The sequence below is a fragment of the Roseomonas sp. OT10 genome (genome assembly GCF_020991085.1).
GTDB classification, from domain to species: Bacteria; Pseudomonadota; Alphaproteobacteria; order Acetobacterales; family Acetobacteraceae; genus Roseomonas; species Roseomonas cutis.
In genome coordinates this window covers 2,039,270-2,940,289 of record NZ_CP087719.1, presented here as the reverse complement: position 1 = coordinate 2,940,289, position 901,020 = coordinate 2,039,270, and the positions used below count along the sequence as shown (strand labels likewise).

General features: G+C 73.3%; 799 protein-coding genes, 7 tRNA genes, 2 pseudogenes, 2 riboswitches and 2 other annotated features (2 of these 812 only partly in view). Of the genes and pseudogenes, 460 read left to right on the top strand and 348 right to left on the bottom strand.

Annotation, left to right across the window (positions count from 1 at the left end; translation table 11 throughout):
- On the top strand, window positions 1-272 hold the final stretch of the coding sequence (locus LPC08_RS13525; protein WP_230448766.1) for an SDR family NAD(P)-dependent oxidoreductase. The gene continues 484 nt to the left of window position 1, outside the view; only the last 272 of its 756 coding nucleotides appear in the window; its start codon lies off the left edge, out of view; it ends in the stop codon at window positions 270-272.
- Here LPC08_RS13525 and LPC08_RS13520 read toward each other — a convergent pair whose 3' ends face one another.
- Window positions 273-902 (bottom strand): hypothetical protein, encoded by a 630-nt coding sequence (locus LPC08_RS13520; protein ID WP_230448765.1) that lies wholly within the window; start codon window positions 900-902, stop codon window positions 273-275. It lies immediately after the preceding gene.
- A gap of 187 nt (window positions 903-1,089) precedes the next feature.
- Between LPC08_RS13520 and LPC08_RS13515 the strand changes: the two genes are divergently transcribed.
- The 7 genes from LPC08_RS13515 to LPC08_RS13485 all read left to right on the top strand — a co-directional run bounded on the left by LPC08_RS13515 (window position 1,090) and on the right by LPC08_RS13485 (window position 5,941).
- On the top strand, window positions 1,090-1,857 hold the full coding sequence (locus LPC08_RS13515; RefSeq protein ID WP_230448764.1) for an SDR family NAD(P)-dependent oxidoreductase: 768 nt from the start codon (window positions 1,090-1,092) through the stop codon (window positions 1,855-1,857).
- A gap of 25 nt (window positions 1,858-1,882) precedes the next feature.
- Window positions 1,883-2,437 carry a 2'-5' RNA ligase family protein gene (locus tag LPC08_RS13510; RefSeq protein ID WP_230448763.1) on the top strand — a complete coding sequence of 185 codons (555 nt, stop codon included), beginning with the start codon at window positions 1,883-1,885 and terminating at the stop codon, window positions 2,435-2,437.
- 91 nt (window positions 2,438-2,528) lie between these two features.
- Window positions 2,529-2,999: a 50S ribosomal protein L13 gene (gene rplM, locus LPC08_RS13505; protein ID WP_230448762.1), complete on the top strand. Its 471-nt coding sequence runs from the start codon at window positions 2,529-2,531 to the stop codon at window positions 2,997-2,999.
- A 2-nt stretch (window positions 3,000-3,001) separates the two neighbouring features.
- Window positions 3,002-3,529: a 30S ribosomal protein S9 gene (gene rpsI, locus LPC08_RS13500; RefSeq protein ID WP_230448761.1), complete on the top strand. Its 528-nt coding sequence runs from the start codon at window positions 3,002-3,004 to the stop codon at window positions 3,527-3,529.
- 181 nt (window positions 3,530-3,710) lie between these two features.
- On the top strand, window positions 3,711-4,667 hold the full coding sequence (gene argC / locus LPC08_RS13495; protein WP_230448760.1) for an N-acetyl-gamma-glutamyl-phosphate reductase: 957 nt from the start codon (window positions 3,711-3,713) through the stop codon (window positions 4,665-4,667).
- A 76-nt stretch (window positions 4,668-4,743) separates the two neighbouring features.
- Complete coding sequence (locus LPC08_RS13490) at window positions 4,744-5,301, top strand: hypothetical protein (RefSeq protein ID WP_230448759.1); 558 nt, start codon at window positions 4,744-4,746, stop codon at window positions 5,299-5,301.
- Between the two features lie 10 nt (window positions 5,302-5,311).
- Window positions 5,312-5,941, top strand: coding sequence for a hypothetical protein (locus tag LPC08_RS13485; RefSeq protein ID WP_230448758.1), 630 nt, complete (start codon window positions 5,312-5,314; stop codon window positions 5,939-5,941).
- A 20-nt stretch (window positions 5,942-5,961) separates the two neighbouring features.
- Here the strand turns inward: LPC08_RS13485 and LPC08_RS13480 are convergent, their stop codons facing one another.
- Genes LPC08_RS13480 through LPC08_RS13470 form a run of 3 tightly spaced genes read right to left on the bottom strand, consistent with a single transcriptional unit; the run spans window position 5,962 to window position 9,595 of the window.
- The gene (locus LPC08_RS13480) at window positions 5,962-7,236 is read right to left on the bottom strand and encodes a complex I 51 kDa subunit family protein (RefSeq protein WP_230448757.1); all 1,275 of its coding nucleotides are present in this window, start codon (window positions 7,234-7,236) and stop codon (window positions 5,962-5,964) included.
- Window positions 7,233-8,855 (bottom strand): FAD-binding protein, encoded by a 1,623-nt coding sequence (locus LPC08_RS13475; RefSeq protein ID WP_230448756.1) that lies wholly within the window; start codon window positions 8,853-8,855, stop codon window positions 7,233-7,235. The genes LPC08_RS13480 and LPC08_RS13475 overlap by 4 nt, the downstream gene beginning before the upstream one ends.
- Window positions 8,852-9,595: a 2Fe-2S iron-sulfur cluster-binding protein gene (locus LPC08_RS13470; protein WP_230448755.1), complete on the bottom strand. Its 744-nt coding sequence runs from the start codon at window positions 9,593-9,595 to the stop codon at window positions 8,852-8,854. The genes LPC08_RS13475 and LPC08_RS13470 overlap by 4 nt, the downstream gene beginning before the upstream one ends.
- A gap of 189 nt (window positions 9,596-9,784) precedes the next feature.
- Between LPC08_RS13470 and LPC08_RS13465 the strand changes: the two genes are divergently transcribed.
- The 5 genes from LPC08_RS13465 to LPC08_RS13445 all read left to right on the top strand — a co-directional run bounded on the left by LPC08_RS13465 (window position 9,785) and on the right by LPC08_RS13445 (window position 13,804).
- Window positions 9,785-10,183, top strand: coding sequence for a YccF domain-containing protein (locus tag LPC08_RS13465; protein ID WP_230448754.1), 399 nt, complete (start codon window positions 9,785-9,787; stop codon window positions 10,181-10,183).
- 216 nt (window positions 10,184-10,399) lie between these two features.
- Window positions 10,400-10,987: a LolA family protein gene (locus tag LPC08_RS13460; RefSeq protein ID WP_230448753.1), complete on the top strand. Its 588-nt coding sequence runs from the start codon at window positions 10,400-10,402 to the stop codon at window positions 10,985-10,987.
- Between the two features lie 99 nt (window positions 10,988-11,086).
- Window positions 11,087-11,884, top strand: a complete 798-nt coding sequence (locus tag LPC08_RS13455; protein WP_230448752.1) for a gamma-glutamyl-gamma-aminobutyrate hydrolase family protein — start codon at window positions 11,087-11,089, stop codon at window positions 11,882-11,884.
- A gap of 424 nt (window positions 11,885-12,308) precedes the next feature.
- Window positions 12,309-12,992 carry a fumarylacetoacetate hydrolase family protein gene (locus tag LPC08_RS13450; RefSeq protein ID WP_230448751.1) on the top strand — a complete coding sequence of 228 codons (684 nt, stop codon included), beginning with the start codon at window positions 12,309-12,311 and terminating at the stop codon, window positions 12,990-12,992.
- Window positions 12,993-13,003: 11 nt separating this feature from the next.
- On the top strand, window positions 13,004-13,804 hold the full coding sequence (locus tag LPC08_RS13445; RefSeq protein ID WP_230448750.1) for an exodeoxyribonuclease III: 801 nt from the start codon (window positions 13,004-13,006) through the stop codon (window positions 13,802-13,804).
- Window positions 13,805-13,828: 24 nt separating this feature from the next.
- On the opposite strand, the gene LPC08_RS26085 is transcribed toward LPC08_RS13445, so the two are convergent.
- The 5 genes from LPC08_RS26085 to LPC08_RS13420 form a co-directional block, all read right to left on the bottom strand.
- Window positions 13,829-14,461: a DUF4412 domain-containing protein gene (locus LPC08_RS26085; RefSeq protein ID WP_304622026.1), complete on the bottom strand. Its 633-nt coding sequence runs from the start codon at window positions 14,459-14,461 to the stop codon at window positions 13,829-13,831.
- 176 nt (window positions 14,462-14,637) lie between these two features.
- Complete coding sequence (locus tag LPC08_RS13435) at window positions 14,638-15,201, bottom strand: NifU family protein (RefSeq protein WP_230448749.1); 564 nt, start codon at window positions 15,199-15,201, stop codon at window positions 14,638-14,640.
- A gap of 153 nt (window positions 15,202-15,354) precedes the next feature.
- Window positions 15,355-15,825: a universal stress protein gene (locus tag LPC08_RS13430; protein ID WP_230448748.1), complete on the bottom strand. Its 471-nt coding sequence runs from the start codon at window positions 15,823-15,825 to the stop codon at window positions 15,355-15,357.
- Between the two features lie 150 nt (window positions 15,826-15,975).
- A complete protein-coding gene (locus tag LPC08_RS13425; protein WP_230448747.1) occupies window positions 15,976-16,479 on the bottom strand; it encodes a hypothetical protein in 504 nt (167 codons plus the stop codon).
- A gap of 97 nt (window positions 16,480-16,576) precedes the next feature.
- Window positions 16,577-17,092 (bottom strand): bactofilin family protein, encoded by a 516-nt coding sequence (locus LPC08_RS13420; RefSeq protein WP_230448746.1) that lies wholly within the window; start codon window positions 17,090-17,092, stop codon window positions 16,577-16,579.
- 466 nt (window positions 17,093-17,558) lie between these two features.
- On the opposite strand from LPC08_RS13420, the gene LPC08_RS13415 reads away from it, so the two are divergent.
- From LPC08_RS13415 to LPC08_RS13390, 6 genes are all read left to right on the top strand, one after another.
- Window positions 17,559-18,542: an adenosine kinase gene (locus LPC08_RS13415; protein ID WP_230448745.1), complete on the top strand. Its 984-nt coding sequence runs from the start codon at window positions 17,559-17,561 to the stop codon at window positions 18,540-18,542.
- Between the two features lie 454 nt (window positions 18,543-18,996).
- Window positions 18,997-19,260 carry a hypothetical protein gene (locus LPC08_RS13410; RefSeq protein ID WP_230448744.1) on the top strand — a complete coding sequence of 88 codons (264 nt, stop codon included), beginning with the start codon at window positions 18,997-18,999 and terminating at the stop codon, window positions 19,258-19,260.
- Between the two features lie 175 nt (window positions 19,261-19,435).
- Window positions 19,436-19,945, top strand: a complete 510-nt coding sequence (locus tag LPC08_RS13405) for a hypothetical protein (protein ID WP_230448743.1) — start codon at window positions 19,436-19,438, stop codon at window positions 19,943-19,945.
- 325 nt (window positions 19,946-20,270) lie between these two features.
- Window positions 20,271-22,100, top strand: coding sequence for a translational GTPase TypA (typA, locus tag LPC08_RS13400; RefSeq protein WP_230448742.1), 1,830 nt, complete (start codon window positions 20,271-20,273; stop codon window positions 22,098-22,100).
- A gap of 370 nt (window positions 22,101-22,470) precedes the next feature.
- Window positions 22,471-23,106 (top strand): glutathione S-transferase family protein, encoded by a 636-nt coding sequence (locus LPC08_RS13395; protein WP_230448741.1) that lies wholly within the window; start codon window positions 22,471-22,473, stop codon window positions 23,104-23,106.
- A gap of 166 nt (window positions 23,107-23,272) precedes the next feature.
- Window positions 23,273-24,256: a patatin-like phospholipase family protein gene (locus LPC08_RS13390; RefSeq protein WP_230448740.1), complete on the top strand. Its 984-nt coding sequence runs from the start codon at window positions 23,273-23,275 to the stop codon at window positions 24,254-24,256.
- 18 nt (window positions 24,257-24,274) lie between these two features.
- Here LPC08_RS13390 and LPC08_RS13385 read toward each other — a convergent pair whose 3' ends face one another.
- Both LPC08_RS13385 and LPC08_RS13380 read right to left on the bottom strand, forming a co-directional pair.
- Window positions 24,275-24,532, bottom strand: coding sequence for a hypothetical protein (locus LPC08_RS13385; RefSeq protein WP_230448739.1), 258 nt, complete (start codon window positions 24,530-24,532; stop codon window positions 24,275-24,277).
- Between the two features lie 121 nt (window positions 24,533-24,653).
- A complete protein-coding gene (locus LPC08_RS13380; protein ID WP_230448738.1) occupies window positions 24,654-25,217 on the bottom strand; it encodes a DinB family protein in 564 nt (187 codons plus the stop codon).
- A gap of 178 nt (window positions 25,218-25,395) precedes the next feature.
- On the opposite strand from LPC08_RS13380, the gene LPC08_RS13375 reads away from it, so the two are divergent.
- The 5 genes from LPC08_RS13375 to LPC08_RS13355 all read left to right on the top strand — a co-directional run bounded on the left by LPC08_RS13375 (window position 25,396) and on the right by LPC08_RS13355 (window position 30,953).
- Window positions 25,396-26,394, top strand: a complete 999-nt coding sequence (locus LPC08_RS13375; RefSeq protein WP_230448737.1) for a TAXI family TRAP transporter solute-binding subunit — start codon at window positions 25,396-25,398, stop codon at window positions 26,392-26,394.
- Window positions 26,395-26,419: 25 nt separating this feature from the next.
- The gene (locus tag LPC08_RS13370) at window positions 26,420-28,315 is read left to right on the top strand and encodes a TRAP transporter permease (RefSeq protein ID WP_230448736.1); all 1,896 of its coding nucleotides are present in this window, start codon (window positions 26,420-26,422) and stop codon (window positions 28,313-28,315) included.
- A 202-nt stretch (window positions 28,316-28,517) separates the two neighbouring features.
- Window positions 28,518-29,432: a bestrophin family protein gene (locus LPC08_RS13365; RefSeq protein ID WP_230448735.1), complete on the top strand. Its 915-nt coding sequence runs from the start codon at window positions 28,518-28,520 to the stop codon at window positions 29,430-29,432.
- Window positions 29,433-29,594: 162 nt separating this feature from the next.
- On the top strand, window positions 29,595-30,485 hold the full coding sequence (locus LPC08_RS13360) for a DMT family transporter (protein WP_230448734.1): 891 nt from the start codon (window positions 29,595-29,597) through the stop codon (window positions 30,483-30,485).
- Between the two features lie 69 nt (window positions 30,486-30,554).
- Entirely contained in the window at window positions 30,555-30,953 is a 399-nt protein-coding gene (locus tag LPC08_RS13355) for a methylglyoxal synthase (RefSeq protein ID WP_230448733.1), read from the top strand.
- A gap of 96 nt (window positions 30,954-31,049) precedes the next feature.
- On the opposite strand, the gene LPC08_RS13350 is transcribed toward LPC08_RS13355, so the two are convergent.
- Genes LPC08_RS13350 through LPC08_RS13340 form a run of 3 tightly spaced genes read right to left on the bottom strand, consistent with a single transcriptional unit; the run spans window position 31,050 to window position 32,796 of the window.
- Entirely contained in the window at window positions 31,050-31,355 is a 306-nt protein-coding gene (locus tag LPC08_RS13350) for an AzlD family protein (RefSeq protein WP_230448732.1), read from the bottom strand.
- The gene (locus tag LPC08_RS13345) at window positions 31,352-32,098 is read right to left on the bottom strand and encodes an AzlC family ABC transporter permease (RefSeq protein WP_230448731.1); all 747 of its coding nucleotides are present in this window, start codon (window positions 32,096-32,098) and stop codon (window positions 31,352-31,354) included. Before LPC08_RS13345 ends, LPC08_RS13350 begins: the two co-directional genes overlap by 4 nt.
- 5 nt (window positions 32,099-32,103) lie before the next feature.
- On the bottom strand, window positions 32,104-32,796 hold the full coding sequence (locus tag LPC08_RS13340; RefSeq protein WP_230448730.1) for a RecX family transcriptional regulator: 693 nt from the start codon (window positions 32,794-32,796) through the stop codon (window positions 32,104-32,106).
- A 152-nt stretch (window positions 32,797-32,948) separates the two neighbouring features.
- On the opposite strand from LPC08_RS13340, the gene LPC08_RS13335 reads away from it, so the two are divergent.
- The 6 genes from LPC08_RS13335 to hslO all read left to right on the top strand — a co-directional run bounded on the left by LPC08_RS13335 (window position 32,949) and on the right by hslO (window position 38,887).
- On the top strand, window positions 32,949-33,671 hold the full coding sequence (locus LPC08_RS13335; RefSeq protein ID WP_230448729.1) for a PRC-barrel domain-containing protein: 723 nt from the start codon (window positions 32,949-32,951) through the stop codon (window positions 33,669-33,671).
- Window positions 33,672-33,835: 164 nt separating this feature from the next.
- Window positions 33,836-34,186, top strand: a complete 351-nt coding sequence (locus tag LPC08_RS13330; protein WP_230448728.1) for a hypothetical protein — start codon at window positions 33,836-33,838, stop codon at window positions 34,184-34,186.
- A gap of 212 nt (window positions 34,187-34,398) precedes the next feature.
- Window positions 34,399-35,604, top strand: a complete 1,206-nt coding sequence (locus LPC08_RS13325; protein WP_230448727.1) for an aspartate aminotransferase family protein — start codon at window positions 34,399-34,401, stop codon at window positions 35,602-35,604.
- Window positions 35,601-36,554: an ornithine carbamoyltransferase gene (argF, locus tag LPC08_RS13320; RefSeq protein WP_370643231.1), complete on the top strand. Its 954-nt coding sequence runs from the start codon at window positions 35,601-35,603 to the stop codon at window positions 36,552-36,554. The genes LPC08_RS13325 and argF overlap by 4 nt, the downstream gene beginning before the upstream one ends.
- 55 nt (window positions 36,555-36,609) lie before the next feature.
- Window positions 36,610-37,800, top strand: a complete 1,191-nt coding sequence (gene ubiM, locus LPC08_RS13315) for a 5-demethoxyubiquinol-8 5-hydroxylase UbiM (protein WP_230448726.1) — start codon at window positions 36,610-36,612, stop codon at window positions 37,798-37,800.
- Between the two features lie 124 nt (window positions 37,801-37,924).
- The gene (gene hslO / locus LPC08_RS13310; protein ID WP_230448725.1) at window positions 37,925-38,887 is read left to right on the top strand and encodes an Hsp33 family molecular chaperone HslO; all 963 of its coding nucleotides are present in this window, start codon (window positions 37,925-37,927) and stop codon (window positions 38,885-38,887) included.
- A gap of 71 nt (window positions 38,888-38,958) precedes the next feature.
- On the opposite strand, the gene LPC08_RS13305 is transcribed toward hslO, so the two are convergent.
- Window positions 38,959-39,609, bottom strand: a complete 651-nt coding sequence (locus LPC08_RS13305; protein ID WP_230448724.1) for a hypothetical protein — start codon at window positions 39,607-39,609, stop codon at window positions 38,959-38,961.
- A gap of 313 nt (window positions 39,610-39,922) precedes the next feature.
- On the opposite strand from LPC08_RS13305, the gene LPC08_RS13300 reads away from it, so the two are divergent.
- Genes LPC08_RS13300 through LPC08_RS13285 form a run of 4 tightly spaced genes read left to right on the top strand, consistent with a single transcriptional unit; the run spans window position 39,923 to window position 41,440 of the window.
- Complete coding sequence (locus LPC08_RS13300) at window positions 39,923-40,570, top strand: hypothetical protein (RefSeq protein ID WP_230448723.1); 648 nt, start codon at window positions 39,923-39,925, stop codon at window positions 40,568-40,570.
- A gap of 36 nt (window positions 40,571-40,606) precedes the next feature.
- Window positions 40,607-40,996 carry a RidA family protein gene (locus LPC08_RS13295; protein WP_230448722.1) on the top strand — a complete coding sequence of 130 codons (390 nt, stop codon included), beginning with the start codon at window positions 40,607-40,609 and terminating at the stop codon, window positions 40,994-40,996.
- Window positions 40,989-41,207, top strand: coding sequence for a hypothetical protein (locus tag LPC08_RS13290; protein ID WP_230448721.1), 219 nt, complete (start codon window positions 40,989-40,991; stop codon window positions 41,205-41,207). The genes LPC08_RS13295 and LPC08_RS13290 overlap by 8 nt, the downstream gene beginning before the upstream one ends.
- Window positions 41,204-41,440, top strand: a complete 237-nt coding sequence (locus LPC08_RS13285) for a hypothetical protein (protein ID WP_230448720.1) — start codon at window positions 41,204-41,206, stop codon at window positions 41,438-41,440. Before LPC08_RS13290 ends, LPC08_RS13285 begins: the two co-directional genes overlap by 4 nt.
- Window positions 41,441-41,448: 8 nt before the next feature.
- On the opposite strand, the gene LPC08_RS13280 is transcribed toward LPC08_RS13285, so the two are convergent.
- Complete coding sequence (locus LPC08_RS13280; protein ID WP_230448719.1) at window positions 41,449-42,723, bottom strand: IS256 family transposase; 1,275 nt, start codon at window positions 42,721-42,723, stop codon at window positions 41,449-41,451.
- 232 nt (window positions 42,724-42,955) lie between these two features.
- On the opposite strand from LPC08_RS13280, the gene LPC08_RS13275 reads away from it, so the two are divergent.
- From LPC08_RS13275 to LPC08_RS13260, 4 genes are all read left to right on the top strand, one after another.
- Window positions 42,956-44,338, top strand: coding sequence for an esterase-like activity of phytase family protein (locus LPC08_RS13275; protein ID WP_230448718.1), 1,383 nt, complete (start codon window positions 42,956-42,958; stop codon window positions 44,336-44,338).
- A gap of 140 nt (window positions 44,339-44,478) precedes the next feature.
- On the top strand, window positions 44,479-45,675 hold the full coding sequence (locus tag LPC08_RS13270; RefSeq protein WP_230448717.1) for an amidase: 1,197 nt from the start codon (window positions 44,479-44,481) through the stop codon (window positions 45,673-45,675).
- Between the two features lie 178 nt (window positions 45,676-45,853).
- Complete coding sequence (locus LPC08_RS13265) at window positions 45,854-46,381, top strand: GNAT family N-acetyltransferase (protein ID WP_230448716.1); 528 nt, start codon at window positions 45,854-45,856, stop codon at window positions 46,379-46,381.
- A gap of 59 nt (window positions 46,382-46,440) precedes the next feature.
- Window positions 46,441-47,748, top strand: a complete 1,308-nt coding sequence (locus LPC08_RS13260) for a serine hydrolase domain-containing protein (RefSeq protein WP_230448715.1) — start codon at window positions 46,441-46,443, stop codon at window positions 47,746-47,748.
- A 37-nt stretch (window positions 47,749-47,785) separates the two neighbouring features.
- On the opposite strand, the gene LPC08_RS13255 is transcribed toward LPC08_RS13260, so the two are convergent.
- Window positions 47,786-48,208 carry a hypothetical protein gene (locus LPC08_RS13255; protein ID WP_230448714.1) on the bottom strand — a complete coding sequence of 141 codons (423 nt, stop codon included), beginning with the start codon at window positions 48,206-48,208 and terminating at the stop codon, window positions 47,786-47,788.
- Window positions 48,209-48,247: 39 nt separating this feature from the next.
- Here LPC08_RS13255 and LPC08_RS13250 point away from each other — a divergent pair, with 39 nt between their 5' ends.
- From LPC08_RS13250 to LPC08_RS13225, 5 genes are all read left to right on the top strand, one after another.
- Window positions 48,248-49,183, top strand: coding sequence for an ArsR/SmtB family transcription factor (locus tag LPC08_RS13250; RefSeq protein WP_230448713.1), 936 nt, complete (start codon window positions 48,248-48,250; stop codon window positions 49,181-49,183).
- Between the two features lie 13 nt (window positions 49,184-49,196).
- Window positions 49,197-52,709: a methionine synthase gene (metH, locus tag LPC08_RS13245; protein ID WP_230448712.1), complete on the top strand. Its 3,513-nt coding sequence runs from the start codon at window positions 49,197-49,199 to the stop codon at window positions 52,707-52,709.
- A gap of 93 nt (window positions 52,710-52,802) precedes the next feature.
- On the top strand, window positions 52,803-53,690 hold the full coding sequence (locus tag LPC08_RS13240; RefSeq protein WP_230448711.1) for a cation diffusion facilitator family transporter: 888 nt from the start codon (window positions 52,803-52,805) through the stop codon (window positions 53,688-53,690).
- Window positions 53,691-53,815: 125 nt separating this feature from the next.
- On the top strand, window positions 53,816-54,604 hold the full coding sequence (locus LPC08_RS26245) for an energy transducer TonB (RefSeq protein WP_304622025.1): 789 nt from the start codon (window positions 53,816-53,818) through the stop codon (window positions 54,602-54,604).
- A 5-nt stretch (window positions 54,605-54,609) separates the two neighbouring features.
- Entirely contained in the window at window positions 54,610-55,176 is a 567-nt protein-coding gene (locus tag LPC08_RS13225) for a cob(I)yrinic acid a,c-diamide adenosyltransferase (protein WP_230448710.1), read from the top strand.
- A 10-nt stretch (window positions 55,177-55,186) separates the two neighbouring features.
- On the opposite strand, the gene LPC08_RS13220 is transcribed toward LPC08_RS13225, so the two are convergent.
- Together LPC08_RS13220 and LPC08_RS13215 are read right to left on the bottom strand one after the other, a co-directional pair.
- Window positions 55,187-55,906 carry an exopolysaccharide biosynthesis protein gene (locus LPC08_RS13220; RefSeq protein WP_230448709.1) on the bottom strand — a complete coding sequence of 240 codons (720 nt, stop codon included), beginning with the start codon at window positions 55,904-55,906 and terminating at the stop codon, window positions 55,187-55,189.
- Between the two features lie 204 nt (window positions 55,907-56,110).
- A complete protein-coding gene (locus LPC08_RS13215; RefSeq protein ID WP_230448708.1) occupies window positions 56,111-56,650 on the bottom strand; it encodes a histidine phosphatase family protein in 540 nt (179 codons plus the stop codon).
- 117 nt (window positions 56,651-56,767) lie between these two features.
- Here LPC08_RS13215 and cobU point away from each other — a divergent pair, with 117 nt between their 5' ends.
- From cobU to LPC08_RS13185, 6 genes are all read left to right on the top strand, one after another.
- Entirely contained in the window at window positions 56,768-57,283 is a 516-nt protein-coding gene (cobU, locus tag LPC08_RS13210; protein WP_230448707.1) for a bifunctional adenosylcobinamide kinase/adenosylcobinamide-phosphate guanylyltransferase, read from the top strand.
- Window positions 57,280-57,885 (top strand): cob(I)yrinic acid a,c-diamide adenosyltransferase, encoded by a 606-nt coding sequence (gene cobO / locus LPC08_RS13205; protein ID WP_230448706.1) that lies wholly within the window; start codon window positions 57,280-57,282, stop codon window positions 57,883-57,885. Before cobU ends, cobO begins: the two co-directional genes overlap by 4 nt.
- A gap of 220 nt (window positions 57,886-58,105) precedes the next feature.
- Complete coding sequence (locus LPC08_RS13200) at window positions 58,106-59,548, top strand: cobyric acid synthase (RefSeq protein WP_370643229.1); 1,443 nt, start codon at window positions 58,106-58,108, stop codon at window positions 59,546-59,548.
- 158 nt (window positions 59,549-59,706) lie between these two features.
- Window positions 59,707-60,684, top strand: coding sequence for a Bug family tripartite tricarboxylate transporter substrate binding protein (locus LPC08_RS13195; protein ID WP_230448704.1), 978 nt, complete (start codon window positions 59,707-59,709; stop codon window positions 60,682-60,684).
- Between the two features lie 101 nt (window positions 60,685-60,785).
- A complete protein-coding gene (locus LPC08_RS13190) occupies window positions 60,786-61,091 on the top strand; it encodes a hypothetical protein (protein WP_230448703.1) in 306 nt (101 codons plus the stop codon).
- Window positions 61,091-61,816 (top strand): 3-keto-5-aminohexanoate cleavage protein, encoded by a 726-nt coding sequence (locus LPC08_RS13185; RefSeq protein ID WP_230448702.1) that lies wholly within the window; start codon window positions 61,091-61,093, stop codon window positions 61,814-61,816. Before LPC08_RS13190 ends, LPC08_RS13185 begins: the two co-directional genes overlap by 1 nt.
- A gap of 42 nt (window positions 61,817-61,858) precedes the next feature.
- Here LPC08_RS13185 and LPC08_RS13180 read toward each other — a convergent pair whose 3' ends face one another.
- The 7 genes from LPC08_RS13180 to LPC08_RS13150 all read right to left on the bottom strand — a co-directional run bounded on the left by LPC08_RS13180 (window position 61,859) and on the right by LPC08_RS13150 (window position 69,032).
- The gene (locus tag LPC08_RS13180; protein ID WP_230448701.1) at window positions 61,859-62,965 is read right to left on the bottom strand and encodes an endo-1,4-beta-xylanase; all 1,107 of its coding nucleotides are present in this window, start codon (window positions 62,963-62,965) and stop codon (window positions 61,859-61,861) included.
- Window positions 62,966-63,018: 53 nt separating this feature from the next.
- A complete protein-coding gene (locus LPC08_RS13175) occupies window positions 63,019-63,873 on the bottom strand; it encodes an acyl-ACP desaturase (protein ID WP_230448700.1) in 855 nt (284 codons plus the stop codon).
- A 228-nt stretch (window positions 63,874-64,101) separates the two neighbouring features.
- Window positions 64,102-64,515 carry an ATP synthase F1 subunit epsilon gene (gene atpC / locus LPC08_RS13170; RefSeq protein ID WP_230448699.1) on the bottom strand — a complete coding sequence of 138 codons (414 nt, stop codon included), beginning with the start codon at window positions 64,513-64,515 and terminating at the stop codon, window positions 64,102-64,104.
- A gap of 25 nt (window positions 64,516-64,540) precedes the next feature.
- The gene (gene atpD, locus LPC08_RS13165; RefSeq protein WP_230448698.1) at window positions 64,541-65,968 is read right to left on the bottom strand and encodes a F0F1 ATP synthase subunit beta; all 1,428 of its coding nucleotides are present in this window, start codon (window positions 65,966-65,968) and stop codon (window positions 64,541-64,543) included.
- 13 nt (window positions 65,969-65,981) lie between these two features.
- Window positions 65,982-66,869, bottom strand: coding sequence for a F0F1 ATP synthase subunit gamma (locus LPC08_RS13160; protein ID WP_230448697.1), 888 nt, complete (start codon window positions 66,867-66,869; stop codon window positions 65,982-65,984).
- Between the two features lie 25 nt (window positions 66,870-66,894).
- Window positions 66,895-68,427: a F0F1 ATP synthase subunit alpha gene (gene atpA / locus LPC08_RS13155; protein WP_230448696.1), complete on the bottom strand. Its 1,533-nt coding sequence runs from the start codon at window positions 68,425-68,427 to the stop codon at window positions 66,895-66,897.
- Window positions 68,428-68,429: 2 nt separating this feature from the next.
- On the bottom strand, window positions 68,430-69,032 hold the full coding sequence (locus LPC08_RS13150; RefSeq protein ID WP_230448695.1) for a F0F1 ATP synthase subunit delta: 603 nt from the start codon (window positions 69,030-69,032) through the stop codon (window positions 68,430-68,432).
- 221 nt (window positions 69,033-69,253) lie between these two features.
- On the opposite strand from LPC08_RS13150, the gene purU reads away from it, so the two are divergent.
- Window positions 69,254-70,120, top strand: a complete 867-nt coding sequence (gene purU / locus LPC08_RS13145; protein ID WP_230448694.1) for a formyltetrahydrofolate deformylase — start codon at window positions 69,254-69,256, stop codon at window positions 70,118-70,120.
- 114 nt (window positions 70,121-70,234) lie between these two features.
- A complete protein-coding gene (locus tag LPC08_RS13140; protein WP_230448693.1) occupies window positions 70,235-70,504 on the top strand; it encodes a hypothetical protein in 270 nt (89 codons plus the stop codon).
- A gap of 15 nt (window positions 70,505-70,519) precedes the next feature.
- Here the strand turns inward: LPC08_RS13140 and LPC08_RS13135 are convergent, their stop codons facing one another.
- Window positions 70,520-72,745 carry a primosomal protein N' gene (locus tag LPC08_RS13135; RefSeq protein ID WP_230448692.1) on the bottom strand — a complete coding sequence of 742 codons (2,226 nt, stop codon included), beginning with the start codon at window positions 72,743-72,745 and terminating at the stop codon, window positions 70,520-70,522.
- A 37-nt stretch (window positions 72,746-72,782) separates the two neighbouring features.
- Here LPC08_RS13135 and fsa point away from each other — a divergent pair, with 37 nt between their 5' ends.
- Window positions 72,783-73,439 (top strand): fructose-6-phosphate aldolase, encoded by a 657-nt coding sequence (fsa, locus tag LPC08_RS13130; protein WP_230448691.1) that lies wholly within the window; start codon window positions 72,783-72,785, stop codon window positions 73,437-73,439.
- Window positions 73,440-73,628: 189 nt separating this feature from the next.
- Here fsa and LPC08_RS13125 read toward each other — a convergent pair whose 3' ends face one another.
- Window positions 73,629-74,654, bottom strand: coding sequence for an acyltransferase family protein (locus tag LPC08_RS13125; protein WP_230448690.1), 1,026 nt, complete (start codon window positions 74,652-74,654; stop codon window positions 73,629-73,631).
- Between the two features lie 298 nt (window positions 74,655-74,952).
- Window positions 74,953-76,308, bottom strand: coding sequence for an O-antigen ligase family protein (locus tag LPC08_RS13120; RefSeq protein WP_230448689.1), 1,356 nt, complete (start codon window positions 76,306-76,308; stop codon window positions 74,953-74,955).
- 223 nt (window positions 76,309-76,531) lie between these two features.
- Here LPC08_RS13120 and LPC08_RS13115 point away from each other — a divergent pair, with 223 nt between their 5' ends.
- A complete protein-coding gene (locus tag LPC08_RS13115) occupies window positions 76,532-77,194 on the top strand; it encodes a hypothetical protein (RefSeq protein WP_230448688.1) in 663 nt (220 codons plus the stop codon).
- The gene (locus tag LPC08_RS13110; RefSeq protein ID WP_230448687.1) at window positions 77,191-78,120 is read left to right on the top strand and encodes a tyrosine recombinase XerC; all 930 of its coding nucleotides are present in this window, start codon (window positions 77,191-77,193) and stop codon (window positions 78,118-78,120) included. Before LPC08_RS13115 ends, LPC08_RS13110 begins: the two co-directional genes overlap by 4 nt.
- Before the next feature lie 7 nt (window positions 78,121-78,127).
- Here LPC08_RS13110 and tsaB read toward each other — a convergent pair whose 3' ends face one another.
- The 4 genes from tsaB to LPC08_RS13090 all read right to left on the bottom strand — a co-directional run bounded on the left by tsaB (window position 78,128) and on the right by LPC08_RS13090 (window position 81,730).
- Window positions 78,128-78,763, bottom strand: coding sequence for a tRNA (adenosine(37)-N6)-threonylcarbamoyltransferase complex dimerization subunit type 1 TsaB (gene tsaB / locus LPC08_RS13105; protein WP_230448686.1), 636 nt, complete (start codon window positions 78,761-78,763; stop codon window positions 78,128-78,130).
- Window positions 78,760-79,206 carry a nucleoside deaminase gene (locus LPC08_RS13100; protein ID WP_230453076.1) on the bottom strand — a complete coding sequence of 149 codons (447 nt, stop codon included), beginning with the start codon at window positions 79,204-79,206 and terminating at the stop codon, window positions 78,760-78,762. The genes tsaB and LPC08_RS13100 overlap by 4 nt, the downstream gene beginning before the upstream one ends.
- Window positions 79,207-79,292: 86 nt before the next feature.
- Window positions 79,293-80,603: an aspartate aminotransferase type Ic gene (locus LPC08_RS13095; RefSeq protein WP_230448685.1), complete on the bottom strand. Its 1,311-nt coding sequence runs from the start codon at window positions 80,601-80,603 to the stop codon at window positions 79,293-79,295.
- 515 nt (window positions 80,604-81,118) lie between these two features.
- Window positions 81,119-81,730, bottom strand: coding sequence for an NAD(P)-dependent oxidoreductase (locus LPC08_RS13090; protein ID WP_230448684.1), 612 nt, complete (start codon window positions 81,728-81,730; stop codon window positions 81,119-81,121).
- Between the two features lie 156 nt (window positions 81,731-81,886).
- On the opposite strand from LPC08_RS13090, the gene LPC08_RS13085 reads away from it, so the two are divergent.
- From LPC08_RS13085 to rsmD, 5 genes and pseudogenes are all read left to right on the top strand, one after another.
- Window positions 81,887-82,279 carry a winged helix-turn-helix transcriptional regulator gene (locus tag LPC08_RS13085; RefSeq protein ID WP_230448683.1) on the top strand — a complete coding sequence of 131 codons (393 nt, stop codon included), beginning with the start codon at window positions 81,887-81,889 and terminating at the stop codon, window positions 82,277-82,279.
- A gap of 214 nt (window positions 82,280-82,493) precedes the next feature.
- Window positions 82,494-83,285, top strand: a complete 792-nt coding sequence (locus LPC08_RS13080) for a gamma-glutamyl-gamma-aminobutyrate hydrolase family protein (protein WP_230448682.1) — start codon at window positions 82,494-82,496, stop codon at window positions 83,283-83,285.
- A gap of 284 nt (window positions 83,286-83,569) precedes the next feature.
- Window positions 83,570-84,325 (top strand): annotated as a pseudogene (locus LPC08_RS13075) (pseudouridine synthase); the annotation flags it as partial.
- 167 nt (window positions 84,326-84,492) lie between these two features.
- Window positions 84,493-84,795: a putative quinol monooxygenase gene (locus LPC08_RS13070; protein WP_230453074.1), complete on the top strand. Its 303-nt coding sequence runs from the start codon at window positions 84,493-84,495 to the stop codon at window positions 84,793-84,795.
- On the top strand, window positions 84,792-85,358 hold the full coding sequence (gene rsmD / locus LPC08_RS13065) for a 16S rRNA (guanine(966)-N(2))-methyltransferase RsmD (RefSeq protein ID WP_230448681.1): 567 nt from the start codon (window positions 84,792-84,794) through the stop codon (window positions 85,356-85,358). The genes LPC08_RS13070 and rsmD overlap by 4 nt, the downstream gene beginning before the upstream one ends.
- 433 nt (window positions 85,359-85,791) lie before the next feature.
- Here rsmD and LPC08_RS13060 read toward each other — a convergent pair whose 3' ends face one another.
- The 7 genes from LPC08_RS13060 to secD all read right to left on the bottom strand — a co-directional run bounded on the left by LPC08_RS13060 (window position 85,792) and on the right by secD (window position 94,714).
- Entirely contained in the window at window positions 85,792-86,907 is a 1,116-nt protein-coding gene (locus LPC08_RS13060; protein ID WP_230448680.1) for an NAD(P)/FAD-dependent oxidoreductase, read from the bottom strand.
- 69 nt (window positions 86,908-86,976) lie between these two features.
- Window positions 86,977-87,552: a DUF3035 domain-containing protein gene (locus LPC08_RS13055; RefSeq protein WP_230448679.1), complete on the bottom strand. Its 576-nt coding sequence runs from the start codon at window positions 87,550-87,552 to the stop codon at window positions 86,977-86,979.
- Window positions 87,549-88,073, bottom strand: coding sequence for a signal peptidase II (gene lspA, locus LPC08_RS13050; RefSeq protein WP_230448678.1), 525 nt, complete (start codon window positions 88,071-88,073; stop codon window positions 87,549-87,551). Before lspA ends, LPC08_RS13055 begins: the two co-directional genes overlap by 4 nt.
- A complete protein-coding gene (gene ileS, locus LPC08_RS13045; RefSeq protein ID WP_230448677.1) occupies window positions 88,070-90,901 on the bottom strand; it encodes an isoleucine--tRNA ligase in 2,832 nt (943 codons plus the stop codon). The genes lspA and ileS overlap by 4 nt, the downstream gene beginning before the upstream one ends.
- A 271-nt stretch (window positions 90,902-91,172) precedes the next feature.
- Window positions 91,173-92,120 carry a tripartite tricarboxylate transporter substrate-binding protein gene (locus LPC08_RS13040; RefSeq protein WP_230448676.1) on the bottom strand — a complete coding sequence of 316 codons (948 nt, stop codon included), beginning with the start codon at window positions 92,118-92,120 and terminating at the stop codon, window positions 91,173-91,175.
- Between the two features lie 14 nt (window positions 92,121-92,134).
- The gene (secF, locus tag LPC08_RS13035; RefSeq protein WP_230448675.1) at window positions 92,135-93,112 is read right to left on the bottom strand and encodes a protein translocase subunit SecF; all 978 of its coding nucleotides are present in this window, start codon (window positions 93,110-93,112) and stop codon (window positions 92,135-92,137) included.
- Between the two features lie 12 nt (window positions 93,113-93,124).
- Window positions 93,125-94,714: a protein translocase subunit SecD gene (gene secD / locus LPC08_RS13030; protein WP_230448674.1), complete on the bottom strand. Its 1,590-nt coding sequence runs from the start codon at window positions 94,712-94,714 to the stop codon at window positions 93,125-93,127.
- A 214-nt stretch (window positions 94,715-94,928) separates the two neighbouring features.
- On the opposite strand from secD, the gene LPC08_RS13025 reads away from it, so the two are divergent.
- A complete protein-coding gene (locus LPC08_RS13025; RefSeq protein WP_230448673.1) occupies window positions 94,929-95,897 on the top strand; it encodes a Gfo/Idh/MocA family protein in 969 nt (322 codons plus the stop codon).
- Between the two features lie 162 nt (window positions 95,898-96,059).
- Window positions 96,060-97,940: a diguanylate cyclase gene (locus LPC08_RS13020; protein ID WP_230448672.1), complete on the top strand. Its 1,881-nt coding sequence runs from the start codon at window positions 96,060-96,062 to the stop codon at window positions 97,938-97,940.
- Between the two features lie 70 nt (window positions 97,941-98,010).
- Here LPC08_RS13020 and wrbA read toward each other — a convergent pair whose 3' ends face one another.
- The 3 genes from wrbA to LPC08_RS13005 all read right to left on the bottom strand — a co-directional run bounded on the left by wrbA (window position 98,011) and on the right by LPC08_RS13005 (window position 100,296).
- Window positions 98,011-98,616, bottom strand: a complete 606-nt coding sequence (wrbA, locus tag LPC08_RS13015) for an NAD(P)H:quinone oxidoreductase (protein WP_230448671.1) — start codon at window positions 98,614-98,616, stop codon at window positions 98,011-98,013.
- Window positions 98,617-98,755: 139 nt separating this feature from the next.
- Complete coding sequence (locus LPC08_RS13010; RefSeq protein ID WP_230448670.1) at window positions 98,756-99,535, bottom strand: N-acyl homoserine lactonase family protein; 780 nt, start codon at window positions 99,533-99,535, stop codon at window positions 98,756-98,758.
- Window positions 99,532-100,296, bottom strand: coding sequence for an SDR family NAD(P)-dependent oxidoreductase (locus LPC08_RS13005; protein WP_230448669.1), 765 nt, complete (start codon window positions 100,294-100,296; stop codon window positions 99,532-99,534). The genes LPC08_RS13010 and LPC08_RS13005 overlap by 4 nt, the downstream gene beginning before the upstream one ends.
- Before the next feature lie 177 nt (window positions 100,297-100,473).
- On the opposite strand from LPC08_RS13005, the gene LPC08_RS13000 reads away from it, so the two are divergent.
- From LPC08_RS13000 to LPC08_RS12985, 4 genes are all read left to right on the top strand, one after another.
- Window positions 100,474-101,466: an NAD(P)-dependent oxidoreductase gene (locus LPC08_RS13000; protein WP_230448668.1), complete on the top strand. Its 993-nt coding sequence runs from the start codon at window positions 100,474-100,476 to the stop codon at window positions 101,464-101,466.
- Between the two features lie 66 nt (window positions 101,467-101,532).
- Window positions 101,533-102,000 (top strand): ureidoglycolate lyase, encoded by a 468-nt coding sequence (locus tag LPC08_RS12995; RefSeq protein WP_230448667.1) that lies wholly within the window; start codon window positions 101,533-101,535, stop codon window positions 101,998-102,000.
- Entirely contained in the window at window positions 102,000-102,932 is a 933-nt protein-coding gene (locus tag LPC08_RS12990) for a polysaccharide deacetylase family protein (protein WP_230448666.1), read from the top strand. Before LPC08_RS12995 ends, LPC08_RS12990 begins: the two co-directional genes overlap by 1 nt.
- Complete coding sequence (locus tag LPC08_RS12985) at window positions 102,929-103,663, top strand: maleate cis-trans isomerase family protein (protein ID WP_230448665.1); 735 nt, start codon at window positions 102,929-102,931, stop codon at window positions 103,661-103,663. Before LPC08_RS12990 ends, LPC08_RS12985 begins: the two co-directional genes overlap by 4 nt.
- 19 nt (window positions 103,664-103,682) lie before the next feature.
- On the opposite strand, the gene LPC08_RS12980 is transcribed toward LPC08_RS12985, so the two are convergent.
- The 4 genes from LPC08_RS12980 to LPC08_RS12965 all read right to left on the bottom strand — a co-directional run bounded on the left by LPC08_RS12980 (window position 103,683) and on the right by LPC08_RS12965 (window position 109,263).
- The gene (locus LPC08_RS12980) at window positions 103,683-104,354 is read right to left on the bottom strand and encodes a flavin reductase family protein (RefSeq protein ID WP_230448664.1); all 672 of its coding nucleotides are present in this window, start codon (window positions 104,352-104,354) and stop codon (window positions 103,683-103,685) included.
- Window positions 104,351-105,853, bottom strand: coding sequence for an amidohydrolase family protein (locus tag LPC08_RS12975; RefSeq protein ID WP_230448663.1), 1,503 nt, complete (start codon window positions 105,851-105,853; stop codon window positions 104,351-104,353). The genes LPC08_RS12980 and LPC08_RS12975 overlap by 4 nt, the downstream gene beginning before the upstream one ends.
- On the bottom strand, window positions 105,850-107,043 hold the full coding sequence (locus LPC08_RS12970) for an amidohydrolase family protein (protein ID WP_230448662.1): 1,194 nt from the start codon (window positions 107,041-107,043) through the stop codon (window positions 105,850-105,852). The genes LPC08_RS12975 and LPC08_RS12970 overlap by 4 nt, the downstream gene beginning before the upstream one ends.
- Before the next feature lie 123 nt (window positions 107,044-107,166).
- Entirely contained in the window at window positions 107,167-109,263 is a 2,097-nt protein-coding gene (locus tag LPC08_RS12965) for an alpha/beta hydrolase domain-containing protein (RefSeq protein ID WP_230448661.1), read from the bottom strand.
- Window positions 109,264-109,385: 122 nt separating this feature from the next.
- Between LPC08_RS12965 and LPC08_RS12960 the strand changes: the two genes are divergently transcribed.
- Window positions 109,386-109,976 (top strand): 3'-5' exonuclease, encoded by a 591-nt coding sequence (locus tag LPC08_RS12960; protein ID WP_230448660.1) that lies wholly within the window; start codon window positions 109,386-109,388, stop codon window positions 109,974-109,976.
- A gap of 11 nt (window positions 109,977-109,987) precedes the next feature.
- Here LPC08_RS12960 and LPC08_RS12955 read toward each other — a convergent pair whose 3' ends face one another.
- From LPC08_RS12955 to LPC08_RS12945, 3 genes are read right to left on the bottom strand one after another with little or no spacing between them, the layout of a single operon-like run.
- Window positions 109,988-110,281 (bottom strand): hypothetical protein, encoded by a 294-nt coding sequence (locus LPC08_RS12955; protein ID WP_230448659.1) that lies wholly within the window; start codon window positions 110,279-110,281, stop codon window positions 109,988-109,990.
- Window positions 110,282-110,339: 58 nt separating this feature from the next.
- The gene (locus LPC08_RS12950; protein ID WP_230448658.1) at window positions 110,340-111,854 is read right to left on the bottom strand and encodes a sensor histidine kinase; all 1,515 of its coding nucleotides are present in this window, start codon (window positions 111,852-111,854) and stop codon (window positions 110,340-110,342) included.
- Window positions 111,854-112,534, bottom strand: a complete 681-nt coding sequence (locus LPC08_RS12945; protein WP_230448657.1) for a winged helix-turn-helix domain-containing protein — start codon at window positions 112,532-112,534, stop codon at window positions 111,854-111,856. Before LPC08_RS12945 ends, LPC08_RS12950 begins: the two co-directional genes overlap by 1 nt.
- A gap of 255 nt (window positions 112,535-112,789) precedes the next feature.
- On the opposite strand from LPC08_RS12945, the gene LPC08_RS12940 reads away from it, so the two are divergent.
- From LPC08_RS12940 to LPC08_RS12925, 4 genes are read left to right on the top strand one after another with little or no spacing between them, the layout of a single operon-like run.
- Window positions 112,790-113,584, top strand: a complete 795-nt coding sequence (locus tag LPC08_RS12940; RefSeq protein WP_230448656.1) for an ABC transporter ATP-binding protein — start codon at window positions 112,790-112,792, stop codon at window positions 113,582-113,584.
- 15 nt (window positions 113,585-113,599) lie between these two features.
- Window positions 113,600-114,472: an ABC transporter permease gene (locus LPC08_RS12935; protein ID WP_230448655.1), complete on the top strand. Its 873-nt coding sequence runs from the start codon at window positions 113,600-113,602 to the stop codon at window positions 114,470-114,472.
- Between the two features lie 22 nt (window positions 114,473-114,494).
- Entirely contained in the window at window positions 114,495-115,493 is a 999-nt protein-coding gene (locus LPC08_RS12930) for an ABC transporter substrate-binding protein (protein ID WP_230448654.1), read from the top strand.
- A 14-nt stretch (window positions 115,494-115,507) separates the two neighbouring features.
- A complete protein-coding gene (locus tag LPC08_RS12925; RefSeq protein WP_230448653.1) occupies window positions 115,508-116,281 on the top strand; it encodes an isochorismatase family protein in 774 nt (257 codons plus the stop codon).
- A 44-nt stretch (window positions 116,282-116,325) separates the two neighbouring features.
- Here LPC08_RS12925 and LPC08_RS12920 read toward each other — a convergent pair whose 3' ends face one another.
- Window positions 116,326-117,525 carry a M20 aminoacylase family protein gene (locus LPC08_RS12920; protein ID WP_230448652.1) on the bottom strand — a complete coding sequence of 400 codons (1,200 nt, stop codon included), beginning with the start codon at window positions 117,523-117,525 and terminating at the stop codon, window positions 116,326-116,328.
- Window positions 117,526-117,856: 331 nt separating this feature from the next.
- On the opposite strand from LPC08_RS12920, the gene LPC08_RS12915 reads away from it, so the two are divergent.
- From LPC08_RS12915 to LPC08_RS12850, 14 genes are all read left to right on the top strand, one after another.
- Window positions 117,857-118,513, top strand: a complete 657-nt coding sequence (locus LPC08_RS12915) for a cytochrome c3 family protein (RefSeq protein WP_230448651.1) — start codon at window positions 117,857-117,859, stop codon at window positions 118,511-118,513.
- Window positions 118,510-121,293, top strand: coding sequence for a 4Fe-4S dicluster domain-containing protein (locus LPC08_RS12910; RefSeq protein WP_230448650.1), 2,784 nt, complete (start codon window positions 118,510-118,512; stop codon window positions 121,291-121,293). The genes LPC08_RS12915 and LPC08_RS12910 overlap by 4 nt, the downstream gene beginning before the upstream one ends.
- 346 nt (window positions 121,294-121,639) lie before the next feature.
- On the top strand, window positions 121,640-122,998 hold the full coding sequence (gene nrfD, locus LPC08_RS12905; protein WP_230448649.1) for an NrfD/PsrC family molybdoenzyme membrane anchor subunit: 1,359 nt from the start codon (window positions 121,640-121,642) through the stop codon (window positions 122,996-122,998).
- Complete coding sequence (locus LPC08_RS12900) at window positions 122,995-123,519, top strand: DUF3341 domain-containing protein (RefSeq protein WP_230448648.1); 525 nt, start codon at window positions 122,995-122,997, stop codon at window positions 123,517-123,519. The genes nrfD and LPC08_RS12900 overlap by 4 nt, the downstream gene beginning before the upstream one ends.
- 386 nt (window positions 123,520-123,905) lie before the next feature.
- Window positions 123,906-124,379, top strand: a complete 474-nt coding sequence (locus tag LPC08_RS12895) for a c-type cytochrome (RefSeq protein ID WP_230448647.1) — start codon at window positions 123,906-123,908, stop codon at window positions 124,377-124,379.
- Window positions 124,376-125,443 (top strand): hypothetical protein, encoded by a 1,068-nt coding sequence (locus LPC08_RS12890; RefSeq protein WP_230448646.1) that lies wholly within the window; start codon window positions 124,376-124,378, stop codon window positions 125,441-125,443. Before LPC08_RS12895 ends, LPC08_RS12890 begins: the two co-directional genes overlap by 4 nt.
- Complete coding sequence (locus LPC08_RS12885) at window positions 125,436-125,846, top strand: hypothetical protein (protein ID WP_230448645.1); 411 nt, start codon at window positions 125,436-125,438, stop codon at window positions 125,844-125,846. Before LPC08_RS12890 ends, LPC08_RS12885 begins: the two co-directional genes overlap by 8 nt.
- 389 nt (window positions 125,847-126,235) lie before the next feature.
- Window positions 126,236-126,973, top strand: coding sequence for a thioredoxin domain-containing protein (locus LPC08_RS12880; RefSeq protein WP_230448644.1), 738 nt, complete (start codon window positions 126,236-126,238; stop codon window positions 126,971-126,973).
- Window positions 126,970-127,908, top strand: coding sequence for a cytochrome c oxidase subunit II (coxB, locus tag LPC08_RS12875; protein WP_230448643.1), 939 nt, complete (start codon window positions 126,970-126,972; stop codon window positions 127,906-127,908). Before LPC08_RS12880 ends, coxB (LPC08_RS12875) begins: the two co-directional genes overlap by 4 nt.
- On the top strand, window positions 127,905-129,608 hold the full coding sequence (locus LPC08_RS12870) for a cytochrome c oxidase subunit I (RefSeq protein WP_230448642.1): 1,704 nt from the start codon (window positions 127,905-127,907) through the stop codon (window positions 129,606-129,608). The genes coxB (LPC08_RS12875) and LPC08_RS12870 overlap by 4 nt, the downstream gene beginning before the upstream one ends.
- Complete coding sequence (locus tag LPC08_RS12865; RefSeq protein ID WP_230448641.1) at window positions 129,605-130,228, top strand: cytochrome c oxidase subunit 3; 624 nt, start codon at window positions 129,605-129,607, stop codon at window positions 130,226-130,228. Before LPC08_RS12870 ends, LPC08_RS12865 begins: the two co-directional genes overlap by 4 nt.
- Window positions 130,225-130,530, top strand: a complete 306-nt coding sequence (locus LPC08_RS12860; protein WP_230448640.1) for a cytochrome C oxidase subunit IV family protein — start codon at window positions 130,225-130,227, stop codon at window positions 130,528-130,530. The genes LPC08_RS12865 and LPC08_RS12860 overlap by 4 nt, the downstream gene beginning before the upstream one ends.
- Before the next feature lie 98 nt (window positions 130,531-130,628).
- On the top strand, window positions 130,629-131,951 hold the full coding sequence (locus LPC08_RS12855; protein ID WP_230448639.1) for an ABC transporter substrate-binding protein: 1,323 nt from the start codon (window positions 130,629-130,631) through the stop codon (window positions 131,949-131,951).
- 304 nt (window positions 131,952-132,255) lie between these two features.
- Window positions 132,256-134,775 carry a membrane-bound PQQ-dependent dehydrogenase, glucose/quinate/shikimate family gene (locus tag LPC08_RS12850; protein ID WP_230448638.1) on the top strand — a complete coding sequence of 840 codons (2,520 nt, stop codon included), beginning with the start codon at window positions 132,256-132,258 and terminating at the stop codon, window positions 134,773-134,775.
- A 396-nt stretch (window positions 134,776-135,171) separates the two neighbouring features.
- Here LPC08_RS12850 and ggt (LPC08_RS12845) read toward each other — a convergent pair whose 3' ends face one another.
- Entirely contained in the window at window positions 135,172-136,848 is a 1,677-nt protein-coding gene (ggt, locus tag LPC08_RS12845; protein ID WP_230448637.1) for a gamma-glutamyltransferase, read from the bottom strand.
- A 155-nt stretch (window positions 136,849-137,003) separates the two neighbouring features.
- Between ggt (LPC08_RS12845) and LPC08_RS12840 the strand changes: the two genes are divergently transcribed.
- Window positions 137,004-139,355: a xanthine dehydrogenase family protein molybdopterin-binding subunit gene (locus LPC08_RS12840; RefSeq protein WP_230448636.1), complete on the top strand. Its 2,352-nt coding sequence runs from the start codon at window positions 137,004-137,006 to the stop codon at window positions 139,353-139,355.
- A gap of 96 nt (window positions 139,356-139,451) precedes the next feature.
- Here LPC08_RS12840 and LPC08_RS12835 read toward each other — a convergent pair whose 3' ends face one another.
- The 3 genes from LPC08_RS12835 to LPC08_RS12825 all read right to left on the bottom strand — a co-directional run bounded on the left by LPC08_RS12835 (window position 139,452) and on the right by LPC08_RS12825 (window position 141,348).
- Window positions 139,452-139,979 carry a molybdopterin-dependent oxidoreductase gene (locus tag LPC08_RS12835; RefSeq protein ID WP_230448635.1) on the bottom strand — a complete coding sequence of 176 codons (528 nt, stop codon included), beginning with the start codon at window positions 139,977-139,979 and terminating at the stop codon, window positions 139,452-139,454.
- Window positions 139,980-139,983: 4 nt separating this feature from the next.
- Window positions 139,984-140,190, bottom strand: a complete 207-nt coding sequence (locus LPC08_RS12830) for a TOBE domain-containing protein (protein ID WP_230448634.1) — start codon at window positions 140,188-140,190, stop codon at window positions 139,984-139,986.
- Between the two features lie 99 nt (window positions 140,191-140,289).
- On the bottom strand, window positions 140,290-141,348 hold the full coding sequence (locus LPC08_RS12825) for a DUF2332 domain-containing protein (RefSeq protein ID WP_230448633.1): 1,059 nt from the start codon (window positions 141,346-141,348) through the stop codon (window positions 140,290-140,292).
- Between LPC08_RS12825 and LPC08_RS12820 the strand changes: the two genes are divergently transcribed.
- On the top strand, window positions 141,283-142,614 hold the full coding sequence (locus tag LPC08_RS12820) for a citrate synthase (RefSeq protein WP_230448632.1): 1,332 nt from the start codon (window positions 141,283-141,285) through the stop codon (window positions 142,612-142,614). The two genes, LPC08_RS12825 and LPC08_RS12820, sit on opposite strands and share 66 nt — an antisense overlap.
- Window positions 142,615-142,623: 9 nt before the next feature.
- Here the strand turns inward: LPC08_RS12820 and LPC08_RS12815 are convergent, their stop codons facing one another.
- Both LPC08_RS12815 and LPC08_RS12810 read right to left on the bottom strand, forming a co-directional pair.
- The gene (locus LPC08_RS12815) at window positions 142,624-143,049 is read right to left on the bottom strand and encodes a hypothetical protein (RefSeq protein ID WP_230448631.1); all 426 of its coding nucleotides are present in this window, start codon (window positions 143,047-143,049) and stop codon (window positions 142,624-142,626) included.
- A gap of 5 nt (window positions 143,050-143,054) precedes the next feature.
- Window positions 143,055-143,723: a DUF2268 domain-containing putative Zn-dependent protease gene (locus LPC08_RS12810; RefSeq protein WP_230448630.1), complete on the bottom strand. Its 669-nt coding sequence runs from the start codon at window positions 143,721-143,723 to the stop codon at window positions 143,055-143,057.
- Window positions 143,724-143,845: 122 nt separating this feature from the next.
- Between LPC08_RS12810 and hydA the strand changes: the two genes are divergently transcribed.
- From hydA to LPC08_RS12785, 5 genes are all read left to right on the top strand, one after another.
- Window positions 143,846-145,309 (top strand): dihydropyrimidinase, encoded by a 1,464-nt coding sequence (gene hydA, locus LPC08_RS12805; protein WP_230448629.1) that lies wholly within the window; start codon window positions 143,846-143,848, stop codon window positions 145,307-145,309.
- A gap of 283 nt (window positions 145,310-145,592) precedes the next feature.
- Window positions 145,593-146,210, top strand: a complete 618-nt coding sequence (locus tag LPC08_RS12800; protein WP_230448628.1) for a TetR/AcrR family transcriptional regulator — start codon at window positions 145,593-145,595, stop codon at window positions 146,208-146,210.
- A 99-nt stretch (window positions 146,211-146,309) separates the two neighbouring features.
- Complete coding sequence (locus LPC08_RS12795; RefSeq protein ID WP_230448627.1) at window positions 146,310-147,197, top strand: TauD/TfdA dioxygenase family protein; 888 nt, start codon at window positions 146,310-146,312, stop codon at window positions 147,195-147,197.
- 166 nt (window positions 147,198-147,363) lie between these two features.
- Window positions 147,364-148,653 (top strand): extracellular solute-binding protein, encoded by a 1,290-nt coding sequence (locus tag LPC08_RS12790; RefSeq protein WP_230448626.1) that lies wholly within the window; start codon window positions 147,364-147,366, stop codon window positions 148,651-148,653.
- Entirely contained in the window at window positions 148,653-150,236 is a 1,584-nt protein-coding gene (locus tag LPC08_RS12785) for an FGGY-family carbohydrate kinase (protein WP_230448625.1), read from the top strand. Before LPC08_RS12790 ends, LPC08_RS12785 begins: the two co-directional genes overlap by 1 nt.
- Before the next feature lie 16 nt (window positions 150,237-150,252).
- Here the strand turns inward: LPC08_RS12785 and LPC08_RS12780 are convergent, their stop codons facing one another.
- The 7 genes from LPC08_RS12780 to LPC08_RS12750 form a co-directional block, all read right to left on the bottom strand.
- A complete protein-coding gene (locus LPC08_RS12780; RefSeq protein ID WP_230448624.1) occupies window positions 150,253-152,868 on the bottom strand; it encodes a hypothetical protein in 2,616 nt (871 codons plus the stop codon).
- An 88-nt stretch (window positions 152,869-152,956) separates the two neighbouring features.
- On the bottom strand, window positions 152,957-153,994 hold the full coding sequence (locus LPC08_RS12775) for a hypothetical protein (RefSeq protein WP_230448623.1): 1,038 nt from the start codon (window positions 153,992-153,994) through the stop codon (window positions 152,957-152,959).
- Window positions 153,991-155,061, bottom strand: a complete 1,071-nt coding sequence (locus LPC08_RS12770) for a glycosyltransferase family 2 protein (RefSeq protein WP_230448622.1) — start codon at window positions 155,059-155,061, stop codon at window positions 153,991-153,993. The genes LPC08_RS12775 and LPC08_RS12770 overlap by 4 nt, the downstream gene beginning before the upstream one ends.
- The gene (locus tag LPC08_RS12765) at window positions 155,058-156,140 is read right to left on the bottom strand and encodes a glycosyltransferase (RefSeq protein WP_230448621.1); all 1,083 of its coding nucleotides are present in this window, start codon (window positions 156,138-156,140) and stop codon (window positions 155,058-155,060) included. The genes LPC08_RS12770 and LPC08_RS12765 overlap by 4 nt, the downstream gene beginning before the upstream one ends.
- 562 nt (window positions 156,141-156,702) lie before the next feature.
- Window positions 156,703-157,302, bottom strand: a complete 600-nt coding sequence (locus LPC08_RS12760) for a class I SAM-dependent DNA methyltransferase (RefSeq protein WP_230448620.1) — start codon at window positions 157,300-157,302, stop codon at window positions 156,703-156,705.
- The gene (locus LPC08_RS12755; RefSeq protein ID WP_230448619.1) at window positions 157,299-158,072 is read right to left on the bottom strand and encodes a PIG-L deacetylase family protein; all 774 of its coding nucleotides are present in this window, start codon (window positions 158,070-158,072) and stop codon (window positions 157,299-157,301) included. The genes LPC08_RS12760 and LPC08_RS12755 overlap by 4 nt, the downstream gene beginning before the upstream one ends.
- Entirely contained in the window at window positions 158,069-159,268 is a 1,200-nt protein-coding gene (locus tag LPC08_RS12750; protein WP_230448618.1) for an acyl-CoA dehydrogenase family protein, read from the bottom strand. The genes LPC08_RS12755 and LPC08_RS12750 overlap by 4 nt, the downstream gene beginning before the upstream one ends.
- A gap of 201 nt (window positions 159,269-159,469) precedes the next feature.
- On the opposite strand from LPC08_RS12750, the gene LPC08_RS12745 reads away from it, so the two are divergent.
- The 20 genes from LPC08_RS12745 to recR all read left to right on the top strand — a co-directional run bounded on the left by LPC08_RS12745 (window position 159,470) and on the right by recR (window position 189,319).
- Window positions 159,470-161,806, top strand: coding sequence for a hypothetical protein (locus LPC08_RS12745; protein WP_230448617.1), 2,337 nt, complete (start codon window positions 159,470-159,472; stop codon window positions 161,804-161,806).
- 14 nt (window positions 161,807-161,820) lie between these two features.
- The gene (locus tag LPC08_RS12740) at window positions 161,821-162,216 is read left to right on the top strand and encodes a hypothetical protein (RefSeq protein ID WP_230448616.1); all 396 of its coding nucleotides are present in this window, start codon (window positions 161,821-161,823) and stop codon (window positions 162,214-162,216) included.
- Between the two features lie 19 nt (window positions 162,217-162,235).
- Window positions 162,236-162,709: a hypothetical protein gene (locus tag LPC08_RS12735; protein ID WP_230448615.1), complete on the top strand. Its 474-nt coding sequence runs from the start codon at window positions 162,236-162,238 to the stop codon at window positions 162,707-162,709.
- Window positions 162,702-163,550, top strand: a complete 849-nt coding sequence (locus LPC08_RS12730; protein WP_230448614.1) for a hypothetical protein — start codon at window positions 162,702-162,704, stop codon at window positions 163,548-163,550. The genes LPC08_RS12735 and LPC08_RS12730 overlap by 8 nt, the downstream gene beginning before the upstream one ends.
- Window positions 163,547-164,188: a hypothetical protein gene (locus tag LPC08_RS12725; protein ID WP_230448613.1), complete on the top strand. Its 642-nt coding sequence runs from the start codon at window positions 163,547-163,549 to the stop codon at window positions 164,186-164,188. The genes LPC08_RS12730 and LPC08_RS12725 overlap by 4 nt, the downstream gene beginning before the upstream one ends.
- A gap of 4 nt (window positions 164,189-164,192) precedes the next feature.
- Window positions 164,193-165,194 carry a hypothetical protein gene (locus LPC08_RS12720; RefSeq protein ID WP_230448612.1) on the top strand — a complete coding sequence of 334 codons (1,002 nt, stop codon included), beginning with the start codon at window positions 164,193-164,195 and terminating at the stop codon, window positions 165,192-165,194.
- Window positions 165,195-165,411: 217 nt separating this feature from the next.
- Window positions 165,412-166,080, top strand: coding sequence for a hypothetical protein (locus tag LPC08_RS12715; protein ID WP_230448611.1), 669 nt, complete (start codon window positions 165,412-165,414; stop codon window positions 166,078-166,080).
- Window positions 166,080-166,478, top strand: a complete 399-nt coding sequence (locus LPC08_RS12710) for a PAAR domain-containing protein (protein WP_230448610.1) — start codon at window positions 166,080-166,082, stop codon at window positions 166,476-166,478. The genes LPC08_RS12715 and LPC08_RS12710 overlap by 1 nt, the downstream gene beginning before the upstream one ends.
- A gap of 6 nt (window positions 166,479-166,484) precedes the next feature.
- On the top strand, window positions 166,485-166,943 hold the full coding sequence (locus LPC08_RS12705; RefSeq protein ID WP_230448609.1) for a hypothetical protein: 459 nt from the start codon (window positions 166,485-166,487) through the stop codon (window positions 166,941-166,943).
- 130 nt (window positions 166,944-167,073) lie between these two features.
- Window positions 167,074-168,789, top strand: coding sequence for a baseplate J/gp47 family protein (locus LPC08_RS12700; RefSeq protein ID WP_230448608.1), 1,716 nt, complete (start codon window positions 167,074-167,076; stop codon window positions 168,787-168,789).
- Between the two features lie 277 nt (window positions 168,790-169,066).
- Window positions 169,067-170,380 carry a hypothetical protein gene (locus LPC08_RS12695; protein ID WP_230448607.1) on the top strand — a complete coding sequence of 438 codons (1,314 nt, stop codon included), beginning with the start codon at window positions 169,067-169,069 and terminating at the stop codon, window positions 170,378-170,380.
- Window positions 170,377-170,925: a hypothetical protein gene (locus LPC08_RS12690; RefSeq protein ID WP_230448606.1), complete on the top strand. Its 549-nt coding sequence runs from the start codon at window positions 170,377-170,379 to the stop codon at window positions 170,923-170,925. The genes LPC08_RS12695 and LPC08_RS12690 overlap by 4 nt, the downstream gene beginning before the upstream one ends.
- A gap of 12 nt (window positions 170,926-170,937) precedes the next feature.
- Window positions 170,938-171,885: a hypothetical protein gene (locus tag LPC08_RS12685; RefSeq protein ID WP_230448605.1), complete on the top strand. Its 948-nt coding sequence runs from the start codon at window positions 170,938-170,940 to the stop codon at window positions 171,883-171,885.
- A gap of 12 nt (window positions 171,886-171,897) precedes the next feature.
- Window positions 171,898-173,475, top strand: coding sequence for a hypothetical protein (locus LPC08_RS12680; protein ID WP_230448604.1), 1,578 nt, complete (start codon window positions 171,898-171,900; stop codon window positions 173,473-173,475).
- Window positions 173,476-173,484: 9 nt separating this feature from the next.
- Entirely contained in the window at window positions 173,485-174,372 is an 888-nt protein-coding gene (locus LPC08_RS12675; RefSeq protein ID WP_230448603.1) for a hypothetical protein, read from the top strand.
- Window positions 174,369-176,210 carry a hypothetical protein gene (locus tag LPC08_RS12670; protein WP_230448602.1) on the top strand — a complete coding sequence of 614 codons (1,842 nt, stop codon included), beginning with the start codon at window positions 174,369-174,371 and terminating at the stop codon, window positions 176,208-176,210. Before LPC08_RS12675 ends, LPC08_RS12670 begins: the two co-directional genes overlap by 4 nt.
- Window positions 176,207-179,620 carry a hypothetical protein gene (locus tag LPC08_RS12665; protein WP_230448601.1) on the top strand — a complete coding sequence of 1,138 codons (3,414 nt, stop codon included), beginning with the start codon at window positions 176,207-176,209 and terminating at the stop codon, window positions 179,618-179,620. The genes LPC08_RS12670 and LPC08_RS12665 overlap by 4 nt, the downstream gene beginning before the upstream one ends.
- 4 nt (window positions 179,621-179,624) lie before the next feature.
- Window positions 179,625-187,751 carry a hypothetical protein gene (locus LPC08_RS12660; protein WP_230448600.1) on the top strand — a complete coding sequence of 2,709 codons (8,127 nt, stop codon included), beginning with the start codon at window positions 179,625-179,627 and terminating at the stop codon, window positions 187,749-187,751.
- Window positions 187,752-187,779: 28 nt separating this feature from the next.
- Complete coding sequence (locus LPC08_RS12655) at window positions 187,780-188,613, top strand: hypothetical protein (protein ID WP_230448599.1); 834 nt, start codon at window positions 187,780-187,782, stop codon at window positions 188,611-188,613.
- A 106-nt stretch (window positions 188,614-188,719) separates the two neighbouring features.
- Complete coding sequence (recR, locus tag LPC08_RS12650; RefSeq protein WP_230448598.1) at window positions 188,720-189,319, top strand: recombination mediator RecR; 600 nt, start codon at window positions 188,720-188,722, stop codon at window positions 189,317-189,319.
- Between the two features lie 486 nt (window positions 189,320-189,805).
- Here recR and LPC08_RS12645 read toward each other — a convergent pair whose 3' ends face one another.
- The 20 genes from LPC08_RS12645 to LPC08_RS12550 form a co-directional block, all read right to left on the bottom strand.
- Window positions 189,806-190,381: a DUF1013 domain-containing protein gene (locus LPC08_RS12645; protein ID WP_230448597.1), complete on the bottom strand. Its 576-nt coding sequence runs from the start codon at window positions 190,379-190,381 to the stop codon at window positions 189,806-189,808.
- 267 nt (window positions 190,382-190,648) lie between these two features.
- Window positions 190,649-191,137: an Hsp20 family protein gene (locus tag LPC08_RS12640; protein ID WP_230448596.1), complete on the bottom strand. Its 489-nt coding sequence runs from the start codon at window positions 191,135-191,137 to the stop codon at window positions 190,649-190,651.
- Window positions 191,138-191,432: 295 nt separating this feature from the next.
- Window positions 191,433-191,663: a 50S ribosomal protein L31 gene (gene rpmE, locus LPC08_RS12635; RefSeq protein ID WP_230448595.1), complete on the bottom strand. Its 231-nt coding sequence runs from the start codon at window positions 191,661-191,663 to the stop codon at window positions 191,433-191,435.
- Window positions 191,664-192,411: 748 nt separating this feature from the next.
- On the bottom strand, window positions 192,412-193,293 hold the full coding sequence (locus LPC08_RS12630) for an NAD(P)-dependent oxidoreductase (protein WP_230448594.1): 882 nt from the start codon (window positions 193,291-193,293) through the stop codon (window positions 192,412-192,414).
- Window positions 193,290-194,183 (bottom strand): amidohydrolase family protein, encoded by an 894-nt coding sequence (locus LPC08_RS12625; RefSeq protein WP_230448593.1) that lies wholly within the window; start codon window positions 194,181-194,183, stop codon window positions 193,290-193,292. The genes LPC08_RS12630 and LPC08_RS12625 overlap by 4 nt, the downstream gene beginning before the upstream one ends.
- Complete coding sequence (locus tag LPC08_RS12620; protein ID WP_230448592.1) at window positions 194,180-195,157, bottom strand: Bug family tripartite tricarboxylate transporter substrate binding protein; 978 nt, start codon at window positions 195,155-195,157, stop codon at window positions 194,180-194,182. The genes LPC08_RS12625 and LPC08_RS12620 overlap by 4 nt, the downstream gene beginning before the upstream one ends.
- Before the next feature lie 131 nt (window positions 195,158-195,288).
- Entirely contained in the window at window positions 195,289-196,281 is a 993-nt protein-coding gene (locus tag LPC08_RS12615; RefSeq protein WP_230448591.1) for a Bug family tripartite tricarboxylate transporter substrate binding protein, read from the bottom strand.
- Window positions 196,282-196,304: 23 nt separating this feature from the next.
- Complete coding sequence (locus tag LPC08_RS12610) at window positions 196,305-197,153, bottom strand: ABC transporter substrate-binding protein (RefSeq protein ID WP_230448590.1); 849 nt, start codon at window positions 197,151-197,153, stop codon at window positions 196,305-196,307.
- Window positions 197,146-197,823 (bottom strand): 4-carboxy-4-hydroxy-2-oxoadipate aldolase/oxaloacetate decarboxylase, encoded by a 678-nt coding sequence (locus LPC08_RS12605; RefSeq protein WP_230448589.1) that lies wholly within the window; start codon window positions 197,821-197,823, stop codon window positions 197,146-197,148. The genes LPC08_RS12610 and LPC08_RS12605 overlap by 8 nt, the downstream gene beginning before the upstream one ends.
- Entirely contained in the window at window positions 197,820-198,842 is a 1,023-nt protein-coding gene (locus LPC08_RS12600; protein WP_230448588.1) for an amidohydrolase family protein, read from the bottom strand. Before LPC08_RS12600 ends, LPC08_RS12605 begins: the two co-directional genes overlap by 4 nt.
- 60 nt (window positions 198,843-198,902) lie before the next feature.
- Window positions 198,903-199,919 carry a catechol 2,3-dioxygenase gene (locus tag LPC08_RS12595; RefSeq protein ID WP_230448587.1) on the bottom strand — a complete coding sequence of 339 codons (1,017 nt, stop codon included), beginning with the start codon at window positions 199,917-199,919 and terminating at the stop codon, window positions 198,903-198,905.
- Window positions 199,920-199,942: 23 nt separating this feature from the next.
- Complete coding sequence (locus tag LPC08_RS12590; RefSeq protein WP_230448586.1) at window positions 199,943-200,980, bottom strand: LysR family transcriptional regulator; 1,038 nt, start codon at window positions 200,978-200,980, stop codon at window positions 199,943-199,945.
- Between the two features lie 8 nt (window positions 200,981-200,988).
- Complete coding sequence (locus LPC08_RS12585; RefSeq protein ID WP_230448585.1) at window positions 200,989-201,822, bottom strand: creatininase family protein; 834 nt, start codon at window positions 201,820-201,822, stop codon at window positions 200,989-200,991.
- Window positions 201,819-202,514, bottom strand: coding sequence for an ABC transporter ATP-binding protein (locus tag LPC08_RS12580; protein WP_230448584.1), 696 nt, complete (start codon window positions 202,512-202,514; stop codon window positions 201,819-201,821). Before LPC08_RS12580 ends, LPC08_RS12585 begins: the two co-directional genes overlap by 4 nt.
- A complete protein-coding gene (locus LPC08_RS12575; RefSeq protein WP_230448583.1) occupies window positions 202,501-203,262 on the bottom strand; it encodes an ABC transporter ATP-binding protein in 762 nt (253 codons plus the stop codon). Before LPC08_RS12575 ends, LPC08_RS12580 begins: the two co-directional genes overlap by 14 nt.
- Window positions 203,259-204,206, bottom strand: a complete 948-nt coding sequence (locus tag LPC08_RS12570) for a branched-chain amino acid ABC transporter permease (protein ID WP_230448582.1) — start codon at window positions 204,204-204,206, stop codon at window positions 203,259-203,261. Before LPC08_RS12570 ends, LPC08_RS12575 begins: the two co-directional genes overlap by 4 nt.
- Window positions 204,203-205,066: a branched-chain amino acid ABC transporter permease gene (locus tag LPC08_RS12565; protein ID WP_230448581.1), complete on the bottom strand. Its 864-nt coding sequence runs from the start codon at window positions 205,064-205,066 to the stop codon at window positions 204,203-204,205. The genes LPC08_RS12570 and LPC08_RS12565 overlap by 4 nt, the downstream gene beginning before the upstream one ends.
- A 3-nt stretch (window positions 205,067-205,069) precedes the next feature.
- Window positions 205,070-206,278, bottom strand: a complete 1,209-nt coding sequence (locus LPC08_RS12560; RefSeq protein ID WP_230448580.1) for an ABC transporter substrate-binding protein — start codon at window positions 206,276-206,278, stop codon at window positions 205,070-205,072.
- 30 nt (window positions 206,279-206,308) lie between these two features.
- A complete protein-coding gene (locus LPC08_RS12555; RefSeq protein ID WP_230448579.1) occupies window positions 206,309-207,535 on the bottom strand; it encodes a gallate dioxygenase in 1,227 nt (408 codons plus the stop codon).
- Window positions 207,536-207,679: 144 nt separating this feature from the next.
- On the bottom strand, window positions 207,680-208,384 hold the full coding sequence (locus tag LPC08_RS12550; RefSeq protein ID WP_230448578.1) for an isochorismatase family protein: 705 nt from the start codon (window positions 208,382-208,384) through the stop codon (window positions 207,680-207,682).
- A 60-nt stretch (window positions 208,385-208,444) separates the two neighbouring features.
- On the opposite strand from LPC08_RS12550, the gene LPC08_RS12545 reads away from it, so the two are divergent.
- On the top strand, window positions 208,445-209,770 hold the full coding sequence (locus LPC08_RS12545; RefSeq protein ID WP_441295841.1) for a LysR family transcriptional regulator: 1,326 nt from the start codon (window positions 208,445-208,447) through the stop codon (window positions 209,768-209,770).
- Between the two features lie 154 nt (window positions 209,771-209,924).
- Window positions 209,925-210,691 (top strand): IS5 family transposase gene (locus tag LPC08_RS12540; protein WP_230448576.1). Its coding sequence is split into 2 segments (ribosomal slippage): window positions 209,925-210,249 and window positions 210,249-210,691, totalling 768 coding nucleotides; the frame shifts between segments, so codons are not numbered across the junction.
- Here LPC08_RS12540 and LPC08_RS12535 read toward each other — a convergent pair.
- The 3 genes from LPC08_RS12535 to LPC08_RS12525 all read right to left on the bottom strand — a co-directional run bounded on the left by LPC08_RS12535 (window position 210,688) and on the right by LPC08_RS12525 (window position 214,149).
- Window positions 210,688-211,863 (bottom strand): 4-hydroxybenzoate 3-monooxygenase, encoded by a 1,176-nt coding sequence (locus LPC08_RS12535; protein ID WP_230448575.1) that lies wholly within the window; start codon window positions 211,861-211,863, stop codon window positions 210,688-210,690. The genes LPC08_RS12540 and LPC08_RS12535 overlap by 4 nt on opposite strands.
- Before the next feature lie 109 nt (window positions 211,864-211,972).
- Complete coding sequence (locus LPC08_RS12530; protein ID WP_230448574.1) at window positions 211,973-213,184, bottom strand: mandelate racemase/muconate lactonizing enzyme family protein; 1,212 nt, start codon at window positions 213,182-213,184, stop codon at window positions 211,973-211,975.
- Window positions 213,181-214,149: a dihydrodipicolinate synthase family protein gene (locus LPC08_RS12525; RefSeq protein ID WP_230448573.1), complete on the bottom strand. Its 969-nt coding sequence runs from the start codon at window positions 214,147-214,149 to the stop codon at window positions 213,181-213,183. The genes LPC08_RS12530 and LPC08_RS12525 overlap by 4 nt, the downstream gene beginning before the upstream one ends.
- Before the next feature lie 118 nt (window positions 214,150-214,267).
- Here LPC08_RS12525 and LPC08_RS12520 point away from each other — a divergent pair, with 118 nt between their 5' ends.
- From LPC08_RS12520 to LPC08_RS12510, 3 genes are all read left to right on the top strand, one after another.
- On the top strand, window positions 214,268-215,245 hold the full coding sequence (locus LPC08_RS12520; protein ID WP_230448572.1) for a Bug family tripartite tricarboxylate transporter substrate binding protein: 978 nt from the start codon (window positions 214,268-214,270) through the stop codon (window positions 215,243-215,245).
- 143 nt (window positions 215,246-215,388) lie between these two features.
- Window positions 215,389-216,411, top strand: coding sequence for an LLM class flavin-dependent oxidoreductase (locus tag LPC08_RS12515; RefSeq protein WP_230448571.1), 1,023 nt, complete (start codon window positions 215,389-215,391; stop codon window positions 216,409-216,411).
- Between the two features lie 520 nt (window positions 216,412-216,931).
- The gene (locus LPC08_RS12510; protein ID WP_230448570.1) at window positions 216,932-217,378 is read left to right on the top strand and encodes an SRPBCC domain-containing protein; all 447 of its coding nucleotides are present in this window, start codon (window positions 216,932-216,934) and stop codon (window positions 217,376-217,378) included.
- A 114-nt stretch (window positions 217,379-217,492) separates the two neighbouring features.
- Here LPC08_RS12510 and speB (LPC08_RS12505) read toward each other — a convergent pair whose 3' ends face one another.
- Both speB (LPC08_RS12505) and LPC08_RS12500 read right to left on the bottom strand, forming a co-directional pair.
- Entirely contained in the window at window positions 217,493-218,557 is a 1,065-nt protein-coding gene (speB, locus tag LPC08_RS12505) for an agmatinase (RefSeq protein ID WP_230448569.1), read from the bottom strand.
- A 143-nt stretch (window positions 218,558-218,700) separates the two neighbouring features.
- Window positions 218,701-219,720, bottom strand: coding sequence for an enoyl-CoA hydratase/isomerase family protein (locus tag LPC08_RS12500; protein WP_230448568.1), 1,020 nt, complete (start codon window positions 219,718-219,720; stop codon window positions 218,701-218,703).
- Between the two features lie 168 nt (window positions 219,721-219,888).
- Here LPC08_RS12500 and LPC08_RS12495 point away from each other — a divergent pair, with 168 nt between their 5' ends.
- From LPC08_RS12495 to LPC08_RS12440, 12 genes are all read left to right on the top strand, one after another.
- Window positions 219,889-220,998, top strand: a complete 1,110-nt coding sequence (locus tag LPC08_RS12495; RefSeq protein ID WP_230448567.1) for an ABC transporter ATP-binding protein — start codon at window positions 219,889-219,891, stop codon at window positions 220,996-220,998.
- 136 nt (window positions 220,999-221,134) lie between these two features.
- Window positions 221,135-222,181 carry an ABC transporter substrate-binding protein gene (locus tag LPC08_RS12490; protein WP_230448566.1) on the top strand — a complete coding sequence of 349 codons (1,047 nt, stop codon included), beginning with the start codon at window positions 221,135-221,137 and terminating at the stop codon, window positions 222,179-222,181.
- Window positions 222,182-222,326: 145 nt separating this feature from the next.
- Window positions 222,327-223,391 carry an ABC transporter permease gene (locus tag LPC08_RS26240; RefSeq protein WP_304622024.1) on the top strand — a complete coding sequence of 355 codons (1,065 nt, stop codon included), beginning with the start codon at window positions 222,327-222,329 and terminating at the stop codon, window positions 223,389-223,391.
- A gap of 1 nt (window position 223,392) precedes the next feature.
- Entirely contained in the window at window positions 223,393-224,163 is a 771-nt protein-coding gene (locus tag LPC08_RS12480) for an ABC transporter permease (RefSeq protein WP_230448565.1), read from the top strand.
- Window positions 224,160-225,158, top strand: coding sequence for a Bug family tripartite tricarboxylate transporter substrate binding protein (locus LPC08_RS12475; RefSeq protein ID WP_230448564.1), 999 nt, complete (start codon window positions 224,160-224,162; stop codon window positions 225,156-225,158). Before LPC08_RS12480 ends, LPC08_RS12475 begins: the two co-directional genes overlap by 4 nt.
- 126 nt (window positions 225,159-225,284) lie before the next feature.
- Window positions 225,285-226,031, top strand: coding sequence for a superoxide dismutase (locus LPC08_RS12470; protein WP_230448563.1), 747 nt, complete (start codon window positions 225,285-225,287; stop codon window positions 226,029-226,031).
- 141 nt (window positions 226,032-226,172) lie between these two features.
- Entirely contained in the window at window positions 226,173-228,398 is a 2,226-nt protein-coding gene (locus LPC08_RS26235) for an SDR family oxidoreductase (RefSeq protein WP_304622023.1), read from the top strand.
- Window positions 228,310-229,821 carry an NAD(P)H-hydrate dehydratase gene (locus LPC08_RS12460; RefSeq protein WP_230448562.1) on the top strand — a complete coding sequence of 504 codons (1,512 nt, stop codon included), beginning with the start codon at window positions 228,310-228,312 and terminating at the stop codon, window positions 229,819-229,821. Before LPC08_RS26235 ends, LPC08_RS12460 begins: the two co-directional genes overlap by 89 nt.
- Window positions 229,822-229,901: 80 nt before the next feature.
- Window positions 229,902-231,299, top strand: a complete 1,398-nt coding sequence (locus tag LPC08_RS12455; RefSeq protein ID WP_230448561.1) for a malonyl-CoA decarboxylase — start codon at window positions 229,902-229,904, stop codon at window positions 231,297-231,299.
- A 204-nt stretch (window positions 231,300-231,503) separates the two neighbouring features.
- Window positions 231,504-233,786, top strand: a complete 2,283-nt coding sequence (locus LPC08_RS12450; protein WP_441295840.1) for a 1-deoxy-D-xylulose-5-phosphate synthase N-terminal domain-containing protein — start codon at window positions 231,504-231,506, stop codon at window positions 233,784-233,786.
- A gap of 180 nt (window positions 233,787-233,966) precedes the next feature.
- Window positions 233,967-235,091, top strand: coding sequence for a threonine synthase (locus LPC08_RS12445; RefSeq protein ID WP_230448559.1), 1,125 nt, complete (start codon window positions 233,967-233,969; stop codon window positions 235,089-235,091).
- A 68-nt stretch (window positions 235,092-235,159) separates the two neighbouring features.
- Window positions 235,160-235,510, top strand: coding sequence for a protein kinase family protein (locus LPC08_RS12440; RefSeq protein ID WP_230448558.1), 351 nt, complete (start codon window positions 235,160-235,162; stop codon window positions 235,508-235,510).
- On the opposite strand, the gene LPC08_RS12435 is transcribed toward LPC08_RS12440, so the two are convergent.
- Window positions 235,480-236,115 carry a TetR/AcrR family transcriptional regulator gene (locus LPC08_RS12435; RefSeq protein ID WP_230448557.1) on the bottom strand — a complete coding sequence of 212 codons (636 nt, stop codon included), beginning with the start codon at window positions 236,113-236,115 and terminating at the stop codon, window positions 235,480-235,482. The two genes, LPC08_RS12440 and LPC08_RS12435, sit on opposite strands and share 31 nt — an antisense overlap.
- A 118-nt stretch (window positions 236,116-236,233) precedes the next feature.
- On the opposite strand from LPC08_RS12435, the gene LPC08_RS12430 reads away from it, so the two are divergent.
- Genes LPC08_RS12430 through LPC08_RS12415 form a run of 4 tightly spaced genes read left to right on the top strand, consistent with a single transcriptional unit; the run spans window position 236,234 to window position 241,810 of the window.
- The gene (locus LPC08_RS12430; protein WP_230448556.1) at window positions 236,234-237,403 is read left to right on the top strand and encodes an isovaleryl-CoA dehydrogenase; all 1,170 of its coding nucleotides are present in this window, start codon (window positions 236,234-236,236) and stop codon (window positions 237,401-237,403) included.
- On the top strand, window positions 237,403-239,010 hold the full coding sequence (locus tag LPC08_RS12425; protein ID WP_230448555.1) for a carboxyl transferase domain-containing protein: 1,608 nt from the start codon (window positions 237,403-237,405) through the stop codon (window positions 239,008-239,010). Before LPC08_RS12430 ends, LPC08_RS12425 begins: the two co-directional genes overlap by 1 nt.
- Before the next feature lie 5 nt (window positions 239,011-239,015).
- Window positions 239,016-239,801, top strand: a complete 786-nt coding sequence (locus tag LPC08_RS12420) for an enoyl-CoA hydratase/isomerase family protein (protein WP_230448554.1) — start codon at window positions 239,016-239,018, stop codon at window positions 239,799-239,801.
- A complete protein-coding gene (locus LPC08_RS12415; protein ID WP_230448553.1) occupies window positions 239,801-241,810 on the top strand; it encodes an ATP-binding protein in 2,010 nt (669 codons plus the stop codon). The genes LPC08_RS12420 and LPC08_RS12415 overlap by 1 nt, the downstream gene beginning before the upstream one ends.
- Window positions 241,811-241,820: 10 nt before the next feature.
- Here the strand turns inward: LPC08_RS12415 and rnhA are convergent, their stop codons facing one another.
- From rnhA to ispH, 3 genes are read right to left on the bottom strand one after another with little or no spacing between them, the layout of a single operon-like run.
- Entirely contained in the window at window positions 241,821-242,273 is a 453-nt protein-coding gene (gene rnhA / locus LPC08_RS12410; RefSeq protein WP_230448552.1) for a ribonuclease HI, read from the bottom strand.
- Window positions 242,263-243,222: a homoserine kinase gene (locus LPC08_RS12405; protein WP_230448551.1), complete on the bottom strand. Its 960-nt coding sequence runs from the start codon at window positions 243,220-243,222 to the stop codon at window positions 242,263-242,265. Before LPC08_RS12405 ends, rnhA begins: the two co-directional genes overlap by 11 nt.
- Window positions 243,223-243,271: 49 nt before the next feature.
- Window positions 243,272-244,276 (bottom strand): 4-hydroxy-3-methylbut-2-enyl diphosphate reductase, encoded by a 1,005-nt coding sequence (gene ispH / locus LPC08_RS12400; RefSeq protein WP_370643355.1) that lies wholly within the window; start codon window positions 244,274-244,276, stop codon window positions 243,272-243,274.
- A gap of 103 nt (window positions 244,277-244,379) precedes the next feature.
- Here ispH and LPC08_RS12395 point away from each other — a divergent pair, with 103 nt between their 5' ends.
- Window positions 244,380-244,988: a hypothetical protein gene (locus LPC08_RS12395; RefSeq protein WP_230448550.1), complete on the top strand. Its 609-nt coding sequence runs from the start codon at window positions 244,380-244,382 to the stop codon at window positions 244,986-244,988.
- The gene (locus LPC08_RS12390; RefSeq protein ID WP_255702347.1) at window positions 244,985-245,566 is read left to right on the top strand and encodes a histidine phosphatase family protein; all 582 of its coding nucleotides are present in this window, start codon (window positions 244,985-244,987) and stop codon (window positions 245,564-245,566) included. Before LPC08_RS12395 ends, LPC08_RS12390 begins: the two co-directional genes overlap by 4 nt.
- Window positions 245,567-246,009: 443 nt before the next feature.
- Here the strand turns inward: LPC08_RS12390 and LPC08_RS12385 are convergent, their stop codons facing one another.
- Window positions 246,010-247,842, bottom strand: a complete 1,833-nt coding sequence (locus LPC08_RS12385; protein WP_230448548.1) for an SLC13 family permease — start codon at window positions 247,840-247,842, stop codon at window positions 246,010-246,012.
- 185 nt (window positions 247,843-248,027) lie between these two features.
- Window positions 248,028-248,116: riboswitch (glycine riboswitch) on the top strand.
- 3 nt (window positions 248,117-248,119) lie between these two features.
- Window positions 248,120-248,225: riboswitch (glycine riboswitch) on the top strand.
- Window positions 248,226-248,273: 48 nt separating this feature from the next.
- On the opposite strand from LPC08_RS12385, the gene gcvT reads away from it, so the two are divergent.
- The 5 genes from gcvT (at window position 248,274) to LPC08_RS12360 (ending at window position 253,656) form a co-directional block, all read left to right on the top strand.
- Entirely contained in the window at window positions 248,274-249,392 is a 1,119-nt protein-coding gene (gene gcvT / locus LPC08_RS12380; protein WP_230448547.1) for a glycine cleavage system aminomethyltransferase GcvT, read from the top strand.
- Between the two features lie 31 nt (window positions 249,393-249,423).
- Complete coding sequence (gene gcvH, locus LPC08_RS12375; protein ID WP_230448546.1) at window positions 249,424-249,804, top strand: glycine cleavage system protein GcvH; 381 nt, start codon at window positions 249,424-249,426, stop codon at window positions 249,802-249,804.
- Entirely contained in the window at window positions 249,801-252,740 is a 2,940-nt protein-coding gene (gene gcvP / locus LPC08_RS12370; RefSeq protein ID WP_230448545.1) for an aminomethyl-transferring glycine dehydrogenase, read from the top strand. The genes gcvH and gcvP overlap by 4 nt, the downstream gene beginning before the upstream one ends.
- 196 nt (window positions 252,741-252,936) lie before the next feature.
- On the top strand, window positions 252,937-253,350 hold the full coding sequence (locus LPC08_RS12365; RefSeq protein ID WP_230448544.1) for a Rap1a/Tai family immunity protein: 414 nt from the start codon (window positions 252,937-252,939) through the stop codon (window positions 253,348-253,350).
- A 21-nt stretch (window positions 253,351-253,371) separates the two neighbouring features.
- Window positions 253,372-253,656, top strand: coding sequence for a YMGG-like glycine zipper-containing protein (locus tag LPC08_RS12360; RefSeq protein ID WP_230448543.1), 285 nt, complete (start codon window positions 253,372-253,374; stop codon window positions 253,654-253,656).
- Window positions 253,657-253,737: 81 nt separating this feature from the next.
- On the opposite strand, the gene LPC08_RS12355 is transcribed toward LPC08_RS12360, so the two are convergent.
- Window positions 253,738-254,733, bottom strand: a complete 996-nt coding sequence (locus tag LPC08_RS12355; protein WP_230448542.1) for a Tim44 domain-containing protein — start codon at window positions 254,731-254,733, stop codon at window positions 253,738-253,740.
- A gap of 119 nt (window positions 254,734-254,852) precedes the next feature.
- Between LPC08_RS12355 and LPC08_RS12350 the strand changes: the two genes are divergently transcribed.
- A complete protein-coding gene (locus tag LPC08_RS12350) occupies window positions 254,853-256,451 on the top strand; it encodes an ABC transporter substrate-binding protein (RefSeq protein ID WP_230448541.1) in 1,599 nt (532 codons plus the stop codon).
- Window positions 256,452-256,520: 69 nt separating this feature from the next.
- Here LPC08_RS12350 and LPC08_RS12345 read toward each other — a convergent pair whose 3' ends face one another.
- Window positions 256,521-257,285, bottom strand: a complete 765-nt coding sequence (locus tag LPC08_RS12345) for a FadR/GntR family transcriptional regulator (protein ID WP_230448540.1) — start codon at window positions 257,283-257,285, stop codon at window positions 256,521-256,523.
- A gap of 150 nt (window positions 257,286-257,435) precedes the next feature.
- On the opposite strand from LPC08_RS12345, the gene LPC08_RS12340 reads away from it, so the two are divergent.
- A complete protein-coding gene (locus tag LPC08_RS12340; RefSeq protein ID WP_230448539.1) occupies window positions 257,436-258,623 on the top strand; it encodes an alpha-hydroxy acid oxidase in 1,188 nt (395 codons plus the stop codon).
- Window positions 258,624-258,672: 49 nt separating this feature from the next.
- On the opposite strand, the gene LPC08_RS12335 is transcribed toward LPC08_RS12340, so the two are convergent.
- Genes LPC08_RS12335 through LPC08_RS12325 form a run of 3 tightly spaced genes read right to left on the bottom strand, consistent with a single transcriptional unit; the run spans window position 258,673 to window position 261,616 of the window.
- Window positions 258,673-258,969, bottom strand: a complete 297-nt coding sequence (locus tag LPC08_RS12335; RefSeq protein WP_230448538.1) for a putative quinol monooxygenase — start codon at window positions 258,967-258,969, stop codon at window positions 258,673-258,675.
- Window positions 258,970-259,007: 38 nt separating this feature from the next.
- Window positions 259,008-260,354: a TldD/PmbA family protein gene (locus LPC08_RS12330; protein WP_230448537.1), complete on the bottom strand. Its 1,347-nt coding sequence runs from the start codon at window positions 260,352-260,354 to the stop codon at window positions 259,008-259,010.
- Entirely contained in the window at window positions 260,351-261,616 is a 1,266-nt protein-coding gene (locus LPC08_RS12325) for a M16 family metallopeptidase (RefSeq protein WP_230453071.1), read from the bottom strand. Before LPC08_RS12325 ends, LPC08_RS12330 begins: the two co-directional genes overlap by 4 nt.
- A gap of 273 nt (window positions 261,617-261,889) precedes the next feature.
- Between LPC08_RS12325 and LPC08_RS12320 the strand changes: the two genes are divergently transcribed.
- Entirely contained in the window at window positions 261,890-263,287 is a 1,398-nt protein-coding gene (locus LPC08_RS12320; protein ID WP_230448536.1) for a nucleobase:cation symporter-2 family protein, read from the top strand.
- Window positions 263,288-263,636: 349 nt separating this feature from the next.
- On the top strand, window positions 263,637-264,809 hold the full coding sequence (locus LPC08_RS12315) for a 4-hydroxybenzoate 3-monooxygenase (protein WP_230448535.1): 1,173 nt from the start codon (window positions 263,637-263,639) through the stop codon (window positions 264,807-264,809).
- 87 nt (window positions 264,810-264,896) lie between these two features.
- Here the strand turns inward: LPC08_RS12315 and LPC08_RS12310 are convergent, their stop codons facing one another.
- From LPC08_RS12310 to LPC08_RS12295, 4 genes are all read right to left on the bottom strand, one after another.
- Entirely contained in the window at window positions 264,897-265,154 is a 258-nt protein-coding gene (locus LPC08_RS12310) for a hypothetical protein (protein ID WP_230448534.1), read from the bottom strand.
- Between the two features lie 156 nt (window positions 265,155-265,310).
- Complete coding sequence (locus tag LPC08_RS12305; RefSeq protein WP_230448533.1) at window positions 265,311-266,099, bottom strand: alpha/beta fold hydrolase; 789 nt, start codon at window positions 266,097-266,099, stop codon at window positions 265,311-265,313.
- 4 nt (window positions 266,100-266,103) lie between these two features.
- Window positions 266,104-266,991, bottom strand: a complete 888-nt coding sequence (locus LPC08_RS12300) for a DMT family transporter (RefSeq protein WP_230448532.1) — start codon at window positions 266,989-266,991, stop codon at window positions 266,104-266,106.
- 43 nt (window positions 266,992-267,034) lie between these two features.
- Entirely contained in the window at window positions 267,035-268,042 is a 1,008-nt protein-coding gene (locus LPC08_RS12295; protein WP_230448531.1) for an NAD(P)H-quinone oxidoreductase, read from the bottom strand.
- A gap of 146 nt (window positions 268,043-268,188) precedes the next feature.
- Here LPC08_RS12295 and LPC08_RS12290 point away from each other — a divergent pair, with 146 nt between their 5' ends.
- Together LPC08_RS12290 and LPC08_RS12285 are read left to right on the top strand one after the other, a co-directional pair.
- On the top strand, window positions 268,189-269,544 hold the full coding sequence (locus tag LPC08_RS12290; protein WP_230448530.1) for an ABC transporter substrate-binding protein: 1,356 nt from the start codon (window positions 268,189-268,191) through the stop codon (window positions 269,542-269,544).
- A gap of 107 nt (window positions 269,545-269,651) precedes the next feature.
- Window positions 269,652-271,343 carry a lipase family alpha/beta hydrolase gene (locus LPC08_RS12285; RefSeq protein WP_230448529.1) on the top strand — a complete coding sequence of 564 codons (1,692 nt, stop codon included), beginning with the start codon at window positions 269,652-269,654 and terminating at the stop codon, window positions 271,341-271,343.
- 488 nt (window positions 271,344-271,831) lie between these two features.
- Here LPC08_RS12285 and LPC08_RS12280 read toward each other — a convergent pair whose 3' ends face one another.
- From LPC08_RS12280 to LPC08_RS12250, 7 genes are all read right to left on the bottom strand, one after another.
- Window positions 271,832-272,716 (bottom strand): IS1 family transposase, encoded by an 885-nt coding sequence (locus tag LPC08_RS12280; RefSeq protein ID WP_230453070.1) that lies wholly within the window; start codon window positions 272,714-272,716, stop codon window positions 271,832-271,834.
- Window positions 272,717-272,761: 45 nt separating this feature from the next.
- Window positions 272,762-273,841, bottom strand: coding sequence for a helix-turn-helix domain-containing protein (locus LPC08_RS12275; protein ID WP_230448528.1), 1,080 nt, complete (start codon window positions 273,839-273,841; stop codon window positions 272,762-272,764).
- The gene (locus LPC08_RS12270; protein ID WP_230448527.1) at window positions 273,831-274,421 is read right to left on the bottom strand and encodes a hypothetical protein; all 591 of its coding nucleotides are present in this window, start codon (window positions 274,419-274,421) and stop codon (window positions 273,831-273,833) included. The genes LPC08_RS12275 and LPC08_RS12270 overlap by 11 nt, the downstream gene beginning before the upstream one ends.
- 109 nt (window positions 274,422-274,530) lie before the next feature.
- On the bottom strand, window positions 274,531-274,728 hold the full coding sequence (locus tag LPC08_RS12265; RefSeq protein ID WP_230448526.1) for a hypothetical protein: 198 nt from the start codon (window positions 274,726-274,728) through the stop codon (window positions 274,531-274,533).
- Window positions 274,729-275,465: 737 nt separating this feature from the next.
- Entirely contained in the window at window positions 275,466-276,452 is a 987-nt protein-coding gene (locus LPC08_RS12260) for a Bug family tripartite tricarboxylate transporter substrate binding protein (RefSeq protein ID WP_230452945.1), read from the bottom strand.
- A gap of 45 nt (window positions 276,453-276,497) precedes the next feature.
- The gene (locus LPC08_RS12255; RefSeq protein WP_230452944.1) at window positions 276,498-277,667 is read right to left on the bottom strand and encodes a diaminopropionate ammonia-lyase; all 1,170 of its coding nucleotides are present in this window, start codon (window positions 277,665-277,667) and stop codon (window positions 276,498-276,500) included.
- Between the two features lie 56 nt (window positions 277,668-277,723).
- Window positions 277,724-279,703, bottom strand: a complete 1,980-nt coding sequence (locus tag LPC08_RS12250; protein ID WP_230452943.1) for an AI-2E family transporter — start codon at window positions 279,701-279,703, stop codon at window positions 277,724-277,726.
- Window positions 279,704-279,965: 262 nt separating this feature from the next.
- Here LPC08_RS12250 and glgC point away from each other — a divergent pair, with 262 nt between their 5' ends.
- Window positions 279,966-281,234, top strand: coding sequence for a glucose-1-phosphate adenylyltransferase (gene glgC, locus LPC08_RS12245; protein WP_230452942.1), 1,269 nt, complete (start codon window positions 279,966-279,968; stop codon window positions 281,232-281,234).
- Between the two features lie 5 nt (window positions 281,235-281,239).
- A complete protein-coding gene (glgA, locus tag LPC08_RS12240; RefSeq protein ID WP_230453069.1) occupies window positions 281,240-282,682 on the top strand; it encodes a glycogen synthase GlgA in 1,443 nt (480 codons plus the stop codon).
- A gap of 21 nt (window positions 282,683-282,703) precedes the next feature.
- Here glgA and LPC08_RS12235 read toward each other — a convergent pair whose 3' ends face one another.
- From LPC08_RS12235 to LPC08_RS12215, 5 genes are read right to left on the bottom strand one after another with little or no spacing between them, the layout of a single operon-like run.
- Window positions 282,704-283,642 (bottom strand): 2-hydroxyacid dehydrogenase, encoded by a 939-nt coding sequence (locus tag LPC08_RS12235; protein ID WP_230452941.1) that lies wholly within the window; start codon window positions 283,640-283,642, stop codon window positions 282,704-282,706.
- 34 nt (window positions 283,643-283,676) lie between these two features.
- Window positions 283,677-284,426, bottom strand: a complete 750-nt coding sequence (locus LPC08_RS12230; RefSeq protein WP_230452940.1) for a 2-keto-4-pentenoate hydratase — start codon at window positions 284,424-284,426, stop codon at window positions 283,677-283,679.
- Window positions 284,423-285,055 carry a bifunctional 4-hydroxy-2-oxoglutarate aldolase/2-dehydro-3-deoxy-phosphogluconate aldolase gene (eda, locus tag LPC08_RS12225; RefSeq protein ID WP_230452939.1) on the bottom strand — a complete coding sequence of 211 codons (633 nt, stop codon included), beginning with the start codon at window positions 285,053-285,055 and terminating at the stop codon, window positions 284,423-284,425. The genes LPC08_RS12230 and eda overlap by 4 nt, the downstream gene beginning before the upstream one ends.
- Window positions 285,052-286,023 (bottom strand): sugar kinase, encoded by a 972-nt coding sequence (locus tag LPC08_RS12220; protein WP_230452938.1) that lies wholly within the window; start codon window positions 286,021-286,023, stop codon window positions 285,052-285,054. Before LPC08_RS12220 ends, eda begins: the two co-directional genes overlap by 4 nt.
- A complete protein-coding gene (locus LPC08_RS12215) occupies window positions 286,020-287,075 on the bottom strand; it encodes a LacI family DNA-binding transcriptional regulator (protein ID WP_230452937.1) in 1,056 nt (351 codons plus the stop codon). The genes LPC08_RS12220 and LPC08_RS12215 overlap by 4 nt, the downstream gene beginning before the upstream one ends.
- 533 nt (window positions 287,076-287,608) lie before the next feature.
- On the opposite strand from LPC08_RS12215, the gene LPC08_RS12210 reads away from it, so the two are divergent.
- The 4 genes from LPC08_RS12210 (at window position 287,609) to LPC08_RS12195 (ending at window position 290,539) form a co-directional block, all read left to right on the top strand.
- Complete coding sequence (locus LPC08_RS12210; protein ID WP_230452936.1) at window positions 287,609-288,280, top strand: amino acid ABC transporter permease; 672 nt, start codon at window positions 287,609-287,611, stop codon at window positions 288,278-288,280.
- Between the two features lie 15 nt (window positions 288,281-288,295).
- Window positions 288,296-288,946, top strand: a complete 651-nt coding sequence (locus LPC08_RS12205; protein WP_230452935.1) for an amino acid ABC transporter permease — start codon at window positions 288,296-288,298, stop codon at window positions 288,944-288,946.
- A gap of 94 nt (window positions 288,947-289,040) precedes the next feature.
- Window positions 289,041-289,859, top strand: a complete 819-nt coding sequence (locus LPC08_RS12200; protein WP_230452934.1) for a transporter substrate-binding domain-containing protein — start codon at window positions 289,041-289,043, stop codon at window positions 289,857-289,859.
- A 431-nt stretch (window positions 289,860-290,290) separates the two neighbouring features.
- Window positions 290,291-290,539: a hypothetical protein gene (locus tag LPC08_RS12195; protein WP_230452933.1), complete on the top strand. Its 249-nt coding sequence runs from the start codon at window positions 290,291-290,293 to the stop codon at window positions 290,537-290,539.
- A gap of 164 nt (window positions 290,540-290,703) precedes the next feature.
- Here LPC08_RS12195 and LPC08_RS12190 read toward each other — a convergent pair whose 3' ends face one another.
- The 4 genes from LPC08_RS12190 to LPC08_RS12175 all read right to left on the bottom strand — a co-directional run bounded on the left by LPC08_RS12190 (window position 290,704) and on the right by LPC08_RS12175 (window position 295,174).
- The gene (locus LPC08_RS12190) at window positions 290,704-292,029 is read right to left on the bottom strand and encodes a CapA family protein (protein ID WP_230452932.1); all 1,326 of its coding nucleotides are present in this window, start codon (window positions 292,027-292,029) and stop codon (window positions 290,704-290,706) included.
- Between the two features lie 71 nt (window positions 292,030-292,100).
- Window positions 292,101-293,120, bottom strand: coding sequence for a Bug family tripartite tricarboxylate transporter substrate binding protein (locus LPC08_RS12185; RefSeq protein WP_230452931.1), 1,020 nt, complete (start codon window positions 293,118-293,120; stop codon window positions 292,101-292,103).
- Between the two features lie 86 nt (window positions 293,121-293,206).
- Window positions 293,207-294,178, bottom strand: a complete 972-nt coding sequence (locus tag LPC08_RS12180; RefSeq protein WP_230452930.1) for a tripartite tricarboxylate transporter substrate binding protein — start codon at window positions 294,176-294,178, stop codon at window positions 293,207-293,209.
- A 27-nt stretch (window positions 294,179-294,205) separates the two neighbouring features.
- Window positions 294,206-295,174, bottom strand: a complete 969-nt coding sequence (locus LPC08_RS12175; RefSeq protein WP_230452929.1) for a Bug family tripartite tricarboxylate transporter substrate binding protein — start codon at window positions 295,172-295,174, stop codon at window positions 294,206-294,208.
- A 401-nt stretch (window positions 295,175-295,575) separates the two neighbouring features.
- Between LPC08_RS12175 and LPC08_RS12170 the strand changes: the two genes are divergently transcribed.
- The 3 genes from LPC08_RS12170 (at window position 295,576) to LPC08_RS12160 (ending at window position 300,085) form a co-directional block, all read left to right on the top strand.
- Window positions 295,576-296,916 (top strand): LLM class flavin-dependent oxidoreductase, encoded by a 1,341-nt coding sequence (locus LPC08_RS12170; RefSeq protein ID WP_230452928.1) that lies wholly within the window; start codon window positions 295,576-295,578, stop codon window positions 296,914-296,916.
- 465 nt (window positions 296,917-297,381) lie between these two features.
- The gene (locus LPC08_RS12165) at window positions 297,382-298,917 is read left to right on the top strand and encodes a GMC oxidoreductase (protein ID WP_230452927.1); all 1,536 of its coding nucleotides are present in this window, start codon (window positions 297,382-297,384) and stop codon (window positions 298,915-298,917) included.
- Between the two features lie 184 nt (window positions 298,918-299,101).
- Window positions 299,102-300,085, top strand: a complete 984-nt coding sequence (locus tag LPC08_RS12160; protein WP_230452926.1) for a polysaccharide pyruvyl transferase family protein — start codon at window positions 299,102-299,104, stop codon at window positions 300,083-300,085.
- Window positions 300,086-300,545: 460 nt separating this feature from the next.
- Here LPC08_RS12160 and LPC08_RS12155 read toward each other — a convergent pair whose 3' ends face one another.
- Genes LPC08_RS12155 through LPC08_RS12135 form a run of 5 tightly spaced genes read right to left on the bottom strand, consistent with a single transcriptional unit; the run spans window position 300,546 to window position 306,027 of the window.
- Window positions 300,546-301,511: a lysophospholipid acyltransferase family protein gene (locus LPC08_RS12155; protein ID WP_230452925.1), complete on the bottom strand. Its 966-nt coding sequence runs from the start codon at window positions 301,509-301,511 to the stop codon at window positions 300,546-300,548.
- 48 nt (window positions 301,512-301,559) lie between these two features.
- The gene (locus tag LPC08_RS12150) at window positions 301,560-302,462 is read right to left on the bottom strand and encodes an MBL fold metallo-hydrolase (RefSeq protein ID WP_230452924.1); all 903 of its coding nucleotides are present in this window, start codon (window positions 302,460-302,462) and stop codon (window positions 301,560-301,562) included.
- Window positions 302,459-303,361 (bottom strand): DMT family transporter, encoded by a 903-nt coding sequence (locus LPC08_RS12145; protein ID WP_230452923.1) that lies wholly within the window; start codon window positions 303,359-303,361, stop codon window positions 302,459-302,461. The genes LPC08_RS12150 and LPC08_RS12145 overlap by 4 nt, the downstream gene beginning before the upstream one ends.
- Complete coding sequence (locus tag LPC08_RS12140) at window positions 303,358-304,398, bottom strand: DMT family transporter (RefSeq protein ID WP_230452922.1); 1,041 nt, start codon at window positions 304,396-304,398, stop codon at window positions 303,358-303,360. Before LPC08_RS12140 ends, LPC08_RS12145 begins: the two co-directional genes overlap by 4 nt.
- A 42-nt stretch (window positions 304,399-304,440) precedes the next feature.
- A complete protein-coding gene (locus LPC08_RS12135) occupies window positions 304,441-306,027 on the bottom strand; it encodes a hypothetical protein (RefSeq protein ID WP_230452921.1) in 1,587 nt (528 codons plus the stop codon).
- 173 nt (window positions 306,028-306,200) lie between these two features.
- Here LPC08_RS12135 and LPC08_RS12130 point away from each other — a divergent pair, with 173 nt between their 5' ends.
- The 11 genes from LPC08_RS12130 to LPC08_RS12080 all read left to right on the top strand — a co-directional run bounded on the left by LPC08_RS12130 (window position 306,201) and on the right by LPC08_RS12080 (window position 315,480).
- Window positions 306,201-306,908: a class I SAM-dependent methyltransferase gene (locus LPC08_RS12130; RefSeq protein WP_230452920.1), complete on the top strand. Its 708-nt coding sequence runs from the start codon at window positions 306,201-306,203 to the stop codon at window positions 306,906-306,908.
- Window positions 306,909-306,921: 13 nt separating this feature from the next.
- Complete coding sequence (locus LPC08_RS12125) at window positions 306,922-307,935, top strand: glycosyltransferase family 2 protein (RefSeq protein WP_230452919.1); 1,014 nt, start codon at window positions 306,922-306,924, stop codon at window positions 307,933-307,935.
- Between the two features lie 13 nt (window positions 307,936-307,948).
- Window positions 307,949-308,284: a DMT family transporter gene (locus LPC08_RS12120; RefSeq protein WP_230452918.1), complete on the top strand. Its 336-nt coding sequence runs from the start codon at window positions 307,949-307,951 to the stop codon at window positions 308,282-308,284.
- Window positions 308,284-308,694 (top strand): DUF3574 domain-containing protein, encoded by a 411-nt coding sequence (locus tag LPC08_RS12115; protein ID WP_230452917.1) that lies wholly within the window; start codon window positions 308,284-308,286, stop codon window positions 308,692-308,694. Before LPC08_RS12120 ends, LPC08_RS12115 begins: the two co-directional genes overlap by 1 nt.
- Before the next feature lie 90 nt (window positions 308,695-308,784).
- Window positions 308,785-309,942 (top strand): radical SAM family heme chaperone HemW, encoded by a 1,158-nt coding sequence (hemW, locus tag LPC08_RS12110; protein WP_230452916.1) that lies wholly within the window; start codon window positions 308,785-308,787, stop codon window positions 309,940-309,942.
- 563 nt (window positions 309,943-310,505) lie between these two features.
- Window positions 310,506-310,763 carry a GlsB/YeaQ/YmgE family stress response membrane protein gene (locus LPC08_RS12105; RefSeq protein WP_230452915.1) on the top strand — a complete coding sequence of 86 codons (258 nt, stop codon included), beginning with the start codon at window positions 310,506-310,508 and terminating at the stop codon, window positions 310,761-310,763.
- Window positions 310,764-310,863: 100 nt separating this feature from the next.
- Window positions 310,864-311,319 carry a CsbD family protein gene (locus LPC08_RS12100; protein ID WP_230452914.1) on the top strand — a complete coding sequence of 152 codons (456 nt, stop codon included), beginning with the start codon at window positions 310,864-310,866 and terminating at the stop codon, window positions 311,317-311,319.
- Window positions 311,320-311,450: 131 nt separating this feature from the next.
- Entirely contained in the window at window positions 311,451-312,206 is a 756-nt protein-coding gene (locus LPC08_RS12095; protein ID WP_230452913.1) for a lytic transglycosylase domain-containing protein, read from the top strand.
- A 258-nt stretch (window positions 312,207-312,464) separates the two neighbouring features.
- The gene (locus LPC08_RS12090; RefSeq protein ID WP_230452912.1) at window positions 312,465-313,397 is read left to right on the top strand and encodes a dihydrodipicolinate synthase family protein; all 933 of its coding nucleotides are present in this window, start codon (window positions 312,465-312,467) and stop codon (window positions 313,395-313,397) included.
- Between the two features lie 51 nt (window positions 313,398-313,448).
- Window positions 313,449-314,312: a tellurite resistance TerB family protein gene (locus LPC08_RS12085; protein WP_230452911.1), complete on the top strand. Its 864-nt coding sequence runs from the start codon at window positions 313,449-313,451 to the stop codon at window positions 314,310-314,312.
- Window positions 314,313-314,430: 118 nt separating this feature from the next.
- The gene (locus tag LPC08_RS12080; RefSeq protein WP_230452910.1) at window positions 314,431-315,480 is read left to right on the top strand and encodes a serine hydrolase domain-containing protein; all 1,050 of its coding nucleotides are present in this window, start codon (window positions 314,431-314,433) and stop codon (window positions 315,478-315,480) included.
- A gap of 145 nt (window positions 315,481-315,625) precedes the next feature.
- Here LPC08_RS12080 and LPC08_RS12075 read toward each other — a convergent pair whose 3' ends face one another.
- Window positions 315,626-317,536: an FAD-binding monooxygenase gene (locus tag LPC08_RS12075; protein ID WP_230452909.1), complete on the bottom strand. Its 1,911-nt coding sequence runs from the start codon at window positions 317,534-317,536 to the stop codon at window positions 315,626-315,628.
- Between the two features lie 515 nt (window positions 317,537-318,051).
- On the opposite strand from LPC08_RS12075, the gene LPC08_RS12070 reads away from it, so the two are divergent.
- The 3 genes from LPC08_RS12070 to LPC08_RS12060 all read left to right on the top strand — a co-directional run bounded on the left by LPC08_RS12070 (window position 318,052) and on the right by LPC08_RS12060 (window position 321,788).
- Window positions 318,052-319,890: a DUF4139 domain-containing protein gene (locus tag LPC08_RS12070; protein ID WP_230452908.1), complete on the top strand. Its 1,839-nt coding sequence runs from the start codon at window positions 318,052-318,054 to the stop codon at window positions 319,888-319,890.
- 145 nt (window positions 319,891-320,035) lie between these two features.
- A complete protein-coding gene (locus tag LPC08_RS12065; RefSeq protein WP_230452907.1) occupies window positions 320,036-320,605 on the top strand; it encodes a LemA family protein in 570 nt (189 codons plus the stop codon).
- Between the two features lie 4 nt (window positions 320,606-320,609).
- The gene (locus LPC08_RS12060) at window positions 320,610-321,788 is read left to right on the top strand and encodes a M48 family metallopeptidase (protein WP_230452906.1); all 1,179 of its coding nucleotides are present in this window, start codon (window positions 320,610-320,612) and stop codon (window positions 321,786-321,788) included.
- A 498-nt stretch (window positions 321,789-322,286) separates the two neighbouring features.
- Here the strand turns inward: LPC08_RS12060 and LPC08_RS12055 are convergent, their stop codons facing one another.
- From LPC08_RS12055 to LPC08_RS12035, 5 genes are all read right to left on the bottom strand, one after another.
- Complete coding sequence (locus LPC08_RS12055) at window positions 322,287-323,999, bottom strand: ABC transporter permease (RefSeq protein ID WP_230452905.1); 1,713 nt, start codon at window positions 323,997-323,999, stop codon at window positions 322,287-322,289.
- A 25-nt stretch (window positions 324,000-324,024) separates the two neighbouring features.
- Window positions 324,025-325,050, bottom strand: a complete 1,026-nt coding sequence (locus LPC08_RS12050) for an ABC transporter substrate-binding protein (protein WP_230452904.1) — start codon at window positions 325,048-325,050, stop codon at window positions 324,025-324,027.
- A 116-nt stretch (window positions 325,051-325,166) separates the two neighbouring features.
- Window positions 325,167-326,006 carry a hypothetical protein gene (locus LPC08_RS12045; protein ID WP_230452903.1) on the bottom strand — a complete coding sequence of 280 codons (840 nt, stop codon included), beginning with the start codon at window positions 326,004-326,006 and terminating at the stop codon, window positions 325,167-325,169.
- Window positions 326,007-326,326: 320 nt separating this feature from the next.
- Window positions 326,327-327,634: a citrate synthase gene (gene gltA, locus LPC08_RS12040; RefSeq protein WP_230452902.1), complete on the bottom strand. Its 1,308-nt coding sequence runs from the start codon at window positions 327,632-327,634 to the stop codon at window positions 326,327-326,329.
- Window positions 327,635-327,774: 140 nt separating this feature from the next.
- Entirely contained in the window at window positions 327,775-328,329 is a 555-nt protein-coding gene (locus LPC08_RS12035; RefSeq protein ID WP_230452901.1) for a thermonuclease family protein, read from the bottom strand.
- Window positions 328,330-328,628: 299 nt separating this feature from the next.
- Between LPC08_RS12035 and LPC08_RS12030 the strand changes: the two genes are divergently transcribed.
- The 5 genes and pseudogenes from LPC08_RS12030 to LPC08_RS12010 all read left to right on the top strand — a co-directional run bounded on the left by LPC08_RS12030 (window position 328,629) and on the right by LPC08_RS12010 (window position 332,718).
- Window positions 328,629-329,192 (top strand): NUDIX hydrolase, encoded by a 564-nt coding sequence (locus tag LPC08_RS12030; RefSeq protein ID WP_230452900.1) that lies wholly within the window; start codon window positions 328,629-328,631, stop codon window positions 329,190-329,192.
- Window positions 329,189-329,647, top strand: coding sequence for a GNAT family N-acetyltransferase (locus LPC08_RS12025; RefSeq protein WP_230452899.1), 459 nt, complete (start codon window positions 329,189-329,191; stop codon window positions 329,645-329,647). The genes LPC08_RS12030 and LPC08_RS12025 overlap by 4 nt, the downstream gene beginning before the upstream one ends.
- Window positions 329,611-330,546: an alpha/beta hydrolase family protein gene (locus tag LPC08_RS12020; RefSeq protein WP_230452898.1), complete on the top strand. Its 936-nt coding sequence runs from the start codon at window positions 329,611-329,613 to the stop codon at window positions 330,544-330,546. The genes LPC08_RS12025 and LPC08_RS12020 overlap by 37 nt, the downstream gene beginning before the upstream one ends.
- A gap of 202 nt (window positions 330,547-330,748) precedes the next feature.
- Window positions 330,749-331,357, top strand: a pseudogene (rnhB, locus tag LPC08_RS12015) (ribonuclease HII); the annotation flags it as partial.
- A 278-nt stretch (window positions 331,358-331,635) separates the two neighbouring features.
- Window positions 331,636-332,718 carry a site-specific DNA-methyltransferase gene (locus LPC08_RS12010; protein ID WP_304622086.1) on the top strand — a complete coding sequence of 361 codons (1,083 nt, stop codon included), beginning with the start codon at window positions 331,636-331,638 and terminating at the stop codon, window positions 332,716-332,718.
- A gap of 24 nt (window positions 332,719-332,742) precedes the next feature.
- Here the strand turns inward: LPC08_RS12010 and LPC08_RS12005 are convergent, their stop codons facing one another.
- Window positions 332,743-333,273, bottom strand: coding sequence for a biotin transporter BioY (locus LPC08_RS12005; RefSeq protein ID WP_230452897.1), 531 nt, complete (start codon window positions 333,271-333,273; stop codon window positions 332,743-332,745).
- A complete protein-coding gene (locus LPC08_RS12000) occupies window positions 333,270-334,361 on the bottom strand; it encodes an A/G-specific adenine glycosylase (protein ID WP_230452896.1) in 1,092 nt (363 codons plus the stop codon). Before LPC08_RS12000 ends, LPC08_RS12005 begins: the two co-directional genes overlap by 4 nt.
- 162 nt (window positions 334,362-334,523) lie before the next feature.
- Here LPC08_RS12000 and LPC08_RS11995 point away from each other — a divergent pair, with 162 nt between their 5' ends.
- From LPC08_RS11995 to LPC08_RS11940, 12 genes are all read left to right on the top strand, one after another.
- Complete coding sequence (locus LPC08_RS11995; protein WP_230452895.1) at window positions 334,524-334,985, top strand: DUF721 domain-containing protein; 462 nt, start codon at window positions 334,524-334,526, stop codon at window positions 334,983-334,985.
- A gap of 25 nt (window positions 334,986-335,010) precedes the next feature.
- Complete coding sequence (locus tag LPC08_RS11990) at window positions 335,011-335,652, top strand: DsbA family protein (protein ID WP_230452894.1); 642 nt, start codon at window positions 335,011-335,013, stop codon at window positions 335,650-335,652.
- A 16-nt stretch (window positions 335,653-335,668) separates the two neighbouring features.
- Window positions 335,669-339,751 carry a chromosome segregation SMC family protein gene (locus LPC08_RS11985; protein WP_230452893.1) on the top strand — a complete coding sequence of 1,361 codons (4,083 nt, stop codon included), beginning with the start codon at window positions 335,669-335,671 and terminating at the stop codon, window positions 339,749-339,751.
- 108 nt (window positions 339,752-339,859) lie between these two features.
- The gene (locus tag LPC08_RS11980) at window positions 339,860-340,702 is read left to right on the top strand and encodes a PRC-barrel domain-containing protein (RefSeq protein WP_230452892.1); all 843 of its coding nucleotides are present in this window, start codon (window positions 339,860-339,862) and stop codon (window positions 340,700-340,702) included.
- Between the two features lie 17 nt (window positions 340,703-340,719).
- On the top strand, window positions 340,720-341,928 hold the full coding sequence (locus LPC08_RS11975) for an MFS transporter (protein ID WP_230452891.1): 1,209 nt from the start codon (window positions 340,720-340,722) through the stop codon (window positions 341,926-341,928).
- Between the two features lie 63 nt (window positions 341,929-341,991).
- The gene (locus LPC08_RS11970) at window positions 341,992-343,857 is read left to right on the top strand and encodes an ABC transporter ATP-binding protein (RefSeq protein WP_230452890.1); all 1,866 of its coding nucleotides are present in this window, start codon (window positions 341,992-341,994) and stop codon (window positions 343,855-343,857) included.
- Between the two features lie 284 nt (window positions 343,858-344,141).
- Complete coding sequence (locus LPC08_RS11965) at window positions 344,142-344,342, top strand: AtpZ/AtpI family protein (protein ID WP_230452889.1); 201 nt, start codon at window positions 344,142-344,144, stop codon at window positions 344,340-344,342.
- Between the two features lie 22 nt (window positions 344,343-344,364).
- The gene (locus LPC08_RS11960) at window positions 344,365-345,120 is read left to right on the top strand and encodes a F0F1 ATP synthase subunit A (protein ID WP_230452888.1); all 756 of its coding nucleotides are present in this window, start codon (window positions 344,365-344,367) and stop codon (window positions 345,118-345,120) included.
- Between the two features lie 46 nt (window positions 345,121-345,166).
- Window positions 345,167-345,406, top strand: coding sequence for an ATP synthase subunit C family protein (locus LPC08_RS11955; RefSeq protein ID WP_230452887.1), 240 nt, complete (start codon window positions 345,167-345,169; stop codon window positions 345,404-345,406).
- 59 nt (window positions 345,407-345,465) lie between these two features.
- Window positions 345,466-346,200 (top strand): F0F1 ATP synthase subunit B family protein, encoded by a 735-nt coding sequence (locus LPC08_RS11950; RefSeq protein WP_230452886.1) that lies wholly within the window; start codon window positions 345,466-345,468, stop codon window positions 346,198-346,200.
- Window positions 346,200-346,706, top strand: a complete 507-nt coding sequence (locus LPC08_RS11945) for a F0F1 ATP synthase subunit B (RefSeq protein ID WP_230452885.1) — start codon at window positions 346,200-346,202, stop codon at window positions 346,704-346,706. Before LPC08_RS11950 ends, LPC08_RS11945 begins: the two co-directional genes overlap by 1 nt.
- 180 nt (window positions 346,707-346,886) lie before the next feature.
- The gene (locus LPC08_RS11940) at window positions 346,887-348,470 is read left to right on the top strand and encodes an ABC transporter substrate-binding protein (protein ID WP_230452884.1); all 1,584 of its coding nucleotides are present in this window, start codon (window positions 346,887-346,889) and stop codon (window positions 348,468-348,470) included.
- Window positions 348,471-348,498: 28 nt separating this feature from the next.
- Here LPC08_RS11940 and LPC08_RS11935 read toward each other — a convergent pair whose 3' ends face one another.
- On the bottom strand, window positions 348,499-349,647 hold the full coding sequence (locus LPC08_RS11935) for a PA0069 family radical SAM protein (protein WP_230452883.1): 1,149 nt from the start codon (window positions 349,645-349,647) through the stop codon (window positions 348,499-348,501).
- A gap of 141 nt (window positions 349,648-349,788) precedes the next feature.
- Entirely contained in the window at window positions 349,789-350,418 is a 630-nt protein-coding gene (locus LPC08_RS11930) for a Tat pathway signal protein (protein WP_230452882.1), read from the bottom strand.
- Window positions 350,419-350,601: 183 nt separating this feature from the next.
- Between LPC08_RS11930 and LPC08_RS11925 the strand changes: the two genes are divergently transcribed.
- From LPC08_RS11925 to LPC08_RS11905, 5 genes are all read left to right on the top strand, one after another.
- Window positions 350,602-352,356 (top strand): tetratricopeptide repeat protein, encoded by a 1,755-nt coding sequence (locus LPC08_RS11925; RefSeq protein WP_230452881.1) that lies wholly within the window; start codon window positions 350,602-350,604, stop codon window positions 352,354-352,356.
- A gap of 3 nt (window positions 352,357-352,359) precedes the next feature.
- Entirely contained in the window at window positions 352,360-353,373 is a 1,014-nt protein-coding gene (locus tag LPC08_RS11920; RefSeq protein ID WP_255702325.1) for a 4-(cytidine 5'-diphospho)-2-C-methyl-D-erythritol kinase, read from the top strand.
- A tRNA-Gln gene (locus LPC08_RS11915) sits at window positions 353,364-353,438 on the top strand. Before LPC08_RS11920 ends, LPC08_RS11915 begins: the two co-directional genes overlap by 10 nt.
- Window positions 353,439-353,639: 201 nt before the next feature.
- Window positions 353,640-354,119, top strand: a complete 480-nt coding sequence (locus tag LPC08_RS11910; RefSeq protein ID WP_230452880.1) for an ABC transporter substrate-binding protein — start codon at window positions 353,640-353,642, stop codon at window positions 354,117-354,119.
- Window positions 354,120-354,161: 42 nt separating this feature from the next.
- Window positions 354,162-354,677 (top strand): hypothetical protein, encoded by a 516-nt coding sequence (locus LPC08_RS11905; protein ID WP_230452879.1) that lies wholly within the window; start codon window positions 354,162-354,164, stop codon window positions 354,675-354,677.
- A 31-nt stretch (window positions 354,678-354,708) separates the two neighbouring features.
- Here the strand turns inward: LPC08_RS11905 and LPC08_RS11900 are convergent, their stop codons facing one another.
- Window positions 354,709-355,773, bottom strand: a complete 1,065-nt coding sequence (locus LPC08_RS11900) for a siderophore-interacting protein (protein ID WP_230452878.1) — start codon at window positions 355,771-355,773, stop codon at window positions 354,709-354,711.
- Window positions 355,774-356,036: 263 nt separating this feature from the next.
- Between LPC08_RS11900 and LPC08_RS11895 the strand changes: the two genes are divergently transcribed.
- From LPC08_RS11895 to LPC08_RS11880, 4 genes are all read left to right on the top strand, one after another.
- Entirely contained in the window at window positions 356,037-357,392 is a 1,356-nt protein-coding gene (locus LPC08_RS11895) for an FAD-binding oxidoreductase (protein ID WP_370643339.1), read from the top strand.
- Entirely contained in the window at window positions 357,389-357,541 is a 153-nt protein-coding gene (locus LPC08_RS11890) for a hypothetical protein (protein WP_230452877.1), read from the top strand. The genes LPC08_RS11895 and LPC08_RS11890 overlap by 4 nt, the downstream gene beginning before the upstream one ends.
- 103 nt (window positions 357,542-357,644) lie before the next feature.
- Entirely contained in the window at window positions 357,645-358,184 is a 540-nt protein-coding gene (locus LPC08_RS11885) for a hypothetical protein (protein WP_230452876.1), read from the top strand.
- On the top strand, window positions 358,181-358,552 hold the full coding sequence (locus tag LPC08_RS11880) for a DUF3140 domain-containing protein (RefSeq protein WP_230452875.1): 372 nt from the start codon (window positions 358,181-358,183) through the stop codon (window positions 358,550-358,552). The genes LPC08_RS11885 and LPC08_RS11880 overlap by 4 nt, the downstream gene beginning before the upstream one ends.
- Before the next feature lie 51 nt (window positions 358,553-358,603).
- On the opposite strand, the gene LPC08_RS11875 is transcribed toward LPC08_RS11880, so the two are convergent.
- Window positions 358,604-358,924 carry a TIGR02300 family protein gene (locus LPC08_RS11875; protein WP_230452874.1) on the bottom strand — a complete coding sequence of 107 codons (321 nt, stop codon included), beginning with the start codon at window positions 358,922-358,924 and terminating at the stop codon, window positions 358,604-358,606.
- 144 nt (window positions 358,925-359,068) lie between these two features.
- Between LPC08_RS11875 and LPC08_RS11870 the strand changes: the two genes are divergently transcribed.
- The 12 genes from LPC08_RS11870 to trpA all read left to right on the top strand — a co-directional run bounded on the left by LPC08_RS11870 (window position 359,069) and on the right by trpA (window position 370,064).
- Window positions 359,069-359,800 carry a carboxyvinyltransferase gene (locus LPC08_RS11870; RefSeq protein WP_230452873.1) on the top strand — a complete coding sequence of 244 codons (732 nt, stop codon included), beginning with the start codon at window positions 359,069-359,071 and terminating at the stop codon, window positions 359,798-359,800.
- A 21-nt stretch (window positions 359,801-359,821) separates the two neighbouring features.
- Window positions 359,822-360,466, top strand: coding sequence for a (d)CMP kinase (gene cmk, locus LPC08_RS11865; protein WP_230452872.1), 645 nt, complete (start codon window positions 359,822-359,824; stop codon window positions 360,464-360,466).
- A 269-nt stretch (window positions 360,467-360,735) separates the two neighbouring features.
- Window positions 360,736-362,445: a 30S ribosomal protein S1 gene (rpsA, locus tag LPC08_RS11860; protein ID WP_230452871.1), complete on the top strand. Its 1,710-nt coding sequence runs from the start codon at window positions 360,736-360,738 to the stop codon at window positions 362,443-362,445.
- 243 nt (window positions 362,446-362,688) lie between these two features.
- Window positions 362,689-363,612 carry a signal peptide peptidase SppA gene (sppA, locus tag LPC08_RS11855; protein ID WP_230452870.1) on the top strand — a complete coding sequence of 308 codons (924 nt, stop codon included), beginning with the start codon at window positions 362,689-362,691 and terminating at the stop codon, window positions 363,610-363,612.
- Window positions 363,613-363,633: 21 nt separating this feature from the next.
- Complete coding sequence (ihfB, locus tag LPC08_RS11850) at window positions 363,634-363,933, top strand: integration host factor subunit beta (RefSeq protein WP_230452869.1); 300 nt, start codon at window positions 363,634-363,636, stop codon at window positions 363,931-363,933.
- Between the two features lie 5 nt (window positions 363,934-363,938).
- Complete coding sequence (locus LPC08_RS11845) at window positions 363,939-364,280, top strand: lipopolysaccharide assembly protein LapA domain-containing protein (protein WP_230452868.1); 342 nt, start codon at window positions 363,939-363,941, stop codon at window positions 364,278-364,280.
- Between the two features lie 8 nt (window positions 364,281-364,288).
- Window positions 364,289-365,011, top strand: coding sequence for an orotidine-5'-phosphate decarboxylase (gene pyrF, locus LPC08_RS11840; protein WP_230452867.1), 723 nt, complete (start codon window positions 364,289-364,291; stop codon window positions 365,009-365,011).
- Window positions 365,012-365,013: 2 nt separating this feature from the next.
- A complete protein-coding gene (locus LPC08_RS11835; protein ID WP_230452866.1) occupies window positions 365,014-365,721 on the top strand; it encodes a phosphoribosylanthranilate isomerase in 708 nt (235 codons plus the stop codon).
- A gap of 1 nt (window position 365,722) precedes the next feature.
- Window positions 365,723-367,198: a TrkH family potassium uptake protein gene (locus LPC08_RS11830; protein ID WP_230452865.1), complete on the top strand. Its 1,476-nt coding sequence runs from the start codon at window positions 365,723-365,725 to the stop codon at window positions 367,196-367,198.
- Window positions 367,191-367,862 (top strand): potassium channel family protein, encoded by a 672-nt coding sequence (locus LPC08_RS11825; RefSeq protein WP_230452864.1) that lies wholly within the window; start codon window positions 367,191-367,193, stop codon window positions 367,860-367,862. The genes LPC08_RS11830 and LPC08_RS11825 overlap by 8 nt, the downstream gene beginning before the upstream one ends.
- Window positions 367,863-368,019: 157 nt before the next feature.
- Entirely contained in the window at window positions 368,020-369,237 is a 1,218-nt protein-coding gene (gene trpB, locus LPC08_RS11820) for a tryptophan synthase subunit beta (protein ID WP_230452863.1), read from the top strand.
- The gene (gene trpA, locus LPC08_RS11815) at window positions 369,234-370,064 is read left to right on the top strand and encodes a tryptophan synthase subunit alpha (protein WP_230452862.1); all 831 of its coding nucleotides are present in this window, start codon (window positions 369,234-369,236) and stop codon (window positions 370,062-370,064) included. The genes trpB and trpA overlap by 4 nt, the downstream gene beginning before the upstream one ends.
- A gap of 33 nt (window positions 370,065-370,097) precedes the next feature.
- On the opposite strand, the gene LPC08_RS11810 is transcribed toward trpA, so the two are convergent.
- The gene (locus LPC08_RS11810; protein ID WP_230452861.1) at window positions 370,098-370,418 is read right to left on the bottom strand and encodes a chaperone modulator CbpM; all 321 of its coding nucleotides are present in this window, start codon (window positions 370,416-370,418) and stop codon (window positions 370,098-370,100) included.
- Window positions 370,419-370,468: 50 nt separating this feature from the next.
- Window positions 370,469-371,467 carry a DnaJ C-terminal domain-containing protein gene (locus LPC08_RS11805; RefSeq protein WP_230452860.1) on the bottom strand — a complete coding sequence of 333 codons (999 nt, stop codon included), beginning with the start codon at window positions 371,465-371,467 and terminating at the stop codon, window positions 370,469-370,471.
- A 96-nt stretch (window positions 371,468-371,563) separates the two neighbouring features.
- On the opposite strand from LPC08_RS11805, the gene panC reads away from it, so the two are divergent.
- From panC to LPC08_RS11790, 3 genes are all read left to right on the top strand, one after another.
- Window positions 371,564-372,433: a pantoate--beta-alanine ligase gene (gene panC, locus LPC08_RS11800; protein ID WP_230452859.1), complete on the top strand. Its 870-nt coding sequence runs from the start codon at window positions 371,564-371,566 to the stop codon at window positions 372,431-372,433.
- Window positions 372,434-372,582: 149 nt separating this feature from the next.
- The gene (gene accD, locus LPC08_RS11795; protein ID WP_230452858.1) at window positions 372,583-373,503 is read left to right on the top strand and encodes an acetyl-CoA carboxylase, carboxyltransferase subunit beta; all 921 of its coding nucleotides are present in this window, start codon (window positions 372,583-372,585) and stop codon (window positions 373,501-373,503) included.
- 4 nt (window positions 373,504-373,507) lie between these two features.
- Window positions 373,508-374,839, top strand: a complete 1,332-nt coding sequence (locus LPC08_RS11790) for a bifunctional folylpolyglutamate synthase/dihydrofolate synthase (RefSeq protein ID WP_230452857.1) — start codon at window positions 373,508-373,510, stop codon at window positions 374,837-374,839.
- Between the two features lie 15 nt (window positions 374,840-374,854).
- Here LPC08_RS11790 and LPC08_RS11785 read toward each other — a convergent pair whose 3' ends face one another.
- On the bottom strand, window positions 374,855-376,015 hold the full coding sequence (locus LPC08_RS11785; RefSeq protein ID WP_230452856.1) for a PQQ-dependent sugar dehydrogenase: 1,161 nt from the start codon (window positions 376,013-376,015) through the stop codon (window positions 374,855-374,857).
- Window positions 376,016-376,020: 5 nt separating this feature from the next.
- The gene (trxA, locus tag LPC08_RS11780; protein ID WP_230452855.1) at window positions 376,021-376,350 is read right to left on the bottom strand and encodes a thioredoxin TrxA; all 330 of its coding nucleotides are present in this window, start codon (window positions 376,348-376,350) and stop codon (window positions 376,021-376,023) included.
- 148 nt (window positions 376,351-376,498) lie between these two features.
- Here trxA and LPC08_RS11775 point away from each other — a divergent pair, with 148 nt between their 5' ends.
- The 12 genes from LPC08_RS11775 to LPC08_RS11720 all read left to right on the top strand — a co-directional run bounded on the left by LPC08_RS11775 (window position 376,499) and on the right by LPC08_RS11720 (window position 388,865).
- Window positions 376,499-376,879: an ArsR/SmtB family transcription factor gene (locus LPC08_RS11775; protein ID WP_230452854.1), complete on the top strand. Its 381-nt coding sequence runs from the start codon at window positions 376,499-376,501 to the stop codon at window positions 376,877-376,879.
- 365 nt (window positions 376,880-377,244) lie between these two features.
- Window positions 377,245-378,168, top strand: coding sequence for a cytochrome c oxidase subunit II (gene coxB / locus LPC08_RS11770; RefSeq protein ID WP_230452853.1), 924 nt, complete (start codon window positions 377,245-377,247; stop codon window positions 378,166-378,168).
- Window positions 378,169-378,193: 25 nt separating this feature from the next.
- Window positions 378,194-379,783, top strand: coding sequence for a cytochrome c oxidase subunit I (gene ctaD, locus LPC08_RS11765; RefSeq protein ID WP_230452852.1), 1,590 nt, complete (start codon window positions 378,194-378,196; stop codon window positions 379,781-379,783).
- 9 nt (window positions 379,784-379,792) lie between these two features.
- On the top strand, window positions 379,793-380,746 hold the full coding sequence (locus tag LPC08_RS11760; protein WP_230452851.1) for a heme o synthase: 954 nt from the start codon (window positions 379,793-379,795) through the stop codon (window positions 380,744-380,746).
- Window positions 380,739-380,885 (top strand): cytochrome c oxidase system small membrane protein, encoded by a 147-nt coding sequence (locus LPC08_RS11755; protein ID WP_230452850.1) that lies wholly within the window; start codon window positions 380,739-380,741, stop codon window positions 380,883-380,885. The genes LPC08_RS11760 and LPC08_RS11755 overlap by 8 nt, the downstream gene beginning before the upstream one ends.
- A 54-nt stretch (window positions 380,886-380,939) precedes the next feature.
- Window positions 380,940-381,605, top strand: coding sequence for a cytochrome c oxidase assembly protein (locus LPC08_RS11750; RefSeq protein ID WP_230452849.1), 666 nt, complete (start codon window positions 380,940-380,942; stop codon window positions 381,603-381,605).
- Window positions 381,606-381,741: 136 nt separating this feature from the next.
- Window positions 381,742-382,611: a cytochrome c oxidase subunit 3 gene (locus tag LPC08_RS11745; RefSeq protein WP_370643336.1), complete on the top strand. Its 870-nt coding sequence runs from the start codon at window positions 381,742-381,744 to the stop codon at window positions 382,609-382,611.
- A gap of 198 nt (window positions 382,612-382,809) precedes the next feature.
- Window positions 382,810-383,499, top strand: coding sequence for an SURF1 family protein (locus tag LPC08_RS11740; protein WP_230452848.1), 690 nt, complete (start codon window positions 382,810-382,812; stop codon window positions 383,497-383,499).
- Window positions 383,496-384,992, top strand: coding sequence for a carboxypeptidase M32 (locus tag LPC08_RS11735; RefSeq protein ID WP_230452847.1), 1,497 nt, complete (start codon window positions 383,496-383,498; stop codon window positions 384,990-384,992). The genes LPC08_RS11740 and LPC08_RS11735 overlap by 4 nt, the downstream gene beginning before the upstream one ends.
- 470 nt (window positions 384,993-385,462) lie before the next feature.
- Window positions 385,463-387,022, top strand: coding sequence for an ABC transporter substrate-binding protein (locus LPC08_RS11730; RefSeq protein ID WP_230452846.1), 1,560 nt, complete (start codon window positions 385,463-385,465; stop codon window positions 387,020-387,022).
- A gap of 8 nt (window positions 387,023-387,030) precedes the next feature.
- A complete protein-coding gene (locus LPC08_RS11725) occupies window positions 387,031-387,972 on the top strand; it encodes a nucleoside hydrolase (protein WP_230452845.1) in 942 nt (313 codons plus the stop codon).
- Between the two features lie 11 nt (window positions 387,973-387,983).
- Window positions 387,984-388,865 (top strand): dihydrodipicolinate synthase family protein, encoded by an 882-nt coding sequence (locus LPC08_RS11720; protein ID WP_230452844.1) that lies wholly within the window; start codon window positions 387,984-387,986, stop codon window positions 388,863-388,865.
- Between the two features lie 18 nt (window positions 388,866-388,883).
- On the opposite strand, the gene LPC08_RS11715 is transcribed toward LPC08_RS11720, so the two are convergent.
- From LPC08_RS11715 to LPC08_RS11695, 5 genes are all read right to left on the bottom strand, one after another.
- Window positions 388,884-390,080, bottom strand: coding sequence for a M20 aminoacylase family protein (locus LPC08_RS11715; protein WP_230452843.1), 1,197 nt, complete (start codon window positions 390,078-390,080; stop codon window positions 388,884-388,886).
- A 72-nt stretch (window positions 390,081-390,152) separates the two neighbouring features.
- Window positions 390,153-391,157 (bottom strand): magnesium and cobalt transport protein CorA, encoded by a 1,005-nt coding sequence (locus LPC08_RS11710; RefSeq protein ID WP_230452842.1) that lies wholly within the window; start codon window positions 391,155-391,157, stop codon window positions 390,153-390,155.
- Window positions 391,158-391,256: 99 nt separating this feature from the next.
- Window positions 391,257-392,246 carry a tetraacyldisaccharide 4'-kinase gene (gene lpxK / locus LPC08_RS11705; RefSeq protein WP_230452841.1) on the bottom strand — a complete coding sequence of 330 codons (990 nt, stop codon included), beginning with the start codon at window positions 392,244-392,246 and terminating at the stop codon, window positions 391,257-391,259.
- A gap of 36 nt (window positions 392,247-392,282) precedes the next feature.
- On the bottom strand, window positions 392,283-393,554 hold the full coding sequence (locus tag LPC08_RS11700) for a 3-deoxy-D-manno-octulosonic acid transferase (RefSeq protein ID WP_230452840.1): 1,272 nt from the start codon (window positions 393,552-393,554) through the stop codon (window positions 392,283-392,285).
- Between the two features lie 31 nt (window positions 393,555-393,585).
- Window positions 393,586-394,317, bottom strand: a complete 732-nt coding sequence (locus tag LPC08_RS11695) for a lysophospholipid acyltransferase family protein (RefSeq protein WP_230452839.1) — start codon at window positions 394,315-394,317, stop codon at window positions 393,586-393,588.
- A gap of 225 nt (window positions 394,318-394,542) precedes the next feature.
- Here LPC08_RS11695 and LPC08_RS11690 point away from each other — a divergent pair, with 225 nt between their 5' ends.
- Complete coding sequence (locus LPC08_RS11690) at window positions 394,543-395,529, top strand: tripartite tricarboxylate transporter substrate binding protein (protein ID WP_230452838.1); 987 nt, start codon at window positions 394,543-394,545, stop codon at window positions 395,527-395,529.
- Here LPC08_RS11690 and LPC08_RS11685 read toward each other — a convergent pair.
- From LPC08_RS11685 to LPC08_RS11670, 4 genes are all read right to left on the bottom strand, one after another.
- Window positions 395,516-396,028, bottom strand: coding sequence for an RNA pyrophosphohydrolase (locus LPC08_RS11685; protein WP_230452837.1), 513 nt, complete (start codon window positions 396,026-396,028; stop codon window positions 395,516-395,518). The two genes, LPC08_RS11690 and LPC08_RS11685, sit on opposite strands and share 14 nt — an antisense overlap.
- Window positions 396,025-396,972, bottom strand: coding sequence for a divergent polysaccharide deacetylase family protein (locus LPC08_RS11680; RefSeq protein ID WP_230452836.1), 948 nt, complete (start codon window positions 396,970-396,972; stop codon window positions 396,025-396,027). The genes LPC08_RS11685 and LPC08_RS11680 overlap by 4 nt, the downstream gene beginning before the upstream one ends.
- Before the next feature lie 480 nt (window positions 396,973-397,452).
- The gene (locus tag LPC08_RS11675) at window positions 397,453-398,778 is read right to left on the bottom strand and encodes a S41 family peptidase (protein WP_441295837.1); all 1,326 of its coding nucleotides are present in this window, start codon (window positions 398,776-398,778) and stop codon (window positions 397,453-397,455) included.
- 162 nt (window positions 398,779-398,940) lie between these two features.
- Complete coding sequence (locus LPC08_RS11670; RefSeq protein WP_230452834.1) at window positions 398,941-400,092, bottom strand: murein hydrolase activator EnvC family protein; 1,152 nt, start codon at window positions 400,090-400,092, stop codon at window positions 398,941-398,943.
- Between the two features lie 443 nt (window positions 400,093-400,535).
- Between LPC08_RS11670 and ptsP the strand changes: the two genes are divergently transcribed.
- From ptsP to LPC08_RS11650, 4 genes are all read left to right on the top strand, one after another.
- Window positions 400,536-403,037: a phosphoenolpyruvate--protein phosphotransferase gene (gene ptsP / locus LPC08_RS11665; protein WP_230452833.1), complete on the top strand. Its 2,502-nt coding sequence runs from the start codon at window positions 400,536-400,538 to the stop codon at window positions 403,035-403,037.
- 17 nt (window positions 403,038-403,054) lie between these two features.
- Window positions 403,055-403,984, top strand: coding sequence for a 1-phosphofructokinase (gene pfkB / locus LPC08_RS11660; protein ID WP_230452832.1), 930 nt, complete (start codon window positions 403,055-403,057; stop codon window positions 403,982-403,984).
- A 4-nt stretch (window positions 403,985-403,988) separates the two neighbouring features.
- Window positions 403,989-404,471 carry a GNAT family N-acetyltransferase gene (locus LPC08_RS11655; protein WP_230452831.1) on the top strand — a complete coding sequence of 161 codons (483 nt, stop codon included), beginning with the start codon at window positions 403,989-403,991 and terminating at the stop codon, window positions 404,469-404,471.
- Window positions 404,472-404,561: 90 nt separating this feature from the next.
- Window positions 404,562-406,307 (top strand): fructose-specific PTS transporter subunit EIIC, encoded by a 1,746-nt coding sequence (locus LPC08_RS11650; RefSeq protein WP_230452830.1) that lies wholly within the window; start codon window positions 404,562-404,564, stop codon window positions 406,305-406,307.
- Between the two features lie 334 nt (window positions 406,308-406,641).
- On the opposite strand, the gene gpmI is transcribed toward LPC08_RS11650, so the two are convergent.
- From gpmI to LPC08_RS11635, 3 genes are all read right to left on the bottom strand, one after another.
- Window positions 406,642-408,177 (bottom strand): 2,3-bisphosphoglycerate-independent phosphoglycerate mutase, encoded by a 1,536-nt coding sequence (gpmI, locus tag LPC08_RS11645; RefSeq protein ID WP_230452829.1) that lies wholly within the window; start codon window positions 408,175-408,177, stop codon window positions 406,642-406,644.
- Window positions 408,178-408,264: 87 nt separating this feature from the next.
- On the bottom strand, window positions 408,265-408,927 hold the full coding sequence (locus tag LPC08_RS11640) for a YitT family protein (RefSeq protein WP_230452828.1): 663 nt from the start codon (window positions 408,925-408,927) through the stop codon (window positions 408,265-408,267).
- 79 nt (window positions 408,928-409,006) lie between these two features.
- The gene (locus LPC08_RS11635; protein ID WP_230452827.1) at window positions 409,007-410,611 is read right to left on the bottom strand and encodes an ABC transporter substrate-binding protein; all 1,605 of its coding nucleotides are present in this window, start codon (window positions 410,609-410,611) and stop codon (window positions 409,007-409,009) included.
- A gap of 330 nt (window positions 410,612-410,941) precedes the next feature.
- On the opposite strand from LPC08_RS11635, the gene LPC08_RS11630 reads away from it, so the two are divergent.
- Window positions 410,942-411,469, top strand: a complete 528-nt coding sequence (locus LPC08_RS11630) for a GNAT family N-acetyltransferase (protein ID WP_230452826.1) — start codon at window positions 410,942-410,944, stop codon at window positions 411,467-411,469.
- Between the two features lie 120 nt (window positions 411,470-411,589).
- Here the strand turns inward: LPC08_RS11630 and LPC08_RS11625 are convergent, their stop codons facing one another.
- Window positions 411,590-414,046, bottom strand: coding sequence for an ATP-binding protein (locus LPC08_RS11625; RefSeq protein ID WP_230452825.1), 2,457 nt, complete (start codon window positions 414,044-414,046; stop codon window positions 411,590-411,592).
- Window positions 414,047-414,048: 2 nt separating this feature from the next.
- Window positions 414,049-415,116, bottom strand: coding sequence for a TRAP transporter substrate-binding protein (locus LPC08_RS11620; protein ID WP_230452824.1), 1,068 nt, complete (start codon window positions 415,114-415,116; stop codon window positions 414,049-414,051).
- A gap of 413 nt (window positions 415,117-415,529) precedes the next feature.
- Here LPC08_RS11620 and LPC08_RS11615 point away from each other — a divergent pair, with 413 nt between their 5' ends.
- The gene (locus LPC08_RS11615; protein WP_230452823.1) at window positions 415,530-416,417 is read left to right on the top strand and encodes a DMT family transporter; all 888 of its coding nucleotides are present in this window, start codon (window positions 415,530-415,532) and stop codon (window positions 416,415-416,417) included.
- Window positions 416,418-416,460: 43 nt separating this feature from the next.
- Here LPC08_RS11615 and LPC08_RS11610 read toward each other — a convergent pair whose 3' ends face one another.
- Window positions 416,461-417,288 (bottom strand): DUF2272 domain-containing protein, encoded by an 828-nt coding sequence (locus LPC08_RS11610; RefSeq protein WP_230452822.1) that lies wholly within the window; start codon window positions 417,286-417,288, stop codon window positions 416,461-416,463.
- 171 nt (window positions 417,289-417,459) lie between these two features.
- On the opposite strand from LPC08_RS11610, the gene LPC08_RS11605 reads away from it, so the two are divergent.
- From LPC08_RS11605 to speB (LPC08_RS11595), 3 genes are all read left to right on the top strand, one after another.
- Window positions 417,460-419,448, top strand: a complete 1,989-nt coding sequence (locus LPC08_RS11605) for an AsmA family protein (protein WP_230452821.1) — start codon at window positions 417,460-417,462, stop codon at window positions 419,446-419,448.
- Between the two features lie 31 nt (window positions 419,449-419,479).
- The gene (locus LPC08_RS11600) at window positions 419,480-419,827 is read left to right on the top strand and encodes a hypothetical protein (protein ID WP_230452820.1); all 348 of its coding nucleotides are present in this window, start codon (window positions 419,480-419,482) and stop codon (window positions 419,825-419,827) included.
- A 77-nt stretch (window positions 419,828-419,904) separates the two neighbouring features.
- Window positions 419,905-420,867, top strand: a complete 963-nt coding sequence (speB, locus tag LPC08_RS11595) for an agmatinase (protein WP_230452819.1) — start codon at window positions 419,905-419,907, stop codon at window positions 420,865-420,867.
- Window positions 420,868-420,883: 16 nt separating this feature from the next.
- Here speB (LPC08_RS11595) and LPC08_RS11590 read toward each other — a convergent pair whose 3' ends face one another.
- From LPC08_RS11590 to LPC08_RS11560, 7 genes are all read right to left on the bottom strand, one after another.
- Window positions 420,884-421,201, bottom strand: a complete 318-nt coding sequence (locus LPC08_RS11590) for an NnrU family protein (protein ID WP_255702345.1) — start codon at window positions 421,199-421,201, stop codon at window positions 420,884-420,886.
- 62 nt (window positions 421,202-421,263) lie between these two features.
- Entirely contained in the window at window positions 421,264-421,800 is a 537-nt protein-coding gene (greB, locus tag LPC08_RS11585; RefSeq protein ID WP_230452818.1) for a transcription elongation factor GreB, read from the bottom strand.
- 7 nt (window positions 421,801-421,807) lie between these two features.
- A complete protein-coding gene (locus LPC08_RS11580; RefSeq protein ID WP_230453063.1) occupies window positions 421,808-422,257 on the bottom strand; it encodes a 23S rRNA (pseudouridine(1915)-N(3))-methyltransferase RlmH in 450 nt (149 codons plus the stop codon).
- A gap of 24 nt (window positions 422,258-422,281) precedes the next feature.
- Entirely contained in the window at window positions 422,282-422,710 is a 429-nt protein-coding gene (gene rsfS / locus LPC08_RS11575; RefSeq protein WP_230453062.1) for a ribosome silencing factor, read from the bottom strand.
- Between the two features lie 707 nt (window positions 422,711-423,417).
- Window positions 423,418-424,173 (bottom strand): nicotinate-nucleotide adenylyltransferase, encoded by a 756-nt coding sequence (locus tag LPC08_RS11570; protein WP_370643335.1) that lies wholly within the window; start codon window positions 424,171-424,173, stop codon window positions 423,418-423,420.
- Between the two features lie 32 nt (window positions 424,174-424,205).
- On the bottom strand, window positions 424,206-425,081 hold the full coding sequence (locus tag LPC08_RS11565) for a 2-keto-4-pentenoate hydratase (protein WP_230452817.1): 876 nt from the start codon (window positions 425,079-425,081) through the stop codon (window positions 424,206-424,208).
- A gap of 66 nt (window positions 425,082-425,147) precedes the next feature.
- Window positions 425,148-426,413, bottom strand: coding sequence for a glutamate-5-semialdehyde dehydrogenase (locus LPC08_RS11560; RefSeq protein WP_230452816.1), 1,266 nt, complete (start codon window positions 426,411-426,413; stop codon window positions 425,148-425,150).
- 75 nt (window positions 426,414-426,488) lie between these two features.
- Between LPC08_RS11560 and LPC08_RS11555 the strand changes: the two genes are divergently transcribed.
- Window positions 426,489-428,189, top strand: coding sequence for a sensor domain-containing diguanylate cyclase (locus LPC08_RS11555; RefSeq protein ID WP_230452815.1), 1,701 nt, complete (start codon window positions 426,489-426,491; stop codon window positions 428,187-428,189).
- Between the two features lie 68 nt (window positions 428,190-428,257).
- On the top strand, window positions 428,258-428,653 hold the full coding sequence (locus tag LPC08_RS11550; RefSeq protein ID WP_230452814.1) for an MAPEG family protein: 396 nt from the start codon (window positions 428,258-428,260) through the stop codon (window positions 428,651-428,653).
- 6 nt (window positions 428,654-428,659) lie between these two features.
- Here LPC08_RS11550 and serB read toward each other — a convergent pair whose 3' ends face one another.
- Window positions 428,660-429,568, bottom strand: coding sequence for a phosphoserine phosphatase SerB (gene serB / locus LPC08_RS11545; RefSeq protein ID WP_230452813.1), 909 nt, complete (start codon window positions 429,566-429,568; stop codon window positions 428,660-428,662).
- A 29-nt stretch (window positions 429,569-429,597) separates the two neighbouring features.
- Between serB and miaA the strand changes: the two genes are divergently transcribed.
- The 5 genes from miaA (at window position 429,598) to ilvC (ending at window position 434,621) form a co-directional block, all read left to right on the top strand.
- Window positions 429,598-430,569, top strand: coding sequence for a tRNA (adenosine(37)-N6)-dimethylallyltransferase MiaA (gene miaA / locus LPC08_RS11540; protein ID WP_230452812.1), 972 nt, complete (start codon window positions 429,598-429,600; stop codon window positions 430,567-430,569).
- A 73-nt stretch (window positions 430,570-430,642) separates the two neighbouring features.
- Window positions 430,643-432,436: an acetolactate synthase 3 large subunit gene (locus LPC08_RS11535; protein ID WP_230452811.1), complete on the top strand. Its 1,794-nt coding sequence runs from the start codon at window positions 430,643-430,645 to the stop codon at window positions 432,434-432,436.
- 10 nt (window positions 432,437-432,446) lie between these two features.
- A complete protein-coding gene (gene ilvN, locus LPC08_RS11530) occupies window positions 432,447-432,962 on the top strand; it encodes an acetolactate synthase small subunit (RefSeq protein WP_230452810.1) in 516 nt (171 codons plus the stop codon).
- A gap of 15 nt (window positions 432,963-432,977) precedes the next feature.
- Window positions 432,978-433,505 (top strand): hypothetical protein, encoded by a 528-nt coding sequence (locus LPC08_RS11525; protein ID WP_230452809.1) that lies wholly within the window; start codon window positions 432,978-432,980, stop codon window positions 433,503-433,505.
- Window positions 433,506-433,604: 99 nt separating this feature from the next.
- Window positions 433,605-434,621, top strand: a complete 1,017-nt coding sequence (gene ilvC / locus LPC08_RS11520; RefSeq protein ID WP_230452808.1) for a ketol-acid reductoisomerase — start codon at window positions 433,605-433,607, stop codon at window positions 434,619-434,621.
- A gap of 301 nt (window positions 434,622-434,922) precedes the next feature.
- On the opposite strand, the gene LPC08_RS11515 is transcribed toward ilvC, so the two are convergent.
- Genes LPC08_RS11515 through LPC08_RS11490 form a run of 5 tightly spaced genes read right to left on the bottom strand, consistent with a single transcriptional unit; the run spans window position 434,923 to window position 438,057 of the window.
- Complete coding sequence (locus LPC08_RS11515) at window positions 434,923-436,512, bottom strand: ABC transporter substrate-binding protein (protein WP_441295836.1); 1,590 nt, start codon at window positions 436,510-436,512, stop codon at window positions 434,923-434,925.
- Window positions 436,513-436,561: 49 nt separating this feature from the next.
- Window positions 436,562-436,939, bottom strand: a complete 378-nt coding sequence (locus tag LPC08_RS26230) for a DUF2155 domain-containing protein (RefSeq protein WP_304622085.1) — start codon at window positions 436,937-436,939, stop codon at window positions 436,562-436,564.
- A complete protein-coding gene (locus tag LPC08_RS11500) occupies window positions 436,936-437,169 on the bottom strand; it encodes a hypothetical protein (RefSeq protein WP_230452806.1) in 234 nt (77 codons plus the stop codon). The genes LPC08_RS26230 and LPC08_RS11500 overlap by 4 nt, the downstream gene beginning before the upstream one ends.
- A complete protein-coding gene (gene mlaD, locus LPC08_RS11495; protein WP_230452805.1) occupies window positions 437,166-437,684 on the bottom strand; it encodes an outer membrane lipid asymmetry maintenance protein MlaD in 519 nt (172 codons plus the stop codon). The genes LPC08_RS11500 and mlaD overlap by 4 nt, the downstream gene beginning before the upstream one ends.
- Window positions 437,685-437,703: 19 nt before the next feature.
- Complete coding sequence (locus tag LPC08_RS11490) at window positions 437,704-438,057, bottom strand: NADH:ubiquinone oxidoreductase subunit NDUFA12 (protein ID WP_230452804.1); 354 nt, start codon at window positions 438,055-438,057, stop codon at window positions 437,704-437,706.
- Window positions 438,058-438,213: 156 nt separating this feature from the next.
- Between LPC08_RS11490 and LPC08_RS11485 the strand changes: the two genes are divergently transcribed.
- The 10 genes from LPC08_RS11485 (at window position 438,214) to LPC08_RS11440 (ending at window position 449,028) form a co-directional block, all read left to right on the top strand.
- Window positions 438,214-439,725 carry a TSCPD domain-containing protein gene (locus LPC08_RS11485; RefSeq protein WP_230452803.1) on the top strand — a complete coding sequence of 504 codons (1,512 nt, stop codon included), beginning with the start codon at window positions 438,214-438,216 and terminating at the stop codon, window positions 439,723-439,725.
- 160 nt (window positions 439,726-439,885) lie between these two features.
- Entirely contained in the window at window positions 439,886-440,353 is a 468-nt protein-coding gene (locus LPC08_RS11480; RefSeq protein ID WP_230452802.1) for a RidA family protein, read from the top strand.
- An 11-nt stretch (window positions 440,354-440,364) separates the two neighbouring features.
- On the top strand, window positions 440,365-440,727 hold the full coding sequence (locus tag LPC08_RS11475) for a nuclear transport factor 2 family protein (RefSeq protein ID WP_230452801.1): 363 nt from the start codon (window positions 440,365-440,367) through the stop codon (window positions 440,725-440,727).
- Window positions 440,728-440,805: 78 nt separating this feature from the next.
- The gene (locus LPC08_RS11470) at window positions 440,806-441,966 is read left to right on the top strand and encodes a GNAT family N-acetyltransferase (RefSeq protein WP_230452800.1); all 1,161 of its coding nucleotides are present in this window, start codon (window positions 440,806-440,808) and stop codon (window positions 441,964-441,966) included.
- Between the two features lie 150 nt (window positions 441,967-442,116).
- A complete protein-coding gene (locus tag LPC08_RS11465; protein ID WP_230452799.1) occupies window positions 442,117-442,992 on the top strand; it encodes a DMT family transporter in 876 nt (291 codons plus the stop codon).
- Window positions 442,989-444,995 (top strand): DNA/RNA helicase domain-containing protein, encoded by a 2,007-nt coding sequence (locus LPC08_RS11460; RefSeq protein WP_230452798.1) that lies wholly within the window; start codon window positions 442,989-442,991, stop codon window positions 444,993-444,995. The genes LPC08_RS11465 and LPC08_RS11460 overlap by 4 nt, the downstream gene beginning before the upstream one ends.
- Window positions 444,996-445,123: 128 nt before the next feature.
- Complete coding sequence (locus LPC08_RS11455) at window positions 445,124-446,209, top strand: Ig-like domain-containing protein (protein WP_230452797.1); 1,086 nt, start codon at window positions 445,124-445,126, stop codon at window positions 446,207-446,209.
- Window positions 446,210-446,259: 50 nt separating this feature from the next.
- A complete protein-coding gene (locus tag LPC08_RS11450) occupies window positions 446,260-447,111 on the top strand; it encodes an endonuclease/exonuclease/phosphatase family protein (protein ID WP_230452796.1) in 852 nt (283 codons plus the stop codon).
- 41 nt (window positions 447,112-447,152) lie between these two features.
- Window positions 447,153-448,010, top strand: coding sequence for an alpha/beta hydrolase (locus LPC08_RS11445; RefSeq protein ID WP_230452795.1), 858 nt, complete (start codon window positions 447,153-447,155; stop codon window positions 448,008-448,010).
- Between the two features lie 133 nt (window positions 448,011-448,143).
- Window positions 448,144-449,028 (top strand): polyphosphate kinase 2 family protein, encoded by an 885-nt coding sequence (locus LPC08_RS11440; protein ID WP_230452794.1) that lies wholly within the window; start codon window positions 448,144-448,146, stop codon window positions 449,026-449,028.
- A 537-nt stretch (window positions 449,029-449,565) separates the two neighbouring features.
- Here the strand turns inward: LPC08_RS11440 and clpA are convergent.
- The 3 genes from clpA to LPC08_RS11425 all read right to left on the bottom strand — a co-directional run bounded on the left by clpA (window position 449,566) and on the right by LPC08_RS11425 (window position 453,180).
- The gene (gene clpA, locus LPC08_RS11435; RefSeq protein WP_230452793.1) at window positions 449,566-451,929 is read right to left on the bottom strand and encodes an ATP-dependent Clp protease ATP-binding subunit ClpA; all 2,364 of its coding nucleotides are present in this window, start codon (window positions 451,927-451,929) and stop codon (window positions 449,566-449,568) included.
- Between the two features lie 125 nt (window positions 451,930-452,054).
- Complete coding sequence (gene clpS / locus LPC08_RS11430) at window positions 452,055-452,417, bottom strand: ATP-dependent Clp protease adapter ClpS (protein ID WP_230452792.1); 363 nt, start codon at window positions 452,415-452,417, stop codon at window positions 452,055-452,057.
- Window positions 452,418-452,688: 271 nt separating this feature from the next.
- The gene (locus tag LPC08_RS11425) at window positions 452,689-453,180 is read right to left on the bottom strand and encodes a phasin family protein (RefSeq protein ID WP_230452791.1); all 492 of its coding nucleotides are present in this window, start codon (window positions 453,178-453,180) and stop codon (window positions 452,689-452,691) included.
- Between the two features lie 278 nt (window positions 453,181-453,458).
- On the opposite strand from LPC08_RS11425, the gene LPC08_RS11420 reads away from it, so the two are divergent.
- On the top strand, window positions 453,459-454,685 hold the full coding sequence (locus LPC08_RS11420) for a D-alanyl-D-alanine carboxypeptidase family protein (RefSeq protein WP_230452790.1): 1,227 nt from the start codon (window positions 453,459-453,461) through the stop codon (window positions 454,683-454,685).
- Between the two features lie 45 nt (window positions 454,686-454,730).
- Here LPC08_RS11420 and LPC08_RS11415 read toward each other — a convergent pair whose 3' ends face one another.
- From LPC08_RS11415 to LPC08_RS11385, 7 genes are all read right to left on the bottom strand, one after another.
- The gene (locus tag LPC08_RS11415; protein WP_230452789.1) at window positions 454,731-455,840 is read right to left on the bottom strand and encodes a DSD1 family PLP-dependent enzyme; all 1,110 of its coding nucleotides are present in this window, start codon (window positions 455,838-455,840) and stop codon (window positions 454,731-454,733) included.
- A gap of 171 nt (window positions 455,841-456,011) precedes the next feature.
- Window positions 456,012-456,380, bottom strand: coding sequence for a gamma-glutamylcyclotransferase family protein (locus tag LPC08_RS11410; protein ID WP_255702344.1), 369 nt, complete (start codon window positions 456,378-456,380; stop codon window positions 456,012-456,014).
- Window positions 456,377-457,783, bottom strand: a complete 1,407-nt coding sequence (pgmG, locus tag LPC08_RS11405; RefSeq protein WP_230452787.1) for a phosphoglucomutase/phosphomannomutase PgmG — start codon at window positions 457,781-457,783, stop codon at window positions 456,377-456,379. The genes LPC08_RS11410 and pgmG overlap by 4 nt, the downstream gene beginning before the upstream one ends.
- A gap of 14 nt (window positions 457,784-457,797) precedes the next feature.
- On the bottom strand, window positions 457,798-459,102 hold the full coding sequence (locus LPC08_RS11400; RefSeq protein ID WP_230452786.1) for a UDP-glucose dehydrogenase family protein: 1,305 nt from the start codon (window positions 459,100-459,102) through the stop codon (window positions 457,798-457,800).
- Between the two features lie 29 nt (window positions 459,103-459,131).
- Window positions 459,132-460,001 (bottom strand): UTP--glucose-1-phosphate uridylyltransferase GalU, encoded by an 870-nt coding sequence (gene galU, locus LPC08_RS11395; protein ID WP_230452785.1) that lies wholly within the window; start codon window positions 459,999-460,001, stop codon window positions 459,132-459,134.
- Window positions 460,002-460,230: 229 nt separating this feature from the next.
- Window positions 460,231-460,929, bottom strand: coding sequence for a J domain-containing protein (locus LPC08_RS11390; RefSeq protein ID WP_230452784.1), 699 nt, complete (start codon window positions 460,927-460,929; stop codon window positions 460,231-460,233).
- Between the two features lie 7 nt (window positions 460,930-460,936).
- Entirely contained in the window at window positions 460,937-461,662 is a 726-nt protein-coding gene (locus tag LPC08_RS11385; RefSeq protein ID WP_230452783.1) for a vWA domain-containing protein, read from the bottom strand.
- A gap of 216 nt (window positions 461,663-461,878) precedes the next feature.
- On the opposite strand from LPC08_RS11385, the gene LPC08_RS11380 reads away from it, so the two are divergent.
- Window positions 461,879-463,417, top strand: a complete 1,539-nt coding sequence (locus LPC08_RS11380) for an aq_1923 C-terminal domain (RefSeq protein ID WP_230452782.1) — start codon at window positions 461,879-461,881, stop codon at window positions 463,415-463,417.
- Between the two features lie 49 nt (window positions 463,418-463,466).
- On the opposite strand, the gene LPC08_RS11375 is transcribed toward LPC08_RS11380, so the two are convergent.
- Both LPC08_RS11375 and LPC08_RS11370 read right to left on the bottom strand, forming a co-directional pair.
- Window positions 463,467-465,752: an NADP-dependent malic enzyme gene (locus tag LPC08_RS11375; RefSeq protein WP_230452781.1), complete on the bottom strand. Its 2,286-nt coding sequence runs from the start codon at window positions 465,750-465,752 to the stop codon at window positions 463,467-463,469.
- 92 nt (window positions 465,753-465,844) lie between these two features.
- A tRNA-Leu gene (locus LPC08_RS11370) sits at window positions 465,845-465,930 on the bottom strand.
- Between the two features lie 47 nt (window positions 465,931-465,977).
- On the opposite strand from LPC08_RS11370, the gene lipB reads away from it, so the two are divergent.
- A complete protein-coding gene (gene lipB, locus LPC08_RS11365) occupies window positions 465,978-466,664 on the top strand; it encodes a lipoyl(octanoyl) transferase LipB (protein WP_230452780.1) in 687 nt (228 codons plus the stop codon).
- Between the two features lie 76 nt (window positions 466,665-466,740).
- Here lipB and LPC08_RS11360 read toward each other — a convergent pair whose 3' ends face one another.
- The 3 genes from LPC08_RS11360 to LPC08_RS11350 all read right to left on the bottom strand — a co-directional run bounded on the left by LPC08_RS11360 (window position 466,741) and on the right by LPC08_RS11350 (window position 471,019).
- Entirely contained in the window at window positions 466,741-468,150 is a 1,410-nt protein-coding gene (locus LPC08_RS11360; RefSeq protein WP_230452779.1) for a M20/M25/M40 family metallo-hydrolase, read from the bottom strand.
- Between the two features lie 35 nt (window positions 468,151-468,185).
- Window positions 468,186-469,778 (bottom strand): ABC transporter substrate-binding protein, encoded by a 1,593-nt coding sequence (locus tag LPC08_RS11355; RefSeq protein ID WP_370643333.1) that lies wholly within the window; start codon window positions 469,776-469,778, stop codon window positions 468,186-468,188.
- A gap of 146 nt (window positions 469,779-469,924) precedes the next feature.
- Complete coding sequence (locus tag LPC08_RS11350) at window positions 469,925-471,019, bottom strand: catalase family protein (protein WP_230452778.1); 1,095 nt, start codon at window positions 471,017-471,019, stop codon at window positions 469,925-469,927.
- A gap of 230 nt (window positions 471,020-471,249) precedes the next feature.
- Here LPC08_RS11350 and LPC08_RS11345 point away from each other — a divergent pair, with 230 nt between their 5' ends.
- Window positions 471,250-471,711 (top strand): hypothetical protein, encoded by a 462-nt coding sequence (locus tag LPC08_RS11345; RefSeq protein WP_230452777.1) that lies wholly within the window; start codon window positions 471,250-471,252, stop codon window positions 471,709-471,711.
- Between the two features lie 83 nt (window positions 471,712-471,794).
- Here the strand turns inward: LPC08_RS11345 and LPC08_RS11340 are convergent, their stop codons facing one another.
- Window positions 471,795-472,883 carry an alpha-hydroxy acid oxidase gene (locus LPC08_RS11340; protein ID WP_441295839.1) on the bottom strand — a complete coding sequence of 363 codons (1,089 nt, stop codon included), beginning with the start codon at window positions 472,881-472,883 and terminating at the stop codon, window positions 471,795-471,797.
- A 128-nt stretch (window positions 472,884-473,011) separates the two neighbouring features.
- Here LPC08_RS11340 and LPC08_RS11335 point away from each other — a divergent pair, with 128 nt between their 5' ends.
- Window positions 473,012-474,304 (top strand): MFS transporter, encoded by a 1,293-nt coding sequence (locus LPC08_RS11335; protein WP_230452776.1) that lies wholly within the window; start codon window positions 473,012-473,014, stop codon window positions 474,302-474,304.
- Between the two features lie 127 nt (window positions 474,305-474,431).
- Here the strand turns inward: LPC08_RS11335 and LPC08_RS11330 are convergent, their stop codons facing one another.
- From LPC08_RS11330 to LPC08_RS11290, 9 genes are all read right to left on the bottom strand, one after another.
- Complete coding sequence (locus LPC08_RS11330; RefSeq protein WP_304622084.1) at window positions 474,432-475,859, bottom strand: DEAD/DEAH box helicase; 1,428 nt, start codon at window positions 475,857-475,859, stop codon at window positions 474,432-474,434.
- A gap of 248 nt (window positions 475,860-476,107) precedes the next feature.
- Window positions 476,108-476,383 carry an acylphosphatase gene (locus tag LPC08_RS11325; RefSeq protein WP_230452775.1) on the bottom strand — a complete coding sequence of 92 codons (276 nt, stop codon included), beginning with the start codon at window positions 476,381-476,383 and terminating at the stop codon, window positions 476,108-476,110.
- The gene (locus tag LPC08_RS11320; RefSeq protein WP_230452774.1) at window positions 476,380-477,087 is read right to left on the bottom strand and encodes an ATP12 family chaperone protein; all 708 of its coding nucleotides are present in this window, start codon (window positions 477,085-477,087) and stop codon (window positions 476,380-476,382) included. The genes LPC08_RS11325 and LPC08_RS11320 overlap by 4 nt, the downstream gene beginning before the upstream one ends.
- A gap of 49 nt (window positions 477,088-477,136) precedes the next feature.
- Window positions 477,137-479,641 carry an AsmA family protein gene (locus LPC08_RS11315; RefSeq protein WP_230452773.1) on the bottom strand — a complete coding sequence of 835 codons (2,505 nt, stop codon included), beginning with the start codon at window positions 479,639-479,641 and terminating at the stop codon, window positions 477,137-477,139.
- The gene (locus LPC08_RS11310) at window positions 479,641-480,612 is read right to left on the bottom strand and encodes an RluA family pseudouridine synthase (protein WP_230452772.1); all 972 of its coding nucleotides are present in this window, start codon (window positions 480,610-480,612) and stop codon (window positions 479,641-479,643) included. Before LPC08_RS11310 ends, LPC08_RS11315 begins: the two co-directional genes overlap by 1 nt.
- A gap of 120 nt (window positions 480,613-480,732) precedes the next feature.
- A complete protein-coding gene (locus LPC08_RS11305; RefSeq protein WP_230452771.1) occupies window positions 480,733-482,109 on the bottom strand; it encodes a replication-associated recombination protein A in 1,377 nt (458 codons plus the stop codon).
- Window positions 482,110-482,419: 310 nt separating this feature from the next.
- A complete protein-coding gene (locus LPC08_RS11300) occupies window positions 482,420-482,791 on the bottom strand; it encodes a hypothetical protein (protein ID WP_230452770.1) in 372 nt (123 codons plus the stop codon).
- A gap of 8 nt (window positions 482,792-482,799) precedes the next feature.
- Complete coding sequence (gene moaA / locus LPC08_RS11295; RefSeq protein WP_230453057.1) at window positions 482,800-483,792, bottom strand: GTP 3',8-cyclase MoaA; 993 nt, start codon at window positions 483,790-483,792, stop codon at window positions 482,800-482,802.
- Between the two features lie 154 nt (window positions 483,793-483,946).
- Entirely contained in the window at window positions 483,947-484,126 is a 180-nt protein-coding gene (locus tag LPC08_RS11290; RefSeq protein ID WP_230452769.1) for a DUF3553 domain-containing protein, read from the bottom strand.
- 153 nt (window positions 484,127-484,279) lie between these two features.
- Here LPC08_RS11290 and LPC08_RS11285 point away from each other — a divergent pair, with 153 nt between their 5' ends.
- The 6 genes from LPC08_RS11285 (at window position 484,280) to LPC08_RS11260 (ending at window position 490,421) form a co-directional block, all read left to right on the top strand.
- The gene (locus LPC08_RS11285; RefSeq protein WP_230452768.1) at window positions 484,280-484,885 is read left to right on the top strand and encodes a histidine phosphotransferase family protein; all 606 of its coding nucleotides are present in this window, start codon (window positions 484,280-484,282) and stop codon (window positions 484,883-484,885) included.
- 90 nt (window positions 484,886-484,975) lie between these two features.
- On the top strand, window positions 484,976-487,552 hold the full coding sequence (locus LPC08_RS11280; RefSeq protein WP_230452767.1) for a hybrid sensor histidine kinase/response regulator: 2,577 nt from the start codon (window positions 484,976-484,978) through the stop codon (window positions 487,550-487,552).
- Window positions 487,553-487,556: 4 nt separating this feature from the next.
- The gene (locus tag LPC08_RS11275) at window positions 487,557-488,027 is read left to right on the top strand and encodes a chemotaxis protein CheW (protein ID WP_230452766.1); all 471 of its coding nucleotides are present in this window, start codon (window positions 487,557-487,559) and stop codon (window positions 488,025-488,027) included.
- A 5-nt stretch (window positions 488,028-488,032) separates the two neighbouring features.
- A complete protein-coding gene (locus LPC08_RS11270; protein ID WP_230452765.1) occupies window positions 488,033-488,434 on the top strand; it encodes a response regulator in 402 nt (133 codons plus the stop codon).
- On the top strand, window positions 488,431-489,600 hold the full coding sequence (cheB, locus tag LPC08_RS11265) for a chemotaxis-specific protein-glutamate methyltransferase CheB (RefSeq protein ID WP_230452764.1): 1,170 nt from the start codon (window positions 488,431-488,433) through the stop codon (window positions 489,598-489,600). Before LPC08_RS11270 ends, cheB begins: the two co-directional genes overlap by 4 nt.
- Window positions 489,597-490,421, top strand: a complete 825-nt coding sequence (locus LPC08_RS11260; protein ID WP_230452763.1) for a CheR family methyltransferase — start codon at window positions 489,597-489,599, stop codon at window positions 490,419-490,421. The genes cheB and LPC08_RS11260 overlap by 4 nt, the downstream gene beginning before the upstream one ends.
- Before the next feature lie 124 nt (window positions 490,422-490,545).
- Here LPC08_RS11260 and ctrA read toward each other — a convergent pair whose 3' ends face one another.
- Window positions 490,546-491,298 (bottom strand): response regulator transcription factor CtrA, encoded by a 753-nt coding sequence (ctrA, locus tag LPC08_RS11255; RefSeq protein WP_230452762.1) that lies wholly within the window; start codon window positions 491,296-491,298, stop codon window positions 490,546-490,548.
- 134 nt (window positions 491,299-491,432) lie between these two features.
- On the opposite strand from ctrA, the gene LPC08_RS11250 reads away from it, so the two are divergent.
- From LPC08_RS11250 to LPC08_RS11240, 3 genes are read left to right on the top strand one after another with little or no spacing between them, the layout of a single operon-like run.
- Window positions 491,433-492,755 (top strand): FliI/YscN family ATPase, encoded by a 1,323-nt coding sequence (locus LPC08_RS11250; RefSeq protein WP_230452761.1) that lies wholly within the window; start codon window positions 491,433-491,435, stop codon window positions 492,753-492,755.
- Window positions 492,752-493,147 (top strand): hypothetical protein, encoded by a 396-nt coding sequence (locus tag LPC08_RS11245; RefSeq protein ID WP_230452760.1) that lies wholly within the window; start codon window positions 492,752-492,754, stop codon window positions 493,145-493,147. Before LPC08_RS11250 ends, LPC08_RS11245 begins: the two co-directional genes overlap by 4 nt.
- A 45-nt stretch (window positions 493,148-493,192) precedes the next feature.
- Window positions 493,193-494,137 (top strand): nucleoside hydrolase, encoded by a 945-nt coding sequence (locus tag LPC08_RS11240; protein WP_230452759.1) that lies wholly within the window; start codon window positions 493,193-493,195, stop codon window positions 494,135-494,137.
- Window positions 494,138-494,143: 6 nt separating this feature from the next.
- Here the strand turns inward: LPC08_RS11240 and LPC08_RS11235 are convergent, their stop codons facing one another.
- From LPC08_RS11235 to LPC08_RS11195, 9 genes are all read right to left on the bottom strand, one after another.
- Window positions 494,144-494,803 (bottom strand): carbonic anhydrase, encoded by a 660-nt coding sequence (locus tag LPC08_RS11235; RefSeq protein WP_230452758.1) that lies wholly within the window; start codon window positions 494,801-494,803, stop codon window positions 494,144-494,146.
- 65 nt (window positions 494,804-494,868) lie between these two features.
- On the bottom strand, window positions 494,869-496,350 hold the full coding sequence (locus LPC08_RS11230) for an amidohydrolase family protein (RefSeq protein ID WP_230452757.1): 1,482 nt from the start codon (window positions 496,348-496,350) through the stop codon (window positions 494,869-494,871).
- A 4-nt stretch (window positions 496,351-496,354) separates the two neighbouring features.
- Window positions 496,355-497,368 carry an ABC transporter substrate-binding protein gene (locus LPC08_RS11225; RefSeq protein WP_230452756.1) on the bottom strand — a complete coding sequence of 338 codons (1,014 nt, stop codon included), beginning with the start codon at window positions 497,366-497,368 and terminating at the stop codon, window positions 496,355-496,357.
- A gap of 115 nt (window positions 497,369-497,483) precedes the next feature.
- Entirely contained in the window at window positions 497,484-498,353 is an 870-nt protein-coding gene (locus tag LPC08_RS11220; protein WP_230452755.1) for a transglutaminase family protein, read from the bottom strand.
- Between the two features lie 2 nt (window positions 498,354-498,355).
- Window positions 498,356-500,800, bottom strand: a complete 2,445-nt coding sequence (locus LPC08_RS11215; RefSeq protein ID WP_230452754.1) for a circularly permuted type 2 ATP-grasp protein — start codon at window positions 500,798-500,800, stop codon at window positions 498,356-498,358.
- 162 nt (window positions 500,801-500,962) lie between these two features.
- Entirely contained in the window at window positions 500,963-501,817 is an 855-nt protein-coding gene (locus LPC08_RS11210) for an alpha/beta hydrolase (protein WP_230452753.1), read from the bottom strand.
- 137 nt (window positions 501,818-501,954) lie between these two features.
- Window positions 501,955-503,652, bottom strand: a complete 1,698-nt coding sequence (locus LPC08_RS11205) for an ABC transporter permease subunit (protein ID WP_230452752.1) — start codon at window positions 503,650-503,652, stop codon at window positions 501,955-501,957.
- A gap of 112 nt (window positions 503,653-503,764) precedes the next feature.
- Window positions 503,765-504,796, bottom strand: a complete 1,032-nt coding sequence (locus LPC08_RS11200) for an extracellular solute-binding protein (protein WP_230452751.1) — start codon at window positions 504,794-504,796, stop codon at window positions 503,765-503,767.
- Entirely contained in the window at window positions 504,793-505,857 is a 1,065-nt protein-coding gene (locus LPC08_RS11195) for an ABC transporter ATP-binding protein (protein WP_230452750.1), read from the bottom strand. Before LPC08_RS11195 ends, LPC08_RS11200 begins: the two co-directional genes overlap by 4 nt.
- A gap of 284 nt (window positions 505,858-506,141) precedes the next feature.
- Here LPC08_RS11195 and LPC08_RS11190 point away from each other — a divergent pair, with 284 nt between their 5' ends.
- From LPC08_RS11190 to LPC08_RS11170, 5 genes are all read left to right on the top strand, one after another.
- The gene (locus LPC08_RS11190; protein WP_230452749.1) at window positions 506,142-507,152 is read left to right on the top strand and encodes an ABC transporter substrate-binding protein; all 1,011 of its coding nucleotides are present in this window, start codon (window positions 506,142-506,144) and stop codon (window positions 507,150-507,152) included.
- Window positions 507,145-507,939 (top strand): ABC transporter ATP-binding protein, encoded by a 795-nt coding sequence (locus LPC08_RS11185; protein WP_230452748.1) that lies wholly within the window; start codon window positions 507,145-507,147, stop codon window positions 507,937-507,939. The genes LPC08_RS11190 and LPC08_RS11185 overlap by 8 nt, the downstream gene beginning before the upstream one ends.
- 4 nt (window positions 507,940-507,943) lie before the next feature.
- Window positions 507,944-508,735, top strand: coding sequence for an ABC transporter permease (locus tag LPC08_RS11180; protein ID WP_230452747.1), 792 nt, complete (start codon window positions 507,944-507,946; stop codon window positions 508,733-508,735).
- The gene (locus LPC08_RS11175) at window positions 508,735-510,066 is read left to right on the top strand and encodes a cytosine deaminase (RefSeq protein ID WP_230452746.1); all 1,332 of its coding nucleotides are present in this window, start codon (window positions 508,735-508,737) and stop codon (window positions 510,064-510,066) included. The genes LPC08_RS11180 and LPC08_RS11175 overlap by 1 nt, the downstream gene beginning before the upstream one ends.
- A gap of 101 nt (window positions 510,067-510,167) precedes the next feature.
- Window positions 510,168-510,863 (top strand): SDR family NAD(P)-dependent oxidoreductase, encoded by a 696-nt coding sequence (locus LPC08_RS11170; RefSeq protein ID WP_230452745.1) that lies wholly within the window; start codon window positions 510,168-510,170, stop codon window positions 510,861-510,863.
- Between the two features lie 6 nt (window positions 510,864-510,869).
- Here the strand turns inward: LPC08_RS11170 and LPC08_RS26075 are convergent, their stop codons facing one another.
- Complete coding sequence (locus LPC08_RS26075) at window positions 510,870-514,481, bottom strand: PAS domain S-box protein (RefSeq protein WP_255702324.1); 3,612 nt, start codon at window positions 514,479-514,481, stop codon at window positions 510,870-510,872.
- Between the two features lie 237 nt (window positions 514,482-514,718).
- Complete coding sequence (locus tag LPC08_RS11150; RefSeq protein ID WP_230452744.1) at window positions 514,719-515,300, bottom strand: NAD(P)H-dependent oxidoreductase; 582 nt, start codon at window positions 515,298-515,300, stop codon at window positions 514,719-514,721.
- A gap of 60 nt (window positions 515,301-515,360) precedes the next feature.
- Here LPC08_RS11150 and LPC08_RS11145 point away from each other — a divergent pair, with 60 nt between their 5' ends.
- From LPC08_RS11145 to crcB, 3 genes are all read left to right on the top strand, one after another.
- Entirely contained in the window at window positions 515,361-515,795 is a 435-nt protein-coding gene (locus LPC08_RS11145) for a cupin domain-containing protein (RefSeq protein WP_230452743.1), read from the top strand.
- Complete coding sequence (locus LPC08_RS11140; RefSeq protein ID WP_230452742.1) at window positions 515,795-516,376, top strand: NAD(P)H-dependent oxidoreductase; 582 nt, start codon at window positions 515,795-515,797, stop codon at window positions 516,374-516,376. The genes LPC08_RS11145 and LPC08_RS11140 overlap by 1 nt, the downstream gene beginning before the upstream one ends.
- 184 nt (window positions 516,377-516,560) lie before the next feature.
- The gene (gene crcB, locus LPC08_RS11135; protein ID WP_230452741.1) at window positions 516,561-516,992 is read left to right on the top strand and encodes a fluoride efflux transporter CrcB; all 432 of its coding nucleotides are present in this window, start codon (window positions 516,561-516,563) and stop codon (window positions 516,990-516,992) included.
- A 15-nt stretch (window positions 516,993-517,007) separates the two neighbouring features.
- On the opposite strand, the gene LPC08_RS11130 is transcribed toward crcB, so the two are convergent.
- The 3 genes from LPC08_RS11130 to LPC08_RS11120 are packed head-to-tail and all read right to left on the bottom strand — an operon-like array spanning window position 517,008 to window position 520,574.
- Window positions 517,008-518,414 carry an FAD-binding oxidoreductase gene (locus LPC08_RS11130; RefSeq protein ID WP_230452740.1) on the bottom strand — a complete coding sequence of 469 codons (1,407 nt, stop codon included), beginning with the start codon at window positions 518,412-518,414 and terminating at the stop codon, window positions 517,008-517,010.
- The gene (locus LPC08_RS11125; protein WP_230452739.1) at window positions 518,411-519,772 is read right to left on the bottom strand and encodes an FAD-binding oxidoreductase; all 1,362 of its coding nucleotides are present in this window, start codon (window positions 519,770-519,772) and stop codon (window positions 518,411-518,413) included. The genes LPC08_RS11130 and LPC08_RS11125 overlap by 4 nt, the downstream gene beginning before the upstream one ends.
- Window positions 519,762-520,574 carry a creatininase family protein gene (locus tag LPC08_RS11120; protein ID WP_230452738.1) on the bottom strand — a complete coding sequence of 271 codons (813 nt, stop codon included), beginning with the start codon at window positions 520,572-520,574 and terminating at the stop codon, window positions 519,762-519,764. The genes LPC08_RS11125 and LPC08_RS11120 overlap by 11 nt, the downstream gene beginning before the upstream one ends.
- 318 nt (window positions 520,575-520,892) lie before the next feature.
- On the opposite strand from LPC08_RS11120, the gene LPC08_RS11115 reads away from it, so the two are divergent.
- Entirely contained in the window at window positions 520,893-521,918 is a 1,026-nt protein-coding gene (locus tag LPC08_RS11115; protein ID WP_230452737.1) for a Rieske 2Fe-2S domain-containing protein, read from the top strand.
- 45 nt (window positions 521,919-521,963) lie between these two features.
- Here LPC08_RS11115 and LPC08_RS11110 read toward each other — a convergent pair whose 3' ends face one another.
- Window positions 521,964-523,736, bottom strand: coding sequence for an adenine deaminase (locus LPC08_RS11110; protein ID WP_230452736.1), 1,773 nt, complete (start codon window positions 523,734-523,736; stop codon window positions 521,964-521,966).
- Window positions 523,733-525,316, bottom strand: coding sequence for an ABC transporter substrate-binding protein (locus LPC08_RS11105; RefSeq protein ID WP_230452735.1), 1,584 nt, complete (start codon window positions 525,314-525,316; stop codon window positions 523,733-523,735). The genes LPC08_RS11110 and LPC08_RS11105 overlap by 4 nt, the downstream gene beginning before the upstream one ends.
- Before the next feature lie 110 nt (window positions 525,317-525,426).
- On the opposite strand from LPC08_RS11105, the gene LPC08_RS11100 reads away from it, so the two are divergent.
- Both LPC08_RS11100 and LPC08_RS11095 read left to right on the top strand, forming a co-directional pair.
- Window positions 525,427-526,614 (top strand): M20 aminoacylase family protein, encoded by a 1,188-nt coding sequence (locus LPC08_RS11100; protein WP_230452734.1) that lies wholly within the window; start codon window positions 525,427-525,429, stop codon window positions 526,612-526,614.
- On the top strand, window positions 526,611-527,543 hold the full coding sequence (locus LPC08_RS11095; protein WP_230452733.1) for a nucleoside hydrolase: 933 nt from the start codon (window positions 526,611-526,613) through the stop codon (window positions 527,541-527,543). The genes LPC08_RS11100 and LPC08_RS11095 overlap by 4 nt, the downstream gene beginning before the upstream one ends.
- Window positions 527,544-527,596: 53 nt before the next feature.
- Here the strand turns inward: LPC08_RS11095 and LPC08_RS11090 are convergent, their stop codons facing one another.
- Window positions 527,597-527,881 (bottom strand): hypothetical protein, encoded by a 285-nt coding sequence (locus LPC08_RS11090; protein ID WP_230452732.1) that lies wholly within the window; start codon window positions 527,879-527,881, stop codon window positions 527,597-527,599.
- Window positions 527,882-527,988: 107 nt separating this feature from the next.
- Here LPC08_RS11090 and LPC08_RS11085 point away from each other — a divergent pair, with 107 nt between their 5' ends.
- From LPC08_RS11085 to LPC08_RS11050, 8 genes are all read left to right on the top strand, one after another.
- Window positions 527,989-528,717, top strand: coding sequence for a glycerophosphodiester phosphodiesterase (locus tag LPC08_RS11085; protein WP_230452731.1), 729 nt, complete (start codon window positions 527,989-527,991; stop codon window positions 528,715-528,717).
- Window positions 528,718-528,787: 70 nt separating this feature from the next.
- On the top strand, window positions 528,788-529,609 hold the full coding sequence (locus LPC08_RS11080) for an ABC transporter ATP-binding protein (protein WP_230452730.1): 822 nt from the start codon (window positions 528,788-528,790) through the stop codon (window positions 529,607-529,609).
- Window positions 529,606-531,501 carry an AMP-binding protein gene (locus LPC08_RS11075; protein WP_230452729.1) on the top strand — a complete coding sequence of 632 codons (1,896 nt, stop codon included), beginning with the start codon at window positions 529,606-529,608 and terminating at the stop codon, window positions 531,499-531,501. Before LPC08_RS11080 ends, LPC08_RS11075 begins: the two co-directional genes overlap by 4 nt.
- A gap of 2 nt (window positions 531,502-531,503) precedes the next feature.
- Window positions 531,504-532,391: a branched-chain amino acid ABC transporter permease gene (locus tag LPC08_RS11070; RefSeq protein WP_370643331.1), complete on the top strand. Its 888-nt coding sequence runs from the start codon at window positions 531,504-531,506 to the stop codon at window positions 532,389-532,391.
- 7 nt (window positions 532,392-532,398) lie between these two features.
- Complete coding sequence (locus tag LPC08_RS11065) at window positions 532,399-533,469, top strand: branched-chain amino acid ABC transporter permease (RefSeq protein WP_230452728.1); 1,071 nt, start codon at window positions 532,399-532,401, stop codon at window positions 533,467-533,469.
- A 29-nt stretch (window positions 533,470-533,498) separates the two neighbouring features.
- Window positions 533,499-534,785 (top strand): ABC transporter substrate-binding protein, encoded by a 1,287-nt coding sequence (locus tag LPC08_RS11060; protein ID WP_230452727.1) that lies wholly within the window; start codon window positions 533,499-533,501, stop codon window positions 534,783-534,785.
- Between the two features lie 22 nt (window positions 534,786-534,807).
- The gene (locus tag LPC08_RS11055; protein WP_230453054.1) at window positions 534,808-535,629 is read left to right on the top strand and encodes an ABC transporter ATP-binding protein; all 822 of its coding nucleotides are present in this window, start codon (window positions 534,808-534,810) and stop codon (window positions 535,627-535,629) included.
- Entirely contained in the window at window positions 535,626-536,861 is a 1,236-nt protein-coding gene (locus LPC08_RS11050; protein WP_230452726.1) for a phenylacetate--CoA ligase family protein, read from the top strand. Before LPC08_RS11055 ends, LPC08_RS11050 begins: the two co-directional genes overlap by 4 nt.
- A 127-nt stretch (window positions 536,862-536,988) precedes the next feature.
- On the opposite strand, the gene mepA is transcribed toward LPC08_RS11050, so the two are convergent.
- A complete protein-coding gene (gene mepA, locus LPC08_RS11045) occupies window positions 536,989-537,819 on the bottom strand; it encodes a penicillin-insensitive murein endopeptidase (protein WP_230452725.1) in 831 nt (276 codons plus the stop codon).
- Between the two features lie 116 nt (window positions 537,820-537,935).
- Between mepA and LPC08_RS11040 the strand changes: the two genes are divergently transcribed.
- Entirely contained in the window at window positions 537,936-539,171 is a 1,236-nt protein-coding gene (locus LPC08_RS11040) for a glycosyltransferase family 4 protein (protein ID WP_230452724.1), read from the top strand.
- An 80-nt stretch (window positions 539,172-539,251) separates the two neighbouring features.
- Here LPC08_RS11040 and LPC08_RS11035 read toward each other — a convergent pair whose 3' ends face one another.
- The 4 genes from LPC08_RS11035 to LPC08_RS11020 form a co-directional block, all read right to left on the bottom strand.
- Complete coding sequence (locus LPC08_RS11035) at window positions 539,252-539,572, bottom strand: hypothetical protein (protein ID WP_230452723.1); 321 nt, start codon at window positions 539,570-539,572, stop codon at window positions 539,252-539,254.
- Complete coding sequence (locus tag LPC08_RS11030; protein WP_230452722.1) at window positions 539,562-540,938, bottom strand: HlyD family type I secretion periplasmic adaptor subunit; 1,377 nt, start codon at window positions 540,936-540,938, stop codon at window positions 539,562-539,564. The genes LPC08_RS11035 and LPC08_RS11030 overlap by 11 nt, the downstream gene beginning before the upstream one ends.
- Complete coding sequence (locus LPC08_RS11025; RefSeq protein WP_230452721.1) at window positions 540,935-542,710, bottom strand: type I secretion system permease/ATPase; 1,776 nt, start codon at window positions 542,708-542,710, stop codon at window positions 540,935-540,937. Before LPC08_RS11025 ends, LPC08_RS11030 begins: the two co-directional genes overlap by 4 nt.
- Window positions 542,711-543,093: 383 nt before the next feature.
- The gene (locus tag LPC08_RS11020; RefSeq protein ID WP_230452720.1) at window positions 543,094-543,531 is read right to left on the bottom strand and encodes a GtrA family protein; all 438 of its coding nucleotides are present in this window, start codon (window positions 543,529-543,531) and stop codon (window positions 543,094-543,096) included.
- A 202-nt stretch (window positions 543,532-543,733) separates the two neighbouring features.
- Here LPC08_RS11020 and LPC08_RS11015 point away from each other — a divergent pair, with 202 nt between their 5' ends.
- The 16 genes from LPC08_RS11015 to LPC08_RS10935 all read left to right on the top strand — a co-directional run bounded on the left by LPC08_RS11015 (window position 543,734) and on the right by LPC08_RS10935 (window position 561,345).
- Window positions 543,734-545,326: an ABC transporter substrate-binding protein gene (locus LPC08_RS11015; protein ID WP_230452719.1), complete on the top strand. Its 1,593-nt coding sequence runs from the start codon at window positions 543,734-543,736 to the stop codon at window positions 545,324-545,326.
- 114 nt (window positions 545,327-545,440) lie between these two features.
- Window positions 545,441-547,024 (top strand): ABC transporter substrate-binding protein, encoded by a 1,584-nt coding sequence (locus tag LPC08_RS11010; RefSeq protein WP_230452718.1) that lies wholly within the window; start codon window positions 545,441-545,443, stop codon window positions 547,022-547,024.
- A gap of 141 nt (window positions 547,025-547,165) precedes the next feature.
- A complete protein-coding gene (locus LPC08_RS11005; protein ID WP_230453053.1) occupies window positions 547,166-548,764 on the top strand; it encodes an ABC transporter substrate-binding protein in 1,599 nt (532 codons plus the stop codon).
- Between the two features lie 4 nt (window positions 548,765-548,768).
- The gene (locus LPC08_RS11000) at window positions 548,769-549,710 is read left to right on the top strand and encodes an ABC transporter permease (protein WP_230452717.1); all 942 of its coding nucleotides are present in this window, start codon (window positions 548,769-548,771) and stop codon (window positions 549,708-549,710) included.
- The gene (locus LPC08_RS10995) at window positions 549,707-550,621 is read left to right on the top strand and encodes an ABC transporter permease (RefSeq protein WP_230452716.1); all 915 of its coding nucleotides are present in this window, start codon (window positions 549,707-549,709) and stop codon (window positions 550,619-550,621) included. Before LPC08_RS11000 ends, LPC08_RS10995 begins: the two co-directional genes overlap by 4 nt.
- A gap of 5 nt (window positions 550,622-550,626) precedes the next feature.
- Window positions 550,627-551,652: an ABC transporter ATP-binding protein gene (locus tag LPC08_RS10990; protein ID WP_230452715.1), complete on the top strand. Its 1,026-nt coding sequence runs from the start codon at window positions 550,627-550,629 to the stop codon at window positions 551,650-551,652.
- Window positions 551,649-552,677, top strand: coding sequence for an ABC transporter ATP-binding protein (locus LPC08_RS10985; RefSeq protein ID WP_230452714.1), 1,029 nt, complete (start codon window positions 551,649-551,651; stop codon window positions 552,675-552,677). The genes LPC08_RS10990 and LPC08_RS10985 overlap by 4 nt, the downstream gene beginning before the upstream one ends.
- 188 nt (window positions 552,678-552,865) lie before the next feature.
- Window positions 552,866-553,414 (top strand): DUF421 domain-containing protein, encoded by a 549-nt coding sequence (locus tag LPC08_RS10980; RefSeq protein ID WP_230452713.1) that lies wholly within the window; start codon window positions 552,866-552,868, stop codon window positions 553,412-553,414.
- Window positions 553,415-553,637: 223 nt separating this feature from the next.
- Window positions 553,638-554,141 (top strand): (2Fe-2S)-binding protein, encoded by a 504-nt coding sequence (locus tag LPC08_RS10975; protein WP_230452712.1) that lies wholly within the window; start codon window positions 553,638-553,640, stop codon window positions 554,139-554,141.
- Between the two features lie 82 nt (window positions 554,142-554,223).
- On the top strand, window positions 554,224-556,611 hold the full coding sequence (locus LPC08_RS10970) for a xanthine dehydrogenase family protein molybdopterin-binding subunit (protein ID WP_230452711.1): 2,388 nt from the start codon (window positions 554,224-554,226) through the stop codon (window positions 556,609-556,611).
- A 14-nt stretch (window positions 556,612-556,625) separates the two neighbouring features.
- A complete protein-coding gene (locus LPC08_RS10965; RefSeq protein WP_230452710.1) occupies window positions 556,626-557,417 on the top strand; it encodes an FAD binding domain-containing protein in 792 nt (263 codons plus the stop codon).
- A 68-nt stretch (window positions 557,418-557,485) separates the two neighbouring features.
- Window positions 557,486-557,887, top strand: a complete 402-nt coding sequence (gene hpxZ, locus LPC08_RS10960) for an oxalurate catabolism protein HpxZ (RefSeq protein WP_230452709.1) — start codon at window positions 557,486-557,488, stop codon at window positions 557,885-557,887.
- A complete protein-coding gene (locus LPC08_RS10955; RefSeq protein ID WP_230452708.1) occupies window positions 557,884-559,149 on the top strand; it encodes an NAD(P)/FAD-dependent oxidoreductase in 1,266 nt (421 codons plus the stop codon). The genes hpxZ and LPC08_RS10955 overlap by 4 nt, the downstream gene beginning before the upstream one ends.
- 83 nt (window positions 559,150-559,232) lie before the next feature.
- Entirely contained in the window at window positions 559,233-559,997 is a 765-nt protein-coding gene (locus LPC08_RS26225; RefSeq protein WP_304622083.1) for a cold-shock protein, read from the top strand.
- A gap of 143 nt (window positions 559,998-560,140) precedes the next feature.
- On the top strand, window positions 560,141-560,818 hold the full coding sequence (locus LPC08_RS10940; RefSeq protein WP_230452707.1) for a GntR family transcriptional regulator: 678 nt from the start codon (window positions 560,141-560,143) through the stop codon (window positions 560,816-560,818).
- Window positions 560,815-561,345, top strand: a complete 531-nt coding sequence (locus tag LPC08_RS10935; RefSeq protein WP_230452706.1) for a cysteine dioxygenase family protein — start codon at window positions 560,815-560,817, stop codon at window positions 561,343-561,345. Before LPC08_RS10940 ends, LPC08_RS10935 begins: the two co-directional genes overlap by 4 nt.
- A gap of 1 nt (window position 561,346) precedes the next feature.
- Here the strand turns inward: LPC08_RS10935 and LPC08_RS10930 are convergent, their stop codons facing one another.
- From LPC08_RS10930 to LPC08_RS10905, 6 genes are read right to left on the bottom strand one after another with little or no spacing between them, the layout of a single operon-like run.
- On the bottom strand, window positions 561,347-561,781 hold the full coding sequence (locus LPC08_RS10930; RefSeq protein ID WP_230452705.1) for a PaaI family thioesterase: 435 nt from the start codon (window positions 561,779-561,781) through the stop codon (window positions 561,347-561,349).
- On the bottom strand, window positions 561,778-562,989 hold the full coding sequence (gene hutI, locus LPC08_RS10925; protein WP_230452704.1) for an imidazolonepropionase: 1,212 nt from the start codon (window positions 562,987-562,989) through the stop codon (window positions 561,778-561,780). The genes LPC08_RS10930 and hutI overlap by 4 nt, the downstream gene beginning before the upstream one ends.
- 10 nt (window positions 562,990-562,999) lie before the next feature.
- Entirely contained in the window at window positions 563,000-564,523 is a 1,524-nt protein-coding gene (hutH, locus tag LPC08_RS10920; protein WP_230452703.1) for a histidine ammonia-lyase, read from the bottom strand.
- A complete protein-coding gene (gene hutU, locus LPC08_RS10915; RefSeq protein ID WP_230452702.1) occupies window positions 564,520-566,205 on the bottom strand; it encodes a urocanate hydratase in 1,686 nt (561 codons plus the stop codon). The genes hutH and hutU overlap by 4 nt, the downstream gene beginning before the upstream one ends.
- 23 nt (window positions 566,206-566,228) lie before the next feature.
- Window positions 566,229-566,960 (bottom strand): histidine utilization transcriptional repressor HutC, encoded by a 732-nt coding sequence (gene hutC, locus LPC08_RS10910; RefSeq protein WP_230452701.1) that lies wholly within the window; start codon window positions 566,958-566,960, stop codon window positions 566,229-566,231.
- Window positions 566,961-566,973: 13 nt separating this feature from the next.
- Window positions 566,974-567,957, bottom strand: a complete 984-nt coding sequence (locus tag LPC08_RS10905) for an isopenicillin N synthase family dioxygenase (protein WP_230452700.1) — start codon at window positions 567,955-567,957, stop codon at window positions 566,974-566,976.
- Window positions 567,958-568,204: 247 nt separating this feature from the next.
- On the opposite strand from LPC08_RS10905, the gene LPC08_RS10900 reads away from it, so the two are divergent.
- From LPC08_RS10900 to LPC08_RS10860, 9 genes are all read left to right on the top strand, one after another.
- A complete protein-coding gene (locus tag LPC08_RS10900) occupies window positions 568,205-569,074 on the top strand; it encodes a transporter substrate-binding domain-containing protein (RefSeq protein ID WP_230452699.1) in 870 nt (289 codons plus the stop codon).
- Window positions 569,075-569,084: 10 nt separating this feature from the next.
- A complete protein-coding gene (locus LPC08_RS10895) occupies window positions 569,085-569,723 on the top strand; it encodes an amino acid ABC transporter permease (protein WP_230452698.1) in 639 nt (212 codons plus the stop codon).
- A complete protein-coding gene (locus LPC08_RS10890; protein ID WP_230452697.1) occupies window positions 569,720-570,370 on the top strand; it encodes an amino acid ABC transporter permease in 651 nt (216 codons plus the stop codon). Before LPC08_RS10895 ends, LPC08_RS10890 begins: the two co-directional genes overlap by 4 nt.
- Window positions 570,367-571,104 (top strand): amino acid ABC transporter ATP-binding protein, encoded by a 738-nt coding sequence (locus LPC08_RS10885; protein WP_230452696.1) that lies wholly within the window; start codon window positions 570,367-570,369, stop codon window positions 571,102-571,104. The genes LPC08_RS10890 and LPC08_RS10885 overlap by 4 nt, the downstream gene beginning before the upstream one ends.
- 24 nt (window positions 571,105-571,128) lie before the next feature.
- Window positions 571,129-571,947, top strand: a complete 819-nt coding sequence (locus LPC08_RS10880; RefSeq protein WP_230452695.1) for a phytanoyl-CoA dioxygenase family protein — start codon at window positions 571,129-571,131, stop codon at window positions 571,945-571,947.
- A gap of 4 nt (window positions 571,948-571,951) precedes the next feature.
- Window positions 571,952-573,328, top strand: a complete 1,377-nt coding sequence (locus tag LPC08_RS10875) for a formimidoylglutamate deiminase (RefSeq protein WP_370643330.1) — start codon at window positions 571,952-571,954, stop codon at window positions 573,326-573,328.
- Between the two features lie 173 nt (window positions 573,329-573,501).
- Window positions 573,502-573,972 carry a MarR family winged helix-turn-helix transcriptional regulator gene (locus LPC08_RS10870; protein ID WP_230452694.1) on the top strand — a complete coding sequence of 157 codons (471 nt, stop codon included), beginning with the start codon at window positions 573,502-573,504 and terminating at the stop codon, window positions 573,970-573,972.
- Window positions 573,969-575,570 carry an MFS transporter gene (locus tag LPC08_RS10865; protein ID WP_230452693.1) on the top strand — a complete coding sequence of 534 codons (1,602 nt, stop codon included), beginning with the start codon at window positions 573,969-573,971 and terminating at the stop codon, window positions 575,568-575,570. Before LPC08_RS10870 ends, LPC08_RS10865 begins: the two co-directional genes overlap by 4 nt.
- A 49-nt stretch (window positions 575,571-575,619) precedes the next feature.
- Window positions 575,620-576,753 carry an HlyD family secretion protein gene (locus tag LPC08_RS10860; RefSeq protein ID WP_230452692.1) on the top strand — a complete coding sequence of 378 codons (1,134 nt, stop codon included), beginning with the start codon at window positions 575,620-575,622 and terminating at the stop codon, window positions 576,751-576,753.
- A 21-nt stretch (window positions 576,754-576,774) separates the two neighbouring features.
- Here LPC08_RS10860 and LPC08_RS10855 read toward each other — a convergent pair whose 3' ends face one another.
- The gene (locus LPC08_RS10855; RefSeq protein ID WP_304622082.1) at window positions 576,775-580,302 is read right to left on the bottom strand and encodes a cellulase family glycosylhydrolase; all 3,528 of its coding nucleotides are present in this window, start codon (window positions 580,300-580,302) and stop codon (window positions 576,775-576,777) included.
- A gap of 93 nt (window positions 580,303-580,395) precedes the next feature.
- On the bottom strand, window positions 580,396-581,328 hold the full coding sequence (locus LPC08_RS10850) for a polysaccharide deacetylase family protein (RefSeq protein WP_230452691.1): 933 nt from the start codon (window positions 581,326-581,328) through the stop codon (window positions 580,396-580,398).
- Window positions 581,329-581,550: 222 nt separating this feature from the next.
- Here LPC08_RS10850 and LPC08_RS26220 point away from each other — a divergent pair, with 222 nt between their 5' ends.
- Window positions 581,551-582,249, top strand: a complete 699-nt coding sequence (locus LPC08_RS26220; RefSeq protein WP_304622081.1) for a calcium-binding protein — start codon at window positions 581,551-581,553, stop codon at window positions 582,247-582,249.
- Window positions 582,250-582,500: 251 nt separating this feature from the next.
- On the opposite strand, the gene LPC08_RS10840 is transcribed toward LPC08_RS26220, so the two are convergent.
- Window positions 582,501-583,733 carry an arabinose transporter gene (locus LPC08_RS10840; RefSeq protein WP_230452690.1) on the bottom strand — a complete coding sequence of 411 codons (1,233 nt, stop codon included), beginning with the start codon at window positions 583,731-583,733 and terminating at the stop codon, window positions 582,501-582,503.
- Between the two features lie 216 nt (window positions 583,734-583,949).
- On the opposite strand from LPC08_RS10840, the gene cydD reads away from it, so the two are divergent.
- From cydD to bfr, 6 genes are all read left to right on the top strand, one after another.
- Entirely contained in the window at window positions 583,950-585,638 is a 1,689-nt protein-coding gene (gene cydD, locus LPC08_RS10835; protein WP_230452689.1) for a thiol reductant ABC exporter subunit CydD, read from the top strand.
- Window positions 585,628-587,292, top strand: a complete 1,665-nt coding sequence (cydC, locus tag LPC08_RS10830; RefSeq protein ID WP_230452688.1) for a thiol reductant ABC exporter subunit CydC — start codon at window positions 585,628-585,630, stop codon at window positions 587,290-587,292. The genes cydD and cydC overlap by 11 nt, the downstream gene beginning before the upstream one ends.
- 139 nt (window positions 587,293-587,431) lie before the next feature.
- Window positions 587,432-587,827: an OmpA family protein gene (locus LPC08_RS10825; RefSeq protein ID WP_230452687.1), complete on the top strand. Its 396-nt coding sequence runs from the start codon at window positions 587,432-587,434 to the stop codon at window positions 587,825-587,827.
- Window positions 587,828-587,838: 11 nt separating this feature from the next.
- Window positions 587,839-589,665 carry a DNA helicase RecQ gene (recQ, locus tag LPC08_RS10820; RefSeq protein ID WP_230452686.1) on the top strand — a complete coding sequence of 609 codons (1,827 nt, stop codon included), beginning with the start codon at window positions 587,839-587,841 and terminating at the stop codon, window positions 589,663-589,665.
- Entirely contained in the window at window positions 589,625-589,915 is a 291-nt protein-coding gene (locus tag LPC08_RS26295) for a (2Fe-2S)-binding protein (protein WP_370643329.1), read from the top strand. Before recQ ends, LPC08_RS26295 begins: the two co-directional genes overlap by 41 nt.
- 131 nt (window positions 589,916-590,046) lie before the next feature.
- A complete protein-coding gene (bfr, locus tag LPC08_RS10810) occupies window positions 590,047-590,544 on the top strand; it encodes a bacterioferritin (protein WP_230452684.1) in 498 nt (165 codons plus the stop codon).
- Window positions 590,545-591,081: 537 nt separating this feature from the next.
- Here bfr and LPC08_RS10805 read toward each other — a convergent pair.
- The 7 genes from LPC08_RS10805 to LPC08_RS10775 all read right to left on the bottom strand — a co-directional run bounded on the left by LPC08_RS10805 (window position 591,082) and on the right by LPC08_RS10775 (window position 599,919).
- Complete coding sequence (locus LPC08_RS10805; protein WP_230452683.1) at window positions 591,082-592,821, bottom strand: ABC transporter ATP-binding protein/permease; 1,740 nt, start codon at window positions 592,819-592,821, stop codon at window positions 591,082-591,084.
- Window positions 592,822-592,864: 43 nt separating this feature from the next.
- Window positions 592,865-593,191 (bottom strand): DUF3253 domain-containing protein, encoded by a 327-nt coding sequence (locus tag LPC08_RS10800; protein ID WP_230452682.1) that lies wholly within the window; start codon window positions 593,189-593,191, stop codon window positions 592,865-592,867.
- A gap of 86 nt (window positions 593,192-593,277) precedes the next feature.
- Window positions 593,278-594,021 (bottom strand): DUF1194 domain-containing protein, encoded by a 744-nt coding sequence (locus LPC08_RS10795; RefSeq protein WP_230452681.1) that lies wholly within the window; start codon window positions 594,019-594,021, stop codon window positions 593,278-593,280.
- A 108-nt stretch (window positions 594,022-594,129) separates the two neighbouring features.
- A complete protein-coding gene (locus LPC08_RS10790; protein WP_230452680.1) occupies window positions 594,130-594,858 on the bottom strand; it encodes a lipase family protein in 729 nt (242 codons plus the stop codon).
- A 214-nt stretch (window positions 594,859-595,072) separates the two neighbouring features.
- A complete protein-coding gene (locus tag LPC08_RS10785; RefSeq protein ID WP_230452679.1) occupies window positions 595,073-596,266 on the bottom strand; it encodes an OmpA family protein in 1,194 nt (397 codons plus the stop codon).
- Between the two features lie 141 nt (window positions 596,267-596,407).
- A complete protein-coding gene (locus LPC08_RS10780; protein ID WP_230452678.1) occupies window positions 596,408-596,983 on the bottom strand; it encodes a DUF924 family protein in 576 nt (191 codons plus the stop codon).
- Window positions 596,980-599,919: an FAD-binding and (Fe-S)-binding domain-containing protein gene (locus LPC08_RS10775; RefSeq protein ID WP_230452677.1), complete on the bottom strand. Its 2,940-nt coding sequence runs from the start codon at window positions 599,917-599,919 to the stop codon at window positions 596,980-596,982. The genes LPC08_RS10780 and LPC08_RS10775 overlap by 4 nt, the downstream gene beginning before the upstream one ends.
- A 110-nt stretch (window positions 599,920-600,029) precedes the next feature.
- Here LPC08_RS10775 and LPC08_RS10770 point away from each other — a divergent pair, with 110 nt between their 5' ends.
- Complete coding sequence (locus tag LPC08_RS10770) at window positions 600,030-601,214, top strand: pyridoxal-phosphate-dependent aminotransferase family protein (RefSeq protein WP_230452676.1); 1,185 nt, start codon at window positions 600,030-600,032, stop codon at window positions 601,212-601,214.
- Window positions 601,215-601,217: 3 nt separating this feature from the next.
- On the opposite strand, the gene LPC08_RS10765 is transcribed toward LPC08_RS10770, so the two are convergent.
- On the bottom strand, window positions 601,218-602,456 hold the full coding sequence (locus tag LPC08_RS10765; protein ID WP_230452675.1) for a class I SAM-dependent methyltransferase: 1,239 nt from the start codon (window positions 602,454-602,456) through the stop codon (window positions 601,218-601,220).
- 173 nt (window positions 602,457-602,629) lie between these two features.
- On the opposite strand from LPC08_RS10765, the gene LPC08_RS10760 reads away from it, so the two are divergent.
- From LPC08_RS10760 to LPC08_RS10750, 3 genes are all read left to right on the top strand, one after another.
- Entirely contained in the window at window positions 602,630-603,325 is a 696-nt protein-coding gene (locus tag LPC08_RS10760) for a glutathione S-transferase N-terminal domain-containing protein (RefSeq protein WP_230452674.1), read from the top strand.
- A 9-nt stretch (window positions 603,326-603,334) separates the two neighbouring features.
- Window positions 603,335-603,994, top strand: coding sequence for a VOC family protein (locus LPC08_RS10755; RefSeq protein ID WP_230452673.1), 660 nt, complete (start codon window positions 603,335-603,337; stop codon window positions 603,992-603,994).
- 262 nt (window positions 603,995-604,256) lie between these two features.
- Window positions 604,257-605,606 (top strand): PleD family two-component system response regulator, encoded by a 1,350-nt coding sequence (locus LPC08_RS10750; protein WP_230452672.1) that lies wholly within the window; start codon window positions 604,257-604,259, stop codon window positions 605,604-605,606.
- 48 nt (window positions 605,607-605,654) lie between these two features.
- Here the strand turns inward: LPC08_RS10750 and LPC08_RS10745 are convergent, their stop codons facing one another.
- From LPC08_RS10745 to LPC08_RS26210, 12 genes are all read right to left on the bottom strand, one after another.
- Window positions 605,655-606,476: an IS5 family transposase gene (locus tag LPC08_RS10745; RefSeq protein ID WP_230450819.1), complete on the bottom strand. Its 822-nt coding sequence runs from the start codon at window positions 606,474-606,476 to the stop codon at window positions 605,655-605,657.
- Window positions 606,477-606,709: 233 nt separating this feature from the next.
- Entirely contained in the window at window positions 606,710-606,877 is a 168-nt protein-coding gene (rpmG, locus tag LPC08_RS10740) for a 50S ribosomal protein L33 (RefSeq protein WP_230452671.1), read from the bottom strand.
- A gap of 128 nt (window positions 606,878-607,005) precedes the next feature.
- Window positions 607,006-608,412, bottom strand: coding sequence for a S41 family peptidase (locus LPC08_RS10735; protein ID WP_230452670.1), 1,407 nt, complete (start codon window positions 608,410-608,412; stop codon window positions 607,006-607,008).
- Between the two features lie 65 nt (window positions 608,413-608,477).
- Window positions 608,478-610,685, bottom strand: coding sequence for a ribonuclease R (gene rnr, locus LPC08_RS10730; protein ID WP_370643351.1), 2,208 nt, complete (start codon window positions 610,683-610,685; stop codon window positions 608,478-608,480).
- A gap of 63 nt (window positions 610,686-610,748) precedes the next feature.
- Window positions 610,749-613,508, bottom strand: coding sequence for a type I DNA topoisomerase (gene topA, locus LPC08_RS10725; RefSeq protein ID WP_230452668.1), 2,760 nt, complete (start codon window positions 613,506-613,508; stop codon window positions 610,749-610,751).
- Window positions 613,509-613,518: 10 nt separating this feature from the next.
- Window positions 613,519-614,628 carry a DNA-processing protein DprA gene (dprA, locus tag LPC08_RS10720; RefSeq protein ID WP_230452667.1) on the bottom strand — a complete coding sequence of 370 codons (1,110 nt, stop codon included), beginning with the start codon at window positions 614,626-614,628 and terminating at the stop codon, window positions 613,519-613,521.
- Window positions 614,625-615,260, bottom strand: a complete 636-nt coding sequence (gene plsY / locus LPC08_RS10715) for a glycerol-3-phosphate 1-O-acyltransferase PlsY (protein ID WP_230452666.1) — start codon at window positions 615,258-615,260, stop codon at window positions 614,625-614,627. Before plsY ends, dprA begins: the two co-directional genes overlap by 4 nt.
- Complete coding sequence (locus tag LPC08_RS10710) at window positions 615,260-616,540, bottom strand: dihydroorotase (protein ID WP_230452665.1); 1,281 nt, start codon at window positions 616,538-616,540, stop codon at window positions 615,260-615,262. The genes plsY and LPC08_RS10710 overlap by 1 nt, the downstream gene beginning before the upstream one ends.
- Window positions 616,540-617,481: an aspartate carbamoyltransferase catalytic subunit gene (locus tag LPC08_RS10705; RefSeq protein ID WP_230452664.1), complete on the bottom strand. Its 942-nt coding sequence runs from the start codon at window positions 617,479-617,481 to the stop codon at window positions 616,540-616,542. Before LPC08_RS10705 ends, LPC08_RS10710 begins: the two co-directional genes overlap by 1 nt.
- A gap of 79 nt (window positions 617,482-617,560) precedes the next feature.
- The gene (ruvX, locus tag LPC08_RS10700) at window positions 617,561-618,070 is read right to left on the bottom strand and encodes a Holliday junction resolvase RuvX (RefSeq protein WP_230453050.1); all 510 of its coding nucleotides are present in this window, start codon (window positions 618,068-618,070) and stop codon (window positions 617,561-617,563) included.
- Between the two features lie 10 nt (window positions 618,071-618,080).
- Window positions 618,081-618,641: a lysozyme inhibitor LprI family protein gene (locus tag LPC08_RS26215; RefSeq protein WP_304622080.1), complete on the bottom strand. Its 561-nt coding sequence runs from the start codon at window positions 618,639-618,641 to the stop codon at window positions 618,081-618,083.
- A 109-nt stretch (window positions 618,642-618,750) separates the two neighbouring features.
- Complete coding sequence (locus LPC08_RS26210) at window positions 618,751-621,171, bottom strand: mechanosensitive ion channel domain-containing protein (RefSeq protein WP_304622079.1); 2,421 nt, start codon at window positions 621,169-621,171, stop codon at window positions 618,751-618,753.
- A 504-nt stretch (window positions 621,172-621,675) separates the two neighbouring features.
- On the opposite strand from LPC08_RS26210, the gene gatC reads away from it, so the two are divergent.
- The 6 genes from gatC to LPC08_RS10655 all read left to right on the top strand — a co-directional run bounded on the left by gatC (window position 621,676) and on the right by LPC08_RS10655 (window position 626,511).
- Window positions 621,676-621,963: an Asp-tRNA(Asn)/Glu-tRNA(Gln) amidotransferase subunit GatC gene (gene gatC / locus LPC08_RS10680; protein ID WP_230452662.1), complete on the top strand. Its 288-nt coding sequence runs from the start codon at window positions 621,676-621,678 to the stop codon at window positions 621,961-621,963.
- The gene (gene gatA / locus LPC08_RS10675; protein WP_230452661.1) at window positions 621,963-623,450 is read left to right on the top strand and encodes an Asp-tRNA(Asn)/Glu-tRNA(Gln) amidotransferase subunit GatA; all 1,488 of its coding nucleotides are present in this window, start codon (window positions 621,963-621,965) and stop codon (window positions 623,448-623,450) included. Before gatC ends, gatA begins: the two co-directional genes overlap by 1 nt.
- A gap of 161 nt (window positions 623,451-623,611) precedes the next feature.
- Complete coding sequence (locus LPC08_RS10670) at window positions 623,612-624,082, top strand: hypothetical protein (RefSeq protein WP_230452660.1); 471 nt, start codon at window positions 623,612-623,614, stop codon at window positions 624,080-624,082.
- A gap of 124 nt (window positions 624,083-624,206) precedes the next feature.
- Window positions 624,207-625,661, top strand: coding sequence for an Asp-tRNA(Asn)/Glu-tRNA(Gln) amidotransferase subunit GatB (gene gatB, locus LPC08_RS10665; RefSeq protein WP_230452659.1), 1,455 nt, complete (start codon window positions 624,207-624,209; stop codon window positions 625,659-625,661).
- Window positions 625,658-626,287 carry a glutathione S-transferase family protein gene (locus tag LPC08_RS10660; protein ID WP_230452658.1) on the top strand — a complete coding sequence of 210 codons (630 nt, stop codon included), beginning with the start codon at window positions 625,658-625,660 and terminating at the stop codon, window positions 626,285-626,287. The genes gatB and LPC08_RS10660 overlap by 4 nt, the downstream gene beginning before the upstream one ends.
- A gap of 131 nt (window positions 626,288-626,418) precedes the next feature.
- A tRNA-Ser gene (locus LPC08_RS10655) sits at window positions 626,419-626,511 on the top strand.
- 65 nt (window positions 626,512-626,576) lie between these two features.
- Here LPC08_RS10655 and LPC08_RS10650 read toward each other — a convergent pair.
- The 4 genes from LPC08_RS10650 to ggt (LPC08_RS10635) all read right to left on the bottom strand — a co-directional run bounded on the left by LPC08_RS10650 (window position 626,577) and on the right by ggt (LPC08_RS10635) (window position 630,002).
- Window positions 626,577-627,029, bottom strand: coding sequence for a hypothetical protein (locus LPC08_RS10650; protein WP_230452657.1), 453 nt, complete (start codon window positions 627,027-627,029; stop codon window positions 626,577-626,579).
- Between the two features lie 121 nt (window positions 627,030-627,150).
- A complete protein-coding gene (locus LPC08_RS10645) occupies window positions 627,151-627,642 on the bottom strand; it encodes a hypothetical protein (RefSeq protein ID WP_230452656.1) in 492 nt (163 codons plus the stop codon).
- Window positions 627,639-628,100, bottom strand: a complete 462-nt coding sequence (locus LPC08_RS10640) for a hypothetical protein (protein ID WP_230452655.1) — start codon at window positions 628,098-628,100, stop codon at window positions 627,639-627,641. Before LPC08_RS10640 ends, LPC08_RS10645 begins: the two co-directional genes overlap by 4 nt.
- 204 nt (window positions 628,101-628,304) lie before the next feature.
- Window positions 628,305-630,002: a gamma-glutamyltransferase gene (gene ggt / locus LPC08_RS10635; RefSeq protein WP_230452654.1), complete on the bottom strand. Its 1,698-nt coding sequence runs from the start codon at window positions 630,000-630,002 to the stop codon at window positions 628,305-628,307.
- A 48-nt stretch (window positions 630,003-630,050) separates the two neighbouring features.
- On the opposite strand from ggt (LPC08_RS10635), the gene LPC08_RS10630 reads away from it, so the two are divergent.
- Window positions 630,051-630,437 (top strand): YraN family protein, encoded by a 387-nt coding sequence (locus LPC08_RS10630; protein ID WP_230452653.1) that lies wholly within the window; start codon window positions 630,051-630,053, stop codon window positions 630,435-630,437.
- A 27-nt stretch (window positions 630,438-630,464) separates the two neighbouring features.
- Here LPC08_RS10630 and LPC08_RS10625 read toward each other — a convergent pair whose 3' ends face one another.
- Window positions 630,465-630,677, bottom strand: a complete 213-nt coding sequence (locus LPC08_RS10625) for a hypothetical protein (protein WP_230452652.1) — start codon at window positions 630,675-630,677, stop codon at window positions 630,465-630,467.
- Window positions 630,678-631,010: 333 nt separating this feature from the next.
- Here LPC08_RS10625 and LPC08_RS10620 point away from each other — a divergent pair, with 333 nt between their 5' ends.
- From LPC08_RS10620 to msrP, 3 genes are all read left to right on the top strand, one after another.
- Window positions 631,011-632,102, top strand: coding sequence for a glycosyltransferase (locus LPC08_RS10620; RefSeq protein ID WP_230452651.1), 1,092 nt, complete (start codon window positions 631,011-631,013; stop codon window positions 632,100-632,102).
- Window positions 632,099-633,565 (top strand): glycosyltransferase family 39 protein, encoded by a 1,467-nt coding sequence (locus LPC08_RS10615; protein ID WP_230452650.1) that lies wholly within the window; start codon window positions 632,099-632,101, stop codon window positions 633,563-633,565. Before LPC08_RS10620 ends, LPC08_RS10615 begins: the two co-directional genes overlap by 4 nt.
- A gap of 67 nt (window positions 633,566-633,632) precedes the next feature.
- Entirely contained in the window at window positions 633,633-634,583 is a 951-nt protein-coding gene (gene msrP, locus LPC08_RS10610; RefSeq protein WP_230452649.1) for a protein-methionine-sulfoxide reductase catalytic subunit MsrP, read from the top strand.
- A gap of 99 nt (window positions 634,584-634,682) precedes the next feature.
- Here msrP and LPC08_RS10605 read toward each other — a convergent pair whose 3' ends face one another.
- Window positions 634,683-634,955: a hypothetical protein gene (locus tag LPC08_RS10605; RefSeq protein WP_230452648.1), complete on the bottom strand. Its 273-nt coding sequence runs from the start codon at window positions 634,953-634,955 to the stop codon at window positions 634,683-634,685.
- A 174-nt stretch (window positions 634,956-635,129) separates the two neighbouring features.
- Window positions 635,130-637,958 carry a glycosyltransferase gene (locus LPC08_RS10600; protein ID WP_230452647.1) on the bottom strand — a complete coding sequence of 943 codons (2,829 nt, stop codon included), beginning with the start codon at window positions 637,956-637,958 and terminating at the stop codon, window positions 635,130-635,132.
- A gap of 245 nt (window positions 637,959-638,203) precedes the next feature.
- Between LPC08_RS10600 and LPC08_RS10595 the strand changes: the two genes are divergently transcribed.
- Window positions 638,204-639,508: a hemolysin family protein gene (locus LPC08_RS10595; RefSeq protein WP_230452646.1), complete on the top strand. Its 1,305-nt coding sequence runs from the start codon at window positions 638,204-638,206 to the stop codon at window positions 639,506-639,508.
- A 27-nt stretch (window positions 639,509-639,535) separates the two neighbouring features.
- Here LPC08_RS10595 and gpt read toward each other — a convergent pair whose 3' ends face one another.
- Window positions 639,536-640,018 carry a xanthine phosphoribosyltransferase gene (gpt, locus tag LPC08_RS10590; RefSeq protein WP_230452645.1) on the bottom strand — a complete coding sequence of 161 codons (483 nt, stop codon included), beginning with the start codon at window positions 640,016-640,018 and terminating at the stop codon, window positions 639,536-639,538.
- 13 nt (window positions 640,019-640,031) lie between these two features.
- Window positions 640,032-640,400: a tRNA-binding protein gene (locus LPC08_RS10585; protein WP_230452644.1), complete on the bottom strand. Its 369-nt coding sequence runs from the start codon at window positions 640,398-640,400 to the stop codon at window positions 640,032-640,034.
- A gap of 182 nt (window positions 640,401-640,582) precedes the next feature.
- Between LPC08_RS10585 and LPC08_RS10580 the strand changes: the two genes are divergently transcribed.
- The 3 genes from LPC08_RS10580 to LPC08_RS10570 are packed head-to-tail and all read left to right on the top strand — an operon-like array spanning window position 640,583 to window position 644,201.
- Entirely contained in the window at window positions 640,583-642,187 is a 1,605-nt protein-coding gene (locus tag LPC08_RS10580; protein WP_230453048.1) for a gamma-glutamyltransferase family protein, read from the top strand.
- A 35-nt stretch (window positions 642,188-642,222) separates the two neighbouring features.
- Window positions 642,223-642,708: an O-acetyl-ADP-ribose deacetylase gene (locus LPC08_RS10575; RefSeq protein ID WP_230452643.1), complete on the top strand. Its 486-nt coding sequence runs from the start codon at window positions 642,223-642,225 to the stop codon at window positions 642,706-642,708.
- Complete coding sequence (locus tag LPC08_RS10570) at window positions 642,705-644,201, top strand: amidase (protein WP_230452642.1); 1,497 nt, start codon at window positions 642,705-642,707, stop codon at window positions 644,199-644,201. Before LPC08_RS10575 ends, LPC08_RS10570 begins: the two co-directional genes overlap by 4 nt.
- Before the next feature lie 79 nt (window positions 644,202-644,280).
- On the opposite strand, the gene LPC08_RS10565 is transcribed toward LPC08_RS10570, so the two are convergent.
- Complete coding sequence (locus LPC08_RS10565) at window positions 644,281-644,535, bottom strand: Lrp/AsnC ligand binding domain-containing protein (protein WP_230452641.1); 255 nt, start codon at window positions 644,533-644,535, stop codon at window positions 644,281-644,283.
- A gap of 195 nt (window positions 644,536-644,730) precedes the next feature.
- On the opposite strand from LPC08_RS10565, the gene LPC08_RS10560 reads away from it, so the two are divergent.
- The 3 genes from LPC08_RS10560 to LPC08_RS10550 all read left to right on the top strand — a co-directional run bounded on the left by LPC08_RS10560 (window position 644,731) and on the right by LPC08_RS10550 (window position 650,543).
- Entirely contained in the window at window positions 644,731-645,843 is a 1,113-nt protein-coding gene (locus tag LPC08_RS10560) for an efflux RND transporter periplasmic adaptor subunit (RefSeq protein WP_230452640.1), read from the top strand.
- A gap of 23 nt (window positions 645,844-645,866) precedes the next feature.
- Window positions 645,867-648,989 (top strand): efflux RND transporter permease subunit, encoded by a 3,123-nt coding sequence (locus LPC08_RS10555; RefSeq protein WP_230452639.1) that lies wholly within the window; start codon window positions 645,867-645,869, stop codon window positions 648,987-648,989.
- A gap of 72 nt (window positions 648,990-649,061) precedes the next feature.
- On the top strand, window positions 649,062-650,543 hold the full coding sequence (locus tag LPC08_RS10550; RefSeq protein ID WP_230452638.1) for an amidohydrolase family protein: 1,482 nt from the start codon (window positions 649,062-649,064) through the stop codon (window positions 650,541-650,543).
- A 162-nt stretch (window positions 650,544-650,705) separates the two neighbouring features.
- On the opposite strand, the gene LPC08_RS10545 is transcribed toward LPC08_RS10550, so the two are convergent.
- From LPC08_RS10545 to LPC08_RS10525, 5 genes are all read right to left on the bottom strand, one after another.
- Entirely contained in the window at window positions 650,706-652,493 is a 1,788-nt protein-coding gene (locus LPC08_RS10545) for a gamma-glutamyltransferase family protein (RefSeq protein WP_230452637.1), read from the bottom strand.
- 32 nt (window positions 652,494-652,525) lie between these two features.
- The gene (locus LPC08_RS10540) at window positions 652,526-653,212 is read right to left on the bottom strand and encodes a DUF1045 domain-containing protein (protein ID WP_230452636.1); all 687 of its coding nucleotides are present in this window, start codon (window positions 653,210-653,212) and stop codon (window positions 652,526-652,528) included.
- Window positions 653,209-654,348: an alpha-D-ribose 1-methylphosphonate 5-triphosphate diphosphatase gene (locus tag LPC08_RS10535; RefSeq protein WP_230452635.1), complete on the bottom strand. Its 1,140-nt coding sequence runs from the start codon at window positions 654,346-654,348 to the stop codon at window positions 653,209-653,211. The genes LPC08_RS10540 and LPC08_RS10535 overlap by 4 nt, the downstream gene beginning before the upstream one ends.
- Before the next feature lie 198 nt (window positions 654,349-654,546).
- A tRNA-Asn gene (locus tag LPC08_RS10530) sits at window positions 654,547-654,622 on the bottom strand.
- Window positions 654,623-654,697: 75 nt separating this feature from the next.
- Window positions 654,698-654,771, bottom strand: a tRNA-Cys gene (locus tag LPC08_RS10525).
- Window positions 654,772-654,916: 145 nt separating this feature from the next.
- Between LPC08_RS10525 and LPC08_RS10520 the strand changes: the two genes are divergently transcribed.
- The 9 genes from LPC08_RS10520 to LPC08_RS10480 all read left to right on the top strand — a co-directional run bounded on the left by LPC08_RS10520 (window position 654,917) and on the right by LPC08_RS10480 (window position 665,583).
- Window positions 654,917-655,570: a protein-L-isoaspartate O-methyltransferase family protein gene (locus LPC08_RS10520; RefSeq protein WP_230452634.1), complete on the top strand. Its 654-nt coding sequence runs from the start codon at window positions 654,917-654,919 to the stop codon at window positions 655,568-655,570.
- A 141-nt stretch (window positions 655,571-655,711) separates the two neighbouring features.
- A complete protein-coding gene (locus tag LPC08_RS10515; RefSeq protein WP_230452633.1) occupies window positions 655,712-657,133 on the top strand; it encodes a TolC family outer membrane protein in 1,422 nt (473 codons plus the stop codon).
- 65 nt (window positions 657,134-657,198) lie between these two features.
- Window positions 657,199-657,705: a DUF2497 domain-containing protein gene (locus LPC08_RS10510; protein ID WP_304622078.1), complete on the top strand. Its 507-nt coding sequence runs from the start codon at window positions 657,199-657,201 to the stop codon at window positions 657,703-657,705.
- Window positions 657,706-657,824: 119 nt separating this feature from the next.
- The gene (locus tag LPC08_RS10505; protein ID WP_230452632.1) at window positions 657,825-660,566 is read left to right on the top strand and encodes a valine--tRNA ligase; all 2,742 of its coding nucleotides are present in this window, start codon (window positions 657,825-657,827) and stop codon (window positions 660,564-660,566) included.
- Window positions 660,567-660,651: 85 nt separating this feature from the next.
- Window positions 660,652-662,247, top strand: a complete 1,596-nt coding sequence (locus tag LPC08_RS10500; RefSeq protein WP_230452631.1) for an FAD-dependent monooxygenase — start codon at window positions 660,652-660,654, stop codon at window positions 662,245-662,247.
- A complete protein-coding gene (locus LPC08_RS10495) occupies window positions 662,244-662,789 on the top strand; it encodes a hypothetical protein (protein WP_230452630.1) in 546 nt (181 codons plus the stop codon). Before LPC08_RS10500 ends, LPC08_RS10495 begins: the two co-directional genes overlap by 4 nt.
- 136 nt (window positions 662,790-662,925) lie before the next feature.
- Window positions 662,926-664,656 carry a dihydroxy-acid dehydratase gene (gene ilvD / locus LPC08_RS10490; RefSeq protein WP_230452629.1) on the top strand — a complete coding sequence of 577 codons (1,731 nt, stop codon included), beginning with the start codon at window positions 662,926-662,928 and terminating at the stop codon, window positions 664,654-664,656.
- Window positions 664,656-665,093, top strand: a complete 438-nt coding sequence (locus tag LPC08_RS10485) for a hypothetical protein (protein ID WP_230452628.1) — start codon at window positions 664,656-664,658, stop codon at window positions 665,091-665,093. The genes ilvD and LPC08_RS10485 overlap by 1 nt, the downstream gene beginning before the upstream one ends.
- A gap of 298 nt (window positions 665,094-665,391) precedes the next feature.
- Window positions 665,392-665,583, top strand: a complete 192-nt coding sequence (locus LPC08_RS10480) for a hypothetical protein (RefSeq protein WP_230452627.1) — start codon at window positions 665,392-665,394, stop codon at window positions 665,581-665,583.
- A gap of 166 nt (window positions 665,584-665,749) precedes the next feature.
- Here LPC08_RS10480 and LPC08_RS10475 read toward each other — a convergent pair whose 3' ends face one another.
- From LPC08_RS10475 to LPC08_RS10465, 3 genes are all read right to left on the bottom strand, one after another.
- Window positions 665,750-666,700 carry a L,D-transpeptidase family protein gene (locus LPC08_RS10475; RefSeq protein ID WP_230452626.1) on the bottom strand — a complete coding sequence of 317 codons (951 nt, stop codon included), beginning with the start codon at window positions 666,698-666,700 and terminating at the stop codon, window positions 665,750-665,752.
- Window positions 666,701-666,819: 119 nt separating this feature from the next.
- Window positions 666,820-667,590 (bottom strand): exodeoxyribonuclease III, encoded by a 771-nt coding sequence (locus tag LPC08_RS10470; RefSeq protein WP_230452625.1) that lies wholly within the window; start codon window positions 667,588-667,590, stop codon window positions 666,820-666,822.
- 11 nt (window positions 667,591-667,601) lie between these two features.
- Window positions 667,602-667,964 (bottom strand): HesB/IscA family protein, encoded by a 363-nt coding sequence (locus tag LPC08_RS10465; protein WP_230452624.1) that lies wholly within the window; start codon window positions 667,962-667,964, stop codon window positions 667,602-667,604.
- 155 nt (window positions 667,965-668,119) lie between these two features.
- On the opposite strand from LPC08_RS10465, the gene LPC08_RS10460 reads away from it, so the two are divergent.
- Together LPC08_RS10460 and LPC08_RS10455 are read left to right on the top strand one after the other, a co-directional pair.
- Complete coding sequence (locus LPC08_RS10460; RefSeq protein ID WP_230452623.1) at window positions 668,120-668,548, top strand: nuclear transport factor 2 family protein; 429 nt, start codon at window positions 668,120-668,122, stop codon at window positions 668,546-668,548.
- A gap of 173 nt (window positions 668,549-668,721) precedes the next feature.
- A complete protein-coding gene (locus LPC08_RS10455) occupies window positions 668,722-669,972 on the top strand; it encodes a deoxyguanosinetriphosphate triphosphohydrolase (protein ID WP_230452622.1) in 1,251 nt (416 codons plus the stop codon).
- Window positions 669,973-669,986: 14 nt separating this feature from the next.
- On the opposite strand, the gene LPC08_RS10450 is transcribed toward LPC08_RS10455, so the two are convergent.
- The gene (locus LPC08_RS10450; RefSeq protein WP_230452621.1) at window positions 669,987-672,878 is read right to left on the bottom strand and encodes a tetratricopeptide repeat protein; all 2,892 of its coding nucleotides are present in this window, start codon (window positions 672,876-672,878) and stop codon (window positions 669,987-669,989) included.
- A gap of 240 nt (window positions 672,879-673,118) precedes the next feature.
- Between LPC08_RS10450 and LPC08_RS10445 the strand changes: the two genes are divergently transcribed.
- From LPC08_RS10445 to LPC08_RS10370, 16 genes are all read left to right on the top strand, one after another.
- Window positions 673,119-674,078: an NAD-dependent epimerase/dehydratase family protein gene (locus LPC08_RS10445; RefSeq protein WP_230452620.1), complete on the top strand. Its 960-nt coding sequence runs from the start codon at window positions 673,119-673,121 to the stop codon at window positions 674,076-674,078.
- A gap of 225 nt (window positions 674,079-674,303) precedes the next feature.
- Complete coding sequence (locus tag LPC08_RS10440; protein WP_230452619.1) at window positions 674,304-675,461, top strand: ABC transporter permease; 1,158 nt, start codon at window positions 674,304-674,306, stop codon at window positions 675,459-675,461.
- A gap of 5 nt (window positions 675,462-675,466) precedes the next feature.
- On the top strand, window positions 675,467-676,240 hold the full coding sequence (locus tag LPC08_RS10435; RefSeq protein WP_230452618.1) for an ABC transporter ATP-binding protein: 774 nt from the start codon (window positions 675,467-675,469) through the stop codon (window positions 676,238-676,240).
- Window positions 676,240-677,274 (top strand): MlaD family protein, encoded by a 1,035-nt coding sequence (locus tag LPC08_RS10430; protein WP_230452617.1) that lies wholly within the window; start codon window positions 676,240-676,242, stop codon window positions 677,272-677,274. The genes LPC08_RS10435 and LPC08_RS10430 overlap by 1 nt, the downstream gene beginning before the upstream one ends.
- On the top strand, window positions 677,271-677,915 hold the full coding sequence (locus tag LPC08_RS10425) for an ABC-type transport auxiliary lipoprotein family protein (RefSeq protein WP_230452616.1): 645 nt from the start codon (window positions 677,271-677,273) through the stop codon (window positions 677,913-677,915). Before LPC08_RS10430 ends, LPC08_RS10425 begins: the two co-directional genes overlap by 4 nt.
- A 213-nt stretch (window positions 677,916-678,128) precedes the next feature.
- Window positions 678,129-678,494 carry a hypothetical protein gene (locus tag LPC08_RS10420; protein WP_230452615.1) on the top strand — a complete coding sequence of 122 codons (366 nt, stop codon included), beginning with the start codon at window positions 678,129-678,131 and terminating at the stop codon, window positions 678,492-678,494.
- Window positions 678,495-678,729: 235 nt separating this feature from the next.
- Complete coding sequence (gene pstS, locus LPC08_RS10415; RefSeq protein ID WP_230452614.1) at window positions 678,730-679,779, top strand: phosphate ABC transporter substrate-binding protein PstS; 1,050 nt, start codon at window positions 678,730-678,732, stop codon at window positions 679,777-679,779.
- A 150-nt stretch (window positions 679,780-679,929) separates the two neighbouring features.
- Window positions 679,930-680,895 carry a phosphate ABC transporter permease subunit PstC gene (gene pstC, locus LPC08_RS10410; RefSeq protein WP_230453046.1) on the top strand — a complete coding sequence of 322 codons (966 nt, stop codon included), beginning with the start codon at window positions 679,930-679,932 and terminating at the stop codon, window positions 680,893-680,895.
- Window positions 680,896-680,899: 4 nt separating this feature from the next.
- Window positions 680,900-681,808, top strand: coding sequence for a phosphate ABC transporter permease PstA (gene pstA, locus LPC08_RS10405; protein ID WP_230452613.1), 909 nt, complete (start codon window positions 680,900-680,902; stop codon window positions 681,806-681,808).
- A 26-nt stretch (window positions 681,809-681,834) separates the two neighbouring features.
- Entirely contained in the window at window positions 681,835-682,677 is an 843-nt protein-coding gene (gene pstB, locus LPC08_RS10400; RefSeq protein ID WP_230452612.1) for a phosphate ABC transporter ATP-binding protein PstB, read from the top strand.
- A 29-nt stretch (window positions 682,678-682,706) separates the two neighbouring features.
- Window positions 682,707-683,441 carry a phosphate signaling complex protein PhoU gene (gene phoU / locus LPC08_RS10395; protein ID WP_230452611.1) on the top strand — a complete coding sequence of 245 codons (735 nt, stop codon included), beginning with the start codon at window positions 682,707-682,709 and terminating at the stop codon, window positions 683,439-683,441.
- An 8-nt stretch (window positions 683,442-683,449) separates the two neighbouring features.
- A complete protein-coding gene (gene phoB / locus LPC08_RS10390) occupies window positions 683,450-684,175 on the top strand; it encodes a phosphate regulon transcriptional regulator PhoB (protein ID WP_370643328.1) in 726 nt (241 codons plus the stop codon).
- A gap of 386 nt (window positions 684,176-684,561) precedes the next feature.
- Entirely contained in the window at window positions 684,562-686,430 is a 1,869-nt protein-coding gene (locus LPC08_RS10385; protein WP_230452610.1) for a ribonucleoside-diphosphate reductase subunit alpha, read from the top strand.
- 33 nt (window positions 686,431-686,463) lie between these two features.
- The gene (locus LPC08_RS10380; RefSeq protein ID WP_230452609.1) at window positions 686,464-686,688 is read left to right on the top strand and encodes a DUF2188 domain-containing protein; all 225 of its coding nucleotides are present in this window, start codon (window positions 686,464-686,466) and stop codon (window positions 686,686-686,688) included.
- Between the two features lie 162 nt (window positions 686,689-686,850).
- Window positions 686,851-687,906 (top strand): ribonucleotide-diphosphate reductase subunit beta, encoded by a 1,056-nt coding sequence (locus tag LPC08_RS10375; RefSeq protein ID WP_230452608.1) that lies wholly within the window; start codon window positions 686,851-686,853, stop codon window positions 687,904-687,906.
- Between the two features lie 297 nt (window positions 687,907-688,203).
- Window positions 688,204-688,488 carry a hypothetical protein gene (locus LPC08_RS10370; protein ID WP_230452607.1) on the top strand — a complete coding sequence of 95 codons (285 nt, stop codon included), beginning with the start codon at window positions 688,204-688,206 and terminating at the stop codon, window positions 688,486-688,488.
- Between the two features lie 15 nt (window positions 688,489-688,503).
- Here the strand turns inward: LPC08_RS10370 and LPC08_RS10365 are convergent, their stop codons facing one another.
- Window positions 688,504-689,253, bottom strand: coding sequence for a tRNA1(Val) (adenine(37)-N6)-methyltransferase (locus LPC08_RS10365; RefSeq protein ID WP_230452606.1), 750 nt, complete (start codon window positions 689,251-689,253; stop codon window positions 688,504-688,506).
- The gene (locus tag LPC08_RS10360; protein ID WP_230452605.1) at window positions 689,250-689,462 is read right to left on the bottom strand and encodes a putative signal transducing protein; all 213 of its coding nucleotides are present in this window, start codon (window positions 689,460-689,462) and stop codon (window positions 689,250-689,252) included. The genes LPC08_RS10365 and LPC08_RS10360 overlap by 4 nt, the downstream gene beginning before the upstream one ends.
- A gap of 137 nt (window positions 689,463-689,599) precedes the next feature.
- On the opposite strand from LPC08_RS10360, the gene LPC08_RS10355 reads away from it, so the two are divergent.
- Window positions 689,600-690,622 carry a polyprenyl synthetase family protein gene (locus LPC08_RS10355; protein WP_230453044.1) on the top strand — a complete coding sequence of 341 codons (1,023 nt, stop codon included), beginning with the start codon at window positions 689,600-689,602 and terminating at the stop codon, window positions 690,620-690,622.
- A 32-nt stretch (window positions 690,623-690,654) separates the two neighbouring features.
- On the opposite strand, the gene LPC08_RS10350 is transcribed toward LPC08_RS10355, so the two are convergent.
- A complete protein-coding gene (locus LPC08_RS10350; protein ID WP_441295835.1) occupies window positions 690,655-691,425 on the bottom strand; it encodes an SDR family oxidoreductase in 771 nt (256 codons plus the stop codon).
- 310 nt (window positions 691,426-691,735) lie between these two features.
- Window positions 691,736-692,176, bottom strand: coding sequence for a hypothetical protein (locus LPC08_RS10345; RefSeq protein WP_230452604.1), 441 nt, complete (start codon window positions 692,174-692,176; stop codon window positions 691,736-691,738).
- A 771-nt stretch (window positions 692,177-692,947) separates the two neighbouring features.
- Here LPC08_RS10345 and LPC08_RS10340 point away from each other — a divergent pair.
- The 4 genes from LPC08_RS10340 (at window position 692,948) to LPC08_RS10320 (ending at window position 702,600) form a co-directional block, all read left to right on the top strand.
- Entirely contained in the window at window positions 692,948-693,304 is a 357-nt protein-coding gene (locus LPC08_RS10340) for a DUF6481 family protein (protein ID WP_230452603.1), read from the top strand.
- A gap of 727 nt (window positions 693,305-694,031) precedes the next feature.
- Window positions 694,032-697,787 (top strand): FkbM family methyltransferase, encoded by a 3,756-nt coding sequence (locus tag LPC08_RS10330; RefSeq protein ID WP_230452602.1) that lies wholly within the window; start codon window positions 694,032-694,034, stop codon window positions 697,785-697,787.
- Complete coding sequence (locus LPC08_RS10325) at window positions 697,702-700,629, top strand: FkbM family methyltransferase (protein WP_230452601.1); 2,928 nt, start codon at window positions 697,702-697,704, stop codon at window positions 700,627-700,629. The genes LPC08_RS10330 and LPC08_RS10325 overlap by 86 nt, the downstream gene beginning before the upstream one ends.
- A 6-nt stretch (window positions 700,630-700,635) precedes the next feature.
- Complete coding sequence (locus tag LPC08_RS10320) at window positions 700,636-702,600, top strand: class I SAM-dependent methyltransferase (RefSeq protein WP_230452600.1); 1,965 nt, start codon at window positions 700,636-700,638, stop codon at window positions 702,598-702,600.
- A 27-nt stretch (window positions 702,601-702,627) separates the two neighbouring features.
- Here the strand turns inward: LPC08_RS10320 and LPC08_RS10315 are convergent, their stop codons facing one another.
- The 5 genes from LPC08_RS10315 to LPC08_RS10295 form a co-directional block, all read right to left on the bottom strand.
- Window positions 702,628-703,764, bottom strand: a complete 1,137-nt coding sequence (locus LPC08_RS10315) for an alginate O-acetyltransferase AlgX-related protein (protein WP_230452599.1) — start codon at window positions 703,762-703,764, stop codon at window positions 702,628-702,630.
- Complete coding sequence (locus tag LPC08_RS10310; RefSeq protein ID WP_230452598.1) at window positions 703,764-705,185, bottom strand: MBOAT family O-acyltransferase; 1,422 nt, start codon at window positions 705,183-705,185, stop codon at window positions 703,764-703,766. The genes LPC08_RS10315 and LPC08_RS10310 overlap by 1 nt, the downstream gene beginning before the upstream one ends.
- A gap of 516 nt (window positions 705,186-705,701) precedes the next feature.
- Window positions 705,702-705,792 (bottom strand) — tRNA-Ser (locus LPC08_RS10305).
- 88 nt (window positions 705,793-705,880) lie between these two features.
- Window positions 705,881-707,158 carry an ABC transporter substrate-binding protein gene (locus LPC08_RS10300; RefSeq protein ID WP_230452597.1) on the bottom strand — a complete coding sequence of 426 codons (1,278 nt, stop codon included), beginning with the start codon at window positions 707,156-707,158 and terminating at the stop codon, window positions 705,881-705,883.
- Between the two features lie 38 nt (window positions 707,159-707,196).
- Window positions 707,197-707,952, bottom strand: a complete 756-nt coding sequence (locus tag LPC08_RS10295) for a FadR/GntR family transcriptional regulator (protein WP_230452596.1) — start codon at window positions 707,950-707,952, stop codon at window positions 707,197-707,199.
- A gap of 91 nt (window positions 707,953-708,043) precedes the next feature.
- On the opposite strand from LPC08_RS10295, the gene LPC08_RS10290 reads away from it, so the two are divergent.
- Genes LPC08_RS10290 through LPC08_RS10265 form a run of 6 tightly spaced genes read left to right on the top strand, consistent with a single transcriptional unit; the run spans window position 708,044 to window position 713,471 of the window.
- Window positions 708,044-709,174, top strand: a complete 1,131-nt coding sequence (locus LPC08_RS10290) for a mandelate racemase/muconate lactonizing enzyme family protein (protein ID WP_230452595.1) — start codon at window positions 708,044-708,046, stop codon at window positions 709,172-709,174.
- 5 nt (window positions 709,175-709,179) lie between these two features.
- Window positions 709,180-710,061 carry a DUF6772 family protein gene (locus LPC08_RS10285; RefSeq protein WP_230452594.1) on the top strand — a complete coding sequence of 294 codons (882 nt, stop codon included), beginning with the start codon at window positions 709,180-709,182 and terminating at the stop codon, window positions 710,059-710,061.
- A gap of 1 nt (window position 710,062) precedes the next feature.
- Window positions 710,063-710,401 (top strand): hypothetical protein, encoded by a 339-nt coding sequence (locus LPC08_RS10280; protein WP_230452593.1) that lies wholly within the window; start codon window positions 710,063-710,065, stop codon window positions 710,399-710,401.
- 7 nt (window positions 710,402-710,408) lie between these two features.
- Complete coding sequence (locus tag LPC08_RS10275; protein ID WP_230452592.1) at window positions 710,409-711,281, top strand: carbohydrate ABC transporter permease; 873 nt, start codon at window positions 710,409-710,411, stop codon at window positions 711,279-711,281.
- Window positions 711,271-712,155, top strand: a complete 885-nt coding sequence (locus LPC08_RS10270) for a carbohydrate ABC transporter permease (protein ID WP_230452591.1) — start codon at window positions 711,271-711,273, stop codon at window positions 712,153-712,155. Before LPC08_RS10275 ends, LPC08_RS10270 begins: the two co-directional genes overlap by 11 nt.
- A gap of 44 nt (window positions 712,156-712,199) precedes the next feature.
- Window positions 712,200-713,471: an extracellular solute-binding protein gene (locus LPC08_RS10265; protein ID WP_230452590.1), complete on the top strand. Its 1,272-nt coding sequence runs from the start codon at window positions 712,200-712,202 to the stop codon at window positions 713,469-713,471.
- Window positions 713,472-713,497: 26 nt separating this feature from the next.
- Here the strand turns inward: LPC08_RS10265 and LPC08_RS10260 are convergent, their stop codons facing one another.
- On the bottom strand, window positions 713,498-714,214 hold the full coding sequence (locus tag LPC08_RS10260) for an ATP-binding protein (protein ID WP_230452589.1): 717 nt from the start codon (window positions 714,212-714,214) through the stop codon (window positions 713,498-713,500).
- A gap of 162 nt (window positions 714,215-714,376) precedes the next feature.
- Here LPC08_RS10260 and LPC08_RS10255 point away from each other — a divergent pair, with 162 nt between their 5' ends.
- From LPC08_RS10255 to atzF, 3 genes are all read left to right on the top strand, one after another.
- Window positions 714,377-715,243, top strand: coding sequence for a DUF6502 family protein (locus LPC08_RS10255; RefSeq protein WP_230452588.1), 867 nt, complete (start codon window positions 714,377-714,379; stop codon window positions 715,241-715,243).
- Between the two features lie 5 nt (window positions 715,244-715,248).
- Window positions 715,249-716,937 (top strand): hypothetical protein, encoded by a 1,689-nt coding sequence (locus LPC08_RS10250; RefSeq protein WP_230452587.1) that lies wholly within the window; start codon window positions 715,249-715,251, stop codon window positions 716,935-716,937.
- 136 nt (window positions 716,938-717,073) lie between these two features.
- Window positions 717,074-718,885: an allophanate hydrolase gene (gene atzF / locus LPC08_RS10245; protein WP_230452586.1), complete on the top strand. Its 1,812-nt coding sequence runs from the start codon at window positions 717,074-717,076 to the stop codon at window positions 718,883-718,885.
- Between the two features lie 461 nt (window positions 718,886-719,346).
- Here atzF and urtE read toward each other — a convergent pair whose 3' ends face one another.
- The 5 genes from urtE to urtA form a co-directional block, all read right to left on the bottom strand.
- Window positions 719,347-720,072, bottom strand: a complete 726-nt coding sequence (gene urtE, locus LPC08_RS10240; RefSeq protein WP_230452585.1) for an urea ABC transporter ATP-binding subunit UrtE — start codon at window positions 720,070-720,072, stop codon at window positions 719,347-719,349.
- A complete protein-coding gene (gene urtD, locus LPC08_RS10235) occupies window positions 720,062-720,811 on the bottom strand; it encodes an urea ABC transporter ATP-binding protein UrtD (protein ID WP_370643350.1) in 750 nt (249 codons plus the stop codon). The genes urtE and urtD overlap by 11 nt, the downstream gene beginning before the upstream one ends.
- A 29-nt stretch (window positions 720,812-720,840) precedes the next feature.
- The gene (gene urtC, locus LPC08_RS10230) at window positions 720,841-721,980 is read right to left on the bottom strand and encodes an urea ABC transporter permease subunit UrtC (RefSeq protein WP_370643327.1); all 1,140 of its coding nucleotides are present in this window, start codon (window positions 721,978-721,980) and stop codon (window positions 720,841-720,843) included.
- Window positions 721,977-723,551 (bottom strand): urea ABC transporter permease subunit UrtB, encoded by a 1,575-nt coding sequence (gene urtB, locus LPC08_RS10225; RefSeq protein ID WP_230452583.1) that lies wholly within the window; start codon window positions 723,549-723,551, stop codon window positions 721,977-721,979. The genes urtC and urtB overlap by 4 nt, the downstream gene beginning before the upstream one ends.
- Before the next feature lie 67 nt (window positions 723,552-723,618).
- Entirely contained in the window at window positions 723,619-724,947 is a 1,329-nt protein-coding gene (gene urtA / locus LPC08_RS10220; RefSeq protein ID WP_230452582.1) for an urea ABC transporter substrate-binding protein, read from the bottom strand.
- A 281-nt stretch (window positions 724,948-725,228) separates the two neighbouring features.
- Between urtA and LPC08_RS10215 the strand changes: the two genes are divergently transcribed.
- From LPC08_RS10215 to LPC08_RS10205, 3 genes are all read left to right on the top strand, one after another.
- Window positions 725,229-725,474, top strand: coding sequence for a hypothetical protein (locus tag LPC08_RS10215; RefSeq protein ID WP_230452581.1), 246 nt, complete (start codon window positions 725,229-725,231; stop codon window positions 725,472-725,474).
- Between the two features lie 81 nt (window positions 725,475-725,555).
- Entirely contained in the window at window positions 725,556-726,014 is a 459-nt protein-coding gene (locus LPC08_RS10210) for a GlcG/HbpS family heme-binding protein (RefSeq protein ID WP_230452580.1), read from the top strand.
- A gap of 59 nt (window positions 726,015-726,073) precedes the next feature.
- Window positions 726,074-727,132, top strand: coding sequence for a DmpA family aminopeptidase (locus LPC08_RS10205; RefSeq protein WP_230452579.1), 1,059 nt, complete (start codon window positions 726,074-726,076; stop codon window positions 727,130-727,132).
- On the opposite strand, the gene LPC08_RS10200 is transcribed toward LPC08_RS10205, so the two are convergent.
- The 5 genes from LPC08_RS10200 to LPC08_RS10180 all read right to left on the bottom strand — a co-directional run bounded on the left by LPC08_RS10200 (window position 727,095) and on the right by LPC08_RS10180 (window position 731,787).
- Window positions 727,095-727,295: a KTSC domain-containing protein gene (locus LPC08_RS10200; RefSeq protein ID WP_230452578.1), complete on the bottom strand. Its 201-nt coding sequence runs from the start codon at window positions 727,293-727,295 to the stop codon at window positions 727,095-727,097. The genes LPC08_RS10205 and LPC08_RS10200 overlap by 38 nt on opposite strands.
- Before the next feature lie 60 nt (window positions 727,296-727,355).
- Window positions 727,356-728,267, bottom strand: coding sequence for a carbohydrate ABC transporter permease (locus LPC08_RS10195; RefSeq protein WP_230452577.1), 912 nt, complete (start codon window positions 728,265-728,267; stop codon window positions 727,356-727,358).
- Entirely contained in the window at window positions 728,260-729,213 is a 954-nt protein-coding gene (locus LPC08_RS10190; protein ID WP_230452576.1) for a carbohydrate ABC transporter permease, read from the bottom strand. The genes LPC08_RS10195 and LPC08_RS10190 overlap by 8 nt, the downstream gene beginning before the upstream one ends.
- Before the next feature lie 124 nt (window positions 729,214-729,337).
- On the bottom strand, window positions 729,338-730,687 hold the full coding sequence (locus tag LPC08_RS10185; RefSeq protein ID WP_230452575.1) for an ABC transporter substrate-binding protein: 1,350 nt from the start codon (window positions 730,685-730,687) through the stop codon (window positions 729,338-729,340).
- A gap of 41 nt (window positions 730,688-730,728) precedes the next feature.
- Window positions 730,729-731,787 carry an ABC transporter ATP-binding protein gene (locus LPC08_RS10180; protein ID WP_230452574.1) on the bottom strand — a complete coding sequence of 353 codons (1,059 nt, stop codon included), beginning with the start codon at window positions 731,785-731,787 and terminating at the stop codon, window positions 730,729-730,731.
- A gap of 244 nt (window positions 731,788-732,031) precedes the next feature.
- Between LPC08_RS10180 and LPC08_RS10175 the strand changes: the two genes are divergently transcribed.
- Window positions 732,032-733,420: a dipeptidase gene (locus tag LPC08_RS10175; protein WP_230452573.1), complete on the top strand. Its 1,389-nt coding sequence runs from the start codon at window positions 732,032-732,034 to the stop codon at window positions 733,418-733,420.
- A gap of 46 nt (window positions 733,421-733,466) precedes the next feature.
- On the opposite strand, the gene LPC08_RS10170 is transcribed toward LPC08_RS10175, so the two are convergent.
- The 3 genes from LPC08_RS10170 to LPC08_RS10160 all read right to left on the bottom strand — a co-directional run bounded on the left by LPC08_RS10170 (window position 733,467) and on the right by LPC08_RS10160 (window position 739,784).
- Window positions 733,467-733,658 carry a hypothetical protein gene (locus tag LPC08_RS10170; RefSeq protein WP_230452572.1) on the bottom strand — a complete coding sequence of 64 codons (192 nt, stop codon included), beginning with the start codon at window positions 733,656-733,658 and terminating at the stop codon, window positions 733,467-733,469.
- 136 nt (window positions 733,659-733,794) lie between these two features.
- Entirely contained in the window at window positions 733,795-737,829 is a 4,035-nt protein-coding gene (locus tag LPC08_RS10165; protein WP_230452571.1) for a translocation/assembly module TamB domain-containing protein, read from the bottom strand.
- Window positions 737,829-739,784, bottom strand: a complete 1,956-nt coding sequence (locus LPC08_RS10160) for an autotransporter assembly complex protein TamA (RefSeq protein WP_230452570.1) — start codon at window positions 739,782-739,784, stop codon at window positions 737,829-737,831. Before LPC08_RS10160 ends, LPC08_RS10165 begins: the two co-directional genes overlap by 1 nt.
- A 22-nt stretch (window positions 739,785-739,806) precedes the next feature.
- On the opposite strand from LPC08_RS10160, the gene LPC08_RS10155 reads away from it, so the two are divergent.
- Window positions 739,807-740,964, top strand: a complete 1,158-nt coding sequence (locus LPC08_RS10155) for an amidohydrolase (protein ID WP_230452569.1) — start codon at window positions 739,807-739,809, stop codon at window positions 740,962-740,964.
- Between the two features lie 7 nt (window positions 740,965-740,971).
- On the opposite strand, the gene LPC08_RS10150 is transcribed toward LPC08_RS10155, so the two are convergent.
- Window positions 740,972-741,925 carry an alpha/beta hydrolase gene (locus tag LPC08_RS10150; RefSeq protein ID WP_230452568.1) on the bottom strand — a complete coding sequence of 318 codons (954 nt, stop codon included), beginning with the start codon at window positions 741,923-741,925 and terminating at the stop codon, window positions 740,972-740,974.
- Between the two features lie 140 nt (window positions 741,926-742,065).
- Here LPC08_RS10150 and LPC08_RS10145 point away from each other — a divergent pair, with 140 nt between their 5' ends.
- Window positions 742,066-744,735 (top strand): bifunctional acetate--CoA ligase family protein/GNAT family N-acetyltransferase, encoded by a 2,670-nt coding sequence (locus LPC08_RS10145; protein WP_230452567.1) that lies wholly within the window; start codon window positions 742,066-742,068, stop codon window positions 744,733-744,735.
- An 18-nt stretch (window positions 744,736-744,753) separates the two neighbouring features.
- Here the strand turns inward: LPC08_RS10145 and LPC08_RS10140 are convergent, their stop codons facing one another.
- The 3 genes from LPC08_RS10140 to otnI form a co-directional block, all read right to left on the bottom strand.
- On the bottom strand, window positions 744,754-745,629 hold the full coding sequence (locus LPC08_RS10140) for a helix-turn-helix domain-containing protein (RefSeq protein ID WP_230452566.1): 876 nt from the start codon (window positions 745,627-745,629) through the stop codon (window positions 744,754-744,756).
- 158 nt (window positions 745,630-745,787) lie between these two features.
- Window positions 745,788-746,660, bottom strand: a complete 873-nt coding sequence (locus LPC08_RS10135) for a 2-hydroxy-3-oxopropionate reductase (RefSeq protein ID WP_230452565.1) — start codon at window positions 746,658-746,660, stop codon at window positions 745,788-745,790.
- A 29-nt stretch (window positions 746,661-746,689) separates the two neighbouring features.
- Window positions 746,690-747,475: a 2-oxo-tetronate isomerase gene (otnI, locus tag LPC08_RS10130; RefSeq protein WP_230452564.1), complete on the bottom strand. Its 786-nt coding sequence runs from the start codon at window positions 747,473-747,475 to the stop codon at window positions 746,690-746,692.
- A 191-nt stretch (window positions 747,476-747,666) separates the two neighbouring features.
- Between otnI and LPC08_RS10125 the strand changes: the two genes are divergently transcribed.
- The 5 genes from LPC08_RS10125 to LPC08_RS10105 all read left to right on the top strand — a co-directional run bounded on the left by LPC08_RS10125 (window position 747,667) and on the right by LPC08_RS10105 (window position 752,883).
- Entirely contained in the window at window positions 747,667-748,737 is a 1,071-nt protein-coding gene (locus tag LPC08_RS10125) for an AI-2E family transporter (RefSeq protein ID WP_230452563.1), read from the top strand.
- 180 nt (window positions 748,738-748,917) lie between these two features.
- Window positions 748,918-749,889, top strand: coding sequence for an ABC transporter permease (locus LPC08_RS10120; RefSeq protein WP_230452562.1), 972 nt, complete (start codon window positions 748,918-748,920; stop codon window positions 749,887-749,889).
- A 3-nt stretch (window positions 749,890-749,892) separates the two neighbouring features.
- Window positions 749,893-750,807: an ABC transporter permease gene (locus tag LPC08_RS10115; RefSeq protein ID WP_230452561.1), complete on the top strand. Its 915-nt coding sequence runs from the start codon at window positions 749,893-749,895 to the stop codon at window positions 750,805-750,807.
- Window positions 750,804-751,853 (top strand): ABC transporter ATP-binding protein, encoded by a 1,050-nt coding sequence (locus tag LPC08_RS10110; protein ID WP_230452560.1) that lies wholly within the window; start codon window positions 750,804-750,806, stop codon window positions 751,851-751,853. The genes LPC08_RS10115 and LPC08_RS10110 overlap by 4 nt, the downstream gene beginning before the upstream one ends.
- Window positions 751,846-752,883: an ABC transporter ATP-binding protein gene (locus tag LPC08_RS10105; RefSeq protein ID WP_230452559.1), complete on the top strand. Its 1,038-nt coding sequence runs from the start codon at window positions 751,846-751,848 to the stop codon at window positions 752,881-752,883. The genes LPC08_RS10110 and LPC08_RS10105 overlap by 8 nt, the downstream gene beginning before the upstream one ends.
- A 13-nt stretch (window positions 752,884-752,896) precedes the next feature.
- Here LPC08_RS10105 and LPC08_RS10100 read toward each other — a convergent pair whose 3' ends face one another.
- The 3 genes from LPC08_RS10100 to LPC08_RS10090 form a co-directional block, all read right to left on the bottom strand.
- Entirely contained in the window at window positions 752,897-753,430 is a 534-nt protein-coding gene (locus LPC08_RS10100; protein WP_230452558.1) for a zinc-binding metallopeptidase family protein, read from the bottom strand.
- Between the two features lie 56 nt (window positions 753,431-753,486).
- Window positions 753,487-754,721, bottom strand: a protein-coding gene (locus LPC08_RS10095; RefSeq protein WP_230449651.1) for an IS3 family transposase whose coding sequence is annotated in 2 segments (ribosomal slippage) — window positions 753,487-754,427 and window positions 754,427-754,721 — 1,236 coding nt in all. Because the reading frame shifts where the segments join, the coding sequence is not laid out codon by codon here.
- Window positions 754,318-754,434 (bottom strand) — a sequence feature (AL1L pseudoknot). Its footprint overlaps the gene before it by 117 nt.
- Window positions 754,684-755,799 carry an amidohydrolase gene (locus tag LPC08_RS10090; RefSeq protein ID WP_230452557.1) on the bottom strand — a complete coding sequence of 372 codons (1,116 nt, stop codon included), beginning with the start codon at window positions 755,797-755,799 and terminating at the stop codon, window positions 754,684-754,686. The genes LPC08_RS10095 and LPC08_RS10090 overlap by 38 nt, the downstream gene beginning before the upstream one ends.
- 249 nt (window positions 755,800-756,048) lie before the next feature.
- On the opposite strand from LPC08_RS10090, the gene ftsH reads away from it, so the two are divergent.
- Complete coding sequence (gene ftsH, locus LPC08_RS10085; protein WP_230452556.1) at window positions 756,049-757,905, top strand: ATP-dependent zinc metalloprotease FtsH; 1,857 nt, start codon at window positions 756,049-756,051, stop codon at window positions 757,903-757,905.
- Between the two features lie 10 nt (window positions 757,906-757,915).
- On the opposite strand, the gene LPC08_RS10080 is transcribed toward ftsH, so the two are convergent.
- The gene (locus LPC08_RS10080) at window positions 757,916-758,410 is read right to left on the bottom strand and encodes a CreA family protein (RefSeq protein ID WP_230452555.1); all 495 of its coding nucleotides are present in this window, start codon (window positions 758,408-758,410) and stop codon (window positions 757,916-757,918) included.
- Between the two features lie 219 nt (window positions 758,411-758,629).
- On the opposite strand from LPC08_RS10080, the gene LPC08_RS10075 reads away from it, so the two are divergent.
- Window positions 758,630-759,373, top strand: a complete 744-nt coding sequence (locus LPC08_RS10075; protein ID WP_230452554.1) for a hypothetical protein — start codon at window positions 758,630-758,632, stop codon at window positions 759,371-759,373.
- A gap of 454 nt (window positions 759,374-759,827) precedes the next feature.
- Here the strand turns inward: LPC08_RS10075 and LPC08_RS10070 are convergent, their stop codons facing one another.
- Window positions 759,828-771,764: a two-partner secretion domain-containing protein gene (locus LPC08_RS10070; RefSeq protein WP_230452553.1), complete on the bottom strand. Its 11,937-nt coding sequence runs from the start codon at window positions 771,762-771,764 to the stop codon at window positions 759,828-759,830.
- A gap of 557 nt (window positions 771,765-772,321) precedes the next feature.
- On the opposite strand from LPC08_RS10070, the gene LPC08_RS10065 reads away from it, so the two are divergent.
- Complete coding sequence (locus LPC08_RS10065) at window positions 772,322-773,950, top strand: ABC transporter substrate-binding protein (RefSeq protein ID WP_230452552.1); 1,629 nt, start codon at window positions 772,322-772,324, stop codon at window positions 773,948-773,950.
- A 223-nt stretch (window positions 773,951-774,173) separates the two neighbouring features.
- Here the strand turns inward: LPC08_RS10065 and LPC08_RS10060 are convergent.
- Window positions 774,174-774,247: transfer RNA gene (locus tag LPC08_RS10060), tRNA-Gln, on the bottom strand.
- A gap of 107 nt (window positions 774,248-774,354) precedes the next feature.
- Here LPC08_RS10060 and LPC08_RS10055 point away from each other — a divergent pair.
- The 8 genes from LPC08_RS10055 (at window position 774,355) to LPC08_RS10020 (ending at window position 783,215) form a co-directional block, all read left to right on the top strand.
- Window positions 774,355-775,434, top strand: a complete 1,080-nt coding sequence (locus tag LPC08_RS10055; protein ID WP_230452551.1) for a Ppx/GppA phosphatase family protein — start codon at window positions 774,355-774,357, stop codon at window positions 775,432-775,434.
- Window positions 775,435-775,528: 94 nt separating this feature from the next.
- The gene (locus LPC08_RS10050) at window positions 775,529-776,224 is read left to right on the top strand and encodes an RlmE family RNA methyltransferase (protein ID WP_230452550.1); all 696 of its coding nucleotides are present in this window, start codon (window positions 775,529-775,531) and stop codon (window positions 776,222-776,224) included.
- Window positions 776,225-776,363: 139 nt separating this feature from the next.
- A complete protein-coding gene (gene guaB / locus LPC08_RS10045; protein WP_230452549.1) occupies window positions 776,364-777,875 on the top strand; it encodes an IMP dehydrogenase in 1,512 nt (503 codons plus the stop codon).
- Window positions 777,872-778,567: a haloacid dehalogenase type II gene (locus LPC08_RS10040; RefSeq protein WP_230452548.1), complete on the top strand. Its 696-nt coding sequence runs from the start codon at window positions 777,872-777,874 to the stop codon at window positions 778,565-778,567. The genes guaB and LPC08_RS10040 overlap by 4 nt, the downstream gene beginning before the upstream one ends.
- The gene (locus tag LPC08_RS10035; RefSeq protein ID WP_230452547.1) at window positions 778,564-779,877 is read left to right on the top strand and encodes an RsmB/NOP family class I SAM-dependent RNA methyltransferase; all 1,314 of its coding nucleotides are present in this window, start codon (window positions 778,564-778,566) and stop codon (window positions 779,875-779,877) included. The genes LPC08_RS10040 and LPC08_RS10035 overlap by 4 nt, the downstream gene beginning before the upstream one ends.
- Window positions 779,874-780,425, top strand: a complete 552-nt coding sequence (locus LPC08_RS10030; RefSeq protein WP_230452546.1) for a GNAT family N-acetyltransferase — start codon at window positions 779,874-779,876, stop codon at window positions 780,423-780,425. The genes LPC08_RS10035 and LPC08_RS10030 overlap by 4 nt, the downstream gene beginning before the upstream one ends.
- A 79-nt stretch (window positions 780,426-780,504) precedes the next feature.
- Entirely contained in the window at window positions 780,505-782,103 is a 1,599-nt protein-coding gene (guaA, locus tag LPC08_RS10025; RefSeq protein ID WP_230453041.1) for a glutamine-hydrolyzing GMP synthase, read from the top strand.
- A gap of 83 nt (window positions 782,104-782,186) precedes the next feature.
- The gene (locus LPC08_RS10020) at window positions 782,187-783,215 is read left to right on the top strand and encodes an amino acid ABC transporter substrate-binding protein (protein ID WP_230452545.1); all 1,029 of its coding nucleotides are present in this window, start codon (window positions 782,187-782,189) and stop codon (window positions 783,213-783,215) included.
- A 42-nt stretch (window positions 783,216-783,257) separates the two neighbouring features.
- Here LPC08_RS10020 and LPC08_RS10015 read toward each other — a convergent pair whose 3' ends face one another.
- The 8 genes from LPC08_RS10015 to LPC08_RS09980 all read right to left on the bottom strand — a co-directional run bounded on the left by LPC08_RS10015 (window position 783,258) and on the right by LPC08_RS09980 (window position 792,459).
- Window positions 783,258-783,422 (bottom strand): hypothetical protein, encoded by a 165-nt coding sequence (locus LPC08_RS10015; protein ID WP_230452544.1) that lies wholly within the window; start codon window positions 783,420-783,422, stop codon window positions 783,258-783,260.
- A 118-nt stretch (window positions 783,423-783,540) separates the two neighbouring features.
- Window positions 783,541-784,170, bottom strand: coding sequence for an ankyrin repeat domain-containing protein (locus tag LPC08_RS10010; RefSeq protein WP_230452543.1), 630 nt, complete (start codon window positions 784,168-784,170; stop codon window positions 783,541-783,543).
- A 522-nt stretch (window positions 784,171-784,692) separates the two neighbouring features.
- Entirely contained in the window at window positions 784,693-785,067 is a 375-nt protein-coding gene (locus tag LPC08_RS10005) for a hypothetical protein (RefSeq protein WP_230452542.1), read from the bottom strand.
- A gap of 88 nt (window positions 785,068-785,155) precedes the next feature.
- Window positions 785,156-787,255 carry a hypothetical protein gene (locus LPC08_RS10000; RefSeq protein WP_230452541.1) on the bottom strand — a complete coding sequence of 700 codons (2,100 nt, stop codon included), beginning with the start codon at window positions 787,253-787,255 and terminating at the stop codon, window positions 785,156-785,158.
- 6 nt (window positions 787,256-787,261) lie between these two features.
- Window positions 787,262-787,771: a GNAT family N-acetyltransferase gene (locus LPC08_RS09995; protein ID WP_230452540.1), complete on the bottom strand. Its 510-nt coding sequence runs from the start codon at window positions 787,769-787,771 to the stop codon at window positions 787,262-787,264.
- Window positions 787,772-787,784: 13 nt separating this feature from the next.
- Window positions 787,785-790,517: a DUF4159 domain-containing protein gene (locus tag LPC08_RS09990; RefSeq protein ID WP_230452539.1), complete on the bottom strand. Its 2,733-nt coding sequence runs from the start codon at window positions 790,515-790,517 to the stop codon at window positions 787,785-787,787.
- 66 nt (window positions 790,518-790,583) lie between these two features.
- Complete coding sequence (locus tag LPC08_RS09985) at window positions 790,584-791,474, bottom strand: DUF58 domain-containing protein (RefSeq protein WP_230452538.1); 891 nt, start codon at window positions 791,472-791,474, stop codon at window positions 790,584-790,586.
- Window positions 791,467-792,459, bottom strand: a complete 993-nt coding sequence (locus tag LPC08_RS09980; protein ID WP_230453040.1) for an AAA family ATPase — start codon at window positions 792,457-792,459, stop codon at window positions 791,467-791,469. The genes LPC08_RS09985 and LPC08_RS09980 overlap by 8 nt, the downstream gene beginning before the upstream one ends.
- 152 nt (window positions 792,460-792,611) lie before the next feature.
- Here LPC08_RS09980 and LPC08_RS09975 point away from each other — a divergent pair, with 152 nt between their 5' ends.
- From LPC08_RS09975 to LPC08_RS09945, 7 genes are all read left to right on the top strand, one after another.
- Entirely contained in the window at window positions 792,612-793,262 is a 651-nt protein-coding gene (locus LPC08_RS09975) for a DUF1285 domain-containing protein (protein WP_441295834.1), read from the top strand.
- On the top strand, window positions 793,259-793,960 hold the full coding sequence (locus LPC08_RS09970) for a CoA pyrophosphatase (protein WP_230452537.1): 702 nt from the start codon (window positions 793,259-793,261) through the stop codon (window positions 793,958-793,960). Before LPC08_RS09975 ends, LPC08_RS09970 begins: the two co-directional genes overlap by 4 nt.
- Window positions 793,960-794,214, top strand: coding sequence for a hypothetical protein (locus LPC08_RS09965; protein WP_230452536.1), 255 nt, complete (start codon window positions 793,960-793,962; stop codon window positions 794,212-794,214). The genes LPC08_RS09970 and LPC08_RS09965 overlap by 1 nt, the downstream gene beginning before the upstream one ends.
- Window positions 794,211-795,434, top strand: a complete 1,224-nt coding sequence (locus tag LPC08_RS09960; RefSeq protein WP_230452535.1) for a CCA tRNA nucleotidyltransferase — start codon at window positions 794,211-794,213, stop codon at window positions 795,432-795,434. The genes LPC08_RS09965 and LPC08_RS09960 overlap by 4 nt, the downstream gene beginning before the upstream one ends.
- Entirely contained in the window at window positions 795,431-796,174 is a 744-nt protein-coding gene (gene ung, locus LPC08_RS09955; protein ID WP_255702319.1) for a uracil-DNA glycosylase, read from the top strand. Before LPC08_RS09960 ends, ung begins: the two co-directional genes overlap by 4 nt.
- A 79-nt stretch (window positions 796,175-796,253) precedes the next feature.
- A complete protein-coding gene (locus LPC08_RS09950) occupies window positions 796,254-796,652 on the top strand; it encodes a DoxX family protein (RefSeq protein WP_230452533.1) in 399 nt (132 codons plus the stop codon).
- Window positions 796,653-796,709: 57 nt separating this feature from the next.
- Complete coding sequence (locus LPC08_RS09945) at window positions 796,710-798,551, top strand: ABC transporter ATP-binding protein (RefSeq protein ID WP_230452532.1); 1,842 nt, start codon at window positions 796,710-796,712, stop codon at window positions 798,549-798,551.
- Between the two features lie 19 nt (window positions 798,552-798,570).
- On the opposite strand, the gene LPC08_RS09940 is transcribed toward LPC08_RS09945, so the two are convergent.
- From LPC08_RS09940 to LPC08_RS09925, 4 genes are all read right to left on the bottom strand, one after another.
- On the bottom strand, window positions 798,571-800,064 hold the full coding sequence (locus LPC08_RS09940; RefSeq protein WP_230452531.1) for a phospholipase D family protein: 1,494 nt from the start codon (window positions 800,062-800,064) through the stop codon (window positions 798,571-798,573).
- Between the two features lie 34 nt (window positions 800,065-800,098).
- Complete coding sequence (locus LPC08_RS09935; RefSeq protein WP_230452530.1) at window positions 800,099-800,980, bottom strand: endonuclease/exonuclease/phosphatase family protein; 882 nt, start codon at window positions 800,978-800,980, stop codon at window positions 800,099-800,101.
- A gap of 186 nt (window positions 800,981-801,166) precedes the next feature.
- Complete coding sequence (hemA, locus tag LPC08_RS09930; RefSeq protein ID WP_230452529.1) at window positions 801,167-802,381, bottom strand: 5-aminolevulinate synthase; 1,215 nt, start codon at window positions 802,379-802,381, stop codon at window positions 801,167-801,169.
- A 115-nt stretch (window positions 802,382-802,496) separates the two neighbouring features.
- Window positions 802,497-803,180 carry a tyrosine-protein phosphatase gene (locus tag LPC08_RS09925; protein ID WP_230452528.1) on the bottom strand — a complete coding sequence of 228 codons (684 nt, stop codon included), beginning with the start codon at window positions 803,178-803,180 and terminating at the stop codon, window positions 802,497-802,499.
- Window positions 803,181-803,283: 103 nt separating this feature from the next.
- Here LPC08_RS09925 and LPC08_RS09920 point away from each other — a divergent pair, with 103 nt between their 5' ends.
- The gene (locus LPC08_RS09920; RefSeq protein WP_230452527.1) at window positions 803,284-803,475 is read left to right on the top strand and encodes a hypothetical protein; all 192 of its coding nucleotides are present in this window, start codon (window positions 803,284-803,286) and stop codon (window positions 803,473-803,475) included.
- Between the two features lie 58 nt (window positions 803,476-803,533).
- On the opposite strand, the gene hemF is transcribed toward LPC08_RS09920, so the two are convergent.
- Window positions 803,534-804,439 (bottom strand): oxygen-dependent coproporphyrinogen oxidase, encoded by a 906-nt coding sequence (gene hemF / locus LPC08_RS09915; protein WP_230452526.1) that lies wholly within the window; start codon window positions 804,437-804,439, stop codon window positions 803,534-803,536.
- A gap of 251 nt (window positions 804,440-804,690) precedes the next feature.
- Between hemF and petA the strand changes: the two genes are divergently transcribed.
- From petA to LPC08_RS09895, 4 genes are all read left to right on the top strand, one after another.
- Window positions 804,691-805,329 carry a ubiquinol-cytochrome c reductase iron-sulfur subunit gene (gene petA, locus LPC08_RS09910; RefSeq protein ID WP_230452525.1) on the top strand — a complete coding sequence of 213 codons (639 nt, stop codon included), beginning with the start codon at window positions 804,691-804,693 and terminating at the stop codon, window positions 805,327-805,329.
- A gap of 69 nt (window positions 805,330-805,398) precedes the next feature.
- Complete coding sequence (locus LPC08_RS09905; RefSeq protein ID WP_230452524.1) at window positions 805,399-806,676, top strand: cytochrome b; 1,278 nt, start codon at window positions 805,399-805,401, stop codon at window positions 806,674-806,676.
- 11 nt (window positions 806,677-806,687) lie between these two features.
- The gene (locus tag LPC08_RS09900; protein ID WP_230452523.1) at window positions 806,688-807,461 is read left to right on the top strand and encodes a cytochrome c1; all 774 of its coding nucleotides are present in this window, start codon (window positions 806,688-806,690) and stop codon (window positions 807,459-807,461) included.
- Between the two features lie 147 nt (window positions 807,462-807,608).
- On the top strand, window positions 807,609-808,496 hold the full coding sequence (locus LPC08_RS09895) for an S-methyl-5'-thioadenosine phosphorylase (RefSeq protein WP_230452522.1): 888 nt from the start codon (window positions 807,609-807,611) through the stop codon (window positions 808,494-808,496).
- Window positions 808,497-808,541: 45 nt separating this feature from the next.
- Here LPC08_RS09895 and LPC08_RS09890 read toward each other — a convergent pair whose 3' ends face one another.
- Window positions 808,542-808,706 carry a hypothetical protein gene (locus tag LPC08_RS09890; RefSeq protein ID WP_230452521.1) on the bottom strand — a complete coding sequence of 55 codons (165 nt, stop codon included), beginning with the start codon at window positions 808,704-808,706 and terminating at the stop codon, window positions 808,542-808,544.
- A complete protein-coding gene (locus LPC08_RS09885) occupies window positions 808,703-809,368 on the bottom strand; it encodes a dienelactone hydrolase family protein (protein ID WP_230452520.1) in 666 nt (221 codons plus the stop codon). Before LPC08_RS09885 ends, LPC08_RS09890 begins: the two co-directional genes overlap by 4 nt.
- Before the next feature lie 108 nt (window positions 809,369-809,476).
- Between LPC08_RS09885 and LPC08_RS09880 the strand changes: the two genes are divergently transcribed.
- The gene (locus tag LPC08_RS09880) at window positions 809,477-809,677 is read left to right on the top strand and encodes a DUF4169 family protein (RefSeq protein WP_230452519.1); all 201 of its coding nucleotides are present in this window, start codon (window positions 809,477-809,479) and stop codon (window positions 809,675-809,677) included.
- Between the two features lie 75 nt (window positions 809,678-809,752).
- On the opposite strand, the gene LPC08_RS09875 is transcribed toward LPC08_RS09880, so the two are convergent.
- The 5 genes from LPC08_RS09875 to LPC08_RS09855 all read right to left on the bottom strand — a co-directional run bounded on the left by LPC08_RS09875 (window position 809,753) and on the right by LPC08_RS09855 (window position 812,998).
- Complete coding sequence (locus LPC08_RS09875; RefSeq protein ID WP_230452518.1) at window positions 809,753-810,178, bottom strand: phasin family protein; 426 nt, start codon at window positions 810,176-810,178, stop codon at window positions 809,753-809,755.
- A 65-nt stretch (window positions 810,179-810,243) separates the two neighbouring features.
- Entirely contained in the window at window positions 810,244-810,972 is a 729-nt protein-coding gene (locus LPC08_RS09870; RefSeq protein WP_230452517.1) for a TetR family transcriptional regulator, read from the bottom strand.
- A 42-nt stretch (window positions 810,973-811,014) separates the two neighbouring features.
- On the bottom strand, window positions 811,015-811,839 hold the full coding sequence (gene proC, locus LPC08_RS09865) for a pyrroline-5-carboxylate reductase (protein ID WP_230452516.1): 825 nt from the start codon (window positions 811,837-811,839) through the stop codon (window positions 811,015-811,017).
- 13 nt (window positions 811,840-811,852) lie between these two features.
- On the bottom strand, window positions 811,853-812,359 hold the full coding sequence (locus LPC08_RS09860; protein WP_230452515.1) for a type III secretion system chaperone family protein: 507 nt from the start codon (window positions 812,357-812,359) through the stop codon (window positions 811,853-811,855).
- 147 nt (window positions 812,360-812,506) lie between these two features.
- Window positions 812,507-812,998 carry an accessory factor UbiK family protein gene (locus tag LPC08_RS09855; RefSeq protein ID WP_230452514.1) on the bottom strand — a complete coding sequence of 164 codons (492 nt, stop codon included), beginning with the start codon at window positions 812,996-812,998 and terminating at the stop codon, window positions 812,507-812,509.
- A gap of 94 nt (window positions 812,999-813,092) precedes the next feature.
- Between LPC08_RS09855 and rfaD the strand changes: the two genes are divergently transcribed.
- Genes rfaD through LPC08_RS09825 form a run of 6 tightly spaced genes read left to right on the top strand, consistent with a single transcriptional unit; the run spans window position 813,093 to window position 817,796 of the window.
- Window positions 813,093-814,070, top strand: coding sequence for an ADP-glyceromanno-heptose 6-epimerase (rfaD, locus tag LPC08_RS09850; protein ID WP_230452513.1), 978 nt, complete (start codon window positions 813,093-813,095; stop codon window positions 814,068-814,070).
- On the top strand, window positions 814,067-814,876 hold the full coding sequence (gene lgt / locus LPC08_RS09845; RefSeq protein ID WP_230452512.1) for a prolipoprotein diacylglyceryl transferase: 810 nt from the start codon (window positions 814,067-814,069) through the stop codon (window positions 814,874-814,876). Before rfaD ends, lgt begins: the two co-directional genes overlap by 4 nt.
- 59 nt (window positions 814,877-814,935) lie before the next feature.
- A complete protein-coding gene (locus LPC08_RS09840; protein WP_230453038.1) occupies window positions 814,936-815,910 on the top strand; it encodes a class I SAM-dependent methyltransferase in 975 nt (324 codons plus the stop codon).
- Window positions 815,907-816,671, top strand: coding sequence for a peptidoglycan editing factor PgeF (gene pgeF, locus LPC08_RS09835; protein WP_230452511.1), 765 nt, complete (start codon window positions 815,907-815,909; stop codon window positions 816,669-816,671). The genes LPC08_RS09840 and pgeF overlap by 4 nt, the downstream gene beginning before the upstream one ends.
- A gap of 10 nt (window positions 816,672-816,681) precedes the next feature.
- On the top strand, window positions 816,682-816,858 hold the full coding sequence (locus LPC08_RS09830) for a hypothetical protein (RefSeq protein WP_230452510.1): 177 nt from the start codon (window positions 816,682-816,684) through the stop codon (window positions 816,856-816,858).
- Window positions 816,858-817,796 (top strand): hypothetical protein, encoded by a 939-nt coding sequence (locus tag LPC08_RS09825; RefSeq protein ID WP_230452509.1) that lies wholly within the window; start codon window positions 816,858-816,860, stop codon window positions 817,794-817,796. Before LPC08_RS09830 ends, LPC08_RS09825 begins: the two co-directional genes overlap by 1 nt.
- A gap of 15 nt (window positions 817,797-817,811) precedes the next feature.
- On the opposite strand, the gene LPC08_RS09820 is transcribed toward LPC08_RS09825, so the two are convergent.
- Window positions 817,812-819,218, bottom strand: coding sequence for a carbohydrate porin (locus tag LPC08_RS09820; protein WP_230452508.1), 1,407 nt, complete (start codon window positions 819,216-819,218; stop codon window positions 817,812-817,814).
- A gap of 192 nt (window positions 819,219-819,410) precedes the next feature.
- Between LPC08_RS09820 and LPC08_RS09815 the strand changes: the two genes are divergently transcribed.
- Genes LPC08_RS09815 through LPC08_RS09805 form a run of 3 tightly spaced genes read left to right on the top strand, consistent with a single transcriptional unit; the run spans window position 819,411 to window position 821,576 of the window.
- Window positions 819,411-820,343 carry a ribose-phosphate pyrophosphokinase gene (locus tag LPC08_RS09815; protein WP_230452507.1) on the top strand — a complete coding sequence of 311 codons (933 nt, stop codon included), beginning with the start codon at window positions 819,411-819,413 and terminating at the stop codon, window positions 820,341-820,343.
- 28 nt (window positions 820,344-820,371) lie between these two features.
- On the top strand, window positions 820,372-820,995 hold the full coding sequence (locus tag LPC08_RS09810; protein ID WP_230452506.1) for a glutathione S-transferase family protein: 624 nt from the start codon (window positions 820,372-820,374) through the stop codon (window positions 820,993-820,995).
- On the top strand, window positions 820,992-821,576 hold the full coding sequence (locus LPC08_RS09805) for a histidine phosphatase family protein (protein WP_230452505.1): 585 nt from the start codon (window positions 820,992-820,994) through the stop codon (window positions 821,574-821,576). Before LPC08_RS09810 ends, LPC08_RS09805 begins: the two co-directional genes overlap by 4 nt.
- Here LPC08_RS09805 and LPC08_RS09800 read toward each other — a convergent pair.
- Window positions 821,551-822,492, bottom strand: a complete 942-nt coding sequence (locus tag LPC08_RS09800; protein ID WP_230452504.1) for a LysR family transcriptional regulator — start codon at window positions 822,490-822,492, stop codon at window positions 821,551-821,553. The two genes, LPC08_RS09805 and LPC08_RS09800, sit on opposite strands and share 26 nt — an antisense overlap.
- A gap of 123 nt (window positions 822,493-822,615) precedes the next feature.
- Between LPC08_RS09800 and LPC08_RS09795 the strand changes: the two genes are divergently transcribed.
- Genes LPC08_RS09795 through LPC08_RS09785 form a run of 3 tightly spaced genes read left to right on the top strand, consistent with a single transcriptional unit; the run spans window position 822,616 to window position 824,873 of the window.
- The gene (locus LPC08_RS09795) at window positions 822,616-823,389 is read left to right on the top strand and encodes an SDR family oxidoreductase (RefSeq protein WP_230452503.1); all 774 of its coding nucleotides are present in this window, start codon (window positions 822,616-822,618) and stop codon (window positions 823,387-823,389) included.
- Between the two features lie 18 nt (window positions 823,390-823,407).
- Complete coding sequence (locus LPC08_RS09790; protein WP_230452502.1) at window positions 823,408-823,680, top strand: hypothetical protein; 273 nt, start codon at window positions 823,408-823,410, stop codon at window positions 823,678-823,680.
- Window positions 823,681-823,682: 2 nt separating this feature from the next.
- Window positions 823,683-824,873, top strand: coding sequence for a low temperature requirement protein A (locus LPC08_RS09785; RefSeq protein ID WP_230452501.1), 1,191 nt, complete (start codon window positions 823,683-823,685; stop codon window positions 824,871-824,873).
- A gap of 64 nt (window positions 824,874-824,937) precedes the next feature.
- Here LPC08_RS09785 and LPC08_RS09780 read toward each other — a convergent pair whose 3' ends face one another.
- Window positions 824,938-827,643, bottom strand: coding sequence for a DUF2339 domain-containing protein (locus LPC08_RS09780; RefSeq protein WP_230452500.1), 2,706 nt, complete (start codon window positions 827,641-827,643; stop codon window positions 824,938-824,940).
- A gap of 186 nt (window positions 827,644-827,829) precedes the next feature.
- On the opposite strand from LPC08_RS09780, the gene LPC08_RS09775 reads away from it, so the two are divergent.
- From LPC08_RS09775 to LPC08_RS09750, 6 genes are all read left to right on the top strand, one after another.
- Window positions 827,830-828,516, top strand: a complete 687-nt coding sequence (locus LPC08_RS09775; RefSeq protein WP_230452499.1) for a 50S ribosomal protein L25/general stress protein Ctc — start codon at window positions 827,830-827,832, stop codon at window positions 828,514-828,516.
- 21 nt (window positions 828,517-828,537) lie between these two features.
- The gene (gene pth / locus LPC08_RS09770) at window positions 828,538-829,110 is read left to right on the top strand and encodes an aminoacyl-tRNA hydrolase (RefSeq protein ID WP_230452498.1); all 573 of its coding nucleotides are present in this window, start codon (window positions 828,538-828,540) and stop codon (window positions 829,108-829,110) included.
- 16 nt (window positions 829,111-829,126) lie between these two features.
- Window positions 829,127-830,191: an FUSC family protein gene (locus LPC08_RS09765; RefSeq protein WP_230452497.1), complete on the top strand. Its 1,065-nt coding sequence runs from the start codon at window positions 829,127-829,129 to the stop codon at window positions 830,189-830,191.
- Between the two features lie 53 nt (window positions 830,192-830,244).
- Window positions 830,245-830,607 (top strand): arsenate reductase (glutaredoxin), encoded by a 363-nt coding sequence (gene arsC, locus LPC08_RS09760; protein ID WP_230452496.1) that lies wholly within the window; start codon window positions 830,245-830,247, stop codon window positions 830,605-830,607.
- Window positions 830,608-830,818: 211 nt separating this feature from the next.
- Window positions 830,819-831,913 carry a redox-regulated ATPase YchF gene (gene ychF, locus LPC08_RS09755; RefSeq protein WP_230452495.1) on the top strand — a complete coding sequence of 365 codons (1,095 nt, stop codon included), beginning with the start codon at window positions 830,819-830,821 and terminating at the stop codon, window positions 831,911-831,913.
- 7 nt (window positions 831,914-831,920) lie between these two features.
- Window positions 831,921-832,985, top strand: a complete 1,065-nt coding sequence (locus LPC08_RS09750) for an AbrB family transcriptional regulator (RefSeq protein WP_230452494.1) — start codon at window positions 831,921-831,923, stop codon at window positions 832,983-832,985.
- An 18-nt stretch (window positions 832,986-833,003) separates the two neighbouring features.
- On the opposite strand, the gene LPC08_RS09745 is transcribed toward LPC08_RS09750, so the two are convergent.
- Window positions 833,004-833,702, bottom strand: a complete 699-nt coding sequence (locus tag LPC08_RS09745) for a GntR family transcriptional regulator (protein WP_230452493.1) — start codon at window positions 833,700-833,702, stop codon at window positions 833,004-833,006.
- Window positions 833,703-833,974: 272 nt separating this feature from the next.
- On the opposite strand from LPC08_RS09745, the gene LPC08_RS09740 reads away from it, so the two are divergent.
- Genes LPC08_RS09740 through LPC08_RS09730 form a run of 3 tightly spaced genes read left to right on the top strand, consistent with a single transcriptional unit; the run spans window position 833,975 to window position 837,163 of the window.
- Window positions 833,975-835,249, top strand: a complete 1,275-nt coding sequence (locus LPC08_RS09740; RefSeq protein WP_230452492.1) for an acyclic terpene utilization AtuA family protein — start codon at window positions 833,975-833,977, stop codon at window positions 835,247-835,249.
- Window positions 835,246-835,566, top strand: a complete 321-nt coding sequence (locus LPC08_RS09735; RefSeq protein ID WP_230452491.1) for a DUF4387 domain-containing protein — start codon at window positions 835,246-835,248, stop codon at window positions 835,564-835,566. Before LPC08_RS09740 ends, LPC08_RS09735 begins: the two co-directional genes overlap by 4 nt.
- A 19-nt stretch (window positions 835,567-835,585) precedes the next feature.
- Window positions 835,586-837,163 (top strand): ABC transporter substrate-binding protein, encoded by a 1,578-nt coding sequence (locus tag LPC08_RS09730; protein WP_230452490.1) that lies wholly within the window; start codon window positions 835,586-835,588, stop codon window positions 837,161-837,163.
- 19 nt (window positions 837,164-837,182) lie between these two features.
- On the opposite strand, the gene LPC08_RS09725 is transcribed toward LPC08_RS09730, so the two are convergent.
- The 3 genes from LPC08_RS09725 to LPC08_RS09715 are packed head-to-tail and all read right to left on the bottom strand — an operon-like array spanning window position 837,183 to window position 839,897.
- Window positions 837,183-838,628, bottom strand: coding sequence for an ATP-binding protein (locus LPC08_RS09725; protein ID WP_230452489.1), 1,446 nt, complete (start codon window positions 838,626-838,628; stop codon window positions 837,183-837,185).
- A 25-nt stretch (window positions 838,629-838,653) separates the two neighbouring features.
- On the bottom strand, window positions 838,654-839,358 hold the full coding sequence (locus LPC08_RS09720; protein ID WP_230452488.1) for a response regulator: 705 nt from the start codon (window positions 839,356-839,358) through the stop codon (window positions 838,654-838,656).
- Window positions 839,355-839,897 carry a MarR family winged helix-turn-helix transcriptional regulator gene (locus LPC08_RS09715; RefSeq protein ID WP_230452487.1) on the bottom strand — a complete coding sequence of 181 codons (543 nt, stop codon included), beginning with the start codon at window positions 839,895-839,897 and terminating at the stop codon, window positions 839,355-839,357. Before LPC08_RS09715 ends, LPC08_RS09720 begins: the two co-directional genes overlap by 4 nt.
- 114 nt (window positions 839,898-840,011) lie before the next feature.
- On the opposite strand from LPC08_RS09715, the gene LPC08_RS09710 reads away from it, so the two are divergent.
- The 4 genes from LPC08_RS09710 (at window position 840,012) to LPC08_RS09695 (ending at window position 844,142) form a co-directional block, all read left to right on the top strand.
- Window positions 840,012-840,911, top strand: a complete 900-nt coding sequence (locus tag LPC08_RS09710) for a branched-chain amino acid aminotransferase (RefSeq protein WP_230452486.1) — start codon at window positions 840,012-840,014, stop codon at window positions 840,909-840,911.
- Between the two features lie 198 nt (window positions 840,912-841,109).
- Window positions 841,110-841,334, top strand: coding sequence for a hypothetical protein (locus tag LPC08_RS09705; RefSeq protein ID WP_230452485.1), 225 nt, complete (start codon window positions 841,110-841,112; stop codon window positions 841,332-841,334).
- 205 nt (window positions 841,335-841,539) lie between these two features.
- Window positions 841,540-842,823 carry an ArgE/DapE family deacylase gene (locus tag LPC08_RS09700; RefSeq protein ID WP_230452484.1) on the top strand — a complete coding sequence of 428 codons (1,284 nt, stop codon included), beginning with the start codon at window positions 841,540-841,542 and terminating at the stop codon, window positions 842,821-842,823.
- 11 nt (window positions 842,824-842,834) lie between these two features.
- Window positions 842,835-844,142, top strand: coding sequence for a class I SAM-dependent methyltransferase (locus tag LPC08_RS09695; protein ID WP_230452483.1), 1,308 nt, complete (start codon window positions 842,835-842,837; stop codon window positions 844,140-844,142).
- Window positions 844,143-844,191: 49 nt separating this feature from the next.
- Here LPC08_RS09695 and LPC08_RS09690 read toward each other — a convergent pair whose 3' ends face one another.
- The 14 genes from LPC08_RS09690 to LPC08_RS09625 all read right to left on the bottom strand — a co-directional run bounded on the left by LPC08_RS09690 (window position 844,192) and on the right by LPC08_RS09625 (window position 857,574).
- The gene (locus LPC08_RS09690; RefSeq protein WP_230452482.1) at window positions 844,192-845,778 is read right to left on the bottom strand and encodes an ABC transporter substrate-binding protein; all 1,587 of its coding nucleotides are present in this window, start codon (window positions 845,776-845,778) and stop codon (window positions 844,192-844,194) included.
- 617 nt (window positions 845,779-846,395) lie between these two features.
- Window positions 846,396-847,784: a hypothetical protein gene (locus LPC08_RS09685; RefSeq protein ID WP_230452481.1), complete on the bottom strand. Its 1,389-nt coding sequence runs from the start codon at window positions 847,782-847,784 to the stop codon at window positions 846,396-846,398.
- On the bottom strand, window positions 847,772-848,248 hold the full coding sequence (locus LPC08_RS09680) for a molybdenum cofactor biosynthesis protein MoaE (RefSeq protein ID WP_230452480.1): 477 nt from the start codon (window positions 848,246-848,248) through the stop codon (window positions 847,772-847,774). The genes LPC08_RS09685 and LPC08_RS09680 overlap by 13 nt, the downstream gene beginning before the upstream one ends.
- Complete coding sequence (gene moaD / locus LPC08_RS09675) at window positions 848,241-848,492, bottom strand: molybdopterin converting factor subunit 1 (protein ID WP_230452479.1); 252 nt, start codon at window positions 848,490-848,492, stop codon at window positions 848,241-848,243. Before moaD ends, LPC08_RS09680 begins: the two co-directional genes overlap by 8 nt.
- Window positions 848,493-848,501: 9 nt before the next feature.
- The gene (locus LPC08_RS09670) at window positions 848,502-849,173 is read right to left on the bottom strand and encodes a hypothetical protein (protein ID WP_230452478.1); all 672 of its coding nucleotides are present in this window, start codon (window positions 849,171-849,173) and stop codon (window positions 848,502-848,504) included.
- A 218-nt stretch (window positions 849,174-849,391) separates the two neighbouring features.
- Window positions 849,392-850,003, bottom strand: coding sequence for a CDP-diacylglycerol--glycerol-3-phosphate 3-phosphatidyltransferase (gene pgsA, locus LPC08_RS09665; RefSeq protein ID WP_230452477.1), 612 nt, complete (start codon window positions 850,001-850,003; stop codon window positions 849,392-849,394).
- A 15-nt stretch (window positions 850,004-850,018) separates the two neighbouring features.
- Window positions 850,019-851,923 carry an excinuclease ABC subunit UvrC gene (gene uvrC / locus LPC08_RS09660; RefSeq protein WP_230452476.1) on the bottom strand — a complete coding sequence of 635 codons (1,905 nt, stop codon included), beginning with the start codon at window positions 851,921-851,923 and terminating at the stop codon, window positions 850,019-850,021.
- 307 nt (window positions 851,924-852,230) lie between these two features.
- Window positions 852,231-852,632 (bottom strand): dihydroneopterin aldolase, encoded by a 402-nt coding sequence (gene folB / locus LPC08_RS09655; protein WP_230452475.1) that lies wholly within the window; start codon window positions 852,630-852,632, stop codon window positions 852,231-852,233.
- A complete protein-coding gene (locus LPC08_RS09650) occupies window positions 852,629-853,405 on the bottom strand; it encodes an SDR family oxidoreductase (protein ID WP_230452474.1) in 777 nt (258 codons plus the stop codon). Before LPC08_RS09650 ends, folB begins: the two co-directional genes overlap by 4 nt.
- A 64-nt stretch (window positions 853,406-853,469) precedes the next feature.
- Window positions 853,470-853,871: a DUF1398 domain-containing protein gene (locus LPC08_RS09645; RefSeq protein WP_230452473.1), complete on the bottom strand. Its 402-nt coding sequence runs from the start codon at window positions 853,869-853,871 to the stop codon at window positions 853,470-853,472.
- Between the two features lie 31 nt (window positions 853,872-853,902).
- On the bottom strand, window positions 853,903-854,358 hold the full coding sequence (locus LPC08_RS09640) for a MarR family winged helix-turn-helix transcriptional regulator (protein ID WP_230452472.1): 456 nt from the start codon (window positions 854,356-854,358) through the stop codon (window positions 853,903-853,905).
- Between the two features lie 168 nt (window positions 854,359-854,526).
- Entirely contained in the window at window positions 854,527-856,104 is a 1,578-nt protein-coding gene (locus tag LPC08_RS09635) for an ABC transporter substrate-binding protein (protein WP_230452471.1), read from the bottom strand.
- Between the two features lie 15 nt (window positions 856,105-856,119).
- Window positions 856,120-857,004, bottom strand: coding sequence for an amidohydrolase family protein (locus LPC08_RS09630; RefSeq protein WP_255702338.1), 885 nt, complete (start codon window positions 857,002-857,004; stop codon window positions 856,120-856,122).
- 141 nt (window positions 857,005-857,145) lie between these two features.
- Window positions 857,146-857,574, bottom strand: coding sequence for an SRPBCC family protein (locus LPC08_RS09625; protein ID WP_230452470.1), 429 nt, complete (start codon window positions 857,572-857,574; stop codon window positions 857,146-857,148).
- 239 nt (window positions 857,575-857,813) lie between these two features.
- Here LPC08_RS09625 and LPC08_RS09620 point away from each other — a divergent pair, with 239 nt between their 5' ends.
- Complete coding sequence (locus tag LPC08_RS09620; RefSeq protein ID WP_230452469.1) at window positions 857,814-859,994, top strand: TonB-dependent siderophore receptor; 2,181 nt, start codon at window positions 857,814-857,816, stop codon at window positions 859,992-859,994.
- A gap of 12 nt (window positions 859,995-860,006) precedes the next feature.
- Here the strand turns inward: LPC08_RS09620 and uvrB are convergent, their stop codons facing one another.
- Window positions 860,007-862,193: an excinuclease ABC subunit UvrB gene (gene uvrB, locus LPC08_RS09615; protein WP_230452468.1), complete on the bottom strand. Its 2,187-nt coding sequence runs from the start codon at window positions 862,191-862,193 to the stop codon at window positions 860,007-860,009.
- A gap of 99 nt (window positions 862,194-862,292) precedes the next feature.
- Entirely contained in the window at window positions 862,293-863,633 is a 1,341-nt protein-coding gene (locus LPC08_RS09610) for an Nramp family divalent metal transporter (protein WP_230453036.1), read from the bottom strand.
- 281 nt (window positions 863,634-863,914) lie between these two features.
- Between LPC08_RS09610 and tam the strand changes: the two genes are divergently transcribed.
- Window positions 863,915-864,688, top strand: coding sequence for a trans-aconitate 2-methyltransferase (tam, locus tag LPC08_RS09605; protein WP_230452467.1), 774 nt, complete (start codon window positions 863,915-863,917; stop codon window positions 864,686-864,688).
- A gap of 23 nt (window positions 864,689-864,711) precedes the next feature.
- On the opposite strand, the gene LPC08_RS09600 is transcribed toward tam, so the two are convergent.
- Both LPC08_RS09600 and LPC08_RS09595 read right to left on the bottom strand, forming a co-directional pair.
- Entirely contained in the window at window positions 864,712-867,585 is a 2,874-nt protein-coding gene (locus LPC08_RS09600) for a LamG domain-containing protein (RefSeq protein WP_230452466.1), read from the bottom strand.
- Between the two features lie 238 nt (window positions 867,586-867,823).
- The gene (locus LPC08_RS09595) at window positions 867,824-868,642 is read right to left on the bottom strand and encodes an IS5 family transposase (RefSeq protein ID WP_115353294.1); all 819 of its coding nucleotides are present in this window, start codon (window positions 868,640-868,642) and stop codon (window positions 867,824-867,826) included.
- Between the two features lie 511 nt (window positions 868,643-869,153).
- On the opposite strand from LPC08_RS09595, the gene dnaE reads away from it, so the two are divergent.
- From dnaE to LPC08_RS09495, 20 genes are all read left to right on the top strand, one after another.
- Complete coding sequence (gene dnaE, locus LPC08_RS09590) at window positions 869,154-872,591, top strand: DNA polymerase III subunit alpha (protein ID WP_230452465.1); 3,438 nt, start codon at window positions 869,154-869,156, stop codon at window positions 872,589-872,591.
- A gap of 77 nt (window positions 872,592-872,668) precedes the next feature.
- Complete coding sequence (locus tag LPC08_RS09585) at window positions 872,669-873,268, top strand: hypothetical protein (protein ID WP_230452464.1); 600 nt, start codon at window positions 872,669-872,671, stop codon at window positions 873,266-873,268.
- Window positions 873,269-873,489: 221 nt separating this feature from the next.
- Entirely contained in the window at window positions 873,490-874,416 is a 927-nt protein-coding gene (gene rpsB, locus LPC08_RS09580) for a 30S ribosomal protein S2 (protein WP_230452463.1), read from the top strand.
- Window positions 874,417-874,619: 203 nt separating this feature from the next.
- The gene (tsf, locus tag LPC08_RS09575) at window positions 874,620-875,534 is read left to right on the top strand and encodes a translation elongation factor Ts (protein ID WP_230452462.1); all 915 of its coding nucleotides are present in this window, start codon (window positions 874,620-874,622) and stop codon (window positions 875,532-875,534) included.
- A 133-nt stretch (window positions 875,535-875,667) separates the two neighbouring features.
- On the top strand, window positions 875,668-876,387 hold the full coding sequence (gene pyrH / locus LPC08_RS09570) for a UMP kinase (protein WP_230452461.1): 720 nt from the start codon (window positions 875,668-875,670) through the stop codon (window positions 876,385-876,387).
- 16 nt (window positions 876,388-876,403) lie between these two features.
- Window positions 876,404-876,976: a ribosome recycling factor gene (frr, locus tag LPC08_RS09565; protein WP_230452460.1), complete on the top strand. Its 573-nt coding sequence runs from the start codon at window positions 876,404-876,406 to the stop codon at window positions 876,974-876,976.
- A gap of 43 nt (window positions 876,977-877,019) precedes the next feature.
- Complete coding sequence (locus LPC08_RS09560; RefSeq protein ID WP_230452459.1) at window positions 877,020-877,757, top strand: isoprenyl transferase; 738 nt, start codon at window positions 877,020-877,022, stop codon at window positions 877,755-877,757.
- Between the two features lie 14 nt (window positions 877,758-877,771).
- Window positions 877,772-878,638: a phosphatidate cytidylyltransferase gene (locus LPC08_RS09555; protein WP_230452458.1), complete on the top strand. Its 867-nt coding sequence runs from the start codon at window positions 877,772-877,774 to the stop codon at window positions 878,636-878,638.
- Complete coding sequence (dxr, locus tag LPC08_RS09550; RefSeq protein ID WP_230453035.1) at window positions 878,635-879,798, top strand: 1-deoxy-D-xylulose-5-phosphate reductoisomerase; 1,164 nt, start codon at window positions 878,635-878,637, stop codon at window positions 879,796-879,798. The genes LPC08_RS09555 and dxr overlap by 4 nt, the downstream gene beginning before the upstream one ends.
- Window positions 879,799-879,889: 91 nt before the next feature.
- Window positions 879,890-880,996 carry an RIP metalloprotease RseP gene (rseP, locus tag LPC08_RS09545; protein WP_230453034.1) on the top strand — a complete coding sequence of 369 codons (1,107 nt, stop codon included), beginning with the start codon at window positions 879,890-879,892 and terminating at the stop codon, window positions 880,994-880,996.
- A gap of 200 nt (window positions 880,997-881,196) precedes the next feature.
- Entirely contained in the window at window positions 881,197-883,527 is a 2,331-nt protein-coding gene (gene bamA / locus LPC08_RS09540; RefSeq protein WP_230452457.1) for an outer membrane protein assembly factor BamA, read from the top strand.
- A gap of 17 nt (window positions 883,528-883,544) precedes the next feature.
- A complete protein-coding gene (locus tag LPC08_RS09535) occupies window positions 883,545-884,357 on the top strand; it encodes an OmpH/Skp family outer membrane protein (protein WP_230452456.1) in 813 nt (270 codons plus the stop codon).
- A 6-nt stretch (window positions 884,358-884,363) separates the two neighbouring features.
- On the top strand, window positions 884,364-885,404 hold the full coding sequence (gene lpxD, locus LPC08_RS09530; RefSeq protein ID WP_230452455.1) for a UDP-3-O-(3-hydroxymyristoyl)glucosamine N-acyltransferase: 1,041 nt from the start codon (window positions 884,364-884,366) through the stop codon (window positions 885,402-885,404).
- Window positions 885,401-885,901: a 3-hydroxyacyl-ACP dehydratase FabZ gene (gene fabZ, locus LPC08_RS09525; RefSeq protein ID WP_255702317.1), complete on the top strand. Its 501-nt coding sequence runs from the start codon at window positions 885,401-885,403 to the stop codon at window positions 885,899-885,901. The genes lpxD and fabZ overlap by 4 nt, the downstream gene beginning before the upstream one ends.
- The gene (lpxA, locus tag LPC08_RS09520) at window positions 885,898-886,743 is read left to right on the top strand and encodes an acyl-ACP--UDP-N-acetylglucosamine O-acyltransferase (RefSeq protein WP_230452454.1); all 846 of its coding nucleotides are present in this window, start codon (window positions 885,898-885,900) and stop codon (window positions 886,741-886,743) included. The genes fabZ and lpxA overlap by 4 nt, the downstream gene beginning before the upstream one ends.
- Window positions 886,740-887,597, top strand: a complete 858-nt coding sequence (locus tag LPC08_RS09515) for an LpxI family protein (protein WP_230452453.1) — start codon at window positions 886,740-886,742, stop codon at window positions 887,595-887,597. Before lpxA ends, LPC08_RS09515 begins: the two co-directional genes overlap by 4 nt.
- An 84-nt stretch (window positions 887,598-887,681) precedes the next feature.
- On the top strand, window positions 887,682-888,080 hold the full coding sequence (gene gloA, locus LPC08_RS09510) for a lactoylglutathione lyase (protein WP_230452452.1): 399 nt from the start codon (window positions 887,682-887,684) through the stop codon (window positions 888,078-888,080).
- A gap of 31 nt (window positions 888,081-888,111) precedes the next feature.
- The gene (locus tag LPC08_RS09505) at window positions 888,112-889,548 is read left to right on the top strand and encodes a YcjX family protein (protein ID WP_230452451.1); all 1,437 of its coding nucleotides are present in this window, start codon (window positions 888,112-888,114) and stop codon (window positions 889,546-889,548) included.
- The gene (locus LPC08_RS09500) at window positions 889,545-890,435 is read left to right on the top strand and encodes a DUF697 domain-containing protein (protein WP_230452450.1); all 891 of its coding nucleotides are present in this window, start codon (window positions 889,545-889,547) and stop codon (window positions 890,433-890,435) included. Before LPC08_RS09505 ends, LPC08_RS09500 begins: the two co-directional genes overlap by 4 nt.
- 98 nt (window positions 890,436-890,533) lie before the next feature.
- On the top strand, window positions 890,534-891,841 hold the full coding sequence (locus LPC08_RS09495; RefSeq protein WP_230452449.1) for a PQQ-dependent sugar dehydrogenase: 1,308 nt from the start codon (window positions 890,534-890,536) through the stop codon (window positions 891,839-891,841).
- A 62-nt stretch (window positions 891,842-891,903) separates the two neighbouring features.
- Here LPC08_RS09495 and gltX read toward each other — a convergent pair whose 3' ends face one another.
- A complete protein-coding gene (gene gltX / locus LPC08_RS09490; RefSeq protein ID WP_230452448.1) occupies window positions 891,904-893,286 on the bottom strand; it encodes a glutamate--tRNA ligase in 1,383 nt (460 codons plus the stop codon).
- Window positions 893,287-893,421: 135 nt separating this feature from the next.
- Window positions 893,422-893,477: a sequence feature (sul1 is cis-regulatory element that is thought to sense ions involved in sulfur or methionine metabolism; They are found in Alphaproteobacteria), on the top strand.
- Window positions 893,478-893,547: 70 nt separating this feature from the next.
- On the opposite strand from gltX, the gene LPC08_RS09485 reads away from it, so the two are divergent.
- Together LPC08_RS09485 and LPC08_RS09480 are read left to right on the top strand one after the other, a co-directional pair.
- Window positions 893,548-895,026 (top strand): SulP family inorganic anion transporter, encoded by a 1,479-nt coding sequence (locus LPC08_RS09485; protein ID WP_255702316.1) that lies wholly within the window; start codon window positions 893,548-893,550, stop codon window positions 895,024-895,026.
- Between the two features lie 73 nt (window positions 895,027-895,099).
- Window positions 895,100-897,277 (top strand): ComEC/Rec2 family competence protein, encoded by a 2,178-nt coding sequence (locus LPC08_RS09480; protein WP_230452447.1) that lies wholly within the window; start codon window positions 895,100-895,102, stop codon window positions 897,275-897,277.
- A gap of 18 nt (window positions 897,278-897,295) precedes the next feature.
- Here LPC08_RS09480 and lexA read toward each other — a convergent pair whose 3' ends face one another.
- The 5 genes from lexA to trpD form a co-directional block, all read right to left on the bottom strand.
- Window positions 897,296-898,042: a transcriptional repressor LexA gene (gene lexA, locus LPC08_RS09475; protein ID WP_230452446.1), complete on the bottom strand. Its 747-nt coding sequence runs from the start codon at window positions 898,040-898,042 to the stop codon at window positions 897,296-897,298.
- Between the two features lie 127 nt (window positions 898,043-898,169).
- Window positions 898,170-899,375 carry a molybdopterin molybdotransferase MoeA gene (locus LPC08_RS09470; protein ID WP_230452445.1) on the bottom strand — a complete coding sequence of 402 codons (1,206 nt, stop codon included), beginning with the start codon at window positions 899,373-899,375 and terminating at the stop codon, window positions 898,170-898,172.
- Window positions 899,375-899,851, bottom strand: a complete 477-nt coding sequence (moaC, locus tag LPC08_RS09465; RefSeq protein WP_230453031.1) for a cyclic pyranopterin monophosphate synthase MoaC — start codon at window positions 899,849-899,851, stop codon at window positions 899,375-899,377. The genes LPC08_RS09470 and moaC overlap by 1 nt, the downstream gene beginning before the upstream one ends.
- An 11-nt stretch (window positions 899,852-899,862) precedes the next feature.
- Complete coding sequence (trpC, locus tag LPC08_RS09460; protein ID WP_230452444.1) at window positions 899,863-900,711, bottom strand: indole-3-glycerol phosphate synthase TrpC; 849 nt, start codon at window positions 900,709-900,711, stop codon at window positions 899,863-899,865.
- Between the two features lie 98 nt (window positions 900,712-900,809).
- A protein-coding gene (gene trpD, locus LPC08_RS09455) for an anthranilate phosphoribosyltransferase (protein WP_230452443.1) crosses the window boundary here: on the bottom strand, window positions 900,810-901,020 show its final stretch. It continues 803 nt past the right edge of the window; 211 of the gene's 1,014 nt are visible here — the last part of the coding sequence; its start codon lies off the right edge, out of view; the stop codon is at window positions 900,810-900,812.

Sequence of the window (901,020 nt, the reverse complement as noted above, 5' to 3'; positions counted from 1 at the left end):
GGCTGGTCGGGCTGACCCGGCAGCTCTGCCACGAGCTGGGGCCGCAGGGCATCACCGTGAACTCGGTGGCACCGGGCTTCGCGCCGACCAACCCCGCCTCGGTCGCGCAGTTCGAGTCCTATGGCCCCGAGGGGCAGCAGCGCCTGCTGGACGGGATTGCCCTGCGCCGCCTCGGCACGGCGGAGGACATCGCCAATGCCGTGTTCTTCCTGGCCAGCCCCATGGCCGCCTGGATCAGCGGCCAGGTGCTGAGCGTGAACGGCGGCACCTGATCAGGAGCCGGGGAGGACCACGTCCCCGGCCCGGAAGAACAGCGCCAGGCCGCCGCCATCGGCCCCCGGCAGGCGGAGCAGGACGGCGTCGCCCTCCCGCCGGACCAGCTCCCAGTCGAGGATGGCGGGCAGGGAGCGGCAGTCCAGCTCACGCAGCCGGGCGGCACGGCCGGGGTCGCTGCCTCCCGGCGGGCTGCCCTGGGCCGGGGGAAGCGCGGCCAGGGTCCGCAGCGTGGCGGCGTGCCGGCAGCCCACCGCCCCGTCGCTCCGCAGCCGGGCATAGGCGGGCCGGACCGGCTCCGGCGCGGGGGTGGCCCCGGCCGCCGGCGGGTCGGGTGGCGGGCCCACGGCTGCCGGCGGCGGGGCCGGCCGGGCGGGGGCCGGCGGGGGCTCCGCGGTGGCCGGCCCGGCATCCCCGGCATCCGGTGGCGGCGCAGGCGGCAGGGGCAGCGGCTGGTTGTCGCGGGGCGGGGCCTGCCGCCGGGCCGCCGGCTGGGCCTGACGCGCGCGCTGGGCCGCGGCCTCGGCGCGGGAGGAGGATGGCCGGCTGCCGTCCGCGGCGCAGCCCGCCAGCAGCAGGCCGAGGAGGATGGGCGGCAGGCCGGGCGGAAAGGGCCTTCGCCCCTTCACGGGCCGGGCACTCCCGCCGCGGCGGCGGGGCGCCCCTGGGTCTGGCGGTCTCGGCTCAAGCCCCGGCACTCTGGCACCGGCCCACCGCGTCGGGCAAGCCGGGCCGGCTTCGCCGCGGCGGCAGGCGGTGGTACGCCGGCGGGGCAGGGCGGCCCCGCAACCGCCGCCCCCGGAGGAAGCAACGCCCATGCAGCCAGCGGCGATCTATCCCGACCTGAGGGACCGCAGCGTCTACCTCACCGGCGGCGGCAGCGGCATCGGCGCCGCGCTGACCGAATCCTTCGCGCGGCAGGGCGCGAGGGTGGCCTTCGTGGACATCGCCGAGGCGCCGAGCCGCGCGCTGGTGGCGCGCCTGACGCCGGATGTCGCGCACGCGCCGCTCTTCCTGCCCTGCGACATCCGCGACATCGCCGCGCTGCGCCGCTCGGTGGAGGCGGCGCGGGAGGCGCATGGCGACATCACCGTGCTGCTGAACAACGCCGCCCATGACGAGCGCCACCGGCTGGAGGACGTCACGCCGGACTATTTCGACGACCGCATCGCGGTGAACATGCGGCCGATGCTCTTCGCGGCGCAGGCGGTGATCCCCCAGATGATCCGCGCCGGCGGCGGGGCGGTGGTGAACTTCGGCTCCTGCTCCTGGAAGCTGGGGCAGGGGGGGATGGCCGGCTACACCATGGCCAAGGCGTCGGTGCAGGGGCTGACCCGCTCGCTCGGCCGGGACTACGGCAAGCACAACATCCGCGCGAACACGCTGGTGCCCGGTTGGGTGATGACGGAGCGCCAGCTCGCCCTCTGGGTCACGCCGGAGGCGGAGCGGCAGATCGAGGCGGGGCAGATGCTGGCCGGCCGCGTGATGCCGCAGGACATCGCGGAGATGGCGCTGTTCCTCGCCTCCGCCGCGTCGAAGATGATCTGCGGGCAGGAGTTCGTGGTGGATGGCGGCTGGACCTGAGCGGCCGCCGTCAGGCGAGGCCCCATTGGGCGAGCTTCTACTGGGCGAACCTCCAACGGGCGAGGCGCCGCTGATCGTCTCGCTGCGGCTCGACCCGGCCAGCTTCGCCCGGCTGGATGCGCTGCGGCGGGCACATTTTCCGGCGGAGCGGAACCACCTCTCCGCCCATCTGACCCTGTTCCACGCCCTGCCCGGTGCGGCGGAGGCGGAGGTGGCGGCGAACCTCGCCACCCTGGCCGCCGCGACGCCGCCCATGCCGCTGGACTTCCCTGGGCTGCGCAGCCTGGGGCGCGGGGTGGCCGTCACGGTGGACAGCCTGCCCCTGGTGAAGCTGCGCGGGCTGCTGGCCGGGGCCTGGCACGGCTGGCTGGGGCCGCAGGACCGGCAGGGCTGGCGGCCGCACGTGACGGTGCAGAACAAGGTGGCGCCCGCGGCGGCGCGGACGCTGCTGGCGGCGCTGGAGCAGGGTTTCGCGCCCTGGTCGGGGCGAGGCGAGGGGCTGCTGCTCTGGCGCTACCGGGGCGGGCCGTGGGCGGCGGCGGGGGAGTTCCCGTTCCTGGGGGAGCGGGCCGCCGGGTGATGTGGTATATGGATACCACATCCGAAAAGCCTTGACGCACCGGCCCTCGCCGACGATAAGCCGCGCTTCCTGCTACACAGAACCGGTAACGATGCTCTCCACGCAGACCCGCTCGATCAAGCCGGCGGAGGTCAAGAAGGACTGGGTGCTCATCGATGCGGAGGGCCTCGTGCTCGGCCGCCTCGCCGCCCTGGTCGCCAACCGCCTCCGCGGCAAGCACAAGCCCACCTTCACCCCGCATGTCGATTGCGGTGACCACGTGGTCATCGTGAACGCGCGCAAGGTCCGCGTGACCGGGGCCAAGGCGGAGCAGTCCGTCTTCTACTGGCACACCGGCTATGCCGGCGGCATCAAGGGCCGCACCGTGCGCGAGCGCCTGGAGAGCCGCTTCCCGGAGCGCGTGATCGAGAAGGCCGTGGAGCGCATGATCACCCGCGGCCCGCTCGGCCGCCAGCAGATGCGCAACCTGCATGTCTATGCCGGCGCGGAGCACCCGCATGCCGGCCAGTCGCCCGCCTCCCTCGACGTCGGCGCGCTGAACCGCAAGAACAAGGCGGCCTGACCGTGAGCGAGACCACCTCCCCCTCTGGGACCGCCAGCTCCAGCGTGAGCTCCCTGGCCGATCTCAAGACCCTCGTCGCCGGCACCCCGGCCGGTGCGGCCGCCGAGGGCACCGCCGCCCCGCGCGAGCCGAAGCGCGACGCCCAGGGCCGCTCCTACGCCACCGGCCGCCGCAAGGACGCGGTCGCCCGCGTGTGGCTCAAGCCCGGCAAGGGCGGCTTTGAGATCAACGGCAAGCCGGCGGCGAAGTACTTCGCCCGCCCCGTGCTGCGCATGCTGATCGCCCAGCCCTTCCTGGTCTCCGACCGCTACCAGCAGTTCGACGTGACCTGCACGGTGGTCGGCGGCGGGCTGTCCGGCCAGGCCGGCGCGGTGCGCCACGGCATCAGCCGCGCGCTCACCTACTACGAGCCGGAGCTGCGCCCGATCCTGAAGAAGGCCGGCTTCCTGACCCGCGACCCGCGCGTGGTCGAGCGCAAGAAGTACGGCAAGGCCAAGGCCCGACGTTCCTTCCAGTTCAGCAAGCGCTGATCGGCCTGCGGGCGCCGATCGGCGCCCGGGCCCGACCATGGCTACGGAAAGGGGCGGTCCCGCGAGGGACCGCCCCTTTTCCATTCCGGCATCCCAGGGCCGCGAAGACCCTGGTTTCCCTGGCGCGGGGGACGCGCCATCTTCCCGAGCGGCCCGAAGTGGGCCGAGGAGCCAACGTCGCATGTCGAAGGGTCCCATCCCGTCCGTCTTCGTGGACGGCGAGTCCGGCACCACCGGGCTGCAGATCGTCGAGCGCCTGTCCGCCATCCCCGGCGTCGCGCTGCGATCCCTGGCCCCGGAGCGACGCAAGGACCCCGAGGCGAAGCGCGCCCTGATGGCCCAGGTGGACGCCGTGGTGCTCTGCCTGCCCGACGCCGCGGCGAAGGAGAGCGCGGCCATGGCCGCCTCGCTGGGGGCGGACGCGCCGAAGCTGCTCGACGCCTCCACCGCGCACCGGACCGACCCGGACTGGGTCTTCGGCTTCCCCGAGCTGTCGCCGGAGCAGGCGGCGGCCATCGCCGCCGCCCCGCGCGTGTCCAACCCCGGCTGCTACCCGACCGGCGCCATCGCGCTGCTGCGGCCGCTGGTCGATGCCGGGATCGTCCCGGCGGATCATCCCGTCACCATCAACGCCGTCTCCGGCTATTCCGGCGGCGGCAAGGCGATGATCGCGGAGCACGAGGCGGGCCAGGCGCCGAACTTCGAGCTCTACGGCCTCGGGCTGGAGCACAAGCATGTCCCCGAGATCCTGCGCTATTCCGGCCTGACCCGGCGCCCGATCTTCGTGCCCAGCGTGGGGCATTTCCGCCAGGGCATGCTCGTCTCCATCCCGCTGCACCTGGACGCGCTGCCGGGCAATCCGTCGCTGGAGACGCTGCGCCAGGCGCTGGAGGCGCGCTACGCCGGTTCGGCCTGGGTGCGCGTGCTGCCCGCCGAGGCCAACGGCAAGATCGAGGCGGAGGCGCTGAACGACACCAACGCCCTCGAACTCCGCGTCTTCGGCAACGCGGCGCGCCGCCATGCCGTGCTGGTCGCCCGGCTGGACAACCTCGGCAAGGGTGCCTCGGGGGCCGCGGTGCAGAATCTCGGCCTGATGCTGGGCGTGGACGTGCAGGCGCGCCTCAACCGCGCCGCCTGACCGCTTCCCGCCGGCCGCCGCCGCCCCATCTGCGACGGCGGCCGGCCCGACGCACGGCCCGGGACGAGGACGGACCATGCGCGCCACCCAGCTTGCCCTGCTGCTGCCCCTCCTGGCCTGCGCGGCGCCGGAGCCCGAGACCTTCGCCGCCGCCGCCCTGACCGAGGGCCCGGCTGCGGCGGGGGCCACCAACATCATCCAGGGCGCCGCGACGGCCTTCGCCCATCCTGCGGCGCTGGCCGGCGATCCGGCCGAGGCCGCCATCGCCGTCGCGCGGCTGGAATGGCTGGCGGCCGAGGTGCCGCGGGCGCTGATGTTCCAGAACTTCTCCTCCGTCACCGCCCCGGCGCTCCAGGCGGCGCGCAGCGAGGTCCGCGGGGCCCTGGGCATCCGCCGCGCCGCCCCGACCCAACCCGTGGTGGACGGGCTGGTGAACGCCGCCGGCGCGTTGCGCGCGGGCGACCCCGCCGCGGCGCGCTCCGCCCTCTCGCCGCCGGACTTCGCGCCGGATACGCTGGACCGGCTCGCGGCGCTGCCGCGCCTGCCGCAGGCGAACACCGCCCTGCAACGGGCGCGGCGGGACCTGGAATTCGGCCGCGACGACGACATCCCCTTGGCCCTCGGCCGCCAGTGACGGAACCGCCATGCGCCGACGCGCCCTGCTTCTCTCCCCCGCGCTGCTTCCCGCCTGCGCCCCGTTGCGTGAGCAGGTCCGCACCCCCCGCGCTCCCGTCTCTCCCCCGCCCGGCCTGATCCCCGGTCCCGACCCGGCCCGCCAGGCCATCGCGGAACTGGCGGAGACCTACCGCGACAATGGCCGCGGGCTGGAGGGCAACCCGGCCGCCACCGCGCGGGCCGCCGCCCTGCTGGAATGGCTGGGGGCGGACATCCAGGCCAATCCGCGCTGGGACCCGCTGGCCGAGGGGCTGCGCAGCCGGGTGCTCGCCGCCCGGGAGGAGATGCGCGACGTCACCGGCCAGATGCCCGGCATGAGCGCGACGGAGGCCGCGGCCGCGCTGGCCCGCGCCGCGGCGGCGCTGGGCCGCGGCGACCGCGCGGCGGCAGCGGGGGCGCTGGACGAGCGCAGCTTCCGCTTCGGCGGGCAGCGGACGCTGGAGCGGCTGGCCTCGCCCGGCCCGCTGCCGATGGGGGAGCTTGCGCTGGGGGCGCTGAACCAGGAGGTCCGCCGCCTCGATGCCGGCGACGGCTGGGTGGTTCCCGCCGCGCCCAACCCGATCACCGAGGGCACGCGGGTCATCCAGCCGAGCTTCTGACGGACGCGACGGGGGCCCGCCTACCCGTCCCGACCCACGGCCCGCTCGTACTCGCCGCGGAAGGTGCGCAGCGAGCTGGCCAGCACGGTCGCCGCCCCGTCCACCAGGCCGCAGCGGCCGGAGCCGGGGAGGAGCCGGGTCAGGTTCTCCAGCGCCTCCAGGTCGCCGGGCCTTCCGCTGCCGCCCTCGATGCGCTCCAGGATGCGGGAGACCTGGCGGGTGCCGACCTTGCAGGGCGGGCACTGGCCGCAGGAATTCGCGGCGAAGAAGGCGACGTATTCGGCCGTCTTGCGCAGGATGCTGGTGCCCTCGCCGACGACGATCATCGCCCCCGTGCCGAGCCGCGAGCCCTGGGCGCGCACGCTGTCGAAATCCAGCGGCACGTCGAGGTCGGCCGCCGTCAGCAGCGTGTTGGACGGCCCGCCGGTGAAGACCGCCTTGAACGGCCGCCCCGCCAGCACGCCGCCGCCGCAGTCGAAGACCAGCTCGCGCAGCGGCGTGCCCATCGGCAGCTCGTAGAGGCCGGGGCGCATCACGTCGCCGGACAGGGAGAAGAGCTTCGTCCCCGGCGCGCCGTTGCGCCCCAGCGCCCGGTACCACTCCGCGCCGTGGCGCAGGATGTGCCCGGCATGGGCGAAGGTCTCGACGTTGTTCAGCAGGGTGGGGGCGCCGTCCACCCCCTGCTCGGCCGGGAAGGGGGGCTTGAGCGAGGGGAAGGGGAAGCCGCCCATCACGCTGGCGATGGCGGCCGTCTCCTCGCCCCCCACGTAGAGGCCGGAGCCTTCCACCACGCGCAGCGAGATGGGGGCGCCCAGCGCGCCGGAGAGTTCGGCGAGCAGCGGCGTGCCGTCCCAGGCGGCGACGGCGGCGTGCAGCACGCGGACCGAGGCGCCCTCGCGCGGGTTCACGTAGAGCGCGACGTTGACGGCACCCACCGCCAGCGCGCCGATCAGCGCCCCCTCGATCACCTGGTGCGGCGTCTCGGACAGCAGGAAGCGGTCCTTGAAGGTGCCGGGCTCGTCCTCGTTGCCGTTCACCACCACCCACTTGCCGCCGGCGGGTGCCGGCTGCGCCGCCACGGCGGCCCATTTCCGGTGGGTGGGGAAGCCCGCGCCGCCCAGGCCGCGCAGCCCGGCCGCCTCCAGCACGGGCAGGATGGCGTCGCGGTCGGCCAGGGCGTGGCGCAGCCCCTTGCCGCCGCCGGTGGCCTCCCAGGCGCCGAGGTCGGGCCCCACCCGGACGGCGCGGGCGGTCAGCACGGGACCGTCGAGCGGGACGTGGGACTCCGCCGTCATGCCGCCCGCCTCCGCGCGGTGGCGGCGTCGTAGTTGCCGTAGGGCGGGAAGAGCATCGGCGCCTTCCGCTCCAGCGGCAGCCCTTGCGCGATCAGCGCCCGGCGCCAGTCGGCGAGGTGCGTCAGCCCGACGTTGCGTGGCCGCTCGGCGCGGGAATCGGCCGCCGCCGCGGCCCCGGCGCGCCGGCCGAAGACGCACAGCTCCAGCAGGGCGTTGCCCATCATGCGGTTCTTCCCGTGCAGCCCGCCCGTGACCTCGCCGGCCGCGAGCAGCCCGGGCACGCCCGTCCGCCCCGCCGGGTCGATCGCCACGCCGCCATTCTGGTAGTGCAGCGTGGGGCGGATCAGGAAGGGCTCCGCCGCCGGGTCGAAGCCGGCGCGGTGGGCGAGGTGGGAGAGCGTCACCAGCCCCTTGTGCAGGATGCCGGGCTTCGCCTGCTCCAGCGAGGGGGTGTCGAGGAAGACGCCCGCCTGCCCGTCGCGCACCACCCCGCGCCCCTCGGCGATCTCGCGCAGGATGGCGGAGGCCACGACGTCGCGCGGCTTCAGCTCCTCCACGAAGCGCCGGCCCAGCCCGTTGACCAGGAAGGCGCCGGAGGAGCGCGCCGCCTCGCTGACGAGCTGGCCTTCCAGGAAGCGCGGCCAGGCGATGCCGGTGGGGTGGAACTGGAAGCTCTCCGCCTCGCGCAGCACGGCGCCCAGGCGATAGGCCAGCACCAGCCCGTCCGCCGTGGCGCCGTAGTGGTTGGAGGTGGGGAAGCCCGCCAGGTGCAGCCGCCCGGCGCCGCCGGTGGCCAGCACCGTCGCGCCCGCGCGGGCCAGCACCACCCGCCCGTGCGCGAGGTCCTGCAACGCCGCCCCGGCGCAGCGGCCGCGGTCGTCCGTCAGCAACTCCAGCGCCGGGTGGCGGTCGAGCAGGGTGATGCCGGGCTGCAGCAGCGTCGCCTCGCGCAGCGCCCGCATCAGCTCCAGCCCGGTGAAGTCGCGGTAGGAGAGCAGCCGCGCGGCGGTGGCGCCGCCGGGGGTCTTGCGCAGCAGCGTGCCGCCGATGCGGTCGCCCCCGGGAGCGAGGTCGAAGCTCATCCCCTCCTGGATCAGCCAGCGGATCACCTCCGGCCCGTCGCCGACCAGCGCCGCGACCAGCACCTTGTCGGCGGCGAAGTGGCCGGCGCGCAGCGTGTCCTCGAAATGGCGTTGCAGGCTGTCCTCGGGGCCGACCGCGGCCTGGATGCCGCCCTCGGCCATCACCGTGTTGCTGTCGCCGATCCGCAGCTTGGTCGCGAGCAGCACCCGCGCCCCCGCCCGCGCCGCCGTCAGCGCCGCGACGCAGCCCGCGCCGCCGCCGCCGAGCACCAGCACGTCGGTGTCGAGGATCGGCGCGCCGGCGATGTCCTCGTCCTCCAGCAGGGCGTCGGATTGCAGGAGTTCGGCCAGCGCGGCAGGGCAGGGGGCGCCGGCGCTGACGCCCACGCGCAGCGTCTCCATCGCGCCGGGCGTATGGTCGGGGTGGAAGCCCCGCAGCAGCTCGGGAACGGGCAGGTCCAGCGGATGCTCCGGCGCGGGGGCGGCGGCGCGCCAGGCGGCCAGCGCCCGGGCATGGGGGATGCCGGCGGGGCTCACGGCGCGGCCCCGGCCTGCGCGGGCGGGTTGGCGCCGGACGGGTTGGCGCCGGGTGGGTTGGCACCGGGTGCGTCCGGGTCGATCGGCTGCCGGCCCTCGCCGATCTCGCGCAGGCGCAGGATCAGGTCGGAGGGCCGCAGCGTCAGCGAGGCGCTCATCCGCCGCACGAACTGGCCCAGATGCGCGGGGTCGATATGCTCCGGGCAGGCGGCGACGCAGAGGTTGCAAAGCACACAATGGTCGAACAGCTCGGCGGCGGCGAAGGCCTGCCCGGCGGCGGCGAGGTTGACCATGCGCTGCACCTCGATCCCCTTGGGGCAGGCACGGTCGCAGCCGCCGCAGTGTCGGCAGTGCTTCGCCTCGGGGAAGACGGCGTCGATCTGGTCCAGCGCCGTCCAACTGTCGGTCAGCGCGCGCAGGTCGTAGGGGTGCGGCCGGGTGGCGGGGAAGTGGTCGAGGAAGGCCACCTGCATCCCCTCCGCCACCGGCACCTCGCAGGCCAGCGCGGTGCCGGCCAGCCGCTCGCCCGGGCGGCGCACCAGCACGCGGCAGGCGCCGCACACCCCCTGGCCGAGGCAGCCCGCATTCTCCGTCAGCGGCAGCCCGGCGGCGAGCCAGGCCTGGAGCAGCGAGGTTCCCGGCGCGGCCTCCAGCGCATGCCCGTCGAAGACCAGGCGGACCGGCGCCGCGCCCGTTCCCTCGCCGTCGGTATCCCCGGGGGCGGGCTCCGTCTCGGGCATCTCGGCTCCTTTCCGCGGCGTGCCGGGGCAGCCTATGCCCGATTTGCCCCGGGGCGGAGATGACCCACGTCAAGGACCCCCCGGCCCAGCCGGGCCCAGGCCGGTCCGCCCGGCCATCCTTCCGACCGTCGCGGCGAAAGGCCGGACGATTTCCTGGAAAACGGCCGTGTCGCTGCATAGATGACGGCCATGACCCTGCTTCTCAACATCCTGTGGAACGTCCCGGGCCTCGGCTTCGTCGTGGCGCTGGGCTGGCTGGTCGCGGCCGCGATCATGGCGCTGACCATCGTCGGCCTGCCCTGGGCCCGCGCCTGCCTGACCATCGCCGAGTACAGCTTCCTGCCCTTCGGCCGGGAGCTCGTCCCCGTTTCGCAGGTCACCGGCCGCCCCACCATCGGGATGGGGCCGCTGGGCGTCGTGGCGAACGTGCTGTGGTTCGTCTTCGCGGGGATCTGGCTGTGCCTGGCCCATCTCTCCCTGGCCCTGGGCTGCGCCCTGACCATCATCGGGCTGCCCTTCGCCTGGGCGCACCTGAAGCTGGCCGCAGCCAGCCTCTTCCCCGTGGGCCGGAGGGTGGTGGAGGTCTGATGCCGGCCCGCACCCGCCCCGGCACGGGCGGCGGGGCCCGTGCCGGGCGGGCGGGCGGGGCGGCAGGCGGCGGGACCCGCGCGGGGCTCGGGGCAGGGATCGGACGGGCTGGCCCTTTTCGCGCCCCGCCTGTCCCGCCACATGCGGGGCATGTTGCGCCGCTCGCTGCTCCCGCTCCTCGCCGCCCCCCTGGTCCTGTCCCCGGGGGCACCGTCCTTGATCGCATCGGCCGCGGCCCAAACGGCCGGGGCCCGGCCCGGCCCCGCCGAGCTGCGGAAGATCGAGGCCTATTTCAACGGGCTGACCACGCTGCGGGCGCGCTTCCTGCAACTGGCGCAGAATGGCGGCACGGCACAGGGCACGGCCTATATCTGGCGGCCGGGGCGGATGCGCTTCGACTACGACCCGCCGGAGCCGCTGCTGCTGATCGCCAGCGACGGGCAGTTCTACCATTTCGACCGGGAGCTCAGTCAGCCCTCCATCGTGCCCGTCTCCTCCACGCCGCTGGGCTTCCTGCTGCGGCGGGACCTGCGCCTGTCGGGCGACGTCACGGTCACGGGGCTGGAGCGCTCCGGCGGCTTCCTGCGCGTGACGCTGCACCGGACGAACAGCCCCGCCGAGGGGCGGCTGACCCTGGTCTTCGCCGAGGAGCCGATGGAACTGCGGCAATGGCTGGTGGTCGATGCACAGGGGCAGCAGACCCGGGTCACCCTCTCCGCCATCGAGACGGGCATGCGCCTCGACCCCCGGCTTTTCGACTTCAACGACCCCCGCTTCCCGGAATGGGAGCGGGAGCGGCGCTGAGCGCGCGCCGCGTGGCTGCGGCACGCGGATTGCCTGCCTGCCGTTGCCATCCTGCTGTCACACTGTGCCGGCAAACCTGCTGCGAGGTCTGAGGTGAGCATGCGTCCGCTGATCGGCGTCTCCTGCTGCGTGAAGCCCTTCGGAATCTTCGGCATGCCGAACCATGCCGCCTCGGACCACTATGCCACCGTCGTTCTGGGGCCCGTCGGCGGGGTGCCGGTGCTGGTCCCGGCCTTCGGCGAGGAGGCGGTGGCGGCGGTGCTGCCGCATCTGGACGGCGTGTTGCTGACCGGCTCGCGCTCCAACGTGCAGCCCTCCCTCTATGGCGGCCCGCCGCATTGCGAGGGGACGCCGGAGGATTGCGCCCGGGATGCCACGACCCTGCCGTTGATCCGCGGCGCCCTGGAGGCGGGGGTGCCGGTGCTGGCGATCTGCCGCGGCTTCCAGGAGCTGAACGTCGCGCTCGGCGGGACCCTCGATCAGCGCATCCAGGACCTGCCGGGCCGGATGGACCATTCGACTCCCTCCGACCAGGCGCTGGCCGGCGTGCGGACCGGCAAGGCCCATGCGGTCCGGGTGGATCCGGAGGCGAACCTCGCCCGCCTCTGGAGCGGTCTCGATGCGCGGCTGGATTCGGTTCCGGTCAATTCGCTGCACAACCAGGGCATCGCCCGGATCGCCCCCCGGCTGATCGCCGAGGCCTGGGCGCCGGATGGCACGGTGGAGGCCGCGCGCGTCGAGGGGGCCCGTGGCTTCGCGATCGGGGTGCAATGGCACCCGGAATACGATTGGCAGACGGATCCGCTGTCCCGCCGCTTGTTTGAGCATTTCGGGCGGGCGGCCCTGGCGTTCCGACAGGGGAGGCAGTCTTCCGCCACCCTGCTGGCGGCGGAATAGGCAATCATGGCCGGCGTTTCACATGGCCGTGACCAGGACATGGCGCCCATCGCGTGGGCGCGTGCCACAAACCCTTTGCATCTCAACGTGAAAAGGGCATAGAGTTGCAGGGCTGGTGCATAACTTGCTCCAGCGGCAGCCGGTTCCCCTGCCGGCTCGCCCGACCACGACTCCGATCGGAAGTAGTGTCTGAAGCGTACGGCGCCCGGTCACCCCCCTGACCGGGCGCCACCCTTCCCAACCCAGCTTCGCTCCGCGAGGCCGGGCTTTTGTCGTTGGTGGCGCCCGGAACGATCGCCGGGCCATCTATCGGGCCACCATCCCCTGCCGCTATCTTCCCGCCCGCACCGGCCATCCGCCTGCCGCCCCATGACCGGGGCGCTGAGGGCGCGATGGTCCGTCGAGCAGGGAGTCTACCGCCACCATGGCCGAATTCGTCATCGCCGCCCCCGTCCAGGCTGCCGTGCCGGTGAAGGGCGGCGGGGCCTTCCCAGTGCGCCGGATCTTCTGCGTCGGCCGGAACTATGCCGAGCATGCGCGCGAGATGGGCCATGATCCCGACCGCGAGCCGCCCTTCTACTTCACCAAGCCGGCCGATGCCGTGGTGACGGGCGGCGCCGACACCCCGTACCCGACCGAGACGGCCGACCTGCACCACGAGCTGGAGCTGATCGTGGCGATCGGCACCGGCGGCCGGGACATCCCCAAGGCCGAGGCGCTGAAGCACGTCTGGGGCTATGGCGTCGGCCTCGACCTGACGCGGCGCGACATGCAGACCGTGGCGAAGAAGATGGGCCGCCCCTGGGACATGGCGAAGGGCTTCGACGCCTCCGCCCCGATGGGCGAGCTGGTGCCCGCGGCCGGCATCGACCCGGGCAAGGGCAAGATCGAGCTGGTGGTGAACGGCAAGGTCCGGCAGTCCTCCGACCTGTCGAAGATGATCTGGTCGGTGCCGGAGATCATCGCCAACCTCTCCCACCTCGTGGCCCTCGCCCCGGGCGACCTCATCATGACCGGCACGCCCGAGGGCGTGGCGGCGGTGGTGAAGGGCGACGTGCTGGAAGGGACGGTCGAGGGCGTCGGCACCGTGCGCACCACGATCGCCTGAGCGCGCGCGCTTTGCGCATCGTCACCTGGAACATCAACAGCGTCCGGCTGCGCGCGCCCCTGCTCGCGCAGCTTGACGCCGAGCTGGCGCCGGACGTGCTCTGCCTGCAGGAGACGAAGTCGCCTGACGACGTCTTCCCGCACGCGGCGGCCGAGGCGCTGGGCTACACCCACCGCGTCATCCGCGGAATGAAGGGCTACAACGGCGTCGCCGTGCTCTCGCGCCTGCCGATCCTGCTGCGCCCCGGCGAGCCGGACTGGTGCGGCCGCGGTGACTGCCGCCACCTGGGCGTGGATATCGACGCGCCGGGCGGGCCGGTCGAGCTGCACGATTTCTATGTCCCCGCCGGCGGCGACATCCCGGACCGCGAGGCGAATCCCAAGTTCGGCCACAAGCTGGACTTCCTGGCCGAGGCCACCGCTTGGACCGCCGGGCGCGGTGCGGCACGCCGCGCGGTGCTGGTGGGCGACCTGAACATCGCGCCGCTGGAGCACGACGTCTGGTCGCACAGGCAACTGCTCACCGTCGTCTCGCACACGCCCATCGAGGTGGAGGCACTGACCCGCTGGCAGCAGGCGGGGGAATGGCACGACGCGCTGCGCCACTTCGTGCCGCCGGAGCAGAAGCTCTACACGTGGTGGTCCTACCGCGCCCGCGACTGGGAGGCGGCGGATCGCGGCCGCCGGCTGGACCATGTCTGGGTCAGCCAGGACCTCGCCGGGGCGCTGCGGCGGCATGTGGTGCTGAAGCCGGCGCGGGGGTGGGCGCAGGCCTCCGACCACGTGCCGGTGATGGTGGAACTGGCGCTGTAGCGGCGGGGCAACGCGGCCCCGCCTTCAGTTCCGCTTGGGGGCGGCGCCCGGCAGGCCGGGCACGCCGGGCAGGTTCGGGATCTGCATCGCCTGGAAGCCGGCCGGGACGCGGAAGCGGGCCGGGTCGGCCGCCGCGCGGGACACCTCCAGCGCCTCCAGGCTGCCCTTGCGGCCGTTGCTCTGCCCTTCGCCCCGCAGCATCACCCCATCCTCGGTGATGCAGCCGCTGCCCGTGGTCTGGCCATCCTGCATGGTCCAGACGGTACAGGTCAGGCCGGCGATCCGCTCCGTCCCGCCGCGGGTGAAGCGTGCCGTCGGGCTCGACGCCATGCCCATGCCGCGCAGCGTCTCGGGGCTGACCGGAAGATCCATCACCATCCGCGCCTGCTCCATCACCATCCGGGCCGTGCCTGCCTTGCGGTTGAACAGGACATAGCCCGGCAGGCCGGGCGGGGCCGTGCGCAGCACCCGCTCGGCGGCCAGCCACTCCACCCGCAGCTGCGTCCCTTCCGGCACGCCCTGCCCCGTGAGGCGGTAGGTGACGGCGGCATCCGAGCGCGGCTCGATCTGCGGCACCGCCTGGGCCTGGGCCCGGACCGGGAGCACGGCCGGCGAAGCGGCCACGGCGGCGAGGAGAAGGGCGGTCGGCAGGCGCATGGTCGTTCCCCTGGCTTTCCCCCCGGCGGGCGGGTCGCCGCCCCGGACGGGCCGGGACCATCAGCCGGGCAGCCGGAGGCGGTCAACCGCCCGTCCCATCACGGGAGGTTTAGGAGGGGCGGCTCAACAGGGGCGAAGGGGGCGGGCGCCACCCACCGGGCGGCGCCGCGGGAGGGTCAGGCCTCGACCTGCTCCACCGCGACCACCTCGGGCACGTAGTGGCGCAGCATCGTCTCCACGCCGTGCTTCAGCGTGGCGCGGGAGGAGGGGCAGCCGGAGCACGCGCCCTGCATGTGCAGCCGCACGACGCCGTCCCGGAAGCCGCGGAAGACAATGTCGCCGCCATCGCTGGCCACCGCCGGCCGGACGCGCGTATCCAGCAGCTCCTTGATCTGCGCCACCACCTCCGCATCGGCGGGGTCGACTTCCTCCTCCTCCGCCTCGGAGGGCATGTCCGCCAGGATCGGCCGGCCGGCGAGGAAATGCTCCATCACCGCGCCCAGCACCTGCGGCTTGAGGGACTGCCAGTCCGTGCCGTCCGCCTTGGTGACGGTGACGAAATCCGCGCCGAGGAAGACCCGCGCCACGCCGTCCAGCCGGAACAGCCGCTCCGCCAGGGGGGAGCGCTCCGCCGAATCGGCGTCCGGGAAGTCGGCGGTGCCGCGTGCCCCCAGCACATCCTGGCCCGGCAGGAACTTCAGCGTGGCGGGGTTGGGGGTGGGCTCGGTCTCGATGAACATGGTGTTCCCGTCTGGCTTGCCGGGTCCGCGCCCCGGCCTGGCGTCGCGCGCGCGTGATCGCGGGGTATGTGGGACGGGTCCGGCCGGGAAGCAACCGCGCCGACCGGCGGGCATGCCAGACCCGCGGCCCCGATCTGGCGCAGCCGCCGGGGTTCAGGTGACCCGGTTCAGCTCCTGGTCGCTGAGGTTGCCGGGCACGATCGTCAGCGGGCAGCGGAGCTGGGCCGCGTGGCGGCCGGTCAGCGCCGTCACCAGCGGCCCCGGGCCGCTGCCGGCCGGCGAGGCGGCGAGGACCAGGATGGAAATCCGCGGATCCTCCTGCAGCAGCGCCAGGATCTCCTCCACGGGCTCGCCCTCGCGGATCAGCAGCAGGGGCAGGCCGCCGGTGATCTCCTGCACCTCGGCGGCCAAGGCGGAGAGAAGCTGCTCCGCCTCCTGCCGGCGCTCCTCCTCCATCATCGCGCCGATGCCGGCCCATTCCTGCAACTCGGCGGGTTCGGTGACGCGCAGCAGCGCGACCCGTCCGCCGGATTTCTGCACGCGCAGGCAGGCGTAGCGCATCGCGACCACCCGCTCCGGGCTGTCGTCGACCACGACGAGGAAGACGCGATCACTGGTGGGCACCGGGGGGCCCTCCTTCTGCCAGGGCGGATGCCGTGCCCATGCCGGGCCGGCCGCGCCGGAAATCGCACACGCCCCGCCCTCCGGGCGCGACGGGGAAGGGCCGCCGGACCGGCGGTGCCGCGGCAAGGCCGGCCCGGCCGGGCGGCGCCATCAGAGCCCGGTTCCCCGGCGGGCGATGGCGGCCAGGCAGGCGGCCTCCGTCACGCGCCCGGTCCCGGCGGCGCGGGCGGCGGCCCAGGCGACCTGGGCGCCGCCGCCGGGGCGGGCATAGAGGATCAGGTCGAGGTGGCAGCGCCCGCCCTCGTAGAGCCAGACCTCCGCCGTCCCCTCGCGGCGGCGCAGGGCAGGAGGGCCGAGGGCGCGCAGCACCGCCTCGGGCGACTGTTCCAGCAGGGCGGCGGCCGAGGCGATGCCGGCCCCTGCCGCAGGAGGGCGCAGCGCGACGGGACGTAGGCCTTCCGTCCCGCCGCGCCCAGCGCCGCTGCCCGCCGCGGAAACCCCCTCCGCGGCGGACGCGCCGGCGGTCGAACCCGCCGCGGCGCCTCCGCTGGCCGCCATCGAGGCCCGATGGTTGGCCATGACCTCGGCCAGCACCGCCTGCGCCTCCTCCTGCGGGGTGGCGGCACAGGCGGACAGCAGGAACAGCGTCAGCACGGGAGGGACACGGCCCCGTTGGGATGGCACCCGCCCCATGCTGCTGACGCTCTCCGGCAAGGACGCCGCGACCCGGGGGGCTGCGGCGCGTGCGTGATCAGACCTCGGCCATCCCGGGGGCCATCCCGGGCTCCGCCGCGGAGAAGGGCGCGGGGGCCGGACCCGGCGGGACGTTGCCGTCGCCCAGCATCTCCATCCGGCCGGACAGCTGGCCGCCCTCCTCCACCTGCAGGCGGCGGCAGCGGGCGACGCCCAGCACCCGGCCGGTGGCGCGGATGATCAGGCTGCCGCGGGCGGTGATGGTGCCGTCGAACACGCCGGCGACCTCCGCATCCTCGACCTGCACCTCGCCCTTGAACACGCCGGCGTGGCTGATCTGCAGCTCCTGGGCGTGGATCATCTGGCTCTCGACCGTGCCCTCGACGACCAGCCGCTCGGCATCGGAGACGGTGCCCTGCAGGCTGATGCCCTTGCCCACGACCAGCGTGCGGCGCTCGGCCGGCGACGGGCGCGAGGCGGGGCCACCGGCCGGGGCGGGGCCGGCGGCGCGGGTGGCCGGGCCGGGCGGAACGGCCTGGCCGGGCATGGCGTTGGGCTTGGGCGGCAGGCTCATCGCGCTGGCATCCTTTGCGGCTCCGGCCGCCGGCGCGGGCGGTCGGAAGGGCGGAACGGTCAGTTCGGGGTCCCGGGCCACCGGAATGGCGGTGGACGGCGCCTCGGGCGGAACATCCTCCCGCTTGCGTCGGAAGACGGACATGCTGCGGCTCCCCCCCTGTCGGCGAGTGTCAAGGTGTGGCGGATGGCGCGCGGCGAGCGGTCTCCCCTCCGCAGGCCGGGCCGGGTGCGGCACGATCCCCATCGTACCGGCCCGAAACCTCGCTAACACGTGCCCGACAGGCCGGACAATTGTGGCACTGCGGCACACACGGTGTGTCGTAAAGACACAAGCCGTGATTCGCGCACCGGGCCCCGGGAGCCGCGCCGGGCCGGCGGCGCCTGCCGGAGCCCCCTGACGGCGCCGGCGCGGACTGCTAACGGGGGCGCCGCCCGGGATCGCCGGGTTCCCGCCGGAGATCCGCATGACCGCCCCCACCCTCGACATCCTGGGCATCGGCAACGCCATCGTGGACGTGCTGGCCCGGGCCGAGCCGGACTTCCTGGCGGGGCGCGGGCTGCATCCGGGCGAGATGCGGCTGATCGACGCGGCCGAGGCGGATGCGCTCTACGCCGCCATGGGGCCGGGGATCGAGAGCAGCGGCGGCTCCGCCGGCAACACCTGCGCGGTGGCCGCGGCGCTGGGCGCGCGGGTCGGCTATCTCGGCAAGGTGGCCGAGGACGAGCTGGGCCGCGTCTTCGCGCACGACATGCGGGCGATCGGCGTGCATTTCCCGACGCCGCCGGCGAAGGCGGGCGCGCCCACCGCGCGCTGCCTCATCCTCGTCACCGCCGACGGGCAGCGCACGATGAACACCTATCTCGGCGCCTGCGTCGGCTTCGGGCCGGAGGACCTGGATGAGGCGTCGATCCGCGCCGCCGCCGTGACCTACATGGAAGGCTACCTCTTCGATCCGCCGGCCGCCCAGGCCGCCTTCCGCCACGCCGCCGACATCGCGCGCGGGGCGGGGCGCGAGGTGGCGATCACCCTCTCCGACGCGTTCTGCGTCGGCCGCCACCGCGACGCCTTCCGCGACTTCGTGCGCGACCGCGCGGACATCCTCTTCGCCAACGAGGCGGAGCTGCTCAGCCTCTACCAGGTGGACAGCTTCGAGGCGGGGCTCGCGGCCGCGTCGCGCGAGGTGCGCGTCGCCGCGCTGACGCGCAGCGAGAAGGGCAGCGTGGTGGTCGTGGAGGGCGTGGCGCATGCCGTCGCCGCCGAGCCGACGGCGGTGGTGGACACCACCGGGGCCGGCGATGCCTATGCCGCCGGCTTCCTGGCCGCCCATGCGAAGGGCCTGCCGCCCGCCGAGTGCGGCCGCTGGGGCAGCGTGGCGGCGGCGGAGGCGATCTCGCATTTCGGTGCCCGGCCGCAATCGGACCTGCGCGCGCGGCTGGGGCTGCGCTGACGCCCTGGCGGGGCCGGGACTGCCCGGTGCGGGCGAGCGCGGCGACGATGCGGGCCCCCGCGGCCAGTCGCCCCTCGGCCGTGCCAGCGATGCCGTCGGCGGTGACGCGCTGCCACGATCCTTGGGGACGCAGCGCTGCGTGACGCCGACGGTGGCGCCGGAGAGCGATGCGGCCATCGCCCGCGATCTCGCTGGGCCGCTGCGCGACAGCCTGATCGTCGCGGGCGCCGGACCAAGGGGCCGCTCGGCCTGTTCTCAAGGATCGAGACCCCGGGCGGCTTCGACAACGGCGTCGCCACCCTGGACGCGGGGCTCCAGCGCATCCGGGGAATGCCGGGCGGCCCGCCGCATTGACGCGCCGTTTCGACGCAACCCGGCGCCGCTCTGCCGGTTTGCCCTCCAGGCCGTGGCCCTGCCGCGGCCCTTATCCCCGTTCTGCCGGAGCGACCACGCCTTGCGACGCCCGCCTTTCCCGGCCCTGCCGCTTCTCGCCGCCACTCTCGCTGCCACCCTGGCGCTCTCAGCCTGCGGCACGCCCGGGGCACCGCCCTCGTCCGGCGTCGTGCATTCCTCCGCCGCGCTGCCGCAGTCGCAGGGGCGGGACATGGAGGCGCCCTTCCGCAACCGGCCGGGCGACCCCACCCCGGTGCCCTTCGCGGCCGGGAGCACCGGCTCCCCGGTGGATGCGCGGTCCCCGGCGCAGGGCGACGTGCGCTAGCGGGGGCGGTGGAATGCCAGGAAGGGAGCCACCGCGAGGCAGCCTCACCCAGCATCCGGTTGGCGAGAGGCATTCGTTTGACAGGGGCCGCCTGCCACTGAACGGTAGCCGGGCAGGATGATTGCCCCGGTTTGATTCGCCTTCGATTCGGCAATGGCAACAAGGAGAGGTCGTCATGATCGCACGTCGCTGCACCGCCAACCTGGGCGTGGCCATCCTGTCGGGGATGCTCGCCGCCGCGGTGCCCCAGGCCCAGGCCCAGACTTCGATCGACGAGATGAACCGGGCCCGCGGCAACGCCGCCGCCGTCCCGGCCGTCCCGGCGCAGAACCGCGATGCCGCCGCGGCGGACGCGGCCTATACGCGCGACGTGCGGGGCATGATCGCCTCGGCCAAGCAGGCGATCGCCCGCCGGAACCTCGGCATGGCGAATGAGCTGGTGGAGCGCGCCGAGACCCGCATCCTGACGCGCACCATCACCGCGACCGCGCCGACCATGGAAGCCGCCCAGGCCGAGGCGCTGGCCCGTGCCGGCCGGCCGGACGACGCCGCCCCGATCACCGCCCTGCGCCGGGCGCGCACCGCGCTGGCGGCACGCAACGGCGCCGCGGCCACGGCGGCGCTGAACGAGGCGGATGCCGCCCTGGCCGCGCATATGGGCGGCGGCATGGCCCCGGCCCGCTGAGGCCCCCGCCGGGCCCCCGTTCCCCGGGGACCCGGCACGGACGCATGCCGCCCTGGCCACCCCGTCGGGGCTGGCCCCCCGGGCCGCCTGGTCCTGGGGGCACCCGTCCGCAGCGAGGCCAGGGGGTATCGCCCCCGGCGCACGCTCCTGAAGGCGCCCCTGCCTGGGGCGCTCGTCCCCGCGGCGACCCGCGCGCCCCAGGCGCGACAGGCGCACAGGGCTGCAACCCTCGCTTTTTGCCGCCCGTTCCCCTATCTGTGCGCCGCAACATGGCGCCATCGGGGGGATTCCCGTGCGCGCACCGCACTCCGGGATCCCGAGGAACATGGAACTTCGCAACGTCGCGATCATCGCGCACGTCGACCACGGCAAGACGACGCTCGTGGACAACCTGCTCAAGCAGGCCGGCGCCTTCCGCGCCAACCAGCAGGTCGCCGAGCGCGCCCTGGACCGCAACGACCTGGAGCGCGAGCGGGGCATCACCATCCTCGCCAAGTCCACGGCCGTGGAGTGGAAGGGCGTCAAGATCAACATCGTTGACACGCCCGGCCACGCCGATTTCGGCGGCGAGGTGGAGCGCATCCTGTCCATGGTGGACGGCGCCATCGTGCTGTGCGACGCGGCCGAGGGGCCGCTGCCGCAGACCAAGTTCGTGCTGACCAAGGCGCTGGCGCGGGGCCTCAAGCCCATCGTCGTCATCAACAAGGTGGACCGCCAGGACGCCCGCGCGGACGAGGTCCATAACGAGGTGTTCGACCTCTTCGCCGCCCTCGGCGCGACGGACGAGCAGCTCGACTTCCACACCCTCTTCGCCTCGGGCCGCCAGGGCTGGGCGGACCTGACCATGGACGGGCCGCGCAAGGACCTGTCGCCCATGTTCGACCTGATCCTGAGCCACGTGCCGGCGCCGAAGGTCGAGCTGGACAAGCCCTTCGCCATGAACGCCTCGATCCTGGAGGCGGACAATTTCCTCGGCCGCATCCTGACGGGCCGCATCGAGCAGGGCACCGCCAAGGTGAACATGCCCGTCCGCGTGCTGCGCCAGGACGGCACGGTGGTGGAGACGGGGCGGCTGACCAAGCTGATGACCTTCTCCGGCCTGGACCGCGTGCCGGTGGACGAGGTGCAGGCGGGCGACATCATCGCCATCGCCGGCCTGTCCGATGCGACCATCCCCGACACCATCGCCTCGCCCGAGGTGACGGAGCCGCTGCACGCCATCCCGGTCGACCCGCCGACGCTGGCCATGACCTTCCGCATCAATGACGGCCCGCTGGGCGGCCGCGAGGGCAAGAAGGTCACCTCGCGCCAGATCCGCGACCGCCTGTTCAAGGAGACGGAGGGCAACGTCGCCATCCGGGTGAAGATCTCCGAGGAGGTGGACGCCTTCGAGGTGGCCGGCCGCGGCGAGCTCCAGCTTGGCGTGCTGATCGAGCAGATGCGCCGCGAGGGCTTCGAGCTGACCATCGGGCGCCCGCGCGTCCTGACCCGTGAGAACCCGGAGACCGGCGAGCGCGAGGAGCCCTTCGAGGAGGCGCTCATCGACGTGGACGAGCAGTATTCCGGCGTGGTCGTCGAGAAGATCTCCCTCCGCAAGGGCGTGATGCAGGACATGCGTCCCTCGGGCGGCGGCAAGGTCCGGCTGACCTTCCACATCCCCTCCCGCGGGCTGATCGGCTATCACGGCGAGTTCCTGACGGACACGCGCGGCACGGGCATGATGAATCGGCTGTTCCTGGGCTATCAGCCCTGGGCCGGGCCGATCGAGGGCCGCCGCAACGGCAGCCTGATCTCCAATGCCGATGGCGAGGCGGTGCAGTACGCGCTGTTCTACCTGCAGGAGCGCGGCGCGCTCTTCGTCGATCCGGGCGTGAAGGTCTACCAGGGCATGATCCTGGGCGAGCACTCCCGCGACAACGACCTGGAGGTGAACCCGATCAAGGAGAAGAAGCTCACCAACATCCGCGCCGCCGGCAAGGATGAGGCGCTTCTCCTGGTCCCGCCCCGCCGCATGAGCCTGGAGCAGGCGATCGCCTATATCGAGGAGGACGAGCTGGTGGAGGTGACGCCGAGCGCCATCCGCATCCGCAAGCGCTACCTCGACCCGCACGAGCGCAAGAAGCACGCCCGCCGCGCGGAGAGCGAGGCGGCCTGAGACGAGGGGCAGCCCGGCGGGTGGAGACGCCGCCGGGTTTGCCTTACGACCCTGCCGGGCCGGGGTGCGCCGCGGGCGTGCTCCGGCCCGTGTCGTTCATAGGGACATCATCCTGGGAGGCATCCTTCCAGCCGGCCGTGCCCTGGACGTGGCCATGCCGGGCATCTCACCGCCCTCGCCGCGGCGATGAGCGACCTCGCGCCCCGTGGAGGGCTGCGATGGGTGGCATCCGGACCCTCGCCATGGCTTGTCTGGCGTGTGCCGGGACCATGCCAAAGGGGCAGGGCCAAAGGGGCAGGGCCAAAGGGGCAGGGCCAAAGGGGCAGGGCCAAAGGGGCAGGGCCAAAGGGGCAGGGCCAAAGGGGCAGGAATGAGCGAACATCCCATCCTCTACGGAGCGTCCTACAGCGTGTATGTGCGTGCGGTCCGTCTGACCCTCGCCGAGAAAGGCGTGCCTTACACCCTGGTGCCTGTGGATGTGTTCGCGCCCGGAGGTCCTCCGGCCGATCACCTCGCCCGCCAGCCATTCGGCCGCATCCCGGCTTTTGAGCACGGCCGCTTCAGGCTTTACGAAGCCGGGGCGATCATGCGCTACATCGATGAAGCGTTTGCCGGCCCATCCCTCCAGCCCGAGGGAGCCGAAGCCCGCGCCAGGGCCAATCAGATCATCAGCATCCTCGATTCCTACGCCTACCCCTCCCTGGTCCGAGGCATCTTCGTGGAGCGGGTCTCCGTCCCCAGGCGCGGCCAGGTCCCGGACGAGGCGACATTGCAGGCCGCCATTCCCATGGCGATCACCTGCCTGAAGGCTTTGGCCGACATCAGAGGCGCGGGGCCCTTCCTGGCAGGCTCGGTCCTGACTCTGGCTGACCTTCATGCCATTCCGATGTTCGCCTGCTTCCATGCCACACCCGAAGCTGAGGATTTGCTTCGCCCGCATGCCGGACTCCGGGAATGGTGGCAGCGCGTGGCGGAACGTCCCAGCATCCCCGCAACGGCCACCTAGGACGGCACCGGGCCGATGACGGCTGCCGCAGTCATTCCCGAACCTGGATCGGCCTCGCCGGCGGCCGGTCATCGCGCCCCGACCTCCCGGGCCGGGACCCAGGCCCACACCCCGCCTCATTCCGTGTAGCCTCCGCCTCCCATCCCTCCGGGAGGTCCGTCCTGCCATGCGCCGTCCCACGACCGCCCCCACCCGCATCGCCATCGCCTGCCAGGGCGGCGGCAGCCACACGGCCTTCACCGCCGGGGCGCTGCGGGAGCTGCTGCTGCCGGGGCGGCTCGCCGGCTACGAGCTGGTCGGGCTGTCCGGCACCTCGGGCGGGGCGGTGTGTGCCGCGCTGGCCTGGGCGGGGCTGGTGACGGAGGGTGCGGAATCGGCGCGCGAGCGCCTGGCGGGCTTCTGGTCCGACCTGGCGGCGGCGGCGCCCTGGGATGCCGTGCTGAACAACTGGGCCGTCTGGGCGGCGGGCTTCCCGGTCACCGTGGACGTCAGCCCCTACGCCTATTCCCCCGCCGCGCAGCCGACGCTGGAGCGGTTGTTGCGCCGCCATCTGCGGCTGGAGGAGGTTCCCGACGATCCCGGCCGCCGCCGGCGCCCGGCCCTGTTCGTCGGCGCGGCGGACGTGCTGAACGGTGGCGGCACGGCCTTCCGCGGCGAGACCCTGGCGCTGGAGGAGGTGATCGCCTCCGCCGCCGTGCCGCCGCTGTTCCAGGCGGTGCGGGCGGACGGGCGCCTGTGGTGGGACGGGCTCTATTCGCAGAACCCGCCGGTGCGGGAGCTGTTCGACCTGGACACCAAGCCGCAGGAGATCTGGGTGGTGCGCATCAACCCGTCCGGCTGCGAGGCGGAGCCGGTGAGCAGCGCCGGCATCCGCGACCGCCGCAACCAGATGGCCGGGAACCTGCCGCTCGACCACGAGCTCTACCTGATCGACAAGATCAACCGGCTGCGCGCGGAGTTCCCCGTCCTGGCCACGCGGTACGATCCCGTCACGGTGCGGGAGATCGCCCTGGACATCGCCCTGGACTACCCGTCGAAGCTCGACCGCAGCCCAGCGCTGCTGCAACGGCTGATGGCGCGCGGGGCGGAGAAGGCCGAGGCCTTCCTCTCCGACGTCTCGCTGCGCGTGGTCCCGCCGGCGGGGCGATGAGCGGCCGGCCCGCGCCGCTCAGGTCAGGCCGAAGAGCAGCTCCAGCCGGAAGCGGTCGGCCACGACGCGCGGCATCTCGACCGGGCCGAAATAGCGGGCGTTGCGCAGGTCGTGCGGCGAGAGCAGGGCGAAGCCGTCCTTCCAGGCATGGCGATCCTCCGGATCGGCCCAGTCGCCGCCACGCCAGAGCAGCGGCCGCAGCCCGTCGCCGTCCTCCACCCAGTGCCAGCCGCTCCGATCGGGCCTGTCGGGTACGCCATCCCATGCAGGGGCCACGGGCGCCTTGCTCCCCTCCTCGCCGAGGCATGAAGGCTGCCCCGGACCGCCGCATGCCGCCATGTTACACCAGGATGACAGGGCTGGGGGACACAATCCTGGGCGGTTGCGCGCGGGGGCCTCAAGCGCCCCAGACGGTCGTCTCGGACCAGCCCAGCTCCGCGAAGTCCCCGGCGCGCAGCGGGGCCTCCTCCGCCGGGAAGAATTCGTCGAGCTGCGGCGGGGCGACCGGGGTGCCGCTCAGCATGGCATGGACCTGCCCGCGGTGGTGGATGTCGTGCTGGAACAGGTGCAGCAGCAGGCGGTCGGCACGCTCCCGCTGGACCCGCTGGCCACGGTGGACGGTGACGATCCCATCCAGCCCGGCGTCGCCGCATCCCTCCACCCAGGCGATCAGGCGCCGGTCCACCGCCGCCTGGGCGGGGCGCAGCCCGGCCAGGGTGGGGCAGGGGATGCGCTCCGCCCAGGCGGCGGGGCCGAGCGTGCCGCCTTCCAGCGCGTCCACGTAGAAGCGGTCGATGACCAGGATGTGGTTCAGCGTCGCCTGGATCGAGGGGAAGAACCCCGTCCGCGGCGCCGCGAACTCCGCCTGGGACAGCCCGGCGCAGGCGGCGAGCAGGCGGTGGTTGGCCCAGGCGTTGTTGTGCGCCAGGGCCCGCATGGTCTGGTGGTGCGAGGCGGGCATCGTTCCCTCCCGGATCGGCGGGCAGGCTGGCGGCAGAGGGGGAGGGCCGTCAAACCATGTGACCCTCCGGTTGCCGTCCGGGCGGGGGGCAGCGCAGGATCAGGCACGGCGCTTGCTGTCCGGCGCCCGGCATGGCCGGGCCCCAGCAGCCCGGGGAAGCACAAGGAGCCGGTTCCGCATGACGATCCATCTCACACGGCGCGCCCTGGGCGCCGGCCTGGGCGGCGCCGCCCTGTCGCTGCCCTTCCTGCGGCCGGCCCGGGCGCAGGGCACGCTGGAATTCGTGGCGGGCTCGCTGGGCGGCGGCTGGTACACCATGGCGGCGGGCGTGGCGGCGCTGGTGAAGGACGAGAACCCGGACATCCAGATCCGCGTGGTCCCCGGCGGCGGCCTGGCCAACCCCACCCGCATCAACAACGGGCAGAGCCAGATGGGCTGGGGCATCGACGCCTTCACCGCCGCCGCCGTCCGGGGCGAGGAGCCCTACCAGCAGAAGCACGCCCGCATCCGCACGCTGGGCACCGGCTACTCGCCGACCGAACACAATTTCGTCCGCGTCGCCGACGGCACGCCGGAGGACATGAAGTCCATCCTCACCCGGCCGGGGGTGAAGATCGGCTGTCCGCAGCGCTCCTCGACCGACGAGATGACGCTGCAGCGCATCCTGAAGTTCTACGGCACCTCGCCCGACCGGATCCGGTCGGAGGGCGGGCGCTACCTCAACGGCTCCTACAACGACATCGCAGACGCCTTCGGCGACGGGCAGGTGGACTACCTCTACGTCGCGCTCGCCAAGCCCGCCTCGATCCTGACGGAGCTGGGCACCGGCCGGCGCAAGGCCGTGCTGGTCGCCTTCCCCGAGGACGTGCGCAAGCACCTGATCGACACCTACGCCTACAACCAGGGCATCATCCCCGCCGGCACCTACCCGGCGCTGCAGACGGGCGACGTGCCGGTGACGACGATGGACAGCGTCATCGTGGTGCAGGAGGGGCTGCCCGAGGAGGTCGCCTACAAGGTCACGCGCACGCTGATCCGCAACAAGGGCGACCGGCTGAAGCAGATCCACGCCTCCATGGCCGCCTACGACCCGGCGGTGGCCTGGAAGTACGCCGGCGCCCCGCTGCACCCCGGTGCCGCGCGCGCCTATCGCGAGCTGGCGGGCATGCCGGGCTGAGCGGCGCGGGACGGGGACGGGCGCGTTGCGCAAGCTGAAGGGCCCGCTGGGGCAGATCCTCACCCTCTGGCTCGCGGGTGTGGCCGCGCTGCATCTGTACTGGGGCGGCTTCGGCTTCCCCGAGCCGATCGCGATGCGCGGCTTCCACCTGCTCGCCTTCGTCCCGCCCATCTTCCTGCTCTGGCCGGCGCGGCGGATCGCCAGCCCTCGCCACCGGCCGAGCGCGGTGGACTGGCTGTGGTTCCTGGCCGCCGCGGCGCCGCATGCCTGGGTGCTGTGGAACGCCGCCGCCGTCTCCGACCGCATGGAATACGTGGACCCGTTCAGCCCGACCATGATGGTGCTGGCGGTGCTGGCCATCGTCACGCTGCTGGAGGCGACGCGGCGCGCGGTGGAGCCTGGCCTGGCCTGGATGGTCATCCTCTCCATCGCCTACATGCAGTTCGGCCACCTGCTGCCGGGCGTGCTGAACACGCGGGAGTTCAGCCCGGCCGAGATCCTGGAGGCGTCGTGGCTGGTGCCGACGGCGGGCGGCGTATACGGCCCGCTGACGGGGATCGTGGCGACCACCATCGCCGTCTTCATCACCTTTGGTGCCTTCATGCAGGGCTCCGGCACGGGGCGGCTGTTCAGCAACCTGGGCGCGGCGGCGGCGGGGCGCTACGTCGGCGGGCCGGCCAAGGTGGCCGTGGTCACCTCCGGCCTGTTCGGGACGATGAGCGGCTCCTCCGTCTCCAACGTCATCACCACCGGGGCCATGACCATCCCGCTGATGGTGCGCATCGGCTACCGCCCGGCGGTGGCGGGGGGCATCGAATCCGCGGCCAGCGTGGGCGGGGCGATCATGCCGCCGGTGATGGGCGCCGCCGCCTTCGTGATGAGCGAGATCACCAACATCCCCTATGGCGAGATCGTCGTCGCGGCCGCGCTCGGGGCGGTGCTCTACTACTTCGCCATCCTGGTCGCCGTGCATTTCGAGGCCCGCAAGCTGAACATCGCGCCGATGGCCAAGGCGGACATCCCCTCCTGGCGCGAGGTGGCGGCGGATGCGCACCTCGTGATCCCGATGGCGCTGCTCGTCTACCTGATGATGTCGCGCTGGAGCGGCAACTTCGCCGCCTTCTGCGCCACCATGGCGATGATCGCCATCGCCATGCTGCGCCGGCGTACCCGCATGTCGCCGCGGGTCATCCTGGACAGCCTGCACAACGCCGCGCTGACCATGGCGCCGCTGGCGGTCGCCATCGCGGGGGCGGGCATCGTCGTCTCCGCGCTCACCGCCACCGGCATGGTCGTGGCCTTCGGCGGCATCATCAAGGACCTGGCCGGCGGCAGCCTGCCGGTCCTGCTGGTGCTGCTGGCGCTGGCGGTGCTGATCCTGGGCATGGGGCTGCCCACCACGCCCAGCTACATCATCGCCGCGGCCATCGGCGTGCCGCAGCTGATGGAGATGGGGGTGGGCATGCTGCCCGCGCACCTGTTCCTGTTCTACTTCGCCGTGCTGGCGGACGCGACGCCGCCCGTGGCGGCCGCCGCCTTCGCCGCCGCCTCGATCGCCAAGGCGGGGCCCACCATCACCAGCCTGCACGCCACCCGCTTCGGCATCGCGGGCTTCACCGTGGGCTTCGCCTTCATCTACGACCCGGGGATCATGCTGCGCGGCGGCCTGCTGGAGATCGGGCTCGCCTTCTCCATCCAGGTGCTGGCGCTGACTGCCATCACCGCCGCCTGGGCCGGCAGCTTCATGGGGCCGCTTGCCATGCCGGTGCGGCTGCTGCTGGGCGCGGCGGGTCTGATGGCGGCCTTCGGGCACATGTTCAACGCGCCCACCCGCTTCGCCCTGGCCCTGGCGGCGATGGCGGTGGTGGCCGGGCTGCAGCGCGCACGGGGCGCGCGGATGCGCTCCGTCTCCTCGGCTTGACCCTCCTCGGCTTGACCGGCCGGCCTCGCGGCCGGCGCGGCGCGTGCCGGGGCGCCGGACCACCCGCCGCCGGCACGGGGCCTGCCTGGACCGGCCAGCGTGACGCGGGCCACGGGGCGGCGGGGTGCCGCCGTGGCGGCCGGGGCAGGGAGCTGCCCGGGGACCACGGTGCGCGGCGCCGCCGGCGGGCGGAGCCGCCGCCATGATCGTGCGCCCGCGGCCGCGGGCCTTCGACCTGCTCTTCGCCCTGCGCGGCTCCATCGTGCCGCTGATCGCGCCGCAGGTCGGCTTCGTGGCCGGGCTCTCGCTCGTCCTCGCCTTCCTCGACCGGCGCTGGCCGCAGCATTTCCCGGAGCTGACGACGGCCCCCTTCTCCGTGCTGGCGCTGACGCTCTCCATCTTCCTCGGCTTCCGCAACAACACCTGCTACGCCCGTTGGTGGGAGGCGCGGCAGCTCTGGGGTCTGCTCGTCACCGAGAGCCGCTGCCTGGCCCGCGAGGTGGTGTCGCTGCTGCCGGGCGATGCGTCGCGGCAACGGCGGGTGCTGCGGCGGCAGATCGGCTTCGCGCACTGCCTCGCCGCCCGGCTGCGGGACGGGGACGGCGCCGCCGCCGCCCGGCCCTGGCTGGAGGCGGCGGAGGCGGCCGCGCTCGCCACGCGCCGCAACCCCGGCGCGGCCCTGCTGCGCGCGCAGTCGGAGGAGTTCGCGGCGGCGTTGCGCGACGGGCATCTGGGCGAGGTCCTGTTCGGGATGCTGGAGGCGCGGCTGAACGCCCTGTCCCTGGTACAGGCCGGGGCGGAGCGCATCCGCCACACGCCCACGCCCTATGCCTACAGCCTGCTGCTGCACCGCTCGGCCTGGCTGTTCTGCCTGTTGCTGCCCTTCGGCTACGTGGGCACGCTCGGCTTCTTCACCCCGCTGGTCACGGGCATCCTCGCCTATACCCTGTTCGGCCTCGATGCCCTGAGCGACGAGCTGGAGGAGCCCTTCGGCCTCGCCCAGAACGACCTGCCCCTGGACGCGCTGGTGCGGGTGGTCGAGATCGACCTGCTGGAGGCGCTGGGCGAGCCGGACCTGCCGGAGCCGGCGCGGCCGGTGCGCTACGTGCTGACCTAAGCGGCTTCTCCCCGCCGGCCGGACCGTGTTGGCTGGGCTGTTTCTTCACCCGGGCTGAGCGCCAAGCCCCCCACCCCTGGCATGGGACATGCCTGACCTCACCGGGGTGGCGGATGCTGCGTCGCAGCAGACGCTGCCGTCGAACGGTTGGGACAGTGGGATTTGAGCCAGGATCACGGAGCGCAGCGGCGCGAGCAGCTCATCGGCATCGCGCTGCTGCTCCTGGCGGTCGCCTTCTTCGCCTGCCTGGATTCCACCGCGAAATGGCTGAGCCCGGGCTATCACGCCCTCCAGATCGGGGCGCTGCGCTACCTCGGCAGCTTCGTCTTCACCGCCATCGCCCTGAACCCGGTGCGGCAGCCGGAGATCCTGCGCAGCCGCATGCTCTGGCTGCAATGCGCCCGGGCCTTCTGCCTGGCCTTCTCCACCTTCTGCTCCTTCATGGCGCTGCGCTCGCTCTCGCTCACCACGGCCACCGCCATCACCTTCGCCGCGCCGCTGATCGCGGCGGTGCTGGCGGGGCCGGTGCTGGGCGAGTGGATCGGGCCGCGCCGCCTGGTGGCGGTGCTGGCGGGTTTCCTCGGCGTGCTGGTCATCACCCGGCCGGGCGGGTCGGGCTTCCAGCCGGCCATGCTCTACTCGGTGGGTGTCGCCTGCTCCAACGCGCTGTACTTCCTGGCGACGCGACGGCTGGCGCTGCGCGACGGCAGCGCCACGACGATGTTCTACACGGGGCTGGTGGGGTCGCTGCTGTTCCTGCCGGTGCTGCCCTTCGTCTGGCAGGCGCCGGCAAGCCTGCTCGACGGGCTGCTGCTGGCCGCGCTGGGGCTGTTCGGGGCGCTGGGCCACGGGCTGCTGATCGTGGCGCACCGGCGCGCCACCTCCTCCGTCCTGGCGCCCTTCTTCTATGCCCAGTTGCTCTGGGCCATCGCCATCGGGGTCGCCGTCTTCGGCGAGGTCCCGGACCGCTGGACCCTGCTCGGCGGCGCGGTGGTGATCGGCTCGGGACTCTACCTGCTGCGGCGGGAGCAGGCGCGCGGGGCGGGGGGATGAGGGGAGGCCAGCCCCGCCTTGCCGCGCCGGGGCGAGGTGCCCACCCTCGCGGGGATGCCGGAGTCGCGCATGACCATTCTGACCCTCGCCCTGATCGCCCATGACACCCGCAAGGATGCGCTGGTGGCCTGGGCGGAGCGGCACCGCGCCGTGCTGTCCGGCCACCGGGTCGTCGCCACAGGCACGACCGGCCAGCGGCTGAAGGAGGCGATCCCGGAGCTGAAGGTGGAGCGGGTGCTGAGCGGCCCGCAGGGCGGCGACCTGCAGATCGGCGCCCGGGTGGCGGAGGGGCGGGTGGATGCGATTATCTTCCTGATCGACCCGCTCTGGGCCCAGCCGCACGAGCCGGACGTGCGGGCGCTGATGCGCATCGCGGTGGTGCATGACGTGCCCCTCGCGCTGAACCTGCGGACGGCCGAGGCGCTGGTGGCCGGCTGGCCGACGGTGACGGTGCTGGCCGGCGGCTGAGGCGGGCGGGTTCGGGCCGCCTCCGGCCGGCGCACCCGCCGGGGCGCAGGGCCGGCGTCGGCTGGTGCCGCGAGACCGGGGCGCCGGCCGCCCGGATCACCGCCCCAGCAGCTGCGCCGCCCAGACCGCGGCCACGCCGATCACGATGGACAGGCCGAACTGGCGGAAGCGCCACTGGGCCAGCACTACGGCCACGGCCCCGACCAGCCCCACCCAGCCATGCGCGAGCAGGGCGGGCGCGGCGTAGGCGACGAAGAGCGGGCCCGGCAGCTCGCGCAGCAGCGCCTCGGCGAAGGGCGGCAGGCGGAAGGAGCGGCGCAGGACGTAGCCGCCGGCGCGGCACAGGTAGGTCAGCGCCGCCATCACCAGGATGCCGGCCAGGGCGTCGGCGTGCAGGCTCATCGCGGGCGGCGCGTCGCCCGCCAGGCGCCCAGGGTCGCGCCCGAGGCCGCGCCGAACAGCAGCGGCAGCGGCGCCGGCAGGCCGAGCCCGTGTACGAGGAGGGAGACGGCGCCGGCCAGCGCCCAGGGCAGCACGTCGCGCCGCACGCCGCGCCACAGCGAGGCGAGCAGCGCGAGGAAGGTGGCGACGGCGGCGAAGAAGAGCGGGTGCCCCGGCGGCAGGTTCAGCGTGCTGGTCAGCAGGTGCCCGGCCAGGGTGGCGGCCAGCCAGCCCGCCCAGGTGACGATGCCGATGCCGAAGAGGTAGCCGGCATCGCGCCCGCCCCGGCGCTCCTCGACCACGGCGAGGGCGTAGGTGTGGTCCACCATCATCCCGAGATTGCCCCAGACCCGCCAGCCGCGCAGCCCGGCCAGCCAGGGCGCCAGCGCCGCGCCCATGGGCAGCAGGCGCAGGTTCACCACCAGCGCCGCCGCGCCGACGGCGAGCAGCGGCACCGGCTCCCGCCACAGCTCCAGCGCGAGAAGCTGTGAGGCGCCGGCGAAGACCAGCCCGCTCATCAGGCCGAGCTCCGCCAGGGACAGGCCGCGGGAATTGGCCAGGATGCCGACCACCAGGCCGAAGGGCACCATGCCGAGCAGCAGCTCCGTCGCCACCTTCGCGCCGCGCACGACGCCCGCGCGGGTGAAGGTCGCGCGCGCGGCCGGGCGTGGGACGGGCGCGTCGCCCGGGCTCTCCGTCGCCATGCCGCTCAGTCGCGCCGCGCGGCGATCAGGCGGGCCTCGGCCTCGTCGGGATCGGTGTCGAGCGCGGCCTCCGCGACCTCGCGCGGGAAGCCGGCGCGGGCCAGCCCGGCCAGCGCCCGGAGCCGGGCGGCCGGGTCGCCCCCGTCGGCGGGCGTGGCGGCGGCCGTCGCGAAGGGCCCCTGGCGGCGGCGGCGCAGATGCGCGAGCGCCGCCGCCAGCTCGTCCACCTCCCCCGTCTCCAGCAGCTCCCCGGCGGTGCCGGGGGCCACGCCCTTCGCCGCCAGGTGCGCGGCGACGGCGCGGCGGGAACGCCCGGCGCGCGAGAGGCGGCGTGCCCGGGCCGCGGCGAAGGCGGCGTCGTCCACGACACCCATGGCGACCATCGCGCGCGCGACCTCCACCGCCGCCTCCCGCGCGCGGGCGACCTGGGAGGCGACGGCCTCGGCGGGCTGGCCTTCCCGCGCCGCCCGCTGCGCCCAGCGGCCGATGCGGCGCTGCAGGACGCGGACGAGGTTGGCTTCCGTGCTGGAGAAGCGGGCGAGATGCGCCAGCGCCGCCTCCCGCAGATTTGCCGCGTCCGGCCCGGGGCCCGCCGGCGGCTCGCGCCGCCGGGCGGGGGCGCGAGCCGCCGGCGCATCCCGATCCGGCCGTGCCGCCCCGTCCGGACCCGTGTCCCACCCTGTCTGACGCCGTGGCATGCGGCCGATCCTGCCATGCGCGGCGAGGGGTGCCCAGCGGAGCCGCGCGTGAACGGGACCGGGACCCGGGCCGACGGAGCCGGCGCCCCGCAACCGCCGGGAGCGGCCATGCGTTCATCGCGCACCCGAACACGTCTGGGAGAATGACCGCCATGAGCACCCGCACCAACCTTCTCGCCATGACCGCCGTCGCCGCGCTGATGGTCACGCCCGTCCTGGCGCAGAACACCAGCACGCCGCGTGACGGCACGCCGGGCAACCCGCCCTCCACCGCGACGCAGCGCGCCGCCGATGCGGCGACGGGCAATGTGACGCCCCCCGACGGCACGCCCGGCAACCCGCCCGGCACCGCGGTGTCGCGGGCCATCGACCGCGCCGCGGGGACGAACATGTCCGGCGCCTATCCGCAGAACAGCGACGGCACGCCGAACAACCCGCCCGGCACCGCCATCGGCCGCGCCGCCGACAACGCCACCAGCAACGCGCCCAACACCCGTGCCACGACCGGCTCGGTCGCGAGCCCGGGCAGCATGGCCGCGTCGCCGTCGGCCAGCTCGGCCATGCCGTCCTCGCCTCCGCGCGTGACCGCTGCCAGTGACATGGAGCGGGCCAGCAAGATCATCGGCACCAACGTCTACAACGACCGCAACGAGTCCATCGGCTCGGTCGACGACATCGTGCTGACGCATCAGGGCGGCGCGCGCACCGCGATCCTCTCCGTGGGCGGCTTCCTGGGCATCGGCGCGAAGCTGGTGGCCGTGCCCTTCGACCAGCTCCGCTTCGACAGCGGGCAGAACCGCTGGGTGATCTCCGGCGCGACCAAGGAGAGCCTGACGGCGCTGCCGACCTTCGAATACGGTACCGGCCGCGGCTGAGCGGCTTCGACGGACAGGCTGGGCCCGGCCCCTTCGCGGGGGCCGGGCCTTGTTGCGTCCGGGGGCGGCTGCGACGGCGGCGAGGCGGGGCGAGGGAACCTTCCGTGTAACGCCGCGTTGCCAGGACACCGCCGGATGAGGCGGAGCCAACACCTGGGAGTAGCATGATGTTCGATCGCTCGACGTTGCGTGGTGTGGTGGCCCTCGCGGCACTGGTCGGCGTATCCGCCTGTGCCGACCACGGCCCCGGCATGGCCGGCAACCCGCCGGGCACCGCCGCCGAGCGCGCGCTCGACCGCGCCGCCGGCACCAATACCTCGGGCGCCTACCCGGCGCAGTCCGACGGCACGCGGGCCAACCCGCCCGGGACGCAGGCCACGCGCGCCCTCGACCGCGCCGCCGGGACGGACGTGTCCGGCGCCTATCCGCGCCAGCGCGACTGCACGCCGGGGAACCCGCCGGGGACCCAGGTCAGCCGCGCCCTGGGGACCACCGATCCCAATACCTGCCGCTGATCCGCGGCCGCACCGGATGGGGAGGGGGCGCCGTCGCGGCGCCCCCTTTCCGCGTTCCGGGAGGGCCGCACGCAGGTCCGCCACGCCGGGGCCGCAGGGCAGGCGGGCACAAGGCTTTTGACCGTGCGGAATGTTTCCGCCATCTTCGCCGACTTCCCTCCCGGCGGGCGACGGTCGCTCCCCGCGAGGGATGTGCAAGGGATGTCCGCTTCGTGATCCCCGCCCTGATGCCGACCTACAACCGTGCCGACCTCGCCTTCGAGCGGGGCGAGGGCGCCTGGCTGTGGACGGATGACGGGCGACGATTCCTCGATTTCGGCTCCGGCATCGCCACCAGCAGCCTGGGGCACGGCCATCCGCACCTGACGCAGGCCATCGCCGAACAGGCGGCGAAGATCGTCCACAGCTCCAACCTCTACCGCGTGCCCCAGGCCGAGCGGCTGGCGGCGCGGCTGGTGGAGGCGACGCCCTTCGCGGACAGCGTCTTCTTCTGCAACTCGGGCGCCGAGGCGAACGAGGGCATGACCAAGGCCGTGCGCAAGTACCACGCCGAGAACGGCCATCCGGAGCGCTTCCGCAGCCTGTGCTTCGAGGGCGCCTTCCACGGCCGCACCCTGGCGATGCTCTCGGCGACCGGGAACGCGAAGTACCTCGCGGGCTTCGGCCCGCCGGTGGACGGCTTCGACCACGTCCCCTTCGGCAACATGAACGCGGTGCGCGACGCGATCACGCCGCAGACCGCCTGCATCATGATCGAGCCGATCCAGGGCGAGGGCGGCGTGCGCCCGGCGGATCTGCGCTTCCTGCGCGAGCTGCGCGCCGTCTGCGACGAGTTCGGCCTGCTGCTGGCGCTGGACGAGGTGCAGACGGGCATGGGCCGCAGCGGCAAGCTCTGGGCGCATGAATGGGCCGGCATCGAGCCGGACGTGATCTCCTCGGCCAAGGGCATCGGCGGCGGCTTCCCGCTGGGCGCGATCCTGGCGCGGGAGAAGGTCGCGAAGCACCTCAAGCCCGGCACGCACGGCACCACCTATGGCGGCGGGCCGCTCGCCTGCGCCGCCGGCAACGCCGTGCTGGACGTGATCCTGGCGCCGGGCTTCCTCGACCAGGTGGACCGCGTCGCGCGGCATCTCTGGCGCGGCTTCCTCGCCCTGGCGGAGAAGCATCCCAAGGTGATCGCCGGCGTGCAGGGCGCGGGGCTGCTGCTCGGCCTGAAGCTGCACGAGGGCATCTCCAACACGGAGATGCAGTCGGCCGCCGTGGCCGAGGGGCTGCTGACGGTCGCCGCGGGGATGAACGTGCTGCGCGTCGCGCCGCCCCTCATCATCACGGAGGCGGAGGCGGACGAGGCGATCCGCCTGCTCGACCGCGCCGCCCTGCGCATGACGCCCTCGGATGCGAAGGCCGCGGCCAAGTGAGCGCCGCGCTCCGGACGGTGGAAGGGGGGCAAGGCGCCCCCCGCCACTTTCTCGAGCTGATGGATTTCGACGCGCCGACGCTGCGGCGCATGCTCGACCTGGCGCGCGAGGCCAAGGCCGGACGCGTCGCCGGCAAGCCGCTCGCCGGCAAGAGCGTGGCGCTGATCTTCGAGAAGCCCTCCACCCGCACCCGCGTCTCCTTCGAGGTGGGCATCACCCAGCTCGGCGGCCATGCGGTGGTGCTGTCGGGACGCGACATGCAGCTCGGCCGCGGCGAGACGCCGGCGGACACGGCGAAGGTGCTGTCGCGCTACGTCGATGCGATCATGCTGCGCACGGACGACGTGGGAAAGCTGCGCGGCCTGGCCGAGCACGCGACGGTGCCCGTGATCAACGGCCTGACCGACGTCTCGCACCCCTGCCAGATCATGGCGGACGTGCTGACCTTCGAGGAGCATCGCGGCCCGATCGCCGGCCAGACCGTCGCCTGGACGGGCGACGGCAACAACGTCGCGCAATCCTTCATCCAGGCCGCGGCGCGCTTCGACTTCACCCTGCGCCTCGCGACCCCCGAGGCGCTGCGCGCCCCGCCCGAGCTGGTCGCCTGGGCCCGGCGCGAGGGCGCACGGATCGAGGAGACGGACGATCCCGCGGCCGCCGTGCGCGGCGCGCGCTGCGTCGTGACGGATACCTGGGTCTCCATGTCCGACGAGAAGCCGGACGCGCAGACGGTGAACCGGCACAACCTGCTCGCGCCCTACCAGCTCAACGCCGCGCTGATGCGCCATGCGGCACCGGACGCGGTCGTCATGCACTGCCTGCCGGCGCATCGTGGCGAGGAGATCACCGAGGAGGTGATCGACGGCCCGCAATCGGTGGTGTTCGACGAGGCGGAGAACCGGCTGCACGCGCAGAAGGGCGTGCTGCTCTGGGCGCTGGGCGCGGGCTGACCGCCGGCCGCCCGGCCCCTTCCCGGGAGGCCGGCCAGGGGCCATCTTGCCGGCCATGTCCGATGTGATCCGTACCGACGTGGCCGTGGTGGGCGGGGGCCCGGCCGGCCTCGCCTTCGCCGCCCTGCTCTCCGGCAGCGGCCTCTCCGTCACCATCGTCGAACGCCAGCCCGAGGCGGCGCTGGAGCAGGCCGCCTTCGACGGGCGGGAGATCGCGCTCACCCACCTGTCGCAGGAGATCCTGGACCGGGTCGGCGCCTGGGCGCTGATCCCGGCGGAGGAGACCTCCGCCCTGCGCCAGGCGGCGGTGCTGAACGGCGGCTCCCCCTATGCACTGCGCTTCGGGCCCGAGGGGAAGGGCGTGGCGGAGCTGGGCCGGCTGGTGCCGAACCACCTGATCCGCCGGGCGCTCTACCGGGTGGCGAAGGCCGCGCCTGGGGTGACGCTGCTGGCCGGGACGGGTGTGATGGGCGTGTCCACGGACATCGAGGGCGCGACGCTGCGGCTTGCCGATGGGCGGACGGTCACGGCGAGGCTGCTGGTGGCCGCCGACAGCCGCCAGTCTCCGACGCGCGAGGCGCTGGGCATCGGGGTGGAGGTGCGCGATTTCGGCAAGCGCATGCTGGTCTGCCGCCTGCGCCACGAGAAGCCGAACGGCCATGTCGCGACGGAGTGGTTCGACTACGGCCAGACCATGGCGATGCTGCCGCTGAACGGGCTGATGTCCTCCGTGGTGCTGACCCTGCCGCCGGCCGAGATGGCGGTGCTGGAGGCGATGCCGGAAGCGGCCTTCGGCGAGGAGATCGCCCGCCGCTACCGCCACCGGCTGGGGGCGATGGAGCTGGCGAGCACCCGTCACGTCTATCCCCTGGCCGCCACCTATGCCGAGCGCTTCTTCGCCACCCGCGCCGCGCTGCTGGGCGATGCGGCGGTGGGCATGCACCCGGTCACGGCGCATGGCTTCAACTTCGGCCTGCGCGGCGGCGAGGCCCTGGCCGGGATGATCCGCGAGGCGCTGGCCGCCGGGCGCGACCACGGCGCCCCGGACGTGCTGCGGCGCTATCACCTGGCGCTGCGCCGCTCGACCCGGCCGCTCTTCCTGGCCACCAACGTCACGGCGCTGCTCTACAACGATTCCAGCCTGCCGGCGCGGCTGGTGCGCAACGCGGCGCTGCGCCTGGGCAACCACCTGCCGCCGGTGCAGCGGCTGGTGACGGCGCAGCTGATGGAGCGGCCGGCGGCCTGAAAGCCGCCTGCCGGTGCGGGGCGTTGCGCGGCAGGGCAGCCCCGCGTCCGGTCCCGGTCGCATCCTGTGCCAGCCGGCCCCATCTGTTCCGGCGATCCCGACCCTTCCTGCCCAGGTTTCCTGCGTGAGCGATCCCACCCAGCCGTCCCGCACGCCCGACTTCCTCAACCACGACCGGCCGCCCGTGCCGGATCTGGTGGTGCCGCGCGGCCTGCAGCCTTTCCACCTGGAGGATCGCCCGGTGCGCGGGCGGCTGGTCCGGCTCGGCCCGCTGGCCGAGGCGCTGCTGTCCCGCCACGACTACGCGCCGGACGTGGCGCGGCTGCTGGGGCAGGCGCTGGCGCTGACGGCCGGGCTGGCGGGGGCGTTGAAGTTCCGGGGCTCCTTCAGCCTGCAGGCCAAGGGCGACGGGCCGGTGCCGATGCTGCTGGCGGACTGCACCGATGGCGGGGCGCTGCGCGGCTACGCGCGCGTGGAGGAAGGCCGGGCCGGGGACGCGCCGGAGGGCGATGCGGCGTCGCTGCTGGGGAAGGGCTACCTGGCCTTCACCTGCGACCAGGGGGCCGACATGGACCGCTATCAGGGCATCGTCGCCATCACCGGGCGCGACCTGGCGGAGATGACCGGGGCCTATTTCGAGACCTCCGAGCAGATCGCCGCCTGGGTCCGGCTGGCGGCGGCGCCGACGCCGCAGGGCTGGCGCGCCACCGCCCTCATCCTCGAGCGGGTGGCGGGGCAGGGCGGCATCGGTGCCATGACGGCGGAGGAGCAGGCGGAAGCCTGGAACACCGCGACGATCCTCGCCAGCACCGTGACGGAGGCGGAGCTGCTCGACGATTCGCTGCCGGGCGAGGAACTCCTGCACCGACTCTTCCATGCCGAGGGCCTGGTGACCGACCGGGCGAGGGCGCTGTCCTACGGCTGCCGCTGCTCCCGCGCGCGACTCGCCTCCGTGCTCCAGGGCTTCGCGGAGGACGACCTGGATCACATGGCGGAGGGCGGGGCGATCACCATGACCTGCGAGTTCTGCAACGTCGCCTTCCGCTTCGACCGGATGGAGGTCCGCCCAGCGTCCGGGCGGGCCTGACGGCCGGGCGGCGGCCGCATCGCCGCGCCGTTCTCCCCGGCGAGACGACGGTGGAAACCGCCGGCGCGGCGTCACCCACTGCAATGCACGATGTGGGCCGTCACTCCATGGGCGTTGATGGCCGTGCAGTAGGCGGTGACGGTGATGGTGTTCCCGTCCGTGGTTTCGTTCGACATGAAGTCGTGCCGCTTGACGCAGGCGTAGTCGCCAAACCGGACGACGATGTGCTGGGTGGCCTGGCCCGCCTGCAGGTTGGCGGCGGACAGGGCCTTGGCGAAGGCGTACCGGAGCTTGTCCGGCGGGATCAGGTCGCAGACGACGACGCTCAGCGTGGAGGTCGTGTCGCCCAGGGCATAGGTGTTCATCGCCTGTCCGCCCAGGGCCATCGTCGGGTACTGCGCCTGGCCCGCGAGCGACATGCGCGAGTGCTGCTTGGCGCGCTTCGCGTTGTAGCCGTCGATGTCCTCGAGTCGGCGGTTGGAATGGATGTCGGCGAGCTTTTCCTCCAGGTCGCCTGACTTGCCGCCTTTCACCGTCAGCAGGTGCTTCTTGGCGAAGGCGTTGTGGTTTCCATTCTGCGGGTTGGTGCCGGAAACCCAGATGGAATAGTCCCTGCGGTCTCCCGGGTAGCGGAAGTTCCACACCTGGTCGCCGGCGCGATGGGTGGTTCCGGTGTTCCCGTCGGTGAAGTAGGTGAAGTAGTCCGTACGCGTCCACGACATGGCACCGGTTCCTCCAGGGGATCCGATCCTCTGGGGGCTCCGAGAGACTCGCCGGCCCAGCTTTCGAACCCAAGCCGAAATGAGTACCTATGGGAAGCCGCCCGTGCAACTTCCGGTCGAGCGTTGGGTGGGCACGACACCCGTGGCCGGGAATCCTGCGGGCGGATGGTCCGTGGCCCCGCCCTGCGGTCCGGGGGCCGGCTCCGGCGGGTTGGCGCGCCTCCGGGGCTCTGGGCTCGGCCTGCCGTTCCCCTGCTTGCCCGCCACCGCGCCCTGCGGTTTCCTCCGCCCCGTCCCGCCGCGGAAAGGGGAGATGATGACCGGCCGACGCCTGCTGCTGCTGCTTCCCCTGGCCGTCGCCGCCTGCGGCCGCAACCGCGAGGCGCCCGTCGCCGACACGCCCTTCCGCCCCGATGGCTATGCCTGGCTCACGCCGCTGCGGCTGAACGTGCGGTCGGTCGAGGTGGTGGAGGCGCCGCCTGGCCCCGCCCGGCGCACCGACCCGCCCGCGCCCATGGTGCCGGCCGACGAGGTGGCGCGGATGGGGCGGGAGCGTGTGCTGGCCGGCGGCATGACCGGCACGGCGCGCTTCACGGTGGAGACGGCCAGCCTGGTGCGCGAGCGGCTGGGCGGCGGCGGCATGTTCACCGAGCCGCAGGAGCGGCTGACGGTGGTGCTGCGCTGCCGGGTGGAGGTGGTGTCCGATGACGGGGCCCGCCAGGCCTTCGCGGAGGCGGAGGCGCGGCAGAGCTCGACGCGGGTGGAAGGCAATGCCCGCACCGCGGCGGCCCATGCCCGCGAGGTGGTGGCCAGGGCGATGGACGAGCTGAACGTGGAGTTCGAGGTGCAGGTCCGCCGCAACCTGCGCGACTGGCTGCAGGACACCGTCCCGGCCGCCCCGGTGCCTCCCGAGGGCGGCCCGAACGGCATCCGGCGGGAAGACCTTTCGCAGAGCGGATAAGACCCGCAGGATAGGGGCCGTTGCCGGAGGAATCCCATGGCCACCATCACCGTTTCCAATCCCGAAGGCGTGCATGCCCCTGCCTCGGCCTATTCCCATGCGGCCCTGATCGAGGGGACGGGGAAGCGGCTGATCATCAGCGGGCAGGTCGGCGTGGCGGCGGACGGCACGGTGAGTACCGATCCGGAGGGGCAGATCGACCAGGTCTTCGCCAATCTGCTGACCGTGCTGAAGGCGCATGGCATGACCCAGAAGAACGTCGCCAAGATCACGGTCTTCCTCACCGACCGGATGGTGATCGGGCCCTGGCGCCGCAAGCGTGACGCCTGGTTCGAGGGCCATGCCGCCGCGGCGACGCTGATCCTGGTCGCGGGACTCGCCGACCCGCGCTTCGTGGTCGAGGTCGAGGCCGAGGCCTATGCCTGAGGCCCGGCGGCCGGTCCGGGCGTGGCCGGCCGGGCTGGCGCTGCTGGCCCTGGCCGGCTGCGCCGCGTCGGAGCCGCCGCCACGGGTGCCGATGCCGGCCGAGGTGCCTGCCGCACGCCCGCCCCAGCCGGTGGAGGAGACGCCCCGCAACCCGGCTGCGACGGGCGGGCCGCGTGCCCTGCTCGGCCCGGCGGGCGGGGCGGCGGGATGATGCCGCCGCGCGGTACCGGGCCGGGCCGGGCCCGGGCGCTGGGCCGGGGGGCGCCGTGGCTGGGCCTGTTCGGGCTGCTCGCGCTGCTGCCGGGCTGCATGCCGCCGGCCGAGCCCTATCCCACCGGGCAGTACCAGCGCCCCTACGACCCGCCGGCCTCGCCGCAGGTGCCATACCAGCGCCCCTATGTCCCGCCCTTCGGCCAGTTCGGAGCTATGCTGGAAACTGGGTGACGCCGTGATCAGGCGGCGTGCTGCGCTGGCGTGTTGGTAACCTCGACGCCGTTCTTGAATGTGATGCCCTGGATCAGCTTGGGCAACTGGTTCTCTCCCTTCAGCCGGCGCCAGGTTTTGGCCGCAGCCATGACGAGCTTGAACACCATCAGCCGAGCGGTGTCCTGCGACAGTGCGCCCTTGGTGCGGACGGTCCGGTGCCGGACGGTGGCGAACACGCTCTCGATGGGGTTCGAGGTGCGTAGGTGGTCCCAGTGTTCGGCGGGGAAGTCGTAGAAGGTCAGCAGAGCGTTGCGGTCCTTCAGCAGGCAGGTGGCCGCCTTCTCGTATTTGGCCCCGTACTTCTCGGCGAAGGTCGTGATCGCCGCTTCCGCTGTCGCGCGGTCCGGCGCCTGCCAGATCTCGCGTAGATCGGCCTTGGCGGCTGGCTGGACCGACCTCGGCAGCTTATCCAAGACGTTGGCGGTCTTGTGCACCCAGCACCGCTGATGACGGGTGGCCGGGCAGACCTCCTCGAGCGCCTTCCAGAAGCCGAGCGCGCCATCGCCTGTGGCCAGTTCGGGCGCGATCATCAGGCCACGGGCCTTGAGGTCGACCAGCAGTTCCCGCCAGCTCTGCGCGCTCTCGCGCAGGCCCACCTGGAAGCCAAGCAGCTCCTTCCTGCCCTCCGGCGTGGCGCCGATCAGCACCAGCATGCATTCGGCCTGCGGCTCCATCCGGGCCTGCAGGTAGACGCCGTCGGCCCAGACATACACGTAGCGACGGGCCGACAGGTCGCGCCGCTGCCAGCGCGTGTAGTCCGCCTCCCAGTCGTCCCGCAGCCGCGCGATCACCGAGGGCGACAGGTTCGGCGCCTCGCGGCCCAGCAGGGCCCCGAGCGCCTCCTGAAAGTCGCCCATCGAGACCCCGCGCAGGTAGAGGATCGGCAGCAGGGCATCCAGGCTCCGCGTCCGCCGCGCCCAGCGCGGCAGAAGAGCCGAGGCGAAGCGGATGCGCTCGCCGCCCGCCTCCTCGCCAGCACCGCGGTCGCGCAGCTTGACCCGCTGCACCGGCACCGGGCCGATCCCGGTCTGCACCAGCCTCTCCGGGCCATGCCCGTGCCGCACCAGGCGCTCGCGCCCATCCGGCAGCCGCAAGCCCCTCATCTCGGCCAGGAAGGCCTCCGCCTCGGCCTCAACCGCCTGGGCCAGCAACCGGCGGGCCCCGCTCCTCAGGACCGCCGTCAGCGGGTCCTCCACCGTCTCAGGCTGACGAAGTGGAACGACAGTGGTATCTTTCGTCATGGCGTATCGCTCCTTCGGGAGGTTCAGGCAGGCTTGTCACCCACCTCGATACGCCGCCTCTCTCACACCGCCATCACCCAGTTCCGGCCATAGCTCGCCAGTTCGCGCCGGCGGCGCAAACCCTGCCCTGACGCGGGGCGCGGCGCCTGTCATCGCCGCGTCACGCAGCGGTCAACCCCGTGCAATCCCCCCGTCCTAAGCGCAGCGCCGTATCCGATCGCGGAGTCGCTGCATGCGCCTTGCCCTGCCCGTCCTGTGCCTGCCCGTCCTCGCCGCTGCCCTGCTGGGGACGGCGGCGGCAGAGACCACCTTCCCCGCCACCCTCGCGGGCCAGGCCGTGCTGCCGGCCGCCACCTTCGCCACGCCCCCGTCCGACGCCCCGGCGGAGCTGCGCGTCTCCGGCCGCTTCGCCGGCCCGGGCAACCTGCGAGTCGACCAGGCGGGCAGCCTCCCCGGCACCACCGGCCCCGCGCCGAACGGCCGTCCCACCGGCCTGTCCTTCCCCTTCCAGGGCCAGCCGGTGCAGGGCTTCTCCGGCATCAAGCCGGTGCGCGGCGAGCCCGGCGCCTACTGGGTGCTGACAGACAACGGCTTCGGCAACAAGCGCAACAGCGGCGACGCCATGCTGATGGTGCACAAGGTCCGCCCCGACTTCCGCAGCGGCCAGGTGACGGTCGAGCGCACGATCTTCCTCTCCGACCCCGACCGCCGCGTGCCCTTCCGCATCGCGCTGGAGGGGACGGAGCGCCGCTACCTGACCGGCGCCGACTTCGACCCGGAAAGCATCCAGCCGGTCGAGGGCGGCTTCTGGATCGGCGAGGAGTTCGGTCCCTTCCTGATCGAGGTCGACGCCGAGGGCCGCGTCCGCCGCGTGGTCGAGACGAAGCTGGACGGCAAGCCGCTGCTGTCGCCGGACCACCCCTCGCTGCAGGTGCCGGCCGCGCCGAACGCGACGGTGCCGTTCCGCTCGCGCCGCTCCGGCGGCTATGAGGGCATGGCGATCTCCGCCGACAGCCAGACCCTCTACGCCCTGCTGGAGAAGCCGCTCTTCGCCGAGGGCAGCGACCAGGCCGAGGGCGGCTTCCTGCGCATCTTCGAGTTCTCCATCCCGCGCGGCGACTGGACGGGGCGCGTGCTGAAGTTCCGCCTGACGCCGGGCGCCGTCTCGATCGGCGACTTCAACATGATCGACGAGCGCCGCGCCCTGATCATCGAGCGCGACGACGGCGAGGGCGACCCGTCGCTGGGCTGCCGCGACGGCCAGCGCCCGCCGGCCTGCTTCCACGACCCGGCGAAGGTGAAGCGTGTCACCCTGGTCGATCTCGGCGAGGTCGACGGCGAGGGCTTCGTGAAGCGCATCGGCCAGATCGACCTGCTGGCCATCCGCGACCCGGAGAACCTGGCCCGCCAGCGCGGCGACCGCGCCGCCGACGCGCCGCGCGACCGCTTCTCCTTCCCCTTCTTCACCATCGAGGACGTGGCGCGGGTGGATGAGGAGCACATCATCATCGCCAACGACAACAACCTGCCCTTCAGCGCCGCGCGCCACCTGACGCGGGCGGACGACAACGAGTTCATTCTGCTGCACGTGCCGGAGCTGCTCCGCGCGCGCTGAGGCGCCAGGCCGCGCGACGGCCGCCGCCCGGCGTCGGGTGGCGGCCGTCGCGCCGCGGGACATGGTTGCGGGCTTGCACGGTTGTGCGCTGCCGCGCCGTGCGGCAACTTCCACGCGGTATCGCGTGGGGGACCACATCCATGGAATCGGATCGGGTCGGAGCCTTCATGCCGGGCGAGCGCGTCACGCTCCCCGGTACGGCGGAAGGCCCGCTGCAAGGCCTGCGCTTTGCGGCCAAGGATCTCTTCGACGTGGCTGGCCACGTCACCACCTATGGCAACCCGGACTGGGCGCGAACGCATGAGCCCGCCGCCGCGACCGCTCCCGCCATCGTGGCGCTGCTGGAGGCCGGGGCGCGCCTGGTGGGCAAGACCAAGACGGTCGAGCTCGCCTTCGGCCTGACCGGCGAGAACATCTGGCACGGCACGCCGGTCAACCCGGCGGCGCCGGAGCGCTTCCCCGGCGGCTCCTCCTGCGGCTCGGCCGCGGCGGTGGCGGCGGGGCTGGTGGACGCGGCGCTCGGCTCGGACACGGGCGGCTCGGTCCGCATCCCCGCCTCCTATTGCGGCATCTGGGGCATCCGTCCCTCCTGGGGCGCGGTGAGCCTTACCGGCGCGCGGGCCCTGGCGCCGTCCTTCGACACCGCCGGCTGGTTCGCCGGCCGCGCCACCGTGCTGCGCCGCGTGGGCGAGGCGCTGCTGCCGCCCGACCAGGGGGGAGGGGAGGGGCTGACCGGCCCGCTGCTGAAGTTGCAGGAGGCCTGGTTCAACGCGCTTCCGGGCACCGCCAAGGCGTTGCAGCCGGCGCTCGGCCGGCTGGAGCAGATACTCGGCCCGGCGCTGCTGGTGCATCTGGCGCCCGAGGGCCTCGATGCCTTCTACGAGGCCTTCCGCGCGCTCCAGGGGGAGGAAGCCTGGGCGACGCTCGGCGGCTGGGTGACGAAGCACGGCCCTGCCTTCGGCCCTGGCGTGGGCGAGCGCTTCGAGGCGGCGCGCCGCCAGGACCCCGCGCTGACCGCCGCCGCGCGGCCCTTCCGCCGCATGGTGCAGGGCCGGCTGCGCCGCGTGCTGGCGGGCGGCGGGGTGTTGGCCTACCCCACCTCTCCCACCGTCGCGCCCCTGCTCACCGCGCCGGCCAGCGAGCAGCAGGCGACACGCGAACGCACCATCTGCGTCACCGCCTTCGCCGGGCTCGCCGGGCTCTGCGAGGTGTCCGTCCCGGCGGCGACGGTGGACGGCGCGCCGGTGGGCCTTTCCCTCGTCGCCGCCCCGGGACGCGACCGCGCGCTGCTGCATCTCGCCGAGCGCTTCTCCGCCGCGCTGGGGCTGGAGGGCTGAGGCCCGCCCGCCGCCGCGCCCTTGCGGCGGCTGCGCGCGGCCCTTAGAGCGGGTCCGCCCCGCTGGCCCTGCCGGCCAGCCGGGCGGGCGAGGGCGTCGCCGCGCGGGACCGGGCCGGCGCGGCACCCTGCCAAGGCGGGCTGTCCCGCTCTTCCGCCACCGCTTCCAGGTCAGGTCCATGCCGATCCGCGACGCCGCCGATACCGACATCCCCGCCATCGCCGCGATCTACGCGCATCACGTCCTGCACGGCACGGGCACCTTCGAGGAGACGCCGCCGGACGAGGCGGAGATGGGCCGCCGCCTCGCCAAGGTGCGCGAGGGTGGCTGGGCCTGGCTGGTGGCGGAGGACGATGCGGGCGACGTGGTGGGCTACGCCTACTACGCGCCCTTCCATCCGCGCTCGGCCTACCGGTTCGCCGCGGAGGATTCGATCTATGTCCGCGACGACGTGCGCGGCCAGGGCGTGGGCAAGGCGCTGGTCGCCGAGCTGCTGGCGCGCGCGGAGCGGGCGGGCTTCCGCCAGATGATGGCGGTGATCGGAGATTCGGAGAATATCGGCTCGATCGGTCTGCACGTCTCGCTCGGCTTCCGCCAGACGGGCGTGCTGAAGGCGGTGGGGCTGAAGTTCGGCCGCTGGATCGACGTCGTCTACATGCAGCGCGCCCTTGGCGAGGGCGAGCGGAGCTTGCCCTCGGGCAGTTGAGCGCGGCAGCCTCGGCCCGGGGCCGCAACGGTCCCGAATCGCGTCGAGGAAACGGATCCATGAACTGGCCGGTCATGCGGCGGCGCCTGGGGGCGCTGGCCGCGCTGCACCTCTCCACCATCGCGCTCTTCGCCTGCGCCCCCACGCCGCCGCCGGCGCCGTCGCGGCAGGCCGCCCTCGACGCCGCGCTGCGCCGGGAGGTCGAGTCCGGCAAGGTCGGCGCCATCTCCGCCCTGGTGGTCGCGGCGGATGGCACGGTGCTCTACCAGGGCGCCGCCGGCCCGCGTGAGCCGGGCGGCGCGGAGCCGGTCGGGCCGGACAGCCTGTTCCGCCTCGCCAGCATGACCAAGCCCGTCACCTCGGTGGCGGTGATGCAGCTGGTGGAGCAGGGCAAGGTCCGGCTGGACGATCCCGTCGGACGCTGGCTGCCGGAGTTCCGCCGCCTGCGCGTCGTGGTGGAGGGCGGGCGGACCGTGCCGGCCCAGCGCCAGCCGACGGTCCGCGACCTGCTGCGCCACACCAGCGGCCTCTCCTACACCTTCCTCAACGTGCCGGGCGTGGTGGAGGAGTACCGGCGCCTGGGCGTGGATGATGGCCTGGCGGCACCGGATCGCGGGCTGTGGGACAACATGCGCCGCCTGTCGCGCGCGCCGCTGGCGATCCAGCCCGGCTCCGGCTGGCGCTACTCGCTCTCCACCGACGTGCTGGGCGCGGTGGTGGAGAAGGCCAGCGGGCTGCCGCTGGACCGCTACGTCGCGCAGAACATCGCGGGGCCGCTGGGCCTGCGCTCGCTGGCCTTCCGCGTGCCGGATTCGGAGCGCGGCCGGATGGTCACGGCGCTCTACCCGGATGCGGCGGGCGTGCTGCGGCCGATGGCGAGCCCGCAGGTCGTGCCCTATCCGTTCTCGGGCGGCACCTGGACGGCCGATCCGAACCGCGCCTTCAGCGACCGCGCCTATCCCTCGGGCGGGGCGGGCGCCACGGCGACGATCGGCGACTATGCCCGCTTCACCCGCATGCTGCTGAACGGCGGCGAGTTGGACGGGGTGCGGCTGCTGAAGCCCGAGACGGTGGCGGAGATGACGCGGCCGCAGACGGGCGGCTTCCCGGTCAACCTGCGCGGCCCCGGCTATGATTTCGGCTACGGCTTCTCCGTGGTGACCGACCCGGCCGCCGCGAAGACGCTGCAGCCGCAGGGCACCTATGGCTGGGGCGGCATCTACGGGACGGGCTTCTTCGTCGATCCGGTGAACCGCCTGTCCATCGTGGTGATGACGCAGACGGGGGTGAACGGCGGCGCCGCGGCCAATGCCGTGCGCGAAGCCTTCTATGCCACCCAGCCGGGGCCGGTGACCGCCGCCCGCTGAGGCGGCTGCGGGGGCGGCGCCTGCCGCCCCCGCCCGGTCAGCCCTCGGCGAAGGGGTTGTCGTCCGTCGGGGATGGCCCGGCGGGTGGCATGGCCTCGGCCGGAGGCCGGTAGCGCGCCGCCGTCAACACATCCTCGCGCAGCACCACCGGCAGCGCATCGGCCGCGCCACCCAGCACCAGCACGCGGTCGAACCAGGGCGCCGCGCCGCGCACGCGCGCCTGGAACAGGCGGTCCAGCGCCACGGCCAGGGCGGGGCGGGCGATGCCGCCACAGCAGGAGCAGGCCACGGGATGCGCGACGGCATCCGTGGCCTCCTGTGCCACCGCGCCCGGGGGCAGCGTCGGCAAGGGGAGGGGCACGACGAGCGCGGCCGGGCCGCCGCCGGCCAGCGCCTCCGCCAGGGCAGGCAGGTCGGGGACGGCCTGAACGGGGATGCGCGAGTCCAGGAACCAAGCCATCGGCTAGACATAAGGATATCTTTATGTCATTGTCCAACCGTGGAAGCCCTCCTGTCGCAACTTCGCGCCGCCGCCGAACCGACCCGCCTGCGGCTGCTGGCGCTCTGCGCCCGCGGTGCGTGGTGCGTCAGCGACCTCTGCGCCGTGCTCGGCCAGTCCCAGCCGCGCCTGTCCCGTCACCTGCGCCTGCTGACCGAAGCCGGGCTGCTGGAGCGGACGCCGGAAGGCTCCAATGCGTATTTCCAGATCCCCGCCGGCGCCGGGCTGGTCCGGGCGTTGCTCGCCCGCCTGCCGGAGGAGGACGCCCAGCTGGCGGCCGACCGCCGCGCCGCCGCCCGGCTGGCCGCCGAACGGGCGCGCGAGGCCTCGGAGGCCTTCCGCAGCCAGGGCGCCGACTGGGACGAGATGCGCGCCCTGGACCTGCCCGCCGCCCGTATCGAGGCCGCCGTGCTGGAGGCGCTGCCGCCGCGCATCGGCCGGCTGCTGGACATCGGGGCCGGCACGGGGCGCATGCTGGAGCTGGTGGCGGAGCGGGCGGAGAGCGCGCTGGGCGTCGATGCCTCCCGCGCCATGCTCACCCTGGCCCGTGCCCGGCTGGCGGAGCGGGGCCTCGCCGGCCGTTGCGCCGTGCGCCAGGCGGACATGTACCGCCTGCCGCTGCCGGATGCCGGCTTCGACGCGGTGACCTTGCAGATGGTGCTGCACTACGCCGAGGACCCGGCGGCGGTGCTGGCCGAAGCGGCGCGGGTGCTGGCGCCGGGCGGGGTCCTGCTGCTGGTCGATCTTGGCCCGCATGACCGCGCCGCGCTGCTGGAGCGCCACGCGCATCGCTGGCCCGGCTTCGACGACGCCCAGGTGGCCGGCTGGCTCGGCGCCGCCGGCTGCACCCTTGCCCCGCCCCTTCCGATCGCGGGCCCGCTGGAGGTGCGGCTGTGGCCCGCCCGGCGCGTGCCCCAAGCGGCCCTCGCGGCCTGAGGACCTGAGCACCATGTCCCGACCCCATCTGCTCGACGCCCTGCGCGACCGCGTGCTGCTCTGCGACGGCGGCATGGGCTCGCGTGTGCAGGCGCTGACCCTCGACGTCGAGAAGGACTACTGGGGCAAGGAGAACTGCACGGAGGTGCTGAACCTCTCCCGCCCCGAGATGGTCCGCGAGATCCACCGCGGCTACTACGAGGCGGGGTCGGACATGGTGCTGACCAACAGCTTCGGCGGCTCGCCCATCACGCTGGAGGAGTTCCAGCTCGGCGACCGCGCCCACGAGATCAACAAGCTCTCCGTCGAGCTGGCGCGCGAGGCGGCGGAGAGCTTCGCCGACGGGCGCCATCGCTGGGTGGTCGGCGACATCGGCCCGGGCACCAAGCTGCCCAGCCTGGGCCACATCGACTACGACACGCTGGAGGCGGCGCTGCTGGTGCAGTGCCGCGGGCTGATCGCGGGCGGGGCGGATGCGCTGCTGACCGAGACCAACCAGGACACGCTGTTCATCAAGGCCGCCGTCAACGCCGCCAAGGCCGCCAAGCGGGAGGCGGGGAGCGACATCCCCGTCTTCGTGCAGGTGACGGTGGAGACCACGGGCACGCTGCTGGTCGGCCCCGACATCGCCGCCGCCGCGACGGTGATCGACGCGCTGGACGTGCCGCTTGTCGGGCTGAACTGCGCGACGGGCCCGCAGGAGATGGCGGAGCACGTGCGCTACCTGGCCGGCGCCTGGCGCGGCCTCGTCTCCGTGCAGCCCAATGCCGGCCTGCCGGAGCTGGTGGACGGGAAGACGCACTACCCGCTGGGTGCCGCCGAGATGGCGAGCTGGATGGAACGCTTCGTCACCGAGGACGGGGTGAACCTGATCGGCGGCTGCTGCGGCACCTCCACGCCGCACATCGCCGCGCTGGATGCGATGCTGCGCCGGCTGGGCGGGGCGGGGCACCGTCCGGCGCCGGTCGCGCGCAAGGCGGTCTGGGTGCCGGGCGTCGCCAGCCTCTACGCCGCGACTCCGCTACGGCAGGAGAACGCCTACTTCTCCATCGGCGAGCGCTGCAACGCCAACGGTTCCAAGGCGTGGCGCGAGCGGCAAGCGGCGCATGACTGGGACGGCTGCGTCGCCATGGGGCGCGAGCAGGTGGCGGAAGGGTCGAACAGCCTCGATGTCTGCACCGCCTTCGTCGGCCGCGACGAGATGGCGGAGATGAACGAGGTGATCCGCCGCTTCACCGGCAGCGTGAACGCGCCGCTGGTGATCGATTCCACCGAGACCCCGGTGATCGAGGCGGCGCTGAAGCTGCACGGCGGCAAGCCCATCATCAACTCGATCAACTTCGAGGATGGCGAGGGCCATGCGACGGACCGCATGAAGCTCGCGAAGAAGTTCGGCACGGCCGTCATCGCGCTGACCATCGACGAGGTCGGCATGGCCAAGACGGCCGAGGACAAGCTGCGCATCGCGACCCGGCTGGTGGAGTTCGCCTGCGACCGGCACGGCCTGCCGCAGTCGGACCTGATGATCGACCCGCTGACCTTCACCATCGCGACGGGCAACGAGGACGACCGCAAGCTGGGCCTGTGGACGCTGGAGGGCATCCGCATGATCCGGGAGCGCTTCCCGGACATCCAGATCATCCTCGGCCTGTCCAACATCTCCTTCGGGCTGAATCCGGCGGCGCGGCACGTGCTGAACAGCGTCTTCCTCGACCATGCCGTCAAGGCGGGGATGACGGGCGCGATCGTCCACGTGTCGAAGATCAAGCCGCTGCACCTGATCCCGGCCGAGGAGGTGAAGGTCGCGGAAGACCTGATCTACGACCGCCGCAGCGAGGGCTACGACCCGCTCCAGAAGTTGCTGGAGCTGTTCGCGGGCCGCAAGGCGGCCGAGGTTGGCGCACGCAAGAAGGCCGAGACGGTCGAGGAGCGGCTGAAGGAGCGCATCGTCGACGGCGACCGCAAGGGGCTGGACGAGGACCTGGCCGCCGCCATGGCCGCCGGCCACGCGCCGCTCGCCATCATCAACGAGCTGCTGCTGGACGGCATGAAGACGGTGGGCGAGCTGTTCGGCGCCGGCAAGATGCAGCTCCCCTTCGTGCTGCAATCGGCCGAGACGATGAAGAGCGCCGTCGCCTGGCTGGAGCCGCACATGGAGCGGATCGCGGGGCAGGAGAAGGGCACCATCGTCCTCGCCACCGTGAAGGGCGACGTGCACGACATCGGCAAGAACCTCGTCGACATCATCCTCACCAACAACGGCTACAAGGTCGTCAACCTCGGCATCAAGGTGCCGCTCAACGACATGGTCACGGCGGCGAAGGAGCACCGCGCGCACGCCATCGGCATGTCCGGCCTGCTGGTGAAGTCCACCGTGGTGATGCGCGAGAACCTGGAGGAGATGGCGCGCCAGGGCGTGGACGTGCCCGTGCTGCTGGGCGGCGCCGCGCTGACGCGCAACTACGTCGAGGAGGATTGCGTCCGCGCCTACGCCAATGGCGGCGGGGTCGGGCGCGTCGCCTATGCGCGCGACGCCTTCGACGGGCTGCACCTGATGGACCGGGTGATGGGCAACGGCTTCGACGACTACCTCGCGGCCCTCCAGGCCAAGCGCGTCGGCAAGTCGCGCAACGAGCGCCGGACGCTCGGCACCGCCGACCCGCGCGGCTTCGCCCCCGTGGACGTGAACGAGGCGAAGGCGCGGCGGGAGCGGATGACGGCGGAGGAGGCGGTGCCCACGCCGCCCTTCTGGGGGCCGCGCGTGATCGAGGCGCCGCCCAAGGCGATCATCCCCTTCATCAACGAGCGCTCGCTCTACCAGTTCCAGTGGGGCTTCCGGAAGCAGGGCCGCTCGCTGGACGACTTCCTCGGCTGGGCCAAGCAGGAGCTGCGCCCGGTGCTCAAGCGCATGCTGGCGCTGACCGAGGCGGAGGACATCCTGAAGCCGCAGGCGATCTACGGCTACTGGAAGTGCGCCGGCCAGGGCAACGACCTCGTCCTGTTCGAGCCGGATGGCGAGACGGAGGTGTGGCGCGTCACCCTGCCGCGCCAGCCGAAGCAGGACGGCGACTGCATCGCCGACTTCGTGCGCGACATCGGCGATGGGCCTGCCGCGCGCGACGTGATCGGGTTGCAGGTCGTCACCGTCGGGCAGAAGGCGTCGGACGTGGCGCGCGCCTGGTTCGACGACAACCGCTACCAGGACTACCTCTATTTGCACGGGCTGTCGGTGGAGATGGCCGAGGCCATGGCGGAATACGTCCACAAGCGCATCCGCGCCGAATGGGGCTATGCCGCGCAGGACGACCGCGACATGGACCGCATGCTGCAACAGGGCTACCGCGGCGGCCGCTACTCCTTCGGCTACCCCGCCTGCCCGCGGCTGGAGGACCAGGAGGGGCTGCTGCGCCTGCTCGATGCCGGGCGGATCGGCGTCAGCATCAGCGACGAGTGGCAGCTGCACCCGGAGCAGTCGACCTCGGCGATCGTGCTGCACCACCCGCGCGCCAAGTACTTCTCCGTCTGACCGGGGCGGGGGTGTAGCCGCGGCTACGAGTTGATCCGGGGCGACCAAACTGGTGTATGGCCGCGCTGCGCTGCGGCGCGGTATGCCGCGCCCATGTCGCCTTCCGAACGCACCGCCTGGACCAGCCTGGCCGTCGGCTTCTCCGTCCTCGCGATGAAGGGGGCTGCCTGGTGGATCACCGGCAGCACCGCCTTCTTCGCGGAGATGCTGGAGACGGTCGTCAACGTCGCCGCCGCCTCGGCGGCGCTGGCGGCCGTGCGCTACTCCTCCATGCCGGCCGACGACAACCACCCCTACGGCCACGCCAAGGCGGAGTACTTCTCCGCCGTGCTGGAAGGGGCGCTGATCGTGACGGCGGCCACGCTGATCCTGCGCGAGGTCTGGTCGGCCTGGCAGAATCCGTCGGCGCCCGACCGGCCGCTGATCGGCCTGGCGCTCTCCGCGGCGGCCGCGGCGGTGAACGCCGTCTGGGCGACCATCCTGCGCCGGCGCGGCAAGCGCTACGGCTCGCCCGCCCTGGTGGCGGATTCCCACTACCTGATGGCGGATGTGGTGACCTCGGTCGGCGTGGTGATCGGCGTGGGCCTCGTCACGGTGACCGGGCTGCTCTGGCTCGATCCGCTGATGGCCGCGGTCACCGCGACGATGATCCTGTTCTCCGGCTGGCGCCTGCTGCGGGAAAGCGTCGGCGGGCTGATGGACGAGGCCGCGCCGCCCGACCTGCAATCCAAGATCCGCGACGCGGTGTCGCAGCACGCGGTCGGCGCGCTGGAGGCGCACGACCTGCGCACGCGGCGCGCCGGCCGCTACACCTTCATCGACTTCCACCTCGTCGTCCCCGCCGCGATGACGGTGGAGGAGGCGCACGTCATCTGCGACCGGGTCGAGGCCGCGCTGCGCGAGGCGCTGGGCCAGGCGGTGATCAGCATCCATGTCGAGCCGGAAGGGAAGGCGAAGCACAGCGGGGTGGTGGTGCTGTGACACCCCGCCGGCCGGCTCCTGCTGCCGGCCGGCCTGGCCGGCCTGGCCGGCCGCTGCGCCGGCCGCAGGCCCGCCCGCCGCGCCGTGCCGCTTCCGGCGTCTCCCTCCGGGGCGGCGCGTTCTCCGTGCTGCTGCATGGCGGCGCGATGGCGGTGGCGCTGTGGCTGGCGCAGCGCGCGCCACTGCGGGACGTCCCGGTGATGGCCGGCATCCCCCTGGTCTGGTCCGGGGAGGGGGAGGGTGGGACCGCGCCGCGGCCCGGTGCCGCGCCGCTGCCCGCGCCGGCCGCCCCGCCGCCGGCGGATGCGCCGGCCCCGCCATCCCCGATGGCGAGCCTTCCCCCGCCTCCGCCCCCGGACACGGTCGATCTGCCGTCGCCATCATCCCTGGCCGCGCCGCGGCCCGCTGCTCCCGACGGCGCCCCGCTGCCCGCCCCATTGCCCGCCCTGCCGGCGCCGCCCGCGAGCGAGCCCGTGGCGGATGCGATGCCGCTGCCGCCGCCCGCCCCGCCGCGGCCGCCCTCCGAGCGGCGCGCGGCGCAGGCGGCCGATGCGGCGGGGGTCGTCGACCTCGCGCTGGACGCGGCGATGGGCGGCGTGCGGCTCGGTGCCGGCGCCGGCGGGCCGGAGGGGGAGACACGTGGCCCCGGGGCACCCCGCCCGGGCTGCGCCGAGGCGATCGGCTATCCGCCGGACCTGCGCCGCGACCGCGTCACGGGCGCGGTCGGGTTGCTGTTGCGCCTGTCCGATGACGGGCGCGTGGTGGCGGCGCGGGTGGGCGAATCCAGCGGCGTCCCCGCGCTCGACGACTGGGCCAGGCAAGGCGTGCGGCGCTGCCGCTTCGCCCCGGCCCTGCGCGAGGGGAGGCCGGTCTGGGCCAACCACCGTTACCGCGTCGTCTTCCGGATGGAGTGAGCCGCATGGTCAGGCTGGATGTCATCACCACGCGCGGCGGCGACGCCGGCGAGACCTCGCTCGGCGACGGCAGCCGGGTGCGCAAGGACTCGCTGCGCATCGAGGCGATCGGCGCGGTGGACGAGGCCAATGCCTGCCTGGGGCTGGTGCGCCTGAACGCGGCGGGGGACGAGGACGCGATGCTGGAGCGGTTGCAGAACGACCTCTTCGACCTCGGTGCCGATCTCTGCGTCCCCGGTGGCGGCGGGGAGGAGGGGCGGTCGCGGCTGCGAATCGCCGACAGCCAGGTGGCGCGGCTGGAGGCGGAGGTGGCGGCCATGAATGCGGAGCTGCCGCCGCTGACCTCCTTCATCCTGCCGGGCGGCACCCCCGCGGCGGTGCACGCGCATGTGGCGCGGACGGTGGTGCGCCGGGCGGAGCGGCTGGTGGTCCGGCTGGCGGCGGAGGAAGCGGTCGGGCCGAACGCGGTGCGCTACCTCAACCGGCTGTCCGACCACCTCTTCGTGCTGTCGCGGGTGCTGAACGGGGGCGGGATGCTGGACGTCACCTGGACGCCCGGGGCCACGCGCTGAGGCCGGGGACTCAATAGCCCAGCACGTAGCTGGCCCCCTGCAGCCCGACCCAGCCCATCGCCACCAGCATCGCGGTGCCGACCAGCACGCCCAGCAGGGTCAGCAGCATGCCCAGGCCGATGACGCGGTTGTCCTGCTCCACCACGCCCAGCGCCATGACGATGTTGCCGAAGGCCGGCGGCCCGTTGGTGCCGGGGCCGGGAAGGATCAGCAGGATCGCGGTGCAGACCGTCAGCCATCCCACGACCCGGTCGGCCATCGGGGAGTTGAACGGGCCCGGGCGCGGGCGGACGAAGCGCTCGATCTTGCCCAGCCAGCGCGAGCCGCTGTGGGACAGGCGCAGCAGGTCCACGCGCCGGATCGACTGCCGCGCCATGAAGCCCGGCAGGTGCGGGCTGCGCCAGCCCAGCCCCATCTGCACCCCGAGCAGCAGGATCGGCAGGCCGAAGACCGTGGCCATGGCCGGCAGCATCGCCGGCAGGCAGAGCAGCAGGATCAGCAGGCCAAAGGCGCGGTCGCCGAAGATCTCCGCCATCTGGCCGAGGGTGATGCGCTCCCCCGGGCAGGCCGCCGCCACCTCCGCCACGATCCGGCTGATCGGGGCGCGCGACCCGTGCGCGGGGTCGTGCCCGGTGTCCGCGGCCCCGGGCGGGGGAGGGGGGGACGGCGGGGCGGGGATCGTCTGGTCCGGCGGGGTGCGGGCCAGGCCATCCGTCGAGGGGGAGGCCATCGGCGGGGGCGGTTCCTTCGCTGGCGGCCGGCCAGGCGGCGGGCCGTTCGGGGCGTCACCCGGTGCTCCGGCGCCTCCCGCGGGCGGGGTTCCCCGCCCGGCGCCATGCTCCGAGGCGCGGAGGCTTAGAGCATTTCCGGCCGTCCCGGTACCGGGGCGAGGCCAGGGGAGATGTGGCAAACTGAATCGGCCGGGGGTGGCGGATCAGCCCGCCGCCTCCACCACCTGCCACGCGCCGGGCGGCGGGGCAGGGGCCAGCAGGTCCGGCGCCGTGCCGCGCAGCAGCGCCGGCAGCAGGCGCAGCGGCCCGCCATGCGTCACCACGACGCCGCTCGCGCCCTCCCGCCGGCGGTCGGCGACGAAGGCCGCGACGCGGGCGAGCAGCGCGGCGCCGCTTTCGCCGCCCGGCGGTGCGAAGCCGGCCGGGTCCGCCGCCCAGGCATCGAGCCCGTCGCGCGGGATCGCATCCCAGGACAGGCCCTCCCAACGGCCGAAATCCAGCTCCAGCAGGCGAGGGTCCGGCTCCGGCACGGCCCGCAGGCGCTGCGCGACCGTCCCGGCCAGCGTGGCGCAGCGGCGGGCGGGGCTGGTCCAGACCCGGGCGGGACCCCCGTTCCAGGCAGCGGCGAGGCAGCCGGCCAGCGCCTCGGCCGCCTCCACCGGGCCGGGTGGCAGGTCCAGCCTGCCGTAGCAGAGGCCGGGCGCGATCTCGGCCGGCAGGTGGCGGACCAGCAGGAGGCGCATCCCCCGGATCATGGCCGGATCGGGGGGCATGCTCCAGGGCGCCGGGCGGGGAGGGAGCCGGGGCGCCCGCGCCTCCCGGCTTGACGCGGGGGCGTCCATCCGGCCCACCTGCGCGCGATGGCCGCCCCTCTCACCCTGGTCCTCGGCGGCGCGCGCTCGGGCAAGAGCCGCACGGCCGAGGCGCTGACGACCCGCCACGCGGCGCCCTGGCGCTACGTCGCGACCGCCCAGGCCTTCGACGACGAGATGCGCGCCCGCATCGCCGAGCACCGCGCCCGGCGCGAGCCGGGCTGGGAGACGGTGGAGGCGCCGCTGGACCTCGCCGATGCGCTCCGGGACGCGGGGCGGCGGCCGGTGCTGGTGGACTGCCTGACGCTGTGGCTGACCAACCTGATGCTGGGGGAGCGCGACATCCCCGCCGCTGTCGCGGCGCTGGAGGCCGTGCTGGCGGATCGCGCCGCCCCCACCGTGCTGGTGGCGAACGAGGTGGGGCTGGGCATCGTGCCGGAGAACGTGCTGGCCCGGCGCTTCCGCGACGAGGCGGGGCGGCTGAACCAGCGCCTCGCCGCGCGGGCGGAGAACGTGGTCTTCGTGGCGGCCGGGCTGCCCTTGGCCCTGAAGGGAAGCGCATGAGCGAGGACGAGGCCGCGCGCCACCGCGCGAAGATGGCGGCGCGCAAGGCGGTGCAGGATGCGGAGGTCGCGTCCAAGACCGTCGAGAAGGGACTGCTGCTGGTCCACACCGGCAAGGGCAAGGGCAAGTCCACGGCGGCCTTCGGCCTGTTGCTGCGCATGGTCGGGCATGGCCGGCCCACGGCGGTGGTGCAGTTCATCAAGGGCGCCTGGGACACGGGCGAGCGCCGTGTGCTGGAGGGCTTCGGCGGGCTGGTCGAGTGGCACAGCCTGGGCGAGGGCTTCACCTGGGAGACGCAGGACAAGGCGCGCGACATCGCCGCCGCCCGCCGCGCCTGGGAGCAGGCGCTGGCGCTGCTGCGCCGGCCGGGCCTCGCGCTGCTGGTGCTGGACGAGCTGAACATCGCCCTGCGCTACGGCTACCTGCCGGCCGAGGAGGTGGTCGCGGCGCTGCGCGCGCGCGAGCCGGCGCTGCACGTGGTCGTCACCGGCCGCAACGCGCCGCCGGAGCTGGTCGAGGCGGCGGATACCGTCACCGAGATGGTGCCGGTGAAGCACCACTTCGCCGCGGGGGTGAAGACCCAGGCGGGGATCGAGTTCTGATGCGTCGGATGTCTCGGGGGAGTGAACTCCCCCGAATCCCCCTCCTTCTTTCAGGAGTCCGCACCTGGCCGGACCTGCGCCCCACCCGCGGGTGGAGCCTGCGTGGAACGGGCGCAGGCCGTGGTGCCTCGCGGACTCCCGAAAGGGGGAGGGGGCCAAAGGGGGACAGCCTGGGAGGCCGCTCCCCCGCATGCCCCGGCCGAATGGAATGAGGGCCCTCATGCTCCAGGGCACCGGCTCCTCCGTTGGCAAGTCGCTGCTGGTGGCCGGGCTGGCGCGGGCCTTCACGCGGCGGGGGCTGCGGGTGCGGCCGTTCAAGCCGCAGAACATGTCGAACAACGCGGCCGTCACCGAGGATGGCGGCGAGATCGGCCGGGCCCAGGCGTTGCAGGCGCGCGCGGCCGGGGTGGCGCCCAGCGTGCACATGAACCCCGTGCTGCTGAAGCCGCAGAGCGAGGTGGGCTCGCAGGTGGTGGTGCAGGGGCGGGTCTACGCGACCGCCCGCGCGCGCGAGTACCAGGCGCTGAAGCCCAGCCTGCTGCCGTTCGTGCTCGACAGCTACGCGCGGCTGCGGGCGGAGGCCGACCTCGTGCTGGTGGAGGGGGCGGGCAGCGCCTCGGAGATCAACCTGCGCGCCGGCGACATCGCCAATATGGGCTTCGCCCGTGCGACCGGGACGCCCGTGGTGCTGGTGGGCGACATCGACCGCGGCGGGGTGATCGCGAGCCTCGTGGGAACGCGGTCAGTCATCGATCCGGACGACGCCGCGCTGATCCGGGGCTTCATCGTCAACCGCATGCGCGGCGACCCGTCGCTGTTCGCGGACGGGATGGCCGCGATCGCGGCCCGCACGGGCTGGGCGCCGCTGGGGCTGGTGCCCTTCCTCGACGCGGCGCGGCGCCTGCCGGCCGAGGATGCCGCCGACCTCGATGCCTGGAAGCCCGAGCGGCGGGGAGGCCAGCGCTGCCGCATCGCCGTGCCGCTGCTGCCGCGCATCGCGAACTTCGACGACCTCGACCCGCTCGCCGCCGAGCCGGGGGTGGAACTGGTGCTGCTGCGCCCGGGGATGGCGCTGCCGGGGGATTGCGACCTCGTTCTGCTGCCGGGGTCGAAGGCCACCATCGCCGACCTCGCCGCGCTGCGGGCGGAGGAGTGGGACACGGACATCCTGGCGCATCGCCGGCGCGGCGGGCGGGTTCTGGGGCTCTGTGGCGGCTACCAGATGCTGGGCCGGCGCATCGCCGATCCGGAGGGCGTGGAGGGGCCGCCCGGGGAGGTCCCGGGCCTGGGCCTGCTGGCGGTGGAGACGGTGCTGGCCGGCGACAAGCGGTTGGCCCGGGTGTCGGGCCAGGACGCGGCGGGCGTGCCGGCCGAGGGCTACGAGATGCATATCGGCCGCACCACCGGGCCGGACACGGCGCGACCGCTGCTCTGGCTGGAGGGGCGGGCGGAGGGCGCGGTCTCGCCGGACGGCCGCGTGGCCGGGACCTATCTGCACGGGCTGTTCGGCGGCGATGCCCAGCGCGCCGCTTGGCTGGCGCGGCTGGGCGCGCCTGCCGCGCCGCGCGACCACGGGGCGGAGGTGGAGGCGGCGCTGGATGCGCTGGCCGACCACCTGGAGCGGCATGTGCGGGTGGAGGAGTTGCTCCGGCTGGCGGCCTGAGCCGAGTCGCCGCGGCAGCATGGCGTTGCTGCGGAACGGCCCGTCCATGGAAGGCCTTTTCCCCAAATCACGCCCGAAGGGATGGGAATTCCCTCGCTTGCATTCGCGTCCCGGCCACGTGGAAAAGGGGGCCGACATCGCTCGCCGGACCCTTTGCCATGCCCGTCCCGACCCGCCGCGGCCTCCTTGCCGCCGGCCTCGCGCTTGCCTCCGCCCCCGCCTGGGCCCAGCCGGCCGGGGCCTGGCCCGACCGCCCCCTTCGGCTGATCATCCCGGTCGCCCCGGGCGGCAGCCTGGACATCATCGGCCGCGTCCTGGCGAAGCGGCTGACCGCCACGCTCGGCCAGACGGTGGTGGCGGAGAACATGGCCGGCGCCGGCAGCAACATCGCCTTCGAGCACGTCGCGAAGGCGCGGCCCGACGGCTACACCCTGCTCGTCGGCTCCGACGTGCTGGCCATCAACCCGGCGATCTTCCCGAAGCTGGGCTATGACCCCGCCCGCGACTTCGTGGCGGTGGCGGAGGCGGTGCGCGCGCCGCAGGTGCTGGTGGTCCGCAACGGCCTGGAGGCGCGCGACCTCCCCGGCTTCCTGGCGCTGGCGAAGGAGGCGGAGGGGCGGCTGACCCTGGCGTCGCAGGGCAACGGCAGCCTGGGGCATCTGGCGGGGGCGCTGCTGGCCACCGCCTCGGGCGCGCGCTGGACGCATGTGCCGTATCGTGGCGGTGGCCCGGCCGTGGTCGACCTGGCGGGCGGGCATGTCGACGCGCTGCTGGTGACGCTGCCGGCGGCGATCGAGCAGATCCGCGGCGACCGGATCCGGGCGCTGGCCGTCACCTCCGCCACCCGGCACCCGGCCCTGCCCGATGTTCCGACGGTGGCGGAGAGCGGCTTTCCCGGCTTCGAGGTCGTCACCTGGCAGGGCATCGTCGCCCCGGCCGGCACGCCCGCCCCGGTGGTCGAGACGCTGGCTGCTGCCATCACCGCCGCCCTGGCGGAGCCCGAGGTGGCCGGGCAGCTCCGCGCCCAGGCCTTCGAGGTCACGGGCACCGGCCCTGGCGCCTTCGGCGAGCTGCTGCGTGCCGAGGTGAAGCGCTGGCCGGAGGTGGTCCGCGCCGCCGGCGCCCGGGTGGAATGACGCCGCATGGCCCCGCCCGGCGGGGTCCGGCGATGCCATTCGCGAGAGTGCCTTCCCAGGGACGTTGATCGGGCTGCCCGGGCGGACCACCTGCCGCGGCCATGACCGTATCGGATGACGTGCCCATGGTGGTCCTGCGGCCCGATGCCGCGCGGATGGCCGCGGGCTGGAGCTGCCTGGTGCTGGGGGTGCTGGGCTGCATCCTGCCCTTCCTCCAGGGCTTCATCTTCCTGGCGCTCGGCCTGTTCGTGCTGCGCGATCAGCACCTCTGGGCGGCCCGGGGCTGGGGCCGGCTGGCGGGCCGCTTCCCCGGCGCGGTCTCGCGGATCGAGAGGATGGAGCAGGGGCTCACGCGCCGGCTGCACGGCTGGGGCCAGCGGGTCCGGCGCCTGCTGGGCCGGGGCTGATGCGCATCCAGGCATGCCTGAACGGCGCCCGCCCCAGGGACTTCCACCCGGCGCTGCCGCTGGACACGGCCGCCCTGGCGCACGACGCGGCCGCCTGCGCCGCCGTCGGGGCGGTCGCGCTGCACCTGCACCCGCGCGACGCCACGGGGTGTGAATCGCTCGCCCCGGCGGTGATCGGCGCGGCGGTACGGGCCGTGCGGGCGGCTACCGGCCTTCCGGTCTCCGTCTCGACGGGCGCCTGGATCGCCCCGCCCGTCGAGCGCCATGACGGGATCGCGGGCTGGGCGGCGCTGGGCGCCGCACGGCCCGACGAGGCCTCGGTCAACCTCTCGGAGGCCGACGCCCCCGACAGCATGGCCGCGCTGCGGCGGGCGGGCGTGGGGATCGAGGCAGGGCTGGCCTCGGTCGGGGATGCGGCGCGGCTCCTGTCCCTCGGCCTGGACTGCCGGCGCGTCCTGGTGGAGATCCCGGACCTGCCGGCTGCGGAAGCCGTCGCCCTGGCCCATGCCATCCTCGATCGGCTGGATGCCGCGCAGCACCCCGCCGAACGTCAGCTGCATGGCGAGGGCCGCAGCGTCTGGCCCTGTTTCGATCTCGCCCGGGAGCTGGGGCTGATGGCCCGGCTGGGGCTGGAGGATGGCGCGCTGCTGCCCGATGGCCGGCAGGCGGACGGAAACGCGGCCCTGGTCGCGGCGGGCCTGGCGCGCGCCGGGGCCCCCGGCTGAACCGCACCTCCCGCCCGCCGGGCGGGGTGGGCGGCGAGGCCGTCAGGCCGACCGGAAGGCGTTCGCCATGGCCTCCCAGAAGGGCTTGCGGTTGCCTTCCCAGTCCAGCGGCAGGCCGCGATGGTGCAGGCCGTCCTTGCGCGCCACGCCGGGGTCCTTCACCAGCCAGGAATCCACGTCCCGCAGGCCCCAGGTGAGGAAGGTCTTCACCCCCCCGGCCAGGGCGGCCTCGGTGAAGGCTTTGATCCGCTCGGCCACCAGCTTGTCGCGCGCGGGGTAGCCCTCCGGCACCTGCCAGGATTCGCGCATGTCCAGCTCGGTGACCAGCAGCTCCAGCCCCTCCGCCCGCAGCTCCTGGCAGAAGGCGGTGAAGGAGGCCGGGTCGAAGGGCCGGTCCATCTGCAGGTGCGCCTGCATCCCCACCGCGTCCAGCGGCGCCCCCTCCTTGCGGATCGCGCGCACCAGGGCGAGCAGCCGGCGGCGCTTCTCCAGGCAGTGCGGCGCCTCCTCCTCCACCCCGTACTCGTTCAGCACCAGCCGCAGCGTCGGATCGCGCTCCCGCGCCAGGCGAAGCGCCAGCGCCGGGTAGGTGGGGCCGAGGGCGCGCAGCCAGGGGGTGTCGCGCAGCTCCCCCGTGGCCTGGGGCGTGTCGCTGCCGGGCGGGTCGGCCACCGGCTCGTTCACCACGTCCCAATCGCGGATGGTGGTGCGCGTGCGGGCCAGCACCGCCGTCATATGCGCCTCCAGCACGCCGCGGGCGCGGCGCGGCCCTTCGGCCAGGGCGGCCTGGGTCCAGGCGGGGAGGTCCTGGTGCCAGACCAGGGCATGGCCGCGGACCGCCTTCCGCTTCGCGGTTGCCCAGCCGGTCAGGGTTTCCAGCGGGCCGAAGTCGAAGCGGCCCTCGGTGGGCTGCAGCGCCGCCCACTTGCCCTCGTATTCCGGCACCAGCAGGGCCGCCTCCACCTCATAGGCGCGGGCATAGTCCGTCTCGTTGACGAGGCGGCCGCCCTGCGCCGCGGCCCCGTAGGCGAGGTCACGGGACCGGGCGATCTCTCCCAGGCCGGGGCCGTCACGCCCGGGGGGGGCCGCCGGCACGGCCGGCTGGGCCTGGGCGGTGCGGGCCTGGACGGTCCGGCCCTGGGCCGACATCGGGGCTGCCGCGGCCAGGGCCGCGGCGAGGAGCGGGCGACGGCAGGTCACTGTCAGGCCGCGGCCCGCGCGGCGTTCTCGTTGGCGGGGCGGGCCAGGACCTGCTCGTACTTGCCGCGCCGCCATTGCAGCAGCCTCCAGGCGCCCTTGGCGGCGAGGTCGGACATGCGGCCGCGCGGCTCCAGCCCGATGGACTTGAAGATCATGCCCATGCCGCGCTCGATGTGGCGGAAGCGGTAGAAGCCCATCGCCCGGCCCATGTAGCCCGCGATGCAGCGGTCGTGGCTGTAGGGAATCTCCGCGCCCTCGTTGCCGCAATGATAGGCGAAGGCCAGCTCGTCATCCTCGCTCTCGCCGATGCGGCCCATGGCGACCTTCAGCCGCTGGAGGAAGGAGAGGTTCTCCCGCGCCAGGTAGCGCTTCATGTGGTCGTAGAAGAGCTTGAAGTGCCGGTACTCGTCCGCCGCGATCAGCTTGCAGATCTGCTTCAGCACCGGCTCCTCGGTCGCGTCGCCCAGGGCGGTGTAGTAGGAGGAGGTCCCCGTCTCGACCATGCAGCGCGCGATCAGCTCGCCCGTGCGGGAGCCGCGGATCGAGGCATCGACCGTCGTCTCGATCTTGTAGCCGGCGCGGTAGCGGGCGAAGGCGGTGTCGAAGTCCCAGCCGGGATCGGCCAGCATCGCCCAGCGGCCCAGCGCGTCGCCGTGCTGCTCCTCCTCCACCGCCCAGTGGTCGGCCGCCTGCTGGAAGTCCGGATCGCCCACGAAGACGTTGTTCAGGTAGACGGCGTAGTCGCTGCCGTTCTTCTCCACCATCGCCGCCGCCTTCACCAGCGGGATCACGTCCGGCCCGACCTTCGACGGGTCGAAGCGGTCCCAGGCGATCTGCTCGATATGCCAGTGTTTCATGCGGTGATCGGTCTTCCCGGTGCGGTGGCCAGAGGGGGCGCCGGATGGGCCGGCCGTGTGGTGCGCCGCGGTGAATCTCCGCTCGCAGGGGCCGGGTTTCAAGTCAAAGCGATGGCAGAAGCGCGGTGCGGCTTCCGCCGCCCTCCCCATCGCCCCCAATCCGCAGCCCGCAAAAGGAAAGGGCGACCGCTGGGGTCGCCCTTGCCGCTGTCGGGTTGTCCGGGTGGTTCAGGCGGCGGTGGCCGCGTCGCGCATGGCGCGGGCGGCCTGCACCCGCTCCATCGCCCGCTCGCGGACGTCCGGGGCGCTGTTCGCCTCGGCGGCATAGGCCGACTCGGCTTCGGCGAGGCGGCTCTCCGCCTCCGCCCGGGACACCTCGGCCACCGGCGTTGCCTCGTCGGCCAGCACGGTGACGCGGGTGGGGGTGATCTCGGCGAAGCCCCCCATCACGAAGAGGCGTTCGCTCTCCCGGCCGCCCTCCTGGACCCGGATCACGCCGCCCCGCAGGGCGACGATCATCGGGGAGTGCTTCGGCAGGATGCCCATCTCGCCCTCCCAGGCCGGGATGGTGACCATCTCGACCGGGCGGGAGAGGAGGAGTCGCTCCGGGCTGACCAGCTCCAGATCGAAGGTCTCGGCCATGCTGTCTCTCCTGGCAGGAGGCCGTTCAGGCCGCCTGCTTCAGCCCCTCGGCCTTCTTCACCGCATCCTCGATCGTGCCGACCATGTAGAAGGCGGCCTCCGGCAGGTGGTCGTACTCGCCGGCCACGATGCCCGCGAAGGAGCGGATGGTGTCCTCGATCTTCACGAAGACGCCCGGGGTGCCGGTGAAGACCTCGGCGACGTGGAAGGGCTGGGACAGGAAGCGCTGGATCTTGCGCGCGCGCGCCACGACCAGCTTGTCCTCCTCCGACAGCTCGTCCATGCCCAGGATGGCGATGATGTCCTGCAGCGACTTGTAGGTCTGCAGGATGCGCTGCGTCTCGCGGGCCGTCCGGTAGTGCTCGTCACCGACGATCCGCGGGTCGAGCGCGCGGGAGGTGGAGTCGAGCGGGTCCACCGCCGGGAAGATGCCCAGCTCGGCGATCGAGCGGTTGAGCACCGTCGTGGCGTCCAGGTGGGCGAAGGAGGTGGCGGGGGCCGGGTCGGTCAGGTCGTCGGCGGGCACGTAGATGGCCTGCACCGAGGTGATCGAGCCCTTCTTGGTCGAGGTGATCCGCTCCTGCAGCGCGCCCATGTCGGTGGCCAGCGTCGGCTGGTAGCCCACCGCGGAGGGGATGCGGCCCAGCAGCGCGGAGACCTCGGCGCCCGCCTGGGTGAAGCGGAAGATGTTGTCGATGAAGAACAGGACGTCCTGGCCCTGCTCGTCGCGGAAGTACTCCGCCATCGACAGGCCCGACAGCGCCACGCGCGCGCGGGCGCCCGGCGGCTCGTTCATCTGGCCGTAGACCAGCGCCACCTTGGAACCCTCGGTGGTGTTCTCGCCCAGCTTGATGACGCCGGCGTCGATCATCTCGTGGTAGAGGTCGTTGCCCTCGCGGGTGCGCTCGCCCACGCCGGCGAAGACCGACACGCCGCCATGGCCCTTGGCGATGTTGTTGATCAGCTCCTGGATGGTGACGGTCTTGCCCACGCCGGCGCCGCCGAACAGGCCGATCTTGCCGCCCTTCAGGTAGGGGGCGAGCAGATCGATGACCTTGATGCCCGTGACCAGGATTTCGGCCGCGGTCGCCTGGTCCTCGAAGAGGGGGGCGTCGCGGTGGATGGTGTAGGTCTTGTCGTGCGGCACCGGGCCGCGCTCGTCGATCGGCTCGCCGATGACGTTCAGGATGCGGCCCAGCGTGCCGGCGCCCACGGGGACGGAGATGCCCTTGCCCGTGTCCACCACCTCGGTGCCGCGGACCAGGCCGTCGGTCGTGTCCATGGCGATGCAGCGCACGGTGCGCTCGCCCAGCTCCTGGGCGACTTCCAGCACCAGGGTGCGGTCGCCGACCTTGGCGGTCAGCGCGTTCATGATGAAGGGCAGCTCGGAGGGGAACTGCACGTCCACCACGGCGCCCAGGATCTGGGTGATCTTCCCGACGTTGTTCTTCATGGCGGTGGGTCCTTCAGAGCGCCTCGGCACCCGAGATGATCTCGATCAGCTCGCTGGTGATGTTGGCCTGTCGCGTGCGGTTGTAGTTGAGCGTGAGCTTGTTGATCATCTCGCCGGCGTTGCGCGTGGCATTGTCCATCGCGTTCATCTGCGAGCCGTAGAAGCCCGCCACCGACTCCAGGATCGCCCGGTAGATCTGGATGGCGAGGTTCTTCGGCAGCAGCGCCGTGAGCAGCTCCTCCTCGCCCGGCTCGTACTCGTACAGCGCGCCGCCCACGGCCTCGGCCGGGTTGTCGTTCGCCGCCGGCAGGGCCGTGGGGATCAGCTGCTGCTCGCCCGGCACCTGGGAGATGACGGAGCGGAAGCGGTTGTAGATCAGCGTGCAGACGTCGAACTCGCCCGCCTCCAGCAGCGCGGTGATGCGGTCGGCGATCTCCTGCGCCTGGTCGAAGCCGACGCGCTTGACGGAGGCGTAGGAGATCTCCTGCACGATCCGGCTGCCCATCTCGCGCTTGAGGAAGGCCGTCCCCTTGCGGCCCACCGTGATCACCTTGACCGTCTTGCCCTTGGCCTCGAGCTCGCGGATGCGGGTCCGGGCGTAGCGGGCGGCGTTGGTGTTGAAGGCGCCGGCGAGCCCGCGCTCGCCGGTCACCACGACCAGCAGGTGCGTCTGGTCGGAGCCGGTGCCCACGAGGAGCTTCGGCGCCTCCGGGCTGCTGGCCGCCGCGGCGCCGAGGGAGGCGAGCATGCGCCCCATCCGCTCGGCATAGGGGCGGGCCGCCTCGGCCTGCGCCTGGGCGCGGCGGAGCTTCGCCGCCGCGACCATCTTCATCGCCTGGGTGATCTTCCGGGTGGATTTCACCGAGGCGATGCGCGCCCGGAGGGCCTTCAGGTTCGCCATGGGGCGTGTTCCCTAACCCGCGCCCTTACGAGAAGGACTTGGCGAAGCCGTCGAGGAAGGCGATCAGCTTCTTCTCGGTGTCGCCCGAGATCGCCTGCTCCTTCCGGATCGTCTCCAGGATCTCCGGCTTGGCCGCCTTGATCTCGGAGAGCATGCGCTGCTCGAAGCGCGTCACCTGGTTCACCTCGATCTTGTCGAGATAGCCGCGGGTGCCGGCGAAGAGGGAGACCACCTGCTCCTCCACCGGGACGGGCTGGTACTGCGGCTGCTTCAGCAGCTCGGTCAGCCGGGCGCCGCGGGCCAGCAGGGCCTGGGTGGAGGCGTCGAGGTCGGAGGCGAACTGCGCGAAGGCCGCCATCTCGCGGTACTGCGCCAGCTCCAGCTTCATCTTGCCGGCGACCTGCTTCATCGCCTTGATCTGCGCCGCCGAGCCCACGCGGGACACGGAGAGGCCGACGTTCACGGCCGGGCGGATGCCCTTGTAGAACAGCTCCGTCTCCAGGAAGATCTGGCCGTCCGTGATGGAGATGACGTTGGTCGGGATGTAGGCGGAGACGTCGCCCGCCTGGGTCTCGATGACCGGCAGGGCGGTGAGCGAGCCGGCGCCGAAGTCGTCGTTCATCTTCGCCGCGCGCTCCAGCAGGCGCGAGTGCAGGTAGAACACGTCGCCCGGATAGGCCTCGCGTCCCGGCGGGCGGCGCAGCAGCAGCGACATCTGGCGGTAGGCCACGGCCTGCTTGGACAGGTCATCGTAGATGATGAGGGCGTGCATGCCGTTGTCGCGGAAGTACTCGCCCATGGCGCAGCCGGTGTAGGGCGCCAGGAACTGCAGCGGGGCGGGGTCGGAGGCGGTGGCGGCGACCACGATGGAGTACTCCATCGCGCCCTGCTCCTCCAGCGTGCGGACCAGCTGGGCCACGGTGGAGCGCTTCTGCCCGACCGCGACGTAGATGCAGTAGAGCTTCTTGCTCTCGTCGTCGCCGGCGTTGATCGGCTTCTGGTTGATGATGGTGTCCAGCAGCACGGCGGACTTGCCGGTCTGGCGGTCGCCGATCACCAGCTCGCGCTGGCCGCGCCCAATCGGCACCAGGCTGTCGATCGCCTTGATGCCCGTCTGCATCGGCTCGTGCACCGACTTGCGCGGGATGATGCCGGGCGCCTTCACCTCGGCCAGCCGGCGCTCGGTGAACATGATCGGGCCCTTGCCGTCGATCGGGTTGCCCAGGCCGTCGACCACGCGGCCGAGCAGGCCCTTGCCGACGGGCACGTCCACGATGGTGCCGGTGCGGGCGACGGTGTCGCCCTCGCGGATGGCGCGGTCGTCGCCGAAGATCACGACGCCGACGTTATCCGCCTCGAGGTTCAGGGCCATGCCCTTCACGCCGGCGTTCGGGAACTCGACCATCTCGCCGGCCATGACGTTCTGCAGGCCGTAGCAGCGCGCGATGCCGTCACCGACGGTCAGGACGGAGCCGACCTCGGCCACGTTCGCCTCGGCGTCGAAGCCGGCGATCTGCTGCTTGAGGATCTCGGAGATCTCGGCGGGACGGATGTCCATAGTCAGGCGGCCCCCTTCATGGCGTAGCTCAGGCGCTGCAGCCTGGACTTGATGGATGTGTCGTAGAGGCGGGAGCCGATCTTCAGGACCAGCCCGCCCAGGATGGACGGATCGAGGTGCTCGACCAGGCGGACGTTGGAGTGCCCGGCCTCGGTCAGGCGCGCGGCGATCTGGTTGCGCTGCGTGTCCGTGAGCGGATGGGCCGTGGTCACCTCCGCGGTCTCCTGGCCGCGCTGCTCGGCGAGCAGGGTGCCGAAGGCCCGGGCCACGGCGGGCAGGGCGGAAAGGCGGCGGTTGTTCACCAGCACGCCGACCAGGTTCCGGACGTCCCCGCCGATCCCCGCCCGCTCGAGGACGGCGAAGGCGCCCTTGCGCTGCGCCGCCGAGTCCAGGCGCGGGTCGGAGACGAAGGCGCGGAAGGGGGCGTCGTCGCGCCACAGCGCCAGGAGGTTGTCCACATCGGTGGCGACCTGGTCCACCGTCCGGCGCTCCCGCGCCAGGTCGAGCAGGGCGCGCGCATAGCGCTGGGCGAGTCCGCCGGCGGGCCCGGCGGTCTGGGCCGCGCTGGGCGCGTCGGGCGAGACGGTCGTCGCTTCGGAGGCCACGTAGGTTCCCGTACCGTTGTGCTGGGCCGCGGCATGCGGCCGGGCGCGCGGCGGAGGAACCCCGCTGCGGCGCGGGCGCCTTAGCATGCGGCCCCGGCGTGCGGCAACCGGGCGGGTTACGCTTCCGTCACCGCCGGGGCCGGAATCCTGCGCCGATCCGGTGCGAAACCGGTGCTGGCCGGCTTGACGGCGGGCCGGGCGCGCGCGACCCGGGGGCGGCCATGCCCCATCCGCAGCACATCCTGACCCTGTCCTGTCCCAACCGCCCCGGCATCGTCGCGGCGGTGGCCACCGGCATCTTCGAATCCGGCGGCAACATCCTGGAGGCGCAGCAGTTCGACGACACGGAGACCGGCCGCTTCTTCATGCGGGTGGTGCTGGACCATCCGGGGGAGGGGGAGCCGGACACGGCCGGGCTGCGGCAGCGGCTGGAGGTGCTGGCGGGCCGCTTCGGCATGGCCTGGACGCTGCGCGACCGGCGGCAGCGGCACCGGGTGATGCTGCTGGCCTCGAAGTTCGACCATTGCCTGGCCGACCTGCTCTACCGCTGGCGGCTGGGCGAGCTGGACATGGAGCCGACCGCCATCGTCTCCAACCATCCGCGCGAGGCCTATGCCCATCTCGACCTCGACGGCATCCCCTTCCACCACCTGCCCGTCACGCGCGAGACCAAGATGGAGCAGGAGGCCCGGATCTGGGCCCTGGTGCAGGAGACACAGTCGGAGCTGGTGGTGCTCGCCCGCTACATGCAGATTCTGTCGGACGGGCTGGCGGCCAAGCTGGCCGGGCGCTGCATCAACATTCACCACTCCTTCCTGCCCGGCTTCAAGGGCGCCCGCCCCTACCACCAGGCGCACGCGCGCGGGGTGAAGCTGATCGGCGCCACCGCCCACTACGTGACGGCCGACCTCGACGAGGGCCCGATCATCGAGCAGGACGTGGAGCGGGTGAGCCACCAGGACACTCCGGACGAGCTGATCCGCCAGGGCCGCGACATCGAGCGCCGGGTCCTGGCCCGGGCCGTGCGCTGGCACATCGAGCAGCGGGTGATCCTGAACGGCCGCAAGACCGTCGTCTTCCGGAGCTGAGGCCGCGTCCCGGGCGACCGCCGCTTCTTGTTGTGGCGGCCCCTGGAACCCCTGGCGGGCTGCCGCGCTCTCGAGGCAGGCTCCGGACGGGGCAGCGCAGCCAGGGAGATCCCGATGAGCGGAACGCGCAAGAAGGACGAGGCCCGGATCGACGAGACGGTGGAGGAATCCTTCCCCGCCTCCGACCCGCCGGCGAATACGGGCATCACCGGCCCGGTCGCCGAGCCGGTGGAGGGGACGGACCCCGAGGCTCCCGACCAGGACGGGGACCTGCCGGAGGACCACAAGGCCCTGCTGGAGGAAATCCCCCCGGAGGAGATGGCGGAGACCCCGCACGAATGGGTGCGGGACTGGCGGGGCGAATTTCCGCTGCGCGGCGGCTGAGCCCCGCCGGCCGGGTCACAGGAAGCTGACTGGGTCCACGTCCACCTGGACCCGGACGGCGGACGGAACCTCCACCCGCCCCAGCCAGTCCCACAGCAGCGGCTGCACCGCCACGTCGCGCCGGGCCTTGAGCAGCAGCCGGCGGCGGTGCCGGCCCCGCAGCATGGAGAGGGGGGCCGGGGCAGGGCCCAGCACCTGCACGCCGTCCCCGCCCGGCGCGGCAAGGCCGAGGTCGCGGGCCACGCGGTCGGCGGCGCGCTCGTCCTCCGAACTCACGATCAGCGCGGCGAGGCGGCCGAAGGGCGGCCAGCCATCGGGGCGGCGGGAGGCGGCCTCCTCGGCCATGAAGCTGTCCAGGTCGCCGGAGATGAGGGCCTGCATCACCAGATGCTCCGGCACCCAGGATTGCAGCAGCACCTTGCCGGGGCTCTCGGCGCGGCCGGCGCGGCCGGCGACCTGGTGGAGAAGCTGAACGGTCCGCTCCGCCGCGCGCAGGTCGCCGCCGGCGAGGCCGAGATCGGCATCCACCACGCCGACCAGGGTCAGATGCGGGAAGTGCCAGCCCTTGGCGACGATCTGGGTGCCGATGATGAGGTCCACCTCGCGCTCGGCGATCTGCCGCGCCGCCTCCATCGCGGCCGCCGGGCCGGGGATGGTGTCGGAGGCCATGACCAGCCGCCGCGCCTCGGGGAAGAGCTGCGCCGCCTCCTCCTGCACCCGCTCCACCCCCGGGCCGATCGCGGTCAGGCTGCCTTCCGCGCCGCATTCCGGGCAGAACTGGGGGATCGGCTCGACATGGCCGCAATGGTGGCATTGCAGCCGGCGCTGGGCGCGGTGCTCCACCAGCCAGGCGGTGCAGTTGGGGCAGCGGATGCGGTGGCCGCAGGCGCGGCACAGCGTCATGGGCGCATAGCCGCGGCGGTTCAGGAACAGCATCGCCTGCTCGCCCTTCGCCAGCGTCTCCTGCACGGCGGCGACCAGGGGGGGCGAGAGGAAGCGGCCGCGCTCGGGCGGGACCTTGCGGAGATCGAGCACGCCGACCTCCGGCAGCCCGGCGGCGCCGTGGCGGCGGGGCAGGCGCAGCGCGGTGTAGCGTCCCGCCTCCGCATTGGTCAGCGTCTCCAGCGACGGGGTCGCGGAGACCAGCACGCAGGCGGCGTCGTTCAGCCGGGCGCGCACCACCGCCATGTCGCGCGCGTGGTAGATCACGCCCTCCTCCTGCTTGAAGGCGGTCTCGTGCTCCTCGTCCACGACGATCAGGCCGAGATCGGGGAAGGGCAGGAACAAGGCGGAGCGGGCGCCGACGAGGACCTTCACCTCCCCCTCCGCCACCGCGCGCCAGGTGTTGCGCCGCCGCTTGCCGCCCAGCTCCGAATGCCACAGCGCGGGCGGGCAGCCGAAGCGCGCCTGGAACCGCTCCAGCCACTGCGCGGAGAGCGCGATCTCCGGCAGCAGCACCAGCGCCTGCCGCCCCTGGCGCAGGCACTCCGCCACCGCGTCGAGGTACACCTCCGTCTTGCCGGAGCCGGTAACGCCCGCCAGCAGCGTCACCCCGAAGCGCCGGCGGTCCACCAGCGCGCGCAGGGACGCCACCGATTCCGCCTGTTCCGGCATCAGCTCCGGGCCGGGATGCTCCGGGTCGGGCGCGGGGAAGGCGGGTGGCCGGGGCAGCAGGGCGGGCTCGACCAGCCCCGCCTCGGCCATGCCGCGCAGCACGCCGGGCGAGGCGCCGGATTCGTCGGCGATCTCCGACCCCGCCCGCGCCTCGCCGGGCAGCAGAACGTCCAGGATGCGCCGCCGTCCCTCGGTCAGCCGGTAGCCGGGGGCGCCGCGTTTCGCCGCCTCGCCGGAGGGCGAAAGGCGCCAGCCTGCCTGCTGCCCCGGCGGCTCCAGCGCGGAGGGCACGCTCATCGCCATGCGCAGCACCGCGCCCTGGGGCGCGAGCGTGTAGGCGGCCACCCAGTCCACGAAGCGGCGCAGGCTGTCCGTCATCGGCGGCACGATCAGCGTGCCGATGACGTCCTTGATCCGCGCTTCCGACAGGGTCGGGTCCGGCGCGCCGTCCCAGACGACGCCGCACAGGTCGCGCCCGCCCAGCGGCACCTCGACGAAGGTGCCGGGCGGGGGAACGGCCATGCCCTCGGGCACGCGATAGTCATAGGGTCCCGCCAGGGGCAGTGGCAGCAGAACCTTGACGCGGGGCCGGACGGGGCCCACGGGCTTCTTGCGCGGGGTCGCCATGGGCTATGCCACCGCCGCGCACACGGGAGTCCGCCGCATGAAGTTCTTCGTCGACACCGCCGAGGTGTCCGAGATCCGCGCCCTGGCCGAGTCCGGCCTGCTCGACGGCGTCACCACCAACCCTTCCCTGATCGCCAAGTCCGGCCGCCCCATGGCCGAGGTGATCGCCGAGATCTGCGAGATCACCCCGGGCCCCGTCTCCGCCGAGGTCACGGCCACGGATTACGACGGGATGATGCGGGAGGGCGAGTTCCTGCGCCGCATCGCCCCCAACGTCGCCGTGAAGGTGCCGCTGACCGAGGCGGGGCTGCGCGCGTGCAAACATATGGTGAACGACGGGGCCATGGTCAACGTGACCCTGTGCTTCACCCCGGTCCAGGCGCTGCTGGCGGCGAAGGCCGGCGCCACCTTCGTCTCGCCCTTCGTCGGCCGGCTGGACGACATCGGCCAGGACGGCATGGGGCTGATCGCCGACATCATGACGATCTACCGCCAGTACCCGCAGTTGAAGACGGAGGTGCTGGTGGCCTCGATCCGGCACACCGTCCACCTGCTCCAGGCGGCGAAGCTGGGCGCGCATGTCGCGACCCTGCCGCCCAACGTCATCCGCGGGCTGATCAAGCACCCGCTGACCGACAAGGGTCTGGAAGCCTTCCTGGCGGATTGGAAGAAGACGGGACAGACGATCGGGTAGCGGCGGCCTGCCGGGGCGCAGCGGGCCCGCCTCCCGCGGAATGGTAGGATGGCGGTCCGGCCCCCGGGCATCCGGGTCGGCCATCGCCTGTCTGTCGCCTACCGCCCTGCCGCCCGATCCGCGGGTGGGGCCGACACCTGACGACGATGGGAAGGCTCGCTCTCGGGGGCAGCCTTCCCCGCCAAGGACCTAGGGCAGTTCGGGCGCGACGGTGAGGCGGCTCCGGAACCGGCCCGGCAATGCGCGCAGCCAGGCCGTCAGCGGGCGCTCGAACAGCCCGTAGCAGGCAATGCCGACCAACGAGCCCAGCAGCATGCAGGCACCGGCGAAGGCCACCGGCGGCAGGAACGACAGCACCTTCCAGGCCGCGGCCACGAGCAGCGTGTGGGTGAGGTACAGCGAGTAGGAGGCGTCGCCGATCCGGTGCAGCAGGGGCAGCCGCGCGATGCCGCCCTGCGCCTCCAGGCAGACGACGCCGCCGAGCAGCAGGGCGGAAGGCACGCCCCAGAGCACGACGCGCCAGGCCTCGCTGTAGAACCCGGTGGCGCCGAGCGCCGCGAAGCAGCCCAGGCTCATCGCGATCAGCAGCCAGCCCATCCGCCTGCCGGGCAGGGTCCTGCTGGTCCAGAAATGGCCGATCCAGATGCCGGCGACGAACTCGAGCAGAAGGGGATGGGTGTAGGTGAAGGGGATCGGGTGGGTTGGCCGGACGATGAGGCCCAGCATCACGAGCCCCACCATCGCTGCCGTCGTCACCGCCAGGCGGTAGGCGCGCGGGAAGGTCAGCGCGGCCGCGAAGACCAGATAGAAGAACATCTCGTAGTTCAGCGTCCAGCCGGGGACCAGGATCGGCCAGACGTTCCCCTGGGGATCGGCATGGGGGATGAAGGCGAGGGAGGACAGGAGGCGGCCGAGGTCCGGCTTCAGGGCCGGCACCAGGGACGGGAACACGATCGACAGGAAAACGAGCAGCACGGTGATGGCCCAGTAGGGCGGGGCCACCCTGACGAGGCGGTTCCAGAGGAAGGAGCCGGGCGAGGGGGAGCGGCGCGTGGCGACCGCGTACATGATGAAGCCTGATATCACGAAGAACAGGTCGACGCCCGCGGCACCGACGAGGAAGCCACCGCCTGCTTCCGCCAGGGCGTGGTAGGCGACGACGGCAAGAGCCGCGAAGGCCCGCAGGTATTGGATTCCAGCCAGGTTGTTTTGCACGCAATCATCCCATGTCTGCCGGTATAAGCGGCGACCAGGACGCTTTCCTGTCCCTCTGATCCACCTGTGATTGTATTATTTGCAATCAGAACAATTTGTTATATCGTCGTTCTGTATGGCGGACCGGATCAAGGGACCGAGTAAGCCGTTCCCAATCCAGGGTTGGAAATAACATCGGCGTGATCAACTGGGGGCGGTGTCACCGTCCTCCCGGACGAGCGGCAGCGCGCGCTGGCCTCGGCCGCCCGTCACCACGTCCCGGCTCTGCGCGCGTGGGCTACACGCCCGCCGGCGGCAGTCAGCCCTGGCGGGGGCCCGCCAGGGCCGGCCGGACCGCGCCGACCGGGCGGGACACGGCACGGCGGCCGGGCCGCAGCCCGGCCCAGATCGGCGCCAGTCGCTGGGACTGCGTCGCGTAGATCCAGGTCATCGCGAAGATCTGCTGCGTGAACTGGAAGACGTAGTTGAACTCCACCTCGCTGATCGTGCGGGCGTAGAGGAAGACGAGGAAGCCTACGAAGAAGATGCTGTCGCCGCCGGGATGGCGTATCGCCCGCACCAGCACGGCCACGGCCGTCAGCACCAGCACGACGATCATGCAGCCCAGGCCCAGCAGCCCGAGGTCGATGGCCGTCTGGTAGTAGAGATTGTGGAAGTGGAAGCCCATCCGCGCCGCGACGTGGGAGTAGCGCCAGAGACCCTCTGCCTCCACGTAGTCCTGCACCCAGAAGGCGTAGTAGCCGTATCCGAGGAGCGGCCGCTCCTGGATGAGCTCGGTCGCCCTGGCCCAGAGATAGCCGCGGCCGGTCAGGTTCTCGCTCTTGCCGACCATCTCGAGGAGGACGGCCTTCTCCTGCGCGATCACGGTGCCCACGATGGCGCCGACCAGCAGCGTGATCGTGATGAAGAGCATGACGTAGGAGGCACGGAACCTGTCGGGCACGAGGCGGATCGTGGTGAAGGCCAGCATCACCATCGTCGCGCCGGCGCAGGCCGCCAGGGCGCCGACGGAGTTGCCCTGGATGAGCAGCGCCGGGGAGGCCGCGATGCCGATCGGCGCCAGGAGCCGGAAGATCCACGGCTGCTTGCCGTCCACCAGCACGGCGACGGAGGTGATCATCAGCAGGCCGGCATAGTAGGACAGGGAGTTCTTCGATCCGTAGATGCCGATCAGCCCGTCGCGGGTGGTTCCGTCGACCAGGCTGGCGATGCCGCCGATCAGGCAGACAAGCTGCAGGATGGCGATGATGTTCCGCGCCGGCAGCTGCCGGGCCATCATCATGGTGGTCAGGACGGTGAAGAACATCTCCACCCCCATCTTCGCCGAGATGAGGGGTTCGCGGGACCACAGGAAGGACAGGAAGCCCAGCACCGGCATCAGCCAGGGCAGCCAGGACATGGTGGCGGCCTCGAGCATGGTCCGCGGCCAGGCCACGAAGGCGCCGGCCCAGACCAGGACGAACAGGCCCGGGCTCACGATGGGATTCTGGAAGGCCCAGCCCAGCATGTCGGTGGACATCGCCCCGGCCAGGGCGATCCACCAGATCGGCCGGGTCCAGGGCGCGGGGGGCTCCGGCAGCCCCGTGCCGGGGGAGGGGTGGCTCGACAGGCCGGCGGGCGGGACGGGTGGCGGCGCCCGGAAGGCGGCCTGCATGCGGTTCACGGTCTCGTCGGGTCCGTCGCCAGGGGTAGGGACATCGGGTGCTCGCGGGCCGGGTGGCGGGAAGCCAGCGGTAAGTCCCCGCCTTCCTAGCCCATACGGCTTCCCGACCAGAAGCGTTTTCGGCCCCGGTCTGCTGCACTGCACCATCAGGGCTGATGCGCCCCTGGGTCCGGGCCCTGGCCGCCATGCCCCGCGCGGTGCAGGATGGGCCGGCATGGATGCCCTCCCGCGCCCCCGCCCGCTGCCCGAGGACCCTGACGAGGCGCGAGCGGCGGCCGAGATCGCCGCCTGGCTCGCCGCCCATCCCCGCTTCCTGGCGGAGAACCCGTCCCTTTATCGCGCACAGGAACCGCCGCGCCGGGTGCATGGCGAGAGGCTGGCCGACCACATGGCGGCGATGCTGGCGGCTGAGCGCACCGCCGCGGCCGAGGCGGCGCACCGGGTCCGCCGGGCCGCCCAGCTCGCGACGCGGGTTCAGCGGGCGGTGCTGGCGCTTCTGGCCGCGGCCGATCCGCAGGAGGCGATCACCCAGGAATGGCCGGCGCTGCTGGCGCTGGAGACCGTGGTGCTGGCGCGGGAAGGTCCGCCGGCGCCGCGCTGGCGGGCCCTGCCGGCCGGCGCGGTGGCACGGCTGCTGCCCCCCGGGCGGGACTGGCGCCTGCGCGATGCCCCGGGGGCCGGGGACGCCGCGCCCCTGCATGGGGAGGCCGCGGCGCTGATCGCGCGCGATGCCCTCCTGCGCCTCCCCTCCCGAGGCGGTGGTGCCCGGCTGCTGGTGCTGGGGGCCCGCGACCCGGGACGGCTGCCGCTGCGCGGGGGCGGGGCGGGGCTGCTCTTCCTGGCCCAGGCGGCCGCGGCGGCGCTGGCGCGGCCATGACCGGGGCGCCCGCCGATGCCGCGGCCGCCCGCCTGGCCTACCTCGACTGGCTGTCGCAGGAGCGCCGTGCCAGCCCGCATACCCTGGCCGCCTATGGCCGGGACCTCGCCGACCTGCTGGGCTTCCTGGCGCAGCACCTCGGCGGCGAGCCGGACCTGGCCGCGCTGTCGGCGCTGCGTCCCGCGGACCTGCGCGCCTTCCTGGCGCACCGCGCCGCGGCCGGGGCGGGCAATGCCACCCGCGCCCGGCAGCTTGCGGCGGTGCGTGGCTTCCTGCGCTGGCTGGCAAGGCGGCACGCCGTCTCCGCGGCCGCGTTGTCGGGGGTGCGTGGCCCCCGGCTGCGGCCGCCGGTGCCGCGTGCCCTGACCGAGCGCCAGGCCCGGCAGGTGGCGGGCGAGGTCGGCGACATCCAGGACGATCCGGCCCTGGCTGCCCGCGACGTGGCGCTCTTCACCCTGCTCTACGGCGCCGGGCTGCGCATCAGCGAGGCGCTATCGCTGGACATCCGCGACGCGCCCCGGGCCGGGGCGGCGCTGCGCATCCGCGGCAAGGGCGACAAGGAGCGGCTGGTCCCGGTGCTGCCCGCCGTGGAGCAGGCGGTGGCCGCCTATCTGCGGCACCGGGCGGGGGCGCCACCGGAGGCGCCGCTCTTCCTGGGGGCGCGGGGCGAGCGGCTGAACGATGCCGTGGCACGCCGCAGCCTGCAGACCTTCCGCCGCCTCGCCGGCCTGCCGGAACAGGCCACGCCGCACGCGCTGCGGCATTCCTTCGCCACCCACCTGCTGGGCGGCGGCGCCGACCTGCGCGTCATCCAGGAACTGCTGGGCCATGCCAGCCTCTCCACCACCCAGCGCTATGCGGCGGTGGATTCGGCGGCGCTGCTGGACACCTGGCGCCGGGCGCATCCCCGGGCGGAGGGCGGATAGGGCGCAATCAGCCCCCCGCGGGCAGGCGCACCGCCGGGGGTTCCAGGTACATCGGCTCGGCCGGGCGGTCGGGCAGGCCGGCGGCGCGGCGGGCGGCGGCCACGGCGGCGACCTGCGCCGCATCCGGCCGGCGCGGATCGGCCAGCCGGGCGACGAAGCCCCGCGCCAGCAGGCGGGCTGCGGCCTGGGGCGCGGCATCGCCGACGAGGGTGACGGGGCCGGGCGGGGCGGGCAGGTCCGCCTCGGCGAAGACGGCGGGGGGGATGGCCTCGCCCAGCCGTTCCAGCGCGATGCGGCCGCGCTTGGTGTCCACCGCGCACCACACGCGCTCCGGCGCGTCGGCCAGGGTGGCCGCCAGCGCCTCGCCCACCGTCACGCCCAGGCACGGCACGCCCCAGCCCAGCGCCAGGCCGCGCGCCAGTGCCAGCGCCGCGCGCAGCCCGGTGAAGCCGCCGGGGCCGAGGGTGACGGCCACCGCCTCCGGCGCGCCGGGTGCCTCGGCCAGCACCTCGCGTGCCAGGGCCGGCAGCGTCGCGGCATGGCCGAAGGCGCCGTCCCGCGCCGCCTGGGCCAGCACCGCGCCGTCCTCCCACACCGCGGCCGAGCAGCGGGCCAGGGCGCCGTCGAGGGCCAGCAGCCTCATGCGCCGGCCTCCCCCCGCAACCCGCGGAAGAAGCCGCGCAGCACCTCGGCGCATTCCGCCTCGCGCAGCCCGCCCACCACCTCCGGGACGTGGTGGCAGGAGGCGGCGGTGAAGATGCGCGCCCCGTGCTCCACCCCGCCGCCCTTGGGGTCGTAGGCCCCGAAGGCGACCCGGCGGACCCGGAAGAAGGCGGCGGCCTGGGCGCACATGGGGCAGGGCTCCAGCGTCACGGTCAGGGTGCAGTCGGGCAGCAGCTTGTCCCCCCGCGCCGCGGCGGCGGCGCGCAGCGCCAGGACCTCCGCATGGGCGGAGGGGTCGCGGCGCGCCTCCACCTCGTTGCCGGCGCGGGCGAGCACCCGGCCGGCCGCATCCGTCACCACCGCGCCCACCGGCACCTCGCCCCGCGCGGCGGCGGCGCGCGCCTCCTCCAGGGCCAGGGCGATGGAGGCCGGTTCTCGGGTGCTGGTCCGTGCGATGCCCGCAGGCGGGCCGCCCGGGGCGGGAGTGGGGGCGGCGGCCCGGCCCGGCATCAGCCGGCCTTCGCGCCCCGCACCGCCTCCTGCGCCTCGATCGCGGCCAGCAGCAGGCAGAGGGCGATGCCCTCCGAGGCCGCCGTCACGTCCGACAGGCTGGGGAAGGTGGGGGCGAGGCGCAGGTTGCTGTCCTGCGGGTCCTTCCCGTAGGGCCAGGTGGAGCCGGCCGGCGTCAGGGCCAGCCCGGCCTCCTTCGCCAGCGCCACGACGCGGCCGGCGGTGCCGGGCCAGGCATCGACGCTGATGAAGTAGCCGCCCTCGGGCTTCGTCCAGCGCGCCACGCCCAGCCCGCCGAGGCGCGATTCCAGCGCCGCCTGCACCGCCGCGAACTTCGGCACGATCAGCGCGCGGTGCCGCGCCATGTGCGCATGCACCCCCTCCAGGTCGCGCAGGAAGCGCAGGTGGCGGAGCTGGTTCAGCTTGTCCGGCCCGATGGTGCGCACGCTAGCCGCGGCGAGGTACCAGGCGACGTTGGCCGGCGAGGCGGCCAGCGCCGCGATGCCCGCCCCGGCCAGCGTCACCTTGGAGGTGGAGGCGAAGACGACCGGCCGGTCCGGGTTGCCGGCCGCCGCCGCCAGCTCCAGCACGTTCGCCAGCCCGTGCCGCGCCTCCGTCAGGTGGTGGACGGCATAGGCGTCGTCCCAGAACAGCCGGAAGTCGGGGGCGGCGGTCTTCATCGCGGCGAGGCGGCGCACCGTCTCCTCGGACCAGATCTCGCCGCTCGGGTTGCCGTAGCGGGGCACGCACCACATGCCCTTCACGGTCGCGTCCTCCGCCACCAGCGCCTCGACCTGGTCCATGTCGGGGCCCTGGCCGGTCAGCGGCACCGGCACCATGCGGATGCCGTACTCCTCGCAGATCACGAAGTGCCGGTCATAGCCGGGGACGGGACAGAGGAAGGTCACCACCTCCTCCTTCCCCCAGGGCGCCGCCCCGCCCGGCACGCCCTTGCGCGAGGCCAGCGCCACCACGTCGTGCATCAGCGCGAGCGAGGAGTTGTCGCCGATCACCACCTGCGCCGCCGGCGCCCCCAGGATCGCGCCGTAGAAGGCCCGCATCTCCGGCAGGCCGTTCAGCCCTCCGTAGTTGCGCGCGTCCGTGCCGTCCTCGGCTGTGACGTCGCCATTGCCCGGCAGGGTGAGCATCGCCTCGCTCAGCGAGAGCTGCTCCGGCGCCGGCTTGCCCCGCGTCATGTCCAGCTTCAGCCCGCGCCCCCGGAAGGCGTCGTAGTCGGCGCGGGTGCGCGCGGCGAGCGCGGCGAACTCCGCGTCGGACAGGTCGGCGATCGAGGGCGAGGAGGCGGTCATGGGTGCGGCGTTCCCGAGCAGGTCGCGCGCGGTCCTACAGGCGGGCAGGGGGCGGGGGGAAGAGGGGATGAACGCGCCGTCCGCAGGGCTCCTGCGGCCGGTCGCCATGGCTCCGGCGAGGCTTCCTGGCGGGGCGCCCGCTCCCCGGGGGAGGCGCCACCTCCCCCGATGCCCCCTCCGCCGGGGGCGAGCCGGCCCCCGGACCCCGGCGGACGTCTGGCTCTCCGTGGCCAGGGGTTTGGCCTTCGGGCTTAACCTGGAGAACGCGTGGTCAGGCGAGGCGCAGGGAAAGCAGAAGAATGCGGCAGCGAGGGCGATGGCCGAACCCGCCGGAGGTCCATGACCTCCGGCGACGTGACCCCGTATCCGGCTGTCCCGCGGTAGCCCCACCGGGTCCAGGGCACGCAGTGTCCTGGCGGATGGGGGGTATCGGGGGGAAGGCGGAGCCTTCCCTCCGGGGGCGAAGGGCGCAACGCCTCGCCCCCCGCGTGGGCGCCGTCCGCGGGGAGGGGACCTCAGTACCCGACAGTGAAGCGCTGGCGGATGTGGGCGGGGCGCTCCAGCTCGTCCACCAGGGCGATGGCGTAGTCCTCGAAGGAGATGCTGGAGCCCTGCTCGTTCGTCAGCAGCGCGTCCCCGCCGAGGCGGAAGCGGCCCGTCCGCTCGCCCGGCACGAACATCGCGGAGGGGGAGAGGAAGGTCCAGTCGAGATCGTCCACGCCCCGCAGCCGGTCGAGGAACTGCGCCCCGCCGGTGGCCTCGGCCTTGTAGGCGGCGGGGAAGTCCGGCTGGTCCAGCAGCCGCTGGCCGGGCGCGACCTCCAGGCTGCCGGCGCCGCCGACGACGAGGTAGCGCCGCACCCCCGCCTCCCGCACCGCCGCGATCAGCGTCTCCGGGTCGCTGGCGGTGAAGTGGACGGCGCTGATCACCGCGTCGTGGCCGCGCAGCAGGGCAGCGAGCCCGGCCCGGTCGTGGGCGTCGCCCTTCACCGCGGTGACGCCGGGCAGGGCCGCGACCTTCTCCGGGTGGCGGACGATGGCGGTGACCTGGTGGCCGCGGTCCGACAGCTCCCGCAGGATCCGGGTTCCCGCATTTCCCGAGGCACCGATGAGGGCGACCTTGGCCATGGCGTGCATCCTTCGCTTGGTCTGGGCGTGGTCTGGATTCGTGATAAGGTCCGGAAAGTGGACCGTGGGCCGGAAGGTATGGGCCCCGACAGAGGGCCACAAGACGTCATCGCGGCGTGACCGGGTCAGGCCCATGTGACCATGGGGGGAGAGTGCATGACCGAACCGGAGCCACCGCCCGGACAGCCCTGCCCGATCCGGGACGTGCTGGACCGGATCGGCGACCAGTGGAGCCTGCTGGTGCTGCACGAGCTGGAGGGCGGCACGCGCCGCTTCAACGAGTTGCTGCGCGGGATCGGCGACATCTCGAAGCAGATGCTGTCGCGCACTCTGCGCCGGCTGGAGCAGGACGGCTTCGTCCGCCGCACCGTCTTCGCGGAGGTGCCGCCGCGCGTGGACTACGCGCTGACGGAGCTGGGCCGCTCCTTCCTCGACCCGATGCGGGGGCTGGTGCGATGGGCCGACACGCATCACCGCCGGATCGTCGCGGCAAGGCGGGCCTACGAGGCCCAGGGTGACATCCGGGGTGACATCCGGGACGGCGCCTGACCCGCGCGGTGCGCGGCGGTGCTTGCTTGGGCCGCGTGGGCGTGACGATCTGCTATGCCACATAAGCAACGACGCCCATCGCAGGCGCCGGTTCCGCAAGGAGAGGTTCCTCCCATGCTGCGACGCGGCCGGAGAGCGGCGTCCGCGTCAGCCACCCGCCGGCGGGCCCTGTGTCCCGCTTGCCCGCCGCCCATCACCCGCCTACCAAACCAGGATGACCTCGCCCCCTTCTGATCGGCCCCCCCTGATCGGCCTGACCCTGGATGCGGAGGAGGCCGGCGGCTGGTCGAAGCTGCCCTGGTACGCCATCCGCCAGAACTACCTCTCGGCCATCGCGGCGGCCGGCGGGCTGCCCATCGCCCTGCCGCACCTTCCCGAACTGGCGGACGCCTACCTCGACCGGCTCGACGGGCTCGTGGTCACGGGCGGCGCCTTCGACGTGGACCCGGCGCTCTACGGCGCGGCGGAGCGGCATGCGACGGTGACGCTGAAGGAGACCCGGACGGCGTTCGAACTGGCGGTCCTGCGCGGCGCGCTCGCGCGCGACATCCCCGTGCTGGGCATCTGCGGCGGCGAGCAGCTTCTTGCCGTGGCGCTCGGCGGCACGCTGATCCAGCACATCCCGGACAGCATTCCCGACGCGCTGGCGCACGAGCAGCCCAATCCCCGCACGGAGCCGGGCCACGAAGTGCGCGTGGAGCCGGGCACGCTGCTCGCCCGCGTGACCGGGGGGGCCGCGACGCTGTCGGTGAACAGCGCGCACCACCAGGCGGTGGCCCGGCCGGGGCGCGGCGCGATCGTCTCCGGCACCGCGCCGGACGGGGTGGTGGAGGCGATCGAGCACCCCGGCTACCGCTTCTGCCTGGGTGTGCAGTGGCATCCGGAATACGGGGTGGACCCGCGCGACGGCGACATCCTCGCCGCCTTCGTCGCTGCCTGCCGCGCCTCCATGCCTGGCGCCACGGCCGCGGGCGTGGCGAAGCGGGGCGAGGCGGTGCCGGCATGAGCGACCCGGCCGATCCCGCCAAGCCCCGCCGTCGGCGCCCGAAGGCGGGGGCGGAGGCCCTCGCCACGGCACAGGCCCCGGTGGATTCGCCGCGCGGCGCCGAGCCCCCCGCCCCGCCGCCACAGGAGGCCGCGAGCCTCGCCGCCGCGCAGACGGCGGTAGAGCATCTCGATCCGCCGCGCCCCGCCGCGAAGCCGCGTGCGCCGCGACGCCCCGCCCCTGCCATGCCCCGGACCGAGGAGGCCGCCAGCCTCGCCGCCGCGCAGACCGTGTCCGACGTCCCCCTGGGCGATGGCCCCGGCGAACCGGCCGGCGAGGAGGAGGCGGAGGACCCCGCGCGCGGCGAGCGCATCGCCCGCTTCCTGGCCCGCGCCGGCATCGCCAGCCGCCGCGCCGCCGAGGCGCTGATCGCCGAGGGAAGGGTGAAGATGGCGGGCCGGGTCGTCGCCACCCCCGCCACCTTCCTCCAGCCGGGCGACGCGGTGACGGTGGACGGCCGGCCGGTCGCCGCGCCGGAGCGCACCCGGCTGTTCCGCCACCACAAGCCGGACGGCCTCGTCACCACGCACAAGGACCCGCAGGGCCGGCCGACGGTCTTCGAGCGCCTGCCCCCCGGCCTGCCGCGGCTGATCTCGGTCGGGCGGCTGGACCTGACCAGCGAGGGGCTGCTGCTGCTGACCAATGACGGTGCGCTGGCGCGGAAGCTGGAGCTGCCCGCCAACGGCTGGATCCGCCGCTACCGCGCCCGCGTCCATGGCCGGGTGGACGAGGCGGCGCTGGCGAAGCTCGCGCGCGGCGTCACGGTGGAGGGCGTGGCCTATGGCCCGATCCAGGCCGGGCTGGATTCCCGCCAGGGCACCAATGCCTGGCTGACGGTGGCGCTGCACGAGGGCAAGAACCGCGAGGTCCGCCGCGTGCTGGCCCATCTCGGCCTTCAGGTGACGCGGCTGATCCGCACGGCCTATGGCCCCTTCCAACTCGGCAACCTGCCCAAGGGCGCGGTGGAGGAGGTCAACGCCAAGGTCATGCGCGACCAGCTCGGCCTCGACGCCCCGCCCCGCGTGGTGCGCGGCCGCGACCGGACGGCCGGGGAGGAGGAGCCCGCCGGGCCCGCGGAGAAGCGCGCCCGCCCGCCGCGCGCCCGCTCGGCGGGCGATCCCTACCGCACCCCCTGGGGGGCCAAGCGGAAGATGAAGGAGTGAGCGCCATGGCCGGCGGCTACGTCATCCTTGCCCTGTGGCAGGCCAGGCCCGGCGAGGCGGAGGCCGTCGCCTCCCTCCTCGCGCGCGTGGCCGAGGCGGTGCGGCGGGACGAGCCCGGCTGCCGCCAGTACGTCGCGCACCGCGACGCGGCGGACGACCACCGCTTCGTCATCTACGAGGTCTATGACGACGAGGCGGCCTTCCTCGCCCACCAGCAGGCGCCGCATTTCCGCGCGCTGGTGCTGGGCGACGCGCTGGACCGCCTCGCGTCGCGGGAGCGCCGGGTCCTGCAGCCGATCCCGGCGTGAGGATCATCGCCGGGCGCTGGCGCGGCCGCGCCCTGCAGGCACCGCCCGGCCCCTCCACCCGCCCCACCGCGGAGCGCGTGCGCCAAGCACTGTTCGACATGCTCTGGCACGCGCCCTGGGGCGGGCGCGATCTGGTGGAGGGCGCCGTGGTGCTGGACGCCTTCGCCGGCACGGGCGCCTTCGGGCTGGAGGCGCTCTCCCGCGGCGCCGCCCGCGCCACCTTCCTGGAGAACGACCGCGCAGCCCTGGCCGCGCTGCGCGCCAACCTCGCCGCGCTGGGGGCGGAGGCGCGGGTGCTGGCGGTGGATGCCCGCAAGCCCCCTCGCGCCGATGCCCCCTGCGGCCTGCTCTTCCTCGACCCGCCCTATGGCCAGGACCTCACCGCCGCCGCCCTGCCCGCGCTGGAACGCGCCGGCTGGGTGGCGCCGGGCGCGGTCGCCTGCCTGGAACTCGGCAAGGCCGAAGCGCCACCGGCACTCCCTGGCTGGGACCTCCTGGCCGAACGCGCCCACGGCGCGGCGCGGATGCTGGTGCTGCGGCGGGGCGAGGAGGCCGCGCCATAAGGTGGGTTCGGGCGCCGGACCGGGGGGAGGCGCTGCCTCGCCCCCGGACCCCCCTCCGCCGGGGCCACAAGCGGGCCCCGGACCCCGCTGGGAATTGGTTCCGTATGGTGGCGTCAGCCTGCGGGCTGAACCCTGACGACGCGTGGACAGGGGGGGACTCTGAAAAAGCTTCAGAGGGCGTCCGCGAGAGCGGCGGCCGGTCCCGCCGAGGAGCCTGGCTCCTCGGCGCCTCGACCCCGTCGCAGGCTGTCCCGCGGCAGCACTGATCGGGTCCAGGGCCCGCAGGGTCCTGGCGGAGTGGGGGTACGGGGGCGAGGCGGAGCCTTGTCCCCGGGGAACGGGCTGCACCTCGAGTTGGCACGGATCAGGGCATCGCGCCGTCCGTCGTAGGGGGGGACGGGGCTCTCTCTGAGGGTCACGGGCGCGACGTGCCTCAGCGCATCGCGCGCATCGGGTCGTAGGCGGCGAGGCCCAGCGCTGTCGGCCGGCCCAGGATGGCGTCCGCCAGCAGCGCCCCGGCGAAGGGGCCCTGGGTCAGCCCGTTCGGCCCCAGGCCATTGCCGATCCACAGTCCCGGACGCGACGGCACCGGGCCGAGGAGGGGCTTGCCGTCCGGGCTCATCGGCCGGAAGCCGATCCGCACCTCCAGCAGCGTCGCGTGGCCCAGCCCGGGGGCGACGGCGAGGGCCTGGCCCAGCACCTCGTGGACGCCGGCGGCGGTGAGGCGGTGGTCGAAGCCCGAGCCGGTCTCACGCGTCGCGCCGACCACCACGCGGGAATCGTCGAAGGCCAGCAGGTAGTGACTGGTGCCGGGCAGCAGCACGGGCCAGTGCGACGTGTCCTGGCCGGGCAGGGCGAGGTGCGCGATCTGCCCGCGCTGCGGCGGCACGTCCAGCCGCAGCCCGAGCGGCGCCAGCAGCGGCGGCGCCCAGGCCCCGGCGGCGAGCAGCACGGCGTCGGCCTCGAAGACCGGGCCTTCCTCGACGCGCACACCGGTCACCCGCTCGCCCCAGGCGGTCAGGGCCGTGGCCTCGCCACCCTCGATGGCGCCGTGGTGGACGGCGGCGCGGCGCAGCGCCGCGGCCAGCCGGCGGCCGTCCAGCCGGGCGCCGCCGGCGACATGGATCGCGGCGCGGTCGGGGTGCAGGGCGGGGAAGAGGGCGCGCGCCTCTTCGGGCGGCAGGCGGGTGATCTCGCCGGCCTCGGGGGCCTCGACGGCACGGGCGCGCAGCCGGGCCTCGACGATCTCCAGCGAATCCTCGTCCCCCGGGGCGCAGAGGGCGCCGACGCGGCGGTAGCCGAGGTCGGCCTCGCCGAGATCGGCCAGCGCCTGCACCAGCCCGGGGTAGAAGCGCGCGCCGCCGGCGGCGATGGCGTACCAGTCGGGGTCCTCGTTGGCGGAGGCCCAGGGGCAGACGATCCCCGCCCCGGCGGCGGTGGCCCGGCCCTCCCGCGCGTCATCCAGCAGCACGACCTTCGCCCCGGCCCTGGCCAGGTGATAGGCGGCGCTGGCGCCCAGTATTCCGGCGCCCACGACGATCACGCGCATGTCCCGCTCCCGGTGTTCCGCCCCGCCAGCATAGGCGGCGGGAGCGGCGGCCGGGAGGTCAGGGGCGGGTCAGAACAGCCGTTCGAACAGGCCGGGCTGGCGCCGCTGGATCACCGGCGTCTCGCCATCCCCCGGCGAGCGGCCGAGGGCGGCGTTCTCCCGCAGGCGCTGGCTCTCGCGCTGCGGATCGAGGGCGGTGCCGGGCGGCGGCGGGTCCTGCCAGAACATCAGCCGGTCGGTCAGGCTGCGGTTCGGGCGGTCGAGGCGCAGGCTCTCCTCGTCCACCACGCGGCGGATGGAATCATCCACCGGGCGCCCGCCGCCGGCCTGGGCGACGAGCGAGGCCTCGGAGCGGGACTGGGTGCCGCCGCCGCGGCGTTCCAGCGCGGCGGAGGGGACCAGGGCGCTCTCGGCCGACTGGCTCGCCGTCAGCTCCTGCGGCCGGACCGCGCCGGGGCGGGGCGGGGGCAGGTTGCCGAGGGCGGGCGGCATGGAGAGGGGGGCGCGGGTGACGACCTGGAACTCGTCCGGGGCGTCGCGGGTGAAGCCCAGGGTGCGGGCGGTGTCCTGGCCGCAGGCGGCCATGGCCAGCGGCAGGGCCAGGACGGCAGCCGAGCGGACGGCGATCAGGCAGGCGCGCATCATGCCGGCTCCTTAGACACGGCGTCGGGTTTGGTCGAGGGGTCTTTGACGGGCGGCGAGCGGAACAGCGCATCCGCCACCAGGGCGAGCACCCCCAGCACGATGGCCGCGTCGGCCACGTTGAAGACGTACCAGTGCCAGCCCCAGGCGGAGGCATCGACGAAGTCGAACACCGCCCCGAAGCGCAGCCGGTCGATGACGTTGCCGACCGCCCCGCCGATGACGGCGCCCAGCGCCACGGCGACGAAGCGGGTTTCCGCCCGGACCATCCAGCGCAGCAGCACGGCGGCCACCACCAGGGCCAGCCCGGCCAGGGCCCAGCCGTGCCAGGGGGCGTCGCCCGCCAGCAGGCCGAAGGTGACGCCCCGGTTCCAGACCATGGTGAGGTCGAGCGAGAAGGGCCCGGCCTCGATCAGCGGGACGTGCCCGACCTGGGGCAGGCCGATGACCGTGGCCATCCACCACTTGCTGGCCTGGTCGGCGACCAGCACCAGCAACGCGGTCAGCAGCCCGGGGCGGATCATGCCGCCTGTGCCCCGCTGGCCGGCACCGCCGCGTCGCAGCGCAGGCAGAGATCGGCGTGGCGGCCGCTCCCGACCTCGGGCAGGACGCGCCAGCAGCGGGCGCATTTCTCGCCCTCGGCCCGGGCGAAGGCCGCCGCGGGGGCATCCGCCGGTTCCAGGGTGAAGCCGGAGGTGATGCAGACCTCCGCCCACAGCTCCGGCGGCAGCAGCGACGCCTCCTCCGCGGGCACGGCGAGGGTCGGCGCGGCCTGCAGGCTGGAGCCGATGGTGCCGGCGGCGCGGGCCTTCTCCAGCTCGGCCGTCACCAGCCCGCGCAGCTCCCGCACCCGCGCCCATTTCGCCGCCAGGGCGTCGTCGCGCCACTCCGCCGGGATGTCGGGGAAGGGTTCGAGGTGCACCGACCCGTCCTCGGCGGGGAAGCGGGCCAGCCAGGCCTCCTCCGCCGTGAAGGGAAGGACGGGGGCCAGCCAGGTGGTCAGGCAGCGGTGCAGCGCGTCCAGCACGGTGCGGGCGGCGCGGCGCCGCGGGCTGTCCGCCGCGTCGCAGTAGAGGCTGTCCTTGCGCACGTCGAAGTAGAAGGCGGAGAGGTCGGCGGCGCAGAAGGCGTGGATCTCGGGGTAGACCCCCGTCCAGTCATGGTCGGCCACCGCCTGGCGTAGCCGCGCATCCAGCTCGGCGAGCCGGTGCAGCACCCAGAGCTCCAGCTCCGGCAGCTCGGCGTGGGGAACCCGCTCCGCATCCGAGAAGCCGTCGAGGTTGCCCAGCAGCCAGCGCAGCGTGTTGCGCAGCCGCCGGTACAGCTCCGCCGTCTGCTCCAGGATGCGCGGGCCGATGCGCTGGTCCTCGGTGGTGTCGGCGTTCATCACCCACAGGCGCAGGATGTCGGCGCCGTACTTCTTGGTCACCTCCTGTGGCGCGGTGACGTTGCCCAGCGACTTCGACATCTTCCGCCCGGACTCGTCGAGCGTGAAGCCGTGCGTCAGCAGCGCCTTGAAGGGCGCCACGCCGCGCGTGCCGATGCTCTCCAGCAGGGAGGAGTGGAACCAGCCGCGGTGCTGGTCCGAGCCTTCGAGGTAGAGATCGGCCGGGAAGGGCAGGCCGCGCTCCGGCGTCAGGGTGAAGGCGTGAGTCGAGCCGGACTCGAACCACACGTCCACGATGTCCATCACCTGCTCGTAGTCGTCCGGGTTGCGGTCGTTGCCCAGGAAGCGCTGGGCGGCGCCCGGCTTGTACCAGGCATCCGCCCCCTCCTCACGGAAGGCGCAGACCACGCGCTCGATCACCGCCGCGTCGCGCAGCGGCTCGCCCGTGCGCTTGTCCACGAAGACGGGGATCGGCACGCCCCAGGCGCGCTGGCGGCTGATGCACCAGTCCGGCCGCGCCGCGATCATCGAGGTCAGGCGGTTGCGCCCCGCCTCCGGCACGAAATGCGTGCGCGAGAGGGCGTCCAGCGCCTTCTCCCGGATGGCGTTGCCGTCATCCATGGCGATGAACCACTGCGGGGTGGCGCGGAAGATCACCGGCTTCTTGGAGCGCCAGGAATGCGGGTAGGAATGGACCAGCGACCCCTTGGCCGCGAGGTTGCCCATCGAGGCGATCGCCGCCCAGACGGCCTCGTGCGCCTTGAAGACGTGCAGGCCGGCGAAGCCCGGCGCCTGCACGGTGTAGGTGCCGTCATCGGCCACCGTCTCCGGCACGGGCAGGCCGAAGATCCGGCCGAGGTTGAAGTCGTCCTCGCCATGGCCGGGGGCGATGTGGACGAAGCCCGTGCCCGCATCGGCGGTGACGAAGTCGCCCGGCAGCAGGGGGACGTCGAAGTCGTAGCCGCCGGCCGCCCCGGCCCAGCCGCGCAGCGGATGCGCCAGGATCGTCCCGGCCAGCTCGCTGCCCTTCAGCACGCGGCGGACGGTATGCGCCGCGAGCCCCGTCTCCTTGGCGAAGGCGGGCAGCAGCGGCAGGGCCACCAGCAGGGTGAGGCCCGGGCGGAGCAGCGAGCCCTCCGCCACCGCGTCCACATGCAGCAGGGCGTAGTCGATCTCCTCGCCATAGGCGACGGCGCGGTTGCCCGGCATGGTCCAGGGGGTGGTGGTCCAGATCACCACCCGCGCACCGTCCAGCTCGCCCTTTGCGGCGGAGACCACCGGGAACAGCGCGTGCAGGGTCGGGCTGGTGTGGTCGTGGTACTCGACCTCCGCATCGGCCAGCGCGGTCTTCTCGACCGGGCTCCACATCACCGGGCGCAGGCCGCGGTAGAGCGAGCCGTTGAGCAGGAACTTGCCGATCTCGCCCGCGATCACCGCCTCGGAGGACAGGTCCATGGTCGCGTAGCGCCCCGCCCAGTCGCCGAAGACGCCCAGGCGCTGGAACTCCTCGCGCTGCACGTTTAGCCAGTGGGCGGCATAGGCGCGGCACTCGGCGCGGAAGTCCAGCACCGGCACGGCGTCCTTGTCGCGGCCCTTCTTCCGGTACTCCTCCTCGACCTTCCACTCGATCGGCAGGCCGTGGCAGTCCCAGCCGGGGACGTAGTTCGCGTCGCGCCCGGACATCTGGGCGGCGCGGTTGATGACGTCCTTCAGGATCTTGTTCAGCGCGTGCCCGATATGCAGCGGCCCGTTCGCATAGGGCGGGCCGTCATGCAGGACGAAGCTCGGCCTGCCGGCGGATTCCGCCCGCAGCCGGTCCCACAGCCCCAGCCGCTGCCAGCGGGCCAGCCAGTCCGGCTCCCGCTTCGGCAGGTCGCCCTTCATCGGGAAGGGGGTTCGCGGGAGGAAGACGGAGCCGCGCCAGTCTGTCGTGGGGCGGGTCGTCTCGGTCGTGGCGTCGGTCATGGCGGTCTTCGGGGGCTCTTCCGGAAGGCGCGTCCGGCGGGCGGTTCCGAAGCGGAAGGGCGGGCCGGAGGCGCGGGCAGGGGGCGCGCAAGGGGGGGTCGCGTCGGGGTGCCGGCCCTCAGACGAGGGCCGGGCCGGTAATTCGCGCGTGAAGGACCCGCCGGAGCATGGCGCTAGTTATGGTGAGGGCGGCCGGTGGGGGTCAAGCGCCCGCCGCCGCCGGGCGGGGCTGTGGCGGCTGCACGACTCATGGACCGCCGGCGGGGCCCGCTCAGCCCGGCCGCGGGGTCCAGGGCTCGGCCACCCAGCGGCGTTGCAGCGCCGCCAGGTCGCCCTGCACGGCGGCGGTCCAGGCCGCGCCATCCAGATAGGACGGCAAGAGGCCGGTCGCCTGGCTCTGGGCGGCGAATTCCGGGTCCTCGACCACCTGGCGCAGAGCCTCGGTCAGGGGGCGCGCCTGATCCTCGGCGATCCCCGCCGGCAGGACGAAGCCCCGCCGCGACGTGCTCCGCAGCGGCAGGCCCTGCTCCGCCAGGGTCGGCGCCTCGGGCAGCAGGGGGCTGCGCTGCTCGCCGGAGAGGCCGAGCGCGGAGAGCTTGCCGTCCCGCAGCGCGGCGATGGCATCGGACAGCCGCACCAGCGCCGCGCTGACATTGCCGGAGAGCGCCGCCTGCCGCGCCGCGGCGGCGGAGGGGAAGTGCAGGGCGGACAGGTTGAGCGGGCCGATCACTGCCGTGGCCGCCAGCGCGGCCACGGAGTTCGGCGGCGGCAGCCCCAGCACGCCGGGGGAGGGCAGGGCGCGCAGCGCCGCCAGCTCCGTGCCGGGCGGGGTGACGAGGACCAGCGGCTCCTCGGTCACGGCACCCAGGAAGCGCAGGCGGGAGAGCAGGTCCGCCTCGCCCTGCTCGACCGCGCGCGTCAGGAACTCCGGCGCCTGGATGTAGCCGAGCAGCCGCCCGTCCGGCCGGGCCTCGGCCAGTTCCCGCAGCATGGCGAGGCCGTTCGCTCCGGGCCGGGCCAGGACGGTGACGGAGCGGCGGGGCAGGTGCCGCTCCAGGAAGGGGGCGAAGGCACGCAGCCACTGGTCGGAGGACCCGCCCTCCGGCCCTGGGACCAGCAGGGTGACGGTCGGGGCCGCCCGGGCGGGCGCGCGCGGCGCCAGCAGGGCCGCCCCCACCGCCCCGAGCCCAAGGAGGGTGCCGCGCCGTCCCGTCCGCATCGCCCGCCGCCTTCCTACGGGCGGGAGGCGGCGGGCTTGTTCGCCGCCGCCGCGGGCCGCGCCTGGACCTCGCGGCGCAGCCGGTGCTCGCCCAGGAACAGCAGCAGCGGGGCGGCGATGAAGATCGAGGAGGAGGTCGCCACCACGATGCCGAACAGCGTCACCCAGGCGAAGCCCGACAGCGCGTCGCCGCCGAACAGCGCCAGCGGCAGGGCGGAGAGCAGCAGCGTGGCGGAGGTGCCGACGGTGCGGTTCAGCGTCTGGTTGATCGACAGGTCGATCAGGTCGCGCAGCGGCATGGTCTTGTACTTGCGCAGGTTCTCGCGCACGCGGTCATAGACCACGACCTTGTCGTTCACGCCGAAGCCGATGATGGTCAGGATGGCGGCGACGGTGGTCAGGTTGAACTCGATCCCCGTGACGACGAGGAAGCCCACCGCCTTGGTGGTGTCGAGGATCAGCGTGGTCACCGCGCCGACGGCGAACTGCCACTCGAAGCGGAACCAGATGTAGATCAGCATCGCCAGCAGCGAGAAGCCGAGGGCGTAGAGCCCGTTCAGGAACAGCTCGTCCGAGACGCGGTTGCCCACCGCGTCCACCCGCACGATGCGCGTGCCGGGGGCGAGCTGCTCCAGCGTCGCGCGGACGCGGTTCACCGCCTGCTGGGTCTGCGCCTCCTCGCCCTGCACCGGCAGGCGGAGCAGGACGGAGTTGGCGTCGCCGAACTCCTGCACGCCTGCCTCGCCGAGGCCCAGCCGGTCCACCGCGGCGCGGATCTGGCCCAGATCGGCGGGGGCGGGGGTGCGGGCCTCCATCAGGATGCCGCCCTTGAAGTCGATGCCCTTCTCCAGCCCCGGATGGAAGGCGAGGATCAGGGAGGCGGTGGAGAGGAGGAGCGAGACGATCAGCCCCATGTAGCGGCCGCGCATGAAGCGGATGCGCGTGCCGTCGGGGACGACCCGGAAGAGCGGGCGGGAGAGCAGGCGGAGCATGGCGGTCCTCCCTCAGACCGGCAGCTCGCGCGGGCGGCGCGAGCGGTACCACCAGGAGATCATCAGGCGGACCAGTGTCGTGGCGGTGAAGAGGTGGACAATCGTGCCGATGGTGACGGTGATGGCGAAGCCCTTCACCGGCCCGGAACCGAAGGCGTAGAGGCAGGCCATGGCGATCAGGTTGGTCAGGTTGCTGTCCACGATGGTGGCGTAGGCCTTGCTGAACCCCGCCTCCAGCGCCTGGACGGGCGAGCGCCCGGCCTGGACCTCCTCGCGGATTCGCTCGTTGATCAGGATGTTCGCGTCCACCGCCGTGCCCAGGGTCAGCACCACGCCGGCGATGCCGGGCAGGGTCAGCGTCGCCTGGAGCAGCGACATGGCCGCGCCCATCAGGATCAGGTTGATCAGCAGGGCGATGTTGGCGAACCAGCCGAACAGCCCGTAGGCGAGGCCCATATAGGCCAGCACCAGCAGCGTGCCGGTCATCAGCGCCAGCAGACCGGCGCGGATGGCGTCCGCCCCCAGCTCCGGCCCGACCGTCCGCTCCTCCACCACCGTCAGCGGCGCGGGCAGGGCGCCGGCGCGCAGCAGCACGGCGAGGTCGTTGGCCGAGGCCGCGTTGAACTGGCCGCTGATCTGGCCGCGGCCGCCGGTGATCGGCTCTCGGATGACGGGGGCGGTGATCACCTTGTCGTCGAGGACGATGGCGAAGGGCCGGCCCGTATTGGCCCGGGTGATGTCGGCGAAGCGGCGGGTGCCGATGGAATCGAAGGTGAAGTTCACCACCCACTGGTGGGTCTGCGGGTCCTGCCCGGCGCGGGCGTCAGAGAGGTTGGCGCCGTCCACCGCCACCTGCCGGCGCACGGCATAGCGCTGGCCGTCGCGTTCGCCCATCAGGAACTGGGTGCCCGGCGGGGGGACGGTGGCCTGCGGGTTGGCGTTCTCGTCCAGCAGGTGGAAGGTCATGCGCGCGGTGCGGCCGAGCAGCTGCTTCAGCCGGTTCGGGTCCTCGACGCCCGGCAGCTGGACCAGGACGCGGTTCTGCCCCTGGCGGGCGACCAGCGCCTCGGCCACGCCCGTCTCGTCCACGCGGCGGCGGACGATCTCGATGGACTGCTCCACCGCGCCGGTGGCGCGGGCGCGCAGCCCCGCATCGGAGAGGGTGGCGGTGACCGTGCCGTCCGGGGCGGTGGCCACGTCGATGTCCGGTCCGGTCACGCCCCCCGTGCCCAGCGGCACGGGGTTGGCCAGCTCGCGCAGCTGCGCCGCCGCGGTCTCGGCCTGGGCGGGGTCGCGCAGGCGGACGGTCAGGCGGCGGTCGCCGGGGCTGGAGGCGATGGCGGTATAGCCGATGTTGCCGGTGCGGAAGCGGGTGCGGGCGCCGTCGGCCAGGGCCTCCAGCCGGTCGCGCACCACCGCGTCCAGATCGACCTCCAGCAGCAGGTAGGAGCCGCCGCGCAGGTCGAGGCCGAGCGAGATCTGGCGGTGCGCCGCCCAGTCCGGCAGGACGGAGCGGGGCAGGAGGTTGGGAAGGCAGAGCAGGATACCGAGCGCGATGACGCCGAGGATCGCGGCAACCTTCCACCGCGCGAAGTACAGCATGTCCGGGCAGGCATCCCCTGGTTGGACCCCCTGGCGTAGCCAGGTCGGGGTCGGGCGGGCCGGAAGATGCTGTGAGGGGGCCGGCGATGCAAGCGACGGCGAGTCGCGGAGTGAAACCGGGCCGTCGCCCCCACCGCGCGGCGGGGCCGGTTCCCGCCGGGGGCGATCCGCTCTAGAGCCCGGTCCCAGGAAGGCCAAGGAGGGCCGAAGGACCATGCGGCTGAAGCTGGGCGTGCTGGGCGTGGGGCATTTCGGGCGGTTCCACGCGCTGAAGGCGGCCAAGGGTGCCCGCACCGAGCTGGTGGGCGTGGCCGATGCCGACCCCGCCCGGGCCGCCGCCGTGGCGGCGGAGGCCGGCGCCCCCGCCCTGCCGGCCGAGGCGCTGATCGCCGCCGCCGACGCGCTGATCGTCGCCGCCCCCACCGCCTACCACGCCGGGCTGGCCACCGCCGCGCTGGAGGCGGGGAAGCACGTGCTGGTGGAGAAGCCCATCGCCGCCACCCTGGCCGAGGCGGATGCCCTCATCGCCCTGGCCGCCGCCAAGGGCCGGGTGCTCCAGGTCGGGCAGCTCGAACGATTCTCCGCCGGGATGGCGGCGATGCGGGAGGGGGGCGGGATCGCCGCCCGGGTCGGGAAGCCATTGTATCTGGAGGCGGTGCGGATCGCCCCCTTCCGCCCGCGCTCACTGGACGTGCCGGTGGTGCTGGACCTGATGATCCACGACCTGGACCTCGCGCTGATGGTCTTCGGCGCGCCGCTGGTGGGGGTGGATGCGGTGGGGGCCAACGTAGCCTCGCAGCGGACGGATATCGCCAATGCCCGGCTGCGGTTCGGCAACGGGGGCGTGGCGACGCTGACCGCGAGCCGCGTCAGCCTGAAGATGGAGCGCCGGCTGCGCCTGTTCGGCAGCGAGGGTTACCTCCAGATGGATTTCCTCGCCCGCACCCTGCACGTCGTCCGCAAGGGCGAGGGCGAGGCGCTGGAGCAGCTTCCGGGCTTCGGCGGCGCGCACGCCTCCTGGCAGGACCGCGACAGCCTGGAGGCGGAGCACGCCGCCTTCGCCGCCGCCTGCCTGGACGGCGCGCCGGTCGAGGCGGACGGGGCGGTGGGGCGCGCCGCGCTGGACGCCGCGCTGCGGGTGGAGGAGGCGATCGCCGCGTCGCGGCTGGCGGCGGAGGGGTAGCCTCTCCGCCTCGGCGCGGGCGGTCCGGGGGGGCGCGCCGGGCGGGGTGCAGCGGGCTGGTCCGCCTTGCCGCCGGAGCCGTCGCGCGGGAAGCTGCGCCCCGGCCCAGCCCGGGCAACTGCGGGGCATCGCCCCGGCCTTCCGCCTGGTCAGGAATCCCGCATGCCGGAGCCGGCAAGCCGCCCCTTCCGTTCGATGAGCTTCCGGGCCGTCGCCTATGCCGTCATCGGCTGCGCGGCGCTGCTGGGGACGGAGGCTTGGCACGCCTGGAACGACCGCCGGGCGCATCTGGAGGAGGTGGAGACCGGCACGGACAACTTGGCCCGGGCCCTGGCGGGGCGGATGGGCACCACCGCCAGCCTGACCGACACCTTGCTCGCCGGCCTGGTCGACGAGCTGCAGGAGACGGGGAAGGGGCTGGGGCTGCGGGACCGGGTGGACCGCCGCCTCACCGAGACGATGGGGCCGCTGGAGAAGAACTACGTGGTCGTCGTCCTCGACCAGGATGGCCAGGTCGTCGCCAGCTCGCTGAACCAGGCGCCGGTGGGCGCGAACGAATCCGGGCAGGAATTCTTCCGCTACCACCGGGACACGCCGGAGTCGGGCCTGCACATCGCCCTGCCGGTCTGGAGCTCCTTCCTCGGCACCTGGATGGTCACCTTCTCGCGCCGCCTGTCCGATGCGCAGGGCCGCTTCGCCGGGGTGGTCATGGCCGGGCTGCGCGGCGACAGCCTCGCTAAGATCCACGCGGATCTCGATGTCGGCGAGGATGGCGTCATCGCCGGCATGAACGAGCGGGGCGACGCCCTCGTCCTGCATCCCTACGACCCCGCGGACGCGGCGGGCGGCCTGAAGGATGGCGACTGGCTGCGCGCCCGGATGAACCCCGCGGCGCCCGGCCAGGCGCCGGACATCGGCCCTTCGCCGGATGGCGAGAGGGTCTATTCCGTCTTCCGCACGCCGGGCTATCCGCTCTACGTCGTGATCGGCGCCTCCGCCGACCGGACGCTGGAGAAGTGGCGCGTCAGCACTGCCTCGCGCGCGGCGACGACGGTGCTGGTGGCCATCGTCATCGGGGCGCTCGGCCTGCGGCTGGCGTCGCTGGCCCGGGCGCGGCAGGCGGCCCACCGCGCCCTGCGCGACAGCGAGGCGGAGTTCCGGCTGCTGGCGGAGCGTTCGAGCGAGATGATCGTGCGGCTCGGCCCCGACTGGCGCCGCCGCTACGTCTCGCCCGCCTCGCAGGCCCTGCTCGGCAAGCGGCCGGAGGTGCTGCTGGGGCGCTCCGCCTTCGACAATGTCGATCCCCAGGATGCCGCGGCCGTCCGCGAGCGGTTCGAGGCGCTGCTCGCCGGGCGGGAGGAGGAGGGCACCTTCGTCTATCGCATGCGGCGCCGCGACGGGCGTCAGATCTGGGTGGAAACCCTTCTGCGCAAGGTGCACCACCCGACGACCGGCGCCCAGGACGGCGCGGTGGCCATGGTGCGCGACATCACCGCGCGGAAGACGGCCGAGGCCGCGCTGGAGACGCTGGCCAGCACGGACGGGCTGACCGGCCTGACGAACCGGCGCGGGCTGGACGAGGCGCTGGCGCGGGAATGGTCGCGCGCCGCGCGGGAGGGCCGCCCCCTGTCGCTGCTCCTCCTCGACCTGGATCGCTTCAAGGTGTTCAACGACACCTATGGCCATCCGGAGGGCGACGAGTGCCTGCGGGTCGCGGCCGATGCCATCGCGCGGTCCCTGCGCCGGCCGGGCGACCTCGCGGCACGCTATGGCGGCGAGGAGTTCGCCGCCATCCTGCCCGATACCGCCGCCCCCGATGCGTTGCAGGTGGCGGAGGCCGTCCGCGCCGCCGTGGAGGCGGCCGGCATGCCGCATGCCGGCAATCCGCCCTGGGGGGTGGTGACGGCGAGCCTGGGCGTGGCCTCCGCCATGCCGCGCCCCGGCGGGGCGGAGGCGGGGGTGGCCGGCCTGGTCGCGGCGGCGGATGCCGCGCTCTACGAGGCGAAGCGCGGGGGCCGCAACCGCGTGGCCGCGGCTGGGTGACGCCCGCCCGCACCGGCCGCCGCCCGGTGGCCTCCGGCCGCCCCGGCCGCCGGGCGGGGTTGGGCCGTGCTCAGGCCCCGCCCGTCAGCTTCGCCGCGATCTTCGCGACGTGCGCGCCCTGGAACTTCGCCATGTCCAGCTCGTTCGCGGAGGGCTGGCGCTGCCCCTGGCCGCCGGCGATGGTCGTCACGCCGTAGGGCGAGCCGCCGGTGATCTCGTCCAGCGTCATCTGCCCGGCCGCCGAGTAGGGCAGGCCGACCAGCACCAGACCGTGGTGCAGCAGCATGGTGTGCAGCCCCATCAGCGTCGTCTCCTGCCCGCCATGCTGGGTGGCGGTGGAGGTGAAGGCGGCGCCGACCTTGCCGATCAGCGCGCCCTTGGCCCAGAGCCCGCCGGTCTGGTCCCAGAACTGCGCCATCTGCGAGGTAAGGCGGCCGTAGCGGGTCGGGCTGCCGACGATGATCGCGTCGTAGTCGCCCAGCTCGTGCGGGTCGGCGACCGGGGCGGCCTGGTCGGTCTTGCCGCCGGCCTTGGCGAAGGCCTCCGGGCTCATCAGCTCCGGCACGCGCTTCACCACCGCCTCGGCGCCGGCGCTACGCGCACCCTCGGCGACGGCATGGGCCATCGTCTCGATATGGCCGTACATGGAATGGTACAGGACCAGAACCTTGGTCATGGCAGACTCCTTCTCCGCGGTTGCGGCAAAGGTGGCGCCCGGCGCGCCCATGTCCAGGCGAAACATCCCGGCTGGCCATTGGTGGCGGTGATGACGGCCAGAGCCCCCGCGCCATGGACAGCGGCGCGGCGGGGAGCGGTCAGTCCAGCCGGACGATCCAGCCCTCGGTACCCGGATGTGCGGCGGGGTGCGCCTGCATCACCCAGGGGTCGTGGCCGGGGAGGACCGCCTCGGCCCGCCCGCCCGCCGCCTCCAGCACGCGGTCGAAGGCATCCAGCGCGTCGCCCACGGAATAGAGGGACGGGAAGGGGACCCGACGCTCCAGATTGGCCCGGAAGGCGGCCGAATCCCCGGCCAGGCAGAGCCGGCCGCGCCGGGTGGGGAAGGCCAGGGCCTGCAACCCGTCCGTATGGCCACCGACATGGAAGGCCTCGATCCCGCCGGGGCCGGACCAGCATCCGTCGTGCAGGGTCAGGCGCCCGGCATGCAGCAGCGCCGTCATGCCGGCGATCTCGCCCGGCTCGTAGCCGGCGCGCAGCAGCGGGTGGCGCATCGCGGGACCGTTCACATAGGCCAGCTCCCGCGCCTGCAGATGGAAGACGGCGTTCGGGAAGAGCGCGGTGCCCCCGGCATGGTCCCAGTGCAGGTGGGTCTGGACCACCGTGCGGACCTCGCCCGGGTCGATCCCCAGCGCCCCCAGCGCGGCCGCGACATTGGCGAGCGGTCGCTTGCCCAGCCGCGCCACCACCCCGTCGTCGGCGCCGGTGTCCACCATCACCACCCCCTCCGGCCCGCGCAGCACGAAGGTCAGGTAGGCGAGGGGCATCGGCTCGGCGCCGCCCGAGCCGTCGAGGAAGCTGCGGTGGCCGGGGCGCAGCGGGTCCTCGGCGTAGCGGATCGCATAGGCCTCCCAGCTCATGCGCGGGTGCCCATCCCCATCAGCGACAGCCCGCCATCCACCGCGAGCGTCGTGCCCGTGACATAGGCGGCGAGGTCGCTCGCCAGGAAGGCAATCACGCCTGCCACGTCCTCCGGCCGGCCGAGCCGGTCCGCCGGGATCAGGGCGAGCTTCGCCGCCCGCCATTCGGCGTCGCCGTGCCGGGCGCGGTTGATGTCGGTCAGGATGGTGCCCGGCGCCACGGCGTTCACCGTGATGCCCTCGGCGGCCAGCTCCAGCGCGAGCTGCCGCACCAGCCCGCCGATCGCCGCCTTGGAGGTGCCATAGGCCACCAGCCCCGGATTGGGCATCCACTGGTTCACCGAGGAGGTCAGCACGATCCGTCCGCCCCGCCCGGCGGCACGCATGATCGCCGCCGCTTCCCGCGCCAGGGCGAAGGGCGCGGCGAGGTTCACGGCCTGCACCCGGGCGAACTCCGCCTCGCTGGTGTCGGTCAGGGGCTTGCGCAGCAGCATGGCGGCATTGCCGACCAGGATGTCCAGGCCGCCCAGCGCCTCGGCCGCGCGGTGCGGCAGCGCGGCCGCCGCACCGGGCTCGGCCAGGTCAGCTTGCAGCGCCACGCCGCCGCATTCGGCGGCCAGGGCGGCGGCCGCCTCCGGCTCGGCCAGGTGGTGCACGGCCACGCGCGCGCCGGCCGCCGCCAGGGCGCGGGCGGCGGCACGGCCGATGCCGTCGGTGCCCGCCCCGGTCACCAGGGCGCGGCGGTTGCGGAGGTCGATCATCGGACGGCGGCCCGGAACCCGGTGGACGGCGCTGCCGCATCGGCGCGTGGGGCGAAGGCACGACCCATCGGGTGCGGCGGCTCCGATTGCTGGACCTGCGACGGATGGCAGCGTGGCGGGCCCATGCTGTCAACCGGGTGGCTGGGAAGCAGGCATGATTCGTGCCATGCCGGGCGCATGCGACTGCATATCCAGAATCCGCCCGGCGACGATCCGCTGGGGATCACCCGCGCGCAGTGGGACTCCGCGCTGGCACGCAACCCCGACATGGCCGGGACGGCGATGTCCCTCTCGGATGACCCCGCTGCGCTGGTGCCGGCGCTGCGCGAGGCGGAGGTGCTGCTGACCTGGACCAAGGTCGCCCATGACCACCTGCGCCGCCCGGATCTGCGCGCGATCGCGCCGCGGCTGCGCGTGCTGGCCTTCACCTCGGCAGGGCTGGACCGGCTGCTGCCCTTCGACTGGGTGCCACCGGACCTCGTGCTGGTGAACAACCGCGGCACCCATGCCGAGAAGGCGGGCGAGTTCGGCATCATGGCGCTGCTGATGCTGCGCAACCACATCCCGCTCTTCGCCGAGCAGCAGCGGGAGGCATGCTGGGCCCCCAGGCTGGCACCCAGCCTGGCCGGGGCGGTGCTGGGCCTGGTCGGGCTGGGCACGCTGGGCAGCGCGGTGGCGCAGCGCGCGAAGCAGTTCGGCATGCGCGTCCTGGGCGTGCGCGGCACGGCGCGGCCGCACCCGCATTGCGACGAGGTCCTGGGCGAGTCCGACCTGGAGCAGGTGCTGCCGCGCTGCGACTTCCTGCTGCTGGCCTGCCCGCTGACCCCGCGGACGCGCGGCCTGCTGTCGCGCGAGCGGCTGTCGCTGCTGCCGCGGGGGGCCGGCGTGGTGAACATCGCGCGCGGCGCCGTCTGGGACCAGGATGCCGTCTGCGACCTGCTGGAGGCCGGCCACCTCGCCGCCGCGCTGACGGATGTCGCGGTGCCGGAGCCCCTGCCGCCCGGTCACCGGCTCTGGCGCACGAAGGGGATGTTCATCACCCCGCACATGTCGGCGGACGACCCGCTGGTCTACAACGACCGCACGCTGGACATCCTCTTCGCCAACCTGCGCGCGGAACGCGAGGGCCGGCCGCTGCCCAACCGCGTCGATCCCGTGCGCGGCTACTGAGCCGCCGAGCCGAAGGGAGGACCCGATGCCACGCCCGTCCCGAGCCGTCTTCCGGGCAGGAGCCCGATGATGCGCGCCATTCCCCTGACTGCCGAGGCCTTCGCCCCCTTCGGCCAGGTGCTCGACCCGCCGACCCTGCCGGGCCGCACCTACTTCGACCAGAGGCTGGAGAACCGCCGCCCCGGGGCGCATCCCAGCCTGTCGCTCGCGATGCGCGCCCCGTCCTCTCTGCCCTTCCGGGTGGAGAAGATGGAGCGGCACGCCTTCTCGTCGCAGAGCTTCGTCCCGCTCGACCCGGTGCGCTACCTCGTGCTGGTGGCGCCGCACGCGCCGGGCGGCGGGCCGGACATGACGCAGGCGGCGGCCTTCGTCGCCTCGCCCGGCCAGGGCGTGACCTATGGCGCGGATGTCTGGCACCACGGGCTGACCGTGCTGGACGCGCCGGGGCGCTTCGCCATCAGCATGTGGCTGGACGGCACGGCGGGCGACGAGGAGTTCGTGGACGTGACGCCCTTCACCGTGGAGGCGGCGTGATGGCCTATGAGGTGCGGCGCGACTTCCTCGGATACGGCGCCAACCCGCCCGACCCGCGATGGCCCGGGGGCGCGCGGGTCGCGGTCAACTTCGTGATGAACTACGAGGAGGGCTCGGAGCCCTCGATGCAGGATGGCGAGGGCTTCTCCGAGCACGGGCTGACCGAGGCGATGGGCCCCAGCCAGATCCACAGCGGCCGCGACCTCGCCGCCGAGGGCATGTTCGAGTACGGCAGCCGGGTCGGCTTCTGGCGCCTGCTGCGGCTGTTCCAGGAGCGCGGGATGCCGCTGACGGTGTTCGGCTGCGCCCTGGCGCTGGAGCGCAACCCGGAGGCCGCGGCGGCCATCCGCGCGGCCGGCTACGACGTCTGCTGCCACGGCTGGCGCTGGGTGAAGCACTGGCAGCTGTCCGAGGAGGAGGAGCGCGAGCATATCCGCCGCGCCGTCGAATCCCTGCAACGCACGGTGGGGCACCGCCCGGACGGCTGGTACTGCCGCTACGGACCCGGCGTGAACACGCGGCGGCTGGTCGTGGAGGAAGGCGGCTTCCTCTACGACAGCGATTCCTACGCGGACGAACTGCCCTGGTGGGTCACGGTGGAGGGCAAGGGGCACCTCGTCGTGCCCTATTCGCTGACCAACAACGACGGCAAGTACGCCAGCTCCGTTGGCACCTCCGACGAATGGTTCAGCTTCGTGCGCGACGCCTTCGACACCCTCTACGCCGAGGGTGCGGAACGGCCGAAGATGATGTCGGTCGGGCTGCACATGCGGCTGATCGGGCATCCGGCACGGTCGGCCGGCCTGGCGCGGCTGCTGGACCACATCGGGAAGCACGACAGGGTCTGGGTCACCCGGCGCATCGACATCGCGAGGCACTGGTTGGCGACGCATCCCTATCCCGGCCACGGGCTGAACGAGGACCGGCCATGACGAAGCGCGTGCTGCTGGGAATGCTGACCCCCTCCTCCAACACGGTGCTGGAGCCGGTGACCTCCGCCATGGTCGCCGGGCTGCCGGAGGTCTCGGCGCATTTCGGCCGCTTCAGGGTGACGGAGATCGCCCTGTCCGACAGCGCGCTGGCGCAGTTCGACGACACGGCGATCCTGGCCGCGGCGGAGCTGCTGGCCCATGCCAAGGTGGATGTCATCGCCTGGAACGGCACCTCCTCCGGCTGGCTCGGCTTCGAGGCGGATGAGCGGCTCTGCCGCCGCATCACCGAGGCGACGGGCATCCCCGCCACCACCTCCATGCTGGCGCTGAACGAGATCCTGGCGCGCACGGGGGTGAGCCGGCTCGGCCTCGTCACCCCCTACACCGACGACGTGCAGGCGAGGATCGTCGCCAACTACGCCGGCCTCGGCCATGCCTGTGCCGGCGAGCGCCACCTGGGCCTGCGCGACAACTTCTCCTTCTCCGAGGTCACGGCGGACCAGCTCTCGGCCATGGCGCGCGAGGTCGCGGCGGCCGGGCCCCAGGCCCTGGCCGTGGTCTGCACCAACCTGCGCGCCGCGCCGCTGGTCGAGGCGCTGGAGGCTGAGCTGGGCCTGCCCGTCTACGACACCATCGCCACGGTCGTGTGGAAGAGCCTGGCCATCGCCGGCGTGGACCCGCGGCGTGTCACCGGCTGGGGCCGGCTGTTCCGGGAGATCGGGCCGGCCTGACCCCTGGGGCCCGCCCCGGTCAGCCGGGGGTGCGGCCCGGGATGCGCCCGTCGCGATAGGCCTCGACGCTCATCGTCGGCAGGTCGAAGCGGTCGCGGATGGTGGAGTAGCCGTGACCGCCCAGGCGCCCCACCGCGTCGATCAGCGCCGGGTCGACGTGCAGGCTCTCGTTCACCGCGCCGGCCACCACGTGCACGTAGACGATCTCGCCCAGGATGATGTCGCGCGAGTTGCGGAGCGGCAGGAAAGAATCCAGCCGGCATTCCAGCGAGGCCACCGCGCCCGCGATTCGCGGGCTGTCGATCGCCGTGCCCGGCCGCATCTCCAGCCCTGCCTCGGCCAGTTCGTCCACCCCCGCGGGGAACGGCACGGCGGTGACGTTCATCGCCTCGACCAGCGCGTTGGAGACGATGTTGACGGTGAAGCAGCCGGTGTCGCGGATGTTCCTCGACGTGTCCTTCTGCGAGCCGTCGGCGCGGTACTCGACGCCCAGCGCGACGATCGGCGGGTCGGCCGAGAGGCAGTTGAAGAAGCTGTAGGGCCCGGCATTGGCGCGGCCCTGGGCATCGCGCGTGGTGACCCAGGCGATCGGCCGCGGGATGATCGTGCCGATCATCAGCTTGTAGCGCTCGCGGGGCGTGAGCGCGGCGAAGTCGAAGCCCTGGGTTTCCGGCGGGGTGGTCTCGGTCACGTCGGTTCCTTCGCGGCGCGGCGGACGGGATAGGCGGAGGAGAAGATCGCCTCCGCCGGCGGATGGCCGAAGGTGCGCCTCGGGTAGAGGGACACCAGCCGGTCGAACTGCGCCTGGGCCTGCACGCCCCATGCCGCCCAGTCCACCCCGGGGATCTCCCCCTCCTGCATCGAGGCGCGGCCGTCCACGATCACCGTGCGCGCATCCGTCCCCCGGCCGGAGAGCAGCAACGTCTGCACCGGGTCGATCACCTGCCCCAGATGCGAAGCGGCGAGGTCCCAGACCACGATATCCGCCCGCGCGCCCGGCGCGAGGCGGCCGAGGTCGTCGCGCCCCAGCGCCCGCGCCCCGCCCAGGGTCGCGGCGTCGAACAAGTCCTCGGCGCGGCAGGCATCGGCGCGGCCCTCCCGCACCCGGCAGAGCAGGAGGCCGATCTGCATGTTCAGCAGCATGTCCGCCGGCCAGGTGTCCGTGCCCAGGCCGAGGTTCAGCCCCATCGCCCGGTAGCGCGCGAAGCTGTCGATCGCCGCCCCGCCGCGCGCCGTCACCAGCGGGCAGTGCGCGATGGTGACGCCGCCGTCGCGCAGCAGCGCCAGGTCGCGGCCGGAGACGACGGTGGCGTGCGGCACGATCAGCCGGGGCGAGAGCACGCCGAGCGAGGCCAGCCATTCCGCCGGCGTGGTGCCGTGCAGGTCGCGCACGATCGCCACCTCCTGCGCCGATTGCAGGGCGTGCTGGCGCCAGGGCACGCCGAGATCGGCGGCCGCCGCGGCGGTGCGGCGGAGCAGGTCCGGCGTGCAGGTCTCCACCCGGTCGGGGGCGAGCATGGTGCGGACCAGCCCGCCGGCGCGGCCCTCGTTCGCGCGGCAGAAGGCGATGGCCTCCTCCAGCCCGCGCAGCCCGCGCGGCGCGTCGAAATCGGCGACGATGCGGCCATCCGCCTCCACCACCTGCCCGCCGCTGCGATAGGCGGGGCCGAGCCAGACGCGCAGGTTCAGCGCCTCCGCGGCCTCGGCGGCGGCGGTGAACTCCTCCACCGTCTCCCCCCATTCCCGGTAGAACAGCGAGGCGATGGGCAGCGCCGTGGTGATGCCGTTGCGCAGCAGGTGCGCGAAGGCGTAGCGCTTCTGGAAGGCCAGCTCCTGCGGCGAATACATCTCGAAGGGGCCGGCCTCGACGTAGCTGCGCGGCCAGACGCGGCCCTTGCGCCAGGCGGGCTGGTTGTCGAAGCCGAGGATGGTGGTGTCGAGGTCCGACAGCGCGTCGAGGTCCACGAAGCCCGGCGCGATCAGCGCCGCGCCGTAGTCCACGCGCCGCGCCACCGGGCCGGCATAGCCATGCCCGGCGAAGGTGACGGCGCCATCCTCGAAGACCAGCTCGCCCTCGCGCAGCAGGAGGTGGCGCCCCGCCTCGTGCCCCAGCACCCAGCGGGCGGTGAGCAGGGTGGGGCCCTCCAGCCGGCCCCAGGGGAGCGACGGGTGCGGGCCAGGGGCCGTCACGGGGCCTGCACCAGCGCCTTGCCGCCGCGGGCCACCACCCGGCCCGCCTTCACCACCAGCGGGCGGGGGGCATGGTTGACCACCGCCTCGGCCAGCGTCTCGCCTTCCACCAGCACCAGGTCGGCACGGCAGCCGGGGGCCACGCCATAGCCCTCCAGCGCCATGGTCCGCGCGCCGCCCTCGGTGCAGACGCGCAGCGCCACCTCCACCTCGTCGTCGCGGCGGCAGTTGTTGCGCAGGCCGAGCAGCATCGCGCGCTCCAGCATGTCGCCGTTGCCGTAGGGGTTCCAGGTGTCGCGGATGCCGTCATTGCCCGAGCAGACGGTGATGCCGCGCGCCGTCAGCGGCAGGATGGGGGGGACGGGGCGGCTGGCCGTGCCCAGCGTCATGATCCGCACGTCCAGCTCCGCGATGCCGTCCAGCAACGGCTCCACCAGCCCGGGCTCGGTGGAGCCCAGGCAGAAGGCGTGGCTGATCGTGACCCGGCCCTGCATCCCCAGCGCCCGGGTGCGGTCCAGGATCAGCCGCGTGGAGAAGGCGCCCAGCTCCCCCGTCTCGTGCAGGTGGATGTCCAGCGGCTTTCCGTGCCGCTCGGCGAGGCCGAAGATCGCGTCCAGATGCCCCTTCGGGTCGGCATCGATGCCGCAGGGGTCGAGCCCGCCCACCACCTCCGAGCCCATCCGCAGCGCCTCCTCCAGCAGCTCCAGCGTGCCGGGACGGGCGAGCAGGCCGGATTGCGGGAAGGCGACGATCTCGATGTCGATCCAGCCGCGCATCGCCTCGCGCGTGGCCATCACGCCCTCGATGCCGGCGAGGCCGATCTCCGTGTCCACGTCCACATGGCTGCGGATGTGGGTGGAGCCATGGCCGAGGCAGCGCACCGCTTGGCGCATCGACTGCCGGTGCGGCTCGATGCCCAGGCGCTTCTTCTCGACGCGCTCGTTCTCGATGCGGTCGATCAGCCGCGGCCCCACTTCGTTGCGGTACCACGGCATGCCCAGCATCGTCTTGTCGAGGTGGGTGTGCGCCTCCACCAGCCCCGGCAGCAGGATGGCGCCGAGTCCGTCCACCTCGGCCGTGCCCGGGGGCGGCAGCGTGCCGGGCGGGGCGATGCGGCCGGCGAGGACCGCGACGTCGCGCGGCTCCCCGCCCCAGGGGCGGACGTTTCGCAGCAGAAGGTCGGCGGTCATCTCGGCTTTCCCTGGGTGGCAGGGGCCGATGATGGCCGTGAAGGGTGGGGGAGGTGAACTCCCCCACCTCACGCCGGGCGCCCGGCCCGGGGGACGCGACCCCCGGGGCCGGGCGCAAGGTCCTCAGGGATGCGCCCGCGGCCCGTCGCGCTCGGCCGCCGCGACGATGGCGGCGGCATCCTGCGGCAGGAGGAAGCGGTCACGCACCAGCTCCTCCGCCGCCGCGCGCACCTTGGCGACGTAGCCGGCGCGGTCGGGATAGCGTTCCTCCAGCGAGGGGCGGGCATCGCCGGCGGCCTCACGCTCCGCGCGGGTGGCGGCGAAGGGGATGTGGCTGCCGGAGAGGGAGCAGAACCCATCCTCGAAGCGGCCGGCGCGGCCGAGGTTCCAGCCGGTATAGGTCCCCACCGGCACGCGCAGCGTCACGGAGCGCACGCCGGCCAGGTCGTTGCCGTCCGCATCCACCTGCGGCACGCGCAGCCCGTATTCCCGGTCGCCCTGCCGCGGCGGCTCCTGGCTGATGACGCCACTGCTGTTGGCCGCGTCGTAGCCGGGGCCGAAATCGAGCACGCGCAGCGGGTTGGTGACGCGCAGGAAGCGCACCGCCGGCCGTTCCGTGCCGCCATAGGCGTTGGACGGGATGGCGGGGAAGCGCACCTCCTCCGGCTTCACCAGCGTGCCGTCGGCGAGGCGCGGATGCGCGCTGGGCGGCGGCGCCACGTCGCGCGCCACCCAGTCGGTGAGCGCGACGAGGAGGGCGCGCATGGTGTGGATCTGCGGGTTGGGGTTGGGCTGCTGCTGGCAGAGGCCGAAGGGCGGCTGCTTCGGCATGGGCTGGGTCCAGGCGCCGTGCTGCGTGCTGGCCATGATGTAGGTGCGGGTGGAAGGGTGCTCCGCCAGGTCGCGCTCGCCCAGCGGGTCGGTCAGGCCGAGCGACTGCCGCCCTTCCCACATCTCCAGCGCGGTGGCGGCATGGACGATGCGCGGGCAGGTGTTGTTCGCGTCGCAACGGTCCAGCACGCCCTGGTTCCGCCCGGTGACCGGGTCGGCCACGCGGCCATAGGCGAAGGGGTAGTCGTAGGCGGGGTAGAGGTGGTCCACCTGCTCGCCCCAGGCGCGGCCGGGCTGGGCGAAGCGGATGTTCATCGCGGCCAGCCCGCCGCCGATATGCGGGATCATGCCGTCATAGGCGCGCCTCCCCTGCTCGTCGGCGTTGAAGCCCAGATGGAGGAACAGGCGCATGTTGCGCCCGCTCTGGCTGGTGCCGTGCAGCAGCGCGACCTGGCCCTCGCGGTACGCCGGGTTCCCCTCGCGCTCGTTCTTCAGGAAGGACGCCACGTCGCGCAGCGCGGCATAGCCCAGGCCGAGCACCAGCGGGTCGCGGGCGCGGTAGGTCAGCTCGTAGAGCCGGCCGGGCTGGAAGCCGGCGGGCAGGCAGATCTCCGTCTCGCTCGCCCGTGGCGCGGCGCCCTCGCAGTTGGCGAAGGACCAGTCCTCGTTCGGGATGGCCACGCGCGGGTCCTGCTCCCGCGCCCGCACCGTCAGGGTGGGGCGGAAGCCGTCCGGCAGCGCGGCGCGGTTGTCGGTGGAGACGGTCGGATAGGAGGTGTGGGTCAGCGTGGTGAAGTGACCGGAGGAGAGGTTCAGCGTCTTGCGTGTCGCCGCCGTCACCAGTTCCGACCGCACCACGCCGGTGATGGGTGTCCCGTCCGGGTTGCGCGCCACGGGCACGGTCATGGTCATGCGCCCATCCCCCGGGGCCACGTCCGGCTGCCAGGCGACGAAGACCAGCGTCATGCCGCGTTCCTGGAGGAAGCCGTCCCCCGCCTCGGCATTGTCGTTCCGCAGCCCGGCACCGATGTTGTAGGTGCCGAGCAGCCGCTTGTTGCCGCGGTTCGGCACGTCCACCAGCAGCACGCCGCTGCCCTGGGCCAGCACGGCGGGGCGCAGGATCTCGATATCGGTGACGTATTCCACCATGCCGCGCGCGTTGCGCGGGGCGAGCGCGATGTCCTGGATGATCGCGTTGCCGGGCAGGGCGGGGTCCACCTCGCCATGCGCCTTGCCGATCAGCCGCTGGTAGGCACCGACGCTGCCGAAGGCGCGGCCGCCGAAGGCGGGCTCGGTGCGCTCGATCTCCAGCCGGGTGATGCGGGCTTCGGCCAGGCCGGGCATGGAAAGGGCGGCGAGCAAGGCGGCCGCGGCCGCACGCTGGATCATGCGTTCCTCCTCGTTCTTGCCGCGAGGGTGCCCGCCGGCGGGCCGCGTTGCAACGCCCGGCGGCATGGCGCGCCGGGGCGGCGGTGGTTCCGGGCGGCGCCGATCTGCTCTAACCACCGCACATGCCTGCGCCTGCCCTTGCCGCCCCACCTGTCCCCCGCCTGCCGGAAGGCGTGGAGGTCGTGGTCTTCGACACGGAGACCACGGGCTGCACCGGCGACGACCGGGTGGTCTCGCTCGGCGCCGTGCGGCTGGATGCGGCCCTGGAGCCGGTGGCGACGCTGCACCTCGTCTTCGCACCGGGACGGCGCTGCCATCCCGGCGCCGCCCGGGTGCACGGCATGTCCGACCGCTTCCTGGCGCGCCAGCCGCCCTTCGCCGCCCATGCGAGGGAGGTGGCGGCGTTCTTCGCCGGCGCCGTGGGGTGCGCCCACAACCTGTCCTTCGACCGCCGCATGCTGGGCGGGGAGTTCGACCGGCTGGGCCTGCGCAGCCCGTGGCAGGGCGAGTACTGCACCCTGCGCGCCTGGCGCCGCCACCGCCCGGGGGGGAGCGCCGGGCTGGCCGCGGCCAGCGCCGCCATCGGCCTGTCCCGCGAAGACGCCCTGCACGGCGCGCTGGAGGATGCCGGGCTGGCGACGCAGCTGCTTCGGGTCATGCACGGCCTGCCCGTGGGGCCGATGCGGCTGCACGACCCGACCAACCTGCGCTGACCCGGCCCGCCCTACCGCGTCGACTGCGCCTCGCGGATGGCGCGGCGCAGCTTGGCGATGCCGGTGCGGGTATGGCCCGCCTGGCAGAGCCGCGCGCCTTCCTGGCCCAGGCTGCGCGCCGGGTCGGCCGTGCCGCCATCGGTCCGGGCCAGCCGGGCGACCAGTTCCGCGCAGTACTCGGGGCTTTCGGGCCGCACCCTCCAGGCGGTCTCGGCCGCCGGGCTCGCATGGGGCATGAGCGACGCCGCCGGGGGGCCGGCGATGCCGATCAGGAGCAGGAGGTGCGGCGACAGCAACGCTCGCATGCCGCCCATTCTGGCCCGCCCGCCGCTGCGTCGCGGTGGGCGGCGGATGAAAGGACGGTCATGCCGCCGTGGCGACCGCATGGGCCGGCGCGGCGGCGCTGGCGGACCGGGCCAGGGGCAGGATCACGGTGACGCGCAGCCCCGGCGGATCGGCGCCGGGATGCGCGTCGGTCAGCAGCACCTCCCCCTCGTGCAGGGCCGCCACGGCGCGCACCAGGGAGAGGCCGAGCCCGGAGCCGGGCGTGGCCCGCGCGCCGTCGGCCCGGAAGAACCGCTCGCCCGCCCGCCCGCGCTCGGCGGGGGAAAGGCCGGGGCCGTCATCGGCCACCTCCACCCGGACCACGCGGCCCCGGCGGCCCACCCCGGCATGGGCCGACAGCTCCACCCGGCCGCCGGGCTGGGTGAACTTCACGGCATTGTCCAGCAGGTTCGCCACCGCCTGCAGCAGCAGGTCGCGGTCCCCGACCAGGGGCAGGCCGTCCAGCGCCGCGTCGGGCAGGATCTCGGTGGCCAGGACCTGCCCGCGCGCCTCCGCCGAGGCGCCGTAGAGCTCGGCCGCGTCCTCGAGCACCGGGGCGAGGTCGAAAGGGGCGAAGGCGGCCCGGCGGGCGCCGGCCTCCACCTCGGCGATGCGCAGCACCGCCTGGAAGACCCGGGTGATGCCGTCCAGGTCGGCGATTCCCTGCTCCAGCGCCTGCCGCAGCGTCTCCTGGTCGGCGCGGCCCGCATCCGCCTCCTCCACCGCCTCCTCCAGCTTGGCGCGGGCACGGGCGATGGGGGTGCGCAGGTCGTGCGCGATGGCGTCGGAGACGCCCCGCACGCCCTCCATCAGCGTCGCGATGTGGTCCAGCATCGCGTTCATCGTCAGGCTCAGCCGGTCGAACTCGTCCTCCCGGCCGGAGAGGGGGACGCGCTGGCTGAGATCGCCGCGGGCGATCGCCGCGGCGGTCTCGGCGGCCGGCTGCAGCCGCGCCTCCAGCGCGCGCCGCACCATCCAGGCGCCTGCCACGGCCAGCAGCAGCGCGGCGGCGGCAGCCCAGGCCAACCCCTCCGTCAGCAGCTCGCGCAGGCGCAGCTTGTCCTCGACGTCGCGCCCGACGACGAGGCGGGAGCCATCCGGCAACTCCGCCTGGAAGATCCGCGCCTCGGTCCGCACCCCCTCGCGCAGCAGGGCGAGGCTCTGCCAGCGCTGCGCCGGGTCCAGCACGCCGCCGGCCGGCGCGTCGAGGTTGCCCGCCAGGCGCCGGCCGCCGCGGTCGGTGAGCAGGTAGAGGGTCTGGTCCTCGACATCCTCGGCCAGCCGCTCGGCGATGCTCTCGGCCACCCCGGACTGGCCGGCCTCCCGCCAGCGTTCCAGCAGGGAGGTGGTCTCGACCCGGATCGCCGCATCCGTGCGCCGGTCCAGCGCCCCGGCGCTGCTCCACCACAGCACGCCGCCGAAGGCGAGGCCGGCGACCAGGAAGACGAGGGCGAAGAAGGCGGCGATGCGGAAGCCGGCCCCGCCCAGCAGCCGGCGCAGCGGGCGCAGCGGGACGGCCCGCGGCGTCCCGCCCTCCGGCCCGGCGCCGGGCATCAGGCCTCCGCGCGCAGCATGTAGCCGGCGTTGCGCACCGTATGGATCAGCGGCTTGTCGAAGCCCTTGTCCAGCTTCTGCCGCAGGCGGGAGACATGGACGTCGATGACGTTGGTCTGCGGGTCGAAATGGTAGTCCCAGACCTTCTCCAGCAGCATCGTGCGCGTCACCACCTGCCCGGCATGGCGCATCAGGTGCTCCAGCAGGCGGAACTCGCGCGGCTGCACGTCGATCCGCTTGCCGGCCCGGGTGACCGAGCGGGAGAGCAGGTCCAGCTCCAGGTCGGCCACCTTCAGCCGGGTGGTGGGGGCATCGACGGCCGGCCGGCGCGCCAGGGCCTCCACCCGGGCGAGCAGCTCCGCGAAGGCGAAGGGCTTGGTGAGGTAGTCGTCGCCACCCGCCTTGAGCCCCTTGACCCGCTCGTCCACCGCGCTGAGGGCGGAGAGGAACAGGACGGGCGTCTTGTTCCCCTGGGCCCGCAGCGTCTCGACGAGCCGGACGCCATCCACCCCGCCGGGCAGCATCCGGTCCAGCACCAGCAGGTCGAAGGATTCCGAGGCGGCCAGGAACAGCCCGTCGCGGCCATTCGAGGACTGCTCGACGGTATGTCCGGCCTCGCGCAGGCCCTTGGCGACGAAGCGCGCGACTTCGGCATCGTCCTCGACCAGCAGTATGCGCATGACTCACTCCCAGCGGCGCGTTGCGGCGGAATGTAGGTCCGGCGGGGAGGCACGGCCAGCCACGGGTTTTTGATGAGCTTCCGCAATGGTGGGCAGGCTGCCCGCCTAGGGGCGGCCGGGGCCACGGGCAGCGCGGAATTACGCCCGCGCCGGGGGACGGCTGCCTTGGCACATGAATTGCAATTCACGTCGCCGGGTTGCCCGCCAATCGGCCCGCACCCACCCCTGCCACCCGTAGAGCCAGGAGCGCGCGTCATGCGAACGCCCCCCAAGGTGGAACTGCGCGCCGTCCGGCACGAGTTCGTTCGGCCCGACGGCAGCACCTTCGTCGCCCTCGGCGGCGTGGATCTGGCCGTCGCGCCCGGCACCTTCGTCAGCCTCATCGGCCCCTCCGGCTGCGGCAAGAGCACCATCTTCAACGCCGTGGCGGGGCTGCTGACGCCCAGCGACGGCGTGATCGTGATCGACGGCCAGGATGCCACCGGAACCATCGGCCGCGTCGGCTACATGCTGCAGAAGGACCTTCTGCTGCCCTGGCGCACCGTGCTGGACAACGTGATCCTGGGCCTGGAGATCCGCGGCGCCTCGGTGAAGGAGGCGCGCGCCTATGCGCTGCCCTACCTGCACCGCTACGGGCTCGGCGGGTTCGAGAGCGCCTATCCCTCCGCGCTGTCGGGCGGGATGAAGCAGCGTGCCGCGCTGCTGCGCACGCTGCTCTTCGACACGGAGATCGTGCTGCTCGACGAGCCCTTCGGGGCGCTGGACGCGCAGACGCGCAGCCGCATGCAGGAATGGCTGCTGCAGCTGTGGCAGGACTTCCGCAAGACGGTGATCTTCGTCACCCATGACGTGGAGGAGGCGGTCTACCTCTCGGACACCATCCAGGTCATGGCCGCGCGCCCGGGCCGCATCGTCGAGACGCTGGAGGTGCCGCTGCGCCGGCCGCGGCCGCGCAGCGTCGCGCTGACGCCGGAATTCGCCGCGGTGAAGGCCCGCTGCCTGGACCTGCTGGGCCACGATCCGCACGACGACGTGGCGCAGGCCGCCTGAGCCGGGAGAGCGCGCATGAACGAGATCGCCACGCCGGCCGGCACGGCCGACCCCACCCTGGCCACCGCCGCCGCGCCGCCGCGGCCGAAGCTGTCGCCCTTCCGCGCGCGGCGGCTGCCGCAGGAGCGCATCTGGCCGGGCTGGATGATCGCGGGCTGCCAGATCGGCGTGCTCATCGCCGCGATCGCGGCATGGGAGTACGGCGCCGCCACCGGTGCCGTGGACGCCTTCTTCTGGTCGCGCCCCAGCGCCATCGCCGAGACGCTCGGCATCTTCGTGCGCAGCGGCGACGCGGCGGTGGACACCTGGTACACCTTCCGGGCCACCATCCTGGGCTTCATCCTCGGCACCACCCTGGGCACGGCCTGGGGCCTCTCCTTCTGGTGGTCGCGCAACTACGCCGCCATCGTGCAGCCCTACATCATCTGCTTCGAATCCATCCCGAAGCTGGCGCTGGCGCCGCTGGTCATCCTGGTCTTCGGCATCGGCCTCGCCTCCAAGGTGGCGCTGGGCATGGCGCTGACCGTCGTCGTCTCCGCCCTGACCACCTATGCCGGCGTGAAGGCGGTGGATCGCGACCATGAGAAGCTGCTCTACTCGCTGGGCGCCTCGCGCTGGCAGGTCTTCCGCAAGCTGGTGGTGCCGGCCTGCCTGCCCTGGGGCATCTCCGTCCTGCGCGTGAACATCGGCCTCGCCCTCACGGGCGCGGTGGTGGGGGAATTCATCTCCTCGCAGCACGGGCTGGGGCGCACGATCCTCTATGCCGGCCAGACCTACGAGATCGGGCTGGTCTGGGTCGCCGTGCTCGTCCTCTCCACCCTCTCGGTGCTGATGTACGTCGCCGTCTCGCAGCTCGAACGCGTGCTGATGAAGCACGTGCGCCACTGATCCCCTGCAAGGAGTTGCCGTCATGATGCTGAACCCCAGCCGGCGCCTGCTGCTCGGCGCCGCCGCCGGCGCGCTGGCGATGCCGCGCCTCGCCCGCGCCCAGGCCAAGGAGATCATCGTGGCCGAGCCGGGCCACCTGGTCGGCTACCTTCCGCTCTACCTGGCCGGGCACAAGGGCTACTTCACGGAGGAGGGGCTGTCGCTCAGGATCCTCACGGTGGAGAGCGGCGCCGGGCACACCAACGCGGTGCTGACCAAGCAGGCCTTCGCCTTCATCGGCGGGCCCGAGCACAACGCCTTCGCCAAGGCGAAGGGGGCGGAGCTGCGCGCCGTCTGCAACGTGGTGGACCGCGGGAACGTCTACTTCGTCGCGCGCAAGGGCACCTCGCCCAAGGATCGCGACTTCGCTGCCTTCGTGAAGGGCAAGACGCTCGCGACCGGCCTGTTCGGCGGCACGCCGAACTCCATCACGCGCTACCTGCTCCGGACCTGGAACCTGGACGCGCGCCGCGACGTGACGATGAGCGAGCTGGCGACGGCGCCGATCTTCGCCGCCATGCGCGCCCGCGCCGCCGATATCGGCGTCATCACCGAGCCGATCCTGACGCAGGGCGTGGCGCAGAACGTCTGGGACGAGCCCTTCTTCAACGTGCCGAAGGAGCTCGGCCCCTATGCCTACTCCACGCTGAACATCCGCCTCGAGAGCATGGAGCAGGACCCGAAGATGGTGGAGGGCTTCGTCCGTGCCGTGGCGCGCGGGCTGAAGGCGGCCTATGCCGACCCGGACGAGGCCGCGGCCTTCGCACGCAAGGAATGGCCCACCGCGCCAGTCGCGGACATCAAGGCCACCCTCGACCGGACCTTCGCCGACGGCCTCTGGAGCCGCGACGGCTTCGTCAGCCCCGAGGCATGGGCGACCGGGCACCGCGTCGTCCGCACGGCCGACATCCTGAAGACGGACGTGCCCTACGACGCGATCATCGACATGCAGTTCCAGCGGCGCATCGCGCCGACCATCTGAGAGAGGAGAGCGTGATGGAGACCAAGAAGGAACCGATCTGGAACCAGTTCCTGACGGAGCGGGACAAGCAGGTCTTCGCGGCGGCCGGCTACGGGGCGCGGCAGGGCTTCGGGAAGCGGCCGGCCCTGATCATCGTGGACGTGAACTATGCCTTCTGCGGCGACAAGCCCGAGCCGATCCTGGAATCGATCAAGCGCTGGCGGAACTCCTGCGGCGAGGAGGCCTGGGACGGCGTCGCGGCCATCGCGAAGCTGGTGGAGGCCTGCCGCGCCAAGGGGCTGCCGATCCTCTACACCACCGGCACCCGCCGGGCGGACAACTGGGATGCGGGCTCCTGGTCCTGGAAGAACCGGCGCAACGGCGAGGCGCCGCGCACCATCGCGACCAACCGCGACGGCAACGACATCGTCGACGAGATCGCGCCCGGCCCGCAGGACATCGTCATCGAGAAGCTCAAGCCCTCCGGCTTCGAGGGCACGCCCATGGCCTCCTTCCTCACCCTGCTCGGCGCGGACAGCGTGCTCGTCACCGGCACCACCACCTCGGGCTGCGTGCGGGCGACGGTGCTGGACGCCTTCTCGCTGAACTACCGGATCGCGGTGGTGGAGGAGGGCTGCTTCGACCGCAGCCAGGCCAGCCATGCCATCAACCTCTGCGACATGCACGCCAAGTATGCCGACGTCGTGGCGCTGGAGGAGACGCTGGCCTTCATCGGCGGCCTGCCGGACGGGCTGTTCGAGCTTCCGTCCGGCCAGGGGATGCGCCCTTACGCCGCCGCGGCGGAGTGAACGGCGCGCGGGGGGGCGATCCTTCCCCCCGCGTCCTCCCGGCCTCAGCCCTGCTGGCCGAGGCCCAGCTCCTGCCGCACCAGCGACACCCAGTAGGCGGCGCCCAGCGGCAGGATCTCGTCGTTGAAGTCGTAGAGCGGCGTGTGCAGCCCGTGGAAGCGGCCATCCGGGCCGACGCCGTTGCCGATGCGCATGAAGGCCCCCGGCACGCGGTTCATCATCTCGGAGAAATCCTCGCCGCCGGTCGAGGGGCGGACATCCGGGTCCACCTGCGCCTCGCCGACCAGCGAGGCGGCGGCCGCCAGCTCCACCCCGACCTGCTCGTCGGCATTGATCACGGCCGGCACGCCGCGGTGATAGCGGAACTCCGCCGTGCAGCCCTGCGCCGCCGCCATGGCGGCCGCCAGCTCGCCCAGCCGGCGCTCCAGCAGGTCGCGCACCGCCGGGGCGTAGCTGCGGGCGGTGCCGGCGACGGCGATCTCGGCCGGCATCACGTTGGGCGAGATCGGCGAGCCGCCGGCGACGTGGCCGACGCTGACCACCGCCATCTCCGAGGCCGCGACGTTGCGCGGCACGATGGTCTGCAGCGCCAGCAGGAAGTGGCCCAGCACCACGGTTGCGTCGGTCGCCAGATGCGGGGTGGAGCCGCCATGGCCGCCGGTGCCGCGGAAGGTGACGTACCAGCTGTCCGCCGCCGCCATCATCGCGCCATGGCGCGTGCCGAACCGCCCGACCGGCATGCCCGGGGAGTTGTGCAGCCCGTAGACCGCATCGCAGGGGAAGCGGTCGAACAGACCGTCGGCGATCATCGCCTTGGCGCCGCCGCGGCCCTCCTCGGCCGGCTGGAAGATCAGGTGGACGGTGCCGGCGAAGTCCCGGTTCTCCGCGAGGTAGCGGGCCGCGCCGAGCAGCATGGTGGTGTGGCCGTCATGGCCGCAGGCATGCATCACCCCTGGGGTGGTGGAGGCATGCGGCAGGCCGGTCTCCTCGTGGATGGCCAGCGCGTCCATGTCGGCGCGCAGGCCGATGGCCCGCTGCCCCGGCCGGGTGCCGCGCACCGTGCCGACCACGCCGGTCACCCCGACCCCGTCCGCCACCTCGACGCCCCATTCGCGCAGCTTCGCCGCCACCAGCGCCGCGGTCCGGCGCTCCTCCAGCCCCAGCTCGGGATGAGCGTGGATGTCGCGGCGGATGGCCGTCAGCTCCGGGTGATACTCGCGGATCCGGGTGACGACATCCTGCATGAAGGCTCTCCTGACGGTGGCTGCCGCCATCCTAGCACCCTGGGCCGATTAGGCACGCTCCGCCGGTAGCCGGTGCCGCGACGCCCGCCGCCGCCGCCCGGGACCGAGGGGCGGGGCAGGGAGGGCAGGCGGGACAGCGGGTGGTGCCCGCCCCGGACCCGGACGATGATCGCCGCTTGTTGAAGCGCGTTGCGGCTTCTTCATCAGCGCCGCGCTGGACCTGTGCCGTGGCCGGACACAAGGTCCCCGGGCCGTGCCGAGAGTCGTGCCACACCCTCCCGCGCCGAACCACCGCCGCGGCCGGCGTGATCGCCGACGCTAGGTCGGGCGCATGGCGCAGCTCTTTCCCCCCGTCGCCACCACCCTCGCCCGGGCCGGGCTGCTCGGCGGCGCCGCGCTGCTGCTGGGCGGGCTGGGGCTGCTGGTCGCGCTGCCCTTCACCCCGCACGTGACGCGGCAGGACGTGACGGTGGAGCAGCCGGTGCAGTTCAGCCACGCGCACCATGTCGGCGGCCTCGGGCTCGACTGCCGCAACTGTCACACGGGCGCCGAGCGGTCGCGCTTCGCCGGCCTGCCGCCGACCCAGACCTGCATGGCCTGCCATTCCCAGCTCTGGACCAACGCGGCGATCCTGGCGCCGGTGCGCGAATCGCTGGCGCGGGACGTGCCGCTGCGCTGGGTGCGGGTCCATCGCCTGCCGGACTACGTTTATTTCGACCACAGCATCCATGTCGCGAAGGGCGTCGGCTGCTCCACCTGCCACGGCGCGGTGGACCGGATGCAGCAGCTGCGCCAGGCCGCGCCGCTGACCATGGGCTGGTGCCTGGACTGCCACCGCGACCCGGCGCCGAACCTGCGCCCGCGCGAGGCGGTCTACGACATGCGCTGGACCCCGCCGCCCGACCAGCGGGCGCGGGGCGAAGCGCTGATCCGCGACTACATGATCCGCACCGAGCACCTGACCGACTGCTCGCGGTGCCACCGGTGAGCGGGGCGCCGCCCCTGTCCCGCCGGCAGGCGGCGCTGGCGCTGCTGGCCTCGGCCGCCGCGCTGACCGCCTGCGGCGAGCCGCCGGAGGAGATCGTCCCCGCCGTGGAGCAGGAGGTAGGCGAGGGGCCGGGCCTGCCGCGCCGCTTCGCCACCGTGCTGCCGCTGGGCGGCTATGGCCGCGGGGTGGTGGTGACCTCGGTCGAGGGGCGCCCGACCAAGGTGGAGGGCAACCCGGACCACCCGGCGAGCCTCGGCGCCACGGATGTCTTCGCCGAGGCGGCGGTGCTGTCGCTCTACGATCCCGACCGCTCCCGCACCCTGCGCCGGGAGGGGCGCATCGCCTCGCGGGAGGCCTTCCTCGCCGACCTGTCGCCCCGGCTGCGGGCGCTGGAGGCGCGGGGCGGCGAGGGGCTGGCGCTGCTGACGGGCCATGTCGCCTCGCCCACCCTGCTGCGGCTGATCGGGGAGCTGCGCGCCCGCTTCCCGGCGCTGCGCCACCATGCGCACGAGGCGGTGGGGGAGGCGAACGCGCTGGCCGGCGCGGCCCTGGCCTTCGGGCGGCCGCTGGCGGCGCGGCCCCGCCTGGAGCGGGCCGCCATGGTGCTGGCGCTGGACGCCGACCCGCTGGGCCCGGGGCCGGACCAGATCCGCCACGCCCGGGCCTTCGCGGCACGCCGGTCGGCGCAACGCGGCGGCGAGACCACCGCGCGGCTCTACGCCGCCGAGCCGGTGATGAGTGCCACGGGCGCCAAGGCGGACCGCCGCCTTGCCGCTCCGCCCGGGCTGGTGCGCGACCTAGCCGTGGCGCTGGCGGCGCGGCTGGGCGCCGGGCTGCCCGCGCCGGACCTGCCGCCCGAGGCCGCGCGCTTCCTCGATGCCGCGACGGCCGACCTGCTGGCCCATCCCGGCGAGGCGCTGATCCTTGTCGGCGAGTGGCAGCCGCCGGAGCTGCACGCCCTGGCCCACTGGATCAACGCCCGGCTCGCCGCCCCCGTGGCGCTGACCGAACCCGTCGGCCCGGCGGAGCCGCCCGCCACCCTCGCGGCACTGGTCGGGGCGCTGCGGGAGCGGCGGGTGGACACGCTCGTCATCCTCGGTGCCAACCCCGGCCACGATGCCCCGGCGGCGCTGGGCTGGGAGGCGGCGCTGCGGGATTCGGGCGCCTTCTCCGTCCATCTCGGCCCCTGGCGGGACGAGACGGCGGCGGCCTGCCGCTGGCACCTGCCGGAGACCCACCCGTTGGAGGAATGGGGTGACCTGCGCGCCACGGACGGCACCGCCGCCGTCGCGCAGCCGCTGATCACGCCGCTCTACCAGGCGACCCGGCCGGCCCACTGGCTGCTGGGCGTGCTGCTGGGGCGCGACGACCTCTCCGCCCGCGACGCCGTGCGCGAGACCTGGGCCGCCGGGCGCGCGGGGGAGGGGTTCGAGCCCTGGTGGCGCCGGGTGCTGCGCGACGGGGTGGTGCCGGACAGCGCCGCCCCCGCCGTGGACGCGGGCGCGCCGCGCCTGCCGCCCCTGCCCCCCGTGCCCGCCGAGGGGCTGACGCTGCTGCTGCGCCCCGACGCCGCGCTCTGGGACGGGCGCTTCGCCAACAATCCCTGGCTGCAGGAATGCCCGCGCCCGCTGACCCGCCAGGTCTGGGGCAATGCCGCGCTGCTGGCGCCGGAGGAGGCGCGCCGCCGCGGGGTGGAGGAGGGCGCGCTGGTCCGCCTGACGCTGGACGGGCGCGCGCTGGAGCTGCCCGCGCTCCCGCGCCCCGGCATGGCGCCCGGCGTGGTGGCCGTGGCGCTGGGCGGCGGACGCCGCCGCGCGGGCGCCATCGGCGACGGGGTGGGGGCGGACGCCTACGCGCTGCGCCGACCGGACGCGCCCTGGGCCATGCCGGGGCTGATGCTGGAGCCCACCGGCCAGCCAGGCACTCTGCTGCGCCTGGGCCCGGAAGCGCCGCTGGAGGGCGAGGCGGCCACGCTGTTCCGTACCGCCCCGGTACCGCCGGCCGGGACGCCCCACCCCGATCCGCCAAGCTTCAACCCCCCCTTGCCGCGCGACGCCGATGCGGCCTGGGCCATGGTGATCGACACGACGCGCTGCATCGGCTGCAACGCCTGCGTCGTCGCCTGCCAGAGCGAGAACAACGTCCCCGTCGTGGGCCCCGAGGAGGTCGCGCGCGGCCGCGACATGCACTGGCTGCGCATCGACACCTACGAGGCCGGTCCCGAGACCGATCCGTGCCCGGGCTTCCAGCCCGTCCCCTGCATGCATTGCGAGCACGCGCCCTGCGAGCCCGTCTGCCCCGTCGCCGCCTCGGTCCATGATGCGGAAGGGCTGAACGCGCAGGTCTACAACCGCTGCATCGGCACGCGCTTCTGCCAGGCCAACTGCCCCTACAAGGTCCGGCGCTTCAACTTCCGCGGCTATGCCGACGGCCAGGAATACGCGAATCTCGGCGCCCCCACCCTCGCGGCGCAGCGCAACCCGGAGGTGACGGTGCGCGCCCGCGGCGTGATGGAGAAGTGCACCTACTGCGTCCAGCGCCTCAGCGCCGCCCGCCGCACCGCCGCGAAGGAGGAACGCCCCCTCGCCGCGGGCGAGGTCGTCACCGCCTGCCAGTCCGCCTGCCCCGCCCAGGCCATCAGCTTCGGCAACCTGAACAACCCCGCCGAGGAGGTCGTGGCCCTGCGCCGCTCCCCCGCCCACTACGCGCTGCTGGAACACCTCGGCACGCGCCCGCGCACCACCTACCTCGCGGCGCTGCGCCACCCGGAGGTGGAGTGAGCGGGGCGCCGGTTCCCCGGGGGAAAGGCTCCGCCTTGCCCCCCGTACCCCTCATCCGCCAGGACACTGCGTGCCCTGGACCCAGGGGGCGCTGCTGCGAGGCAACCTGCTTCGGGGTCGATGCGCCGGCGGCCATGGGCTTCCGGCGGGCACGGCCGCCTCGCCCGCTGCCAGCGTCTTCGCCCTTGAATCCCGTCCGACCATACGTTCCCCGGGTTCAGCCCACAGACCACGCCCTTCCCACACAGCACCAGACTCCCGCCGGGGTCCGGGGGCCGGCCCGTCCCCGGCTGAGGGGGGGTGCGGGGGGAGGCGGCGTCTCCCCCCGGGCCACGGGCATCACGGCATGAGCACCGATGGCCTGCTCCCGCGCGAGGCGACCTACGGCTCTCTGGTGGGCGCGGTCGCGGACCCGTTGCTGCGGCGGCGGGTGGGGCGGCCGTACTGGATCGCCTTCGCGGCGGGGGTGCTGGGGACGGGGCTGATGCTCGTCTCGATCGGCTGGCTCTTCGCCGAGGGCGTGGGGGTCTGGGGGGTGAACACCAGCGTCGTCTGGGGCTTCGCCATCGCGAACTTCGTCTGGTGGCTGGGCATCGGCCATGCCGGCACCTTCATCTCCGCCGCGCTGCTGCTGACGCGGCAGCCCTGGCGCGCGGCGATCAACCGCTTCGCGGAGGTGATGACGCTTTTCGCTGGCGCCATCGCCGGGCTGTTCCCGATCCTGCACCTGGGGCGGCCGTACCGGGCCTACTGGATCCTGCCCTATCCGAACACGATGGACCTGTGGCCGCAGTGGCGCTCCGCGCTGGTGTGGGACGCAGCGGCGATCTCGACCTACCTGATCTTCTCGGCGCTGTTCTGGTGGCTGGGGCTGATCCCCGACCTCGCCACGCTGCGCGACCGGGCCCAGGGTCAGGGGCGAAAAGGACGCGGGGCGCGGCTGGCCTATGGCGTGCTGGCGATGGGCTGGCGCGGCTCGGCGCGGCACTGGCACCTGCACGAGAGGGTCTATCGCACCATGGCGGCGATGGCGCTGCCGCTGGTGGTGTCCGTGCACAGCGTGGTGGGGATGGACTTCGCCGCCAGCCTGATGCCCGGCTGGTCGGAGAGCATCTTCCCGCCCTACTTCGTCGCCGGCGCTCTCTTCTCCGGCTTCGGCATGTGCGTCGTGGTGGCGGCGCTGATGCGCTGGGGGCTGGGTCTGCAGGCCGTCCTTACGCACCGCCATTTCGCGGCGATGGCGAAGGTGATCCTGGCGGGCTCGCTGGTGCTCGGCCTCTCCTACCTGACGGAGTGGTTCACCGCCTGGTACGGCGGCGACGGCGCGGAGCGCGGGCACGTCGCCTTCCTGTTCGCCAGCCCCTACGCGCCGCTCTACGCCGTGCTGCTCGCCTGCAACGTGCTGGTGCCGCAACTGCTGTGGTCGGCACGGGCGCGGGAGAGCATCGTCGCGGTGGTGACGGTCTCGCTGGTGCTGAACCTCGGCATGTGGCTGGAGCGCGTCCTCATCATCTGGAACACGCTCTCGCACGGCCACCTGCCGGCGATGCATGCCGTCTTCCGGCCGACCTTCTGGGACTGGTCGCTGCTGGCCGGCACGATCGGCTTCTTCCTGCTGCTCTTCCTCGTCTTCGCGCGGCTGCTGCCGGTGATCGCCATGCACGACCTGGGCAAGCTGCTGCGTGACCGGGAACGCGGCGCATGAACGCGACGCCGCTCCTCCTCGCCGAGTTCCGCGACCCGGAGACGCTGATCGACGCCGCCCGGCGTGCACGGCGGGCGGGGCTGCGCGGGCTGGACGCGCACACCCCCTTCGCAGTGGAAGGTCTGGCCGAGGCGCTGGCCCTGCCCACCCCGCCGGTGCGCCCGGCGATGCTGGTGGGCGGGCTGCTCTCGGCCGGCTTCGTCTTCGCGATGTGCTGGTACGCGGCGGTGATCGACTACCCCATCGTGCTGGGCGGGCGGCCGCTGAACACCTGGCAGGTTTTCCTCGTGCTGTCCTTCGAGGCGGGAATCCTCGGCGCCACCTTCACCGGCGTCGGGTTCTTCCTCGTCTCCACCGGCCTGCCGCGCCTGAACCACCCTGTCTTCGACGCCCACGACATCGGCCGCGCCAGCCAGGACCGCTTCTTCCTCGCCGTCGCGGACCCGGAGGCCGACGAGGCCCGGCTGGCCGCGCTGCTCGACGGGCTGGCGCCGCTCTCCGTCCGGCGGGTGGTGGCGTGAGAGCCGGCGGCACCCCCGGGGGGAGGCGCTGCCTCGCCCCCGGACCCCCCTCCGCCGGGGGCGAGCCGGCCCCCGAACCCCGGCGGGAGTCTGGCACCGGGTGCTTGCCGGCAGCCTGCGGGCTGAATCCGGGGAGCGCGTGGACAGGCGGGGCGCCAACAGGACATTCCAGGCCACGCGCGCCGACGCCGAACCCGCCGGAGGTCATCGACCTCCGGCGCGCCGACGCGTCTGTGAATGGGGGTCCAGGGGCTCTGCTCCTGGCGGATAGGGGGGGTCCGGGGGGAAAGGCGGAGCCTTCCCCCCCGGGGGCCAGCCACCGCGCGACCCGCCTGGCCTTCCTGTTGCTCGGGACGGCGCTTGCCCTGGCCGGCTGCCGGCAGGAGATGGCGCAACAGAAGCGTCTCGACCCCCAGGGGGCCACGGATGCCTGGCCCGGCGGCGTGGTGTCCCGGCCGCTGCCGCCCGGGGTGGTGGCGCGCGATGCCGTGCTGGAGGAGCCGGCGCCGCCGCCCGTCACCGCCGCGCTGCTGGCGCGGGGGCAGGAGCGCTTCGCCATCGCCTGCCAGCCTTGCCACGGCGCGGCGGGGGAGGGCGACGGGATCATCGTGCGGCGCGGCTTCCCTTCCCCGCCCTCCTACCACACCCGCCGGCTGCGGGCGGTGCCGGCGGGGTACTTCGTGGAGGTCATCACCCGCGGCTACGGCGTGATGTATTCCTACGCCGACCGGGTGGAGCCCGCCGACCGCTGGGCCATCGCCGCCTATATCCGGGCGCTGCAACTCTCCCGCCACGCCACCCTGGCCGAGGCGCCGGAGGCGGCCGCCGCGCTGGGCGAGGGCCGGGGAGAGGCGCCATGACCGGTGCCGACCCGATCGCCTGGCTGGGCGAGCGCACGGGGCGCGCCCTGCTCCTCGGTCTCGCGGCCACCGTCGTGCTGGGGCTCTGGGCACTGCTCGCGCCGGCCGCCCCGGCGGCGGGCTGGCTGATCGGGCTCGCCTTCTGGGCCTCCGTCGCGCTGGGGGCGGTGGCGCTGCTGGCGGTGCACGCGCTGACCGGCGGGCGCTGGGGCGCGGCGCTGCGTCCCGCCCTGGCCCCGGCGGCGCTGGGGTTGCCGGCCTTCCTGCCGCTGCTGCTGCCCCTGCTGCTCGGCCTCGTCGCGCTCTACCCCTGGGCAAGCGATCCGGCAGCCGCGGCGGCGCCGGACGTGGCGCGGCTCTACCTCAACCCCACCGGCTTCCGGCTGCGCACGCTGGGGGCCTGGGGCGTCTGGTGCCTGCTGGGCTGGGCGCTGCTGCGCCTGCGCGGCGGCGGGCGGGTGCTGGCCGGGGCGCTGGGGCTGGTCTTCCACCTGGGCGCGGTGACGCTGGTGGCGCTGGACTGGTTGCTCTCGCTCGACCCGCGCTTCACCTCGACCGCCTTCGGGGTGGCGGCGCTGGTGATGCAGATGATGGCCGCCCTCGCCTGGGCGGCGCTGCTGCGCCCGGCCCGGGGAAGGGTGGTGCGGGACCTCGCCGCGCTGCTCTTCGCCGCCGTGCTCGGGGCGCTCTATCTCGGCTTCGTGCAGTACCTGGTCGCCTGGTACGGCGACCTGCCGGACAAGGCGCGCTGGTTCCTGCACCGCGGGGGCGCGGGCTGGCTGGCCCTGCAAGGCGCGTCCTTCCTGCTCTCGGCCCTGATCCCCCTGGCGGCGCTGCTGTGGCCCGGGACCCGGCGCAGCCCCGCAGCCCTGGCGGGGCTGGGCGCCGCGACCCTGGCCGGCTTCGGGCTGCACCTGTGCTGGATCGTGGCGCCGGCCTTCGGGCCGGCCGTGCTGCCGGCGGCCCTGCTCGGCCTGCTGGCGGTGGGAGGGATCTGGCTCGGCCTCGCCTACAGTCCCCGGGCCGGGCGGCTCCTGCGCCGGATGGAGGCGCCCGATGGCTGAGAGCGCCCGCCGTCGCGAACCCGAACGGCTGAACCTGCGCGCCATCCTGGGCGCGGGGCTGGGGACGGCGGCGCTCCTCCTCCTCACCCTGGCCGGGGTCGCCGCCTGGTTCCACTGGGCCAGGCCGGACACCGCCATCCCGCGGCCCGCCGTCGTCCCGCCGCCGCGCCTGGAGGCGCGCTCCGCCGAGACCCGCGACGCCATGGCCCCGGAACAGCGGGCGCAGGTCGAAGGCTATGCCTGGCAGGACCGCGCCCGTGGCCTGGTCCGCATCCCCGTCGCCCGCGCCATGGCCATCCTGGCGGCGCGCGGCGATGCCGCCTGGGCGCCGCTGGAGACGCCGGAACCGGGCGTGCCCCTGCCGGTGCGGCCCGAGGCGGCGCGGCCGGGGAGGGCGCGATGAGGGGGGCGTCGGGCTGGTGGCCGGCCGCGACCGGGGGGAAAGGCGCTGCCTTTCCCCGCCGGCCCCCCCTATCCGCCAGGAGCAGAGCCCCTGGACCCTCATTCACAGACGCGTCGGCGCGCCGGAGGTCGATGACCTCCGGCGGGTTTGGCGTCCGCGCGCGTGGCCTGGAATCGTCTTCCGGCGCCCCGCCTGTCCGCGCGCGCTCCGGGTTCAGCCCGCAGGCTGACGGTGCCACCCGGCACCAGACTCCCGCCCGGGGTCCGGGGCCCGGCTTCGGGCCCCGGCGGCGGGGGTTCCAGGGGGAGGCGGCGCCTCCCCCTGGTCCGGCGGCCGGACAGGCACCCCGCAAGAGACGTGCTCTCCCCCTGCTCGGGCTGTTCCTTGCCGTGCCGGCCTTTGCCGCCCCGCCGGACGGGATCGCACTGGACCCGCCGCCCGGCGCGCAGCTGCCGCCCGGGCTGGCGCTGACCACGGACGCCGGGCGCATGGCCACACCGGCGGCGCTGCTGGACGGTCGGCCGGCGCTGCTGGTGCTGGCGGACTACCGCTGCACCGTGCTGTGCGGCACCGCGCTGGGACTGGCTGCGGCGGGGCTGGAGCGCAGCGGGCTGCGGCCGGGGACGGATTACGCGTTGCTCGTCCTGGGGCTCGATCCGCGCGACGGGCCCGGGGAGGCGGCGGCGGCGAAGCAGGCGCGGCTGGGGGATTCGCCCGTGGCGCCGGCCGCGCTGTTCCTGACTGCGGCGCCCGGGGAGCTGGCGGCGGCACAGGCGGCGCTGGGCTACCGGGCATGGCGCGACCCGGCGACGGGGGAGTACGCACATCCGCTCGGCGCGCTGGTGCTGGACCCGGCGGGGCGCGTGACCGCCGTGCTGGACGGGCTGGTGCCGGAGCCGCCGGCGCTGCGCGCAGCGCTGGAGACGGCCGCGCGAGGCGGGGACGGAGGTACGGGGCTGGCGCGGCTGGGCGAGCGGCTGCGCCTGCTCTGCGCCGGCTTCGGGCTGGGGGACGGATTCGCGGTGCCGCTGGTCCGCCGCGTGCTGGTGGTGGGCATGGGCGTCACGCTGCTGGGGCTGGGCGGGCTGCTGTGGAGCCTGTCGCGGCGGCGGGCGCGGCGGGCATGAGCGGCGGTCTGCGCCTGTGGCCGGAGGCGGCGTCCGACACCGCGCGCATGGTGGACGCGGATGCCTGGCTGCTGGTCGGGCTCTCCACGGCGGTGGTGGCGCTGGTGCTTGCCCTCGTGCTGGGCTTCGCCATCCGCTACCGGCGCGGCTCCCGCGCGAAGCGCGGCGCGATGCCGGAGCTGGTGCAGTCGGAGGTCGAGATCGGCTGGACCTTCGCGACGCTGCTGCTGGCGCTGTTCCTCTTCGCCTGGGCCGGCTCGGCGGAGCTGGGCGCTGAGCGGTCGCCCCCGGAGGCGCTGGAGATCCACGTCACCGCCCGGCAGTGGATGTGGAAGGCGCAGCACCCGAACGGCGCTCGCGAGATCGACGCGCTGCACCTGCCGCGCGGCGAGGCGGTGCGGCTGCTGATGACGTCGGAGGATGTGATCCATTCCTTCTTCGTCCCCGAGTTCCGCATCAAGCAGGACGTGCTGCCCGGCCGCCTGACGCAGCTCCGTTTCACGCCCACGCGGACGGGGACCTTCCACCTGTTCTGCGCCGAGTTCTGCGGCACGCTGCATGCCCGCATGGGCGGCAGCGTCACGGTGCTGGAGCCGGAGGACTACGCGCGCTGGCGTGCCGCGCAGCCGGAGGGCGACGACCTCGGGCGGGAGGGAGCGGCGCTGTTCGTCTCGCTCGGCTGCGCCGGCTGCCATGCCGGCGGCTCGGCGGTGCGCGCCCCGCGGCTGGAGGGGGTGTTCGGCCGCGACGTGCCGCTCGCCGACGGGCGCGTCGTGCGGGCGGACGAGGCGTATCTGCGCGATTCCATCCTCCAGCCGGGGCGCGACGTGGTGGCGGGGTTCGAGCCGCTGATGCCCTCCTTCGCCGGGCTGCTGGGGGAGGGGGAGGTGCAGCGCCTGGTGGCCTATCTGCGCGGGTTGGGGGCGGAACGATGAGCGGGATCGCGGCGCGCGGGGCGGTGGCGGGACCGCGCCGGGGAGGCGGCAGCTACCTGACGGCGGAGACGGGCCTCGCCTCCTGGCTGCTGACCACGGACCACAAGCGCGTCGCGCTGCTCTACGCCGCGGCGCTGACCGGCTTCTTCTTCCTGGGCGGCGCGGCGGCGGTGATGATCCGGCTGGAGCTGTTCACCCCGGCGCAGGACCTCGTCTCGGCCGAGGGGTACAACCGGCTGTTCACCCTGCACGGGCTGGTGATGGTCTGGTTCTTCCTGGTGCCGGCCATTCCCAACACGCTGGGCAACTTCCTGCTGCCGCTGATGATCGGCGCGCGCGACCTGGCCTTCCCGCGGCTGAACCTGTTCTCCTGGTATCTCTTCATGGCGGCGGGCCTGCTGCTGCTGGCCGCGCTGCTGTTCGGCGGCGTGGACACGGGCTGGACCTTCTACACGCCGCTGTCCACCGGCTATGCCCATTCCAACGTGCTGGCGGCGGCGCTGGCCGTGGTGCTGGTCGGCTTCTCCTCCGTCGCGACGGGGGTGAACATGCTCGCCACCGTCCACCTGCTGCGCGCGCCGGGGATGGGGTGGTTCCGCCTGCCGCTCTTCGTCTGGTCGATCTACGGCACGGCGCTGGTGATGGTGCTGGCGACGCCCGTGCTGACGGCGGCGCTGCTGCTGGTGGTGGCGGAGCGCGCCTTCGGCCTGCCGGTCTTCGACCCCGCGCGGGGCGGCGATCCGCTGCTGTTCCAGCACCTGTTCTGGTTCTACTCGCACCCGGCGGTCTACATCATGATCCTGCCGGCCTTCGGCGTGATCAGCGAGATCGTGCCCTGCTTCGCCCGCCGTCGCCTCTTCGGCTACAGCTTCATGGTCTACGCGATCCTGATGATCGCGCTGCTGGGCTTCCTGGTCTGGGGGCACCACATGTTCGTCTCCGGCCAGTCGCTCTACGCCTCGCTGGTCTTCTCCTTCCTCTCCTTCGTCATCGCCGTGCCCTCGGCGATCAAGGTGTTCAACTGGTCCTTCACCCTCTACCGCGGCCAGATCACCTTCCAGGCGCCGATGCTCTACGCGCTGGGCTTCATCGGCCTGTTCACCATCGGCGGGCTGACCGGGCTGGTGCTGGCCTCGGTCCCCGTCAACCGCCACGTCACGGACACCTACTACGTCGTGGCCCACTTCCACTTCATCATGGTGGGCGGGGCGGTGACGGCCTTCTACGGCGGGCTGCACTTCTGGTGGCCCAAGATCACCGGCTGCATGCCGCCCGACGCCTGGGCGCGCTTCGCCGCGGTGCTGATGTTCTTCGGCTTCTGCTTCACCTTCTTCCCGATGTTCCTGATGGGCTTCCTCGGCATGCCGCGCCGCTACGGCGCCTATCCGGAGGAGTTCCAGGTCTGGCACGTCCTCGCCTCCGGCGGCGCCGTGATCCTGGCCGCGGCCTACCTGCTGCCGATGGGCTACCTCGCCTGGTCGCTGGTCTGGGGCGAGCGGGCGGAGGAGGACCCCTGGGACGCGACGGGGCTGGAATGGCGCACCGCCTCGCCGCCGCCGCGCGGCAACTTCCGCTCGCCCCCCGTGGTGGAGGAGGGGCCCTACCTCTACCACCCCGGGAACGAGGGCCCGGGCCACGACCACCGCGACCCGCACCGCGACCAGGGGCGGGAGACGGGGATGGGGGTGCGCGAGACATGAGCGAGGTGCTGCACGAACCCTGGGACAGCCCGCGCCGCCAGCGGGAGGCGGCGCAGTTCGGCACCTGGGTCTTCCTGGGCAGCGAGGCGATGCTGTTCGGCGGGCTGCTCCTCGCCTTCGCGGTGAACCGCTGGCTGCACCCGGCGGGCTTCGCGGCGGCGGGGCGGGAGACGGATGTCGTGCTGGGCACGGCGAACACGCTGCTGCTGCTGGCCAGCAGCGCGGCGATGGCCGTGGGCAGCGAGGCCGCGCGCGCGGGACTGCGCCGGCTGGCCCTGCGCGGGATGGCGGCGGTGCTGCTGCTGGGCGCGGGCTTCCTCGCGCTCAAGGGCTTCGAGTGGTCGGAGGACCTGCGCCGGAACCTCTGGCCCGGCGACGGCTTCCGCCTAGCCGAGCCGGGGGCGCGGCTGTTCTTCGGGCTTTACTGGGCGACGACCGCCCTGCACGCGCTGCACCTCGCCGGCGGGCTGCTGGTCGTGGGCTGGTTCGCCCGGCAGGCCCGGCGCGGCGACCGCCCGCTGTCGAGCCCCGCCTTCCAGGCCGCGGCGCTGTACTGGCATCTGGTGGATGTGGTCTGGATCGTCCTCTACCCGTTGCTCTACCTGGGCGGCCGGACATGAGTGAGCGGTCGGCGCGCGCGATCCTGCGCCACGCCCTGCTGGTCTGGGCCGGGCTGGTCGCCCTGCTGCTGCTGACGCTGGCCCTGGCCTACGTGCCGATAGGGCGCGCGAACCTGCCGGTCAGCCTGGGCATCGCCGCGGCCAAGGCCCTCGTCGTGGCGCTGGGCTTCATGGAACTGCGCCGGGCGGACCCGCTGCTGCGCCTCGCCGCCGGGGCCGCGCTGCTGTGGATCGGCTTCCTCTTCACCCTCGGCTTCGCGGATCTGCTGACCCGTGCGCCCCAGGGCGGGAGCCTGCCGTAGCCTCCGTGGCGGGCGGTGCTTTCCCTCGCGCGGAGCCGCCCCTATTCTGAACGGCAACCGGACCGAGCCAGGCCGGAAGAGGGAAGCCTATGACGTCCATGACCCGCCGCCGTGCCCTCCAGGCCGGTGCCGCCCTGCTTGCCGCCCCCGCCCTGGTCGAGCAGGCCCATGCCCAGAGCCAGTTCGACTGGAAGCGCTTCCGCGGCCAGAGCATCGATGTCTCGCTGACGGCGAATCCGCGCAGCCAGATCCTGATGCAGAACCAGCGCGAGTTCGAGGAGCTGACCGGCATCAAGGTCAATTCCGAGGCGATCCCGGAGCAGCAGCACCGCCAGAAGTTCGCGATCGAATTCGCCAGCGGCCGGCCGTCCTTCGACGTGGTGGGCATCAGCCTGCATGTCAGCAAGCGCCAGGTCGGCCGGGCCAAGTGGTGCGCCGACCTGCGCCCGATGCTGGCCGATACCTCCCTGACCGCGCCGGACTTCGACTTCTCGGACTTCGCGCCCGGGACCATCGCCTACTCGACCCAGGCGGACGGCCGGCTCGATACCCTTCCGGAGTTCGTCGACTACTTCCTGCTCTACTACAACAAGGAGTTGCTGGACGCGAAGGGCGTGGCGCCGCCCGCCACCTTCGACGAGCTCTATGACGCGGCCAAGCGGCTGACCGACCCCTCGAAGCAGATCTACGGCTCCGTCAACCGCGGCCTGCGCAACGCCAACGTGCTGATCTGGACCAGCTTCCTGCTCGGCACGGCGCAGAAGGACACGCTGGATGCCCAGCGCCGGCTGATCACCGACACGCCGGATGCGATCTGGGCGGGGCAGCTCTACCAGAAGATGATGCGCGAGACGGCGCCGCCCGGCATCGTCGGCTTCAACTGGAACGAGGCGCAGACCAGCTTCATGCAGGGCCGCGCCGCCTTCTGGATCGATGGCTGCGGCTTCGCCGCGCCGCTGGAGGACCGCACCCGCAGCCGCGTCGTCGGCAAGGTGGGCTATGGCGTCATGCCGCGCGGCCCTGGGGCGCACCACTGCGTCATGACCCAGACCGCCTTCGGCATCGCCGAGACCAGCCGCAAGAAGGGGCCGGCCTGGCTCTACCTGCAATGGGCCAGCGGCCGGGCGAATCAGCTCCGCTACCTCACCTCCGGCGCGGGGTCGCCGGCCCGCGCCTCGACCTACGCGAACGAGGAGGCGATCCGCGACAGCCGCTTCCCGAAGCAGTTCTTCGAGAGCCTCGTCGCCTCGGGCCAGATCGGCCGCGCCGGCCTGCCGGAGATCGTGCCGGTGACGGAGTTCCGCGACACCTTCGGGACGGGCCTGACTAACACCATCGGGGGCGCCGACGTCGCCACCGAGTTGAGGAAGGCGACCGAGGCCTTCCGCCCGGTGCTGGAGCAGTCCGAGCGCGACGCCTGACCTGTCCCCGCGGTCCCAGCCCCGCCCGCCGGCTGCCCAGGCCGGCGGGCGGCCCGCGCCCAGAAGCGCACGCCCCGACGGGCCGCCCCTGCCTCGGCCCGGGCCGGCGATACGCCGTCGGCAGGGGGGCCGGCGTACCCGGTAACCGTTCACAAAAGCTTCATTATCCGGTGTTGTCTGGCGACGACTAGGACCCCCCATAAGGACCCCGCGCCGACGCGCCCGGGGCACGTCCGGGACCCGAGACCCGGCAGGCGGGATCGTCGCGGGAGAGTCGTCGCCCCACAAGGTTGAGATCAGGACATTGCACTCCCCCCCTCGGACAACGCCGGTCGCCGCGCCCGGAATCCTCGCCAGGGCATGGCTGTTCCTCCTGGGAGCCGTCATCGCGCTCGCGGGAATCGCCTTCGTGGTCGGGGGTGGCAAACTCCTCCTCCTCGGCGGGAGCTGGTACTTCCTCCTCGCGGGAATCGGCCTCGTCGCCGCCGGGGCGCTCGTCCTGCTGCGCCGGCCCGCCGGCGCCCTGCTGTTCGGGCTGGTGTTCCTGCTCACCATCGCCTGGGCGCTGTGGGAGGTCGGGCTGCGGTTCTGGCCGCTCATCTCGCGACTCCTCGCCCTGGGCGTCGGCGCGACGGTCGTGGCGCTGTCCTTCCCGCTGCTGCGCCGTGCCGCGGGGCGGCCGCCCGCCTATGCCGCCTCCTTCCTCGCCGCCGCGGTGGTCGGCCTCGCCTCGGCCGCGGGCCTCGCCGGCATGTTCGTGCCGCATCCGCCCGTCGTCGCCGCCGGGCCCGGACCCGCGCTGACGCCGGTGGCGCCCGGGACCGAGCAGCGGAACTGGGAGGCCTATGGCAACACGTCGGGCGGCAGCCGCTTCGCGGCGCTGGACGGGATCAACCGCGGCAACGTCTCCCGCCTGCGGGTCGCCTGGACCTACCGGACGGGCGACGTCCCGGAAAGCACCGACGGCAACGGCGCCGAGGACCAGACGACGCCCCTGCAGGTGGGTGACCGGGTCTACCTCTGCACGCCGCACAACAACGTCATCGCGCTGGACGCGGAGACGGGACGCGAGATCTGGAAGGCGGAGATCAACGCCCGCTCCGCCGTCTGGATGCGCTGCCGCGGGCTGGCCTATTTCGACGCCGCCGCGCCGATCCAGCAGCCCAGCGCCCCGGGGGCCACGCCCGTCACGCCGGTCTCCGTGGCGCCCGGCGCCGCGTGCCAGCGGCGCATCCTGATGAACACCATCACCGCCGAGCTGATCGCCCTGGACGCCGACACGGGCGCCTTCTGCCCGGATTTCGGGACCAACGGCCGGGTGGACCTGAAGGTCGGGCTGGGCGCCGCGCCGGACCCGCTGTACCAGCTCACCTCCGCCCCGACGGTCGCGGGCACCACCGTCGTCGTCGGCGGCCGCGTGGCCGACAACGTGCAGGTGGACATGCCGGGCGGCGTGATGCGCGGCTTCGACGTGGTGACGGGCGCGCTGCGCTGGGCCTTCGATCCCGGCAACCCGGCGATCACGGGCCTGCCGCCCCAGGGCCAGACCTACACCCGCTCCACGCCCAACGTCTGGGCGGCCATGTCCTACGACCCCGCGATGAACGTCGTGTTCATGCCCGTGGGCAGCTCCTCGGTGGACATCTGGGGCGTGACGCGCACGCCGCTGGACCACAAGTACGGCGCCTCCATGCTGGCGCTCGACGCCACCACGGGGCGCGAGAAGTGGGTCTACCAGACGGTCCACAACGACCTGTGGGACTTCGACGTCCCGATGCAGCCGAGCTTCATCGACTTCCGCAAGGCGGATGGCAGCACCGTGCCGGCGCTGGTCTTCGGCACCAAGGCGGGCCAGATCTACGTGCTGGACCGCGCCACGGGCCAGCCGCTGACGGAGGTGCGGCAGTTCCCCGTCCGGCCGGGCAACATCCCCAACGAGCCCTATTCCCCGACGCAGCCGCGCTCCGTCGGCATGCCCCAGATCGGGACGCAGACGCTGACCGAGGCGGACATGTGGGGCGCCACGCCCTTCGACCAGCTGCTGTGCCGGATCTCCTTCAAGAGCATGCGCTACGACGGGCTGTACACCGTGCCCGACACCACCCTTTCCCTCAGCTTCCCGGGCTCGCTGGGCGGCATGAACTGGGGCGGCCTCTCCACCGATCCGCGGATGAACTACATCTTCGTCAACGACATGCGGCTCGGCCTCTGGTCCCGCATGGTGGCGACCGGCCCGTCCGCCGGCACAAACGTGCGCGCCGCCGAGGCGAACAACGGCGGCCAGAACGACACCGGGCGCGCCACGCCGCCGCAGCCCGCCGCGAGCACGGGCGGCGAGGCGGTGAACACGGGCATGGGCCTCGTGCCGATGGCCGGCACGCCCTACGCCGTGGACAAGAACCGCTTCCTCTCCCCGCTGGGCATCCCCTGCCAGGCGCCGCCCTATGGCACCCTGTCGGCGATCGACATGCGGACCCGGCAGCTCGTCTGGCAGGTTCCCGTGGGCACGGTGGAGGATACCGGGCCGCTCGGCTTCCGGATGGGCCTGCCCATCCCGATCGGCATGCCCACCCTGGGCGGCACCCTGGCCACCCAGGGCGGGCTGGTCTTCATCGCGGGAACGCAGGACTTCTACCTGCGGGCCTTCGACAGCGGCACCGGCGAGGAGGTGTGGAAGGCCCGCCTGCCCGTTGGCAGCCAGGGCGGCCCGATGACCTACCGCTCGCCCCGCACGGGGAAGCAGTACGTGGTCATCACCGCCGGCGGGGCCCGGCAGTCGCCCGATCGCGGCGACTACGTGATCGCTTACGCCCTGCCAGACTGACGCCGCTCGCGGACGGGCCGGGCGACCCGGCGCGTGGGCGCGGCCAGGAAGGGGACGCCGTCCCCTCCCTGGACCCTCCCCTGCCGGGGCCACGAGCGGGCCCCGGTCCCCGCTGGGAGTCTGGCGCCGCGTGGTGAGCGTCAGCCTGCGGGCTGATGCCAGGGAGCGCACGGACAAGCGGGACTCTGAAAAAGATTCAGAGGCTTCAGCGGGTGCGGAACCCGTGCCCGCCGAGGAGCGTGGCTCCTCGGCGCCTCGACCCCGTCACAGCCTGCCGCGCGGCAGCACTCTTCGGGTCCAGGGCCCGCAGGGTCCTGGCGGAGTGGGGGTATCGGGGGCGAGGCAGCGCCTTGCCCCCGGGGAACGGGCGCGCCCCGGGCCGGAGCGCCGCGCGGATCAGGCCGGCGGCCGGCCCTCGATCCAGAAGCGCACGCCCGGCCGGGCCAGCCCGCCCGCGACGCCGATCGGCGTGCCGTCCGCGCGCCAGCAGGAGGCGCCCTCCAGCATCCCGTCGGCGGCGAAGCGGATGGCGTTCATGCCGCCCCCGACATGCGGGACAAGCTGCACCGCATGGCCCATCGCGGCCAGCGCGGCGCGGACGGGTTCGGGGATGCCGACCTCCACCTCCAGCGCCTGGCCCTGGGTGAAGATCCGCGGCGCCTCCACCGCCTCCTGCAGGGTCAGGCCGTATTCCAGCAGCCCCACCACCGCCTGCATGGCGGAGGGGAAGATCTTCAGCCCGCCCGGCAGGCCCAGGGCGAAGGCGGGCTTGCCGTCGCGCAGGAGGATCAGCGGCGCCATCGAGGTGCTGACCCGCTTGCCCGGCGCCAGGGACTGTGCCCGGCCCGGGTGTGGGTCGAAGTTGCACATGTAGTTGTTGGCGATCAGCCCGACGCCGGGCACCCGCACCCGGGCGCCGAACAGGCTGTTGATGGTCTGGGTGGCGCTGACCACCATCCCGCCCGCATCGGCCACGGTGACGTGGGTGGTGTTCGCGCCCTCGTGCCCGACGCTCACCCCCGCCTGCCAGGCCTGGGCCCGGTCGGGGTCGATCAGCGCCCGTCGCTCGGCGGCATAGCCCTTGTCGGTCAGGCGATCGACGGGGACGGGCACGAAGGCCGGGTCGGCGGTGGCGACCGCGCGGTCGGCGAAGGCGATCTTCATCGCCTCGGCGATCCGGTGCAGCGCCGCCGGGCTGCCGAAGCCCAGGGCGCGCAGGTCGAAGCCCTCCAGGATATTCAGCATCTGCACCACGTGGACGCCGCCGGAGGAGGGCGGGGGCGGGCCCAGCACCTCGTGCCCGCGATAGGTGCCGCGCACCGGCTTGCGCTCGATCACCGGGTTGGCCCGCAGGTCGTCGAGCGAGAGGATGCCCTCTTGCCGGGCGAACCATTCCGCGACAAGCCGGCCCAGCGCGCCGCCGTGCAGCGTCTCGGCGCCGTCCTTCGCCACGGTGCGCAGCGTTTCGGCCGTGTCGCCCTGCACCAGCCGGTCGCCCGCCTTCAGCGCCGTGCCGCCGGGCAGGTAGATGCGCGACAGCTCCGGATCGAGCGCCATCTCGGCCGCCGTGTCGCCGATGCAGTCGGCGAGGTAGGGGGTGACGGCGAAGCCCCGCTCCGCGTGCCGGATCGCGGGCGCCATCACATCGGCGAGCGGCAGCGTGCCGTAGCGGTCCAGCATGTGGCACCAGGCCCGCAGCGTGCCGGGCGCGCAGACCGCCAGCGGGCCGAAGTGGTTCTTCCGCCCCACCGTCTCCAGCCGCACCGCGGGCTCGTCGCCGACCGGGGTGAACAGGTCCGGGGTCGCCGCCAGCGGCACGGCGGCCATGCCGTCCACCACCACGTGCCGCCCGTCGGCCAGGCGCAGATGCGCCATCCCGCCGCCCAGCAGCCCGACCATCATCGGCTCGACGACCGTGAGGGCGAAGAGGGAGGCGACGGCGGCATCCACCGCGTTGCCGCCGGCGGCCAGCATCTCCGCCCCGGCGGTGGAGCCCAGCGGGTGATTGGTGACGACCATGCCGCGGCTGCCGGTGGCGGGGCGCTTGGTGGTGGCGATCGGGGTCTCGGTCATCCGCCTGCTCTGGACCTTCGGGCTTGGGCGGCGCAGCATCGGCCTCCGCATCCTTCCCGTCGAGCCCGTGGCCCTCGCGGTCCGCGCGCCCGGCCCCATCTTGCCCGCCGGACGGTGCCGCCCCGCACCGCCCGCCCGTGCCGGAGATTCCCGCCTTGCCCGATACGCACCTGCCCGATCCCACGCGCCTGAAGTTCGGCATCGGCCAGCCCGTCCCGCGCAACGAGGACCCCTACCTGCTGCGCGGCGAAGGCCGCTACACGGACGACCTGCATGCCGAGGGGCAGGCGTATGCCTGCATCGTGCGCAGCCCCCATCCCCACGGAGTGATCCGCGGCATCGGCCTGGAGGCCGCCCGCGCCATGCCGGGGGTGCTGGGCGCCTGGTCCGGGGCGGACCTCGCCGCCTATGGCCCGCTGAAATGCACCCTGCCGCTGAAGAACCGCGACGGCTCGCCGATGCGCGCGCCGGAGCGGCCGTCGCTCGCCACGGACAAGGTCCGCTATGTCGGCGACCCCGTGGCCTTCGTGGTGGCGGAGACCCCGGCCCAGGCCAAGGACGCGGCGGAGATGGTCGAGCTGGACATCGAGCCGCTCGACGCCGTGACGGATGCGGAGGCCGCGGCGCAGCCCGGCGCCCCGCTCCTCTACGACGGCGTGCCGGGCAACGTGGTGCTGGACTTCCTCCACGGCGACGCGGCGAAGGTGGAGGCGGCCTTCCGCGACGCCGCGCACACCGTCCGCCTCCAGCTCACCAACAACCGCGTCGCCGTCTGCCCGATGGAGCCGCGCTCGGCCATCGCGGAGTACGACGCCTCGCGCGACCACTGGACCCTGCGCGTCGGCTGCCAGGGCGTCTTCGGCCTGCGCCGCCAGCTCGCCGCCGACGTGCTGAAGGTGCCGGTCGGGAAGCTGCGCGTGCTGACCGGCAATGTCGGCGGCTCCTTCGGCATGAAGGCCAGCGCCTATCCGGAATATGCCTGCCTGTTCCACGCCGCGCGCGAACTGGGCCGGCCGGTGAAGTGGACGGACGAGCGCACGGGCGCCTTCGTCTCCGACATGCATGGCCGGGCGCACGAGGTGACGGGCGAGCTGGCGCTGGACGCGGAGGGGCGCTTCCTGGCGGTGCGGCTGACCGCCTGGGCGGACATGGGCGGCTACCTCTCCACCATGGGGCCGAACATGGGCACCATGGGCTTCGTGCGGAACGTGCAGTCCAACTACGCCACGCCGCTGATCCAGGTGGCGACGAAGTGCGTCTTCACCAACACCACCCCCATCGCCCCCTATCGCGGCGCCGGCCGGCCCGAGGGCAACTACTTCATGGAGCGGCTGATCGAGGCGGCCGCGCGGACGATGGGCAAGGACCCGCTGGCGCTGCGCCGGCTGAACCACATCCGGCCCGAGCAGATGCCCTATGCCGCCGCCTCCGGCAGCACCTATGACGGCGGCGAGTTCTCCGCCCTGCTGGAGAAGGCGCTGGAGGCGTCGGACTGGGACGGCTTCGCCGCCCGCCGCGCGGAGAGCGAGGCGCGCGGCCTGCTGCGCGGGCGCGGCCTGGGCAACTACCTGGAATGCACCGCCCCGCCCACCGGCGAGATGGGCGGGCTGCGCTTCAACGAGGACGGCACGGTGACGATCGTCACCGGCACGCTCGACTACGGCCAGGGCCACTGGACGCCCTTCGCCCAGGTGCTGACGGAGAAGCTCGGCGTGCCCTTCGAGGCGGTGCGGCTGGTGCAGGGGGATTCCGACCTGCTCGTCGCCGGCGGCGGCACGGGCGGGTCGAAGTCGCTGATGGCCTCCGGCGCAGCCATCGTCGAAGCCTCGGACAAGGCGATCGAGAAGGGGCGGGAGGCCGCCTCGCACCTGCTGGAGGCCGCCGCCGCCGATATCGAGTTCGACCGCCGCGAGGGCCGCTTCGCCATCGCCGGGACCGATCGCGGCATCGGCATCCTGGAGCTGGCGGCGCGGATGCGGCAGGACCCGTCGCTGCCGGAGGGGCTGCGCTCGCTCGACGTCACGCACGTCATCGACGACAAGCCGATGGCCTACCCCAATGGCTGCCACGTCGCCGAGGTGGAGGTCGATCCCGAGACCGGCCACGTGCAGGTCGTGCGCTATGCCGGCGTCAACGACTTCGGCGTGGTGGTGAACCCGCTCCTCGTCGCGGGACAGGCGCATGGCGGCATCGCCCAGGGCATCGGCCAGGCGCTGATGGAGCGCATCGCCTACGACGAGTCCGGGCAGATCCTCTCCGCCTCCTTCATGGACTACGCCCTGCCCCGGGCGGAGGACGTGCCGTTCATCTCCCTCGCCAGCCGCCCCGTCCCGGCGCGCACCAACCCGCTCGGCGCCAAGGGCTGCGGCGAGGCGGGCTGCGCCGGATCGCTGCCGGCGGTGATGAACGCCCTGGCCGACGCCCTGGCCAGCGCCGGGGCCGCGCCGGTCAACATGCCGGCGACACCCGAGAAGGTGTGGCTGGCGCTCCAGGCGGCGAAGGGCTGATCGTTCGGGCGGTGTACCCGTTCCCCGGGGGCGAGGCAGCGCCTCCCCCCGGTCCGCCGCCGGAAGCATCGCGGACCGGGCGGCACGAGGCCGCCGCTACCGTGTCGCCGGCGCGCTGACGGTGATGCGGGCGAGGTCGCGCACGCTGCGGCCGCCGCGCACCTCGTCCGGCACGACGAGGCGGAGCGCCCCCGGGGCCAGCGCCTCGCCATCCAGGCGCAGCGCCAGCAGCACCGGGCGGTTCGCGAATTCCGGCGAAACCTCGCCGAGGGCCAGCACGGCGGTGTAGCCGTCGCGGCCGAGCAGCGTCACCGTCTGACGCACCTGCTCGTGCACCGCCGCGGGATCGACCGCCCCGGCGGCCACCAGCACCGTCCAGAGCAGCGGGCCCTCGGCGTGGCGCGGTGCGGCGCCGTGTCCGGCCGGCAGCCTCGCCTGGGCCGCGGGCAGCGCCGAGAGCGTCGCCGGGTCCAGCACCACCGCCGGCCCACCCTCGCGGCCGACCGCCACGCCGCCCGTCGCCTCGGTCCGCCCGGCGGGTGCGGGGGCCTGCGCCGCGGCGGGAAGCGCCGCGAGGCAGAGCAGCGCGCCGAGCCAGGCCGCCGCCAGGCGGGGGCGGCGCATGGACCTACTTCCCGACCATGACGTCGGAGGCCTTGATCACCGCCGTGGCCTCGTCCCCGACCTTGAGCGCCAGGTCGTCGATCGCCTCGTTGGTGATGGAGGCGGTGATGACCACGCCGCCGGCCGCCTCGATCCGCACGTGTCCGGTGGTCTGGCCCTTGGTCACGGCGACCACCTTGCCCTTGATCTGGTTGCGGGCGCTCAGCTTCATGGGGATCGCTCCTGTTGCGGTGGGGCTTGTCGCGTGCCGTCGCCCACCGGGCGTTATATTCGTACAGATACGACGGGCCGGAGCAAGGAGAGGGGTCCGTCAGCCCGCCAGCCACTCCACCTTGCGCCCATGCGCGTCTCCTCGGGCCAGCCGCCGCTCCGTCCCGTCCGGCCAGAGGGTCAGGCGCAGCTCCGGCCGTTCCGTCCCGGGCGGGGTCTCGAAGCGCAGCCAGGCGAGCGGGGCGTCCGGCGTCGCCCCGGCCCCGGCTGCCGCCAGGGCGCCGGCGATGGCCGCCTGTGCGGGGGCGGGCAGGTACAGCCACATGATGGAGTGGAACAGCACTGTGGCCTCGCCCGCCTGCCGCTCCGCCAGCCGGGCCGGCACCCAGGCCGCCGCATCGGCCGCCTCCACGGCCGTGCCAAAGCGCCGGGCCAGGGCGATCGCGCCGTCCAGCCGCGCCAGCCGCTCCGACTGGTCCGCCCAGACATAGGCCCGCAGCCGCAGGCGCTGCGCCGGGTCCTCCAGCGCGACCGGAGAGAGGTCGCAGGCCCGCCGTCCCTCGATCCGCAGCGGCGCGTCCAGGGGCGGCAGTCCCCCAGGCCAGTCCGGCGCCAGCCGCACCGGGCTGTCCGGGTCGCCCCATGCCGCATCGCCCAGCCGGTAATGGAAGCGGTCCCAGAGCGAGTTCAGCCCGGCGCTGGCGCCGATCTCCAGCAGGCGCAGCGGCAGCCCCGTTTCCCGCGCCACGGTCAGGAAGCCGCCCAGCAGGATCGCGGCGCGCGCCACCTCGTTGGTCTGCGGCGGCGAGGCCAGGAAGCCGCCCAGCCACGCGGCATGCGCGGCGACGGCAGCCGGCAGCGCCGCCTCCAGCCCTGTCCCCCGTTCGGCCGGGTCGTGCGGCGGGTAGTGCGAGGCCAACTCCGGCGCCTCGCCCGCCAGCACCAGCGCGTGCAGCCCGCCCGCCAGGCGCAGCGCCAGGGCGTCGGCCACCGGATCGCCGGGCCAGTTCGCGACCAGCCCGGCCGCCGGGCCGCTCGCCGCGATCTGCGCCGCCAGCGCGCGCAGCAGCCGCGCGGTGAAGGGGGAGCCGAGTTGCTCGCACCAGCCGACCTGCTTCCCGAAGGCAGCCAGCACCGCCTCTGTCGTCGCCTCGCCCATGGGGCTCCTCCGTTCCGGCTTGACCGGGCGAGGGGAGGGCGGGGAAGGTGGCCGGTCAATCTTGATCGAGACGATCAACATGCCGTCCCGCCCCATGCCGCCTCGCCCCGACGGGCTGCTGACGGCCGAGGCGGTGACGGCTCGCCTCGGCGTCTCGCGCCAAAGCCTCTACAGCTATGTCAGAGCTATGTCAGCCGCGGGCTGCTCCATGCGCGGCCCGATCCCGGCGACCCGCGCCGCAGCCTCTACGACCCGCACGAGGTCGCGGCCCTGGCGGAGCGCCGGCACCGCAGCCGCGCCCGGCGCGAGGTCGCCGCCTCCACCACCGACTGGGGCGAGCCGATCCTGCGCTCCGCCCTCACCCGCATCGAGGGCGGGCGCTTCTTCTACCGCGGGCAGGATGCCGTGCGCCTGTCGGAAGGGGCCACGCTGGAGGAGGCGGCCGCCCTGCTCTGGGACCTGCCGCTGCCGCCCGGCCCCTGGGACCTCCCGCCCGTAACGTCGGCCGGCAGCCCCTTCGAGACGGGCCTGCGCGCCGTGGCGCGGGAGGCCGCGCGCCCCGACTGGGCCGGGCAGCCGGAGCGGATCGCCGCCGGGGCGGCGCGGCTGCTGGCGCTGGTGGCCGGCTCGGTCTCGGGCGGGGCGGCATCAACCGGCCCCGCGCATGCGCGCCCCCTCCATGCCGGCCTGGCCGCCGCCTGGGGGGTGGGGGAGGCCGGGGCCGACCTGCTGCGCCGCGCCCTGGTGCTGTGCGCCGATCACGAGCTGAACGCCTCCGCCTATGCGGCGCGGGTGGTGGCCTCGACCGGGGCCTCGCTGGCCGCCTGCGTGCTGGCCGGGCTCGCCGCCCTCTCCGGGCCACGCCACGGCGGGCTGACGCCGCTGGTGCGCGCCCTGGCGGAGAGCGAGGAGGTGCGCCACGACCCGCTGCGCGCCTTCAGCGCCCGCCTGGCGCGGGGCGAGGCGCTGCCCGGCTTCGGCCATCGCCTCTACCCCCAGGGAGACCCGCGCGCCGGGGCACTCTTCGCCGTGCTGCCGCCGGAGGGCATCTGGGCGGAGATGATCGCCGCCGCCGCCGCCCTGACCGGGCTGCGGCCCACCATCGACGTGGCGCTGGCCATGCTGGAGCAGCGCCTCGCCCTGCCGCCCGGCGCCGGGCTGGCGGTCTTCGCCACCGGCCGCACCGTGGGCTGGATCGCGCATGCGCTGGAACAGCGCGCGGACGGGCGGCTGATCCGGCCGCGTGCGGCCTATGCGGGGGTGTGACGGGGCGGATCAAGCGTCCGGGTCGCCACGCCCCGGCCCGCTCCCGGGGCCGGCGGCCGCCGAGGCCTTCCGTGCCACGCGCTTCGCGCGGTGCTCCTGACGCCGCGCCCCGGCCTCCCCCACGGCCAGGGCGAGGATCGCCGCCAGCCCGGCCTCCTGCCCCGACAGCGATACCCAACCCCGCATGCCGGTCCGGCCGTAGGGGGTGAATGCCTCGGCCAGCCCGGTCGCGCGCAGCCGCCTCGCCTCCTCCGGCGGCAGCTTCGCGCCGATGCGGTCGCGATAGACGCAGAAGGCCAGCCGCCGTCCCAGGAAGGCGGCCGGGCACCCGAACATGGCCCCCGTCCGCAGCGCCGGCTCCTGCGGCCGGACCAATGCCATCGCCTGCTCGAACAGCGCGCGGTCGTGCGGGGAGGGCTTCGGCGGGCGGGCCACGGCGGTCAGCCCTCCCGTGCCAGCACGCCGCCCCGTGCCGCGGCCAGCACCGCCTCCGTCGCCACACCGGCCCAGAGCGCCCCGTCCGGCTCCGGCTCCACCGCTAGCCAGTCCGCCACGATGCGGTAGCCCAGCGTGTAGCCGATCCAGCGCGGATACAGGCCACGGGCGCCGAAGAACCAGGCGTCGTGATCGTAGCGCGGCGCCGCGAGCGTGGCCGCGTCCGGCCGGTGCGCGTGCAGCTCCGCCTCCGTCGCCGCCGCCTCCCAGGGCTCGGGCGGGGTGCCGAGCAGGCGGCGGACGAACTGGCCGGCCAGCCCCTCGCTGACCAGCGCGTCGCCCAGGTTCCGGCTGTAGCCGACCGCGCCCATGCGCAGGCAGTGATGCGCCTCGTGCACGACCATCCGGCGGAGCGCGTCGCCCGACAGGCTGGCGGCGAAGTTCGGGTTGTCCGGGTCCAGCGTCAGGGCGAAGAGCGCCTTGCGGTAGGCATGCCCGACCATGCCGAGCTCCGGAATGCCCGCGCCCGGCAGGCGCTGCACCAGGATGTCGAGACGGGGCGGCGGCAGGAGGCGCGCCACCGCCGTCCGCGCCGCGTCGATCTCCGCCCCGATCCGGTCGCGCCAGGGGGCGAGGCTGCCCTCCGCCTCCAGCCAGTGCAGCTGCCACGCCATCCCGCGACCTTCCGTCCCCGCTGCCGCCCATCCTGCCCGGGCGGCGGGACCCTGTCGCCCCTCTCGCCCTCCATCCCGGCCGGGTCTATGCCACCCACGGCGCAGCCTGGGATGAGGGAAGCATGGCGGAGTTCGATCTGGTCGTCCGGGGCGGCACGGTGGTCACGGCCGGCGGCACGACGCGCTGCGACGTGGGCGTGAAGGACGGCCGCATCGCGGCGCTGGGCGAGGGGCTGAAGGACGGCGCGCGGGTGGTGGAGGCGGACGGGCTGCTGGTGCTGCCCGGCGGCGTGGACCCCCACTGCCACATCGAGGAGCCGCAGCCCGACGGCAGCATCCACGAGGAGACCTTCCGGACCGCCAGCGTCTCCGCCTTCGCCGGCGGCACCACCTCCGTCTGCTGCTTCAACCCGCAGTTCAAGGGCGGTGGCATCCTGGAGATCTTCCGCGCCAACCGCGAGCGCGCCGCGCAGGGCATGATCGACCACAGCTTCCACCAGACCATCGCCGACCCCTCCGACCGGGTGATGGAGGAGGAGCTGCCGCAGGTGATCGCGGAGGGCGTCGGCAGCCTGAAGGCCTTCCTCACCTACGACACGCTGCACCTGCCGGATGGCGACTTCCTGCGCGTCCTCGCCGCCGCGCGGAAGCACGGGCTGATGGTGCACGTGCACTGCGAGAACTACGACGCCATCCTCTGGCGCACGCGCAAGCTGCTGGAGGCGGGCAAGACCGGTCCCGCCTACCACGCCGTCTCCCGCCCGCCGGTGGTGGAGCAGGAGGCGACGCACCGCGCCATCGCGCTGGCCGAGCTGATCGACCAGCCGATCCAGATCTTCCACGTCTCCTGCCGCGAGGCCGCCGAGGAGATCGCCGCCGCCCAGGCGCGCGGCGTGAAGGTCACCGGCGAGACCTGCGCGCAGTACGTGACGCTGACGGCGAAGGACATGGACCGCCCCGGCGAGGACGGCTTCGAGGGCGCGAAGTTCATGTGCAGCCCCTCGCCGCGCGACGCGGCGCAGCATGGCCATATCTGGGAGATGATCCGGCGCGGCGTGCTGGACGTCGTCTCCTCCGACCATTGCGGCTTCTCCTATGGCGGCACGCGCGGCAAGGCGAAGAACGGCCGCGGCGCCTCCTTCGACCAGATCCCCAACGGCATCCCGGGCCTCGCCGCGCGGCTGCCGGTCTTCTTCTCGGAAGGCGTGTCCAAGGGGCGCATCAGCCTGGAGCAGTTCGTCGCGATCAGCGCGACCAACCCGGCGCGCATCCTCGGCCTCGACGGCCGCAAGGGCAGCATCGCCGTGGGCGCGGATGCCGACCTGGCGCTGTGGGACCCGCAGAAGCGCGTGACGCTGACCAACGCGCTGATGCAGCACGCCATCGACTACACCCCCTTCGAGGGCATCGAGGTCACCGGCTGGCCCGTGGCGACCATCGCCCGCGGCGGCGTGGTGATGCGCGACGGCAAGGTGACGGCCGAGCCGGGCACCGGGCGCTGGCTGCCCCGCAGGCCCGGCGCGGTGGCGCGGCCGACGGGGCGCCTGCCGGACGGGTTCGACGGCGCGCCGGCCGGGGTGGCGTGAATGGGGATGGCGTGACGGGCCTCCGGGGGAGAGGCGCTGCCGCTCCCCCGATACCCCCACTCCGCCAGGAGCAGAGCCCCTGGACCCCCGTTCACGGGGCGGGGGCGCACCGGGGAGCGATGCTCCCCGGCGACTGCGGCCGTCATGCCCATGGCCTCGGAAACCGTTGCGGGAACCGCCGGCAGACGATGGCGGACTCCCGCCGGGGTCCGGGGGCCGGCCGTGCCCCCGGCGGAGGGGGTATCGGGGGAGGCGGAGCCTCCCACGGGGAACGGGCGCGACGATGACCGACCTCCCCACCCGCGACCGCATCCGCGCCCTGGCCGGCGAGCTGTACGTCCTGCGCGGCCATGACGGCTTCAGCTTCGGCGACCTGGCCACGGCCATCGGCGTCACGCGCGCCAACATCCACCATCATTTCGGCAGCAAGCAGCGGCTGATGGAGGAGCTGATCGAGGGCTTCGCCACGGATGCGGAGGCGCGCATCGCGCAGCTCTGGGCCGGGGGCGAGGCGCGCTTCGCCGACCGGCTGACCCGGCAGGTGGAGGATCTGCGCCGCTTCCACCGCCGCTTCAACCCGCGCCCCGAGGACCGCAACGTCTGGAGCCCGATCGCGCGGCTGCGGCTGGACCTGCCCGTGCTGGGCGCCCCGGCGGCGGCGGCGCTGGAACGGGTGGACCGCGCCTATGACCGCGACCTGCGCCATGCGGTGGGGCAGGCGGTGGCGGCGGGTGAGCTGCGGCTTTCCACCCCCGTGGGCGACGTCAGCCGCATCCTGCGCGCCACGCTGCTCTCCTGCGGGCCGATGACCCAGGACAGCGGGCGGTTCGAGGAGGTGGAGGCGCTGTTCGCGGCGTTGGGTCGGATCATCGCCGCCGCCTGGGGACCGCGGGCGGGCTGATTCTCGTTGACGGCAGGGCCGGCGGGGGCGGAGACTGACTTTCAGGTAAGTAACCCCTGCCCGCAACGACCGGGCCGGCGGGACCGGAGGAGACAGCCCATGTACCGCGACCCCCGCTTCACCCGCTTCGAGGTGCGGCCGATCACCGGCGCGCTCGGCGCCGAGGTGGTCGGCGTCGACCTCGCCCGCGACCGTGGCGCGGAGACCGTCGCCGAGCTGAAGCGCGCGCTCGACCAGCACCACGTCCTGGCCATCCGCGACCAGGCGCTCAGCCCCGAGTTGCTGCATGCCGTGCGGGAGGCCTTCGGCCCCTTCAGCGGCAACCCCGTCCACACCCCCATGCCGGGGCTGGAGGATGTCGTGCGCTTCGTCCGCGAGCCGGACGACAAGGGCAAGGTGATCGGCGAGGAGTGGCACATGGACCTCGCCTGGATGGAACGTCCGCCGGGCATCACCATGCTGTGGGGCGAGGTGATCCCGCCGGTGGGCGGCGACACCTGCTTCGCCAACCTGGCGCTCGCCTACCGCTCGCTCTCGCCGGGGATGAAGTCCTTCCTGGAGGGGCTGACCGGCATCCACAGCGGCAAGGGCGTCTTCGCCATCAACGCGAAGCACCAGGGGCTGACCCAGGCCGGCGCCGACGCGGTGGACGGGATCGAGACGGAGCACCCGGTGGTCTGCCGCCATCCCGCGACCGGCGAGCCCTACATGCTGGTGAACAGCGTGCTCAGCCGCTTCAAGGGCATGACGGAGGCGGAGAGCCGGCCCATCATCGACTATCTGATGGCGCTGGCGATCCGCCCCGAATTCACCTGCCGCGTGCGCTGGGCGGAGAGGACGTTGACCATGTGGGCCAATCCCTTCGTGCTGCACACCGCCATCGGCGACTACCCTAGCTATCGCCGCGTCACCTACCGCACCACGGTCGAGGGGCCGGTGCCGATCCCGGCGCGGGGCGATCAGGTTCCGCTTGGCCGCGCGGCCTGACCTGTCATCATGACCCGTCGCGGCGCTCCGTCGCCGCGACGATCTGTCCATGACCGGCCGCGCAAGGCCGGCGGCGTCCAAGGGCGGTCCCCGGGCCTCGCGCACCGGGACCGGGTGAGCAGGGACCGCGCGGGATCGTCCTGCGCGGATCGGGGAGGAGGGTAGGATGACGGGTTCCTGGACCCGGCGCGGGCTGCTGGGCACGTCGCTCGCGGCAGGCGCCATGCTGGCCGCGCCGCGCATCGGCCACGCGGCGGCGCGAACGCTCAACGTGCTGAGCCATCGCGTCCACCAGAACTGCCTGACCACCGGTCCGGCCGGCGACCTGCTCGGCCCCTGGCGGAAGGCGCAGGATGCGGAGGCCGCCTGGACGACGCTGGACAGCAACCCGTTGCAGGACCGGCTGTTCCGCGAGGCGAGCCTGGACCGCACGGATGTCGGCGTCGGCTACCTCGTGAACAGCCGTGCGACCCCCGCCGCCGCCACCCTGCTCGCGCCGCTGGACGAACTGCTGCAATCCGCGCCCATCGAGGATTTCGCGGAGATCGCGCCGGGCCTCACCGCCTCGATGCGCGTCAACGGCAAGCTGGTCGGCGTGCCCGTGCGCCACGCCACCGCCGGGCTGTTCTACAACGAGGCGCTGCTGGAGGAGCGCGGCATCTCCGCGCCGCCCGCCTCGCTGGAGGAACTGGTGGAGCAGGCGAAGCGCCTCACCTACCGCGCCGCCGACGGGCGCCCCGTGGTGGGGATGGTGCTGGCGAGCGACCTCGCCGTCTTCCCCGTCACCTTCGTGCGCGCCTTCGGCGGCGACTTCATCGGCGAGGACTACAGGCTGGTGCCCGACCCGGCGGCGCTGGAGCGCGCGCTCGCCGCGCTGCGCGCGCTGTTCGAGGCGGGGGCGCTGCCGCGCAGCTACGCCACCACCGTCACGGATGACCAGGTGACCTGGCTGCAGCAGGGCCGCGCCGCCTTCTCCGTGCTGCCCTTCTCGCGCTACCCGCAGCTCAACCGCCCCGACCAGTCGCGCCATCCGGGGAAGCTGAAGGCGATCGAGTTCCCGATGGCCGAGGCGTTGCGCGGCAAGGTCGCGATGGCGACGCCCACCGAGTTCTGGGCCATGTCCATCCCCGCCAATTCCCGCGACCGGGAGCTGGGCTGGAGCTTCATCCGCGAGGTGTCCAGCAAGGCCGTCACCATCGGCGCCGCGCGCAACGGCAACGGGCCGGTGCGCCCCTCCGCCTATGACGACCCGGCGCTGCGGGCGGAGCAGCCGCTGGCGGCGATCGAGGCCCAGGCGCTGAAGAACGCCCGCGTGCCGCTGCCCGCCTTCCCCGAGGCGGTGCGCGCCCAGGCGGTCTTCGTCGAGGAGGTGCAGCTCGCCGTGCTCGGCCGCAAGACCCCGCGCGAGGCGGTCGCCTCGACCATCGAGCGGGTGAAGCCGCTGATGCCCGCCTGATGCAGGACGGCGTCGTCGTCGCGGTCGATGTCGGCTCGACCAGCGCGCGGGCGGGGGTGTTCGATGCGCGCGGCCGCCGCCTCGGCCGCGCGGAGCATCCCTTCGCCGTCCACCGCCCGCGCCCCGATCACGCGGAGCACGATTCCGGGGAGATCTGGCGCGCCGTCTGCGCCGCCACCCGCGCCGCGCTGGCCGAGAGCGGCGTGGCGGCGGAGGCGGTGGCGGGGCTCGCCTTCGACGCGACCTGCTCGCTGGTGCTGGTGGACGCGGCCGGGCGGCCGGTGAGCGCCTCCACCACCGGCGAGGACCGGTGGAACGTGGTGATGTGGGCCGACCACCGGGCGGAGACGGAGGCGGTGGAGATCACCGCCACCGGCCACCGCGTGCTGGACTTCCTCGGCGGCGTGATGTCGCCGGAGATGCACCTGCCCAAGCTGCTCTGGCTGAAGCGGCACGCGCCGGAGAGCTGGGGTCGGCTGGCCCTGGCGATGGACCTGACGGACCACCTCGCCTGGCGCGCCACCGGGGTGGTCGCGGCCTCCGCCTGCACCCTGACCTGCAAGTGGACCTATCTGAGCCACGAGGCACCGGGCTGGCAGGCGGATTTCCTGGAGGCCATCGGGCTCGCGGACCTGCCGCGCCGCGGCGGCCTGCCCGATGCCCCCTGGCCGGTCGGCCACCGTATCGGGCCGCTCTCCGCCAGGGCGGCGGCCGAGCTGGGGCTGACCCCCGGCTGCGCCGTGGGGGTGGGGCTGATCGACGCCCATGCCGGCGGGCTCGGCCTGCTCGGCGCCCTGCCGCCCACGGAGTTCGACCGGCGGCTGGCGATGATCGCCGGCACCTCCACCTGCCACATGGCCGTCTCGGCGGAGCCGCGCCGCGTGCCCGGGATCTGGGGGCCGCACCGCGATGCGATGGTCCCGGGCTTCTGGCTGAACGAGGCGGGGCAATCCGCGACGGGCGCGCTGCTCGCGCACCTGCTGCACTGGCATGCTGAGGGGCGGGCGCTGGGACCCGGCGGGCATGAGCGCGTGCTCGCACGGATCGCGGAGCTGCTGGCGGAGGAGGGGCCGGGCCTGGCCGGGCCGTTGCAGGTGCTGCCGGATTTCAGCGGCAACCGCTCGCCGCTGGCCGAGCCGATGGCGCGCGGGGTGATCCATGGGCTGGGGCTGGACAGCGGCTTCGATTCCCTCGCGCGGCTCTACTACGCCACGGCGGTGGGCATCGCGCTGGGCACGCGCCACATCCTGGAGGCGCTGGAGAGGCGAGGCTACGCCATCCGCACCATCCACCTGACCGGCGGCCATGCGCGCAGCCCGCTGCTGGTGCGGCTCTACGCCGACGCCACCGGCTGCACCCTGGTCCTGCCGGAGGAGGAGGACAGCGTGCTGCTCGGCACGGCCATGGCCGCGGCGACGGCGGCTGGGCTGTACCCCTCGCTGGGCGAGGCGGCGCGGGCGATGACCGGGCCGGGGCGGGAGGTCGCGCCGGACCCGGCGCTGCGCGCGCATTTCGACCGGCAGTATGCGCGCTTCCTGCTGATGCAGGAGCAGCGGCGGGCGGTGGACGCGCTGCCGCCCTAGCCTGGCGCTGCGGCGGTCAGGACGGCGGCGGGGCCTCGGGCGCCGTGGCGACGTCCAGCAGGAAGGCGCGGACGTCAGGATCGTCCGGCGCCGTCTCCTCCACCCAGGCGGCCGTGAATTCCCCGGGCGGGATGCCGAGCAGGGCAGCCGCGAGCGGATGCAGTCCCTGGCCGAGGCCCGCCTCGACCGCCATCCGCATCAGGGTGCCGAGGTCGTGCAGGAATGGCTGCCAGAGCTCGTCCGCCTCCAGGCCGCCGGGCGGCGCGGCCACCAGGGAGGTGAGAGAGGCGAAGGTCCCGCGAAGCTCGTCCCGTGCCGTCGCGTCCAGGGGGCCGGACCGGATCGCCGCCTGCTGCTTCCTGACCTCCTGCATCAGACTCAGCAACGCCACGCGTCGCGAAGCGGCCGCGAGGGTTCCCATCAGGCCCTTCGTCTCGTGGACATGGCGCTCCGTGGACTGGATGCCCCGTATCCGCCTGAGCATGGGTCGCCCGGCGGACAGGGCCGGATGGTCGGCCGGCAGCCCGTCCAGGATCGCCTCGACACGGTGCAGCAGCCGCTCCGTCCGTTCGTCGAGATGGCCCAGGCGCCTGCATAGCCCCGGCAGGACGGTGAAGATCGCGGCATAGGGCCCCAGCTCGCTCGCCAGCCGCAACTCGCGTCGCAGGGCCGCATGCGCCGAAGGCAGCGACGCATCGGGCGGCGGCAGGCGTAGCGCCGCTTCCAGAAGGGGGATGATGCGGTCGATCTCCTCGCCCGCCGCCTCGATCGCCCGAGCCGTGGCGCGGTCGATCGCGATCAGCACGTCCTCGGAGGGCTCGTCCGGATAGGCTGCCCGCAGCCGGTCCAGCAGGGCGAGGGCTTGTCCCTGCCGGGGCGGATCGTCCAGCCGGAGATCGATCTCCGCCGCGACGGCATCCGCCCAGCGGGCCCGCGCGCCCGCGGGCGGCACATGCTCCAGCAGCGCGATGGGATCGGCCGCGTCGCGCCAGTCCTCCAGCGCCGCGCGGCAGAACCACGCCATGGCCGAGGGCTGCCGCACCCAGGCCGCGTCGAGCAGCCCCGAGGCCACGGCAGGCGCGAGGCGCGCCCGCTCGGCCAGCAGGTCGAGGGCGAAAAGCTCCCCCAGCAGGTCCGGGCGCAGCGGCGGCAACCGGCCGCCCGGCAGTTCCGTCGCGTCCACCATCTGGGCCAGCCGCCGGGCCTGGGCGGGACTCACCTGCGCGGGCAGGGGCGCGCCCGCGGCCACGGCCGCGCCGAGATCGCGGAGGGGAAGGCCGGCGGTCATGGTGGCGAAGGCAAGGAGGCGCCGGTCCGCGTCCAGCTCCTCCTCCGTCACCCCACCCCCCGGCTTCGGCCAGCGGGATTCCCGCAGATGGGCAAGCTGGTCGCGGAGCAGCCCGGCCCGGTCCCAGCCGGACGGGTCGCGCCCGCGCCGCACCGCCTCGGCGACGAAGCGCAGGAAGAGCGGACGCCGGCTGCCCGCGTCCAGCCGGCCGACGGCGCGGAGCACCTGCTCCACCCGCTCCGCCGGGCCGTCGCCCAGCAGCCGGGCGGCGAGGTCGCGCAGCGCCGGGTCGGGCAGGGGGCCCAGCGCCAGCGGCTCCGGCAGGAAGCGGGTCGGATGCAGGTAGGTCTCCCGCAGCAGCAGATCCTGACCGAGCGCGGTTGCGGCGCCGTCGTGCCGGTCGACCAGCAGCAACCGGACCGGGAAGTCGAGGCGTCCGGCCCGGCTGGCGAGGGCTTCGATGATCCGGCCGGCCTCCTCCGTGCGGGTGGAGGCGTCGTCGAGGATGAGAAGCGTCGGGAACAGCACCTCCCACCGGTCCCAGGCATGGCCGGCCGCCGAGCGCGGCAGGAAGCCGGCCCGCCATCCGGCGTGATCGAGCACGCGCGCGAACTCGAAGGCCAGGCGACTCTTGCCCATGCCGCCCGCGCCGGTCACCGACCACCAGGCGAAGGGGCGCGGATCGAGCCGGAAGCCGCGCAGCCGGTCCATCTCCGCCTCGCGCCCCACCCAGGGCTGGTTGGCGCGGGTGTAGACATGGATGCCCTCCAGGTCCGGCGCGCTCTCCCGCCGCAGGTCGGGCTGCGCCTCCACCTGGCCGAGCAGCCGCAGAAGCTGCTCCCGCACGTCGTCCTGGAAGTCGCGCGCCTCCTCGCGGAAGCGCCCGGCGGCGGACCGCTCCCGCAAGTCCGCCTCGCGCTCCAGCACCGCCAGCTCCGCCTCGGCGGCGGCGGCGAAGCCGGCGGCGACCAGCGCCTCCCGCAGCCGGGCGGTCTGCCCGCGGGCCAGTTCCACCTGCGCCAGGGCCCGGCGCAACGGTTCCGCCAGCCGCGTCACGGCCGGCAGGCCCAGGCGGCGCGTGGCCGCCGCCGCCGCGCGGCGGGCCAGGTCGCGGGCCTGGTCCTTCAGCGCGCCCGCGGCCAGCTCCACCGCGGGCAGGACGAGCATCGCATAGCCCAGCCGGACGGCGATGGGGGGCACGCCCGTCGCGGCGGCGACCGCGCCGACGATCGCCGCGCGGACCTCGTCCTGCTTCAGGTATTCGCCCAGCCCCTTCTCCGCCAGCGAGAGGGCCAGGCTCTCGAAGGCCGTGGGCACCGGCGTGGCGTCAGGCGGCGACCCCATGGCCTCGCTCCGGCATGACGGGAGGCGTCATCCTGGCGCAGCAGGGCGGCGAAGTCATGGGTAAATCGAAACGAAAATCCGGCCGCGCTCAGCCGTAGCGTTCCGCCTTCTCCGCCTGCTCCTCGATGACGCCGGCCAGCCGGCCCAGCGCCTCCGGCTCGTGCAGCGCGGCGATGCGCGCGGGGTCGAGCGCCTCGGCCTCGCGCAGCAGCGCGGGCCAGTCCGCCTCGTCGGGCCAGCGGTCCCGCACCACCGCGGCCCCCAGCGCGCCGAGGCGATGCGCCTTGGCGCGCTGCTCGTCGAAGGGGCGAGGCTCCGGCAGGCAGAGGAAGCGCTTGCCCAGCGCCGCCACCTCCGCCAGCAGCCCGTCGCCGCAGCCCCCGACCACCACATCCGCCTCGGCCAGCAGCACGGCCGCATCCTCGCGCCAGCCGAGCAGTTCGAGGTTCGGCGGCAGCGGGGCCGTGCCCGGCGTGACGGGGCCGAGCACGCGCCAGCGTCTCCCGGGGACCGCGCGGGCCGCCGCCACCAGGGCATCGTGGTCCCCCCCGGCGCCGCCGCGTCCGAAGGTCACCACGATCCCGCCGCCGGGGCGGGAGGGGGCCACGGGCGGCGCCGCGAGCAGGCCGGCATGGAAGGTCTTGCGGTTCACCCAGCCGGGCGTGTCATCCGCCTCCAGCGCGGCGGGGAAGGGGGCCAGCAGCGCCTCCGCGGCGCGGAAGGCGGTGATGTGCGGCGGATCGTCGCGCCGGCCGGCGAGGCGGAAGTAGAGGAAGGGCGTGGAGCAGAGCCGCGACAGGATCGCGACCTCCACCGAGACGTCCACCACCAGCAGGGCAGGCTTCTGCTCCGCGATCCAGCCGGCCAGGCGCGCGCTGCGGCGGCGGAGCCCGTCATGGCCCAGCGGCGCGTAGTGCAGGCCGGGAACCCCGACCGGATCGCCATGGGCCCCCCCCTCCGGCGCATCGTCCGGCAGCGGCAGCATCGGGGCCGGGGCGGCGCGCTGCTGCGCGGCCGAGAAGGTCCCGATCAGCGTGCAGGGCCGGCGCATCCGGCGCACCAGCGCGGCGGCCCGCTGCCAGTGCCCGATCCCCTGGTGATGGACGTAGAAACCGATGGGCCTCATGCGGCCGCAGGCTCGTCCACTGTCTGCCGCCGGGCAAGCGCCTCGATCGCCGCGGTCGCGGCCGCGATCTCCTGCTCGGTGCACGGCAAGGGCGGCAGCAGGGGTTCGGCACGCGCGACGAAGGCGATGTCATTCACGCTCTCCCGCGCCACGGCCTCCAGCCGGGCGGACGCCACGCCGATCGCCGCGGCGGCGGCCGACAGGCCGCCGTGGAAGCCGTCGCGCAGCGCCCGGCGCCGGGCCAGGGAACGCAGCCAGCTTGTGGCGTCTGGGAGCAGGTGCGGCGCCGCCCCTTCCGCGAACCCTCGCCAGCGACGCAGCTCCGACGCCATGCCGCCGGGGGCGCGGCCATCCTCCCGCACGGAGACGGCGGTCCAGACCGTGGGCGGATGGCGCAGCCGGCCGCCCTGCCGTTCCACCGCCGCGACCAGCGCGTTGTCCTCCCCCGTCGCCAGCGGCGGCACGCCGCCGGCGGCCTCGTAGGCGCGAAGCGCCACGGCCAGGCTGGCACCCGTATGGTCGCCATGGCGTGGCGGCGGGTCATGTGGCAGCGGGTCGATCCGATGCGCCAGGGCGCGCACCGCCGCCCAGTAGCGTGCCACCCGCGCATGCGAGTCCCGCAGCCAGGTAGGCAGGGGCGAGCCGGGTGCCTCGGCCAGCCGGATCTCGCCGCCGACCATCTCCACCCCGTCCATCGCCTCCAGCGTGGCGGCGATCCAGCACGGCGGTGGCTGAGCATCGGCATCGGTGGTCACCAGCACCCCGGAGCGAACCCCGTCCTCGCGCAGCCAGGCGGCACCGGCCCGCAGCGCCATCTCCCGCGCGACGCCGACTGTGGCGCGCTCCGGCGGCAGGTCCGCCTCCAGTACCCGTAGGGCCAAGCCGCGCCGCGTCTCCGCCAGGGACCGGGCGAGCCCGGCGGTGCCATCGGTGCAGTTGTTCGCCAGCAGCACCACGCGCAGCGGGCCCCCGGACCAAGCCTGCCGGTCCAGCGCCGACAGCAGGCCGGGAAGGCTCGCGGCCTCGTTGCGCGCCGGGATGCAGACGACGCAGCAGGGGGAGGTCACTTCGCGGCCAGCGCCGCCGCCTCCTGCGCCTCGCGGGACACCAGCTCCGCGCGGTAGAGCGCCTCGTAGCCGCTCACCATGCTGCGGGCGTCGCAGCGTTCCTCCGCGCGCCTGCGGCAATCCGTGCGGGACAGGGCCGCCGCCGCGGGGATGGCGCGGGCCAGGGCAGCGATGTCGTCGGCCGGGGCGAGGCACCCCGTCCAGGCATCCACGATCTCGGGCAGGGCGCCGCGGGCGAAGCCGGCGACCGGCGTGCCGCAGGCCAGGGCCTCCGCCACCACCAGCCCATAGGGCTCCTCCCAGCGCGGGGTGATGACCGCCACGGCCGCCGCGGCCACCTGCTCCGCCAGGGCGGCGTGGTCGAGATGGCCGAGATAGCTGACGCCCTCGCCCAGCGCCGGCGCGATGTGGTCCGTCCAATAGGCGGGATCGTTCCGCGGGCCGGCGAGGCGCAGGGGGACGCCGGCGCGCCGCGCCGCGGCGATGGCCAGGTGCGCGCCCTTCTCCGGGACCAGCCGCCCGAACCAGATGGCGTGCCCGGCCACGGGCCCTTCCAGCCTCGGCCGGAACAGGTCCAGCTCGATGCCGTTGGGCACGACATCCGGAACGGCCACGATGTCGCGCCACATCGCCGCCACCGTGTCGGAGACGGCGATGAAGCGCAGGTCGGCGTGGCCGGGATTGGCCACGGCATCGGCGAGCTCGCGGAAGGGCGGGGTATGCAGGCTGGTGACCATCGGCGCGGCGATGCGGCGCGCCTCGTCCAGCGGCAGGTAGTGCAGCGCGTTGTTGTGGACGATGTCGAAGCCGCCCGCCGTGATCGCATCGACGATCCCGGCATAGGCCTGGTGCTCCAGCAGGGCGATCGCCTCCGCTTCGCGCGGGGTGTTGGGCATGCCGGTCGGGGCGCCGCAGGGCCGCAGGTTCAAGGCTCGGTCGGACCCCTCGGCGGCGAAGAGGGTGACGTCGTGGCCGCGGGCGATCAGGTGGCGGGCGAGTAGGTGGGTGTGCATCTCGAGCCCGCCGGCGAAGGGCTCCACAATCGGGTATTTGAGGTGGGCAACCAGGGCGATCTTCATGCGCGGGCGATCGTCATGCGCTGGCCTCGTTCCAGGACGGGCCCAGGATGAGCAGCGTCCGGGCGGGATAGCGCCAAGCCTCGGCCCGCCGTTGCCGGGCCCGCCGAACACGTTGCCGTAGGCGGAAGGCACTCCGCCCGGGCGTGTCATACTGACGGCGGGATGACCTGACCCGTGGCGCTGTGGTGTTCCGGCGGTGGACCGGGAGGGGACGCTGTCCCCTCCACGGACCCTCCCCTGCCGGGGCCACAAGCGGGCCCCGGTCCCCGCTGGGAGTCTGGTGCGGCGCGGCTGCCGTCAGCCTGCGGGCTGAACCCTGACGGAGCGCGGGCAGGCGGGACTCCATAAGAACTTTGTAGGCGTCAGGGAGTGCTGCGGCCGTACCCGCCGAGGAGCATGGCTCCTCGGCGCCGCGACCCCGTCACCACCATCGCGCGGCAGCGCTGATCGGGTCCAGGGCCCGCAGGGTCCTGGCGGAGTGGGGGTACGGGGGCGAGGCAGCGCCTTGCCCCCGGGCCACATGCACCACCCCTCCATGGATCAAGGCGTCCTACAGCCCGTATCAGGCGCGCCGCAGCACATCCAGGCGGTAGAGCGCCTCCCGCCGCGAGAGCAGGGGCCGCAGCGCGGGGCCGCAGGCGGCGAGGAAGGCTGTCACCGCCTCGTCCCCCGTGAGCGGGTAGGGGGGCTCCGCCTCCGGCAGCCAGTGCACCAGCACCACATCGCCCCCGGGGCGGAGCGACCCCAGGCAGAGCCCGGCCAGCGCCGCCACATCCTCGCGGCTGAAGAAGTAGAGCAACTCGGACAGGAGGATGAGGTCGAAGGCCTCGCCCTGCGGCCAGTCGCCGGGCAGCACGGCCTGGCGGATCTCGACCTGCGGCAGCTCCGCGTTGCGCTGCCGCGCCTGGGCGAGGGGTGCCTCCGCCGCATCGACCGCGAGCAGCCGGTCGCAACGGGCAGCGAGCTGGCGGGTCAGCACGCCGATGGAGCAGCCGGCCTCGAAGCCCGAACCGTAGCGGGGCCGCGGCAGGGCGGCGAGGGTGGCGGCGTACTTGCCCCGCTCATAGTCGGAGGTGGCGAAGGACCAAGGGTCGCCGTCCGGGGCGGCCGCGTAGAACGCCTCGAAGAAGCTGGCGGGCAGGGATTGCTGCGGGCGGCTCAAGGGACCTCCTCCAGATAGAGCTCGTAGGGGCGCAGCAGCACGGCGAGCACCGCCTCGTTCAGCACGAACCCGTCCGGGTCGTCGGCGATCAGCCGCGTCGTCTGGCTGCGATGCGCGGCGACCGCGCGGCGCTTGGCCGGCAGATGCGCCGCGACGTCCAGCCGGCGGCCCCGGGGCGGGGCGGGCAACTCCACCGGCTCGACCGGGGCGATGGCGGGGTAGAGGTGCCGCCAGCTCCAGACGGGGTAGCCCAGCAGCCGCAGGCCCGACCGGGCGGCGACGGCGCGGGCGATGGCCCAGGTCGCAACATGGTCCTTGTGCGGGTCCAGCGGGATGGTGGCGACCAGCGTGTCGAAGCCCTCGGCCGCCATGGCGACGGCCCGCACCGCCCGGTCGAAGCGCGGGCCCTCGATGGGCACGTCGCCGTCCGGCCAGTCCAGGAAGACCGGCGGCGGCGTGCCGAGCGCCCGGACCGCCTCCGTGGCCTCGGCACGGCGCAGGGCGCGCAGCACCGGCGCCGGGTGGGTGCGGGAGTTGGGGTGAGACCCGGCGCCATCCGACATCACCACCACGCGGCCCGGCCGTCCCGCCGCGGCCAGCGCCGCCAGCAGCCCGCCGCAGCCCAGGGATTCGTCATCCGGGTGCGGCGCCAGGACCAGTGCGCTGCCGCTCGGCAGCAGGGCATCCAGCCCCGCCAGCGGCAGCGCCTCGGCCGCGCGCAGCCAGTCCGCCGCCGGGATGCCGCGGGGGACGGCGGTGCAGGCGCTCAAGCGCCGCGCTCCGGCCACATCTCTCCCACCGGCTCCTCCCGCGCCAGCCCGGCGGCGGCACCGGAGACGAGGGCGTGATCGGGCGCCGGCTGGCGCAGGTAGGTGCCCAGGTCGCGCAGCAGGCGTTCCAGCGGGTTCGGGCGCATCAGACCCTGCAATCCGACCGAGCGGGTGGCCGCCTCCATGACCTCCAGCGCCGCCCGCTCCACCGCGCCGCGCGCCAGGTTCACATAGGCCACGGCCTCCTCCCGCCCGGCCTCCGCCAGCCTTGCGGCCTCCCGCACCCAGAGCCGGGCCGTCTCCGCCGCCGCCAGGACCCCGCCCAGCCGCGCCGCCTGGTGCGGGTCGCCACCGCGGCCGGTGCGGCGCAGGTGCTGCCGCAACGCCTCCGCCACCGCCTCGAGGCCGCCGAGCTGCACGGCCAGGAAGCGCCAGGCGCCGGCGGAGAAGTCCGGCTGGCCGAGATAGGCATCGGGCTCCCCCAGCCGCATCGCCGGCGTGACGGCAATCCCGTCCAGATCGATCCGCCCGGTGGCGGAGGCGCGCATGCCGGCCGGGGTCCATGTGGCGAGGTCGGCGCGCGCCGTGCCCCGGGGCAGCGGCACCAGCAGCATCTGCTGCGGCCCCTGGCCATCCATCCGGGCCGTCACCAGCGCGCGTTCCACCAGCCCCACGCCGGAGCAGAGGATCTTGCCGCCGCGCAGCACCCCCGCCTCGATCCGCAGGGAGACGGTGGGGGATTCGGTGTTCCAGACGCCGAACAGCATCCCGTCCCGGGCCGCGTCGGCCGCGGCGCCGCGCTGCGCCGCCGTTCCGTGCCGCAGCACGAGGCGCAGCGTGTTCATGTGGCCCTCGTAGAGCCGGCCCAGCGGCAGGCTCGCGCGGCCAACGAGGCGCAGGGCAGCGAAGGCCGCGTCCCCGCCCTGCGGCTCCGTGCCCCAGCCCAGCCCGCCGAGCTCGGCGGGCAGCGGTGCCGTCAGCACGCCCGCCGCGGCCAGCGCCTCGACATCCTCGACAGGAAGCTGGCCGTCCTCCGCATCGAGGGCCGCCGCACGCGCCGCGATGGCCGGCAGCGCCTCCCGCAGGCGATCGAGTCGGAGCGCGTCGCCGTTGCGGGCCAGGGGCGGCGGGGGAGAGGCGAGGATGTTCATGTCGCGCCGGTAACGCCGCGAAGCGCGCAGCGGCGGCAGCGCCATGTCGATCGGTGCACGATCCGACGGGAAAAGGGCGGCGGGGCCGGACCCGATGGCCCGTGCGGGGATGGCCCATGCAGGGGATTGTCCGTGCGGGGGTTTGCCTGCGCTGGGGATTGTCCTTGCGGTTGCGGAATCAACTCTGTTAACAAGTCGCAACGCACTTTTCGCGCGCCTTTGATGAAACCAGGACGGGGGGATCACATGGCACGCATGCTGGTTGTTCCGGGCGTGTCGGTGGAGACGCGCTTCGATGTCCCCCCACCCCTTCCCGCCCGTTCCGGAATCCTGGGCGCGGTCGGCGTCGTCGATCGCGCCCCCGCGGGCGAGCTTTCCGGCGTCACCAGCGCGCCGGAGCTGCTGGAGCGCTTCGGCGCGGCCACCCGCTACGCCTTCCCCGAGGTGATGGACGCGCTGGCGAACGGCATCTCGGAGCTCTTCGTCTCGCCCGTGGATCCCCGTTCGGGCCGCGCCGCCGAGTTGACCATCATGGATGACGAGGGCCAGCCCGTCGCCCTGCTGCGCGCCCGCGCCGTCGGGCCCTGGGGCAATGCGCTCGGGGCCCGGGTGGTGCGGGTGATGGCGGAGGACGGGCGCACCGTGCGCCGGCTGTCGCTGGAGATCTCGCTGAACGGCGTGGCGGCGGAGCGCTTCGACGGCCTGGTCTTCGACTCGACGCGGGACAACGACTTCTTCTCCACGATCAACCGCGACAGCGGCCTGGTCGTGGCGATCGACCCCGACCTGATGACCGATCTGCCGGCCTTCGATGCCGGCCTCGTGGCCCTGGCCGATGCCGGGGCGCAGCCGGCCCGCGGACGGCTGCGCGCGGGCAACGACACGCTGGTGGAGGTGACGGCGGCCGATGCCGGCGGCCGCGGCAACCGTCTCTCGCTCTCCGTCGGGCAGGGCCGGGCCAGCCGGGCCTTCGCCGGGGCGGCGGCCGCGCCGTCCATCCGCATCTCCGCCCGCACGCCCGGCCTCGCCGGGACCGGCAACCGCATCGGCATCACCGGCGATGCCGCCGCCGTGACCATCGAGGTGCAGGACCCGCAGGGCAACATCCGCAGCTATGGCGGCGCGGCGCAGCCGATCGACAGCGTGGCCGCGCTGCTGGACGCGCTCTCCGCCGATCCCACCGTCGCCGTCACGCGGCTGGGCGACGTCCTGCCCGCGGCGACGGCGGGGCGGCAGCCGCTGCTGCGCACCGTCACCGTCACCCTGGCGGAGGAGGGCGTCTCCACCACCGAACTCGCCGACCTGGACAGCGCCGCCGCCATCGCCGCCGCGCTGGACGCGCTGCCGCAGGTGACGGCGGCACTGGCGGCCGGGGCGGATGGCACGCGCCTGCCGGATGTCGGCGCGGCGAACGCGAACTTCCTTTCCGGCGGCCACGATGCCGGCCCGGCGCGGGCCTATGCGGGCCAGGACAATCCCGACGCCACGGTGCTGGAGCTGGTGCCCGCCCCGGGGGCGGATGCGGCCGCCCTGCGGGTGCGGATGCAGGCGGGCACGCTGGCCGGCACGGCGCGGATCACCGCCGGACTGCAGCAGGGCGGCGAGTTCGCCGAGCAGGAGAGCTTCGACAACCTCTCCATGGACCCGGACGACCCGCGCTACCTGCCCGCCGTGCTGGCGGCGGAATCCAACCTGCTGCGCGCGCTGGACCGCTTCGTGCGGCGCGGGGCGAGCCACCTGCCGGCCGGCAGCCTGGCACCGCAGCGCTTCACCCAGGGCGCGATGCCCGGCCTGGCGGCATGGCAGGCGGCGGTGGACGCGCTGGCGCAGGTCGGCGACGTGGACCTCGTCCTGGCGGGGCTGCAGGGTTGGAAGGACACGGCGCTGGCGCATCTGGACGTGCAGCGCGCCCTCGCCGCCCATGCGACGGCCCAGGCGGACCTGGCCAAGCCGCGCATCGCCCTGGCGGGGGTGAACCCGGCGACGCAGAACGACCCGGCGGCGATCCTGTCCCAGGCGGCGGCGGTGGCCGGGCGACGGCTGATCCTGGTGGCGCCGGGCGGGGCGGAAGGCGCGGTGGCCGGGCTGCTCGGCCATCTCGACGTCTTCCAGTCGCCCACCTTCAAGACGGTGGCGAGCCTCTCCGCACCGCTGGTGCCCTATACCGAGAGCGACCTGAACAAGCTGGTCGGGCCGGAGGGCAATGTCTGCGTCGTGCTCTCGAAGCGCGGGCGCGGCACCATCGTCGTCAAGGGCATCACGAGCGACGGCTTCCAGATCAACGTGCTGCGCACCGCCGACCGCTGCGTGCGGGAGGTGAGCAAGATCGCCGACCGCTTCATCGGCCAGCTCAACAACAGCGAGCAGCGCGGCGCGCTGCGGCAGATGATCGTGGACACCTTCACCCAGATGGAGCGCGACGGCGCGCTGGTGCCCAGCATGGACGGCAAGGACCCCGCCTTCACCGTGCAGGTCTACGGCAGCCAGACGGATTTCGCCGCGGGCATCCTGCGCGTCGACATCGCCGTGCGGCCGGTGCGGGCGATCGACTACGTCTACGCCACCATCCGCGTGCGGAACTGAGGGAAGGCACGGACATGGCCGTCTTCACCGCCAACAGCTCCGCCGTCCTGGTCGCGGGCGAGCGCGTCGCGGGCGTGCGGGGCATCGACTTCCAGCACCAGCGCGCGCAGGCGAGCGTTTACGCGCTCGGTTCGGCCGAGCGCATCGGCGTCGTCTACGGCGGCACCAGCGTGGCGGGGCGGATCACCGTCGCCTCCGCCTCGGACGCGCTGGACGCGCTGCTGGTTTCGGGCGAGGCCTTCCAGATCGTCGCCAACCTCTCCTCCCGCGCCGATCTTGAACCCGAGCGGACGGTGGCCTTCGACGGCTGCACCATGACGGGCAAGAGCTTCGCCCTCGCCGCCGGCGGCCATGCCGAGGCCGTCTACGACTTCACCGCCACCCGCCTGCGGGAGGAGGCGGCGGCCTGAGGGGCCGCCGCGCGCCCGGATGATCCCCCTCCCATCCCCGGCCGAGGGCGTCGCCATCGCGCTCGACCCGGCCGAGGGCGTCTGGCACCTCCGCTTCGGCGAGACGTCGCGCCGCCTGCGCCCCTGGCGCTGGGGCGAGCGCCGGCGGCTGGTCGCGGCCAGCACGCGTGGCGGACGCTTCGACGGGCCGGCCTTCACGGCGGGGCTGGCGGCGATGCTCTACGACCCGGCGCCGCCGGCCGAGCTGGCGCCGCTGCACGCTCTCCTCGCGCTCGATCTGTTGGGGGTGGGGGAGGGGCCGGCGCCCGCGCCGCTCGCCGCGGCCGAGGCGCGTCTGGCCGTCCGCTTCGGCTGGATGCCCGGGGCGCTGGAGGCGGAGCCGGCGGCGGGGCTGGATGCCCTTCTCGCCGGGCTGGACGAGCCTGCCCCGGCGCCCCACGCGCCGCCCCCCGGCTGGAACAGCATCCGCGTGATGGAGGAGCCGGATGGCTGACCTCCTCGCCGAGCAGGAGCGACTGCGCCCGAGGCTGGATGCGCTGCTGGCCCGGGCCGCCGGCTGGGCCGATCCGCCCCGCGCGGCAGGGCCGGGGGTGGAGGCGGCGTCCGGGCCGGAGGGCGCGCCGGGCTGGACGGAGCCGGTCGCTCCGCCCGCGGTGGCGTCCTCACCGGGCATATCCCCGGCTGCGGCATCCGCCATCGCCACCGGGACCGGCACCATCGCGACGCCGCGACGCGCCGTGGCCGGGCGGGTGCGGATGGCGCCGCCCGTCTCCCCAGGGCTGGCTGTTGTCACCGCGCCGGGCACGTCGCCCGCCGACAGCCCGTCGGCCGCATCCGCCATGCCCCGGGAGATGCCTCCCGCCGCCCGGCCACCCCGTCCCGCCGGGGTGCGCTTCCGCCTGCCCGCCACCACGCCCGCCGCGCCCATGCCCGCCCCCGTCGCCGCGCCGGCCGTGCCGGCGGCCATGGCCGCCACGCCGCCCGCGCCGCCGGGCCCGCCCCGGCTCGCCGGCTGGGCGGAGGCGCCCGCCCGCACCGCCGCACCGCCGCCGGCGGCCCCCGGCCTCTCTCCCGCCTCGGCGCGCCCGGCCGCTCCGACGCCCCTTCCGGCGAGCTTCCCGACCCTGGCCGCCGCGCCTGTCGCGATGCTGGACCGGCCGGACGCGCCACCCGCCCCACCGTCGCTCCGCCCCGCCGCCACCGCCGTCCCCGCCGCCGAGGCCGCGGCCGCGCTGCGCCTCGCCCTCGCCAGCCTGCCCGGGGAGGAACTGGAGGAGCTGCTGGCCGACCTGCTCGAACGGGTCGCCCTCGAAGCCGGGGTCAGCCTGCCGTGACCCGCCCCATCCCCCTGCTCGGCGAGCTGGCGCTGGACGCCGTGACCTTCGCGGAGACACGGCTGCGCCAGCGCCTCGCCGGGCTGCCGGTGGTCGGGCTGGCGGGGGATGCGCAGCAGAGCCTCGGCCGCGCCAGTCACGAGATCGAGCTGCACGGGCTGCTCTCCGGCCCCGAGGCGCGCGACCGGCTGGCGGAATTGCAGGGCGCCGCCGCGGCCGGCGAGGAGCTGGACTTCGCCGCCGACATCGCCACCGCGCTGGAGCTGGCCAAGGTCGTCGTCGCGGAGGCGGTCTTCACCGAGCGCGCCGGCGCCCCGGACCGCTTCGCCTATCGCCTGTTGCTGCGCGAATCCCCGCCGCTGCCGCCGCCGGCCGAGGCCTCCCCCTTCGGCGGACTGGAGGGGATGGACCTCGGCTTCGACACGGACATCCTGGGCGACGTGCTGGACCAGGCGGGCGCCTTGCAGGACGCCGTCTCCGCCGTGGCCGATGCGGTGGACACGCTCCAGGCGCTGGCCGGGCTGGCGGACCTCTCGCTCGGCAACCCGCTGACGCCGATGCAGGACGCAGCGGGCGGGCTCTCGGGGGCGGCGGACCCTTCGGCCGGGGCGGCGCTCGGCCAGGCGCTGGGGGGCTAGGCGCATGCTGGTCCCGAGCTTCAGCCTCCGCCTGGGCGAGCAGATCTTCGGCCCGCAGGTCGCCACCCTGCGCCTGCGCCGCGCCCGCCTGCCGGCGGTGGACCGGCTGGATGTCGCCTTCCCGGCCGGCGTTCCGGTCGAGGCGGCGCCGGGCGACGAGGCGGAACTCGAACTGGACGGCGGCGAGGGGGCGGAGACGGTCTTCACCGGCACCGTCGCCGCGCTGCGCCGCCGCTTCGACGGGCTCTCCCTCACCGCGCGCGGCCCCGCCGACCGGCTCGCCCTGTTCCGCCCCGCCCTGGCGTTGGAGCGCGTCACCGCCGGGGAGGCCATCGCCCGGCTGGCCGGCGATGCGGGGGTGGAGACCGGTGACATCGCCGACGGCCCGCTGCTCGCCGTCTATGTCGCGGACGGGCGCAGCACGGCGCTGGCCGAGATCGCGCGCCTCGCCGCCCTCTCCGGCGCCTCGGCCAGCTTCGACGGCGAGGGTGCGCTGAACCTCCCCGACCCCGCCAGCCCCGGCCAGCCAATCGCCTTGCGCTACGGCCGCGAGATCCTCTTCGCGGAATCCACCGAGGGCAGCCCCGGCGGCGCCGTGCCCGTGGTGGTGGGCGAGGGCGGCGACCCGAATGGCGGCCAGGCGCTCTGGGTGCTGAAGGACTTCCTCCAGGGCGGCGCCGGCAGCGGCCCGCGCGTCGCCCTGCCGGAAATCCGCCGCCGCGCCGATGCCGATGCCGCCGCCAACGCCCTCGCCGCCGCCCGGGCCGCGCGCGCCAAGGCCGTGCGCCTGACCACCTTCCTGACCCCCGGCCTGGCCCCCGGCCTCCCGCTCCAGCTTGCCGAGATGCCGGACGGGCTGCCGCTGGCCAGCGCCACGCTGCACCAGGTGGTGCACACGGTGTCCGCGTCGGACGGCGCGCTGTCGCAGCTCTGGGGCACCGGCTACGACGCCGCGTCCGGCGGGCTGCTCGGCGCGGCACTCTCGGCGGTGGGAGGGCTGCTGTGATCGGCATCGCCCTGCGAGGGAGTGACCTCCCAAGCCGTTCCCCTCTGGCCCCCTCCCTCTTTCGGGAGTCCGCGTGGTGGAGAGACCTGCACCCGCTCCACGCCGGCTGCGCCAGCGAGCCGGGAGCCGATGGCGGACTCCTGAAAGAAGGAGGGGGATTTGGGGGGGCGAGGCACTGCCTCGCCCGCTCCCCCGAGAATTCCGACGGTGGGTCCCCATGAGCCGCCTCGCCGAAGTCATGACCGCCTTCGCGCGGCACGAGGCGGAGCGCCGCACCTTCTGCGAGCTGGCCGTCGTCACCAGCGTCTTCGACAACGCCCAGGGCGACGACAGCCACACGGTCAGCGTGACGCTGAAGGATTCCGGCGTGGCGCTGCGGCGCCTGCCGGTGGCGGTCTGGGCGACGGGGCTCGCCTGCCTGCCGCGGGTGGGCGACGTGGTGCTGGTGATGTTCCCGCGCGGGGCGCTGGTCTCCGGGATCGTGGTGGCCAGCGTCTATTCCGATGCGCAGCGGCCGCCGGAGTTCAAGGCGGACGAGATCGCGCTGCTCTGGCCCGCTGGTGCCGAAGACCGCGTGCTGCTGCGGCTGGACGGCGCCGACGAGCCCTCGGCCAAGCTGGCGGTGGGCGGGGATGGCGAGGTGGCGATCGAGCTGCGCAAGGGCGAGCTGCGCGTCTCCGCTTCCGGCGTCGCGCTGAAGCTGAGCTATGGCGGCTCCTCCGACGGCGTCGCCGCGCTGGAGGCGGGCGGGACCAAGGTGGAGCTGAAGCAGGATGGCGACCTGACCGTCACCGCCACCGGCCGCGTGACGCTGAAGGGGGCGGAGGTGCGGATCGAGGCGGACGGGCCGGTGAAGATCAGCGGCGCGACGGTGGAGCTGAACTGATGGGACAGCCCGCCGCCGGACAGGGGGACAGCGTGATGGCGGTGGACACGCACATCGTGCTGGTCCCGGCCGTGGCGCCCGTGCCGACGCCGCTGCCGCACCCGTTCTCCGGCATGCTGAATGGCGGGCTCTGCGCGACGGTGAAGGTCGGCGGCAAGGCGGCCGCCACGGTGGACAGCACGGCGCAGAACCAGCCGCCGCACATTCCCACGCCGCCAGGCGTCAGCTTCCAGAAGCCGCCGGCCAACAGCGGCACGGTGATGCTGGGCAGCGCCACGGTGAAGATCGGCGGCAAGGGCGCGGCGCGGGCCAGCGACACCGTGAAGACCTGCAACGACCCCGCCGACATGCCGGTGGGGCAGATCCTCGCCTTCGGCACCGTGCTGGTGGGGGGCTGAGCGGCGATGTCCGGAACCCTGGCCGACCCCCTGGGCAAGGACCTGCTGGTGGCGCCGCTGCTTTCGGCCACCGAGTGGGATGCGCTGGACCTGACACCCACCGATGGCGGGCCGGGGCGGACGGAGCCGCTGGACCTGGCGGTGGCCTCGGGGCCGGACTCGCTGCGCCAGGCGCTGCTGCTGCGGCTGCTGACGCCGCAGGGGGCGCTGGCCGATCTGGGGCACGCGGAATACGGCAGCCGGCTGCACAAGCTGATCGGGCAGGAGATGGGCGAGCCGGCGCGGCTGCTGGCCCGGGCCTATGTCCTGGCCGCGGTGCGGCAGGAGCGCCGCGTGGCGGAGGTGCTGTCGCTGGAGGTGACGGGGCCCTTGCCGAATGCCCCGGACACGTTGCGCATCGGGCTGTCCGTCCGCGCCGTGACCGGCGGCGACCCGATCACCCTGGGCCTGGAGGTGGCGGGATGACCACACCCCCAAGCCCGTGGGCGGAGCCCGCGTGGTTCCTGCTCTGGCGGTCGTCCCTGGCGGACTCCCGAAAGAGGGAGGGGGCCCAGAGGGGAACGGCCGGGAGGTCACTCCCCCGGATTCCGACGCCATGACCCCGCTCGACCGCCCCTATCCCGACATCGTCCGCGACCTGCTCACCGTCCTGACCGGCGGCACCGCGCGGGAGCAGATCGAGTTGGGCGCCGTGCCGCCGGACACGGTGCCGCTGGCCAATCAGCCGGTGCGGCGGGTGAGCCACTTGGAGGGCACGGTGGAGCTGGGGAGCGAGCGCATCCCCTACCGCTTCACCGAGCGCGAGTTCGAGCTGGTCGGCACCGACCGCAACCCGGACGAGAAGGTCGCCATCCGCTTCCGCCCCAAGGCGAAGCGCCCGGCGCCGAACAGCCTGCTGACGGTGAACTACTACCCCGTCCACCTGCCGCGCACGCCGCTGACGGACGTGAACGCCGGCAGCGTGGTGCGCACCCTGCTGGAGACGGCGGCGCGCGAGATCGCCGTGCAGTACGCCCAGCTCCGCGAGGTCTACGACAGCGCCTTCGTCGAGACGGCGAAGGATGCCAGCCTGGACAAGGTGGTGGCGCTGGTGGACGTGCGCCGGCTGCGCGCCGGGCATCCGGTGGGGCGGGTGCGCTTCGCCCGCCGGCCCAACGCCCCGGGCGAGATCACCATCCCCATCGGCACGGTCGTCACCGACGGCAAGGGCAAGCGCTACCTGACCATGGCGGAGGGCACCTTGCAGCCCTCGCAGCCCAGCGTGGAACTGCCCGTCCATGGCGAGACGGAGGCGACCGAGCCGGCCGACGCCCGCACGCTGACCGTGCTGGAGCGCGCCATCGCCGGCGTGGACAGCGTGACCAACGAGGCCCCCACCTTCCGCGCCAGCGAGGCGGAGACGGACGACGCGCTGCGCACCCGCGCCCGCCGCGCCATCCACGCGACCGGGCGCGGCACGCTGGACGCGCTGCGCTTCGGGCTGGAAAGCTTCGCCTTCGTCCGCGCCGTCACCGCCACGGAATACCCCGACCCGCTGGTGCCGATGCCCGGCATCGTGCGCCTGGACGTGGCGCTGTCGCAGGACGGCGCGGCGGAACGCCTCCAGGTGGACCGCCGCATCGAGGAGCTGCGCCCGGCCGGCATCTGGGTCGAGCGCCACTGGGCCGGCGCGGTGCAGGTCGGGCTGCGCGCCGACCTCCGCCTGGCCGCGGCGCTGTCCGACACCGACCTCGCCACGCTGAAGAACGGGGTCGCGGAACGCCTGGTCGCGGAGATCAAGGCGCTGCCGCCCGGCGGCACGCTGCGCCGCGCCCGGCTGATCGCGGCGGCGATGCAGGATGCGCGCCTCTCCGACGCCGCCATCACCATCGTCGCCGACGGCACGCCCGTCCCCGGCGACGCGCTGACCGTCCCCGCCGACCGCACCGCCGTCCCGGCCGACACCCCCGTCACCTTCGGCGCCATCGCCCAGGATGGCGCCGCCGCGGCGCCAGGCGAGCTACCGCTGGACGCGGAATTCGCCATCCACCCGATCGCCGGCGAGGCCGCCGCGCAGGAGGCGCCGATCCGCGCGAAGCTCACCGCCTTCCTCGGCGCTGTCGCGGCGGGCGGCTTCCTCTCCTTCGACGCCGTGGCCAGCGCGTTGCGCGACGATGCCCGCTACGCGCTCGACCGCGCGAACTGCGTCCTGGTGCTGGATCGCGGCGCCCAGGGCTTCGCGGAGCTGCATGACGGCGACCCTGACCTGACCCTGCCGGCCGGCGCCCGCGCGACGCTGCGGAACCTGACGGTGCGGGAGGCGGCGTCGTGAGGGGCGTGGCGCTCGTTCCCCGGAGGGAAGGCGCTGCCTTCCCCCCGATGCCCCCCATCCGCCAGGAGCAGAGCCCCTGGACCCCCATTCACGGGGCGTGGGCGCGCCGGGGAGCCATGCTCCCCGGCGAGGTCGGCCGCCACGCTCGCGGCCTGAAAGAATGTTCCGTGCCGCCGCTGATCGACGGCGGACTCCCGCCGGGGTCCGGGGGCCGGCTCGCCCCCGGCGGAGGGGGTATCGGGGGAGGCGGCGCCTCCCCCGGGGGCGGGCGCAAAGCATGACCCGCCTCGCCCCCATGCTCGACCGTCTCCCCCCGCCGCTGCGGGCCGATGCGCAGGGCCTGATCGGCCGGGTGCTGGGCGTGATCGACACGCAGCTCGCCGCCATCGACGAGGACATGGACCGGGTGCGGCGTTCGCGCCTGCTGGCCAGCGCCTTCGACCGCGAGGACGTGGCGAAGCTCGCCGCGCTGTTCGATCTCGTTCCGGCCGCCTGGGAGCCGACGGGCATGCTGCGGGCGCGGCTGACCGCCACGGTCTCGGCGCGGCTGGCGGGGGCGGTGACGCGCGAGGCGCTGGACGGGGTGGTGACGCGGCTGCTGGATGGGGCGCAGACGGTGTTGGGCGTCCGCTATGCCGCGCTGACGCCCGGCGCGGGCGGGCGGGTGTTCCGCGAGCCGGCGGCGGTACGGCGGCCGGGGCAGCCGGTGTTCCGGGAATTCCCGCCGCGTCGGCGGCGCGATCCGGCGCTGGTGGCGCAGGGCGGGCGGCTGCGGCCGCTGGACCGCTTCACGCTGACCCATCGCGGGCTGAAGCCCTCGCTACTGGAGGGCGTGCTGCGCGGCTGGCGCGGCGGGCGGACGGCGGTGCCGCTGCTGGCGCATCCGGCCAGCGGGCGGGTGGTGGTGTTCCGCGGCGTCGTGCCCTGCGGCGTGGAGCTGCGGCTGGAGGCGTCGGGCGAGACGCTGCGCGCCACGCTGGACGGGCGGGAGGCGACGGAGCGGCTGATCACCGCGGGCGGCTTCGTGCCGGGTGCCGCCGTGCCGCTGACGCCAGATGCGGCACCGAAGCCGATCGTCCTGTCGCCGGGCGAGAACCTGCTGTGGTTCGTGCCGCTGGCGCTCTACGACGAGCGCGTGCTGGACCGTGGCGCGCTGGCGATGCCGGGGCTGGAGGTGCGGCACGGCGTCTTCGGCGGGACGGAGGCGCCCGGCACCAATTTCGACGACAGCCTGTTCGAGCAGCCGCCCAGCGTCGCCGCCGACCTGTTCTGGGAGGAGGCCGTGCCGGCCAGCTTCCGCTTCGAGGTGCCGGGCGGCGCGGTGCGGCGCGAGGCCGCCGAGACGGGCGACGCGGCGGCGCTGCGCGTGGCGCTGCTCGCCCTGCTGAACGACACGCTGCGCATGCTGCGCGCGGCGGGGGTGGATGGACGGGCGGAATTCGCGCCACTGCGCGAGACGCAGCGGCAGCGCGACCGGGGGCGGGCGGTGAACCCGTTCCTGCCGCCCGACACCCAGATCACCGAGAGCCGCATGGCGGGCGTCACCGCCCTGTTCGACGAGACCGCGCGGGAGGGGGCGCGCTTCGCATGACCGTTCCCCAGAACCGGGGTCCCCGGATCGAGGGCCGCCTGACCCTGGAGCTGCGCGAGCCGGGCGGGCCCGTGCTGCTGCGCCGGCACGCGCGCAACGCCGTGCTGCGCGGCGGGGCGGAGCTGCTGGCGGACCTGTTCCGCGGCGCCGTGGCCACGCCGATCAACGGGGCGATGGTGGGGGTGGGCGACGAGCCGCCCAACCCCCCCTACGAATCCGGCCCGACTGTCACCGGCCCGGGCGACACGCCGCGCTTGCTGCGCCCCACCGCGCCGATCGCGCCCGCCGACCTCACCGTGGAGACCATCGCCGACGAGTTCCGCGTGCGCCTCACCGCCCGCGCCCTGCTGCCGGCGGCGAATGCGGTGGACCCGGAGGATTCGGCGGCGCGGGTGGAAATCACCGAGGCGTCGCTGGGCGTGCTGGCGGCGGACGGGCTCAGCCTGGCGCGTCTCTACAACCGCGTGGTCTTCGATCCCGTGCCCAAGACGGACGCGCACGAGATCGCGCTCTACTTCGAAGTCGACTTCCCCTACGGCGCGTGAGGAGAGACGGCGATGGCGACCCTGCTGAAGATGCAGCTCAGCACTCCCCCGGCCATCACCCGCGACACGACGGTGGAGATGGTCAACGCCGCGACCGGCGAGCGGCGGACGACCAAGCCCTTCCTGGACGGCACCGTCTCGGTGGCCGGCATCGCCGCCGGGGAGTGGGAGGTGCAGGTGCGGCACCCGAACTTCCTGGCCGACCTGTTCCGCCGCCGCATCCGCATCTTCCCCGACCGGCCGACCTTCATCCCCATCCCGATCCCGGCGAACCTGTTCGAGAACACGCCGATCGCCAACACGCCGGATGCCGATCTCGGCCCGGTGCAGACGCGCCTCGCCGCCTCGGCCGAGACGGCGGACCGGCAGGCGCGCAAGCGGGCGGGGCAGCCGATCTTCGCCGATGACTGGAACGAGCTGTCCTCGGTGGTGGCGGAGGTGGCGCGGGGGACGAAGGACCTGACCACGCTCGTCTCGCCCATCGGCCACGACCATCCGGAGATCGTCGCCAAGATCGAGGAGCAGGCGAGCAACCTGCAACGCCTGTTCGACGTGTTCGGCGAGGCGGTGTCGCAGCTCCAGCGGGAGGTGCAGATCCTCGGCTTGCAGAACCGGGTGGAGGATGCGCTGGACGCCCTGCCGGACGCCAAGCGCACCACCTTCAAGCCGCGCTTCCAGACGCTGCTGCGCAACCTGGATGAGGCGCGCGGCGAAAACCCGCAGAACTTCACCGCCCGCCTGCAACGCATCGCCGCCGACCTCTCCGCCCTGGTGCAGGAGGCCACGGCGGACGAGCCGCCGGTGGTGCTCAACAGCGCCGCCGTCGTGGCGCTGAGCAAGGCGACGGCGCAGCTCCAGGTGATCCGTCGTTCCTCCACCTTCCTCGACGAGGTGGCGGAGCAGAACAAGGTCAACCGCAATGTCGGCCTGGGCAACCGCCCGGTCGTGAACCTGCGCTGAGGGCCGGCCGCCATGTCGGACACGCTCGATCTGCTCGACGAGATCGTGAAGGGCGCGGAGTCGGCCTCCGGCAAGGGCTCCGGCCAGCCGCTGCGCGCGACGGAGTGGAACACCCTGGCCGGCGCCGTGGCGCGCCTCGCCCGGTTGGCGGCGTCGCGGGAGAAGGGGGAGGCGGACGCGCTGCGCAAGCAGTTCGCGCCCGTCGACCACCAGCATCTGGGGCAGGTCGGCCTCACCTGGCTGGACGCCCAGACGCGGCAGATGGTGGAGGGCAAGGGCGCCGCCGCCGACGTGACGGCGAAGCTTGCCGCCGCGACGAAGGAGGTCGCCTCCCTGCGCGACCAGGTGGCAGCGCTGTCGGGGCAGGTGGACCGGCTGCGCGACGCGCTGGCCGATGCGGGCGACGCCCAGCGCGTGCGCGACCGCCGCACCGACGAGCTGTCGGGCAAGCTGGACGGGGTGCTGGACCTCGACAAGCGGGTGAGCGCCTTCGACAACCGCCTGACGGGGATCGGCGGGCAGGTCGAGGAGGCGCTGAAGTTCCGCGACACGCTGTTCGACGTCACCGGCGCGCCGATCGACGTGAAGGGGCTGAACGACCGCGTCGCCGCGCTGGGCGGGCAGGTGGACCGGCTGCGCACCGCCGATGGCGAGGTGCTGCGCGCCCGCGACCTGGAAAGCCGGCTCAAGGCGCTGGAGGAGGCGAAGATCGACCTCTCCGGCATCGACACGCGCGTGGGCTCGCGCCTGGACGCGCTGCTGGCCGATCCCGACGGGACCCTCGCGACCCGCGCCGCGGAGGCGGCCGCCACGCGGCTGGAGCCGCGCTTCGCCACGCTGGAGGCGGGCTTGGGCGAGACGCGCGGCACGCTGGCCACGCTGGACGCGGCGCGGTCGGCCCAGGCCGGGCGGCTGGATACGCTGGACAGCGGACTTGCGACGCAGTCGAGCCGGGCGGATGCACTCGCCGCCTCGCTGGGGGTGCTCAACGCCCTCCCGGGCCGCGTCGCGGCGGTGGAGACGGGTCTCGCCGCCAGCCAGACGCGGCTGACCGCGGTGGAGGCGATGCGCGCCGATGTCACCCGGGCGATCGACCTCGCGACCGGCGCCGCCGCCCTCTCCCCGCGCGTCGCGGCACTGGAGACCAGCGCCACCGGGCTGGAAACGCGGCTGAAGGCGACGGAGACGGCGGTGGCGACCCTGCCGGACCTGCGCGGGAAGGTGGATGCGGCGACGGCGGCGACGGACCGGATCGACGCCATCGCCACCCAGGCCACACGCGCCGAGAACGCGGCGCAGGCGGCGACCACGCGGGTGACGGCGGCGGAATCCCGCCTCGGCACGTTGGAGACGCTGCCCGGCCGCATCAGCGTGCTGGAGAGCAGCACGGCCTCGCTCAACACCTGGCGCGGCGGCGTGGACACGCGGCTGTCGCAGGTGCCGACCGCCTCGACGCTGGCCGACCTCAACACCCGCCTCGCCGGGGTGGAGGCGCGCAGCGCCGCGCAGGAGGTGAGCATCAACCGGCTGAACACCTCGGCGGGCGGGACGGTCATCACCCGCCCCATCTCCACCCGCATCGGCGGATAGGGCAGGGCCATGCTCGACGCCTTCGAGGCCCGGCTCGCCGACCTGCTGGCCGACCGCCTGGCGGTGCCGGGCGGAGGCGTGGCCGGCCTCGCGGTGCCGGAGCGCGGGGCGGCGGGGTCGCTGCCGGCGACGGGGGTGGTGCCGCATGTCCGGTTGCTCTCCGTCGTGGCGGACCCGCTGCTGGGCGACGACGCGCCGCGGCTGCGCCCCGATCCGGCGGGCCCGCGCTTGCGCACCGTGCTGGCGCTGCGCGGCGAGGCGGCGGTGGAGCTGGTGGCGGCGGCCGACGCGTCGGCCGCGCTGCGGCTGCGGGCGCTGGATGCCGTGCTGGTGGCCTTGCAGGAGGAGGCGCTGCGCCGGGGCAGCGGCTTCGACGACGATACGGACCAGGGCTTCTCCCTGCGCGGCTTCCGCTTCCTGCGCGCGGGCCCGGCGGAGGGCGAGAGCGGGTTGGCCGAGGCGACCCTGCGCGCCGTCTATGCCTTCGAGGGCGATTTCTGGCCGGTGCGGCCGGAGGCAGAGGGCCCCGCCATCGTCACCATCCCGCGCCGCATCGTCACCCTGCCGGTCGAGGCGCCGGAGATGCTCTCCGCCCGGGCCGGCGGGCCGGACCTCGCCATCCCGCTGCGCCTGGACCTGAACGCGACCGGCGGCGCGCCCGCGCGGGTTGTGGCGCGGCTGCGCGGCGCCTCGCCGCCGGGCACGCTGCTGGGCGATGCGCTGCCCGCCGCCCCGGGCAGCGTCGCCGTCGCCGTGACCGACGGCGAGGCGCGGCTCGGCTTCCGCCCGCCCGCCACGCTGGACGGCCCCGCCCGCGCCCGCATCGCCGCCGCGCTGGAGGCCGACGGGCGGGAGACGGTGCCGCTGGCCGAGCTGGTGGTGGAGGTGCTGCCGTGAGCACGGCCGTCACCATCGGCAATCTCGCGCTCCAGGGCATCGCCACCCTCCAGGCGCTGCCGGTGCAGATCGCCTTCTTCGCGGCGGGCGAGGGGCCGGACAGCGGCACGCCGCTGGACTTCCCCGCGGGCGGCGAGGCGCGTGACGTGCCGGTACCCATCCCCTTCCTGCCCGGCATGGAGGAGGTGGAGGTGACGGAGGCCGCGGGCGCCGTCGGCCCCCGTCCGATCGAGCGCACCACGAACCATGCCGGCCCGACCGGCAATGGCAGCAGTGTCACGCTGAGCCTGACGCCGCCCGTCGCCGGCGCCCCCGTCTCCCTGCTGCGCGTCGAGATCCAGGGCTTCTCCCTGCCGGCCGAGGGCAGCGCCGCCCGGGTGCTGCGCCCCGATACCGGGCCGGACCTGTCCTGGCCGGCCAACAGCGACCGCGCCGATCCCGGCAGCGCCGGCAACCCCGTCTACCTGCTGCTCAGCCCGGCGGACGGGCCACCCTTCCTGGCGACGCCTGCCTTCCCCATGCCCGGCTCGGGTGCCGCGCTCTACGGCAATGCGCTGGGCGGCGGGCGGCTGGCCGCGACGCGGCAGTCGGACGGGCGGGTGGATCTGGTGCTGACGCCCACAGGCGCGGCGGCGCTCGCCGCGCTGCGCCTGACCGTCTCGCGCCTGCCGCCCGACAAGCCTGCCCTGCCGAACGAGGCGCAGCCCGTCACCTGGCGCGCCACGGCGATCCGCGCCGTCTGGCAGCTCCGCCCCGTGGCGCTGAAGGTCGAGGCGGTCGCGGCGGGCAAGGCGGTGACGGTGGCGCAGTTGCCGGGCGACCCGGGCCAGCGCTTCGTGCCGCTGGACTTCGCCGCCGCCGCGCGCGGGCTGACCGGCCCGGCCTATGCGGCGCCGGCGGGGAACGACCTCGGCCTCGCGCTGCGCGTCACCGCCACCGGGCCGGGGGCGGCGCGGCTGCGGGTGGACCGACTGGGGGTGCGCTACCTCCGCCGCCCGATTACCCGGCCGGAGCGCATCGCCCTGCGCGGCGCCGTTCACAGCCTGCCGCTCGCCGGGGCGGCCGGGCTGCGCCCGGTCGCGCTGGACCTCGCCGTGCAGGGGAAGTTCCTGCCCGAGCGCCTGACCGATGCCTCCGACGACGCGCCGCCGCAGTCGCGCCAGGGGCTGCTGGCGCAGGAGGGGCTGCGCCTCGCCCGCCGCACCAGCCTGACGGAGGCGGAGCGCGCCCTGCCGCTGGTCCGCCTCGCCCTGTTCGGCCGCGCCGCCGAACCCTGCGAACTGCTCGCCACGCTGCATGCGGGCGACACGCTGCGGGTGGGGGCGCCGCTGGCCCCGCCGGTCGCCCTCACCCTCGCCCCGGCGGCGGACCCGGCCTGGCACCTCGCGGTGCTGGCGGCGCCGATCCTGCCGCCGCTGCCGCCCGTGGTCTGGCTGGTGGCGCAGGCGGGGAAGGGGCGGTTCCTGTGGCACGGCGCCGTCGCGGAGGACGACAGCGCCCTGGTCTCGGCCGATGCCGGGGGAAGCTGGGCGGACGGCGCCACCCGCCCGGCGATGCAGCTCGCGGTGCGCGAGGCCACGGCCACCGCCCGCCCGCTGCCGCTGCGCTGGGAAGGCGGGGGCGCCTCGGGCCTGCTGGCCGCCGACCTCGCCGGTGGCGCGGCGCCGGACTTCGCCCGCCGCCTGCTGCTGGCCGGCGACGCCGCCGCTCTCCTGGCCGCGCTGGCGCAGGGGCCGCTGACCCTCTCGCTCGCCTGCCGGCGCGACGTGGACCTCTCCGTCACCGAGGCGACGCTGGCCTACAACCCCTGGACGGCGCGGGAGGCGGCGGCCGCATGAGCGACCTGATCGCGCGCATCGGCAACCTCCGCGGCGGGATCGACATCTCCGCAGACCTGGGCGCCGTGGCCGGGCAGCTCGGCGACCTCGGCGCGGTGGTGCAGGCGCTGAAGGACGGGCCGCCGGCGCTGGGCGACCTCACCGCCGCGATCGGCACGCTGCCGGTGCCGCCGGCGCTGGGCGGGCTCGCGACGCTGGCCACCACCCTGCCCCAGGCCATCGCCCAGGCGCCGCAGAACCCCGCCGCGCTGGTCGAGCCGTTGCTGGCGCCGCTGCGGGCCCTGGCCCAGGGCGGCTTCTCCGTTTCCGTCAGCATCGACATCACCGCGGTGATGCAGGTGGTGCAGGAGGTGATCCGCCTCGTCACCGGGACCCTGCCCGGCGGGCCGCAGGGGCTGTCCGGCAGCGCGGGCTCGGGCCCCACCGCCTTCGCGATGCCGGACACCATCCCGCTCGACCAGGTGCGGGCCGCCATCGCGGAGGCCCGCGGCTCGATGGGCGCGCTGGGGCCGAGCCTCGACGCCGCCGCGCTGCTGGCGCTGCTGCGCCGGGCCGGGGCGGGGCTGGGCGGGCGGCATCCGCGCCTGCCGCCCATCCCCGTGCTCGGGGACCTGCTGGAGGCGCTGGGCACGCTCGCCGCCTGGCAGGCCGCGCCACCCGCCGCCCTGGCGCAGGGGCTGGCCGCGACCTTGCAGGACGCGGCCCGGCTGATCGACATGCCGCGCCGCCTCTCCTTCGCGCCCTTGCAGGACGCGGCCGCCAAGGCCGCCGGGGCGGGGGAGGCGCTGACCCTCGCGGGCGACACCCTGGCCGCCGTGCTGCCGCCGCTCTCGGCGCGGCTGGCGACCGGCCTGTCCCTGCCCAGCGCCTCCGAGGCGACGGCGCTGGAGCGCGCGGCGGAGGCGGCGGAATCCGTCCTCGGCGCGCTGCACCCGGTGGATTCCCCCCTGGCGCGGATCGGCGAGCTGCCCTTCGAGGCGACCGGCCACCTGCTGCGCGCGCTCCGCGCCCTGTCCGGCGCGGGGGATGGCGGGGCGGTGCTGGGCAAGGCCTCGGAGGTGGTCGCCGCCATCCCCGCCCCGCCCGCGGCGCCGCTGGGGGCGGCGGTGGAGGCCGTCGCGGGCCTCGACCTCTCCGCCATCGCCGGGCCGATCGGCGCGCTGCGCGACGCGGTGGGCGAGGCGCTGGACGCCGTGGCCGCCGCGCGCGGCGCCGTGCGGGATGCCCTTTCCGCCGCGCTGACCCCGGTGGCGGATGCGCTGGACACGGTGCTGGACGCCGCGCATCTGGAGGAGGCGGTGCCGGCCCTGACCGGCTTCGCCACCGACCTGTCCGACGCCATGGACACCCAGGTGCGCCCGGTGGTCGGCGCCGTGCGCGGCGCGGTGGAGGGGGCGGTGCAAGCCGTCGCCGACGCCACCGTCACCTTCGACCCGGAACGGCTGGTGGCGCCGCTGCGCGATGCGCTGAACCAGCTCGCCGCGCTGCTGGAGGACCCGGCGTTGCAGGACGCCTTCGCCGCCGTGGCCGAGGCGCTGCGCGCGGCGGTGGCGGCGTTGCAGGGGCTGAACCTCTCGGCCGCGGCGGACGAGACCATCCGCAACATCGAGCAGATCGAGCAGAAGCTCGCCGCCATCGACCCGTCCATGATCCCCGACGCCGCCAAGCCGGGGATCGAGCAGGCGGTGAAGGTGGTGACGGAGATCGACTTCACCGGCACCGTCGGCACGCCGCTGATCGACGGCATCGTCGTGGCGCTGCGCGAGGGGCCGGGCGCGCTGCTCGGCGGGATCGAGGGCGGGCTCGACCGGCTGCGCACGGAGCTGGACGCCTTCAAGCCCTCCGCCGCCATCGGCGCGGAGATCGGCGAGCCCTTCGCGGCGCTGTCCGCCACCTTGCAGGGCTTCACCCCCTCCGCCCTGCTGGGCCAGGTGCAGGCGGCGCTGAACGAGGTGGCCGCGCGGGTGGGCGTGCTGGACCCGGGCGCCGTGCTGGACCCGCTGCGCGAGGGGCATGCGACGCTGACCCAGGCCCTGGCCGGCCTCTCGCCCGACGCGCTGCTGCGCCCGGTGCGGGAGGAGGCGGACCGTGCCGTGACGCAGCTCATGGAGCAGACGCACCTGGACGACGCCTTCGCCGGGCTGGCGGAACTGGTCGCGGCGGTGGAGGGGCCGCTCGGCATCCTGGCCGACCTGCGCGACCTGCTGCGCGACGCGGCCGCGCTGCTGGCCAGCCCGGGCGATGCGGAGGCCGCCATCGCCGCGCTGCTGGACGAGGCGGTGGTGGCGCTGGACCCGGTGGACATGGCCGCGCTGACGGAGGGCTTCGCGGCCACCGCTGCCGCCGTCGCCGGCATCCAGCGCGGCGCGCTGGTCGCCCCGCTGGGCCCCGTGCTGCGCCAGGCGGCGACGGCTGCCCCGGCGGCGCTGGCCGGGCCGGGGGCGCGGCTCGCGCGGCTGATCGCCACCCTGCCGCAGGAGGGGCTGGTGCTGGCGCGCGACGCGCCGGCCACCCGCCGCGCCCGCGACGCCGCGGCGCGCCTGTCCCGGGCGGGCGAGGCGCTGGCCGCCGCCATGGCCGCCTGGCCGGCGCTGGGGCAGCGCATCGGCGTGCAGGCCCCGGCGCTGGAGGCGCAGCTCGCCGACTACCAGCGGCTGCTGACGGTGGAAGGCGGCGCCTTCGCCGGCCTCGACGGCCCGGCGCCGCCCGACCTGCCCGCGCTCAAGGCCGCCGTGCGCGCGGCGCTGGAGGAGGAGGCGGTGGCGCCGCTGCGCCTGTTGCAGGCGGGTTTCCACGCGCTCGCCCCCTGGGCGGCGGCGCTGGCACAGGGGGTGTCCGACCTGCTCGACGCGATCCGCGCCAAGCTGGATGCGATCCTGGGCGAGGGCGGTCTGGGCGGCGCGGCCACCGCGCTGATCGGGTTGCGCGACCAGCTCACGGATCTGGACCTGGAGGAGGTGGCGGCGCCGCTGCGCGCGCTGCACACGCGGCTGACCACGGCGCTGGCGGCGCTGGACCCGGCGCCCGTGGAGGCGGCGCTGGACGGGGCCGTGGCCTCGGTGACCGGGCTGCTGGACGTGGAGGCGCTGCTGCCCTCGGCGACGCTGCGCAACGCCGATGCGGCTTGGAACGCGGCGGTGGCGCGGATCGCGGCGCTCTCGCCCGAGCGGGTGGTGGCCGACGTGCTGGACCCTGCCTGGGAACGCGCGCTGGGCGCCATCGCCCCCGCGCTGGAGCTGCCGCTGCAACTGCGCGCCCTGATCGACGCGGCCAGCGGCGATCTGCCGGAGCAGGCGAAGATCCAGCTCGCCCGGGTGGAGGAGGCCTTCGACGCCATGCTGCGCGCCATCCCGCTGCGCACCGGCATCCAGTCCGCCTCCGTCTCGGTCAGCGTCTCGGTGGCGGCCTGATCCCATGGCGCTCGGCCACGCCCTGCTGCATCCGGGCCGGCTCCGCGAGGCCCTCGACGCCAGCCCGGCGCGCGACGGCTACGGCGCCTCGGTCGATGCCGCGCTGGGGCTGGCGGGCTTCGGCGATCCCGGGCCGGCCGCGGCGGAATGGTCGGCCGGGCTGGTACGGCGGATGGCGCCCTTCGCCGAAAGCCTGGGGCGCGTGGCGCAGCAGGGGCCGCTGGGCCTGCTCACCGCGCCGCAGCCGAACTCGCTCGATGCGTTGCAGGCGAAGCTGGCGGAGCTGGTCGATGCCGCCGCCAGCCTGGATGCGGACACGCTGCGGCGCGCGATCCTCGCGCTGCTGGACGCCCTGCTCGGCGCCCTGCCGGAGTTGCGCGCGCCCGCCTTGCAGACCGGGCTGCGCACGGAGATCGAGGCGGCGCTCGGCATGCTGGAGCGGCCTTTGCGGGAGGGGCGGCGCGACGCCCCCGCCCACCGCTCCTTCCGCACCGCCGCCGAGCTGCGCCGCCGGCTGCGGCCGCTCTATGCCGACCTTCCACCGGTCGCCGCCAACCTCGACCTGAAGGCGCTGCTGCGCGGCCAGGCGGAGGCGCTGCTGAACGGCCTCGACGTCGAGGGGCTGCGCGCGCTGGGCCGGCAGGTCGGCGCCATGAAGGCGGAGTTCGGGCCGCTGCTCTCCGCCCTGTCGCGCGTCTCCGTGCGCGTCGAGGTGACCGTGGAGGGGCCGCAGCCCATGCCCGGCGCCCGGCCCGACTTCACCGAGGAGGGCAAGGCCACGCCCTTCCCCCCGGGCCACGAGCTGTGGTGGATGGACCTGATCACCGGGGTCGTCGGCGCCCTCAACCTGTTCTGGGAGATGCTGCGCACCCACAACTTCACCGGCCGCGGCCTGGACGGCACGGCGAGCGTGATCCTGCTGGCCTGGCAGATCGCCCGCGTCAGCGTCCGCAGCGCGGCGCCGGAGACGCTGTCCTCCTGGCCCTCCGGCACGCAGTGGCTCTTCACCGACCAGGGCGACTTCGTGCTGTCCAACGGGCTGCGCGCGCTGATGGCCTTCCACGAGGTGGGGACCTTCAGCAACTACATCAGCTCGCTGCTGGTGCGGCCGCTGAAGCATGTCACCGCCGTCTCCATGCCGCGCGTCTTCTACCAGATGCTGCGCTCCTTCTGGTACTTCAGCGGCTGGAAGGATGCGCCCAAGGGGACACGCGGCGCGCCCAGCCTGCTGCGCACGCTGTGGCTGGCCTGGGGGCCGTGGTGGATCCTCTCCTCGCTGGGCGGGCTGTTCCCGAGCTGGGACCAGTTCCGGCTGGAGGGCTTCCCGACCTCCATGTGGGTCTCCGCCCTCGTCTCGGTCGTGGTGCTGGGCGTCGCCTCCTGGATCACCCTGCTGAGCACGCTGGCCGACTGGACCCCGCCGGCCGGCGACACGCCGACGCGCGTCATCATGGCGGCCTTCACCGGCCTCGCCCTGCTGCTGGTCTTCGGCCTGCTCAGCGACGTGGAATCCGACGATGCGGTGGTGGGCATCGTCGTCACCATCATCGCCGCGGTGCTGCTGGTCGCGCTGTTCATCTGGACCTTCGCGGCGCAGGATTCCGGCGGCGCCTCCTACACGCTGATCCTGCTGATGGGGCTGTTCTGCGCCGGGCTGATCCCCTTCGCGCTGTGGTGGGTCTACATCGACGACGGGCGCGACAAGCCCGACGCCTTCCACGGCCTCGACCCCGCGCAGTCGCCCTACCGGCTGCCCTACCGCAAGGACGAATCCTGGTTCTGCGGCCAGGGCACGCACGGCATCTTCAGCCACCACACCAAGGGCGGCGACAGCAACCACTACGCCTACGACTTCAACGAGAACGAGGGGGCGGTCGTCGTGGCCGCGCGCGACGGCACGGTGCTGGAGGCGGAGGACGTCAACCCCAACCGCACGGACCACGCCAACCACTTCTCGCTGCTGCACACGGAATGGAGGGAAGGGCACGACCCCGGCAGCGACGACGAGCGGGTGCTGAGCACGGGCATCTACTACCACGTCATGCGGGAGAGCATCGCGCCGGTGGCGGGCCAGGCGGTGGTGCGCGGCCAGCGCGTCGCGCTCTGCGACAGCACCGGGCGCAGCGCGCAGCATCACATCCACATCTCGTCCAACGAGTTCCAGTCCGGGCCGGAACGCAGCCTGCCCTTCGTCTTCGGCGACGCCTCGGCACAGAGCCGCCGGCAGTATCCGTTGCTGGGCTGGATCGGCGGCAAGGGGCTGATCGCCGGCAAGCCGATCGCCTATGCCTACTACGCGTCGGACAACGCGGCCCCCGCCGCCACCCCGGCGCCGGCGACGCGGGAGCTGGCGCTGGACGAGGGCGGCGCGGCCGGCGCGGACGGGCACCTGCACCGCCTCTTCCTGCCGCCCGCGCCGTTGGCGGGCGCGGGCGACGTGGTGGCCTTCGCGGAAGCCTCGCGCGGCCACAGCCACCGCGTCACCCTCAAGCGCGCGGCGGTCGAGGCGCTGCTGCGGGGCGAGGCATGGCAGCCCGCCGACGTCACGGTGGAGGCCGGGCCCGACGGGCATGTCCACCCGCTGCTGCCGCGGCCGCTGCGCGCGCTGCTCGTCCGGCTCAGCGACGTGGACGACGCCACCGGGGTCAAGCACTTCCATTTCGTGGAGATCGATCCCGGCGCCTTCCTGGAAGGGGTGCCGGCGGCCGGCCATACCCTGGGCAGCTTCGGCGCCCAGGAGACGAAGACCGGGACGCCCACCGCCCACTGGCACCAGGTGACCTTCACCCGGGAGGCGCTGCGGGCGCTGATCCGCCGCCAGGTCCTGCCGCGGGGCAGCGTCACCACGGATGCCGTCCCCGGTCACCGACACACGGAGACGGAGCAGCTGGGCGCGCTGCGCTGGCCGGCGCTGCCGGGGCTGGCCCCGGTCATCCTGGCGCCGCCCACGGCGAGGATGATGGCGTTGGAGCCGGGTCCCTACCGCATGCTCGGCGGACAGGCCGCCCTGCGGGTGAACGGGCGGACCACCGAGTTCTGGCTCGCCGGGGCGCATCGGCCGCGCCTGCTGCCCGACGTGCCGGCGGAACGCGGCCTGGCCACGGGCGAGACGGTGCAGACCTCGGCCGGGCCGACCGGGCCGGGGACGGACACGCGCGGCTCCCCCCGCCAGATGGCCGCCGGCCTGGCCACCGCGCTGCGCGGGGCGGGTGGCGCGGTCGTCGCCAGGCCGGTGCTGGTCCTGGAAAGCCGCGTCCGCGGCAGCGCCGCGCGGCTGCAACTGGCCGCCGGCAGCGATGCCGCCTTCGGCACCGCGCCCGGTCCCATGGTCAACGGCGCCGGGGACCTGCCCGACCTCGGCCGCTTCAGCCGCGCCGACCTGGTCGCCGCCCTGGGCCGCGCGCTGAACGCCCCCTGGCCCGCCGGCGTGGCGAATGCCTTCACCGCGGGCGGGCCGGCGCCCGACCTCTCGCGCGGCACGCCGCGCAACGCCGCCGTGCTGCGCGTCGCGCTGGACCCGGCCACGCATGGGCTGGTCCCCGCCGCCCCGCTGCCGCTGCATCCCGGGCCGGTCGGGGTGAGCGCCGCCTGGGCGCCGCCGATCCTCGCCGCGCCGGCCATGCTGCGGCTGGAGCTGGCGGTCCCGGCCATGGCCGGGGCGGCGCGGGCGGCGACGGCGCTGCGGGTCGTGCTCCAGGGCACGACGCAATCCGTCGCCCTGCGCGCCACGGATTCCGACGCGAACGCCGTCGCCCGGCGCCTGATGCTCGAGGCCGACGGGCTGCGCGCCTGGGCCGAGCCGGGCGGGGCGGCGGTGATCGTCGCCAGCGTCTCCGGCGGCAGCGACGTGACCCTGCGGCTGGAGAAGGACGGGCCGAACCCGGCCGGGGCGCTGCGCCTGCCGGCGGCCGGCGATGCGACCGGGGCTTCCGCGCCGCTGGCCGGGGGGATCGCGGTGGCGGACAGCGGCGCGGTGCCGCCCGCCACGCTGCTGGGGGTGCTGGCCGATGCGGCCGGGCGGGCCAGCTTTCCCACCGGCTATGCCCCCGCCGCCCTGAAGCCCGAGCCGGCCGCCCCCGGCCCCGTGGTGGCGATGGATGGCGACCGGCTGCGGCTGCGCGTCGCCGCCGGCCATGCGGCGCGCATCTCCGCCCAGGGCCTGCCGCTGGTGCCGGGCAGCGCCGCGGCGGCGGCCGACTGGCATTCCGATGCGCTGCCGGCCGATCTCTCGCTCCCGGGCTCCTCCTGGATCGACCTGGAGGTGGATGGCCGCGTGCTGCGCGCCCCGCTGACCGGCGAGCCGGCGCGGCTGGAGCTGGCCCTCGACCGGCTGCCCGCCCCCGCCGGCGGGACGCCGGCGCGCCTGGTCCTGGCCCTGGCCGACGGGCCGCTGGAGATCTCCTTCGCCGACGCGCCGAAGGACCTCCTCGACCTGGCCGAGCGGATCGCCGCGGCGGCGCCCGACCGGCTGGCCGTGCGCTTCGCCTGGCGGGTGGAGCTGGGCGGGGCGCGGCATGGCCGGTCCGGATCGATGGCGCTGACGGAATCCCCGGGGCTGGGGCCGCTTGGCTTCCTGCGCCGTGGCCTCGCCCTGTCCGACGCCGCGGAGGGGGCGTCGGACGACCATCTCCAGGTCGGGCCCGGCCTGCGGCTCCGGCCACGCCTGCGGCTGTTCGGCGCGTCCAGCGGCCTCCTGACCGCCCCGGCGGCGGGGGTGCCGCGGCTCGCGCCCGCCGCGGGCCACACCCTCTCGGTACGGGCCTCGCGGACACCGGACCCGCTGGCGCTCGTCGTGCCCGCCGGCGGGACGGAGCTGAGCGTCACCGCCACGCCCCTGCCGCTGGACCTCCGCGCCCGCTGCGCCAGCTGGACGGTGCAGGTCAGCAACGCGGCCGGCCGGGTCGTGGCCGGCGCCATGGGCCAGCTTGCCGCCTCGCCGGCCATCCTGCGCGGCACCGTGGCACCGGTGGCGCAGGGCGCCGCGGCCCTGCCGCTGACCGTGCGCATCACCGGGCCCGGCGGCGCGCTGCCACCCGCGACGGTGGACTTGGCGGGCATGACCGATGCCGACACGGCGGCCGCGCGGCTGGCGGGCGTGCCCGGCCTGCTCGCCTTCGCCATGGATCCCGGCACCGGCGTGCCGGTGCTGCATCTCGAGACGGAAGGCGGCGGCACCGACTGGGCCCTGCGGCTGGAGGGGGGCGCGGCGCTGCTCGCGCTGGGGTTCCGCCGGCCCGTCCTGCCGCCCTCGGCCGAGGCCCTCGACGCCAGCGGCGCCGGCACCGTCGCGGACGGCGCGGCGGTGAAGGAGGCGGAGATCCGGGCCCTGCTGGCCCGCATGGTGGCGACCGCGACCGCGTCGGGCGGGACGGCGCCGCTCTATGCCGTGGCGCCCGGCGCCTCGCCCGGGGAGGTGCTGCTGCAGCCGCGCGGCGAGGCCCCGGCCCCGGTGCCGGTCCTCGGCTCCGACCCGCCCGCCCTGGCGGCCGCCGTCGCGGGAAGCGGCACCGACCGGCTGCGGCCCGGGCCGGTGGCCCCCGGGCCGGGGCTGCTGACCGTCACCGCCGGGCCGCGCCGGGCGACCCTGCCGCTGCTGGGCGCCCCGGCGGTGCTGCGGGCCCCGGACCCGGTGCCGGCGGACGGTACGCCCGAGGCCGTGGCCCAGTTGGCGCACCTGCGGACGAACGGGCTGCTGGTGAGCATCGATGGGGCGACGCGCAACGTGCCTCCCGCCCCGGCGGCCTTCCCGGACGTGGCGGCGGCGGCGGCCTGGATCGCCCGCCACGTCCAGCCGGGCTGGGCCGGCCTGCGCCCCGATCCCGCCCCCGGCGCCCAGCCGGTGCTGGAGTTCCGTGGCGGCGTGAGCGGCAGCGCCGGGCGCGTCGTGGTCAGCGTGCCCGGCACGCCGCCCGGCGGCCGGATGCTGGGGCTGAGCGGCCCGCTGAACGCCAGCGGCCAGGGCAACCTCCCCGACCTGGGGGCGGTGGCCGTGGCCGGGCCGGGCGGCGATACGCTGGAGACGCGGCTGGACGCCGCGGCCACCCTGCCGGACGCGCCGCAGGCCCTGTACCGGGCCACGGTCGCCGACGCCGCCACGGGGCGCATCCGGCTGGTTCCCAACGGTCCGCGCACGCGGCTGTCCGTCCGGGGGACGCCCGGGCCGATCGCGCGGCTGCTGGCCGGCGGCACCGCGGGCAGCCTGGAGGCGACGCTGGGCGCGGCGCGGGTGCTGGAGCCGGAGCTGGTGACCCTGCACGCCGACCGGCCGGACGAGGAGTCGCGCGTGATCGCCGCCCCGCTCTGGGGGCGCCCGGCGCGGCTGGACCGGCTGGCCCTGCCGGCCAACCTGGCGGTGCTTGCGGGACGGACGCTGGTCGTCGAGGTCGACCGCGCGGCCGGTTCGCCACCCCCCCCGCCATCGCCGCGGACGATCACCCTGACCGCCCCGGCCAGCGCGGCCGAGCTCTGCGCCCAGATCGCGCGCGGCAGCGGCTGGACCCTGCGCGCCTTCGCCCGCGGGGCGGGGCCGGTGCGGCTGGTGCTGGAGACCATCCGGGCCGGGCGCAGCGCGAACCTGCGCCTGACCGGCGGCACCGCGCTGACGGCGGACCCGGCCACCGGCATCACCCTGCGCGATGCGGCCGGGGCCCCCGTCGCCGTCATGCCGCAGTTCGAGGAGGGGGCGGGCAGCCTGCCGGACATGGGGGCGGCCAGCGCCGCCGACATCGCCGCCGCGCTGGAGGCGGGGCTGGCCCAGCCCGACACCACGGCGGACGAGGCCGAGCAGGGCGAGGAGTGGGTCAGCCCCTCCGCCTATGCGCCCGAGGAGCCGGGCGGCATGGGCTGGGTGCTGCGGAGCGCCCGCCGCGGCGTGGCGGGGCGGCTGGAATGGCTGCCCGCCGGCGCCGCCGGCGCCTTCCCGGCCTGGGAGGAGAGCCTGTCGCGCGGGGCGGCGGAGCGCGCCGCGGTGGCCTTCCGGCCGGCGGCGAGCGTCTCGCCCAACGGCACGCTGACCATCGGGCTCGACGAGAACACCGCCGGCGACCTGCCCGCGACACGCCGGGTGGAGGTCGCCTTCGGCGGCACGGCGCTGAACGCGACGGAGGTGGCGGCGCGCCTGGATGCCGCCCTGCGGGCCGGCGGCGCCGGGGCGGCCGCGGCCTGGCCGGACGGCACGGTGGTGGTGGAGACGGCCTCGCCGGGCCTGGCGGGCAGCGTCCGCATCCCGGCGGCCGGGGTGACGGACCGCGCCGTGGCGGACGTGCTGCTCGGGGCGGGGGTGACGGCACAGGCACGCGGCTGGCCGGGGGCGGGGCGCACGGAACCGCTGGCGGCGATGCGCCCCGGGCTGCGCGCCGTGCGCGCCACGGCCGAGGCGGCGGCCAGCTACCGGCTGGGCAACGGCACCTTGTCCACGGCGGCGATCGCGGTCACCGCCGGCATGACGGCCGAGGACGCGGCCCGGGCCTTCGATGCGGCGCTGGCGGCGGCCACGCCGGCCGCCGGCGGCACGGCGGCGCGCATCGGGCTGGCCGCGGTGGTGGGCGGGGCGCTGTGCATCGAGCTGCTGGACGGCACGCTGGACTGGCAGGTGAACGGCGCGGCCCCCGTGCCGGCCGGGGTGCCCAAGGCCGGGATGACGCCGGAATGGCCGCGCGACCCCGGCTTCGACCTGCGGCGCACCGACTGGGCCCGCACCCTGCGCCTGGCCCGCGCGCCCGAGAACGATCCCCGTTTGATCGGCGCCCGCGACATGGGATGGCTGCGCGTTCCCTGGGACCCGGGCGACAAGGACCGGCCGAGCATGGCCGCCGTCCCGAGGCCGCCGGGACCCGCCGGTTGGCCCGCCTTCCCGGTCGGGCGCTTCCTGGTCGCCCTCCGCCCCGATGCGGCGCGGCCCGGGACCCCCGCGGGGGCGGAGGCCCTCCGCGCCGCCACCGCCATGGCGGCGGAGTGGCGGGAGCTGACCGGCGGCGATCGCCGGGCCGCGCCCCTGGTGCTGCGCTGGTGGGGCGGGCTGCGGATGCAGCGCTGGGACTTCGCGGCGCCGGGCCTGCCCGGCACCCTGCGGGGTGCCACGGCGGCCGGGCAGGAGCCCTTCATGCTGGACATCCTGACCTGGCGCCCCTGAAAGGCGGTCGCGGGAGGAGCATCCGCTGGTGACGGGCGTGCCGCCGGAGGCGTCGTTCGGGGTGCTGCCGGTCGGCGGCGGCGGACGGGCGGCGCCCGCGCCACGGGCGGAGGCGGTCGCGGCCTGGTGGGCGGCGTGCAGCTTCGGCCACTGGCGGCCGCGTGCCGTGCCGCTGCCGCCGGTCCACCTGTCCGCCGATCCGGCCGGCTGGTGCGCCGCGGGCGGGATGGGGCCGGGGCCGCGCAACGCGGCCGGGCTGGCGCGGCGCGCGCTGGAGGCGCTGCCGGCCGGAACGGAGGCGCCGGCGGCGGTGGTGATCGTCGCCGATGCGCCCCTGGCGCCGCATGCTTGGCGGGTTCCGGGGGGCGGGGTGGCGGTGGCGCCGGGACGCTGGGTGCGCCGCTACGCCGCGCTGCCGGCAGGGGCACCGCTGGGGTTCTGGGCGCATGAGCTGGCGCACCTCCTGCTGGGCTGGCCCGACCTGCCGGACAGCCCCTGCCTGATGGGGCAGGGGGCCCGCCGCCATGGCGGGGCGGCACCGGCGCCGCCATGCCCGCCCCTCGCCTGGGCGGCGGGGTGGCTGCGGGGGCGGGCGGCGTCGCCCGGCCTGCGGCTGGGCGAGCTGACGGAGGCGGAGGTGGTGCCGCTGGACTGGGGCGGGCGCAGCCTTCTGCTCTCCTCCGGTCCCGAGCCGGGCGGGCCGGGATGCTGGCTGGCCCTGCATGCGGAGTTCCCGCCCGGCCCGCCGCTGGGTCTGCTGCATGCCCTGCCGGCAGAGCGGCCCCTACTGGCGGCGGCCGCACCGCTGCTGGCGGCGCTGCCCCCCGCGGCCACGTGCGGGGGCGCGCAGCCCCTGGCGTGAGGCGCGCATCGGGGCTGCGCCGCCGGCCTGCTGCGGCCGGCGCGAGCGTGCCCCATATGTCGGAAACGGCTCGCGCCTGTGCGGGGGCGCTGCACGGAAGAGGGTGATGAGCCAGGTCAACGATCCGGTCGAACAGCTTATCGGGCTGTTGTCGCGCCTGCCTGGCCTCGGCCGCCGCAGCGCCCGGAGGGCGGTGCTGAAGATGCTCCAGGATCCGCAGCGGCTGATGCTGCCCCTCGCCGATTCGCTCCAGGCGGCGGCGGCGGCGGTGCGGCCCTGCGAGGTCTGCGGCAATCTCGACGTGGTCTCGCCCTGCCGCATCTGCCGCGATCCGCACCGCGACCATGGCTTGGTCTGCGTGGTCGAGGGCGTGGCCGATCTCTGGGCACTGGAGCGGGCGCAGGCGCATCGCGGGCTGTACCATGTGCTGGGCGGCCTGCTCTCGGCCCTGGGCGGGGTGGGCCCCGAGGACCTGGCGATCCAGGCCCTGGTCCGCCGGGTGGCGGCACAGGGCGTGCGGGAGGTGATCCTGGCCCTGCCGGCAACGGTGGAGGGCGCGACCACCGGCCACTACCTCACCGACCGGCTGCACGACCTACCAACCCAGGTCACGCGCCTGGCCCAGGGGGTGCCCATGGGTGGGGCGCTGGACGTGCTGGACGACGGTACCCTGGCCGCCGCACTGCGTTCCCGCCGACCGGTCTGATACCGGCAGCGGGATGACCTGTCCCGCTGTGGTGTTCCGGCGGTGGACCGGGAGGGAACGCCGTCCCCTCCCAGACCCTCCCCTGCCGGGGCCACAAGCGGGCCCCGGTCCCCGCTGGGAGTTGGCTTTGCGCGGTGAGCGTCAGCCTGCGGGCTGAACCCTGACGGAGCTCGGACAGGCGGGACTCTGAAAAAGCTTCAAAGGCGTCAGCGAGTGCTGCGGCCGGTCCCGCCGAGGAGCCAAGCTCCTCGGCGCCTCGACCCCGTCGCAGTCATCCGCGCGGCAGCGCTGATCGGGTCCAGGGCCCGCAGGGTCCTGGCGGAGTGGGGGTACGGGGGCGAGGCGGAGCCTTGCCCCCGGGCCACGGGCGCACCCCACGCCGGCACCGACCGCCCGCGCGTGCGGTGACGGGCCCCGATCAGCACGCATGGAAAAGGCCGGGCGCGCTGGCACCCGGCCTTGTTCCACCCGCCAGGGCGGCAGGGGTCAGGCGGCGTCTTCCTCGGCCGGCATCGGCTGCGGGATGGAGGGCGGCAGGCCGGTGCGCTCGGAAGCGGCCGCGACGGCCGCGTTCAGCTCCGACTGGGTGCAGAGGCCGAGGATGACGGGGTCGCGCGGCTTGATGTTCGCGGAGTTCGCGTGGCTGCGGTCCCGCACCTTGGCGATGGTTTCCTTGGTGGTCGCCAGCAGCTTCTCGATCTGCGCGTCGGTCAGCTCGGGGTGGTTGCGCAACAGCCAGGCGATGCCGTCCGGCCGGTCCGTGCGCTTGGAGACGGGGATGTAGCGCGCGCCCTTGCCGCGCTTCTTCGGCGTGGGGATGGCGGCCGGCAGCAGCTTCAGCCGGGCGGCCGGATCGCCCTCGGCGCGCAGGATTTCCTCCCGTGCCAGCTGGCCGTTGGCGACCGGGTCGTAGCCGACGATGCCCTGCGCCACCTCGCCATCGGCGATGGCCTGCACCTCCAGCGGATGCATCCCCACGAAGTCCGCGATCTGGTCGAAGGTGAGGGAGGTCTTGTCGATCAGCCACACCGCGGTGGCCTTGGGCATCAGGGGAGTGGACATGGGTGTGGAGCCTTCGGGTCCGCGGGGCGACCGCGCGGGAGAGAGGTTCGAAGCGGCGAGGGGGCTGCGCGTCGGTCCCGACGGCACACCCGCGGGCCGCAGGGCACCCCCCGCCAAGGGGTCGGGCTGGATATAGAGAGGGGGGCGCCCCCGGTCAAAGACGGTCGTCGCGGAACCGGTGCGCCCGGCGCGCGAGTCGGCATGAAAAAGGCCGGCGGATCGTTCCGCCGGCCTCCTTCCGGTGCTCTGCCCCGGGATGGCGTCAGGTCACGCCGCCTGGGCCTGGCCGGCGTCCTGCTCGTTGGCCGCCTCGACCTCCAGGGTCTTCTGGGCCATCGGGGCAGAGCCGATCGCGATGCGGCGGGGCTTGAGGGCCTCCGGCACCAGACGCTTCAGGGCCACGTGCAGCAGGCCGTTCTGCAGGTCGGCGCCCTGCACCTGGATGTGATCCGCCAGGACGAAGCGGCGTTCGAAGGCCCGGCCGGCGATGCCGCGGTGCAGGTAGCGGCGGCCCTCCTCGGCCTGCGGCGCCTTGCCCGAGACCGTCAGGACGTTGTCCTGGGACGTGATCTCGATGTCGTCGGGGCCGAAGCCTGCCACGGCCATCGTCAGCACATAGGCGTCATCGCCCGTGCGCTCGATGTTGTAGGGCGGGTAGGAGGGGGCATCCGCCGCGCGGGCGGCATCCACCAGGCGGGCCATGCGGTCGAAGCCGATGGCGGTGCGGAACAGCGGGGAGAAGTCGAGGGCACTCATCAGGGAACCTCCTCATCAGCAAGGTTCGTTCATGACGGCGGGCCGGGATTCGCTCTGGCGCCCCGCTATGGGCGACGCCGGGAACCGTCCGGTCCGCGCCGGCAGCCCCGCTCGGGGCACCGCCGACAGGTCCGAGATGGGCGGGGGGCAGGGCGGTTTCAAGACATCCGCCGGTCCCCGGCCGGCGCGGTGGCGGCCGCGGGAGAGCGGGGCCCGGACAGCACGAAGCCGGGTGCGCCCTGCGGCGACCCGGCTTCCGGACGGCTGGGAGCGGCCGAAGGGTGGCCGCTGGCCCTCAGGCCTTCTTGCGCGCGCCGATACCGGCGAACTTCTTGTTGAACTTGGCGATCTGCCCGCCGGTGTCGATCACGCGCTGCTGGCCGGTCCAGGCCGGGTGGGACTTCGGATCGATGTCCAGGCGCAGCGTGTCACCCTCCTTGCCCATGCAGGAGCGGGTCTTGAAGGTGGTGCCGTCGGTCATGATGACGGTGATCTCGTGGTAGTCCGGGTGGATGTCGGGCTTCATCGGGTGGGCTTTCGTGGTCGGGCCGCCCGATGCCGACCGGGCGCGCGGAAGCGGCGCTTCTAGCCGCCGCGAGGGGGCGGCGCAACACGCCCGGGCGGCTGCCTTGCCACCCTGGCGGCGGTTCCGGTATGACGGCAGCGCCGGCGCCGGCTTGCCCAGGGACATTTCCTGGGCGCCGTCCCGGCAGACTGGTCGTCCGCGTAGCTCAGCAGGATAGAGCACAGGATTCCTTGTTCGAACTGGGCGTCGTCCATGGAAACGGGACGGCGGATCCGCTCAAAGTCGGGGAAAGCGCCGGGGGTCTTCCCCACGCCGATCCCGAGCCAAGCCCGGGCGACCGGGAAGGTGTAGAGACTGGACGGGCGGCACCTAAGGGCTGACGGTTCGCGCCGGCGACCTAGGGTGAAGGGACAGTCCAGACCACGAACGCCGGCCGGGGACATGCACCGGCCGCGCGGCGGCGAAAGCCGAAGTGGGATGAATCCTGGGGTCGTGGGTTCGAATCCCGCCGCGGACATCAGCTCCCGCCCGATCGATGGACCCTGGCCGGGGTGCCCTGCCGCGCGCCACGGGCCAGCCGCCTCGGCCCCGCTCCCGCCCTGCCGCAGTCCGGTAGCCGGCCGTCGCCACGGCGTGGATGCCGCAGCGCCTCCTCCCGGAACGGGCCTGCCGGCGTGCAGGCCGCGCCGCCATGGGTCAGCGGAAAGGAGAAGCCGTGCCGGTCGCGACCGGCACGGGGCCGGCTGCCTCAGCGATCCGAGGCCAGCACCGCGTCCAGCAGCGTGTCGAGGTCCTTCGTCGCCAGCACCTCCTTCGACAGGGTCGCGCCGCGCTTCGCGGACCAGTCCTGGCGCTCGGCGATGGGGCCGGAGAGGATCGGGTCCACCCCCACCTCCGCCACGGTGCGCGCCACCTCGCGCATCTCCTCCGCGCGGCGGCGGCCGTGGATCAGCGGGCGGCTGATGACGTAGCGCGCCAGGTCCGCCCAGTCCGGATGCGGGATGGTGTCGGCGAGGGAGGCGAGCACCTCCTTCTCCACCCCGTAGCGGCGGGCGGCGAGCATGCATTCCGTCGTCAGAGTCTCCAGCCCCTTGATCATCACGCTGCGGCACATCTTCACCGAGGAGGCGCGGCCGATCTCCGGCGAGAACACCGTCAGCGCCATGCCCAGCGGCGTGCCGAGATCGGCGAAGGCCGAAGCGTGCGGCCCGCCCAGCAGGATGGGCGAGGCGAGTCCCTTGGGCGGCACGCTGGTCATCACCGCCGCCTCGACGTAGCGGCCGCCGGCGGCCTCGACGATCTCCGCCGCCGCCCGCTTGGTGCCGGGGGAGACGGAGTTCACGTCCACGAAGAGCGGCCCGTGCGACAACCCGGGGGCGGCGGCGCGGCAGGCATCGAGGTCGGAGCCGGCGGTGACGGCGCAGATCACCAGCCCCGCGCCCCGCACGGCGCCGGCGGCGTCCGGTGCGACCGTGACGCCCACCTCCTGCGCGTTGCGGCTCGCCTTGCTGTGCGGGTCGGCGAAGGCGATGTCCCAGGCGGTGATCCGCTCCACGCCTTTCGCCTTCAGGTCGCGGGCGAAGATGCTGCCGACCTCGCCGAAGCCGATGATCGTGATAGGACCGGTCATGCGCTCTCTCCGTCGTTCCAGTAGAGCCGCGTCGGGTTGTCGACCAGGATGCGGTGGCGCGTCGCCTCGTCCTCCACCGCCTCGGCCAGCAGGTCGAGCAGGTCGCCGTCATTGGGCATGTCGCCCGCGATGTTGGGGTGCGGCCAGTCCGTGCCCCACAGCACCCGGTCCGGCGCCACGCCGACCAGGGCGCGGGCGAAGGGCAGCGCGTCGCGGAAGGGCGCGCCCTCGGAGGAGACGCGCTCCGCGCCGCAGATCTTCACCCAGGCCAGCGGGTTGCGCATCAGCCCGAGCAGGCTCTGGAAGGCCGGCTGCTCCAGCCCGCCCTTCGCCTTCACCCGGCCCATGTGGTCGATCACGAAGGGGATGCGGATGGCGTCGATGCGTGGCGCCAGCGCCACTACGTCCTGTGCATCGAGGTGCAGGACCACGTGCCAGCCCAGCGGCTCCACCTGCGCCAGCACCCGCTCGAAGAAGGCCATGTCCGGCATGCCACCGAGGTGGCGGACGAAGTTGAAGCGCACGCCGCGGATGCCGCCCGCGTGCAGCCGTGCCAGCTCCGCCTCCGTCACGCCCGGATCGACCACCGCCACGCCGCGGTAGCGGCCGCCGGAGCGGGCGATGCCGTCCAGCGTCACCGCCATGTCGCTGCCATGGCAGGAGGCGTGGACGATCACCGCGCGCTCGATGCCCAGGATGTCGTGCAGCCGCCGCAGCCCCTCATAGGGCGCGTCGGGCGGGGTGTAGGCGCGGTCCGCCGCATAGGGGAAGACGGCGGCCGGGCCGAAGATGTGGCAATGCGCGTCGCAGGCGCCCGGGGGAGCCTTGTAGCGCGGGGTGCGGGTGTCCGGGTCAGGGCCCTTGCAGCCGGGAATGACGCGTTCGCTCATTGCTTCTCGATCCCCGCCTTCTCGATCACCTCGGCCCAGCGCGCCGTGTCCGTGGCCAGGAGCTGGCCCATCGCCTCCGGCGTACCGCCGCGCACCTCGATGCCCGAGGCCGCCAGCACCTCGCGCGTTCCCGCCTCCGCCAGCACGGCATTCACCGCCGCGTTCAGCGCCGCCACCACCTCCGGCGGCGTGCCGGTCCTGGCGACCAGCGCGTTCCAGGAGGCGACGTCGTAATCCGGCACGCCCGCCTCCTGCAACGTCGGCACGGCCGGCATGGTCGCCGCGCGGGTCGCCGTGGTGACGGCGACGGCGCGCAGGGCGCCGGCGCCGATCTGCCCCAGCACGGGCGCGGTGATCTCGAACACCGCGTCAACGTCGCCGCGCAGCAGGGCGGTCACCGCCTGCGGCGTCGCGGGGAAGGCGATGGTCTCCGCCTTCGTCCCGGAGCGGATCTTGAACAGCTCGGCCGAGAGGTTCTGCGTGCTGCCCGCCGCGATGGTGCCGATGTTCAGCTTGCCCGGCTCCGCCCGCAGCCGGGCGAGCAGGGTGGCCATGTCCGGCGCGCCGTTCGGCGCGACCAGCACGGCGATGGGGAAGGCGCCCAGCGTGACGACGGGCGCCAGGTCGCGCAGCGGGTCGAAGGGCAGGTTGCGGAACAGGCTGCGGCTGATCGCGGTGCCGTTGGTGGCCGCCATCAGCGTGTGCCCGTCCGGCGCGGCGCCGAACAGTTGCTGCGCCGCGACGATGCCGCCGGCGCTGGGGCGGTTGTCCACCACCACCGGCTGGCCGATGCGCTCGGACAGCTTGCTGCCCACCGTGCGCACCGTCAGATCCGCGACGCCCCCGGCCGCGAAGGGCACGATGATGCGGATCGGCCGCGACGGCGCCCAGGCCGCCTGCGCGCGCAGCGTCGCGGGGGCGGCCAGCGCCGCGGCAGCGCCGAACAGCGTGCGTCGGTTGAAGGGATGATGCATGCCTGTTCCTCCCGTGGCGTGCCTTCGGCGCGCCCGCGTCTCTGGATTCGTAGTGCCGTGGGTCACCCCGGGGGGAAAGGCCCTGCCTTGTCCCCCCGGTCCGACGCCTCCACCAGCCTGCGCCATGCCGCTCAGTCCGCCTTCAGCGCGGCCGCGCGCACGACCTTGCCCCAGCGCTCGCGCTCGCTGGCGATATAGGCGCCGAAGGCCTCCGGCGTGCCGGGCGAGGCCTCCGCCCCCTCGGCGGCGAGGCGCGGGCGCAGCCTCTCGCCGGTCAGGATGCGCGCGCATTCCCGGTTCAGCCGCTCGATGATCGGGCGCGGCGTGCCGGCGGGGGCGACGAGGCCGTACCACTGCACCGCCTCGAAGCCCGGCAAGGCCGTCTCGGCGATGGTCGGGATGTCGGCGGCCGAGCCCAGCCGGGTGAGCGAGGAGACGCCCAGCGCGCGGAGCTGCCCGGCGCGCACCGGCGGCAGCGCGGGCGGGCCACCCGTCAGCGTCGCGCCGATGGTGCCGGCGATCAGGTCGGTCATCATCGGCGCGGTGCCGCGATAGGGGATGTGCTCCAGCGTGATCCCCGCCGCCATGGCGAAGGCGACCATGGCGATGTGCGCGGCCGAGCCGTTGCCGCCCGAGCCATAGGTGATCGAGCCGGGCTTCGCCTTGGCCAGCGCGATGAACTCCGCGACGTTCTGCGCGCGGATGCTGGGATGGACCACCAGCACGTTCGGCACCACCGCCACCAGCACCACCGGGTCGAAGGCGGTGGCGGTGTCGAAGGACAGGTTCGGGTAGAGTGTCGGGTTCACCGCCAGCGTGCCGATATGGCCCATCATCAGCGTGTGGCCGTCCGGCGCGGAGCGGGCGACCACCTCCGTGCCGATGGTGCCGCCGGCGCCGCCGCGGTTCTCCACCACGACGGTCTGGCCCAGGGTTTCCGGCAGTTCGGCCGCGATGGCGCGGGCCAGGATGTCCGTGCTGCCGCCGGGGGTGAAGGGCACGACCAGCCGGATCGGCCGGCTCGGCCAGGCCTGCTGCGCCCGCAGCAGGCGGGGGGCGGCGAGGGCGGCGGCGAAGGCCGAGGCCCCCAGGGTTCGGGCAACCAGGGCCCGGCGGTCGATCATGGCGTTCTCTCCGGTTCTTCTTGTCAGGCGACGCTGTCCGGCGTGCCGTCCCAGATCTCCGCCAGGGTCAGGGCACGCGCGGTGAGGCCCTGCGCCGCGCAGAACTCGCTGGCGAGGGTGAGGGCGGGGGCGAGGCCGGCGCGGCCGCCGGGCGGGGTGATGCCGCCGAACAGCCTCACGATCTCCGGCGCGATCTCCGGATGGGCGTCCGCCACGTCGTGGCGCAGCACCAGCAGGTGGTTCACCGGGACGAAGCCGTGCCGCGCGCGGAACGCCTCGCCGGCCGCCGCCGGGTCGGGGAAGACCGTGCGCAGCCTCTCGCCCTCCGGCAGGTCGTTGCCGAAGACCGCCGCGTCCAGCGAGCCGTCGCGCAGCATCGCCAGCATGTCCGCCCCGGCCGGGGCGCGCTCCGCGAAGGGCGGGTCGCGATAGCCGGGCTCGTGCGCGTCCTCGTAGGTGATCCAGCGCACCGCATCGGCCGGCACGCCGTGCTCGGCCAGCGTACCGCGCAGCCACATCCCCGTGGTCTGGCTGTAGGCGCGCGCGCCGACGCGCCGGCCACGCAGGTCGGCGGGGCCGCGCAGGTCGCTGTCGGCGCGGCAGAGCAGCGCGCCCTCCTGGAAGCGCGCGGCCATCACCACCGGCAGCAGCACCAGCGGGCGGGCGGCCTCCTTCGCCATCAGGAAGGTGGCGATCGCCATCTCCGAGAGGTCGAAGCGCCCCTCCCGCACCATCGGCGCGAAGGCACGGTTGACCGGCTTGATCCCCGCATCCTCGATCCGCAGCAGGGGCGAGGTCACGGCGCCGTCCAGCACCGGGGCGCTGTGCTTGTAGCGGCCGATGGCGGCGCGCAGGGTGACGGGCTCAGGCATCCTCGTAGCGCAGCCCCTTCTTCGCCAGCGCCTCCCGCATCCCGTAGATGTCGAGGCCCAGCTCGCCCGCCTTCAGCCGGGCGCGCGTGGCCTCCTCCTTGCGCTCGCGCGCCTCCGAGGCGGCGAGGACGCTCTCCGCCTCCTCGCGCCGCACCACCACCACGCCGTCGTCGTCGGCCGCGACCAGGTCGCCCGGGTTCACGAGCTGCCCGGCGATGGCGATGGGCACGTTCACCGAGCCCAGCGTCTCCTTCACCGTGCCCTGGGGGGAGATCGCCTTCGACCAGACAGGGAAGCGCATCTCCTCCAGCGCGGCGACGTCGCGGCAGCCCGCCTCGATCACCAGCCCCACGACGCCGCGCGCCGCGAGCGAGCAGGCCAGCAGCTCGCCGAAATAGCCGGCGTCGGAGGGAGAGGTCGGCGCGACCACCAGCAGGTCGCCGGGGCGGCAGATCTCCACCGCGACATGGATCATCCAGTTGTCGGCCGGCGCGATGGAGACGGTGACGGCGCTGCCCATCGCCTTCGCCCGCGGCCAGGCCGGGCGCATGTGGGAGGCGAAGCAGCCGCGCCGCCCCTGCGCCTCGTGGATGGTGGCGGTGCCGTAGGGGGCGAAGCGCGCGGCCAGCTCCGGCGCGACGCGCGGGGGGTTGCGGCGGATGAGACTCACCGGCCCTGCCCCTTCAGGATGGCGTCGAGCCGCGGATAGACCCGGCGGGCGTTCCCCTCGAAGACCTTGTGCTTGTCCTCGGCGGAGATGGCCAGGGCGTCGACGTAGCGCTTGGTGTCGTCGAAGTGGAAGCCCGTCTCCGGGTCGATCCCGCGCACCGCGCCGACCATCTCCGAGCCGAACAGGATGTTGTCGATGTCGATCACCCGGAACAGCAGGTCGATGCCCGGCTGGTGGTAGACGCAGGTGTCGAAGAAGACGTTCCTCATCACGTGCTCGCGCAGCGGCGGGCGCTTCAGCATGTCCGCCAGCCCGCGGTACCGGCCCCAGTGGTAGGGGACGGCGCCGCCGCCATGCGGGATGACGAAGCGCAGCGTTGGGAAGTCGCGGAACAGGTCGCCTTCCAGGAACTGCATGAAGGCGGTGGTGTCGGCGTTGATGTAGTGGGCGCCGGTCGCGTGGAAGTTGCAGTTGCAGGAGCCGGAGACGTGGATCATCGCCGGCACGTCCAGCTCCACCATCTTCTCGAAGAAGGGGTACCAGGAGCGGTCGGTCAGCGGCAGGCCGGACCACAGCCCGCCCGAGGGGTCGGGGTTCAGGTTGCAGCCGATGAAGCCCAGCTCCGTCACGCAGCGCTCCAGCTCCGCGATGGAATGGGCGATGGAGACGCCGGGCGACTGGGGCAACTGGCAGACGCCCACGAAGTATTGCGGGTAGAGCTCCACCACGCGCTTGATCAGGTCGTTGCAGCGGCGGGTCCAGGCCTGGCTGACCGCCTCGTTGCCCACGTGGTGCGCCATGGTGGAGGCGCGGGGGGAGAAGATGGTCAGGTCCGCGCCGCGCTCGCGCAGCAGGCGGAGCTGGTTCTTCTCGATGGTCTCGCGGATCTCGTCGTCGGAGATCTCCGGATAGGCGGGGTCCACGTCGCCGCCCGCCTTGAAGGCGGCCTTCTGCATCTCGCGCCAGGCGTCGTGCGCGGCGGGGGCGGTGGTGTAGTGGCCGTGGCAGTCGATGATCATCCGCTGTCCTCCCATGCTGTCCGGCCGTGCCGGCCCGCTGTCCCGTCTGGGGGCTTCGCCTCAGGAGGCGATGCCGTCCCCTGCCAGGTCGTCATCCGCCACCACCCCGTCGCCGTGCCGGCCCGGAAGGGGCGGGGTGCCGTGGGTGTGGAAGCTCTCGATGGTCTTCAGGCCCCAGGCCTGGCCCTTCTTCCGCTCCGTCTCCGTCCAGGTGATCGGCTTCCAGTCGGGGGCGAGGATCAGCCGCGCGCCGGCATGGGCCACTTCGACGCGGTTGCCGCCGGGCTCGTAGACGTAGAGGAAGAAGGTCTGCTGCACCGCGTGCTTGTGCGGCCCCGTCTCGATGAAGACGCCCGCCTCGAGGAAGGCGTCGGCGGCCTGCAGGACCGCCTCGCGGCTATCGAGCGCGAAGGTGACGTGGTGGAAGCGGCCGGGGACGCCGTGCGCCTCCTTGGTGAAGGCGAAGTCGTAGGACTTGTTGTTGGAGGTGAGCCACATGCCCGCCTCCTCGCCACTGTCCAGCTCGATGCGCTCCGTGCAGCGCAGGCCGAGGTTGCGCTGGAAGAACGCGCGGCAGGCGCGCACGTCGACGGCGAGGCAGTTGAAGTGGTCGATCCGCCGCACGTTCACCCCACGCGCGGGGTAGCGTTCCGCCTGGTTCTTCAGCGAGGGGCGGCGGTCGGGCGGCGCCTGGTACCACTCCGTGTCGTAATACAGCTCGAAGACGTGCCCGTCCGGGTCGCGGAAGCGCCAGCCGGTGCCGTGGCCGAGGCTCCCCTCGTGCGGCGTCACCTCCGCCCCGTCCGCGCGCAGGGCGGCGACGCGGCGCTCCAGCGCCTGCGGGCTGCGGGCGCGGAAGGCGGCGTGGCCGAGGCCCGAGGTCGTCGAGGCGGTGAGCTGGAGCGAGTAGCGCTCGTAGTCGTCCCAGCCGCGCAGGAAGACGCTGTCGCCCTGCCGCCCGCTCTCCGTCATGCCCATGACGGCCGTGAAGAAGCGAAGGGATTCCTCGGGCTTCGGCGTCAGCAGCTCGACATGCCCCAGATGGGCGATGTCCAGGATCGGCTCCGGCGGGTGCATGGGGTTTCCTCTCGGAGCCGCTTCTACCGACGCCGGGGAAGGGATGTCTTATCGCTTTTATGGGTTGAGCTATCAACTTCCGGCATATCGGCGAAGCCGCGCGCGGTGATCTCGGCGATGGTTTCGTGCAGACAGGCGATGAAGGCCGCCGCCGCCGGGGATGGCGCCCCTCCGGCGGGCAGCACCAGCCCGGCCGGCCGCGGGGGCGCCGGCGGCTGCAGCGGCAGCACCCGCAGCGTGCCGCGCAGCAGGTCGCCCACCATCATCAGCCGCGGCATGACGGCGATGCAGTCGGTCGCCAGCAGCATCTCCCGCAGCAGCCCGTAGGAGGAGGAGCGCAGGGACGCCTCGGGCAGCCGGCCCAGCAGGGTCAGGAAATGCTCGATCTCCTGCCCGACGCGCTGGCTCATGGTCGGCAGGACGAACTCGAAGGGCGCCAGATCCGCCACGCTCAGCGGTGCCTCCCGCCGCAGCAGCGGGTGCTCGGCCCGGGCGAGGAGGGAGATCGGCTCCTCCCACAGCGCCTCGCGCACGAAGCCGTCGGGCGTGGCGGTCGGGTAGAGCCGCCCCACCACCAGGTCGATCTCCCGCTCCGCCAGCAGGGGCAGCAGCTCCTCCGTCCGGCCCTGCTCCAGGCGCAGACGGATGGCGGGATGGGTGGCCTTCAGCCGCAGCAGCACCCCTGGCAGCACGCCCACTGCGGAGACGGGCAGCACGCCCACCGCCACCGTGCCCTCGCCGCCGATCGTGTCCAGCTCCTCCTCGGCGCGGTGCAGCTCCGCCCGCACCCGCCGGGCCAGGCGGATGATGGCCATCCCCGCCTGGGTGGGCCGCACGCCGCGGGCATGGCGCTCGAAGAGCGGGGTGCCGACGATCTCCTCCAGCTCCCGCAGGCTGCGCGTCAGGGCGGGCTGCCCCACCCCCAGCGCGGCGGAGGCGCGCAGCAGGCTGCCATGGGCGTTCAGCGCCTCCGCCACGCGGAGCAGGGAGAGCTTCAGGCGCTGGTCCAGATAGCGGCGCGGCATGGCCAGGGTGATCGGCCCGGCCGCGCCCCGGCGCAAGGGCCCCGTCAGCGTCCCGCCGCCAGCGCCGCCGCCATCACCCGCGCCGTCTCGTCGTAATGCCGCCAGAGGTCGGGATCGACCGGGTTCGGCGCGCCGAAATAGCCGTCCGGCGTCAGCCGCCGGGCCGCCTCGGCGCCCTGCCGCCATTCCGCCAGGTCCGCCTCGGTCAGCCGCGTCGGCGGCAGGCCGCGCAGCGCATCGTAGTCCACCGTCTCGGGGTGGTAGCGGACCATGGCCGCCGTCTCGTACTCATCCGCGTGCACGCCCAGCAGGCCCGTCAGGCGGAAACCCTCCATGGCCGGGACGGGTTCCCAGGGCACGCAGATCGGCTCCTGCCCGGTCAGTCCGATGCGGCCGTAGAGGCGCCAGCGGAAGGGCGCGTAGAGCCAGCGTGCCCCGACCCGGCCCTCGTCGTGCAGGGCCATCAGGACGTCGCGCACCATCTCGTTGTGCAGCCGGTCGCCGTGGTGGCTGACCACCAGCACCTGGCGGAAGCCGTTGTCGAGCAGGGAGTCGATCACGTCCCGCAACAGCGCCGCCGCCGTCTCCGGCCGGATGCGGAAGCTGCCCGGGAAGTCCGCCAGGATGCCGTTGATGCCCCAGGTGTAGGGCGGCGCGATCACCGCCTCGCCCCCCGCGGCCGCCAGGTGGTCGCGGGTGGCCCGGCACAGGGCGAGGGCGATGAAGGCGTCCGTGCCGACCGGCAGGTGCGGCCCATGGCACTCGATCACGCCCACCGGCAGCAGCGCCACGGCGCCGCGTTCCGCCGCGGCGCGCAGGGCGGGGGCGGTCATCTCCGCCAGCGTGTCGGCCATCGGTCCGGCCGGGGATCGGGTCATACGGAGATCCATCGCCGCACCTGTTCGAAATCCGCCAGCAGGTCGGCCGAGCGGCCTTGCAGCACGATCCTGCCGCGGTCCAGCACGACGGCCCGGTCGCTGAGCGCGAGCGCGTCCTCGGCATGCTGTTCCACGATGACGGTGGCGAAGCCCTTTTCCGCCCGGAGGCGGCGGAGCGTCGCCTCCAGCTCCTCCACGATGACGGGCGCCAGGCCCTCGAAGGGCTCGTCCAGAAGCAGCAGCCGCGGGTTGGTCATCAGTGTCCGGCCGATCGCCAGCATCTGCTGTTCGCCGCCGGAGAGCTTGTCGCCGGGATTGCGCCGGCGCTCGCGCAGCCGGGGAAAGAGGTCATAGGCGGCGGCGAGGTCGAAGGGGCCGGGGCGGCGCGCCACCAGCAGGTTCTCCTCCACCGTCAGCGAGGGGAAGATGTCCCGCTCCTGCGGCACCCAGCCCAGCCCCATCCGCGTGCGGGCCCAGGCAGGGCGCGTGCCGAACTCCTCCCCCTGCCAGCGCAACGCCCCGCCGAAGCGCCGGGCGTGGCCCATGATGGCCAGCATCAGCGTGGTCTTGCCGACGCCGTTGCGGCCGAGCACCGCAAGCCCCTCGCCATCCTCGATGGCCAGGCTCAGCCCCTCCAGCACCACGGCCTCGCCGTATCCGGCGGTCAGCCCCTCCACCTCAAGCAGCGGCATGGTGCCCCCGACGGCCGAGATAGACCTCCCGCACCCGCTCGTCCGCCTGGATCTCGGCCGGGCTGCCCTCCGTCATCACCCGGCCGCCGACCAGGACGGTGATCCGCTCGGCGAAGCGGAAGACCAGCCCCATGTCGTGCTCGACGAAGAGCAGGGTGAGGTCGCGCGGCAGGGCGTGGATGCGTTCGAAGATGGATTCGCTCTGCGCCGCCGGGACGCCGGCCGCCGGCTCGTCCAGGACCAGCACCCGCGGCCGCGTCGCCAGGGCGATGGCGATCTCCACCAGCCGCTGCAGCCCATAGGGGAGGGAGCGGACCGGCCGCTCCGCATGGTCGGCGAGGTGGACGAAATCCAGATGCGCCCGCGCCTCCTCGGCCACGGCGCGGTCGGCCGCGGCGGAGCGCCAGAAGACGCGCGTCTTGCGCTCGCGCTCGAAGATGGCCAGCGCGACGTTCTCCAGCACCGTCAGACCGCGGAAGAGCTGGTTGATCTGGAAGGTGCGGGCCAGCCCGCGGCGCACCCGGGCGGGCTGGTCCAGCGCCGTGACGTCCTCGCCCCCGATGCGGATGCGGCCGGAGCCGGCCGCGACGCTGCCGGTCAGCGCATGCACCAGCGAGGTCTTGCCCGCGCCGTTCGGTCCGATCAGCGCGTGCCTGGCGCCGGCGGCCACGCGCAGCGACACGGCATCCACGGCGGTGAAGCTGCCATAGCGCAGGGTGAGCGCGTCGGTCTCGATGGCCGGGGTCATGCCCGGCCCCGCAGCCGGCGCAGCAGCGCCGTCGCCGCGCCGGCGATGCCGCCGCGCAGCAGGAAGACCGAGAGCATCAGCACGATGCCGATGCCCAGGTGCCAGTAGCGCGGGCTCATCGCCGAGAGTGCGTCCTTGAGGTAGCCGAAGCCGGCGGCGCCCACCACCACGCCGGGCAGGCTGCCGGTGCCGCCCAGCGTCGCCATCATCACGACCTCCGCCGAGCGCTCGAAGCCAAGCATGTCCAGCGAGGCGAAGCTGCTGGTCTGCGCCAGCAGGGCCCCGGCGAGGCCGGCGATGCCGCCCGAGATGGTGTAGGCGGTGGCGAGGTGCCGCCCGACCGGCGCACCGATGGCCGGCATCCGCCGCACGTTCTCGCGGATGCCGCGCAGCGCGAGGCCGAAGGGCGAGGCGGTGAGGCGCCAGAGGAAGGCATAGACCAGGGCCAGCACGGCCAGGGTGTAGAAGAAGGCCGTCTCGCCCATGAAGTCGAAGCGGAACAGCCCGAGCACGGGCCCCATGGAGAAGTCCGAGAGCCCGTCGGCCCCGCCGGTGAGGCCGCGCGCCTGGTTGGCGGCCTCGTGGAACAGGAAGCCGATGCCCAGCGTCACCAGCAGCCGCGTCAGGTCGTTGCCCACCACCACCAGGCGCGTCAGGGCCAGGGCGATGGCGCCGCTGACCAGCAGCGCGGCCAGCAGGCCCAGCACCGGCTCGGTCAGGCCGCGCCCGCCGAGGATGGCGGTGGTGTAGGCGCCGATCCCGAAGAACACCGCATGGCCCAGGGAGACGACGCCGGCATGGCCCTGCAGCAGGTCGTAGGACAGGGCGAAGATGACCAGGATGAAGAGGCTGGCCATCAGGGTCAGGTAGTCGGGGAACAGGAAGTAGGCCGCGAGCGCCATGGCCAGCAGCGCGAGCCCCACGGGGGGGCGGATCGCCCTCATGCCGGCCGCCCCGCGAGGCCGCGTGGGAAGAGCAGCATCATCAGCACCAGCAGGCCGTAGATCACGAAGCCGCCCAGCTCCGGCACCAGGTACTTGAACAGCGCGTCGACGGCGCCCAGGCCGACGGCGGCGACGAAGGAGCCGAGGATCGAGCCGGGCCCGCCGATCGCGACGACCATCAGCACGATCACCAGGTACTTGAACGGGAAGGTGGGATCGAGGCCGAGGAAGCCCACCCCCAGCGCCCCGCCCAGCCCGGCGAAGCCCGCCCCCAGGGCGAAGGTGGTGGCGAAGAGCCGGTCCACGTCGATGCCCACGCCCTCCGCCGCGCGGCGGTTGTCCACCGCCGCGCGGACCCGCGCCCCGAACAGGGTCAGCCCGAACAGCGCCGCCAGCGACCCGGCCGCGAGCAGGCCGAGCAGCAGCACGAAGAGGCGGTAGCCGGTGATGGCGATGCCCGCCACCTCCACCCGGTCGGTCAGCCAGCCGGGCAGCAGGATGGGCTGCTGCTGCGGCCCGAACAGGATGTTCGCCACCGCCCCGGCGGCGAAGGCGAGGCCGATGGAGAAAAGCACCTGCTGCAGTTCCGGCATGGGGTAGACGTACCGGATCACGGAGCGTTCCAGCACGAGGCCGATCGCCGCGGTGGCCAGCGCCGCCAGGGGAAGGGTGAGCAGGAAGGGGATGCCCAGCCCGTTGAGCAGCATCACCGCGACATAGCCCCCGCACATGGCGAAGGCGCCATGGGCGAGGTTGATGAAGCGCATCAGGCCGAGCGTCACCGACAGGCCGATGGAGAAGAGGAAGAGCAGCATGCCATAGGCGATGCCGTCGGCCAGGACGGTGAGCAAACCCGACATGCCTTACTTGGCTGGGTCCTTCACCGCCTCGAAGGTCTCGATGGCGATGTTGGCCCAGCGGTCGTCCACCTTGCGTCCCTCGCGGATGTAGATGTTCTGCACGATGTCGCGGGTGGCGGGGTCGATGGTGAAGGGACCGCGGGGGCTGTCGATCCGCGCGCCGCGGATCGCCCCCATCAGGGAGTCCGCATCCGTCTTGCCGCCGGTCTGCTGCAGGGCGTGGTAGATCAGCGCCATGCCGTCATAGCTCTGGACCGTGCGGTAGCTGGGCGTGACGTCGGGGCCCGACATCTCGCGCAGGCCGGCGAGGAAGCGCCGGTTGGCGGGGTTGTCCAGCTCCACCTGGTAGTTCAGCGCGGAGATGACGCCTTCCAGCGCATCGCCCATGGCCGGCAGCAGGTTGTCGTCCACCACGTCCCCCGTCACCATCAGCTTGATGCCGGACTGGGTGAGGCCGCGCTCCCGCGTCTGCTTCATGAAGGCGACGGAGACGTCGCCGCCGGGATTGAACCCGAAGACGCCATCCGGCTTCGCCTCCATCGCGCGCTGCAGGAAGGGGGAGTACTCCATGGCCGTCACCGGCGTGCGCGCGCCGCCGATCACCTTGCCGCCGGCCGCCTCGAAGGCGCGGGTGAACCAGGTCTCGGCATCGAGGCCGGGCGCGTAGTCGGAGACGATGGTATAGACGCTCTTCAGCCCCTTCTTCGCCGCCCAGTTGCCGAGCGTGGCGGCGAGCTGCGGCAGGGTCAGCGACACGCGGCTGAAGTAGGGCGACCGTTCGGTCAGGACGGAGGTCGCGGCATTGACGATGATGCCGGGCCGCTTCGCCTCGGTCAGCAGGCTGGCGGCGGCCATGGCGTTGGGGGTAAAGCTGTAGCCCAGGATCGCCTCCGCCCGGCTGCGCTGGATCAACTCCTGCGTCAGCCGTCGGGCGAGGTCGCCGGACCCCGGTCCCTGGTCGTCCCGGACCACCGTCTCCACCGTCAGGTTGCCGACCTTGGTGCCGTGGAGCTTCTGGAACAGCTTGATGCCGTCATCGTAGTGCCGGCCCTGGTCGGCGAAGGGGCCGGAGAGGGGCAGGACCACGCCGAGGACGAACTTCCGCTCCTGCGCCAGGGCGGGGCGCGGCAGCGGCAGGGTCGCCGCCCCCGCCGCGCCGAGGAGGAGGGCGCGCCGTCCCGTTGGCGCCGCAGGCAGGCTGGAAGACGACATGTCGCTTGCTCCTCTCATCGAAACGGCTGGTCAGCGGGCGCCGGGCACCTGCCGCGTCGCCAGGAATTCCTCGAAGCTCTCGCCGCGCATATCCGCGTAGACCTCCAGGTTCGAGCGGCCGACGAGGCGGGCGAACTTCTCCAGCACGAAGAAGTTGGCGCCGTTCTGCACGAGGCCCAGCCAGTCGCGCCGCAGCACCAGCTCCGTCTCCTCCGGCGTCAGACCGGCCGCGGCGCAGGCGCCGCGCTCGTCGGCGCGGAAGGCGTCCCGGAAGCCGGGGTCCTTCATGTTCCAGAAGAAGCGGTTCAGCCGCAGCCGCTCCCGCCCCGTGGGAATGTCGAAGGCATAGGTGCCCTCGATGTCCTGGATGCCGGTCAGCTGCGGGTTGCCCGACGCGTGCGGGACCACCGCCGGGGCGTCGCCCCGCTCCTCGAAGACCAGCACCGTCATGGCGGTGGTGGTGGCCAGGTAGTAGTTCTGGTGGACCTTCTCGATGTCGTCGCTCAGCGCGCCGCGCATCGCCAGCCACATGATGACCTCGACGCTCTCGGCGCCGCCGAGGCGGATGTAGTCGACGTGCCGCATCCGGGCGAGCGTCATAGGATCCTTCTCGATCAGGTCGATGAAGCGCATGTCCCATTCGGTGTCGTTGTAGCCGGTGCGCTCGCCATGGATCTGGTGCGACAGGCCCCCGGTGCCGACCACCACCACGGAGAGGTCCTCGGGGTAGGATTCGATGGCCCGGCGCAGTGCCTGGCCCAGCTTGAAGCAGCGCATCGGCGTCGGCAGCGGGTACTGCACGACGTTCACCTCGATCGGCACCACCGCGCCCGGCCAGCCCTCCTTGTGCGGCCAGAGCAGCGGCAGGGGCGAGAAGACACCGTGATCCAGCGGGCGGTCCTGGAAGACGGCCGGATCGAACTCCTCGTTCACCAGGCACTCGGCGATATGCGTGGACAGGCCGGGGTGGCCTGGCAGCAGCGGCAGGGGCCGCCGGCCCGCGCCCTCGTCCGCCACGTCGTAGCTGGGCGCCACGCCGATCGCGAAGGTGGGGTAGAGGTCGTAGAAGAAGGCGTTCAGGTGGTCGTTGTAGAAGAACACCAGGACGTCGGGCTTCTTCTCCGCCAGCCAGCGCTGGGCGGGCTCGTAGCCCCGGAACAGCGGCGCCCAGTCCGGGACGTCCTGCTTTCCCTTGTCGTAGGCCACGCCAATCGTGGGCACGTGCGAGGTGCCGATCCCGCCGATGATCCTGGCCATGGGGCGATGTCCTCCTGAACCTGTCCCCCGCCTACCCGGCGGGGCGTTGCTGGCGATCCACTGCTACCTTCCCCCCCGAGGCGATCTTCGGGCAAGCCCGTCGGGCTGGCTGGTGCAAAACCGGAAAGGCGGCATCGAAAAGCCTTATCGCCGCGCCGCCCCGGCCCCGCCCTCCGCGCCGTGCAGCAGGCCGATCATCTCCTCCGTGGTCACCACGTCGCCGAAGCTCTGGAAGACGGTGGTGAAGCCGACGTTGTGGTCCTCGTCGTAGCGCGCGGCATTGGCGTCGGAGACCATGGCGACGTGGTAGTCCAGCATCATCGCATCCCGTGCCGAGGTTTCGCAGCAGAAGTTGGTCAGCATGCCGGTGATCGCGACGCTGGTGATGCCGCGCGCGGCCAGCTTCTCCGGCAGGTCCGACTTGCCCGGCAGGAAGGCGCTGAAGCGCGACTTCTCCGCCACGATATCCCCGGGCAGCGGTTCCAGATCGGGGTGCAACTCGTGCCCCGGCGTGCCGGGGGTGAGGTTGTCGCGGTGCCGGGCGGCATTGGCCGGGGTGAAGAAGTAGTCGTGGTAGAGGGGCCACAGGCTCTCCCCGTTCCGCCCGGCCGTCATCTTCACCCAGGCCACGGTGCCGCCGCGCTCGCGGAAGGCGCGGGCAAGGCGGTTGATGTTGGGGATGATGGCGACGGCGGGCGGCACGTCCGTCACGTAGAAGGCCTGCATGTCCACCACGACGAGGGCGGAACGCGCCGGCTCGAAGCTCTCGAAGACCCGCAGCCGGCCGCGCTTCTTCATCACGCGGTCGATCACGTAGGCCGGCATCTCGTAGGGGGCGGGTTCCGTCATGGTCTCGCTCCGTCAGGGGGGGCATCGGGGGGGGGGCGCCGGGTGGCCCTGGCCACGCCCGTGCCGGGAGATTTCCGCGGCCGGCGCCCTCTGCCCAGGCGAAACTGTTCACACCGCCATCGAAAAGCCTTATCTCGGCGGCCGCCCCTGCCAGGAGACGGGACCACGCCGCCAGGACCCTATGCCGTCAATCCCAAGCACCTGCGCGCCTTCCTGGCCGTGGCCCGGTCGGGCAGCGTGGTGCGTTCCAGCGGCGTGCTCCGGCGGGCCCAGTCGGCCGTCACCCGCGCCATCCAGGAGCTGGAGCGCGAGTTGCGCGTGGAGCTGTTCGAGCGGCGGCCGCAGGGCATGCTGCCGACCACCCCCGGCCGCACCCTGCTGCACCGGGTGGAGCGGGCCTTCGCCGAGATGGAGAACGCCCGCCAGGGCATCGCCGCGGCCGGCGCGCCGGCCGGCTGGAACCCGCAGGCGCCGATCTTCTCCCTCGCCCTGGGCCGCCTGCGCCTGCTGGCCTTCGTCGAGCTGGTGGAGCAGCGCCACATGGGCGCCGTGGCGGACAGCCTGGCGATCTCGCAGCCGGCGGTCAGCCAGGCGCTGCGGGAGGTGGAGCTGGGCCTGGGCATGGAGGTCTTCGTCCGTTCGCCGGCCGGGTTGCAGCCCACGCCGCCCGGGGCGCTGCTCGCCCTGCATGTCCGGCGGGCGCTGGCCGAGATCCGGGCGGCGGAGGCGGAGATCGGCCTGCTGCGCGGCGCCATGGCCGGGCGCGTCACGGTCGGGACGCTCTCGCTGGGCCGCAACCGGCTGCTGCCGCGGGCCATCATCCGCATGCAGGAACGCCACCCGAACCTGACCGTGACCACGGTGGAGGGCAGCTTCGAGCACCTCGCCGCCCGGTTGCGCGCGGGCGACATCGACTTCCTCCTCGGCGCCCTGCGCCCGCCGGAGCACACGATCGGCCTGGCGCGGGAGGTCATCACGGAGGACCGGATGGCGCTGGTGGCGCGGGCCGGTCATCCGATGGGCCGGATGCGGCCGCTGGGCCTGCCGGCCCTGGCGGAGGCGCGCTGGGTCCTGCCGCCCCACGGCACGCCGACCCGCGAGCTGCTGGAGGGGGTGCTGCGCCTGCGCGGCCTGGCGGAGCCACGGGTCGCGGTGGAGACCACGGACCTGACCATCACCCTGGGGCTGCTGCGCGAAAGCGACCTGGTCACCGCCGTCTCGCCGCACCTGTTCCAGCACGAGCTGGAGGCGCGCAGCCTCGTGGTCCTGCCGCTGGAGCTGCCCGAGACGCGGCGCGACATCGGCTTCCTGCAACGCTCGGCCAGCAGTCCGTCCCTGGCGGCGCGGCTGCTGATGGACAGCATCCGCGCGGTGGGCAGCCTGTAGCGGACCGGGGCCGCCGGTTCGGAGCTTCCGCCGGGGATGTCCTGGCATCCCAGGGTGCCGGACGCCGTCCTCCGGCGATCCGTCTAGGTTCTGAACTCATAAAGCTTGCTGGTTGAGCGGGAGGCTGATTCAAGTCTCTGGGAAGGAGCCTTGGATGGCGAGGTACGATTTGAGCGAGGCGGAGTGGCGGTTGATTGAGGCGTTGCTGCCGAACAAGCCCCGCGGGGTGGCCCGGGTGGACGATCGTCGGGTGATCAACGGGATTTTCTATGTGCTGCGAACAGGCTCGCCATGGCGGGACCTGCCGAGCCGCTATGGTCCCTCCACCACGATCTACAATCGCTACAACCGGTGGGCGAAGGCCGGGGTCTGGCTGCGGGTCTTTGAGGCTCTGGCGGCAACATCGCCTCAATCCCTGCACCTGATCGACAGTTCCATCATCCGGGCCCACCAGCATGCCGCCGGTGGAAAAAAGGGGGCCCGGATCACGCCATCGGCCGTTCTCGTGGAGGACTGAGCACCAAGATCAACGTCCTGGTGAACCAGGATGGATTGCCGCTGCGGATCGTGCTCTCGGCTGGACAAGCCTCAGACAAGGCCGCCGTGGAGGCCCTGATCGACGGCCTGCCGCCCGCCCAAGCCCTTGTCGCTGACCGGGGCTATGACGCGCAGGCCATCCTCGATCTGGTTCGGGATCGCGGAGGCTGCGCCCATATCCCGACCCAGCGGGACCGGAAGATACAGCGCTCCGTCGATCCGACCCTCTACCGTCAACGCAATCAGGTCGAACGCTTCTTCTGCAAGCTCAAGCACTTCAGGCGCATCGCCACCCGCTTCGACAAGCTCGCGCGCAACTTCCTCGCCGCCATTCTCCTCGCCTCAACACGTCTGTGGCTCAAATCTTATGAGTCCACGACCTAGTCCGTCACCTCGTTCAGGCGGACATACTGCTCGGCGATGCTGGCCTGCGCCGCGGGCGAGCCGGCGATGTATTCCAGCTCGGCGAGCTGGAGGTTGCGCTGCATCGGCGTGTGCTCGTCGAAGCGGTGCAGCAGCCCGGTCAACGCGCTGGACAAGCGCACGGCCTTCCAGACCCTGTCGAGGCAGCGGGCCGAGTACCCCTCCAGCCCGGCGGTGTCGCCGCGGCGGCAGAAACCCTCCAGCGCGTCGGCCAGCACGCGGACATCCGCCACCGCCATGTTGAGCCCCTTCGCCCCGGCCGGCGGGACGATATGCGCGGCATCGCCGGCGAGGAACAGCCGGCCGTGCTGCATCGGGGCGCCGACGAAGGCGCGCAGCTTCGCCAGGTCGCGCTGGAAGATCTCTCCCTCCGCGATCTCGCTGCGGTCCGCATCGAACATCCGGGCGTGCAGCTCGTCCCAGAAGCGCGCATCGGACCAGTCTTCCGGCCGCTCCTCCGCCGGCACCTGGAGGTAGAGGCGGGAGACGCTCATGGAGCGCCGGCTGCACAGCGCGAAGCCGCGGTCGCTGTTCGAATAGGTCATGTCGGCCATCGGCCGCGCCCGCGCCAGCACGCCCAGCCAGGCGAAGCCGTAGCTCTGCTCGTAGCTGGTCAGCGCCCCCGGCGGCGCGGAGGCCCGGCCGATGCCGTGATAGCCGTCGCAGGCGGCGACGACGTCGCAATCCAGCCAGCGGGATTCGCCCGCCTGCTCGTAGCGGATGCGTGGCCGGGGGCCGTCGATCCCCTCGATCGCCGTGGCCGGCGCGTCGAACAGCAACGGATCGCCCGCCTCGATGCGGGCCGCGACCAGATCCTTCACCACCTCCTGCTGGCCGTAGATCATGACCGACCTGCCGGTGAGGCCCGGCAGGTCGAGGTGGATGGTCCGGCCGCGGAAGCGCATGTCCAGCCCGCTGTCCACCAGGCCCTCGCGCCGCAGCCGCGCATCCAGCCCCAGCCGTGCCAGGGTGTCCACCGTTCCCGGCTCCAGCACCCCGGCGCGCACGCGGCCCTCGACATGCGCGCGGCTGCGGCCTTCCAGGATGACGGATTCGATGCCGCGCGCCTTCAGCAGATGCGCGAGGAACAGCCCCGCCGGGCCCGCGCCGATGATGCCCACCTGTGTCCGCATGGTCCCCGTCACCCACCGGTCCCTGTCCTGCCGGGCGGCAAGGTGGTCCCGCCCGGCCGCCCCTGGCCAGGGCGAAAATGCTCAGGGCCGCATCGAAACTGCTTATCGGTCAGGCGGCGTGGCGCAGCGCCTCGGCCGTCGGCGCCACGCCCAGCCCGGGGCCGGTCGGCACCGTGTAGAAGCCGGCGGCGCAGTCCATGTCCCCGTCGAGGAAGCCGCGCTTCGCATCGAAGACGCTGTGCTGGTACTCGTGCCAGGTCAGCCGGTCGAGCGTGCTCGCCGCCTGCAGGCTGGCGGCGAGGAAGATGCCCACGCCGATGCTGGCATGCGGCGCGACGGTGGCGCCGAAGCCCTGGGCCAGCACGCCGATCCGGTGGAACTCGGTGATGCCCGTGCGGCCCATCTCCGGCTGCGCCACGCCGACGCAGCGCCGCTCGAAGCGCGGCAGCCACTCGTGCACGGTGCGCAGCTCCTCGCCCAGCGCCAGCGGCACGCCGATGCCGCGCGCCACCAGCGCCTGGCCCTCGATGTCCTCGGGCGCGCAGGGGGCCTCGGCGAAGGAGAGGCGGTGCGCCTCCATGCGGCGGATCAGCCGGATCGCCTCCGGCGCCGTGTGGCGCCAGTGCAGGTCGGCCATGATCTCCGGCCCCTCGCCCAGGGCGCGGCGCAGGGCGGCGATCTCCGCCTCCGCCCCGTCATCCGCGACGGCCGCCGCGAACTTCACCGCCCGGAAGCCGCGCCCCACCCAGTCGCGCGCGAGGTCGCAGCGCGCCTCCAGCGTCGCCGCCGGCAGGCCGGAGACGTAGGCCGGCACGGTGGCCTGCCGCCGCCCGCCCAGCAGCGCGGAGACGGGCACGCCCAGCCGCCGGCCCAGCAGGTCCCACAGCGCGATGTCCACCGCCGCCAGCGCGTCGCCGTAGAAGCCGCCGAAGAAGCCGCGCACCCGCATCAGGTCGTAGAGCGCGTCATGCAGCGCGGCCGGCGCATCCACCGGCGCGCCCTCCAGCACGGGGGCCAGCACGTCCTCGACGATCTCCACCACCGCGCGCGGGGCGACGATGCCGTAGGTCTCGCCCCAGCCCACCGCCCCGTCGCGCGAGGTGACGCGCAGCAGCACGGAGCGGTCGCTGGTCGGGTAGAGCGTCCGGTTGCCGCGCCGGACCAGGTAGCCGCGCCGGTTCACCGCCTCGCCCGCGCGCAGCGGGCCAAGATAGGGCGTCTCGCGCGGCACTTCGATCACGAAGCATTCCAGCCGGGCGATGCGGTCGCCGCTGTGCCCGACCGTGCCGAGCGCGCCCGCCTCCGGCGCCGGGACCGTCACGACAGCGGCGCCGCGCTGGGCGCCATCGACGCGGCCGCGGCGCTCCCCTGCGGCGGCGGCCCCGGCAGCACCGGCGCCGCGGTGGCGAGGAGCTGGCCGATCTCCATCTGGTCGCCCTCGTCCAGCTTCGGCCCCGCCGCGCGCGCGGCGGTGTGCGCCAGCAACCCGCGCCGCCGCAGCACCTCCTTCGTCGCGCGCACGCGGAAGACCATCTGGAAGCACAGCAGCGGCAGCGTCGCGTCGTAGATGCGCCGCGCCTCCGCCTGGTTGCCGGCGCCCCAGGCGCGCCACAGCGCGACATGCGCGTCCACGATCTCCACGGCCGGCATGGTGCCGCTGGCCCCGCGCGCCAGCTCGTCCAGCACGAAGCGCGCGCCGGCGCCGCCCAGCACGCCGTCCAGCCGCCCGCCGGTCGCCGCCAGGATGCGCGAGACGTGCTGGCCGCAGGGCAGCGTCTCCTCCTTCACGGTGCGGATCGCGGGAACCTCGGCGCAGACGGCGGCCACCTCCTCGGGCGAAAGGCCGGCGCCGTTGGGCGGCGGGGCGTTCTGCAGCATCAGCGCCATGCCCGGCACGCCCGCCGCCACCGCGCGGAAATAGGCGGCCTGCCTCGCCACCTCGCGCCCGGCGCCGGGCGGGGCCATCACCATGGCGGCGATGGCGCCGGCCGCGCGTCCCTCCGCCGCGCGGGCGGCGGCGCGGGCGGGATCGGCATCCGAGGCGCCGACGATGAAGGGGGTCTTCCCGCCCAGGTGCCGGCCCAGGGCGGCGACCATGGCGGCGCGTTCCTCGGGCGTCAGCGTCTCCACCTCGCTCGCCATGCCCGGGTAGACGACGCCGTCCGCGCCGGAGGTCAGGGCGAAGTCCGCGAGCGCCAGGAAGGCCGCCTGGTCCGGCGCGCCGTCCTCGCCGAAGGGGGTGGGCAGCACCGGCAGCACGCCATGGGGGATCACCCGTTCCGGCATCGTCCTCATTCCTCCCACAATGGTTCGCGCCACCGTTGCGCCGCTCCGGGGGCTGCGTCCAGACTGCCCGGCAAAGCAGGGCCGGCCCGAGGCACGGCCCCCACGGGAGAGACCGTCCATGCCCATCACCCGTCGCCGCCTGGGGGCGATGCTGCCCGCCCTCGCCATGCCGGCCATCGCCCGGGCCGCCGAGTCCTGGCCCGATCGGCCGGTGCGCTTCATCGTGCCCTTCCCGCCGGCCGGGGCCGCCGACATCGTGGGGCGGATGCTGGCCGCGCATCTCCAGGGCGCCTTCGGCAAGCCCTTCGTGGTGGAGAACCGGCCCGGTGCCGGCTCCTCCATCGGGGTGGACGTGCTGGCCAAGGCGCCGGCGGACGGCAGCGTGCTGGGAATGGGCAACATCGCGGCCAATGCGATCCTGCCGGCGGTGCAGCCGGGGCGGCTACCCTACGATCCGGTGAAGGATTTCACGGCGATCTCCAACCTGGTGGTGACGCCGTGCTGGCTGCTGGTGAACCCGGCGAAGCTGGACGTGCGGGACGTGGACGGGCTGGTCGCGGCGGCGAAGGCGCGGCCGGAGGCGATCAACTTCGGCTCCTCCGGGGTGGGCACCTCGCTGCACCTCGCCATGGAGATGTTCCTGCTGCGCGCCGGCATCCGCATGACGCATGTGCCCTTCAACGGCGGCTCCCCCGCGCTCCAGGCGCTGCTGGCCGGGACGGTGGAGGCGATGGTGGACACGGTCGCGACCTCCACCCAGCTGGTGCGAGAGGGTCGGCTGCGGCCGCTGGCCACCACCATGCCGCACCGGCTGGCGGACTGGCCCGACCTGCCGGCGCTGGTGGAGCGGTATCCGGGGACGGAGATGGCCTCCTGGCACGGGCTGCTGGGTCCGGCCGGGTTGCCGGCGCCGGTGGTGGAGAAGGTGGCGGTGGAGACCCGGCGCTTCCTCGCCCTGCCGGAGACGGTCCAGAAGTTCCGCGCCCAGACGCTGGAGCCGGCACCGACCACCCCGGCCGAGTTCGCCGCGTTCATGGCGAGCGAGGCCGCCCGCTATCGCGAGGTGGTGCAGAAGGCGGGCATCCGGGTGGAATAGGGGCGGGGGGAGCAGGGAAGGCGGTGCATGGCTGCCCGGCCGGTGCCCTGGGGTGACGGGCGGCAAGGGCGTCGCCACCTGGGACACAATCACGGCCCCTGGCCGCCCTCCTTCCGCCGCACGACCGGCCTGCGAGACACCCCATGAAGAAGATCGGCTTCCTCTCCTTCGGCCATTGGACACCCTCGCCGCAGTCCCAGGCGCGCTCCGCCTCCGACGTGCTGCTGCAATCCATCGAACTGGCCGAGGCGGCCGAGGCGCTGGGGGCGGACGGCGCCTATTTCCGCGTCCACCACTTCGCGCGCCAGCTCGCCTCGCCCTTCCCGCTGCTCGCCGCCGTGGGCGCGCGGACGAAGCGCATCGAGATCGGCACGGGCGTGATCGACATGCGCTACGAGAACCCGCTCTACATGGCCGAGGATGCGGGGTCCGCCGACCTGATCGCGGGCGGGCGGCTGCAGCTCGGCATCAGCCGCGGCTCGCCGGAGCAGGTGATCGACGGCTGGCGCTACTTCGGCTTCCGCCCCGCCGAGGGCGAGGATGCCAGCGACATGGCGCGGCGGCACACGGAGGTCTTCCTCGACCTGCTGCGCGGCGAGGGCTTCGCCCAGCCCAACCCGCGCCCGATGTTCCCCAACCCGCCCGGCCTGCTGCGGCTGGAGCCGCATTCGGCGGGGCTGCGGGATCGCATCTGGTGGGGCTCCAGCTCCAACGCCACCGCCGTCTGGGCGGCGAAGCTGGGGATGAACCTGCAAAGCTCCACCCTGAAGGACGACGAGACGGGCGAGCCCTTCCACGTGCAGCAGGCGGCGCAGATCCGCGCCTTCCGCGCGGCGTGGAAGGAGGCGGGGCACGAGCGCGCGCCGCGCGTCTCCGTCAGCCGCAGCATCTTCGCGCTGATGGACGACCGCGACCGGATGTATTTCGGGCGCGGCGGCGAGGAGAAGGATTCGATCGGCTTCATCGATGAGCGCACCCGCGCCATCTTCGGCCGCAGCTACGCCGCCGAACCGGAGGCGCTGATCGCGCAGCTGCGCGAGGACGAGGCGATCGCCGAGGCGGACACGCTGCTGCTGACCGTGCCGAACCAGCTCGGGGTGGAGTACTGCGCCCACACCATCGAGGCGATCCTGAAGCACGTCGCCCCGGCGCTCGGCTGGCGGTGAGCGCGCCAGCCCCGGGCGCCTGACCCGACCTGGCGTGGCGATCGTTCCCCGGGGGGGGGAGGGCGCGCCGGCGCCGGGCCTCGTCCCCTCCGCCGGGGCCGCAGGCCGGCTCCGGCCCTCGCCGGGGGGCCGGCCGCGCGTCGCGGTGGCGATCCCTTCGGAAGCCTCGCCCGGCCTTGTCGGCCCTTTCCTCGCCCGTCGAGGGAGAGGGCCCCGAGGCCCGGTCGGGCTCTACGGCTGGGCTGACGAGCCTTCCCTCCTCCGCATCCCGGGGCGGCATGGCCTGAAGGGCTGCGCTGGCCGTTGACGTCGTCAGAGGCACGCTCTGGCGCTGGACATTCCAGGACTTCCAGGCCTTTTCGTCCAGGATGGCGCGTAAAGCTCTGACGAAACGTTAGGGGCCTGGACTCATGGCCCGTGACGGCGGCATCCCGTGCATCCCTTCGAGGAGCGTTCGGCAAGGGTCGTCCGGGTGGTCCGATCCGCCGCGAACGCGCCCCCGGGGGTTGGAAGCCGATCCATGTGGATCACCGTCGAAGCCTTCATCGCCGCCCCGATTGAGACGGTCTGGCGGGCGTTCAACGATCCGGACGACATCCTGGCCTGGGACGCCTCCGATGCCTGGCGCACGACAAGGGCCGCGAACGATCTCAGGGTCGGCGGCCGGCTCGAGCTTCGTATCGAGCCCCGGCATGGCGGGGCCGGCGCCGACTTCGGTGCGACCTATACCGACGTCCAGCCCATGCGGATCATCGCCTGGCGCACGGACGCGGCCCGGATGGTGCGCGTGGAGTTCCGGGAGGCCGGAGCAGGCGTGCTCGTCCGGCAAACCTTCGAGGCCGAGCCCGAACCCTCCGTGGAGGAGCAGCGGCGGGACTGGCAATCCGTGCTCGACGGCTTCGCGCGGCATGCCCGGGCGCGCGCCGCCCATCGCCCGGACCCGGCAGCGCCATCCGGGGGCCGCTGATGCGGACAGCGCGCGTCGCCCCCGCGCGATGCCACGTCCCGGGAAGAGTCGCCGCCCGTCGCGATGGATGGCCGACAGGATGGCCCGACCCGTCCCGCTGGCGCGGCAGCCCGGTCAGCCGGCGCCCCGGCCCGCCCCGCGCGCCTTCCGCCGGTCCAGCGCCAGCCGCGCGAGGCAGAACTCGGTGAACAGCACCTGCGCCGCGATGTGGGCGGTGTTGCTGGTAGCGTCGTATTGCGGCGCCACCTCCACCACGTCGGCGCCCACCACGTCCACGCCGGAGAGGCCGCGCAGCAGCGCCAGCACCTCGCGCGGGGCCAGCCCGCCCACCTCCGGCGTGCCGGTGCCGGGGGCGAAGCCGGGATCGACGGAATCGATGTCGAAGCTGATGTAGGTCGGGCCGTCCCCCACCACCGCCAGCGCCTGGGCCAGCACCTCCGCCACGCCGCGCTCCGCGAACTCCTCCGCGTGCACCACGGTCATGCCGCTGTCGAAGGAGAACTCCCACAGGTACTCCGCCGCCCCCCGGATGCCGATCTGGATCACCCGCTGCGGGTCCAGCACCCCGTCCAGCACCGCCGCCCGGAAGGGACCGCCATGGTGGAAGCGGCAGCCCTCGAAGGGGCCGGAGGTGTCGCAATGCGCGTCGATGTGGATCATCCCCACCGGCCGGTCGCGCCCCACGGCGCGCAGGATCGCCTGGCTGATGGAGTGGTCGCCGCCGACCACCAGCGGCACCGTCCCCGCCTCGACCCAGCCGCGCACCGCCGTCTCGATATCGGCATGGCAGGCGCCGACGTCGTAGCGCGAGGAGAGCGGCACGTCCCCCACATCGGCCGCGCGGCAGCCGTCGAAGGGGGCGAGGCGGAGGACGTGCTCATAGGGCCCGATCCGCTCGACGCCCCGCACCGCGCGCGGGCCGAAGCGCGCGCCGGAGCGGTTGGTGACGCCGAGATCCATCGGCACCCCCATCAGCGCGATGTCCAGCCCCGCCTCCGCCGGCACCGGCGCGGCCAGGAAGGGCGCGGCGAGCAGCGTGGCGGGGGAGGTGTAGGGCAGGGCGCGCCTCTCGCCCTGGAAGACGGAATCGGCGACGCGGCGGAAATGCGGGTCGAAGATGTCGCCACCCCGGGCCTCGCCGTACTTCTCGCGCAGTGCCCGCAGCCGGTCCTGGTCCATCCTCGCCCTCCGATCCGGCCGGGGCGCATCCTGCGCCGCCGTCGCCGACCGGACCAGGGCAGGCCGAGGAAAGCGGGCCGGGCCAGGACGGGCCGGGCGCCGGCGCGGTCCCGGGTTGTCCGGGCGGGCGGCGCGCCGTGCGGTCAGCCCGCCGCGAACATCGCCCGGATCGCCGCCGGATCGACCTCCTCCAGCGAAGCGGGCGACCAGCGCGGGGCGTTGTCCTTGTCCACCAGCACCGCCCGCACGCCCTCGGCGAAGTCCGGGTGGCGGGTGACGGGGCCGGTCAGGGCCAGCTCCATGGCCAGGCAGTCGGCCAGGGTGTGGCCGCCGCCGCGCCGCAGCAGTTCGCGCGTCACGCAGAGGCTGGTGGGGGACATGCGGCGCAGGATGGCGATCTGCTCGCGCGCCCAGCCCGTGTCCTCGCCCTCCAGCGCCTCCAGGATGCGCGGCACCGTGCCGCCGCCGAAGCAGCGCTCGATCTCCCCGGCCTGAGCCGTGACGGCGCCGGGATCGACCGGGTGGCTGTGCGTCGCGACCGCATGTGCATCGCCGTCCAGCAGCGCGGCGCGCAGCGCGGGCAGGTCGGCGCGCGGGCAGAAATGCGTGGCCAGCCCCGCCTCCACCGCCTCGCCGCCCTTCAGCCGGGCGCCGGTCAGGGCCAGCCAGTTGCCCAGGGCATGCGGCAGGCGCGGCAGCACGTAGGAGGTGCCGACATCGGGGAAGAGGGCGATCGCCGTCTCCGGCATGGCCAGCAGCGCGTGCTCCGTCACCACCCGGTGGCTGCCATGGACGGAGACGCCGATGCCGCCGCCCATGCAGACCCCGTCGATCAGGCTGATCCAGGGCTTGGGGAATTCCGCGATGGCGCGGTTCACGGCGTATTCGGCGGCGAAGAAGCGGCGCACCGTGGCGTCGTCGCGCGCGACGGCCGCGTTGCGGATGCTCCGCACGTCCCCGCCGGCGCAGAAGGCGCGGCCGCCGGCGCCTTCCAGGATGACCAGCTTCACCGCCGGGTCGTCGCGGAAGCGGGCCAGCGCCTCGGCGATCCCGTCGATCATGCCCTGGTCCAGGGCGTTCAGCGCCCGGGGGCGGTTCATCAGGATGGTGCCCGCGGCCCCCTCCACCTTGGCGATGATGCTGGGTTCCGGGGTGTCCGACATGCCGCTTCCTCATCCTTGGCCCGGTGCGTGGCGCCGGCCGGGGCATCGTCTGTAGACCAGATTCCGCCCCGAGGCAGAAGTGCGCGGCCATCCGGCCGGGGCGGCGGGGCGGTCCCGCCGGACGGGGCGGATTGACGCCCCCGGCCGGGCCGCAACACCCTGTGCGGCATGACAGAACCCGCCGCCAACGGTCTCGTCCGCTTCGAGGGCGTGGAGAAGTCCTACGGGGCCGTGACGGTGGTGCGCGACCTGGACCTGGTGGTGGAGCGGGGCGAGCTGCTGACCCTGCTCGGCCCCTCGGGCTCGGGCAAGACGACGACGCTGATGATGCTGGCCGGCTTCGAGCAGCCCAGCCGCGGCCGCATCCTGCTGGAGGGGCGCGACATCGCCCGCCTGCCGCCGCACAAGCGGGGGATCGGGGTGGTCTTCCAGTCCTATGCCCTGTTCCCGCACATGAGCGTGGCCGAGAACATCGGCTTCCCGCTGGAGGTGCGCGGCGTGGCGAGGCGGGAGCGCGACAGCCGCGTCCGCCGCGCCCTGGACATGGTGCGGCTGTCCGGCCTGGGCGAACGCCGCCCGTCCCAGCTCTCCGGCGGGCAGCAGCAGCGGGTGGCCTTCGCCCGTGCGCTGGTCTTCGAACCCCCCATCGTCCTGCTGGACGAGCCGCTGGGCGCGCTGGACAAGGCGCTGCGCGAGGAGATGCAGTTCGAGATCCGGCGCCTGCACCGGGAGCTGGGGGTGACGATGCTCTTCGTCACCCACGACCAGTCGGAGGCCCTGACGCTGTCGGACCGCATCGCCGTCTTCCGCGGCGGCCGCATCCGCCAGCTCGCCGCGCCGCGGGAGATGTACGAGCGGCCGGCCGATTCCTTCGTGGCCGGCTTCGTGGGGGAGAACAACCGCCTGCCCGGCATGGTCCTGGCCGCCGAGGGGCAGGAGGCGCGGATCCGCCTGGATTGCGGGCCGGAGGTGTCCTGCCGCCTCGCCGCGGGGCTGGGGCCGGGGGATCCCTGCCTGGTCATGATCCGCCCCGAGCGCGTGGCCGTCGCCCCGGTCGCGGCCGAGGAGCTAGGCGAGGACAGCATCGCCGCCCGGCTGGTCGAGGCGATCTTCCAGGGCGACCACGTCCGCCTGCGCCTCGCCATCGGGGTGGGGGGGGAGGTGGTGGCGCGCCGCCCCGCCGGGGGCGGGCCGCTGCCGGCGCCGGACGGCCCGGCCGCGCTGGCCTGGGACCCGGCCCATGCCATCGCCTTCCCGGCGGCGGAGGCTGGGGCCTGATTCCCGCCGCCGGCCGGGTGCCGGCGCGGGGAAATCCGCCCCGGCGGCGGCTTTCCGGGCATCTTCCCGCGGCGGGCCGATTCCAGGCGCCCGCGATCTGCTCTAGCCTCGCCGCGCGGATGGGGAACGGAACAAGATGCTACGCAGGACGATGATGGCGGCCGCGGCCGCGCTGGGCGTGTCGCTGGCCGGGGCCGCGGAGGCCCAGCAGCGCGACCTGACCGTGGTCTCCTGGGGCGGCGCCTACCAGGATGCCCAGCGCGAGGTCTATTTCCGCCCCTTCCAGCAGCGCAGCGGCCAGCGCCTGCTGGAGGAGACCTGGGACGGCGGCGTGGGCGTGCTGCGCGCCAAGATCCAGTCCGGCGCGAACAACTGGGACGTGGTGCAGGTCGAGAGCGAGGAGCTGCTGCTCGGCTGCGAGGAGGGGCTGTTCGAGAAGATCGACTGGCCGGCCATCGGCGGCCAGGACCACTACATCCAGCAGGCGGTGAACGAGTGCGGGGTGGGGACGATCCTCTACTCCTTCGTGCTCGGCTACGACCGCGCCCGCATGCCCAGCGGCCCGGCCGGCTGGCCGGACATGTTCGACACCCAGCGCTTCCCCGGCAAGCGCGCCTTCCGGCGCGGCCCCAAGACCACGCTGGAGATCGCGCTGCTGGCCGACGGCGTGGCGCCGGGCGACGTCTACCGCCTGCTGGCGACGGAGGAGGGGATCGCCCGCGCCTTCCGCAGGCTCGACACCATCAAGCGCGACATCGTCTGGTGGGAGCGCGGCTCGCAGCCGCCGCAGCTCCTCGCCTCGGGCGAGGTGGCGATGACCGTCGCCTACAACGGCCGCATCGACGCCGCGAACCGGTCCGAGGGGCGCAACTTCGGCATCGCCTGGCCGGGCAACCTCTACACGCTCGATTCCTGGGTGATCATGCGGGGCAGCCCGAACCGCGCCCGGGCGCTGGAGTTCCTCCGCTTCGCCGGCGACCCGCAGGTGCAGGCGCAACTGCCGCCCCGCATCGCCTATGGCGTGACGGCGCGGGAGGCGAACGCCCACATCGCCCCGGACGTACTGGCAAACCTGCCCACCTCCCCGGCCAACGCCCAGGGGGCGCTGGAGATCAGCGACCGCTTCTGGCTGGACAACCTCGACACGCTGAACCAGCGCTTCAACAACTGGCTGGCGCGCTGAGGAGGCGGTCCTGAGCGGCGCGCGGGCGAAGCTGGGCGCGGCGGCGCTGGTCGCGCCGCTGCTGCTCTTCCTGCTGCTGGTCTTCGTCGCGCCGATCGGCCAGTTCCTCTGGCGCGCGGTGGCGGAGGAGGAGGTGGCGGCGGTCATGCCCCGCACCCTCGCCGCGCTGCGCGGCTGGGACGGGGCGGCGACGCCGGGCGACCCGGTCTTCGAGGCCCTGGCCGCCGACCTGCGGGAGGCACGGCGGCTGGACATGGAATCCGGCGGCGGCCGCATCGCCCGGGCCGCCGCGCGGCTGGCCGCCGACATCCCCGGCTTCCGCAGCATCCTGCCCAGCACGGCGCGTCGGCTGGCCGACCCGACCGCCCCGGCGCGCTGGACGGTGCAGACTGCCAGCCCCGAATGGGACCGGCCGGCCACCTGGGCGGCGATCCGGCGCGCCGGCGGGCCGGTCTCCGACCTGAACCTGCTCGCGGCGCTGGACCTGCGGCGTGACGCGGCGGGGGAGGTCGTGGCGGTGCCGGCCGACCAGGCGGTGTTCCGCGACGTGATGCTGCGGACCCTGTGGATCGCGGCGCTGGCGACGCTGCTCTGCCTGCTGGTCGCCTATCCCCTTGCCTGGCTGATCGCCACCGCCCCGCCGCGCGTGGCGCCCTGGCTGCTGGCGGGGGTGCTGCTGCCCTTCTGGACCAGCCTGGTGGTGCGCACGGCGGCCTGGTGGGTGCTGCTGCAGAAGGAGGGCATCGTGAACGGCGCCCTGCTGGGCGTCGGCGCGATCGAGCAGCCGATGGCGCTGCTGTTCAACCGCGGCGCCGTCCTGGCGGCGATGGTGCACATCCTGCTGCCCTTCATGGTGCTGCCGATCTACGGCGCGCTGCGCGGGATGGACCGGCGGCTGCCGGCGGCGGCCCAGTCCCTGGGCGCCTCGCCCTGGCGCAGCTTCCGGCGGGTGATCCTGCCGCTGTCCCTGCCCGGGGTGGGGGCGGGGTGCCTGCTGGTCTTCGTGCAGGCGCTGGGCTTCTACGTGACCCCCGCGCTGCTGGGCGGGCCCAACGACCAGATGCTGCCCTACTTCATCGGCTTCTATGCCAACCGCACGGTGAACTGGGGGCTGGCGGCAGCGCTCTCCGTCATCCTGCTGGCCTCGGTGGCGGTGGTGGTCGGACTCTACGCGAAGCTCGTCGGCTTCGAGAGGACGCGGGTGGCCTGAGATGGGGCGCGTCCTCCTCTGGGCCTTCGGGCTGTCGGTGATCCTGTTCCTGCTGGCGCCCATCGCCGCCATCGTGCCGCTGTCCTTCTCCGCCGGCGCCTTCCTGACCTATCCGCTGCCGGGGCTGTCGCTGCGCTGGTACGCCGACTTCGTCTCCTCGGATTTCTGGATGCCGGCGCTGTGGAACAGCCTGGGCATCGGCGCCGCGGCCTCGGCCCTGGCGACGGCGCTCGGCACGCTGGCGGCCTTCGGCCTGTGGCGGGCGCGCTTCCCGGGGCGGATGCTGGTGCTGGCGGTGCTGATGGCCCCGCTGGTGGTGCCGGCCATCGTGGTCGCCGTCTCGCTGCTGCTGGCCTTCGGGCCGATCGGGCTGGTGAACACGCATCTGGGGCTGATCCTGGCCCATGCCGCGCTGGGGGCGCCCTTCGTGGTCACCACCGTCTCCGCCGCGCTCGCGCCCTTCGACGCCACCCAGCTGCGGGCCGCGGCGGCCAGCGGCGCCTCGCCGGCGCTGGCCTTCCGCCGGGTGGTGCTGCCGCAGATCGCCCCCGGGGTGGCGGCGGGCGCCCTCTTCGCCTTCGCGACCTCCCTGGACGAGGTGGTGATCGCCCTGTTCATCTCCGGCCCGGCACAGCGCACGCTGCCGCGGCAGATGTTCTCCGGGCTGAACGACCAGATCAGCCTGACCATCGCCGCCGCCGCCACGCTGATGATCGTGCTGGCCGCGCTGCTCCTCGCAGCGGTGGCCTGGCTGAGGAGGAGAACGCCATGAACCCGTCCCACGCCGGACGCCTGCCGCGCCGTGGCCTGCTAGCCGCGGGGCTCGCCATCCCCGCCCTCGTCCCGCGCCCCGGCCGGGCGCAGGCCGCCTGGCCGGACCGCCCGGTGCGGATGGTGGTGCCCTATGCCGCCGGCGGCCCCACCGATGCGGTGGCGCGGCTGGTGGCGGAGCGGCTGTCCAGTGACCTGCCGCAGCGCGTGGTGGTGGAGAATCGCGGGGGCGGCGGCGCCCTGCCGGGCACCGAGGCGGTGGCGCGGGCCCCCAGGGACGGCAGCACGCTGCTGTTCACGACGGTGGTGCACGCCGTCCACCGCGCGCTGCACGGCGGCCGCCTGACCTTCGACCCGGCGGCGGACTTCGCTCCGGTGGCGCTGGTCGGCGTGGTGCCGATGGTGATCCTGGTGCCGCCCGACAGCCCGTATCGCGACCTGCCGTCCCTGCTGGCGGCGCTGCGCCGGGATGCGCAGCCCTATGGCAGCAGCGGCGTCGGCGGCTCCTCCCACCTGGGGGTGGAGCTGCTGAAGTCGATGACGGGCATCCGCACCGAGCACATCCCCTATCGCGGCACCGGGCCGGCGGTGGTGGACCTCCTCGCCGGCCGGGTGGCGCTGGTGATGGACAGCGTGGCGACCGGCGCGGCGCAGGTGAAGGCGGGGGCGTTGCGCGGCCTCGCCACCACGGGGCCGCGGCGGTCCTCCGCCCTGCCGGAACTGCCCACCGTGGCGGAAACGGTCCCGGGCTTCGAGGCGACGACCTGGAACGCCGTCCTCTCCCCCGCCGGCACGGACCCGGCCGTGCTGGACGCGCAGAACGCCGCCATCGGCCGGGTGCTGGCCGATGGCGCGGTCCAGGAGAAGCTGGCGGCGCTCGGGGTGGAGATCCCGCCGCCGGACCAGCGCAGCCGCGAGGCGGCGGCCGCGTTCGTCGCCGCCGAGACGCGGAAGTGGGAGGGGTTGATCCGGGAGGCCGGGATCCGGGCGGAGTGACCGGCCGCCTCCGGCGATCCCCCGCGCGGGAGCGCCGGGGGAGGGGGGATGCAGGCGGGCCCCCCCCTGGCGCGCCGCCGGGGCGGGGCCATCTGCCGGTCCTGGAACCGCAGGAGGAACCGCGTGATGACCAGCATGGCCGGCCGGCGTGGCATGATCCGGGCCTCGTTCGCCCTCGGCTCCCTGGCCCTGGTGGGCGGCCTTGCCGCCGCTCCCCGGGCAGCCAGGGCGCAATCGGCGCCGCAGGGCCCGTACAGGCTCGAGCCGCTACCCTATCGCTTCGATGCGAACGAGCCGCACATCGATGCGCAGACCATGGAGCTGCACCACGACAAGCATCACGCGGCCTATGTGAACAACCTCAACGCCGCGCTGAAGGACCACGGCCAGCTCGCCGCCCTGCCGTTGCAGGAGCTGCTGGCGAAGCTGAACGAGGTGCCGGAATCGATCCGCACCGCCGTGCGCAACAATGGCGGCGGGCATGCCAACCACACCATGTTCTGGACCATCATGGGCGGGAAGGGCGGCGCCCCCACGGGCGAGCTGGCCGAGGCGATCCAGCGCGACCTGGGCGGCCTGGACAAGATGAAGGCCGACTTCAACGCGGCGGGCGGCCGCCGCTTCGGCTCCGGCTGGGTCTTCGTCACCGTGGCCCGCGACGGCAAGCTGGCCCTGACCGATGCTCCGAACCAGGACACGCCGCTCTTCCAGGGGCAGCGGGTGCTGTTCGGCAACGATGTCTGGGAGCACGCCTACTACCTGAAGTACCAGAACCGCCGGCCGGAATACCTGCAGGCCTGGTGGAACGTGGTGAACTGGGCCGAGGTGGCGAAGCGCTATGCTGCGGCCAGGGCCGGCACGCTGACGATCTGACTGCCGGGTTCCCGGGCCGGGACCGCCGACCCGGGCCGCAAGGGAGGGGCCGCAAGGGAGGGGCGGCGCCCGCCCTCCCTTGCGGCGCTGCAAACCTCCGTCGCGTCGCGGCGTTCACGACCCGACGAGCGGAGACTTTCCATGGCCAGCCCACGCCTCAAGCCCATCAGCGACCAGGTCCTCGTGATCACCGGCGCCACCTCCGGCATCGGCCTCGCCACCGCGCGCATGGCGGCGGAGCGTGGCGCCTCGGTGATGCTGGTGGCCCGCAACGAGGATGCGTTGCGCACCCTGCGGGACGAGCTGCGCGGACGCGGCACGCGGGCGGAATACGCGGTCGCCGATGTCGGCGACCTGAAGGCGCTGGAGGAGGCCTCCCGCCGGACGGTCGAAGCCTTCGGCGGCTTCGACTCCTGGGTGAACAATGCCGGCGTCTCCACCTATGGCGTGGTCGAGGAGACGCCGCTGGAGGACCAGAAGCGGCTCTTCGACACGGTCTACTGGGGCGTGGTGAACGGCTCGCTGGTCGCGTCCCGGCATCTCAAGCAGACCGGCGGGGTGATCGTGAACGTCGGCTCGGTGCTGTCGGACCGGGCGATGATGCTCCAGGGCACCTACTCCGCCGCGAAGCATGCGGTGAAGGGCATCACCGACGTCTTCCGCATGGAGTTCGAGCAGGGGGGGCATCCCGTGCTGGTCACGCTGATCAAGCCCTCCTCGACGGACACCCTGTTTCCCGACCACGCGCGCAACCTGACCGATGCGCCCAGCCCCACCCTGCCGCCTCCGGTCTACCATCCCCGCGTGGTGGGGCGGGCCATCCTGCACGCCTGCGAATATGCCCCGCGCACGCTGGTGGTCGGCATGGGTGGCTATGCCATCGCCCTGCTCGGGAACCATTTCCCGCGCCTGACGGACTACGTCATGGAGCAGGTCGGCTATGCCTCGCAGACGACCCGGACGCCGCGCCGCGCCGACCGCGCCGACAACCTCTACGAGCCCCGTGCCGACCTGGCGGAGACCAGCGGGGTCATCGCCGGCGCGCCGCGTCGCACCTCGCTGCTGCTGGAGGCCCAGATGAACCCGCTCGGCACCGCCGGCGTGGTGGTCGGGGTGGCGGCGCTCGGCCTCGGGCTGGCCTATGGCCTGCGGCAGAACCGCAACGCCTATGACCGGCTGGTGGGGCGCGAGACCCGCAAGCAGGCGCGCTCCACCGCGTTGCAGGCGAAGCAGGCGGCCGTCGCCCTGGCGGACGAGGCACGCTCGCGCGGGCATGGGCTGTTCCGCTCTCGCCCCGCCCGCCGGGCGATGACACGGGCCGAGCAGGCGCGGCACTCCGCCTGGGAGCTGTTGCAGGAGGCCCGCTCCCGCGGCCACGACCTGGGCGATGCGGCCCGTGGGCTGGCGGAGGACGCCGCCTCGCGCGGGCGCGGCTGGCTCCGCCGCGGCCACCGCGATGCCGAGGACATGCTGGATCGCGGCCGCCACGCCGCGGAGGATCTGGCGGCGCGTGGGCGTCATTACGCGGAGGACGCGGCCGACGAGGGCTGGTCGCTGTTCCGGCGTGGCCGCAAGCAGGCCCGGAAGGCGCTGCACCGGGGCCGCGGCCAGGTGGAGGAGGTGGCCGATCACGGCTGGTCCCTGTTCCGCCGTGGACGCAAGGATGCGGAGGCGGCCGTGCAGCGTGGCCGCGGCTATGCCGAGGACGTGGCGGATCGCGGTTGGAGCCTGTTCGGGCGGGGCCGCCGTGCGGCGGAGGACCTGGCGGACCGGGGGCGCGACTACATGGACGACGCGGCCGAGCACGGCCAGGGCCTGTTCCGCCGCGGCCGCAAGGATGCCGAGGAGCTGCTCGACCGCGGCTGGCATCGCGCGGAGGATGCGCTGGACCATGGCCGCTCCCTCGCCCGGCAGGGACGGCGGGAGGTCGCGTCGCGCGGGAGCTGGCTGGCCAATGCCGCCTGGACCTTCCTCGACGACCTGCGCGACCAGGGGAGCTGGCTCTTCGGCCGCGCCGGGCGGAAGCAGGCCGCGTCCAGGATCGACGAGGTCCGCGACAGCGCCCGCTCCCTGCTGGAGGAGGCGCGCGAACGCGGCGAGTCGCTGTTCGGCCGTGGCCGCGAGGAGGCCACCACCCGCGCCGGGCAGGTGCGCGATGCCGCCGCGTCGCTGCTGCATGAGGCGGAGGACCGGGCCGCCGGCCTGTTCAGCCGCCGCACCCGCAAGCAGGCCCGCCGCACGGCGGAGGAGGCGCGGCAGCTGGCCCAGGATCTGGTGGATGAAATCCGGGGTCGGAGCGGTAGCCTGCTTCGCGATGCGCGAGTCGTTGCCAAGGACGCCCGCCGCGAGGCGCGCCGCTGGATCTGAGCCGCGGAGCGAGCGCTTCCGTCCCGAGCTGCTGACGCCGGAGCAGGCCGCCGGCGCCGACCGGGCCGCCGGGGTGCCGCTCGACCGGCTGATGGAGAATGCCGGACGGGCGGTCGCCCGTTCCATCCGGTGCCGCTGGCGGCCGCGTCCGACCCTGGTCCTGGTGGGGCCGGGCAACAATGGCGGCGATGGCTGGGTCGCGGCCCGGCTTCTCGCTCAGGAAGGCTGGCCCGTCGCGGTGGCCGCCCTGGCGCCGCCTTCGGCAGGACCCGCCGCGGCCGCCGCCGCCCGCTGGCGGGGACCCGTGGTTCCCTTCGCCGCGGCCGAGGCGGGCCGCGCCCGGCTGGTGGTCGATGCCGTCTTCGGCGCCGGGCTGTCGCGACCGCTCAATGATTCGGTCGCGGCGGTGCTGGCGGCCTCGGGCGGGCCGATCCTGGCGGTGGACGTGCCCAGCGGCCTGGACGGCGCCACCGGGCAGCCGCGTGGGAAGGTGTCTCCGGCTGCGGCGACCGTCACCTTCGTGCGGCGCAAGCCGGGCCATCTGCTGCTGCCGGGCCGGGCGCTGTGCGGCGAGGTCGAGTGCCATGACATCGGCCTGCCGGATGCCGTGCTGGCCGGGCTGGGCCTGGACTGCTTCGCCAACGGCCCCGCCCTCTGGCGCGTGCCCGTTCCCGATGCCGCCACCCACAAGCATGCGCGCGGCCATGTCGTGGTGGCGGCGGGGCCGTCCATGCCGGGGGCCGCCAGGCTGGCGGCGGCCGCGGCGCGGCGTGCGGGGGCGGGCATGGTGACCCTGGCGGCCACCTCGCCCGGCGCCGCCTTCCTGCTCCGCGGCACGGCCGAGGCGGGGTTGATCGTGGCGGACCCGCCGGCGCAGGCGCTGCTGGCGGGCGGGCGGGAGCGCGGCTGGGTCCTCGGCCCCGGGCTGGCGGCGGACGAGCGTACCGGCGAGCTGCTGCGCGCCGTGCTGGATTCCGGCTTGCCCGTGGTGGTGGATGCCGGCGGCCTGACCGCCTGCGCCGGCGATCCCGCCGCGCTGCGGGGCGCGGCGATCCTGACGCCGCATGCGGGCGAGTTCGCGCGCGTCTTCGGGCCGCCCGGCGAGGACCGCCCCGCCGCGCTGCGGGCCGCGGCGCAGGAGACGGGCGCGGTGGTCGTGCTGAAGGGCAGCGATACGGTCATCGCCTCGCCCGATGGCCGTGTGGCGATCAATGCCAATGCCCCGCCGAGCCTGGCCACGGCCGGGACGGGCGACGTGCTGTCGGGCATCGCCGCCGCCTTCCTGTCCCAGGGCCTGCCTGCCTTCGAGGCCGCCTGCGCCGCCGTCTGGGTGCATGGGGCCGCCGCCCCGACCGGGCCGGGGGTGGTTGCGGAAGACGTGATCGCCGGTATCCCCCGTGCCATGGCGGAAGCCCTGGCCTGAGCCTTCGGGCTCACGGTATGTTGCCGCGGATTTCAGGACCGACCCGAATCGGGCGCCGAACTGCGGAAGGGAAGCACTGCATGTCCGACGTTGCCGTCGCGGAATCCGGCTTTTTCGACCGGGCCTGGCGACGCGTCTCTGACCTGTGGCGCGACATGGCCGCGACGGTGTCGCGGGAGGAAGCGCCTCCCGACCTCGCGGACCAGATGCGGGCCTGCCTGGGCGGGCGCGGCGGGGAGATCTCCGCCCGGGCGCGCGCGGCGCGGCTGGCGCAGGACTACCTGTCGCGGGACCAGGCGGGGCGGGTGGAGTTCCTCTGCACCCTGGCCCGCTTCGATTCCGACATGGACGCGGTGCGCGCCGCCATGCAGCGGGTCAGCGAGGCCGAGGACCCGGCGGAGCGCGCCGTCGCCAAGGCCGGGCTGCGCCGGGCGCTGGAGCCGCCGCGCATCCGGCTGCTGACGCAGTTCACCTCGATCCCGGACGGGATGAAGTTCCTCGTCGACCTGCGGGCCGAGTTGCTGCGCCACACGCGGGAGGACCCGCTGCTGCGGGCGCTGGACCACGACCTGCGCGGGCTGCTCGCCAGCTGGTTCGACCTGGGCTTCCTGGAACTGCGGCGGATCGACTGGTCCTCGCCCGCCTCGCTGCTGGAGCGGCTGGTCGGCTACGAGGCGGTGCACCGCATCCGCACCTGGCGCGACCTGAAGAACCGGCTCGACTCGGACCGGCGCTGCTACGCCTTCTTCCACCCGCGCATGCCGGCCGAGCCGCTGATCTTCGTCGAGGTCGCGCTGGTGCAGGGCCTCGCCGGCTCGGTCCAGGCGCTGCTGGACGAGAAGGCGCCGGTGCTGGACCCGCGCGGGACGGACACGGCGATCTTCTACTCCATCAACAACTGCCAGCGCGGGCTGGACGGCATCTCCTTCGGCAACTTCCTGATCAAGCAGGTGGTGGCGGAGCTGTCGGCCGAGTTCCGCAACCTCAAGACCTTCGCCACCCTCTCGCCGATCCCCGGCTTCCGCCGCTGGCTGGACACGGCACTGGAGCAGCAGGGCGCGGCCCTGCTGACGGAGGAGGAGGCCGCGGCCATCGTGGAGGCCACGCCGGGCACGCCCGATGCGCTCGCCGCCTTTCAGGCGATGCTCGGCCGCCGCAACCCCCTGCGCGACCCGCTGGCGGCGGTGGCGGAGCCGGTGCTGGTGCGGCTCTGCGCCCGCTACCTGATCGAGGAGCGGTCGGGCGGCGGCCAGCGGGCCAAGGACCCGGTGGCGCATTTCCACCTCTCCAACGGCGCCAGGGTGGAGCGGATCAACCCGCGCGGCGACGTGTCGGAGAAGGGGCTGCGCGAGAGCCTGGGGCTGATGGTCAACTACCTCTACGACCCGGCCCGGATCGAGCAGAACCACGAGGCCTATGCCGGCGAGGGCAAGCGCGCCGCGGCGAGCGCGTTGCGGCGGCTGGCGAAGGAGGGCTGAGCGCCGGCGCCTCCCGCCCTCCGGCGGCCGGCCCGCTGGCATCGCGGGGCCCGGCCTGTATGATCCCCCCACGAGACCAAAGGGGGGAGGCGCCCGATGAATGTCACCGCCGGACCGCGCGCGCTGTCCCGCCCCGCCGACGAGGCCAGGCGCCTGGAGATCCTCCACGCGCTGGAGCGCAAGCTCCTCTGGCTCTCCGCCTGGATGATCCACCACGCCAACCACATCCGGCCCAACCGGGACGGGCTGAAGGTGGGTGGGCACCAGGCCTCCTGCGCCTCGGCGGTCTCGATCCTCGCCGCGCTCTACTTCGACGCGCTGCGGCCGCAGGACCGGGTGGCGGTGAAGCCGCATGCGGGGCCGGTCTTCCACGCGATCAACTACCTGCTGGGGCGGCAGGACCGGGAGCGGCTGGCGACGCTGCGCCAGTTCGGCGGCATCCAGCCCTATCCCAGCCGGGTGAAGGACGGGGCGGAGGTGGATTTCTCCACCGGCTCCGTCGGGCTGGGCGTGGCGCTCGCCTCCTTCGCGGCGCTGGTACAGGACTACGTCCACCTGCACGGGCTGGCGCGGGAGGGGATGCCGCGCGGCCGGCACGTCGCCGTGGTGGGCGATGCGGAGCTGGACGAGGGCAACATCTACGAGGCCCTGCTGGAGGGCTGGAAACACGACATCCGCGACGTGTGGTGGGTGGTGGACTACAACCGCCAGAGCCTGGACAGCGTCGTCCCCGACCGCCTCTTCGGCCGGATCGAGGGGCTGTTCCGCGACATGGGCTGGAACGTCGTCACGCTGAAATACGGGCGGAAGCTCCAGGCCGCCTTCGCCCGCCCGGGTGGCGAGGCGCTGCGCCGCTGGATCGACGACTGCCCCAACAGCCTCTACGCCGCGCTGACCTTCCAGGGGGGCGCCGCCTGGCGCGCCGCGCTGCTGGCCGAGCTGGGACGCGAGGAGGGGGTGCGCGCCATCCTCGACCCGCTGACCGACGACGAGCTGGCGGCGCTGATGACCAATCTCGGCGGCCACGACATCGAGACGCTGCTGGAGGCCTTCCGCGCCCAGGATGCGGAGGGCGACCAGCCCACCTGCTTCATCGCCTATACGGTGAAGGGCATGGGCCTGCCCTTCGCCGGCCACAAGGACAACCATGCGGGGCTGATGACGCGGGAGCAGATGGAGGCCTTCCGCGTGGCGATGAACATCCGCGAGGGGCATGAGTGGGACCCCTTCGAGGGGCTCGACATCCCCGAGGCGGAGCTGCGCGACTTCCTCGCCGCCGTGCCCTTCGCCACCCCGCTCTCGCCCGAGGGCCGCAGCCTCGCCGCCCCCGCCGTGCCGGTGCCGGAGAGCTTCCCCGTGCCGTCCGTGCCGGAGGGGCGGCGCCTCTCCACCCAGGCGGCCTTCGGCGAGATCCTGGCGGGCATCGGGCGTGGACAGGAGGAGATGGCGCCGCTGGCCGGGCGGATCGTCACCACCAGCCCGGACGTCACCGTCTCCACCAACCTCGGCCCCTGGGTGAACCGGCGCGGCATCTTCGACCGCCACCTGAAGAACGACGTCTTCCGCGACGCCAAGCTGGCCAGCGCGCAACGCTGGGGCATGTCGCCGGAGGGGCAGCATGTCGAGCTGGGCATCGCCGAGCAGAACCTGTTCCTGGTGCTCGGCGCGCTGGGGCTGGCGGACCGGCTGCACGGGGCGCGGCTGCTGCCGGTGGGCACCGTCTACGACCCCTTCGTGAACCGCGGCCTCGATGCGCTGATCTACGCCTGCTACCAGGACAGCCGCTTCCTGCTGGTTTCCACGCCATCGGGCCTGACGCTGGCGCCGGAGGGCGGGCAGCACCAGTCGGTCAACACGCCGCTGCTGGGCATGGCCCAGGACCGGCTCGCCTGCTTCGAGCCGGCGCATGCGGACGAGCTCGCGATCCTGATGCGCTGGGCCTTCGCGCACATGCAGGTGCCGGACGGATCGGCGGTCTGGCTGCGTCTCTCCACCCGCGGCCTGGAGCAGCCGCGGCGCAGCCTGGACCCGGCGGCGGTGGTGGCCGGCGGCTACTGGGTGGTGCCGCCGGCGCCGGGCGCGCGCCTCGCCATCGCCTATCAGGGTCCCGTCGCCCCCGAGGCCCGCGCCGCCTTCGACCTGCTGGCGGAGGAGGAGCCTGGCGCCGGCTTGCTCGCCATCACCAGCCCGGACCGGCTGCATGCGGACTGGCTGGCCAGCCGGCGTGCCGCGCGGACGGGGGAGGGGGGAGATTCCACGATCGGGCGCCTGCTCGCCCCGCTGGCGGCCGATGCCGCGCTGGTGACGGTGCTGGACGGTCATCCGGCGGCGCATGCCTGGATGGGCGCGGTGCGCGGGCAGCGCGTGGTGCCGCTGGGCGTGGACCGCTTCGGGCAGGCGGGCGACATCCCCGACCTCTACGCGGCCTATGGTCTGGATGCGGACAGCATCCTGGACGCCTGCGCCCAGGCGCTGCTCGGGCGGTAGGGCGGCCGGCAAGGCGGAGCGCTTCGAGGCCCATCGCCGGGCGACGCCGCGCCATGGTGCCGCCCTGGCGCAGGCGGGCACGCGCCTCGCGGCCGCGCTGAATGCCGCCCGTCGCGACTGGCTGGGCGGCGCCGGCCGGTGCTTGCCGCCGCGCCGCGCCGGGGACAGGCTGCGCCCCGCATGACCACGCCCGCCTATCTCGACCCCCGCTCCGGCCGGACCTGGCCGCTCGATACCCCGCGCTGGTGCGGCGATGGCGGGGAGCCGCTGCTGCTGACCGACCTGCCGGGCATCGGGCGGGAGGAGATCGACCGGACGCAGCGCTCGATCTGGCGCTATGCCGCTGCCCTGCCCTTCCGGCCCGCGGCACCGATCACGATGGGGGAGGGCTGCACCCCCTTGCTGGAGCGGGAGATTCCGGGCGGCACGGCGCTGCTGAAGTGCGAGTGGTTCATGCCCACCGCCTCCTTCAAGGATCGCGGCGCCTCGGTGATGCTCTCGCTGCTGCGCGACCAGGGGGTGGCGCATGTGCTGGAGGATTCCTCGGGCAATGGCGGCGCGGCCATCTCCGCCTATGCCGCCGCCGGGGGGATGCGGGCGAAGATCCTGGTCCCCGCCTCCACCTCGCCGGCCAAGACGGTGCAGTCCCGCGCGGCGGGGGCGGAGATCGAGCTGGTCCCCGGCAGCCGCCAGGACTGCGCCGATGCCGCACTCGCCCAGGCGCGAGACATCTTCTACGCCAGCCACAACTGGCACCCCTTCTTCCTGCACGGCACCAAGACGCTCGCCTACGAGCTGTGGGAGGATCTCGGCTTCCGCGCGCCGGACAACGTGATCATCCCCTGCGGCGCCGGCTCCAACGTGCTGGGCTGCTGGATCGGCTTCTCCGAGCTGCTGCGCGCCAGGCAGATCGACCGGCTGCCCCGGCTCTTCGCCGTGCAGCCGGAGAACTGCGCCCCCATCGCCCGCGCCGCGCTGGGCGCCCCGCCGGCGGAGCCGCGCCCGACCATGGCGGAGGGCACCGCGATCGCCCAGCCGATCCGCCTGCCGGAGGTCCTGGTCGCCCTGCGGGAGAGCGGCGGCGGGGCGGCCATGGTCGCGGAGTCGGCGATCGGCGATGCCACGCTCGACCTCGCCCGGCGCGGTCTCTACGTCGAACCGACCTGCGCCCAGGCGGCGGCGGCCTTCGCGCAGCTCCGCGCGGCGGGGCGGATCGGGGCGGGGGAGACCACCGTGCTGTTGCTCACCGGCACGGGGCTGAAGGCGACGCCGCGCATCGCGGAACTGTGCGGCGTGGCGCTCTAGCCGAAGCGGCGGGGCGACCCGAACATCCTGGCAACGGGGGCACGCAACCGACCCCCGTGGGACGCCAGATGCTGCAACTGAACCCACCCCTGCCGATGGACACGGTCCGCGGTCCGGGACTCGCCCATTTCGTGATCGACTACGGGCCGGAGAGCCACCTCATGTGGGTGGTCTTCCTGGATGCCGACGGCGCCTGCTGGACCATCCCCAACCCGGAGGTGCGGCTGCAGGCCAACTGGTCGCTGCAACGCCGCCCGGCCCGCAAGCCCTTCGCCCCGCCGGAACGCCCCGAGCCGATCGTGGTGCCGCCGCTGGTGGCCGCGGAGCCGCCGATGCCACCCGGGACGAATGGCCATGCGGCCAATGGCCACGTCCACGGCGCGGCACGCTACGACGCGGCGGCCACGGCGGCGGGGTAGGACGGCGCGACGCGCGCCCGGGCTGTGGGTGGGCAGAGCCGCAGGGCGAGGTCGGTGTGCAGCGCGACCACCGCCGCCCGGTCCAGCCGCCCGTCCGGGCGGTACCAGGTGCAGGCGCCGGTCAGCATGGCCAGCACGGCATAGGCGGTGATACGGGGGTCAGGGATGTCGAAGCCGCCCTCCTCCAGCAGGGCGATCAGCAGCCCCTCGTACTCCCGCCGCAGGACCACGATTCGCGCGTGGTTCGCGGGCTCGAGCGCGCGCAGCTCGAAGTTCGCGACGAAAACCTCCGCCCGTCGTTCCAGGTGATAGGCGACGTGATGTGCGACGAAGGCCCGCAGCCGCGCCTCCGGCTCCGGGCCGGCCGCCGCCAACGCGGCGCGCGTCTCGGCCAGCAGGCTCTCCATGTGGTCCTGGATCAGCCCGGAAAGCAGCGCCTGCTTGGTCGGGAAGTGGTTGTACAGCGAGGCCGGCCGCAGCCCCACCTCGGCGGCGAGCGCCCGCAGGCTCATCGCCTCGAAGCCGTGGCGGTGGATCAGGCGCAGTCCGGCGCGGCGGATGGCGGCGGCGGTGCGCGGGCCGTTCGAGCCGGCAGTGCGGGCCATCGCGGAACTCCCTGTCCGGCGACGCTAGGCGAGGAAAGGCTTGCGCGCAAGAATTAACGGCCATACGTTCGTTTCCGGTAATGCCCGGCAGCCGAAGCCGGAGCCTGGAGGAGCGGCGATGCGGAACAGCGCCACCGGCCTGGATTTTGACCTGGGCGAGACGGCCGATGCCCTGCGCGAGCAGGTCGCCGCCTTCTCCGCCGCCGAGATCGCCCCCCGCGCCGCCGCCATCGACCGCGACAACGACTTCCCCGCCGATCTCTGGCGCAAGTTCGGCGATCTCGGCGTGCTGGGCATCACCGCCGGCGAGGAATACGGCGGCGCCGGCATGGGCTATCTCGACCATGTCGTGGCGATGGAGGAGATCAGCCGCGCCTCCGCCTCGGTCGGGCTCAGCTACGGCGCGCATTCCAACCTCTGCGTCAACCAGATCCACCGCAACGGCACGGAGGAGCAGAAGCGCCGCTACCTGCCCAGGCTGATCTCCGGCGAGCATGTCGGCGCGCTGGCGATGAGCGAGCCGGGCGCCGGCTCCGACGTGGTGTCCATGCGGCTGCGCGCGGAGAAGCGCGGCGACCGCTACGTGCTGAACGGCAGCAAGATGTGGATCACCAACGGGCCGGAGGCGGACACGCTGGTCGTCTACGCCAAGACCGATCCCGCCGCCGGCCCGCGCGGCATCACCGCCTTCCTGATCGAGAAGGGCTTCGCCGGCTTCTCGGTGGCGCAGAAGCTGGACAAGCTGGGCATGCGCGGCTCCAACACGGGCGAGCTGGTCTTCCAGGACTGCGAGGTGCCGGAGGAGAACGTGCTCGGCGCCGAGGGGCGCGGCGTGGCCGTGCTGATGAGCGGGCTGGACTACGAGCGCGCCGTGCTCGCCGCCGGGCCGCTGGGCATCATGCAGGCCTGCATGGACGTGGTCGTTCCCTATGTCCACGAGCGGAAGCAGTTCGGCCAGGCGATCGGCGAGTTCCAGCTGATGCAGGGCAAGCTGGCGGACATGTACACCACGCTGAACGCGTGTAAGGCATACGTGTACGCGGTGGCGCGCGCCTGCGACCGCGGCCGGACCACGCGCAAGGACGCGGCGGGCGCCATCCTCTACGCCGCCGAGAAGGCGACCTGGATGGCGCTGGAGGCGATCCAGTGCCTGGGCGGCAACGGCTACATCAACGAGTATCCCACCGGCCGCCTGCTGCGCGACGCCAAGCTCTACGAGATCGGCGCGGGGACCAGCGAGATCCGCCGCATGCTGATCGGCCGCGAGCTCTTCGCCGAGACGGCGTGATGGCGGTCCTCGACACGCTGCTGGACCCACGCGACCCCGACGCGGCCCGCAACGCGGCGGCGATGCGCGCCCTGGTCGACGGGCTTCGCGCCAAGGCGGAGCGCATCCGCCAGGGCGGCGGCGAGGCGGCACGGCAGAAGCACCTGGCGCGCAACAAGCTGCTGCCGCGCGACCGCATCCGCGCGCTGATCGACCCGGCCTCGCCCTTCCTGGAGATCGGGCAGCTCGCCGCCGAGGGGCTGTACGGCGGCGAGGTCCCCGCCGCCGGGCTGATCGCGGGCATCGGCCGCGTCTCCGGGCGGGAATGCATGATCGTGGCGAACGACGCCACGGTGAAGGGCGGCACCTACTTCCCGCTGACGGTGAAGAAGCACCTGCGCGCGCAGGAGATCGCCGAGCAGAACCGCCTGCCCTGCCTCTATCTCGTGGATTCGGGGGGCGCCAACCTGCCCAACCAGGACGAGGTCTTCCCCGACCGCGACCATTTCGGCCGCATCTTCTACAACCAGGCGCGGATGTCGGCCCAGGGCATCCCGCAGATCGCGGTGGTGATGGGAAGCTGCACGGCGGGCGGCGCCTATGTCCCCGCCATGTGCGACGAGAGCGTCATCGTGCGCAACCAGGGCACCATCTTCCTGGCCGGTCCGCCGCTGGTGAAGGCCGCGACCGGCGAGGTGGTCAGCGCCGAGGAGCTGGGCGGCGGCGAGCTGCACAGCCGCACCTCCGGGGTGACGGACCACCTGGCCGAGAGCGACTCCCACGCACTGGGCATCGCCCGGCGCATCGTCGCCAACCTCAACCGCCCCAAGCGCCCGGCCCTGGAGCTGCGCGCGCCCGTGGCACCGCTCTACCCGGCCGAGGATCTCTACGCCCTCGTCCCGCCCGACCTGCGCACGCCCTTCGAGGTGCGCGAGATCATCGCCCGCCTCGTGGACGGGAGCGAGTTCGACGAGTTCAAGCGACTCTACGGCCCGACCCTGGTGACCGGCTTCGCGCATATCTGGGGCTATCCCGTCGGCATCCTGGCCAATAACGGCATCCTGTTCGGCGAGAGCGCGCAGAAGGGCGCGCATTTCATCGAGCTCTGCACCCAGCGCGGCATCCCGCTGGTCTTCCTGCAGAACATCGCGGGCTTCATGGTGGGGAAGAAGTATGAGGCGGGCGGCATCGCCAAGGACGGCGCCAAGATGGTCACCGCCGTCGCCACCGCCGCCGTGCCGAAATTCACCGTTGTCATCGGCGGCAGCTTCGGCGCCGGCAATTACGGCATGTGCGGCCGCGCCTATTCCCCGCGCTTCCTGTGGATGTGGCCCAATGCGCGCATCAGCGTGATGGGGGGCGAGCAGGCGGCCTCGGTGCTGGCGACCCTGCGCCGCGATGCGGTCGAGGCCAAGGGCGGGCCATGGTCCGCCGAGGAGGAGGAGAACTTCAAGGCGCCGATCCGGGCGCAGTACGAGGCGCAGGGCCACCCGAGCTATTCCTCCGCCCGGCTCTGGGATGACGGCGTGATCGACCCGGCGGACACGCGGCGCGTCCTCGCCCTCGGCCTCTCCGCCGCCTGCAATGCCCCCGCCGAGGCGACCCGCTTCGGCCTGTTCCGGATGTGACGCCCATGTCGGCCCTGCTGGAAAGCCTCGACCCCCGCGGCGTCGCCACCGTCACGCTGAACCGCCCGGAACGGCACAACGCCTTCGACGACGCGCTGATCGCCGCGCTGACGGACACCTTCATCCGGCTCGGCGCCGATCCCGGCGTGCGGGCGGTGGTGCTGGCGAGCGCCGGAAAATCCTTCTCGGCCGGCGCCGACCTCGACTGGATGCGCCGCATGGCGACCTATGGTGCGGAGGAGAACGAGGCGGATGCGCGCTGCCTCGCCGCCATGCTGCACGCGCTGGACCGCCTGCCCAAGCCGGTCGTCGCGCTGGTGCAGGGGGCGGCCTATGGCGGCGGCGTCGGGCTGGTCGCCTGCTGCGACATCGTGCTGGCCAGCGAGCGGGCGAGCTTCTGCCTCAGCGAGGTGCGGCTCGGCCTGATCCCCGCGACCATCAGCCCCTATGTCGTCAACGCCATCGGCGCCCGCCAGGCGCGGCGCTACATGGTGACGGCCGAGGTGATCCCCGCCGCGCGCGCGCGCGAGATCGGGCTGGTGCACGAGGTGGTGCCGCCGGACGGGTTGGCGCAGGCGGGCGAGGCGATGCTGGCGACGCTGCTCGCCAGCGCCCCGCAGGCCCAGGCGGAGGCCAAGGCGCTGGCCTTCCTGGCCGAGGGCCGCGCGGTGGATGCCGCGCTGGGCGCGGAGACGGCACGGCGCATCGCGCAGCGCCGCGCCTCGGAGGAGGGGCGGGAGGGCGTGACCGCCTTCCTCGAACGCCGCGAGCCGGCGTGGAGAGGGCGGTGATGTTCCGCAAGCTGCTCATCGCCAATCGCGGCGAGATCGCCTGCCGCGTCATCGCCACCGCGCGGCGCCTGGGGATCGCGACCGTCGCGGTGTATTCCGAGGCGGATGCCCGCGCCCGCCACGTCGCGCTGGCCGACGAGGCCTGGCCGATCGGTCCCGCCCCGGCGCGGGAGAGCTACCTGCGGATCGACCGCATCCTCGACGCGGCGCGGCGCTCGGGGGCGGAGGCGATCCATCCCGGCTACGGCTTCCTCTCCGAGAACGCCGATTTCGCGGCCGCCTGCGCCGGGGCGGGCATCGCCTTCATCGGCCCGCCCGTGGACGCCATCCGCGCCATGGGCTCCAAGGCCGCGTCCAAGGCGCTGATGGCCGCGGCCGGCGTCCCCCTCGTCCCCGGCTATCACGGCGAGGACCAGGACCCGGCGCTGCTGGCGGCGGAGGCGGGGCGCATCGGCTTCCCCGTGCTCATCAAGGCCAGTGCCGGCGGCGGCGGCAAGGGAATGCGCGTGGTGGAGCGGGCGGAGGAGTTCGCGGATTCCCTCGCCGCCGCCCGGCGCGAGGCGCTGGCCGCCTTCGGCGACGAGCGCGTGCTGGTCGAGAAGTACCTGACCCGCCCGCGCCACATCGAGATCCAGGTCTTCGCCGACACGCACGGCCGCACCGTCTCGCTGTTCGAGCGCGACTGCTCCGTGCAGCGCCGCCACCAGAAGGTGCTGGAGGAGGCGCCCGCCCCGGGGATGGACCCCGCCCGCCGCGCCGCCATGGGCGAAGCCGCCTGCGCCGCCGCGCGCGCCGTGGGCTATGTCGGCGCCGGCACGGTGGAGTTCATCGCCGAGGGCGACGCCTTCTACTTCATGGAGATGAACACCCGGCTCCAGGTGGAGCACCCGGTGACGGAGATGGTCACCGGCCTCGACCTGGTGGAGTGGCAGCTCCGCGTCGCCGCCGGCGAGCCGCTGCTGGCCGCCGGGGCGCTGCGCCTGGAGGGGCACGCCATCGAGGCACGGCTCTACGCCGAGGATCCGGCGGAGGACTACCGCCCCTCCACCGGCACGCTGCTGCACCTGCGCCAGCCGCGCGAGGGCGGCGGGGTGCGGGTGGATACGGGCGTGCGCGCGGGCGATGCCATCACCCCCTATTACGACCCGATGATCGCCAAGCTGATCGCGCACGGGCCGGACCGCGCGACGGCGCTACGCCGGCTCGCGAACGCGCTCGCGGAGTACGAGGTGGTGGGCGTGCGCACCAACCTCGACCTGCTGCGCGCCACCGTGGCGCATCCGGACTTCGCCGCCGGCGGGGTGGATACGGGCTTCCTGGCCCGCCACCCTGGCCTGCTCTCGCCCCCCGCCACGGCGCCCGAGGCCGAGCCGGCGATCTGGGCCGCGGCCGCGCTGGCCGTGCTCGACGCGGAGCGCGCGGCGCTGGCCGCCGCGACGAAGGGCTCCGGCGACCCGCATTCCCCCTGGGCGGTGCTGGATGCCTGGCGCCTGAACGGCGAGGGCTGGCAGGACCTGACCTTCTCCCGCGACGGCGCGACGGTCACGATCCGCGCCCATGTGCGGGAGGCCGGGCCGGTCCGCCTCGACCTCCCCAGCGGCCCTGTCCTGGCCGACGCCGCGCCGGAGCCGGACGGGGCGCTGCGCCTGACGCTGGACGGGGTGTCGCGCCGCCTGCGCGTGGTGCGGCAGGGCGAGGAGCTGACCGTCATCCTCGACGGCCGCAACCACGCGCTGCGCCGGATCGATCCGCTCGCCCCGCCCCGCGCCGATACGGTGGGCAGCGACCGCGTGGTGGCCCCGATCCCCGCCCGGGTGGTGCGCGTGCTGGTCGCCGTGGGCGATGCCGTCGCCAGGGGCGCCCCCCTGGTCGTGCTGGAGGCGATGAAGACGGAGATCACCCTCCGCGCCCCGGCTGAGGGCACCGTCGCCACGCTTCGCGCCACCGTGGGCGAGATGGTGGAGGAGGGCGTCGAGCTGGTCTCGCTGACGGCCGAAGCGGCCGGGTAGGGGCGGGCCCCTACCGCTCCAGCGCGATCCGCGCTGCCGTCGCCAGCGCGTCGGCGCGCTCGTTCATCGGATCGCCGGCATGGCCGCGCACCCAGCGCCACTCGATCGCATGCGGCTTGGCGGCGGCGAGCAGGCGCTGCCACAGCTCGTAATTCGCGACCGGCTCCTTCGCCGCGTTCTTCCAGCCGTTGCGGACCCAGCCATTGACCCAGCGGGAGATGCCGTTGCGCACGTACTCGCTGTCGGTGTGGACGACGACGCGGGCGGGGCGCTTCAGCGCCTCCAGCGCCTCGGCCGCGGCGGTCAGCTCCATGCGGTTGTTGGTGGTCTTCGGCGCGCCGCCGCTCAGCTCCCGCTCATGCGTGCCGTAGCGCAGGATCGCGGCCCAGCCGCCGGGGCCGGGGTTGGGCTTGCAGCCGCCATCGGTCCAGATCTCCACCGCGTCCGGCTGCTCATCCGGCATGCGCCGCGATCCTTTCTTCGTCGAAGTGCCGCAGCCGCGCGAGGTACTCCAGCGGGTCCTTGCGCGTGACCAGCGCGCCGGGCGGCGTGTGCGTCCAGTCGTAGAGCCGCGTCAGCAGGAAGCGCATCGCCGCGCCGGCGCAGAGCACGGGCAGCGCCGTGCGCTCGGCGGGCGAGAGCGGGCGCGCCGCCTCGTAGGCAGCGGTCATCGCGGCCGCGCGCGCCGGGTCGAAGCGCAGATCGGGCTCGAAGCACCAGGCGTTGATGCAGATGGCGAGGTCATAGGCCAGCAGGTCGGTGCAGGCGAAGTAGAAGTCGATCATCCCCGTCAGCGCATCGCCCTGGAAGAAGGCGTTGTCGGGAAACAGGTCCGCATGGATCTGCCCCCGCGGCAGCGTCCCCGGCGCCGGCCAGGCGTCCAGGATGCGGCCCAGCCGTTCCTCCATCTCGTCGCAGAGGCCGGGATGCGGCTCCTCGCCCTCCCGGCAGCCATGCAGCAGCGGCGCCCAGGCCTGGGGCCCCAGGCTGTTCGGCCGTTCCATGGCGAAGTCGCGCCCGGCCGCGTGCAGCCCGGCCAGGGCGGTGCCCAGCGCGGCGCATTGCGCGACGGTCGGCATCGTCAGCCCATGGCCGTGCAGGAAGGTGCAGATCGCCGCCGGCCGCCCGGCCAGCTCCCGCAGCGCCTCGCCGTCGCGGGCCGCGACCGGCAGGGGACAGGCGACGCCGCGCGCGGCGAGGTGGCGCATCAGCCCGAGGAACCAGGGCAGCTCGGCCGGGTTCACCCGCTTCTCGTAGAGGGTGAGGACGTAGCGCCCGGTGGTGGTGTCGAGGAGGAAGTTGCTGTTCTCCACCCCCTCGGCGATGCCATGCAGCGCCACGGCGGCGCCGATGTCATACGGGGCCAGGAAGGCGTCCAGCGCCTCCGGCGACACGTCGGTATAGACGGCCATCAGCTCTGTTCGGTGCGGGGCATTCGGAACGGGCGCATGGGCGGGACGCTCAGGCCTGGAGGGCGGCGGGCAGCTTGAAGGTGATCCGCTCCTCGGCGACGATCACCTCCTCGATGGCGACGTCGAAGCGCTCGCGCAGCCGGCCGAGCACCTCCTCCACCAGCACCTCCGGCGCGCTGGCGCCGGCCGTGATGCCCACCACCGACAGCCCGTCCGCCAGGCCCGGGTCCAGGTCGCGGCCGCGCTGCACCAGCACCGCGCGCGGGCAGCCGGCGCGCTCCGCCACCTCGCGCAGGCGCACGGAGTTCGAGGAGTTGGGCGCGCCCACCACCACGATCAGCTGCGACCGCTCGGCGATCGCTTTCACCGCCGCCTGGCGATTGGTGGTGGCGTAGCAGATGTCCTCCTTGGTCGGCCCGACCAGGGCGGGGAAGCGCGACTGCAGGACGGAGACGATCTCCGCCGTGTCGTCGACCGAAAGGGTGGTCTGGGTGGTGAAGGCCAGCGGCCCCTCCGGCACCGTCACCACCTGCGCCTGCCCGACATCCTCCACCAGCGTCACCGCGCCCGGGGGAAGCTGGCCCATGGTGCCGATCACCTCCGGATGGCCGGCATGGCCGATCAGCAGGATATGGCGGCCATGCCCGTGGTGGCGTTCGGACTCGCGGTGGACCTTGCTGACCAGCGGGCAGGTCGCGTCGAGGTAGAACATGTTCCGCGACCGCGCGTCGTCGGGGACGGATTTCGGCACCCCATGGGCGGAGAAGACCACCGGCTGGCCGTCATCGGGGATCTCGTCCAGCTCCTCGACGAAGACGGCGCCCATGGCCTCCATCCGCTCCACGACGAAGCGGTTGTGCACGATCTCGTGCCGCACGTAGACGGGCGCGCCGTGGCGGGCCAGCGCCTCCTCCACGATCTTGATCGCCCGGTCCACCCCGGCGCAGAAGCCGCGCGGGCCGGCGAGCAGGACGCGGAGCGGCGGCCGGGAGCGGCCTTCGGCCGGGTTCGCGGGCAGGTCGGAACAGTCGGTCGGCAGGTTGGCGTCGGGCATCATCTCGTGCCAGTTCGTGGCGGCAGGCACCGGGAGATGGTCCCGGGGGTGGTCTCGGCGCAACCTAGCGGCCGATGCGCCCGGGGGACAGGGGGAGTACAGCATGGCAGAGCGTAGCGGCGTCGCGGCGGCGCAGGGAGCATCCGGCGCGGGGGCCGGGCGGCGGGGGCGGCGCGCGGGGGCCATGGCGCTGCTGGCCGGGGCGGGGCTGGCCCTGGCGGGCTGCGGCGGCTCCAGCCGGGACCTGCTGGCCAATGTGACCGCGCCCTGCCCGCGGGTGGCGCTGCTGGGCGAGGCGGCGGACCTGACCCGCTTCCGGGGCGGCGCCCGCGACCTGACCGGGCTGGAGCTGGACGGCCGGCTGACCGGCTTCCAGGCCAAGTGTGACTACGGCCCCGGCCGGCAGGGGCTGGACGTCACCCTGACCCTGGGCATGACGGTGGAGCGCGGCCCGGCCGCGGTCGGGCGGACGGCCCAGATCCCCTACATGGTCGCCGTGGTGACGGGCGACGAGACCCAGGTCCTCAGCCGCGCCTCCTTCGCCGTGCCGGTGGAGTTCCCCAACAATGTCAGCCGCCTGACCCTGCGCAGCGAGGAGCTGTCGATCCGCATCCCCGGCCCGCCGCAGGAGGCCGCGACCCGCACCGTGCTGCTGGGCTTCGTCCTGACGCCGGAGGAGCTGGCGCTGAACCGCGCCCGCGGCCCGCGCTGAGCCCGGCGGCCACGGTCCACTGGATCTCCCACCCCGAGGTCGAGATCGAGCCGGGGCGGGAGATCACCCGCTGGCGCCTCTCGCCCCGCGCCATCGCCCGCATGCGCGCCGCGGCGGCGCTGCCGGAGCTGGCGGGGATCGCCTCCGTCTGGGCCAGCACGGAGACCAAGGCGATCGAGGGGGCAGGGCTGCTGGCCGGCGCGCTGGGGCTGGGGGTGGGGGTGCATCCTGGCCTGGGCGAGAACGACCGCAGCGCCACCGGCTACCTGCCGCGCGAGGAGTTCGAGCAGGTGGCCGATGCCTTCTTCGCCCGGCCGCACGATTCCGTGCGCGGCTGGGAGCGGGCAGCCGACGCCCAGGCGCGGGTGCTGGCGGCCGTCGAGGCCGTGCTGGCCGCGGCACCCCCGGGGGACGTGGCGATCGTGGCGCATGGCGGGGTGGGGGCGCTGCTGCTCGCCGCCCTGTCCGGCCGCCCCATCTCCCGCGGCCTGGACCAGCCGGGGCAGGGCTGCCGCTATGCCTTCGGCCGCGCCGACCGGGCGCTGCGCCATGGCTGGGTGGCGCTGCCGGAGGCCTGATCCCGCCGGCGGGATGACCCGTTATTCTGCGTGTTCGGACGGCGGACCGGGAGGGGACGCCGGCCTACGGCATCGACGCCGTGCGTCGATCCCCGTCCCGGACCCTTCCCTGCCGGGGCCACAAGCGGGCCCCGGACCCCGCTGGGAGTCTGGCGCTGCGTGGCTGCCGTCAGCCTCCGGGCTGAACCCAGGGAGCGCGCGGACAGGCGGGAGTCCGGAAAAGCTCCAAAGGCGTCCGCGCGGGCGGCGGCCGTACCCGCCGAGGAGCCATGCTCCTCGGCGCCTCGACCCCGTATCAGGCTGTCCCGCGGCAGCACGCATCGGGTCCAGGGCCCGCAGGGTCCTGGCGGAGTGGGGGTACGGGGGCGAGGTGGAGCCTTGCCCCCGGGCCACGGGCGCACCCCACGCCATCGCGCCGTCCGTATGAGTTCGGGGCTGGGCTGTCATCGCGCTGCGGCGAGAGGCCAGAAGAAGGCGATCAGCGGCACCCCCGCCGCCAGCACCAGGAGCGAGAGCGGCAGGCCGAGCCGGGCGTAGTCACCGAAGCGGTAGCCGCCGGGCCCCATCACCAGGGTGTTGCACTGGTGGCCGATGGGGGTGAGGAAATCGCTCGCCGCTCCCAGCGCCACGGCCATCAGGAAGGGGTCGGGGTTCAGCCCCAGCTTGCTGGCGAGGCTGGCCGCGATCGGGCCCATCACCAGCACAGTGGCGGCATTGTTGAGGAAGGGCGTGACTGCCATCGCCGCCAGCATGGTCGCGCCCAGCGCCACCATCCCCGGCAGCCCGCCCAGCACGGCGTCGAGCCAGCCGGCCAGCAGCTCCGTCCCGCCCGTCCGCTCGATGGCTCCCGAGACGGGGATCAGCGCGGCCAGCAGCACGACCACGGGCCAGTCCACCGCCTCGTAGGCCTCGCGCGTCGTCATCACCCGCAGCAGCAGCAGCGCCACCACCGCGCCGAAGAAGGCGACCGCCACCGGCAGGGCGCCGGCCGCCACCAGCGCCATGGCGCCGGCCAGCACGCCGAGCGGAATCCAGGAGCGCCGCCCGCGCCCCAGCGCCATGTCGCGCTCGGCCAGGGGCAGGACCCGGATCTCGCCCAGGTTTTCCGGCATGGTCGCGGCCAGACCGCGCAGCAGCACCACGTCGCCCGTCCGCAGGCGCAGGCGCGACAGGGCCTCGCGGATGTGCTGCGTCCCACGCCGGCTGACCGCCAGGAGGGAGACGCCGTGCCGGCTGCGCAGCGAGAGGGCGGAGGGGCTGCGGCCGACCAGCGGGCTCTCCGCCGTGACCACGCCCTCGATCACCTGCATGTCGTCCTGCTCCGTGTCAGGGTCCTCGCGGCGGACGGTGTCCTCGCCGAGCCGCAGCCCCGCCTGGGAGACCAGTCGCTCCAGCTCGGCCGGCTCGCCGCGCAGCAGCAGGGTCTCGCCGGCGCGCAGCACCCGGTCGGGCGTGGGCGGACCGGATTCCCCGGGTGGCCGCCCCCCGTCCGGCTTCCCGGGCGCCGCGTCGCCGGGCGGGAGGATGGCGGAGACGCGCACCTCCCCCTCCGCCATCGCCTCCAGCTCGGCCACGGTCCTGCCGGCCGCCTCGCTGCCCTCCGGCAGCCCCGCCTCGACGGTGTAGTGGCCGATGGTGAAGGCCGCCTCCATCGAGGCCCCGCCGCGCCGGCCGCCGGGCAGCAGCCGCCAGCCCACCGCGAGGAAGAGCAGCGCGACGGCGCAGATGCCCAGCCCCACGGGGGTGTAGTCGAACATGCGGAAGGGCTCGCCCGTCATCTGCTCGCGCACGCGCGACATGATGATGTTGGGCGCGGTGCCGACCAGCGTGACCACGCCGCCTGTCATCGCCGCGAAGGACATCGGCATCAGCAGCGCCCCCGGCGAGGTGCCGGTGCGACGCGCGATCTGCATCGCCACCGGCATCAGGATGGCCAGCGCGCCGACGTTCTTGGTGACCATGGCCAGCAGCATGGTGGCGCCGGCCAGCACCGGCACCTGCATCGCCACCGTGGTCAGGCGCGGCGCGACGGGGCGCAGCATCACCTCCACCGCCCCGGAGCGCGCGACGGCATGGCTGACCACCAGCGCCGCGGCGACGATCACCACCACGTCGTCGGAGAAGCCGGAGAAGGCCTTCTCCGCCGGCACCAACCCCAGCAGCAGCCCGGCGAGCAGGGCCGCAAGGGCGACGAGGTCGTAGGGCAGGCGCCCCCAGACGAACAGGCCGATGGTCGCGGCCATCAGCCCGAAGGCCAGCCCCTGGTCGAGTGTCATGCATCCCCGGTTCAGCCGCGCCCCCCCCGGGGCCGGCGCGGCGGCGTCTCAACCGGCGCGGCGGCCCCCGGTTGCGGCCCGCCGCCGTTGCGCCCGGCGGTGTGGCCGGCGCGTCGCGCCCGGATGGGACCGGCGCGGCGTGCCGTGGACAGCGCCCCGGCCGGCGTGCAAGTTGGGCGCCCCGCTGATCCCGCGCGGGAGAGTGGGGCGTGCCCCCCGCCGAAGGCGCAACCGGCCCCCGGAAACGCTCAGGCCGATGGACCGCGCGGGGGAGGGGCCTCTGGAAAGACCGCGCCGCCCGGACCGGGCGGCGGGGGCACCGACGGAGTAAGGCGGCCCTGCCACGGCGGCGCCGCCGAATCTCTCAGGTCACAGGACAGAGGGGGGCCACGTTCCGGTCGCCGCGATTCCCGCGGCGCGAAGGAGGATGCGTGGCCGACACCGAGACCCTGCTCGATACCCCGCTCGCCGCCTGGCACCAAGCCCAGGGCGCGCGGATGGTGCCCTTCGCCGGCTACCGCATGCCCGTGCAGTACCCATCCGGCATCATCGCCGAGCACGCCGCCTGCCGCACCGGCGCCGCGCTGTTCGACGTCTCCCACATGGGCCAGGCGGAGCTGCTGGGCGAGGCCGGGGCGGCGGTGCTGGAGACCCTGACCCCCGCCGAGGTGCAGGGGCTGAAGCCCGGCCGCCAGCGCTACGGCGTGCTGATGACGGAAGCGGGCGGCATCCTGGACGATTTCATGGTGGCGCGGCTGGGGCCGGAGCGGCTGTTCCTGGTGCTGAACGCCTCGCGCAAGCATCTGGACGAGGCGGCCATCGCCGCGATCCTGCCGGCCGCCGTGACGCTGCGCCCGCTGCGCGACCGCGCGCTGCTGGCGGTGCAGGGGCCGGGGGCGGAGGCGGCGCTGGCCACCCTGGCGCCGGAGGTGGCGACGCTGCCCTTCATGGGCGTGGCGGAGGTCACCCTCGCCGGCCACCCCGCCCTGGTCAGCCGCTCCGGCTATACCGGCGAGGACGGCTACGAGATCGGCCTGCCGGCCGAGGGAGCGGTGCCGCTTGCCGACGCGCTGCTGGCGGCGGGCGTCGTGCCGGCCGGGCTGGGGGCGCGGGATTCGCTGCGGCTGGAGGCGGGGCTCTGCCTCTACGGCAACGACCTGGACGAGACGACCAGCCCGGTCGAGGCGAACCTCGTCTGGACCATCGGCAAGCGCCGCCGCATGGACTGGGACTTCCGCGGCGCCGGGCGCGTGCGGGCGGAGCTGGACCACGGCCCCGCCCGGCTGCGCGTCGGTCTCGCCGTGGAGGGGCGGCAGCCCGCGCGCGCCCATACCCCGATCGTGATCGGCGGCGAGACGGTGGGCGAGGTGACCTCGGGCAGCTTCGGCCCCACCCTGGGGGCCCCCGTCGCCATGGGCTACGTCCGCCGCGCCGCCGCCCGCGACGGCACCGCCGTCGAACTGCCGGTGCGCGGCAAGCCGATCGCCGCCCGGATCGCCCCCATGCCCTTCGTCCCGCACCGCTACCGCCGCGGCACGGCGGCCGCCTGAACCGCGCCCCGAGATTCCCGGAGAGACCCGCATGTCCGATATCCGCTACACCACCAGCCACGAATGGGTCCGCGCCGAGGGCGGGGAGTTCCTCGTCGGCATCAGCAACCATGCCCAGGAGGCGCTGGGCGACGTCGTCTTCGTCGACCTGCCGGAGGTCGGCCGCGAGGTCGAGGCCGGCGACACGGTGGCGGTGGTGGAGAGCGTGAAGGCCGCCTCCGACATCTACGCGCCCATCTCCGGCACGGTGACGGCGGTGAACGAGGCGGTCTCCGGCGATCCCGGGCTGATCAACCGCGAGCCGGAGGCGGAAGGCTGGTTCTTCCGCATCAAGCCCTCCGATGCGTCGCAGATCGACGCGCTGCTGGATGCGGCGGGCTATGCCGCGTTCGTGGAGTCCGAGGGCGCATGAACGCGCTGGAACGCCTCGCCGCCCTGGAGGATCGCGGCGCCTTCGCCCGCCGGCATATCGGCCCGTCCGAGGCGGAGATCGCGCGCATGCTGGCGGTCGTCGGCGTGCCGGACCTCGACACGCTGGCCGCGCGCACCGTGCCGGCCGACATCCTCGCGGCCGCCGGCACGCACAGCCTGGACGCGCTGCCGCCGCCGGTGGGCGAGGCGGAGGCGATGGCCGAGCTGGCGGGCCTGGCCGCGCGCAACCGGCCGCTGAAGTCGCTGATCGGCATGGGCTACAACGGCACCGTCGTGCCGCCGGTGATCCAGCGCAACGTGCTGGAGAATCCCGGCTGGTACACGGCCTACACGCCCTACCAGGCGGAGATCGCGCAGGGGCGGCTGGAGGCGCTGGTCAACTTCCAGACCATGGTCGCCGACCTCACCGGCCTGCCCATCGCCAATGCCTCCCTGCTCGACGAGGGGACGGCGGTGGCGGAGGCGATGGCGCTCGCCCTCTCGGCGGTGAAGGGGCCGCGCGCCACCAACCGCCGCGTGATCCTGGCCAGCGCCGAGCTGCACCCGCAGACCATCGCCGTGCTCCAGACCCGCGCCGCGCCGCTGGACGTGGAGGTGCGCGTCTACAAGGCCGCCGACATGGCCGAGGCCGCCGCGGCGGATGCGGCGGTGGCGACGGTGCTCGCCTATCCCGGCACCACCGGCGAGGTGCGCGAATCCCTCGCCGCCGACATCGCCGCGATCCAGGCGGCCGGCTCGCTCGCCATCGTGGTGGCCGACCCGCTGGCGCTCGTGCTGCTGACGCCGCCGGGGGAGATGGGGGCGGACATCGTCGTCGGCTCCACCCAGCGCTTCGGCGTGCCGATGGGCTGGGGCGGGCCGCACGCCGCCTACATGGCGGTGAAGGACGGGCTCAAGCGCCTGATCCCCGGGCGGCTGGTCGGCGTCTCCGTCGATGCCGCCGGGCGGCCGGCGATGCGCCTCGCGCTCCAGACGCGCGAGCAGCACATCCGGCGCGAGAAGGCGACGTCGAACATCTGCACCGCGCAGGTGCTGCTGGCGGTGATGGCCGGCATGTACGCCGTCTGGCACGGCGCCGAGGGGCTGCGCCGGATCGCGGAGCGCGTCCACCTCCAGGCCGTGCTGCTGGCCGATGCCGCGCGCCGCGCCGGCTTCCGCCTGCGCCACGAATGCTTCTTCGACACCGTCGCCATCGAGGCCGGCGGCGCCGCCGAGCGCCTGATGGACGGGGCGCTGGCCAAGGGCTTCAACCTGCGCCGGGTGGAGGAGGGCTGCGTCGCCATCGCGCTGGACGAGACGGTGACGCGCCAGGACCTCGTCGCCCTGGTCGCGGTGATCTGCGAGGCGGCGGGCGTCGCCCCGCTGGGCCTGGGCGAGCTGGCGGCCGAGGCGCGGCTGCCGGAATCGCTGGCGCGCAGGAGCCCGATCCTGACGGCCGCGGTCTTCTCCGCCCACCGCTCCGAGCACGCGATGATGCGCTACCTCAAGGCGCTGGAGGATCGCGACGTCGCGCTGAACCGTAGCATGATCCCGCTCGGCTCCTGCACGATGAAGCTGAATGCGGCCGCCGAGATGGCGGCGGTCACCCTGCCGGGCTTCGCCGCCGTCCACCCCTTCGCCCCCGTCGACCAGGTGCCGGGCTACCTGGACCTGGTGCGGCGGCTGGAGCGCTGGCTCTGCGCCGTCACCGGCTTCGCCGCCGTGTCGCTCCAGCCCAATGCCGGCAGCCAGGGCGAGTATGCCGGGCTGCTGGCGATCCGCGCATATCATCATGCACGCGGCGAGGAGCGGCGCGACGTCTGCCTGATCCCCTCCTCGGCGCACGGGACCAACCCGGCCAGCGCGGTGATGGCGGGGATGCGCGTCGTCGTCCTGCGCTGCGACGCCGACGGCAACGTCGACCTCGGCGACCTGCGCGCCAAGGCGGAGCAGCATGGCGAGCGCCTCGCCGCGCTGATGATCACCTATCCCAGCACGCATGGCGTGTTCGAGACGGAGATCCGCGCCATCTGCGACCTGATCCACGCCCAGGGCGGGCAGGTCTACATGGACGGCGCCAACATGAACGCGCAGGTCGGGCTGACCAGCCCGGCTGCGATCGGCGCCGATGTCTGCCACCTGAACCTGCACAAGACCTTCTGCATCCCGCATGGCGGCGGCGGGCCGGGGGTGGGGCCGATCGGCGTCGCGGCCCACCTCGCGCCGCACCTGCCGAACCACCCGCTGCTGGCCGAGGCGGGGCCGGAGACGGGGGTGGGGCCGGTCTCCGCCGCGCCCTTCGGCAGCGCCTCCATCCTGCCGATCCCCTATGCCTACATCCGCATGATGGGCGCGCCGGGGCTGAGGCGCGCGACGCAGGTCGCGATCCTCGCCGCCAACTACGTGGCGAAGCGGCTGGAGGGGCACTATCCCGTGCTGTACCGCGGCGCGCAGGGGATGGTGGCGCATGAGTGCATCCTCGACTGCCGCGGCTTCCAGGCGGCCACGGGGATCGTGGTGGAGGACATCGCCAAGCGGCTCCAGGATTTCGGCTTCCACGCGCCGACCATGTCCTGGCCGGTCGCCGGCACGCTGATGGTGGAGCCCACCGAGAGCGAGCCGCTGGACGAGCTGGAGCGCTTCATCGGGGCGATGATCGCCATCCGCGAGGAGATCCGCGCGGTGGAGGAGGGTCGGCTCGACCGCGCCGACAACCCGCTGAAGCACGCGCCGCACACGGCGGCGGAGGTCGCGGGCGACGACTGGCCGCACGCCTATTCCCGCGCCCAGGCCGCCTGGCCGCAGCCCTGGGTGGCGGCGCGCAAGTACTGGCCGCCGGTCAAGCGCGTGGACAACGTCCATGGCGACCGCAACCTCGCCTGCACCTGCGCGCCGCTGGAGGCCTATGCGCAGGAGGTGCCGCTGGCGGCGGAGTAGCCGCCATGGCCCGGGGCGCGCGCCTGCGCCTGCGCCTGCTCCGGGCCGGCGGCGTGAGGTGTCCGTGGCATGGGCAGGTCCCGCCTTCGGTCACCGGCGGCGCCGGCAATTCGCTCACTTCCCCGTCGATGGGGTTCGCGCACCCGCGGCCCCGGCGTAGCGTGGCGTCCGTTGGTAACAGGGAGAACGCGACACCATGCGAATGATCTGTGGAGCGGCGCTGCTATCCGCCGCCCTGGGATTCGCCGCGCCCGCGCAGGCACAGGTCGGAACGCCCACCGCCGCGACCACGGCGGGGGAGCTTGGGGCCATCTGCCTGGCGGAGACGACGGGCGTGCCCCGGCTGGAGGCCATTGCCTATTGCCAGGGCTACCTGACGGCGATGGGCCAGTACCATGCGGCGCTGCACCCGGCGGGGGGGCGGCAGGCGCCGCTGTTCTGCCTGCCCAACCCGCCGCCGACGGTGGCGCAGTCGGGCGTCGCCTTCGGGCAGTGGATGCGACAGAACCCGCAATACGGCTCGGAAGCGCCGCTGGACGGGCTGCTGCGCTGGGCCCAGGCCACCTATCCCTGCCCCGCGGCGGCCGCGCCGTCGCGCCGTGGCCGTTGAGGGGGGGCCGAGATGAGGAGCATGATGAGCATCCGCACCACCCGCCTTGCCCTGCCGCTGCTGGCGGCCCTGTCGCTGGGGGCCTGCGAGGGCATGAACGACAGCCAGCGCCGGGTCGGCACGGGCGCCCTGGGGGGCGCCGCCATCGGCGGCATCGCCGGTTCCTTCAGCGGCAATGCCGGCTGGGGCGCGCTGATCGGGGCGGGGGCCGGCGCCGCCGGCGGCTACCTGTGGGACCAGTCGCAGCGCGCCCAGGACCGCGCCTTCGAGCAGGGCTACCGGCAGGGTCGCCAGAACCGCCGCTGAACCCCGTCACCGGCCCAGGCGGTCATGAAAAAAGCGGCCCGGGGGACCGGGCCGCTTTCCTTTTGTCGGCAGGCCGCGGACTCAGCGGGCCTGCTGGATCGCCGAGAGGCGCCAGGGCTGGCCCGGGCGGCGGACGAAGGACCAGAGCTCCGTCACCATCTGGCGCGTCTCCGGATCGCCCTCCACCACGCGGCCCTGGGCGTCGCGGGTCACGTCGACCAGCGAGAAGCGCATCGCCACGGTGGCGTAGTCCAGCCCCTGCTCGTTCCACGCCTCCGCCAAGTCACCGGACTCCAGCCGGACGTCGCGTGTCTCGTTGCTCCAGCCACGGGCGGCGAGGTCCTGCAGGTCGCCGGCGAAGTAGCGCGCCATCTCCGGGGTGGCGAGGCGCTGCAGCGTCGCCATGTCGCCGCGCGACCAGGCCGCGTTGATGTCCACCAGCATCCGCTCGAAGGCCTGGAAATCCGCCTGCCCGACCTGGACCGGGGCGCTGCGGGCCGCGGCCATGCCGCCCCCTGCCGAGCCGCCCGCCATGGCCTCGCGGGCATAGGCGTTCGGCGGGGCCCGGCCGGCGGGGGCGGCGCCGGCCATGGCCGGGGACATGCCCTCGGCCGCGCGGCGACGGAAGAAGCGCATCACCAGCATGGCGAGGCCGACCAGCAGGGCGATCTGCAACAGGAAGCCCAGGAAGCCGCTGAAGCCTGCGGCACCGCCGAAGGCGCCCGAACCGAACAGCATCCCGACCAGCCCGGCACCCAGCAGCCCGCCCATCAGGCCGGACATGAAGCCGCCGCCGCCGAACAGGCCGCCGCGGGCCGGGGCAGGGGTGTAGCTCGGCCGCTGCGCCGGGGCGGTCTGCCCGAAGCCGCCACGCGGCGTCTCCGTCCGGTCGAAGTTGCTGACGCCGCCGCCCGGCGCGGTGCGGGTGGAGGGCGGGGCGCTGTAGGTCCGGCTGCCGCGGCTGCCGGAGGAGAAGCCACCACCCGGCCGCGCATCCGCTGCCATGGGCAGGCCCACCAGGGCGAGCGCGGCGAAGGCGGCGAGCAGGCTCGCACCGAGCTTGCGGGGACGGCGCATGGATCGTTGCTCCCGAAGGAAATCTGACATGCCTGTAATATAGTGCAGGTGGGCCCGGGTTGCATCACCCTGGTCCGGACCTTGCGCCCGCCAACCCTTCCTCCAGGACACCCCCCGGCATGACGCCACGCCTGCCCGCTGCCTGCGCCGCCCTGGCCCTCCTGGCCGGGACCGCCGCCGCCCAGGCACCCGCCTCCGCGCCCGTCGGCAAGGTCTTCCGCCTGGCGACCAGCTCGGACGCGGCGACGCTCGATCCGCACGCGACCAACGCGCTCTTCACCTATCTGGTGGTGGGCCAGATCTACGAGCCGCTGGTGAACCGCGGCGACGACCTGAAGGTGGAGCCCGGCCTCGCCACCGCCTGGCGGCAGGTGGAGCCGACCCGCTGGCGCTTCACCCTGCGCGACGGGGTGCGCTTCCAGGGCGGCGAGCCCTTCACGGCCGAGGACGTGGCCTTCTCCATCGCCCGCGCCAAGGCGCCGACGAGCAACTACGGCATCTACGTCGACACGCTGGAGCGGGCGGAGCCCGTGGACCGGCTGACCGTGGACCTGGTCACCCGGGTTCCCGACGCGGCGCTGCCGGACAAGCTGACGCGGGTGCTGATGGTCTCGCGCGCCTGGGCCGAGGCGAACCGCGCCCAGGTGCCGCAGAATTTCGGTCAGCGCGAGGAGACCTTCGCCGCCCGCAACGCCAACGGCACCGGTCCCTATGCGATCCGGAGCCGGGAGGTGGACCAGCGCACGGTGATGGCGCGCAACCCGGCCTGGTGGGGGGCGGCGGCCGGCGTCGGTCGCGGCAACGTGGCCGAGTACCGGCACATCATCCTGAATGCCGATGCGACACGGGTGGCGGCCCTCCTCTCCGGCGAGGTGGACATGGTGCATGTCGTGCCCGCCCAGGACGTGGAGCGCATCCGCCGCCAGCCCAACCTGCGCGTGCTGGACGGGCAGGAGAACCGCACGGTCTTCCTCGGCATGAACCAGGAGCTGGAGGAGCTGCCCGGCTCCGACGCGCGCGGGCGCAATCCCTTCAAGGATCTCCGGGTGCGGCAGGCCATCGCCCATGCCATCGACATGAACGCGATGCGCAGCCGCACCCTGCGCGGCCAGGCCGTGCCCACCGGCTCCATGTGGACCCAGTTCGTCAACGGCTGGAGCGAGGAGACGGACCGGCGCCTGCCCTACGACCGCGACCGCGCGAAGCGGCTGCTGGCGGAGGCGGGCTATCCGGACGGCTTCTCCGTCACGCTGGACTGTCCCGTCGGCACCTATGACGAGGCGTGCCAGGCGGCGACGGCGATGCTGGCCCAGGTCGGCATCCGGGTGAACCTGAACCTGACGCCCAACACCATCTACCTCGGCCGCCTGACCCGGCGCGAGGCCACCTTCTACGGCCTGTCCTGGGGCGTGCCGACCTTCGACGCGCTCTACACCATGCGCGGCGTCATGGCGTCGCGCGGGATGGCCGGCAGTTCCTCCTGGAATGCCGGCGGCTGGTCGAATCCGCGCTTCGACGAGCTGGTGCGGCGGGTGGAGGCCGAGCCGGACGCAGAGACGCGGCGCGGCCTGATCCGCGAGGCCCATGCCCTGCACAATGCGGAGCTGGGCCATATCCCGCTCTACCACATCATGATCCCCTGGGGGGTCCGCCGCGGCGTGGAGGTCGCCCACCGCGCCGACAACCAGGTGCAGGTCCGCGAGGTCCGCGTGGAGTAGCCCGCCAGAGGGCCGGCGGGCGCCGGCGCCCGGCCGCGGCAGGCCGCGCGGGGTGCGGCGCGGGCCGGGTCAGCCCGCGAGCATCTCGCCGCGGCCGAGCTTGCGCAGGGATTCCGACAGGCGCGATTCCTGCTGCCGCAGCTCGTGGAAGACCGCGGCGGTGAAGGCGATGTGCTCGCGCATGGCCGCCTCGGCCGCCTCCGCCCGGCCGGCCAGGATCGCCTCGCCGATGGCGCGGTGCTGCGCCAGCAGCGCGTCGCGCACCGTGTCGCGGTGGAAGAACTGCTCGCGGCTGCTCAGGATCCCGCCGCGGAGCAGGTCGGAGAAGACGCGCTGCACGTGCAGCAGGACCAGGTTGTGCGACGATTCGGTGATCAGAAGGTGCAGGCGCGTATCGGCCGCAGCCTCGGCCGCCGGGTCCGCGGCGGTATGGGCCGCCTGCATCTGCGCCAGGCAGTCGGCCAGGGCCTCGCGGTCGGGCGGCGTGGCGCGCTGGGCCGCGAGCTGCGCGGCCTGCGGCTCCAGCAGCCTGCGGTACTCGAAATAGTCCTCCGCCACGCGCCCGTCGGTGCTGAGCAGCGCGGCCAGCGGCGAGGCGAGGGGGGAGAGGAACTGCGCCACCACCGTGCCGCCGCGCCCGGTCTCCACCAGCCCCTTGCGCTCCAGCCGGTCCAGCGCCTCGCGCAGCGAGGGGCGGGAGACGCCCAGCTTCTCCGACAGCTCCCGCTCGGGGGCGAGCTTCTCGCCCGGCCCCAGCGCGCCTTCCAGGATCAGCCGCTCCAGCCGTTCCGCCACGAGATCGGCCAGGGCAGGAGGGCGGATCGGTTCGAGCATCGTCGTCTCCCGGCGCTGCGGCCCGGCCGAGGCCGGGGCATGCGGAGAGTAGTCTTGGGTAAGTGATTTGACCATGGACAGGATTGGTAAAAACATATAACCAATTCGTGCCGGCCCGCACCGGCCCCGCGTCGCCAGGAGGAATCGCCCATGCCGCCGGCCACCAACATCGAGGACCTGCGCCAGCGCGCCAAGCGCAACATCCCGCGCGCGATCTTCGACTATGCCGACCGCGGCTCCTATGACGAGGCGACCTACCGCGCGAACCGCGAGGATCTGGCGGCGCTGAAGCTGCGCCAGCGGGTGATGATCGACGTCTCCGACCGCAACCTCTCCACCACCATGCTGGGCGAGCCGGTGAGCATGCCCGTGGCCATCGCCCCCACCGGGCTGACCGGCCTGTTCCACGCGGATGGCGAGATCCTGGGCGCGCGGGCGGCCCAGGCCTTCGGCATTCCCTTCACCCTCTCCACCATGTCCATCTGCTCGATCGAGGACGTGGCGGGCGCGGTGGACAAGCCCTTCTGGTTCCAGCTCTACGTCATGCGCGACCGCGGCTTCGCGAAGTCGCTGGTGGAGCGGGCGATCGCGGCGAAGTGCTCGGCGCTCGTGCTGACGCTCGACCTCCAGATCCAGGGCCAGCGGCACCAGGACATCAAGAACGGCCTCGCCGTGCCGCCGAAGCTGACGGTGAGGAACGCGTTGGACGTGGCGACCAAGCCGATCTGGGCGATGAAGGTGCTGCGCGGCAAGCGCAAGAGCTTCGGCAACCTCGCCGAGTTCGTCCAGGGCGGCAACAACCTCACCACGCTGAGCCAGTGGATCGCCGGGCAGTTCGATCCTTCGCTGAGCTGGAAGGACGTGGCCTGGATCCGCTCCCTCTGGCCGGGCAAGCTGATCCTGAAGGGCGTGCTGGACGTGGACGACGCGAAGATCGCCGCCGATACGGGCGCCGATGCGCTGGTCGTCTCCAACCATGGCGGGCGGCAGCTCGACGGCGCGCCCTCCTCCATCTCCGTCCTCCCCTCCATCGCCGAGGCGGTGGGCGACAAGATCGAGGTGATGTTCGACGGCGGCGTGCGCTCCGGCCAGGACGTGCTGAAGGCGCTCGCCCTGGGCGCCAGGAGCTGCATGATCGGCAAGGCCTGGCTCTACGGCCTGGCCGCCGGCGGGCAGGCGGGCGTCACCGAGGCGCTGAACATCATCCGCAAGGAGCTGGACGTCTCGATGGCGCTCACCGGCACGCGCGACGTGCGCGAGGTGACGTCGGAGGTGCTGTACAAGCCGAAGTCCGACGACGTGGTGCGGCCCGGCGGCGGGCGCCAGGTCGCCGCCTGACGGGGGCCGGCACCCCCGGGGCGCGGCCCCGGGGGCCGGCCGGCCGCGATCAGCCCACCGCGCGCAGCTTCGTCACCACCATCGGCTTCGCCAGCAGCGGCGCGGCCCCGGCGCGCAGCGCGGCGATGTGCGCCGTCCTGCCATGGGCGGCGAGGGTCTCGGCGCTCTCCCACTCCTCGACGAACACGAAGTGGCCGGGCTGCGCCAGATCCTCGTGCAGCCGGTATTCGAGGCAGCCGGCCTCCGCCTCGGTCGGCGCCACCGCCGCCTGCAGCACCGCGCGCAGCGCCTCCTCCTGGCCGGGCCTGGCCCAGGATTCCGCGACCACGCGCACCTTGTCCGTCATGACGACTCTTCCTCCGTGTCGGAGGAAGGAGGGGGCGCTCAGCCCCCGGCGATCGTCAACCCGTCCACCCGCACCGTGGGGCTGTCCGTGCCACGGCGGAAGCGAAGGTCGTTCGCCGGGGTCATGGCCAGGAAGATCTGCGGCAGGGTGCCGGCGATGGTCAGGCCGCTGACCGGCTCCGCCAGCGCGCCGTTGCGGATCATGAAGCCCGCCGCGCCGCGGCTGTAGTCGCCGGTCAGGCCGTTCACCCCCATGCCGATCAGCTCGGTCACGTAGATCCCCTCGGCGATGTCCGCCATCAGCTCGGCCGGGGACATGCTTCCGGGCTCCAGCCACAGGTTGCTGGGGGCGGGGGAGGGCGGGCCCGACACCCCGCGCGACGCATGGCCGGTGGTGGCGAGGCCGAGCTGCCGGGCGGTGCGGCTGTCGAGGAACCAGGTGGTCAGCACGCCCCCCTCCACCACGGCGCGCGGCCGGCCGGGTTGGCCCTCGCCGTCGAAGGGGCGGGAGCGCAGGCCGCGCGGCCGGGTCGGGTCGTCGCGCACGGTGATCCCCGGCGCCATCACCGCCTCGCCCAGCCTCCCGGCCAGGAAGGTGGTGCCCCGCGCCACCGCCGCCCCGTTGATCGCCGCCGAGAGGTGGCCCAGCAGCGAGCCGGCCACGCGCGGGTCGTAGACCACGGGCCGGCGCGCCGTCGCCGGGCGGGTCGGGTTCAGCCGCCGCACCGCCCGCTCGCCGGCCGCGCGGCCCAGCGCCGCGGGGTCCTCCAGGTCGGAAAGGTGGACGGTGGAGGACCAGTCGTAGTCCCGCTCCATTCCCGTGCCGCTCCCGGCCAGGGCGGTGACGGAGATGCTGTGCCCCGTCCGGGCATACTGGCCGGCGAAGCCGTTGGAGGCGACGAGGGTCACGGCGCTGCGCGACCAGCCGGCCTCGGCGCCCTCGGAATTGGTCACGCCGGCGACCGCCAGCGCCGCTTCCTCCGCCGCCGCCGCACGGTCGGTCAGGGCGGCGACATCGGGCTCGGCCGGGTCGGCGAGGTCGAGCTCGGGCGGATCGAAGCGCACCGCTTCGGGCAGCCCGGCGAAGGCGTCCTCCGGCACGGCGCGGGCCATGGCAACGGCGCGCTCCGCCAGGGCGGCGAAGCCGGCCGGGTCCGGGTCGGTGGTCGAGACGATCGCCTGCCGCCGGCCGACGAAGACCCGCAGGCCGAGGTCCAGCCCCTCCGCCCGCTCCACCTTCTCCACCTTGCCCAGCCGCCGGGCGACGGAGAGCGCCATGCCCTGCGCCAGCAGCGCATCCGCCGCATCCGCCCCGGCCGCGCGGGCGGCGGCCACGAGGTCGCCCAAGCGGGAGGGGGTCCCGCGGGAGAGGCCGTCGCCGCTCATGCCGCCAGCGTCTCCGCGATGGCCGGCAGGCCGGGCACCTTCCCGGCGGGGCCGAGGGCGGCCAGGGTCGGGGCGCCCCGGAAGGCCAGGGCGGCGGCGCGCTGCACCTGCTCCACGGTCACGGCGGCGATCTTCGCCTTGGTCTCCTCGACGGGGATGATCCGACCATGCACCTGCAACTGGCGGGCGAGCTGCTCGCAGCGGCTGCCGGTGGATTCCAGGGACATGAGCAGGGACGCGCGGAGCTGTGCCTTGGCGCGGTTCAGCTCCTCCTCCGTCACGTCGTGCTGGACGCGCCGCAGCTCCTCCAGCGTCACCGGCACCAGCTCGGCCGCCTGGTCCTCGCCCGTGCCGGCATAGACGGCGAACATGCCGCCGTCCCGGAAGGGGGAGTGGAAGGAGTAGATGGAATAGACGAGGCCCCGCTTCTCCCGGATCTCCTGGAATAGGCGGGAGGACATGCCGCCGCCCAGCAGGCCGGAGAGCAGCATGGTCGGGTAGTGCATCGGGTCGGCATAGCCGGGGCCGGGGAAGCCCAGCACGACATGGACCTGGTCGAGGTCCCGCTCCTCGCGGAACTCGCCGCCGGTGTAGCGCGCGGGCTCGGCCTCGTGCGCCTCGGGGGTGGGCAGGTCGGCGAAGTGGCGCCCGACCATCTCCACCAGCGCCCCGTGCTCCAGCGCGCCGGCCGCCGCGACCACCATGCGGGAGGGGCCGTAGTGGCGGCGCATGTAGGCGCGCAGCGTGTCGCGCGGCATCGCCTCGATGATCTCCGAGGGGCCCAGGGTGGGGCGGCCCATCGCCTGGCTGCCATAGGCGGTGGCCTGGAAGTGGTCGAAGACGATGTCGTCGGGCGTGTCGTTGGCCTGCCCGATCTCCTGCAGGATCACGCCGCGCTCGCGCTCCACCTCCTCGGGGGCGAAGGTGGAATGGGTCAGGATGTCGCCCAGGATGTCCGCCGCCAGCGGCAGGTCGTCCTTCAGCACCTTGGCGTAGTAGGCGGTGTTCTCCCGCGCCGTGTAGGCGTTCAGGTGGCCGCCCACATCCTCGATCTCGCGGGCGATGGCGGCGGCGTCGCGGCGCTCCGTGCCCTTGAAGGCCATGTGCTCCAGGAAGTGGGAGACGCCGTTCTCCTCCGCCCGCTCGTCGCGGGTGCCGGCATGGACATAGGCGCCGATGGAGACGGTCTCCACCCGGGGCATGGTGTCGGAGACCACGGTCAGGCCGTTGGGGAGGCGCGTCAGGCGCACGGCATCGGTCACGGCGTCGGTCATGGGGTGCGGGGCGGTCTTTCCAGGGTGGGGCGGGCCGGACCCGGCTGCCCGGAGGGGGTTTGTCCGCCCCAATGTAGGCGCGAACCGCCTCGGCTGCGACCTGTCCGCGCATGGCTGCGGCGGGATCGCCGCCGCCCCGCCGGGGCCAGGGGCTCCTGACGCTTTGGCATCGATCTGGCTCGGGAATTGCTTGGGCCGGCCGGCGCGGTGCCGGGGTTTCGGAAGGGCGGGCCCGCCGCGCGGGAAGGACCCTCGTAACCCATGTCAGCCACCATCCATCCGGTCGATGAGCCCATCCCGCTTCCCCGGCTGATCCCGCTCGCCCTGCAGCATGTTCTGGTCATGTACGCCGGGGCGGTCGCCGTGCCGTTGATCATCGGCCGGGCGCTCAACCTGCGGCCCGAGGAGGTGGCCTTCCTCATCAGCGCCGACCTCTTCGCCTGTGGCCTGGCGACCCTGGTGCAGTGCCTGGGCCTGCCCGGGGTGGGCATCCGCCTGCCGGTGATGATGGGCGTGACCTTCGCCGCGGTGGGGCCGATGCTCTCCATGGCCGCGACGCCCGACATCGGGCTGCTGGGCATCTACGGCTCGGTCATCGCGGCGGGCGTCTTCGGCGTGGCGGTCGCCCCCTTCGTCAGCCGGCTGCTGCCCCTCTTCCCGCCGGTGGTGACGGGGACGATCATCCTGGTGATCGGCATCTCCCTGATGCGGGTGGGCATCAACTGGGCCGGCGGCGGGCTGCCGATGCTGACCCGGGTGGTGGACGGGGTGCCGATGCAGATGGCCAACCCGAACTACGCCCAGCTCACCGGCCTCGGCATCGCGCTCTTCGTGCTGCTGGTGATCCTGGCGCTGATCAAGTGGGGCCGCGGCTTCCTGGCCAACGTCGCCGTGCTGCTTGGCATCGTCGCCGGGTCGGTGCTCGCGACGCTGCTGGGGGTGATGCATTTCGAGAAGGTGGCCAGCGCCGCCTGGTTCGACGTGATCCTGCCCTTCCATTTCGGGATGCCGCAGTTCCACCTCGTCCCCATCGCCACCATGTGCGTGGTGATGATCGTGGTGATGATCGAATCCCTGGGCATGTTCCTGGCCCTGGGCGACATCACCGGCAAGCGCATCACCCAGGAAGACCTGACCCGCGGCCTGCGCGCCGACGGGCTGGGCACGCTGCTGGGCGGCATCTTCAACACCTTCCCCTACACCTCCTTCTCCCAGAATGTCGGGCTGGTGGGGGTGACGGGGGTGCGCTCCCGCTGGGTGACCGTCGCGGGCGGCGTCATCATGCTGATCCTGGGGCTGCTGCCGAAGATGGCCGCCCTGGTGGAGGCGGTGCCGCAGGTGGTGCTGGGCGGCGCCGGGCTGGTGATGTTCGGCATGGTCGCGGCGACCGGGGCGCGCATCCTGGCCAATGTCGACTTCCGCACCAACAGCCACAACCTGTTCGTCGTCGCCGTCTCGGTGGGCTTCGGCATGATCCCGCTGGTGGCGCCGAACTTCTTCCGCAACCTGCCGCATGCCCTGCACCCGCTGCTGGAATCCGGCATCCTGCTGGCCGCCATCGCCTCCGTCCTGCTGAACGCCTTCTTCAACGGGGTGGGCAGCCAGGCCCATGCCCGGCGAGAGGCTTCGGCCGCCGCCGCGGCGGCCGAGCACGTCTGACGGCGCAGCCCGGGGGCGGGCCTGACCCGCCTTCGGCCCTGTTGCCCGGGTAAGGCTTCCCCCTGGCCCGCGGCACGGGGCCAGCGCGCGTCCTTCGCCGGCCCGGAGCGGTTCGCCGGGGAGGGCGGCGTCCGGAGACGCGCACCCGCCCTTCGAGCAGGCGGCCGGAGCATTCGCGGCGGATGCAGGGGAAACCGGGTAGGATCGTGCTGGAACCGGGCCCGGCACCAGGGCAGGCTGCGTGGCGGCCGGAGCAGGCCGTTACGACCTATTGATTGTTTGGTATCATACTGTATGATATAAGACGAAACAGCGGGACGAGGCAGCCCGCATCAGGGAGAAGCGGTTCATGCGAACGCAGGTCGGCATCGTCGGAGCAGGCCCCGCCGGGCTGATGCTCTCCCATCTCCTGCACCTCCAGGGCATCGATTCGGTGGTGGTCGAGACCCGCACCCGGGAAGCGATCGAGGCCACGATCCGCGCGGGGGTGCTGGAGCAGGGCACCGTGGACCTGATGGTCGAGACGGGCGTCGGCGACCGGCTGAAGCGGGAAGGCTTCGAGCATGGCGGGTTCGAGCTGCGCGTGGACGGGGAGGGGCACCGCATCGACCTGCGCGGCCTGACCGGCGGCCGCAGCGTCACCGTCTATGCCCAGCACGAGGTGCTGAAGGACCTGATCGCCAGGCGGCTGGAGGATGGCGGCAAGATCGCCTTCGGCGTGCGCGACACCAGCGTCCACGACGTCACCGGCTCCCCCGTCATCCGCTACACGGATGCCGAGGGGCGGCCGCAGTCGCTGGAATGCGACGTCGTCGCGGGCTGCGACGGCTCCTACGGCATCTGCCGCCAGGCGATCCCGGAGTCGGTGCGGCAGGAGTACCTGCGCATCTATCCCTTCGGCTGGTTCGGCATCCTGGCCAAGGCCCCGCCCTCGGCGCACGAGCTCATCTACGCCCGCCACGACCGCGGCTTCGCGCTGATCAGCACGCGCTCGGAGACGGTGCAGCGCATGTACTTCCAGTGCGACCCGAACGACCGCGTGGACAACTGGTCCGACGACCGGATCTGGGCCGAGCTGCAGGCCCGCGTGGCCGGGGACGGGTTCCGGTTGAAGGAGGGCGAGATCTTCCAGCGCAACATCGTGCCCATGCGCTCCTTCGTCTGCGAGCCGATGCAGCACGGGCGCCTGTTCATCGCGGGCGACGCGGCGCACACGGTGCCGCCCACCGGGGCGAAGGGGCTGAACCTGGCGGTGGCCGACGTGGTGGTGCTGGCGCGCGCCCTGGAGAACTTCTTCCGCCGCAACGACACGGCGGGGCTCGATGGCTATTCCGCGACCGCCACGCGCCGGGTCTGGCGGGCGCAGCACTTCTCCTGGTGGTTCACCTCGCTGATGCACCGCTTCGAGGAGGTGAGTCCCTTCGATGCGCGGCGGCAGCGCGCAGAGCTCGACATGGTGCTCTCGTCCCATGCCGCCCAGCAGGTGCTGGCGGAGAACTACGCGGGGCTCCCGCTGCGGTGACGCGGCGCCCGGCGGAGCCTCTCCGCTGGGTGCCACGCGGGGGTCGTTCCCCGCGCCCTGCCCCCCGTCCGGGCAGGGCGGCCGGGATCAGCGGCGGCGGGCGGCCGGTGCCGCGGGGGGCGCGGCCGGGGCCGGCGGGGCCGCCGCCGGGACGGCCGTGGCCGAACCGCCGCGAGAGGCCTCCAGCGCGTCCTGCGCGCACTTCTCGATGGCGAAGGTCGTCTGCCAGCGTTCGCGGCAGGCGGGCCGGAAGGGCTCGGCCGGGTCGGACGGGCCCGCCACCACTGGCGGCTTCTCGGCACAGCCGGCCAGGATCACCAACACCACCGCTGCGATGGCCCTCATGCGCTCTCCCCTCCAAAGGATGAGGCGCGCTGCTTTGCATGCGCGCCGGGCGGCGGCAACAGGGGGGCGAGACACGTTTGCAGCCCGTTACACATGTTTGCTCGACCGGGCTGCGAAGGACACCCCGCCGTGGCCGGCAGGGCACGGCGGCCGGCCTCAGGCGGCAGGGCCGCCCGGCTCCAGGAAGGGCCGGATCGCCACCAGGAAGCCGGCCGGGTCCTCGGCATGGATCCAGTGCCCCGCCTTCTCGACCACCGCGAAGCGGGCCCGCGGGAAAAGGGCGGTGAACAGGGGCTCGTGCTCCGGCCGGACATAGGGGCTGCGCCCGCCGCGCACCACCAGCACCGGGCCGTCCCAGCGGGCGCCCGCCGGCGCCTCCCAGCCCTCGATCTCCGGCAGGCCGGCGGCGATCTCCGCCAGCCCGATCTTCCAGCGCGGGGCGGCGAAGTCGAGGTTCTGCAGCAGGAAGGCCCGCACCCCTGCCTCCGGCACCGCGCCGGCCAGGGCGGCATCGGCCTCCCGCCGGGTCAGGCCGGGGTGCAGCGGCAGGGCCTGCATCGCGGCGGCATGGCCGCGGAAGGCGGGTGCGTAGGGCACCGGCGCGATGTCGGAGACGACGAGGCGCGACAGGGCGGCGGGATGGTCCAGCGCCAGCCGCATGGCGACCTTCCCGCCCATGGAATGGCCGATCACGGCCGCCCCTTCCGCACCCAGCGCCGCCAGGGTCTCCGCCACGTCGGCCGCCATGGCGCCATACCCCTCGACCGGCGCGTGGGGGCTGTCGCCATGGTCGCGCAGGTCCAGCGCCAGGACCCGGTGGCGGTCGGACAGCGCCTCGCGCAGCGTCGCGAAGTTGCGCGACTGGCCGAACAGCCCGTGCAGCAGAACCACCGCCGGGGCCCCGACCCCCTGCTGCGGGCCCGACTCCGTCACGTTCAGACGCATCGCCCTATCCTCCCACCGCCAGCAGCACGCTGCCCAGGATCAGCGCCGCCCCCAGCCACACGTCCCAGCCCATCGGCTCGCCCAGCCAGAGCGCCGCCCCCGCCAGCCCCAGCGCAGGCACCAGCATGAAGCCGACCGATGCGACGGCGCCGGGCAGCCGCCGCCCCGCCTCGATCACGCTCCAGGTCCCCAGCGGCGCGGCGACGAAGCCGATGAAGGCGGCGTGCGGCCAGGCGCCCGGGCCGATGCCGCCGCCCGGCTCGCGCAGCAGGGCCAGCGCCGCCAGCAGCAGGGTGCCCAGGCCGAAGCACCAGGGCAGCAGCTCCAGCATGGGGCGGTGGGGCGGCCGGAGGCGGGTGATGACGATGGCCAGGCTCCAGCACAGCGCCGCCAGCAGCAGCAGGGCATTGCCGCCCAGGGCGCGGGGATCGCTCCAGTCCACCGCCCAGGGGCCGACCAGCACGGCCGCGCCGGCGAGCCCCAGCCCGGCCGCCGCCCAGCGCCGCGGCGGCAGCCGCTCGCCCAGCAGGAGCACGGAGAGCGGCACCAGCCAGATGATGGTGACGTTGGACAGCACCGCCGTCCGCCCCGCCGGCACCAGCGGCAGGGCGAGATGGGTCAGCGCGAAGAAGGCTCCCAGCTGCAGGGAGCCCACCGCCAGCACCGCCGGCCAGTCGCGCGGGCCGGGCCGGCGCAGCCGCCCCAGCGCCAGGACCAGCAGCGTGATCACCAGCGTCGCCAGCCCGGCGCGGGAGACGGCGAACCAGACGGGCGTGGCGTCGCGCAGGGCGTGCTTGGTCACCGGCCAGACGCCGCCGAACAGCACCACCGCCAGCAGCAGCAGCCGCAGATCCGCCCAGCGCAGCCGATCGGCTGCGGGCGGCGGGGTCACGCCGCCCCGGCCGGGGCGGCGCAGGGCGGCGCCGGCCGGGGCCTCACGATCCCACCGTCAGCAGGATCTTGCCGACATGCGCGCTGCTCTCCATCAGCGCATGGGCCTGCGCGGCCTCAGCGAGGGGGAAGGTGGCGTGGATGTGCGGGGCGCAGCGCCCCTGGGCCAGCAGCGGCCAGACCTTCTGCTCCAGGGCCTGGGCGATCGCGCCCTTCTGCGCGGTGGTGCGCGGGCGCATGGTGCTGCCGGTGACGGTCAGCCGCCGGACCATGATCGGGCGCAGGTCCACGCTGTCGGCCTGTGGCCCGCCGAGGAAGGCGATGATCACCAGCCGCCCGTCCATGCCGAGGCAGCGCAGGTTGCGCTCGAAATACGGTGCGCCGACCATGTCCAGCACCACGTCGATACCGCCCTTGCCGGCGATCTTGCGGACCTCCTCGACGAAGTCCTGGGTCTTGTAGTCGAAGGCCGCGGCCGCGCCGAAGCGCAAGCATTCCGCCACCTTCTCCGCGCTGCCGGCGGTGGCCAGCATCCGCGCCCCGAAGGCCGCGCCGAGCTGGATCGCGGTGACGCCGATCCCCGAGGTGCCGCCATGCACCAGCGCCGTCTCGCCCGCCGCCAGCCGGCCGTGGCCGAACAGGTTGGCCCAGACGGTGAAGACGTTCTCCGGCAGCGCCGCGGCGCGGGCAGCGTCGTAGCCCTCCGGCCAGGGCAGGCACTGCGCCTCCGGCGCCACGCAGTATTCGGCATAGCCGCCGCCATTGGTCAGGGCGCAGACCCGGTCCCCGACCGTCCAGCGCGACACGGCGTCGCCGCAGGCCACGACCTCGCCCGCGACCTCCAGGCCCAGGATCGGGCTTGCGCCGGGGGGCGGCGGGTAGTTGCCCTGGCGCTGCGCCACGTCCGGCCGGTTCACCCCGGCCGCCAGCACGCGGATCAGCACCTCGTCGGATGCCGGCACCGGGACGGGCCCGGTGGCGAGGTGCAGCACCTCGGGCGCGCCGCCCTGGCCATGCGCGACATAGGTCATGCGGTCTGGCAGCGCGGCCATGCGATCCTCCCTGAAGGCGGCGGCCGGCCCGGGGAGGGGCCGGCGGAGCGCGGCAAGGTCGTCGGCCCGCCCGGGGGCGTCAAGGCGGCGGGTCCGCCGGAAGGCGAGGGTGCGGCTCCGGGGTTGCGCCCGGGAAGCGCATCCGCTTGCATCCGGGCTTCGCCGGCGCCTGCCGCATGGTGCTGTCCGGGGAGGCCGGAATCCGTCGCATCCAACATGTCGCGCGCCGCCCGCTGCTGGGCGGCTTCGCCCTCCTGAGCGCCCTCCGCGCCGTGCCCGGTGCGGCGCCGGCCGTGCTGGCCCAGGTGCCGGCGCCGCCGGCGCAGGGCGGCGACGGGCGCAACGAGCTGCGCCTGGGCGCCCTCTTCCCCTTCACCGGGCCGCTGGCGCTGCTGGGCGACGAGAGCTTCCGCGGGCTGGAGATGGCCGTGGACGAGTGCAACGGGGCGGGGGGCCTGCTCACCCGCCCGGTGCGGCTGGTGAAGGCCGATGTCGGCGACGCCTCCCGGGCGGTGGCCGAGGCACGCCGACTGACCGGCAGCGAGAAGGTGGTGGCCGTCCTCGGGACCAGCGCCTCCGCCCTCGCTTCCGCCGCCTCCCAGGTGGTGGACGGGCAGGGGCTGCCGTATTTCGAGCTGGATTCGATCGCCGATCCCATCACGGAGCGCGGGCTGCGCGGCCTGTTCCGCGCCTGTCCGCGCGCCTCCGACTTCGCGCGCGTCTCGGTCGAGGCGGTGGAGATGCTGGCCGATGCCTGGGCCCGCGCCCTCGCCCCCGCCGACGGCCCGGTCGCGCGGATGGTGCCTCGGGTCGCCATCCTGTTCGAGGATGGGCTCTACGGCCAAAGCGTGTCCGGCTTCCAGGAGGCGCGGCTGCGCGAGCGCGGCATGCCGCCGGTGGAGAAGCTCTCCTACCCGTCGCGGCCCGATGGCCTGGCCGCCTTCGTGCAACGCCTGCGCGGGGTGGAGGCGGAGGTGGTGCTGCACAGCGGCTATCCCGGCGAGGTGGTGCTGCTCTACCGCGCGATGCGCGAGGTCGCCTGGCGGCCGCGCATGGTGATCGGCGCCGGCGCCGGCTACAGCCTGAGCGACACCGCTCGGGCGGTGGGGGCGGATTTCGAGGGGACGCTGAACGTCGACTTCACGCCCTTCGCGGTGAACGACGCCGCGGCGCCCGGCGCCCGGCCCTTCGCCGAGGCCTACAAGCGCCGCTACGGCGCCGAGCCGCGTTCGGGCCACAGCCTCTCCAGCTATGTCGGCACCCAGGCCTTCCTGGAGGCGGTGCAGCGTGCCGGGTCGGTCGAACGCGACCGCGTCCGGGCCGCCATGCTGGCCCTGGACCTCCCGGAGGGCACCTTGGCCAATGGCTGGGGCGCGCGCTTCGACGAGGCGGGTCAGAACACGCGCGCCCGGCCCTACCTGATGCAATGGCAGGGGGGGCGGCAGGTGACCGTGGCGCCGCCCCTGGCGGCGGTGGCCGAGCTGCGCGACCGGATGGGGTAGCCCGCCAACCCCGCTTCCCCCCGCGCAGCGCCCGCCGATCCCCTGTGGACCAAATCGTTCATCCATAGCAACAATCCGGCCGGGCACTGGTCCAGGAGGGGCGGGGCATGTCGTCATCGGCGGAAGGCGGGCTGCGGGCGGCCCCGGGCCCGGAGGCGCCGACGCGCCGGGAGCAGCCCATCATCCTGGTGCGCGGCTTCGGCGGGCTGGGCGTCAAGGACGAGCAGCGGATCGCCTATCAGGGCTTCAACGACGGCACCGTCTACCCGCAGAAGCGCGGCGAGAACTACATCTACGAAGGGCTGGTGCTGCGGCTGATGAAGTCGCGCTGGACCTACAACGACGCGACCAACGTCGTCGGCTACTACAGCTCGCCCGTCGAGCGCGACAAGACGACCATCCCGGCGGAGATCCTGGAGCGGTTCGAGCTGGATCTCTTCACCGGCCACAAGGTCGTCATCGATCCCGGTGTGGCGCTGGGGCTGCTGCAATCGCCGTCGAACGCGCTGCGGACGCTCTGGGTGTTCCGCTACTACGACCTCGAGGACCGGGACGACTTCAGGCGCTACGGGGAGGCGCTGAAGCGCCTGATCCGCTTCATCCGCCGCCTGGCGGAGGTCAAGCACGGCACGGCGCCCAAGGTGAACATCATCGCGCATTCGATGGGCGGCCTGATCGTGCGCGAGGCCATCCAGCGGGCCTATCCGTCGGATGACGGGACGGCCATCGACCCGCGCACGGAGATCAACAAGATCGTCACGCTGGGCACGCCGCACCAGGGCATCTCCTTCCAGATCCTGCAGGAGTGGATCGGCATCTCCGCCGCGCAGGAGCTGGAGCAGTTCAACCCGAAAACGCAGGCCGCCGTGGACAACCCGGTCGGCTTCCGCAACTTCGCGAACCACTTCCCGCCGGACCGACTGCTGACCGTGGTCGGCACCAACTACCGCACCTATGGCCCGGTGGTGGCGAGCTGGCTGAACCGCGCCTTCTCGGTCGCGGGGGAGTTCGGCGCCACCTACAACCGCAGCGACGGGCTGGTGAAGCAGGCCTATGCCCAGCTTCCCGGGGCGCCGCGCACCTTCGTGCACAAGTGCCATGGCGGCCCGGATTCGCTCGTCACCTCGCGCGAGGCCTTCGAGGCGGCGACGCGCTTCTTCTTCGGCAACGTCAAGGTCACGCTCAACCTGGTCCGCGCGAAGATCAAGCGGGGCAAGGACCTGTTCGGCAAGAGCGAGTTCTTCTTCGGCGTCAGCATCAAGCCGCGCCGGGTGGATTTCGAGCTGTTCCACCAGAGCGCCGAGGCGGAGAACTGCTACGGCCCCTTCGCCAGCGAGGACATGAGCGAGTCCGACCCCGTCTTCGGCTGGGCGGATGGAGCAGGCGGGCAGCGCGTGATCTGGGAAGGTTGGCTGGACACCACCGCCCGCGGGCCCGGGGTCCTGGCGTCCGGCGGCCCGCCCAAGCCGCTGCCGGCACCGGACCCGGCGCATCCGGACGACGTGGTGATCCGGCTGGACTTCTATGTCGGCGAGCGCGACAGCTTCGGGATCGGCTTCTCCGACAATGTCGTCTACCGCAAGCAGTACTACGTGCGGGCGATCTTCGACGACATCGAACGGCTGATGCTGCGCGAGATGGTGCTGCACACCGGCGAGGACTTCACCGACCCGAACCAGCGGCTGTCCATGAGGCAGCCCGACCGCGCGGATCCGGCCCACTGGGAGTTCGAGATCGACGGCACCGGCTTCGAGGCGACCCTGGGCCTGCGTTTCGCCATGGTGCCGGAAACCGGCTGAACCGGGAGGGGACGCCGGGCCTCCCGGATGCATGGTCACGCGCGGCGGCCGCCTTGGACCCGCCCGTGCGCGACGCCCAACCGCCGGACGCCGCGCCTGGGCGTCCCGGGCGCGGCGAAGGCGGTGATGCGACCGGCCGTGTCATGGGGTGGTGTCTCAGTTTGAATTTGGGCGCTGAAAACCAGCTACGATCCAGCCAAGGCCGGCGAGGAGAAGGGCGAGGAGGATCGGTGGCCCCGGGACCACAAGGGTCCAAAACTCTTGGGGCGAGAGCCTTACGCAGCCAAGCCACACGTAAAATACCTCTCCGTATTCTTCCAAGAAGATTGAGTCGGTCGAAGGACGGAAGGGGGGCGGGAATGGATGCGGTAAGCGAATCACTGGGCCACGGCCAAGTGCCACGGATAGAGCCACGAAGCCCAACCAGAGGGCGCTGAGAACCACCCAAGTCCGGAAGGAACCACGTCGCCAATTCACTCGGGACAGCATCATGCTGCCTTCTGCCGCGGCTTGTAGGAGCCACGCTTGGCCGGGGGCGCCTCGCGGGCGTCAATCAGCGCCACCACGTCGGCCATGCTCCACAGCCGATCCGTCAGCCCGGCCGCCATAGCGGGCGTGCAGCGGAGCGTCTTGTGGATGCGGACGAAGTTGTACCAGCAGGTGTAGAGCGCGACCATGTGGGCGTGGCTCTCGACCTTCTTCGAGAACGCGTTCGTCAGCCGCGTGAACCGCCGCATGTGCATCCGCATCGTCAGGTTCTGCCGCTCGACGTAGGACGTGGAGACGTGCGCCGGGTCGGGGCGCCCTTCCACGCGAGCCTTGCGGATGCCTACGCACTCCGCCGGGCTGTAGCGGCCCTTCGCGCTCTCGGGCGAGGCGCCATAGAGCTTCACCAGCATGGCGTAATCCACATCGGCGCCGAATGCGCCCTCGACAGCTGTGAGGTAGGGCTTGTGGGCGTCGGTGGTGAGCTGCACCCGGTTGGCGAGGCGGTCTGCCACATCGTCCATGAAGGCCGCCGCGTAGCCCGCGTCACGCCCGCCGATGAGGTAGCTCACGATGAGCTTGCTGTCGGCGTCCAGGGCGGTCCACGTCCACACGTCGCCCGCCTCTTCCGGCGCGGCCTTGGCGGTCGCGACGTTCTTCTGCTTGGCGTAGCAGAAGGACCAAATCTCGTCGCACTGGACCCGCTTGGCCTTCACGCCCCGCACCGTGGCGCCGTGGTGCGCGGCGCAGGCCATGCCCGCGTCCGCCAGCATCTTCGACACGGTGTTGATGGACACGTCGGCCATGCGGGAGACGGACCGCATGGAGGCACCCTCGCAGAGCATCGTCAGGATCGCGGCGCGCTTCGCGGACGGGAGCTTGTTCATGCCCCGCATGATGATCGCTCCCATGCTTAGCGTCAAGCATAAAGTTCAGTTATTAACGATCAGGCGCAGCTTCGGTTCCGGCGGGGTGGTTGGGGGCGGCACGACGCTTTCGGGATCGGAAATCGGCAACCCGAACGTCTTGCTCAGGTCCTCGGCAGAGAATCCGAGAGATTTGGTATGAGCCGTCACTAACTGGGGAACGATGCGTGGAACCTCGATGTCATCGGGTAGAGGGAACGGCTCAACTCTCCAGCCACGACGATTCAGCTCGCGGAAGCGTGCTTCGTATTCAGTATCGGAAAGCCTGTTAAGCCGCTTCGCCGCCATCACCATTGACTTGATCGAGGCCCGCCATTTGCCCTTAAGCAAGGCAAGATGGTCGAGAGTGGTGTTGAATAGGTCAGGCGCTATGTCCGCACTTGGCATCAGAAACTCGGCCGCAAACTCATTTGCCTCCTCCTCCATTTCAGGACGTGGAAGCCTATGCATTACGATATGACCAAGCTCATGCAGAAGCGTGAAACGAAGCCTGTCTTTCGGCTGCCTGGAGTTCACAAATACTATGGGTGGCAGGTTATCCTGCACACGTTCACTGAACCCATCAATCAAGTCCGTTTCAAAGTCGAAGGGCACCACGATCACCCCGGACGACTCTAGAAGCCGCGTCACATCCGGCACGGGACCGCGCGGGAGAAGCCATAGCTGGCGGATTGCCGCTGCGATGGCGGTGGCATCACGGTCCTCTGACGGCTCCATCAGGGGCGGCTCAGGGCGCTTCTGGGTCAGGCGCACGGCGTCGAGGAGCTTGGCGATGCAGATGCGCCGGATTTCGGCGCGCGCGAAGATACGCTCCCACTCGCGGTTGGTGAGCTTCTGTCGCTTGCGATGGAACAGCGCCGGCATCGGGCGGCGCCGGAACGGGTGGAAGAAGAACGACTTTCTGACGCTAACGGCCGCCGCGATGGCCTCGACTTCAGTAGGGGAGGGCGCGCGCAACCCGGCTTCGATGCGCGAATACGTCGGCTGCGACAGCCCACGCGCGCGGGCCGCCGCCTCCTCTTGTGACAGCCCCCGCGCGTAGCGCGCGATCAGGAGCATGTCCGGGTTGAAGCCTTTATTCAGCATCGCCCTTCCGCATGGGGTCGGGGATGACCTCCACCAAGTCCTCGAAATCGTCCGGCGGCGGCATCGGGCCGGGAACCACCATCGCACCCTCAGCCCGCCGAAGCTCAATGAACCAAGCGTTCTGGCGACCGTGGGGGCAGGTGATGAACACTCGCGGTTCCATCGGGACGGCCGGGAGCGGCAGATACCCAAGACGGATGCAGGTTGCAGCCTCGAAGCCCGCGCCAAGCCCGGCCCCGGCGGGGTTGTTCTCTTGGAATGCCAGGGATGCGTTCGTGTGGCCGAGAGCCGCCGCGAAGCTCTCGCCAAGGGCGTTCACCCGCCCGAGAAATTCGCTGTTCATTCCGAAGTTGACGGTCCCGTTCTTCTCAAAGACGTGGACGCTCGTCACGCCGCTCAGCGCCGCGCGCAACCGATACACGATGTAGTCGCGAACGACGTTCTTCCGCGTCCCTGGACGGTGCTTGTGGTTCACGTGCGGATGATCGCGGTAGTAGTCCCGCACGCCTTCGGTCACGCACTCGAAGATCGGGTCGAAGAGGTGCCCGAAAGCCCTCCGGGCGTCGTCGTCGGTATGCATCGGTCTCCGCTCCAGGTGCGGAGCAGATGGTGACATGACCCGGTAAGGAAGGGAAGTCTCATTCAGATTTTATTCAGAATATCCAAGTTTTTTCATTTATTTCAGATGCTTACTCTCGGTTCCACCGCCCCGCCGCCGCTTTCCGTGCGATTTCCGCCCGTCGCTCAGGCGTCATCGCGTCCGCCCGCGCCTTCCCGCCCTTGCGCCCCATCGCGGCGGCGGCTTCGTCCTTCACGGGCGCGGGCGGCACGTCCTCTGCCTCCTCCCCCGTCGCAATCCGCATCACCCGCACCGCGTTGCCGATCACGTCGGCGGGTCGCTTCTCGCCCCTCGGTCCCTTGGCCATGGCTCAGCCTTGCTCCGGTGATGAACCGACGCACCGCAGTTGTTCTCGGACACCCTCGTAGCGACGTCGGTTCCCAAACCTCATGTCGTGGTGCCTCGGGCAGCAGCCGTTGGCCTTATGCGGCTTGCACAACAGGCAGCCGGCGCGCGCACTCTTAGGTTTCTTCCGCTTGTGGTGCATCCCCATCTCCGCTCGTGCTTGGCGGTAAGCATATCGGGGTGAAGTGGCTGGCGCGAGCGGACTATCTGCGGTCAGCCGATTTCAAACTGAGACACTACCTGTCATGGCCGATAGCGTGATGCCCTGACCGGTCGTGCTATGATGTTCCTGCGGTGGACCGGGAGGGGACGCCGTCCCCTCCCAGACCCTCCCCTGCCGGGGCCACAAGCGGGCCCCGGTCCCCGCTGGGAGTCTGGTACTTCCGGTGAGCGTCAGCCTGCGGGCTGCACCCAGGGAGCGCGCGGACAGGCGGGACTCTGAAAAAGCTTCAGAGGGCGTCCGCGGGCACCGAGCCTGTGGCGGCCGAGGAGCAATGCTCCTCGGCGCCTCGACGCCGTGTCAGGCTGTCCCGCGGCAGCGTTGATCGGGTCCAGGGCCCGCAGGGTCCTGGCGGAGTGGGGGTACGGGGGCGAGGCAGAGCCTTGCCCCCGGGCCACGGGCACCACGCCGGCGCGGATCGAGGCGTCCTACCGTCGGTGTCAGTCGGCCTTGATGCCGGCTTCCTTGATGATCGGCTCCCACTTGGCGATCTCGTCCATCAGCCACTTCTTCGCCGTCTCGGGCGTGGTGTCGGAGCGCGTGGTCATGGTCAGGTCGGACAGGCGCTGCTTCACGCTGTCCATCGCCATCACCTTGTTCACCGCCTGGTTGATCGTCTGCACGACCGGGGCCGGGGTGCCCGCCGGGGCGAAGACCATGTGCCAGGTATAGGCCTCGTAGCCCGGCACGCCCGCCTCGTTGAAGGTGGGCAGGTTCGGCAGTTGCGGCAGGCGCTCCATCGAGGAGATGGCGATGCCCTTCACCTCGCCGCGCTGCACGAAGGGCAGGGCGTTGTTGGCGACGTCCAGCATCAGCACCACCGTGCCGTTCAGCAGGTCCGGCATGGCGGCGGCCGAGCCGCGATAGGGCACGTGGTTCACCTTCAGCCCGCCCGCCTGCTTCAGGAACAGCTCGGTCGCCAGATGCAGGGCGGCGCCGTTGCCGGTGGAGGCGTAGTCGAACTTGCCCGGATTCTTGCGGAAGACCTCGATGACCTCCTGCAGCGTGTTCGCCGGGAAGTCCTTGTTGACCATCATCAGCATCGGGATGACGCCGGTCAGCACCACCGGCTGGAAATCCGCGATCGGGTCGAAGGGCAGCTTCGGGAAGATCGCCCGCAGCGCCGCATGGGCGATCGTCGTGTAGAGCAGGGTCTGCCCATCGGGCGCCGCCTTGGCCACCACGTCCGAGCCCACCACCACGCCGGCGCCCGTGCGATTCTCCACCACCACCCGCTGCGGCAGGGCCTTAGACAGCTCGTCGGCGATCAGCCGGGCCGGGATGTCGGTGGGGCCGCCGGCCGCGAAGGGGACCACCAGGCGCACCGGCTGCGTGGGCCAGCTTCCCTGCGCCACCGCCGCCCGTGGCAGCAGCGGAGCCCCGGCCAGGGCGGCGCCGGCGGCGAGAAGGTGGCGGCGATGGGTCATCGGCTGTCTCCCAGGACGTTCAGGGTCCTATAGATGAGGATTCCTTCATGCCGGGGAAAGCCCTGTCAGCGTCTCGTACGCGGCCGGATCGGTCGCGCCCTCCGTTCCGAACACCAGGACGCGGCTGTCCGGTCCCAGTTGCAGCGCCGCCCGTGCCGCCGGATCCCAGGCCGCCAGCAGCAGCCCGGCCAGCCCGGCCACGGCGCTCTCCCCCGCTACGACGCGCGGTGTCCGGCGCCCCAGGGCCGTCATGCAGGCCACCGCGGCGGCGTCCGGCACGGCCATGAAGGCACAGGCCGCCCGCTCCAGCTCCTGCCAGGCGAGGAGGGAGGGCTCGCCGCAGGCCAGGCCCGCCATCAGCGTGTCCAGCTCCCCGCCGACGGTCACGGCATGGCCGGCCTCGGCGCTGGCCAGCAGGCAGGCGGCCTGCTCCGGCTCCACCACCACCAGCCGCGTTCCCGTGGCGCCACTGGCCCGCAGCTGGACGGAGACGGCGGCGGCCACGCCGCCCACGCCCCCCTGCACGAAGGCGTGGGTGGGCGGGGCGGGCAGGGCGGCCAGCGCCTCCTCCGCCATCAGCCGGTAGCCCTGCATCACGTCGCGCGGCACCTCGGTATAGCCGGGCCAGGAGGTGTCGGAGACGACGAACCACCCCTCGCGGGCGGCCGCCTCGGACGCGGCCCGCACCGCGTCGTCGTAGTTGCCGGCCACCTCGCGGATCTCGGCGCCCCAGCGGGCGATGGCGTCGCGCCGGCCGGCGCTGACCGCCGGATGGACGAAGATCACGCAGCGCGCCCCGAAGCGGCGTGCGCCCCAGGCGACGGAGCGGCCGTGATTGCCATCGGTGGCGCAGGTCACGGTGATCCGCCGCGTCGCCTCGGCGAAGGCCCCGGCTTCCAGCTCGGCCGAGGTAGCGGAGGCGGCCACCCCCTCGCGCGCCAAGGCATGGGTAACCACCCGGGCCACGGCGAAGGCCCCGCCCAGCGCCTTGAAGGAGCCGAGGCCGAAGCGCCCCCCCTCGTCCTTGTAGGCGACGCTGGCGACGCCGGCCGCCTCCGCCGCCTCGGGCAGGGACAGCAGGGGGGTGGGGGCGTAGCCGGGCCAGCCCGCGATCTCCGCGCGTGCCCGGCGATAGGCCGAGTCCGGCAGCACGACGGTGCCGGGGATGCCGTGACGCTGGTTCAGGTGCAGGCGGAAGGGAAGGGCGGGGATCATCCCGCTCCTATCGCATCCGCCCCCCGGCCCGGCCAGGGCGCCCCGGACCCGCTGGCTCAGGCGGGCGAGAGCAGGCCGGGCGCCCCATCGGGAAGCTCGCGGGCCGGCCCCTCCGGGACGACCGGCCGGGACGTGGCCGGGAGGGCCGGTGCCTCGCGCGCCTCCGCCTCGCACAGGCTGGCCGCCTCGCGCAGCGACAGCACCGGGCGGAGCGACTCCTCGTCCCGCTCCAGGCTGGCGAGCAACTGGCCCCCGCGCTCCGCGCCCCAGGCGCCGAGCAGCAGCATCGCGTCCGGGAAGCGCCGGCGGAGGCGGCGCAGGGCATAGCGCACGCTGGCCACGCTGCTGCCGCCGTCGATCACGGAGAGGATGATCGCCCGCACCTGCGCCGCATCCTCGCCGAGCCGCGGATCGCGCAGCGTCTCGGGTGGCAGGATCCGGGTGCCGAAGCCACGGCGTTCCAGCACCTGGGTCAGCATCGCCGCCGCCTGGGCATCGAAGCGGCCACGGCCGGCAAGGCAGAGCACCGCGCCCGGGGCCTTCCACGCCTCGGCCAGGGAGGCGGGGGACGCGGCAGCCTGGTCCGCCCCCGTCGGCTGATCCTCCGGCGCGGGGGCGACCGGGCCGTCCATCGCCGGCTCGATCTCGTTCTCGTCGTGGTCGGCGAGTTCCTCGACCAACTCGTCCACCCGCTCCCGGACCAGCTCCAGGCGGTCCTCCTTCAGCGCGTCGCGGGCGGCATCGGCCTGCGCCAGGGCCAGGCCGGCCAGCGCGACCTCGTCGTAATAGGCGGCCAGGGTGGTGTTGCGCAGGCGCTCGTCCGCCTGCTCGATCAGCCCGTCCTCGTCGCCGGCCAGGGCGCGCTGGTAGAAGGCCTCCGGCGGGGCCAGGGCCGCCCGGTCGCCCAGCAGCACGTCGAGGAACTCCAGCCGGTCCACGTGCCGGCCCAGCACGACCAGGCCGACCGTCAGTGGCGTGGCCAGCAGCATGCCCAGGGGACCCCACAGCCAGGCCCAGAAAGCGGTGGCGATCAGGACCGCGATCGGCGACAGGCCGGTGCTGTGGCCGTAGACCATGGGCTCGATCACATGGCCCATCAGCGGCTCGGCCAGCAGGAACAGGCCCAGGGTCCAGATCAGCGTGGTCCAGCCCGGATCGATCGCGACCGCGAGCAGGGCGGGGAAGGCGGCGGCGATGAAGCCGCCGATGAAGGGCACGAAGCGCATCAGCCCCGCCAGCATCCCCCACAGCACGGGATTGGGAATGCCGATGAACCAGAGGCCGATGGAGATCATCAGGCCGAAGCTGGCGTTCAGCGCCGTCTGCGCCAGGAAGTAGCGGCTGAGCCGGGCGGCGGCATCGTCCATCGCCGCCGTGGTGCGCTGCAGGTCGCGCGAGCCCATCAGCTTGATCAGACGGTCGCGCAGATCCTCGCGGTACAGCAGCAGGAAGATCACGAAGACGATCACGATGCCCGTATGCGCCACCGGCCCCAGCAGCGGCGCGATCACGCTCTGGACCAGCTCCAGCGGGCCGGGCGAGGGGGTGCGGACCTCCACGGGCATCGGCGGCACTTCCGCCGGGCGGCTCGCCGCGGCCTCGGTCGGGCGCTGGCGCGAGAGGTTCTCGCCCAGGTCGTGCAGCATGTCCGTGGCGCGGTCGAGCAGGCCGCCGCCCCCGGTCAGCCCCGACAGCTTCGCGCTCACCCGCGCCTGGTACAGCGGCAGGTCGGTGGCGAGGCTCGCGAGCTGGCGGCCCATCAGCAGGCCGGCGCCGGCCAGCACCCCGAAGGCCAGCACCACGGTGATCAGCACCGCACCCACGCGCGGGATGCGCGCCTTGCGGAACAGGCGCACCACGGGCGCCAGCACGAAGGCCAGCAGCACGGCCAGCGCCAGCGGCACCAGCAGGTCGCGCGCGACGTAGAGCACGGCGACGACGGCGCCCGCGGCCCAGAGAAGGCCCAGGCCGGCGGAGGGCACGCCGGCGGCTGTCACCCGGGCAGGCGTGGAGCGGGCGAGGGAGGGTGGGGGCATGCCATTCCGACCGGACGATGAAGATGCGGCGCGCCGGGGAGCGCGCCCGCCTGTCCGGTCCGGTCCTGGCTCGCCCCTCTGCCACCGCTCAACGCGGCCATGCCCCAGGGGTTCCGCGCGGCGCCGGCGCGGTTTTCGTTGCGAAAGGGCGTGAGGAGCGAAGCCCCTCCCTATGTGGCGGCCAGGGCTCCACGTAAGCTGGAGGGCGGCACGCCGGTCCGGGAATCCCCCGGACGGAACGTGCCGGAGGAGGAGCCGCCCGATGGTCCGTAGGCCGCACCAGCATATCCCCCTGGCCCGCTCCGCCATGGCCTATGTCCTCGCGGGCGGGCGAGGCAGCCGGCTGATGGAACTGACCGACCGGCGGGCCAAGCCCGCCGTCTTCTTCGGCGCCAAGTCGCGCATCATCGACTTCGCGCTGTCCAACGCGCTGAACTCGGGCATCCGGCGCATCGGCGTCGCCACGCAGTACAAGGCGCACAGCCTGATCCGCCACCTGCAGCGCGGCTGGAACTTCCTCCGCCCCGAGCGCAACGAGACCTTCGACATCCTGCCCGCCAGCCAGCGCGTCTCGGAGACGCAGTGGTACGCGGGCACGGCGGACGCCGTGTACCAGAACCTCGACATCATCGAGGCCTATGGGCCGCGGCACATGGTCATCCTGGCGGGGGACCACGTCTACAAGATGGACTACGAGGTGATGCTGCATCAGCACGTCGAATCCGGCGCGGACGTGACGGTGGGCTGCATCGAGGTCCCCCGCCTGGAGGCCAGCGGCTTCGGCGTGATGCACGTGGACGAGAAGGACCGCATCGTCTCCTTCCTGGAGAAGCCGAAGGACCCGCCGGGCATGCCGGACAAGCCGGACATGGCCCTGGCCAGCATGGGCATCTACGTCTTCGAGATGGGCTACCTCTCCCGCCTGCTGCGCGAGGACGCGGCGGACCCGCATTCGGAGCACGATTTCGGCAAGGACCTGATCCCGGCCATCGTGAAGGCCGGCAAGGCCCAGGCGCACCGCTTCACCGATTCCTGCGTCACCTCCGGCGACGAGGCGGAGGCCTACTGGCGCGACGTCGGCACGGTGGACGCCTACTGGCAGGCCAATATCGACCTGACGGACGTGGTGCCCTCGCTCGACCTCTACGACCGCGACTGGCCGATCTGGACCTACAGCGAGGTGACGCCGCCCGCGAAGTTCGTGCTCGACGATGACGGCCGGCGCGGCCAGGGGCTGGACTCCCTGGTCTCCGGCGGCTGCATCGTCTCCGGCGCCTGCGTGCGGCGCTCCCTGCTCTTCACCAATGTCCGCGTGCATTCCTATGCCAATGTCCATGGCGCGGTGGTGCTGCCGGGGGTCAGCATCGCCCGCCACTGCCATCTGAAGAACGTGGTCATCGACAGCGGCGTGCGCATCCCCGAAGGGCTGGTGGTCGGCGAGGACCCGGTGCTGGACGCGCAGCGCTTCCGCCGCAGCGAGAAGGGCATCTGCCTCATCACCCAGCCGATGATCGACGCGCTCGGCCGGTGAGCGCCCTGCGCGCCCTGTCCGTCGCCTCGGAGGCTTTCCCGCTGGTGAAGACCGGCGGCCTGGCGGATGTGGTCGGCGCCCTGCCCGCGGCCCTGGCCGGCGAGGGGATCGAGACCCGCACGCTGCTGCCCGGCTACCCCGCCGTGCTCCGCAGGCTGGAGGGCGCGCAGGTCGCGGCGGAGCTGGGGCCGGTCTTCGGCGGCCCCGCCCGGCTGCTGGACGGACGCGCGGGCGGGCTCGCGCTGTTCGTGCTGGACGCGCCGCATCTCTACGGGCGGGAGGGAAACCCCTATGCCGGGCCCGGGGGCTGGGACTGGCCGGACAACGCCCAGCGCTTCGCCGCCCTGGCCCGCGCGGCTGCGGCCATCGGGCAGGGGCTGCTGCCGGGCTTCCTGCCGCAGGTGGTGCATGCCCATGACTGGCAGGCGGGGCTCACGGCGGCCTACCTGCACTACGCCGCCGGCCCGCGCCCCGGCACGGTGACGACCGTGCACAACCTGGCTTTCCAGGGCCAGTTCCCCGCCACGCTGCTGGCGGAGCTGGGCCTGCCGCCCGAAGCCTGGTCGATCGACGGGGTGGAGTATTACGGCGCCATCGGCTTCCTCAAGGCGGGGCTGCGCCTGTCGGACCGCGTCACCACCGTCTCGCCCAGCTATGCCGCGGAAATCCGCACGCCGGAGGGCGGCATGGGCCTGGACGGGCTGCTGCGCAGCCGCGGCGCCGACCTCTCCGGCATCCTCAACGGCATCGACACGGCGGAATGGGATCCGGCGACGGACCCGCGCCTGCCGCAACCCTACGACGCCGCGCGGCTGGAGGCGCGGCAGGCCAGCCGCGCGGCGCTGCGGGCGCGGATGGGGCTGGAGGATGACCCCGCCGCCCTGGTGCTCGGCGTGGTCAGCCGCCTCTCCTGGCAGAAGGGGATCGACCTGATTCAGGCGGCGCTGCCGGCGCTGCTGGGGCATGGCATGCGCCTCGCCCTGCTGGGCGCGGGCGACCGGGCGCTGGAAGCCGGCTTCGCCGATGCGGCCGGGTCGCATCCCGGCCGCATCGGCGTGCAGCTCGGCTATGACGAGGGGCTAGCCCGGCTGATCCAAGCGGGGTGCGACGCGCTGCTGGTGCCCTCGCGCTTCGAGCCCTGCGGCCTCACCCAGCTCTGCGCCTTGCGCTACGGCGCCCTGCCGGTGGTGGCGCGGGTGGGCGGGCTGGCCGATACGGTGATCGACGCGAACGAGATGGCGCTGGGGGCCGGCGTGGCCACCGGCCTGCAATTCGCGCCGCCGTCGCGCGAGGCGCTGGAGGGCGCGCTCGCCCGGCTGGCAACGCTCTGGGAGGACCGCCCGGCCTGGGAGGCGATGCAGCGCAACGGCATGGCCACGGATGTCTCCTGGACCCGGCCGGCGCGCCGCTACGCCGCGCTCTACCGGGCGGTGGCGCGCGGCGGCTGAGCCGCCGCGGCGCCGGCGCCGTCAGACGACGGGGGTCGGCAGCGCCTTGCCGGCGAACTGCGCCGCGAGGTTGGCGAGCACGAGGTCGCCCATGGCGATGCGCGTCTCCGTCGTCGCGCTGGCGCGGTGCGGCTGCAAGACGACGTTCTCCATCGACCACAGCGCCTCCGGCGTGCGCGGCTCGTCCACGAAGACGTCGAGGCCGGCGCCCGCGATCCGCTTCTCCTGCAAGGCCTGCACCAGCGCGTCCTCGTCCACCACGGAGCCGCGGGCGATGTTGACCAGGATGCCGTCCGGGCCGAGCGCGTCCAGCACCTCGGCATTGACGATCCCGCGCGAGCCGGCGCCGCCGGAGGCCGCGACCATCAGGATGTCCGAGTGCTTCGCCAGCCCGGCGAGGCTGTCGACATAGGTGTAGGGCACGTCGTCGAAGGCGCGGATGTCGTGATAGGCGATGGGCATGTCGAAGGCCGCGGCGCGCTTGGCGATGGCGCGCCCGATGCGGCCCAGCCCGAGGATGCCGAGCGTCTTGCCGGTCGCCTTGCGCGCCAGCGGCAGCCCCTCCTTGCCCCACTTGCCGGCGCGCACGTAGCGGTCGCCGGTGCAGATCCCGCGGCAGGCGGCGAGCAGCAGCGCCATGCCGAGATCGGCCACGTCGTCCGTCAGCACGTTCGGCGTGGTGGTGACGCGGATGCCGCGCTCCTTGGCGTGGACCAGGTCCACCGCATCGGTGCCGATACCGTTGATCGCGATGATCTCCAGCTTCGGCAGGGCATCCACGATGGCGTTGGAGGCGCCGGTGCCGCCGCCGGTGGCGATGCCGCGGATGCGCGGCCCCGCCTCGCGCAGCAGCGCGTCCCTGTCGGGCGCCTGCCAGAGCCGGTGGACGGTATAGGCGTCGTCGAGCGCGTTCATCACGCGGTCCATCATCGGCTCGATCAGCAGGATCTCGGGCTTCATCGTCGCTTCCTTGTGCGGGCGTCGCGGGTGGGGCTCAGAGGATCGCGGTCTCGACGGTCCCCAGCCCGGGGAACTCCGCCTGGACGCGGGTGCCGGCCGGCACGGGCAGGCAGCCCATGACGGAGCCGGTGGTGATGACCATGCCGGCGCGCAGCCCGCCCAGCCGGACGGCGTGTTGCGCCAGCCAGGCCAGCATCCGCACGGGATCGCCGGCGGTGTTGCCGCCCACGCCCTCGCGCACCACCCGCCCGTCGAGGCGCAGGGCGAAGGGCTGCTCCACCGGCACGATGGCGCGGAAGTCGGTCAGCGCCGGGCCGACGACCAGCGCGCCGTGGCTCTGCTGGTCGGCGAGGTGGCTGAGCGGATCGGTCGAGCCCAGCCCCCTGAAGCGGGTGTCGGCGATCTCGATCGCCGGGTGCAGGCTGGCCACCGCGTCCAGCACCTCCTCGCGCGAATAGGGCGTGGCGCGGGGCGGCAGGTCGCGGCCGAGGCGATAGGCGATCTCCGCCTCCGCCCCGATCACCTGGTAGTCGGCGGCGCGCAGCGGCTCCGTGCCGAAGAAGACGGTGGAGGCATGCAGCGGAGCGGCGAAGGGCTCGGCCTCGGCCGTCGCGGCACCGACCTTCCAGCCCGCCACCGGCCCCGCCTGCTCGGCGACCAGGGTCTGGATGGCATAGGCCTCGGCGGCGTCGCGCGGGCGGCTGGCCTCGGGCAGGGCGGCGAGCCAGGCGCGGGTGCGCCGGGCCTCGATCAGGGCCCGGGCGGCGATACGGGCATCGGTCATCGGGACAGGTTCTCCATGGCGGTCCTGGCGCGGGCGGTGATCGCCTCCCAGTCGCCGCGCTCCACCTCGGCCGCGGGGGCGAGCCAGGAGCCCCCCACGGCCACGACGTTGGGCAGGGCGAGGTAGCTCGCGACCTGGGACTGGGCGATGCCGCCGGTGGGGCAGAAGCGCGCCTCGGGGAAGGGGCCGCCGAGGGAGCGCAGCATCGCGGTGCCGCCCACCTGCTCGGCGGGGAAGAGCTTCACCGTCGAGAAGCCCCGCTCCATGCACGCCATCAGCTCGGAGGCGTTGGCGACGCCGGGGACGAAGGGCGCATCCAGCGCGCGCGCCGCGTCCAGCAGGGCGGGCGTGGCGCCGGGGCTGAAGGCGAAGGGCAGGCCGAGCCGTACCGTCAGCTCCAGATCCTTGCGGGTCAGGACGGTGCCGAGGCCGACCACGGCCTCCGGCACCTCCGCCTGGATGGCCTCCGCGGCGGCGGCGCCGGCGGGGGTGCGCAACGTGATCTCGAGGTGGCGTACGCCGCCGGCCACCAGGGCGCGGGCGAGGGGGATGGCCTGCTCCACCGAGGCGATGGTCAGCACGGGGATCAGCTTCGCCTCGCGCAGCAGGTCGGCAATGGAGGTGGTCATGGAGCCTCCGCATCGGCGTTGGGGGAAGGGTGGAGCACGTCGGCCGGCATGGCCTCGCGCGGGATGATGGCGCCGGGATGCAGGATCACCTCCCCGGCGAGGCGGTGGCCGGCGCGGGCGGCCTGCACGGGGTCGAGCCCCGCCTCGCGGGCGGCGAGGTAGGCGGCGGCGAAGCTGTCGCCGGCCGCGGTGGTGTCGACCGGCTGCACCGCCTTCGTGCGCACCAGCCTCATGCCGCCGGGATGGATGACCTGGCAGCCCGGCTGGGTGGACTTGATCACCATCTCCGTCACGCCGGCCGCGCGCAGCCATCGCTCGACCGCGCCCATGTCGGGTTCGGTCCCGGTCAGCAGGCCGTGATCCTCGCTGCCGGCGAGGACGATGTCCGACAGCCGCGCCATGCGATCATAGGTCGCGACGGCCTCCTCCCGGTCCGGCCAGCCGCGCGGGCGGAAGTTGGTGTCGAAGGCGATCCGCCCGCCGGCCGCGCGCACCCCCTCCAGCGCGGCGAAGAGCGCCCCGCTCGATTCGCCGCGGAACAGGGAGAGGGTGATGCCGGAGAGGTAGACCAGCCCGAAGCGCGCCAGCCCCGCCACCACGCGCGGCGTCTCGTCGAGGGTGAAGAGCTGCCGCACCGGCGCGCTGTCGCGCCAGTAGGAGAAGCGCCGCTCGCCCTTCGCATCGGTCTGGATCAGGTACAGGCCCGGCACCCGCCCGGGCACGCGCGGGATGAGTCCGGTGCCGACGCCTTCCGCCTCCCACCCCGCCAGCATCTCGGCGCTGAACGGGTCGTCGCCCAGGGCGGTGACGTAGTCCACGGACATGCCCAGCCGGGCCATGTAGACGGCCGTGTTCAGCGTGTCGCCGCCGAAGCCCCGCGACAGCAGGCCATCGGATCGCTCGCGCAGCTCGACCATGCATTCGCCCAGGCAGGCCACGCGGCTGCGGGCGGCGGGATCCAGGCTCACGGTGCCTCCTCGAATTCCGGCCTGGCGGCTTCGCGCGCGAAGCGTGCGCCGCAGGATTCCCGCACGATCAGCCGCGCGGGCATGATGATACGCTCCTGCGCACCGGCAGGATCGGCGATGCGCCGCAGCAGCAGCCTGGCCGCTTCCTCCCCGACCTGGCGCGGCAGGGTGGCGACCGTGGTCAGGGCCGGCTCGCTCAGCTCCGCCTCCGGGATGTCGTCCACGCCGACGATGGCGAAGTCCCGCCCGGGGCGCAGCCCGTGCCGGCGCAGCGCCGCCATCATGCCGAAGGCCACGAGGTCGTTGAAGCACAGCGCCGCCGTCGGCGCATCCGCGCGGCCGAGCAGGAACGGCACCGCCTCCAGCCCGCTGCGCCGGGTCGGCGGCACCTTCAGCACCAGGTCGGTCGGCAGGCCGTGCCGGCGCAGGGCGGCGGCGAAGCCGGTCCAGCGTGCCCGGCTGGCGGAATGGGACAGCTCCCCGCCCACGAAGGCGATCCGGCGGTGGCCGAGGCGGATCAGATGCTCCGCCGCCTGCTGGATGCCCAGGTCGTAGTCGGGGCCGGCATAGTCGCCATCCTGGGGGGAGACGAAGCGCTGGGTCTGCACGCAGGGCATCCGCCATTCGCGCAGCCGCGCCACCAGATCCGGCGGCGTGCCGGCGGCGGGGCAGATCAGCATGCCGTCCACCTTCTGCTCCCGCATGCGGCGCAGGAAGCGGTCCTGGCGCTCGACCGATTCGCCGACGCTGGCGAGGAAGACGACATAGTCGGCCGCATCCATGACCGCATCCACGCCCAGCGCCAGCTCGCCGAAGAACGGGTTGGGGATCTCGGTGACCAGGAGCCCGACCGTCTTGGTGCGCCGGCTGCGCAGCGTCGCGGCGTCGCGGTTGTAGACATAGCCCAGCGCGGAGACCGCGGCGGTGACGCGCGCGCGCGTCTCCGGTGCCACCAGCGGGCTGCCGCGCAACACCAGCGAGGCCGTGGCGCGGGAGACGCCGGCATGGCGCGCCACCTCGTTCAGCGTCAGGCGGGCGCCGGGCTCCGTCATCGGCGGTGGGCGCCGGGCGGGCGGCCGGGAGGCGAGAGGCGCGGAGAGGCGAAGCCGGTTCGGCTTGGCGGCATGCCTGCGACGTTCCCTGTCGGTCGATGCGGACGTTCCGGCCATGGCGGCCCAGCCGACTGGATCGATCTAACAGATAGATGTTTAGAACTGGTGCCCCGCCCCGTCAATCGGAAGGCGATACGCCGTCTGGGCAGGCAGGCGGGCGCAGCGGGCGGGCAACCTGGGCAAGTCTTGTGTCTTTTGTGTATTCCATCTTGGATCGATCCAAGTTAGCGTCCGCCCGCCCCGCAAGGAATGGCGGCTGCGCCGTGCCGGACCGGGGAGGGACGGGCGCCGCGCCCGTGGCCGGGTGCTCCCGGAGGGGAGGAACCCGGACAGGGCAGCGTCCGGGAGGAAACGGATCAAGGAGCGACCGTGCCCGCGACACCCATTGGCCAGACCGCCCGCCGGCCCGGGCCTGCGGCATGGGCCGCGCATCGCCGCCTCCCGTTCCCATCCTGCGGAACCGATCGCCTGGCATGACCTACACCTTCGAATTCGGCGAGGTCTTCGCCGCCTGGGACGAGCTGGCCTGGGGCCTGATGAACACCCTGTGGCTGTCGCTGCTGGCGATGGCCATCGGGTTGGTCGTCTCCATCCTCGGCGCGCTGGGCAAGACCTCCGGCCCGCGCTGGCTGGTCTGGATCATCGACGCCTATATCGAGGTGATCCGCAACACGCCCTTCCTGATCCAGATCTTCATGGTCTTCTTCGGCCTGCCGCTGGTGGGCTTCCGGCTGGACGCGGACGAGGCGGCGCTGCTCGCGCTCGTCATCAACGTCGGCGCCTACGGCATCGAGATCATGCGCGCGGGCATCGAGAGCATCGGCAAGGGCCAGATCGAGGCGGGCAAGGCGCTGGGGCTGCACAAGCTGCAGATCTTCCGCCACGTCATCCTCAAGCCCGCGCTGCAGGCGATCTACCCGGCGCTGACCAGCCAGTTCATCCTGCTGATGCTCAACACCAGCGTCTGCTCCGCGATCGCCGCGACCGAGCTGACGGCGGCGGCCAACGACATCCAGTCGCGCACCTTCCGCAGCTTCGAGGTCTACTTCGTCGTCACGCTCATCTATTTCGGCGTGTCGCTGCTCTTCTGGGGCCTCTTCGCCCTGATAGAGCGGACGTTCCTCGCCAAGCCTGCCTCGCGCTGAGAGGGGAGCGACACGATGCGCGAATTCGGACTGGGCGACGTCCTCTTCATCGTCGGCGCGGTGCGCTGGACGATCCTGCTCTCCCTCGTCGCCTTCGCCGGCGGCGCGGTGGGCGGGCTGCTGCTGGCCCTGGCCCGCACGAGCACGGCCGGCTGGCTGCGCAAGCTGGCGGCCGGCTACATCACCGTCTTCCAGGGCACGCCGCTGCTGATGCAGCTCTTCCTGGCCTTCTTCGTGCCCGGCTTGTTCGGCTGGAACGTCGATCCCTGGGCGGCGGCGGCGCTGGGCCTGTCCCTGCATGCCTCCGCCTTCCTGGGCGAGATCTGGCGCGGCTGCATCGAGGTGGTGCCGCGCGGCCAGTGGGAGGCCTCGGCCGCGCTGGGCCTGCGCTACCCGGCCATGATGCTGAAGGTGATCCTGCCGCAGGCGGTGCGCATCTCCGTCCCGCCCACGGTCGGCTTCCTGGTGCAGCTGATCAAGGCGACCTCGCTGGCCTCGATCATCGGCTTCGTCGAGCTGACGCGGGCGGCGCAGATCACCAACAACGCCACCTTCCAGCCTTTCGCCATCTTCGGGCTGGTGGCGCTGGTGTACTTCGTCATCTGTTGGCCGCTCTCCGCCTACAGCAAGCGCATGGAGCGCAAGCTGCTGGTGGCCGCGCGCTGAGACGGCCCTTTCCCCTTCAACCGGCGACCGCCCCCACCCCCCGGGGGCTCGCCAACACCGGGCCGCATCCGGCCCCACGGCAGGAGACGAAAGCATGACCTTCTCCATCACCCGGCGCGGCGGCTTGGCCCTGGGCCTGGGCGCGGCCGCCCTGCTGGCCGGCGGGCGCGTCGCCCGGGCGGCCACCCCGGCCGAGATCAAGAGCCGCGGCAAGCTGATCGTCGGCATCCTGACCGACCTGCCGCCCTTCGGCAGCCTGGACAGCAACCAGAAGGTGGTCGGCTACGACGCGGACGTGGCGGCGATGATGGCGAAGGAGCTGGGCGTCGAGCTGGAGCTGGTCTCCGTCACCGGGCCGAACCGCATTCCCTACCTGCTGACCAACAAGGTGGACGCCCTGGTCGCGACCTTCGGCATCACCGCCGACCGCGCGAAGCAGGTGCTGTTCTCCAACCCCTACAGCGCCCTGGACATCTACCTGCTGGCGCCGAAGACCATGAACATCAAGGGCCCGGACGACCTGAAGGGCATGCGCATCGGCGTGGCCCGGGCCAGCACCCAGGACACGGCCATCACCGCCATGGCGCCGCGCGACGCCCGCATCATGCGCTTCGACGACGACGCGACGGCGGTGCAGTCCATCATCTCCGGCCAGGTGCAGATCCTGGGCGCGAACAACGTCGTGCTCGCCCAGCTGACCCGCACCCAGCCGCAGCTGAACCTGGAGCCCAAGATCACCCTGCGTCGCCAGGCCAACGGCATGGCCTTCCGCAAGGCGGATACGGAGCTGCGCGACTGGGCGAACGGCTTCATCGCCAAGGCGGTGGAAAGCGGCGCGCTGGCTGCCTCCTGGGAGAAGTGGTTCGGCGCCCCGATCGGCACCCTGCCACCCATGCCCGACCTGACCGCCTGAGCCTCCAGGGGGTCTCCGATGCCGCCCGGGCGCCGTCGCCCGGGGGCGTCGGGGCCTCCCGATCCTGTGATGTCACCCGAAGCACAGCGCGGGAGATTTGGTTCGAAAATTAAACAAATCTATCATCAGTTCGTGCTTTGACAGGACCGGGCCCGGCGGTGTCTTTCCATGCCCGCCGGGCTGGCTTCGAGGGACGGCATAGGGGTTCTGTCATGATCAAGACGGCTGCGCCGTCCACCCGGCTTTCGCCGGGGCGCTCCTTCCTCTTTCACTGCCATCGCCGTCGGGACTGACGCCCGGGCAGGGCGCATGGCTGTCCTGCGAGGCTGGTCTTCGCGACGGCCGACGCCATCTGCCGATACGCCCCTTCACCCCATCCATTGCCGCTATTGCCGACCGGCCACTGCGCTGCCGGTCCCGAGGTATGTTTCATGATCCGGTCCCGACCCATAGATGTTTCCGGCCGCTTCGTCGGCGTCGCCGTCGCCGGCGAGCAGGGATGGTCCTTTGTGGCCACCGATCCCGCGGTCGGGGACCTGACGGGGAGCGCCTTCTCCAGCGCCGCCGAGGTGGCGCGCATGGCCAGCCTCGCCGTTGCCCGCGCCAGGATGGGCGCGGCGGATCGCGGCCCGGTCCCGGGCGAGGCCGCGGGCACGCCGTACCAGGGCCTCCGGGCCTGATCCCGGCGGACCATGCCGGCAGGAAGGCGCCGGCTTCCCGCGGCGGCCTTCCCGTGGACGCCCGCCGGGCCGGACGCGCGCTTCCCTGAAACCTCCCCGAAGGTCCGGCGAAGGCGCCGGGCCGGCCAGGTGACGGCGCCGGTGCCTGGCCGGCGCCCTTCGCGTCAGCCCGCCGAGACGCGGATGCTGCCATCCGCCGTGTCGTACTGGATCTTCGTGCCGTAGACGCGGCTCATCGCGGCGATGTCGTCGGCGATGGCCTGTCCCAGCTCCGCGCCGGCCAGCGCCGGCAGGCCGCGCTCGTGCGGCTTCGGCCGGTTCAGGTCGAGGTCGAGGGGCACCAGCTTCACGGCGATCTCCCCGCCCTCGATGTCGCAGACCGCAACGCAGCCGCGCGAGAAGCGCGGGTCGCCATAGAAGCCGATCCGCTTGCCCTCGGCATCCTCGACCCGTGACTTGTGCAGGTGGGAGGGCAGGGCATCCGCCGGGAAGCCGTAGGCCTCGTACATCTCCGGCGTCATGCGCTGCATCCCCGCCTCGAACTCCATGAAGAGCGAGTTCAGCGAGTAGAAGATCGGCCTGCCTTTGTAGATCTCCACCCCGCGCAGCATGTGCGGCCCGTGGCCCAGGATGGCCGAGGCGCCGGCATCGATGGCCTGCCGGGCGAATTCCTCGACGAAGGCGGCCGGGCGCGGCGAGTACCAGTTGTCGTCCGTGCCCTCATGCGTGTGCAGGCTGAGCAGCACGATGTCCGCGCGGTCCGCCGCGTCGCGGATGCTGGCCAGGATGGCCTTGGCGTCGCGCTCGTTGGCGAAGGTGCGGACATGCGCCGTCTCGCCCAGCTCGATCTGCAGCGAGCCCTCGAAGAAGGAGCCGAAGGCGAAGCGGCCGGGCGGGGGCGGGGGCACCACCTCCACCCGCGCCACCTCGCGCCGGCTGGCGGCGGTCTTCAGCAACTCGTCGATCCGCTCCATCTGCCGGAACTCCGCCTCCGGCAGGACATAGGCGCGGCCCCAGCGCAGCGGGTTCAGCCCGGCGCGCGGCCGGATGCCGTTGCCCGGGGCGCTGGCCGCGAACTCGGCCGAGCGGGTGGTGCCGGCCGAGATCAGCGCGATGCGTCCCTTGGCGGTGTCGAGGAAGGTAGGCATGCGCGCCTCCGCCAGGCTGCGGCCGATGCCGCTGACCAGCATGCCGCGCGCCTCCGCTGCCTCCAACGTGTCGATCACGCCCTGCGGCCCGAAATCGCCCGTGTGGTTGTTGGCGAAGGAGAGCAGGTTGATGCCGATCGAGGCCAGCTCGTCGATCGCCTCCTCCCCGACTGCGGTGATGAAGCGGCGCGGGGCGGGCGGGGTGTCGCGCTTCGGGCAGATGAACTCCGCATTGGCGAAGCTGGCCTCCGCCTCGGAGAGCAGGGAGACCAGCTTCGGGTCGAGACGCTTCGCCAGGTTGCCGCTGGAGAACAGGGCATCGCCGCAGGCTACGACGCGCATGGTGCGCTTCCTTCCGTCGTGGGGTCGTCCATAGGGTCATCGGCCCCCTCCGCGCGGAGGGGGCGGGCCGCTCAGCCCGTGGTGGTGATGCCGGCGGCGCGGATGACCTCGCCGAAGGCAGCGTGGTCGGCACGGGCCCGCTGCGCCAGCTCCTCCGGCGAAAGCGGCAGGATGCGGCAGCCCATCGCCTCGATGCGGCTGCGCAGCTCCGGCTCCGCCAGGATGCGGATGACCAGGGCGTTCAGCCGTTCCTGGATCGCGCGCGGCGTCTGCCCCGGCACGGCGACCGACTGCCAGCTGCGCAGCGCCCAGTCGGGGTAGCCGGCCTCCGTCGTGGTCTGCACGCCCGGCAGCTTCGGCCAGCGCGCCGGCCCCATGATGGCGATGGCGGTCAGCTTGCTCTCCAGCGCGCTCTCCGTCCCCTCGGGGCCGAACAGCACCTGCACCTCGTTCGTCAGGCAGGCCTGCAAGGATTGCGCGCTGCTGCGGTAGGGCACGTGCTGCATCGCGATCCCGGCCCGCGCCTTCAGGTACTCGCCGGACAGGTGGCCCACCGTTCCGGCGCCGCCCGAGCCGAAGTTCAGCGTGCCGGGATGGGCCTTCGCATGCGCCACGAGCCCGGCCAGGTCGCGCGCCGGCACGGACGGGTGCACGAAGATCGGCATGTAGACGTCGGCGAGCAGCGCCACGGGCACGATGTCGCGCAGCGGGTCGTAGCGCACCGGGTTCAGGTGCGGCAGCGAGGCGAAGGGCGCGTTGGTCGCCGCCAGCAGCGTGTAGCCGTCCGGCGCGGCACGGGCGACGAACTCCGTGCCCAGGATGCCGCCGCCGCCCGGCTTGTTGTCGATCACCACGGTCTGCCCGGTCTCGCGCGCCAGCCGCTCCGCGACCAGGCGCGCCAGCAGGTCGGTCAGCCCGCCGGGCGCGAAGGGGACAACGTAGGAGATGCCGCGGCTGGGGTAGGTCTCCGCCCGTCCGGGGCACGCGAGCAGCAGGGTCGCGGCGCCGCCCAGCAGGGCCCGGCGCCGGGGCCGGAGGCGTGATGCCCGCGGCGGGACAGCCTCGCGAGGCGGGTGAATCCGTGTTGCCATGCCCTGGTCTTCCCCCGTTGCGTCCCGCGGCTTCGCCGTCCCGTCGCCATCCGATTGCGACGGCGTCGCCCGTGCGTCAACGGGCCTCAGCCGCGGCCCAGCCCGACCTCGCGGATCAGCGTGCCGAAGAGCTGCGCATCCTCCTCCGCGCGCTGCCGCAGCTCGGCCAGGGAGAGCCGGCCGGTCTTCAGCCCCATCTGCTCGAAGCGCTGCTGCAGCTTCGGCTGGGCGATGATGCCGGCCAGGACGTCATGCACCTCCTCCAGCAGCGCCGGCGGGGTGCGGCCATGGATGCCCACCGTGTGCCAGCTCCGCAGCGCCCAGCCCGGCAGCCCGGATTCCTCGGTCGTCGGCACCTCCGGCAGCTTGCTCCAGCGGTCCTGCCCCAGGATGGCGATGGCGCGCAGGTCCCCGGCCAGGTGCGCATCCGCGCCCTCCGGCCCGAAGATCACCTGCACCTCGTTGGCGAGGCAGGCCTGCACCGCGGGCGGGCTGCCGCGATAGGGGACGTGCTGGATGTCGATGCCCGTGCGCTTCTTCAGGTACTCGCCCGACAGGTGGCCGACCGTGCCCTGGCCGGCGGAGCCGAAGTTCAGCTTGCCCGGATTGGCCTTCGCATAGGCGATCAGCTCCGGCAGCGTCCGCGCCGGCACGGAGGGGTTCACGACGATCGCCATGTAGGCGTCGCCCACCAGCGCGGCCGGGAGCAGGTCGGCGATGGGCTCGTAGCGCACGCTGTTGAGCAGCGGGATGATCGCGAAGTGGCTGTTGGTCGCCGCCATCAGCGTGTGGCCGTCCGGCTTCGTCCGCGCCAGCACGTCCGCCGCCAGCCCGCCGCCGGCGCCGGGGCGGTAGTCCAGCAGCACCTGCTGGTGGTGCTCGCGGGTGATCTCGTCGCCGATCAGCCGCGCGATCACGTCGCTCAGCCCGCCCGGGGCATAGCCGATGATGTAGGTGACCGGGCCGGACGGGAAGCCGGCGGCCCGCGCCGGCCGCGCGGCGGCGAGCAGGCCGGCGCCGGCGGCCAGGGCGGCGCGGCGGGAGAGGGAGGGTGTCATGCTCGGGTTTCGCTTCCTGCCACGCGGCTACTGGATCCGGATGTTCCGGCTGCGGATGACCTGTCGCCAGCGCGCGTTCTCGCGGGCGAAATAAGCCGGGAACTCCGCGCGCGGCCCGCCCATGCTGATCAGGCCGAGGCCGCTCAGCTTCTCGCCGATCTCGGGCGAGGCGAGCGCCTTGGCCAGCATGGCGTTCAGCCGGTCCAGGATCGGCTCCGGCGTGCCGGCCGGGGCGAAGAGGGCAAGGTCGTCATAGGCCTCGAAGCCGGGATAGCCCTGCTCGGCGAAGGTCGGGATTTCCGGCGCAACCGGGCTGCGCTGCGGCGTCGCGATGGCGAGCGCGCGGAGCTGGCCGGACCGCACCAGGGCCAGGCCGTTGGTGGTGGACATGAACAGCATCGGGTTCTCGCCCGACAGCACGCTGGCCGTGGTGGCGGGGCCGGTGCGGTAGGCGACCTCCAGCATCTCCACCCCCGCCTCCTGGAGGAACATCTCGGTGGCGAGGAAGGTGGAGCTGCCCGTGCCGGAGGAGGCGTAGGTCATCGGCGGCCGCGCCGCCTTCGTCCGGGCGACGAACTCCGCCAGGTCCTTCGCGGGGGAGGCGGCGTTGACCAGGATCATCATCGGCACGGAGACCACCCGCCCGACCGGCGCCAAGGCCGTGTCGTTGTCGTAGGGCAGGTCCATCAGGTGCGGCGCCATGGCGTAGGTGCTGCTGGTGCCAAGCAGCAGCGTGTGCCCGTCCGGCCGGGCGCGGACGACGGAGGCGGTGCCGATGGTGCCGTTGGCGCCCGCGCGATTCTCCACCACCACGGGCTGGCCCAGCTCCGGCGCCAGGCGCTGCGCCAGGAGGCGGCCGATGACGTCGGTGGAGCCGCCGGGGCCCCAGGGGACGACGAGCGTGACCGGACGATCGGGATAGGCCTGGGCATGGGCCGGACCGGCCATGGCCGAAGCGAGCAGGACAGCGCCGGCCAGTTGCCGCCGTGAAAGCATGCCATTTCCCCCTGGTGCCGGCCTTGTCCCCTGTGGAGTCTCCTGGGGCGGCCGGCTGGGGCGGAGGGCTATCCCGGATCGCAGCGCGCGGACAATAGACAAGACGCCCAACCTCCTTGTCGTCATTAAAACTATCTACAATAGTGAATAGTGATATACGGCGATGTCGCATGCCCGGTCGCGCCTGACAAGCCGCCGGCATGCGGGTCCGCCCCGCGCCGCCCGGCGGGCGGCAAGGCTGGACGCTGCCACCCCGCCTTCCCATTCCAGGCAGGGAAGGGGACGGCGCGGCCGGGCGTGACAGCCCGCCACGCATCCCCTGCCGAACCGCGTCGCGGGCCCCGGACCGTCCGGGTGGCCGCCGCGCTCCCGCAAGGCCGGCGGCCAGGCCGCTCCGGCGCATGGAGGCGACCATCAGCACGCAAAGGCAGCTTCACCTCGGCGCCTTCATGCGCCCGGCCAGCATCCATACCGGCGCCTGGCGCTACCCCGGCGCCTATCCGGACGCGAACTTCAACCTCGGCCACATGGTGGAATTCATCCGCAAGCTGGAGCGCGGGAAGTTCGACGCCTTCTTCATGGCGGACCACCTGGCGGTGCTGAACATGCCGGCCGAGGCGCTGCGCCGCAGCCACACCGTCACCTCCTTCGAGCCCTTCACCCTGCTCTCGGCGCTGGCCATGGTGACGGAGCGGATCGGGCTGGTGGCCACCGCCTCGACCACCTTCGATGAGCCCTTCCACATCGCCCGCCGCTTCGCCTCGCTGGACCACATCAGCGGCGGGCGCGCGGGCTGGAACATCGTCACCACCGCCAACCCGGACGCGGCGCTGAACTTCGGGCGCGAGGACCAGATGGAGCATGGCGAGCGCTATCGCCGCGCCCGCGAGTTCTACGATGTCGTCACCGGCCTGTGGGACAGCTTCGCCGAGGACGCCTTCCCGCGCGACGTGGCGACGGGAACCTTCCTCGACCCCACGCGCATGCACGTGCTCGGCCACAAGGGCGAGTTCCTCTCCGTCCGCGGCCCGCTGAACATCGCGCGCCCGGTGCAGGGCTGGCCGGTGATCGTGCAGGCCGGCGCCTCCGAACCCGGCCGGCAACTGGCGGCCGAGACGGCGGAGCTGGTCTTCGCCGCCGGCTCGACGCTGGAGGAGGCGAAGCGCTTCTACGCCGACGTGAAGGGACGCATGCGTGCCATCGGCCGCAACCCGGACCACCTGAAGATCCTGCCCGGCGCGCTGGTCGTCGTCGGCGACACGATGGCCTCCGCCCGCGAGAAGCGCGCCCTGCTGGACAGCCGCGTGCATGCGGAGAGCGCCATCGCCTCGCTCTCCATCGCGCTGGGCCACGACGCCTCCCGCTTCGACCCGGACGGGCCGCTGCCGGAGGTCCCGGAGACCAACGCCAGCAAGAGCGGCCGCGAGCGGGCGATCGCGCTCGCCCGGCGCGAGAACCTCACCGTCCGCCAGCTCGCCCAGCGCCTGGGCGGCTATGCCGGGCTCAGCTTCGTCGGCACGCCGGAACACATCGCCGACGGCATGCAGCAATGGCTGGAGGAGGAGGGCTCGGACGGGTTCAACATCATGTTCCCCTACCTGCCGCAGGGGCTGGATGAGTTCGTGGACCGCGTGGTCCCGGAACTCCAGCGGCGCGGCATCTTCCGCCGCGAGTACGCGGGCCGCACCCTGCGCGAGAATCTCGGCCTGCCGCGTCCGGCGAACCGCTTCTTCCCCCCGTGACGCGGGCCCGGGCCGCCACGCCCGCAGGTCCGCGTGGCGTGGGGGGAGCGCGGCGCCCCGACGGCGCCGCCCGTCGCATGGGGGAATGCGGGCGACGTTCCCGCTCCCGGACAACGCTGCCCGACCTCCGCGACGTATCGGGCAAGAACAGAGACGCCCGGCGAATGCCCCGCCACGTAAACAGACCGATGATAAGAAGTCATGTGAATGACCACATGACTGTGGCGTGCCTGACCAGGCTCAGTGATCGCGCCGGACGCCGAGGCGTCGGCGACGCCGTGCCATGACGGGACACGATATTCGCCAAATGAGAGAAACAGCGATGCTTTCGCAAAGCTGAAGCGGCCGGCGCGGATCACTTTGACGGCGCAGCATCAAAGCGCTTGTCGACCCCTGTGAAGTTTCGTAACGCGCGTAATCGTGACCAGGCAATGCCTGCCGATGGGCGCCAGGAGGGGTCGGACGATGCAGGACGATAGTGCGTGGCGTGAGACCGATCTGTCTCGCCGCTATGACGCCGTCATTATCGGCAGCGGTGCCGGCGGCGCCCCGCTGGCACTTCGCCTCGGCCAGCGCGGGCTTCGCGTCCTCGTGGTCGAGTACGGCGACTTCCTGCACGTCCCCCGTGGCGGCGACGACAAGCCGGTCGGCAAGTTCATCGCCGAGGTGATGGGAAGCCGCGACGCGCCGCTCAGCGTCGTCGGCGGACGCACCAAGTTCTACGGCGCGGCCCTCTACCGGATGCGCGAGAGCGACTTCCGCGAGGTGGAGCATGAGGGCGGCATCTCGCCCGCCTGGCCGATCAGCTATGCCGAGCTCGAGCCCTACTACGAGCAGGCGGAGCATCTCTATCGCGTGCACGGCGCGCCGGACGGCGACCCGACGGAGCCGCCGCGGGCCAACCCCTACCCCTATCCGCCGCTGCCGCACGGCCCCGTGGTGGCGAAGATGGTGGAGCGGCTGAACGGCACCGGCACGCCGGCGGCCCCGGTGCCGAGCGGCCTGGACTACGGGCCCGGCGGCAAATGCGTGCTGTGCCCGACCTGCGACGCGCATCTCTGCACGCTCGATGCGAAGATGGATGCGGAGGTCGCGTCGATGCGCCCCGCCCTGGCCACCGGCAACGTCTTCCTCTCCACCCGCACGGAAGCGCTGCGGCTGCTGACGGACAGCGATGGCCGCCGGACCACCGGCGTGCTGCTGCGGCGTGACGGCGTGGAACACCGGGTGCAGGCCGAGGTGGTCGCCGTCTGCGGCGGCCTGCCCGGCTCCGCCCTGCTGCTGCGCCGGTCCCGCACGGACCGGCACCCGGAGGGGCTGGGCAATGCCGGCGGCGCGCTCGGCCGCTATCTCGGCGGCCATTCGGTCGGGATGATCTTCCCCTTCGTCAGCGCGCTCAAGACGGTGCCGTCCTTCTATACGAAGACCTTCGCGATCAACGCGTTCTACGATGGCGCGCCGGGCTGGAAGTATCCGCTCGGTGTCGTGCAGGTCGCCGGGCAGATGCCCTTCTGGAACGAGGCGTCGCGGCCGATCCGGCCGATCGCCAAGCTGATCGGCACGCACAGCCTCATGTGCTTCTACATGGGCGAGGCCCTGCCGACCCGTGAATCCGGCCTGCGCTTCGACGGCGACGCCATCGCCGGGCGGGTCGATCCCGTACACAACCTCGAGACCTTCGCCAGGCTGCGCGAGATGGCGGTGGAGGCATTCCGTCGTGCCGGATACCGCTCCCTGGCCCGGAAACGCCCGCCCTACCTGTGGCACGAGGTCGGCACGGTCCGCTTCGGCACCGATCCCGGCACCTCCGTCCTCGATCCCAACTGCCAGGTGCACGACATCCAGGGGCTTTACGTCCTCGACGCCTCCACCCTACCTTCCGCCGGGGCCGTGAACACGGCCCTGACCATCATCGCGCTCTCCCTGCGGGCTGGCGACCACATCGCCCGGCAGGCTGGAATGACAGAAGAGCGCCGGGAGGAATTCGCGCTTCCGCACTGAGCCCGTCGAGGCCCCTGCACGGGCCCTCTGCGGCCGGTCAGGACCATGGGGTCCCGCCCGGTTTGCTCCGGTCCGGCGCGCGACGCCGCACCGGCGGCCTCCCTACCGGGTTGCCCGCATCGGGGCGCCCCGGCACCGAGACCAGGGAGCCCCAGGCGGGCTCCGGCACCTGCGAGGGCTGTTTATGAAACTCGTCTACTACCGCAAGCACGTGCCCAATTTCGGCGACGACCTGAATCCGGCGCTCTGGCCCGCACTGGCGCCGCAACTGTTCGACGGAGACGTGGAGCCCGAGGATGGCTTCGTGGGCATCGGCACGATCATCGGCATGCCCTGCGAACCCAAGCGGCTGCACGTCTTCTCCTCCGGCGTCGGCAACGACCGCCCCACCGGCTGGAGCGACAAGGACGTCCGGTACTGGTGCGTGCGCGGTCCGATCTCCGCGCGGCTGCTCGGGCTGGAGGCGGATCGCGCGATCACGGATGGCGCGATCCTGACGCCGCTGGTCGAGGGCTTCCCCAAGGCGGCCACCGGCAGCGGCGGCACGCTCGTGGTGCCGCATTTCGAGACGCTGGACCATCCGGGCTGGCCCGAGGCCACGAAGCTCGCCGGCTACGACCTGCTCGACCCGCGCGGCACGCCGCAGGACGTCGTCGCGAAGATCGCGGGCGCGAGGCTGGTGCTGACGGAATCGCTGCACGGCGCGATCCTCGCCGATGTCTACGGCATCCCCTGGATCGCCTTCGCGACTTCGAAGAACTTCGCCGTCACCAAGTGGGTGGACTGGACGCTCTCGCTCGGCTCCGACTTCGAGCTGACCCTGGTGCCGCCGCCCGATGCCGGGCCGCTCCTGGCCTTCGGGCGCCCGGTCGCGCCCTTCGGCCGCACCGTGCGCTTCGGCGCCGATGACGCCATGGCGCATTTCGATCAGCGGACGGGAGACGATCCGGTCACGCTGGTGACGCGGCTGAAGGGCGTGATCAAGCGCTCTCCACTGATCCGCCCGCTTCTGGGCTGCAGCCCGGGCCGCACCGCCGAGGCGTTGCAGGCGCTGGCCCGCTCGCCATCGCAGCTGAGCGCCGAGCCGGTGCGGCGCGAACTGCGTGAGCGCATGATGCAGCGCCTCGGCGAACTCAAGGCCACGGTCCACCCCGCCCCGGTCGCCTGACGGCCGCCGGCACGCACCCCGCCCCAGAGACGCGCTGCCCTCATAGGCGTGGCGTGATGGGTTGACGTCTGGCGGACTGGTGCCCGTGGCCCGGGGGCAAGACTCTGCCTCGCCCCCGTACCCCCACTCCGCCAGGACCCTGCGGGCCCTGGACCCGGTGGGCGCTGCCGCGGGACAGCCTGCGACGGGGTCACAGCGCCGAGGAGCCATGCTCCTCGGCGGGTACGGCCGCAGCATTCGCTGAAGCCCTCTGAAAGCTTTCTTCGGAGTCCCGCCTGTCCGCGTGCCGTCAGGGATCAGCCCGCAGGCTGGCGCCCACCGCACAGAACCGACTCCCAGCGGGGACCGGGGCCCGCTTGTGGCCCCGGCAGGGGAGGGTCTGGGAGGGGACGGCGTCCCCTCCCGGTCCGCCGCCGGAACACCACAGCACCACGAGGTTCAGGTCATCCCGCCGTCCGTATCAGTCGGCCGGCGAATCCGCCCCGCGCTGCGGCCGCGCCCGCCCCGTCGGCAGCCGCAGCGCCAGCGCCTCTGGCCTGCGGTTCTGACGCAGGGTGGCGGCCCCGGTCGCCACCACCGTCTGCGCGGCGGCGGAGAGTGTCTTGCGGTCGGGGACCTCGGCCGGGCTGACCGCCTCGTGCACCACGACGGTCACGTGGGCGCCGGCATGGCGCGCCAGGCGCCATGCGTGGCTGCCGATATCCATGTCGCCATACCAGGCGAAGAGCGGCCGCTCCCGCCGCCCGGTCGGCAGGTAGCCGAGCTGGTCGTAGCCGACGGAGATGGGCTGCACCATCGCGGCGGCGTTCGCCACGGCGAGGAAGGAGGAGCGGAACGGCAGGACGCGCGTGCCGTCGCTGCTGGTCCCCTCCGGGAAGAGGATCAGGCTGTCGCCGGCCTCCAGCCGTTCGCGCATCTCCACCGCCTCGCTGCCGGTGCGGCCACGCGCGCGGCTGACGAAAACCGTCCGCCCCAGCTTGGCGACGATCCCGATCATCGGCCAGCGCCCGACCTCGGCCTTGGCCACGAAGCAGGCTTCCAGCGTCCCGCCCAGGACGAGGATGTCGAGCCAGGAGGAATGGTTGGCGAGGTAGAGGCTGCGCGGCCCGGCCGGCGCGGCGCCGACCACGCTGACCCGCAGCCCGAACAGGATCTGCATCCCGCGCCAGTAGAGCCGCGCGAAGCGGATCTTGGCGCGGCCGGGCAGCAGCAGCAGCACCGCCTGGACGGGGATGGCCACCAGGGTCCAGAGCACGCAGAGGGTCAGCCGGCGCACCGCCCGGAGCCGCCCGCCCAGCGCCCGGGGACCCAGCACGTCGCGGAAGGCGACGCCGGGCAGGGCGGTGCGGAAGCGCAGCGGCATGCCACGCCCCTTGCGCTGCGGCCGCAGGGCTTCGGTGGGATCGCGCGGTGTGGAGGCCTGCATGGGCCATGCGGGTAGCCGCTGGCGGGATTCGGGGCAATCCGGCCGCCGTCAGGCGGCGGAGAAGCCCTCGCCCTCGCGCCGGGCCGCCCCCTCGCGCTCCAGCTTGATCAGGTGGGCGAGCAGGCTGCGGGCCGCCCCGCCCACCAGCCGCGGGTCGAGTTCCGGGCCATAGACCGCCGGGACCAGGGAGGCCGCCGTCGCCAGCCGTGCCGCCCGCAACGCCTCCAGCACCCGCTCCTCCCGCTCGCGCCGATGCGCGGCCAGGGCGGCGAGGAAGGGCGCGGGCTCCTCCACGGTCGGGCCATGGCCGGGGAGCAGGACGCGGTCGTCCCGCCCCGCCAGCCGGCCGAGCGAGGCCATGTAGTCCGCCATGTCGCCATCGGGGGGCGAGACCACGCTGGTGGACCAGCCCATCACGTGATCGCCGCTGAACAGCAGGCCGCTCCCCTCCAGCGCCAGGCAGAGGTGGTTGGCGCAATGCCCGGGCGTGTGCAGGGCGGTCAGCCGCCAGTCATCCCCCTCGATGCCGGCGCCGTCGGGCAGGCGCTCGTCCGGGGTGAAGCCGTGGTCGCCGCCCTCGCCCCCGGCCTCGGCCGGGGTGAGATGCGGGCCGAAGCCCGCGGTCGGCGCGCCGGTCGCCCGCGACAGCGCCGCGGCGCCGGGGGAGTGGTCCCGGTGCGTGTGGGTGATCACGATCCGCACGATCCGCTCGCCCGCCGTGGCGCGCAGGATGGCCTCGGTCTGCCGCGGGTCGGCGGGGCCGGGGTCGATCACCGCCACCCGGCCGCGTCCGACGATCCAGCTGTTGGTGCCGCGGAAGGTGAAGGGACCGGGGTTGTCGCAGAGCAGGCGGCGCACGCCCGGCGCGACCTCCACCGCCTGGCCGGGGGGCAGCGGGTCGTCGCGCCGGAAGGGGATGGGCCCGACGGGGAAGGGGGAACCGCCGCTCATGCCTGCTTCCGCCCCTCGCCACGCAGCACCACCAGCCCGGCCGCCACGATCAGCGCCGCGCCACCCAGCATCGCCAGCCCCGGCGCGTCGCCGAAGACGAGCAGCCCGATCAGCATCGCCCAGATCAGCCCGCTGTAGGAATAGGCGCCGAGCGCCGAGACCAGCGCGGAGGCGAAGGCCTCCGTCAGCAGCACCTGGCCCAGCCCGCCCAGCAGGCCCATGATCAGCAGCAGCAGCCATTCCTGGCCGGTCGGGGGGACCCAGACGAAGGGCAGCATGGTGGCCGTGATCGCGGTCATCAGCATGGACTGCCACAGCACGATGGTCGTGCTGGTCTCCGTGCCGGAGAGCTGGCGGACCATCAGCACGGTCGTCGCCGCCACCGCCCCCTGCGCCGCGGCGAGGAAATAGGCCCAGGCCGGCGCCGACCCGCCGCCGAGGGCGCCCTGGCCGAGCGCCACCACCATGACCCCCGCGAAGCCCGTCAGCACCGCCACCCAGCGGCGTGGCCCCGGCCGCTCCCCCAGGAAGGGGATGGCGAGCAGGATGACGAAGAGCGGCTGGGTGTAGGAGAGCACCGTCTGGTCGGCCAGCGGCAGCAGGGTGAGGGTGTAGAAGGACAGCCCCATCCCGCACAGGCCGGTCAGCGCCCGCACCAGATGCCCGAGCGGCCGCTTCGTCCGCAGCCTCACCCCCCCGGGCCGGGTGGCGGCGATCGCCAGCACCACCGGCAGGGCCAGCATGTTGCGGAAGACCATCAGCTCCAGGAAGGGGATACGGGCGGAAAGCAGCTTCACCAGCGCCCCCATCAGCGTCAGCGTCAGCGTGGCCCCGAGCATCAGCAGCGCGCCGCGCCGGATGTCGTGCCGCATGGCGGGACGGGGCGGGGGGTCGGTCATGGCGGCGTCTCCACCGCCCGGGCGGCCGAGGCGCGCATCCGCTCGCGGGCGCGCAGCCGTTCGCGGTGCAGGTTGTACAGCCCGGCCGCCGCCACGACCGCCGCCCCGGCCAGGGTCGTGGCGGCCGGGCGGTCGCCCCAGATCAGCAGCCCCAGCAGCACGCCCCAGAGCAGCGGGGTGTACTCGAACGGGGCCAGCACGCTGACCGGCGCCAGGGCGAAGGCGCGCGAGAAGAGCAGGTGCGCCATGCCGTGCGCGCTGCCCAGCAGCACCAGCACGAGCATCGTGCCGGGCGCCGGCAGCGCGTGCGCGGGCGGGAAGAAGGGCAGCATCAGCAACCCGCCCGGGACCTGCGCCGCCATCACCCAGAACGCGACGGTGGCGGCGGAATCGGTGCGCGCGAGGGTCCGGGTCCAGATCCGGGTCAGCGCCAGGATGCCGATGGTGCCCAGCACCATCGCCACCTCCCAGCGCCAGAGCGCGCCGCCCGGCTGGAGCATGAACAGCACGCCCAGGAAGCCGATGCCGGTGCTGGTCCAGCGCCGCCACCCCACCTGCTCGCCCAGCAGGGGGATGGCCAGCAGCGTCATCACCAGCGGCGTGGTGGAGGAGACGGCATAGGTGTCGGCGAGCGCCATGCCGCGGTGCCAGGCGATGTAGAAGCCCAGCGTGACGAGGCAGTTCAGCCCGCTGCGCCAGAAGACCAGCGGCGCGTTCACCGGGCGCAGCCGCAGCTTCCCCGCCCGGCTGCGCCGCGCCAGCCGGGCGGCAGCGGCCACGGAGAGGGCGCCGAACAGCCCGCGCCACGCCATCGCCATCGCCTCCCCGATCTCGGGGAGGGCCCACTTCATCGCGGCGTCGGAACAGGAGGTGACGAAATAGGCGAAGGCGATCAGGCCGATGCCGCGCAGCGTGTCCTCGGCTGGCAGGGTGGGGCCTGCCGAGGCGGGAGCTGCCGGGGTGGCGGCCCGCCCGGCGGGACCTGGCGGCGGTGCGGCGGAAGGCCCCGGCGGGGCGCCCCGTTCTCGGTCAGCCACGCCCGGCGTCTTTCGGCCGGCGCGTGTCCCTGGGGCGACGCATCAATCCTCCCGGACGTACAGCTTGTAGCCCTCGATCTCGCCTTCCTGGTGGTAGTGCGCCCAGGTCGCGGCGAAGAGGGGGTGGCGGGAGAAGTATTCGATGAAGTCGAACTCGCCGTTGCACCAGGGGATGCCCGGGTGGCGCGTGATCAGCACCGCCGCCGGCGGGGCGCGGGCGAAGTCCTCCGCCACGGTGCGGTAGACGAAGAACTCCGCCCGGCTCATCTCCCAGGGCTCGCGGTAGCGCGCGCCGCCGGCGGGGCATTCGCGGTACACGCCCTGCAGCAGCCACATGTTCATGGTCCGCAGCGTCGACTGCGCCTGGGCGTAGTTCAGCGCCGGATAGACCGGGAAGATGTCGGGCGTGATGATCAGCAGCCGCTCGCCGAAGGCCTCCCGCTTCAGCCAGGCGGTCAGCCGGCCGGCCTTGGTGCCCTCGAACTGCAGCTCGCGGAAGGGCGCCTCGCCGCCGCGGACGGCGAAGAGGGTCAGCCCCAGCGCCGCCAGCAGCGCCAGCGCGGGGGCGGAGCGGTGCGCCCGGCCCGGAGGCAGGGCCGCGTCGGCCCAGCGCGCCGCCAGCAGGCCGGCCAGGACGCCGCCGAGCATCAGGATCGGGGCGACGTGGTAGGTCCAGCCCTTGTGCTGCACCCAGGCGGAGGCGAAGGCGCCGCAGGCCGCCATGGCCAGCGCCACGGCGAGCGTGCCGGCGCCGCGGCGCAGCGCCGCCGGCAGCAGCACCAGCAGGAACAAGGTCGCCGCGCCCATGTCCTCGGTGACGAGGACGTGCCAGGCGCTCTGCCCGCCCAGGTCCAGGTAGTATTGCCAGACCAGCGGCACGACATGGCCGAAGTAGTCGGGGAAGAGGGTCGGGATCGCCGCCAGGTAGAGCACCCAGACCGCCGCCATCAGCCAGGGCGCGGCATCGCGCAGCGCCCGCCGCGGGCCGCGTCGGACCAGCACGGCCAGCTCCACCAGCGCCGGCACGGCCAGGAAATGCGGCTTCAGCGCGAAGCCCACCGCCGCCAGGATGGTGGTGCCGAGTCGCAGCCCCGGGCCGGTGCGCTGCCCCTCCATCCGCCGCGCCGCCAGGACGCAGTAGGGCAGGGCACAGGTGGCCATGATCACCTCGCGCTGGCCGAAATCGTAGCCGGTGATCACCAGGGCCAGCGGGATCAGCACGTTCAGCACCGCCCGCTCGACCTCGCCCTCCGCCCGGTCGCGCCGCAGCCGGTGGCAGAGCCACCAGGAAGTGGCGGCCACCAGCAGCAGGCAGAGCTGCAGCGACTGCACCCCGTCCAGCGGCGTCCATTCGGCGATGGCCGCGGGCACCAGGTTGAGGACGAAGATCAGCGGCGGGTTGACGTCGATCAGGTCGGAGTAGAGACGCTCCCCGGCCAGCCAGCGCTGCGAGAAGTTCAGCACCGCCGCGACGTCATGGTTCAGCGGCGGCGAGAGCACCGTCGCCAGGAACATCAAAGCGGGCAGCCAGACGGCGATCCGCAGCAGCCGGACCCGCAGCGAGGGCAGGGCGGGGCGGGACATGGTCAGCGACGGGGCGGCGGTCGGCGGGGGGGTAGGGGCGTTCATCGTCCGGTGGGGCGTGCCCGCCGCGGGAGGCAGGGCGGAGCGAATGGTGTGATTGCCAGAGGAATGCGGCGGAGACTAGGCGAGTCCGCCTTTCCGGCGCCTTTCCGCAGCCTTGCGGCCGCCGTGACCGGGCCGTAACCACCCCAGCCGTGGAACCCGCCGAATACGCCCTGATGGACGCGGCCGAGGACGGCATGTGGTGGTACCGCGCCGTCCACGCCCGCCTCGCCGCCACCCTGGCCGCCCGCCCGCGGCCAGGGCGGGTGCTGGATGCCGGCTGCGGCACCGGCGGCGGGATGCGGGCGCTGGCCGCCGCCCTGCCGGGGGTCGAGCTGGTCGGGCTGGAATACGATGCCGCCGCCGCCGCCCGGGCCGCCGCCAAGTCCGGCCGGCCGGTGGCGGGGGGCGACGTGAACCGCCTGCCCTTCGCCGACGGGGCCTTCGCCGCCGTCGTCTCGGTGGACGTGCTCTGCCACCGCGGCGTCTCCGAGGCGGAGGCCCTGGCGGAGCTGCGCCGCGTCCTGGCCCCGGGCGGGCTGCTGGTGCTGAACCTGCCCGCCTTCGAGTGGCTGCGCTCGGCGCACGACACCCGCGTCCACAACGCCCGCCGCTACACCGCCCGGGGCGCGCGCGGGCTGCTGGCGGCGGCGGGCTTCGCCGGCATCGAGACGCGCTACTGGAATTCCCTGCTGCTGCCGCTGATGGTCGTGCAGCGCAAGGTGCTGGCCGCCCGCGAGGATGCGGCCAGCGACGTCGCCCCCTTCCCCCCCTGGCTGGATGCGGCCCTCGCCGCCGTGGACGCCGCCGAGCGGCGCCTCGCGGCGCTGGGGGCGCGCTTCCCGGCCGGCGGGTCCGTGCTGGCCCTGGCCACGAAGCCCTGAGACAATGCGAGACATGCCTGCCCTGACCGAGCTGCCGCCCTTCCGCGGCCTGTCCATCGTCGTGCCCGTCTACCGGGGCGCCGCCACCATCGGCCGCCTGGTCGAGGCCCTCTCCGCCCTGGAGCCGGAAGGCGGGATCGAGATCGTCCTGGTCAACGACGGCAGCCCCGACAACTCCGGCGAGGTCTGCCGCCGCCTGGCCGAGACCGCGACGGTGCCGCTGACCTATGTCGAGCACGCCCGCAACTTCGGCGAGCACAACGCGGTCATGACCGGGCTGCGCCATGCCCGCGGCAGCTACGTCATCACCATGGACGACGATCTGCAGAACCCGCCGGAGGAGGTCGTCCGCCTCTACGACCATGCGCGCCTCAACGGCTGCGACGTGGTCTACACCCGCTATGCCGAGAAGAAGCACGAGGCCTGGCGCAACCTGGGCAGCCGCTTCGCCAATGCCGTGGCGGACAGCCTGCTGGACAAGCCGCGCGGCCTCTACCTCTCCTCCTTCCGCTGCATGTCCGCCCTGGTGGTGCGGGAGGTGACGCGCTACGCCGGGCCCTATCCCTACATCGACGGGCTGATCATGCAGGTGACGCAGCGCATCGATTCCATCGAGGTGCGCCACCTGGCCCGGATGGACGGGCGCTCCAACTACACGCTGCGCCGGCTGGTGCGGCTGTGGCTGAACCTCGCCACCTCCTTCTCCGTCGTGCCGCTGCGCTTCGCCGCCTTCGCCGGCATCGCCATGGGCGCGCTGGGCCTGCTCGCCGCGCTGCTGGTGGTGCTGGAGGCGGTGATGGGCCACCCGCCCTCCGGCTGGGCCTCGCTGATGGTGGTGACGCTGCTGATCGCCGGCGTGCAGTTCGTCATCCTGGGCGTGCTGGGCGAATATGTCGGCCGCGCCTTCCTCTCCGCGAACGGCAAGCCGCAGGGGGTGGTGCGCGACGTGGTGCGCGGCACGGCCGGACATGCCGCGCGCGAATACCCGCCCCGTGCCGAGCCCGCCGGCCTGTCCGCCCGCCCGTGAGCCCGTCGCATCCATGATGATCCACTGGCTGTCCCTGGCGGCGGCGATCTGCACCTCGCTCGCCGGCCAAGTGCTGCTGAAGGCGGGCACGCTGGGGGAGGGGGGCTTCCTCACCCAGCTCTTCCGCTGGCAGACCATCATCGGCCTGGGCGCCTATGGCGGGGCCGCGCTGCTCTACATCGTCGCGCTGCGGAAGATCCCGATGAGCGTGGCCCTGCCCTGCACCGCCGCCTCCTACATCCTGATCGCGCTGATCGGCCACTTCGCCTTCGGCGAGGCGCTGGGGACGCAGAAGGTCGCGGCGATCGGGCTGATCGGCGCCGGGGTCATCCTGCTGGCGACCGCCTGATGCGCGGGGCGGCGCTGGCGGCGCTGCCGCTGCTCGCCGCCTGCATGGCCCAGCCGGCACCGGGCGGCTGCCCGGCCGGGCTGGCGCCGGGGATGGTGGCCGAGGCCTTCCTCGGCCGCGACCGCGCCGGCGCCCCGGAGGTGAGCGAGGCGGAGTTGGCCGCCTTCCTGGCCGAGGAGGCGACGCCGCGCTTCCCGGACGGGCTCACCGTGCTGGACGCCGCGGGGCAGTGGCGCGGCGCCGATGGCGGGGTGCTGCGCGAACGCTCCAGGCTGCTGGTCATCGCCCTGCCGGGCGCGGACGCCGCCCAGGCCGCCGCCCGGCTCGCGCCGCTGGCGGAGGCCTACCGCACCCGCTTCCGGCAGGAGGCGGTCCTGCGGGTGGTGCGGCCCGCCTGCCTGGGCTTCTGACCCCGCGCTTTGCCGCGCCGCCCGGCCGCGCCATATGGGCCGGACCTCTTGCAGCCGGGGTGGGCATCCCGCCCGCGGCAGGACCGATCCGTGCCCGACGAGCCCCTCGCCCTCTACGTCCACTGGCCCTTCTGCGCCTCGAAGTGCCCGTACTGCGACTTCAACTCGCATGTGCGGGAGCGCGTGGACGCGGCCCGCTTCGGCCGGGCGCTGCGGGCGGAGCTGGCGGGGGAGGCGGCGCGCACCGGGCGGCGCCGGCTGGCCTCGGTCTTCTTCGGCGGCGGCACGCCCTCGCTGATGCCGCCCGAGGTGGTGGCGGACCTGCTGGCGGATGCGCGCCGCCTGTTCGACGCCCCGCCCGGGCTGGAGGTCACGCTGGAGGCCAACCCGACCTCGGTGGAGGCGGCGAAGCTGCGCGCCTTCCGGGCGGCGGGGGTGAACCGGCTGAGCCTGGGCGTGCAGTCGCTGGACGAGGCGGCGCTGGCCTTCCTCGGCCGGCGGCACTCGGCGGCGGAGGCGATCGCGGCGCTGGAGCACGCCCGCGCGACCTTCCCGCGCCTGTCCTTCGACCTGATCTATGCCCGCCCCGGCCAGGAGGAGGCCGCCTGGCGCGCGGAGCTGCGGCGGGCCCTGGCGCTGGCCGCCGATCACCTCTCCCTCTACCAGCTCACCATCGAGCCGGGCACGCGTTTCGCCACCGAACATGCCCGCGGCGCCTTCGCCCTGCCGGAGGACGAGGCGGCGGCCTCCATGTACCGCGCCACGGCGGAGGAGGCGGCGGGCTTCGGGCTGGAGCCCTACGAGGTCTCCAACTACGCCAGGGCCGGGGCGGAGAGCCGGCACAACCTCACCTACTGGCGCTATGGCGACTATCTCGGCCTCGGCCCGGGGGCGCACCAGCGGCTGGGGCTGGACGGGGAGCTGCTCGCCGCGCGGCGCCACCGCGGTCCGGAGGCCTGGCTGGAGCGGGTCGAGCGCGATGGCCATGGCCGCGTCGAGGAGGAGGCGCTGGCCCCGGCGGACCGGGCGCGCGAGGCGCTGCTGATGGGGCTGCGCCTCCGCGAGGGGATCGACCCCGGCCGCGTCGCCGCGCGCAGCGGCCTGCCCTTCGCCGAGACGGTGGAGCCGGCCGTGCTGGAGGCGTGCCTGGAGGAAGGCTACCTGGCCTGGACCCCGGATGGCCGCCTGCTGGCCACCTCCGAAGGCCGCCTGCGCCTCGACGCGCTGTTGCCTGCGCTGTTGCGCTGATCCGCGCGGCGTGACGCGTTGACGCCTGCCGGCGTGGGGTGCGCCCGTGGCCCGGGGGCAAGGCGCTGCCTCGCCCCCGTACCCCCACTCCGCCAGGACCCTGCGGGCCCTGGACCCGATCGGCGCTGCCGCGGGACAGCCTGATACGGGGTCGAGGCGCCGAGGAGCCATGCTCCTCGGCGGGTACGGCCTCAGCCCTCGCTGACGCCTTCTGAAGCTTTTTCAGAGTCCCGCCTGTCCGCGCGCCGTCAGGGTTCAGCCCGCAGGCGGACATCTACCGGAAGCACCAGACTCCCAGCGGGGACCGGGGCCCGCTTGTGGCCCCGGCAGGGAAGGGTCCGGGACGGGGATCGACGCACGGCGTCGATGCCGCAGGCTGGCGTCCCCCTCCCGGTCCTCCGCCGGAACGCAACAACACGACGGCTCAGATTATCCCGCCGTGGGTATGAGCCTCCCCGGACAGGCCGATCGCGGATGCCGCTCAACGTTTCGTGCGCCGACGCGTTGTGGCTGCACGCGGGGCCGCAGGGGCGGCATCCGGCGTGGACAGGAAGGGCGACGGAATGTCGATTCTGGCGTGGCTGGTTCTCGGGCTGATCGCTGGCTTCATCGCCAGCAGGATCGTCAACAAGACCGGATCGGGCATGGTGCTGGATATCGTGCTGGGCATCATTGGCGCCATCGTGGGTGGCTGGCTCTTCACGACCTTCGGCGCGGCGGGCGTCACCGGCTTCAACATCTGGAGCATGCTAGTCGCGGTGATCGGTGCCGTGGTGGTGCTGCTGGTCTACCATGCGGTCGCTGGCCGACGGGCCATCTGAGCCCGCCGGGAAACCCTGCCCCGCCATCGGGCGATGAGGCCACGGAGCGCGCCGACGGCACGCCGTCGCTGCCGCGAACCAGAGATCGAACAGGAGACGCATGATGAACGAGGACAAGGTCGAGGGCACCGCCAAGGAGTTCGCCGGCAAGGCACAGGGTGCGGTCGGCGGCGCCGTGGGCGATGCCAAGACCGAGGTGGAGGGGAAGGCGCGGGAGCTGTCCGGCAAGGCGCAGCAGGCCCTGGGCGATGCCAAGGAAAAGGCGTCCGAAGTCTATGAGGACGCCAAGGACAAGGCGTCCGAGCTGAGCCACGACGCCCAGTCCGAACTGGCGCGGCTGAAGGCCCAGGTCGAGGACCTGCTCCGCGACCGCGTGAAGCCCGCCATCTCCGACGCCGCGGCCGTGGCGGGGGAGTATGCCCACCAGGCGAAGGACCGGATCTCCGAGGGCGCCGACTACGCGACCTCCAAGGTGAAGCAGCAGCCCTTCCTGGCTCTGGCCGCCGTGGCCGTGGTGGCCTTCGTGGTGGGCCGCGTCTCCGCCGACCGGTACTGAGCGGCCATTGCCCGGCGAGCCGCCCGGGAGGGCGGCCGTCCGGGTGGCCCTCCGGCCGGCTTGACCGGACACATCGGTGATGCGCGGCACGCGGCGTTGACCGTCCATCCGCTTCGGGGGATGGACGGGCCATGCCGCGTTTCCTCGCCGTGCTCCTGCTGGCGGCCCTGCTGAGCCCCGGGACGGGCCGGGCTCAGGGAGCCTCGACGGGAGCCTCGGCGGACTGGACCCTGTGCCGCCGCACCATCGCCGCGCTGGAACCGGGGTCCGGCGTGCCGCCTGGGCTGCTGGGCGCCATCGGGCTGGTGGAAAGCGGGCGGCAGGACCCTGCGACGGGGCGCCCCGAGCCCTGGCCCTGGTCCTACAATGCCAGCGGCACCGGCCATGCCGCCCCGACCAAGGCCGCGGCGGTCGCGGCCGTGGCGGCGCTGGCGGCGGCCGGGACCCGTTCGGTCGACGTCGGCTGCATGCAGGTCAACCTGCTGCATCATCCGGACGCCTTCCCGGGCCTGGAGCAGGCCTTCGACCCGGTGGCCAACATCCGCTACGCCATCCGCTTCCTGCTGCAGCTCCGCGCCCGCAGCCAGGACTGGGGCGAGGCGATCGGCCGCTATCATTCCGGCGAGGCGGAGCGGGGCGCCGACTACAGCCGCCGGGTGGCCCTGGCGCAGCTCGGCGTGGCCTGGAACCGGGGTGGGACGGTGCCCCTGCCGGGGCTGGCCGGGGCGGGGCTCTGCGCGGCCGGGCTGCGGCCGGCCCTGCTCTTCGGCGGGGCGCGGGAGGCACGCCGCTTCCTGCAGCCCGGTGCGGCCCGCGCCGCGCGTCCCTTGCCGCTGCCGCGAACGAACAACCGGCCCCGCATGGTCTGCCTGCGCCCCGGACGCTGACCCTCCCGCCCCATCGTCCCCGGCGACGCCTGTTTCCTGCGGAGCCGGGTGTTTCCCGCGGAAGGGGGGTGGGCCTATCGTCCCCTCGAACGGCGGCGGGCTTGGCCTGATTCGTCCAGGGGGGAGGTGGCGGATGGTCACGGGATACGCCCGCGCGCACGATCCGCGGCCAGGGCCAGGATCGGTGTGCACCACCGGCAGCGCGGCCCCGCCCCGCCCGGCGGCCGTCCCGACAGCGCCATGCCCCGGAGGAAACCGATGAGCCAGACGCGTGCCGTGCCCCGCTACCAGGGCGTCTTTCCCGTGGTGCCCACCATCTTCGACGAGCGGGGCGGCCTCGACCGGGAGGGCCAGAGGCGCTGCGTGGACTTCATGATCGACGCAGGGTCCGACGGCCTGTGCATCCTCGCGAACTTCTCCGAGCAGTTCGTGCTCTCGGACGAGGAGCGCGAGGTGCTGACCACGGACATCCTGGAGCACGTCGCGGGCCGCGTGCCGGTGATCGTCACCACCACGCACTTCTCCTCCCGCGTCTGCGCCGAGCGCTCCGCGCGGGCCCAGGCGGCGGGTGCGGCGATGGTGATGGTCATGCCGCCCTATCACGGCGCCACCATCCGCCTGCCCGAAGCCGGGATCTTCGAGTTCTTCCGCGCCGTGTCCGACGCGATCTCCATCCCCATCATGATCCAGGACGCGCCGGTCAGCGGCACCACCCTGACCGCGCCCTTCCTGGCGCGCATGGCGACGGAGATCGAGCAGGTCTCCTACTTCAAGATCGAGACCCCCTTCGCCGCCGCCAAGCTGCGCGAGCTGATCACCCTGGGCGGGGAGGCGATCGAGGGCCCCTGGGACGGGGAGGAGGCGATCACGCTGATGGCCGACCTCGATGCGGGCGCGACCGGGGCCATGACCGGCGGCGGCTATCCCGACGGCATCCAGCAGATCATCCGCCCCTTCCAGGCGGGCGACCGCGAGGGTGCCATGGCCGCCTACGGCCGCTGGCTGCCGCTGATCAACCACGAGAACCGGCAATGCGGCCTGCTCGCCGCCAAGGCGCTGATGCGGGAGGGCGGGGTGATCGCCTGCGACGCGCCCCGGGCGCCGCTGCGGCCGCTGCACCCGGCCGCCCGGGCCGGGCTGATCGAGCTGGGTCGCCGGCTGGACGTCATGGCGCTGCGCTGGGGACGCTGATCGCGGGCCCTGCCGCTTGCAGAGGGGCCGGCGCGACATGACATGGCGTTCATGATCGACGCCAAGGCCCTTCTCGACAGCTTCCTCGGCAACCGGGCGGGGGCGGCCAGCGGCCAGTCCGGCGGAGTGCCGGCGACCGGCCCCTGGTCCCGCCCCGACGCGCCGCCCGTCCCCGCGCAGGCGGGCGGGCAGGGCGGCAGCCCCTGGACCAACCCGGCCGCCGCCGCGGGCTCCACCCTGTCCGTCGGCGGGCTGGCGGAGACGGCGAAGCAGGTTCTCGGCCAGGCCACCCGGGGTGGCATGGGCGGCTTCGCCGGCGGCGCGGCCGCGGGCGGGCTGCTGGGGGCCGTGCTGGGCGGCAAGAAATTCCGCAAGATGGGCGGCGGCGTGCTGAGCCATGGCGGCGCCGCGCTGCTGGGGGCCCTGGCGCATCGCGCCTACCAGAACTGGCAGCAGGGCCAGACCCCTGCCCAATCCGCCCCGCCGGCCCCGCAGGAGGTCGCGCAGGTCGAGCCCCGCTACCTGCCGGAGGCCGCGCCGGCCGCCGACGGCCAGCCGTTCGAGCTGGCGCTGGTGCGCGCGATGATCGGTGCCGCCAAGGCGGACGGCCACATCGACGCCGAGGAGCAGCGGGCGATCTTCGCCAAGGTGGAGGCCATGGGGCTGGATGCCGAGGCCAAGGGCTTCGTCTTCGACGCGCTGGCGAAGCCCATGGGCGTGGCCGAGGTCGCGGCCTCGGCCCGCACGCCCGAGCAGGCGTCCGAGCTGTACCTCGTGTCGCGCCTGGCGGTGGATCCGGACGAACCGGCGGAGCGCGCCTATCTGGAGGCGCTGGCGCATCGGCTGAAGCTGCCCGAGGGGCTGGTCGCGCATCTGGACCAGCAGGTCACGGCCGCACAGCGTGGCGCCACCTAGGCCGGGCGCGGCGGCGAGGGATGCGAGACGCCGGCATCACCGCGACCTGACCGCCGGGGGCCACATCGCCGGCGGGTCGGGAGCGGATGGTGCTGGAGCCCCGGCGCCACGAAGCCAGATGAGCGGCGTGGTCCCGATCCTGTCCCGTCGCCGTGTCGGCGCAGCCCTGCTCGCACCCGCGGCGGCGGCGCTGGCGCCATACCCGTCGCGCGCGCAGCCCGCGGCTGCGCCGCTGGCCGAGGTGTTGCAGCAGGCGGCCGCGCTGACGCGGCTGCATACGCTGATCGTCCTGCGCGACGGGGAGATCCTGGCCGAGCGGACCTTCCGCGGGGCGCCGCCGGACCGGGCGGTGAACATCAAGTCGGCGTCGAAATCCGTGCTCGCGATCCTGGTGGGAATCGCCATCGAGCGCGGGGTGCTCCAGGGGCCCGACCAGCCGCTCGTTTCCGTGCTGGGCAACCGCGTGCCGCCCGAGGCCGACCCGCGCGTGCGCGACATCACCATCGCGCATCTGCTCTCGATGCGGGCCGGGCTGGAGCGGACCTCCGGGGAGAATTACGGCGCCTTCGCGAACAGCCGCGACTGGGTGCGCTTCATCCTGTCCCGCCCCATGGCCGCGGAGCCGGGCGGGCCGATGCTCTATTCCACCGGCAGCACGCACCTGCTCTCGGCGGCGCTGACCCGCGCCTCCGGGCGCTCCACGCTGGATCTGGCGCGGGACTGGCTGGGCGGGCCGCTGGACATCGCCATCCCGCCCTGGCCGCGCGACCCGCAGGGCATCTACTTCGGCGGCAACGACATGCTGCTCTCGCCCCGCGCCCTGCTGCGCTTCGGCGAGATGCTTCGCCTCGGCGGGCGGTGGCGCGGCCGGACGGTGGTGTCACAGGACTGGATCCGGGCGAGCTGGTCGCCCCAGGCACGCTCGCCCTGGAGCGGGCAACTCTACGGGCTCGGCTGGTGGATCGGACAGGCGCGGGGCGAAAGCGGGACGCATCCGGTCTTCTTCGCCTGGGGCTATGGCGGGCAGATGCTCTACATCGTGCCCGAGCTGGCGCTGACGGTGGTGATGACCTCCGATCCCACCGGCCCGCGCGCCCCGGAACACACCGCCGCCCTGCACGGGCTGCTGGCACAGGGGATCGTGCCGGCGGCGGAGCGGCTGGCCTGAGGGCGTTCCGGCCGGTGCGCCGGCACCGGACATGCGCCGGCCCTCGGACCGGAGCGAGGGCTCGGGCGCCCGGCGGTGCCGCCCCGGCGCGATGACGCTGCCGCGCGACGGCGCTGCCGGGCCATGACGCCGCCGGGCGCCGGCACTACCCCCGGCGCTGGTCGATCAGAAAGCGTCCGAGGAACCCGGCGAGCTCGTCATCCGCCTCCAGCGGCAGCACGTTCGCCACGTACTGGTCCGGACGGACGACCACCAGCGCGCCCCTTGCCCGGTCGATGCCGCGCAGGTCGAAGATGTCCGGCCCCGCCTTCAGATCCGGGGTGAAGGCCTTCTCGTAGTCGATCAGGCCGAACGGGCCCTTGCGCGGCAGGAGCATCGGCGGAAGCTCCTCGACGCGGAGGTCGCGATGTCCCTGCTGGACGACGGCGCGGACGTCGATGACGCTGTCGATGTCCGCGCCCTCCGGCGTGAAGCGCAGCACCGGCGATCGCGGCGAATGCGCGAGGCGATCCATCAGCGCACGCAGCCTCTCGCCGTCCGCGTCGGCGAAGGCGTAGAGGCGCCATGCCGCATCCGCCCGCGCCACGTGGCCGAGCTGCACCGGCTTGGCATCGGCCAGGCGGATGACCGGCGCCGAGTGGAAGCGCATGCCGATGGTGAAGCCGCTGGCCAGGGCCTGGTGCGTCGCCTCGGCGGTCAGGCCGGTGGCCGGCGGGTAATGGGTCGCGACCCCGGCTGTGTAGCGGCCCGACATCACGAAATAGGCCTGCAGCTCGGCGGGATCGACGCCGCCCAGTTCGGGGTGCTCCGGATCGACCGGCGGCGATGCCATGATCCTGGACCATTCCCGGTCGAAGTCGATGAGGCGCTGCGCCACCGCGTGCCGCTCGATCGTGTAGGTGCGCAGCAGCTCGGGCCTGGCGCGTCCGAGGAGAACGGAGGCCAGCTTCCAGCCGAGGTTGAAGGTGTCCTGCAGGGAGACGTTCATGCCCTGGCCGGCCTTGGCGCTGTGCGTGTGGCACGCATCGCCCGCGATGAACACGCGCGGCAGGCGCGACCCCGCTTCCTCCGCCGGCACGTCGTCGAAGCGGTCGGCGACGCGCTGGCCGACCTGGTAGACGGCGAACCACGCCACGCTCTTCACGTCGAGCGTATAGGGGCGGAGGACACGCCGGGCGGTCTCGATGACCTGCTCCTGGGTGATCCGGCGGACGGCGTCGCGATGCGCGGGGTCCACCTCGCCGAGATCGACGTAGAGCCGCACGAGGTAGCCGCCCTCGCGCGGGATGAGCAGGATGTTGCCCTCCTCCGCCGACTGGATCGCCGCCTTCAGGCGGATGTCGGGGAAGTCGGTGACGGCGAGCATGTCCACGACGCCCCAGGCATGGTTGGCGAAGTCGCCCCGCAGCTCGGCGCCGATGGCGTCCCGCACGCGGCTGCGCGCGCCGTCGCAGCCCACGACGTAGCGCGCGCGGACCTGCTTGACCTCCTCCGTGCGCGTGTTCCGCAACGTGACGGTCACCGGGTGCTCGGCCGTGGCCTCCACCGCCAGGGTGACGAACTCCCAGCCGTAGTCGGGGACCAGCCGCGTCGGCGACTTGCCCATGTACTCTTCCAGGTGTCCCAGCAGCCGCGCCTGGTTGACGATGACATGGGGAAATTCGGACAGGCCGTCGGCCGTGTCCTGCACGCGGCCGGTGCGGACGATCCGCGAGCGGTCACCGGGGGAAGGGCGCCAGAAGACCGTCTCGTTCACCCAGTAGGCTTCGCGGATGAGCTTCCCGCTCAGCCCGAAGGTGTCGAAGGTCTCGACGGTGCGGCAGGCGACGCCGTCCGCCTGGCCCACCTGCAACGGACCCTCGCGCCGTTCGACGATCCGCGTGGCGATGCCGGGGAAGGCCGAGAGCTGCGCGGCCAGCAACATTCCCGCCGGGCCGGTGCCGACGATCAGGACATCCGTGGTCTCCGGCAGCGCGGCCGGGCGGGCCTCGGCGCCGGGGGCGGCCGGATGCAGGTCGGGATCGCCCGGCCGGTAGCCATCAAGGTAGAACTGCACGTCCCCTCCCTCCCATGGTGTTGCTCGATCCGCGCGCGGTGCGCTGGCCGTCCCTGGCCGCCCGCGTTGGCCACGGAGGTCGTCATTGCGCGACCAGATGGAACGTAGACAATTAATCAGTATACGGTCAATATAGTTCCTGTGCGGGGTCCGGTGGCGCCGGCGCCGGCACCGTCGCGGATGGCGGCACGTCCCCGGCACCGAAGGGATCTGCCGCTCCGGTGGCTGGCCCTTGCCGTCCCGGCGGCTCTACCCTCCCGTCGCCAGGGCGTGTCCGGCCCCCGGGGGCCAAGGGCGCCGCTCCGGCCGAATGCCATAGCAGGGGAGGATCGCGCGCCCGGACGACCCGGCCCGCAGCGGCCGGCCCTGAACCGAGAGGGCCCCGCCATGCGTCCCATGCTGCCGCTGCTCCTCCTGCTGGCCGGGCCGGCCGTGGCCGCGGAGCTACCGGTGCGGGCGGTGACCCTCTCCTCCGCGGGGCTCGCGCAGACACCCTGCGCGTCCCGGCCGAGGATGTGGACGACCTGCTGAAGAGCCTGGTGGTGGCCGATCCCGCCGGACCCGTCGCCGGCCTGCGCCTGCCCGCCCGCGACCTGGCGGCCGAGGCCTTCCGCGGGCTTCCGCTGCGCCAGGAGGATTTCGCTGACCGCGTCCGCCTCTTCGGCGCGCTGCGCGGGCAGGAGGTCACGGCCGCCGGCGTCACCGGCCGGATCGCCGAGGCGGCGGAACTGCCCCGGGTGCCGGGCCTGGCCACGGGCGGCGGCCTGCGCCTCACCCTGCTGACGCCCACCGGGCTGACGGCCGTGGTGCTGGAGGAGGGGGCGGAGGCCCGGCTGGCCGATGCCGCGCTGGCCGCTCGCATCGCCCGCGCCGCCGAGGCGCTGGCCGCGGCCCAGTCGGAGAGCGAGCGGCGCGTGGAGATCCGGCTCCGCGCCGACCGCGTGCGCACGGTCAGCGTCACGACCGTCACCGGCGCGCCGCTGTGGAAGCCCTCGTGGCGGCTGCTGGTGCCGGAGATGGGCCAAGCCGAGGCCAGGGCCCGGCTGCAGGGCTGGGCGGTGGTGGAGAACCGGTCCGGGACGGACTGGGATGGCGTCCGGCTGACGCTGGTGGCGGGGGAGGCCGCGGCCTACCGCCAGTCGCTCTATACGCCCCTGCTGGTCGAGCGCCCGGAACTGCCCGTCCGGGTCGCGGAGGCGGTGCAGGTCGAGGCGGATACCGGCGCGCGCCCGGCCCCGCCGCCGCCGCCCGCCCCGGCCCCCGCCTTCGCCGCGGAGGCGCGCCGCGACCGCCTCGGGGCCGCCCCGCCCGCCATGGCCGCCGCCCCGGCCCTGGCCGCCGCCTCGGCCGGCCGGATCGCCTTCGCCCTGCCGGAGACGGTGACGCTGCGCAGCGGGGAGACGGCGAACCTGCCCTTCCTGGACGCCGGCCTGCCGGCCGAGCGGGTCTGGTGGGTGCAGGACCTTGCCGCCCGCCATCCGCTCCAGGCGGTGCGCGTCACCAATGCCGGCGATTCGACGCTGCCGGACGGCATCGCCACGGTCTACGGCGTCTCGGGTGCCGAGGCCGGCGGCTTCCTGGGCGATGCCGAGATCCGCGCCATGCCGCCGGGGGCCACCCGCCTGCTGGCCTTCGCCCGCGACCGCGACGTGCTGCTGACGGCGGGCGGCGGCGCGACGGACCGGCCGGTGCGGGCGGAACTGCAGCCGGGCCGGGTGGTGGTCCACCTGCTGCGGGTGGAGGAGGTCGCGCTGGCCGTCGATCCGCGCGGCGCGCGCGGCCGGCTGATTGTCGATCTGCCGCGCCGGCCCGGCGCGACGCCGCGCTTCGCCGTGGCGGCGGAGGGGGATTTCGGACTGCGCCACGAGGCGGTGGTGGAGGGGCCGACCACCCTGCGCCTGCCCTTCGAGCGGGCCCAGCGCCAGGAGGTGCCGCTCTGGGATCCGGGGCTGGGGGATCCGCTGCTGCTCTCCTGGCGGCGCATCGACGTGGAGCGGGAGCTGCGCCGCCTGCCGGGCGGGCCGGCCACGCTGGAATCCCTCCGCGCCACGCTGGAGCGCATGGCGCCGGACGCACCCGGCCGGGAGGGGCTGGCGCGGATCGCCGACCGCCTGGCCGCGCAGCGCGGCCTGCTGGAGGCCTTCCGCGCCGCCGCGCGCACGGCGGCGACGTCGGAGGCGGCGCTGACCCGCGCCCGCGCCGCGGTGGAGGACCGCACCGGCCCGGCCCGGGAGAAGGCGCGCCAGGCACTGAACCGCGCCTCCGTGCAGGCCGACCGCGCGGGGGCCGCGGCGGATGCGGCGTGGGAGGCCTGGCAGCGGGGCGCGGCGGCGCTGCTCTCCGCGGCGGAGTGACGACGGCCCCGGCGTTCCCGACGCCGCGGGGGCGGGCGCCGCAGCGCGGCGGCCGGCCGCCCCTCATTCGGATGAAGCGGCCTCCTGCGCCGCGGCCTATCATCCGCCCGACTTCCGCCCACGCCGCTTTCCGGATGCCCGCCCCATGAGCTGGACCACCATCATCGTCCTTGGCCTGATCGTCCTGCTGCTGCTCTGGCTGATGGCCAGCTACAACCGGATGGTCGCGCTGCGCCAGGCCACGGGGCAGGCCTGGAGCGACGTCACCGTCCAGCTCAAGCAGCGCAACGACCTCATCCCGAACCTGGTCGAGACGGTGAAGGGCTATGCCGCGCACGAGCGCGGCACGCTGGAGGCGGTGGTCCAGGCCCGCAACGCCGCGCTGCGCGCGCAGGGGGACCCGCAATCCGCCGCCGCGGCCGAGGGCCAGCTCCAGGGCGCGCTGCGTCAGCTCTTCGCGCTGTCGGAAGCCTATCCGGACCTGAAGGCCAACCAGAACTTCCTCCAGCTCCAGGCGGAGCTGTCGGACATCGAGAACAAGATCGCCGCCGCCCGGCGCTTCTTCAACAACAGCGTCGCCGAGTACAACTCCGCGATCCAGCAGATCCCGGCGGCCTTCTTCGCCGGCGCGATGGGCTTCCAGCCGCGCGGCTTCTTCGAGCTGCCCGAGGCGGAGATGGCCGCGGTGCAGGCGGCGCCGGCGGTGAAGTTCTGATCCCATGCGCGCGGTCGGCCTGAAGACCTACATCTGGAACAACGGTCTCCGGTCGATCCTGCTGCTCGCGGGCTTTCCCTTCCTGCTGGCCATGCTGGCCTTCGCGGTCGCGCTGATGGGCGCGGCCGACGATCGCCGCGGCGTCGCGCACGGCTTCCGCGCGGCCCTGGCGGCCTGGCCGGGCTACCTCGCCTTCGGCCTCGTCGTCGCGGGCCTCTGGTTCCTCGTCGCGTGGTGGGCGAACCAGAAGATCCTGGACCTCGTGACCGGCGCGCATCCGGTCACGCGGCAGGATGAGCCGCGGCTGTGGAACACGCTGGAGAACCTGTGCATCGCGCGCGGCCTGCCGATGCCGCGCCTCGCCGTGATCGAGACGGAGGCGCGCAACGCCTTTGCCAGTGGGCTGCGCCGCGACCGGGGCGCGGTGACCGTCACGCGTGGGCTGGCCGACGCGCTGGACGACCGCGAACTGGCGGCCGTGCTGGCGCACGAGCTGACGCATATCCGAAACGGCGACGCGCGGCTGGCGGTCGTCGCCGCCGTCTTCGCCGGCATCATCAGCCTGACCGCCGAGCTTCTGCTGCGCGGCGTGCGCTTCGGCTCCTCCTCCCGGCGCAACGGCGGCAGCGGCGGTGCCGGCTGGCTGGCGCTGCTCGCGCTGCTGATCGCGGCGCTGGCCTGGGGGCTGGCCGGGGCGCTGCGCCTCGCCCTGTCGCGCAACCGCGAGTTCCTGGCCGATGCCGGCTCGGTGGAGCTGACCCAGGATGCGGACGCGATGATCACCGCGCTGCGCAAGGTGTCGGGACATTCGGACATGCCCGGCGTGCCCGCGCAGGTGCGGGCCATGTTCCTCGACGACGAGAAGGGGGTCTCGCCACGCTGGTGGGAGGCGACCCATCCCCCGCTGGAGGACCGCATCGCCGCGCTGGTGCGCTATGCCGGCGGTCATGACCCCGGGCCGCTGCCGGAACCGGCCGCCCCGCCCGCACCGGCAGGGGCGGAGCAGCCGGGGGCCACGCCCTCACCCTGGGGCCCGCTTCCCGGGGCCATGGGGGGAGTCTGGGGGCCGCTGGCCGGCGATCCGCACGGGGCCGTCGATGCCGACGCCACCCTGCCGCCGCGCCGTCCCAGCCCCTGGGGCGCATCCCCGCCCCCGCCCGCGTCTCCGTCCGGCGGGGGCTGAGCCCCGCCGGCCCGCCGGGCCGGGGAGGCCGGGCGCCGGCCACCCCATTGCTGTGGGGCGCGATGCCCCGTGCGGTGGCGTCATCTCAACCGACGGTGGGAGGACCTGACCCGTCGTGCTGCCGTGTTCCGGCGGTGGACCGGGAGGGGACGCCGTCCCCTCCCAGACCCTCCCCTGCCGGGGCCACAAGCGGGCCCCGGTCCCCGCTGGGAGTTGGCTCGGGGTGGTGGGCGTCAGCCTCCGGGCTGATTCCAGGGAGAGCGCGGACAGGCGGGACTCTGAAAAAGCTCAGAAGGCGTCAGCGCACGCTGCGGCCGTACCCGCCGAGGAGCCATGCTCCTCGGCGCCTCGATCCCGTCGCGGCCATCCGCGCGGCAGCGCTCCTCGGGTCCAGGGGCTCTGCTCCTGGCGGAGTGGGGGTATCGGGGGCGAGGCAGAGCCTTGCCCCCGGGCCACGGGTGCCACGCCGGCATGGCTCAAGGCATCCTGCCATCCGTATCAGGGCCGCCAGGGCAGGGTGCCCGCCGGCAGGTGACGGGCCGAGAGCGTTGCCAGGCCCATCAGCCCCGCCACCAGCAGCAGCGCCACCAGCGACACCGCCGCAGCCTGCGGACCCTGCCCGCCATCCTGCAGGTTGAACACCAGCACCCCGAGGGTCTGCGACCCCGGCCCGTGCAGGAGCACGGAGATCGTCACCTCGTTCACCGCCAGCAGCGCCACCATGATCCCGCCTGCCGCCAGGGCGGGCGCGAGGGGCGGCAGGTGGATGGCGGTCAACCGCAGCCAGGTCCCGGCGCCCAGGCCGCGGGCGGCCTCGTCCAGCCGGGGGTCCAGCCGCGTGGCCGCCGCGGCGACGGGGCGCAGCGCGAGCGCCTGGAAGCGGGCGAGGTAGGCGAAGAGGATCAGCCACAGCGTCCCGTAGGTCCAGCCGCCGCCCGGCACGCCCAGCGCCAGCAGCAGGGCGGAGATGGCGGTACAGCCGCCGGGCAGGGCATAGGCCATGTCGGCGGCGACCGCCCCGATCCGCACGGCGCGGGCCCGCAGGCTCAGCGCCACCGGCAGCGAGGCGACGGCGAGCAGCAGCGCCGCCGTCCCCGCCAGCAGCAGCGAGTGGCCGAGGGCGGACAGCGTCTGCGAGCCGGGGGCGAAGGCGGCGGACCAGTGCCGCAGCGTCACGGTGGTGACGGCCAGCGGTACCCCGAGGGCCGGGACGGCGGAGGCCGCCGCCAGGGACAGCAGCGGCAGCAGCAGCACCACGGCCAGGCCCAACCAGAGCAGCCCCGCCCCCAGCCGCGCGCCGCGCCCGGCGGGAAGCGGCTCGAAGGGCCGGCCGGAGGGCAGTCCCTCGCGCCCCGTGGCGAGGCGCTGCGCCAGCAGGCCCGGCAGGGCGAGGGCGGCCAGCAGCAGCGACAGCGCCGCCGCCTGCCCCAGCGCCCCGACGCCGGTGCCCGACAGGCGCTGCCAGATCAGCACCGGCAGGGTGGGGTAGCGCGCCGGGATGCCCAGCAGGGCGGCGATGCCGAAATTGCCGAGCGCCGCGACCCAGGCCAGCCCCGCGCCAGCCAGCAGCCCCGGCCAGAGCAGCGGCCAGACCGCCCGCCGCAGCGCTTCCGGCCCGGAGGCCCCGAGGCCGCGCGCGGCGGTCAGCAGCTCGCCCGGAACGCGGCGCAGCAGCGCGGCCACGGCCAGCAGCACCAATGGCGCCCCTTGCAGCCCCAGCAGCAGGATGATCCCCCCGGGCCCGTGCAGCGGATTGGGCGTGCCGAGCGGCGGCGCGACGCCGACGGCCAGCAGCACGGGGGAGGAGGGGCCCAGCGCCTGGGAGAAGCCCAGCGCCAGCACCTGCGGCGGCACCAGCACCGGCAGGATGGCGAGGAAGAGCAGGACCCGCCGCGCGGGCGGCGCCCGCAGCAGCAGCAGGGAGGCGAGCGCCCCGCCCAGGGCTGTGGCCAGCAGGGTCGAGCCCGTGGCCACCACCAGGCTGCGCCAGGCGGCGCGCCAGACGGCGCCATCCGCGGGCAGCAGGGCCAGGGCGGGACCCGACGCCTCGGCCAGCAGGCGCAGCAGAGGGGCGGCGCCGACCACCAGGAGCCAGGCCAGGGCCCCCAGCGCCAGCCCCGGCAGCGCGCCGGAGACCGAAGGGGACGGGAAGTGACGCGGCCCCGGCGCCGCCGCACCCGACACCCGCCGGGCGGCTGTTCCTGCCGTCATCGAACTCCCGTCGGATCCCCTGCCGTTACGGCTCCACCAGCGTGTTGAAGCGGCGCAGCGCCGCCTCGCTCTCCGCCGCGGCGGCGGCCGCGTCAAGCGGCAGGATGCGGAGGGAGGCCGTGGGCGGGAAGCCGGGGGGCGGCGCGACCTCTGGATCGGCGGGCAGGAAGCCCTGCTTCGCCGCCAGCGCCTGGCCCTCGGGCGAGAGCAGGAAGGAGACGAAGGCGATCGCGGCAGGGGCGTTCCGGGTGGTGGACAGGATCGCGGCCGGCTCCGTCACCGCGCTCACCCCTTCCTCCGGCGCCACCCAGCGGATCGGGGCGCCGCGCGCCGCCTCGCGGATGGTCAGGTAGTCCACGGCGATGCCGAAGGCGCGCTCGCCCGTCTGCACCGCCTGCAGCACCTGGCCGTTGCCGCCGCGCGGCTGCAGCCCGTTCTTCACCAGCGCCGCGATGTAGTCCCAGCCCAGCCCCGGCGCGGCCGCGAGGGACTGGACATGGATCGCCGCCGCGCCGGAGACGCTGGGCGAGGGCATGGCGACGAGGTTCTTCGCCTCGGGCCGCAGCAGGTCGGCCCAGCGGGCGGGGACGAAGGGGGCGCGGGCGTTCACCGCGATGCCGGTGGTGATGAGCTTGGTCGCGAAGTAGCGCCGCCGCCGGTCGTGGCGCTCGGCGGGGATGCGGCCGATCGCCACCTCCGGGCTCTCGCGCAGGCGGCCCTCGGCCGCCAGCCCCTCGAAGGTCAGCGCATCGGCCAGCAGCAGCACGTCGGCGCGCGGGGTGCCGGCCGCGATCTCGGCCCGCAGCCGCGGCAGGATCTGGTTGGTGCCGCCGCGGATCCATTCCACCTGCACGCCGGGATGCAGCTTGCGGAACGCCTCGGCCGTCTGCGCCGCATCGGGCTCGAGCTGGCTGGTGTAGAGGGTCAGCGTCCCGGAGAGCGGCGCCGCCCCCGCGGCCGGGCTCCCGCTTCCCTGCGCATGGGAGGCGGCAGGGAGGGTGGCCGCGGCGAGGCAGGCGGCGGCTCCCAGCAGCATGGCGCGGCGCATCATCGTGGTCCCGTTCCCGGTTGGCTGGCGCGGTGTGATGGCGCCCGGCGAAGGGGCTGGGAAGAGGGGTTCGATGAAGACTGCGTGACGCCTGACCGCGCCGTGGCGCTCCCGCCGCGTCAGGCGGTGGCCGGGGGCAGCCGCGCGCCGCGCTGCGGGATGGCTGGGAGGGGCAGGGCGGGGCAGGCCGGGGGGGCAGCCGGGTCAGCGGCGGCCGGTGCGGCCAGGGCATGCGCGACGAGGAGGGGCGACGCCACGATGGCGGCGTGGTCCACCGGCGGCTTGGCCTTCCCCGGGCCCGAATGCGGCAGGTGCATGAAGTTGGCGCTGGCGCTGGCACGGGCGATCAGCGCCTGCATCGCCGGGTTGTGCTGCCCGTCCTCGGCCGTCAGGGCGTCCATCGGGCAGAAGTATTCGTGGGCCTGCGGCGTCTGGTGCAGGGCAAAGCCTTCGTAATGGCGCGACTTCAGGCCGAACAGGACCCGGACGTCCCGCACCGGCAGGGTGAGGTTCTCCGTGGGTTCCTGCCGAAGCAGCCGCATCAGCTTCCAGCGCGGGGTCGGGTCGCCGGGCTGGACCGGCGCCAGCAGCCAGCCCACGGGGCAGACCACCAGCAGCGAGGTCGTGGAGGGCGCGAAGCGGGAGCGCTTGTCCAGCAGGTTCTGCAGCGAGGAGCAGGCCTCGATGCACAGGATGTCGACATAGGGATCGGCCGGGTCGGGGGAGACATGCAGCCACAGCCCGTCCGGCAGTGTCCTGAGGCGGCTGGCGCCAGGCAGCTTGAGGAAGGGCTGGCCGGCCGTCGCCGGGTCGCCGGGGCGGCCGCGCAGCCAGGTGCCCGGTTGCTTGAAGGTCGTGGCCGCGCCCGGCGGCCGTTGCGGCCATTGCTGGAGTCGGCGGCGTACCAGGTCATCCAGCGATATATGTCTGGAATCGTAACAAATTTCCCCATCCGCCACGAGAATTATCCCCCGGAACTCAACTTATAGAGGAACAAAATGCCAAAAAATTGACAAAAGACAAGCATAAGGAGTTGTTCGATTAACCATGCTCGCAAAGGTTGAAATCACATTTTCGTGATAACTTGATCGTGACTTGAATATCCGTTCGGCGATTTTTGCCGTGATCTTCCCTTAATCAGGTGCTTGGCCGTCGTTGTTGTGGCACCACGGCAGAATCTCGTTCGCGCAACAAAAAAGCCCGCCGCACCAAGCGACGGGCTTGCAGGCCGGAAAGGCCGCTGGAAGCGAGTCGGGCGCTGCCGCCCGACCCCCCTGGATCAGCCGCGCTGGTCGAGGCTGACGAAATCACGCGTGGTGGCGCCGGTATAGACCTGCCGCGGGCGGCCGATGCGCTGCGCCGGATCCTCGATCATCTCCTTCCACTGGCTCACCCAGCCCACGGTGCGGGCCACGGCGAAGAGCACGGTGAACATGTGGGTGGGGATGCCCATCGCCTTGAGGATGATGCCGGAATAGAAGTCCACGTTCGGGTACAGCTTGCGGCTGATGAAGTATTCGTCCGACAGGGCGATCCGCTCCATCTCCACCGCCATGTCGAGCAGCGGCTCGTCCTTGATGCCCAGCTCCGCCAGCACCTCGTGGCAGGTCGCCTGCATGATCTTCGCGCGCGGGTCGAAGTTCTTGTAGACCCGGTGGCCGAAGCCCATCAGCTTCACGCCCGAGTGCTTGTCCTTCACCTTCTCGATGAAGGCCGGGATGTTCTCCGGGCTGCCGATCTCGGTCAGCATCTTCAGCACCGCCTCGTTGGCGCCGCCATGGGCGGGGCCCCACAGCGCGGCGATGCCGGCGGCGATGCAGGCGAAGGGGTTGGCGCCGGTCGAGCCCGCCAGCCGCACCGTCGAGGTGGAGGCGTTCTGCTCGTGGTCGGCGTGCAGGACCAGGATGCGGTCCATGGCGCGGGCCAGGACCGGGCTGACCTTGTATTCCTCCGCCGGCACGGCGTTGAGCATGTACAGGAAGTTCTCGGCGTAGCTCAGGTCGTTGCGCGGATACACGAAGGGCTGGCCGATCGAGTACTTGTAGGCCCAGGCCGCGATCGTCGGCACCTTGGCGATCAGGCGGAAGGCCGCGATCTCGCGCTGCTGCGGGTCGTTGATGTCCAGGCTGTCGTGATAGAAGGCGGAGAGGGCGCCGACCACGCCGCACAGGATGGCCATCGGGTGCGCGTCGCGGCGGAAGCCGTCGAAGAAGCGGCGCAGCTGCTCGTGCACCATCGTGTGCATCGTCACGCCGCGGCGGAACTTCTCCAGCTCCTCCTTGGTGGGCAGCTCGCCATAGAGCAGGAGGTAGGAGACCTCGACGAAGTCGGACTTCTCCGCGAGCTGCTCGATCGGATAGCCGCGGTAGAGCAGCACGCCCTGGTCGCCGTCGATGTAGGTGATCTTGCTGTCGCAGGCCGCGGTCATGCCGAAGCCCGGATCGAAGGTGAAGATGCCGAGGTCGGCGTAGATCTTGCGGATGTCCGCGACCGCCGGACCGATCGAGCCCTGGATCAGGGGAGCCGAACTGCTGCGGTTCGATCCGTCGACCGTGATCGTGACGGACCCGTTGGCATTGGTGCTCATGGCCTGATTCCTCGGACTGGGTTCGGCCAGCCCCGCCTGGACGGGGGGCGTCCCCGGGATGTTGCAGTGCAAATATGCCCCGGTGCCGGGGCTTGTCCATCCGGACCGGTGCGGTCCGTCCCCGCAGGGTCGCGCGGCGCTCAGCGCCCGTGCCACCCCTGCGGCAGGCGGCCGCCCCGGGCCCAGAGGCCACGCCCGGACGTCCTCGCGGCCGTCTCCTGCTCCTCGAAATCGTCGGAGGAGGCGAGGGCCCAGCCTTCGGCGACCAGCACCCGGTTGATCGCCGTCCCGCCGGCCTCGCAAAGGCCGTAGGCCCGGCGGAAGGCATCGTGCCGCTCCACCCGGCAGGTCAGCGGCCGTTCCGCCACCATCTCCGCCAGCCGCTCGGCCGCGCGGGCGCCGCAATCGAAGCTGCGGCCCGCCGGGTCGGAGCAGGACTGGCCGCGCACGGGCGCCTCCACCCCCTCGAGCCGCACGACGCGGTCGCCCAGGCGAAGCGTCTCCCCGTCCACCACGCGCACCTCGCCCGGCGTCACCGTCAGGCGCTGCTCGCTGGGCGCGGAGCCGAGCAGGTTGGTGGGGATCCCCACCCCGGAGAACAGCGCGACCACCACGACCGCCGCGGCGACGAGGAACAGGCCCCGCCAGCGGCGTGGTTGGGGGGCGGGCCGGAAGATGCGTCGACGTTGCAGCACGCTGCGGTGCCTACCAAACCCGCCGCGCGCCCGACAAGGGCGCGCAGCACGCCGGGGCGGAACCGTTGCGCGGGCGGTATCGCCGCGGGGTGCCGCCCCGGGCGCAGGGGCGGGGACGCCGCCACCGCCCGGCCGCCGGGCCCGGGGGCCCCGGGTGCCGCCGGACCGGATGCCGCCGGACCGGGCGGCCGGCTGACCGGGCGACTGCCGGACCGCGTGGCTGCCGGACCGGGGGGGGCTGCTTGACGCGCCCGGCCGCGCGCGGCCTGCTGTCGCCGCCCCCCTGGGAACCCCCGCGCTTGCGACCCTGGACCCTGCTGCACAGCCGCACCGCGCTGCGCGACCGCTGGATCGACGTCACCGCGGACGCGGTGGAGGATGCGCGTGGCCATCGCCTGGATCCCTTCTATACCCTCGCCTATCCCGACTGGGTGCAGGTGGTGGCGCTGACCGCGGACGACCGGCTGGTGCTCGTCCGCCAGTACCGCCACGGGCTGCGCGGCCCCTCGCTGGAGCTGCCGGCGGGCGGCGTCGACGGCGACGAGGAGCCCTTGGCGGCCGGCGCGCGCGAGCTGATGGAGGAGACGGGCCACCAGGCCGTGGAGTGGCGGCACGTCGCCACCCTCTCGCCCAACACGGCGACGCACCGCAACCGCTGCCACAGCCTCCTCGCCCTGGGCTGCCGCCGGGTCGCCGAGCCGGCGCCGGGACCGGGCGAGGACATCGCCGTGGAGCTGCATCCCTGGCGGGAGGTGCTGGACCGCCTGCACGAGGGGCTGCTGCCCCAGGCCATGCATGTCTCCGCCCTGCTGCTGGCCGCGCGCCGGCTGGGATGGCTGACCGTCAAGGAAGAAACACCATGAGCGAGATCCGCATCGTCCCGCTGGAGCCGCGCCACCGCGCCGACTGGGAGCGGCTCTATGCGGGCTACGCCGAATTCTACCGCGTGGCCCAGACCCCGGAGATGCGCGCGCGCGTCTGGGCCTGGATCCTGGACCCGGCGCATGAGACGGAGGCGCTGATCGCCGAGGACGCGGCGGGCCGCGCCGTCGGCCTCGCGCATTTCCGCGCCTTCGCCCGGCCGCTCTCCGCCACGACCGGCGGTTTCCTGGACGATCTCTTCGTCGATCCCCAGATGCGGGGGAAGGGCGTGGCCGACGCGCTTCTCGCGGCGCTGGCTGCCGAGGCACGGACCCGCGGCTGGTCGGTGGTCCGCTGGATCACGGCCGAGGACAATTCGAGGGCGCGGGCGGTCTACGACCGCACCGCGAAGCTGACCGCATGGCGAATGTACGACATGCCACCGGCGCAGGGCTGACCCGGCGCGCGGCGCTGGGGGCCACGCCCGGCCTGCTGCTGGCCGCCGCCGCTGCCGCGGCGCCCGAGGCCCGTGCCGTCTGGCACGATGCGCGGCGTGCGCGCGACATCCCCGTGCTGATCCGCGAGCCCGCGGGCGACGGCCCGGCCCCCACGGTGCTGATCAGCCATGGGCTGGGCGGTTCACGCGACGGGCTCGGCTACCTCGGCCGGGCGCTGGCCGAGGCGGGCTTCCTGGCCATCCATCTCCAGCATCCGGGCACCGACGACAGCCTGTGGCGCGCGGGGGACCGCACGGCCTTCGCGGCGGCCGCGCTGGATGTCGGCCGCGCCGTGGACCGGCTGCAGGACGTGCTCTTCGCGCTGGACCGGCTGCCGCCGCGCGCCGACCCGCAGCGCCTGTCCATCGCCGGGCATTCCTACGGCGCCTGGGTGGTGCAGCACATGCTGGGCCAGCGCATCCCCGGTGGGGCGCGCGGCCTGCCCCTGCCGGAGCGCCGCCTGAAGGCGGGTGTCGCGCTCTCCCCCATCGTGGCCCGCGGGCTGCCGCCCCGGCTGGCCTATGGCGGCTATGCCGCGCCGATGCTGTTCGTCACCGGGACGGCCGATGACGGCTGGCTGGAGGGCGTGCGGGCCGTGCAGCGCCGCGAGCCCTTCGAGCAGTCGGAGGTGCCTGGCGCGCTGGCGGTGCTGGACGGCGCGGTGCATGCCTCCTTCGCGGACGAGCCGGCGGCCGGCGCCCGCTGGTCCGACCCGACCTATCACGAGCGCGCCGCCGGGCTGACGGTCGCCTTCCTGCGCGCCACGCTGGAGGGCGATGCGAGGGCGATCCGTTTCCTCCGCGCCGCCGGGGCGGGGCTGCTGCGCCCGGGGGACGAGCTGCTGACGCGCGGGCTCTGACGGCGCGCCCCGCGCCGCCGGGACGGCAGGGGGGGGGTCCGCAGGCGGGGCCATCCGCCACCGGGGTGGATGAACCGGCGGGCAGGCGGCCATGCCTGTCCACCCCCCCCGGGCCGTCTTGCGACGCGCGGCCGCATCGGCTCAAACGGCGCGCGACCGCCGCTGGCGGGGAGGCGCGTCAGAGCGGCGAGACGAGGCCCGCATGCCCGACTTCACCTTGGAAAGCGCTGCCGGCGGGCTCGTCGCCGGGGTGGACGAGGCGGGCCGCGGACCGCTCGCCGGCCCGGTCCTGGCGGGCGCCGTGGTGTTCCGCCGCGCCCCCCCGGGCGCGCTGGCCGCGCTGCTGGACGACAGCAAGCGCCTCGATGCCCGCCGGCGCGAAGCCGCCTTCGCCGCGCTGCGCGCCGCCGCCCGTGCAGGCGAGGCGCGGATCGGCTGGGGCGCCGCCACGGCCGCCGAGATCGGCGCGCTCAACATCCTGCGCGCCACGCATCTCGCCATGCGCCGCGCGGTGGCCCGGCTGGGCCTGCCGCCCGATCTTGCCCTGGTGGACGGCAACATGGCGCCGCGGCCGCCGCACCACCTGCCCTGCGCCGTGCGCTGCGTGGTGAAGGGCGACGGCCTCTCGCTGTCCATCGCCGCCGCCTCCATCGTGGCGAAGGTGCTGCGCGACCGTGCCATGGTGCGCTTCGATGCGCGTCATCCCGGCTATGGCTTCGCGCTGCACGCCGGGTACCCGACGCCCGCGCATCGCGCTGCGCTGGAGCGGCTCGGCCCCTGTCCGCAGCACCGGCGCGGCTTCGCGCCCGTGGAGGCGGCGTGGGCGCGCGTCGCGGCAAGTGCCGCGCGGGACGACGTCGCGGCAAGTGCCGCGCGGGACGACGTCGCGGCAAGTGCCGCGAGGAATGGCCTGTCCGCCGCGTCGCCCGCCCGCGTCGCCGCGTCGCACCCCGCCGACTCACCCGCCATGCCCGTGGAATCCCTGGATTTGCTGGGGTTCCCGAGGCCCGCTTGACGCCGCGAGTCGCCCTCGCGCAACTTGCCGACTCGGGGGACGCCCCCCGGGGGCACGAGGGGGAGTTGCGACGCTTGGGGACCGGAATCGACCTGACGCTGGACCAGATTCTGGTCGGCGATTGCCTCGACATGCTCCGGTCCCTGCCGCCGGCCTCGGTGCATGCGATCTTCGCGGACCCGCCCTACAACCTGCAGCTCAAGGGCGACCTGAAGCGCCCCGAGGGCGGCATGGTGGACGGGGTGGACGACGCCTGGGACCGCTTCGACAGCTTCCCCGCCTATGACGCCTTCACCCGCGCCTGGCTGACCGAGTGTCGCCGCGTGCTGCGCAAGGACGGCACGATCTGGGTGATCGGCGCCTACCACAACGTCTTCCGCCTCGGCACGGCGTTGCAGGACCTCGGCTACTGGATCCTGAACGACGTGATCTGGCGCAAGTCGAACCCCATGCCGAACTTCCGCGGCCGCCGCTTCACCAACGCGCACGAGACGCTGATCTGGGCCTCGCGCGGTCCCGAGAGCCGCTACCGGTTCAACTACGCCGCCATGAAGGCGCTGAACGACGACCTGCAGATGCGCAGCGACTGGCTGATCCCGCTCTGCACCGGCGGCGAACGGCTGCGCGACGCGGCGGGGCGCAAGGTGCATCCGACGCAGAAGCCGGAGGCGCTGCTGCACCGGGTGATCCTGTCCTGCACCTCGCCCGGCGAGGTGGTGCTGGACCCCTTTCTGGGCAGCGGCACGACGGCGGCGGTGGCGAAGCGGCTCGGCCGCCGCTTCGTCGGCATCGAGCGCGACCCGGACTACGCCGCCGCCGCCCAGGCCCGGCTGGACGCGATCGAGCCGCTGCCGGAAAGCCTCGCCCTCGCCCTGCCGGCGAAGCGCGAGCAGCCGCGCATCCCCTTCGGCACGCTGGTCGAGCGCGGGCTGGTCCCGGCGGGATCGAAGCTGACCGACCGGCACCGGCGCTGGAAGGCGGAGGTGGGCGCGGACGGGACGCTGCGCTGCGGCCGCGTCACCGGCTCGATCCACAAGGTCGGCGCGGAGGTGCAGGAGGCGCCGACCTGCAATGGCTGGACCTTCTGGCACGTCGAGCGCCGCGACGGCTCGCTGCGCGTGCTGGACGAGTACCGCGCGGAGGTCGCGGGGGGCTGAGGGCCGCCCCCCGGACCCGTCGCGTCAGCCCCGCCGCGCCAGCGCCACGCCCGCCAGCGCCAGCCCGGTCTTGACCAGCGTGCCGGGGATGAACAGCACGAAGCCCGCCAGCAGCGCCTTCTCCATCCCGACGAAGCCGGCCAGCCAGGCCACGCCCGGCAGGAAGACCAGCAGGTGCGCCGCCAGCAGCGTCGCGCCCGTCCGCAGCCAGCCGCCGCGCGCTTGGCCCGCGACCCAGGCGGCGGGCAGGAAGCCCAGCAGGTAGCCCGCGGTCGGGCCCATCAGCACGGCCGGCCCGGCGGTGCCGCCGGCGAAGACCGGCAGGCCCAGCGCGCCCTGGGCGAGGGTGAGCGCGACCGCGGCGGCGCCGAGCCGGGAGCCGCCCAGCGCGCCGAGCAGCAGCACGGCCAGGGTCTGCAGCGTGGCGGGCACCGGCCAGAAGGGCACGGCCACCTGCGCCGAGGCGGCGAGCACGCCGGAGCCGAGCAGGGCAAGGCCCAGGAAGCGCAGGGCGCCGCGCGGCCGGGCGAGGGCGGGGGTCAGGCTGGTGGTCACAGGCGTCTCCGTGTGGGGCGGGGCGCAGGTGCCACGCCCGCGGCGGCCTCGTCCAGCGCCAGCAGCCGGCGCATCAGCGTGGGCAGTGCGGCGCGGGCCTCGGCCTCGGGCAGCCAGAACAGGCCCGGCGGGGCAGGGGTGTCCACCCGTGCCGTCAGCAGCCGCATCTCCACGTCCATATGGGTGAAGCCGTGTCGTGCGGTTCCCGGCGCCTCCCGCCACGCCGCCGGCAGCGGGGCGTGCGGCAGCGCCTCCGCCGCCTCCCAAGGCCCGGATTCGCGCCAGGGCGTGCCGGGGATCTCCGCCATGCCGCCCAGCAGCCCCTCGGGCGGGCGGTGGCGCAACAGCAGCCGCCCCGCCGGGTCGCGCGCCAGGAAATGGGTGCCGTACCGCAGCCCCCGCGCCGCTTTCGGCGCCTTGACCGGCAGGCCGTCCTGCACCCCGGCCGCCCGCGCCGCGCAGGGCTCGCGCCAGGGGCACAGGGCGCAGGCGGGTCGGCGCGGGGTGCAGAGCGTGGCGCCGAGGTCGAACAGCGCCTGGGCGAAATCCCCCGGCCGCGCCACCACCTCCGCCTGGTCGAGGAAGCCGCGCGCCAGCAGCGCCAGCTTCGGCCGGGCGCCGGGCAGGGGATCGCGGATGGCGAAGAGGCGCGCCACCACCCGTTCCACGTTGCCGTCCACCGGCACGGCGGGCAGGCCGAAGCCGATCGCGGCCACGGCGGCGGCGGTATAGGCGCCGATGCCGGGCAGGGCGCGCAGCCCCGCCTCGCTCTCCGGGAAGCCGCCGCGCGCCGCCACCGCCTTCGCCGCCGCGTGCAGGTTGCGGGCGCGGGCGTAGTAGCCGAGCCCGGCCCATTCCGCCGCCACCGCCTCCCACGGCGCCGCCGCCAGCGCCTCCACCGTCGGGAAGCGCGCCAGGAAGCGCGCATAGCGCGGCCCCACCGCCGCCACCGTGGTCTGCTGCAGCATCACCTCCGACAGCCAGATGCGGTATGGGTCCGGGCTTCCGCCGCCGGGCGGCATGCGCCAGGGGAGGTCGCGCCGGTGCCGGTCGTACCAGGCGAGCAGGGCAGAGGCGGAGGGGTGCATATGGCTGCCAAGGAGGGCACGACGCCCGCGGGATCAAGCCCGCCCCGGCCACGCCGCCGCGCCGCCGGCCAGGAGGCCGCGCCCGGGGCGGCCGCCGCGCCGCGCGCGCCCGGCCCGGCCCGGGGTGGGGAGGGCGGGTCCCCCCCGTCCGGCCGGGCCGCCTTGCCCGACTCCCCGCGACGGCCCGATCTGGAGCTGCGCCCGGTGGGCAGCCTGGTCCCGCGCCTGACACGCCCGGCCTTCCGCCGCCGCAGCCCGGCCGGGGCCGCGCTGATGGCCGACTGGCCCGCCCTGGTCGGACCGGCCCTGGCGGCGGTGACGGTGCCGCTGCGGCTGAACCGCGGAACCCTGACCATCGCCTGCTCCGGCCCGATGGCCATGGAACTCCAGCATCTGGGGCCGCAGCTGATGCAGCGGATCAATTCCGCCCTGGGCGCCGTCGCGGTGGAGGCGCTGCGCTTCGTGCAGCAGGCCCCCGCCCGCCCGGGCCCGCGCCCCGTCCTCCGCCCCGGGCAGGCCGCCCCGCTGCCCGGGCCGGTGGCGGAACGTCTGGCCGATATCGCGGACCCCGCGCTGCGGGGGGCGCTGGAAAGGCTGGGCCGAGGCGTCTATCGGAGGCGCTGACCATGAGGCAGGAGCTTCACACCCCATGACCACCCCCCGCCGTGCCGTGCTGCTGGCTGCCGCCCTGGGCGCGCCGGCGCTGCTCTCGCTCGACGCCCGGGCGCAGGGCAGCGCGCCCGCCGCCCCGGCCGCGGGCGACCCGCGCCTCGCCGAGCGCGCCGCCGGCAAGGCGGACGCGCCCGTGACGGTGATCGAGTACTTCTCGCTCACCTGTTCCCACTGCGCCGCCTTCCACAAGGAGACCTGGCCGAAGGTGCGGAGCGAGCTGGTGGAGACCGGCAAGATCCGCATGGTCTGGCGCGACTTCCCGCTCGACCAGCTCGCCCTGGCCGCGGCCACCGTCGCCCGCTCCCTGCCGCCGCAGCACTACGAGGCCTTCATCTCCGCCCTGCTCGGCAGCCAGGACCGCTGGGCCTTCGCCCGCGGCATCAACAACCTGGACGAGATCGCGAAGATCGCGGCGCTGACCGGCATGACCCGCGCCCAGTTCGACGCCGCCATCGCCGACCAGGGGCTGCAGCGCGCCATCCTGGAGGGCCGCATGAAGGCGGAGCAGGAGTTCCAGGTGAACAGCACCCCGACCTTCGTGTTCGGCCGCAAGCCGGTGCCGGGCGCGCTGTCCTTCGACCGCTTCGCCGAGCAGGTCCGCCAGGCCGCCCCCGGCTGAGGGACCGAGAGGGCTGATGGACTCCCTGCCGCCCGATCCTCCCGTCCCGGAGGAGGGTTTCTCCTCCGGCCCGGATGAGGGTGGCGCGGCGCGACCGCCGCGCAGCGCCACCCTCACCCGGCTGCGCATCGCGGGCTTCAAGTCCTTCGCCGAGCCGGCGATCGTGGAGGTGATGCCGGGGCTGACCGGCATCGTCGGGCCGAACGGCTGCGGCAAGTCGAACGTGGTCGAGGCGCTGCGCTGGGCGATGGGCGAGAGCAACGCCCGCACCATGCGCGGCGACGGCATGGACGACGTGATCTTCGCCGGCACCTCGACCCGCCCCGCGCGCAACCACGCGGAGGTGTCGCTGAGCCTGGAGGACGCGGCCGGCCTCGCCCCGCCCCCGAACGCGGAGGCGGCGGAGCTGGAGATCATCCGCCGCATCGCGCGCGGCGAGGGCACCGGCTACCGCATCAACGGGCGGGAGGCGCGCGGGCGCGACGTCGGCACGCTCTTCGCCGATATCGGCTCCGGCGCGCGCTCCTCCGCCATGGTCAGCCAGGGCAAGGTCGCGGCGCTGATCCAGGCCAAGCCGGAGGAGCGCCGGCAGGTGCTGGAGGAGGCGGCCGGCATCGCCGGGCTGCGCGCCCGCCGGCACGAGGCGGAGCTGAAGCTGCGCCAGGCGGAGCAGAACCTAACCCGCGCCGAGGACCTGCGCGCCCAGCTCGAGACCCAGCGCGAGAGCCTGCGGAAGCAGGCGCGGCAGGCGGCGCGCTACCGCAACCTCTCCGGCCTGACCCGCGCGGCGGAGGCGGAATGGCTCGCCATCCAGGCCGGCCGCGCCGAGGCGGCGCTGCTCGCCGCGCGGGAGGCGCAGCGTGCCGCGCAGTCCCGGCTGGACGCCGCGGCGGGGGAGGCGGAGCGCGCCGCCATCGCCGCCCATGCCACCGCCACGGTGCTGCCCGGGCCGCGCGCCGCCGAGGCCCAGGCCCGGACCCTGCTGGAACGCCGCCGGGTGGAGGCGGAGGGGGTCTCGGCCGAGGAGGCCCGCGCCCTGGATGCCCTGGCCGCCGCCGAGGCGCGGCTGGCCCAGGCGGCGCAGGATCTCGATCACGCCCGCCGTCAGGCCGCGGAGTCCCGGCGCACGGCTGAGGCCCTGGCCGCCGAGGCGACAGCGCTGGAGGGCGAGGCCGCCGGCCTGCCGGAACGGCTGGCCGCGGCCGAGTCGATGCGGGTGGAGGCGAGGGACCTGCTGGCCGCCGCCGAGCGTGCGGCCGATGCCGCTGCCGAGGCCGCCGCCCAGGCCAGCGCCGAGGCCGCCCGCCGCCGCGCCGCGCGCGAGGCCGCCGAGTCCCGCCTGCGCCGGGCCGCGACCGCGCTGGATCGCCTCCTGGCCGAGCGGGCGGAGGCCGAGGCCGCCACCCTGCCGCCGGAGGCGCTGGAGACCGCCGCCACCGCGCTGACCGAGGCGGAGCGCGCCGCCGCCGAGGCCGCCGCCGCGCTGGATGCCGCCGAGGCCGCCCGGGCCGGGGCGCAGCAGGCCCATGCCGGCGCCCGCCTCGCCGCCGAGGCCGCCGCCGGCACGCTGTCCCGCGCGCGGTCGGAGCGCGACGCCGCCGCCTCCCGCGCCGAGCGCGCCCGGCGCGAGGCGGAGGCGGTCGCGGCCGAACAGGCCCGCGCCGAGGCCGCCCGCCCGCGCCCGGAGGTGCTGGAGCGCGCCAATGCCGAGGCCGGGGCCGCCGAGGGCGCGCTGACCGCCGCCGCCGAGGCGCTGCGCGAGGCGGAGGCCGCGCGCGAGGCTGCCCGTGCCACCCTGGCCGCCGCCCGCGCCGCCGCCTCGGACGCCGAGTCCCGCACCGCCCGCCTGACCGCCGAGGCCCAGGGGTTGCAGGCCATGCTGCGCGGCGGCGAGGCGCGCGACGCCGCGACCCCGCTGCTGGAAGCGGCCGAGGTCCCCGCCGGGCTGGAGACCGCGCTCGGCGCCGCGCTGGGCGAGGCGCTGGAGAATCCGGAGGACACCCGCTCCCCCCGCCACTGGCGCGCCCTGCCGCCGCTGGAGGCGCCCGCCGCGCTGCCGGAAGGCGCGACGCCCCTGGCCGCGCTGGTCGCGGCCCCCCCGGCGCTCTCGCGCGCCCTGTCGCAGATCGGGCTGCTGGCGCCGGGGGTGGATGGGGGGCCGATGCAGGCCGGGCTGGCCCCGGGGCAGGCGCTGGTCTCGCCCGAGGGCGGGCTGTGGCGCTGGGACGGGCATACCGTCCGCCCCGGGGCGCCCAGCGCCGGCGCCGTGCGGTTGCAACGGCGCAACCGGTTGCGCGCCCTGGGCGCCGAGCTGGCCGAGGCGGAGGCCGCCGTCGCCAGGGCCCGCGCCGACCGGACCGCCGCCGAGGCCGCGGAGCGGGAGGCGACCGGCCGCGAGGCGCAGCTGCGCGAATCCCGCCGGCAGGCCGAGGCGCGGCTGGCGCGTGCCCGCGCCGAGGCGTCGCGCCTCTCGGCCGAGGCCGCCGCCGCCGCCGGGCGCGAGGCGGCGCTGGCGCCACGGCTGGGAGCCGCCGCCGCGGCGCGGGAGGAAGCCTCGAAGGCCCTGGCCGCCGCCGAGGCCGCCTTCGCCGCCTTGCCGGACCCGGCCGAGGCGAATGCCGCCCGTGAGGCTGCGCGCCAGGCGGAGGCGGCCGCCCTGGCCGCCGAGCGCGAGGCTCGCGAGGCGCGCCGCGCCGCCGCCGCCCGGCTGGAGGCGGCACGGACGGAGCGCGACCGGCTGGCCGCCGGGGCGGCGCGGGTGGAGAGCCGCCTCGCCGCGCTACGCCCGGAGATCGAGCGCCTGACCGCCGAGCGTGAGGAGGCGGAGGCCGCCCTGGCCGCCGAGGCGGCGGGCGAGGCCCCCGACCCTGAGGCGGCGCGGCAGGCGCTGGACGGCGCCCGCGCCGCCCTGGCCGCCGCGCGGCTGGGGGAGGGGAAGGCCCGCGCCGAGGCGGAGGCGCTGTCGGCCGCCGCCGCGCGGCTGGAGGGCCGCCGCGCCGCGCTGGCGACGGAGCGCCCGCTCTGGGACAGCCGGGCCGATGAGGCGGCCGCGCGACTGGCCGAGCTGGAATCCCGCGCCGAGGCCGCCGCCCAGGGCCGCGCCGCCGCCGCCGAGGCGCCCGAGGACGCCGCCGCGAAGCGCCAGGGGGTCGGCCGCATCCTGGCCGAGGCCGAGGCGGCGCACCGGGACGCGGCGCGTGCCCTCGACGCCGCCGAGACCGCCGCGCGCGACGCCGCCGAGGCCCGCCGGGCGGCCGATGCCGCCCTGGCCGCCGCGCGCGAGGGCCGGCTGTCCGCCGATGCGGAGACGCGCCGCGCCGAGGATGCGGCCCGCGCCGTCGTGACCCGCATCCAGGAGCGGCTGGGCGAGGCGCCGGAGCTGCCGGAGACGCCCGAGGACCTGTCCGAGGAGGCGGAGGAGCGCGCCCGGCGCAAGGCGGAGCGGCTGGTGCGCGAGCGCGAATCCATGGGCCCGGTGAACCTGCGCGCCGAGGTGGAGCTGGAGGAGGTGGAGGCGCGCCTCAACGGGCTGGATGCGGAGCGCGACAGCATCGCGCAGGCGATCGCCAAGCTGCGCGGCTCGGTCGGCCACCTGAACCGCGAGGCACGGGAGCGGCTGCGCGCCGTCTTCGACCGGGTGGATGCGGAGTTCCGCGCGCTGTTCACCCAGCTCTTCGGCGGCGGCCGGGCGCATCTGGCCCTCGTGGGTTCCGACGATCCGCTGGAGGCGGGGCTGGAGCTGTATGCGGAGCCGCCGGGGAAGAAGCTGTCCTCGCTCTCCCTGCTTTCGGGCGGCGAGCAGGCGCTGACCGCGCTCTCCCTGGTCTTCGCCGTCTTCCGCTGCCACCCCGCCCCGGTCTGCGTGCTGGACGAGGTGGACGCGCCGCTGGACGACGCGAACGTGGAACGCCTCTGCGGGCTGCTGCAGACCATGGCGGCGGGGGGGACGCGCTTCCTCGTCGTCACCCACCACCCGCTGACCATGGGGCGGATGGACCGGCTCTACGGCGTGACCATGCAGGAGCGCGGGGTGTCGCGGCTGCTGAGCGTCGATCTCGGCCGCGCGGTGGAGCTGGCCGGGGTGGAGGCGGCGGGGTGAGGGGCGGTCCGTCGCCGGCCGGCCGGGCCGGATGTCCCGCCGCCTTGTCCCCTCCGCATTTTCCCCACCACATTTTCCCCCTGCGGGAGTTGGTCTAGGCTTCTGCCCATGACGTCCTGGACGACACGTCGCGGGCGGCCGCTCGTCCTGCTGATGACCGCGACCCTGGCCGCCGGGCCGGCCCTGGCGCAGGACCGCACGGCGCCCGCCGACCCGCCCGCCACGGCCGAGCCGCCGCCCGCCGCCGCCGAGAGCCAGGCGGCGCCGTCCCCACCCGCGGCGGCTGCCCCGGCGCGCCCCCCGCCCCCGGCTGCGCGTGAGGAACTGCCCCGGGTCGCCTCGCAGCGCGTGATCGGGCGGGAGGTCACCGGGCCCTCGGGCGATACGGTCGGCCGGATCGTCAACGTGCTGATGGACGATGCCGGGCAGCCCCGCGCGGCCGTGCTCGACTATGGCGGGTTCCTTGGCGTCGGCCGGCGCCGGGTCGCCGTGGCCTGGCGCAGCCTGACCTTCTCGCCGGAGGTGGTGAAGCTGGCCCTCACCCGCGACCAGATGCGCGCCTTCCCCGACTACAAGGAGGGCGAGTCGGTCGTGGTGGCCGCGCCGCCGGCGGAGGCGCCGCCGGAGCCGAAGCCGGGCCAGCCCGAGCCGGCCGCCGCCCCGCCGCCGGCCGGCGATCCCGGTGCCCCGGCTCAGCCTGCGCCGGCCCCGCCCGCCACCCAGCAGGCGCCCCAGGTCGCGCCATCGGCCCAGCCTGCCCCGGCCCCGCCCGCACCGGCTCCCTCCGGCACGACCCCGCCGGCCGTTGCCGATCCGGCCGCGCCCTCTCCCCCGGCGCCCGCCGCCCAGAGCCCCGGCGGCCCGGCCTCCGATGGCACGGCCCCCGAGGGCCCCGCTCCTGGCGGACCCGGCGCCGCGGTGCCGGCCGCGCCGAATCCCGCCGCGCACTGACGGGCCCGATTCCGCCGATGACAGGGCGCAGCGGGCGCGGGCTCGACTGGCTGAACTTCTTCATGGCCAACGTCCAGACGGGTTTCGGCCCGTTCGTGTCCGTGTACCTGACGGCGCAGGCCTGGACCGACCTGGAGATCGGCCTGGCGCTGAGCATCGGTACCTTCACCGCCATGGCGCTGCAGGTCCCGGCCGGGGCGCTGGTGGATGCCACCCCGAACAAGCGCCTCGCCGCCGCCGCGGCGCTGGTGGCCATCGCGATCTCGGCCCTGCTGCTGGCCCTGTTTCCCGCCACCCTTCCGGTGATGGTGTCGGAGGTGCTGCACGGCTTCGCTTCCTGCGTGCTCGGCCCGGCCATCGCCGCCATCAGCCTCGCCCTGGTCGGGCGGCGGCAGCTGGGCGAGCGGCTGGGCCGCAATGCCCGCTACGCCGCCGTGGGCAGCGGCGTGGCCGCCGGGTTGCTGGGGGCGGCGGGGACCTGGCTGTCGGGCGCCTCGGTCTTCTGGCTGAGCGCCGCCTTCTGCGTGCCCGCCCTGATCGCCCTCGCCACCATCCGCCGGGACGAGCTGCATCCGCCGGAGCCGAGCGGGGAGGAACGGCAGGAAGGCTTCGTCGGCCATGTCCGCGGCCTGCTGCGCCACCGCGGGGTGCTGGTCTTCGCGCTGTGCTGCGGCCTGTTCACCCTGTCCAACGCGGCGATGCTGCCCCTCGCCGGGTCGCAGGTGACGCGCAACGCGGGCGACGAGGCGAACCTGATCATCGCCGCCTGCATCATCGCGCCGCAATTCGTCATGGCGGCGATCGCCCCGTGGATCGGGCGGCTGGCGGAACGGCGCGGACGGCGCATCGCCCTGCTGCTGGGCTTCGCCGCCCTGCCGGTGCGCGGGCTGCTGCTGGCGCTGGTGGAGGCGCCGGCCTGGCTGATCCTGGTCCAGGCGCTGGACGGCCTCAGCGCCGCCGCCCTCGGGGTGCTGCTGCCGCTGCTGGCCGCCGACCTCACCCGCGGGACCAACCGCTTCAACCTGTGCATCGGCCTCTTCGGCCTGGCCATCGGGATCGGCGGCACGCTCAGCACCACGCTGGCCGGCCTCGCCTCCGACTGGTTCGGGCCGGAGGCCGCCTTCGGCCTGCTGGCCGGCGCCGGCCTGCTCTCGGTCGCCATGATCTGGCTGGCGATGCCCGAAACCCGGCCGGAGGGGCCCGAGGAGGAGGGGGAGGCCCGCTGACCGGCGCCGGCGGTCGCGGCTTCCTGCGTTGACCGGCCCCCCGGCCGGGCGTTGGTTGGGTGGATGTTCCGCTTCTTCGAGACTCTGGTGAACCCCGTCGCGCCGCCGGGGGAGAAGGCGGCGCGCCTGTTCGGGGTGCCGGTCCCGGACGGGCCGCCGCCCCGCAGCCTCTGGGGCTTCTACTGGCATTACGGGCGGCAGGCGAAGGTGCTCTTCGCCGTGCTGTTCGGCGCCGGGATGCTGGTCGCGGGGCTGGACGCGCTGATCCCGATCTTCATCGGCCGCGTCGTGGCGCTGCTGTCCGAGCATCCGGCGGAGCGGCTGCTGGCGGAGGCCTGGCCGATGCTGCTGGGCATGGCGGCGGTGCTGCTGCTGGGGCGGCCGCTGGCGATCACCTTCCAGAACCTGGTCTCGCAGCAGGCCATCGTCCCCGCCTTCACCAGCCTGATCCGCTGGCAGGCGCACTGGCAGGTGGTGCGCCAGGGCTGGGCCTTCTTCCAGGAGGACTTCTCCGGCCGCATCGCCAACCGGGTGATGCAGGCGGGGCCGGCCCTGCGCGAGAGCGTGGTGCAGTCGGTCAACGCCGTCTGGTACATCCTGGTCTATGGCACCGGGGCGGTGGTCTGGCTGGCTTCGGCCGATCTCCGGCTGGCGCTGCCGATCCTGGTCTGGTTCGGCCTCTACGCGGGGCTGCTGCGCCTCATCGTGCCGCGCCTGCGCGACCGGGCGCGCAAGGCGTCCGAATCGCGCAGCCTGCTGACCGGCCGGGTGGTGGACAGCTACACCAACATCCTGACCGTGAAGCTCTTCGCCCGGGCGGCGGACGAGGACGCCTTCGTGCGCGAGGGGCTGGAGGCGCTGAACCGCGACTTCGGGCGCCAGACCCGGCTGGTGACGCTGAACGCCCTGCTGCTCTCCACCCTGAACGCGGCCATGCTGGTCGCCATGGGGACGACGGCGCTCTGGCTCTACGGCCAGGGCGAGATCGGGTTGGCGACGGTGGCCGCGGCCCTGCCCATGGCCTGGCAGATCGCCAACATCTCCGGCTGGGTCGCCTTCAACGTCAGCGGCATCTTCGAGAACATCGGCGTGGTGCAGGAGGCGATGAACTCTATCGCCGTGCCCCCCACCGCCCCGGACCCACCGGGCGCGCGGCCGCTGCGGGTCACGCGCGGCGAGGTGCGCTTCGAGCAGGTGCGCTTCGGCTACGGGCGGGAAGGGGTTGCGGTGCTGGACGGGCTGGACCTGGCGATCGCCCCGGGGGAGCGGGTCGGGCTGGTCGGCCATTCCGGGGCGGGCAAGACCACGGCGGTCAACCTGCTGCTGCGCTTCTTCACCCCCGATTCCGGCCGGATCCTGGTCGATGGCCAGGACGTCGCCGGGGTGACGGCGGAATCGCTGCGCGGCGCCGTCGGCGTCGTCACCCAGGACACGGCGCTGCTGCACCGCTCGATCCGCGACAACATCCGCTACGGCCGGCCCGGGGCGGGGGAGGAGGAGGTGCGGGAGGCCGCCCGGCGCGCCCAGGCGGGGGCCTTCATCGACAGCCTGCACGACTGGCGCGGCCGCACCGGCTTCGACGCCCATGTCGGGGAGCGCGGAGTGAAGCTCTCCGGCGGGCAGCGCCAGCGCATCGCCATCGCCCGGGTGCTGCTGAAGGACGCGCCGATCCTGGTGCTGGACGAGGCCACCAGCGCCCTGGATTCGGAGGTGGAGGCCGCCATCCAGGAGCAGCTGGAGGGGCTGATGCGGGGCAAGACGGTGATCGCCATCGCCCATCGCCTGTCCACCATCGCCCGGCTCGACCGGCTGATGGTGCTGGAGCGGGGGCGGATCGTGGAGCAGGGGACGCATGCCCAGCTCCTGGCGCGCGGCGGCGCCTATGCGCGCCTGTGGGAGCGGCAGTCGGGCGGCTTCGTCTCCGCCTGAGGCGGCGTGGGCGGCGCCGTTCCCGGCCGCGCCGCCGCCGCCGGGCCGGCCGCTTCCCCGCGCCGGAACGCCGGCCCGGCATCGCGCGCGGCAACTCCGGGCGCCCCGCTTGCTTGACAGGCCGGGGGGCGCACCTTACGAGCCGCGTGCCTTCCGGGGAGAGTTCCCGCGAGGAGCAAGGGGTGACACAGCGAGACGGCTTCGACGCCCGTTTGCGGAATGCGAGAGCCCGGCAGGGCCTCGATCCCGCTCCCGGCTCCGGAAACGGGGACGGAAGCGGGAGCTTGCCGCAGGGGTCGTGGGGGATCGGGCTCCGCGCTGGCGTCGAGATCGTCTCGGCGCTGATCGCCGGGGCGGCGCTCGGCTGGCTGCTGGACCGATGGCTCGGCACCGGCCCCTGGCTCCTCCTGGTGTTCTTCGTGGTGGGCGGTGCCGCCGGGGTACTGAACCTGTACCGTCTGATCGCCCCGCGGCGCCTTCGCTGACCACTCGACCGGGGATGGGCTCTTGGCCACCGAAGGCAAGACGATCGACGCGCTGAGCCAGTTCGAGCTGGTTCCGGTCCTGGGTCCCATCGGCCGTGCCGTCGGCTTCTCCCAGTCCAACGCCCACATGCTGCTGGCCATCGGGCTGGTGACCGCGCTGATGGTGTACGGCATGCGCCGCCGCGCGGTGGTGCCGGGCCGGCTGCAGGCCGCGGCCGAGATGTTCTACGAGTTCGTCGAAGGCATCCTGATCGGGCAGGTCGGGCACGAGGGGCGGCGCTACTTCCCGTTCGTCTTCGCGCTGTTCATGTTCGTGCTGTTCGGCAACATGCTGGGCCTGCTGCCCTATGCCTTCACCTACACCAGCCACATCGCGGTGACCGCGGGCCTGGCGGTGCTGGTCTTCCTGGTCACCACCATCGTGGCCATCGCCATCCACGGGAAGAAGTTCTTCGGGTACTTCTTCCCCGAGGGCGCGCCGGTCTGGCTCGCGCCCATCATCATCCCGGTCGAGATCGTCTCCTACCTGTCGCGCCCGGTCAGCCTCTCCATCCGCCTCTTCGCCAACATGGTCGCCGGCCACGTCATGCTGAAGGTCTTCGCCACCTTCGTCGTGCTGATCGGCAGCCTGGGCGCGGTGGGCTTCCTCGGCGCGGCGCTGCCGCTGGCGGTCAACGTCGCCCTGGTCGGGTTCGAGATCCTGGTGGCCTTCCTCCAGGCCTACGTCTTCGCGATCCTGACCAGCATCTACCTGCACGACGCGGTGCACCTGCACTGAGCGCCGGCGCAACCCTTCACCTGCCAACAAGGAAAGAGACTTCCCGATGAATGACGCTGCCGCCTTCCTCGGTGCCTACAAGGCGCTCGGCGCCGGCCTCGCCGTGATCGCCCTGTTCGGCGTCGGCCTGGGCATCGGCAACATCTTCTCGTCGCTGATCAACAGCGTGGCCCGCAACCCCTCCGCCCGCGACGCCGTGTTCCCGATCGGCATCCTGGGCTTCGCCCTGACGGAGGCGGTGGCGCTCTTCGCCCTGCTGATCGCCTTCCTCATCCTCTTCGCCTGAGCCGCGCGGCGGCCGGGTCCCGTGCGCGGGCCCGGCCAGCCGCCGTTACGGAGACGCGAGTGATCCGCCGCACCCCCTCCGCGATGTTCCTGGCCGCGTTCGTCCTGGCCATCGCGGTCCTTGCCGGGCCCGCTGCCACCCCCGCTCTGGCCCAGCGGACCGAGCAGCTGACGCCGGGCGGTCCGGTGACCCCCGTCATCCCCGATGCCGACCGGGCCGCGGCCATCCGCGCCCAGGAGCTCAGCGCGCACGACCATGCCGTGGCCGCCGCCGAAGCGCGCGACACCGGCGGCATGCCGCAGCTGGACTTCAGCAACCCGCTGATGATCAGCCAGATCGTCTGGCTGCTGATCCTGTTCGGCGCCTTCGTCTTCCTCTGCGCCTACTTCCTGCTGCCGCCGGTGGCGGAGGTGCTGGAGGACCGCCGGCGCCGCATCAGCTCCGACCTGGAGGCCGCGCGGGCGGCCAAGGCCGAGGCCGATGCCGCGGAGGCGGCGCACCGCGACGCCAGCGCGAAGGCGCGGGCCGAGGCGCAGGCCGCCATCAACGCCGCGGTCCAGGCCGCCAATGCCGAGGCGACGGGCAAGGCCGAGGCGCTCAACGCCCGGCTGAACGAGCAGATCGCCGCGGCGGAGAGCCGCATCGCCGCCGCGCGCGACAGCGCCATGGGCGCGCTGCGCGAGGTCGCGACCGATGCCGCCGGCGCGCTGGTCGAGCGCCTGTCCGGCATCCGCGACCAGGCGGCCGTCGCTTCGGCGGTGGATCGCGAGCTGGCGGCGCGGGGGAGGGCCTGATGCACCACTACGAGCACTTCTGGCTCGACCCGAAGTTCTGGGTTGCCGTCTCCTTCGTCATCTTCGTGCTGCTGGTCGGCCGGACGCTGTGGAGCAAGGCGACGGCGGCGCTGGACGCCCGCGCCGACGCGGTGCGGGCGGAGCTGGCCGAGGCCACCCGCCTGCGCGAGGAGGCCGAGGCCATGCGCCGGCAGGCGGAGGCCGAGCGCGCCGCCGCCACGGCCGAGGCCGAGGCGCTGATCACCCGCGCCCAGGCGGAGGCCCAGCGACTCGCCGACGCGACGGCGGCGGAGGCGGAGGCCAGCGCCAAGCGCCGCGAGCGGATGGCGATGGACCGCATCGCCGCGGCCGAGGCGAGCGCCGTGGCCGAGGTGCGCCATGCCGCGGCGGAGATCGCCACGGCGGCGGCGCAGGAGGTCATCGCGACCAGGCTGGATGCCCAGGCGGACGCCGCCATGGTGGACCGGGCGGTGGCGGACCTGCCGAAGGCGCTGCGGGCGGCCTGAATCCGCCGGACCGGGATGGGAAGGGGGCCGTGGCGGCAGCGCCACGGCCCCCTTCTTCATGTCCGGCCCCCGATGCGGCGCGGTTGTCCGGCGGCATGGATTATCGCCCAGGGCGGCGTTCCCGAGGCGGTGCAAACTGCTCTAGCCTGCCGGGCAGAACCGATGCGAGAGGAACCCGTCATGCGTCGATACGCCCTGGCCGCCACGTTGCTGGCGGCCACCGCCCTCTCCGCCGCGGCGCCCGCCGGAGCGGCGAACTTCCGCTGGGCCAATGACGGCGACGTCAACTCGATGGACCCCTACACGCGGAGCGAGACCTTCCTCCTCTCCTTCAACGCGAACATCTACGAGCCCCTGGTCCGCCGGAACCGCGAGCTGAAGGTGGAGCCGGCGCTGGCCGTCTCCTGGGAGCAGCCCTCGCCGACCGTCTGGCGCTTCAAGCTGCGCGACGGGGTGAAGTTCTCCGACGGCACGCCCTTCACCGCCGACGACGTGGTCTTCTCCGCCGAGCGGGTGCGCGCCCCGGGCTCGCAGCTCAACTACGTGCTCGCCTCGGTGAAGGCCGTGCGGGCGATCGACCCGCTGACGGTGGAGTTCGAGACGACCAACCCGAACCCGATCTTCCTCGAGGAGATCACCACCTGGTCGATTATGTCGCGCAAGTGGTCGGAGGCGAACAACGCCACCCGCGCCATGGACCTGACGACGCGCGACGAGAACTTCGCCACCCGCAACGCGATGGGGACGGGGCCCTTCATCCTCGCCTCCCGCGCGCCGGACCAGCGCACCGTGCTGCGCAACAATCCGAACTGGTGGGACAAGCCGGAGCACAACCTCACCGAGGTCACGCTCAACATCATCTCCAACGCCTCCACCCGCGTGGCGGCCCTCCTCTCCGGGGAGGTGGACATGATCTACACCGTCCCGCCGCAGGACGTGGAGCGGCTGCGCCGGACCAACGGCGTGCGGCTGCACGAGCAGGCGGAGCTGCGCACCATCTTCCTCGGCATGGACCAGTACCGGCCCGAGCTGCTGAAGTCCGACGTGCGCGGCAAGAACCCGTTCCAGGACCTGCGCGTGCGCCGCGCCTTCCAGCTCGCCATCGACCTGGAGGCGATCAAGCGCACCGTCATGCGCGGCCAGTCGCGCCCGACCGGGCTGATGATCGGCCCGGGTGTCAACGGCTGGACGGAGGCCGCCGACCGCGTCGTGCGGCCCAATGTCGAGGAGGCGAAGCGCCTGCTCGCCGAGGCGGGCTATCCCCAGGGCTTCGGGGTGACGCTGGACTGCCCCAACGACCGCTATGTGAACGACGAGGCGATCTGCACCGCCATCGTCCCCATGCTGGCCCGCATCGGCGTCAAGGTGACGCTGGTGGCGCAGACCCGCGCCCGCTACTTCGCCGAGATCAACAACCCCCGCTACAACACCAGCTTCTACCTGCTGGGCTGGACCCCCGCGACCTATGACGCGCACAACGCCTTCTTCAGCGTCATGGGCACGCGCGACGGCACGCGGGGCATCTTCAACAGCGGCGGCTGGTCCAACGCGGAGTTCGACCGCCTGACCGACCAGATCGCGGTCGAGACGGACCAGGCGAAGCGCCAGCAGATGATCGACCAGGCGATGCGCATCCACGCCGACCAGGTCGGCCACATCCCGCTGCACCAGCAGACCGTGATCTGGGCGGCGCGCAACAACATCCAGCTGCAGCAGATGGCGGACAACTACTTCCCGCTGCGCTACGTGCGGGTGAACCAGTAGTCCCTTCCGGACACCCGGTCGCGAGGCGCTACAGCAGCTCCAGCTGCCGTGGCGCCTCCGCCGAGGGCGGGACGGCGAAGGCGCCGCAATCCAGCCCGCCGCCCCGTCCCGCCTCGTCCAGGCCCAGGCGGCGCACCGCCAGCCGGAAGCGCTGCTGCAGGGCGGCGGCATAGGGGCCCACCCCGACCTGCCGCGTGCCGAAGCCGGAATCGTACATCCGCCCGCCCCGCGTCTGCCGCACCAGGGCGAGGACCCGCGCGGCCCGATCCGGCAGGTGCGCGTGCAGCCAGGCCTCGAACATCTCCGCGATCTCCAGCGGCAGGCGCAGCAGGACATAGCCCGCGCGCACCGCGCCGGCGCCGCGGCAGGCTTCCAGGATGCGCTCCAGCTCCGCATCGTTCACGCCCGGGATCATCGGCGCGGCCAGCACCCCGGCGGGGATGCCGGCCTCCGTCAGGGCCCGGATGGCCGCCACCCGGCGGGCGGGCGCGGCCGCGCGCGGCTCCATGATCCGGGCCAGCCGGTCGTCCAGCGTGGTGACGGAGAGGCAGACATTGACCAGGTTGCGCTTCGCCATCCGGGTCAGGATGTCGAGGTCGCGCAGGACCCCGGCCGACTTGGTGACGATGGTCACCGGATGGCCGAAGCGCTCCAGCATCTCCAGCACCGAGCGCGTCAGCTTCAGCGTCCGCTCCACCGGCTGGTACGGGTCGGTGTTGGAGCCGAGCGCGACCGGCCGCGGGACGTAGCCCGGCTTGCGCAGCTCCTTCTCCAGCAGCGCCGCGACCTCCGGCTTGAACAGCAGCCGGGTCTCGAAATCCAGGCCGGGGGACAGGCCCAGCCAGGCATGGGTCGGGCGGGCGTAGCAGTAGATGCAGCCGTGCTCGCAGCCGCGATACGGGTTGATGCTGCGGTCGAAGCCGATGTCGGGGCTGTCGTTCCAGGCCAGGGCGCTGCGCGCCGCATCCCGCGTCAGCGTCGTGGCCAGCGGCGGCAGGTCCGCCATCGCCTCCGCCAACGTGCCCCAGCCGTCGTCGAAGGGGTCCTGTGCCGTCCGCTCATAGCGGTTGGCGGGGTTGGACAGGGCTCCCCGTCCCTTGCGCAGGCCCGGCAGGGGGGTGCCGGGGAGAGGGCGGGGGGTTTGGACCAGGGGGCGGCCCAGGCTGCCATCGGGCATGGGTGCGACGCTCCGTACCCCGGGAGCCGGCAGGGGGGATGCCGTTCCCGGTTCGTTCGTCCGCACTATGGGGTGCGCGGTCTCCTCCGGTCAAGAACAATAAGGGAACGGATCGTCGCCCGCGGATCGCCGCCCGCCGCGTCAGCGCCAGCGGACGCCCTCGAGGTGGCAGGTCGCGAAGTTCCGTCGCTCGCTGGCCGCTCCGGACATGTAGACCACGCGGATGTCCACGTTGCAGGTGCCGCCCTGCGGCAGGTCGACCCAGATCGACTGCCCGGGATTGATGACGTTGTTCCCGAGCCGGTCCCGGCCCCAGCTCGACTGGGTGGAGAGGGAGACATAGAGCTCGCGGATCGTCTGCCCCGACTGGTTGATGAAGGAGAAGGAGGGGTTGCGGCTGCTCGCCGCGCCCGCCGGGCCGCCGCCGATGGCAGCCCCCGCCCCGCCGTCGCCGCCCCGGCCGAAGGCGATGCGGGAGATGTTGCAGGCGTTGAGGCCCATCCGCGTCTCCTCCTGCCCGCTGGCGTAGCGCACGCGGACGTCCAGCACGCAGTCCCCGAAATTCGGTGTCACCCAGACCTGCTGGCCGTTCGGCAGCACGCCCTGGCCGAGGATGTCCGGGCCCCAGTTCGAGAGGCGGGACGGCGAGACATAGGCGGACTGGATGGCCTGGCCGCTGTTGTTCTGCAGCCAGAAGCGGTTCTGCGCCTGGGCCGGCGCCGCCGTGGCGGCCGCCAGGAGCAGGACGAGGGCGGCCAGGACGGCGCGCATCGCGAATCCTCCCATGGAGCGGAGTCTTGTTGCATCGCGTAACATTTCGATCGTCTCCCGGAAAGACGCCGATCATGCTCTGCGCCGCCTGACCGGCGGTTAAGCCACAGCCCTGCCTCTCCCGCGTCGGGGCGCGAAAACCCCCCTTCCGCGCGGCGCGCGGGCTGACCTACGCTGCATTGCATGATCCCCGTTCCCTTCCGGCCGGGACCCCGCCTGGCCCTCCTGGCGGCCGCCCTCCTCGCGGGCTGCGCCGCCGGCGGCGCGCCCCCCGGCCCATCCCTCATGGCCTCGGGCGGCGAGGCCGGCCCCATGGCGGCGCGGGGAGAGGCGTCGGCGCCCGAGGTGCCGCGCGGCTCCTTCGGGCCCTACCTCGCCGGGCTGGTGGCGGAGCGGGAGTCCGACAGCGCGGTGGCCGCGGAGGAGCTGGCCGAGGCGCTGCGCCGCGACCCGGGCCAGCCCGAGGTCCTGCGCCGGGCCTTCACCGCCGCGGTGATGGATGGCCGGCCGGAGGCCACGCGCCTCGCCCGCAGCCTGCCGCAGGACCAGCTCGCCAGCCTGTTGCTGGCCGGGGCGGACGCCCAGGCGGGGCGCTGGGACCGGGCGGAGCAGCGGCTGCGCTCGCTGCCGCGCCAGGGGGCGGCGCAGATCCTGCAGCCCCTGCTGATCGCCTGGGCGCAGGCCGGGCGGGGTGCCACGGATGCGGCGCTGACCACCTTGCGCCCCTGGGTCGAGCAGGGACGGCTGCGCGGCCTGGCGGCGCTGCACGCGGCGATGATCGCCGACCTGGCCGGGCGGCCGCGCGATGCCGAGCGGCTCATCCGCATCGCCATCACCGAGGCACCGGACCCCAACCTGCGGCTGGTGCAGATCGCGGCCGGCATCCTGGCCCGGGCGGGGCGCGAGGCGGACGGGGCCCGGCTGTTCGACGTGATGGCGCAGGGGCAGGACGACGTGGCCCTGGCCGCGTCGCCGGCGCTGCGCCGTGCCGCGCTGACCGGGCGGGCGGTGGCCAGCCCGGTCGAGGGCATGGCGGAGGCGGAGCTGGCGCTGGGCGCGGCCCTGCGCGGGCAGGGATCGCCGGAGCTGTCGCTGATCCTGGCCCGGCTGTCGCTGCGGCTGCGGCCGGGCTTCACCGCGGCCCTGCTGCTGGGGGCCGAGGCGCTGGCCGATGACCGCCACCCGGAGGCCGGGCTGCGGCTGCTGGCGGCGGTGCCGGAGAATGACGAGCTGGCGCCGCTGGCCGCGCTGCGCCGGGGCCTGCTGCTGGATTCCGCGGACCGCACGGCGGAAGGGCTGGCGGTGCTGGCGCGGCTGGCCGAGGCACAGCCGAACGCCGCGCAGGCTCCCGCCCGGATGGGCGACATCCTGCGCGCCCGCGGCCGCTTCGCCGAGGCGGCGGCGGCCTATGACCAGTCCCTGGCGCGCGCCTCCCGGGCCGGGCAGCCGAGCTGGTCCCTGCTCTATGCCGCGGGCATCGCGCTGGAGCGCAGCGGGCGCTGGCCGGAGGCGGAGGGACGCTTCCAGGAGGCGCTGAAGCTCTCGCCCGAGCAGCCCTATGTGCTGAACTACCTCGCCTATACCTGGGCCGATCGCGGCGAGCGGCTGCCCGAGGCGCGCCGCATGCTGGAGCGCGCGGCGCAGCGGCAGCCGCAGGACGGCAACATCGCCGACAGCTACGGCTGGGTGCTGTTCCGCCTCGGCGACCTGCGCGGCGCGGTGAAGGAACTGGAGCGCGCGGCCGAGCTGGAGCCGCGCAACGCCACCGTCAACGACCACCTCGGCGATGCCTACTGGGCGCTCGGCCGCCGGGTGGAGGCGCGCTACCAGTGGAGCCGGGCGCTCGACCTCGGCCCCGACCCGGTGGAGGTGCCGCGCATCCAGGCGAAGCTGCACGACGGCACGCCGGCCCCGGTCTCGGCCTCCGCGGCGCGCTGACGCGTGGCGGGCTGGGCGGCGGCCCCGGCTGCCGGCCCGGGCGACGCCGGCGGCAGGACGGCGGCCCGGGCATGTGGCGGCAAGCCGGCCTGGGCGTCCGGCGAGGAGCCGGCTTGGGCGTCCGGCGAGGAGCCGGCTTGGGCCAAGATCAACCTGTTCCTGCACGTCACCGGCCAGCGGCCGGATGGCTATCACGAGCTGGACAGCCTCGTCGTCTTCGCCGCGGCCGGCGATCGCCTGCGGGCCACGGCCGCGGACGGGCTGGGACTGACCCTCGGCGGGCCGGAGGCCGGCGCCCTGGCGGCCGAGCCGGACAACCTCGTCCTCCGCGCCGCGCGCAGCCTGGCGCGGGAGGCGGGGATCGCGCCGGCGGCGGCCTTGCACCTGGACAAGCGGCTGCCGGTGGCCTCGGGCATCGGCGGCGGCTCGGCCGACGCGGCGGCGGCGCTGCGCCTGCTGGCGCGGTTCTGGGGCGTGGCGCCCGCCTCCGGCGGGCTGGCGCTGTCCCTGGGGGCGGACGTGCCCGCCTGCCTCGCCTCCGCCCCGCTGCGCATGGCCGGGATCGGGGAGCGTCTCTCCCCCGCGCCGACCCTGCCGTCCTGCGGCCTGGTCCTGGCCAATCCGCGCCGGCCGCTCTCCACCCCGGCGGTCTTCCGGGCCCGGGCGCCGGGCTTCTCCTCCCCCGCCGACCTTCCGGCCGGCTGGGACAGCGCGGCGGCGCTGGCGGAGACGTTGCGGGCCTGCCGCAACGACCTGGAGGCCGCCGCCATCTCGCTGTGCCCCGAGGTGGGGCAGGTGCTGGCCGCCCTGGCGGCGCTGCCCGGTTGCCTGCTGGCGCGGATGAGCGGGTCCGGCGCGACCTGCTTCGGGCTCTTTGCCTCTCCCGCCGAGGCGGAGGCCGCGGCGATGCGGCTGCCGGCCGGATGGTGGCGCTGGGGCGGAGGCCTCGCGGGCGGGCCGGGGCTTTACGACCCACCGCCGGGCGGATTAAGGGGCAGGGCGCCGGCTGGGGCGTAGCCAAGCGGTAAGGCAGCGGTTTTTGGTACCGCCATTCCCAGGTTCGAATCCTGGCGCCCCAACCAGCATGGCTGCCCAGGCCCCGGCTTGCCGGCTTGCGGTCCGCTCCGATATTGCGACGGGTTCGCAGAACCCGGATGGACCTCCGCATGGACCGGCGTCCCCCTCGCATGGTGTCCCGACGGGGGGTGGCAGCCGCCATGGCCGGTGGCGTGCTGCCCGCCGCCCCACGCGTGGCCCGGTCTCAGCCTGGCTGGCCGCGCCGGGTGAGGGACCTGGCGGGGCGCGAGGTGGTGATCCCGCGGCAGCCGCGCGCCGTCCTGCTGGGCGAGAGCTCGCAACTGCTGAACATGGTGCTGCTGCACCCGGACCCGGTGTCGCTGCTGGTCGGGATGGGCGGCGACCTGCGCGTCGTCGATCCGGCCAGCCACGCCGCGCTCGGCCGCCGCTTTCCGCGCCTGGAGCAGGTGCCGGAGGTCTCGGCCGGCGTCGGCCAGACCGTCTCCACCGAGCGGGCGCTGTCGCTGCAGCCCGACCTGGTCATCCTGGCGCTGTGGCAGCAGGCCTCGGAGGAGGTGCGCCGCATGGTGGAGCTTCTCGGCGCCGCGGGGGTGCCGGTGGTCTTCGTGGACCTGTTCCTGAAGCCGATCGCCCATACCCTGCCCACCATCCGCCTGCTGGGCCAGGCGCTGGGGCGGGAGGAGGCGGCCGAGGCCTATGCCCGCTTCTACGAGGCGCGCCTGTAGCGGATCCGGTCCCGCGTCGTCACGGCCGGGCCGGGGCCGGCGGTGCTGCTGCAGGCCTTCCCCGGCCGCTGGCCCTGCTGCTGGGTCGCGGGGCAGGAGGGCAGCGGCGAGATGCTGGAGCTGGCGGGGGGGCGGAACGTCGCCGCCGGCCTGCTGCCGACGGCGCGCGGCGGGCAGCTCGGGCTGGAGCAGGTGCTGACGCTGCAGCCGGAGGTCTATATCGGCACCGGCCTGTACCGGCCCGAAGAGGCCGCGGGCCTGCGCCTGGGTACCGGCGCCCCGGCCGACGCGGCGCGGCAGAGCCTGGCGGAGGTGGTGCGGGCGCCGGAACTGGCCCATCTGCCGGCCATACGCGACGGCCGCGCCCACGGCCTGTGGAACGCCTTCAACGGCACGGCGATCAACATCACCGCGGTCGAGGCGGTGGCCCGCTGGCTGCGCCCGGGGCTCTTCCCCGACATCGACCCCGCCGCTACCCTCGCGGAGATCAACGCCCGCTTCACCGCCATGCCCTTCGACGGCACCTACTGGACCAGCCTGGACCCCTCGCGCGGATAGCGCCGGGCCTCCGCGGGCAAGGTGGGGACGGCTACCCCGCCGCGCCCAGGCGCCAGTAGGCGGCTGTGGTGACGGCCTCGCGCGGCAGCCCGCGCTCCTCGCGGAACAGCCGGCGCAGCGCCTCGGCCGTGCGCGCCTCCGCCGCGATCCAGGCCCGGGCCCCGTCCTCCGCCGGCCAGGGCACGGCGCCCACCGCCTCGATCAGCCCGTCGCCCGTGCCCGGCGCGGCCCCGTGCCGGTGCAGCCAGCGCAGCCGCACCCCTGGAGGGGCGGCGAGGGGCTGTTCCTCCTCCGGCCCGTCCACCTCGATCAGCACCTCGCCGCGCGCGCCGGGCGGCATGGCCTCGACGGCGCGGGCGATGGCGGGCAGGGCGGTCTCGTCCCCGGCCAGCAGCACCCAGGGGGCCGCCGACGGCATGCCGCCGCCCGGTCCGATCATGCCCACCGGATCGCCCGGCGCGGCGCGGCGGGCCCAGCGGGTGCCCGGCCCCTCGTCGCCATGCACCACCATGTCCACCTCAACCCGCCCCGCCGCCACATCCACCCGGCGCAGCGTGTAGACCCGCGGCACGGCGGCGCGCGGCCCCTTCGGCCAGCGGGGGAGGCCGTTGGCACCGGCCCGGGGCCATTCCGGATCGCGCACGCCGGGCGGCGGCAGGAGCAGGCGGACATGGATCGCCCGCCGGCCGGCGAAATGCGCGAGGTCGTCGCCCGCCAGCGTCACGCGCCGCATCGCCGGGGTCAGCACGCGGTTCTCCAGGACGCGCATCACCCGCAGGTTCGGCAGGCGGTCGTCGTCGCAGCCATCGCCCGTCCAGCGGACCTCGGGCGCCCCGCCGGTCCCGGCCTCCAGTTGCTCGACATGCCAGGCGAGGATGCCGCGAAGCTGGAGCAGGTCGCCCAGCTCGCCCGCCTCGGCACGCAGGTGCAGCGTGTCGCGCCCGGCCGAGAGCGAGGCGCGGCCGAGCGCGTGCGAGATGTGCCAGCCTGCCGCGTCCTGGGTGACGACGGCGCCGTGCTCCGCGAAATGCCCGCAGAGCGGGGCGAGGTGCCGGTCCGCCCCGGGCAGCGGCACCAGGGCTTGGGCGGTGGGCATGGCGTTCATGGGCCTCGGTCGCGGGCGACGGCCATGGGCTCCCCCCGCTGGGTCATGCCGCCGGTGGATACAGGAGTTGATTTTCGCTCTCAACGGCCGGGGGTGGCGGGACCGCCCTTGCCTCCGGCCAGGCGGTTCGCGAGAAGAGCCGGAGGGTCCGTCCGAGGCCCGCCTGCCCGGGAGACCCCGCCATCCGAACGGATCTGCTCGCCACCCTCCACGCCCTCCTGGGCGAGCAGGGGCTGGTCACCGCGCCGGAGGCGATGGCGCCGCACCTGACCGACTGGCGCGGCCTCTATCACGGCGCGGCGCCCTGCCTGCTGCGCCCCGCCTCGACGGAGGAGCTGGCCGGGGCGGTGCGGCTCTGCGCCGCCGCCGGCGTGCCGATGGTGCCCCAGGGCGGCAACACGGGCATGGTCGGCGGCGCCGTCCCGGATGAGAGCGGACGGCAGGTGCTGGTCTCCCTCGCCCGGATGAACCGGCTGCGCGACCTCGACCCCGTCGACATGACCATGACGGTCGAGGCGGGGATGATCGTCCGCACGGCGCAGGAGCATGCCGAGGCCGCCGGCTGCCTTTTCCCGCTCTCCTTCGGCGGGGAGGGGTCGGCCACGGTCGGCGGCATCCTCTCCACCAATGCCGGCGGCAACACCACGGTGCGCTACGGCAACGCGCGAGAGCTGTGCCTGGGGCTGGAGGTCGTGCTGCCGGACGGTGCCGTGATCCATGCGCTGCGCCGGCTGCGCAAGGACAACACGGGCTATGCGCTGCGCCAGCTCTTCATCGGCGCGGAGGGGACGCTGGGCTTCGTCACCGCGGCGGTGCTGCGCCTCGTGCCGCGCTGCGTGTCGGAGGAGGTGGCGCTCTGCGCCGTGGCGGATGAGGACGCCGCGCTTGCCCTGTTCCGCCGCCTGCGCGGCCGCGACGAGACGGCGGTGCGCGCCTTCGAGTACCTGGCCGGGCCCGCCATGGACCTGGTGCTGCGGCACGGCCTGGGGGCGAGCCTGCCGTTGGCGCGCCCCGCCGCGCACTACGTCCTGGTGGAGCTCGCCACCTCGCGCCCCGATGCCGGCCTGCGCGGCCTGCTCGAGGCCGTGCTGGAGGAGGCGCTGGCGGCGGGCGAGGTGGAGGATGCGGTGCTGGCGGAGAGCGAGGCGCAGCGTGCCGCCATCTGGGCCCTGCGCGAGGGTCTGCCGGAGGCGCAGACCCGCGCCGGCGCCAGCGTGAAGAGCGACGTCTCCGTCCCGATCTCCCGCGTGCCGGAGATGCTGCGCCGGGGCCGCGCGGCGGTGCTGGCCCTGATGCCGGAGGCGCGGGTGATCGCCTTCGGCCATATGGGCGACGGGAACATCCACATGAACGTGCAGCAGCCCGAGGGCATGGCGCGCGCCGATTTCCTTGCCCGGGGCTACGGGCTGATGGAGGCGGTGAACGCGGTGGTGCGGGCGATGGACGGCTCCTTCTCCGCCGAGCACGGGGTGGGACGCCTGAAGACGGGCATGCTGCGGGACTGGCGCGGCGGCGCGGAGCTGGCGACGATGCGCCGGATCAAGGCGGCTCTGGACCCGGGTGAGCTGATGAACCCCGGCAAGGTCCTGCCGCCGGAGGATCCGGCATGAGCGGGCCGGAGCCGCGCGGCGTGGTGGGCTGGTTCTCGCGCCTGACGCTGGGGCAGCTGGCGGCCTTCGTGCTGATCTTCCCGCTGCTGGTGGCGCTGCTGCTGGTCTTCGGCCTCTTCCCGCTGATCGCGGCCTGGCGGGGCGGCTGAGCCACCGCCGCCGGCAACACCTTCCGGTCATCCGCGCCGCGCGGCGCAACGCCGCCTGCCTGCCGCCGTTCCGGGCGCGTTCCGGGATGCGCGGAGGCAGGGCATGGCGACGGACGGCAGGGCGAGGCGGAGCGATCCGGCCCTCTGGGAGCGGGTGAAGGCGGCGGTCACGCGCGGCGGCCGCGGCGGCGAGCCGGGGCAGTGGTCGGCGCGCAAGGCGCAGCTCGCGGTCGCGGAGTACAAGAAGGCCGGCGGCGGCTACGAGGGCGCGAAGAGCCCCGGCAACAGCCTCGCGGCGTGGACGAAGGAGGACTGGGGCACCCGGTCCGGCCGCCCGTCCGGCGAGACGGGCGAGCGCTACCTGCCGCGCAAGGCGCGGGAGGCCTTGTCCGACGAGGCGTACGACCGCAGCACGGCGCGCAAGCGGCGGGACACGAAGGCGGGCCGCCAGTTCTCCGCCCAGCCGGCGGATGTCGCGGCGAAGGCGTCACGGGCGCGCAAGGGCGCCGCGACGCCGGCGGCCAGGGGCGACGGCCGGACGGCGGCCCAGCGCTCGGCGGCGGCGAAGCAGGCCGCGGCGACGCGGGCCGCGAACCGCGCCGCGTCCCGTCGCCCCGATGGGCATCACGGGGCGGCCCGATGAGCGCGGGGGATGACGACGCCGACGCCGTCGTGCGCGGCTTCCGCGAGGCGGTGAACATGACGCCCGAACAGCTGGAGGACTGGCTGGAGACGGACGAGAGCCGCGAGGTCGGCTTCACCCGCGAGGACGAGACGGAGGCGGTGGGCCACCAGTCCGGCCGGAAGATCGTGGAGCTCCTGCGCAGGCCCGCCAAACACGAATGGAGCGAGGCGGAGCTGGCGCACATGCGCAAGGTGACCGGCTACGTGCACCGCCACCTGGCCCAGGGCGGGCCCGCCAAGGATGCCGGGCACAGCCGCTGGCGCTACAGCCTGATGAACTGGGGCCACGATCCCCTCAAGGGGGAGGGCAGGGCCAGGCGCGGCTGACGGTCGGCGGGCGGCAGACCCGGCCGCCCGCCGCCCCGGCAGGGGAGGGCCTCAGCCCTCCTCGTCGCCCTCGCTCTCGACGCCGATCTCCTCGCCGAGATCCTCGTCTTCCTCCAGCTCCTCGGCGTCCTCGACTCCGGCATCCGTCTCGGTGTCCTCCACCTCCACGTCGTCGGCCTCGGGGGCGCCCCCGACCGCGGCGCGCTTGCGCAGCTTGTCGTCCACCGGGGCGGCGGGGCGGCGCAGGCGGGGCTGCTCGGCCGGTTGCTCGGTGCCGCATTTGGGGCAGACGGCGGGCGTGCGGGCGAGGTCGTAGAACTTCGTGCCGCAGGCCACGCAGGTCCGCTTCAGGCCGAGCTCTGGTTTGGCCATGGGGGTTCGGGTCCTGCTCTCTGGTCGGGGTCACGCCCCGCCCGCGGCACATCGTTTCCGCAGGCAGGCACGGCCCTTCCACTAAGGGGGGCGATGAGGGGCGCGCGATTGCCACGCACCCCCTCGCATGTCAAACGCCCCGCCGTGCCAGACCCCACCGGACCCGCCGCCGCGCTGCGCGACCCGGCCACGCCGCCCGCCCCGGACGGGGAGGCGGACGCGCTGCTGGCCATGCTGCTCGGTGCCCTGTCGACGGGCGAGACGGTGCTGTCCGACGCTCCCTCGACGCCGGCGCTGCGCGATGCGGCGGCGGCGCTGCGGCGGCTCGGCGTGCCCGTCGAGGAGCGCGGGGCGGGCCACTGGCATATCTGCGGCCGGGGGATCGGCGGGCTGGCGGAGCCGGCGGTGGTGCTGGAGGCCGGTGGCTCGGACATGCTGGCGCAGTTGCTGCTCGGCCTGCTGGCCGGCCATGCCGGCTTCGCGGTGCTGGCGGGGGAGAGGACCGCGCCGCTGCCCGAGGCGCTGACGGTGCCGCTGGTGGCTGGCGGCGCCAGGCTCACGGCCCGGGGCGCGGGCGGCTTGCCGCTGGCGATCGAGGGCAGCGGGATGCTGCTGCCCCTGGACTGCGCCATGGCCGGGGACGGGCGCGACGGCCCCGGGCCGGCGACTCGCGCGGCGCTGCTGGTCGCGGCGCTCTGCGCCCGCGGCACCAGCCTGGTGCCGGCGGGTTCCGGCCCTGCCGCGGCGCTGGCACGGCGCTTCGGGGCCGGCGTGTCGGAGGAGGGGCCCGTCCTGCGCGTGGAGGGCCAGCCGGAGCTGCGGGGCCTGTCCCTCCGCTTCGGTTCCGGATCGGAGGGGATTGCCCATGCGGGGTGAGAGTGGTCTGGGGCGCGGCTCATGGTGACGCCGCCGGTCATCGCCATCGACGGCCCCGCGGCGGCGGGGAAGGGAACGCTGGCACGGCGGATCGCGGCCGAGTTGGGGCTGCCCTACCTGGATACGGGGCTGCTCTATCGCGCCGTGGGCCGGCGGGTGCTGGATGCGGGCCGCGACCCGGCCGACGCGGCCGCGGCCGAGGCCGCCGCGCGCACGCTGGAGCCCGAGGACCTGTCGCATCCCGGGCTGCGCGCGCGGGAGACGGATGCGGCCGCCAGCCAGGTTGCCGCCATCCCCGAGGTGCGGGCGGCGCTGCTGGAGTTCCAGCGCGGCTTCGCCCTGCGGGCCGGGGCGGTGCTGGACGGGCGGGACATCGGCACGGTGGTCTTCCCGGATGCGACGGCGAAGATCTTCGTCACCGCCAGCCCGGCGGAGCGCGCCCGCCGCCGCTGGGAGGAGCGGCGCGCGCGCGGCGAGGCGGTGACGCTGGAGGCGGTGGCGGCGGAGATGGCGGCGCGCGATGCCCGGGATGCCGCCCGCGACGCGGCGCCCATGGTGGCCGCCCCGGACGCGATGCTGCTGGATACCACGGCGCTGGATGCCGAGGCCGCCCATGCCGTCGCGCTGGAGATGCTCCGCGCCCGGCTGGCCGGACTGCCGGGATAAGGCCCGAAAAGGCCGATATTTCCTTGACGTAAGGACGCGGAGGTTGTATGGGCAGCGTGCCGCGCGGCCCATCCGGGTTGTCGCGGCGCTCGTCCATGTGCCGGTCGCATCCGGTCGCGGGCGGGTGATCCCAACCGGCCCGGGCTTTCCCCGGGCAAGACGTGTCCGTCCGGTGTCCACCGCAACAGCGGGGCCGGCAGGGGGCGCAGGACACCGGCTGCCGTGCCCCTCTTCCGGGACGGGCGGCCCCCTCAGGAACAGACATCTACATGGCATCTGCCACCACCCTTGACCGCCCGGTCGAGGATTTCGCCTCCCTGCTCGACGAGACGCTGGGCGCCGACACGGGCTTCGCCGGCTCGGTCGTCACCGGCCGCGTGATCCGCATCGACGACGACGTCGCCGTCGTCGACGTGGGCCTGAAGAGCGAGGGGCGCGTGCCGCTCCGCGAGTTCGCCCCGCAGGGCCAGAAGGCCGAGGTCAAGCCCGGCGACACGGTCGAGCTCTTCGTCGAGCGCTACGAGGACCGGGACGGCTCCATCGTCCTGTCGCGCGAGAAGGCGCGGCGCGAGGAGGCCTGGACCAACCTCGAGAAGCAGTTCCAGGCGCAGCAGCGCGTCAACGGCACGATCTTCGGCCGCGTGAAGGGTGGCTTCACCGTCGACCTTGGCGGCGCCGTGGCCTTCCTGCCCGGCTCCCAGGTGGACATCCGCCCGGTGCGCGACGTCGGCCCGCTGATGGGCAGCCCGCAGCCCTTCCAGATCCTCAAGATGGACCGCGCCCGCGGCAACATCGTCGTCAGCCGCCGCGCGGTGCTGGAGGAGACGCGTGCCGAGCAGCGCAGCGAGCTGATCCAGGGCCTGAAGGAAGGCATGGTGCTCGACGGCGTGGTGAAGAACATCACCGACTACGGCGCCTTCGTGGACCTGGGCGGCGTGGACGGGCTGCTGCACGTCACCGACATCGCCTGGCGCCGCATCAACCACCCCTCCGAGGCGCTGACCATCGGCCAGCAGGTCAAGGTGCAGGTGATCCGCTTCAACCCGGAGACCCAGCGCATCAGCCTCGGCATGAAGCAGCTGATGTCCGACCCGTGGGAAGGCGTGGCCGTCAAGTACCCGGTGGGCGGCAAGTTCTCCGGCCGCGTGACCAACATCACCGACTACGGCGCCTTCGTGGAGCTGGAGCCGGGCGTCGAGGGCCTGGTCCACGTCTCCGAGATGAGCTGGACCAAGAAGAACGTCCATCCGGGCAAGATCGTCGCGACCTCCGAGGCGGTGGACGTGGTGATCCTGGACGTGGACGAGCCGAAGCGCCGCATCTCGCTCGGCCTGAAGCAGGCCCAGGGCAACCCCTGGGAGGTCTTCCTGGAGCAGCACCCGCCGGGCTCGACCGTCGAGGGCGAGATCCGCAACATCACCGAGTTCGGCCTGTTCGTGGGCCTCGGCCCCGACCTGGACGGCATGGTGCACATGTCCGACCTGTCCTGGGACATGTCCGGCGAGCAGGCGATGGCGTCCTACCGCAAGGGCGACACGGTCCAGGCCAAGGTGCTGGACGTGGACGTGGAGAAGGAGCGCATCTCCCTCGGCATCAAGCAGCTTCAGTCCGACCCGGCGGCCGAGGTGCTGGATCGCGTGCGCAAGGGTGAGATCGTCACCGGCGTCGTCACGAAGATCGAGTCCAACGGCATCGAGGTGAAGGTGGACGAGGTCCTGACGGGCTTCATCCGCCGCGCTGAGCTGGCCCGCGACCGCAACGACCAGCGCCCCGAGCGCTTCGCCGTCGGCGAGAAGGTCGATGCCAAGGTGGTCATGGTCGACCGTGCGGCCCGCCGCCTGTCGCTGACCATCCGCGGCAAGGAGGTCGAGGAGGAGCGCGAGGCGGTGAAGGAGTACGGCACCTCCGACTCCGGCGCCTCGCTGGGCGACATCCTGGGCGCGGCCATCCGCCGCCGCCAGGGCATGTCCGAGGAGTAAGCTGCGCCGCGGCCGGGCCACCGGCCGCGATGCAAAAGCCTGCAGGCGCCCCGGGGAGCGATCCCCGGGGCGCTTCGCGTTCCGGGACCCGGCGGCATGCAGCGTCGCCGTGGCCTTCCTCCTCGCCGTCTCGGGCCACGGCGCGGGGCTGGGCCGGGCGATGCGACCGGCGGACGAGCGGTCCGCCCGGCGCGCCGGCCAAGCCCCCTGGCGCGCCGTGCCGCGCGGCGGCACAAGGCGGGCATGGCCCTCGACCCTGATGCGCTGATCGACCGCCGCCGCCTGAAGCGAAGCCGCGCCCTGTGGCGTGCCCTCGCGGTGCTTTCCGTCCTGGGCGTGCTGGCGGTGGCCCTCGCGCCGGCGGAGCTGCCGAGCCTCGGCGCCTCGCCCGTGGCCCGGCTGACGGTGCGCGGCACCATCACCGACGACCGCCGGGTGATCGAGGCGGTGGACGAGGCGGCGCGGGATGCGGAGACCCGTGCCCTGGTGGTCGCGATCGACAGCCCCGGCGGCACGCTGGCCGGGGGGGAGGGGCTGCACGCGGCGCTGACCCGCTTCCGCGAGGCGGGCAAGCCGGTGGTGGCGGTGATGGGCGGCACGGCCGCCTCGGCCGGCTACATGATCGCCCTGCCGGCGGAGCGGATCTTCGCCCGCGATTCCACGCTGACCGGCTCGATCGGCGTGCTCCTCCAGAGCTTCAACGTGCAGGAGCTGATGTCCCGCATCGGGGTGGAGGCCGTCACCCTGGCCTCCGGCCCGCTGAAGGCCCAGCCCAGCCCCTTCGCGCCGCTGAGCGAGGAGGGGCGCCGCGTGCTGGAGGGCGTCCTCCAGGACATGCAGTCCCGCTTCGTCGCCCTGGTCGCCCAGGGCCGCAAGCTGCCCGAGGAGCGGGTGCGCGAGCTGGCCGACGGACGCGTCTACAGCGGCCGCCAGGCCCTCGGGGTCGGGTTGATCGACGCCATCGGCGGCGAGCGGGAGGCGCGGGCCTTCCTCGCCGCCCAGCACGGCATCGCGGAGCGGACGGAGGCGCGCGAGCTGGAGACGACCGGCCGCAGCCGCCTGTCCCGCCTGGTCGTCTCCCTGGCGCAAACCGTTGTTTCGGAAGGGCTTGCCCAGCTGGGCCTCGTTGACGGGGCGGCGGCGCTTTGGCAGCCTGTGGCGCGCTGAGCGGGCGTCCGGGAGGGATCATTGACCAGATCTGAGCTGATCGCGTCCCTCGCCGCCGCCAACCCGCATCTGCGACAGCCGGATATCGAGTTGATCGTCGCCACCATCCTGGAGGAGATCTCGGCCGCCCTGGCCCGGGGCGACCGGGTGGAGCTGCGCGGCTTCGGCGCCTTCACGGCGAAGAAACGCGACGCCCGCAAGGGGCGAAACCCCCGGACCGGCGAGACGGTGGCTGTTTCCGGCAAGGCGGTGCCCTATTTCAAGCCGGGCAAGGAATTGCGGGAGCGCGTGAACGGCGGCCCGCTGCAGACGCGGGAGTAGGGCGCATGTGGCGCTGGTTGCTGGTCGGGCCGCTGTTGCTGGTCCTGGTTCTCTTCGCCCTCTCCAACACCGATCCGGTGGCGGTGCGGTTCTGGCCCTTCGATTTGGCCTGGGTGACGCCGCTGGCCGTGGCAGTGCTCTCCGTCTCCGCGCTCGCCTTCCTGCTGGGGGCCACGGTGGCCTGGGCCGCCGCCCTGCCGGCGCGCCGCCGGGCCCGCAGCCTGGCCGGGCGCAACCGCCGCCTGGAGGCGGAGGTGGAGGAGCTGCGCGCCGAGCTGGCCAAGCCGGTGAACGCGCCGTCCGGCGCCCCCGCCACCGGCCGGGCCGTCGCCCTGGCGGGGCGCTGAGCCCCGCCATGCCGCTGATCCGCCGCCCGCAATCGGGCCGCGAGCAGCTGATCGTCGCGCTCGACACGGCCGACCCGGCGAGGGCACAGGCCATGGCCGCCGGCCTCGCCGGCCGCGCCGGGCTGCTGAAGGTCGGGCTGGAGCTGTTCGTCGCGGCGGGGGGCGAGGCGGTGCGGCAGGCCCAGGCGGTCGCGCCGGTCTTCCTGGACCTCAAGTTCCACGACATCCCCAATACCGTGGCCGGGGCGGTGCGCTCGGCCACCGCCCTCGGCCCGGCCATGCTGACCATCCACGCCGCCGGCGGCGCGCCCATGGTGGCGGCGGCGCGCGAGGCGGCCGAGGCGGCGGGCGGCGATGCCCGGCCGGCGATCCTGGCGGTGACGGTGCTGACCAGCCTGGATGCGGCGACCCTGGCCGCGACGGGCGTCGCCGGGGGCACCTCGCAGCAGGTGCTGCGCCTGGCGCGGCTGGCGCTGGAGGCGGGGGCGGATGGGCTGGTGTGCAGCCCGCACGAGATCTCCCGCCTGCGCGATGCCTTCGGCGAGGCGCCCTACCTCGTCGTGCCGGGGGTACGCCCGGCCGGGGCGCCGGCGGGCGACCAGGCGCGGGTCGCCACCCCGGCCGAGGCGATCGGCGCCGGGGCGGACTGGATCGTGGTCGGGCGGCCGATCACGCGGGCCGCCGACCCCGCCGCCGCGGCCGAGGCGGTGGTGGCGGAGCTGCCGCGCTGAGCATGGCCGTCGCCGTCAAGATCTGCGGGCTGAACGACCCGGCGGGGTTCGAGGCGGCCGTCGCCGCCGGGGCGGAGCTGATCGGGCTCAACTTCTTCCCGCCCTCGCCGCGCTCCGTCACGCCCGCGACAGCCGCGGCGCTCTCCGCGCTGGGGCCGGCATGGGCGGAGGGCGGCCCGGAGCGGGTGGGCCTCTTCGTCGATCCGGCCGACGACCTGCTGGATGCCGTGCTGGCCGCGCTGCGGCTCGACGTGGTCCAGCTGCACGGGGCGGAGGCGCCGGAGCGCGTGGCCGCGATCCGGGCGCGCCTGGGCCTGCCGGTCATGAAGGTCATCGGCATCGCGACGGCCGCGGACCTGGCGGAGATCGACCGCTACGCCCCGGTGGCGGACCGGCTGCTGCTGGACGCCCGGGCGCCGCCCGGCGCCGCCCTGCCGGGCGGCAACGCCACCGCCTTCGACTGGTCGCTGCTGGCTGGGCGGGTCGTGCCACGGCCCTGGCTGCTGGCGGGCGGTCTGACCCCGGGCAACGTGGCCGGGGCGATCCGGCTCACCGGCGCGCCGGGGGTGGACGTCTCCTCCGGCGTGGAGTCCGCGCGCGGACGCAAGGACCCCGCGCTGGTCCGGGACTTCGTGCGCCAGGCGAAGGGGGAGGGGGCACCGCGGGCAGCCACGCCGGCCGAGCCGTTGCACGGGGCCCGGACAGGCTGAGATGCGCCGCCCCTCGCCTCCCGGGCCGTGGCCGAAGCGGGCGAGGGGCGGGGCGGACGCGCCATCCCCCTCGCCGGCGCCCTGCCACGACCTGCCGCCGGTCCTGCTGCGGCACGCGACCGGCCACCGGACCATGGGGGCGGCCATGGCGGCGGCGGTCCGCAACCCGGTGCGGATCGTGCCGCTCGCCTTCCTGGGCGTCATGCTGCTGGGCACGGCGCTGCTGCTGCTGCCGGCCGCGCATGCGGGGGAGAGCCGTTCCTCCGTCCTCTCGGCGCTGTTCACGGCCGTCTCCGCCACCAGCCTCTCCGGCCTCGCCATGGTGGACCCGGCGGCCCACTGGTCGCGCTTCGGGCAGGGGGTGATCCTGCTGCTGATGCAGCTCGGCGGGCTGGGCATCATGACCGGGGCGACGCTGCTGGGCCTGCTCGTCACCCGCCGGCTGCGCCTCTCCTCCCGGCTGGTGGCGCATGCCGAGACGCGCAGCCTCGCCCTGGGCGACGTGGCCGCGATCCTGCGTCTGGTGCTGGCCCTGACCCTCGGGGCGGAGCTGCTGGTGGCCGGCATCCTCGCCCTGCGCCTGCACGGCCATTACGGCCTGCCATGGGGCGAGGCGCTGTGGCAGGGGCTGTTCCATGCCGTCTCCGCCTATACCAATGCCGGCCTCTCCACCTGGCCCGACAGCCTGGTCCGCTTCGCCGCCGATCCGGTCGTGACCGCCCCGGTGATGGCCGCGGTGGTGCTGGGCGGCATCGGCGTGCCGGTCATCCACGACCTGCGCCGTCACCTGCTGCGCCCCGACCGCTGGTCCGTCTATACGCGCCTCACCCTGCTGGGCACGCTCGGCCTGCTGCTCGCCGGCTGGGCGCTGGTCCTGGCCTATGAGTGGGGCAATCCCGGCACGCTCGGCGCGCTGCCGCCGGTGGCAAGGCCCGGCGGGGCGCTGTTCCACGCGGTGATGACCCGCTCCGGCGGCTTCAACACCGTCGATACCGGCGCCATGCGGCCGGAGACGCTCATGGCCAGCGCCGCGCTGATGCTGATCGGCGGCGGCAGCGCCGGCACCGCGGGCGGGATCAAGGTGACCACCTTCATGCTGCTGGGCCTGGCCGTCTGGGCGGAGATCCGGGGCGAGCCGGACACCAACGCGTTCGGCCGGCGCATCCCGCAGGACACGCTGCGCCAGGCGCTGACCGTCGCGCTGCTGGCCATCGGCGTCGTCTGCGTCGCGACCCTGCTGCTGATGTCGATGACGGATTTCGGCTTCGATGCCGTGCTGTTCGAGGTCGTCTCCGCCTTCGCGACGGTGGGCCTGTCCACCGGCATCACCGGCGCGCTGCCGCCCGCGGGGCAGGTGGTGCTGGTGGTGCTGATGTTCCTGGGCCGCGTCGGAACGGTCACCGTGGTGACGGCGCTCGCGCTGCGCAGCCACCGCACCCCCTACCGCTATCCCGAGGAGCGCCCGATCGTTGGCTAGGACCGCCGTGCGCGACGGGGATGCCGTCGTCATCATCGGCCTCGGCCGCTTCGGCGGCGCGGTGGCGCAGTCGCTGATCCGGATGGGCCACGAGGTGCTGGGCATCGACGAGGATGCGGAGCTGGTGCAGCGCTGGGCCGACCAGCTGACCCATGTGGTGCAGGCGGACACGACGGATGCGGACACGCTGCGCCGTCTGGGCGTGCCGGAGTTCGGCCGCGCCGTGGTCGGCATCGGCACCAACCTGGAGGCCAGCGTGCTGACGGTGCTGGCGCTGAGCGAGCTGGGCATCGCCGACATCTGGGCCAAGGCGCTGACGATGAACCACGGCCGCATCCTGGAACGCACCGGCGCCCACCACGTCGTCTACCCCGAGGTCGCCATGGGCGAGCGCGTCGCCCACCTGGTCACCGGGAAGATGATCGACTTCATCGAGTTCGACGACGGCTTCGCCATCGTCAAGACGCGCGCGCCGCGCGAGGCCGCCGGCCGTACCCTGGCGGAGTCCGCCCTGCGCGCGCGCTACGGCGTGACCATCGTCGGCGTGAAGCGGCCGCGCGAGGACTTCACCTATGCCCGCCCGGACACCCTGGTGCAGGAGGGCGACCTGCTGATCGTCTCCGGCCCGACGCGGCTGGTGGAAGCCTTCGCGGCGATCACCTGACGGCGCCGTGCCGGTCCGGCCGGGGGACCCGGCCCCGCGGCCCCGTCCCGGCAAGGGCTCCGCTGCTGCGGCGGCCACCGCGCGGCTGCCCGGCACGGGGCTCGCTGGCCGGGGAGAACTGCTCTATGGGACGTGTCCGGAAGGGGGAGGGCCACCCGTGAACAAGCCTCTGCTGAATACCCTGCGCGCCGGCCCGGACGGCCGCGGCCGCTTCGGCGGCTTCGGCGGCCGTTTCGTGGCCGAGACGCTGATGCCCAACATCCTGGAGGTCGAGCAGGCCTACGACGCGGCCCGGAAGGACCCTGCCTTCGAGGCCGAGTGGCGCCTGCTGCTCAAGGACTATGTCGGCCGCCCCTCTCCCCTGTGGTTCGCGAAGCGCCTGACCGAGCATCTCGGCGGCGCCAAGGTCTACTTCAAGCGCGAGGAGCTGAACCACACCGGCGCGCACAAGATCAACGCCGTGCTGGGGCAGATCCTGCTCGCGCGGCGCATGGGCAAGACCCGCATCATCGCCGAGACGGGCGCCGGCCAGCATGGGGTCGCGACGGCGACCGCCTGCGCCCTGTTCGGCCTGCCCTGCCTGGTCTTCATGGGCGCGACCGACGTGGAGCGCCAGCAGCCCAACGTCTTCCGCATGAAGCTGCTGGGTGCGGAGGTCGTCGCCGTCACCTCCGGCTCCGCCACGCTGAAGGACGCGATGAACGAGGCGCTGCGCTACTGGGTCGCGAATGTCGAGGACACCTACTACTGCATCGGCACGGTCGCCGGGCCGCACCCCTATCCGGCGATGGTGCGCGACTTCCAGAACGTGATCGGCGACGAGACGCGCGAGCAGATCCTCGCCGCCGAGGGCCGCCTGCCGGACGCGCTGGTCTGCGCGGTGGGCGGCGGCTCCTCCGCCATGGGGCTGTTCCACCCCTTCCTCGACGATGAGGGGGTGGCGATGTACGGCGTCGAGGCGGCGGGGCACGGCTTCGATTCCGGCGCGACCGCCGCCTCGATCAACCGCGGCCGGCCGGGGGTGCTGCACGGCAACCGCACCTACCTGCTCCAGGACGGGCACGGCCAGATCCAGGAGGCGCACAGCATCTCCGCCGGGCTGGACTATCCCGGCATCGGGCCGGAACACTCCTGGCTGCACGAGATCGGGCGCGTGAACTACGTGGGCGCCACCGACGACGAGGCGATGGCGGCGTTCCAGCTCTGCTCGAAGCTGGAGGGCATCATCCCCGCGCTGGAATCCGCGCATGGCCTGGCGCAGGTGATGAAGCTGGCGCCGACGATGGAGAAGGACCGCATCATCGTGCTGAACCTCTCGGGGCGTGGCGACAAGGACATCTTCACCGTCGCGCACCACCTGGGGGTGACGCTGTGAGCCGGATCGCGACGCGCTTCGCCGCCCTGCGCGCCGAGGGGCGCGGCGCGCTGATCCCCTTCGTCGAGGCCTACGACCCCGACCCCGCCACCTCCATGGCGCTGCTGCGCGGCATGCCGGGGGCGGGGGCGGACCTGATCGAGATCGGCGTCCCCTTCACCGATCCGGCGGCCGACGGCCCCATCGTCCAGCTCGCCGGCCAGCGCGCGCTGAAGGCCGGCGGCTCGCTGACCGGGGCGCTCGCCATGGTGCGCGACTTCCGGCGCGACGACGACGAGACGCCCATCATCCTGATGGGCTACCTCAATCCCATCCTGGCCTATGGCGAGGACCGCTTCTGCGAGGAGGCGGCGGCGAGCGGCGTGGACGGCCTCATCGTCGTGGACATGCCGCCGGAGGAGGCGGACATGCTGGCCCCGCAGGCGGAGGCCGCCGGGCTGGACCTGATCCCCCTCGTCGCGCCCACCACCCATGCGACGCGCCTGCCGCTGGCGCTGAACGGCGCACGCGGCTTCGTCTACCACGTGGCCATCACCGGCATCACCGGCACCCGCTCCGCCGCCGCCGAGGACCTCGCCGCCATGATCCCCCGCGTGCTCGCCGTGACCGACCTGCCCGTCGCCATCGGCTTCGGCGTCCGCACGCCGGAGCAGGCCGCCCAGGCGGTGCGCGTGGCCGATGCGGCGGTGGTGGCCAGCGCCCTGCTCGACACCCTGGCGAAGTCGCTGGACGAGAAGGGCCGCGCCCGGCCCGACACCGTCCGCCGCGTGCTGGATCAGGTGCGCGAGCTGGCCGAGGCGGTGCGCGAGGCCCGCGTCACGGCCTGACCGGGCGGGCGGGGCAGGGGACGGCCCGCCCCGTCAGCCGCGCAGCCGGTCGAGCACGTCCCGGGCCCGGTCCTCCGGGCCCGCCTGCAGCAACGCCTCGCAGAGCCGGCGCATCTGCCGCCGCGTCTCGTGCAACTGGTCGATCAGGGAGAGCACGACCGGCAGCGCCTCCTCCCCGACCTCCATCTCGTCACGCAGGTCCAGGATCAGGCGCAGCCGCGCGACATCGGCCTCCGCGAAGACCGGCACCCCCGCCTGACGGACGGGCCGCACCCAGTCCTCGGCGATCCAGCGCTCCAGCGCCTCGGCCTCCAGCCGCTCGACGCGGCGGAGCAGCATCTCCCGCGTGATCATGCCCGGCTCCCCCTTTCCCCGCGCTCCCATCCGGCCGCTTGCGTCATGGCTCATGCCTGGTCCCGCAGGCTCTGGCGGGGGTCGGATGGATGCTCGGCCGCCCAGCCGCGAAGGAACTCGCGCAGGCTGTCGTCCACCGGCCCCAGCACCAGCTTCAGCACAACGAAGAGGTCGCCGGCCGGTTGGCCGCCGCCCTCCGCCACCCCGCGCCCGCGCAGCCGCAGCCGGGTCCCGGCATCGGAGCCGGGCGGGATGGTCATGGCGACCTCCCCGCGCGGGGTCGGCAGGGTGGCCCTGGTCCCCAGCACGGCCTCGGCGACGGTGACCGGCACCTCCATCTCCAGGTCGCGCCCCTCCCGGCGATAGAGGGGGTGGGCACGGACGGTGACCTCGATCAGCGCATCGCCGTCCGGGCCGCCGTTCCGCCCGGCCTGGCCCTTGCCGCGCAGGCGCAGGACCTGCCCGTCCTCCAGCCCCGGCGGGATGCGGACGTCCAGCGTCTCCCCGCTGGGCAGGGTGAGGCGGCTGGTGGCGCCGTTGACCGCGTCGAGGAAGGCGACCTCCATCTGGTAGCGCCGGTCGGCGCCCCGCCGCGGGCGGTTGGACCCGCCGCCTCCGCCGCCCTCGCCGCGGAACAGGTCGCTGAAGATGTCGCCCAGATCCTCCGGGTCGAAGCTCCCGCCGAATCCGGCGCCGCCCGCGCCGGTGAAGCCCTCCTGCTGGAAGCCGCCCGGATGGCCTCCCGGCCCGCCGCCGGGGCGGCGGTAGCGCGCGCCCTGCGGCCCCTCGGCGAAGTCGCGGTAATAGGCGCGCTCGGGCCGTTCCTGCCCGGAGGCATCGATCTCGCCGCGGTCGTAGCGGGCGCGCTTCTCGGGGTCCGAAAGCAGATCGTTGGCGACGCTGGCCGCCTTGAACCGCTCCTCGGCCTCCTTGTTGCCCGGGTTGAGGTCGGGGTGGTTCTTCTTGGCGATCGCCCGGTAGGCCTTGCGGATCTCCTCCGCGGAGGCGGTCCGGGCGACGCCGAGAATCGAATAGGGATCTTCCGCCATGGCTGTGGAACCTACGCCAGGTCGTGGGGAAAGGTTCCATGTCGCGATGGCATCCCCCGCTTGTGCACGGGGCGGTGCGCCCGGAAAAGCGCACCCATGCGAATCGTCCGAGATCTTCCTGCCCTGCGCGAGGCCACCGCGGCACTGAAGGCGGCCGCCCCGCCGGGCAGACCCCGCCTCGCCCTGGTGCCGACCATGGGCGCCCTGCATGACGGCCACCTGGCGCTGCTGGCGGCGGCGCGGGCGGCGGCCTCGGCCAGCATGGCGTCCATCTTCGTGAACCCGCTGCAGTTCGGGCCGCAGGAGGATCTGTCCCGCTACCCGCGCACGGAGGCGGACGACCTGTCGGCGCTGTCGGCCGGGGGGTGCGACCTCGCCTGGCTGCCGGGCGTGGCCGACCTCTACCCGCCCGGCTCGGCCACGACCATCGACGTGGCGGGCCCGGCCGAGGGGTGGGAGGGCGAGCATCGGCCCCATCACTTCCGCGGCGTGGCGACGGTCTGCGCCAAGCTCTTCCTGTTCACAGGGGCGGAGCTGGCGTTCTTCGGCGAGAAGGACTGGCAGCAGCTCCAGGTGGTCCGGCGCCTGGTGCGCGACCTGGGCCTGCCGCTGGAGATCCGCGGCGTGCCGACGGTGCGGGAGCCGGACGGGCTGGCCCTGTCCTCGCGCAACCGCTTCCTCACGCCGGAGGAGCGGCGCCGGGCGCCGGTGCTGCATGCCGCCCTGCAGCGGGCCGCCGGCCGGATCGCGGCAGGGGAGGCCGTGGCGCCGGCCCTGGCGGAGGGGGACGCGGCGCTGCGGGCGGCGGGCTTCGCGCCGGACTACCTGGCGCTGGTCGATGCCGAGACCCTGCGTCCCCTGGAGGTGCCGGACGCGGCGCGGCCGGCCCGGCTGCTGGCGGCGGCGCGGCTCGGCAGCGTCCGGCTGCTGGACAATCTCGGGGTGGGGCGGCACGCGCCGGGCTGATCCCCGGCCCAGACCGCCGGCGGGCGCGGGGCACCCGCCACGGTCCGGCCCCTTGCACCGTGGGGCCTGGCGGCCCTACCTCCCCGCCGCTGCGGACCGGTGCGTCCCGGGACCGCCTGGCTGCGGCGTCGGCATGGGAGCGTGAGGCGATGAACTGGATTTCCGACTGGGCCCTGCCGAAGATCCAGACGCTGTTCGGCGGCAAGCGGGACGTGCCGGAGAACCTCTGGCACAAATGCCCGGCCTGCGAGCAGATGATCTTCCACCGCGACCTGGAGCGCGGGCTGCACGTCTGCCCGCATTGCGGCCACCACCTGCGCATCGGGGCGCAGAAGCGGCTGGAATACACGCTCGATCCCGGCTGGCAGAAGATCGAGCTGCCCCGCTCGCCGCTCGACCCGCTGCGCTTCCGCGACCAGCGCCGCTATGCCGACCGGCTGAAGGAGGCGCAGCAGAAGACGGGCATGGACGATGCCGTGATGGTCGCGCATGGCGCCATCGAGGGCCGCCGGGTCGTCGCCGCCGTCTTCGAGTTCTCCTTCATGGCCGGCTCGATGAGCGCGGGGGTGGGCGAGGCGCTGGTCACCGCGGCGCGGCTGGCCGTGCTGCAGGACGCGCCGCTGGTGGTCTTCACCGCCTCGGGCGGGGCGCGCATGCAGGAGGGCGCGATCAGCCTGATGCAGATGCCGCGCAGCGTGATCGCCACGCGCATGGTGAAGGAGGCGGGGCTGCCCTTCCTCGTCGTGCTCTGCGACCCGACGACGGGCGGCGTCACCGCCTCCTTCGCCATGCTGGGCGACATCCAGATCGCCGAGCCCGGCGCGCTGATCGGCTTCGCCGGCGCGCGGGTGATCGAGCAGACGGTGCGCGAGACGCTGCCGGAGGGCTTCCAGCGCGCCGAGTACCTGCTGGAGCACGGCATCCTCGACATGGTGGTGCCGCGCGGCGAGATGCGCGCGACGCTGGGCCGCGTGATCTCCCTGCTGCGCGAGCGCGGGCCGGCCGAGCCGGCCGAGGCGCCGCCGCCCGAGCAGCCCCCCGCCATGGAGGCGGCCCCGGCGGCCTCCTGACGCCATGAGCGGCTCCCTGTTCGCGGGCGAGGCCCCCGCACGCGGCCGGTCGGAGGCGATCATCGACCGCCTGCACGCGCTGCACCCGAAGCTGATCGACCTCAGCCTCGGCCGGCTGCAACGCTGCCTGGCCGCCCTGGGGCATCCGGAGCGGGCCTTGCCGCCGGTGGTCCATGTCGCCGGCACCAACGGCAAGGGCAGCACCTGCGCCTTCCTGCGTGCCATCGCCGAGGCCGCCGGGCAGCGGGTGCATGTCTACACCTCGCCGCACCTGGTCCGCTTCCACGAGCGCATCCGCCTCGCCGGGACGCTGGTGACGGAGGCGGCGCTGGCCGAGGCGCTGGAGGAGGCGGAGCGCGCCAATGCGGGCGAGCCCATCACCGTCTTCGAGATCACCACCGCCGTCGCCCTGCTGCTCTTCTCCCGCGTGCCCGCCGACCTGCTGGTGCTGGAGGTCGGGCTGGGCGGGCGGTTCGACGCGACCAACGTGGTGGACCGGCCGGCCGCCTGCGCCGTCGCCTCCGTCTCGATGGACCACATGGAGTTCCTGGGCGACCGGCTCTCCGGCATCGCGGCGGAGAAGGCGGGGATCGCCAAGCCCGGGGTGCCGCTGGTCACCGGCTTCCAGCCCGCCGAGGCGATGGCGGCGATCGAGGCCGCCGCCGCAGAAGCCGGGGCGCCGCTGCTGCGCCGTGGCCGCGACTGGTCGCTGGACCGCTTGCCGGAGGGGGCGGGGGAGGGGCTGCGCTACGCCGATGCCGCGGGGATGATGGATCTGCCGCCGCCCGCCCTGCCGGGACCGCATCAGCGGGAGAATGCCGGGCTGGCGGTGGCGGCGCTGCGCGCCTGGAACCCCGGCTGGCTGAGCCCCGAGGCGGCGGCACGCGGGCTGCGGCAGGCGCAGTGGCCGGCGCGGTTGCAACGGCTGGGGGGCCGGCTGGCGGCACGGCTGCCGCATGGCTGGGAGCTGTGGCTGGATGGCGGCCACAATGCCGGGGGCGGCGAGGCGCTGTCGCGCCAGCTCGACGCCTGGGGCGACCGGCCGGCCCATCTGGTGGTGGGAATGAAGCAGTCGAAGGCCGCCGCGGATTTCCTGCGGCCGCTGGTGCCCCGTGCCGCCTCGCTCTGGGCGGTGGCCGAGCCCGGCCAGCACCTGGCGATGACGCCGGACGAGATCGCCGCCGCCTCCGGCCGCGTCGCCCGTCCCGGGCCCGATGTCGCCGGGGCGCTGGCGCAGATCCTGGCGGCCGGGGGGCCGCCCGGGCGCGTGCTGGTCTGCGGCAGCCTCTACCTCGCGGGCGAGGTGCTGAAGGCGGACGGGACCCCCGTCACCTGACGGGGGCGGCGCCGGTCAGCCCGCCGGCTCCAGCCGCAGGATGCGGCCGTCCGATTCGTCGGTCAGGAGGTACAGCAGCCCGTCCGGCCCCTGCAGCACCTGGCGCAGCCGGGGCGGGTTGGCCAGCACCCGCTCCTCGCCGGTGACGCGGTCGCCCTCCGTCGTGAGGCGGGTCAGGTTGGGCGGGTTCAACCCGGCCAGGAACAGGCTGCCCTTCCATCCGGGGAAGCGGTCCCCGTCATAGAAGGCGGCGCCGGAGGGGCTGATCGAGGGCACCCACCAGCGCAGCGGATCGGCCATCCCCGGGCGGGTGGCGGCCTCGTGGATGCGGTTGCCGTCGTAATCCACTCCGCGCCCGATGATCGGCCAGCCGTAGTTGGCGCCGGGGCTGACGAGGTTCACCTCGTCGCCCCCGCGCGGACCCATCTCCACCTCCCACAGTCTGCCCGTGGTCGGGTTCAGCACCAGCCCCTGGGGGCTGCGCAGGCCCATGGCATAGATTTCGGGCCGCACGCCGGCCTGGCCGAGGAAGGGGTTTCCCGCCGCCGGGCGCCCGTCGCGCTCCAGCCGCAACAGCTTGCCGGCAAGGTCGCCCGGGTCCTGGGCGCGCATCTTGTTGCGCTGCCGGTCGCCGGTGGTGAGGTACAGCTTGCCATCCGTGCCGAAGGCGATCCGACAGCCATAGTGGCCACGCCCCTGGGACTGGGCCGGGGTGGCGTCGAGCAGCGTCCGCACCTCCTCCAGCGCCGTGGCGTCCCCGGCGAGGCGGGCACGGACCAGCCGGGTCAGCACGCCGCCGCTCGCCTCGCCGGCCAGGCAGAGATAGAGCTCCCGGCTCCGGTCGAAATCGGGGGCGAGGCGGATGTCCAGCAGCCCGCCCTGGCCGGAGGCCACCACCGGCGGCACGCCGCGCAGCGGGGCGGAGACACGCCCATCCGTCCCGACCAGCCGCAACCGGCCGGGGCGCTCGGTCACCAGCAGGCGGCCATCCGGCAGGAAGGCGCCGCCCCAGGGATGCTCCAGCCCGGTGGCGAAGGTCGCGACCCGGAAGCTGGCGCGCTCGCCGCGCACCACCTCCTGCGCATCCACGGGCACGGCGCAGCCGGCCAGGGCCAGCAGGCCGGCCAGCAGGGCTCCCCCCGCCCGCCGGGCGAGGGCGGGGCGGGGGAGGGACACCCGCCTCAGCCCAGCGCGCCGTCGAGCCAGTCGCGCATCTGGCTGCGCGGCATGGCGCCGACGCGGGTGTCCACCGGCTTGCCGTCCTTGAACAGGATCATGGTCGGGATGCCGCGCACCGCGTAGTCGTTGGGGACGGACGGGTTCTCGTCGATATTGACCTTGGCCACCGTCAGGCGGCCGGCGTAGTCCTTGGCCACCTCGTCCAGGATCGGGGCGACCATGCGGCAGGGCCCGCACCACTCCGCCCAGAAATCCACCAGGACGGGACCCGAGGCCTCCAGCACGTCCGTCTGGAAGGTCTCGTCGGTCACCGGCTTCGTCAGTTCGCTCATGGACAGCGTGTCTCCGGAATCACTGCCCCCTGAAATCGTGAGGCCGCACGGTTCGGTCAAGCCTGCCCCGGCGGGGCGTCGGCCGGCCGGCGCCCCGCCGGGAATGCCCTTGCGCTCTCTCCCTCCGCAACCGAGATTGCCGGCCATCATGCGGATCGGGCGCGGACGGATGGGCGGCTTCCAGATCGGCGACGACCAGGTCGCGGAGCTTGCCGAGACCTTCCGCCTGATGAGCGACCCGACGCGGCTCCGGATCATCCTGGCCTGCCTGGACGAGCCCGCGGCGGTGGGGGAGATGGCGGACCGGCTGGGCATCTCGGCCAGCCTCGCCTCGCACCATCTCCGCCTGCTGCGCGCGGCCCGGCTGCTGCAGGCGGACCGGCGCGGCCGGCAGGTCTTCTACACGGTGGGTGACGCGCATGTCCGGTCCATGCTGACGGACATGACCGACCACGTCGCCGAGGCGGAGGGCGAGGCGGAGCCGGAGCCCGAGGCCCCGCTCCCCGCCGCCCTGGCCTTGGGGGGCTGAGCGCCCGGCGGCGCGACTCCGCCGGCATGGCGCGCAACGCGCGGTTGGATCGGGGGTGGCCTTCTGCCAGGATACGGCCGGCGGGCAGGCCGGCGGGCGCTCTCCGGGGGCACGGCCGGCAGGCGCGTCTTGTGCAGGGCGGCACCGCGTGATTAACCCACCCCTCGGGACCGGCGGGACCGGGCGCGGGTGGCGCGAATCCCAACGGAGGGCAGGGCGCCTGGCGCCAGCCATCCGGGGCGGGGCCACCCTGCGACGGGGCATCCGGCGGCGGGTCATCGGGGCAGGGTATGCGGCGGATATCGGCGACGGTACGGAGTCTGTTGGGCAGGGGGCCGGCGTCGTCGGCTGCCCTGCGGACCGGCATGCGGGGAGCGGCGCTGGCCGGCCTGCTGGGAATGCTTCCCAGCCTGGCCGCGGCGCAGGAGCCGGTGCTGGGCCAGCCGCATGCCTGGGGGGTGGACCTCCAGGCCTCGGCCGGCGTGGTGAAGGATGCGATCCACGACTTCAACCAGCTGGTGCTGTGGATCATCGTGGCCATCACGATCTTCGTGGCGGGGCTGCTGGCCTGGGTCATCTGGCGCTACCGCGCCGCGATGAACCCGACGCCGTCGCGGACCAGCCACCACACCATGCTGGAGATCGCCTGGACCACCATCCCGGTGCTGATCCTGCTGGTGATCGCCATCCCCTCCTTCCGGCTGATCTATTTCCAGGACCGGGCGCGCGAGGCGGATCTGACGATCAACGTCCAGGGCCGGCAGTGGTACTGGCACTACGGCTACCCGGATAACGGCAACTTCACCTTCGACAGCTACCCCATCGCCACCTCCGACCTGCAGCCCGGCCAGCCGCGGCTGCTGGCGGTGGACAATCCCCTGGTCGTGCCGGTGGGCGCCACCGTCCGGGTGCTGACCACGGGCTACGACGTGATCCACTCCTTCTTCATCCCGTCGCTCGGCGTGCAGAAGTACACCATCCCCGGCCGCGCGATGGAGACCTGGTTCCGCGCCGACAAGGAGGGGACCTTCTACGGCCAGTGCAACCAGATCTGCGGGACCAACCACTGGTTCATGCCGATCGCGGTCCGCGCCGTGCCGCGCGCCGAGTTCGACGCCTGGGTGGCGCAGGCGCGCACGCGCTTCGCGGCCGGCCAGGGACCGGGCTGGCCGGGCGAGACGCCGGTCGCCGCCGGGGAGGCTCCCGCCGCCCCGCCCGCGGCCACGCCCGTGCAGGGCGCTGCCCTGACCAACCCGAACGGCACCCAAGTTGCGGAGGTCCGCCCGTAACGGGCGGCGAGGACGGACAGCACCCATGGCAACCGCCGCGCACGCGCACGACGACCACCACGACCACAAGCCAGGCTTTGTGGCGCGCTGGTTCTTCAGCACCAACCACAAGGACATCGGCACCCTCTACATCATCTTCGCCCTGGCGGCGGCGCTGGTGGGCATCGGCCTCTCCCTGCTGATGCGCATCGAGCTGCAGCAGCCGGGCATGCAGATCTTCGCCGATGGCCAGATGTGGAACGTCGCCGTCACCGCCCATGGCGTGGTGATGGTGTTCTACGTGGTCATGCCCGCCCTGATCGGCGGCTTCGGCAACTGGTTCGTGCCGATCATGATCGGCGCGCCGGACATGGCCTTCCCGCGGCTGAACAACATCTCCTTCTGGCTGCTGGTCCCGGCGCTGATGCTCACGGTGGCGAGCCTGTTCGTCGGCGGCGCCGGCACGGGCTGGACGCTGTACCCGCCGCTGGCGGACAGCCAGTTCCAGGGCGGCCCCGGCCTCGACATGGCGCTGTTCGGCCTGCACCTGGCCGGCGCCTCCTCGATCCTGGGCGCGGCGAACTTCATCACCACCATCTTCAACATGCGCGCCCCGGGCATGACGCTGCACAAGATGCCGCTCTTCGTCTGGGCGATGCTGGTCACCGCCTTCCTGCTGCTGCTCTCGGTGCCGGTGCTGGGCGGCGCGATCACCATGCTGATCACCGACCGCAACTTCGGCACGGCCTTCTTCAAGCCGGCCGGCGGCGGCGACCCGGTGCTGTTCCAGCACCTGTTCTGGTTCTTCGGCCACCCCGAAGTCTACATCATGATCCTGCCGGCCTTCGGCATCGTCTCCCACGTGCTGTCCACCTTCAGCCGCAAGCCGATCTTCGGCTATCTCGGCATGGCCTACGCCATGGTCGCGATCGGCGTGGTGGGCTTCGTGGTCTGGGCGCACCACATGTTCACCTCCGGCATCTCGGTGGACACGCGGGCCTACTTCATGGCGGCGACGATGGTCATCGCCGTGCCGACGGGCATCAAGATCTTCTCCTGGATCGCCACCATGTGGGGCGGCTCCATCAAGTTCGAGACGCCGATGCTCTTCGCCGTCGGCTTCGTCTTCCTGTTCACGGTCGGCGGCGTGACCGGCGTGAAGCTGGCCAATGCCGGCGTCGATACGATCCTGCACAACACCTACTACGTGATCGCCCACTTCCACTACGTGCTGTCGCTGGGCGCGGTGTTCGGGATCTATGCCGGCTTCTACTACTGGATCGGCAAGATGAGCGGCCGGCAGTACCCGGAGTTCTGGGGCAAGGTGCATTTCTGGCTGACCTTCGTCGGCGTGAACCTGACCTTCTTCCCCATGCACTTCCTGGGCGCCCAGGGCATGCCGCGGCGCTACCCGGACTATCCCGACGCCTATGCGGGGTGGAACCTGATCGCCTCGCTGGGGGCCTACATCTCCGTCGCCTCCTTCCTGATGTTCTTCTGGGTGATCTTCCTGACCTTCGCCCGCGGGCAGAAGGCGGCGGCGAATCCCTGGGGCGAGGGCGCGACGACGCTGGAGTGGCAGGTCAGCAGCCCGCCGCCCTTCCACACCTTCGATGAACTGCCCCGCATCCAGTAAGGGAGCGCGATGAGCCAGACCGCCATCGGCGACAGGGGGGCTCCGGCCCCCCTGGACGCATCCGCCCTGGACCTGTCCGAGGTCCGCGACTGGGTCGCCCTGCTCAAGCTGCGGGTCGTCACCCTGGTGGTCTTCACCGGGATGATCGGCATGCTGCTGGCGCCGGGCCGCATCCACCCGGTGCTGGGCGCGGTGGCCGTGCTCTGCATCGCGGTGGCGGCCGGCGCGGCGGGCGCCATCAACATGTGGTACGACCGGGACATCGACGCCGTCATGCGCCGCACGGCGCGCCGTCCGATCCCGGCGGGCCGCATCCAGCCCGGCGCCGCCCTGGCCTTCGGCGTGGTGCTCGCGGTGGCCTCCGTCCTGCTGATGGGTCTGGCGACCAACGCCGCGGCCGCCGCCTGGCTCGCCGCCTCGATCGGCTTCTACGTCTTCGTCTACACCATGTGGCTGAAGCGCCGGACGCCGCAGAACATCGTCATCGGCGGCGCCGCCGGGGCCTTTCCGCCGGTGGTGGGCTGGGTCGCCGTCACCGGCTCGGTCGAGATGCTGCCGCTGCTGCTGTTCGCCATCATCTTCGCCTGGACGCCGCCGCACTTCTGGTCGCTGTCGCTCTGGGCGCATGGGGACTACGCCCGGGCCGGCGTACCGATGCTGCCGGTGGTCTCCGGCGCGAAGGAGACGCGGCGGCAGATCCTGCTCTACACCCTGCTGCTCGCGCCGCTGGGCGTGGCGCCCTGGCTGCTCGGCCTGACGGGGCCGCTCTACGGGGCGGTCGCCGTGGCGCTGGGGGCGGGCTTCCTGTGGCATGCCGTGCGCGTGCTGCGCGCCCCGCAGGACGAGGCCGGGCGCAGCCTGGACAACGACCTCGCGGCCCGGCGCGCCTTCCGCTTCTCGCTGCTCTACCTCGCCGGGCTGTTCGCCGCCCTGCCGCTCGACAGGGTGCTGGGGCTTGGCTGATCCCTTCGGCACGCCCGAGCAGCGCGCCGCCTTCGACCGTCGCCGGCGCGGGCGCAACTGGGCCCTCCTTGCGGTGCTGCTCGGGCTGGTGGTGCTGTTCTACTTCGTCGCCATCGCCCGGATGGGCATCACCGGCTAGACGGCCGCGCGAAGGGGCTTGAGCGAGGGACCCGTCGCTGTCATCTCCCCTGGCATGAGCCATCCCGAACCGGCGCCGCGGCCAGCGGCGGCCACGCCCCCTTCCGACCCCGCGCGGCACCGGGAGGAGCTGGCGCGCCGCAACCGCCGGGTCGGGCTCGGGGTCCTGGGTGTGGTGGTGGCGATGGTCGGCGTCTCCTTCGCCGCCGTGCCGCTCTACAACCTGTTCTGCCAGGTCACCGGCTACAACGGCACGCCGCAGATCAACGCCGCCACGGCGCCGGGCGCCTCCGGCCGCACCGTCACTGTCCGCTTCGATGCCCAGACCCAGCCGGAGCTGCCCTGGCGCTTCGAGCCGGAGCAGCGGAGCATGACCCTGCAGCTCGGCGAGGAAGGGCTGGCCTTCTACGTGGCGGAGAACCGCGCCGGCACGCCGGTCGAGGGGATTTCCACCTACAACGTCACGCCCGAGGTGGTGGGGAAGTACTTCCACAAGACGGCCTGCTTCTGCTTCAACGCACAGACCCTGGCGCCGGGGCAGCGGGTGGACATGCCGCTGAGCTTCTGGGTGGACCCCGCCATCGCCGAGGACCCGAACACGGCGGGAATCCGCACCATCACGCTGTCCTATACCTTCTTCCGCACCCTGGCCGATGCGGAGAAGGCGGGTGCGCTCGCCTCGGCCGGCGCGCATGTCGGGCCGCGCACGACGACGCGCTGACACGCCCGTCGGCGGAACCGCCCGCCGCACGCCGCGAGCGCCACGGCGTGACTTGATCGGTGAGGGGTTTCGCGGGATTGATGGCCCATGACCGGCCACGGCACCTTGCCGTGGCCTTGCCGGATCAGGACGCGCGATGGCCAGCAGCGAGATGGTGGTGCCGAGGGGGCTGAGCGACTCCTCCGAGCCACCGCCCCCGAACAAGCATCCCTACCACCTGGTGGACCCTTCGCCCTGGCCGCTGGTGACCGCCTTCGCCGCAGGGACGATGCTGCTCGGCATCGTCATGCTGGCGCATTACGGCAACCACTGGCTGCTGCCGCTCGGCGTGCTGGCGGTGCTGGTCTGCATGGCCGGCTGGTGGCGCGACGTGATCAAGGAAGCCCGCACCCCGGGCATCCACACGCCCATCGTGCGCATCGGCATGCGCTATGGCATGGCGCTGTTCATCGCCTCCGAGGTGATGTTCTTCGTCGCCTTCTTCTGGGCCTTCTTCCACTTCGCCCTGTACCCGGAGCATGTCTCGGGCGCCGCCGCCCCGGCGGTCTGGCCGCCGCACGGGATCCACACCTTCGATCCCTTCGGCCTGCCCTTCCTGAACACCATGATCCTGCTGCTGTCGGGCTGCACGGTGACCTGGGCGCACCACTCGCTGATCGAGGGCGACCGCAAGGGGATGCTCCAGGGACTCGCCCTGACGGTCGGGCTGGGCATGCTCTTCACCTTCTTCCAGGCCTACGAGTATGCCGAGGCGCCCTTCGCCTTCACCGGCGGCATCTACCCCTCGACCTTCTTCCTGGCGACGGGCTTCCATGGCTTCCACGTGATCGTGGGCACCATCTTCCTGGCCGTCTGCCTGGTGCGCGCCTATCTCGGCCACTTCACCCCGCAGCGGCATTTCGGCTTCGAGGCGGCGGCCTGGTACTGGCACTTCGTCGACGTGGTGTGGCTGTTCCTCTTCGTCTGCGTCTATGTCTGGGGCGCGGGCGAGATCGCCCAGCACTGACGTTCCGGCGCTGACCCTCCGTCCGGGGCGACGCCCCGCCCGACGGCATTGCGTCCCGGCCGGCCTCCGCGAGGGGCCGGCCGGCGCCGTTTCCGGGCCCCCGGTTCGCGGCGGGGCGCCCCATCCCGGTCCTTCCACGGGCCCCTCCACCCGCGACCCGTTTCCCGGAGCCCAGGCGGCCCGCATGACCTCTCCCGCATGACCTGGCCGTGGCGCCGCCTGCTGGTCCCGTTCCTCGCCGCGCTGCCGGTGCTCGCCGTGCTGCTGGCCCTGGGGACGTGGCAGGTGCAGCGGATGCACTGGAAGCACGACATCCTGGCGCGCATCGCCGCCTCCGAGGCGGGGCCGCCGGTGCCGCTGACGGCGGCCCCGCCCGGCGACTATGCCAAGGTCGCCGCCACCGGCCGCTTCCGCCACGACCTCGAATCGCGGCTCTGGCTGGAGGTGCGCGACGCCGTGCTGGGCGCGCACCTGCTGACCCCGCTGGAGCGCCCTGGCCTGCCGACCCTGCTGGTCGATCGCGGCTGGGTGCCGCTGGAGCGCAGCCGCCCCATCGACCGGCCGGAGGGCGAGGTCCAGGTGGTGGGCTTCACCCTGCCGCAGGACCGCCAGGGCCTGTTCAGCGCCCGCGACGACGTGGTGGGGCGGCACTTCTACACGCTGGACACCGCCGCCATCGCCACGGCGCTGGGCCTCGGCCCGGTGGAGCCCTTCGCCCTGATCGCCCTGGGCGAGATCCCGCCCGGCGCGCTGCCCGTGCCGGCGCGGACCCTGCCGCGCCCCAACGATCCGCATCTGGGCTATGTCATCACCTGGTACGGGCTGGCCGTCGCCCTGGTGCTGGTCTTCGCCGTCTTCGCCCGCCGCCGCCTGAAGGGAACCGCATGAGCCACGCCGCCGACGCCTACAGCCGCCTCAAGGCCCGCTTCGCCCGGATCGGCGCGCTGGGAGAGGCGGGGGCGATGCTGGGCTGGGATGCCTCGGCCATGATGCCCGAGGGCGGCGGCGCGGCGCGGGGCGAGCAGCTCGCCACCCTGGCCGGGCTGTCGCACGAGCTGCTGGTGGCGCCGCAGGTAGCGGACGACCTCGCCGCCGCGGCAGCGCCCGACGACGCCTGGGAGCAGGCGAACCTGGCCCTGATGCGGCGGTCCTGGCAGCGGGCGGCAGCGCTGCCGGGCGAGCTGGTCGAGGCGACCTCGCGCGCCAACAGCGCCTGCGAGAAGGTGTGGCGCAAGGCCAGGGCGTCCAGCGACTTCCCCCTGGTCCGCCCGCTGCTGGAGGAGGTGGTGCGCCTCCAGCGGGAGAACGCCGCCGCCCTGTCCGACGCGCTGGGCCTCTCCCCCTACGACGCGCTGATGGACGGCTATCAGCGCGGCATCGGCGCGGCCGATGTGGAGCCCATCTTCGCGGCCTACGAAGCCTTCCTGCGCGACGCCCTGCCGCGCGCCGAGGCGATCCAGGCCCGCAAGCCGGCCGCCGTGATGCCGCAGGGACCCTTCGCGGCGGAGGTGCAGCGCGCCCTGTGCCGTCGCCTGTCGGAGCGGGTGGGGCTGGACTACAGCCATGCCCGGCTCGACGAAAGCCTGCATCCCTTCTGCGGCGGCACGCCGACCGACGTGCGGATCACCACCCGCTACGACGAATCCGACTTCGCCTCCGCCATGCTGGGCGTGCTGCACGAGACAGGGCACGCCATGTACGAGCGCGGCCTGCCGGAGGCCTGGGCACGCCAGCCGGTGGGCGAGGCCGCCGGCATGGCCGCCCATGAATCCCAGTCGCTGATCGTGGAGATGCAGGCCAGCCGCTCCGACGCCTTCCTCTCCTGGCTCGGCCCGGAGCTCTCCGCCTGCTTCGGCGGCGACCCGGCGGCCTATGCCCCCGCCAACCTCTCGCGCCTCTACCGCCACGTGGAGCGCGGCTTCATCCGGGTGGATGCGGACGAGCTGACCTATCCCGCCCACGTCATCCTGCGCTTCCGGCTGGAGCGGGCGCTGATCGGCGGCGACTTGGCCGTGGCCGACCTGCCCGGCGCCTGGGCCGAGGGGCTGCGCGGCCTGCTGGGCATCGCGCCCCCCGACGATGCGCGCGGCTGCCTGCAGGACATCCACTGGCATGACGGCGCCTTCGGCTACTTCCCCTCCTACACGCTGGGCGCCATGGCGGCGGCGCAGTTGATGGCCGCCGCCCGCGCCGCGCTGCCGGGGCTGGATTCGGCGCTGGGGCAGGGGGATTTCGGGCCGCTGATGGGCTGGCTGCGGGTGTCCGTCCACGCCCGCGCCTCGCTGCTGGGCTTCCAGGAACTGATGGTGGCAGCGACCGGCAAGCCGCTGGACCCCGCCGCCTTCACCGACCACCTGCGCGCCCGCTACCTGGAGGCGTGAGGCGAAGGGCGGGCCTTCCGGGCCTGTTGCGCTTCGTGTTCGGGCGGCGGACCGGGATGGGACGCTGTCCCCTCCCGGGCCCTCCCCTGCCGGGGCCACAAGCGGGCCCCGGACCCCGCTGAGAGTCTGGTGCTGTGCGGTTGTCGTTGGCCTGCGGTCTGTAGCCTGACGGAACTTGGACAGGCGGGACTCTGAAAAAGCCATAGAGGTATCAGCGAGCGCGGAGTCCATGCTCGCCGAGGAGCCATGCTCCTCGGCGCCGCGACCCCGACGAAACCCGCCGCGCGGCAGCGCCCCCCGGGTCCAGGGCACGCAGTGTCCTGGCGGAGTGGGGGTACCGGGGGCGAGGCAGAGCCTTGCCCCCGGGCCACGGGCACCACGCCGCGACGGGTCGGCAGGCCCAGCCGCCTCCCGGGTTCCGTCCCTCTCGCTGCGGGGATAGAAGCGCCGCGAACGGAGGAGGAATGGCCATGCGGCGGATCGTGACCGGGGCGGCCGTGGCGCTGCTCGCGACGGTGTCGGGCGCATCGGCGCAGGAGCTGCGCATCGGGCTGGGGGCCAACGTCACCTCGCTGGACCCGCATTTCCACGTCATCGGCTCGAACAGCGCGCTTGCCCGGAACTTCTTCGACGGGCTGGTGAACCAGGACGACAGCCAGCGCATCGTCGCGGGCCTGGCCGACAGCTGGCGCGCGGTGGAGCCCACCGTCTGGGAATTCCGCCTGCGCCCCGGCCTGCGCTTCCACGACGGCCGCCCGGTGGAGGCGGAGGACGTCGCCGCCAGCCTGCGCCGGGTGCCGCAGGTGAAGAACAGCCCCTCCTCCTTCCTGCCCTTCATCCGCCCGGTGACGGCGGTGGAGGTGGTGGACGCGGCGACGATCCGCCTGCGCACGGCCGAGCCCTATCCGCTGCTGCCCAACATGCTCAGCCGCATCGCGATCCTGCCGCGGGGCCTGGAGACGGCGGAGACGGACAGCTTCAACGCCGGCGCCTCGATGATCGGCACCGGGCCGCTGCGCTTCCTGCGCTACGCCCCCGGCGACCGGGTGGAGGCGGAGGCGGCGGAGCCGCAGCCGGACGCCGCGCCGCTCGCCTGGAAGCGGGTGACCTTCCGCTTCATGACCAACAACTCCGCCCGCATCGCCGCCCTGCTCTCGGGCGACGTGGACATGATCGAGTCGGTGCCGAGCGCCGACATTGCCCAGCTGGAGCGCAACGAGCGCGTCGCCATCGCCTCCGGCCCCTCCAACCGGGTGATGTACCTGCACCTCGACCAGGACCGCGAGCGCAGCCCCTTCGTGGTCGGCAAGGACGGCCAGCCCATCGCCAACGCCTTGCGCGACCCGCGCGTGCGCGAGGCTCTGTCGCTCGCCATCGCGCGCGACGCGCTGGTGGCGCGGGTGATGGACGGGCAGGGGACCCCGGCCGGGCAGCTCGTGCCCGACGGCACCTTCGGTGCTGTCCCCGGCCTCGCCGCGCCGAAGGCCGATCCCGCCCGCGCCCGCCGCCTGCTGGCCGAGGCGGGGCTGCCGGACGGCTTCGGCCTGACGCTGCACGTCAGCAGCGACCGCTATCCGAACGACGCCAAGATCGGCCAGGCGCTGGCGCAGATGTTCACCCGCATCGGCATTCGCACCGAACTGGTGGCACAGCCGGGCAGCGTCTTCTTCACCCGCGCCAGCGCGCTGGACTACAGCCTCATCATGGGCGGCGCGGCGGCGGAGACGGGCGAGGCCTCCTCCGTGCTGCGGCCGCTGCTCGCCACCTACGACCCGGCGCGCGGCGACGGCTCGGGCAATCGCGGCCGCTATTCCAACCCGCGCTTCGACGCGCTGCTGCGCGAGGCGCTCGCCACCGTGGAGGATGCGCGGCGCGAGGCGCTGCTGCAGGAGGCGACGCGCCTGGCCATGGGCGAGAACGGGGTGATCCCGCTCTTCTTCCTCGCCAACAGCTGCGCCACCGGCCCGGGCGTCGCCTATCGCCCGCGCACGGATGGCTACACGCTGGCGATCAACGCCACCCGCCGCTGACCCGCGTCATGGCCAAGACTCCCGTCCTGATCGACTGCGATCCCGGCGTCGACGACACCATCGCACTCTGGCTCGCCCTGGCCTCGCCGGAGCTGGAGGTGCTGGCGGTCACCACCGTCGCCGGCAACGTCCCCTGCGAGACCAGCACGGAAAATGCGCGGCGCGTGCTGTCGCTGGCGGGGCGGGACGACATCCCCGTGCATGCCGGCTGCACCCGGCCGCTGCTCGGCCCGGTCTGGCGCGGCAAGTACAGCGGCGCGACGGGGCTCGGCGGCACGACCATGCCGGAGGCGCGCTCGCCCCTGGCGCCCGGCCATGCGGTGGATGCGATCACCGCCGTGCTGGAGCGCGCCATCGCGACGGATCGGCCCATCGAGCTCTGCATCCTCGGCCCGATGACGAACGTCGCGCTGGTGCTGGCGCGCGATCCCACGCTGGTCGGCGGCATCCGGCGGATCAGCGCCATGGCCGGCGCCTTCGCCCAGGGCGGCAACCGCACGCCGACGGCGGAATTCAACGTGCTCGCCGATCCGCATGCGGCGCAGATCGTGCTGCGCAGCGGCGCGCCGATCGTGCTGGCGCCGATCGACGTCACCTTCCAGGCGCTGGCCACGCCGGAGCGGGTCGCGGCGCTGCGTGCGATGCCCGGGCGCATGACGGCGGTGGCGGCCGAGCTGATCGCCTTCTACGACCGCAAGGACCCGGCCCGCTATGGCGGCATCGGCGGGCCGCTGCACGACCCCTGCGTCATCGCCCACCTGCTGCGCCCGGCGCTGTTCGGCACGCGCGAGGCAAATGTAGAGGTGGAGCTGTCGCCCGGCCTCTCCTACGGGCAGACGGTGGGCGACCTGTGGCGCGTCACCGACCGGCCGGTGAATGCGACGATCCTGTGGACGCTGGACGCGCCCGGCTTCTTCGACCTGCTCTGGTCGCGGCTGGCGGCGCTGTGAGGGAGAGCGGCATGCACGACTTCCACGGGGTCTTCCCCTCTCTGGTCTCGCCCATCGGCCCGGATGGTGCGGTGCTGAAGGGCGAGCTGCGCCGTCTGGTCGATCACCTGATCGGCGCCGGCGTGCACGGCCTGACGCCGCTCGGCTCCACCGGCGAGTTCGCCTACCTCACCACGGCGCAGCGCCGCAGGATCATCGAGGTGGTGGTGGACCAGGCGCGCGGCCGCGTGCCCGTGGTGGCCGGCATCGCCGCCACCACCACGGCCGAGGCGGTGCGCCAGGCGCAGGAGGTCGCGGCGATCGGCGCGGACGGCGTGCTGGCGATCCTGGAGGCCTATTTCCCCATCCCGGAGCGCGGCGTGGTGGAGTACTTCACCGCCGTGGCGGATGCGACCGAACTGCCGGTGGTGCTCTACACCAACCCGCAGTTCCAGCGCTCCGACCTGTCGCTGCCGGCGCTGGAGACGCTCTCCCGCCATCCGCGCATCGGCTACGTCAAGGACGCCTCGACCAACACCGGCCGGCTGCTCTCCATCCTGAACCGGACGGAGGGGCGGATGCGGGTCTTCGCGGCGTCCGCGCATATCCCGGCGGCGGTGATGCTGATCGGCGGCGTCGGCTGGATGGCCGGCCCCGCCTGCATCATCCCGCGCGAGAGCGTCGCGCTCTACGAGGCCTGCCGCGCCGGCGACTGGGCGCGGGCGATGGAGATGCAGCGGCGGCTGTGGCGGCTGAACGAGCTCTTCGCGCAATACGCCTTGGCCGCCTGCATCAAGGGCGCCTTGCAGCACCAGGGCTTCGCGGTAGGGGAGCCGCTGCCGCCGCAACCGACCCTGTCTGCCGAAGGGCGCGCTGCGGTGGCGGCGGCGCTGGACGGCTTGCGCGACCCGTAGCCGGCTGGCCGCACTGCCTCATCCCAGCTCCTGCTGCACCATGCCGGCGAGGTAGGCGGCACCGATCGGCAGCAGGTCGTCGTTGAAGTCGTATTCCGGGTTGTGCACCGGCACGCCGCCCCGCTCCGCGCCGCGCTGCCCGAACAGCAGATAGGCGCCGGGCACGCGCTCCAGGAAGAAGGCGAAATCCTCGCCCGCGGTCAGCGGCGGCGCGTCGCGGATCAGCGCCGCCTCGCCGCCCAGCACGGCTGCGGCGCAGCGCGCGGCGCGCTCCGTCTCCTCCGGCGTGTTGACGGTGGCGGGGTAGGCGCGCCGGTACGCGATCTCGGCGGTCGCGCCCTGCGCCGCGGCGGTGTGGCGCACCGCGTCGGCGAAGAGGGCCTCCACCCGGTCGCGGATCTCCGGCTTCAGGGTGCGGACGGAGCCGCGCAGCTCGACCGTCTCCGGGATCACGATATCCGAGGTGCCGCCATGGATCTGGCCGATGCTGACGATGGCCGTCTCCAGCGGGTCGATGTGCCGCGCCACCAGCGCCTGCAGCACGTTGACGACCTGCGCCGCCACCGAGACGGAGTCGATGCCGCGATGCGGCTGCGCCCCGTGCGAGGAGCGGCCGCGCACCACGACGCTGAAGTAGTCGATGGCCGCCAGCGCCGTGCCCTTGTGCACCATCACCTGCCCGAGATCGACGAAGGGGTCGTTGTGGATGCCGTAGACGGCGTCGCAGGGGAACTTCTCGAACAGCCCGTCATCCCGCATCGCCTTGGCGCCCGCCAGCCCCTCCTCGGCAGGCTGGAAGATCAGGTGGACGGTGCCGGCGAAGTCGCGCGTCTCCGCCAGGACCTTGGCGGCGCCGAGCAGCATGGCCGTGTGCCCGTCATGGCCGCAGGCATGCATCCGACCGGGGATGGTGGAGCGGTGCGCCACCCCGCCATTGCCCTCCTGCATCGGCAGCGCGTCCATGTCGGCGCGCAGCCCGATGGCGCGGTTGCCGCCGGCGCCGCTCCGGCGGCCGCGCAGCACGCCGACGACTCCGGTGCCGCCCAGGCCGCGATGCACCTCGATGCCCCATTCCGCAAGCCGGGTCGCGACGATCTCGGAGGTGCGGTGCTCCTCGTAGCCGATCTCGGGATGCGCGTGGAAATCGCGGCGCCAGGCGGTCATGTCCGGATGCAGCGCATCCAGGCGGTCGCGCAGTGCGGCATGCGAGGTCATGGGCGGTGCTCCTCGTCCGGGCTCCGGCGCAGCATCCCGCCGGCGCGGCCCTCCCGCAAGCGCCCTGCTTGGCTACAGCCAGCCCAGCCGCCGGAACCGCCAGTACAGCACGGCGCAGGCCGCGACGATCGCCGTCAGCACCGCCGGGTAGCCCAGGTGCCACTTCAGCTCCGGCATGTCCTCGAAGTTCATGCCGTAGATGCCCGCGATGGCGGTGGGCACGGCCAGGATGGCGGCCCAGGCGGCCAGCTTGCGGGTGATGTCCGTCTGCTGCGACTGCGCCGTCATGATGCTGGCCTCGAAGGCGAAGGCCAGCACCTCGCGCAGCGATTCGATCTCCTCCTTCACCCGCAGCACGTGGTCGCTGACGTCGCGCAGCAGCGGCTGGAGGATGGGGTCGTGCGGCAGCAGCTCGGCATGCTCCAGCCGCCGGCAGACCTCGGCCAGGGGCACCACCCCGTTGCGCAGCCGCAGCAGGTCGCGGCGCAGGAGGTAGAGCCGTTCCACCTCGGCCGGGGTCAGGGTGCGGGAGAGGATGTGGTCCTCGAACTGCTCCACCTCCGCGTGGATCGCCTCCAGCACGGGCATGTGGTTGTCCACGATGAAGTCGAGGATGGCGTAGAGGACGTAGTGCTCGCCATGCGACAGCACGGTCGGGCAGGCCTCGCAGCGCCGCCGCACGGCGGTGTAGGAGTGGGAGGCGCCGTGCCGGACGGAGACGACATAGCCCCGCCCGACGAAGAGGTGCGTCTCCCCGAAGGCGATCCGCCCCTCCACCATCTGCGCGGTGCGGGCGACGATGAACAGGCTGTCGCCATACTGCTCGATCTTGGGCCGCTGGTGCGCCTTGCCGGCATCCTCGATGGCCAGGTCGTGCAGGTGGAACTGCGCCTGCACCTGGCGCAGCAGCGCCTCGTCCGGCTCCAGCAGGCCGATCCACACCACATGCCCGGTGCGGTGCGCCCAGGCGCCGGCCTCCGCGATGGGGATATCGGCCACGCGCCGGCCGCCGGCGTAGACGCTGGCCGCCACCACGCCGGCCGGCAGATCCTGCGCGCGCGCCACGGGCTGGTCCATCTCCGTCCTCCTCCCCGCCCGGCGGGGGGAGGTTAGAGCGGATTCCGCCCGGCGGAAAACGGCCGCGGCGATCTCCGCGCCGGGGCCCGCCGTCCCGGTTCAGGCCGGCACGGGCACGCGCTGGGCCAGCGGGTCGAGCAGGCTCTCGATCGCCAGCGGCTCCTCCCAGCGCAGCGTGATGTTCAGCACCGTCACCCGGGAGCGGAAGGCGGGCGGCAGGCGGACGAAGTCCTTCCGGGTGGTGACGGGAATGGCGCGCAGCCGCTCCGCCTCGGCCAGCAGGTCGCGCAGGTCGCCGGCATCGAAGGGATAGTGGTCGGCATAGGCCGCGCGCCCGGCGATCACCGCCCCCGCCTCCTGCAGGCTGGCGAAGAACTTGCGCGGGTTGCCGATGCCGCAGAAGGCGAAGACGGGCTGGCCCTTCAGCATCGCCGCCTCGGGCCCCGGCACCAGCCGGGCGCGCAGCACGGGCAGGCCGCGCGGCAGCTTCTCCAGCGCGCCCGTCGTGTCCTCGCCGATCAGCACGGCGGCACGGGCACGCTGGGCCGCCGCCTCCACCGGCTCGCGCAGCGGCCCGGAGGGGATCACCCAGCCATTGCCGAAGCCGTAGGAGCCGTCGACGGCCAGCAGCGCCAGGTCCTTCTCCAGCGTCGGGTTCTGCAGCCCGTCATCCATCACGATGACCTGCGCGCCGCCCTCGATCGCGGCGCGCGCGCCGGCGGCACGGTCGGCGGAGATCCAGGCGGGGCGTTCGGCGGCCAGCAGCAGCGCCTCGTCCCCCACCTCCTCGCTGCTGTGCTTCGCCGGGTCGACCCGCACCGGGCCCTTCAGGCTGCCGCCATAGCCGCGCGAGAGGAAATGCACGGCCAGGCCCCGGTCCGACAGGCGGCGCCCCAGGTCGAGCGCCAGGGTGGTCTTGCCCGCGCCGCCGGCGGTGACGTTGCCGCAGCAGATGACCGGCACCGGGGCGTGCCAGCCGGGCTTCGCCACGCGCCGGGCCGTGGCCTGCGCGTAGAGCTTCGCGATGGGAGACAGGAGCCAGGGCAGCACTCCCCCTCCGTCCCCGCTCCAGAACTCGGGGGCACGCATGACGCGTCGTCCTCTCTCCCAAGACCGCCCCGGTGGCTACCGGGGGGGCAGCAGCTCCATGACCACGGCGGCCATCCTGTCCGCCAGCCCGGCCGCTTCCGCCGCGATGCGGCCGGCTGCGTGACGCAACCGTGACGCATGTTGCGGATCGGTTAGCACGGCGGCCGCCGCATCCGCCAGCGCCGCCGCGTCGGGCAGCCGCACCGCGCCGCCGGCGCCGGCCAGCCGATCCGCGATGGCGGCGAAGTTCTGCATGTGCGGGCCGAGGATCACCGGGCAGCCCAGCCGCGCCGGCTCCAGCGGATTCTGCCCGCCCCCCGGCGGCAGCAGCGACTTGCCGATCACGGCGGCCCCGGCCAGCCGGTAGAACAGCCCCAGCTCGCCGAGCGTGTCGGCGATCCACAGCCCCGTCGCCGGCCCGGGGTCCCGCCCCTCGGAGCGCCGCACCGCCCCGGGCAGCTCGCGCGCCAGGGCGGCGCCGCGCTCGGGATGGCGCGGCACCAGGATGGTCAGCAGGCCGGGCAGGCGGCCGGCCAGCTCGGCCTGCACCAGGGCGAGCAGCGCCTCCTCCCCGGGATGGGTGCTGGCGCCAAGCAGGACGGGGCGGCCGGCAAGCAGGCGGCGCAGCCGCGCCAGCTCCGCCGTGTCGCAGGGCAGGGGGGCCGCGGCGTATTTCAGGTTTCCCGCGCCCTCGGCCGCCGGCGCGCCCAGCTCCCGCAGCCGCGCCGCATCCTCCTCCGTCTGGGCCAGCACGGCATGGAAGGTGGACAGCGTCCGCCGCGCCAGCCCGGGCGCCCAGCGCCAGGCCCGGGCGGAGCGGGCGGAGAGCCGGGCGTTCAGCAGCGCCATCGGCACTCCGCGCCGCCGCGCCGCGGCCAGCAGGTTCGGCCACAGCTCGCTCTCCACGAAGACACCGGCATCCGGCCGCCAGCCGTCCAGGAAGCGCGCCGTCCAGGCCGGCACGTCGAGCGGGGCGAAGCGGTGGGTCACCCGCGGCCGCAGCGAGTCGGGCAGCCGGCGCAGCAGCAGCTCGGCCGAGGTCACCGTGCCCGTGGTGACGAGGAAGTGCAGGTCGGGCCTGCGGGCATCCAGCGCCTCGAGCAGGGGCAGCAGCGACAGGCTCTCCCCCACGCTGGCGGCGTGCAGCCAGAGCAGCGGGCCGGGCGGGCGGGCGGCGCCCTCGCCGCGCCGCTCGTGCAGCCGGGCCGCGATCTCCTTCCCCTTGGCCACGCGCCGGCGCAGGTGCAGCCGCCAGAGCGGCGCCGTCACCCGCGCCACGCCCGACCAGAGGCGCCCCACCGGATTCATGGCGCCGGCCCGTGGCGCGGGGCGGGATGCCTCAAGGTCGCTCCGCCCGGGTCCGCGCGGCGGGCACGCGCTCGGCGGCCGGTCGCCCGGCCCAGTCGTCGGCCTCGACGCAGGCTGCATCCATCTCCGACGCGATCAGCGGCAGCAACAGCTCCGCCCCCTCCCGCGGCACCTGGATCACCGGCCGCACCACCACCGCGCCGCGCCCGAAGGGCAGGGGCAGGCGCATGCGGTCCCAGGAGGGCAGCAGCCGCATCCGCGTGGTCGCCGCGGCGCAGGGGACCACCGGCACGCCGCTGACCGCGGCGAGCTGCGCCACGCCCGGCGCCGCTTCCCGCGCCGGGCCACGCGGCCCGTCCGGGGTGATCGCCGCGATCTGCCCGTCCTGCAGGCTGCGCAGCATGGCCATCGCCGCCGCGGCGCCGCCGCGCGAGGTGGAACCGTGCACCATCTCCAGCTCGAACTGCCGCATGACGGCGCCGATGAAGCGGCCGTCGCGGTGGCGGGAGACCAGGACGTGTACGCGCTTCGGGCACAGCACCGGGAAGATCACCCGCGCCTTGCGCCACAGGACGGGCATCAGCGGCAGGCGCTCGTGCCAGAAGGAGACGACGAGCGGCCCGCCCCGCTCCACGGTCGGCGCGATCCGCTCCGCCCCCAGCACGGTCCAGCGCGTGGTGGCATAGCAGAAGCCGAGGTACAGGCCGATCAGCCGCGCCCCGAGCGCGAGCGTCGCGGGATGCCGCAGCAGGCGCTTGAGCATGGATGCGCCGCTAGCACGGCGCCGCACGCAGGTCACGCGGGGCCGTTGCAGGAATGCGACATGCCCGGTGCGGCCCTGGCCGAGGGCCCGCGGCCCCGCCGGCGCCGTGCCTGGCGGCGGCTGCGGCTGGACCTGCCCGATGCCGCCCGTCGGGCCGGACGGGGCCCGCATCCGCCCCATCTTCCGGCTGTCGGACCCTGGCCTCGCAATTGCACCATGGGCGCCATGACCGACGACTCGCCCCCCGCAGCCCGCCTCTCCCGTCGCGGCCTCGCCAGCCTGCCGCTGCTCGCCCTCGCTGCCGCTGCGCGGGCGGAGGAGGCCTTCCCCTCCCGCCCCGTCTCGCTAACCGTGCCGGCCGCGCCGGGCGGCACCGCCGACATCGCCGCCCGCGCCCTGGCGGAACCGCTCTCGCGCGCGCTCGGCAAGCCCGTGGTGGTCGAGAACAAGCCCGGCGCCGCCACCCAGCTCGGCACCGCCGCCGTGGCGCGGGCGGCCCCGGACGGGCATTCCCTCCTCGTGGTCGGCGCGCCCTTCGCGGTGAATCCCGCGCTCTTCCCCAGCCTGCCCTACGAGCCGCGCCGGGACTTCGCCCCGGTGACCCTTCTGGTCCGCAACGGGCTGTTCCTCCTGGTGCCGGAGGCGTCCCCGGCGCGCGACCTCGCCGGGCTGCTGGCCCTCGCGCGGAGCAAGGGCGGGCTGAACACGGCCTCGCCCGGCAACGGCTCGATGAGCCACATGTCGCTGGAGCTGCTGGCCAGCCGCAGCGGCGCGCCGCTGGTCCACGTGCCCTATCGCGGCACCGGCCCGGCGCTGCCCGACCTCGTCGCCGGCAATGTCGACGCGATGTTCGACGACCCGGCCTCCGCCCTGCCGCTGGTGCGCGACGGGCGGCTGCGCGCCATCGCCTTCAGCGCCGGGACCCGCAGCGAGGCCATGCCGGAGGTGCCCACGATCGCGGAGACGCCCGGCCTGGAGGGCTTCGCCACCGGCAACTGGTTCGCCCTGCTCGCCCCGGCCGGCGTGCCGGCGCCGATCCTGGCGCGGCTGAATGCCGAGGCCACGGCCGCCCTGTCCGGGCTGCGCGACCGTTTCGCCCGGGACGGGGTGGAGGTGGCGCCGATGTCCCGCGCCGCGCTGGGCGAGTTCCTGGAGCGCGAGATGACGGTCTGGGCAGAGGTGGTGAAGGAGCGCGGGCTCAAGCCGGGTTGAGGGGAGCCTCGCCGGAGGGAGTGGCGTAGGGCGCGAAATCCGCCGCCAGCCGCTCGTAGATCGCCCGCTTGAAGGGCACGGCGAGGTCCGGCAGCTCCTCCAGCCGGGCCCAGCGCCAGGCGTCGAACTCCTGGTGCGCGTCGGCGTCGAGGCGGATGTCGGAGTCCGCGCCGGTGAAGCGCAGGGCGAACCAGCGCTGCCGCTGCCCGCGCCAGCGCCCGCCCCAGGCCTTGCCGACCAGATGCTCCGGCAGGTCGTAGGTGAGCCACTCCGCGTGCTCGGCCAGGATCTCGGCGCGGTCCGTGCCGACCTCCTCCATCAGCTCGCGCAGAACGGCCTCACGCGGGGATTCGCCGGCATCCATCCCGCCCTGCGGCAGTTGCCAGGCCCCGGCCCCGGCCTCCCCCGCCGGCTGGTCGGCGCGGCGGGCGACCAGCACCAGCCCCTGGGCGTTGAACAGCACCGCCCCGACGCAGGGGCGATAGGGAAGGTCGATCATCGCGCGGCAGCCTCCGGACGGGCTTCGCCACGCCCCTCCGGGCGCCCGTCGGGCCGGCGGATGAGGGCGGTGACCGGGGCCAGCACCAGCCCGCGGCCCTCCAGCCCCGCCGCCCAGGCGGAGACGCGGTCCACCAGCACGGGCGAGGCGTCCCCGGCGATCCCGAGGGCCGAGCCGCGTTCCCGCGCCTGCCGCTCCAGCTCCTCCAGCCGCCGCTCGATCTCGCCGCGCGTCGCCGGCTCGTCCAGCACCACGTCGACGTTGCGGCCGAAGGCACGGGCGGGGCTGCCCGCCGGGAGGACGGGGCGGGGATCGACGTAGAGCAGGCCGCGCTCGCGCAGCCCGTCCTGCACCATGGCCAGCAGGCCGGGCACCTGGGCGAAGCGTTCGCCCCGCATGGGCCCCAGCGCGCCGATGGCGCCGACATAGCCCTGCAGCCGCGACAGCGACCACAGCAGCCGGTCCATGTTCTCGGCCGGGGCCAGCGTGGTGAGCAGGGCGCGCTCGCCGGGATCGTTCAGCGGGTAGCCGCTCGGCTCAAGCGGCAGGGCGATCAGCATCTCCATGCCGCGGGCCCGGGCGCGCTCGGCCAGCGCCTCGGTGCGGCTGGCATAGGGGCTGAAGGCCAGGCCGACCGTGGGGGGGAGGCGGCGGATCGCCTCCTCGCTGAGCGCGGCGTTCAGCCCCAGCCCGCCGACGATCAGCGCGACGCGCGGGCGGGTGTCGTCGCGCGCGAAGAGCCGGCCATAGGCGCGGATGGAGGTGCGCCCGTCGGAGCCGACCCGTGGCACCGGCCCGTAGGGCGACGGCTCGAGCAGCGCGGGATCGGGCGCGGGGATCACGGCGGCCGTGGCCGGCCCGGCCGGGCGGGTGGGCGCCAGGGGCGGCGGCGGCGGCGCCGCGGGCAGCGCGGCGACGACGGCCGTGGCCGGACGCGCGGGCACCGCGGCTGTGGGTTCGGCCGGGCCGGGCGGGGAAGACGGGGACGATTCCGCCGGGGCCGCGCGGGCGGCATCCGGGGGCAGGGCCCCGCCGGGGGCAGGCGCGTCCGGAGCCGCCCCGGCCCCGGTCAGGGCCCCGGTCCCAGTCAGGGCGGGGGCGGGGACCCCTGCCGCCGCCATGCCGGCCGGCGCTTCGGTGGCAAGGGCCGGCGGCGGTTCGGCCGTGGCGGGCGTCGCGGCGGCGACGGGGGACGGGGTGGCCGGCGCGGCGGCCGGTGCCACGCCGCCCGCCGCCTCGCGTGGGGGGGCCAGGTCGGGTGGGGGCCCCAGGCGATGCAGCACGCCGCCCAGCCCGGCCAGTCCGATCACCACGACGAGCCAGAAGGCGCCGAGCGCCTTCCAGCCCCCGGCCGAGCGTGATGGCCGGACCCCGGGATCCCCCGCGCCGGCCCCTGCCTTGCCCCCCCGGGCCATGTCGCGCGGCTAGCGGCTGGCGCGGCGCTGCGGCTGGCCCGCCATCCCGCGCACCAGCACCAGCGCCTGCTGGAGCTGGAAGTCCGTCTCCGGCTTGGTCGGGTCGAAGGCGGGCGCGTCCTCGGCCGGGATCTTCTGGATCTTCTCCACCAGGCCGGCGGGCAGGTTCAGCGGCGGCAGCGGCGCCGGCGGACGGGTCTGCCCTGCCGTGCTGTTGTCGTTCCGCAGGGCCCGGCGCAACTCCGCCTCGCGGTCCCGCTGGGCGGTGTCCTGGCGCTGCGCCAGCACCTCCACATCCGGCTCGATGCCCGTCGCCTGGATCGAGCGGCCGGAGGGCGTGTAGTAGCGCGCCGTGGTCAGGCGGATGGCGCCGTTGCCCGGCAGCGGCATCACCGTCTGCACCGAGCCCTTGCCGAAGGACTTCACCCCGAGCACCACGGCGCGGCGGTGGTCCTGCAGCGCGCCGGCCACGATCTCGCTGGCCGAGGCGGAGCCGGCATTGATCAGCACCACGATCGGCAGGCCGGAGGCGATGTCCCCGGACCGGGCGTTCCAGCGCTGCGCATCCTCCTGCCGCCGGGCGCGGGTGGAGACGATCTCGCCCTGGTCGAGGAAGTCGTCCGAGACCTGCACCGCCTGGTCCAGCAGCCCGCCCGGGTTGTTGCGCAGGTCGAGAATCATCCCCTTCAGCCCGTTCGGCGCCTGCGACCGGAGCTGCTGCAGGGCGCGGCGGAGGCCGACCTCCGTCTGCTCGTTGAAGGAGGTCAGGCGGATATAGGCGATGTCGTTGCCTTCGAGCCGGGCGCGGACCACCTGCGGGCGGATGGTCTCCCGCGTCAGGGTCAGCTCGATCGGGGTGGGCGTGCCCTCCCGCCGGATGGTCAGGCGGATGGAGGAGCCGCGCTCGCCGCGCATCTGCTCCACCGCCTCCTGCAGGGACATGCCCTGGACGGAGGTGCCGTTGAGGTTGGTGATCAGGTCGCCCGGCTTGATCCCCGCCTTCTGCGCCGGGGTGTCGTCGATCGGCGAGATGACCTTGACGTAGCCGCCCTCCTGGCTGACCTCGATGCCCAGCCCGCCGAACTCGCCCCGCGTCTGCACCTGCATGTCGCGGAAGGACCGCGCGTTCATGTAGCTGCTGTGCGGGTCCAGGCCCGTGAGCATGCCGTTGATCGCGTTCTCGATCACGTCGCGGTCGTTGACCGGCTCGACATACTCGGCCCGGACGCGTTCGAAGACGTCCCCGAACAGGTTGAGCAGGCGATAGGTCTCGGCCCGGCCGCCGCTTTCCTGCGCGAAAGCCTGTACCACGGGGGAGGTGAGGAGCGGTCCCACGACGGCCCCCGCGGCGAAGGCCGCCGTCACACCTGCCAAAGTCCGCACCTTGTGCCGCATTCGCCGCACGCTCCTTCGCAACCCAGAGAAGCCTTCCTCGACCAGTCTCCCTGCCAGGCATCCCCGAAAGGTTACCCGGCGGCACGTCCCCCGACCGGCGCCCTAACCCTGACGCAGCCAGGGGCGCGGGTCCACAGCCTGTCCGCTCCGTCGCAATTCGACATAGAGCGAGGGCCGGCCGGAATCCCCATCCCCCATCACGCCCACCGCCTCGCCGGCGGCAACGCGCTGGCCGGCACTGGCGTCCAGCCGTTCCAGCCCGGCCAGGACCACATGGTACCCGCCGCCGCAATCCACGATCAACAACAGCCCGTAGGACCGGAAGGGAGAGGCGAAGGCGATGCGGCCGGAACAGGGGCTGACCACCCGGGCATGGGGCGGCGTGGTCCAGGTCTGGCCCTGCGCCCCGCCCTCGCCCCATTCCCGGGTGACCCGGCCGGCGACGGGCGTGGCGCGGGCCCCGCGCGGGGCGGGGCCCGGGTCGGCCTGCCGCGCCGCCGCGGCCTCGGCCCGCTCCCGCGCCGCCTCGCGCGCCGCGTCCCGCTCCGCCTGCTGGCGGGCCGCCCGGGCCCGCTCCGCCCGTTCCTGCGCCGCCCGCTCCTCGGCCAGCCGGCGCCGCTCCCGCTCCTGTGCCTCCCGCTCCAGCCGCTCGACGGCGCCCTGCAGGTCGCGGGCGCGGGCGGCCGTCGCGGCGGCGCGCCGGGTGGCGATGGTCTCGGCGTCCACCGCGCCGGCACGGCGCCGCCGCGCCTCGGCCAGCCCGGCCTCGACCGCTTCCTCCGCCGCCATCGCCTCGGCGCGCGCGGCGGCGACGGCGCTGCGCTCCTCGGTGGCGCGGGCGGCGGCGGCGGCGGCCTCGACGGCGGCGTGGCGCCAGGCGACGGCCTCCGCCTCCAGGTGGCGCGCGACGCCACGCAGCACCAGGGCGCCGCGCAGCGCCTCCTCCGGCGGGACGGGCAGGGCCAGCAGCGTCTCGGCCGGCCAGGCGCTCAGCCGGCGCAGCGCGGGCAGCATGGGGATCAGCGCGGCCGCCCGCGCCTCGACCGCGGCCTCGGCGGCGGCGCGTGCCGCCTCCGCCCGGTCCAGCCGCGCGGCCGCCTCCTGCAGGGCGGTCCCGGCGGCGACCGCCCGCCGCCCGGCCTGGGCGCGGGCGGCGGCCAGGCGCTCCTCCTCCGCCTCGGCGGCGCGGGCCCGGGTGGCGGCCTCGCTGGCGGCTTCCTCGGCGGTGGCGGCGCTGCGCCGGGCGTCGCGCACGTCGTCGCGCGTCGGCTGCTGCGCGAGGCCGGGCAGCGAGCCGGCCAGGGGCGCGAGCAGCAGCGTGGCCAGCAGCGGGGCGGCGAGCGGGTGCCATGGCCGCAGGCCATGCGCGGACGCTCCCGGCCCGGTCGGGCGCAGGCCGGGGGGGCCGTCCGGAAGGCGGCAGCGGGAAAGGGCGGTGTGTGGGATTCGCCGCGGACCTGTCTCTGCTCCGCGCGCAGCCTAGCCCGGCCCGGCGCAAGGCGGCAGACGCCGCTGTCGGGAATTCCACGCGTCGATCAAGCGGCTGGCGAATTTTCCTCAACGACGTGGCGAAGTTGACGCGGTCGCAGCAACGCCAGGGTGGCGCGGCGATTGTGGGCCGGCGCCGGGCCGCCTATGCAACCGTGCGCCGGCTCGCAGCGTCGCCGGCCAGACCGGCGGATGAGGGAGATCCCATCGTGATCCTGACTGCGGACCGAATCCGCCTGGACGCCCACCCGGCCAGCAAGGAGGCCGCGATCCGCGAGGCGGCGCAGCTTCTCGTCGACACGGGTGCCATCGACCCCGCCTATGCCGAGAGCATGCTGCGGCGGGAGGGCGAGGCGGAGACCTATCTCGGCAACGGCATCGCCATCCCGCACGGGCAGCGCGGCGACCGTGGCCTGATCCGCGAGACGGGGATCGCCGTGCTCCAGGTGCCGGGCGGCGTGGCCTGGGGCGCGGAGAAGGCGCGGCTGGTCGTCGCCATCGCGGCGGCGGGGGACGAGCACATCCAGGTGCTGCGCCAGCTCACCGAGGTGCTGGGGGATTCCGACCTGGCCGACCGGCTGGCGACCACGCGCGACGCCTCGCTGATCCTGCGCGCCCTCGATCCGGATGCCCCGTCTCCCGCGAGCGCCACCGCACCCGCCCCGGCGCCCGCCGCCGAGGGCGGGCTGGCCCTGGGCGTCGCCGCGCCGAGGCCGGCGGGGCTGCACGCCCGCCCGGCCAAGGCGCTGGCCACCCTCGCCAAGCAGTATGACGCGGTGATCGAGATCCGCAGCGGGGAGCGCCGCGCCGATGCGCGCAGCATGATGGCGCTGCTCCAGCTCGGCGCCGGGCCGGGGACCGCCCTGACCGTCACCGCGCGCGGCCCGGACGCGGCCGCCGCGCTGGAGGCGGTGCGCGCCGCCTTCGTCGCCGGTCTGGGCGAGGGGGAGGACGACCACGCGCCGGCCACCGCCGCCCCGCCCCCCGTCGCCCCGGTGGAGGAGGAGGGCGCCATCGCCGGCCTGCCCGCCAGCCCCGGCGTCGCCATCGGCACGCTGCACCGGCAACGCTCGGAGGCGGCGGGCTTCGCGCTGACCGCGGCCGACCCGGCCGCCGAGCGCGCCGCGCTGGACGGCGCGCTGGCCGAGGCGCGGGAGGAGCTGCGGCGCCTCGCCGCGGAGATGACCAGCCGCGTCGGCGCCAAGCATGCCGCGATCTTCGGCGCGCACGAGGCCTTCCTGGAGGACCCGGAGCTGCTGGCCGCCGCCCGCGCCGCCATCGCCACCGGTGCCTCCGCCCCCGCCGCCTGGCAGGGCGCGACGGAGACCCAGGCCGCCGCGCTGGTGGCGCTGGGCGATCCGCTGCTGGCGGAGCGGGCGAACGACCTGAAGGACGTCTCCCGCCGGGTGCTGCGCCGGCTCGCCGGGGCGCCGGGCGATGCGGTGGGCCCGACCCTGTGGCCGGAGGGGACGATCCTCGCCGCCGAGGACCTGACGCCGTCGGAGACCGCCGGGCTCGACCCGAAGCGGGTGATCGGGCTGGTGACGGCCGCCGGCGGGCCGACCGCGCACACCGCCATCCTCGCCCGGGCGCTGGGCATCCCCGCCGTGGTGGCGGCCGGACCGCGCGTGCTGGCGCTGGCGGACGGCACGCCGGTGATCCTGGACGGCGACCGCGGGCTGCTGCGCCCCGAGCCGGATGCGGCCGCGATCGAACGGGCCGAGGCCGCCATCGCCCGCGGCCGGGACCGCGCGGCGGCGGCGAAGCGGGCGGCCTTCCGCCCCGCGGTGACGCGCGACGGGCATCGGGTGGAGGTCGCCGCCAATGTCCGCCGGCCGCAGGAGGCGCTGGACGCCGTGGCGGCGGGGGCGGAGGGCACCGGCCTCGTCCGCTCGGAGTTCCTATTCGACGACCGTGCCGAGCCGCCTTCCGAGGAGGAGCAGTTCGGCCTCTACCGCGCCCTGGCGGAAGGCTTCGGCGGGCTGCCCGTGGTGCTGCGCACGCTCGATGCCGGCGGCGACAAGCCGCTGCGCTTCGTGAACCACCCGGTGGAGGCGAACCCCTTCCTCGGCCTGCGCGGGCTGCGCCTGTGCCTCGCCAACCCGGCGCTGTTCCGGCCGCAGGTGCGGGCGGCGCTGCGCGCGGCGAAGCATGGCGACATCCGCATCATGCTGCCGATGGTGGACGGGCTCGCCGACCTGCGCGCGGCGCGGGAGTTCATCGAGGCGGAGCGGCTCTCGCTCGGCGCCCCGCCGGTCGAGGTGGGCATCATGATCGAGGTGCCCTCGGCCGCCATCATGGCGGACCGGCTGGCGGGGGAGGCGGACTTCTTCTCCATCGGCACCAACGACCTGACGCAGTACACGCTGGCGGTGGACCGGCTGCACCCGACGCTGGGCGCGCGCTCCGACGCGCTGGACCCCGCCGTGCTGCGGCTGATCGACATGACGGTGAAGGCGGCGCATGCGCGCGGCCGCTGGGTCGGCGTCTGCGGCAACATGGCGGCCGACCCGGTGGCGGCCCCCATCCTGGTGGGGCTGGGGGTGGACGAGCTCTCCGTCTCCATTCCCAACGTCGCGGCGCTGAAGGCGCAGATCCGCGGGCTGCACCGGGGTGAGGCGGAGCGCCTCGCGCGGATGGCGCTGGGCTGCGCCACGGCGGCCGAGGTCCGCGCCCTGCCGGTGGCGCGCGAGATGGCCGCGGCGGCCTGACGGGGAGCGGGGCCGCCATGATCGTCACCGTCACGCTGAACCCTGCGCTGGACCTGACCATCGCGCTGGAGCGCCTCGCGGTGGGCGCGGTGAACCGGGCGCGGCGGGCGGAGCTGCGCCCGGCGGGCAAGGGGGTGAACGTCGCCGCCATGCTCGCCGTGCTGGGCGAGCCGGTCGCGGCCGGCGGGCTGCTGCCGGAGGCGGATGCGGACGCCTTCGCCCGCTTCCTCGGCGGGCTGGGCGTCGGCGACGCCTTCCACCGCGTTCCCGGCCATGTCCGCATCAACGTGAAGCTGGTCGAGGATGCGGACGGCAACGTCACGGACGTGAACCCGCCCGGGCCGCCCGCGCCGGCGGACGCGCTGGCGGGCGTCGCGGCGCGGATCGCGGCGCTCGACCCGGCGCCGGGGATCGCCGTGCTGTCGGGCAGCCTGCCGCCCGGCCTGCCGGCCTCCGCCTGGGCCGACCTCGCGGCGGCGCAGCGCGCGGCGGGGCGGCTGGTGCTGCTCGATTCCAGCGGCAAGGCGCTGGAGACGGCGCTGGCCGGGGGGGCGGACGTCATCAAGCCGAACCGCGACGAGCTGGCCGCCCTGCTCGGCCGCCCGCTGCCCGACCGGGCCTCGCTGGTGGAGGCGGCGCGGGCGCTGCGGGCGCAGGGGATCGGCCGCGTCGTCGTCTCGGCGGGCGGGGAGGGGGCGCTCTTCGCTCTGCCCGACGCCACGCTCTGGGCGGTGCCGCCGAAGGTGCCGCTGACCACGACCGTCGGCGCGGGGGACGCGATGGTGGCGGGCCTCGTCGCCGCCCTGGCGCGGGGCCTGTCGGCCGAGGATACGGCGCGCCTCGCCACCGCCTGCGGCGCGGCGGCCGTCTCCCGTCCGCCGGAGGGTCTGCCGGACCGCGCGACGATCGAGCGCCTCGCCGCCGCCGTGCGGATCGAGGCGGCCTGAGCCGATGGTCCCCGGCCTGCTCCGCGGCATCGAGGTCCGGGCGGCCGCCCCGGCGGATGCCGCCGACCTCGCGCGCCTGTCCGGCCAGCTCGGCTATCCCGCGACCGCGCCGGAGATGGCGGAGCGAGTCGCGACCCTGCTGCGCGACGGGCAGGGGGCGCTGCTGGTGGCGGCGGATTACGGCCCCGTGGTCGGCGTCATCGCCCTGCACTGGTGCGTCATGCTGCACCAGGCACGCCCCGTGGCCCGCATCACCACGCTGATCGTGGACGAGCAGGAGCGCGGGCGCGGCATCGGCCGGCTGCTGCTCAAGGCGGGAGCGCAATCCGCCCGCCAGGCCGGCTGCGACCTGGTGGAGCTGACCAGCGGGACGCAGCGGGCGGAGGCGCACGCCTTCTACCGCGCCCAGGGCTTCGCCGAGGTCGGGCTCCGCTTCACCCGCAGCCTGCGGCGCAACCGGCCCGAGCCGGCGCCCGACGCCGGCTAGCGAACCCCTGCCGGAACCCAACCGGGCATGGCAGTTTCACCCCATGATTCGCGCCCCGAACGGGCCCCGCCCGCTGAGGAGAGATCCCCGATGACCCGGCTGACCGCCGTGATCCGCCACCCGGCCAGCGCGCCGCACGCCGCCATGGCGGCCGAGGCCCTGCGCGAGGCCGCCGAACGCGCCGGGCTGGAGCTGACCCTGGACACGGACGGCACCGCCGCGCCGGCGGGCGGGGCGGTGCTGCTGGTCGGCGAGGCGACGGAGCTGGCCGCGCGCTATGCCGGCCAGCCGCTGATCGCCACGACGGTGGTGGAGGCCATCCGCCATCCCGAGGCGGCGCTGCGGGCCGCGGCCTCGCTGGCCACCCTGCCGCGCCCGGCCGTGGCGCCCGTCGCGTCCCCGGTGGCGGCGGCCCCGGCGGCGGGCGTCGTACCGGCTGCCGCGCCGGCCGCCGGCCCCAGGAAGCTGGTGGCGATCACCGCCTGCCCGACCGGCATCGCCCATACCTTCATGGCGGCGGCGGCGCTGGAGAAGGCGGCGGCGAAGCTCGGCTACGCCGTGCATGTCGAGACCCAGGGCTCGGTGGGCGCGCAGAACGCGCTGACGCCGGAGCAGATCGCCGAGGCGGATGCCGTGGTGATCGCCGCCGATACGGGCGTGGACCTGTCGCGCTTCGCCGGCAAGCGGGTGCTCTCCGCCGGCACCAAGGACGCGCTGCACGACGGCGGCGCCCTGATCGCCCGCGCGCTGGAGGCCCCGGTGCAGGGCGGCGAGGCGGCGGCGGGCGGCGCAAGCCAGGCGGCAGCGCCCGCGAAGGCCAAGGGCACCGGGCCGTACCGGCACCTGATGACCGGCGTCTCCTACCTGATCCCGCTGGTGACGGCGGGCGGGCTGTGCATCGCGCTCTCCTTCGCCTTCGGCATCGAGGCGTTCAAGGTGCCCGGCACCTTGCCGGCGGCGCTGTTCGACATCGGTGCGAAATCCGCCCTCGCGCTGATGGTGCCGGTGCTCTCCGCCTACATCGCCTTCTCCATCGCCGACCGCCCGGGCCTGACCCCCGGCCTGGTCGGCGGCATGCTGGCCAACCTGATCGGCGCGGGCTTCCTGGGCGGCATCGTCTCGGGCTTCCTTGCCGGCTACGTCGCGCGCTTCCTCCGCGACCGCATCAGGCTGCCGCCCAGCATGGAGGGGCTGAAGCCGGTGCTGGTCATCCCGCTGCTCTCCACCCTCGTGGTCGGGCTGCTGATGATCTACCTGCTGGGCCCGCCGATCGCCGGCCTCCTCGCGACGCTGACCGAGTTCCTGCGCTCCATGGGCACGGCCAATGCCGTGGTGCTGGGGCTGGTGCTGGGCGCGATGATGGCGGTGGACATGGGCGGGCCGGTGAACAAGGCTGCCTATGCCTTCGGCGTCGGGCTGCTCTCCACCGAGACCTTCGCGCCCATGGCGGCGGTGATGGCCGCCGGCATGACGCCGCCGCTGGGCATCGCGCTGGCCACCTTCCTCGCGCGCAACCGCTTCACCCAGGAGGAGCGCGATGCGGGCAAGGCGGCCGCCTTCCTCGGGTTGAGCTTCATCAGCGAGGGCGCCATCCCCTTCGCCGCCAAGGACCCCGTGCGGGTCATCCCGGCGCTGATCGCGGGGTCCGCCGTGGCGGGGGCATTGTCGATGATGCTGGGCTGCACGCTGCGGGCGCCGCATGGCGGCATATTCGTGGTCGGCATCCCCGGCGCGGTGGGCAATCCGCTGGGCTACCTGGTCGCGATCGTGGCCGGGACGGTGGTGACGGCGCTGGCGATGGTGGCGCTGAAGCGGCGGGTGCCGCTGGCGGCGTGAGGCAAGGCAGGACGGGTTGCGCGGCCCGCCTTGACCCCGGTGGCGGGATGACCTGACCCGTGGCGCTGCCGTGGTCCGGCGGCGGACCACGAGGTGACGCCGGCCTGCTGCATCGACGCCGTGCGTCGATCCCCGTCCCAGGCCCTCCCCTGCCGGGGCCAAAAGCTGGCCTCGGTCCCGCCGAGGAGCCAAGCTCCTCGGCGCCTCGACCCCGTTACAGTTATCCGCGCGGCAGCGCTGATCGGGTCCAGGGCCCGCAGGGTCCTGGCGGAGTGGGGGTACCGGGGGCGAGGCAGCGCCTTGCCCCCGGGCTACGGGCGCGCCCCGGGCCGCGTCAGCTCCGGCGGATCAGGCTGTGCCCCGTCATCGCGGCGGGCTGCGGCAGGCCCATCAGTTCAAGCAGCGTCGGCGCAAGGTCGCCCAGCCGTCCCTCGGCCAGTGTCGCGCCCGGCGGCCCGCCGAGGAGGACGACCGGCACCGGGTTGGTCGTGTGGGCCGTGTGCGGCGCGCCGGTGACGGGATCGCGCATCAGCTCGGCATTGCCGTGGTCGGCCGTGACCAGCAGCGCGCCGCCCATGTCGCGGATGGCGGCGACGATGCGCGAGAGGCCGGCATCGGCCGCCTCGCATGCCTTGATCGCGGCGGCGAGGATGCCGCTGTGCCCGACCATGTCCGCATTGGCGAAGTTCAGGATGATCATGTCGTAGGTGCCGGAGCGGATCGCGGCCTCGGCCTTCTCCGCCAGCTCGGGCTCCGACATCTCCGGCTGGAGGTCGTAGGTCGCGACCTTGGGCGAGGCGACGAGGATGCGGTCCTCGCCGGGGAAGGGCTCCTCCACCCCGCCGTTGAAGAAGTAGGTGACGTGCGGGTACTTCTCCGTCTCCGCCATGCGGAGCTGTCTGAGGCCCGCCTTCGACACGACGCTGCCGAGGATGTCGGCCATCGACTGCGGCGGGAACAGCGTGGCCATGTGGGCGTCCAGCTCCTCGGACACCTGCGTCACCCCGGCCGCGCCGGCCAGCCTCGGCACCCGCGCGCGGGGGAAGCCGTCGAAGCCCGGCTCCAGGATGGCGGCCAGGATCTGGCGCACGCGGTCGACGCGGAAGTTGAAGCAGAGCAGCCCGTCGCCATCGCGCATCCCGTCATAGCCGTCGAGCACGACGGGCGGGATGAACTCGTCCGTCACGTCCTTCGCATGCGCCTCCTCCACCACCTGCAGCGCGGTGGCGGCGTGCGGGCCCTCGGCCAGCACCATGGCGTCCCAGGCCTTCTTCACCCGGTCCCAGCGCCGGTCGCGGTCCATGGCGAAGTAGCGTCCGGAGACGGTGGCGATGCGCGCGCCCGCCGGCAGCTTCGCCTCGAAATCCTTCAGGTAGCCCGCGGCCGAGCGCGGCGGCGTGTCGCGCCCGTCCGTCCAGGCATGGACCAGCACGGGGATGCCGGCCGCCGCGAAGGCGCGCGCCAGCCCGATCGCATGGTCCTGGTGGCTGTGCACGCCGCCCGGGGAGAGCAACCCCATCAGGTGCAGGCGCCCGCCCGAGGCCCGCAGCTTCGCGATCAGGTCGGTGACCGGCGGCAGGGTGGCGATGGAGCCGTCCTGTACCGCCTTCGTGATCCGCGGCAGGTCCTGCATCACCACGCGGCCGGCGCCGATGTTCAGGTGGCCGACCTCGGAATTGCCCATCTGCCCGGGCGGCAGGCCGACATCCTCGCCCGAGGTATGCAGGAAGCTGTGCGGGCAGCCGGACCACAGAGCGTCGAAGCAGGGGGTATGCGCCTGCTTCACGGCGTTGTCCGCGACCTCCTCGCGCCAGCCCCAGCCGTCGAGGATGACCAGCATGGCGGGGCGCGGGCGATGGGTCTGGGACATGGGCGCTCTCGATCCGTGGGGGGCGTTCCGTGGGGGCTCCGGGATAGACCCGGACGCCCGGCGCGGCCAGGGGTTGCGCCCGGCCGGTCAGAAGCCGGCGTAGCGGCCGGGCTTGTGGTTGATCACCAGCACGAGGCTGAGGGCCACCGATGCCAGGACGGAGAGTGCCACGCGCCCCGGCTCCAGCACCAGCAGCGAGGCAGCGACGATGAGGCAGTCCAGCGTCATCTGCACCCGCCCCGCCCGCCAGCGCCCGCGCTCGTGGAAGTAGAGCGCTACGATGCTGACGCCGCCGACGCTGGACCGGTGCCGCGCCAGGGCCAGCACGCCCATGCCGGCCAGCGTGCCCGCGCCCAGCGCGGCGAAAAGCGGGTCGATCGCGTCGATCCGCAGCACCCGCGGCAGCAGCAGGCCGAAGCCCAGGAGCAGAAGGTTCACGAGGAAGGTCTTGATCGTGAACTCCCAGCCCATGGTGCGCAGGGCCAGGCCGTAGAAGGGCAGGTTCACCAGGGCGAAGAGGATGCCGGTCGGCAGGCCGGTGAGGTAGTGGAGCAGCAGCGCGATGCCCGCGGCCCCGCCCACCACCAGCCCCGCCTGCTGCAGCATCAGCAGGGCCAGGGCGATGAAGAAGGCACCCATGAGCAGGGCATGGGCATCTTCCCAGCGCGTGTGGCGGATGCCCGCCTGCACCATTGCCGTTGCCGGTGGTGCGGCCGGCGCGGGCCGGAGGATGCGGCGCAGGGCGTTCATGCCGCCCCGCGCCCGGCAGCGGGGGCGGCCGCCGGGATCGACGGAGCCGGCCCGGCCGCCGCCACGCGCATCGCCGGGCTCAGGCCTTGGTCAGGAACCGGAAGTCGGGCTCCCGGCTGGGCCAGAACTGGTAGCCGCCGATGTTCTTCTGCATCGCGACGTCATGCAGCGGCTGCGCGATCGGGACCATCGGCATCTCCTCCATGAAGAGGTCGAGGAAGCCGCGGACGCTGGAGCGATAGGCGTCCGGGCTCGCCGCGAAGCGCGCCGCGTCGATCAGCCTGTCCAGCTCCGGGTTCTGGTAGGAGGAGGCGTTGAAGATCGAGTTCGCGCCGCCCATCGTCCAGAAGAAGAAGTAGTCCGGGTAGTCCAGCCACCCGCCGAAGCGGTTGACGACCATCGGCGCGGTCTTCTTGCCCAGTTCGGTGCGGAAGTTCGCGCCGGGAACCTTGTTCAGCTCGACGGTGATGCCGATGCTGCCCAGCGCCTCCTGGATCAGCACGGACATCGGCTCGGCGATGGTGGCCGAGCCGGCATCGAAGACCAGGCTGGTGCGCAGGCCGTTCGGCGCGGCCTCCGCGACCAGGGCCTTCGCTTTGGCCAGATTGGTGCCGTAGGGCGTGGGCTGCGGCCAGGCGAGCGAGCCGTTGTTCGGCTGCGCGCCCCACATCGGCACGCCCCGGCCGAACAGCGCCGCATCCAGGATGCGCTGATAGGGCATGGCCCAGGCCACCGCCTGCCGCAGCCGGCGGTCGTTGAAGGGCGGCAGCGACGTGTTCAGCGCCACGTACCAGATGGCGTTCGGCACCGGCACGCCGGCGACGCGGACCTTCCCCGCCTCGGCGAGATCCCGGAAGTCCTTCGGCGGCAGGCCATAGGAGATGTCGGCGTCGCCGCGCTCGATCAGGGCGCGCCGCGTGCTGGGCGAGGGGATGTCGCGCGCGATGGCCCGGCGCAGCGTCGGCATCGGGCCGTTCTTCCACGCGTCGTTGCGGATGTAGATGGTCTCCGTCCCAGGCTTCCAGCTCTCGACCTTGAAGGCGCCGCCGCCCGCGACGTTGTTCTTCAGGTACTCCTTGGCCAGGGGGTCGCCGCCCGCGTTGCGGATGGCGAGCTCGCTGTCGAAGACGAAGGGAATGGTGACCGCCAGGTTCGGCATGGTCATCTTGTCGCGGCGCACGAAGTCGATGCGGAAGGTGCGGTCGTCCACCGCCACGAACTGCTCCGGCTTCTCCAGGCTGCCGGCGTTCATCTGCGTGGTGGCGAAGCCGCCGATGGTGACGGCGCGGTCGAAGGACCACTTCACGTCCTTCGCCGAGACGGGCCGGCCGGAGTGGAAGGTCGCGCCCTCCCGCAGCTTGAAGCTGACGCTGCTGCCGTCGCTCGCCTCCTGCCAGCTCTCCGCCAGCTCCGGCTCCAGCCCGTTGATGTCGAAGGTCGTGGTCACCCCGTCGCCGAGCGGCACGCGCTTGAAGCGCACGAGGCGGTCGTAGCAGTTCAGCGAGACGCCGTTGACCGGCTGGGACGAGCCGATGCCCTGCATGTCCATGCTGTTGGGCCCGTATTCCTGCACCAGCAGCAGCGTTTCGCGCCGCGAGGGAGCCTGGGCGGCGGCCGGCCGCGACAGGGCGGGGGCGGCGAGGCTGGCCCCCGCGGTGGCTTTCAGGAGGTCGCGGCGCTGCATGAGGGGTCCTTCCGGCAACGGCCCCGGTCCGGCCACGGTCGGCGTGGCGTAGGGCATCCGGCCGGGCTTAGCGAGATGCGTGCCATGCGGCGGGCAGGCAGCATTCCCGCCCGTCGCGGGAAACTTGGCGATGAAAACCAATCAAAGGTTGCTCAGCGCTGATCATTTTCATAGACTGATAACCACGGCTGCAACGGTTAACCTTTTGATGACTCAGGCGTAGCGCTTGGGCAGAGGCGGGTGGTGCCGGCAGCGTGCTAAGCGGTAAAACACCGACATCGGCAGTTTGAACGGCGGCCGAGCTCGCCGAACGGGAGACTCCGTCACCCCATGTCCGCGGCTTCCCAACTGTTTGCCCCCGGCCAGGCGCCCGATCCTGACGGCGTGCTCGTGCGGCGCGCCAGCCTCGTCGACGTCTCGCCCCTCGCCCTGCTGTTCGGCGAGATGCAGCGACACTATGGCCAGCCCGTCTCGGCGGACCGTGCCGTGGATGCGGCGGCCCTGGCCTGCCGTCCCGTCGTGGGCGACTTCGACCCGCGCACGCTGCTCGCGCTGATCGACGGGGCGGTGGTGGGATCCGTGGTGCTGAACGTCACCTTCCCGGCCGCCGAGCTGGCACGGTCCCTCTATATCCGCGATCTCTACGTCAGCGCCGTGGCGCGCCGCCGCGGGATCGGGCGGGCGCTGGTGCGCGCGGCCGCCCGGCTGACCCTGCAGGAAGGCTTCTGCGCCCTCGACTGGACCACCGACGCGGCCAATCTCGGCGCGCGCGAGATGTACGAGGGCGAAGGCGCGCGCCGGATCGAGCGCATCTACTACCGCCTGGCCGGCGCCGACCTGCGCGACCTCGCGCACTGAACCGGCCACCTTGCGACCCGGCCGTGTGACGGCCGCGGCCAGTCGGGGAAGGGGGCCGGCCGCGCGGGCCACGGCCGGGTTCCGGAGGGTGCGGCCGTCCCTCGTCGCCCGCCGCTGCCCTCAGGTCTGCAGGAAGGCGCGGGACCCGGGCATCTTCGCCAGCGCCGTGAAGAGGGCGTCCAGCCGGATCGGCTTGGCGATATGGCCGTCCATGCCGGCGGCGAGGCAGGCATCCACGTCCTCGGAATAGGCGGAGGCCGTCAAGGCCAGGATCGGAATGAAGCGGGCCGGGCCGTCCAGCGCCCGGATCCGCCTCGCCGCCTCCAGCCCGTCCACGCCCGGCATGTGCACGTCCATCAGCACGAGGTCGTAGAGGTCGCGGTCCACCGCCTCCACCGCCTCCGACCCGCTGGAAACGCAGGCGACGCTGTGACCCGCGCCTTCCAGCATGGCGCGGGCCAGGACCCGGTTCGTCGCCACGTCGTCGGCGACGAGGATGCGCAGGCCGCCCTCGCGCGGACCCTGCCGCGTGCCCGTCCGCTGGCCCGGCGCCGGCGGGGCGGAAGCCACCTCCGGTGCCGGCAGTTCCAGCCAGAAGATGCTGCCCCGCCCCAGGGCGCTGTCGCAGCCGACCTCGCCGCCCATCTGCGCCGCCATGCGGGCGGAGGTGGACAGGCCCAGCCCGGTCCCGGGGATGCTGCTCCCCTCCGCGCCCAGCCGGTCGAAGTCGCGGAACAGGCGTCCCCGCATGGTGGGCGGGATGCCCGGGCCGGTGTCCTGGACCTCGTAGCGCAGGCGCCCGGGAGAGGGCCGCAGCACGCGCACGGTCACGCTGCCCGTCTCGGTGTACTTCACGGCATTCCCCAGCAGGTTCAGCAGCACCTGCCGCAGGCCGGAGATCGGGGCGAGGACGTTGCCGGGCAGGTCGGGCCCCAGCTCGATCGAGAGGGCCAGGCCCTTGCTGGTGGCGCTCGGGCGCAGGAGGTCCACGCAGAACCGCGCCACTTCCTCCGGGACCACCGGGTCGGGGTCCGGCATCGGAAGCTCGGTGGCCTCGATGCGCGAGATCTCGAGCAGGCGGGAGACAACCGTGGCCAGGTGCTCGCCGGCCTCCACCAGCGTCGTCAGCCGGGCATGCTGCTCCGCCGTCAGAGTCTCGTCCCGTTGCAGGAGCTGCGCCCAGCCGAGCACGCCGTTCAGCGGGGTCCGCAGTTCATGGCTGACGCGCGCCAGGAAGCGCGACTTGGCCTCGCCGGCGGCGGCCGCGGCGTCGCGGGCGCTGGCCAGCTCCGCCATCGTCGCCTTCAGCCGGGTGATGTCCGTGCGGATGCCCACGGTGCCGCCGTCGGGCGTGCGCCGCTCCGTGATCAGGATCCAGCGCCCGCCCGGCAGCAGCCGCTCCATCGGCGGGTGGTTGCCCTGGTGCCAGGCCTTCATCTCCGCCGCGAAGGCTTCCACGTCGTCGCCGGCCTGCGGGTACTGCCCCAGCCTGGCGCCGCCGATCATGATGTCCTCGAAGCGCGTTCCCGGCACCAGGTAAGGGGCGCTCGCCGAATAGAACTCGCGATAGCGGCTGTTGGAGGTGACGAGGCGGTCTTCCGCGTCGAACATGACGAAGCCGTCCTCCATCGCCTCCAGCGCGTTCTCCAGCAGCTGTTGCGCCTTCTCGCGCTCCGCCTCCACACGCTCGCGCTGGCGGAGCATCAGCAGCAGCGTGAGGCTGCCGAGCGCCACCAGGATCCAGAAGCCGCCGGAGACCGTCAGCGTGCGGTCGCGGTCGAACCGCCAGCCCTCCAGCGCCCGCGCCATCTCCAGCGTGGCCAGCACCTCGATGGACGGGTACAGCGTCGGCCGGCGCGTCGCGATGGCGTCGTCCGGCATCGCCTCGCCCTCCCTCGGCCGGGCCATGCCGGCGATCCGGGCCTCGTCATGCGGCAGGCTGGCGAGAATCCGCCCGTCCGAGCGTTCGAGGGCGAAGCGCAGGCCGGGCACGTCGCCGCCCGGCGAGAGGAGGGAGGCGACCAGGGAGACCTGGACCTCCGCCACGGCGAAGAGCGGGCCCAGCGTGCCCAGCGTCACCGGCCGCATGAAGAACAGCGCCCACTCCCCGGTGACCGGGTTGCGCACCGGCAGGCTGATCATGACGCTGCCGGCGCGGGTCTGCGCATCCCCCAGCAGCTGCTGCGGCGAGACTGGCACGCGCCGGCGGCGCGAGGCGGAGAGCGCGGCCGCATAGGGCATGCCGTCCGGACGGACCAGGAGCAGGTCGCGCACGGTCAGGTTGGTGCTGTTCAGCTCCTGCATGATGCGCCCGGCCGCCAGCGGGTCGAGCACGCCGCCCGAGCCCATCTGGTTGAGCAGGCTGGTCATGCTGGCCAGCATCGCGTCCACCTGCAGGAAGGTGCGGTTGATCGACCCTTCCACGCTGCGCGCGGCACGTTCCACCGTATCGGTCGCCGACGTCACTGCCGCCTCGCGCCCGTTGCGGATCAGCAGGAAGGTGGCGATGGCCTGCCCCAGCAGCAGCAGGATGCTGATGGCGGCGACGGCGCCGCGAAGACGGCGGGTCCGGTACATGCTCAGTCTGCGCTGACGCGGATGCCCAGCACCGGGCCGAAGGTCTCGTTCCAGGAATCCGCGCATTCGGGACCGCAGCGCTGCACCCAGCTCGGCAGGACGGTGCTGATCAGCAGCCGCCGCCGGTAGGCGTCATCCACCGGGGTGACGGGGACCAGGGTCATGCGGCCGTGCCGGCGCATGGCGCAGCTGGCCTGGCCGGTGTTGCAGGCGAGGCCCTCCGTCGTCTCCCGCTCGGAGGCGTCCCAGATATCCGACTCCAGCTTGGCCAGTCCGTCGCGGAGGGTCTGCCGGATGTCGGGCGGCAGCGCCTCCCAGGCGGCCGTGTTCGCGCCGAAGAAGGAAAGGCCCCAGCTGATCGACATGGCATGGATGTAGGAGGTGACCTCGTAGAGGCCGATCTCGATGCCGCTCAGCGTGCCGGTGATGGCGCAGTCGACCACGCCGTTGCGCACCGCCTCCACCAGCTCGGCGAAGGGGGTGAGGACCGGGGTGGCCCCCACCGCCGTCACCAGCTCCGACTGGCCGACCGAGGAGGTGCGGATGCGCCGGCCCTGGAGGTCGCTCAGCCCCGTGAAGGGACGCGTGCAGTAGATGACCTGGGCGGGATAGGCATAGATCGCCAGCAGCTCGATCCCGTACCGCTCCTTCAGGATGCGCTCCAGGCGGTTGCGGTAGAGCCGGACGGACTGCCGCAGCGTCGCCATGTCCGGGTTCAGGGCGGGCAGGTCCACGGCGTTCAGCTCCGGCTCCTCGCCGGCGACGACGGCGAGCAGGGCGGTGCCGAAGGGCACCACGCCGAGCCGCATCAGCTGCAACATCTCCTGATTGCGGATGCCGCTGCCGTCGGAGGGCGCGATCTCCGCCCGGACGCGGCCCTGGGTCAGCTCCTTCACCTTCTGCCGCCAGAAGGGCTCCTCGTAGCGGACGAACTGGCTGACGCCGGCAAGCCCGCCCACGATCTTCAGCTGGATCGGCGCCGCCTCCGCCTGCTGGGCCGCAGCTGGTGCCGCGGCGCCGGCCGTGGCCAGGGCTCCGAGCGCCGCCGCGAGGCCCCGCAACCATGGCACGAACCGCCGGCGGCGGCCCGCTTCCCGGATCGGATTCGCCTGCCCGGGCGCAACTGGCGGCGGTCCGGCCGGATGCTTGCTACGCCCTGGTAATCCCTCTAACGCCTGCGGGATCATCATGACCTCTCTCCAGCGCACCGGTCCGAACCAAGCCACATGCCAAATCTTAGGGTCAGGAACGTAAACGGAATAGCAGACTACAACCATCGAGCGTGCAACAGTTGGCATGGGCTGGGGGATAGGGCGTGGCATGAGCATCGGAGCATGTCCCCGCTATCCGCATGCTGCGGGGCGGGAGGGAACGATGGAGGCCTGGGCAGGCGCGGCCTTCCGGCAGGCCGGGTCGGAGGGGGCCAGGTGACCGGGGCCGATACTTCCCAGCCTCTCTCTCGGAAATGATCTCCCCTACGGTCGTGTCGGCTCCCATCTGGAAGCGCAGTACGCTTTTCGGGCTCGCGTGCCTGGTCGTCACGGCCATCGGCTGGGGGCTGAACTGGCCTGCCACGAAGATGCTGCTGCGCGAATGCCCGCCCCTGTCGGCGCGCGGCGTCGCGGGGCTGGCCGCCTGTGCCGCCCTGTTCATGCTCTCCCGCGCCCTCGGAGAGAACTTGGTGGTGCCGCGCCCGCTCTGGGGCAGGCTGGTGAAGGCGTCGCTGCTGAATGTCACGGCCTGGATGGGATTCGCGACTCTGTCGCTGCTCTGGCTGGATGCGGGCGAGGCGGCGACGCTGGCCTATACCACCCCGGTCTGGGCGGCCTTGTTCGCCTGGCCCATCCTCGGGGAGCGTCCGACGCAGCAGCGGACGGTCTCCTTCCTTCTCGGCTTCGGCGGCATTGCCGTGCTGTTGGGCGGCAGCGGGTGGGTGGTCGGCACGGCCAAGCTTCCCGGCGTGGCCGCCGCCCTGGCAGGTGCGGTGTTCTTCGGCCTGGGGGCGGTCCTGACCAAGCGCTGGCACCTGCCCCTGGCGCCCCTCCCGATGACGGCGTGGCAGGTGGGCATCGGCTGCCTGCCGCTGCTCGTCGCCGGGCTGACGCTGGAGCACGCGGATTTCGCGGCCCTGCCGCCGCTCGGCTGGGCCGCGCTGGCCTATACCGCCGCCATCTCGCTCGGCCTCTGCTACCTCACCTGGTTCGCGGCCCTGCGCCGCCTGCCCGCCAGCACCGCCACGCTGGGAACGCTGCTGACGCCCGTGGTCGGGGTGACGGCGGCCGCCTGGGTGCTGGGAGAATCGCTCGGCATGCGCGAGGCCCTGGCGCTCCTGCTGATCCTGAGCGGGATCGTGCTGGCCATGCGCCGCTGACGCGGCCCCCCGCGGCGGCGCCCCGGACCCGACGCCGGCGGCCTCAGCCCTGCGGCGTGGCCCGGCCGCGCGTGCCGATCCGGTTCTCCAGCAGCAGGAAGAACTGCGGCTCGCCATAGGGCGCCTGCAGGACGCGCCCCTGCTCGTCGGCCGGAAAGCGGCGGAGGGTGACAGAGTCCCGGACATTGCCGCCCACGGCTTCCACCAGGCCGGGCCGTACCGTGACCACCACGTCGCAATGCATCGGCCGGAACCGGCCCGCTTCCGCCAGGCGCTCCGTCCAGTGCAGCAGGGGCAGGGAGGAGCGGTCGGCGCAGAGCAGGTCCCCCGGCTGCGCCAGGCTGGCCAGCGGGTCCTCGGGCCGGAAGCTGGCCCAGTCCGGGTCCACCGCGGCGCGGGCCAGCAGCGAATCGATGTACCGGGCGTGGGCGGAGGACGCCGGGAAGTCCGATTCGCCGAGCCCCGCCTGCCGCATGACGTGGCTGACGAAGGCGGCCGACCAGGCGGGATAGGCGAAGAGCGAGATGGAGGGCTGCGGCAAGGGGTCCTGCCCGCCTTCCGCCAGGGCCAGGGTCATCTGGTCGTGCAGGGCGCGGAGCTGGCGCACCACCCCACGGCCTTCGTTCACCGCCTGCCAGTATTCCAGGATCCGCGGGAAGTTCTCCGGCGACGGCTCGCCATCCTCCAGGGTCAGGGCCCAGCCGATCTGCACCGGGCGGCCCCAGGCCTCCCACTCGGTCAGCGCGGCCCGGACCACCCGTTCCCTGGCCGGGTCGAGGGAATGGCTCTCGGAACTCTGCGGAAGGGGGGGCGCCGTGGCGCAGGCCGCAAGCAGGAACAGGAGGAGGAGCGGGAGCAGGACGGGACGCACGCGCTCCGCTTAGCGGCCCGCCGTGCCGGTGCCATCGCAACTCCTTGTGTGCGGCGCGCCGCACGACCGGGTCGCCGGCCGCCATGCCGCGTCAACCCCTCGGCGCCCGGGCCGTTGCTAAGGACTGGCCCGCTCCGGGGCCGCGAGGACGGCAGCTGTCAGGAGGGTTCCATGCCCCGGCGCATCCCGCGTTGGCTGATCTGGGTGGGCGGACCCGTGGCGGTGCTGCTCCTGGCCGTCCTCCTCTTCTCCTGGAGCTGGTTCATTCCCCTGGTCGAATCGCAGGCCTCCGCCGCGCTGGGGCGGCCGGTGCACGTGGCCCGGATGCAGGTCCGGCTTGGCCGCGTTACAGAGGTCACCTTCGGCGACGTGCAGGTGGACAATCCGCCCGGCTTCCCGCCGGACCCTCCCTTCGCGCGCATCCCCCGCCTGACGCTGCGGCTGGACGTGATGGAGTACTGGCGCAGCCGTCGCGTCGCGATCCCCCTGATCGAGGCGGAGCGCCCGCAGGTCGAGGCGCTGGCGCGGGAGGATGGCAGCAACAACTACACCTTCCCCTTCGGCGAGCCGGCGGGCGAGTCGGACCCGGACGGGGCGCAGGCCACCGCTGCGGCCGCGCCGCGCATCGACCTGTTGCGGGTGATCGAGGGCCAGGCGCATGTGGTCGTGCCCACGCTCGGGGCCGACTTCCAGCTGGCGGTCGCCACGCGCGACGAGGCGGGGCCGGAGCCGAAGATCGCCGTCGAGGCGCGCGGCACCTATGGCGGCCAGCCGATCACCGGCCGCCTGCTGGGCGGCGCGGTGCTGGCGCTGCAGGATGCGACGAAGCCCTGGCCGGTGGAGATGGAGCTGGCCAACGGCCCGACCCGCGTGGCCCTGGCGGGCACGCTGCAGAACCCGCTGGCGTTCCAGGGGGCCGACCTGAAGCTGCGCCTGTCCGGGCCGGACATGGCGCTGCTGCAGCCGCTGACCGGCATCCCCCTGCCGAAGACCCCGAACTACCAGGTGGAAGGCCAGCTGGACTACGTGGCGGGCCGGGTGCGCTTCCGAGATTTCGGCGGGCGCATGGGGCGCAGCGATCTGAACGGGACGATCACCGTCACGACCGGGGCCGGCAAGCCCGACGTCACCGCCGATCTGCGGTCCCGCCGCGTCGACCTGGCCGACCTGGGCGGCTTCATCGGCGAGGAGCCGGGCCGCGTGTCCACCCCCGGCCAGACGCCGCAGCAGCGGCGGGAGGTGGCGCGCGCCGAGGCGAGTTCCCGCCTGCTGCCCGACGAGCCGCTGAACCTCCCCAAGCTGGAGGCGGCGAACGTCCACCTGAAGTACCGCGCCGACAGCATCATCGGCCGCAACATGCCCTTCGACACCATGGGCGCGGAGATGGAGATCGAGAACGGCGCCGTGACGCTGAAGCCGCTGACCCTCGGCGTCGGGCGCGGCCAGATCGCCGGCAACATCAGCCTGGTGCCCGGCGAGGACGGCGCGCTCCGTGCCCGGGCGGACGTGCAGTTCCAGCGCCTGGACGTGTCGCGGCTGATGCAGGCCACCGGCGCCTTCGAGGGCGCGGGCGTGCTGGGCGGCCGTGCCGTGATCGAGGGCAGCGGCAAGTCGCTGGCGGCGATCCTGGGCAGCGGCAACGGCAGCCTGACCCTGACCATGGCGGGGGGCGGCAACCTCAGCGCCCTGCTGGTGGACCTGTCCGGGCTACGCCTCGCCAATGCGCTGCTCTCCCTGCTGAAGCTGCCGGACCGCACCCAGGTGGAATGCTTCCTCGGCGACTTCGCGCTGCGCCGTGGCGTGCTCTCCACCCGCACGCTGCTGCTGGATACGGACGACGTGCTGGTGCAGGGCACCGGGACCATCGACATGGGCCGCGAGCGACTGAACATGCGCCTGCAGAGCGATTCGAAGGGCTTCACCATCGGGCAGCTCCCGGCGCCCATCCTGATCGAGGGCACCTTTCGCAATCCCAGCGTCATGCCCGAGGTAGGGGAGCTGGTCGCGCGGGGCGGCATCGCGAGCGGACTGGGCTTCCTCGCCGCCCCCCTTGCGCTGCTGCCCACCATCCAGTTCGGAGTGGGGGATGACAATCGCTGCGAGGGGCTGGTGCGGCGTTCCGGCGGCGCGAGGCAGGGCAACGGCCGGACGGGGCGCTGAGGCCCGCATCCGCCGCGGCCTGGTCCTGGCTTTGCTGCTGGGCCTTTCCCTGGTGCCGCCGCTGGCGGGTCCGGGCGAGGCCGCGGCCGCCGAGCCCCGGCCACGCCGTGCCCTGACCCGCCCGGCCCTGCCGCCGGCACAGCTCGAGGCCCTGCGGCGCTGGCTCTGCCCGAACGGCGGCATGCCCGTGCGTGGCAAGCCCGGGCGCTGTGACGGGCGTGGCGGCCGGGGCGGGGGCGGGGGTGGCGGCACCGAGGATGCGGCCGGCTGGTATCTCGGCCTGCCGCCCGCCCAGGGCGGCCAACTCGCCTGCCCGGAGGGGACGAAGCCGACCCTGGCGCGCGGGCATACCGATACGATGCGTTGCGTGCCCGGCTGATGCCGCGGGCGGCGCGAGCCCGGGCGGGCTGCGCGGCCGCCATTCCAGCGCGGCGGCGGCAGGGCGATACTGCGGCGATGAACGCAGCCCATCCCCAGCCCGTCGATGCCGCGCTCGTGCCGCGCTTTGCCGGGATCGCCACCTTCATGCGCCTGCCCGTGGCCGCCGCGGCCGCGGGGCTGGACATCGCCTTCCTCGGCGTGCCCTGGGATGCGGGCACCACCAACCGCGCCGGTGCCCGCCATGGCCCACGGGCGCTGCGCGAGCAGTCCGCCCTGATGCGCCGGGCGCATCACGTGACCGGGGTGCAGCCCTACGACCTCGCGCGCGTCGCCGATCTGGGGGACGTGACGGTCAACCCCTTCGACATCCGGGACACGCTGCGGGCCATCGAGGCTGCGGTGGCGGGCGTGGCCGCGGCCGGCGCCGTCCCGCTTCTCGCCGGGGGCGACCACCTCACGACCCTGGCGCCGCTGCGCGCCCTGGGGCGGGAGGAGCCGGTGGGGATGATCCATTTCGACGCCCATTCCGACACCAACGACCGCTATTTCGGCGACAACCGCCTGACCCACGGCACGCCCTTCCGCCGCGCCATCGAGGAGGGGGTGCTGGACCCGCGGCGGGTGGTGCAGATCGGCATCCGGGGCTCCGTCTATGATCCCGGCGAGCATGGCTGGGCCAAGGAGCAGGGCGTCCGCATCCTCTACATGGAGGAATGCGCGCGGCGGGGCCCGGATTCCGTGATGGAGGAGGCGCGGGCCGTCGTGGGGCAGGGGCGGACCTACGTGTCCTTCGACATCGACTGCCTCGACCCCGCCTTCGCGCCCGGTACCGGCACCCCGGAGATCGGCGGCTTCACCACGCGCGAGGCGCAGGCGATGCTGCGCGGACTGCACAACGTCCGGATCGCCGGCGCGGACGTGGTCGAGGTCTCGCCGCCCTTCGACCTCGGCGGCATCACCGCCCTGGCCGGGGCGACGATGCTGTTCGAGCTGCTGTGCGCCGTGGCGCCGCAGGTCGCGGCGCGCCGGGCCGGGTGAGGCGGCGGCGCGTCCGTCAGCCGGGCAGGGGCGAGACCCCGAAGATCGGGCGGTGCGCGTGCAGCAGCGCCGCCCGGGCCAGCAGCCCGACCAGCGCCGGCCAGACCGGCTCGCGCCACGCCACCAGCCCCCAGCGCAGCCAGGCCGGGGCGACCCAGAGCAGCGCGGTTCCCGCATGGCACCAGGCGAGGGCCAGCAGCGCGATGCCGAGGAAGGAGGCAAGGGAGACGCCGATCCGGACGCCGGCCTCCCCGGTGCGGGCCACGATCAGGCCGCGCAGGCGCGTGCCGGCGACGCTGGGATGGAGGGCGATCCAGGCCAGCGCGGCGAGCAGCAGGAGGGACGTGGCCCCCAGCCTGCCACGCCGGCCCGGGGAGCGGGCAAGGGGCCGTGGCGTCAGGCGTCCGGGTAGCGGATCGCCACCAGCTCGATCTCCTCGATCCCCTGCGGCGTGCGCAGCCGCGCGGTGTCGCCCACGCGCTTGCCCAGCAGCGTGCGCGCGACCGGCGAGACCCAGCTGATCCGGCCCTGCTGCAGGTCCGTCTCGTCCACGCCGGTGATGGTCACCGTCACCTCGCTGTCGTCCTCGCGCGCATAGGTGACGGTGGCGCCGAAGAAGACCTGGTCGCGCCTCGGCTGCGCCGCCGGGTCGACCACCTGCGCCTGCTCCAGCCGCTTGCGCAGGAAGCGGACGCGGCGGTCGATCTCGCGCAGGCGGCGCTTGCCGTACTGGTAGTCGGCGTTCTCGCTGCGGTCGCCCAGCGCGGCGGCCCAGGAGACGATCTCGACCACCTTCGGCCGCTCCTCGTCCCACAGCGCGCGCAGCTCCTCGCGCAGCCGGGCATGGCCCGCGGGCGTCATGTAGAAGGGCGTCCCCGGCGGCATCCCGGCGGGGGTGTCGTGCGCGTCGTCCTCGTCGTCGGCCTGTGTCATGGGTCTGTCAGCCCGGGCGCCAGGCCCGGTGGTAGGGGTGGTTGGCGCGGATGCACTGCGCCCGGAACAGCGCCTCGGCCAGCAGCCCGCGCACCAGCAGGTGCGGCCAGGTGAGGCGGCCGAGGGACAGGCGGTGCTCCGCCCGGGCCAGCACGGCGGGGTCGAGCCCCTCCGCGCCGCCGATCAGGAAGGCCAGCGGCCGCGCCGCCGCCTCCCAGCGGGCGGTCAGCGCCGCCAGCCCCTCGCTGTCCGGCGCCTCGCCGCCCAGGTCGAGCGCGACGGCCAGCGTCCCGGCCGGCAGGGCGGCGAGGATCGCCTCGCCCTCGCGCCGGCGGATCTCGGCGGGCGAGCCGGTGCCCTCCGCGATCTCGCGCAAGGTCAGGGGCGGGCGCAGCCGGGCATTGTGGTGGGCGAAGAGCGCCGCTTCCGGCCCCTGCCGCCCCCGCCCGACCGCCAGGAGGAGTGGGGCGCGGGCCGTGGCTCAGTCCTCCGACAGCTCGTCGTCCGCCTCGTCCTCGGCCATCTCCTCCGCCTCCTCGGTGGCGGAGGCGGGGGTGCTTTCGGGCGCTCCCTCGGCCGGGGGGCTGCCGGGGCCCCACATGCGCTCCAGCGCGTAGTTGAAGCGTGCCTCGGGCTTGAACAGGTGGACCACCACGTCCCCGGCATCGAGCAGCACCCAGTCGGGCGAGGCCTCGGTGCGGATGCGGCGGACGCCCTCCTTCTCCAGCGCCTCCTCCAGATGCTGCGCCATGGCCTGGATCTGGCGGTCGGCGAGGCCGGTGGCGACCACCATGCGGTCGGCGAAGGAGGAGCGGGTGGCGACGTCCAGCACCACCACGTCCTCCGCCTTGTCATCCTCCAGCGAGGCGACGGCGGCCGCGACGATCCGCTCCAGCAGCGGCGGCGGCAGCTTGGCGCGGCGGGCGCGCGGCGTGGGGCCGGCGGCGACCTGGCGCTTGCGGCTGCCCTCGGAGGCGGCGGGGGCCTTGGCCGCGGGCGCCTTCGCGGCGGCGCGGCGCGGCTTCGCCGCCGCCTCCGCGGCCGGCGCGGCCGCGGCCGGGCGCGTGGCGCGCTTGGCGGGAGCCTCCTCGGCCGCCCGGGCGCGGCTGGCCGTGGTCCGGGGCGTCGTCGCCTTGGTGCCACGCGTCGTGGCCGCCTTGGGCGCGGGCGCCCTGGCGGCCGCCGTCCGCGCGCCGGCTGTCTTCGGGGCAGCGGCCTTGGGGGCGGTCGCCTTCGGCGTGGTCCTGGACGCGGCGCCCTTCGGGGTGGCGGCCTTGCCGGCGGGCGCCTTCGCGACGCGCGCCGGCTTCACCGCCGGCTCGGCCTCGGCGGCCGCGCGCTGGCGCGGCGACGGCGCCCCGGCGGCGGGCTTCGCGGGGCTGCGGGTGGTCCTGGCGGTACGCGGCGCGGGCTGGTCCCCCGTCTGCCTGGGCGTGCGGGCGATCTCCGCCTCCTCTTGCTCTGATCCGTCGGGGTCGGTCCGGCCGGTGCTCGGGCTCTAACACATCGCCCGCCCGCTGCACCCCGTCCGCGGCCTTCAAATGCGCTTTGGCAGGGTCCCGTCACCAGGGCCTGGAACCTGGGGTTCAGGGCCCCGGAGGGTCAGGGGACCGGGGGTCAGGGGCCGGGGCGCCGTTCCTCCGCCCGCCGGGCCGCGGCGGCGCGCAGGGCGGTGGCGCTGGCCGGATGCTCCCAGGCGGGGATCAGGGTCCAGCCGGCCTGCGGGGTGGGCTGCCGCAGCACGGTGCCGGCGGTCGGGGCGCCGGCCAGAAGCGCCCCCGGCCGCCGCCGGTGCCGCCGCAGCGCCGAGGCCGCCTGGCCGCGCAGCGCCCTCCGGGTCCAGTCCGGGCGGGGCAGCACGGCGAGCGGGGTATGCCGCGCCAGCCGCTGCCAGCCGCCCCAGCGCGGCAGCTGCCACAAATTGTCCGCCCCGATCAGGAAGACGAAGCGCACCCGGGGGAACAGCTTGCGCAGCCGGGCCAGGGTGCGCTCCGTGCGGCGGTAGCCCAGCGCCGCCTCGATCCCCGTCGCCACCACCTGGCGCCCGTCCGCGATGCCCTCGGCCCAGGCCAGGCGCTGGCGGAAGGGGGCCATGCCGCGCGCCGGCTTGAGCGGGTTGCCCGGCGAGACCAGCAGCCAGACGGCGTCCAGCCGCAGCGCGCGCAGCGCCTGCTGCGCGACATGGGCATGGCCGGGATGGGCGGGGTTGAAGGAGCCGCCGAGCAGCCCGATCCGCGCCCGCCGGCCGTCGCCGCGCGGCCCGGGGGCGGCCAGCGGCGGCCGCACCTTCCGCGTGGCGACGATCCGGACGAGGTCCTGGCCGAGGGAGGCGGGCGGCGGCATGGGGCTGGCCAGCCCCCTTTCGATGAACAAGCGCGTGGCGTCCTGGTCCCGGTGCGCCGTGGTCAGCGCAGGGTGACGCTGACGGGGATCGGCGCGTCCAGCAAGCCCGTGTAGGTCACGGTGTAGGTGCGCCCCGCCTGGGCCGGCAGGGCGGGGGAGAAGCCGCCGAGCGAGATCAGGTCCCCGGGCTTCAGCGCCGTGCCGCGCGCGGCGAGGTCCTGCACCAGCCAGGGGATGACGTCGAGCGGGTGGCCCAGCAGCGCCGTGCCGGCGGCGGAGGACAGCTCCTTCGTGTCGTCGGCGATGCGCACCGTCATGCTGCCCAGCCGCGCGGCGAACTCCTCGGTGGCCGGCGGCTCGAAGGGTGTGCCCACCACGCCCAGCCGCGCGCCGACGCCGATCGCGAGCAGGTTCGGCCCGTCCATCTTGCTCATGTCGGCCAGGGCGAGGTCGGGCATCTCGATGAAGGGGATCACCTGGTCGAGGTGGCGCAGGATCGCCACCCGGTCCTTGCCGGCCGCGGCGATGCCCGCGTCGCGCACGCGCACCACCAGATCGGCCTCCACCGTCGGCACGGCGGCATAGGGCATGGCGACCGTGCCGCCGGAGCGGGTGCCGACCGTGGATTCGTAGATCGGCGCGGCGACCGGGTGCGGCACGCCGAAGCGGCGTTGCGCGGCGTCGTTGGTCAGCCCGACCTTCCAGCCGACGACGCGCCCGAGCGTCGGGCTCATCAGCGGCACCAGCTTCCCCTGGGCGCAGAGCCCGTCCGCGAGGCTCGATCCCGGCGGCAGCACCGGCTGCACCGGCTGGCTGGCGAGCAGCGAGCGGGAGAGGGCCTGCATCGCCGCGTCGTCGGGACAGGCGGCGCCGGCGGCGGCCGCCCCGGCGAGGACGAGCGGGACGGCCAGGGTGGCGGCGAGCAGGCGGCGACGCATCGGATGGTTCTCTCCCAATCCCGTCGCGCCCGATGCGCGCGGGGGCCCGCGCGTCACGCCCGCCCTTCAGGGGCGGGTCTGGCCGGTGCCGATCACATGGTAGCGGTAGGTGCAGAGCTGTTCCACGCCCACCGGGCCGCGCGCGTGCAGCCGGCCGGTGGCGATGCCGATCTCCGCCCCGAAGCCGAACTCGCCGCCGTCGCAGAACTGGGTGGAGGCGTTCCACATCCCCACCGCCGAGCCGATGCCGTCGAGGAATTCCCGCGCCGCCGATTCGTCGGCCGTCACGATCGCCTCCGTATGCTCGGAGCCGTGCCGGGCGATGTGGGCGAGCGCCGATTCCACCCCGTCGACCACGGCGACGTTCAGCACCGGGGCGAGCCATTCGGTCGAGAAGTCGGCCTCCGTGGCGGCAGGCAGGTCGGCCACGATCGCCTGCGCGCGCGCATCGGCGCGGAAGTCGCAGCCCAGCGCGCGCAGGTCGGCGACGAGCAGCGGCAGCAGCGACGGCGCGATGGCGGCGTCGATCAACAGCGTTTCCGTCGCGCCGCAGATGCCCGTGCGGCGCATCTTGGCATTGGCCAGGATGGTGCGCGCCATGGCCGGGTCGGCGGCGGCATGGACGTAGGTGTGGCAGAGCCCCTCGGCATGGGCGAGGACGGGCACCCGCGCCTCCTCCAGCACCCGCGTCACCAGCCCCTTGCCGCCGCGCGGGATGATCAGGTCGATCAGCCCGGAGGCGCGCAGCATGGCGCCGACATAGGCGCGGTCCGCATCGGGGGGGATCTGCACCGCCGCCCCCGGCAGCCCGGCGGCGCGCAGCCCGTCGAGCAGGCAGGCGTGGATGGCCCGCGCGCTGTGCAGGCTCTCCTTGCCGCCGCGCAGGATCACCGCCGAACCGGCCTTCAGGCAGATGCCGGCGGCGTCCGCCCCGACATTGGGGCGGCTCTCATAGATCATGCCGATCACCCCCATGGGCTGGGCGACGCGGCGGATCACCAGCCCGTTGGGCCGGGTCCATTCCGACAGCACCCGGCCGACCGGGTCGGGCAGGGCGGCGATCTCCTCCAGCCCGCGCGCCATCGCCTCCACCCGGGCGGGGGTCAGCACCAGCCGGTCGCGGAAGGCCTCGGTCAGCCCGCTCGCTGCCTCCAGGTCGGCGGCATTGGCGGCCAGCACCGCCGCGCTCCGCTCCCGCAGGGCCGCGGCCGCGGCCAGCAGCGCCCGGTCGCGCTGCGGCCCCGGGACCCGCGCCAGCGTCCGGGCGGCGGCGCGGGCGGCCCGCGCGGCCCGGTCCAGGGAGGTGGCGGCGGTGTCGGCGATGACGTTCATGGCGACATCAGGTAGCGCCGGCACGGGGCCAGTGAAAGATGGCTCGTGCCAGGCAGATTTGCTACCTGTGCGTGCATGAAGGTCCGGCAATTCTTCTCGGAAGCCAGTACGGCGCGCTGGCTCATCGTCGCGGTGGCGCTGGCGGTGCTGCTGAGTACCGGCGCCTCCCTTCAGGGGCACCGGGAAACGGTCGCCCTGCAGCTCCAGGCGGCACGCCTGCGCCAGGACATGCTCGACGTGCGCAACCTGCGCGCCGCCCTGCTGGAGAGCGAGAGCGCGCTCCGCGGCTACCTCCTCTTCGGCAGCGCGCCCTACCTGACCCGCTTCGACCAGGCGGCCGCGGTGCTGGAGAACCCCGAGGCGCGGCGCATCGCCGCCCGCGTCGATGCGGAGCGCGCGCGGACGCAGTCGCAGCCGATCATGGGCAGCCTGCTCCGCATCGTCGCGGTGCGTCGTGACGTCCTGGCCCGGTTGCAGGAAGGCGACCGGGAGAGCGTGCTGGCGGAGGGGCGCAGCGGCGCGCCGCAGCAGGCGGCGGAGGCCGTCCGGCAGGCCATGCTGGGCTATCTCGCCCTGCGCGAGGCGGAGGCGGACGCCGTCGACGACTCGCTGGCCGAGATCCAGGCCTGGGTGCTGTGGCTCGTCGTGGCCAGCGCGCTGGTCACGCTGGGGGCGCTGGGCTTCGCCGGGCTGCAGGTCAGCCGCCGGGCCCGGTCGGCGATGGCGGCCCGGGAGGAGCTCGCGCGGCGCAATGACGAGGTCGGTGGCCTGCTGCGCATGAGCGACATGCTCCAGGCCTGCCAGAACGAGGAGGACCTGCGCCGCGTGGTGCTGCACACCGCGCCGGAGGTTCTGCCGGGGGTCCCGGGCGCGCTCTACGTCTTCAACAACAGCCGGGACCGGCTGGACGTGGCGGCGGTCTGGCCGGAGGGGACGACGCTCGCCGGGCCGGACCATTTCTCGCCCCAGGACTGCTGGGCCCTGAAGCGTGGCCGGCCGCACCTCTATGGTCCCGGGCTGGGCGTGCCCTGCGACCACGTCGCCAACGGCCTGCCCGGGCTGGACGTGCCGATGAGCGCGCGCGGCGAGGTGTACGGTGTCATGCAGTTCGGCTGCGCCGTCGCCGGGACCCCTGGGCCGAGGCCGAACCGCGACCTGGCCGTGGCGCTGGCGGACGGGGTCTCGATGGCGCTGGCTAACCTGTCGCTGCGCGAGAAGCTGCGCGGCCAGGCGCTGCGGGACCCTTTGACGGGGCTCTACAACCGCCGCTTCCTGGAGGAAGTATCCGAGCGCTACGCCGGCTCCACGGAACGGCGCGGCGCCTCCCTCTCCGTGGTGATGGTGGATGCGGACCACTTCAAGCAGGTGAACGACCGCCACGGCCATGCCGTGGGGGATGCGGTTCTGCGGGCGCTGGGCTCGCTGATCCAGGGCGCGCTGCGCAAGGGCGACGTCGCCTGCCGCTATGGCGGGGAGGAGATTCTGCTGCTCCTGCCCGACTGCGACCCGGCCGCCGCGCGGGAGCGGATGGAGGAGCTGCGCGTGCGGGTCTCCGGCCTGCACGAGGGCACGGACACCATCCTGCCGCGCGTCACCGTCTCCATCGGCATCGCGGCCATGCCGCAGCATGCCACCAGCGTGGCCGCGGCCATCAAGCGTGCGGACGAGGCGCTCTATGCCGCCAAGCAGGGTGGCCGCAACCAGGTGGTGATGGCCCGGCGGCCCGAGACCGAGGACTCGCAGCCACCCCATCTCGCCGACGCCGCCGCCGGCTGAAACCGCGGCTTGCGCCGTTCCGGTGCGTGCCGGCATCGTCCGCGGGCCACGGCCGGGGAATCGCCGCCATGACCACGGAACTGCGCTGCCTGGTCTGGGCCGCGGCCCTGGGCCTGCTGCACCTGCTCCTTGCCGCGGGCGCGACCCGGATGCAGCGGAACGACCTCGCCTGGGCGGCCGGCTCGCGCGACACGCCGCAGCCGCCGCCCACGGGCGTCGCCGGACGGCTGCAACGCGCCCAGGCCAACTTCCTCGAGACCTTCCCCCTCTTCGTCGCCGTGCTGCTGGCGGCGCAGCTCGGCGGGCGGACAGGCGGGGCGGCCGCGCTGGGGGCGCAGGTCTATCTCTGGGCCCGGGTGATCTACCTGCCGCTCTACGCGGCCGGGGTGCCGTGGCTGCGCAGCCTCGTCTGGGGTGCCTCGGTCGTCGGGATCGCGATGGTGCTGTTCGCGGCGCTGGGCTGAACCCGCTCAGCCCGGGACGATCTCCGCTGCCCGGTAGCCCTGGGCGTAGAGCAGGGTGGTCAGGTCGGTATGGTCCACCCGCGCCCGTGCGGCGGCGGCCACGATCGGCTTGGCGCGGAAGGCCACGCCCAGCCCGGCGGCGCCGAGCATCGCGAGGTCGTTCGCCCCATCGCCCACGGCGAGCGTTGCTTCCAGCGGCAGGCCCAGTTCGGCGGCGAGGCGCTTGAGCGTGGCGAGCTTGGCGTCGCGGTCGAAGACCGGCTCCGCCACCGTGCCGGTCAGGGCCGTGCCGTCGTCGAGCAGCACGTTGGCGTGGTGCGAGGTGAAGCCGCAGAGGTCCGCCACGCGGCCGGTGAAGTAGGTGAAGCCGCCCGAGGCCAGGGCGCAGTGCGCGCCGTTCGCGACCATGGTGCGGACCAGCGGCGCCGCGCCGGGGGTGAGCCGCACCTCCGCCCAGGTGGCCGCCAGCGCCTCCAGCGACAGGCCCTTCAGCATCGCCACCCGCTCGCGCAGCGCGGCGGCGAAGTCGAGCTCGCCGTTCATGGAGCGGCGGGTGATCTCGGCGACCTGCTCCTTCAGCCCGGCATAGGCGGCCAGTTCGTCCAGCGTCTCGCTGGTGACGATGGTGCTGTCCATGTCCGCGATGAGGAGGCGCTTGCGCCGGCCCTCGGCGGGCTGGGCGATGGCGTCCAGCCCCGCTCCCCCCGATCGGGCGGCGTCCAGGGCCTGGCGCGCGGCGGCGGCGGCCTGGTCCAGGGCGATCCCCGTGAAGGGCAGGTCCGCCGCGGTGGCCTCGGCCAGCCAGTCCGGTCGGCCGGGTTCGCCGCCCAGGGCGCGCAGGGCGTCGGCGGCGGTGGCGAGGTGGGAGCGGTCCAGCCCGCCGGGGGCTGCGACCAGGGTCAGGACGTGCGACATGCGGGGCGGACCATGCCGATCCTCCCGCGATGCAGCAACCACCCGCCCTTCTACCCCCCGCCCTGCTGATCGCCGGGCCGACCGCCAGCGGCAAGTCCGCGCTCGCCCTGGATCTGGCCGGACGCTTCGGCGGGACGGTGATCAACGCCGACAGCATGCAGGTCTACCGCGACCTGCGGGTGCTGACCGCGCGCCCCAGCATGGCGGAGGAGGCGCGGGTGCCGCACGCGCTCTACGGCGTGCGCGACGCGGCCGAGGCGGCGAGCGTGGCCTGGTGGCGGGAGGCGGCGCTGGCGGCGATGGCGGCCGCGCCGGACCTGCCCATCCTGGTCGGCGGCACGGGGCTGTACTTCCGCGCCCTGGCGGAAGGGTTGGCGCCCGTGCCGCCCGTCTCGGCAGAGGCACGGGAGGAGGCGAGGGGGCTGCTCGCCGCCGAGGGCCCCGCGGCGCTGCACGCCCGGCTGGCCGCGGCCGATCCCGGCACGGCGGCGCGGCTGCGCCCCTCCGACAGCCAGCGCCTCGCCCGCGCCTGGGAGGTCTGGCGCAGCACCGGCCGGGGACTGGCCGCCTGGCAGGCAGCACCGCCGGAAGGGGAGCCTCCGCCGTGGCGGTTCCTGGGCCTGCGGCTCGACCCGCCGCGCGATGCGTTGCGAGCCGCCATCCGCGCGCGCTGGCAGGCCATGCTGCGCGAGGGCGCGATGGAGGAGGTGCGGACGCTGCTATCGCGCGGGCTCGATGCCGCCCTGCCGGCGATGCGCGCCCATGGCGTGCCGGAGCTGCGCGCTGTGCTGGAGGGGCGCCTGGATCTGGACGCCGCCGGGGAGCGCGCCTGCCTCGCCATGGGCCAGTACACCAAGCGGCAGGCGACGTGGTGGCGGCACCACCGGCTGGGCGGCGATGGGACGGTGACGCATACGATCCATGCGCGATACGCGGGCCCTGAGCAACTTTCGGAAAGTCTGAACGCCGAAATCGTCGCTTTCCTTCATCGGGCGCGTTGACGCGCCGCAGCGGGGCGCCTAGACCTCCGCTCCCGCAACGCCCTTGCGCGGCCCGATCAGGAATACGACCGCCATGTCCGCCACCCTTCCCGCCGCTTCCGACGCCGCGATCATGACCGGCGCCGAGATCGTCCTGCGCGCGCTGAAGGACCAGGGCGTAGAGGTCATCTTCGGCTATCCGGGGGGCGCCGTCCTTCCGATCTACGACGCGATCTTTCAGCAGAACGCCATCCGCCACATCCTCGTCCGGCACGAGCAGGCCGCCGTGCACGCGGCCGAGGGCTATGCCCGCTCCACCGGCAAGGTGGGCTGCGTGCTGGTCACCTCCGGCCCCGGCGCGACCAACGCGGTGACGGGTCTGGTGGACGCGCTGCTGGACTCCATCCCGATCGTCTGCCTGACCGGGCAGGTGCCGACCCACCTGATCGGCAACGACGCCTTCCAGGAGGCGGACACCACCGGCATCACCCGCCCCGCGACCAAGCACAACTACCTGGTCAAGCGGATGGAGGACCTGGCCCGCACGGTGCACGAGGCCTTCACCATCGCCCGCTCCGGCCGCCCCGGCCCGGTGGTGATCGACCTGCCCAAGGACATCCTGATCGGCAAGGGCCGCTACGAGGAGGCGCCGACCGCCCCCCACCGCTCCTATCGCCCGCGCACGGAGCCCGATGCCGCCCGCATCGCCGAGGCAGTGGCGCTGCTGAAGGGCGCGAAGCGGCCGGTGATCTACACCGGCGGCGGCGTCATCAACGCCGGGCCGGAGGCGAGCGCGCTGCTGCGCCGTTTCGCCCAGGCGACCGGCTTCCCGGTGACGAACACGCTGATGGGGCTGGGCGCCTTCCCCGCCTCGGACCCGCAGTTCCTGGGCATGCTGGGCATGCACGGGACCTACGAGGCGAACCTCGCCATGCACGGCTGCGACGTGCTGCTGAACATCGGCGCGCGCTTCGACGACCGGGTGACGGGGCGGCTCGATGCCTTCTGCCCCGGCGCGAAGAAGATCCACGCCGATATCGACCCCTCCTCGATCAACAAGAACGTCGCGGTGGACGTGCCGATCGTGGGCGATGCCGGCGCCGTGCTGCGCGACCTGCTCGCCGCCTGGGAGGCGGACGAGCGGCCGCAGGACCGAGAGGCCCTGGCCGCCTGGTGGCGTCAGATCGGCCAGTGGCGGGAGAAGCAGTGCCTGCGCTACCGCCAGGAAGGCAGGATCATCAAGCCGCAGCACGCGGTGCGGCGCCTGTACGAGATCACCCGCGAGAGCGGGCGCGAGACCTTCATCTCGACCGAGGTGGGGCAGCACCAGATGTGGGCCGCGCAGTATTTCGGCTTCGAAAAGCCGAACCGCTGGATGACCTCGGGCGGGCTCGGGACGATGGGCTATGGCCTGCCGGCCGCCATGGGCGTGCAGATCGCCCACCCGGACGCGCTGTGCATCGACATCGCGGGCGAGGCGTCGATCCTGATGAACATCCAGGAGATGGGCACGCTGGCGCAGTACCGTCTGCCGGTGAAGGTCTTCATCCTGAACAACGAGTACATGGGCATGGTGCGCCAGTGGCAGGAGCTGCTGCACGGCTCCCGCTACTCCGAGAGCTACTCCGCCGCCCTGCCGGACTTCGTGAAGCTGGCGGAGAGCTTCCACGCCACCGGGCTGCGCGCCACCAGCGCGGACGACCTCGACCGGGTGATCCGCGAGATGATCGCGACCCCCGGCCCGGTGATCGCCGACATCGCCGTCGACCAGAAGGAGAACGTCTTCCCGATGATCCCGTCCGGGGCGGCGCATAACGAGATGATCCTGGGCCCGGGCCAGGAGGGCGGCGTCGCCGGCGTCACCGACGAGGGCAAGGTGCTGGTCTGAGGCGCTGACGATGTCCGGAATGATGCAGCGCGCCGCGACCATCGCGGTGCTGGTGGAGAACGAGGCGGGCGTGCTGGCCCGCGTCATCGGCCTGTTCTCGGGCCGCGGCTACAACATCGAGAGCCTGACCGTGGCCCCTGTGGATGAGGAGAAGCGCCTGTCGCGGATCACCATCGTCACCACGGGGACGGAGATGGTGATCGAGCAGATCAAGGCCCAGCTCGACCGGCTGGTGCCCGTGCACATGCTGTCCGACCTGACCATGGAGGGGCCGCACCTGACGCGCGAGCTGGCGCTCATCAAGGTGGTGGGGCGCGGCGAGGGACGGATGGAGGCGCTGCGCCTGGGCGACGCCTTCCGCGCCCGGGTCGTGGACGCCACCACGGAGAGCGTGGTGTTCGAGATGACCGGCAACGCCGACAAGATCGACGCCTTCATCGCGCTGATGCGCCCGCTCGGCCTGGCCGAGGTCAGCCGCACCGGCGCCGTCGCCATCGCGCGGGGCACCCGGGCCCTCGCCGCCTGAGGGGAGCGGCGACTGATGAGCGACGGCGGCGACCGGAAGGGCGAGGGCGAGCGGATCGGACGCGCCGCCTATGTCGAGGCGGTGATCAAGATCATGCTGGAAGCCAGCGCGATCGCGCGGCACCAGGAGACGCTGCGGGTCAGCGTCTCCGCGGCGCTGCTCGCCCTCGGTGCCGCGCTGGTCGCGCTGTTCGGCGTGCAGCTCCGCGAGGCGACGCCGCTCACCGCGCCGCGGCTGGAGGCGGGCATCGCCGCCGCGCTGACCCTGGTGGGGCTCGTCGGTCTGGTCTTCACCATCCGCAACTACGAACGCTACCGCATCTTCTCCAAGACCGCCTTCGCCTATCTGGCGATGCTCGACGCGGAGTTCGCGAAGGACGGCCATGCCCGGCTGCTGCCGGTGCAGGAGGCTGTCCGGCGCGAGGTCCAGGGCCGCGCCCCGCTCGGCCTGCTCGACCACGAGAGGGTCTGGGTCGGCCTGTTCTCCCTCTTCACGGCGATGGGCGTGCTGCTGCTCGCCGCCGCCGTGTTCCGTCTCCTCTAGGGGCGCGCCATGCCGGCCGCCCCTTGCGCCACCCCCATTCCGCCGGCACCGACGCCGCGCGGCTGAACCCATCCGCCGAACCAAAGAGAGGACGCTAGGATGCGCGTGTATTACGACCGCGATGCGGACGTGAACCTGATCAAGGGCAAGAAGGTCGCCGTGATCGGCTTCGGCAGCCAGGGCCATGCCCATGCGCAGAACATGCGCGATTCCGGCGTGAAGGAGGTCGTGATCGGCCTGCGCCCGGGCGGCTCCGCGCAGAAGGCCGAGGCGGCCGGCTTCAAGGTGATGTCCCCCGCCGAGGCGGCGAAGTGGGCCGACGTGGTGATGGTGCTGACCCCGGACGAGGGCCAGGGCGACCTGTACCGCGAGCAGCTGCACGCCAACATGAAGGAAGGCGCGGCGCTGGCCTTCGCGCACGGGCTGAACGTGCACTTCAACCTGCTCGACCCGCGCCCCGACCTCGACGTCTTCATGATCGCGCCGAAGGGCCCGGGCCACACCGTGCGCTCGGAGTACCAGAAGGGCGGCGGCGTGCCCTGCCTCGTGGCCGTGGCGCAGAACCCGTCCGGCAACGCGCTGGAGATCGCGCTCTCCTACGCCTCCGCCGTCGGCGGCGGCCGCTCGGGCATCATCGAGACGACCTTCAAGGAGGAGTGCGAGACCGACCTGTTCGGCGAGCAGGTCGTGCTCTGCGGCGGCCTGGTCGAGCTGATCAAGGCGGGCTTCGAGACGCTGGTCGAGGCCGGCTACGCCCCCGAGATGGCGTATTTCGAGTGCCTGCACGAGGTGAAGCTGATCGTCGACCTCATCTACGAGGGCGGCATCGCCAACATGAACTACTCCATCTCCAACACGGCCGAGTACGGCGAGTACGTGACGGGTCCCCGCATCATCACCCCGGCCACCAAGGCGGAGATGAAGCGCGTGCTGGACGACATCCAGTCGGGCAAGTTCGCCCGCGACTGGATGCTGGAGAACCGGGTCAACCAGGCGTCCTTCAAGGCCACCCGCCGCCGCCTCGCCGAGCACCCGATCGAGGAGGTCGGTGAGAAGCTGCGCGACATGATGCCGTGGATCAAGAAGAACGCCCTGGTGGACAAGGCGAAGAACTGAGGCTCGTCCCCGTGGCCCGGGGAGAAGGCCCTGCCTTCTCCCCGATACCCCTCATCCGCCAGGACTCTGCGAGCCCTGGACCCGAGGGGCGCTGCCGCGCGGCAGGCTGCACCGGCATCGCGGCGCCGGAGGTCGATGACCTCCGGCGGGCAACGCCGCCTCGCGCGCTGACGGCCAGATTGTTTTCCTTGGGCCGGCACCGAACCCGCGGGCGGAGCCCGCGTGGCGCGTGCGCAGGCCCCACCCCCTCGCGGACTCCCGAAAGAGGGAGGGGGCGCGGGGGAGGTCGCTCCCCCCGGATCTACCCCCGCCGGACGCCCCAGAACACCGGAGCCCCCTTCACCACCCCCGTCAGGTCGCTGCGATAGGCGGTGTTCTGGTAGAACAGCCCGAGCGGGATGAAGGGCAGGTCGGCGAAGGCCGCCTCCTGCATCTCCCGCCCGATCGCCGCCTGCTCCGCCTCCGGCGCGTCGAACCAGCGGTCGCGCAGCGCCTCCAGCCGCTCGCTCACCGGCCAGCCGACGATGCTCTTCCGCCCGCTGCCGCGCAGGTAGTTGTGCGCCGCCGGGTTCATCCAGCTCGCGCCCGCGGTGCTGATGCAGGTGACGTTCCAGCCGCCGCCGGCCGGCGGGTCCTGGTTGGCGATGCGGCGGATGAAGGTGCCGAAATCCATCGACTGCTGGTCGAGGTTCACGCCGCAGCGGCGCAGCATGTCCGCCGCCACCTCGTTGGTCGCCGTCACGGAGGGGTAGTCGGTCGGCTGCACCAGCACGACCTTCTCGCCCTTGTAGCCCGCCGCCTCCAACGCCCGCCGCGCCGCGCCGAGGTCGCGCGGGCCGGTCAGCGCGGCCATCCCCGCATCGCTGGCCATGGGCGAGCCGGGCAGGAAGAAGCCCAGATCGGTGCGCCACAGGGAACGGTCGTCGCCCGCCACGGCCTGCATGAAATCCGCCTGCGCCACGGCAGGCAGCAGGGCACGGCGCATCTCCGGCCGGTCGAAGGGCGGGTGCAGCTGGTTGAAGCGCAGGAAGCAGGGGGAGCCGGTGGTCTCCAGCACCTCCAGCCGGACGTCGCGCCGGCGCCGCAGCGCGGCGGCCAGGTCGGCGGGCGGCTGCTCCCACCAGTCGATCTCGCCCTGTTGCAGGGCGGCCGAGGCGGTGGCGGGGTCGGGCATGGAGAGCCACTCCACCCGATCGACATTCACCACCTTCGGTCCGGCGAGCAGGCTGGGCGTGCCGTCCCCGCGCGGGACGTAGCCCTCGAACTTCCGGTAGACGGTGCGGGCGCCGACCACGCGCTCCTCGGCCACGAAGCGGAAGGGGCCGCTGCCGACCATCTCCGTCACCTGCGTGCCGGGATCGGTCTTCGCCAGGCGCTCGGGCATGATGAAGCAGTTCATCGTGCCGGGCTTGCCCAGCGCATCCGCCAGCATGGGGAAGGGGCGCTTCAGCCGGAAGACGATGCGCGAATCGTCCGGCGCCGACAGCTCCTCCACCACGCCCATCAGCGCGATCCCGAAGGTGTCGCGCGCGCCCCAGCGGCGGATGCTGGCGACCGCGTCGCGCGCCCGCACCGGCTCGCCGTCGTGGAAGCGCAGCCCGGGACGCAGGGTGATGGTCCAGCGCCGGCCATCGTCCTCCACGACGTGGCCGGCCGCCATCTGCGGGTGAACGCGCAGGTCGGTGTCCACGCCGTAGAGCGTGTCGAAGACCATCAGCGCGTGGTTGCGGGTGACCACCCCCGGCGTCCAGTGCGGGTCGAGGATGGTCAGCTCGGTCTGCGCCACGAAGCGCAGCGGCGTCGCGGCCTGGGCCCGCCCCAGGCGCGGCACGGCCAGCGCGGCGCCCATGGCCAGGACCGCGCGGCGGGGGAGGGTGGGCATCCGGCTCATGCGCCGCAAGGTGGCGGGGCGGCCCCGCCCGGTCAACGCGGCCGACGGGTCAGCGGCACTCCAGGATGCGGAGGTCGTAGACCGGATGCTCCAGCATCGACACGGCGGGCGCATTGGCCAGCATCCAGCCGCGGAACGCCGGCGGTGACCCCTGGGGCAGGAGGCTGTCCGTCACCTCGATGAAGGCGGCGGCATCCGGCACCTCGTCGGGCGGGCGGGCGTTGCAGGCGCGCACGGTGATGGTCAGCGTGCCGAAGCGCACCGGGGTGTTCACCTTCGCTTCCAGCACCGTGACCCGGGCCGTCACCTTGTCCAGCGCCTGCAGCTTCGCCGTCTGCGCGGGGACCCATTCCTGTGCCCCGGCCGGCGAGGGCGCCGACAGGGCCAGCGGCCACAGCAGGGCGGCGACCAGAAGGGCGCGCCTCATGACGGCTGCCCGCCGCCGGGCGGCTTCGGGCTGGGCAAGGCATCGACCAGCGCGTGCAGGATGCGGCGCATGGCGGAGTCGTCCACGCCCATCAGGACCGCGTCCTCGAAGGCGTCGCGCAGCACCTGCGCGGCCTCCGCATGGTTCTCGGCCAGCATCTTCAGCTTCTCGCGGCAGGAGACCGGCGCGCCATCGGCGCCCGGCCATGTCCCCGGCGGATCGAGGCTCATGGCCGCGCGGGGGCCGGGGCCGGGGCGGGCGAGGGCGCGGGCTCGTTCCCCTTGGTGGAGGCCAGTTCCGTCACGGAGAAGATGAAGCGGCCCAGCAGGCTCTCGAGGCTGACCGCAGGCTGGGTGATCGTGATGGTGCCGCCATCGGGCAGCAGCCTGTCGCTGCCGCCGGGCACCAGCGCCACGTACTTGCCGCCCAGCAGCCCCTCGGAGGTGATCTCGGCCGAGGTGTCGTCGGGCAGCTTCAGCGCGCCGTCCACCTGCAGGCGAAGCACGGCGAGGAAGGTGTTCGGGTCGATGCGCTGGTCGGTGACGTTGCCCACCCGCACGCCGGCGATGCGGACATCCGCGCCGGGAGCGAGCCCGTCGATGCGGTCGAACCTCGCCGTCAGGGTCAGCCCCGAACCCGCGGCGGTCCGCCCGGAATGGCTCAGGGCATAGACCAGGAACGCCGCGGCCACGCCAAGGATCACCAGCCCGGCCAGGATTTCCGCCCAGCTCCTCCGCCCCTTCACGCCCGGTGCTCCGGCGGCATCAGCTGCCCGGTGTCCAGGCCTCGTAGTCGCCGGCGGTCTGCCGGCGCTGCCCGCCTTCGTAGTCGTGGCCGCTGGGACGGTAGGCGAGGGCGGTGCCCGTCAGGTTGGGCTGGTGCTCGAGCTGCCAGGGGTAGCGCTTCTGCTCGTCCAGCACGGGGGTCGCGTGGTGCAGCCAGCCATGCCACTCGGGCGGCACGTTCGTCGCCTCCGCATCCTTGGCATAGACGACCCAACGGCGCGTGTGCGCGAAGCCCGGCACCACGCGGCGCGTCTCGTAATACACGTTGCCGAAGCGGTCGGTGCCGACCTGCCGGCCCTTGAGGGGGGAGAACAGGCGCAGGAACAGGGACATGGGGCCTCCGGAAGCGGGCGATATGGCATGGTCGGACCGCGCATGAAAGTCCGCCCCGGCAAGACCGAGTCGGTAACACCGCATCTGGTGGTCAAGTCCCCGGGAACCCCCAAGATGCAGCTTCACCGCCCGCCGGGCGGCCTCTAGGATGGGGCCATGCCCCAGACCGACGGCACCCCCTGGTCCGACGTGACGCTCCGCCGCCTTCCCGGCCGGGCCGATCCCGACTCCGCCTCCCGCCCCGTGGCCATCCCCGCCGCCTGGGACGCGGCGGAGGCGGCGGCGGATGCGCTGGCGGCCCTGGCGCCGGCCGGCCGGCCCGCCTCGCTGCCGAAGCTGGCCGAGGCCTGGCTGAAGCGCGTGGCCGAGGGCGCGGCAAGGACGGGCCTGCTGCCCCCTGAGGCCGCTGCGGCGCTGGTCGCGGACCTGCGCGCCCTGCTCCTCCTGCGGCGGGGTGCCCCGGGGGAATCGGTCTGGACCGGCGAGGCCGAGGACGCGCCCCGATTCGTGCTGAACCTGCCGGCCTTCCTGGACGAGGAAGGCGGCTTCGACGCGGCGGCCTATGCCGCGGCGGCGCGGCTCGCCGTGCTGGGGCTGGAGGCGCTTTCCGCCGGCAAGGCGCGCCGCCTGCGGGTGGGGTTCGCCGATCTCGCCGGCCTGCTCGCCGGGCTCGGCCTCGACTATGAGGGCGCGGAGGCAAGGAACGTGGCCGCCGCCGTGGCGGCCCTGACCCGGGGTGCCGCCGAGGCCGCCAGCGGCGAATGCGCCGAGGCGCTGGGCGAGCGTGTCCCGCTGGCCCTGGACTGGCCGGCCCCGCCGGAGGCCACCGCCGTTCCGGGCCTCGCCGCCGCCGCCCGCGCGGCACTGGACGCCGCGGCCGGCGCACCGGGGCTGCGCCACGAATCCGTCTTCGCCCTGTCCCCCGCCGATGCGGTGGAGGCGTTGCTGGGCGCCGAATCCGCGGGCTTCGCCCCGGCCGCCGGCCCCGGCCGCCGGGACCCGGTCCTGGGCGAGGTGCCGACGGCTGCCGCGCGCCGTGCCGGTGCGCGGGCGGCATCGCTGCTGGCGCCGCGTCGCCCGGCCGCGCGCGCCGCCATGGCCGCGGTGCTGGCCCCCTGGCTGCGCGAAATCCCCGCTCCACCCGTTCCGGCCGCCGCGCCGCGGCCGGCGCCCAGCCCGGTCGACGCCCACCGCGCCCTGCGCGGGCGTGCCTGGAAGGTGGCAGTGGGCGGCCACCGCGTGACCCTGCACGCGACCGACCATCCGGACGGGACGCTGGCCGAGATCTCGCTGAACCTCGCCAAGGATGGGGCGGCGTTCCGTGGCCTGCTCGACGCGCTGTGCCAGACGGTGTCCCTCGCCCTCGCGCGCGGCGTGCCGCTGGCGGAGCTGGTGCAGGCGCATGCCTATACGCGCTTCGGCCCGGCCGGCGCGGTGGAGGGCGACCCGTCCATCCTGCGGGCCAGCTCCATCCTGGACTGGGCGTTCCGCCGGCTGGCGCTCGAGTACCTCGACCTTCCGCCCCTGGCCGATCCGGCCGAGGAGGAGTGCGCCGCCGAATCGGCCGGCTCGCCGGGGCAGCAGCAGCCGCTCCTCCCGCTGGGCGGCCCCGGCGCGGCGGGGCCGGGCCCGCGGCCGCGCCGCCGCGCCCTGCGGCTGGTGGGGTAGGCTGTCGCATGTCCGGCGGGATCGCCCGGGGCGTGGCCCGTGCGGTCAGGCGCCGCGCCGGTGGAGATCAGGGGTAGCGGGGTCGGCAAGGGGCCGGGCCTGACCGGGCCGGCGGCGGCGTGCCAGGATGCGCCCCGCCGCCACAGATGAAAGGACCTCCATGGCCGGAACCATCGACGCCCGCCTGAAGGAGTTGGGGATCGCCCTGCCCGAGGCGGCCAAGCCCGTGGCGAACTATGTGCCCACCGTCCGCAGCGGGGACCTGCTGGTCGTCTCCGGCCAGATCCCGTTCCGGGACGGCAAGATCGCCTATACCGGCAAGCTCGGGCAGACGGTGACGCTGGAGGATGGCCAGGTCGCCGCGCAGCTCTGCCTCATCAACGTGCTGGCGCAGGCGAAGCTGGCGCTGGAGGGGGATCTGGACCGGATCGTCCGGGTCGTCCGCCTCGGCGGCTTCATCGCCTGCGATCCCGCCTATACCCAGCATGCGACCGTGATGAACGGCGCCTCCGACCTCGCCGTGGCGGTGTTCGGCGATGCCGGGCGCCACACCCGCTCGACGATCGGCGTCGCCTCCCTGCCCATGGACGCGGCCGTCGAGGTCGAGGCGATGTTCGAGGTCCAGTGACGCCGGCCGCGATGTCCCCGGCCGAGGCGCTGCTCCGCCGCTGGATGGACAGCGGCGACCACGGCCTGCTGGCCGGGGATGTCGTCTGGGAGGTATCCCCGGGCTATCCCGTCCCGCGCACCTCCTGGCGCGGGCGGGCGGAGGTCGAGGGGGTGTTCTTCCCCACCCTCCGCCGGACCTTCCCGGTCTGGAGGATCCGGCCCTCCGCCTTCGCCCCGCTGGCGGATGGACGGCTGGTGGTGACCGGGCATTACGAGGCCGGGCATGCCGATGGGCGGGAGGGGCAGGTTCCCTTCCAGCACCTCTGGACCATCGCGGGCGACCGGATCGCGGCGGTGGAAGCGGTGGCGGATTTCGCGGCCTTCGCCGGGTGACCTCCCGTGGGCGGGCGGCCGCCGGCCCGTCGCGCAGGAGTGGCTTGCGCTGGCCATGCTGCGGCGCACATTTCCCGAATGCCCGACGGCACGCCTGAGCTGACCCTCTCCCTGCATCCGAAGATCGCCGCGATTCCGCCGGCCGACTGGGATGCCTGCGCCGGGCCGGACAACCCCTTCGTCTCCCATGCCTTTCTCCTCGCCCTGGAGGAAAGCGGCTCGGTCGGCGGGCGCAGCGGCTGGCTGCCGCAGCACGCCGCGCTGCGCGGGCCGGACGGGCGGCTGCTGGCCGTGGCGCCGGCCTATGCCAAGGCGCATTCCTATGGCGAGTACGTCTTCGACCACGCCTGGGCCCATGCCTTCGAGCAGGCGGGCGGGCGGTATTACCCCAAGCTGCTGGTGGCGGTGCCGTTCAGCCCGGTGCCCGGGCCGCGCCTGCTGACGCGCCCCGGCTCCGGCCTGCCGCCCGCCGCCCTGGCGCAGGCGTTGCGGCAGGTGACGGGCGAGCTGGACCTGTCCTCCTGCCACGTCACCTTCTGCACCGGCGCCGAGTGGGAGGCGCTGGGCGAGGCCGGCTGGCTGCGGCGACTCGGCACCCAGTTCCACTGGGAGAATCCGGGCTACGCCGGCTTCGACGACTTCCTCGGTGCGCTCTCCAGCCGCAAGCGCAAGGTGCTCCGGCGCGAGCGGCGCGACGCGCAGTCGGCCGGCCTGGCCTTCCGCGCGCTGCGCGGCAGCGAGGTCACGGCGGCGCAGTGGAAGACCTTTCACCGCTGCTACCTGCACACCGCCGACCGGAAATGGGGCAGCCCCTACATCACCGGGCGCTTCTGGCCGCTGCTGGGCGAACGCCTGGGCGACCGCGTGGTGCTGATGATCGCCGAACGGGATGGCGAGATGGTCGCGGGCGCGCTGAACCTGATGGGAACGGACACGCTGTTCGGCCGCAACTGGGGCAGCCTGGTGGAGGCGCCGTTCCTGCACTTCGAGCTCTGCTACTACCAGGCGATGGACTTCGCGATCGCGCAGGGCCTGGCGCGGGTCGAGGCGGGGGCGCAGGGCGAGCACAAGATCCAGCGCGGCTACCTGCCGCAGCCGACCTACTCGGCGCACTGGATCGGGCATGCGGGGCTGCGCCGCGCCGTGTCGGACTTCCTGGAGCGCGAGCGGCCGGCGATGCGGGCGGAGATGGCGGCGCTGGCCGAGGCGTCGCCGTTCCGGCGGGAGGGGGAGGGCTAGGTCGGATCACCGAACGGCGGCATCGTCCGGCGGCGTGCGTCCCTTCATCCATCGACAGGCCGGAGCATCCGTGGTGAACGACTGTGAACCGGGCATGCTCCAGGCCCGCCTCCTGCCGCGGCAGCCGCCGGCGGCCGTGTCGCCGCGATCGTGCTGACCGCCTACGCCCAGCTCGCCGCCGCCATGGCGCTGTCCGGGGCGAATGTGGCGGTGGCCAAGCTGCTTGCCGGGGCGCTGCCGATCGCGATGATCCTCGGCCTGCGTTGCCTCATCTCCTCCGCCGTGTTGTTGCCGCTGGCGCTGCGGCGCGACGGCGCCCGCCTGCCGCCCCCGGGCGTCCTGGGGAACCTGTTCTGGCAGGCGCTGTTCGGCACCGTGCTCTACAATGCCGCGCTGCTGCTGGGCCTGCGCCTGACCACGGCGCTGGAGGGCGGGCTGGTGCTCGCCACCTTGCCGGCCGTGGTGGCGCTGGGCTCGGCGCTGTTCCTCGGCGAGCATCTGCCGGTGCGCGTCTGGCTGGCGGCGCTGCTGGCGGCGGGCGGGATCGCGGCGGTGACGCTGGCGCGGCTCGCCCCCGGCGCGGGCGGCAGTCTGGCGGGCAACGCCCTGGTCTTCGTCGGGGTCTGCGGCGAGGCGGCCTATGCGCTGCTGGCCAAGCGCAGCGTCGGGCGCCTGCCGGTGGTGACCGCCAGCCTGTGGATGCAGCTCTTCTCCGCGCTGCTGCTGCTGCCGGCCTGGCTGCCCTGGGCCGGCGAGGCGGCGGTGCTGGCCGATCCCATCCTGGCCGGGCTGCTGCTCTTCCACGCGCTGACGGCGAGCCTGCTGAGCCTGCTGCTCTGGTACGCCGGGCTGGTGCGGGTGCCGGCGGGAACGGCGGGGGTGTTCATGGCCTTCCTGCCGGCCGCGGCGGCGGTGTCGGCCCTGCTGTTCCTGGGGGAGACGGCGACGGCCACGCATGGGCTGGGCTTCGCGCTGATGCTGGCGAGCGTGCTGCTCGCGACCTGGCCGGCCCGGTCGCGCACATGAGGGCGTGGCTCTCCTGCACGGGCGCGGCGCTGCGGGCGGCCGATCCGGCCGACATCTCCGCCCGCCTCTCCGCCGCCCAGGCGCGGCGCGGCCTCGATGCCACCTATGCCCAGCTTGCCGCCTGGGAAGCCGCGGCGGCGGTGCTGCGCGATGCCGTCGCGGCCTGTGGCGGCGAAGGCTGGACGGTGGCCTTCGAGTACGAGCTGCTGCGGCTGGAGAAGCGCATCGATGCCGTGGTCCTGACCGACCGCGCCATCCTCGTGCTGGAGTTCAAGGGGGAGGGCTTCTCCGCCGCCGACCTGCGGCAGGTCGAGGATTATGCGCTGGACCTGCGCGACTTCCATGCCGGCAGCCGGGCGCATCCGATCGTGCCGATCCTCGTGCCGCAGCTTGGCCCCGATCCGCGGCCGGTGCAGCCGGTGCTGCTCTGGCACGGCGTGGTGCCGGCGCTGCGCACCGGCGCCAGCGGCCTGCCGGGCCTGCTGCGCTGGGTGCAATCCAGCATCCCGCCGCCGTCCGCGCCGCTCGACGGTGCCGCCTGGCTCGCGGCTGCCTACCGGCCGGTGCCGACCATCGTGGAGGCGGCGACCATGCTCTACGCCCGCCATGGCGTGGCGGAGATCGCCGCGGCGCGCTCGGATGCCGCCAACCTGACGCGCACCACCGCAGCGATCGGCCGCGCGCTGGAGGCTGCCCGGCGCGACGGCGCGAGGGTGGTGATCTTCGTCACCGGCATTCCTGGCGCCGGCAAGACGCTTTGCGGGCTGAACGCCGTCTTCGGCGCGGCGCGCCAGGACGGCGCCGCCTTCCTCACCGGCAACGCGCCGCTGGTCGCGGTGCTGCGCGCGGCCCTGGCGCGCGATGCGGTGGCGCGCGGCGAATGCGGGCGCGGCGAGGCGGAGCGGCGCGTGCGCATGGCGCTGCAGAACGTGCATGCCTTCCTGGCCGAGCACGCCACCGACCCGCAGCGCCGCCCGCCGCCGGAGCGGCTGATCGTCTTCGACGAGGCGCAGCGCGCCTGGGACGCGGCGCAGGCCGGCCGCGACACGCTGCGCCGCAAGGCCGTGCTGACGGCGAGCGAGCCGGCGCATACGCTGGAGATCATGGCGCGGACGGAGGGCTGGTCCGCCGTCGTCGCGCTGATCGGCCAGGGGCAGGAGATCAACACGGGCGAGGCGGGCCTCCTGGAATGGGGCCGCTGCCTGGCGGCCGACGGAGGGTGGCGCGCGGTCGCGGCCCCGCGCGTGCTGGAGGGCGCCGACCCGGCGCAGCGCCTGGCGGCGGAGCGGCCGCCCTGGTTGTCGCTCGACCCCGATCTCGACCTGACGGTGCCGATCCGCGGCATCCGCAGCGCCGCCGTCGCGCCCTGGGTGGAGGCGCTGCTCGACGGCCGCTTCGCCGAGGCGGCGCGCATCGCCGCGACGGCGGAGGGCGGCTTGCCCGTCTTCCTGACGCGCGACCTGTCCGAATTGCGGGCCGCGCTGCGCGGTCTTGCCCGGGGCGAGCGCCGCGCCGGCATCCTGCGCAGCGCCGGCGCCCGACGGCTGCGCGGCGAGGGCTTCGGCGAGGAGGTGCCCGCCGATGCCGTGCCCGACTGGTTCCTGAACCGCTGGCCGGATGTCCGGGCCTCGGATGCCTTGGAGACCGGGGCGACGGAATACGCCTGCCAGGGGCTGGAGCTGGACGTGGCGGGCCTGGCCTGGGGCGGCGACTTCCTGGCGGCACCGGGCGGCTGGACGGCCCGGCGCTTCGTCGGCACGGCGTGGCAGGCGGTGCGGCAGCCGCGGGAACGCGACTTCATCCGCAACACCTACCGCGTCCTGCTCACGCGGGCGCGCTATGAAACGGTGGTCTGGGTGCCGCGCGGGGATGCCGGGGACAGGACGCGGCAGCCCGCCGAGATGGATCTGGTGGCGGGCCGGCTGCTGTCCTGCGGGGTACGGCCGATGGCCCTGGACAGGATGGCGCCGGAGCCGGCGGACCCCGTCGCCCTGTTCCCCTGACGGGCGGCGCCGCGCCCGGCCCCACCGCCCTCCGTGGCGAGATTCGCGCATTAATTGTATGAACACAACCTTGACGTGTTGAATCCGGTGCGCACGCTAGGGACTCTGCTCCTGTCGATAGGTGCCCCATGCCGGATGCGTCGACCAAGCTCCCGCTCAACATCGCCCCGTTTGCCAGCGACGACACCATCACGGGGGATGGTGGGGTGTTCGCCATCACCTTCGATGACCTCCTGGCCAACGACAGCGATGGCGATGGCGACGCGCTGACCATCGTCGCCGTGGGCGACGCCGCCAAGGGGACGGTCCTGCTGATCCCGGACCAGGCCATCCTCTACTTCCCTGGCCTGGATTTCCTCGGCCACGACAGCTTCGACTACACCGTCTCGGACGGTGCCGGCGGGACGGCCACGGCGACCGTGACCATCGACCTGAGGCGCATGGCCACGCTGGACGTGACCCTCGCCGAGGACAGCCCCATCGTCGTCGCCACCAACGACCTCGCCGCTTCTGGCGGCCGGACGGTGTTCACCCAGCCCGCCCATGGCACGGTCACGCTGGAAGCCGTCCCGGGCGGGCCGGGGGAGCGGATCGTCTATACCCCCGATCCCGACTATGTCGGCGACGACAGCTTCAGCCTTGTCTACCTGACCGCGGCCGGTCCCCAGGCGCAGCAGGCGGTCAGGCTGACGGTCACGCCCACCGCCGGCCCCGCCACGCCCCTCTACCTCCGTGGCGGCGCAGGGGCGGATGCCATGGACCACTCCGCCGCCACCGGGCGCGTGCTGCTGGCCGGGCTGGACGGGGCGGACACGCTCATCGGCGGCCGGGACAACGATGCGCTGAACGGCGGCATGGGCGACGACGTGATCCTCGGCGGCGACGGCAGCGATCTCATCACCGGCGGCGCCGGGGTGGATCGCGTCGCGGGGGGCGCGGGGCAGGACACTTTCCTCTTCGCCGCCAGCGACCTGGCGCTGTCCGGCGAGGTGGACCGGATTCTCGACTTCGAGGGGGCCGGCGTCGCGGGCGGGGACATGATCCGGTTCGAAGGCTTCGGCGAGAACGCCGCGCTGGCCTGGGTGGGCACCATCGGCGAGGCGCATCTCTACGAGGTCCGGGACGGGTTCGGCCGGCCCCTGGGACAGCTCGCGGTCAGTGCCGGCGGCGTGCCGGGCGATCGGCTGACGGCCGGGGACTACGCCTTCGCCTAGGGCATTTTTCGGGGAAAGCCTGTGAACCGGAAATGCTCTAGAAGCCGGGCATGCTGCGTCTTCTGCTTGCCCTCTTCCTCCTCGCTGCCGCGCCATTGCGGGCCGAGGAGATCAAGCTCGCCACCTGGAACCTCTCCTGGCTGACCACGCGGCCGGCCAGCGACCGTGCCCTGCCGCGCGACGTCTGGACGCGCGACGAGGAGGACCTCCGCCGCCTGCGTGGCTATGCCGAGCGGCTGCGGGCGGATGTCCTCGCCATGCAGGAGGTGGATGGGCCGGAGGCCGCCGCCCTCATCCTTGACCCGGCGGAGTGGACCCTGTTCTTCCCACGCGAGCGCGACGTGCAGCGCGTCGCCATCGCCGTGCGCCGCGGCCTGCGTGCGACGCAGAACCCGGACCTCGCCGGTCTGGACCTGCGCGGCCAGGCGCGCTTCAGCCTGCGGCGCGGCGTGGACGTCACGCTGGAGGCGGGCGGAAGCCGGTTGCGGCTGCTGGCGCTTCACCTGTCCGGTGGATGCCGGCAGGAGGCGTTGTCGGGATCGCGCGACTGCGAAGACCTGCGCGAGCAGGCCTCGGTCCTGGCCGGCTGGATCGCCCAGCGGCGCGAGGAGGGGGTGCCCTTCGCGCTCCTTGGGGACTTCAACCGCCGCATGGACCGCCGCGATGACCCGTTCCTGCCGCTGCTGGAGCGACAGGCGCCGCTGCTGCGCACGACGGCGGGTGCATCGAACCCCTGCTGGGGCGGGCGCTCCTTCATCGACCATATCCTGCTGGGGGGGGCGGCGCGGGGCTGGCTGGTCCCCGACAGCCTGCGGGTCCTGGTCTATGCCGAGCGCGGGCCGGAATGGCGCCGCCGCCTCTCCGACCACTGCCCCGTCTCCGTCCGGCTGCGGCTGCCCTGACGGGTGCGGCCCGATGCGGATGGCCTGACGGGGCCGGGCTGATGCGGGTCGGGCGACGGTCGCTGCTGGCCGGTGGGACGGCGCTGGCCGTCGCCGGCTGCTCGGAGCTGGACCTGCTCAGCCTCGTCGCCCCGCGCGGCGGGCTGCGGACGCAGCGCGACCTGCGCTACCGGCCCGGCCCGCGCGGCACGCTGGACCTGCACCGGCCCGCCGTCCCGCGTCCAGAGGCGCCGCTGCTGGTCGTGTTCCACGGCGGCGGCTTCGGCGGCGGCGACAAGAGTCAACTGCTGTTCCTGGCAGAGGCCCTGGTCCGGCTGGGCGGGCCGGTGGCCATGCCGAACTACCGGCTGGTGCCGGAGGTGCGCTGGCCCGACTTCGTCGAGGATGCGGTCGCGGCCGTCACCTGGCTGCTGGCTGGAGCCGGGGCAGGGCGGCAGGTGGTGCTGCTGGGCTATTCCGCCGGCGCCTTCCTGGCCGCGGCCCTGGCCATCGACCCGCGATGGCTGGGCGGCCAGCGCGCCCGGCTGTCCGGCTGGGTGGGGCTGTCGGGCCTGTACGAGATCCCGCCCGGCAGCGCCTTCGCCGGCCCGGCCGGCGGCAGCGGGGCGGTGCTGCCCGCCGACCCCGCCGCGATCGTCGGCGCGCCGCCCGCCCTGCTCCTGCATGGCGGGACGGATCGCGTGGTGCCGCCGGATCAGGCACGACGCCTCGGCGCCCGGCTCCGCGCGGCCGGTGTGCCGGCGCGCGTGGTCGTGGAGCCGGAGCGGGGGCATCTGGGCGTGATGGCCTCGCTGGCCTTCCCGGTGCGGATGCTGGGCCTGCTGCCCGGCACGACGGCGGGCGAGGAACTGGCCGGCTTCGTGGCCTCTCCTGCCGCCTGGGCCGGCGCGGCCGGCTGATTCGTCAAGGTCCGCAGCCGAGGCGCTGCTCTGGCGTTCCGGGCCTTGGGCGCGACATGCTGCGCCATGATGGCAGCTGTGCCCCGGGCCGGGCTGGGTGGCTGCACAGGCGGGGAAGGGAGCCAACCTCGGCATGGGGACACACGACGATCTGAAGCGCCTGACGGCCCGGTGCCGGGTGACCAGTGGCAAGGGATTTGACCTCGGCGCGCGGGCGACGGACGAGAAGGGCGGGGTCGACCTGGATAAGAAGGCCAGCGCCGCCGTCCTGTCCGACCACGTCGGGCGCATCGCCGCGTTGCAGGACATGCTGCATGCGCAGGATCGCTGGGCGGTGCTGTGCCTGTTCCAGGCGATGGACGCAGCGGGCAAGGACGGCACCATCAAGCACGTGTTCAGCGGCGTGAACCCGCAGGGCTGCCAGGTGCAGGCCTTCTCCGCGCCGGGCGGGGTGGAGCGCGACCACGACTTCCTCTGGCGTCACGTCATGTACCTGCCGCAGCGCGGGCGCATCGGCATCCACAACCGCTCCTGGTACGAGGAGGTGCTGGTGGTGCGCGTTCACCAGCGCATCCTGGCGGGGCAGAAGCTGCCGGCCCGCGTCGTGACCGACCAGATCTGGGATGAGCGGCTGGAGGACATCGCCGGCTTCGAGCGCTACCTGACGCGCCAGGGCATCGTGGTGCTGAAGTTCTTCCTGCATGTCGGTGAGGAGGAACAGCGCGCGCGCCTGCTGGCCCGCATCGACCAGCCGGACAAGAACTGGAAGATGAACACGGACGACCTCAAGGACCGGGCGCTGTGGAAGCAGTATGCGCAGGCCTACGAGGCCGCCATCCGGGCCACCGCCACGTCCCACGCCCCCTGGTTCGTGGTGCCAGCGGATCGGAAGTGGCTGGCGCGCCTGATCGTCGCCCAGGTGGTGGTCGAGGCGCTGGAAGGCCTGGGCCTGAAATATCCGACGGTAGACCAGGACCAGCGCGTCGCGCTCGAGGAGGCGCGGCAGTACCTGACCTGATGACGGATAGTGCATGTCTTGATCGGCGCCGGTACGGCGCTGCGCCCGTGGCCCGGGGGCAAGGCGCTGCCTCGCCCCCGTACCCCCACTCCGCCAGGACCCTGCGGGCCCTGGACCCGATCAGCGCTGCCGCGGGACAGCCGGATACGGGGTCAATGTGCCGAGGAGCCATGCTCCTCGGCAGGTACGGTGTCCGCACTCTCTGACGCCTTCTGAGCTTTTTCGGAGGCCCGCTTCTCCACGTTCCGTCAGGGTTCAGCCCGGAGGCTGACGCCCACCGCACAGAACCAACTCCCAGCGGGGACCGGGGCCCGCTTGTGGCCCCGGCAGGGGAGGGTCTGGGAGGGGACGGCGTCCCCTCCCGGTCGCGCGCCCGAACACCGCAGCACGACGGGTCAGGTCATCCTGCCGTCGGTATGAGCCGTAGCCTGCCAGGGCCACCGCAAGCGTCGTGCGACATCGGGCGAGGCAAAAAAGGAAAGGCGGCGCGGAACGGATTCCGCGCCGCCTTTCCGGCTCATCCCGTCGCCGGCTGGGTCAGTCGGCGGTCTCGGGCTCCTTCTCCGTCTCGCCGTCGCCTGGTCCGTCCTCGGGAGGCGGCGGCAGGGCAGGGGCCGGCGCCTCGGTGATAGCGAAGGTCAGCTCGCCATCCTTCAGCCCGACATTGACCGCGCCGCCCTTCACCAGCTTGCCGAACAGCAACTCCTCGGCCAGCGGCTTCTTGACGTATTCCTGGATCACCCGGGCCAGCGGACGCGCGCCGTAGAGCGGGTCGTAGCCGCGCTCCGCCAGCCACTCCTTCGCCGCGGAGGACAGCTCGATCGTGACGTTGCGGTCGGCGAGCTGGGCTTCCAGCTGCATCACGAACTTCTCGACCACATGGCCCACGATCTCGGGCGTGAGGCCGGCGAAGCCCACCACCGCGTCCAGGCGGTTGCGGAACTCCGGGGTGAAGAGGCGCTTGATCGCCTCCTCGTCCTCGCCCTTGCGGACCTGCTGCCCGAAGCCGATGCCCGGCTTGGCCATGTCGGAGGCTCCCGCATTCGTCGTCATGATGAGGATGACGTTGCGGAAGTCGACGGTCTTGCCGTTATGGTCGGTCAGCTTCCCGTGGTCCATCACCTGCAGCAGGATGTTGTACAGGTCCTGGTGCGCCTTCTCGATCTCGTCGAGCAGGAGCACGCAGTGCGGGTGCTGGTCCACGGCATCCGTCAGCAGCCCGCCCTGGTCGAAGCCGACATAGCCCGGCGGCGCGCCGATCAGGCGGGAGACGGAGTGCCGCTCCATGTACTCGGACATGTCGAAGCGGGTCAGCTCGATGCCCAGCGTCTTGGCGAGCTGCTTGGCCACCTCCGTCTTGCCGACGCCGGTGGGGCCGCTGAACAGGTAGTTGCCGATCGGCTTCTCCGGGTCGCGCAGCCCGGCGCGGGACAGCTTGATCGCGGCGGACAGCGCCTCGATCGCCTTGTCCTGGCCGAAGACCATGGACTTCAGGTCGCGCTCCAGGTTGCGCAGCGTCTCCTTGTCGTCCGTGCTGACGGACTTCGGCGGGATACGCGCGATCTTGGCAACGATGTCCTCGACGTCCTTCAGCGTCACCGTCTTCCGCCGCTTGCCCTCCGGCAGCAGCATCCGGCTGGCCCCGACCTCGTCGATCACGTCGATCGCCTTGTCGGGCAGCTTGCGGTCGTTGATGTACTTGGCCGACAGCTCCACCGCCGCCCGGATGGCCTCGGGCGTGTACTTCACCTTGTGGTGCTTCTCGTAGTTGGTCTTCAGCCCCTGGAGGATCTTCACCGCATCCTCGATCGACGGCTCGTTCACGTCGATCTTCTGGAAGCGGCGGACCAGCGCCCGGTCCTTCTCGAAGTGCTGCCGGTATTCCTTGTAGGTGGTGGAACCGACGCAGCGCAGCGTCCCCTGGGCGAGGGCAGGCTTGAGCAGGTTGGAGGCGTCCATCGCGCCGCCCGAGGTCGCGCCTGCGCCGATCACCGTGTGGATCTCGTCGATGAACAGGATCGAACCCGGCTGCTGCTCCAGCTCCGAGACCACGGCCTTCAGCCGCTCCTCGAAATCGCCGCGGTAGCGGGTGCCGGCCAGCAGCGCGCCCATGTCAAGCGCGTAGATGGTGGACTTCAGCAGCACCTCGGGCACGTCGCCCTCGATGATCCGCTTGGCCAGGCCCTCGGCGATGGCCGTCTTGCCCACGCCCGGGTCGCCCACGTAGAGCGGGTTGTTCTTGGTCCGGCGGCAGAGGATCTGGATCGTCCGCTCGATCTCGCTGTCGCGGCCGATGAGCGGGTCGATCTTGCCCTGCTGCGCCTTCTTGTTGAGGTTGACGCAGTAGTTGGACAGGGCGTCCTGGCCGCGCTTGGCGTTGTTGCCCTCGCCCCGCCGCTCCTCGCCGCGCGACCCTTCCTCGTTGTTCTCCGCATTCCCCTGGACGGGGCGGCTCTGGCTGCGGCCGGGGGCCTTGGCGATGCCGTGGGAGATGAAGTTGACCGCGTCCAGCCGGGTCATGTCCTGCAACTGCAGGAAGTAGACCGCGTGGCTCTCCCGCTCGCTGAACAGGGCGACCAGGACGTTGGCCCCGGTGACCTCGTCGCGGCCGGAGGACTGGACGTGGATGGCCGCGCGCTGGACGACGCGCTGGAAGCCGGCGGTCGGCTTGGGATCGCCGCCGCGGTCGCTCACCAGCCCGGCGAGGTCCTTGTCCAGGAACTCGCCCAGGTCGCGCTTGAGCTTCTCGATCTCGACGCCGCAGGCGCGCAGCACCGTGGTGGCGTCCTGGTCGTCGCAGAGCGAGAGGAGGAGATGCTCCAGCGTGGCATATTCGTGCCGGCGGTCGTTGGCGAGCGCGAGCGCCCGGTGGAGCGTCTGTTCGAGGTTACGGGACAGCATGCTACGCGACGCTCCCCTGTAGATCCGGCCCGGCCCCCGGTTGGGGCCCGGCGGGATAACGGTTGCCGATTATCTGGTGTTTCTCCCCGGCGGCCGCGAGAGCCGGCCACTCTCCGTTACGACCGTCATTCTTTCTCGATCGTGCACTGGAGAGGGTGCTGGTTCTGGCGCGCCAAGTCCATCACCTGGGTGACCTTGGTCTCCGCCACCTCATAGGTGAACACGCCACAGACCCCGACGCCACGCCGGTGGACGTGCAGCATGATCCGGGTCGCCTCCTCCCGGCTCTTCTGGAAGAAGCGCTCCAGCACGTGAACGACGAACTCCATCGGGGTGTAGTCGTCGTTCAGCATCAGGACCTTGTACATGGCGGGCTTGCGCGTGCGCGGCCGCGCCTTGACCACGACGCCGCTCGCCGGCCCCTGATCGCCTCCCCCTTGGCCGCCGCCGGGATTACCCCCGTCCGGCCGCTTGTCCCTGTCGCTCATCGGCCGTCAGCCCCACTGCCCCATCCCTCGGGATGGCGGCTCGTCCAGTTCGGAAAGCAAGGATATCGGAGGGGAGGCAGGAAGGTGAAGCCCGCCATACTGCCGCCTCCGGTCCGGGACCCGAAAAGATCCCCGCCCAGGCGCCTGAGGTGGAGAGCAAAGTCCCGGAATGCAAGAAGCCCGGGACAGTCTGCCCCGGGCTTCCGCGCTTCTGCCTCCGGCGCAGCACCCGCCCCCGGAGGGGAGAGGTGCCGCGCGGTGCCATGCCGTGTCAGGCGGCGATCGGCTTGCTGGCGCGCTCGACGGCCAGGGTCACGCGCTGGGCGATCGGGGCCGCGGTCTGCTCGGCCAGGCGGAAGCCGGCCTCCTGCAGCTTGGCGGTCTCGGAGACCAGCTTCTCCATCGCCGTGCGGGCGAAGGAGGTCTGCAGGTCAGCGGCCTCCTTGATGCTCTTCACCGCGGCGAGGGCCTTGGCGTTCTCGATCGCCTGCTCGGACAGGGACTGCATGACCGCGAAGGCCTGCTTGCTGAGGTCCTGCGAGCCCGTCAGGTAGGTCTGGGCAGCCTTGGCCAGCGCCTCGACATTGCCCCGGCCGAAGGCCATGGCCTCCTCGGTCACCTTGTACATGCTCTCGGCAGCCTTGTTGGCCTGGGCCATGCCCTCGTCGGCGATCTTCTTGAACTGAGCGGTGCCGGCCTCGGCCGCCTGCGTGCCCTGAGCCACCGCGTCGTTCGCCAGCCGGGCCACCTTCTCGTTCGCCATGTCCGTATCTCCTCGTGGTTGCCGGCCATGGGAAACGGCCGATCTGCGTGATTGCTGCGATGCAACATGGGTCTTATGCGACAGAACCGTTCCACATGCCAAGCAGTTTTTTTGCACTGCACAAAATTTCTGCGGGGGCAAGCCGCGGAATATTTGGACGCTTGGCACCACCCCCGCGTGGACAGCGGACCGCTTCCGCTTCTATCGTCGGTTGTTCGGCCCTGCTGGGGGGTAGGGCCGGCAGCCTGCTTGCCGTGTCCGAAGGGGGGACCGACGACATGCGAGAGTTCTGGGGAGGCTTGCGCCGCGCCTGCTTCGCGGCCACCGCCATCGCTGCGGCCTGTGCCTGGGGGGCCACGCCGGCAGCGGCGCAGATCGGCTCGGACCGCTATGCGTCGATCGTGCTGGACGCGCGCAGCGGCAACATCCTGTCCGCCGCCAGCCCCGACGAGGCGCGCTACCCCGCCTCGCTGACCAAGATGATGACCCTCTACATGCTGTTCGAGGCCATCCGGGACGGCCGGATCGGGCTGGACAGCCGCTTGGTGATGAGCTCCGAGGCCGCGTCGCGCCCGCCGTCCAAGCTGGGCATCCCGCCGGGCGTCTCGATCACCGTCGAGCAGGCGATCATGGCCCTGGTCACCAAGTCGGCCAACGACATCGCCTCCCTGCTCGGCGAGACCCTGGGCGGCACGGAAGAGCGCTTCGGCCAGATGATGACCCTCCGCGCCCGGGCGCTGGGCATGTCGCGGACCACCTTCCGCAACGCCTCCGGCCTGCCGGACCTGGAGCAGATGACCACCGCGCGCGACATGGCCACGCTGGGCCGGCGCCTCTACCTCGATTTCCCCGACCGCTACCACTACTTCGCCACCACCACGGCCCGGATCGGCCGCATCGCGCTGCGCAACCACAACCGCATGCTGGGCGAGTACGACGGGGTGGACGGGATCAAGACCGGCTACATCACCGCTTCCGGCTTCAACATCGTCACCTCCGCCCAGCGCCAGGGACAGCGGGTCGTGGCGGCGGTCTTCGGCGGCTCCTCCTGGGTCGAGCGCGACCGCCACGCGGCGATGCTGCTGGACGAGGGCTTCAGCCGACTTGGCGTGGCCCCCAGCGCCCCCACCCTGCCGACGCTGGTGGCGGCGCGCGGTGCCCAGATGGCGGGGCGCGCCGCCGCGGCGACGCTGCCGGCGCCCGTCCCGGTCAACCGTCGCGCGGCCCGGGCCGCGAACGCTGCCCGCTCCTCCGGCCGGGTGCCGGGTTCGGCCGGGCCCGTCCGCGCCACGGCCGTCCGCCCGGGCGCGCCCGTCCGGGCGGCGCAACCCGTCCGCACGGCCGGTCGTGGCGGACGGATAGTGGAGCAGGGGGACGGCGGCCCCGCCGCCCGTGCGGCCCGGCAGGCGGCCCGCCAGCCCGCCGCACGCCAGGCCAAGCCGGTGGTCCGGCAGGTCACGACCACCACCAGCCGCGGCACCGGGACCCGCGTCGCCGGGCGCTGACGTCCGGGGCGCCGCGGTCCCGGCCGCCATGGCGCCCCAGCCGCCTCAGGCCATCGCGCCACGCGCGGCGACGGGCCAGAGGCATTCCACCCGGCCGCCCCGCACCCCCACGTACCAGTCGTAGCGATCCACTGTCGGGTCGCAATGGCCCGGCACCAGCCGCAGCCTCTCTCCCCAGGCGGGGACCGCCGCATCCTCCGCGACGATGACCCCGTGCTCGTCCGAGGCGCCGGCATAGACCAGCCCCGGACGGGCATGGACCAGGGGAAAGCCGCTGTCCGTCGGCACGGCCTTGTGGCCCGCATCCACCACGACGCGGCCCGTGCCCGGCTGCGCGCTCATCACCTGCGTCAGCACGAAGAGCGCCTGCCGGAAGGGCGGCGGTGCCTCGTTGCGGGCATAGTCGGCATCCATGAAGGCATAGGAGCCGCCCTGGATCTCCGTCCAGAGGCCGGTGTCCAGCTCCAGCGGGAAGGTGCCCGTCCCGGCGCCACCCACCACGGGGCAGTCCAGACCGACCTGGCGCAACTGCTCCAGCGTCCGCCGCACGCCGTCCGCCGCGCCCGCGATGGCCGCCTGCCGCTCCTCGGGGCTGCGCCGGTGCTGGGCGCTGCCGTGATAGGCCTGCAAGCCCCCGAAGCGCAGGTGGCGCGAGGCGGCGATGCGCTGTGCCAGCTCCACCGCCGGCGGCCCGGGCGGCACGCCGCAGCGCGTGGTGCCGACGTTGATCTCCACCAGGACGGAGAGCCGGATGCGCGCGGCCTCGGCCGCCGCTTCCAGCAGGGGCAGGGCGGCTGCGTCGTCGGCGCAGACAGCGATCGTCGCGATCCGCGACAGGGCGGCGAGGCGCGCCAGCTTGCGCGGCGAAACCACCTCGTTGCTGACCAGGATGTCGTCCACCCCGCCCCAGGCCATCGCCTCCGCCTCGGCCACCTTCTGCACGCACTGTCCGATGGCGCCGCGCGCGATCTGCTGCCGCGCGATCACCGGCGACTTGTGCGTCTTGGCATGGGCGCGGAGCTTGGCGCCCGTGGGGGCCAGCGCCGTGGCCATGGCGTCGAGGTTCGACTCGAAGGCATCGAGGTCGAGGAGCAGGGCAGGGGTGTCCACCTCCTCCTCGCGCATGCCGGGCTCGGCGGGGGGCGGTTGCAGCATGGGCGGCTCCGGGACAGGGGCGGGGAGTGACCTCCTCCGCGCCCCCTCCCTCTTTCGGGAGTCCGCCCGGGACCAGGGACAGCACCCGTGCCACGCGGGCTCCGCCCGCGGGTTCGGTACAGGTCCGGGTACCCGCGGACTCCTGAAGGAAGGAGGAGGATTCGGGGAAGTTCACTCCCCCGGACTTTTTCTCTCCATTGGCCATCCGTGCAACGCATCGGCCATCCGCCGCGGCACGACGAAGGCCCTGGCCCATCGCAGGCGCCCGTCCGCACGCACCCGCACGGGCACGAGGCGGTAGCAGGCGCCCTCGTATTCCACGAGGCGCCGGAGGGCGGCGGGGGAGGGGCGGATCAGCCACCCTGGGACCCGCGTGCCGGGCCGGGGAAGCAGCGTGGGATAGGGGGTGCCGCGGAAGGCCACGCGGGCGTGGCCCTCCAGCACGGCCGGCCGGGTGCGATGCGTCAGCCGGGGATCGCCCGACCGCCGCCGCAGCACGGCGGGGTCGAGCAGGGTGCCGTAGAGGAAGAGCGGGGTCAGTGCCCCGCGTTCTCGGCCGAGAAGTCCGGCGCCTCCAGCCCGGAGGCGATGAGCTGCTCGGACAGGCTGGCCTTCAACCGCTCCAGCCCGGCCTCGGTCTTGGCCTCGCAGCGCGCGACCAGCACCGCCTGGGTGTTGGAGGCGCGCAGCAGCCACCAGCCGTCGTCGGTCAGCACGCGCACCCCGTCCACGTCCTGGACGTTGGCGCCGGCCTTGGCGAGACGGTCCTTCACCTCGGCCACCGTGACGAACTTCTTCTCCTCCGGGCAGTTGAAGCGCAACTCCGGGGTGTTGATGACCTGCGGCAGCGCCTTGCGCACGTCGGAGAGCTTCTCCGGCATCCGCGCGACGATGCCGAGCAGCCGGACGGCGGAGTAGAGCGCGTCGTCGAAGCCGTACCACTTGTCCGCGTAGAAGGTGTGGCCGGACATCTCGCCGGCCAGCGGCGCCTTGGTCTCGGCCATCTTCTGCTTGATCAGCGAGTGGCCGGTCTTCCACATCAGCGGCTTGCCGCCGGCCTTGGCCACCTCGTCGAACAGGACCTGGGAGGCCTTCACGTCGGCGATGATGGTGGCGCCCGGATGCTGCTTCAGCACGTCGCGGGCCAGCACGACCAGGAGCTGGTCGCCGAACAGCATGTGCCCCTCGTCGTCCACCACGCCCAGCCGGTCCGCGTCGCCGTCGAAGGCGATGCCCAGGTCGGCGCCCTGCGCCTTCACCTCGGCGATGATCTGCTCGAGGTTCTTGAGCACGGTCGGGTCGGGGTGGTGGTTGGGGAAGCGGCCGTCGATCTCGGCGTTGATGATGACGTGCTTGCCGGGCAGGGCCTTGGCCAGCTTCTCCGTGATGGCGCCGCCCGAGCCGTTGCCCGGGTCCCACACCACCGTCAGCTCGCGCGTGCCGCCGTCGTAGTCCTGGACCATGCGGGCCACGTACCTGTCGGCGATGTCGACGCTGCTGGCGGAGCCGGCGGCTTCCTCCACCACGTCGCCCGCCGCGGCCATCTTCCCGATCTCCTGGATCTGGGCGCCGAAGAAGGGCTTGTTCTTCAGCACCATCTTGAAGCCGTTGTAGTCGGGCGGGTTGTGGCTGCCCGTGACCATCACGCCGCCATCGGCGGCCAGGTCCACGGCGCCGAAATAGAGCATGGGCGTCGGGCAGCAGCCCACCCGCACCACCGCCAGCCCGCAGGCGGTCAGGCCCTTGACCAGCGCCTCCTCCAGCATCGGGGAGGAGAGGCGGCCGTCATAGCCGACGGCCACCTTGGCGCCGCCCTGGCGCTTCACGATGGAGCCGAAGCAGCGGCCGATGGCGAAGGCATCCTCCGCGGAGAGCGTCTTCCCGACGATCCCCCGGATGTCGTATTCGCGCAGGCTCGTCGGGTCGAAGCGATGCTGGAACATCCGGGGGCTTTCCCTCAGTTTCTGCCGATGGAGTGGTAGCGGAAGCCGGCCGCGCGCATGGCCTCCGGCTCCCAGACGTTGCGCAGGTCGAGGACGATATCCCCGGCCATGGCGGATTTCAGCCTCTCGGGCGACAGGGCGCGGAACTCGTTCCACTCCGTCAGCAGCACCAGGGCATCGGCCCCCGCCACCGCCTCCATCGCGCTGTCGGCGAAGCGCACCGCCGCCGGCAGGACCTGGCGCGCATGGCCGGGCTGGGGATCGTACGCACACACCTCCAGCCCGGCGGCGACCAGCCGCGGCAGGATGTCGAGCGACGGCGCCTCGCGCATGTCGTCCGTCTCGGGCTTGAAGGTCAGGCCCAGCACGGCGACCCTGCGGCCCCTCTCCCGGCCGCCGAAGGCGGCGATGATGCGGTCGGCCATCGCGCCCTTGCGGGCGTCGTTGTAGGCGATGGTGGCGTCCACCAGCGACATGGGCGCCCCCTTGTCCTGGGCGGTGCGGGCCAGCGCCAGCGTGTCCTTGGGGAAGCAGGAACCGCCGAAGCCGGGCCCGGCATGCAGGAACTTGCGCCCGATGCGCCCGTCCAGCCCCATGCCCCTGGCCACGTCGTGGACATCCGCGCCCACCTTCTCGCACAGGTCGGCGATCTGGTTGATGAAGCTGATCTTCACGGCCAGGAAGGCGTTGGCGGCGTACTTGATCAGCTCCGCCGTCTCCAGCCGGGTCGCGACGACAGGTGTCTCGATCAGGTAGAGCGGGCGGTACAGCCGGCGCAGCACCGCCTCGGCGCGCTCGTCCTCCACGCCGATCACCACGCGGTCGGGGCGCATGAAGTCGCCGATCGCGTTGCCCTCGCGCAGGAACTCCGGGTTCGAGGCAATGGAGATCTCGAGCTCCGGCCGCACGCGGCGGACGATGGCCTGCACCTCCCGCCCGGTGCCGACCGGGACGGTGGACTTCGTCACCAGCACCAGCGGGCCGCTGGCGGCCTTCGCCACCTGCTCCGCGGCGGCGTAGACATAGCTGAGGTCGGCATGGCCGTCGCCGCGCCGCGTCGGGGTGCCGACGGCGAGGAAGACCGCATCCGCCCCGGCCACCGCGGCCGGCAGGTCGGTGGAGAAGGTCAGCCGCCCGTCGCGGACGTTCTCCGCCACGAGCCGGTCCAGGCCGGGCTCGTAGATCGGGATCCGCCCGTCGCGCAGGGCGGCGACCTTGTCCGCGTCGTTGTCGACGACGCGGACATCCACGCCGAACTCGGCGAAGCAGGCTCCGGAGACGAGGCCGACATAGCCGGCCCCGATCATGGCAATGCGCACGCGCGGTCCCCTGGTTCAGCCGTCGAAGATCAGACGTAGTTGGGCAGGAAGCTCCGCACCGCCGGCGCCATGTCCTCGCGCTTCAGCGCGAAGGCGATCTGGGCCTCCAGGAAGCCCGCCTTGTCGCCGCAGTCGAAGCGCTTGCCCTCGTAGCGCAGGCCGTGGAAGGGCTGCTTGCCGATCAGCTTGGCCATGCCGTCGGTCAGCTGGACCTCGCCGCCCGCACCCTTCTCCATCTTCGACAGGTGGCCGATCACCTCGGGCATCAGCACGTAGCGGCCGATGACGGTGAGGTTGGAGGGCGCCTCCTCCACCTTGGGCTTCTCGACCAGCCCCTTGACGGACACCAGCCGGCCCTTGTCCTCGGCCACGTCCAGCACGCCGTACTTGTTCACGCGCTCCATCGGGACCTCCTCGATGGCGACCACGTTGCCGCCCGTCTCGCGATAGGCGTCGGCGAGCTGCTTCGTGCAGGACACGTCGCACATCATCAGGTCGTCGGGCAGCAGGATGGCGAAGGGGTCGTCGCCGATGAAGGTGCGGGCGCACCAGATGGCATGGCCCAGCCCCATCGGCACCTGCTGCCGGACCGTGCTGATGGAGCCGGGCTCCACCGCCATGGAATGGAGCAGGTCCAGCTCCTTCTGCTTGCCGCGCTCCGCCAGGGTGCGCTCCAGCTCGAAGGCGATGTCGAAATGCTCGACCAGGGCGGTCTTGCCGCGGCCGGTGACGAAGCAGAACTGCTCGATCCCGGCGGCCCGCGCCTCGTCCACGGCATACTGGATCAGCGGCTTGTCCACCACCGGCAGCATCTCCTTCGCCAGCGCCTTGGTGGCGGGCAGGAAGCGGGTGCCCATTCCGGCAACCGGCAGGACGGCCTTGCGAAGCGGCTTGGTCACGATGATGCGGGTCCTTCCCCCGAAACGCTGCGAAGCATTGCCACGCGGAGCCGGCCCTGTCAGCCCGGCAGCCATGGCAACCCATAGTTGCAGGGATGCGTCTCCGTGTCCGGGCGAAACGACCTTCCCGCCCGGTTGGCGGCCGGATTTCCTGCCCGCGTGACCGGGAGGACAGCAACATGCACAGGTCTATATGACGGGTGGACGGCTGCCCGGCCCGGTGGCGGCCCTATTCGCGCAGCAGGATGTCCCGCGCTTCGTTGAGCCGGGCCGCCAGCCAGTCCGACCCGCCCGCATCCGGATGGGCGGCGCGCATCATGCGCAGGTAGGCGGCCCTGATCGCGTCCGGCCCGGCCCCCTCGCCGAGGCCCAGCACCGCCAGCGCCTCGTCTCGGCTCATCGGCCCGGCGGCGCGGCCGGCATCGCCCGCCGCGCGCCAGCCGGGATGGGCGCGGTCGAGCCAGGCCTCCAGCAGCGGCACGCTCTCCGGATCCGCCCCCCGGCAGTCGCGCAGCAAGTCCAGCACGGCCCCGCGCTGCAGCGACGCCAGGTCGCGCCCCGCCAGCGGTCCCCGCCGCACCTCGCCGGACAGGGTCCCCGCGGCGGGATCGATCCGCATGGAGAGCGTCGCCGTCTCGACCTGGTCCGCGGCCGCCACCCCGGCATCGCCAGGCGGCGGGCCGGCGAAGCGCGCGGCGAGGCGCCGCCCCTGCCACCAGCGCCAGGCCAGCGGCCCGACGAACACGGCCAGCCACAGGAGCTGCGGCAGGCGCCCGGTAAGCAGCGCCAGCACCAGCAGCGCCGCCCCGAGCAGCCCGGCGAACCAGGCGAGGCCGAGCCGGATCTGCGCCACCGAGGCGCGGGCGAAGGCGCTGAGCCCCAGCAGGGCCAGCAGCAGCGCCAGGCTGCCCAGGATGAGCCAGGCCATCGGCCGCTCAGCCGCGCCGGGGGGCAGGGAGCTGGCCGGCCAGCCCGGCGGCCAGCGGGCCGGCAAGGCTCCGCAGCGCCGTGGCGCCCCCCGCCGCATAGGTCGCCGCCGCCCGCAGCAGCTCCGCCAGGGCGCGCGGGCTGGTGGAATCGAAGGGTGCCCAGGCGCCGCCGGACAGCCGTGCCACCTGGCGCAGGACTTCCCGCGCGAGGGGGTCATGGCCTTCCTGGAAAGCGAAGACCGGCAGGCCAGCGGCCCCGAGCTGGCCCGCCGCGTGGCAGAGGGCATCCGGCGCCTCCTCCACCGCGTCGCCGACGAAGACGACCGCGCGCAGCGCCTCGCCTCCCGCCGCCCGGGAGGGGGCCAGCCGCAGGCCATGCTCCAGGACGCGGAGGATCTGGGTCTGGCCGCCGAGGCAGGCGACGCCCGCCATGCGCCGCGCCAGCTCCCGCCCGTCGGTCAGGAACGGGGTCGCGGCGAACTCGCGGAAGCCACGGTAGTAGGCCAGCGAGACCGCCAGGCCGCGCTCCATCCCCTCCACGGCCAGGAACATCTCGCCCTGCACGGCGCAGGCCCGGTCCCAGGCGGGCTGGCGGCTGGCCGTGGCGTCGACGGCGAAGAGCAGCCGCGCCTCCGGCGGGCGGGCCGTGGGGCGCAGGGCGGGCAGGGATTCGGCGCGCCGCAGGAAGGCCTGGACGGCACTTCCGGCGGGCAGGGAGGGCGGCTTCGCCATGGCCTCAAGATGGGGTGGCCGGCGCCAGGACGCCAGCGCCGCCAGGACGGCTTGCGCCTTGTCATCTCACGCATTCGGGTGGAGGCGCCGGGGCGCGATCCGGCCTAGAGCAGATCGCGGCAGGCCGATTCGGGCCGGCTGCGTGAGGACGTCCGGGGAAGGATGGCCGGAGCGGGCGGTCGTTTGCCGCAGGACGCAGAACCAGGGAGAGGCTCCATGTCCCATCATCGCGCCGCGCGGCTCGCCGGCCGTGGCCGCGCCATGGCCCGGGCCAGCCGTCCGCTGGCTGCCCTGCTCGTGGCGGCGCTCGGCTGGCCCGGCCAGGCAGCGGCCCAGGCGACGCCACCGGCCGCCACCCAGGCGGCCCCCTCCGCCGCGGTGGACGCCCTGCTGGAGCGCATCCGCGGTGCGTTGCCCAAGGACGCGACCCTGGAGATCGGCCAGCGGCTGGACGAGGCGGGCGGCGTAACCCGGCTGCGCGCGGTGGTGCTGCGGCAGGGACGGGAGGAGACGCGGATCGAGGAGGTGGTGCTGCAGGGCGCCTCGGCGGAGCGCGTCGATTCGGCCGAGGGCCAGGGGCTGCGGGTGACCGTGCCGGACGACAGGCTGAACCTGGCCATGGCGCGGTTCGAGGTGACGGAGCTCGTCCTGCCCCCGGCGGGCCAGCCCTTCGACTGGACGGCGGTGACGCTCGATTCCGCCGGCGTGGAAGGCGTGGCGCTGGAGGACAAGGAGGCGGACATCCAGGCCGGGCTGCAGCGCGTCGCCGTGCGGCAGTGGGGCGGCGGCCGCCCCGGCGACGCCCGGCTCGACGGGCTGTCGGTGCGCGGGACGTCCGACGGGGTGGGGGCGATCGACCTGTCGGTGCGCGAGGTGGCGCTGTCGGGCTTCGACCTGCCCGGCACGGCGGCGGCCATGGCCGCGGGGGTAATGCCCCGCCCGCCGGCGACGGCGCAGGGATCCCGGCTGGAGATGGGGGGGCTGGCGGTCACCCTCGACGCGGCGCCCCTCGCGGCGCTGGACAGGCTTCGGCTGGAAGGCGGCGCCGATCCGTCGCGGGCGGGGAGCGAGACCGGCCGGCTGGCGCTGGAGGGGCTGCGGCTGAACCTGCCGGACGAGCTGGGCGGCTCCCAGCTGGACGAGCTGGGCTACAAGGGCGTGGCTGGCGGGCTGACCATGGCGGCGCGCACCGAGGATTCGGGGCGGCACCTGTTCCTGGAACCGTTGCAGATCGACCTGTCGGAAATGGGCCGGCTCGAGCTGCGGATGGAGATGACGGAGCTGCCGCCGCGCGAGCCCGGGCAGGTGATCGACCCGATCGGGCAGTTGATGGCCTATCCCCAGGCGCGGCTGGTCGGGCTGACCTTCTCCTACCAGGATGCCGGGCTGGCGCCCCGGCTGATGGCGCAGCAGGCCGCCCTGTCGGGCGTGCCGGAGCAGCAGTATCGCGAGAGCCTGGCGGCGGGGGTGCTGGCGATGCCCGCGCCCTGGTCCGGACCCGGGGCCGGCGGAGCCCCGGCGGCGCGCAAGCCGGGGGCGGGTGCGCCCAAGGGCGGCGCCGGCGTGGCCATGGGCGGCCCCTCGCCGGAGGAGCGGGCGGTGCGCGAGGCGGTGGCCCGCTTCCTGCGCCAGCCCGGCCGCCTGACCCTGGCGCTGAACCCGCCGCAGCCGCTGCGGCTGGGAGAGATGCAGGGGGCCGTCATGGCGCCCGGCGGGCCGGTCCGGGTGCTGGGGCTGACCGCCACCGCGGAGTGAGCCGCAGGGGGAGGGGGCGGGAACGCCCCTCCCGGCGCGGCCGGTGGCGTCAGCCGCCCGCGCTCTCCGCCACCGCCTCCTGCGCCACCACGAGCGCGGTGAGGTTGGCGATGCCGCGCGCCGTCACGGACGGCACCAGCACGTGGATGGGCTTGCGCATGCCCAGCAGCATCGGGCCGACCTGCAGACCGTCCGCCGCCGCCTTCACCAGGTTGCAGGCGATGTTGGCGGAATCGAGGTTGGGCATGACCAGCAGGTTGGCATTGCCCTCCAGCTTGCCGTCCGGCACCGCGCGCTCGCGGATGGCGGGGATCAGCGCGGCGTCGGCATGCATCTCGCCATCCACCTGCAGGTCGGGCGCGCGCTCGCGGATCAGGCGCAGGGCGTCGCGCATCTTCTTGGCGGACGGCGCCTGCGACGCGCCGAAGGAGGAGTGGGAGAGCAGCGCCGCGCGCGGCGTGCGGCCGAAGGCGCGCACCTGCTCGGCGGCCAGCAGCGTCATCTCCGCCACCTGCTCGGCATTGGGGTCCAGCAGCAGGTGGGTGTCCACGAAGAACAGCACGCCCGCCTGGGTGATGACGCCGGTCAGGGCATAGGCGCGGCCGACATCCTCGCGCTTGCCGATGATGTCGTTGACGTGGTGCCACTGCGTCATCCATTCGCCGAGCCCGCCGACGATGGCCGCGTCCACCTGCCCGGATTCCAGCAGCAGCGCGGCGGCGACCGTGGGCCGCGTGCGCACCCGGCGCCGGGCGGATTCCGGCGGCGTGCCGCGGCGCCCGACCTTGCGGATGTAGAGCTCCGTCAGCGGCGCGAAGGTCTCCGCATCCGCCTCCGGGTCGAGGATGGTGACGCTCTCCTCCAGGTCCATGCGCAGGCCCATCGCCTGCACCTTGGCCTGGATCACCGCGCGCCGGCCGATCAGCACCGGCTCGGCGATGCCCTCGTCCAGCACCGTCTGCACGGCGCGCAGCGTGCGCTCGTCCTCGCCCTCGGCATAGGCGACGCGGCGCGGCGCCTTGCGCGCGGATTCGAAGACCGGGCGCATCAGGTCGCCCGAGCGGTAGACGAAGCGCTCCAGCGAGCGGCGATAGGCGGCGAGGTCCTCGATCGGCTTCAGCGAGACGCCGCTCTCGGCGGCGGCCTTGGCCACGGCCGGCGCGATCTCCAGGATCAGCCGCGGGTCGAAGGGCTTGGGGATGATGTAGTCCGGCCCGAAGACCGGCGCCTGCCCGCCATAGGCGGCGGCGACCACCTCGCTCGCCTCGGCCCGTGCGAGTCGGGCGATGGCCTCGACCGCCGCGACCTTCATCGCCTCGTTGATCGTGGTGGCGCGGGCATCCAGCGCGCCGCGGAAGATGAAGGGGAAGCAGAGGACGTTGTTGACCTGGTTCGGATAGTCCGTCCGCCCGGTGGCCACGATGGCGTCGGGGCGCACGGCGCGCACCGCCTCGGGCAGGATCTCGGGCTCGGGATTGGCCAGCGCCAGGATCAGCGGCTTCTCCGCCATCAGCGGCAGCCATTCGGGCTTGAGCACGCGCGGCGCGGAGAGGCCCAGGAAGACGTCGGCCCCCGGCAGCGCATCGGCCAGCGTGCGCGCCTCCGTGTGGCGGGCGTAGCGGTCCTTGTAGGGGTCCATCAGCTCGTTGCGGCCGATCCAGACGACGCCCTTGATGTCCGTGACGGTGATGTTCTCGCGCTTGGCGCCCATCTCCACCAGCAGGTTGAGGCAGGCCAGCGCCGCCGCCCCGCCGCCGGAGGTGACGATCTTCGCGCTCGCGATGTCCTTGCCCTGGAGCAGGAGGCCGTTGCGCACGGCCGCCGCGACGATGATGGCGGTGCCGTGCTGGTCGTCGTGGAAGACGGGGATGCGCATCCGCTCGCGCAGCGCGCGCTCGATCTCGAAGCACTCCGGCGCCTTGATGTCCTCGAGGTTGATCGCGCCGAAGGAGGGCTCCAGCACCGCCACCGCGTCGACGAACTTCTCGGGGTCGAGCTGGTCCACCTCGATGTCCACCGAATCGAGCCCGGCGAACTTCTTGAAGAGGACCGCCTTGCCCTCCATCACCGGCTTCGACGCCAGCGCGCCGATGGCGCCGAGCCCGAGCACGGCGGTGCCGTTGGTGATGACGGCGACCATGTTGCCGCGGGTGGTGTAGTCCCAGGCGGTGTCGGGATCGGCCGCGATCTCCTCGCAGGCCGCGGCGACGCCGGGGGAATAGGCCAGGCCCAGGTCGCGCTGGGTCGCCATGCGCTTCGTCGGCTCGATGCTGAGCTTCCCGGGGCGCGGCAGCCGGTGATAGTCCAGCGCGGCCTTGCGGAAATCCTCGTCCATCGGCACTTCCCCCACAGGGTTCCGGTTCACACCGCCCGTTGCGCCAGCGTGTCGGGAGCCAGCGTGACGGGCGATCGCCTTCGAGGGAAGAGTGGTGCGGTCGAGAAGATTCGAACTTCCACGGGGTTGCCCCCACCAGCACCTCAAGCTGGCGCGTCTACCATTCCGCCACGACCGCAGGCGGCAGGCGGCCGGTCGGCCGCTCCGCGGGCGGGCCTATAGCCGATGAGCGCGGGCACAGCAACGGCCCCCGGCACGATCCTGTCGCCGGATGGACCGGAATGGGTCGCGGAGCCGGGATACCTGCCCTATCCCGACGCGCTGGCCGCCATGGAGGCGCGCGCCGCCGCCATCCGGGCAGGCGGGGCGGGCGAGCGCATCTGGCTGGTGGAGCATCCGCCCACCTACACGGCCGGCACCTCCGCCACGCCCGAGGGGCTGACCGAGGCGCGCTTCCCCGTCTTCCAGGCGGGGCGGGGCGGGCAGTGGACCTACCACGGCCCTGGCCAGCGGACCGCCTATGTCATGCTGGACCTGACCCGGCCGCATGGCACCGTCGCGGCGCGGGATGTCCGCGCCTATGTCCATGGGCTGGAGGAATGGGTGATCCGGGCGCTGGACCGCTTCAACGTGAAGGGGGAGCGGCGCGAGGGGCGGGTCGGCATCTGGGTGGCCGACCGGGCCTCGGGGACGGAGGCCAAGATCGGCGCCATCGGCGTGCGGGTGACGCGCTGGGTCTCCTGGCACGGCATCGCGCTGAACGTGGACCCGGACCTGTCGCATTTCGGCGGCATCGTCCCCTGCGGCATCCGCGAGCATGGGGTGACCAGCCTGCACGCGCTGGGCATCCCCGCCACGATGGAGGAGGCCGATTCGGCGCTGATGGCCGCCTGGGGCGAGGTCTTCGGCTGACCGGCCGCCCCCCCGGGGCAGGGGTGGCAGGGGCGGCAGGGGCCCCGCCGGGGGTGGCAGGGCCCGCCGCGCCGTCTCAGGCGCCGGCCTTCACCGCCGCGCCGCGCTCGCCCAGGTCCCACCAGACCCCGGCCATCAGCCCCAGCCCCTCGCGGAACAGGCTGCCCAGCCCGTGCTCGTCCGGGCCGTGCTGGCCGCAGCCGCCGTAGGAGTGCGGGATCCACATCACCGGCACGCCCAGCACCTCGCGGAAGTATTCCGAGGGGCCGGAGGCGCCGATGTTCGGGATCAGGTTGGGCGGCCGCCCCACGGTACGGGCGAAGCTCTCCACCACCAGCCGCACCCAGGGGTTCTCGGGGTCGGTGCGGGAGGCGGGGAACATGTCCCGCTCCGTCACCGGCACCACCTCCACCTCGGGGAAGCCCTGCGCGTCCAGATGCGCGCGCAGGGCGGGGACGACGTCCTCGCTCCGCGTATCGGCGATGTGGCGCAGCTGGATGCGGGCGCGGGCCGTGCCGCCCACCGCGTTCACCGGCCCCTCCGGCTGGCCGGAGATGCTGGCCAGCACGATGGCGCTGTTCCAGGCATAGATGCGCTCGGCGTTGTTGAGTCCGGGCTCGCCCCATTCCGGCTCGGGCACCGGGGCGCCGGCCTGCGGCTCCGCCACCACGCTCCGCGCGGCGCGCTTCACCGCCTCCGGGATGGACTCCGGCCGCCAGCCGGGGACGAGGATGCGGCCGTCGCGCGAGATGATGCTGGCGATGGCGTGGGAGAGCACCACCCCGGCATCCTTCAGCAGACCGCCCCAGTGGCCGGAATGGTGGCCGCCCTCGCGCAGGTTCACCACGAGGTCCATCGCCACCCCGCCACGGGTGCCGAGGCTGACATCGGGCACCTCGCGCGACACGCGCGGCCCGTCCAGCGCCACGAAGAGGTCGGCGGCGAAGAGGTCCCTGTGCTGGCGGAGGAAGGGCAGCAGCCCGGGCGAGCCCGCCTCCTCGCCCGTCTCCACCATCACCTTGGCGTTGAAGCCCAGCCGCCCGCGCTCGGCGATCACCGCGCGCATCGCGTCGATCCCCAGCAGGTGCTGGCCCTTGTTGTCCACCGTGCCGCGCCCGTAGATGCGGTCGCCCTCGATCGTCATCTCGTAGGGCTTCAGGTCCTTGCGCCAGCGCTCCGGCATGGCGCGCACGACGTCGCCATGGCCGTAGAAGAGCAGCGTCGGCAGGGCCGGGTCCTCGATCCGCGTGCCCAGCAGCACGGGGCCGTGCACCGGCTCCGGATTGGGCAGGACCTGCACGGCGAAGCCCATCTCCTCCAGCATCGGCCCCAGCACGTCGTGGCAGTAGCGTTCCAGATCCGCCTTGTGCTCCGGCGGGTTGCTCTCCGTCGGCACGGCGACCAGCGCGGCCAGCCGGTCCAGGAAGGACCCGTCGTCGAACAGCCCGCGCGCCCGTTCCAGCGCGCCCTCTCGTGTCCCGGTCACGTCTCGTCTCCTTGGGTGATGTCGCGGATCGCGGGTCAGGGCGCCGGCCGGACCTCGGCCGCGTGCAGCGCCTCGTCCGCCCGGGCGGGGTAGGCGAGGCCGCGGCGCAGGGCGAAGGTCGCCTTCTGGATGTAGAGCGGCAGGATGGCGACATCCTCCATCGCCATGCTCACCGCCCGCCGCAGCAGCGTCTCCCGCGCCGCGGGGTCGGCGGTGCGGCCGGCCTCGTCCAGCACCGCCTCGAAGGCGGGGTTGTCGTAGCGCCGGTTCGCCCGCGCCGCGTCGCGCAGGTTCAGGATGGAGCGCAGCGGATAGGAGGCCTCGCTGGTCGTGGCCGTGCCGCCGAGCAGGTAGGCCGAGAACTCCCGCTTCGCCTGGCGCGCGGAATAGGCGGCCCAGGGCATCGCCTCCACCTGGGTCTGCACTCCCACGCGCTGCCACATCTGGCCCACCGCCTGCAGCACGCGGGCGTCGTTGGGATAGCGGTCGTTCGGCCCGTGCAGGGTCAGGCGGAAGCCGCGCGCGAAGCCCGCCTCGGCCAGCAGGCGCCTCGCCTCGGCCGGGTCCGTCGCCGGCTCCAGCCCCGGCACGTGCCCGGCCAGGCCGGGCCGCACGAGCTGCGCGCTCGGCACGGCCGAGCCCTCCATGATCCGTTCCGTGATGGCCGCGCGGTCGATGGCGAGCGACAGGGCGCGGCGCACGCGCAGGTCGCGCAGCGGGCTCCGCGCCAGCACCTCGCCCTCCGGGCCGGAGGCGAAGGGGGTTTCGTCGCGCAGCGTGTCCAGCATCAGGTAGACGATGCGCAGCCCCACCGTCTCCTCCACGGTCACGCGCGGATCGGCGCGCAGCCGGGCGAGGTCGGCGGTGGGCACGCCGTTGATCACGTCCACGTCGCCGGAGAGCAGGGCGGCGGTGCGGGCGCCGGCGTTGCGGATGGTGCGGTTGACGGCGCGTTCCCAGTGCGGCTTCCCACCCCAGTAGCCCTCGTTGCGCAGCAGCTCCACACGCTCGCCCGGCACATAGGCGCCGAAGCGGAAGGGGCCGGTGCCGACGGCCAGCCGCCCGTCGTTGAAGCCCTCCGTCGTCGCACCCTCGTGCAGCCGGCGGCTGAGCATGCCGACCCAGGCCAGGTTCACCGGCACCAGCGGATCGGGACCCTTGGTGTGCAGCCGCACCGTGCGGGCATCGACCACCTCGGCGCGGGCGATGGTGCTGGTGAAGATGACGAAGGAGCCGGGGCTGTTCGCCACGTTCGGCACGCGGGACAGGGTGAAGCCGACATCCTCGGCGGCGAAGGGCGTGCCGTCGTGGAAGCGCGCACCCTCGCGCAGCCGGAACTCCCAGATCTCCGGCTCCACCTGGCGCCAGGATTCCGCGACGCCCGGGATCACCGAGCCGTCCGCCGCCATGGCGGTCAGCCCGTCGAAGATCTGGCGCGTCACCTCGACATTCGGCGTGGCCGTGTAGAAGTGCGGGTCGATGCTGGTGACGGTGGCGTTGTTGCCGAAGGTCAGCACCTGCGCGGTGGCGGGCATCGCCAGCGCCAGGGAAGCCAGCAAGGCGCCGACGGCGGCATGGCGCCGGCGCGCCGGCGATGCAGGAGAGGGCAGGCAGGGTACAGAGGGCACGGACGGGTTCCCCGTCGCCCCGGCAGGCCGGCCCGGCGCCGGCCGCTCGCCGGCGACGGTGGTGGAGGGTCCCTTCGGTCCCTAACCTCTGTCAACCAGGCGACGGGGCCGGTCCGCGCGCGAATCGTTCCCGCCGTGGGGGCTGCTCAGGCCGGCAGCCGCTCCGACGGCGCCGGGGCATGCAGGGGACAGCCGTTCAGCCGCGACCGCAGCGCCGCCGAGGCCTCATAGGCTGGCTTGCGCGCCCGCATCACCGAGCCCAGCGGGCGGTGATCCGCCAGGGCGTGCCAGGGGCTGAAGGACAGGCGGTCGTCGACCACCTTGGCCCGTCCCTTGCTCCAGCCCGTCTGGCGCGGCACGCTCAGCGTCGCCACGGCGCGGTAGGGGCTCTCCTCCTCGGGCCAGAGGACGGAGGCATCCTCGATCGGCATCGTCTCCAGATCCGTGCAGAGCTGCACGCGCAGCTCCCATTCCCCGCCCTGCTTGGCGAAGTAGGCGTTGATCGCCTCGCGCAGCGCGTCCGGATGGCCGCCGGTCTCGACCGCCTGGTCCTTCAGCGCCTTCAGCGCAGGCGAGACCGGCGCCAGCGACAGCTTCGCCATGTAGGGGCCGTAGAGGATCGGGACCTGGGTGTAGAAGGTTTCGCCCAGCGGATGGGTGCGTGGATGGCCGCCGAGGGTCTTCAGCGTGGCGCTCTCGCCGCCCACCGCCTCGACCGTCGCCTCCGCCCCCCGCAGCACGGCGGCCACCGCCTTCTTCAGCACCTGCGGGGAGTCGGTGGTCTTCGCCAGCAGCTTCAGCGTGCCGAGGAACTTCTTCGCGTTCGGCACGGCGAAGGCGGGGCCGTTCACCATGACGAAATCCTGCACCGTGCCGCCCGAGTCGCCCGGCACCCGCGCGCCCTCCACGCCCAGCACCTTCATCGCCAGGCCGCGCGGCAGGCCGATGCTGTCGTCCAGGATGTCGCCCGGGTTGGTGGAGATCCGCAGGATGACGGGATAGGTCGCCGGGTGGCGGAACAGTCCCTGGGCCAGCGCCTCTGGCAGGCCGCCCAGCACCCGCAACTCCCCCTGCAACAGCCCGTGGCTCTTGGCATGGACGCTGCGCAGGGCATGGCCGCTGTCCTCGTAGACGGTGCGGATGATGCCCTCCAGCGTCTCCACCAGCTCGCGCTGGGTCTCCGCCTCGTCCGGTTCGGGCGTCTCGAAGGCGGGCTGGTAGCGCAGCGGGGTGGCGGCCATGCGGGGGTCCGTGTGCGGGGCGGCCCGCCGGATCGCGGGCCCCGGACACGCCAGCGCGGCGCGGCGGGGGGAAGTTTCCGCCGGCGGAAGGGGTCGCCGCCGGGGGTTGCGGCCGGGACGTCCCGCCCCGACCTGCCGCGGCGAAGGGCAGGCCGGCCGGAGCGGGCGGCCGCCGGGCCGCGCCTGCCGCGGCCAGGGAGGAAACCGCCGGAAACCAGCCCGGAGACGCCATGCGAAACCTGATCCCCGTCACCCTGCTGCTGCTCGCCTCCTGCGGCGCCCATGTCGCGGAGGAGGGCCGGGAGCAGCTGGTCGGCATGAAGGCCGACGACCTGCAATCCTGCGCCGGCATCCCGACGCGGACGAAGCGCCTGGACCCGCGGACGGAGCTGTTCAGCTACGAGCAGAAGAACGACAACCGGGGCGGCGTGTCGATGAGCCTGCCCATGCTGGGCGGCTTCACCATCGGTGGCAGCGGCTCCTACTGCACCGCCCTGTTCCGGCTGACGGACGGGCGGGTGACGGGCGTCCGCTACACCGGGGACAACGACGACACCTTCGGCCGCGAGGGAGTCTGCGCGCCCATCGTGCGCGGTTGCCTGCGGCACGGCCGGGAGCCGGATGCGGTGCTGCCGCCGGAACCCGCGCGGGCGCCGGGCCGCGATCCCGGGAGCAGCCTCCGGGCCGGCTGATCGCGGCCGGCCCTGGAGCGTGAGTCACGCGCCGAGACAAAGGCTGGACCACGATCCCCGCTCCCGCGAGCGGGGATCGTGGCCTAGGGTTCGCCGGCGGCGCGCCAGAGCACCTGCGGCCCGATCGCGGACAGGTCCCGGCAGCCGGTGAGGGCCATCGCCGTCTCCAGCTCGGTCAGCAGGATTTTCAGCATGTGCGCCACCCCGACCGCCCCACCCACGGCCAGGGCATGGAGCTGCGGCCGCCCCACCAGCACCGCCCGCGCGCCGAGGGCCAGGGCCTTCAGGATGTCCGTCCCGCGCCGGATGCCGCCATCGAGCAGCACCGGCACCCGCCCCGCGACCCGCTCCGCCAGGGGCGGCAGCAGGTCGATCGTGGCGGGCAGCCCGTCCAGCGCCCGTCCGCCATGGTTGGACAGGACGATCCCGGCCGCGCCTTCGGCCACGGCGCGCTCCGCATCCTCCGGGTCGGTGACACCCTTCAGCAGCAGCGGCAGCCGCGTGACCCCGCGTAGCCAGGCGACGTCGCGCCAGGTCGCGGCGCCGTCCAGCAGGCCGGCGAAGACGGCGCTCTCGGTCATGCCGGCCCGGTTCGGCGGGGCAGGGGGCAGGCCGCGCAGATGCACCGCCTCGATCCCCGGCGGCGTGGCGAAGCCGGCCCGCGCCTCGCGGTTGCGGATGCTGACCGGGGCATCGACGGTCAGGACCAGGGCGGTGCAGCCGGCGGCCTCCGCCCGCTCCACCAGGGCGCGGGTGAAGCCGCGGTCGTGCTGGAGGTAGAGCTGGAACCAGAGCGGCGCCCCCGCGCCGCCGGCCCGCAGCCGCGCCGCGACCTGCTCCACCGGCAGGCTGGACTGGGTGCTCAGCACCATCCCCGCGCCCAGCGCGGCGGCACCCAGCGCCGTGGCGGCCTCGCCCTCCGGATGGGCCAGGCGGTGGAAGGCGGTGGGGGCGAGGAGGACGGGGTGCCGCAGCGCCTCGCCCAGCAGGGTCAGGCGGGTATGGGCGCCCGCCATCTCCGCCAGCACGCGCCCGCGCAGCCGCATCCGGTCGAAGGCCGCGCGGTTCCAGCGCAGCGTCAGCTCGTCCGCCGCCCCGCCGGAGATATAGGCCCAGGTGCCGGGGTCCAGCCGGTCGCGCGCCGCCGCCTCGTAGTCGGCGAGGCTGACGATGCCGGGCGGGATGATCGGGGCGGCGCTCAGGGGGTGGCTCCTTCCGGCGATGCCCGGGCTGCGGGGCGTCCGGGGGCGATGGCCGTCGCGGCTTTGCAGAGCCGGCCGCGGCGTGCAAGGTCCGGGCGATGCCGCGCCAGTCCCCGCCAGCCTCCCTGGCCTCGACCCTGCCCGTCGTCGCCGCCCTGCTCGCCGGCTTCGGCCTGTTGCAGATGGGCAATACCCTGCAGGGGACGCTGCTCGCCGTGCGCGGCGGGATGGAGGGGTTCCCCACCACCGTGATCGGGCTGATCGGCGGCGGCTTCTTCGCCGGGATGATGGCCGGGTCGCTGGTGGCGGGGCGGATGATCCGGGCGGTGGGGCAGACGCGCAGCTTCGCCGCCCTGGCCTCGCTCGCCTCCATGGTGCCGCTGATCCACCTGCTGTGGCGGGATCCGGCGGCCTGGGTGATCGCGCGCGCCCTGACCGGCTTCTGCTTCGCCGGGCTGTTCATGGCGGTGGAGAGCTGGCTGAACGGCGTCGCCGCCAACGAGGTGCGCGGCCGCATCCTGTCCGTCTACGGCATGACGGGCCTGGCCGCCGGGGTGGTGGGGCAGCTCCTGCTGCCGGTGGCCGATCCCGGCGGCTACACGCTGTTCTGCCTCGTCTCCATCCTCCTGACGGCCGCGGTGGTGCCGGTGGCGCTGTCGCAGGCGCAGGCCCCGGCGGTGCCGCCGGCGGAGACCCATGCGAACCTGTTCCGGCTCTACGCGCAGTCGCCCTTCGGCCTGGTCTCGGCCCTGCTCTGCGGCGCCAGCACGGGGGCCTTCTTCTCGCTCGGGCCGGTCTTCGCCCAGGGCAGCGGGCTGTCGTCCTCGGGGGTCGCCGTCTTCATGGCGGCCGGCGCGACCGGCGCGGCGCTGATGACCTGGCCGCTGGGCCACCTGTCGGACCGGGTGGACCGCCGCACGCTGGTGGTCGCGATCGCGCTCGTGGCGGCGGGGGTGCTGAGCGCGATGGTGCTGCTCACCCCCGGCGGCGTCGATAGCTGGGTTCTCTACGCGCTGGTCTTCGTCTTCGGGGGCGTGGTGGTGCCGACCTACAGCGTCGTGCTGGCCCATGTGAACGACATGGTGCGGCCGGAGGAGTTCGTCTCCGCCTCGGCCGGGATGCTGATGGTCCAGGGGGCCGGCGCGGCCCTGGGGCCGGTGGCGGCGGGGGCGGCGATGTCCGCCGTCGGCCCGCGCAGCCTCGTCTGGATGGTGGTGGCCGCGCAGCTGATGATCGTCGCCTGGGGCGTCTGGCGCCGCGTCCAGGGGCCGGCCCCGGCGACGAAGGGCGACTTCGCGGTGCAGCCGCCCCTGCCGGTGGGAACGGAGCTGATCGCGGCGCACCAGGACAGCCGGCGCCAGGAACGGCTCGCCCCGGCGGCGTCAGCCTGACCGGGCCGCCCCCGGGCCGCCAGGAGTCCCGGTATGGAAGGGAAGCCTGCCGGCGGGGCCGGCGGCCAGCCCCGCGCGGTGCCGTCCCGCGCCATGCCGGCCCGCCGCGGGGGCGGGCCGCAAGCGGTCAGTGGCGGCCGGAGCCGCTGTCCCGGAAATCGCCGTCGCGCCAACGGCGGTCCTTGCCGCTGTCGTCGCGCCGGGGTTCCTCGCGTCGCATCGCCCGGGCGTCCTGCGCCGGGCGGGGGCCGGCAGGCCCGGCCCCGCGGCGGCCCTCGGCGGCACGGCCATGCGGCGCGTGGTCGGCGCCGCGGCCGTGGTGCGGGGCGCCGCGACCCTGGCCGGGGCGCTGCCCCTGACCCTGGCGCTGGCCCTGACGCTGGTTCTGGCCCTGCGCCACCCGGTGCGGCATGCGCGGCGCCGGGCCGGTGGGGATGTCGCCCTCGGCCGGCACGGACTGGCGCGTCAGCTTCTCGACGGCGCGCAGCAGCGGCACCTCGTCCGGGGTGACCAGCGCCACCGCCTCGCCCGAGGCGCCGGCGCGCGCGGTGCGGCCGATGCGGTGGACATAGGTCTCCGGCACGTCCGGCAGGTCGTACTGGATGACGTGCGTCACGCCGGAGACGTCGATGCCGCGCGCGGCGATGTCGGTCGCGACCAGGATCGGCGCGGTGCCGCGCTTGAAGGCGTCGAGCGCGCGCTCGCGCTGGCCCTGGCTCTTGTTGCCGTGGATGGCGTTGGAGGCGAGGCCGTCCAGCTCCAGCTGCTTCACGATGCGGTCGGCGCCGTGCTTGGTGCGCGAGAAGACCAGGGCGCGGCCCACGCCCTCGCCGCGCAGCAGGTCGGCCAGCACGCGGCGCTTGCCGTCGCGGTCGACGTGGATGGCGCGCTGGTTCACCCGCTCGGCGGTGGTGGCGACGGGCGTCACCTCGACCTTGACGGGCTCGCGCAGCAGGTCCTTGGCGAGCGAGGCGATGGCCTCCGGCATGGTGGCCGAGAAGAACATCGTGTGCCGCTGCTTCGGCAGCATCCCCGCGATGCGGCGGATCGAGGGCCAGAAGCCGCGGTCGAGCATCTGGTCCGCCTCGTCCAGCACGAAGGCGTCCAGCCCGTCGAGGCGGCAGTGGCGGGTGTTGATGTGGTCGAGCAGCCGGCCCGGCGTCGCCACGATGATGTCCACGCCCTGCGCCAGCGCCCGCTTCTGCGGGTTCTCCGGCACGCCGCCGAAGACCAGCGCGGTGCGCAGGCCCAGGTGACGGCCATAGGCACGGATGCTGTCGTGGATCTGCGAGGCCAGCTCGCGCGTCGGCGAGAGGATCAGCGCGCGGCAGCCGGTGGGCTGGGCGCGGCGCTTGTCGGAGGCCAGCCGGTGCAGCAGCGGCAGGGCGAAGGCCGCCGTCTTGCCGGTGCCCGTCTGGGCGATGCCCAGCACGTCGCGGCCTTCCAGCGCGGCCGGGATGGCCTGGGCCTGGATCGGGGTGGGGGTGGAGTAGCCCTCCTCCTCCAGCGCGCGCAGCAGCGGCGCGGCGAGGCCGAGGGATGCGAATTCGGTCATAAGGTGTCTTGCGGTCCGGGAGGCACCGGGCCTTCGGCGGCCGGGAGTGCCTCGAGCGGGCCGCATACGACGCGAGCGGCGGCCCTGGTGTCGTCATCCCCCCGCGGGGCCCGGAACAGGGGCCCGCACGCGTCCGGGGGAGCTACCCGGCGCGAATCGCCGGTGTCGCCAAGATGGCTTGCTGCGGTGCGGCATGCAAGCCCGGCGATGCGGCCGCGCCCCAGCCCCGCGCCGCGAGCGGAGGAGGCTCAGGCGGTGGGCTGACGCAGGAAGCCAGGGCCGTCCGGCGGATCGGCGAAGCTCTCGTCCAGCTCGTCCACCCGGGCCAGGGGCGGGCCGCGGCGGCAGGCATTCACCACCTCCCGCACGGCATCCTCGTCGCCGGAGAGCAGCGCCTCCACCGAGCCGTCCAGCCGGTTGCGGACCCAGCCGGCCAGACCGTGCGCCCGCGCGGTCCCCAGCAGCCAGTCGCGGTAGCCCACGCCCTGCACCCGGCCCCGGATACGCAGCCGGCGCGCGCTCATGCCGCCCTGGCCAGGTGCAGCAGGCGATCCGCCAGCGCGACATCCGCCGCCGCCCGCACGCGCCGCGCCGCGGCCTCGGCATCCACGCCCCAGAAGGCCTCCTGATGGGCCTCGTCCAGCGTGGCCAGCCGGTGCGCCTCCGCCGCGTCCAGCCGGCCGCGCGACAGGGCGAGGCCGAGCACGAGGCTGCCCAGGGCCGGGACCGCGACACCCAGCGCCGCCAGCTCCAGCGGGGTATGCGCCACCACCGCCCGGCGCAGCGCCGCGAGCGAGGCCGGGTCCTGGTCGACCGGCATCAGCCCGGTCGTCACCCGCAGCAGCGCGTCCAGCTCCAGCGCCGCCCAGTCCAGCAGCGGCTGCCAGTCGCGCGCCTGCTTCTCCGCCAGGGCGCGCTCCGTGGCGCGGTAGCAGAGCAGGTCGGTCGCGCCATAGGCGGCGATGGCCTCCACGCTTGGCGCCGGATCGGGTGCGATGCGGTCCTGCGCCGTGCCGATGAGGCGGGTCAGCGGCAGCTCCTCCAGCGAGGCCTCGCCACCCCGGGTACCGCCGGCGCGGCGCCATTCCTCGGCCACCGCCTCCGCCAGGGAGCGGCGCGGCAGTCGCAGCCCGCCGCCGCCCGGCAGCCGCAGCGGCCGCCCGTCCAGCGCCACGCCGAAGCCGTCCGGCAGCTCGGCCACCGCGGCATCATCCCAGAAACGCTTCATGGCGGCAGATGTAGGGTGCCGGCCGGCAAAGCGGAAACCTTCCCCGCGATCAGCGCCCGAGCAGGCCACGCAGCAGATCCTGGACCCGGGGCGCCGGGACGCCACTGCTGGGGGCCGCCGGGGCGGCCGCATCCGGCGCGGCCGCCCCGGCTGGCAACGGCCCCTCCCGCCCGCCGCGCGCGGCGCGCAAGGGTCCGGCGCAGTCCACCGGCCCGCTCCCCGCCGTGGCGCCCAGCAGCGAGCCCAGCACGGCACCGGCCTGCCCGCCCTGGCGCGCCGCCAGCCCGCCCAGCGCCGCGGCCGCGGCGGCCCCGGCCGCCTCGGGATCGACGCGCGGCTGCGGGGCGGCCAGCGTGCCCAGGACGCGCAGCGGGGCGCTGACCTCCACCCGCCCGATGCGGGTGCGCGGCAGCAGCCGGAGGTCGAGCGATTCGTTTCGCAGGTCGATGCGGCCGGCGCCGCCCGCGCTGCCCAGCGGCGTGTCGAGCAGCAGCACCGGCACCTGCGCCACGCCGTCCTGTGCCTCCAGCCGCACCGCGAGGCAGCGGAGCGGCACCCAGCCATTGGCAGGGAGGTTCGGCAGCACTTGCCGGCGCAGCCCGCCCCAGCGGTCCAGCAGCGCGCCGGCCAGGCGCCCATCCACCATCGTCAGGCCGAGCGGGCCGTCCAGCGTGGCGGCCCACTGCCGCAGGTCGGCGCCCTGGCCGGAGAGGTCGGCCTCCAGCTCCAGCCGCCCTTCGATCAGGGGCGGCTGCCCCAGCGCGGCCAGGATCGGTGCGACCTCCAGCCCGGGAGCGCCGGAACGCAGCGACACGGACAGGGCCGGGGGCGACTGCGCCGCATCCGCTTGCGCCGTCAGGCTGAGGGTCCCGCCGGGCCCGGTGACCGTCGCCGGCTCCAGCGTCAGGCGCCCCTGCTCGAGCCGGGCGTGGGCCTCCAGCCCGGACCAGTCCAGCCCGCCGGCCCGCAGCGTGGCGATCCGCAGCGAGGCGGTGCCCGACGCCTGCCGCAGCGCCGCCACCGGCAGCGGCGTCGCGGGAATGACCCGGCGCGGGGAGGGCGGGGCGGCGGCCGGGATAGGGGCCGAGGGATCGGCTGCCGGGTCGCGGGCGGGCGGGCGGGAGGCGAGGGGGATGGCATCCAGGTCGAGCCGCGCGAGGGCGGCGGACGCCTCCAGATGCACGGGCGCGCCGGGCCGCAGCAGCACCTGGCCTTCCTGCAACTCCGCCTGATCGGCGGTCAGGCGCAACCGGTCGATGCGGATGGCGCCGTCCGCCTGCCCCGTGACGCGGGCGGAGGCGGAGAGGTTGCGCAGCCCCGGCAGGGGGAGGCGGCCCGCCACGCCAACCGGCAACAGGTCCTCGGCGGTCAGCTCGAAGCGCGCCGACAGGCCTTGGGACCGCATCCCCGGCAGCCCGCCCTCGGCAAGGACCCGAAGGCCAGCCCCCCGCAACAGCGCATGGAAGGAGAGTGGGCCATTCCGCCGTAGGGCATCGATCGGCGGCAGGTCGGCACTCCAGTCCAGCCCGAGCTCGGCCAGCTGCAGGGCACCGCGCGCGTAGAGCGGCGCGCCCAGCCCGGCTGCCCTGGCCTCCAGCGGACCGACGGAAAGATCGGGCGCGAGGCCGGGCAGGGCCAGCCGCTGCACGCCGAGCCGCATGTCGGAGGGGCCGCCGGGGCTGAGCGAGGCGGCAAGGGTGATGCCCTCGGCGACCGGAAGGGGGGCCGAGGGCGGCAGCAGCGGCGCCAGGGTGGCGAGGCGGTCGGCGGCGATCTGCAACAGGCCCTGAGGCGCCCCGCCGGCCAGCTTGCCGTCGAACCCCGCCTGCAGCCCGTCACCGGTGACGGCGATAGTGAAGGGCCAGGGCGGGCCGGACTGGGGCGATAGCAGGGCGGCGAGGGTGCCGCCACGCAGCTGCGCATGCAGCGTCAGCCCGCGCAGCACCATCCCGGCCTGGCCCTGGAGAGTGTCGTCCGGCTGGGCCTCCAGCGTCAGCTGGGGCAGGGCCAGCGTCTCCACCAGCCCTGTCCGCACATCCCTGAAGGTCGCCGTGCCGTCGGTGACGGCGACCTGACGGATGTTCAGGCTGAAGCCGCCGCGCGGGGCGGAGCCCGGGTCGCTCCTCCCCGGGCCGCCCGGCACGGCCTGCCGCGGCGTCGGCGCGAGCAGCCAGTTGGGCCGGCCGGCGGCGTCGCGCTCCAGCATCAGCCGCGGCGAGACGAGCGACAGCTTGCGGATCTCGATCTCCCGGTGCAGCAGCGGCAGCAGCGCCACCTGCACCTCCACCCGCTGCGCCGTGAACAGGGCCGGGTCCGCCCCGCCCGGATGGTTGGCCAGGCTCGGCCCCTCCAGCGTCACCGTGGGCACCAAGCATGGAACGAAGCGGACCGGGCCGGAGAGGGTGAAGGTCCGGCCGGTCGCCTGGGTGACCGCCGCTTCCACCCGGGCCCGCAGCATCTCCCCGTCGAGCAGGATCCAGCCGGCACCGACGGCGAGCACGGGCAGCCCGAGCAGCAGCCCGAGCAGGACCCAGGGCCAGAGACGGCGGCGCATCAGCGTAAGCGGCGGGGCTTGGGTGTCTTCGGCCGGTCGAAGCCCAGGAAGCCGAAGGTCTCCGACATGTGCGGTGGCAGGGCCGCCGTCACCTCCAGCGTCCCGCCCTCCGGGTGAGGGACCGCGATGGCGCGGGCGTGCAGGTGCAGCTGGCCGGGCAGTCCCTCCAGATGCGCGGCGGCGCCGCCATACTTGCCGTCGCCCAGGATCGGGGTCTTCAGCGCCGCGGCGGCATGGACGCGGAGCTGGTGGGTCCGCCCGGTCAGCGGCTGCATCTCCAGCCATGCGGCATGGCCGCGCGCGGCGTCGAGGGTCCGGAAATCCGTCACGGCGCGCGTGCCCTCCTCGCCCTCGGTGGCCGGGGCGGTGCGCTCGCCGCGTGGGCCGCCCTGCCGCGTCAGCGGAAGGTCGATGCGCCCGTCCTGCGGGGTGGGGTTGCCCACCACCACCGCCCAGTAGGTCTTCTCCGCGTCGCGGCCCCGGAAGGCGGCGGCGAGCTTCGCGGCGGCGCCGGGGGTGCGCGCCAGCAGCAGGACGCCGGAGGTGTCGCGGTCCAGCCGGTGCACCAGGCGAGGCCGCTCCTCCGACCCGAAGCGCAGCGCATCGAGCATGGCATCGAGGTTGCGGGTGATCCCGGGCCCGCCCTGCACCGCCAGGCCGTGCGGCTTGTCCAGCGCGATCACCGAATCGTCGCGGTACAGCACCAGCCGCTCCAGCATCGCCGCGTCCCGGTCGGACACCGCCTTGCGCGCGACCGGTGCCGGCGACTCCGGCATCGGCGGCACGCGCACCGCCTGGCCGGCGGCGAGGCGGGTGTTTGCCTCCGCCCGCTGCCCGTCCACGCGGATCTGGCCGGTCCGGAGCATCTTCTGCAGCGCGCCCTGGGTCAGGGCCGGGAAGTGACGGCGGAACCAACGGTCGAGGCGCGTGTCGGCCTCATCCGGCGAGACGGTACGGGTGGCAACGGACATGGCGCTAGCATAATGGTTGCGCGCCGCAGCGACCAGTTCGCCCCCCGGAACCGCGGCTTCGCCCGGCACCGTTCCCGCCACGCTGCCCCCGCCCCGGCCGATGCGGGGACCGGCGGCCGGTCAGTCCCCGCTCCGGCGCTGCCGCCGCAGGGCGTCGAGCCGTTCGAGATGCGCGCCCACCGCCGCCTCCGCGCCCCGGCCCGTGGGACGGTAGAAGCGCATCCGCCCCATCCCCTCGGGGAAGTAGTCCTGGCCGGAGAAACCTTCCTCCGTGTCGTGATCGTAGGCGTAGTCGCGGCCATAGCCGATCTGCTTCATCAGCTTCGTCGGCGCGTTCAGGATATGGGCGGGCGGCATCAGGCTGCCCGTCTCCGCCGCCGCCGCCTGGGCGGCCTTCCAGGCGAGGTAGGCGGCGTTGGACTTGGGTGCGGCGGCGAGGTGCAGGACGAGCTGCGCCAGTGCCAGCTCCCCCTCCGGCGAGCCCAGCCGCTCGTAGGTCTCCCAGGCGGCGATGGCCAGCGGCAGGGCGCGCGGGTCGGCGGCGCCGACATCCTCGGACGCGAAGCGGGTCAGGCGCCGGGCGATGAAGCGCGGGTCCTCGCCGCCCTTCACCATCCGCGCGAACCAGTACAGCGCCGCATCCGGGTCGGAGCCGCGCAGCGACTTATGCAGCGCCGAGATGAGGTTGTAGTGCTCCTCCCGGTCCTTGTCGTAGAGCGCCGCGCGCCGGGCCAGCAGCGCGGCCAGCCCGGCCGGGTCCAGCGGCGCCGTCCCCTCCGGCAGGGCGAGGAGCTGCTCCGCCAGGTTCAGCAGGTAGCGCCCGTCGCCATCCGCCATGGCGCGCAGCGTCGCCCGCCCTGGCTCGTCCAGCGGCAGCGGCCGGCCGGCCTCCGCCTCGGCCCGGTCGATCAGCAGGTCCAGCGCGGCATCGTCCAGCCGGCGCAGCACCATCACCTGGCAGCGCGAGAGCAGCGCGCCGTTCAGCGCGAAGGAGGGGTTCTCCGTCGTCGCGCCGACCAGGGTCACGGTGCCGTCCTCCACCACCGGCAGGAAGCCGTCCTGCTGGGCGCGGTTGAAGCGGTGGATCTCGTCCACGAAGAGCAGCGTGCCCTGGCCGTTCTGGCGCCGGGCGCGGGCCTCGTCGAAGGCGCGCTTGAGGTCGGCCACACCGCTGAACACCGCGGAGAGGGGGGCGAAGCGCAGCCCCGCCGCCTCGGCCAGCAGCCGGGCGATGGTGGTCTTGCCCACCCCCGGCGGCCCCCAGAGGATCAGCGAGGCCAGCGCGCCCCGGTCCAGCATGCGGCGGAGGGCGCCAGCCTCGTTCCCCGGGGGGCCGAGCAGGTGGTCCTGGCCCACCACCTCCTCCAGCGTGCGTGGGCGCAGCCGGTCGGCGAGGGGGCGGGCGATGTCCGGGGCGGGTCCGGCGGGGTCGGGCTCCGCGCCGGGAGTCGGGCCGAAGAGGTCGGGGGCGGGGCCGGCGCGCTTGGTGGGCGGCATGATGGGGGAGGTTAGCGCAGGAGGGGGCGAGGGGCGATTCCGGGGGGATAGGTGGGGGTGCGGATCGGGGGATATGGGCGGATGCTGCTCGGGGTGGTCATGGGGCACGGAACATGATGGGGCCTGCCGGGACCACGATGACGGCGGCGGTTCATCCCCGCGAGCGCTGCGAGCACCCTTCCCGGATGCTCCTGAAAACAGCGCCATTTTGAACGATCACCGGACGCACCGGCGGGGACGCCCGTTCCCCTGGCCCGGCACCGTCCTCCCGCAGGATGCCGCCGTGAAAAGCCGCCCCGGCCGGGCACCCCTACCGGAACCGCGGCTCCTGCCGCATCCCGCGCCCGTCCGGGGTGACGGGCGGCGGCGGGATGGGCGGGCTGGCGCGCAGCGGCCGCGTGTCCCGCACCGGGCCGAGGCGGGGCGGCGCCTCTTCCCAGCCCTCGTCCATCGGCGGCCGGCGCCCGCCCGGCTCGGGCAGTCGCATGGCGAGCAGGCGGATCTCCTGCTGGATCTCGTCCAGCTGCGCCTCGATCCCCTCCAGCCGCCCCTTCACTCCGAAGACGCTGAACGGCATCAGCAGGAAGGCGATGGCCGCCAGCAGCGCCAGCAGCAGCACGATCAGACCGCTCCACTCCGGCAGCCCCGGGATGGCCAGGCGGGCGACGAGATCGGCGGTCATGGGGCGGCTCAGCCTCCGGTGACGGACATGTGGCGCGCGACCGCGGGGCGGGCCTGTCGGCGGTCGATGACGAAATCGTGACCACGCGGCTTACGGGTGATGGCCTCCCGGATCGCGTCGCGCAAGCCCTCCTCGCCCAGTCCGGGGTCGCGCAGCGCCCGGCGCAGGTCGGCGGCGTCCTCCTGCCCCAGGCACATGTACAGCGTGCCGGTGCAGGTCAGTCGGACCCGGTTGCAGCTTTCGCAGAAATTATGGGTCAGCGGCGTGATGAAGCCCAGGCGCCGGCCGGTCTCCGCCACGTCGAAATAGCGCGCCGGACCGCCGGTGCGGTGGCTGCTTTCCGTCAGCGTCCAGCGCTCGCGCAGGCGGGACCGGACGGTGGAGAGCGGCAGGTACTGGTCGGTGCGGTCGCCGGAGATGTCGCCCAGCGGCATGGTCTCGATCAGGGTCAGATCGAAGCCGTGCTCGCCGCACCACTCGACCATGCGGTCGAACTCGTGCTCGTTCACGCCCTTCAGCGCCACGGCGTTCAGCTTCACCGCCAGCCCGGCCGCCTTCGCGGCGAACAGCCCCTCCAGCACCTTGTCCAGCTTGCCCCAGCGGGTGACGGCGGCGAAGGCGTCGGGATCCAGCGTGTCGAGCGAGACGTTGATCCGCCGCACCCCGGCGGCGAAGAGGTCGCCCGCCATCCGCGCGAGCTGGGTGCCGTTGCTGGTGACCGTCAGCTCGCGCAGCCCGCCGCCGTTCAGCCGGGCGCCGAGGCCGCGGAAGAGGGACAGCACGCCGCGCCGCACCAGCGGCTCGCCGCCGGTGAGGCGGATCCGCTCCACGCCCAGATCGATGAAGGCGCCGCAGAGCCGCTCCAGCTCCTCCAGGCTCAGCACCTCGGATTTCGGGAGGAAGGTCATGTCCTCCGCCATGCAGTAGACACAGCGGAGGTCGCAGCGATCCGTCACCGAGACGCGCAGGTAGCTGACCCGGCGGCCGAAGGGATCCACCAGCGGCCCCGGCCGCGCGGCCATGCCGGGGATGGCCGCGCGCGGATTCGCCAGATCCGGGGACAGGAGGTCGGTGCTCACCAAGCCGATGTGGCCGGGCGCGCCGGCCCCCGCAAGACCCTTTCGCCCCGGCGCGGACGGGGCGGCGGCCGGCGCGTCAGCGGGCAGCGTCCTCGACGATCTCCAGCACCACCTGGCGGCCCTGGATCAGCAGCTTGCCCGCATTCTCGAAGTTGACGGTGATGCGGTCCCCGACCACCGACTGCACCTGGCCGAGGCCCCAGTCCGGGCGGCCGGGGTGACGCACGCGCATGCCGGGCTCGATCAGCTCGTTCATGGGATGGCAGGCTGCGCCAGCCGCGCGGCGGATGCCAGGGGTTCCCCCTGGCCGCCGACCGCCCGGCGTAATTGTGTCACAGTGGCAAGGTAAACCATTGGTCAAGGAAAAGTCTGCCAGGAGGTTACGCTCGTTCAGGATGGAGCCGGACCGATGCACCAGGATCTCGCCGCGGCAGGCGACCTAGGCCTCGCCCAGGATCTGTGTGCCCGGCTGTGCCATGACCTGGGTGGGCCGCTCGGCAGCGTGACCGGCGCGCTGGAGCTGCTGGAGCAGGAGCCGGAGGCCGCCTCGGTCGCCCGCGACAGCGCGGAGGCCATGGGCCACCGGCTGCGGCTCTGGCGGCTCATCATGGGCGGCGGCGGGGCGCTGGCCCGGGAGGAGCTGGGCCTGGTCCTGGGCGGCGCCCTGCCCGGCGGCCGGACGCAGGTGGACGTCTCCGGCCTGCCGGCGGAGGAGTTGTCGGCGGAGCTGGTCCGGGCCCTCCTGGCCGCCGCCCTGCTGGGGGGGGAGGCGTTGCCGCGCGGCGGCGTGGTGCACGTGGCGGGCGATGCGAGCGGGGTTGCCGTCTGGCCCGAGGGGCGGGGCTCCGCCTGGTCCCCCGCCCTGACCGCCGCCCTCGCGGGGGAGCCGGTCTGCGGCCCCCGCACCGTGCTGGCCCCGCTGCTGCTGCGCCTGGCGGCGCAGGCCGGGATGCGGGTGGAACTGCTGCTCGGCGCCTCGGCCGAGGCCGCGCCGCTGGTGCTGCGCGCGGCCTGACCACCGGGGCGCGGCCCCGCCTGCCGCCGGCCTTTCACCGAATCTTTCCCTCGCCCCCGCATCCTGCCGTGAGCAAGCGCGGGTGCCACGATGGACGAGCTGATCGCCGACTTCCTGACGGAGACCCACGAGGGACTCGCCGCTCTGGACGTGGCGCTGGTGCGCCTGGAGAGCACGCCGGGCGATGCCGCCACCCTCTCGGAGATCTTCCGGCTGGTGCACACCATCAAGGGCACCTGCGGCTTCCTCGGGCTGGCGCGGCTGGAACGGGTGGCGCACGCGGCGGAGAGCCTGCTCGGCCAGATCCGCGACGGGGCGCTGGCCGCCACGCCGGATGCGGTCACGCTGGTGCTGTCCGCCATCGACCGCATCCGGGCCCTGATCACCGCGATCGAGGCGGCGGGTGCCGAGCCGGCGGGCGAGGACGGGGCGCTGATCGGCGCGCTGGAGGCGGCGACACGCGGCGAATGGTCCCCGCCGCCACCGGGCGCCGCGCCCGGCGCCACCGATGCCGCCGCCGCCGGGGACGGGGCGGCGGCGCCTGCCGCCGTCCCGGAGGCGGCAGGTCCCGCGGCACCGCAGACCATCCGCGTCTCGGTGGAGGTGCTGGAGGAGCTGCTGGTCCAGGCGGGCGAGCTGGTGCTGACCCGCAACCAGCTGCTGCAGCTGGCGCGGGACCGCGACGACGCCGCGCTCTCCGCCGCGCTGCAACGCCTCAGCCACGTCACCTCCGAGCTGCAGGAGGGCGTGATGAAGACGCGGATGCAGCCGATCGGCCATGCCTGGAACACGCTGCCCCGGCTGGTGCGCGACCTGTCGCGCGAACTGGGCAAGCGCATCGCGCTGGAGCTGCGCGGCGAAGGCACGGAACTGGACCGCCAGGTGCTGGAGCTGATCAAGGACCCGCTGACCCACATGGTCCGCAACAGCGCCGACCACGGGCTGGAGGACCCGGCGGCGCGGCGGGCGGCGGGCAAGGCGGAGACCGGGCGCATCCTCCTCGAGGCCTGCCACGAGGGCGGGCACATCCTGATCCGGCTGAGCGACGACGGGCGCGGGCTGGATCTGACCCGCATCCGCGCCAAGGCGCTGTCGCAGGGGCTGGCGGGCGAGGCGGAGCTGGCCGCCATGGGCGAGCGGGAGGTCCAGCGCTTCATCTTCCACCCCGGCTTCTCCACCGCGGCCAGCGTCACCGCGGTGTCCGGGCGCGGCGTCGGCATGGATGTGGTGAAGACCAACGTCGAGCGGATCGGCGGCACCATCGAGGTCGAGTCCACGCCCGGCCGGGGCACGCGCTTCGCCATCCGCATCCCGCTGACCCTCGCCATCATCTCCGCGCTGATCGTGGCGGCGGGGGGGCACCGCTTCGCCCTGCCGCAGGCCGGCGTGGTGGAGCTGGTGCGGCTCGGCGAGGCCGGGCAAGGCGCGCGGATCGAGCGGATCGGCGACGCGCCGGTGCTGCGGCTGCGCGACCACCTGCTGCCGCTCGTCTCCCTCGCCCGGCTGCTGCGGCTGGAGCAGGCCCCCGGCCCCGCTGGCGCGGCGGCGGGGCCGGCCCGGCCCGAGGGCGACGGCGTGATCGCCGTGACCCAGGTGGGCGCGCAGCGATTCGGCCTGATCCTCGACCGGGTCTTCGACATCGAGGAGATCGTGGTGAAGCCGGTGGCGCCGATCCTGCGCCATGTCACGGTTTTCGCCGGCAGCACGATCCTGGGCGACGGCTCGGTCATCATGATCCTGGACGCCAATGGCGTCGCCCGGGCGGGCGGGCTGGGCGACGGGCGGGCCCAGGCGGAGGGCGCCGCAGAGCCCGACCTGGCGGCGGGGCTGCGCGCCTCGGACGGCACGGCGCTGCTGCTGGTCGCGGCCGGGGGCGGCGCGCCGAAGGCGGTGCCGCTGGGGCTGGTGGCGCGGCTGGAGGACATCGACGCCGGCAGCATCGAGCAGACGGGGGGCGGGCCGGTCCTGCAGGACCGGGGCGTGCTGATGCCGCTGGTTCCGGTGGACCCGGACTGGCGGCGGGGCGCGCCGGGCACCCGCCAGGCCGTCCTCGTCTTCCGCGACGGCGAGCGTTCGCTGGGGCTGATGGTGGACGCGATCCTCGACGTGGTGGAGCAGCCGCTGCGGATCGAGGGCGGGGAAGGGCGGCCGGGCTATCTGGGCACCGCCATCGTCGCCGGCGCGGCGACGGAGGTGCTGGACGCGGTCTGGTGGCTGCGCCGGGGCACGGCGGACTGGTTCGGCGCGACGGCGGCGGCATCGGCGCGCGTGCTCGTCGTGGAGGACAGCGGCTTCTTCCGGCACATCGTGGTGCCGGCGCTCTCCGCCGCGGGCTACGCGGTCACGGCGGCGGAAAGCGCGGAGCAGGCGCTGCGGCTGCGCGAGGCCGGGATCGGCTTCGATGCGATCATCTCCGATATCGGCCTGCCGGGGGTGGACGGCTTCGGTTTCGCCCGGGCGGTGCGGCAGTCCGGTGCCTGGTCGGGGCTGCCGCTGATCGCCCTGACGGCGCAGACCGATCCCGCGGCGGTGCGCCGCGGGCAGGAGGCGGGCTTCACCGACTACGTCGCGAAGTTCGACCGCGAGGCCCTGCTGACCTCGCTGCGGCAATGCCTGGAGGCGCGGGGGCTGGAAGCCGGCGCCGCGGCGATGCGGGGGGAGGGCTGACGGCATGTCGGACAAGGCGCCGGGCCATGCCCGCGAGACGGAGGTCTTCCTGACCCTCGGCGTGGCCGGGCAGCTCTGCGGCGTGCCGGTGCAGGGCGTGCGCGACGTGCTGGCGCCCCAGGCGATCTCGCGCATCCCGCTGGCGCCCCCGGCGGTGGCCGGCAGCCTGAACCTGCGCGGACGGATCGTCACGGCGATCGACCTGCGCCGGCGCCTCGGCCTGCCGGATGCGGAGGCGGCCCCCATGCCGGTCGTGATGGAGCATGGCGGGGAGTTCTACGCGCTGCTGGCGGACGAGGTGGGCGACGTGGTTCGGCTGGCCGAAGCCGGCTTCGACGCGGTGCCGCCGACCCTGGCGGCCTCCTGGCGTGCCGCCTGCCGCGCCGTGCACCGCGACGTGCCGGGGCGGGAGGGGCGGTTGCTGGTGCTGCTCGACGTGCCCTGGATCATGGCGCTGCACGAGGTGGGAGGCTGACGGGGATGGAGCCGGTTCCGGGGGCGGCGCGGAGCTGCCTCGTGGTGGACGACAGCGCAGTCGTGCGCAAGCTGGCCCGCCGCCTGCTGGAGGGGCACGGCTTCGCCGTGCGCGAGGCGCCGGACGGCGCAAAGGCGCTGGGCGCGGTGCGGGAGGCGATGCCGGACCTGGTGCTGCTCGACTGGAACATGCCCGTGATGGACGGCCTCGAATTCCTCGGCCATGCGCGCCGCGAGTTCGGCCCGGACCACCCGGTGGTCATGCTCTGCACCACCGAGGCGAGCTTCGAGCGGATTCTGGAGGCGCTGACCCTCGGCGCGCAGGAATACATCATGAAGCCCTTCGACGCGGCGATCCTGCGCGACAAGCTCGCGCTGCTGGGCTTCGTCACGGACGGTTCCGCATGACGGGTGCGCTGCCGCCGGCGGAAGGGCCGGTGCGGGTGATGCTCTGCGACGACAGCCTGACGGCGCGCGCCGCCCTGTCGCGCATGCTGGAGGCGGATGCCGGAATCCGTGTCGTCGCGCGGGCGGGGGACGGCCGCGCGGCGCTGGCCGCCTTCGCCGCCATGCCCGCGGCGCAGCGGCCGGAGGTGGTGCTGCTGGACCTGGAGATGCCGGTGATGGACGGCATGACGGTCCTGCCCCTGCTGCTGGCCTGCACGCCGCGGCCGGCGGTCATCGTCGCCTCCGCCCTGACGCGGCGGGGGGCGGCGATCGCCATGGAGGCCCTGCGGGCCGGGGCTTCGGATGTGCTGCCGAAGCCGGACGCGGCGTCCGGCGGCGGCGCCTTCCAGGCGGAGCTGGTGGAGAAGGTGCGGGGGTGGGGCAGGATGCTGCGGGGCCGGGCGGACCGTGCCGCTGCCCGCCCCGCCACGGCCGCGGAGTCCCGGCCGGCGGCGCCCGACCTGCCGCGCCAGGCTCCGCGGCGGGCGGCGCGGGTGCTGGCGATCGGCAGCTCGACCGGCGGACCACAGGCGCTGGCGGCGCTGCTGCGGGCCCTGGCACCCGCGCCGCCGCCGGTGCCGATCCTCGTCGTGCAGCACATGCCGGCGGGCTTCACCGCCATGCTGGCCGACCACCTGTCGCGCGTGGGTGCCTTGCCGGTGGCAGAGGCGGTGGATGGCAGCCCGCTGCGGCCGGGCCGGGTGTTCCTGGCACCGGGCGACCATCACCTGCTGGTGGAGGCGGGGCCGGAGGAGCTGGTGGCGCGGGTGACCCGGGACCCGGCGGAGAACTTCTGCCGGCCGTCCGTGGACCCGATGCTGCGCAGCCTGGCGCGGGCCACCGCCGGGGCGGCAGTGGCGACGATCCTGACCGGCATGGGCTCGGACGGGCTGTCGGGCTGCCGGGCCCTGGTGTCGGCCGGCGGCCGGGTCCTGGCCCAGGACGAGGCCAGTTCCGTGGTCTGGGGCATGCCGGGGGCGGTGGCGCGGGCCGGCCTGGCGGAGGCGCTGCTGCCGCCGGACGCCCTGGCGGCGCGGCTGATGGCCGGCCCCTGGGATGCCTCGACGGGCGCCTCGCCGGTCCGGCGGGGGACAGGACCGGCGCCGCTGCTGGCGGCTGGCGCATGAGCGCCGCCTTCGCGGAGATCGCCGCGCTGGTCCGTGCGCGGGCCGGCATCGTGCTGACCGAGGACAAGGGCTACATGCTGGACACCCGCCTGGGATCGGTGCTGCGCCGACATGGGCTGGCGGACCTGGATGCCCTGGCGGCCCGGCTGCGTGCCCCGCTCTCCGGCCCGTTGGCGACCGAGGTCACGGAAGCCCTGACCACCAACGAATCCTCCTTCTTCCGCGACGGCCGGCCGTTCGAGCATCTGCGCTCGGCGCTGCCGAAGCTGGCCGCCGCGCGGCCGGCCGGCCAGCGGCTGCGCCTCTGGTCGGCGGCGTGCTCGACGGGGCAGGAAGCCTATTCGGCCGCCATGATCCTGCGGGGCCTCGCCCCGCTGCTGGGCGGGCGCGGCGCCGAGATCCTGGGGACGGATCTGAGCCGGGAGGTGGTGGCCCGTGCCCGGGAGGGCCTGTTCACCCAGTTCGAGGTCCAGCGTGGCCTGCCGGTGCAGATGCTGGTGCAGCACTTCCGGCAGGAGGGGGGACGCTGGCGGATCTCCGCCCCCCTGCGGGAGATGACCCGCTTCGAGGTCGGCAACCTGCTGGATGACCAGCGCGGGCGCGGGACCTTCGACGTGATCTTCTGCCGCAACGTCCTGATCTACTTCGACCCGCCGACCAAGCGCCGCGTCCTGGAGATGCTGGCGGACCGGCTGGCGCCGGATGGGGTGCTCTACCTGGGCGGCGCGGAGACGGTCCTGGGCCTGGGGACGCGGCTGGTCCCCGTGCCTGGCGAGCGCGGCCCGCATGTCCTCGCATCGTCGCTGAGCCTGGCCGGTTGAGGCTCAGGGCAGGGCGGTCGCAGCGGGCCCATCCGTGCGCAGGGCCGGAGGGCGGGGGGCCATGATCGTCCGGTGCATCTGCCGGTGTCGGGCAGGGGCGGGGTGCCGCCCCTGCCACGGAGTGTCAGGCGGCGGCCGCCACCCCGCCGGAGGGGTCCGGGCCCGGGCTGGGGGAGAGGCCAGCGGCCAGCTTCGGCGGGAGGCTGCGCGGATCGCGGATGACATAGCCGCGGCCCCAGACCGTGCCGATCAGGTCGGAGCAGCCGGCCTGGGACAGCTTCTTGCGCAGCTTGCAGATGAAGACATCGATGATCTTCACCTCCGGCTCGTCCATGCCGCCATAGAGGTGGTTCAGGAACGCTTCCTTGGTCAGCACCTGGCCCTTGCGCAGGGTCAGCAGCTCGAGGATCGCGTATTCCTTGCCGGTGAGATGGACCGGGGTGCCGTTCACCGTCGCCTCGCGCGAGCCGAGGTCGAGGCTCAGCTCCCCCACCGTCACCGTCGGCTGGCTGAAGCCCTTGGCCCGGCGGACGATGGCCTGGATGCGGGCGATCAGCTCCTGCTGGTTGAAGGGCTTCACGATGAAGTCGTCGGCGCCGACGCCGAACCCCTTCACCTTCGCCTGGGGCTGCGACAGGCCGGAGAGGATGAGGACGGGCGTGCCGACCCGGGCGGCGCGGAGGCGACGCACCACCTCGTAGCCCTCCATGTCCGGCAGCATGATGTCCAGGATCACGATGTCGTAGTCGTAGACCCTGGCCAGCTCCAGCGCTTCCTCCCCCGTATCGGCGGAGTCCACGATCATCGCCGATGCCTTGAGCATCAGCCCGATGCCGCGAGCGGTGGTGAGATCATCTTCAACCAACAAGACCCGCATTTTCGGCTCTCCACACCTTATGCGTGTATAAAAGCGCAAACGGCACGCCGGTAAAGAGGTTTTCACGGTTCGTGCTGTAGAAAGATTCAGACAGGATTTAAAAAGGAAACATTCCTTTGGCGCCGATTTCATCCTTGCTGAGGACCACGGCCGATAACCTGCTGACAATTCCACAGGTCCGGGCGGCCGGGCATGTCGCCGCCGTCCGCGGCGCCATGGTCGATCTCGCGGGGTTCGAGCCTTCTCTCGCGGTGGGACACCGGGTACGGCTGCAGCGCGGGAGCGAGGTCCTGCACGCGGAGGTTGTGGGCGGGGCGCCGAATCGACTGCTGGCGTCGCTGCAGGGCTCTCCCGAGGGCGTCGCTCCCGGCCAGGCCGCCGTGTCCGTCGGTCCGTCCTTCCTGTGCCCGGGCGACCACTGGCTGGGCCGGGTGGTCGATCCGCTGGGACGGCCGATGGATGGCAAGGGGCCCCTTCCGCCGGGACCGCGCGCCCGCCCGCTGCGCGCCGCTCCGCCCGAGGCGGGGTTGCGGGCACGGCTCGGCCCGCGGCTTGATCTCGGCGTGCGGGCGCTGGATGCCTTCGCCACTTGCCGCAGCGGGCAGCGGCTGGGTCTCTTCGCGGCATCCGGCGTCGGCAAGTCCAGCCTGATGGCGATGCTGGCGCGCGGCGCGGGCTGCGACGTGACCGTGGTCTGCCTCGTCGGCGAACGCGGCCGGGAGCTGCGCGAGTTCCTGGAGGACGACCTCGGGGCGGCCGGGCTGGCCCGCAGCGTCGTCGTCTGCGCCACCTCCGACGCCTCGCCGCTGCTGCGCCGGGATGCAGCGCTGGCGGCGATGACGGTGGCGGAGCATTTCCGCGATGCCGGGCGGCGCGTGCTGATGCTGATGGACAGCGTGACCCGCTTCGCCATGGCGCTGCGCGAGATCGGCTTGGCGGCGGGCGAGCCGCCGACGACCCGCGGCTATCCCCCCAGCGTCTTCGCCGAGCTGCCGCGCCTGTTGGAACGCGCCGGGCCCGCGGCGGAGGGCTGCGAGGGCAGCATCACCGGCCTCTTCACCGTGCTGGTCGAGGGGGACGACCATGACGAGCCGGTTGCCGACGCCGTGCGCGGCATCCTGGATGGCCATGTCGTGCTGGACCGGGCGATCGGCGAGGGGGGCCGCTATCCCGCGGTGGACGTGCTGCGCTCGCTGTCCCGGACCGTGCCGGGCTGCCTGGAGCCGGAGGAGAGGCCGCTGCTGGCCCGTGCCCGGGCGATCCTCGCCCTGCACCGGGACATGGCGGACCTCGTGCGGCTCGGCGCCTATCGCGCCGGCACCGATCCGGCGGTGGACGAGGCGATCCGGCTGGCGCCCCGGATCGAGGAGGTGCTGCGCCAGGATCGCGGCGAGCGGGACTCGGTGCGGGGCGCCTTCGCCGCGCTGGCCGAGGCGATGTCGGAGGCCGAGGCGTGAGCCGCGACCCGCTGGCGGTGCTGGACCGGCTTCAGCGACTGCACCTGGACCAGGCGAGGCAGTCGCTGGGGGAGGCGCTGGGCAGGCTGCAGGCGGCGGAGCTGCGCCACGCCGTGGCGGAGGCCGCGCTGGTCAGCGAGGGCATGGCCGAGCCGCCGGGGGACTACGCCGCCTGGCTTCCGGCTGGCCTCGCCCAGCGGGATGCGGCCCTGGCGGGCCAGCAGCGCGCCGCGGCACGCGCCGAGGCCGCGCGCGAGGCGCTGGCCGGGGCCCGGGCCGCGCACCGGGCGGTGGAGCGGCTGCGCGACCTGCGCGCCGCGGCGACCGCCCGCCGGGCCGGGCGTGCGGCCCAGGCGGCGCTGGACGAGACGGCGCGGCGCCGGCCGGGATGACGTTCCGGGGATCGCGTCGGGGCGCCGGGCCCCTATGCTGGAGGGATGGTTGAATCGATCATCATCGACACCGATCCCGGTCAGGACGACGCCTTCGCCATCCTGCTCGCCCTGGCTTCGCCGGAGCTGGAGGTGCTGGGCCTGACCACGGTGGCGGGCAACGTTCCCGTCGCCACCACGGCCGCCAACGCCCGGCGCATCGTGGAGCTCGCCGGCCGGGCGGAGGTGCCGGTCTTCGCCGGTGCGGAGCAGCCGCTGCTGCGTCCCGCCCGCCACGCCGCCGAGGTGCATGGGCGGACGGGGCTCGACGGCTACGACTGGCCCGCGGCACGGCGCCCGGTGGCAGCGGCGCATGCGGTGGACTGGATGGTCGAGACGCTCGCCGCCCGGCCGGACGGCGCCACCACGCTGGTGCCGCTGGGACCGCTGACCAACATCGCCCTGCTGCTGCGGCGTGCGCCGGGCCTGGCCCGCAAGGTCCGCCGCATCGTGCTGATGGGCGGCGGCTTCTTCGAGGGCGGGAACATGTCCCCGGCCGCCGAGTTCAACATCCTCGTCGATCCGGAGGCGGCGGGCATCGTCTTCGGTGCCGGCATCCCGCTCGTCGCCGCGCCGATCGACTGCACCTATGGCGCCCCGACGCCGCCGGGCTGGGACGATGCGCTGGCGGCGCTGGGGACGCCGGTGGGCGACGCCTGCGCCGGGATGCTGCGGTTCTTCCAGCGCTACGGGAACGAGAAGTACGGCACCCAGACGCGCCCGCTGCACGACGCGCTGGCGGTCGGCTACCTGCTCTGGCCGGAGCTGTTCACCGGACAGCTGTGCAACGTCGAGGTGGAGACCGCCTCGCCGCTGACGCTGGGCATGACGGTGGTGGACTGGTGGCACGTCACGGACCGGCGCCGGAACTGCACCTGGCTGCGGCACTGCGACGCGCCGCGCTTCTACGCCCGCATGCTCGAGGCCCTCGCCCGGCTCCGGCCGGGCTGAACGGCGTCAGGGCGCGTCGCCGCCGCGGGGCCTGCCGTTCGGGACGTTGGTCTCCTCCAGCCGGATGGCATCCTCCGGGGTGCGCACCGTCACCTCCAGGTCGGTGACGAGGCCGTTCTCGATCGAATAGACCCAGCCATGGACGGACAGCGGCTGGCCGCGCGCCCAGGCATCCTGCACGAAGACGTCCGAGGCGACGTTGCGGACCTGGCGGATGACGTTCAGCTCGATCAGCCGGTCCAGCCGCTTCCGCTCCTCGCCGATCTCCACCAGCTCGCAGCGGAACTCCCGGTTCAGCTCGCGGATCGGGTGCAGCCAGTGATCGACGAGGCCGCGTCGCCGGCCGTCGATGGCGGCCGCGACACCGCCGCAGCCATAGTGCCCGACGACCAGGATGTGCTTCACCTTCAGCACGTCCACCGCGAATTGCAGCACGGAGAGGTAGTTGGCGTCCTGCGGCGGGGCGAGGTTGGCGACGTTGCGGTGGACGAACAGCTCGCCCGGGTCGAGGTCCACGATCTCGTTGGCGGGCACGCGGCTGTCGGAACAGCCGATCCACAGGTAGTCCGGCGCCTGCTGGCCCACCAGACGCTGGAAGAAGCCAGGGTCGGCACTGACCTTGCGGGCCGCCCAGCGCCGGTTGTTCGCCTTCAGATGGTCGAGCATGACGCCGCTCCTACACCGCGCGGCGGTTCGGTTGGCTCAGCGCCACGCGCAGCCCAGGGTCACGTTCACGTCAGCGGGAGCAGCCGGCGCGCGCCGGTGAAGCGCTTCGCCAGCCCGGCGCAGTGGCAGGCGACGAAGGGGGCCACCGCCTCGCACCAGGGACGCACCCCGGCGGTCGCTTCGCGGATGGCGGCGGCGGCCGCGTTCGCCTCGCGGGCCAGCTTCGCCTCGTCCACCCCCAGCACGCGGCGGTCGCGCAGCTTCCAGGCGCCGCCGATCATCACGTCCGTCACCGCGGAGCCGTCCTCCGTGTAGACGATCTGCTGCGCGGCGTCGTTGAAGGGCGCCCAGTTCACATGGCCCAGGTCCAGCAGGACGAGGTCGGCCGGCTGCCCCTCGGTCAGCGTGCCGTCGCCCGGCAGGCCCAGCACCCGGCGGGAGCCGGCGGTGGCGAGGCGGAGGGTCTCCGCCGCGCCGAGCCAGTCCGAATCCTCGACCAGCCGGGAGGCGAAGGCGGCGAGGCGCACCGCCTCGAACATGTTCTGGTTGTCGGAGGAGCCGGAGCCGTCCGTGCCGATCCCCACCGCCACCCCGGCATCGAGCGCCTTGCGCACCGGCGCGATGCCGGAGGCGAGGCGCATGTTGGCGCCGGGGTTGTGCGACAGCGCCCCGCCCCGGGCCGCGAGCAGGGCGAGGTCCGCCTCCGTCAGCCAGACGCCATGCGCCACGCTGAAGCGCGGCCCCACCAGCCCCAGCGAATCCATGTGGGCGAGCAGGGTGGCGCCGTAGCGGATCTCGCCGCCCGCCATCTGGTAGCGCGCCTCGCCGACATGGCTCTGCATCGGCAGGCCGTGTTCCTCGGCCAGGGCGCCGCAGCGGCGCAGGAAGGCGTCGGTGTTGTGCAGCGGGATGGTGGGGGCGATGCCCAGCCGGATCGCGTCCGGGGCATGCGGCCAGCGCCGCGCCAGGGTGTCGATCACGGCGAGCGTCGCGTCCGGGTCGCCCATCCGCATGGCGGCGGCCCGCTCGCGGTGCTCCTCGGGCAGGGCCTCGATCAGCCCGGGCGTCGCCTGGAAGAAGGTCAGGTCGGCGATCATCGGCGCCATGACCATGCGCAGCCCGACGGCGCGATAGGCCTCGGCCATGGCCAGCAGCCCGTCCTCGGTCGGGCCGGGGAACTCGGCGGGCAGGTCGTAGCCGCCGATGCAGCCCTTCTTCAGCATCTCCACCGCGGTCAGGGTGGTGGCGATGCGCTTCGCCTCCAGCCCGCGCCCGCCGCCGACCCAGGGCGCATGGGCGAGCAGCAGGGCGAGGTCCCACTTGTCGCCCATGCCCTTGGACAGCCCGCCATGCCCATGGGTGTGGCCGTTCACCAGCCCGGGGATGGCGAGCCGGTCCGCGGCGTCGAAGCGTTCGGCCGATTCCACCGCCGTGCCGGGTTCCAGCACGGCGAGGATGCGCCCGTCCTCCACCAGCAGGTCGGCGTGCGGGGCGGAGAGCGCGTCGGCCGCCAGCACCCGCGCGCCGGCCAGGAGAAGACGGGCCATGGCGTCAGATCTTCCGCTCGCTGGCGGGCGGCAGGAAGCGGTCGGTGAACATGCTCTCGGCCGTGGGCGGGTTGGCGATGCCGTAGGCCTCGGCATTCGTCCGCACCAGCAGCGCGGCGCGCTCCATGTTGAGGTAGCCGAGGCCGTGCTCGCGCGTGTTCGGCGTGATCATCGCGCGGTCGCGGGTCATGGCGAAGCGGCGCGCCTCCAGCGCCTCGTCGAACAGGGATTCGCGCTTCTTCAGCGCGGCCATGCCGGCCGGCACGTCGGCGAGCAGCGCCTTCAGCCCCTCGATCGAGCACTTCACGAACTTTGCCGCCGTCTCCTGGTTCTTCTCCAGCCAGTCGGCGCGCACCAGCACGGCGGAGCCGTAGAGGTCCAGCCCGTTCTCGGCATAGGGCCAGCCGAGGATGTCCTCCTCCTTCACGCCCAGGCCGACGAGGTTGAAGTACACGGTGAAGAGGAAGCCCGTCACCGCATCCACCTGCCGCTGCGCCAGCATGGTGTCGCGCAGGTTCGCGGCCATCGAGTTCCACTGGATCTTCGAGGTGTCGATGCCCGCAACCCGCGCGAAGGCGGGGAAGATCAGGCGCGAGCCCTCGTTCTCCGGCGCGCCGAGCTTCTTGCCCGCCACATCCGTCGGCTTCTCGATCCCACGGCCCTTCATCGTCACCAGCGCGGCGGCGGTGCGGTCGAAGACCTGGTAGATCGAGACCAGCCGCTTGTCCGGGTTCTCGGCGTTGAACTTCACCGCGGCGGAGGGGTCGGAGAAGCCGATGTCATAGGCACCCGACGCCACCTTGATCAGCGTGTCGCCCGAGCCGAAGCCGCGGTCCATCCGCACCGCCAGCCCCTCGCGCTTGAAGTAGCCGCGGTCCTCGGCCAGCGCCCACATGGCGTGGTTGCCCTGCAGTGCCCAGTCCAGGCAGAAGCGCAGCGGCGCCTGCGCGGCGGCGGTGCGGAGGGCGGGCAGCGACAGCGCGGCGGCGCCCGCGGTCAGAAGCGTGCGGCGTTGCATTCCGTTGGGCATCCCGTGGGTTCTCCCGTTTGGTGGGCCGCCCCGGGCAAGAACCGGGCCGTGGCGGGGGGATCGCCCCGGGGCGGATCGCCGCCTCCGGGCCCTGCGCCCCGCCCTATTCCTCCTCCACCGGCTCCAGATCCACGCCGACCTCCAGCGTGTGCCTGCCGCCGCCCAGGATCACCCCGCGCAGCGGCGAGACGTCGCCGAAATCCCGCCCCCAGCCGAGCACGACATGCTCCTCGTGCACCACCAGGTCATTGGTGGGGTCGAGGTCGATCCAGCCCAGCCCGGGCCCCATCCAGGCGCCGACCCAGGCATGCGACATGTCCGCCCCCTGGCGCTTCGTCTGGCCCGGCGGCGGGTAGGTGCGCAGATAGCCGGAGACGTAGCGCGCCGGCAGGCCCAGGCTGCGCAGCCCGGCCAGCATGACGTGGCTGTAGTCCTGGCAGACGCCCTCCCGCCGGCGCAGCACCTCCTCCACCGGCGTCGCGATGGTGGTGACGCCGGAGCGGAACCGGAACTCCTTGCGGAAGCGGGCATTGAGGTCGAGCAGCCCGGCCAGGATCGGCCGGCCCGGCGGGAAGGAGGGGGCGGCGAAGTCGCGCGCGACGGCGCTGGCCGCGACCATCGGGCTGTCGAAGGTGAACTCGGCCGCCTGCGGCTCGCGCGGGGCCAGCGCCGCCACCTCCTCCCAGGGGCGGGTGGCCTCGACCGGGGGCGGGGCGGGGAAGGACACGTCCACCACGGCCCGCGCCACGACCTCGAACCGGGCATGCGGGTCGTCCAGGAACATCCAGGCGACGCCGTTGCCGAAGTGGTCCTCGCCGTGGGTGATGCGGGCGGGCGCCGGCGTGCTGTCCAGCCTGTGGCTGATGACGCGCTGGTGCGGCAGGGCCCGCGGCGTCAGGTGCAGCATGTGCGTGGCCATGTCCACCGGGCGGCCATAGGCGTAGCTGGTGACGTGGCGGACCCGCAGCAGCATGGTCAGGCCGCCCCGCGCAGCGGCGTCACCGCCGGCTCCGGTCCCAGCGTGTGCACCGGCGCCAGCAGCGTGAAATAGCGGCGGGAGATCGCGCTGGCGAGGTTGCCGCAGCCTTCGCAGACCCCGCGCAGCCGTGCCGGCGCGTTCGGCCCGTCCGCCTGGGCGATGCTGATCGTCTCGCTCAGCAGGAGGCCCGCCTCGTCCGACAGCGTGTCCGGCCCGCCCGCGACATGCTCCAGCAGGCCGCGCATGCGGGCGAGCTGGAAGCCGAGGCCGCGGGGGTTGCCGCCATCGGCCAGCACGAGCTGCAGCACGAGGCCCGACTGGGGCGCGTTCAGATGGCGCGTGCGGTAGGTGATGACGCTGTCGCACAGTTCCAGCGCCAGCCGCAGCCCGGCCTCCTGCCGCGCCGGCGGCTGGTCGAGCGCGAGGGCCAGGGCCGAGGCGATGGACTGGGCGCGCTCCACCCGGCGGCCGAGGTCGAGGAAGGTGTGGGCGCCGCCCCGCACCATGTTCTCGGCCGCCACCCCGGCGACCATGGCGCCGTAGCGCAGGGCGGCGCCGAGCAGGCGCGACAGGGAGGAGGGGTCGCGCATCTCCTTCAGCGCCGCCTGCATCTCGCGCAGCGGGGTCACGAAGGCATCGTGCATCTCGCTGGTCTGGCGGTCACGGGTCGCATCCACCAGCCGCGCGATGCGCTGGAAGGCGTTGGGCAGGGCGCCGCCCGGCTTGGCCGCGCGCAGCAGGGCGGCGCGCAGCGGCGCCGTCTGGCCGCCGACCGGCGCGTCCTCCTCGGTCGCGAGGCCCGCGGGGATCAGGCACCGTGCCAGCGCGGCCAGCTCCGCCAGTTCGTGCGGCAGCAGCGCGTCGCGTTCCAGCCGCTGCAGCGCGGCGCGGGCAAGGCGGGCGGCATCGTCCAGCCGCTCCACGTAGCGGCCCAGCCAGAACAGGTTGTCCCCGGCGCGGGAGGGCAGGTCGGCGGCGGCCCGCACGTAGCGGCGGCCCGACAGCGGCGCCGGGGCGGTGGGACCGACGGTTTCGCCGCGCTCCTCCTCCAGCACCCAGACGTCCTTGGCCAGCCCGGCGCTGGGCAGCCGGCCCAGCAGGGGCGCGCCCTCCTCCACCACATGGGCCAGCCCGCCGGGCAGGACGCGCCAGGCGGTGCCATCCTGCATGAGGAAGAGCCGCAGCGAGATGGGGCAGGGCTGCTTGCCCCCCCCCGTCCAGCACGGGGCCAGGGACGGCGGCTCGAGCCGGGTCACCGCCCATCCGGCCGGGCGGGCGGCGACGCGGGCGCGCAGCGCGGCATCCGCCTTGTCCAGCCGGACGGTCCGTGCCCGCGGGTCCGTGGCGTCGCGCAGCACCCAGCGCTCCGGCTCGGCCTCCGCTTCCGCCAGGGCGCCGGGCGTCCCGAGCCAGAGCGTGCGCAGCGAGGGCAGCCGCAGCTCCTCCCCCAGCAGGCGGCGGCAGAGGACCGGCAGGAAGGCCGCCAGGGCGGGCGCCTCCACCGCGCCGGCACCGGGGTCGTTCACCACCCGGACGGTGCCGTTGCGCACGGCATCCATCAGCCCCACCACGCCCTGGGCGGCCGAGGCGCCGAACTCCAGCGGGTCGAGCAGGCGGCTTTCCATCCGCCGCAGCAGCACGGCGATCGGCTGCAACCCGCGCAGGGTCTTCAGGTAGACGTCGCCGCCGCGCACCGTCAGGTCGCCGGGCTCGACCGGCGTGCAGCCCAGCTCGCGGGCCAGCACGACGTTCTCCGCCCAGGTCGGGTCGCCCACGCCGGGGGTGAGCAGGGCGATGCCGTCCCCCTCCCGCCCCTCGGGCGCTGCCCGCCGCAGGGCGTCCTGCCAGACCTCTAGGAAGGGCCGTAGCGGACGCAGGGGGGTGTTGCGGAACAGCTCCGGCACCAGGCGGGCGAGGAAGCGGCGGTTGCCCAGCACCTGGGCCAGCCCGGCCATCCGCCCCGTCGAATCGGTGGCGACGTGCCAGTGGCCGTCGCTGCCACGTCGCAGGTCGGCGGCGGCCGCCTGGATCAGCGGCAGTCGGGGCGGCCGGTCCGCACTGCGCGCGGGGCGCAGGAAACCGGGATTGGCGAAGACGAGCTCGGCCGGCAGCAGCCCCTCGGCCAGCAGCGCCATGGGGCCGTAGAGGTCGGCCAGGATCGCCTCCAGCAGCGCGGCGCGCTGGGCAAGGCCCTGCTCCAGCAGCGCGAACTCCGTCCCCGCGATCGGGAAAGGGACGGGGTCGCAGCGCCAGGCGGCGGAGACGCGCTCCTCGGAGGGCAGGAGGGCGGTGATGCCCTCCTCCTCCAGCGCGCGATCCAGGCGCAGGGCGCGGTCCGCCAGCTCGCCCTCCGGAAGGGAGGCCAGGGCGGCGAGCACGCCGCGCCAGTGCGCGCGCACCCGGCCATGGCCGTCGACCATCTCATCGACCGGTCGGGTCATCGGGAGGCGGGGTAAGGGGCGGTCGAGGGCGCGTGGCCACCGGAGGGGCCTGCGCCCCCCGGGGCAAGGCACGACGTCATCCTGTCATCTTGCCGTCTCGCGCGGTCGCGCGCCAGCCATGAGCGTGTCATCCGTATCCGGCCGTGGCCGCCGGCTGGCGGATCAGGCGCGCGGCGCGGGGGCGGGGGCGTCCAGGAAGGCGCGGATGTCCGCAAGCACCGGGGCGCCGGCAAGCCCCAGTCCGCGCAGCGGCGCCGCCAGGGAGGCGATGATGCCGATATGGCCCACGCCGGGATATTCGATGAGCCGCACGGGCACGCCGGCGGCGCGGGCGAGCGCCGCCAGCTCCCGCGACCGCTCCGGCGAGACGGTCTCGTCCGCCAGGCCGTGCAGCAGGAGCAGGGGCGGCGCGCCGGACAGGGCGGCCGGGTCGGCGGGCGCCGCGCGGGCCCGGCCACCCGGCGCCGGGGCGAAGGTGGCGACATCCCCCGGCTCGTCCGGCTGGAAGTCGTAGGGGCCGGCGAGTCCGATCGCGCCGCGCAGGCGCCGGCGGCCCTCGCCGAGCCACCGCGGGTCGGTGGCGAGGGCGAGGGCGATGAACGCCCCGGCGGAATGGCCCATCAGGAACACCGGCCGCCCGGCGCCGGGGCCATCGAGCAGCCAGGAGACGGCGCGCGCCCCGTCCTCCGCGAAGGCCGGCCAGCGCACCTCCGGGAAGAGGCGGTAGTCCGGCACGGCGACGAGGCAGCCCAGCTCCGCCAGCGGGCGGGCGACGAAGGGGTAGTCCTGCCGCGAGCCGTCCCGCCAGCGCCCGCCGTAGAAGAAGACCAGCAGCGGCGCCTGCGGCCCCAGCCCCGCGGGCGCATAGAGGTCGAGCAGGGCGCGCGGGCCATCGCCGAAGCGGAGATCGGGCCGGACCTCGACGTCGCCCCGCGGCGTCAGCGCATTGGCGAGCGACAGGGGCGAGCAGCCGGGCAGCAGGGCCAGCAGCGGCAGCAGGCGGCGAGGCAGGGGCATGCGACGGAACGATCCGGGCGCCGGGCCGGGCGGAGGCGGGATGCCCCGCGCCCGCCGGTCCGCCGGGAGGAACAGGCCCCGGCCGGGGCCGGTTGCCTGCGCCCCGGCGCACGAAGCCGACAGGCGGCCCGCCGGCCCTATCGCTTCCAGGCGCGGTCGAGGCGCACGAAGCGGTTCACCAGCATCAGCAGCGCGATGGTGAGCAGGATGGTCAGGGTGGAGATCGCGTTCACCGTGTTCTCCAGGCTGAAGGTCGCCTCGGCATAGATCCGCACCGGCAGGGTCTGGAGACGCGCGCTGGTGAGGAAGGCGGAGACCGTCACCTCGCCGAAGGAGATCAGGAAGCCCAGGATGCCCGCCACCGCCAGCGCCGGGGCGAGCTGCGGCAGGATGACCTGGCGGAAGACCCGCGCCGGCGGGGCGCCCAGCCCGGCCGCCGCCTCCTCCTGCGACCGGTCCAGCCCCGCGACCGAGCCGCGCAGCAGCGCCAGCGAGAAGGGCGCGACCAGGACCACGTGCACCGCCAGCATGCCCAGGAAGGGCGGCAGCGCGCCGAACCATTGCAGCAGGCGCAGCATTCCCAGCCCGATGGCGATGCCGGGCAGGGCGAGGGGCAGCATGAAAGCCGCCCCCAGGGCCTCCCGCCCCGCAAAGCGGCCGCGCACCAGGGCGAAGGCGGCGGGCAGGGCGAGGAGGAGGGAGATCGCCACCGTCGCCAGCGCCAGCCGCACGGAGGTCCAGGCATCGCCCAGATAGCGCGGGTTCTCGAAGATCATCCCGTACCACTTCCAGGTGAAGCCGTGGAACGCGGCGACCGAGGCCTGGGGCGTGTCGTTCACGCTCGCCACCATCACCAGCAGCAGCGGGAAGACCAGCAGCGCGACGGAGAGCGCCAGCAGCAGCCGGCCGAGCCAGGGGCCGACCGCCTCCGCGGCCGCCACCAGCGGCGCGCGCAGGGCGGGAGGGAGGGAGAGGCGCCGCGGCGGGCGCCCGGCCACCCAGGGCATGGCGGCGGCGATGGCGCGCCCGATCAGCAGGGTCACCAGGATGCTGGCGGCCAGCATCAGCATGGCCAGCGCTGCGGCGAGGGGGCCGTTCAGGATCTCCAGCCCCTCCTTGTAGATCACCATGCCGGTGACCCAGACCTTCCGCCCGCCGACCAGCGTGGCGGAAACATAGGCGGTGGAGGCGAGCAGGAAGACCACCACCAGCCCCGCCCGCAGCCCAGGCAGGGAGAGCGGCAGCGTCACGCGCAGGAAGCGCACCGCCGGGCCGGCGCCGAGGCCGTCCGCCGCCTCCTGCAACCGGGCTTCCTGGCCCTCCAGCACGTCGTAGAGCGAGAGCACCATGTAGGGCAGGAAGACTTGGCACAGCGACAGCGCCACCGCGAACCAGCCGAACAGCAGCTCCGGCCGGGGGAAGCCCAGCGCCGCCACGGCGCCGCTGACGACCCCGGTGGGGGAGAGCAGCAGGATGATGCCGAGCGAGCGCACCACCACGTTGGTCAGCAGCGGCACCAGCACCAGGGCGAAGCCCCAGGGCCGCGCCCGCGGCGAGAGCCGCGTCAGCCACAGCGCGAAGGGATAGGCCAGCAGGGCCGAGACGGCCGTCACCGCCGCCCCCAGCCCGAGGGTGGAGAGGAAGGTGCGGATCAGGAAGGGGTCGCCCGTCGCCTCCGCGTAATTCGCCATCGAGGGGGCGAGGGAGAGCGGCGCGAAGGGCGAGGGATCGTCCTGCACGGACATCAGCGCCACGGCGACCAGCGGCGCGGCGAAGGCCGCGAGCAGCCACAGGGCATAGGGGGCCGCCAACAGGGCGGCCCGGGGGCCTTTCATGGGCGGCCTTTCATGCGAAGCCTCTCATGCGACGGGGCGGACCCCGTCCGTCAGGCGGGACCGGCGCCTGCCGGGAGCCCCGGCGGGGGCGGGAAGGGCGGGGAGCGCCGGGTCAGCCGGCGATCTCGCGGGTGAAGCGGGAGGACCAGCGCGGCTCCTGCTGCGCCACCACCTCCCAGTCGAAATCGACCAGCTTCTTCACCTGCTCGCCCAGCACCAGCTTCTTCGCCAGCTCCGGCGGGAACTCCACGTTGCTCACCGTCGGCGAGTAGTAGATGCGCTCGGCATAGGCGCGCTGGCAGTCGGGGGCGAGATGCAGGTTCACCCAGGCCTCGGCCAGCGCCTGGTTCTTGCTGCCCACGGTGATGCAGGCGACGTTCATCGCGATCACCTGGCCCTCGGTCGGGTCGGCGATGACGATGTTGGGGTTGCGCGTCTCGGCGTATTTCTGGGTGAAGGAGCCGAACTCGACCGAGGCGGCGCCGACCTCCTGGTCGAACATGGCATAGAGCTGGTCCTGCCCGCCCTGGATCGCGGCGAAGGGCCGCAGCGCCGCGATCTGCTTGAAGGCGGGGTCGATGTTCGTCTCGCTGCCGCCCCAGATCTTGGCGGCCATCAGCAGCGCCGAGGTGCCCTGCGCGCCCGGATAGCTCGGCCAGATCAGCTTGCCCTTCAGGTCGTCGCGCCAGAGGTCCTTCCACGAGGTCATCGGCGCCGCGACCTTGCGCTTGTCGTAGACGATGGTCACGGGGTTGAAGGCGACGCCGTAGCCGCCGAGCTTCGCCGGCGCGTAGAGGTGGGCGGCGTTCGGCACGCGGTCGGTCGCCGCCTGGGTGACGCCGTCCTTCACCGCGCGGCGGCTCTCGGAGATGTTCAGGTAGATGATGTCGAAGGACGGGTTACCGCGCTCGGCATAGGCCTTGGCGCGCCGCTCCGACGTGCCGCCCAGGACGAGGTTGCACTTCACCCCGTACTGCTGCTCCAGCGGGCCGACCACGTATTGCCGCAGGATGCGCTCCTGCTCGCCGCCCCAGACGCCCACGGTCAGCTCGCTGCCGCGGGCGATCTGCGCCCGGGCGGGGGCGATGAAATGAAGCGGCGCCAGCGCGCCGGCGCCCAGGATCAGGCGGCGGGAGACGGTCATCGGTTCTCTCCGGATTCGGACAGGAAGGCGACGGCCCCGGGGCCGGCGAAGACCCGCACGGGGGCGCCGGGGGGGAAGGCGGGCTCGGTGGTCGGGCGCAGCACGCGCAGCCGCGCCTCGCCCGCCGCGATCTCGTAGGAGACGGAATCGCCCAGCCAGGCGGCCTCGGCCACCGTGCCCTCGGTGGCGAAGAGGGCGTCCACCGCCTCCGTCGCGGCCGGCGCCAGGCGCAGCCGGGCGGCGCGCAGCACCAGATGGGTGGGGGAGGGCGGGGCGTCGTCCGGCAGGCTGGCGACCGGCCCGGCGGCGGTGACGAAGCGGCCGGCCTCCGCGTGCCCCGGCAGCACGGTGCGCGCGCCGAGGAAGCCTGCGGTGAACAGCCGCGCCGGGTGTTCCGACAGCGTCTTCGGGTCGGCCAGCTCCACCAGCCGTCCCGCCTGCATCACCGCGACCCGGTCGGAGAGGGCCAGCGCCTCCTCCTGGTCGTGCGTCACGAACAGCGTCGTCACCGGCACGCGGCGGCGCAGCCGTGCGATCTCCGCCCGCATCTCCGCCCGCCGCCCGGCATCGAGGTTCGACAGCGGCTCGTCCAGCAACAGCAGGTCCGGCTCGATCACCAGGGCGCGGGCCAGGGCGACGCGCTGCTGCTGCCCGCCCGACATCTGCGCCGGGTAGCGGTCGGCGTAGCCGTCGAGCCCCACCATGGCGAGCGCCGCCGTCGCGCGCCGGTCACGCTCCGCCCGGCCGAGGCCGCGCGTCTCCAGCCCGAAGGCGACGTTGCCGCCGGCCGTCATGTGCGGAAACAGCGCATAGGCCTGGAAGACCATGCCGATGTTGCGCTTGTGCGGCGGGTCGCGCTCGATGGCCCGGCCCCCCAGCCGGACATGGCCGGAATCGGGGGTGATGTAGCCCGCCACCATGCGCAGCGTGGTCGTCTTGCCGCAGCCCGAAGGGCCGAGCAGGGCGATGCACTCCCCCTCCGCCACGTCGAGGGAGAGGTCGTCCACGGCGGTCTGGGCGCCGTAACGCTTGATGAGGTGTTGCAGGGACAGGTCGGGCACGGCGCGATCCGAGACCAAGAAGCGTGCCAGGGATAGCCGGGTGGGGGTTCAAGGTTGGCGCCCTCGACCTGTGATGAAAACAGAGGCAAATGCCGCCCAGGATGGCGGATGAGCCGGGTGCGGGCCATTCCGTTCCGGGTGCGGTGCCCATCCCGCTGGGCGGTGCGCGGCATGCCGCCTGCTAGGCTGTCCGGACCGACGGCGGGGAGCCGGCCGGCCGTGCGTCGGCCGGGGGCAGGTCGCCCTGGGTGTTTCGCCAGGGTGTTTTGGGGGAGTGACCATCCATGCGCTACCGCATCGAACGACGCGCGCTGCTGTCCGGCGCGGCCGGGCTCGCCCTGGTGCCGGTGGGCGCCAGCCGCCCGCGCGCCCAGGCGTTGGACAAGGTCAGCTTCCAGACCAACTGGCGGGCCCAGGCGGAGCATGGCGGCTACTACCATGCGGTCGCCAACGGCCTCTACAGGAAGCACGGCATCGAGTGCGACCTGCGCATGGGCGGGCCGCAGCAGAACCCGGCGCAGCTCCTCCTCGCCGGCCGGGTGGACATGATCATGTCCAACGGCTTCCAGGCGCTGAGCTACGCGCGCGAGGGCATCCCCTTCCTCTGCATCGGCGCGATCATGCAGAAGGACCCGCAGATCCTGATGGCCCATCCCGGGGTGGGGAACGACAGCTTCCCGGCGATGAAGGGCAAGCCGATCCTGATCGGCGCCTCCGGCCGCGTCACCTACTGGCCCTTCCTGCGCGCGAAGTTCGGCTTCACCGACGAGCAGATCCGGCCCTACACCTTCTCCGTCGCGCCCTTCCTGGCGGATAAGAATACCATCATGCAGGGCTTCGTCTCGTCGGAGCCGTTCCTCGCGATCGAGCAGGGCGTGCAGCCGGTGGTCCACCTGATCGCCGATGCGGGGTACGAGAACTACAACACCACCATCGACATCTCGCGGAAGATGGCGACCGAGAAGAAGGAGCTGGTGCAGCGCTTCGTCGATGCCAGCATCGAGGGCTGGGCGGAATACCTGGCCGGCAGGAACGTCGATGCTGCCAATGCGATGATCCGGCGCGACAACCCGGAGATGACGGACGCCAAGATCGCCTATGCGGTCAAGGTGATGAACGAGCGGGGCATCGTGCAGTCGGGCGATGCGCTGACGGCGGGCATCGGCGCCATGACGGCGGCGCGGTGGAAGAGCTTCTACGAGACCATGCGCGACGTGGGCGTGATCCCCGCCGGGGTGGATGTCGAGAAGGCCTACAGCCTGGACTTCGTGAACAAGAAGGTCGGCCTTGGCTGACGGGTCGCTGCGCAGCGTGAGCGCCACCTCGGCCGTCTCGACCCAGGGCGTCGCCAAGCGGTTCCGCAACGGCACGCTGGCCGTCAGCGGGGTGGACCTGGAGATCGCGCATGGCGACTTCGTCTCGCTGCTCGGCCCGTCCGGCTGCGGCAAGTCCACCCTGCTGCGCATGATCGCGGGGCTGAGCCCGCCCAGCGAGGGCCGCATCACCGCCAGCGGCGGGGCGGAGGGGATCAGCTTCGTCTTCCAGGAGCCGACGCTGATGCCCTGGGCCAGCGCGCTGAAGAACGTGATGCTGCCGCTGCGCCTCGCGGGCATCGGCAAGGGGGCGGCGGCCGAGCGCGCCGCCGCCGCCCTGGCCTCGGTCGGGCTCGCGGGCTTCGAGGGTGCCTATCCCCGGGCGCTGTCGGGGGGGATGAAGATGCGCGTCTCCATCGCGCGCGCCCTCGTCACCCGGCCGCGCCTGCTGCTGATGGACGAGCCCTTCGCCGCGCTGGACGAGATCACCCGCTTCAAGCTGAACAACGACCTGCTGACCCTGTGGGAGCGCGACCGCTTCACCGCCGTCTTCGTCACCCATTCCGTCTTCGAGAGCGTCTACCTTTCCCGCCGCGTCGTGGTCATGGCGGCCCGGCCGGGGCGGATCGCGGCGGATGTCGCGGTGGACGAGCCCTATCCGCGCGGCGAGGAGTTCCGCACCTCGGCCGCCTATGCCGCGCATTGCCGCGAGGCGTCGCACGCCCTCTCCGCCGCGATGGGGCAGCCTGTCCCTATGATGGACCATTGAGCGCATGAACCGGAACGACTGGCTGCGCATCCTGGCGCCCACCCTGCTGGGCGTGATCTTCCTTGGCGGATGGCAATGGGCGGTCACCGCCTACCAGGTGCCCGTCTACATCCTGCCAGGCCCCCTCACCATCGCGCAGACCCTGGTGCGGGACTGGGGCACCCTCTCCGTCTCCCTGCTGACCACCCTGCAGATCACCTTCGCCGCACTGGTGGTTGCGGCGGGGCTGGGGCTGCTGCTGGCGATCCTCTTCGCCCAGTCGCGCATCATCGAGCTGTCGCTGTTTCCTTATGCCATCATCCTGCAGGTGACGCCGATCGTGGCCATCGCGCCGCTGATCATCATCTGGGTGGACGACGTGCGGGTGGCGCTGCTGATCTGCGCCTGGATCGTCGCCTTCTTCCCCATCCTGTCCAACACGACGCTGGGGCTGAACAGCGCCGACCACAACCTGCTGGACCTGTTCCGCCTCTACCGCGCCAGCCGCTGGCAGGTGCTGACCCGGCTGCGCCTGCCCTCCGCCATGCCCTACTTCCTGGCGGGGTTGCGAATCTCCGGCGGGCTGGCGCTGATCGGGGCCATCGTGGCGGAGTTCGTGGCCGGCACGGGCGGGCGCGCCTCCGGCCTCGCCTACCGCATCCTGGAGGCGGGGTACCAGCTCCAGATCCCGCGCATGTTCGCGGCGCTGGTGCTGGTCTCCGGGACGGGGATCGCCATCTACCTCGTCCTGTCGCTCGTCTCCCACCTGCTGCTGCGGTCGTGGCACGAGAGCGCGATGAAGCGGGAGGCCCCCTGATGCTGCGCGACGTCATCCCCGCGACCGGCGACTACTGGCTGCGCGACGCGCGGGTCTCCATCGGCTTCCTCGACGCGCCGGACGCGGCGGAGGCCGATCGCGAGGGGCTGGTCCGCCGCGACCTCCGCATCGAGGGCGGCCGGATCGCCGCGGTCGAACCCGCCGGCACCGCGCCGGAGGAGGGTGCCGTGCCGATGCGCGGCGGGCAGGTCTGGCCCGGCTTCGTGGACGGGCACAAGCACCTGGACAAGGGCCATATCTGGCCGCGCATGCCCAATGCCACGGGCGACTTCGCCGGCGCGATGAACGCGGTGATGTCCGACCGCGGCGCGAAATGGTCGGCCGAGGACATCCGCGCCCGCTTCGAGTTCGGCCTGCGCTGCGCCGAGCACCACGGCACGGTGGCGGTCCGCACCCATCTGGAGACCTACAACCCGGAGAACCCGACCTCCTGGCGGGTCTTCCGCGCGCTGCGGGACGAATGGGCCGGGCGGATCGAGATCCAGGCCTCCTCCATCGCCCCGCTCGACCGCTTCCTGGGCGAGAGCGGCGAGGCCATCGCCGACCTGGTGGCGGAATCCGGCGGCGTGCTGGGCATGGTCACGCGCCTCCAGGGCGGGGTGCATGACGAGCTGCCCGCCGATTTCCAGCCGATGCTGGACCGCTTCTTCTCCCTGGCCGAGGCGCGCGGGCTGGAGCTGGACCTGCATGTGGACGAGAGCGGCGAGACGGGCGCCCGCGCCCTGCGCGAGATCGCCCGCACCATCGTCCGGCGCGGCTTCAGGCGGCCGGTGCAGTGCGGCCATTGCTGCTCGCTCTCCATCATGCCGGAGGCCTACCAGCACGAGACCATCGCCGCCTGCGCCGATGCCGGCCTGTCCGTCATCGTCCTGCCCATGTGCAACATGTACCTGCAGGATCGCGCCCCGGGCCGCACGCCCCGGTGGCGCGGCGTGACGCTGGTGCATGAGCTGCGCGCGGCGGGGGTGCGGGTCTCCGTCGCCTCGGACAATTGCCGCGACCCGTTCTACGCCTATGGCGACCACGACATGCTGGAGGTGTTCCGCGAGAGCGCGCGCATCCTGCAGCTGGACCACCCCTTCGCCGACTGGCCCGCCGCGGCGGCGCGCTTCCCGGCCGAGGCGATGGGCCTGCCGGAGCGGGGCCGCATCGCGCCGGGCCTGCCCGCGGACCTCGTGCTGTTCGGGGCGCGCGGGATGACGGAGCTGCTCTCCCGCCCGCAATCGGACCGGGTCGTGCTGCGGCGCGGCCGGGTGGTGAGGACGGCGCTGCCGGACTGGCGGGAGCTGGACGCGGTGCTGGGGGTGTAGGGCTGCTATACCCCGCGCCCGGCCTTGCCGCGACACTGTGCGGCGCCGCAGTGTTCCGGGTGTGAGGTGGCGGCGGGCCCGCCATCCGGGGGAGTGGTCCGATGCTCGATCCGAAGGGCCGCGTGGTCCTGGTTTCCGGCGCGGCGCGCGGCATCGGCCGGGCGGTGGTCGAGCGGCTGCTGGAGAGCGGCTTCACCGTCGCCGCCGGCCTCCGGCGGCCTGAGGCGCTGCCGGAGCGGCCCGGCCTCACCCGGTACCGCTACGAGGCGGAGGAGCTGGCGAGCGCGGAGGCCTGGGTCGCGGAGGCGCTGGCGCGGCACGGCCGGATCGACGGGCTGGTGAACGCGGCGGGGATCAACACGCCCGCCACGCTCTTCGATGCGGACGAGACGGCGCTCGATTCCCACTGGCGGGTGAACGTGAAGGGGCCGCTGCGGCTGATCCGGCTGGCCTGGCCGCATCTGGCGGCGTCGCGGCACGGGCGGGTGGTGAACCTTGCCTCGCTTTCCGGCAAGCGGGTGAAGAACGGCAACATCGGCTACGCCATGGGCAAGTTCGCCGTGGTGGCGCTGACACACGAGGTCCGGCGCGCCGGCTGGGAACAGGGCATCCGCGCGACCGCCGTCTGCCCTTCCTTCGTGGCGACGGACATGACGGGCCACGTCACCAGCTGGCCGCGCGAGCGCATGACGCAGCCCGCCGACCTGGCGCGGCTGATCGAGACCTGCCTGACCCTGCCGGACGAGGCCGTGGTGGCGGAACTGCTGGTGAACTGCCGGCACGAGGACATGCTGTAGCCGGCGTCAGGCGTCTGCGGTGAGGCTTCGGATGCGCTGTGCGAGGGCCTGCATGGCGAAGGGCTTGGTCATGACGTGCATGCCGGGTTCGAGGTGGCCATCGCCGACGACGGCGTTCTCGGCATAGCCGGTGATGAACAGCACCTTCAGCCCCGGGCGGGTGACCCGCGCCGCGTCGGCCATCTGCCGCCCGTTCATGCCCCCGGGCAGGCCGACATCGGTGACCAGCAGGTCGATGCGCGCCTCCGACTGCAGCAGCTTCAGCCCCGCCGCCCCGTCGCCCGCCTCGATCGCGGCATAGCCCAGCTCCTCCAGCACCTCCATCACCAGCATCCGCACGGTGGGCTCGTCGTCCACCACCAGCACCGTCTCCCCCGCCCCGGCGCGCGGCGGCGGGCTGGCGGCGGCGGCCGCCTCGGCCGCCTCCGCCCCGCCATGGTGGCGCGGCAGGTAGAGGCAGACCATCGTGCCCTGGCCCGGCTCCGAGTAGATCCGCGTCTGCCCCCCCGACTGGCGGGTGAAGCCGTAGATCATCGACAGCCCCAGCCCCGTCCCCTGGCCCAGCGGCTTGGTGGTGAAGAACGGGTCGAACGCCTTCGCCTTCACCTCCCGGCTCATCCCCGTCCCCGTGTCCGAGACGCACAGCGACACGTACTGCCCCGGGGCCAGGGACAGGTCGCGCGCCGCCCGCTCGTCCAGCCAGCGGTTGGCCGTCTCGATCGTCAGCCGCCCGCCCCGCGGCATCGCGTCGCGCGCGTTGATGCACAGGTTCAGCAGCGCGTTCTCCAGCTGCGGCGGATCCACCAGCACCGGCCACAGCCGCCCCGCCCCCACCGTCTCCACCTCGATCGCCGGCCCCACCGTGCGACGCACCAGCTCCTCCATCCCCGCCACCAGCCGGTTCACGTCCGTCGGCTTGGGGTCCAGCGTCTGCCGCCGCGAGAACGCCAGCAGCCGGTGCGTCAGCGCCGCCGCCCGCCGCGCCGCCCCCTGCGCCGCCAGCACGTAGCGCTCCACCTCCCCCACCCGCCCCTGCGCCAGCCGGTTCGTCAGCAGCTCCAGCGCCCCGATGATTCCCGTCAGTAGGTTGTTGAAGTCGTGCGCAATACCCCCCGTCAGCTGCCCGACCGCCTCCATCTTCTGGCTCTGCCGCAGCGCCTCCTCGGCCTGGCGCAGCCGCTCCTGCTCCTGCATCCGCTCGGTGACGTCGTAGACGAACTGGTAGGCGCCGATCTGCCGGCCCTCCGGATCGTGCAGCGTGTTGAAGCGCATCTCGTAGGCCCGGGCCGGCTCGCCGACGCTGACGACCTCCATGAAGGACTCCCCCGCCAGCGCCCGGGCCCAGACCTTTCGCAGCGCCGCCTGGGGTCCGGGCCGATCCGCCAGGAGGTCGAGCATGTTGGCGCCGACCTCCGGCCTGACGCCGAAGAGGCGCTCGAACTCGGCGGCGGCCGCGCCGTTGATGGCCAGCCAGCGGAAGTCCCGGTCCATGACCTGGACGAAGGCGTTCGTGCCCTCGACGATGTGGGCGAGGATCCGGCGCTCGGCCAGCGCGGCGGCGACGCGGGCCTCCAGCGTCTCGTTCATCCGCCTCAGCGCCACCGCAGCCCGCTTGCGGTCCGTGACGTCCTGGAACACCACGGCCACCTGGCGCCGCTCCGGTGGCTCGATGCGGAAGGCGGAGAGCTCCAGCTGGCGGCCGGTCGTCGCCAGCTCCCGCTCGAAGTGGATCGGCGTGCCGGTGCGCAGCACCTGGCTGTAGAGCGCGATCCAGCCATCCGCCTCCGCCGGAACCATCTCCCGCAGCCTTCGCCCCACCACGTCCGGGATGCCCGCGTGGCGCGTATAGGCCGGGTTGGCCTCGATATGGACGTAGTCGCTCAGCGGCCCGTGCGGGCCGTCGAGGAACTCGATGACGCAGAAGCCCTCGTCCATCGAGTTGAACAGGGTGCGGTAGCGTTCCTCGCTCTCCCGCAACGCCGCATCGGCGCGCTTGCGGTCGGTGATGTCGAGGACGGTGCCGATCAGTCGGACGGGCTCGCCATGTTCGAACAGCGCCTCGCCATTGGCGGAGACCCAGCGCTCGATGCCGTCCGTCAGGCCGATGGTGCGGTACTCGCAGGCGAAGCGGCCGCTTCCTCCGGGGTCGAGCGCCTGCCGGACCGCCGCATCCGCCATCGCGCGGTCCTCCGGGTGCAGGCCGGCCAGGAAGGTGCCGGCGTAGCTGACCGGGGCGCCCGGCGGCACCCCGAACAGCTCGCGGCAGCGGTCGTCCCAGGTCAGGTCGTCGCGACGGACCCGGTAGTCGAAGGTGCCGATCCGCGCCCCCGTCGTCGCCAGCCGCAGCCGGTCCTCCCGGTCGCGCAGAGCGGCATCGGCGCGGCGCTGCGCGGTCTGGTCGAGCATGGCGCCGATCATCCGGAGCGGCTGGCCGGCGGGGTCGCGGATGAGGTAGCCGCGGTCCAGCACATGGGCGTAGCTGCCGTCGGCGCGGCGGAAGCGGTACTCGTCCGTCCAGCTCGTGCCCGCGCCGTCGATCACGTCATGGATGCCGCGGTCCACCCCGTCCCGGTCGTCCGGATGGATCTGCTGCAGCCACCATCTCCCGCTCGGCTCCACCGTGTCGGACGGCCAGCCGAAGGCGCTCTCCAGCGCCTCGTTCCAGCGGACGAAGTTGTTGCGCAGGTCCCAGTCCCAGATGGCATCGCGGGTGGCGCGCTGCGCCAGGCGGTAACGCTCGTTGAGGGCTGCCACCGCCTCGCCTTCCAGATGCTGCCGCGTGCGGTCGCGCAGCACCTTGAGGAAGCCGATATGCCGGCCTTGCGCGTCGCGCAGCGGCATCAGCTCGCCCGAAGCCCAGAAGCGGTTGCCGTCCTTGCGCCGTTGCCAGCGCTCGTCGGTGCTGCGTCCGTCGCGGAGGGCCGTCCGCATCTCGGCGGCAGGGGTGCCCGCCGCCCGCTCCTCCTCGCTGAACAGGCTCTCGAAGGGGCGGTTCAGCATCTCGGCCTCGGTCCAGCCGAAGACCCCGGAGGCGCCGCTGTTCCACCCCTTGATCCGGCCGTCCAGGCTGGTGCTGATGATCGCCAGGTCGATGGCGCTGTCGATGGTCTGCTGCTGCAGAGAGCCGTCCTCCGCCGCCTCGGCCGGCAGCGCGTCCTGCTGCGCCGTGGCGCGGCGGAGCGCGACGCGCAGCCCCATCTGGTCGGCGAGGTTGGCCAGCAGCCGGCCCTGCCGTTCCGCGAGCCCGCCCGGGTGGGGGCGTGTGTCGGCGACGCACAGCACGCCGACCGGCATGCCTTCCGAGAGCACCGGCATGGCGGCCCAGAAGCGCGGGCCGGACGTGGCCCCGGCGGCGCGGAGGTCCGGGACGACCAGCCCGTCCGCGCGGTGCAGCGCGGCCCGGGCGAGGCGGGGATCGGCGGCTAGCGCTGCGGCGCCCGGGCCGAAGCTCGCCCTGGACCAGATGCGGTCCGCCGCCACGAGCAGCAGCGCGGCGAGCGGCATGTCGAGCAACTCGGCCACCAGCCGGAGCTGGGCGTCCAGCTCCGCATCGGGAGCCGTGCCGGTCAGGCCCGTGCGGTGCAGCGCGGCCAGCCGCTCCGGCTCGGTCCAGGGCATATCGGCTTCCATCCCCGGCACCGTCACGGCATCAGCCCGCGCCCGGGGCCACGCCGTCGGCCGCCGGCGTCATGGAGGGGCGGGGGCAGGCCAGGGGCAGGGAGGCGATCTTCGGCACCGGGAGAGGGGCCGGCTCTAGCAGAGCGGCACCGCCATGGGAAACCGCTGGCCCGGCCGAGGGACGGGATCAGGGCCGGGCCCGCCGATCACGTGTGGATGATCTGCCGGATCCTGCGCCTACCAGCGGGAGAACGCGGCATCGACGCGGCGCAGGAAGGCGCGGAGGTCGGGCGGCTTCCTGTGGTCCATGTCGGTCAGCGCGTGCCAGTCCATCCGGCAGCCCGGGGCGAGCAGGCGCCGGATCGCCCGCGCCATGACCTTCCGGTCCGGCCGGCCGATCCACCACAGCAGCCAGCGTGGCGAGCCATAGGTGGTGACCACCGCGATCCGCCTGATATTGGCCAGCCCCGGCCGGATCGCCCCCTCGCCGAGGTGGAAGGCCACCCCCGGTGCCCAGACCCGGTCGAACCAGCCCTTCAGCATGGCCGGCATCCCGTACCACCAGGTGGGGTAGACCAGGACCAGCGCATCGGCCTCGCGCAGGGCGGCGACGTGGTCTTCCACCCCGGCCAGGTTTCCGGGGATGTCGTGGTAGCGGCCGCGCTCCGCGGCCGTGAGCGCCGGCTGGAAGCCCTCGGCGTAGAGGTCGCGCAGCTCCACCGCATGGCCTGCCCGTTGCAAGGCGCCACGGACCGTGTCCCGCAGCGCCGCCGAATAGCTGTCGGCCCGCGGATGGCTGAAGACGAGGAGGACGCGCATGCTGCCGCAGATCATCCGATACGGCGGGACCGCCGGCAACGGCCGGGGCGCCGGCGCGCCATGATGACGCAGCCCTTCGTCGCGAAGAGTCCCGCCGCGCTGGAGGCCTTCCGCATCTCGCCCGGCGACACGAACTACTTCGCCTGCCTCTACGATCCGCTGGCCGACGGCGTCTCCTTCACCCTGGTGGTGGAGATCTTCGAGCCGGGCGGCGCCACGCCGCCCAATTCCCATGCCGAGGCGGAGGAGATGTTCTTCGTCCTGGCCGGCCAGGGCGTCGCCGTGGCGGATGGCGTGGAGCAGCCGATCGGGCCGGGCGATTCCTTCGTGCTGCGCCCCGGGGTGGAGCATGTCGTGCGCAACCCCGGGCCGGGCAAGCTCTACTGCCTGACGCTGATGGCGCCGAACGAGGGCTTCGCCGAGTTGATCCGGCGCGGCACCCCGGTGGCGCTGGGCGAGGACGACATCGCGGTGATCCGGGGCCGGCGCGGCTGATGCGCGTCCTCTACCTCTACGCCCATCCGCTGCCGGACAGCTTCCACGCGGCCATCCGCGATGCGGCGCTGGAGGGGCTGGGGCGGGCGGGGCATGCGGTCGACCTCTGCGACCTGTATGCCGAGGGCTTCAACCCCGTGCTGAGCCCGGCCGAGCGGCGCGACTACCACGACCTGTCGCTCAACCGCGCCCCCGTCGCGCCCTATGTGGAGCGGCTGGAGCGGGCGGAGGCGCTGGTCCTCTCCTTCCCCACCTGGTGCTTCGGCCTGCCCGCCATCCTCAAGGGCTTCCTCGACCGGGTGATGATCCCCGGCGTGTCCTTCGACCTGGTGGACGGCAAGGCGCGGCCCGCCCTGACCAACATCCGCCGCATCGCCGGCATCTCCACCTATGGCCGGCCGCGGCTGACCGCCATCGCCATGGGCGACCCGCCGCGCAAGGTGGTCACGCGCTACCTGCGGATGATCACCGGCGGGCGGGCGCGGGTGCGGTACCACGCGCTGTACGACATGAACCGGGCCACCCCGGAACGCTGCGACGCCTTCCTGGGCCGCGTGCGCGCGGCCATGGCGAGGTTCTGAACCGGGCGGCACCGTCCCGCGTGGCGGAGGCGGCAGCCGCGCGGACAGGCCCGGTTTGCCCGCCCCCGGGCCCGGCGCCATGATGCGTGGGAAGGGGGTGGGGTTCGCCCGGAGCCGCCCGCCGGGTCGGTGACTCCTGCTGCGTCCGCCGGGTGGCCGTGCCCGTCATGGAACAGGAGCGCGCATGTCCTTCACCACCTGCCTGCTGGTCATGCTCGGTGGCGCGCTGGGCACCCTGGCGCGCTATCTCGTCTCGATCCTGACGCTGCCGATCAGCCGCGACCTGCCCTGGGGCACCATCCTGATCAACGTCACCGGATCCTTCGTCATCGGCCTGTTCGGCACGCTGACCCTGGCGCAGGGGCGCTTCCCCGTCTCCGAGAACCTCCGGCTCTTCGTCATGATCGGACTGTGCGGGGGGTACACGACCTTCTCCTCCTTCAGCCTCCAGACGCTGGACCTGCTGCGTGGCGGCGCGGTGGGGCGGGCCGCCATCAACGTGGTCGCCTCCGCCGTGCTGTGCATCGGCGCCGTGGCGCTGGGCCACGCGACCGCCGCGCGGCTCAACGGCGGGGCGTACCAGATCGCCCAGACCAGCGTGGAGGAGAAGGGGTAGGAGGCACCCCCGTCGCTACCCGGGTTCCTCGGCCGGGGCGGGCAGGTTCGTCTCGAACAGATGGATCGCCTGCGGTCGGCCGGGTCGCCACTCCGGGTCGTCCCAGGCGGCCATCTTGCCCGGGTTCAGCAGCCCCTTCGGGTCGGTCATCCGCTTGAAGCGAAGCTGCGCCTCGTCCACCCGCTTCATCCCGCCCGCCTCCAGGGTGAAGGCGTGCGGGTCGAAGACGGGGCAGCCTTCCGCCTCCACGCCCGCGATGATCTCGGCCAGCCGCTCCTCGCCGGAGAAGCGCACGAGCTGGAGGGCGAAGGCGCAGACCTCGCCGCCCAGCCGCACGAACTCCAGGTGCAGCGGCACCTCGTCGCCGAAGCGCGCCTCCAGCGCGGCGATCCGCGCCAGGTGGTCCGGGGCGGGGCAGAGGGTCTGGAGGTAGGTGACGGAGCGGTCCGTCTTCAGTACCTGGAGCGTCGTGTGGTTCCAGGAATGCTCGTAGAGAGGCACCTCCGCCTCTTCCGTGGGCACCTGCCGCAACAGCGCCCCGCCGAAGGGGGCGAGCAGCGGCAGCACGTCGTCGAGGAAGGGTGCCGCAACCATGAGCAGCGCGACGCTGTGCCCGGCCGGGACCGCCGCGCCCAGGTTGCGGAAGTGGTCCTGCGGGATCGGCGCACCGACGACGCAGGCCAGCTTCTTCACCACCCCGTCGAGGCGGGTGAAGGCGTCGGCGAAGCGCGCTGCCTGCATCAGCGTGGGGAAGGCCGCGGCCAGGTCGATCCATTCGGCGGCGGGCGCGAGGGGCATCTCCAGCTCGGTGATGATGCCGTTGGTGCCGTAGGCATGGTTGACCTGCTGGATCTCCGGGCCGCGCAGCTCCAGCGCGCGCGGTTCCGCCTCGCAGGTCAGCACCCGCAGGCCGAGGATGTTCCCCGCCTCGCGCAGCGTCCCCCAGGTGACGGAGCCGATCCCGGAGGAGCCGCCGGCGACGAAGCCGCCGATGGTGGCGGTGCGCTTCGTCGAGGGGTGGAAGCGCAGCTCTCCCCCCACCGCCGCGCGCGTGGCGGCGTCCAGGTCGATCAGCCTCGCGCCCGGCTGCACCCGCACCGCATGCGGCTTCGTCCACAGCACCCGGTCCATGGCGGAGAGGTCCAGCACGATCCCGCCCCGCAGCGGCATGGCCTGGCCGTAATTGCCCGTCCCCGCGCCGCGCGCCGTCACGGGCACGTCGTGGCGCCAGGCGGCGGCGAGGAGATCGGCCACCTCGCGCTCGTCCTTCGGGACGGCGACGGCCTCGCCCGTCACGCGGTTGAGCTGGCGCCTGAGGACGGGCGAGTACCAGAAGAAGTCGCGCGACTTCTGCCGCACCAGCGCCGGATCGGTCAGCCACTCGATGCCCGGCAGGTCGGCCATCGCGGCGGCGACGCTCACGGCGCGAAGCTCCGCATCTTGCCCGGGTTCAGCAGCCCGAGCGGGTCGGCCATCGTCTTGAAGCCGAGCTGGTCGCCCTCCACCCGGCGATAGGCGGAGCCGTCCTCGATGGTGACCGTGTGCGGGTTGGCGATCGCGATGCCCTCCGCCTCGAACGCCGCCATGATCTCGCCCAGCCGCGCCTCGTCCTTCCAGCGGATCACGGGGAGGGCGGTGAGCGCGATGCGGCCGCCGAAGCGGTTGCATTCGGCATGCATCCAGACCTCCCCGGCGAAGCGCGTCCGCACCGCCTCCATGGCGCGCAGCGGGTCCTCGAAGGGGAAGCGGCATTGCAGGTAGGTGACGCCCTTGTCCTGCTTCAGCACCTGCAGCGTCGTGTGGTTCCAGCAGTATTCGTAGAAGGGCGTGGCGTCCGGGTCGCGCTCCGCCGCCACCGTGTCCTGCTCCGCCACGATCCGGCCGCCGTGATCCGCCGCCAGCTCGCGCAGCGCGATCAGGGCGGAAGGCGCGACCATGACCAGGGCGAGCGAGTGCCCCTCCGGCACCACGGGCGCCAGCGCCCTGAAGTAGGGCGGCAGGATGGCGTCGAAGATGCCGCCCATCTTCTTCGGGATGCCGTCGGCATGGGCGAAGGCGAGGGCGAAGCGCCCGGCCGAGGGATAGTCGGGGAAGGCGATGGCCACGTCGCGCCAGTCCTGCGCGGGCGTCAGGGGCAGGCGGATGCGGGTGAGGATTCCCGTGGTGCCGTAGGTCCGGTTCACCGGCGCCGCCGCGTCGCCCGCCAGGTCCAGCACCGCCGGCGGGTCCTGCATGGTGGCGACGCGGACGGAGTGCAGGTTGCCGCGCTCGCGCATCGTGCCATGCGCAAGGCCGCCGACCCCTGCGCCGCCGCCGCCGACGAAGCCGCCCAGCGTCGCGGTGCGCTTGGTCGAGGGCCAGAGCCGCAGCTCCCACCCCCGCTCCCGCGCCCAGAGGTCGAGGTCGATCAGCTTGATCCCCGGCTCCGCCTCCGCCACCCCGCCCTCCAGCGAGAGGGGAGCCGCCATCGCCGTCATGTCGAGGACGATGCCCCCCGCCAGCGGCACGCACTGGCCGTAATTGCCGGTGCCGCCGCCGCGGGCGGTGACGGGGATGCGACGGGCGCGGGCCTCGGTCAGGATGCGCAGCACCTCCGCCTCGTCGCGCGGGCGCAGCACCGCCTCGCCCGACTTCGCGTTGAGCTGCGCCTTCAGGATCGGCGAGTACCAGAAGAAGTCGCGTGATTTCTGCCGGACCAGGGCGCGGTCGGTGCTGGCCTCGATCCCCGGCAGGGCGGCGAGCAGGCCGGCGATGTCGTGCGCGGCGGCGTCAGCCGGCATCCGGCGCGTTGCCCAGCCAGGCCTCGACGTCGAAGGCGGCGACCTGCTGCCACAGCCCGGCCATCAGCGTGCCGGCATGCTGGAGGACCTCCTCGCCCAGCTCCTCCGTCGCCTTGGAGGCATCGCCCACCGCGCCGGCCGGGTTGAGGTCCTGCGCCTGCCAGCCCAGCGGCGCGCCCTTGTCCGGGGCCAGGGCGGGGAAGGCATTCTCGATCCGCTGCCAGTTGCTGACGAAGTTGCGCGCCTGTCCCATGTCCACGTCCTGCTTCGCCAGGCGCAGCATCAGCGCCGTCTCGCTCTGCCCGGCATGGATGCCGTACTTGCTCTCCACCGGATCGCGTAGCGAGTCCGGTTTGCCCATCCGCGCCCACATGGCGTTCAGCGCCAGGATGCCGCTCTGGATGCGGATGCGGCGGCAGGCGAGGTCCAGCGTCGCGACGTTGCCGCCATGGCTGTTCACGACGACCAGCCGCTTCACCCCGGCGCGCGCCACGGAGGCGCCGATATCCGTCACCAGGGCCAGCAGCGTCTCCGGCGTGGTGGTCAGCGTGCCCGGGAACCTCAGATGCTCGACAGAGACGCCGACGCACTGGGTCGGCAGCACCAGCACCGGCAGTTCCGGCGGGCAGAGCGAGAGGGTGCGCGCCACGACTCCCTGGTTGATCGTCGTGTCCACGGAGACGGGGAGGTGCGGCCCGTGCTGCTCGATGCTCGCCACCGGCAGGACGGCTACGGTGTTCGCGGGCAGGTCGCGGAATTCGGGCCAGCGCAGTTCGGCCCAGAAGCGGGTGCGGAGGGACATGGGTGATCGGCGTCCAATCGGTGAGGCAGGCGGCGGCCACGGTCCCGGAGGGCCATGGCCGCCGCCGGTCCCCATCATATTCCATGCCAGCGGCGCCCATGGCCACTGGCTGCCGCGGCGATCCGCGCCAGCGACCGCCGGGCGGCACCCCGCTACCGTTCCCTCTTGTTCATGGCGTGATTCTTGCTAGACTAGCCGGGTAGGATCGGTGGCCCGATGCCCCACGGGGCACGCCCCGTGGTCCCGACCGCGCTCGGCCGTTGCAAGGACGTTGCAGGAACCCGGCCCCGACGCACGACCCCCGATGGAGGTCCCCCCATGCTCCAGACCCAGACGCCGCTGCTCCGCCGCTTCTGGTACCCCGTCATGCCGGTCGAGAAGCTGGCTGACGGGCCGCAGCCCTTCCGCCTGCTCGGCCAGGATCTGGTGATCTGGCAGGACGGGGAGGGCAAGCTCTCCGCGCTCGACGACCGCTGCTGCCACCGCACCGCCAAGCTGTCCAAGGGCTTTTACGCGAACGGCGTGCTCGCCTGCGGATACCATGGCTGGGAGTTCGACACCGAGGGCACGGTGGTGCGCGTGCCGCAGCGTCCGGTGGACCGGCAGGGGCGCACGAAGATGACCGTGCCGTCCTACCGCACCGCGAACCGCTACGGCTATGCCTGGGTGGCGCTGGAGGAGCCGCTCTTCGCCTTCCCCGAGTTCGAGGAGGAGGGCGAGGGCTTCCGCCGCATCCAGGAATTTTACGACGTCTGGAACTGCGCCTCGCTGCGGGTGATGGAGAACTCCTTCGACAACGCGCATTTCGCCTTCGTCCATCGCGCGACCTTCGGCGACCAGGGCCATCCGGAGCCCGCCAAGCTGGAGATCGACGAGTTCGAGGACGGCTTCCTCTTCCGCTCCGAGGTGCCGGTGAAGAACCCGGCGCTCCAGAAGGAGCTGCTGAAGATGGACAGCGACGACACGGTGCGCAGCATGCGTGCGCGCTGGTACCTGCCCTTCCTGCGCAAGCTGCGGATCACCTACCCGAACGGCATCGTCCACAGCATCGTCACCGCCGCGACCCCGATCGACGACGGCAGTTGCCAGATCTGCCAGTGGGTCTACCGCTCCGACACGGAGGAGGAGGCGCCGGCGGCCAAGATCATCGAGTTCGACCGCCAGGTGACGGAGGAGGACCGCGGCATCCTGGAGGCGACGGAGTTCGACGTGCCGCTGGACCAGACGGGGCGCGAGATGAACATGCCCTCCGACAAGCCGGGGGTGATGATGCGCCGCCAGCTTCTCGCGCTGCTGCGGCAGCACGAGGCGCAGGCCCCCCGGGAGGCCCAGGCGGCGGAATAGCCCGTCGCGGGGCGGGGCGGGGCCGCCGCGGCGGCCCCCGCGACGTCACGCCGCCAGCGGCACCGCCGGGTCCACCAGCGCCCCGGTGCCGCCGTCGCTGATGCCCAGGTCGGTCGGGTGCGGCCCGGGGTTGCAGGCCAGCGAGATGCCGGTGATGCCGCGGAAGATGCGGTAGGGCGGCTGCCACTGCATCACCGCATCCGCCGCCGCCCGCACCCTGGCGAAGGCGGCCGCCGTCTCTGCCGGCGGCGTCTCGGCCAGCAGCCCGGCGATGGGCAGCGGCATCAGCGCGGTGACCTCGCCGCCCGCGGCCACGGCCATGCCGCCGCCGCAGGCGATCAGCGCGTTCGCCGCCGCCGCCATGTCCGTCGGGTCGCGCCCGATCACCAGCAGGTTGTGGTTGTCGTGGGCGATGGTGGTGGCGATGGCGCCCTCCGGCTCGCCCCAGCCATCGGCCAGGCAGACCATCGGCCCGGGATCGCGCCGCCCGTGCCGGTGCAGGATGGCGATCAGCGCATGGCCGGCGGGCAGCTCCGCCACCCCGTCGCGCACGGCGACCGTGGCTTCGGCCCAATGGACCACGCGGGCGCCGCCGACCACGGGCAGGCGGGCATTGCCGTTGTCGATCCCCTTCACCCGCAGGCGGAAGGCCTCCACCGGCTGGATGGGCAGCTTCACCGTGTCGCGCGGGGCATCGGACAGGTCGCGGGGCAGGGGTTCGAGCAGCGCCCCGTCCCGCGCCACCAGCCGGCCGCCGACATAGACCCGCTCCACCACGAAGCCGGGCAGGTCGGACAGCACGACGATCTCCGCCGCGCGTCCCGGCGCCAGCAGCCCGATATCGTCCCGCTTCAGCCGCAGCGCCGAGTTCAGCGTCGCCATCCGCAGCGCCTTCATCGGGTCGAGCCCGTGGCGCACCAGACGCGCCAGCGTGTCGCGCAGCCCCCCCTTCGCCACCAGCTCGTCGGGGAAGATGTCGTCCGTGCAGACGACCAGCGTGGCAGGGAAGAGCGGCAGGGCGTTGATCGCCGCCACCGCGCCCGGCAGCACGTAGTCGTGGCTGCCGCGCAGCTCCACCGTCAGCCCGGCGCGCAGCTTGGCCAGAAGGTCCTCGCCGCTGGTGATCTCGTGGTCGCTGGTCACGCCCGCCGCGACGTAGCCCTGCAGGTCGCCGCCCGCCAGGTCGCGCCCGTGGCCGTTGACGTTCTTGCCCGATGCCATGCCGGCCCCGACGATGCCCGTCATCACCGGGCGGCCGTTCAGCACGCCTTGCATGTCCATCACCTCGGCCACCCCCGCGACCTCCGGCCAGGACAGCATCTCCGCCATCTCGGCCGGCCCGATCTCCGCGCCGGCCAACTCCAGCCCCGGGGCGGAGGGCACGCAGGAGGGCGCGGCCACCAGCACCCGCAGCGGCAGGCCGCGCGCGGCCTCCACGGCCCAGCGCACCCCCGGCACCCCCAGCACGTTGGCCAGCTCGTGCGGGTCCCAGACGGTGGTGGTGACGCCCTGCGGCACGACCACGCTGGCGTAGTCCGCCGGCGCCATGAAGGAGGATTCGAAGTGCAAGTGGTTGTCCACGAAGCCCGGCGCCAGCACGCAGCCGGCGACGTCGTGCACCTCCGCCGCGTCGCTCCGCGTTCCCGGCGGATGCAGCGAGGCGATCATCCCGCCCACGATGCCCACATCCGCCGCGCGCAGCTCGCCCGTCGCCACGTCCGCGACGGTGCCGCCGGTCAGCAGCAGGTCAAAGGGCTCCAGCCCCCGTGCTGCCCGGATGGCGCGGGCGCGTACCTCCAGTCCCAGCGGCGCGCTCACCGCGCCCGTCCCGCGCTGGTGGCCAGCGTCATCTCGTCCGTCCGCGCCTCGTAGGTGAAGCCGCGCCGCATCGCCCAGGTGTTGACCTGGAAGTAGAGCGGGATCAGCGAGGTCTGCTCGCGGATCGCCGCCTGGGTCGCCTGCTGGCTCAGCTTCTCGCGCTCGGCATTGTCCATGGTGACGCGGATCTTCTCGATCAGCAGGTCGATCGCCACGTCGCTGAAGCGGCCGCGGTTCTGCGCGCCGAAGCCCTTCTCGCGGTCCTGGGTGTGCACCTGGGTCTCCAGCATGCCCAGGATCTCCGGGTTGGGCGAGAAGCCGGAGAGGTTGACCGAGTAGCGGTACTGCGCGCCCTCGCTCAGCCAGGTGCCGCGCGGCTTGGTCTCCACCGTGGCGGCGAGGCCGATGCGCGTCCAGAACTGCGCGATCGCCTGCACGACGCGCTCGTCATTGGGGTAGCGGTCGTTGGGGCCGTTGATCTGCACCGCGAAGCCGTTGGGGAAGCCCGCCTCGGCCAGCAGCTTCTTCGCGCCCTCGGGATCGAAGGGCTCCGGCCGCGCCAGCTCCGGCGAGGCGCCGAAATAGCCCGGGGGGGCGAGGTCGTTGGTGGCCAGCGCCTGGCCCTGCATCACGCGGCTGACCAGCGCCTCGCGGTTGATGGCCCGCGACAGGGCAAGGCGCACGCGGCGGTCGCGCAGCGGGTTGGGGATGGCCGAGCCGTCCTTCGCCCGGACGAAGGGGGATTCCTCGCGGTAGCTGTCGAGCTGGAGGAAGATGAGCCGGTTGGAGGGGCTCTCCGCCACGGCGAAGCGGTTGTCGGCGCGGAACTTCTCGAACTGCTCGGTAGGGACGACCTCGATCAGGTCCACGTCGCCCGCCTGCAAGGCCGCGACGCGGGAGCCGGCATTGGGGATGGGGCGGAACTCCACCCGGTCGAAGGCTGGGCGCTCGCCGGCGAAGCCGTCGTAGCGCTGCATCACGGCGATGCCGCCGGGCGTCCAGGAGACGTGGCGGTAGGGCCCCGTGCCGACGATCGCCTTGCCGGAGTTGAAGTCGGCGGTGCTCGCCCCCTCCGCGTGCTTCTTGGAGACGATCATCACCATGGAGAGGTTGTTCGGCAGCAGCGGTGTGGGCTCGCTGGTGCGGATGCGCAGCCGGTTGGCGTCGATCGCCTCCACCGCGCGGATCTGGCGCGTGTAGGTGTTGAGCGAGGAGGGGGAGTTCGGCACGTCGCCGGCCCGCGCCAGCGAGAAGGCGATGTCGTCCACCGTCAGCGGCGTGCCGTCGTGGAAGCGGATGCCGGGGCGGAGCACGATCTCCCAGGTCGTGTCGTCCACCGCCTTCCATTCCGTGGCGATGGCCGGGCGCAGCACCTGCCTCGCATCCTGCTCCATCAGCGGCTGGAAGTAGTGGCGGCCGAAGGCGTAGTTGGTGATGACGCTGGCGAAATGAGGATCGAGGCTGGTCGGCCCGCCCTCCAGCCCGATGCGCAGGTTCTCCTGCGCCGCGGCCGGCCGGGCGCCGGGGAGGGCGAGGGGCAGCAGGGCGGCGGTGGCAAGCAGGGCGGCGCGCAGGCGCATGGCGGGGGGGTCCGATCGCTGGGGTGCGGTGGCTTGGCGCGGCGGAGGATGGCATGATCCGGCCCTGTCCGGAATTCCGGCCCTCCCCACCCCAGACCCCCGGAGCCGCCATGCCTTCGCCCGACGACCTCGACGCCCTCGTCCCCGCCATGACCGCCTGGCGCCGCGATATCCACGCCCATCCGGAGCTGGGCTTCGAGGAGCGGCGCACGGCGGCGCTGGTGGCGGAGGAGCTGCGCGCCGCCGGGATCGAGGTGGCGGAGGGGCTGGCCACCACCGGGGTGGTGGGCACCCTGCGCGGCCGCGGCGGGAGCGGCGGCGGCAACCGGGCCATCGGGTTGCGCGCCGACATGGACGCGCTGGCCATGGCCGAGGTGACCGGACTCCCCTATGCCAGCACCGTGCCCGGCAAGATGCACGCCTGCGGCCATGACGGGCACACCGCCATGCTGCTGGGCGCGGCGAAGTGGCTGGCGGCGAATCCCGACCGCTTCTCGGGCACGGTCCACTTCATTTTCCAGCCGGCCGAGGAATCCCTGGGCGGGGCGGACGTGATGGTGAAGGAGGGGCTGTTCGACCGCTTCCCGGTCGATGCCGTCTACGGCATGCACAACATGCTGGACCAGGAGCTGGGCTCCATCGCCGTGCCGAAGGACCGGGCCCTCGCCTCCTCCGACACCTGGGAGGCGACCTTCACCGGCAAGGGCGGGCACGGGGCGCGGCCGCACCTCGCCACCGACGCGCCGCTGGCGGCCGCGCAGTTCATCACCGCCCTGCACAGCATCGTGGCGCGGCAGGTCGATCCGCTGCAGAGCGCGGTGGTCAGCGTCGGCCACATCGCCGCCGGCGACGCCAAGGCGCCGAACGTGATCCCCTCGAAGGTCTTCGTGAATGGCACCGCCCGCGCCTTCCGCCCGGAGGAGCGCGCGATGCTGGCCGAGCGCATCCCCGCCATCGCGCGCAGCATCGCCGCCACCTTCGGCGTGGAGGTGGAGGCGCGTTACCACCACCGCACCCCGCCCACGATCAACCACGCCGAGCAGGTGCAGGTCGCCCTGCGCGCCGCCGCCGCGACGGTGGGGCCGGACGCCACCATCGACGACCCAGAGCCGATCACCCCGGGCGAGGACTTCGCCTTCATGCTGAACGCCCGGCCCGGCGCCTATGTCTTCCTCGGCATGGGCCCGCCCGCGCATCCCGAGGGCTACCAGCACAACCCGCATTACGACTTCAACGATGCCGTCCTGAAGCACGGCGCCGCCTTCTGGTGCAGCCTGGTCGAGACGGAGCTGTCGTGACCGCGCCCATCCCCACCGTCATCGACTGCGACCCCGGCACGGACGACGCCCTCGCCCTCTGGCTGGCGCTCGCCTCGCCGGAGCTGGAGGTGCGCCTCGTCACCGTGGCGGGGGGGAATGTCGGGCTGGGGCTGACGCTCGCCAATGCGCGCGCCATCGTCGGGCTGACCGGGAAGGCCGTGCCCGTGGTGGCCGGTGCGGCCAAGCCGCTGCTGGGCGAGTATGTCAGCGAGACGGCGGTGCATGGCGGCAATGGGGTCGGCGGCGTCACCCTGCCGGAGGGGCCGCCCGCCGCGCCCGGCCTCGCCTGCGACGCCATCCGCGACCTGCTGCGCGCCGCTGGGCCGGGGGAGGTGACGCTGATCGGCCTGGGCCCCGCGACCAACCTCGGCCTCGCCCTGGGCAGCGAGCCGGCGCTGGTGGAGAAGGTGCGCGAGATCGTGCTGATGACCGGCGCCTGGGGGGAGGGGAACATCACCCCCGGCGCCGAGTTCAATGCCGCCTCCGATCCGGAGGCGCTGGCGATGGTGCTGGCCTCCGGCGCGCGGGTGTCGCTGGTGACGCTGGACCTGACCGCCCAGGCCTTCGTGACGCCAGAGCGGGTGGCGGCCCTGCGTGGCCGCTCCGGCGGGCGCTGTCTGGCGGCGGCGGTGGAGATCCTCTCCCGCATCCCGCCCTCCCGCCGCTTCGGCGGGCGGGGCTATCCGCTGCACGACCCCTGCGCCGTGGCGCTGGCGGCGGTGCCGGGGCTGATGACGGTGCGCGACGTCGCGGCGGTGGTGGAATGCGGCACCGGGCCGGGGCGGGGGCGCACCCATCTGGACCGCTGGGGCCGCACCGGCGCGCCCGCGCGGACGGGGCTGGCCGAGGTGCTGGAGGCGGAGGCGTTCTTCGCGCTGCTGGAGGAGAGGCTGGCGGCGCTGCCATGAGCCCCCGGCCGCAGGGGGCGGAGCGCCCCCGCGGCCGGGGTGCTGTTTTGGTTCTATTCCGATACGACTTCGGGGGTGGCCTGCTCTTGCAGCCAGCGGATGGCCTCCGGCGGCACCGCTGCATTGGCCACGGGGCTGTCGACGCGGGCGACCAAGGTCGGGCCTTCCAGCCCGGCGCGCCGGAGAGCGGCGTTAAGATGGCTGGAGAGGTAACTGGCCGAGACACTGCAGGATACGAACATGGCGTGTGCCATGGGCATCCAGTGGCTCTCGGACAGCTCCCAGACGGCGGCCTCGATCGCCTCGGCACCGCCTTCCGGCAGATCGAAGAGGACCAAGCAGAGGGGCATGGATTCTATCCGTGTTCGAAACAAATGGACAATAGAGGATGCCGCACGGCAGCACCAGCCTCGCGGCATCAAGATCGGGGGAGGGCATAGCAGGGATGGTTCCGATCATCAGCCACCGGGGCGGCGCATTCCTCTGGCCCGAGAACAGCCTAACGGCCTTCCGCGAAAGCGCGGCCCTGCCGTTGGAGATGGTGGAATGCGACGTCCACCTGTCCCGGGACGGGGTGCCCGTCATCCATCACGATGCCGTGCTGGAGCGGACCAGCGAAGGGAAGGGGCCTGTGTCCGCCCTGACGGCCGCGGAGCTGGCCAGCCTCCGCCTGCGCGGTGCCCGCGGCGACCGGATTCCGACCCTGGCGGAGCTGGCGGCCCTGGTGGCGGCGACGCCGGTTCGCCTCCAGGTCGAGGTGAAGTCCGGCCCTTCCGGCGAGCCGCCGCCGACGCTGCTGGGCGCGACCCTGGCCGTGCTGGATTCGGTAGGGCTGCGGGCCCGGTCGGGGATCATCGCCTTCCATGCGCCCACCGCGGCGGCCGCACAGGCGGCCGGCGGGCTGGACCATGTCGCCTGGCTGTTCGACGGCACGATGCTGCGTGCGCTGGGGGCGGAAGGCATCGTCGGCGTGGCGCGCGCCCACGGGCTGCGGATGGTCGAGACCAACATGCCAAGTCTGGACGCGGCCCTGCTTGCGACGCTGCGCGGCGCCGGGCTGCGGGTGGCCGCCTGGGGCGCCAACCACGCGCCGGAGATTGGGCGCGCCCTGGCGCTGGGGATCGACGCCATGGCGACCGACGATCCCGTGCTCGCGCTGCGCCTGCGAGGATAGGGGCTTGTTCCGCTTCGTGTGACGACTAAGCTTCCCCGCAAGAATATTACGTGGGGAGACCGTCCGGGTGGTGTCAGCCAGCCCCGATGCGCGCGTGCCCGTGCTGGAGGTCGAGAAGGTCTCGCTCCGCTTCGGCGGCGTGCGCGCGCTGACCGACGTGTCCTTCGCGATCCGGCCGGGCGAGGTCTTCTCCATCATCGGGCCGAACGGCGCGGGCAAGACCTCGATGGTCAACTGCGTCTCCGGCCGCTACCGCCCCACCGAGGGGCGGGTGCTGTTCCAGGGGCGGGACGTGACGCGCCTCGGCCCCGCGAAGCGCGCGCCGCTGGGGATCGGGCGGACCTTCCAGAACCTGGCGCTGTTCGGGCACATGAGCGTGCTGGACAACATCATGGTCGGCCGCCACCACCTGCTGCGCAGCGGCTTCCTGCGCGGGATGGCCTACTGGCTTGGCGGCGCGCAGCGGGAGGAGCTGGAGCACCGCCGCGCGGTCGAGGAGATCATCGACTTCCTGGAGATCCAGCACGTCCGCAAGGCGCCGGCGGGCACGCTCTCCTACGGCCTGCGCAAGCGGGTGGAGCTGGCCCGCGCCGTCGCCCTGCGCCCCTCGCTGATCCTGCTGGACGAGCCCATGGCGGGCATGAACCTGGAGGAGAAGGAGGACATGGCGCGCTTCATCCTCGACCTGAACGAGGAATGGGGCATGACCGTGCTGATGATCGAGCACGACATGGGGGTGGTGATGGACATGTCCCACCGCGTCATGGTGCTCGATTTCGGCCGCAAGCTGGTCGAGGGCACGCCGGAGGAGGTGCTGGCGCATCCCCAGGTCCGCCGCGCCTATCTGGGCGAGGAGGCCGGGGCACCCGAGCCGGAGACGGCCGCGGCATGAGCGAGGCGACGCTGCCGCGCCTGCTCCGGCGCAACGCCCGCCACCACGGCGCGGAGGTGGCGATGCGCGAGAAGCGCTTCGGCATCTGGCACAGCCTGACCTGGGCGGAGGCCGAGGCCCGCACGCGCGCCATCGCGCTGGGCCTGGCCGCGCGCGGGATCGGGCGGGGCGAGGTCGTCGCGCTGATCGGGGACAACCGGCCGGACTGGGTGATGGGCGAGGTGGCGGCGCATGCACTGGGGGCACGCTCGCTCGGCCTCTACCGCGACGGGCTGGAGGAGGAGGTGGCCTACCTGCTCGACTTCGCCGGCGCCGTCGCCGTGCTGGCCGAGGACGAGGAGCAGGTGGACAAGCTGCTGGGCATCGCCGACCGCGTGCCCGGGCTGCGGCTGATCGCCTATGCCGATCCGCGCGGAATGCGGAAGTACGACGACCCGCGCCTGCTGCCGCTGGAGACGCTGGTCGCCGAGGGCGAGGCCGCGCATGCCGCCGATGCGGACGCCTGGAACCGGCTGGTCGATGCGACCGACGGCGAGGAGGTGGCGATCCTCTGCACCACCTCCGGCACCACGGCGCGGCCGAAGCTGGCGATGCTGCAGGGCCGCGCGCTGATCGGCCATGTCGAGCGCTACCTGAAGGCCGATCCGAAGGGCCCGCAGGACGAATACGTCTCCGTCCTGCCGCTGCCCTGGATCATGGAGCAGATCTACGTGCTCGGCTTCGGGATGGTCGCCCGGATGCGCGTCTCCTTTGTCGAGGAGCCGGAGACCACCATGGCCGATTTCCGCGAGATCGGCCCGAGCTTCGTGCTCTTCGCCCCGCGCGTCTGGGAATCCCTCGCCGCCGAGGTGCGGGCGAAGGTGATGGACGCCTCGCCCCTGAAGCGCCGGATGTTCGAGCTGGGCATGCGGCTGGGCCTCGCCGCGCTGGAGAAGGGCGGGCGCTCGGGGATCGCGGACCTGCTGCTGTTCCGCGCGCTGCGCGACCGGCTGGGCTTCTCCAACCTCACCTCCGCCGCGACCGGCGGGGCGGCGCTGGGGCCGGACACCTTCCGCTTCTTCCAGGCGATGGGCGTGCCGCTGCGCCAGCTCTACGGCCAGACGGAGACGCTGGGCGCCTATACCCTGCACGCGCCCGGCGAGGTGAAGCTGGACACGGTCGGCCGCGGCTTCGAGGGCACGGAGATCGTCATCCATGAGCCGGACCAGAACGGCGTGGGCGAGATCGTCACCCGGCACGAGCACATGTTCGCGGGCTACCACGGCATGGCCGACAACCCTGACCTGCGCGACGGCTGGCTGCACACGGGCGATGCCGGATACTTCGACGCGGCGGGCCATCTGGTGGTGATCGACCGCATCAAGGACATCGCCACCACCGCCGGCGGCGACCGCTTCTCGCCCCAGTACATCGAGAACAAGCTGAAGTTCAGCCCCTATGTCGCGGAGGCGGTGGTGCTGGGCGACGGGCGGCCGCACCTCGCCGCGCTGGTCTGCATCCGCTTCTCCATCGTGTCGAAATGGGCCGAGCGGGAGCGGATCGCCTTCACCACCTATTCCGACCTCGCCGCCAAGCCCCAGGTCCAGGCGCTGCTGCGGCGGGAGATCGAGCAGGTCAACGCCACCCTGCCGGAGCCGCAGCGGCTGCGCGCCGCCGTCCTGCTCTACAAGGAGCTGGACGCGGATGACGACGAGCTGACGCGCACGCGCAAGGTGCGGCGCGGCGTGATCAACGCGAAGTACGGCGACATCATCGACGCCATCTACGCAGGGGAGGAGGCGATCCCGGTGGACACCACCATCACCTTCCAGGACGGCACGAAGCAGCGCATCCGCACCACCCTGGCCGTCTCCCGGCTGGGCGCCGCGGCCCGGGCGCGGGAGGCGGCCTGACCATGACGCTGCTCTTCCAGCTCATCCTCAACGGGCTGATCGTCGGCGCCCTCTACGGCGTGGTCGCGATGAGCTTCGTGCTGATCTACAAGGCGTCGCAGGTGGTGAACTTCGCCCAGGGCGAGTTCCTCCTCGTCGGCGCCTGGGTCTGCTGGTGGTTCCTGACGACGTGGCAGCTTCCCTTCGTGGCGGGCTTCCTCTTCACCCTGGCCTTCATGACCGTCTTCGGCATCGTGTTGCAGGTGGTGGTCCTGCGGCCGCTGATCGGCGAGCCGGTGATCAGCGTCATCATGGCGACGGTGGGCCTGTCCATCTTCTTCCAGGCGCTGATGAAGTGGATGTTCGGCGTCTTCGCCCAGCCCTTCCCGCCGATCCTGGGCGGCGGCAGCGTCAACGTTCTGGGGCTGGAGGTGCAGGGGATCTACCTGCTCAGCCTCGCCGTCTCCGTGCTCATCATGATCGGCTTCGCCTGGTTCTTCACCGCCTCCCGCCACGGCCTCGCCATGCGCGCGACCGCCTTCGACCAGCAGGTGGCGCAGTCGCTGGGCATCTCCGTGCCCAAGGTCTTCGCCATGTCCTGGGCGATCTCCGCCATGGTCTCAGCCGTGGCGGGCGTCGTGGTCGGCGTGGTGAACGGCGTGTCCTCCGCGCTCTCCTTCTACGGCATCAAGGTCTTCCCCGCCGTCATCCTGGGCGGGCTGGATTCCGTGCTCGGCGCCGTGCTGGGCGGGCTGATCGTCGGCGTGCTGGAGAACGTGGCCCAGTGGCTGGACGCGCAATGGCTGAACTGGGGCAACATGACCCAGGTCGCGCCCTTCTACGCGCTGATCCTCATCCTGCTGATCAAGCCCTACGGGCTGTTCGGCACCAAGAACATCGAGCGGGTGTAGCGGACGCATGGCCGGCATCGCCGCCCCCACCGGGGATTTCCGCAGCAGCTACCGGGCGGATACCACCATCTTCCCCACGCGCAACAGCCGGCTCTCGCTGTGGCTGGGGATCGCGCTGCTCTGCCTCGCGCCGCTGGTGCTGGACCGCTACGCGCTGGGGCTGCTCATCAGCATCGGGACCATGGGCATCGCGGCGCTGGGGCTGAACATCCTGGTCGGCTTCACCGGGCAGATCAGCATCGGCCACGCCGCCTTCTTCGGCTTCGGCGCCTTCGCCTCCGCCTGGCTGCACGACACGGTCCACCTGCCCGTGCTGCTGGCGATCCCGCTTGCGGGGGTGATGACGGCGCTGGTGGGGCTGCTCTTCGGCACGCCGGCGGCGCGGCTGAAGGGGCTCTACCTCGCCATCGCGACTCTCGCCGCGCAGTTCATCCTGGAGGACTTCTTCGCCCGCGCCGGCTGGTTCACCGGCGGCGTCGCGGGACGCATCACCGAGCCGCCGGCGCTGTTCGGCTTCCGCATCGAGGGGGAGGAGCGGTACTTCTACCTCGTCCTGCTGGCGGTGATCGTCCTGTTCGTCGCCGCCGCCAACCTGATGCGCACGCGCGACGGCCGGGCGCTGGTGGCGGTGCGCGACCACTACCTCTCCGCCGAGATGATGGGCATCAACCTCGCCTACTACCGCACGCTGTCCTTCGGCATCGCCTCCTTCTACGCCGGCATCGCGGGGGCGCTCTACGCGCACTACCTGCTCTTCGTCTCCGTCGAGGCGTTCAACATCCTCTTCTCCATCCAGTTCCTCGGCATGGTCATCATCGGCGGGCTGGGCTCGATCATGGGAAGCCTGATGGGCGCCGCCTTCATGGTGCTGCTGCCGGAGGTGGTGCAGACCCTGGCGGACGCGCTCTCCGGCGGCGCCATCGACCGGCTGCTGAAGATCGGGCCGAACATCGCCTTCCTGCGCGAGATGACGATCGGCGCCGCGATCATCCTGTTCCTGGTCTTCGAACCGGATGGGCTCGCCCATCGCTGGCGGCAGATCAAGGCCTACTGGAAGCTCTACCCCTACTCGCACTGAACAACGACAAGCACAGGGAACGGACAAGAATGCGCAAGATGCTCCTCGCGGCCGTCGCCGCCACCGCCTTCACCTTCCCCGCCGCCGCGCAGCAGCGCATCCCGGTCGGTCACCTGATGGACCTCTCGGGTGCCACCAGCGATGTCGGCACGCCCTATTCCCAGGGCGTCAACGACGCGCTCGCCTGGCTGAACCAGAGCCGCAACGGCATTGGCGGGCGTCCGCTCAACGTGCTGGCGACCGATTACGGCTACCAAGCGCCGCGCGCGGTCAGCCTGTACCAGGGCTGGACGGGACGCGACAAGGTCGTCGCCATCTACGGCTGGGGCACGGCGGATACCGAGGCGCTGGTGCGCTTCGTGACGCGCGACCGCATCCCCTTCATCTCCGGCTCCTACGCCGCGACGCTGACGGATGCCGCCGGCAAGTCCGGCCGGCCGAACGCGGAGGCGACGGGCTACAACTTCTTCTACGGCCCGTCCTACTCCGACGCGCTGCGCGGCATGCTGCAATGGGCGGCGCAGGACTGGAAGGACCGCGGCCAGACGGGCAAGCCGAAGTACGTCCACATGGGCGGCAACCACCCCTATCCGAACTCGCCCAAGGAGGCGGGCGAGGCCATGGCGCGCGAGCTGGGCTTCGAGGTGCTGCCGGCCATCACCTTCGCCCTCGCGCCCGGCGACTACACGGCGCAGTGCCTGACGCTGAAGCAGCAGGGGGTGAACTACGCCTATCTGGGCAACACGGCGGGCTCCAACATCTCCGTCCTGCGCGCCTGCCAGACGGCGGGCGTGCCGGTGCAGTTCCTGGGCAATGTCTGGGGCATGGACGAGAACGCGATGAAGGCCGCCGGCACCGCCGCCAACGGCGTCGTCTTTCCCGTGCGCACCTCCATCGTCTGGGGCCAGGACGCGCCGGGGATGCGGCAGGTCCGCGAGATCAGCCGCGTGTCCGACCAGTCCGGCAATGCCTACCGCAACGTCCACTACCTCGCCGGCACCTGCGCCGCGCTGCTGATGGCCGAGGCGATGGAGAATGCCGCCCAGGATGGCGGCCAGCTCACCGGCCCGCGCATCCGCGACGGCTTCTACGCGCGGCAGAACTGGGTGCCGCGCGGGATGGAGGGCGTCTGCGAGCCCTCCACCTTCACCGCCGAGGACCATCGCGGCACGATGCGCATCGGCCTCTACCGCGCCGTGGTGAAGGGCGACACCAGCCAGGGCTCGGTGGAGGAGCTGATCCGCGCCGGCACCATGGCGCTGCAGCCGGTGGGCGTGGTGAACCTGGAGCGCAAGCGCGAGTGGCTGGGCTGGTAGCCCCGTGCTGGATGCGGCGGCGATGCGGCCGGCGGGCGGGGAGGCGGACCACGCCCCCCCGCTGCTGGCGGTCGAGAACATCGAGGTCGTCTACAGCGACGTGATCCTCGTGCTGCGCGGCCTGTCGCTCGCCGTGCCGAAGGGGAAGATCGTGGCGCTCCTCGGCGCCAACGGCGCGGGGAAGTCCACCACGCTGAAGGCGATCAGCGGGCTGCTGCGCTCCGAGGAAGGCCAGGTCACGCGCGGCGAGGTGCGCTTCGACGGCGAGCGCATCGACGGCATCGAGCCGCACCGGATCGTCCGCAAAGGCATCTTCCAGGTGATGGAGGGCCGCCGCATCGTCGGCGACATGACCTGCCTGGAGAACCTCCGCCTCGGCGCCTTCACCCGCACCGACCGGGAGGTGAAGGACGACATCGAGAAGGTCTACGGCTTCTTCCCCCGGCTGAAGGAGCGCACCGGCCTCGCCGGCTACCTCTCGGGCGGCGAGCAGCAGATGCTGGCGATCGGCCGCGCGCTGATGGCGCGGCCGCGTCTGATCCTGATGGACGAGCCGTCGATGGGCCTCTCGCCGCTGCTGGTGCAGGAGGTCTTCGGCATCATCCGGCGCATCAACCAGGAGCTTGGGGTGACCATCCTGCTGGTGGAGCAGAACGCGCGCATGGCGCTCTCCGTCGCCAGCCACGGCTATGTCATGGAGCAGGGCAAGGTGGTGCTGGACGGGACGGCGGAATCGCTGGCGCAGAACGAGGACGTGAAGGAGTTCTACCTGGGCGGCCACGGCGCCGAGCGGAAATCCTTCAAGGGACTCAAGAGCTACAAGCGCCGGAAGCGTTGGCTGTGAGCGACCACTACGACGCGCGCGAGACGCGCAGCGCCGAGGAGCGCGCCGCAGACCTGGCGGAGCGGCTGCCGCGCTTCCTGGCGGGGGCGATGGCCGGCTCGGCGCATGCGGCACGCGTCCTGGCGGGCTTGGACCCCGCCACGGTCACCGGCCCCGCCGCCCTGGCCGCCCTGCCGCTGACCCGGAAGTCCGACCTGATCGCCGCCCAGGCCGCCGATCCGCCCTTCGCCGGGCTGAACGGCGTGCCGGTGGGGGCGCTGGCCCGAATCTTCGTCTCGCCCGGTCCGATCTTCGAGCCGCAGGGGGAGGGGGCGGACCCCTTCCGCATGGCCCGCGCCCTGCACGCCAGCGGGCTGCGGCGCGGCGACATCCTGCACAACTGCTTCGCCTACCACTTCACCCCGGCGGGCTTCATGCTGGAGGGCGGGGCGCGCGCGCTGGGCTGCCCGGTGGTCCCCGCCGGCACGGGCAACACGGAGGCCCAGGCCCGCGCCATCGCGCACCTCCGGCCGCGCGGCTATGCCGGCACGCCCGACTTCCTGCGCACCATCCTGGAGGCGGGGGATTCGCTGGGGCTGGATCTCTCCTCCATCCGCGTCGGCCATGTCTCCGGAGGCGCCTACCTGCCGGCGCTGCGCGCATGGTACGCCGCGCGCGGCCTGACCGTGCGGCAATCCTATGCCACCGCCGAATGCGGGCTGATCGCCTACGAGACGGAAGGCGGCGAGGGGCTGGTGGTGGACGAGGATGTCGTGGTGGAGATCGTCCGCCCCGGCACCGGCGATCCCCTGCCGGAAGGCGAGGTGGGGGAGGTGGTGGTGACCGTCCTCAACCCCGCCTATCCGCTGGTGCGCTTCGCGACGGGGGACCTGTCCGCGGTGCTGCCCGGCGCCTCGCCCTGCGGCCGCACGAACCTGCGCCTGCGCGGCTGGATGGGGCGGGCGGACCAGGCGGCCAAGGTGCGCGGCATGTTCGTCCGCCCGGAACAGGTGGCCGAGGTGCTGCGCGAGGTTCCCGGCCTGCGCCGCGCGAGGCTGGTGGTGACGCTGGACGGGGAGCGCGACGCCATGACGCTACAGGCTGAGGCGCTGCCCGATGCGGCGCTTGCCGCGCGGTTGGAGGAGGCCTTGCGCCGCGCAACCCGCCTGCGCGGGTCGGTGGAACTGGTGGCCCCGGGCAGCCTGCCCAATGATGGAAAGGTGGTCGAGGACCGGCGTCCGGTCCCGGGGTAGGGGCGGATGCGGGGCCTGGCCGGTTCCCACCCGGCCGGCGTCCTGCGACCGGGCCATCGCGGAGCGGGACCTGCAACACGCCGCTCGCCCGATGCCATCCCGGAGCAGGGCAACCGGTGTCCGTCCCTCACGGTGCCCGGAAGATCACCTGGCAGGCGGCGGGCGGCGCGGGAGGGCGCGGCGGGGGGCCGGTCCGGGGCGGCGGATGCTTCGCCTCCTCGCTGAACCACCAATCCAGCGAGGCGTCGCAGCCATCGCCGGCTGGCACCGGCGCCTGTCCCTGGCACTCCGACTCGCCCGCGGGGCAGCGCAGGCGGGCGTGCATGTGGCTGTCATGCCCGTACCAGGGACGGACCAGGCGCAGCCAGGCCTCGCCCCGGTGGGCGGCGCAAAGCCCCTGCTTGATCGAGGGGTTCACGAAGATCCGGTCCACGCCGGGCTGCCGTGCGGCCAGCGCGATCAACGCCGCATGGCGCTCCGACCAACGCGCGGGGTCCAGCCCGCCGCCGGCCGGGCCCTGCCCTGGAAGCACGAGGCTGGGAACGTCGATCGCCTCGCGCGCCGGCGCGGCGGAGAGGGGCTTCGGCCGGAGGTCCAGCCAGATATCGGCGTCCAGCCCCGTCTGGTGGCTGGCATGGCCGGAGGTCATCCGCCCCCCGCGAGGCTGCGACAGATCGCCGATCCACAGGTCCGGGAAGCCTGCCTCGCGGGCCCGGCCCGCGAACTGCTCCACCCAGCGGACCATCGCCGGATGCCCCCAGCGCCGGTTGCGCGACAGCCGCACCGCCTGCCAGCCGGGGCCCTCCGCCGGAAGCTGGACCGCCCCGGCGATGCAGCCATTGCCATGGGCACCGATGGACCGCGTGGGCCCCGGGGCCGGGGTGGCGCGCGGGGCAGGGGCCTGCGCGGCCGCAAGTCCCGGCGCGAGGAGGAGCAGGAGGGCGGCAGGCAGACGCATGGATCGCAGTCTGCGGCAGGCAGCATCGGGACACCACCGGCCGGCGGGCCCGCCGGCCTGGGCGCCGCGCCGGGTGGGGTTCATGATCCGGTGATACGGAGAAGAGTCGTCCCCGCATGCAGATCCTGCTCGTCCACCCGAACTTTCCCGGGCAGTACGCCCACCTCGCGCCGGCCCTGGCGGCACGGCCGGGCACCCGGGTGGCGGCCATCTCGGCGCGGCAGGTGGATGTGGCGCCCGGCATCGACCTCCGGGTCTACGACGTGCCGCCGCCGGTCGCGGAGGAGTACCGCTATGCCCGGTTCATGGGCGCCGCCTTCCGCCGGGCGGAGAAGGCGGGGGAGCATGCGCTCGCCCTCCGTCGCGAGGGGTTCCGGCCGGATGTCGTCGCCTGCCACCTGGGCTGGGGCGACGCGCTGTTCCTGAAGGACGTGTTCCCGGACGCGCGGATGCTGCTCTACAGCGAGTTCTTCTACAGCGTCAGCGGCGCGGATGTCGGCTTCGGGCCCGGCGAGACCATCACCGTCCAGGACGCCATGCGCGTCCGGGCCATGAATGCGCCGCTGGTGTCCGCCATGCAGGCCGCGGACTGGGGCGTGGCGCCGACGCGGTGGCAGCGCGACCGCTTCCCGCCCTGGTTCCGCCAGCGCATCAGCCTGGTGCATGAAGGCGTGGACACGCAGCGCTGCGCCCCCGTCGCGGCGGCCACGGTGACGCTGCCGGATGGGACGACCTTCCATGCCGGGGATGAGGTGGTGAGCTATGTCGCGCGCGGGCTGGAGCCGTATCGTGGCTTCCCCACCTTCCTGAGGGCGCTGCCGGAGCTGATGCGCCGCCGGCCCAACGCGCATGTCGTGCTCGTGGGGGGGGAGGAGGTCCGGTACGGCCGGTCCCCCCGGGGCGGCGGCACCTGGAAGGACCAGATGCTGCAGGAGGTCCAGGGGCTGGACCCCGCCCGGATGCATTTCACCGGGCTGCTGCCCTATCCGACGCTGCTGGACCTGTTCCGGGTCGCGGCGGCCCATGTCTACCTGACGGTGCCCTTCGTGCTGTCCTGGTCGACGCTGGAGGCGATGTCCTGTGGCGCCTTGCTGCTGGGCTCCGCGACGCCGCCGGTGCAGGAGGTGATCCAGGACGGGCGCAACGGCCTGCTGACCGACTTCTTCGACAGCGCGGCGCTTGCGGAGCGGCTCGTGGAGGTGCTGTCCGACCCTGGCCGCTATGCGCCGCTGCGGCAGGCCGCCCGCCGCACCATCCTCGAACGCTACGATCTGCAGCGGGTCTGCCTGCCTCGGCAGTTGGCGATGGTGGACGCCCTGGCGGCCGGCCGGGCGCCGGCGACCTATGCCTGAACCGGGCTGCGGACGCCGGGCGCGGGTGGGGGGGGGGGTGAACCCTCGCCCGCGCCTGGGATGCCCCGCTGGCCGGACCTTCAGGAGAAGCGGAAGGCCGAGCCCGGCGGCACGTCCGGCGCCGCGGGGGCGGCCGGGCCGCCGGCAGGGGGAGGAGTCGTGTTGGCGGCGGCGCCCTGGCGTGCCCGGGCCTCCAGCTCCTGCGCCAGCCGCGCGAGGCTGTTCAGGATCGTCGGAAGCTGGGTGATCGGCACGATCAGCTGGCCGGTGGCCACCCCGCGGCCATCGCCACCCGCCTGGCCGAGGGTGACGCGGGCCACGCCGTTGCGGACATGGGCCTCGATGATCCCGTCAGCGAAGAGGACGGGCAGCCCGGCCGGCACGGTAGGATCATTGCTCATGGAAGGCCCTGTGGAAGCTGTCGATGACCGGCTGCATCATGTAGCGGAAGAAGGAGCGTTCGCCGATCTGGATGTGCGCCTCGACCGGCATGCCGGCGCGGAGCTGCACGCCTTCCAGGGCCGCGAGCTGTTCCTGGTCGATCAGGATCTGGGCCCGGTAGAACTCGATCCCCCGCTGCTGGTCCGCGTTCACATCGCCGCCGACGAAGGTGACGTGGCCATGGAGATAGGGAACCAGCCGCTGCTTGAAGGCCGGGAGGCGCACCTCCGCCTGCAGCCCGGTATGGACGACGTCGATGTCGCCGGGCGAGACCTTCACCTCGGCGATCAGCCGGTCGTGCGAGGGCACCAGCTCCAGCACCATGTCGCCGGGGCGCACCACCGCGCCGGGGTTGAAGAACTTGCTGCTCAGCACCGTGCCGTCCTCGGGGGCGACGATCTCGCGCCGTGTCGCGACGTCGGTGGCGGCCCGGAGCCGCTCATCCGCGTCCAGCAGCTTGGAGCGGACCTCCCGCGCCTCGGTCGACACCTCCTGCAGCCGCTGGTCGCGCACCCGCTGGAGCTCGTGCTGGGTCTCCGCGATCTGCCCCTGGGCGCGCTCGACCTGGCCCATGAGGTCCTGCAGGGCGCCCTCGTTGGACGCGATCTGGCGCTGCAGCGCCAGCAGCCGGGGCATGCGCTCCAGCCCCTGGCGGAGCAGGCCCTGGACGTCGTTCTCCTCCCGCCGGAGCAGGACGATCTGCCGCTGCTGGCTCGTGATCTGGGCGCGGGCGGAGGCGATGGTGGCCTCGTGCTGCACCAGCCGGGCTTCCAGCACCTGAAGCTGGCTCGTCAGGTTCGCGTTGCGCGTCGTGAACAGGATGCGCTGGCCGGTCATCGCCTCCTGCGCCCGCGCATCGTCGGTGGCCATGATGTCGGCGGGGAAGGCGATGTCCGGCTTGCCGGCCAGCTCGGCGGCCAGCCGGGCATCCTGCGCCAGCAGGGACCAGCGGGCGCCGCGCAGGCTCTCCAGCGTGCTGCCGGCCTGGATGTCGTCCAGCCGCATCAGCACCTGCCCGGCCTTCACCGTGTCGCCGTCGCGCGCCAGGATCTCGCGGACGATGCCGCCCTCCAGGTGCTGGACGGCCCGCCGGCTGCCCTCGGCCTTGATGACGCCGGGTGCCACCGCGGACTCGCTCAGCGGGGCCAGGAAGGACCAGGCGGCGAAGCCCCCGAAGAACAGGCCGATGCTCAGCAGCCCGGCGAGGACGGGCCAGCGGGTGCGCGGGCGCGGCAGGTCCAGCACCAGCTCGGGCAGCGGCCCCTGATCAACCCCGGCGGGGCGCAGGGCGCCTCCCTTGGGAGGCAGGGCGATCGTCGAGCTCATGCGGCCACTCCCGGCCGGGCGGTGCCCGGCCCATCCTGCTGCGGGCGCGGCGCGGCGACCGGCACCGGGGCCGGGCGCGGGCCCATCACCCGGCTCAGCACCTCCTGCCGCGGGCCGAAGGCCTCGATCGACCCGTCGCGCAGCACCATCACCTTGTCCACCACCTGCACCAGCACCGGGCGATGGCTGACCAGGATCACCGTGGTGCCCTGGGCCTTCAGCTCCCGCAGGGCGGAGAGCAGCCGGGCCTCCGCATCGCCGTCCAGGCTGCTGTCCGGCTCGTCGAGCACGACGAGCTTGGGGGCGCCGAACAGGGCCCGCGCCAGGCCGACCAGCTGGCGCTGGCCGCCGGACAGCTGCTGCCCGCTCTCGCCCACCTCCGTGTCGTAGCCGTGCTGCAGGCGCAGGATCATCTCGTGGCAGCCGGCGAGGCGCGCCGCCTCGAACACGTCCTCCGGCATGGCCTCGCCCATGCGGGCGATGTTGCGGAAGACGCTGCCCTCGAAGAGCTCGACATCCTGCGGCAGGTAGCCGACGTGGCGGCCCAGATCCTCGCGCAGCCAGGTGGAGACGTCCGCCCCGTCCAGCCGCACGGCGCCGGCGCTGGGGGCCAGGGTGCCGATCAGCAGCCGGACCAGGGTGGTCTTGCCGGAGCCAGAGGGGCCGATGATGGCGACGCTGTCGCCCTTCCCGATGCCGAAGCTCAGGCCCTTGATGATGGCCGCGGACTGGCCCGGGGGCGCATAGGTCAGGCGCTCGATGGACAGCGCGCCCTGGGGCTCGGGCAGGGGCATGCCCGGCGGGCGGATGCGCGGGGTGCCGAGGAAGTTCTTCAGGCGCAGCAGGGCCTGCCGCACCTGGACCAGGGACTTCCAGCCGCCGATCACCTGCTCCACCGGGGCCAGGGCGCGGCCCATGATGATGGAGCCGGCGATGGAGGCGCCCGCGGTGAGGTCCTGGCGCACGGTCAGCCAGGCGCCGACGCCCAGGATTGCGACCTGGAGGATCAGCCGGGTGAACTTCGTCACGGCGGAGACGAGGTTGGAGCGGTCGGTGGCGCGGTCCTGGAGCGGCGCGGCTTCCGCCATGCCCTCGCGCCAGCGCCGCAGCACGGCCGGCCCCATGCCCATGCTGTCGATCACCTCCGCATTGCGGGCGATCACCTCGGCCCGGCGGTGCGTGGTGAGCAGGGAGTTGTTGGCCTTCTTCAGCAGGGGCGAGGTGGTGGCCTCGCTCACCAGGGTCAGGCAGAACAGCACCACCGCGCCGCCCAGGGCGATGAAGCCCAGGACCGGATGCAGCAGGAAGATCACGCCGAGATAGATCGGCACCCACGGGACATCGTAGAGCGACAGGGCGCCCGGGCTGCCGAGCCAGTTGCGGGCCATGGTCAGGTCCCGCAGCGCCTCCATCCGGTAGGGACGGTTGCGGAGCTGCGCCTCCAGCGCGCGCATGAAGGCCTCCGGGGCGACCCGGTTCTCGATCCAGGCGGCGGCGCGCTGCATCACCGTGCTGCGCATGCCTTCCAGCAGCGCCAGGAGCAGCAGGGCGGCCCCGGCGATCAAGGTCAGCCAGAACAGCGTGTCCATGCTGCGGGTGGCCAGGACCCGGTCGAAGACCTGCATCATGTAGAGGGACACGGTGAGCTGGAGCAGGTTCACCACGCCGCTGAACACGCCAACGGCCACGAACTGGGCACGGCACGCCGCCAGCGCGCGGGACAGTACCGTGTCCGACGACACCGATCCGGGCGGGGTGAGGGCCAAACTCATCACGTGTCTCCTGTCCGGTCCGGACGGTATGCCAGCGATCCGTTTCAGTACGATGCCACGGGGCCGTCAGGCTCCCCCGGAGGAGAGAGCCGATCCGGGTCCCTTCTACACCACGTCAGAAAAGATTCCGTATCTTTCCTGAGCGGCAGACACGTGGATTGCGATAAATTTTCGCCATCTCCCCGGCATCACGCCTCCCTTCGGGCTGTCTGGCACGTAGATGGTGCGGTCGAACTGGTTAAGATCAACCCCTGGTTGGTCATAGGGTTGGGAGCAGGGTCTAAGGCGGTTGTGCCGGGGCGCGATCATAGCCCGACTGCTTCGCACCGCCATCCTCCGGCAAGCCGGGCTCCCCCGGTGGGAGAGGCGCTAACCCCGGCCTGTCAGGCCACGGCGAAGACGTAGCGGCGGGAGAGCAGGAAGTTCCCGGTCATGCCGACCAGGGCACCCGCGGCCACGCCCAGCAACGGATAGGTCGCCACCACGGGGACGAAGGCCACCAGCAGGGCATAGGCCCCATAGTTCAGGGCGAAGCCGACGAGGTTCACCAGCAGGAACCGGACCCATTGCTGGTGGGCCGCCCCACCCCCGGCGCCACGGAAGGTCCAGGCGCGGTTGGCGGCCCAGGTCGTCGTCGCAGCGGCCAGATAGGAGACGACGCGCCCCCCATAGGGCCCGGCGCCGAGCGCCATCGCCGCCAGCAGCACGGCCGAATCCACAAGGAAGCCGAGCGTCCCGACCACGCCGAACCGGACCACCTGCCCGAACACGAGGCGGTGGTGTTCCGGGACCCAGCCGGTCATGGCGCGGGGGAGGTGCATGCTGCGATGCAATAATGATCCGGGATGCCGGTGCCAAGCAGACGCCGCCCCGGCGGGGCGGAAGGCGGTTGCGGCGCCGCCTGGGCCGGCGCGACGCCATGTGATGGCGCGTAACGCGTTGCAACCGCGTCAGGTGGGGCTTGCGTGCGGCGCAGGGCTCCGCTTCCCTCCGCTCCCTGATCGGAACCGGGAGTGGTTCGGTATGCTCCGTCGTGACTTTCTTGCTGGTGCCGCCGGCACCGGCGTCGCCCTTGGTCTATCGCGCCCCTCCTTGGCCCAGGATGCCAGCGCGCGGGTCCTCAAGTTCGTTCCGCAGAGCGATCTGGCCGTGGTGGATCCCATCGTGACCACCGCCTATGTCAGCCGCAACCACGGTATGATGGTCTGGGACACGCTCTACGGGCTGGACGAGGACTACAAGCCACAGCCGCAGATGGTCGAGGGCCATACCGTCGAGGAGGACGGCCGGCGCTGGACCCTGAAGCTGCGCGAGGGGCTGAAGTTCCATGATGGCGAGCCCGTGCGCGGCAAGGACGTGGTCGCCTCGATCCGCCGCTGGGGGGCGCGGGACGCGCTGGGCCAGGTGCTGCTGGCCCAGACGGAGGAGCTGGCCAGCCCCGACGACCGCACCGTCGTCTTCCGGCTGAAGAAGCCCTTCCCGATGCTGCCCGACGCGCTGGGCAAGCCCTCCACCCCCGTCTGCTTCATCATGCCGGAGCGCCTGGCCAAGACGGACCCGGCGACGGCCATCAAGGAGGTCATCGGCAGCGGCCCCTTCCGCTTCAAGGCGGATGAGCGGGTGCCCGGCAGCCGCATCGTCTACGAGCGCTTCGCCGACTACGTGCCGCGCGCGGAGGGCAAGACCACCTGGACCGCCGGGCCCAAGAAGGTGAACTTCGACCGGGTCGAGTGGCAGATCATCCAGGACCCCGGCACCGCCTCCGCCGCCTTGCAGAACGGCGAGGTGGACTGGTGGGAGCAGCCGGCGAGCGACATCTACCCCACCCTGCGCCGCAACCGGAACGTGGTGCTGGAGATCTACGACCCCACCGGGTTCATGGGTCTGGCGCGCTTCAACCACCTGCACCCGCCCTTCGACAAGCCGGGCGTGCGCCGCGCGCTGCTGGGCGCGATCAACCAGGCGGACTACATGACCGCCGTCACCGGCACCGACCGCAGCCTGTGGCGGGAGAATGTCGGCTTCTTCCCGCCCGACACGCCGCTGGCCAACGATGCGGGGATGGAGGCGCTGACCTCGCCGCGCGACCTGGAGAAGGTGAAGCGCGAGCTGGCGGCGGCCGGCTACAACGGCGAGAAGGTCGTGCTGATCGCGGCGGCCGACTTCCCCACGCTCTTCGCCATGGCGCAGGTCGGCAACGACATGATGACCAAGGTCGGGATCAACGTGGACTTCGTCGCCGCCGACTGGGGCACGGTGGTGCAGCGCCGCGCCAACAAGGCGGCGCCGGACAAGGGCGGGTGGAGCATGTTCTTCACCTTCTGGTCGGGCCTCGACATGTTCAACCCGGGCGTGCACCAGTCGATCCGCGGCAATGGCGAGCGCGCCTGGTTCGGCTGGCCGACCGCGCCGCGGATCGAGGAACTGCGCAACGCCTGGTTCGAGGCGCCGGACCTCGACGCGCAGAAGAAGATCGCGGCCGAGATCCAGGCCCAGTGCTTCCAGGACGTGCCCTACCTGCCCACGGGCCAGTATTTCCCGGCCTGGGCCTATCGGCGCTCGATCACCGCGCCGCTGAAGGGCATGCCGCTGTTCTGGAACGTCGCCCGCACCTGAGGCCCGCGCGGCCCGGCCGGTCTGGCCGGGCCGCGGCTGGTGCTTGCGGCCGGTGGCGAAGAACGGTTCACTCCCGGGCCAGGGATGGCGCCCCACGGCTTCGGGGAGACGGGAATGAACCGACGGGGTTTCCTGGCGGGGGCGGCTGCGGCCGCCGCCCTGCCGCGCTTTGCCATCGCGCAGCCCAGCCGCGCGCGGGTGCTGAAATACGTGCCGCAGGCCAACCTGACGAGCCTCGATCCGATCTGGACCACGGCCACGGTCACGCGCGACCACGGCTACATGGTCTTCGACTGCCTCTACGGCACGGATGCGGGCTTCCAACCGCAGCCGCAGATGGCCGAGGGCGCCGTCACCGAGGCCGATGGGAAGCGCGTGACCGTCACCCTCCGCCCGGGGCTGAAGTTCCATGACGGGCAGGCGGTGCGGGCCCAGGACGTGGTGGCCAGCCTCTCGCGCTGGATGAAGCGCAGCCCCGTCGGTCAGAAGCTGGAATCGGTGCTGGACGAGATCTCCGCCGCCGACGATCGGCGCGTGGTGTTCCGGCTGAAGAAGCCCTTTCCCCGGCTGCTGCACGCGCTGGGCTCCGTCGCCTCGCCGGCGCCGGTCATCATGCCCGAGCGGCTGGCGAAGACGGACCCCTTCCAGCAGGTCCGCGAGATGGTCGGCAGCGGGCCCTACCGCTTCAAGGCGGACGAGTACAACAGCGGCTCCCTCGCCGTGTGGGAGCGCAACCCGGACTACAGCCCCACCCCCGTGGGCACGCCCAGCCTGACGGCGGGGCCGAAGCGCGTGCATTTCGACCGGGTCGAGTGGCAGATTATCACCGACCAGTCCACCGCCTCCGCGGCCCTGCAGCAGGGCGAGATCGACTGGTTCCAGCAGCCCACCCCCGACGTGGTGCCGCTGTTCCGCCGCAGCCGCGCCATCACCGTGGAGAAGCTGGACCCGCTGCCGGCGGTGGGGGTGCTGCGCTTCAACCACCTGCACCCGATCTTCAGCGAGAAGAAGATGCGCCAGGCCATCCTGCCGGCGGTCAGCCAGCAGGACTTCATGGTCTCCATCGCCGGGCCGGACCCGGAGATGTGGGCGGAGAATGTCGGCGTCTTCACCCCCGGCACCCCTTTCGCGACCGATGCGGGGCTGGAGCCGCTGCGCGGGCCGCGCAGCGTGGAGCGGGCGAAGGCGCTGCTGAAGGAGGCGGGCTACACCAACCAGCCGGTGCGCCTCGTGGGCGCGACGGACCTCGCCATCATCACCGCCATCACCGAGGTCTGCGGCGACATGTACCGCCGGATCGGGCTGAACCTGGACCAGGTGATGACGGACTGGGGCACGGTGGTGCAGCGCCGGGCCTCGAAGGAGCCGCTGGACAAGGGCGGCTGGTCCACGATCCTGACGACCTTCTCCTCCTTCGAGTTCGCCGATCCGGCCGGCCACTTCCCGCTGCGCGGCAACGGCGCCGGCGGCTGGCCGGGCTGGCCGGACATGCCGAAGCTGGAGGAACTGCGCGACGCCTGGTTCGACGCGCCGGGCCTCGACGAGCAGAGGGCGATCGCGACGCAGATGCAGCGGGTCTGCATGGAGGAGCTGCCCTTCGTCCCGATCGGCGCCTACTACAGCAACACGGCCTATCGCAGCGACCTGCGGGATCGCGTGCCGGGCTTCTCCATGTTCTGGAACATCCGCCGCGGCTGAGGCAGGCGGCGCCCCGCCCCGGTCTGGCACGCCATGTGCTGGTCCGGGGCCAAGGTGGCGAAAGCATGACGGGATGTTGGCAGGCATGCCCCTCCTGGGGCAGGGTTGCCACAAGGCGCACGCAAGAAGGGGCAGCGGATGATGGACCGACGGGCATTTCTCCGGGCCGGAGCCGGGACGGGCCTGCTGGCCGGGGCCTCCGGACTGGCCGCGCCCGCCCTGTCCCAGGGTGCCGAGGCGAAGACGTTGCGCTTCGTGCCACAGGCGAACCTCGCCAATTTCGACCCGATCTGGGGCACGCAGTACGTCGTCCGCAACGCCGCCGCCCTGGTCTGGGACACGCTCTACGGCGTGGACGAGCAGATCCGGCCGCAGCGCCAGATGGTGGAGAGCGAGGAGGTCAGCGCCGACGGGCTGGTCTGGACCTTCCGCCTGCGCCCGGGGCTGAAGTTCCATGACGGCACGCCCGTGCTGGCGAAGGACGCGGTGGCCAGCCTGAACCGCTGGGCCGTGCGCGACCCGATGGGGCAGATGATGCGCGCCATCCAGAACGAGCTGGTGGCGGTGGACGACCGCACCTTCCGCTGGTCGCTGAAGTCGCCCTATCCGAAGATGCTGCTGGCGCTGGCGAAGAACAACGCGCCCTGTTCCTTCGTCATGCCGGAGCGGATCGCGAAGACCGATCCCTTCACCCAGATCACCGAATACGTCGGCTCCGGCCCCTGGCGCTTCGCCCGCGACGAGTGGGTGCCGGGCGCCAAGGCGGTGTTCACGAAGTTCGCCGACTACGTGCCGCGCGACGAGCCCGCCTCCTGGCTCGCCGGCGGCAAGCGCGCGCTGGTGGACCGCATCGAATGGGTGGTGATGCCCGACCCGGCCACCGCCTCCGCCGCCCTCCAGAACGGCGAGGTGGACTGGTGGGAGAATCCGATCAGCGACCTGATCCCCACGCTGAAGCGCAACCGCAACATCCAGGTGGACATCGCCGATCCGCTGGGCAATGTCGGCGCCTTCCGCATGAACCACCTCTTCGCGCCGTTCAACAACGTCAAGGCGCGCCTGGCCGTGCTGACCGGCATGAGCCAGGAGGACTACATGCGCGCCCTGGTGGGCGACGACGCGAACCTGTGGAAGCCGCTGCCCAGCTTCTTCACCCCCGGAACGCCGATCTACACCGAGGCGGGCGGCGAGATCCTGAAGCAGGCGAACATCGACGCGGCGAAGCGGCTGCTGGCGGAGAGCGGCTACAAGGGCGAGCCGGTGACCTGCCTCGTCGCCCAGGACCAGCCGATCACCAAGTCCTTCGGCGACGTCACCGCCGACCTGCTGAAGCGCATCGGCTTCAACGTCGACTTCGTCGCGACCGACTGGGGCACGGTGGGCAGCCGCCGCGCCAGCAAGAGCCCGCCGGGGCAGGGGGGCTGGAACATGTTCCACACCTGGCACGCGGGCGCCGACTGCATCAACCCCTCCGCCTATACCGCGATCCGCGCCAATGGCGACGCCGCCTGGTTCGGCTGGCCGAAGTCGGACGAGGTGGAGGCCGCGCGCGATGCGTGGTTCGCCGCCCCCGACATCCCGGCCGAGAAGGCCGCGCTGGACCGGCTGAACAAGGCGGCGATGGAATTCGGCCTCTACGCGCCCACGGGCTTCTTCCTGTCCTACCAGGCCTGGCGGAAGAACGTCTCCGGCGTGACCAAGGGGCCGCTGCCCTTCTTCTGGGGCGTCTCGAAGGCCTGATCCGATGTTCTCCTATATCCTCCGACGCTTCGTCTCGACGATCCCCGTGATGGCGATCGTCGCCCTCTTCGTCTTTTCACTGCTCTACCTCGCGCCGGGCGACCCGGCGGCGGTGATCGCGGGCGACCAGGCGACGCCCGCCGATGTCGAGCGCATCCGCGCCAGCCTCGGCCTCGACCGACCCTTCCTGGTGCGCTTCGGCGAATGGGCCTGGCGCATCATGCAGGGCGACCTGGGCGTCTCGATCTTCACCAACCTGCCGGTCAGCACGATGATCGCGCAGCGCGTGGAGCCGACGCTGTCGCTGATGGTCATCACGCTGATCCTCGCCATCTGCATCGCCATCCCGATGGGCGTGCTGGCGGCCTGGAAGGCCGGCACCTGGATCGACCGCGCGGTGATGGCCTTCGCGGTGCTGGGCTTCTCCGTGCCCGTCTTCGTGGTGGGCTACGTGCTGGCCTATGTCTTCGCGCTGGAGCTCGACTGGCTGCCGGTGCAGGGCTACACGCCCATCGCCCGTGGCGTCTGGCCCTGGTTCCAGAACCTCATCCTGCCGGCCATCGCGCTGGGCGGCGTCTACATCGCGCTCATCGCCCGCATCACCCGTGCGACGATGATGGAGGTCCTCCAGCAGGACTACATCCGCACCGCCCGCGCCAAGGGGGTGGGGCAACGCGGCATCCTGTTCCTGCATGCGCTGAAGAACGCGGCCGTGCCGATCGTGACCGTCATCGGCCTGGGCATCGCCCTGCTGATCGGCGGCGCCGTCATCACCGAGAGCGTCTTCGCCATCCCCGGCCTGGGGCGTCTCACCGTCGACGCCATCCTGCGCCGCGACTACCCCGTGATCCAGGGCGTGGTCCTGCTGTTCTCCTTCACCTACGTGCTGGTGAACCTGGGCATCGACCTGCTCTACACCGTCTTCGATCCGAGGATCCGCTATTGAGCACCGCCCTTCCCGTGGGCCCGGCGGACGTCGCCGCAGCGCCCGCCATGCCGGACGTGCTGCCCCCGGTGCGCGCCCGCAAAGGCTTCTTCGGCCTCCTCTACCGCTACCCCACCATCGCGGTCGGCGGCTTCCTGCTGCTGCTGATGGTGCTGGTCGCGGTTCTGGCGCCGTTCCTGTGGACCGTGGACCCGACCGCGCTGGCCCCGGCGCGGCGCACCCGCGAGCCCTCGGCCATGTACTGGTTCGGCACGGACATGCTCGGCCGCGACGTCTATTCCCGCGTACTCTACGGCACCCGGGTGTCGCTGACCGTGGGCTTCGCGGTGGCCTTCTTCTCCTCCGTGATCGGGCTCGCCATCGGCCTCGTCGCCGGCTTCGTGCGCTGGCTGGACGCGGTGATCATGCGGGTCATGGACGGGCTGATGTCCATCCCCTCCATCCTGCTGGCCATCGCGCTGATGGCGCTCACGCGCGGCTCGGTCGGCAACGTGATCCTGGCCATCACGGTCGCCGAGATCCCGCGCGTCTCCCGCCTGGTGCGTGGCGTGGTGCTGTCCCTGCGCGAACAGCCCTACGTGGATGCGGCCGTGGCGGCGGGGACGCGCACGCCGACCATCATCCTGCGCCACATCCTGCCCAACACCGTGGCGCCGATGACGGTGCAGGCGACCTACATCTGCGCCTCTGCCATGCTGATCGAAGCGAGCCTCTCCTTCATCGGGGCCGGCACGCCGCCGATCATCCCCTCCTGGGGCAACATCATGGCCGAGGGCCGGGCGTTGTGGCAGGTGAAGCCCTACATCGTCTTCTTTCCCGCCATCTTCCTGTCCATCACCGTCCTCGCGGTGAACCTGCTGGGCGACGGCCTGCGCGACGCGCTCGACCCCCGCATGGCGAAGCGGATGTGACCGACATGTCCCAGACCAAATCCAACACGCCCGCGTCCAACGAGCCGCTCCTCGTCGTCGAGGACCTCCAGACGCATTTCCGCACCCCCGACGGCGTGAATCGCGCCGTCGACGGGCTGTCCTTCTCCGTCAACGCAGGGGAGACGGTGGCCATCGTCGGCGAGTCCGGCTGCGGCAAGTCCGTCACCTCCATGTCCATCCTGCGACTGATCCCCGAACCGCCGGGCAAGATCGCCGGCTCCATCCGCTTCGAGGGACGCGACCTGCTGACGCTCCCGGACCGCGAGATGCGCGACATCCGTGGCAACGAGATCAGCATGATCTTCCAGGAGCCGATGACCTCGCTGAATCCCGTGCTGACCATCGGCCGGCAGATCGGCGAGAGCCTGCGCCTGCACCAGGGGATGGACCGCCGGGCGGCCGAGGCACGGGCGGTGGAGATGCTGAAGCTGGTCGGCATCCCCGCGCCGGAGCGGCGGGTGAAGGAGTACCCGCACCAGCTCTCGGGCGGCATGCGCCAGCGCGTGATGATCGCCATGGCACTCGCCTGCAACCCGAAGCTGCTGATCGCGGACGAGCCGACGACGGCGCTGGACGTGACCATCCAGGCGCAGATCCTCGACCTGATGCGCGACCTGAAGCACCGGGTGGGGGCGGCCATCGTCCTCATCACCCACGACCTGGGCGTGGTGGCGGAGGTCGCGGAGCGCGTCATCGTCATGTATGCCGGCCGCAAGGTGGAGGAGGCGCCGGTGGTCGAGTTGTTCCGCGACCCCAAGCATCCCTACACCCAGGGGCTGCTGGGCGCGGTGCCCAAGCTCGGCTCCTCCCTGACCGGCGAGGCGACGCGGCTGGCGGAGATCCCCGGGCTGGTGCCCAGCCTGAAGAAGAAGATCATCGGCTGCGTCTTCGCCGGACGCTGCCCCTATGTCACCGACCTCTGCCGCAACGTGGCGCCGGCGCTGGAGGAGAAGGCGCCGAACCACGTCGCCGCCTGTCACTACGCCCGGAAGGAGGCCCTCGCGGCATGAATGGCGCGACCCCGGTCCTGGAGGTCGCCGACCTCAAGAAGCACTTCCCGCTGCGCGGCGGCTTCCTGGGCGGCGTCACCGGCCATGTCTATGCGGTGGACGGCGTCTCCTTCTCCATCGCGAAGGGCGAGACGCTCTCCCTGGTGGGCGAATCCGGCTGCGGCAAGTCCACCGTGGGCAAGGCGATCCTGCGGCTGTTCGACATCACCGACGGCCAGGTGGTGCTGGACGGGCAGCGCATCGACAGCCTGCCGCTCGGTTCGCTGCGCCCGATGCGGCAGCGGATGCAGGTGGTCTTCCAGGATCCCTTCAGCAGCCTGAACCCGCGCATGCGGGTGCGCGACGTGCTGGCCGAACCGATCCGCAACTTCGGGCTGGCCAAGGACAAGGCCGATCTGGATCGCCGGCTGGCGGAGCTGATGGACACCGTCCGCCTGCCGCGCGACGCGATCGACCGCTGGCCGCACGAATTCTCCGGCGGGCAGCGGCAGCGCATCGGCATCGCCCGGGCGCTGGCGGCAGAGCCGGACCTCATCATCTGCGACGAGGCCGTCTCCGCGCTGGACGTCTCGGTGAAGGCGCAGATCGTCAACCTGCTCCAGGACCTCCAGTCGCGGCTGGGCCTCGCCCTGCTGTTCATCAGCCACGACCTCGCCATCGTCGAGCACATGACGCACCGCGTCGCGGTGATGTACCTGGGCAAGATCGTCGAGGTGGCGCCGCGGCGGAACCTCTTCGCCGCGCCCAAGCACCCCTATACGGAGGCGCTGCTCTCCGCGGTGCCGGTGCCGGAGCCCGGGGCGGCGCGCAAGCGGATCGTGCTGACGGGCGACGTGCCCAGCCCGATCAACCCGCCGAAGGGCTGCCGTTTCCACACCCGTTGCCCCTATGTCTTCGACCGCTGCAAGGTGGACGAGCCGCTGCTCAAGCCGACCGAGGAGGGGCATCTGGCTGCCTGCCACCTGCACGACCTGCCGGAGGCGCGGAACTCGCTCGCCCGGGATACGCCGGCCATGGTGATGTGACCCTGGCGACGTGACGCCGGACCGCCCCGAGCCGATGCGGGCCGGCGTAAGTCGGGGCGGCGCCGGCGACTCCTTGCCCTCGCTTCCATGGGCGTCCCGATCCAGCCTGGCGTCACAACCTTCGTACGGCGCGCCGGTTGGAATGGCGCGGCCTTCCGGCGGCGGGGCAGGAGCGAGGGAACGGGCGGATGTTCTTCGACGGCTGGTACGGTCTGCTGCGCGTGGTCGTCGTCGGGACGCTGGCCTATGCCGCCCTCGTGCTGCTGTTGCGCGCCTCCGGAAAGCGCACCCTCGCCAAGCTCAACGCCTTTGACCTCATCGTCACCGTCGCCCTCGGTTCGACGCTGGCCACGGTCCTGCTCTCCAAGTCGGTTGCCCTCGCGGAAGGGCTGGCGGCCTTCGTCCTGCTGGCCGGGTTGCAGTATCTGGTGGCCTGGCTGTCCGTCCGGTCCCCTCGCTTCAGCGACTGGGTGAAGTCGGAGCCGACCCTGCTGCTGCATCGTGGGCGCTTCCTCGACGGCGCGATGCGGGCCCAGCGTGCGACGCGGTCGGAGATCCTGGCGGCGCTGCGCAATGCGGGGGTGGCCGATCCCGGACAGGTGGCCGCCGTGGTGCTGGAGAATGACGGCAGCCTGAGCGTCGTCCAGGGGGAGGCGAGACCCGGAGGCGCCGGCGCGCTGGCGGATGTGCACGGCGAAGGGGATGCAGCGCCGGAGCGCGACATCCGTCCGTCCTGAGACCGGCGGCCGGCGAGGGATCCGGAGGGAGCGCGGAGCATCGCATCCACGGCGCCATGCCGCCAGCAAGTGACAGGACGACATGGCACGAACTTCCAACGATAATCATTCGCAAAAACCTATGCAACGTCAGCGGCTTGACGTGACCGGCCAGCGAGCGAAATCTTCCCCCCGAATGCCGGCTCGCCCGGCCTATCCGGACAGATCTCGGGGGAGACGCGCGATGCCACAGGTTTCGCTGACCGTGAACGGCAAGCCGCATACGGTGGAGGTCGAGGGCCGCACGCTGCTGGTCGAGCTGCTGCGGGAGAAGCTGCGGCTGACCGGCACGCATGTGGGCTGCGACACCAGCCAGTGCGGCGCCTGCGTCGTGCATGTCGACGGCGACGGCGTGAAGTCCTGCACCATGCTGGCCGTGCAGGCGGAGGGCTGCGAGATTACCACCATCGAGGGGCTGGCGGCAGCCGACGGTACGCTGCACCCGATGCAGGAGGCTTTCCGCGAGTACCATGCGCTGCAGTGCGGCTTCTGCACTCCCGGCATGGTCATGTCCGCCATCGATCTGGTGAAGAAGCATCCGGATGGGATGAGCGAGAAGGAGATTCGCGAGGGGCTGGAGGGGAACCTCTGCCGCTGCACTGGCTACCACAACATCGTCAAGGCGATCGCCGCGGCGCAGGAGGTCATGAATGGCCGCGTGCCCGAGTTGGTGCGGGCCGCGGAATAGGAGCGTCGCCGCTCCGGGGCTGCTCCCGGGGCGTGAGGGCCGCAAGGGCGAAACGCCCCGGCAACCAGGGGGGAGTGGTTCCATGAACGTGGTGCAGCCCTTCGAGGGCATCGGGGCCAGCGTGCGGCGCAAGGAGGACCGACGCTTCCTCTCGGGCAAGGGCCGCTACACAGACGACCTGAACCGGCCGGGCCAGGCCCATGCCTGGATCCTGCGCAGCCCGCACCCGCATGCGCGGCTGGGGGCCATCGACACGGCGGCCGCGCGGGCCGCGCCGGGCGTGCTGGGCGTCTTCACCGGCGCGGACATGCAGGCGGCGGGGGTGGGCGGGCTACCCTGCGGCTGGCAGATCCACAACAAGGACGGCTCGCCCATGGCGGAGCCGCCGCACCCCGTTCTGGCGGTCGGCAAGGTGCGCCATGTCGGCGACCCGGTGGCGGTGGTGGTGGCCGAGACCCGCGCCCAGGCGCGCGACGCGGCGGAGATGATCGCCGTCGACTACGACCCGCTCCCGGCCGTGGCGACGCTGGAGGGCGCCTTCGCCCCCGGCGCGCCGCTGGTGCATGACGAGGTGGCGGGCAATCTCTGCTACGACTGGCACCTGGGCGACAAGGGCATCACCGACGCCGCCTTCGCGGACGCGGCGAAGATCGTCACCTTCGAGACGACCAACAACCGCCTCGTCCCCAATGCCATCGAGCCGCGCTCGGCGATCGGCGACTACGACCCGACCACGGGCGAGCACACGCTCTTCACCACCAGCCAGAACCCGCATGTCATCCGGCTGCTGATGGCGGCCTATGTCCTGCACCTGCCGGAGAGCCGGCTGCGCGTGGTGGCGCCCGACGTGGGCGGCGGCTTCGGCTCCAAGATCTACCACTATGCCGAGGAGGCGATCGTCACCTGGGCGGCGGCACAGCTCTCGCGCCCGGTGAAGTGGACCTGCGAGCGGACGGAATCCTTCCTCTCCGACGCGCATGGCCGCGACCACGTGACGAAGGCGGAGCTGGCGCTGGACGGGGAGGGGAACTTCCTCGGGCTGCGGGTCTCGACCCGGGCGAATATGGGCGCCTATCTCTCCACCTTCGCGCCCTCGATCCCGACCTATCTCTACGCCACGCTGCTGGCCGGGGTGTACAAGACCCCTGCCATCTATGCCGAGGTGCAGGCGGCCTTCACCCACACCGTGCCGGTGGACGCCTATCGCGGCGCCGGCCGGCCGGAGGCGGCCTTCCTGCTGGAGCGCCTGGTGGACGTGGCGGCGAAGGAGACGGGTATCGACCGGGTGGAGCTGCGCCGCCGGAACTTCATCCGCGACTTCCCGCACCAGACGCCCGTCGCCCTGCAATACGACAGCGGCGACTACACCGCGACGCTGGACCGCGCCCTGGAGGCCGCGGGCTGGGCGGGCTTCGAATCGCGGCGGGCCGAGGCGAAGGCGCGCGGGAAGCTGCGCGGCATCGGCATCTCCACCTATGTCGAGGCCTGCGGCCTCGCGCCCTCGCAGGTGGCGGGCGCGCTGGGCGCGCGCGCGGGGCTCTACGAGGTCGGCAGCATCCGCGTGCACCCGACGGGCAGCGTGACCGTCTCCACCGGCTCGCATAGCCATGGCCAGGGACATGAGACCACCTTCTCCCAGGTGGTGGCCGACCGGCTGGGGGTGAGCTTCGACCAGGTGGAGATCGTCCATGGCGACACGGGCAAGGTGCCCTTCGGCATGGGCACCTACGGCTCCCGCTCGCTCTCGGTGGGCGGCTCCGCCATCATCAAGGCGGTGGACAAGATCGTCGCCAAGGGCAAGCGGATCGCGGCGCACCTGATGGAAGCCTCGGTCGAGGATATCGAGTTCGAGGGCGGCAGGTTCCGCGTCGCCGGGACAGACCGGGAGAAGACGCTGGCCGAGATCAGCCTCGCCGCCTATGTCCCGCACAACTACCCGCTGGCCGAGCTGGAGCCGGGGCTGGAGGAGACCGCCTTCTACGATCCGGCCAACTTCACCTACCCCGCCGGCTGCCATGTCTGCGAGGTGGAGATCGACCCCGACACGGGCCATGTGCAGGTGGTGAACTTCACCGCGGCCGATGATTTCGGCGTCATCATCAACCCGATGATCGTGCACGGCCAGGTGCAGGGCGGGGTGGCGCAGGGGGTCGGGCAGGCGCTGCTGGAGAACTGCGTCTACGACGAGAACGGCCAGCTCATCTCCGCCAGCTTCATGGACTACAACATGCCGCGCGCGGAGGACCTGCCGATGATCGCGCTGGACGGCAACGTGACGCCCTGCACCCACAACCCGCTGGGGGTGAAGGGCTGCGGCGAGGCGGGGGCCATCGGCTCGCCGCCCGCCATCATCAACGCCGTGGTGGACGCGCTGCGCGACACGGGCATCCGCCACGTCGAGATGCCGGCGACGCCGGCGAAGATCTGGGGCATCCTGCACGCGCAGGCCCCCGCCATGGCCGCCGAGTAAGAGGGACCGAGACGATGTACGATTTCGCCTATCACAAGCCCTCCTCCATCGCGGATGCCGTGGCACTGCTGGCGGATCCGGAGGCGCGGTCGATCTCCGGCGGGCAGACCCTGCTGCCGGCGCTGAAGCACCGGCTGAACCGGCCGAGCGCGCTGGTGGACCTCTCCGGCATCGCCGAGCTGAAGGGGGTGAAGCAGGAGGGCAACGAGATCGTCATCGGCGCCATGACGCGCCATCACGAGATCAACACGAATCCGCTGATCGTCGCCTCGATCCCGGCGCTCGCGAAGATGGCGGGCATGCTGGGCGACCCGGCGGTGCGCAACCGCGGCACCATGGGCGGCAGCCTGGCCAACAACGACCCGGCCGCGGACTATCCGGCCGCCGCCCTGGCCCTGGGCGCCACCTTCGTCACCGACAAGCGCCGCATCAAGGCGGACGACTACTTCCAGGGCATGTTCGCGACGGCGCTGGAGCCGACCGAGCTGCTGGTGGCCATCCGCTTCCCCGTCCCGGAGAAGGCGGGCTACGCCAAGATGCGCAACCCCGCCTCGCGCTACGTCATGACCGGCGTCTTCGTCGCCAAGGGCCCGAAGGGCGTGCGGGTGGTGGTGAACGGTGCCGGGCCGGGCGTGTTCCGGCAGTCGGAGATGGAGGCGGCGCTGGCCGCGAACTGGTCGCCCGAGGCGGTGGCCGGGGTGAAGCAGCCAGCGGACGTGCTGAACAGCGACATCCACGGCAGCGCCGAGTACCGGGCGCATCTGGTCACGGTGATGGCCAAGCGCGCGGTGGCCGAGGCGGGCTGATCCTTCCCGGCGGGCCCCCTGGCGGGCCCGCGGCTTGCCGGCCGATCGCGACAGGGCATGATGGCGGGATGCAGATCGACGATCCCGCCGTCGTCGCGGAAGTCCGCGCCGTCTTCGACCGCTACGAATCGGCCCTGATGGGCAACCGCCCGGAGGAGCTGGACGCGATCTTCTGGGCCGATCCGCGCACGGTGCGCTTCGGCATCGCGGAAATCCTCTACGGCCATGACGCCATCCGGGCTTTCCGCGCCTCGGTGAAGGCCTATGCGCAGCGGACGCACCGGCATGTGCGGATCATGACCTTCGGCCGGGACTTCGCGGTGACCAACCTGGAGTACCAGCGTGTCGGCGCCGAGCTGATCGGCCGGGAAACCAAGATCATGGTTCGCCTGCCGGACCTCGGCTGGCGGGTGGTCTCCGCCCATGTCTCGCTCCTGGCCGGGGATGATCCGGGCCGCCAGACGCGATGACCCGGCCCCATGTGGTGGTGATCGGCGCCGGCATCGTCGGCGTCTGCTCGGCCCTGGCCGTGCTGGCGGAGGGGCTTCGCGTCACCATCCTCGACCCCGGCGAGCCGGGCGGCGAGCAGGCGGCCTCCTACGGCAATGGCTGCTGGCTCTCGCCCATGTCCGTCATCCCGCCGGCCACGCCGGGGCTGTGGCGCAAGGTGCCGGGCTTCCTGGCCGATCCGCTGGGGCCACTCTCCATCCGCTGGTCCTACCTGCCGAGGGTCATGCCCTGGCTGCTGCGCTACCTCTGGTCCGGGCGGAACGAGGCCCAGGTGCTGCGGACGGCCCAGGCGCTGCGCGGCCTTCTGGTCGGCGCGCCGGCTCTGCACCAGGCCCTGGCCGAGCGCGCCGGGGTGGCGGAGCTGATCCAGCGGCGCGGGCTGATGTATGTCTACCCCTCGCGCGCGGCGTTCGAGGCGGAGGCCATGTCCTGGCGCATCCGCCGGCAGGTGGGCATCGCCTGGCAGGAGCTGGATGCCGAGGCGCTGCACCGGCACGAGCCGGAGCTGGGCCGGCAGTACGGCTTCGGCGTGCTGGTGGAGGAGGGGGGGCACTGCACCGACCCCGGCGCCTATGTCGCCGCGCTGGCCGCCCTGGCCCGGGCCGGGGGCGCAGCGATCCGGCGGGAGGCCGCGACGGGCTTCCGCATCGAGGGCGGCCGGCTGCGCGCGGTGCTCACCCCGGGCGGCGAGGTCGCGGCCGATCGCGCCGTGGTCTGCGCGGGCATCCGCTCCGCCCCGCTCGCGGCCCGTGTCGGCCCCTCCCTCCCGCTGGAGAGCGAGCGCGGCTACCACGCCGTGATCCGGGGAGCGGAGACGGGGCCGCGCACGCCCGTCATGCCCTCGGATGGGAAGATGGGGGTCACCATGACGCGCGCCGGGCTGCGCGCTTCGGGACAGGTGGAGATCGCGGGGCTGGACGCGGCGCCGGACTGGAGGCGCGCGGAGATCCTGCGCGATCATCTCCTTGCCGCCTTCCCCGGGCTGCCGCGCGACCTGCCGGCCGAGCGGGTGGGGTTCTGGATGGGCCATCGGCCCTCCATGCCGGATGGGTTGCCCTGCCTGGGCACGGCGCGGGATTGCGCCGATGTCGTGCTGGCGTTCGGGCATGGCCATGTCGGCCTGGTCGCCGGCCCGCGGACAGGCGAACTGGTGGGGGCGTTGCTCGCCGGACGCACCCCGGACCTCTCCTTGGTCCCTTTCGATCCCCGACGTTTCGGCTAGCTTTCCATTGGGGCACATGCCAGCATAGGACTACCGACCCCGCATTCTGCCGGGTCGCGGTGCTTGCGTGGATAGAAGAGACAGTGTTTCCCGACAACGATCCCCAGGGTGGCTCTGGGACCGTCGAGGCCGAGGTGAAGTGGTACAACGGGCGCAAGGGCTTCGGCTTCGTGCTCGGACCGGACGGCCAGGACGTATTTTTCCATGCCTCGGCCCTGACCGAGGCCGGCATCGAGCCCCCCGAGACGGGCGACAAGCTGGTTTGCGAGATCGGCACGGACCGTCAGGGCCGTCGTCTCGTCACCCGCATCACCGAGCTGCGCAAGGGCCCTGGCGGTGGTGCCGGCGGTGGCGGCGGCTTCGGGGATCGTCCGCCGCGCCGCGACTTCGGGGATCGCCCCCCGCGCCGTGACTTCGGCGGTGGCGGCGGCTTCGGCGGCGGCGGCGGCTATGGCGACCGTCCCCCCCGGCGTGACTTCGGCGGCGGCGGTGGCGGCTTCGGCGGTCCGCGCGGCGGTGGATACGGGGACCGTGGCGGGTTCGGCGGCGGCGGTGGTGGCGGCTTCGGGGCGCCGCGCGGCGGCGGCTTCGGCGATCGCCCCCCGCGTCGCGACTTCGGCCGCGACGAGGGTGGCCCGACCTATCCGATCAACGGCACCGTGAAGTGGTTCGACCAGGTCCGCGGCTTCGGCTTCGTGACCCCGGATGACGGTGGCCAGGACGTGTTCCTGCACTCCTCCGTGCTGCAGCGCGCCGGCGTCGCCGACGTGCAGCAGGGCCAGAAGGTCAATCTGGAGGTCCGCGACGGCCAGCGTGGCCGTCAGGCCGTGGTCCTCAAGGACAACTGAGCCACCCGGCTCCGGAAAGGCCCCGGCGCAGCGATGCGCCGGGGCTTTTTTCATGTCCGGGAGGTCGGAAAATGCTCGCCAGAGGACAGGTGCACTGGTAGCGTCTCTGACATGTCAGAGATCGACCGGATGTCATGTCGCTGATGACGCCTGTGGAGGCGCCACCCTCCCTCACCGACCGGGCAGTGTCCCAGCTTCGCCGCGATATCCTCGCCTGCCGCCTGCAACCGGGCGAGACGCTGTCCGAGGCTGGCACGGCCCAGCGCCTCGGTCTCGGCAAGGCCCCCATCCGCGCCGCCCTGGCGCGGCTGGCGGAGGAGGGGCTGATCCAGGCCGTGCCACGCCGCGGCTGGGTCGTTTCCCTGGTCACCATCCGCGACATCCATGAGGTCTTCGACCTGCGCCTCGTGCTGGAGCCGGAGGCGGCGCGCCGTGCGGCCGGGCGGGTGGATGCGTCCGCCCTGCACCGCCTCGACGATGTCTGCGCCTGCGGCTACCGGCCGGAGGACGAGGAGAGCACGCTCGCCTTCCTTGACGCCAACAAGGCCTTCCACGTCGCGGTCGCCGAGCTGTCAGGCAATGGCCGGCTGGCGCGGCAGGTGGACCGGTTGCTCGACGAGTCCACGCGCATGCTGGTGCTGGGCCTGCGCCGCCGCGACCGCACCGGCGAGATGGCGCACGAACACCACGCGCTGGTCGCCGCCATGGCGCTGGGCCGGGCCGGGGAGGCGGCGCGCATCATGCACGAACAGGTTTCGGCCAGCCGCGACATGGTGCTGGCCGCGCTCACCGCCCCCGATGCCGCCCTGGTGCTGTCGTGAACGCCATCGCCCTGCCGCGCATGGCCATGCGCCGCTCCCTGGACTCTCTGCTCGCCGCCGTCGCGGACGCGGTCGAGGTCCCGCTGCCCGGACGGCCGGCCGCCGTGGCCCGGGCGCTGGAGCCCTATCTCGACGATCCGCGCCTGCTCTCGGAGCACGACTGCCCTTGCGGCGAGAGCCGCTATGTCCGCCACCTGCTGCACGCCGATCCGGCCGGGCGCTATGCGGTCGTCGCGCTGGTGTGGAAGCCGGGGCAGATGAGTCCGATCCACGCCCACCGCACCTGGTGCGCGCTGGGCGTGCATCGCGGCACGCTGACCGAGAGCCATTACCGCGTGGACGGCGCCCTGCCGCTGCCCTCGTCGGCCGTCCTGCGCCGACCCGGCGAGGTCAGCCACGGCCCGGCCGACCCGACGCTGATCCACCGCCTGGCCAACCTCGACAGCCGCAACGCGGTGTCGATCCACGTCTATGGCGCGTCCTACGACCGCTTCGGCAGCGACGTGAACCTCGTCTACGCGGACTGAGCTATCGCGGCTTCATCACCGCCCAGGTGGTGGTGACGTGCACGGCCGTCTCGTCGGAGTCCTCGGCGCGGATCAGCACCTCGCCGAAGACCAGCGTGCCGCCGCGCTTCAGCACGCGCGCCTCGGCGATCAGCGGCCCCGGCCCGGTGCGGCGGAGGAAGTTGACGTTCATCGCGGCGGTCAGGGTGCTGTCCTTGCCCTCGGACTCGCCCATCCAGGCCGCCCAGAAGGCCACGTCCGCCAGGCCCATGATGGCGGGGCCGGAGACGGTATCGCCCGGCCGCAGCACCACCTCGGACCGCGGCAGGCGCAGGGTCGCCCACCCGCCCTCGGCGGCCAGGACCTCGATGCCCATCACCTCGGCCAGGGGCACGCCACGGCGCACCGTGGCGGTCAGCCATTCGGGCGTGACGGCGGGGGCCGCGGCGGTGCTCACGCCGCCACCCCGGCGACCACGCGGCCGGTGCAGGGATTGCTGCCGATCCAGTAGCACAGCTCCGCCGGCCGGCGGACGCGGTACAGCGCCAGGTCGCAGCGCAGCCCCGGCGCCAGCCGCCCCCGGTCGTGCAGGCCGAGCGCCGAGGCGGCGTGGCGCGTGACGCCGAGCAGCGCCTCCGCCACCGTCATGCGGTACAGGGTGCAGGCGAGGTTCAGCATCAGCAGCAGCGACCTTGCGGGGGAGGAGCCCGGATTCATGTCGCTGGCCAGCGCCATGTCCACCCCGGCCGCCCGCATGGCGCCGAGGTCCGGATGCTTCGCCTCGCGCAGGAAGTAGGTGGCGCCCGGCAGCAGCATGGCCACCGTGCCGGCCCTGGCCATCGCCGCCAGCCCCTCAGCATTGGCGTATTCCAGGTGGTCGGCCGAGAGCGCACCGTACTCCGCCGCCAGCGCCGCGCCGCCGAGGTCGCTGATCTGGTCAGCATGCAGCTTCACCGGCAGGCCGGCGCGGCGCGCGGCGTCGAAGACCAGTCGCGTCTCCTCCGGGGTGAAGGCGATGCGCTCGCAGAAGGCGTCCACCGCATCGGCGAGACCGGTGAAGGCGGCAGCGGGGATGATCGTCTCCGCCACATGGCGGGCGTAGTCCGTGCGGCGCCCGGCGAATTCCGGCGGCACCGCATGCGCGGCGAGCAGGGTGGTGACGACGGTGACGGCCGCCTCCGCGCCCAGCAGCCGGGCGACGCGCAGCATCCGCAGCTCGCTGTCGAGGTCGAGGCCGTAGCCCGACTTGATCTCGACCGTGGTCACGCCCTCGGCCAGCAGCCCGTCCAGCCTCGGGCGCGCGGCGGCCAGCAGCATCGCTTCGTCCGCCGCCCGGGTGGCGCGCACGGTGGAAAGGATGCCGCCGCCCGCCTTCGCGATGGTCTCGTAGCTGACGCCGTCGAGCCGTTGCTCGAACTCGCCGCTGCGGTCGCCGCCGAAGACGAGGTGGGTGTGGGCGTCGATCAGCCCCGGCAGCAGATGCGCGCCATGCCCGTCGACCACCCGGGACGCCTCGCCGGGCAGGGCGTCGCGCGGCCCGACCCAGGCGATGCGCCCGTCCTTCGCCGCCAGGGCGCCATCCGGGATCAGGCCGAGCGGGTGGTCCGGCGGCCCGTCCATGGTGACCAGGGTGACGTTCTGCCAGACCGTGTCGAAGCCGCTCATGAGGCGGCCTTCATGACAGTGGGCAGAGCGGGGCGAAAGCCCCGTCCCGGACCAGCCTCCCGACCGCGGCCAGGTCCGGCGCCATCTGCCGGTCCCGGTCCCAGGCCGCCGCCACGCCGCGCACCAGCCCGTGCGCCCGCTCCAGCGTCGCGGAGGAGCGCAGCGGCCGGTGGAACTCCACCGCCTGGGCGCCGCAGAGCAGCTCCACCGCCAGGATGTCGGAGAGGTTCCGCGCCATGGGCAGCAGCCGCAGCCCGGCGCCGGTGGCCATGGAGACGTGGTCCTCCTGGTTGGCGCTGGTCGGCAGGCTGTCCACGCTGCGCGGCGTGGCCATGGCGCGGTTCTCCGCCACCAGCGCGGCGGCCGTCACCTGGGCGATCATGAAGCCGGAGTTCAGCCCGCCCTCCTTCACCAGGAAGGCCGGCAGCCCCGACAGCACGGGATCGACCAGCAGGGCGATCCGCCGCTCCGACAGGGCGCCGATCTCGGCCAGGGTCAGGGCGATATGGTCGGCGGCGAAGGCGACCGGCTCGGCGTGGAAGTTGCCGCCCGACAGCACCTCGCCCTCGGCCGTGACCAGCGGGTTGTCGGTGACGGCATTGGCCTCCCGCCGCAGCACGGCGCCGGCATGGTCCAGCGTGTCGAGGCAGGCGCCCATCACCTGCGGCTGGCAGCGCAGGGAGTAGGGGTCCTGCACGCGCGGGTCGTTCTCGCGGTGGCTGTCGCGGATGGCGCTGCCCGCCATCAGCGCGCGCAGCGCGGCGGCAGCGCGGATCTGCCCCGGCTGGCCGCGCAGGGCGTGGATGCGCGCGTCGAAGGGCGTGTCGGAGCCACGCGCGCCCTCCGTGCTCAGCGCACCGGCGACGAGGCCGGTGCGCAGCAGGTCGCAGGCGACATAGAAGCCGTGCAGGGCGATGGCGGTGGAGACCTGGGTGCCGTTCAGCAGCGCCAGCCCTTCCTTCGGTCCCAGGGGGAGCGGCGCCAGCCCGGCGCGGCGCAGCGCCTCGACACCCGGGACGGTCTCGCCGCCGACGGTCGCGGCGCCTTCGCCGATCAGCACCAGCGACAGGTGCGCCAGCGGCGCGAGATCGCCCGAGGCGCCGACCGAGCCGCGCGCCGGGATCACCGGGAGGATATCGGCGCGCAACAGGGCCAGCAGCGCCTCCACCGTCTCCGGCCGTACCGCCGAGGCGCCGCGGGCCAGGGAGAGCGCCTTCATCGCCAGCACCAGCCGCACGATGGGGGCGGGGAGGGGCTCGCCCACCCCGGCGGCATGGCTGCGGATCAGGTTGAGCTGGAGCGAGACCAGGTCGTCCGCGCCGATGCGGGTGCCGGCCAGCTTCCCGAAGCCGGTGTTCACCCCGTACATCGTCTCCCCCGCCGCGAGACGCTTCGCCAGGGCGGCATGGCCCCGGGTGACGACGTCGCGCCAGCCCTCGGCCAGCACCAGCGGCGCGCCGCGGGCGATGGCGAGCAGGGCTTCCAGCGGGGCGTCGCCGGGCGTCAGCACGACCTCGGTCAGCGGGGCGCTCACCGGCCGTCTCCCAGCATCGGCAGGTCGAGACCCTGTTCCCGGGCGCAGTCGATGGCGATGTCATAGCCCGCATCCGCGTGGCGCATCACGCCCGTCGCCGGGTCGTTCCACAGCACCCGCCCCAGCCGCCGCGCGGCCTCCGGCGTGCCGTCCGCCACGATCACCATGCCCGCATGCTGGGAATAGCCCATGCCGACGCCGCCGCCATGGTGCAGCGACACCCAGGTCGCGCCCGAGGCGGTGTTGAGCAGCGCGTTCAGCAGCGGCCAGTCGGAAACGGCGTCGGAGCCGTCCATCATGGCCTCCGTCTCGCGGTTCGGGCTGGCGACGGAGCCGGAATCCAGGTGGTCGCGGCCGATCACCACGGGCGCCTTCAGCTCCCCCTTCGCGACCATCTCGTTGAAGGCGAGTCCGAGCCGGTGCCGCTGCCCCAGCCCCACCCAGCAGATGCGCGCCGGCAGGCCCTGGAAGGCAATGCGCTCGCGCGCCATGTCCAGCCAGCGGTGCAGATGCGGGTCGTCGGGGATCAGCTCCTTCACCTTGGCGTCCGTCTTGTAGATGTCCTCCGGGTCGCCCGAGAGCGCGGCCCAGCGGAAGGGTCCGACGCCGCGGCAGAAGAGTGGGCGGATATAGGCGGGCACGAAGCCGGGGAAGCCGAAGGCGTTCTCCAGCCCCTCGTCCTGGGCCATCTGGCGGATGTTGTTGCCGTAATCCATCACCACGGCGCCCAGGCGCTGGAAGTCCAGCATGGCCTGCACCTGCGCCACCATGGAGTGCTTGGCCGCCGCCGCGACCGCCTTCGGGTCGCTCTCGCGCTTCGCCTGCCATTCGGCCAGCGTCCAGCCGGCGGGCAGGTAGCCGTTGACCGGGTCGTGCGCGCTGGTCTGGTCGGTGACGATGTCCGGCACCACGCCGCGCCGGACCAGCTCCGGGAAGATCTCCGCCGCATTGCCCAGCAGCCCGACGCTGATGGCGCGCTTCTCGGCACAGGCCGCCCGGATCATGGCCAGGGCGCCGTCCAGATCATCGGCGCGGTGGTCGAGGTAGCGCGTCTCCAGCCGCTTCTCGATGCGCGAGGGCTGGCACTCCACCGCCAGCACGCAGGCGCCGGCGAAGGCGCCCGCCAGCGGCTGCGCCCCACCCATGCCGCCGAGCCCGCCGGTGAGGATCCAGCGCCCGGCGAGATCGCCGCCGAAATGCTGCCGCCCCGCCTCGGCGAAGGTCTCGTAGGTGCCCTGCACGATTCCCTGGGAGCCGATGTAGATCCAGGAGCCGGCCGTCATCTGGCCGTACATCATCAGCCCCTTGCGATCGAGCTCGCTGAAATGCTCCCAGTCGGCCCAGTGCGGCACGAGGTTGGAGTTGGCGATCAGCACGCGCGGCGCGTCCGCGTGGGTGGTGAACACGCCCACCGGCTTGCCGGACTGCACCAGCAGCGTCTGGTCCTCGCGCAGCCGGCGCAGCACGGAGAGGATGGTCTCGTAGCTCTTCCAGTCGCGCGCGGCGCGGCCGATGCCGCCATAGACCACCAGCTCGGCCGGGTTCTCCGCCACCTCGTCGTCGAGGTTGTTCATCAGCATCCGCAGCGCGGCCTCGGTGGTCCAGTGCTGCGCCGTCCGCTCCGGACCGCGCGGGGCGCGGATGGCGGGGGCGTTGCGGAAGCGGTCGGGAGCGTCGGGCATCGGGGGGATTCCTCGGCGTGGGGTCAGGTCGGGTCGGTCAGCCGGTAGCGGCCGGAGATCTCGAAGCGGCTGGCCGGCTGGGTCAGCACGGCCAGGGTGGTCGGCCGCCCGGCGCGGAAGGTGCGGCGGCGGATGACCAGGCAGCATTCCCGCGCGTCCACCTTCAGCAGGGCGCGCAGCGCGGGATCAGGCAGGACGGCGGTGACGGACTGCTCCATTTCCTCCGCCCGGCCCTCGCGTTGCAGGTAGGAATAGGTGGAGCAGGCAGCGAAATCCTGCTCCAGGTAGCGCGGCAGGTAGTCGCGGCGGATGGTGCGGTGCTCCAACTGGATCGGCACGCCGTCGCCCCGGTGCAGCACCTCGGATTCGAACACCGGCTCGCCCGGGGCGAGGTCGAGCAGCGCCGCAGCCTCCGCCGGCGCCGGCACCGATCGCAGGGCGCGCAGGGTGCAGGACCAGGCCATGCCGCGCGCCGCGATCTCCTCGGCCACGTCCTGCAGTTCGGCGAGGCCGAAGCGCGGCCGCCGCTCGGCGACGAAGGTGCCCAGGCCCTGGACCTTGCGCACCAGCCCCTGCCGCGCCAGCTCGGCGAAGGCGCGGCTGATGGTGATGCGGGAGACGCCCAGCATCGGCCCCAGCTCGTTCTCGCTCGGCAGGCGCGTGCCCGGCGGCCATTCGCCGGCGGCGATGCGGTCGCGCACATGGTCCTTCACCCGCTCATAGCGCGGCCGGGTGTCGGGGGCGGGCAGGTCCATCACGCCGGCTCGGTCACTGGGCGGCCGCGAGCGCCTTGCGATAGCCGAAGGCGCGGTCGAAGCGGTTCAGGATGTGCTGCCCGGCGGTGATCGGCTCGTACCGCGCCTCGGCATCCGGCACGCCCAGGGCGCGCGGATCGACCACGGCGGAGAAGTCCGGGTCGTAGAAGGTGGCGATGGAGAAGCGCTCCTGCCCGGAGCGGTTCAGCACCCGGTGCGGGGTGGAGGCGAAGCGGTCGTTGCTCCAGCGCCCGAGCAGGTCACCCACGTTGACGACCATGGTGCCGGGCAGAGGCGGGGCCTCGATCCACTGGCCGCTCTGCCGCTCGCGCACCTGGAGGCCGCCCTTGTCGTCCTGCCAGAGCAGGGTGATGCAGCCGAAGTCGGTATGGGCGGCGACGCCGAACTCCTCGGCATCCGCATCCGCCTGCTGCGGCGGGTAGTAGATGGCCTGGGTGCGCTGGAGCGGCTTGCGGTAGCGCGCGGCGAAGAAGGCGGGGTCGATGCCCAGGCTGACCGCCACGGCGGAGAGCAGCGCGGCGCCGCAGGCCCCGACCTCGCGGTAATAGGCCGAGAAGGCGGGCTGCACCGCCGGCGCGAAGGCGGGCCACTGGTTCGGGCCGCGCAGCTTCTCGCCGGCCAGCACCGTCTCGTCATCGGCCGGCAGCTCCAGCCCGATCGAGAAGAACTCCTTGCGGTCGGCGAGCTTCGCGCCCTCCATTAGCGCGCCGCCCATGGCGTGCCAGCCGCGGTGCAGGGCGTTGGCGGCGACCAGGCGCTTGGTCTCGGTCGGCAGGTGGAAGAGGTCCCGCGCGGCCGTCACGGCGGCATCGATCACCGGCTGCGGGATGCCGTGCCCACGGATGTAGAAGAAGCCCGGGCCGGTGCAGGCGGCGCGGATCTCCGCCGCCACGGCCTCCACGGCGCGGGGATCGACGGCGCCGGGGGAGCCGGCGCGCAGGCTGGCGATGTCGATGACGGGCAGCGAGACGGTCATGCGGGCGGTTCCTGCGGGGTGCGGGGGCGCGTTGCGGGGGCGGCCGGGCGAGGTGCCCCCGCGGCAGGCCGGCGGAAGCTCCCCATCCCTGCGGGCATCTTGTGGAGGTCAGGTTGCTATGTCAACATGTCAGGCAAGACGGCGACCTGCGCCGCGGCACGGCTGGACCAGACGCATCCGGGCACACATCCTGCTTGGCGGCACGACATGCCCCGGCAGGGGTGTCCTGCCCATCAGGAGAGGCTGCATGACCGACCTTCCCCACCGGACCGGCCGTATCGGCCGCCGCTCCCTCGGCCGCCTCGGGGCCGCGCTGGGTGCCGCCGCGCTGGCCACGCCCACGCTGCTGGTCCGCCGCGCGCAGGCCAACGCGCTGGACAAGGCCAAGGCCGCCGGCGTGCTGAACGTCGCCACCGAGCTGCACTTTGCCCCCTTCGACTTCAGCGAGGGCGGCAAGCAGGTCGGCTTCAACAGCGAGGCCTTCGCCGAGATCGGCAAGGAGCTGGGGGTGAAGGTCACCTTCCAGGACCTGCCCTGGGAGGCCGTGCTGCCGGGCCTCGAGGCCGGGCGCTACGACATGGTCGCCGGCCCCGCCACCATCACCAGGGCGCGCATGGAGCGCTACCGCTTCACCGCCCCGGTGGCCGATGCGACGGTCGCCTTCCTCAAGCGGGCCAACGATGCGAGCATCACCAAGCCCGAGGACGTCTCCGGCAAGGTGATCGGCTCGGGCAAGGCGACGGCCCAGCTCGCCCAGACCCAGGCCTGGGTCGCCAAGCTGCCCAAGCCGCCCGAGGTGCGGGAATACGTCTCCTTCTCCGAGGCCTATGCCGACCTCGCCGCCGGCCGCATCGTCGCCGTGGGCAACTCACTCTCCAACATCGCCTACACGGCGAAGCAGCGGCCCAACGTCTTCTCCGTCGTGATGCCGACCTTCGGGGCCAAGACCTATTTCGGCTTCATCGGCCGCAAGGACCCGGACAGCGCGCCGCTGCTGGACGCGGTGGATGCCGCGCTGGACAAGATGCGCGCCGACGGGCGGCTGGCCGCCTTGCAGACCAAGTGGCTGGGGCAGAGCTTCGACCTGCCCGCCCGCGTCACCGAAGCGGCCGTCTGACGCGGCGCGGATGGACGCGGCCTTCCTTGCGGAAGCCTGGCCCGCGCTGCTGCGCGGCGCCTGGGCGACCATCCTGGTCTCCGCCATGGGCATCGCGCTGGGCTTCGGCTTCGGCGCGGTGATCGCGGCCGCCTCCACCGCCCCCTCGCGCCTCGCCCGCGGCGCGGCGCGGGTCTACGTCTCCTTCTTCCGCGGCGTGCCGCTGCTGGTGCAGTTGCTGCTCTCCTACTACGCGCTGCCCTTCCTGGGGCTGGACGTCTCGCCCTGGGTCGCGGCGGTCGGCACCGTCGGGCTGTGCTGCGCCGCCTATGCGGGGGAGATCCTGCGCGGCGGCCTCTCCACCGTGCCCGTCTCCTCGCTGGAGGCGGCGCGGCTCTCCGGCCTCTCGCCGACCCAGACCTTCCTGCGCATCCGCCTGCCCATCGCGCTCGCCGCCGTGCGGCCGGCGCTGCTGAACGAGGCGACGATGATCCTCAAGGCCTCGGCGCTGGTCTCCGTGGTGGGGATCGCCGAGATCACCCGCAACGCCCAGGCCATCGCGGCGTCCACCTTCCAGCCGCTGGAAGCCTATGCGCTGGCCGGCGCCTTCTACCTGGCGCTGACCCTGGCGCTGGTCGGCCTCGGCTCGATCCGGCGGCCGCGCTCGTGAACGTCCTCGTCCAGGCCTTCTGGGCGGCGGTGCAAGGGCTGCCGCTGACCCTGCTGATCTGGCTCGGTGGCTCGGCGCTGGGGATGGTGCTGGGGCTGCTGGTCGCCTGCCTGCGCCACCTGGGCCCCGCGCCGTTCAACTGGGTGCTGGGGGTGGTGGTGGAGCTGTTCCGCGGGACGCCCTTCCTGGTGCAGTCCTTCCTGCTCTACTACGGCGGCCCCTTCATCGGGCTCGACCTGCCGGCGGTCGGCGCGGGGCTGCTGGCGCTCAGCCTCTATGGCGGCGCCTATTTCTCCGAGATCTTCCGCGGCGCCTTCGCGGCGGTGCCGCGGGCGCAGCTGGAGGCGGCGCGCATCTGCGGCCTCAGCCACGCCCAGACCGTCGCCCGCGTGCTGCTGCCCGGCGCGGCGCTGGCGGCCCTTCCTTCCCTGGTCAACATGACCATCCTCATGGTCAAGGAGACGGCGGTCCTGTCCATCATCACCGTGCCCGAGATCACCTTCCGGGTCTCCTCCGTCGGCACCGCGACCTTCGCCTTCGCCCCCGCCATGATGGTGCTGGCGGTGTTCTACTGGGCGCTGGTGGAGGCGATGGCGACGCTGGGCCGCCTCGCCGAGCGCGTCACCGCGAAGGCACTCGCGGCATGAGCGACGCCCCCCTGCTTATTGCATCCGGCCTCGAACGCCGGGTGGGCGACATCGAGATCCTGCGCGGCGTCTCGCTGGAGGTGCAGCGTGGCGACGTGCTGGGAATCATCGGCCCTTCCGGCTCCGGCAAGTCCTCGCTGCTGCGCTGCATCGCCGGGCTCGACCCGCTGAACGCCGGCGCCGTCACCGTCGCCGGCAAGGCGGCGCGGCCGGGCGACGGCGCCATCGGCATGGTGTTCCAGAACTTCGCCCTGTGGCCGCACCTGACGGCTGAGGAGAACGTGGCCATGCCGCTGCGCGTGGCGCGCGGCGTGAAGCGGGAGGAGGCGCGGCAGGTCGCCCGCGCCGCCCTGTCCCGCGTCGGGCTGGGCCAGCTCACCGCGCGCAAGCCTTCCGCCATGTCCGGCGGGCAGCAGCAGCGCGTGGCCATCGCGCGCACCATCGCCGCCCGGCCGAACGTGGTGCTGTTCGACGAGCCCACCGCCAGCCTCGACCCCGAGCTGACGACGGAGGTGCTGGACGTGATCCGCGACCTGGCGCGGGACGGGTTGACCATGCTGGTGGTGAGCCACGAGATGGGCTTCATCCATTCCGTCGCGAACCGCGCCATCTTCATGGACCATGGCCGCATCCTGGTGGACGGCCCCACCACCCGGGTCTTCGACCGGCCGGAGGAGGAGCGGCTGCGGCGCTTCCTCGACTCCTACCTCAGCCGCGTCGCCTGGTCGGCCTGAACGACAAGAACGGAGGAACAGGTCATGCAACCGCTCTCGCCCGCGCTGGAGGAACAGCTCTCTGTCCTGCGCCCGCAATACGAACGCGACGGCGCCGTCTGCGTGCGCGGCGCCTTCGGCCCGGAATGGCTGGCGATGCTCGACCGCGGCGTGGAGCGCAACATCGCCGCGCCCGGCCCGATGGGGAAGACCTATACGCCGGAGGGCAAGCCCGGCCGGTTCTTCGCCGACTACTGCAACTGGCAGGCCAATCCGGAATTCCGCGAGTTCCTGCTGGAAGGCCCCGCCGCCGCGATCGTCGGCCGCATCATGGGCGCGACCAAGGTGAACCTGTTCCACGAGCACGTGCTGGTGAAGGAGCCGGGCACGCTGGAGCCGACGCCCTGGCACCACGACCAGCCCTATTGGACGGTGGATGGCGACATGGTCTGCTCGCTCTGGATGGCACTGGAGCCGGTGCCGCGCGAGGCGGGCGTCGAATACATCGCCGGCTCCCACCGCTGGGGCCGCTGGTTCCGCCCGAAGCGCTTCGCCGACCAGAAGGATCACCCGACCGACGAGTTCGAGACCCTGCCGGACATGGACACCGTGCGGCGCGAGAACACCGTGCTCGGCTGGGATCTTGCGCCGGGCGACTGCGTCGTCTTCCACGGGCTGACGCTGCACGGGGCGCCGGGGAATGCGCTCCCCACCCGCCGCCGTGCCGTGTCCTCGCGCTGGAGCGGCGACGACGCGACCTATGTGCTGCGCCGCGGCTTCATGTCGCCGCCGCCGCTGCCCGGCGCGCCGGAGCCGGGGGCGCCGATGGACAGCGCGCTCTACCCGGTGGTCTGGCGGGCCTGATCCCGTGCTGACCAGCGTCTTCGCCCCCGCCGCGCTGCTGCCCGGCGGGTGGGAAAGCGACGTGCGCCTCGACATCGACGCGCGCGGCGACATCGCCGCCGTGGCGCCCGATGCGGCGGCACGCGACGTCCTGGCCGCGGGCGGGCGCGTCCTGCGCGGGCCGCTGGTGCCGGGGATGCCGAACCTGCACTCCCACGCCTTCCAGCGCGCCATGGCCGGCGGGGCGGAGCGGCGCAGCCCGGCCGGGCGCGACAGCTTCTGGACCTGGCGGGAGACGATGTACCGCTTCGTCGGCCTGCTCTCGCCCGAGGACGCCCAGGCCGTCGCGGCCCAACTCTACGCCGAGTGTCTGGAACACGGCTTCACCGCCATCGCCGAGTTCCACTACCTGCACCACCAGCCGGACGGCACGCCCTATGCCGACCGCGCGGAGATGGCGATGCGCCACCTGGAGGCGGCGCGGGAGACGGGGATCGGCATCACCCTGCTGCCCAGCCTCTACCGCTATGGCGGCATCTTCGGGGCGGAGCCCAATCCCGGGCAGCGTCGCTTCCTCAACGACCTCGACGGCTTCGGCGAGATCGTCGCCGCCTGCCGCGCCGCGTCGGCCGGCGATCCGCAGGCGGCGGTGGGCGTGGCGCCGCATTCGCTGCGCGCCGTGACGCCCGCGATGCTGGCCGCCGTCTCGGGCGAGGCGGGGCCGATCCATATCCACGCCGCCGAGCAGGTGCGGGAGGTGGAGGAATGCCTCGCCGCCACCGGCGCGCGCAGCGTGGAGTGGCTGCTGCACAACGCCCCGCTCGACGCCCGCTGGTGCCTGATCCACGCCACCCACATGACGGAGGCGGAGAGCACCGGCCTGGCCGCGACCGGCGCCGTCGCCGGGCTCTGCCCCTCCACCGAGGCCAGCCTGGGCGACGGCGTCTTCGGCCTCTCCACCTGGCTGGGGGCGGGCGGGGCGCTGGGCATCGGCACGGACAGCCATGTCGGCACCGCACCGCGCGATGAGCTGCGGCAGTTGGAAACCAGCCAGCGCCTCCACCTCCAGGCCCGCTCCGTCGCGGCGGACGAGGCGTCGCCGCATCCCGGTCGCCGGCTGTTCGACGCGGCGCTGGCAGGCGGGGCGCGGGCCAGCGGCCGGCCGATCGGCGCCATCGCCCCGGGGTGCCGCGCCGATCTGGTGGAGCTGGACCCGGACCACCCGATCCTGTCCGGCCGCAACGGCGACGCGCTGCTCGATGCCTGGGTCTTCAGCGGCCAGGGCAACCCCGTTCGGACGGTGGTGGTGGGGGGCCGCCCCGTGGTCGAGGGCGGCCACCACATCGCCGCGGGCACCATCGCGGAGGGCTATCGCGCCGCCCTGGGGCGCCTGCTGGCGTAGCGGCCAGGGAGACCAGCGACGGGGCCGGCCACCGGCGTCACCGCCGCCGGCCCGGGAGGGCGGGACCGTCCGCCAACGGCATGCGGCGATCCGAGCTGGAAGCAGGACAGGCTTGCCGCCGGACCATGGCTTATTATGTAGCTAGCTACAGTTTAGCTTCCTATCATACTGCCATGCACGAGACAGGCTCCGCTCGGGCGACCTTCCTCACCGACCTTTCCGTCGCTGGCCGGAAGCTTCGCACCCTCTTCGACGCGCTGGTGCGCCAGCACGGACTCACCCTGTCCCGCGCGCGGCTGCTGCTGCACCTGGACCGCCATGGCGGCGTCACCCAGAGCGAGCTGGCCTCGGTGCTGGAGCTGGAGCACCCGACGGTGGTCCGCCTTCTCGACGGGCTGGAGAGCCAGGGGCTGATCCGCCGCTGTGCCGTGGCGGGGGACCGCCGGGCCAAGCAGGTCATGCTGACCGAGGAGGCCCAGCCCTCGATCCTGGAGATGGAGCGGATCACCGCCGGCATGCGCGAACGCCTGCTGTCGGAGATCGGCGACGCCGACCTCGCCGTGGCGAGCCGCGTGCTGAGCCAGGTGCTGACGGCCATGGAAGCCTATGCCGCCGCCGAGGCGGAGGAGGCCGCGCGTCCATGAGCGCCACCGCTTCCGCCCCCGCGGCACCGCCGCCCCTGACGAAATGGCGCTCGGCCACCTTCGTCGCCGCCTCGGCGCTGCTCTGGTGCACCCAGGGCCTCGGGATGAACCTGGTGACGACCAACACCAGCCAGATCCAGGGTGCGCTGGGGGCGACGCTGACCGAAACCAGCTGGCTGATCGCCGCCTACATGGCGCCCAATGCCAGCCTGACCCTCCTGCTGACCAAGATCCGCACGCAGTTCGGCCTGCGCCGCTTCGCCGAATGGGCGATCGTCATCTTCGCCGCCGCATCGCTGCTGCATCTGGTGGCGCGGGACCTGAACTCTGCGCTGCTGGTGCGTTTCCTGGCCGGTGCCGCGGCCGCGCCGCTCTCCACCCTGGGCTTCCTCTACATGCTGGAGGCCTTCTCGCCCGCGAAGCGGCTGAGCTGGGGGCTGAGCCTGGCGCTGACCTGCTCCGCGGCCACCCCCTCCCTGGCCCGGCTGCTCTCGCCCGCGCTGCTGGACCTGTCGCCCTGGCCGGGCTTCTTCGGGATGGAGGTGGGGCTGGCGCTGATGGCCCTCGCGGTCGTCTACCTGCTGCCGCTGGCGCCCGTGCCGCATGCCAAGGTGCTGCATCCGCTGGACTTCGTCAGCTACCCGCTGATCGCCCTGGGCTTCGGGCTACTGACCGTGGTGCTCACCCTCGGCCGTTACGTCTGGTGGTCCGAGGCGCCGTGGATCGGCCTCTGCCTCGCCGTCGCCGTCCTGGCCCTCGCCCTGGCCGGGGCGATCGAGGTGAACCGGGAGGCCCCGCTGCTGAACCTGCACTGGCTGTTCAGCCCGGAGATGATCCGCTTCACCGTGACGCTGCTGGTCTTCCGGCTGGTGCTGGCCGAGCAGAGCGCCGGCGCGGTCGGGCTGTTCCAGACGCTGGGCCTGCTGAACGAGCAGAGCCGCCTGCTCTTCGGGCTCGTGCTGCTCTCCTCCGTCGCCGGCGGCCTGTGCTGCGGGCTGGTGATGCGGCATGACCGCATCCCTGCGCTGCAGGCCGTTGCCCTGTCCTGCATCGCCGTCGGCGCCTTCATGGACGGGCATGCCACCAGCCTGACACGGCCGGGCGACATGCTGCTGAGCCAGTCGCTGATCGCCTTCGGCGGCGCCCTGTTCCTGCCGCCCGCCATGCTGGACGGGCTGACGCGCACGATGCGGCGCGGCGCCACCTACATGACCAGCTTCCTCGGCATCTTCCTCTTCACGCAAAACATCGGCGGGCAGCTCGGCTCCGCCGCCTTCGGCACCGCCGTGATCCTGCGCGAGAAGTTCCATTCCAGCCAGCTGGTAGAGCACCTCACCCTGGCCGATCCCGTCGTCGCGGCACGGGTGCGGCAGCTCGCCGCCGCCTATGGTCACGTGCTCACCGACGGGCGGCTGCTGAACGCGGAGGGGCTGTCGCTGCTGTCGCAACAGGCCACGCGGGAGGCGAACATCCTCGCCTACAACGATGTCTTCCTGATGATCAGCGCTCTCGCCGCCGGGGCCCTCGCCATCCTGCTGCTTCGCATCGCCTGGACCTCCGCGCGGTCCTGGCTTGCCCCGCCCGCCCCGGCTTCCTGACCCGGCGGCCCCCCCGAACCCCCGACCGCAACCCATGAACCGCGAGACCATGTCCAAAGCGCTCAAGATCGCCCGTACCGCCGGCATCCTCCTCATCGGCTGTGCCGGCGCCCTCCTCGTCCTCCATGCCTGGCAGCTGCCGCCCTTCCAGGGCAGCATGGAAGTGACGGAGAACGCCTATGTCCGCGGCCAGGTCACCGTCATCAGCCCGCAGCTCGCCGGCTACGTGACGGAGGTGCCGGTGCGCGACTTCCAGCGCGTCCGGGCGGGGCAGGTGCTGGTGCAGATCGACGACCGCATCTTCCGCCAGAAGCAGCTCCAGGCGCAGGCAGCGCTGGCGATCCAGCGCGCCAACCTGGCCAATTCGGACCAGAACCAGCGCGCCGCGGAGGCCCGCATCCGCTCCGGCGAGGCGCAGGTGACGGGTGCCCGCGCGACGCTCGACACGGCCGAGGCGAATGCGCGGCGCGTGGAGACGCTGCTCTCGCGGGGGATCTCCACCCAGAGCGCGGCCGACCAGTCGCGGGCCACCCTGGCCCAGGCGACGGCCGCGCTGCACCAGGCCGAGGCGGCACTCCAGGTGTCGCAGCAGGACCTGCAATCCATCATCGTCAACCGCCAGTCGCAGGAGGCGGGCATCGCCAGTGCCGAGGCGGCGCTGCGCCTCGCCGAGATCGACCTGCAGAACACGCGCATTCTGGCGCCGCAGGACGGCCAGCTGGGCGAGATCGGCGTGCGGCTGGGCCAGTACGTCACGGCCGGCACGCAACTGGCCGCGCTGGTGCCGGAGCGGAAGTGGGTGGTGGCGAACTTCAAGGAGAACCAGCTCTATGGCATGCGCCGCGGCCAACCGGTGCGCTTCACCGTCGATGCCTTGCAGAACGCGGAGCTGACCGGACAGATCGAGGCCTTCTCGCCCGCCACCGGCTCCGAGTTCAGCGTGCTGCGGGCGGACAATGCCACCGGGAACTTCACGAAGGTGGCGCAACGCCTGCCCGTCCGCATCGCCATCGACGCGGACCAGCCGCTGGCGCAGGAGCTGGCACCGGGCATGTCGGTCGTGGTGACGGTCGACACCGCGACCGCCCCGCGGGCCCGGACGGCGGCGTCGCTGGACCCGGCCCAGCCGGACGACCTGCCCCGGCGGGTGGCGGCGGTGGAGACGGGGCCGGCCCGGCGCTGAGCCGGACCGGCCTCCGGGGCCTCAGATCAGCCAGTCGGCCGAAGAGAGCAGGGCCGGGGCGACCCCCTTCACCAGGAAGGCATTGCCGCTGCCGAGGCTGATGAGCGTATCCGCCCCCTGCGCCGTCAGCACGGGCGTGACCGCACTGCCGTACTCGCGGAAGTCCATCTTGTCCTCGCCGCGCACGAAGTCGGTGATGGTGTCGAGGCCCATTCCGGCGGTCGCGATGAAGAGGTCGTTCCCCGCGCCGCCGACGAGCGTGTCGTTGCCCTCCTGGCCGTACAGGACATCGTTGCCCGCGCCGCCATCGAGGCGGTCGCCGCCGGCACCGCCGTAGAGGGTGTCGTTGCCGCCCAGGCCGTAGAGGCCGTTCACGCCGCCATCGCCGGTGATCTTGTCGCCGAAGGCGGAGCCGTGGACGCTCTCGATGGACAGGTAGGTGTCGCCGGCGGCGTGGCCCGTGTTGGTGGCCGGGGCCGCGAGGCTGATGACCAGCGCGGTGGGTGCATCGGTGTAGACGGCGACGTCGGTGCCGGTGCCACCCTCCAGCCGGTCGGCGCCGGCGCCGCCGTTGAGGAAGTTGGTGCCGGCGCCGCCGACGAGCGTGTCGTTGCCCTCCTGGCCGTACAGGACATCGTTACCGACGCCGCCATCGAGGCGGTCGCCGCCGGCGCCGCCGTAGAGGGTGTCGTTGCCGCCCAGGCCGTAGAGGCCGTTCACGCCGCCATTGCCGGTGATCTTGTCGCCGAAGGCGGAGCCGTGGACGCTCTCGATGGACAGGTAGGTGTCGCCGGCGGCGTGGCCCGTGTTGGTGGCCGGGGCCGCGAGGCTGATGACCAGCGCGGTGGGCGCATCGGTGTAGACGGCGACGTCGGTGCCGCTGCCACCCTCCAGCCGGTCGGCGCCGGCGCCGCCGTTGAGGAAGTTGGTGCCGGCGCCGCCGACGAGCGTGTCGTTGCCGTCCTGGCCGTACAGGACGTCGTTGCCCGCGCCGCCATCGAGGCGGTCGCCGCCGGCGCCGCCGTAGAGGGTGTCGTTGCCGCCCAGGCCGTAGAGGCCGTTCACGCCGCCATCGCCGGTGATTTTGTCATCGAAGGCGGAGCCCTGGACATGCTCGATGGACAGGTAGGTGTCGCCGGCGGCGTGGCCCGTGTTGGTGGCCGGGGCCGCGAGGCTGATGACCAGCGCGGTGGGCGCATCGGTGTAGACGGCGACGTCGGTGCCGCTGCCACCCTCCAGCCGGTCGGCGCCGGCCCCGCCAACCAGGTAGTTGGTGCCGGCGCCGCCGACGAGCGTGTCGTTGCCGTCCTGGCCGAAGAGCGTGTCGTTGCCGTCACCGCCATCGAGACGGTCGCCGCCGCCGCCGCCGTACAGCCGGTCGGTACCCAGCCCTCCGGACAGGGTGTCGTCGCCCAGACCGCCCGTGAAGGTGTCGGCGCCGCTGCCGCCGCGCAGGACATAGGTCTCGATGCCGGTCAGCCGCGTGCCGGAGCCCTGGATCGTCCCGGTGGCGCCCGCCTCCGGGGCGGTGAAGCGCAGGGCGACGGTATAGTGGCTGAGATCGACGATGGCGGTGTCTTCGCCGCCGCCGCCGTTTAGCCGGTCCGCCCCGCCGCGGCTGGTGAGGGTGTCGTCGCCCTCGCCGCCCAGCAGGATGTCGGCGACGCGGTTGGCGGCGGCGGCATCCGCCAGCCGGTCCGCCCCGCCCCGGCCGAGGATGATGTCCCCGGCGGCCGTGCCGACCTTGCTGTCCGCGCCGTCGGTCCCGGTGATGGCGGCGGCGAAGCCGTCGCCCATCACGGACTGCAGCGCGTCCACCTTGGCCTGGATCGGGGTCGTCCAGTCATCCTGCAGGATGCCACCCGTGTCGCCCGAATTCGGGTTCCAGGACCACCAGGACCAGGAGATGTCGGACGCGCCGGCATCGCGCGTGCCGTCCCCGTTGTAGTCGCCGTTCATGTAGGCCTTGATCTCGGCCAGCCAGGCGAGGTCCTTCGGATCGGTCAGCTTGCTGCCGAACTCGCCCACGAAGATCGGGGCGATATCGGTGCGCGCGATGTAGCCCCACTGCTTGTCGAAGACGCCCGCGAGGTTGTCCGGGAAGTTGCCGGCATAGAACCAGGGCTGCCCATAGACGGAGTTCGGGTAGTCGTGCGGCGAGTAGACCAGCTTGTTGTCCAGGGCGAGGTCGACCTGGTGGCTGGCCACGCCCTGCAGGTTGCCGCCCCACCAGTAGTAGTCGCCATTCCAGACCTGGGTGCCCTCGACCATGATCAGCCAGTCGGGGTTGACCGCATGGATGGCGTTCCCGGCGCGCTCGGCCGCCGCGGCCCAGTCGGTGGCGCTGCCGTCGCCCCAGTTGGCCGAATGGGGCTCGTTGCTCAGGTCGGCGGCGACGACGGCAGGGTTGTCCAGGTAACGCTTGGCCAGCATCACCCAGTCGTCGATCCACTTCTGCTCGGTCCAGGTGCCGTCGTACCAGAGCCCGTTGCCGTTCGGCCCGTCGCCCGCCGCGCCGCGGTGCCGGTCGAGGATGATCTTCAGACCGATCTCGGCGGCGTAGTCGACGATCTTGTCGATGAGCTGCACCCCTGACAGGCCGGCCAAGTCCGGGTTCACGCCGTAGTTGATGTCGGTGGGCACCCGGCCGTGCAGCGCCTCGTTCGAGAAGGGCAGGCGGATGGCGTTGAAGCCCAGCTCCTTCATCTGGTCCATCATGTCCTGCCAGTTGCGGGCATTCAGGCCATCGGGGGCCGCCCGGCTGGTCTCCAGGCCGAACCAGTTCACTGCGGACAGGCGGACCGCGTTGCCGCTGGAATCGACAATGTCGCCGCCATGGGTGGACAGGAAGCCCGGCGCCGAGATCGCCGCGACCGGAGTGCCGGGCGTGGTCGGCGTGGTGGAGGAGTCATTGTCCAGGATGGTGCCGACCCCCTCGGCATCGGCGAGGGTCGCGCCGCTGGGGGCGGAGAGCTGCAGCCGCACCGTCTCATTGGACTCGACGGCCGTGTCGCCCGTCACCTGCACCTGGACCGTGGCGCTGGTCTGGCCGGCGGCGAAGGTCAGCGTGCCGCTGGCGGCCGTGTAGTCGCTGCCGGCCGTGGCGGTGCCGTCAGCGGTGGTCCAGTTCACCGTGACGGGCGTGGCCGAGGCCTTGGACAGGGTGACCGTGAAGGTCATCGCGCTGCTGCCCGCGTCAGCCTCGGTCACTGAGGTGTCGGCGACGGAGAGCGCCGGCAGGGTGGGCACGGGCGGATCGATCTCGCCGCTATAGTAGCTCGGGGGGGAGAGTTCGCCGTTGGCGGTGAAGCCGATGGTGGCGCTGGCGCCCGGCGCGAGGCTGCCGTTCCAGTCCAGGTTCTGCACGGTGGTATAGCCATCCGGCCCGTTCACGACCGAGCCATTCCACACCGTGACCACGCTCCACCCGCCGGTGAAGGCCATCAGCCAGCCGTCGATCGCCGACGTGCCGCTGTTGGTGACGGTGATCTCGCCGTTGAACCCGCCGGTCCAGGTCGCGGTGGTCTTGAAGGAGTAGGTCAGGGCCATGGGACGTGTTTTCGCTCTCAGGAACGCCCTCCCTCTATCAGATCAGTTTCTTTTTTGCGACGATTTTCGCGCTGTGTTAACCTTTTTTTCCCGCTATACGGGTAGCGCGCCCGGCGGCAGGCGCAGGGCATGGTCATGGATGTCGCCCGCCCGGCAGATCCAGGCGGAAGCGGCACCGCTTCCCTGGTCCGCGCGGCGAGCCTCCGCCGCCACCTCCTCCAGTGCCCGGCGCAGCGCCCGAAGCCGGTAGGGCTGGCCGATGATGTAGGGATGCAAGGCGATGCCCATCACCTGGGCGCGGCCATCGCGGACCTGGCGCAGCCTTTCCCGGAAGTCCTCCAGGATCATCTCCGCGAACTGCGCCGCCCCGTCCTTGCGCGCGATGATCGAGGGGATGTCGTTCACCTCCTGCGGGTAGGGGATGGCCAGCAGCCGGCCAGCCCGGGTGCGGTGCCAGATGGGCTGGTCGTCGCTGCACCAGTTCAGGGTGTAGCGGTAGCCGGCCTCGGCCAGCAGGTCGGGCGTCGACCGGCTCTCGGCGATCCAGGGGGAGAGCCAGCCGCGCGGCGGGGCGCCCTCGTGGCGGGCGATCTCCGCCGTCGCCTCCTGGATCAGGCTCCGCTCGGCCGCCTCGTCCAGCAGGCTCTGGCGTTCGCTGTTGGTGCGGCCATGGCCCGCGATCTCGTCGCCGCGGGCGCGGTGGGCGGCAACCAGTTGCGGGGCGTGGGCATACATCGCGCTGTTCAGGAGCACGGTGCAGGGCAGGGAGAGCTCCTCCAGGACCTCCAGCACCCGCCAGGCGCCGACGCGGTTGCCATAGTCGCGCCAGGCGTGATTCAGCACGTCCGGGTGCGGTCCGGCCCCGCTGGCGGCGCCCGGTGCCAGCTCGGCCCCCAGCCCCTCGCCAAAGGCGAAATGCTCGAGGTTCACGCCCAGGTAGACGGCCAGCCGGGCGCCGTTCGGCCATGTCCAGCGCTGGCGCTCGTTCCAGGGGTGGTAGTCGTGACGGTCGTGGTGCGGAAGCATGGCGTCATCCTTTCCCGACCATGGGCGATAGGGAAGGATCTCTGGCCGATGGAGCGATGAACGGCCGGGAGCGAGGCCGGCACGGGTCGCCAGAGGCTGCTGCCGGCGCCCGCTCCGGTCGTCGTCCCGCAGTTACCCCGACGCCATATACCCGTAATAAGTGCATCGTTGACTTTAATGACCTGTAAAGGTTGTATCAGGGAGAACTTTTCGCGGGGACACATGCAGACGATCACGGGAACCAGCGCCAACGACGTCTTGGTCGGTCCGGCCTCCGGGGCGATCATCGACGGGCTTGCCGGGGATGACGTCCTGGTCGGCGGTCCTGGCGACGATGTGTTGCGGGGCGGGGACGGGAACGACACGCTGGTGCCGGGCCCGGGCAAGAACACGCTGATCGGCGGTGCCGGCATCGATACGATCGAGCTGCAGTACCTGCTGTCCTCCGTCTGGGTCAGCCGGCATGGCGCCGACCTGATCCTGAGCGGACCCGGGTTCACGGACACGCTGTATGGCGTGGACCTGATGCACTTCTCGGACGGCGGCTTCTCGCTGGGCAACGACCCGCTGGTGGATGCCTTCTATTACGCCAAGACCTACCAGGACGTGTACTCCTCCGGCCGCAACGCCATGGAGCACTATGCCGAGTTCGGCTGGAAGGAAGGGCGCGACCCGAACGCCTACTTCGACACCAGCTACTACCTCGCCCACAATCCGGACGTGGCGGCCGCCGGGCTCAATCCCCTGGCCCATTACGAAGCCTTCGGCTGGAAGGAGGGCCGCGCGGCCAGCGCCGGCTTCGACGGCAAGCTCTACCTGCAGCACAATGCCGACGTCGCCGCTTCGGGAATGAATCCGCTCGAGCACTACCTGTTCTTCGGGCTGTACGAGGGGCGGGAGGCCTATACGGTCATCGCCTGACGGCGTCGGGGTACGGCCGCTCGCCCGCCGCCCCGGGAGGCCCGGGGCCGGGCGGTGCCCCGGGCCGCCGGCGGATCGCCGCCGGCGCCACGGGCGCTACCCGGAACCGCATCGCCCGCATCGCCGGGACCCTCGCGGCACCGGATGCCCGCCTTCCGCGATCCCGCCTGGAAGGCGCCGTGTCGACGGCCATGCCGGAGCGCGCGGCCCGGTGCCGCCGACCCGGCTGGCGCGCGAGGATCGCGCCCGTCTCACGCGCCCGGTCGGGGCGGCTCCCCGGCCGCCCGCCGGGTTGGCCCGCTGGCCGCCGCCAGCCGCTGCCGGCGGAGGCGGAGCGCGATGAGCAGGCCCAGCGCCGCCGCGGCGGCACCCGCGAGGAAGATGCCGCCATAGCCCGCCCGGTCCGCGAGCAGCCCGGCGAGGGGGCCGGTCAGGCCATAGGCCAGATCCTGGAACGCGGCGAAGGCGCCCAGGGCGGTGCCGCGCAGGTGCGGCTCCACGCGATGGACGACCTCCCGACCCATGGCGGGGAAGATCAGGGAGCAGCCCAGCCCGGTCAGGAAGGCACCGGCCAGGGCGGTGGCGGGATCGGGCGCGGCCCAGACCAGCAGCTGGCCGAGCGCCTCCACGGCCAGCGAGCCGATCGCCACCGGAAGGCCGCCGATCCGGTCCGGGAGATGCCCCAGCGCGACGCGGACGAGGACGAAGCCGAGGCCGAAGGCCGTCAGGCCCAGGCCAGCGAAGGGCCAGCCGCGGCTGAGGAAGAGGAGGGAGAAGAAGGCACCGATCGCCGCGAAGCCGACGCCCTGGAGGCCGACGACCGATCCCTCCCGCCAGATCCGGCCGACCACGCGGCGGAACGGCGGGCGGTCGGCGCCGGGATGCGCCGCGACCCCGGCCATCCGCCAGACCGCGAGGAGGCCGAGGGCGGGCAGCACGGCGCCCACCGCCATGGCGCCGGAGAAGCCCAGCCCCTCCAGGAGCGCGAGGCCGAGCGGCCCGCCGACGGCGAAGGCGCCGTAGAGCGCGGCGCCGACCAGGGCCAGGACCTTGCCCGAGCGCTGCGGCCCGACCAGCCCGATGCCCCAGGCGATCACCCCGACGCCCACGAGGCTCTCGCCGAAGCCGACGAGCAGGCGCCCCGCCACGAGCATGGCGAAGGCCGCCCAGGGCAGGGAGGCCAGCGGCCCGGCCGACATCGAGACAAGCCCGCCCACGAGATAGAAGGCGAGCCCCAGCCCGGCCGCCGGCCTGGCCCCATGTCGGTCCGAGAGGCTGCCGGCGAGGCCGCGGGTGAAGATGGTGGCGAGGAAGGCGCTGCCGACGCCCAGCCCCGCCCAGACGTTGCCCAGCCCCAGGCCGCGCGTCACGAAGAGCGGCACGACCGGAAGGGAAAGGGCCACGCAGAGGTAGGAGACGAAGAGGACGGCGGTCAGGAGCAGAAGCCGGCCCTGGGCCGGGTCGCGGGTCGACGGGGAAGCCATCGTGTGTTCTCCACACTGCTCCTCGGTCGACGGGGGTCCGACGTGGCGAACGCACTCCGATCGACGAGGATCGTTGAGTGCGTTGAATGACGTCGAACGCTTACGGCCAGTGCGACTGGCACGGGGCGCGCCTTTAGCCGGGCTGGCCGCGTGGGGCAAGCCGGATCGGCGCCCGTCCCGGATTCCCACCCCCCGCGATCCGGCCTAGAAGGCCCCATGTCGTCGCACACGGTGGAGCGCGCCGCCCGGTCCCTGCTGGCCCGGCTGGCGCGCGAGGATCGCGCCCGTCTCGCCCGCCCCGTCGCGCTGGGCCTCGTCGCCACGCTCTGCGGCATCGCCCAGGCCTGGCTGATCGCCACCCTGCTGGCGGCGCTGCTCGGCCTCGGCCATGCCGGCTGGGGGGAGCTGGGGGCCGCCGCGGCCATGGCGCTGCTGCAGACCGGCGTCGGCGTGGCGCAGGAGCGGGCGCAACAGGCCGCCGGCGAGGCGGCCCGCGCGCGGCTGCGCCAACGGGTGCAGGCCCGGCTGCTCGCCCTGGGCCCTGCCGACGAGCGGCCGGCGGGGGAGCGCGCCGCCCTCGTCGTGGACCGGGTGGAGGCGCTGGAGGGCTACTTCGCCCGCTGGCTGCCCGCCGCCCGCCTGGCCGTGCTGTCGCCGCTGGCGGTGATCGTCGCCGCGGCCATCGCCGACCCGCTGGGCGGCCTCATCCTGCTGGCCGGCGGGGCGCTGGTGCCGGCGGTCATGGCGCTGACCGGGATCGGCGCCGCGGCCGAGAGCCGCCGCCAGTTCACGGCCTTGCAGCACCTCTCCGGCCGCTTCCTCGACCGGGTGCGGGGCCTGCCGACCCTGGTCCTGTTCGGCCGCCAGGAGGACGAGGCGCGGGCCCTGGCCGCTGCCGCCGCGGAGCTGCGGCGCCGGACGATGCGCGTGCTGCGCGTCGCCTTCGTGGGCTCGGCCGGACAGGACCTGATCGCCGCCGCCGTGCTCGGCTGCCTCGCCTGGCGCCATGCCGGGCTGCTGGGCGGCGGCCACCCGGCCCCGGCGGCCGCACTGTTCGCCATCCTGCTGGTGCCGGCCTTCTTCGCGCCGCTGCGGGCCTTCTCCGCTGCCTATCACGAGCGCCTCGCCGCGCAGGGCGCCGCGGCGGAGCTGGCGCCGCTGCTCGATGCGCCGGAGCCGGAAGGGCTGGTGCTGGAGGAGGTTCCGCCCTCCGTCGTCGTCACCTTCGACGACGTCTCCCTGCGTTACGACCCCGCCCGCCCGCCGGCGCTGCGCCATGTCTCCTTCCGTGTCCTGCCGGGCGAGGCGCTGGTGCTGGCCGGGCCCTCGGGTGCGGGGAAGTCCTCCGTGCTGCGCCTGCTGCTGGGCTTCCGGCGGCCCGATTCGGGACGGATCGCGATGAACGGCCGCGACGCCACGGCCCTGCGCCCCGAGGAGCTGCGCCGCCTGATCGCCTATGTCCCGCAGAAGCCGCATCTGTTCCGGGAGACGCTGCGCGAGAACATCCGCCTGGCCCGGCCGGAGGCGGACGACGCGGCGGTGGAGGCGGCGGCCCGCGAGGCCCGCGTGCTGGACTTCGCCTCCGCGCTGCCGAAGGGGCTGGACACGCTGGTGGGAGAGGGGGGATGGGGGCTCTCCGGCGGGCAGGCGCACCGCGTGGCCCTGGCCCGTGCCTTCCTGCGCGACCGGCCGCTGGTGCTGCTGGACGAGCCGACCGCGCATCTGGACCCCGCGACCGAGCGCGAGGTGCTGGACGGGCTGCGCCGTCTCTGCGCCGGGCGCACCGCGATCATCGCCAGCCATTCGCCCGCGCTGCGCGACCGCTTCGGCAAGGTGCTGGTGCTGGAGGACGGGCAGGTGGTCGCCGGCGGCCGCCGCCCGCGGGAGGCCGGCCATGTGGCGTGACCTCGGCCGCATCCTCGGCCTGTGGCGGGCCTATCGCGCACGGCTGGTCCTGGGCGCGGCACTGGCCGTGCTGGCGGCGCTGGCCGGGGTCGCGCTCCTGGCCCTGGCGGGGCAGGGGCTCGCGGACGGGCTGCGGCACGGCGCCGTGGCGATGGCCGCGGTCTCCCTGCTGCTGCTGCGCCCGCTGATCCTGCTCCGCCCGGTGCTGCGCTGGCTGGAGCGCATGGCGACGCACGATGCCACCTTCCGCGCCCTGGCCGATACGCGCGTCTGGTTCTTCCGCCGCCTGGCGGAACGCCTGCCGGCCGGGATCGGCCTGCACCGCGCGGGCGACCTGCTCGGCCGGCTGGTCGCGGATGTCGAGGCGCTGGACGGGCTCTACCTCCGCGCCCTGGTGCCGATCGCGGCGGCCGGGGCCACGGTGCTGGCCATCGCCGCCCTGCTCGGCGCCGCCTCGCCGGCGCTGATGGCGATCGTTGCCCTGCCGCTCGCGCTGGCGCTGCTGCTGCCGGCGCTGCTCGCGCCGCGCGCCGCCCGCGCCGCCGTCTCCGTGGCCGAGGCGCACGGCGCGCTGCGCGCCCGGGCGGTGGAGCCGCTGCAGGGCATGGAGGATCTGCTGGCCTCGAACGGCGAGGCCCTGGCGGGCCGGCGGCTGGCCGAGGCCGGATGGTCCCAGGCGCGGGCGGAGCGCCGGCTGGCGGCCGCCGGGGCGGCGGGCGGGGCGGCCGGGGGGCTGCTGGCCCAGTTCGCCCTGCTCGGCGCCCTGGCTTTCGGCATCGGGGCCTGGGGGCAGGGGGCGACGGAGGCCGCGGTGCTGGCCGTCCCCGCCCTGTTCCTGGCTTTGGCCGCGTCGGAGACCCTTGCCGCCGTGCCGCGCGCGGGCGCCGCCCTGGCCGCCGCCGGGGCGTCCGCCCGCCGTCTGCTGGACGCGGCCGACGCGCCCGTGCCGGTGCCGGCGCCCGCCACCCCCGCGCCCGCGCCCCGCGGGCATGCGCTGCGGCTGGAAGGGGTGCGCTTCGCCTGGGGACCCGACCGGCCGGCGGTGCTGGATGGCCTGTCGATGGAGGTGCCGGAGGGTGCGCGGGTGGCGCTGCTCGGCCCCTCCGGCTCGGGCAAGTCCACCGTGGCCGCGCTGCTGCTGCGCCTCGCCGCGCCGCAGGAGGGCCGGGTGACGTTGGGCGGCGTCGACATCGCCGCCCTGCCGGAGGAGGTGGTGCGAAGCCGCGTCGCCTGCCTGACCCAGGATGCGCGCCTGTTCGACGCCAGCATCGCGGAGAATCTCCGCCTCGCCGCGCCGGACGCCCCGGACACCGCGCTGTGGGAGGCCCTGGAACGGGCGCGCGTGGCGGATCTGGTGCGGGCCCTGCCGGACGGGCTCGACACGGCCTGCGGCGAGGGCGGGGTGCGCTTCTCCGGCGGACAGGGACGACGCCTCGCCCTCGCACGGGCGCTGCTCTCCCCGGCGCCGGTGCTGATCCTGGACGAGCCCGCCTCGGGGCTGGACGCCGCGGCGGAACGGGCCTTCCTGGAGACGCTGGACCAGGCGCTGGCGGGCCGCACGGTGCTGTTGATCCAGCACCGCCTGCTGGGGGTGGAACGGCCGACGCGCGTGCTGCGCATGGCAGGCGGGCGGGCCTTCCCGGCGGCTGGCTGAGGCGCCGCTGCGGCACCGGCGGCACAGCGCCGCCGCGTTGTGACAATTGAACGGAACGTCACCCTGGCGCTCCGTTGACGCGACCCGCGCCGCATCGCATTGGTCCGCGCATCGGGTTCTTCCCTTGGAGTAGCGCCGCATGCGCCGCCGGTTCCTCGTCTCCCTCGCGGCGCTGCCGCTGCTCGCCGCCTGCAGCCTGCAGCCGGAACTGGCCGCCGTGCAGTCCCGCGTCGTCTTCTTCTCGAACGACGCCACCACGCTGGACGACAGCGGCAAGGCCGTGGTGGCGGAGGCCGCCGAGATCGCCAAGCGCTATGCCGGCGCGCCGGTGAACGTCCTGGGCTATGCCGGTCCGCCGGACCGCGTCGGCCAGAACGTGGTGGCCCTGAGCCGCCAGCGGGCCGAGGCGGTGGCCGCCGAGCTGCGCGCCCAGGGTGTGCCGCCGGTGCGCATCCAGGTGCTGCCGCTCGGCGCCGTCTCCTACGAGGCCTCCCCGGTGGAGAGCCGCCGCGTGGAGATCCGCATCGCCCGCTGATGGGCCCACGGATGGCGCTGACACTGGAAGGTAGCGCGGACCCCGTCCGGGTCCTGCACGAGGTCTTCGGCCACCCGGGCTTCCGGGGGCGACAGGAGGAGATCGTCCGCCATGTCGTGGCGGGCGGCTCCGGCCTCGTGCTGATGCCCACGGGCGGCGGCAAGAGCCTGTGCTACCAGGTGCCGGCGCTGTGCCGGCCCGGCCTCGGCGTGGTCGCCTCGCCGCTGATCGCGCTGATGGAGGACCAGGTCTCCGCCCTGCGGCAGCAGGGGGTGGCGGCCGCCGCGCTGCATTCCGAGCTGGACGAGGTGGCCCGCGCCACGGTGCTGCGCGACCTCGGGCGCGGGGCGGTGAAGCTGCTCTACGTCTCGCCGGAGCGGCTGGTGCTGGAGGGCACGCTGGAGCGGCTCTCCCGCACGGAGCTGGCGCTCTTCGCGATCGACGAGGCGCATTGCGTCAGCAACTGGGGCCACCACTTCCGGCCCGAGTACCGCGAGCTGGACGTGCTCCAGCGCCTCTTCCCCGACGTGCCGCGCGTGGCGCTGACGGCGACCGCCGATCCGCGCACGGTGGAGGACATCCGCGAGCGGCTGGGCCTCACCGAGGCACCCGTCTTCCGCGGCGGCTTCGACCGCCCGAACATCCGCATCGAGGCGGCGCCGCGCGACGGTGCCCGGCGGCAGATCACGGCCTTCGCCCGCGCCGCCTCCGACGGGCGCGGCGCGGGCATCGTCTACTGCGCCACCCGCAAGGGCGCCGAGCAGACCGCCGGCTGGCTGCGCGACGAGGGATTCGACGCGCTGGCCTTCCACGCGGGCATGGAGGCGTCGGAGAAGCGGGCCGCGCACCGGCGCTTCGCCGGGGGCGAGGCGGTGGTGATGGCGGCCACCATCGCCTTCGGCATGGGGATCGACCGGCCGGACGTGCGCTGGGTGGCGCATGCCAACCTGCCTGGCTCGCCGGAGAGCTGGTACCAGGAGATCGGCCGCGCCGGGCGCGACGGGCTGCCGGCCCGCGCCCTGCTCCTGCACGGCGCCGAGGACATCGTCTGGGCGCGGCACCGGCTGGAGGAGAGCCCCGCCTCGGAGGAGCAGAAGCGCATCGAGCGGGAGCGGATCAACCGCATGGTCGCGATCGCCGAGGCGGTCACCTGTCGCCGCCGCATCCTGCTGCGCTGCTTCGGCGAGGACCTGCCGGCCGATTGCGGCAATTGCGACAACTGCCTGCGCCCGCCCGCGCTGAAGGACGGCACCATCGCCGCGCAGAAGCTGCTCTCCGCCGTGGTGCGCACCGGCAGCCGCTTCGGGCTGGGCCACCTGGTGGACGTGCTGCGCGGCGAGAAGACGGAGAAGGTGCTCCAGTTCGGGCATGACCGGCTGCCGACCTTCGGCGTGGGGCGCGACGTCTCCGCCCATGGCTGGCGCGGCATCGCCCGGCAGCTCGTGGCGCGCGGCGCGCTGGACGTGGCGGTGGAGAACCACGGGGAGTACCGCCCGACCGAATCCGCCCGCCCCATCCTGCGCGGCGAGGAGAAGGTGATGCTGCGCGAGGAAGTGGCGGCGCCGCGCGCCGCCGCCGGCCGCGGAACGGCGCGGCGCGGGACGGCGCCCGCCGCCTCCGGTGATCCCGTCTTCGAGGCGCTGCGGGCCTGGCGGCGGGAGGAGGCGCAGCGCCAGTCCCTGCCGGCCTACATGATCTTCAGCGACCGGACGCTGACGGAGATCGCCGCCATGCGCCCCACCGACCTGGACGAGTTGGGCGAGGTGCCGGGGGTAGGGGCGAGCAAGCTGTCCCGCTATGGCGAGGACGTGCTCCAGGTCCTCAGCGATTGCGAGTGACTTGCAAAGGGTATCCAGTTGCGATAGAGACGCATCTGCCACAGCGCGGGTCGTCTCCGGCATGTATGTCTGTCTCTGCAACGGGCTAACAGATCGTCATGTCCGCGACGCGGTCGCTTCCGGTGCCGAACGTCCCTGCGAGGTCTATTCGCGTTGCGGCTGCAAGGCGCAGTGCGGGACCTGTGTGCGCATGATCCTGTCCCATCTCCGCACGGCCGGCTCGCAGGCGCCGCAGCCCAAGGCCGCCTGAGCCGGATCGCTCCGGTATCGGGATACCGTCTTCACTGAGACTGTCTCTCACTATCAAAATCGAGTAGAATCAATCACTTGACCGATGCCGCGTTTGTCCCTTCTTTGCGACCAGCAAAGGAGAGCGAACCCATGCCCGGCGACGCGAAGGTCATCGAACACCTCAACACCCAGCTCACCAACGAGCTGACGGCGATCAACCAGTATTTCCTGCACGCCCGGATGCTGAACCACTGGGGCGTCACCAAGCTCGGCAGGCACGAGTACAAGGAATCCATCGAGGAGATGCGGCACGCGGATGACCTCATCCACCGCATCCTGTTCCTCGACGGCCTGCCCAACGTCCAGCGCCTGAACCAGGTCCTGATCGGCCAGACCGTGAAGGAGATCCTGGAGTGCGACGAGAGGCTGGAGACCAAGGCGATCAACGACCTGCGCGAGGGCATCGCCCATTGCGAGGCCGTGCGCGACTACATCTCCCGCGACCTGCTGGTGAAGATCCTGGCCGATGAGGAGCACCATTCGGACTTCCTGCACGCCCAGTTCACGCTGATCGAGAAGATCGGCGAGGAGCGCTACACGCTGCTCAACAGCGACGCGGCTCCGGACCAGAACCAGAGCGAGGACTGACCGCCGGGGCAGCCACCGGACTACTTCCGTCTCGAAATCAGAACAGCCATCAAGGCGCGAGGCAAGCATCCACGCTTGTCTGCAAGTGACCGGCTGACGCCCGCGGCGTGAAGGACGGAGGCCATGGTGGCGTGTACCCGTGGCCCGGGGGCAAGGCTCTGCCTCGCCCCCGTACCCCCACTCCGCCAGGACCCTGCGGGCCCTGGACCCGATCAGTGCTGCCGCGGGACAGCCTGCGACGGGGTCACAGCGCCGAGGAGCTTGGCTCCTCGGCGGGGATGGCCTCAGCCCTCGCTGACGCCCTCTGAAGCTTTTTCGGAGTCCCGCCTGTCCGCGCTCCGTCAGGGTTCAGCCCGCAGGCTGACGGCAGCCATGAAGCACCAGACCTCCCAGCGGGGACCGGGGCCCGCTTGTGGCCCCGGCAGGGGAGGGTCTGGGAGGGGACGGCGTCCCCTCCCGGTGCCGCCGTTGGAACATCATAGCGCGATGGGTCAGGTCATCCTGACATCCGCACGATCCCGCACCGGCTCCCAGGGATCAGCCCGGGACGAGGTGCCGGTCCCGCAAGCGCAGGCTTCGGTCGTGGAACTGCGCCACGGCCGGCCGGTGGGCGATGGAGACCAGGGCCGTGTCCGGCAGCCGTTCCCGCAGCAGGCGGTAGAGCCGCTCCTCCGATTCCGGGTCCAGGCTGGCCGTCGCCTCGTCCAGGAATAGCCAGTCCGGCCGGAACAGCAGGGCCCGGGCCAGGGCCAGGCGCTGCTGCTCGCCGCCGGAGAGCCGGCGCTCCCAGGCATCCGCCTCGTCCAGCCGCGGCACCAGCGCGCCAAGCCCCGCCGCCTCCAGCGCCTCCCGCACCTCGGCGTCGGAATGGGCCTCCGGGCTGTCGGGATAGCAGACCGCGGTGCGCAGAGTGCCCAGGGGGATGTAGGGCCGCTGCGGCAGGAACAGGACGCGTCCGCGCGCCGGGATGTCCACCGCGCCGCGGCCGAAGGGCCAGATGCCCGCGAGCGCGCGGAACAGCGTGGACTTGCCGGAGCCCGAGGGGCCGGTGACCAGCACCGCCTCGCCCGGCCGCACCGACAGCGCCGCGTCCTGCATCAGCCGCCGCCCGTCCGGCAGGTCGAGGTCCAGCCCTGTCGCCGTCAGCTCCGGGCCCTCCGCCGGGCAGATGCGTGGCCCGTCCGCCTTGGCCGCCTCGGCCCGCGCGACGGCGTCGCGGAAGCCGGCGAGGCGCGCCACCGTCGCGCGCCATTCGGTCAGCAGTGTGTAGCTGTCGATGAACCAGGAGAAGGAGCCCTGCACCTGGCCGAAGGCGGTGGAGGTCTGGATCAGCGCGCCCAGCGGGATGCGCCCGGCGAAGAAGGCGGGCGCGGCCACCACGAAGGGGAAGACCACCGCCACCTGGGCGAATCCGGCGGTGAAGAAGGTGAGCTGCTTGGTCACCGTCATCAGCTGCCGCCAGTTGCCGATCACCGCGGCGAAGCGGCCGGCCAGGTTGCGCTCCTCCATCGCCTCGCCGCGATGCAGGGCGATGCCCTCGGTGTTCTCGCGGACGCGGACCAGGGAGAAGCGGAAATCCGCCTCCACCCGCTGCCGCTCGAAGTTCAGCCCCACCAGGCGCCGGCCGATCAGATGCGTGATCCAGGTTCCCAGCACCGAGTAGAGCAGCGCCACCCAGACCAGATAGCCGGGGATGGGCAGGTTCAGCACGTTCACCGCGTCCGACAGGCTCCACAGCACGACGATGAAGGAGAGCAGCGTGACGATGGAGGAGAGCAGGCCCAGGCCGAGGGAGAGGTTCTGCTCGACGAAGCCGCGCACGTCCTCGGCGATGCGCTGGTCCGGGTTGTCCGTGCCCGGATCGGCCAGGGCGATGCGGTAGTAGGCGCGGTCGTGCAGCCAGCGGCCGACGAGGTCCGCGGTCATCCAGCGGCGCCAGCGGATGATGAGGAGCTGGCGGAGGTAGAGCTGGTAGACCGCGACCAGGATGAACAGCGCGGCCACCACGCAGAAGCCGGGCAGGTAGCCGAAGAACCCGTCCTCCGCATCCGGCCGGCCGAGGAAGAGCAGGCCGAGGAAGGCGTCCCAGTCCTTCTCCTGGAGGGCGTTGTAGAAGGCGCGCTGCCAGAAGGTCAGGATCACGTTCATCGCCACCAGGGCGAGGTTGAGCAGGACCACCACGGCCAGCAGGCCGCGCGCCCGCCAGCGTTCGTCGCCGGTCCAGAAGGGCCGGGTGAGGGACCAGGCATCCCGCAGGACGCCGATCGTGCCGCGCATGCCGCAGGCTCCGTCTTGGAAGAGGGGAGGGAAGGGGACGGGATCAGCGCGCCCCGGGCTCGTCGGGGGGGATGCGCAGCCGGATGACCCCGCGCAGCTCCTCCAGCCCGGCCGGCTTGCCCTTGCGCAGGATCTGGAGGCGCCCCGCCCGGGCGAGGGCCACCGCCTCGGCCCGGACCGGCCCCATCAGCCGGCGCCAGGCATCCGGCGGCTCGTCCGGGCCGGCCAGGGCGCGGGCCACCTCGCTGGGGCAGATGCCCTTCGACGAACCTCGCGCCGTGGCAAGGTCCAGGATGGTGGCGGCGATCCGCTCGCGCGGCGGGGCCGCCTGCCGTGCGCCGCCGGCCGGCGGGTTCGGAGAGGTCGTCATGCCGCAGTGCTAGAGCGGATCGGGTCGCCGCGGCACGGGGTGGAAGAGTAATTCTGCGTCACGGCCCGTCTCCGGGCCGAGGCCGCTCACGCCGTGGCGCGCTCCACGCCCGGGCCCCCGAGGCCCGCCACCTCGCGGATGATCTTGCGGCGGACCGCGTGCTCGAAGGCCTCGAAGCCCTCCGCGACCATGAGGAAGGAGCCGGGGCCGCCGATCACCTCGTCCCGGTAGTAGTCGTCCAGCGGCGGCTGCGACAGGGCGAGGCTGGTGGGCGGCGGGGTGCGATCCAGCACGGCGAGGCCGTTGATGATGATGTCCTGCGCCAGCGCCTCCTGGCGCGCGATGGAGACGGGGCGGCCGCTGTTGTTCACCCCGTCGCCGGAGATGTCGAGGACCTTGCGGGTCCCCTCGAAGCCCTGGCCATAGAGCCGGCTCGCATAGTCCATCGCGCCGGAGATCGAGGTGTAGAGGTAGTTCCGCCGGGGGGCGGAATCCAGCGCCCGGGCGAACCGTTCCGCGCTGACGGTGTCGGAGATCTGCATCCAGGGCACCAGGTCCTCCTGGATGTTCCAGTCCGACCAGGTGAACAGCGTGCAGGCGATGGCGCCGATAGCGCCGCGAGAGATGCCTTCGATCAGCTTCGGATCGCGGAAGGCGGCCGCGTAGCCGCGCATCTGCATCTCCTGCTCGTCATGGTCGACGGACCGGCTGACGTCCACCGCCAGGACCAGTTCGACATCCACGGGCTCGGCGGCCCGTGCGGAGCGAAGGACGGCGGGGGCACAGAGCAGGCCCCCCACCAGTCCCTCGAGCATTCGGCGTCGTCGCATGCGCGTCTCCCGTCCACGAGGAGCCGGCGTGCTGAGCGATTTCGTCCCTACGCCGGGAGCATGCCCGTCTTGCTGCGGTGCAACAAGACGTTTGTGGCAAGGCTTCCGTCAGAAGGGCCGGCGATCCGCGATGGTTGCATTCTCGCCACTGGTGATCGTGCTGATGGTATTCCCTATCAGGTGCGCCTCGGGCCAGCCGAAGGGACCGCGCACGCGCAGCTCGGCGCCGATCCGCCTTCCCAGCCTCTCCGTGTCGTTGATCGGGTCCCGCTCCACCACGACGTTGAGGATCGACGGGGTGGTGCGGTGGTAGCTCAGCTGGGAGACGGCCGGCGCGTTGAAGGTGACGCCCGGCAGGTTCAGCGCCGCGCCGATCAGCTGTGCCAGCCCGCCGCCCAGCGAGTGGCCGGTGACGAAGCAACGCCCGCGCCCCTGGCGGGCCACCCAGGCGGCCTGCCGGGCCAGTTCGGTGGCGCCGTCGATCTGGGCGCGCAGCATCTCCGTCCCGCGCTGCGCCAGTTCCATCAGGGAAAGCCCGGCACGGCGCGAGCCGGCGAAGGGCAGGGTGGTCACGATGGCGCCCAGCGCCGCCATGGTGCTGCCGCCGAAGCCGATATCGGTGACGATGTCGTCGTCGCCCAGCTCCGGCTGGGTGCCGGCAAAGGCGCAGATGACGTCCGCGCCGGCGCCGTCCGTGGCCTTGCGCCAGTAGGAACCCTGGAACCCGCCCGACAGCTCGCCGTAATGGGCCTGGGTCCAGCCCCAGGCCCGCGTTTCCTGTGAGGAGTACGCCGCCTGTGCAAGGTAGGCGAATTCGAGGATCCGGGGGCCGGGCATGGTGTCTCCGTCAGCGGTTGGTGGCCGATGGCTCGCCATCGGCGCGGTATCCCGTAACGAAACCGACATGACCGATCTCCACCCATTCGGGGGGAGGGGCGGAGACGAAAAAGGGCCGGTCCTTGCGGACCGGCCCTGTTCCTGAAGCGACCCGGGAAGGCCGCCCTGCAGGCCGCTCGGACGGGCCAGCCGGAAGGCCGGCCCGTCCTCGCGATCAGCGCAGGACGATCTCCACGCGGCGGTTCTGCGGCTCGCGCACGCCGTCGGCGGTCGGCACCAGCGGGCGGCTCTCGCCGAACGCCTGGATGACCATCTCGGAGCGGGAGATGCCGTTGCGGGCCAGCTCGGCCGCCACCGCCTCGGCGCGACGCTGCGACAGGCGCTGGTTGTACTGCGGCGAACCGGAGCGGTCGGCGTGGCCGGCCACCTCGATGCGCGTGCTGGACACCCGGCGGGCGTTCTGCGCCGCCTCGGCGATGATCTGCCGGGCGCGGTCCGTCAGGTCGGCGCGATCCCAGTCGAAGAACACCAGGTAGGTCCGGGCCGCCTCGGCCGGCGCCGGGGCCGGGGCCACGGGCGGCGCCACGGGGCGCGGCGTGTACAGCGCGTAGCGGACGCCGAACATGACGGAGTGGTTGTGGTTCTGGTCGACGTCGAACTTGCCGCGCGACACGGTGGCGCCGGTGGTCGGGTTCACGACCTTGCCGTCATAATCCGCCTGCAGCGTGCCCATGTAACGGTACTCGAGGGTCAGCGACAGGCCCGGCACGGAGGTGAGCGGGAAGGCCACGCCGGCGATGCCCTGGTAGGCGAAGCGGCCGCGCGTGTCGTCGATCTCGATGCGGTTGCCGGTGGCCGGCTGGCGCGTGCCCTTGGCGTCCAGGTCGCTCCAGACGAAGCCCGCGCCGCCGCCGATGTACGGCACGACCGGGACCGGCATCTGCGGGAACCAGCGCGGCAGCTGGAAGTCGTAGTAGGCGTTCGCCATGACGCCGTACTGGCTCTGCTCGCCGCTGTTCGCGCGGAAGGCCGAGGTCACGCCGGGGTTGAACACCGTCGCGTTGCGGCCCCAGCCGCCGATGTTCTCGAGGTTGTTGTAGCGGTAGCTGCCCTCGATCTCGGCGCGCACGCCGTTGCCGAAGCCCCAGCCCAGCGCCACGACGCCGCCGAAGCCTTCCTGGAACTGGATCGTGCCGCTGCGGCTGCTGGGCACGCCGTCGAAATAGGCGGCATTGCCGCCCTTGCCCGTGGCGCTGCGCTGGTTGAGGTGGTTCCAGCCGGCGCCGGCGCCGATGTAGAGGCCGGTCACCGGCTGGGCGGCGGCCGTGGGCAGCCAGCTGCTCTGCGCCATCGCAGCGGTCGGCGCGACGAGAACCGTCGCGGCCAGAAGGGTGGAGCGGAACGTCATGGAGGAGACCTTCGTTCGAAGCATCGAGTGCATGGACTGCAACTCGCACAGGTCATAAGCGCGACGAATTCACCAGGTTGCGAGGCGCCGCGGCGTCCGGCTTCCAGGACGCGCATGTTGCAAAACCGCCACATTACCGCGTCAGAAGCGGGCCTGCCCCGAGGCGAGATAGGCTTCCTCCGCCGCCGTGCTCACCCGTCCCAGGGCTGCGTTCCGTCCAGGGAAACGTCCGAATCGCCGTAGGACGGCCCGGTGCTCCCAGGCATAGGCGATGCTGCCGCCCGGCGCCGCGTGCGTGGCGGCATCGCGCAACCCCTCGAACAGGGCGACGGAGACATCCTGGGCCGCAAGGGACTCCGCGTGTTCGAAGGGCAGGTAGAGGAAGACCCGCTCGGTCGGCGTCAGGGCCAGGTCGAACCGCCGCTCCAGCACGACCTGCCGCGCCAGCGCCTGGGCAGCCGGGTCGGCGGCGAAGGCCCCGGCCTTCCCCCGGTGCAGGTTGCGCGGGAACTGGTCCAGTAGCAGGGCCAGCGCCAGGGCGCCGCGCGGTGTCTCCGCCCAGCCGTCGAGGCGGCCCTGCCGCGCCGCCTCCGCCTCCACGCCGAAGCTGTCGCGGCATTCGGCGTCGAAGGACGGGTCCGGCCTGAACCAGCGGGGCTGGAAGGTCTCGCGGTCGCCCCGGAACCAGAAGTCGAGGACGGCGTCGGCTGTGCTCATGGGGTCTGCTCCGCCAGGGCCCGGTCGAGCACGCGCACGGAATGCAGCGCCTCGCGCCCGGTGAGGTCGTGGATCTGGTGGCGGCAGGAGGTGCCGTCCGCGACGATCAGGTGCTCCGCCGGCGCCGCGCGCACGGCGGGCGCCAGGGAGAGCTCGCCCATGGCGCGGCTCTCCGCCTGATGCTTCGCGTCGTAGCCGAAGGCGCCGGCCATGCCGCAGCAGGAGGAGGCGATCGGCGTCACCGCCAGCCCGGGGATGCGCTTCAGCGCCGCCACCGCATCGGGGAAGGCGCCGAAGGCCTTCTGGTGGCAATGGCCATGGACATGCGCCGCCGGGGCGGTGGCGCGCAGGGGAAGCTCCGCCTTCTCGCGCGCCAGGAACTCCGACAGCAGCAGGGCGCGCTCCGACAGGCGCTGGGTGGCCCTCCCGGGCAGCATCGAGCGGAACTCGTCGCGCAGCGTGAGCAGGCAGGAGGGTTCGAGCCCCAGCACGGGCGCGTCGGTGGCGGAGAGCGCATCGAGCATCCGCTGCGCCTCCTCGCGCGCCCGCTCCACCAAACCGGCGGCGAGGTAGGTCCGCCCGCAGCAGAGCGGCCGCCCCGGGGCCTTCGGAGCCACCGCGCGCCAGCCCGCGGCGCGCAGCACCCGGACCGCGGCGCGTAGGTTCTCCGGCTCCATCCAGCGGTTGAAGGTGTCGGCCAGCAGCAGCACGTCGCCGCGCCGGGCGGGGGGCGCGCCGTCCAGCTCCGCGTCGCGGAAGGGATGGGGCGCGAAGCGGGGCAGGGAGCGTGTCGCCGCCAGCCCCAGCCAGCGTTCGGACAGGCGCGCCAGCCACGGGCTGGAATCGCGCCAGGCCACAGCGCCCGGAACCCGCGCGGCCAAGGAGGCCCAGCGCGGCAGCTCCGCCACCAGCCGGTCCTTCGCGGCGACGCCGTGCTTCTTCGCGCGCGCGTGCAGAACCTCGATCTTCATCTTGGCCATGTCCACGCCGGTCGGGCATTCGCGCTTGCAGCCCTTGCAGGAGACGCAGAGCGAGAGCGCCGAGGCGACCTCGTCCGAGGCCAGCGCATCGGGGCCGAGCTGTCCCGTGAGCGCGAGGCGCAGCGTGTTGGCGCGGCCGCGCGTCAGGTGCTCCTCCGCGCGGGTGACGCGGAAGGAGGGGCACATGACGTTCGCGTCGAACTTCCGGCAGGTGCCGTTGCTGTTGCACATCTCCACGGCGCCGAGGAAACCTCCCAGCGGCCCGGGATGGTCGGACCAGTCCAGCACCGGGCGGATGCTCTCATCCGCCGCATAGCCGGGCGGGTAGCGGAACAGCGTGCGGTCATCCATCCGCGGCGCCCGCACCACGCGGCCGGGGTTCAGCAGCCCCTTCGGGTCGAAGGCGTCCTTCACCGCCTCGAAGGCGCGGACGATGCGGGCGCCGAACATCGGCTCGTGGAATTCCGAGCGTACGATGCCGTCGCCGTGCTCGCCGGAATGGCTGCCCTTGTAGTCGCGCACCAGGGCGAAGCATTCCTCCGCGATGGCGCGCATCCGGCGGACGTCCTCGCCCTCCTTCATGTTCAGCACGGGGCGGACATGCAGGCAGCCGACGCTGGCATGGGCGTACCAGGTGCCCTTGGTGCCGTGGCGCTTGAACACCTCGTTCAGGCGTTCCGTGTAGTCGGCGAGGTCGTCGAGATCGACGGCCGTGTCCTCGATGAAGGAGACGGGCTTCCCGTCGCCCTCCATGCTCATCATGATGTTCAGCCCCGCCTCGCGCACCTCCGCGATGGCCGCCTGGAACCCTGGGTCCGTCGCGCGCACCACGGCGCCGGGATAGCCGAGGTCGCCCATCGCCTCCTCCAGCCGGTCCAGCTCGCGCAGCAGCACGCCGTCGTCGTCGCCGTGGAACTCGACGATCAGCAGGCTGTCCGGCTCGCCCAGCACCATCTTGTCGATCGTCGCGCGGTAGATCGGGATGGAGCGGCCGAGGTCGATCATCGTCCGGTCCACCAGCTCCACCGCCTCCGGGTCGAGCGCGACGAGGTGCTTCGACGCGGCCATGGCGGCGCGGAAGGTCGGGAACTGGCAGATGCCCAGCACCTTGCGCGGCTTGACCGGCCACAGCTTCAATTCCAGCGCGGCGGAGAAGGCCAGCGTCCCCTCGCTCCCCACCAGGAGTCGCGCGAGGTTGCCGCGCCCCGTGTCGCGCGCCGCCGGCGTCAGCGCATCGATGTTGTAGCCGCCGACGCGGCGGAGCTGGCGCGGGAAGCGCGCCGCGATCTCCTCCGCCTCGCGCGCGCCCAGGGCGCGGAGCCGCTGCACGAGGTCGGCCACGCCGCCCGGCACGTCGTCGCCCAGGTTGTCCGGCAGGTCGCCGAAGCGGAAGGCGGTGCCGTCGGCCAGCAGCGCATCGATGGCGGTGACGTTGTCCGCCATCAGACCGTAGCGGATGGATTTCGACCCGCAGGAGTTGTTCCCCGCCATGCCGCCGATGGTGCAGCGCGCCCAGGTGGAGGGATCGACCGGGAAGAACAGCCTGTGCGCCTTCAGCGCGTCGTTCAGCGCCCCCAGCGCGAGGCCCGGCTGCACCGTCGCGCGCATCGCCTTCGCGTCGATGTCCAGCACGTTGCGCAGGTGGCGCGAGCAGTCCAGCACCAGCGCGCGGTTCACCGTCTGCCCGCATTGCGAGGTGCCGCCGCCGCGCGGCAGGGCGGGCACGCCCTCCTCGCGGCAGATGGCCAGCGCCGCCTCCACATCGGCCAGGCTGCGCGGCACCAGCACGCCGATCGGCTCCACCTGGTAGATGCTGGCATCGGTGGCGTAACGGCCGCGGTCGGCCCGGCGGAACAGCACCTCGCCCGCCGTCTCCCGCCGCAGCCGCGCGGCCAGCCTCTGCTCCCCGGGGCGCGGGTCGCCGGGGAGGGTCCGCGCAGTCTGGATGGCGTTCATGCTGGCTCCCCGGGATCCTGGGCCGGTCTGCGCCGGCGGCTGCTGCGGTGCAGATTGCGCCACCCGGGAGGCGGGGGCAAAGAGGGGGTCCGAACCGGGGGAACAAGCCGATGGCCTATATCGAGACGCGACCGACCCAGGGGCGTCATTTCCTGCAGATCCCTGGCCCGACCAACGTGCCCGACCGGGTGCTGCGGGCCATCGACAACCCCACCATGGACCATCGCGGACCGGAATTCGGCGTCTTCGGCAAGGCGCTGCTGGGGAAGGTGAAGAAGGTCTTCCGCACCACGGGCGACGTGGTGATCTACCCCGCCTCCGGCACCGGGGCCTGGGAGGCGGCGCTGGTCAACACCCTCTCGCCCGGCGACCGCATCGTGATGTGCGAGACGGGCTGGTTCGCGCATCTCTGGCACGAGATGGCGACCCGCCTGGCCCTGAAGCCCGAGCTGATCCCGACCGACTGGCGCCGTGGCGCCGATGCCGCCGCGATCGGCGAGGCGCTGCAGGCGGACCAGGGCCACGCCATCAAGGCGGTCTGCGTCGTCCACAACGAGACCAGCACCGGCTCCACCAGCCGCGTCGCCGCCGTGCGCCGCGCCATCGACGAGGCGGGGCACCCCGCGCTGCTGCTGGTCGACACCATCAGCGGCCTGGGCAGCGTGGACCTGCGCCACGATGACTGGGGCATCGACGTGACCGTGGCCGGCTCGCAGAAGGGGCTGATGCTGCCGCCGGGGCTGAGCTTCAACGCGATCAGCGCCAAGGCGCTGAAGGCGGCCGAGACGGCGAAGCTGCCGCGCGCCTTCTGGGACTGGAAGGCGATGCTGGCGATCAACCCGACCGGCTACTTCCCCTATACCCCCGCGACCAACCTGCTCTACGGTCTCGATGCCGCGCTCGACATGATCGAGGAGGCGGGGCTGGACGCGGTGCTCGCCCGGCACGACCGTCATGCCGAGGCCACCCGCCGCGCCGTCCGCCACTGGGGGCTGGAGGTGCAGTGCGCCGAGCCGGAGGAATACTCCTCCGCGCTCACCGCCGTGCGCGTGCCGGAGGGGCATTCGGCCGACGGGCTGCGCGCCGCGATCCTGGAGCGGTTCAACATGTCCCTCGGCAACGGCCTGGGCCGGCTGAAGGACCGGGTCTTCCGCATCGGCCACCTGGGCGACCTCGGCGACCTGCAGCTGATGGGCACGCTCTCCGGCGTGGAGATGGGGCTGAAGGTCGCGGGCATCCCCTACAGCCCGGGAGGTGCCCAGGCGGCGATGGACTACCTCTCCGGCAACGGCTGAGGCTCAGCCGCGCGGGAGGGCCTCGCGCGGCACCTCGATGTTCAGCCCGAACCAGGCGACCCCCTCGGCCACCAGGTCGAGGATGTAGCCCGCCACCGCGGGGTCGGCCCGGGGCAGTTCCAGCGGCAGCTCCACCGTCTCGCCCGGCCGCACCTCGCGCGCGGCGAGTCGGAGGCGGCGGAAGTCGCGCTCCAGCGTCCCGTCCGCCAGCCGGCGCATCAGCCCGAGATTCACGCTGCCCGTGCCGCTGCCCGCCGGCGGCCAGCGATAGGGTCCCGGGTTGGTCACCCGCAGCAGCCAGGCCGGCCCGCTGGCGTGCAGGGCGATGGCGCCGGTCAGCCGCGCTTCGCCGGCGCCGGGAAGGGGAGCATCCTCCGCCTGCCCGGCCGGGCGGCGGTGCAGGACGAAGGCGCGGATGTTGAGGATCCAGGGATCCAGCCGTTCGAAGACCCGCTGCACCATCGCCGCCTCCGGGGCGGCGCCGCGGGCGGCGCGCGTCTCCTCGGCGCAGAAGGCCTCCACGGGCAGCAGCACGGGCATGTTCGGCACCACCGCCACCTCGCAGCCGGAGAAGCCGGCCGCCTGCGCCATGGTCCAGACCGCGGCGATGTCCACGTCGTTCTCGATCACGCCATGGGCGCGCATCTCCGCCTGGGAGGTGGCGGCGCGGGAATGGCGCGGCCCCGGCTCGATGAAGGCGGCGCGGCCGCCCGGCGCCAGCACCCGCGCCATCTCGTGCAGCGCCGCGCCGGGGTCGTGCAGGTGGTGGAGGACGTCATAGCAGAGGATGCGCTGCACGGAGGCGTCCTCCAGCGGCAGGGCAGTGCCGTCCATCGGCTCCAGCCGGATCCGGGCGGCGAGGTGGGGGGCGTGCAGGCTGGTATAGGCGGCCGACTTCTCCAGCGCGGCCGCCGAGACGTCCACCCCCACCACCTCCAGCCCCTGCTGCGCCAGGGCACGGCAGAGCCAGCCGGTGCCGCAGCCATAGTCCAGCACGCGCTGCCCCGGCCGGGCATCGAGCAGCTGCATGGCCAGGGTCAGCTTGCGGAGCATGTCCCGCGCCATGGCCGGGTCGCCGAAGGGCTTGCGGAACTGCGGGTCGCTCAGCCGGACCGCGTGGTAGTAGCGGTCCGCCCGGTCCGCATGGGTGGCGCCGTCGGTGCCGGCGATCAGCCGCCGCACGTCGATCAGGCCGTCGGGGCCCTGGAATGCCTCGGCCTGGGTGCTGTCCCATCCGGTCATGTGCCGGCCTCCCCGTCTGGGCCCATGGTGATCCCCGCCGGCGGGGGGCGCAATCGGCGCGGCCCGGCCCCCGCCGCGGCGCCGTTTTTCACGCGGCCCAGGGGAGCCGGGACGCTTCCGCCGCAACGCCGCGCTTCCCATCTCGGCAGGCAGACCCCAAGCAGGAGCGGCGCATGATCGAAGCCTGGAGCTGGCCCACCCCCAACGGCCACAAGGTCCACATCGCCCTGGAGGAGACGGGCCTGCCCTATCGGGTCGTCCCGGTGAACATCGGCAAGGGGGAGCAGTTCCGGCCCGACTTCCTGGCCATCACGCCCAACCACCGCATTCCCGCGATCGTCGACCCGGAGGGGCCGGGCGGGAAGGAGATGCGGCTGTTCGAGAGCGGCGCGATCCTGATCTACCTGGCGGAGAAGGCGGGGATGCTGATCCCGGCGGACCCGGCGGAGCGCTACACCTGCCTGCAGTGGCTGATGTTCCAGATGGGCGGCGTCGGACCGATGTTCGGCCAGTACGGCCACTTCAACAACTACGCGCCGGAGAAGATCCCCTACGCCATCGAGCGCTACGCCAGCGAGGTGAAACGCCTGCACCGCGTGCTGGAGAAGCGCCTGTCGGAAGCGGAGTACCTGGCGGGCGCCGCCTACTCCATCGCCGACATCGCCACCTTCCCGTGGATCCGCAACCCGGAGCGCCGCGGCATCGACCTGGCGGAGTTCCCCTCCGTGCGGCGCTGGCACGACGCGATCGCGGCGCGGCCGGCGGTGCAGCGCGGCGTCGCCGTGCTGAGCGAGAACCAGAGGAACGCGCCCATGACGGATGCGGAGCGCGAGGTGCTGTTCGGCAAGACCCAGTTCGCGGCACGCTGAGGGCGGGACATGGCGGAACTCGACCACCTCGTCATCGGCTGCGACACGCTGGAGCAGGGGACGGCCTGGGCGCGGGAGGCGCTCGGCATCGCCATCGCGGCCGGCGGCGCGCATCCCGGATGGGGCACGCACAACGCCCTGGCGGGGCTGGGGCCCTCGCTCTACCTGGAGGTGATCGCCCCGGACCCGGCGCAGCCGTCCCCCGACCGGGAGAGGCCCTTCGGCCTGGACGACCCCGCCCTGCGCGCCCGGCTGCGCCAGGCCCCCGCCCTGCTGACCTATGTCGCCCGCTGCGACGACATCGCCGCGCTGACCGCGGCGCTGGGCGAGGATTCGGAGCCGCCGCTGCGCATGAGCCGGGGGGCGCTCTCCTGGCAGATCGCCCGGCCCCGCGATTCCCTGGACGGGCTGGTGCCGAGCCTGATCGAGTGGCCCGGCGGCGTCTCGGTGGCGGCGCGGATGCCGGATTCCGGCATGCGCCTGACCGGCTTCGTGGCGGAGCACCCGGTCCCGGAGCGGGTGGCCCGGCGGCTCGCCGCCCGGGGGCTCCGGAGCCCGGAGGCGCGGCCCGGCTCCCGGCCGAGGCTTGTGGCCCATCTGCGGCGCCCGGACGGGGTGGAGGTGGTCCTTGCCTCCGGTGGCCCGGACGCCGATGGCTCCCGGCCATGAGGGGGGCGGCACGCGCCGCGCGAGTGTCTGGTGGTTTCGGCGCGAGGAAGTTGCTCGGCGCGCTGGGCCACGTGACAGGCTTGTGCTAGGCACCGAAACGATCCTGGAGAGCAGGCTCTGTGATTCGAGACTGTGGCCGCCGTGACGGCATCGCGATCGGGGCTGCCCGGGCGGTTCTGGAACGCCGCCGCATTCATTTCAGACGGTGCTCCGGCCTGCCGATCGGGGGTAAGGTGATCGCACGTCCGATGGAACCGGCCTGTTGAGCGCACGCATCCTCGTCGTCGACGACATCGCCACCAACCTTCAGCTGCTCGAGGCGCGCCTGCGCGCGGAGTACTACGAAGTCGCCCTGGCCAATTCCGGCCCGGCGGCGCTGCGCCTGGCGGTGGACTGGAAGCCCGACGTCATCCTTCTGGACGTGATGATGCCCGGCATGGACGGCTACGAGGTCTGCCGGCTGCTCAAGGCGCGCGATGCCACCGCCCACATCCCCGTGGTGATGATCACGGCGCTGGTCGACCAGAGCGAGCGCGTCCGGGGGCTGGAGGCCGGGGCGGACGACTTCCTCTCCAAGCCCGTCGACCACGCGACGCTGTTTGCCCGCCTGCGCGCGCTGCTGCGGACCAAGCAGGTCCTGGATGCCTTCCGGATCCGGTCCGAGACCGCCGAGGAGCTGGGCCTGGAGCGGCCGGAGGACCCCCCCGCCAGCGTCGCCGGGGCGCGGGCCATGATCGCCACCGGCACCCCGCGGGAGGCCGCCGAGCTTCAGGAGGTGCTGGCGCGCGATGGCGTCCTGAGCTCCCTGGCCGCCGATGCCGCCACCGCCTGGCGTTGTGCCCTGGAGGAGGAGTTCGACCTCGCCCTCCTCAGCCTGTCGCTGGATGGGGGGGACGGGCTGCGCCTCGCCTCCCGCCTCCGGGCCCATACCGCCACGCGGGACCTGCCCGTGCTGCTGATCGGCGATGCCGACCAGAAGGGGATGGTGCTGCGTGGCTTCGACCTGGGCGCGAACGATCACGTCCTGCGGCCGGTCGACCCCAACGAGCTGCGGGCGCGGGCGCGCAACCAGATCCGCCGCAAGCGCTACCAGGAGCGCGTGCGGGCCGACCTGCAACGCTCGCTGGAGGCGGCGGTGACGGACGGGCTGACCGGGCTGCGGAACCGCCGCTACGCCACCCGCCACCTGGAGGGGCTGCTGCGCGCCGGCGGCGCCACGGTGCTGCTTCTCGACGTGGACCACTTCAAGCGGGTCAACGACACGCTGGGCCATGCCTGCGGCGATGCCGTGCTGAAGGAGGTCGCGGAGCGGCTGCGGCAGCACGTGCGCGCCGTGGACGTGGTGGCCCGCTACGGCGGCGAGGAATTCCTGGTGATCATGTCGGAAAGCACCCTGGCCGACATGCAGGCGGTGGCGGAGCGGCTGCGCCAGGCGGTGTCGCGCGAGCCGATCCGCACGGCGGAGGGCTCCCTGACGGTGACCGTCAGCATCGGCGGCGCCACCGCGCCGGCCGGCTCGCAGCTGGAGAAGCTGATCGCCCGCGCCGATGCGGCGCTGTACCGGGCCAAGGCAGGCGGGCGCGACAGGCTGGAGGTGGCGGAGGCCGCCTGAGGCGGCAGGCGAGCCTCAGAGTCTGATTCATAATTATCCGGCGTGATTTCATGGCCTTGCGATGCGGCGTGCGAAGAGCTGGATCGAGGCGATGAAGAGCCATGCGGTAGCCGATGCGATGGTCTGCTCGAAGTCCTTGGCGAGGCGGCGGTTCCGATTGAGCCAAGCCAGTGTGCGTTCGACAACCCAACGGCGCGGGAGGACGACAAACCCTCTTGCGGCATCTGACCGTTTGACGATCTCGACGGTCCATTTGCCGATCCGCCGGAGGGCGTCCCTGAGCTTGTCGCCAGCATATCCACCATCGGCGAAGACATGGCGCAGCCACGGGAAGCGCTTGATGATCTCGGCCAGCACCAGCGGCGCACCGTCACGGTCCTGGATGTCGGCGGTGTGGACTACCGCATGGACGAGATTGCCGTCGGTGTCGGTCAGGATGTGGCGCTTGCGGCCCTTGGTCTTCTTGCCCGCATCATAGCCCCGAGGTCCGCCGCTTTCCGTGGTTTTGACGCTTTGGCTGTCGATTACCCCGGCGCTGGGCGAGGCTTCGCGACCCGTCCCCTCACGGGCGATCAGCAACAGAGCATGGTTCAATGACAACCACAGCCTATTGTCCCGCCACAGGTAGAACCAGCGCCGCACCGTCGAGACCGGCGGAAAGCAGGGCGGCAGCATCCGCCACGGCAGGCCGCCACGCAGCAGATACAGGATCGCCTCGACAATCCGCCTGAGTGGCCACTTGCGCGGGCGGCCCACATGCGATGCTGGCGGAAAGAACGGCTCCAGCAGTGCCCATTCGGCATCGGTCAAATCGCTTGGCAAAGCCAGTTCCGCACGGGCATACTGCGCCCGAGTGGTATCGGTCCACATCGTTGATCTCCGGAAGTTTTCGCAAAAACCCCTGAATCAATGACCTGGGCTGGCGTCAAGCTAACCCGCTGATACCACTCAACTTAATTTCGGATCAGGCTCTCAGGGATACGGCCGCTTCTCCGCCCCCTGCCGACGACGAGAGCCCCGGGGCCGTGAGGCCGCCGGGGCGATGCTGCGTCCGGAATCGCTCGTCCAGGGGGAGGGGCCGCCGCAGCGGCCCGCTGGCCCCCTTACTTGATCTTCGCCTCGCGGAAGACGACGTGCTTGCGCGCGACGGGGTCGTACTTCTTCATCTCGAGCTTGCCAGTGGCGTTCCGGGTGTTCTTCTTCGTGACGTAGAAGTAGCCGGTCTCGGCGCTGCTCACGAGCTTGATCTGGATGGTGTTGGACTTGGCCATGTCGATGATTCCGCGGCGGGCCCCTGGGCGGAGCCCGGGCCGGTGAGGGGCCGGAACCTAGTCGGCTGGGCGATGGCGTCAAGCGTCCGTCGCGCGGCCCTGCCCCGCAGGCGCGCGCCAGGGCCGCATCAGGGCCCGATCGCCGCCCGGTAGAGCTCCGGCCGGGCGAGCAGGGCCTGCGCCACCTGCCCATCCGCCTCCCGCCCTTCCGCCGGCGGGCAGGCACCCCGCAGCGCCACGACCTCGCTGGCCAGGACGGGGGCGCGTGCCGCCCGCTGGCGCGCCAGCACCGCGGCCATCGGCGCCTCGCCCTGCTCCAGCCGGGCCACCTGCCGGCGCGTCGCCTCCTCGCTCAGGCTGGTGCAGACGGCCGGGATCACCCCGAGTCCCTGCAACGGCCAGCCATCGGGCGCCAGGATGCGCGACCAGGAGAGCGACAGCTCCGCCCCGTTGGGCATGGGCACCAGGATCTGGATCAGCCCCTTCCCCATGGTGGTGCTGCCGACCACGACCGCCCGGCGGCGGTCCGACAGGGCGGCGGAGACGATTTCGGAGGAGGAGGCGGTGCGGCCATCCACCAGCACCACCAGCGGCCGGCCCTCCGCCAGGTCCGGCCCGGCCGATTCCCAGCGGCGCAGCGCATCGGGGTGCCGGCCTTCGGTGCGGCCGACGGGGCCATCGTCGAGGAAGGTCGCGGCCACGGCCACGCCCTCGCGCAACAGGCCGCCGCGGTTGCCGCGCAGGTCCAGCACCAGCCCCTGCGGCGGACGGCCGCGCGCGCCGGACTGGAGGTTGCGCCGGAGCAGGCCCGCAAGCTGGTCGGCGGTCCCGGCCGTGAAGCTGCCGATGCGCAGCAGCAGCAGGTCGCCCCGCCGCTCCGCCTGGACGGAGGGCGCGATCGCCACGGCCCGCCGCAGCACGGCGGAGACCCGGGTCCGCCCGCGCAGCAGCAGCAGGCGCAGGTTCCCGGGCGATTCCCCTTCCAGCAGCGCCCGCAGCGGCTCCAGCCGGGTGGGGCTGACGCTGCGCCCATCCGCCGCCAGCAGGCGGTCGCCGGCCCGCACCCCCGCCCGGGCGGCGGGGCTGTTCGGGGCGACCGCGGCCACGACCACGCTGCCGCGCGGCCCGGCCTCCACCTCGATCCCGGCCCCGGCCACGCCCAGCCGCCGCTCCCGCGCCGCCTCCGCCTCATCGGCCGGGACGTAGCGGCTGTAGGGGTCGAGGTGGTTGAAGATCTCGTCGTAGGCGGCCTGCACCATGCGATCGGCCCCGCCGCGGCGGAGCACGGGCGAGGCGTCCCAGGCTGCGTCGAAGAGCCAGGCCAGGGCGGCGGCGGCCTCCCCCGGCCGGTCGCCGGCCCGGCGCTGGGCGATGTCCCGCCCCGAGAGGCCAAGGCGCAGGACGCCGTCGCGCTGCTCCGCCTCCAGCAGCGGGTCGAGGGCGGAGAGGCCGCGCAACGCCCAGAGCGCCAGATCGGTCGCCGCAGCGGCTTCGAGGTGCCTGTCCCGGATGGCCCTGAAGCCGGAGGTGAGCACCGATTCGACGGAGGCCTGCGGGAAGGGCTGCTGCTGCGCCTGCCCCGGAGCGGGGCCCAGCAGGGCTAGCGCGAGCGCGAGGAGGACCGCGAGGCGCCGGCCCGCCGCCGCCCGGCCGGGGCGGCCTGGAGGATGTGGAAGGTGAGGCTGCCGGTCAGCGGCGCCGCCTCCGCAAGGCGCACCTCCACCTCCTGGCCCAACGAGAAGGCGAGCCCCGTGTGGCGGCCCACCAACCGTTGCGTGCCGTCCTCGTGCACCCATCGGTCGTCCGGAAGCGAGGCCAAGGGAACGATTCCGCTGGCGCCGTTCTGCTCCAGGGTGACGAAGAGGCCGAAGCGTGTCACCCCGGAAATGCGCGCCGGGAAATGCGTACCCACGTGGTCTGCCATGTAGGCGGCGAGGTAGCGGTCCACCGCGTCGCGCTCGGCCATGGCGGCGCGGCGCTCGGTGCGGGTGATGTGCTCGCCCGTCTCCGGCAGGCGCGCGGCCTCCTCGGCGGTCAGCCCGTCTTGGCCCAGCCGCAGGGCGGCGATCAGGGCACGGTGGACGACGAGATCGGCGTAGCGCCGGATCGGGCTGGTGAAGTGGGCGTAGCGCGGCAGGGCGAGGCCGAAATGGCCGATGTTGTCCGGCGCGTATTCCGCCTGGGACTGGCTGCGCAGCACGGTCTCGTGGACCAGACGCTCCTCCGGCCGGTCCCGCACCGCCTCCAGAAGGGCTGCGAAGTCGCGCGGCCGGAGCAGGTTCCCGGGCGGCAGGGAGAGGTCGAAAGTTCCCAGGAACTGGCGCAGCGCCTCCAGCTTGGCGTCCGAGGGCCGGTCGTGGATGCGGTAGAGCAGGGGGGTGTGGTGCCGCTCCAGCTCCTCGGCGGCGCAGACATTGGCGGCCACCATGAACTCCTCGATCAGCCGGTGACTGTCGAGCCGTTCGCGCGGGGCGACGGACAGCACCTTGCCGTCCGCGTCCAGCGTGACCTTCCGCTCCGGCAGGTCCAGCTCCAGCGTCCCACGCCGCTCCCGCGCGCCGAGCAGGGCGCGGAAGGCGCCGTAGAGGCCGGGGAAGGAGTCCGCCGATTCCTGCACCGCCTGGTAGGTCAGCCGGGCGGAGGAGCGCATGATCCCCCGCCCGAAGCGGTGCGACAGCTTGCGCCCTTCCGCGTCGAAGACCATCCGCACGAAGAGGCAGCCGCGATCCTCGTCCGGGCGCAGGCTGCACCAGCCGTTGGACAGCGCCTCCGGCAGCATCGGCACCACCCGGTCGGGGAAGTAGACGCTGTTCCCGCGCGTCCAGGCGGCGCGGTCGAGTGCGCTGCCGGGGCGGACGTAGTGCGCCACGTCGGCGATGGCGACGGTGACGGCCCAGCCCTCGCCCTCGGCTTCGGCATGCACGGCGTCGTCGAAGTCGCGCGCGTCCTCGCCGTCGATGGTCACCAGCGGCAGGCCGCGCAGATCTTCTCGCCCCTCGGGCGACACGCCGCGGGCGCGCTCCGCCTGGGCCAGCGCCTCCGCGTCGAAGGCGTCGGGGATGCCGTGCGCGTGGATGCAGATCAGCGAGACGGCGCGCGGCGCGTCCATGCGCCCCAGCACCTCCACCACCCGGGCCGGGCGGGGGCCGAGGCCGTGGCCCCGCCCGAAGGAGGGCAGCGGCTCGGCCAGCACCAGGTCGCCGTCGCGCGCCTCGCCGGACTCGCCCGCCGGCACCGCCCAGTCGGCCCGGGCGCGGCGGTCCACGGGGCGGATCAGCCCGCGCTCGAACATCCCCAGGATGCGGGAGGCGCCGGTCTCCGCCAGCCGTCGCAGGGTGCGGCCCTCGTACCTGTCCCGGCCCATCGGGCGCAGCTTCGCCAGCACCCGGTCGCCCGGGGCCAGGGCAGGCTGCCCGCGCGGCTCGGGGTGCATGTAGACCAGGGGGCGGCCCTCGCCCTCCCAGCTCACCGGGCGCGCCAGCGGGTCGCCGTCCGGGTCGGTGCCGAAGACCTCGACGATGGCCGTGTCGGGGAGGGAGGCGGCGTGGCGCAGGGAACGGCGGCCGGATGGGGCAGCGGCACCCTCGGCCTTGATCGCCTTCAGCAACTCGCGCAGGGCGGGGCGCTGGTCGGCGGTCAGGCCGAAATGCCGGGCGATCTCGCTCTTGCCCACGGTTCCGCCGACGCTGCGCAGCCAGGCGAGCAGTTCCTCGCGGCTGGGGACGGCGCCGGGCTCGCCCGCCTCGCGGGCCGTGGCGCGCCGCTTCGCGCTGGCCTGGGGCCCGGCGGCCGGGCGGGTGCGCACCACCCTGGCCCGGGGCGCCGGGGGAACGCCGATCCGGCGCGCCACCTCAGCCGCCCCGCCGGTGCGTCACCGCGCCGGCTTCTTGGCCGCGGGCTTGGGGGCCGCAGGCTTGCGGGCGGTGGCCGGCTTCGCCGCGGCGCGCGCGGCGGGCTTGGCCGTGGCCGCGGCGGCCTTCTTCGCGGCCGGCTTCCGCGCGGGCGCCTTGCCGGCGGCGGGCTTCGCGGAAGCAGGCTTGGCGGCGGGCGCCTCGGCCTTCGCGGCGACGCGCTTGGCCGGAGCCTTGCGCGCAGCGCCGCGCGGGGCGAGCTGCTTGCCCTTCTCCGCCAGCAGGGCGACCGCCTGCTCCAGGGTGAAGTCCTCCGCCTGGACGTTGCGCGGCAGGCTCGCCACCGTCTGCCCGTGCTGGGCATAGGGGCCGAAGCGGCCGCGGCGGATCTCTACCGGGGCGCCGTCCTTGGGGTGGACGCCCAGCTCCACGCTGCGCGGCTTGGCCCCGGCCAGCAGGGCGACAGCCCGGTTCAGCCCGATGGTCAGCACGTCGTCGTCGGGGTCGAGCGACTTCGAGATGGCGCCCATCTTCAGGTAGGGCCCGAAGCGGCCGAGATTGGCGGTGATCTCCTCGCCGCTCTCCGGGTGCAGGCCCACGACGCGCGGCATGGAGAGCAGGGCGAGCGCCCGCTCCAGCGTCACCCCCTCCGGGTCCATCCCGCGCGTCAGGCTGGCGCGGCGCGGCTTGGTCGGCTTGCCCTTGGCGTCCGTCCCCGGCTCGCCGAGTTGGACATAGACGCCGTAGGGGCCGCGCCGCATCGTCACCGGCTCGCCCGTGGGGGCCGTGCCCAGCTCGCGCACGCCGTCGGCGAAGCCGCCAGCCTCCTCCGCGCCCTCGGCGCCGGGAGCGACCAGGGGGCGGGTGTAGCGGCATTCGGGGTAGTTGGAGCAGCCGATGAAGGCCCCCGTCCGCCCCAGCCGCAGGCCGAGCCGCCCGGTGTGGCAGTTCGGGCATTCCCGCGGGTCCTTGCCGTCATCGGCAGGGGGGAAGAAGTGCGGGCCGAGATCCTCGTCCAGCGCGTCGATCACGTCGCTGATCTTGAGGTCCTTGGTCGCGGCCACCGCCTTGGAGAAGGCGTCCCAGAACTCCGCCATCACCTCCCGCCAGTCGGCGCGGCCGCCGCTGATGTCGTCCAGCCGCTCCTCCAGGGAGGCGGTGAAGCCCGTATCCACGTAGCGCTCGAAGAAGGCGACCAGGAAGGCGGTGACCAGGCGGCCGCGATCCTCCGGCTGGAAGCGCCGCTTCTCCAGCTTGACGTAGTCGCGGTCCTGCAGGGTCTGCAGGATCGAGGCATAGGTGGAGGGCCGGCCGATCCCCAGCTCCTCCATCTTCTTGACCAGCGAGGCCTCCGTGTAGCGCGGCGGCGGCTGGGTGAAGTGCTGCTCCGCCGAGACGGGGCCGCGCTTCAGCGGGTCGTCCTTGGCCATGGGCGGCAGGACGCGGCCATCCTCCTCGCCCAGCGGCGAGTTGGCGGGAGCGTCGTCCACATCCTCCCGGTACAGCTTCAGGAAGCCGTCGAAGGCGATGACCGAGCCGGTGGCGCGCAGCCGCACCTGGCCGGAGGCATCCGCGATGTCCACCGTCGTCTGGTCCAGCTCGGCCGAGGCCATCTGGCTCGCCACCGCGCGCTTCCAGACCAGCTCGTAGAGCCGGCGCTGGTCGTTGTTCAGATAGCGCGCGACCTCGGCGGGGGTGCGGGAGACGTCGGTGGGGCGGATCGCCTCGTGCGCCTCCTGGGCATTCTTCGCCTTGCTGGAATACTCGCGCGCGGCGGGGGGGAGGTACCGGGTCCCGAACTCCTCGCCCACATGCCCGCGGATGGCGGCGATCGCCTCGCCCGCCATCTGCACGCCGTCCGTCCGCATATAGGTGATGAGGCCGACCGTCTCGCCGCCGATCTCCACCCCCTCGTAGAGCTGCTGGGCGAGGCGCATCGTCGCCTGGGCGCCGAAGCCCAGCTTGCGCGAGGCCTCCTGTTGCAGCGTCGAGGTGGTGAAGGGCGGCGGCGGGTTGCGGCGGACGCGGCGCTTCTCGACCGAGAGGACGGTGAAGGTCCCGGCCTCCACCGCCGCCTTGGCGCGCATCGCCGACGCCTCGTTGGGCAGGTCGAACTGCTCCAGCCGCCTGCCATCCAGATGTGTCAGCCGGGCGGTGAACTGCGCGCCGATCGGGGTGGCGAAGCGTGCCTCCACCGTCCAGTACTCGCGCGTCTTGAACGCCTCGATCTCCGCCTCGCGCTCGCAGATCAGGCGAAGGGCGACGGACTGCACGCGGCCGGCCGAGCGGCTGCCCGGCAGCTTGCGCCACAGCACGGGCGAGAGGGTGAAGCCCACCAGGTAGTCCAGCGCGCGGCGCGCCAGGTAGGCGTCGATCAGCGGCGCGTCCAGCTCGCGCGGGTGGTCGATGGCGTACTGGACGGCTCGCTTGGTGATCTCGTTGAAGGTGATGCGATGGACCTCGACGCCCTTCAGCGCCCGCTTCTGGCCCAGCATCTCCCGCACGTGCCAGGAGATCGCCTCGCCCTCGCGATCCGGGTCGGTGGCGAGGAACAGGCGCTTGGCGCCCTTCAGCGCGGCGGCGATCTCGCGCACCTGCCGCTCGCCCCGGTCCTCCGAGGACCAGTCCATGGCGAAGCCCTCCTCGGGCCGCACGGAGCCGTCCTTGGGCGGCAGGTCCCGCACATGGCCGAAGGAGGCGATGACCCGGTAGCCGCCGCCCAGATACTTGTTGATGGTCTTCGCCTTGGCGGGCGATTCCACGACGACGACGTCGGTCATTGGTGTCTGGTCAGTCCTCCCGGGCCGCGACGGCGGCGCGGACGATACGGTTTCCCGGCAGCAGTTCCACCCTCCCGGACAATTCGAGGTCCAGCAGCAGGGACTGGGCGGCGGAGGGCGAGAGGTGGCAGCGCCTTAGCACTTCGTCAACCGTAACGGGTGAATAACCAATCAACTCAAGAAGTTGGTCGGTTTCCCCGCGCGGGCCAGAATGTTCCGCCGGAAGGAACGTGGGCGATTCGTTTCGCGGGGCCGGCGCCCGACCGGGCCGTGGCGGCAGGGCCAGGGGCGCGGCGGGCAGGGTGGACAGCACATCCTCGGCCGTCTCCGTGAAGGTCGCGCCCTCGCGCAGCAGGTTGTTCGACCCCTGGCAGCGCGGGTCGAGCGGGCTGCCGGGCACGGCATAGACCTCCCGCCCCGCCTCGGTGGCCAGCCGCGCGGTGATCAGCGTGCCGGAGCGCAGCGCCGCCTCCACCACCACCGTGCCCAGGCTCAGCCCGGCGACGATGCGGTTGCGCCGGGGGAAGTGGCGGGCGATGGGCGCCGTGCCGAGGGGGGATTCCGCGACCAGCGCGCCGGCCTCCGCGATGCGGTCCTGGAGGGCGGCATTCTCCGGCGGGTAGGCGATGTCGAGCCCGCCGGCCAGCACCGCCACCGTCCGCCCGGCCCGCAGCGCGCCCAGATGGGCGGCGGTGTCGATCCCGCGCGCGAGGCCGGAGGTCACGACGATCCCGCCGGCGGCCAGGCCCTCCGCCATCTCCTCGGCGATGCGCCGCCCGGCGGAGGAGGCGTTGCGGGCGCCGACCACCGCCACCTGCCGCGCGGCGAGCAAGGCGGGGTCGCCCAGCACGGCCAGGACGGGCGGCGCATCGGCCAGCAGCGCCAGCAGCTCGGGATAGCCCGGGGCGCCGAGGTGCAGGAAGGTGCCGCCGCGGCGCAGCACCGCCTCCATCTCCCGCCGCGTCGCTCCCGCCTCGGCCGGGCGCAGGCCGCGGGCGGGCAGGGCGTCCAGCGCCGCCTCGGCCGAGCCGTGGCGGGCAAGCAGGCGGCGGAACTCGATGCTGCCGATGCCCTCGCTGCGCGAGAGGCGCAGCCGGGCGAGGGCTTCCGCCTCCCTCAACCCGCCGTCTCTTTCCCGGACGCATCCTTGCCTTGCCCGATGCGCGGCTCGGTGCCGGAGAGCAGGCGGCGGATGTTCGCGTGGTGGCGGATGACGACGTAGAGGGCGATGGCGGCCACCGGCACGAAGAGCGGCGGCCCGCCCAGCACCCAGGCCTCCAGCGCGGAGGCGACCATGGCCGACAGCGCCCCCACCGAGGAGATGCGCGACAGCCGCGCGGCCACCAGCCAGACGGCGACGGCGACGGCGAAGACCGGCCAGGCCAGCGCCAGGAAGGTGCCCAGCGCCGTCGCCACCCCCTTGCCGCCGCGCCCGCCGAGCCAGGGCGGGTGGCAATGCCCCGCGACGGCGCCCATCGCGGCGATGCCGGCCCAGACGGGGCCCAGCACCCAGGCCACCAGCCAGACGGCGACGGCGCCCTTCAGCCCGTCCAGCAGCAGGGTGGCCGCCGCCAGCTTCTTGTTCCCCGTCCGCAGCACGTTGGTCGCGCCGATGTTGCCCGAGCCGATGGCGCGGATGTCGCCCATCCCGGCGGCGCGGGTCAGCAGCAACCCGAAGGGGATGGAGCCGAGCAGCAGGCCGATGACGAAGGCCAGGAGGGCGGCGAGCCAAGGGGCCATGGCGGGCGCCATCAGCCGAACACCCTCCGCCCGGCCTTCCAGGTGCCCAGCACCTTGCCCTCCAGCGCGCGGCCGTCGAAGGGGGAGTTCTGCGCCTTGCCCGGCAGCCTCCCGGCCTCGACCTTCCAGCCCCGCTCCAGCGCGAAGAGCACCAGATCCGCCGGGGCGCCCTTCGCCAGCCGGCCCGCCTCGATCCCCAGCAGCGCCGCCGGGCGGCAGGTCAGCAGGGCCAGGGCATCGAGCAGCGCGACATCCCCCGCATGCACCCGCGCCAGCGTCACCGCCAGCAGCGTGGCGAGGCCGGTGCCGCCCGCCTCCGCCTGGGCGAAGGGCAGGCGCTTGTCGTCCGCGTCGTGCGGCTGGTGGTCGGAGGCGACGGCATCCACCGTGCCGTCGGCCAGCGCCGCGACCACCGCCAGCCGGTCCTCCTCGCGCCGCAGCGGCGGGTTCAGCTTGGCATAGGTGCGGTAGTCGCCGATCGCCGTCTCGTTCAGGTCGAAATAGGGGGGCGCGGTGTCGCAGGTGACCTTCAGCCCCTCGGCCTTGGCCTGGCGGACCAGTTCCAGCGCGGCGGCGGTGGAGAGGTGGGCGAAGTGGATGTGACCGCCGGTCAGCCGGGCGAGGGCGATGTCGCGCGCCACCTGCATCGCCTCCGCCGCGGCCGGGGCGGCGGGCAGGCCGAGGCGGGTCGCCTGCTCGCCCTCGGTCGCCGCGGCGCCGCGCGTCAGGCTCGGCTCGGCCGGGTGCTGGGCGATGAAGCTACCGAAGGCGCGGGCATAGGAGAGGGCGAGGCGCAGGGTGCGGGCATCCCCGATGGCCCGGGTGCCATCGGTGAAGGCGACGGCGCCGGCCTCGCGCAGCAGGCCGAACTCCGTCATCTCCTTCCCGGCGCAGCCGCGCGTGGCGGCGCCGTAGGGCAGGATGGAGAGGCTGCCCGTGGCCTCCCCCCGACGCAGGACGAATTGCAGCAGGGCGGGGTCGTCCAGCGCCGGCTCGCTGTCCGGCAGGGCGCAGAGGGTGGTGATGCCCCCAGCCGCCGCGGCCAGGGCGGCGCTGGCGATGGTCTCGCGGTATTCGTGGCCCGGCTCGCCGAGCGCCGCGCGCAGGTCGACCAGCCCGGGGGCCAGGCAGTCGCCGCCGCAATCGACGGTCGTGGCCCCCTCCGGCGCGCCGGGGGCGGCGCCCTGGGCGACATCCTCGATCACGCCGTCGCGCAGCAGCAGGGCACCGGTCGCATCCAGCCCCGTGGCGGGGTCGAGCAGCCGGGCGTTGGTCAGCAGGGTCGCGGGCATCAGCGGCTGTTCCGTCCCGGCAGGCGGGAGAGCGTGTCCAGCACGGCCATGCGCACGGCCACCCCCATCTCCACCTGCTCGCCGATCACGCTGCGGGCCGGGTCGTCGGCCACCGCGCTGTCGATCTCCACGCCGCGGTTCATCGGGCCGGGGTGCATGACGATGGCGTCCGGCTTCGCGACCGCGAGCTTCTCCGCGTCCAGCCCGTAGAAGCGGAAGTACTCGCGGGCCGAGGGGACCAGGCCGCCCGCCATGCGCTCCCGCTGGAGGCGCAGCATCATCACCACATCCGCGTCCTTCAGCCCCTCGCGCATGGTATGGTGGATCTCCACCCCCAGCCGCGCCGCCTCGGCGGGGATCAGGGTGGGCGGGCCGACGATCCGCACCCGGCAGTTCATCGCCGAGAGCAGGTGGATGTTCGACCGCGCCACCCGGGAGTGCAGCACGTCGCCGCAGATGGCGACCGTCAGGTGCTCCAGCCGCCCCTTGCGGCGGCGGATGGTCAGGGCATCGAGCAGGGCCTGGGTCGGGTGCTCGTGCGTGCCGTCGCCCGCGTTGATGACGGCGGCGTCCACCTTCTGGCTGAGCAGGGCGGGCGCGCCGGACTGGGCGTGGCGGACCACCAGCAGGTCCGTCTTCATGGCGTTCAGCGTGGAGGCGGTGTCGAGCAGCGTCTCGCCCTTGTTCACGCTGCTGGTCGAGACGGACATGTTGATCACGTCCGCCCCCAGCCGCTTGCCCGCCAGCTCGAAGGAGGTGCGGGTGCGGGTGCTGTCCTCGAAGAACAGGTTGATCAGGGTGCGGCCCTTGAGCAGGTCGCGCTGGGTCTTTCCGCCCCGGTTCAGCAGGGCGTAGCTCTCCGCCAGATCGAGCAGGTCGGCGATGTGGACGGGGTGCAGCCCCTCGATGGCGAGGAGGTGGCGGGAGGGATAGGCGACCATCCGGGGCAGGGATTCCGACGTGTGCAGGCGGGCCGGACCATAGGCGGGGCGGACAGGGCGGGAAAGGGCGCCCCGCCGGTCAGCCGGGGGGCGACGCCAGGGGTGGCTCCAGGGGTGGCCCCAGAGGTGGGCGCGTCGCGTCCAGCGCCCCCTGGAGCATGTAGGCCGCCGCCGCCGCATCCACCGCCTTCGCCCGCTTGGCCCGGGTGAGGTCCGCCTCCTCGATCAGCATCCGGTTCACCGCGCTGGACGACAGCCGTTCATCCCACAGCGCCGCCGGCAGGCCGGTCGCGGCGGACAGCGCGGCGGCCCAGTCCTTCGCCGCCTGCGCCGCCGGGCCGAAGGAGCCGTCCAGCCCCAGCGGCAGCCCGACCACCAGCCCCGCCGCGCCCTCGGTCGTGGCGATGGCGGCGATGGCGGCGGCGTTGGCGGCCAGCTTCCCGCGCGGCAGGCCGCGATAGGGGGAGGCGAGCATCAGCGACACGTCGGACAGGGCGACGCCGATGGTCCGCCGCCCCGGGTCCAGCCCGATCAGCCGGGCGTGGCGGGGCAGGGCGGCGCGAAGCTCGGGCAGGGGGATCAGGGGCAGCGGGCGGACCTCAGCGCGGGAGGGAGCGGCAATAGGCCGGAACGGGCGCCGGATACATCCCGCAGCCGCGCGCGATCTCGTCCAGGATCAGGGCACAGGGGTTGGCGTCGTTGCAGGGCGGGCGGGTCGCGGGCGAGACCTGGATGCACTGCTTCACCAGCACCGCCGCGGCGGCCGCGCCGCGCTCCTGCCGGCAGCTCAGGGCCGCAGGGGCGGCGGGGACCGGGGGCTTGGCCGCGCCCGGGGATAGCTGGGCGAGCCGGGCGGCATAGGCGTCGCGGACACAGGCGGCCGTGGTGCAGCGGTTGCGTCCCGCCAGCCAGGCCCGCTGCCCCTCCCGCGTGGCGCCCGCCTGCGGCGAGGCGAGGGCGGCGCGATAGGCCTGGTCCAGCGCCTCGTCCAGACGGGACAGCTCCGCATCGCCGCAGATCGTGCGCTCGACCGTGGTGGTGGCCCGGGCGCAGTCGAAGCTCGCCGCCCGCGCCGCCGTGCCCCAGCCCGGTGCGCCCGGGGCCAGGAGGATCAGGGCCAGGAGGAGGGGCAGGAACAGGCGTTTGGCACGAGGCGGCATGGCGGCGTCTCCCGGTCCCAGCCTCCCACCGGGGAGGCCGGCGCTCCGCCCATGCTGCGCCGGGCCCGGACGGCGCAGCAAGCGGCGTGGGGGCCACTACCCGCCCGCGTCAGGCGGTGTTGGACAGCGCCGCGGGTGGCGGCGACTCCCGCTCCGCTTGCGGGCGACCGGCTTCCTCCCGGGCCGGAGCGGCGCCCTCCTCCTCGCCGCGCGCGGGCTGCGGGCGGCTGACGATCACCGCCTGGGCCGGCACGCCGATCCGGATCCCAAGCTCCTGGAAGCGCATCTTGATGCGGCGGTTGAACTCCCGCTGCACGCCCCAGCGGCCCGTGTCGCGGCACTTCATCTGGCCCAGCACCGTCACCGTGGCGCCGTCCACCTTGTCCACGCCCCAGAGCGCGAAGTCGTCCAAGATGTTGTCGCGGAAGGCCGGGTCCCGGCGCAGCTCGGCACCGATCTCCTTCAGCACCTGGCCCACCCGGTCCGTGTCCTCGTCCAGCGCCACGGTGACGGAGACGGCGGCATTGCCGACGCCCTTGTTGGTGTTGGTCACCGTCGTGACCGAGGAGAAGGGGATGACGTGGACGGAGCCATCCCCCGCCCGCAGCCGGATGGTGCGGACGGAGAGCGCCTCGACCGAGCCGGAGAGGCCGGAGACCGTCACCCAGTCCCCCACCTGCATGGTGTTCTCCAGCAGCAGGAACATGCCGTTGATCACGTCCTGCACCAGCTTCTGCGAGCCGAAGCCCAGCGCCACGCCGATGATGGAGGCCCCGGCCAGGAGCGGGGCGATGTTGACGCCGAGCTGGCTGAGCGCGGTGAAGCCGACCACCACCACGATCGCGGTCAGCAGCGCGCTGCGCAGCAGCGGCAGCAGGGTCCGCAGCCGGGCGGAGCGGGCGTGGTCGCCCTGGGCCGACATGGCGGCGATCCGGCGGTCCATCCAGGCGTTCATCGCTTCCCAGGCCACCACCGCCACGGCGAGGGCCACGAGCACGGTGACGAGGAAGCTGGTGACCAGCTCGCCGAGCCCGCCATCATGGAACCAGGCGAGCGCATCCACCCCCCAGATCTGGAGGATGGCCAGGAGGGTGACGACGACCATCACCGCTGAGACCCCGCGGCGCACCAACGGGTAGTAGCGGTTCGCCCTCGCCTCCAGGAAGGGAAGCTGCGCCCGCTTCTCCGGGGCGATGCGGAAGACGCGGTCCAGCATGCCCAGGATGGCCACGGCGATCAGCCGCGCCAGCACCAGCACCAGCACGGTGGCCCCGAAGTAGCGGAACAGCAGGCCGTAGCCGTTCTGGATCTCCACCGCCCAGACGAACCAGAGGGCGACCACCAGGAAGATCGCCAGCACGTGCCAGATGGCGGCCAGCCAGTTGCGCGCCAGCGCGACGGAGCCCCGCCGGCCCGCCGGCGCCGCGATCGCCTCGGCCACCGCCCTGCGGCACTGCAGGATCACGACGATCAGCAGCAGGTGGTTGGCCAGCACCACCAGCTTCAGCGCGGAGAGGTAGGCGCCGTAGCCCAGGCCCAGCAGCCGCGCGATCTCCATTCCCGCGAGGCCATAGACCAGCACGCGGCTGACCCGCGCGGCCCAGACCTCGATATAGGCGGCGGTCTCGTCGGTGATCCGGAACGGCCGCAGCGCCGCGCTGTCCGGTGAGGCCAGGGCGTGCACCGCCGCCATCACCAGGTGCTGCACCACATAGGCGTTCACCGCCGCCGCCACGATCAGCGAGGGCTGCCAGCCGCTGACCAGGGGGCTGGCCAGGAGCAGGTTCCCCACCCCGGCGAAGGCCAGGATGGGCAGGCCCTCGAGCATGAAGCGCAGCAGGGCGAGTGGACCCAGGCGCAGGAAGCGGATTTCCCCCCGGCTGGCGAGCATCGCGGATGGCTGGCCGGCCAGGGACTCCTTCTCGCGGCGGCGGCGTTCGGCCCGCTCCTGGGCGAAGCGGTTCAGCCGCGCGAAGGCGGGGCGCAGCGCCCGGGTGACCAGGCGGCGCGTCAGCCAGGCCAGGGCGAGCACCAGGGCCAGCTTCCACGCGACGTCCAGCACCAGGGCCTGGGCCTGCGGGCTGGTGGCGGTGGTCACGATCCAGTCGCCGACGGCCGGGAGGTCGGCCAGGGTATGGGAGGCCTGGACGAGCTGGCCGGAGGCCGCCGCGAACCAGCCGGAGGTGGCCAGGATCAGGCGTGCCAGAAGCCCGTCCTCGTTCAGGCTGACCTTGTCCTCGGCGGGGGCGGCCGGGGCCTCGGCCGCCGGGGCATGCCCGCCCGGCGCCGCCGTGGCCCCCGTGGCCGGCGGGGCCGTGCCCGCGGCCTCGGCGCTCGACGGGGGGGTGGTGCGCGCGACGGCGGTCAGGGCGTTGATCACCTCGCGCCGCCGGGCTTCGTCCTGCAGGACGTCGAGAGCCTGCCGCGCCTGCTCCGGCGTCAGCCCGGCGGCGGCCGGGGGGGATGTCGCGGCCGCCGCGCGGGGCGCGGCATCCTGCGCCAGGGCCGGCACGGAGGGCAGGAGGAGCATCGCCAGCGCGAGGAGGATGGCCAGGGGCCCGGGGGCGGGTCTTCCGGCACCGCTGCCGGGCCGATGGGCGGTGACGCTTGCTTCCCCTCGGGCATGCCATGGCCTCATGCGTACACCTGTCCTTCGTATCCTTCGGGGTGGCGCCCGGCACGCGGCCGGGCCGAGGGGATCGGCGGCGGGCCAGGAAGCCCTGGCCGCTGCCGCGTCCATCTGGGACCGGTGCCGGACGGATCGACCGGCACGCCTCCCTTGTTACCTTTCGAATCATCCGGCCGCCCCGGCCGAACGGGTCGGGCGGCACGAGGCGGCCCGTGCGGCCCGGCGGGTCTCCGGCGATGGCGACAGCCGGTCGCGGAGACCGTTGGTCAGGGGGCCAACGCGGGTCGCGGGGCCAGGTTCCGGAGCGGGGGCGGGAGGCTCCGTCCCGGTGACAGGTCTTGACTTCGGGGCCGCCGCTGCGCTCCTGCCCGTTGCTGTCCTCTGAACTGGGGTCCCGTCCCGACCATGTCGCTCGATACCGCCACCGTCCGGCGCGTCGCCTCGCTCGCCCGAATCCACCTGGAGGACGAGGAGGTGTCACGGCTGCAAGGCGAGCTGAACGGCATCCTCGCCTGGGTGGAGCAGTTGCAGGCGGTGGACACGACCGGGGTGGAGCCGCTGGCCGGGGCCGGCGACGCGGTGCTGCTGCTGCGCGAGGACGTGGTCACCGATGGCGGCCAGGCCGAGGCGGTGCTCTCCAACGCGCCCGACCGCCAGGGCGATTTCTTCACCGTTCCGAAGGTGGTCGAGTGATGCGTCCGACCGATTTCACCATCCGCGGCGCCCTCGAGGCGCTGAACGAGGGGCTGATCACCAGCGAGGCGCTGACGGCCGCGCATCTGGAGGCGATCGGGGCGCTGAACCCGCGCCTGAACGCCTTCATCACCGTCACCGGCGAGCAGGCCATGGAGGCCGCCCGCGCCTCCGACCGGCGCCGGGCCGATGGTCTCGCCGGCCCGCTGGAGGGCGTGCCGCTGGCGATCAAGGACCTGTTCTGCACCGCGGGCGTGCGGACCACCGCGGGCAGCCGCATCCTGGAGAACTTCGTCCCGCCCTACGAGAGCACCGTCACCGCCAGGCTGCTGCGCGACGGGGCGGTGTTCCTCGGGAAGGCGAACCTGGACGAGTTCGCCATGGGCTCCTCCAACGCCAGCTCCGCCTTCGGACCGGTGGAGAATCCCTGGTCCCGGCGCAACGACCCGGACACGCGGCTGGTGCCCGGCGGCTCCTCCGGCGGGTCGGCCGCGGCGGTGGCGGCGCGGCTGGCGCTGGGGGCGACGGCGACCGACACGGGCGGCTCCATCCGCCAGCCCGCGGCCTTCTGCGGCGTGACGGGCATCAAGCCGACCTATGGCCGCTGCTCGCGCTGGGGGATCGTGGCCTATGCCTCCTCGCTGGACCAGGCGGGGCCGATGGCCCGCACCGTCGAGGACTGCGCCCTGCTGCTCGGCAGCATGGCCGGGTTCGACCCCAAGGATTCCACCTCCGCCGAGCGGCCGGTGCCGGACTTCGCCGCCGCCTGCGCGCGCGGGGTGAAGGGGCTGCGGATCGGGGTGCCGCGGGAGTACCGCATCGACGGGCTGCCGGAGGAGATCGGGCGGCTGTGGCAGCAGGGGCTGGACTGGCTGCGTGCGGAAGGGGCGGAGATCGTCGACATCTCCCTGCCGCATACGAAGCACGCGCTGGCCACCTACTATATCGTGGCGCCGGCCGAGGCCTCGTCCAACCTCGCGCGCTACGACGGCGTGCGCTTCGGCCGGCGGGTCGAGGCGGGAGGCGACCTGAAGGATCTCTACGAGCGCACCCGGGCCGCCGGCTTCGGGGCCGAGGTGCGGCGGCGGATCATGATCGGGACCTATGTGCTCAGCGCCGGCTACTACGATGCCTACTATGTGAAGGCGCAGCAGGTGCGGCGGCTGATCCGGCAGGATTTCGACCGCGCCTGGGACAGCGTGGATGCCATCCTGGCCCCGGCCACGCCCTCTGCGGCCTTCGGCGCGGAGGAGACGCAGGACGATCCGGTGGCGATGTATCTGAACGACGTCTTCACCGTGACGGCCAACCTCGCCGGCATCCCCGGCCTCTCCGTCCCCGCCGGGCTGAGTGCGGAGGGGCTGCCGCTGGGGCTGCAGGTGCTGGGCCGGCCCTTCGACGAGGAGACGCTCTTCGCCGTGGGCAGCGCCATCGAGCGTGCCGCCGGTTTCGACGCCCTGCCGCGGCTGCGCGCCGGCGCCCACTGACGGCATCCCGCAGCCGGTCGCGGCCGATGCGGGGCGACGCCGCCTGAGGCGGCGATGGCGGGTGGCGATGGCGGGCGGCGACGGGCCGACGCGACGGCGGGTATTCCCAGGACCGTTGCCATGACGCATCGTGATGGCATGACCGCCGCCGCCGACCACCCGTGACGGCCAGCCGGGAGCCGCGCCCTGGCTGGCTGCGCACCATCGTCCTGACCGTCGTGATGCTGGGGCTGGCCTTTTTCATCTCCCAGGGCGTGGCCGAGGAATGGCCGATGCTGCGCGACGACTTCGCCGCGCAGGGCCGTACCAAGCCCGCCCCCGGCGGGCATGTGGTCGAAGGAAGCTGCCGCACCAGCCGCTACTTCCTCACGCGCTGCGAGGCGACGCTGGAGGCGGGATCGAGCATCGTGCCGACCCGGCGGAACAAGGTCGTCTACAGCTATTTCGGCGGTTCCGAGCAGAGGCCGGTGCAGGTCCTGGTGGACACGGGCCACCCGGAGACGCTGACGACGGACGTGGCGATGGAACGGCTGTGGAACCGCACGGCCATGATGGCGGGCAGCATCCTGGTGGGCCTGGCCTTCGTCATCGTCTCGCTGTCGCGGTGGTACGACCGCCTGCGGCCCGGCTGAGGCGGGGCAGGCCCGGCCGGCCGGGCGGGCATCCCGGGGGCCGGAACGCCGGGCCGGGCTTGGCCCGCGCCGGGACCATCCGCTATCACCCCCGGATGTGGACGCATCATCATGGGCTGGGCGCATGAGCTACACCATCGAGGGTGAGACCGGCCCCTGGGAGCTGGTGATCGGGCTGGAGGTCCATGCCCAGGTCACCTCGGAGGCCAAGCTGTTCTCCGGCGCCGCGACGGCCTTCGGCGCGGCGCCGAACAGCCAGGTCTCCTTCGTCGACGCGGGCTTCCCCGGCATGCTGCCCGTCATCAACGGCGAGTGCGTGGCCCAGGCCGTGCGCACTGGCCTCGGCCTGAAGGCCAAGGTCAACGAGTGGTCGCGCTTCGACCGCAAGAACTACTTCTATGCGGACCTGCCGACCGGCTACCAGATCAGCCAGTACCAGTTCCCGATCGTCGGCGAGGGCAAGCTGACCATCGAGCTGGAGGGCGGCGCCACCAAGGAGATCGGCATCACCCGCCTGCACCTGGAGCAGGATGCGGGCAAGTCGCTGCACGACCAGGACCCGTCGCGCAGCTTCATCGACCTGAACCGCGCCGGCGTCGCGCTGATGGAGATCGTATCGGAGCCGGACATGCGCTCGCCGGAGGAGGCGGGGGCCTATGTCACGAAGCTGCGGCAGATCCTGCGCTACCTCGGCACCTGCGACGGCAACATGGAGGAGGGCAGCCTTCGCGCCGACGTGAACGTCTCCGTGCGCAAGCCGGGGGAGGGGTTCCGCACGCGCTGCGAGGTGAAGAACGTCAACTCCATCCGCTTCGTCATGCAGGCGGTGGAGGCGGAGGCGCGGCGCCAGATCGAGGTCTGGGAATCGGGCGGCACGGTCGACCAGGAGACGCGGCTGTTCGACACGACGCGCGGCGTCACGCGCTCGATGCGCTCCAAGGAGGATGCGCATGACTACCGCTACTTCCCGGACCCGGACCTGCCGCCGCTGGTGCTGGATTCCGACTGGATCGAGGAGCTGCGGTCGAAGCTGCCGGAGCTGCCGGACGAGCGGCGCGCCCGCTACGTGGGCGAGTACGGGCTGACCCCCTACGACGCCCACGTCCTGACGCTGGAGAAGGAGACGGCCGCCTATTACGAGGAGGTCGCGAAGGGACGCGACGCCAAGCAGGCGGCGAACTGGGTGATGGGCGACCTCTTCGCCGCGCTGAACCGCACGAAGCGCGACATCGGCGCCCCGCCGGTCTCCGCCCGGGATCTCGGCGCGCTGCTGGACCTGATGGCGGACGGCACCCTCTCCGGCAAGCTGGCCAAGGAGGTGTTCGAGGCGATGGTGGAGACGGGCGAATCGCCCGGCGCCATCGTGGAGGCCCGTGGGCTGCGGCAGGTCACCGACACCGGCGCGATCGAGGCGGTGATCGACGAGGTCCTGGCGAAGAACGCCGACAAGGTCGCCGAGTACCGATCCGGCAAGGACAAGCTGTTCGGCTTCTTCGTCGGGCAGACGATGAAGGCGATGCAGGGCAAGGGGAACCCGGCCCTGGTCAACGACATCCTGAAGGGGAAGCTGGCGCCGTGATCGAGCTGCACACCTGGAACACCCCCAACGGGCGCAAGATCAGCGTCGCGCTGGAGGAGATGGGCCTGCCCTACACGGTGAAGACCGTGAACATCGGCAAGGACGAGCAGTTCGAGCCGGCCTTCCTGGCGATCAGCCCGAACAACAGGATCCCGGCCATCGTCGATCCCGACGGGCCGGGCGGGCAGCCGATCAGCGTCTTCGAATCGGGCGCCATCCTGCTCTATCTCGGCGAGAAGACGGGGCGCTTCCTGCCCACGGACCTGCGCGAGCGCGTGCCCGTGCTGGAGTGGCTGATGTGGCAGATGGGCGGATTCGGCCCGATGCCGGGGCAGGTGCACCACTTCCTGATGCAGCCCGACGGGCCGGCCAAGGAGTACGGCGTCGCCCGCTACGGCAAGGAGACGAAGCGGCTCTACGGCGTGCTGGACAGGCGCCTGGCGGGACGGGACTTCGTCGCCACCGAGGGCGGGCCGAGCATCGCCGACTTCGCCATCCTCGGCTGGGCCTGGCGGCACGAGCGGCACCTGGTGCCCTTCGACGACCTGCCCAACGTCGCCGCCTGGTACGAGCGGATGATGGCGCGCCCGGCCGTGCAGCGCGGCTTCGAGGTGGCGCTGTCGTAGCGGCCTGACGGCCGGGGAAGCGGGAGGAAATCCCGCCTGCCGCCGGCTTTCTGTCGCGGGCGGGTTTGACGCCCTCACGCGGCCCCGGTAGAAGCCGGGCCTGCAACGCCGTGTTGACTTTCCACTCCTGCGGAGGGGTGGCCGAGTGGCCGAAGGCGGCGGTTTGCTAAACCGTTATAGGATGTCAAGTCCTATCGTGGGTTCGAATCCCATCCCCTCCGCCACCTTTCCCTGCCGAGCCCCGATCTCGCGATAGCTGCCCCAGGACAGCGACCTTCCCGGCTCGTGGTCAGCGATCCGTGGGCGGCGGCCGGTCCCAGCCCATGCCCTTCAGCGTCTCACGGGACAGCCCCAGCATCTCCATCGTGCTCCGGACCCGTGGGGGGGCCGGCGGAGGAGGCGGCGCGACCGACAGGGGCGGGTAGTGCGCCGGCGGCGGGGCGGCAGCCGGGTGCCCCGGCCAGCCCACGCCCGGGGGCATGCCCTGCGGCGGCCCGGCCCAGCCACCCACCTGGGGTGGCGGCACCGGGTAGGCCGGGGGCGACACCGGTGGCATCGCGGGTGCTGCCGTCGGCGCCGGGGCGGGGGGGGCGACAGCGGTCACCGTGGCCCCGGGCGAGGACCTGGGCGTCGCGGCCGCCTTCCGAAGCCGCCGGCGTCGCTGCCAGCGCAGCATCACCAGCAGCAGCACCGCCCCGCCGATGAACAGCCAGGGCAGCGCGTCGAGCGACTCCGTCATCATGCCATGCTCTCACACCCGGTGCGGCGGCGGCCCCGCGTCGGAGCAGACGGCCGACATGGGCCCCCGCTCTGCCGCGGGCAGACTAAACCATGTTCGCTGAAGGTCTGTGAACCGCGGAGGGTCAGTGCAGGGAGCCCCAGCGCTCCACCGCCGGTTCGACGCTGGCCCATCGCCACCCTCCCGCCTGCCGACAGATGTGCGAGGCGAACCAGAGCCGGGGACTCGCCGCCTCCTCCCCGTCCGCGACGGAAAACACGATCTCCCGGCACGGGGCGAGCGGGTTGGGAATGTCGCGCACCACCGCCACCTCGCCATGCTCGTTGCCGATGGGAATGCTGTGCCGGATCCGCCAGGACGCCTGGCGCCCGCTGGGCAGCGGCCCTGCCACCTCCGCGATGGCCTGCTGCGTCGCATCCTGGCGCGAGCGGCCATAATACTTCACGGCGACGTCGGTCGCCGCGGTCGTGACCACCCCGACCGCCAGCCCGACCGCCGGATTCGCGGTGACGCCGCCACTGGCGATGGCGGTCACGGCGCCGGTCACCTGCGGCAGGGCCTGGCAGCCGCACAGGGCCAGCAGCAGCGGAGCCGCGCGCCAGGCTCCGGCCGTCATTGCAGCGACCCCCAGCGCTCCGTGGCCGGCTCCGCCGTGGCCCAGCGCCAGGTGTCCCCGTTCCGGCAGACCATCGCGGTGAAGAAGGCCTCGCCCGGACCATCCGTCTCCTCGTCGGAGAAGACGATCTCGCGGCAGGCGAAGCCGGCGCCGCCCAGCTCCCGCACCACCGTGACCCGCCCGCGACCATCCGGCTCGATCGGCACGGCATGGGAAACGCTCCAGCGTCCGACCTGACCGGGGGCGAGCCGCCCGGCGGCCTGGGCGACGGCGTTCTGGGCGTCCCGGTGCACGCGGCGCTGCGCATACTGCAGCCCGGCCCGCGCCCCGGCCGAGACGCCCAGCCCGATGCCGGTCGCGACCGTCGCATTGCTGGTCACGGCGCTGGCGATGCCGGCCCCCGCGATGCCGGCCGCCGTCTCCGTGCCGGCGCCGAGCAGCGGGCCACAGGCGGCCATGGGGAGCAGGATCAGGGCGGCGAGGAGGGGGCCGATGCGACGGGGCTTGGCAGAGGGGCAACAGGTCATGCGGTCGCGGGTCGTCCTGACGAAGGGGTCCGGTGCGCCCACCGGACGGGCGCTGACCATATCGGCCCTGGCGCCGCTGGCCACCCCTCGGGGTCCCGGCCCGGACGTGGCCCCCTCTGCCGTGCCCCGTCCGCCTTACTCCCCGGCGGCCACGCCCTCCCGCCGCGGATCGGCGCCGCCTTCCAGCCCCCGCGCCGTCGCGCGTATGGCCTGGGAGCCCGAGGGCATCGGCCGGGATTCGACCAGATGGCCCCTGGCCTGCAGCGCCGGGGCGAGCGCTGCGGCCGAGGTGCCGGCCTCCAGCTCCACCGCTCCGCCCAGCGTTCCGACATGCGGCAGGCCGAGCGCGGCCTGCGGGTCCAGGTTCCAGTCGAGCATCGCCACCAGCGCCTGCGCCGTGTAGCCGATGATCCGCGCGCCCCCGGCCGAGCCCGCGGCGATCAGCAGCCGCCGCCCCTCCCGGTCCAGCACCAGCGTGGGCGACATCGAGGATCGCGGCCGCTTGCCGCCTTCCACCCGGTTGGCCACGGGCCGCCCGTCCACCTCCGGCCGGAAGGAGAAGTCGGTCAGCTCATTGTTCAGCAGGAAGCCGCGGACCATCAGCCGCGCGCCGAACGCGTCCTCGACCGTGGTGGTCAGGGCCACGCCGTTGCCGTCGGAATCGATGATGGCGACATGGCTCGTGCCGTGCTCCGGCTGCTCCGGCATCGGAGCCAGCACGGCCTGGCGCCAGTTGGGGTTGCCCGCGCGCACGGCCTGCATGGCGCGGTCGCGGTCCATGAGCTGGGCGCGGCCGGTCAGGTAGGAGGGATCGAGCAGCCCGCGCAGCGGCACCGCCACGAAATCCGCATCGGCCAGGTAGAGCGCCCGGTCGGCGAAGGCCAGCCGTCCCGCCTCCGCCAGCAGGTGCGCCGCATCGGCCCCGCGCGGGTCGAGCCCGGACAGGTCGAAATGCTCCAGGACGCCCAGGATCTGCGCGACCGCCACCCCGCCCGAGGACGGCGGCGGGAAGCCGCAGACGATCACGGCACGGTAGGGGCCGCAGACAGGGGCGCGGCGCTTCGGCGCATAGCCGGCCAGGTCGTCCGTGGTCATCAGCCCGCCCTCGCCATGGCCGCGGACCGCGGCGGCGATGTCGGCCGCGACCGGGCCCCGCAGCAGCCCCGCGGCCCCCTGCTCGGCGATGGCGGCGAAGGTCTCGGCCAGGGCGGCGTTGCGCAGGACATGGCCTTCCGGCAGCGCTTGTCCGTCCGCCGCCAGGAAATAGGCGCGCGCCGCCGGGTCGCGCCGCAGCCGCTCCGCATCCGCGGCGATGAGCGCCGCCAGCCGGGCGGAGACGGGAAAGCCATCCCGCGCCAGGGCGATGGCACGCTGCCAGAGCTGCGCCCAGGGAAGGCGGCCCTGCGCCTTGTGCGCCGCCTCCAGCATGGCCACCGCTCCGGGCACGCCGATGCTGCGGCCGGAGAGCACCGCATCGTAGAAGGGAAGGGGCTGCCCGTCCCGCAGGAACAGGCCGGGTCCGGCGGCGGCCGGGGCCGTCTCCCGCCCGTCCCAGGCGGACACCTCCCTGGAGGCGGCGTCGAAGTGCAGCAGCAGCGCCCCGCCCCCGATGCCGGAGGATTGCGGCTCCACCAGGGCCAGCACCGCCTGCACCGCCACCGCGGCGTCCATGGCGTTGCCGCCGTCGCGCAGGATGGCGAGGCCCGCCTCGGTCGCCAGCGGATGGGCGGTGGCCACCATGCGGACCGGTGCGGGCGGCGGGACCGGAAGGGGGGTGGGCTGCGCCCGGGCGGCGGGGGCGAGCAGGAGCAGAAAAAGGATCAGGCGTCGCATGGCCGACTCCGCAGCTTGGCGGCACCATAGGGTATGCGTCCCCCACTCGTGAAAATCGCCGCCCCGCGGCGCGCCGCGCGCGGTCGCGAGGCGGAGCGTCAGGGCCGCCTGGCCGAGACGGCGGCCGCGGCGGCGCTCCGCGCCGAGGGATGGCTCATCCTGGCCGAGCGGGCGCGCACGCCGGCCGGGGAGATCGACCTGATCGCCGAGCGCGGCGGGCTGCTGGCGTTCGTCGAGGTGAAGGCCCGCCCCAGCTTGGCGACCGCGGCGGCAGCGCTGGGCCGGGCGCAGCAGGCACGGCTGCTGGCGGCCGCGGAGGTCTGGCTGTCCCTGAACCCCGGCCACGGTTCCGCCGGCATCCGCTTCGATGTCCTGCTGGTCGATGCCCTGGGCCGGGTGCGCCGCGTCGTGGATGCCTTCCGCGAGGAGGGCTGACCCGACGCGCGGCCGCCATTCGGCGGCTCAGGCGGCGGCCGTCATGCTCTCGCCGGCGGCGCGGGCATCGGCCGGCCCGCTGGTGCCGGCCGCGAACAGCGTGCGGAGAAGGCCAGCCATCTGGGCAAGGATGACGGCGGCCTGGGAATCGCCGGCCTCATGCGCCCTGGCAGCCAGAAGGTCAGTCTGGCTGACGAGTTGCGAGATGGCGGCAGCAATCGGGGTGCCATCGGACGGCATCGTTGTGGATCCAGGCAGATGCCCACGGAAGCGTGAGCGCAACCTCATACCACGCCATAACCGTGGGAAACGGTAGCGTTGATTTCTGAAGGGATGATTAAGAATTTAGTCATCGGAACCAGTTCGAGGATGGGGCAAGTCCCCGAAGGTTAAGGATTGCAAATCGTTGCACGCCATTCAGTAGACAGGCGGAACAAAACCGGTCGAGTCAACGTAATGTTGCGGCGCGAAATACACCTCGCGCCGGCGGGTCCTGGCCGGCTGCGCCGCGCCGGACCCCGCTCCGCCCCCCGGCCAGTTTGCGCCACCGGCAAACTGCTCTAAGCCCGCCGCGTGCCGGCCGAACTCACCGTCGTCATCCCCTGCTACAACGAGGTCGCGAATGTCGCGCCGCTCGTGACACGCCTGGAGGCCGCCCTGTCCGGGGTGGCCTGGGAAGCCGTCTTCGTGGACGACGACAGTCCCGACGGAACCGCGGCCGCGGTGAAGGCCATCGCTGCCCGGGACAGCCGGGTGCGCTGTCTGCGGCGCGTGGGACGCCGTGGCCTGTCCTCGGCCTGCGTGGAGGGCATCCTGTCCTCCGCCGCGCCCTACGTCGCCGTGATGGATGGCGACCTGCAGCATGACGAGCGCATCCTGCCGCAGATGCTGGCGGCGGTGCGCGACGGCGGCGCCGAGGTGGCGGTCGGCAGCCGCCACGTCGAGGGCGGTGCCGCGGGGGAGGGCTTCTCCACCGGGCGGGCGCGGATCAGCTCGGCCGGGACCCGGCTGGCGGCGGCGCTGCTGCCCACCCCGGTCGGCGATCCGATGAGCGGCTTCTTCCTGCTGCCGCGACCGCTGTTCGACACGCTGGTCCCCCGGCTGTCGGCGCGCGGCTTCAAGATCCTGCTCGACATCCTCCTCTCCGCCGGCCGGCCGCTGCGGGTGGCGGAGGTCCCCTATGTCTTCCGCCCGCGCGAGGCCGGGGAATCCAAGCTGGACGCGACGGTGCTGATCGAGTTCCTCGCCCTGCTGCTGGACAAGGCGCTGGGCGGGCTGCTGCCCTGGCGCTTCCTGTCCTTCGTGGCGGTGGGCGCGGTCGGCGTGGCGGTGCACCTGGTCACGCTGGGCATCGCCGTGCGGCTGGCCGGCCTCGACTTCGCCGCCGCGCAATGGGTCGCGACCTTCGTCGCCATGACGGCGAACTTCCTGCTGAACAACCGGGTGACCTATCGCGACCGCCGTCGCCGCGGCCCGGCGCTCTGGCGCGGGCTGGCGCTGTTCTACCTGGTCTGCGGCATGGGGGCGGTCGCCAATGTCGGCATCGCCAGCCTGCTGGTCCGCGACGCGCTGCTGGCCTGGGTGCCGGCGGGCGCGGCCGGGGCGATGATCACCGCCGTCTGGAACTACGCCGTCTCCTCCACCCTGGTCTGGCGGGTGCGTTGAGCGACCGGACCTTCCTGCTGGGCCTGCTGGCCCTCAGCGCCGCGCGCCTGCTGGCGGCCGTGCTGGTCCCGCTGGCGCCGGACGAGGCCTATTACTGGGTGTGGTCGCACGACCTCTCGCCCGGCTACTACGACCACCCCCCCATGGTCGCCGCCTGGATCGCCGCCGGCACGGCCCTGCTGGGCGAGGGCGCCCGGGGCGCCGGGCTGCTGGGCATCCGGCTGCTGGGGCCGCTGGGCGTGGCCGCCGCCTCGCTGGCGCTCTGGCGCGCGGGCAACCGGCTGTTCCCGGAGCGGCGGCCGGGTGCCTGGGCGGCGGCCCTGCTGAACGCCACCCTGCTGCTGAATGCCGGGGCGGTGCTGGTGACCCCCGACACCCCGCTGGTCATCTTTTGGTGCCTGGCCCTCTGGGCGGCCGCCGAGGCACAGGCGGGGCGCGACGGGCGCTGGTGGCTGGCGGTGGGGCTCTTCGCCGGGCTGGCGCTGCTGTCGAAGTATACCGCCGTCCTGCTGGGTGCGGGCCTCGGGCTCTGGCTGTTGGCGGAGCCCACGGCGCGACCCTGGCTGCGGGACTGGCGGCTCTGGGCGGGCGGGCTGCTGGCCGGGCTGGTCTTCTCCCCCGTCATCCTGTGGAACGCCGCGCATGGCTGGGCCTCCTTCGCCAAGCAGGGGGGGCGGGCCGGGATGCGCGAGGGCGGCGTCGCGCTGCGCTACCTCGGCGAGCTGCTGGGCGGGCAGGCGGCACTGGTCACGCCCGTGATCTTCCTGCTCTGCCTCGCCGGGCTCTGGGCGGCGACCCGGGCCTGGTGGCGACGGGATGCCGCCGCCGGGCTGCTGGCGGCCCTTTCCTGGCCGGCGGTGCTGCTCTTCCTGTGGCAGGCGACGGGCGGGCGGGTCCAGGGGAACTGGCCCGCCATCCTCTACCCCGCGCTCTGCCTCGCCGCCGCGGCCTGCCTCGGCGGCGGCTGGGCGCGCTGGCGGTGGCCGGCCCTGGCCAGCGGCCTCCTCATCACCCTGGCGGCGCTGGTCCAGGCCACGGCGGCTCCGGCGCCGCTTCCGCGCGGCGCCGATCCCACCCTGGCGCGGCTGGGCGGCTGGGACGGGTTCGCGGCCCGGGTGGAGGCGGCGCGCATCGCCGCCGGGGCGGACTTCATCGCGGCCGAGGAATACGGGCTGGCGAGCGAGCTGGCGCTGCGCCTGCCGCCCGGCACGCCCGTGGTCGCCATCGGCGACCGCTGGGACCTGTTCGACTTCCCCGAGGGCCCCCTGCCGCCGAAGGGGCTGCTGGTCCGCAGCGAGCGGCGCGGCGACGGGCTGCCGCTCTGGCCCGGGGCCGGGCCCGTACTGGGGGAGGTGGTGCGCGAGCGGCGCGGCATCCCCGCCGAGCGGTACCGGCTGCACCGCTTCACCGTCGATCCCGCCCTTCGCCCGGTGGTGCCCTTCGCGCTTCTGCCGAGGCCGTGACGGCACGTCCTTGACGCGGGGGCAGGACGACGAACATCTGTTCCCCTCCAGGCAAGGACATGCCCCGATGCTGATCCGTCGACGCCGCGGCTGGGAGCTTCCCGAGAGCGCCGTCACCCCCGAGGCCTTCGTGCTCGGACGGCGAGGCGCCGTCGGCGCCGCCGCCGGGCTGCTGGCCGTGGCGGGGCTGCCGGCGCCGGGCTTCGCCCAGGGGGCGGCGCAAGGCGCCGGCGCGGCGATGCGCAACCCGCGCTACCGGCCCGAGCGGGACCTCACCCCCGAGCGGGAGGCCACGACCTACAACAACTACTATGAGTTCGGCAGCGACAAGGGCATCGCCCGCGCGGCCCAGCGGTTGCAGGTCAGCCCCTGGACGATCCGCTTCGAGGGGATGGTCGAGCAGCCGCGGGACATCGGGCTGGAGGATCTGCTGAAGCAGGTCTCCCTGGAGGAGAGGGTGCTGCGGCATCGCTGCGTCGAGGCCTGGGCGATGACGGTGCCCTGGACGGGCTTTCCGCTGTCCGAGCTGGTGCGGCTGGCGGCGCCGAAGCCCGAGGCGAAGTACCTGGTGGTCGAGACGGCCACCCAGCCGGCGAACATGCCGGGCCTGCGGCAGGTCTGGTACCCCTGGCCCTATATCGAGGGCTGCACCATGGAGGAGGCGAGGAACGAGCTGGCCTTCGTGGCCACCGGCCTCTACGGCAAGCCGCTGCCGCCGCAGAACGGGGCGCCGATCCGGATCCTGTTCCCGTGGAAGTATGGCTTCAAGAGCGGCAAGTCGGTGGTGAAGGTGATCTTCACGGACCGCCGCCCCGTATCCTTCTGGGAGAAGCTGCAATCCACCGAGTACGGCTTCTGGGCGAATGTGAACCCGCAGGTGCCGCATCCCCGCTGGTCGCAGGCGACGGAGCGGCTGCTGGGGACGAACGAGCGGGTGCCGACCCGTATGTTCAATGGCTACGAGGAGTTCGTCGCGGACCTCTACAAGAACCTGCAGGGCGAGCGGCTCTACGTCTGACCTGACGGAACGGCGTTGCCGCCCCGGCCCCGGAGGCCAGGGGGCGGCGCCATCCGGGCGAGAAGGCCAGGGCGATATGGAGCCCAGGGGATATTGGGCTCAGGCGATGCTGGGCGCCATCCGCTCCGCGGTGGCTTCGAGTTGGCTGGCAGCCTCACAGGCTCGGGTTGCCGCGGCGCCGGACCGGTCGATCTCGCACTGCCAGGCTCGGGTGGAGCGTTCCAGCTCCGAGGTCTGGGCTCGGAGTCGTTCGAGGCTTTCCCGGAAGCTTGCCAGGGCCTGCACCTGCGCGACCTGCGCGGATTGCAGCCGCCGCAAGGCCGTGTCCAGCCGTCGCGTGGCGGGGAAGGGGAGGATGCTGGCGTCCGGCATGGAGGCCCCTCGGTCAACGGCGGGTTGTATTAACCTAGCCTTAACGCGTCCCGTAAATCGAGGAACATTCAAAAAATCCTGATCGGCGGACCGGTCTCCGAAACAGGACCGGGAGCCGCGGTCGCGGCTCCCGGATTCCCGGCCTGCAGGTGAGGTGCGTCGCACCGCGTCGGATCAGTCCCCGGCGGTGCGGGCGACCACCTGCCCAGCGCTGCTCGTCCCCGGTACGGCGCCGGGAGTGCCGATCGCCACGGCGGAGCCGCGGCGGGCGGGCAGGGCGGCGACCACCGCCATGGAGACGGCGGCGAGGTAGGGGACCGACTGCACCAGCAGGATCACCGACCACAGCACCGCCTCCCAGGTGCCGTTGCGGTGGACCAGATAGACGCCCAGCACCGCCGTCCAGAGCAGGGCGAGCAGGATGATCTCCTCCCGCGCCGTCGCGAAGGCCTGCACCAGGGCGGGCGCGTCCTCCATCTTCGGCGTGCGGGCAAAGTGGGCGCGGCGCTTGAACAGGCCCTGCCACACCGCCTTGCCGATGGTGTGGGTCAGGGCCAGCCCGCCCAGCGCCGCCGCCAGCCGGTCGCCGGCCGGGCAGGCGACGCGGGCGGCGTAGAGCGTCCAGATCTGGAACAGCTTAAAGGCGAAGAGCCCCAGGCTCGGCAGCATGAAGAGCAGAATGGGGAACTCGTTCGACAGCCCCACCGCCTGGAGCGCGGTGCGCAGCGCCGTCCAGAACCCCTCGCCGATGCCGATGCCGGCCGCGGCCTCGTGCAGCCCCGGATAGGAGAGCGGGTTGCTGATCGGCAGCAGGACGAGGCCCAGCGACCAGAACAGCCCGCCGATGACGAAGGCCAGCCCCAGCGCGTCGCCGAACCAGGGCATCCAGCCCATGACGAAGTGGAAGCGCTGGCCCTGGGTCAGCGAGCGGTCGAAGGGGTTCAGCAGCGCGCGCCAGTGGCCCTTGACGATCTGCATCGCGCCGAAGGCCCAGCGGTGGCGCTGCTTGCGATAGGCGGAGAAATCGTCCGGCATCACGCCGCGGCCCATGCTGTCGGGGACGTAGACCGCCTCCCAGCCCTGGCGCATCAGCTTCAGGCCGAGCTCGCTGTCCTCGCAGATGCACCACTCCGCCCAGCCGCCGGCATCCTCCAGCGCGGCGCGTCGGATCAGCGTCATGGTGCCGTGCTGGATGATGGCGTTGCGCTCGTTGCGCGTGACCATGCCCGCCTTGAAGAAGCCGGCATACTCCCAGAACATGATCCGCTTGAACCAGCCCTCGTTCCCGTCGCGGTAGTCCTGCGGCGACTGGGTGAAGCCCACCTCCGGCCGGTCGAAGAAGGGCACCATGCGCCGCAGCCAGTCCGGGTTCACCAGGTAGTCGCTGTCCAGCACGCCGATCACCGTGGCGTCGGGCGCCGTCTCGCGCAGGGCGAAGTTCAGCGCGCCGGCCTTGAAGCCCTTCCACTTGCCGAGGTGGAAGAAGCGGAACTTCGGTCCCAGCCGGGCGCAGTGCTCGGCCACCGGCTCCCACAGGGCGGGGTCGGTGGTGTTGTTGTCGATGACCAGCACCTCGTAGTCCGGGTAGTCGAGGGCAGCCAGCGCATCGAGGGTCTGGCGCACCATGTGCGGCGGCTCGTTGCAGATGGGCAGGTGCAGCGAGACCTTGGGCAGCGCGGCGCCGTCGGGCGCCGACAGGGCGGGCCAGCGGCGCTTGCTCACCCGGCCCCAGACCGTCTCGGCCAGCTCGAAGCTGTCCGACAGCAGCAGGGCAAGGAGCAGGAGCTGGCCGGCGATCAGCACGCCCCAGATCGCGCCGGCGGCGGTGGAAAGGTAGGTCTGCGACATGGCCAGCAGCACCAGCACCGTGCCGGTGGTGAAGATCTGGGCGAGGCCGGCCACGAGGATCTTGCCGGTCAGGCGGATGTCGGGGCGGCGCGAGAGGAAGAAGAAGCTCGCCAGCGCCGCGAAGAGGGTGGAGCCGATGGCCCAGCCGGCCCAGCCCGGGGTCTCCTGCACGGCGCCGGTCATCGGCCACTTGGCGTGGCGGTCCAGGTCGAACATGCCCCAGTAGCCGGCGGCGCGGCCCTCGAAGGACACCTTCCAGGGCTGGTCGAAGGCTTCCATGACGAAGTAGTCGAGGCGGCGCCGCTCGGCGATGTTGAAGAACTTGCGCAGGAACATCGCCTGGTTCACGCGCGTCGCCCGGGCCGCGCCGATGTCGCGGCCGTCGGAGGGCCAGCCCACCTCGCCGATCAGGATCTTCTTGCCGGGGAAGCGCGCCTGCACGGCGTCGTACTTCTCCATGATGAAGCGCAGCGCGTCGTCGACCGGCAGCCCCTCCCAGTAGGGCAGCAGGTGGATGGTGATGAAGTCGACCGCCTCGCCCAGCTCCGGATGGTCGAGCCAGACGTGCCAGGGCTCGGCGGTGGAGACGGGCTGGCGCACCTGCCGCTTCACCTGCTGGATGTAGCCGACGAGCTGCGGCACGGAGAGGTCGGCGCGCAGGATGGACTCGTTGCCGACCAGCACCCGCTCCACGTTGCGCGACTCGCGCGCCACCTGGACGAGGTTGCGGATCTCCGTCGCGTTGCGGTCCAGCCGCCGGTCCAGCCAGGAGCCCAGCGTCACCCGCAGGTCGGAGCCGGCGTTCCAGGCGATCTCCGGGATGCGCTCCAGCCCGCCATGGGCGGCATAGGTGCGGATGTGGCGCGTCATCGGCGAGACGCGGCGGATGTCGCCCTCGATCTGCTCCGGCGTCGGCCAGTCGTTGCCCTCGGCGCTCTGCCCGCGCTGGTAGGGGGCGAAGGCCAGGCCGTTCACCTGACCCCGGAAGCCCGGCATCTCCACCGGCCGGTTCCAGGCCCACCAGCCGCCGAGGCTGGCGAGCGCCACCAGCGCCAGCACCAGCAGCGTGCCGGCGTGGCGGGAGAATCGGTTGGCGGTGGTGGTCGGGGTGGCTGGGACGGGTGCGGGCGTCAGTCGCTCTGGGCGGGCGTTCATCGCGGGTCCGGCGGTTCTGCGGTTCCGCCTCGGGCGACGCGCCGCCCGGCGGCTCCGGGCAGCGCGGCCGAATCCGGGACCGCACGTCCCCTGCATCAACGTCTCCCGCTGCGGCGCGCTTCGGACCCGATTGCGGCATTTTCGCGGCGTAAGGTTCTGTAATCGGAACAGTTGCCGGGGCCGGCGCGCATCCGGGCGAGGCCGGCCCGCTCCCCGTACGGCCGGGCGTGGGCTAGACAGGCTGCATGTCCGCCCTGATCGAGATCGGGATCATCCTCCTGCTGGTGCTGGTCAACGGCGCCTTCGCCATGGGGGAGCTGGCGGTCGTCTCCTCCCGCCGCGGGCGGCTGCTGGCGATGCAGCGCGCGGGCCGCCCCGGCGCCACCACCGCGCTCTCCCTGGTGGACCATCCGGAGCGGCTGCTGCCGACGGTGCAGGTCGGCATCACCCTGGTCGGCATCCTGGCCGGCGCCTTCGGCGGCGCCCGGCTCTCGGCCAGCCTGGCCCCGGTCATCGACCGCATCCCGGGCTTCGCCCCCTATGGCGACGACATCGCCTTCGGGCTGGTGGTGCTGGCCATCACCTACCTGTCGCTCATCCTGGGCGAGCTGGTGCCCAAGCAGTTCGCCCTGCGCGACCCGGAGGCGGTGGCCTGCGCCCTGGCCAGGCCGCTCGCCGCCCTGTCGCGCGGCGCGGCACCGGTGGTCTGGCTGCTCTCCTCCTCCTCCGGCCTCGTGCTGCGCCTGCTCGGCACCTCGGGGACGACGGAGGCGGGGGTGACCGAGGAGGAGGTGAAGGCCGTGGTCGCCGAGGGCGCGCAGGCGGGGGCGCTGGAGCGCGAGGAGCGCGACATGATCGAGCGGGTCCTCCGCCTGGCGGACAAGCCCGTGCGGGCGCTGATGACGCCCAGGCCGGAGGTGCTCTGGCTGGACCGCGCCGCGACGCGGGAGGAGATCGCCACGCAGCTCCGCACCCATGGCATGACGCGCTACGTCGTCGCGGACGGCCGGGTGGACAACGTGGTGGGGGTGGTCGCCACCAAGGACCTGCTCGACCAGATGCTGGCGGGCGGGACCGTCTCCGTCACGGAGGCGCTGCGGCAGCCCATGGTGCTGCCGGACCACCTGCCCGCCCTGGATGCGCTGGAGCGGATGCGCAGCGACCGTCTGGGCATGGCGCTGGTGATGGACGAGTACGGCAGCTTCGAGGGCATCGTGACCGCCGCGGACCTGCTGGAAGCCATCGTCGGCGAGCTGGGCGCGGAGCCCGAGCCCGCCCCGGGCCCGGCGGTGGAGCGGCAGGATGGCAGCCTGCTGGTGGATGGCAGCATGCCCTCGGACGAGCTCAAGGCCCGGCTGGACCTGCCGGCCCTGCCGCAGGAGGGCAGCTATCACACGGTCGCCGGGCTGATCCTGGCGCTGCTGCGCCGCGTCCCGCGCGAGGGCGACCGCATCGCCTGGAGCGGCTGGCGCTTCGAGGTGGTCGACATGGACGGCCGGCGCGTGGACAAGGTGCTGGCCGTCCGCGAGGAGCCGGCGCCGGAGGGCTGAGGGCCCGCCGGCCCCACTCCGCCCCGGCTAGCGGGACTTCGCGATCGGGGCCACGAACTGCGGCTCCGTGTCCCACGGGAACAGGATCCAGGTGTCCTGGCTCACCTCGGTCACGAAGGTGTCCACCAGCGGCTTGCCGGCGGGCTTGGCGTAGACGGTGGCGAAATGCGCCTTGGGCAGGATGGCGCGCACCACCCGGGCGGTGGTGCCCGTGTCCACCAGATCGTCCAGCAGCAGCCAGCCCTCGCCGTCGCCGGCGGCGTCGGGCGACTTCATCACCCTCGGCTGGCCGCGCTCCTCCTCGTCATAGGTGACGACGGAGACGCTCTCGATCAGGCGGCAGTCCAGCTCGCGCGCGATGATGGCGGCGGGGATCAGCCCGCCGCGGGTGATGGCGACGATGCCTTTCCACGGGCTGCCGCCCGGCCCCTTGTCCACCAGGCGCCAGGAGAGCGCCTTGCAGTCGCGGTGCAGCTGATCCCAGGTGACGGTGTAGTAGCGCGGGGCCATCGGCTTGCGTTCCTCAGAACATGCGGGCGCCGTTGGGCACCGCCAGGTCGGGACGCAGCAGCACCACCGCGCCCTGTTCGTCCGGCACGCCCAGCACCAGCACCTCGCTGCGGAAGCCGGCGATGCGGCGGGGCGGGAAGTTCACCACCGCCATCACCTGGCGGCCCACCAGCGTCTCCGCGGTGTAGTGGACGGTGACCTGGGCCGAGGACTGGCGCATCCCGATCGGCTCGCCGAAATCGACCCAGAGCTTGATCGAGGGCTTGCGCGCCTCGGGGAAGGGTTCGGCCCGCAGAACGGTGCCGGCGCGGATCTGCAGCCGGTCGAAATCCTCGATGCTGGCCGGGGTGTCGGGGGCCGGTGCGGGCTCGGTCGCGTCCATCCCGCCCCCGTAGCCGAGGGCGGCCGGGGCGGGAAGGGGCGGCGATGCGCTGCCGCCATGATGCCGGCCGGCACGGATCGGGACCGCGCGGTTGCCCTGCCGTGGCGGCCATGCCAGCGTCCGCCTCGCCGGGCCGCCCGAGGGGGGTGTGCGCCGGCTGGCCTGGAGAGGTGCCGACCGTGATCCGCGACTTCCACAGCCCGGGCCGCAGCCCGGCGCTGTCTGCCAATGCCATGGTGGCGACCTCGATGACCGCGGCGACGCTGGCGGCGCTCGACATCCTCCGCCAGGGCGGCAACGCCATGGACGGCGCCATCGCGGCCGCGGCGGTCCTGGCGGTGATCGAGCCGCAGAGCACCGGCATCGGCGGCGACTGCTTCTGCCTCTACGTCCCGGCCGGCGGCGACGAGGTGGTCGCGCTCAACGGCTCCGGCCGGGCGCCGGCCGCGGCGACGCCCGAGGCGCTGCGCGCGGCCGGGCTGACGGCGATGGTCAACACCTCCGCCCATTCGGTGACGGTGCCGGGCGCGATCTCCGCCTGGGACCTGCTCTCCCGCACGCATGGCCGGCTGGGACTGGACGCGGTGCTGCAGCCGGCGATCCGCTATGCCGAGGAGGGGCACCCGGTCACGCCGCGCGTCGCCTCCGACTGGGCCAGCTCCGCCGGCAAGCTGGCGAAGCACCCGGCCTCGGCGCGGCGCTTCCTGACGGACGGCAAGACGCCGGGGGTGGGCGACATCTTCCGCCAGCCGGAGCTGGGCGCGACGCTGCGCGCCATCGCCAAGGACGGGGCGCGCGCCTTCTACACCGGCCCCATCGCCGCCGACATGGTGGCGACGCTGCGCGAGGCGGGCGGGCTGCACACGGAGGAGGACTTCGCCGAGGGGCTGACCGTCGCGGAGTTCGTCACCCCCATCCGCACGCGCTGGCGCGGGATGGAGGTGCACCAGTGCCCGCCCAACGGCTCGGGCATGCTGGTGCTCCAGATCCTCAACACCCTGGCGGGCTTCGAGACGCCGGAGGGCGGCCCGCTCTCGCCCACGCGGCTGCACCGCCACATCGAGGCGGCGCGCCTCGCCTATCGCGACCGCGACGCCTTCCTGGCCGATCCGTCCCAGGTGGACGTTCCCGTCGAGCACCTGATCTCCCCCGCCTATGGCGAGGCGCTGCGGGCGCTGATCCGCGACGACCGCGCCATGCCGGAGCTGCCGCCCGCGGGCCAGGCGGACTGGCAGCGGCACAAGGACACTGTCTACCTCTGCGTGGTCGACAAGGACGGCAACGCCGTCTCCTTCATCAACTCGCTCTTCGAGGGCTTCGGCTCGGGCATCCTGGCGGAGAAGTCCGGCGTGATGCTGCAGAACCGCGGCTTCGGCTTCCGGCTCCAGGAGGGCCACCCGAACTGCATCGCCCCGCGCAAGCGGCCGATGCACACCATCATCCCGGGCATGGTGACCCAGGGCGGCCGCGCGATCATGCCCTATGGGGTGATGGGCGGGCACTTCCAGCCGATGGGACAGACCTACTTCCTGTCCAACCACTTCGAGTTCGGCCTGGACCCGCAGGCGGCGCTGGACCTCGCGCGGCTGTTTCCCTCCACGGGGAAGGTCCAGGTGGAGCGCGGCATCCCCGGCGCGGTCATCGACCAGCTCGAACGCCTGGGCCATGGCTGCACCCTGATCGACAAGCCGCATGGCGGCGGGCAGGCGATCCGGATCGACCACGCGCGCGGCGTGCTGATCGGCGGCTCCGACCCGCGCAAGGACGGGATCGCCCTCGGCTACTGACGCCGGCGACCGCGACCGGCGGCAGGGAGGGCGGCGTGCAGGCGATCCGGGCGGACATCACCACCCTGGCGCTGGATGCCATCGTCAATGCCGCCAACGGGTCACTGGCCCCGGGCGGCGGCGTCTGCGGCGCGATCCACCGCGCCGCCGGCCCGGAACTGGCCCGTGCCTGTGCCGCCCTCGCGCCCTGCCCGACCGGGGAGGCCCGCATCACCCCGGGCTTCCGCCTGCCGGCCCGCCACGTCATCCACGCCGTCGGGCCCGTGTGGCAGGGCGGCGGTGCCGGCGAGGCGGACCTCCTCGCCGCCTGCTACCGCAACGCCCTGGCCCTGCTGCGCGGGGCCGGCGGGCGGAGCATCGCCTTTCCCGCCATCTCCACCGGCATCTACGGCTACCCCGCCGCCCCCGCCACCCGCATCGCGGTGCAGACCGCGCGGGCGGCGGGGGAGGGGCTGGAGGTGACCTTCGCCTGCTTCGACACGGCGATGCTGGATCTGTACCGGAAGGAACTCGCCGCATGACCGACGCCTGCGACCTGACCGCGCTGGAGGCGCGGCGCCTGATCGGCACGCGCAAGCTCTCCCCGGTGGAGCTGGTGCAGTCCTGCCTGGCGCGGATCGGGGAGGTGGACAAGGCGGTGAACGCCATGGTCGCCCTGGACACCGACCGCGCCCTGGCCGCCGCCCGCAACGCGGAGCGCGAGGCGAAGGGCGGCGCCCGGCTGGGCCCGCTGCACGGCCTGCCGCTGGGCATCAAGGACCTGGAGGATACGGCCGGGCTGGTCACCACCTATGGCAGCCCCATCTTCCGCGACCATGTCCCCGACCGTGACCAGGGCATGGTGGCGCGGCTGCGCGAAGCCGGCGGGATCGTGCTGGGCAAGACCAACACGCCGGAGTTCGGCGCCGGCGCGAACACCCGCAACGCCGTCTACGGCGCCACCGGCAACCCCTTCGACCCGACCCGCTCGGCGGCCGGCTCCTCCGGCGGCTCGGCGGTGGCGCTGGCCTGCGGCATGGTGCCGCTCGCGTCGGGCTCCGACACGGGCGGCTCGCTGCGCAACCCCGCAGCCTTCTGCGGCATCGTCGGCTTCCGCCCCAGCCCGGGGATCGTCCCCTCCGGGCGTCGGCCGATCGGCTGGACGCCGCTGCCGGTGCTCGGCCCCATGGCGCGCAACGTGCCCGACCTGTGCCTGATGATGTCGGCCATGGCCTCGGACGATGCCGCCGACCCGCTGGCCTATACGCTGCACGACCGGCCCGCGCGGGCGGTGCCTGCCGATTTCTTCCCGGTGCGCCGGGTCGACCTGTCCAGCCTGCGCGTCGCGGCGACCGAGGATCTGGGCTTCGCCCCCACCGAAGGCCTCGTGCGCGAGGCGTTCCGCGCCCGGGTGGCGGCGCTGGAGCCCCTGTTCGGCGAGCTGCGCCAGGGGCATCCGGACAGCAGCGGCGCGGACGAGGCCTTCGCCGTCCTGCGCGCGGACAACTTCCTGGCGGGGCTGGGCGACAAGGTCCGCGCCAATCCGCAGGACTACGGCCCCAACGTGCGGGCCAATGTCGCGGAGGGGGATGGCTACAGCCTGGCCGACCACGCCCGTGCCGCGGTCACGCAGACGGCGATCTACCGGCGCTGGCAGGCCTTCTTCCGCGACGTGGACGTGATGATCTCGCCGGCCATCACCGTCTCCCCGCGGCCCTGGAGCGAGCTGTACCCCCGGGTGATCGACGGGCAGGAGACGCACAGCTACTTCCACTGGCTGGCGCTGGCCTATGGCGTGACCCTGGTCGGCCACCCGGCGATCTCGTTGCCGATGGGCGTGGACTCGCGCGGCATGCCCTTCGGCCTGCAGATCATCGGCCCCCGTGGCGGCGATGCCCTGGTCCTGGCCGTCGCCGCCGCCATCGAGGCGGAGGTGAAGGGCGACCCCACGCTGGCCCGGCCGGTCCCCGACCTCGGCCGGCTGCGGCAGGCCCCGCCCATCTCGGGCATGCCGGGCTTCATCGGCTTCGACTGAGCCGGTTCACACGGGCCGGCTTCACCGGCCCGGTGGGCCGGCCCCGCGCTGCATGGGTCCGGAGCCGGGTGGGCCGGTTTCAGTCCCGGCTGACCGTGAAGGCGTTGAAGGTCTGGATGGTGTAGGTGTCCTTGATACCCGGCACCGTCTGGACGCGCTCCACCACGAAGAGGCCGATATCCTGGTCGGCCTCCAGGTAGAACTTGCCCAGCAGATCGTATTGCCCGGAGGTGGAATGCATCTCCGACAGCTCCACGATGCTGTCGGCCATCTCCCGGGCCACGCGGTAGGACTGGCCCATCTCGCACTTGATCATGACGTAGATCGCCCGCATTCCGGCCACCCTTCCCGACGTGCCGCCGCCAGGATGCCGTCACGGCGCCCCACCGGGAAGGGGCGGGACCGCCACCGGCCGCTACGGGCCGGCCCCCGCCGTGCCCGCCGGATGAGAAGCGCGTAACGCAACTCACAAAGTCTTGCGCTGCGGCACGCCGTGTCTCAACGTCCCGGAGGCAGGCTGTCCGGGTCCATGCGCAAGAGCTCCCAATTGCTGATTCTCACCGCCCTCGCCGGCCTCGGCGCGGGCTGGCATTTCTATGGCGACAGGGTTGGGCTGCCCCGGCCGCTGGCCTTGCTGGGGCTGGAGCCTGCCGCCCGCGCCACCGCCTCCGGCAATGCCAACGCGCCCATCGGCGTGGTGGTGGCGCCCGTCCGCACCGGGACGGTGGCCGAGCGGACGGAGAGCGTCGGCACGGTCCGGGCCCGGGACGCGGTGACCGTGACCGCCAAGGTGACGGGCATGGTCACCGCCATCCGCTTCCAGGAAGGCCAGAAGGTGAAGGAGGGGGAGCCGCTCGTCCTGCTCGACGACGCCGCCCTCCGCGCCGAGCTGGACCAGGCGCGCGCCATGCTGGACGACGCCCGGTCGCAGCTGAACCGCGCCCAGCGGCTGGTGGCCGGCCAGTCCATCGCCGAGCAGCGGGTGGACACGCTGGCCGCCGTCGCCCGCCAGGCGGAGGGGCGGGTCCGGCAGAACGAGGCCAAGATCAACGAGCTGCGGATCACCGCCCCCTTCGCCGGTCGGGTCGGGCTGAAGCAGGTCAGCCTGGGCGCGCTGATCCAGCCGGGCACCGCCGTCACCACGCTGGACGACCTCTCCCGGGTGCGGGTGGAGTTCTCCATCCCCGAGATCTACGTCGCTCGCGTCCATGCCGGCAGCAAGGTGACGGCCCGCAGCGCCGCCTATGGCGAGCGCCGCTTCGTGGGGCAGGTCGCCGTGGCCGATACCCGGGTCGACACCGCCACCCGCACCGTCCGGCTGGTCAGCGAGTTCGACAATGCCGACGAGGCGCTGAAGCCCGGCATGTTCCTGACCGTCGAGCTGCTGCTGGAGGAGCGGCCGGATGCGCTGCTGATCCCCGAGGAGGCGCTGGACCCGGTGGGCGACCGCGCCTTCGTCTTCGTGGTGCGCGACAACCGCGCCAAGCGGGTGGAGGTGGCGCTGGGCCAGCGCCTGCCGGGCGAGGTGGAGGTGCTGCGTGGCGTCGCCGTGGGCGAGCCGGTGGTGGTGCGCGGCATCCAGCGTCTGCGCCCCGACGCCCCGGTGCGGGTCACCGAGACCATGGCGCGGCCGACGAGCTGAGCGGCGCGGGGGAGGGCAGGGCCATGGTGCTCAGCGACGTCTCGATCAAGCGGCCGGTCTTCGCCACCGTCGTCAGCCTGCTGCTGATCGTGCTGGGGCTGGCGAGCCTGTTCCGGCTGCCGGTGCGCGAGTACCCGGCGATCGACCCGCCCATCGTCTCCGTCACCACCACCTATGCCGGCGCCTCGGCCGCGGTGGTGGACACCCAGATCACCGAGCTGATCGAGGCGGCGGTGGCGGGGATCGAGGGGATCAAGACCATCTCCTCGCAGAGCCGCGACGAGCGCTCGCAGGTGACGCTGGAGTTCCGGCTGAACCGCAACGTGGACGCGGCCGCCAACGACGTGCGCGACAAGGTCTCCCGCGCGCTCGCCCGCCTGCCGGAGCAGGCGGACACGCCCGTCGTCGCCAAGGTGGACGGCGACAGCCGCCCCATCCTGTGGGTGGCGCTGACCTCCGACACCTTCTCGGGGATGGAGCTGACGGAGCTGGCGCGGCGCCGCTTCGTGGACCGCCTCGCCATCGTCGAGGGCGTGGCCCAGGTGCTGATCCAGGGCGAGCGCAAGTACTCCATGCGGATCTGGCTGGACCGCCAGGCGCTGGCCGCGCGCGGCATGACCGTCCAGGACGTCGAGGACGCGATCCGGCGCGAGAACGTGGAGCTGCCGGGCGGGCGCATCGAAAGCCGCCAGCGCGAGCTGACGGTCCGCACGGATACCCGGCTGACCAGGCCGGAGGAGTTCCGCCGCATCGTGCTCTCCCGCACCAATGGCGGCGCCCAGGTGCTGCTGGGCGACGTGGCCGAGGTGGAGATCGCCCCCGAGGACAACCGCGGCGAGTACCGCATCAACGGCCGGCCTGGCATCGGCCTGGGCATCCAGCGCCAGTCCACCGCGAACACCCTGTCCGTCGCCGACGGGGTCAAGGCGGAGGTGGCCCGGATCGCCGAGACCCTGCCGGAGGGGATCAACGTCGAGATCGGCTACGACGAGAGCCAGTTCATCGCCCAGTCGATCTTCGAGGTGGAGCACGCCCTCATCACCGCGCTGATCCTGGTGGTGATCGTCATCTTCCTGTTCCTGCGCTCCTTCCGCGCCACGATCATCCCGGCGGTGGCCATCCCCGTCTCCATCGTCGCCTCCTTCATGGCGATGGCGGCACTGGGCTTCTCGATCAACGTGCTGACGCTGCTGGGGCTGGTCCTGGCCATCGGGCTCGTCGTGGACGACGCCATCGTCGTGCTGGAGAACATCCACCGCCGCATCGAGGAGGGGGAGCCGGTGCTGCTCGCCTCCATCCGCGGCGCGCGGGAGATCGCCTTCGCCGTCATCGCGACGACGCTGGTGCTGATCGCGGTCTTCGTGCCGCTCTCCTTCATGGGCGGCAACACGGGGCGGCTGTTCAGCGAGTTCGGCTTCGCCCTCGCCGCCTCGGTCGCCTTCTCCGGCATCATCGCGCTGACGCTGACGCCGATGATGTGCTCCAAGCTGCTCAAGCCGCATGCGGGGGAGACCCGGCTGGTACGCTGGACGGAGCCCTTCTTCCAGGGGCTGAACGGCGCGCTGCGCTGGACGCTCGCCCGCGCGCTGCGGGCGCCGCTGCTGGTGCTGGGCGCGGCGGGGCTGCTGTCGGCGCTGGCCGTCGCGCTGTTCAACGTGCTGCCCAAGGAGTTCACGCCCATCGAGGACCGCGGCACCATCATCGTGCCGATGACCGGGCCGGAGGGCGCATCCTTCGCCTACATGCGCCAGCAGGTGCAGCTCGCCGAGGCGGTGATGCAGCCCTATGTGCGCTCCGGCGATGCGACGGTGGTCTTCTCCACCCTCGGGGGATTCATCCGCCCGCCCCAGGGCAACCAGGCGAACATGTTCGTCCGCCTGTCCCCCTGGGACACCCGCACGCGCAAGCAGCAGGAGATCGTGGCGGAGGTCTTCCCGAAGATGAGCGCCATCGCCGGGGTGCGCGCCTTCCCGCTGAACCCGCCCAGCCTCGGCCAGCGCGGCTTCCAGCCGCCGGTGCAGTTCGTGATCGGCGGGCCGGACTACGTGACGCTGGTGGACTGGCGCGACCGCTTCATGGACCGGGCGCGGCAGAACACGCGGCTGCTGAACCTCGATTCCAACTTCAAGGAGACCAAGCCCGAGATCCGGGTGGAGGTGGACCGGCGCAAGGCGGCCGACCTGGGCGTGTCCATCCAGGCGGTGGGGCGGACCATCGAGACGATGCTGGGCTCGCGCGAGGTCGGCACCTATGTCGTGGCGGGGGAGGAGTACAAGATCATGCTCCAGGCGCGCGACGAGTACCGCGCCACCCCCTACGACCTGCAGAACATCTTCGTCCGTACCGCCTCCGGCGGGCTGGTGCCGATGTCGAACGTCGTCCAGCTCAGCGAGCGCGCCCGGGCGCAGTCCCTGGCGCGGGAGGACCGCACCCGCGCCATCACCATCAGCGCGACCCCCGCGCCGGGCTATTCGCTGGGCGAGGCGCTGGACTTCCTCGACCAGGTGGCGCGCGAGACTCTGCCGCCCGACGCGCGCATCACCTATCGCGGCCAGAGCCAGGAGTTCCGCGAAAGCGGGTCGAGCCTGTACTTCACCTTCGCCTTCGCGCTGCTGGTGGTCTACCTCGTGCTGGCGGCGCAGTTCGAGAGCTTCATCCACCCCTTCGTCATCCTGCTCTCCACCCCGCTCGCGCTGACGGGCGGGCTGCTCGCGCTCTTCGTCACCGGCCAGTCGCTGAACATCTTCAGCCAGATCGGCATGATCCTGCTGATCGGGCTGATGGCGAAGAACGGCATCCTGGTGGTGGAGTTCGCCAACCAGCTCCGCGACGAGGGCAGGAGCGTGTACGACGCGGTGCTGGAGGCCTCGGTGGTGCGGCTGCGGCCGATCCTGATGACCTCCATCGCCACCGTGCTGGGCGCCGTGCCGCTCGCCGTGTCGACCGGTGCGGGGGCGGAGAGCCGGCAGGCGCTGGGCGTGGTGATCGTGGGCGGGATCACCCTGTCCACCTTCGTCACGCTCTACGCGGTGCCGGCGCTGTACCTGCTGCTCGCGCCCTATACGCGCCCGATCGGGGCCGTGGCGGCGAAGCTGAGGGAGCTGGAACTGGAGGAGCGTGTGGTCGCGGCGCCGGCCGCGGAGTAGCCCGCCGCCCGCACGGACGCCGGCACGCGACTTGCGAAGCATTCGCGTGTCGTCTGTCAGGGAACGAATTCCGTGCTGTCACGTCGGAAACTTGGTCGCGTCTTCACCTGTGTTGCCGCTGGAATGGGCAGCGGCCTTGCCACCCCCTTCATCGGCCGTGCCTGGGCCCAGGGCAGCGGCACTGCCGGCGCGGCGCCGCAGGTGGCGCGCGGCCACTACCTGATCCGCGGCGGCGCCGTGATCACCGTCGATCCGTCGATCGGCACGCTGCCGCGCGGCGACGTGCTGGTGCGGGACGGCGCCATCGTCCAGGTCGCGCCGAGCATCGACCCGCCCGCCGGCGCGGAGGTGATCGACGCCACGGACACCATCGTCATGCCCGGTATGATCGACACGCACTACCACATGTGGAGCGCGCTCGGCCGGAACTTCATCGCCGATGGCGGCGTGGAGTACTTCCAGGCGAAGAACGCCTCCTCGCCGAACTACACGCCGGACGACTTCTACAACAGCCTCCGCCTCGGCCTGGCGGAGCTGCTGAACTCCGGCGTCACCACCGTGCACAACTGGTGCAACAACACCCGCTCGCCCGCGCATGCGGATGCGGAGCTGCGCGCGCATCGCGACCTGCTCACCCGCGCCCGCTTCGCCTATGGCCACCGCGACCAGCTCGCGGGCGACGTGCTGATCGACTTCCCCGACATCGATCGCGTGCGGAAGGAGTGGTTCGGGGAATCCGGCCCCTTCGGCGGGCTCGTGCATCTCGGCGTGAACCTGCGCGGCATCGGCCAGAGCACGGCGGAGACCTTCTTCCGCGAGAGCGCGATGGTGAAGGAGCGCGGCATCCCCTACGCCACCCATGCCGGGCAGGCGCCGCCGAACCGGATCGACATCCTGGACTGGGAGAAGCGCGGCATCCTGCAGCCGGGCTTCATGTTCGCCCACTACATCACCGGTGTGGCGTCGGACTTCGAGGTTCTGGCGCGCACCGGCGTCCCCAACAGCTTCTCCACCCTGTCCGAGTTCCGCCTGGGCAGTGCCGGCGATCCGCGCGCGGCGCTGATGGCGCAGCGCAAGGCGGGGGTTATGCTCTCCCTCTCGGTCGATGCCAGCTCGCTCGGCTCGCCCAGCATGTTCGAGGCGATGCGCACCACCTGGTCGATGGGCATCCCGTGGAAGGGCACGCCGTCGGAGGGCGAGACGCCGATCGGCCATGCCGAGATCATCCGCTGGACCACGCTGAACGCGGCGAAGACGCTGGGGCTCGGCGACGTCACCGGCTCGCTCACCCCCGGCAAGCGCGCCGACCTCATCCTGGTGCGGGTGGATGCGCTGAACACGGCGCCGATGGCGAATGTCGAGACGACCATCGTGCAGTCCGCCAATGCCTCCAACGTGGACACCGTGCTGGTGGACGGGCGCATCCTGAAGCGCGGCGGCAAGCTGACCGCCGTGGACACGGCCGAGATCGTGGCCAAGGCGCGCGAATCCGCCTTCCGCATCCGCCGGGCCACCGGCGGCGTGCTGGCGCCCTGCGCCGCCTGCGGCGCCTGACCCTGTCGGGGGCGGGCCGCTCGCGGCCCGCTCCGGGCCGGCCTGGGAGAAGCCCACTCCCGGGCGCGGGTCCTGGCGGATGAGGCTCGGGGTTGCTGGGACCCACGGCCGGGGGCGGCGCCCGCCCCCCCTCGCCGCGGGCGACCTCGCCCTTCCGCCGCCTTATCGGCCGACCGCGTAGCCCTGCATGCCGCGCGGATTGGCCCCGGCGAAGATCTGCCCGTCCGGTTCCTGCCGCACGGCGGAAAGGCGGCCCTCCGTCCAGTCGCCGCCGACCTCGACCCTGTGCCCGCGCCCGCCCAGCGCCTCGGCCACGGCGCGGTCGTAGCGTCCTTCCAGCACCACCTTCCCCGGCTGCGCCCCGCGCGGCCAGAAGCTGCTGATCCAGTGCTCCGAATGGAAGGCGGGGGCGTCGATGGCCTGCTGGATGGTCCAGCCATGGTGCAGCATCCGCAGCAGCATGATCGGCTGCCACTGGTCCTGCTGCTCGCCGCCGGGCGTGCCGAAGGCCATCCAGGGCTTGCCGTCCCGCAGCGCCATGCCGGGGGAGAGGGTGGTGCGCGGCCGCTTGCCCGGCATCAGCCCGTTGGGCAGGGATTCGTCCAGCCAGAACATCTGCCCGCGCGTGCCGAGGCAGCAGCCCAGCTCCGGGATGGCCGGGGAGGATTGCAGCCAGCCGCCCGAGGGCGTGGCGGACACCATGTTCCCCCAGCGGTCGATCACGTCGACATGGCAGGTGTCGGCCCCAGAAACGCCCAGGCGGGAGACGGTGGGCTCGCCGCTGCCGGCCACCTGGCGCGCCTCCGCGGCACGGGCGACGGCGGCCGCGTAGTCCGTGCGCGGGACCAGGCCATCCGGCGAGCCGGGGCGGAACTCCAGCGCGGCCGTCTCGCCGATCAGGGCCCGGCGTTCGGCTGCATAGGCACGGGAGAGCAGGGTCGCCATCGGCACGGCGGTGAAGTCCGGATCGCCGTAGAAGGCCTCGCGGTCGGCGAAGGCCAGCTTCATCGCCTCCACCACCAGATGCGCGAAGCGCTCTCCCAGCGGGTCCAGCTCGCCCAGGCCCAAGCCGTCGAGCAGGAGCAGGGCCTGCAGCATCGCGGGACCCTGGCTCCAGGCACCGCATTTCAGGACGGTCGCGCCCTGGTGCTCGACGGCGAGCGGCGCCTCGATGGGCGCGCGCCACGCGGCCATGTCATCGGCCGAGAGAACGCCCCGGTGCCGCCGGCCGGAGGCGTCGAGCACGGCGTTGCCCTCGCAGAAGCGCCCGATCGCCTCGGCGACGAAGCCGCGGTACCAGGCATCCCGCGCCGCGTCGATCTGCGCGATGCGGTCGGACCCGGCGGCCTCCGCCTCCCGCACCACCCGGGCATAGGTCTCGGCCAGGGCGATGTTGGACCACAGCTTCCCGGGCCGCGGGCCGCCGCCGCGCAGCCAGAGGGCGGCGCTGGTCGGCCACTCCGCCTCGAACAGCGGGCGCACCGTCTGGATGGTCGCGCAGATCCGCGGCACGTAGTGGATGCCGCGCGCGGCATAGCCGATGGCGAAGTCCAGCACGGCCCCGGGCTTCCAGCTCCCATGCTCGCGCAGCAGCGTCATCCAGGCGTCGAAGGCGCCCGGCACCATGGCCGGCAGCAGCCCCGTGCCGGGGATCAGGTCCAGGCCCAGCGCGTCCCGCACATGCGCGACGCTGAGCCCCGCGGGGGCGACGCCCTGGCCGCAGATCACGCTCTGCGCCCCGCGGCCGGCGTCGTGGACCAGGATCGGGCAGTCGCCCAGCGGGCCGTTCAGGTGCGGCTCGGCGATCTGCAGGGTGAAGCCGGCGGCGACGGCGGCATCGGCGGCGTTGCCGCCCCGCTCCAGCACGGCCATCCCGACCGAGCTGGCGAGCCAATGGGTGCTGGCGACGGCGCCGAAGGTGCCGGCGATTTCGGGGCGGGTGGTGAACATGCCGCCCAGGTTAGGCCGCCGGCCCCCCGCCGTCAGCCGGAGAGACGCAGTCTTTCGGCGATCAGGAAGGGGGCGTCCGGGGCGCGCTGGGTGAAGATCGCCACCGACGCCACCCGGCGGGGCAGGGCGGGCGCCTCGCCGAGATGCGCCTCCAGCGCCGGGCGGATGACGGCCATCTCCGCCTCTGCGAGGCGGCGCGTCAGGGTCACGTGGAAGCGCCACTCCTCGAAGACATAGGGGTAGCCCCAGCGCTCCAGCATGGCCCGCTCGCCCGGGCTCAGCCGCTCCGGCCGGCGGCGGGCGGTCTCCGCCTCGCTGGGCGGGGCACGGAGGGGGTCCAGGGCCTCCACCGCCGAATCGCACAGGGCGCGCAGGGCGGGGGAGGGGGCCGATTCGACCAGGGCCAGGAAGCCGCCCAGGCTTTCCAGCCGCAGCGGCGGCAGGTCGAAGGGTGCCGTCCGGGCGGCCAGCGCCGCCGCCGCCTCGCGCAGGGCGGGATAGGGACCGGCCAGCCGGAACGGCGGCTTCAGCGTGGCGTGCAGCCCGTAGCGCCGGGCCTCCGCGGTCACCTCGTGCAGGTCGATTCCGGGCAGGGCGGGCTGGGCCGGGGCGGCCCCCGTCTCCGCATCCCGCCCGAGCCAGGCGGAGCCCAGCGCATGCAGCGGATCGTGGAGTTCCGGGGCCCAGTAGAGCGCGGCGCGCGCGGGTCCGCCGCTCATGCGATGCGCTCGCCCGCCAGCCAGACCGAGCGCATCACGGGCAACCCGAGGACGGTGCGCACCCGCAGCAGATCGGCGCGCAGCCCCGGCGCCAGCCGGCCGCGATCGACCAGCCCGGCCATCCGCGCCGGGTTCTCCGCCACCAGCCGCACCGCCGCCGCAAGCTCCAGCACGCCCTCGGCGGCGAGGCGCCAGACGGCCTCCAGCATGGCGGCCGGCACGTAGTCGGAGGCGATGGCATCCACCAGCCCCTCGCGCAGCAGCGCCATGGCGGAGACGTTCCCGGAATGGCTGCCGCCGCGCACGAGGTTCGGCGCACCGACCACGATGTCCTGGCCATGCGCCCGCGCGGCACGGGCGGCGGGGGCGTTGACCGGGAACTCGCTGATCGTCACGCCGTCGGCGGCGTTGCGGGCCACCGCCGCCTCCGACCAGTCGTCATGCGCGGCCAGCGGCACCCCGCGCCCGCCGATCCGCTCCAGCAAGATGGCGCGGTTGGGTTCGGCATGGCGCTCCCGCAGCGCGGCCAGGCGTTCGATCCGCGCCTCGGCGGCCGGGGTGTCCAGCCCGTCCCGCCGCAGCATGGCGCGGTAGCGGTCCATGTCCGCGAACTGCCCGGCGCCGGGGCAGTGGTCCATCAGGCTGACCATCCGCAGCAGGGGGTGCCCGGCCACCGGCTCCAGCAGCCGGGGCATGTCCGGGGCGGGCAGCTCGCAGCGCAGGTGCAGCAGGTGGTCGCAGCGCAGGGCGCCGGCGCGGCCGAGGAGGTCCAGGTCCCCGATCCCCTCGAGGAAGGTCTGGCCGCGCCCGTGGCTGACCTCCAGCTCGCCGACGCACAGGGCATCCAGCACGGTGGTCACGCCGGCCGCGGCGGTCTGCGCGTCGTGCGCCAGCATGGCGGAGCGGGAGGGCCAGCGCGCGCCGGGGCGCGGCTGCACCTGGCGCTCCAGGTTGTCGGTGTGCAGGTCCACCAGGCCGGGCAAGAGGTGGTCGCCCTCCAGGTCCAGGGCGCCCGCGAGGCCGCTGCGGCCGGTCTCGACCGCGGCGATGCGGCCCTCGCGCAGCACGAGCGTCCCTGGCCGCACCCCGTCGGGCAGAACCAGCAGCGCGTTGGTCAGGACGGTTTCGCGACCCATGCAGATCCACCCCCAAAGGCCGCGCGGGGCCGGCCGCGGAAGGCGGTCCGGCCGGGAGCGCACCGCCCTCTCGGCAGGCCGGCGCGGGGCCGGGCGTGCCGCGTCGCCACGTCGCGCGGCGGCGCCGGGGCGTCAAGACGCGCGCGATCCGGCCGGGCCCTGCGGGCCGGCCGGATCGAGGCGATGCGTGTGAGAAGATGGCTCCCCGAGTTGGACTCGAACCAACGACCTAGCGATTAACAGTCGCGTGCTCTACCAGCTGAGCTATCGGGGAACGCGGCGCCCGATTAGCGGAGGATGGCGGCCCCGGCAAGAGGGGGTCCGGCATCATTCCGCCGCACGGATGCGATGGAGGTTCCGGGCGGAATCGAACCGCCGTACACGGTTTTGCAGACCGCTCCCTGACCACTCGGGCACGGAACCACGGCGCCTCACTAGGGGCTGGCGGCGGCGAAGTCCAGCCCGGGCGGCGCGCGGCGCGGGCATGGGGGAGGCGAGGGGCGGTTTTCCGCGCGCGGCGATCCGCCCTATAAGCCGGGCGCGCATTCCAGAGGGGTCAGGACGCGGGATGGATACCGCCCAGGCACGCCGATACATGGTGGACGGCCAGCTCCGCCCGAACAAGGTCACGGACCCGCGGCTGATCGACGCCATGCTGCGCCTGCCGCGCGAGCGCTTCGTGCCGCGGGCGCAGGCCGCCCGGGCCTATGCCGATGCCGATCTGCCGCTCGGCGACGGGCGCGTGATGATCCAGCCGATGATGCAGGCCCGGCTCCTGCAGCTGGGCACGCCGCGCCCGGGCGACCGGGTGCTGGTGGTCGGGGCGGGCACGGGCTACGCCGCCGCGCTGCTGGCCGAGCTGGGCACCCATGTCGTGGCGCTGGAGGAATCCGCGGCCCTGCTGGCCGCCGCCCGCGACAGCCTCGCGGCATCCGCCCCGGCGGTGCAGCTGGTGCAGGGGCCGCTGCCCGCCGGCTGGCCCGCCGGCGCCCCCTATGACCTGATCCTCGTCGAGGGTGCGGTGGAGCAGATCCCGGAGGCGCTGGCCGGGCAACTCGCCGAGGGCGGGCGCCTGGTGGCGGTGACGGTCCCGCCGGGCCGGGCCGGCACGGCGGTGATCGGCCGCCATGCCGGCGGCAGCTTCTCCACGGTCGAGGCCTTCGACTGCCACACCGCGACGCTGCCCGGCTTCGCACCCAGGCAGGGCTTCGTCTTCGCCTGACCGGGGTGCGGCCCGGACGGGCGGGCCGGGATGCGTCCTGGCGCCGCCCCCGGCGGGCGCGCTAGGGTCGCTGCGAATCTCCTCTGGCGCGGCTGCTTCGACGGATGCCGCGCCCGGACCGCTCCAAGGATACCGGTGCCGATGACGTCCCGACGCTCCCCCCTGGTCCTCCTGGCCCTTCTGACGCTTCCGGCGGGCGCGGCACGGTCGCAGACCCTGCAGGAGGCACTGGCCCAGACCTATGCCAACAACCCCTCCCTCCAGGCGGCCCGGGCGCAGCTCCGCGTGGTGGACGAGAATGTGCCGCAGGCCCTGGCGGGCTGGCGCCCCACCGTCTCGCTCAGCGGCTCCGGCGGCTATACGGAGGGCACCGCGCGGGCGCGGGTGGGCGACGGCCAGGGCGGCCAGATCATCGGCTACAATGATTTCTCCCGGAACACGCTCTCCCTGGCGGCCACGGTCAACCAGCCCCTCTATCGCGGCGGCCGCACCGTGGCGTCCACGAAGCGGGCGGAGAACCAGGTGCTCGCGCAGCGCGCGCGGGTGCTCTCCGCCGAGCAGACGGTGCTTCAGCAGGGCGTCGAGGCCTATGTGAACGTGATCCGCTTCCAGGAGGAGGTGCGGCTCAACGTCAACAACGTCCAGGTGCTGCAGCGCCAGCTCGACGCAACCAACGAGCGCTTCCGCGTCGGCGAGATCACCCGCACGGACGTGGCCCAGGCGGAATCGCGCCTCGCGGCCGCTCGCTCGGCGCGCGAGGACGCGGAGGGGCAGCTGCAGATCGCCCGCACCACCTTCCAGCGCGTCACCGGCATCGCCCCCTCGCGCCTCACCGCGCCGCAGCCGCTGCGCCTGCCCGTCCGCTCGGCGCAGGAGGCGGCACAGGTGGCGGCGGTGAACAACCCGAACGTCGTCGCCGCGCTGTTCGACGAGGCGGCGGCGCGCGACTTCATCGACGTGCAGCTTGCGGCGCTGCTGCCGCAGGCCGGGGTCCAGGCCCAGGCCTTCCGCAACGACAACTCCAGCGCCGATGGCACCCGCGTCACCGGCGGAGCGCTGACCGCGACCCTGTCGGTGCCGCTCTATCAGGGCGGCGCCGAGTATGCGGCCGTCCGCCAGGCCCGGCAGGACGCCTCCCGGCTGCGGCAGCTCGTGGACGACGCCCGCCGGACCGCGGTGCAGCAGTCGTCCCAGGCCTGGGAGACGCTGATCTCCGCCCGCGCGGTGGTGGAGGCGAACCGGGCCCAGATCCGTGCCGCCGAGGTGGCGCTGGATGGCGTGCAGCGCGAGGCTGTGGTCGGCAGCCGCACGACGCTGGACGTGCTGAACGCCGAGCAGGAGCTGCTCAACGCGCGCGTCACGCTGATCCGCGCGCTGGCGGCGGTGGTGACCGGCAGCTATTCCATCGCCACCTCGATCGGACGGCTGACGGCGCAGGACCTGAACCTGCCGGTCCCGCGCTACGACATGACGGCCTATTACCGCGAGGTGCGGAACCGCTGGGCGGGGGCGGGCGACTACTCGGCCCAGGCCCAGTCCATCTCCTCCGAGCCGGTGCGCTGACCATGGCGGCCAACCCCGCTCCGCCGGGCCAGCCCCCTGCCGCTCCTTCGGGCCAGGACCCGTCGATGGAGGACATCCTGGCCTCCATCCGCCGCATCCTGAACGAGGATGAGATGACCCCCGGCGCGGCGCCGCGGCCCGCCGACGCCCAGGCCGGCACCGCGCCCGATCCCGGCGCCGCGCCGCCACCCGCCTCTCCCGCCATGCCGCAGCCCTTCGAACTGACCGAGGCGATGATGATCCCCGCCGAGACCGTTGCCCCGGCCGCCCCGCCGCCCGAGCGCGAGGCCGAGGCCCCGCCGCTCCCGCCGGCTGCCGCCCCGGTACCCGGCGACGGGCTGCTGGGCTCCGCCGCCGCGGCCGCCACGGCCGCCGCGCTGGGGCACCTGGCCCGCACCGTGGCGGCGGAGCGCAACAGCCCCGTCCATCGCGGCGGCCCCAGCATCGAGGACGTGGTGCGCGAGGAGCTGCGCCCCCTCCTGCGCGACTGGCTGGACCGCAACCTGCCGCCGCTGGTGGAGCGGCTGGTGCGCGCCGAGATCGAGCGCGTGGTGGGCCGCGCCCTCTCCTGAGCCGGGAGGCCGGCGCCGGCTGCCGTGAGCCGATCCGGCGCCGTGGCAGCCCAGCCCCGCGCCGGCGGCTTCGCGGAACGTCTTGACGCCCCGCCGCCTCCCGCCCCAGGGATGCGGCCATGCTCGACAAGGTCCTGACGCCCGCCGCCTTCGAGGCGCGACTCTATGACGGCTGGGAGGCCGCCGGCGCCTTCTCCGCGCATCCCGACAGCGCGGCCGACCCCTTCACCATCATGATCCCGCCGCCCAACGTCACGGGCAGCCTGCATATCGGCCACGCCCTGACCTTCACGGTGCAGGACATCCTGATCCGCTGGCGGCGGATGCAGGGGCGCGACGCGCTGTGGCAGCCGGGGACGGACCATGCCGGCATCGCCACCCAGATGGTGGTGGAGCGCCTGTTGGGCACCCAGGGGATCAAGCGCCGGGAGATCGGGCGCGAGGCCTTCCTGGAGCATGTCTGGGAGTGGAAGGCGCAGTCGGGCGGCACCATCACGCGCCAGCTCCGCCGCCTGGGCGCCAGCCTGGACTGGCAGCGCGAGCGCTTCACCATGGACGAGGGGCTCTCCGCCGCAGTGCGCGAGACCTTCGTGACGATGTTCGAGCAGGGGCTGATCTACCGCGACCGGCGGCTGGTGAACTGGGACCCCGTCTTCCAGTCCGCTATCTCCGACCTGGAGGTGGAGAGCCGAGAGGTGAAGGGCCACCTCTGGCATCTGCGCTACCCGGTGGAGGGCGAGCCGGGCCGGTACCTGACCGTCGCCACCACCCGGCCGGAGACGATGCTGGGCGACACGGCGGTCGCCGTGCACCCGGAGGACGAGCGCTTCCGCGACCTGATCGGGAAGCATCTGATCCTGCCGCTGGTCGGCCGGCGCATCCCCGTGGTGGCGGACGAGTATTCCGACCCGGAGAAGGGCACGGGCGCGGTGAAGATCACCCCCGCGCACGACTTCAACGACTTCGCGGTTGGGCGGCGGCACGGGCTGGCCTCGCCCAGCGTGCTGGATGCCGAGGCGCGGGTGATGCTCGACGAGATCGACGCCGACCTCGCCGCCGTGCCGGGGCTCGCCGATCCCGCCTTCGTGCGTGCCCTCGCGGGCAAGGATCGGACGGAGGCGCGCAAGGCCATCGTGGCGGAGCTGGAGCGGCTGGAGCTGTTGGCCGCGACCGAGCCGCACACCCATGCCGTGCCGCATGGCGACCGCTCCGGCGTGCCGATCGAGCCGCGCCTGACGCCGCAATGGTACTGCGACGCGGCGACGCTGGCGAAGCCCGCCATCGCGGCCGTCGAGACGGGCGCCACCCAGTTCGTCCCGAAGCAGTGGGAGAACACCTTCTACGCCTGGATGCGCAACATCGAGCCCTGGTGCGTTTCGCGCCAGCTCTGGTGGGGGCACCGCATCCCCGCCTGGTACGGGCCGGAGGGCAGCGTCTTCGTCGCGCGCGACGCGGCGGCGGCCCAGGCGCAGGCGGCGGCGAAGTTCGGCCGCGCGGTCGAGCTGAGCCAGGACGAGGACGTGCTGGACACCTGGTTCAGCAGCGGGCTCTGGCCGATCAGCACGCTGGGCTGGCCGGAGCGCACGAAGGAGCTGGCGCGCTACTACCCGACCGACGTGCTGGTGACGGGCTTCGACATCATCTTCTTCTGGGTCGCCCGGATGATGATGATGTGTATGCACATGCGCCGCACCGATGCGGAGCGCGACGGCCGGCCTGCGCCCGCGCTGGAGGAGATCGTCCCCTTCCGCACCGTCTACATCCATGGCCTCGTCCGCGACGAGAAGGGCCAGAAGATGTCGAAGTCCAAGGGGAACGTGATGGACCCCCTGGCGCTGATCGACAGCTACGGCGCCGACGCGCTGCGCTTCGCCATCGCGGGGCTGGCGGGGCCGGGACGCGACGTGAAGCTCGGGCCCGCGCGGGTGGAGACGGGGCGCTCCTTCATCACCAAGCTGTGGAACGCCGCCCGCTTCTGCGAGATGAACGGCATCGCGCCCGATCCGTCCTTCGATACGGCCGCCTGCACCACGCCGCTGGCGCGCTGGATCATCGACGCGGCCAATACCGCGATCGGGGAGGCGACGGCGGCGCTGGAGGCCTTCCGCTTCGACGAGTACGCGGCCTCGGTCCGGCGCTTCGCCTGGGACGGGTTCTGCGACTGGTTCCTGGAATTCGCCAAGCCCGCCATGGCCTCGGGGGACACGGTGGAGGCGCGGGAGGCGAAGGGGGCGGCGCAGCACGTCCTCGGCGTGCTGCTGCGCCTGCTGCACCCGGCGGCGCCCTTCGTCACCGAGGAGCTGTGGGACCGCTTCGGCTATGGCCCCGAGGGCAGCCTGATCGGCGCGTCCTGGCCGACGCCCGCCGCCGTGACCGACGCGGCCGCGGCGCGGGAGGAGATGGATTGGCTGGTCGCCGTCATCTCCACCGTGCGCGGCGTGCGGGCGGAGATGAACGTGCCGGTGGCCACCGTCACGCCGCTGCTGCTCCAGGGGGCGTCCGACGCCACCCTGGCGCGCGGGCAGCGCTGGATCGACACCATCCGCCGCATGGCCCGCGTGACGGGCATCGAGGCCGTCGGCGCCGAGCCGCCGAAGGGCGCGGCCCAGGCGGTGGTGGGCGAGGCGACGCTGATGCTGCCGCTGGCGGGCGTCATCGACTTCGACGCGGAGCGCGCGCGGCTGACCAAGGAGCGGGCCAAGGCGGAGGGCGAGCGCAGCAAGATCGCCGCCAAGCTCGACAACGCGGACTTCATCGCCCGGGCCAAGCCGGAGGTGGTGGAGGAGAACCGCGAGCGCCTGGCCGTGGCGGAGGCGGAGATCGCGCGGCTGACCGCGGCGCTGGCGCGGGTCGCCGCCTGACGCCGCCGGGCCTGTCCGGCATGGACAGGCCGCGCCTTCGGCCATAGCGTCGTTCCGACCTTGCAAAGGTCTGGACGGGGCGCCCATGGCGGAGGTTCTGGTGGTGGGGGCGGGGCCGGTCGGCCTGACGCTCGCCTGCGAGCTGGCGCGCCACGGCGTGCGCTGCCGGATCATCGACAAGGCCCCGAAGCCCTCGGCCTATTGCCGCGCCATCGGCGTCACGCCCCGGACCCTGGAGGTCTGGGACGACATGGGCATCGCCCGGGAGATGATCGGGGCGGGGCTCTGGATCACCGGCATGCGCTCCATCCTCCCCGGCCGCCCGCCGGTCGATGCCCTGCTGGACGACGCCACCTTGCCCTATGGCGGGCTCGGCCTGCCGCAATACGAGACGGAGCGCGTGCTGGCGCGTCACCTCGACCGGGCCGGGCTGGCCGTGGAGCGCGGCACCGCCCTGGCGGGGCTGCACCAGGACGCGGAGGCCGTGACCGTGCGGCTGGTGCGCGAGGACGGCGCCAGCGAGCAGACCGCCTATCGCCACGTCATCGGCTGCGACGGCGCGCACAGCGCCGTCCGCCATGCGCTGGGCATCGCCTTCGCGGGCGAGGCCATGCCGATGACCTTCATGCTGGGCGACGTCCACATCGCCTGGGACCTGCCCTACGGCATGACGCTGCGGGCGGTGCATCCGCGCGAGGATGGCCCGCCCGACCTCTTCGTCGCCGTGCCGCTGCCGGAGCGCGGGCGCTACCGGGTCTCGATGGCCGCGCCCGAATCCCTCTCGGCCCGCGGCGGCAGCGGCCATGGCATCCAGGCGGAGCTGCCTGGCCCGGACCTCGCCGATCTCCAGGCGGTGGCGGACCGGCTACTGCCGGAGAGGCCCGTGCTGTCCGACCTGCGCTGGTCCTCGCTGTTCCGGATCAGCATGCGGCTGGCCGAACGCTACGGTGAGGGCCGGGTCTTCCTGGCCGGGGATGCCGCGCATATCCATCCGCCGACGGGCGGGCAGGGGATGAACACGGGCATCCAGGATGCCTACAACCTGGCCTGGAAGCTGGCCCTGGTGCTGCGGGGCGCCTCGCCCGACGCGCTGCTCGACAGCTACGGCGCCGAGCGCCGGCCGGTGGGGGAGGAGGTCGTAGCCCGCACCCTGGCCGCGAGCATGCGCTTCGGCCGCGAGCCGGGCGGCCGGATCGACCGCTCCGCCGACACGCAGCTCGGCATCACCTACCGGGGTGGCGACTGGGTGCGCGACGACGGCGGCGGCGCCGACGGGCCCGTGGCGGGGGACCGCGCGCCGGATGCCACCGGGCTGCGCCAGCGCGGCATCGGCGTGCCGCTGCGGCTGCACGAGGTGCTGCGCGGGACGGAGCACATCCTGCTCGCCCGGGTGACGGCGGGTGACGAGCTGGCGGCGCTCTCCGACTTCGCGCTGGAGGCCGGCCGGCGCCTGGACCGCCGGCTGCGCGTCGTCGCCCTCGGCGCCGCGCCGGCCGGGGACCAGCCCGGCGTCACCCTGCTGGAGGACCGCGAAGGGCGCTTCGCCGCCGCCTACGGCTCCGCGCGGCGCGATGTCCTGGTGCGGCCGGACGGCCATCTGGGCTGGAGCGGGCCGTCCTGGCGGGACCCAGGGCTGGTCGCGCATCTGGGGCGCCTCTTCCCGCGGGGAGCCATCGCATGAACCTGCTCGTCAGCTTCGCGCCCTTCATCCTCTTCGCCGTGCTGCTGCATCTGGGGCAGCCGTCGCTCGCGCTCTGGGGTGGTGCGGCGGCGGCGCTGGTCCTGATCCTGCGCGAGCGCCTCGTCCTTGGCCGCTCGGTCAAGATCCTGGAGGCGGGGACGGCGCTGCTCTTCACCGCGCTGGCCCTCTGGACCGCCGCGACCGGGCAGGCCTGGACCATCCCGCAGGCGCGGCTGGTGGTGGATACCGGGCTGCTGCTGATCGCGCTGGCCTCGCTCGCGATCGGGCAGCCCTTCACGCTGCAATACGCCAGGGAATCGACGCCGCCGGAGATCTGGGCGCAGCCGGAGTTCCTGGCCGCCAACCGGCAGATCACCTGGGTCTGGGCCGGGGCCTTCGCGGTGCTGGTGCTGGCCGATGCGGTCATGGCCTTCCTGCCGCAGGTGCCGCACGCGGTGGGGGTGCTGCTGACGGTCGCGGCCCTCTACGGCGCCTTCAGCTACACGAAGCGCCGCAGCGAGGAGCGTCCCGCGCAGCCGTGATGCGGAGGGCGCGCAGGCCGGGCGGAGGCCGTCCGTCACGGCCGGGCGAGCGGCCTGCGCGCCCCCGCGACAGGGCTCCGCCGCGGTGGCACAACGGCGTGTCCAGGAACGCCTGCCGCCGAAAGGGAGTGCCCGCATGAGCAGCCCGGAGACTCCGTGGGACAAGTCCCGCCTGCCCAGCCGCCACGTCTCGGTGGGGCCGGAGCGGGCGCCGCACCGCTCCTACTACCACGCCATGGGCATGACCGAGGAGCAGATCGCCCAGCCGCTGGTCGGCGTCGCGACCTGCTGGAACGAGGCCGCGCCCTGCAACATCGCGCTCCACCGCCAGGCGCAGAGCGTCAAGCAGGGCGTCGCGGCGGGGCAGGGGACGCCGCGCGAGTTCACCACCATCACCGTGACCGACGGCATCGCCATGGGGCACCAGGGGATGAAGTCCTCCCTGGCCTCGCGCGACGCCATCGCGGACACGGTGGAGCTGACGGTGCGCGGGCATTGCTACGACGCGCTGGTCGGGCTCGCCGGCTGCGACAAGTCGCTGCCGGGGATGATGATGGCGATGCTGCGGCTGAACGTGCCCAGCGTCTTCATGTATGGCGGCTCGATCCTGCCCGGCACCTACAAGGGCCGCGACGTGACGGTGGTGGACGTGTTCGAGGCGGTGGGCATGCATGCCGCCGGGAAGATGTCGGACGAGGAGCTGCACGAGCTGGAATGCGTCGCCTGCCCCAGCGCCGGGGCCTGCGGCGGGCAGTTCACGGCGAACACCATGGCGACGGTCAGCGAGGCGATCGGGCTGGCGCTGCCCGGCTCGGCCGGGGCGCCCGCGCCGTATGAGGACCGCGACCGCTGGGCGGTGGAGTCCGGCCGAGCGGTGATGGCGCTGCTGCGGCAGAACATCCGCCCGCGCGACATCGTCACGCTCCAGGCGCTGGAGAACGCGGCGGTGGTGGTGGGCGCCACCGGCGGCTCGACCAATGCCGGGCTGCATCTGCCGGCCATCGCGCACGAGGCGGGCATCCGCTTCACCATGGACGACGTGGTCGCGATCATGCGGCGGACGCCCTACATCGCCGACCTCAAGCCGGGCGGGAAGTACGTGGCGCTGGACGTGCACAAGGTCGGCGGCATCCCCGTCATCATCAAGGCGCTGCTCGATGCCGGGCTGCTGCACGGGGACTGCCTGACGGTGACGGGGAGGACGCTGGCGGAGAACCATGCCGGCGTGGTCTTCCCGGCCGACCAGGACGTGATCTACCCCGTCTCGCGCGCGATCACGCCCACCGGCGGCGTGGTCGGGCTGAAGGGCAACCTCGCCCCGGACGGCGCCATCGTGAAGGTCGCGGGGATGAAGAACCGCCGCTTCGAGGGCACGGCGCTGTGCTTCGACTGCGAGGAGGACGCCTTCGCCGCCGTGGATGCGCGCGCCTACAAGGCGGGCGACGTGATCGTCATCCGCTACGAGGGGCCGAAGGGCGGGCCGGGGATGCGGGAGATGCTCTCCACCACCGCCGCCATCTACGGCCAGGGCATGGGGGCGGAGGTGGCGCTGATCACCGACGGCCGCTTCTCCGGCGCGACGCGCGGCTTCTGCATCGGCCATGTCGGGCCGGAGGCGGCGGTGGGCGGGCCCATCGCCTTGCTGCGGAACGGCGACCGCATCGTGATCGACGCGGATGCCGGCACCATCGACGTGCTGCTGCCGGAGGCGGAGCTGGCGGCGCGCCGTGCCGCCTGGACGCCGCGCGGCACGGACTACAACAGCGGCGCGCTGTGGAAATACGCCCAGCTCGTCGGCCCCGCCCATCTCGGCGCCGTCACCCATCCGGGCGGGGCGGCCGAGACGCATTCCTACCCGGATCTCTGATGCGGCGGGCGGTGCGGCGGCTGCTGCTCCTCCTCCTGCTTCCCGCCGGCCCGGCTGCGGCCGACGAGCGGGAGATCGCCGGGCAGATGCGCTGCGAGGCGGTGCCGGGCATTTCCGGCGGGTCCAGCGCCATCGCCTTCCGCCTCTTCGCCGAGGAACCGGTGGTCCGCTACGAGCGGCCGGTGCAGATGCGGCGGGGCGGCCCGCCGGATGCGATGGAGCAAGGCACCGGCGCCTGGGCGCCGAACGGTGCCATCGCCCTGCGCGGCGGCGCGAGCGGCGAGGGATGGAGCTACACCGCCCGCTACGCCGGCACGCTGGACCCGGGGGGCAAAGGCGTGCTGAGCGGCCAGCAATCCTGGCGCTATGGCAGGGGCCGCCAGCACGACCGGCCCTGCACCATCGAGTTCGGCGCGACGCCTGGCGAGCGCCGCTGATCGCCTGGCGGCGCATGTGACGGCGGGTTGCGCGCCCTGGCGGCGATGTCACGCCCACGACCGCAAGCGGCAAGGCCGGCGCAGGCAACCTGCCCGGCCGAAGCTGCTCCAGGCGGGCGGCACATGGTCACAGGAGATCGCCATGCGACGCCAATTCCTTGCCGGGCTGGCAGCCCTGGGCGTCGCCTCCACCGCAGCCTGCGCGCAGCCTTTTCCACCGCCCGGACCACCCCCGGGCCCGCGCCCGCCCGGTCCCGTGCCAGGAGCCTTTCCCTTTCCGCCGATCCCGGCACCGCGCATGGAGCCGATCCCCGCTGCCCCGCCCGGCGCGGTGGTCTGGCAGCATGGCCACTGGCACTGGGATGGCCGCGAATATGTCTGGATCCCAGGCCGTTGGATCGAACGCCCGCCGGTCGGCGAGCATTTCGTCCCCGGTCGCTGGGCCTGGGGCTACAGCGGATGGCTCTGGGTTCCCGGGCACTGGCAGTGACGCGCTGCCGATCCGTGCCGGATCCCGGCCGGTGGGCCACTGCCGGGTCGGGGCGGATCGCCGAAGGCCAGCACCGTCCGGACGCGTGAGCCTGCCCCCGGAGCGGCGTGCCGGGGCCCTTCCCGTGAGGGGCCCTTCCCGTGAACGGATGCGGGCCGGGGGCGCCCTATAGCGGGTCCCTGCCCCTGGACAGATCCAACGGCGCGTCGAGGGTGGCGATGGTGTCGCCCTCCATCTCCGGCGGCGGTGGCTCGAACTCGGGCGGCAGCGGGCGCTGCACGCGCCGGAACGGCACCCGGCGGCCGCCGGGCTGGTCGAAGCCGTAGGGATCGGGGTGGAAGACCACCCGGCCTGCCGCGTTCGGCCAGGCGGTCAGATAGCCCAGGGCGACGCGGACATCCTTCTGCCCGGCCAGGTCGACGGTCCGCCCCAGCCCGATGCCGGCCCGGATGGCCGCTGGCGTGGTATCCAGCAGCCAGGCGGAAAGGTCGACGATCCGCTCCACGCGGATGCATCCATGCGAGAGGTTCCGCTCGCCGCGCGTGAACAGCTCCGGATTGGCGGTCCCGTGCAGGTAGATGGCGTCCGATTCCTCCAGCCCGACCCGCAACGGGCCCAGCGGGTTGCGCGGCCCCGGCGGCTGGATCAGGCGGCCGTTGACCACCTGGAAGCCGCTCAGCCCCTTGGCCCGGATCTCCGGCTCGATGCTCGCCGGCACGTACCAGGGGGGGTTGAAGCGGACCGTGGTGACGAAGGTGGCCAGTTGCGGCGTCCGGGTCCGAGGCCCGCCGACGATGACGCGGGACCGCATCACCTCCCGCCCGTCCTCGTAGGCGATGACCTCCGCCCCGGGGATGTTCACGACGATCTGGCGACCCGCGGTGACGTCGATCTCCAGGTCGTCCATCCGCTGCAGCGTCCGCTCCAGCGACAGCCGCGCCTGGGGGGGCAGTGGCCGGCCGACACTACGGGCGGCTTCCAGGAGAGCCCGGACATCGGGGAGGATCGCCCCCGGCGCCATCTGCGCGACGGCGGCGCCCGGGCGGAGGAAGCCCAGAGGGGCCAGGGCGGCGCCCGTCAGGAGGGTTCGGGTCAGGCTACGGCGGGTCGAAGGCATGGATCGGCCACATGTTTCGGCCACATTATGGTGGCTGGCGCCCCCGGGAATCCATGGCCCAGCCGTGTGACCCTCGCTGAATTTGCCGTGTCGGTGGCGTGGCCGCCACGCTGGGCGCCTCAATCCGCCAGGTCGAAGAAGACCGGCGCGTGGTCGGAAGGGCTTTCCGCCGCCCTTGCCGCCACGTCGACCCGCGCCGAGACCAGCCGCTCCGCCAGCTCGGCCGAGAGCAGCGCGTGGTCGATGCGCAGGCCCCGGTTGGCGTCGAAGGCCGGACCGTAGTCCCAGTAGGTATAGGGCGCGTCCTGCGGGTGCAGCGCCCGCAGCGCGTCGGTCAGGCCGAGGTTCAGCAGGGCCCGGAATCCCGCCCGGCTTTCCGGCCGCACCAGCGCATCGGTGGGGGGCAGGGCGCCCGGCGCCAGGTCGGCCTCGGTCGGGCAGACGTTGAAGTCGCCCAGCAGCGCCAGCGGCAGGAAGGCGTCCAGCCGGTCCGCGGCGAGGAGGCGCAGGCGGTCCAGCCAGCGCAGCTTGTAGGCGAAGCCCTCCGCGCCGCCGGAATTGCCGTTGGGCAGGTACAGGCCGCCGAACCTCGCCCCCGCTGCCTCGACCTCCACGTAGCGGGCGTGGTCGTCGGCGTCCTCGCCAGGCAGCGCCTCGTGGACGACCTCGAAGGGGATGCGCCCCAGCACGGCGACGCCGTTGCGGCCGGCGCCCTGGCCCACGGCGTGGATGCGGTAGCCCAGCCCCTCCAGCGCCTCGGCCGGAAACTCCTCCGTCCGGCACTTCAGCTCCTGGAGGAAGACGAGGTCCGGCTGTTCGCGTTCCAGCAGGCGGCGGAGGTTCGGCGCGCGCTTGCGCACCGAGTTCACGTTGAAGGTGCAGAGCTTCACAGGAAGGCGGTTCAGGCGACCGAGAAGGACACGCCGCAGCCGCAGCCGGACACCGCCTGGGGGTTGCGGACCGTGAAGTGGGCGCCGATCAGCTCGTCCGCCCAGTCCAGCTCCGCGCCCTGGAGCAGCTCCAGCGAGACGGGGTCCACGAAGACCCGGGCCGCGCCGTCCTGAACGAAGTCGTCCGCCTCCGGCGCGTCCGCCAGCTCGAAACGGTACTGGAAGCCGGAGCAGCCGCCGGCGTCGACCGCCACGCGCAGCCCGGCGCCGGGGCGGCCCTCGCGCTGGGCGATCTCGGCGACCTGGGCCTGGGCGCGCGGGGTGGCGCGGAAGGGCAGGGTCTCGGGGGTGGGGGCGGTGCTGCCGTCCGGCATGTCGTGAGGGTTCCGTTGCCGCGATCCAGTGGAGCCGAAGATAGGGCGGCGGGCGGGGGATCAGAAGGGGCGGTGGGCGCGGGGGTGGCCAGCGGCCCGCAACGGCGCCGCTCCGGGGGTGGCCCCGATCGGGCGCGATCGGGTATAGGGCATGCATGACTCTCGAGGATGCATCCCGCGCGCTTTTCGACCGCTGGGAACGGGTCTGGCACGATGGCGAATTCGGCCTGATCCCGAGTTGCGTGGCGCCGACCTATATCCGCCATGACCATCTGGGCGACCGGACGGTGACGCCGGACTCCTACAAGGCCGAGCTTGAGACGGTGCGGGCGGATCGTCCCGGCATCCGCGTGGCCGTGTACGACCATGCCTTCACGGGCAACCGCGCCTGGTACCGATTTGAGTTCCGGTGGAACGATCCGGCGACCGGGGAAGCCAGGACCCAGGCGGGCATGCAGTCCTATCGGATCGAAGACGGCAAGCTGGCGGAGACCTGGATCTCCCTGTTGGCCGTCGGCTCGACCTGGCCCGACAAGGTGGCGCAGGCGAGCTGGACCAGCCCGCCGCCGGTCCGTCCATCCTGACGTCCGCGCCGGGTTGACGGCCTGCTCCCCGCGGAGGCCGGTGTCCTGATCCTGGGGACCGGCATGGGCGGGGGGCCAGGACCATGCCGCTTCCGTGTTCCCCGCGCCGGATGGACGCCCCCGCCGGGGCGGTGCTACGGCCGGGCCGGAACGATGCAGAGCCTGCCGCGGCCATGACAGACCGAGAGTCCGCCTCCGCGGCCGGAGGTGGCCCGCCCCCGGCACCCGCCCTGGCGGCCGGCCGCCCCGACCCCTGGGACCCCGGCGCCCCGCTCACCGCCGGCCTCGCTCCCTGGGCCGTCCGCCCCGACGCCTCGCGCGGGCGGCTGGTGCCGGAGCCCACCGACGCCCGCTCCCCCTACCAGCGCGACCGCGACCGCATCATCCACAGCGCCGCCTTCCGGCGCCTCCAATACAAGACCCAGGTCTTCGTCTACCACGAGGGCGACGCCTACCGGACGCGCCTGACCCACAGCATCGAGGTGGCGCAGATCGCCCGCTCCCTGGCCCGCCAGCTCCGGCTGGACGAGGATCTGGCGGAGGCGCTGGCGCTGGCCCACGACCTCGGCCACCCGCCCTTCGGCCATGCGGGGGAGGAGGCGCTGAACGGCGCCATGCGCCCCTTCGGCGGCTTCGACCACAATGCCCAGAGCCTGAAGGCGGTGACCCTGCTGGAGCACCGGTATGCCGGCTTCGACGGGCTGAACCTGTCCTGGGAGACTCTGGAGGGGCTGGCCAAGCACAATGGCCCGCTGCGCCGCCCGCCGCCCTACATCGCCGAATACGACGCCCGCCACCCGCTCGATCTGTCCACCCACGCCTCGGCCGAGGCGCAGGCGGCGGCGATCGCGGACGACATCGCCTACAACAACCACGACCTCGACGACGGGCTGCGCGCCGGCATCTTCACGCTGGAGGAGGCGGCGCAGCTTCCCCTGGTGGCCGAGGCGCTGGAGGAGGTGCGGGCCGCCGCCCCGGATGCCCCGCGCGAACGGCTGGCCTCCGAGACCATCCGGCGGGTGATCAACCACATGGTGATCGACGTGGTGGCCGAGGCCCGGCGGCGCCTCGCCATCCTGCGCCCGGCCGACGTGGCGGCGATCCGCGCCGCCCCCGCCCCGGTGGTGGTGTTCAGCCCGCGCATGGCCGCGCTGAACGAGGAGACGCGCACCTTCCTGCGCGAGCGCATGTACCGCCACTGGCGCGTCAACCGCACGGCGCAGAAGAGCAAGCGCGCCTTGCAGGTGATCTTCAGCCTGCTGCACGGGGGGCCGGACATGCTGCCGGCGGAATGGCGCGACCGGGCGGGCGAGGCGGGTAGCCGGCAGGCGGCGGCGGTGGTCTGCGACTGGATCGCGGGCATGACCGACCGCTTCGCGTTGGAGGAGCACCGCCGCCTGACCGACCCGAACATCCCGGGATAGCGGCGGGCCGTCACTCAGGCGGTGACGAGTGCCGGCGGGGTTTCCGGTGAGGCTTCCGACGCTTGGGCCTGGGGGGCACGCGGCGCCGGCTGGGCGAAGCTGGCCCTGCCCCAGTAGCGGCCGGTCTTCTTGTATCCGACGCGGCAGTGGATCGCGACCGAGCGGAACAGCGCGTTGCGGCTCAGGACGACCGTGCCGGCCGGCAGCGCGCCGCCGCAGGCCGCGACCTCCTGCGCCAGCGCGCGGGTGATGAGGCCCGGCCCGGTCATGAGCCACAGGATGTCGCGGTCGCCGCGGTTGAGCGCCTCGACCCCCTGCGCCAGGGCCCGCGCGATCACCGGATGGCTGGGCGGGGTGCCGATGATGTTGTTGCCGACGGTGCCGACATCCTCCTGGTACAGGGCGAGCTGCGTGCCCTCCGGATAGGCCCATGGCAGCGGGGCCAGGGCGCGATCGTCCATGTCCGCCCACCAGCCGCCCTCCACCACCAGGTAGGCGAGGCGGAAGAGATCGGCCTTCTGCGCCGCATGCCCGGCGCGACGGTAGGCCTGCAACACCGCTGGCGGATGATGGCGTGCCAGGAATTCTCTTGCGCCGCGATCGTCGAACAGGCGGAAGGAGAAGGCGGGGTGCCTGGCGAACCAGCTCTGGCGCAAGGTCAGCAGGGGCGGCGGCGGATCACGGCTATCCCAGTACTGGCCGAGGCTCGACGGGATCTCCCGCCCTTTGTGGGGGAACGGGGTGTCGGAAGGTGCGGCGGGCCCGTCCCCCATCAGGCCGGCCTCCCGTAGCGCCACCATCAGGCTAATGGCCACCGCGGTCGAATCCGGCGCCTCCGCCTGCAATGCCGCCAGCCCCGCCGCACGCGAGGCGGGCGGCTGCCCGCGCAGGGCGACCATCTGGTCCAGGAGCGGCCTGTCGAGCAGGAACTCATCCAGGATCTGCCCCAGCATCGTCTGCGACGGACGGGCCGGCAGGCCCATCAGGCGGCGGTGGCCCCTGCCCAGCGCGACGCTCCGGTGCAGCGCCGTGATGGTGGCGGGGATGTCGAGTGCCAGCAAATGCTGTCGCGCCAGCATCGTCACCGCCGCATGGGCATTGGGGTGGATGGCCAGCGCCTCCTCATACTGCGCGATGGATTCCGCGAGATCCCAGCGCGCGGCCGCCGCATCCCCGCGCGTCTTGGCGACATGCGCGCGTTCGGCCGGCGTCGTGGCAGGGGCGGCCGCGATGCACCGGTCAAGCGCCTCCCAGTCGTCCAGCTGCCCCTCCACCAGCGCCCATTGCTGCCAAATGCCGAAATGCTTCGGCTCCGTGGCCGCTGCCTGTCGGCCCAGGGCGAGGGCGCGCTCCGTCAGCCCGGCTGCGCGCAACTGAGCGATGAGCTGCGCCGTCAACTCGGGTGATGGATGCCGCCGGCCTCTCTCCTGCAGCAGTTCCACGGCCGCCTCGAAGCGGTCCAGATCCGTCATGACCTGGGCGACCCGGACCCAATGGCCAGGCCGCTCCGGCTCCAGCAGCGCGACGGCGTGGAACAGGTCCAACGCCTCCTCCGGCTCCTGCTTCACCAGGGCCAGTTGCCCCAGCAACGTCAGCGCCGCCACGTGCATCGGATCCGCTGCAAGGATCTGGAGGGTGAGTGCTTCCGCCTCGGGCAAGTCGCCGATGGCGCGGTGTTCGCGGGCCAATTCCAGCACGAAACGCGATTTGTCTTTCGCCTCCAGCCTGACGGCCTCGCGCAGATGGGCCAGGGTCGCCTGCTGGTCGCCCTGCCTGCGGGCGAGGCTGGCCAGGGCGGTCTCGACGCGCGGGCTGGCCGGCTGCTCCGCCTTGAGCGCGGCCCCCAGCGCTGCCGCGTCCTCGAACCGGTCCAGGTCGCGCAGCAGGGCGAGGGTCTGGAAGCGGTACTCGGGATCCGCCGGCTCCAGCCGCACGGCTTCGCGCAGATGGGTGAGGGCCTGCTCCAGGTCGCCGGTCCGGCGGGCCAGCGTGGCCATGGCGGCTTCCACCCGGGCGCTGGCGGGTGCCAGGGCCTTGAGCGCGGCGCCGAGGACAGTAGCCTCCTGCGTCTCGTCCATGTCGCGAAGCTGGGCGAAGAGCTGGAAGCGCGGCTCGAGGTCGCCCTTCGCCTCCAGCCTGACGGCCTCGCGCAGATGGGCCAGGGTCGCCTGCTGGTCGCCTTGCCTGCGGGCGAGGCTGGCCAGGGCGGTCTCGACGCGCGGGCTGGCCGGCTGCTCCGCCTTGAGCGAGGCCCCCAGCGCCGCTGCCTCCTCGAACCGGTCCAGGTCGCGCAGCAGGGCGAGGGTCTGGAAGCGGTACTCGGGATCCGCCGGCTCCAGCCGCACGGCTTCGCGCAGATGGGTGAGGGCCTGCTCCAGGTCGCCGGTCCGGCGGGCCAGCGTGGCCATGGCGGCTTCCACCCGGGCGCTGGCGGGTGCCAGGGCCTTGAGCGCGGCGCCGAGGACAGCAGCCTCCTGCGCCTCGTCCATGTCGCGAAGCTGGGCGAAGAGCTGGAAGCGCGGCTCGAGGTCGCCCTTCGCCTCCAGCCTGACGGCCTCGCGCAGATGGGCCAGGGTCGCCTGCTGGTCGCCTTGCCTGCGGGCGAGGCTGGCCAGGGCGGTCTCGACGCGTGGGCTGGCCGGCTGTTCCGCCTTGAGCGCGGCCCCCAGCGCTGCCGCCTCCTCGAACCGGTCCAGGTCGCGCAGCAGGGCGAAGGTCTCGAAGCTGGCCGCGAGTCGCACATCCTCCGGTCCCAGCGCCCGGGCCCGCTGGCCCTGCTCCAGCGCCTCGTCGGTCCGTCCCTCGCGCCGCGCCTGGCGGGCGGCCAGCAGCGCGACGCGGCCGGGCTCGGGCCCAGGACGGCGTTCTCCTGCGGACGAGGCGGCGCCCGGCGGCATGAGCGGCATTCCCGATCTTGTTCCAGGCCCGGAGACTAGAGCAGATCGCCGGCTGCCGGCATCGCCCCCAGCCGCGATTTCGCCCTTCGAACAAGGAACTGGAGCCTGTGCGCCGCGGGCCTGCGGGCCGGCCTGCTCCAGCCCCGATGCCGGGGGCGAGGGACCGGCGCCCGTGCCCCCCGTTGCCCAGGCCGGGGCGGCATGCTTACCGCAGCGGGCTCGCGTGATGCGGCGACAGGCGAGGGCGGCATGAAGATCCTGCTCACCGGCTCCTCGGGATGGCTCGGCCGCTTCCTGGCACCGCGGCTCCGAGCGGCCGGCCACGAGGTCGTGGGCCTCGACATCGCGCCGGGGGTGGAGACGCGGGTCATCGGCTCCGTGGCAGACCGCGCGGTGGTGGAGCGTGCCTTCGCCGATCACGGGATCGAGGCGGTGGTGCATGGTGGCGCGCTGCACAAGCCCGACATCGCCCGCTATCCGCCGCAGGATTTCGTGGCGGCCAACATCGGCGGCACGCTGAACCTGCTGCAGGCCGCGGTGGCGGCGGGGCATGACCGCTTCATCTTCACGTCCACCACCTCGCTGATGATCACCCAGGCGATCCGCGAGGAGCGGGGCGATGCCGCCATCTGGCTGGACGAGGACTCCGGTCCGGTGGAGCCGCGCAACATCTACGGCGTGACCAAGCTCGCCGCCGAGGGGCTGTGCCGCCTGTTCCACCGCGAGCACGGCCTGGCCTGCCTGGTCCTGCGCACCGCGCGCTTCTTTCCGGAGGAGGACGACACGCATCGCGAGCTGTCCGGCCCGAACATGAAGGCGAACGAGTTCCTGCACCGCCGCCTGACGGTGGAGGACGCGGCGCGCGCGCATGTGCTGGCGCTGGAACGGGCCCCGGCGATCGGCTTCGGCACCTTCATCCTCTCCGCCCCGCCGCCGTTCCGGCGTGCGGAGGCGCAGGCGCTGCGGCGGGACGCCGCCATGGTGGTCGCCCGCCACTTCCCTGAGGCTCCGGCCCTGTACCGCCGGCGGGGCTGGTCGCTGCCGCCGCGGATCGGGCGGGTCTACGACCCGGGCCGGGCGGAGCGGCTGCTGGGCTTCCGCTGCGAGACGGATTTTGCCGCCGTGCTGGCCGCGCTGCGCGACGACGCGCCGCTGCCCTTCGCCCATGACGCGGACTACCTGTCGCCCAAGGAGCGGGCCCCGGGCTGACCCGGGCAGGCCGCGCCCGGCACCGGCCGACCGCGCCCGGTTCGGATCGGAGGCGGTCCGCTGGGCACGGGATTGTGTGGCCTGTGGCGCGTTGGCCTTCGGCAGGCGGGCGTCCTACACCGCTGCTGGGTCGCGCCACCGTCTGGGCGGACTCGGTCATCACGCGACAGCGCCCGTCCCGGCGCCGCCTTGGCAGGGGCGGGCGGGCCAGGGCCGGGAAGGGGCATGGACGAGGGCAAGGACGCGGCCACGGCGGCACCGTCGGTGGAGAAGGCCGGTGACGTGCTGCGGCTCACGGGGGCGCTGACGACCGGCACGGCCGCGCCGCTCTGGGACCGGACCCTGTCCGAGGCGCGGCAGGCCCGGCGCATCGACCTGTCCGGACTCACCGCGCTGGACACGACCGGCGCGACCCTGGTGCTGCGCGCCGCCGCGGCCGGGGAGGGAAGCGGCGAGCCGGCCGGGCCCGATGCGGCCCCGGGGACCACGGGCGGCATCCCGATCGAGGGCGCGGACGACCGGGTGGCCGCGGTGCTGGAGCGGGCCCGCAGCGCCCTGGCCGGGCCCGCGCCGGCTTCGGGCGCGCGGCGGCTGCCGCTGGTGGCGGCGCTGGGAGCCTGGGGCGTGGGACGGTGGAAGGCTATCCTGGCCGGCATCGCCTTCGTGGGGGAGACCGCCGCGACGCTGGTCAACGCGGCCCGCAGCCCGCGCGACGTGCGGATCGCGGAGCTGTTCCGCCACCTGGACGAGGTCGGCACCCGCTCCTTCGGGCTGGTGGTCCTACTGGGCGTGCTGATCGGGCTGATCCTGGCCTTCCAGTCCTCCATCCCCATGCGCCAGTTCGGCGCCGAGATCTTCATCCCGCGCCTGGTCGGCATCTCGCTGCTGCGGGAGCTGGGGCCGCTGCTGGCCGGGGTGATCCTGGCCGGCCGGACCGGCTCCGCCTTCGCCGCCGAACTGGGCACCATGACGGTGAACGAGGAGATCGACGCCCTGCGCATCATGGGGATCGACCCCATGGTGATGCTGGTGCTGCCCCGCCTGCTGGCCGCGACGCTGGCCATGCCGGTGATGGCCCTGCTGATGAACATCGCCGGCCTGGCGGGCATGACCGGGGTGATGCTCAGCATCGGCTATCCCCTGGTGATGGTGACCAACCAGCTCCAGGCGGGCATGGGCATCGGCGACCTGGCCCAGGGGCTGGTGAAGGCGGCCGTCTTCGGCCTGGCCATCGCCGGCATCGGCTGCCGCGCCGGCCTGCAAGCCGGGCGTGGCCCGCGCGCGGTGGGCGATGCGGCGACCCAGGCCGTGGTGGGCGGCATCGTCGCCATCGTGGTGCTGGACGGCATCTTCGCCGTGCTGATCTACCGGCTGGGGATCTGAGCGGCGTGTCGGGGGCGGCGGAGCCCGTCATCCGGGTGGAGAAGGTGGCGATGCAGTTCGGCACCAACGTGCTGTTCCGCGACGTCACCTTCGAGGTGCGGGCCGGCGAGGTCTTCGTGATCCTGGGCGGGTCCGGCTGCGGCAAGTCCACCCTCCTGAAGCTGCTGATCGGGCTGTTCCCGCCCACGGCGGGGCGCATCGAGATCCTCGGCGAGGAGATGGCCGGGCCGGACGGGAAGGCGGTGGACGGGGAGGGGCGGCGCAACCTGCTCAAGCGCCTGGGCGTCATGTGGCAGTCGGGGGCGCTGTTCGGGTCCATGACCTTGCTGGAGAACGTGATGCTGCCCCTGGAGGCCCATACCCGCCTGCCGCCCGAGGCCAGGGAGGCCGTGGCGCTGATGAAGCTGGGCCTGGTCGGGCTGTCCGACGCCGCCAACCGGCTGCCGGCCGAGATCTCGGGCGGCATGGCCAAGCGGGCCGGCATCGCCCGCGCCATGGCCCTTGACCCGCCCGTGCTGTTCCTGGATGAGCCCAGCGCCGGGCTCGACCCCATCACCTCCGCCGGGCTGGACCAGCTGATCCGCGACCTGGCGCGCGACCTGCGCACCACCTTCGTCGTGGTGACCCACGAGCTGCAGTCCATCCTGGCGATCGGAGACCGCTGCATCATGCTGGACAAGGCGGCGAAGGGGATCATCGCCGAGGGCGACCCCCGCAAGCTGCGCGATGATCCGCCCAACGAGACGGTCCGGCACTTCTTCCGGCGCGAGGCCGGGTGATGGCCGCTGGCCGTGGCCTCTACCTGCGGGTGGGTCTCCTCATCCTCGCCGGCATCGCGCTGGGCGTTGGCTTCGTGCTGTTTTTCACCGCCGGGCGCCTGAGCAACGATTCCACGGTGCTGGAAACCTATATCCGCGAGAGCGTGCAGGGGCTGGAGGTCGGTGCCCCGGTCCGCTACCGCGGCGTGGCGCTGGGCCGGGTGACGGAGATCACCCTGGCCAACTCGGTCTACCGCAGCCCGGGGGGCGCACCCTTCCAGTCGGCCTTCCAGCTGGTGGTGGTCCGCTTCGGCCTCGACCCCGAGCGCCTCGGGCAGGAAACGCCGAACATCGAACAGGGGGTGCGCTATGGCCTGCGGGCCCGGCTGGCCAGCCAGGGCATCACGGGCGTGAGCTACATCGAGCTGGATTTCGTGGACCCGGACCGCTTCCCGGTCGAGGCGGTCCCCTGGCAGCCGCAGCATCCGATCATCCCGTCCGTCCCCTCCACCGTTGCCCAGGTGCAGGACGCGGCGCAGGCGCTGGTGCGGCGGCTGGAGAACATCCCGATCGAGGCCATCGCCGGCAACATCGAGGGCCTGCTGGCGGATCTGCGCCATGAGCTGAAGGACGGCTCCCTCGCCCAGGCGCTGAAGGGGATCGACGCCCTGGTCGCCGACGTGCAGCGCGCGACCGTCGCGGCCGACCTGCCCGGCCTCGTCGCCGACGCGCGCGCGGCGGTGCGTGACGCCCGCGCCGTCGTCGGCTCGCGGGACATCCAGGCCACCCTGCGCTCGATCCGCGAGGCATCCGAGCAGGCGAGCGTGGCGATGCGGCGCCTGCCCGATACGGTGACGTCGCTGGAGCGCACCCTGCGCTCCGCCCGCGGGGTCACGACGGATGTGAACTCCGACCTGGCGCCGGTGATGCGCGACCTGCGCGCCACCGCATCCAACCTGCGAGACACGACGGAGATGCTGCGCCGGGCGCCGTCCCAGGCGATTCTCGGCGCGCCGCCGCCGGTGCCCGACTGGGCAAGGGAGAGAGGCCGATGACGGCAGCACCCATCCGCGTCCCCGGCCGCCGGGCCTTCCTGTCCGCGGCGGCGCTGGCGCTGCCGGGGCTGGCGGCCTGCTCCGCCCTCCAGACCCCGTATGTCGAGCCGCTGCGCTTTACGCTGCTGCCGCTCCGCCAGGGACCGGCAAGGGCGGGCTTTGGCCGGCGCAGCGTGCTCGTGCGCCTGGCGCGGGCGGCACCGGGGCTGGAAGGGCGGCTGCTGCGCTCGATCAACCCGGATGGCACGGTCAGCGTGGAATACTACGCGGAATGGACCGCCCCGCCGGCGGAGGGGATGGAGGAGGCGTTGCGCCGCTGGCTGGTGGCCTCCGGCCTCTTCTCCGCCGTGCTGGCACCCGGCACCCGCGGCGCCGCCGACTTCACGCTGGAGGTGGAGCTGACCGCGCTGCACGCCGATCTGGGCCGCGGCGAGGCGCGCGCGGCGATCAGCGCCGTGCTGTTGCGGGAGAGCACCTTCGGCGGCAACACCATCGTGGTCGCCCAGTCCGTCAATACCGGGACGGCGCTGCTGCCGCCCGAGCGCCCGCTGCTGCCGGCACCGCAGGCGGCCGCCATGGTGGAGGCCCTCGGCCGCGCCCTGGGCGGGCTGGAACTGGTGCTGGCGCAGCACCTGCGCTGAAGGGAGGAGGGAACTTCACGGCCCACCCTGCGTTGTCGGCATCGACGCGGGTGACCTGACGGGATGGAAGTTCGGGTATCACACGTCGGTTTACGCGTTGTTCCTGGCAGAACGGCATCCGAAGGTTGCATGTCGTCGTCCTGCTAGTCTAATGAGATGCCCGGCAGGGAGATCCTCTCCGATGTCTTTCGTCCCGCAGGCAGCGTGAGGGCCATGAGCAGCTTTCCCGACGCTGGTGATGAGTGGGACGAGGTCTGGGACGAGGCCGAGGCGCAGCGTCGAGCCGAGTGTCCTGAAGCGGCGTTGCAGCCGGTCACCGCGCCGCAACCCGGTGCGATGCGTCGGAATCGTCGCCGCGCGCTTCTGGCCTTGCTGGGATGCGTCGGGGCTGTGTCGGCCATGGCCGGGATGCAGCATGCGGGCGCAGCCGCACGTGGTGTGGTCCCGCGGGTCTGGGACAGGGTGATGGCGGATCGCCAGGCGGCATCCCGGTCCTTGGTCGTCGCCCCCGACCTGTCCCCTGCCGCCCAGCGCTGGCTCAATGATCTCGCCAGGGATATCGCCGCCGGGCGCGGCTGAGCCAAGGGCGCCTGCGGCTGCGGGCACGCCCCCGTCGCCTGTCTGTCATCAATCCGTCGAAACACTTTAAGGCCATGCTGGGATTCCGGCGTGTCTGGCCATGTCCGGGCCCTTGCCCGCCGCCTGACGTCATCAAAGCTTCATAGAAATGAAACCGTCGCGTCGCCGCCCCTGCTTAGGAGGCGGGCGAGGGACGCCCCTGGCTGCCCCATAAGTGACTGACGGAGATGACCGCATGCGCCGACGTTCGCTGCTCCTGTCCACCGGGCTGCTCTCCCTGGTGCCCGCCCTGCGCCAGGCGGCGCTGGCGCAGGGCCAGCCCGTGCAGATCACGGGTGCCGGCGCCTCCTTCCCCAACCCCGTCTACCAGCGCTGGGGCGAGGCGGCGAAGGCCAAGGGCATCCAGCTCAACTACCAGTCCGTAGGCTCGGGCGCCGGCGTCAACCAGATCAAGAACCGCACCGTGGATTTCGGCGCCTCCGACGCCCCGCTGACCGAGGCGCAGCTGGCCGAGGCGAAGCTGGTGCAGTTCCCCTCCGTCATGGGGGCGGTGGTGGCCATCGTGAACCTGCCGGGCATCGCCGAGGACCAGCTGATGCTGACCGGCGAGATCCTGGCCGACATCTATGCCGGCAAGGTCACCAAGTGGAACGACCCGAAGCTGGTCGAGATGAACCGCGGCGTCACCCTGCCGAACCTGGCGATCGCGCCGGTCTACCGCGCCGATGCCTCCGGCACCTCCTTCGTCTTCACCTCCTACCTCTCGGCGGTCTCGCCGAGCTGGAAGAGCAGCCCGGGTGCCGGCACCTCCATCCGCTGGCCGGCGGGCGCGGGCGCGCGCGGCAACGAGGGCATCGCCGGCACGGTGCGCAACACGCGCGGCGCCATCGGCTATGTCGAGAGTGCCTATGCCACCCAGAACAAGCTGGCCACCGTGCAACTGCGCAACAAGGCCGGCAAGTTCGTGAAGCCGACCACCGAGACCTTCATGGCCGCGGCCGCCAATGCCGACTGGTCCGTCCCGGGCATGGCGGCGAGCATCATCGACCAGCCGGGCGACGCCTCCTGGCCGATCGTCTCGCCGACCTTCATCCTGGTGCCGGCCGACCCGCAGGACGCCGCCCGCGCCCGCGGCGTGCTGACCTTCTTCGACTGGGCCTTCCGCGAGGGGTCCACCATCGCGAAGGAGCTGGAGTACATCCCGCTGCCGGAGACGGTGCAGAACCAGGCCCGCGCCACCTGGGCCGCGGTCCGGTCCGGCGGCAATCCGGTGTGGGCGCGATAAGATGAGGCCCGGCCGGCGCGCCTTCCGCGTACCGGCCCTGCCAGAGCAGGACGTGTCGGCGGGAGCCGGCCGGCCGGGCGGGATGCCCGCCCGGCCGGCCCTTCCGGCCAGGGAGACAGCTTCTTGTCCGCATCCTTGAATACCGTGGCCATGGGCGGCGCGGCGGTCCCGCCCGCCACGCACCGCGCCACCCGTCGGACCTCCGGCCTGGGCGACGCCGTCTTCGCGGGGCTGTGCCGCGCCGCCGGCGTCTTCGTCCTGCTGCTGCTGGGCGCCATCATCATCGAGCTCTTCCTGGGCGGCCTGCCGGCCTTCCGGGCCTTCGGCGCCGCCTTCATCACCTCGACCGAATGGGACCCGGTGGCCGAGGTCTTCGGAGCCGGCGTCTCGATCTACGGCACGCTGCTGACCTCGATCCTGGCCCTGGTGCTGGCCGTCCCGGCGGCCTTCGGCATCGCCTTCTTCCTGACCGAGCTGGCGCCGAACTGGCTGCGCGGCCCGGTGGGGACGGCGATCGAGCTGCTCGCCGCCGTGCCCTCCATCATCTACGGCATGTGGGGCTTCTTCGTGATCGTGCCGGTGATGGCGACGACCATCCAGCCCGCGATCATCGACACGCTGGGCGAGCTGCCGGGGATCGGCGTGCTCTTCTCCGGCGCGCCCTTCGGCACGGGCCTGTTCACCGCCGCCCTCATCCTCGCCATCATGGTGCTGCCCTTCATCGCGGCCACCATGCGCGACGTCTTCCTCCAGGTCCCGCCGGTCTTCAAGGAGAGCGCCTACGGCCTGGGCGCCACCACCTGGGAGGTGATGCGCGGGGTGGTGCTGCCCTATACCCGCATCTCCGTGGTGGGCGGCATCATGCTGGGGCTGGGCCGCGCCCTGGGCGAGACCATGGCCGTCACCTTCGTGATCGGCAACGCCAACCGCATCTCCACCTCGATCTTCGGGCCCGGCAACACCATCGCCTCGCTGGTCGCGCTGGAGTTCGGCGAGGCCTCCACCGGCAGCCTGAAGCTCTCCGCCCTGCTGGCACTGGGCTTCATCCTCTTCGTCATCTCCTTCGTGGTGCTGGCCTTCTCCCGCTGGCTGCTGCGGTCCCGGCTGAAGGGCTGATCCGATGAGCGCCACCTCCGCTTCCCTCCCGGGCGGCCCGTCCCAGGGGCTCGGCCCGCGCAAGGACCGCGCCGTCGCCGCTGCGCTGGGCCGCAGCCGCAAGCGCACCGACATGATCGTGCGGGCCTTCGGCTGGGCCGCCACGCTGGTCGGCCTGTTCTTCCTGGTCTCGATCCTCCTCACGCTGGTGGTGCGCGGCTTCTCCGGCCTGTCGCTGCACGTGCTGACGGAGGTCACCAAGCCCCCCGGCAGCAACGGCGGCCTGCTGAACCCGATCGTCGGCAGCCTGATCCAGGTCTTCCTGGCCACGCTGATCGGCACGCCCATCGGCATGCTGGTCGGCACCTACCTGGCCGAATACGCGGGCAAGTCCCGCCTGGGCTTCGCGGTGCGCTTCGTCTCGGACATCCTGCTCTCCGCGCCCTCGATCCTGATCGGCCTCTTCGTCTACCAGATCCTGGTGCTGCCCTTCGGCGGCTTCTCCGGCTGGGCGGGTGTCGCGGCGCTGTCGGTCATCGTCATCCCCATCGTCGTCCGCACCACCGAGGACATGCTCAGCCTGATCCCGAACACGCTGCGCGAGGCGGTGATCGGGCTGGGCGCGCCGAAGTGGAAGATGGTCGTGCTGGTGGGCTGGCGCGCCGCCGCCTCCGGCATCCTCACCGGCGTGCTGCTGGCCGTCGCCCGCGTGGCCGGCGAGACGGCGCCGCTGCTCTTCACCAGCCTGGGCGACCTCAACTGGTCCATCGACCTCGCCCGGCCGATGGCCAGCCTTCCCATCACCATCTACGCCTATGCCGGCGCGCCGTACGAGGATTGGGTCCAGCTCTCCTGGGTGGGGGCGCTGCTCATCACCGTGGGCGTGCTGGGGCTGAACATCGCGGCCCGCAGCGTCATCAGGTCCCGGCGCTGACCCGGCATCGAGCGACAGAGGACACCATGAGCGGAACCGCCACCGATATGGCCTCACAATCTGCTGCCATCCGCACCGCCGTCCCGGTCGCGGCGGGGAACGCCCCGCTGAACGACGCGAGCGTGCGCATCCGCGACCTGAAATTCTACTACGGCGGCGACAAGCCGGCGCTGAAGGGGATCAACCTGGACCTGCCCGCCCGGCAGGTGACGGGAATGATCGGCCCCTCCGGCTGCGGCAAGTCCACGCTGCTGCGGGTGCTGAACCGCATGTACAGCCTCTATCCCGGCCAGCGCGCCGAGGGCGAGGTGCTGCTCGACGGACAGAACATCCTGGCGCCGGACACGGACCTGAACGCGCTCCGCGCCAAGGTCGGCATGGTCTTCCAGAAGCCCACGCCCTTCCCGATGACGATCCGAGAGAACCTCAGCTTCGGCATCCGCCTGCATGAGAAGCTCTCCCGCGCCGACATGGCCGAGCGCATCGAATGGGCCCTGACCCGCGCCGCCCTGTGGGGCGAGGTGAAGGACCGGCTGGACACCAACGCCGCCGGCCTCTCGGGCGGGCAGCAGCAGCGGTTGTGCATCGCCCGCACCATCGCGGTGCGGCCGGAGGTGATCCTGCTGGACGAGCCGACCAGCGCGCTCGACCCCATCTCCACCGCCAAGGTGGAGGAGCTGATCGACGAGCTGAAGCAAGACTTCACCATCGCCATCGTCACCCACAACATGCAGCAGGCCGCGCGCTGCGCCGACCAGACGGCCTTCTTCTACCTGGGTGAGCTGATCGAGGTGGCTCCCTCGGCGCAGCTCTTCACCGCGCCCCGCGAGCGGCGCACCCAGGACTACATCACCGGCCGCTTCGGCTGACACCCGGACGGACCGGAAGGATCGCGACGATGCAGACGCCGCCCAACACCATCGTGAAGTCCTATGGCGAGGAGCTGACCCGGCTGCGCGAGCTGCTCGCCCGCATGGGCGGGCTAGCGGAGCGCCAGGTGGCCGACGCCGCCGCTGCCCTGGTCCGCCGCGACGCCGCGGCGGCGGGGGAGGTGATCGAGCGCGACGGGCCGATCGACGCGCTGGAGCGGGAGGTGGAGGCCTATTGCGTCCGCCTCCTCGCCCTGCGCGCCCCCATGGCCGCCGACCTGCGTTTGATCGTGGCGGCGATGAAGGCGAGCCAGGATCTGGAGCGCATCGGCGACTACGCCCGCAGCGTGGCCAAGCGGGCGGTCGTCGTCTCGCACCAGCCGGTGCTGGGATCGCTCGCCACCTTCGAACTGATGGCCCAGCTCGTGCAGCGCAACCTGAAGGACGCGATCGACGCGCTGGTGAACGAGGACGCGGAGAGTGCCCGCCGGGTCTGGGCCGCGGATGCGCCGGTGGACGACGTGTACAACGGGATCTTCCGCGAGCTGCTGACGCACATGATGGAGGACCCGCGGAACATCACCGCTGCCACCCACCTGCTGTTCATCGCGAAGAACTTCGAGCGGATCGGCGACCACGCCACCAACATCGCCGAGACCGTCTACTACGCCGTGCGCGGGGAAACCCTGCCGGAGGACCGGCCGAAGGCCGACATCTCCGACAGCGCGGTGGTGCGCGCACCGGTCACCGAGACGAAGGGGTAGGCGGGCGCATGAGCGACCTGGCGCGCATGAGCGACGTCTCCGGGGCTCGTCCCACCATCCTGGTGGTGGAGGACGAGGCGCCGCTGCTGACCCTGCTGCGCTACAACCTGGAGCGCCAGGGCTTCCGGGTGGAGGAGGCGACGGACGGGCAGGAGGCGCTGCTGCGCGTGGCCGAGGAGCGGCCGGACCTGATCCTGCTGGACTGGATGCTGCCCGCCCTGTCCGGCCTGGAGGTCTGCCGCCAGATCCGGCGCCGCCCCGCCACCCGGGACCTGCCGATCATCATGGTCACCGCCCGGACCGAGGACCAGGACGCCGTGCGGGCCCTCGACACCGGGGCGGACGACTACATCGCCAAGCCCTTCGCCATCGAGGCGCTGATGGCGCGCATCCGCGCCCTGCTGCGGCGCAGCGGCGCCACGCCGGGGAAGGGGATCCTGCAATGGCATGACCTGGCGATGGACCAGGATGCGCACCGCGTCACTCGGAACGGCCGGGCGCTGCACCTGGGCCCCACCGAGTACCGGATGCTGGAGTTCCTGATGCAGCACCCGGGCCGCGTCTTTTCCCGCGAGCAGCTTCTGGATGCCGTGTGGGGGAGGGACATCCACGTGGAGCCCCGGACGGTGGACGTCCACGTGCGTCGCCTCCGCCGCGCCGTGAACGGGCCCGGCGAGGCGGATGTCATCCGGACCGTGCGGACGGCGGGCTACGCCCTGGACGTGGAGAGCTGAGGCGACCGGGAGGCGCGAATCGCAACGCCCCGGCAGGACGCCCTACGGCGTTGAAAATACTTCTGATGCGCCAGCGGTCGGGGGTGTGGAGCCGCCGGCCGGCGGCAGCTCCCTCCCGTGCACCACGGATGGGGACGGCCGTCGCGTATTGGTGAAGCGGCGGGCCGCCACGAGTCGTCCCCGCAGGTTCCGCTGAAAATCCGTGGCTTACCCGACACGGCTGCCATTGCGCCGTAGCAACATCCGCCGAAACCCCTCGACCACCCTGATCGCTTCCCCTACGGTTTGGGGACAGCGGCGGTGCTGGCCACCACATCTGGTAGGTCATGGCTCCGCCACCCCATTCAGCCGTCGCCAGTGTTCGAAGCGATTCGAGGAGTTCCGCCATGTTCGATGCCGTACAGCTGGAGGGTCACGGGCAGGTCGTGGTGGACCGGGACCGCGACGCACTGCTGACGGATTTCGGCAAGGCGACGCTGGACGACCGTTACCTGCTGCCGGGGGAATCCTACCAGGACCTCTTCGCCCGGGTCGCCAGCGCCTATGGCGACGACGCGGCGCATGCCCAGCGGATCTACGACTACATCTCGAAGCTCTGGTTCATGCCGGCGACCCCTGTCCTGTCCAACGGAGGCACCACGCGCGGCCTGCCGATCTCCTGCTTCCTGAACGAGGCCAATGACAGCCTCGACGGCATCGTCGGGCTGTGGAACGAGAACGTCTGGCTGGCGGCGAAGGGCGGCGGGATCGGCTCCTACTGGGGCAATCTGCGCTCGATCGGCGAGAAGGTGGGCCAGAACGGCAAGACCTCGGGCATCATCCCCTTCATCCGGGTGATGGACAGCCTGACGCTGGCCATCTCCCAGGGCTCGCTGCGGCGCGGCTCGGCGGCGGTGTACCTGCCCGTCTCCCACCCGGAGATCGAGGAGTTCGTGGACATCCGCCGGCCCACCGGCGGCGACCCGAACCGCAAGGCGCTGAACCTGCACCACGGCGTGCTGATCCCCGACGCCTTCATGCGCGCGGTCGAGGCGGACGAGGAATGGGCCCTGACCAGTCCGAAGGACGGCGCGCCGGTGCGCAAGGTCTCGGCGCGCGGCCTGTGGATCCGCATCCTCACCGCCCGGATCGAGCAGGGCGAGCCCTACATCATCTATTCGGACCACGCGAACCGCGCGCGGCCGGAGCACCAGAAGCTCGCCGGGCTGGAGATCAAGACCTCCAACCTCTGCGCCGAGATCATGCTGCCCACCGGGCGCGACCAGCACGGCCAGGACCGCACCGCCGTGTGCTGCCTTTCCTCGCTGAACCTCGAGACCTGGTTCGAGTGGAAGGACGATCCGCGCTTCATCCCGGACGTGATGCGCTTCCTCGACAACGTGCTGCAGAACTTCATCGACACCGCGCCGGATTCCATGGCGCGGGCGAAGTACAGCGCGATGCGGGAGCGCTCCGTCGGTCTGGGGGTGATGGGCTTCCACTCCTTCCTCCAGGCGCAGAACGTGCCCTTCGAGAGCGTCGTGGCGAAGGTCTGGAACAAGCGCATGTTCCGCCACATCCGCGAGCAGGCGGATGCGGCGAGCCGCCAGCTCGCGGAGGAGCGCGGGCCCTGCCCGGACGCCGCCGAGTACGGCTTCATGGAGCGCTTCTCGAACAAGATGGCGATCGCGCCGACGGCGTCGATCAGCGTGATCTGCGGCGGCTCCTCGCCGGGGATCGAGCCGATCGCGGCGAACGTCTACAACCACAAGACGCTGTCCGGCTCCTACATCGTGCGCAACCCGTACCTGAAGAAGGTGCTGGCGAAGCATGGGCGGGACGATGACGAGACCTGGACGACGATCACCGTCACCAAGGGCTCGGTGCAGCATCTCGACTTCCTGACGGAGCAGGAGAAGGCGGTGTTCAAGACCGCCTTCGAATTGGACCAGCGCTGGGTGGTGGAGCATGCGGGCGACCGCTCGCCCTTCATCTGCCAGTCGCAGTCGGTGAACCTGTTCCTGCCGGCGGACGTGCACAAGCGCGACCTGCACCAGATCCACATGATGGCATGGAAGAAGGGCGTGAAGTCGCTCTACTACTGCCGTTCGCTGTCGATCCAGCGCGCCGACACGATCAGCGAGAAGGTGGCGATCCAGCCCAGCCTGGGCTTCGCCGTGCCGGCCGCCAACGACGCCCAGGCGCCGCTGCCGTTGGTGGCGAAGGCCGCCGTGTCGTCCAACACCAACTACGAGGAATGCCTCGCCTGCCAGTGAGGGCGGGGTAGGGGTCGCGGAGCAGGAGCAGGGATGATGGGCAAGAACCAGCATGTCGTTCCACACGAGGCCGGCTGGGCGGTCAAATCGGCCGGCAGCGAGCGCGCGGCCTCTGTCCATCGCACCCAGGCGGAGGCCATCGCGGCCGGTCGCGATGCCGCGATGCGGGAGCGCAGCGAGCTGCTGATCCATGGCGAGGACGGCCAAATCCGCGAGCGCAACAGCTACGGCAACGACCCGGCCTCCTCGAAGGGCTGAGACGCCCGACCGGCTGTCCCGATCCTATCCACAGGTTCCACAGGGCGCTCACGAACTCCCGACCTGCCTTCGCCGGCCGGGCGCGTTAGACCATCGACCCAAGACGCCACGACCGGACGCGGCCCACCGAGGCGGCCGTCCCGGCCCGCAGGAGGCCGCCAGATGCCCGACACGCACATGATCCCAGGCGAGCTGCCGACGAAGCTCGACCTCCTCACCGCCAATCCCGTCTACAAGCCCTTCCGCTACCCCTGGGCCTACGACGCGTGGCTGATGCAGCAGCGCGTCCACTGGCTGCCGGAGGAGGTGCCGATGGCGGACGACGTGAAGGACTGGCAGAAGAATCTGACCGTCGCCGAGCGCAACCTGCTCACCCAGATCTTCCGCTTCTTCACCCAGGCGGATGTCGAGGTGAACAACTGCTACATGAAGCACTACTCCCAGGTCTTCAAGCCGACCGAGGTGCTCATGATGCTGTCCGCCTTCAGCAACATCGAGACGGTGCATGTCGCGGCCTACTCGCACCTGCTCGACACCATCGGCATGCCGGAGACGGAGTACACCGCCTTCCTCAAGTACAAGGAGATGAAGGACAAGTACGACTACATGCAGTCCTTCTCCGTCGAGAACAAGACGGAGATCGCCAAGACGCTGGCCGCCTTCGGCGCCTTCACGGAGGGGCTGCAGCTTTTCGCCTCCTTCGCGATCCTGATGAACTTCCCCCGCTTCAACAAGATGAAGGGGATGGGCCAGATCGTGACGTGGTCCGTGCGCGACGAGACGCTGCACTGCCTCTCCGTCATCCGGCTGTTCCGCACCTTCGTGCAGGAGAATCCGGAGATCTGGACGGAAGAGCTGCGGCGCGACCTGTACCTGATCTGCGCGACCATCGTGGAGCACGAGGACGCCTTCATCGACCTCGCCTTCCAGCTCGGCGGCGTGCAGGGGCTGAGCGCGCCGGAGGTGAAGCAGTACATCCGCTTCATCGCCGACCGCCGCCTCCAGCAGCTCGGGCTGGAACCGCTCTACCAGATCGAGAAGAACCCGCTGCCTTGGCTGGACGAGATGCTGAACGCGGTCGAGCACACGAACTTCTTCGAGAACCGCGCAACCGAGTATTCCAAGGCCTCCACCACCGGCACCTGGGAGGAGGCCTTCGACGATGCCGTCTTCCGTGGCGCACCGCAGCCGGAGATGGATGTGGCGATCCGGCACTAGCAACCGTCGCCCTGCCCTGGCTAGGCTTGGGGACGGTGTTGCGCCGTCCCTCCCGGGCTGGCGGACAGTGGCACCGGTACCGGGATGCGCCCATTCGCGGCGTGCTTGGTCCCGTGACGGCGTGGCCCTGCCAAATTGTGATAGATCGTTTTGTTGGGTGACATAACAACACGGAATTGTGGCAACATTCCTCAGTCAGGGTTTTGCCTGGCATGGCCGCACGTTATGGTGAGCATACACAATACGGGGTGGACCGGACGACGTGCCTCCCTGTCTCTGGATTGAGGTGCGCCTGGCATGGCGGTGGACGAGGATGGCGGTGACCTTTCGAGAAGTGTGGCTCGGTCTGCCCCGACCCAGCCCCGCCAGACGCGGCGGCTGTCCGACAAGATCCTGATCGCCTTCCACCATGCCTGCGATCAGGAGGATTTCGAGGTGGCGGAGGAATTGCTGCGCCTGCTCGAACTCATGCTGATCCGCCGCCCCATCCAGCCCTACGTGAACCGGCGCAAGAACATGGAGAGCCTGGTGGCTGCGCATGAGCGCCTCTGGCTTCTCCGCCACCCCGAAAGCAACACCTGATCCGTGCGGCATCGCTCAGGCGAGTGATGCCGCACCGCGTAGCACGGCCTGGGCCTCCGTGGTCCAGCCCGGCTCTACGTGCAGGACAAGGCCGGGCAGGATCTGGTCCTCGCCGCGATGACCCAGTCGTCCGCGGAGCAGCACCCGCTTGGCCGGCACCCCCGGCCGCGGCCAGAGAGGCAGCAGGCTGACCGAGCCGAAGCCCGCCTCCCGCAGGGCAGCCCAGCCGTCACCCAGGCGCGCCGCCGGCAGGATCAGCGTGCCGCTTCCGCCATGCCGCAAGGCGGTGGCCATCGCCCGGGTCCAGGCTGAGAGCGAAACCGGGGGTTCGGCATGCATGGCCTCCGCCCGGGCGGCGCTCGGCGGTCGCGTGCCCGCGGTGAAGAAGGGCGGGTTCGCCATGGCGTGGTCCAGGCGGGGCTGACCGGGCGGCCAGGGCGGCGCGGCCACGTCGCCGGTCAGGACGGTCACCCGCTCCGCCCAGCCGTTCTCATCGGCATTGTGCCGGGCGAGGGCGGCAAGCGCCGGGTTCCGTTCCAGCGCCACGGCCCGGCTTCCGGCGACACGCGCGAGCAGGCAGAGGAAGGCGGCACCGCTGCCGCAGCCCAGCTCCAGCACGGTCTCCCCCGCCCGCGCCGGCACCCGGGCCGCGAGCACCACGGCATCCAGGCCGGCCCGCAGACCGTCGCGCGGCTGGCGGAGCCGGACCCGGCCATCCAGCAGCCGGTCCTCGGTGGTAGCATCGGTCGCGGAGGGGAGGCTCAACCCGGGACTTCGCCTGCCTGATGCAGGATGGCCAGAGCGGCCGAGGCATCGCCGTCGCGGACCGCCAGGCGCCGGGGGAAGGCGCCGATGCTGCCTTCCATGGCGCTGACATGCTGGTCCAGCACGATGGGCTCGATTCCCGCATCGCGCAGAAGGGAAGCCAGGAAGCCCAGGCGGACCAGGTCATTGGTGGTCGCCACCACCCGCATGGCAGTTCCTCGTCCCGGCGGGGCTGGTCCGCTCGCAAGCCCCTGATGGCGCCCGCCTTGGCGGCACGGCGTACGGCGCCTATGGTGCGAGGACCCTTTGCGAGGTCAATGCCTGCTTGAGCGCTGCCGCGACGCCGATGCTTCGGGACCTGCTCCTGCCCGGAGAGGAGACGCAGAATCCGGAAGCTGCCCTGGCGACCCTGACGTCGCTCGTTCGGGACGATCTGGAGGCCTGCAACCGCCTGATCGTCGAACGAATGGACAGCCCGGTGGCGCTGATCCCGCAGCTGGCCGCGCATATCGTCTCTGCGGGCGGCAAGAGGCTGCGGCCGCTTCTCACCCTCGCCGCCGCGCGCCTCTGCGGCTATCGCGGCACGCGCCATGTGGCCCTCGCGGCCTGCGTGGAGTTCATCCACACCGCGACGCTGCTGCATGACGACGTGGTGGATGAGAGCGCGCTGCGCCGGGGCCAGGCCAGCGCCAACGCGCTGTTCGGCAACAAGGCGTCGGTTCTGGTCGGCGACTTCCTCTTCGCCCGCGCCTTCCAGATCATGACAGGGGACGGGTCGCTGCGGGTGATGGAGATCCTGTCCTCCGCCTCCGCCACCATCGCCGAGGGCGAGGTGCTGCAGCTGGTGACGCAGAACGACACGGCCACGACCGAGGAGCAGTACCTCCAGGTGATCGCCGGCAAGACGGCCGCCCTGTTCGCTGCCGCGACGGAGGTGGGCGCGGTGGTGGCCGACCGGCCGGAATCGGAGGCGCTGGCCCTGGCGGCCTATGGCCGGCATCTCGGCATGGCGTTCCAACTGGTGGATGACGCGCTGGACTATTCGGCGCGCCAGGCGGAGCTCGGCAAGACGGTCGGAGACGACTTCCGCGAGGGCAAGATCACCCTGCCCGTGCTGCTGGCCTTCGCCCGCGGTGACGAGGAGGAGCGGGCGTTCTGGCGCCGCGTCCTGGAAGACCGGGACCAGCAGCCCGGCGACCTGGATATGGCGCAGGGGCTGATGCGCCGGTACGGGACCCTGGCGGCGACGATCGATCGGGCGCGGGATTACGGCCGGGCCGCCCTCGATGCCCTTTCGGCCTTCCCCGATGGGGCCGAACGACGGGCTCTGGCAGGAATCGTGGAGTTCTGCATCGCCCGCGCCCGGTAGTCCGTAGCCCGGTAGCTGGCTGGGGCGCGGGATCAGCCGCGCCCGAGATAGGGCATCGTCGTCGCCATGATCGTCATGGTCTGGATGTTCGCATCCAGGGGCAGAGACGCCATGTGGGCGATCGCGCGCCCGACATGGACCGCGTCCATCCGGGGCTCCACCATCATGCGGCCGTCCGGTTGCAGCACGCCCTGGGTCATGCGCTCGGTCATCTCGGTGGCCGCGTTGCCGATATCGATCTGGCAGCAAGCGATGTCATGCGCCCGGCCATCCAATCCGATCGACTTGGTGAGGCCGGTGATGGCGTGCTTCGTGGCGGTGTAGGGCGCGCTGCCCGGACGAGGCACGTAGGCGCTGATCGAGCCGTTGTTGATGATGCGGCCGCCCTTCGGCGACTGCTCCTTCATCATGCGGAATGCCGCCCGGGCGCAGAGGAAGCTGCCGGTCAGATTCGCAGCCACCACGCCGAACCAGTCGTCGAGGGTCGTATCGGCGATGTCGCGGGCAGGGCTGCCGCGCCCGGCATTGTTGAAGAGAAGATCGAGCCGGCCGAATCGCTGCTTCACGGCGGCGAAGAGGGCATCGACCGATTCCGGATTCGTGACGTCCGTGGCGACGGCCAGGCACCGTGCGCTATTCTCGCCGGCGCGGGAGACGGTTTCCTCGAGGGCATCAGGCCGGCGCCCGGCCAGCGCCACGGACCAGCCCGCCTCCAGCAACGCCAGGGCCGCCGCACGACCGACCCCGGAGCCGGCGCCGGTCACCACCGCGATGCGTTCCTCAACTGACATGAACGGTTCCACCCTCCGAGTTTGAGGCGGAAGCCTGCTTCGACCGGTGGGTCTGGGCAATCCTCACAGTGTCGGATTCTTGGATTGGCACCAGCGAGAGGAATGCACGTCCAGTGACGTGAACAGGGCCGGCGGCACGCTCATCGATCGCAGGCCTATTGGGGCGGGCAAGCGAGATTCAACCGGAGGCAGCAAGAACGGCGGCTAGCCAGAAATTTGAGATATGTCCCGGCGAAGGTGCCTGAAAAACAAAACGGGAGCCCCGGGGCTCCCGTCCAAGTTATCCGCAATCAGCCTCTTAAGGGCGTCGCGCAGACAGTCCTTAGGCGTAGAAGGCGTAGTCACCAGCCCCGAGCGCCTTGCCGTCCACAGAATGGATGAGCAGGTTGTAGTCGCCGGTGGAGGTGTGGACAGTATACTTCAGCAGCGAGCCGACATAGCCCTCCGGAACGCCGGCCTCGCCTACGAGCTCGAGCGTCGCACCAGAACCGAAGCCGGTGAAGGCAACGAAGTCGTTGTTCGTGGCAGACCAGCCGCCGGCGCCCTGGAAGTCGCTGACGTACTTGTTGTAGAAGTCACCGTCGGTCACGAAATCCTTCATGCGAAGGATGAAGGTGTCGCTGCCCTCGCCGCCGAAGAACTGCTGCTGAGCAGTATTCGCGCTACCGTCAGAGTTCCCGGACTGGAGAATATCCTTGCCGGAGGTGCCCGTGACCTTGTCGGAGCCGGGCTTGGGGTCAGTGTCGCCGAAGATGATGTCCATCGACTGAACTCCTTGTGGATTGCACTGGCGAAACAGTAGCGAACAGTACGCGCGGCGCAAGATGGTAAATTATAGAATAATCTCAATTTTGATATTATATGGGAAGTTTCATACAAAATTTCAACCATTAAGCCTCTATGTCCGGAAAATGCTACTAGAAGTTGCCGAAATTATGAGACAATTGTTGTCAGGTTGTAGTTTATCGATCGATTGCGAGCTTGGCACGAGGCGTCTCGAATCGCGGGCTACGGCAGAAAGTTGGGCAGATGTGCCAGCATGAACCGATTTCGAAATGAAATTATGCAACCACTGGGTGCACGAGGCCCTCGTTCCTCACATTGCTGTGATGCGTACAGGCCCTTCCGGTTGCATCCTCCCGCCCATGCGGCATGTTGGTTGAGGCGTGCGCCGTCGTGCTCTTGCAGAGGGGTTAGAGACACTTTTGGTGCAGCCGCACCGTACCGGTGCCGGCCTGCTTTGTCCGGGCGCCTCGCCCGGCCGTGCTGTCCGGGTCGGCGACCGCGCGGGGGCGCATCCCTTCGTCGGACGCCGCATTCCTGACCCGCGCATGTCAATAGGCCGTCACACAAGGACGTGCTGACTGGACGCGCCTCGGCGTGCTACTATCCACCCGCATTCTCGCCATCGCCGGGCCGGGAGGGGCCGAGCGCGCCCCCGGCCGGCCGTCAACCGGTGAGATGCCCACCGGCATCCGGTCGACGGAGACCGCCGATAGGATGCGCATCACAGCCAAGGAACTGATAGCCGAGTATGAGCAAACTGAAGTTGGGTGATTTCAATCAGCGGCGAGAGGACTCTGCGAAGGCCAAGGCGGCGCTTCTGGAGTCGTTCAAGGCGAAGCCGGCGGAGGACGACCCCGAGGTCGCCGCCCGGCGGGCCGAGCGCATCGCTGTCGCCCAGGCTCGCGAGGCACGGGAGGCGGCCAAGCGGGAGGCCAGGGAGGCCGAGCTGGCCCGGAAGCGCGCCGAGGAGGAGGCCCGGGCGGCCGAGAAGGCGGCATTGCTGAAGCAGCAGCAGGCGGCCCGGCGTCCTCTGGCTCGCGCGCAGATGGCTGCCATCCTGGCCAATCACCAGGCTTTCAAGGAAAGCCGCAAAGCGAAGCGCTGACCGGCGGCTCGGCTGCGGCCGGGCATCCGGCCCAGCGATCCACTCCCTGGGCGCGGATCACGCCGCCGCCGGGTGACCTGCCGCCAGATGACATGTCCATGCGAGGGCTTTCGCCTGGAACCGACCGGGCCTCGCGGGCGCCCCGAGGCTTCGGCCGCCGGTGTTCGGGAGGCTCAGGTTGGAAGCGCCCAACCCGCTGCGGCGCGGACTCCCGATGGCGGGGCTGGCCCGATCCAGACGACCGCCCGGGGACTTTTCGCGTGGGCACGGGCCGGCGACGCCTGCGATCTGGAGCTATGTCCACTAGGTTGTGCGAGGGTGCGTCCTCCGTCCGGACGGCGGCATGACAGGTCCTTGGCGGGAGGCGCTCTGGCGTGAGGAGCCTTGCCTGCGACAGAGGCGCTTCGGGACAGGGGCCCGGGCCTGGCAAAGGCGGCGCTCCGGTCTGCGAGGCCGGGGAACCGGGGAAGGTCGTACGGTTGCCGAAGCAACCGCCGCCGGTCTACGACAAGCCGATGATCCGCCATCCGCCGGGCACGCCGCTGCTGGCCGGGGTGCGGGACATCCTGCTCCTCTCACCACCGGCTGGCCCTGCCGCAGTCTCCGCGCCTGTCCGGCGATGGCAGTCGGTCGGCGCCCGTGAGCCCATCCCGATGAAGCCCACGCCAACTGCCGTCCGACATGCGGAATCATGCCCGGCCCATCATCATCAAGCAAAAGAGTTGATATGATCAGCCGTGAAGAGGTTGGAGCGATTTACGGAGCGATCCTGGGTCGCGAGCCGGAGAGCGAGGCGGCGATAGCGTTGGCGCAGGAGGCGGCATCGCTGACGGCGCTGGGGCAGCGGCTGCTGGAGGGCGAGGAGTTCCGCGCCCGGATGGCGGTTGACGTGTTCGCGCGCAGCAAGTGGGTCTGCACGGAGATCCGCGACGGGCTGCGGCTGTGGCTCGACCTGGCCGATCACGGCGTCTCGCTGGGCTGCCTGCGCGGGTCCTGGGAGCCGGCGGAGACCGACTTCATCCTCGCCGTGCTGGAGCCCGGCGACGGCTTCATCGACGTCGGGGCGGACATCGGCTGGTTCTCGGTGCTGGCGGCGCAGGCGGTGGGGCCGCGGGGCCGGGTGCATGCCTTCGAGCCGCGCGCGGACCTGGCCGGCCGCCTGCGCCAGTCCATCGCCGACAACGGCTTCGAGGACCGCTGCCGGGTGGAGATGATCGCGCTGGGCGCCGAGGAGGGGGCGATCGACCTGGCCTGGGTGCCGGACGAGCGCAATCCCGGCCATAGCTTCATCGTCCCGCGCAGCATGCCCGAGGGCGCGGTCTCGCTGGGGCGGGTGCCGGTGCGCCCGCTCGACGCGCTCGGCCTCGACGGCCCGGTGCGGCTGATCAAGATCGACGTGGAAGGGGCCGAGCCGCTGGTGCTGCGCGGCGCGCAGGGGCTGATTGCCCGCGACCGGCCGATCCTGCTGATCGAGCTCTTCCCCTACTGGCTGGGCCGCGTCAGCGGCACCACCGCCGACGCCCTGCTGACCCAGCTCCGGGGATGGGGCTACCGCATCTTCCACCTGGGCCAGAGCGGGATCGGGCGCGAGTTGCATGCCGGCGACGACGGCACCGAGCCCGGGGGCCCCGAGTACTTCAACGTGGTCGCGCTGACCGAGGCGGATTGCCGCCGCTACCTGTCGCTGCGCCTGGACCAGCGGGTGAGCGGGCTGGAGGACCGGCTGCGCCGCGAGATCGAGGCCTGTGGCGCGGCCAGGGCCGAGGTGGCGGCGCTGCGGGCGGACGGCGCGGCGGCCCTGGCCCAGCTCCGCGCGCAGGCCGAGGCGGAGGCGGCGGCGCTGCGGGCAGACGGCGCGGCGGCCCTGGCCCAGCTCCGCGCGCAGGCGGAGGCGGAGGCGGCGGCGCTGCGGGCGGACAGCGCGGCGGCCCTGGCCCAGCTCCGCGCGCAGGCGGAGGCGGAGGCGGCGATGCTGCGGGCCGACAGCGCGGCGGCCGTCGCCCAGCTGCGCGCGCGGGCCGAGGCGGAGGCGGCGGCGCTGCGCGCCGACCGCGCCGCGGCCATCGCCCAGGCCGAGGCCAGCGCCGCCGCCGAACGCGACGCTCGGTCGGAGCTGCAGCTCGGCCGGGACCGCCTGCAGGCCATCGAGGCCAGCACGCTCTGGCGCGCCGCCAACCCCGTCCGCCGCCTCGGCGGGCGTTTGCCCGCCGGCCTGCGGCGCGCCCTGGGCCGCGGCGCCAAGCTCCTCTGGTGGAGCGCCTCCCTCCAGCTCCCCCACCGCCTGCGCCAGTACCGCGATGCCATCGCCGCCCACGATGCCGGCTACGCCCACATCGACACCCCCGCCATCACACACCTCGCCCCCTCGCCGGGGACGAAGCGGCGCATCGCCATCATCTCCCATGACGCCCGCTTTCATGGCGCTCCGCTGCTAGTGCTGCACATCGCCGAGGAGGTGGTCCGGCAGGACGAATGCGAGGTCGAGATCATCCTCGGCGACAGCGGCGAACTCCAACCCGCCATGGCAGCGATAGCGCAGACCCGGTATGTCCCGTTCTCCGACCGGCAGGCCTGGGAGGCCATCGCCCGGGACCTCGCCGCCAGCGGCGTCTCCACCGTCATCTGCAACACCACCGTCTCCGGCCAGGTCATCCCTGTCCTTGCTGCCGCAGGGCTGCGCAGCATCTGCCTGGTCCATGAGATGCCCGGCATTCTCCGCGAGTACGGGCTGGAGGCCACCGCGAAGACCGTCGCAGCCGACGCCGATGTCGTGGTCTTTCCGAATGAGGCAGTGCGCTCCGCCTTCATTGGCGCCTTCGGAGCTATAGGGCACCGATGGCTGATACGGCCCCAGGGGCTGTACCGTCCGTCGCTGCCGCCGGACCGGCGTGAGGCAGCGCGCGCGCGCATTCGGGGAGCCTTGGGGGTAGGGCCGGACACGATCCTTGTCCTTGGCCTGGGCTACGGGGATCGCCGCAAGGGCCTGGATCTATGGCCGGCCATCGCGTCCGCCCTGCGCGCCGACGGGCCGGCAGCACGCTTCGCCTGGGTCGGCGCCATCGAGCCGGGGTTGGAGGCCGAGCTGCGCGCCGCGATGGACGCGCAGCACCTCCGGGATGTCATCCTGCTGCCCGGGAGGACGGAAACGCCGCAGGATTTTCTCGCGGCCGCCGACATCTTCCTGCTGTCCTCGCGAGAGGACCCCTTCCCGAGCTCGGCACTGGAAGCCGCCGCGCACGGGCTGCCCGTCGTTTGCTTCGACCGGAGCGGCGGGATGCCCAAGCTTGTCCGCGAGACTGGCCTGCTGCCCGCTCCGCTCGAGGATACCGAGGCGATGGGCCGCGCGATCGGCCTGCTGATCCGCGATCCGGTGCTCAGGGCGCAGGCTGGCAAGGCAGGCGAGCGGATCGTCGAGGACAGATTGAGGTTTCCGGCCTATGTGCGGGATCTGACCGCCCTCGCCGCACCGCCGCACGAGGTGACGGCCATCGTGCCGAACTACAACTACGCGAGATACCTGCCGGAGCGCCTGCGCTCCATCTGGGCGCAGGGCCACCGGGTATCGGAGATCATCGTGCTCGATGATGCCTCCTCGGATGACAGCTTATCCGTTCTCGAGGACTTGCGCGTCTCCTCGCCGATCCCGATCCGGATCGTGCCGAATGCGCAGAACTCCGGAAGCGTCTCCCGGCAATGGGCGCGGGGCGTCGAGCTGGCGCGGCATCCGCTGATCTGGATTGCCGAGGCCGACGACCTGTCGGAACCGGATTTCCTTGAAGCCCTGATCCCGGAATTCGCGAATCCGGCCGTCGTGATGGCCTATGCGCAGTCAAAGCTGATCGACGAACAGGGCGGAGTCATCGCGCCGGACTACGTGGCCTACACCAGCGATGTCGATGCCAGGCTCTGGCTCTCCGACTACCGGCGTCCAGGGCGCGAGGAGATCCGGCACTGCCTCAGTATAAAGAACACCATCCTGAACGTGAGCGCGGTGGTGATGCGGCGGGATGCCGCGCTGCCTGTGCTGTCCGAGACGATCGAGGCCATGGTGTCCCTGCGCAACGCGGCGGACTGGCTGTTCTATGTCCGCATGCTCGAGCGCGGGGACATCGCCTTCAAGGCGGCAGCACTCAACCATCATCGCCGGCACGCGAGCGGCCTGACGATCAGCTCGGGCAATGTCCGTCATCTGGAGGAGATCGCCCAGGTCCAGGCTCTGGCCGCACGCATTTCCCATCCCGATGCGGAACGCCGCCAAGCCGCACGGGCCTTCCTCGAATATGCCGCCGGTGTCTTCGCGCTGGACCAGGCGGAGGCGGCGCGCTGCATCGAACTTGCCAGGACGTTGGAGAACGGGCACGCGCCGCTGTTCCAGCGGCCGTTCCGTTCGGGGACCGGTGCTGACCTTCCGGTTCAAACCGCAACAGCAGGAAGTGCCGCCTGCGAAGCAGGCAGGTCGGGATCCCAGAATGATCAGCCGTGAAGAGGTTGGAGCGATTTACGGAGCGATCCTGGGTCGCGAGCCGGAGAGCGAGGCGGCGATAGCGTCGGCGCAGGAGGCGGCATCGCTGACGGCGCTGGGGCAGCGGCTGCTGGAGGGCGAGGAGTTCCGCGCCCGGATGGCGGTTGACGTGTTCGCGCGCAGCAAGTGGGTCTGCACGGAGATCCGCGACGGGCTGCGGCTGTGGCTCGACCTGGCCGATCACGGCGTCTCGCTGGGCTGCCTGCGCGGGTCCTGGGAGCCGGCGGAGACCGACTTCATCCTCGCCGTGCTGGAGCCCGGCGACGGCTTCATCGACGTCGGGGCGAACATCGGCTGGTTCTCGGTGCTGGCGGCGCAGGCGGTGGGGCCGCGGGGCCGGGTGCATGCCTTCGAGCCGCGCGCGGACCTGGCCGGCCGCCTGCGCCAGTCCATCGTTGACAACGGCTTCGAGGACCGCTGCCGGGTGGAGATGATCGCGCTGGGCGCTGAGGAGGGGGCGATCGACCTGGCCTGGGTGCCGGACGAGCGCAATCCCGGCCACAGCTTCATCGTCCCGCGCAGCATGCCCGAGGGCGCGGTCTCGCTGGGGCGGGTGCCGGTGCGCCCGCTCGACGCGCTCGGCCTCGACGGCCCGGTGCGGCTGATCAAGATCGACGTGGAAGGGGCCGAGCCGCTGGTGCTGCGCGGCGCGCAGGGGCTGATTGCCCGCGACCGGCCGATCCTGCTGATCGAGCTCTTCCCCTACTGGCTGGGCCGCGTCAGCGGCACCACCGCCGATGCCCTGCTGACCCAGCTCCGGGGATGGGGCTACCGCATCTTCCACCTGGGCCAGAGCGGGATCGGGCGCGAGCTGCATGCCGGCGACGACGGCACCGAGCCCGGGGGCCCCGAGTACTTCAACGTGGTCGCGCTGACCGAGGCGGATTGCCGCCGCTACCTGTCGCTGCGCCTGGACCAGCGGGTGAGCGGGCTGGAGGACCGGCTGCGCCGCGAGATCGAGGCCTGTGGCGCGGCCAGGGCCGAGGTGGCGACGCTGCGGGCCGACAGTGCGGCGGCCCTGGCCCAGCTCCGCGCGCAGGCCGAGGCGGAGGCGGCGGCGCTGCGGGCAGACGGCGCGGCGGCCCTGGCCCAGCTCCGCGCGCAGGCGGAGGCGGAGGCGGCGGCGCTGCGGGCGGACAGCGCGGCGGCCCTGGCCCAGCTCCGCGCGCAGGCGGAGGCGGAGGCGGCGATGCTGCGGGCCGACAGCGCGGCGGCCGTCGCCCAGCTGCGCGCGCGGGCCGAGGCGGAGGCGGCGGCGCTGCGCGCCGACCGCGCCGCGGCCATCGCCCAGGCCGAGGCCAGCGCCGCCGCCGAACGCGACGCTCGGTCGGAGCTGCAGCTCGGCCGGGACCGCCTGCAGGCCATCGAGGCCAGCACGCTCTGGCGCGCCGCCAACCCCGTCCGCCGCATCGGCGGGCGTATGCCCGCCGGCCTGCGGCGCGCCCTGGGCCGCGGCGCCAAGCTCCTCTGGTGGAGCGCCTCCCTCCAGCTCCCCCACCGCCTGCGCCAGTACCGCGATGCCATCGCCGCCCACGATGCCGGCTACGCCCACATCGACACCACCGCCATCACACACCTCGCCCCCTCGCCGCCGCCGGCCGCACCGTCAGGCGGGCGACCGACTTTCGTCGAGCCCGTGGTGGTCGAGGATGGCGGACCCGCCTGCTTGCCCCCACCGAGCAAGCCGCGCGTCCTCATCATCGACAGATGCTGGCCCGGGCCGGACCGCGATTCGGAATCGACCGACGCCGTCGTCCAGGCCCACGCGCTACGCGACTGTGGCTATGAGGTCGTCTTCGCGGGCGATGATTCCTTCCAGGAGCCGTCATCCCCTCACGGGAGCTTGGAGGCGGAGGGCATCATCTGCCTGACGCCGCGCCTCACGCCCTCGATCCAGGCCTTCCTGCGCAGTGACGGCGAGACGTTGAGGCTCTGCATCCTGTCGCGCGTCCATCATGGTGGGCGCTATCTCGAGGCTGTCCGCCTGCACGCGCCGCGCGCGAAACTCGTCTTCAACACGGTCGGCCTTCACCACTTGCGCGAGGGTCGGCAAGCGCGGCTGACCGGCAGCCTGGAAGAGCTTCGCCGCGCAGACGCGACCCGGGAGCGGGAGTATTATCTGGCGCGGCAGGCCGATGCGACATTCGTGACCTCGTCCACCGAACGGGACGTGCTGTTGCGCGATGTTCCCGGTTCGGCCGTGTTCGAGATGCCTTCGGCCCGGCCCGTCCGCCCGGCGGCTGCGGTCCCTGGATTCGGGGGCCGCAGCGGTATCGGCTTCGTCAGTGACGTCGGGCATGCGCCGGGTGCCGACGCGCTACGGTACCTGCTCGACGACATCTGGCCGCGCGTGGTGCAGCGCCTGCCGCGAGCGGCGCTGTCGATCGTCGGCGCGGACCTGCCGAATGAGCTGCTGTCGCAATGGCCGGCCGGCGTCCGGTATCTCGGTTCCGTGGCCGATCTTGAACCTTGGTTCGACGGACTCCGCCTGACGGTTGCGCCATGGCACAATGGGGCAGGCGCCCGGGGCAGGGTGGCATCGAGCCTCGCCGCCGGTGTCCCCTGCGTGGCCACGCCGATGGCGGCGGAGGGGCTTCACCTGCGGGATGGCCACGATGTTGCCATCGCCGACACGCCGGAGGCCTTTGCGACGCTGATCTGTGATCTGCACGAAGATGCGACGCTGTGGGCCAGGCTGTCCGCCGGCGGTCTTGCGCGTGCACAGGCAGGCTTCCCGGTCGACGCGGCTGCCCGCCGGTTGGCCGACACGCTTCACGTGCTGGGCCTCCCGGCTGCTGGATAGTCGAAGATGGATGATATGAAAGCAGCCCCGGCAGGCCACATGGATGGCAAGGACCTGCAGGCGCCGGCTGCGCCGGCCTTCATCGCCTTCACGATCTGCTCGAGGAACTTCCTGGCCCAGGCGCAGGTGCTGCATGACAGCCTGCGGCGGCATCATCCGGGAATCCATTTCTATGTCGCCCTATGCGATGAGGCGAGCGAGGTCGACTTCGACAGTTTGCCGTTCGACGTCCTCCGCATGGGCGAGCTCGGCATCCCGCAACTCGCTCAGATGACCGAGCGATACAACATCACAGAGCTCAATACGGCGATTAAGCCCTTCGCCTTTCTCACGCTCTTTGACCGGCACCCCGGTGCCGCCGTCGCCTATTTCGATCCGGACATCTGGATTGTCTCGCCGCTCGAAGAGCTGCAGGCCCTCTTGTCGAGCGGCGAGGCGGATTGCGTCCTGACGCCGCATATGTGCGAGCCGGCAGAGTTCGCCGAGATGGACGAGTCGAAGATGCTCCGGTTCGGCATCTACAACCTCGGCTTCTGTGCATTGCGCGATACGCCGCCGGTGCGTCGTGTTGCTGCATGGTGGGCCCGCCGGCTTGAGACGCACTGTGTCATCGATCTCGCGGCGGGCTTGTTCGTCGACCAGAAATGGGCCGACCTGCTGCCCGCCTTCATCGAAGACACGGCGATCCTGCGGCATCCGGGGTACAACGTGGCCTACTGGAACCTCGCCCAGCGCACGGTCCGGGCGCCGGCCAGATCCGGTGCCGCCGATGGTTGGACGGTAAACGGCCGGCCGCTTCGCTTCTTCCATTTCAGCGGCTCGGCGGTGGATGAGAGCCCGCGCTTCAGTCGCCACAGCCAGCAGTTCCGCATGGAGTCGCTTCGCGACGTCGCAACGCTGTTCGCGCAGTACCAGGCCGAGGTGCAGCGGTTCGGGCGGGAGGACTACAGGCATATCGCCTATGCTTTCCGCTGGAACGGTGTCGGGAAGGAGAACGAACACAGTCCGAGTTCCCTGGAGGCTCTCACCCCGCTGAGGGATGCCGCCGCTTCCTCGCGCCCTCTCACCGTCGGGGTCCGGGCGCCAAACCTGCCGGCGCTGCGCGCACGGTCGCGGGATGAGATGTCGACGATCTCATCCAACCTGGCCGAGAAGATGGCACGGCGCCGTGCCTTCGAGGCGATGCTGGTCCCGCATGGAACGGGCAGCGAAGCGTTCACGGTCGAAGGCCAGTGCATCGTCTGCGGCGGAATGCGGCCGCTCCACGTCAACTTCAACTACGCGACGAAGCGACTGCCGGATGGACGTACCCAGCCAAACTGGCGGGAGCACCTGACCTGCGCGGGCTGTGGTCTCGGCAACCGGTTGAGGGCGTCCTTGCATCTCCTGTGGCAGGAGCTTCGGCCAAGGCAGGACGACCGCATCTACATCTCGGAACAGGTCACGCCGCTCTATGATTGGCTTCGGCGGCACTTTCCCTCCGTCATCGGCAGCGAGTACCTGGGGCCGGACCGCACTCCGGGCGAGATCGTGGATGGCCTGCGCCACGAGGACATCCATCGGCTGAGCTTTCCCGATTCGAGCCTGGACCTGATCCTGAGCTTCGACGTGCTCGAGCATGTTCCCGATGTGCAACAGGCCCTCGCGGAGTTCTGGCGCTGCCTGAAGCCGGGAGGTTCGCTGCTGTTCACGGCACCGTTCCGGGAGGATCTTCACGACCACCTGGTGCGAGCGGTGTTGCGTCCGGACGGGTCCATCGAGCACCTGACGGAGCCGGAGTACCATGGCAATCCGGTCGATCCAGAGGGCGGCAGTCTCTGCTTCCGGTACTTCGGATGGCAGGTCATGGACGACCTGGCAGCCGTCGGCTTCCGTGACGCGGAGGGACTGTTCTATTGGTCCCGGCAGTTCATGTATCTGGGCGACACGAACAGCGTTTTCATTGCCAGGAAGCCGGCACCGATCGCCTGATCGCCCTCCTGTTGGCCGGGGCGGTTCCTACTGGGACGAGGGTGGCCCAGCGGGTGCCTCAGGCATGTTCCTGGGGCGTCGGTCCGTCCAGCAGAGCATGGCCCGTTCGGCTGGCAGCCACCAGACCTCGTCGGGCTGGAACTGGTCGATCCATCGCCAGTCGAAGTGGCACGCCTCGTGATGCAGCCAGACGACGCGCCGGGCCTTCTGCGCCGTCAGCATCAGCAATTCGACGTTCGAGAACGAATCACCGATGATCAGGATCGTCGGCCCTTCCGGCCGCCCGGATGTGGAGACGAAGGGGGGCGGGAAGGGGGCGGTGCCCTGCAAGGTCTCGCCCTGGGGCACCGGGATGTTGAGGTAGCGGACAGGCTCGGACAGATCGGCGCCCAGACCGAGCAGCCGGGCGAGATCGCTGCCGCTACGTCGTGTCGTGGGCCCGAAAATCGTCGCCTGATCAACCCTCCACGCCTCGCGCCCCATGGCGGAAACCACCGCGTTATAGCCGGCCAGCGCACCCGCCGGGTTCCAGTGGGTGTCATACCGGAAGTAGACGCGCCCGGCCTGCCGGGCGGCATGAAGGGTGGGCCGCAGGTCGAGCGTCTTGACGCCGCGCTCGCGCAAAGCCGCCATGAGGAGGTCATACTCGGTCGTTCGCTCGCCTCGCCGGGCCCAGCGCGGCAGCAGATCGCTGTAGATCGTGCTGCTATTGGGAGCGACGCCGAAGATGAAACGCGTCCTCCGTGCAGCCAGTATCGTGCCGACCTCGTGGACGAGGTCGGCCGTCTGCCGCAGTCGGTCCTCCCGGATCAGGAGCCCGGCACTCTGTTCGACGGCCCCTTCCGCCCGGTAGAAAAGCTGCCAGCGCTTGCCGATCAGCACCGACGCGTTGCCGCTGTGCAGGAGCCGGTGCGCCACGAGGGCCTGGGCATGGATCATCTGGCGGCGCAGCCCGAAATTGTCGCGCAGCCACGGATCGACCTTTGCTGGAAAGGTCAGCCATTCGATCCAGCCCCTCGGCATGGCGGGCGCTTCGGTGGCAGGGCGCAACTCGTCGGGGGATCGCATGGTGCTGGGGAACAGCAGTCCGGCGATCAGTGGCACGGACAACAGGATCACCAGGCACGGGAACCATCCGCGGCGATACCGGAAGAACATGGCCATCAGAACCTGAAGTAGAGGAATGGGCTATAGGTCCCGGCCGCCGCGTAGAGCAGGCTGAAGATCAGCAGACCGAAGATCCAGACCGTATCGGTGGCGGCGCGAAGCCTTGCCAGGCCGGGGACGGCCCATCGGCGCAAGGCAGGGGTCCAGGCCGGAACCGTCGCGAACGTCCATCCCGCGGCAAGTGCCAGGATGACGCTGGGCTCGAGCGCGAGATGGACCTGGAAGCGCACGTCGCCGATGCCGTTCCAGCCCAGCAATCCGGCGTACATGGCCCCGGCGCCCCCGACGTCATGGGCACGGAACAGCACCCAGCCGCCCATGACGACAAGGATGGTGTAGGCCCAGCGCAACGCTACCGGCAGCAGCCCCAGTAAGCGCCTTAGGCCCATCCGTTCGATCACCAGAAAGGCACCGTGCCAGGCACCCCAGAGGACGAAGGTCCAGCTCGAGCCGTGCCAGAGCCCGCAAAGCAGGAAGACAAGGATCAGATTGCGGTAGACCTGCGCCGAGCTGCCCCGGCTGCCGCCGAGCGGGATATAGAGGTAGTCCCTCAGCCAGCTTGACAAGGAGATGTGCCAGCGCCGCCAGAAATCGGTGACGGACACTGCCGTGTAGGGAAGCCGGAAATTCCTCGGAAGACTGAAGCCGAGGATGAAGCCCAGGCCCACGGCCATGTTGGAGTAGCCGCAGAAATCGAAATAGATCTGGACCGTATAGGCGAGCAGGCCGGTCCAGGATTCCAGCATCGACGGCGCGGGGGTGTGATCGAAGATGGTTTCGACGAGGCTGGCGACCTGATCTGCAATGAGGATCTTCTGGGCCAAGCCGATAATGAAGATGCGTGTCCCGATCGAGGCCCGACCCATGGTATGCCGGCGCCAGCGCAACTGTCGCGCGATGGTCTTATAACGTACGATCGGCCCTGCCACGAGCTGGGGAAATAAAACGATATAAAGGGCAATCTCACTGGGGCGGCGGTTCGCACGGAAGCGACGCCGGTAGACGTCGATAACATAAGAAAGACAGTGGAAGGTAAAGAAGGAAATACCCAGCGGCAAAGGAAGCCCCGGTTGCGGGACGGACAGACCAAGTGTCGGCAACAGGATGACGTTGAGATTCTCAACGATGAAATCGCCGTATTTAAAGGATGCCAGGAGCAGAAGATTAAGCGTAACCGTGACGACGACGGCGACCAATCGACCGCGCCGCTCTTCCTGGTCTATATAGATGGCTGCGGTCCAGTTGAGCATCACGGAGACAGCCAACACCAGGACGAACCACGGCTCGCCCCAACCGTAGAAAATCAGCGAAAAGATAATGAGAACCCAGTTCCTGACCTGGGTGTAGCTTGTCGAGAAATAGAATAAGAAGCATACAGGCAGAAAGAAGAATAAGAACAAAGCCGATGAAAAGACCATGAATTTCTCCCTCCGCTACTCGCCACGCGGCCTATCAAACACAGTATTTTGAGAGACCCTTGGTGCAGCGCGGGGTCGCCGAACGGTCAGGACGACCGCTGGGTTCAGCATTAGTGTCATGGTGCTTGTCATCGCGACGTCTTGCATCAACCGAGGCTGGCAGACGCGCGGGCCATGTTGCCGCAATTTATCTTCTCAACGGTCACGGCCCTGCAACGTAACCCGTCGATCCAACCCCGGTTCCAGGCAGGGTGTCCGACAGCCAGGCGCGGGTCATGAACAAGCGGAATGCGAACCAAGATATCGTCAACCGGGTTGAAACCAGCCTGGGTGGAAACTTTCTTAGACATGACTTGTCAGGCACGGGCAACAAGCCCGCAGGGCGGCTGGCCTCCGGAGGACGTATCGTCGCGGTTTCGCAGGCCGTGCGGGTCAGCCGGGCTGACCCGAAGCCCCCAAAATCCCGGCACTCACTGCAATGGCGGGTCATGCGTGAAGCGGGATGTCCAGGGGAACTGGCGGATGGGGTGGGATTCGAACCCACGATACGCTTTTGACGTATACGCACTTTCCAGGCGCGCGCCTTCGACCGCTCGGCCACCCATCCAGGGTGGGCGGCCGAATAGCGGACGCCGCCGCTCCTCGCAACCCCACCCCCGGGCGATCCTGCGGCGGGGCTGACCCGCCGCCATCGGTCAGCGCGGCAGCAGGGGAGTGACCCGTGCCACCAGGCTCGCCATGGCCTCCTCCGGCGTCCGCATGCCCAGCACGGCCGCCTCCGCCTCCTCCCTGAACAGATCCCCCGCCCGTGCCGCCTCGTCGAAGGCGGGGAGGGGGACGCGGGCCACCTTCAGCACCCGGCGCTCCTCTTCGGCATAGGGAATGGCTTCACGGACCCTGGCATCGGCGTAGGTGCTCTCCCGCACCGGGCCGTTGCCGTTCAGGGCCATGGCCAGGGTCGCCTGCTTTGTCGCCATCGCCTTGATGAAGGCCCAAGACAGATCCTTGCGCGGCGCGTTGCGCGGGATCGCCATGCCCCAGAACTCCACCTTCGCCGGGGCGACCTCGAATCGCCCGGCCAGGCTCGCGCTGGCGGGGACGGCCACGGTATGGATCTTCCCGGGGAAGCGGCTGCGCTGGGGGTCGTTGTAGAGCTTGTTCCGGCTCATGCTGGTCAGCGCCATGGCGGCGCGGCCGGTCTGCATCCAGGTGTTCACGTCCTCCGTCGCGATGGCGGAGAAGTTCCGCGGGAAGGCGCCCGCCTGGAACAGGTCGCGCAGCAAGCGGATGGCATTGAGCATCGGCGGCTGGTCAGCGACGCAGCGGAAGTCCGGGGTGACGAAATCCCCGTCCCAGGCCCGCGCGAGGTCGATGACGTTGGGATAGGCGACGCCGGGCGTGACCAGCCCCACCACCGGCGGTCCGCCGCGTCGCGTGGCGCAGCGCTTCGCGACGTCGGCGAACTCCTCGATGGTGGCCGGCGGCCTGTCGATGCCGTTCTCGCCCAGGATGTCCGCATTGTAGTGCAGGCCGGAGGAGGCATGCCGCATCGGCACCGCCAGCAGCCTGCCGCCGACCTTGAAGCCCTCGATCAGGCCGGGGAAGACATCCGCCGGCGCCTCGATGCCGTCGCGGGCCATGTAATCGTCGAGCGGCTCGAACAGCTGCGCCGAGCGCGGGACGGCCTGGGTGTTCATCAGGAAGCCCACATCCACCGTCCCCGAGGAGAGGGAGGCCTCCCGCTGCAGACGGTCCCAGAGCGGGCCGATGTCGAAGGTCGTCCACTGCACCGCCGCGCCGCTGGCACGGGTGAAGGGGGCGGTGGCATCGCCGCCCTGGCCCGTCGTCGCCACGGTCTGGTGGACGCGGTGCGCCAGGACCGAGAGCGGTGCGGCCCCCTGTGCCAGGGCCGGACGTGCCAGCGCCGCCAGGGCCGGCAACGCCAGCACGCTGCGGCGGGTGATCGTGTTCATGGCTGTTTCCTCCATGTGTTTGTCCCCGGGGTGGATCATCAGGACGGCCGAGCCGCCTTCGGGAAGAGCTCGGCGATCGCCGCCTCGGCCGCCGCGAAATGCGCCAGCATGGCCGCTTCGGCCGCGTCGGGATCGCCGGCGGCGATGGCCTCGGCGACGCGGTGGTGCCGCTCCCAGGTGGCGCGCCAGTCGGCCGGTCCGCGGGGGCCGCGGGCGTTGAACAGGCGCATGATCTCCTCGATCACCGGGCGCAGCCCATGCACCTGCAGCCGCACCAGCCGGTTCCCGCTCAGGACGCCGAGCTGGTCGTGGAAGTCGAGATCGGCGGTGATCCAGCGCGGTACGTCGCCGAACGCAGCCTCCATCCGGCCCAGGATCGCCTGTAACTCCCCCAGCCCCTCGGCCGTGGCGCGCTGCGCCGCCAGCCGGGCGACCTGCGGCTCGATCATGCGGCGAAGCTCGACCGCTTCCGCCAGGCCGGCGCGGGTGCCGCCGGCCGCGAATCGCCAGAAGCGTGCGAGGGGCTGGGCGTCCAACGCCTGGGCCACCCGCGTGGGCCGGCCCTGGCCGATCTGCACCGCGCCCAGCGCCTCGAGCTGGCGGATCGCCTCGCGGATCACCGGCTTGGAGACGCCGAAGCGCTCGGCCAGCCGTGCCTCGGCCGGCAGCGCCTCACCCGGGCGAAGGCGGCCGTCGAGAATGGCGCCCGACAGGGCGGCGACCACCCCGTCCGCCAGCCGCACGGGCGCAATCGGCAGCGCGTCGAACGGGGGGCGCTCGATCGTCTCGGTCATGGCACAAGCTAGGCGCGTTGAGATCATCCTTGCAACTGATAAACCTATCAGATAAGCATAACACCATAGGAAACGGCCCGGAGAGGCAGGCTTGTCCGACCCGCTCACCATCCGCGCGGTCGCCGCGCACCCGCTGCGCGCGACCCTCCCCACGGTCCAGCGCACCAGCCAGGGCGACTGGCCGGCGCTGGAGATCGTGGTGGTGGAGGTCACGACCGAGAGCGGGCTGACCGGGATCGGCGAATGCCTGGCCCGGCGCGGGGCCGCCGGCTACGCCCGCTTCCTCCGCGACGCGCTGGCGCCGAAGCTGATCGGCCGCAGCGCGCATGACCGCCGGGCGCTGTGGAACGCCATGCGCGGCACCCTGACCGGGCGCGACGGCGGGATGCTGGTGGAGAGCATCGCCGGGATCGACATCGCCCTGTGGGACCTCGCTGGACAGGCGGCGGGGCAACCCGTCTGGCGGCTCCTGGGTGGGGAGGGACGGGGCCGGGTGATGGCCTATGCCTCCTCCATCAACTGGGCCGAGGAAGCGCGGATGGAGGCGGAGATCGCCGGCGCCCTCGACCGCGGCTTCCGCCAGATCAAGCTGAAGGTCGGCCAGCCGGTGGCGAAGGCCGTGGCGCATGTCCGCCGGGCGCGGCGGCAGGCGGGGGAGGGGATCGGCCTCTCGGTGGACGCGAACTGGGCCTATGACGCGGACGACGCGCTGCGCGTCGGCAAGGCGCTGGCCGAGGAGGACTACCTCTGGTTCGAGGAGCCGGTCCGCCCGGACGACCATGCCGGCTACCGTCGCCTCGCGCGCCACCTGCCGGTGCGGCTGGCCGCGGGCGAGAGCGACTTCGTGGCGCGGCAATCCGCCGATCTGGTCGCGGAGCACGTGCTGGGGCTGGTCCAGCCCGACGTGGCGCGTTCGGGCGGCATCACCGAGACCTGGCGCATCGCCGAGCACGCCGCGCTGCACGGCGTCGCCTATGCCCCGCATGTCGGCTGGTCGGGCGGCATCTGCGCCGCCGCCAGCCTGCACCTCGCCGCGGCGGCGGAGAGCTTCCTGACCTTCGAGTGCATGGTCTTCGACAACCCCCTGCGCCAGGCCCTGACCGCGCCGCTGGCGGGCGATGTCTCGCGGCTGGAGGGGGGGATGCTGGCCGTGCCCGACCGCCCCGGCCTGGGCGTGACGCTGGACCCCGAAGCCCTCGCCCGACACGCGATCGCGGAGTGACGCCGATGGATGCCGAGACCCTGCGCCACGCCCTGCGCGACGCGAATCCCGCGATCTCCCGCTTCGACCCGTTGCAGCGCATCCTCTTCTGCGACGATTTCGACCGCGGCTTCTGCGGCTGGACCCAGCTCGTCGGCAATTACGAGCTGACCCTGGACAGCATGCTGCCCTCCTACGCGCAGCACACCCATGCGATGCTCAGCACCCTGCCGAACTGGGATTCCGGCAGCCATCACGGGCTGGATGGCGACTACGTGCTGAAGGTGCAGAGCCGGCCGAAGCGCGGCTCGCGCAACGTCGCGATCAAGCGGATGACCTTCCGTAAGGCCGGGCCGATCCGGCTGGAATTCTACTTCACCTTCAAGCCGGAGGCGACGGAGCTGCGCCTGTCGGAGACGGATGTCCGCTCCATCGGCTTCCTCTACGACCTGCAATCCGGCGACGGCATGACGGGGGGAGAGCGGGTGATGCCGCACCTTCGCTTCCTCAACGCGCTGGACGGGAAGCACGTGCAGAAGTGGCAGTTCAAGCAGGCGCTGCAGCCTTCGAAGGAGCTCGGCAACGAGGGCAAGACCGCCACCCACGACCATCTCTCGCCCGAGGGGTGGGAGGACCTGCCCGGCGGCGAGCAGAAGCTCTGCTACAACGAGATTCCGACCAAGGTGAACTGGCACTACGCCTGCTTCGACTTCGACCTGGCGCGCTGGCAGGCCACGGGCTTCCGGGTGAACGACCGCCACTTCGACCTGTCCGGCTTCCAGCCCATGCGCATGCCCGCCTGGCGGAACCTGTGGTGCATGCTGAACCTCGCCTTCTTCGTCGAGACGGACGTGGACAAGCGAGCCTTCCTCGCCATCGACAGCGTCTGCCTCTCGGGGGATTTCTGAGATGCTGGCCACCAGCGCCGCGGCCGTCGTCTGCCGCAACGAGACCTGGACCGGCTTCCAGGCGACCGAGCCCTACGAGTGCGGCTGGGCGCGGGAGGCGGTGGTCTTCGTCCGCGCGCTCGCCCCGCCTAGCCTGCCCGCCGGGACCACGGCGCGCGTGCAGCTCAGCCCGGACGGCATGCGCTGGGCCGACGAGGGGACCACCCTGGTCCTGCCGCCGGACACGGAGACGCTCGCCTTCGCCCGGGTCGCGCATTTCGGCGGCTGGCTGCGCCTCGCGGCCGACCTCCCCGAAGGGGCGGAGATCACCCTCCTCGTCAGCCTGCACCTGAAGGGGTAGCGGCGCGATGCGCGATTCGTTCTGGACGCGCCTGACCCTGGTGGCGCCCACCCAGGCGATGATCTGGGGCATCCTGGTGCTCCCGGCGATCTACCTCGTCTGGCTCTCCTTCCACGCGTCCAGCTTCGGCACGGGTGCGCGCTACGTCGGCTGGGAGAACTACGCGAAGATCCTCTCCGACTCCTACTTCTGGCGTGCGCTGGGCAACACCGCGATCGTCGTGCTGGTGGTGGTGCATGTGGAGCTGCTGATCGGCCTCGGCATGGCGCTGCTCTTCGCCGCCGGCCTGCCCTTCCGCCGGCTGCTGATCGCCGTGGTGCTGGCGCCCTATGCCGTCAGCGAGGTCGCGGCGGTGGTGATGTGGCGCTTCCTCTTCGACCCGGACGTGGGCCATGTGGCGTACCTGCTGAACGCGCTCGGCCTGCCCTCGCTGGAATGGGCGGTGACGCCGGCGCATGGGCTGATCCTCGTCTCGCTGCTCTCCGTCTGGCTGCACCTGCCCTTCACCTTCATGATCCTCTACGCCGCGCGGCTGGCGCTGCCGGGCGAGGTCTACGAGGCGGCGAAGATCGACGGCGCCAGCCCGTGGCAGACCTTCCGCCGGGTCACGCTGCCGCTGCTGGTGCCGGCGATGCTGATGGCGATGCTGTTCCGCCTGATCTTCGCCTTCCGCCTGTTCAGCGAGGTCTGGCTGCTGACCGGCGGCGGCCCGGCGCGCAGCACGGAGGTGGTGGCCGTGTACCTGTACCTCGAGGCCTTCCGCTACAACGCCTTCGGCTCCGCCGCCGCGACGGGTTGGCTGATGGTGGTGGCCTCGCTGCTGATGGCAGCACCCTATCTCTGGCGGCTGGCCAAGGCGCAGGGCGGCGATGCGCGCTGAGGCGGAATCCCGCGCGCCGCGCCGCGCCGGCCGGCGCGCCCGCCGCCTGCGCCGGCTGGGCCTCGGAGCGCTGAAGGCGCTGGCGGTGGCGGCGATCCTGCTCTGGTCGCTGGCGCCGATCCTGCTGATCGTCACCTCCTCGCTGAAGCCGGAGCGGGAGATCTTCGCCGTGCCGCCGGTGCTGGCCTTCCGTCCCACCTTCGACCACTACGCCGCCCTCTGGGCGCGCTGGCCGGACTTCTTCGTGGCGCTGGGCAACAGCCTCGTCGTCACCGCGCTCGCGACCGTCTTCGCCGTCTTCGCCAGCCTGCTCTCCGGCTATGCCTATTCGCGCTTCCGGGCGCGCTGGCTGGATGCCTCAGCCTTCCTGCTGATCGTGGTGCGGCTGGTGCCGCCCATCGTCATGACCCTGCCGCTCTTCCCGGCGGCGAATGCGCTGGGCTTCCAGGACACGCATCTCTGGCTGGCGGTGCTCTACGCCACCTTCTTCGTCTCGCTGGGCAGCTTCGTGATGCGCGCCTTCATCGACCAGATCCCGCGCGAGCTGGACGAGGCGGCGGCGGTGGACGGCGCCGGGCGCTTCACCACCCTGTTCCGCGTCATCACGCCCCTGGCGGCGCAGGGGATGATGGCGGTCGCGGTCTTCGTCGTCGTCTATGCCTGGAACGAGTTCCTCTTCGCCTTCGTCTTCACCTCCACCCGCGCCAAGACCGCGCCGCTGGTGCTGGCCGAGGTGGTGGGCAGCTTCGACGGGGTGGATTGGGGGGTGCTCTTCGCCGCCGCCACGGTGCAGCTCCTGCCCGTGCTGGCCTTCGTCTGGCTGACGCAGAAATACCTCGTCGCCGGCCTCACCGCCGGGGCGACCAAGGGCTGAAACGACCGCACCCGCCCAAGCGGGGCATCGAGGGAGAACGGACCATGCGCATCACGCGTCGCGTCATGCTCGGCAGCTCGCTGGCGGCGCTTGCCGCCCCGGCGGTCCGGGCGCAGGGCAAGCGCCTCGACATCCTCTCGCACCGCGTCCACCAGGCGGTGCTGACCCAGGGCGCGGCGGGCGACCTGACCGTGCCCTGGCGGCGCGAGACGGGGGCGGAGCTGGCCTGGACCACCGCCGATATCGGCCCCTTGCAGGACCGGCTGCTGCGCGAGGCCAGCCTGCCGCAGACGGATTTCGGCGTCGGCTACCTGCTGAACAGCCGCGCCACGCCGCAGGTGGCGGAACTGCTGGAGCCGCTGGAGCCGCACCTCGCGGCCGAGCCGATCGCGCAGTGGGAGGATATCGCCCCCGGCCTGCGCGACGCCATGCGGGTGGGCGGACGCACCATCGCCGTGCCGGTGCGGCACGCGACCAACGGGCTGTTCTACAACGCCGCCCTGCTGGAGGAGCGCGGCATCGCGGCGCCGCCGAAGACGCTGGAGGAATTCGTCGACCAGGCGAAGCGCCTCACCTTCCGGCCCGCGAGCGGCGCGCCCGTCGTGGGGCTGGTGCTGACGGCGCAGCTCGCCGCCTTCCCGGTGATGTTCGCCCGCGCCTTCGGCGGCGACTTCATCACCCCGGACGGCAAGGTGATCCCCGACCCCGTGGCGATGACGAAGGGGATCGGCGTGATGCGCGACCTGTTCGAAGCCGGCGCCCTGCCGCGCAACTACGCGACCGTGACCAACGAGGACCAGGTCACCTGGATGCAGCAGGGTCGTGCCGCCTTCGCCATCCTGCCCTTCAGCCGCCACGCGCAGCTCAACCGCGCCGACCAGTCGCGCTTCCCGGGCAGGATCATGGCGATGGAGATGCCTGTCTCCTCCGCCGCCCCGGCCGGGACGCGGATGGCGGCGGTGGTGGAGTTCTGGTCGATGGCCATCCCGCGCCATGCCCGCGACAAGGCGCTGGCCTGGAGCTTCATCCGCGCCATGTCCTCGCCCGAGGTGACGCTGGGCGCCGCGCGCAACGGCAACGGGCCGGTGCGGGTCTCGACCTATGCCGATCCGGCTTTCGCGGCGGACAACCCGGTGGCGAAGGTGGAGGCGGCGGCGCTGGCCCATGCCCGCGGTCCCTTCCCCGCCTTCGCCGAGGCCAGCCGCGCCGAGGCGATCTTCGTCGAGGAGGTGCAGTCCGCCGTGCTCGGCCGCAAGACGCCGGAGCAGGCGGTGGCGGACAGCATCGCCCGGGTGCGGCCGCTGCTGCCGGGCTGAGGCCGGCCGGGCACAGCCGGCCGGGGTCAGCCGTCCAGGGCCGCCGTGTGCGGGACGGCCAGCTCGGCCACCGTCTCCTTCCAGTCGCGGTGCAGGCTGGCGGTGCCGCCATGCTGGGCTGCCAGGGCGGCGACCAGCGCCAGCCCCTCGCCGTCGCCCTCGGCCGGGCCGGCAGGCGCGGGGCCCCATCCATCGTCGCGCACCGTCAGGCGGGTGGCCTCCGCGTCGCTCTCCAGCCGCACCGTGATCCGGCCGAGCAGGCGGACGTGCATGCCGTGCTTGACGGCATTGCCCACCATCTCGTGCGCCACACGGAGCACCGTGCCGCGGAGGGCTTCCGGGCAGTCGCCGGCGACCGTCACCTCCAGCCGGATCGTCTGGTCGGCATCGGCCAGCAGCGCCACCGTGCTCTCGCAGAGGTGGCGCAGCCGCTCCTCCATCGGGGCCGGACGGCGGGTGAGGCCGAACAGCGCGTTGGAGATCTCGGCCGAGAGCTGGATGCGCTGCTCTACTTCGTCGAGCAGCTGCTGGCCCTCCCGCGTGCGCTGAAGCTCGCGAACCTTCCAGACCTGGCCGAGGATTCGCTGGAGGGCGTTCTTGGTCTGGTGCCGGAGCTGGCGCATCGCGACCTGCTCCGCCGCGTCCTGGTCCATCCCGAAGGCGCGGACCATTCCCGGCCGGCCGGCGTCGCGGAACAGGACGCTCGGTGGGGCGCGGTCGTGGCTCTGGGTGAGAGGGTACATGCAGGGACTCCGCTCCGCCGGCAGGGAAGGGGGCGCCGGCTGGTGTGTTCGTGGCGCATTTTCGTGGGAAAATTTCCCACGTCAACCATTTTTCCGCCTTGTGGACATTTTTCCCACATGCGCCTGTGCTAGGACGTCGCCGTTCGCTGGATCATCCCGTTCGTGACGTCCGCCCCCCTCCCACCCTCCGCCATGCCCGCCGACGCGCTGATGCGGCCGTTGCGGCGGCTGCTGCGGCCCCTGGTGCGCCTGCTGATCCGCAGCGGCGTCACCTTCCCCGTGCTCGCCGACCTGCTGCGTGGCCTCTATGTCGAGGTGGCGGCGCGCGACCTGCTGACCGCGCCGCGCGACCGCACCGACAGCCGCATCAGCCTGCTGACCGGGGTGCACCGCAAGGAGATCCGCCGGCAGCGGGAGGAGGAGGGCGGCGGCGACGAGGTTCCCCCGATCGTCACGCTCAGCGGCCAGGTGATCGCCCGCTGGCTTGGCCTGCCCGCCTATACCGACGCGGCGGGCCAGCCGCTGCCGCTGCCGCGCATCGCGGCCGAGGGGCCGTCCTTCGACTCGCTGGTCGCCTCGGTGACCACCGACGTGCGGGCCCGCACCGTGCTCGACGACTGGCTCGCCCAGGGGATCGTCTCGCTCGACGCGCTGGATCGGGTGCGGCTGGACACGGAGGCCTTCTTGCCGCGGCAGGGCCGGGAGGAGCAGCTCTACTACTTCGCGCGCAACCTGCACGACCATCTGGCCGCGGCCAGCGCCAACATCTCCATCGCGGGGCAAGCGCCCTTCCTCGACCGCAGCGTCCACTATGACCGGTTGAGCCCCGCCGTGGCCGAGCGGCTCGAGGCCGCCGGGCGCGAGGGCGCGCAACGGCTGCTGATGGCGATCAACCGCCTGGCCCTGGCCGCCCTGGCCGAGGAGGAAGCGGCCGCCCCCGCGCCGCCCGCCCCCGGGGCGCCGACACGCCGGGTCAACCTGGGCGTCTACCTCTATGCCGAGGACGAGACGCCGGATGGCGGGACGTGACGGCGATGCGTGCCCGGCTCCTGCTGCCGCTGCTGCTGGCCGCCTGCTCCGCCGCCCCGGAACGGCCGCCTTCGGCCGCACCCGCCACGGCGGCCGTGACCTCCGCCATGTGCCGCATCGGGCCTGGGGACGGCCCGCCGCTGCGGACCGCCGCCGCGGTGCCGGCCGGCAGCCGTCGCCCCGCGCCGGCGGGCCAGGGCGGCGACCGCGGCATCGGCGGCACGGGGATCATGGCCGAGGCTGCGCCGCCGCAGGGCCGCGCCGGCACGGTGCCGGTCACGGGCGACCGCGGCATCGGCGGCACGGGCATCGTCGGGGTCATCACCGGCTTCGCCAGCATCTGCGTCAGCGGCGTGGAGGTGGAATACGACCCCGCCCTCGGCGTCGAGGCGGAGCAGGGACGGCTGGGTGTCGCCGATCTCCGGGCCGGCCAGGTCGTGGTGGCGGAGGCCGGCGGCACCGGCACGCTGCTGCAGGCACGCCGCCTGGCGCTCCGCCAGGAGGTTTCCGGTCCCGTGGATGCGGTCGAGCAGGACGGTGCCGTGCTGGTCGTGGCGGGCCAGCGGGTGACGACCGCGAACGCCCGCGGCCGGGCCACGGGCTGGCGGGCGGGCGAATGGGCGGCGGTGAGCGGCCTGCGCGCCCCGGATGGCAGCATCGCGGCGACACGGCTCGATCCCCGCGCCGCGGGAACGGTTCGGGTGCATGGCAGGCTGGAGCAGGATGCCGAGGGGCTGCGCATCGGCGGGCTGCGGCTGCGTCCGCTGGCCGGCGTGGCGCTGCCGGCCAGCGGCCCGATGGAACCGCTGGTCACGGCGGTCGGCGCCTACCGGGACGGGGCCCTGCTGGCCGCGTCGGTGGAGCCGGACTGGCTGCTCGCCGACCTCGCCTCGCAGTTCAGCCCGGATGTCCGCCGCTACCTGGTGGAATCCTATGTCGGCTATGTCGGCGGGCGGGTGCTCTGGGGCGGTGGGGTCGAGACGCTGGCGCCCGCGCTCCGCGGCGGAGCCCCGGGCCGGGCGGTGCTGGAGCTGCGGGGCGGCCCCGGCCAGGCGCTGACTGCCACGGCCCTGCGTCCCGTCGGTCCTGCCTGGACCGGTCCCCGTGGGCTTGGCCCCAGCGGGTCTGGCCCCAATGGGCTTGGCCCGGCCGGCTTGAGCGGCGCCGCGGCGCCGAGCCCGGCCCCCCGTGGCCCGGCCTCCCTCGTGCCCGGCTCGTCTGGGCCGGGGGCACGCCCCGGCGGCCCGGCGCAGCCATCGGCGGGCATCGGGCCAAGGCCGCCGCCCCTGGGCGTGCCCCTTGGCGGCGGACAGGGCGAGAAGCCATCGGTCGGCCCGCAAGGCGGTCCGCAGGGCAATCCGCTGGGTGGGTCCACGGGCCTGCCCTTCGGCGGCCCGCTCGGGCCGGGCCTTCCGGGCAGCCCCCAAGGTGGCGCGCTGAACGGCCCGCCCCGGCCGCAGGGCCTCCGGGGCGAGCTAGCGCCCATGCCGAACCGTGGCATCACGGCCGGTTCCTGGAGCGGCGGCTTGGCGGAAGGGACGGGTGCCGCACGGGCCGACGCCGCCCGCTGGCCACCGCAGCGCCAGCAGGGCCCGAGCGGGGATGCGTGGCTGGCGGAGGATGGCGGCCGTGGCAGCATGCTGGCCGCCGGTCCGGCCCAGGGTGCGGCGCCGCTGCGTCCATCCGGGCGCTGAGTTGGCCGCCGGCCCCGGGGTGCCCGGCGGCGGCACGCCCTGTGCTGGCGCCGCGGCAACGACCGAGGAGTCCCGCCATGCCGCGCCACGCCTGTTCCGCTGTCCTAAGCCCGCCCGGCCAGGGGCGCTCCGCCCGGTGAGCGGGGCCGTGCTGCCCGCCTTCCCGACACTTACGGCACTCCGCGAGGGCTACGCCGCCGGGCGCTTCGACCCCGCCGCCGTGGTGGCCGAGGCCTATCGCCGACTGGAGGCCGCGCAGGACCCGGGCATCTTCCTCGCCCTGGTGCCGGAGGAGCAGGCACTGGCGGCGGCCAGGGCGCTCGATCCCGCCCGGCGGGAGGCGCAGCCGCTCTGGGGCGTGCCCTGCGCGGTGAAGGACAACATCGACGTCGCCGGCCTGCCCACCACCGCGGCCTGCCCGGGCTTTGCCTACAGGCCCACCCGCTCGGCGACGGCGGTGGAGCGCCTGCTTGCCGCCGGCGCCATCGTCATCGGCAAAACCAACCTCGACCAGTTCGCCACCGGGCTGGTGGGGGTCCGCACGCCCTATCCGGTCCCCCGCAACGCCATGGACGCTGCGATGGTGCCCGGCGGCTCCAGCTCCGGCTCGGCCGTGGCCGTGGCACGCGGGATCGTCAGCGTCGCGTTGGGCACGGACACGGCCGGGTCCGGCCGGGTACCGGCGGGGTTGAACAACATCGCCGGGCTGAAGCCGAGCCTCGGCATGGTGCCGGGGACGGGCATGCTGCCCGCCTGCCGCACGCTGGATACCATCTCCGTCTTCGCAGGGACGGTCGCGGATGCGGCGACGGTCCTCTCGGTGATCGCAGGCCACGATGCCGCCGACCCCTGGTCGCGCCGCATGCCCCCGCCGGGGGCGCCTGTCGTCCCACCCAGGCTTCGGATCGGCGTGCCGGATGCCGCCAGCCGCCGCTTCGCCGGGGATGCGCAGTCGGAGACGGCGTTCGACGCATCGCTCGGGGATATCGCGGCCCTGGCCGGCGAGATGGTGCCGGTCGACCTCTCCCCCTTCTTCGCCGTGGCGGAGCTGCTCTACCAGGGCCCCTGGGTGGCGGAGCGCTATGCGGCCATCCGCACGGTCATGCAGGAGCGGCCGGAGCTCCTGCATCCCGTGACCCGGCGGATCATCGCAGGCGCCGAACGGCTGTCGGCCGCCGACGCCTTCGACGGGCTGTACCGGCTGACGGAGCTTCGCCGCACCGCCGAGGCGGTGTGGCAGCACATCGACGTGCTGGCGGTGCCGACCTATCCCCGGCCCCGCACGGTCGCCGATCTCGCCGCCGACCCGATCGGGCCGAACAGCGAGCTGGGCACCTACACCAACTTTGTGAACCTGCTGGACCTCTGCGCCCTGGCAGTGCCAGGCCGCTTCCGGGCGGATGGCTTCCCCGCCGGCGTCACGCTGATCGCGCCGGCTGGCCAGGACGCGCTACTGACTGGGCTGGGCGAGCGGCTGCACGCGGCAGCCGGGCTGACCATCGGCGCGACGACGGAGCGCGTGCCGGAGCCACCGGTGCGCCCAGCGGAGGCGGCGCCGGGCGAGGTCGCCCTGGCGGTGGTGGGCGCGCACCTCTCCGGCATGGCGCTGAACGGCGAGCTGCTGGCCTGCGGCGCACGGTTCCTGCGGGCAGCGGCGACGCTGCCGGACTATCGGCTCTACGCCCTGCCGGGTGGGCCGCCGAAGCGCCCTGGCCTGCTGCGCGTCGCCTCGGGGGCGGGGACGCCCGTCGCGGTCGAGGTCTGGGCGCTGCCGGCCGAAGGCTTCGGCCGCTTCGTCGCCGCCATCCCCGCGCCACTGGGGATCGGCACGCTGCGCCTGGCCGACGGCACGGCAGCGAAGGGCTTCCTGGTGGAGGCGGAGGGCACCGTGGGAGCCGAAGACATCTCCCGCTTCGGCGGCTGGCGCGCCTACGTGGCGGGCGGCTGAGCGCAGGGTCGCCGCCGGGGGCGGCATCCTCCCCAGCCCGGGCGGATCATACGGGCGGCGTGATGCCCTGATCCGTGCCGGCGGGGTGCCCGTGGCCCGGGGGCAAGGCTCTGCCTCGCCCCCGATACCCCCACTCCGCCAGGAGCAGAGCCCCTGGACCCGAGGAGCGCTGCTGCGCGGATGGCTGCGACGGGGTCGAGGCGCCGAGGAGCATGGCTCCTCGGCGGGTACGGCCACCGCACTCGCTGACGCCTTCTGAGCTTTCTCGGAGTTCCGCCTGTCCGCGCGCCGTCAGGGTTCAGCCCGCAGGCTTACGCCCACCACCCCGAGCCAACTCCCAGCGGGGACCGGGGCCCGCTTGTGGCCCCGGCAGGGGAGGGTCCGTGGAGGGGACGGCGTCCCCTCCCGGTCCGCCGCCGGAACACCACAGCATAACGGGTCAGGTCATCTTGCCGGCGGGATCACACGGAGACCCGGCGCAACACGTCCTCGCGGTCCAGCTCGTCCTGCCGGCCGGAGATCACGATGTCGCCGCGCTCCATCACGTCCAGCTTCTGGCCGAGCGCATGGGCGAAGTCGAAATACTGCTCGACCAGCACGATCGCCATCTGCCCGCGCGAGCGCAGCAGGGTGATGACCCGGCCGATATCCTTGATGATCGAGGGCTGGATGCCCTCGGTCGGCTCGTCCAGCACCAGCAGGCGCGGCTTCATGATCAGGGCGCGCGCGATGGCGAGCTGCTGCTGCTGCCCGCCGGAAAGGTCGCCGCCGCGCCGGTGCAGCATGGTCTTCAGCACGGGGAACAGCTCGTAGATCTCCTCCGGGATGCGCCGCTCGCGGCGGGGCAGCACGGCGAAGCCCGTCTCCATGTTCTCCCGCACGGTCAGCAGCGGGAAGATGTCGCGCCCCTGCGGCACCCAGGCGATGCCGCGCTGGGCGCGCTCGTAGAGCGGCAGGCGGGTGATGTCCTGGCCTTCCCAGGTGATCGTGCCTCTGGACACGGGATGCGCCCCGGTGATGGCGCGCAGCAGCGAGGTTTTGCCCACGCCGTTGCGGCCGAGCAGGCAGGTCACCTCGCCGATGCGGGCGGAGAAGGTGACGTTGCGCAGCGCGATGGCCGCGCCGTAGTGCAGGTCGACACCCGTGACCTGAAGCTCGGGGGCCCGGGGATCGGCGTCACCGGCCAAGATACACCTCGACCACCCGGGGATCGCTGCTGACGTGGCTCAGGCTGCCCTCCGAGAGCACGCTGCCCTCGTGCAGCACCGTCACCTTCACGCCCAGCGCGCGGACGAAATCCATGTCGTGCTCCACCACCACCACCGAGCGGGTGCGGTTGATCTCGCGCAGCAGCTCGGCGGTCTGGGCCGTCTCGGCATCCGTCATCCCGGCCACCGGCTCGTCCACGAGCAGCAGCTTCGGCTCCTGCGCCAGCAGCATGCCGATCTCCAGCCACTGCTTCTGCCCGTGGGACAGGTCGCCCGCCCGGCGCCAGGCATGGTCCGTCAGCTTCGTCGTGGCCAGGATCTCCTCGATCCGCCGCCGCTCCGCCGCCGTCTCCTGCGCGAAGAGGGCGAAGCGCGTGCCGCGGTCGCCGGCCAGCGAAAGGAGGAGGTTGTCCCAGACCGTGTGCGGCTCGAACACGGTGGGCTTCTGGAACTTGCGGCCGATGCCGAGACGGGCGATCGAGGGCTCGTCCAGCTTCGTCAGGTCGGTGTCCTGGCCGAACACCACCTCGCCCTTGTCGGGGCGGGTCTTGCCGGTGATGACGTCCATCATCGTCGTCTTGCCGGCGCCGTTCGGGCCGATCACCGCGCGCATCTCCCCGGGCTGGAGGATCAGCGACAGGGCGTTCAGCGCGCGGAAGCCGTCGAAGGTGACGGTGACGTTGTCCACGTAGAGCAGCGTGCCCGCCTTGCTGCGCACGCCCGGCGGGGCGGCGTCGAGGGTCTCGCTCACGAGGTGGCCTCCTTCGCGGCGGACTCGGCGGGGGACGGGGGAGTGGCCGGTTCCGGCACGCCGCCCGGCGCCTTGCTCGGGCCAAGGGGACGCAGGGAGCCGACGATTCCCTTGGGCAGGAACAGGGTGACGAGGATGAACAGCCCGCCCAGCGCGAAGAGCCACAGCTCCGGCAGAGCCCCGGTGAAGAGGCTCTTGCCCGCGTTCACCACGATGGCGCCCAGGATCGCGCCGGTCAGCGTGCCGCGGCCGCCGACCGCGACCCAGACCACCGCCTCGATGGAGTTGGCGGGGGCGAACTCGCCGGGGTTGATGATGCCCACCTGCGGCACGTAGAGCGCGCCGCCGATCCCCGCCATCACGGCTGAGGTCACCCAGGCCACCAGCTTGTAGCTCTCCGGCCGGTAGCCGAGGAAGCGGGTGCGGCTTTCCGTGTCGCGCACGGCGACGAGCACCTTGCCGTAGCGCGAGCGCACCATCCAGCGCGCCAGCAGGAAGCAGGCGCAGAGCGCGACGGCGGTGATGACCAGCAGCGCGCAGCGGGTGGAATCCAGCTGCAGCGGAACGCCCAGGATGTCCTTGAAGTCGGTTAGCCCGTTGTTGCCGCCGAAGCCCATGTCATTGCGGAAGAAGGCGAGGAGCAGGGCGTAGGTCAGCGCCTGGGTGATGATGGACAGGTACACCCCCGTCACGCGGGAGCGGAAGGCGAGCCAGCCGAACACCGCCGCCAGCACGGCGGGGACGAGCATCGCCATGAGCATCGCGAAGGGGAACCAGTTGAAGCCCCACCAGTACCAGGGCAGCTCCGGCCAATTCAGGAAGACCATGAAGTCCGGCAGGATCGGGTTGCCGTAGACCCCGCGCGGCCCGATCTGGCGCATCAGGTACATGCCCATGGCATAGCCGCCGAGGGCAAAGAAGGCGGCGTGGCCCAGGCTGAGGATGCCGGCGAAGCCCCAGACCAGGTCCACCGCCAGCGCCAGGATGGCGAAGCTGAGGTACTTGCCGAACAGCGAGACCATGTAGGTCGGCACGTGGAAGGCACTGCCCGGCGCGGTGAGCAGGTTCAGCCCGGCCAGCAGTAGCGCGCTGCCGAGGATCAGCGCCAGGGTGAGGGCGGCGGCGCGGTTGCTCACGATTCGACGAACCTTCCCTTGACCGGGAACAGCCCGCGCGGGCGGCGCTGGATGAACAGGATCAGCAGGACCAGCACGACGATCTTGCCCAGCACGGCGCCGGCGAAGGGTTCCAGGAACTTGTTCACCACGCCCAGGGTCATGGCGGAGATGACGGTGCCCCACAGGTTTCCGACGCCGCCGAAGACCACGACCATGAAGCTGTCGATGATGTAGCCCTGGCCGAGATTGGGCGAGACGTTGTCGATCTGGCTCAGCGCCACCCCCGCGATGCCAGCGACGCCGGAGCCCAGGCCGAAGGTCAGCGCGTCGATCCAGGGCGTCCTGATCCCCATTGCCGCCGCCATGCGCCGGTTCTGCGTCACCGCGCGCATCCGCAGCCCGAGCGGCGTGTAGCGGAGCGCGGCCATCAGGGCGAAGACCACGGCGAAGGCGAAGAGGATGATGGCGAAGCGGTTCCAGGTGATGGTCAGCCCGCCGAACTGCGACGCGCCGCTCATCCAGGCGGGGGTGCCGACCTCGCGGTTGGTGGGGCCGAAGGCGGAGCGCACGGCCTGTTGCAGCACCAGCGACAGGCCGAAGGTCGCAAGCAGCGTCTCCAGCGGCCGACCATACAGGAAACGGATCAGCAGCCGCTCGATCGCGACGCCGATGGCGCCGGTGATCAGGAAGGCCAGCGGGATGGCGATGGCCAGGCTCCAGCCGAACATCCCCGGCGCGTTCGCGCGGATCACGTCCTGCACCAGGAAGGTGACGTAGGCGCCGAGCATCACCAGCTCGCCATGCGCCATGTTGATCACGCCCATGACGCCGAAGGTGATGGCAAGCCCGGCGGCGGCCAGCAGCAGCACCGAGCCCAGGCTGAGCCCGTAATAGGCGTTCTGCGCCAGGCCCCAGAGCTTCAGGTTGAAGTCGATCGCGGTCACGGCCGCGGCGGCCGCATCGGCCACGGCGGGCGGCTGGCTGCCCAGCGAGGAGAGCAGGGCGCGCGCGTCGATGTCGCCGCGGTCGCGCAGCGTCGCCACGGCGGCGAGCCGGTCCGCCTCGGCGCTCTCGCCGGAGGCCAGGATCGCGGCGGCGCGGGCCTCGGCCATGGTGCGCCTCACCCCCGCATCCCGCTCCTGCGCGATGGCGCGGTCCAGCGCGGGCAGGGCGGCGGCGTCGCGGGCGCGGAAGACGGCGGCCGCAGCGGTGGCGCGGGTGGCGGGGTCTGGGTCGAACAGGCGCAGGCCGCCCAGCGCGGCCTCGATGGCGCGGCGCACGGCGTTGTTGAGCCGCACGGCGCGCGGGCTGCCGGCCTCGGTCACGGGCGCGCCGGTCAGCGCATCGCGGTAGGTCGCGCCGTCGCGGATCAGCAGGCTGCGGTCGGGGCGCGCATAGAGCTGCCCGGCCTGCAAGGCGGCCAGGATCGGCGCGGCGCGCGGCTCGCCCGAGGTGGCCAGCGTCTCCACGCCACGGCGGATGTCGTCGAAGGAGTTGGAGCCCAGCAGGTCGAGCCCGGCCGGTTGCGCCCTGAGCGGCTGCACCGCGAGGGCGAGCAGCAGCAACGTGAGGGCGAGGAGGCGCGCCATGCGGGTCACCCTCGGTCAGCGGAAAGGAAGGGGGAGGGGCCGCGCGGGCCCCTCCCGTTCGGGCGGGTCAGCCGCCGCACTTGCCCAGGCGGACGTTGTAGTTGCCGCAGGACATCGGCCGGCGCCAGTTGGCGATCAGGTCCTTGGAGCCCTCGAGGTAGGGCGACCATTCCTGCGCCACGATGGTGCCCGGCGTCTGCGAGACGATGTTGAACTGGCCATTGCCCTGGATCTCGCCGATCAGCACGGGCTTTGTGATGTGGTGGTTCGACATCATGGTGGAGACGCCGCCGGTCAGGTTCGGGGCGGCGACGCCGATCATCGCGTCGATCACCGGGTCGGCGTCGAAGGTGCCGGCCTTCTCCACCGCCTTCACCCACATGTTGAAGCCGATGTAGTGCGCCTCCATCGGGTCGTTGGTGACGCGCTTCGGGTTCTTGGTGAAGGCCTGCCACTGCTGGATGAAGGCCTTGTTGGCGGGGTCGTCCACCGACATGAAGTAGTTCCAGGCGGCCAGGTGGCCGACCAGCGGCCCGGTGTCGAGGCCGGCCAGTTCCTCCTCGCCGACGGAGAAGGCGACGACGGGGATGTCGGTCGCCTTGATCCCCTGGTTGCCCAACTCCTTGTAGAAGGGGACGTTGGCGTCGCCGTTGATGGTGGAGACGACGGCGGTCTTCTTGCCCGAGGAGCCGAAGGACTTGATCTGGCTGACGATGTTCTGCCAGTCGCTGTGGCCGAAGGGGGTGTAGTTGATCAGGATGTCGGACTGCGCGACGCCCTTCGCCTTCAGGTAGGCTTCCAGGATCTTGTTCGTCGTGCGCGGGTAGACGTAGTCGGTGCCCGCCAGCACCCAGCGCTGCACGCTCTCCTCCTTCATCAGGTAGTCGACCGCGGGGATCGCCTGCTGGTTCGGGGCGGCGCCGGTGTAGAAGACGTTCTTGCTGCTCTCCTCGCCCTCGTACTGCACGGGGTAGAAGAGGATGCTGTTCAGCTCCTCGAAGACCGGCAGCACGGACTTGCGCGAGACGGAGGTCCAGCAGCCGAAGGTGGCGGCCGCCTTGTCCTGGGAGATGAGCTGGCGCGCCTTCTCGGCGAAGAGCGGCCAGTTGGAGGCCGGGTCGACCACCACCGCCTCCAGCTTGCGGCCCAGCACGCCGCCCTTCTTGTTCTGCTCCTCGATGAGCATGAGCATCACGTCCTTCAGCGTCGTCTCGCTGATGGCCATGGTGCCGGAGAGGGAGTGCAGGATGCCGAGCTTGACCGGCCCGCTGGCCTGCGCCCGGGCGGAGCCGATGATGGCGGGGAAGCCGGCCGTCAGGGCCAGCGCGGCGCCGAGGCGGCCGAAACTGCGGCGGCCCAGCGGCGTGGCCTGGGGCACGGGGCGATCGGACGGCATGGAGGTTCATCCCCTGAAGCGTGACGTGGGTGGCGGCGGCTCGCCGCCGGCACCACGAGGGGCTCACCCCCACCCTCAGCGGGCGTGTCCCTCACGTCTCGGTTAGCAACCCGGATGCCACATATTGCGATGACGGGCGCATCGTGCCGGATTCCGGTCCTGCCCCGACCGCTGCCCAGCAAACAGGCAGGCGTGGGCGAGGAATTGCCCAGGCTGCGCGGAACCCTGCCGACGCCACGGTCGTTGGCCGCGCGGCACCGGACGGCAGAGAGGATAGGATGATGGCCGAGACCACCGAGGACACCCCGTTTCCGGCGGAAGCCGACCTGGCCGCCGCGGCCAGCATCCCGCTTGGTCCGGCCGGTCGCTTCCAGATCGTGGCCACCACCGGCGCGAACGGCGAGCCGACCGCCTTCCTGATCGACACCACCGACGGGCGGAGCTGGGTGCTGGGGCCGGCCGGCGGCGGCCCGGGCCGCTGGCTGCGCCTGGAATACGACCGCGATCCGCCTTTGCCGGCCCCCTGACCGCTGCCCCGTCGGGGACCGGGCTGGCCGGCGGGCACGCGGCGTGGTCTATCCGCGATCGCTGAACCGAAGGAGGCGCCCATGCCCAACCCCCCGACCGGCTTCGACCACGGCCTGACCCTCGATGCCGCGCAGACCATCGTGCGCGAGGCGCTGGCGGAGGGCCGCCGCCTGAACCTGGCGCCGCTGACGGTCGTCGTGCTGGACCAGGCCGCCCAGTACAAGGCCATGGCGCGCGAGGACGGGTGCAGCCTGGCCCGCCCGGCCATCGCCCATGGCAAGGCCAACGGCGCCATGGCGCTGGGCTTCGGCGGGCGGGAGCTGGCCAAGCGGTCCCAGGCCATGCCGGGCTTCATGAACGCCTTCTCCGACCTCACGGGCGGCTCGGCCGTGCCGGTGCCGGGTGGCGTGCTGGTGCGCGATGCCAAGGGCACGATCCTGGGCGCGGTGGGCGTCTCCGGCGATGCCTCGGACAAGGACGAGCTGGCGGCGGTGGCCGGCATCAGGGCTGCGGGCTTCACGGCCGATACGGGCGAGTGACGGGCGGCACCCCCGCCCAGTCGGCGGGCGGCCCGGCGTCAGAACGGGCGCGCGACCCTTTGTCGGAGGTTACGCGTGCGCGTGACCTGGGGCTGGCGGTCGGCCGGCTGCCGCCGGGGACGCACAACGCGATCACGGACGTGCCCGGGGTGCGGGTCGGCCACCGCACGCTGCGGGCCGGCGCGGATATCCGCACCGGCGTCACCGCCATCCTGCCCCATGGCGGCAGCCTGTACCGCGAGAAGGTGCCCGCCGCCGTGGCCGTGCTGAACGGCTTCGGCAAGAGCATCGGCCTCGTGCAGGTGGAGGAGCTGGGCGAGCTGGAGACACCCATCCTGCTCACCAACACCTTCGGCGTCGCCGCCTGTGCCGAGGCGCTGATCCGCCGTGCCATCGCGGAGGAGCCGCGCATCGGTCGCGACACCGCCACGGTCAACCCCGTGGTGATGGAGTGCAACGACGGCCACCTGAACGACATCCAGGCCATGGCCGTCACCCCGGCCGACGCCGTCGCCGCGCTGGACGCGGCCGGAGAAACCTTCGCCTCCGGCTCGGTCGGCGCCGGGACGGGGATGAGCTGCTACGGGTTGAAGGGCGGCATCGGCACCGCCTCCCGCCGCGTGGAGCTGGACGGGGCGGCGTTCCACCTGGGCGCGCTGGTGCTGGCGAATTTCGGCCGGCCCGGCGACCTGCGCCTGCCGGACGGGCGAAGCGCCGATCCGCGTGGCCCGGCCGCGCCGGAACGCGGCTCGGTCATCGTCGTGCTGGCGACGGACGTGCCGCTGGAGGCGCGCCAGCTTCGACGCGTGGCCCTGCGCGCCGGGGCGGGGATCGCGCGCACGGGGTCCTTCTGGGGCCATGGCAGCGGCGACATCGCGCTCGCCTTCGGCACCGCGCACCGCATCCCGCACGACCCGCCCGGCGCGATCCTCGAACGCCGGGTGCTGGCGGAGAGCCGGATCGACCCGCTCTTCGCCGCGGCGGCCGAGGCGACGGAGGAGGCGGTGCTGGATGCGCTGGCGGCCGCCGGGCCGGAGCGCGGCTTCCGCGGCCACCGGCGCAAGGCGCTGCGCGACCTGCTCAGCCGGCCGGGAAGCGGTCCCGGATGCGGCGGTTGAAGAAGGCGCCCGGGGAGGGGGCCTTCACGAACTGCTCGAACAGGGAGCGGGAGACGCCGCGGAAGACATAGGGCTGGCCACGGTGGCGGAACCAGACGGCGAGGCACGCGCTGGGCTCGTCGTGCTCGATGCGGCGGATGGCGGAGGACTGGATCTCGGGCATGTCGGGGATGGGGCGGCACCGTCGCCGCCCCTCCCATATGGGGTCCCCGGGGGCCGGAGACTACTCCTTCACCGCACCCGTCATCGAGGACACGTAGTAGTCCACGAAGAAGGAATAGAAGATCGCGACCGGCAGCGAGCCCAGCAGCGAGCCCGCCATCAGCGCCCCCCACTGGTACACGTCGCCCGTCACCAGCTCCGTCAGGATCGCCACGGGGACGGTCTTGTTCTGGCTGCTCTGGATGAAGGCCAGGGCGTAGATGAACTCGTTCCAGGACAGGGTGAAGGCGAAGATGCCCGCGCTGATCAGCCCCGGCACGGCCAGCGGCAGGGTGATCTGCCACAGGATCTGCAGCCGGGTCGCCCCGTCGATCAGGGCGCATTCCTCCAGCTCGTAGGGGATGGACTTGAAGTAGCCGATCAGCAGCCAGGTGCAGAAGGGGATCAGGAAGGTCGGATAGACCAGGATCAGCGCCAGCGGGCTGTCGAACAGCCCCAGCTGCACCACCATCGTCGCCAGCGGGATGAACAGGATCGACGGCGGCACGAGATAGGCGAGGTAGATCGCCAGCCCGACATACTGGCTGCCGCGGAAGCGCAGCCGCTGGATGGCATAGGCCGCGAGGGTGGAGGCGAAGAGGGAGAGGACGGTGGAGCCGATCGCCACCCCCATCGTCGTCATCAGCCAGCGCGGATAGGCCGTCTCGAACAGCAGCTTGTGGATGTGGTCGAGGGTCGGCGAGTTGATCCAGAACGGGTTGTTCCGCTGGAAGTCGTACAGCTCCGAGTTCGGTTTGAAAGAGGTGATCGCCATCCAGTAGAAGGGGAAGAGCAGGATGAAGACGAAGACCGCCAGCGGCAGGTAGATCGTCATCACCCGGCGCGCGCGGCTGTCCCAGTGCAGCAGCTCCGGCGCGGCATCGTCCTGCTTGTCGGTGGGCTGCTGCGTCGCGGCTGCGGCGGCGTCAGTCATTGGCCTCTCCCTGCTGCCACTTGCGCCGCGCGAGCGCGAAGTAGCTGAACAGCGTCGCGAAGACGAGGAAGGGGATCATCGAGACGGCGATGGCCGCGCCCTCGCCGAGCTGCCCGCCCGGGATGCCGCGCTGGAAGGCGAGCGTCGCCAGCAGGTGGGTGGAGTTCACCGGGCCGCCGCGCGTGATGGCGTAGACGAGCTGGAAGTCGGTGAAGGTGAAGATGATCGAGAAGGTCATCACGATGGCCAGGATCGGCAGCAGCATCGGGAAGGTGATGTAGCGGAAGCGCTGCCAGGGCGTGGAGCCGTCGATCAGCGCAGCCTCGTAGAGCGAGGGCGAGATGGTCTGCAGCCCGGCCAGCAGCGAGATCGCCACGAAGGGGATGCCGCGCCAGACGTTCGCCGCGATCAGGCTCCAGCGCGCCGGCCAGGCGGTGGAGATGAAGTCGATGTTGGTCTCGCGCAGGCCGAGCTTGATGAAGGCCCAGGAGATGATCGAGAACTGCGGGTCGTAGATCCACCAGAAGGCGATGGCCGAGAGCACCGTGGGCACGATCCAGGGCAGCAGCACGATGGCGCGCAGCAGGCTCTTGAACGGGACATGGTGGTTCAGCAGCAGCGCCAGCCACAGCCCCAGCCCGAACTTCAGGATGGTGGCGACGGCGGTGTAGAAGACGGAATAGAAGACCGCGCCCCAGAAGATCGGGTCCTCGAACAGGTACTCGAAGTTCTCCCAGCCCACCCAGATGCCCGGCCGCCCGATCGTGGTGTCGGTGAAGGCGAGGTAGATGCCCAACCCCAGCGGGTAGGTCAGGAAGGTCATCAGCAGCCCGACCGCCGGCAGCAGGCAGACGAAGATCAGGAACGCCTTGTTGTCGAACAGCCGGACGAGCCAGCCCGGATCCGACCGCCGCGCGACCCAGCGCGGCAAGGTTGCCTCGGACATCCGCCCCTCCCTCCCCGGTGCGGGTCGCCGCGGGGCGGCCTACCCCGCGGCGTGCGCCGCACCTCGCATGACGTGTTGCGGCGGCGACCCGGCCGGTTGTCCCGGACCGGGCGCCGCCGGATGCTCAGCCGCGCCGGCGGAAGTAGCGCTCGGCCCGCCGGGCCGCCTCGCGGGCCGCGGCCTCCGGCGTGGACTGGCCGGAGGCGGCGGCGGCGGCCATCTGCACCAGCACGTAGTCGTTGGTGGCGCTGGCCGAGGCCTCGCTGATCGGACCCTTGTAGCCGTTCCAGAAGGTGCTGCGCATGGTGTCCTTGAAGATCGAGATCTTCTCGTCCGACTTCCACACGGCCGATTCCGAGAAGGCCTCCAGCGGCTGCGACCAGTAGCCCAGATTGGCCTGCAGCCAGGGGTCGTACTGCTCCGTCTCGAACAGGAAGGTCAGCAGCGCCTTGGCGGCGTTCGGATAGCGGGAGTGCTTGAACACCATGGCGTTCATGGTGAGCCCCGCATTGGGCGTGGAATCCGCCTTCCCCTTCGGCACCAGGCTGTGGAACGTGTCGTCGGCGATGTGGCGCGTCGCCGGGTCGTTCTTCAGCGAGAAGTAGAGCGACACGCCGTTCTGCGTCAGCCACAGCTCCTGCGACGCATAGGCGCGGTTGTTCGACACGTCGTTCCACGCCGTCGTGCCCGGGATGAACTGCTGGTACAGCTCGCGCAGGTAGGTCAGCGCCTCCACCGTCTGGGGCGAGTTGATCCCGACCGAGCCGTCCTCGTTCACCAGCCAGGCGCCATGCGCCCAGACGATCCAGTTGGCGAAGGCGTTGCCGTCGCCCACCGCGTTGCCCAGGGCGAAGCCCATCGGCTTGTTCGCGGCCTTCAGCTTCTTGGCCAGGTCCAGGAAGCCCGCCATGTCGTCCGGCGGCGCCTGGTAGCCCACCTCGTTCAGCGCCGACTTGCGCCAGACCAGCGGCCCGCCGGTGGAGCCGAAGGGTAGGCCGATCCAGTTGTTCGTCCCGTGCTTCTTGCCGTAGCGCTGCGCCAGCGCCAGCCAGCCGCCGTAGCGGTTGCCGAGGTACTCGGCGACGTCGGTCAGGTCCACCAGCTTGTCGGCATAGACGTGCGGCGATTCGTTGAAGCCCACGATGGTGTCGGGGCCCGCGCCGGTATTCGCGGTCACCGCCGTCTGCTGGCTGATGTCCTCCCAGCCGACGAAGTCCACGCGCACCGGCACGCCGGTTTGCTGGGTGAAGCGGGCGCAGTTGGCGCGCCAGTTCTCCTCATCCGCCGGGACGAAGCGCACGGGCCGCAGCATGCGCAGCGTCGCGCCGCTCTCGATCGGCAGGCTCGGCGCCGGCACGTCCTTGCGCGCGATGTTGGACGCCGTCTGCGCCACGGCCGCGCCGCCGAGCTGGGTGGCCGCCATGGCCGCGGCGCTGGCCGCGAGCAGGCTGCGGCGGGTGATGATGTTCGCCATTCTCGTCGTCTCCCGTTGTGGTTCGGCCGTTGCCGTCCGTGTCAGATCCGCCTGCCGGTCTGCGCGTCGAACAGGTGGACCTGCCCGCTCTCCGGCCGCACCGGCAGCACGTCGCCCGGGCGGGCGGAGATCCTCTCGCGGAAGCTGCCCATCAGGTTCTGGTCGCCGACGCGGAGGATCACCTGCGTCTCGGCGCCGGTCGGCTCGACGAGCTGGACGGTGGCGGGGATCCCCTGCGGGTCCAGGCTGAGCTGCTCGGGGCGCAGCCCGTAGATGGCCTCCCGCCCCTCCGTGTCCGCGAGGCCCGGCGGCAGCGGCCAGGCGGTCCCGTTCGAACCGTTGGCATGGAAGGCGCCGCCGGAGACGCGACCGCGCAGCATGTTCATCGCGGGGCTGCCGATGAAGCCCGCGACGAAGGTGTTGGCCGGGTTGTCGTACAGCTCCAGCGGCGAGCCGATCTGCTCCACCCGCCCGCCGTTCATCACCACGATGATGTCGGCCATGGTCATGGCCTCGATCTGGTCGTGGGTCACGTAGACGGTGGTGACCTTCAGCCGCTGGTGCAGCTCGCGGATTTCGGTGCGCATCTGCACGCGCAGCTTGGCGTCCAGGTTCGACAGCGGCTCGTCGAACAGGAAGACCTGCGGGTTGCGCACGATGGCGCGCCCCATGGCCACGCGCTGCCGCTGCCCGCCGGAAAGCTGGCGCGGATAGCGGTCCAGCAGCGCCTCCAGCCCCAGGATCTTCGCCGCGCGCCCCACCTCCTGCGCCTTGGCCTCGGCCGGCGCGCCGGCGAGCTTCAGCGAGAAGGCCATGTTGTCGCGCACGGTCATGTGCGGGTAGAGCGCGTAGTTCTGGAACACCATGGCGATGTCCCGGTCCTTGGGCGGGACGTTGTTCACCACCCGGTCGCCGATGGCGATCTCGCCGCCGCTGATGTTCTCCAGCCCCGCCAGCATGCGCAGCAGGGTGGACTTGCCGCAGCCCGAGGGTCCGACCAGCACGCAGAACTGGCCGTCGGCGATCGACACGTCGACCCCGTGCAGGATCTGCGTGCTGCCGAAGTTCTTCCGGACGCCGCGAATGTCAACCGAGGCCATGCCGTGCCCGCAACACCGGCATGGCGGCGGCGAGGTGCCGCTGCATCATCCCGAACGTCTCCCGAGTAGTCGTTTCGCTGAGCCTAGGCAGGGGATGCCTTGTTCTGCAATGGGCACGCTATGCTGCGCCGCAAGGCAGATCGCCGCGTTCCCCGCCGGGCGCCGCGATCATTCCGCCCCGGGGGCGCTTGCGCCCGTCCGGAGCGGGGGCGAGGGTCCGGGCAGCCGACAGGGAGACACAGGCATGACCGACCTGACCGGGGTGCTCGCCCGCCTCGATGCCGCGGAAGCGGACACCAGGGCCCGCTATTTCGAGCTGCTTCGCATCCCGAGCGTGAGCGCCCAGCCGCCGCATGCGGCGGACTGCCGCCGTACCGCCGAATGGCTGAGCCGGGAGCTGGCGGAGCTGGGCTTCGAATCCGGCGTCCGCGACACCGCCGGGCATCCGGTGGTGGTGGCGCACCATCCCGGGCCCGAAGGGGCGAAGGGTCCGCACCTGCTCTACTACGGGCATTACGACGTGCAGCCGGCCGAGCCGCTGGAGCTGTGGAGCAGCCCGCCCTTCGAGCCGACCGTGGTGCCGGGGCCGCATGGCGACCGCGTCGTGGCGCGCGGCGCGGTGGACGACAAGGGGCAGGTGATGACCTGGCTCTCCGCCTTCCGCGCCTGGCACGCGGAGACGGGCAGCATGCCCACGCGCATCAGCGTGCTGGTCGAGGGCGAGGAGGAGGTCGGCAGCCCCAGCCTCGACGCCTTCCTGGAGGCCAATGCGGCGGAGCTGAAGGCCGATCTCGTCGTCGTCAGCGACACCAACATGTGGGATTTCGACACGCCGGCGCTGTCGACCCGGCTGCGCGGCCTGCTCTACACCCAGATCGACCTGCGCGCCGCCTCGCGCGACCTGCATTCGGGCATGTATGGCGGCTCCGCCCGCAACCCGCTCAACCTGCTGGCGCGCATCCTGGGCGAGCTGCACGACGCGGAGGGGCGCATCCAGCTTCCCGGCTTCTACGACGGCGTGCCGCCCGTCTCGAACGCCCAGGCGGCGCAGTGGGATTCGCTGGGCTTCGACGAGGCGCGCTACCTCGGCGACGTCGGCCTCTCCGTGCCGGTAGGCGAGCGTGGCTACGGCGCGCTGGAGCGGATCTGGGCGCGGCCGACCTGCGACGTGAACGGTATGTGGGGCGGCTATACCGGGGAGGGCTCCAAGACCGTCATCGCGGCGGAGGCGCATGCCAAGGTGTCCTTCCGCCTCGTCGGCACCCAGGACCCGAAGGCCATCGCCGCCTCGCTGAAGGACTTCGTGGAGGCGCGCCTGCCGCAGGACTGCGCGGCGGAGATCCAGGTCTTCGGCGCGGCCCCGGCGGTCGAGGTCCCGGCGGAGAGCCCGGCCATCGCCGCCGCCTCGCGCGCGCTGGAGGCGGAGTACGGCCGTGCCCCGGCGCTGGTCGGCTGCGGCGGCTCCATCCCGGTGGTGGAGAGCTTCCGCCGCATCCTGGGGATGGAGACGCTGCTGATGGGCTTCGGCCTGGATGACGACCAGGTGCACAGCCCGAACGAGAAGTTCGAATGGCGCTGCCTGACCCGCGGCGCCCGGGCGCATGCCCGGTTGCTGGGCGAGCTGGCGAAGTAGCCGGCCGGGGCGCGAGGCGGCAGCCGCCTCGCGCCTTCCGGCGGCGTCAGCCCGGTCGCGGCGCCAGCTCCGCCCGCAGGGCACGGATACGGGTGCGCAGCGCCTCGCGCAGGCTCGGCGAGGCGTGCGGCTTCATCCCCGCCAGCGTCTCCTCGAGCTCGCGCAGCAGCCGGCGCTTCTCGTCGCGGGTACGGTGGATGGGTTTGTTGTCGCTGAACTGGCCTTCGAAGGAGCGCATGGCTTCTCCCTTCTTCTCTCCCTGGGGTGGAATCTAGGCGCGCTGCGTTCCGCAGCATAGACCTCCCGGCCGGAAGGCCGGCGGCGGCCAAGACCGTGCGGAACGCCCGTGCCTGGTGAAACGCGCGGACCGGGCGTCAGTACTCGTATTCGTAGGAGAGGCCCGCGCTCTGCCCGTCCGTGCCGGCGCTGCTCTCCAGCTTCAGCCGCGGCGTCAGCTCGATCTGCACGCCCACGCGCGGCTGCCCTGTGGTCACGCCCGGATCGACGTTCAGGTAGATGCCGTCGCCGAGGTAGCCGCCCGCCTCCACGCCCGGGGTGCCGGCGGCGTTGCTGCCCACGCCCAGCCGGTCCAGTCCCAGGCGGCGGCCGATGCGGCTGAGGAAGCCGCCCCCCGCATCCTGTTCCATCAGGCCGGTGGCCCCCGCCAGGATCTGCGCCAGCTGGGCGATCTGGAAGGGCGAGAGGTTGGAGGCGGAGCGGTTGAACAGCAGTCGCGCCAGGACCTCGTCCTGCGGCAGCTCGGGCACCGAGGAGAAGACGATCTCCGGCCTGGTCGGCGGGCCGGTCACGGCGACGGTGATCTGCGTCGTCTGCACCGTCGTGCTGGCCAGGAAGTCCAGCTCCGGCATCACACCGTCATTGCCGAAATGCAGCTCCCCGCGGGAGAAGTTGAGGCGTCGGTCCAGCACCGTCAGTGTCCCGCGCACCATCTCCAGGTCGCCGGTGATGAGCGGGGTGGAGATGGTCCCGGTCACGCCAAGCTGCCCCTCCAGCTCCGAATCCAGCCCGCGGCCGCGCACGTAGAAACGGCCGGGCACCTGCAGCGTCAGGTCCAGGGCGAGGGGCGGCGCGGCCGGGTTGGCGGGGGCGCGCGCCGCGGCCGGGCGGGCGCCGCGGCCTGGCGCCGGGGCGCGCAGGTTCCGGCCGCGTTCCCGCACCTCGCCGAGGTCGACCACGCTGGTCGGCAGGTTCTCCGGAACCCCCAGCGTGGCGTTCGTCATCACCACCCGCCCGCCCAGGCGCATGCCGCTGCCCAGCCCGCCGCTGAGCTGCAGGTCGGCATCCATGGTGCCGGTGAAGAGGTCGCTCGCCGCCGGCTGGAGGTTGCGCGCCGTCATCGTCAGGTCGAGTGGCTGCCCGTCGACGAAGGGCTGCATCTGGCCCTGGGCGGTCAAGCTGCCCTGGCCCCCGCGCGCGGACAGGCTCTCCAGCACCACGCGGTCGCCGTCGAAGCGGAGCCGGGCGGTGATCGGCCGCAGGGCGACGCCGTATTCCAACTCCCGGAAGCTGCCGTTGGCGAGGGTCGCGCCGCCGGACATGCGGGGGCTGGAGACCGTCCCCTCGGCCCGCCCGTCGATCGTCATGCGCCCGGTGACCCGGCTTGCCCCGGCCGCGAGGAAGGGCCCCGCCAGCACCGCGACGTCGCCCTGGCCGCGCAGGGTCGCCTGCAACGGCGCATCGGCCCCCATGCCCTGTGGCAGCCGCGCCTCCAGCGTCGCATTCGCGGCGTTGCCGGCGCGCAGCTCCGCCCGGGCCTCCATCGCCTGGCCGCGCGTGCGGGCCGTGACGGTCAGGCTGGCCACGGGCAGGCCGCGGGCCCAGGGCGCGTCGGCGCGCAGCCCGGTCGCGCGCAGCTCGCCGTCGACCGCCGGCGCGGCGGTGCTGCCGGTCAGGCGGATGTCGCCCGCCACCGTGCCCTGCAACGCCGGGTCGGGGATGAAGGCGTTGACGATGGCGACCGGCAGGCTGGCGATGGTCGCGCGCAGGTCGGCCCGCTCCGGCCCCCAGCTGCCGGCGAGGCGCACCGTGCCGCCCGGCCGTCCCGCCAGGGTCAGGCCGGGGATGCGGATGCCGCCATCCGCGGCCTGGGTGATGGTGGCCGGGCTCGCGAGGCGAATCCCGAGCGCGCCGCGCTGCACCTCCAGCGACGCCAGGTTCACCGTGCGCTCGGGCCCGGCCAGGCCGAGCCGGGCACGGGTGCTGAGCCGCGCGTCGGCGGCGCTGAGCTGGGCGTTGAGGTTCAGCGCGGCGAGCGTGCCCTCCGCCTGCACCGTGCCCGCGACCGGCGTGCCGGCGGCGCTGAGCTGGTCCAGGCGCAGGTTCGCGCGCAACGCCTGCTCCCCCTCCGGGGTGGCGAGGCCGCGTGCCTCCAGCCGGAAGCCGCCGGCCAGCGGCGTGCCGGCCAGCTTCGACAGCGGGGCCAGGTCCCGCGCCTCGGCGACCACCTCGCCCTCGAACAGGGTGCGGCCCATGTCGAAGCGGCCATCGCCGCGCAGGGTGAGGGGTCCCAGCGCCGCCGCCAGCCGCTCGATGCGCAGGCTGACGTCCTCCAGCGCCGAGGCCGCATCGAGGCTGAGCGGCTGCCCGTCCAGCCGGCCGGAGAGTGTGGCCGTCCCCGTGGGCGGGGAGAGCCGGTCCAGCGCCGCCTCCAGCCGCACCGCCTCCAGCTTGCGCCCCTGCACCTCCAGCATGGCGCTGGTGACGTTCGCCCGCACGGCCGGCGCCGCCATGGTCCCGGTGACGCGCAGCTCCGCCTGCAGCTCTCCCCGGACGGGCTGCCCCAGGGCCCCGGCATTGGCCAGGTTCAGCCGTGCCGTGAGGTCGAGCGGGTCGCGATAGGCGCCGGAGGCGGTCACGGTCAGGCCCGCGCCGGTCAGCTCCAGCTGCTCGATGCGGCTGAGGTCGCCCCGCAGCGTCAGCACGGGCGCCTCGCCCAGCAGGCCGGGCGCGGGCTCGGGGAGGCGCGGGCGACGCATCGTCAGCCGGGCGTCGACGGCGGGTGCGGCGGTGGTGCCGGTGATCCGGCCCTCCAGCTCCAGCCCCGACCAGCCGATGCCGGCCGGCAGCAGGCTGCCCAGCGCGGCGGCATCGCCCATCCGCGCCTGCACCCGCAGGTCCAGCGGGTCCCGGATCGCGCCGGAGGCCGCGAGGCTCAGCCCCGCCCCGTTCACCTCCAGCCGCTCGATCCTGCTCTGGCTGCCGCGCAGCGCGACGGTCACGGCCTCGCCGATCAGCTCCGGCGGCGCCTGTGGCAGGCGCAGGGAGCGGATCGTCGCGCGCGCATCGAACCGGGGGTCGGCGCTGCTGCCGGTGACCGTGCCGTCCAGCTCCACGGCGGACCAGCCGATCCCGTCCGGCAGCAAGGCGCCGAGGCGGGCCGCCTCGCCCAGCCGGGCCCGGACCGCGAGGTCCAGGGTCGCGCCTGCGAAGCCGCGGGCTTCCACCGTCCCGGGGGCGGCGGTGATCGTCAGGGCGTTCAGCCGCAGCCCGCTGCCCTCCGGGCGCAGGTCCACGGCGAAGTCGCCGCCGGTCACCGGCTCGGGCAGCAGCGCCGGGGCGTCCAGCCGGCCCCGTGCCTGCAGCCCCAGCCCGCCGGTCGCGGGCAGCGCCAGCATGCCGCTGGCCTCGGCGGCAAGGCCATCGCCGACCCGGGCGGAGAGGCTGAGCGCCGCGCCCTCCGCCGGGCCATCCAGGCCGATCCGCGCCGAGGCGGGGGCGGGGGGGATGCCCAGCAGCCCCGCGACGACCCCGCCCGAAGGCTCGTCATAGGCGAGGTTCAGCTTCACCTGCTGGCCCGGGGCCAAGGCCACGTCGGCGTCCAGGTGCCCCGGCGCGTCCAGGCGGCGCCCCTTCACCCCGAGGAAGAGACCGTCCGCGCCCCAGCGCCCGCCGGCCTGGAGGTTCAGCGCGGCGGGCATGCCGGCCACGGCCTCGCCGATCTCCAGGCGCTTCACCTCCAGGGCCTCGATCGCGATGCCGATGGGCAACTGCGGCAGTTGCGGCAGCAGGCTCGCCGGCTCCTGGGGCGGCTCCGGGGCGGATTCGCCGACGGGGGTGCGGGAGAGGGTGATCCGCTCCGCGCTGACGGTGCGAAGGCGGACCTCGCGGCGGAGCAGCGCCCGCAGGTCGAGGTCGAGCCTCGCATCCTCGACGACGAGATAGGGGCCCTCGCGGTCGGAGAGCACGATCCGGCGCACCTGCGGGCCGCCCGGGATGGTGCCGTGCAGCCCTTCCAGCTGGAGGCCCGGCACGTTCTCGCTGGCCAGCCGTGCCAGCATCGCCTGGCCCGGGCCGAGGTTGACGAAGGCCAGCGCGCCCAGGACCAGGACCACCGGCAGCAGCAGCAGAACGAGCAGGGCGACGCCGCCCCAGCGAAGGAAGCGGCGCATCAGAAGGCCTGCCCGATCCCGACATAGAGGCCGAAGCTGTTGTTCCCCGGCTCCTGGTTCAGCGGGATGGCGACGTCGGCGCGGATGGGCCCGATCGCCGTGGCGTAGCGCAGGCCGAGCCCGGCGCCGAAGCGGAGCTGGCCGAAATCCGGCATCTCGTCCGTGCCGACGCTGCCCGCATCGACGAAGGCGGCCATGCCCCAGGGCCCGCTGATCCGCTGCCGCACCTCCACGCTCGCCTCCACCAGGGAGAGGCCGCCGCGCGGCCGGCCGGAGCGGTTGCGCGGCCCGATCCGCTGGAAGTCGTAGCCGCGGACCGAGCCGCCGCCGCCGGCATAGAAGCGCAGATGCGGCGGGACCTGCCCGGCCTCCGAGCCGACGATGCTGCCCAGCGAGCCGCGCAGCGCCAGGATGGTGCCCTGGTCGTGCCGCAGGTCGAAATAGGTGCTGCCTCCGGCGCGGATGCGGACGAAGACGTTGCTGCCGTTCAACGAATAGATCGGCGAGACCAGCAGGTTGGCGCGCTGCCCGCGCGACGGGTTCAGCACGTTGTCCGTGTCGTCCCACAGGGCGGTGCCGATCAGCCCCACCAGCTGATTGTTCGTCTTGATCCCGTCCTCCGTGGTGTCGCCGTATTCCATCAGCACGCCGCCCGACAGGGTCAGGCGGGGCTCGGGCCTCGTCTCGAGCGCCACGTTCGCGGTGACGGCATCGCGGTCGTAGGCCAGCAGGCGCTCGCGCAGGGCGGCGACCTCCATCACCAGGGACATGTTGCGCCCGAACAGCCAGGGCTTGCGGAGATTGGCCGAGACCCGGGCGTTCAGATTGTCGCCGGAGGCGCTTTCCGTGGTGCGGCCGACCTCCGCCTCCAGCCTCAGGCGCTCCGCCGCGCCAAAGATGTTGCGGTGCTCCCAGTAGATGCGGCCGGTGGGGCCGTTGCGCGTCTCGTAGGCGATGGTGCCGCCGATGGCACGGAAGGGCCGCTCGGCCACCAGGAAGGTGACCGGCAGCCGGCCGCTGGCATCCAGCTGCTCTGCCGCGCGGGCGCGGGCGGTGCCGAAGACGCCGAGCGCCACGATGTCGCGCCGCACCCGGTCGAGCTGCCGCGGGTCATAGGGCCGGTCCTCCAGCTGCCCGGCCACCGCGCGCAGCAGCCTGGGGTCCACATGGGTCGCGCCCTCCACCTCCGGCATGGCGAAGCGGGCCCGGGGGCCCGGGGCCAGGACGTAGGTGACCTCCATCAGCCGCGTGTCGTGGTCGACCACCACCTCCCGCCGGGCGATCGCCGCGAAGGGGTGGCCGGCCTCCCGCAGACCGGTCAGCAGGCGCTCGCCGGCGTTCACCACCTCCTGCGCCCGGGCCGGATCGCCGGGGGCGAGGCCGGACACCTCCCCCGCCGCGGTGATGTCCGCCTCGGGCGCCTCCGGCGTCACGCGCACGCTGCCGATGGTATAGCGCGGCCCGGTCTCCGCCCCGATGGTGGCCCTCACCGGGCCAGGCGCGGCCGCCAGCCGCTGGGCCAGCAGGGGGGCATCCGGCGCCTCGCCGTTGAGGAGGACCACCGGGCGGCCGTCGTAGTAGCCCTCCGCCCGCAGCGCGCGGATCAGCGCGCCCTGGTCCTGCAGGGCCCGGGCGACCAGCCCTTCGGCCGTGGTGGGGGCGGCCGCCTGCAGGCGCCGCAGCGCCGAGACGCCCTGCAGCAGGGTGTCCAGCGTCCCGTCCCCGGTCGGCCGCAGTTCCGTCTCATAGGGCAGGGTCGGCTCGGCGATGTCGTCGGCGGGCGCCGGGAGGGGCGCGGGGCCCTGGCCGGTCGCGACGCCGGGCGCGGCCTCCCGGTCGGGGTCGGCCGGCGCGGCGGCCGGACGGGGCTGGGCGGCAGGCCAACCGGCCGGAAGGCAGACGAGAAGCGGCAGCAGGAGCGGCAGGGCGAGCAGGCGGGGGTGGAGAACGGGCAACGGACGGGCTATCCCCCTCGCTATGGACCAATCCCTTGTCGAGATGCTGACGGGGTGGCGCCGCCACCTCCATGCCAACCCGGCCCCGACGTTGGAAGAAGGGCCGACGGCGGAGTTCGTTGTCTCGCGCCTCCGTGAACTCGGCGTGGAGGATATCGTCCCGGGGGTGGGAGGTCACGGGGTGGTTGCCACCCTGCGCCGCGGCGGCGGCAACCGCTCGGTCGGGCTGCGCGCCGACATGGATGCCCTGCCGATCCAGGAGGCGCCGTCCGACCTGCCCTGGCGCAGCACGCGGCCGGGGGTGATGCATGCCTGCGGCCATGACGGGCATACCACCGCGCTGCTCGGCGCGGCCGCGCTGCTGCTGCGCGACGACAGCTGGTCCGGCACGGTGCGGCTGGTCTTCCAGCCGGCCGAGGAGGGTGGCGGCGGCGCCCGCGCCATGGTGGAGGACGGGCTGTTCCAGCGCTTCCCGATGGAGCGCATCTTCGGATGGCACAACTGGCCCGGCCTGCCGGTGGGCACCATCGCCGTCCACGACCATGCGGTGATGGCGGCCGGCAACCGCTTCGAGGTGACGGTGCGGGGCCATGCCGGCCATGCCGCCCTGCCGCATCTGGCGCGGGACCCGATCGTGGCGGCGGGGCACTTCATCGTGGCCACCCAGTCCATCGTCGCCCGCTCGCTCGACCCGATGGACACCGGCGTGATCAGCCTGACCACGATCGGCGGCGGCGAGGCCTTCAACCAGATCGCCTCGGAGGTGCTGATCCGCGGCTCGGCCCGCTACCTGCGGCCGGAGGTCGGGCAGCAGATCGCCTCCTCCCTGGACCGCATCGCCGAGGGGGTCTCCACCACCTTCGCGGTGAAGGTCGAGGTCCGCCAGCTGCTCGGCATCGACCTGACCGCCAACACGCCGGACGAGCGGGAGATGGCGGCCGAGGCCGCCGCGAGCGTCGCCACCCTCCGCCGCGACGTGCCGCCCGCCATGACCGGGGAGGATTTCAGCCGCTTCCTGCAGGAGGTGCCGGGCGCCTTCGTCTGGATCGGCAACGGCCCGACCGATGGCGGGCGGGAGCTGCACAACCCGCATTACGACTTCGACGACCGCGTGCTGCCCTATGCCAGCCGCTACCTCGTCGAGGCGGCCAAGAGCGCCCTGGCCCCGGACCAGGGCTGAGCCGCGCTCAGGCGGCCCAGCGCCGCCGCAGCCAGGCGGCGCAGGCGGCCGTCGCCGCATCGGCCGCCGCCACCCGCCCCTGCGCCCGCAGGAAGCCGTGCGCGGTGCCAGCGAGGAGGTGCCACTCCACCGGCACGCCCGCGGCGCGCAGCCTTGCCGCCATCGCCTCGTTCTCGCCGCGCAGCACGTCCAGCTCCGCCACCGGCATCACCACCGGGGGGAGGCCGCCCAGCTCCGCCGCCAGCGGCGCGGCAAGGGGGCTGCGCCGGTCCGCCTCCTCCGGCGCGTAGAGGCGCCAGAACAGCCGCATCCGCTCCCGGGTCAGGCCATAGCCTTCGGCGAACTCGGCATAGGTCGGCGTGTCGCAGCCGGCATCATAGACCCCATAGGCCAGCAGCAGGCCGGCCAGGGCGAGGCCCGGATCCGTCTCGCGCAGCCGCAGCGCCGCGGCCAGGGCCAGGTTCGCCCCGGCGGAATCGCCGCCGATGACCAGCCTGGTCCCGTCGAGTCCGAGGTCCGCGCCCTGCCGTGCGACCCAGCGCGCGGCGTCCAGGCTCTCCTCCAGCCCCTGGGGGAAGGGGTGCTCGGGCGCCAGCGCGTAGTCCGGGGCCAGGACGGCGCAATCCCCGGCCAGGGCCAGCACGCGGGTGAGGCGGTCATGCGTGTCGATGCTGTTCCAGGCCCAGCCGCCGCCGTGCAGGAACAGCAGCACCGGCAGCGCGGCGTCCCGGCGCGGCCGGTGCAGGCGGCAGGTCACCTCCCGCCCCGCCAGGGGCAGGCGCAGGTCGCGGCTCTCTGCCATGGCCGGCCCGCCCGCCGCGAGCGGCAGGTTCAGCCATTCCGTCCGGCGCCGGGTCCCCGCCAGATCGACGGCCGGGTCCGGGATCGGGTCCGGCCGGGCAGCCGCATCCATGACGCGCTGGAACTGCAGCATCTCCGGGTCCCAGCGGGGGTCGTGCATCGGTGGTCGGTCCTGGCCTGTCCTTCGGGCGGGCGAGTGCAGCCCGTTCCGCCCATCGCCGCAACAGCCGGGCCGCAACACCTGGAGAGCGGCCGGATCGCGGTTGCCGTTCCGCCGGTCCGGCCGCACCTTGCGCCGCGATGCACGAGCTTCCGCCCTTGCCGCGCGCGGCGCGCCCCGGCTTCCGGGAGACGGCGCTGCTCTCGCCGCGCCGCGTCGCGCTGCTGGCCGATCCCGCGCTGCCGGAATCGGCGATCCTGGCGCGGAACCTCGCCTCCGGCGGCTTCCGCGGGGCGCTGCACGCGGTCGGGCAGGGCTGGGACGGGCTTGACACCGTGCCCGACCTGGCGTCGCTGGAGCAGCCGCCCGACGTCGCCGTCCTCGCCCTGCCGCCCGCGGCCCAGGAGCAGGCGATGCGCGACCTGGCGGCGCGCGGCTGCCACGCGGCGGTGGTGCCGGTCCATGCGCCGGATCTGACGGCGCTGACCGTGCGGACGGGGGTGCGGGCGGTCGGGCAGCGCTCCTTCGGCCTGGCGATCCCGGCCATGGGGCTGAACGCCACCCTCTCGCACCTGCCGCTGCGGCCGGGGCGGCTGGCGCTGCTGTGCCAGTCGGCCACCCTGGCCCGGGTGATCCTGGACTGGGCGGCGGCGGAGGGTGTGGGGTTCAGCCTGATCCTGGGCATCGGCAGCAACGCGGATATCGGATTCGCCCGCGCCCTGGACTGGATCTCGCGCGATACCGCCACCAACGCGGTGCTGCTCGACCTGCGCCGGATCAAGCTGCGGCGTGCCTTCATCTCCGCCGCCCGCGCCGCCGCCCGAACCCGCCCGGTGGTGGCGGTGCGGCCGGGCAGCTCCTCCGGCGGCGCGCCCGGCACCAGCGATGCGGTGATGGAGGCGGCGCTGCGCCGCGCCGGCGTGCTGCGGGTCACGGGGCTGGAGGCGCTGTTCTCGGCGGCGGAAACCCTGGCGCGGCTGCGGGTCTCCGGCCGGCGCCGGGCGGCGGAGGCGGACCAGGTGGCCGTGGTGGCCAACGGGCTCGGGCCGGCGCTGATGGCGGCGGATGCGGCGGTCAATGGCGGCGGGCGGCTGGCGGCGATCCCCGAGGCGGCGCGGGCCATGCTGGACCTCGCCCTTCCCGAGGGCTGGCACGGGGTCAACCCGCTGGTCCTGCCGCCCGGCCAGGGGCACCGGCTGGCGGAGGCCGCCGCCATGCTGGCCGCCCTGCCGGAGGTGGGGTCGGTCGTGGCCGTGCACTCCCCGATGCCGGAGGAGGATGGCGATACGGCTGCGGCGGCGATGGCGGCGCTGGCCGGCCAGCGCGGCGCGCCGCTGCTGGTGGGGTGGCTGGGCCAGGCGACGGCGGGTCCGCAGCGCCATGCGCTGGCCACGGCCGGGCTGGCGGTCTTCCCGACGCCGGAGGCCGCCGTGCGCGGCGCCCTGCATCTGGCGGAGGATCTGCGCAACCGGGTCGTGGCGGCGGAGCTGCCGCCGCGCGAGGTGCTGGAGCTGAGCCCCGACCGCGCCGCGGTCCGCGCCCTGCTCGACAGGGCCCGGTCCGAGTCCCGCCTGACCCTGAACGAGGCGGAGGCGCTGTCCGTGCTCGACGCCTATGGCGTGCCCACCGTGGCGCGGCATGCGGTGCGAGGGCCGGACGAGGCCGCCCGGGCCGCCATGCTGCTGGGCTTCCCGGTGGCGATGAAGGTCCTCTCGCCGGACCTTCCCGCCAAGACGGAGGTGGGCGGCGTGGTGCTGGGCCTGCGCGACGTGAAGTCGGTGCGGGCCGCCGGCCGGGATCTGCTGGCGCGCATGGCGGCCATGGACCCGCCGCCGCGCGTGGACGGGCTGCTGGTCGAGCGGCAGGCGGGGAAGGGGACGGAGCTGCGGCTGCGGGTCGGCGACGACGCGATGTTCGGCCCCTGGATCGGCTTCGGCGCGGGCGGGACGGCAGCGGACCTGACGGCGGACGAGGCGGTGGACCTGCCGCCGCTGAACCGCATCCTGGCCGATGCGCTGATCGCCCGGACCCGGCTGGTGAAGCGCCTGCGGGGCTGGCGCGACCACCCGGCCGTGGCGCTGGGGGAGGTATCGGCGGCGCTGGTGCGGCTGTCGTCTCTGGTGGTGGATTTCCCCGAGATCGCGAGCGCCTCGATCAATCCGCTGCTCGCCGACCCGGCCGGGGTGCTGGCACTGGATGCGGACATCCGGCTGCGTCCCGCAGGGGAGGCCGGGCAGCTCGCGATCGCGCCCTATCCGGCGGAGCTGGGCGAAGGCTGGACGTCGCCGGATGGGCGCCGGCTGGTGATCCGGCCGATCCGGCCCGAGGATGCGGCCGCCCATGCCGAGGCCTTCGGCCAGCTCGACCCGCAGGACATCCGCTGGCGCTTCTTCAGTGCCGCCCGCGCCCTGACGCCCGACCAGATCTACCGCCTGACGCAGATCGACTACGACCGGGAGATGGCCTTCATCGCCACGGAGGCGGCGGAGGGCCGCTTGCCCCGCACCGTGGGCGTGTCGCGCCTGGTGCGCGAAGGGGATGGCCGCACCGCGGAGTTCGCCGTCATCGTCGGCCCCGAATGGAAGGGGACGGGCCTCGCGCGGCACCTGATGCGACGGGTGATCGACTGGGGGCGCTCGGTGGGCGTCCAGCGGATCACCGGGCAGGTGCTGGCCGACAACCAGCCGATGCAGCACTTCATCGGGAAGCTGGGCTTCACGCTGCGCCGGGTGGAGGCCGACCTGTTCGAGGCCTCGCTGGACCTCACCACGCCCGAGGGCGAGGCCCCGGCGGGCGGCGCACCGGGCTGAGGCCGGGCGCCGCCGGGGTCAGAACCCCGCCTCCTGGATCAGCATCCGCACCCGCGCCGCCGCGGTGGCGCCCTTCAGCGCATCGCGCCAGACGGTCTCGGCGACCCGCTGGTGGATGCTCACCGCTTCGTCCGCGCTGGTGATCATCCCCACGCCGATGGCGGTCAGCGGCGGCACGTCCGGCGCGAATGGGTTGGCGCAGAGGTGCGCCCGCTCCCGGTCGCGCAGGACGATGAAGGGGCCGGCCGGGTCGGCCGCGGGCAGCAGGCCGAGCTGCAGGCCCATGGGCTCGCTCTGCATCAGCTCGGCGATGTTCTCCGCCTCCGCCCGTGCCGCCTGCCGGCAGGCGAGGCGGGTCGCCTCGGAGATCGGCAGGCCCGCGGCCACGCCATCCGCCAGGAGCCGGCGCAACGCGCCTTCGCCGAGCATGGCGATGATCGACGGGCGGCGCTGCTGGTACAGCCGCTTGCGGGCGGCGAGCTGGCCCAGGGACTGCTCCGCGGCGGCCCGGGCGGCGAGGCGTTCCGTGGAGGCATCCGCCGATTCGGAGAAGGCCCCGGCCAGCGCCGTCTCCAGCGCCATGGTCGACACCTGGACGCACAGCGCGCCGCCCACCTGGAGGATCTGGTCGGTCTGCTCCTCCACCTGGCGCAGCCGCTCATGCAGGGCGAGGGGGCGGGAGAAGTACTCGACCCCGATGCCCAGCAGCGACAGCGGCGAGATCTTCAGCAGCTCGGCCAGCCGCCGGATCGTGTCCAGCTTGATGACCTCGCCCTTCTCGTACCGGTACAGCGCCGCCCGCGACACACCGAGACGCGCCGCGATCTCCTCGGCCCGCAGGCCGGACTCGAGCCGGTAAGCCCGAAGCTGCTGGCCGATGTCTGCGAAGCGCATGCAATTCCTCGTTGAGTGACTGTCGGAGTCCGCGACCTAGGATTGGACCCGAATCTCACAGCATGCAATAACTTCCTACAAAATGATGATGCTCTTCGTCCAGTGCAACGCTGGACGGGGAAGAATATATCTTAGTCGAAACGTCTTTGGGGCCGCAATCACGACGTCCCCGCGAGACGCTCCAGGGCCTGGACCATGCCCGAGTGGTCCCAGTCCGCCCCGCCCATCGCCACGCAGGCGGAAAAGAGCTGCTGGGCCGAGGCGGTGTTGGGCAGCGGCACGCCCAGCTCCCGCCCGGACTGCAGCGCCAGGTTCAGGTCCTTCTGGTGCAGGCGGATTCGGAAGCCCGGCTCGAAGGTGCGGTCGATCATGCGCTTGCCATGCACCTCCAGCACGCGGGAGGCGGCGAAGCCGCCCATCAGTGCCTCGCGCACCTTGGCCGGATCGGCGCCGGCCTTCGCGGCGAAGGTCAGGGCCTCGGCCACCGCCTCGATGTTCAGGGCGACGATGATCTGGTTGGCGACCTTGGTGGTCTGGCCGGCGCCGTTGGCCTCGCCGACCAGGGTGACGTTCTTGCCCATGGCCTGGAACAGCGGCAGGGCGCGGTCGAAGGCCGCCTGGGGGCCGCCCACCATGATGGTCAGGCTGGCCTGCTTCGCCCCCACCTCGCCGCCCGAGACGGGCGCGTCGAGATAGTCGCAGCCCTTCTCGTTGATGCGCTTCGCGAAGGCCTGGGTGGCGGTGGGGCTGATCGAGGACATGTCGATCACCAGCTTGCCGGGGGAAAGCCCCTCCGCCACGCCGCCCGCGCCGAACAGCGCCGCCTCCACGTCCGGGGTGTCGGGGACGATGAGGATGACCACCTCCGCCTCCCGCGCCACGGCGGCGGCATCGGGCAGGACGGTCGCGGCGGCGCGGACCTCCTGCGTCAGGCTGGCGCGCTCGGGCACGAACAGGGCGTGGCCGGCCTTCTGCAGGTTCAGCGCCATGGGGCGGCCCATGATGCCCAGGCCGACGAATCCGATCTTCATGATGTGGTCTGCTCCTCGGTCGATCTGCGTCAGGCGGCCGCGCGGTAGGGGGCGAACCAGCCCAGCCCGGCCTCGGTCTCCCCGGCCGGGCGGTACTCGCAGCCGATCCAGCCGCGGAAGCCCAGCGAGTCGATGCGGTCGAAGACGAAGGGCCAGTTCACCTCGCCGGTACCGGGCTCGTTCCGGCCGGGATTGTCGGCCACCTGCATGTGCGCGATCAGCGGCAGGTGCTTCTCCACCCGCTTGACCAGGTCGCCTTCGGTGATCTGGCAGTGGTAGAGGTCGAACTGCATCCCCAGCCGGTCCGGGCCGATCGCGTTGATGATCGCCGCGGCCTGGTCGGTGGTGTTCAGGAAGAAGCCGGGGATGTCGCGGTGGTTGATCGGCTCGATCACCGCCTTCACCCCCTGGGCGATGCAGCGTTCCGCCGCCCAGGCGAGGTTGGCGGCATAGACCCCCGTCAGCGTGTCGTGCGGCACGCCCGCGGGCACGAGCCCCGCCATGACGTGCAGGCGCGGACAGGACAGGGCGGCGGCGTAGTCGAGCGCCCTGGCGATGCCCTCGCGGAACTCCGCCTCGCGCCCCGGCAGGGCGGCGGTGCCGCGCTCGCCCGCGGCCCAGTCTCCCGGCGGGGCGTTGAACAGCACCTGCTGCAGCCCGCTGTCCCGCAGGCGTGACGCGATCTCCGCGGCGGGGTGCTCGTAGGGAAAGAGGAATTCCACGGCCTCGAACCCAGCGGCCCGGGCGCGGGCGAAGCGGTCGAGGAACGGCACCTCCTGGAACATCATCGACAGATTCGCGGCGAAGCGTGGCATGCGGCGTTCCTCTTCCTCCCGCGGGGGCGGAGCGGACATGCCCCCTGCGGGACGCGACCCTAGAGCAGATCACCGCGCCGCGGCACCGCCGGAAGGGCAGGAATCGCCGCCACCTGCCATGACGGGAATTTGGTTCGCGGCCCGCCCCGGGAATCCTCCCGGGTCGGGCAAGGATGCGCTACGCCGGGCGGATGCCCGACGACTCCGCATCCACGCCCGCACGCCTGCTCGGCTACCTGGCCTTCCTGGCGCTGCTGGTGGGATGCCTGCTGGTGCTGCGTCCCTTCCTCTCGGCGCTGCTCTGGGCTGCCATCCTGGCCTATGCCACCTGGCCCGCCTATCGCCTGCTGACGACCAGGGCCCGCCTGCCGCCGAACCTGGCGGCGGGGGCGATGGTGACGGCGATGTTCCTGGTGATCGGCCTGCCGCTGCTCTTCGCCGCCCCGACCAGCGGCGAGGACGTGGAGCGGCTGCGGCACTGGGTGCAGGGGCTGGTGACGACCGGGCTGCCGCAGACGGCGGCGCTGCTGGAGCGCATCCCCGTCGTCGGGCCCTTCCTGATGGACCGCTGGCGCGCGCTCGGGCTGGATTTCAGCGGGCTGTTCGAGGCGGTGCAGCCCTATGTCGGCAGCATCGCCCAGCTTCTGCTCTCGGGGCTGCTGTCGCTGCTGACGGGAATCGTGGAGCTGCTGCTCGCGATCTTCCTCGCCTTCTTCTTCTACCGCGACGGCGTGCGCATCGCCGAGGCGCTGGAGAGCATGGCCGGGCGCATGGCCGGCAGCCGCGGCCGCCACCTGGTGGCGCTGGCCGGCAGCGTGACCCAGGGCGTGGTCTACGGCCTGCTGGGCACCGCCGTGGTGCAGGGCGCCATGACCGGCTTCGGCCTGTGGCTGGCCGGCATCCCGCAGCCGGTGCTGCTCGGCGTGGTGGCCGGCGTGATCTCGATCCTGCCGGTGGGCGCGCCGGTGGTCTGGATCCCGGCCGCCATCTGGCTGTTCGTCGACGGGCGCACCGGCTGGGGCATCTTCATGGCGCTCTACGGCTTCTTCGGCATCTCCTCGGTGGACAACTTCATCCGGCCCTGGCTGATCGCGCGGGGGGCGGACCTGCCGCTGCTGCTGACCATCCTGGGCGCCCTGGGGGGCGCGCTGGCCTTCGGTTTCCTGGGCCTTTTCCTGGGGCCGGTCCTGCTTGCGCTGGGCTTCACCCTGCTCAAGGAATGGGCGGATGACGGCAGCCTGCGGCGCTCGCGGCTGATGTAGCCCCTTGCGGGCCGGCAGGGCCCATGGTTTGGCAGCAGGTGGCTCGCTGGCTTGCGGACGGACCCCGGCTCCCGCCGACCCGCCGGAGCCGGGACGGGCCGTGCCCGCTCTGCGCGGGCGAGGTGGGAAGGTAAGGATTGCATGGCGATACGACTGATGCGGCCAGGGGGCTAGCGGCCGATGCCCGCCTTCATCCTCTCGCGCATCCTGCAGGCCATTCCGGTCATGCTCGCGGTGGCCCTGATCTCCTTCGCCATGTTCTCCTATGTCGGCGACCCGGTCGCGATCATGCTGGGGCAGGACTACACGCCCGCCCAGCGCGACGCGCTGGTGGCCAGCCTGGGGCTGGACCAGCCCTTCTTCGTGCAGTTCGCGAAGTTCGTCGGCAACGCGCTGCGCGGCGAGTTCGGCCTGTCCTACCGCCTCTCCCGCCCCGTGGCCGACCTGATCGCCGAGCGCGCGCCGGCGACGCTGGAGCTGGCCTTCGTCGCCGCCGGCCTGTCGCTGGTGCTGGGCGTGCCGATGGGGGTCTATGCCGGGCTGTACCGCAATTCCTGGCTCAGCCGCGCCTTCCTGACCTTTTCCCTCGTCGGGGTGTCGCTGCCGACCTTCCTGATCGGCATCCTCCTGATCCTGTGCTTCTCCGTCTGGCTGGGCTGGCTGCCCTCCTTCGGGCGCGGCGATACGGTGCAGATCGGCGGCTGGTCCACGGGCTTCCTGACCGTCTCCGGACTCAAGGCGCTGGTGCTGCCGGCGATCACGCTGGGGCTGTTCCAGCTCACCCTCATCATGCGCCTGGTGCGGGCGGAGATGCTGGAGGTGCTGCGGACGGACTACATCAAGTTCGCCCGCGCGCGCGGGCTGCGCAACCGCGCCATCTATTTCGGCCACGCGCTGAAGAACACGATGGTGCCGGTGATCACCGTCGCCGGCCTCCAGCTCGGCTCCATCATCGCCTTCGCCATCGTCACCGAGACGGTGTTCCAGTGGCCGGGCATGGGGCTGCTGTTCATCCAGTCCGTCGGCGCGGCGGACATCCCGGTGATGGCGGCCTACCTGCTGCTGATCGCGGCGATCTTCGTGGGGATCAACCTGGTGGTGGACCTGCTCTACTACGCGGTGGACCCGCGGCTGCGCGTGGGGAAGCACTGAGCCATGGCCGGCCCCATCGCCCGCGCGCTGGATTCCGACCTCTGGTGGTCCTTCTCGCGCAGCCCGATCACCGTCGTCTCGGCCGTCGTGGCCTTCATCTGCGTCGCCGGGGCGGTCTTCGCCCCCTGGCTGGCGCCGCACAACCCGTTCGACCTCGCGACCCTGAACCTCTCCGACGCCTTCAGCCCCCCGGCCTGGGAGGAAGGCGGGCAGCGGGCCTTCCCGCTGGGGACGGACGACCAGGGGCGCGACGTGCTGTCGGCGATCATGTTCGGGGCGCGCATTTCCCTGCTCGTCGGCGTCTGCGCGGTGATCTTCTCGACCCTGCTCGGCGTGGGCGTCGGGCTGCTGGCCGGCTATCTCGGCGGCACCGTGGACGCGGTGCTGATGCGCATCGCCGACATCCAGCTCACCTTCCCCTCCATCCTCGTCGCCCTGCTGGTCGACGGCGTGGTCCGGGCCGCCCTGCCGCGCGAGGTGCATGACCAGATCGCGCTCTACGTCGTGGTCTTCGCCATCGGCATCAGCAACTGGCCGCAATTCGCCCGCACCGTCCGCGGCTCCACCCTGGTCGAGCGCAACAAGGAATACGTCCTCGCCGCGCGGGTGATCGGCATCTCCAACGCGCGGATCATGCTGACCCACGTCCTGCCCAACGTGATGGGGCCGGTGCTGGTGATCGCGACGCTGAACCTGGGATTCGCGATCCTGGCGGAGGCGACGCTCTCCTTCCTCGGCGTCGGCGTGCCGCCCACCCAGCCTTCGCTGGGCACGCTCATCCGCATCGGCAACGACTTCCTGTTCAGCGGCGAATGGTGGATCACCCTCTTTCCCGGGGCGGCGCTGGTGATGCTGGTGCTGTCCGTGAACCTGCTGGGCGACTGGCTGCGCGACGCGCTGAACCCGAGGCTGCGATGAGCCCGCCGCTCCTGGAGGTCCGCGACCTCCGCGTGGAATTCCCGACCCGGCGCGGCACGCTGCGCGCGCTGGACAGTGTCTCCTTCACCATCGAGCCGGGCGAGGTGCTGGGCGTGGTGGGCGAATCCGGCGCCGGCAAGTCGATGACCGGCGCCGCCATCATCGGGCTGCTGGAGCCGCCGGGCCGCATCGCGGCGGGGCAGATCCTGCTGAACGGCCGGCGCATCGACAACCTGCGCTACGAGCAGATGCGGCGCATCCGCGGCAAGGAGATCGGCGCGATCTTCCAGGACCCGCTGACCACGCTGAACCCGCTCTACACCGTCGGCCGCCAGCTCACGGAGACGATGCAGACCCACCTGCCGCTCTCCGACGCCCAGGCGCGCAAGCGCGCGATCGAGTGGCTGGAGATGGTGGGCATCCCGGCGGCGGCGCAGCGCATCGACAGCTACCCGCACGAATTCTCCGGCGGCATGCGCCAGCGGGTGGTGATCGCCCTCGCCCTCTGCGCCGAGCCGAAGCTGGTGGTGGCGGACGAGCCGACCACGGCGCTGGACGTCTCCATCCAGGCGCAGGTGATCGCGCTGCTCAAGGGGCTGACGCGGGAAAAGGGGACGGCGGTGATGCTGGTCACCCACGACATGGGCGTGATCGCCGAGACGGCGGACCGCGTCGCCGTGATGTATGCCGGCCGCATCGCCGAGATCGGCCCGGTGCGGGAGGTGGTGAAGCATGCCCGCCACCCCTACACGGCGGGGCTGATGGCCTCGATCCCGCCGCTGGACCGGCGGGTGGAGCGTCTGGCGCAGATCGACGGCGCCATGCCGCGGCTGACCGCCATCCCGCCCGGCTGCGCCTACAACCCGCGCTGCCCGAAGGTCTTCGACCATTGCCGGGTCGAGCGGCCGGAGCTGATGGCGGCGGGGACGAACCTCGCGGCCTGCTGGCTCTATGACGACGCGCACCGGGCCGCCTATGCCGACCCGCTGCACGAGGCGCCCGGCCTCGCGCCGGAGGATGTGCGGGGGGATGCGCCGCATGGCTGACGCGACGCCGATGTTCGAGGCGCGGGACCTCGCCCGCCACTTCGACGTCTCCCGCCCGCTGCTGCAACGGCTGATCGCGCGGGAGGGCAAGCGGACCCTGCGCGCCGTGGACGGCATCTCCTTCAGCATCCCGAAGGGCACGACGCTCTCGCTGGTGGGGGAATCCGGCTGCGGCAAGTCCACGGTGGCCCGGATGGCGGTGGGCCTCTACCCGCCCACGCGCGGGACGGTGGCCTTCGACGGGCAGGATCTTGGCGCCGCCCGCGCTTCGCCGGCGCAGCGCCGGCGGATGCAGATGATCTTCCAGGACCCCTATGCCAGCCTGAACCCGCGCTGGCGGGTGCGCGACATCGTCGCCGAGCCGATCCGCGCCTTCGGGCTGGCGAAGGGCGAGGCCGCCGTGACGGCGCGGGTGGGAGAGCTGCTGACCCAGGTGAATCTCTCGCCGCTGGACGGGCAGAAGTTCCCGCACGAATTCTCCGGCGGGCAGCGGCAGCGCATCTCGATCGCCCGCGCGCTCTCCTCCAACCCGGAGTTCCTGGTCTGCGACGAGCCGACCAGCGCGCTGGATGTCTCCGTCCAGGCGCAGATCCTGAACCTGATGAAGGCGCTGCAGCGCGACCTCGGGCTGACCTACCTGTTCATCAGCCACAACCTCGCCGTGGTGCGGCAGGTCAGCGACCGGGTGGGGGTGATGTATCTCGGCCATCTGGTCGAGACGGCGCCCTCGGAGACCCTCTTCACCACCCCGCGCCACCCCTACACGCGCGCCCTGATGGAGGCGATCCCGGACCTGGAGATGACCGGGCGCCAGCGCATCCCCGTGGGCGGCGAGGTGCCGAGCCCGATCTCGCCGCCGCCCGGCTGCACCTTCCACCCGCGCTGCCCCTGGGCCAACGACCGCTGCCGCGTGGAGAAGCCGAAGCTGCTGCCGGCGCGAGGCACGGCGGAGACGCTGGTCGCCTGCCACGCGGTGGAGGAAGGGCGGGACCCGCCGCCCGTGCCGCGGGAGACGGCGCTGGCGGCCTGAGCCGGCCCGCGCGTCAGGCGCCGCCGATGCCGGTCACCATCTCGTCATCCGCCGTGCGGGTCATGAAGGCGGGCAGGCCCATCGGCCGGAGCTGCGAGGCCGGCAGGGAGGGGACGAAGGGGCGGTCGCCGCGCCGCGCCCGGAAATCCGCCTTCGCTGCCTCCCGCAGCGCGGCGTCCGTCATCAGCTCGTAGCCGGCCGACGCCAGGATGCGCGCGGTGTTCAGCGATCCCTTGTCGCCGATCGACATGCCGCCGCAGGCCGTCACCGGCCAGGTGTGCAGCCCGACCCCCAGCGGCATGGTCGGCCAGGCGAAGACCCCCACCGGCGCCTGGTAGCTCACCTCGCCCACATCCGTGGAGCCGCCGGCCGAGATATCGTGCAGGAAGGGCAGGGGCCCGGGCGCCATCCCCGCCTCGGGCAGCTTCGCCTCCCGCTGGCAGGCGCGGGCGAAATCCTGCTCCTCGGCTGTCCATTCGAGCGGCACGGCGGCGAGGTGGCGGTGGAGGAGCCGCGCCAGGGGCTCGTTCGGCAGCAGGTCGTGCATGCCGAAGAAGTGGATCGTGAACCGCGCCGGGTTTGGCGGAGGCTGTTTGGCGTGAGTCAGGCCGCCAGGGCTATGGCCTCCTGGGCGGCATAGTAGCGCGCCTCCGCCTCGGCGGGCGGGATGTTTCCGATCGGCTCGAGGAGGCGGCGGTTGTTGAACCAGTCCACCCATTCGAGGGTGGCGAACTCGACGCCCTCCAGGCTGCGCCACGGGCCGCGGCGCCGAATGACCTCGGTCTTGAACAGGCCGATGACGCTCTCGGCCAGCGCGTTGTCGTAGCTGTCGCCGACGCTGCCGACCGACGGCTCGATGCCCGCTTCCGCCAGGCGCTCGGTGTAGCGGATAGACACGTATTGGACCCCGCGATCGCTGTGATGGATCAGCCCCATGCCCTGGACAGGCCGCCGGTCATGCAGCGCCTGCTCCAGGGCATCCAGGACGAAGCCAGCATGGGAGGTGCGCGACACCCGCCAGCCGACGATCCGCCGCGCGAAGGTGTCGATGACGAAGGCGACGTAGACGAAGCCCTGCCAGGTCGCGACGTAGGTGAAGTCCGACACCCAGAGCAGGTTCGGCCGCGGCGCCAGGAACTGCCGGTTTACCCGGTCGGCCGGGCATGGCGCGCCCTTGTCGGGCACCGTCGTCCTGGTCTCCTTGCCACGCACCACGCCGCGCAGGCCCATCTGGCGCATCAGCCGCGCCACCGTGCAGCGGGCGACCGACGTCCCCTCGCGGCCGAGCTGGCGCCAGACCTTCCGCACGCCGTAGACGCCGAAGTTCTCGGCGTGGACCCGCCGCACCTCCGCCCGCAGCATGCTGTCCCGCTGCGACCTGGCCGAGCCCAGAGTGGGATCGGCGCGGCGCGCGGCATGGGCGTGGTAGGTGGACGGGGCGATCGGCAGAACCCGGCAGATCGACTCGACCCCGTACACGCCCCGATGATCGTCGATGAAGGCGATCATGGCTTCGACCGGCGGTCGAGCTCCGCCAGGGCAAAATACGCTGATGCCTTGCGCAGGATCTCGTTCGCCTGGCGCAGCTCGCGGTTCTCCCGCTCCAGCGCCTTGATGCGATCCCGATCCTCGCTCGTGGGCCCGGCACGCTTGCCGCGGTCACGCTCGGCCTGCCGGACCCAGCGACGCAGCGTCTCCGCCGTGCAGCCGATCTTCGCCGCGATCGAGCCGATCGCCGCCCATTGCGAGCCATGCTCCCCGGCGCCGTCCAGCACCAGCCGCACCGACCGCTCCCGAACCTCAGGCGAGTAGCTCGCCGCCGTCTTCTTCGCCGTCATCGCTCCATCCTCTCAACGGTTGGAGCCTCCGCCAAACCCGGCGCGGTTCAATCGCCTCCGCCCGGGTCTGCGTGGCCATGGCCGCGCCGTCGGCCACCTGCCGGATCCAGGCGGTCAGCGTGCCCACCTTCTCCCGGTCGAGGTCGCGCAGGAGGATCCAGACCTGCGCGACATCGGGGATGACGTTCGGCGCCACCCCCGCCTGCTCGTAGATGTAGTGCATCCGCGCGCTGGGCAGGATGTGCTCGCGCATCATCTGCACGCCGATGCCGAACATCTCCGCCGCCTTGAGGGCGCTGCGCCCCTCCCAGGGGGCGATCCCGGCATGGGCGGTGCGGCCGTGGAATATCACCCGGACCTTGTCGACCGCGTTCAGCCGGACGATCCCGGCGCCGGCGAAGGGGGCGGGGTGCCAGGCGAGGACGGCGTCGCAATCCTCGAACAGCCTGTCCCGCGCCATGTAGACCTTGGCGCCCTCCGTCTCCTCGGCGGCGCAGCCATAGACGCGGATGGTACCGGGGGTGCCGGCCTCCTGCATCATGGCCTTCAGGGCGATGGCCCCGCCGGTGCAGCCGGCACCCAGCATGTTGTGGCCGCAGCCATGCCCTCTCTCCGTGCCGGTGGGGCCGGGCGCCTGGCGCGGTTCCGCGGCATTCCCCAGGCCGGGCAGCGCGTCGTATTCCGGCATGTAGCCGAGGATGGGCCCGCCGGAGCCGGCGCTCCATTCCGCCACGAAGGCGGTGGGCACGCCGGAGGTGCCGCGGCTGACGACTCGGAAGCCCGCCGCCTCCAGCTCGCGCAGGTGGATCGCCGCCGACCGCACCTCGTGCCGGCTCAGCTCCGCCTCGGCCCAGACCTCGCGCGAGAGGCGCAGGATGGCGTCCCGGACCCCCGCCACGGCGCGGGCGGCGGCGGCCGTGCCGGGCGGTGGCGGCGCGGCAGGGGCGGGAGCCGCGCCTTGCGCCAGGGCGCCGCCGGGCGAGGCAGCGGGCAGCAGGGCGGCGCCGCCCAGGGAGGCGATGCCGAGGGAGGCGATAAGGTCACGCCGTGCCGCGGTGAAGTGGGGCCGTGTGGTCATGGTCGTGTGTCCTCGCTGGCAGGGGTCGTTGGCGTCGTGCCGGCCGCGGCCGGGTCACCCGTAGGGGCCGCCGGATGCAGGCCCGGGAAGCGCGGAGTCCGCCAGGGACCATCCCCCGGGCCCGGCGCCCCCGGTCCCGGCCTCCCCCGGTTGCGGGGCGCCGGCCGCTCCCTATCCTGCGACGGCGTGGCCGGCGGTAGAACCCCTGGGAGGCCGGGGCGTTGCGAACGATCGGACAGGAGAGGCGCCATGGCACTGGAACCGAACCGGAAGACGCAGTTCAGCGCATGGTACTGGGTGGCGGCCTTCGTCGGCCTGTTGCTGTTCCAGTACCTCTTCGCCGGCGCCAACCAGGTCGCGACCATCCCCTACAGCCAGTTCGAGACCTACCTGAACCAGGGAAAGGTCGCGGACGTCGCCGTCTCCGACCGCTTCATCCAGGGCCGCTTCAAGGAGCCGCAGGACGGCCGGTCGGCGTTCCGCACCACCCGCGTCGATCCGGACTTCGCCCAGCAGCTGCAGCAGCACAACGTCATCGTGACGGGGGAGATCGAGAGCACCTTCCTGCGCGACATCCTGTCCTGGATCGTGCCGATGGTGCTGTTCCTCGGCGTCTGGATCTTCGTCCTGCGGCGGATCGGCGGCGGCATGGGCGGAGGGCTCATGCAGATCGGCAAGAGCAAGGCCAAGGTCTACGTCCAGTCCGACACGGGCGTGACCTTCAAGGACGTGGCCGGGGTGGATGAGGCCAAGGACGAGCTGAAGGAGATCGTGGACTTCCTGAAGGACCCGAAGGGCTATGGCCGCCTGGGCGGGCGGATGCCCAAGGGGGTGCTGCTGGTCGGCCCGCCCGGGACGGGCAAGACGCTGCTGGCCAAGGCCGTGGCGGGCGAGGCGGGGGTGCCCTTCTTCTCCATCTCCGGCTCGGAGTTCGTCGAGATGTTCGTGGGCGTGGGCGCCGCCCGTGTGCGTGACCTGTTCGAGCAGGCGCGCGCCCGCGCCCCGGCGATCATTTTCATCGACGAGCTGGACGCGCTCGGCCGCGCCCGCGGCATCGGCCCGATGGCCGGCGGGCACGACGAGAAGGAGCAGACCCTGAACCAGCTCCTGGTGGAGCTGGACGGCTTCGATTCCTCCACCGGCCTCGTGCTGCTGGCGGCGACGAACCGGCCGGAGATCCTCGATCCCGCGCTGCTGCGCGCCGGGCGCTTCGACCGGCAGGTGCTGGTGGACCGGCCGGACAAGGCGGGGCGCATCCAGATCCTGGAGGTGCACCTGCGCCAGACGAAGCTGGCGCCGGATGTGAAGCCCGAGCAGATCGCGGCGCTGACGCCGGGCTTCACCGGCGCCGACCTCGCCAACCTGGTGAACGAGGCGGCGCTGCTGGCCACACGGCGCGGCGGCGTTTCTGTGACCATGGCGGATTTCAACAACGCCATCGAGCGCATGATCGCGGGTCTGGAGAAGCGCAACCGCCTGCTGAACCCGCGCGAGCGCACGATCGTCGCCTATCACGAGATGGGCCATGCGCTGGTCGCGCTGGCTCTGCCGGGGGTCGATCCGGTGCACAAGGTGTCCATCATCCCGCGCGGCATCGGCGCCCTGGGCTACACCATCCAGCGCCCGACCGAGGACCGCTTCCTGATGACGCGCGAGGAGCTGGAGAACAAGATGGCCGTGCTGCTGGGCGGGCGCGCGGCGGAGTGGATCGTCTTCCGGCACCTGTCCACCGGCGCGGCGGACGACCTGGCGAAGGTCACCGACATCGCCCGGGCCATCGTCACCCGCTACGGCATGACGGAGCGGCTGGGGCATGTCGCGCTGGAGCGCGACCGCCGCTCCCTGCTTGCGACCGAACAGCCCTATTACGGGCCGCAGGAGCGCAGCTACTCCGACGAGACGGCGGCCGCGGTGGACGAGGAGGTACGGCGGATCGTGGACGACACCTTTGACCGCACCGTGGCGCTGCTGCGCGAGCGCCAGCCGCTGCTGGAGCGCTCGGCGAAGCTGCTCCTGGAGAAGGAGACGCTGGACGAGACCGACCTGCGCGCCCTGGCCGGTCCCGCGCCGGCCATGCCCATGCCCGCGCCGGTCGGGGAAGGCTGACGGCCCGCGCCTACCGCACGGGCACGCTGGCGACGGCGTTGTAGGGCGAGCCGTCCACCAGCTTCGTCGACCAGGCGAGGTAGACCACCACGCCGCGCTCCTCGTCGATGAAGCGGTGGACGCGGGTCTCCTTGAAGAACAGGCTGGTGTTGCTCTCGAAGATCTGCTCGCCCCGCTCGCCGCGGCGGGCGGCATCGGTCACCTGCACCGGGCCGGTGGCGATGCAGTTCAGCCCGAAGCGCGCCGGGTCCTCGGCCAGCCCCACCATGCCGGACATGCCGCCCGTCCGCGCCTGGCTGATGTAGCAGGAGACGCCCTTCACCTCCGGGTCGTCGAAGCGCTCGACCACCACGCGGTGGCTGCGCGTCAGGCCGAGATTGGTCAGCGCTGTGTTCACGTAGCCGATCTGCCGCGTCTCCTCGGCCGAGGCGGCGACCGGCGACACCAGCAGGGCCAGGGCGGCCCAGGTGCCGATGCGGCGGGGGAGGGAGGGGCTGCGGGTCATCGGGTCTTCCTGATTGCGCGTGGCATGCCGGCCGGTCCGGCCCGTCGGGGCGAAGGGGGCGGATTCGCGTCGCCGGGGCGCGGTCCGCCTGCCGACCACAATGCCGCTTCCCCGGCCGGGGCTGCATCCCCCACGACGGGCTTGGCGCGCGGCGCGTCGCTGCGCAGTCTGGCGGGCAGGGTGGGGCGGCACAGCGCCGGCCCGCGGCCGGAGGCAGCCTTGACCGACATCCTGATCGCCACCCCCACCGCCGGCGGCACGGTGCGCGCGGCTTATGCCTTCACCCTCGTCCATGTCGTGACGGCCCTGAAGAACGCCGGCCACCGCGTGCAGTATGTCGGGCTGGACGGCAGCAGCCCGGCGGTGGCGCGCAACCACTTCGCCAACCTGTTCCTGCGCCAGCCGGGCTTCAGCCACCTGCTGATGATCGACAGCGACATGGCCTTCGACGGGGCGCTGGTCCTCCGGATGCTGGGGATGGGCAAGCCCTTCGTCGCGGCCTCCTACCCGAAGCGGGCGCTGGACCTGGATGCCTTTGCCGCCGCGGCCCGCAGCGATCCGCGCCCGGCCGCGATGCTGGCCGGGCTGGTGGCGGAACAGACCCTGCAGCTTGACCCGGGCGAGACGTCGGTGACGGATGGCGTCTGCCGGGCCCGCTGGGTCGGCTGCGGCTGCATGCTGCTGCACCGCGAGGTGCTGGAGCGGCTCGTGGCCTCCGGCCTCGCCCCGGTGCGCCCGGACCGGCGGCTGGCCGCGCTGGGCCTGGAAGGCCCGGTGCACGACTTCTTCGGGGAGCTGTCCCTGCCGGATGGCGACCGCCTGTCCGAGGACTACTCCTTCTGCGAACGCTGGAACGGCCTGCCCGGCGCCGAGATCTGGGCCATCCTCGACGCCCCCATCGCCCATGTCGGGGAGATGGCCTATCGCGGCAGCCTGATGGCGCGCCTGCGTCCCACGGGGTGAGGGCGGCACGCCTGCCCGCGCCGCGCGGGACCCGGCCGGTTCATACGGACGGCGGGATGCCCTGATCCGTGCGGGGTGGTACCCGTGGCCCGGGGGCAAGGCGCTGCCTCGCCCCCGTACCCCCACTCCGCCAGGACCCTGCGGGCCCTGGACCCATTTGGCGCTGCCGCGGGACCGCCTGCGACGGGGTCACGGCGCCGAGGAGCCATGCTCCTCGGCGGGTACGGCCGCAGCATTCGCTGACGCCTTCAAAGCTATTCTGGAGTCCCGCTTATCCACGTTCCGTCAGGGTTCAGCCCGGAGGCTGACGCCCACCGGAAGCACCAGACTCCCAGCGGGGTCCGGGGCCCGCTTGTGGCCCCGGCAGGGGAGGGTCTGGGAGGGGACAGCGTCCCCTTCCGGTCCACCGCCCGAACACGACAGCACAACGGATCAGGGCATCCCGCCGTCGGTATCAGTAGTCCACCTCGCCAACATTCGGCAGCGGCACGTCCGGATCCTGGATACTGCGCTTGGTCTCCTCCTCGCGGCGGTAGAGCTCCGGCGGCGGCAGAAGCTGTCTGAACGGGTTGCCCGACAGCAGGACCTCCACCTCCATCCGGTCCACCCCCTCCTGGATGCGGACCAGCGGGGCCGGCAGCTCCACCAGCGCGGGGATCAGGGCGCAGGTGGAGGAGGCGATGACGCAGCCGTTGAACAGGTAGTTCACCCGCACGGATTCCGCGACGGGCCGGGTGATGTCGCCGAGTTGCGCCGCGGTGCCGTCGATCCGGGTGCCCAGGCGGCCGGTCAGCGCCATCGCGCCGCCCGTGCCCTGCACGCCCAGCCGCCCGGCGCCGAGCGTGCCATTGGCCGTGCCGCCGTCCAGCAGCAGGAAGACCGGGCTTTGGCCCGCCTCCAGATGCAGGTTCATCGGGCCGGCCGCGGCGAAGCTGGCGGCCCCGAAGCTGCCCGGCGCGTCGATGCCCGGCTCCCGCACCTGCGTGGCCTGCGCCGCATCCGGCAGCAGCGGGCTGTCGGCCTGCACCGCCTCGGGGAGGCCGGTCAGGGCACCGCCGCGACGGGTGTCCAGCAGCACCGCCGGCCGCCGGGACCCGTCCCGCGACACCACTGCCGAAGTCTCGCCCATGGTGATGCCGCCGCCGGCCGCGAGCAGCACCGCCCGGCCGAGCGTGAAGGTGGCGCCATCCAGCGAGAGCGTCGCGCCCATGTCGCCACCGACCCCGGCCCGCACCACCAGGGTCTCGGCGGCGATGCCGCTGCGCGCGATGGCGGCCTGCCCGGCCGCCTCGATCCGCACCTCCCCGCCGGCCTCGGCCACCGTCGCGTCGAGCGCGGTGGCGAGGCCGGAGGAGAGAGTGGCGTCGTTCACGGCCTGGAGCACGGCACCCTGTGCGGCCAGGCCACCGCCGGCGGACAGGGCGAGGCTCTGGCCGCGCAGCGTCACCCCCGGCAGCAGCATCCCGCCCGAGGCGGAGAGGCGCAGGGCCCCGCCCGCGGTCACGGCCGGGCCGCTGACGAGGAGGCCCAGCCCGTTGGTCAGGGAGAAGCCGCCGCCCGCGCTGCTGGCGCCCAGCAGGTCCACCCGGTTCCCGGTGCCGTCCAGCGACACCGCGCCCCCCGCATTGGCGGTCAGGCCGGCCACAGCCAGCCCGCCGCCGCTGCCCTGGGTCACCGAGCCATTGGCCAGCAGCGCCAGGGCCTGCACCCGCTCGCCCGCGGCATCGCGCAGCGCGACCGCGCCGGGGATCAGGATGTCGCCGGCGGTCGTGCCGTCCGCCGCCGAGCCGCCGAGCCGCAGCAGCGCGGCCGGGCCGCCCCCGCCGCCGATCCGGGCCAGCCCCGCCGCATCCAGCGACAGGGCTCCCGTCGCATCGCCGCCCAGCACCATGGCCAAGCCCGCGGTCTCCGGCAGGAGCGAGACCGTGCCCCCGGGGACCAGGATCGGCGCTTCCAGCCCGATGCCATCGGCCCGCAGCCGGATCTCGCTGCCGCGGCCCGCCAGGATGCCGTCGCCCGCCACGGTCACCCCGGCGCCGCCCGCCCGCAGCGCGACGCCGCCCCCGGCCGCGAGGCCGGTCAGCGTGTCGATGCGGTTGGCGCCGGTTCCGGGATCGAGGCTCACCGCACCGCCCGCAACGGCGGACAGGCTGCCCACGTCCAGCGACGTGCCGGCGGCCTGGGTCACGCCGCCCTGGGCCAGCAGCGCCAGCGCCTGGATGCGGTCCCCGGCGGCATCGCGCAGAGCCACGGGCCCGGCGATGGTGACCGCCCCCGCCGTGGTGCCATCGGTCGCCGAGCCGCCCAGCTGGAGCCGTGCGGCCGGGACGTCGCCCTCCCCGCCGAGCCGCGTCGTGTCCACCGACAGCGTGCCGGGGGCCGTGCCGCCCAGCGTCATGGCCAGGCCGTTCGTCTCCGGCAGCAGGATGATGCTGCCCGCCGGGGCGGCGATGCTGCCCGCCAGGGTGACGGCGTCGGCGCGCAGCCGGACCTCGCCGCCATTGCCGGCGGAGATTCCCTCCGCGCCGACCGTCACGCCGGGACCGCCCGCGCGCAACGCGAAGCCGCCGGCGCCCACGCCGCTGATGACGTCGATGCGGTTCGCCCCCGTCCCGGGGTCGAGCGACACCGGCCCGCCCGCGGCGGCGGACACGGTGGCCACGTTCAGCGAGGACCCGGCCGCCTGCGTCACCGCGCCCTGCGACAGCAGCGACAGCGCCCGTACCCGCTCTCCCGAGGCGTCCCGCAGGGCGATGTTCCCGGTGATGAGGATCGCCCCCGCCGTGGTGCCGTCCACGGCCGAGCCGCCGAGCTGCAGAAGCGTCGCCGGCACCCCCGCCGCGCCGCCGAGTGGCCCGACATCCACCGGCAGTGTCCCGGACAGGGAACCACCGAGGACCATCGTGGTCCCGACCGTCTCCGGCAGCAGGGTGATGGTGCCCGCCGGGGCGACGAGGCTGCCCAGCAGGGTCACGGCATCGGCGCGCAGGCGGATCTCGCCGCCGGGGCCGATGACGATGCCCCCGGTGCCGACGGTCACGCCCGCGCCGCCGGTCCGCAGGGCGAAGCCGCCCTGGGCGATGGCGCCGTCCACCGCATCCACCCGGTTCGCGCCGGTGCCGGGATCGAGCGACACGGCGCCGTCGACGCGCGTCGAGAGGCTGGCGAGGTCGAGCGAGGTGCCGGCGGCCTGGACGACATCCGCCTGGGACCGCAGCTCCAGCGCGCGGACGCGATCCGTGCCGCCGGCGCGCAGGGCAACGGGGCCGGAGATGGCGATGGGGCCGGCCGTGGTCCCGTCCGCGTCCGAGCCGCCCAGCCGCAGCAGGGCGGCGGGGATGGCGCCGTTTCCGCCCAGCAACGCTAGCGCCGCGCTGTCCAGCGACAGCGAGCCGGGGGCCGTGCCGCCCAGCGTCATCGCCAGACCACTGGTTTCGGGCAGCAGGGTGATCGTCCCGTCCGGCGCCACCACCGGGGCCAGGACGGACAGCGAGTCCACCCGCAGCCGCACCTCGCCGCCGCTGCCCAGCGTGACCGCCGCGCCGCCCGGCGTGGCGCTGCTCAGATGCAAGGGCACGCCACCGCGATAGGACAGCAACGTGCCTGCGGAGCTGTCGCGCAGCACGTCGACGCGGTTCGCGGCGCTGCCGGGGTCGAACGAGGCCGTGCCGCCGACATGGGCCGAGAGGGCCGCCACGTCCAGTGACGTCCCGGCCCCCTGGGCCACGTTGCCCTGGGACTGCAACGCCAGCGCGCGGATACGCTCCCCGCTGGCGTCGCGCAGTGCAACGTTGCCGGCGATGGTGATGTCTCCGGCAGTTGTGCTGTCCACAACCGACCCACCGATCCGCAGGACGGCCGCCGGCTGCGCGGGGACGAAGCAGCTAGGACTGGGGCAGGTGTAGGACGGGAAGACGGCTGTACGACCCTGCAGTCTTACCAATTCTGCGCCGTCCAGCGACAGCGTCCCGGCCATCTCGGCGCCCAGCGTCACCGCTCGCCCGCTCGTCTCGGGTAGCAGGGTGATGGTCCCGCCCGGCGCCACCACGGGCGTCAGGATGGACAGCGAGTCCACCCGCAGCCGGACCTCGCCGCCGCTGCCAAGGGTGATGGCCGCGCCATCCGACGGCGTGCCGCCGAGCTGCAAGGGGATGCCGCCGCGATACGAGAAACCTGTGGCGGCGGAGCTGTCGCGCAGGACATCCACCTGGTTGGCGCTGGTCCCGGGGTCCAGCGCCACCGTGCCGCCGGCCTGGGCTGAGAGCGTCGCCACGTTCAGCGACCCGGCCGTCTGGGTCACGTCGCCCTGCGCCCGCAGGTCCAGCGCCGCCACCCGCGGTCCCGCCGAATCGCGCAGCGCGACGGCGCCGGTGATGCCGATGTCGCCCGCCGTCGTCAGGCCCGGCGTGCTGCCATCCGCCGGATAGCCGCCGAGCTGGAGCAGGGCGGCGGGGGTGGCGCCTTCGCCGCCGAGCAACGCCAGCGCCCCGCTGTCCAGCGACAGCGTGCCGGGCGCCGTGCCGCCCAGCGTCATGGCCAGGCCGCCGGTCTCGGGCAGCAGGGTGATCGTCCCGTCCGGCGCCACCACCGGGGCCAGGATGGACAGCGAGTCCACCCGCAGCCGCACCTCCGTCCCGCTTCCCGCGACGATGGCGGGGCTGCCCGGGGTGGAGGCGCTCAGCTGGAGCGGCACGCCGCCGCGGTAGGACAGGCCGTCACCCACGCTGGTGTCGCGCAGCACGTCCACGCGGTTGGCGGCGCTACCGGGGTCGAGGCGGACGAGCCCGGCGGCCTCGGCCGAGAGAATCGCGACGTCCAGGGCCGAGCCGGCGGCCTGGCTCACGTCGCCCTGCGTGCGCAGCGTAAGTGCCTGTACCCGGCTGCCTGAGGAGTCGCGCAGGGCGACGGTGCCAGAGAGGCCGATATCGCCCGCGGTGGTGAGGCCCGGCGTGCCGCCATCCGCCGGGTAGCCGCCGAGCTGGAGTTGCGCGGCGGGAGTGGTGCCGTCGCCACCCAGCAACGCCAGCGCCGCGCTGTCCAGCGACAGCGTGCCGGGGGCCGTGTCGCCCAGCGTCATCGCCAGGCCGCTGGTCTCGGGCAGCAGGGTGATCGTCCCGTCCGGCGCCACCACCGGGGCCAGGACGGACAGCGAGTCCACCCGCAGCCGCACCTCGCCGCCGCTGCCCAGCGTGACCGCCGCGCCACCCGACGTGGCGCTGATCAGTTGCAGCGGAAGGCCGCCGCGATAGGACAGCAACGCGCCAGCCGAGCTGTCGCGCAGCACGTCGACGCGGTTCGCGGCGCTGCCGGGGTCGAACGAGGCCGTGCCGCCGACATGGGCCGAGAGGGCCGCCACATCCAGCGAGGTCCCCGCGGCCTGGGCCACGCTCCCCTGCGCCCGCAGCGCCAGGGCCTGCACCCGCTCGCCGGACGCATCGCGCAGCGCGACGGCACCCGTGATGCCGATGTCGCCCGCGGTGGTGAGGCCGGGCGTGCTGCCATCCGCCGGATAGCCGCCGAGCTGGAGCAGGGCCGCCGGGGTGCTGCCGTCGCCGCCGAGACGCGCCAGGCCGGCGCTGTCCAGCGACAGCGTGCCGGGGGCCGTGCCGCCCAGCGTCATGCCGAGGCCGCTCGTCTCCGGCAGCAGGGTGATGGTGCCACCGGCGGCGCTGATGTCGCCGGACAGGGTGATGGCATCCGCCCGCAGCCGGGCCTCCGTGCCGGTGCCGACGGCGATGCCGTCGTTGCCCACCGTCACGCCCGCCCCGCCAGCCCGCAGGCTGAAGCCGCCGGCCGCCGTCACGCCGCTCACCGTGTCGATCCGGTTGGCGTCGTTGCCGGGGTCCAGCGTCGCCGCCCCGCCGATCGCGGCGGAGAGGCTGGCCACGGTCACCGCCGTGCCCGCCGCTTGCGTCACGTTGCCCAGCGCCTGCAGGTCGAGCGCCTCGACACGCTCGCCGCCGGAATCGCGCAGGACGACGTTGCCGAGGATGGCGATGTCGCCGGCCGTGGTGCCGTCCACCCCCGACCCGCCGAGTTGCAGCCGTGCCGCCGGGGTGGTGCCGTCGCCGCCCAGCAGCGCCAGCCCGGGGGCGTCCAGGGAGAGGGTCCCGGCCACCGTGCCGCCCAGGGTCATGCCCAGCCCGCTCGTCTCGGGCAGCAGGCTGATCGTGCCCGCCGGGGCAGCGAGCGGACCGCCAAGCGACAGCGCATCCGCCCGCAGCCGGATGTCCGTTCCGGAGCCGGCGGTGATGCCGCCGCTGCCGACGACGATCCCCGGTCCGCCCGCCCGCAACGCGAAGCCGCCCCCGGCCGTCGCGCCGGAGAGCAGGTCGATCCGGTTGGCCGCATTGCCGGGGTCGAGCGAGACGGCGCCGTCCGCCGCGATGGAGAGCTGCGCCAGGTCGATGACCGAGCCGCCGCCCTGGGTGACGTTGCCCGTCGACAGCAGCGCCAGCGCCGCCACGCGGTTCCCCGAGGCGTCACGCAGGGCAAGGGTGCCGGGGATGGCGATGTCGCCCGCCGTGGTGCCGTCCGCCACCGAGCCGCCGAGGCGCAGCAGCGCGACCGCGATGCCGCCGCTGCCCTGGATCCGTTCCAGCTCCGCTGCGGTGAGGGACAGGGCGCCCGCCACCGTCCCGCCCAGGGCCATGAGACCGCCGGCGGTCTCCGGCAGGATTTCCACCGTCCCCCCCGGTGCGACCAGCGGGGCGAGGATGTCGAGGTCGCCCACCCGCAGCCGCACCGTGGCGCCGCTTGCCACCGTCACGGCCGGCCCGCCGGCGGTGGCGGCCGTCAGTTGCAGAGTCCCGCCGCCGCGATACGCCAGCCCGCCCGGCGCGCTGACGTCGCGCAGCTCTCCCACGCGGTTGTCGCCGCTGCCCGGGTCGAGCCGTACCGCGTCCTCGACCCGCGCGGTGAGCGCCGGTGCGAGGAGCTGCGTGCCTGCCTCCTGCGTGACGCCCCCGGCGCCCTGCAGGCTCACCAGGTCGGCGGCGCGGGCCGTACCCGTGGGCTCGCCGAAATCGGCCACGCCGCGGATGGCGATCTCGCCCGTCGAGGAGGTGCCGAGGGCGAGCAGCGCCGCCCCCGTGCCGGCGGCGCGCGGCAGCAGCGCGATCTCGTCCGTGTCCAGTGTCAGCTCGGCCGCGCTGAAGCTGCCCGCCGCTCCGCCCAGGGCGATGCCGACCGAGCCGTCCTCCGTCAGCGGCGCGATGACGATGGTGCCGCCGGCCGCGGACAGCGCCGCGCGCAGGGTCAGGTCGTCCGCGCGCAGGGTCAGGGTGCCGCCGGCGGCCACGCGCACCGCATCCTGCACCACCAGCGCGCGCTCGCCCGCGCTGACGCCGCCCGCGGTGTTCAGCAGGGTGGTCAGGGCGATGTCGCCGCCGGTGGAGAGCATGCTCTCCGCCTGGGTGGAGACGGCGCCGGAAGGCGGGGGCCCCATCGCCACCAGCGCCTGGACCTGGTTGGTTCCGGCGGTGAGGGTCGTGTCCCCGGCGGAGCGCGTGGACAGCCGCCCGGTCAGGAGCCGTCCGGCGGTCTGGACGATGTCGCCCAGCGTCGCCTCCAGCACCGTGCGGCTGGTGTCCGTCCGCACCGCGCCCGTGCCGGTCAGCACGCTGCCGGCGGCCGGCGGCGCGGTGATGTCGGCGCCCAGCTCCAGCGACGGCCCGGCCAGGGCGATCGTGCCGGGACCGCCGCCCGTGGCGGCCGTGCCGTCGGCGCGGCGGTTCACCGAGACCTCGCCGGTCACCGCCAGCGGCGTGGCGGCATCGCCCGCCGCGTCGCCGCCGCGCGGCGTCAGGCGGCTGTAGAGCGCGAAGTCGCTGTCCGTGCCGGAGGAGGGGCCGGTGCCCGCGCGGAAGCCGTCCAGCACGTCGACGCGATTCTGTGCCGAGGTCAGCAGCGCCGATTCCCGCGCCTCGCCGGACAGGGTGGCGACGTCGATGCGCGTCCCGGCCGTCTGCGTGACGGTGCCGGTCGCCGTGGCCTCGACGCCCGCATAGAGCTCCAGCCGCGCCACCCGGTCGGCGGTCCCGGCGCGCAGGATCACGTCTCCGCTCACCGCGATGTCGCCCGCCGTGCGCGGCCCGGCGGCGGTGGAGCCGGCGGCCTCGCTGCGGCCCAGGGCGAAGGCCGCCGGCCAGTCCGGGTTGCCCTGCACCGCGCTGTCCTCGGAGCGGCCGATGCGCAGCACCGCCACCGGGCTGCCGGCCTCTCCGATCCGCGCCAGGGACAGGTCCGAGAGCGAGAGGCCGGCGGTGGCCGCGACGGTACCGCCCAGCACCACGGCCCGGCCGAGGGTGGCGGGGAGGAGGTCCACCTCGCCCGCCGGGGCCAGCAGCCGCCCCGTGGCGGAATCGATCGAGATCTGGTCCGCCGCCAGCACGATGCGCCGGCCGGCCGCCACCCGGACCTCTCCGTCCACCGCCACGCCGTTCGCATTGGCGCCGGCGACCGGGCCGGGATAGCTGCCGGGGGCGTTGCGCAGGGTGAAGCCCTCGGGTGCCGCGAAGTCGCCCACCGAGGCGATCCGGTTGTCCGCGCCGAACCAGGCGAAGGTGCCAGCCTCGCCGGAAAGGCTGGCCACGCGCAGCGTGCCGCGGGCGCCATCCGCCGTGTCGGGACCGGCCCCCTCCGTCTCCGCCGCGACGGTGCCGCTGCGCCCGCGCTGCTGGATCGCGCCGCCCGCGTAGAGCTGGAGGTTGCTGGCGCGGCCCTCGGTGGAGCCGGGGACGGAGCCCCCCGTCACGAGGTCCAGGCTGTCCGCGTACTGCCGGATGCTGCCGGCGCGGGGGAGGGTGGTGCCGGCCGCCCCGGCGCCGAGGCGCAGCGTGCCGGCGAGGATGTTCCCCTCCAGCTCCGCGGCGCTCAGGGCCAGCTCCGCGCCCGGGCCCGTGGGCGTGCCGAGCCGGCCGATGGCGACATGCAGCCCGTCGGTCGCGGGGGTCAGCGCGACCAGCCCGTCCGGGGCGCGCAGCGTGCCCGTCCCGCTGAAGCTCAGCGCATCCATGGCGAGGCTGATCGTGCCGCCGCGCCGGACGATGAAGCTGGCGGAATCGATGCCGACGGAGACCTCGCCCGCCACCTCCAGGGGGCGTGCCGTGCGCAGGCTCAGGCTGGCCTCCGCCGGCGTGGCGGCCTGCTGCCCGGCGTGGAGGCCGCGGAACGACCCGGCGCCCAGCGCGTCGATCTGGTTGGTCGCGCTTTCCAGCGACAGCGTCGTGGCGACCTCGCCGGTCAGGTAGGCGGCCACCACGCTGCCGCCCGTCTGCAGAACCCCGCCGGAGCCGGTGTAGAGATCCACCCGGCCGGAATCGTCGGGGGAGGGGGCAGACGGGTCGGTGACCGCGGCGATGGTCCCGCCGGTCTGGCGGATCGACCAGGCCTGGCCTGCGGGCCGGCCGGTGCCGCCGGCGGAGAGGTACAGGTTGCCGGCGTCGGAGCGGATGGTGCCGCTGGTGTCGATGGTGCCGTCCATCGAGATGGACAGGCTGGCCTCCCCGGTCAGGCTGCCGGTATGGACCAGGTTGCGGCCGGTGATCTCGATGGCGCTGCCTGCGCTTCCCGCGCCCCCCGTCGCGGTGCCGCCGTGCAGGACGTCCTGCGCCGAATCCAGGATGATGGCGTTGGCGCTGATGCTCGACCCCGCCAGGGTCTGGATGTCGCCGCCCGTGGTGGAGAGGCGGGCCGTCGCGTCGAGGGACGGCGTTCCCGCCGTGACGCCCGACCCGCCCTCCAGCGTCACTCCCGCGCCGCCGGAGATGCTCACCCCGCCGTTGCCGCGGACGGCGGCGCCGTTCTGCAGCGTGACCGTGCTGTCGCCGGTGATGTCCACGGAGCCGGTCGCGGAGACAGGACCGGACACGACGACGGCGCCCGTCACGGCGGCGAGACCGATCAGGAGCGACGTGTCCCTGCCACCCTGCAGCCGGATATCGCCGCCTGCGGTGATGCTGCCGCTGGTCGTGATGGCGTCGGCGATGATCTCGATGTTGGCGCCTGTCGAGGCGATGGTGCCGGCATTGGTCGCCTCGCCGCCGGCGGAGACGGTCACTCCCCCCCGCGCGCTGATCGTGCCGCCCGTGTCGTTGGTGACGCCGCCCGAGGAGGTGACGCTGGTGGTCGCGGCGTAGTCCACGCCCGAGAAGGTTAGGAAGCCGGTGGCGGTGATGATGCCGGTGTTGACGACGCCGTCCTCGCCCGAGACCGTGGTGCGGTTCGCGCCGATGAAGCTGGAACTGTCGAAGCTGTAGCTGCCGGAGGAGGAGATCCGTCCGCTGTTGGTGAGGGTCCCCGAGGTGGCGCGCACCTCCGCGTTGCGCAGGGCGGTGATCGTGCCCGTGTTCTCGACCGTGGTGCCGGTGATGGTGATGTCGCCGTCGAAGGGTGACTCGTAGCCCGCCAGGGTGCTGATGGTGCCGGTGTTGCGCACCAGCCCTCCGGCGGTCAGGCCGATGCCGGTGAAGGTGGAGCTGTCGTTGGAGGCCAGCATCTGCCCGGTGTTCACGATGCTGCCGCTGGCGGAGACGAAGATGCCCGGCGCGGTGATCGTCCCGGAATTGGTGAAGTTCGCGGACTGGCCGACCGAGAACTGCTGCGCCGTCATGGTCGCCCCGGTCGCGTTCAGCACGTCCCCGGTGGCCAGGATGGACAGGTCCGGCGCGCTGATCGCGCCGGAGTTGGTGACGTTCGCCGCCTGGGTCACGGCGAACTGGCCCGCGTTGACCGAGACGCCCGCCCCGACGGCGACGTCGCCCGCGGTCGTGATGCCGAGGCGGCCGCTGACGGAGACGTTCGCCTCCACCGACACGCCGGTCAGGCCCGCCGTCCCCGCCGCGGCCGTGGTGGTGAGGGTCAGCCCGCCATTGGTCTTGGCGATCCCGGCGGTGACGCGCACCCCCAGATCGGCCTGGAGCGTCACCGTGCCGCTGAAGTTCTCGATGGTGAGGGGCGCGATGCGGACCTCGCCCGTATCGGGCGCGGTGTTGGCCGCCACCACGCCGGAGCCGTTGGGCGTGCCGGCCGGGTTGGCCGGATCGGCGGCGTCCGTGGTGACGCGGATGCGCTGGGGATCGAGGAGGAAGCTGCCCGCCGTCCCGGCCGGTGCCGTCACGTCGATCGGCGCGGCCAAGTTCAGCGTGCCGCCGGAGGAGGCCTCGACCAGGCCGCCATCGCCGCCCTGCGGCCCGCCGCGGGCGGAGATGCGGCCGCGCGCCTCGACCGACTGCTCGCCGTTGACGACCACGGTGCCGCCCCGCCCGCGCCCGGTGGCGTCCGCGCGCAGCTCCGCGCCCGTCTCGACCACCGTGCGGGTGGAGCGGCGGGCGGGCCGGCCCGCCGGGCTCGCAACGTCGGCGCCGACGGCGATCCGGCCGCCGCCGCCGCCTCCGGAGGCGTCGAGCCGCGCCCCGGCCGCCACGCGCGCCGTGCCGCCCTGGGCCATCACCTCGATCTGGCCGCCCTGCTGCCCCGCCCCGCCGGTCGCGGCGACGCTGCCCTCGACCCGCACGCCGCCGCCGCTGCCGCGCAGCGCCACCTGCCCGGTGCGGCCGCCACGCGTGTTCGCCTCGATCCGGCCGCTCTGCCGCACCACCTCCTCGACCAGCCCCGAGGCGGCCGAGGCGGTGAGGAGGACGGAGCCGCCCTCCGCGGCGATGGTGCCGCTGTTGGTCACCAGCGCCGCGCCGCCCTCCGGGCGGCTGCGCACCGACTGGGTGACGTCGATCGAGAGCAGCCCGTCGCCGGCGAGATCGAGCGCGTAGGTCTCCGCCCCGGCCAGGGCGACGCGGCCCAGCTTCGCGCGGATCGTGCCCGAATTCGCCACCTGCGGTCCGGCGAGCGCCACCAGCCCCTGCTGGGCGACGGTGATGCTGCCGCGGTTCTCCACCTTCGCGCCGGGGCGGGCGGCCCCGTCGAAGACCATGCGGCCGGCCATGAAGTTCTGGTCGGTGATGTTCGCCGCGGAGGCGATCAGGCTGCCGACATTGACCTGCGCGCCCTCGGTGAAGACCACGCCGGACTGGTTGACGATGGCGACGCCGCCATTGGCCTGGATGCGGCCTGCGATCTGCGACGGCTCCGGCGTGGTGACGCGGTTCAGGGTCCAGGACTGGGCGGTGGGCTGCTGGAAGGTGACGGTGTGGTTGCGCCCGACATCGAAGCGCTGCCAGTCGATGGCGGCGCGGTCGGTCGACTGGGTGATGGTGGTCTGCGCCGCGCCGCCCGCGATCGCGGCGGCCCCCGCCGTGACGCGTCCGCCGGTCGGGGCGGCGTTCGGGGCCTGGGCAAGGGCGGCGGAGGAGAGGATGCCAACCGGCAGGAGGGCGGTGCTGCACAGCAGCATGGCACGCAGCGCGCCCGCCGGACCCTCTTGGTGCCACGCCATGCTGCCCGCCTCCGTCCTGCCGGGGGAGGCAGGCGGGCCGTCCGCTGCCATCCGGTCCTTGCGATTCGGCGGGCCGTCGCCCCCCCCCGAATGTGGCCAGCGAGCCAGGCGGGAGCCGCCGCAACCCGTTGCCGCCACGTCATGATGCCTGGCTTCGGGACAGGTGCAAGCCATCTGGCCTCGCGGTGCCGATCATCCGGCGGCGACGTGGGCGCCGTGGACCTTCCGCGACACCGCGCCGCCCGGCCGCCGCGTCATGGAATGGAGGCGCGGCCCCCCGGCATCGCCGGTTCGGGCTCGGGCTCGGGCTCGGGCTCGGGGCGGGAATGGCGCGGCACCGCTCAGGATGCCATCGGCGCAGGCGTTCTGATCCTTTGGGGGGCAGTCACGGCGCGGAACGGCGATGGCGACGGCAAGAGTCTCGTTGACCGCGCCGCGTGCCGCGGTGCGCAATCACGGCCCGTGCCGACGGGACATGCCCAGCGCACCGGTCGGCAGACGATCGCACCTCGCCGGAGGCCCTCATGTCGACCATTCCCGCTCGTCCGGATGCCGCCATGGTCCGAAAGGCCGCCGCCCGGGTGCATGACGGCCCCGGCCTGACCCGCCGTGCCGGCCTGGCGCTGGCCGGCGCCGCGCTGCTGGCGCCGGGCGCCGCCGGGCGGGCCCGGGCGCAGGCCTCCGGCACGATGCTGAACCTCGCCGTGGCGGCGCCGCCCACCACGCTCGACCCGCACTACCATACGCTCTCGCCCAACAACATGGTGGCCGAGCACTTCTTCGACCAGCTCGTCGGGCGCGATGCCAGGGCGCAGCTCCGGCCGGGGCTCGCGGAATCCTGGGAGCTGATCGACGACACCACCTGGGAGTTCAAGCTCCGCAAGGGCGTGCGCTTCCACAACGGCCAGGAGTTCACGGCCGAGGATGTGCTGTTCACCCTGAAGCGCATCCCGAACGTGGTGAACAGCCCCGGCTCCTTCGCGATCTACACGAAGGCCATCGTGGGGTCCGAGGTGGTCGACCCGCACACCATCCGGTTCCGGACCAACGGCCTCTATCCCCTGCTGCCGCAGGATCTGAGCCAAGTCTACATCATCTCCCATTCCGTGGGGGATGGCGTCACCACCGGCGACTTCAACAACGGCAAGGCCGTGATCGGCACCGGCCCCTTCCGCCTCTCCTCCTTTACCCCGGACGACCGGGTGGTGATGACGCGGAACGATGGCTACTGGGGGGAGAAGCCCGACTGGTCGCAGGTGGTCTACCGCTTCATCGCCAATGACGGCGTGCGGGTGGCGGCGCTGCTCTCGGGCGACGTGCAGATGATCGACGTGGTGCCGCCCGCGGACACGCCGCGCCTGCGCGGCACCCAGGGCGTCGGCTTCGCCGAGATCCCCAGCCTGCGCTGCATCTATCTGAAGGTCGACACGGCGCACGACGTCTCGCCCTACATCACCGATGCCGAGGGCCGGAAGCTCGACCGCAACCCGCTGCGCGACCTGCGGGTGCGGCAGGCGCTGTCGATCGCGATCAACCGGCAGGCGATCGTGGACCGGGTGATGCAGGGCGCCGCCTCGCCGACCGGGCAGATGATGCCGCCGGGCGCCAACGGCTACATCGCCGACTACCCGCCGCCGCGCTTCGACGTGGAGCGGGCGAAGGCCCTGCTGGCCGAGGCGGGCTACCCCAAGGGGTTCCAGATCACCCTGATCGGCCCGAACAACCGCTACGTGAACGACGCGCAGATCATCCAGGCCGTCGGCCAGATGTGGCAGCGTATCGGCGTGACCACGCGCGTGGACGGGATGCCCTTCGCCGTCCTCGCCCAGCGGCAGGCGCGCAACGACATGTCTGCCATGCTGATCGGCTGGGCGACCGCGGGCGAGCCGTCCACGGCGCTGCGCGGCAACCTGACCACGCGGATCCCGGAGAAGGGCTTCGGCACGGTGAACTTCAGCGGCTACTCGAACCCCAGGGTGGATGCGCTGGTCGAGGAGGGGCTGCGCACGGCGGATGACGAGAAGCGGGAGTCGATCTTTAAGGACGCGATGCGCCTGGCCATGGACGACGTAGCCCTGATCACCCTGCACATGCAGAAGAACATCTGGGCCCTGCGCGGCGGCCTGACCTATGAGGCGCGGGCGGATGAGTACACCGTGGCCATGGGGGTGAAGCGGCCCCGCTAGGCGCGGCAGCCCGGCACTGCTTCGCCCGCCAGGACCGGGGCGGCACGCAGGGGTGGCGGCCTCGCCCCGAGCCCCGCGCATGGCTGGAGCACTTCGGCGGCCTCCGCGCGCCGTGTCGCGCGGCCGTGGGCGAGGCGGGCGGAGGGCAGGGAGGCCATGCGCAAACCTTCGGCCGATGGCGTCGCAAGCGGCCAAGGAACGAGCGATTTCAAGGGAGAAGCGGTGGCTGGGGGACCTGGATTCGAACCAAGGCTGCCCGGGTCAGAGCCGGGAGTTCTACCGCTAAACTATCCCCCACCAGCCGGTGGCCGGGGGGTTACCACGCACTCTTTCGGGGTGCAACACCCGCGCCACAAACCGCTTGCCCCGAGGCGCAAGCATCCCGATCATCCTGGCCAGCCCCCATGAACGCCGCGTCCCCCTTCCCGCGCCGACACGAACCGGTCTCCGAGACACCGGTGCACGCCGCGCTCGACCTGGGCACCAACAACTGCCGCCTGCTGCTCGCCGCCCCGGGCGGGCCGGACGGCTTCCGGGTGCTGGACAGCTTCAGCCGCATGGTCCGCCTCGGCGAGGGGATCGGCGCCACCGGCGCCATGTCCCCCGCCGCGATGGACCGGGCGCTCGGGGCGCTCGCCATCTGCCGCGCCAAGCTGGCCCGCCGGCCGATCCGCGCCGCCCGGGCCGTCGCCACGGAGGCGTGCCGCCGCGCCACCAACGGCGCCGCCTTCCTGGCGCGGGCCGAGACGGCGCTGGGGCTGCCGATCGAGCTGATCTCCACGCGGGAGGAGGCGGCGCTGGCCATGGAATCCTGCGCGCCGCTGCTGGAGCCGGGCGACCGCCGCGCCCTGCTCTTCGATATCGGCGGCGGCTCCACGGAGGTCGCCTGGATCCGCGCCCCGCGGCACTGGGGCGAATCCCCCTCCCTGATCGGCTACGTGTCCATCCCGCTCGGCGTGGTGACGGTGGCCGAGCGCCCGGGCCCCACCTGCGCCGCGCCGGAGGGCTTCGCCGCGGTGATGGAGGAGGTCGGGCGCCGGCTGGAGGCCTTCGACTCCGTCCACTGCATCCGGCAGGAGATCCGGGCGGGTGGGGTGCGGATGATGGGCACCAGCGGCACGGTCACCACCCTGGCGGGGATCGCCCTGGCGCTGCCGCGCTACTCCCGGCCGCTGGTGGATGGGCAGGTGCTGGCCTCGGACCAGGCGGACGACGCCCTGGACCGGCTGCGCGCCATGGGCCCCTGCGGCATGGCGCGCCACCCCTGCATCGGGCCGGAGCGGGCGGAGTTCGTGCTGCCCGGCTGCGCCATCTATGCCGGCATCCGGCACATCTGGCCGACGGAGGAGCTGACGGTCTGCGACCGTGGCCTGCGGGAGGGGATGCTGCTGCGGCTGATGCGCGGCCAACGCGGCCCGTCCCGCCGCCTCGCCTGGCGCACCGCCCCGGGCCCGGGCCAGCGCCCCGCCGCCCCCGTCTCCTGATCCCCGCATCCTGATGTCCGCCCCGTCCGTCCCGGGCCGGGCTCCGGCGGCACGCTGGCGGTCGCCGCCCGCCTGCCCGTAGAAGGGCATCCCGATGGCCACTCCCCCCTCCAAGCCGCCCGCCGCGCGCGGCCTCGCCACGCGCCTGCGCTCCGCCAAGGGGCGTTCGACCGCCTCCCAGGCCTGGCTGCAGCGCCAGCTCAACGACCCCTATGTGCAGGCGGCGAAGGCGGCCGGCTGGCGGTCGCGCGCCGCCTTCAAGCTGCTGGAGCTGGACGAGCGCTTCCGCCTCCTCCGCCCCCGCCAGCGCATCGTCGACCTCGGCGCCGCGCCGGGCGGCTGGACCCAGGTCGCGGTGCAGCGGGCGGGCGAGGGCGGCAAGGTCGTCGCGCTCGACATCCTGCCGATGGACCCGGTGCCGGGGGCGACCGTCCTGCAGGGCGACTTCCAGGAGGAGGCGACGGAGCGGGCGGTGCTGGCCGCGCTGGACGGCCCGGCCGACCTGGTCGTGTCGGACATCGCGCCCAATACCACGGGGCACAACGCCACCGATCACCTGCGGATCATGGCGTTGGTCGAGCTGGCGGCGCATTTCGCCCACCAGGTGCTGGTGCCGGGCGGCGCCTTCGTGGCCAAGGTCTTCCAGGGCGGGACGGAGCGGGAGCTGCTGGCCATGCTGAAGCGCGACTATGCCCAGGTCCGCCACGCCAAGCCGCCCGCGAGCCGCAAGGACAGCGCCGAGGCCTATGTCGTGGCGCAGGGCTTCCGGGGGCGCGGCGGGGCCGCCTGACCGACGGCCCGGGTTGCGGCGACGCGCGGTTGCCCCGCGTGCTTGTCATATCCTCCTCGCTGGACAGGGCCACGGGGCGGGGCGTAGGAGGGGCCGCCAAGGTCGCGCAGCGCCCGCTCCTTTCGAGAGGCTCCCGCCCATGGCACCCGACAGCATTGCCGCCCCCGATGACGCCCCCACGCCCCGCTTCCGCATCGAGGAGGCGCTGGCCTTCGACGACGTGCTGCTGGTGCCCGCCTACTCCACCGTGCTGCCGGCCCAGACCGACACGCGCACCCGCTTCACCCGCGAGATCGCGCTGAACATCCCGCTGATCGCGGCCGCGATGGACACGGTCACCGAGGGCCCGATGGCCATCGCCATGGCCCAGGCCGGCGGCATCGGCGTGATCCACAAGAACATGACCGCCGAGGAGCAGGCGGCGCAGGTCCGCCGGGTGAAGAAGTTCGAGAGCGGCATGGTGGTGAACCCCGTCACCATCCACCCCGACCAGACCCTGGCGGATGTCCGTGCCCTGCAGGAGCAGCACCGCATCAGCGGCATCCCTGTGGTGGAGCCGGAGACGGGGCGCCTGGTCGGTATCGTCACCTCGCGCGACGTGCGCTTCGCGACCGACCCGAACCAGCGCGTCTACGAGCTGATGACGCGTGAGAACCTGGTCACCGTCCCCGCCGACGTGACGCCGGACCGCGCCCGCGCCCTGCTGCACAAGCACCGCATCGAGAAGCTGCTGGTGGTGGACGAGCGCGGCCGCTGCGTCGGCCTCGTCACCGTCAAGGACATGGACAAGGCCCAGGCCAACCCGAACGCGGTGAAGGACGCGATGGGCCGCCTGCGCGTCGCCGCCGCCACCGGCACGGGCGAGGACGGGCTGCGCCGTGCCGAGGCGCTGGTCGCCGCGGAGGTGGACGTGATCGTCGTCGACACCGCCCATGGCCATTCCGCCGGCGTGCTGGGCGCGGTGGAGCGGATCAAGCGCCTGTCCAACAGCGTGCAGATCGTCGCCGGCAACATCGCGACGCCGGAAGCGGTCGAGGCGCTGATCGAGGCGGGGGCGGATGCGGTGAAGATCGGCATCGGCCCGGGCTCCATCTGCACCACCCGGATCGTGGCCGGCGTCGGCGTGCCGCAGCTCACCGCGGTGATGGAGTGCGCCGCGGCGGCGAAGGCGCGCGGGGTGCCGGCCATCGCCGATGGCGGCGTGCGCTCCTCGGGCGACCTGGCCAAGGCGATCGCGGCGGGCGCCGACTGCGTGATGATGGGCAGCCTCTTCGCCGGGACGGACGAGGCCCCGGGCGAGGTGTTCCTCTACCAGGGCCGCTCCTACAAGTCGTACCGCGGCATGGGCAGCCTGGGCGCCATGGCGCGCGGCTCGGCCGACCGCTACTTCCAGGCGGAGGTGAGCGACCAGCTCAAGCTGGTGCCGGAGGGCATCGAGGGCCGCGTCGGCTACAAGGGCCCGGTCGGCGCGGTGATCCACCAGCTCGTCGGCGGCCTGCGCTCCTCCATGGGCTACACCGGCAGCGCCACCATCGCCGACATGCAGCAGCGGTCGCGCTTCCGTCGCATCACCGGCGCCGGGCTGCGCGAGAGCCACGTCCACGACGTGGCCATCACGCGCGAGGCGCCGAACTACCGGGCGGAGGGATGAGCCGGCGAACGCAGGTCCAGGCCGTCGTCTTCGACGCCTATGGCACGCTGCTCGACGTCCACTCCGCCGTGGCGCGCCACGCCGCGCGCCTCGGCGCGGCGGCCGGGCCGGTCTCCGCCCTGTGGCGGGCGAAGCAGCTGGAGGCGAGCTGGATCCTCAGCGCGACCGGCGCCTACGAGAACTTCGCCGTCCTGACCGAGCGTGCCCTGGACCACGCGCTGGCGGTCCATGACGCGCAGGATGCGACCCTGCGCGCGGACCTGCTGCGGGCCTATCGCGCCCTGGCGGCCTACCCGGACGCCATGCCGGCCCTGGCGGCGCTGCGCGGGGCCGGGGTGCCCGCCGCGATCCTGTCGAACGGGGAACCCGCCATGCTGCGCGAGGCGGTCGCCTCCGCCGGGCTGGACGGGTTGCTGGAGGCCGTCCTCTCCGTCCATCCGCTGCGCCGCTACAAGCCGGAGCCGGCGGTCTATGCCCTGGCGACGGAGCAGTTCGGCTGCGACCCGGGCGAGATCGCCTTCGTCTCCGCCAATGGCTGGGACGCCTTCGGCGCCGCGCGCTTCGGCTTCCGCGCCGTCTGGGTGAACCGGGCCGGCGGCCCCGTCGAGTATGGCCTGGACCGCCTCGGCACCATCATCCCGTCCCTGGATGCCTTGCCGGGCCTGCTCGCCCCGGCAAGCATGCGCGGGTGACCCCGAACGCCCGCCTCGCCGCCGCCATCGCCCTGCTGGAGGCCGTCGAGTCCCAGCCCCGGCGGCCGGCCGACGCCATCGCCAACGACTTCTTCCGCGCTCGCCGCTACATCGGCGGCGGCGACCGCCGGGCCGTCTCCGAACGCGCCTGGGCCGTGGTGCGGGAGCGCATGCGGCTGGACTGGCACCTGGATCGGGCCGACGGCGCCTCGACGCCCCGCCTCCTCCTCGCCGCCCACCTGATCCTGGCCGAGGGCTGGGCCGGCCGCGACGTGGCGGCGGCCTTCAGCGGCGAGCGCCATGACGAGCCGCCGCTGACCCAGGCCGAGCGCCGGGTGGTGGAGGCGATCCGCCCGCCGCTGCTGCGCCCGGACATGCCGGAGGAGGTGCAGCTCAACATCCCCGGCTGGGCATTGCCCGGCTTCCGGGCGCGCTTCGGCCGCGACCTGCCCGCCGCGGCGGAGGCGATGACCGGCACCGCTCCGCTCGACCTGCGCGTCAACCTCCTGCGCGGCTCGCGCGAGCAGGCGCGCGCCGCCCTGGCGGCCGAGGGGATCGGGACGGAGCCGACCCCCTTCTCCCCCTGGGGGCTGCGCCTGGTGGAGCGGCGGCCGATCCTGGCCACCCGCGCCTACCGCGAGGGGCTGGTCGAGGTGCAGGACGAGGGCAGCCAGCTCATCGCCCTGCTTGCCGATGCCCGGCCGGGCATGCGGGTCGCCGACTACTGTGCCGGCGCCGCGGGCAAGACCCTGGCCATGGCCGCCACCATGCGCAACCGGGGCCGCATCGTCGCCTGCGACGTCTCCGTTCCGCGCCTCGCCGGCGCGGCGCAGCGCCTGCGCCGCGCCGGGGTGGACAATGCGGAGACGCACCTGCTGGCGCCCGGCGACCGCTGGGCCAAGCGCCGCGCCGGGCAGTTCGACCGGGTGCTGGTGGACGCGCCCTGCACGGGGACGGGCACCTGGCGACGCAACCCGGATGCGCGGCTGCGCACCGGGGCGCGGGACCTTGAGGAGCTGGTAGCGAAGCAGCGTGAAATCCTTCGTCACGCCGCTTCCCTCGTGCGTTCCGGCGGAAGGCTGGTCTACGCTACCTGTTCGGTCCTGCCCGAGGAGGACGAGGCACAGGTGAGCGCCCTGCTGGAAGACCGGCCGGAGTTCCGTGTCGTGCCGCTGGCCACGGCCTGGGCGGAAGCGGGCATGGCCGTGCCGCCGCCGGGGGAGGGGGAGTTCATGGCCCTCGCCCCCAGCCTTCAGGGCACGGACGGCTTCTTCTGCGCGGTGCTCGAACGTGCGGGAGGGGCTGCGTGATCAGCGTCCGGCGCGCGAAGCCGCAGGATGCCGGGGCGATCGGCCAGGTGCATGTCGCCGCCTGGCGCGATGCCTATGCGGGGCTGCTGCCCGACAGCTACCTCGCCGCCCTCTCCGCCGGCCGGATCGGGGCGGGCTACCAGCGCGGCCTGGTCGCCCGGCGCGACGGGGAGGCGATGTTCGTGGCCGAAACCTCCGGCCCGCGTCCCGTGGTGATCGGCTTTGCCTCCGCCGGCCCCGCCCGGCGGGAGGGGCTGGCGGAGGGCGAGATCGAGACGCTCTACGTGCTCTCCGACTGGCGGGAGCAGGGGGTCGGGCGCCGGCTGCTCCGCGCCGCCGCGGCGCATCTGGCGGCGGTGGGTTGCCGCTCCGCGATGCTGTGGGTGCTCTCCGGGAACAACGCCCGCTTCTTCTACCGCCATCTGGGCGGGAGGCTGGCGGCGCAGGAGGTGATCCGGGTCGGCGGGCAGGAGGTGCAGCAGACCGCCCTGACCTGGGACCCGATCGGCACCCTGCTCTCCGCCACGGCCGTGCAGCGGGAGGGCTGACCCCCACCCGCGGGCGGCGCCGGCCTGCCCCGGCGTCGCCGCGCTTGACGCCGGGGGCGCCCCCGTGCTGCACGCCGCCATGGCCGACCACGACACGACTCAGCCCGCCGCCCCCCAGGCCGCCGGGCACCACGACCGTATCCTGATCCTCGACTTCGGCAGCCAGGTGACGCAGCTCATCGCGCGCCGCCTGCGCGAGGCCGGGGTGTATTGCGAGATCTGGCCCTTCAACAACGCTCCCGAGGAGCGCATCCGCGCCTTCGCCCCCCGCGGCTTCATCCTCTCCGGCGGTCCGGCCAGCGTGACGGAGGGCGACAGCCCGCGCGCGCCGCAACTCGTCTTCGACAGCGGGCTGCCCGTGCTGGGCATCTGCTATGGCCAGCAGACCATGGTGGCGCAGCTCGGCGGCACCGTGGAATCCGGCCACCATGCGGAGTTCGGCCGCGCCTTCGTGGACGTGGTGGATCATTGCGCCATCACCGAGGGGCTGTGGGAGAAGGGCGCGCGCGAGCAGGTCTGGATGAGCCATGGCGACCGCGTGACGGCGCTGCCGGCCGGCTTCCGCCCGGTGGGCACCAGCGAAGGCGCGCCGCTGGCCATCGTGGCCGACGACGCGCGCCGCTACTACGGGGTGCAGTTCCACCCGGAGGTCGTCCACACCCCGCACGGCGCGGCGCTGCTGAAGAACTTCACCCATGGGGTCTGCGGCTGCGCCGGGGACTGGACCATGGGCGCCTTCCGCGCCGAGATGATCGCGAAGATCCGCGCCCAGGTGGGCACGGGGCGGGTGATCTGCGGCCTCTCCGGCGGCGTGGATTCCTCCGTCGCGGCGGCGCTGATTCACGAGGCGGTCGGCGACCAGCTCACCTGCATCTTCGTGGACCATGGCCTGCTGCGCGGCGGCGAGGCGGAGCAGGTGGTGGAGACCTTCCGCGGCCGCTTCAACATGAAGCTGGTGCATCGCGACGCCTCGGACCTGTTCCTCGGCCAGCTCGCTGGCACCACCGACCCGGAGGTGAAGCGCAAGACCATCGGCCGCCTGTTCATCGAGGTCTTCGAGGAGGAGCAGGCGAAGCTCGGCGGCGCCGACTTCCTGGCCCAGGGCACGCTCTACCCCGACGTGATCGAGAGCGTCTCCGCCACCGGCGGCCCCTCCGTCACCATCAAGTCGCACCACAATGTCGGCGGCCTGCCGGCGCACATGCGGATGCGGCTGGTCGAGCCGCTGCGCGAGCTGTTCAAGGACGAGGTCCGCGCGCTGGGCCGCGAGCTGGGCCTGCCGGAGGCGATCGTCGGCCGCCACCCCTTCCCGGGGCCTGGCCTAGCCATCCGCATCCCGGGCGAGGTGACGCGGGAGAAGGTCGCCATCCTCCAGAAGGCGGACACGATCTTCCTGGAGGAGATCCGGAACGCCGGCCTTTACGACGCCATCTGGCAGGCCTTCGTGGTCCTGCTGCCGGTCCGCACGGTCGGCGTGATGGGCGATGGCCGCACCTACGACCAGGCCTGCGCCCTCCGCGCCGTGACCAGCACGGACGGGATGACGGCCGATGTCTTTGCCTTCGAGATGAGCTTCCTGACCCGGGTTGCCAATCGAATCGTCAACGAGGTGCGCGGAATCAACCGTGTTGCCTACGACGTGACCAGCAAGCCGCCTGGAACCATCGAGTGGGAGTGATCGGAGTGGTTGCGGCGGGCTGAGGCCGGCGGCGAAGCTTGGTGCACCGGGCGCAACGCGCCCCCCGGACCAGGGATGCTGCCATGAACCTGAAGACCGCGGCGCTCGCCGCGACCCTGTTCGCCGCCGCCTGGGCCGCCGTGCCGGCCGCCCAGGCCCAGCCTGCCTCGGACACGATGGGGGCCATCAAGCAGCGCGGCTACCTGCTCTGCGGCGTGGCCGCCAATACGGTGGGATTCAGCCTGCCGGACAGCCAGGGCGTGATGCGCGGCATCGACTCCGACACCTGCCGCGCGGTCGCGACCGCGATCCTCGGCGATGCCAACAAGGTCCGCTTCATCCCGACCACGGCGCAGAACCGCTTCACCGCGTTGCAGTCGGGCGAGGTCGACATGCTGGTCCGCAGCACCACCTGGACCCTCGGGCGCGAGGCGGCGCTGGGGCTGGAATTCGCCTCGGTCAACTTCTACGACGGCACCGGCTTCATCGTGAAGACGGCCTCTGGCGTGAAGTCGGTGAAGGAGCTGGACGGCGCCTCGGTCTGCGTCCAGCCCGGCTCGACCACCGAGCTGAACCTCTCCGACTACTTCCGCACCAACAACATGCGCTTCACCCCGGTGGTGATCGAGAACGTCGAGGAGCTGCGCAGCGCCTTCATCGCCGGCCGCTGCGACGCCTTCACCACCGACGCCTCCTCGCTCGCCTCCTTCCGCTTCGCCCAGGGGACGAACGCGGCGCAGTACACCATCCTGCCGGAGATCATCTCCAAGGAGCCGCTGGGCGCCATGGTGCGCAAGGGCGACTGGAAGTTCTTCGACATCGTGCGCTGGACCCACTTCGCGCAGCTCACGGCCGAGGAGCTGGGGATGACGAGCAAGACCATCGACAGCTTCGTCGACAACAACAACCCCGAGATCCAGCGCTTCATGGGCAAGACCGGCGATCTGGGGAAGATGCTGGGTGTCGCTCCGGACTGGGCGGTGCAGGTGATCCGGCAGGTCGGCAACTACGGCGAGGTCTGGGACCGCAACATCACCCCGATGGGTGTGCAGCGCGGGCTGAACAACCTGTGGAACAAGGGCGGCCTTCAGTACCCGCCGCCGATGCGCTGATCGTCCGGCCGGGGCCGTGATCGTCCCCGGCCGTTCCGGGCCTCAGCTCCGGCGTGGCTTCCGCCGGGGCGCCTTGCTGGCCTTGGGCAGCGCCGCCTTCAGCAGCCGGCCCTTCTGCCGGCCCATCTCGGCCAGGGCCTGTCCGCGCCACCAGCCCATGGCCCGGTGCGCGGCGCTCAGCCACAGGCTCATCGGCGTACCCTTCATCGCAGCACCTCCATGATGCACTGCAACGCGACGGGCGGGCCGAGGTCGTGACCCGGCATGGTCACGGGTTGCGGAGGAGGTGCGAAAGCGCGTGTCCCGCCCAGGCTGGGCGGGGCGATCAGCCGCCGCGGCCGCCGTCGAAACCCAGGAAGCCGGCCTCGGGCCGCGGCGCGCCGCCGCCGCCCACGGGCGCGCGCTCCGCCGCCCGCAACTCGGCGGGCGGGCGGGTCCGGGTCACCGTCGTATCCCGCGCGTCGCGGGCCGTGCTGCGCGGTGCCGGCGCCGGCCGGCTGGAGGCGCCGCGGGCATTGCGCGGCGGGGGAGCGGCAGCCGCCTGGTCCGGGGGCGGGGCCGAACTGCGGACGGTGCCGCGTGCGGAGAGCAGGTAGAAGGCGATCTCGTTGCGCCCCTGGTCCACTGCCGCGTCGATCGGCGCCAGGCCCAGCGCGTTCCTGGCATCGAGGTCGGCGCCGCGGGCCATGGCGTCACGTGCCGCGGCCAGGTCGCCACGGTTGATGGCGTCGAACAGCGCGGCATTGGGCGACAGGGTGGCGGACGGTACTTCGGCCTCGATGGGCGCGTTGCGCGGCCGGTTCGCTAGGCCGGGCAGGGCGGCCGGAGGCGGACGTGAGGCGTTGTTCTGCTGCGGCGGCGTGAGGGGGCCGCGCGGACGGGTGAAGTCCGACTGGGCCTGGGCTGCGCCCAGCGGCAGCAGGATCACGGGGAGGGCAGCGAGGATGCGGCGCATGGCGCGCCCTATCTAGCCCCTCGCCGCCGGGGATTCCACCGACTTATGCGCGCATCCGCCCCCGGCGGGCCGGGTCTCATCCTGACGGCGGGATGCGTTGATCCGTGCCGGCGTAGGGTGAGCCCGTGGCCCGGGGGCAAGGCTCTGCCTCGCCCCCGTACCCCCACTCCGCCAGGACCCTGCGGGCCCTGGACCCGATGAGTGCTACCGCGGGACAGCCGGACACGGGGTCAAGGCGCCGAGGAGCCATGCTCCTCGGCGGGCACGGCCTCTGTTCTCGCTGAAGCCTCATGAGCTTTTCGGAGTCCCGCTTGTCCACGTTCCGTCAGGGTTCAGCCCGGAGGCTGACGCCCACCGGAAGCACCAAGCTCCCAGCGGGGACCGGGGCCCGCTTGTGGCCCCGGCAGGGGAGGGTCCGGGACGGGGATCGACGCACGGCGTCGATCCCGCAGGCCGGCGTCCCCTCCCGGTCCGACGCCGGAACACCATAGCACGACGGATCAGGTCATCCCGCCGTCGGTATTAGCGGCAGCCTTCGCCCCGGTAGCTGAAGCTTTCCACCCGGTCGGCCCGGAGGGCGAACGTGACGTCGCAGTTCACGACAGCATAGGAGGTCGAGTTCCAGCCCCACCCCCAACCGCCGCCATACGGCCCCCAGGGACCGGGCCCCGCCCAGGCGCCGCCGCCCGGCAGGGCCATGGTGCGCTGGCTCTCGAACGCCAGGAATCGCACGCCGTCCACCTGATGCGTCCGCGCCGGCACGCCCAGCGCGTTGACCAAGTCCAGCTCGGAGCGGCCGACGAAGGTGGAGAGGCGCTGGTCCAGCGTCGGTCCCTGGGCACAGGCCGCCAGCAGCGCGGGACTGAGGATGAGAAGGCGGCCCATGCGCAACGACATATCGGTCTCCGGCCTCGCCGCTGGTCCACCGGGACCAGCCCGTGAGCATCTTGGGACGATCCTGCCCGGCGGAAGGGCCGGGGACGCGTCAGCGTCCCTCCCGGCGCCAGGCGATCACCGCCGTGCCCAGCACCAGCAGCAGGGCCAGCCAGGGCGGCAGCAGCGGTAAGGCGGACAGCCCCGTCACCGTGTGGTCCTCGTTGCGGCGCAGGCCGATCCAGCCGGGCCCCTGCGCATCGCGCCCGAGGGCGACGCGCCGCACCTCCGGAAGGGTGGGCGCCTCGCCCGTGCCCAGCCAGCGCACGGCGCCCCCCGAGGCGCGGACCAGCGGCTCCAGCGGCGCGGCATTGGCGCGCAGGTCGGCGATCTCCGCCGGGTTCTGCGCGACGGCCGCGACATAGGCGGTGCGCCGCCCGTCCGTGGCCTGCCAGACCCCTGGCTGGGCGGCCGGCAGCTCCGCCGTCGAACGCCCGCCGCCCGCCGCGCGGGAGGGCAGGCGCGTCACCGTCCCGTCCGGGGCGGTCACGGTGATCTCCGGCGTGTTGGCGGGGTCGACGCTGCGGCGGGTGACCGTCATCTGCCCGTCGAGCAGGGTCGCGGTCAGATCCTCCTCCTCCAGCTCCGGCTCGCGCATCAGCCAGTGCGCGATGCGGCGCAGCAGCTCCGCCTGGGGCCCGCCGCCGTCATGTCCGCGCGCCCAGAGCCAGATATGGTCGGAGAGCAGCAGCGCGACGCGCCCCTCGCCGACGCGGTCGAGCTGCAGCAGCGGCGCGCCGCCGGGCGCATCCATCACCGTGGTGCCGCCGCGCGGGTCGGCGCGCAGGTAGCGGTACCAGCGGCCCCAGCTCGCCGTCCTCTCGCCGCCTTCGGCCGCCTGGTTGGCGCCGGTCAGCCCCTCGGTGACGGGGTGGCGCTGCCCCGCCTCGGTGACATGGGCGCGATAGGGCGCCTCCACCACCGCGCTGCCCCCGGGGGAGAGCCGGGCGGGCAGCACCTGCCCCAGCGGCGTCACGGACAGGCTGGCCGCGCCGCTGAACTCGGGCCCCACCGACAGCAGCAGGGCCCCGCCGCCGCGCACGTGGTCGGCGATGTTGCGCAGGTACTGCGGCGGCAGGATGCCGCGGTTGGAGAAGCGGTCGAAGACGATCAGGTCGAACTCGCGCAGCTTCTGCTGGAACAGCTCGCGCACCGGGAAGGCGATCAGCGCCAGCTCGTTCAGCGGCGTCAGGTCGTCCTTCTCGGGCGGGCGCAGGATGGTGAAGTGGACCAGGTCCACGTTCGGATCGGCCTTCAGCAGCCGCCGCCAGGTGCGCTCCCCCGCATGCGGCTCGCCGGAGACGAGGAGCACGCGCAGCCGGTCGCGCACGCCGTTCACCGTCACCACGGCGCGGTTGTTCAGGGTGGAGACCTCGCCCGGCCGCTCCTCCGCCGCGACCTCGACCACGGTGGGGCCGCCGCGCTCGATGGGCACGGCGATGCGGTGCTCGCGGCCCAGCGGCACGCTCTCCACCCGCGCCGGGGCGCCGTCACGCCGGATGGTCAGCCGCACCGCGCCATTCGCCGAAGACGGGGCGCCGAGATCCTCCACCGCCACGCGCAGTTCGACGGTGCGGCCGACGATGCCGAAGCCGGGCGCCTCGATCACCCGCAGCCGGCGGTCGATCTCCCCGGGCCGGCCAGGCAGCAGCGCGTGGAACGGGGCCTCCAGCGCGGGGCTTGCGGGCATGTCATGGACCTGCCCGTCGGTCAGGGCGATCACCCCGGCGAGGCGGGCGCGCGGGATGTCGGCCAGCGCGCGCTCCATCGCCTCGTTCAGCCGGGTGCCGCGGTTGCCGCCCTCCTCGACGATGGCGGTCCGGACCTCCAGCTCCGGCAGCCGGCCCAGCCGGGCTTCCAGCGCCGCGCGTGCCGCCTCGATCTGGGCGCCGCGCGCGCCGAGCCGGGCGCTGTCCGTGCGGTCCAGCAGCAGCAGGGCGATGTCCGGGCGGGTCTCCCGGGTTTCCTCGACCAGCCGGGGATTGGCCAGCGCCCCCAGCACCAGGGCGAAGGCCAGGGCCCGCCACCAGGTGCCGCGGGCCTTCCGCCACAGCGCCACCGCCAGCGTCGCCAGCGCCACCAGCGCCAGGGCGACGAGCAGCCAGGAGGGCAGGATCGGGGCGAAGTCGAGGCCGGAGAGGGTCCGCGTCATGCGGAATCAGGCATCCATCGCCGCGCGCCCGGCCGCCTCGGCCGATTCCCAGCCCAGGATGCACAGGCCGCTGTCGTCCAGATCGGCTTCCACGAGCGTCCAGCCGTTGCGCTCGTAGAAGTTGCGGCGGTGCGGGCCGGTGCAGAGGTAGAGGCGCGCGATCCCCAGCTCCCGCGCCCGCTGCGTCACGGCGCGCAGCAAGGCGCCCCCGATGCCGCGCTCGCGCTGCTCCGCCTCGACCCAGAGCGCGTTCACCCAGGGGGTCAGCGCCGTCCGGTCGGGATGGCCGGAGGCGACGATGGAGATGGTGCCGAGGAAGCGGCCCTTCTCGTCCAGGGCGATCAGGGTCAGGGGCACGGGCGAGGCGTCGAGATGCGCGTCCAGCACCGTCCCTCCCGCCGCCGGCGGCTCGCCGCCGTCCCGCCAGGTGGCGTTCCAGATCCGGTCGGCGGCCAGCGCCGCGTGCTCCGGGTGGTCGCGCAGGTCGTGGATGATCGGCATCGCCAGCGTGGTCATCGCAGGTCCCGTCTCAGTTCCCGAGGCGTTCGAGGATGGCGGGGACATGCACCTGGTCCCCCTTGTAGTTGCCGGTGAGGGCGTAGATCACGAGGTTCACCCCGAAGCGGTAGGCGAGGGTGCGCTGCCGCGCGCCGCCCGGCACCACGGCGTGCGGGTTGTTCCCCCGGGCGTCGATCGCCCAGGCCGAGGCCCAGTCGTGCCCGCCGATGATCGCGGGGCTGACGCTGTCATTCGCCCGGTCCTGGTCGCGCGCCACCCAGACGGTGCCGCCGGCCCAGCGCCCCGGCAGCTCCGGCAGCAGGTAGAAGGACCGGCGCAGCACGTGGTCCTCGGGGATCGGCGCCAGCGGCGGGATGGAGAGGTCGCGCGTCACCCGCCGCAGCGCCTCGCGCGAGCCGGGGGAGGTCCCTTCGCCGGACCCTTCGTCGCGCGTGTCGAACAGCACGATGCCGCCGAGCCGCATGTAGGCGTTCAGCGCCGCCGCCGCCGCCGGGTCGAGATCCGGCGCGTCCGGCAGGACGATCCAGTAGAGCAGGGGATAGAAGGAGAGGTCGTCCACCCCCGGCCGTACCGCGGCGGGATCGGCCAGCGATGCCGCCGTCCGCCGGTTCACGTAGTCCGACAGCCCGACCAGCCCGGCCCGGGCGGTGTCGTCCGTCCCGGCGTCGCCGGTCGCGATGAAGGCCAGCCGCGTCGCCAGGGCCTGCGACCCGTCCCCCGCCGGCTGTGCCTGCGCGGCCGCGGGCAGCAGCAGCGCCAGGGCCATGGCCGCCGCCCTCGCGGTCCGGCCGGCCGGCAGCAGCCCGCGTTGCGCCAGCGAGGCGATCAGGTCGACCGCCAGCAGCAGCAGCGCCGCCGCCAGCAGCCAGGGGCCCAGGTCGCGCTCGGCCGGCACGCCGCCGATGGCCAGCACCCGCGCGTCGGGCGGCGGCGGCGCAGCGAGGCGCGGCGGCGGCAGGGAGGCGGAGAGGTTCAGCGCCCGGCGCTCGCCGCCCTCGCCCGGCACGCCGTACCAGCCGGGCGGATGGCGCGGCCCGGGCACGGTCTCGGCGAAGGCGGAGGCCGCGATGGGGGCCGCGACCGGCGGCGGGGCGCCGAGATGGCCGAAGCCGTCCAGCGTCTCTAGCGGCGCCAGGGGCTGCGTCCCCTCCGCCCCGGTCACCCCCGCCGAAAGGGTGACCAGCCGCCGCAGCATGTCTACGAACAGGCCGGAGAGCGGCAGGTCGGACCAGTCGGCATTGGACGTGACGTGCACCAGCACGATCCGCCCGGCGCCCTGGCTGGCCCCGGTGACCAGCGGCGTGCCGTCCGCCAGCCGCGCCCAGCTCCGCTCCGCCAGGCGCGGCGCCGGCTCGGCCAGGACCTGGGTGGAGACCGTGACCTCGGGCGGGACCGGCAGCCCGGCGAAGGGGGAGTTGTCGGGGAAGGGCGCGAGGCGCTGCGGCTGCTCCCAGGAAAGCGAGCCGCCGAGCTGCCGCTCCCCCGCGCGCAGGGTGACCGGCAGCAGCGGGTCGGGATGCTCGGCCATGCGCGGCCCGGCAAAGCGCAGCAGCAGCCCGCCCTCCTCCACGAAGCGGGTGACGGCCTGGATCTCCCGCGCCTCGGTCAGCGGCCGGTCGGCCAGGACCAGCACCGCCAGCTTGCGGGAGAGCAGGCTCTCCAGGCTGCCGCGCCGGATTTCGGCATAGGGGGCCAGGCCGCGGTCCAGGTAGTAGAGCGCGCCGGTCAGGGGCGCGTCGGAGGCGGCCTCGTCGCCGGCCAGCAGCCCGACCGGGCGGCGGCGGAACCGCTCGTCCAGCAGCACCGTGCCCGCCGCCCCGGAGGCTTCCTCCAGGTCGAGGCGCACCACCTGCTCGCGGATCTCGATCGGCAGCTCCAGCGCCCCCTCCGCCTCGATCGCGCCCGCCGGGATGGTCAGGGCGGCACGGGCCAGGGTGCGGCCGTCGCCCGTCCGGGCCAGCACCCCGGCCTCCGTCGCGGTGGGCGCCGGCGGCTGGCGCAGGGTGAGCCGCAGCCGGTCCGCCTCGGCCCGCGGCGGCGGCAGGATGCGGATGGGGTGGCCGGCATCGCGCCGCGCCACGCTCAGCGGCCCCAGCCCGGCGAGCGCCGCCATCAGCCCGTCGCCGCCCGGTCGGTCGGCCGCATCATGCGCCAGCCCGTCGGTCACGAAGAGCGAGGCGGCCTCTCCTCCCTGCGCCCGCGCCCAGTCCGGGATGGCGGCGGCGGCCGCGATGCGGTCGGGCGACCAGGGCTTGGGGCGCAGCGCCGCCAGCCGTGCCCGCGCCTCCTCGGCCGGCAGCGGCGTGGTCGGGCGCGGGGGCTCGCCGGTGACGGAGGGCGCCGTGGCAAGCAGGGCGACGGAGCGGCCCTCCCGCGCGGCGGCGTCCAGCCCGGCCCGGGCGACGGCGAGCCGGTCCGGCCAGTCGGAGGCCGAGGCCCAGCCGTCATCCATCACCAGCAGCAGCGGGCCGGAGCCGCCGGCCCCCGCCACCGGCTCCCAGACCGGGCGGGCGAGGCCGAGGATGATCAGCGCGGCGGCGGCCAGGCGCAGCAGCAGCAGCCACCAGGGGGTGCGCGCCGGGGTCTCCTCCATGGGCGAGAGGTCGCGCAGGAGCCGGGCAGGGGGAAAGGGCTGGCGCCTCGGGCTGGGCGGGGTGACGCGCAGGAGCCACCACAGGGCCGGCAGCGCCGGCAGGGCGACCAGAAGCCAGGGGGAGGCGAAGAGCAGGGGCCCCAGGTTCATGCGCGCTCCCTCATGCGTCCCCCCCGAGGCCATCCCCCCCGGGGCGCGGGGCGGCGCCCAGGCGCATCAGGCCCTCCCGCCGCGCTGGGGGGCCAGCCCCTGCCACAGGGCGAGCAGCGCCGTCTGCGGAGGCTGGTCGGTCCGATGCGACAGCAGCCGCCAGCCGGCGGCCGAGGCGATGGCGGCCAGCCCCTCGCGGTGCAGGCGCAGGCGTTCGGCATAGAGCTCCCGCACCCCCTCGACACGGGGGACCAGCGTCGCCTCACCGGGCGTGAGGGGCTCGAAGCGCACGCGGCCGGCAAAGGGCAGGGTCTCCTCCGCGGGGTCCAGCACCTCCACGAGATGGCCCTGCACCCCCTGCGCCGCCAGGGCCGCGACCGTGGCCCGCGTGTCCTCCAGCGGCGCCAGGAAATCGCCGAACAGCACGGCGCGGGCGTGGCGCGGCAGGCGGGGATCGGCAGGCGGTCCCGCGGCGCGGCCGAGCGAGTCGGCGAGCGCGGGCAGCGCGCCGCGCCCGGCCAGGGCGCGGCGTTCGCCCAGCAGCCGCACCCGCTCGCCGCCGCGCAGCAGGAGCGCGGCCAGGGCGAGCAGCAGCAGCTCCGCGCGCTCCTTCTTGGTGCCGCGCGCGGCATGGCCGGACCAGGCCATCCCGGGCGAGGCGTCACGCCACAGCCCGACGGTCTGCGCCGCCTCCCACTCCGTCTCGCGCACGAACAGCCGGTCGGACTTGGCGCTCTGCCGCCAGTCCACCCGGGCCGCGCCGTCGCCGGTGACGAAGGGGCGGAACTGCCAGAACGCGTCGCCCTGGCCGGCGCGGCGGCGCCCGTGGACGCCCTGCATCACGGTGGCCGCCACGCGCTCGGCGGCGACGGCGAGCGGCGGCAGGGCGCTCGCCGCGGCCTGGGCGCGGGCGGCCGCGTCCCGGGGGGAGAAGCCGGGGGCGGGCCGTTCAGCCAAGGCCGGACTTCAGCGCGGCGATCACCTCGGAGAGGCGTACCCCATCCGCGCGGGCGGCGAAGGAAAGGGCCATGCGGTGCCGCAGCACCGGCTCGGCCAGCGCCAGCACGTCGTCCAGGCTGGGCGAGAGCCGCCCGTCCAGCAGCGCCCGCGCCCGGGTGGCCAGCATCAGCGCCTGCGCCGCGCGGGGCCCCGGGCCGAAGGCCAGGTGGCGGTGGACGGATTCCGGCCCCTCGCCCCCGGGGCGCGCCCCGCGCACCAGGGTCAGGATCGCGTCCAGCACGCTCTCGCCCACGGGGATGCGGCGGATCAGCGCCTGGGCGGTCATCAGCTCGCCGGGGGACAGGACGGGGACGGCCTTCGCCTCCTCCGCGCCGGTGGTCGCCAGCAGCATCGCGCGTTCGGCGGCGGCGTCGGGGTAGCCGACCTCCACCTCCAGCAGGAAGCGGTCGAGCTGGGCCTCCGGCAGGGGGTAGGTGCCCTCCTGCTCGATCGGGTTCTGCGTGGCCAGGACGTGGAAGGGCGCGGGCAGGTCCAGCACCTCGCCGCCCACCGCCACCTTGCGCTCCTGCATCGCCTGCAGCAGCGCCGACTGGGTGCGGGGGGAGGCGCGGTTGATCTCGTCGGCCATGAGGAGCTGGCAGAAGACCGGGCCGCGCAGGAAGCGGAAGGCGCGCTTGCCGTGCGCGTCCTCCTCCAGCACCTCGCTGCCCAGGATGTCGGCGGGCATCAGGTCGGGGGTGAACTGCACCCGCCGGGCGTCGAGCCCCAGCACCGTGCCCAGCGTGTCCACCAGCTTGGTCTTGCCCAGCCCCGGCAGGCCGACGAGCAGGACGTGGCCGCCGGAGAGCAGGCTGACCAGCGTCTGCTCCACCACCTCCTCCTGGCCCAGGATGACCCGCCCCACGGCCTCCCGCGCGCGGGACAGCCGCTCGGCCATCGCCTCCGCCTGGGCGGCCAGCGCCGTGGCCTCCGCGCCACTCATCGGGGTGCCGGTGGCTCGCGGATTGCCCAGCGCCACTTCAACCATGCACTGCCCCCTTCCATATGTGCCCGAGCTTGGCGGCCGGATGCCGCCGGAACCGGTCCGACCGAGGCCCTTTCCAGGAACCCGACGTGCAAGGCAGGTGCCAGCCTATGATCGCAGCCGCGCGAGAGGAAAGAACGAAAGCGCTACCGCTGGTAACGGCCGGCGGAGCGGACGGCTCCGGCCCCGCTGCGGCCCTGCCGCGACGCCCGCGCACGGATTGCGGCCATTTCGACATGCGCATCGCCCGCGACGGCACCTGGCATTACCGGGGCTCGCCGATCGGCCGGAAGGAGCTGGTCTGCCTCTTCGCCAGCGTGCTGAAGCGCGAGCCGGACGGCGGCTATGTCCTGGAGACCCCGGCGGAACGCGGCCGCATCGAGGTGGACGACGCCCCTTTCGTCGCGGTGGAGCTGGTCTGGCGCCATTGCGACTGCGACCACGGCACCGCAAAGCAGCAGTGCCTGACCTTCCGCACCAACCTGGACCAGGTCGTCACGGCGGGAGCGGAGCACCCGATCCGCGTCGAGCACGACCCGCGCACCGGGGAGCCGCGCCCCTATGTCACCATCCGCCCCGGGCTGGAGGCGCGCATCTGCCGCGCGGTCTTCTACGAGCTGGTGGCCCTGGCCGAGCGTGAGGTGGTCGATGGCCGCCCCGTCCTCGGCGTCTGGAGCGAGGGCGTCTTCTTCCCGATCGGCGAGGATGAGGGCGACGACGCCGGGCTGGACGATCCTGGCCCCGACGACGACGCGGCGTGAGCGGCCGCGCCGTCGTCCCGGTCCCGCTCGACGAGGCTCAGCCAGCGTTCCTGGGCGCGCAGGAGGTGGCGCGCCGGCTGGTCCGCGCCCTGGGCGAGGGGCCTGCCGACCCTGACCGCCCCGCCGCCCTCCACCCCAGCACCAGCCCCCGGGCCGAGGGGCTGGAGCCCGCCCCGGGCGAGCGTGCGGAGCGCCGCGCCGCCGTGCTGGTGCCCGTGGTGCTGGGCGAGCGGCCGAGCGTGCTGCTGACCCTGCGGGCGGCGACGCTCTCCTCCCATGCCGGGCAGGTGGCCTTTCCGGGCGGCGGGATCGAGGCGGGCGAGACGCCCGAGGCCGCCGCGGTCCGCGAGGCGGCGGAGGAGGTGGGGCTGGACCCGCGCCTGCCCGAGATCGTCGGCCGCCTGCCGGAGCACCGCACCGGCACGGGCTTCCACGTCACCCCCGTCGTCGCCCTGCTGCACCCGCCGCTGGTGCTGACGCCCGACCCGGGGGAGGTGGCGGAAGCCTTCGAGCTGGACCTTGCCGTGCTGCTGGACCCGGCCCAGCCGCAGCGGCGCGCCCGGCTGGTGCGTGGCCTGGAGCGGGAGTTCTGGGTCTGGCCGCATCCGCGCCATCTGATCTGGGGTGCGACCGCGGCCATGCTGCGCAACCTCGCCCTGGTCTTGCGGGATTCGCCGGAGACCGGCACGCCGTCCTGATGCCCTGGCTGGCCGAGATTCTGCTCTTCCTGACCCCCTTCGCGCTCTACGGGGTCTGGCGGCGCCTGAACCCGGGCCGCAAGCCGCCGGAGGGGCGGACCCTGTGGCTGGCCCTGGCCGGCATCCTGCTCGGCGCCGGCATGGCGGCCGTCTATGGCCTGTCGCGCCAGATGGAATCCGGCACGGTCTACGTGCCCGCCCGGATGGGGTCGGATGGCCGGATCGAGAGCGGCCATACGGAGCCGCGGCCGTGAGCCCGGCCGAACCGCCCCATGCCCGGGCCCCGGTTCCCGATCGGCTCTCGCGCGGCGCCCCGCGGGCCGTGCTGGCGGCGCTGCCGGGCGCGCGGGCGGTGGGCGGCTGCGTGCGCGATGCCCTGGCGGGGCGCCCGATCGCCGACGTCGACATCGGCGTGCCGCTCCCGCCGGACGCGGTGGCCCCGCTGCTGCGCGCCGCAGGGCTGCGGGTCTTCGACACCGGGCTGGCGCACGGCACGCTGACCGCCGTGCTGGACCGCGAGCCGGTCGAGGTCACCAGCCTGCGCCGCGACGTCGCGACGGACGGACGCCATGCCGTGGTGGAGTGGACGACGGACTGGCGGGAGGACGCGGCGCGGCGCGACTTCACGATCAACGCCATGTCGCTGGATGCGGATGGCGGACTCTGGGACTGGTTCGGCGGGCGCGCGGACCTCGCGGCGGGGCGGGTGCGCTTCGTGGGCGAGCCGGAGGTGCGGCTCGCGGAGGACTACCTCCGGGCCCTGCGCTTCTTCCGCTTCCAGGCACGCTACGGGCGGGGCGAGCCGGATGCCGGCGCGCTGCGGGCCATCGCGGCCGCCGTCCCGCACATGGCGCGCCTCTCAGCCGAGCGGGTCTGGAGCGAGTGCAAGCGCATCCTCGCGACGGAGGGCGCGGCGGGGGCGGTGCGGTTGATGCAGCGGACCGGGGTGCTCGCCGCGGTCCTGCCGGCGGTCGCGCCCGCGCGCCTGCCCGGCCTTGCGGCCGCCGTCGATACCGGCATGCCGGCGGAGCCCATCCTTCGTCTCGCCGCCCTGCTGCCGCCCGATCCGGCCCTGGCGGAGAGGCTGGCGGAGGCGCTGCGCCTGTCGAATGAGGAGCGCGGCATGCTTCGCCTGCTGCTGGCCGGGGAGGCCCCCGCGCCGGCGCCGTCGGATGGCTGGCTTCGTCGCTGGCTCGCCGGCCTGCCCGATACGGCGGCGGCGCTGGCGGCGGCGTGGCTCGCGCAGGCACGGGACGGCCAGGACCGGACGGAGCTGCGGCGCCGCCTCGCCAGCCTGGCGCGGCCGGTGTTCCCCTTGCAGGGCCGCGATGTCCTGGCGCTCGGCGTGCCTCCCGGCCCGGCCGTGGGCCGGCTGCTACAGGCCGTGCGTGACTGGTGGCTGGCGGGCGGGTGTGTTGCAGGAACAAAGGATTGCATGGATGAGCTTGAACGTCGGATGAAGCTCGGCGAATGAGCGCGGAGACCCTTCTGGGCCCCTCTGCCGGCTGGCCGCTGAACCGGCTGGAGCCGGGCTGGGCGGAGGCGCTGCGGCCACGCCTGGATCTGGGCCGCATGGCGCCGCTGCGCCGCTTCCTTGCCGGCGAGCTGGAGGCCGGCAGCGGCTTTCTGCCGGAGCCGGGCTGCCTCTTCGCCGCGCTGGACCAGACCCCCTTGGCCGATCTGCGCGTCGTGATCCTCGGGCAGGACCCTTACCACGGGCCGGGACAGGCGCACGGCCTGTCCTTCTCGGTCCGGCCCGGCGTGGCGATACCATCGTCACTCAGGAATATCTTCAAGGAATTGCGCGACGATCTTGGCATCCCACCTCCGGCAGACGGAACCCTCACGGGCTGGGCCAGGCAGGGTGTGCTGCTGCTCAACACGGTGCTGTCCGTCTCGCCGGGCCGGGCGGGCAGCCATGCCGGGAAGGGCTGGGAGCATTTCACCGACGCGGTGATCGCGGCGGCGGACCAGGCCGCGCCGCATGCCGTCTTCATCCTCTGGGGCGCCCATGCCCAGCGCAAGGCAGCCATGGTGCGGGAAGGCCGCCACGCCGTGTTGCGTTCGCCCCATCCATCCGGCCTTTCGGCCCATCGCGGCTTCTTCGGCTCGCGTCCCTTCTCGCGGGCCAATACCTTTCTGCGGTCGTGGGGGCGCGGCGAGATCGACTGGCACCCCGGGGCGGGCGGGGTGGATCATCCCCGAGACCAATGAGACTCATTCGCAGGGCATGGTTTCGCCCGCGACCGACGCCCAGGTAGATTGAGCCATCATCATTGGGAATCGATATCGCATGTCCGCTCTCGCAAGCCGGCTGCAGCCCTTCGCGCCCTACGCGCTGGCGTTGCTCCGGATCGCCGCCGCGCTGATCTTCCTGCTGCACGGCGCCCAGAAGATCCTCGGCTGGCCCGCCCCGCCGTCCAGCGGCATGCCGCCCGTGCTGAGCCTCTACTGGATCGGCGGCATCATGGAGCTCGCGGGCGGCGTGCTGCTGGTCCTGGGCCTCTTCACCCGGCCCGTGGCCTTTCTCCTCGCCGGCGAGATGGCCTATGCCTACTGGTTCATGCATGCCCCGCGGAGCGTCTACCCGCTGCTGAATGGCGGCGATGCGGCGATTCTGTACTGCTTCGTCTTCTTCTATCTGGTCTTCGCCGGCCCCGGCGCCTGGGCGCTGGACAACCGGCGCCGCTGACCGGCCGGGCGACGGCACGGGTTCGCGCCGCGGGCAAACTGCGCTAGCCCGCGGCGCATGCCTCCCCGTTCCGGCCCGCTTCCCCCGATCCCTGGCAGGGATGGCGAGACCTCCCGCCGGCTGCTGTCCCGCCTGTGGCGCGACTACGTCCGCCATCACCCGGGCGGGATCGCGATGGCCCTGCTCTGCACCCTGGCGGTCGCGGGGCTGACCGCCCTCTATCCGGTGGTGATCCAGCAGGCCTTCGACCTCTTCACCACGGGCGATCCCCAGATCACCTGGCTGGCGCCGCCCGTCATCGTCGTGCTGACGGTCGGCAAGGCCGCGGCGCAGTACGGGCAGGCGGTCTCCGTGCAGTCCGTGGTGCTGCGGGTGATCGAATCCCTCCAGAACGACCTGTTCCGGGCGCTGACCCGCGCCGACCTCGCCGTCGTGGCGCGCGAGGCACCCGCCCGCCACGCCGCCCGCTTCACCGCCGATGCCCAGGCGATCCGCGAGGCGCTGACCAAGTCGATCAACGGCGTCGCCGACCTGCTGACCGTGGTGGGCCTCGTCGCCTCGATGGTCTGGCTGGACTGGCAGATGAGCCTGGTGGCCGCGCTCCTCTACCCCATCGCGGTGGTGCCGGTGCTGAAGCTGGGCAAGAGGATCCGCCGTGCCTCCGGCGGCATGCAGGAGCGGGTGGGGGAGCTGGCCGCCACCCTGACCGAATCCTTCAGCGCCGCCCGGGTCGTCCGCTCCTACCGCCTCGAGGCGGCCGAGGAGGCCCGCGCGGCCGGGGCCTTCGCCCATCTGCGCGCCAGCCTGCTCGCCATCGCCCGCACCCGCGCCAGCCTCGATCCGATGCTGGAGGTGCTCGGCGGCGTCGCCGTCGCCGCCGTGCTGGGATTCGTCGGCTGGCGGGTGAGCCAGGGCTACGGCACGGTGGGCGAGTTCACCGGCTTCGTCGCCGCGCTGCTGATCGCCTCGCGCCCCGTGCGCGCCCTGGGCAGCCTGAACGCCGCCTTGCAGGAGGGGCTGGCGGGGCTCGCCCGCGTCTTCGGGGTGATGGACACGCGCCCGGCCATCGCCGATCCGCCCGGGGCCCCCGCGCTGCCGTCCGGCCGGGGACGGGTGGAGTTCCGCGGCGTCGCCTTCTCCTATGAGGGGGACCGGGAGAATCCGGGGAACGATCGGGCGGCGGCCCTGCGCGGCGTCTCCTTCCTGGCTGAGCCGGGGCAGACCGTGGCGCTGGTCGGGCCGTCCGGTGCGGGGAAGTCCACCGCCCTGGCCCTGGTGCCGCGGTTGTACGACGCCACCGGCGGCGCGGTGCTGCTCGACGGGGCGGATGTGCGCGCCGTGTCGCTCGCCTCGCTGCGCGACGCCATCGCCTATGTCGGGCAGGAGGCGGTGATCTTCGACGACACCGCCTTCGCCAACATCGCCGCCGGCCGCGCCGGCGTCCCCTCGGGCGCCCCCTCGGGTACCCCCTGGGGTGCCACGCGGGAGGCCGTGGAGGAGGCCGCCCGCGCCGCGGCCGCGCACGAGTTCATCGCCGCGCTGCCGCGGGGCTACGACACGGTGCTGGGCCCCGGCGGGTCCCGCCTCTCGGGCGGCCAACGGCAGCGCATCGCGCTGGCCCGCGCGCTGCTGCGTGACCCGCGCGTGCTGCTGCTGGACGAGGCGACCAGCGCGCTGGACGCGGAGAACGAGGCGCTGGTGCAGGCGGCGCTGGCCCGGCTGCGGGCGGGGCGGACGACGCTCGTGGTGGCGCACCGCCTCTCCACGGTGCGCGACGCCGACCGGATCGTGGCGATGGAGGCCGGGCAGGTGGCCGAGCAGGGCACCCATGCCGAGCTGATGGCCAGGGACGGGCTCTACGCCCGGCTGGTGCGGACCCAGGCCTTCGTGCCGGGCTGACGGTCGGCCGGGGCCGGCGTCAGAGCTGGGATTCCACCGGCAGCCACTTCACGATCTGCGCCAGGAATCGCCGCCGCCAGCTCGCATCTGGCTCGCCCCACTGGCGCCGCCGGCGGCCCGTCCGGCCGATGTCCTGCCAGCACATCTTGCCGCCCTTCAGCAGCACGCGGTAGCTGCGCGCGGGATCGGCAAGCCGGGCCTGCTCCTCGCGCAGGCGCCGGGCCAGACGGGACTGGCGCACGAAGGCGCCCATCTCCGTGTTGAGGTTGGCCGAGCGCGGGTCGAGGTTGAAGGACCCCACGAAGACGAGCCGCCCGTCGATGACGAAGGCCTTGGTGTGCAGGCTGGCGCCCTTGGAGCCGAGCACGCCGCCATCCTCCTCGCCGCTGCGCTTCAGCTCGAAGATCTCCACCCCCGCCCGGAGCAGCTTCCGGCGGTAGCGGGCATAGCCGCCATGGACCGCCACCACGTCCGTCGCGGCGAGCGAGTTGGTCACCACGCGGACCCGCACCCCCTGCCGGACCAGCCGGATCATCGCCTCGGTGCCGCCTTCGCCGGGGACGAAGTAGGGGGAGATCAGCAGCGCCTCCCGCCTCGCCTCCGCCAGGGCGCCGGCCACGGCGTGGACCAGCTTGTCCTCCTCATGCTCCTCGCCGGCCGCCTTCTCCGGCGGGTCGGCGGCGACGCGGAGGTCATGGTCGGCGGGGAGCAGGCCGGTCTCGCCGCTGAGGATCTCGCCGGCCTCCAGGGAGGCATGCAGGCGGCGGAGGTAGGGCTGCGCCTCGCCGCAGGCCAGGTTCTGCTCCAGCCGCTCCCGCAGCGCGTCGAGCTCGGCCGGCCCCGGGTGGTGCCCGTCGCAGCCGGTGGCGGGCATGGCCAGGCGATGGTTCCAGTAGCGCTCGAACACGCCCTGGGCCTGGTCGGCCGACTGCCCGGCGATGGCGATGTCCAGGTCGCGGAAGTTGAACTCGCCGGCGGCGTCGAAATACTCGTTGCCGATGTTGCGGCCGCCCACCACGGCCAGCTGCCGGTCGGCGATCCAGGCCTTGTTGTGCATCCGCCGGTTCAGGTTGCCGCCGCCGAGCAGGAACTCCAGCATGAAGCCGAGGCGGCCCCAGGCGCGCCAGCGGTGGGTGTTGAACAGGCGGACCTCGATGCGGGGATGCGCGCCCATCAGCGCGAGGTCCGAGACGGCGGAGTCATCCGCCAGCACGCCGCTGTCGTCGAGCAGGAGCCGCACCCGCACGCCCCGGTCGGCCGCGTGCAGGACTTCGCGCGCCAGCAGCAGCCCGGTCACGTCCGCATGCCAGGCGTAGTATTGCAGGTCGAGCCGGTGCGTGGCGGTGCGGGCGGCCGCGACGCGCAGCGCCAGCGCGTCCAGCCCGTCCACCACCAGCGCCACGCCGCTGCGGGCACCGATCCGGTGCAGGAGGCGGTGGACCGACTGCCCGAGCGACGGCTGCCCCGCGGCAGGGGCCGGCGGCGGGTCGGTGCGGGGGAGGGTGACGCTCACCACGGCGCGGAGCCCTGGAAGCCGGCGGCGCCGCTCAGGCGGCGGCGGCCAGCGCCCGGCCGCCCAGCTCTGCCCCCGCCGCCGCCGCGAGGTCCACGCGCGCGGTGAGGGGGAGGTGGTCGGAGGCGAGGCGAGCGAGGGGGGTGTCGTGCGCCGCGACCTCGCCGAGGATCCCCTGCGGCCAGCCGAGGATGCGGTCCAGGGCCAGCAGCGGCCGCCGCGCGGGGAAGCTCGGCGGGCTGGCCGAGAGCGGGCCGAAGACATGCTCCAGCGCCCGCAGCGAGGACCGCGGGCCGGGGCGCCACTCGTTGAGGTCGCCCATCATCAGGGTCGGCATGGGCTCCCCCTCCGTGATGGCGCGCAGGATGGTGGCGGCCTGCCGGACCCGGCAGCGCCGCAGCAGGCCGAAATGCGCCGCCACCACGCGCAGCTTCCCGGCCGGGAGCTGGAGCTCGGCGATCACCGCGCCGCGGGGCTCCGCCCCGGGCAGGGCGAGCCGGCGGAGGTGCAACCGGGGCGCCTGGCCGGGCGGGTGGCGCACCAGGAGGGCATTGCCATGCCAGCCGTGCCCATCCGGCAGGTCGGAGACACCGAGCAGGGTGAGGCCGCTCTCCCGCTGGAGGGTGGCGGCATCCAGCAGGCCATAGCGGCGCCCGAAGCGGCGATCCGCCTCCTGCACCGCCACCAGATCCGCATCCATCTCGCCGATCACGGCGGCGATCCGGCCCGGGTCGAAGCGGCCGTCGCGGCCGACGCATTTGTGGACGTTGTAGGAGGCGACCTTCAGCGACCCGCCCGAACCGGGCTCGTTCCCTACCGGCCCGCCGGGCGCCCGGGACGAACGGTCGCGCCCGGTGACGTCGCGGAGGCGCTGCAGGGCTGATCGCGCGGTACGCTGCGGCGTGCGCATCAGCATGCGGGGCGGCTCCGGCTGGCCCGCGGCGCGGGTCCGGGGATGACGGGATGGTTCACGGGGTGCTGCATGGCGTCAACGCTTAACCCCACCCGTTGCGGAAGGTTGAACGCGGGCCGACGGGCGCTTCTGCTCCATCCCCTGCAGATGGGAAAGGCGCCGCGCGTGGTGAAGGCGTGCCGGACGGGTTCAGGCCGCGTCCGCCGATGGGAAGGCCCCCAGGCGGCGCATCACGCCGGCCAGCACCGTCGCGGCCTGGGCAATCTCCGCCTCGCCATGCAGCGGGGTGGGGGTAAAGCGCAGCCGCTCGGCGCCACGCGGCACGGTGGGGTAGTTGATCGGGGTGACGTAGAGGCCGTGCTCCTCCAGCAGCACCCGGCTGACCTCGCGCACCAGCCCGGCGCCCGGTACGGGGACGGGCACGATGTGGCTGACGGAGGGCAGGGGCTCGATCCCCTGGGCCCGGAAGGCGGCCTTGAGCTGGGCGGCGCGCTGCTGCTGCCGCTCCCGCAGCGCCGTCGCGCCGCGCAGGTGCCGGATGCTGGCCAGGGCGGCGGCGGCGATGCAGGGCGGCAGGGAGGTGGTGAAGATGAAGCCCGCCGCCGCCGAGCGCAGCCAGTCGATCACCTCCGCCTGGCCGGCGACGTACCCGCCATGGGTGCCGACCGCCTTGGCGAGCGTGCCCTGGATCAGGTCCACCTGGCCGGCCACCCCGTCGCGCTCGGCCACGCCGGAGCCGGTGGCGCCGTACATGCCGACGGCATGGACCTCGTCCAGGTACGTCAGGGCGCCGTGCCGGCGGGCGACGGCGACGATCTCGCCGATCGGGGCGATGTCGCCGTCCATGGAATAGACGGATTCGAAGGCCACCAGCTTGTTGACCCCGGCCGGCGCCGCAGCCAGCAGGGCGTCCAGGTGCGCCACGTCGTTGTGCCGCCAGATCGCCTTGGCCCGGGCGTTGCGCATGCCGGCGATCATCGAGTTGTGGTTCTTCTCGTCCGAGAAGACCTGCCAGTTGCCGTCCAGGCTGGCCAGGATGGTCCCCAGCGCCGCCTGGTTGGCGACGTAGCCGGAGGTGAAGACCAGCGCCGCCTCCTTGCCATGCCAGCCCGCCAGCTCGCGCTCCAGCGCGACGTGGTAGGGGGTGTTGCCGGAGATGTTGCGGGTGCCGCCCGAGCCGACGCCGTGCGCCTCGATCGCCTCCGCCGCGGCGCGGGCGAGGATGTCGGAACCGCCGAGGCCGAGATAGTCGTTCGAGGACCAGACCAGCACCTCCCGCCCGTCGGGCATGGCATAGCGCGGGAAGCCGCGGCGGGACTTGGTCAGGGCGGCGAAGCTGCGGTAGCGCCCCTCCGCCCGCATCCGGGTGAGCTGATCGCGGCAGTAAGCCTGGAACGGGTGCATAGGGCCTCCAGCCTGGGCGCGGCGGTCACCTGCTACCGTGGCCGCGGGCCGATGGCGGCCGCGCTTACCTCCGGGAGAGGGGTGCCGTCCATCGCCCGCCGCACCGGGCAGCCTCCTATTCCCGGCGGAGCACGCGGTCCACCAGCCCGTCCGCCCAGCGGGACAGGGCCGGGCGGGCGTCGAAGTCGCGGCGCAGCCCGGCCTCGTCGTAATCCTCGCGCAGCCAGTCGAGGAAGGGCTTGCGGGTTCCGCCGGGCGCGGCGGAGCGGGCATAGGCGTCGAAGAAGGCATCCAGGATGCCGGTGCGGCTGGCACGGACGTGCCCCCAGCGCAGGGAGAGCTGCGCCTTCGCCTCCTCCACGGGGCGGCCCTGCAGCAGCAGCCAGAGGCCGGCCGCCAGCCCCGTGCGGTCCGCGCCGGACTTGCAGTGGATCAGCACCGGCTCCTCCACCCGCTCCAGGATCTGCGCCAGCCGCAGGATCCGGTCCTTGTGCGGGGCGCCCCGGCTTTCGAAGGGGGCATCGACATGCACGAGGCCGAGGGCGGTCGCCTCGGCGCGTGAGAGGGCGTCCGAGCCGCATTCCGCCCGGTGGCCGCGCAGGTTGATCACCGTCCGCAGCCCGAAGCGGGAGGCGGCCTGCCGGAGCTGCCAGGGCTGCGGGTGGTTGGAGCGGTAGAGGCGGCCGGGCGCCACCACGCCCCAGTTGCGCCATCCGGTGCGCAGCACGGCATGGTCGCGCAGCAGGCTGTCCGTCCAGGCGGAGCGCCGGCCGGCGGGGGTCGAGGGGTCGCGTGACACGGGCGGCGGTATGGGGTCGGCGGCCGGCCGGGGCAAGGCGGCCGGCAACGCCGGGGGCGCCCCGCACGTTCAGGGCGGACCCCCGGACAAGCAGGAGGACGCCGTGACCAAGGCCCAGCTACCCCCCGTCCCGCCGCAGAACCGCAGCCCGCATGGCAGCGCGACGTCGCATGACGGGCAGCTTTCGCCCCAGGAGGTGCGGGAGGCCAGGCGGGACCGCAACCCCGAGCAGGAGGGCCGCCAGGGCAATACCCACCAGAACACGACCCACCAGGGTTACCAGCAGGACCGCTGAGCCGCGGCGCCCCCGGCCCTGTCCGGCGTAAGGCGCCGGGCAGGGCGCGGCCGGGCGGCTACGGCCAGCGGACCTCGGGCGGGAGGGACATGAGGATCGCCTCGGTGTTCCCGCCGGTCCGGAGGCCGAAGAGGGTGCCGCGGTCGTGGATCAGGTTGAACTCGACATAGCGGCCGCGGCGGATCAGTTGCTGTTCCCGCTCCGCCTCCGTCCAGGGCTCATGCATCCGTCGCCGCACGATGGCCGGATAGGCGGCGAGGAAGGCCTCGCCCACGTCCCGGGTGAATGCGAAGTGCTCCGCCAGCCGGTCCGTCGCCTCGTCCCGCCCCAGCCAGTCGTAGAAGATGCCGCCGAGGCCCCGCGGCTCCTGGCGGTGCGGCAGGTAGAAGTACTCGTCGCACCACTGCTTGAAGCGCGGGTAGTAGCCGGGATCATGCCGGTCGCAGGCATCCCGGAGCGCGGCGTGGAAGGCGGCGGCATCCTCCGCCGCCTCGGGCGAATCGGGAAACATCGGCGTCAGGTCCCCGCCGCCGCCGAACCAGCCGCGGTTGGTGAGGATGAAGCGGGTGTTCATGTGGGCCGCCGGCACGCGCGGGCTGCGCAGGTGCGCGACCAGCGAGACGCCCGTGGCGAGGAACCGCGGGTCCGAATCGGCGCCCGGGATCTGCTTGCGGAACTCCGGGGAGAACTCTCCCCAGACGGTGGAGACGTTCACCCCCACCTTCTCGAAGACCCGGCCGCGCATGACGGACATGACCCCGCCACCCCCTTCCGCCCGGCTCCAGGGCGTCCGGACGAAGCGCCCGGGGGGCAGGGAGAGGTGCGGCCCGGCGGCCAGCCCGTCCTCGATCGCCTCGAAGGCGGCGCAGAGACGGTCGCGCAGCGCCTCGAACCACGCCTGCGCCGGCTGGGCCAGCGGATGCGCCGGCCGTGGGACTTCCTCTTTGTTGAGAATGGTTTGCATCTCCTGCTACCGGGCACGAGTGTGGCCCGCCGGCCGTTGCCACCTGTCGGAGGCCCGCTTTATATGGGCCTGAAGCGGGCGCGATAGCCGGGCCGTCATGGCCCCGGCTGCCGCGCCCGTCCTCCGATCCGCCGGCCCAGGATTGCCGGCGTGTCGGGACCGGGATGCGGCTGGCGGCCGCCATGGCCCCCAGATACCCGGGGAGCGGTGGTCGGGCCGACCAAACGGGTGTGAGTGGGGCGACGGAATAGATGGCGGACCAATTGGCGACCGCGGGGGCTGCCGGCGGAGCCGGGGGATCGATCCCCGGCCTGACGGGCTCTCCCACCTCCCAGAGCGAGCGTCAGGGGCTGCCGCCCGCGCATCCGGAGGGCGACGGGCGGCGCGACTTCCTGAAGCTCGTGACCATCTCCTTCGCGGCGGTGGGGACGGGCGTGATCGCCTGGCCCTTCGTGCACTCGATGAACCCCTCCCGCGACGTGCTGGCCCTGGCCTCCACCGACGTGGACCTCGCCCCCGTCGCGGTCGGGCAGGCGGTGACCGTCATGTGGCGCGGCAAGCCGGTCTTCGTCCGGCGCCGCACGGCGGAGGAGATCCGCGCCGCCCAGGCCGTGAACGTCTCCGAGCTGCGAGACCCGGCGACGGACCAGTCCCGGGTGAAGCCGGGCAAGGACGAGTGGCTGATCGTGGTCGGCGTCTGCACGCATCTGGGCTGCGTGCCCCTGGGGCAGAAGTCCACCGATCCGCGCGGCGACTACGGCGGGTGGTTCTGCCCCTGCCACGGCAGCCACTACGACACCTCCGGCCGTATCCGCCGCGGCCCGGCACCGCTGAACCTGGCCGTGCCGGCCTACGCCTTCACCGCCGATACCAAGATCCGCGTGGGCTAACGGGGACCGCCCGGGGGGTGGCGACGCGCCCCTCCCGGCATCCGCCCCTTCCAGTGTGAGGAGCAATCCATGGCCGCCCCGGGCCTGATCGAGAGCGACATCAAGAACCCCGTGCTGCGCTGGGTGGACCAGCGCCTGCCGGTCTTCTCCATGATGGAGAAGGAGTACGGGACGTTCCCGACGCCGAAGAACTTCAACTACTTCTGGAACTTCGGCGCCCTGGCGATGATCAACCTCGTGATCATGATCGCCACCGGCATCTTCCTGGCGATGAACTACACGCCGCACGTCAACTACGCCTTCGACAGCGTCGAGCGCATCATGCGCGACGTGAACTACGGCTGGCTGCTGCGCTACGCCCATGCCAACGGCGCGTCGATGTTCTTCATCGTCGTCTACATCCACATGTACCGCGGCCTCTACTACGGCTCCTACAAGACCCCGCGCGAGCTGCTGTGGATCCTGGGCGTGGTCATCTTCCTGCTGATGATGGCGACCGCCTTCATGGGCTACGTGCTGCCCTGGGGCCAGATGTCCTTCTGGGGCGCCACGGTCATCACCAACCTGTTCTCGGCCTTCCCGATCGTCGGCGAGCACATCGTGACCTGGCTGTGGGGCGGCTTCTCGGTCGACAACCCCACGCTGAACCGCTTCTTCTCCCTGCACTACCTGCTGCCCTTCGTGATCACCGGCGTCGTGTTCCTGCACATCGCCGCGCTGCACATCACGGGCTCCAACAACCCGCTGGGCATCCAGCCCAAGGGGCCGCAGGACACGGTGCCCTTCCACCCCTACTACACGGCGAAGGACAGCGTCGGCATCGTCGTCTACCTGCTGGTCTTCTCCCTGCTGGTGTTCTTCGCGCCCAACTACCTCGGCCACCCGGACAACTACATCCCGGCGAACCCGCTGGTGACGCCCGCGCACATCGTGCCGGAATGGTACTTCCTGCCCTTCTACGCGATCCTGCGCGCGGTCCCGAACAAGCTCGGCGGCGTGCTGATGATGTTCGGCGCCATCGCCGTGCTGTTCGTCCTGCCCTGGCTGGACAGCTCGCCGGTGCGCTCCATGCGCTTCCGCCCGCTGGCGAAGTGGTTCTTCTTCCTGTGGGTGATCGCCTTCGGCGTGCTCATGTGGACCGGCGGCAAGCCGGCCGAGGAGCCCTACGTCACGACCAGCCGGATCGCGACGGCCTACTACTTCCTGTACTTCCTGGTGATCCTGCCCGCGCTCGCGAAGCTGGAGCGGCCCTTGCCGCTGCCGGAAAGCATCAGCCGGCCGGTCGCGCACCGGGGCGGCGGCCCCCTGCCGGCCGGGGCCGCGGCCAAGCCGATGGAGAAGGCGTGATGCGCCCCAGCATGTCCGCTCGCAACTGGCTGATGGGGGCGGTGGCCGCCCTGGCGATCGCCGCCACCCCCGCCGCGGCGCCGCGCGCGGCCGAGGCGGAGGTCCATATCCCGGACGCGCACTTCTCCTTCGCGGGGCCGTTCGGCACCTTCGACCGGGCGGCGCTGCAGCGCGGCGCGCAGATCTACACGGCGGTCTGCGCCAATTGCCACGCGCTGCACCAGCTCTCCTACCGCAACCTGCGCGACATCGGGCTGTCCGAGGCGCAGGTGGCGGCCATCGCCGCCTCGGTGCAGGTGAACGACGCCCCCAATGACGAGGGCATCGTGAACCAGCGCCCGGGCCGCCCCTCCGACCGGTTCCGCAGCCCCTTCGCGAACGAGAACGCGGCGCGGGCGGCCAATGGCGGCGCCTATCCGCCCGACCTGTCGGTGATGGTGAAGGCGCGGCACGACGGCGCGAACTACATCCATGCGCTGCTGACGGGCTACGAGGAGCCGCCGGCGGGCGTCACCGTGCCGAACGGCATGTACTACAACAAGTACTTCCCCGGCCACCTGATCGGCATGGCGCCGCCGCTCTCCGACGGGTCGCAGACCTTCGCGGACGGCACCAACGCCACCACGGACCAGATGGCCCGCGATGTCGCCACCTTCCTGGCCTGGGCCGCCGAGCCGGAGCTGGAGCAGCGCCGTGCCATGGGCGTGCGGATGGTAATCTTCCTCACCATCCTGGGCGGCCTGGTCTATGCGGTGAAGCGGAAGATCTGGGCCGACGTGCACTGAGCTCCTGCCGCCGGGGAGGGGAGCCGCCACACCGGCCCCACCTTCCCGGACGGCAGGGGGCGCCCCCCTGGACCCGCCTGAGGGTCCGGACCATCTCTCCCTCACGGCCGCCCCGGGCGGCCGTTTCCTTGTGCGGAGGTCCATCGCATGTCCGACCTGATCGAACCCGTCATCGGCCTGATCGGCGGCTCCGGCCTCTATGACGTGGAGGGGCTGGAGGAGCGCGAGTGGCGCCGGGTGGAGAGCCCCTGGGGCGAGCCCTCGGACGAGCTGCTCTTCGGCCGGCTGGACGGCGTGCGCTGCGTCTTCCTGCCGCGCCACGGCCGCGGCCACCGCGTGCCGCCGAGCGAGCTGAACTACCGCGCCAACATCGACGTGCTGAAGCGCGCCGGCGTCACGGAGATCCTCTCCCTCTCCGCCGTGGGCAGCCTGAACGGCGACCTGCCGCCCGGCACCTTCGTCATCGTCGACCAGTTCATCGACCGCACCTTCGCCCGGAAGAAGTCCTTCTTCGAGACGGGCTGCGTCGCCCACGTCTCCGTCGCCCACCCCGTCTGCCCGCGCCTGGGCGACGCGGCGGAGGAGGCCGCGCGGCAGATCGGGCTGAGGTACAAGCGCGGCGGCACCTACCTAGTCATGGAAGGCCCGCAATTCTCCACCAAGGCGGAGAGCGAGCTGTACCGCGCCTGGGGCTGCGACGTGATCGGCATGACGAACATGCCGGAGGCCAAGCTCGCCCGCGAGGCGGAGCTCTGCTACGCCACCATCGCCATGGTCACCGATTTCGACTGCTGGCACCCGGACCACGATGCCGTCTCGGTCGAGGCGGTGGTGAAGGTCATGTACGAGAACGCCAGCCGCGCCCGCGCCCTGGTGCGGGCCGTCGTCCCGATGCTCGGCGCACCGCGCGGACCCTGCCCGGCGGGCTGCGACCGGGCGCTGGAATACGCGCTCGTCACGCCGCCGGAGAAGCGCGACTCCGCCCTGATGGCGAAGCTGGACGCCGTGGCCGGGCGGGTCCTCGCGTCCGGCTGACCCGCGGCGGGGGAGGGGCGGGAGGGTCAGCCCCCCGCACCATCCTCAGCCGTCGTCGGTGGGATGATGGCGCCAGAAGGTCATCAGCGCCGCGATCCCGAGCAGCGCGGTCACCACCACCGGCCGCGTCTCGAAGCCCTGCGTGGCCGCGGTCGGAATCCAGGCCAGCAGCCCGACCAGCACCGCGAAGAGGGTGAGGCGCCCGATCATCGGGCGACGTGCGAGTCGAGGAAGGCCTCGGTCCGGGCCTGCGCCACCGTGGCGTTGGGCGGGCTGTAGGAGTCGCGCTCCTCGCAGGCGAAGCCGTGCCCTGCCCCGGCATAGACCAGGACCTCCACCTCGGGCCGCGCGGCCCGGATCGCCTCCACGTCGGAAAGGGGGATGCCGCCGTCCTTCTCGCCGAAATGCAGCTGCACGGGGCAGCGTGGCACCTCCTCGCGTGCCGCGGCGATGCCGCCGCCGTAGTAGCCCACCGCGGCCTGGAACAGGCCGGTGCGGGTCGCCCCCCACCAGGCGACGGTGCCGCCCCAGCAATAGCCGATGATCGCCTTGCGCGCCCCGGCGGGCAGCGCGGCGGCCGCTGCCTCGACATCCGCCAGGGCGCCGGCATCCGGTACCCGGGCCCGCAGCGCCATGCCCCTGGCACGGTCGTCGGGGCCGTAGCCCAGCTCCACGTTCCGCTCCGCCCGGTCGAACAGGGCAGGGGCGACCACCGCCCAGCCCAGCGCGCCGAAATGGTCGCAGAGGCGGCGGATATGGCCGTTCACGCCGAAGATCTCCTGGATCAGCACCAGGCCGCGCGTCGCGTCCTCCGGTCCTGCCCGATAGGCGGACAGGCGGTGGCCATCGTCGGCGGTCAGCTCGATCGTCATGATGTCTCCGTGTCGCGCCCTGGTCGGTACCGGCGGGCGGGGGCCGTCCGCCGGCCGGTCCGTCGCGCAAGCGTTGGGACCGGCGGCGATTCAGACTATGGTCGCGCCATGGCGGAGATCGTCAACCTTCGACTGCACCGAAAGCGCCAGGACCGCCAGGCGGCGGCGGAACAGGCCGCCGCGAACCGCGCGAAGCACGGACGCACGCGGGCGGAGAAGGAGCAGGACCGGATGGCCGAGGCGCGCCGCCACGCCATGCTGGATGGCGCCAGGCTCGATGACGCCGGGCCGGAGCGGGACGGGAGCTGACCGGCAGCCGATTCGCGCGGCCGCCGGCGCGACGGGCATGGGCCAAGGCCCATGCCCCGGGGGCGGATGTCCCGCTCAGCCCTTCTTCGCGACCAGGCTGCGGACCTCGTCCATCGCCTCCGTGAAGCGGCGGTTCAGCAGTGACAGGGCCTCGGTGTTCGACCGCTGGATGAGGTCGGCCAGCTCCTTCATGTTGCTGACGGCGCGCTCGTAGGTCGCCTTCAGCACCTCCGCCTGCTTCGCCGCCTTGCCCTGCGGGTCGGCCTCCCCGGCGACGGAGCGCATCGCGTCCGTCATCTCGGACATGGATTGCTGCAGGATCTCGGCGTGCCGCTTCGCGACGGCCTGGGCTCCCTCCAGCGCCACCCGGTTCGCCGCGGAGAGCGCCTCGAGGTTGCGCCGCTGCGCCGCGGCCAGCGCCTCCATGTCCGGCAGGCCGGGCAGGCGCATCTCCGCGAAGAAGCGGGCGGGGTCGAAATCCGAGGGGGGGCGGTCGGACATGGCGGATGCTCCGTGGGGTCGTCGTCGTGGCGATCCTTGTCTCCCTGGCCACGCCCTGGGCGCGGTCAGCCGAGTGCGGGATCGGTCGCCTCGGGCGGGTCCGCCGGCGGGGCCGGGGAACCGTGCGGGAAGGGGGCGGGACCAGGGGACGGGGAGCCAGCCGCGGCCTCCGTCGACGCCGTGTCGGGCGAGTCGCGGCCGGTGCCGCCCTCGAGGTCGCCATCATCCAGGCGCAGCCGCCGGGCGAAGCCCTCGGCTCGATCCAGCGCCTTGTCGAGCGCCGCCATGGTCTGCCCCAGATCGGGGCTTTCATCCTTCGCCCAGGCCTGCGCGGCGGCCAGCCAGACGGCGGCCAGCCCCTTCACCCGGAGCAGGCCCTTGGGGCCGGCGGTGTCGACCTCCGCCCCCTCCAGCATCCAGGCCATCGAGGCGAGGAGCTGCGGCCAGAGCGCCAGGGCGAGCAGCGGGTCCCGTCGCATGTCGGACCGAAGCCGCAGGATGCCGGCCCGATTCGGCTGCAGCGCGTCGAAGCGGCGCATCAGCAGGTCGAAGAGCCGGTCGCGGACGGAGCCGCCCTGGCCGTCCAGCGTCCCGGCCAGCACCTGGCGGTCCACGGCGCGCGTATGCTCGCGCAGCAGGCCCATCGGCGAAGCGTAGCGGGCGCGCAGGGCCTCGAGGGTGCGGCCGCTGCCCTGGGCGACGCGGCGGAAGCTCACCCCATGCCAGCCATGCTCGGCCACCACCCGCCAGAAGGCGTTCAGGGCGTCCGGATCGATTGCGGGATCATTCTGCATGACGGAGAGGTTGGCGCCCCCTGCGGCTTTCGCCAGCCCCCCTCAGCTCGCCAGCTCGCGCGAGCGCGCGGCGGCGGCGGCGATGGCCTGCGGGATCAGCCGCGGCCAGGCGGTCTCGGCCATCAGCACGGCCAGCGCCCGCTCCGTGGTGCCCTTCGGACTGGTGACGTTCTTCCGCAGCACCGCGGCATCCTCGGTGCTGGCGGCGAGCAGCGCCCCGGAGCCGGAGACGGTGGCGCGGGCCATGCGCCGGGCCAGCTCCGGCGGCAGGCCCTGCTCCCGCGCGGCCGCCTCCAGCAGCTCCGCCAGGAGGAAGACATAGGCCGGGCCGCCGCCCGAGACGGCGGTGACGGCGTCCAGCATGCCCTCCTCCTCAACCCACGCCACCTCGCCCACCGCGGCGAGGAGCGAATCCGCCAGCGTCCGCTGCGCGGGAGCCACGCGGGATCCGGCATGCGCGGCGGTGAAGCCCTGGCCGATCGCGGCCGGGGTATTGGGCATGGCGCGTACCACCGCGGCTTCCCCGCCCAGGAGCGAGGTCATGCCCGCCACCGTGCGGCCCGCCATGATGGAGACGAAGAGCGCGCCGTCCCGCGCGAAGCGCGCCAGGGCGGGCAGGGCGTTCGGCGCCTCCTGCGGCTTGATCGCCAGCACCACCGCCTGCGGCGCGAAGTCGGCCGGCACCTGGTCCAGGCTGCGGAGCAGCTGGGCGCCGGGGTAGGCGTCCACCGGCGTGTAGGGGTCCACGGCGATGGCCTGCGACACGCCGCGGGCCAGCCAGCCGGAGAGCATGGCCCCGCCCATCTTGCCGCAGCCGACCAACAGGACGGCGGGGAGGGGGGCGGGGGGGGAGTCGGGCGTGCTCATCCCCCGGAGGGGATCATGCCTCGCCGGCGCAGTCGAGCATCGCCGCCTGCAGCGCCTCCTCGGCCGAGCGTCCGCCCCAGAGGACGAACTGGAAGGCCGGGAAGAAGCGCTCGCACTCGGTGATGGCGATATCCACCATGTCCTCGAGGCTTTCGGCCGAGGCGCCGGGGGCGCCGCGCAGCAGCACCGCGTGGCGGAAGACGGGCATCCCGTCCTCCCCCTCCAGCCCGAAATGGCCGATCCACAGCCTCTCATTGGCGAGGGCCAGCAGCTCGAACAGCTTGGGACGGGCCTCCGCCGGGACCTTCATGTCGAAGGCGCAGGTGAAGTGCATGGCGCTGATCTCCGCCGACCAGGCGAAGTGCAGGCCGTAGTCGCACCACTTCCCCGGCGCCTCGGCGGCCATCTCGCCAGGCGAGCGGCGGTCGAAGGCCCAGTCGTTGGCCGCGACGATCTGCTCCATCACATCCAGGGGGTTGGACGCCTTCTCCCGGCGTCCGAGGGCGAGCGGAGCGGTCATCAAGCACCTCCTTCCCGTCCTTGAGGGGGCTGCACCTACCGGGTCTTGCGTGACTCGGCGCGGTCAGCCCCTACCGCTAGATACCCCCCCAGGCCGAGAGGCGACAACTGCGGCGCAGCACGGATCGCGCCCCGCGCCGATTCCCTGTCAGCCCTGTGATCCGGAAGACCCACCGCTCTCCCCGGTGCCGGAATCCGGGCCGGTGCCGCCCGGCGTGGCCGCATCGGCCACGCTCGCGCCCGGGGCGCTGCCGGGGACCGGGTTGCCGCCCGGATCGCCCGACATGCCGGGCTCCCCGGCGCTGGTGGACCATTCCGGGGCAGCCGGCATGCCGCGCAGCCGGGCCTCCAGTGCCTCGACCCGGGCGGCGAGGTGCTCGGACTGCTCCCGCGCCCGCCGGGCCAGCTCCATGGCCGCGTCCAGCTCCTCGCGCTTCACCAGCTCCAGGCGCTGGATCACCGCCTCCGTCTGGCTGCGCACAGCGGATTCGATCTCCTGCCGCAGGCCGGTCAGGGCGGAGAAGGCTCCCCCGGCCACCCCGGCGAGGTCGTCGAAGATCCGCCCGCCCCGGCCGCCGCCGAAGCCGCGCCCGGCCCCGGTCCCGCCTTCGCCGCCCTTCGTTCCGCTGTCCTGCTGCATCCTGCTCTCCCTTGCCGCGCGCCGCGCGCGCTGCCATCAGGGGGCGCATATGGGGGCGCGGCGCGCCTCTCGTCCAACGCGGGAACGCTCCGCCATGTTTCTGGTCACCGGCGGGGCCGGCTTCATCGGCTCGAACCTCGTGGGGGCGCTCTGCGACCGCGGCGCCGAGGTCATGGTCTGCGATCGCCTCCGCGACGGCGGGAAGTGGCGCAACATCGCCCGCCATCCCATCGCCGGCCTGTTGCCGCCCGAGGAGCTGGGGCGCTGGCTCGACGGCGCCAGCGGGATCGAGGGCATCTTCCACCTCGGCGCCGTCTCCGCGACCACGGTGCGGGACGGCGACCTGGTGGCGGCGAACAACCTGACGCTCACGCTCCGCCTGTGGGACTGGTGCGCGGAATACGGCGTGCCGCTGGTCTACGCCTCCTCCGCCGCGACCTATGGCGACGGCGGCGCGGGCTTCGACGACGACGAGAGCCCGGAGGCGCTGGCGCGGCTGCGGCCGCTGAACCTCTACGGCTGGTCCAAGCACGCCACCGACCGGCGCATCCTGGACCTGGTCGCGCGCGGGGCGCCGGCACCGCCGCGCTGGGCCGGGCTGAAGTTCTTCAACGTCTACGGCCCGAACGAGGCGCACAAGGGCCGCATGGCCAGCGTGGTGCTGCACAAGTACCGCGAGGTCGCGGCGGGCCAGCCGGCGACCCTCTTCGCCTCCGACCGCGACGGCGTCGCGGATGGCGGCCAGATGCGCGACTTCGTGCATGTGGACGACTGCGTCGCGGCGATGCTCTGGCTGCACGGCCAGGCGAAGGTGTCGGGGCTGTTCAACTGCGGCAGCGGCACCGCGCGCTCCTTCCGCGACCTGGCGCTGGCGGTCTATGCCGCGCTCGAGCGGCCGCCGGAGATCCGCTACGTCCCCATGCCCGACGACCTGAAGGGCAAGTACCAGTACTTCACCCAGGCCCGGATGGACCGGCTGCGCGCGGCGGGCTTCGACCGCCCGGCGACGACGCTGGAGGCGGGGGTCGCCTCCTATGTCCGCGCCCTGGTCTCCGGCGAGGCACCCGCGTGATTCCGGCCCTGCTCTTCCCCGCCTTCGACCCGGTGGCGGTGGCCATCGGCCCCTTCGCCATCCGCTGGTACGCGCTCGCCTACATCACCGGCATCGTGCTCGGATGGCTGCTGGCGCGGCGCCTCGTCACCCTGCCGCCGCCGGTCGCCACCCGGACGCAGATCGACGACTTCGTCACCTGGGCAACGCTCGGCATCGTGCTCGGCGGGCGGCTCGGCTACGTGCTGTTCTACCGGCCCGACCACTACCTGCCGCGCCCGTGGGAGGCGCTCTACGTCTGGCAGGGCGGCATGTCCTTCCATGGCGGGGCGCTCGGCGTGATCATCGCGCTCGCGTGGTTCTGCCGGGCGCAGAAGCTGGATTTCCTGGCCTTCTCGGACCGGGTCACCGCGGTCATCCCGATCGGGCTGTTCCTCGGCCGCGTCGCCAACTTCATCAACGGCGAGCTCTGGGGCCGCGTCACCGACGTCCCCTGGGGGATGATCTTCCCCGCCGGCGGGCCGCTGCCGCGCCACCCGTCGCAGCTCTACCAGGCGGGGCTGGAGGGCGTGGCGCTGTTCATCCTGCTGCAGGTGCTGGTCCACGTCCCGGCGATCCGGGCGCGGCGCGGCTTCGTCGCGGGCGCCTTCCTCGCCGGCTACGGCGTCGCGCGGATCATCGGCGAGATGTTCCGCGAGCCGGACGCCTTCCTGGGCTTCCTGATGGGCGGCGCCACCATGGGCCAGCTCCTCTCCCTGCCGATGATCGCCTTCGGCGCCTGGCTGATGCTGCGCGCCCGCCCGGCCGCCCGGCCCGCCACGGCCTGAGGCCTGGTGTGGAAGGCGCGGCGGCAGGGCAGGAGGAGGCGGAGCGGCTGGACCGCTTCATGGCCCGTGCCGCCGCCGCCTACTACGCCGCGGGGGACCCCTTCGGCCGCGGCGGCGACTTCACCACCGCCCCGGAGATCTCCCAGGCCTTCGGCGAGTGCCTCGGCCTCTGGGCCGCCGTGTGCTGGCAGCAGATGGGCGCACCGGCGCGGGTGGTCCTGGCCGAGCTGGGCCCCGGGCGCGGCACCCTGATGGCCGATGCGCTGCGGGCGGTGCGGGAGATGGTGCCGGGCTTCGCCGCCGCGGCGCGGCTGCACCTCGTGGAGACCTCGCCGCGGCTGCGGGCGATGCAGGCGGGGCGCCTGCCCCACGCCACCTGGCTCGACCGGCCGGAGGAGCTGCCGGACGGCCCGCTGATCCTCGTGGCCAACGAGTTCCTCGACGCCCTGCCGATCCGGCAGTTCGTCGGCCAGGGCGGCGGCTGGGCGGAACGCTGGGTCCGGGAGGGCGCCTTCCTGCTGCGTCCGGCGCCGGACGTGCCGGCCGATATCCGCGCCCTGCCGCCGCGCGACGGCGCGGTGCGCGAGGCCAGCGAGCCGGCGCGGGCCCTGGCCGGTTGGCTCGGGGCGCGCCTCGTGCGTTCGCCCGGAGTCGCCCTGTTCATCGACTACGGCCCGGCCGGGGGTGGCGAGGGCGACAGCCTGCAGGCCGTGCGGGCGCATGCGCCGGTGGATCCGCTGGCCGATCCCGGCCGGGCCGACCTCACCGCCCATGTCGACTTCGCCGCCTTCGGCGCCGCCGGCCGCGCCGCCGGGGCGGCTGTGCACGGCCCGCTGCCGCAGGGCGTGTTCCTGCGCCGGCTCGGCCTGACGCAGCGCGCCGCCATGCTGGCCGCCGCCAACCCGCGGCAGGCCCCGGCCCAGCTGGCCGCCGCCCAGCGCCTGACGGCACAGGAGGCGATGGGCCATCTGTTCAAGGCGATGGCCCTGGCCTCGCCCACGCTTCCCGCCCCCCCGGGCTTCGAGGCCGCATGACCGCCGAGTTCCTGACCGCCCCCTGCCTCGCCGGGCTGCCGCACGGCTTCTTCACCCGCCGTGGCGGCGTCTCCGAGGGAGCCTTCGCCGCGTTGAACTGCTCCCTCAACGGCGCCGACGACCCGGCGAGGGTGGCCGAGAACCGGGCGCTGGCCATGGCGGCGCTCGGCCTGCCGGCCGCCGCCCTGGTCGGCCTGCACCAGGTGCACGGCCCGGAGGTGGCGGTGGCGCGGGAGCCCTGGCCCGACACGGCGCGGCCGCGCGCCGACGGCGTGGTGACCGACCGGCCGGGACTGGCGCTGGGCATCGTCACCGCCGATTGCGGGCCGATCCTGTTCGCGGATGCGGCGGGCGGCGTGATCGGCGCCTGCCACGCCGGCTGGCGCGGAGCGGTGGCGGGGGTGGCGGAGGCGACGGTCGCGGCGATGGAGGCGCTGGGCGCCGAGCGCGGGCGGATCGTGGCGGCGCTGGGCCCCTGCATCCGCCAGCCCTCCTACGAGGTCGGGGAGGACGTCCGCGCCGCCGTTGGCGACCCGGCGCATTTCATCCCCGGCCGGCGACCGGGCCACTGGCAGTTCGACATGGCCGGCTACATCGCCAGCCGCCTGCGCGCGGCCGGCCTGGCCGCGGTCGAGGTGGTGGATGCCGACACCCTGGCGGAGGAGGCGCGGTTCTTCAGCCACCGGCGCCGGACGCTGCGCGGTGAGGGTCCGATCGGACACCAGCTCTCGGCCATCGCCCTGCCCGGCGGCGCGGGGTGACAGGGGGGCGATGGGTGGGGGTGGCCCGGGGGCGCCGCGCCGCAGCCTGGCGCATGGCCCCTCGGGCGCATGGCCCCTCGACGGACGCGCCGCCCCCGCCGATAAGGCGCCGGCGATGCCCTATCTCATCATGTTCATGGTCATGATCCTGGCGGCCATGCTCGTCAGCTGCGTGCTGGCCATCTGATGGCGTCCCGCCCCGCGCGGCGCCGGCTCGGCGCCCTCGTCGCGCTGCTGGCGCTCGCCGGCTGCGGCGACCTGCCGCAGCCCTTCCGCGGCCGGCCCGGCGGGCTGGCGCCGCAGCTGACCCCGCCGCCGGCCTATCGCATCGCCGTGCCGGCCCCCACCGCGGCCCTGCTGACCGATGCCGGCGGCGGCACCTATGCCGTGGCCCTGGCCGATGCGCTGGAGGCGGCCGAGGTCCCCGCCGTCGCCGGGCCGCCCCTGCCGCTCGACTGGCGCCTCACCATCCGGGCCGAGCGGGAGGGGCAGAACGTCGTCCCCGCCTATGCGCTGGCCGATGCGGACGGGACGGTGCTGGGCGAGACCCGTGGCGCCCCGGTGCCGCTCGCCGACTGGGGGGCCGGGACGGAGGCGATGCTGAAGCGTGTCGCCGGCCGCGACGCCCAGGCGGTGGTCACCATGCTGACCCGGGTGGACGCGGCCGGCCGCGCCACCAACCCCGCCGACCTGGCCGGCCGCGCCCCGCCCCGCGTCCGGCTGGTGCCGGTGCGCGGCGCGCCGGGCGACGGCAACCGCTCCCTCTCCACCCGCATGGCGGAGTTCCTAGGCGGCAAGGGCCTGGTGGTGCAGGATCAGGCGGATGGCGCCGGCTTCGCCGTGCAGGGGGAGGTGCATGTCGCCCAGGGCGCCAACGGCACCCAGCGCATCGAGATCCAGTGGATCGTCACCCGCCGCGACGGGGAGGAGATGGGCCGCGCGGTGCAGTTGAACGAGGTGCCGCGCGGCAGCCTCGATGGGCTCTGGGGAGACGTCGCCTATGTGGTGGCCGAGGAGGCCAGCCAGGGCATCCGCGACATCATCGCCAATGCGGGCGGCTTCGGGCCCGTGCCGGCGCGGGCGGATGCTCCCGCCCCGCAGGAGGCGCCCCGCCCCGCGCCCTGACGCGGGCGGGCGAGGCTACAGCCGCGCCCGCAGCCGCAGCCCCAGCACGAGGGCGTCGCGCAGGCGGCGGTCCTCGCCGGAGCGCTCGTCCGGGATGCCGGCGCCGGGATGGCGGATCCACTGCACGACCGGCTGGATGTGGAAGCGGTCGTCTCGCAGCGAGAGGTCGTAGTTCGCCTCCGCCGTCAGCTCGCCGTCGCGCACCGGCAGGTCCAAACCGGCCAGCGCGTTGCGATCCCGGTCGGCGGCGCGGCCGGCCCCGCCGGTCCGGGCATAGGCGATGCCGAGCGAGGCGAGGTCCTGCGGCCGGCCTGGCACGGGGCCGTGCCAGGCGAGGCCGCCATCGGCGTAAAAGGCGAGGGGGTTGCGGTCCCCGGGCGCCGCGGAGATCCGGGCGAAGAGGGAGATGTCGGAGGTGGCCGAGCGCCAGGCGGTGACCTCGCCGACGGCATAGGCCCCCTGGTTGCCGGCATGCCGGCGCGGCACGCCGGAGGAGGCCGGGTCGGCGAGCAGCCCGCTGCCGCCGGCGACGGAGCCGTCATCGCGCCGCAGGTCGTCGAAGCGGCCGGTGTGGACCCACCCGCCCAGCCGCGCCACCCAGGGCCGGGGCCTGCCCTGCCCGGGTGCCGGGGCCCCGACCACGCCTTCCAGGATCAGGAAGGCGCCGCCCGCCGTGCTGAAGGTCGTGCCGTAGCGGTTGTGGCGCTGCGGGTCGGTGTCCGGGCCATGGCGGCCGCCCGGATCGCCCCCGTAGACGCCGAGGCGCAGTCCGCTGCCCTCCTCCGGATCGCCCAGCGCGACCCGCACGCCGGGTGCCGCCAGGGGGTAGGCCGGGCCGCCGGAGGGGAGGGCGGTGGCCAGGCTGGCCGGCCAGCCGAAGGTGCCGCCCACGAATCCGCTCGCCGCCTGGGCGATGAAGAACTCCGAATCCGCCGTGAGCTGGCCGAAGCGCAGCGACCCCGCCCCGCCGAAACGCCGCTCCAGCCAAAGCTCGGACAGGCGCAGGGTGGACAGCGCCTCGGCATTGCTGACCGGCTCCAGGCTGCCGGTCAGGGTCGCGCTGGGCTGCCGCCCGTAGATGGCGAAGGCGGTCGCCTGGAGAGACCAGCCGGCCAGCGCCGCCGAGCGGGTCGCGGCGCCAAGGTCCACGTTCAGCCCGGCCGCGCCGCGGCCCAGCCCGGTGATGCCGCGCCGCAGGCCCCCCTGCAGGTTGGCGAAGCTTTCCGCGATGACGCTGGCGGAGAGGCAGGTGCCGCGGCCGATGGACAGCGCCTCCTCCGCGCAGTCGGTGCCATCCGCCTCCGGCCCGGCCGTCTCGGCACGCGGCGTGGCAGGCAGCAGCAGGAGGGCGAAGGCGACCAGCGCGCGGCCCGGTTGCCGGCCGCGCGAACCGGACTCCCCGGGACCTCCTGCCTGCGCCATGCCGCCCCCTCGCATCATTGCGACACTAGACAAGGACGCGGCAGGGCAGGGTGAAGAGATGGTAATGTTATAACGTACAAATTCGGCTTGTAGGTCACGACTGTTGCCGCGGCATGGCGGGGCTGCGGCGTTGCAATGGACAGCCCAGGGCCGCATTGCTATCCCGCCCGCGCCCGGAAGAGTCCGCCGCCCATGAAAATCCTCGCCTGCAACAGCAACCGCCCCCTTGCCGAGGCGGTGGCGGCGGCCCTGAACCTGCCGCTGACCCACGCCTCCGTCCGGCGCTTCGCCGACATGGAGATCTTCGTGGAGATCCACGAGAACGTCCGCGGCGAGGACGTCTTCGTGCTCCAGAGCACCTCCTACCCGGCCAACGACAACCTGATGGAGCTGCTGATCACGCTGGATGCGCTGCGCCGCGCCAGCGCCCGGCGCATCACGGCGGTCATCCCGTATTTCGGCTATGCCCGGCAGGACCGGAAATCCGGCAGCCGCACGCCGATCTCGGCCAAACTGGTGGCGAACCTCATCACCGAGGCGGGGGCCAACCGGGTCCTCACCCTCGACCTGCATGCCGGGCAGATCCAGGGGTTCTTCGACATCCCCGTGGACAACCTCTTCGCGGCACCCTTCTTCGCCCGCGACATCCACGAGCGCTACAAGGGCCGCGACCTGATGGTCGTCTCGCCCGACGTCGGCGGCGTGGTCCGCGCGCGCGCCATCGCGACGCGGCTGCACACTGACCTCGCCATCATCGACAAGCGCCGTCCGCGCGCCGGCGTGTCGGAGGTGATGAACGTGATCGGCGAGGTGGAAGGACGCGACTGCATCCTGGTGGACGACATCGTGGATTCGGGCGGGACGCTGGTGAACGCGGCGGATGCGCTACTGAAGAACGGCGCGCGCTCCGTCTCCGTCTACGTCACTCACGGCGTGCTCTCCGGCGGGGCGGTCGCGCGCATCGGCGCCAGCCCGATCGAGATGCTGGTCACCACCGACAGCATCCAGGCGACGGAGGCGGTGCGCGTCTCCTCCAACATCCGCCAGCTCACCATCGCCCCGCTGATCGCGGAGGCGATGCGGCGCATCAGCGAGGAAAGCTCCGTCTCCACGCTGTTCTGCTGAACGACCGTCCACAGGGAAGAACCGACCGATGAAGCTCTACTACTCGCCGGGTGCCTGCAGCCTCGGGATCCACGTGATCCTGGAGGAGATCGGCAAGCCCTACGAGCCGACCCTGGTGGCGCTGAAGGACGGCGCCCAGCACAAGGCCGAGTACCTGGCCATCAACCCCAAGGCCAAGGTCCCCGCCCTGGAGCGCGACGACGGCAGCGTGCTGACGGAATGGCAGGCGATCGCCTTCTACCTGGCCAACAAGTTTCCCGAGGCGGGCCTCTGGCCTGCCGACCCGGAGGAGCAGGCGCGCGCGATCGAGGCGATGGACTACGTCTGCGGCACGATCCACCCGCAGGGCTTCACCCGCCAGTTCCGCACGGCGAACTTCACCCCCAACGAGGCGGACCACGCGGCCGTCGCCGAGAAGGGGCGCGAGATCGCGGCCAAGGGCTTCGAGCTGGTCGAGAAGACCTGGCGCGGCCAGGAGTGGGTGCTGCCCACCGGCTATTCGGTCGCCGATGCGGCGCTGTTCTTCGTGTCCTTCTGGCAGGCCAAGCGCGTGAAGCTGGCGCTGCCGCCCAAGGTGGCGGCGCATCTGGAGCGCATGCTGGCCCGCCCGGCGGTGCAGCGCGCCCTGTCGCAGGAAGGCCTCTCCGCGTGAACGCCGAGGCCGCCGTGCCCACCCCGACCGCCTTCTGGTTCCTGCGCCACGGTGAGACGGACTGGAACGCGCGCGGCCTCAGCCAGGGCAACGTGGACATCCCGCTGAACGCGGTGGGCATCGAGCAGGCCCACCGCGCGGCGGCCGCCCTGCGCGGCAAGGGGATCGCGAGCATCGTCGCCTCCCCCCTCGGCCGCGCCCAGGACACCGCCCGGATCGTGGCGGAGACGCTGGGCCTGCCGGTGGAGACGGAGGCGGACCTGCGCGAGGTCTCCTTCGGCGTGCAGGAGGGCCAGCCCATGGCGGACTGGTTCAACGACTGGGTCGAGGGCCACGTGACGCCCGAGGGAGCGGAGAGCTTCGCCGCCCTGCGCGCCCGCACCGTGGCGGCGATCAACCGCGCCCTGACCCGCCCCGCGCCCGTGCTGATCGTGGCGCATGGGGCGCTGTGGCGCGCCTTCCGCCAGGCGGCCGGGCTGCCGGCCAATGTCCGCACCCCCAACGCCCTGCCGCTCTGGGTGGAGCCGCCGGTGCTCGGGCGCGACTCCTGGCACTTCACCCCGGCCGAGCTGGGCGGCTGACCTCCGCCGGCGCGGGGGACAGCACCCGCGCCGCCAGCACCTCCTCCACCCAGTCGAGGAAGGCGAGCAGCCGGCGCGAACGGTGCGGCCGGTGCGGCATGACGAAGGCGATGGGCAGCGGCGGCGCCCGGTGCTCCGGCAGCACCTCCACCAGCTCCCCCGCCGCCAGATGGGCTTGCACGTCATAGGCGGGGATCTGGATCAGGCCGAGCCCCGCCAGGCAGCAGGCGATGTAGGACTCGGCGTTGTTCACCGTCACCTGCCGCGGCAACGCCAAGCTGCGCAGCACGCCGCCGGACTCGTATTCCCAGGGCTCGGCCCGGCCCGTGGCGGGCGAGGCATAGCCGACCGCCCGGTGCGCCGGCAGCGCCGAGGGATCGCGCGGCGTCCCGTACCGGTCGAGATAGGCGGGGCTCGCGACGTTGATCAGCGGCAGCACGCCGATGCGCCGCGCCACCAGCGAGGAATCCCCCAGCGGTCCGACCCGGACGGCGCAGTCCACGCCCTCCTGCAACAGGTCCACCGGCCGGTCGGTGACGCCCATCTCCAGCTCGATCCCCGGATGGCGGGCGAAGAAGCCGGGCAGGGCCGGGGCCAGGATCAGCCGCCCGAGGCGGGCCGGGACATCGACGCGCAGCCGCCCGGTCAACGGCGCACCCCCCTGGCGGAACAGCCCCTCCGCCTCCTCCACATCGGCCAGCAGGCGCGTGCAGCGCGCGTAGAAGGCGTGGCCTTCGTCGGTCGGCGACACGTGGCGGGTGGTGCGGCGGAGCAGCCTCGCCCCCAGCCGCACCTCCAGCGCCTGGATGGCGGCGGAGACGGAGGAGCGGGGCAGGCGCAGCGTGTCCGCGGCGCGGGTAAAGCTGCCGCACTCCACGACGCGGACGAAGGTGCGGAACAGGTCGATGCGGTCCACGCCGGGATTCTTCGTCCATTCTGACAAGTTATGTCAAGGAACGCGGATTTATCCGGATCCCAAGCACGATCATGGTGCCGTCCACAGGCGGCACTCCTGCCGCGCCAAGGATGGAGAGCTGCCATGGCCAACCACGGCATCGCCGGGAAGACGGTCCTGATCGCCGGCGGTGCGAAGAACCTGGGCGGGCTGATCGCCCGCGACCTGGCGGGGCAGGGGGCGGCGGCCATCGCCATCCACTACAACAGCCCCGCGACCCGGGCGGCCGCCGAGGAGACGGCGGCGGCGGTACGTGCCACGGGCGCGCTGGCCGAGGCCTTCCAGGCCGACCTGACCAGCGCCGCGGCGATGGAGGGCCTCTTCGCCGAGGCCATCGCCGCCTTTGGCCGGCCTGACATCGCGATCAACACCGTGGGCAAGGTGCTGAAGAAGCCGATCGTGGAGATCACCGAGGCGGAGTACGACGCGATGTCGGCGGTGAACGCCAAGGCCGCCTTCCTGTTCCTGCAGCAGGCCGGCCGGCACGTGCAGGACAACGGCAAGGTGGTGACGCTGGTCACGTCGCTGCTGGGCGCCTTCACGCCCTTCTACGCCTCCTATGCCGGGACCAAGGCGGCGGTGGAACACTTCACCCGCGCCGCGGCGAAGGAGTTCGGCGCGCGCGGCATCTCCGTCAACGCCGTGGGCCCGGGGCCGATGGACACGCCCTTCTTCTACCCCGCCGAGGGGCCCGAGGCCGTCGCCTATCACCGTACCGCCGCGGCGCTCTCGCCCTTCAGCCCGACCGGGCTGACCGAGATCGGCGACGTGGTGCCCTTCATCCGCTTCCTGGTCTCCGACGGCTGGTGGATGACGGGGCAGACGGTGCTGATCAACGGCGGCTACACCACCAAGTAGGCGGGAGAGGCGGTGGGCATGCACACGCTGATGGTCATCGGGGGCGGCCTCGCGCTGCTCGTCGCCATGCTCCTCGCCGCTCGCCTGCTCGGCGGCGGCGACCCGGCCGCCCTGGCCCTGGCGGCGCGGATCTTCGTCCCGCTGTGGCTGGTGGCCGCGGCGGCGAATCTCTGGATCGGGGTCAGCCGCGCCGGCTACACGGTGATGCAGGAGCTGCCGATCATGCTGGTCGTCTTCGCGGTTCCCGCCGCCGTGGCAGCCCTGGCGGCCTGGCGGTTCGGCAGGGGATGAACATGCGGTCTTCCGGCGCGGCGGTGACCCAACCGCCCCTCCGCCATCGCGACGGCCATCATGCGCGGGTGACCTTCGAGGAGCTGTTCTTCGACCTGGTCTACGTCTTCGCCGTCACCCAGGTCTCGCACGGGCTGCTGCACCACCTGACCGGCGTCGGCGCCGTCGAGGCGCTGATCCTGTGGTTCGCCGTCTGGCTCGGCTGGCAGTACACCTGCTGGGCGACCAACTGGTTCGACCCGGAGACGCCCGCGATCCGCGGCCTGCTCTTCGCCACCATGCTGGCGGGGCTGCTGATGGCGGCCGCCCTGCCACAGGCCTTCGGCGAGCGGGGCCTGCTCTTCGCGCTGGCCTATGCGGCGATGCAGGTCGGGCGCACCGCCTTCCTCGTGTGGCAGCTCGGGCCCGGCCATCCGCTCTCGGCCAACTACCGGCGCATGCTGGGCTGGGTGTCGATCGCCGCCCTGTTCTGGATCGCGGGCGGGCTGGCGCCGGCGCCCTGGCGCCACCTGCCGTGGATCGTCGCCGTGCTGTGCGAATACGTCTCGCCCATGTTCGGCTTCGCCCTGCCGGGGATGGGCCGCTCCGAGACGCGCGACTGGACCATCGAGGGCGGGCACCTCGCCGAGCGCTGCCAGCTCTTCGTCATCGTGGCGCTGGGCGAGACGGTGCTGGTGACCGGCGCCACCCTCTCGGCCGAGGCGCAATGGGACGCGCCCGGGCTGATCGCCTTCCTCACCACCTTCCTCGGCAGCCTCGCCATGTGGTGGGTGTATTTCGGCACCAGCAGCAAGGACGGCAGCGCGGCCATCACCCGCTCCGCCGATCCCGGGCGGATGGGGGCCTATTTCCATTACGTCCACGCCATCCTGATCGCCGGCATCATCGTGACGGCGGTGGGCAACGACCTCGTCATCGCCCACCCCGATGGCCACATGACCGTCGCCGCGGCCGCGACGCTGATCGGCGGGCCGGCGCTCTACTTGCTCGGCGGCGCGCTCTACAAGCGCGTGGTCTACGGCGCTTGGCCAGCCTCCCACCTCGCCGGCATCGCGGCGCTGGCGGCGCTGCTGCCCTTCGCCTTCGCCACCGACCTGCTGATGATCGGCGGCCTCACCACCCTGGTCATGCTGGGCGTGGCCTTGTGGGAGACCCGGCGGGCCCGCCGGGGAACGCCCGCCCCGGCGCACTGATCCTCCCGGTCCGCCCCGCGACCATCATGGACGACGGGCCGGGACATCCTGCCAGCCGCATGGGCTACGCGGCCGGGGGTGCCTCGGCCTCCGCGCGCGGCAGCGCCCGCCGGTACACCGCCCCCAGCCCGATCAGCGCCAGGCCCAGCCCGAGGAAGGACAGCACGCGCCACAGCCCGCCCAGCTCCGCCATGTCCCAGAGGAACACCTTGACCACGGTCACCGCCAGCAGCCCCAGCCCGGCGAGGCGCAGCGCCGGTGCCCCCTGGCGCAGCCCCGCGAGCAGCGCCGCGGCACCCAGCACCACCCAGGCCCCCGTCCAGGCCCAGAGCTCCGCCGGCAGGATTGGGGAATCATCCAGCCCCAGCGCGTCGCCATGGAAGGCGTGGCGGATCGCCAGCGTCACCCAGGCCAGCGCGCCGAGCCCCCCCAGCCCCGCCAGCACCGGGCGCAGCCAGGACGGGCCCGCCGTCTCCGGCAGGCGCAGTGCCACGGCGGCGAGCAGCGCCGGCAGCAGGTAGGCGGGCAGCAGCGCGTTCAGCAGCGGGGTGGCGCCGACGGACTCGCCGGTGAACGAGGGGTTGCCGAGCAGCAGCCCGGCCAGCAGCAGCATCGCCGCGGCGCCCTGCAGCCGCCAGGCCCAGCGCAGCACGGGTCGGTCGCGCCACCGCGCCAGCCACAGCGTCAGCCCGGACAGCACGGCCAGCGCCGAGGTGTAGAGCGCCGTCTCGGCGAAGCCCGGCTCCGGCCCGGCCAGCACTCCGCCGGTCACGGCGTGGCGCAGCTCCAGCAGCACCAGCGCGGTGCCGAGCGCCAGCGCCCCGGCCTCCAGCACCGCCACGGCCAGGTCGTCGCCGCGCGCCCGCAACTCACGCGCCGCCACGACGAAGGCGAGCGCCGGCAGGCCATAGGCGGCGAGCAGCGCGTTCAGCCCCGGCGTCGCCCCGAAGGCGTAGTCCACTATCGCCGGGTTCAGCAGCAGCCGCACCAGCACCACCGCCGCCACCGCCAGCATCACGCCGCGCAGCGCCCGCAGCCCGCTGCGCCCCTCGATCCAGGCCAGCGCCGGCAGCAGCAGCGAGACGGCAAGGCTCAGCCAGTGCTCGCGCAGCAGCATGGCCAGCCCCAGCGACAGCGCCGCCACGGCACCCGCCGCATGCGCCCCGGCCGCGAGGCCGCGCCCCGCCCGGGCGGAGCGGGTGGCCGCGCCGGTCGAGAGGCCCGCGAGCCCCACCGCCGCCAGCGCCCAGCGGGCATCGACCGCGAAGCCACGGATTCGGAGGTAGGCGACCAGCAGGGTCAGCACCGGCACCGCCGCCGCCAGTGCCGCCCAGTGCAGCGGGTGCGGCCCCGGCCGCCCCTCGCGCCACAGCCCGGCGAGCAGGCAGAGCCCCGCCAGCCCCCCGGCCATGGCGAGGTAGGGGAGCAGTGCCTCCGGCAGCACCGGGCTGGACAGCACGGTCAGCACCGCCGCCTCGGCGGTGACCACCTCGTCCTTCAGGTTCCACTCCGGCAGCGCCCAGCCGAGCAGCAGGAGCAAGCCCAGCGCGGCGGCCAGCCAGGGCAGCCGGTCGAGCCGCGGCTCCGCCACCCCGCGCCACAGCGCCACCGGCAGGAGCAGCAGCACCGCCACCGCCGGGGGCAGCGAGGCGCCGTCCGCCGGCAGCGTCACCGCCGGCAGCAGCGCCGCCGCGCCCAGCGCCAGGAACGGCACCCAGGAGAGCCGCCGCCCGACCGGATGGTCCAGCGCGGCGCCCGGCAGCAGCCCGAGATGCAGCGCGGCCGCGGCGGGGACGAAGAGGGCCGGCGCCCAGGACTCCGGGGCCGCCGCCCCGGACCAGAGGCCGATCGCCGCCCAGCCCGCCCCCGCCACGGTCGCGGCCCAGCCCAGCCAGGCCCAGCCGGTGAAGCGCACCACCGCCATGGCCGCCGCCGTCACCGCCAGCAGGTAGGCGAAGAGGGCGGGCAGGGAGGGGTCCTCCGTCTGCACCAGCATCGGGGTGGCGAAGGCCCCGGCGAGGCCGATGGCCCCGACCACCGGCCCGAAGCGTAAGGCCAGGGCCAGCCCGGCGAAGGCGGCGGCAGCCATCGCGGCGAAACCCGCCACCGGCCCGAGCAGGTCGTAGAGCCCGGTGGCCGCGTAAGCCCCGGCGAAGAGGGCCGCGACCCCGCCCGCGGCCAAGGCGCCGGGCGCGTAGTCGGGCAGGGAGCCGGCGCGGGCCGGGCGGCGGCGCAGCGCCTCGGCGCCGCCGATCAGCAGCAGGCCCAGCAGCGCCGCCAGGGCGCAGCGTTCGGCCGGGCCGAGCCAGCCCTCCTCCAGCGCCGTGCGGACCAGGAAGATCGCGGCGAGGAGGAGCGCCGCCGCCCCCAGCCAGACCCCCCAGCGCAGGGTCAGCGCCTCCTCCAGCCCGGGGCGGCGCGGTCGGGTCGGCGGCGGGGCGGCATCCGCCGGGCGGCCGGCCATGGCCCCGTCGGGCGCGGCCGGGGCCGTCTCCGCCCTCGGCATTGCTGGCTCCGCCTCGGGCAGCGCTGGCGCAGCCTCGGGCAGCGGGTCCCAGGGACGCCACGGGCGGGCCGGCGGAGCACCGGACGAGCGGGAAGGGACCGTGGCCGCCAGGCTCGGGGACGCGGCCGGCCGGGCCCGCAGCGCCTCCACCTCCCGGCGCAGCGCCATGATCTCGCGCCTCGCGCGCCCCGCCCGGAAGAAGCCCAGCACGCCGAGAAGCCAGCCGCCCGCGACCATCAGGCCAAGAAGAACGAACTCATCCATGGCGGCGACCCTCGGCCGGCGGCGCGGCGGGGGTCAACCCGGGTTCGGACAGCCCGGCGCGGCAGGGGCGGCTCCGCCCCGCGTTTTCCCGGGTTGCGCCATGGGGACGCAGGGGGTAAGCCCCGCCCCGCGCTGGCACCCCTGGAGGCCGGCGCGATACCCATTTTCACGCGAGGAGTTACGGCAATGGTCCAGACCATCCGGATCGAGGCCGCGTCGCGCGAGCGGGCCGGTAAGGGGGCGGCACGCGCGACCCGGCGGGCAGGACAGGTTCCTGCCGTCATCTACGGCGCGAAGCAGGAGGCGACCCTGATCAGCCTCGACCCGCGCGTCGTGGTCAAGGAGCTGCAGAAGGGCGGCTGGCGCTCGCACCTCTACGAGGTGGCGGTCGAGGGCGCGGAGCCCGTGCGCACGCTGATGCGCGAGGTGCAGTTCCACCCCGTCACCGACCGGCCCATCCATGTGGACTTCCAGCGCCTCGCCCCGGGCCAGAAGATCCGCGTGCTGGTGCCCGTGCAGTTCCTGAACGAGGAGACCTCGCCCGGCCTCAAGGCCGGCGGCGTGCTGAACCTCGTCCGCCGTGAGCTGGAGGTGCTCTCGGACCCGGACAACGTGCCGGAGGCCTTCGTGCTCGACCTGGGCGCCGCCGAGATCGGCGACACGCTGCGCTGGTCGGCCGTGCAGGACCACTTCGGCACCGAGGCGACGCTGGGCCGCGACTTCGTCGTCGCCACCGTGGCGCCGCCGACCGTCGAGGCCGAGCTGTCGGCCGAGCCGCCGCCGCCGCCCGAGGCGACCAAGCAGAAGGCCCCGGCCGGCAAGGGCGGCGCGGCCCCGGCCGCCCCGGCCAAGAAGGCCGGCGGCAAGAAGTAAGCCGCCGACGGAGCCGGTGCGATGCTGCTGTGGGTGGGCCTGGGCAATCCGGGCCGGGAACACGCGCGGCAGCGCCACAACATCGGCTTCATGGCGCTCGACGCCATCGCGCGCCGCCACGGCTTCGGGCCGTGGCGGTCGCGCTTCAAGGGCGAGGTCGCGGACGGCGCGATCGGCCGGCAGCGCATCACGCTGCTGAAGCCGCAGACCTACATGAACGACAGCGGTTCCTCCGTGCAGCCGGCGGCCGCCTTCCACAAGATCCCGCCCGGCGACGTCTGGGCTTTCCATGACGAGCTCGACCTCGCCCCGGGCAAGGTGCGGGTGAAGAAGGGCGACGGCGCCGCCGGGCACAACGGCCTGCGCGACATGCAGCGTGCCTTCGGCAGCCCGGATTTCTGGCGCGTGCGCCTCGGCATCGGGCATCCCGGCCAGAAGGAGCGGGTGCATGGCCACGTGCTGGGCGACTTCGCCAAGGTGGATACCTGGGTGGCCCCGCTGCTCGATGCGGTGGCCGACGCGGCGCCGCTGCTGGCCGATGGGAAGCCCGAGGACTTCATGACCCGCGTGGCGCTGCTGACCCAGGCGCCCTGAGCATGGGGCGCGCGGCGTGACCCGGCTGCTGGGCTTCGCCTGCCGGGCACGGCAGCGCTGGGCCCTGGCCTGGCCGGGGGTGCTGCAGGCGTGCCTCGCCGCCGCCGTGGCCTGGGTGCTGGCGCAGCACGTCATGGGCTCCACCCACCCCGTCTTCGCCCCCATCGCGGCGCTGGTCTGTCTCTCGCCGGGCGTCGCCAGCCGTGGCCGGCAGGCGGTGCTGATGATGCTGGGCGCGGTGATCGGCGTCGTGGTCGGCCTCGCCCTGCTGCTGCTGGTACCGCCGGTCACGCCGGGCATCTTCCTCGTCACCGGCCTGACCATGATGGCGACGGCCGCCTTCGATATCAGCGCGGTGGCCCTGATCCAGGCCGGGGCCTCCGCCATCCTGGTCGCCGCCTCCGGGCAGCCGGGGATCGGGCCGGAACGCGTGGGGGACGCGGCCATCGGCGCCGCCGTCGGCCTGCTGGTCAGCCAGGTGCTGCTCACCCCCGATCCGGTGGCGCTGATCCGGGCCGAGGCGCGCGGGCTGCTGCGCGAATCCGGCGCGGGCCTGGCCGCCGCCGCCCGCGCCTTGCCGGCAGCGGACCAGGTCGCGATGGCCGAGGCGCTGGCGCGCTTCCACGCCGCCAACCAGCGCCTGATCGCCCTGTCCGCGGCCGTGGACAGCGCCAGGGGCGGGATGCGGCGCTGGACCCTGCGCGGCCGGCTGGCGGCGGAGGCGGTGGAACGGGAGGCGGCGCGCTACGACCATCTCGCCGCGCGGATCGGGGCGGGGGTGCTCCTGCTCGGCGAGGCGCTGCATGCGCGGCTGGGGCCTTCGCCACCGCCGCCGCTGGTGGCGCGCCTCGCCTGGCTGGCGCGTCGGGCCGAGGCGCTGAGCCAGGGCCGGACCGAGACCTCGCCCTGGCCGGATGGCGGCATGGCGGCGGCGCCCTGGACCGTGCCGGCCGCGCTGGTCCAGGACCTGCGCGGCACCCTGGACGAGCTGGCGCCGCGGATCGCGGAGATCGCGGCGGAGCGGGAGGCCGCCCGGCCCGGGGGCGGCGTGTCCGGCGGAGGCAGGTCCGGAAGCGGTTGACCGCGACGCCGCGCCGGCGCATCGCCGGGGCGAGGCAGGAGAGGGCAGCAGCCGTGGCGGAATGGAGCATCTGGCACAATCCGCGCTGCGGCACCTCTCGCACCGCGCTCGCGCTGCTGCGCGAGGCGGGGATCGAGCCGCAGGTCATCGAGTACCTGAAGACCCCGCCGGACCGGCGGGCCATCGCAGACGCCTGCGCGAGTCTGGGCATCGCCCCCTCCGCCCTGCTGCGCCGCAAGGAGCCGCTCGCGTCGGAGCTCGGGCTGCTGGGCGGGGCGGTGAGCGAAGCGGCGGTGCTGGAGGCGATGGCCGCGCATCCGCTGCTGATCGAGCGGCCGGTGGTGTTCGGCCCGGCCGGCGCCCGGCTGGGGCGGCCGGCCGAGCGGGTGCGGGAGCTGTTGCCGGCCGGGGGCTGACCGGGCCGGCGGGCGCGGATCGCGGCGCATCCCGTCCGGTTGGGGCCGCCCTGCGCCCGGACAGGCTTGGCGCGGCGCCGTCCCCGGGCGTATGGGCTGGCGCGCAATCGTCGCGCGTCCCGCACCGGCCCGAAGGGGATGACGGGCGCGCCCCGGGTCATCCCCCCTTCCGAAGCGGGGGCGTATGGCCCCGCCGGGATGGAGTGAGGACGTGGGGTTCAACTGCGGCATCGTCGGGCTGCCCAATGTGGGCAAGTCCACCCTGTTCAACGCGCTGACGCAGACCGCGGCGGCCCAGGCGGCGAACTATCCCTTCTGCACCATCGAGCCGAATGTCGGCCGCGTCGCGGTGCCCGACCCGCGGCTGGACGCGCTGACGCGCATCGGCAAGAGCCAGAAGACCGTGCCCACCAGCCTGGAGTTCGTGGACATCGCGGGCCTGGTGCGCGGCGCCTCGCGCGGGGAGGGGCTGGGCAACCAGTTCCTCGCCAACATCCGCGAGGTGGACGCCATCGTCCACGTCCTGCGCTGCTTCGAGGATGGCGACATCACCCATGTCGAGGGCAGCGTGGACCCGATCCGCGACGCCGAGACGGTGGAGACGGAGCTGATGCTCGCCGATCTCGACAGCCTGGAGAAGCGGCTGCCGGCGACGCAGAAGAAGGCCAAGGGCGGCGACAAGGAGAGCGCGGCCCTGGTCGCGCTGATGGAGCCGCTGATCGCGGCGCTCCAGGCCGGCCAGCCCGCGCGCACGGCGGTGCCGAAAGGCGAGGAGGCCGCCGCCGCGCGGCTCCAGCTCATGACCACCAAGCCGGTGCTCTATGTCTGCAACGTCGAGGAGGGCGCGGCCGCCACCGGCAACGCGCATTCCGCCCGGGTCTTCGAGCGCGCCGCCGCCGAGGGGGCGAAGGCCGTCGTCGTCTCCGCCGCGATCGAGGCGGAGATCAGCCAGATGGGCGCCGAGGACCGCAAGGAGTTCCTCGACAGCCTCGGGCTGGAGGATAGCGGCCTGGATCGCATCATCCGCGCCGGCTACGCGCTGCTGGGCCTGATCACCTACTTCACCGTGGGGCCGAAGGAGGCCCGCGCCTGGACGATCACGAAGGGCACCAAGGCGCCGCAGGCCGCGGCCGTGATCCACAACGACTTCGAGCGCGGCTTCATCGCGGCCGAGACCGTCGCCTATGACGACTACGTCGCGCTGGGCGGCGAGCAGGGCGCGAAGGAGGCGGGGAAGATGCGGATCGAGGGCAAGGAGTACGTCGTGAAGGACGGCGACATCTTGCTCTTCCGCTTCAACGTCTGAGCGCGGGGTGCCGCTGCCCCGGCTTCGTCTCCCCGACCGGCAGAGGCTGGGCCGCTTCGCCCTCGGCTACGGGCTCGCCCTGCTGGGCGGCTCGACGTTCTTCCTGCTCGGCACGCCGCTGCCCTGGATGCTGGGGGCGCTGACCGCCGTCGCGGCGGGAAGCCTGGCGGGGCTGCCCGTCGATGCCTCGCGCACGCTGCGCAACCTGGGCGCGCTGGTGCTCGGCTGCGCCCTCGGCCTCTACTTCACGCCGCAGGCGGCGGCCCGCATCCTGGCCGACTGGCCGCTGATCCTCCTCGCCGCCCTGTCCACCCTGGCGGTCGGGCTCGCCCTGTCGCCGCTGCTCGCGCATCTCGCGCGCACCGACCGGCGCAGCGCCTTCTTCGCCTCCATGCCGGGCGGCGTCGCGGAGATGGCGCTGCTGGCGGAATCCTACGGCGCCAAGCCCGCCTTCGTCGCCGTGCTCCAGCTCCTGCGCATCGTGGGCGTCGTCGTGCTGGTGCCGGCCGCGATCGCCGTGCTGGGCGGCATCAGCCGCGTGCCGTCCGAACGCGCGCTGCTGCCGTGGAACGTCCCCGGCCTGCTGCTGCTGATCGCCCTGGGGGGCGTGGGCACCTTCGTCCTGACGAAGCTGCGCATCCGCAACACCTGGGTGCTGGGCGGGCTCGCGGTGGGGGTGGGCTTCACCACCATGGGGGTGACGCTCTCCGGCGTGCCGCCCTGGCTGGTCGCGACGGCGCAGGTGGTGATGGGCGCGCAGCTCGGCACCCAGTTCGAGCGCGCGACCTTCATCGGCGGGCGGCGCCTGCTCTCGGTCGCGGCGCTGCACGTCGCGCTGCTGACCATCGGCTGCTCGCTGATCGGGCTGGCCATCGCCTGGGGCACGGGTGCCTCGCCCGCGACGATGGTGCTGGCGACCGCGCCGGGCGGCATCGCGGAGATGTCGGTCACCGCCAAGACCATGGCGCTGGACGTGGCGGTGGTGGTGGCCTTCCACCTGGTGCGGATCGCCGTGACGGCGGTGCTGGTGCAGCCCGTCTCGTGGCTGTGGCGGAAGTGGGGGTGGATGTAGCGCCGGGCCGGAGGAGGCTCAGCGCCCCTCCGGGCAACCGGGGCCGAGGCTCCGCTCGAAGGCCTGCCGGGAGGCGGCGACGTGCCGCTGCATCAGCAGCGCGGCCAGCTCTCCGTCCCTGGCGGCCAGGGCCTCCAGGATGCGACGGTGCTCGCCGTGGGCGACGGCGGCGCGCTGCGCGGCCGCGCCGGGGCGCAGGCGGTACAGCCGGGTGAACTGATGGATGCCGCCGGCCAGCATGCCGAGCAGCACGCGGTTGCCGCTGATTTCCAGGATCCGCATGTGGAAGGCGCCCATCCCCTCGGGCCGGCCCGGCGGGTCGCCCTCGTACTGGGAAAGGGCGCCGGCCTCCGCGTCCAGCAGCGTCGACAGCCCGGCGAGATCCTCCGCCGTCGCGCGCTCGGCGGCGCGGCGGCAGGCATGGGGCTCCAGCACCTCGCGCACCTCGAACAGGTCGCGCACCACCGCCGCCGAGAGCTCCGACACCCGCACCCCGGCGAAGGGGGAGCGCACGAGGAGCTGCCGCTCCTCCAGCCGGCGCAGCGCCTCGCGGACCGGGGCGCGGCTGACGCCGTAGCGCTGCGCCAGCTCTGCCTCGGTCAGGCGGGAACCGGCCGGCAGCTCCCCCTGGACGATGGCGCGCCCCAGCTCCTCGAACAGGTGGTCGGCGCTGGTGGGGATGGCGGAGGGGGCAGGGGAGCCGGATGTGTCGACCAAGCCTGTCTCCATGGCCGGGGGCCTGGCTGCTTAACCCAGGCCCGGCGAGGCCCGTCAAGCCGGGGGCGGGGCCATCCTCCGGTCGCCGAAAGCATATTGTCGACCATCACTCGGAGCAGCTAGCATTCAGGCCCAGGTTCGAGTGGGAATCCGCCTTGATCGTCGACCATTCTGCCGGATCCGAAACACGGGTTCTCTGTGCCACGGCCGGGATCGGCGCCGGGCTCCACCTCCCCTCCTATGAAGCCGGCCTGGCCCTGGACCCGCATGTCGTGGCCGCCGATGCCGGCACGACCGATGCGGGCCCCTATGCCCTGGGCTCCGGCGAATGTGCCTTCGCCCGGGAGGCCGTGGCGTCGGACCTCGAGGCCATCATCCTCGGCGCCAGGGCGCGGGGCATTCCCGTGCTGATCGGCTCCTGCGGCACGGCTGGGGCGGACATCCAGGTCGACTGGTGCCTCGACATCGTCCGCGAGATCGCCGGACGCCACCGGACGCCCCTGCGCGTCGCGCTGGTCTATGCGGAGCAACCGAAGTCCCGGCTGGCGGCGCAGCTCGCCCTCGGCCAGATCAGGCCCCTCGATCCCGCGCCGCCCTTCGACGCGGGCACGATCGACCGGGCGGACCGGATCGTCGGCATGATGGGCATCGAGCCGCTGCAGGCCGCCCTGGCGGAGAAGCCGGACGTGGTGCTGGCCGGCCGTTGCAGCGATTCCGCCCTCTTCGCCGCCGTGCCGGTGCTGCACGGCCGTCCCGCCGGCCTATCCTGGCACATGGGCAAGGTGATCGAGTGCGGGCCGCTGGCCTGCGTCACCAAGGGGCCGGGGGTGATGCTGGGGGTGGTCCGGGACGATCACGCGATCATCCGCCCGATCGGCCCGAACCTGGCCTGCACGCCCCAGAGCATCGCCGCGCACAGCCTCTACGAGAACGGCGATCCCTGGCTGCACCGCGAATGCTCGGGCACGCTGGACATCACCGATGCCGTCTTCACCCAGGAGGATGCCACCAGCGTCCGCATCACCGGCAGCCGCTTCATCCCCGCCAGCCCGAAGACGGTGAAGCTGGAAGGGGCGGAACCGCTGGGCCACCAGACCCTGATGATCGGCGGCATCCGCGACCCCTTCCTGCTCGACATGCTGGACGAATGGCTCGCCGGGGTCCGGCGGGCCACGGAGAAGGCCGCGGCCGACCTGCTGGCGGACCGCCTGCGGCCGGGGGAGTGGCGCATGGATCTTCACCTCTATGGCCGCGACGCGGTGATGGGCGCGCAGGAGCGCGACCCGCGCCGCCCGCACGAGGTCGGGGTGGTGGCGACCTTCACCGCCCCGACCCAGGCCCTGGCCACCAAGCTGGCCCAGCTCGCGCGGCAGCCCTTCCTGCACAATCCCATCCCGAAATGGCGGGGGGCGATCACCACCATCGCCTACCTGCTGAACCCCGCGCATGTGGAGCGCGGCCCCGTCTGGCGCTTCTGCGCGAACCACGTCGTGGAGGTCGAGGACCCGATGGAGCTGTTCCGACTCAGGACGGTGCAGGTCGGATGAGGAACAGCCCCGTCCCGCTGCACGCGCTCGCCAGCCTGATCCGCAGCAAGAACGCCGGACCCTTCGTCCTCACCTTCGACATCATGTTCGACACGCCCGCCGCCTATGAGCGGGTGAAGCGGTCGGGGGCGCTGGATGCCGCCGTCTTCGCCAGCCGCTTCGGCTGCGCGCCGGAGACGGTCGCGTTCTACGTCTGCGACAACGCGCTGGCCTTCAAGATCAGCGTGCCGCGCCCGCGGCCGCAGGGCGATCCGGCCGATGCCGACCTGCATGGCGGGCAGCAGTTCGCCCCGCTGCTCGACATCGAGATTCCCTGACAGACACGGAGCCGTCGCCATGCGCCCCCGCTTCCGCACGCTTCTCCTCGCGGCCGGCGCATGGGCCGCCGTGCCGCCGGCCGCCCCCGCGCAGACGCTGACCATCGGCGCCGGGGCGGCGGTGACCAGCATGGATCCGCACTTCCACAACCTTGTCCCGAACATCGCGGTGGCCCAGCACGTCTTCGAGGGGCTGACGCGGATGGACGCCAAGGCCCGCATACAGCCCAGCCTGGCCACCGCCTGGCGTGCCGTCGCGCCCGATACCTGGGAGTTCGACCTGCGCGAGGGGGTCAGCTTCCAGAACGGCCGCCCCTTCACGGCCGAGGACGTGGCCTTCACCCTGGGTCGCGCCCCGGAGGTGCCGAACAGCCCCAGCTCCTTCCGCATCTTCACGCGCGCGGTGAAGGGGGTGGAGGTGGTCGGGCCGTACCGTGTCCGGCTGCGCACGGATGGCCCCTATCCCCTCCTGGCTTCGGACCTGACGCAGGTCGTCATGCTGGATGCGGAGACGCACCGGGGTGCCGCCACGGAGCAGTTCAACGGCGGCCAGGTGACCTTCGGGACGGGCCCCTACCGCTTCGTCCGCTTCGTGCCGAACGACCGGATCGAATACGTCCGCAACGAGGCCTACTGGGGCGGGGCCGAGCCCTGGGCGCGGGTGACCTACCGCCTGATCGTCAACGCCGCCGCCAGGACCGCCGCCCTGCTCTCGGGCGACGTGCAGGTGATCGACCAGGTCTCCACCGCCGATCTCGGCCGCATCCGCGCCGAGCCGGGGCTGGAGGTCAGCGAGGCGGTGAGCCTGCGCCTCATCTTCCTGGCGATGGACCAGTGGCGCGACGGGCCGACCCCCTTCGTCGCCGATGCGGCCGGCCAGCCCCTGCCGCACAACCCGCTGCGCGATGCCCGCGTGCGCAGGGCCTTGTCCATTGCGCTGTCGCGCGACGCCATCGCGGGGCGGGTGATGGAGGGCGCCGCGATCCCCGCCGGCCAGCTCCTGCCCGAAGGGGCCTTCGGCTACGTCCCGAACCTCGGCCCTCCCGCCTTCGATCAGGCGGGGGCACGCCGGCTGCTGGCCGAGGCCGGCTACCCGAACGGCTTCCGTCTGACCCTGCACGGCCCGAACGACCGCTACGTCAACGACGAGAAGGTGCTGCAGGCCGTGGCCCAGATGTGGACCCGGATCGGCGTGCAGACGCAGGTGGCGGCCCTGCCCTTCGCCAACTTCTCGCCCCGCTCCGCGAAGCTGGAGTTCAGCGCCTATCTCGGCGGCTGGGGCAGCAACACCGGCGAGGCATCCTCGCCGCTGCGCTCCCTGGTGGGCAGCTTCAGCACGGAGCGCGGCTGGGGCGCCTCGAACCGCGGACGGTACAGCAATCCGGCCGTCGACTCCCTGCTGACCGCGGCGCTGGCGGAGGTCGACGACCCGAAGCGCGAGGCGCTGCTGCAACAGGCCACGCGCGTCGCCATGGAGGACGTCTCGCTGATCCCGGTGCACATCCAGAAGGGGCTCTGGGCGCACCGGCGGGACATCGCCTATGCGCCGCGGGCCGACGAGATGACACGCGCGATGGACGCGAGGCCGGCCCCCTGAACGGATCCCGGGGCGCGCGTCACACCGGCAGCCGCACCCGGGCGCGCAACCCGCCCAGCGGGCCGTCCTCCAGCAGGATGTCGCCGCCATGCGACCGCGCGATGTCGCGCGCGATCGCCAGTCCCAGCCCGGTCCCCTTGGCGTCGAGCGTCGCGAAGGGGCGGAAGGCCTCCTCCCGCGCCTCGGCCGGGATGCCGGGGCCGTCATCGTCCACCGTCACCTGCGCCCAGTCGTTTTCCGACTGCGCCACCGTCACGGTGATCCGCCCCGCATGCTTGCGCGCGTTGTCGAGCAGGTTGCCCAGGCAGCGGCGCAGCGCGTCGACCCGCATCGGCAGCACCAGCTCCTCCGGCGCGTGCAGCGCCACCGCCGCCCCGTCGCGCCGTGCCTTCCCCACCAGCCCCCGCACCAGCGCCACCAGATCCGCCGGCTCCGCCTTGCCCGTGCCCTCGCCGCGGGCGAAGGAGAGGTAGCCGGCGACCATCCGCTCCATCTCCTCCACGTCCTGGGTCAGCTCCGCGATGTCCTGCTCCGCCCCCTGGGAGGGCAGCATGGCCAGGCCGAGGCGCATGCGGGTGAGGGGGGTGCGAAGGTCGTGGCTGATGCCGGCCAGCATCTCCGTGCGCTGGGTGACGAAGCGCCGGATGCGCGCCTGCATCTGGTTGAAGGCGGTGGCGGCCTGGCGCACCTCGATGGCACCTTCCGGCTTGATCGGGCCGATGTCGCGGCCGATGCCGAAGGCCTCCGCGGCGCCGGCCAGCCGCCGCAGCGCGCGCACCTGGTTCTTCATGAATAGCGCGGCGATGACGAAGAGCAGCAGCGAGGCGCCGACCAGCCAGATGACGAAGAGGTAGAGCGTGCCGGTGAAGAGACGCTTCCTCGGCGCCTCGACATGCAGCACCCCATCGGGAAGCTGCACCCGCACGATCACGCTGCGCGGGTCGGACTGCCAGTCGGAGTCGAAGGGCAGGCGCAGCCGCTCGCGCAGCGAGCGCTCCAGATCCTCCTCCAGCGGCAGCAGCGGCAGGGAGGCGGCGCGCGGCGTGTCGGGCGGCGGCAGCACCGCCCCTGGCTCGAAGGCCATGGCGAGGTCGAGCCGCCAGGAGGATTCGCGGAACAGCCAGCGCCGTGTCTCCTCCTCCGGCGCGCGCTTCAGGACCTCCGTCACCATGGCGATCTCGCCGGCCATGCCGTCCGACAGGCGGCGGGAGATGACGCCCAGATGCGTGCCGTAGAACAGCTGCAGCGCGATCCCCTGCAGCACCAGCATCGGCACCAGGATCAGCAGCAGCGACCGGCCCAGCAGGCCGCGCGGCACCAGCCAGCGGATCAGCCGCCCGCCCCCGAGCGGCCCGCGGCGCCGGCGGCGGCCGAGCGGGCCGGAGGCCTCGCGCGTCCGAGGCGCCGGGCCCCCGGGCAGCCCGCCGGCCAGGGGGGCCTCCGTCGTCTCGCCCACGGCGCTCATCCGCGTCCTCCCCGGCGAGGCATGCTCATGGCCCGGGCCGCAGCACGTAGCCGCGGTGGCGCACGGTCTGCAGGAAGCGCGGCTCGCGCGGGTCGGGCTCGATCTTGCGGCGCAGCCGGGTGACCTGCACGTCCACCGCCCGTTCCCCCGCATCGGGGGTGCCGAGGGCGGCGGCGATCTCCTCGCGCGACAGCACCTCGCCGGCGCGCTTCGCCAGCGCCGTCAGCAGCGCCGCCTCGCCGCCGGTCAGGCGCACCGTGCCCTCGGGCCCGCGCAGCTCGCCGCGCTCCGGGTCGAACCAGCGGGGGCCGAGCTGCACGGGGGCGGTGGGCAGGCTGGAAGGGGCGGGGGGCGCGGCGCGGCGCAGGATGGCGCGCACCCGCTGCGCCAGCTCGCGCGGGTCGAAGGGCTTGGCGAGGTAGTCGTCCGCCCCGTGCTCGAAGCCGGCCACCCGGTCGTCGGGGGAGCCGGCGGCGGTGAGCATCAGCACCGGCACGTCCTGGCTCTCGCGCCGCAGGGATTCCACCAGCTGCAGGCCCGTCTCGCCCGGCATCATCACGTCCAGCACCAGCAGGTCATAGGCCATACCGGCCAGGGCCTGCCGCGCGGCCGCGGCATCGCCCGCGACGCTGACCCGGAAGCCCTGCTCGGCCAGGAAGCGCTGCAACAGGCCACGCAGGCGGGGATCGTCGTCCACCACCAGCAGGTGCGCGGGATCGGCCTCCGTCACCGGCGCATGCTCCCCAGCCGGTCGAGCTGCGCCCGCGCCTCCGGCCCCATCAGGCCGCGCATGACCCGGCGGAACCCGTCCACCGCGGCCGGCCCGGCCTCGCGGTAGGCGTGCATCACCGTTTCCCGCTGCCGTTCGAACAGGCGGCGCTCCAGGATGCAGCCCTGCTCGGTCAGGGTCAGCAGCCGTTGCCGCCGGTCCACCCGGCCCGCCGCCTGGGTGACGTAGCCCTGCTCGATCATCGGGGTCAGCACCCGGCCGAGCGACTGCTTGGTGATGGACAGGATGGCCAGCAGGTCTCCCACCGTCAGGCCCGGACGCCGCCCGACGAAGTGCAGCACGCGGTGGTGCGCCCGGCCCATCCCCAGCTCCTCCAGGATGGCGTCGGCGCCCGCCGTGAAGTCGCGGTAGCCGAAGAACAGCAGGTCCTGGGCAAGGCGCAGCTCGTCCTCGCGGAGGAACAGGTGCTCGCGCCCCGCCGAGGCGCCGCCGGTCGGAGCCGGCGTCCTGCGCTCGCCACCAATCGGCCCTTCGGGCATGGCCGGCATGTCTCCCTGTTGGGTCAGCTTTGTTGACGTAAAATGCGCGATCGGTCTAGCCTCCGGCCTATCAAGCAATATTATTTCGTAAAAATCCATTTGGAGTTTTCGATCATGGCTGTGATGCCCTTCGACGATCGGGATGGGTGGATCTGGATGGATGGCGCCTTCCTCCCCTGGCGGGAGGCGAAGACGCATGTCCTGACCCATGGGCTGCACTATGCATCCGGAGTCTTCGAGGGCGAACGCTGCTACGCCGGGAATATCTTCAAGCTGCGCGAGCACACCGAGCGGCTGATCCGGTCCGGCCGCCTCCTGGGCTTCGAGATCCCCTATACGGCCGACGAGATCGACGCCGCCTGCATCGAGACGGTGCGGCGCAACGGCCATGCCGAGGCCTATGTCCGCCCCATCGCCTATCGCGGGTCGGAGATGCTGGCCGTCTCCGCCCAGCACACGCGGATCCACCTCGCCATCGCCTGCTGGGGCTGGCCGAACCTGTTCGGCGAGAACCGGATGAAGGGCATCCGCCTGAGCATGGCCCGGTGGCGCCGTCCGGCCCCGGACACGGCGCCGACCGCCTCCAAGGCCACCGGCCTGTACATGATCGGCACCCTGTCCAAGCATCAGGCGGAGGCGGAGGGCTTCGACGATGCCATGATGCTCGACCACAAGGGGGACGTCGCCGAGGCGACCGGCGCCAACGCCTTCTTCGTCTTCGACGGCGAGGTGCATACCCCCACCCCCGTCTGCTTCCTGGACGGCATCACCCGCCGCACGGTGATGCGCCTGGCCCGGAACCGGCAGATGAAGGTCGTCGAGCGCACCATCAGGGCCGAGGAGCTGCCGAAGGCGAGCGAGGTCTTCCTGGCCGGCACCGCGGCCGAGGTGACGCCGGTGCGCGCCATCGGCGAGCACGGCTACACCCCGGCCCGGATCACCGAGACCCTGATCGCCGACTACGAGGCGCTGGTGCGGATGAGCCCGGCCGAGGTCGCCCGCCTTTCGGCCTGACCGGCTCCGGCCAGCCCTGCTCCGGCCAGCCCGGTTTGGGCCCGTGCGGTTTGGGCCCGTCCGGAGGAAGGGCGGGCCGTGCCATCGGTGCGGCCCCGCCTCCGCGTTCCCCCGGCCGGACGGGCACAGCAGCAAATCCTTGCATCCCTCGCGGCACGGGGCCCTTACTCCCCCACAACAAGGGTGGAGGAGTCCCCTGTGGCAAGCCTGGATCTCACCGACTTCCTCGACAAGGCGCATGAGCAGACGCCGCTCTCCAAGCTCCTGGATCTGCCGGTCTCGGCGATCCAGGGCGTCAGCGAGGCGGATGGCGAGGCGCTGAAGAAGGCGTTCGGCATCAAGACGATCGGCGATCTCGGCCGCAACAAGTACTTCGTCCTGGCCCAGTCGATGGCCCAGCTGGTGCAGTTCGCCGGCAAGTAGCGGACCAAGACCGTGCCATGCCCTGCCGCGCCCCGCAGGGTGTGGGCGGGTGCCGGGATCGGCTCAGGGCCGGCCCTCCCATTCCGCCGCGGGCTCGCCGGCTGCAGAGCCGTTGCGGGACGCCGCGCGTCGCGGCTGGCGCGCGACGTGCTTGGCCCCCGGCGTGTGGCGGAGTCATGCTCCCGCACCCACCCCGGAGACCGAGATGCCTGATCCCGCCCTGCTCAAGCGCCTGGAAGCTGCGATCGACGCGAACTGGGACAGGGAGGTCGCCTGGTTGCAGGAGCTCGTCCGCTTCCCCAGCCTGCGCGGCCGCGAGGCGCCCTGCCAGGACTGGATCGCCCGGGAGTTCGCGAAGCGCGGCTGGGACGTGGACCGCTACACCCTGGCCGAGGTGAGCATGGAGGGCCTGCCCGGCTTCTCCCCCGTGATGGACACCGACTACACCCGGGCCGTGCAGGTGGTGGCGACCGTGCGCGCGCCGAAGCCCGAGGGCCGCAGCCTGATCCTGCAGGGTCATGTCGACGTGGTCCCCCCCGGGCCCGAGGACATGTGGACCTACCCGCCCTTCGACCCGGTGGTGAAGGACGGCTTCATGAACGGCCGCGGCGCGCACGACATGAAGCAGGGCGTGGCCGCGATGGTCTTCGCGATGGATGCGCTGCGGACGGCCGGCCTCGCCCCCGCCGCGGATGTCTATGTCCAGACGGTGACGGAGGAGGAGTGCACCGGCAACGGCGCGCTTTCCACCCTCGCGCGCGGCTACCGCGCCGAGGCCTGCCTGATCCCGGAGCCGACCGGCAACACCATCGGCCGGGCGGCGGTCGGGGTGATGTGGTTCCGCCTGCGCGTGCGCGGCGTGCCCGTCCACGTGGCGCGCGCCCAGACCGGCAGCAACGCCATCATGTCCGCCTATACGCTGATCCAGGCGGTCTATGCCCTGACGGCGAAGATCAATGAGCGCGCGAAGTCGCACCCCTGGTTCAAGGAGATCGCCAACCCGGTGAAGTTCAACCCGGGCGTGATCCGCGGCGGCGACTGGGGCAGCTCCACCCCCGCCTGGTGCGAGGTGGACTGCCGCATCGGCCTGCTGCCCGGCACCTCATTGGAGGAGGCGCGGCGCGAGCTCACGGAGGCGGTCATGGCGGCGGCCCGGGCGGACAACTTCCTCGCCAACAACCCGCCGGAGGTGATCTGGAACGGCTTCCAGGCGGATGGCCATGTGCTGGAGCCGGGCAGCGAGGCCGAGGCCGTGCTCGGCCAGGCGCATGAGGCGGTGCTGGGCGAGCCGATGCAGGCGCGGCTGGGTACGGGCGTGAACGACACCCGCTTCTACGACCTGTACTACAACGTGAAGGCCCTTTGCTACGGACCGGGCGGCGAGGGCGCGCATGCCTTCGACGAGCGGGTGGACCTCGCCAGCCTGAAGCGCACCACGCTGGTGCTGGCGGGCTTCATCGCGGACTGGTGCGGCACCCGGCCGATCTGAGACGGCTGGCGGTGCGCCACGGTCCGGACCGACGGCTCGACGCGGCGCGCCGCCTGCTCACCCATCTGTGGGAGACGCTCCGGCCCGGCGTCCCGGTGCGGCTCTGGAACGGCGAGGTCGTGCCGCCCGAGGCCGTGCCGGCGGGCGGCGTGATGCTGGCGCTGAACAGCCCGGAGGCGGTGACGCGTCTGGTCCGGCGCCCCCGGCTCGCCACCGTCATCGAGTTGGTCGCCGACGGCGATCTCTCGATCGAGGGCGGGACGCTGCTGGATCTGGCGGCGCGGCGTGGCGCCCTGCAACGCCGGGGGCTGGCGCGGCGCCTGGACAAGCGGCTGGTGCTCGGCGCGCTGCTGCCCTTCCTGTTCCGCGGCAGGGCCGGCGCCGCCGGAAGCCATGCCTATGCCGGGGTGGACGCCGCGAAGGATGCCAGGGGCCGCGACAACAAGGCCCTCGTCCAGTTCCACTACGACCTGTCCAACGCCTTCTACGGCCTCTTCCTCGATCCGGAGATGGTCTATTCCTGCGCCTATTTCCCCGACTGGGACGCCAGCCTGGACGACGCGCAGCGGGCGAAGCTGGAGATGACCTGCCGCAAGCTGCGGCTGCGGCCCGGCGAACGGTTCCTCGACATCGGCTGCGGCTGGGGCGGACTCGTCTGCCATGCCGCGCAGCATTTCGGGGTCCTGGCCCACGGCGTCACCCTGTCCCAGGCGCAGCTCGACTTCGCCCGCGAGAAGGTCGCCCGCCTCGGCCTGCAGGACCGGGTCATGCTGGAGTTGAAGGACTACAAGGATCTGTCCGGCGAGTACGACAAGATCGCCTCGATCGGCATGTTCGAGCATGTGGGGCTCGACAACCACGCCGCCTACTTCGCGACGATGCGCCGCCTGCTGCGGCCGCGGGGCCTCCTTCTCAACCACGCCATTGCCCGGCCGGCGAAGAAGGACCTCCGCACCTTCCGGCGCAAGCGGCCGGAATTCGCCGCGCTGACCCGCTACGTCTTTCCCGGCGGCGAGCTGGACTACATCGGCCTCTCCCTGACGAACCTGGAGCGGCATGGCTTCGAGGTGCACGACGTCGAGGGCTGGCGCGAGCATTACGGCCGCACCTGCCGCCTCTGGACGGAGCGGCTCTACGCCCGGCGCGAGGCGGCCGAAGAGGAGGTCGGCGCGGCCAGGACGCGGCTGTGGCTGCTCTACCTCGCCGGCTGCGCGCTCGCCTTCGAGCGCGGCAGCGTCGGGATCTTCCAGACCCTGTCCTCGAAGCGGGCACGAGGACCCAGCGGGCTGCCGCCGACGCGCGGCGACCTGTACCGGTGACCGGCAGCCCGCGGGCGGCGGGCGCGCCTCCCCGCGGTCAGGCCCCCGGTCAGGCCGGGCGCACGTTCCAGAACATCGGGATGCCCTTCAGCACGCCGGTGATGCTGGTCCGGTACGCCGTCGGCTGGATGTACTTGCCGAGCGGGTAGAACGGCACCTCCTCGAAGGCGGTGGCCTGGATGTCGCGGCAGATCGCCTGCTGCGCCGCGAGATCCGGTGCGGTGAACCAGGCGTCGCGCAGCGCCTCCGTGCGCGGCGAAGAGGACCAGCCGGCGTAGCCCGCCTCGCCCGTGCCGCGCAGGGCGATGTGCACGGCGGGGTTCAGCCAGTCCGTCCCCGCCCAACTGGTGACGAAGGCGTTCCAGCCGCCGGCTTCCGCCGCGTCCTTGCGGTTGCGCCGGGTCAGCATGGTGCCCCAGTCCAGCGCCAGGTAGTCCACGTTCATGCCGGCCTGCTTCAGCATGTCCGCCGCCACGTCGCCCTGGGACTTCAGCGAGGCGGAATCGGCCGGCACCATCAGCACGACCTTCTCGTTGTTGTAGCCTGCCTCCTTCAGCGCCTGCCGCACCTTGCCCATGTCGCGCGGCGTGGTGAGCCGGTCGAAGCCGACCTCGCTCGCCATCGGCGTGCCGGGGGCGAAGTAGCCGAGCGGCGTCTGGTAGAGCGCGGTGTCGCTGCCCACCAGCGCCTGCATGTAGCTCGGCTGGTCGAGGCCGGGCCACAGGGCGCGGCGGATCGCGGGGTTGTTGAAGGGCGGCTGCAGGTGGTTCACCCGCAGCATCGTCACCATCCCGGTGGGGTCGAGCACGTCCACCTTCACGCCGCGCGCGCGGCGGAGCAGGCCGAGCATCTCGTGGTTGGCGTATTCCATCCAGTCCTGCTCGCCCGCCTGGAGCGCCGCCGTGCCGGTGCTGACATCCGGCATGGTGGTCCATTCCACGCGGTCGTAGTGGACGACCTTCGGCCCGGCGGTCCAGTCGGGCGTCCCGCCCTCGCGTGGCTTGTACTTCTCGAACTTCGCATAGACGTTGCGCGCGCCCGGCACGCGCTCGCTGGACAGGAAGCGGAAGGGCCCGCTGCCGACGATCTCGGTGATCTGCTGGAAGGGGTCGGTGTTGGCGATCCGCTCCGGCATCATCGCGCAGAAGGGGGAGGGGACCTTGCCCAGCGCATCCGGCAGCAGCGGGAAGGGGCGCTTGAGCCGGAAGCGGATGGTGCGGTCGTCCGGCGCGCTCAGCTCGTCCGTGGTGGCGAGCAGCGTGCCGCCGAAGGGATCGCGCCTCGCCCAGCGGCGAATGCTGGCGACGCAGTCGCGCGCCAGCACCTTCTCGCCGTCATGCCAGAGCAGACCGTCGCGGAGCTTCAGGTTCCACAGCGTCCCGTCCGCCTCGACGGTATGGCCCTCCACCATCTGCGGCTGGGCCTTGAAGCTGCTGTCCACGCCGTAGAGCGTGTCCCAGACCAGGAAGCCGTGATTCCGGGTGACGTAGGGCGTGGTGTAGACCGGATCGAGGTAGACAAGGTCGATCTGCGGAATGAAGCGCAGCGTCGTCTGCCGCTGCGCCCGCACCTGCGCGGGCGCTGCCAGCGTGGCCGCCGCCAGGCCCACGCCCTTCAACACGCTGCGTCGATCCATGCGTATCCCAGGCTCCCGGTGCCGCGCCCGCGATGGCAAGGGTCGCATCGGGCCCGGGGCGGGCGGAGGACCGGTGCGACGCGCCGCGCAATGCAGGAGGCATGCCGGCCAGGCGCATCATGGCCGTACGCCGTATCGCGCCGCCAGGAAATCCGGCGAGCCCGGTCTCATACCGGCGGCGGGGCGTGGCCCTCCGCGCTGTCGTGTTCCGGCGGCGGACCGGAAGGGGACGCCGGCCTGCGGCATCGACGCGGTGCGTCGATCCCCGTCCCAAGCCCTCCCCTGCCGGGGCCACAAGCGGGCCCCGGGCCCCGGGCCCCGCTGGGAGTTGGTTCTACGCGGTAGGCATCAGCCTCTGGGCTGAACCCTGACGGAGCACGGACAGGCGGGACTCTGAAAACTCAGAAGGCGTCAGCAAGCGCGGACACCGTACCCGCCGAGGAGCATGGCTCCTCGGCGCCGTGACCCCGTGTCCGGCTGTCCCGCGGCAGCGCTGATCGGGTCCAGGGCCCGCAGGGTCCTGGCGGAGTGGGGGTATCGGGGGCGAGGCAGAGCCTTGCCCCCGGGCCACGCGTGCACCCCACGCCGGCACGGATCAAGGCTTCCCGCCGTCCGTATCAGAGCCCCGGATAACCCTCGGGCGGCCGTGCCTGCCGACGCAGATGCCGGCGGGGCTTCGGCAGCGGCAGCAGCAGCATCGCCACGAAGGGCATCAGCCAGGCGATCCGCGCCTGGTAGCGATCATGCGGGCCGGAGAGCGCGCCGGTCGCCACGGCGTTGGCGGTGATGCCGACCAGCACGCAAAGGATCAGGCCGAGCCGGCGGGGCTGGGCGCGCTCCGTCCACCACAGCCCGAGCAACGCCAGCGCACCGGCCACCAGGACCAGGCGGTGCGGCCAGCGGAAGGGCTCCGCCACCGGCGCCAGCGCGTCGCGCACCTGCGCGGAGGCGGTATAGGCCGCGCCCTCGCCGGGCCGGAAGCCTTCCGCGAGGCGCGGCGGCACCGATCCGCCCAGGGCGTAGCGCGAGAGCGTATCCCCCGCCTCCGCCATGAACAGTTGCCGCGCGGCATCGCGCAGGCCGTCCAGCGCGACGCGCAGCGGCTCGCGCCGCAGCGTCTCCGCCACGATCTCCCGTGCCTCGCCGGAGAGCAGCGCACCGCCGAGGAAGCGCGAGCGTCCCTCTGCATCCATGTTCACCGGGCTGTCGGGTTCCCAGAGGAAGACGTCGCTGTCGGTCGGCAGCCGCCCCGCCCAGGCGCAGAGATACCAACCCGAATCCGGGCAACGTGCCTCGATCGTCCGCGCCGCCGTGCCGTTCGCCACCAGCCGCGCCAGCAGGAAGGTCGCGCCATGCGGCGAGAGGGCGAGGCGGCCATGGCCCACGGCATTGGTCGCCAGCAACAGCACGACCGCGCCCGCGAGCGGCAGCGCGGCACGCAGCGCCGGCCGCCAGGAGCGCGCGAGCAGCATCACGAGCACCACCAGCGCCGCCGCCAGCGGCAAGTGCGACAGGTGCGACGCGATGGCCAGCAGGGTCAGCAGCGCGACCCAGGCGGCCTCGCCGCGCGAGAGGGAGTCCCGCGCCAGTCCGAGCAGGTAGATGCCCAGCACCGTCACCGGTGCCAGGATGTCCGGCATCAGCATCGCCGCCGACCAGGGCGCGGTGGTGAGCAGCGCCGTCGCGGCGCAGAGCAGCAGGTGCCGCGCCGGCTGCGCCTCGCCCAGGGCCGCCCGCTGCGTCAGCCAGAGAAGGTGCGACAGCATCAGGCCCTGCGCGATCACCGGCGGCCACAGGCTGACGCCCCAGTGGAAGGCGTGCAGCATCGGGCCGTAGATCCAGGGCTTGTCCCAGATCATCAGCGGCCCGGTCGTCTGGTGCAGGAAGGCGCCGCTGTCGCTGAACAGCAGCGGGTAGCGGTTGGCGAAGGCCGGCCAGATCAGCAGCAGGCCGGCGAGCAGGATGGCCGCGATGGCCTGGCCGCGGGAGGCGGTCAGCGGGACCAACGCCCGGCCCGGTCGTCGTCCTCCGCCTTCGCCTCGACCCAGCGCGCCTCGCCGCCGGCGAACTCCTCCTGCTTCCAGAAAGGGGCCCGGGTCTTGAGCCAGTCGATCAGGAAGGCGCAGGAGTCCAGCGCCGCCATGCGGTGCGCGCTCGCGGTCAGCACCAGCACGATCGGCTCGCCCGGGGTCAGCCGGCCGAAGCGATGGATCACCGTGCAGCCCAGCAGCGGCCAGCGCGCGGCGGCATCGTCCCGGATGGCGGCGATCGCTGCCTCCGTCATGGCGGGGTAGTGCTCGAGGGTCATGGCCACCAGCCCGCCGCCGCCACGGCAGACGCCCAGGAAGCTGGCCAGGCCGCCCACATCCTCCCGGCCCGCGATCAGCGCCGCCGTCTCGGCACCCAGGTCGAAGGGCGCCTCCTGCACGGCCACATGGCCGGGGAGGGGGCGGGCGGGCGGCTCAGCCACCGGTGACCGGGGGGAAGAAGGCCACCTCGTCGCCCGGACCGACGGGGTCCCCGGCGCGGCAGAAGGCCTGGTTCACCGCGGCGCGGATCTGCTTCGGATTGGCGAAGGCGGCGGCATGGCCGGGCGAGCGGCCCGCGAGCCAGGTCATCAGCGCGCCGACCGTGGCCACCTCCGGCGGGGGGGAGACCTCCTCCTCCGCCACCCCGGCCTTCTGGCGCACCCAGGCGAAGTACAGGACCCGCATCGCCGCCCGCTATTGCGGCGTCGGCACCACCTGCACCCGCCCGTCCGGGCCGATCAGGGTGGTGGTCGAGCCCTGCGGGATGGCGATGCCGCTGCCGCCGCCGGGGGTGGTGTAGGTCTGGTAGCTGCCCGTGCCGCCGGTGGTCGTCGCCGGCGCGCCGCCCGGAATGGGAATCACCCGCCCGTCCTGCCGCGGGGCCGGCGGCGTCGCCGGCGGGCCCGGCGGGGTGGAGAAGCGTGGCGGCGGGTCGAACTCGCGCGGCGGCTCCGGCGGGGTCGAGGCCGGGCTGCGGCGCGGCAGGCGGTTGCCGTCCGCGTCGCGGCCCTGGAGCTGGCGGCCGGGCGGCAGGCGCTCCTGTGGCCCCGGCAGCGCGGCGCCGTCGCGCAGGCTGCGCGGCACCGTGCCGGGTGCCGGGGCGCGCGGATTCGGCGCCAGCTCCGGCGGGATCGCCGGACCCGGCTCGGTGCTGAGCACGCGCGGCTGCGGCGCCAGGCCGCGCTCGCGCGTTGCGCGCTCCAGCGCGGGGGTGTCCTGCTGCTGGAACATGGTGGGGGCGTCCGGGTTGGCGAGGGTGGCCCGCGGCGCCTCCTCGGCCGGCCAGACATTGCCCGGCTCGGGCAGCAGCGGCGCGGCCGCGGCCGATGCCTCGGCGACGTCGTCCGGCGCCATCACGCGCTGCACGGTCAGGCTGCCGAGAGGCGCGGGCGGGCTCTGGCGCCCGAACGGCGCGAAGTCAGCCCCGCATCCCGCGAGGAGCAACGCGAGTGCGGTTGCTCCGGCCCTGGCCGGAATCGCGCGATGCGGCATCCGAATCCCTCTCTACTGCTGCCCAGGATGCGCCGGGGACCGCCCCGTCTCAAGCGCAGCCGGCGCCAGCCATCCCCTCAGGGGCCGTCCGGTCAGGATCGACCGCCGGCCGTGGTGCCCGTGCGGCGCGCGTCCTGCGCCCCCGCGTGCCGGAGTCCCGAATGCATGTAGTCCCAGCCCGTCGCCAGAGTCAGGGCGGCGGCCACCCAGAGCCCGGCCTCTCCCAGCGCCGAGAGGGGCAGGAAGGACAGGTGCAGCACCGCCGCGGCCGAGTCGCCCGCCAGCAGGACCCCCAGCGCCCCCATCTGGAAGCCGGTCTTCCATTTCGCGAGCGGGGTGACGGGCATCCCCACGCGCAGGCTGGCCAAGTACTCGCGCAGGCCGGAGACCAGGATCTCGCGCAGCATGATGACGATGGCCGGCAGCAGGCCCAGCAGCGAGAGGCGGTTGAACCCGGCCAGCAGCATCAGCGCCGCGCCGACCAGCAGCTTGTCCGCGATCGGGTCCAGCATCCGGCCGAAGGCGGAGGTCATCTGCCGCTCCCGGGCGATCTTGCCGTCGAAGTAGTCGGTGATGGCGGCGGCCGAGAAGACGGCGCAGGCGGCGAGGTCGCCCCAGCCGGACTGCGCGTAGGCGAGCAGCACCATCAGCGGGATGGCCGCGATGCGCGACAGGGTCAGCAGGTTGGGCAGGTCGGTCGGCATGGGGGCCCGACGCTTCTACCCCGCCGGCTCGCGCGGCGCCACGGCAGTGGGATGAAAGTGCTCGTGGATGCGCCTCGCCATGGCGGGGCCGATGCCCGGGCAGTTCGCCAGATCCTCCGGCCCGGCGTTGCGGACCCCCCGCGCCGAGCCGAAATGATTCAGCAGACGCCGCTTGATGGCCCCCCCCACGCCGGGGATGTCGTCCAGCTCGGACTTCACCAGCGCCCTGGAACGGCCGGCGCGGTGGGTGGTGATGGCGAAGCGGTGCGCCTCGTCGCGCAGCCGTTGCAGGTAGTAGAGCACCGCATCCCGGGGCGGGAGCTGGAAGGGGGCGTGGCCGGCGCGGTGGAACCATTCCCGCCCGGCATCGCGGTCGGGCCCCTTGGCGACGGCGACCATGGGGATGTCGTCCACCCCCAGCTCCGCCAGGATCTCCCGCGCGGCGTTGAGCTGGCCGAGGCCGCCATCGATCAGCACGAGGTCGGGCCAGGAGCCCTGCTCGCGCTCCGGGTCCTCCTTCAGCGCGCGGCCGAAGCGGCGCTCGAACACCTCGCGCATCATGGCGAAGTCGTCGCCGGGCTTCACCGGGCCCTTGATGCCGTACTTGCGGTAGGCCGGCTTGAGGAAGCCGCCGGGCCCGGCCGCGATCATCACGCCATAGGCATTGGCGCCCTGGATGTGGCTGTTGTCGTAGACCTCGATCCGCTCCGGGGTGGCGGGCAGGTCGAAGACCTTCGCCACGCCCTCCAGCAGGGCGGTCTGGGCGGTGCCCTCCGCCAGCTTGCGCTCCAGCGCCTCCCGCGCGTTGGTCGCGGCGTGCTCCACGGCGGCGCGCTTGTCGCCGCGCCTGGGGTGGTGGACCTCCACCTTGCGCCCAGCCTTCAGCGTCAGCGCCTCGGCCAGCAGGGCGGCCTCCGCGATCTCGTGGCTGACCAGCACCAGGGGCGGCGGGGGCAGGTCGTCGTAGAGCTGGGCCAGGAAGGCCTCCAGCACCTCCTCCGGCGGGATGTCCTGGCGGGCATGGGCGGGGAAGAAGGCGCGGTTGCCGTTGTTGCGGCCGCCGCGGAAGAAGAAGACCTGCACGCAGGCCTGCCCCGCCGCCTGGTGCACCGCCACCACGTCCGCGTCGCCCACCCCCTCCATGTTGATCCGGTCCCGCCCCTGGACATGGGTGAGGCCGCGGATGCGGTCGCGGATGGCCGCCGCGCGCTCGAATTCCAGCGCCTCGGCCGCCTCCTCCATCTCCCGCGCCAGGCGCTTCTGGATCGAGGGGACCTCGCCGGAGAGGAACTGCTTGGCCTCCCGCACCAGCGCGGCATAGCCCTCCTGGTCGATCCGCCCGGTGCAGGGGGCGGAGCAGCGGCGGATCTGGTGCAGCAGGCAGGGGCGGTCGCGGCTGTCGAAGACGCTGTCGCGGCAGGAGCGCAGCAGGAAGACCCGCTGCAAGGCGGTCAGCGTCTGGTTCACCGCCCAGGCGGAGGCGAAGGGACCCCAGTAGGAGGCGCCCTTGCGCCGCTCGCCGCGGTGCTTGGCGATCTGCGGAAAGGGGTGGTCCTCGGTGATGACCAGCCAGGGATAGGACTTGTCGTCCCGCAGCACGATGTTGAAGCGCGGCCGCAACCGCTTGATCAGGTTGGCTTCGAGCAGCAGCGCCTCCGCCTCGGAGGCGGTGGTGATGACCTCCAGGCTGCGGGTCTCGAACACCATCCGCTTCAGCCGGTCCGGCAGGCGCGCGACCTGGGTGTAGCTGTAGACCCGCTTGCGGAGCTGGCGCGCCTTGCCGACGTAGAGCGCGTCCCCCTTGGCATCCAGCATGCGGTAGACGCCCGGCGACAGGGGCAGGGTCGCCAGGGCCTTCTCGATCACCTCCCGGCCCTCCATCGGGGGGAGGGGGGCACTCTCTTCGTGGGCGAAAGCCATTCTGCTGTGCGGTCTGCTCTGGGGTTCCGAGGCTTTTCGGGGTTTTCCCCCGATCCTGTGGATAAGCTGGTGGATGAGATGGGGGCTTTCACGCCCAAGGCCATGGTTTTCGCGGCTCGGCACCGATTGCCCATCCTTTGGGCATCGCGCTAAGTCATTGTTTTTTCATTCAAAATACCCGATGCACAGTGTTACATCGCCGTCAAGACGGAAAATATGGCTTGACCGGGCCGTCGCGGGGCCGGTTGGGGATGTTTTTCCGGACCCGGCCCGATCCGGTTGTTACCCCAGCAATTTGTGCGGCTGCTCAGGGCCTTTCACGAATTCGTTCGACTGTCACACCGACCGCCGCGGCATCGGCGAGCGCGTCCGGCTTGGCGACGGTGACCGCCACGGCCGCGAGTCGGGGCTCGGCGCCGAGCATCCGCACGGCGATCTTCTCCGCCAGGGTTTCCGCCAGCCACGTATGGCCGGTCAGGGCGACCGCCCGGGCATGGGCGGCCATGGCCGCGTAGTCCACCACCCGGGGCAGGCGGTCATGGCCGACGCCGTGCGGCGCGTCCGGGTCCTCCGCCAGCATCTCCAGGTCGATGACCACCCGCTGCACCGTCTCGTGCTCGTGGTCATAGACCCCGAGGCGTGCCTGCAACTCCAGGCCGCGCACGAAGACGCGCCGCAGCCGGCGCGAGGCGTCGGGGGCGTAGGTCATTCCGCGACCCCCGCCCCGCGGACCGGGGACCACTGCAGGTGCTGGCCCCCGTCCAGCGCCAGCATCTGCCCGGTAAAGGAGGGCAGGGCGAGGATGGCCAGCAGCGCGCGCCCGACCTCCTCGGGGCCGGTGCCCCGGCGCAGGGGGGTGGAGGCACACTGCGCGGCGAACTGCGCCTCGGTCTGGCGGGGCGAGGGCAGGGCCGGGCCAGGGCCGATCCCGGCGACGCGGATGCGCGGCGCCAGGGCCAGGGCCAGGGTCTGGGTCAGGGTCCACAGCCCCGCCTTCGACAGGGTGTAGGTCGTGAAGTGGGGGGTGAGGGACCAGACCCGCTCGTCCAGCATGTTCACCACCACGCCCTCTGCCGTCTCCGGCAGGGCGCGGGCGAAGGCCTGGGAGAGGGTGAAGGGGGCGCGCAGGTTCGGCTCCAGATGCGCGTCCCAGCTCTCCCGGCTGGCGCTGTCCCATTCATCGCGTTCGAAGGTCGAGGCGCTGTTCACCAGCACGCCGAGCGGGCCAAGGGCGGCCGTGGCCTCCGGCACCAGCCGCGCCACCTCCGCCTCCTGCCCTAGATCCGCGCGCAGCAGCACCGCGCGGCGGCCGCGGGCCTGGATCTCCGCCGCCGTCGCGGTCGCCGCCTCGCCACTGTCCCGGTGATGGACGGCCAGGTCGAAGCCGGCATCCGCCAGTGCCAGCGCCAGGGCGCGGCCGAGCCGCTTCGCGCCGCCGGTCACCAGGGCGGCGCGGGGGATGGTGGAGGGGATGGGCCACATGCCGCGGGCTGTAGACCCTGCCGGGGGCGCCGTCACCGCCCATGGTGGGAGCTGGCCCGCCCGATCAGGAGTGCAGGGCGGGGAAGGGTTCGACATGGGTTTCCCCCGTCCGGCCGTAATAGACCGCGCGCCGCCCGGGGATGGAGACGAGGTAGCCGACGCAGCCGGCGGCCCCGATGCGGTCGCAGAACTCCCTGTAGGAAAGGCTGCGCGCCTGGACGGCACGGATCGCCGCCTCTACCCCCGTCGCCGAGAAGGCGGCGGCCGCGGCCCCGCCTGCCTGCGCGGGCAGCCGGTGCGAGCGGCCGTCCGGGAGGTAGTAGGTCCGCTCGGCCCGGGCGAGGTCGGCGTGGTAGCGCTCGATCCCCGCAGCCGACAGGCGCCGCAGCACCTCCGGGAAGTCCAGCCGGCCCTCATCCGAGCCCTGGGTGCAGTCCCGCAGCACGCTCTCCAATCCTCGGTCCATGGTCCGCCCTTTCCGCTTGGGTTCACCCGTTTCAGCCGACCGGCGCGGCCCGCAGCCCGTGCCGGCGCACGATGTCCCGCATCGCCGCCTCGATCGCCTGACGCTCCGCGGGGTCCAGATGGCCGAAGAACTCCGCGTCGTTGCGGTCCGCGAGGGTCGCGAGGACGGGGACCAGCGCCCGCCCCTCCGCCGTCAGCCACAGGTTCTGCGTCCGGCGGTCGCGTCCGCCCGGCCCGCGCAGGAGCAGCGCCTTGGCGATCAGCCGTTCGGCCAGCTTGGAGATGGCGCCGCGCGTCAGGCCCAGGCGCTCCGCGACCTCGCTGGGCGCCGCGCCGTCGCGCTCATGCAGCTCCCGCAGCAGCACCCACTCGGCGGCCGTGACGTCATGCGCGGCGAGCTTCAGGCCGAAGGCGTGGGAGACGTGGTTCGAGACGTAGCGCAGCCAGTAGCCGAGATGGGCCTCCAGCGGGGTGGGGGAATCCGTCATCTGGCCTCCGTGACAGGGTCCAGGAGAGCGGGATATGGTTTCCTAGTCAACTTCTTTCCGTTGCCATTGGCCGCGATAGAGGGAAGGCGAGGCCGCGCGGCGCCCGCCGCCCTCCCGTCACGACGGAAGGGCGGCACGGGGACCTTTCCCGAACCGCCGCCCCGTGCCTCAGCCGGCCCGCAGGTTCCAGAACACCGGAAAGCCGCCCAGCACGCCGGACAGGCTCTTCCGGTAGGCGGTGGCATACAGGTACTGCCCCAGCGGCACGTAGGGCACGTCGCGGAAGGCCTGGCCCTGGAGTTCCTCGGCCAGTCGCTTCTGGTCCGGCAGGTCGGCCGCATCCAGCCAGCGCCCGCGCAGGGATTCGATCGCCGGACTGTCCGGCCAGCCGGGCGCGGCGCCGGCACCGTTCGCCCAGAGCATGCTGTGGGTCACCGGGCTCACCTGGTCGCTGCCGCCGGTGAAGTTGCTGTAGACGCTCCAGCCGCCCTTCTCGACCGGCTCGCGGCTCTGGCGCCGCTGCACCAGCGTGCCCCAGTCGATCGCCTGATAGTCCAGGTTGAAGCCCAGCTTCTGGAGCAGGTCGGCGGTGACGTCGGCGACGGCCCGCAGGATCGGCAGGTCGGTGGCGCCGAGGAGCACGACCTTCTCGCCCTTGTAGCCGGCATCCTGGATCTGCCGCTTCGCACGGGCGATGTCGCGCGGGCCGGTCAGGGCCTCCAGCCCCGTGGTGTTCGCCATCGGGGTGCCGGGGCAGAAGTATCCGACCTTGTCCTTCCACAGCGTCGGATCGGTGCCCGCCGCCGCCTGCATGAACTCCTCCTGGCTGACCGCGCCCAACACGGCGCGGCGGATCTCCGCACGGTCGAAGGGCGCGACCATGTGGTTCATGCGCAGGATGCCGACATACCCGGTGGGGTCCTGCACCTCGACCGCGAGGTTGCGGTCGCGCTTCAACAGCGGCAGCAGGTCCGGCGGCGGCAGCTCCCACCACTCGATCTCGCCGGTGCGCAGCGCGCCGGATGCCGCGGCGGGATCCGGCATCACCGTCCATTCCACCCGGTCGACATGCACCGCCTTCGGTCCCGCCGTCCCGCTCGGCGTGCCGTCCGGGCGCGGGCGGTAGTCGGCGAAGCGTTCGTAGACGTAGCGGGAGCCGGGCACGCGCTCGCCGGTCACGAAGCGGAAGGGGCCGCTGCCCACCACCTCCGGCACCTGGCGGAACGGATCGGTCGCCGCGATCCGCTCCGGCATGATCGCCGCCATGTTGTTGGTGGCCTTGCCCAGCGCATAGGGAAGCTGCGGGAAGGGGCGCTTCAGGCGGAAGACCAGGGTGCGGTCGTCGGGGGCGGAGAGATCGTCGGTGGCGGCGAAGAGGGTCTGGCCGAAATTGTCGCGCTTGCCCCAGCGGTTCAGGCTGGCCACGCAGTCCCGCGCCAGAACCGGCGTGCCGTCGTGGAAGCGCAGTCCCTCGCGCAGCGTCAGCGTCCAGCGCTTCCCGTCATCCTCGACCACATGTCCCTCGACCATCTGCGGCGAGGCGCGGAACTGCGAATCCACGCCATAGAGCGTGTCGAACACCATGTAGGCGTGGTGGCGGGTGACATAGGCCGAGGTCCAGACGGGATCGAGCACCGCCAGGTCCGACTGCGGCACGAAGCGCAGCACGCGGCCGGCCTGGGCGAGGCCCAGCCGCGGCGCGGCCAGGGCGGCGGCGGCCGTCCCGAGGAAGGCACGACGAAGCATGACGGAAGGCTCCTGTCAGGGGTAGCGGTAGAGGCGCGCGGCGTTGTCGTGGAAGACGGCGCGCTGCTCCTCCGGCGTGTATTCGCGGAGGATCGCGCGGAAGGCGTCACACATGGGGGCGAATTCCATGTGGCGCCTCGCCACGGGGAAGTCGCTGGCGAAGAGGCAGCGCCCCGGCCCGAAGGCGTCGATGCAGCAGCGAAGGGTGTCGCGCAGCGCGGGCAACGAATGATCGGTGGCGTAGCCGGCGAATTCCGAAAGCTTGAGGGCGATGTTGGGCCGCGCCGCCATCAGGGCGAGGCCGCGCTTCCAGCGCGCGATCCCTTCCGCGTCGCGGTCGTTCGGCGTGCCGCAGTGGTTGACGATGAAGATCTGGTCCGGGAAGTCCGCCGCCAGCGCCGCCACCTCCTCCGACTGGTGCGGGTTCATCAGCAGGTCGAGCGCCAGCCCATGCGCCCCCAGCGCGGCGAGGCCGCGGCGCCAACCGGCTTCGTTCACGAGCCCGCGGCGGGTCCAGCGCTTGGCCGGATCGGGGTGCCAGCGGATGGTCTCGCGCAGCGCGGCGACCCGCGGGATGGCGGCCTGCGCCGCCACCCGTTCCCCGGCATCGGGCGAATCCAGCGGGACATGGGCGACGTAGCGGGCGGCGATCCCCTCGGGGCGGGGAAGCGATTCCAGCCAGAGCGTCTCCTCCAGCGCGTCGCGGGCGCGGTCCCACAGCGCCTCGACATGGACCGTCGCCACGATCCCCTGGCCGGCCGCATCCCGCAGGTAGTCGTCCGGAAGGTAGTTCCGCCGCAGGTAGCCGATGTCCCCGAGGGCGCGGACGCCCGCGCCGGCATCGGTGATCCAGGGATGCCGGCCCAGCGAGAGGTCCCAGAGGTGGTGATGGGCATCGATGACCGGCCCGCGTTAGAGCGGCGGCGTCATCCCTGCGCGGCATCCATGGAACCCGGCCCCTTGCCCGCGTCGTGCTGCGCGGACACGAAAGCGCGGCTCCCTCCCCCCGGCAAGGGGGGAGGGCCAGTCGGGCCCTGCGGCTCAGATCCCCGGTTCCTGCGTGGCGCTGTGGCCGAAAAGCCGGCTGGGCGCATCCTGCGTCGGCTCGGCCGGGTCGCCGCCATGGGCGCGCTCCAGGTGGGACTTCAGGCTTTGCAGCGCGGCCTCCATCCCGTGTTCCGCCGCCTCGTGCGGCGTCTCCGCCTCGGTCGGGTCGTTCGGGCGCGCCACCTCGTGCTCCAGGGTCAGGTGCACCGTGGCGATCCGGCCGGCGCCCGTGACGCGGAACTCGCCCGCCGGCTCGAAGCGCCAGCGCACGACCCCGGCGGCCTTGTCCGCCTTCAGCTCTCCCTCCGGCAGGGCTCCCTCCTCGCGCCGGAGCTGCGGCAGCCAGTCGACGACATGGGCCGGGTCGGCGAGGTAGCGGAAGACCTCCTCCGGAGGCCGGGCGATGGTGATCTGTTGCTTCATGCGATCGGCGCCTCCGTCATGATTGCCGGGCCAACGCCACCCCGAAGACGACGGTTGCCGGGGGAGCGGTGCAAGGCTGCCACAGCATGGCACGATCCGCGCGGCGGCGACGAAAGGCAAATGAGAAGCCTTTGCATTACGAGTCCGGCCGCCTATTGATGCCCGGTCGCAATTCGCAACGACGGACCTTTTCCCGCACCGGGATGGCGGGAGTGGGGGCCGCAGGACCTTGAGCCCCGATGACCTCGCACCGGCGTCGCACGACGCTCCTCCTCTGCCTGCTCGCCGGGACGGCGCTCGGCGGCACGCTCGCCTGTCACCCCGCCCTGGGACAGGGCGCCGATGACGGCGTGACGGTGCTGCCGGAGGTGGACGTGCAGGGCCGCGGCGAGAGCGCCCTGGACCCCGTGCGCGGCTTCGTCGCGAACCAGCAGATCACCGGCACCAAGACGGACACGCCGCTGATCGAGAACCCGCAGTCGATCTCCGTCATCACCCGTGACCAGATCGACAGCCGCCAGGCCCAGACGCTGGGCGAGGCGCTGCGCTACACCGCCGGCATCCGCGGCGAGAACTACGGCCCGGATTCGCGCACGGACTGGTTCCAGCTGCGCGGCTTCAACGCCCAGGACAACGGCCTGTTCCTGAACGGGCTGCGCTTCAACACGGGCTATGCCGGCAGCGTCTTCGAGACCTACGGGCTGGAGCGCTACGAGGTGCTGCGCGGCCCGACCTCGGTGCTCTACGGCCAGATCGCGCCCGGCGGCCTGATCAACATGGTGCAGCGCCGGCCGAGCGACGAGCCGTCCGGCGAGGTGCGGCTCACCGCCGGCTCCTACAGTCGGTGGCAGGGGCAGGGCTACTCGACCGGCCGGCTGACGCCCGACGGGACCTGGACCTACAACATCACCGGCCTGCTGCGCGACAGCGACACGCAGGTGGACCGCGTCAAGGACAACCGCGTCTACCTCGGCCCGGCCGTCACCTGGCAGCCGACCGGCGACACGCGCATCACGCTGATGGGCTACTACCAGCGCGACCAGACCTCGGGCGGGCAGTTCCTGCCCTATGAGGGCACGGTGACGCGCACGCCCTATGGCCGCATCTCGACGCGCCGCTTCACCGGCGAGCCCGATTTCGACCGCTTCAACCGCACCCAGTACGGCGTCGGCTACGAGCTGCAGCACCGCTTCGACGATGTCTGGTCGGTGCAGCAGAACCTGCGCTACGGCCATACCGGCATCGACTGGGCCCAGGTCTACGGCGTGGGGCTGGCCAGCGACGGACGCACGCTGAACCGCTTCGCCTATCGGCCGGAGATCGACGTCAACACCTTCCAGGTGGACAACCAGGTCCAGGCGCGCTTCGCCACCGGGCCGCTGAACCACCAGGTGCTGATGGGCTTCGACTACAGCCAGATCTTCTACCGCAACCTCCAGGCCTTCGCGCCGGTCGCCTCGCTGGACCTGTTCAACCCCGTCTACGGCGCGACCATCCCGAAGCTGTCGCCGCCCAACCTGAACGACCGCCAGGTGACGACGCAGTACGGCCTCTACGCCCAGGACCAGATCCGCTTCGACCGCTTCGTGCTGACCGCCGGCATCCGGCAGGACTGGGCCCTGGCCGACGTCGCCAACCGCGCGAACAGCCCGACCACGACGCGCGAGCAGAACGACGAGGCCTTCACCTGGCGGGCGGGGCTGCTCTACCTCGCCCCCAACGGCCTCGCGCCCTACGCCTCCTACGCGCGCTCCTTCCAGCCGCAGATCGGCGTGGACGCCTATGGCCGCGGCTTCGACCCGCTGGAGGGCGAGCAGTACGAGGTGGGCATCAAGTACCAGCCGCCGGGGGTGAACAGCCTGATCCAGGTCTCCGCCTTCCACCTGACCCAGCGCAACACGCTGACGGCCGATCCGAACAACCTCTTCAACCAGCTGCCGGTCGGCGAGGTACGGGTGCGCGGCGTGGAGATCGAGGGCGTCGCCAGCCTCGCGCGCGGGCTGAGCGTGATCGCGAACTACACCTACCTCGACCCCGAGATCACCAAAAGCAGCAATACCGCCGAGATCGGCCACCGCCCCAACGGCGTCGCCAAGAACAACGTCGCCGCCTGGGCCGACTACACCTTCCAGGAGGGTTCCGGCGGGCTGACAGGGCTGGGGCTGGGCTTCGGCGTCCGCTTCCTGGGCAACACCTCCGCCACCAACACCGGGGGCGCGGTGGTGCCCTCCACCACGCTGTTCGACGCGGCGGTGCGCTACGACCTCGGGCAGCTCAGCCCGTCGCTGAAGGGGCTGCAGGCCGCGGTCAACGCCAGCAACCTGTTCGACACGCGCTATGTCGGCCGCTGCGCCACCGAGTCTTCCTGCTTCTACGGCAACCGGCTGAACGTGCTGGGCAGCATCAGCTACCGCTGGTAGCCGCGTCGCCTGTCAGGGGCCTGCGCGCCGGCGTCCACGCCCGCGCGCGGCCTTCTTCTCCGGGTCGTAGCCGCCGCCCCCCGGGCCCAGCGGCTTCGGCTTCCAGTCGCCCTTCGGCCTGGCCTCCCGGCCGGAGGGCATGGGCGCGTCGAGGCCCAGCTCCATCGCCTCCAGCCGCTTGATCTCGTCGCGCAGCCGCGCGGCGGTCTCGAACTCCAGGTCGGCGGCGGCGGCGCGCATGCGCTTTTCCAGCTCCGCGATGGAGGAGCGCAGGTCCTTGCCGACGAAATGCGCCGTCTCGGAGCCTTCCACGGCGTCCACCGTGACGTAGTCCTGCTCGTAGACGGATTGCAGCACGTCGGCGATGTCGCGGCGGATGGTCTGGGGCGTGATGCCGTTCGCCTCGTTGTAGGCCTGCTGCTTGGCCCGGCGCCGCTCCGTCTCGCCCAGCGCGCGGGTCAGGCTGTCGGTCATGCGGTCGGCATAGAGCACGACGCGCCCGTCGGCGTTGCGCGCGGCGCGGCCGATGGTCTGGATCAGCGAGGTGGTGGAGCGCAGGAAGCCCTCCTTGTCCGCGTCCAGGATCGCGACCAGGGCGCATTCGGGGATGTCCAGCCCCTCGCGCAGCAGGTTGATGCCGATCAGCACGTCGAAGACGCCCTTGCGCAGGTCGCGGATGATCTCGATGCGCTCCAGCGTGTCCACGTCCGAGTGGAGGTAGCGGCACTTGATGCCCGTCTCCGTCATGTACTCGGTCAGGTCCTCGGCCATGCGCTTGGTCAGCGTCGTGACCAGCACGCGGCCGCCCTTCTCGCGGATGGCGCGGCACTCGGCGAGGAGGTCGTCCACCTGGCCCTCGACGGGGCGGATCTCGGTGACCGGGTCGATCAGCCCGGTGGGGCGGATCACCTGCTCGGCGAAGGCGCCCTGGGTGCGCTCCATCTCCCACGGGCCCGGCGTCGCGGAGACGAAGACGGAGTTGGGGCGGAAGCTGTCCCACTCCTCGAACTTCAGGGGTCGGTTGTCCATGCAGGAGGGCAGGCGGAAGCCGTGCTCGGCCAGGATCGACTTGCGCGCGAAGTCGCCCCGGTACATGCCGCCGATCTGCGGCACGGTGACGTGGCTCTCGTCCACCACCAGCAGGGCGTTGTCCGGCAGGTACTCGAACAGTGTCGGCGGCGGCATCCCGGGACCGCGACCGGAGAGGTATCGGGAGTAGTTCTCGATGCCCTTGCAGACGCCGGTGGTCTCCAGCATCTCGATGTCGAAGGTGGTGCGCTGCTCCAGCCGCTGCGCCTCCAGCAGCCGGCCCTCGGCGGTCAGCTCCTCCAGCCGCTGGCGCAGCTCGACCTTGATCTGCTTGATCGCCTGGATCAGCGTCGGGCGGGGCGTGACATAGTGGCTGTTGGCGTAGATCGCCACGCGCTCCATCTCGCCCGAGATCTCGCCGGTCAGCGGGTCGAATTCGCGCAGGCTGTCCACCTCGTCGCCGAACAGGGAGACGCGCCAGGCGCGGTCCTCCATGTGCGAGGGCCAGATGTCCACGCTCTCGCCGCGCACGCGGAAGGTGCCGCGCTGGAAGGCGGCGTCGTTGCGGCGGTACTGCTGCTCGACCAGCGCCTTGAGCAGCACGTCGCGGTCGATCCGCCCGCCCTTCTCCAGCCGCACGGTCATGCCGGAATAGGTCTCGACCGAGCCGATGCCGTAGATGCAGGAGACGGAGGCCACGATCACCACGTCGCCCCGCTCCAGCAGCGCCTGGGTGGCAGAGTGGCGCATCCGGTCGATCTGCTCGTTGATCTGGCTGTCTTTTTCTATGTAGGTGTCGGTCCGGGGGACATAGGCCTCCGGCTGGTAGTAGTCGTAGTAGGACACGAAGTACTCGACCGCGTTGTCGGGGAAGAAGGACTTCATCTCGCCATAGAGCTGGGCCGCCAGCGTCTTGTTCGGCGCCAGGATGAGGGTCGGGCGCTGCACCGCCTCGATCACCTTGGCCATGGTGAAGGTCTTGCCCGAGCCGGTGACGCCCAGCAGCACCTGGTCCCGCTCCCCCTGGCGCAGCCCGGCCACGAGGTCGGCGATGGCGGTCGGCTGGTCGCCCCCGGGCTCGAAGGGGGAGACGACCGTCAGCGGGCGCTGCGGGGGGGGGGATTCCCGCTTGACCGGCGTGAACAGGACGGGGGGGGTGAGGAGGTTCATGGCCGGGGCGGAATGTGGGGGCGCCCCGGCCCCGGCGCCACCCGTCCGGCCCCACGGTTTGCGGGCGTCCGCGACCCGGCCGGAAGGAAGGGGGCGCGGCTAGCCCGGCCCGGCCAGGAAGTCCCAGATCAGCTTGGCGTTCAGCGCCAGGATCAGCGCGGCCGAGGCCCAGCCCAGCGCCATCTGCCAGGCCGGGGCGGCCAGCGGCCCCATCCTCCGCCGGCTGCCGACGAACAGCATCAGGGGCACGACGGCGAAGGGAAGCTGGAGCGACAGCACCACCTGCGACAGCACCAGCAGCTCCGCCGTCCCCGTCTCGCCATAGGCCCAGGTGACGGCCACGGCCGGGATGATGGCGATGCCCCGGGTGATCAGCCGGCGTATGAAGGGCGGCAGGCGGATGTGCAGGAAGCCCTCCATCACCACCTGCCCGGCCAGGGTGGCGGTGACGGTGGAGTTGATGCCGCTCAGCAGCAGCGCCACGGCGAAGAGGCTGGCCGCCGCCGCGCTGCCCAGCATCGGCGCCAGCAGGCGGTAGGCGTCCTGCAGCTCGGCCACCTCGTGCTGCCCGCCCGCGTGGAAGACGGCCGCGGCGGTGATCAGGATGGCGGAGTTCACCACCAGCGCCACGGTCAGGGCGAGGGAGCTGTCCCAGCTCGCGAAGCGGATCGCCTCCCGCTTCGCCGGCAGGTCGTGGGCGATGGCCCGGGACTGCACCAGGGCGGTGTGGAGGTAGAGGTTGTGCGGCATCACCGTGGCGCCGAGGATGCCCATGGCCAGGTAGAGCTGCCGCCGGTCCGTCACGATCGAGCCGGAGGGCAGGTAGCCGCGCAGCAGCGCCCCCCATTCCGGGTCGGACAGCGCCACCTGCACCACGAAGCAGCCGAGGATGAGCAGGATCAGCCCGGCCACCAGAGCCTCCACCCACCGTACCCCCCGGTGCTGGAGCCAGAGGATCAGGAAGGCGTCCAGCGCCGTCAGCACCACGCCATAGAGCAGGGGGATGCCGAACAGCAGTTGCAGCGCGATGGCCGTGCCGATCAGTTCGGCGAGGTCGGTGGCGCAGATCGCCAGCTCCGCCAGCGCCCAGAGGGGCAGGGAGGCCCAGCGCGGGAAGCGGCTGCGGCAGAGCTGCGCCAGGTCCTGCCCCGTCGCGATCCCCAGCCGCACGCAGAGCGCCTGGAGCAGCATCGCCATCAGCGAGGAGAGCAGCGCGACGGAGAGCAGCGTGTAGCCGAAGGCCGACCCGCCCGCGAGCGCGGTGGCCCAGTTCCCCGGGTCCATGTAGCCCACGGCGACGAGGTAGCCCGGCCCGAGGAAGGCGGCGAAGCGCCGCAGCACCGCCCCGTGCCGCGGCACCGCCACGCTCCGATTCACCTCCGGCAGGCTGGAGGGCGGCGGGCTGGCCGGCGCTTGGGCCTCGACTCGGGCGTCGTTCAGGTCAGGGATCTCCGGCGGGCGGCGCCCTGATGATGGGGCAGGCGGGTGGAAGCGCAATTCCTGCCCGCCGTGCCGGCCCGTTGCCAGGGCCGGACGTCCCGCTGAAGCTGGGGCGCTGTCCGGGGATGGCCCACGCACCGGCCACCGCCGGGCCGGGAGCGCCTCGCGCGCGCGTCATCGGGACGGCGGGCCGGGGTGGGCCTGCCGGGGGACAACCGGTCCGGCTGGCCTCCACCCGGCCTGCCGGGCCATGGATGATCCATGGCGGATGGGGACGGGACATGACCTGGTCGGCGACGCAGTACACGCGGTTCGAGGACGAGCGCACACGGCCGGTGCGGGACCTGCTGGCCCAGCTTCCCCAGCGGCCGGTGGCGGCGGCCATCGACCTCGGCTGCGGTCCCGGCAACTCCACGGAGCTGCTGCGGGCCCGTTTCCCCGGGGCGGCCGTGTCCGGCCTCGACAGCTCCGCGGACATGCTGGCGGCCGCCCGGCAGCGCCTCCCGGAGGTGGCGTTCGTGCTCGGCGACATCGCGGCCTGGGACGGTCCCGAGCGGTACGACGTGATCCTGGCCAACGCCTCGCTGCAATGGGTGCCCGACCACGCCGCGCTCCTGCCGGCGCTGGTGCGGCGCCTGGCGCCGGGCGGGCAGCTCGCGGTGCAGATGCCGGACAACCTCGACGAGCCGGCCCACCGGCTGATGCGGGAGGTCGCGGCGGAAGGACCCTGGGCCGCCAGGCTGGCGGCGGCCACGGCGGCCCGGGCGCCGCGCCGCGGGGCAGGGTGGTACGTCGCCACCCTGCGCGGCCTGGGTACACGGGTCGATGCCTGGATCACCACCTACCACCACCCCCTGGCCGGTGGCGCGGCGGCCGTGGTGGAGTGGTTCAAGGGCAGCGGGCTGCGGCCCTTCCTCGACCCGCTGGACGCGGCGGAGCGGTCGGAATTCCTGCGGCGTTACGAGGCGGGGGTGGCGCGGGCCTATCCCGCGCTGGAGGATGGCACGGTGCTGCTGCCCTTCCCCAGGCTGTTCTTCGTCGCCACGCGCGACTGAAACGGGAGGCGGGGACGGCGGCGCTACCCCCGGAGCGCCGCCAGCACCGGCGCGACGGCCTCGCGATGGAACAGGGCCACCTCCTCCGGCGTCAGGGCCCCGCCCAGGCTCCAGCCCTGGAGCCGGGCGCTGCTGCCCACCAGCAGTCGCACGCTCTGCCCGTCCGGCGCCGTCTCCGAGCCGATGCCGCCGACGGTGGCGCCGTAATCGCCGTCCAGGTACGGCATCACGGTGCGTCCGAAGCGGCTGAACAGGATATGGCCCGCGAAGCCCCGCGGGGTGGCGCAGGGCAGGGCGCTGCCGTGGACGGGGGCGTAGAGCCAGCGCGGCGCGGGGCCGAGCGGCTGCAGCCGCAGTTGCAGCTTCGCCGATCCGTCCGTGCCGCTGGCCAGCAGCAGGTCGTTCCCGCTGACCTGGTCGACGATGACGGAGACATGGTGCAGCGGCGTGGTGAAGGCGCCCCCCCAGTCGGGGGCGGGCGCCAGGCGCGTGTCCAGCCCTGCCGTCCCCGGGCTGCCGGCAAAGCCCCCTGCCGCGGACCAGCGCAGCCCGTTGCCCCTGCCCAGCGCCGGCCCCCGCGGCGCCTTCCAGTTGAGCAGCGCCGCCGCCTCGTCCAGCCCGGTGCAGAAGCCCAGCCCGTCCAGCATGTCCCAGGCGCTGCGGCCCGGATGCCAGAACGGCGTCATGGATCGCAGCAGGCGGACGCTGCCGTCGATCGCCCTCGCGCGGGCGGACCCCGCCGCCGGCCGCACCGCCGGGCCCATCGCATCCAGGATCGCCGCCGTCTCCGGCAGGGTGCCGGGGATCAGCGCCGGGGCGGCGACGGGCTTGCGGAACAGCATCCAGTGCTGGAGGCGCGTGAAGGCGGGCCAGCGCTGGTCGGCGCTGGGCGCCGGCATCCAGTTCGCGCCGCGGCCGCACTCGTTGTTCATCTGGAAGTACCAGATCACCTGGTGCTGCAGCGGCCGCTCCCGCTCGCTGACCATCACCCGGTTGCAATAGAAGCGGATGTGGGTCGGGGTGTTCTCCGACAGGTACTCGTTCAGCCCGTCCTCCACCGGGAAGCTGACGGTGGTGGGCTTGGGGTCCACATGCGGGTGGCAGGAGGCGCTGGCGTGGTCCTTGCGCCCGAAATGCTCCATGTCGTCCTGCTCGGGCGGCCAGCCGCCATGGGTCGGCAGCTTCCAGGCGGCGGACCATTGCCCCTGTCCCTCCCAGCCCTCCAGCAGCGTGCTCCAGACGCCGTTCATGTCCCAGGCGCCGACCCAGGCGCGGGTGTTGATCGCGCCGGACAGGTAGGGCAGCGGGCCCACCGGGCCCATGTTGCTGGTGACCGTCAGCGGCGCCAGGGCGGGCGGCGTCGGCTCCAGCGCCAGGTTCAGCCCGCCGAGCGGGTCGTCCACCGGCCGCAGCGGCGTGTAGCCGGCGGCCCGCACCCTGGGGGCCGTCGGGTCGATGGTGAAGGAGCCCGCCTTCGCCGCCCCCGACCACAGGCTGCCGCCGTTCTCGTTCACGTTGGCCGGCCCGCCCTGCCGCGGGGTCCAGCCCCGGCCGTCGCCGCTCTCCAGCCTCGGCGGGCCGGCGAAGTGGTCCGCCTTCCGCAGCCGGTAGCCCGCCTGCTTCAGGTCCAGCAGCGGCACCACGCTCACCGGCGGCGTGCCGTAGCGCCTCGCCAGGGCGTCGCCGAGCAGCTGGCGCTCGTGGTTGTCCAGGTTGCGGCGGAGCATCAGCACGGCGCGGTAGCGGAACCGCGCGCCCGTCACGGCGTTGAAGGGCGCCCGCCCGCCGAGCACGATGAGGTCGTTGGGCGCGGCGCCCAGCGGGACCGTCGCCGTCTCCGCCGTCTCCGCCTCGTCGCGCCGCAGGATGTGGTGCAGCCCGTCCCAGGAGGCCATCAGCACCTGCCGCCGGCCAGGCTCGGTGGGCGTCGGCAGGACCACCCCGGCGGCGTAGCGCGGCTTGCCGGACAGCTCCACCAGCCGGCCCAGCGAGAAGGGGTTGCCGGAACCGCCCTCCGCCCGCAGCAGGAAGGCGAAGCGGCTGGGCTGGTCGCGGCGCCCGATGCCCATGATGTCCATCGGCGCGCTGCCGTTCGTCCCCGTCAGCTCGCCCACGACGACGACCATCAGCCGCGCCTTGGCGCCGGCGTCCAGCGCGGCGCAGAGGCCCGGGTCGTCGCATTCCAGGTACTGGCTGCCGGCGGTCTCGATCGCGGCGGGCGTGCCGGCCTCGCCACGCCGGAAGGCCGGGCGACGGGCGGCATCGGGCTGCGCCAGCACCGCGCCGCTCCTGCGGTCGCGGACCGCTTCCACGCGGCCGGCCGCGTCCAGCGTCACCGCCCCCGGATGATCGAGGTCGAACCAGGCGTCGCCGGGGCGGAGGAAATCCTCCATCCCCTCCGGCCGCGGCTTGGTGTTGCGCAGGGTGCTGGACGCGCTGGCCGTGGCAAGCCTGGCGCCGCGGGGGTCGGAGAGGGTCAGCCGCCTTTGCCGGTCCCCGGCGCGGCTGTGCCAGGGCCGCACGAAGGCCGTCCAGACCAGCGGGTTGGGATGCCCGGGCAGGAGGGTGAGCCCCCCGCGCCCGTCATGCCGCACCGTGCCGTCGGAGGCGGCGGCGGCATTGTCCAGCGCGTCGAGCAGGCCGAAGTCGAAATCCGCATCCGAGGCGCTGCCGCTCGCCGCCAGCGTGACGGAGACCTGCTCGCCCGCGGCCAGGGCCGGCCCGTCCAGCCGCACCCCGGACCGCAGGAAACGACCCTCCGCGGCCTCGGCATCGGCCAGCACGCTGAGCCGGCGTTGCGCCGCCGCGGCGGCAGGCTGGGCAGCGGCACCCTGGGGGGTGGCCAGGACCGGGGACGCGGCCAGGGCCGGCAGGGTCAGGACGGTGCGTCGCTTCATGGGAACGGGGGTCCTCGCGCGTGGCGCCGGGTCGGGGCGGGCCGAACACCGCCCGTCCTTGCCGGCCCCATCCTTCCTGGTGCGGCGCCCGGGGCAAGATGGGACGGTGCAACGGCTTGTATCCGCCCCATGGGGCGGGGCACCGGCCGGCCGATGGTCCGCCCTCCCGCGCCGGCGGGTGGCGGGAAGGGAGGGGCGGCGCAAGTCTTCGGGAGCAGTTCTTCTATAAGACCCCGTTTCATAACGGCTGAGCCAGACGCCGGACGAGGATCATGGCGGCGGCGAGGGTGAAGAAGGCGACGGCGGAACCGACGGTGGCCTCGTGATCGCGAGCGAGGCGTCGGCATCGGCCGAACCAAGCGAAGGACCTCTCCACCACCCAGCGCCTGGGTTGCACGGCGAAGCCTTTCCGGCCGGGTGCGCTGCCGATGATGGTAACGGCGACGGGGGAGGCTCGGGCGACACGCGGACCGGCGTAGGCGCGGTCGGCGAAGCAGCGGGCCAGGAACGGCCAAGGGCGGCGCGACATGGCCAGGAGGGCCGCACCGCCGCGGCTGTCATGCAGGCAGGCGGGCGAGACGGCCGCCAGCAGGAGCCTACCGTCCGTGTCCACCAGGGCGTGGCGCTTGCGGCCCGTCACCTTCTTCCCGGCATCGTAGCCGCGGACACCTTTCACGCCGACACCGCCCGAGCGGACGGATTGGGCGTCCAACACCGCCGCTGTCGGTGAGGCCTCTCGGCCGACCCGCTCGCGGTCGGCCATGATGAGGGCGTGCGCCAGTCGCTCGAAGGTGCCCCGGCGCGAGAGGCGCAGGAACCAACGGTGCACGGTCCCGGGCGGCGGGAAGTCGCGGGGCAGATGCGCCCAGGCGCAGCCGGTACGAAGCACGTAGAGGATCGCATCGACCACCCGCCGCATCGGCCAGGACCGGGGTCGTCCGGTCTTTGCAGGGCTTGGCAAGAAGGGCTCGACCAGGGCCCACTCGGCATCGGTCAGGCACGTTGCATAAGGCTGGGAGCCGCGCGCAAGCTGCGCGCGGGCGGCAGGGGTCCACATGGGCCACCTCGAAGGACACACAGACACCCTCCGAACGCGCAGAACCCCCGCCGCTCACCCCGCCTCAGCCGTTATGAAACGGGTTCTAAGATCCAGCAGTCGAGCCGAAGTAGAAATATAAGACCTATCATTCACTGCTCGGTTACGAAAAACCCCATGATGGCAAGGTGTTATCCCTTGTCTTGGTGCGGTGCAGCATGCATATTGGCGATGAGCTTGGGGAGGAACGGTAACCCGATGTCTTGGAGGTTATTGACCATGCTCGAAGTCTTCGCCCTGATTGGTCTTGCTGCCCTGGTTGCCGCGCAGATCGGCGTGCGTATCGCCCTGTCCCGTTCGGACCTGCCGCAGCCTCATTTCGTCGACTGATCCACGCGACGCCGACGATGGACCCATTCGCCTGACGGCGGTCCGGTACCAGGCCGGGCCGCCGTCCCGGATGGGGTGACGGGAATGCCGTCACGGGACGCGCGGGGTCACCGACTCGCCCCTGCGTGCTAGGCTGGGTCCCATGCCCGGCAACTTCGTCCATCTGCACGTCCATTCCGCCTATTCCCTGGCGGAAGGCGCCATCAAGGCCGACAAGCTTCCGGGCCTCGCCCGCAAGCACGGCATGCCGGCGGTCGCGCTGACCGACACGGCCAACATGTTCGGCGCGCTGGAATTCGCCCAGTACGCCACCAAGGAGAGCGTGCAGCCGATCATGGGCTGCCAGCTCTGGCTCTCCCGCACCGCCACCGAGGAACGCCCCGACCCCATGCGCGCCCAGCCGGACGCGCTGGTCGCGCTCGCCATGGACGCGCAGGGGCTGGAGAACGTCCAGACGCTCTCCTCGCTGGGCTGGCTGGGCGAGGATGTCTCGGGCCGCCCCTGCATCACCCTGGACCAGCTCGGCCAGCATGCCGCCGGCGTAACGCTGCTGACCGGCGGCACGGCGGGGCCCGTCGCGCGGCTGCTGCTGGAGGGGCGGCAGGCGCCGGCCGAGGCGCTGCTGCGCCGGCTGCACGAGATCTTCGGCGACCGGCTGGCCATGGAGCTGACGCGCCACGGCACGGAGCGCGACCGCGCCGCCGAGCCGGGGCTGATCGCGCTGGCCGACCTGCTGGGCGTGCCGCTGGTGGCGGGCAACGACGTCCACTTCGCCGAGGCGAGGATGCACGAGGCGCACGACGCGCTGCTCTGCATCGCCCATGGCCGCACGCTCGCCGAGCCGGAGCGGCCGCGCTGCACGCCGGAGCACTGGTTCAAGCCCGCCGAGGCGATGCGCGAACTGTTCCGCGACCTGCCCGAGGCCTGCGACAACACCCTGGCCATCGCCCGCCGCTGCGCCGTGATGGCGGAGACGCGCAAGCCGGAGCTGCCGATCTGCCCCAAGGTGCAGCCCGGCATGACCGAGGCGGAGACGGTCCGCGACATGGCGAAGCGCGGGCTGGAGGCGCGGCTGGACGCGCACGGCACCTTCGACGGGCGCGGGGACCGCTCGGTCTATCGCGAGCGCCTCGCCTTCGAGCTCGACATCATCGAGAAGATGGGCTTCGCCGGCTACTTCCTGATCGTGGCCGACTTCATCCAGTGGGCCAAGGCGCACGACATCCCGGTGGGGCCGGGGCGCGGCTCGGGCGCCGGTTCGGTCGCCGCCTGGGCCTTGCAGATCACCGACCTCGACCCGCTGCGCTTCGGCCTGCTGTTCGAGCGCTTCCTGAACCCCGAGCGCGTGTCGATGCCGGATTTCGACATCGACTTCTGCCAGGACCGGCGCGACGAGGTGATCGACTACGTGCGGCGGGAATACGGCGCCGACCGGGTGGGGCAGATCATCACCTTCGGCCGGCTCCAGGCCAAGGCGGTGGTGCGCGACGTGGGCCGGGTGATGGGCCTGCCCTATGGCCAGGTGAACCGGATCGCGGAGCTGATCCCCTTCAACGCGGCCAAGCCGGTGACGCTCCAGCAGGCGATCGACGGCGAGCCGCGGCTGCAGGAGCTGCAGAAGACGGACGAGACGGTGGAGCGGCTGCTGGCCACCGCGCTGGAGCTGGAGGGGCTGTACCGCAACGCCTCCACCCATGCCGCCGGCGTGGTGATCGGGCGCAAGCCGCTGATCGAGATCGTGCCGCTCTACCGCGACCCGCGCTCGCCCGACCTCGTGACGCAGTACTCGATGAAGTATGTCGAGAGCGCCTCGCTGGTGAAGTTCGACTTCCTCGGCCTCAAGACCCTGACCGTGCTGCAACGGGCGGTCGGCATCCTGGCGGGGCAGGGGGTCGAGATCGACCTCGCCGCCATCCCGCTGGACGACCGCAAGACCTACGAGATGCTGGCCCGCGGCGACGCGGCCTCGGTATTCCAGTTCGAATCCCAGGGCATGCGCGACGTCCTCAAGATGATGCGCCCCGACCGGTTCGAGGACCTGATCGCCGCCGTCTCGCTCTACCGCCCCGGCCCGATGGCCAATATCCCCGCCTATTGCGCGCGCAAGCACGGCGAGCCCTGGGACGCGCCGCATCCGAAGATGCGCAGCCTGGTGGAGGAGACCTACGGCATCCTGGTCTACCAGGAGCAGGTGATGCAGATCAGCCAGGAGCTGGCGGGCTACTCGCTCGGCGGCGCCGACCTGCTGCGCCGCGCCATGGGCAAGAAGAACCGCGCGGAGATGGAGGCGCAGCGCAGGATCTTCGTCGAGGGCGCCACACGGAACGGCGTGCCGGAGAACAAGGCCGGCGAGATCTTCGACCTGATGGAGAAGTTCGCGGAGTACGGCTTCAACAAGTCGCACGCCGCCGCCTATGCCCTCGTCGCCTACCAGACCGCCTGGCTGAAGGCGAATTACCCGGTCGCCTTCCTCGCCGCCTCGATGTCGCTCGACCTCGGCAACACGGACAAGCTCGCGGGCCACATGCAGGAGGCCTCGCGCCTGGGCATCAAGGTGCTGCCGCCGGACGTGAACAAGTCCGGCGCGGAGTTCGTGGTGGAGGAGGGCAACATCCGCTTCGCCCTGGCCGCGGTGAAGCGCGTCGGGCTGGGGGCGATGAAGGACCTCGTCGCCGCCCGCGACGCCTCCGGGCCCTTCCGCTCGCTGGAGGATTTCGCCGACCGGGTGGACCCGAAGCTGCTGAACAAGATGCAGCTGGAGAACCTGGCCCGCGCCGGCGCCTTCGAGCGCCTCGACCCCAACCGCGCCCGCGTCGTGGCCGGGGCGGAGGCGATCCTGCGCCGCGCCCAGTCCTCGGCCGAGGAGCGGGCCAGCGACCAGATCGGGCTGTTCGGCGCCGTCGCCGACCCGGCCGCCGCCCCGCCGCTGCGCCTGCCCGCCATCCCGGACTGGCCGCAGCTGGAGCGGCTGTCGCAGGAGGCGGAGGCGGTGGGCTTCCACCTCTCCGCCCATCCGCTGGACAGCTACCGCGAGGCGCTGGCCAAGCTGAAGGTGACGCCGATCGCGAAGATGGAGCAGGCGGCGCGGGCGGGGCAGGGGCGGCTGCGCCTCGCCGGCACGGTGATCGGCACCAAGGAGCGCACCACCCGCACCGGCAGCCGCATGGCCTGGGTGCGAATCTCCGACGCCACCGGCTCCACCGAGGTCACCTGCTTCTCCGAGGTGCTGTCCAAGGCGCGGGAGATCCTGGGGGAGGGGCAGGCCGTGCTCTTCACCGCCGAGGCGCGGATGGAGGGGGACACGCTGCGCCTGACCGCCCAGGATTGCGACTCGCTGGACAAGGTGGCGGGCTCCGTGCGGCAGGAGCTGCGCGTGGTGATCGAGGCGCAGGAGGCGATCCGCCCGGTGGCGGAGCTGCTGCAGCGCGAGGGGCGGGGCAAGGCGACCGTCATCATGGTTCCCCGCCTGGACGGGCAGCGGGAGGTGGAGATCGCCATTCCGGGCTCCTGGAACGTCTCCCCCCGGCTGGCCCAGGCGATCAAGGCGCTGCCCGGGGTGGGAGGGGTCATGGCCGCGTGAGGGACGCCGCGAAACCCCTCGCGGTTTTGCAACGATGGGTTAGGCTGCCGCCCGGGAGAGAAAAGGAAACCCCGGCCATGCCGCGCTACCCCGTGCCGACCCGCCGTACCGTGTTCCTGGGCGGACTCGGCCTCGCCGCCTTCGCCGCCGGCTGTGCCGGCACCCCGCCCGATCCCGTCGCCGTCTCCGAGACGACGGAGCTGGTCGCGACGGTCGAGACGGTGGACCAGACGAAGCGCGAGGTCCTGCTGCGCGGACCGACCGGGCGGAAGGTCACGGTCGTCGTGCCGCCCACGGTGCGGAACCTGGCGCAGGTCCGCGCCGGCGATACGCTGCGCGTTGTCTTCCAGGAGGCCGTGGCCTTCACCGTGGCCCCGGTGGCCGGAACCCCCGGCGCCACCCCGACCCTGGCCACGGGCGTCGCGCGCGCCCCGGAGGGCAGCATGCCCGGGATCGCCGCGGCGGATTCGCTGCGGGTGCGGGTCAGGGTGGACCAGGTCGCCGCGGGGGGCCAGAGCGTCGCCTTCACCGGCCCGAGCGGCGTCCAGCGCGTGGCCTTCATCCGCGACCCCCAGCTCCGGCAGTTCGTCACCGGACTCCAGCCGGGCACGGATGTGGACGTGGTGTACCGCGAGGCGCTGGCCGTCCGCGTGGAGCCGATGGCCCGGCCGGGCTGAACCGCAGCGCGGCCGGCAGGGTCGGCGGGCAGCCGCCCCCGGCTTGATCCGCGCCGCGCCGCGTGCCATATGCCGACCGTCGCCGCCGGGGTTCCCTGGCGGCGGCAAATCCGCACGCGGCGCGCCCTTCCGAGATACGCGGCAAGGGTCCGGTCCCCCATCCGGGGGTTCAGCGCCGCGGAGGCTCAACCGGACTTGTTCGGAAGGAAAGGATTCGCCCCATGGCGATGCCGGAAGTCACCCTGCGCGGCCTGCTCGAGGCCGGCGTCCACTTCGGCCACCACACGCGCCGCTGGAACCCGCGGATGGCGCCCTACATCTTCGGCGTCCGCAACCAGGTCCACATCCTCGACCTGCAGCAGACCGTGCCGATGATGGAGCGCGCCCTGAAGGCGGTGCGCGACGTGGTCGCGGCCGGCGGGCGCGTGCTGTTCGTGGGCACCAAGAAGGCCGCCGCCGAGTACGTGGCCGAGGCCGCGACGCGCTGCGGCCAGTACTACGTCAACCACCGCTGGCTGGGCGGCATGCTGACGAACTGGAAGACCATCACCGGGTCGATCAAGCGCCTGAAGCAGATGGAGGTGCAGCTCGCCGGCGACACCCAGGGCCTCACCAAGAAGGAGGTCCTGATGCTGACGCGCGAGAAGGAGAAGCTGGACCGAGCCCTGGGCGGCATCAAGGAGATGGGCGGGCTGCCCGACATCATCTTCGTGATCGACACCGTCAAGGAGAAGCTGGCGATCGAGGAGGCCAACAAGCTCGGCATCCCCGTCGTGGCCGTCTGCGACAGCAACGCCGACCCGAAGGGCGTGGCCTTCCCGATCCCGGGCAATGACGACGCGATCCGCGCCATCAACCTGTACTGCGACATGGTCGCCGGCGCCGTCTTCGACGGCATCAGCGCCGAGCTGCAGGCCTCGGGCGTCGACCTGGGCGCCCAGGAGAGCCTGGACGAGGGCGTGATGCCGGACGACCTGGCCGAGGCGGCGACGGACGAGCTGGCCGCCGGCCTCTCGGCCGAGGTGGCGCCGGAGGCCGGCCCCGCCCTGGAGGGCGAGGTGCAGTCCAGCCCGACCGTCGGCCTGCCCGCCACCGAGATGGAGGCGCTGGTCCAGGGCAACCAGGACGACGGCAACCGCGCCGGCTGATCCCCTCGCCGGGGATGGCGGCCTGCCGCCTCCCGCCCCCGGTGGTGCCCCCTGCCGCCCCTGCTACCGCCCCGTGGCCCGGCCGACGCCGCCCGCGGAGGGTGGGTGCGGGCGGGCATGAATGACGGTACCGGGCCAGGCCCGGCCGAGATAGGAAGCGCGGGACGGCGAGTCCCGCGCCGGATGATTCCAGGAGAACACCCATGGCCGAGATCACGGCATCCCTGGTCCGCGACCTGCGCGAGAAGACCGGCGCCGGCATGATGGACTGCAAGAAGGCGCTGGTGGAGACGGGCGGCGACATGGAGGCCGCGGTCGACTGGCTGCGCAAGAAGGGCCTGTCCGCCGCCGCCAAGAAGTCCGGCCGCGTCGCTGCCGAGGGCCTGGTCGCCGTCGCCTCCGCCCCGCTGAAGGCCGCGATGGTCGAGGTGAACGCCGAGACGGACTTCGTCGCCCGCAACGAGCAGTTCCAGGACTTCGCCGCCGCCGTGGCGAAGGTCGCGCTGGAGGCCGGCGAGGACGTGGAGGCCATCAAGGCCGCGGCCTTCCCGGGCGGCGGCACGGTCGCCGAGAAGCTGACCTCGCTGATCGCCACGATCGGCGAGAACATGACGATCCGCCGCGCCAAGGTCTTCACCGTGCCGCAGGGCGTGGTGGCGACCTATGTCCACAACGCGGTGAAGCCCGGCCTGGGCAAGATCGGCGTGCTGGTGGCCGTCGAGGGCGCGACCGAGCTGGACGCGCTGGAGACGCTGGGCCGCCAGGTCGGCATGCACGTCGCCGCCACCCGCCCGGAGGCGCTCGACATCGACGCCGTCGACCCGGCCGCCCTGGAGCGCGAGAAGGCGGTGCTCTCGGAGCAGGCCCGTGCCTCCGGCAAGCCCGAGGCCATCATCGAGAAGATGGTCGAGGGTCGCATCCGCAAGTACTACGAGGAGGTGGTGCTGCTGGAGCAGGTCTGGGTGCATGACGGCGAGAGCCGGGTGCGCAAGGTGGCCGAGAAGGCCGGCGCCAAGCTGACGGGCTTCGCCCGCTTCCAGCTCGGCGAGGGCATCGAGAAGCAGACCGGCGACTTCGCCGCCGAGGTGGCCGCGGCCGCCGGCACCGCCAAGGCCTGACCGTCGCGGCGGGGTCCCCCGGAGCGGGATGGCTCCGGGGAACCCCGCCCCCCTGCCACCGCGGCACCGTCGGCCGGTTGTGCTGGCCGGGCCGCTCGCGTAGCTTCCGCTGCCCTGAGGAATCACCCGCCGGATGACTGCCCCGACCTACAAGCGCGTGCTCCTGAAGGTTTCCGGGGAGGCGCTGATGGGCGCCCGGGACTACGGGCTGGACAATGCCACGGTGGCTGCCATCGCCCAGGACGTGAAGGGCGTGGTGGAGCTGGGGACCGAGGTCTGCCTGGTCATCGGCGGCGGCAACATCTTCCGCGGCATCGCCGGCGCGGCCTCCGGCATGGACCGGGCCCAGGCGGACGGCATGGGCATGCTGGCGACGGTGATGAACGCGCTGGCCATGCAGAGCGCCCTGGAGAAGATCGGCGTCGTGACCCGGGTGCAGAGCGCCGTGCCGATGGCCAGCGTCTGCGAGCCCTTCATCCGCCGCCGCGCCATCCGCCACATGGAGAAGGGGCGCGTGGTCATCTTCGCCGGCGGCACGGGCAACCCCTTCTTCACCACCGACACCGCCGCCGCCCTGCGCGCCGCCGAGATGGGGTGCGACGCGCTGCTGAAGGGCACGCAGGTGGACGGCATCTACGCCGCCGACCCGCGCAAGAACCCGCAGGCCGAGCGCTACGACACGCTGACCTACCTCGACGTGCTGGCCCGTGACCTGGCGGTGATGGATGCCGCCGCCATCTCGCTCGCGCGCGAGAACAAGCTGCCGATCATCGTCTTCAACATCCACGAGCCGGGCGCCTTCACCGCGGTCATGCGGGGCGAGGGCCGCTTCACCACGGTCGTGGAGCACTGACCAGGGACATCCCGACATGGCCGCCGCACCCGATCTGGGCACCCTGAAGAAGGACCTGACCCGCCGCATGGATGGCGCGCTGGAGACGCTGCGCAAGGAGTTCTCCGGCCTGCGCACCGGCCGCGCGAGCCCCGCCCTGCTGGAGCCGATCCGGGTCGAGGCCTATGGCAGCAACCAGCCGCTGTCGCAGGTCGCCAACATCTCCGTGGCCGGGCCTGGCCTTCTTTCCGTCCAGGTCTGGGACAAGTCCGTGACCAAGGCGGTGGAGGTCGCGATCCGCGACGCCAACCTCGGCCTGAACCCCCAGGCGGAGGGGCAGGTGATCCGCGTCCCCCTGCCGCCGCTGACCCAGGAGCGCCGCAACGACCTGGCCAAGCAGGCGGCCAAGTATGCCGAGGCGGCGAAGGTCGCCATCCGCGGCGTGCGCCGCGACGGCATGGAGACGATCAAGGGCTGGGAGACGAGGTCCGAGATCGGCAAGGACGATTCCAAGCGCTGGTCCGACGACGTGCAGAAGCTGACCGATCAGTACGTGAAGAAGATCGAGGAAGCGCTGGCGGAGAAGGACAAGGACATCCGGGCCGTCTGAGCTTGGCCCGGCACATCGGCGCGGCAGGGGGCGTCCGGACGGAATGAGCGCAGCTTCCGAACGGCAGCCTGCCAGGGGGGCGACGGCGGTGCCGGCGCATGTCGGCATCATCATGGACGGCAACGGACGCTGGGCCACGGCCCGGCGCCTGCCCCGGGTCATGGGCCATCGCGCCGGCGCCGAGGCCGCCCGCCGCGCCATCGAGGCCGCCGCACAGGCCGGCGTGGGCTGGCTGACCCTCTTCGCCTTCTCCTCCGAGAACTGGCGCCGGCCGCAGGACGAGGTCATGGAGCTGACCGGCCTGCTGCGCCATTACCTGCGCAACGAGGTGGCGCAACTGGTCCGCAACGGCGTGCGCCTGCGCGTCATCGGCGACCGCGCCCGCTTCGGGGCGGAGACGATGGAGGAGATCCGCCGCGCCGAGGCGGCGACCACCGCCGGCACCCGGCTGAACCTCAACGTCGCCCTGTCCTACGGCAGCCGCGCCGAGATCGCCGCCGCGGCGCGGTCCCTGGCCGAAGCCGTCGCCGACGGCCGGCTGCGGCCGGAGCAGATCGACGAGGCGGTCGTGGACCGCCACCTCACCACCCACGGCATGCCGGACCCGGACCTGATCATCCGCACCTCGGGAGAGCAGCGGCTTTCCAACTTCCTGCTCTGGCAGGCCGCCTATGCCGAGCTCGTCTTCCAGGACGTCCTCTGGCCCGATTTCGACGCCAGCCACCTGCGGCAGGCCCTGGACGAGTTCGGCCGGCGGGAGCGCCGCTTCGGCGGCCGCTGATGCCTTCCCCGACCGTGACCCGGCCTGCGTCGGCCCAGCCCGACCCCGCCGGCGCCAAGCGCTGGCGGGACCTGCGCAAGCGCTTCCTCTCGGCCCTGGTGCTCGGCCCCGCCGCGCTGCTCTGCGTCTGGCTGGGGGCGGAGCCCTATACCGCCCTCCTCGCGGTCGGGGTGGCCATCCTCTGCTGGGAATGGGTGCACCTGTGCGGGCTCCGTACCCGCGTCCTGCCCGGTGCTGCGGTCCCGGCCGTGGTGCTGGTGGCCGGCGCGCTCGCCGTGCTGGAGCGGCCGCTCGCCGGCTGGGCAATGCTGGGGGCCGGCTTCCTCCTGGCCTGGCTCGTGGCGCTGCGGGCCGACCGGCGCGGGCCGGAGCGGGTGCCGGCGCTCTGGCTGGCGCTCGGCGTCCTCTACATCGGCATCGCCGGACTCTGCCTGATCGAGTTGCGGCACGACAATCTGGCCGGGCGGGACAACGTCCTGTTCCTGCTGCTCTGCGTCTGGGCCAGCGACATCGGCGCCTATGCCGCCGGGCGGATCTTCGGCGGGCCGAAGCTGATGCCCTCCGTCTCCCCAAACAAGACCTGGTCCGGGGCGGCGGGCGGCCTGGCCCTGGCCATGCTGGTCGGGGCCCTGGCCACCACCCTGCTGCTGCCGGGGTCCTGGGCCCGGGCCATGGCCGTGGCGGCCATCCTCTCCGTCGCCACCCAGGCGGGCGACCTGCTGGAGAGCGCGATCAAGCGTCACTTCGACGTGAAGGACAGCTCCAGCCTCATCCCCGGCCATGGCGGCCTGCTGGACCGGCTGGACGGGCTGCTGGCCGCGGCGCCGGTCGCCGCGCTGCTGGCCGCCCTCTTCGGCTTCGGGGCCCCCCTGTGGCGCTGACCCGGCGGATCACGGTGCTGGGCAGCACCGGCTCGGTGGGGCGCTCCACCCTGGCCCTGCTGGAGGCGGCCGCGCCGGGCGAGTTCGCGGTCGAGGCGCTGGTCGCCGGGCGGGATGCCGCCGCCCTGGCGGAGCAGGCGCGCCGGCACCGCCCCGCGATCGCCGTCCTGGCGGAGGACAGCGCGCTGCCCGCGCTGCGCGAGGCGCTGGCCGGCACCGGGATCGCCTGTGCGGCGGGCCGCGCCGCCGTCGCGGAGGCCGCCTCGCGCCCGGCGGACTGGACCATGGCGGCGATCGTGGGCGCCGCCGGGCTGGGCCCGACTCTGGCCGCGCTGCGCCGGGGCGGGACGCTGGCCCTGGCCAACAAGGAAGCGCTGGTCTGCGCCGGCCCCATCGTGCTGCGCGCCGCCGCCGCCTCGGGCGCCACGCTGCTGCCGGTGGATTCCGAGCACAACGCCATCTTCCAGGCGCTCGATTCACGCCTGCCGGCCGTGCCGGAGAAGATCGTCCTCACCGCCTCGGGCGGGCCGTTCCGCAACGCGAGCCTCGCCGAGATGGCCGCGGCCACGCCGGAGCAGGCGGTGCGTCACCCCGTCTGGAGCATGGGCGCGAAGATCAGCGTCGACAGCGCCACGATGTTCAACAAGGGGCTGGAGGTGATCGAGGCGGCGCGCCTGTTCCCCGTGGCCCCGGAGCGGATCGAGGTGCTGGTCCACCCGCAATCCGCCGTGCACGGCATGGTGCAGTACGCCGACGGCTCCATCCTGGCCCAGCTCGGCAGCCCGGACATGCGCACCCCCATCGCCCATGCCCTGGCCTGGCCGGCCCGGATGCATGTCGACGTCCCGCGCCTCGACCTCGCGGCACTGGGCCGGCTGGAGTTCTTTCCGCCCGATCCGAAGCGTTTCCCTGCGTTGCGCCTGGTCCGCGAGGCCTTGTCCGCGGGGGGTGGCGCGCCCACCATTTTGAATGCCGCCAACGAGGTGGCCGTCGCGCGCTTCCTGGACCGCCGTCTGGGCTTCCTGGACATCGCCCGGGTGGTCGAGGCGACGCTGGACGGGCTGGGCGCCCCGGCGGCGGAGGAGCTGGACGCGGTGCTGGCGCTGGACGCTGCGGCCCGGGTCGCCGCGGACGCCGCGGCGGACCGGCTGGCGGGCTGAGCCGGGCGGTCGTGGCCGGTCGCTGCGGGATGCGCGGCGGGATGAGGGTGCAGGACGGGCGGGCCTGCGGGAGAAGCTGATCTTGGAAAGCATGTTCGGTTCGGTGCGCACGGTCGTCGCCTTCCTGGTGGTGCTGGGCGTGCTGGTCTTCATCCACGAGCTCGGCCACTACCTCGCCGCGCGCTGGCGGGGGGTGCATGTGGAGCGCTTCTCCATCGGCTTCGGCCGGGCCCTGGCCCGCTGGACCGACCGCCGCGGGACGCAGTGGCGGGTCGGCTGGCTGCCGCTGGGCGGCTATGTGAAGCTGCACGGCCAGGAGCAGCCGGGCGACGTGGACCCCGCCATCCGCGCCACCTGGAGGCCGGGCGAGACCTTCCACGACAAGCCCGTGCTGGACCGGGCCATCGTCGTTGCGGCGGGGCCGATCGCGAACTTCGCCCTGGCCGCGGTGCTGTTCGCCGCGCTCTTCGCGACCGTGGGGCGGCCGGTGCAGACCGCGACCGTCGGCGCCGTCGTCGCCGGCAGCGCGGCCGAGCGGGCAGGGGTGCAGCCGGGCGACGCGATCCTCTCCATCGACGGGCAGCCGATCCGCCGCTTCCAGGACGTGCAGAGCCGGGTGGAGCCCAGCGCCGGCCGGCCGCTCCAGCTCCTGCTCTCCCGCGAGGGGCGCGAGCTGACGGTCACCGCGACCCCGGAGGCCCGCGTCCGCAGCGAGGGCACGCCGCCGGTCGGGGTGCTGGGCGTGGCCGCCGGGGCCCCCGTCTTCGAACGGGTGAACCCCCTCTCCGCCGTCTGGCAGGGGATCGCCTATACCGGCGACGTCTCGAAGCAGACCCTGGTCGGGGTGTGGGAGATGATCACCCGGGCCCGGGGCACCGAGGAGCTGGGCGGGCCGCTGCGCATCGCCCAGATCTCCGGCCAGGCGGCGGCGCTGGGGCTGGCGAGCCTCGTCACCTTCATCGCCGTGCTGTCGGTGAACCTGGCGCTGATCAACCTCTTCCCGATCCCCGTGCTGGATGGCGGCCACCTGGTCTTCTACGCGGCGGAGGCGATCCGCGGCCGCCCGCTGCCGCCCCGGGCCCAGGAATACGGGCTTCGGGCCGGCCTGGCCGTGCTGGCCATGCTGTTCATCTTCTCGACCTGGAACGACCTGAGCAGCTTCGGCCTGTTCCGCTGGCTGGGCGGCCTGGCGGGCTAGGGCCGGCCCCGCGGGCGCGGGCGTCCCGCCGCCGCCGGGCCGGGCGGTCCCGGGCCCCGCCCCGATCACTCTGGGTTACGGGGACGACACCCGCGCCGCGACGGGGTTGGCGCGGGCGTGGGGATGCCGCTAGTTTCCCCCCGCCCCCCGGGATGGCCGTCCGGGATTCAGGGGGGCGACGTCGGCACGGAACCCTGATTTTGCACGCCACACGCGCCCTGCTCCTCGCAGCCACCTGCCTCGTCCCCGTCGTCGTCGCGGGCCCCGCCGACAGCCAGCCCCGCCGCGGGGCGGCGCCCGGCCCGGCCCGGCCGGCCGGCGGCGTGGTCCAGGGCATCGACGTGGTGGGCAACCAGCGCATCGAGGCGGATACCGTCCGCTCCTACATGCTGCTCCAGCCCGGGGACACCTTCGAAGCCGACCGGCTGGACCGCAGCCTGCGCACCCTCTTCGCCACCGGCCTGTTCCGCGACGTGCAGGTCTCCCGCCAGGGCGACCGCATCGTGGTGACGGTGCAGGAGAACCCGATCGTCAACCGCGTCGCCTTCGAGGGCAACCGCAAGCTCTCCGACGACACGCTGCAGCCGGTGGTGCAGCTGCGCGCCCGCGCCGTCTACACGCCGCAGGCGGTGCAGGCCGACCGCCAGCGCCTGCTGGAGCTCTATGCCCGCCGCGGCCGCTTCGCCGCCGAGATCGAGCCGAAGATCATCGAACTGGACCAGAACCGCGTCGACGTCGTCTTCGAGATCAAGGAGAACGAGACGGCGCTGGTCAGCCGCATCAGCTTCGTCGGCAACACCACCTTCTCCGACAGCCGTCTGAAGGAGATCGTCGCGACGCGCGAGGAGGCGTGGTACCGGCCCTTCTCCTCCTCCGACACCTACGACCCGGAGCGGCTGGCCTTCGACCGCGAGCTGCTGCGCCGCTACTACCTGCGCAACGGCTTCGCCGACGTGCAGATCACCTCCTCGACGGCCGAGCTGTCGCCCGACCGCTCCGGCTTCTTCGTGACCTTCACGATCGACGAGGGCAAGCGCTACCGCATCGCGAAGGTCGACATCACGTCGCGCCTGCGCAACGTCACCGCCGACCAGCTGCGCCCCACCATCGACCTCTCCACCGGCGACTGGTACGACGGCGAGGCGATCGAGCGCATCACCCAGGCGATCCAGGACCGCGGCAACGCGCTGGGCGCGCCCTTCGTGGAGGTGCAGCCGCGCATCGAGCGCAACCGCGACGCCGGCACGGTCGACCTCACCTTCGACGTCTCCGAGGGCCAGCGAGTCTTCGTCGAGCGCATCGACATCACCGGCAACACCCGCACGCAGGACCGCGTCATCCGGCGCGAATTCCGCCTGGCCGAGGGCGACGCCTTCAACGCCGCGCAGGTCCGCCGTTCCCGCCAGCGCATCCGCGACCTGGGCTACTTCAACGACGTCACCGTCAACACCTCGCAGGGCTCGACGCCAGACCGGGTGATCATCGGGGCCAATGTCAGCGAGCGGGCGACGGGCGAGATCAGCCTGGGCGGCGGCTACTCCACCGACGCGGGCGCGCTGGCCGATATCGGCCTGCGCGAGCGCAACCTGCTCGGCACGGGCTGGGACGCGCGCATCAACACGGTGATCGCGCAGAAGCGCAGCCAGCTCGACCTCTCGGTGACCGACCCGTCCTTCCTCGACCGCAACCTCGCGGTGGGCGCGGACGTGTTCTACGTCACCCGCGACCTGCGCGAGTACTCGGGCTACCAGGAGCGCCGCTACGGCTTCGCGCTGCGTGCCGGCTACGAGTTCAACGAGTACCTGCGGCAGTCCTGGGCCTACACGCTCTCCCAGCGAAACGTGTACGACGTCTCGACCGACGCCTCGCGCTACATCCAGGAGCAGAAGGGCAAGACGCTGCTGTCGCAGATCGGCCAGACGCTCACCTACGACCGGCGCGATTCGCGGCTCGACCCGCACAGCGGCTACCTCGTCCGCCTCGGCGCCGACTTCGCCGGGCTCGGCGGCGACGCGCAGTACGTCCGCGGCCGTGCCGACGGTGCCTACTACATCCCCTTCGAGCGCTGGCTGGGCGATCCGGAGTACGTGCTCTCGATCAGCGGCAGCATCGGCTACCTGGAGCCCTGGGGCGACGACCGCGAGCTGATCGTGGACCGCTTCTTCCTGGGCGGCGAGAACCTGCGCGGCTTCAAGGTGGCCGGCGCCGGCCCGCGCGACCTCTCCAGCAGCGACCGCGACGCGCTGGGCGGCCGCTTCCTCTGGACCCAGTCCACGGAGATGCGCTTCCCGCTGCCGCTGCCCTCCGAGCTGGGCCTGACCGGCCGCGCCTTCGTCGATGTCGGCGCGCTGAGCAAGGTGCCGGCGGGCGTCGGCGTGGTGGATGACGGCAGCCCCCGGGTCGGTGCGGGCGTGGGCATCTCCTGGCGCAGCCCCTTCGGCCTGATCAACCTCGACTTCGCCTCCGCCGTGGTGAAGAAGTCCTATGACGAGACGCAGGTGTTCCGCTTCGGCTTCGGCACCCGCTTCTGAGTCTGAGAGAGTTCGCGATGATGACGCTCAAGGCCCGCATTGCGGTGGCCACCCTCGCCCTGTCCCTTCCGGGGGCCCTGCCGGCGGCGCCGCCCGCGGCCGCCCAGGACAATCCGGGCTACTTCATCCCCAACCAGCCGCGCCCGGCCCAGGCACAGCCGCCGCGCCCGGCGCAGCAGCCGCAGCAGCGCCCGCCGCAGCGCGTCCAGCCCAACCCGGCGCCGCTGGCGGCCGGCCAGCCGCCGCCGGACGCGGTGATCGGCATCGTCGACGTGCCCGAGGTGCAGCGCAACTCGACCGCCTTCAACAGCGTGCGCGAGGAAATCGAGCGCCGCCGGCAGAAGCTGAACGAGGACCTCCAGGCCGAGCAGCAGAAGTGGCGTGACGCGCAGCAGGCGCTGCAGAACGACCGCCCCAACCTGAACCCGGAGCAGCTCCGCACCCGCGAGCGCGAGCTGCAGGAGCGCATCACCGAGAGCCAGCGCGTCTTCCGCGACCGCTCGCGGGGCATCGAGCAGACCGCCCAGGTCGCGTTGCAGGAGATCGAGCAGGCCCTGGCGGTGGTGATCCGGCAGGTGGCCTCCAGCCGCAAGGTGAACCTCGTCCTGCCGCGGCCGCTGGTCATCTACAACGACCCGCCCTTCGACCTGACCGAGGAGATCGGCCAGCAGCTGAACCGGGTGCTGCGCAACGTGACCCTCGCGGCCGAGACCAACGCGCCGGGCCAGCCGGTGCCGCCGCCGCCGCCGGCGCCTCCGGGGCAGGCGCAGCAGCAGCCGGCCCGCCCGGCCGCCCCGGCGCAGCAGGGCCAGCAGCAGCGGCGGAACTGACCGGCCGTGGCGGCGGACCCCCGCTTCCACCCCTCGACCGGGCCGCACAGCCTGGCCGCCATCGCGGCGGCCGGGCAGATCGAGCTGCCGAAGGGGGCCACGCCGGACCGGCTCTTCGCCGGGGTCGCCGGGCTCTCGGCGGCCGGGCCGGACGAGGTCTCCTACCTCGAGGGCAAGCGGAACCTGGAGGCGCTGCGCGCGACCCGGGCCGGCGCGCTGGTGGCGCGGCCCGAGCAGGTGGCCGAGGCGCCGCCCGGCGTGGTCGTGCTGCCCGCCGCCCAGCCCGCCCTGGCCTTCGCCCGCATCGCGGCGCTGTTCCACCCACGGGCGGCGGCGCGGCCGGGGATCCACCCCACCGCCGTGGTCGGCGAGGGGGCGGAGCTCGGCGAGGGCTGCGAGATCGGCCCCTATGCCGTGGTGGGCGAGGGCGCGCGGCTGGGCGAGGGCTGCGTGCTGGGGCCGCACGCCGTGGTGGGGCCGGGCTGCATCCTGGGGCCGCGCTGCCGGCTGCACGCCCATGCCTCGCTCTACTACGCCATCGCCGGGGAGGCCGTGGTGCTGCACCAGGGGGCACGGGTCGGCAACGAGGGCTTCGGCTTCATCCCGGACGAGCGCGGCAGCTTCGTCACCGTACCCCAGCTGGGCCGCGTGCTGCTGGGGGACCGGGTGGAGGTCGGCGCCAATGCCTGCATCGACCGCGGCGCCGGCGGCGACACGGTGGTGGGCGAGGGGACGCGGCTGGATAACCTCGTGATGCTGGGCCACAACGTGCGCACCGGGAAGGGCTGCGCCATCGTGGCGCAGGTCGGCGTCTCGGGCTCCACGGTGCTGGGCGACCACGTGCAGCTTGGCGGGCAGGCGGGGGTCTCGGGGCACCTGACCATCGGCAGCGGCGCCCGGGTCGGCGCCCAGACGGGGGTGACCCGCGACGTGCCGGCGGGCACCGATGTCTGGGGCACGCCGGCCATGCCGGTTCGGGAGGCGTGGCGTGCGATCGCCACCCTGCACCGACTGGCCAAGGAAGAGAGAGCAGGCAGGAAGACATGAGCGGGCAGGACGAGCCGGCGGGCGGCACGGCGGTGGCGGGCGCCGCGGCGCAGGAGGTCAGCGCCTACGACATCGGCGAGGTCATGGCGGCGATCCCGCATCGCTACCCCTTCCTGCTGGTGGACCGCGTCGTGGACGTGGTGCTGAACGAGCGCGCCACCGGCGTGAAGAACGTCACCATCAACGAGGGCTTCTTCCAGGGCCACTTCCCGCGCCACCCGGTCTTCCCGGGCGTGCTGATCATCGAGAGCATGGCGCAGACGGCGGCCGTGCTGGTGGTGAAGACCCTGGGTCCCAGCGCGGAGGGCAAGCTGGTCTATTTCATGAGCGTCGAGAACGCGAAGTTCCGCAAGCCGGTGGTGCCAGGCGACCAGCTCCGCATCCATGTCACCAAGGACCGGCAGCGCGGCAACGTCTGGAAGTTCAACGCCGTCGCTCGGGTAGACGGCACCGCCGTCGCCGAGGCGACCTATGCCGCGATGATCCTCGACAAGTGAGCGTCACGGCAAGCAGCGCCGAGGTCCACCCGAGCGCCATCGTCGCGCCGGGGGCCCGGCTGGGTGCCGGGGTCCGCATCGGCCCCTGGTGCAGCGTCAGCGCGGAGGCCGTGCTGGGGGATGGGGTGCAGCTCGTCTCCCATGCCGTCGTCGACGGCGACACGCGGCTGGGCGAGGGGGTGGTGCTGATGCCCTTCGCCTCGGTCGGCCTGCCACCGCAGGACCTGAAGTACAAGGGCGAGCCGACGCGGGTGGAGATCGGCGCCCGCACCGTGCTGCGCGAGCATTCCACCATCCACCGCGGCAGTGTCGGCGGGCACGGGGTGACCCGGGTGGGCGCGGACTGCCTCATCATGGCCTGCGCCCATGTCGGACACGACTGCACCCTGTCGGACAAGGTGATCCTGGCCAACAACGTCATGCTGGGCGGGCATGTGGAGATCGGCGACACGGTCTTCGTCGGCGGCGGCGCGGCCGTCCACCAGTTCGTCCGCATCGGCCGCCAGTCGGTGATCGGCGGGATGAGCGGGGTGGAGGCGGATGTCATCCCCTATGGCGCCTGCCTGGGCGACCGGGCGCGGCTGACCGGGCTGAACCTGATCGGGCTCAAGCGCCGCGGCTTCGACCGGGCGCGCATCCACGCCCTGCGCGCCGCCTTCCGCTCGCTGTTCGGGGGGGAGGGCGTCTTCTCCGAGCGCCTGCGCCGCACGCGGGAGCGTTGGGGCCAGGACGCCGCCGTGGCCGAGATCCTGGGCTTCATGGACACCCACAGCCGGCGCGGGCTGATGAAGGCGCGCCGGCTGAAGACCGCCGAGGACGAGCCGGCCGGCGAGGCGGCATGAGCGGCGGCGGGCAGGGCCCGCTCGGCATCTTCGCGGGTGCCGGGGCGCTGCCGTTGCGCGTGGCGGCGGTCGCCGAGGCCACCGGGCGCGGCGTGCGCGCCGTGCTGTTGGAGGGCTTCGCCGAGCCGTCGCTCTGGGCGCCCTACCGCTCCATCACGCTCCGCCTGGGCGCGCTCGGCTCCTCCGTCGAGTGGCTGAAGGCGGAGGGCGTGCGGGAGCTGGTGCTGGCCGGGCAGGTGCGGCGGCCCTCGATGCTGTCGCTGCGGCCGGACGTGGCCTCGGCGAAGTACCTGGCGCGGATCGGCAAGCGGGCCTTCGCGGGCGATGACGGGCTGCTCTCCGCCCTGCGCGACGTGTTGCGGGAGGAGGGCTTCTCCCTCACCGCGCCGAACGCCGTGCTGGACGGGCTGCAACAGCCACCGGGCCTGCTGACCCGTGCCGGGCCGGATGCGCATGCCCTGTCCGACATCGCGCGCGGGGTCGAGGTGGTGCAGGCGCTGGGCGCGCTCGACGTCGGCCAGGGCGCGGTGGTGCAGCAGGGGCTGGTGCTGGCGGTCGAGGCCTTCGAGGGCACGGACGCCATGCTCGCCCGCTGCGGCCCGCTGCGGCGGGAGGGGCCGGGCGGCGTGCTGGTGAAGCTGGTCAAGCCGGGCCAGGACCGCAGGCTGGACCTGCCGACCATCGGCCCGGCCACGGTGCGCCACGCGGTGGAGGCCGGGCTGGCCGGCATCGCCTTCGAGGCCGGCGGCGCGCTGGTGATGGAGCGCGAGGAGACGGTGCGGCTGGCGGAGGAGCGGGGGGTGTTCCTCCTCGCCCTGCGGCCGGAGGACCATATGCCGCGGCGGGGCGGCTGACGCCGTCCCGCCGGGTCTGACCGCGTGGAACCCGCGCCGGGTCATCCCGACCCGCGCCGCCACGCCCGAGGGAGACTGCCAGGGATGAGCGAAGGACGCTTCCTGCACACGATGATCCGCGTGGGCGACCTCGACCGCTCGGTGACGTTCTACACCGGGCTGCTGGGCATGAAGGAGCTGCGCCGCAACGACGTGCCGGCCGGCCAGTATACGCTCGCCTTCCTCGGCTATGGCGAGGGCAACAAGGACAATGGCGGCGAGATCGAGCTGACCTACAACTACGGCGTCGAGAAGTACGAGATCGGCACGGGCTTCGGCCATCTGGCGGTCGGCGTGCCGGACGTGGCGGCGGCCTGCGAGAAGGTCCGCAACGGCGGCGGCAAGGTGACGCGCGAGGCCGGGCCGGTGAAGCACGGCACCACCATCATCGCCTTCGTCGAGGACCCGGACGGCTACAAGATCGAGCTGATCCAGCGGCCGTAACCCGGGGACCGGCTGCGCCGTTGCGCGGGGCATGGCCCTCGACCCGATCGACGCGCTGACGGGCGCGCCCCTCCGCCTCCTCCGCGACACGTGGTGGAGCGCGGAGGACGCCGCGCGGGCGCTGGCCGGGCGGGACCGGGTGCGGCTGGCCGTCACCGGCCTGTCGCGCGCCGGCAAGACGGTGCTGCTGACCTCGCTGATCGCCAACCTGCTGGCGGCCGGGGCACGCGCCCGCACCCTGCCGGCGCTGGAGGAGCAGGTGGAGGGCCGGCTGCTCTCGGCCCGCCTCGTCCCGCCGGGGATCGAGACGACGCCGCGCTTCGACGCGGCCGCGCATCTGGAGGCGCTGGCGGCCGAGCCGCCGCGCTGGCCGGAGCGGACGGAGGACCTCTCCACCCTCTCCCTGGCGCTCACCATCCGGCGGCGGAACCTCTGGGGCCAGCTCCTGCCCGACCGGCAGGTGACGCTGGACCTGCTGGACTATCCCGGCGAATGGCTGCTGGACCTGCCCATGCTGGGCGGGCGCTTCGCCGGCTGGTCGGACGCCACCCTGCTGCGGCTGCGCAAATCCGCCGCCGCCGGGCCGGTCGCCGCCTTCCTCGCCTTCGTGGATTCGCTGCCCGAGGCCGCGCTGGCCGAGGAGGCGCTGGCGAAGCGCGGCTGGGCGCTGTACCGCGACGCGCTGCGCCATTGCCGCGACCGGCTGGGGCTGCGCTTCCTGCAGCCGGGGCGGACGCTGAATCCCGGGCCCCGCGGCGAGGCGCCGCTGCTGTGGTTCTTCCCCCTGCCGGAGCGGGTGCGCGGCGGCGGGCTCGCCGGGCTGCTGGAGCGGCGCCACGACGCCTATCTGGACGACCAGCGGCGGGAGTTCGTGGAGCCGGTCTTCCGCCGCTTCGACCGGCAGGCGGTGCTGGTGGATGTGCTGGGCGCGCTCCATGCCGGTCGTGCCGCCTTCGACGACACGGCCGAGGCGCTGACCGCCATCGCAGGCGCCCTGCGCTACGGCGGCTCCTGGACGGACTGGCTCACCGGGGCGGGGGTGTCGCGCGTCGCCTTCGCCGCGACCAAGGCGGACCACGTGCCGGAGGTTTCGCGCGACGCGCTGACGGGGCTGCTGGGCGACCTGGTGGAGGCGCCGCGCAGCCGCGTCCTCGGCGCGGGGGCGCAGGTCTCGGTCCATGCCATCGCCGCGATCCGCTGCACGGAGGAGGCGGTGGTGGAGCGCGACGGCCGCGCCATCCCCGCCGTGCGCGGCGTGCTGCTGGAACCGGGCGACGCGGCGCCGCGCTGGGTGAAGGTCGATCCGGGCGTGGTGCCCAGCCGCCGGCCCGGCGAGTCCTACTGGCGCGCGCCCTTCTTCGAGATGCCGGTCTTCCGCCCGCCACGGCTGGAGCCGGACGGGCTTTCGGGCGTTCCGCATCTGGGGCTGGACCGGCTGCTGGCCGCGCTGATCGGGGATCTGCTGTGAACGGAAACGAGGAGGCGAGGGGGCCGCGCGTCATCCTGGAGGAGCCCGTGCCGCCGGGCGCGGTGCCGCCGCGCGTCGACCTGGGCTGGGACAACGCCGTGGTGCCGGTCGCCGAGCCGCGGATCGGTGGCTGGTCGAGCCTGAGCCTGCTTGCCACGGGCATCGCCTCGCTGGTGGTGGGGCTGTCCGCGCTGGACGCGGCGAATTTCGTGGCGGCGCAGTTCGGCCGCTCCGTCTGGCTGGGCGCGATCACCCTCGTCGTGGCGGCGGGCGGCTTCGGCCTCATCCTGGCCGCCGGGGTGCGGGAGCTGCGGGGGCTGACCGCGCTGGAGGAGGTGGACCACGCCCGCGCCGCCTTCGCCGCAAAGGACATCGTCCGCGCCCGGGCGGAGGCGCTGCGCTGGGCCGAATCGGTGCCTGAGGCGCGGGCGTCCCTGCCGGCCCTGCGTGCCGCGCCGGACACGGAGACGCTGCGGGCGCATCTGGAGGCCGGGCCGCTGCGGGTGCTGGACGAGAAGGCGGTGACGCTCGGCCGGGTGGCGGCGGCGCAGGCCTTCGCGGCGACCGCGATCAGCCCCTCGCCGGCCTGGGATGCGCTGGTCTTCGGCTGGCGCGGTGTGCGGCTGGTCCGGCAGGTGGCGGCGCTGCACGGGCTGCGGCCGGGGATCGCGGGCACCATCGCGCTGCTGCGGCGCAGCGCCTTCAGCGCGGCGACGGTGGCGGCGACCAACATCCTGGCCGATGCGGCGACCCGGGCGGTCGTGAGCAACCCGCTGATCGAGAAGCTGGCCGGCGAAGCCGCAACCGGCGCGGTGGCGGCAAGGCGCATGCTGTCCCTCGCGCGGGCGACCGCCCTGGCCTGCCGGATCGTGCCGCCGCCCGCGTAGGGCGGCGCGGGGCGCTGAAGCGGACGGAGGGGCCCGGGCGTTCCACCCGGCAACAGGCCGGGCACGCCCCGCACCGGCCGGCTGCCGGAGAATCCTGGATGCCCCTGACCCGACGCGCCATCGCCCTGGCGGCCGCGGCCCTGCCCGGCAGCGCCCTGGCCCAGCAGGGCCCGGACCAGCTTCCCGGCTTCGGGCCGGACCCGCGCCTGCCCGCGCCGGATACGTCGCACGCCGTGACGAACCACCCGACCCGGATCGGTTGGCCCGAGGGCCACACGCCCACCGCCGCCGAGGGCTTCCGCGTGTCCCGCCTCGCCGGCGGGCTGGACAACCCGCGCAACCTGCTGGTCCTGCCCAATGGCGACGTGCTGGTGGCGGAGGCGGCGACGAAGCCGAAGGAGCCGCGCAACGCGGAGGAGCGGGAGAAGATCGCGCAGCAGCGCCGCTCCGGCACCATGCGGGACAGCGCGAACCGCATCACCCTGCTGCGCGGCCTGACCCCCGCGGGCGAGGCTAGGGAGCGCGTCGTGCTGCTCGACGGGCTGAACCAGAATTTCGGGATGGCGCTGGTCGGCGACAGCCTGTTCGTCGCCAACACCGACGCGGTGCTGCGCTTTCCCTTCGCGCCCGGGCAGACGCGGATCACGGCGCCGGGGCGGAAGATCCTCGACCTGCCGGCGGGGGGCTACAACAACCACTGGACCCGCAACCTGCTGCCCACCCCGGACGGGCGCGGGCTGTTCGTCGCGGTCGGCTCGGCCAGCAATGCCGGGGAATACGGGCTGGAGCAGGAGGAACGGCGCGCCGCCATCCTCCGCGTCGGGCTGGACGGCTCAGGGGAGACGGTCTTCGCGAGCGGCCTGCGCAACCCCGTGGGCATCGCGCTGCAACCCGGCACGCAGACCCTGTGGACGGTGGTGAACGAGCGGGACAACCTGGGCGACGACCTGGTGCCGGACTACCTGACCCATGTGCAGGAGGGCGGGTTCTACGGTTGGCCCTACAGCTACTACGGCCGGCACGAGGACCCGCGCCTGGCCGGGCAGCGGCCGGAGCTGGTGGCGAAGGCGATCGTCCCCGACTATGCGCTGGGTCCGCACACCGCGTCGCTGGGCCTGTGCTTCTCCACCGGCGCGGCCTTCCCGGCGGCATGGCGCGGCGGCGCCTTCATCGGCCAGCGCGGCTCGTGGAACCGGGAGAGCTACAGCGGCTACCGGGTGCTCTACGTCCCCTTCCGCGACGGGCGGCCGGATGGCGCCCCACGCGACCTGCTGACGGGCTTCATGGCCAACCCGCGAACGGGCGAGGTCCACGGGCGCCCGGTCGGGGTGGCGATGGACGGGCAGGGCGCGCTGCTGGTCGCGGACGATACGGGCGACAGCGTGTGGCGGGTGACGGCCGCGTAGCACCGGCCCCGCCACGGGCGGACTCCCGGAAGAAGGGGGGAGTCCACGCCCCCCGGAGAGTTCTACGCCGAGGCGATCCGCGCCAGCGTCTCCTCGCGCCCCAGCGCCGCCAGCACGGCATCGATCGGCGGCGACTGGGTGCTGCCGGTCAGCGCCGCGCGCAGCGGCTGGGCCAGGGCGCCGAGCTTCACCCCCTGGGCCTCCGCCTGGTCGCGGAGGAGGGATTCCAGCGCCGGGCGCTCCCAGGCGATACCCTGCATGGCCTTGGCGAGCGTGGCGAGGCGGCCGCGCGCCTCGGGGGTCAGCAGCCCGGCGGCCTTGGCCTCCATCGCCGGCCGGGCGAGGGCGAAGGCGGCGCCGTCCGCCATCTCGACCAGGGTGCGGGCGCGGGGCTGGAGGTCGGGGATCAGCGCCCGCACCCGGGCCTCGCCGGCCGCGTCGATGGGCAGGTCCCGCTTCGCCAGGATCGCCAGCACCTCCTTGGCCAGCCGCTCCGGCTCGGCGGCGCGGAGATACAGGCCGTTGAGGTGCGCCAGCTTGGCCTCGTCCATGCGCGAGGCGGCGCGGCCCACATCGGGCAGGTCGAAGAGCGCGATGGCCTTGTCGCGGGGCACGTACTCCTCGTCGCCATGGCCCCAGCCGAGGCGGAGGAGGTAGTTGTTCAGCGCCTCCGGCAGGATGCCCTGGTCGCGGAACTCCAGCGCCCCGACCGCGCCGTGGCGCTTGGACAGCTTGGCGCCGTCCCGGCCGTGGATCAGCGGGATGTGGGCGAAGGCCGGACGGTCCCAGCCCATGGCGTCGTAGACCATGATCTGGCGGAAGGTGTTGGTCAGGTGGTCGTCGCCGCGGATGACGTGGGTGATGCCCATGTCGTGGTCGTCCACCACCACCGCATGCAGGTAGGTCGGCGTGCCGTCGGAGCGCAGGATGATCATGTCGTCCAGCTCGCTGTTGCGGACCCGGACCTCGCCCTGCACCAGGTCGTTCACCACCGTCTCGCCGTCGCGCGGGGCCTTGATGCGGATGGCGGGGGCGAGGCCGGCCGGTGCCTCGGACGGATCGCGGTCGCGCCAGCGCCCGTCGTAGCGCGGGGGCCGGCCCTCCTTCACCGCCAGCTCGCGCATCGCCGCCAGCTCCTCCGCCGTGTCGTAGGCGCGGTAGGCCTTGCCCTCGGCGAGCAGCTGCTCCGCCACCTCGCGGTGCCGTGCCTCGCGCGCCGCCTGGAAGACGGGCGGCTCGTCCGGCGAGAGGCCGAGCCAGTCCAGGCTGTCGAGGATCTGCTGCACCGCCTCGGGCGTCGAGCGGGCGCGGTCGGTGTCCTCGATGCGCAGCAGGTACTGGCCGCCGTGGTGGCGCGCGTAGAGGTAGTTGAACAGCGCCGTGCGAGCGCCACCGATGTGCAGGTAGCCGGTGGGGGAGGGCGCGAAGCGGGTGCGGACGGTCATGATCCAGGCAGATTAGCCCGGAACGCGCCGGCGCGGAACGAAGTCGGCATCCGGTCAGCCCTGCCCATGACAGGGACCGGCCGCGAGGTTCATGTTGCGGCGCAGCGCGGCGGCCGTTACCGTGGGTCCATTCATCCCGGACCCGGTGCAATCCCGGGTGGCTCCTCCGGCCGCCGATCCGCCGGATAACGCACACGACAGGACATGCCCCGGCGGCCCCGCCCGCCGGCGTCCTGCGCTGACTGCGGAATCCCTGTCTCCATGAAAGAACCCATCTTCCACCACGACCGCGCCGAATGGTTCGGCGGCGGGCTCGGCGCGCTGCGCCGCGACGTGCTGGCCGGCATGGTCGGCACCTTCGCCCTGATCCCGGAGGTGATCGCCTTCTCCTTCGTGGCCGGCGTCGATCCCCAGGTCGGGCTCTTCGCCACCTTCGTCATCGGCGTGGTGATCGCCTTCGCCGGCGGCCGGCCGGCCATGATCTCGGGCGCCGCGGGCTCCGTCGCGCTGGTCGCGGCGGCGCTGGTGGCGAGCCACGGGCTGCAATACCTGCTGGCGGCGACCATCCTCTGCGGACTTCTGCAGATCGTCTTCGGCCTGTTGCGGCTGGACGTGCTGATGCGCTTCGTCTCGAAATCCGTCCGCACCGGCTTCGTCAACGCGCTGGCCATCCTGATCTTCTCGGCCCAGGTGCCGCACATGCTGGGCGTCACCTGGCACACCTACGCCCTGATCGCGGCGGGACTCGCCATCATCTATCTGCTGCCGCGCGTCTTCACCGCCATCCCCTCGCCGCTGGTCTGCATCCTGGCGCTGACCGCGTTCACCATCGCGGTGCCGATGCCGGCGGCGACGGTGGCCGATCTCGGCCGCCTGCCGGATTCGCTGCCGAGCCTGTTCCTCCCCGACGTGCCGCTCACCCTGGAGACGCTGCGGATCATCGCGCCCTATTCCCTGGCCATGGCCGTGGTCGGGCTGCTGGAATCGCTGATGACGGCGACGGTGGTGGACGACCTCACCGACACCAACAGCCGCAAGGCACGGGAATGCACCGGGCTCGGCCTCGCCAATGCGGCGGCCGGGCTGTTCGGCGGCATCGCCGGCTGCGGCATGATCGGCCAGACGGTGGGCAACATCCGCTTCGGCGGGCGGGGGCGGGTCTCCACCCTGACCGCCGGCGTCTTCCTGCTGGTGCTGATGGTGCTGCTGCGCCCCTGGGTGGCGCAGGTGCCGGTGGCGGCGCTGGTCGCCATCATGGTCATGGTCTCCGTCGAGACCTTCTCCTGGGCCTCGCTGCGCGACGTGACCCGCCATCCCAAGGTGTCGAGCATCGTCATGCTGGCGACCGTCGCGGTGACGGTGGCCACGCACAACCTCGCCGCCGGGGTGACTGTGGGCGTGCTGCTCAGCGGCGTCTTCTTCGCCTTCAAGGTGATGCGCCTGCTGGACGTGACGAGCCGGTACGACCCGGGCACGGACACCCGCACCTACCGCGTCGCGGGCCAGGTCTTCTTCGCCAGCGCCGACCTCATGGCCGATGCCTTCGACTTGCGCGACACGGCGCGGCGCGTGCGGATCGACCTGACCGGCGCGCATCTGTGGGATGTCACCGCCGTCGCGGCGCTGGAGGCGGTGGTGGGCAAGCTGCGCCGCCGCGGCGCGGAGGTGGAGGTGGTCGGGTTGAACGAGGCCAGCGCCCGGATGGCCGACCGGCACGGCCCCGCCATCCTGGCGGGCTGAAGCCCTCGGGGCGAAGGGGGCCGACGCCCGGGACATTGGTTGTGGTCCCGGAAAAATTGTTCCACTTTGGGATGTGTCCCACGCGGCCCTGACCCCGCTGCGCCTTCGTCCCGGCTGGTCCTGGCCGGCCGCGTGGCGCGCGCGCGTCCTGGACTGCGTCGCGGCGGAGTGGTCACGCCTGCCGCTCTGGCTGCCGGTGGCGCTGGGCGTCGGGGTCGTCGCCTATTTCTCCGGGCGCGCGGAACCCGGCCCGGCCTGGCTCTGGCTGCCCTGGCCGCTCCTCGCCACGGCCCTGGCGCTGCGCGGCCGCCGGCCGCTCCTCGCCGTGGCGCTGGCGCTGGCCGGGGCGGTCGCCCTGGGCTTCGCCGGGGCGCTGTGGCAGGCGGGCCGCCAGCCGCCCGTGCCGGAACTGCCCGGCCGCGCCGTGGTCGTGACCGCCCGGGTGGCGGAGGTGGACCTGCTGCCCGAGGGCCGCCGCCTGCGCCTGGAGGGCGCGCGCTGGGACGGGGCGGAAGCGCCGCTGGAGCGCGACATCCGCATCCGCCTGCGCGCCAACGACCCCACCCGGCCGCTGCCCGGGGACACCGTCCGCATCCGCGCCCTGCTGCGCCCGCCCTCGGCCCCCGTGGCCCCGGGAGCCTGGGACTTCCAGCGCGCCGCCTACTTCTCCGGCCTTGCCGGCAGCGGCTTTGCCCTCGGCCCGGTGGAGGTGCTGGCGACGGACGGCCCGGCCGGGCTCGCCACGCTGCGTTCCGCGATGGAGGCGCGGGTGACGGCGGCCATCCCCGGGGCGGCCGGGGTGATTGCCGCCGCCATGCTCACCGGCAGCCAGTCCGGCATCCCGGCCGAAGCGATCGCCGCCATGCGCGACAGCGGCCTCGCGCACCTGCTCTCCGTCTCCGGCCTGCATGTCGCCATCGTGATCGGGCTGGGATTCGGCACGACACGGCTGCTGCTCGGGCTGGTGCCGCCGCTGGCGCTGCGGCTGGACGGCAAGGCCGCGGCCGCCGTGGCCGGCCTGATGCTGGGCGGCTTCTATACGGTGCTGACCGGGTCGCAGGTGCCGATGCTGCGTTCCTTCGCCATGGCGGCGCTGGGGGTGGTGGCGCTGTTGCTGGGGCGGCGGGTGATCTCGCTGCGCGGCCTCGCCCTGGCGGCGGCGCTGGTGATGCTGTGGCAGCCGGATGCACTGCTCGGCCCGTCCTTCCAGATGTCCTTCGGCGCGGTCATGGCGCTGGCCGCGACGGCCGAGGCGATGCGCGGCCGCCTGCTGCTGTGGCGCGGCCAGGGCGAGGCCTGGCGCCGGGTGGCGCTGGCCGTGGGCGGGCTGATGCTGACCTCGCTGGTGGCGGGGGCGGCGACCACGCCCTTCGGCCTGTACCATTTCGGCCGCCTCCAGCTCTACGGCGTCGCGGCCAACGCGCTGGCGGTGCCCATCACCTCCTTCCTGATCATGCCCGCCGGGCTGGCCGCGGCGCTGCTCATGCCGCTGGGCCTTGAGGGCATGGCGCTGGCACCGATGGGCTGGGGGGTGGAGGCGGTGCTGTGGGTGGCAGGGCAGGTGGCCTCCTGGCCGGGCGCCGTCGCCGCCACGCCGCCGATCCCGGCCTGGGGCCTTGCCGTGCTGGCGCTGGGCCTCTGCTGGCTCTGCCTGTGGCGCGGCGGGGTGCGCTGGCTGGGGGTGCCGCTGCTGGCGGCGGGACTGGCCTCCGGCCTCGCGGCCGATCCCCCCGACCTGCTGGTGTCGCAGGACGGGCGGCTGATCGCCCTGCGCACGGCGGAGGGTGTCTGGCTGGAGCGGGCGAGCGGCGCCAGCAGCTTCACCCGCGACAGCTGGCTGCGCGCCTGGGGGGAGGGGGAGGCGGAACGCCTGCCGCCGGAGGGTGACCTCGCCGGGGGAGCCATCCGCTGCGCCAGCACGGGATGCGTCTTCCGTCCCCGGCCGGACGCCGCCGCCGCCGCCCTGCTGCGCGCACCGACCGCGCGACGCGGGCAGGCGGCGCCACCCGTGGTGGCGGAGGGCTGGTGCGGCCAGGCCAGGGTGCTCGTCTCCGCCGAGCCGATCCGTGGCCGCTGCCGGGAAACCGTGGTCGTGGACCGCTTCAGCGTCTGGCGGAACGGTCCCCATGCGGTCTGGCTGGGTCCGTCCGGGCTGCGGGTGCTGTCCGACCGCGACTGGCGCGGCACCCGCCCCTGGGTGCCCCCGATCCCCACGCCCCGCCCGCGCGAGCCCATGGCCCCGGCGGAGTGAGGGGCGAGCCCGGCGAGGTCAGTACCGGCGCAGCAGCCCGACCAGCCGGCCCTGCACCTTCACCCGGTCCGGGCCGAAGATGCGCGTCTCGTAGCGGGGGTTCGCCGCCTCCAGCGCCACCGAGTTGCCGCGGCGGCGCAGCCGCTTCAGCGTCACCTCCGCATCATCCACCAGCGCTACGACGATGGAGCCGTTGTCGGCCGTGTCGCCGCGGCGGATGATGACCGTGTCCCCGTCCAGGATCCCCGCCTCGACCATCGAATCGCCGGCAACCTCCAGCGCGTAGTGCTCGCCATGGCCCAGCAGCGCCGTCGGCACCTCGATCCCCGTGCCCTGGTCCCGCAGCGCCTCGATCGGCAGGCCCGCGGCGATCCGGCCATAGAGCGGCAGATGGACGGCCGGCGCCTCCACCGGCCGCGTCACGCCCGCGAGGTTCGGCACGAAGTGCCCGCGGATGACGTTCGGCGCGAAGGCGGGGGGCGCCGGGGTAGGCTCGGCCGACGGTGCCGAGGACGGGATCGCGGCCATGGCGGGCTTGGCGGCGGCCAGGTTCTCCGGCAGGCGCACCACCTCCAGCGCGCGGGCCCGGTGGGCGCGCCGCCGCAGGAAGCCCCGTTCCTCGAGCGCGGTGATCAGCCGGTGGATGCCGGACTTGGAGCGGAGGTTCAGCGCCTCCTTCATCTCCTCGAAGGAAGGCGAGAACCCCGTCTGCCGCAGATGACGGTCGATGAAGACCAGCAGCTCGTGCTGCTTGCGCGTCAGCATAGGGAAAATCCTCCGGCGGACTCGCCGGCGAACAAACCGGCAACCCGCCGGCATGTTCTAGATAGGTTCCAATGGGATGGTCAAGCTTGTCCCCGGAATCCACAGGTCCGGTGGCCGGAACGGCGCGTCAGAGGCCCAGCGGCGCCAGCTCGATGATCTCGACCGGCGTGCCGGCCGGGGCGGCCGGCGCGAACGGGGCACGGATCAGCAGGGCATCCGCCCCGGCCAGCAGCCGCAGCATGGAACTGTCCTGCCGTGGGAAGGGCATGGCGACGGGCACCCCGCCCTCGCCGGGGGCGCAACGGGCGCGGAGGTAGTCCTGGCGCCGGTCGTTCGCGGCCAGATCCGCCCCGGCGCGCGCCGGCCGGCTGGGCGTGGGTCCGGCCGGCAGGCCCGCGAGCCGCGCCAGCGCGGGCAGCAGGAACAGCACGCCGCAGACCAGTGCGGAGACGGGGTTTCCCGGCAGGCCCAGCAACGGCACGCCACGCAGCCGGCCCCAGATCAGCGGCTTGCCCGGCCGCATGGCGATCCGCCAGAAGCCGAGCTCGAACCCCTCGGGCCCCAGCGCCGACTGCACCAGGTCGTGGTCGCCCACGCTGGCGCCGCCGGTCGTCACCAGCAGGTCGCAGCCCTCCGCCGCCCGGGCCGCCGCCGCGATGGCCGAGGAGTCGTCGCGCACCACCGGCAGCACCACCGGCTCGCCCCCGGCCGCGCGGACCATGGCGGCCAGGGCATGGGCGTTGGAGGAGACGATGCCGCCCGGCGGCACCGGCTCACCCGGCAGGACGATCTCGTCGCCGGTGGCCAGCAGCCCGACCCGCGGGCGGCGACGCACCGCGAGCCAGGGGTGGTTGCCCGCCGCGGCCAGGCCGATGTCGCGCGCCGTCAGCCGCCGCCCGGCTTCGACCAGCACCTCGCCCGTGGCGAAGTCCAGGCCGCGGCGGCGTATCCAGCGCCCGGCGGCCGGTGCCTCCCCAACCCGCACGCGGCCTTCGAGGGCGGTGGCATCCTCCTGCAGCAGGATGGCATCCGCCCCCTCGGGCAGGACGCCGCCGGTGAAGATGCGCACCGCCTCGCCGGCGCCGAGGGTGCCGGAGAAGGGATGCCCGGCCGGCGCGGTGCCGACGACGCGCAGCTCCGCCCCCGTGGCGCCGTCGGCGGCACGCAGCGCATAGCCGTCCATGGCGGAGACGTCGGCCGGCGGCTGGGTCAGCCGCGCGGTCAGCGGCGCGGCCAGCACCCGGCCCCATGCGTCCGGCAAGGCCACGGTTTCCGCCGGCAGCGGCGAGAGCCCGGCGAGGACCCGGTCCAGCGCCTCTTCGACCGGAAGCATCACGTCGCCTCGTAAAGTCCTGATTTGCCGCCGCTCTTGCGGACCAGGCGCACCGCCTCGATCCGCATGGCGCGGTCCACCGCCTTGCACATGTCGTAGACGGTCAGGGCGGCGACGGTCACCGCCGTCATCGCCTCCATCTCCACGCCGGTCCGCCCGGCAGTGGTGACGGCCGCCTCGATCTCCAGCGCATCCGGCCCGGAGGGCGTCAGCTCCAGGCGCACGGAGGAGAGGGGCAGGGGGTGGCAGAGCGGGATCAGCTCCGCCGTGCGCTTGGCCGCCATGATGCCGGCGATCCGCGCCACGCCGAGCACGTCGCCCTTGCCGGCCCGGCCCTCGACGATCAGCCCCAGGGTTTCCGGCCGCATCGCCACCCGGCCGCGCGCCACGGCCTCGCGCACCGTCTCGGCCTTGCCGCCGACATCGACCATCCGCGCCTGGCCGGCGGCGTCGAAATGGGTCAGCCCACCCTGCATGGCCGGGTCGCTCAAAGCGCCTCGATCAGCGAGCGCGCGGCCTCCCCGGGGTCGGGCTGGCGCAGCAGGTGCTCGCCGACCAGCAGGCAATGCGCCCCGGCGCGGGACATGCGCCGGACATCCTCCGGCGTGCGGATGCCGCTTTCCGCCACGGGGATGCGGTCGGCCGGGACCATCGGGGCGAGCCGCTCGGTGGTGCCGATATCCGTCCGCAAGGTTTTGAGGTTGCGGTTGTTGATGCCGATCAGCCGTGTCTCGAGCGCCAGCGCCCGCTCCAGCTCGCGCTCGTCATGCACCTCGGCCAGGACGGCTAGGTCCAGGCTGCGGGCCGTGTCCTCCAGCTCCTGGGCCTGGCTGTCGGAGAGGGCCGCCATGATCAGCAGCACGCAATCCGCACCCATGGCGCGGGATTCGAAGACCTGCCAAGGATCTATGAGGAAGTCCTTCCGCAGCACGGGAAGTCCGCAGGCCTCCCGCGCCGAGCGCAGGTCGGCGGCCGTCCCGCCGAAATAGGCGAAGTCCGTCAGCACGGACAGGCACGCCGCCCCGGCCTCGCAGTAGGTGCGGGCCATGTCGGCGGGATCCAGCCCCTCGCGGATCGGGCCGCCGGAGGGGGAGGAGCGCTTGATCTCGGCGATCAGCCCGGCGCGGTTCTCCCCCACCGCGGCGCAGAGCGCCCCGGTGAAATCCCGGACCTTGCCGGAGGCGCGGGCCAGCCGCTCCACCTCGCCGAGGGGGGTTGCCTGCGACCGTTCGCGCACCTCGATCGCCTTGTCGGCGAGCACGCGGGCCAGGACATCGGGAATCCCGCCGGTCGGAACCGGGGGCAGGGGAGCGACGGACGGGGAGAGCTGGTCCATCCTGGGTTCCTGGGATCACGACGCCGGATCGTCAATCCTGTCGCGAACCGCAAAAAAGGGTAACGCTGGGACGAGGTGCGGCGCCAGGGGCGGCCGCGTCAGGCGGCGGTGAGGGCCCGCAGCCGCTCGAGAACCGCCGCAGCGGCGCCGCGATCCACGGATTCCGCCGCCATCGCCGCGCCCCGACGCAGATCGTTCGCCACCCCCGCCACGACAAGGGCCGCCGCCGCGTTGAGCAGGACGCAATCCCGGTAGGCGCCGGGCGCGCCGCCCAGCAGCTCCGTCAGGGCGGCGGCATTCTCCGCCGGC

What these genes read in the sequence shown, in the direction of transcription:
- LPC08_RS13515 (WP_230448764.1), top strand. Translation starts at nt 1,090, where the DNA reads ATGCAGCCAGCGGCGATCTATCCCGACCTGAGGGACCGCAGCGTCTAC.
- rplM (WP_230448762.1), top strand. Translation starts at nt 2,529, where the DNA reads ATGCTCTCCACGCAGACCCGCTCGATCAAGCCGGCGGAGGTCAAGAAG.
- argC (WP_230448760.1), top strand. Translation starts at nt 3,711, where the DNA reads ATGTCGAAGGGTCCCATCCCGTCCGTCTTCGTGGACGGCGAGTCCGGC.
- LPC08_RS13490 (WP_230448759.1), top strand. Translation starts at nt 4,744, where the DNA reads ATGCGCGCCACCCAGCTTGCCCTGCTGCTGCCCCTCCTGGCCTGCGCG.
- LPC08_RS13485 (WP_230448758.1), top strand. Translation starts at nt 5,312, where the DNA reads ATGCGCCGACGCGCCCTGCTTCTCTCCCCCGCGCTGCTTCCCGCCTGC.
- LPC08_RS13480 (WP_230448757.1), bottom strand. Translation starts at nt 7,236, where the DNA reads ATGACGGCGGAGTCCCACGTCCCGCTCGACGGTCCCGTGCTGACCGCC.
- LPC08_RS13470 (WP_230448755.1), bottom strand. Translation starts at nt 9,595, where the DNA reads ATGCCCGAGACGGAGCCCGCCCCCGGGGATACCGACGGCGAGGGAACG.
- LPC08_RS13465 (WP_230448754.1), top strand. Translation starts at nt 9,785, where the DNA reads ATGACCCTGCTTCTCAACATCCTGTGGAACGTCCCGGGCCTCGGCTTC.
- LPC08_RS13455 (WP_230448752.1), top strand. Translation starts at nt 11,087, where the DNA reads ATGCGTCCGCTGATCGGCGTCTCCTGCTGCGTGAAGCCCTTCGGAATC.
- LPC08_RS13450 (WP_230448751.1), top strand. Translation starts at nt 12,309, where the DNA reads ATGGCCGAATTCGTCATCGCCGCCCCCGTCCAGGCTGCCGTGCCGGTG.
- LPC08_RS26085 (WP_304622026.1), bottom strand. Translation starts at nt 14,461, where the DNA reads ATGCGCCTGCCGACCGCCCTTCTCCTCGCCGCCGTGGCCGCTTCGCCG.
- LPC08_RS13435 (WP_230448749.1), bottom strand. Translation starts at nt 15,201, where the DNA reads ATGTTCATCGAGACCGAGCCCACCCCCAACCCCGCCACGCTGAAGTTC.
- LPC08_RS13420 (WP_230448746.1), bottom strand. Translation starts at nt 17,092, where the DNA reads ATGAGCCTGCCGCCCAAGCCCAACGCCATGCCCGGCCAGGCCGTTCCG.
- LPC08_RS13415 (WP_230448745.1), top strand. Translation starts at nt 17,559, where the DNA reads ATGACCGCCCCCACCCTCGACATCCTGGGCATCGGCAACGCCATCGTG.
- LPC08_RS13405 (WP_230448743.1), top strand. Translation starts at nt 19,436, where the DNA reads ATGATCGCACGTCGCTGCACCGCCAACCTGGGCGTGGCCATCCTGTCG.
- typA (WP_230448742.1), top strand. Translation starts at nt 20,271, where the DNA reads ATGGAACTTCGCAACGTCGCGATCATCGCGCACGTCGACCACGGCAAG.
- LPC08_RS13395 (WP_230448741.1), top strand. Translation starts at nt 22,471, where the DNA reads ATGAGCGAACATCCCATCCTCTACGGAGCGTCCTACAGCGTGTATGTG.
- LPC08_RS13390 (WP_230448740.1), top strand. Translation starts at nt 23,273, where the DNA reads ATGCGCCGTCCCACGACCGCCCCCACCCGCATCGCCATCGCCTGCCAG.
- LPC08_RS13380 (WP_230448738.1), bottom strand. Translation starts at nt 25,217, where the DNA reads ATGCCCGCCTCGCACCACCAGACCATGCGGGCCCTGGCGCACAACAAC.
- LPC08_RS13375 (WP_230448737.1), top strand. Translation starts at nt 25,396, where the DNA reads ATGACGATCCATCTCACACGGCGCGCCCTGGGCGCCGGCCTGGGCGGC.
- LPC08_RS13365 (WP_230448735.1), top strand. Translation starts at nt 28,518, where the DNA reads ATGATCGTGCGCCCGCGGCCGCGGGCCTTCGACCTGCTCTTCGCCCTG.
- LPC08_RS13355 (WP_230448733.1), top strand. Translation starts at nt 30,555, where the DNA reads ATGACCATTCTGACCCTCGCCCTGATCGCCCATGACACCCGCAAGGAT.
- LPC08_RS13350 (WP_230448732.1), bottom strand. Translation starts at nt 31,355, where the DNA reads ATGAGCCTGCACGCCGACGCCCTGGCCGGCATCCTGGTGATGGCGGCG.
- LPC08_RS13345 (WP_230448731.1), bottom strand. Translation starts at nt 32,098, where the DNA reads ATGGCGACGGAGAGCCCGGGCGACGCGCCCGTCCCACGCCCGGCCGCG.
- LPC08_RS13340 (WP_230448730.1), bottom strand. Translation starts at nt 32,796, where the DNA reads ATGCCACGGCGTCAGACAGGGTGGGACACGGGTCCGGACGGGGCGGCA.
- LPC08_RS13335 (WP_230448729.1), top strand. Translation starts at nt 32,949, where the DNA reads ATGAGCACCCGCACCAACCTTCTCGCCATGACCGCCGTCGCCGCGCTG.
- LPC08_RS13330 (WP_230448728.1), top strand. Translation starts at nt 33,836, where the DNA reads ATGATGTTCGATCGCTCGACGTTGCGTGGTGTGGTGGCCCTCGCGGCA.
- ubiM (WP_230448726.1), top strand. Translation starts at nt 36,610, where the DNA reads ATGTCCGATGTGATCCGTACCGACGTGGCCGTGGTGGGCGGGGGCCCG.
- LPC08_RS13305 (WP_230448724.1), bottom strand. Translation starts at nt 39,609, where the DNA reads ATGTCGTGGACGCGTACGGACTACTTCACCTACTTCACCGACGGGAAC.
- LPC08_RS13300 (WP_230448723.1), top strand. Translation starts at nt 39,923, where the DNA reads ATGATGACCGGCCGACGCCTGCTGCTGCTGCTTCCCCTGGCCGTCGCC.
- LPC08_RS13295 (WP_230448722.1), top strand. Translation starts at nt 40,607, where the DNA reads ATGGCCACCATCACCGTTTCCAATCCCGAAGGCGTGCATGCCCCTGCC.
- LPC08_RS13290 (WP_230448721.1), top strand. Translation starts at nt 40,989, where the DNA reads ATGCCTGAGGCCCGGCGGCCGGTCCGGGCGTGGCCGGCCGGGCTGGCG.
- LPC08_RS13285 (WP_230448720.1), top strand. Translation starts at nt 41,204, where the DNA reads ATGATGCCGCCGCGCGGTACCGGGCCGGGCCGGGCCCGGGCGCTGGGC.
- LPC08_RS13280 (WP_230448719.1), bottom strand. Translation starts at nt 42,723, where the DNA reads ATGACGAAAGATACCACTGTCGTTCCACTTCGTCAGCCTGAGACGGTG.
- LPC08_RS13275 (WP_230448718.1), top strand. Translation starts at nt 42,956, where the DNA reads ATGCGCCTTGCCCTGCCCGTCCTGTGCCTGCCCGTCCTCGCCGCTGCC.
- LPC08_RS13270 (WP_230448717.1), top strand. Translation starts at nt 44,479, where the DNA reads ATGGAATCGGATCGGGTCGGAGCCTTCATGCCGGGCGAGCGCGTCACG.
- LPC08_RS13265 (WP_230448716.1), top strand. Translation starts at nt 45,854, where the DNA reads ATGCCGATCCGCGACGCCGCCGATACCGACATCCCCGCCATCGCCGCG.
- LPC08_RS13260 (WP_230448715.1), top strand. Translation starts at nt 46,441, where the DNA reads ATGAACTGGCCGGTCATGCGGCGGCGCCTGGGGGCGCTGGCCGCGCTG.
- LPC08_RS13255 (WP_230448714.1), bottom strand. Translation starts at nt 48,208, where the DNA reads ATGGCTTGGTTCCTGGACTCGCGCATCCCCGTTCAGGCCGTCCCCGAC.
- metH (WP_230448712.1), top strand. Translation starts at nt 49,197, where the DNA reads ATGTCCCGACCCCATCTGCTCGACGCCCTGCGCGACCGCGTGCTGCTC.
- LPC08_RS13240 (WP_230448711.1), top strand. Translation starts at nt 52,803, where the DNA reads ATGTCGCCTTCCGAACGCACCGCCTGGACCAGCCTGGCCGTCGGCTTC.
- LPC08_RS13225 (WP_230448710.1), top strand. Translation starts at nt 54,610, where the DNA reads ATGGTCAGGCTGGATGTCATCACCACGCGCGGCGGCGACGCCGGCGAG.
- LPC08_RS13220 (WP_230448709.1), bottom strand. Translation starts at nt 55,906, where the DNA reads ATGGCCTCCCCCTCGACGGATGGCCTGGCCCGCACCCCGCCGGACCAG.
- LPC08_RS13215 (WP_230448708.1), bottom strand. Translation starts at nt 56,650, where the DNA reads ATGCGCCTCCTGCTGGTCCGCCACCTGCCGGCCGAGATCGCGCCCGGC.
- cobU (WP_230448707.1), top strand. Translation starts at nt 56,768, where the DNA reads ATGGCCGCCCCTCTCACCCTGGTCCTCGGCGGCGCGCGCTCGGGCAAG.
- cobO (WP_230448706.1), top strand. Translation starts at nt 57,280, where the DNA reads ATGAGCGAGGACGAGGCCGCGCGCCACCGCGCGAAGATGGCGGCGCGC.
- LPC08_RS13200 (WP_370643229.1), top strand. Translation starts at nt 58,106, where the DNA reads ATGCTCCAGGGCACCGGCTCCTCCGTTGGCAAGTCGCTGCTGGTGGCC.
- LPC08_RS13195 (WP_230448704.1), top strand. Translation starts at nt 59,707, where the DNA reads ATGCCCGTCCCGACCCGCCGCGGCCTCCTTGCCGCCGGCCTCGCGCTT.
- LPC08_RS13190 (WP_230448703.1), top strand. Translation starts at nt 60,786, where the DNA reads ATGACCGTATCGGATGACGTGCCCATGGTGGTCCTGCGGCCCGATGCC.
- LPC08_RS13185 (WP_230448702.1), top strand. Translation starts at nt 61,091, where the DNA reads ATGCGCATCCAGGCATGCCTGAACGGCGCCCGCCCCAGGGACTTCCAC.
- LPC08_RS13180 (WP_230448701.1), bottom strand. Translation starts at nt 62,965, where the DNA reads ATGTCGGCCCAGGGCCGGACCGTCCAGGCCCGCACCGCCCAGGCCCAG.
- LPC08_RS13175 (WP_230448700.1), bottom strand. Translation starts at nt 63,873, where the DNA reads ATGAAACACTGGCATATCGAGCAGATCGCCTGGGACCGCTTCGACCCG.
- atpC (WP_230448699.1), bottom strand. Translation starts at nt 64,515, where the DNA reads ATGGCCGAGACCTTCGATCTGGAGCTGGTCAGCCCGGAGCGACTCCTC.
- atpD (WP_230448698.1), bottom strand. Translation starts at nt 65,968, where the DNA reads ATGAAGAACAACGTCGGGAAGATCACCCAGATCCTGGGCGCCGTGGTG.
- LPC08_RS13160 (WP_230448697.1), bottom strand. Translation starts at nt 66,869, where the DNA reads ATGGCGAACCTGAAGGCCCTCCGGGCGCGCATCGCCTCGGTGAAATCC.
- atpA (WP_230448696.1), bottom strand. Translation starts at nt 68,427, where the DNA reads ATGGACATCCGTCCCGCCGAGATCTCCGAGATCCTCAAGCAGCAGATC.
- purU (WP_230448694.1), top strand. Translation starts at nt 69,254, where the DNA reads ATGCCCCATCCGCAGCACATCCTGACCCTGTCCTGTCCCAACCGCCCC.
- LPC08_RS13140 (WP_230448693.1), top strand. Translation starts at nt 70,235, where the DNA reads ATGAGCGGAACGCGCAAGAAGGACGAGGCCCGGATCGACGAGACGGTG.
- LPC08_RS13135 (WP_230448692.1), bottom strand. Translation starts at nt 72,745, where the DNA reads ATGGCGACCCCGCGCAAGAAGCCCGTGGGCCCCGTCCGGCCCCGCGTC.
- fsa (WP_230448691.1), top strand. Translation starts at nt 72,783, where the DNA reads ATGAAGTTCTTCGTCGACACCGCCGAGGTGTCCGAGATCCGCGCCCTG.
- LPC08_RS13120 (WP_230448689.1), bottom strand. Translation starts at nt 76,308, where the DNA reads ATGCAGGCCGCCTTCCGGGCGCCGCCACCCGTCCCGCCCGCCGGCCTG.
- LPC08_RS13115 (WP_230448688.1), top strand. Translation starts at nt 76,532, where the DNA reads ATGGATGCCCTCCCGCGCCCCCGCCCGCTGCCCGAGGACCCTGACGAG.
- LPC08_RS13110 (WP_230448687.1), top strand. Translation starts at nt 77,191, where the DNA reads ATGACCGGGGCGCCCGCCGATGCCGCGGCCGCCCGCCTGGCCTACCTC.
- tsaB (WP_230448686.1), bottom strand. Translation starts at nt 78,763, where the DNA reads ATGAGGCTGCTGGCCCTCGACGGCGCCCTGGCCCGCTGCTCGGCCGCG.
- LPC08_RS13095 (WP_230448685.1), bottom strand. Translation starts at nt 80,603, where the DNA reads ATGACCGCCTCCTCGCCCTCGATCGCCGACCTGTCCGACGCGGAGTTC.
- LPC08_RS13090 (WP_230448684.1), bottom strand. Translation starts at nt 81,730, where the DNA reads ATGGCCAAGGTCGCCCTCATCGGTGCCTCGGGAAATGCGGGAACCCGG.
- LPC08_RS13085 (WP_230448683.1), top strand. Translation starts at nt 81,887, where the DNA reads ATGACCGAACCGGAGCCACCGCCCGGACAGCCCTGCCCGATCCGGGAC.
- LPC08_RS13080 (WP_230448682.1), top strand. Translation starts at nt 82,494, where the DNA reads ATGACCTCGCCCCCTTCTGATCGGCCCCCCCTGATCGGCCTGACCCTG.
- LPC08_RS13070 (WP_230453074.1), top strand. Translation starts at nt 84,493, where the DNA reads ATGGCCGGCGGCTACGTCATCCTTGCCCTGTGGCAGGCCAGGCCCGGC.
- LPC08_RS13060 (WP_230448680.1), bottom strand. Translation starts at nt 86,907, where the DNA reads ATGCGCGTGATCGTCGTGGGCGCCGGAATACTGGGCGCCAGCGCCGCC.
- LPC08_RS13055 (WP_230448679.1), bottom strand. Translation starts at nt 87,552, where the DNA reads ATGATGCGCGCCTGCCTGATCGCCGTCCGCTCGGCTGCCGTCCTGGCC.
- lspA (WP_230448678.1), bottom strand. Translation starts at nt 88,073, where the DNA reads ATGATCCGCCCCGGGCTGCTGACCGCGTTGCTGGTGCTGGTCGCCGAC.
- ileS (WP_230448677.1), bottom strand. Translation starts at nt 90,901, where the DNA reads ATGACCGACGCCACGACCGAGACGACCCGCCCCACGACAGACTGGCGC.
- LPC08_RS13040 (WP_230448676.1), bottom strand. Translation starts at nt 92,120, where the DNA reads ATGCGGACGGGACGGCGCGGCACCCTCCTTGGGCTCGGGGCGGTGGGG.
- secF (WP_230448675.1), bottom strand. Translation starts at nt 93,112, where the DNA reads ATGCTCCGCCTGCTCTCCCGCCCGCTCTTCCGGGTCGTCCCCGACGGC.
- secD (WP_230448674.1), bottom strand. Translation starts at nt 94,714, where the DNA reads ATGCTGTACTTCGCGCGGTGGAAGGTTGCCGCGATCCTCGGCGTCATC.
- LPC08_RS13025 (WP_230448673.1), top strand. Translation starts at nt 94,929, where the DNA reads ATGCGGCTGAAGCTGGGCGTGCTGGGCGTGGGGCATTTCGGGCGGTTC.
- LPC08_RS13020 (WP_230448672.1), top strand. Translation starts at nt 96,060, where the DNA reads ATGCCGGAGCCGGCAAGCCGCCCCTTCCGTTCGATGAGCTTCCGGGCC.
- wrbA (WP_230448671.1), bottom strand. Translation starts at nt 98,616, where the DNA reads ATGACCAAGGTTCTGGTCCTGTACCATTCCATGTACGGCCATATCGAG.
- LPC08_RS13010 (WP_230448670.1), bottom strand. Translation starts at nt 99,535, where the DNA reads ATGAGCTGGGAGGCCTATGCGATCCGCTACGCCGAGGACCCGCTGCGC.
- LPC08_RS13005 (WP_230448669.1), bottom strand. Translation starts at nt 100,296, where the DNA reads ATGATCGACCTCCGCAACCGCCGCGCCCTGGTGACCGGGGCGGGCACC.
- LPC08_RS13000 (WP_230448668.1), top strand. Translation starts at nt 100,474, where the DNA reads ATGCGACTGCATATCCAGAATCCGCCCGGCGACGATCCGCTGGGGATC.
- LPC08_RS12995 (WP_230448667.1), top strand. Translation starts at nt 101,533, where the DNA reads ATGATGCGCGCCATTCCCCTGACTGCCGAGGCCTTCGCCCCCTTCGGC.
- LPC08_RS12990 (WP_230448666.1), top strand. Translation starts at nt 102,000, where the DNA reads ATGGCCTATGAGGTGCGGCGCGACTTCCTCGGATACGGCGCCAACCCG.
- LPC08_RS12985 (WP_230448665.1), top strand. Translation starts at nt 102,929, where the DNA reads ATGACGAAGCGCGTGCTGCTGGGAATGCTGACCCCCTCCTCCAACACG.
- LPC08_RS12970 (WP_230448662.1), bottom strand. Translation starts at nt 107,043, where the DNA reads ATGACCGCCGACCTTCTGCTGCGAAACGTCCGCCCCTGGGGCGGGGAG.
- LPC08_RS12965 (WP_230448661.1), bottom strand. Translation starts at nt 109,263, where the DNA reads ATGATCCAGCGTGCGGCCGCGGCCGCCTTGCTCGCCGCCCTTTCCATG.
- LPC08_RS12960 (WP_230448660.1), top strand. Translation starts at nt 109,386, where the DNA reads ATGCCTGCGCCTGCCCTTGCCGCCCCACCTGTCCCCCGCCTGCCGGAA.
- LPC08_RS12955 (WP_230448659.1), bottom strand. Translation starts at nt 110,281, where the DNA reads ATGCGAGCGTTGCTGTCGCCGCACCTCCTGCTCCTGATCGGCATCGCC.
- LPC08_RS12950 (WP_230448658.1), bottom strand. Translation starts at nt 111,854, where the DNA reads ATGCCCGGCGCCGGGCCGGAGGGCGGGACGCCGCGGGCCGTCCCGCTG.
- LPC08_RS12945 (WP_230448657.1), bottom strand. Translation starts at nt 112,534, where the DNA reads ATGCGCATACTGCTGGTCGAGGACGATGCCGAAGTCGCGCGCTTCGTC.
- LPC08_RS12940 (WP_230448656.1), top strand. Translation starts at nt 112,790, where the DNA reads ATGCGAACGCCCCCCAAGGTGGAACTGCGCGCCGTCCGGCACGAGTTC.
- LPC08_RS12935 (WP_230448655.1), top strand. Translation starts at nt 113,600, where the DNA reads ATGAACGAGATCGCCACGCCGGCCGGCACGGCCGACCCCACCCTGGCC.
- LPC08_RS12930 (WP_230448654.1), top strand. Translation starts at nt 114,495, where the DNA reads ATGATGCTGAACCCCAGCCGGCGCCTGCTGCTCGGCGCCGCCGCCGGC.
- LPC08_RS12925 (WP_230448653.1), top strand. Translation starts at nt 115,508, where the DNA reads ATGGAGACCAAGAAGGAACCGATCTGGAACCAGTTCCTGACGGAGCGG.
- LPC08_RS12920 (WP_230448652.1), bottom strand. Translation starts at nt 117,525, where the DNA reads ATGCAGGATGTCGTCACCCGGATCCGCGAGTATCACCCGGAGCTGACG.
- LPC08_RS12915 (WP_230448651.1), top strand. Translation starts at nt 117,857, where the DNA reads ATGGCGCAGCTCTTTCCCCCCGTCGCCACCACCCTCGCCCGGGCCGGG.
- nrfD (WP_230448649.1), top strand. Translation starts at nt 121,640, where the DNA reads ATGAGCACCGATGGCCTGCTCCCGCGCGAGGCGACCTACGGCTCTCTG.
- LPC08_RS12900 (WP_230448648.1), top strand. Translation starts at nt 122,995, where the DNA reads ATGAACGCGACGCCGCTCCTCCTCGCCGAGTTCCGCGACCCGGAGACG.
- LPC08_RS12895 (WP_230448647.1), top strand. Translation starts at nt 123,906, where the DNA reads ATGGCGCAACAGAAGCGTCTCGACCCCCAGGGGGCCACGGATGCCTGG.
- LPC08_RS12890 (WP_230448646.1), top strand. Translation starts at nt 124,376, where the DNA reads ATGACCGGTGCCGACCCGATCGCCTGGCTGGGCGAGCGCACGGGGCGC.
- LPC08_RS12885 (WP_230448645.1), top strand. Translation starts at nt 125,436, where the DNA reads ATGGCTGAGAGCGCCCGCCGTCGCGAACCCGAACGGCTGAACCTGCGC.
- coxB (WP_230448643.1), top strand. Translation starts at nt 126,970, where the DNA reads ATGAGCGGCGGTCTGCGCCTGTGGCCGGAGGCGGCGTCCGACACCGCG.
- LPC08_RS12870 (WP_230448642.1), top strand. Translation starts at nt 127,905, where the DNA reads ATGAGCGGGATCGCGGCGCGCGGGGCGGTGGCGGGACCGCGCCGGGGA.
- LPC08_RS12865 (WP_230448641.1), top strand. Translation starts at nt 129,605, where the DNA reads ATGAGCGAGGTGCTGCACGAACCCTGGGACAGCCCGCGCCGCCAGCGG.
- LPC08_RS12860 (WP_230448640.1), top strand. Translation starts at nt 130,225, where the DNA reads ATGAGTGAGCGGTCGGCGCGCGCGATCCTGCGCCACGCCCTGCTGGTC.
- LPC08_RS12855 (WP_230448639.1), top strand. Translation starts at nt 130,629, where the DNA reads ATGACCCGCCGCCGTGCCCTCCAGGCCGGTGCCGCCCTGCTTGCCGCC.
- ggt (WP_230448637.1), bottom strand. Translation starts at nt 136,848, where the DNA reads ATGACCGAGACCCCGATCGCCACCACCAAGCGCCCCGCCACCGGCAGC.
- LPC08_RS12835 (WP_230448635.1), bottom strand. Translation starts at nt 139,979, where the DNA reads ATGCGCCGCCCCCGCCTGGCGGCGGCCTGGCTCGGCGCGCTGCTCTGC.
- LPC08_RS12830 (WP_230448634.1), bottom strand. Translation starts at nt 140,190, where the DNA reads ATGAAGCTGAGCGCCCGCAACCAGATCAAGGGCAAGGTGGTCGCCGTG.
- LPC08_RS12825 (WP_230448633.1), bottom strand. Translation starts at nt 141,348, where the DNA reads ATGGGCGAGGCGACGACAGAGGCGGTGCTGGCTGCCTTCGGGAAGCAG.
- LPC08_RS12810 (WP_230448630.1), bottom strand. Translation starts at nt 143,723, where the DNA reads ATGGCGTGGCAGCTGCACTGGCTGGAGGCGGAGGGCAGCCTCGCCCCC.
- hydA (WP_230448629.1), top strand. Translation starts at nt 143,846, where the DNA reads ATGGCGGAGTTCGATCTGGTCGTCCGGGGCGGCACGGTGGTCACGGCC.
- LPC08_RS12800 (WP_230448628.1), top strand. Translation starts at nt 145,593, where the DNA reads ATGACCGACCTCCCCACCCGCGACCGCATCCGCGCCCTGGCCGGCGAG.
- LPC08_RS12795 (WP_230448627.1), top strand. Translation starts at nt 146,310, where the DNA reads ATGTACCGCGACCCCCGCTTCACCCGCTTCGAGGTGCGGCCGATCACC.
- LPC08_RS12790 (WP_230448626.1), top strand. Translation starts at nt 147,364, where the DNA reads ATGACGGGTTCCTGGACCCGGCGCGGGCTGCTGGGCACGTCGCTCGCG.
- LPC08_RS12785 (WP_230448625.1), top strand. Translation starts at nt 148,653, where the DNA reads ATGCAGGACGGCGTCGTCGTCGCGGTCGATGTCGGCTCGACCAGCGCG.
- LPC08_RS12780 (WP_230448624.1), bottom strand. Translation starts at nt 152,868, where the DNA reads ATGGGGTCGCCGCCTGACGCCACGCCGGTGCCCACGGCCTTCGAGAGC.
- LPC08_RS12775 (WP_230448623.1), bottom strand. Translation starts at nt 153,994, where the DNA reads ATGAGGCCCATCGGTTTCTACGTCCATCACCAGGGGATCGGGCACTGG.
- LPC08_RS12765 (WP_230448621.1), bottom strand. Translation starts at nt 156,140, where the DNA reads ATGAAGATCGCCCTGGTTGCCCACCTCAAATACCCGATTGTGGAGCCC.
- LPC08_RS12750 (WP_230448618.1), bottom strand. Translation starts at nt 159,268, where the DNA reads ATGGCGCTGCCGCCGCTGCGCGCTTCGCGGCGTTACCGGCGCGACATG.
- LPC08_RS12745 (WP_230448617.1), top strand. Translation starts at nt 159,470, where the DNA reads ATGGCACGCATGCTGGTTGTTCCGGGCGTGTCGGTGGAGACGCGCTTC.
- LPC08_RS12740 (WP_230448616.1), top strand. Translation starts at nt 161,821, where the DNA reads ATGGCCGTCTTCACCGCCAACAGCTCCGCCGTCCTGGTCGCGGGCGAG.
- LPC08_RS12735 (WP_230448615.1), top strand. Translation starts at nt 162,236, where the DNA reads ATGATCCCCCTCCCATCCCCGGCCGAGGGCGTCGCCATCGCGCTCGAC.
- LPC08_RS12730 (WP_230448614.1), top strand. Translation starts at nt 162,702, where the DNA reads ATGGCTGACCTCCTCGCCGAGCAGGAGCGACTGCGCCCGAGGCTGGAT.
- LPC08_RS12720 (WP_230448612.1), top strand. Translation starts at nt 164,193, where the DNA reads ATGCTGGTCCCGAGCTTCAGCCTCCGCCTGGGCGAGCAGATCTTCGGC.
- LPC08_RS12715 (WP_230448611.1), top strand. Translation starts at nt 165,412, where the DNA reads ATGAGCCGCCTCGCCGAAGTCATGACCGCCTTCGCGCGGCACGAGGCG.
- LPC08_RS12710 (WP_230448610.1), top strand. Translation starts at nt 166,080, where the DNA reads ATGGGACAGCCCGCCGCCGGACAGGGGGACAGCGTGATGGCGGTGGAC.
- LPC08_RS12705 (WP_230448609.1), top strand. Translation starts at nt 166,485, where the DNA reads ATGTCCGGAACCCTGGCCGACCCCCTGGGCAAGGACCTGCTGGTGGCG.
- LPC08_RS12700 (WP_230448608.1), top strand. Translation starts at nt 167,074, where the DNA reads ATGACCCCGCTCGACCGCCCCTATCCCGACATCGTCCGCGACCTGCTC.
- LPC08_RS12695 (WP_230448607.1), top strand. Translation starts at nt 169,067, where the DNA reads ATGACCCGCCTCGCCCCCATGCTCGACCGTCTCCCCCCGCCGCTGCGG.
- LPC08_RS12690 (WP_230448606.1), top strand. Translation starts at nt 170,377, where the DNA reads ATGACCGTTCCCCAGAACCGGGGTCCCCGGATCGAGGGCCGCCTGACC.
- LPC08_RS12685 (WP_230448605.1), top strand. Translation starts at nt 170,938, where the DNA reads ATGGCGACCCTGCTGAAGATGCAGCTCAGCACTCCCCCGGCCATCACC.
- LPC08_RS12680 (WP_230448604.1), top strand. Translation starts at nt 171,898, where the DNA reads ATGTCGGACACGCTCGATCTGCTCGACGAGATCGTGAAGGGCGCGGAG.
- LPC08_RS12675 (WP_230448603.1), top strand. Translation starts at nt 173,485, where the DNA reads ATGCTCGACGCCTTCGAGGCCCGGCTCGCCGACCTGCTGGCCGACCGC.
- LPC08_RS12665 (WP_230448601.1), top strand. Translation starts at nt 176,207, where the DNA reads ATGAGCGACCTGATCGCGCGCATCGGCAACCTCCGCGGCGGGATCGAC.
- LPC08_RS12660 (WP_230448600.1), top strand. Translation starts at nt 179,625, where the DNA reads ATGGCGCTCGGCCACGCCCTGCTGCATCCGGGCCGGCTCCGCGAGGCC.
- recR (WP_230448598.1), top strand. Translation starts at nt 188,720, where the DNA reads ATGAGCCAGGTCAACGATCCGGTCGAACAGCTTATCGGGCTGTTGTCG.
- LPC08_RS12645 (WP_230448597.1), bottom strand. Translation starts at nt 190,381, where the DNA reads ATGTCCACTCCCCTGATGCCCAAGGCCACCGCGGTGTGGCTGATCGAC.
- LPC08_RS12640 (WP_230448596.1), bottom strand. Translation starts at nt 191,137, where the DNA reads ATGAGTGCCCTCGACTTCTCCCCGCTGTTCCGCACCGCCATCGGCTTC.
- rpmE (WP_230448595.1), bottom strand. Translation starts at nt 191,663, where the DNA reads ATGAAGCCCGACATCCACCCGGACTACCACGAGATCACCGTCATCATG.
- LPC08_RS12630 (WP_230448594.1), bottom strand. Translation starts at nt 193,293, where the DNA reads ATGACCGGTCCTATCACGATCATCGGCTTCGGCGAGGTCGGCAGCATC.
- LPC08_RS12625 (WP_230448593.1), bottom strand. Translation starts at nt 194,183, where the DNA reads ATGAGCGAACGCGTCATTCCCGGCTGCAAGGGCCCTGACCCGGACACC.
- LPC08_RS12620 (WP_230448592.1), bottom strand. Translation starts at nt 195,157, where the DNA reads ATGCATCATCCCTTCAACCGACGCACGCTGTTCGGCGCTGCCGCGGCG.
- LPC08_RS12615 (WP_230448591.1), bottom strand. Translation starts at nt 196,281, where the DNA reads ATGATCGACCGCCGGGCCCTGGTTGCCCGAACCCTGGGGGCCTCGGCC.
- LPC08_RS12610 (WP_230448590.1), bottom strand. Translation starts at nt 197,153, where the DNA reads ATGCCTGAGCCCGTCACCCTGCGCGCCGCCATCGGCCGCTACAAGCAC.
- LPC08_RS12600 (WP_230448588.1), bottom strand. Translation starts at nt 198,842, where the DNA reads ATGATCATCGACTGCCACGGCCACTACACCACCGCCCCCGCCGCGCAC.
- LPC08_RS12595 (WP_230448587.1), bottom strand. Translation starts at nt 199,919, where the DNA reads ATGCACCCGCCGGAGCCGATCCTGGACATCGCCCATCTGGGGCATGTC.
- LPC08_RS12585 (WP_230448585.1), bottom strand. Translation starts at nt 201,822, where the DNA reads ATGACCCGATCCCCGGCCGGACCGATGGCCGACACGCTGGCGGAGATG.
- LPC08_RS12580 (WP_230448584.1), bottom strand. Translation starts at nt 202,514, where the DNA reads ATGCCGCTGCTTGAGGTGGAGGGGCTGACCGCCGGATACGGCGAGGCC.
- LPC08_RS12575 (WP_230448583.1), bottom strand. Translation starts at nt 203,262, where the DNA reads ATGACCCCGGCCATCGAGACCGACGCGCTCACCCTGCGCTATGGCAGC.
- LPC08_RS12570 (WP_230448582.1), bottom strand. Translation starts at nt 204,206, where the DNA reads ATGAGGGCGATCCGCCCCCCCGTGGGGCTCGCGCTGCTGGCCATGGCG.
- LPC08_RS12565 (WP_230448581.1), bottom strand. Translation starts at nt 205,066, where the DNA reads ATGTCGGGTTTGCTCACCGTCCTGGCCGACGGCATCGCCTATGGCATG.
- LPC08_RS12560 (WP_230448580.1), bottom strand. Translation starts at nt 206,278, where the DNA reads ATGTCGTCTTCCAGCCTGCCTGCGGCGCCAACGGGACGGCGCGCCCTC.
- LPC08_RS12555 (WP_230448579.1), bottom strand. Translation starts at nt 207,535, where the DNA reads ATGGCCAGGATCATCGGCGGGATCGGCACCTCGCACGTGCCCACGATT.
- LPC08_RS12550 (WP_230448578.1), bottom strand. Translation starts at nt 208,384, where the DNA reads ATGACGGAACCCGCCCCCTACGAGATGCCGGCCTACGTGATCGACCGC.
- LPC08_RS12535 (WP_230448575.1), bottom strand. Translation starts at nt 211,863, where the DNA reads ATGCGGACACAGGTGGGCATCATCGGCGCGGGCCCGGCGGGGCTGTTC.
- LPC08_RS12525 (WP_230448573.1), bottom strand. Translation starts at nt 214,149, where the DNA reads ATGCCGGAACGGGTGATCCCCCATGGCGTGCTGCCGGTGCTGCCCACC.
- LPC08_RS12520 (WP_230448572.1), top strand. Translation starts at nt 214,268, where the DNA reads ATGCCCATCACCCGTCGCCGCCTGGGGGCGATGCTGCCCGCCCTCGCC.
- LPC08_RS12515 (WP_230448571.1), top strand. Translation starts at nt 215,389, where the DNA reads ATGAAGAAGATCGGCTTCCTCTCCTTCGGCCATTGGACACCCTCGCCG.
- LPC08_RS12510 (WP_230448570.1), top strand. Translation starts at nt 216,932, where the DNA reads ATGTGGATCACCGTCGAAGCCTTCATCGCCGCCCCGATTGAGACGGTC.
- speB (WP_230448569.1), bottom strand. Translation starts at nt 218,557, where the DNA reads ATGGACCAGGACCGGCTGCGGGCACTGCGCGAGAAGTACGGCGAGGCC.
- LPC08_RS12500 (WP_230448568.1), bottom strand. Translation starts at nt 219,720, where the DNA reads ATGTCGGACACCCCGGAACCCAGCATCATCGCCAAGGTGGAGGGGGCC.
- LPC08_RS12495 (WP_230448567.1), top strand. Translation starts at nt 219,889, where the DNA reads ATGACAGAACCCGCCGCCAACGGTCTCGTCCGCTTCGAGGGCGTGGAG.
- LPC08_RS12490 (WP_230448566.1), top strand. Translation starts at nt 221,135, where the DNA reads ATGCTACGCAGGACGATGATGGCGGCCGCGGCCGCGCTGGGCGTGTCG.
- LPC08_RS26240 (WP_304622024.1), top strand. Translation starts at nt 222,327, where the DNA reads ATGCCCCGCACCCTCGCCGCGCTGCGCGGCTGGGACGGGGCGGCGACG.
- LPC08_RS12480 (WP_230448565.1), top strand. Translation starts at nt 223,393, where the DNA reads ATGGGGCGCGTCCTCCTCTGGGCCTTCGGGCTGTCGGTGATCCTGTTC.
- LPC08_RS12475 (WP_230448564.1), top strand. Translation starts at nt 224,160, where the DNA reads ATGAACCCGTCCCACGCCGGACGCCTGCCGCGCCGTGGCCTGCTAGCC.
- LPC08_RS12470 (WP_230448563.1), top strand. Translation starts at nt 225,285, where the DNA reads ATGACCAGCATGGCCGGCCGGCGTGGCATGATCCGGGCCTCGTTCGCC.
- LPC08_RS26235 (WP_304622023.1), top strand. Translation starts at nt 226,173, where the DNA reads ATGGCCAGCCCACGCCTCAAGCCCATCAGCGACCAGGTCCTCGTGATC.
- LPC08_RS12460 (WP_230448562.1), top strand. Translation starts at nt 228,310, where the DNA reads ATGAAATCCGGGGTCGGAGCGGTAGCCTGCTTCGCGATGCGCGAGTCG.
- LPC08_RS12455 (WP_230448561.1), top strand. Translation starts at nt 229,902, where the DNA reads ATGTCCGACGTTGCCGTCGCGGAATCCGGCTTTTTCGACCGGGCCTGG.
- LPC08_RS12450 (WP_441295840.1), top strand. Translation starts at nt 231,504, where the DNA reads ATGATCCACCACGCCAACCACATCCGGCCCAACCGGGACGGGCTGAAG.
- LPC08_RS12445 (WP_230448559.1), top strand. Translation starts at nt 233,967, where the DNA reads ATGACCACGCCCGCCTATCTCGACCCCCGCTCCGGCCGGACCTGGCCG.
- LPC08_RS12440 (WP_230448558.1), top strand. Translation starts at nt 235,160, where the DNA reads ATGCTGCAACTGAACCCACCCCTGCCGATGGACACGGTCCGCGGTCCG.
- LPC08_RS12435 (WP_230448557.1), bottom strand. Translation starts at nt 236,115, where the DNA reads ATGGCCCGCACTGCCGGCTCGAACGGCCCGCGCACCGCCGCCGCCATC.
- LPC08_RS12430 (WP_230448556.1), top strand. Translation starts at nt 236,234, where the DNA reads ATGCGGAACAGCGCCACCGGCCTGGATTTTGACCTGGGCGAGACGGCC.
- LPC08_RS12425 (WP_230448555.1), top strand. Translation starts at nt 237,403, where the DNA reads ATGGCGGTCCTCGACACGCTGCTGGACCCACGCGACCCCGACGCGGCC.
- LPC08_RS12420 (WP_230448554.1), top strand. Translation starts at nt 239,016, where the DNA reads ATGTCGGCCCTGCTGGAAAGCCTCGACCCCCGCGGCGTCGCCACCGTC.
- LPC08_RS12415 (WP_230448553.1), top strand. Translation starts at nt 239,801, where the DNA reads ATGTTCCGCAAGCTGCTCATCGCCAATCGCGGCGAGATCGCCTGCCGC.
- rnhA (WP_230448552.1), bottom strand. Translation starts at nt 242,273, where the DNA reads ATGCCGGATGAGCAGCCGGACGCGGTGGAGATCTGGACCGATGGCGGC.
- LPC08_RS12405 (WP_230448551.1), bottom strand. Translation starts at nt 243,222, where the DNA reads ATGGCCGTCTATACCGACGTGTCGCCGGAGGCGCTGGACGCCTTCCTG.
- ispH (WP_370643355.1), bottom strand. Translation starts at nt 244,276, where the DNA reads ATGCCCGACGCCAACCTGCCGACCGACTGTTCCGACCTGCCCGCGAAC.
- LPC08_RS12395 (WP_230448550.1), top strand. Translation starts at nt 244,380, where the DNA reads ATGGCAGAGCGTAGCGGCGTCGCGGCGGCGCAGGGAGCATCCGGCGCG.
- LPC08_RS12385 (WP_230448548.1), bottom strand. Translation starts at nt 247,842, where the DNA reads ATGACACTCGACCAGGGGCTGGCCTTCGGGCTGATGGCCGCGACCATC.
- gcvH (WP_230448546.1), top strand. Translation starts at nt 249,424, where the DNA reads ATGTCCGATATCCGCTACACCACCAGCCACGAATGGGTCCGCGCCGAG.
- gcvP (WP_230448545.1), top strand. Translation starts at nt 249,801, where the DNA reads ATGAACGCGCTGGAACGCCTCGCCGCCCTGGAGGATCGCGGCGCCTTC.
- LPC08_RS12365 (WP_230448544.1), top strand. Translation starts at nt 252,937, where the DNA reads ATGCGAATGATCTGTGGAGCGGCGCTGCTATCCGCCGCCCTGGGATTC.
- LPC08_RS12360 (WP_230448543.1), top strand. Translation starts at nt 253,372, where the DNA reads ATGATGAGCATCCGCACCACCCGCCTTGCCCTGCCGCTGCTGGCGGCC.
- LPC08_RS12355 (WP_230448542.1), bottom strand. Translation starts at nt 254,733, where the DNA reads ATGCGCCGTCCCCGCAAGCTCGGTGCGAGCCTGCTCGCCGCCTTCGCC.
- LPC08_RS12350 (WP_230448541.1), top strand. Translation starts at nt 254,853, where the DNA reads ATGACGCCACGCCTGCCCGCTGCCTGCGCCGCCCTGGCCCTCCTGGCC.
- LPC08_RS12345 (WP_230448540.1), bottom strand. Translation starts at nt 257,285, where the DNA reads ATGCTCGAACCGATCCGCCCTCCTGCCCTGGCCGATCTCGTGGCGGAA.
- LPC08_RS12340 (WP_230448539.1), top strand. Translation starts at nt 257,436, where the DNA reads ATGCCGCCGGCCACCAACATCGAGGACCTGCGCCAGCGCGCCAAGCGC.
- LPC08_RS12335 (WP_230448538.1), bottom strand. Translation starts at nt 258,969, where the DNA reads ATGACGGACAAGGTGCGCGTGGTCGCGGAATCCTGGGCCAGGCCCGGC.
- LPC08_RS12330 (WP_230448537.1), bottom strand. Translation starts at nt 260,354, where the DNA reads ATGAGCGGCGACGGCCTCTCCCGCGGGACCCCCTCCCGCTTGGGCGAC.
- LPC08_RS12320 (WP_230448536.1), top strand. Translation starts at nt 261,890, where the DNA reads ATGTCAGCCACCATCCATCCGGTCGATGAGCCCATCCCGCTTCCCCGG.
- LPC08_RS12315 (WP_230448535.1), top strand. Translation starts at nt 263,637, where the DNA reads ATGCGAACGCAGGTCGGCATCGTCGGAGCAGGCCCCGCCGGGCTGATG.
- LPC08_RS12310 (WP_230448534.1), bottom strand. Translation starts at nt 265,154, where the DNA reads ATGAGGGCCATCGCAGCGGTGGTGTTGGTGATCCTGGCCGGCTGTGCC.
- LPC08_RS12305 (WP_230448533.1), bottom strand. Translation starts at nt 266,099, where the DNA reads ATGCGTCTGAACGTGACGGAGTCGGGCCCGCAGCAGGGGGTCGGGGCC.
- LPC08_RS12295 (WP_230448531.1), bottom strand. Translation starts at nt 268,042, where the DNA reads ATGGCCGCGCTGCCAGACCGCATGACCTATGTCGCGCATGGCCAGGGC.
- LPC08_RS12285 (WP_230448529.1), top strand. Translation starts at nt 269,652, where the DNA reads ATGTCGTCATCGGCGGAAGGCGGGCTGCGGGCGGCCCCGGGCCCGGAG.
- LPC08_RS12280 (WP_230453070.1), bottom strand. Translation starts at nt 272,716, where the DNA reads ATGAACAAGCTCCCGTCCGCGAAGCGCGCCGCGATCCTGACGATGCTC.
- LPC08_RS12275 (WP_230448528.1), bottom strand. Translation starts at nt 273,841, where the DNA reads ATGCTGAATAAAGGCTTCAACCCGGACATGCTCCTGATCGCGCGCTAC.
- LPC08_RS12270 (WP_230448527.1), bottom strand. Translation starts at nt 274,421, where the DNA reads ATGCATACCGACGACGACGCCCGGAGGGCTTTCGGGCACCTCTTCGAC.
- LPC08_RS12260 (WP_230452945.1), bottom strand. Translation starts at nt 276,452, where the DNA reads ATGACCCATCGCCGCCACCTTCTCGCCGCCGGCGCCGCCCTGGCCGGG.
- LPC08_RS12255 (WP_230452944.1), bottom strand. Translation starts at nt 277,667, where the DNA reads ATGATCCCCGCCCTTCCCTTCCGCCTGCACCTGAACCAGCGTCACGGC.
- LPC08_RS12250 (WP_230452943.1), bottom strand. Translation starts at nt 279,703, where the DNA reads ATGCCCCCACCCTCCCTCGCCCGCTCCACGCCTGCCCGGGTGACAGCC.
- glgC (WP_230452942.1), top strand. Translation starts at nt 279,966, where the DNA reads ATGGTCCGTAGGCCGCACCAGCATATCCCCCTGGCCCGCTCCGCCATG.
- LPC08_RS12235 (WP_230452941.1), bottom strand. Translation starts at nt 283,642, where the DNA reads ATGAAGCCCGAGATCCTGCTGATCGAGCCGATGATGGACCGCGTGATG.
- LPC08_RS12230 (WP_230452940.1), bottom strand. Translation starts at nt 284,426, where the DNA reads ATGACCGATGCCCGTATCGCCGCCCGGGCCCTGATCGAGGCCCGGCGC.
- eda (WP_230452939.1), bottom strand. Translation starts at nt 285,055, where the DNA reads ATGACCACCTCCATTGCCGACCTGCTGCGCGAGGCGAAGCTGATCCCC.
- LPC08_RS12215 (WP_230452937.1), bottom strand. Translation starts at nt 287,075, where the DNA reads ATGACGGAGCCCGGCGCCCGCCTGACGCTGAACGAGGTGGCGCGCCAT.
- LPC08_RS12210 (WP_230452936.1), top strand. Translation starts at nt 287,609, where the DNA reads ATGACCTACACCTTCGAATTCGGCGAGGTCTTCGCCGCCTGGGACGAG.
- LPC08_RS12205 (WP_230452935.1), top strand. Translation starts at nt 288,296, where the DNA reads ATGCGCGAATTCGGACTGGGCGACGTCCTCTTCATCGTCGGCGCGGTG.
- LPC08_RS12200 (WP_230452934.1), top strand. Translation starts at nt 289,041, where the DNA reads ATGACCTTCTCCATCACCCGGCGCGGCGGCTTGGCCCTGGGCCTGGGC.
- LPC08_RS12195 (WP_230452933.1), top strand. Translation starts at nt 290,291, where the DNA reads ATGATCCGGTCCCGACCCATAGATGTTTCCGGCCGCTTCGTCGGCGTC.
- LPC08_RS12190 (WP_230452932.1), bottom strand. Translation starts at nt 292,029, where the DNA reads ATGCGCGTCGTAGCCTGCGGCGATGCCCTGTTCTCCAGCGGCAACCTG.
- LPC08_RS12185 (WP_230452931.1), bottom strand. Translation starts at nt 293,120, where the DNA reads ATGGCAACACGGATTCACCCGCCTCGCGAGGCTGTCCCGCCGCGGGCA.
- LPC08_RS12180 (WP_230452930.1), bottom strand. Translation starts at nt 294,178, where the DNA reads ATGACACCCTCCCTCTCCCGCCGCGCCGCCCTGGCCGCCGGCGCCGGC.
- LPC08_RS12175 (WP_230452929.1), bottom strand. Translation starts at nt 295,174, where the DNA reads ATGCTTTCACGGCGGCAACTGGCCGGCGCTGTCCTGCTCGCTTCGGCC.
- LPC08_RS12170 (WP_230452928.1), top strand. Translation starts at nt 295,576, where the DNA reads ATGGAGGCGACCATCAGCACGCAAAGGCAGCTTCACCTCGGCGCCTTC.
- LPC08_RS12165 (WP_230452927.1), top strand. Translation starts at nt 297,382, where the DNA reads ATGCAGGACGATAGTGCGTGGCGTGAGACCGATCTGTCTCGCCGCTAT.
- LPC08_RS12160 (WP_230452926.1), top strand. Translation starts at nt 299,102, where the DNA reads ATGAAACTCGTCTACTACCGCAAGCACGTGCCCAATTTCGGCGACGAC.
- LPC08_RS12155 (WP_230452925.1), bottom strand. Translation starts at nt 301,511, where the DNA reads ATGCAGGCCTCCACACCGCGCGATCCCACCGAAGCCCTGCGGCCGCAG.
- LPC08_RS12150 (WP_230452924.1), bottom strand. Translation starts at nt 302,462, where the DNA reads ATGAGCGGCGGTTCCCCCTTCCCCGTCGGGCCCATCCCCTTCCGGCGC.
- LPC08_RS12145 (WP_230452923.1), bottom strand. Translation starts at nt 303,361, where the DNA reads ATGACCGACCCCCCGCCCCGTCCCGCCATGCGGCACGACATCCGGCGC.
- LPC08_RS12135 (WP_230452921.1), bottom strand. Translation starts at nt 306,027, where the DNA reads ATGAACGCCCCTACCCCCCCGCCGACCGCCGCCCCGTCGCTGACCATG.
- LPC08_RS12130 (WP_230452920.1), top strand. Translation starts at nt 306,201, where the DNA reads ATGGACGCGGCCGAGGACGGCATGTGGTGGTACCGCGCCGTCCACGCC.
- LPC08_RS12125 (WP_230452919.1), top strand. Translation starts at nt 306,922, where the DNA reads ATGCCTGCCCTGACCGAGCTGCCGCCCTTCCGCGGCCTGTCCATCGTC.
- LPC08_RS12120 (WP_230452918.1), top strand. Translation starts at nt 307,949, where the DNA reads ATGATGATCCACTGGCTGTCCCTGGCGGCGGCGATCTGCACCTCGCTC.
- LPC08_RS12115 (WP_230452917.1), top strand. Translation starts at nt 308,284, where the DNA reads ATGCGCGGGGCGGCGCTGGCGGCGCTGCCGCTGCTCGCCGCCTGCATG.
- LPC08_RS12105 (WP_230452915.1), top strand. Translation starts at nt 310,506, where the DNA reads ATGTCGATTCTGGCGTGGCTGGTTCTCGGGCTGATCGCTGGCTTCATC.
- LPC08_RS12100 (WP_230452914.1), top strand. Translation starts at nt 310,864, where the DNA reads ATGATGAACGAGGACAAGGTCGAGGGCACCGCCAAGGAGTTCGCCGGC.
- LPC08_RS12095 (WP_230452913.1), top strand. Translation starts at nt 311,451, where the DNA reads ATGCCGCGTTTCCTCGCCGTGCTCCTGCTGGCGGCCCTGCTGAGCCCC.
- LPC08_RS12090 (WP_230452912.1), top strand. Translation starts at nt 312,465, where the DNA reads ATGAGCCAGACGCGTGCCGTGCCCCGCTACCAGGGCGTCTTTCCCGTG.
- LPC08_RS12085 (WP_230452911.1), top strand. Translation starts at nt 313,449, where the DNA reads ATGATCGACGCCAAGGCCCTTCTCGACAGCTTCCTCGGCAACCGGGCG.
- LPC08_RS12080 (WP_230452910.1), top strand. Translation starts at nt 314,431, where the DNA reads ATGAGCGGCGTGGTCCCGATCCTGTCCCGTCGCCGTGTCGGCGCAGCC.
- LPC08_RS12065 (WP_230452907.1), top strand. Translation starts at nt 320,036, where the DNA reads ATGAGCTGGACCACCATCATCGTCCTTGGCCTGATCGTCCTGCTGCTG.
- LPC08_RS12060 (WP_230452906.1), top strand. Translation starts at nt 320,610, where the DNA reads ATGCGCGCGGTCGGCCTGAAGACCTACATCTGGAACAACGGTCTCCGG.
- LPC08_RS12055 (WP_230452905.1), bottom strand. Translation starts at nt 323,999, where the DNA reads ATGACGGCAGGAACAGCCGCCCGGCGGGTGTCGGGTGCGGCGGCGCCG.
- LPC08_RS12050 (WP_230452904.1), bottom strand. Translation starts at nt 325,050, where the DNA reads ATGATGCGCCGCGCCATGCTGCTGGGAGCCGCCGCCTGCCTCGCCGCG.
- gltA (WP_230452902.1), bottom strand. Translation starts at nt 327,634, where the DNA reads ATGAGCACCAATGCCAACGGGTCCGTCACGATCACGGTCGACGGATCG.
- LPC08_RS12025 (WP_230452899.1), top strand. Translation starts at nt 329,189, where the DNA reads ATGAGCGAGATCCGCATCGTCCCGCTGGAGCCGCGCCACCGCGCCGAC.
- LPC08_RS12020 (WP_230452898.1), top strand. Translation starts at nt 329,611, where the DNA reads ATGGCGAATGTACGACATGCCACCGGCGCAGGGCTGACCCGGCGCGCG.
- LPC08_RS12000 (WP_230452896.1), bottom strand. Translation starts at nt 334,361, where the DNA reads ATGCACCCCTCCGCCTCTGCCCTGCTCGCCTGGTACGACCGGCACCGG.
- LPC08_RS11990 (WP_230452894.1), top strand. Translation starts at nt 335,011, where the DNA reads ATGACCACCCCCCGCCGTGCCGTGCTGCTGGCTGCCGCCCTGGGCGCG.
- LPC08_RS11985 (WP_230452893.1), top strand. Translation starts at nt 335,669, where the DNA reads ATGGACTCCCTGCCGCCCGATCCTCCCGTCCCGGAGGAGGGTTTCTCC.
- LPC08_RS11980 (WP_230452892.1), top strand. Translation starts at nt 339,860, where the DNA reads ATGACGTCCTGGACGACACGTCGCGGGCGGCCGCTCGTCCTGCTGATG.
- LPC08_RS11975 (WP_230452891.1), top strand. Translation starts at nt 340,720, where the DNA reads ATGACAGGGCGCAGCGGGCGCGGGCTCGACTGGCTGAACTTCTTCATG.
- LPC08_RS11970 (WP_230452890.1), top strand. Translation starts at nt 341,992, where the DNA reads ATGTTCCGCTTCTTCGAGACTCTGGTGAACCCCGTCGCGCCGCCGGGG.
- LPC08_RS11955 (WP_230452887.1), top strand. Translation starts at nt 345,167, where the DNA reads ATGAATGACGCTGCCGCCTTCCTCGGTGCCTACAAGGCGCTCGGCGCC.
- LPC08_RS11945 (WP_230452885.1), top strand. Translation starts at nt 346,200, where the DNA reads ATGCACCACTACGAGCACTTCTGGCTCGACCCGAAGTTCTGGGTTGCC.
- LPC08_RS11940 (WP_230452884.1), top strand. Translation starts at nt 346,887, where the DNA reads ATGCGTCGATACGCCCTGGCCGCCACGTTGCTGGCGGCCACCGCCCTC.
- LPC08_RS11935 (WP_230452883.1), bottom strand. Translation starts at nt 349,647, where the DNA reads ATGCCCGATGGCAGCCTGGGCCGCCCCCTGGTCCAAACCCCCCGCCCT.
- LPC08_RS11930 (WP_230452882.1), bottom strand. Translation starts at nt 350,418, where the DNA reads ATGCGCGCCGTCCTGGCCGCCCTCGTCCTGCTCCTGGCGGCCGCCACG.
- LPC08_RS11925 (WP_230452881.1), top strand. Translation starts at nt 350,602, where the DNA reads ATGATCCCCGTTCCCTTCCGGCCGGGACCCCGCCTGGCCCTCCTGGCG.
- LPC08_RS11900 (WP_230452878.1), bottom strand. Translation starts at nt 355,773, where the DNA reads ATGCCCACCGCCCAAGCCCTGGTGCCGCTGCCCGGGGCGGACCGGCAC.
- LPC08_RS11895 (WP_370643339.1), top strand. Translation starts at nt 356,037, where the DNA reads ATGGCGCCGCACCTGACCGACTGGCGCGGCCTCTATCACGGCGCGGCG.
- LPC08_RS11890 (WP_230452877.1), top strand. Translation starts at nt 357,389, where the DNA reads ATGAGCGGGCCGGAGCCGCGCGGCGTGGTGGGCTGGTTCTCGCGCCTG.
- LPC08_RS11885 (WP_230452876.1), top strand. Translation starts at nt 357,645, where the DNA reads ATGGCGACGGACGGCAGGGCGAGGCGGAGCGATCCGGCCCTCTGGGAG.
- LPC08_RS11880 (WP_230452875.1), top strand. Translation starts at nt 358,181, where the DNA reads ATGAGCGCGGGGGATGACGACGCCGACGCCGTCGTGCGCGGCTTCCGC.
- LPC08_RS11875 (WP_230452874.1), bottom strand. Translation starts at nt 358,924, where the DNA reads ATGGCCAAACCAGAGCTCGGCCTGAAGCGGACCTGCGTGGCCTGCGGC.
- cmk (WP_230452872.1), top strand. Translation starts at nt 359,822, where the DNA reads ATGGTGACGCCGCCGGTCATCGCCATCGACGGCCCCGCGGCGGCGGGG.
- rpsA (WP_230452871.1), top strand. Translation starts at nt 360,736, where the DNA reads ATGGCATCTGCCACCACCCTTGACCGCCCGGTCGAGGATTTCGCCTCC.
- sppA (WP_230452870.1), top strand. Translation starts at nt 362,689, where the DNA reads ATGGCCCTCGACCCTGATGCGCTGATCGACCGCCGCCGCCTGAAGCGA.
- LPC08_RS11845 (WP_230452868.1), top strand. Translation starts at nt 363,939, where the DNA reads ATGTGGCGCTGGTTGCTGGTCGGGCCGCTGTTGCTGGTCCTGGTTCTC.
- pyrF (WP_230452867.1), top strand. Translation starts at nt 364,289, where the DNA reads ATGCCGCTGATCCGCCGCCCGCAATCGGGCCGCGAGCAGCTGATCGTC.
- LPC08_RS11835 (WP_230452866.1), top strand. Translation starts at nt 365,014, where the DNA reads ATGGCCGTCGCCGTCAAGATCTGCGGGCTGAACGACCCGGCGGGGTTC.
- LPC08_RS11830 (WP_230452865.1), top strand. Translation starts at nt 365,723, where the DNA reads ATGCGCCGCCCCTCGCCTCCCGGGCCGTGGCCGAAGCGGGCGAGGGGC.
- LPC08_RS11810 (WP_230452861.1), bottom strand. Translation starts at nt 370,418, where the DNA reads ATGATCACGCGGGAGATGCTGCTCCGCCGCGTCGAGCGGCTGGAGGCC.
- LPC08_RS11805 (WP_230452860.1), bottom strand. Translation starts at nt 371,467, where the DNA reads ATGGCGGAAGATCCCTATTCGATTCTCGGCGTCGCCCGGACCGCCTCC.
- panC (WP_230452859.1), top strand. Translation starts at nt 371,564, where the DNA reads ATGCGAATCGTCCGAGATCTTCCTGCCCTGCGCGAGGCCACCGCGGCA.
- accD (WP_230452858.1), top strand. Translation starts at nt 372,583, where the DNA reads ATGAACTGGATTTCCGACTGGGCCCTGCCGAAGATCCAGACGCTGTTC.
- LPC08_RS11790 (WP_230452857.1), top strand. Translation starts at nt 373,508, where the DNA reads ATGAGCGGCTCCCTGTTCGCGGGCGAGGCCCCCGCACGCGGCCGGTCG.
- trxA (WP_230452855.1), bottom strand. Translation starts at nt 376,350, where the DNA reads ATGAGCGAACTGACGAAGCCGGTGACCGACGAGACCTTCCAGACGGAC.
- LPC08_RS11775 (WP_230452854.1), top strand. Translation starts at nt 376,499, where the DNA reads ATGCGGATCGGGCGCGGACGGATGGGCGGCTTCCAGATCGGCGACGAC.
- coxB (WP_230452853.1), top strand. Translation starts at nt 377,245, where the DNA reads ATGCGGGGAGCGGCGCTGGCCGGCCTGCTGGGAATGCTTCCCAGCCTG.
- ctaD (WP_230452852.1), top strand. Translation starts at nt 378,194, where the DNA reads ATGGCAACCGCCGCGCACGCGCACGACGACCACCACGACCACAAGCCA.
- LPC08_RS11760 (WP_230452851.1), top strand. Translation starts at nt 379,793, where the DNA reads ATGAGCCAGACCGCCATCGGCGACAGGGGGGCTCCGGCCCCCCTGGAC.
- LPC08_RS11750 (WP_230452849.1), top strand. Translation starts at nt 380,940, where the DNA reads ATGAGCCATCCCGAACCGGCGCCGCGGCCAGCGGCGGCCACGCCCCCT.
- LPC08_RS11745 (WP_370643336.1), top strand. Translation starts at nt 381,742, where the DNA reads ATGGCCAGCAGCGAGATGGTGGTGCCGAGGGGGCTGAGCGACTCCTCC.
- LPC08_RS11740 (WP_230452848.1), top strand. Translation starts at nt 382,810, where the DNA reads ATGACCTGGCCGTGGCGCCGCCTGCTGGTCCCGTTCCTCGCCGCGCTG.
- LPC08_RS11735 (WP_230452847.1), top strand. Translation starts at nt 383,496, where the DNA reads ATGAGCCACGCCGCCGACGCCTACAGCCGCCTCAAGGCCCGCTTCGCC.
- LPC08_RS11730 (WP_230452846.1), top strand. Translation starts at nt 385,463, where the DNA reads ATGCGGCGGATCGTGACCGGGGCGGCCGTGGCGCTGCTCGCGACGGTG.
- LPC08_RS11725 (WP_230452845.1), top strand. Translation starts at nt 387,031, where the DNA reads ATGGCCAAGACTCCCGTCCTGATCGACTGCGATCCCGGCGTCGACGAC.
- LPC08_RS11720 (WP_230452844.1), top strand. Translation starts at nt 387,984, where the DNA reads ATGCACGACTTCCACGGGGTCTTCCCCTCTCTGGTCTCGCCCATCGGC.
- LPC08_RS11715 (WP_230452843.1), bottom strand. Translation starts at nt 390,080, where the DNA reads ATGACCTCGCATGCCGCACTGCGCGACCGCCTGGATGCGCTGCATCCG.
- LPC08_RS11710 (WP_230452842.1), bottom strand. Translation starts at nt 391,157, where the DNA reads ATGGACCAGCCCGTGGCGCGCGCGCAGGATCTGCCGGCCGGCGTGGTG.
- lpxK (WP_230452841.1), bottom strand. Translation starts at nt 392,246, where the DNA reads ATGCGTGCCCCCGAGTTCTGGAGCGGGGACGGAGGGGGAGTGCTGCCC.
- LPC08_RS11700 (WP_230452840.1), bottom strand. Translation starts at nt 393,554, where the DNA reads ATGAATCCGGTGGGGCGCCTCTGGTCGGGCGTGGCGCGGGTGACGGCG.
- LPC08_RS11695 (WP_230452839.1), bottom strand. Translation starts at nt 394,317, where the DNA reads ATGCTCAAGCGCCTGCTGCGGCATCCCGCGACGCTCGCGCTCGGGGCG.
- LPC08_RS11690 (WP_230452838.1), top strand. Translation starts at nt 394,543, where the DNA reads ATGACCGACGACTCGCCCCCCGCAGCCCGCCTCTCCCGTCGCGGCCTC.
- LPC08_RS11685 (WP_230452837.1), bottom strand. Translation starts at nt 396,028, where the DNA reads ATGATCGACCTTCCCTATCGCCCCTGCGTCGGGGCGGTGCTGTTCAAC.
- pfkB (WP_230452832.1), top strand. Translation starts at nt 403,055, where the DNA reads ATGATCGTCACCGTCACGCTGAACCCTGCGCTGGACCTGACCATCGCG.
- LPC08_RS11655 (WP_230452831.1), top strand. Translation starts at nt 403,989, where the DNA reads ATGGTCCCCGGCCTGCTCCGCGGCATCGAGGTCCGGGCGGCCGCCCCG.
- LPC08_RS11650 (WP_230452830.1), top strand. Translation starts at nt 404,562, where the DNA reads ATGACCCGGCTGACCGCCGTGATCCGCCACCCGGCCAGCGCGCCGCAC.
- gpmI (WP_230452829.1), bottom strand. Translation starts at nt 408,177, where the DNA reads ATGTCCCAGACCCATCGCCCGCGCCCCGCCATGCTGGTCATCCTCGAC.
- LPC08_RS11640 (WP_230452828.1), bottom strand. Translation starts at nt 408,927, where the DNA reads ATGAACGCCCTGCGCCGCATCCTCCGGCCCGCGCCGGCCGCACCACCG.
- LPC08_RS11635 (WP_230452827.1), bottom strand. Translation starts at nt 410,611, where the DNA reads ATGCAGCGCCGCGACCTCCTGAAAGCCACCGCGGGGGCCAGCCTCGCC.
- LPC08_RS11630 (WP_230452826.1), top strand. Translation starts at nt 410,942, where the DNA reads ATGTCCGCGGCTTCCCAACTGTTTGCCCCCGGCCAGGCGCCCGATCCT.
- LPC08_RS11625 (WP_230452825.1), bottom strand. Translation starts at nt 414,046, where the DNA reads ATGTACCGGACCCGCCGTCTTCGCGGCGCCGTCGCCGCCATCAGCATC.
- LPC08_RS11605 (WP_230452821.1), top strand. Translation starts at nt 417,460, where the DNA reads ATGCCCCGGCGCATCCCGCGTTGGCTGATCTGGGTGGGCGGACCCGTG.
- speB (WP_230452819.1), top strand. Translation starts at nt 419,905, where the DNA reads ATGAACGCAGCCCATCCCCAGCCCGTCGATGCCGCGCTCGTGCCGCGC.
- greB (WP_230452818.1), bottom strand. Translation starts at nt 421,800, where the DNA reads ATGACACAGGCCGACGACGAGGACGACGCGCACGACACCCCCGCCGGG.
- LPC08_RS11565 (WP_230452817.1), bottom strand. Translation starts at nt 425,081, where the DNA reads ATGCGTCGCCGCCTGCTCGCCGCCACCCTGGCCGTCCCGCTCGTCCTC.
- LPC08_RS11560 (WP_230452816.1), bottom strand. Translation starts at nt 426,413, where the DNA reads ATGAACGTCATCGCCGACACCGCCGCCACCTCCCTGGACCGGGCCGCG.
- LPC08_RS11555 (WP_230452815.1), top strand. Translation starts at nt 426,489, where the DNA reads ATGAAGGTCCGGCAATTCTTCTCGGAAGCCAGTACGGCGCGCTGGCTC.
- LPC08_RS11550 (WP_230452814.1), top strand. Translation starts at nt 428,258, where the DNA reads ATGACCACGGAACTGCGCTGCCTGGTCTGGGCCGCGGCCCTGGGCCTG.
- serB (WP_230452813.1), bottom strand. Translation starts at nt 429,568, where the DNA reads ATGTCGCACGTCCTGACCCTGGTCGCAGCCCCCGGCGGGCTGGACCGC.
- miaA (WP_230452812.1), top strand. Translation starts at nt 429,598, where the DNA reads ATGCAGCAACCACCCGCCCTTCTACCCCCCGCCCTGCTGATCGCCGGG.
- LPC08_RS11535 (WP_230452811.1), top strand. Translation starts at nt 430,643, where the DNA reads ATGTCCGCCACCCTTCCCGCCGCTTCCGACGCCGCGATCATGACCGGC.
- ilvN (WP_230452810.1), top strand. Translation starts at nt 432,447, where the DNA reads ATGTCCGGAATGATGCAGCGCGCCGCGACCATCGCGGTGCTGGTGGAG.
- LPC08_RS11525 (WP_230452809.1), top strand. Translation starts at nt 432,978, where the DNA reads ATGAGCGACGGCGGCGACCGGAAGGGCGAGGGCGAGCGGATCGGACGC.
- ilvC (WP_230452808.1), top strand. Translation starts at nt 433,605, where the DNA reads ATGCGCGTGTATTACGACCGCGATGCGGACGTGAACCTGATCAAGGGC.
- LPC08_RS11515 (WP_441295836.1), bottom strand. Translation starts at nt 436,512, where the DNA reads ATGAGCCGGATGCCCACCCTCCCCCGCCGCGCGGTCCTGGCCATGGGC.
- LPC08_RS26230 (WP_304622085.1), bottom strand. Translation starts at nt 436,939, where the DNA reads ATGAGGCGCGCCCTTCTGGTCGCCGCCCTGCTGTGGCCGCTGGCCCTG.
- LPC08_RS11500 (WP_230452806.1), bottom strand. Translation starts at nt 437,169, where the DNA reads ATGAGCCTCGATCCGCCGGGGACATGGCCGGGCGCCGATGGCGCGCCG.
- LPC08_RS11490 (WP_230452804.1), bottom strand. Translation starts at nt 438,057, where the DNA reads ATGTCCCTGTTCCTGCGCCTGTTCTCCCCCCTCAAGGGCCGGCAGGTC.
- LPC08_RS11485 (WP_230452803.1), top strand. Translation starts at nt 438,214, where the DNA reads ATGCCCCAGACCGACGGCACCCCCTGGTCCGACGTGACGCTCCGCCGC.
- LPC08_RS11480 (WP_230452802.1), top strand. Translation starts at nt 439,886, where the DNA reads ATGGCCGGAACCATCGACGCCCGCCTGAAGGAGTTGGGGATCGCCCTG.
- LPC08_RS11475 (WP_230452801.1), top strand. Translation starts at nt 440,365, where the DNA reads ATGTCCCCGGCCGAGGCGCTGCTCCGCCGCTGGATGGACAGCGGCGAC.
- LPC08_RS11470 (WP_230452800.1), top strand. Translation starts at nt 440,806, where the DNA reads ATGCCCGACGGCACGCCTGAGCTGACCCTCTCCCTGCATCCGAAGATC.
- LPC08_RS11460 (WP_230452798.1), top strand. Translation starts at nt 442,989, where the DNA reads ATGAGGGCGTGGCTCTCCTGCACGGGCGCGGCGCTGCGGGCGGCCGAT.
- LPC08_RS11455 (WP_230452797.1), top strand. Translation starts at nt 445,124, where the DNA reads ATGCCGGATGCGTCGACCAAGCTCCCGCTCAACATCGCCCCGTTTGCC.
- LPC08_RS11450 (WP_230452796.1), top strand. Translation starts at nt 446,260, where the DNA reads ATGCTGCGTCTTCTGCTTGCCCTCTTCCTCCTCGCTGCCGCGCCATTG.
- LPC08_RS11445 (WP_230452795.1), top strand. Translation starts at nt 447,153, where the DNA reads ATGCGGGTCGGGCGACGGTCGCTGCTGGCCGGTGGGACGGCGCTGGCC.
- LPC08_RS11440 (WP_230452794.1), top strand. Translation starts at nt 448,144, where the DNA reads ATGGGGACACACGACGATCTGAAGCGCCTGACGGCCCGGTGCCGGGTG.
- clpA (WP_230452793.1), bottom strand. Translation starts at nt 451,929, where the DNA reads ATGCTGTCCCGTAACCTCGAACAGACGCTCCACCGGGCGCTCGCGCTC.
- clpS (WP_230452792.1), bottom strand. Translation starts at nt 452,417, where the DNA reads ATGAGCGACAGGGACAAGCGGCCGGACGGGGGTAATCCCGGCGGCGGC.
- LPC08_RS11425 (WP_230452791.1), bottom strand. Translation starts at nt 453,180, where the DNA reads ATGGCGAACGAGAAGGTGGCCCGGCTGGCGAACGACGCGGTGGCTCAG.
- LPC08_RS11420 (WP_230452790.1), top strand. Translation starts at nt 453,459, where the DNA reads ATGCGAGAGTTCTGGGGAGGCTTGCGCCGCGCCTGCTTCGCGGCCACC.
- LPC08_RS11415 (WP_230452789.1), bottom strand. Translation starts at nt 455,840, where the DNA reads ATGCTGCAACCGCCCCCCGCCGAGCCCGGCATGCGCGAGGAGGAGGTG.
- pgmG (WP_230452787.1), bottom strand. Translation starts at nt 457,783, where the DNA reads ATGTTCCAGCATCGCTTCGACCCGACGAGCCTGCGCGAATACGACATC.
- LPC08_RS11390 (WP_230452784.1), bottom strand. Translation starts at nt 460,929, where the DNA reads ATGGCCTGGCTCATCCTGGGCAGCCTGGCGCTGCTGCTGGCCCTGCTG.
- LPC08_RS11385 (WP_230452783.1), bottom strand. Translation starts at nt 461,662, where the DNA reads ATGGCGAAGCCGCCCTCCCTGCCCGCCGGAAGTGCCGTCCAGGCCTTC.
- LPC08_RS11380 (WP_230452782.1), top strand. Translation starts at nt 461,879, where the DNA reads ATGTCCCATCATCGCGCCGCGCGGCTCGCCGGCCGTGGCCGCGCCATG.
- LPC08_RS11375 (WP_230452781.1), bottom strand. Translation starts at nt 465,752, where the DNA reads ATGGACGAGGATTTCCGCAAGGCCGCGCTGGACTATCACCGGCTGCCG.
- lipB (WP_230452780.1), top strand. Translation starts at nt 465,978, where the DNA reads ATGAGCGCGGGCACAGCAACGGCCCCCGGCACGATCCTGTCGCCGGAT.
- LPC08_RS11350 (WP_230452778.1), bottom strand. Translation starts at nt 471,019, where the DNA reads ATGGCCGCCACCCCGCTGCGCTACCAGCCCGCCTTCGAGACGCCCGAA.
- LPC08_RS11345 (WP_230452777.1), top strand. Translation starts at nt 471,250, where the DNA reads ATGCGAAACCTGATCCCCGTCACCCTGCTGCTGCTCGCCTCCTGCGGC.
- LPC08_RS11335 (WP_230452776.1), top strand. Translation starts at nt 473,012, where the DNA reads ATGCCGCGCCAGTCCCCGCCAGCCTCCCTGGCCTCGACCCTGCCCGTC.
- LPC08_RS11330 (WP_304622084.1), bottom strand. Translation starts at nt 475,859, where the DNA reads ATGACCGAATTCGCATCCCTCGGCCTCGCCGCGCCGCTGCTGCGCGCG.
- LPC08_RS11325 (WP_230452775.1), bottom strand. Translation starts at nt 476,383, where the DNA reads ATGAGCGCGCGCCGGCTGCGTATCCGGGGCCGGGTGCAGGGCGTGGGC.
- LPC08_RS11320 (WP_230452774.1), bottom strand. Translation starts at nt 477,087, where the DNA reads ATGAAGCGTTTCTGGGATGATGCCGCGGTGGCCGAGCTGCCGGACGGC.
- LPC08_RS11315 (WP_230452773.1), bottom strand. Translation starts at nt 479,641, where the DNA reads ATGCGCCGCCGTCTCTGGCCCTGGGTCCTGCTCGGGCTGCTGCTCGGG.
- LPC08_RS11310 (WP_230452772.1), bottom strand. Translation starts at nt 480,612, where the DNA reads ATGTCCGTTGCCACCCGTACCGTCTCGCCGGATGAGGCCGACACGCGC.
- LPC08_RS11305 (WP_230452771.1), bottom strand. Translation starts at nt 482,109, where the DNA reads ATGCCGCCCACCAAGCGCGCCGGCCCCGCCCCCGACCTCTTCGGCCCG.
- LPC08_RS11300 (WP_230452770.1), bottom strand. Translation starts at nt 482,791, where the DNA reads ATGACCGCCGATCTCGTCGCCCGCCTGGCCATCCCGGGGCTGCCGGAG.
- LPC08_RS11290 (WP_230452769.1), bottom strand. Translation starts at nt 484,126, where the DNA reads ATGAACGAGCTGATCGAGCCCGGCATGCGCGTGCGTCACCCCGGCCGC.
- LPC08_RS11285 (WP_230452768.1), top strand. Translation starts at nt 484,280, where the DNA reads ATGCACCAGGATCTCGCCGCGGCAGGCGACCTAGGCCTCGCCCAGGAT.
- LPC08_RS11280 (WP_230452767.1), top strand. Translation starts at nt 484,976, where the DNA reads ATGGACGAGCTGATCGCCGACTTCCTGACGGAGACCCACGAGGGACTC.
- LPC08_RS11275 (WP_230452766.1), top strand. Translation starts at nt 487,557, where the DNA reads ATGTCGGACAAGGCGCCGGGCCATGCCCGCGAGACGGAGGTCTTCCTG.
- LPC08_RS11270 (WP_230452765.1), top strand. Translation starts at nt 488,033, where the DNA reads ATGGAGCCGGTTCCGGGGGCGGCGCGGAGCTGCCTCGTGGTGGACGAC.
- cheB (WP_230452764.1), top strand. Translation starts at nt 488,431, where the DNA reads ATGACGGGTGCGCTGCCGCCGGCGGAAGGGCCGGTGCGGGTGATGCTC.
- LPC08_RS11260 (WP_230452763.1), top strand. Translation starts at nt 489,597, where the DNA reads ATGAGCGCCGCCTTCGCGGAGATCGCCGCGCTGGTCCGTGCGCGGGCC.
- ctrA (WP_230452762.1), bottom strand. Translation starts at nt 491,298, where the DNA reads ATGCGGGTCTTGTTGGTTGAAGATGATCTCACCACCGCTCGCGGCATC.
- LPC08_RS11240 (WP_230452759.1), top strand. Translation starts at nt 493,193, where the DNA reads ATGGTTGAATCGATCATCATCGACACCGATCCCGGTCAGGACGACGCC.
- LPC08_RS11235 (WP_230452758.1), bottom strand. Translation starts at nt 494,803, where the DNA reads ATGCTCGACCATCTGAAGGCGAACAACCGGCGCTGGGCGGCCCGCAAG.
- LPC08_RS11230 (WP_230452757.1), bottom strand. Translation starts at nt 496,350, where the DNA reads ATGGCCCGTCTTCTCCTGGCCGGCGCGCGGGTGCTGGCGGCCGACGCG.
- LPC08_RS11225 (WP_230452756.1), bottom strand. Translation starts at nt 497,368, where the DNA reads ATGCAACGCCGCACGCTTCTGACCGCGGGCGCCGCCGCGCTGTCGCTG.
- LPC08_RS11220 (WP_230452755.1), bottom strand. Translation starts at nt 498,353, where the DNA reads ATGCTGCTGCGGGTCCGCCACGTCACCAGCTACGCCTATGGCCGCCCG.
- LPC08_RS11215 (WP_230452754.1), bottom strand. Translation starts at nt 500,800, where the DNA reads ATGACCCGACCGGTCGATGAGATGGTCGACGGCCATGGCCGGGTGCGC.
- LPC08_RS11210 (WP_230452753.1), bottom strand. Translation starts at nt 501,817, where the DNA reads ATGCCCCTGCCTCGCCGCCTGCTGCCGCTGCTGGCCCTGCTGCCCGGC.
- LPC08_RS11205 (WP_230452752.1), bottom strand. Translation starts at nt 503,652, where the DNA reads ATGAAAGGCCCCCGGGCCGCCCTGTTGGCGGCCCCCTATGCCCTGTGG.
- LPC08_RS11200 (WP_230452751.1), bottom strand. Translation starts at nt 504,796, where the DNA reads ATGACCGTCTCCCGCCGCCTGATCCTGGGCGCCGGCGCGCTGGCGCCG.
- LPC08_RS11190 (WP_230452749.1), top strand. Translation starts at nt 506,142, where the DNA reads ATGCGCTACCGCATCGAACGACGCGCGCTGCTGTCCGGCGCGGCCGGG.
- LPC08_RS11180 (WP_230452747.1), top strand. Translation starts at nt 507,944, where the DNA reads ATGAACCGGAACGACTGGCTGCGCATCCTGGCGCCCACCCTGCTGGGC.
- LPC08_RS11175 (WP_230452746.1), top strand. Translation starts at nt 508,735, where the DNA reads ATGCTGCGCGACGTCATCCCCGCGACCGGCGACTACTGGCTGCGCGAC.
- LPC08_RS11170 (WP_230452745.1), top strand. Translation starts at nt 510,168, where the DNA reads ATGCTCGATCCGAAGGGCCGCGTGGTCCTGGTTTCCGGCGCGGCGCGC.
- LPC08_RS26075 (WP_255702324.1), bottom strand. Translation starts at nt 514,481, where the DNA reads ATGCCCTGGACCGAGCCGGAGCGGCTGGCCGCGCTGCACCGCACGGGC.
- LPC08_RS11150 (WP_230452744.1), bottom strand. Translation starts at nt 515,300, where the DNA reads ATGCGCGTCCTCCTCGTCTTCAGCCATCCGCGGGCCGACAGCTATTCG.
- LPC08_RS11145 (WP_230452743.1), top strand. Translation starts at nt 515,361, where the DNA reads ATGATGACGCAGCCCTTCGTCGCGAAGAGTCCCGCCGCGCTGGAGGCC.
- LPC08_RS11140 (WP_230452742.1), top strand. Translation starts at nt 515,795, where the DNA reads ATGCGCGTCCTCTACCTCTACGCCCATCCGCTGCCGGACAGCTTCCAC.
- crcB (WP_230452741.1), top strand. Translation starts at nt 516,561, where the DNA reads ATGTCCTTCACCACCTGCCTGCTGGTCATGCTCGGTGGCGCGCTGGGC.
- LPC08_RS11125 (WP_230452739.1), bottom strand. Translation starts at nt 519,772, where the DNA reads ATGCCGGCTGACGCCGCCGCGCACGACATCGCCGGCCTGCTCGCCGCC.
- LPC08_RS11120 (WP_230452738.1), bottom strand. Translation starts at nt 520,574, where the DNA reads ATGTCCCTCCGCACCCGCTTCTGGGCCGAACTGCGCTGGCCCGAATTC.
- LPC08_RS11115 (WP_230452737.1), top strand. Translation starts at nt 520,893, where the DNA reads ATGCTCCAGACCCAGACGCCGCTGCTCCGCCGCTTCTGGTACCCCGTC.
- LPC08_RS11105 (WP_230452735.1), bottom strand. Translation starts at nt 525,316, where the DNA reads ATGCGCCTGCGCGCCGCCCTGCTTGCCACCGCCGCCCTGCTGCCCCTC.
- LPC08_RS11100 (WP_230452734.1), top strand. Translation starts at nt 525,427, where the DNA reads ATGCCTTCGCCCGACGACCTCGACGCCCTCGTCCCCGCCATGACCGCC.
- LPC08_RS11085 (WP_230452731.1), top strand. Translation starts at nt 527,989, where the DNA reads ATGGTTCCGATCATCAGCCACCGGGGCGGCGCATTCCTCTGGCCCGAG.
- LPC08_RS11075 (WP_230452729.1), top strand. Translation starts at nt 529,606, where the DNA reads ATGAGCGAGGCGACGCTGCCGCGCCTGCTCCGGCGCAACGCCCGCCAC.
- LPC08_RS11070 (WP_370643331.1), top strand. Translation starts at nt 531,504, where the DNA reads ATGACGCTGCTCTTCCAGCTCATCCTCAACGGGCTGATCGTCGGCGCC.
- LPC08_RS11065 (WP_230452728.1), top strand. Translation starts at nt 532,399, where the DNA reads ATGGCCGGCATCGCCGCCCCCACCGGGGATTTCCGCAGCAGCTACCGG.
- LPC08_RS11060 (WP_230452727.1), top strand. Translation starts at nt 533,499, where the DNA reads ATGCGCAAGATGCTCCTCGCGGCCGTCGCCGCCACCGCCTTCACCTTC.
- LPC08_RS11055 (WP_230453054.1), top strand. Translation starts at nt 534,808, where the DNA reads ATGCGGCCGGCGGGCGGGGAGGCGGACCACGCCCCCCCGCTGCTGGCG.
- mepA (WP_230452725.1), bottom strand. Translation starts at nt 537,819, where the DNA reads ATGCGTCTGCCTGCCGCCCTCCTGCTCCTCCTCGCGCCGGGACTTGCG.
- LPC08_RS11040 (WP_230452724.1), top strand. Translation starts at nt 537,936, where the DNA reads ATGCAGATCCTGCTCGTCCACCCGAACTTTCCCGGGCAGTACGCCCAC.
- LPC08_RS11035 (WP_230452723.1), bottom strand. Translation starts at nt 539,572, where the DNA reads ATGAGCAATGATCCTACCGTGCCGGCCGGGCTGCCCGTCCTCTTCGCT.
- LPC08_RS11030 (WP_230452722.1), bottom strand. Translation starts at nt 540,938, where the DNA reads ATGAGCTCGACGATCGCCCTGCCTCCCAAGGGAGGCGCCCTGCGCCCC.
- LPC08_RS11025 (WP_230452721.1), bottom strand. Translation starts at nt 542,710, where the DNA reads ATGAGTTTGGCCCTCACCCCGCCCGGATCGGTGTCGTCGGACACGGTA.
- LPC08_RS11020 (WP_230452720.1), bottom strand. Translation starts at nt 543,531, where the DNA reads ATGCACCTCCCCCGCGCCATGACCGGCTGGGTCCCGGAACACCACCGC.
- LPC08_RS11015 (WP_230452719.1), top strand. Translation starts at nt 543,734, where the DNA reads ATGCTCCGTCGTGACTTTCTTGCTGGTGCCGCCGGCACCGGCGTCGCC.
- LPC08_RS11010 (WP_230452718.1), top strand. Translation starts at nt 545,441, where the DNA reads ATGAACCGACGGGGTTTCCTGGCGGGGGCGGCTGCGGCCGCCGCCCTG.
- LPC08_RS11005 (WP_230453053.1), top strand. Translation starts at nt 547,166, where the DNA reads ATGGACCGACGGGCATTTCTCCGGGCCGGAGCCGGGACGGGCCTGCTG.
- LPC08_RS11000 (WP_230452717.1), top strand. Translation starts at nt 548,769, where the DNA reads ATGTTCTCCTATATCCTCCGACGCTTCGTCTCGACGATCCCCGTGATG.
- LPC08_RS10990 (WP_230452715.1), top strand. Translation starts at nt 550,627, where the DNA reads ATGTCCCAGACCAAATCCAACACGCCCGCGTCCAACGAGCCGCTCCTC.
- LPC08_RS10985 (WP_230452714.1), top strand. Translation starts at nt 551,649, where the DNA reads ATGAATGGCGCGACCCCGGTCCTGGAGGTCGCCGACCTCAAGAAGCAC.
- LPC08_RS10980 (WP_230452713.1), top strand. Translation starts at nt 552,866, where the DNA reads ATGTTCTTCGACGGCTGGTACGGTCTGCTGCGCGTGGTCGTCGTCGGG.
- LPC08_RS10975 (WP_230452712.1), top strand. Translation starts at nt 553,638, where the DNA reads ATGCCACAGGTTTCGCTGACCGTGAACGGCAAGCCGCATACGGTGGAG.
- LPC08_RS10970 (WP_230452711.1), top strand. Translation starts at nt 554,224, where the DNA reads ATGAACGTGGTGCAGCCCTTCGAGGGCATCGGGGCCAGCGTGCGGCGC.
- LPC08_RS10965 (WP_230452710.1), top strand. Translation starts at nt 556,626, where the DNA reads ATGTACGATTTCGCCTATCACAAGCCCTCCTCCATCGCGGATGCCGTG.
- hpxZ (WP_230452709.1), top strand. Translation starts at nt 557,486, where the DNA reads ATGCAGATCGACGATCCCGCCGTCGTCGCGGAAGTCCGCGCCGTCTTC.
- LPC08_RS10955 (WP_230452708.1), top strand. Translation starts at nt 557,884, where the DNA reads ATGACCCGGCCCCATGTGGTGGTGATCGGCGCCGGCATCGTCGGCGTC.
- LPC08_RS10940 (WP_230452707.1), top strand. Translation starts at nt 560,141, where the DNA reads ATGACGCCTGTGGAGGCGCCACCCTCCCTCACCGACCGGGCAGTGTCC.
- hutI (WP_230452704.1), bottom strand. Translation starts at nt 562,989, where the DNA reads ATGAGCGGCTTCGACACGGTCTGGCAGAACGTCACCCTGGTCACCATG.
- hutU (WP_230452702.1), bottom strand. Translation starts at nt 566,205, where the DNA reads ATGCCCGACGCTCCCGACCGCTTCCGCAACGCCCCCGCCATCCGCGCC.
- hutC (WP_230452701.1), bottom strand. Translation starts at nt 566,960, where the DNA reads ATGGACCTGCCCGCCCCCGACACCCGGCCGCGCTATGAGCGGGTGAAG.
- LPC08_RS10905 (WP_230452700.1), bottom strand. Translation starts at nt 567,957, where the DNA reads ATGACCGTCTCGCTGCCCGTCATCGACATCGCCAGCCTGCGCGCCGGC.
- LPC08_RS10900 (WP_230452699.1), top strand. Translation starts at nt 568,205, where the DNA reads ATGACCGACCTTCCCCACCGGACCGGCCGTATCGGCCGCCGCTCCCTC.
- LPC08_RS10895 (WP_230452698.1), top strand. Translation starts at nt 569,085, where the DNA reads ATGGACGCGGCCTTCCTTGCGGAAGCCTGGCCCGCGCTGCTGCGCGGC.
- LPC08_RS10885 (WP_230452696.1), top strand. Translation starts at nt 570,367, where the DNA reads ATGAGCGACGCCCCCCTGCTTATTGCATCCGGCCTCGAACGCCGGGTG.
- LPC08_RS10880 (WP_230452695.1), top strand. Translation starts at nt 571,129, where the DNA reads ATGCAACCGCTCTCGCCCGCGCTGGAGGAACAGCTCTCTGTCCTGCGC.
- LPC08_RS10870 (WP_230452694.1), top strand. Translation starts at nt 573,502, where the DNA reads ATGCACGAGACAGGCTCCGCTCGGGCGACCTTCCTCACCGACCTTTCC.
- LPC08_RS10865 (WP_230452693.1), top strand. Translation starts at nt 573,969, where the DNA reads ATGAGCGCCACCGCTTCCGCCCCCGCGGCACCGCCGCCCCTGACGAAA.
- LPC08_RS10860 (WP_230452692.1), top strand. Translation starts at nt 575,620, where the DNA reads ATGTCCAAAGCGCTCAAGATCGCCCGTACCGCCGGCATCCTCCTCATC.
- LPC08_RS10855 (WP_304622082.1), bottom strand. Translation starts at nt 580,302, where the DNA reads ATGGCCCTGACCTACTCCTTCAAGACCACCGCGACCTGGACCGGCGGG.
- LPC08_RS10850 (WP_230452691.1), bottom strand. Translation starts at nt 581,328, where the DNA reads ATGCTTCCGCACCACGACCGTCACGACTACCACCCCTGGAACGAGCGC.
- LPC08_RS26220 (WP_304622081.1), top strand. Translation starts at nt 581,551, where the DNA reads ATGCAGACGATCACGGGAACCAGCGCCAACGACGTCTTGGTCGGTCCG.
- LPC08_RS10840 (WP_230452690.1), bottom strand. Translation starts at nt 583,733, where the DNA reads ATGGCTTCCCCGTCGACCCGCGACCCGGCCCAGGGCCGGCTTCTGCTC.
- cydD (WP_230452689.1), top strand. Translation starts at nt 583,950, where the DNA reads ATGTCGTCGCACACGGTGGAGCGCGCCGCCCGGTCCCTGCTGGCCCGG.
- cydC (WP_230452688.1), top strand. Translation starts at nt 585,628, where the DNA reads ATGTGGCGTGACCTCGGCCGCATCCTCGGCCTGTGGCGGGCCTATCGC.
- LPC08_RS10825 (WP_230452687.1), top strand. Translation starts at nt 587,432, where the DNA reads ATGCGCCGCCGGTTCCTCGTCTCCCTCGCGGCGCTGCCGCTGCTCGCC.
- recQ (WP_230452686.1), top strand. Translation starts at nt 587,839, where the DNA reads ATGGCGCTGACACTGGAAGGTAGCGCGGACCCCGTCCGGGTCCTGCAC.
- LPC08_RS26295 (WP_370643329.1), top strand. Translation starts at nt 589,625, where the DNA reads ATGGCGAGGACGTGCTCCAGGTCCTCAGCGATTGCGAGTGACTTGCAA.
- bfr (WP_230452684.1), top strand. Translation starts at nt 590,047, where the DNA reads ATGCCCGGCGACGCGAAGGTCATCGAACACCTCAACACCCAGCTCACC.
- LPC08_RS10805 (WP_230452683.1), bottom strand. Translation starts at nt 592,821, where the DNA reads ATGCGCGGCACGATCGGCGTCCTGCGGGATGCCTGGTCCCTCACCCGG.
- LPC08_RS10800 (WP_230452682.1), bottom strand. Translation starts at nt 593,191, where the DNA reads ATGACGACCTCTCCGAACCCGCCGGCCGGCGGCGCACGGCAGGCGGCC.
- LPC08_RS10795 (WP_230452681.1), bottom strand. Translation starts at nt 594,021, where the DNA reads ATGCGACGACGCCGAATGCTCGAGGGACTGGTGGGGGGCCTGCTCTGT.
- LPC08_RS10790 (WP_230452680.1), bottom strand. Translation starts at nt 594,858, where the DNA reads ATGCCCGGCCCCCGGATCCTCGAATTCGCCTACCTTGCACAGGCGGCG.
- LPC08_RS10785 (WP_230452679.1), bottom strand. Translation starts at nt 596,266, where the DNA reads ATGACGTTCCGCTCCACCCTTCTGGCCGCGACGGTTCTCGTCGCGCCG.
- LPC08_RS10780 (WP_230452678.1), bottom strand. Translation starts at nt 596,983, where the DNA reads ATGAGCACAGCCGACGCCGTCCTCGACTTCTGGTTCCGGGGCGACCGC.
- LPC08_RS10775 (WP_230452677.1), bottom strand. Translation starts at nt 599,919, where the DNA reads ATGAACGCCATCCAGACTGCGCGGACCCTCCCCGGCGACCCGCGCCCC.
- LPC08_RS10770 (WP_230452676.1), top strand. Translation starts at nt 600,030, where the DNA reads ATGGCCTATATCGAGACGCGACCGACCCAGGGGCGTCATTTCCTGCAG.
- LPC08_RS10765 (WP_230452675.1), bottom strand. Translation starts at nt 602,456, where the DNA reads ATGACCGGATGGGACAGCACCCAGGCCGAGGCATTCCAGGGCCCCGAC.
- LPC08_RS10760 (WP_230452674.1), top strand. Translation starts at nt 602,630, where the DNA reads ATGATCGAAGCCTGGAGCTGGCCCACCCCCAACGGCCACAAGGTCCAC.
- LPC08_RS10755 (WP_230452673.1), top strand. Translation starts at nt 603,335, where the DNA reads ATGGCGGAACTCGACCACCTCGTCATCGGCTGCGACACGCTGGAGCAG.
- LPC08_RS10745 (WP_230450819.1), bottom strand. Translation starts at nt 606,476, where the DNA reads ATGTGGACCGATACCACTCGGGCGCAGTATGCCCGTGCGGAACTGGCT.
- rpmG (WP_230452671.1), bottom strand. Translation starts at nt 606,877, where the DNA reads ATGGCCAAGTCCAACACCATCCAGATCAAGCTCGTGAGCAGCGCCGAG.
- topA (WP_230452668.1), bottom strand. Translation starts at nt 613,508, where the DNA reads ATGACCGACGTCGTCGTCGTGGAATCGCCCGCCAAGGCGAAGACCATC.
- plsY (WP_230452666.1), bottom strand. Translation starts at nt 615,260, where the DNA reads ATGGCGCCCGCCATGGCCCCTTGGCTCGCCGCCCTCCTGGCCTTCGTC.
- LPC08_RS10710 (WP_230452665.1), bottom strand. Translation starts at nt 616,540, where the DNA reads ATGCCCGCGACCCTGCTGACCAACGCCCGGCTGCTCGACCCCGCCACG.
- LPC08_RS10705 (WP_230452664.1), bottom strand. Translation starts at nt 617,481, where the DNA reads ATGGTCGCCTATCCCTCCCGCCACCTCCTCGCCATCGAGGGGCTGCAC.
- LPC08_RS26215 (WP_304622080.1), bottom strand. Translation starts at nt 618,641, where the DNA reads ATGCCGCCTCGTGCCAAACGCCTGTTCCTGCCCCTCCTCCTGGCCCTG.
- LPC08_RS26210 (WP_304622079.1), bottom strand. Translation starts at nt 621,171, where the DNA reads ATGCTCCTCCTGCCCTCCGTGCCGGCCCTGGCGCAGGATGCCGCGCCC.
- gatC (WP_230452662.1), top strand. Translation starts at nt 621,676, where the DNA reads ATGTCGCTCGATACCGCCACCGTCCGGCGCGTCGCCTCGCTCGCCCGA.
- gatA (WP_230452661.1), top strand. Translation starts at nt 621,963, where the DNA reads ATGCGTCCGACCGATTTCACCATCCGCGGCGCCCTCGAGGCGCTGAAC.
- gatB (WP_230452659.1), top strand. Translation starts at nt 624,207, where the DNA reads ATGAGCTACACCATCGAGGGTGAGACCGGCCCCTGGGAGCTGGTGATC.
- LPC08_RS10650 (WP_230452657.1), bottom strand. Translation starts at nt 627,029, where the DNA reads ATGATGACGGAGTCGCTCGACGCGCTGCCCTGGCTGTTCATCGGCGGG.
- LPC08_RS10645 (WP_230452656.1), bottom strand. Translation starts at nt 627,642, where the DNA reads ATGACGGCCGGAGCCTGGCGCGCGGCTCCGCTGCTGCTGGCCCTGTGC.
- LPC08_RS10640 (WP_230452655.1), bottom strand. Translation starts at nt 628,100, where the DNA reads ATGGCCGCCTGTGGCCCGCTGCTCGGCGCCGGCACGGAGACGGCGGCC.
- ggt (WP_230452654.1), bottom strand. Translation starts at nt 630,002, where the DNA reads ATGCGACGCCTGATCCTTTTTCTGCTCCTGCTCGCCCCCGCCGCCCGG.
- LPC08_RS10625 (WP_230452652.1), bottom strand. Translation starts at nt 630,677, where the DNA reads ATGCCGTCCGATGGCACCCCGATTGCTGCCGCCATCTCGCAACTCGTC.
- msrP (WP_230452649.1), top strand. Translation starts at nt 633,633, where the DNA reads ATGCTGATCCGTCGACGCCGCGGCTGGGAGCTTCCCGAGAGCGCCGTC.
- LPC08_RS10605 (WP_230452648.1), bottom strand. Translation starts at nt 634,955, where the DNA reads ATGCCGGACGCCAGCATCCTCCCCTTCCCCGCCACGCGACGGCTGGAC.
- LPC08_RS10600 (WP_230452647.1), bottom strand. Translation starts at nt 637,958, where the DNA reads ATGAACGCCCGCCCAGAGCGACTGACGCCCGCACCCGTCCCAGCCACC.
- LPC08_RS10595 (WP_230452646.1), top strand. Translation starts at nt 638,204, where the DNA reads ATGTCCGCCCTGATCGAGATCGGGATCATCCTCCTGCTGGTGCTGGTC.
- gpt (WP_230452645.1), bottom strand. Translation starts at nt 640,018, where the DNA reads ATGGCCCCGCGCTACTACACCGTCACCTGGGATCAGCTGCACCGCGAC.
- LPC08_RS10585 (WP_230452644.1), bottom strand. Translation starts at nt 640,400, where the DNA reads ATGGACGCGACCGAGCCCGCACCGGCCCCCGACACCCCGGCCAGCATC.
- LPC08_RS10570 (WP_230452642.1), top strand. Translation starts at nt 642,705, where the DNA reads ATGACCGACGCCTGCGACCTGACCGCGCTGGAGGCGCGGCGCCTGATC.
- LPC08_RS10565 (WP_230452641.1), bottom strand. Translation starts at nt 644,535, where the DNA reads ATGCGGGCGATCTACGTCATGATCAAGTGCGAGATGGGCCAGTCCTAC.
- LPC08_RS10560 (WP_230452640.1), top strand. Translation starts at nt 644,731, where the DNA reads ATGCGCAAGAGCTCCCAATTGCTGATTCTCACCGCCCTCGCCGGCCTC.
- LPC08_RS10555 (WP_230452639.1), top strand. Translation starts at nt 645,867, where the DNA reads ATGGTGCTCAGCGACGTCTCGATCAAGCGGCCGGTCTTCGCCACCGTC.
- LPC08_RS10545 (WP_230452637.1), bottom strand. Translation starts at nt 652,493, where the DNA reads ATGTTCACCACCCGCCCCGAAATCGCCGGCACCTTCGGCGCCGTCGCC.
- LPC08_RS10540 (WP_230452636.1), bottom strand. Translation starts at nt 653,212, where the DNA reads ATGAGCGGCGGACCCGCGCGCGCCGCGCTCTACTGGGCCCCGGAACTC.
- LPC08_RS10535 (WP_230452635.1), bottom strand. Translation starts at nt 654,348, where the DNA reads ATGGGTCGCGAAACCGTCCTGACCAACGCGCTGCTGGTTCTGCCCGAC.
- LPC08_RS10520 (WP_230452634.1), top strand. Translation starts at nt 654,917, where the DNA reads ATGGATACCGCCCAGGCACGCCGATACATGGTGGACGGCCAGCTCCGC.
- LPC08_RS10515 (WP_230452633.1), top strand. Translation starts at nt 655,712, where the DNA reads ATGACGTCCCGACGCTCCCCCCTGGTCCTCCTGGCCCTTCTGACGCTT.
- LPC08_RS10510 (WP_304622078.1), top strand. Translation starts at nt 657,199, where the DNA reads ATGGAGGACATCCTGGCCTCCATCCGCCGCATCCTGAACGAGGATGAG.
- LPC08_RS10505 (WP_230452632.1), top strand. Translation starts at nt 657,825, where the DNA reads ATGCTCGACAAGGTCCTGACGCCCGCCGCCTTCGAGGCGCGACTCTAT.
- LPC08_RS10500 (WP_230452631.1), top strand. Translation starts at nt 660,652, where the DNA reads ATGGCGGAGGTTCTGGTGGTGGGGGCGGGGCCGGTCGGCCTGACGCTC.
- LPC08_RS10495 (WP_230452630.1), top strand. Translation starts at nt 662,244, where the DNA reads ATGAACCTGCTCGTCAGCTTCGCGCCCTTCATCCTCTTCGCCGTGCTG.
- ilvD (WP_230452629.1), top strand. Translation starts at nt 662,926, where the DNA reads ATGAGCAGCCCGGAGACTCCGTGGGACAAGTCCCGCCTGCCCAGCCGC.
- LPC08_RS10485 (WP_230452628.1), top strand. Translation starts at nt 664,656, where the DNA reads ATGCGGCGGGCGGTGCGGCGGCTGCTGCTCCTCCTCCTGCTTCCCGCC.
- LPC08_RS10480 (WP_230452627.1), top strand. Translation starts at nt 665,392, where the DNA reads ATGGAGCCGATCCCCGCTGCCCCGCCCGGCGCGGTGGTCTGGCAGCAT.
- LPC08_RS10475 (WP_230452626.1), bottom strand. Translation starts at nt 666,700, where the DNA reads ATGCCTTCGACCCGCCGTAGCCTGACCCGAACCCTCCTGACGGGCGCC.
- LPC08_RS10465 (WP_230452624.1), bottom strand. Translation starts at nt 667,964, where the DNA reads ATGCCGGACGGCAGCACCGCCCCCACCCCCGAGACCCTGCCCTTCCGC.
- LPC08_RS10460 (WP_230452623.1), top strand. Translation starts at nt 668,120, where the DNA reads ATGACTCTCGAGGATGCATCCCGCGCGCTTTTCGACCGCTGGGAACGG.
- LPC08_RS10455 (WP_230452622.1), top strand. Translation starts at nt 668,722, where the DNA reads ATGACAGACCGAGAGTCCGCCTCCGCGGCCGGAGGTGGCCCGCCCCCG.
- LPC08_RS10450 (WP_230452621.1), bottom strand. Translation starts at nt 672,878, where the DNA reads ATGCCGCTCATGCCGCCGGGCGCCGCCTCGTCCGCAGGAGAACGCCGT.
- LPC08_RS10445 (WP_230452620.1), top strand. Translation starts at nt 673,119, where the DNA reads ATGAAGATCCTGCTCACCGGCTCCTCGGGATGGCTCGGCCGCTTCCTG.
- LPC08_RS10440 (WP_230452619.1), top strand. Translation starts at nt 674,304, where the DNA reads ATGGACGAGGGCAAGGACGCGGCCACGGCGGCACCGTCGGTGGAGAAG.
- LPC08_RS10430 (WP_230452617.1), top strand. Translation starts at nt 676,240, where the DNA reads ATGGCCGCTGGCCGTGGCCTCTACCTGCGGGTGGGTCTCCTCATCCTC.
- LPC08_RS10425 (WP_230452616.1), top strand. Translation starts at nt 677,271, where the DNA reads ATGACGGCAGCACCCATCCGCGTCCCCGGCCGCCGGGCCTTCCTGTCC.
- LPC08_RS10420 (WP_230452615.1), top strand. Translation starts at nt 678,129, where the DNA reads ATGAGCAGCTTTCCCGACGCTGGTGATGAGTGGGACGAGGTCTGGGAC.
- pstS (WP_230452614.1), top strand. Translation starts at nt 678,730, where the DNA reads ATGCGCCGACGTTCGCTGCTCCTGTCCACCGGGCTGCTCTCCCTGGTG.
- pstC (WP_230453046.1), top strand. Translation starts at nt 679,930, where the DNA reads ATGGGCGGCGCGGCGGTCCCGCCCGCCACGCACCGCGCCACCCGTCGG.
- pstA (WP_230452613.1), top strand. Translation starts at nt 680,900, where the DNA reads ATGAGCGCCACCTCCGCTTCCCTCCCGGGCGGCCCGTCCCAGGGGCTC.
- pstB (WP_230452612.1), top strand. Translation starts at nt 681,835, where the DNA reads ATGAGCGGAACCGCCACCGATATGGCCTCACAATCTGCTGCCATCCGC.
- phoU (WP_230452611.1), top strand. Translation starts at nt 682,707, where the DNA reads ATGCAGACGCCGCCCAACACCATCGTGAAGTCCTATGGCGAGGAGCTG.
- phoB (WP_370643328.1), top strand. Translation starts at nt 683,450, where the DNA reads ATGAGCGACCTGGCGCGCATGAGCGACGTCTCCGGGGCTCGTCCCACC.
- LPC08_RS10385 (WP_230452610.1), top strand. Translation starts at nt 684,562, where the DNA reads ATGTTCGATGCCGTACAGCTGGAGGGTCACGGGCAGGTCGTGGTGGAC.
- LPC08_RS10380 (WP_230452609.1), top strand. Translation starts at nt 686,464, where the DNA reads ATGATGGGCAAGAACCAGCATGTCGTTCCACACGAGGCCGGCTGGGCG.
- LPC08_RS10375 (WP_230452608.1), top strand. Translation starts at nt 686,851, where the DNA reads ATGCCCGACACGCACATGATCCCAGGCGAGCTGCCGACGAAGCTCGAC.
- LPC08_RS10370 (WP_230452607.1), top strand. Translation starts at nt 688,204, where the DNA reads ATGGCGGTGGACGAGGATGGCGGTGACCTTTCGAGAAGTGTGGCTCGG.
- LPC08_RS10360 (WP_230452605.1), bottom strand. Translation starts at nt 689,462, where the DNA reads ATGCGGGTGGTGGCGACCACCAATGACCTGGTCCGCCTGGGCTTCCTG.
- LPC08_RS10355 (WP_230453044.1), top strand. Translation starts at nt 689,600, where the DNA reads ATGCTTCGGGACCTGCTCCTGCCCGGAGAGGAGACGCAGAATCCGGAA.
- LPC08_RS10345 (WP_230452604.1), bottom strand. Translation starts at nt 692,176, where the DNA reads ATGGACATCATCTTCGGCGACACTGACCCCAAGCCCGGCTCCGACAAG.
- LPC08_RS10340 (WP_230452603.1), top strand. Translation starts at nt 692,948, where the DNA reads ATGAGCAAACTGAAGTTGGGTGATTTCAATCAGCGGCGAGAGGACTCT.
- LPC08_RS10330 (WP_230452602.1), top strand. Translation starts at nt 694,032, where the DNA reads ATGATCAGCCGTGAAGAGGTTGGAGCGATTTACGGAGCGATCCTGGGT.
- LPC08_RS10320 (WP_230452600.1), top strand. Translation starts at nt 700,636, where the DNA reads ATGGATGATATGAAAGCAGCCCCGGCAGGCCACATGGATGGCAAGGAC.
- LPC08_RS10315 (WP_230452599.1), bottom strand. Translation starts at nt 703,764, where the DNA reads ATGGCCATGTTCTTCCGGTATCGCCGCGGATGGTTCCCGTGCCTGGTG.
- LPC08_RS10310 (WP_230452598.1), bottom strand. Translation starts at nt 705,185, where the DNA reads ATGGTCTTTTCATCGGCTTTGTTCTTATTCTTCTTTCTGCCTGTATGC.
- LPC08_RS10300 (WP_230452597.1), bottom strand. Translation starts at nt 707,158, where the DNA reads ATGAACACGATCACCCGCCGCAGCGTGCTGGCGTTGCCGGCCCTGGCG.
- LPC08_RS10295 (WP_230452596.1), bottom strand. Translation starts at nt 707,952, where the DNA reads ATGACCGAGACGATCGAGCGCCCCCCGTTCGACGCGCTGCCGATTGCG.
- LPC08_RS10285 (WP_230452594.1), top strand. Translation starts at nt 709,180, where the DNA reads ATGGATGCCGAGACCCTGCGCCACGCCCTGCGCGACGCGAATCCCGCG.
- LPC08_RS10280 (WP_230452593.1), top strand. Translation starts at nt 710,063, where the DNA reads ATGCTGGCCACCAGCGCCGCGGCCGTCGTCTGCCGCAACGAGACCTGG.
- LPC08_RS10275 (WP_230452592.1), top strand. Translation starts at nt 710,409, where the DNA reads ATGCGCGATTCGTTCTGGACGCGCCTGACCCTGGTGGCGCCCACCCAG.
- LPC08_RS10270 (WP_230452591.1), top strand. Translation starts at nt 711,271, where the DNA reads ATGCGCGCTGAGGCGGAATCCCGCGCGCCGCGCCGCGCCGGCCGGCGC.
- LPC08_RS10265 (WP_230452590.1), top strand. Translation starts at nt 712,200, where the DNA reads ATGCGCATCACGCGTCGCGTCATGCTCGGCAGCTCGCTGGCGGCGCTT.
- LPC08_RS10260 (WP_230452589.1), bottom strand. Translation starts at nt 714,214, where the DNA reads ATGTACCCTCTCACCCAGAGCCACGACCGCGCCCCACCGAGCGTCCTG.
- LPC08_RS10250 (WP_230452587.1), top strand. Translation starts at nt 715,249, where the DNA reads ATGCGTGCCCGGCTCCTGCTGCCGCTGCTGCTGGCCGCCTGCTCCGCC.
- urtB (WP_230452583.1), bottom strand. Translation starts at nt 723,551, where the DNA reads ATGGCGCGCCTCCTCGCCCTCACGTTGCTGCTGCTCGCCCTCGCGGTG.
- urtA (WP_230452582.1), bottom strand. Translation starts at nt 724,947, where the DNA reads ATGCCGTCCGATCGCCCCGTGCCCCAGGCCACGCCGCTGGGCCGCCGC.
- LPC08_RS10215 (WP_230452581.1), top strand. Translation starts at nt 725,229, where the DNA reads ATGGCCGAGACCACCGAGGACACCCCGTTTCCGGCGGAAGCCGACCTG.
- LPC08_RS10210 (WP_230452580.1), top strand. Translation starts at nt 725,556, where the DNA reads ATGCCCAACCCCCCGACCGGCTTCGACCACGGCCTGACCCTCGATGCC.
- LPC08_RS10200 (WP_230452578.1), bottom strand. Translation starts at nt 727,295, where the DNA reads ATGCCCGAGATCCAGTCCTCCGCCATCCGCCGCATCGAGCACGACGAG.
- LPC08_RS10195 (WP_230452577.1), bottom strand. Translation starts at nt 728,267, where the DNA reads ATGACTGACGCCGCCGCAGCCGCGACGCAGCAGCCCACCGACAAGCAG.
- LPC08_RS10190 (WP_230452576.1), bottom strand. Translation starts at nt 729,213, where the DNA reads ATGTCCGAGGCAACCTTGCCGCGCTGGGTCGCGCGGCGGTCGGATCCG.
- LPC08_RS10185 (WP_230452575.1), bottom strand. Translation starts at nt 730,687, where the DNA reads ATGGCGAACATCATCACCCGCCGCAGCCTGCTCGCGGCCAGCGCCGCG.
- LPC08_RS10180 (WP_230452574.1), bottom strand. Translation starts at nt 731,787, where the DNA reads ATGGCCTCGGTTGACATTCGCGGCGTCCGGAAGAACTTCGGCAGCACG.
- LPC08_RS10175 (WP_230452573.1), top strand. Translation starts at nt 732,032, where the DNA reads ATGACCGACCTGACCGGGGTGCTCGCCCGCCTCGATGCCGCGGAAGCG.
- LPC08_RS10170 (WP_230452572.1), bottom strand. Translation starts at nt 733,658, where the DNA reads ATGCGCTCCTTCGAAGGCCAGTTCAGCGACAACAAACCCATCCACCGT.
- LPC08_RS10165 (WP_230452571.1), bottom strand. Translation starts at nt 737,829, where the DNA reads ATGCGCCGCTTCCTTCGCTGGGGCGGCGTCGCCCTGCTCGTTCTGCTG.
- LPC08_RS10155 (WP_230452569.1), top strand. Translation starts at nt 739,807, where the DNA reads ATGGACCAATCCCTTGTCGAGATGCTGACGGGGTGGCGCCGCCACCTC.
- LPC08_RS10150 (WP_230452568.1), bottom strand. Translation starts at nt 741,925, where the DNA reads ATGCACGACCCCCGCTGGGACCCGGAGATGCTGCAGTTCCAGCGCGTC.
- LPC08_RS10145 (WP_230452567.1), top strand. Translation starts at nt 742,066, where the DNA reads ATGCACGAGCTTCCGCCCTTGCCGCGCGCGGCGCGCCCCGGCTTCCGG.
- LPC08_RS10140 (WP_230452566.1), bottom strand. Translation starts at nt 745,629, where the DNA reads ATGCGCTTCGCAGACATCGGCCAGCAGCTTCGGGCTTACCGGCTCGAG.
- LPC08_RS10135 (WP_230452565.1), bottom strand. Translation starts at nt 746,660, where the DNA reads ATGAAGATCGGATTCGTCGGCCTGGGCATCATGGGCCGCCCCATGGCG.
- otnI (WP_230452564.1), bottom strand. Translation starts at nt 747,475, where the DNA reads ATGCCACGCTTCGCCGCGAATCTGTCGATGATGTTCCAGGAGGTGCCG.
- LPC08_RS10125 (WP_230452563.1), top strand. Translation starts at nt 747,667, where the DNA reads ATGCCCGACGACTCCGCATCCACGCCCGCACGCCTGCTCGGCTACCTG.
- LPC08_RS10120 (WP_230452562.1), top strand. Translation starts at nt 748,918, where the DNA reads ATGCCCGCCTTCATCCTCTCGCGCATCCTGCAGGCCATTCCGGTCATG.
- LPC08_RS10115 (WP_230452561.1), top strand. Translation starts at nt 749,893, where the DNA reads ATGGCCGGCCCCATCGCCCGCGCGCTGGATTCCGACCTCTGGTGGTCC.
- LPC08_RS10110 (WP_230452560.1), top strand. Translation starts at nt 750,804, where the DNA reads ATGAGCCCGCCGCTCCTGGAGGTCCGCGACCTCCGCGTGGAATTCCCG.
- LPC08_RS10105 (WP_230452559.1), top strand. Translation starts at nt 751,846, where the DNA reads ATGGCTGACGCGACGCCGATGTTCGAGGCGCGGGACCTCGCCCGCCAC.
- LPC08_RS10100 (WP_230452558.1), bottom strand. Translation starts at nt 753,430, where the DNA reads ATGCACGACCTGCTGCCGAACGAGCCCCTGGCGCGGCTCCTCCACCGC.
- LPC08_RS10090 (WP_230452557.1), bottom strand. Translation starts at nt 755,799, where the DNA reads ATGACCACACGGCCCCACTTCACCGCGGCACGGCGTGACCTTATCGCC.
- ftsH (WP_230452556.1), top strand. Translation starts at nt 756,049, where the DNA reads ATGGCACTGGAACCGAACCGGAAGACGCAGTTCAGCGCATGGTACTGG.
- LPC08_RS10080 (WP_230452555.1), bottom strand. Translation starts at nt 758,410, where the DNA reads ATGACCCGCAGCCCCTCCCTCCCCCGCCGCATCGGCACCTGGGCCGCC.
- LPC08_RS10070 (WP_230452553.1), bottom strand. Translation starts at nt 771,764, where the DNA reads ATGGCGTGGCACCAAGAGGGTCCGGCGGGCGCGCTGCGTGCCATGCTG.
- LPC08_RS10065 (WP_230452552.1), top strand. Translation starts at nt 772,322, where the DNA reads ATGGTCCGAAAGGCCGCCGCCCGGGTGCATGACGGCCCCGGCCTGACC.
- LPC08_RS10055 (WP_230452551.1), top strand. Translation starts at nt 774,355, where the DNA reads ATGAACGCCGCGTCCCCCTTCCCGCGCCGACACGAACCGGTCTCCGAG.
- LPC08_RS10050 (WP_230452550.1), top strand. Translation starts at nt 775,529, where the DNA reads ATGGCCACTCCCCCCTCCAAGCCGCCCGCCGCGCGCGGCCTCGCCACG.
- guaB (WP_230452549.1), top strand. Translation starts at nt 776,364, where the DNA reads ATGGCACCCGACAGCATTGCCGCCCCCGATGACGCCCCCACGCCCCGC.
- LPC08_RS10040 (WP_230452548.1), top strand. Translation starts at nt 777,872, where the DNA reads ATGAGCCGGCGAACGCAGGTCCAGGCCGTCGTCTTCGACGCCTATGGC.
- guaA (WP_230453041.1), top strand. Translation starts at nt 780,505, where the DNA reads ATGGCCGACCACGACACGACTCAGCCCGCCGCCCCCCAGGCCGCCGGG.
- LPC08_RS10020 (WP_230452545.1), top strand. Translation starts at nt 782,187, where the DNA reads ATGAACCTGAAGACCGCGGCGCTCGCCGCGACCCTGTTCGCCGCCGCC.
- LPC08_RS10015 (WP_230452544.1), bottom strand. Translation starts at nt 783,422, where the DNA reads ATGAAGGGTACGCCGATGAGCCTGTGGCTGAGCGCCGCGCACCGGGCC.
- LPC08_RS10010 (WP_230452543.1), bottom strand. Translation starts at nt 784,170, where the DNA reads ATGCGCCGCATCCTCGCTGCCCTCCCCGTGATCCTGCTGCCGCTGGGC.
- LPC08_RS10005 (WP_230452542.1), bottom strand. Translation starts at nt 785,067, where the DNA reads ATGTCGTTGCGCATGGGCCGCCTTCTCATCCTCAGTCCCGCGCTGCTG.
- LPC08_RS10000 (WP_230452541.1), bottom strand. Translation starts at nt 787,255, where the DNA reads ATGACGCGGACCCTCTCCGGCCTCGACTTCGCCCCGATCCTGCCCTCC.
- LPC08_RS09995 (WP_230452540.1), bottom strand. Translation starts at nt 787,771, where the DNA reads ATGACCACGCTGGCGATGCCGATCATCCACGACCTGCGCGACCACCCG.
- LPC08_RS09990 (WP_230452539.1), bottom strand. Translation starts at nt 790,517, where the DNA reads ATGAACCTGGGGCCCCTGCTCTTCGCCTCCCCCTGGCTTCTGGTCGCC.
- LPC08_RS09980 (WP_230453040.1), bottom strand. Translation starts at nt 792,459, where the DNA reads ATGAGTGGCGCGGAGGCCACGGCGCTGGCCGCCCAGGCGGAGGCGATG.
- LPC08_RS09975 (WP_441295834.1), top strand. Translation starts at nt 792,612, where the DNA reads ATGATCGCAGCCGCGCGAGAGGAAAGAACGAAAGCGCTACCGCTGGTA.
- LPC08_RS09965 (WP_230452536.1), top strand. Translation starts at nt 793,960, where the DNA reads ATGCCCTGGCTGGCCGAGATTCTGCTCTTCCTGACCCCCTTCGCGCTC.
- ung (WP_255702319.1), top strand. Translation starts at nt 795,431, where the DNA reads ATGAGCGCGGAGACCCTTCTGGGCCCCTCTGCCGGCTGGCCGCTGAAC.
- LPC08_RS09950 (WP_230452533.1), top strand. Translation starts at nt 796,254, where the DNA reads ATGTCCGCTCTCGCAAGCCGGCTGCAGCCCTTCGCGCCCTACGCGCTG.
- LPC08_RS09945 (WP_230452532.1), top strand. Translation starts at nt 796,710, where the DNA reads ATGCCTCCCCGTTCCGGCCCGCTTCCCCCGATCCCTGGCAGGGATGGC.
- LPC08_RS09935 (WP_230452530.1), bottom strand. Translation starts at nt 800,980, where the DNA reads ATGCTGATGCGCACGCCGCAGCGTACCGCGCGATCAGCCCTGCAGCGC.
- hemA (WP_230452529.1), bottom strand. Translation starts at nt 802,381, where the DNA reads ATGCACCCGTTCCAGGCTTACTGCCGCGATCAGCTCACCCGGATGCGG.
- hemF (WP_230452526.1), bottom strand. Translation starts at nt 804,439, where the DNA reads ATGCAAACCATTCTCAACAAAGAGGAAGTCCCACGGCCGGCGCATCCG.
- petA (WP_230452525.1), top strand. Translation starts at nt 804,691, where the DNA reads ATGGCGGACCAATTGGCGACCGCGGGGGCTGCCGGCGGAGCCGGGGGA.
- LPC08_RS09905 (WP_230452524.1), top strand. Translation starts at nt 805,399, where the DNA reads ATGGCCGCCCCGGGCCTGATCGAGAGCGACATCAAGAACCCCGTGCTG.
- LPC08_RS09900 (WP_230452523.1), top strand. Translation starts at nt 806,688, where the DNA reads ATGTCCGCTCGCAACTGGCTGATGGGGGCGGTGGCCGCCCTGGCGATC.
- LPC08_RS09895 (WP_230452522.1), top strand. Translation starts at nt 807,609, where the DNA reads ATGTCCGACCTGATCGAACCCGTCATCGGCCTGATCGGCGGCTCCGGC.
- LPC08_RS09890 (WP_230452521.1), bottom strand. Translation starts at nt 808,706, where the DNA reads ATGATCGGGCGCCTCACCCTCTTCGCGGTGCTGGTCGGGCTGCTGGCC.
- LPC08_RS09885 (WP_230452520.1), bottom strand. Translation starts at nt 809,368, where the DNA reads ATGACGATCGAGCTGACCGCCGACGATGGCCACCGCCTGTCCGCCTAT.
- LPC08_RS09880 (WP_230452519.1), top strand. Translation starts at nt 809,477, where the DNA reads ATGGCGGAGATCGTCAACCTTCGACTGCACCGAAAGCGCCAGGACCGC.
- LPC08_RS09875 (WP_230452518.1), bottom strand. Translation starts at nt 810,178, where the DNA reads ATGTCCGACCGCCCCCCCTCGGATTTCGACCCCGCCCGCTTCTTCGCG.
- LPC08_RS09870 (WP_230452517.1), bottom strand. Translation starts at nt 810,972, where the DNA reads ATGCAGAATGATCCCGCAATCGATCCGGACGCCCTGAACGCCTTCTGG.
- proC (WP_230452516.1), bottom strand. Translation starts at nt 811,839, where the DNA reads ATGAGCACGCCCGACTCCCCCCCCGCCCCCCTCCCCGCCGTCCTGTTG.
- LPC08_RS09860 (WP_230452515.1), bottom strand. Translation starts at nt 812,359, where the DNA reads ATGACCGCTCCGCTCGCCCTCGGACGCCGGGAGAAGGCGTCCAACCCC.
- LPC08_RS09855 (WP_230452514.1), bottom strand. Translation starts at nt 812,998, where the DNA reads ATGCAGCAGGACAGCGGAACGAAGGGCGGCGAAGGCGGGACCGGGGCC.
- rfaD (WP_230452513.1), top strand. Translation starts at nt 813,093, where the DNA reads ATGTTTCTGGTCACCGGCGGGGCCGGCTTCATCGGCTCGAACCTCGTG.
- LPC08_RS09840 (WP_230453038.1), top strand. Translation starts at nt 814,936, where the DNA reads ATGGCCCGTGCCGCCGCCGCCTACTACGCCGCGGGGGACCCCTTCGGC.
- pgeF (WP_230452511.1), top strand. Translation starts at nt 815,907, where the DNA reads ATGACCGCCGAGTTCCTGACCGCCCCCTGCCTCGCCGGGCTGCCGCAC.
- LPC08_RS09830 (WP_230452510.1), top strand. Translation starts at nt 816,682, where the DNA reads ATGGGTGGGGGTGGCCCGGGGGCGCCGCGCCGCAGCCTGGCGCATGGC.
- LPC08_RS09825 (WP_230452509.1), top strand. Translation starts at nt 816,858, where the DNA reads ATGGCGTCCCGCCCCGCGCGGCGCCGGCTCGGCGCCCTCGTCGCGCTG.
- LPC08_RS09820 (WP_230452508.1), bottom strand. Translation starts at nt 819,218, where the DNA reads ATGGCGCAGGCAGGAGGTCCCGGGGAGTCCGGTTCGCGCGGCCGGCAA.
- LPC08_RS09815 (WP_230452507.1), top strand. Translation starts at nt 819,411, where the DNA reads ATGAAAATCCTCGCCTGCAACAGCAACCGCCCCCTTGCCGAGGCGGTG.
- LPC08_RS09810 (WP_230452506.1), top strand. Translation starts at nt 820,372, where the DNA reads ATGAAGCTCTACTACTCGCCGGGTGCCTGCAGCCTCGGGATCCACGTG.
- LPC08_RS09795 (WP_230452503.1), top strand. Translation starts at nt 822,616, where the DNA reads ATGGCCAACCACGGCATCGCCGGGAAGACGGTCCTGATCGCCGGCGGT.
- LPC08_RS09790 (WP_230452502.1), top strand. Translation starts at nt 823,408, where the DNA reads ATGCACACGCTGATGGTCATCGGGGGCGGCCTCGCGCTGCTCGTCGCC.
- LPC08_RS09785 (WP_230452501.1), top strand. Translation starts at nt 823,683, where the DNA reads ATGCGGTCTTCCGGCGCGGCGGTGACCCAACCGCCCCTCCGCCATCGC.
- LPC08_RS09780 (WP_230452500.1), bottom strand. Translation starts at nt 827,643, where the DNA reads ATGGATGAGTTCGTTCTTCTTGGCCTGATGGTCGCGGGCGGCTGGCTT.
- LPC08_RS09775 (WP_230452499.1), top strand. Translation starts at nt 827,830, where the DNA reads ATGGTCCAGACCATCCGGATCGAGGCCGCGTCGCGCGAGCGGGCCGGT.
- pth (WP_230452498.1), top strand. Translation starts at nt 828,538, where the DNA reads ATGCTGCTGTGGGTGGGCCTGGGCAATCCGGGCCGGGAACACGCGCGG.
- LPC08_RS09735 (WP_230452491.1), top strand. Translation starts at nt 835,246, where the DNA reads ATGAGGAACAGCCCCGTCCCGCTGCACGCGCTCGCCAGCCTGATCCGC.
- LPC08_RS09730 (WP_230452490.1), top strand. Translation starts at nt 835,586, where the DNA reads ATGCGCCCCCGCTTCCGCACGCTTCTCCTCGCGGCCGGCGCATGGGCC.
- LPC08_RS09725 (WP_230452489.1), bottom strand. Translation starts at nt 838,628, where the DNA reads ATGAGCGCCGTGGGCGAGACGACGGAGGCCCCCCTGGCCGGCGGGCTG.
- LPC08_RS09715 (WP_230452487.1), bottom strand. Translation starts at nt 839,897, where the DNA reads ATGCCCGAAGGGCCGATTGGTGGCGAGCGCAGGACGCCGGCTCCGACC.
- LPC08_RS09710 (WP_230452486.1), top strand. Translation starts at nt 840,012, where the DNA reads ATGGCTGTGATGCCCTTCGACGATCGGGATGGGTGGATCTGGATGGAT.
- LPC08_RS09700 (WP_230452484.1), top strand. Translation starts at nt 841,540, where the DNA reads ATGCCTGATCCCGCCCTGCTCAAGCGCCTGGAAGCTGCGATCGACGCG.
- LPC08_RS09690 (WP_230452482.1), bottom strand. Translation starts at nt 845,778, where the DNA reads ATGGATCGACGCAGCGTGTTGAAGGGCGTGGGCCTGGCGGCGGCCACG.
- moaD (WP_230452479.1), bottom strand. Translation starts at nt 848,492, where the DNA reads ATGCGGGTCCTGTACTTCGCCTGGGTGCGCCAGAAGGCCGGGGTGGCG.
- pgsA (WP_230452477.1), bottom strand. Translation starts at nt 850,003, where the DNA reads ATGCCGACCGACCTGCCCAACCTGCTGACCCTGTCGCGCATCGCGGCC.
- uvrC (WP_230452476.1), bottom strand. Translation starts at nt 851,923, where the DNA reads ATGGCTTTCGCCCACGAAGAGAGTGCCCCCCTCCCCCCGATGGAGGGC.
- folB (WP_230452475.1), bottom strand. Translation starts at nt 852,632, where the DNA reads ATGACCTACGCCCCCGACGCCTCGCGCCGGCTGCGGCGCGTCTTCGTG.
- LPC08_RS09650 (WP_230452474.1), bottom strand. Translation starts at nt 853,405, where the DNA reads ATGTGGCCCATCCCCTCCACCATCCCCCGCGCCGCCCTGGTGACCGGC.
- LPC08_RS09645 (WP_230452473.1), bottom strand. Translation starts at nt 853,871, where the DNA reads ATGGACCGAGGATTGGAGAGCGTGCTGCGGGACTGCACCCAGGGCTCG.
- LPC08_RS09640 (WP_230452472.1), bottom strand. Translation starts at nt 854,358, where the DNA reads ATGACGGATTCCCCCACCCCGCTGGAGGCCCATCTCGGCTACTGGCTG.
- LPC08_RS09635 (WP_230452471.1), bottom strand. Translation starts at nt 856,104, where the DNA reads ATGCTTCGTCGTGCCTTCCTCGGGACGGCCGCCGCCGCCCTGGCCGCG.
- LPC08_RS09625 (WP_230452470.1), bottom strand. Translation starts at nt 857,574, where the DNA reads ATGAAGCAACAGATCACCATCGCCCGGCCTCCGGAGGAGGTCTTCCGC.
- LPC08_RS09620 (WP_230452469.1), top strand. Translation starts at nt 857,814, where the DNA reads ATGACCTCGCACCGGCGTCGCACGACGCTCCTCCTCTGCCTGCTCGCC.
- uvrB (WP_230452468.1), bottom strand. Translation starts at nt 862,193, where the DNA reads ATGAACCTCCTCACCCCCCCCGTCCTGTTCACGCCGGTCAAGCGGGAA.
- tam (WP_230452467.1), top strand. Translation starts at nt 863,915, where the DNA reads ATGACCTGGTCGGCGACGCAGTACACGCGGTTCGAGGACGAGCGCACA.
- LPC08_RS09600 (WP_230452466.1), bottom strand. Translation starts at nt 867,585, where the DNA reads ATGAAGCGACGCACCGTCCTGACCCTGCCGGCCCTGGCCGCGTCCCCG.
- LPC08_RS09595 (WP_115353294.1), bottom strand. Translation starts at nt 868,642, where the DNA reads ATGTGGACCCCTGCCGCCCGCGCGCAGCTTGCGCGCGGCTCCCAGCCT.
- dnaE (WP_230452465.1), top strand. Translation starts at nt 869,154, where the DNA reads ATGCCCGGCAACTTCGTCCATCTGCACGTCCATTCCGCCTATTCCCTG.
- LPC08_RS09585 (WP_230452464.1), top strand. Translation starts at nt 872,669, where the DNA reads ATGCCGCGCTACCCCGTGCCGACCCGCCGTACCGTGTTCCTGGGCGGA.
- rpsB (WP_230452463.1), top strand. Translation starts at nt 873,490, where the DNA reads ATGGCGATGCCGGAAGTCACCCTGCGCGGCCTGCTCGAGGCCGGCGTC.
- tsf (WP_230452462.1), top strand. Translation starts at nt 874,620, where the DNA reads ATGGCCGAGATCACGGCATCCCTGGTCCGCGACCTGCGCGAGAAGACC.
- pyrH (WP_230452461.1), top strand. Translation starts at nt 875,668, where the DNA reads ATGACTGCCCCGACCTACAAGCGCGTGCTCCTGAAGGTTTCCGGGGAG.
- frr (WP_230452460.1), top strand. Translation starts at nt 876,404, where the DNA reads ATGGCCGCCGCACCCGATCTGGGCACCCTGAAGAAGGACCTGACCCGC.
- LPC08_RS09560 (WP_230452459.1), top strand. Translation starts at nt 877,020, where the DNA reads ATGAGCGCAGCTTCCGAACGGCAGCCTGCCAGGGGGGCGACGGCGGTG.
- rseP (WP_230453034.1), top strand. Translation starts at nt 879,890, where the DNA reads ATGTTCGGTTCGGTGCGCACGGTCGTCGCCTTCCTGGTGGTGCTGGGC.
- LPC08_RS09535 (WP_230452456.1), top strand. Translation starts at nt 883,545, where the DNA reads ATGATGACGCTCAAGGCCCGCATTGCGGTGGCCACCCTCGCCCTGTCC.
- fabZ (WP_255702317.1), top strand. Translation starts at nt 885,401, where the DNA reads ATGAGCGGGCAGGACGAGCCGGCGGGCGGCACGGCGGTGGCGGGCGCC.
- LPC08_RS09515 (WP_230452453.1), top strand. Translation starts at nt 886,740, where the DNA reads ATGAGCGGCGGCGGGCAGGGCCCGCTCGGCATCTTCGCGGGTGCCGGG.
- gloA (WP_230452452.1), top strand. Translation starts at nt 887,682, where the DNA reads ATGAGCGAAGGACGCTTCCTGCACACGATGATCCGCGTGGGCGACCTC.
- LPC08_RS09505 (WP_230452451.1), top strand. Translation starts at nt 888,112, where the DNA reads ATGGCCCTCGACCCGATCGACGCGCTGACGGGCGCGCCCCTCCGCCTC.
- LPC08_RS09495 (WP_230452449.1), top strand. Translation starts at nt 890,534, where the DNA reads ATGCCCCTGACCCGACGCGCCATCGCCCTGGCGGCCGCGGCCCTGCCC.
- gltX (WP_230452448.1), bottom strand. Translation starts at nt 893,286, where the DNA reads ATGACCGTCCGCACCCGCTTCGCGCCCTCCCCCACCGGCTACCTGCAC.
- LPC08_RS09485 (WP_255702316.1), top strand. Translation starts at nt 893,548, where the DNA reads ATGAAAGAACCCATCTTCCACCACGACCGCGCCGAATGGTTCGGCGGC.
- lexA (WP_230452446.1), bottom strand. Translation starts at nt 898,042, where the DNA reads ATGCTGACGCGCAAGCAGCACGAGCTGCTGGTCTTCATCGACCGTCAT.
- LPC08_RS09470 (WP_230452445.1), bottom strand. Translation starts at nt 899,375, where the DNA reads ATGCTTCCGGTCGAAGAGGCGCTGGACCGGGTCCTCGCCGGGCTCTCG.
- moaC (WP_230453031.1), bottom strand. Translation starts at nt 899,851, where the DNA reads ATGCAGGGTGGGCTGACCCATTTCGACGCCGCCGGCCAGGCGCGGATG.
- trpC (WP_230452444.1), bottom strand. Translation starts at nt 900,711, where the DNA reads ATGGACCAGCTCTCCCCGTCCGTCGCTCCCCTGCCCCCGGTTCCGACC.